Origin of the sequence: Kibdelosporangium banguiense, assembly GCF_017876405.1 — a bacterium.
GTDB lineage: Bacteria > Actinomycetota > Actinomycetes > Mycobacteriales > Pseudonocardiaceae > Kibdelosporangium > Kibdelosporangium banguiense.
The window spans coordinates 7,570,990-8,493,735 of the sequence record NZ_JAGINW010000001.1 but is presented as its reverse complement, the minus strand read 5'-3'; the positions used below and the strand labels follow the sequence as shown (position 1 = coordinate 8,493,735).

713 protein-coding genes, 3 tRNA genes and 11 pseudogenes (2 of these 727 cut by a window edge) are annotated in these 922,746 nt (G+C 67.0%); 328 read left to right on the top strand and 399 right to left on the bottom strand.

Annotated features, from left to right (window positions below):
* Positions 1 to 236 carry the 5' portion of a GntR family transcriptional regulator gene (locus tag JOF56_RS38545; RefSeq protein ID WP_209644352.1) on the bottom strand. The gene continues 145 nt to the left of window position 1, outside the view, so only the first 236 of its 381 coding nucleotides appear in the window; the start codon lies at positions 234 to 236; its stop codon lies beyond the left edge, outside the window.
* Between the two features lie 78 nt (positions 237 to 314).
* On the opposite strand from JOF56_RS38545, the gene JOF56_RS38540 reads away from it, so the two are divergent.
* The 3 genes from JOF56_RS38540 (at position 315) to JOF56_RS38530 (ending at position 4,883) form a co-directional block, all read left to right on the top strand.
* Positions 315 to 1,298 carry an RNA polymerase subunit sigma-70 gene (locus tag JOF56_RS38540; protein ID WP_209644351.1) on the top strand — a complete coding sequence of 328 codons (984 nt, stop codon included), beginning with the start codon at positions 315 to 317 and terminating at the stop codon, positions 1,296 to 1,298.
* Between the two features lie 83 nt (positions 1,299 to 1,381).
* Positions 1,382 to 1,990 carry a dihydrofolate reductase family protein gene (locus tag JOF56_RS38535; RefSeq protein WP_209644350.1) on the top strand — a complete coding sequence of 203 codons (609 nt, stop codon included), beginning with the start codon at positions 1,382 to 1,384 and terminating at the stop codon, positions 1,988 to 1,990.
* Positions 1,991 to 2,033: 43 nt separating this feature from the next.
* Positions 2,034 to 4,883, top strand: coding sequence for a helix-turn-helix transcriptional regulator (locus JOF56_RS38530; protein ID WP_209644349.1), 2,850 nt, complete (start codon positions 2,034 to 2,036; stop codon positions 4,881 to 4,883).
* A gap of 146 nt (positions 4,884 to 5,029) precedes the next feature.
* Here JOF56_RS38530 and JOF56_RS38525 read toward each other — a convergent pair whose 3' ends face one another.
* The 3 genes from JOF56_RS38525 to JOF56_RS38515 form a co-directional block, all read right to left on the bottom strand.
* The gene (locus JOF56_RS38525; RefSeq protein WP_209644348.1) at positions 5,030 to 5,434 is read right to left on the bottom strand and encodes an NUDIX domain-containing protein; all 405 of its coding nucleotides are present in this window, start codon (positions 5,432 to 5,434) and stop codon (positions 5,030 to 5,032) included.
* Positions 5,435 to 5,603: 169 nt separating this feature from the next.
* On the bottom strand, positions 5,604 to 6,122 hold the full coding sequence (locus JOF56_RS38520) for a gamma carbonic anhydrase family protein (RefSeq protein WP_209644347.1): 519 nt from the start codon (positions 6,120 to 6,122) through the stop codon (positions 5,604 to 5,606).
* A 15-nt stretch (positions 6,123 to 6,137) separates the two neighbouring features.
* On the bottom strand, positions 6,138 to 7,598 hold the full coding sequence (locus JOF56_RS38515; RefSeq protein ID WP_209644346.1) for a DNA-3-methyladenine glycosylase 2 family protein: 1,461 nt from the start codon (positions 7,596 to 7,598) through the stop codon (positions 6,138 to 6,140).
* Positions 7,599 to 7,720: 122 nt separating this feature from the next.
* Between JOF56_RS38515 and JOF56_RS38510 the strand changes: the two genes are divergently transcribed.
* From JOF56_RS38510 to JOF56_RS38495, 4 genes are all read left to right on the top strand, one after another.
* Positions 7,721 to 8,368: an AfsR/SARP family transcriptional regulator gene (locus JOF56_RS38510; protein WP_209644345.1), complete on the top strand. Its 648-nt coding sequence runs from the start codon at positions 7,721 to 7,723 to the stop codon at positions 8,366 to 8,368.
* 138 nt (positions 8,369 to 8,506) lie between these two features.
* The gene (locus JOF56_RS38505) at positions 8,507 to 8,683 is read left to right on the top strand and encodes a hypothetical protein (RefSeq protein ID WP_209644344.1); all 177 of its coding nucleotides are present in this window, start codon (positions 8,507 to 8,509) and stop codon (positions 8,681 to 8,683) included.
* Between the two features lie 124 nt (positions 8,684 to 8,807).
* Positions 8,808 to 9,515, top strand: a complete 708-nt coding sequence (locus JOF56_RS38500; RefSeq protein ID WP_209644343.1) for an AfsR/SARP family transcriptional regulator — start codon at positions 8,808 to 8,810, stop codon at positions 9,513 to 9,515.
* 41 nt (positions 9,516 to 9,556) lie between these two features.
* The gene (locus JOF56_RS38495; RefSeq protein ID WP_209644342.1) at positions 9,557 to 10,171 is read left to right on the top strand and encodes an MBL fold metallo-hydrolase; all 615 of its coding nucleotides are present in this window, start codon (positions 9,557 to 9,559) and stop codon (positions 10,169 to 10,171) included.
* A gap of 60 nt (positions 10,172 to 10,231) precedes the next feature.
* Here JOF56_RS38495 and JOF56_RS38490 read toward each other — a convergent pair whose 3' ends face one another.
* Positions 10,232 to 10,423 (bottom strand): hypothetical protein, encoded by a 192-nt coding sequence (locus tag JOF56_RS38490; protein ID WP_209644341.1) that lies wholly within the window; start codon positions 10,421 to 10,423, stop codon positions 10,232 to 10,234.
* A gap of 238 nt (positions 10,424 to 10,661) precedes the next feature.
* Here JOF56_RS38490 and JOF56_RS38485 point away from each other — a divergent pair, with 238 nt between their 5' ends.
* The 4 genes from JOF56_RS38485 to JOF56_RS38470 are packed head-to-tail and all read left to right on the top strand — an operon-like array spanning position 10,662 to position 16,858.
* Complete coding sequence (locus JOF56_RS38485) at positions 10,662 to 10,847, top strand: DUF6229 family protein (RefSeq protein WP_209644340.1); 186 nt, start codon at positions 10,662 to 10,664, stop codon at positions 10,845 to 10,847.
* On the top strand, positions 10,784 to 13,654 hold the full coding sequence (locus tag JOF56_RS38480) for a type 2 lanthipeptide synthetase LanM family protein (RefSeq protein ID WP_209644339.1): 2,871 nt from the start codon (positions 10,784 to 10,786) through the stop codon (positions 13,652 to 13,654). The genes JOF56_RS38485 and JOF56_RS38480 overlap by 64 nt, the downstream gene beginning before the upstream one ends.
* Positions 13,651 to 15,522 (top strand): ABC transporter ATP-binding protein, encoded by a 1,872-nt coding sequence (locus tag JOF56_RS38475; RefSeq protein ID WP_209644338.1) that lies wholly within the window; start codon positions 13,651 to 13,653, stop codon positions 15,520 to 15,522. The genes JOF56_RS38480 and JOF56_RS38475 overlap by 4 nt, the downstream gene beginning before the upstream one ends.
* Positions 15,515 to 16,858 (top strand): FAD-binding oxidoreductase, encoded by a 1,344-nt coding sequence (locus JOF56_RS38470; RefSeq protein WP_209644337.1) that lies wholly within the window; start codon positions 15,515 to 15,517, stop codon positions 16,856 to 16,858. Before JOF56_RS38475 ends, JOF56_RS38470 begins: the two co-directional genes overlap by 8 nt.
* Here JOF56_RS38470 and JOF56_RS38465 read toward each other — a convergent pair.
* Positions 16,853 to 17,218, bottom strand: coding sequence for a GntR family transcriptional regulator (locus tag JOF56_RS38465; RefSeq protein WP_209644336.1), 366 nt, complete (start codon positions 17,216 to 17,218; stop codon positions 16,853 to 16,855). The two genes, JOF56_RS38470 and JOF56_RS38465, sit on opposite strands and share 6 nt — an antisense overlap.
* 9 nt (positions 17,219 to 17,227) lie before the next feature.
* The gene (locus tag JOF56_RS38460; RefSeq protein ID WP_245378549.1) at positions 17,228 to 17,560 is read right to left on the bottom strand and encodes a YnfA family protein; all 333 of its coding nucleotides are present in this window, start codon (positions 17,558 to 17,560) and stop codon (positions 17,228 to 17,230) included.
* An 86-nt stretch (positions 17,561 to 17,646) separates the two neighbouring features.
* Here JOF56_RS38460 and JOF56_RS38455 point away from each other — a divergent pair, with 86 nt between their 5' ends.
* From JOF56_RS38455 to JOF56_RS38445, 3 genes are all read left to right on the top strand, one after another.
* Positions 17,647 to 19,434 (top strand): tetratricopeptide repeat protein, encoded by a 1,788-nt coding sequence (locus tag JOF56_RS38455; protein WP_209644335.1) that lies wholly within the window; start codon positions 17,647 to 17,649, stop codon positions 19,432 to 19,434.
* Complete coding sequence (locus JOF56_RS38450; protein WP_307855442.1) at positions 19,431 to 20,324, top strand: arginase family protein; 894 nt, start codon at positions 19,431 to 19,433, stop codon at positions 20,322 to 20,324. The genes JOF56_RS38455 and JOF56_RS38450 overlap by 4 nt, the downstream gene beginning before the upstream one ends.
* Positions 20,325 to 20,479: 155 nt before the next feature.
* Positions 20,480 to 21,079 carry a hypothetical protein gene (locus JOF56_RS38445; protein WP_209644334.1) on the top strand — a complete coding sequence of 200 codons (600 nt, stop codon included), beginning with the start codon at positions 20,480 to 20,482 and terminating at the stop codon, positions 21,077 to 21,079.
* Here JOF56_RS38445 and JOF56_RS38440 read toward each other — a convergent pair.
* Entirely contained in the window at positions 21,071 to 23,890 is a 2,820-nt protein-coding gene (locus JOF56_RS38440; RefSeq protein WP_209644333.1) for a helix-turn-helix transcriptional regulator, read from the bottom strand. The two genes, JOF56_RS38445 and JOF56_RS38440, sit on opposite strands and share 9 nt — an antisense overlap.
* 275 nt (positions 23,891 to 24,165) lie before the next feature.
* Here JOF56_RS38440 and JOF56_RS38435 point away from each other — a divergent pair, with 275 nt between their 5' ends.
* Genes JOF56_RS38435 through JOF56_RS38425 form a run of 3 tightly spaced genes read left to right on the top strand, consistent with a single transcriptional unit; the run spans position 24,166 to position 27,477 of the window.
* The gene (locus tag JOF56_RS38435; RefSeq protein ID WP_209644332.1) at positions 24,166 to 25,482 is read left to right on the top strand and encodes a preATP grasp domain-containing protein; all 1,317 of its coding nucleotides are present in this window, start codon (positions 24,166 to 24,168) and stop codon (positions 25,480 to 25,482) included.
* Complete coding sequence (locus JOF56_RS38430) at positions 25,479 to 26,732, top strand: type III PLP-dependent enzyme (RefSeq protein ID WP_209644331.1); 1,254 nt, start codon at positions 25,479 to 25,481, stop codon at positions 26,730 to 26,732. Before JOF56_RS38435 ends, JOF56_RS38430 begins: the two co-directional genes overlap by 4 nt.
* A 58-nt stretch (positions 26,733 to 26,790) precedes the next feature.
* A complete protein-coding gene (locus JOF56_RS38425; RefSeq protein WP_209644330.1) occupies positions 26,791 to 27,477 on the top strand; it encodes a hypothetical protein in 687 nt (228 codons plus the stop codon).
* Here the strand turns inward: JOF56_RS38425 and JOF56_RS38420 are convergent.
* The 3 genes from JOF56_RS38420 to dapA are packed head-to-tail and all read right to left on the bottom strand — an operon-like array spanning position 27,458 to position 28,997.
* Positions 27,458 to 27,727, bottom strand: a complete 270-nt coding sequence (locus JOF56_RS38420) for a hypothetical protein (RefSeq protein ID WP_209644329.1) — start codon at positions 27,725 to 27,727, stop codon at positions 27,458 to 27,460. The two genes, JOF56_RS38425 and JOF56_RS38420, sit on opposite strands and share 20 nt — an antisense overlap.
* A gap of 25 nt (positions 27,728 to 27,752) precedes the next feature.
* Positions 27,753 to 28,076: a putative quinol monooxygenase gene (locus tag JOF56_RS38415; RefSeq protein WP_209644328.1), complete on the bottom strand. Its 324-nt coding sequence runs from the start codon at positions 28,074 to 28,076 to the stop codon at positions 27,753 to 27,755.
* 9 nt (positions 28,077 to 28,085) lie between these two features.
* On the bottom strand, positions 28,086 to 28,997 hold the full coding sequence (dapA, locus tag JOF56_RS38410) for a 4-hydroxy-tetrahydrodipicolinate synthase (RefSeq protein WP_209644327.1): 912 nt from the start codon (positions 28,995 to 28,997) through the stop codon (positions 28,086 to 28,088).
* A 70-nt stretch (positions 28,998 to 29,067) separates the two neighbouring features.
* On the opposite strand from dapA, the gene JOF56_RS38405 reads away from it, so the two are divergent.
* A complete protein-coding gene (locus JOF56_RS38405; RefSeq protein ID WP_209644326.1) occupies positions 29,068 to 29,946 on the top strand; it encodes a LysR family transcriptional regulator in 879 nt (292 codons plus the stop codon).
* On the opposite strand, the gene JOF56_RS38400 is transcribed toward JOF56_RS38405, so the two are convergent.
* Together JOF56_RS38400 and JOF56_RS38395 are read right to left on the bottom strand one after the other, a co-directional pair.
* On the bottom strand, positions 29,922 to 30,419 hold the full coding sequence (locus JOF56_RS38400) for a GNAT family N-acetyltransferase (RefSeq protein WP_209644325.1): 498 nt from the start codon (positions 30,417 to 30,419) through the stop codon (positions 29,922 to 29,924). The two genes, JOF56_RS38405 and JOF56_RS38400, sit on opposite strands and share 25 nt — an antisense overlap.
* 25 nt (positions 30,420 to 30,444) lie before the next feature.
* Positions 30,445 to 31,416, bottom strand: coding sequence for a hypothetical protein (locus JOF56_RS38395; RefSeq protein ID WP_209644324.1), 972 nt, complete (start codon positions 31,414 to 31,416; stop codon positions 30,445 to 30,447).
* A gap of 555 nt (positions 31,417 to 31,971) precedes the next feature.
* Here JOF56_RS38395 and JOF56_RS38390 point away from each other — a divergent pair.
* Positions 31,972 to 32,439 (top strand): hypothetical protein, encoded by a 468-nt coding sequence (locus tag JOF56_RS38390; RefSeq protein WP_209644323.1) that lies wholly within the window; start codon positions 31,972 to 31,974, stop codon positions 32,437 to 32,439.
* Positions 32,440 to 32,449: 10 nt separating this feature from the next.
* Here JOF56_RS38390 and JOF56_RS38385 read toward each other — a convergent pair whose 3' ends face one another.
* Positions 32,450 to 33,343, bottom strand: a complete 894-nt coding sequence (locus JOF56_RS38385) for a phosphotriesterase family protein (RefSeq protein WP_307855441.1) — start codon at positions 33,341 to 33,343, stop codon at positions 32,450 to 32,452.
* A gap of 177 nt (positions 33,344 to 33,520) precedes the next feature.
* On the bottom strand, positions 33,521 to 33,853 hold the full coding sequence (locus JOF56_RS38380; protein ID WP_209644322.1) for a cupin domain-containing protein: 333 nt from the start codon (positions 33,851 to 33,853) through the stop codon (positions 33,521 to 33,523).
* A 343-nt stretch (positions 33,854 to 34,196) separates the two neighbouring features.
* Between JOF56_RS38380 and JOF56_RS38375 the strand changes: the two genes are divergently transcribed.
* Complete coding sequence (locus JOF56_RS38375; RefSeq protein ID WP_209644321.1) at positions 34,197 to 34,781, top strand: hypothetical protein; 585 nt, start codon at positions 34,197 to 34,199, stop codon at positions 34,779 to 34,781.
* A gap of 13 nt (positions 34,782 to 34,794) precedes the next feature.
* Here the strand turns inward: JOF56_RS38375 and JOF56_RS38370 are convergent, their stop codons facing one another.
* Genes JOF56_RS38370 through JOF56_RS38355 form a run of 4 tightly spaced genes read right to left on the bottom strand, consistent with a single transcriptional unit; the run spans position 34,795 to position 38,734 of the window.
* On the bottom strand, positions 34,795 to 35,877 hold the full coding sequence (locus JOF56_RS38370) for an ABC transporter permease (RefSeq protein ID WP_209644320.1): 1,083 nt from the start codon (positions 35,875 to 35,877) through the stop codon (positions 34,795 to 34,797).
* 1 nt (position 35,878) lies between these two features.
* The gene (locus tag JOF56_RS38365) at positions 35,879 to 36,754 is read right to left on the bottom strand and encodes an ABC transporter ATP-binding protein (protein WP_209644319.1); all 876 of its coding nucleotides are present in this window, start codon (positions 36,752 to 36,754) and stop codon (positions 35,879 to 35,881) included.
* Positions 36,755 to 36,806: 52 nt separating this feature from the next.
* Positions 36,807 to 37,481, bottom strand: a complete 675-nt coding sequence (locus JOF56_RS38360; protein ID WP_209644318.1) for a response regulator — start codon at positions 37,479 to 37,481, stop codon at positions 36,807 to 36,809.
* Positions 37,478 to 38,734: a sensor histidine kinase gene (locus tag JOF56_RS38355; RefSeq protein ID WP_245378548.1), complete on the bottom strand. Its 1,257-nt coding sequence runs from the start codon at positions 38,732 to 38,734 to the stop codon at positions 37,478 to 37,480. The genes JOF56_RS38360 and JOF56_RS38355 overlap by 4 nt, the downstream gene beginning before the upstream one ends.
* Positions 38,735 to 38,817: 83 nt before the next feature.
* Here JOF56_RS38355 and JOF56_RS38350 point away from each other — a divergent pair, with 83 nt between their 5' ends.
* Entirely contained in the window at positions 38,818 to 39,780 is a 963-nt protein-coding gene (locus JOF56_RS38350) for a YeiH family protein (protein WP_307855820.1), read from the top strand.
* A 76-nt stretch (positions 39,781 to 39,856) separates the two neighbouring features.
* Entirely contained in the window at positions 39,857 to 40,354 is a 498-nt protein-coding gene (locus JOF56_RS38345) for a peptidylprolyl isomerase (RefSeq protein WP_209644315.1), read from the top strand.
* Positions 40,355 to 41,103: 749 nt separating this feature from the next.
* Here the strand turns inward: JOF56_RS38345 and atzF are convergent.
* Genes atzF through JOF56_RS38325 form a run of 4 tightly spaced genes read right to left on the bottom strand, consistent with a single transcriptional unit; the run spans position 41,104 to position 47,532 of the window.
* Complete coding sequence (atzF, locus tag JOF56_RS38340) at positions 41,104 to 42,768, bottom strand: allophanate hydrolase (RefSeq protein WP_209644314.1); 1,665 nt, start codon at positions 42,766 to 42,768, stop codon at positions 41,104 to 41,106.
* A complete protein-coding gene (locus JOF56_RS38335) occupies positions 42,765 to 46,235 on the bottom strand; it encodes a 5-oxoprolinase/urea amidolyase family protein (protein ID WP_209644313.1) in 3,471 nt (1,156 codons plus the stop codon). Before JOF56_RS38335 ends, atzF begins: the two co-directional genes overlap by 4 nt.
* On the bottom strand, positions 46,235 to 46,819 hold the full coding sequence (locus tag JOF56_RS38330) for an urea amidolyase associated protein UAAP2 (RefSeq protein ID WP_209644312.1): 585 nt from the start codon (positions 46,817 to 46,819) through the stop codon (positions 46,235 to 46,237). Before JOF56_RS38330 ends, JOF56_RS38335 begins: the two co-directional genes overlap by 1 nt.
* Complete coding sequence (locus JOF56_RS38325; protein ID WP_245378547.1) at positions 46,816 to 47,532, bottom strand: DUF1989 domain-containing protein; 717 nt, start codon at positions 47,530 to 47,532, stop codon at positions 46,816 to 46,818. Before JOF56_RS38325 ends, JOF56_RS38330 begins: the two co-directional genes overlap by 4 nt.
* Before the next feature lie 95 nt (positions 47,533 to 47,627).
* Between JOF56_RS38325 and JOF56_RS38320 the strand changes: the two genes are divergently transcribed.
* From JOF56_RS38320 to JOF56_RS38310, 3 genes are read left to right on the top strand one after another with little or no spacing between them, the layout of a single operon-like run.
* Entirely contained in the window at positions 47,628 to 48,260 is a 633-nt protein-coding gene (locus tag JOF56_RS38320) for a TetR/AcrR family transcriptional regulator (protein WP_209644311.1), read from the top strand.
* A gap of 7 nt (positions 48,261 to 48,267) precedes the next feature.
* Positions 48,268 to 48,789 (top strand): GNAT family N-acetyltransferase, encoded by a 522-nt coding sequence (locus tag JOF56_RS38315; RefSeq protein WP_209644310.1) that lies wholly within the window; start codon positions 48,268 to 48,270, stop codon positions 48,787 to 48,789.
* A gap of 55 nt (positions 48,790 to 48,844) precedes the next feature.
* Positions 48,845 to 49,933: a glycoside hydrolase family 183 protein gene (locus JOF56_RS38310; protein WP_209644309.1), complete on the top strand. Its 1,089-nt coding sequence runs from the start codon at positions 48,845 to 48,847 to the stop codon at positions 49,931 to 49,933.
* On the opposite strand, the gene JOF56_RS38305 is transcribed toward JOF56_RS38310, so the two are convergent.
* The 9 genes and pseudogenes from JOF56_RS38305 to JOF56_RS38275 form a co-directional block, all read right to left on the bottom strand.
* Entirely contained in the window at positions 49,851 to 50,726 is an 876-nt protein-coding gene (locus JOF56_RS38305) for an ABC transporter permease (RefSeq protein WP_209644308.1), read from the bottom strand. The genes JOF56_RS38310 and JOF56_RS38305 overlap by 83 nt on opposite strands.
* Positions 50,719 to 51,090: an ABC transporter permease subunit gene (locus tag JOF56_RS58530; protein WP_245378546.1), complete on the bottom strand. Its 372-nt coding sequence runs from the start codon at positions 51,088 to 51,090 to the stop codon at positions 50,719 to 50,721. The genes JOF56_RS38305 and JOF56_RS58530 overlap by 8 nt, the downstream gene beginning before the upstream one ends.
* Positions 51,091 to 51,244: 154 nt before the next feature.
* A pseudogene (locus JOF56_RS60850) lies at positions 51,245 to 51,643 on the bottom strand (ABC transporter permease); the annotation flags it as partial.
* On the bottom strand, positions 51,640 to 53,022 hold the full coding sequence (locus JOF56_RS38295; protein WP_209644307.1) for an ABC transporter ATP-binding protein: 1,383 nt from the start codon (positions 53,020 to 53,022) through the stop codon (positions 51,640 to 51,642). The pseudogene JOF56_RS60850 and the gene JOF56_RS38295, both read right to left, overlap by 4 nt.
* Positions 53,003 to 54,040 carry a BMP family ABC transporter substrate-binding protein gene (locus JOF56_RS38290; protein ID WP_245378545.1) on the bottom strand — a complete coding sequence of 346 codons (1,038 nt, stop codon included), beginning with the start codon at positions 54,038 to 54,040 and terminating at the stop codon, positions 53,003 to 53,005. Before JOF56_RS38290 ends, JOF56_RS38295 begins: the two co-directional genes overlap by 20 nt.
* Before the next feature lie 59 nt (positions 54,041 to 54,099).
* A complete protein-coding gene (locus JOF56_RS38285; protein WP_307855440.1) occupies positions 54,100 to 54,576 on the bottom strand; it encodes an alpha/beta hydrolase in 477 nt (158 codons plus the stop codon).
* Positions 54,577 to 54,588: 12 nt separating this feature from the next.
* Positions 54,589 to 54,894 (bottom strand): alpha/beta fold hydrolase, encoded by a 306-nt coding sequence (locus JOF56_RS58525; protein WP_245378544.1) that lies wholly within the window; start codon positions 54,892 to 54,894, stop codon positions 54,589 to 54,591.
* Positions 54,887 to 56,146: an O-acetylhomoserine aminocarboxypropyltransferase/cysteine synthase family protein gene (locus JOF56_RS38280; RefSeq protein WP_209644306.1), complete on the bottom strand. Its 1,260-nt coding sequence runs from the start codon at positions 56,144 to 56,146 to the stop codon at positions 54,887 to 54,889. Before JOF56_RS38280 ends, JOF56_RS58525 begins: the two co-directional genes overlap by 8 nt.
* Complete coding sequence (locus JOF56_RS38275) at positions 56,143 to 57,138, bottom strand: isopenicillin N synthase family dioxygenase (RefSeq protein ID WP_209644305.1); 996 nt, start codon at positions 57,136 to 57,138, stop codon at positions 56,143 to 56,145. The genes JOF56_RS38280 and JOF56_RS38275 overlap by 4 nt, the downstream gene beginning before the upstream one ends.
* Positions 57,139 to 57,225: 87 nt before the next feature.
* Between JOF56_RS38275 and JOF56_RS38270 the strand changes: the two genes are divergently transcribed.
* Positions 57,226 to 57,564: a DUF6191 domain-containing protein gene (locus JOF56_RS38270; RefSeq protein ID WP_307855439.1), complete on the top strand. Its 339-nt coding sequence runs from the start codon at positions 57,226 to 57,228 to the stop codon at positions 57,562 to 57,564.
* Here the strand turns inward: JOF56_RS38270 and JOF56_RS38265 are convergent.
* From JOF56_RS38265 to JOF56_RS38255, 3 genes are read right to left on the bottom strand one after another with little or no spacing between them, the layout of a single operon-like run.
* Positions 57,524 to 58,339 (bottom strand): peptidoglycan-binding domain-containing protein, encoded by an 816-nt coding sequence (locus JOF56_RS38265; RefSeq protein WP_372448399.1) that lies wholly within the window; start codon positions 58,337 to 58,339, stop codon positions 57,524 to 57,526. The two genes, JOF56_RS38270 and JOF56_RS38265, sit on opposite strands and share 41 nt — an antisense overlap.
* A gap of 47 nt (positions 58,340 to 58,386) precedes the next feature.
* Positions 58,387 to 58,557 carry a DUF397 domain-containing protein gene (locus tag JOF56_RS38260; RefSeq protein ID WP_209644303.1) on the bottom strand — a complete coding sequence of 57 codons (171 nt, stop codon included), beginning with the start codon at positions 58,555 to 58,557 and terminating at the stop codon, positions 58,387 to 58,389.
* Positions 58,558 to 58,587: 30 nt separating this feature from the next.
* A complete protein-coding gene (locus JOF56_RS38255) occupies positions 58,588 to 59,430 on the bottom strand; it encodes a helix-turn-helix domain-containing protein (protein ID WP_209644302.1) in 843 nt (280 codons plus the stop codon).
* Between the two features lie 89 nt (positions 59,431 to 59,519).
* On the opposite strand from JOF56_RS38255, the gene JOF56_RS38250 reads away from it, so the two are divergent.
* The 3 genes from JOF56_RS38250 (at position 59,520) to JOF56_RS38240 (ending at position 65,913) form a co-directional block, all read left to right on the top strand.
* Positions 59,520 to 60,404 carry a helix-turn-helix domain-containing protein gene (locus tag JOF56_RS38250; protein WP_209644301.1) on the top strand — a complete coding sequence of 295 codons (885 nt, stop codon included), beginning with the start codon at positions 59,520 to 59,522 and terminating at the stop codon, positions 60,402 to 60,404.
* 151 nt (positions 60,405 to 60,555) lie between these two features.
* Complete coding sequence (locus tag JOF56_RS38245) at positions 60,556 to 64,263, top strand: NACHT domain-containing protein (RefSeq protein WP_209644300.1); 3,708 nt, start codon at positions 60,556 to 60,558, stop codon at positions 64,261 to 64,263.
* Between the two features lie 177 nt (positions 64,264 to 64,440).
* A complete protein-coding gene (locus JOF56_RS38240; RefSeq protein WP_209644299.1) occupies positions 64,441 to 65,913 on the top strand; it encodes an MFS transporter in 1,473 nt (490 codons plus the stop codon).
* A 247-nt stretch (positions 65,914 to 66,160) separates the two neighbouring features.
* Here the strand turns inward: JOF56_RS38240 and JOF56_RS38235 are convergent, their stop codons facing one another.
* The gene (locus JOF56_RS38235; RefSeq protein WP_209644298.1) at positions 66,161 to 66,685 is read right to left on the bottom strand and encodes a hypothetical protein; all 525 of its coding nucleotides are present in this window, start codon (positions 66,683 to 66,685) and stop codon (positions 66,161 to 66,163) included.
* A 1,195-nt stretch (positions 66,686 to 67,880) separates the two neighbouring features.
* Between JOF56_RS38235 and JOF56_RS38230 the strand changes: the two genes are divergently transcribed.
* From JOF56_RS38230 to JOF56_RS38205, 6 genes are all read left to right on the top strand, one after another.
* Entirely contained in the window at positions 67,881 to 68,687 is an 807-nt protein-coding gene (locus JOF56_RS38230; RefSeq protein ID WP_209644297.1) for a hypothetical protein, read from the top strand.
* 142 nt (positions 68,688 to 68,829) lie between these two features.
* Positions 68,830 to 69,159, top strand: a complete 330-nt coding sequence (locus JOF56_RS38225; RefSeq protein ID WP_209644296.1) for a hypothetical protein — start codon at positions 68,830 to 68,832, stop codon at positions 69,157 to 69,159.
* A 33-nt stretch (positions 69,160 to 69,192) separates the two neighbouring features.
* Positions 69,193 to 71,166, top strand: a complete 1,974-nt coding sequence (locus JOF56_RS38220; protein ID WP_209644295.1) for a sensor histidine kinase — start codon at positions 69,193 to 69,195, stop codon at positions 71,164 to 71,166.
* Between the two features lie 10 nt (positions 71,167 to 71,176).
* A complete protein-coding gene (locus JOF56_RS38215) occupies positions 71,177 to 71,851 on the top strand; it encodes a response regulator transcription factor (RefSeq protein ID WP_209644294.1) in 675 nt (224 codons plus the stop codon).
* Between the two features lie 61 nt (positions 71,852 to 71,912).
* Positions 71,913 to 72,533, top strand: coding sequence for a hypothetical protein (locus JOF56_RS38210; RefSeq protein ID WP_209644293.1), 621 nt, complete (start codon positions 71,913 to 71,915; stop codon positions 72,531 to 72,533).
* A gap of 253 nt (positions 72,534 to 72,786) precedes the next feature.
* Entirely contained in the window at positions 72,787 to 73,950 is a 1,164-nt protein-coding gene (locus JOF56_RS38205) for an RICIN domain-containing protein (protein ID WP_209644292.1), read from the top strand.
* 62 nt (positions 73,951 to 74,012) lie between these two features.
* Here the strand turns inward: JOF56_RS38205 and JOF56_RS38200 are convergent, their stop codons facing one another.
* Positions 74,013 to 75,491, bottom strand: coding sequence for a family 43 glycosylhydrolase (locus tag JOF56_RS38200; protein ID WP_245378543.1), 1,479 nt, complete (start codon positions 75,489 to 75,491; stop codon positions 74,013 to 74,015).
* A gap of 239 nt (positions 75,492 to 75,730) precedes the next feature.
* Between JOF56_RS38200 and JOF56_RS38195 the strand changes: the two genes are divergently transcribed.
* Both JOF56_RS38195 and JOF56_RS38190 read left to right on the top strand, forming a co-directional pair.
* A complete protein-coding gene (locus JOF56_RS38195) occupies positions 75,731 to 77,365 on the top strand; it encodes a glycoside hydrolase family 27 protein (protein WP_209644291.1) in 1,635 nt (544 codons plus the stop codon).
* A 93-nt stretch (positions 77,366 to 77,458) separates the two neighbouring features.
* On the top strand, positions 77,459 to 80,449 hold the full coding sequence (locus JOF56_RS38190; RefSeq protein ID WP_209644290.1) for an alpha-L-rhamnosidase-related protein: 2,991 nt from the start codon (positions 77,459 to 77,461) through the stop codon (positions 80,447 to 80,449).
* Between the two features lie 37 nt (positions 80,450 to 80,486).
* Here JOF56_RS38190 and JOF56_RS38185 read toward each other — a convergent pair whose 3' ends face one another.
* Positions 80,487 to 81,653, bottom strand: a complete 1,167-nt coding sequence (locus JOF56_RS38185; RefSeq protein WP_209644289.1) for a hypothetical protein — start codon at positions 81,651 to 81,653, stop codon at positions 80,487 to 80,489.
* Positions 81,654 to 81,686: 33 nt separating this feature from the next.
* Positions 81,687 to 82,691 (bottom strand): SGNH/GDSL hydrolase family protein, encoded by a 1,005-nt coding sequence (locus JOF56_RS38180; protein WP_245378542.1) that lies wholly within the window; start codon positions 82,689 to 82,691, stop codon positions 81,687 to 81,689.
* A gap of 126 nt (positions 82,692 to 82,817) precedes the next feature.
* Here JOF56_RS38180 and JOF56_RS38175 point away from each other — a divergent pair, with 126 nt between their 5' ends.
* Positions 82,818 to 83,651 (top strand): SGNH/GDSL hydrolase family protein, encoded by an 834-nt coding sequence (locus tag JOF56_RS38175; protein WP_209644287.1) that lies wholly within the window; start codon positions 82,818 to 82,820, stop codon positions 83,649 to 83,651.
* A gap of 1 nt (position 83,652) precedes the next feature.
* On the opposite strand, the gene ahcY is transcribed toward JOF56_RS38175, so the two are convergent.
* From ahcY to JOF56_RS38095, 16 genes are all read right to left on the bottom strand, one after another.
* Positions 83,653 to 85,074: an adenosylhomocysteinase gene (ahcY, locus tag JOF56_RS38170; protein WP_307855438.1), complete on the bottom strand. Its 1,422-nt coding sequence runs from the start codon at positions 85,072 to 85,074 to the stop codon at positions 83,653 to 83,655.
* 10 nt (positions 85,075 to 85,084) lie between these two features.
* On the bottom strand, positions 85,085 to 86,065 hold the full coding sequence (locus JOF56_RS38165; RefSeq protein ID WP_209644286.1) for a carbohydrate kinase family protein: 981 nt from the start codon (positions 86,063 to 86,065) through the stop codon (positions 85,085 to 85,087).
* Between the two features lie 15 nt (positions 86,066 to 86,080).
* A complete protein-coding gene (gene metK / locus JOF56_RS38160) occupies positions 86,081 to 87,235 on the bottom strand; it encodes a methionine adenosyltransferase (RefSeq protein ID WP_209644285.1) in 1,155 nt (384 codons plus the stop codon).
* Positions 87,236 to 87,255: 20 nt separating this feature from the next.
* Complete coding sequence (locus JOF56_RS38155; RefSeq protein ID WP_372448295.1) at positions 87,256 to 88,119, bottom strand: ABC transporter permease; 864 nt, start codon at positions 88,117 to 88,119, stop codon at positions 87,256 to 87,258.
* A complete protein-coding gene (locus JOF56_RS38150; RefSeq protein WP_209644284.1) occupies positions 88,100 to 88,891 on the bottom strand; it encodes an ABC transporter ATP-binding protein in 792 nt (263 codons plus the stop codon). Before JOF56_RS38150 ends, JOF56_RS38155 begins: the two co-directional genes overlap by 20 nt.
* The gene (locus JOF56_RS38145; protein WP_209644283.1) at positions 88,891 to 89,865 is read right to left on the bottom strand and encodes an ABC transporter substrate-binding protein; all 975 of its coding nucleotides are present in this window, start codon (positions 89,863 to 89,865) and stop codon (positions 88,891 to 88,893) included. Before JOF56_RS38145 ends, JOF56_RS38150 begins: the two co-directional genes overlap by 1 nt.
* A gap of 16 nt (positions 89,866 to 89,881) precedes the next feature.
* On the bottom strand, positions 89,882 to 91,141 hold the full coding sequence (locus tag JOF56_RS38140; RefSeq protein WP_209644282.1) for a sulfate adenylyltransferase subunit 1: 1,260 nt from the start codon (positions 91,139 to 91,141) through the stop codon (positions 89,882 to 89,884).
* On the bottom strand, positions 91,141 to 92,046 hold the full coding sequence (cysD, locus tag JOF56_RS38135) for a sulfate adenylyltransferase subunit CysD (RefSeq protein ID WP_209644281.1): 906 nt from the start codon (positions 92,044 to 92,046) through the stop codon (positions 91,141 to 91,143). Before cysD ends, JOF56_RS38140 begins: the two co-directional genes overlap by 1 nt.
* A complete protein-coding gene (gene cysC / locus JOF56_RS38130) occupies positions 92,043 to 92,633 on the bottom strand; it encodes an adenylyl-sulfate kinase (protein ID WP_209644280.1) in 591 nt (196 codons plus the stop codon). Before cysC ends, cysD begins: the two co-directional genes overlap by 4 nt.
* Complete coding sequence (gene sbnB / locus JOF56_RS38125; RefSeq protein ID WP_209644279.1) at positions 92,626 to 93,636, bottom strand: 2,3-diaminopropionate biosynthesis protein SbnB; 1,011 nt, start codon at positions 93,634 to 93,636, stop codon at positions 92,626 to 92,628. Before sbnB ends, cysC begins: the two co-directional genes overlap by 8 nt.
* On the bottom strand, positions 93,618 to 94,676 hold the full coding sequence (locus JOF56_RS38120; RefSeq protein WP_209644278.1) for a pyridoxal-phosphate dependent enzyme: 1,059 nt from the start codon (positions 94,674 to 94,676) through the stop codon (positions 93,618 to 93,620). Before JOF56_RS38120 ends, sbnB begins: the two co-directional genes overlap by 19 nt.
* Positions 94,673 to 95,215 carry a GNAT family N-acetyltransferase gene (locus JOF56_RS38115; protein ID WP_209644277.1) on the bottom strand — a complete coding sequence of 181 codons (543 nt, stop codon included), beginning with the start codon at positions 95,213 to 95,215 and terminating at the stop codon, positions 94,673 to 94,675. Before JOF56_RS38115 ends, JOF56_RS38120 begins: the two co-directional genes overlap by 4 nt.
* Positions 95,212 to 95,997, bottom strand: coding sequence for a sulfotransferase-like domain-containing protein (locus tag JOF56_RS38110; RefSeq protein ID WP_209644276.1), 786 nt, complete (start codon positions 95,995 to 95,997; stop codon positions 95,212 to 95,214). The genes JOF56_RS38115 and JOF56_RS38110 overlap by 4 nt, the downstream gene beginning before the upstream one ends.
* Before the next feature lie 7 nt (positions 95,998 to 96,004).
* Positions 96,005 to 97,021: a class I SAM-dependent methyltransferase gene (locus JOF56_RS38105; protein WP_209644275.1), complete on the bottom strand. Its 1,017-nt coding sequence runs from the start codon at positions 97,019 to 97,021 to the stop codon at positions 96,005 to 96,007.
* A complete protein-coding gene (locus tag JOF56_RS38100) occupies positions 97,018 to 98,403 on the bottom strand; it encodes a M20/M25/M40 family metallo-hydrolase (protein WP_209644274.1) in 1,386 nt (461 codons plus the stop codon). Before JOF56_RS38100 ends, JOF56_RS38105 begins: the two co-directional genes overlap by 4 nt.
* A 167-nt stretch (positions 98,404 to 98,570) precedes the next feature.
* Complete coding sequence (locus JOF56_RS38095; protein WP_209644273.1) at positions 98,571 to 101,576, bottom strand: AfsR/SARP family transcriptional regulator; 3,006 nt, start codon at positions 101,574 to 101,576, stop codon at positions 98,571 to 98,573.
* Between the two features lie 189 nt (positions 101,577 to 101,765).
* Between JOF56_RS38095 and JOF56_RS38090 the strand changes: the two genes are divergently transcribed.
* Positions 101,766 to 102,428: a LysE family translocator gene (locus tag JOF56_RS38090; RefSeq protein ID WP_209644272.1), complete on the top strand. Its 663-nt coding sequence runs from the start codon at positions 101,766 to 101,768 to the stop codon at positions 102,426 to 102,428.
* Complete coding sequence (locus JOF56_RS38085) at positions 102,425 to 103,366, top strand: GlxA family transcriptional regulator (RefSeq protein WP_209644271.1); 942 nt, start codon at positions 102,425 to 102,427, stop codon at positions 103,364 to 103,366. Before JOF56_RS38090 ends, JOF56_RS38085 begins: the two co-directional genes overlap by 4 nt.
* Positions 103,367 to 103,406: 40 nt before the next feature.
* Here the strand turns inward: JOF56_RS38085 and JOF56_RS38080 are convergent, their stop codons facing one another.
* Both JOF56_RS38080 and JOF56_RS38075 read right to left on the bottom strand, forming a co-directional pair.
* Complete coding sequence (locus tag JOF56_RS38080) at positions 103,407 to 103,652, bottom strand: DUF6289 family protein (RefSeq protein WP_209644270.1); 246 nt, start codon at positions 103,650 to 103,652, stop codon at positions 103,407 to 103,409.
* A 147-nt stretch (positions 103,653 to 103,799) separates the two neighbouring features.
* On the bottom strand, positions 103,800 to 105,818 hold the full coding sequence (locus JOF56_RS38075) for an alpha-L-fucosidase (RefSeq protein WP_209644269.1): 2,019 nt from the start codon (positions 105,816 to 105,818) through the stop codon (positions 103,800 to 103,802).
* Between the two features lie 323 nt (positions 105,819 to 106,141).
* Here JOF56_RS38075 and JOF56_RS38070 point away from each other — a divergent pair, with 323 nt between their 5' ends.
* Complete coding sequence (locus tag JOF56_RS38070; RefSeq protein WP_209644268.1) at positions 106,142 to 108,163, top strand: WD40 repeat domain-containing serine/threonine protein kinase; 2,022 nt, start codon at positions 106,142 to 106,144, stop codon at positions 108,161 to 108,163.
* An 8-nt stretch (positions 108,164 to 108,171) separates the two neighbouring features.
* On the opposite strand, the gene JOF56_RS38065 is transcribed toward JOF56_RS38070, so the two are convergent.
* Positions 108,172 to 108,402, bottom strand: coding sequence for a DUF6289 family protein (locus JOF56_RS38065; protein WP_209644267.1), 231 nt, complete (start codon positions 108,400 to 108,402; stop codon positions 108,172 to 108,174).
* A gap of 218 nt (positions 108,403 to 108,620) precedes the next feature.
* On the opposite strand from JOF56_RS38065, the gene JOF56_RS38060 reads away from it, so the two are divergent.
* The gene (locus JOF56_RS38060; RefSeq protein WP_209644266.1) at positions 108,621 to 110,360 is read left to right on the top strand and encodes a helix-turn-helix domain-containing protein; all 1,740 of its coding nucleotides are present in this window, start codon (positions 108,621 to 108,623) and stop codon (positions 110,358 to 110,360) included.
* 19 nt (positions 110,361 to 110,379) lie between these two features.
* Here the strand turns inward: JOF56_RS38060 and JOF56_RS38055 are convergent, their stop codons facing one another.
* From JOF56_RS38055 to JOF56_RS37965, 19 genes are all read right to left on the bottom strand, one after another.
* Entirely contained in the window at positions 110,380 to 111,633 is a 1,254-nt protein-coding gene (locus tag JOF56_RS38055; RefSeq protein ID WP_209644265.1) for a beta-ketoacyl-[acyl-carrier-protein] synthase family protein, read from the bottom strand.
* Positions 111,630 to 112,058: a cupin domain-containing protein gene (locus JOF56_RS38050; protein ID WP_209644264.1), complete on the bottom strand. Its 429-nt coding sequence runs from the start codon at positions 112,056 to 112,058 to the stop codon at positions 111,630 to 111,632. The genes JOF56_RS38055 and JOF56_RS38050 overlap by 4 nt, the downstream gene beginning before the upstream one ends.
* On the bottom strand, positions 112,055 to 112,390 hold the full coding sequence (locus JOF56_RS38045) for a TcmI family type II polyketide cyclase (protein ID WP_209644263.1): 336 nt from the start codon (positions 112,388 to 112,390) through the stop codon (positions 112,055 to 112,057). The genes JOF56_RS38050 and JOF56_RS38045 overlap by 4 nt, the downstream gene beginning before the upstream one ends.
* Before the next feature lie 22 nt (positions 112,391 to 112,412).
* Positions 112,413 to 113,630 carry an FAD-dependent oxidoreductase gene (locus tag JOF56_RS38040; protein WP_245378541.1) on the bottom strand — a complete coding sequence of 406 codons (1,218 nt, stop codon included), beginning with the start codon at positions 113,628 to 113,630 and terminating at the stop codon, positions 112,413 to 112,415.
* Between the two features lie 26 nt (positions 113,631 to 113,656).
* Complete coding sequence (locus JOF56_RS38035; RefSeq protein ID WP_209644262.1) at positions 113,657 to 114,118, bottom strand: anthrone oxygenase family protein; 462 nt, start codon at positions 114,116 to 114,118, stop codon at positions 113,657 to 113,659.
* A gap of 25 nt (positions 114,119 to 114,143) precedes the next feature.
* Complete coding sequence (locus tag JOF56_RS38030) at positions 114,144 to 114,611, bottom strand: SRPBCC family protein (protein ID WP_209644261.1); 468 nt, start codon at positions 114,609 to 114,611, stop codon at positions 114,144 to 114,146.
* Between the two features lies 1 nt (position 114,612).
* The gene (locus JOF56_RS38025) at positions 114,613 to 114,873 is read right to left on the bottom strand and encodes an acyl carrier protein (RefSeq protein ID WP_209644260.1); all 261 of its coding nucleotides are present in this window, start codon (positions 114,871 to 114,873) and stop codon (positions 114,613 to 114,615) included.
* 30 nt (positions 114,874 to 114,903) lie between these two features.
* Positions 114,904 to 115,350 carry an anthrone oxygenase family protein gene (locus JOF56_RS38020; protein WP_209644259.1) on the bottom strand — a complete coding sequence of 149 codons (447 nt, stop codon included), beginning with the start codon at positions 115,348 to 115,350 and terminating at the stop codon, positions 114,904 to 114,906.
* Entirely contained in the window at positions 115,350 to 116,207 is an 858-nt protein-coding gene (locus tag JOF56_RS38015) for an LLM class flavin-dependent oxidoreductase (protein ID WP_209644258.1), read from the bottom strand. The genes JOF56_RS38020 and JOF56_RS38015 overlap by 1 nt, the downstream gene beginning before the upstream one ends.
* Before the next feature lie 19 nt (positions 116,208 to 116,226).
* On the bottom strand, positions 116,227 to 117,096 hold the full coding sequence (locus JOF56_RS38010; RefSeq protein ID WP_209644257.1) for an NAD(P)-dependent oxidoreductase: 870 nt from the start codon (positions 117,094 to 117,096) through the stop codon (positions 116,227 to 116,229).
* Between the two features lie 3 nt (positions 117,097 to 117,099).
* Entirely contained in the window at positions 117,100 to 117,480 is a 381-nt protein-coding gene (locus JOF56_RS38005) for a SchA/CurD-like domain-containing protein (protein ID WP_209644256.1), read from the bottom strand.
* Positions 117,480 to 118,184, bottom strand: a complete 705-nt coding sequence (locus JOF56_RS38000; protein ID WP_307855437.1) for an SDR family NAD(P)-dependent oxidoreductase — start codon at positions 118,182 to 118,184, stop codon at positions 117,480 to 117,482. Before JOF56_RS38000 ends, JOF56_RS38005 begins: the two co-directional genes overlap by 1 nt.
* Before the next feature lie 122 nt (positions 118,185 to 118,306).
* Positions 118,307 to 119,179: an NmrA family NAD(P)-binding protein gene (locus JOF56_RS37995; protein ID WP_209644255.1), complete on the bottom strand. Its 873-nt coding sequence runs from the start codon at positions 119,177 to 119,179 to the stop codon at positions 118,307 to 118,309.
* 2 nt (positions 119,180 to 119,181) lie between these two features.
* Positions 119,182 to 120,360: an FAD-dependent monooxygenase gene (locus tag JOF56_RS37990; RefSeq protein WP_209644254.1), complete on the bottom strand. Its 1,179-nt coding sequence runs from the start codon at positions 120,358 to 120,360 to the stop codon at positions 119,182 to 119,184.
* Positions 120,357 to 121,052 carry a class I SAM-dependent methyltransferase gene (locus tag JOF56_RS37985; protein ID WP_209644253.1) on the bottom strand — a complete coding sequence of 232 codons (696 nt, stop codon included), beginning with the start codon at positions 121,050 to 121,052 and terminating at the stop codon, positions 120,357 to 120,359. Before JOF56_RS37985 ends, JOF56_RS37990 begins: the two co-directional genes overlap by 4 nt.
* A gap of 41 nt (positions 121,053 to 121,093) precedes the next feature.
* Positions 121,094 to 122,152: a methyltransferase gene (locus JOF56_RS37980; protein WP_209644252.1), complete on the bottom strand. Its 1,059-nt coding sequence runs from the start codon at positions 122,150 to 122,152 to the stop codon at positions 121,094 to 121,096.
* Complete coding sequence (locus JOF56_RS37975) at positions 122,152 to 123,345, bottom strand: cytochrome P450 (RefSeq protein WP_209644251.1); 1,194 nt, start codon at positions 123,343 to 123,345, stop codon at positions 122,152 to 122,154. The genes JOF56_RS37980 and JOF56_RS37975 overlap by 1 nt, the downstream gene beginning before the upstream one ends.
* Entirely contained in the window at positions 123,342 to 124,541 is a 1,200-nt protein-coding gene (locus JOF56_RS37970; protein ID WP_209644250.1) for a cytochrome P450, read from the bottom strand. Before JOF56_RS37970 ends, JOF56_RS37975 begins: the two co-directional genes overlap by 4 nt.
* A 26-nt stretch (positions 124,542 to 124,567) precedes the next feature.
* The gene (locus tag JOF56_RS37965; protein ID WP_209644249.1) at positions 124,568 to 125,236 is read right to left on the bottom strand and encodes a TenA family protein; all 669 of its coding nucleotides are present in this window, start codon (positions 125,234 to 125,236) and stop codon (positions 124,568 to 124,570) included.
* 181 nt (positions 125,237 to 125,417) lie between these two features.
* Between JOF56_RS37965 and JOF56_RS37960 the strand changes: the two genes are divergently transcribed.
* Positions 125,418 to 125,987: a PadR family transcriptional regulator gene (locus JOF56_RS37960; protein ID WP_209644248.1), complete on the top strand. Its 570-nt coding sequence runs from the start codon at positions 125,418 to 125,420 to the stop codon at positions 125,985 to 125,987.
* A 39-nt stretch (positions 125,988 to 126,026) separates the two neighbouring features.
* Here the strand turns inward: JOF56_RS37960 and JOF56_RS37955 are convergent, their stop codons facing one another.
* Entirely contained in the window at positions 126,027 to 127,520 is a 1,494-nt protein-coding gene (locus JOF56_RS37955) for a right-handed parallel beta-helix repeat-containing protein (protein WP_209644247.1), read from the bottom strand.
* 271 nt (positions 127,521 to 127,791) lie between these two features.
* On the bottom strand, positions 127,792 to 129,201 hold the full coding sequence (locus JOF56_RS37950) for an NAD(P)/FAD-dependent oxidoreductase (protein WP_209644246.1): 1,410 nt from the start codon (positions 129,199 to 129,201) through the stop codon (positions 127,792 to 127,794).
* Positions 129,202 to 129,372: 171 nt separating this feature from the next.
* Here JOF56_RS37950 and JOF56_RS37945 point away from each other — a divergent pair, with 171 nt between their 5' ends.
* Positions 129,373 to 131,025 (top strand): FAD-dependent monooxygenase, encoded by a 1,653-nt coding sequence (locus JOF56_RS37945; protein WP_209644245.1) that lies wholly within the window; start codon positions 129,373 to 129,375, stop codon positions 131,023 to 131,025.
* 46 nt (positions 131,026 to 131,071) lie between these two features.
* Here the strand turns inward: JOF56_RS37945 and asnB (JOF56_RS37940) are convergent, their stop codons facing one another.
* A complete protein-coding gene (gene asnB, locus JOF56_RS37940) occupies positions 131,072 to 132,931 on the bottom strand; it encodes an asparagine synthase (glutamine-hydrolyzing) (RefSeq protein ID WP_209644244.1) in 1,860 nt (619 codons plus the stop codon).
* A 121-nt stretch (positions 132,932 to 133,052) separates the two neighbouring features.
* Between asnB (JOF56_RS37940) and JOF56_RS37935 the strand changes: the two genes are divergently transcribed.
* Entirely contained in the window at positions 133,053 to 134,375 is a 1,323-nt protein-coding gene (locus JOF56_RS37935; protein ID WP_209644243.1) for a cation:proton antiporter, read from the top strand.
* Here the strand turns inward: JOF56_RS37935 and JOF56_RS37930 are convergent.
* Positions 134,357 to 135,379, bottom strand: coding sequence for a methyltransferase (locus tag JOF56_RS37930; RefSeq protein ID WP_209644242.1), 1,023 nt, complete (start codon positions 135,377 to 135,379; stop codon positions 134,357 to 134,359). The genes JOF56_RS37935 and JOF56_RS37930 overlap by 19 nt on opposite strands.
* A 97-nt stretch (positions 135,380 to 135,476) precedes the next feature.
* Between JOF56_RS37930 and JOF56_RS37925 the strand changes: the two genes are divergently transcribed.
* The 7 genes from JOF56_RS37925 to JOF56_RS37895 all read left to right on the top strand — a co-directional run bounded on the left by JOF56_RS37925 (position 135,477) and on the right by JOF56_RS37895 (position 142,462).
* Positions 135,477 to 135,674 carry a ferredoxin gene (locus JOF56_RS37925; protein WP_209644241.1) on the top strand — a complete coding sequence of 66 codons (198 nt, stop codon included), beginning with the start codon at positions 135,477 to 135,479 and terminating at the stop codon, positions 135,672 to 135,674.
* 27 nt (positions 135,675 to 135,701) lie between these two features.
* Entirely contained in the window at positions 135,702 to 136,379 is a 678-nt protein-coding gene (locus JOF56_RS37920; RefSeq protein ID WP_209644240.1) for an SDR family NAD(P)-dependent oxidoreductase, read from the top strand.
* A gap of 27 nt (positions 136,380 to 136,406) precedes the next feature.
* Positions 136,407 to 137,171, top strand: coding sequence for an SDR family NAD(P)-dependent oxidoreductase (locus JOF56_RS37915; protein ID WP_209644239.1), 765 nt, complete (start codon positions 136,407 to 136,409; stop codon positions 137,169 to 137,171).
* A gap of 94 nt (positions 137,172 to 137,265) precedes the next feature.
* The gene (locus tag JOF56_RS37910; RefSeq protein WP_209644238.1) at positions 137,266 to 138,666 is read left to right on the top strand and encodes an MFS transporter; all 1,401 of its coding nucleotides are present in this window, start codon (positions 137,266 to 137,268) and stop codon (positions 138,664 to 138,666) included.
* Positions 138,667 to 138,922: 256 nt separating this feature from the next.
* Positions 138,923 to 140,845 (top strand): AfsR/SARP family transcriptional regulator, encoded by a 1,923-nt coding sequence (locus tag JOF56_RS37905; RefSeq protein WP_209644237.1) that lies wholly within the window; start codon positions 138,923 to 138,925, stop codon positions 140,843 to 140,845.
* Positions 140,846 to 140,903: 58 nt separating this feature from the next.
* Positions 140,904 to 142,037, top strand: a complete 1,134-nt coding sequence (locus JOF56_RS37900) for a nucleotide disphospho-sugar-binding domain-containing protein (protein WP_209644236.1) — start codon at positions 140,904 to 140,906, stop codon at positions 142,035 to 142,037.
* Between the two features lie 23 nt (positions 142,038 to 142,060).
* Positions 142,061 to 142,462 carry a SchA/CurD-like domain-containing protein gene (locus tag JOF56_RS37895; protein WP_209644235.1) on the top strand — a complete coding sequence of 134 codons (402 nt, stop codon included), beginning with the start codon at positions 142,061 to 142,063 and terminating at the stop codon, positions 142,460 to 142,462.
* On the opposite strand, the gene JOF56_RS37890 is transcribed toward JOF56_RS37895, so the two are convergent.
* From JOF56_RS37890 to JOF56_RS37840, 11 genes are all read right to left on the bottom strand, one after another.
* A complete protein-coding gene (locus JOF56_RS37890; RefSeq protein WP_209644234.1) occupies positions 142,426 to 143,076 on the bottom strand; it encodes a TenA family protein in 651 nt (216 codons plus the stop codon). The two genes, JOF56_RS37895 and JOF56_RS37890, sit on opposite strands and share 37 nt — an antisense overlap.
* Entirely contained in the window at positions 143,070 to 144,446 is a 1,377-nt protein-coding gene (locus JOF56_RS37885; RefSeq protein ID WP_209644233.1) for an acetyl-CoA carboxylase biotin carboxylase subunit, read from the bottom strand. The genes JOF56_RS37890 and JOF56_RS37885 overlap by 7 nt, the downstream gene beginning before the upstream one ends.
* Positions 144,443 to 144,937: an acetyl-CoA carboxylase biotin carboxyl carrier protein gene (locus tag JOF56_RS37880; RefSeq protein WP_245378540.1), complete on the bottom strand. Its 495-nt coding sequence runs from the start codon at positions 144,935 to 144,937 to the stop codon at positions 144,443 to 144,445. Before JOF56_RS37880 ends, JOF56_RS37885 begins: the two co-directional genes overlap by 4 nt.
* Positions 144,934 to 146,643, bottom strand: a complete 1,710-nt coding sequence (accD, locus tag JOF56_RS37875) for an acetyl-CoA carboxylase, carboxyltransferase subunit beta (protein WP_209644232.1) — start codon at positions 146,641 to 146,643, stop codon at positions 144,934 to 144,936. The genes JOF56_RS37880 and accD overlap by 4 nt, the downstream gene beginning before the upstream one ends.
* A gap of 25 nt (positions 146,644 to 146,668) precedes the next feature.
* Positions 146,669 to 146,968 carry an antibiotic biosynthesis monooxygenase family protein gene (locus JOF56_RS37870; RefSeq protein WP_209644231.1) on the bottom strand — a complete coding sequence of 100 codons (300 nt, stop codon included), beginning with the start codon at positions 146,966 to 146,968 and terminating at the stop codon, positions 146,669 to 146,671.
* Positions 146,965 to 147,309, bottom strand: a complete 345-nt coding sequence (locus tag JOF56_RS37865) for an antibiotic biosynthesis monooxygenase family protein (protein ID WP_209644230.1) — start codon at positions 147,307 to 147,309, stop codon at positions 146,965 to 146,967. Before JOF56_RS37865 ends, JOF56_RS37870 begins: the two co-directional genes overlap by 4 nt.
* Positions 147,309 to 148,061: an SDR family NAD(P)-dependent oxidoreductase gene (locus JOF56_RS37860; RefSeq protein WP_209644229.1), complete on the bottom strand. Its 753-nt coding sequence runs from the start codon at positions 148,059 to 148,061 to the stop codon at positions 147,309 to 147,311. The genes JOF56_RS37865 and JOF56_RS37860 overlap by 1 nt, the downstream gene beginning before the upstream one ends.
* A gap of 20 nt (positions 148,062 to 148,081) precedes the next feature.
* Complete coding sequence (locus JOF56_RS37855; protein ID WP_209644228.1) at positions 148,082 to 149,323, bottom strand: ketosynthase chain-length factor; 1,242 nt, start codon at positions 149,321 to 149,323, stop codon at positions 148,082 to 148,084.
* An 82-nt stretch (positions 149,324 to 149,405) separates the two neighbouring features.
* A complete protein-coding gene (locus JOF56_RS37850) occupies positions 149,406 to 150,263 on the bottom strand; it encodes an LLM class flavin-dependent oxidoreductase (protein WP_209644227.1) in 858 nt (285 codons plus the stop codon).
* 10 nt (positions 150,264 to 150,273) lie between these two features.
* Positions 150,274 to 151,740: a peptide MFS transporter gene (locus JOF56_RS37845; protein ID WP_209644226.1), complete on the bottom strand. Its 1,467-nt coding sequence runs from the start codon at positions 151,738 to 151,740 to the stop codon at positions 150,274 to 150,276.
* Entirely contained in the window at positions 151,737 to 153,347 is a 1,611-nt protein-coding gene (locus JOF56_RS37840) for an FAD-dependent monooxygenase (protein WP_209644225.1), read from the bottom strand. Before JOF56_RS37840 ends, JOF56_RS37845 begins: the two co-directional genes overlap by 4 nt.
* Before the next feature lie 173 nt (positions 153,348 to 153,520).
* Here JOF56_RS37840 and JOF56_RS37835 point away from each other — a divergent pair, with 173 nt between their 5' ends.
* Entirely contained in the window at positions 153,521 to 154,528 is a 1,008-nt protein-coding gene (locus JOF56_RS37835) for a methyltransferase (protein ID WP_209644224.1), read from the top strand.
* A gap of 63 nt (positions 154,529 to 154,591) precedes the next feature.
* Here JOF56_RS37835 and JOF56_RS37830 read toward each other — a convergent pair whose 3' ends face one another.
* From JOF56_RS37830 to JOF56_RS37815, 4 genes are all read right to left on the bottom strand, one after another.
* Positions 154,592 to 155,344, bottom strand: coding sequence for an SDR family NAD(P)-dependent oxidoreductase (locus JOF56_RS37830; RefSeq protein ID WP_209644223.1), 753 nt, complete (start codon positions 155,342 to 155,344; stop codon positions 154,592 to 154,594).
* Between the two features lie 72 nt (positions 155,345 to 155,416).
* Positions 155,417 to 156,478 (bottom strand): methyltransferase, encoded by a 1,062-nt coding sequence (locus tag JOF56_RS37825; protein WP_209644222.1) that lies wholly within the window; start codon positions 156,476 to 156,478, stop codon positions 155,417 to 155,419.
* Positions 156,479 to 156,522: 44 nt separating this feature from the next.
* Complete coding sequence (locus JOF56_RS37820; protein WP_245378539.1) at positions 156,523 to 157,329, bottom strand: class I SAM-dependent methyltransferase; 807 nt, start codon at positions 157,327 to 157,329, stop codon at positions 156,523 to 156,525.
* An 18-nt stretch (positions 157,330 to 157,347) separates the two neighbouring features.
* Entirely contained in the window at positions 157,348 to 158,682 is a 1,335-nt protein-coding gene (locus tag JOF56_RS37815; protein ID WP_209644221.1) for a DUF418 domain-containing protein, read from the bottom strand.
* A 129-nt stretch (positions 158,683 to 158,811) separates the two neighbouring features.
* Between JOF56_RS37815 and JOF56_RS37810 the strand changes: the two genes are divergently transcribed.
* Positions 158,812 to 159,999: a hypothetical protein gene (locus JOF56_RS37810; protein ID WP_209644220.1), complete on the top strand. Its 1,188-nt coding sequence runs from the start codon at positions 158,812 to 158,814 to the stop codon at positions 159,997 to 159,999.
* A gap of 70 nt (positions 160,000 to 160,069) precedes the next feature.
* Here the strand turns inward: JOF56_RS37810 and rph are convergent, their stop codons facing one another.
* Complete coding sequence (gene rph / locus JOF56_RS37805) at positions 160,070 to 162,685, bottom strand: rifamycin-inactivating phosphotransferase (RefSeq protein WP_209644219.1); 2,616 nt, start codon at positions 162,683 to 162,685, stop codon at positions 160,070 to 160,072.
* Between the two features lie 182 nt (positions 162,686 to 162,867).
* The gene (locus JOF56_RS37800; RefSeq protein ID WP_209644218.1) at positions 162,868 to 163,782 is read right to left on the bottom strand and encodes a LysR family transcriptional regulator; all 915 of its coding nucleotides are present in this window, start codon (positions 163,780 to 163,782) and stop codon (positions 162,868 to 162,870) included.
* 94 nt (positions 163,783 to 163,876) lie between these two features.
* Here JOF56_RS37800 and JOF56_RS37795 point away from each other — a divergent pair, with 94 nt between their 5' ends.
* Positions 163,877 to 165,130: a cytochrome P450 gene (locus JOF56_RS37795; RefSeq protein WP_209644217.1), complete on the top strand. Its 1,254-nt coding sequence runs from the start codon at positions 163,877 to 163,879 to the stop codon at positions 165,128 to 165,130.
* Here JOF56_RS37795 and JOF56_RS37790 read toward each other — a convergent pair.
* Positions 165,117 to 165,899: a thioesterase family protein gene (locus JOF56_RS37790; protein ID WP_245378538.1), complete on the bottom strand. Its 783-nt coding sequence runs from the start codon at positions 165,897 to 165,899 to the stop codon at positions 165,117 to 165,119. The two genes, JOF56_RS37795 and JOF56_RS37790, sit on opposite strands and share 14 nt — an antisense overlap.
* A 145-nt stretch (positions 165,900 to 166,044) precedes the next feature.
* On the opposite strand from JOF56_RS37790, the gene JOF56_RS37785 reads away from it, so the two are divergent.
* Positions 166,045 to 166,986: a GlxA family transcriptional regulator gene (locus tag JOF56_RS37785; RefSeq protein ID WP_209644215.1), complete on the top strand. Its 942-nt coding sequence runs from the start codon at positions 166,045 to 166,047 to the stop codon at positions 166,984 to 166,986.
* Between the two features lie 48 nt (positions 166,987 to 167,034).
* Here the strand turns inward: JOF56_RS37785 and JOF56_RS37780 are convergent, their stop codons facing one another.
* From JOF56_RS37780 to JOF56_RS37740, 9 genes are all read right to left on the bottom strand, one after another.
* Positions 167,035 to 167,823 (bottom strand): VOC family protein, encoded by a 789-nt coding sequence (locus JOF56_RS37780; protein ID WP_209644214.1) that lies wholly within the window; start codon positions 167,821 to 167,823, stop codon positions 167,035 to 167,037.
* 23 nt (positions 167,824 to 167,846) lie between these two features.
* Positions 167,847 to 169,121, bottom strand: coding sequence for a hypothetical protein (locus JOF56_RS37775; protein ID WP_209644213.1), 1,275 nt, complete (start codon positions 169,119 to 169,121; stop codon positions 167,847 to 167,849).
* Positions 169,121 to 170,200, bottom strand: coding sequence for an NAD(P)/FAD-dependent oxidoreductase (locus JOF56_RS37770; protein WP_209644212.1), 1,080 nt, complete (start codon positions 170,198 to 170,200; stop codon positions 169,121 to 169,123). Before JOF56_RS37770 ends, JOF56_RS37775 begins: the two co-directional genes overlap by 1 nt.
* Before the next feature lie 8 nt (positions 170,201 to 170,208).
* Positions 170,209 to 171,537, bottom strand: coding sequence for a SidA/IucD/PvdA family monooxygenase (locus JOF56_RS37765; RefSeq protein WP_209644211.1), 1,329 nt, complete (start codon positions 171,535 to 171,537; stop codon positions 170,209 to 170,211).
* 27 nt (positions 171,538 to 171,564) lie between these two features.
* Positions 171,565 to 171,930 carry an aspartate 1-decarboxylase gene (gene panD, locus JOF56_RS37760; RefSeq protein WP_209644210.1) on the bottom strand — a complete coding sequence of 122 codons (366 nt, stop codon included), beginning with the start codon at positions 171,928 to 171,930 and terminating at the stop codon, positions 171,565 to 171,567.
* Positions 171,931 to 171,964: 34 nt separating this feature from the next.
* A complete protein-coding gene (locus tag JOF56_RS37755; RefSeq protein ID WP_209644209.1) occupies positions 171,965 to 173,575 on the bottom strand; it encodes a class I tRNA ligase family protein in 1,611 nt (536 codons plus the stop codon).
* Positions 173,568 to 173,918 (bottom strand): cupin domain-containing protein, encoded by a 351-nt coding sequence (locus JOF56_RS37750; protein ID WP_209644208.1) that lies wholly within the window; start codon positions 173,916 to 173,918, stop codon positions 173,568 to 173,570. Before JOF56_RS37750 ends, JOF56_RS37755 begins: the two co-directional genes overlap by 8 nt.
* Before the next feature lie 22 nt (positions 173,919 to 173,940).
* Positions 173,941 to 175,197: an FAD-dependent oxidoreductase gene (locus JOF56_RS37745; protein ID WP_209644207.1), complete on the bottom strand. Its 1,257-nt coding sequence runs from the start codon at positions 175,195 to 175,197 to the stop codon at positions 173,941 to 173,943.
* A 303-nt stretch (positions 175,198 to 175,500) separates the two neighbouring features.
* On the bottom strand, positions 175,501 to 176,667 hold the full coding sequence (locus tag JOF56_RS37740; protein WP_307855436.1) for an MFS transporter: 1,167 nt from the start codon (positions 176,665 to 176,667) through the stop codon (positions 175,501 to 175,503).
* A gap of 191 nt (positions 176,668 to 176,858) precedes the next feature.
* Between JOF56_RS37740 and JOF56_RS37735 the strand changes: the two genes are divergently transcribed.
* A complete protein-coding gene (locus JOF56_RS37735; protein WP_209644205.1) occupies positions 176,859 to 178,292 on the top strand; it encodes an AlkA N-terminal domain-containing protein in 1,434 nt (477 codons plus the stop codon).
* On the opposite strand, the gene JOF56_RS37730 is transcribed toward JOF56_RS37735, so the two are convergent.
* Complete coding sequence (locus tag JOF56_RS37730) at positions 178,289 to 178,789, bottom strand: methylated-DNA--[protein]-cysteine S-methyltransferase (protein ID WP_372448398.1); 501 nt, start codon at positions 178,787 to 178,789, stop codon at positions 178,289 to 178,291. The genes JOF56_RS37735 and JOF56_RS37730 overlap by 4 nt on opposite strands.
* A 246-nt stretch (positions 178,790 to 179,035) precedes the next feature.
* Here JOF56_RS37730 and JOF56_RS37725 point away from each other — a divergent pair, with 246 nt between their 5' ends.
* The 5 genes from JOF56_RS37725 (at position 179,036) to JOF56_RS37705 (ending at position 184,417) form a co-directional block, all read left to right on the top strand.
* Positions 179,036 to 180,388 carry an amidase gene (locus tag JOF56_RS37725; protein ID WP_209644204.1) on the top strand — a complete coding sequence of 451 codons (1,353 nt, stop codon included), beginning with the start codon at positions 179,036 to 179,038 and terminating at the stop codon, positions 180,386 to 180,388.
* A complete protein-coding gene (locus tag JOF56_RS37720; RefSeq protein WP_209644203.1) occupies positions 180,385 to 181,011 on the top strand; it encodes a hypothetical protein in 627 nt (208 codons plus the stop codon). Before JOF56_RS37725 ends, JOF56_RS37720 begins: the two co-directional genes overlap by 4 nt.
* A gap of 95 nt (positions 181,012 to 181,106) precedes the next feature.
* Positions 181,107 to 181,883, top strand: coding sequence for an isocitrate lyase/PEP mutase family protein (locus JOF56_RS37715; protein ID WP_209644202.1), 777 nt, complete (start codon positions 181,107 to 181,109; stop codon positions 181,881 to 181,883).
* Between the two features lie 18 nt (positions 181,884 to 181,901).
* Positions 181,902 to 182,201 (top strand): hypothetical protein, encoded by a 300-nt coding sequence (locus JOF56_RS37710; protein ID WP_209644201.1) that lies wholly within the window; start codon positions 181,902 to 181,904, stop codon positions 182,199 to 182,201.
* Between the two features lie 125 nt (positions 182,202 to 182,326).
* Positions 182,327 to 184,417 (top strand): ATP-binding protein, encoded by a 2,091-nt coding sequence (locus JOF56_RS37705; RefSeq protein ID WP_209644200.1) that lies wholly within the window; start codon positions 182,327 to 182,329, stop codon positions 184,415 to 184,417.
* Here JOF56_RS37705 and JOF56_RS37700 read toward each other — a convergent pair.
* Complete coding sequence (locus JOF56_RS37700) at positions 184,414 to 187,182, bottom strand: tetratricopeptide repeat protein (RefSeq protein ID WP_307855819.1); 2,769 nt, start codon at positions 187,180 to 187,182, stop codon at positions 184,414 to 184,416. The genes JOF56_RS37705 and JOF56_RS37700 overlap by 4 nt on opposite strands.
* A gap of 93 nt (positions 187,183 to 187,275) precedes the next feature.
* Here JOF56_RS37700 and JOF56_RS37695 point away from each other — a divergent pair, with 93 nt between their 5' ends.
* Positions 187,276 to 188,385, top strand: a complete 1,110-nt coding sequence (locus tag JOF56_RS37695) for a 5'-methylthioadenosine/S-adenosylhomocysteine nucleosidase family protein (RefSeq protein ID WP_209644198.1) — start codon at positions 187,276 to 187,278, stop codon at positions 188,383 to 188,385.
* Positions 188,386 to 188,388: 3 nt separating this feature from the next.
* On the opposite strand, the gene JOF56_RS37690 is transcribed toward JOF56_RS37695, so the two are convergent.
* Positions 188,389 to 189,408, bottom strand: a complete 1,020-nt coding sequence (locus JOF56_RS37690) for a hypothetical protein (RefSeq protein ID WP_209644197.1) — start codon at positions 189,406 to 189,408, stop codon at positions 188,389 to 188,391.
* 133 nt (positions 189,409 to 189,541) lie between these two features.
* On the bottom strand, positions 189,542 to 190,129 hold the full coding sequence (locus tag JOF56_RS37685) for a Crp/Fnr family transcriptional regulator (protein ID WP_307855818.1): 588 nt from the start codon (positions 190,127 to 190,129) through the stop codon (positions 189,542 to 189,544).
* A 164-nt stretch (positions 190,130 to 190,293) separates the two neighbouring features.
* Here JOF56_RS37685 and JOF56_RS37680 point away from each other — a divergent pair, with 164 nt between their 5' ends.
* Positions 190,294 to 192,996 (top strand): tetratricopeptide repeat protein, encoded by a 2,703-nt coding sequence (locus JOF56_RS37680; protein ID WP_209644195.1) that lies wholly within the window; start codon positions 190,294 to 190,296, stop codon positions 192,994 to 192,996.
* 4 nt (positions 192,997 to 193,000) lie between these two features.
* On the opposite strand, the gene JOF56_RS37675 is transcribed toward JOF56_RS37680, so the two are convergent.
* The 5 genes from JOF56_RS37675 to JOF56_RS37655 form a co-directional block, all read right to left on the bottom strand.
* A complete protein-coding gene (locus JOF56_RS37675) occupies positions 193,001 to 193,423 on the bottom strand; it encodes a hypothetical protein (protein WP_209644194.1) in 423 nt (140 codons plus the stop codon).
* Complete coding sequence (locus JOF56_RS37670) at positions 193,416 to 193,796, bottom strand: hypothetical protein (protein ID WP_209644193.1); 381 nt, start codon at positions 193,794 to 193,796, stop codon at positions 193,416 to 193,418. The genes JOF56_RS37675 and JOF56_RS37670 overlap by 8 nt, the downstream gene beginning before the upstream one ends.
* Positions 193,797 to 194,350: 554 nt before the next feature.
* On the bottom strand, positions 194,351 to 195,223 hold the full coding sequence (locus tag JOF56_RS37665; RefSeq protein WP_209644192.1) for an NBR1-Ig-like domain-containing protein: 873 nt from the start codon (positions 195,221 to 195,223) through the stop codon (positions 194,351 to 194,353).
* A gap of 73 nt (positions 195,224 to 195,296) precedes the next feature.
* Positions 195,297 to 195,659, bottom strand: coding sequence for a hypothetical protein (locus JOF56_RS37660; RefSeq protein WP_209644191.1), 363 nt, complete (start codon positions 195,657 to 195,659; stop codon positions 195,297 to 195,299).
* A gap of 231 nt (positions 195,660 to 195,890) precedes the next feature.
* Positions 195,891 to 198,707 carry a helix-turn-helix transcriptional regulator gene (locus JOF56_RS37655; protein ID WP_209644190.1) on the bottom strand — a complete coding sequence of 939 codons (2,817 nt, stop codon included), beginning with the start codon at positions 198,705 to 198,707 and terminating at the stop codon, positions 195,891 to 195,893.
* Positions 198,708 to 198,891: 184 nt separating this feature from the next.
* Here JOF56_RS37655 and JOF56_RS37650 point away from each other — a divergent pair, with 184 nt between their 5' ends.
* On the top strand, positions 198,892 to 200,229 hold the full coding sequence (locus JOF56_RS37650) for an XRE family transcriptional regulator (protein ID WP_209644189.1): 1,338 nt from the start codon (positions 198,892 to 198,894) through the stop codon (positions 200,227 to 200,229).
* A 77-nt stretch (positions 200,230 to 200,306) separates the two neighbouring features.
* Here JOF56_RS37650 and JOF56_RS37645 read toward each other — a convergent pair whose 3' ends face one another.
* The gene (locus JOF56_RS37645; protein WP_209644188.1) at positions 200,307 to 201,005 is read right to left on the bottom strand and encodes a hypothetical protein; all 699 of its coding nucleotides are present in this window, start codon (positions 201,003 to 201,005) and stop codon (positions 200,307 to 200,309) included.
* Positions 201,006 to 201,154: 149 nt separating this feature from the next.
* On the bottom strand, positions 201,155 to 201,775 hold the full coding sequence (locus JOF56_RS37640; RefSeq protein ID WP_209644187.1) for a TetR/AcrR family transcriptional regulator: 621 nt from the start codon (positions 201,773 to 201,775) through the stop codon (positions 201,155 to 201,157).
* A gap of 85 nt (positions 201,776 to 201,860) precedes the next feature.
* Here JOF56_RS37640 and JOF56_RS37635 point away from each other — a divergent pair, with 85 nt between their 5' ends.
* The 8 genes from JOF56_RS37635 to JOF56_RS37600 all read left to right on the top strand — a co-directional run bounded on the left by JOF56_RS37635 (position 201,861) and on the right by JOF56_RS37600 (position 212,436).
* Positions 201,861 to 203,564, top strand: coding sequence for a CocE/NonD family hydrolase (locus tag JOF56_RS37635; protein ID WP_209644186.1), 1,704 nt, complete (start codon positions 201,861 to 201,863; stop codon positions 203,562 to 203,564).
* A 141-nt stretch (positions 203,565 to 203,705) separates the two neighbouring features.
* Positions 203,706 to 205,343, top strand: a complete 1,638-nt coding sequence (locus JOF56_RS37630) for an ABC transporter substrate-binding protein (RefSeq protein WP_209644185.1) — start codon at positions 203,706 to 203,708, stop codon at positions 205,341 to 205,343.
* Complete coding sequence (locus tag JOF56_RS37625) at positions 205,340 to 206,284, top strand: ABC transporter permease (RefSeq protein ID WP_209644184.1); 945 nt, start codon at positions 205,340 to 205,342, stop codon at positions 206,282 to 206,284. The genes JOF56_RS37630 and JOF56_RS37625 overlap by 4 nt, the downstream gene beginning before the upstream one ends.
* Complete coding sequence (locus tag JOF56_RS37620) at positions 206,281 to 207,126, top strand: ABC transporter permease (RefSeq protein ID WP_209644183.1); 846 nt, start codon at positions 206,281 to 206,283, stop codon at positions 207,124 to 207,126. Before JOF56_RS37625 ends, JOF56_RS37620 begins: the two co-directional genes overlap by 4 nt.
* Positions 207,123 to 208,118, top strand: coding sequence for an ABC transporter ATP-binding protein (locus JOF56_RS37615; protein WP_209644182.1), 996 nt, complete (start codon positions 207,123 to 207,125; stop codon positions 208,116 to 208,118). The genes JOF56_RS37620 and JOF56_RS37615 overlap by 4 nt, the downstream gene beginning before the upstream one ends.
* Complete coding sequence (locus JOF56_RS37610) at positions 208,115 to 208,921, top strand: ABC transporter ATP-binding protein (protein WP_209644181.1); 807 nt, start codon at positions 208,115 to 208,117, stop codon at positions 208,919 to 208,921. Before JOF56_RS37615 ends, JOF56_RS37610 begins: the two co-directional genes overlap by 4 nt.
* Positions 208,922 to 208,939: 18 nt before the next feature.
* Positions 208,940 to 211,018 carry an AMP-binding protein gene (locus JOF56_RS37605; RefSeq protein ID WP_209644180.1) on the top strand — a complete coding sequence of 693 codons (2,079 nt, stop codon included), beginning with the start codon at positions 208,940 to 208,942 and terminating at the stop codon, positions 211,016 to 211,018.
* Positions 211,019 to 211,023: 5 nt separating this feature from the next.
* Entirely contained in the window at positions 211,024 to 212,436 is a 1,413-nt protein-coding gene (locus JOF56_RS37600) for an NAD(P)/FAD-dependent oxidoreductase (protein WP_209648709.1), read from the top strand.
* Between the two features lie 84 nt (positions 212,437 to 212,520).
* Here the strand turns inward: JOF56_RS37600 and JOF56_RS37595 are convergent, their stop codons facing one another.
* Positions 212,521 to 213,078 carry an Asp23/Gls24 family envelope stress response protein gene (locus JOF56_RS37595; protein ID WP_209644179.1) on the bottom strand — a complete coding sequence of 186 codons (558 nt, stop codon included), beginning with the start codon at positions 213,076 to 213,078 and terminating at the stop codon, positions 212,521 to 212,523.
* Between the two features lie 205 nt (positions 213,079 to 213,283).
* Between JOF56_RS37595 and JOF56_RS37590 the strand changes: the two genes are divergently transcribed.
* From JOF56_RS37590 to JOF56_RS37565, 6 genes are all read left to right on the top strand, one after another.
* On the top strand, positions 213,284 to 214,060 hold the full coding sequence (locus tag JOF56_RS37590; RefSeq protein WP_209644178.1) for a hypothetical protein: 777 nt from the start codon (positions 213,284 to 213,286) through the stop codon (positions 214,058 to 214,060).
* Positions 214,057 to 214,512 (top strand): hypothetical protein, encoded by a 456-nt coding sequence (locus JOF56_RS37585; protein ID WP_209644177.1) that lies wholly within the window; start codon positions 214,057 to 214,059, stop codon positions 214,510 to 214,512. Before JOF56_RS37590 ends, JOF56_RS37585 begins: the two co-directional genes overlap by 4 nt.
* Positions 214,513 to 214,723: 211 nt before the next feature.
* Positions 214,724 to 216,397 carry a hypothetical protein gene (locus JOF56_RS37580; protein WP_209644176.1) on the top strand — a complete coding sequence of 558 codons (1,674 nt, stop codon included), beginning with the start codon at positions 214,724 to 214,726 and terminating at the stop codon, positions 216,395 to 216,397.
* Positions 216,398 to 216,419: 22 nt separating this feature from the next.
* Positions 216,420 to 216,977: a hypothetical protein gene (locus JOF56_RS37575; protein ID WP_209644175.1), complete on the top strand. Its 558-nt coding sequence runs from the start codon at positions 216,420 to 216,422 to the stop codon at positions 216,975 to 216,977.
* A 2-nt stretch (positions 216,978 to 216,979) separates the two neighbouring features.
* Positions 216,980 to 217,681 carry a CpXC domain-containing protein gene (locus JOF56_RS37570; protein WP_209644174.1) on the top strand — a complete coding sequence of 234 codons (702 nt, stop codon included), beginning with the start codon at positions 216,980 to 216,982 and terminating at the stop codon, positions 217,679 to 217,681.
* A 52-nt stretch (positions 217,682 to 217,733) separates the two neighbouring features.
* On the top strand, positions 217,734 to 218,465 hold the full coding sequence (locus JOF56_RS37565) for a class I SAM-dependent methyltransferase (protein ID WP_209644173.1): 732 nt from the start codon (positions 217,734 to 217,736) through the stop codon (positions 218,463 to 218,465).
* 6 nt (positions 218,466 to 218,471) lie between these two features.
* Here JOF56_RS37565 and JOF56_RS37560 read toward each other — a convergent pair whose 3' ends face one another.
* From JOF56_RS37560 to JOF56_RS37550, 3 genes are read right to left on the bottom strand one after another with little or no spacing between them, the layout of a single operon-like run.
* Positions 218,472 to 219,374 (bottom strand): NmrA family NAD(P)-binding protein, encoded by a 903-nt coding sequence (locus JOF56_RS37560; protein WP_209644172.1) that lies wholly within the window; start codon positions 219,372 to 219,374, stop codon positions 218,472 to 218,474.
* A 23-nt stretch (positions 219,375 to 219,397) separates the two neighbouring features.
* On the bottom strand, positions 219,398 to 220,276 hold the full coding sequence (locus tag JOF56_RS37555; RefSeq protein ID WP_209644171.1) for a pirin family protein: 879 nt from the start codon (positions 220,274 to 220,276) through the stop codon (positions 219,398 to 219,400).
* A gap of 14 nt (positions 220,277 to 220,290) precedes the next feature.
* The gene (locus tag JOF56_RS37550; protein ID WP_209644170.1) at positions 220,291 to 221,007 is read right to left on the bottom strand and encodes an SDR family oxidoreductase; all 717 of its coding nucleotides are present in this window, start codon (positions 221,005 to 221,007) and stop codon (positions 220,291 to 220,293) included.
* Between the two features lie 102 nt (positions 221,008 to 221,109).
* Here JOF56_RS37550 and JOF56_RS37545 point away from each other — a divergent pair, with 102 nt between their 5' ends.
* Complete coding sequence (locus tag JOF56_RS37545) at positions 221,110 to 221,991, top strand: helix-turn-helix transcriptional regulator (protein WP_209644169.1); 882 nt, start codon at positions 221,110 to 221,112, stop codon at positions 221,989 to 221,991.
* 16 nt (positions 221,992 to 222,007) lie between these two features.
* Here the strand turns inward: JOF56_RS37545 and JOF56_RS37540 are convergent, their stop codons facing one another.
* A complete protein-coding gene (locus JOF56_RS37540) occupies positions 222,008 to 223,276 on the bottom strand; it encodes a M20 family metallo-hydrolase (RefSeq protein ID WP_209644168.1) in 1,269 nt (422 codons plus the stop codon).
* 84 nt (positions 223,277 to 223,360) lie between these two features.
* On the opposite strand from JOF56_RS37540, the gene JOF56_RS37535 reads away from it, so the two are divergent.
* A complete protein-coding gene (locus tag JOF56_RS37535) occupies positions 223,361 to 224,245 on the top strand; it encodes a LysR substrate-binding domain-containing protein (RefSeq protein WP_209644167.1) in 885 nt (294 codons plus the stop codon).
* Here the strand turns inward: JOF56_RS37535 and JOF56_RS37530 are convergent.
* The 3 genes from JOF56_RS37530 to JOF56_RS37520 form a co-directional block, all read right to left on the bottom strand.
* Complete coding sequence (locus JOF56_RS37530; RefSeq protein WP_209644166.1) at positions 224,237 to 224,662, bottom strand: hypothetical protein; 426 nt, start codon at positions 224,660 to 224,662, stop codon at positions 224,237 to 224,239. The genes JOF56_RS37535 and JOF56_RS37530 overlap by 9 nt on opposite strands.
* A gap of 92 nt (positions 224,663 to 224,754) precedes the next feature.
* Positions 224,755 to 226,347 (bottom strand): benzoylformate decarboxylase, encoded by a 1,593-nt coding sequence (gene mdlC, locus JOF56_RS37525; RefSeq protein WP_209644165.1) that lies wholly within the window; start codon positions 226,345 to 226,347, stop codon positions 224,755 to 224,757.
* 91 nt (positions 226,348 to 226,438) lie between these two features.
* A complete protein-coding gene (locus JOF56_RS37520; RefSeq protein WP_245378536.1) occupies positions 226,439 to 227,218 on the bottom strand; it encodes an IclR family transcriptional regulator in 780 nt (259 codons plus the stop codon).
* A gap of 77 nt (positions 227,219 to 227,295) precedes the next feature.
* On the opposite strand from JOF56_RS37520, the gene JOF56_RS37515 reads away from it, so the two are divergent.
* From JOF56_RS37515 to JOF56_RS37505, 3 genes are all read left to right on the top strand, one after another.
* Positions 227,296 to 228,501: an FAD-dependent monooxygenase gene (locus JOF56_RS37515; RefSeq protein WP_209644163.1), complete on the top strand. Its 1,206-nt coding sequence runs from the start codon at positions 227,296 to 227,298 to the stop codon at positions 228,499 to 228,501.
* 216 nt (positions 228,502 to 228,717) lie between these two features.
* Positions 228,718 to 232,701: a LamG-like jellyroll fold domain-containing protein gene (locus JOF56_RS60350; protein ID WP_209644162.1), complete on the top strand. Its 3,984-nt coding sequence runs from the start codon at positions 228,718 to 228,720 to the stop codon at positions 232,699 to 232,701.
* Positions 232,698 to 238,856, top strand: coding sequence for an RHS repeat-associated core domain-containing protein (locus JOF56_RS37505; protein WP_209644161.1), 6,159 nt, complete (start codon positions 232,698 to 232,700; stop codon positions 238,854 to 238,856). The genes JOF56_RS60350 and JOF56_RS37505 overlap by 4 nt, the downstream gene beginning before the upstream one ends.
* Positions 238,857 to 238,945: 89 nt before the next feature.
* On the opposite strand, the gene JOF56_RS37500 is transcribed toward JOF56_RS37505, so the two are convergent.
* Positions 238,946 to 239,761, bottom strand: a complete 816-nt coding sequence (locus JOF56_RS37500; protein ID WP_209644160.1) for an alpha/beta fold hydrolase — start codon at positions 239,759 to 239,761, stop codon at positions 238,946 to 238,948.
* Between the two features lie 142 nt (positions 239,762 to 239,903).
* Between JOF56_RS37500 and JOF56_RS37495 the strand changes: the two genes are divergently transcribed.
* The gene (locus JOF56_RS37495; RefSeq protein WP_209644159.1) at positions 239,904 to 240,746 is read left to right on the top strand and encodes a DUF4082 domain-containing protein; all 843 of its coding nucleotides are present in this window, start codon (positions 239,904 to 239,906) and stop codon (positions 240,744 to 240,746) included.
* Between the two features lies 1 nt (position 240,747).
* On the opposite strand, the gene JOF56_RS37490 is transcribed toward JOF56_RS37495, so the two are convergent.
* Positions 240,748 to 241,491 (bottom strand): class I SAM-dependent DNA methyltransferase, encoded by a 744-nt coding sequence (locus JOF56_RS37490; RefSeq protein WP_307855817.1) that lies wholly within the window; start codon positions 241,489 to 241,491, stop codon positions 240,748 to 240,750.
* A 37-nt stretch (positions 241,492 to 241,528) separates the two neighbouring features.
* On the bottom strand, positions 241,529 to 242,419 hold the full coding sequence (locus JOF56_RS37485) for a formylglycine-generating enzyme family protein (RefSeq protein ID WP_209644157.1): 891 nt from the start codon (positions 242,417 to 242,419) through the stop codon (positions 241,529 to 241,531).
* A 118-nt stretch (positions 242,420 to 242,537) separates the two neighbouring features.
* On the opposite strand from JOF56_RS37485, the gene JOF56_RS37480 reads away from it, so the two are divergent.
* Both JOF56_RS37480 and JOF56_RS37475 read left to right on the top strand, forming a co-directional pair.
* Complete coding sequence (locus tag JOF56_RS37480) at positions 242,538 to 243,137, top strand: PadR family transcriptional regulator (protein ID WP_209644156.1); 600 nt, start codon at positions 242,538 to 242,540, stop codon at positions 243,135 to 243,137.
* Positions 243,134 to 244,873 carry a sulfatase gene (locus JOF56_RS37475; RefSeq protein ID WP_209644155.1) on the top strand — a complete coding sequence of 580 codons (1,740 nt, stop codon included), beginning with the start codon at positions 243,134 to 243,136 and terminating at the stop codon, positions 244,871 to 244,873. The genes JOF56_RS37480 and JOF56_RS37475 overlap by 4 nt, the downstream gene beginning before the upstream one ends.
* 123 nt (positions 244,874 to 244,996) lie before the next feature.
* Here JOF56_RS37475 and JOF56_RS60345 read toward each other — a convergent pair whose 3' ends face one another.
* Positions 244,997 to 245,179 carry a hypothetical protein gene (locus JOF56_RS60345; RefSeq protein WP_307855434.1) on the bottom strand — a complete coding sequence of 61 codons (183 nt, stop codon included), beginning with the start codon at positions 245,177 to 245,179 and terminating at the stop codon, positions 244,997 to 244,999.
* Between the two features lie 37 nt (positions 245,180 to 245,216).
* On the opposite strand from JOF56_RS60345, the gene JOF56_RS37470 reads away from it, so the two are divergent.
* Complete coding sequence (locus JOF56_RS37470; RefSeq protein WP_307855433.1) at positions 245,217 to 245,807, top strand: expansin EXLX1 family cellulose-binding protein; 591 nt, start codon at positions 245,217 to 245,219, stop codon at positions 245,805 to 245,807.
* 37 nt (positions 245,808 to 245,844) lie between these two features.
* Here the strand turns inward: JOF56_RS37470 and JOF56_RS37465 are convergent, their stop codons facing one another.
* Positions 245,845 to 246,807 carry a helix-turn-helix domain-containing protein gene (locus JOF56_RS37465; RefSeq protein ID WP_209644153.1) on the bottom strand — a complete coding sequence of 321 codons (963 nt, stop codon included), beginning with the start codon at positions 246,805 to 246,807 and terminating at the stop codon, positions 245,845 to 245,847.
* 130 nt (positions 246,808 to 246,937) lie between these two features.
* On the opposite strand from JOF56_RS37465, the gene JOF56_RS37460 reads away from it, so the two are divergent.
* A complete protein-coding gene (locus tag JOF56_RS37460; protein WP_307855432.1) occupies positions 246,938 to 249,697 on the top strand; it encodes an ATP-binding protein in 2,760 nt (919 codons plus the stop codon).
* Between the two features lie 290 nt (positions 249,698 to 249,987).
* Here the strand turns inward: JOF56_RS37460 and JOF56_RS37455 are convergent, their stop codons facing one another.
* The 3 genes from JOF56_RS37455 to JOF56_RS37445 are packed head-to-tail and all read right to left on the bottom strand — an operon-like array spanning position 249,988 to position 252,436.
* The gene (locus JOF56_RS37455) at positions 249,988 to 250,791 is read right to left on the bottom strand and encodes an alpha/beta hydrolase (RefSeq protein WP_209644151.1); all 804 of its coding nucleotides are present in this window, start codon (positions 250,789 to 250,791) and stop codon (positions 249,988 to 249,990) included.
* Positions 250,792 to 250,808: 17 nt separating this feature from the next.
* Positions 250,809 to 251,606 (bottom strand): alpha/beta hydrolase, encoded by a 798-nt coding sequence (locus JOF56_RS37450; RefSeq protein ID WP_209644150.1) that lies wholly within the window; start codon positions 251,604 to 251,606, stop codon positions 250,809 to 250,811.
* Positions 251,603 to 252,436, bottom strand: a complete 834-nt coding sequence (locus JOF56_RS37445) for an alpha/beta fold hydrolase (protein WP_209644149.1) — start codon at positions 252,434 to 252,436, stop codon at positions 251,603 to 251,605. The genes JOF56_RS37450 and JOF56_RS37445 overlap by 4 nt, the downstream gene beginning before the upstream one ends.
* A 171-nt stretch (positions 252,437 to 252,607) precedes the next feature.
* Here JOF56_RS37445 and JOF56_RS37440 point away from each other — a divergent pair, with 171 nt between their 5' ends.
* Positions 252,608 to 253,219, top strand: coding sequence for a hypothetical protein (locus JOF56_RS37440; protein WP_209644148.1), 612 nt, complete (start codon positions 252,608 to 252,610; stop codon positions 253,217 to 253,219).
* Positions 253,220 to 253,223: 4 nt separating this feature from the next.
* Here JOF56_RS37440 and JOF56_RS37435 read toward each other — a convergent pair whose 3' ends face one another.
* Entirely contained in the window at positions 253,224 to 253,838 is a 615-nt protein-coding gene (locus JOF56_RS37435; protein ID WP_209644147.1) for a DUF1707 SHOCT-like domain-containing protein, read from the bottom strand.
* A 129-nt stretch (positions 253,839 to 253,967) separates the two neighbouring features.
* On the opposite strand from JOF56_RS37435, the gene JOF56_RS37430 reads away from it, so the two are divergent.
* The gene (locus JOF56_RS37430; protein ID WP_209644146.1) at positions 253,968 to 254,282 is read left to right on the top strand and encodes an ArsR/SmtB family transcription factor; all 315 of its coding nucleotides are present in this window, start codon (positions 253,968 to 253,970) and stop codon (positions 254,280 to 254,282) included.
* Between the two features lie 57 nt (positions 254,283 to 254,339).
* Here the strand turns inward: JOF56_RS37430 and JOF56_RS37425 are convergent, their stop codons facing one another.
* From JOF56_RS37425 to ispH, 11 genes are read right to left on the bottom strand one after another with little or no spacing between them, the layout of a single operon-like run.
* Complete coding sequence (locus JOF56_RS37425; RefSeq protein ID WP_209644145.1) at positions 254,340 to 256,373, bottom strand: methyltransferase domain-containing protein; 2,034 nt, start codon at positions 256,371 to 256,373, stop codon at positions 254,340 to 254,342.
* A 12-nt stretch (positions 256,374 to 256,385) separates the two neighbouring features.
* Positions 256,386 to 257,273: an alpha/beta hydrolase gene (locus JOF56_RS37420; RefSeq protein ID WP_209644144.1), complete on the bottom strand. Its 888-nt coding sequence runs from the start codon at positions 257,271 to 257,273 to the stop codon at positions 256,386 to 256,388.
* 16 nt (positions 257,274 to 257,289) lie between these two features.
* Positions 257,290 to 258,444 (bottom strand): flavodoxin-dependent (E)-4-hydroxy-3-methylbut-2-enyl-diphosphate synthase, encoded by a 1,155-nt coding sequence (ispG, locus tag JOF56_RS37415; protein WP_209644143.1) that lies wholly within the window; start codon positions 258,442 to 258,444, stop codon positions 257,290 to 257,292.
* Positions 258,441 to 260,243 carry a 1-deoxy-D-xylulose-5-phosphate synthase gene (locus JOF56_RS37410; RefSeq protein ID WP_209644142.1) on the bottom strand — a complete coding sequence of 601 codons (1,803 nt, stop codon included), beginning with the start codon at positions 260,241 to 260,243 and terminating at the stop codon, positions 258,441 to 258,443. The genes ispG and JOF56_RS37410 overlap by 4 nt, the downstream gene beginning before the upstream one ends.
* Positions 260,244 to 260,245: 2 nt before the next feature.
* The gene (locus tag JOF56_RS37405; protein WP_209644141.1) at positions 260,246 to 260,671 is read right to left on the bottom strand and encodes a DUF6917 domain-containing protein; all 426 of its coding nucleotides are present in this window, start codon (positions 260,669 to 260,671) and stop codon (positions 260,246 to 260,248) included.
* Complete coding sequence (locus tag JOF56_RS37400; RefSeq protein ID WP_209644140.1) at positions 260,668 to 261,585, bottom strand: Gfo/Idh/MocA family protein; 918 nt, start codon at positions 261,583 to 261,585, stop codon at positions 260,668 to 260,670. Before JOF56_RS37400 ends, JOF56_RS37405 begins: the two co-directional genes overlap by 4 nt.
* The gene (locus JOF56_RS37395; RefSeq protein ID WP_307855431.1) at positions 261,582 to 262,709 is read right to left on the bottom strand and encodes an Ldh family oxidoreductase; all 1,128 of its coding nucleotides are present in this window, start codon (positions 262,707 to 262,709) and stop codon (positions 261,582 to 261,584) included. The genes JOF56_RS37400 and JOF56_RS37395 overlap by 4 nt, the downstream gene beginning before the upstream one ends.
* Entirely contained in the window at positions 262,706 to 263,998 is a 1,293-nt protein-coding gene (locus JOF56_RS37390; RefSeq protein ID WP_307855430.1) for a M20/M25/M40 family metallo-hydrolase, read from the bottom strand. The genes JOF56_RS37395 and JOF56_RS37390 overlap by 4 nt, the downstream gene beginning before the upstream one ends.
* On the bottom strand, positions 263,992 to 264,852 hold the full coding sequence (locus JOF56_RS37385) for a sugar phosphate isomerase/epimerase family protein (RefSeq protein ID WP_209644139.1): 861 nt from the start codon (positions 264,850 to 264,852) through the stop codon (positions 263,992 to 263,994). Before JOF56_RS37385 ends, JOF56_RS37390 begins: the two co-directional genes overlap by 7 nt.
* Positions 264,842 to 265,852, bottom strand: coding sequence for a Gfo/Idh/MocA family oxidoreductase (locus tag JOF56_RS37380; RefSeq protein ID WP_209644138.1), 1,011 nt, complete (start codon positions 265,850 to 265,852; stop codon positions 264,842 to 264,844). Before JOF56_RS37380 ends, JOF56_RS37385 begins: the two co-directional genes overlap by 11 nt.
* Position 265,853: 1 nt before the next feature.
* Entirely contained in the window at positions 265,854 to 266,864 is a 1,011-nt protein-coding gene (ispH, locus tag JOF56_RS37375; RefSeq protein WP_209644137.1) for a 4-hydroxy-3-methylbut-2-enyl diphosphate reductase, read from the bottom strand.
* A gap of 336 nt (positions 266,865 to 267,200) precedes the next feature.
* Between ispH and JOF56_RS37370 the strand changes: the two genes are divergently transcribed.
* The 7 genes from JOF56_RS37370 to JOF56_RS37340 all read left to right on the top strand — a co-directional run bounded on the left by JOF56_RS37370 (position 267,201) and on the right by JOF56_RS37340 (position 275,948).
* Positions 267,201 to 268,373 carry a DegT/DnrJ/EryC1/StrS family aminotransferase gene (locus tag JOF56_RS37370; RefSeq protein WP_307855429.1) on the top strand — a complete coding sequence of 391 codons (1,173 nt, stop codon included), beginning with the start codon at positions 267,201 to 267,203 and terminating at the stop codon, positions 268,371 to 268,373.
* Positions 268,370 to 269,488 carry a DegT/DnrJ/EryC1/StrS family aminotransferase gene (locus JOF56_RS37365; RefSeq protein WP_209644136.1) on the top strand — a complete coding sequence of 373 codons (1,119 nt, stop codon included), beginning with the start codon at positions 268,370 to 268,372 and terminating at the stop codon, positions 269,486 to 269,488. Before JOF56_RS37370 ends, JOF56_RS37365 begins: the two co-directional genes overlap by 4 nt.
* Positions 269,489 to 269,495: 7 nt before the next feature.
* Entirely contained in the window at positions 269,496 to 270,332 is an 837-nt protein-coding gene (locus tag JOF56_RS37360) for a class I SAM-dependent methyltransferase (RefSeq protein ID WP_209644135.1), read from the top strand.
* The gene (locus JOF56_RS37355; protein ID WP_209644134.1) at positions 270,329 to 271,273 is read left to right on the top strand and encodes a UbiA family prenyltransferase; all 945 of its coding nucleotides are present in this window, start codon (positions 270,329 to 270,331) and stop codon (positions 271,271 to 271,273) included. Before JOF56_RS37360 ends, JOF56_RS37355 begins: the two co-directional genes overlap by 4 nt.
* Complete coding sequence (locus tag JOF56_RS37350; RefSeq protein ID WP_209644133.1) at positions 271,263 to 272,540, top strand: nucleotide sugar dehydrogenase; 1,278 nt, start codon at positions 271,263 to 271,265, stop codon at positions 272,538 to 272,540. Before JOF56_RS37355 ends, JOF56_RS37350 begins: the two co-directional genes overlap by 11 nt.
* A 100-nt stretch (positions 272,541 to 272,640) precedes the next feature.
* Entirely contained in the window at positions 272,641 to 274,281 is a 1,641-nt protein-coding gene (locus JOF56_RS37345) for a DHA2 family efflux MFS transporter permease subunit (RefSeq protein WP_209644132.1), read from the top strand.
* Complete coding sequence (locus tag JOF56_RS37340) at positions 274,278 to 275,948, top strand: AMP-binding protein (protein WP_209644131.1); 1,671 nt, start codon at positions 274,278 to 274,280, stop codon at positions 275,946 to 275,948. The genes JOF56_RS37345 and JOF56_RS37340 overlap by 4 nt, the downstream gene beginning before the upstream one ends.
* Here the strand turns inward: JOF56_RS37340 and JOF56_RS37335 are convergent.
* Positions 275,913 to 278,270 carry an ATP-binding protein gene (locus tag JOF56_RS37335; RefSeq protein WP_209644130.1) on the bottom strand — a complete coding sequence of 786 codons (2,358 nt, stop codon included), beginning with the start codon at positions 278,268 to 278,270 and terminating at the stop codon, positions 275,913 to 275,915. The genes JOF56_RS37340 and JOF56_RS37335 overlap by 36 nt on opposite strands.
* A 339-nt stretch (positions 278,271 to 278,609) precedes the next feature.
* Between JOF56_RS37335 and JOF56_RS37330 the strand changes: the two genes are divergently transcribed.
* Positions 278,610 to 279,068 (top strand): ester cyclase, encoded by a 459-nt coding sequence (locus tag JOF56_RS37330; protein WP_209644129.1) that lies wholly within the window; start codon positions 278,610 to 278,612, stop codon positions 279,066 to 279,068.
* Here JOF56_RS37330 and sigJ (JOF56_RS37325) read toward each other — a convergent pair.
* Together sigJ (JOF56_RS37325) and JOF56_RS37320 are read right to left on the bottom strand one after the other, a co-directional pair.
* Complete coding sequence (gene sigJ, locus JOF56_RS37325; protein ID WP_209644128.1) at positions 279,065 to 279,955, bottom strand: RNA polymerase sigma factor SigJ; 891 nt, start codon at positions 279,953 to 279,955, stop codon at positions 279,065 to 279,067. The genes JOF56_RS37330 and sigJ (JOF56_RS37325) overlap by 4 nt on opposite strands.
* Positions 279,956 to 280,203: 248 nt before the next feature.
* A complete protein-coding gene (locus JOF56_RS37320; protein WP_209644127.1) occupies positions 280,204 to 281,181 on the bottom strand; it encodes a helix-turn-helix transcriptional regulator in 978 nt (325 codons plus the stop codon).
* 77 nt (positions 281,182 to 281,258) lie between these two features.
* Between JOF56_RS37320 and JOF56_RS37315 the strand changes: the two genes are divergently transcribed.
* Both JOF56_RS37315 and JOF56_RS37310 read left to right on the top strand, forming a co-directional pair.
* Entirely contained in the window at positions 281,259 to 281,597 is a 339-nt protein-coding gene (locus JOF56_RS37315) for a YybH family protein (RefSeq protein ID WP_209648705.1), read from the top strand.
* 50 nt (positions 281,598 to 281,647) lie between these two features.
* Entirely contained in the window at positions 281,648 to 282,133 is a 486-nt protein-coding gene (locus JOF56_RS37310) for a DUF488 domain-containing protein (protein WP_209644126.1), read from the top strand.
* Positions 282,134 to 282,195: 62 nt separating this feature from the next.
* On the opposite strand, the gene JOF56_RS37305 is transcribed toward JOF56_RS37310, so the two are convergent.
* Positions 282,196 to 283,293 carry an NAD-dependent epimerase/dehydratase family protein gene (locus tag JOF56_RS37305; RefSeq protein WP_307855428.1) on the bottom strand — a complete coding sequence of 366 codons (1,098 nt, stop codon included), beginning with the start codon at positions 283,291 to 283,293 and terminating at the stop codon, positions 282,196 to 282,198.
* Positions 283,290 to 284,231, bottom strand: coding sequence for a ScbA/BarX family gamma-butyrolactone biosynthesis protein (locus tag JOF56_RS37300; RefSeq protein ID WP_307855427.1), 942 nt, complete (start codon positions 284,229 to 284,231; stop codon positions 283,290 to 283,292). The genes JOF56_RS37305 and JOF56_RS37300 overlap by 4 nt, the downstream gene beginning before the upstream one ends.
* A gap of 236 nt (positions 284,232 to 284,467) precedes the next feature.
* Here JOF56_RS37300 and JOF56_RS37295 point away from each other — a divergent pair, with 236 nt between their 5' ends.
* Positions 284,468 to 285,097 carry a ScbR family autoregulator-binding transcription factor gene (locus JOF56_RS37295; protein WP_209644124.1) on the top strand — a complete coding sequence of 210 codons (630 nt, stop codon included), beginning with the start codon at positions 284,468 to 284,470 and terminating at the stop codon, positions 285,095 to 285,097.
* Between the two features lie 50 nt (positions 285,098 to 285,147).
* Here JOF56_RS37295 and JOF56_RS37290 read toward each other — a convergent pair whose 3' ends face one another.
* Positions 285,148 to 285,822, bottom strand: a complete 675-nt coding sequence (locus tag JOF56_RS37290) for a ScbR family autoregulator-binding transcription factor (protein ID WP_307855426.1) — start codon at positions 285,820 to 285,822, stop codon at positions 285,148 to 285,150.
* A gap of 273 nt (positions 285,823 to 286,095) precedes the next feature.
* Between JOF56_RS37290 and JOF56_RS37285 the strand changes: the two genes are divergently transcribed.
* Positions 286,096 to 286,857 (top strand): AfsR/SARP family transcriptional regulator, encoded by a 762-nt coding sequence (locus tag JOF56_RS37285; protein WP_209644123.1) that lies wholly within the window; start codon positions 286,096 to 286,098, stop codon positions 286,855 to 286,857.
* A 199-nt stretch (positions 286,858 to 287,056) separates the two neighbouring features.
* Here the strand turns inward: JOF56_RS37285 and JOF56_RS37280 are convergent, their stop codons facing one another.
* From JOF56_RS37280 to JOF56_RS37230, 11 genes and pseudogenes are all read right to left on the bottom strand, one after another.
* Positions 287,057 to 287,665 (bottom strand): class I SAM-dependent methyltransferase, encoded by a 609-nt coding sequence (locus JOF56_RS37280; protein WP_209644122.1) that lies wholly within the window; start codon positions 287,663 to 287,665, stop codon positions 287,057 to 287,059.
* Positions 287,666 to 287,814: 149 nt separating this feature from the next.
* Entirely contained in the window at positions 287,815 to 288,633 is an 819-nt protein-coding gene (locus JOF56_RS37275) for an ABC transporter permease (protein ID WP_209644121.1), read from the bottom strand.
* A complete protein-coding gene (locus JOF56_RS37270; protein WP_209644120.1) occupies positions 288,630 to 289,562 on the bottom strand; it encodes an ATP-binding cassette domain-containing protein in 933 nt (310 codons plus the stop codon). The genes JOF56_RS37275 and JOF56_RS37270 overlap by 4 nt, the downstream gene beginning before the upstream one ends.
* A 139-nt stretch (positions 289,563 to 289,701) precedes the next feature.
* The gene (locus JOF56_RS37265; RefSeq protein WP_209644119.1) at positions 289,702 to 300,204 is read right to left on the bottom strand and encodes a type I polyketide synthase; all 10,503 of its coding nucleotides are present in this window, start codon (positions 300,202 to 300,204) and stop codon (positions 289,702 to 289,704) included.
* Between the two features lie 51 nt (positions 300,205 to 300,255).
* Positions 300,256 to 305,034, bottom strand: a complete 4,779-nt coding sequence (locus JOF56_RS37260; RefSeq protein WP_372448397.1) for a type I polyketide synthase — start codon at positions 305,032 to 305,034, stop codon at positions 300,256 to 300,258.
* Positions 305,019 to 310,232, bottom strand: a pseudogene (locus tag JOF56_RS37255) (SDR family NAD(P)-dependent oxidoreductase); the annotation flags it as partial. The pseudogene JOF56_RS37255 and the gene JOF56_RS37260, both read right to left, overlap by 16 nt.
* Positions 310,233 to 310,361: 129 nt before the next feature.
* The gene (locus tag JOF56_RS37250; protein ID WP_209644117.1) at positions 310,362 to 311,333 is read right to left on the bottom strand and encodes a nucleotide disphospho-sugar-binding domain-containing protein; all 972 of its coding nucleotides are present in this window, start codon (positions 311,331 to 311,333) and stop codon (positions 310,362 to 310,364) included.
* Positions 311,334 to 311,521: 188 nt separating this feature from the next.
* The gene (locus JOF56_RS37245) at positions 311,522 to 314,086 is read right to left on the bottom strand and encodes an ABC transporter permease (RefSeq protein ID WP_307855425.1); all 2,565 of its coding nucleotides are present in this window, start codon (positions 314,084 to 314,086) and stop codon (positions 311,522 to 311,524) included.
* Positions 314,083 to 314,841 carry an ABC transporter ATP-binding protein gene (locus JOF56_RS37240; protein ID WP_209648700.1) on the bottom strand — a complete coding sequence of 253 codons (759 nt, stop codon included), beginning with the start codon at positions 314,839 to 314,841 and terminating at the stop codon, positions 314,083 to 314,085. The genes JOF56_RS37245 and JOF56_RS37240 overlap by 4 nt, the downstream gene beginning before the upstream one ends.
* A 12-nt stretch (positions 314,842 to 314,853) precedes the next feature.
* Complete coding sequence (locus JOF56_RS37235) at positions 314,854 to 315,114, bottom strand: hypothetical protein (protein ID WP_209644116.1); 261 nt, start codon at positions 315,112 to 315,114, stop codon at positions 314,854 to 314,856.
* 76 nt (positions 315,115 to 315,190) lie between these two features.
* Positions 315,191 to 315,634: a DUF1707 domain-containing protein gene (locus tag JOF56_RS37230; RefSeq protein ID WP_209644115.1), complete on the bottom strand. Its 444-nt coding sequence runs from the start codon at positions 315,632 to 315,634 to the stop codon at positions 315,191 to 315,193.
* A gap of 85 nt (positions 315,635 to 315,719) precedes the next feature.
* Here JOF56_RS37230 and JOF56_RS37225 point away from each other — a divergent pair, with 85 nt between their 5' ends.
* On the top strand, positions 315,720 to 316,469 hold the full coding sequence (locus JOF56_RS37225) for a TetR/AcrR family transcriptional regulator (RefSeq protein WP_209644114.1): 750 nt from the start codon (positions 315,720 to 315,722) through the stop codon (positions 316,467 to 316,469).
* On the opposite strand, the pseudogene JOF56_RS37220 reads toward JOF56_RS37225, so the two are convergent.
* A pseudogene (locus tag JOF56_RS37220) lies at positions 316,436 to 326,203 on the bottom strand (SDR family NAD(P)-dependent oxidoreductase); the annotation flags it as partial. The gene JOF56_RS37225 and the pseudogene JOF56_RS37220 overlap by 34 nt on opposite strands.
* Before the next feature lie 368 nt (positions 326,204 to 326,571).
* Between JOF56_RS37220 and JOF56_RS37215 the strand changes: the two are divergent.
* From JOF56_RS37215 to JOF56_RS37205, 3 genes are all read left to right on the top strand, one after another.
* On the top strand, positions 326,572 to 327,258 hold the full coding sequence (locus JOF56_RS37215; RefSeq protein ID WP_209644112.1) for a PIG-L deacetylase family protein: 687 nt from the start codon (positions 326,572 to 326,574) through the stop codon (positions 327,256 to 327,258).
* A 115-nt stretch (positions 327,259 to 327,373) separates the two neighbouring features.
* The gene (locus JOF56_RS37210) at positions 327,374 to 328,681 is read left to right on the top strand and encodes a nucleotide sugar dehydrogenase (protein ID WP_209644111.1); all 1,308 of its coding nucleotides are present in this window, start codon (positions 327,374 to 327,376) and stop codon (positions 328,679 to 328,681) included.
* 25 nt (positions 328,682 to 328,706) lie between these two features.
* Positions 328,707 to 329,669, top strand: a complete 963-nt coding sequence (locus JOF56_RS37205; protein ID WP_209644110.1) for an NAD-dependent epimerase/dehydratase family protein — start codon at positions 328,707 to 328,709, stop codon at positions 329,667 to 329,669.
* Positions 329,670 to 329,741: 72 nt separating this feature from the next.
* Here JOF56_RS37205 and JOF56_RS37200 read toward each other — a convergent pair whose 3' ends face one another.
* Complete coding sequence (locus JOF56_RS37200) at positions 329,742 to 332,402, bottom strand: AAA family ATPase (protein ID WP_209644109.1); 2,661 nt, start codon at positions 332,400 to 332,402, stop codon at positions 329,742 to 329,744.
* 173 nt (positions 332,403 to 332,575) lie between these two features.
* On the opposite strand from JOF56_RS37200, the gene JOF56_RS37195 reads away from it, so the two are divergent.
* Both JOF56_RS37195 and JOF56_RS37190 read left to right on the top strand, forming a co-directional pair.
* Positions 332,576 to 333,346: a thioesterase II family protein gene (locus tag JOF56_RS37195; RefSeq protein WP_209644108.1), complete on the top strand. Its 771-nt coding sequence runs from the start codon at positions 332,576 to 332,578 to the stop codon at positions 333,344 to 333,346.
* A 120-nt stretch (positions 333,347 to 333,466) separates the two neighbouring features.
* On the top strand, positions 333,467 to 333,739 hold the full coding sequence (locus JOF56_RS37190) for a hypothetical protein (RefSeq protein WP_209644107.1): 273 nt from the start codon (positions 333,467 to 333,469) through the stop codon (positions 333,737 to 333,739).
* Between the two features lie 66 nt (positions 333,740 to 333,805).
* Here the strand turns inward: JOF56_RS37190 and JOF56_RS37185 are convergent, their stop codons facing one another.
* The 10 genes from JOF56_RS37185 to JOF56_RS37140 all read right to left on the bottom strand — a co-directional run bounded on the left by JOF56_RS37185 (position 333,806) and on the right by JOF56_RS37140 (position 366,216).
* A complete protein-coding gene (locus JOF56_RS37185; RefSeq protein WP_209644106.1) occupies positions 333,806 to 334,699 on the bottom strand; it encodes a hypothetical protein in 894 nt (297 codons plus the stop codon).
* A 187-nt stretch (positions 334,700 to 334,886) separates the two neighbouring features.
* Complete coding sequence (locus JOF56_RS37180) at positions 334,887 to 340,322, bottom strand: type I polyketide synthase (RefSeq protein WP_209644105.1); 5,436 nt, start codon at positions 340,320 to 340,322, stop codon at positions 334,887 to 334,889.
* Positions 340,319 to 356,227 carry a type I polyketide synthase gene (locus JOF56_RS37175; RefSeq protein WP_209644104.1) on the bottom strand — a complete coding sequence of 5,303 codons (15,909 nt, stop codon included), beginning with the start codon at positions 356,225 to 356,227 and terminating at the stop codon, positions 340,319 to 340,321. The genes JOF56_RS37180 and JOF56_RS37175 overlap by 4 nt, the downstream gene beginning before the upstream one ends.
* A 154-nt stretch (positions 356,228 to 356,381) precedes the next feature.
* Entirely contained in the window at positions 356,382 to 357,578 is a 1,197-nt protein-coding gene (locus JOF56_RS37170; RefSeq protein WP_209644103.1) for a cytochrome P450, read from the bottom strand.
* Complete coding sequence (locus JOF56_RS37165) at positions 357,575 to 358,849, bottom strand: methylaspartate mutase (protein ID WP_209644102.1); 1,275 nt, start codon at positions 358,847 to 358,849, stop codon at positions 357,575 to 357,577. Before JOF56_RS37165 ends, JOF56_RS37170 begins: the two co-directional genes overlap by 4 nt.
* The gene (locus JOF56_RS37160) at positions 358,846 to 359,349 is read right to left on the bottom strand and encodes a cobalamin B12-binding domain-containing protein (protein ID WP_245378530.1); all 504 of its coding nucleotides are present in this window, start codon (positions 359,347 to 359,349) and stop codon (positions 358,846 to 358,848) included. Before JOF56_RS37160 ends, JOF56_RS37165 begins: the two co-directional genes overlap by 4 nt.
* Entirely contained in the window at positions 359,346 to 360,581 is a 1,236-nt protein-coding gene (locus JOF56_RS37155; protein WP_209644101.1) for a type III PLP-dependent enzyme domain-containing protein, read from the bottom strand. Before JOF56_RS37155 ends, JOF56_RS37160 begins: the two co-directional genes overlap by 4 nt.
* The gene (locus JOF56_RS37150) at positions 360,578 to 362,089 is read right to left on the bottom strand and encodes an AMP-binding protein (protein WP_209644100.1); all 1,512 of its coding nucleotides are present in this window, start codon (positions 362,087 to 362,089) and stop codon (positions 360,578 to 360,580) included. The genes JOF56_RS37155 and JOF56_RS37150 overlap by 4 nt, the downstream gene beginning before the upstream one ends.
* Positions 362,090 to 362,212: 123 nt before the next feature.
* Positions 362,213 to 364,546, bottom strand: coding sequence for a penicillin acylase family protein (locus JOF56_RS37145; protein ID WP_307855424.1), 2,334 nt, complete (start codon positions 364,544 to 364,546; stop codon positions 362,213 to 362,215).
* 143 nt (positions 364,547 to 364,689) lie between these two features.
* On the bottom strand, positions 364,690 to 366,216 hold the full coding sequence (locus tag JOF56_RS37140) for an AMP-binding protein (protein ID WP_209644098.1): 1,527 nt from the start codon (positions 366,214 to 366,216) through the stop codon (positions 364,690 to 364,692).
* A gap of 126 nt (positions 366,217 to 366,342) precedes the next feature.
* Between JOF56_RS37140 and JOF56_RS37135 the strand changes: the two genes are divergently transcribed.
* The gene (locus JOF56_RS37135) at positions 366,343 to 366,600 is read left to right on the top strand and encodes an acyl carrier protein (RefSeq protein ID WP_209644097.1); all 258 of its coding nucleotides are present in this window, start codon (positions 366,343 to 366,345) and stop codon (positions 366,598 to 366,600) included.
* Here the strand turns inward: JOF56_RS37135 and JOF56_RS37130 are convergent.
* On the bottom strand, positions 366,593 to 367,552 hold the full coding sequence (locus tag JOF56_RS37130) for an ACP S-malonyltransferase (RefSeq protein ID WP_209644096.1): 960 nt from the start codon (positions 367,550 to 367,552) through the stop codon (positions 366,593 to 366,595). The genes JOF56_RS37135 and JOF56_RS37130 overlap by 8 nt on opposite strands.
* On the bottom strand, positions 367,545 to 368,504 hold the full coding sequence (locus JOF56_RS37125; protein WP_209644095.1) for a proline iminopeptidase-family hydrolase: 960 nt from the start codon (positions 368,502 to 368,504) through the stop codon (positions 367,545 to 367,547). The genes JOF56_RS37130 and JOF56_RS37125 overlap by 8 nt, the downstream gene beginning before the upstream one ends.
* Positions 368,505 to 368,778: 274 nt before the next feature.
* On the opposite strand from JOF56_RS37125, the gene JOF56_RS37120 reads away from it, so the two are divergent.
* The 3 genes from JOF56_RS37120 to JOF56_RS37110 all read left to right on the top strand — a co-directional run bounded on the left by JOF56_RS37120 (position 368,779) and on the right by JOF56_RS37110 (position 371,908).
* A complete protein-coding gene (locus JOF56_RS37120; protein WP_245378529.1) occupies positions 368,779 to 370,041 on the top strand; it encodes a nucleotide disphospho-sugar-binding domain-containing protein in 1,263 nt (420 codons plus the stop codon).
* A gap of 104 nt (positions 370,042 to 370,145) precedes the next feature.
* On the top strand, positions 370,146 to 371,213 hold the full coding sequence (locus tag JOF56_RS37115; RefSeq protein ID WP_209648697.1) for a sensor histidine kinase: 1,068 nt from the start codon (positions 370,146 to 370,148) through the stop codon (positions 371,211 to 371,213).
* Positions 371,214 to 371,248: 35 nt separating this feature from the next.
* The gene (locus JOF56_RS37110; RefSeq protein WP_209644094.1) at positions 371,249 to 371,908 is read left to right on the top strand and encodes a response regulator transcription factor; all 660 of its coding nucleotides are present in this window, start codon (positions 371,249 to 371,251) and stop codon (positions 371,906 to 371,908) included.
* 54 nt (positions 371,909 to 371,962) lie between these two features.
* On the opposite strand, the gene JOF56_RS37105 is transcribed toward JOF56_RS37110, so the two are convergent.
* The 3 genes from JOF56_RS37105 to JOF56_RS37095 are packed head-to-tail and all read right to left on the bottom strand — an operon-like array spanning position 371,963 to position 374,506.
* Positions 371,963 to 372,163 (bottom strand): acyl-CoA carboxylase subunit epsilon, encoded by a 201-nt coding sequence (locus tag JOF56_RS37105; RefSeq protein ID WP_209644093.1) that lies wholly within the window; start codon positions 372,161 to 372,163, stop codon positions 371,963 to 371,965.
* On the bottom strand, positions 372,163 to 373,743 hold the full coding sequence (locus JOF56_RS37100) for an acyl-CoA carboxylase subunit beta (protein WP_209644092.1): 1,581 nt from the start codon (positions 373,741 to 373,743) through the stop codon (positions 372,163 to 372,165). Before JOF56_RS37100 ends, JOF56_RS37105 begins: the two co-directional genes overlap by 1 nt.
* A complete protein-coding gene (locus JOF56_RS37095; RefSeq protein WP_209644091.1) occupies positions 373,736 to 374,506 on the bottom strand; it encodes a thioesterase II family protein in 771 nt (256 codons plus the stop codon). The genes JOF56_RS37100 and JOF56_RS37095 overlap by 8 nt, the downstream gene beginning before the upstream one ends.
* A 256-nt stretch (positions 374,507 to 374,762) precedes the next feature.
* Between JOF56_RS37095 and JOF56_RS37090 the strand changes: the two genes are divergently transcribed.
* Entirely contained in the window at positions 374,763 to 375,032 is a 270-nt protein-coding gene (locus tag JOF56_RS37090; RefSeq protein ID WP_209644090.1) for a DUF6355 family natural product biosynthesis protein, read from the top strand.
* 127 nt (positions 375,033 to 375,159) lie between these two features.
* Here JOF56_RS37090 and JOF56_RS37085 read toward each other — a convergent pair whose 3' ends face one another.
* Positions 375,160 to 375,783: a TetR/AcrR family transcriptional regulator gene (locus JOF56_RS37085; protein WP_209644089.1), complete on the bottom strand. Its 624-nt coding sequence runs from the start codon at positions 375,781 to 375,783 to the stop codon at positions 375,160 to 375,162.
* Positions 375,784 to 375,915: 132 nt separating this feature from the next.
* On the opposite strand from JOF56_RS37085, the gene JOF56_RS37080 reads away from it, so the two are divergent.
* From JOF56_RS37080 to JOF56_RS37065, 5 genes are read left to right on the top strand one after another with little or no spacing between them, the layout of a single operon-like run.
* Positions 375,916 to 376,686, top strand: coding sequence for an SDR family NAD(P)-dependent oxidoreductase (locus JOF56_RS37080; protein WP_209644088.1), 771 nt, complete (start codon positions 375,916 to 375,918; stop codon positions 376,684 to 376,686).
* A 33-nt stretch (positions 376,687 to 376,719) separates the two neighbouring features.
* Positions 376,720 to 376,980 (top strand): aldo/keto reductase, encoded by a 261-nt coding sequence (locus JOF56_RS61120; RefSeq protein WP_443667630.1) that lies wholly within the window; start codon positions 376,720 to 376,722, stop codon positions 376,978 to 376,980.
* Positions 376,946 to 377,404 (top strand): aldo/keto reductase, encoded by a 459-nt coding sequence (locus JOF56_RS37075; protein ID WP_443667629.1) that lies wholly within the window; start codon positions 376,946 to 376,948, stop codon positions 377,402 to 377,404. Before JOF56_RS61120 ends, JOF56_RS37075 begins: the two co-directional genes overlap by 35 nt.
* 26 nt (positions 377,405 to 377,430) lie before the next feature.
* Positions 377,431 to 378,210: an SDR family oxidoreductase gene (locus JOF56_RS37070; protein ID WP_209644087.1), complete on the top strand. Its 780-nt coding sequence runs from the start codon at positions 377,431 to 377,433 to the stop codon at positions 378,208 to 378,210.
* A gap of 3 nt (positions 378,211 to 378,213) precedes the next feature.
* Positions 378,214 to 378,795 (top strand): hypothetical protein, encoded by a 582-nt coding sequence (locus tag JOF56_RS37065; RefSeq protein ID WP_209644086.1) that lies wholly within the window; start codon positions 378,214 to 378,216, stop codon positions 378,793 to 378,795.
* A 79-nt stretch (positions 378,796 to 378,874) separates the two neighbouring features.
* On the opposite strand, the gene JOF56_RS37060 is transcribed toward JOF56_RS37065, so the two are convergent.
* The 4 genes and pseudogenes from JOF56_RS37060 to JOF56_RS37045 form a co-directional block, all read right to left on the bottom strand.
* Positions 378,875 to 381,352, bottom strand: coding sequence for a helix-turn-helix domain-containing protein (locus tag JOF56_RS37060; protein ID WP_209644085.1), 2,478 nt, complete (start codon positions 381,350 to 381,352; stop codon positions 378,875 to 378,877).
* A 363-nt stretch (positions 381,353 to 381,715) separates the two neighbouring features.
* On the bottom strand, positions 381,716 to 382,009 hold the full coding sequence (locus JOF56_RS60340; protein ID WP_307855816.1) for a carboxymuconolactone decarboxylase family protein: 294 nt from the start codon (positions 382,007 to 382,009) through the stop codon (positions 381,716 to 381,718).
* Positions 382,007 to 382,597: pseudogene (locus JOF56_RS59675) on the bottom strand (ketoreductase domain-containing protein); the annotation flags it as partial. The pseudogene JOF56_RS59675 and the gene JOF56_RS60340, both read right to left, overlap by 3 nt.
* On the bottom strand, positions 382,548 to 382,811 hold the full coding sequence (locus JOF56_RS37045) for a hypothetical protein (RefSeq protein WP_209644082.1): 264 nt from the start codon (positions 382,809 to 382,811) through the stop codon (positions 382,548 to 382,550). The pseudogene JOF56_RS59675 and the gene JOF56_RS37045, both read right to left, overlap by 50 nt.
* A gap of 260 nt (positions 382,812 to 383,071) precedes the next feature.
* On the opposite strand from JOF56_RS37045, the gene JOF56_RS37040 reads away from it, so the two are divergent.
* Positions 383,072 to 383,866, top strand: coding sequence for a class I SAM-dependent methyltransferase (locus JOF56_RS37040; RefSeq protein ID WP_209644081.1), 795 nt, complete (start codon positions 383,072 to 383,074; stop codon positions 383,864 to 383,866).
* Positions 383,863 to 386,235, top strand: coding sequence for a salicylate synthase (locus JOF56_RS60335; protein ID WP_307855423.1), 2,373 nt, complete (start codon positions 383,863 to 383,865; stop codon positions 386,233 to 386,235). The genes JOF56_RS37040 and JOF56_RS60335 overlap by 4 nt, the downstream gene beginning before the upstream one ends.
* A gap of 20 nt (positions 386,236 to 386,255) precedes the next feature.
* Here the strand turns inward: JOF56_RS60335 and JOF56_RS37025 are convergent, their stop codons facing one another.
* The 3 genes from JOF56_RS37025 to sigJ (JOF56_RS37015) form a co-directional block, all read right to left on the bottom strand.
* The gene (locus JOF56_RS37025) at positions 386,256 to 387,197 is read right to left on the bottom strand and encodes a sigma-70 family RNA polymerase sigma factor (RefSeq protein ID WP_209644080.1); all 942 of its coding nucleotides are present in this window, start codon (positions 387,195 to 387,197) and stop codon (positions 386,256 to 386,258) included.
* Positions 387,198 to 387,207: 10 nt separating this feature from the next.
* On the bottom strand, positions 387,208 to 388,380 hold the full coding sequence (locus JOF56_RS37020) for an NAD(P)/FAD-dependent oxidoreductase (protein ID WP_209644079.1): 1,173 nt from the start codon (positions 388,378 to 388,380) through the stop codon (positions 387,208 to 387,210).
* Between the two features lie 79 nt (positions 388,381 to 388,459).
* Positions 388,460 to 389,356, bottom strand: a complete 897-nt coding sequence (sigJ, locus tag JOF56_RS37015; protein ID WP_209644078.1) for an RNA polymerase sigma factor SigJ — start codon at positions 389,354 to 389,356, stop codon at positions 388,460 to 388,462.
* An 85-nt stretch (positions 389,357 to 389,441) separates the two neighbouring features.
* On the opposite strand from sigJ (JOF56_RS37015), the gene JOF56_RS37010 reads away from it, so the two are divergent.
* Positions 389,442 to 390,320 carry an alpha/beta fold hydrolase gene (locus JOF56_RS37010; protein WP_209644077.1) on the top strand — a complete coding sequence of 293 codons (879 nt, stop codon included), beginning with the start codon at positions 389,442 to 389,444 and terminating at the stop codon, positions 390,318 to 390,320.
* Between the two features lies 1 nt (position 390,321).
* Here the strand turns inward: JOF56_RS37010 and JOF56_RS37005 are convergent, their stop codons facing one another.
* Complete coding sequence (locus JOF56_RS37005; protein ID WP_209644076.1) at positions 390,322 to 392,745, bottom strand: P-loop NTPase family protein; 2,424 nt, start codon at positions 392,743 to 392,745, stop codon at positions 390,322 to 390,324.
* 66 nt (positions 392,746 to 392,811) lie between these two features.
* Between JOF56_RS37005 and JOF56_RS37000 the strand changes: the two genes are divergently transcribed.
* The gene (locus tag JOF56_RS37000; protein ID WP_307855422.1) at positions 392,812 to 393,861 is read left to right on the top strand and encodes a 5'-methylthioadenosine/S-adenosylhomocysteine nucleosidase; all 1,050 of its coding nucleotides are present in this window, start codon (positions 392,812 to 392,814) and stop codon (positions 393,859 to 393,861) included.
* Here JOF56_RS37000 and JOF56_RS61115 read toward each other — a convergent pair.
* Together JOF56_RS61115 and JOF56_RS36995 are read right to left on the bottom strand one after the other, a co-directional pair.
* A pseudogene (locus tag JOF56_RS61115) lies at positions 393,860 to 394,090 on the bottom strand (IS982 family transposase); the annotation flags it as partial. The gene JOF56_RS37000 and the pseudogene JOF56_RS61115 overlap by 2 nt on opposite strands.
* A gap of 50 nt (positions 394,091 to 394,140) precedes the next feature.
* On the bottom strand, positions 394,141 to 394,758 hold the full coding sequence (locus JOF56_RS36995; protein ID WP_209644074.1) for a hypothetical protein: 618 nt from the start codon (positions 394,756 to 394,758) through the stop codon (positions 394,141 to 394,143).
* A gap of 402 nt (positions 394,759 to 395,160) precedes the next feature.
* On the opposite strand from JOF56_RS36995, the gene JOF56_RS36990 reads away from it, so the two are divergent.
* Complete coding sequence (locus JOF56_RS36990) at positions 395,161 to 399,918, top strand: nSTAND1 domain-containing NTPase (RefSeq protein WP_209644073.1); 4,758 nt, start codon at positions 395,161 to 395,163, stop codon at positions 399,916 to 399,918.
* On the opposite strand, the gene JOF56_RS36985 is transcribed toward JOF56_RS36990, so the two are convergent.
* The 6 genes from JOF56_RS36985 to JOF56_RS36960 all read right to left on the bottom strand — a co-directional run bounded on the left by JOF56_RS36985 (position 399,913) and on the right by JOF56_RS36960 (position 411,180).
* Positions 399,913 to 402,819, bottom strand: a complete 2,907-nt coding sequence (locus JOF56_RS36985) for a PKD domain-containing protein (protein ID WP_209644072.1) — start codon at positions 402,817 to 402,819, stop codon at positions 399,913 to 399,915. The genes JOF56_RS36990 and JOF56_RS36985 overlap by 6 nt on opposite strands.
* Positions 402,816 to 405,017, bottom strand: a complete 2,202-nt coding sequence (locus tag JOF56_RS36980; RefSeq protein WP_209644071.1) for a transglutaminase TgpA family protein — start codon at positions 405,015 to 405,017, stop codon at positions 402,816 to 402,818. The genes JOF56_RS36985 and JOF56_RS36980 overlap by 4 nt, the downstream gene beginning before the upstream one ends.
* Positions 405,014 to 406,147 (bottom strand): DUF58 domain-containing protein, encoded by a 1,134-nt coding sequence (locus tag JOF56_RS36975; protein WP_209644070.1) that lies wholly within the window; start codon positions 406,145 to 406,147, stop codon positions 405,014 to 405,016. The genes JOF56_RS36980 and JOF56_RS36975 overlap by 4 nt, the downstream gene beginning before the upstream one ends.
* Positions 406,144 to 407,070 carry an AAA family ATPase gene (locus JOF56_RS36970; RefSeq protein WP_245378528.1) on the bottom strand — a complete coding sequence of 309 codons (927 nt, stop codon included), beginning with the start codon at positions 407,068 to 407,070 and terminating at the stop codon, positions 406,144 to 406,146. Before JOF56_RS36970 ends, JOF56_RS36975 begins: the two co-directional genes overlap by 4 nt.
* Positions 407,071 to 407,202: 132 nt before the next feature.
* Positions 407,203 to 408,081: a hypothetical protein gene (locus JOF56_RS36965; protein WP_209644068.1), complete on the bottom strand. Its 879-nt coding sequence runs from the start codon at positions 408,079 to 408,081 to the stop codon at positions 407,203 to 407,205.
* Positions 408,082 to 408,120: 39 nt separating this feature from the next.
* Positions 408,121 to 411,180, bottom strand: a complete 3,060-nt coding sequence (locus JOF56_RS36960) for a hypothetical protein (RefSeq protein WP_209644067.1) — start codon at positions 411,178 to 411,180, stop codon at positions 408,121 to 408,123.
* 187 nt (positions 411,181 to 411,367) lie between these two features.
* Here JOF56_RS36960 and JOF56_RS36955 point away from each other — a divergent pair, with 187 nt between their 5' ends.
* Together JOF56_RS36955 and JOF56_RS36950 are read left to right on the top strand one after the other, a co-directional pair.
* The gene (locus tag JOF56_RS36955) at positions 411,368 to 411,568 is read left to right on the top strand and encodes a hypothetical protein (RefSeq protein ID WP_209644066.1); all 201 of its coding nucleotides are present in this window, start codon (positions 411,368 to 411,370) and stop codon (positions 411,566 to 411,568) included.
* A 62-nt stretch (positions 411,569 to 411,630) separates the two neighbouring features.
* Entirely contained in the window at positions 411,631 to 412,464 is an 834-nt protein-coding gene (locus JOF56_RS36950) for a hypothetical protein (RefSeq protein WP_209644065.1), read from the top strand.
* A gap of 1 nt (position 412,465) precedes the next feature.
* On the opposite strand, the gene JOF56_RS36945 is transcribed toward JOF56_RS36950, so the two are convergent.
* Positions 412,466 to 412,541: transfer RNA gene (locus JOF56_RS36945), tRNA-Cys, on the bottom strand.
* A 24-nt stretch (positions 412,542 to 412,565) separates the two neighbouring features.
* Here JOF56_RS36945 and JOF56_RS36940 point away from each other — a divergent pair.
* On the top strand, positions 412,566 to 413,951 hold the full coding sequence (locus tag JOF56_RS36940; RefSeq protein ID WP_209644064.1) for a vWA domain-containing protein: 1,386 nt from the start codon (positions 412,566 to 412,568) through the stop codon (positions 413,949 to 413,951).
* On the top strand, positions 413,948 to 415,720 hold the full coding sequence (locus JOF56_RS36935) for an AAA family ATPase (RefSeq protein WP_209644063.1): 1,773 nt from the start codon (positions 413,948 to 413,950) through the stop codon (positions 415,718 to 415,720). Before JOF56_RS36940 ends, JOF56_RS36935 begins: the two co-directional genes overlap by 4 nt.
* Here JOF56_RS36935 and JOF56_RS36930 read toward each other — a convergent pair.
* The 4 genes from JOF56_RS36930 to JOF56_RS36915 form a co-directional block, all read right to left on the bottom strand.
* A complete protein-coding gene (locus JOF56_RS36930; protein ID WP_209644062.1) occupies positions 415,717 to 416,829 on the bottom strand; it encodes a leucine-rich repeat domain-containing protein in 1,113 nt (370 codons plus the stop codon). The two genes, JOF56_RS36935 and JOF56_RS36930, sit on opposite strands and share 4 nt — an antisense overlap.
* Positions 416,823 to 418,148 (bottom strand): SDR family NAD(P)-dependent oxidoreductase, encoded by a 1,326-nt coding sequence (locus tag JOF56_RS36925; RefSeq protein ID WP_245378527.1) that lies wholly within the window; start codon positions 418,146 to 418,148, stop codon positions 416,823 to 416,825. The genes JOF56_RS36930 and JOF56_RS36925 overlap by 7 nt, the downstream gene beginning before the upstream one ends.
* Positions 418,149 to 418,152: 4 nt before the next feature.
* Positions 418,153 to 418,224: transfer RNA gene (locus JOF56_RS36920), tRNA-Asp, on the bottom strand.
* Between the two features lie 5 nt (positions 418,225 to 418,229).
* Positions 418,230 to 418,307: transfer RNA gene (locus tag JOF56_RS36915), tRNA-Gly, on the bottom strand.
* Positions 418,308 to 418,469: 162 nt separating this feature from the next.
* Between JOF56_RS36915 and JOF56_RS36910 the strand changes: the two genes are divergently transcribed.
* Both JOF56_RS36910 and JOF56_RS36905 read left to right on the top strand, forming a co-directional pair.
* Positions 418,470 to 418,814, top strand: a complete 345-nt coding sequence (locus JOF56_RS36910) for a DUF6247 family protein (protein ID WP_209644061.1) — start codon at positions 418,470 to 418,472, stop codon at positions 418,812 to 418,814.
* Between the two features lie 3 nt (positions 418,815 to 418,817).
* Complete coding sequence (locus tag JOF56_RS36905) at positions 418,818 to 419,060, top strand: hypothetical protein (RefSeq protein ID WP_209649134.1); 243 nt, start codon at positions 418,818 to 418,820, stop codon at positions 419,058 to 419,060.
* Positions 419,061 to 419,262: 202 nt separating this feature from the next.
* Here JOF56_RS36905 and JOF56_RS36900 read toward each other — a convergent pair whose 3' ends face one another.
* The 10 genes from JOF56_RS36900 to JOF56_RS36855 form a co-directional block, all read right to left on the bottom strand.
* Positions 419,263 to 419,643 carry a peptidase inhibitor family I36 protein gene (locus tag JOF56_RS36900; protein WP_209644060.1) on the bottom strand — a complete coding sequence of 127 codons (381 nt, stop codon included), beginning with the start codon at positions 419,641 to 419,643 and terminating at the stop codon, positions 419,263 to 419,265.
* Between the two features lie 198 nt (positions 419,644 to 419,841).
* Positions 419,842 to 421,815, bottom strand: a complete 1,974-nt coding sequence (locus JOF56_RS36895) for a glycoside hydrolase family 32 protein (RefSeq protein ID WP_209644059.1) — start codon at positions 421,813 to 421,815, stop codon at positions 419,842 to 419,844.
* 15 nt (positions 421,816 to 421,830) lie between these two features.
* Positions 421,831 to 422,787, bottom strand: coding sequence for a glycoside hydrolase family protein (locus JOF56_RS36890; protein ID WP_209644058.1), 957 nt, complete (start codon positions 422,785 to 422,787; stop codon positions 421,831 to 421,833).
* A 42-nt stretch (positions 422,788 to 422,829) separates the two neighbouring features.
* Positions 422,830 to 423,729, bottom strand: a complete 900-nt coding sequence (locus JOF56_RS36885; RefSeq protein WP_209644057.1) for a carbohydrate ABC transporter permease — start codon at positions 423,727 to 423,729, stop codon at positions 422,830 to 422,832.
* A 3-nt stretch (positions 423,730 to 423,732) separates the two neighbouring features.
* A complete protein-coding gene (locus JOF56_RS36880) occupies positions 423,733 to 424,686 on the bottom strand; it encodes a carbohydrate ABC transporter permease (protein ID WP_209644056.1) in 954 nt (317 codons plus the stop codon).
* Positions 424,687 to 424,744: 58 nt separating this feature from the next.
* Positions 424,745 to 426,031 carry a sugar ABC transporter substrate-binding protein gene (locus JOF56_RS36875; protein ID WP_307855421.1) on the bottom strand — a complete coding sequence of 429 codons (1,287 nt, stop codon included), beginning with the start codon at positions 426,029 to 426,031 and terminating at the stop codon, positions 424,745 to 424,747.
* A 110-nt stretch (positions 426,032 to 426,141) separates the two neighbouring features.
* Positions 426,142 to 427,176, bottom strand: coding sequence for a LacI family DNA-binding transcriptional regulator (locus tag JOF56_RS36870; protein WP_245378526.1), 1,035 nt, complete (start codon positions 427,174 to 427,176; stop codon positions 426,142 to 426,144).
* A gap of 105 nt (positions 427,177 to 427,281) precedes the next feature.
* Positions 427,282 to 428,241, bottom strand: coding sequence for a LacI family DNA-binding transcriptional regulator (locus tag JOF56_RS36865; protein ID WP_209644055.1), 960 nt, complete (start codon positions 428,239 to 428,241; stop codon positions 427,282 to 427,284).
* The gene (locus JOF56_RS36860; protein WP_209644054.1) at positions 428,219 to 429,580 is read right to left on the bottom strand and encodes an amidohydrolase family protein; all 1,362 of its coding nucleotides are present in this window, start codon (positions 429,578 to 429,580) and stop codon (positions 428,219 to 428,221) included. The genes JOF56_RS36865 and JOF56_RS36860 overlap by 23 nt, the downstream gene beginning before the upstream one ends.
* Entirely contained in the window at positions 429,580 to 430,638 is a 1,059-nt protein-coding gene (locus JOF56_RS36855; RefSeq protein WP_209644053.1) for an NAD(P)/FAD-dependent oxidoreductase, read from the bottom strand. Before JOF56_RS36855 ends, JOF56_RS36860 begins: the two co-directional genes overlap by 1 nt.
* 196 nt (positions 430,639 to 430,834) lie before the next feature.
* Here JOF56_RS36855 and JOF56_RS36850 point away from each other — a divergent pair, with 196 nt between their 5' ends.
* Positions 430,835 to 431,659 (top strand): dioxygenase family protein, encoded by an 825-nt coding sequence (locus JOF56_RS36850; protein WP_209644052.1) that lies wholly within the window; start codon positions 430,835 to 430,837, stop codon positions 431,657 to 431,659.
* Between the two features lie 135 nt (positions 431,660 to 431,794).
* A complete protein-coding gene (locus tag JOF56_RS36845; protein ID WP_209644051.1) occupies positions 431,795 to 434,548 on the top strand; it encodes a family 78 glycoside hydrolase catalytic domain in 2,754 nt (917 codons plus the stop codon).
* Here the strand turns inward: JOF56_RS36845 and asnB (JOF56_RS36840) are convergent.
* The gene (gene asnB, locus JOF56_RS36840) at positions 434,535 to 436,376 is read right to left on the bottom strand and encodes an asparagine synthase (glutamine-hydrolyzing) (RefSeq protein WP_209644050.1); all 1,842 of its coding nucleotides are present in this window, start codon (positions 436,374 to 436,376) and stop codon (positions 434,535 to 434,537) included. The genes JOF56_RS36845 and asnB (JOF56_RS36840) overlap by 14 nt on opposite strands.
* Positions 436,377 to 436,487: 111 nt before the next feature.
* Between asnB (JOF56_RS36840) and JOF56_RS36835 the strand changes: the two genes are divergently transcribed.
* Positions 436,488 to 437,441: a diiron oxygenase gene (locus JOF56_RS36835; protein ID WP_209644049.1), complete on the top strand. Its 954-nt coding sequence runs from the start codon at positions 436,488 to 436,490 to the stop codon at positions 437,439 to 437,441.
* Complete coding sequence (locus tag JOF56_RS36830) at positions 437,438 to 437,890, top strand: hypothetical protein (protein WP_209644048.1); 453 nt, start codon at positions 437,438 to 437,440, stop codon at positions 437,888 to 437,890. The genes JOF56_RS36835 and JOF56_RS36830 overlap by 4 nt, the downstream gene beginning before the upstream one ends.
* On the opposite strand, the gene JOF56_RS36825 is transcribed toward JOF56_RS36830, so the two are convergent.
* From JOF56_RS36825 to JOF56_RS36815, 3 genes are read right to left on the bottom strand one after another with little or no spacing between them, the layout of a single operon-like run.
* Positions 437,891 to 439,141 carry an activator-dependent family glycosyltransferase gene (locus JOF56_RS36825; protein ID WP_209644047.1) on the bottom strand — a complete coding sequence of 417 codons (1,251 nt, stop codon included), beginning with the start codon at positions 439,139 to 439,141 and terminating at the stop codon, positions 437,891 to 437,893.
* Positions 439,053 to 451,790 (bottom strand): type I polyketide synthase, encoded by a 12,738-nt coding sequence (locus JOF56_RS36820; protein ID WP_209644046.1) that lies wholly within the window; start codon positions 451,788 to 451,790, stop codon positions 439,053 to 439,055. Before JOF56_RS36820 ends, JOF56_RS36825 begins: the two co-directional genes overlap by 89 nt.
* Before the next feature lie 19 nt (positions 451,791 to 451,809).
* Positions 451,810 to 468,714, bottom strand: coding sequence for a type I polyketide synthase (locus tag JOF56_RS36815; RefSeq protein ID WP_209644045.1), 16,905 nt, complete (start codon positions 468,712 to 468,714; stop codon positions 451,810 to 451,812).
* 176 nt (positions 468,715 to 468,890) lie between these two features.
* Here JOF56_RS36815 and JOF56_RS60330 point away from each other — a divergent pair, with 176 nt between their 5' ends.
* On the top strand, positions 468,891 to 472,622 hold the full coding sequence (locus JOF56_RS60330) for a CHAT domain-containing tetratricopeptide repeat protein (protein ID WP_209644044.1): 3,732 nt from the start codon (positions 468,891 to 468,893) through the stop codon (positions 472,620 to 472,622).
* On the opposite strand, the gene JOF56_RS36805 is transcribed toward JOF56_RS60330, so the two are convergent.
* Together JOF56_RS36805 and JOF56_RS36800 are read right to left on the bottom strand one after the other, a co-directional pair.
* Entirely contained in the window at positions 472,611 to 472,994 is a 384-nt protein-coding gene (locus JOF56_RS36805; protein ID WP_209644043.1) for a hypothetical protein, read from the bottom strand. The two genes, JOF56_RS60330 and JOF56_RS36805, sit on opposite strands and share 12 nt — an antisense overlap.
* A gap of 71 nt (positions 472,995 to 473,065) precedes the next feature.
* The gene (locus JOF56_RS36800; RefSeq protein WP_307855420.1) at positions 473,066 to 474,610 is read right to left on the bottom strand and encodes a DHA2 family efflux MFS transporter permease subunit; all 1,545 of its coding nucleotides are present in this window, start codon (positions 474,608 to 474,610) and stop codon (positions 473,066 to 473,068) included.
* A gap of 78 nt (positions 474,611 to 474,688) precedes the next feature.
* Here JOF56_RS36800 and JOF56_RS36795 point away from each other — a divergent pair, with 78 nt between their 5' ends.
* From JOF56_RS36795 to JOF56_RS36780, 4 genes are all read left to right on the top strand, one after another.
* Entirely contained in the window at positions 474,689 to 475,363 is a 675-nt protein-coding gene (locus JOF56_RS36795; protein ID WP_209644042.1) for a TetR/AcrR family transcriptional regulator, read from the top strand.
* 93 nt (positions 475,364 to 475,456) lie between these two features.
* Positions 475,457 to 475,873, top strand: a complete 417-nt coding sequence (locus tag JOF56_RS36790) for a hypothetical protein (RefSeq protein WP_209644041.1) — start codon at positions 475,457 to 475,459, stop codon at positions 475,871 to 475,873.
* The gene (locus JOF56_RS36785) at positions 475,870 to 476,316 is read left to right on the top strand and encodes a hypothetical protein (RefSeq protein WP_209644040.1); all 447 of its coding nucleotides are present in this window, start codon (positions 475,870 to 475,872) and stop codon (positions 476,314 to 476,316) included. The genes JOF56_RS36790 and JOF56_RS36785 overlap by 4 nt, the downstream gene beginning before the upstream one ends.
* Before the next feature lie 40 nt (positions 476,317 to 476,356).
* Positions 476,357 to 477,313 carry an AraC family transcriptional regulator gene (locus tag JOF56_RS36780; RefSeq protein WP_209644039.1) on the top strand — a complete coding sequence of 319 codons (957 nt, stop codon included), beginning with the start codon at positions 476,357 to 476,359 and terminating at the stop codon, positions 477,311 to 477,313.
* A 63-nt stretch (positions 477,314 to 477,376) separates the two neighbouring features.
* Here JOF56_RS36780 and JOF56_RS36775 read toward each other — a convergent pair whose 3' ends face one another.
* Genes JOF56_RS36775 through JOF56_RS36755 form a run of 5 tightly spaced genes read right to left on the bottom strand, consistent with a single transcriptional unit; the run spans position 477,377 to position 481,943 of the window.
* Positions 477,377 to 478,066 carry an ABC transporter ATP-binding protein gene (locus JOF56_RS36775; protein WP_209644038.1) on the bottom strand — a complete coding sequence of 230 codons (690 nt, stop codon included), beginning with the start codon at positions 478,064 to 478,066 and terminating at the stop codon, positions 477,377 to 477,379.
* A complete protein-coding gene (locus tag JOF56_RS36770; RefSeq protein ID WP_209644037.1) occupies positions 478,053 to 478,787 on the bottom strand; it encodes an ABC transporter ATP-binding protein in 735 nt (244 codons plus the stop codon). The genes JOF56_RS36775 and JOF56_RS36770 overlap by 14 nt, the downstream gene beginning before the upstream one ends.
* On the bottom strand, positions 478,784 to 479,782 hold the full coding sequence (locus tag JOF56_RS36765; protein ID WP_209644036.1) for a branched-chain amino acid ABC transporter permease: 999 nt from the start codon (positions 479,780 to 479,782) through the stop codon (positions 478,784 to 478,786). Before JOF56_RS36765 ends, JOF56_RS36770 begins: the two co-directional genes overlap by 4 nt.
* Positions 479,779 to 480,717 (bottom strand): branched-chain amino acid ABC transporter permease, encoded by a 939-nt coding sequence (locus JOF56_RS36760; protein WP_209644035.1) that lies wholly within the window; start codon positions 480,715 to 480,717, stop codon positions 479,779 to 479,781. Before JOF56_RS36760 ends, JOF56_RS36765 begins: the two co-directional genes overlap by 4 nt.
* 8 nt (positions 480,718 to 480,725) lie before the next feature.
* Positions 480,726 to 481,943, bottom strand: a complete 1,218-nt coding sequence (locus tag JOF56_RS36755; protein WP_209644034.1) for an ABC transporter substrate-binding protein — start codon at positions 481,941 to 481,943, stop codon at positions 480,726 to 480,728.
* 92 nt (positions 481,944 to 482,035) lie between these two features.
* Here JOF56_RS36755 and JOF56_RS60845 point away from each other — a divergent pair.
* Together JOF56_RS60845 and JOF56_RS58500 are read left to right on the top strand one after the other, a co-directional pair.
* A pseudogene (locus JOF56_RS60845) lies at positions 482,036 to 482,191 on the top strand (twin-arginine translocation signal domain-containing protein); the annotation flags it as partial.
* 70 nt (positions 482,192 to 482,261) lie between these two features.
* Positions 482,262 to 482,507 (top strand): serine hydrolase domain-containing protein, encoded by a 246-nt coding sequence (locus tag JOF56_RS58500; RefSeq protein ID WP_245378525.1) that lies wholly within the window; start codon positions 482,262 to 482,264, stop codon positions 482,505 to 482,507.
* Here JOF56_RS58500 and JOF56_RS36745 read toward each other — a convergent pair.
* The 9 genes from JOF56_RS36745 to JOF56_RS36705 form a co-directional block, all read right to left on the bottom strand.
* Positions 482,496 to 483,593 (bottom strand): DUF4037 domain-containing protein, encoded by a 1,098-nt coding sequence (locus tag JOF56_RS36745; protein ID WP_245378524.1) that lies wholly within the window; start codon positions 483,591 to 483,593, stop codon positions 482,496 to 482,498. The two genes, JOF56_RS58500 and JOF56_RS36745, sit on opposite strands and share 12 nt — an antisense overlap.
* 100 nt (positions 483,594 to 483,693) lie before the next feature.
* Positions 483,694 to 484,020: an antibiotic biosynthesis monooxygenase family protein gene (locus JOF56_RS36740; protein WP_209644031.1), complete on the bottom strand. Its 327-nt coding sequence runs from the start codon at positions 484,018 to 484,020 to the stop codon at positions 483,694 to 483,696.
* 222 nt (positions 484,021 to 484,242) lie between these two features.
* A complete protein-coding gene (locus JOF56_RS36735) occupies positions 484,243 to 485,754 on the bottom strand; it encodes a caspase family protein (RefSeq protein ID WP_209644030.1) in 1,512 nt (503 codons plus the stop codon).
* Between the two features lie 2 nt (positions 485,755 to 485,756).
* Positions 485,757 to 486,161, bottom strand: coding sequence for an effector-associated constant component EACC1 (locus JOF56_RS36730; RefSeq protein WP_209644029.1), 405 nt, complete (start codon positions 486,159 to 486,161; stop codon positions 485,757 to 485,759).
* A complete protein-coding gene (locus JOF56_RS36725; RefSeq protein WP_209644028.1) occupies positions 486,158 to 486,850 on the bottom strand; it encodes a G1 family glutamic endopeptidase in 693 nt (230 codons plus the stop codon). Before JOF56_RS36725 ends, JOF56_RS36730 begins: the two co-directional genes overlap by 4 nt.
* 550 nt (positions 486,851 to 487,400) lie before the next feature.
* The gene (locus JOF56_RS36720) at positions 487,401 to 487,769 is read right to left on the bottom strand and encodes a hypothetical protein (protein WP_209644027.1); all 369 of its coding nucleotides are present in this window, start codon (positions 487,767 to 487,769) and stop codon (positions 487,401 to 487,403) included.
* Positions 487,770 to 487,925: 156 nt separating this feature from the next.
* Complete coding sequence (locus tag JOF56_RS36715; RefSeq protein WP_209644026.1) at positions 487,926 to 488,297, bottom strand: ArsR/SmtB family transcription factor; 372 nt, start codon at positions 488,295 to 488,297, stop codon at positions 487,926 to 487,928.
* A gap of 186 nt (positions 488,298 to 488,483) precedes the next feature.
* Complete coding sequence (locus JOF56_RS36710; protein ID WP_209644025.1) at positions 488,484 to 489,200, bottom strand: DUF4142 domain-containing protein; 717 nt, start codon at positions 489,198 to 489,200, stop codon at positions 488,484 to 488,486.
* Positions 489,201 to 489,451: 251 nt separating this feature from the next.
* Positions 489,452 to 490,870, bottom strand: a complete 1,419-nt coding sequence (locus tag JOF56_RS36705) for an MFS transporter (protein ID WP_307855419.1) — start codon at positions 490,868 to 490,870, stop codon at positions 489,452 to 489,454.
* A 52-nt stretch (positions 490,871 to 490,922) separates the two neighbouring features.
* On the opposite strand from JOF56_RS36705, the gene JOF56_RS36700 reads away from it, so the two are divergent.
* The 3 genes from JOF56_RS36700 to JOF56_RS36690 all read left to right on the top strand — a co-directional run bounded on the left by JOF56_RS36700 (position 490,923) and on the right by JOF56_RS36690 (position 493,764).
* Positions 490,923 to 491,633, top strand: a complete 711-nt coding sequence (locus tag JOF56_RS36700; RefSeq protein WP_209644024.1) for a TetR/AcrR family transcriptional regulator — start codon at positions 490,923 to 490,925, stop codon at positions 491,631 to 491,633.
* Positions 491,634 to 491,719: 86 nt separating this feature from the next.
* On the top strand, positions 491,720 to 492,877 hold the full coding sequence (locus JOF56_RS36695) for an NAD(P)/FAD-dependent oxidoreductase (protein WP_209644023.1): 1,158 nt from the start codon (positions 491,720 to 491,722) through the stop codon (positions 492,875 to 492,877).
* On the top strand, positions 492,874 to 493,764 hold the full coding sequence (locus JOF56_RS36690; protein WP_209648690.1) for an RNA polymerase sigma-70 factor: 891 nt from the start codon (positions 492,874 to 492,876) through the stop codon (positions 493,762 to 493,764). The genes JOF56_RS36695 and JOF56_RS36690 overlap by 4 nt, the downstream gene beginning before the upstream one ends.
* Before the next feature lie 2 nt (positions 493,765 to 493,766).
* On the opposite strand, the gene JOF56_RS36685 is transcribed toward JOF56_RS36690, so the two are convergent.
* Genes JOF56_RS36685 through JOF56_RS36640 form a run of 10 tightly spaced genes read right to left on the bottom strand, consistent with a single transcriptional unit; the run spans position 493,767 to position 504,184 of the window.
* The gene (locus tag JOF56_RS36685) at positions 493,767 to 494,423 is read right to left on the bottom strand and encodes a class I SAM-dependent methyltransferase (RefSeq protein ID WP_209644022.1); all 657 of its coding nucleotides are present in this window, start codon (positions 494,421 to 494,423) and stop codon (positions 493,767 to 493,769) included.
* Positions 494,395 to 495,453: an endonuclease/exonuclease/phosphatase family protein gene (locus JOF56_RS36680; RefSeq protein ID WP_209644021.1), complete on the bottom strand. Its 1,059-nt coding sequence runs from the start codon at positions 495,451 to 495,453 to the stop codon at positions 494,395 to 494,397. Before JOF56_RS36680 ends, JOF56_RS36685 begins: the two co-directional genes overlap by 29 nt.
* Entirely contained in the window at positions 495,450 to 496,463 is a 1,014-nt protein-coding gene (locus tag JOF56_RS36675; protein WP_209644020.1) for a glycosyltransferase family 2 protein, read from the bottom strand. Before JOF56_RS36675 ends, JOF56_RS36680 begins: the two co-directional genes overlap by 4 nt.
* Positions 496,464 to 496,476: 13 nt before the next feature.
* Entirely contained in the window at positions 496,477 to 497,775 is a 1,299-nt protein-coding gene (locus JOF56_RS36670) for an endonuclease/exonuclease/phosphatase family protein (protein WP_209644019.1), read from the bottom strand.
* The gene (locus JOF56_RS36665) at positions 497,772 to 498,734 is read right to left on the bottom strand and encodes a lysylphosphatidylglycerol synthase domain-containing protein (protein ID WP_209644018.1); all 963 of its coding nucleotides are present in this window, start codon (positions 498,732 to 498,734) and stop codon (positions 497,772 to 497,774) included. Before JOF56_RS36665 ends, JOF56_RS36670 begins: the two co-directional genes overlap by 4 nt.
* Complete coding sequence (locus tag JOF56_RS36660; RefSeq protein WP_209644017.1) at positions 498,731 to 499,738, bottom strand: glycosyltransferase family 2 protein; 1,008 nt, start codon at positions 499,736 to 499,738, stop codon at positions 498,731 to 498,733. Before JOF56_RS36660 ends, JOF56_RS36665 begins: the two co-directional genes overlap by 4 nt.
* A 3-nt stretch (positions 499,739 to 499,741) precedes the next feature.
* The gene (locus JOF56_RS36655) at positions 499,742 to 500,743 is read right to left on the bottom strand and encodes a glycosyltransferase family 2 protein (protein WP_209644016.1); all 1,002 of its coding nucleotides are present in this window, start codon (positions 500,741 to 500,743) and stop codon (positions 499,742 to 499,744) included.
* A 33-nt stretch (positions 500,744 to 500,776) separates the two neighbouring features.
* Positions 500,777 to 501,703 (bottom strand): UbiA prenyltransferase family protein, encoded by a 927-nt coding sequence (locus tag JOF56_RS36650; protein ID WP_209644015.1) that lies wholly within the window; start codon positions 501,701 to 501,703, stop codon positions 500,777 to 500,779.
* Between the two features lie 19 nt (positions 501,704 to 501,722).
* Positions 501,723 to 502,763, bottom strand: coding sequence for an NAD-dependent epimerase/dehydratase family protein (locus JOF56_RS36645; RefSeq protein ID WP_209644014.1), 1,041 nt, complete (start codon positions 502,761 to 502,763; stop codon positions 501,723 to 501,725).
* Entirely contained in the window at positions 502,745 to 504,184 is a 1,440-nt protein-coding gene (locus JOF56_RS36640) for an aspartate aminotransferase family protein (protein ID WP_209644013.1), read from the bottom strand. Before JOF56_RS36640 ends, JOF56_RS36645 begins: the two co-directional genes overlap by 19 nt.
* 141 nt (positions 504,185 to 504,325) lie before the next feature.
* On the opposite strand from JOF56_RS36640, the gene JOF56_RS36635 reads away from it, so the two are divergent.
* The 5 genes from JOF56_RS36635 to JOF56_RS36615 all read left to right on the top strand — a co-directional run bounded on the left by JOF56_RS36635 (position 504,326) and on the right by JOF56_RS36615 (position 511,475).
* Positions 504,326 to 507,373 (top strand): AfsR/SARP family transcriptional regulator, encoded by a 3,048-nt coding sequence (locus JOF56_RS36635; protein WP_209644012.1) that lies wholly within the window; start codon positions 504,326 to 504,328, stop codon positions 507,371 to 507,373.
* Between the two features lie 73 nt (positions 507,374 to 507,446).
* Complete coding sequence (locus tag JOF56_RS36630) at positions 507,447 to 508,649, top strand: winged helix DNA-binding domain-containing protein (RefSeq protein WP_209644011.1); 1,203 nt, start codon at positions 507,447 to 507,449, stop codon at positions 508,647 to 508,649.
* Positions 508,650 to 508,772: 123 nt separating this feature from the next.
* A complete protein-coding gene (locus JOF56_RS36625; RefSeq protein ID WP_245378522.1) occupies positions 508,773 to 509,642 on the top strand; it encodes a CPBP family intramembrane glutamic endopeptidase in 870 nt (289 codons plus the stop codon).
* A gap of 31 nt (positions 509,643 to 509,673) precedes the next feature.
* Positions 509,674 to 510,810 (top strand): sensor histidine kinase, encoded by a 1,137-nt coding sequence (locus JOF56_RS36620; RefSeq protein ID WP_307855417.1) that lies wholly within the window; start codon positions 509,674 to 509,676, stop codon positions 510,808 to 510,810.
* A complete protein-coding gene (locus JOF56_RS36615) occupies positions 510,810 to 511,475 on the top strand; it encodes a response regulator (protein WP_209644010.1) in 666 nt (221 codons plus the stop codon). The genes JOF56_RS36620 and JOF56_RS36615 overlap by 1 nt, the downstream gene beginning before the upstream one ends.
* An 11-nt stretch (positions 511,476 to 511,486) precedes the next feature.
* On the opposite strand, the gene JOF56_RS36610 is transcribed toward JOF56_RS36615, so the two are convergent.
* On the bottom strand, positions 511,487 to 512,959 hold the full coding sequence (locus tag JOF56_RS36610) for a CehA/McbA family metallohydrolase domain-containing protein (RefSeq protein ID WP_209644009.1): 1,473 nt from the start codon (positions 512,957 to 512,959) through the stop codon (positions 511,487 to 511,489).
* A gap of 73 nt (positions 512,960 to 513,032) precedes the next feature.
* Here JOF56_RS36610 and JOF56_RS36605 point away from each other — a divergent pair, with 73 nt between their 5' ends.
* Positions 513,033 to 514,490, top strand: coding sequence for a penicillin-binding transpeptidase domain-containing protein (locus JOF56_RS36605; protein WP_209644008.1), 1,458 nt, complete (start codon positions 513,033 to 513,035; stop codon positions 514,488 to 514,490).
* 9 nt (positions 514,491 to 514,499) lie between these two features.
* On the opposite strand, the gene JOF56_RS36600 is transcribed toward JOF56_RS36605, so the two are convergent.
* The gene (locus tag JOF56_RS36600) at positions 514,500 to 515,660 is read right to left on the bottom strand and encodes an FAD-dependent monooxygenase (protein ID WP_209644007.1); all 1,161 of its coding nucleotides are present in this window, start codon (positions 515,658 to 515,660) and stop codon (positions 514,500 to 514,502) included.
* Between the two features lie 47 nt (positions 515,661 to 515,707).
* Between JOF56_RS36600 and JOF56_RS36595 the strand changes: the two genes are divergently transcribed.
* Genes JOF56_RS36595 through JOF56_RS36580 form a run of 4 tightly spaced genes read left to right on the top strand, consistent with a single transcriptional unit; the run spans position 515,708 to position 519,030 of the window.
* On the top strand, positions 515,708 to 516,457 hold the full coding sequence (locus JOF56_RS36595) for an IclR family transcriptional regulator (protein WP_209644006.1): 750 nt from the start codon (positions 515,708 to 515,710) through the stop codon (positions 516,455 to 516,457).
* A 49-nt stretch (positions 516,458 to 516,506) separates the two neighbouring features.
* Positions 516,507 to 517,622 carry a cupin domain-containing protein gene (locus JOF56_RS36590; RefSeq protein ID WP_209644005.1) on the top strand — a complete coding sequence of 372 codons (1,116 nt, stop codon included), beginning with the start codon at positions 516,507 to 516,509 and terminating at the stop codon, positions 517,620 to 517,622.
* Positions 517,619 to 518,446 (top strand): fumarylacetoacetate hydrolase family protein, encoded by an 828-nt coding sequence (locus JOF56_RS36585; protein WP_209644004.1) that lies wholly within the window; start codon positions 517,619 to 517,621, stop codon positions 518,444 to 518,446. The genes JOF56_RS36590 and JOF56_RS36585 overlap by 4 nt, the downstream gene beginning before the upstream one ends.
* Positions 518,443 to 519,030, top strand: coding sequence for a maleylpyruvate isomerase family mycothiol-dependent enzyme (locus JOF56_RS36580; protein ID WP_209644003.1), 588 nt, complete (start codon positions 518,443 to 518,445; stop codon positions 519,028 to 519,030). Before JOF56_RS36585 ends, JOF56_RS36580 begins: the two co-directional genes overlap by 4 nt.
* Before the next feature lie 94 nt (positions 519,031 to 519,124).
* On the opposite strand, the gene JOF56_RS36575 is transcribed toward JOF56_RS36580, so the two are convergent.
* The 3 genes from JOF56_RS36575 to JOF56_RS36565 form a co-directional block, all read right to left on the bottom strand.
* Positions 519,125 to 521,974: a TIM-barrel domain-containing protein gene (locus JOF56_RS36575; RefSeq protein WP_209644002.1), complete on the bottom strand. Its 2,850-nt coding sequence runs from the start codon at positions 521,972 to 521,974 to the stop codon at positions 519,125 to 519,127.
* On the bottom strand, positions 521,971 to 525,237 hold the full coding sequence (locus JOF56_RS36570) for a TIM-barrel domain-containing protein (RefSeq protein WP_209644001.1): 3,267 nt from the start codon (positions 525,235 to 525,237) through the stop codon (positions 521,971 to 521,973). Before JOF56_RS36570 ends, JOF56_RS36575 begins: the two co-directional genes overlap by 4 nt.
* Positions 525,238 to 525,309: 72 nt before the next feature.
* Positions 525,310 to 526,530, bottom strand: coding sequence for an ROK family transcriptional regulator (locus JOF56_RS36565; protein WP_209644000.1), 1,221 nt, complete (start codon positions 526,528 to 526,530; stop codon positions 525,310 to 525,312).
* Between the two features lie 152 nt (positions 526,531 to 526,682).
* Here JOF56_RS36565 and JOF56_RS36560 point away from each other — a divergent pair, with 152 nt between their 5' ends.
* From JOF56_RS36560 to JOF56_RS36535, 6 genes are all read left to right on the top strand, one after another.
* On the top strand, positions 526,683 to 527,873 hold the full coding sequence (locus JOF56_RS36560; protein ID WP_209643999.1) for an ROK family transcriptional regulator: 1,191 nt from the start codon (positions 526,683 to 526,685) through the stop codon (positions 527,871 to 527,873).
* Positions 527,874 to 527,975: 102 nt separating this feature from the next.
* Positions 527,976 to 528,821 (top strand): carbohydrate ABC transporter permease, encoded by an 846-nt coding sequence (locus JOF56_RS36555; protein ID WP_209643998.1) that lies wholly within the window; start codon positions 527,976 to 527,978, stop codon positions 528,819 to 528,821.
* A complete protein-coding gene (locus JOF56_RS36550) occupies positions 528,814 to 529,617 on the top strand; it encodes a carbohydrate ABC transporter permease (RefSeq protein WP_209643997.1) in 804 nt (267 codons plus the stop codon). The genes JOF56_RS36555 and JOF56_RS36550 overlap by 8 nt, the downstream gene beginning before the upstream one ends.
* A gap of 14 nt (positions 529,618 to 529,631) precedes the next feature.
* A complete protein-coding gene (locus JOF56_RS36545; protein ID WP_209643996.1) occupies positions 529,632 to 530,879 on the top strand; it encodes an ABC transporter substrate-binding protein in 1,248 nt (415 codons plus the stop codon).
* A gap of 26 nt (positions 530,880 to 530,905) precedes the next feature.
* A complete protein-coding gene (locus tag JOF56_RS36540; RefSeq protein ID WP_209643995.1) occupies positions 530,906 to 532,039 on the top strand; it encodes a glycoside hydrolase family 15 protein in 1,134 nt (377 codons plus the stop codon).
* Positions 532,036 to 534,189, top strand: a complete 2,154-nt coding sequence (locus tag JOF56_RS36535) for a glycoside hydrolase family 31 protein (protein WP_209643994.1) — start codon at positions 532,036 to 532,038, stop codon at positions 534,187 to 534,189. The genes JOF56_RS36540 and JOF56_RS36535 overlap by 4 nt, the downstream gene beginning before the upstream one ends.
* Before the next feature lie 20 nt (positions 534,190 to 534,209).
* Here JOF56_RS36535 and JOF56_RS36530 read toward each other — a convergent pair whose 3' ends face one another.
* The 5 genes and pseudogenes from JOF56_RS36530 to JOF56_RS36520 form a co-directional block, all read right to left on the bottom strand.
* Positions 534,210 to 535,184: a WD40 repeat domain-containing protein gene (locus tag JOF56_RS36530; RefSeq protein ID WP_307855416.1), complete on the bottom strand. Its 975-nt coding sequence runs from the start codon at positions 535,182 to 535,184 to the stop codon at positions 534,210 to 534,212.
* 96 nt (positions 535,185 to 535,280) lie between these two features.
* Positions 535,281 to 535,454, bottom strand: a pseudogene (locus JOF56_RS60840) (hypothetical protein); the annotation flags it as partial.
* Positions 535,455 to 535,941: 487 nt separating this feature from the next.
* Positions 535,942 to 536,394 (bottom strand): annotated as a pseudogene (locus tag JOF56_RS60835) (NACHT domain-containing protein); the annotation flags it as partial.
* A gap of 602 nt (positions 536,395 to 536,996) precedes the next feature.
* Positions 536,997 to 538,133: a hypothetical protein gene (locus JOF56_RS36525; RefSeq protein WP_209643992.1), complete on the bottom strand. Its 1,137-nt coding sequence runs from the start codon at positions 538,131 to 538,133 to the stop codon at positions 536,997 to 536,999.
* Between the two features lie 275 nt (positions 538,134 to 538,408).
* A complete protein-coding gene (locus JOF56_RS36520) occupies positions 538,409 to 538,789 on the bottom strand; it encodes an SRPBCC family protein (RefSeq protein WP_209643991.1) in 381 nt (126 codons plus the stop codon).
* A 138-nt stretch (positions 538,790 to 538,927) separates the two neighbouring features.
* Between JOF56_RS36520 and JOF56_RS36515 the strand changes: the two genes are divergently transcribed.
* Both JOF56_RS36515 and JOF56_RS36510 read left to right on the top strand, forming a co-directional pair.
* Entirely contained in the window at positions 538,928 to 539,506 is a 579-nt protein-coding gene (locus JOF56_RS36515) for a UdgX family uracil-DNA binding protein (protein ID WP_209643990.1), read from the top strand.
* Between the two features lie 4 nt (positions 539,507 to 539,510).
* A complete protein-coding gene (locus JOF56_RS36510; RefSeq protein WP_209643989.1) occupies positions 539,511 to 539,807 on the top strand; it encodes a hypothetical protein in 297 nt (98 codons plus the stop codon).
* Here JOF56_RS36510 and JOF56_RS36505 read toward each other — a convergent pair.
* The 8 genes from JOF56_RS36505 to JOF56_RS36470 form a co-directional block, all read right to left on the bottom strand.
* A complete protein-coding gene (locus tag JOF56_RS36505; RefSeq protein WP_209643988.1) occupies positions 539,791 to 540,090 on the bottom strand; it encodes an iron-sulfur cluster biosynthesis protein in 300 nt (99 codons plus the stop codon). The genes JOF56_RS36510 and JOF56_RS36505 overlap by 17 nt on opposite strands.
* Positions 540,091 to 540,162: 72 nt before the next feature.
* Entirely contained in the window at positions 540,163 to 540,402 is a 240-nt protein-coding gene (locus JOF56_RS36500; RefSeq protein WP_307855815.1) for a hypothetical protein, read from the bottom strand.
* A gap of 177 nt (positions 540,403 to 540,579) precedes the next feature.
* Positions 540,580 to 541,074: a Ppx/GppA phosphatase family protein gene (locus JOF56_RS36495; RefSeq protein ID WP_209643986.1), complete on the bottom strand. Its 495-nt coding sequence runs from the start codon at positions 541,072 to 541,074 to the stop codon at positions 540,580 to 540,582.
* Between the two features lie 239 nt (positions 541,075 to 541,313).
* Positions 541,314 to 542,363 (bottom strand): FUSC family protein, encoded by a 1,050-nt coding sequence (locus JOF56_RS36490; RefSeq protein ID WP_209643985.1) that lies wholly within the window; start codon positions 542,361 to 542,363, stop codon positions 541,314 to 541,316.
* Positions 542,364 to 542,483: 120 nt separating this feature from the next.
* Positions 542,484 to 543,194 (bottom strand): GAF and ANTAR domain-containing protein, encoded by a 711-nt coding sequence (locus tag JOF56_RS36485; RefSeq protein ID WP_209643984.1) that lies wholly within the window; start codon positions 543,192 to 543,194, stop codon positions 542,484 to 542,486.
* A 95-nt stretch (positions 543,195 to 543,289) separates the two neighbouring features.
* Positions 543,290 to 544,873, bottom strand: a complete 1,584-nt coding sequence (locus JOF56_RS36480) for a glycoside hydrolase family 27 protein (RefSeq protein ID WP_245378520.1) — start codon at positions 544,871 to 544,873, stop codon at positions 543,290 to 543,292.
* Positions 544,874 to 545,043: 170 nt separating this feature from the next.
* Positions 545,044 to 546,057: a LacI family DNA-binding transcriptional regulator gene (locus JOF56_RS36475; protein WP_209643982.1), complete on the bottom strand. Its 1,014-nt coding sequence runs from the start codon at positions 546,055 to 546,057 to the stop codon at positions 545,044 to 545,046.
* A 60-nt stretch (positions 546,058 to 546,117) separates the two neighbouring features.
* Positions 546,118 to 547,278, bottom strand: coding sequence for a serine hydrolase domain-containing protein (locus JOF56_RS36470; protein WP_209643981.1), 1,161 nt, complete (start codon positions 547,276 to 547,278; stop codon positions 546,118 to 546,120).
* A gap of 142 nt (positions 547,279 to 547,420) precedes the next feature.
* Between JOF56_RS36470 and JOF56_RS36465 the strand changes: the two genes are divergently transcribed.
* The 4 genes from JOF56_RS36465 to JOF56_RS36450 all read left to right on the top strand — a co-directional run bounded on the left by JOF56_RS36465 (position 547,421) and on the right by JOF56_RS36450 (position 556,701).
* Complete coding sequence (locus tag JOF56_RS36465; protein ID WP_209643980.1) at positions 547,421 to 548,077, top strand: response regulator transcription factor; 657 nt, start codon at positions 547,421 to 547,423, stop codon at positions 548,075 to 548,077.
* The gene (locus JOF56_RS36460) at positions 548,074 to 549,306 is read left to right on the top strand and encodes a sensor histidine kinase (protein WP_307855414.1); all 1,233 of its coding nucleotides are present in this window, start codon (positions 548,074 to 548,076) and stop codon (positions 549,304 to 549,306) included. Before JOF56_RS36465 ends, JOF56_RS36460 begins: the two co-directional genes overlap by 4 nt.
* A gap of 268 nt (positions 549,307 to 549,574) precedes the next feature.
* Positions 549,575 to 556,126: an RHS repeat-associated core domain-containing protein gene (locus tag JOF56_RS60325; RefSeq protein WP_209643979.1), complete on the top strand. Its 6,552-nt coding sequence runs from the start codon at positions 549,575 to 549,577 to the stop codon at positions 556,124 to 556,126.
* A complete protein-coding gene (locus JOF56_RS36450) occupies positions 556,126 to 556,701 on the top strand; it encodes a hypothetical protein (protein ID WP_209643978.1) in 576 nt (191 codons plus the stop codon). Before JOF56_RS60325 ends, JOF56_RS36450 begins: the two co-directional genes overlap by 1 nt.
* A 10-nt stretch (positions 556,702 to 556,711) precedes the next feature.
* On the opposite strand, the gene JOF56_RS36445 is transcribed toward JOF56_RS36450, so the two are convergent.
* Together JOF56_RS36445 and JOF56_RS36440 are read right to left on the bottom strand one after the other, a co-directional pair.
* Complete coding sequence (locus JOF56_RS36445) at positions 556,712 to 557,836, bottom strand: magnesium and cobalt transport protein CorA (RefSeq protein ID WP_209643977.1); 1,125 nt, start codon at positions 557,834 to 557,836, stop codon at positions 556,712 to 556,714.
* Positions 557,837 to 557,843: 7 nt separating this feature from the next.
* On the bottom strand, positions 557,844 to 559,826 hold the full coding sequence (locus JOF56_RS36440; RefSeq protein ID WP_209643976.1) for an APC family permease: 1,983 nt from the start codon (positions 559,824 to 559,826) through the stop codon (positions 557,844 to 557,846).
* A 253-nt stretch (positions 559,827 to 560,079) separates the two neighbouring features.
* Between JOF56_RS36440 and JOF56_RS36435 the strand changes: the two genes are divergently transcribed.
* Positions 560,080 to 561,039 (top strand): ATP-binding cassette domain-containing protein, encoded by a 960-nt coding sequence (locus tag JOF56_RS36435; RefSeq protein WP_209643975.1) that lies wholly within the window; start codon positions 560,080 to 560,082, stop codon positions 561,037 to 561,039.
* Positions 561,036 to 561,803 (top strand): ABC transporter permease, encoded by a 768-nt coding sequence (locus JOF56_RS36430; RefSeq protein ID WP_209643974.1) that lies wholly within the window; start codon positions 561,036 to 561,038, stop codon positions 561,801 to 561,803. Before JOF56_RS36435 ends, JOF56_RS36430 begins: the two co-directional genes overlap by 4 nt.
* Here the strand turns inward: JOF56_RS36430 and JOF56_RS36425 are convergent.
* A complete protein-coding gene (locus JOF56_RS36425) occupies positions 561,781 to 564,867 on the bottom strand; it encodes an ATP-binding protein (RefSeq protein WP_209643973.1) in 3,087 nt (1,028 codons plus the stop codon). The two genes, JOF56_RS36430 and JOF56_RS36425, sit on opposite strands and share 23 nt — an antisense overlap.
* Before the next feature lie 184 nt (positions 564,868 to 565,051).
* On the opposite strand from JOF56_RS36425, the gene JOF56_RS36420 reads away from it, so the two are divergent.
* Entirely contained in the window at positions 565,052 to 565,723 is a 672-nt protein-coding gene (locus tag JOF56_RS36420; RefSeq protein ID WP_209643972.1) for a response regulator, read from the top strand.
* A 1-nt stretch (position 565,724) separates the two neighbouring features.
* Here JOF56_RS36420 and JOF56_RS36415 read toward each other — a convergent pair whose 3' ends face one another.
* The 8 genes from JOF56_RS36415 to JOF56_RS36380 are packed head-to-tail and all read right to left on the bottom strand — an operon-like array spanning position 565,725 to position 572,422.
* Complete coding sequence (locus tag JOF56_RS36415; protein WP_209643971.1) at positions 565,725 to 567,038, bottom strand: MFS transporter; 1,314 nt, start codon at positions 567,036 to 567,038, stop codon at positions 565,725 to 565,727.
* A gap of 34 nt (positions 567,039 to 567,072) precedes the next feature.
* Positions 567,073 to 567,351 carry a muconolactone Delta-isomerase family protein gene (locus tag JOF56_RS36410; protein WP_209643970.1) on the bottom strand — a complete coding sequence of 93 codons (279 nt, stop codon included), beginning with the start codon at positions 567,349 to 567,351 and terminating at the stop codon, positions 567,073 to 567,075.
* A 15-nt stretch (positions 567,352 to 567,366) separates the two neighbouring features.
* Positions 567,367 to 568,071, bottom strand: coding sequence for an alpha/beta fold hydrolase (locus JOF56_RS36405; RefSeq protein ID WP_209643969.1), 705 nt, complete (start codon positions 568,069 to 568,071; stop codon positions 567,367 to 567,369).
* Positions 568,068 to 568,916: a class III extradiol dioxygenase subunit beta gene (locus tag JOF56_RS36400; RefSeq protein WP_504739856.1), complete on the bottom strand. Its 849-nt coding sequence runs from the start codon at positions 568,914 to 568,916 to the stop codon at positions 568,068 to 568,070. The genes JOF56_RS36405 and JOF56_RS36400 overlap by 4 nt, the downstream gene beginning before the upstream one ends.
* A 1-nt stretch (position 568,917) precedes the next feature.
* Entirely contained in the window at positions 568,918 to 569,262 is a 345-nt protein-coding gene (locus JOF56_RS36395; RefSeq protein ID WP_209643967.1) for a protocatechuate 3,4-dioxygenase, read from the bottom strand.
* A gap of 18 nt (positions 569,263 to 569,280) precedes the next feature.
* Positions 569,281 to 570,153 (bottom strand): formyltetrahydrofolate deformylase, encoded by an 873-nt coding sequence (gene purU, locus JOF56_RS36390; protein ID WP_209643966.1) that lies wholly within the window; start codon positions 570,151 to 570,153, stop codon positions 569,281 to 569,283.
* On the bottom strand, positions 570,150 to 571,040 hold the full coding sequence (locus JOF56_RS36385) for a methylenetetrahydrofolate reductase (RefSeq protein ID WP_245378519.1): 891 nt from the start codon (positions 571,038 to 571,040) through the stop codon (positions 570,150 to 570,152). The genes purU and JOF56_RS36385 overlap by 4 nt, the downstream gene beginning before the upstream one ends.
* Positions 571,041 to 571,066: 26 nt before the next feature.
* Complete coding sequence (locus JOF56_RS36380) at positions 571,067 to 572,422, bottom strand: aminomethyl transferase family protein (RefSeq protein WP_209643965.1); 1,356 nt, start codon at positions 572,420 to 572,422, stop codon at positions 571,067 to 571,069.
* A gap of 334 nt (positions 572,423 to 572,756) precedes the next feature.
* On the opposite strand from JOF56_RS36380, the gene JOF56_RS36375 reads away from it, so the two are divergent.
* From JOF56_RS36375 to ligM, 3 genes are read left to right on the top strand one after another with little or no spacing between them, the layout of a single operon-like run.
* Positions 572,757 to 573,479 (top strand): PIG-L deacetylase family protein, encoded by a 723-nt coding sequence (locus JOF56_RS36375; protein ID WP_209643964.1) that lies wholly within the window; start codon positions 572,757 to 572,759, stop codon positions 573,477 to 573,479.
* The gene (locus tag JOF56_RS36370; protein ID WP_209643963.1) at positions 573,476 to 574,171 is read left to right on the top strand and encodes a 4-carboxy-4-hydroxy-2-oxoadipate aldolase/oxaloacetate decarboxylase; all 696 of its coding nucleotides are present in this window, start codon (positions 573,476 to 573,478) and stop codon (positions 574,169 to 574,171) included. Before JOF56_RS36375 ends, JOF56_RS36370 begins: the two co-directional genes overlap by 4 nt.
* 22 nt (positions 574,172 to 574,193) lie before the next feature.
* A complete protein-coding gene (gene ligM / locus JOF56_RS36365; RefSeq protein ID WP_209643962.1) occupies positions 574,194 to 575,588 on the top strand; it encodes a vanillate/3-O-methylgallate O-demethylase in 1,395 nt (464 codons plus the stop codon).
* A gap of 61 nt (positions 575,589 to 575,649) precedes the next feature.
* Here the strand turns inward: ligM and JOF56_RS36360 are convergent, their stop codons facing one another.
* Entirely contained in the window at positions 575,650 to 577,167 is a 1,518-nt protein-coding gene (locus JOF56_RS36360) for a tannase/feruloyl esterase family alpha/beta hydrolase (RefSeq protein ID WP_209643961.1), read from the bottom strand.
* 162 nt (positions 577,168 to 577,329) lie between these two features.
* Between JOF56_RS36360 and JOF56_RS36355 the strand changes: the two genes are divergently transcribed.
* Together JOF56_RS36355 and JOF56_RS36350 are read left to right on the top strand one after the other, a co-directional pair.
* On the top strand, positions 577,330 to 578,910 hold the full coding sequence (locus JOF56_RS36355; RefSeq protein WP_209643960.1) for a sensor histidine kinase: 1,581 nt from the start codon (positions 577,330 to 577,332) through the stop codon (positions 578,908 to 578,910).
* Positions 578,911 to 578,986: 76 nt separating this feature from the next.
* Entirely contained in the window at positions 578,987 to 579,901 is a 915-nt protein-coding gene (locus JOF56_RS36350) for a YobF C-terminal domain-containing protein (protein ID WP_209643959.1), read from the top strand.
* Positions 579,902 to 579,906: 5 nt separating this feature from the next.
* Here JOF56_RS36350 and JOF56_RS36345 read toward each other — a convergent pair whose 3' ends face one another.
* Positions 579,907 to 580,470 (bottom strand): dihydrofolate reductase family protein, encoded by a 564-nt coding sequence (locus JOF56_RS36345; protein ID WP_209643958.1) that lies wholly within the window; start codon positions 580,468 to 580,470, stop codon positions 579,907 to 579,909.
* 440 nt (positions 580,471 to 580,910) lie between these two features.
* Here JOF56_RS36345 and JOF56_RS60320 point away from each other — a divergent pair, with 440 nt between their 5' ends.
* Complete coding sequence (locus JOF56_RS60320) at positions 580,911 to 582,929, top strand: ATP-binding protein (RefSeq protein ID WP_209643957.1); 2,019 nt, start codon at positions 580,911 to 580,913, stop codon at positions 582,927 to 582,929.
* Between the two features lie 38 nt (positions 582,930 to 582,967).
* Here the strand turns inward: JOF56_RS60320 and JOF56_RS36335 are convergent, their stop codons facing one another.
* From JOF56_RS36335 to JOF56_RS36300, 8 genes are read right to left on the bottom strand one after another with little or no spacing between them, the layout of a single operon-like run.
* Positions 582,968 to 584,476: an arylsulfatase gene (locus JOF56_RS36335; RefSeq protein ID WP_209643956.1), complete on the bottom strand. Its 1,509-nt coding sequence runs from the start codon at positions 584,474 to 584,476 to the stop codon at positions 582,968 to 582,970.
* Positions 584,473 to 586,029 carry a sulfatase family protein gene (locus JOF56_RS36330; protein WP_209643955.1) on the bottom strand — a complete coding sequence of 519 codons (1,557 nt, stop codon included), beginning with the start codon at positions 586,027 to 586,029 and terminating at the stop codon, positions 584,473 to 584,475. The genes JOF56_RS36335 and JOF56_RS36330 overlap by 4 nt, the downstream gene beginning before the upstream one ends.
* Positions 586,029 to 588,029: a dipeptide ABC transporter ATP-binding protein gene (locus JOF56_RS36325; protein WP_307855412.1), complete on the bottom strand. Its 2,001-nt coding sequence runs from the start codon at positions 588,027 to 588,029 to the stop codon at positions 586,029 to 586,031. Before JOF56_RS36325 ends, JOF56_RS36330 begins: the two co-directional genes overlap by 1 nt.
* 23 nt (positions 588,030 to 588,052) lie before the next feature.
* Entirely contained in the window at positions 588,053 to 588,910 is an 858-nt protein-coding gene (locus JOF56_RS36320) for an ABC transporter permease (RefSeq protein ID WP_209643953.1), read from the bottom strand.
* 1 nt (position 588,911) lies between these two features.
* Positions 588,912 to 589,859: an ABC transporter permease gene (locus tag JOF56_RS36315; protein ID WP_209643952.1), complete on the bottom strand. Its 948-nt coding sequence runs from the start codon at positions 589,857 to 589,859 to the stop codon at positions 588,912 to 588,914.
* Between the two features lie 6 nt (positions 589,860 to 589,865).
* Positions 589,866 to 591,428, bottom strand: a complete 1,563-nt coding sequence (locus tag JOF56_RS36310; protein ID WP_209643951.1) for an ABC transporter substrate-binding protein — start codon at positions 591,426 to 591,428, stop codon at positions 589,866 to 589,868.
* 29 nt (positions 591,429 to 591,457) lie between these two features.
* Positions 591,458 to 593,923, bottom strand: coding sequence for a beta-glucosidase family protein (locus JOF56_RS36305; RefSeq protein WP_209643950.1), 2,466 nt, complete (start codon positions 593,921 to 593,923; stop codon positions 591,458 to 591,460).
* Positions 593,916 to 594,530: a TetR/AcrR family transcriptional regulator gene (locus JOF56_RS36300; RefSeq protein ID WP_209643949.1), complete on the bottom strand. Its 615-nt coding sequence runs from the start codon at positions 594,528 to 594,530 to the stop codon at positions 593,916 to 593,918. The genes JOF56_RS36305 and JOF56_RS36300 overlap by 8 nt, the downstream gene beginning before the upstream one ends.
* 81 nt (positions 594,531 to 594,611) lie before the next feature.
* Between JOF56_RS36300 and JOF56_RS36295 the strand changes: the two genes are divergently transcribed.
* Complete coding sequence (locus tag JOF56_RS36295; RefSeq protein ID WP_209643948.1) at positions 594,612 to 596,039, top strand: sulfatase family protein; 1,428 nt, start codon at positions 594,612 to 594,614, stop codon at positions 596,037 to 596,039.
* Positions 596,040 to 596,057: 18 nt separating this feature from the next.
* Here the strand turns inward: JOF56_RS36295 and JOF56_RS36290 are convergent, their stop codons facing one another.
* Entirely contained in the window at positions 596,058 to 598,331 is a 2,274-nt protein-coding gene (locus JOF56_RS36290; protein WP_209643947.1) for a LuxR C-terminal-related transcriptional regulator, read from the bottom strand.
* Positions 598,332 to 598,524: 193 nt separating this feature from the next.
* On the opposite strand from JOF56_RS36290, the gene JOF56_RS36285 reads away from it, so the two are divergent.
* From JOF56_RS36285 to JOF56_RS36250, 8 genes are all read left to right on the top strand, one after another.
* On the top strand, positions 598,525 to 599,727 hold the full coding sequence (locus JOF56_RS36285; protein WP_209643946.1) for a LuxR C-terminal-related transcriptional regulator: 1,203 nt from the start codon (positions 598,525 to 598,527) through the stop codon (positions 599,725 to 599,727).
* Positions 599,721 to 600,923: a helix-turn-helix transcriptional regulator gene (locus JOF56_RS36280; RefSeq protein WP_209643945.1), complete on the top strand. Its 1,203-nt coding sequence runs from the start codon at positions 599,721 to 599,723 to the stop codon at positions 600,921 to 600,923. Before JOF56_RS36285 ends, JOF56_RS36280 begins: the two co-directional genes overlap by 7 nt.
* A 121-nt stretch (positions 600,924 to 601,044) precedes the next feature.
* Positions 601,045 to 603,282, top strand: coding sequence for an Rv1355c family protein (locus tag JOF56_RS36275; RefSeq protein WP_209643944.1), 2,238 nt, complete (start codon positions 601,045 to 601,047; stop codon positions 603,280 to 603,282).
* A gap of 45 nt (positions 603,283 to 603,327) precedes the next feature.
* On the top strand, positions 603,328 to 604,143 hold the full coding sequence (locus JOF56_RS36270) for an SDR family NAD(P)-dependent oxidoreductase (RefSeq protein ID WP_209643943.1): 816 nt from the start codon (positions 603,328 to 603,330) through the stop codon (positions 604,141 to 604,143).
* A 45-nt stretch (positions 604,144 to 604,188) separates the two neighbouring features.
* The gene (locus JOF56_RS36265) at positions 604,189 to 605,412 is read left to right on the top strand and encodes a styrene monooxygenase/indole monooxygenase family protein (protein WP_209643942.1); all 1,224 of its coding nucleotides are present in this window, start codon (positions 604,189 to 604,191) and stop codon (positions 605,410 to 605,412) included.
* A gap of 22 nt (positions 605,413 to 605,434) precedes the next feature.
* The gene (locus JOF56_RS36260; protein WP_209643941.1) at positions 605,435 to 606,487 is read left to right on the top strand and encodes a histidinol-phosphate transaminase; all 1,053 of its coding nucleotides are present in this window, start codon (positions 605,435 to 605,437) and stop codon (positions 606,485 to 606,487) included.
* Positions 606,488 to 606,513: 26 nt separating this feature from the next.
* A complete protein-coding gene (locus JOF56_RS36255) occupies positions 606,514 to 607,023 on the top strand; it encodes a flavin reductase family protein (RefSeq protein ID WP_245378518.1) in 510 nt (169 codons plus the stop codon).
* Positions 607,024 to 607,061: 38 nt separating this feature from the next.
* Positions 607,062 to 608,372, top strand: a complete 1,311-nt coding sequence (locus JOF56_RS36250; protein ID WP_209643939.1) for an MFS transporter — start codon at positions 607,062 to 607,064, stop codon at positions 608,370 to 608,372.
* Between the two features lie 75 nt (positions 608,373 to 608,447).
* Here JOF56_RS36250 and JOF56_RS36245 read toward each other — a convergent pair whose 3' ends face one another.
* The 5 genes from JOF56_RS36245 to JOF56_RS36225 form a co-directional block, all read right to left on the bottom strand.
* Positions 608,448 to 608,741 (bottom strand): DUF6355 family natural product biosynthesis protein, encoded by a 294-nt coding sequence (locus JOF56_RS36245; protein WP_209643938.1) that lies wholly within the window; start codon positions 608,739 to 608,741, stop codon positions 608,448 to 608,450.
* 125 nt (positions 608,742 to 608,866) lie between these two features.
* Positions 608,867 to 609,898 (bottom strand): glycoside hydrolase family 68 protein, encoded by a 1,032-nt coding sequence (locus JOF56_RS36240; protein ID WP_209643937.1) that lies wholly within the window; start codon positions 609,896 to 609,898, stop codon positions 608,867 to 608,869.
* A gap of 82 nt (positions 609,899 to 609,980) precedes the next feature.
* Positions 609,981 to 610,805 (bottom strand): carbohydrate ABC transporter permease, encoded by an 825-nt coding sequence (locus tag JOF56_RS36235; RefSeq protein WP_307855411.1) that lies wholly within the window; start codon positions 610,803 to 610,805, stop codon positions 609,981 to 609,983.
* Positions 610,802 to 611,746 (bottom strand): carbohydrate ABC transporter permease, encoded by a 945-nt coding sequence (locus JOF56_RS36230; RefSeq protein WP_209643936.1) that lies wholly within the window; start codon positions 611,744 to 611,746, stop codon positions 610,802 to 610,804. Before JOF56_RS36230 ends, JOF56_RS36235 begins: the two co-directional genes overlap by 4 nt.
* 5 nt (positions 611,747 to 611,751) lie before the next feature.
* Positions 611,752 to 613,116, bottom strand: coding sequence for an ABC transporter substrate-binding protein (locus JOF56_RS36225; RefSeq protein WP_209643935.1), 1,365 nt, complete (start codon positions 613,114 to 613,116; stop codon positions 611,752 to 611,754).
* A gap of 145 nt (positions 613,117 to 613,261) precedes the next feature.
* Here JOF56_RS36225 and JOF56_RS36220 point away from each other — a divergent pair, with 145 nt between their 5' ends.
* From JOF56_RS36220 to JOF56_RS36210, 3 genes are all read left to right on the top strand, one after another.
* Positions 613,262 to 614,317, top strand: a complete 1,056-nt coding sequence (locus JOF56_RS36220; protein WP_209643934.1) for a LacI family DNA-binding transcriptional regulator — start codon at positions 613,262 to 613,264, stop codon at positions 614,315 to 614,317.
* Positions 614,310 to 615,188, top strand: a complete 879-nt coding sequence (locus JOF56_RS36215) for an SAM-dependent methyltransferase (RefSeq protein ID WP_307855410.1) — start codon at positions 614,310 to 614,312, stop codon at positions 615,186 to 615,188. Before JOF56_RS36220 ends, JOF56_RS36215 begins: the two co-directional genes overlap by 8 nt.
* A gap of 83 nt (positions 615,189 to 615,271) precedes the next feature.
* Positions 615,272 to 615,895, top strand: coding sequence for a VC0807 family protein (locus tag JOF56_RS36210; RefSeq protein ID WP_209643933.1), 624 nt, complete (start codon positions 615,272 to 615,274; stop codon positions 615,893 to 615,895).
* Positions 615,896 to 615,907: 12 nt separating this feature from the next.
* Here JOF56_RS36210 and JOF56_RS36205 read toward each other — a convergent pair whose 3' ends face one another.
* The 5 genes from JOF56_RS36205 to JOF56_RS36185 are packed head-to-tail and all read right to left on the bottom strand — an operon-like array spanning position 615,908 to position 621,569.
* Entirely contained in the window at positions 615,908 to 617,938 is a 2,031-nt protein-coding gene (locus tag JOF56_RS36205; protein ID WP_209643932.1) for an oxidoreductase, read from the bottom strand.
* A complete protein-coding gene (locus tag JOF56_RS36200) occupies positions 617,935 to 618,864 on the bottom strand; it encodes an ornithine cyclodeaminase family protein (RefSeq protein WP_209643931.1) in 930 nt (309 codons plus the stop codon). Before JOF56_RS36200 ends, JOF56_RS36205 begins: the two co-directional genes overlap by 4 nt.
* A 7-nt stretch (positions 618,865 to 618,871) precedes the next feature.
* Positions 618,872 to 619,666: an amino acid ABC transporter ATP-binding protein gene (locus JOF56_RS36195; RefSeq protein ID WP_307855409.1), complete on the bottom strand. Its 795-nt coding sequence runs from the start codon at positions 619,664 to 619,666 to the stop codon at positions 618,872 to 618,874.
* The gene (locus tag JOF56_RS36190; RefSeq protein WP_245378517.1) at positions 619,663 to 620,601 is read right to left on the bottom strand and encodes an amino acid ABC transporter permease; all 939 of its coding nucleotides are present in this window, start codon (positions 620,599 to 620,601) and stop codon (positions 619,663 to 619,665) included. Before JOF56_RS36190 ends, JOF56_RS36195 begins: the two co-directional genes overlap by 4 nt.
* A gap of 29 nt (positions 620,602 to 620,630) precedes the next feature.
* On the bottom strand, positions 620,631 to 621,569 hold the full coding sequence (locus JOF56_RS36185) for a transporter substrate-binding domain-containing protein (protein ID WP_209643930.1): 939 nt from the start codon (positions 621,567 to 621,569) through the stop codon (positions 620,631 to 620,633).
* 148 nt (positions 621,570 to 621,717) lie between these two features.
* On the opposite strand from JOF56_RS36185, the gene JOF56_RS36180 reads away from it, so the two are divergent.
* From JOF56_RS36180 to JOF56_RS36170, 3 genes are all read left to right on the top strand, one after another.
* On the top strand, positions 621,718 to 622,734 hold the full coding sequence (locus tag JOF56_RS36180; protein ID WP_209643929.1) for a proline racemase family protein: 1,017 nt from the start codon (positions 621,718 to 621,720) through the stop codon (positions 622,732 to 622,734).
* A 35-nt stretch (positions 622,735 to 622,769) separates the two neighbouring features.
* Positions 622,770 to 623,450, top strand: coding sequence for a GntR family transcriptional regulator (locus JOF56_RS36175; RefSeq protein ID WP_209643928.1), 681 nt, complete (start codon positions 622,770 to 622,772; stop codon positions 623,448 to 623,450).
* Positions 623,451 to 623,562: 112 nt separating this feature from the next.
* Entirely contained in the window at positions 623,563 to 624,186 is a 624-nt protein-coding gene (locus JOF56_RS36170; RefSeq protein WP_209643927.1) for a TetR/AcrR family transcriptional regulator, read from the top strand.
* A 3-nt stretch (positions 624,187 to 624,189) separates the two neighbouring features.
* On the opposite strand, the gene JOF56_RS36165 is transcribed toward JOF56_RS36170, so the two are convergent.
* The 3 genes from JOF56_RS36165 to JOF56_RS36155 are packed head-to-tail and all read right to left on the bottom strand — an operon-like array spanning position 624,190 to position 627,168.
* Complete coding sequence (locus JOF56_RS36165; RefSeq protein ID WP_209643926.1) at positions 624,190 to 625,401, bottom strand: MFS transporter; 1,212 nt, start codon at positions 625,399 to 625,401, stop codon at positions 624,190 to 624,192.
* A gap of 33 nt (positions 625,402 to 625,434) precedes the next feature.
* A complete protein-coding gene (locus tag JOF56_RS36160; RefSeq protein ID WP_209643925.1) occupies positions 625,435 to 625,668 on the bottom strand; it encodes a hypothetical protein in 234 nt (77 codons plus the stop codon).
* 27 nt (positions 625,669 to 625,695) lie between these two features.
* Positions 625,696 to 627,168: an FAD-dependent oxidoreductase gene (locus JOF56_RS36155; protein WP_209643924.1), complete on the bottom strand. Its 1,473-nt coding sequence runs from the start codon at positions 627,166 to 627,168 to the stop codon at positions 625,696 to 625,698.
* Between the two features lie 269 nt (positions 627,169 to 627,437).
* Here JOF56_RS36155 and JOF56_RS36150 point away from each other — a divergent pair, with 269 nt between their 5' ends.
* The 16 genes from JOF56_RS36150 to JOF56_RS36075 all read left to right on the top strand — a co-directional run bounded on the left by JOF56_RS36150 (position 627,438) and on the right by JOF56_RS36075 (position 646,217).
* A complete protein-coding gene (locus JOF56_RS36150; RefSeq protein ID WP_209643923.1) occupies positions 627,438 to 627,914 on the top strand; it encodes a MarR family winged helix-turn-helix transcriptional regulator in 477 nt (158 codons plus the stop codon).
* Positions 627,915 to 628,236: 322 nt separating this feature from the next.
* The gene (locus tag JOF56_RS36145; protein WP_209643922.1) at positions 628,237 to 630,639 is read left to right on the top strand and encodes a CapA family protein; all 2,403 of its coding nucleotides are present in this window, start codon (positions 628,237 to 628,239) and stop codon (positions 630,637 to 630,639) included.
* A 19-nt stretch (positions 630,640 to 630,658) separates the two neighbouring features.
* Positions 630,659 to 632,707, top strand: coding sequence for a HAMP domain-containing protein (locus JOF56_RS60315; RefSeq protein WP_209643921.1), 2,049 nt, complete (start codon positions 630,659 to 630,661; stop codon positions 632,705 to 632,707).
* Positions 632,707 to 633,924, top strand: a complete 1,218-nt coding sequence (pgsB, locus tag JOF56_RS36135) for a poly-gamma-glutamate synthase PgsB (protein ID WP_209643920.1) — start codon at positions 632,707 to 632,709, stop codon at positions 633,922 to 633,924. Before JOF56_RS60315 ends, pgsB begins: the two co-directional genes overlap by 1 nt.
* Positions 633,921 to 634,403: a poly-gamma-glutamate biosynthesis protein PgsC/CapC gene (locus tag JOF56_RS36130; RefSeq protein ID WP_209643919.1), complete on the top strand. Its 483-nt coding sequence runs from the start codon at positions 633,921 to 633,923 to the stop codon at positions 634,401 to 634,403. Before pgsB ends, JOF56_RS36130 begins: the two co-directional genes overlap by 4 nt.
* A gap of 9 nt (positions 634,404 to 634,412) precedes the next feature.
* Positions 634,413 to 635,378: an NlpC/P60 family protein gene (locus JOF56_RS36125; protein WP_209643918.1), complete on the top strand. Its 966-nt coding sequence runs from the start codon at positions 634,413 to 634,415 to the stop codon at positions 635,376 to 635,378.
* Positions 635,379 to 635,625: 247 nt separating this feature from the next.
* Positions 635,626 to 637,224 (top strand): sensor histidine kinase, encoded by a 1,599-nt coding sequence (locus JOF56_RS36120; protein ID WP_209643917.1) that lies wholly within the window; start codon positions 635,626 to 635,628, stop codon positions 637,222 to 637,224.
* A gap of 6 nt (positions 637,225 to 637,230) precedes the next feature.
* Positions 637,231 to 637,923: a response regulator gene (locus tag JOF56_RS36115; RefSeq protein ID WP_307855408.1), complete on the top strand. Its 693-nt coding sequence runs from the start codon at positions 637,231 to 637,233 to the stop codon at positions 637,921 to 637,923.
* Between the two features lie 62 nt (positions 637,924 to 637,985).
* Complete coding sequence (locus tag JOF56_RS36110; RefSeq protein WP_209643916.1) at positions 637,986 to 638,795, top strand: IclR family transcriptional regulator; 810 nt, start codon at positions 637,986 to 637,988, stop codon at positions 638,793 to 638,795.
* Between the two features lie 14 nt (positions 638,796 to 638,809).
* Positions 638,810 to 639,925 (top strand): ABC transporter substrate-binding protein, encoded by a 1,116-nt coding sequence (locus JOF56_RS36105; protein WP_307855407.1) that lies wholly within the window; start codon positions 638,810 to 638,812, stop codon positions 639,923 to 639,925.
* Positions 639,922 to 640,758, top strand: coding sequence for an ABC transporter ATP-binding protein (locus tag JOF56_RS36100; RefSeq protein WP_209643915.1), 837 nt, complete (start codon positions 639,922 to 639,924; stop codon positions 640,756 to 640,758). The genes JOF56_RS36105 and JOF56_RS36100 overlap by 4 nt, the downstream gene beginning before the upstream one ends.
* A 3-nt stretch (positions 640,759 to 640,761) precedes the next feature.
* Positions 640,762 to 641,544, top strand: a complete 783-nt coding sequence (locus JOF56_RS36095; RefSeq protein WP_209643914.1) for an ABC transporter permease — start codon at positions 640,762 to 640,764, stop codon at positions 641,542 to 641,544.
* Entirely contained in the window at positions 641,541 to 643,187 is a 1,647-nt protein-coding gene (locus JOF56_RS36090) for a dihydroxy-acid dehydratase (RefSeq protein WP_209643913.1), read from the top strand. Before JOF56_RS36095 ends, JOF56_RS36090 begins: the two co-directional genes overlap by 4 nt.
* Before the next feature lie 3 nt (positions 643,188 to 643,190).
* Positions 643,191 to 644,480, top strand: coding sequence for an FAD-dependent oxidoreductase (locus JOF56_RS36085; protein ID WP_209643912.1), 1,290 nt, complete (start codon positions 643,191 to 643,193; stop codon positions 644,478 to 644,480).
* 10 nt (positions 644,481 to 644,490) lie between these two features.
* Positions 644,491 to 645,768, top strand: coding sequence for an aconitase X (locus tag JOF56_RS36080; protein WP_209643911.1), 1,278 nt, complete (start codon positions 644,491 to 644,493; stop codon positions 645,766 to 645,768).
* The gene (locus JOF56_RS36075) at positions 645,765 to 646,217 is read left to right on the top strand and encodes an aconitase X swivel domain-containing protein (RefSeq protein WP_245378516.1); all 453 of its coding nucleotides are present in this window, start codon (positions 645,765 to 645,767) and stop codon (positions 646,215 to 646,217) included. The genes JOF56_RS36080 and JOF56_RS36075 overlap by 4 nt, the downstream gene beginning before the upstream one ends.
* On the opposite strand, the gene JOF56_RS36070 is transcribed toward JOF56_RS36075, so the two are convergent.
* Both JOF56_RS36070 and JOF56_RS36065 read right to left on the bottom strand, forming a co-directional pair.
* Positions 646,186 to 646,428, bottom strand: coding sequence for a hypothetical protein (locus JOF56_RS36070; RefSeq protein WP_209643910.1), 243 nt, complete (start codon positions 646,426 to 646,428; stop codon positions 646,186 to 646,188). The genes JOF56_RS36075 and JOF56_RS36070 overlap by 32 nt on opposite strands.
* The gene (locus JOF56_RS36065) at positions 646,425 to 646,652 is read right to left on the bottom strand and encodes a hypothetical protein (RefSeq protein WP_209643909.1); all 228 of its coding nucleotides are present in this window, start codon (positions 646,650 to 646,652) and stop codon (positions 646,425 to 646,427) included. Before JOF56_RS36065 ends, JOF56_RS36070 begins: the two co-directional genes overlap by 4 nt.
* A 98-nt stretch (positions 646,653 to 646,750) precedes the next feature.
* Here JOF56_RS36065 and JOF56_RS58475 point away from each other — a divergent pair, with 98 nt between their 5' ends.
* Positions 646,751 to 649,423 (top strand): nSTAND1 domain-containing NTPase, encoded by a 2,673-nt coding sequence (locus tag JOF56_RS58475; protein WP_307855406.1) that lies wholly within the window; start codon positions 646,751 to 646,753, stop codon positions 649,421 to 649,423.
* A 19-nt stretch (positions 649,424 to 649,442) separates the two neighbouring features.
* The gene (locus JOF56_RS36055) at positions 649,443 to 651,140 is read left to right on the top strand and encodes a WD40 repeat domain-containing protein (protein ID WP_209643908.1); all 1,698 of its coding nucleotides are present in this window, start codon (positions 649,443 to 649,445) and stop codon (positions 651,138 to 651,140) included.
* A 229-nt stretch (positions 651,141 to 651,369) separates the two neighbouring features.
* On the opposite strand, the gene JOF56_RS36050 is transcribed toward JOF56_RS36055, so the two are convergent.
* Positions 651,370 to 652,842 (bottom strand): hypothetical protein, encoded by a 1,473-nt coding sequence (locus tag JOF56_RS36050; RefSeq protein ID WP_209643907.1) that lies wholly within the window; start codon positions 652,840 to 652,842, stop codon positions 651,370 to 651,372.
* Positions 652,843 to 653,060: 218 nt separating this feature from the next.
* Between JOF56_RS36050 and JOF56_RS36045 the strand changes: the two genes are divergently transcribed.
* The 4 genes from JOF56_RS36045 to JOF56_RS36030 all read left to right on the top strand — a co-directional run bounded on the left by JOF56_RS36045 (position 653,061) and on the right by JOF56_RS36030 (position 660,101).
* Positions 653,061 to 654,353 (top strand): SGNH/GDSL hydrolase family protein, encoded by a 1,293-nt coding sequence (locus JOF56_RS36045; protein ID WP_245378515.1) that lies wholly within the window; start codon positions 653,061 to 653,063, stop codon positions 654,351 to 654,353.
* A 27-nt stretch (positions 654,354 to 654,380) separates the two neighbouring features.
* Positions 654,381 to 657,827, top strand: a complete 3,447-nt coding sequence (locus JOF56_RS36040) for an alpha-glucuronidase family glycosyl hydrolase (protein ID WP_209643906.1) — start codon at positions 654,381 to 654,383, stop codon at positions 657,825 to 657,827.
* Between the two features lie 64 nt (positions 657,828 to 657,891).
* On the top strand, positions 657,892 to 659,073 hold the full coding sequence (locus tag JOF56_RS36035; RefSeq protein ID WP_209643905.1) for a PQQ-dependent sugar dehydrogenase: 1,182 nt from the start codon (positions 657,892 to 657,894) through the stop codon (positions 659,071 to 659,073).
* A 77-nt stretch (positions 659,074 to 659,150) separates the two neighbouring features.
* Positions 659,151 to 660,101: a GlxA family transcriptional regulator gene (locus tag JOF56_RS36030; protein ID WP_209643904.1), complete on the top strand. Its 951-nt coding sequence runs from the start codon at positions 659,151 to 659,153 to the stop codon at positions 660,099 to 660,101.
* An 8-nt stretch (positions 660,102 to 660,109) separates the two neighbouring features.
* Here JOF56_RS36030 and JOF56_RS36025 read toward each other — a convergent pair whose 3' ends face one another.
* Positions 660,110 to 663,853: a hypothetical protein gene (locus tag JOF56_RS36025; RefSeq protein ID WP_209643903.1), complete on the bottom strand. Its 3,744-nt coding sequence runs from the start codon at positions 663,851 to 663,853 to the stop codon at positions 660,110 to 660,112.
* 161 nt (positions 663,854 to 664,014) lie between these two features.
* Here JOF56_RS36025 and JOF56_RS36020 point away from each other — a divergent pair, with 161 nt between their 5' ends.
* The 3 genes from JOF56_RS36020 (at position 664,015) to JOF56_RS36010 (ending at position 668,376) form a co-directional block, all read left to right on the top strand.
* Positions 664,015 to 665,721, top strand: a complete 1,707-nt coding sequence (locus JOF56_RS36020) for a DEAD/DEAH box helicase (RefSeq protein ID WP_209643902.1) — start codon at positions 664,015 to 664,017, stop codon at positions 665,719 to 665,721.
* Positions 665,722 to 665,857: 136 nt separating this feature from the next.
* Positions 665,858 to 666,835, top strand: coding sequence for an ABC transporter substrate-binding protein (locus JOF56_RS36015; RefSeq protein ID WP_209643901.1), 978 nt, complete (start codon positions 665,858 to 665,860; stop codon positions 666,833 to 666,835).
* Entirely contained in the window at positions 666,832 to 668,376 is a 1,545-nt protein-coding gene (locus JOF56_RS36010) for an FAD-binding oxidoreductase (RefSeq protein ID WP_209643900.1), read from the top strand. Before JOF56_RS36015 ends, JOF56_RS36010 begins: the two co-directional genes overlap by 4 nt.
* On the opposite strand, the gene JOF56_RS36005 is transcribed toward JOF56_RS36010, so the two are convergent.
* The 5 genes from JOF56_RS36005 to JOF56_RS35985 all read right to left on the bottom strand — a co-directional run bounded on the left by JOF56_RS36005 (position 668,363) and on the right by JOF56_RS35985 (position 674,147).
* Positions 668,363 to 669,016: a TetR/AcrR family transcriptional regulator gene (locus JOF56_RS36005; RefSeq protein WP_209643899.1), complete on the bottom strand. Its 654-nt coding sequence runs from the start codon at positions 669,014 to 669,016 to the stop codon at positions 668,363 to 668,365. The two genes, JOF56_RS36010 and JOF56_RS36005, sit on opposite strands and share 14 nt — an antisense overlap.
* Before the next feature lie 9 nt (positions 669,017 to 669,025).
* Positions 669,026 to 670,231, bottom strand: a complete 1,206-nt coding sequence (locus JOF56_RS36000) for a cytochrome P450 (protein WP_209643898.1) — start codon at positions 670,229 to 670,231, stop codon at positions 669,026 to 669,028.
* 176 nt (positions 670,232 to 670,407) lie between these two features.
* Positions 670,408 to 672,504 (bottom strand): transglycosylase domain-containing protein, encoded by a 2,097-nt coding sequence (locus tag JOF56_RS35995; RefSeq protein WP_307855405.1) that lies wholly within the window; start codon positions 672,502 to 672,504, stop codon positions 670,408 to 670,410.
* A gap of 74 nt (positions 672,505 to 672,578) precedes the next feature.
* Positions 672,579 to 672,986: an MFS transporter gene (locus tag JOF56_RS35990; RefSeq protein ID WP_209643897.1), complete on the bottom strand. Its 408-nt coding sequence runs from the start codon at positions 672,984 to 672,986 to the stop codon at positions 672,579 to 672,581.
* A gap of 186 nt (positions 672,987 to 673,172) precedes the next feature.
* On the bottom strand, positions 673,173 to 674,147 hold the full coding sequence (locus JOF56_RS35985) for an aldo/keto reductase (protein ID WP_209643896.1): 975 nt from the start codon (positions 674,145 to 674,147) through the stop codon (positions 673,173 to 673,175).
* Positions 674,148 to 674,280: 133 nt separating this feature from the next.
* Between JOF56_RS35985 and JOF56_RS35980 the strand changes: the two genes are divergently transcribed.
* The 3 genes from JOF56_RS35980 to JOF56_RS35970 are packed head-to-tail and all read left to right on the top strand — an operon-like array spanning position 674,281 to position 676,420.
* Complete coding sequence (locus JOF56_RS35980; protein WP_209643895.1) at positions 674,281 to 675,129, top strand: helix-turn-helix transcriptional regulator; 849 nt, start codon at positions 674,281 to 674,283, stop codon at positions 675,127 to 675,129.
* A 32-nt stretch (positions 675,130 to 675,161) separates the two neighbouring features.
* Positions 675,162 to 675,476 (top strand): ArsR/SmtB family transcription factor, encoded by a 315-nt coding sequence (locus JOF56_RS35975; protein ID WP_209643894.1) that lies wholly within the window; start codon positions 675,162 to 675,164, stop codon positions 675,474 to 675,476.
* Positions 675,473 to 676,420 carry an SRPBCC family protein gene (locus JOF56_RS35970; RefSeq protein WP_307855404.1) on the top strand — a complete coding sequence of 316 codons (948 nt, stop codon included), beginning with the start codon at positions 675,473 to 675,475 and terminating at the stop codon, positions 676,418 to 676,420. The genes JOF56_RS35975 and JOF56_RS35970 overlap by 4 nt, the downstream gene beginning before the upstream one ends.
* On the opposite strand, the gene JOF56_RS35965 is transcribed toward JOF56_RS35970, so the two are convergent.
* The 3 genes from JOF56_RS35965 to JOF56_RS35955 all read right to left on the bottom strand — a co-directional run bounded on the left by JOF56_RS35965 (position 676,384) and on the right by JOF56_RS35955 (position 681,868).
* Positions 676,384 to 677,817, bottom strand: coding sequence for a pyridoxal phosphate-dependent decarboxylase family protein (locus JOF56_RS35965; protein ID WP_209643893.1), 1,434 nt, complete (start codon positions 677,815 to 677,817; stop codon positions 676,384 to 676,386). The genes JOF56_RS35970 and JOF56_RS35965 overlap by 37 nt on opposite strands.
* Positions 677,818 to 677,826: 9 nt before the next feature.
* Complete coding sequence (locus tag JOF56_RS35960; protein ID WP_209643892.1) at positions 677,827 to 680,805, bottom strand: 3-keto-alpha-glucoside-1,2-lyase-like domain-containing protein; 2,979 nt, start codon at positions 680,803 to 680,805, stop codon at positions 677,827 to 677,829.
* A 268-nt stretch (positions 680,806 to 681,073) separates the two neighbouring features.
* Entirely contained in the window at positions 681,074 to 681,868 is a 795-nt protein-coding gene (locus JOF56_RS35955; RefSeq protein ID WP_209643891.1) for an aldo/keto reductase, read from the bottom strand.
* Positions 681,869 to 681,986: 118 nt separating this feature from the next.
* Between JOF56_RS35955 and JOF56_RS35950 the strand changes: the two genes are divergently transcribed.
* The gene (locus JOF56_RS35950) at positions 681,987 to 682,394 is read left to right on the top strand and encodes an ester cyclase (RefSeq protein WP_209643890.1); all 408 of its coding nucleotides are present in this window, start codon (positions 681,987 to 681,989) and stop codon (positions 682,392 to 682,394) included.
* On the opposite strand, the gene JOF56_RS35945 is transcribed toward JOF56_RS35950, so the two are convergent.
* On the bottom strand, positions 682,377 to 683,537 hold the full coding sequence (locus JOF56_RS35945; RefSeq protein WP_209643889.1) for a low temperature requirement protein A: 1,161 nt from the start codon (positions 683,535 to 683,537) through the stop codon (positions 682,377 to 682,379). The two genes, JOF56_RS35950 and JOF56_RS35945, sit on opposite strands and share 18 nt — an antisense overlap.
* Before the next feature lie 56 nt (positions 683,538 to 683,593).
* Between JOF56_RS35945 and JOF56_RS35940 the strand changes: the two genes are divergently transcribed.
* Complete coding sequence (locus JOF56_RS35940) at positions 683,594 to 684,448, top strand: transglutaminase family protein (protein ID WP_209643888.1); 855 nt, start codon at positions 683,594 to 683,596, stop codon at positions 684,446 to 684,448.
* On the opposite strand, the gene JOF56_RS35935 is transcribed toward JOF56_RS35940, so the two are convergent.
* The 4 genes from JOF56_RS35935 to JOF56_RS35920 are packed head-to-tail and all read right to left on the bottom strand — an operon-like array spanning position 684,429 to position 688,680.
* Positions 684,429 to 685,529, bottom strand: a complete 1,101-nt coding sequence (locus JOF56_RS35935; protein WP_209643887.1) for an endo-1,4-beta-xylanase — start codon at positions 685,527 to 685,529, stop codon at positions 684,429 to 684,431. The genes JOF56_RS35940 and JOF56_RS35935 overlap by 20 nt on opposite strands.
* A 4-nt stretch (positions 685,530 to 685,533) precedes the next feature.
* Positions 685,534 to 686,385, bottom strand: coding sequence for a carbohydrate ABC transporter permease (locus JOF56_RS35930; protein WP_209643886.1), 852 nt, complete (start codon positions 686,383 to 686,385; stop codon positions 685,534 to 685,536).
* Between the two features lie 4 nt (positions 686,386 to 686,389).
* Complete coding sequence (locus JOF56_RS35925; RefSeq protein WP_307855403.1) at positions 686,390 to 687,382, bottom strand: carbohydrate ABC transporter permease; 993 nt, start codon at positions 687,380 to 687,382, stop codon at positions 686,390 to 686,392.
* The gene (locus JOF56_RS35920) at positions 687,382 to 688,680 is read right to left on the bottom strand and encodes an ABC transporter substrate-binding protein (protein ID WP_209643885.1); all 1,299 of its coding nucleotides are present in this window, start codon (positions 688,678 to 688,680) and stop codon (positions 687,382 to 687,384) included. The genes JOF56_RS35925 and JOF56_RS35920 overlap by 1 nt, the downstream gene beginning before the upstream one ends.
* A 135-nt stretch (positions 688,681 to 688,815) precedes the next feature.
* Between JOF56_RS35920 and JOF56_RS35915 the strand changes: the two genes are divergently transcribed.
* Together JOF56_RS35915 and JOF56_RS35910 are read left to right on the top strand one after the other, a co-directional pair.
* A complete protein-coding gene (locus JOF56_RS35915) occupies positions 688,816 to 689,829 on the top strand; it encodes a LacI family DNA-binding transcriptional regulator (RefSeq protein ID WP_307855402.1) in 1,014 nt (337 codons plus the stop codon).
* 15 nt (positions 689,830 to 689,844) lie between these two features.
* The gene (locus JOF56_RS35910) at positions 689,845 to 692,166 is read left to right on the top strand and encodes a beta-xylosidase/alpha-l-arabinosidase (protein ID WP_504739845.1); all 2,322 of its coding nucleotides are present in this window, start codon (positions 689,845 to 689,847) and stop codon (positions 692,164 to 692,166) included.
* Positions 692,167 to 692,335: 169 nt separating this feature from the next.
* On the opposite strand, the gene JOF56_RS35905 is transcribed toward JOF56_RS35910, so the two are convergent.
* The 4 genes from JOF56_RS35905 to JOF56_RS35890 are packed head-to-tail and all read right to left on the bottom strand — an operon-like array spanning position 692,336 to position 698,799.
* Complete coding sequence (locus tag JOF56_RS35905) at positions 692,336 to 694,576, bottom strand: glycoside hydrolase family 9 protein (protein WP_209643884.1); 2,241 nt, start codon at positions 694,574 to 694,576, stop codon at positions 692,336 to 692,338.
* Between the two features lie 19 nt (positions 694,577 to 694,595).
* Positions 694,596 to 696,221 carry a cellulase family glycosylhydrolase gene (locus tag JOF56_RS35900; RefSeq protein ID WP_209643883.1) on the bottom strand — a complete coding sequence of 542 codons (1,626 nt, stop codon included), beginning with the start codon at positions 696,219 to 696,221 and terminating at the stop codon, positions 694,596 to 694,598.
* On the bottom strand, positions 696,221 to 697,738 hold the full coding sequence (locus tag JOF56_RS35895) for a cellulase family glycosylhydrolase (RefSeq protein ID WP_245378514.1): 1,518 nt from the start codon (positions 697,736 to 697,738) through the stop codon (positions 696,221 to 696,223). The genes JOF56_RS35900 and JOF56_RS35895 overlap by 1 nt, the downstream gene beginning before the upstream one ends.
* 14 nt (positions 697,739 to 697,752) lie before the next feature.
* A complete protein-coding gene (locus tag JOF56_RS35890; RefSeq protein ID WP_209643882.1) occupies positions 697,753 to 698,799 on the bottom strand; it encodes a lytic polysaccharide monooxygenase auxiliary activity family 9 protein in 1,047 nt (348 codons plus the stop codon).
* 138 nt (positions 698,800 to 698,937) lie between these two features.
* Here JOF56_RS35890 and JOF56_RS35885 point away from each other — a divergent pair, with 138 nt between their 5' ends.
* Complete coding sequence (locus JOF56_RS35885) at positions 698,938 to 700,653, top strand: glycoside hydrolase family 6 protein (protein WP_281065538.1); 1,716 nt, start codon at positions 698,938 to 698,940, stop codon at positions 700,651 to 700,653.
* 71 nt (positions 700,654 to 700,724) lie between these two features.
* Entirely contained in the window at positions 700,725 to 701,252 is a 528-nt protein-coding gene (locus JOF56_RS35880) for a hypothetical protein (protein ID WP_209643881.1), read from the top strand.
* A 75-nt stretch (positions 701,253 to 701,327) separates the two neighbouring features.
* On the opposite strand, the gene JOF56_RS35875 is transcribed toward JOF56_RS35880, so the two are convergent.
* The 3 genes from JOF56_RS35875 to JOF56_RS35865 form a co-directional block, all read right to left on the bottom strand.
* Entirely contained in the window at positions 701,328 to 704,225 is a 2,898-nt protein-coding gene (locus JOF56_RS35875) for a glycoside hydrolase family 48 protein (RefSeq protein ID WP_209643880.1), read from the bottom strand.
* 23 nt (positions 704,226 to 704,248) lie between these two features.
* A complete protein-coding gene (locus JOF56_RS35870) occupies positions 704,249 to 705,514 on the bottom strand; it encodes an extracellular catalytic domain type 1 short-chain-length polyhydroxyalkanoate depolymerase (protein WP_209643879.1) in 1,266 nt (421 codons plus the stop codon).
* 299 nt (positions 705,515 to 705,813) lie between these two features.
* A complete protein-coding gene (locus tag JOF56_RS35865) occupies positions 705,814 to 707,163 on the bottom strand; it encodes a DHA2 family efflux MFS transporter permease subunit (protein WP_209643878.1) in 1,350 nt (449 codons plus the stop codon).
* A 59-nt stretch (positions 707,164 to 707,222) separates the two neighbouring features.
* Between JOF56_RS35865 and JOF56_RS35860 the strand changes: the two genes are divergently transcribed.
* Genes JOF56_RS35860 through JOF56_RS35850 form a run of 3 tightly spaced genes read left to right on the top strand, consistent with a single transcriptional unit; the run spans position 707,223 to position 709,326 of the window.
* On the top strand, positions 707,223 to 707,849 hold the full coding sequence (locus JOF56_RS35860; protein WP_209643877.1) for a TetR/AcrR family transcriptional regulator: 627 nt from the start codon (positions 707,223 to 707,225) through the stop codon (positions 707,847 to 707,849).
* Positions 707,846 to 708,469 (top strand): RNA polymerase sigma factor, encoded by a 624-nt coding sequence (locus JOF56_RS35855; RefSeq protein ID WP_209643876.1) that lies wholly within the window; start codon positions 707,846 to 707,848, stop codon positions 708,467 to 708,469. Before JOF56_RS35860 ends, JOF56_RS35855 begins: the two co-directional genes overlap by 4 nt.
* Positions 708,466 to 709,326 (top strand): hypothetical protein, encoded by an 861-nt coding sequence (locus JOF56_RS35850; protein WP_209643875.1) that lies wholly within the window; start codon positions 708,466 to 708,468, stop codon positions 709,324 to 709,326. The genes JOF56_RS35855 and JOF56_RS35850 overlap by 4 nt, the downstream gene beginning before the upstream one ends.
* A gap of 3 nt (positions 709,327 to 709,329) precedes the next feature.
* On the opposite strand, the gene JOF56_RS35845 is transcribed toward JOF56_RS35850, so the two are convergent.
* Complete coding sequence (locus JOF56_RS35845; protein WP_209643874.1) at positions 709,330 to 710,079, bottom strand: EI24 domain-containing protein; 750 nt, start codon at positions 710,077 to 710,079, stop codon at positions 709,330 to 709,332.
* A gap of 163 nt (positions 710,080 to 710,242) precedes the next feature.
* Between JOF56_RS35845 and JOF56_RS35840 the strand changes: the two are divergent.
* Positions 710,243 to 710,407, top strand: a pseudogene (locus JOF56_RS35840) (cupin domain-containing protein); the annotation flags it as partial.
* On the opposite strand, the gene JOF56_RS35835 reads toward JOF56_RS35840, so the two are convergent.
* Complete coding sequence (locus tag JOF56_RS35835; RefSeq protein WP_209643873.1) at positions 710,404 to 713,553, bottom strand: ATP-binding protein; 3,150 nt, start codon at positions 713,551 to 713,553, stop codon at positions 710,404 to 710,406. The pseudogene JOF56_RS35840 and the gene JOF56_RS35835 sit on opposite strands and share 4 nt — an antisense overlap.
* 352 nt (positions 713,554 to 713,905) lie before the next feature.
* Between JOF56_RS35835 and rpsO the strand changes: the two genes are divergently transcribed.
* Entirely contained in the window at positions 713,906 to 714,175 is a 270-nt protein-coding gene (gene rpsO / locus JOF56_RS35830) for a 30S ribosomal protein S15 (protein WP_209643872.1), read from the top strand.
* 99 nt (positions 714,176 to 714,274) lie between these two features.
* On the top strand, positions 714,275 to 714,448 hold the full coding sequence (locus JOF56_RS35825; protein ID WP_209643871.1) for a hypothetical protein: 174 nt from the start codon (positions 714,275 to 714,277) through the stop codon (positions 714,446 to 714,448).
* Positions 714,449 to 714,456: 8 nt separating this feature from the next.
* On the opposite strand, the gene JOF56_RS35820 is transcribed toward JOF56_RS35825, so the two are convergent.
* Positions 714,457 to 716,310, bottom strand: coding sequence for an amylo-alpha-1,6-glucosidase (locus JOF56_RS35820; protein ID WP_209643870.1), 1,854 nt, complete (start codon positions 716,308 to 716,310; stop codon positions 714,457 to 714,459).
* A gap of 156 nt (positions 716,311 to 716,466) precedes the next feature.
* Here JOF56_RS35820 and JOF56_RS35815 point away from each other — a divergent pair, with 156 nt between their 5' ends.
* Genes JOF56_RS35815 through JOF56_RS35795 form a run of 5 tightly spaced genes read left to right on the top strand, consistent with a single transcriptional unit; the run spans position 716,467 to position 723,061 of the window.
* Positions 716,467 to 717,468, top strand: a complete 1,002-nt coding sequence (locus tag JOF56_RS35815; protein WP_307855401.1) for a LacI family DNA-binding transcriptional regulator — start codon at positions 716,467 to 716,469, stop codon at positions 717,466 to 717,468.
* A gap of 22 nt (positions 717,469 to 717,490) precedes the next feature.
* Positions 717,491 to 718,792, top strand: coding sequence for an ABC transporter substrate-binding protein (locus tag JOF56_RS35810; RefSeq protein WP_209643868.1), 1,302 nt, complete (start codon positions 717,491 to 717,493; stop codon positions 718,790 to 718,792).
* Positions 718,789 to 719,775 (top strand): carbohydrate ABC transporter permease, encoded by a 987-nt coding sequence (locus JOF56_RS35805; RefSeq protein ID WP_307855400.1) that lies wholly within the window; start codon positions 718,789 to 718,791, stop codon positions 719,773 to 719,775. The genes JOF56_RS35810 and JOF56_RS35805 overlap by 4 nt, the downstream gene beginning before the upstream one ends.
* Positions 719,772 to 720,593, top strand: a complete 822-nt coding sequence (locus tag JOF56_RS35800) for a carbohydrate ABC transporter permease (RefSeq protein WP_209643867.1) — start codon at positions 719,772 to 719,774, stop codon at positions 720,591 to 720,593. The genes JOF56_RS35805 and JOF56_RS35800 overlap by 4 nt, the downstream gene beginning before the upstream one ends.
* A complete protein-coding gene (locus JOF56_RS35795) occupies positions 720,590 to 723,061 on the top strand; it encodes a glucosidase family protein (RefSeq protein WP_209643866.1) in 2,472 nt (823 codons plus the stop codon). Before JOF56_RS35800 ends, JOF56_RS35795 begins: the two co-directional genes overlap by 4 nt.
* A gap of 39 nt (positions 723,062 to 723,100) precedes the next feature.
* Here JOF56_RS35795 and JOF56_RS35790 read toward each other — a convergent pair whose 3' ends face one another.
* Complete coding sequence (locus JOF56_RS35790; RefSeq protein ID WP_209643865.1) at positions 723,101 to 725,791, bottom strand: AfsR/SARP family transcriptional regulator; 2,691 nt, start codon at positions 725,789 to 725,791, stop codon at positions 723,101 to 723,103.
* Between the two features lie 124 nt (positions 725,792 to 725,915).
* Here JOF56_RS35790 and JOF56_RS35785 point away from each other — a divergent pair, with 124 nt between their 5' ends.
* Positions 725,916 to 727,322 carry a PI-PLC domain-containing protein gene (locus JOF56_RS35785; RefSeq protein ID WP_209643864.1) on the top strand — a complete coding sequence of 469 codons (1,407 nt, stop codon included), beginning with the start codon at positions 725,916 to 725,918 and terminating at the stop codon, positions 727,320 to 727,322.
* 62 nt (positions 727,323 to 727,384) lie between these two features.
* Here JOF56_RS35785 and JOF56_RS35780 read toward each other — a convergent pair whose 3' ends face one another.
* The gene (locus JOF56_RS35780) at positions 727,385 to 728,476 is read right to left on the bottom strand and encodes an NlpC/P60 family protein (RefSeq protein ID WP_209643863.1); all 1,092 of its coding nucleotides are present in this window, start codon (positions 728,474 to 728,476) and stop codon (positions 727,385 to 727,387) included.
* 166 nt (positions 728,477 to 728,642) lie between these two features.
* A complete protein-coding gene (locus JOF56_RS60830) occupies positions 728,643 to 729,701 on the bottom strand; it encodes an endonuclease (RefSeq protein WP_209648669.1) in 1,059 nt (352 codons plus the stop codon).
* A 290-nt stretch (positions 729,702 to 729,991) separates the two neighbouring features.
* Here JOF56_RS60830 and JOF56_RS35770 point away from each other — a divergent pair, with 290 nt between their 5' ends.
* Both JOF56_RS35770 and JOF56_RS35765 read left to right on the top strand, forming a co-directional pair.
* Positions 729,992 to 731,320: a cytochrome P450 gene (locus JOF56_RS35770; protein WP_209643862.1), complete on the top strand. Its 1,329-nt coding sequence runs from the start codon at positions 729,992 to 729,994 to the stop codon at positions 731,318 to 731,320.
* Between the two features lie 140 nt (positions 731,321 to 731,460).
* A complete protein-coding gene (locus JOF56_RS35765; RefSeq protein ID WP_209643861.1) occupies positions 731,461 to 732,762 on the top strand; it encodes a M28 family peptidase in 1,302 nt (433 codons plus the stop codon).
* 51 nt (positions 732,763 to 732,813) lie between these two features.
* Here JOF56_RS35765 and JOF56_RS35760 read toward each other — a convergent pair whose 3' ends face one another.
* Positions 732,814 to 733,740, bottom strand: coding sequence for a hypothetical protein (locus tag JOF56_RS35760; RefSeq protein WP_209643860.1), 927 nt, complete (start codon positions 733,738 to 733,740; stop codon positions 732,814 to 732,816).
* Positions 733,741 to 733,944: 204 nt separating this feature from the next.
* Between JOF56_RS35760 and JOF56_RS35755 the strand changes: the two genes are divergently transcribed.
* The gene (locus JOF56_RS35755; RefSeq protein ID WP_209643859.1) at positions 733,945 to 736,761 is read left to right on the top strand and encodes an AfsR/SARP family transcriptional regulator; all 2,817 of its coding nucleotides are present in this window, start codon (positions 733,945 to 733,947) and stop codon (positions 736,759 to 736,761) included.
* Between the two features lie 195 nt (positions 736,762 to 736,956).
* A complete protein-coding gene (locus tag JOF56_RS35750; protein WP_245380456.1) occupies positions 736,957 to 738,663 on the top strand; it encodes an FAD-binding dehydrogenase in 1,707 nt (568 codons plus the stop codon).
* A 37-nt stretch (positions 738,664 to 738,700) separates the two neighbouring features.
* On the opposite strand, the gene JOF56_RS35745 is transcribed toward JOF56_RS35750, so the two are convergent.
* Entirely contained in the window at positions 738,701 to 739,672 is a 972-nt protein-coding gene (locus JOF56_RS35745) for a helix-turn-helix domain-containing protein (protein ID WP_209643857.1), read from the bottom strand.
* A 69-nt stretch (positions 739,673 to 739,741) separates the two neighbouring features.
* Between JOF56_RS35745 and JOF56_RS35740 the strand changes: the two genes are divergently transcribed.
* A complete protein-coding gene (locus tag JOF56_RS35740; RefSeq protein ID WP_209643856.1) occupies positions 739,742 to 740,974 on the top strand; it encodes an MFS transporter in 1,233 nt (410 codons plus the stop codon).
* On the opposite strand, the gene JOF56_RS35735 is transcribed toward JOF56_RS35740, so the two are convergent.
* The 3 genes from JOF56_RS35735 to JOF56_RS35725 are packed head-to-tail and all read right to left on the bottom strand — an operon-like array spanning position 740,910 to position 744,873.
* Complete coding sequence (locus tag JOF56_RS35735) at positions 740,910 to 743,012, bottom strand: iron ABC transporter permease (RefSeq protein ID WP_209643855.1); 2,103 nt, start codon at positions 743,010 to 743,012, stop codon at positions 740,910 to 740,912. The genes JOF56_RS35740 and JOF56_RS35735 overlap by 65 nt on opposite strands.
* Positions 743,012 to 744,016 carry an ABC transporter substrate-binding protein gene (locus JOF56_RS35730; protein WP_209643854.1) on the bottom strand — a complete coding sequence of 335 codons (1,005 nt, stop codon included), beginning with the start codon at positions 744,014 to 744,016 and terminating at the stop codon, positions 743,012 to 743,014. The genes JOF56_RS35735 and JOF56_RS35730 overlap by 1 nt, the downstream gene beginning before the upstream one ends.
* Positions 744,017 to 744,057: 41 nt before the next feature.
* Entirely contained in the window at positions 744,058 to 744,873 is an 816-nt protein-coding gene (locus JOF56_RS35725; RefSeq protein WP_209643853.1) for an ABC transporter ATP-binding protein, read from the bottom strand.
* 187 nt (positions 744,874 to 745,060) lie between these two features.
* On the opposite strand from JOF56_RS35725, the gene JOF56_RS35720 reads away from it, so the two are divergent.
* The 3 genes from JOF56_RS35720 to JOF56_RS35710 all read left to right on the top strand — a co-directional run bounded on the left by JOF56_RS35720 (position 745,061) and on the right by JOF56_RS35710 (position 746,717).
* Complete coding sequence (locus JOF56_RS35720; protein ID WP_209643852.1) at positions 745,061 to 745,501, top strand: DUF6292 family protein; 441 nt, start codon at positions 745,061 to 745,063, stop codon at positions 745,499 to 745,501.
* A 49-nt stretch (positions 745,502 to 745,550) separates the two neighbouring features.
* Positions 745,551 to 745,955: a nuclear transport factor 2 family protein gene (locus JOF56_RS35715; RefSeq protein ID WP_209643851.1), complete on the top strand. Its 405-nt coding sequence runs from the start codon at positions 745,551 to 745,553 to the stop codon at positions 745,953 to 745,955.
* Between the two features lie 87 nt (positions 745,956 to 746,042).
* Positions 746,043 to 746,717, top strand: coding sequence for a DUF6766 family protein (locus tag JOF56_RS35710; RefSeq protein WP_209643850.1), 675 nt, complete (start codon positions 746,043 to 746,045; stop codon positions 746,715 to 746,717).
* 4 nt (positions 746,718 to 746,721) lie between these two features.
* On the opposite strand, the gene JOF56_RS35705 is transcribed toward JOF56_RS35710, so the two are convergent.
* Positions 746,722 to 747,645, bottom strand: a complete 924-nt coding sequence (locus tag JOF56_RS35705) for a helix-turn-helix transcriptional regulator (protein WP_209643849.1) — start codon at positions 747,643 to 747,645, stop codon at positions 746,722 to 746,724.
* A gap of 551 nt (positions 747,646 to 748,196) precedes the next feature.
* Here JOF56_RS35705 and JOF56_RS35700 point away from each other — a divergent pair.
* The 13 genes from JOF56_RS35700 (at position 748,197) to JOF56_RS35640 (ending at position 767,737) form a co-directional block, all read left to right on the top strand.
* Complete coding sequence (locus JOF56_RS35700) at positions 748,197 to 749,282, top strand: multicopper oxidase domain-containing protein (RefSeq protein WP_209643848.1); 1,086 nt, start codon at positions 748,197 to 748,199, stop codon at positions 749,280 to 749,282.
* A 46-nt stretch (positions 749,283 to 749,328) separates the two neighbouring features.
* The gene (locus JOF56_RS35695; RefSeq protein WP_209643847.1) at positions 749,329 to 753,303 is read left to right on the top strand and encodes a ThuA domain-containing protein; all 3,975 of its coding nucleotides are present in this window, start codon (positions 749,329 to 749,331) and stop codon (positions 753,301 to 753,303) included.
* Between the two features lie 67 nt (positions 753,304 to 753,370).
* A complete protein-coding gene (locus tag JOF56_RS35690) occupies positions 753,371 to 755,650 on the top strand; it encodes an OmpL47-type beta-barrel domain-containing protein (RefSeq protein WP_209643846.1) in 2,280 nt (759 codons plus the stop codon).
* 29 nt (positions 755,651 to 755,679) lie between these two features.
* On the top strand, positions 755,680 to 756,651 hold the full coding sequence (locus tag JOF56_RS35685) for a hypothetical protein (RefSeq protein ID WP_209643845.1): 972 nt from the start codon (positions 755,680 to 755,682) through the stop codon (positions 756,649 to 756,651).
* A 51-nt stretch (positions 756,652 to 756,702) separates the two neighbouring features.
* Positions 756,703 to 757,209 (top strand): hypothetical protein, encoded by a 507-nt coding sequence (locus tag JOF56_RS35680; protein WP_209643844.1) that lies wholly within the window; start codon positions 756,703 to 756,705, stop codon positions 757,207 to 757,209.
* 175 nt (positions 757,210 to 757,384) lie between these two features.
* Entirely contained in the window at positions 757,385 to 758,986 is a 1,602-nt protein-coding gene (locus tag JOF56_RS35675; RefSeq protein ID WP_209643843.1) for an amino acid adenylation domain-containing protein, read from the top strand.
* Positions 758,979 to 762,362: a non-ribosomal peptide synthetase gene (locus JOF56_RS35670; RefSeq protein WP_209643842.1), complete on the top strand. Its 3,384-nt coding sequence runs from the start codon at positions 758,979 to 758,981 to the stop codon at positions 762,360 to 762,362. The genes JOF56_RS35675 and JOF56_RS35670 overlap by 8 nt, the downstream gene beginning before the upstream one ends.
* Entirely contained in the window at positions 762,359 to 763,582 is a 1,224-nt protein-coding gene (locus tag JOF56_RS35665; RefSeq protein WP_209643841.1) for a cytochrome P450, read from the top strand. The genes JOF56_RS35670 and JOF56_RS35665 overlap by 4 nt, the downstream gene beginning before the upstream one ends.
* Positions 763,579 to 764,334 (top strand): thioesterase II family protein, encoded by a 756-nt coding sequence (locus tag JOF56_RS35660; RefSeq protein ID WP_209643840.1) that lies wholly within the window; start codon positions 763,579 to 763,581, stop codon positions 764,332 to 764,334. The genes JOF56_RS35665 and JOF56_RS35660 overlap by 4 nt, the downstream gene beginning before the upstream one ends.
* Positions 764,335 to 764,353: 19 nt before the next feature.
* Complete coding sequence (locus tag JOF56_RS35655) at positions 764,354 to 764,905, top strand: GNAT family N-acetyltransferase (RefSeq protein ID WP_307855399.1); 552 nt, start codon at positions 764,354 to 764,356, stop codon at positions 764,903 to 764,905.
* A gap of 84 nt (positions 764,906 to 764,989) precedes the next feature.
* Entirely contained in the window at positions 764,990 to 765,622 is a 633-nt protein-coding gene (locus JOF56_RS35650; protein ID WP_209643839.1) for a pentapeptide repeat-containing protein, read from the top strand.
* A 69-nt stretch (positions 765,623 to 765,691) separates the two neighbouring features.
* The gene (locus JOF56_RS35645; protein WP_209643838.1) at positions 765,692 to 766,570 is read left to right on the top strand and encodes an SPFH domain-containing protein; all 879 of its coding nucleotides are present in this window, start codon (positions 765,692 to 765,694) and stop codon (positions 766,568 to 766,570) included.
* A 66-nt stretch (positions 766,571 to 766,636) separates the two neighbouring features.
* Positions 766,637 to 767,737: a cytochrome P450 gene (locus tag JOF56_RS35640; RefSeq protein ID WP_209643837.1), complete on the top strand. Its 1,101-nt coding sequence runs from the start codon at positions 766,637 to 766,639 to the stop codon at positions 767,735 to 767,737.
* Here JOF56_RS35640 and JOF56_RS35635 read toward each other — a convergent pair.
* Genes JOF56_RS35635 through JOF56_RS35620 form a run of 4 tightly spaced genes read right to left on the bottom strand, consistent with a single transcriptional unit; the run spans position 767,727 to position 771,059 of the window.
* The gene (locus JOF56_RS35635) at positions 767,727 to 768,218 is read right to left on the bottom strand and encodes a flavin reductase family protein (protein ID WP_209643836.1); all 492 of its coding nucleotides are present in this window, start codon (positions 768,216 to 768,218) and stop codon (positions 767,727 to 767,729) included. The genes JOF56_RS35640 and JOF56_RS35635 overlap by 11 nt on opposite strands.
* Positions 768,188 to 769,240: a hypothetical protein gene (locus JOF56_RS35630; protein ID WP_209643835.1), complete on the bottom strand. Its 1,053-nt coding sequence runs from the start codon at positions 769,238 to 769,240 to the stop codon at positions 768,188 to 768,190. The genes JOF56_RS35635 and JOF56_RS35630 overlap by 31 nt, the downstream gene beginning before the upstream one ends.
* Positions 769,219 to 770,238: an alpha-ketoacid dehydrogenase subunit beta gene (locus JOF56_RS35625; RefSeq protein WP_209643834.1), complete on the bottom strand. Its 1,020-nt coding sequence runs from the start codon at positions 770,236 to 770,238 to the stop codon at positions 769,219 to 769,221. Before JOF56_RS35625 ends, JOF56_RS35630 begins: the two co-directional genes overlap by 22 nt.
* Positions 770,235 to 771,059 (bottom strand): thiamine pyrophosphate-dependent dehydrogenase E1 component subunit alpha, encoded by an 825-nt coding sequence (locus JOF56_RS35620; protein ID WP_209643833.1) that lies wholly within the window; start codon positions 771,057 to 771,059, stop codon positions 770,235 to 770,237. Before JOF56_RS35620 ends, JOF56_RS35625 begins: the two co-directional genes overlap by 4 nt.
* Positions 771,060 to 771,423: 364 nt before the next feature.
* Between JOF56_RS35620 and JOF56_RS35615 the strand changes: the two genes are divergently transcribed.
* Positions 771,424 to 773,298, top strand: coding sequence for a carbamoyltransferase C-terminal domain-containing protein (locus tag JOF56_RS35615; protein ID WP_209643832.1), 1,875 nt, complete (start codon positions 771,424 to 771,426; stop codon positions 773,296 to 773,298).
* Between the two features lie 66 nt (positions 773,299 to 773,364).
* Here JOF56_RS35615 and JOF56_RS35610 read toward each other — a convergent pair whose 3' ends face one another.
* The gene (locus tag JOF56_RS35610; RefSeq protein WP_209643831.1) at positions 773,365 to 776,454 is read right to left on the bottom strand and encodes a S8 family peptidase; all 3,090 of its coding nucleotides are present in this window, start codon (positions 776,452 to 776,454) and stop codon (positions 773,365 to 773,367) included.
* A 178-nt stretch (positions 776,455 to 776,632) separates the two neighbouring features.
* Positions 776,633 to 777,034 carry a PaaI family thioesterase gene (locus JOF56_RS35605; RefSeq protein WP_209643830.1) on the bottom strand — a complete coding sequence of 134 codons (402 nt, stop codon included), beginning with the start codon at positions 777,032 to 777,034 and terminating at the stop codon, positions 776,633 to 776,635.
* A 67-nt stretch (positions 777,035 to 777,101) separates the two neighbouring features.
* Between JOF56_RS35605 and JOF56_RS35600 the strand changes: the two genes are divergently transcribed.
* Positions 777,102 to 777,521 (top strand): MarR family winged helix-turn-helix transcriptional regulator, encoded by a 420-nt coding sequence (locus JOF56_RS35600; RefSeq protein ID WP_209643829.1) that lies wholly within the window; start codon positions 777,102 to 777,104, stop codon positions 777,519 to 777,521.
* Positions 777,522 to 777,530: 9 nt separating this feature from the next.
* Here the strand turns inward: JOF56_RS35600 and JOF56_RS35595 are convergent, their stop codons facing one another.
* The 3 genes from JOF56_RS35595 to JOF56_RS35585 are packed head-to-tail and all read right to left on the bottom strand — an operon-like array spanning position 777,531 to position 779,265.
* Complete coding sequence (locus JOF56_RS35595) at positions 777,531 to 778,334, bottom strand: MerR family transcriptional regulator (protein ID WP_245378512.1); 804 nt, start codon at positions 778,332 to 778,334, stop codon at positions 777,531 to 777,533.
* Complete coding sequence (locus JOF56_RS35590; RefSeq protein WP_209643827.1) at positions 778,327 to 778,863, bottom strand: VOC family protein; 537 nt, start codon at positions 778,861 to 778,863, stop codon at positions 778,327 to 778,329. The genes JOF56_RS35595 and JOF56_RS35590 overlap by 8 nt, the downstream gene beginning before the upstream one ends.
* A 42-nt stretch (positions 778,864 to 778,905) precedes the next feature.
* The gene (locus JOF56_RS35585; RefSeq protein ID WP_209643826.1) at positions 778,906 to 779,265 is read right to left on the bottom strand and encodes a hypothetical protein; all 360 of its coding nucleotides are present in this window, start codon (positions 779,263 to 779,265) and stop codon (positions 778,906 to 778,908) included.
* Positions 779,266 to 779,399: 134 nt separating this feature from the next.
* Here JOF56_RS35585 and JOF56_RS35580 point away from each other — a divergent pair, with 134 nt between their 5' ends.
* The gene (locus JOF56_RS35580; protein ID WP_209643825.1) at positions 779,400 to 780,389 is read left to right on the top strand and encodes an aldose 1-epimerase family protein; all 990 of its coding nucleotides are present in this window, start codon (positions 779,400 to 779,402) and stop codon (positions 780,387 to 780,389) included.
* Here JOF56_RS35580 and JOF56_RS35575 read toward each other — a convergent pair.
* Together JOF56_RS35575 and JOF56_RS35570 are read right to left on the bottom strand one after the other, a co-directional pair.
* Positions 780,378 to 781,751 (bottom strand): glucose/sorbosone family PQQ-dependent dehydrogenase, encoded by a 1,374-nt coding sequence (locus JOF56_RS35575; protein ID WP_209643824.1) that lies wholly within the window; start codon positions 781,749 to 781,751, stop codon positions 780,378 to 780,380. The two genes, JOF56_RS35580 and JOF56_RS35575, sit on opposite strands and share 12 nt — an antisense overlap.
* A gap of 59 nt (positions 781,752 to 781,810) precedes the next feature.
* Positions 781,811 to 783,340, bottom strand: a complete 1,530-nt coding sequence (locus tag JOF56_RS35570; RefSeq protein WP_209643823.1) for an MFS transporter — start codon at positions 783,338 to 783,340, stop codon at positions 781,811 to 781,813.
* A 145-nt stretch (positions 783,341 to 783,485) separates the two neighbouring features.
* On the opposite strand from JOF56_RS35570, the gene JOF56_RS35565 reads away from it, so the two are divergent.
* Complete coding sequence (locus tag JOF56_RS35565) at positions 783,486 to 784,139, top strand: hypothetical protein (protein ID WP_209643822.1); 654 nt, start codon at positions 783,486 to 783,488, stop codon at positions 784,137 to 784,139.
* 28 nt (positions 784,140 to 784,167) lie between these two features.
* On the opposite strand, the gene JOF56_RS35560 is transcribed toward JOF56_RS35565, so the two are convergent.
* Together JOF56_RS35560 and JOF56_RS35555 are read right to left on the bottom strand one after the other, a co-directional pair.
* Complete coding sequence (locus tag JOF56_RS35560; RefSeq protein WP_209643821.1) at positions 784,168 to 785,007, bottom strand: SAM-dependent methyltransferase; 840 nt, start codon at positions 785,005 to 785,007, stop codon at positions 784,168 to 784,170.
* Between the two features lie 125 nt (positions 785,008 to 785,132).
* Positions 785,133 to 785,585, bottom strand: coding sequence for a hypothetical protein (locus tag JOF56_RS35555; protein ID WP_209643820.1), 453 nt, complete (start codon positions 785,583 to 785,585; stop codon positions 785,133 to 785,135).
* A gap of 97 nt (positions 785,586 to 785,682) precedes the next feature.
* On the opposite strand from JOF56_RS35555, the gene JOF56_RS35550 reads away from it, so the two are divergent.
* Both JOF56_RS35550 and JOF56_RS35545 read left to right on the top strand, forming a co-directional pair.
* Positions 785,683 to 786,513 (top strand): helix-turn-helix domain-containing protein, encoded by an 831-nt coding sequence (locus tag JOF56_RS35550; protein WP_209643819.1) that lies wholly within the window; start codon positions 785,683 to 785,685, stop codon positions 786,511 to 786,513.
* 2 nt (positions 786,514 to 786,515) lie between these two features.
* Positions 786,516 to 786,671, top strand: a complete 156-nt coding sequence (locus JOF56_RS35545; RefSeq protein ID WP_209643818.1) for a DUF397 domain-containing protein — start codon at positions 786,516 to 786,518, stop codon at positions 786,669 to 786,671.
* A 50-nt stretch (positions 786,672 to 786,721) separates the two neighbouring features.
* Here the strand turns inward: JOF56_RS35545 and JOF56_RS35540 are convergent, their stop codons facing one another.
* Both JOF56_RS35540 and JOF56_RS35535 read right to left on the bottom strand, forming a co-directional pair.
* Positions 786,722 to 788,092: a sensor histidine kinase gene (locus JOF56_RS35540; RefSeq protein ID WP_209643817.1), complete on the bottom strand. Its 1,371-nt coding sequence runs from the start codon at positions 788,090 to 788,092 to the stop codon at positions 786,722 to 786,724.
* Positions 788,089 to 788,790, bottom strand: coding sequence for a response regulator transcription factor (locus JOF56_RS35535; protein ID WP_209643816.1), 702 nt, complete (start codon positions 788,788 to 788,790; stop codon positions 788,089 to 788,091). Before JOF56_RS35535 ends, JOF56_RS35540 begins: the two co-directional genes overlap by 4 nt.
* Positions 788,791 to 788,996: 206 nt before the next feature.
* On the opposite strand from JOF56_RS35535, the gene JOF56_RS60310 reads away from it, so the two are divergent.
* The gene (locus JOF56_RS60310; RefSeq protein WP_209643815.1) at positions 788,997 to 790,418 is read left to right on the top strand and encodes a ricin-type beta-trefoil lectin domain protein; all 1,422 of its coding nucleotides are present in this window, start codon (positions 788,997 to 788,999) and stop codon (positions 790,416 to 790,418) included.
* Positions 790,419 to 790,483: 65 nt separating this feature from the next.
* Here JOF56_RS60310 and JOF56_RS35525 read toward each other — a convergent pair whose 3' ends face one another.
* Positions 790,484 to 791,467 carry a GDSL-type esterase/lipase family protein gene (locus JOF56_RS35525; RefSeq protein WP_209648667.1) on the bottom strand — a complete coding sequence of 328 codons (984 nt, stop codon included), beginning with the start codon at positions 791,465 to 791,467 and terminating at the stop codon, positions 790,484 to 790,486.
* Positions 791,468 to 791,742: 275 nt separating this feature from the next.
* Here JOF56_RS35525 and JOF56_RS35520 point away from each other — a divergent pair, with 275 nt between their 5' ends.
* Positions 791,743 to 792,276 carry a DUF742 domain-containing protein gene (locus tag JOF56_RS35520; protein ID WP_209643814.1) on the top strand — a complete coding sequence of 178 codons (534 nt, stop codon included), beginning with the start codon at positions 791,743 to 791,745 and terminating at the stop codon, positions 792,274 to 792,276.
* Positions 792,277 to 792,333: 57 nt separating this feature from the next.
* Here JOF56_RS35520 and JOF56_RS35515 read toward each other — a convergent pair whose 3' ends face one another.
* Positions 792,334 to 793,227 (bottom strand): DUF2199 domain-containing protein, encoded by an 894-nt coding sequence (locus JOF56_RS35515; RefSeq protein WP_209643813.1) that lies wholly within the window; start codon positions 793,225 to 793,227, stop codon positions 792,334 to 792,336.
* Between the two features lie 10 nt (positions 793,228 to 793,237).
* Positions 793,238 to 794,590 (bottom strand): hypothetical protein, encoded by a 1,353-nt coding sequence (locus tag JOF56_RS35510; protein ID WP_209643812.1) that lies wholly within the window; start codon positions 794,588 to 794,590, stop codon positions 793,238 to 793,240.
* A gap of 264 nt (positions 794,591 to 794,854) precedes the next feature.
* Here JOF56_RS35510 and JOF56_RS35505 point away from each other — a divergent pair, with 264 nt between their 5' ends.
* On the top strand, positions 794,855 to 798,637 hold the full coding sequence (locus tag JOF56_RS35505) for an eCIS core domain-containing protein (protein ID WP_209643811.1): 3,783 nt from the start codon (positions 794,855 to 794,857) through the stop codon (positions 798,635 to 798,637).
* 114 nt (positions 798,638 to 798,751) lie between these two features.
* Here the strand turns inward: JOF56_RS35505 and JOF56_RS35500 are convergent, their stop codons facing one another.
* The 3 genes from JOF56_RS35500 to JOF56_RS35490 all read right to left on the bottom strand — a co-directional run bounded on the left by JOF56_RS35500 (position 798,752) and on the right by JOF56_RS35490 (position 801,620).
* Positions 798,752 to 799,675 (bottom strand): CPBP family intramembrane glutamic endopeptidase, encoded by a 924-nt coding sequence (locus JOF56_RS35500; protein WP_209643810.1) that lies wholly within the window; start codon positions 799,673 to 799,675, stop codon positions 798,752 to 798,754.
* Positions 799,676 to 799,764: 89 nt separating this feature from the next.
* Complete coding sequence (locus JOF56_RS35495; protein WP_307855814.1) at positions 799,765 to 800,436, bottom strand: response regulator; 672 nt, start codon at positions 800,434 to 800,436, stop codon at positions 799,765 to 799,767.
* A 5-nt stretch (positions 800,437 to 800,441) separates the two neighbouring features.
* A complete protein-coding gene (locus JOF56_RS35490) occupies positions 800,442 to 801,620 on the bottom strand; it encodes a sensor histidine kinase (RefSeq protein ID WP_209643808.1) in 1,179 nt (392 codons plus the stop codon).
* 352 nt (positions 801,621 to 801,972) lie between these two features.
* Between JOF56_RS35490 and JOF56_RS35485 the strand changes: the two genes are divergently transcribed.
* Complete coding sequence (locus JOF56_RS35485; RefSeq protein ID WP_209643807.1) at positions 801,973 to 802,569, top strand: hypothetical protein; 597 nt, start codon at positions 801,973 to 801,975, stop codon at positions 802,567 to 802,569.
* Positions 802,570 to 802,827: 258 nt separating this feature from the next.
* Positions 802,828 to 804,216 (top strand): amidase, encoded by a 1,389-nt coding sequence (locus tag JOF56_RS35480; RefSeq protein ID WP_245378511.1) that lies wholly within the window; start codon positions 802,828 to 802,830, stop codon positions 804,214 to 804,216.
* A 327-nt stretch (positions 804,217 to 804,543) separates the two neighbouring features.
* On the opposite strand, the gene JOF56_RS35475 is transcribed toward JOF56_RS35480, so the two are convergent.
* The 3 genes from JOF56_RS35475 to JOF56_RS35465 form a co-directional block, all read right to left on the bottom strand.
* Positions 804,544 to 805,491 carry a cation diffusion facilitator family transporter gene (locus JOF56_RS35475; protein WP_245378510.1) on the bottom strand — a complete coding sequence of 316 codons (948 nt, stop codon included), beginning with the start codon at positions 805,489 to 805,491 and terminating at the stop codon, positions 804,544 to 804,546.
* Between the two features lie 193 nt (positions 805,492 to 805,684).
* Positions 805,685 to 806,146 (bottom strand): SsgA family sporulation/cell division regulator, encoded by a 462-nt coding sequence (locus tag JOF56_RS35470; protein WP_209643804.1) that lies wholly within the window; start codon positions 806,144 to 806,146, stop codon positions 805,685 to 805,687.
* A 100-nt stretch (positions 806,147 to 806,246) separates the two neighbouring features.
* A complete protein-coding gene (locus JOF56_RS35465; RefSeq protein ID WP_209643803.1) occupies positions 806,247 to 809,999 on the bottom strand; it encodes an nSTAND1 domain-containing NTPase in 3,753 nt (1,250 codons plus the stop codon).
* A gap of 495 nt (positions 810,000 to 810,494) precedes the next feature.
* Between JOF56_RS35465 and JOF56_RS58455 the strand changes: the two genes are divergently transcribed.
* The 3 genes from JOF56_RS58455 (at position 810,495) to JOF56_RS35450 (ending at position 813,023) form a co-directional block, all read left to right on the top strand.
* A complete protein-coding gene (locus JOF56_RS58455) occupies positions 810,495 to 810,698 on the top strand; it encodes a hypothetical protein (RefSeq protein WP_245378509.1) in 204 nt (67 codons plus the stop codon).
* A 179-nt stretch (positions 810,699 to 810,877) separates the two neighbouring features.
* Positions 810,878 to 812,344 carry an MDR family MFS transporter gene (locus tag JOF56_RS35455; RefSeq protein WP_209643802.1) on the top strand — a complete coding sequence of 489 codons (1,467 nt, stop codon included), beginning with the start codon at positions 810,878 to 810,880 and terminating at the stop codon, positions 812,342 to 812,344.
* 52 nt (positions 812,345 to 812,396) lie between these two features.
* The gene (locus JOF56_RS35450; RefSeq protein WP_245378508.1) at positions 812,397 to 813,023 is read left to right on the top strand and encodes an MBL fold metallo-hydrolase; all 627 of its coding nucleotides are present in this window, start codon (positions 812,397 to 812,399) and stop codon (positions 813,021 to 813,023) included.
* Here JOF56_RS35450 and JOF56_RS35445 read toward each other — a convergent pair.
* Complete coding sequence (locus JOF56_RS35445) at positions 813,007 to 813,456, bottom strand: MarR family winged helix-turn-helix transcriptional regulator (protein WP_209643800.1); 450 nt, start codon at positions 813,454 to 813,456, stop codon at positions 813,007 to 813,009. The genes JOF56_RS35450 and JOF56_RS35445 overlap by 17 nt on opposite strands.
* Before the next feature lie 87 nt (positions 813,457 to 813,543).
* Here JOF56_RS35445 and JOF56_RS35440 point away from each other — a divergent pair, with 87 nt between their 5' ends.
* Entirely contained in the window at positions 813,544 to 814,530 is a 987-nt protein-coding gene (locus tag JOF56_RS35440; RefSeq protein WP_209643799.1) for a ring-cleaving dioxygenase, read from the top strand.
* Positions 814,527 to 815,129 carry an alpha/beta hydrolase gene (locus JOF56_RS35435; protein WP_209643798.1) on the top strand — a complete coding sequence of 201 codons (603 nt, stop codon included), beginning with the start codon at positions 814,527 to 814,529 and terminating at the stop codon, positions 815,127 to 815,129. The genes JOF56_RS35440 and JOF56_RS35435 overlap by 4 nt, the downstream gene beginning before the upstream one ends.
* Positions 815,130 to 815,350: 221 nt before the next feature.
* On the opposite strand, the gene JOF56_RS35430 is transcribed toward JOF56_RS35435, so the two are convergent.
* Both JOF56_RS35430 and JOF56_RS35425 read right to left on the bottom strand, forming a co-directional pair.
* Entirely contained in the window at positions 815,351 to 817,183 is a 1,833-nt protein-coding gene (locus JOF56_RS35430; RefSeq protein ID WP_209643797.1) for a S8 family peptidase, read from the bottom strand.
* A gap of 210 nt (positions 817,184 to 817,393) precedes the next feature.
* Positions 817,394 to 818,305, bottom strand: a complete 912-nt coding sequence (locus tag JOF56_RS35425; RefSeq protein WP_372448396.1) for an acyl-CoA desaturase — start codon at positions 818,303 to 818,305, stop codon at positions 817,394 to 817,396.
* A 313-nt stretch (positions 818,306 to 818,618) separates the two neighbouring features.
* On the opposite strand from JOF56_RS35425, the gene JOF56_RS35420 reads away from it, so the two are divergent.
* Positions 818,619 to 819,083 (top strand): DUF6292 family protein, encoded by a 465-nt coding sequence (locus tag JOF56_RS35420; RefSeq protein WP_209643795.1) that lies wholly within the window; start codon positions 818,619 to 818,621, stop codon positions 819,081 to 819,083.
* 6 nt (positions 819,084 to 819,089) lie between these two features.
* Here the strand turns inward: JOF56_RS35420 and JOF56_RS35415 are convergent, their stop codons facing one another.
* Positions 819,090 to 819,911 (bottom strand): RNA methyltransferase, encoded by an 822-nt coding sequence (locus JOF56_RS35415; RefSeq protein ID WP_307855397.1) that lies wholly within the window; start codon positions 819,909 to 819,911, stop codon positions 819,090 to 819,092.
* 34 nt (positions 819,912 to 819,945) lie between these two features.
* On the opposite strand from JOF56_RS35415, the gene JOF56_RS35410 reads away from it, so the two are divergent.
* From JOF56_RS35410 to JOF56_RS35400, 3 genes are all read left to right on the top strand, one after another.
* Positions 819,946 to 820,797 (top strand): SCO6745 family protein, encoded by an 852-nt coding sequence (locus JOF56_RS35410; protein WP_209643793.1) that lies wholly within the window; start codon positions 819,946 to 819,948, stop codon positions 820,795 to 820,797.
* Between the two features lie 44 nt (positions 820,798 to 820,841).
* Positions 820,842 to 821,645: a GNAT family N-acetyltransferase gene (locus tag JOF56_RS35405; RefSeq protein WP_209643792.1), complete on the top strand. Its 804-nt coding sequence runs from the start codon at positions 820,842 to 820,844 to the stop codon at positions 821,643 to 821,645.
* Positions 821,646 to 821,765: 120 nt separating this feature from the next.
* Positions 821,766 to 822,878, top strand: a complete 1,113-nt coding sequence (locus JOF56_RS35400) for a chymotrypsin family serine protease (RefSeq protein ID WP_209643791.1) — start codon at positions 821,766 to 821,768, stop codon at positions 822,876 to 822,878.
* Positions 822,879 to 822,891: 13 nt separating this feature from the next.
* Here JOF56_RS35400 and JOF56_RS35395 read toward each other — a convergent pair whose 3' ends face one another.
* Positions 822,892 to 823,281 (bottom strand): PGPGW domain-containing protein, encoded by a 390-nt coding sequence (locus JOF56_RS35395; protein WP_209648666.1) that lies wholly within the window; start codon positions 823,279 to 823,281, stop codon positions 822,892 to 822,894.
* A gap of 52 nt (positions 823,282 to 823,333) precedes the next feature.
* Between JOF56_RS35395 and JOF56_RS35390 the strand changes: the two genes are divergently transcribed.
* Entirely contained in the window at positions 823,334 to 824,269 is a 936-nt protein-coding gene (locus tag JOF56_RS35390; protein WP_209643790.1) for an RluA family pseudouridine synthase, read from the top strand.
* Here JOF56_RS35390 and JOF56_RS35385 read toward each other — a convergent pair.
* From JOF56_RS35385 to JOF56_RS35375, 3 genes are all read right to left on the bottom strand, one after another.
* Positions 824,256 to 824,630: a YchJ family protein gene (locus JOF56_RS35385; RefSeq protein WP_307855395.1), complete on the bottom strand. Its 375-nt coding sequence runs from the start codon at positions 824,628 to 824,630 to the stop codon at positions 824,256 to 824,258. The two genes, JOF56_RS35390 and JOF56_RS35385, sit on opposite strands and share 14 nt — an antisense overlap.
* A gap of 10 nt (positions 824,631 to 824,640) precedes the next feature.
* On the bottom strand, positions 824,641 to 825,423 hold the full coding sequence (locus JOF56_RS35380; protein ID WP_209643789.1) for a hypothetical protein: 783 nt from the start codon (positions 825,421 to 825,423) through the stop codon (positions 824,641 to 824,643).
* Between the two features lie 90 nt (positions 825,424 to 825,513).
* Complete coding sequence (locus JOF56_RS35375) at positions 825,514 to 826,116, bottom strand: TetR/AcrR family transcriptional regulator (protein ID WP_209643788.1); 603 nt, start codon at positions 826,114 to 826,116, stop codon at positions 825,514 to 825,516.
* A gap of 69 nt (positions 826,117 to 826,185) precedes the next feature.
* Between JOF56_RS35375 and JOF56_RS35370 the strand changes: the two genes are divergently transcribed.
* The 5 genes from JOF56_RS35370 to JOF56_RS35350 all read left to right on the top strand — a co-directional run bounded on the left by JOF56_RS35370 (position 826,186) and on the right by JOF56_RS35350 (position 829,937).
* Complete coding sequence (locus tag JOF56_RS35370; RefSeq protein WP_209643787.1) at positions 826,186 to 826,713, top strand: peroxiredoxin-like family protein; 528 nt, start codon at positions 826,186 to 826,188, stop codon at positions 826,711 to 826,713.
* A 22-nt stretch (positions 826,714 to 826,735) separates the two neighbouring features.
* On the top strand, positions 826,736 to 827,332 hold the full coding sequence (locus tag JOF56_RS35365) for a hypothetical protein (protein ID WP_209643786.1): 597 nt from the start codon (positions 826,736 to 826,738) through the stop codon (positions 827,330 to 827,332).
* A 118-nt stretch (positions 827,333 to 827,450) separates the two neighbouring features.
* Positions 827,451 to 827,642, top strand: a complete 192-nt coding sequence (locus JOF56_RS35360; RefSeq protein WP_209643785.1) for a PspC domain-containing protein — start codon at positions 827,451 to 827,453, stop codon at positions 827,640 to 827,642.
* 70 nt (positions 827,643 to 827,712) lie between these two features.
* Positions 827,713 to 828,882: an esterase-like activity of phytase family protein gene (locus tag JOF56_RS35355; RefSeq protein ID WP_209643784.1), complete on the top strand. Its 1,170-nt coding sequence runs from the start codon at positions 827,713 to 827,715 to the stop codon at positions 828,880 to 828,882.
* Positions 828,883 to 828,902: 20 nt separating this feature from the next.
* Positions 828,903 to 829,937 (top strand): class I SAM-dependent methyltransferase, encoded by a 1,035-nt coding sequence (locus JOF56_RS35350; protein WP_209643783.1) that lies wholly within the window; start codon positions 828,903 to 828,905, stop codon positions 829,935 to 829,937.
* Between the two features lie 92 nt (positions 829,938 to 830,029).
* On the opposite strand, the gene JOF56_RS35345 is transcribed toward JOF56_RS35350, so the two are convergent.
* The 6 genes from JOF56_RS35345 to JOF56_RS35320 form a co-directional block, all read right to left on the bottom strand.
* On the bottom strand, positions 830,030 to 830,953 hold the full coding sequence (locus JOF56_RS35345; protein ID WP_209648664.1) for an NADP-dependent oxidoreductase: 924 nt from the start codon (positions 830,951 to 830,953) through the stop codon (positions 830,030 to 830,032).
* Positions 830,954 to 831,171: 218 nt separating this feature from the next.
* Positions 831,172 to 831,405: a hypothetical protein gene (locus JOF56_RS35340; RefSeq protein ID WP_209643782.1), complete on the bottom strand. Its 234-nt coding sequence runs from the start codon at positions 831,403 to 831,405 to the stop codon at positions 831,172 to 831,174.
* Between the two features lie 79 nt (positions 831,406 to 831,484).
* Positions 831,485 to 832,450 carry a trypsin-like serine peptidase gene (locus tag JOF56_RS35335; protein ID WP_209643781.1) on the bottom strand — a complete coding sequence of 322 codons (966 nt, stop codon included), beginning with the start codon at positions 832,448 to 832,450 and terminating at the stop codon, positions 831,485 to 831,487.
* A gap of 207 nt (positions 832,451 to 832,657) precedes the next feature.
* On the bottom strand, positions 832,658 to 832,873 hold the full coding sequence (locus JOF56_RS35330) for a hypothetical protein (RefSeq protein WP_209643780.1): 216 nt from the start codon (positions 832,871 to 832,873) through the stop codon (positions 832,658 to 832,660).
* 5 nt (positions 832,874 to 832,878) lie between these two features.
* Positions 832,879 to 833,133 carry a hypothetical protein gene (locus JOF56_RS35325; protein WP_209643779.1) on the bottom strand — a complete coding sequence of 85 codons (255 nt, stop codon included), beginning with the start codon at positions 833,131 to 833,133 and terminating at the stop codon, positions 832,879 to 832,881.
* A gap of 12 nt (positions 833,134 to 833,145) precedes the next feature.
* Complete coding sequence (locus tag JOF56_RS35320) at positions 833,146 to 834,411, bottom strand: protein-glutamine glutaminase family protein (protein WP_209643778.1); 1,266 nt, start codon at positions 834,409 to 834,411, stop codon at positions 833,146 to 833,148.
* Positions 834,412 to 834,665: 254 nt separating this feature from the next.
* On the opposite strand from JOF56_RS35320, the gene JOF56_RS35315 reads away from it, so the two are divergent.
* On the top strand, positions 834,666 to 837,464 hold the full coding sequence (locus JOF56_RS35315; RefSeq protein ID WP_209643777.1) for a PKD domain-containing protein: 2,799 nt from the start codon (positions 834,666 to 834,668) through the stop codon (positions 837,462 to 837,464).
* Here JOF56_RS35315 and JOF56_RS35310 read toward each other — a convergent pair.
* Both JOF56_RS35310 and JOF56_RS35305 read right to left on the bottom strand, forming a co-directional pair.
* Entirely contained in the window at positions 837,459 to 842,108 is a 4,650-nt protein-coding gene (locus tag JOF56_RS35310; RefSeq protein WP_209643776.1) for an nSTAND1 domain-containing NTPase, read from the bottom strand. The genes JOF56_RS35315 and JOF56_RS35310 overlap by 6 nt on opposite strands.
* Before the next feature lie 89 nt (positions 842,109 to 842,197).
* Positions 842,198 to 843,517 (bottom strand): helix-turn-helix domain-containing protein, encoded by a 1,320-nt coding sequence (locus tag JOF56_RS35305; protein ID WP_209643775.1) that lies wholly within the window; start codon positions 843,515 to 843,517, stop codon positions 842,198 to 842,200.
* Between the two features lie 385 nt (positions 843,518 to 843,902).
* On the opposite strand from JOF56_RS35305, the gene JOF56_RS35300 reads away from it, so the two are divergent.
* Positions 843,903 to 844,253 carry an alpha-amylase inhibitor gene (locus JOF56_RS35300; protein WP_209643774.1) on the top strand — a complete coding sequence of 117 codons (351 nt, stop codon included), beginning with the start codon at positions 843,903 to 843,905 and terminating at the stop codon, positions 844,251 to 844,253.
* A gap of 124 nt (positions 844,254 to 844,377) precedes the next feature.
* Here JOF56_RS35300 and JOF56_RS35295 read toward each other — a convergent pair whose 3' ends face one another.
* Positions 844,378 to 846,705 carry a hypothetical protein gene (locus JOF56_RS35295; protein WP_209643773.1) on the bottom strand — a complete coding sequence of 776 codons (2,328 nt, stop codon included), beginning with the start codon at positions 846,703 to 846,705 and terminating at the stop codon, positions 844,378 to 844,380.
* A 241-nt stretch (positions 846,706 to 846,946) separates the two neighbouring features.
* Here JOF56_RS35295 and JOF56_RS35290 point away from each other — a divergent pair, with 241 nt between their 5' ends.
* From JOF56_RS35290 to JOF56_RS35280, 3 genes are read left to right on the top strand one after another with little or no spacing between them, the layout of a single operon-like run.
* Positions 846,947 to 848,206: a cytochrome P450 gene (locus JOF56_RS35290; RefSeq protein ID WP_372448294.1), complete on the top strand. Its 1,260-nt coding sequence runs from the start codon at positions 846,947 to 846,949 to the stop codon at positions 848,204 to 848,206.
* Between the two features lie 43 nt (positions 848,207 to 848,249).
* On the top strand, positions 848,250 to 848,669 hold the full coding sequence (locus JOF56_RS35285; protein WP_209643772.1) for an asparagine synthase-related protein: 420 nt from the start codon (positions 848,250 to 848,252) through the stop codon (positions 848,667 to 848,669).
* Positions 848,670 to 848,713: 44 nt separating this feature from the next.
* On the top strand, positions 848,714 to 849,772 hold the full coding sequence (locus JOF56_RS35280; protein WP_209643771.1) for an FAD-dependent oxidoreductase: 1,059 nt from the start codon (positions 848,714 to 848,716) through the stop codon (positions 849,770 to 849,772).
* On the opposite strand, the gene JOF56_RS35275 is transcribed toward JOF56_RS35280, so the two are convergent.
* The 3 genes from JOF56_RS35275 to JOF56_RS35265 all read right to left on the bottom strand — a co-directional run bounded on the left by JOF56_RS35275 (position 849,755) and on the right by JOF56_RS35265 (position 852,024).
* Positions 849,755 to 850,615: an ADP-ribosylglycohydrolase family protein gene (locus JOF56_RS35275; protein WP_307855394.1), complete on the bottom strand. Its 861-nt coding sequence runs from the start codon at positions 850,613 to 850,615 to the stop codon at positions 849,755 to 849,757. The genes JOF56_RS35280 and JOF56_RS35275 overlap by 18 nt on opposite strands.
* 42 nt (positions 850,616 to 850,657) lie before the next feature.
* Complete coding sequence (locus tag JOF56_RS35270) at positions 850,658 to 850,963, bottom strand: cold-shock protein (RefSeq protein ID WP_209643769.1); 306 nt, start codon at positions 850,961 to 850,963, stop codon at positions 850,658 to 850,660.
* 101 nt (positions 850,964 to 851,064) lie between these two features.
* Entirely contained in the window at positions 851,065 to 852,024 is a 960-nt protein-coding gene (locus JOF56_RS35265) for an ArsR/SmtB family transcription factor (RefSeq protein ID WP_209643768.1), read from the bottom strand.
* Positions 852,025 to 852,080: 56 nt separating this feature from the next.
* Between JOF56_RS35265 and JOF56_RS35260 the strand changes: the two are divergent.
* The 5 genes and pseudogenes from JOF56_RS35260 to JOF56_RS35240 all read left to right on the top strand — a co-directional run.
* Positions 852,081 to 852,227, top strand: a pseudogene (locus JOF56_RS35260) (SDR family NAD(P)-dependent oxidoreductase); the annotation flags it as partial.
* Between the two features lie 22 nt (positions 852,228 to 852,249).
* Positions 852,250 to 853,434, top strand: a complete 1,185-nt coding sequence (locus JOF56_RS35255) for an MFS transporter (protein WP_209643767.1) — start codon at positions 852,250 to 852,252, stop codon at positions 853,432 to 853,434.
* A 152-nt stretch (positions 853,435 to 853,586) separates the two neighbouring features.
* Positions 853,587 to 854,417 carry a helix-turn-helix domain-containing protein gene (locus JOF56_RS35250; RefSeq protein ID WP_209643766.1) on the top strand — a complete coding sequence of 277 codons (831 nt, stop codon included), beginning with the start codon at positions 853,587 to 853,589 and terminating at the stop codon, positions 854,415 to 854,417.
* Positions 854,418 to 854,419: 2 nt separating this feature from the next.
* Positions 854,420 to 854,584 (top strand): DUF397 domain-containing protein, encoded by a 165-nt coding sequence (locus tag JOF56_RS35245; RefSeq protein ID WP_209643765.1) that lies wholly within the window; start codon positions 854,420 to 854,422, stop codon positions 854,582 to 854,584.
* A gap of 105 nt (positions 854,585 to 854,689) precedes the next feature.
* A complete protein-coding gene (locus tag JOF56_RS35240; RefSeq protein WP_209643764.1) occupies positions 854,690 to 854,854 on the top strand; it encodes a DUF397 domain-containing protein in 165 nt (54 codons plus the stop codon).
* 84 nt (positions 854,855 to 854,938) lie between these two features.
* Here the strand turns inward: JOF56_RS35240 and JOF56_RS35235 are convergent, their stop codons facing one another.
* A complete protein-coding gene (locus tag JOF56_RS35235; RefSeq protein WP_209643763.1) occupies positions 854,939 to 855,790 on the bottom strand; it encodes a DUF4082 domain-containing protein in 852 nt (283 codons plus the stop codon).
* Positions 855,791 to 855,957: 167 nt separating this feature from the next.
* Between JOF56_RS35235 and JOF56_RS35230 the strand changes: the two genes are divergently transcribed.
* A complete protein-coding gene (locus tag JOF56_RS35230) occupies positions 855,958 to 856,455 on the top strand; it encodes a DinB family protein (protein WP_209643762.1) in 498 nt (165 codons plus the stop codon).
* On the opposite strand, the gene JOF56_RS35225 is transcribed toward JOF56_RS35230, so the two are convergent.
* Positions 856,404 to 857,567 carry a sensor histidine kinase gene (locus tag JOF56_RS35225; RefSeq protein WP_209643761.1) on the bottom strand — a complete coding sequence of 388 codons (1,164 nt, stop codon included), beginning with the start codon at positions 857,565 to 857,567 and terminating at the stop codon, positions 856,404 to 856,406. The two genes, JOF56_RS35230 and JOF56_RS35225, sit on opposite strands and share 52 nt — an antisense overlap.
* Before the next feature lie 112 nt (positions 857,568 to 857,679).
* On the opposite strand from JOF56_RS35225, the gene JOF56_RS35220 reads away from it, so the two are divergent.
* The 3 genes from JOF56_RS35220 to JOF56_RS35210 all read left to right on the top strand — a co-directional run bounded on the left by JOF56_RS35220 (position 857,680) and on the right by JOF56_RS35210 (position 860,464).
* Positions 857,680 to 858,186, top strand: a complete 507-nt coding sequence (locus tag JOF56_RS35220; protein ID WP_209643760.1) for an LpqB family beta-propeller domain-containing protein — start codon at positions 857,680 to 857,682, stop codon at positions 858,184 to 858,186.
* Positions 858,187 to 858,216: 30 nt separating this feature from the next.
* On the top strand, positions 858,217 to 859,563 hold the full coding sequence (locus tag JOF56_RS35215) for a prolyl oligopeptidase family serine peptidase (protein WP_209643759.1): 1,347 nt from the start codon (positions 858,217 to 858,219) through the stop codon (positions 859,561 to 859,563).
* Between the two features lie 127 nt (positions 859,564 to 859,690).
* A complete protein-coding gene (locus tag JOF56_RS35210) occupies positions 859,691 to 860,464 on the top strand; it encodes a TIGR03084 family metal-binding protein (protein WP_209648662.1) in 774 nt (257 codons plus the stop codon).
* 25 nt (positions 860,465 to 860,489) lie between these two features.
* Here JOF56_RS35210 and map read toward each other — a convergent pair whose 3' ends face one another.
* Positions 860,490 to 861,257, bottom strand: a complete 768-nt coding sequence (map, locus tag JOF56_RS35205; protein ID WP_209643758.1) for a type I methionyl aminopeptidase — start codon at positions 861,255 to 861,257, stop codon at positions 860,490 to 860,492.
* A 77-nt stretch (positions 861,258 to 861,334) separates the two neighbouring features.
* On the opposite strand from map, the gene JOF56_RS35200 reads away from it, so the two are divergent.
* The 3 genes from JOF56_RS35200 to JOF56_RS35190 all read left to right on the top strand — a co-directional run bounded on the left by JOF56_RS35200 (position 861,335) and on the right by JOF56_RS35190 (position 864,900).
* The gene (locus tag JOF56_RS35200; RefSeq protein WP_209643757.1) at positions 861,335 to 861,601 is read left to right on the top strand and encodes a helix-turn-helix transcriptional regulator; all 267 of its coding nucleotides are present in this window, start codon (positions 861,335 to 861,337) and stop codon (positions 861,599 to 861,601) included.
* 144 nt (positions 861,602 to 861,745) lie between these two features.
* Entirely contained in the window at positions 861,746 to 862,321 is a 576-nt protein-coding gene (locus JOF56_RS35195) for a hypothetical protein (RefSeq protein ID WP_209643756.1), read from the top strand.
* Positions 862,322 to 862,419: 98 nt separating this feature from the next.
* The gene (locus tag JOF56_RS35190) at positions 862,420 to 864,900 is read left to right on the top strand and encodes a molybdopterin-containing oxidoreductase family protein (protein ID WP_209643755.1); all 2,481 of its coding nucleotides are present in this window, start codon (positions 862,420 to 862,422) and stop codon (positions 864,898 to 864,900) included.
* Here JOF56_RS35190 and JOF56_RS35185 read toward each other — a convergent pair whose 3' ends face one another.
* Positions 864,901 to 865,884 (bottom strand): TIGR01777 family oxidoreductase, encoded by a 984-nt coding sequence (locus tag JOF56_RS35185; protein WP_209643754.1) that lies wholly within the window; start codon positions 865,882 to 865,884, stop codon positions 864,901 to 864,903.
* A 170-nt stretch (positions 865,885 to 866,054) separates the two neighbouring features.
* Between JOF56_RS35185 and JOF56_RS35180 the strand changes: the two genes are divergently transcribed.
* On the top strand, positions 866,055 to 866,780 hold the full coding sequence (locus JOF56_RS35180) for a hypothetical protein (protein WP_209643753.1): 726 nt from the start codon (positions 866,055 to 866,057) through the stop codon (positions 866,778 to 866,780).
* Here the strand turns inward: JOF56_RS35180 and JOF56_RS35175 are convergent.
* Positions 866,728 to 868,824, bottom strand: coding sequence for an NACHT domain-containing protein (locus tag JOF56_RS35175; RefSeq protein ID WP_209643752.1), 2,097 nt, complete (start codon positions 868,822 to 868,824; stop codon positions 866,728 to 866,730). The genes JOF56_RS35180 and JOF56_RS35175 overlap by 53 nt on opposite strands.
* A gap of 87 nt (positions 868,825 to 868,911) precedes the next feature.
* On the opposite strand from JOF56_RS35175, the gene JOF56_RS35170 reads away from it, so the two are divergent.
* Positions 868,912 to 869,961: an isoprenoid biosynthesis enzyme family protein gene (locus JOF56_RS35170; protein ID WP_209643751.1), complete on the top strand. Its 1,050-nt coding sequence runs from the start codon at positions 868,912 to 868,914 to the stop codon at positions 869,959 to 869,961.
* A gap of 299 nt (positions 869,962 to 870,260) precedes the next feature.
* Positions 870,261 to 871,436: a serine hydrolase domain-containing protein gene (locus tag JOF56_RS35165; RefSeq protein ID WP_209648661.1), complete on the top strand. Its 1,176-nt coding sequence runs from the start codon at positions 870,261 to 870,263 to the stop codon at positions 871,434 to 871,436.
* Between the two features lie 171 nt (positions 871,437 to 871,607).
* On the opposite strand, the gene JOF56_RS35160 is transcribed toward JOF56_RS35165, so the two are convergent.
* A complete protein-coding gene (locus JOF56_RS35160) occupies positions 871,608 to 872,102 on the bottom strand; it encodes a MarR family winged helix-turn-helix transcriptional regulator (protein ID WP_209643750.1) in 495 nt (164 codons plus the stop codon).
* A 73-nt stretch (positions 872,103 to 872,175) separates the two neighbouring features.
* Positions 872,176 to 873,198: a zinc-dependent alcohol dehydrogenase family protein gene (locus JOF56_RS35155; protein ID WP_209643749.1), complete on the bottom strand. Its 1,023-nt coding sequence runs from the start codon at positions 873,196 to 873,198 to the stop codon at positions 872,176 to 872,178.
* Positions 873,199 to 873,321: 123 nt separating this feature from the next.
* Between JOF56_RS35155 and JOF56_RS35150 the strand changes: the two genes are divergently transcribed.
* The 3 genes from JOF56_RS35150 (at position 873,322) to JOF56_RS35140 (ending at position 877,290) form a co-directional block, all read left to right on the top strand.
* Positions 873,322 to 874,197: a helix-turn-helix transcriptional regulator gene (locus tag JOF56_RS35150; RefSeq protein ID WP_209643748.1), complete on the top strand. Its 876-nt coding sequence runs from the start codon at positions 873,322 to 873,324 to the stop codon at positions 874,195 to 874,197.
* Between the two features lie 88 nt (positions 874,198 to 874,285).
* Entirely contained in the window at positions 874,286 to 874,840 is a 555-nt protein-coding gene (locus tag JOF56_RS35145; RefSeq protein ID WP_209643747.1) for a helix-turn-helix domain-containing protein, read from the top strand.
* Complete coding sequence (locus JOF56_RS35140) at positions 874,837 to 877,290, top strand: WD40 repeat domain-containing protein (protein ID WP_209643746.1); 2,454 nt, start codon at positions 874,837 to 874,839, stop codon at positions 877,288 to 877,290. The genes JOF56_RS35145 and JOF56_RS35140 overlap by 4 nt, the downstream gene beginning before the upstream one ends.
* 38 nt (positions 877,291 to 877,328) lie before the next feature.
* On the opposite strand, the gene JOF56_RS35135 is transcribed toward JOF56_RS35140, so the two are convergent.
* The 5 genes from JOF56_RS35135 to JOF56_RS35115 are packed head-to-tail and all read right to left on the bottom strand — an operon-like array spanning position 877,329 to position 880,645.
* Positions 877,329 to 877,709: a hypothetical protein gene (locus JOF56_RS35135; RefSeq protein ID WP_209643745.1), complete on the bottom strand. Its 381-nt coding sequence runs from the start codon at positions 877,707 to 877,709 to the stop codon at positions 877,329 to 877,331.
* Positions 877,706 to 878,761: a molybdopterin-dependent oxidoreductase gene (locus JOF56_RS35130; RefSeq protein ID WP_209643744.1), complete on the bottom strand. Its 1,056-nt coding sequence runs from the start codon at positions 878,759 to 878,761 to the stop codon at positions 877,706 to 877,708. Before JOF56_RS35130 ends, JOF56_RS35135 begins: the two co-directional genes overlap by 4 nt.
* Entirely contained in the window at positions 878,758 to 879,363 is a 606-nt protein-coding gene (locus tag JOF56_RS35125; RefSeq protein ID WP_209643743.1) for a methyltransferase domain-containing protein, read from the bottom strand. The genes JOF56_RS35130 and JOF56_RS35125 overlap by 4 nt, the downstream gene beginning before the upstream one ends.
* Positions 879,360 to 879,998, bottom strand: a complete 639-nt coding sequence (locus tag JOF56_RS35120) for a TIGR04282 family arsenosugar biosynthesis glycosyltransferase (protein WP_209643742.1) — start codon at positions 879,996 to 879,998, stop codon at positions 879,360 to 879,362. Before JOF56_RS35120 ends, JOF56_RS35125 begins: the two co-directional genes overlap by 4 nt.
* Positions 879,995 to 880,645 (bottom strand): glycosyltransferase family 2 protein, encoded by a 651-nt coding sequence (locus tag JOF56_RS35115; RefSeq protein WP_209643741.1) that lies wholly within the window; start codon positions 880,643 to 880,645, stop codon positions 879,995 to 879,997. The genes JOF56_RS35120 and JOF56_RS35115 overlap by 4 nt, the downstream gene beginning before the upstream one ends.
* A 141-nt stretch (positions 880,646 to 880,786) precedes the next feature.
* Between JOF56_RS35115 and JOF56_RS35110 the strand changes: the two genes are divergently transcribed.
* The 8 genes from JOF56_RS35110 to JOF56_RS35075 all read left to right on the top strand — a co-directional run bounded on the left by JOF56_RS35110 (position 880,787) and on the right by JOF56_RS35075 (position 892,677).
* Positions 880,787 to 882,082 (top strand): hypothetical protein, encoded by a 1,296-nt coding sequence (locus JOF56_RS35110; RefSeq protein ID WP_209643740.1) that lies wholly within the window; start codon positions 880,787 to 880,789, stop codon positions 882,080 to 882,082.
* A gap of 6 nt (positions 882,083 to 882,088) precedes the next feature.
* Positions 882,089 to 882,778, top strand: a complete 690-nt coding sequence (locus JOF56_RS35105) for a response regulator transcription factor (RefSeq protein WP_209643739.1) — start codon at positions 882,089 to 882,091, stop codon at positions 882,776 to 882,778.
* A 1-nt stretch (position 882,779) separates the two neighbouring features.
* Complete coding sequence (locus JOF56_RS35100; RefSeq protein ID WP_209648660.1) at positions 882,780 to 883,829, top strand: sensor histidine kinase; 1,050 nt, start codon at positions 882,780 to 882,782, stop codon at positions 883,827 to 883,829.
* A 63-nt stretch (positions 883,830 to 883,892) separates the two neighbouring features.
* Entirely contained in the window at positions 883,893 to 884,960 is a 1,068-nt protein-coding gene (locus JOF56_RS35095; protein WP_209643738.1) for an NAD-dependent epimerase/dehydratase family protein, read from the top strand.
* Between the two features lie 125 nt (positions 884,961 to 885,085).
* On the top strand, positions 885,086 to 887,194 hold the full coding sequence (locus tag JOF56_RS35090) for a catalase (RefSeq protein ID WP_209643737.1): 2,109 nt from the start codon (positions 885,086 to 885,088) through the stop codon (positions 887,192 to 887,194).
* A gap of 187 nt (positions 887,195 to 887,381) precedes the next feature.
* Positions 887,382 to 888,527 carry an RNA ligase RtcB family protein gene (locus JOF56_RS35085; RefSeq protein WP_209643736.1) on the top strand — a complete coding sequence of 382 codons (1,146 nt, stop codon included), beginning with the start codon at positions 887,382 to 887,384 and terminating at the stop codon, positions 888,525 to 888,527.
* 104 nt (positions 888,528 to 888,631) lie between these two features.
* On the top strand, positions 888,632 to 889,990 hold the full coding sequence (locus JOF56_RS35080) for an SWIM zinc finger family protein (RefSeq protein WP_209643735.1): 1,359 nt from the start codon (positions 888,632 to 888,634) through the stop codon (positions 889,988 to 889,990).
* Positions 889,987 to 892,677, top strand: coding sequence for a DUF6493 family protein (locus tag JOF56_RS35075; RefSeq protein ID WP_209643734.1), 2,691 nt, complete (start codon positions 889,987 to 889,989; stop codon positions 892,675 to 892,677). The genes JOF56_RS35080 and JOF56_RS35075 overlap by 4 nt, the downstream gene beginning before the upstream one ends.
* Positions 892,678 to 892,749: 72 nt before the next feature.
* Here JOF56_RS35075 and JOF56_RS58450 read toward each other — a convergent pair whose 3' ends face one another.
* On the bottom strand, positions 892,750 to 893,064 hold the full coding sequence (locus JOF56_RS58450; RefSeq protein ID WP_307855813.1) for a DUF6223 family protein: 315 nt from the start codon (positions 893,062 to 893,064) through the stop codon (positions 892,750 to 892,752).
* Between the two features lie 284 nt (positions 893,065 to 893,348).
* Between JOF56_RS58450 and JOF56_RS35070 the strand changes: the two genes are divergently transcribed.
* The 5 genes from JOF56_RS35070 (at position 893,349) to JOF56_RS35050 (ending at position 900,239) form a co-directional block, all read left to right on the top strand.
* Positions 893,349 to 894,467, top strand: a complete 1,119-nt coding sequence (locus JOF56_RS35070) for a sensor histidine kinase (protein ID WP_209643733.1) — start codon at positions 893,349 to 893,351, stop codon at positions 894,465 to 894,467.
* Positions 894,464 to 895,120: a response regulator gene (locus JOF56_RS35065; protein ID WP_209643732.1), complete on the top strand. Its 657-nt coding sequence runs from the start codon at positions 894,464 to 894,466 to the stop codon at positions 895,118 to 895,120. The genes JOF56_RS35070 and JOF56_RS35065 overlap by 4 nt, the downstream gene beginning before the upstream one ends.
* Before the next feature lie 242 nt (positions 895,121 to 895,362).
* A complete protein-coding gene (locus JOF56_RS35060; protein ID WP_209643731.1) occupies positions 895,363 to 897,630 on the top strand; it encodes an InlB B-repeat-containing protein in 2,268 nt (755 codons plus the stop codon).
* Between the two features lie 96 nt (positions 897,631 to 897,726).
* Positions 897,727 to 899,070, top strand: a complete 1,344-nt coding sequence (locus JOF56_RS35055) for an IS630 family transposase (protein WP_209643729.1) — start codon at positions 897,727 to 897,729, stop codon at positions 899,068 to 899,070.
* Between the two features lie 80 nt (positions 899,071 to 899,150).
* On the top strand, positions 899,151 to 900,239 hold the full coding sequence (locus JOF56_RS35050; protein WP_209643730.1) for an IS630 family transposase: 1,089 nt from the start codon (positions 899,151 to 899,153) through the stop codon (positions 900,237 to 900,239).
* 32 nt (positions 900,240 to 900,271) lie between these two features.
* On the opposite strand, the gene JOF56_RS35045 is transcribed toward JOF56_RS35050, so the two are convergent.
* Positions 900,272 to 901,615 (bottom strand): IS630 family transposase, encoded by a 1,344-nt coding sequence (locus JOF56_RS35045; RefSeq protein WP_209643729.1) that lies wholly within the window; start codon positions 901,613 to 901,615, stop codon positions 900,272 to 900,274.
* A gap of 142 nt (positions 901,616 to 901,757) precedes the next feature.
* On the opposite strand from JOF56_RS35045, the pseudogene JOF56_RS35040 reads away from it, so the two are divergent.
* Both JOF56_RS35040 and JOF56_RS35035 read left to right on the top strand, forming a co-directional pair.
* Positions 901,758 to 902,288, top strand: a pseudogene (locus JOF56_RS35040) (ATP-binding cassette domain-containing protein); the annotation flags it as partial.
* A gap of 91 nt (positions 902,289 to 902,379) precedes the next feature.
* Positions 902,380 to 902,832: a hypothetical protein gene (locus tag JOF56_RS35035; protein ID WP_209643728.1), complete on the top strand. Its 453-nt coding sequence runs from the start codon at positions 902,380 to 902,382 to the stop codon at positions 902,830 to 902,832.
* A gap of 207 nt (positions 902,833 to 903,039) precedes the next feature.
* Here JOF56_RS35035 and JOF56_RS35030 read toward each other — a convergent pair whose 3' ends face one another.
* The 3 genes from JOF56_RS35030 to JOF56_RS35020 form a co-directional block, all read right to left on the bottom strand.
* Positions 903,040 to 903,603 carry a Uma2 family endonuclease gene (locus JOF56_RS35030; protein ID WP_209643727.1) on the bottom strand — a complete coding sequence of 188 codons (564 nt, stop codon included), beginning with the start codon at positions 903,601 to 903,603 and terminating at the stop codon, positions 903,040 to 903,042.
* Positions 903,604 to 903,912: 309 nt separating this feature from the next.
* Positions 903,913 to 904,449, bottom strand: coding sequence for a hypothetical protein (locus JOF56_RS35025; protein ID WP_209643726.1), 537 nt, complete (start codon positions 904,447 to 904,449; stop codon positions 903,913 to 903,915).
* Between the two features lie 138 nt (positions 904,450 to 904,587).
* Positions 904,588 to 905,811 carry a chymotrypsin family serine protease gene (locus tag JOF56_RS35020; protein WP_209643725.1) on the bottom strand — a complete coding sequence of 408 codons (1,224 nt, stop codon included), beginning with the start codon at positions 905,809 to 905,811 and terminating at the stop codon, positions 904,588 to 904,590.
* A 145-nt stretch (positions 905,812 to 905,956) separates the two neighbouring features.
* Here JOF56_RS35020 and JOF56_RS35015 point away from each other — a divergent pair, with 145 nt between their 5' ends.
* Positions 905,957 to 906,709, top strand: a complete 753-nt coding sequence (locus JOF56_RS35015) for a Calx-beta domain-containing protein (protein ID WP_209643724.1) — start codon at positions 905,957 to 905,959, stop codon at positions 906,707 to 906,709.
* Here JOF56_RS35015 and JOF56_RS35010 read toward each other — a convergent pair.
* The 4 genes from JOF56_RS35010 to JOF56_RS60305 all read right to left on the bottom strand — a co-directional run bounded on the left by JOF56_RS35010 (position 906,696) and on the right by JOF56_RS60305 (position 913,055).
* The gene (locus tag JOF56_RS35010; RefSeq protein ID WP_209643723.1) at positions 906,696 to 909,614 is read right to left on the bottom strand and encodes an AfsR/SARP family transcriptional regulator; all 2,919 of its coding nucleotides are present in this window, start codon (positions 909,612 to 909,614) and stop codon (positions 906,696 to 906,698) included. The two genes, JOF56_RS35015 and JOF56_RS35010, sit on opposite strands and share 14 nt — an antisense overlap.
* Before the next feature lie 86 nt (positions 909,615 to 909,700).
* Positions 909,701 to 911,527, bottom strand: coding sequence for a PstS family phosphate ABC transporter substrate-binding protein (locus tag JOF56_RS35005; RefSeq protein ID WP_209643722.1), 1,827 nt, complete (start codon positions 911,525 to 911,527; stop codon positions 909,701 to 909,703).
* Positions 911,514 to 912,215 (bottom strand): DUF6313 family protein, encoded by a 702-nt coding sequence (locus tag JOF56_RS35000; protein WP_209643721.1) that lies wholly within the window; start codon positions 912,213 to 912,215, stop codon positions 911,514 to 911,516. Before JOF56_RS35000 ends, JOF56_RS35005 begins: the two co-directional genes overlap by 14 nt.
* Before the next feature lie 126 nt (positions 912,216 to 912,341).
* Positions 912,342 to 913,055: a GntR family transcriptional regulator gene (locus JOF56_RS60305; protein WP_209643720.1), complete on the bottom strand. Its 714-nt coding sequence runs from the start codon at positions 913,053 to 913,055 to the stop codon at positions 912,342 to 912,344.
* 115 nt (positions 913,056 to 913,170) lie between these two features.
* Here JOF56_RS60305 and manD point away from each other — a divergent pair, with 115 nt between their 5' ends.
* From manD to JOF56_RS34970, 5 genes are all read left to right on the top strand, one after another.
* A complete protein-coding gene (manD, locus tag JOF56_RS34990) occupies positions 913,171 to 914,379 on the top strand; it encodes a D-mannonate dehydratase ManD (protein ID WP_209643719.1) in 1,209 nt (402 codons plus the stop codon).
* A gap of 5 nt (positions 914,380 to 914,384) precedes the next feature.
* Positions 914,385 to 915,818 carry a mannitol dehydrogenase family protein gene (locus JOF56_RS34985; RefSeq protein ID WP_209643718.1) on the top strand — a complete coding sequence of 478 codons (1,434 nt, stop codon included), beginning with the start codon at positions 914,385 to 914,387 and terminating at the stop codon, positions 915,816 to 915,818.
* Positions 915,819 to 915,866: 48 nt separating this feature from the next.
* Complete coding sequence (locus JOF56_RS34980) at positions 915,867 to 917,246, top strand: MFS transporter (protein WP_209643717.1); 1,380 nt, start codon at positions 915,867 to 915,869, stop codon at positions 917,244 to 917,246.
* On the top strand, positions 917,243 to 918,256 hold the full coding sequence (locus JOF56_RS34975) for an L-idonate 5-dehydrogenase (RefSeq protein ID WP_209643716.1): 1,014 nt from the start codon (positions 917,243 to 917,245) through the stop codon (positions 918,254 to 918,256). The genes JOF56_RS34980 and JOF56_RS34975 overlap by 4 nt, the downstream gene beginning before the upstream one ends.
* Before the next feature lie 488 nt (positions 918,257 to 918,744).
* Positions 918,745 to 921,069 (top strand): ATP-binding protein, encoded by a 2,325-nt coding sequence (locus tag JOF56_RS34970; RefSeq protein ID WP_209643715.1) that lies wholly within the window; start codon positions 918,745 to 918,747, stop codon positions 921,067 to 921,069.
* Here the strand turns inward: JOF56_RS34970 and JOF56_RS34965 are convergent.
* Complete coding sequence (locus JOF56_RS34965; protein ID WP_209643714.1) at positions 920,986 to 921,717, bottom strand: response regulator; 732 nt, start codon at positions 921,715 to 921,717, stop codon at positions 920,986 to 920,988. The two genes, JOF56_RS34970 and JOF56_RS34965, sit on opposite strands and share 84 nt — an antisense overlap.
* A complete protein-coding gene (locus tag JOF56_RS34960; protein WP_209643713.1) occupies positions 921,717 to 922,403 on the bottom strand; it encodes a sensor histidine kinase in 687 nt (228 codons plus the stop codon). The genes JOF56_RS34965 and JOF56_RS34960 overlap by 1 nt, the downstream gene beginning before the upstream one ends.
* Positions 922,404 to 922,729: 326 nt before the next feature.
* On the opposite strand from JOF56_RS34960, the gene JOF56_RS34955 reads away from it, so the two are divergent.
* Positions 922,730 to 922,746 carry the beginning of a prenyltransferase/squalene oxidase repeat-containing protein gene (locus JOF56_RS34955; RefSeq protein ID WP_209643712.1) on the top strand. 1,582 nt of this gene lie beyond the right edge of the window, so 17 of the gene's 1,599 nt are visible here — the first part of the coding sequence; the start codon lies at positions 922,730 to 922,732; its stop codon lies off the right edge, out of view.

Sequence of the window (922,746 nt, the reverse complement as noted above, 5' to 3'; positions counted from 1 at the left end):
CGGGACACGAACGTGCCCATCCCCCGCCTGCCTTCGGCCAGTCCGTCCCGCTCCAGCTCGCGGTACGCCTTCAGCACGGTGTTCGGGTTGATCCCCGTGGCCGCCACCACCTCCTTGGCCGTGGGCAGCCGGTCGCCGGGCCGCAGCATCCCCAGCCGGAGCGCATGCTTGGTCTGATCGACGATCTGCTGGTAGGTGGCCACACCGGACCGCCGGTCGATCCGGAACTCGATCACCCCAACACCCTTTCACTAATTAACTAGTGAAAGGGTGTCACAGTGGATCACATCGCGTCAACAGGCAAAGATGACCGCGTGACCGACGACCAGCTGCTGAATGACGCCCGTCGTGGTGACGAGTCCGCCTTCGAGGTGCTGGCCGCACGGCACCGCCGTGAGCTGTACGCGCACTGCTACCGGATGCTCGGCTCAGTCCAGGACGCTGAGGACGCCGTGCAGGAATCCCTGCTCGCGGCATGGCGGGGACTGGCGGGTTTCGCCGGCCGCAGCTCACTGCGCACATGGTTGTTCCAGGTCACCACCAATGCGTGCCTCCGGCTGTCGGCCAAACGGCCACGCCGGATGCTGTCGTTCGAGCACGGCCCGGCCTTCACCCAGACCAGCGATCTCGGGCAGCCGGTGACCGGGCCGGTCTGGCTGGAGCCGTGGCCGGACGAGCCGGTCGACGACGAGCCCGATCCCGCAGCGGCCTACCTGCGCAGGGAGAGCGTCGAACTGGCCTTCGTCGCGGCGCTGCAGCATCTGCCGGGAACCCAGCGAGCCGTGCTGATCCTGCGTGACGTGCTCGGATTCTCCGCCGCCGAGGCAGCGGAGATCCTCGACACGACACCCGCGTCGGTCAACAGCGCGATGCAACGCGCACGCGCGACCGTCGATCAACGAATGCCCAAGCGCAGCCAGCAGGCAGAGCTGGCCACGCTCGGCACGGATGGCCAGCGAGAACTCGTGGACGCGTTCGTCGAGGCGTGGGAGCGGGCCGACGTCGACGCGCTGCTCGAGTTGCTGACCGAGGACGCCCAGTTCACGATGCCACCGCTGCCTGCCTGGTTCGACGGCCGCGAGAACATCCGCAAGTTCGTCACCGAGCGCATGTTCGCGACACCGTGGCGGCTGGTGCCGATCGAGGCCAACGGCCAGCCCGCGTTCGCCTGCCACCAGTACGACGGCGAGCAGTACCGGCTGGGTGCCGTCAACGTGCTGAGCGTGCGCGACGGCCGGATCTGCTGGATCGCGGGATTCGTCGACCCGGCCGTGACCAGGTATTTCGCAAAATCTTGAAAAATTTCCGGCCGGAGCGATGAATCCGGCGCGGGCGGTGTCTCTCAACGGGTGACAAGCACAACCCGAAGGGAACCACAGCTATGCGCAAGCTCATCGTCACCAACATCGTCTCCCTCGACGGCTACTTCGAGGGCCCCGGCGGCAACGTGATGGCACTGCCGATGGACGGCTTCTTCGACGCCCACAACCTCGAGCGGATGCGGGCCGCGGACACGCTTCTCTACGGCGCCAACACCTACCGCGGCATGAAGGGCTACTGGCCGCTGGTGGCCAACGACCCCACGGTCTCCCCCGCCGTGGCCGCCGACCCCGGCTTGGCCGGACTGCACCAGGAAATCGGCAGGCGCAGCAACGAGACCCCGAAGATCGTCGTCTCCGACTCGCTGACCGGACAGGACACCGCGCCGTGGAGCGACACGACGACCATCGTGCGCCGGGCCGACGCGCACAAGACCATCGAGGAGCTGAAAACCCAGCCGGGTAAGGACATCCTCACTTTCGGCAGCCGCGTGCTGTGGAACGACCTGCTCGATGCCGGGCTCGTGGACGAGCTGTACCTGATGGTCGGTAACACAGTGCTCGGTGGCGGTACCCCTGCGTTCGCACAGCCGCGGTCGCTGCGGTTGCTGGACACACGCCGGGCGGACGGTTCGGACAATGTGCTGCTGCACTACGAAGTCGCGCGATAGGGTGACTCTTCAGGACGTCACGTGTGGCTGGGGGCTTCGCGATATGACTGACGATGATCCGTCCTTCGTCGGGCGCGTCAAGCAAAGAGCGCTGCTCGGCGAGGCGCTCACGCTCGCGGCAGGTGGGCGCAGGCAGGTTGTGCTGCTCGGCGGGGTGGCCGGGGTCGGCAAGAGCAGGCTGGCGGAATACCTGGCTGCCGCGTCGAAAGCTCACGGGACGCGTGTCCTGTTTGGATCGTGCGCCGCGCTGGGTTCGGAGACGCTGCCACTGTCGCCGTTCATCAGCGCGTTGCGGCGGCTCATGCGGGAACTCGGTGCCGAGGGTGTTACCGCGGCGTTTCCGGAAGGTTTCCGGGTGGAGTGCCTGCTGTCGCAGCTGATCGGCACACTGCCGGACGGCGAAGTCTCCGAATATGCCTCGGTTTTCCAGGAACTGATCACCGTCGTCGAGGGACTCAGCACCAACCAGCCGATCCTGCTGATCCTCGACGACATCCACGAAGCCGATCCCTCCACACGCAAACTCCTGTCCGCGTTGGCCCGCACACTCGACACGGCCCGGCTGATGATCCTGGCCACCTACCGGACCGACGACCTGCACCGCGGCCACCCGCTCCGGTCCACATTGGCTGAGCTGCAACGCGTCCGGGGTGTCCGGCAGCTCAGCCTGGATCACTTCACCCGGGCCGAGACCGCCGAGCTGATCACGCACGCACTCGGCCGCCGGCCGTCCGGCGAGACGCTCGACCGCATCCACACCCGGTCGGACGGCAACGCGTTCTTCATCAAGCAACTGGTGCAGGCCGAATCCGCCGGCAAGACCGGACTGCCGGACTCACTGCGTGATCTGTTGCTCGGCCGAGTCGAGCAACTCCCCCACCCCACGCAGCGAATCGTGCAGCTCGTCGCGATGGGCGGCCCGTGGGTGTCGCACCAGCTCGTCACCGCCGTCGCCGCGGTCGACCAAGACGAGTTGCTCACGTCGCTGCGAAGCGCGGTCGACGCCAACGTTCTCACCTCGAACGACGACGGTTACGACTTCCAGCACGCTCTGGTGCGTGAGGTCGTCACCGATGCGCTCCTGCCCGGTGAGCGCATCCGGATGCACCACCTGTACGCAGCCGCGTTGGAGCTCCAACCCAACTTGGTACCGCCCGAACATCACGCGGCCCGTATCGCGCACCACTGGCTCGGCGCCCAACGGCCCGACCGTGCGTTACCCGCGTTGGTACGGGCCGCGTCCGTCGCGGCTCGCTTCCACGCGTACTCCGAACAGCTGCAGATGCTGGCCAGCGCCCTCGACGTCCTGCCCAGCGTGGTCGAACCGCAGGTCACCCGCTTGGAACTGCTGGAGGCAGCGGCCTACGCGTCCTGGCGGGCCGTGGAGAACGACCAGGCCCAGGACTACATCGACCAGGCGCTGGCCGACGCCGATCCGGTGATCCACACCGACCGGGTCGCCGAGCTGCTCGCGCTGCGCAGCCGCACCTTGTTACGGCGAGGCGGACAGGGCGCGCTGATCGCCGCCCAGGACGCCCAACGCCTCGCGCTGCCACGCCGATCCCCTACTTACGCCCGTGTGCTGGAAGTCCTCAGCGCGGCGCTGACCAGCGAAGGCCAGACCGAGAAGGCTCAGGAAGTCAGTCAGCAGGCCGTACGGCTCGCGGTCGAACTCGGCGACCAGGAGCTGGAGGTCGCCGCCCGGAGCACGGCCGGCCTGGCGTTCAGCCACCTGGGCCAGCACGAGCTGGCAGTGATCGAACTACGCCGGGCCCAGGAAGTGGCCGGCAGCCGTGGCGACATGGCCGGTCTGACGCGAGCGTGCGTCAACCTGTCCATGGAGTTGTGGGCCTACGGCCGTCACGAGGAAGCGATCAGCGTTGCCTCAGCCGGGATGCACGCCGCCCGGCGGGCGGGTCTGGCGCGCTCGTCGGGGATGTACGCGATCACGAACCTGGCCAGTTCACTGATGGCGATCGGCCGCTGGGACACCGCCGAGCACGTGCTGACCGAGGCGCTCGAGGAGCGCCCATGCGACGTCTACCGGGCCTATCCCCATCTGGTCCTCGCCGAACTCGCCGTCGGGCGCGGCGACTCCGCCGCGGCGCACGAACATCACGCCGTCGCCTCCGAGACGCTGTCCATCCGTGCGGGCCGCTCCGAGGCACGGCTGCCGTTGGCCCGTCTCGCAGCCGAAATCGCGTTGCTGGAGAACCGTATCGAGGACGCACAGGACATCATCGGCGCCGTTCTCAACGGTTTCCACGTGACCGGGCAGTCCGTCACGTCCGCGTGGCCACTGCTCACCACCGCGGCCCGTGTGGAGGTGCAGGCCCGCGCCCAGGATGTCGGCCCGGACACGTCCAGACTGCTCACCAGGATCGCTGCGACGCTCTCGACCAACGCGACGTCATGGCACGCGGCGGCGCTCCAGGTGACGGCCGAGCTCGCGTCCGTCCAGGCGCCCAGCCCGCAGTGGTACGCCGTCGCCGCGGCGTGGGAACACACCAACGAGCCGTACCCCACAAGCTATGCGCGATTACGCGCGGCAGAAGCCGCAGCCGTCGCAGGCAACCGGGCCGACGCCCAACGATGGCTCACGGCCGCCGCGAAAGACGCCCGCCCGCTCGGCCAGACTCCACTGCTACGCGAGATCGACCGCCTGACATCCCAGACACGAACCGAAGAACCAAAACTCGGCCTCACCCCGAGAGAAACCGAAGTTCTCCGGTTGCTCGCGGAGGGATTACCCAACAAGATGATCGCGGAACGGCTGGTCATCACCGAGAAGACCGTCAGCGTGCACGTGTCACGGATCCTCGGCAAACTCGCCGCCTGCAACCGCACCCATGCCGCGGCCATGGCCCGTCGCCTGGGCCTATTGGGGACGTAAGGCCCGAGATAGGTAATTCGCCTGATGACCGTGCGAGCCCTGTGCAAGATCATGTGGGAGCTCGCGGTCCCGCACGAAGCCGCCCTGCGGCGAGTCGGATCCTGGGGGTTCCGATTGGCCCGCTTTCCAGCCCGGGGCCGCGGGCATCAGCAGGCCTCGATCGTCCGCCGGACGTGGTCGAGCAGATCGAGCTGCCCGGCCTGCTCGGGCGTCAGCCACGCGTGCTCGTCGTGCTCCCCTGGGTTGAGCACCACTTCCCCGCGCTCGTCCTCGGCGACGTCATAGATCCACGCGCGAATCCGCAACGGCCTGCCGTTGACATCCGGCCAGCTCAACCGGTGCCGCTCGGCCACGACCCGGACCGCCAGCCCGGTCTCCTCGGCGACCTCCCGGACCGCTGTCCGCTCCGGCCGCTCCCCCGGCTCGACCGTCCCGCCCGGCAGCTCCCACCGCCCGCCGAAGAACACACCGGCGTCCCTGCGGATGAACAGAACCGCGCCGCCTCGCACTATCCATCCGTAGGCGAGGTGTTTCTCGGCGATGTCGGCCATACCCAGGATTCTCGCAGGCAATGAGCAGGCCCGCGTCCTGGTCCGCCGTTCCTTGCCATCTTGGGCGTTTTCGTCACATGTGTATTTTACTGTGGCCGTAGTACTGAATGCAGTGGGACTGTGGGCATATGGCACGGCAAGGCACAAAGATGTGCCACCAGGACGGGACTCAGACCTCTTTGACGGTCAAGGCGTGGCGGCGCGCGAGTTCCTGGTACAGCGCGGGATTCACGTCGATCCACTGGCGGGCGGTGTCGGTCAGCGGCACGTGACGCTTGGCCGGTGAGCCCATCGCGATCACCTCGTCGGGGACCTCGGAGCCCGGGGTGACGGTCGAGCCGGCCGCGATCATCGTCCGGGCGCCGACCCGCGCGCCGTCGAGCACTGTCGAGCCGTTGCCGACGATCGCGTACTCCCCGATCACGCAGTCATGGACCAGGCACAGATGCCCGACCGTGGCGCCACGGCCCACCTCGCATGTGTTCACCCCGACGTGGATCACGGCGTTGTCCTGCACGTTCGCGCCTTCACGGATGATGATCCGGCCGAAGTCCGCGCGAATCACCGCGCCGTACCAGACCGACGCGTCCGCCTCCACGATCACGTCGCCGACCAGTGTCGCGGTCGGCGCGATCCAGGCCGAAGGATGCACTTGCGGGCTCTTGCCCTCGAACTCGAACATCGGCATGCGACGAACCTACTGTCACGCGGGGAGCTTGTTGATCGCGTGGTCCCCCGTCGCCCACAGGTACTGCACGGCGTACGCCCGCCAAGGCCGCCATGCCGCCGCATGTCCGTTCAGTCCGGCTGGGGTCTCGGGCAGGCCCAGGTCACGGGCGGCGTACCGGATGCCCAAGTCGGTGGGCACGAACGCGTCCGGGTCACCCAACGCGCGCATCGCGATCGTCTCGACGGTCCACGGCCCGAACCCCGGCAGGTCGATGAGTTGCTCGCGGGCCTTGTTCCAGTCGCTGCCCGCGCCGAGGTCGATCTCGTCGCCTGCGAGGGCTGCGATCAAAGCCGCGAGCGTCCGGCGCCGGGACTGCGGGACCGCGAGCTTCGCCGGGTCGATTGTCTCGGTCATGGGGAACAGGTGCGTCAGGCCGCCACCCGGATCTTCGATCGGTTCGCCGTGGGCCACGACAAGCCGCGCTGCGTGCGTCCGGGCCGCGGCCGTGGACACCTGTTGACCGAGCACAGCCCGGACAGCGAATTCCGCGGTGTCCACTGTGCGCGGTACCCGTCGGCCAGGATTCTTTTCCACCAACGGTTTCAGGTACGGATCAGTGCTCAGCTGGGCGTCCACGGCCAACGGGTCGGCGTCCAGGTCAAGCAGCCAGCGGCACCGGGCGATGGCCGTCGCCAGGTCACGCAGGTCGGTCAAAGTCAGCTGGCATTCGATGTGCTCAGGCAACGGCCGCAACGCGACGATGCCGTGCCCATGCGGCAGGCGAAGCGTGCGGCGGTACGCACCCTCGCGCCACTCCTCCACGCCCGGGACGCCCGTCGCAGCGAGGTGACCGAACAGGTTGTCGGGGCACAGCGGTTGACGGAACGGCAGTCGCAGCATGAGGGAACCTGGCGCGGCCGTCGGGAGCCTGCGCGCCGCGCGGGCTCGCAGCTCGCTTGGTGAGAGTGCGAAGACTTCGCGGACGGTCTCGTTGAACGTCCTGATACTGCCGAATCCCGCGGCGAGCGCCACGTCGGTCAGCGGCACGGTTGTGGTCTCGATCAGCAGCCGTGCGGTCTGGGCGCGTTGTGCCCTGGCCAGCGCCAACGGGCCCGCACCCAGCTCGGCCACCAGCTGCCGTTGGATCTGCCGCACGCTGTAACCCAACCGCGCGGCCAGCCCTGGGACACCGTCCCGGTCGACCACGCCGTCGGCGATCAACCGCATCGCCCTGGCCACCAGGTCCGCGCGTTCGTTCCACTGCGGCGAGCCGGGGCTGGCGTCCGGGCGGCACCGCTTGCACGCCCGGAACCCGGCCTGCTGGGCCGCGGCCGCGCTCGGGTAGAACACCATGTTCTCGGGTTTCGGTGGTACGACCGGGCAACTGGGCCGGCAGTAGATGCGCGTTGTCAACACAGCGGTGAAGAACCACCCGTCGAACCGAGCGTCCTTCGACTGGACGGCTCGTACGCAGCTCTCCCTGTCCTCATGCATGCGTCCAGCATCACCGCTGGCCGCGGCGCATGCCAGCGAGAATGCGACATGGTGCGAGCCGCCCGGAAATAGGTAGTCATTGCCGATGTCCGCGGCAGGTCACGCGAGTGACCCTCGATAGCGTGAAGATATCCATCCTTGGCCCATGTGAACTACGCGGACCGCACGGTTCGGTCCGCCTCAAGGCGCGCAGACAGCAGATCGTGCTCGCGACCCTGCTGTGGCACGCCAACCGCGTTGTTCCGGTCCCGGCGCTGATCGACGCGGTCTGGGGGTCCGCGCCGCCGGCCAGTGCCCGGACCCAGATCCATATCTGTGTCTCGGAGATCCGCCGCCGGCTGGCACCGGCCGGGCTGCCCGGGTTACTGGAGACGATCCCGCCCGGCTACTGCATCCGGATCGGCGCCGACGAGCTGGACCTGCATGTCTTCGACCGGTGGGCGGCCCAGGGCCGGGCCATGCGGGCGCGCGGCCATCTCGACGAGGCGAGCGGCTGTTTCGCCGAGGCGCTGCGGCTTTGGCGGGGCGCGCCGTTCGCCGGGCTCAGCGGCGAACGGATCACCTGGATGGCCGAACGCCTCGCGGTACGCCGGCTTGACGTCACCGAGGAGTACTTCGACATCCGGATCCGGCTCGGCCGTGGCGCGGAGATCCTGACGGCGCTCACCGCGATGGCCGAGCAGTACCCGTCGCGGGAACGGTTGCGCAGCCAGCTCAGGACTGTGTCACAGCAAGCCAGGCGCTACCAGGCCTTGCCGCGGACCGGATAACCGTTGCGGCGCCTGCAAAACAGCCCTGATCACTCCGCCGAATGGGGGATTACCTGGGGTTTTGATGTTTCGGTCAGGTATCCGGCGGGCACTTGAGCACCACAAGGAATTTCCTCGCCGCGGAGGGAGCGTCGCGCGATGACTCGTCACATCGTCCATCACCCCAAGGTCACCGCGCCCAGTCGCCCGGTCCGCACCAGCGTTCCCGAGTTCGACTGGCCGGGCGCATGCACGTGCCGCGCGTTCTCCGGCGGCCGCGCGGTGCACAACTACGGTCAGCCCGGGTGCCGTCACGCGGAGACCGAAAAGTCCTAAAAGGACTCAAGGGAAGAACACCGCCGCAATTGATCTGCAATTGATTTCCCCCCGCTGCCGGTCGCGGTCAACTGCCCGAAGGCGATAGCTGAAAGGCACGGATGTGCGGCAGGCGGGGGCGTGGATGGCGATACTGGTGCTCGGGCCGCCGATGGTGCGGTCCCGCAGACCGGTCCGGCGGATGGCCCGGATCCTGCTGGGCGTGTTCGCGCTGCGGCCCAACCGGCCGCTGACCGTGGAATGGCTGATCGACAGCCTGTGGCCGGCCAAGGCCCCCGCGTCGGCCGCCGCGAACGTCCGGTCGCACATCGCCGAACTGCGCCGGTTGCTGGCCGGCGACCGGCCCGCGATCGAAACCCTCGGCGACGGCTACATGCTCGTGACACCACCGGATGGCGTCGACGCACTGTGGTTCCGCCATCTGGTGACCGAATCGCGCCGATTATCCGGCCCGGAGGCGGCGGATTCCCTGACCCAGGCCGCCGCGCTGTGGCGTGGCGAGGTCCTCGAAGGCGTGCCGATCCCCGCGCCGGTCCAGGCCGAGGCGGTCGTACTGGACGATCTGCGGATCTGTGCGATCGAGGAACTGGTCGACATCCGCCTGGCCCTGGGCCACGAGCAGGATCTCATCCCGTTGCTCAAAGGCCTCGTGGTCGAGCATCCTCTGCGGGAACGGTTGTGGCACCAGCTGTTGCTCGCGTTGTGGGCCACCGGACGGCGCAGCGAGGTCATCGACACCTACCGCAAACTGGTGTCCCTATTGGACCGTGAGCTGGGCGTGCGGCCGGCCGAGGCGAGCACACGGCTCAACGAGATGGCCCGGCGCCGCTAGGGCATGATCACGACACCGGGACCGGCCGATAGGGTGATCCCATGAAACTGACGCATTTCGGGCACGCGTGCGTGCGGGTCCAGGACGGCGATCAGGTGCTTGTGATCGATCCGGGCACCTTCTCCGACGCGGAGGCGGCCCTGTCCGGAGCCACAGCCGTGCTCGTCTCCCACGAGCACCCCGACCACGTCGACGTCGAGGCGCTCAAAGCCGCCCGCGCGGCCAATCCCGCGCTGACTGTCCACACGCATGCGGCGCTGGCCGCTGAACTCGGCGAGGAAGCCGTCGCGGTCGCCGCGGACGAGACGTTCACTGCCGCCGGCTTCACCGTGAAGGCCGTGGGCGGCATGCACGCCGAGGTCATCGACGGACTGCCTGGCTGCCCGAACCTCGGGTACCTCGTGAACGGCCTCTACCACCCGGGAGACTCCCTGTTCGTCCCCGCTGAGGAGGTCGGCACCCTGCTGGTCCCGGCGGCCGGTCCCTGGGTGAAGATCAGCGACGCCATCAGCTTCGTCCGGGCCGTCCGGCCGGCCCGCGCGTTCCCGATCCACGACATCCAGCTCAGCAAGATCGGCCTGGAGTACTTCGACGCGTGGCTTGAGGAAGAGACCGACTACGCCCGTATCGCGGTGGGCGCTTCAGTCGATCTCTAGCGCGATGACCGTTCTCGCGGCCCGCCCTCCAGATCGCGGAGGGCGCGACGGCATTCAGGCTCAGCTCACCCAGGCACCGCATCCTTCGCCGCTTTCGCAGGTCCGCCAGCCCACGATGACGCTGCCGTCCTCGGAGAGCTCTGTTCCGGCCTGCCCGGCTGACCCGGCGGGATCGCCCACTGTGAAGCGTCCGCCTGCGCGGGTGAGGTATTCGGCGTGGACGCCGTGATTGTCGGCTTCCCGGTCCTGCACCCAGATTCGAACGGCCCCATCGGTTCGATATCGGCGCTACCAACGACATTTCCGCTCCTCAGCGGCTTGTCCGGCAATCCCTGCCGGCTGTGGACAAACAATGTTGGACCGTTCGGAGCACCTCGATACGCGGGATGTACCTGCCACTCAGTGTGTGTATGCGCGTGTGTGTACGGCTGTGTGTGCGAGCCGTTTCTAACGTCATTTCGCCCACCCACCAAAGGAAAGGGGCGTAACAATGACAGCTGCTCTGCTTGACGCCGAAGAGATCGTGGCACGCTGGCGGGACGGTATCGACCTCGACAGCCCGGCCGGCCCGATCTTCGCCAGCGGCGAGTTCGCCGAGGGCGACATCGTGGCATGCAACCCGCCTGGCAGCCGGTGCTCGTCCTGCACCGCGTCCCGCCCGGTCTTCTGCTGCTGACGATCACCATGGCAGCTGACGAGGTCGGCGAGCTCGACCGTACTGTGGAATGGCTGATCGGCCCCGCGCTGGACCGGCTCACCGGCCGCGTCGCCGGGATCGCCGGCCTCGTCAACGGCGAGGTGGCCGCGTTCACCGACGCCACCCGGGAGGTCCTGCTGGACTCGGTGCGCCGCAAGGTCAACCGGGTCCTCGTGCTGGAGCTCAACGCCGCCCGGATCACCGGCCGGCTCACCGCACCTGACCCGGCCGGCCGGTGGACGGAGTTCCTTGCCACGGCGACACGACCGCAGTTCTGGCACGGACTGTCCGAGCACTACCCCAGCCTTGTCGACCGCCTGCGCGTCGTCGTCGGCAACAGATGCGACGCGGTCCTCCTCCTCGCGGAACGATTCGCCGCTGACCGAGCAGAACTCGCCGTCTTGCTCGGGGCCGACCCAGGCCAACTACGCAAGATCGAGATCGGCGCCGGTGACAGTCACCGCGGCGGGCACACCGTCACGCTTGTGCACTGCGCGGGCGGGACGGTCGTCTACAAACCGCGTCCAATGGAGGTCGACGGCCACCTGGCCGAACTGCTCGATGTCCTGGCCCCCAACGGGATCAGAGTGCCTCAGGCCCTTGTCATGGACGGCTACGGCTGGGCTGAGCACGTCTCCCACCGCTACTGCGCCAGCGACGAGGAACTGGTGCAGTTCTATCGTCACCTCGGCCACTGGCTCGCTGTGATGCGCCTGGTGTCCGGCACAGATCTGCACGCCGAGAACATCATCGCCTGCGGCCCGATCCCGATCGTGGTCGACTGCGAGAGCATCTTCACGCCCCGGCCACCGCATCCACCCACCGGTGCGGGCGAAGCCACGGACATGGCCGCCGAACTGCTCAACGGCACAGTCATGCGAACGGGCTTGCTGCCCGGCCGGGGCGCCGGACTCGGCTGGCGTGGCGTCGACGGCTCGGCCATGGGCATGCTGCCCGGCCAGCAGCCCGACATCGGCCTGCCCGATCTCGTCGGCGCGGGCACCGACACCGCCAAGATCGCCATCACGCCCCAGCAGTTGCCGCCGACCCAGAACCTGCCCAGCCGCAACCCGCAGCTGGGCCGTTACTGGGGGCACGTGATCGAGGGCTTCGACGAGATGACCGCCCGGATCAACCAGCTGGACCAGACCGATGGGCTCGAGCCGCTGCTGGCGCGGTTCTCTGACTGCGTCGTACGCGTGGTGGTGCGTGACTCCGAGGCGTACACGGAACTCGCGCGGATGCTCTGGCACCCGGTCGGACTGCACAACCAGCCTGCCGCTGAACAGAAAGCCCTGGCGTTGCTGGCGCGGCACTCGATGAACACCCGTGGCCCGGCCGAGCAGGTCGTGCACGCCGCCGAGGTCGCGGAGCTGCTCACCGGCGACATCCCGGTGTTCACCACAACCCCGGCCGAGGGCTGGCTGCACACGCCCGCGGGCACGGTATGCGGGCCGCAGATCGACCAGATCCAGCTCGTGCTGCAGCGCTGGCGAGACGCCGACTTCGACCTGGAGCGACGCGTTACGCATGCCGCGCTGGTGAGCGCGTATCTCAACCAGGGCGCCGAACCGGATCTGCGGCGGATGACTGTCGAGGCATCAGACAAGTCCACATTGGATGCCCGACGCAGAACGCTGGTGGCCAAGGAGATCCAAGAACTGTCCGCAGAGGCCGTGCGCGGCAGCGACGGCACGGTCACGTGGTTCGCGCCGATCCTGGACCGTTCCGGATGGCAGACCACACCGCTCACACCGGATCTCTACAGCGGCACCCTTGGCATCGCAGTACTTCTGGCCGGCTATGCGCGTGAAGTCGCGGCCGGAAGGGCTGACGCGGTCGACTGTGTCGCCGAGCTGCTGGACGGGACCGTGGCAACCGCCCGCCGGACGCAGAAATGGTGGGCCGAGCAGGCCACGCACACCAAGCGGCGGCCGGACCCGCCAGGCGGGTACATCGGGCTCGGGTCGCAGATCTGGTGCTGGCTGACATTGCAGTCACTGGGCCACGACACGCTCGACGATGCCCTGTTCCTGGCAGAGCAACTGCCCGCGGCGATCGACGCGAGCGAAGGACCGGACCTCGTCGTGGGCTCCGCCGGGGCGATCGTGCCGTTGTTGATGCTGGCCCAGCGCACTGGTGACGACAGGTGGACTGATCTCGCTGTCCGGGTCGGTGACCAGCTGGCCAACACCGCGATGCGCCCAAGGGCCGGGCACGTGTGCTGGTCGGTGGCGAATTTCCCGGACGGGATCGGTGGTTTCGCGCACGGCTCGACCGGGATCGGCTGGACACTCGCACGGCTCTCGCTGGCCACCGGTCACCAGCGGTTCGCGACGCTCGCCGACGAGGCCGCTGCCTACGAGGAGACCTGGTACGACCGTCGCAAGGGTGGCTGGATCGACCCTCGCGAGCCGGGTTCGCTGGTCGCGGCGTGGTGTCATGGCGCGGTCGGCGTCGGGCTCGGCGCCGCGGACCTGCTTTCGCTTGGGTTCGCGCCGGACAGAAACCGTGACGTGCTGGAACGCGCTGTGGCGTCCGCGAGACGCGACGGGTCCGGCTGGACGCACACCCTGTGTCACGGGGACACAGGCGTCTGGGAGCTGACGTGCGACGCGGCGCAGGTTGTGAGCAGCCTCGAAAAGTACGGCACGACAACGGGTCTGGCGCGCGAGGTGTACTCGCCGAGCATGATGTCCGGATCGGGTGGCGTGGCGTACCAGTTGCTGCGCATGCATCCGGACTGTGACCTGCCGTCGGTGCTTGTGCTCGGTGAAATGCCGTGACGGAACCGGATCCGCGTGATGACGCCCTGAACACCCCGCATTGGCAGATCGACGAGGCTGCGGGCAAGGATGTGCCACGCCGGGTCGTCCGCAGCCTGCCCCGCGTGACGTGGCCGGTCATCCGGATGATCTGGGACGCGGCGCCACGGTCCGCCACGGCGATCGCGATTATGCAGGTGGCGTCCGGCTTGGCGGCGGCATTCGGGCTGTTCGCGACTGCGGGCGTGTTGACCGAGCTCTTCGCCGCCGGGCCCACGGCCGATCGTGTGGTCGCGGCGCTGCCGTCCCTGCTGTTGGTCGGTGGCGCGTACGCGTTGCGCGGGGCGATGGACATCGGCGTCGCGTTGGCGCACGCGCGCATCACGCCTGCCGTACGCCGTCTCGCCGAGGAGCGGCTCTACCAAGCGAGTTTGAGCGTCGAGCTGGCGGCGTTCGACGACGCACGGTTCTACGACCGGATGCACCGGGCCCGCGATCGTGGGTTGTTCTACATCGAGCGGTCAGCCGACAACCTCGTTGAGCTGATCGGGTCCGTGCTCGGGATCGTGGCCGCGGCAAGCAGCCTGGGTGTGCTGCATCCGATTCTGTTGCCTGTGCTCCTGCTGGCAGTGGTGCCGGACGCTTGGGCAGTGCAGCGTTCCGCGATGCTGGCCTACGCGAGCATGGCCCGAGCGGTCACATTGGACAGACGCGTGCAGATGGTCGCCGAGCTCGCCACGGAACGTGAACCGGCCGCGGAGATCCGTGCCTGTCAGGCTGAACCGTTCGTCCTGCAGGAGTACGAAGTCGTCGCGGACCCCTTGCGCGACGAGGACATCCGCCGGGGCGTGGCGCAGGCACGCGTACGCGGAATCGGCCGCACACTGGCCGGCGTCGGCCTGGCGGTCACATACGTTGTGCTTGGGCTGCTCGTGCACGCCGAATGGGTGCCGTTGGCGATCGCGGGCACAGCTGTGATCGCGATCCGGGCCGCCACGACCGCGTTGAACCGGCTTGTCCTGGCCGCCAACCAGCTCGTCGAGCAGGGCATGTACGTCGCCGACTATCTGGCGTTCCTCGACTCGGCCCGGCGGCCACCTGTCCAGGTGCGGGTGATCGCCCCTCCCCCGGGACAAGTCCAACTGGAGCACGTCGGCTTCATCTACCCGGAAAGCACGCGGCCCGCGTTGCGAGATGTCTCGCTGACCATCGACCGGGGCCAGACAGTCGCCCTGGTCGGCGAGAACGGATCCGGCAAGACCACGCTGGCCAAGCTGGTCGCCGGCCTGTACGCACCGACATCCGGCCTCGTCAGCTGGGACGGCCAGGACATCAGCGAGATGGATCGCGCGAGTGTGGCCGACCGCGTGATGATGGTGCTGCAGGACCCGATCCGATGGCCGCACACCGCACGCGCGAACGTGCGCGCCGGGCGGCACGACCGGGCCGATCCCGATTCGTCGGCGTTGCTGGGTGCCGCGATCCAGGCGGGCGCGGACGAGGTCGTCGACCGGCTGGACGCCGGCTGGAACACGTTGCTGTCCAAGCAGTTCCGCGGCGGGCAGGAACTGTCGGGCGGCCAGTGGCAACGGCTGGCCGTGGCGCGTGGCCTCTTCCGGGACGCGCCGCTGCTCATCTGGGACGAACCGACCGCGCCGTTGGACGCCAAGGCCGAGTTCGCGGTGTACGAATCGCTGCGCGCCCTGGCCGAGGACCGCACGGTCGTGTTGATCACGCACCGCCTGGCCAGCGTCCGGCACGCCGACCGGATCTTCCTGTTGCACGAGGGAGAACTGGCCGAGCAGGGCACACACGACGAGCTGATGGAACTCGGTGGCCGGTACGCCGAACTGCACGACCTGCAGGCCCGGATGTACGCCAATGCTTGACCTCGTGTGGCCGGACGACCAGCGTTACTCGTTGTCCCGCAACCAGTTCATCGGCCGCCCGGCCGAAGTGCTGCCCCAGGCCGTCGCCCGCTGCGAGGGACCAGCCGACGTGCGCGAAGCGCTGGAGCTGGCGGCGGACAAGGGCTGGCCGTTCGCCGTGCGCGGCGGAGGACACAGCAATGCGTGCCATTCCAGCAGTACCGGTCTCGTCATCGACCTCTCCCCCGCGGCCACGGTCCTGCTGTCCGGGAATGAGGTCACCGTGGGCGCGGGTGTCCGAACCGGACAATTGGCAACTTTCCTCGCATCACGGGAGTTATTGGTGCCTGCCGGGTCCTGCCCGTCGGTCGGCCTGGTCGGAGCCGCGCTCGGTGGCGGGTTCGGCAGCCACGGCCGAACACACGGACTGACATGTGATCGCCTTGTCGCGGCCGAGGTCGTGCTCGCTGACGGACGTGTCGTGAAGGCCGGCGAAACCGAGGAGCCTGACCTTTTCTGGGCTTTGCGCGGTGCGGGCGGCGGCAACTTCGGTGTGGTGACCAGCGCGACTTTCGCGCCGGTGCGATCCGTTGCGCGGACACATGTCCGCTACTCGTGGGACATCGCGCACGCGCCGCGGCTCATTGCGATATGGCAGGAATGGGCGCCCTTCGCACCGGACGACGTGTCGGTGGAACTGGTGTTGCTCAGCCCGGATCATCCCGACGACCCGCCGGAAGTCCTCCTGATCGGCGCGGGTGACGTGACCGGATTCGTGTCCGGGTCGCCGGCACCACGACTCGCAGAGGTCGAACGCCTCTCCCCCGCCGAGGCCGCGCTCCTGCACGCCACACCGTATTCCGCGGTCGCCCACGATCCGGTCAGCATCCAGCTGACCTACTCCCGGCCCGGGATGAGCACCGCCAAGACCGAGTTCTTCACCCAGCCCTTGCCTCAGCCTGCGATTCAGGCCCTGGTGGAGCATTTCACCGCCGCACGTGAGCCCGGCGAAATGCGTGAAGTCGCCTTCACGCCGTGGGGCGGCGCATACAGCCATGTGCCGCCCCACGCCACCGCCTTCCCCCACCGGCAGGCCGACTACCTCGTCAAGCACACCGTCCTGGTCGGCCCGAACGGCGCTGCCCGGCGCGGCAACGAGGCCTTGGCGTGGCTCGCCGCGAGTTGGGCGACCATCCATCCGTGGGGTAACGGCGGGGCATATCCCAACTTCCCGGACCCTGCGCTCACTGGCTGGTTCACCGCGTACTACGGCTCCAACACGCAGCGGCTGCGTGAGGTCAAAGCGGCCTACGACCCGGAAAACGTCTTCCGGTTCGCCCAGTCCGTCCCGTTATGACCGGGCGTTGGCCTCGATCGCGGCCCGGACGATGCTCAAAGCCTCCTCGGAGTTCATTCCGAGTGACCGTGCTTTGAGCGCGTACTCCGCCGCGGCCCGCTGCACGACGATCTGGGCGTGCTGCCCGGCCGCGCTGACGAACGTGCCTGCCCGGCCACGGGTCTCGATGAGCCCGGCTTCCTCGAGTTCGCGGTACGCCTTGGCGACCGTGTTCGCCGCGAGCCCGAGTTCGGCCGCGAGCGCCCGGACCGTGGGCAGTTTGGCGCCCACCGGCAGGGTCCGGTCGGTGATCTGCTGGGCGAACTGCGAACGCACCTGCTCGAACGGCGCCACTGACGACTCTGGGTCGATACTGATCACGCGCTCAGCCTACTTACGCGGTGCGTACATGATGACCGCGACACCGATCAGGCAGATCGCGGCACCCAGGTAGTCCCACTGGTCGGGCCGGAATCTGTCCACGACCATGGCCCACGCCAGCGAGCCCGCGACGAAGACCCCGCCGTACGCGGCCAGGATCCGGCCGAAGTTCGCGTCCGGCTGCAGGGTGGCGACAAAGCCGTACACCCCAAGGGAGATCACTCCCGCCGCGATCCACAGTAGACCACGGTGCTCCCGCACCCCTTGCCAGACCAGCCATGCCCCGCCGATCTCGGCCACGGCGGCGAGGGCGAACAACAGCAGCGAACGCGCGACGGTCATGATCGCGACGATATCCCGGAATGGCGGTAGGGCCCGGCCGCAGGCATGCGGATAAAGTGCCGTACTGATCCGACAGGGGGCGCAACTTGGACCACGAGGAAATCGACCACTGTTCTGGCGGGCAGCCGGATGCCGAGGGCGAAGTGGCCGTCGCGCGGCTCGTCATGGACAGCGGAGACCTGCCTCACGCACTGCGCCATCTGGCTGACGCGCTGGCGCTGGATCCGCGTCTGCCGGACACGCACGAGGCGCTCGCCGAGTTCGTCGCCCGTGCGGGTGGCCCAGTTCAGGCACTGGACTATTTCGAGGACGAGGACGGGTTCATCGGCACAGTCGCCGCGCACGCCCACGTCTGCGCGGCCGCGGGCCGGTGGGACGAGGCGATCCAGATGCTGCTGACCGTCGCCGCGCACGAGCCCGACCGGCAGTGGCTCGACGTCGCGTGGCTGCAGCGCACCGATCTGCCGTTCGACCCGTCCGCGTTGGGCATAGCGCTGGGGCAGATGGCGCAGCGCCTGGACGACCCCGTCGACGAGGACGAGCGTGAGCCGTTGCTGCCCGCGCTGGATCTGCTGCGCACGGCCGTCGCGCAGCATCCGGGTCACGCGATGCTGCTGTGGTGCGGGTCGATGCTCGGCCGCAGGCTCGGCGCGTTCGACGAGGCGATCGCGTGGGCCGAGAAGTCCTTCCAGATCGAGCCGTCGCACCAGGCGGCCATGATGAAGGGCTACGCGCTGCGGACCGCGGGCCGCACGGAGGAAGCACTGGCCGTGTGGCAGGACGAGATCGAGCGCACGCCCCAGGACCTCGATCTGTACATCGACGTGGCCGACCTGCTCGGCGCGATGGAGCGTCCCGAGGAGGGCCTGGAGTGGGCCGAGCGCGTGGTCGCGCAGGACCCCACGCATTCCCGGGCGGTGCCGACCTCCCATGGCCTGCGCTACGCCATCGACGGCGACGTACGGCATCTGATCACGCTGGCCGACGAGGTACGCGACCACCCGGACAGCTACGCGGCCACCGTGCTGGCCAACCACAGCAGCAGCCGGCCATGGCTGGGTGTCGTCCCGGACGCGCAGGAAGCCGTGATCAATGTGCTGCGGCAGGTGCTCGAACAGAACGAGCCCTCGCCTGACGTCACGATGTCCATGACGTTGTCCGCGCTCGAGCCGCCGAGCGCGTTCCTCACCCTGCATTCGGTCTTCCCCATGGCCAACGTGGATGTCGACGACGTGCCCGAGCCCGACATCCGGCTGCCGTCGTCACCGGTTCAGTACACGGTGTGGTCGTACGACGGCAAACAAGCGCGCCCTGCGCTGCCCCCACCCACGCCGCAGGTGGCTGAAGCCGTACAGCGCGTCGCCATGATCAGGTGGCTGTCGCCGCCAGAGGCCTACGACGCCGCCATCACACTGTCCGGGCTCGACCCAGTGCAGCTGATGAGCGTGCTCACGTACCCGCCGGCACCAACAGCTGACGAGCTCGGCCACATCCTCGGCAGGCACGCACCGCATCTGTGGGTCCGTGCGGTGCAGACATGGGCCTGTCTCGGGATCGCGCACTACGCGTCGGACGAGCCCTGGCTGGAGTCGCAGCGCCGGGTGATCCTGGCCGACCTGCTCAACGGCCCCGAGGACTGGGTCACCGAATCGGCCGCGTTCGCCATGGTCGTGACGGCATGGGTCAACCCCGACGCGCGAGCCGACGTCCAGCAGTTCGTCGTGCGCCGGATGCTCGACCTGATCGAGGCCTCCCGCACCCGGGACGTCACCATCCTCGCGTCGGTCTGCCAGCTGGTGCTGATCATCCCGGGCCTGGCGGGGGAGTTCGCCGCCCTCGCCGTCGACGTGCTGGCCTCACTGGAGGCGGAGTGAAGAAGATCCACGTCCTGGACGCGCCCTCCAATCTGGGCCTGCGGATGCCCGGACCAGGAGTGGTCCCGGGCTGCTACAAGATGGCCGGTGCCCTGCGTGACTGCGGCCTTCTCGGCGAACTGGACGCGCTCGACGAGGGCTATGTCGTACCGCCGCGGTACGACATCTCGGACTGGTCGCCCGGTGACGGCGTGTTCAACGCCAAGGCCATGGCCGAGTACAGCCGTCGCCTGGCCGGTCGGGTGAATGCCGTTGTCACTCGCGGCGACTTCCCGCTCGTGCTGGGTGGCGACTGCAGCATCCTGCTCGGTATCGGCATGGCGTTGAAGCAATATGATCGATGCGGGCTGGTGTACTTCGACGGCAGTGCGGATTTCCTGCGGCTCTCGCAGGCCGGACGGATCGGCGCCGCCGCGGGCGAGACGCTCGCGCTCGTCACGGGTCGTGGGCAGGCCGATCTGACGAACATCGACGACCTCGGGCCGTACTTCCAGGACCCCGACATCGTCGTGCTCGGCAACCGTGACGACGACGAGGACGTCGCCAACCTGGCCGAGGCGGACATCCTCGGCATCACCGCGCCCGGGATCCAGGCCATGGGCCCGGACGAGGTACTCGACCGCACCCGTCAACGGCTCGACGGCCGCAGCTACTGGGTGCACCTCGATGTGGACGTCCTCGACATCGAGGTAATGCCGGCCGCGGACGCGCCGGACCCGGGCGGCCTGCAGTACGGCGAGCTGATCGATCTGCTGAAGCCGTTGCTGGCCGACGAGCGTTGTCTCGGTATGAACGCCGCGATCTACGATCCGGATCTCGATCCCGACGGGCAGTACGCGCGGGAGCTCACCGGCATGATCGTTGCAGCGTTCCGGGATCGGACACAGTAGACAGTCTGCCCTTTGGGGCACTGTTGTATCACCGGGGTCACGATTTCGCTCTTCTTACGGACTAGTTGAGCAGCCGGCCGCAACCCGCACCGCCGGGTCACGTCTTTGCGCTTGAACAGACAGTCGCAATAGGACGAACGGAAACGGTGATACACATGATCTTCCCCCGAGTTCTCGGCGTGATCGGCACGGCGGTCGGCGTCGGCCTGGCGTTGGCGGGTTGCAACAACGTGTCCGGCGGCTCGGCGACGACCGCGCCCCCGACGGTCGTCTCGGCGCCCACATCCGACAGTGGCCAGCCCGCCACCACGGCGACGGCGAAGTCCGGGGTGAACGCCAAATCCGGCTCGTCGGGCGGTTCCGGCAACAGCGGCGGTAGTAACAGCGGTAGTAGTGGTGGAGGCAAGTCCACATCGAGCTCAAGCCCGCCGTCGGCGAGCGTCACCCTCTCGGTGAAGAAGCAACCGTTGTGCCCGCGCCACGGTACGCCGGACGCACCGTTCTCCACGCCTGGCCAGGACGTGACCATCACGTGGAAGGTCACCGGCGCGACCAAGGCGGCGATCTCCGTGGACCAGCCCAGCCTCTACGGCGCGTACGGCAGCGACTACCCGGCATCCGGCGAACTGACTTTGCCGTTCTCGTGCACCAACTCACCCGGCAAGACGACGCACACCTACACCGTGTGGCCCGCGGGCAACAAGAACGTCTTCAAGACCATCACAGTCAGTGCCACGAACAACCCGTCAACCTGAGCGGCCGGCCAGCTGCTGGGCAACGCCCACTCTGGACTTGACGCCGAGTTTGGTGAACACCCTCGCCAGGTGGGCTTCCACGGTCTTCGGGCTGAGGTACAGGCGGGTGGCGATCTCGCGGTTGGTCAGCCCGGCCGCGACCAGCTGAGCGACCTCGAGCTCCCGTCCGGACAGGGCACCGACCGTGCCCACAGGCCGGCGAGTGCGTTGCGCCCGCGCTCCGAACCGGATCTCGCTCGTGCGGGCCTGAGCGAACAGCCAGGTCGCCCCGCACGCCGAATAGCCCGACTTGGCCAGGCCAAGATCCGCCCGCGCCTGCTGCAGGTCACCGGCTGCCGCCAGGTTGTGCGCGGCGACTTCGTGGGCCAATGCGCGATACATCGGCGCGCGAGCCGCGGCGAAGCTTTGCGCCGCGGCGTAAGCCCGGTCGACGGAGGTCGTCAACTGTCCACATCGGCCTAGTACCCGCGCGTAGGCGAGCTGCGCGAGTCCGTCCTGGAAGGACAGTCCGAGGGTGCTCGCGTGGTTCAGCGCGTGTTCGGCGAGGTCCAACGCGTCGTCGAACTGGCCGAGCTGGCCCTTGGCGACCGCGAGGATGCCGCACCACCGGGCCGCGGTCAGCCCGGCGAGCTCCCTCGGATCGCCCACGCAGGACATGACATGGGCGCCGGCGTTCTCCGGTTGTCCGGCGAACAGGTGGATGGTGGCGATGAACATGTCGCCGACCTCGGCCCACCAGGTCGACTTGGGGCGTTCGCCGCCGGCCAGCAGGTCCGCGAGGGGCAGCGCGGCCTCCGGGCCTCGTTGCCACAGCAGCGACCGCAGCTCCAACGTCCGGGCCATGGCCAGCGTCTCGGTGCTGCCCATCAGCGTGGACAGCTCCCTGGCTTCCTCGTTGGCCTGGGTGGCCTGGTCGATCAGGCCGGTCCGGTACTTCACCGCGGAATCCACGATGTACAGGTACGGCAGGGCGTGGCTGTGCCCGCTGCCGTGGGCGATGTCCAGGCCGCGGCGGACGTGCCGGGCGACGTTGTCGTACTGCTCCAGCTGCAGCTCCAGCCAGCCCAAGGGCGGGATCAGGTGCAGGTGTTCGCGCAGCTCGGTGTCGGACACCGAATCCACAAGCCGGACAACAGTTTCCAGTTCCTCACGCGCGGTCTGCGCGTCGCCTGAGCTGAGTGCTGCCAGCGCGCACAAGGTCCGGCCCGCCGACTCGTGGCCCCGATCGCCGACCTTCACTCCCAGCGTGACCGCCTGGGACGCGTTGCTTACGCACGTCTCGTTGTCCTGGACGAGAATCGCGGACCCGGCCAGTTCGACGAGCAGCGCGGCCACCTCGGCGTCGGCCATCGTGGGCGACCGGCCGAGCTCGGCCTCCAGCAGTGCCCGGCTTTCCGGAAGCCGGCCGAGCAGGCGCTCGGTCACCGCGCAGTACCGGACGGCCAGTGTCCGTGGCGCCTGGGGAAGATCCAGGACCTGGTGCAGGATCTCGCGGCTGTTCTCCAGCCGTCCGCTCCGGCCGAGCGCCCTGGCCAGCAACAGCAGCAGCTCGACCCGGCGCCCGGCGGATTCCTCGTTGTCCGGCAACGCGTTCAACGCGACACGCAGCCACTCCGCGGCAGTGCCGGGCGCGCTGTCGATCGACGCCACCGCCGCCTGTGCGAGCGTCGACGCCGCTGTGCTGTCGCCGTATCGGGCCGCGTGGGCGGCATGATGTGCTCGCAGTGTCAGGGGTCCGCCGCGTGATCGCAGGAATTCCTCGGCACGCTGATGGGACTTGATTCGCCACACGGGCCCGGCCATCTGGTACGCAGCGGCACGCAGAAGCGGATGCCGGAAGCTGAACCGCGAACCTGCGGCGTGGATGACCCCCAGCTGCACCAGTTCGTCCAGCGCCCGGTACACGTGGTCCTCGGCACATGCGGCGACCTGGACCACGAGGTCGAGATCGGCCGGGTCACCTGCCACCGCGGTGGCCTGCGCGACCAGCAACTGAGTGGGATCCAGGGAATGCAACTCGGTGGCGAGCAGTGCCTGCAGCCGGTGCGGCATGTCGTCGGCGGAGATCCGGGCCGGGTCGGTCAACGCCGCCACCGTGTTCTCGTCGACCTTCTCCAAAGCCTTGAGATACAACGGATTTCCGCCACTTGCCTGAAACAGCAGCCGGCGTCTGCGGGCCGGCAGTCCTGGCACCACGTGGTGCACGTCTGCCAGCCGCAACGGCCCCAATGCCAGCCTGGTCACCTCCGCGCGGGTGCGGGCCAGGGCGGCCGGTAACGCCGCGGGGACCTGATCTGTCCGGTATGCCAACGCGATCAGCAGAAACCCTGGTGGGCGGTCGCGCAGCAGATGCTCGACGAGCTCAAGCGATGCCTCGTCGGCCCAGTGCAGATCGTCGAGCACCAGGGCGAGCCCGGGTGACTCGGCCAGCCCGGCCAGCATCCGGCGGACCGCCCGGTAGAGATTGTGCCGCTCAAGACCGCTCCGGCCGGGGGAACGAATTCCGTCAACGACTTCGGGCACCGTTTCCAGCACCGCCGGAATCGCGTCGAAAGCTTCGGAGAAAACGGCGAACGGGACTCCGTTCTCGTATTCCGTCGCCCGGCCCGCGGCCAGGGTGGCGCCTTTCTGCCCGATCATCACCGAAAGCGCGTCCAGCAGCCGGGTCTTCCCGATGCCCGGTTCGCCGTATATCTCCACGACCTGGGGATCCCCCGATCCCAGCCGCCGCAGTACACCGTCGAGCTCGGCCAGTTCGGCCGAGCGGCCCGCAAGCCAGGCGCCACTGAGGGGTGGGCCGGAATCAGACAACCACTCCTCCGGTTCCTGGAGTTCTCACAACAAAGACCTGTTGACCCGGCGATACATAGTGCGTACGAAGTATATCGCGTGACACAATCGAGGACCAGAAGTCGTTCCGCCCCAAGCAGGAACGCCCGCATCATGGTCTGCGGCATGTACCGGCAGGCGGCACGCGGGGCGCGTTCGAGTGCCCGGCCAGGACTCGGCCACCCGACCCTGAACCTGCGCAACCGTAGGGATATCCCTCATGTTAGGGATGCGCAGCCGACCTAACGTCGACGACCGTGACCTCTCAGTACCTGCGCGCGATAAAGCTGGCACTGACCGGCGACCCGGCCACACCCCTGGTATTCCTCTGCAACTTCGAAGCCGAGACGCAGTGGGCGGCCAATTACGCCGGTCTGCCCGGGCCGTCGTTTTCCGGCTCGGCCGGCCTCGTGCGGCGGATGGAGGAACTCGGCCTGCTGCTGGCCGGACCTGACGACTACCTGGTGCTCAAGCAGCCGCTGGACCCCGGATACGCCGACTACGCGCGGAAACTGGGCTTCGCCCTGCCGACGATCCTGCTACCGGAGAACGCCGAGGACAACCGGTCCACCACCGAGGACGTACTGGACTCCCCCGCCCTGCTCGACCGGCTGACCCGGATCGGCGCGGCCGGCGGCCGGCTGCTGCCGATGGGAACGTCCACATTGGAGCAGAAGATCGCCCAGACGTGCGGGCTCCGCCTCGCGGTACCGGACGCGGACACGTTCGAACGAGTGAACAGCAAGATCTACAGCCGACGCATCACCGAGGAGGCCGGGCTGCGCACGGTCCCCGGCCGATCCTGCGAGACCGTCGAGGACCTTGTCGCGGCGATCCGGCACCACGAGCCCGCGATCCGGCGCGGCCGTGGGGCCGTGGTGAAGGCCGCGTTCGGCGTGTCGGGCAAAGGTCTGCTCGTCCTGGACAGTCCGGCCAAAATGGACGGACTGGTACGGATGGCCGAGCGCCGGGCGGCGCGCAGCGGGGACAGCCGGATGCATGTGGTGGTCGAGTCCTGGCTACCGAAGAAGTACGACCTGAACTACCAGTTCACCATCGGCCGGGACGGCCGGGTCACGTTCGACTTCGTCAAGCAGGCGCTCACTCAGAGCGGAGTCCACAAGGGACACCTGATGCCTGCGGACCTGTCAGCCGAACACGTCACCGAACTCGAGCACGCGTCGGCTGTGATCGGTGCGCGGCTGTTCTTGGACGGCTTCGTCGGAGTGGTCGGGGTCGATGCCATCGTCACGGAGAACAAGACGCTGTACCCGGTGCTGGAGATCAACGCCCGGCTGAACATGTCCACCTACCAGGGCGGCGTCAGCGAACTGTGCCAGCCCGCCGGCCATGTCGCGCTCGCCCGTCACTACTGCGTCGGCCCGCTCTCGTTCGCCGAGGTCCACCGCCGGCTCCGGCCGGTCCTGGCCACCACGCCGGACTCCAACCTGGTGATCACGTGCTTCGGCACCGTGCGGCACGGCCGACTGTACGTGATGCTGACCGCCCCTGACCGAAGCCGCCTCGCGGCGTTCGACGCTGCCGCCGAAACCGCCCTGAGGAATAACGAATGACCTGCGAGTATTCCGTACAGGGTCACGCGATCAGCGACCTGGCAGCCCGATTCGGCACACCCCTGTACGTCTACGACGGCGACATCCTGCGTGAAGTCTACGGGTCACTCCGCGAGCGCCTGCACCCAGGCATGGACATCTTCTACTCGGTCAAGGCGAACCCGAATATCAGCATCTGCGCAGTGCTGCGTTCGCTGGGCGCGGGCCTGGAAGTGTCCTCTTTGGCCGAACTGGAGACCGCCCGCCGTGCCGGTGCCGCGCCCGGGAACATCGTCTTCCTCGGCCCAGGCAAGTCCGCCGAGGAGCTCGACGCCTGCCTTCAGCTGGGCGTTCACGCGATTGTCTGCGAGTCGCTTGACGAACTGGCCGCGCTCGACGCCAGGCAGCAGCCAGTCCGAGTCTTGTTGCGTGTGAACCCGTCGTTCACGACCAAGGGCGCGAGACTCTCGATGGGCGGCACGCCACAACAGTTCGGTATCGACCAGGATGTGCTGTTCCAATCAGGACAGTTCATCGAAGAGCTTCGGCACGTCACGGTCGCGGGCATCCACGCCTACATGGGGACGCGGCTTCTGAGCTCGTCCGACATCGTGCACAACACCCGCGGCATCCTCGAAGTCGCCGGGAAGCTGTCGGTCGAACTCGATTTCGAGCTGCGAACCGTCGACATCGGCGGCGGGCTCGGTGTGCCGTACTTCGACAACGAGACAGACCTGGATCTCGACGCCTTGGCCGAAGGCCTGAACGACACCGTCGACGACTTCCGCACCCGGCACCCCGGCTGCCGGCTGATCACGGAACTCGGCAGGTATCTGACCGGGTGGTGCGGCATGTACGTGATCCGCGCCCGGTACGTCAAGCAGTCCATGGGCGAGTGGTTCGTCGTCGCCGATGGCGGCACCAACCACCACATGGCCGCGGTCGGCATCGGCAGCTTCGTCAAACGAAACTTCCCGGTCAGGTCGCTGACGCGGTACGAGGAACCAGCGGTCCAGCGCTACAACATCGCCGGGCCGCTCTGCGCTCCTGGCGACGTGGTCGCAAAACAGGTCTCCCTGCCAGAAATCCGGCCGGGCGACCTGCTCGGTGTCGAACGCTCCGGCGCATACGGCCCCACGGCGTCACCAGGTCTGTTCCTCAGCCACGGCTACCCCGCCGAAGTCCTTGTCCTCGACGGCGTCGCGCACCTCGTCCGCCGGCGCGACACCGTGGCCGACCTGCTCGGCAAGCAACAGCTCATATCCCTGTAACCGAGGAGTTCACTGTGGACCGAATCAACACCGCACTCGAAGACGTCGCGGACTGATCATGCGCCTGCGTACCGCAGCCGAGTACCAGCCGGGCGGGGGTTCGAGCATCTCGTTCGGCGAACTCGCCGAAGGCGCCCTGGAACAGATCACCGGGCCCGTGCCGTCGCCGGATCTGCTGATCGTCGCCCACGGGCTGGGTGACTCGTACCCGTCCCAGTCGGTCTCCGCACGCTTGGATCACCTGCTCGGCGGCGGTGCACGCAACTTCGCCGTATCCGAGCAGGGCATCCGGGCGCCGTTCAAGGCGTTGCGGATCGCGCGCGGGTACACCAGTTCCGGCCGGTGTGAGGAGCTCGCGCTGGTCGTGGTCGAGCAGACCTCCGGTGGTCCGCCGAAGCCGGCCTCCAGTGTGTTCCTGCTTTTCGGCGGAACCGGCGGCCTGCAGCTGACCAGCCTGGCCACAACAGCACCTGGCCGGCCGGTGGATCTGGCCGGGCTGCCGGACCGGGCACTGCTGGTGGCCGGGCACGGCATCGACCCGGCCGTACTCGCTGATTGCGGGCTTGACGTGCACGAAGCCGCGCCGGGCTCGCAGTCCTCCAGCGTGTGGCGGGAGCTGGCGACCCACTACGAAGCCTGGGCCAGGGCCTACGACGCCGTCGTTCTCTGCGACACCGACACAGATACCGGTCATAGCGAGATCGCGGTGTTCCGTAGCCGGATGCCTAGTCGGCAACAATGGTGAGCCCGTCCCGCGGGTCCGGCACGGCTTCGAGCGCTGCCTTGATCGACTGCCGGTGGCGGAACTCGTCGCGGATGCGCTCAGTCCGGAAAGCGATCTCGAACACCACACCGCGACCATGCGCCCGCCACGACCACCGCACGGCCCGGTCGGCTATCGCGGCGTCGAGGAATGTCCCGCCATGGACGCGGCGCCACTCGCTCGCCGGGACCTCCCCGTCGAGCACCTCGATGAGCAGCCAAGGATCCGGCACACCCTGACGGTATGCCGGAAACCTGTTATTCGACAGCCATTTCGCCGAGCAGCGACCAGTCGTCCTGCGGGACCTTGAAGTTGACGATCCGGGGCGTCTCGGCCAGGTGCGGCGGCAATGTCTTCTGGGCCGCTTTGAAGTGGTCGGACTGCACGTGGGCGGCGCCCGCGTCGTCGTCGCGGAAGGCTTCCACCAGGACGTACTCGCATGTGTCGTCGAGGCTGCGGGACCAGTCGAACCACAGGCAGCCCGGCTCGGCCCGGGTGGCCTCGGTGAACGCACGGGAGATCTCCGGCCAGCGGTCGGCGTCCTGCGGCTTGATCCGGAACTTCGCGGTGATGAAGATCATTCCCACATGCTATCGGAGGTGCGCCAAGCCGACTGTCCCAGATTGAGACACCTCAAGGGCTGCGGTGGTGGCCGCAGTGGTCGTCGCTGGGCTGGCGGCGAGCAGCGGCAGGCGGACGTGCGGGCTGGGAATCCGACCGTGAGCCGCCAGAACCGCCTTGATCACAACGGGATTGGGCTCGGCGAACAGAGCTTGGGCCAATGGGACGAGCTGATTGTTGAGGCGACGAGCGTGGTCGATCGGGCCGTCTCGCCACGTCGCGACCAGGCCGGCGTAAGCACGGGTGGCCACGTTGGCACAGGCCAGGATTCCCCCGCTGGCGCCAAGGGCCAGCAGCGGCCCGGCATAAAGGTCGTCGCCGGCGAGAACCGATACGTCAGCCGACATGCTGCTCATGAACGCGACAGTGGCCTCGTCGATGCCGCCGACCGCGTGCTTGAACCCGGCAACGTTCGGTATCTCGGCGAGCCGACGGAGAGTGCCGGCTCCCAACGGCCTGCCAGTGCGGTACGGGATGTTGTAGATGAGCAGCGGCACCGGACTGGCGGCCGCAAGCCGGCGGAAGTGCTCGACGACACCGTCCTCGGACGGGCGGGTGTAGTACGGGACAACTGTGAGAGCGGCGGTCACTCGGGGGCCGGGATCGGCGAGCATGCCGATCGAGTCGGCAGTCGAGTTCGACCCGGTACCGACGATCAGGTGCGCCCCGCGCTCCGCGCACACACCGGCGCAGATGTCGACGACCCTGCGTCGTTCCGCGGGCGTCAGCGTCGCCGGTTCGCCAGTCGTGCCCAATGCGACGATGCCGGACGCCCCGCCGTCGAGTACGGCATGGGCAAGTGCCTCCAATGCCTCGGAGGCGAGTTCGTCGGCGGCGGTGAACGGCGTGACTAGCGGAACGAAGAGACCTGTGAGGGACATGTCTCCACGATCACCGAATCCACCGTTCAGGTCCAGTTCACATTTCTGCTGTCGAGCATAAGGTGTTCTTATGCTCGACGTACGTAAGCTCCGGCTTCTTCGCGAACTGGCGCACCGCGGGACGATCGTTGCCGTCGCCGAGGCGCTCAGCTACACGCCATCCGCCGTTTCGCAGCAGCTCACCGCCCTCGAACGCGAGACCGGAGTGCCACTGCTGGAGCGGACCGGCCGGCGCGTGCAACTGACCCCAGCGGCTCTCGGTCTCGTCGAGCACACCGAGTCGATCCTCGCGATCCTGCAGAAGGCCGCCGCCGAACTGGCATCTACAGCGCTCACGGGAACCCTGCGCATCGGCGTCTTCCCCACAGCGGTACAGACGATCCTGACGCCCGCCATCGTCGCGCTGAGCACCGAGCATCCGGGCCTCGATCTGATGGTCGCCGAACTGGATCCGGCGTCAGTGCCCGACGCGCTGCGCGAGGAAAGCCTCGATGTCGCCCTGGTTCAGGAATACGACTACGTGCCGGTCGTCTCCGAGCCCGGACTGCAGACCGAACCACTGCTGGAAGAGACCCTCCACCTGGCTGCGCTGACCGCCGGGCCCTTGACCGCCTGGCGTGATTCCCCCTGGATCGCCGGTACGCCAGGCACTCTCTGCCATGCCATGACTGTCCGAGCCTGTGAGGCCACAGGATTCGTGCCACGCATCCGCCATCACGCGGACGACTTCGGTGCGGTGCTCGCGTTGATGGCGGCCGGTCAGGGCGTCGCTTTCGTACCCGATCTGGGCGCCGTCGCGGCGCCCGCCACTGTCGTGCTGACTCCGCTGCCTATCCGGCGCAGAACCCATTTGGCCTACCGGCGTGGCACCGGCGACCATCCCGCGATCTCAGCCGCCCGCCTCGCCCTGCAGCGCGCCGCCGATCAGATGCCGAACGGTTTGGCGTAACGGACCATCCCGCTGGGCAAGGGTGATCCGTCCAGGCTCATCGCCATCATGGCCTCGTCCGGGACATCCATCGGGATCGTGATCCCGGCTGCCGACGCCCGCCCGAACCCGAACTTCGGGTAGTACTCCGGGTGCCCCAGCACGGTGACGAACCGCTCCCCCATTTCGGTGGCGGCCGCCAGGGCGCTGCGGATGACCGCCCCGCCGGCCCCTGTCCGCTGGTGTTCCGGCGAGACCGCGACAGGCGCCAGGCACAACGCGGGCGTCTCCCCGATGTGGCACCTGGTCAGCAATGTGTACCCGGCGACCTCACCGGCGGACGTCTCAGCGACCCAGGACAACCCGTCGATCCAGGCCGGGTCCTCCCGGAGCGCGTCGACCAGGTCCGCTTCGAGTGCCGTTTCAAACGCCGCGAGCACGATCGACCTGACGGCCGCGACATCCGAACTGGTCTCTGTCCTGGTGATCCACATACCGCGCAACGGTACTCAGGTCCTGTCACTGCTGGACGAACGACTTCGCCATCGCCTGGAACGCGGGCAACTGGTCGGGGTGCACGGCGGAGTCGAAGTCACCGATGATCAGGACGTACCCGCCTTCGGTGAACAGCGCGACCATGTAGTGCGTCCTGTTGTTCTTGCCCTTGCCCACCAATTCGAAACCGGGCAGCCCGTCGATGCTCACCTCGGTGGTGGTGTCCGGGGTCGGGGCGTTGTTCAGCGAGCCGAACCTCTTGATGGCGAAGTCGCGGCGCTCGTCCTGCGCGACCACGGCCAGCCCCAGCGAGGGCGCGGCGATCAGCTTGGGCACAGTGGTGTCGGTCCGTGGCCCCAGTGAATAGACCAGGCCGCCGCTGCTCTCGGTGCGCTGGTAACCGGGCGCGGGGGTGATGTCGAATCCGAAGCCGCCGGGCGCGATCTCCTTGTTCCACCGGGCTTTCGTGAGCACGCTTCGCATCTCAGCGGCGGACATCGGATCCTCCCGCTGGATCGTGCCGGTCATGATGACGAGCTTGCCCTCGGCCATCATCCCGACGACGGCCTTCTCGAAGACGACGCTGTCGGAGATCCGCTGGCTTCCGGTGAACACGACGGCTTGGAACCCGGCCACAGTCGTCTCTTGCGGCGCCCCCATTTCAAACCCCTGCGCCTTGGCCCTCGCGCCGGAGAAGGACTCACGCAACTCCGCCAGCCCCTGCTGCTCCGTCTTGCCCACCAGCTCCTGCTCGACCACGATCACACCCGTGCGCGACCCGGGCTTGCTCAGCCCGGGCAGAGTCCCGTCGACCTGCATGCCTTCCGGTACGGGCAAAGAAATCCTGGTCCGGGGAATCGCCGCGAACCCCGCGGCGGCGCTCCTGCTGGTCGTCGACCCCTTGGCCGGCGGTAACGCCTGCTCGTTGCTGCTTCCGGAGCATCCGGCAAGAAGAACAACTGCAACAAATGGCGCAACCGCCGAGAATCTGGACACCCGGACAGCATATCGACAGCCCGGAAAGCCGGTGCCGCACGCATATTTCCCTGAAAGCCCCAGTAAAACCGTCACATTTCCGCATCAGCCGCACTTGACTGCATTCAGCTTGTTTCCGGCGTCCGAATGGCCGAATGGCCGAGCCTCGGAGCGGTTTCGCCGGCACATGCACCGGCCGCTTGCCAGGCGCCGGTTTCAGTGTGGCGTTGTTCATGTTCCCGATCCGGGATCCACGGGTGGATCCCGACGCTCCCACACACCGGCATCCGCCGCAGCCACAACGAATCCGCCTGCCGCAACAGGCCTTCGAATCGCCCCTGGCGTGCTGGATACAGGTCTGTATTCAGCACGGGCCACAGCAGAACTTTGGTATACCCCAGGCAAAAGACCGCTCCAGGCGGCAGCCGCAGCGGTTCCCGACAGGACCGTAGGAATATGCCCTTTCAGCCACATTTTGTTGACCTTCATCTCCGCGCGTTGTACACACAACTAATCCACACGGGACTCGCAAGAACCACCTTCCATCCAACCTGTACACATCCGGGGGCCGGGGACATGGGCACCACAACGCAGTTACCTACGGTCGCGGTCGTCCTGGTCCGCGCGAGATCCCAATGGGACAGTTCCGGAGATCCCGACCGGACGGCCACCGAACTGTCCAACATGGACACGGTGGTCCGCGAGGAGGTCTCCCGCTTCGACGGTTTTGTCGCCGCCCGGGTCGGCACGCTCTGGCAGGCCGTCTTCGGCGCCCGCACCGGAGCCGGGGACCACGACGAACGGGCCGTGCTCGCCGCCCTCAACATCCGCAGGCGCCTGACCGACGGCGAATCCCGGACTGTGCGGGCAGCGGTGGTCAGCAGCGAGGTGTCGATCAAGGCCCTCGACGACTGCCACACACTCCTGCCCCGCGTGCCCTCGATGGAGGTCTGGGTCTCCGAGCAGACTCACCAGCGCACCGAAAGCAAGATCGACTATCGGCCGGCGACCTCGGGCATGTGGTCGGCCGCGGGACTCGCCTGACATTCGGCTGCTACGGCCACTCCGTGGCGAAGGCGCGAGCCGGGTTGTCAATGAAGATGCGCGCGACGGCGTCGGGACCCAACTCTCGTTCGATCCTGGGCCGCAGCGCGCTAAGCAGATATCCCATGCCGGGAGCACCCTGGGCGGCGGCGACTGTGGTGTCGCCGCCGAGCAGCACCTGGTCGCTGTGACCGGCCTCGACGAGCGCGGTCAGACAGTCGAACATCAGCCAGTCGGTCGAGTGGTTGGCCCGCGACGGCCCGTCGAAGGCCAGAAACACGCCGGCCTCGGCGAGATCCCGGTGCATGCCGGGATCCGGGAACCGGTTGAGGTGGCCGAGGATGATACGGCCGGGCGGGACGTCCAGCTCACCGCACAGCAGGCCGATCACCTCCATTCCGGCCGTCCCGCCTTCCAGGTGCACCGCGATGGGGGCGTTCGTCGCCCAGTGCGCGGACGCCGCCGCGCTCATCGTGCGCCGGGCGTGCGCGTCCAGATGGTGGAAACTTCCGGCGACCTTGATCAGGCCCGCCCGCAGCTGGCTGTCGCGGGTCAGTTCGTTGATGAACAGATTCGCCAGCCGGTCCTCGATCCCGGCCAGCACAGCCGGCTGGTAGTGATGCGCCTGATGCAAGCCGGTGGCCGCGATGATGTGCACACCGGTCGCCTGCGAGAGCCGCAGGAGCCCGGTGGCGTTGCGCCCCATGCCGTACGGCGTCCACTGCGCCACGGCTCCGCCGCCGTACTGAGCGAACGTCCGCAGATCCGCGGCGGCCGCTTCCAGCGAGTCAAGCTGCTGGCCAGGCAACATCGGCGAACGCAGAAACAAGTGATCGTGGGCGTTGCAGACGCCTAACTCCTGTGGCCGGATGTCCCCGAGGACGGTACGAATGGTCGCGCTCACGCACCACGATAACACCGACGGGCGCCCTCAATGTCCTAATAGGAACGTCCCACACCATGGACGTCACGTTTGTCCTAAAAGGACATTCAGCACCGTCAGCTCTCTGTTCCCGCGCGAATACCGGCCGTTAACAAAGATCACCCGGAAAGACCGTCACATATACAGTTGACGAATATCTCAGCGCGGCGCACGCGAGCCGTATGCCGGTCCGAACACCACGAGCAGGGCCAGATCCTCGGTGATGTCAACGAACCGGTGGTCCTCCCCCGCCGGAACGAAGATCACGGCACCCGGGCCGACCTTCGCCGTCGAGCCCGGTGTCACGATCGTGGCACGCCCCGCGGTGACCACATAGATCTCGTCCTCGGTGTGCGGGCTCTGGTCATCGACCCCGCCCGCCGGAATGCAGTAGGTCCCCACAGACAGATCCGGCACCTTCAGGTGCTCCACCCAGTCGTTGACCGCCTCACCCGGCGATCTCCACTCCCCGGCCCCTTCGATGATCCGCATGCCGGCATGCTAGCCCGCAGCGGCGCCAGGGTGATCAACGGGCGCTTGCCCGCACCGTCCACTTTGCTCATCCCTGCCGATTTCCTGTTTCAGCTCAAGGACAATCACCGGGCGGCGCACCGGAAGCGGGCCGCCCGGCGGTGCGCCTGGCCGACCGGGCCGAAAATCCGGCGCGGGTTTCGTCGACCAGCCTGTCCATCCGAGTTATTATGGTCTCATTCCGAAAACAATATTCTGCCCGATCGGGCGAATTTCGCGTTCCGTTTGGACGGTCGGCTGCAATGGCCGCGACGAGGCCGCATACTCCCTTTGTCGCATTCGCAGAGATATGGGGATCACCGCTATGAAGTTTCGCGTAACGTTGACTGTCGCCCTCGCCACGCTGGCGCTGACTTCCTGCGGTTCCTCCTCGCAGAGCGGAACGCCCACCGGGTCCGCTGCCGGCACTTCAAGCGCTCCGACCTCCACGAAGGCCAGCAAGGACGAGCTGGTCGCGTGGGTGGACAAGGTGTGCGGGGTGACCATCCAGTCGATCGCGCCGATGGAGCAGGAGCCGGCGCTCGACACCAAGAACCTCACCACGATGAAGACCCAGTTCGTCGACTACCTGCAGAAGGCGTCGGATTCCCTGGGCAAGGGCGTGACCGACCTGGAGCCGTTCAAACAGGGCCCGAGCAAGGATTCCGAGAAGTACGTGACCTCGCACACCGAAACGCTGACGAAGCTGAAGACGACCCTGGACTCGTCGATCGAGAAGGTCAAGGCCTCCGACCCGAAGAACCCGCAGAAGTTCGCCACCGACATCCAGCTTGTCGGCACCGAGATCTCCAGCGCCGGCCTGGTCGCCTCCAGCTCCATCGGTGTGCTGGTGGAAAAGGACCTGGCCGACGCGGAGAAACAGGCCGCCAACTGTCAGAAGCGCAAGTGAGCCAGTCCGTCAGTCAGTCCATCTTCGCCCACGCCTTGGCCAGCGCGACCTTGCCACGGGTCTGCAGCAGCGAACCGGAGTACAGCCGGGACGCCAGCAGCACGATCAGCACGACCGCGCCGGCCAAGACCCCCAGTGCCAGCACCGCTTCCCACGCCTGCGCGGCGCCGGTGAACATCCGGACCGGCATAGCCAGAGCCGACGAGAACGGCACGTACGACATCACTGTCATCACGGTCTCGTTCTCCGACCCGATCAGCACCCCGATGTACGGCCCGAACACCAGCAACATCACCAATCCCATGGTGGATCCGAGATCCTCCTGACGGCTGACCAATGAGCCCGCGACGGCCCAGATCGCCGCCAGGAGGACGAATCCCAGGCACAGGAACGGGATGAACCAGCCCAGCGCGGGGACGAGCAGGGTGAGCAGCTGATCCTGTTTCCCGATTTTCAGCGCGATCGGCGCGGCCAGGACAAGGACGGCCGCCTGCGCGATCGTCAGCACGGCGTGCCCCACGATCTTGCCTGCGAGCAGCGCCCGCACCGGAACCGTGGCCACCAGGATCTCCACCACCCGCGTCTGTTTCTCAGTGACAGTGCTCTGGGCGATGGCGACACCGCCCATTCCGAACACCAGGAACAGCAACGCGAACACCTGGATCACCACCATCTGCACGTCCCGGCCGGCGTCGGCCGGATCCAGCAGATCAACCGGCGGCGCGGTCGAGAGCGCGGCGACGACCTTCGTCGGTCGGCCGTCCAACGCGATCACCCGGACCCCGGTCGCCGACTGACCGGTGCCGTCCGGCACAACCGCGGCCTTGACCTCCTCCGACCGCACCAGCTGTTCGGCCGCCGCCACGTCCCCGACCTGCCGCACATCAAGATCGGCCCCATCAAGAACCTTCGACGCCGCAGGCCCCACACCGGCCACGGCATCCCGTCCCCCGTCCAGCACCGTCGGCAGGATGGCCACGGCGAAAAGCCCTACCAGCAGAAACCCGAACCCGATCCAGAACCCTTTGAGCCGCACGAAACTCTTGATCTCCCGCTCGGCGACAAGCCGAGTGGCCGAGAAGAACGAAGTCGCCATCTCAGATCACCTCCTTGAAGATTTCCTCCAGGGAGGGGACCACCGGAGTGAAGCTGCGGACCGGGCCGCGTTGCAGGGCGCTGGAAAGGACTTGTTGTTCGGCGGCGGTGGCATCGGGTTCGAAGACCGCGCGGGGGCCGTCGACGTCGACCACGCGAATACCTGGGTAGTCACGGAGCCAGCCTGCGTCGGAGTCCACGACGAGTTCGAAGCGCGCTGTGCCGTACTGGGCACGCAGCTCTTCGCGGGCGCCGCTTGCCTTGATGACTCCGTTGGAGATGATCACGACGTCGTCGCAGAGGCGTTCGACCACCGACAGCTGGTGGCTGGAGAACAGCACCGGGACTCCCCCGGCCGCACGGTCCCGGAGCACCGCCAGGACAGTGTCGACGGCAAGCGGGTCGAGGCCGGAGAACGGCTCGTCGAGGATGAGCATCGACGGGTCGTGCACCAGGGCCGCGGCGATCTGGGCGCGTTGCTGGTTGCCCAGGGAGAGCTCTTCGAGCGCGGAGCCGGCCCGGTCAGCCAGCTCCAGCTGCTCAAGCAGCTGCAAGGTGTTACGACGGGCCGCCGTGTGCGAAAGGCCGTGCAGCTGGCCGAGCCAGGTGATCTGCTCGGCCACCTTCATCTTCGGGTACAGGCCGCGCTCCTCGGGCATGTACCCGAAGTGCTGCCTGGAAGTGACCGGCACCCCTTGCCATGTGACGCTTCCGCCGTGGGGCGCCAGGACGCCGAGGATGATCCGCATCGTGGTCGTCTTGCCGGAGCCGTTGGCCCCCAGGAAGCCGGTCATCCGGCCGGGCGAGACGGCGAACGACACGTCGTCGAGCACCAGGTGGTCGCCGAAACTCCGGCTGACCGATGTCACCTTCAACATGCCCGGAAGACTAGAGAACGCACGGGCGCACGGCGTCCGGCGCGAGATGGAGCTAGAGATCCTCCGCGCGGCCGACCTGGCCTGGCGCGACGATGCCGTTCTCGTACGCGAAGACGACCGCGTGGGTACGGTCGCGCAGCCCGAGTTTGGTCAGGATCCGGGACACGTGCGTCTTCACCGTCGTCTCGCCCAGGTACAGCTGCTTGGCGATCTCGGCGTTGGTCGCTCCACGCGCGAGCTGGACCAGCACTTCGAACTCGCGGTCGGTGAGTTCGGCCGGGCGCTTCAACGCCTGCGGGGCGTTGCCGGAGAACCGGGCGATGACCCGGCGCGTGACCTCCGGAGACAACAGGCCGTCGCCGCGGGCGACCACGTGCACGGACTCCACGAGGTCCTCGGGGGACGCGTTTTTCAGCAGGAAGCCGCTCGCCCCGGCCCGCAGCGCCTCGAACAGGTAGTCCTCACGGTCGAACGTGGTCAGGATGACGACCTTCGACGTGTTGCCCGGCGCGCTGAGGATCCGCCGGGTCGCCTCCAGGCCGTCGACACCGGGCATCTGGACGTCCATCAGCACCACGTCCGGCGTCAGCGACTCCACCAGGCTCACCGCGGTCAACCCGTCGCCCGCCTCGCCCACGACCTCGATGTCGTCCTCCGCGCCGAGGATGACCCGGAATCCGGCCCGGACGAGATCCTGATCATCGGCGAGCACGACCCGTAACGTCACACTGGCTCCTTGGGAAAGCTGACGCGGACACGGTATCCACCGTCCCGCCGTGGGCCTGCTTCGAGTTCGCCGCTGTGCACGGCGACGCGTTCACGCATGCCGACCAGGCCGAATCCGTTCGACGTCGTAGCCGTACTCCGGCCGTCGTCGGTGACTTCGACCTCGAGCGACTGTGTGAGGTAGCGAATCCGCACGTGGGCCGTCTTGGCGCCCGCATGTTTGACGACGTTGGTCAGCGCCTCCTGGACCACGCGGTACGCCGACAGCGCCACCGCCTCAGGCACAGCCCAGGTCTCTCCGAACACGCCGTACTCGACGTCGATCCCGGCTGACTTCGCCGACGAAACCAGCTCAGGCAAGCGGTCAAGCCCAGGTGAGGGCGGGTGGGTCTCCGGGACGTCCGAATCCTCGGCCCGCAGCACGCCGAGCAACCCGCGCAACTCCCCTATGGCGACGCGTGCTGTCTTCTCGACGGTCTGCAGCGCCTCCTGCGCCATCACAGGGTCCTTGTCGAATACACGCCGCGCGGCTCCTGCCTGCACGCCCATCACCGACACGTGGTGGGCAACCACGTCGTGCAGGTCACGTGCGATACGAACCCGTTCAGCGACGATCGCCCCGCGTGTGTTCTGCTCCTGCGATAGCCGCAGCTCCTCAGCGCGTTGCTCGAGTTCAGCCCGGCGACGAGCAGCCAGATACGCCACGTTGCCGAAGTAGTAGGCGCCGATGAAGAACATCAGGTTGAACACGATGCCGTAGATCACGGACGCCAGCAGGGGCGGCAACGGCCCGGCGGCGTCGGGGAACTTCCGTATCGGCGCCGACAGCGCGACGATGAACGAATAGGCCATCCAGCCGAACATCGCCACGATGACCGAAATCCGTGCCCAGTTGGCCGCGGTCCGGCTCGGTGCCCACACCCCCGCGCTGTACAAGGCGATGAACAACGCCAACGAAGGTACGAGGTTGTCGCCGATCCGCCTCGACTGCGCGGCGATGTACAACGCCGCGATCAAGAAAAGCACAACCAGGGGAAACCGGCGCCGCATGACCAACGGCACGGTCAGCACGAGGCCCCACGCGAGCTGTTCGGTGAATGATGGCGCCTCTTCCAACGGCACGATGCCCATGCTGCTGGTCAGCACGGTCATCATGACGGCGCATGCGACAGCCGCGAGCGCGAGCCAGACATCGGCGCGCTTCTGCTCCGGCGTGAGTGGCGGCCGTTGCCATACCTCCTGGTCACCTGGCATAGCCGTAAGGTAGCTCATGCACGTGGGCTATGACCTGGGCGAGATGTACTGGCTACCGGGATTGTCGCGGCGCGGGGACCCTCATAGCTGTGTACACACCGCAGCGCACGAAGGTCCCTGGCGTCGCGATCGCGATCATCGGGGCGGCGGTGGCGCTGGCGGTCAACGCCGTGCTGCCGGTGCTCAGCGCGTTGACCGTGGCTGTCCTCATTGGAGTGTTGATCGGCGGAAAGTTGCCAGATAACACCGATACCGGCTTGCAGTGGGTCACACGCAAGTTCCTGCGTACCGGCGTTGTGCTGCTGGGCTTGCAGTTGAGTGTGCAGGACGTGACAAGGCTGGGCTGGGGCACAGTGGTGGCCGTCGTGCTCACGGTCCTGGTGAGTTTCGGCGGCACACTGGCGCTCGCCCGCCTGGTGGGTGTCCCCAAAGGACTCGGTCTGCTCGTGGCAACCGGTTTCTCGATCTGCGGCGCGTCGGCGATCGCGGCGATGGACAGCGTTGCCAAGACAGACAAGCAAGATGTCGCGGCAGGTGTCACGCTGGTCACGCTCTACGGCAGCGCCGCGATCGCCCTTGTGCCGCTCATCGGCGCGGGCATGGACAGTGAGTTCCTCGGTAAATGGGCGGGTTTGAGCGTGCATGAGGTCGCGCAGGTCGTCGCGGCAGCGTCCCCCGCCGGCGCGACGGCCGTTGCGGCAGCAGTGATCGTGAAGTTGACGCGAGTGGTGCTGCTGGCACCGATGGTCGCAGGTGTCGGTCTGGTGCAACGCAAGCAGGGCGGCCGGCCACCGGTCATGCCGTTGTTCGTCGCGGGGTTCCTCGCCATGATCGCGTTGCGCAGTACCGGAATGGTGCCGGGATTTCTACTCGATGGAGTGAAAATCACGACAACTGTGCTGTTCGCCGCGGCCATGGTGGCACTCGGCAGCGCAGTCCGGATCGCCGAGCTGGTCCGCACCGGCCGGCGTGGCATCCTGCTGGGCGCCATGTCCACGCTGCTGGTCGGGACAGTGTCGTTGATCGCACTCAGAATCACGGCCTGACCTTGATGTGCCGAATGCGACGGTGCGCAAGAGTCCCGTTCGGAACCACGAAAACCGCGCACGGCAGAATGGCGGCATGACACAAGTCAAGCTGCACACTTCGCACGGCCCGATCGTGATCGAGCTGGACGCCGCGAACGCACCCGCGACCGTGGAGAACTTCCTCGGTTACGTGAACAACGGCCACTACGACGGCACGATTTTCCACCGCGTCATCCAGACGTTCATGATCCAGGGCGGCGGCTTCGAGCCGGGCCTGCGGCAGAAGCCGACCGGCACGCCGATCAAGAACGAGGCCCAGAACGGCCTGAAGAACAACCACTACACCGTGGCGATGGCCCGTACGTCCGACCCGCACTCGGCCACCGCGCAGTTCTTCATCAACACCTCGGACAACGACTTCCTCAACCACACCGCACCGGCCGGTCAGGGCTGGGGCTACGCCGTCTTCGGCAAGGTCGTCGAGGGCACCGAGACCGTGGACGCGATCGCGGCCGTGCCCACCGGCAACGCCAGCGGCCACCAGGACGTGCCCAAGCAGGACGTCACCATCACCAAGGCCGAGGTTCTCTGACCGAGTTCCCGCTCGATGAGGGTCTGCCCCGGCTTGCGTGAGGTGGGTTGTCTCTTCGGGCATTTCGGCGGTGCCCACATCCGGCCCGGCTGTCGCGAACGTACACGGCTGGGCCCGATGCTCAAGTGGAGGCGTCCTGCCCGGGACGCCTCCACTAGGCGATGCGTCGAAGCCGCCCCTCAACTCCACCGGGTAAATCCGTGCGAACGGTCCATTCGCACGGGTTCGTCTTGCCGGAGTGGAACTGTTGCCGGGGTCACGATCGTTCCGTAGTTGAAGTCGTGCACGGGGAGGAGGCAGACAGACCAAAACGGCGGCCGCGTAGACTCAAGCAGATCCCGCAGAGAGTGCAGGCAGGGGCTCAGGTGGGCGGACCTCAGTGGGGCAGGCGGATCCCGCAGAGAGTCAGGTGGGCGGACCTCGACGACTCAAGCGGACCTCGCAGAGACTCAGGCAGGCAGACCTCGATCCAGCCCGATGGCGATCGGCAAGGTCGAACTCGCCGACGGTGCATCAGGACGGTGGCTCAGGCGGACCTGCTCGGGCCGACCGCACTCGCCATCCCGGCAGGCACCGCGATCCGGCAGGCACCGTGGACGGCTCTCGGCACAAGGCCTCGATCTTCGCCAGGTCTCGATCTTCGCCCGGACCCGGACAGTCCGGGAGGCTTCGCGGGCCCTGGCGTGTGTCCGCGCAGCCCCAGGCTCCCCCATCCTCGGTTCAAAGCCCTCAACCTCGGTTCAAGGCCCCTAGCCTCGGTTCAAATAGGCCCGCCAGCCGCCGTATGAGGTGATCTCCTCGGCGCCGGTCAGGGCGTGCCGCTCGCAGGTGAAGCCGGGCACCCAGGTGCCGTCGGCGAGTTCGACCTTGCCGATGGCCATCGGGCTGGGCAGAGCCGCGACGAACGACCCGAACTCCGCGACCGGCAGCTCCCACACCTCAGCCTCGACGGCCGCGCCGGCCAGGTCCCTGACCAGGCCGGGCTTGGGTGGGACGGTGTCCAGTGCGTAGAGGCGGTACGCGGGCGCGGTTTTGGTCTGCTGGGTCAGCACTCCCCCGCGTGACACCAGTTCGTTGTTCAACGGCTGGCCGGTCAGATGTGCGCCGACCACCGCGATCTGCGCAGTCTTCGCCCGGACCTGGGTCGCGGCTCTGCCCAGCCCAGCTGGCCGGGAGGCTTCGTCGCGGGGTTCCTCGCCATGGGCGTGTGTGTCCGCCGAGGTCAGCTGCTCAGCCATCGCGGCCAGGGTGTTGTCGGTGAATGCCTTGCCCACCAGGGAAACCCCGAACGGCAGGCCGTCCACGGTGCCCGCGGGGATGGCGAGTGCGGCCAGCCCGAGCAGGTTGGCGAAGTTGGTGAATCGGCCCAGCCGGGCGTTGACGCCGATCGGATCCGCTTCGACCTCGGCGATTGTCGGATGTTCCACGGTCGTCGGGATCAGAAGGGCGTCGACGAGGTCCAATTGGGCTGCTGCGAGTGAGTCGAGGCGGGCGAGTTCTTCCTGATCACGGAAGAACTTGTGAGCTGGGACATCCCGGGCGGACGAGATGATCGCGGCCACCGTGGGGTCCACTTCGGACCTGTGCGCGTCGATGAACTCGCCGACCGCGGTGTACCGCTCCGCGACAAACGAGCCTTCGTACAAAAGCCTTGCCACAGCGACAAAAGGCGAGATATCGATCGGAACAAGTGTGGCACCGGCGAACCGGGAAGCCGCAGCGGCGAAGGCCTCGGCCCATCCTGGAGCCAGCGCGCCCAGGTCGGAGGGCACACCCAGCCGGTAAGGCAGCGGCAACACCGGAGCCGGGGGCTGCGCGGACACACACGCCAGGGCCTGCGAAGCCTCCCGGACGGTCCGGGCGAAGATCGAGACACAGTCCAGGCTCCGGCACGCGGGCACGACCCCGTCCGTGGAGATCAGCCCGTAGGTGGGTTTCAGCCCGACGATTCCGTTGAACGCTGCCGGAACCCGGCCGGAGCCTGCGGTGTCCGTGCCGAGGGCGATGTCCACAATGCCCAGCGCAACTGCTACCGCGGAGCCTGAACTCGACCCGCCGGACACCCGGGCGGGATCGATGGCGTTGCGCACCGCGCCGTGCGGACTGCGAGTCCCCACGAGCCCGGTGGCGAACTGATCCATGTTCGTGGTGCCGAGCACGACCGCCCCGGCCGCACGCAACTGAGCGATCACCGGGGCGTCGGCCGAAGGCTGGTACGCATATGCCGGACAGGCCGCGGTCGTCGGGAGACCGGCGACATCGATGTTGCCCTTGACCGCCACCAGTTTGCCGGCGAGCGGCCCGCGGGCGGCCGCGAACTCGGCCTGGACCTCGTCCTGTGGCCGCAGGTCGATCCAGATCTCCGGCCGATCGACCTGGCGGATACGTTCATAAGCCTGCGAAACCCGGTTCACGCGGCAGTCCTTCCCGCCAATACCACCAGTGCCGTACCAGGCCCGACCTGATCGCCGGGCGTGACAAGAACTTCCACCACCTCGCCGTCCGCAGGCGCCGAGACGACCGATTCGGCCTTCATCGCCTCCAACGCCAGCAGATGATCGCCTGCCGACACGTGGTCGCCCGGCTGTACGTCCACACGCCACACAGTGGACATGAACGGTGCCTCGACAACATGCCCACCCGGTGGTGCAACCACGGTCGCATTTTCCACTGTGGACAGTTCAGGCTCGGGCCGGGGCGCGAACTCTCCTGCGGCTTCCCAGGCAGCCCGCTCGGCAGCGAAAGCCTCCGCCTGACGAGCCCGGAACGAGGCGATGCTTTCCGCGTTCGCCGCGAGGAACTGCTCGTGCTCGGCCAACGCGAACTCACCGGGCTCGGTCCGCAGCTCCAGCCGGCCCGCGGCCATGTCGGCCCGCAGGTCCAGCAGTTCCTCGGCCGACACCGGATACCACCGGATCCGGTCGAAGAACCGCAGCTGCCACGGGTCACCCTGCTCCCAGCTGCGCCACACCTGGACGGTCCGGCCGACGAACTGGTACCCGCCTGGCCCTTCCATACCGTAGATGCACAGATACGCGCCACCGATGCCGACGGAGTTCTCCGCTGTCCACGTGCGAGCAGGGTTGTACTTGGTTGTCACCAGCCGGTGGCGTGGGTCGAGCGGCGTGGCCACAGGCGCGCCAAGATAGACGTCACCCAGGCCCAGCACCAAGTACTCCGCGTCGAACACGGTGCGGTACACGTCGTCCACACTGGACAGCCCGTTGATCCGCCGGATGAACTCGATGTTCCACGGGCACCACGGCGCGTCGTCCCGGACCCCGGCCATGTAGCGGGCGATCGCCTCACGAGTCGCGGGGTCGTCCCAGGACAACGGCATGTACACGGTCCGGCTCGGCACCACGAGGTCGTGTGTCGCGGGCAGGCTCTCCTCGATGGACTGCACCAGATCGAGGATCGCGTCCGGATCGGACCGGATCTGCAGCGACCGGATACCCGGTGTCAGCTCCGTGACGCCCTCGTCGGACAGCGCGGAAGCCAGCGCGTGAACCCGCATGCGCAGAGCCAGATCCAGCTGCATCGGCCCGTATTCGACGAGCAGGTTGTCATCGCCGCTGCGCCTGTAGGTCACCGAGGGCCGGGCTGCGGTGGCCTCCCAGTGATCGAGCACACCACCGTCCAGATGCGCCGGGCGGGTCGCACCCGTGGTCGTGACGGGCTTGAACCGGACAGTGTCGCCCGGCCTCAGCTGCCCGAGTTTCCAGCGCTCATCGGTGATCACAGTCGCCGGGCACACGAACCCGCCCAGGCTCGGGCCATCAGGCCCCAGCAGGATCGGCAGGTCACCGGTGAAGTCCACGGCCCCGACGGAGTACGGCGTGTCATGGATGTTCGACGGGTGCAGGCCCGCCTCGCCGCCGTCCGGCCGGGCCCATTGCGGACGCGGCCCCACCAGCCGGACACCGGTGCGGGCGGAGTTGAAATGCACCTGCCAGTCGGTGCTGTAGAAGGTCTCCATGTCGGCCACGGTGAAGAACTCCGGCGCGGCATGTGGCCCTTCCACCGCGGCGATCTCCCAGTGGCTGGGGAACTCCGGCACGTCGGCCACTGTCTCCCGGACGCCGGTCTCTGAGCCAGGCCGCAGCACGTCACCGACGCGCAAGGCCCGCCCGCCATGCCCGCCGAACTTGCCCAGGGTGAACGTGGCCGCGCTGCCGAGATACTGCGGAACGTCCAAACCGCCCTCGACCAGCACATACGTCCGGAGCCCAGCTGTCGCGGCCCCGACGTCCAGCGTCGCACCGGCAGGAACGTCCACAGGCTCCCACTGCGGTACGGCCACACCGTCCACAGTGACAGGGGCAAGCGCGCCGACAACACAAACCGTTGTGGCGTCGGTGAACCGCAGCGCCGGGCCATCCACAGTGCACTCAAGACCGGGCGCGCCCTCAGCGTTGCCCAGCACCCGGTTGCCCAGCCGGAACGACCGGTCGTCCATCGGCCCTGACGGCGGGACACCGACATGCCAGTAGCCGACCCGGCCCGGCCAGTCCTGAACCGTTGTCATAGTGCCAGCACGTACGACCTCGATCCGCGGTTCACGATCATGCACCGAAGCAAGCGTGGCCGTGCTGTGCTCCGCAGCGAGGACTGTGCTGTCCGTGCAGCTGGCCCGCAGCAGACCGAGGTTCGTCTCGATGCCGTCGACGCGGCTTTCGGTCAGCGCTTCGCCCAGCCGGTGCCACGCCTGGTCACGCGATACGTCGTGGGCGATCACCTTGGCCAGCATCGGATCGTAGTGCGGGCTGACCTCGGCGCCAGGCTCGATCCACGTGTCCACGCGGACGCCCGACGGGAATCGCACCCCGGTCAGCGCACCGGCGCTCGGCTGGTAATCCCGGGTCGGGTCCTCGGCGTACACACGGGCTTCCACGGCGTGCCCCATCGGCTCGGGCACCACGAAATCCCGGTCGCCCTGGGCCAGCCGCAACATCCATTCCACGAGGTCAACCCCGTAGACCGCCTCGGTGACCGGGTGCTCGACCTGCAGACGCGTGTTGACCTCGAGGAACGCGACTTCTTCACGGGCCGCGTCGTAGACGAACTCGACCGTGCCCGCGCTGCGGTACTGCACCGAAGCCGCCAAAGCCACCGACGACGAGGCCAGCAGCGACCGGACATGGTCCGGCAGATTGGGAGCCGGGGCCTCCTCCAGGACCTTCTGGTTACGCCGCTGCAGGGAACAGTCCCGGTCGCCGAGCGCGACGACACGTCCCTCGCCGTCGCCGAAGACCTGGACCTCGACATGGCGGGCGCGCTCGACCAGCCGTTCCAGGAACACCCCGGACCCGGCGAAGTTCGCGCTCGCCATCCGCTGCACCGCGTCCCACGCGACAACGAGGTCATCCGCGGAGTGGCACGCACGCATGCCGATGCCGCCGCCACCGGCAGTGGCCTTGAGCATCACCGGATAGCCGATCCGCTCGGCCTCGGTCACGGCCTTGTCCACGTCCGATAGCAGGCCGGTTCCGGCGAGCAGTGGCACACCGGCGTCCTCCGCGGCCGCACGGGCGGTGTGCTTGGCCCCGAACAGATCCAGCTGATGTGGCGTCGGGCCGACGAACTTCAGGCCGGCCGCCTCGGCTCGGCGCGCGAAGTCCGCGTTTTCCGACAGGAACCCGTACCCAGGGTGAATCGCGTCCGCACCGGACTCGGCAGCCGCCTCAAGCAGGCGATCCACCACCAGATAGCTCTCCCGCGCGGGCGCGGGCCCGAGCCAGACAGCGCTGTCGGCGAGCCGGACATGCGGCGCGCCACGGTCGGCGTCGGAGAACACAGCGACTGTGCGGATCCCCAACCGCTGGGCAGTGCGGATGATCCGCACCGCGATCTCGCCGCGGTTGGCCACCAGCAACGCCATCAGGCGATCACCAGTTCGATCGGCGTCGGGTTGAAGCCGTTGCACGGGTTGTTGATCTGCGGGCAGTTGGAGATCAGCACGATCACGTCGGTCTCCGCGCGCAGCACGACTTTCAGGCCCGGTGAGGAGATCCCGTCGACGATGCCGAGCGTGCCGTCCTGCTCGACCGGCACGTTCATGTACCAGTTGACGTTGCTGACCAGGTCGCGCTTGCCCAGCCCCCACTTGGCGCCCTCGGTGAGGAAGTTCTCCACACAGGCGTGCTGCGGGCGTGTGTGGTGGCCGTAGCGCAGGGTGTTGGATTCCTTGCTGCACGCGCCACCGATCGTGTCGTGACGTCCGCAGGTGTCTTCGACGACCGTCATCAACGGGTTGCGTTCGTTGGACATCAGAACGCTGCCGGTGGTGAGGAAGATGTTGCCCTGCACCGCGATCGTGTCCGCCGCGCTGTAGCGCTCGGCGGTGTCGTGCGCGCTGTAGACGAGGAAGTCGACGGCCTGGTTGCCCTCCAGGTCGACGATCGACAGCGTCTGTCCCTTCTCGACCTTGGCCGACCAGCCGACATTCGCAGGTACGGTACTCATGCGATCCCCCTGGCGGTCAGGTAGTCGGCGTTGTTCTCGAAGGCGCGGCGCCCTTCCGGCGTTGCCGTCCACAGCGGGTCGTCTGGTCCGGTGGCTTGATCTCGCCAGGCGGTGACCTCCAGGCGGGTGCATGTTCCTTCGGCGTCCAACGGGTGCGCGGTGTTGGCGATCAGGATGACCAGCGGCAACTCCGCGCGAAGGACCACGCTCGTGCCGGACGCTCCTTCGTGTGAGAGCGAGCCATCAGGCTGTACCCGCACGCTCTGGAAGAAGGACAGGCTCGGCGGCAGGTCCCGCTTGGTCAGGCCGTTCTTGGCCGCAGCCAGCGTGAACAGTGCGCGTCCCGCCGGGCTGGTGCCGCACAACGCGTCGTGCTCACCGTCGGCCTCCAGAATTGACGCGAGTACGCGTCCCTGGTCGGACAGCAGCAGGTTGCCCTGGTTCAGGTAGGCGTTCCACTGCACCTTGACCGTGTCGGCCACGTTCAGGCGTTCCCACGGCTGGTCGGAGTTGTACAGCAGGACATGCGCGCAGGCGCCACCCAAAGGGTTGGCCAGACGGACGGCCGTGCCGCGTGCGATCACCTTGTGCGTGTAGCCGCCGGGGGCCACGTGCTCCGCCCAGACACCGTTGGCCGGCATGTCCGGCGCTTCCACAGGTATCTCCTGCGCCCGCGCGTGATCGCGGGCGCCGTAGGTCGTCGAGGTGCTCAAGGCGGGGACCCTCCATGCTGTCGTCGCAGGTCACGGATTTCTATAGCTTGACAGAAATCCGCGCCGGAGGGAACGCCCCGTGGCAGGATCACAGTATGGCCGGCCGACCGAGAGCAACCGGCGAGTCGGCGGGCGACCGCGATTCGCGGCAGGACCTGCTGGACGCGGCTGCCGAGTTGTTCATCGAGCACGGCTTCACAGCGACGTCCACGCGGGCCGTCGCCGACCGCGCCGGACTGCGCCAGGCGTCGCTGTACCACTACTTCAACGGCAAGGAAGACATCCTCGCGGTCCTGCTCGAAGGCACCGTCCGGCCGTCGCTGCACACAGCGCATGCCCTGATCGAAACCCCTGTGCCACCGTTGGCAAAGCTCTGGGCGTTGTGCCGGTTCGACCTCGCGTTGCTGTGCGGCGGCCCGCACAACCTCGGCGTGCTGTACCTGCGCCCGGAGATCCAGTCGCCCCGGTTCGCCGGATTCCACGCCGAACGGGCCGAACTACGCGACCGCTACCGCCGGCTGGTGCTCGACTCCGGGGCCGACGAACTGGCCGCTGACCTGGTGTTCGGCATGGTCGAAGGCGTGGTGCTGACGCGGCAGTGGAAAACGATCCCCGACGTGGAGTCGTTCGCCAGTGCCGGCGCCGACGCCGGTGTCCGGATCGCAGGTGGGACGGACGTCGCTGCGGTCCGGGAACAGGCTCGCGTTATTGCACATCTTTGGCAATAATCTCGCCATGCAGATTGATCAACTGACTCCCGCCGGGCTGGCCGGGCTCCGTGAGCCGCTGCTGGACCTCTACGGGCGCTGCTTCTCCGGCCCGCCCTGGAACGAGAACCTCACCGAGATCTATCTCGACGTGGTGGACAAGCACCTCGCCGACCCGGGGCTCACCGTCTTCGCCGCCCGTGCGGGCACTGACCTGATCGGCGTCATCTACGGCTGGCCAGCGCCCGCCGAGGTCCCGGACACCCCGTTCCACCGTTCACTGCCCGCTTCGGCGTTGCCGCATGTCGTCGCCCCGGCGGTGGGCGTGGCCGAACTGATGGTGCACCCCGATCACCAGGGCAAAGGCATCGGCCGTGAACTGCTCACCCGATACATGAAACAGCACAGCGCCGGGTGGCTCGTCACCCATCCCGACGCACCGGCCCGCGCGCTCTACGACTCGGCCGGATGGCAGCGCGGCGAACAGTTCCGCAACCAGCGGGACGAGCCGCGGGTGTTCTATTTCCACCAAGCCGAAAAGGGTTGGTAGATCAATCGTTCGATGCCACGATCGTCGGGAATTCCCTACCCGGAAGGGGCATCGCTTGAACGTCAACCGACGACGCTTACTCGTGGGCGCAGGTGGCACGTTACTGGGGCTGGGGGTCGGGGCTGGGAACGCGTTCGCGGCGCCTGATCAGCTGGGGGTCACCGAAATAGCGCGGCTGACAGCCGGTCAGGGCGCGTTGAACGCGACCGACACCAAGTGGGGCATCCACGGCACGGATCTCGGGCACATGTTCATGCACAAGGGCCGGATCGCCATGGTCTTCGGCGACACGCTCGGCGGCCCGGCGGCCGACGACTTCTGGTCGGTGCCGCACGAGGACTGGCGCAGCAACTGCATGGCGTGGATCGACCCGCCGAGTTCCCCCGGCAAGGGACTGCTGTTGTCCGAGATGGTCACCGACAGACCGGGACACGCGAAGGAACTCTTATCCTCCAAGAAAGTCGACGGCGATGAGACGACCGTCATCCCCACCTACGGCGTCGCCGTCCGGGACCGGCTGTTTCTGCACTACATGTCCGTCAAACAGTGGGGTGCGCCGGGACACTGGACGCTGAACCACTCCGGGCTGGCGTACTCCGACGACAACGGCCAGAACTGGACCAAGGACAAGGACCTGATCTGGCCGGGTGACAGCAACTTCGGCCAGGTCGCGATCGTCGAATCGCGCGGCTTCCTCTATTTCTTCGGCATTCCCGGTGGCCGGTACGCGGGCGTCCAACTGGCCCGCGTGCACCCGCACCGGATTCTGGCCCACGAGGACTACGAGTACTGGGACGGACAGTGGTGGACGCGCTCCCGGGCCTCGGCGGCGACCATCGTGCCGCCCAATGTCGGCGAGTTGTCCGTCCGGTGGAACTCGTACTACCGCCGCTGGCTGATGATGTACCTCGACGACCCCAACGGCCAGATCCACCTGCGGACCGCGGCCCAGCTCACCGGCCCGTGGTCCGACCCCAAGATCGTCACGACCTCGGCACAGTACCCGTCGCTGTACTCGCCGTATATCACTCCACTGTGGAATGACGGGCCGGACATCTGGTTCACGATGTCTGTTTTCCGGTCCTACGGCGTTTTGCTGCTGCGTACCAGCTTGAGCCGGACACGAACAACGCCACCAGCGTGACCAGGTACGGCGCCGCGTCGGTGGCCTGCTGCGGCAGTCCCAGCCCCTGCAACCGGAAGCCGAGGGCCTCCGCGAGCCCGAACAACAGAGCCGCAAGCAGGACACCGGCCGGTGCCGCCCGGCCCAGCATCACGGCCACGACCGCGATCCAGCCACGCCCGGCAGTCATGTTCTCCGCGAACAACGTGACCGAGCCCAACGCCAACTGGGCGCCGCCCAAGCCGCACAGCGCTCCCCCGGCGATGATCACCCAGTATCGGTACCGGGTCACGCTGACACCCAGACTCGTTGCCGCACTGGGGTTTTCCCCGAGGCCTCGCAGTCGCAGCCCCCACGGATGCCGGTACAGCAGAATCGCCATGCCGGCCACAGCCAGCCACGACAGGTACACCAGCGCCGAGTGGTCCCACAGAATCGGCTGCAGTCCCTGCAAAGCAGGATCACTGAACGAGCCTTTGGTGCCGAACACGGTACGGATCAGGAAACTCGTCAGGCCGACGGCAAGCAGATTCACCGCCACGCCGATGACAATCGGGTCTCCGCCGAACGTGACCGTGCCGATCGCCAGGATCAGGGAATACGCGGCTGCCGCGATCACCCCGACGAGCACACCTATCCAGGCACTTCCGGTGTACCAACTGCCCGCGACCGCACCGAAACACCCGATCAGCATCGTGCCTTCGAGCGAAATGTTGAACACACCGGCGCGTTGCGACAACGCGCCCGCCAAAGCCGCGAAGAGAATCGGCGTCAGCGCGGTGAGCGCCGACGAGATCAGGCTGAGGTCAAACACGGGCACCTCGCTTGCGCAGAAGTCCCGATGCCGCCGCCAGGAACAGAATCAGCACGGCCTGCAGTACCGCTGTCAGTTCCCGTGGCACCTGCGTCGCGAAGAACACCGCCGCCAGCAGTGTCGCGACGGGATTCGCCCTGGCCAGCAATGCCGCCAGCAACCCGATCCAGGTGTACTGCGGTGTGATCAGGGCACCGTCGATGAACCGGTACGGAAAGTCCATCGCCACAATAGCCCCGGTGAGCCCGGCGGTCGCCCCGGAGCACGCGAGCAATCCGAGTGTGAGCTTCGGCCGGTCGATTCCCGCGTAGGCCGCGAACCTCGGGTTCCACCCGGTCACCTTGGTCTCGAACCATGACGACAAGCAGAACAATCCCCAGTCCCACCAGTTCCGGCAGCCGTGCGCCAGGCGGGAGTTGCGCGCTCTGCGGCAGGCTCGATCCTTCGTCTTTCATCGGAAACCGGACCAGATAACCGGCCAGCGACATCGCCGGATAACTCAGCAGCAGAGTACTGATCAGCAGCGGCACACCGAATCTGTTCTCACACACTGCCGCCAATGCCGCGTACGCCCCGCCCGCAAGAATCGCGGCCACCAACGCGACCAGGACCTTCACCCATCCAGGCCCTGGCGTGTACAACCCGGCCGCGATCGCACTGATCGCACCCAGCACAAGCTGACCTTCGCCACCGAGATTGACCATTCCGGCCCGCAGTGGAATCGCCAACGCCGTGGCCAGACCCGCCACGGGAATCACATAGGAAAGGGTGTCGGCGAACCCGTCCGGCCCGAACGCCCCGGACAGAATCGCGCCATACGCGTCGAGCGGATCAACTCCAGTCGCGAGCAACAAAAGCGCGCCCAGCAGCAAGGCAGCGACCAAGGGAATGCCGATGGCCCGGATACGCCGATTCATCGGGCACCACCGGCCATCGCGAGGCCGATCTGGCCGGGATCGGCGTTCTCCCGGTCGAACTCGGCCACGAACCGGCCCCCGTACATCACCAGAATCCGGTCCGAGAGCGCCAGGATCTCGCTCAGTTCCGCCGAGACCAGCAGCACGCCGTGCCCGGCGTCCCGGTAGGCGATCAGCTGCGCGTGGATGTTCTCGATCGCGCCGACATCCACACCGCGGGTCGGTTGTTCGACCACAAGCAGCGGCGCGCCATGCGTGAGTTCCCGGCCGAGAATGGCTTTCTGCTGGTTACCGCCGGACAACGTGTCCATCGTCGAGCCGGTCCCGCGGACGTCGAACCTGGCGATGATCTTGCCGGCATGCTCCCTGATCGCGGACGGCCGCAGAAATCCCTTGTTCGCCAGGCGACGCTGGAACCCCACGGCCAGGTTCGCCGCGAGGGGCGCATGCGGCGCCGAGCCCACCTCGGAACGTGATTCGGGCACGTGGGCGACCTCGTCGTGCACACCCGTGGTGATCGACTCGACCAGTTCGGCCTGCCCATTTCCCGCGATCCCCACGATCTCCCCGGCATATACCGTCAGGCCGGGAATCTCGAGCACCACTTTGCCGGGCGATCCTGCAGGATAGGTCCGATCCAGGTCCACCGCGCGGCCGGTCATCGCCGACGCCAGCGCGGGACCCGTGAAAGACGAAGTTGCCCCGCGTGCGGTGACCTCGCCGTCCCGAAGCACGGTCACGTTGTCGCTGACCTCAAGGACTTCCTGCAGCTTGTGCGACACGAACAGCACGGTCTTGCCTGCCGCCGCGAGATCCCGGAGCACCCCGAACAGCCTCGACGTCTCCGCGGGCGTCAGGACCGCGGTCGGCTCGTCCAGGATCAGGATCGAGGCCTCGCGGTAGAGCAGCTTGAGGATCTCGACCTGTTGGCGCAGACCGACCGGTAGATCGGCGATCCGGGTATCGGGCCGCAGCCGCAATTCGTGCTTGTCGATCAAGGAGGCCACCGCGGCCCTCGCAGCTTTACGTGAGAGGAAGCCACGGCGGATGGGCTCCCGCCCGAAGATCACGTTCTCGGTGACGGTCAGCTGCGGGAACAGGGCGAAGTCCTGGTGCACCATGCCGACCCCGGTCGAGATCGCCTGCGCGGGCGACGTGAACGAGACTTCACGCCCGTGCAGTGCGATCGTGCCGGCGTCCGGCTGGTGGAGCCCGTACAGGATCGACATCAGCGTGGACTTGCCCGCGCCGTTCTCCCCCATCAGCGCGTGGATCTCGCCGGCCCGCACCGAGAGGGAGACATCCGAGTTGGCGAGCACGCCGGGAAACCGCTTGGTGATTCCCCGCAGCTCGACGGCGTCAGGACTTGGCTGGGTCATCGACGGTGATCGCGCCCGAGACGATCTGGTCACGCAGCGCGCCGACCTTTGTCAGCACGTCCTGGTTCTGCGCCACCACACACTGCGAGGACGCGACATCCGGTTGCAGCCCGGTCAGTGAGACCCCGTTCTCCTTGAGCCCGTACGACTTCGTCGAGCCGCTTTGTCCACTGAGGATCGAATCGACGCCGTCGGTGATCACGACGTTGGTCCGCTTGACGACGTTGTCCACGACCTGCCCAGGGCTGAGCGGGCACTGGTTGACGTCGACGCCGTACGCGAAGAACCCGCCCTGCTTGGCTGCCTCGAACACGCCCGGATTACCGGCCGCGGAGGCAGCGCCCATCACCTGGTCCACGCCCTGCCCTGCGAGCGTCGCCGCCAAGGCCTTGGCCCGCGCCGGGTCGTTGAACGGGTTCGCACCACCGATGTACAGCGGCGTCAACGTGGTGCCCGGCTTGGCCTTCTCGGCGCCCTGCCCGAACGGCACGGAGAACCGGCGGAACTGCGGCGTGTCCAGCACCACTACCGCCCCGATCTTGCCGGTCTTGCTCAGCAACCCAGCCTCGGCACCCGCGAGGTAACTGCCTTCGTGTTCACGGAACACCGCGCACGTGACATTGGGGAACGGCTTCGCGGTGCACGAGTCCACGAACAGGAACTTCTGCTGCGGGTTCTGCTCGGCCTCGCTCGCGATGGCGTCCGCGAAGTTGAATCCGACCGCCACCACCACGGCGGGCTTCTCCCGCACCGCCGCGGCCAGGTTCTGCTGGATCGAGGCCGGGTCGGTGCTCTGGAAGACCTTCTGGCTGCCGTTGTGCTTCTTGGCCGACTCCTCGACGCCCTGCACCGCCAGCTTCAGGAAGTCGTTGACACCGACCGGGTTCGGCGTGACCAGCACCAGGGCCGGCCCACCCGCGGGCTGCTGCCCGTCCGGCGACTTGGACGCGTTGCAAGCCGCCACCGAAGCGACGACGACCACAGCCACACCAGCCCGCGACAAGGTTCGAGGCGACATGCGCGGCATGGTATGCCAAAGATCCCACCATTTGACCCGATTCCCACTCAGCGGGAACACTATCGGATGAACTCGATGATCGTCCGGTAGACGTCGTCCCGGTCCAGTTCGTTGAGGATGTTGTGCAGGTCGTCGGCGAAGATGGCGGTACGGGCGTCTGGCAGCACTTTCGCGGCCTGTTCGGCACCCGAGACAGGTGCCATGTCGTCCTTGGCCCCGTGCACGAGCAGGACCGGCACGTCGATCGACGGGAGCACAGTGGACACTCGCCCGGCCGCGACACCCAGGGCCTGCAGGGTTTCCAGGCGGATACCGCCCTGCCAGGTGAACGGGTCGTTACGGATCTGCTCGGCGTAGCCGGTGTTGCGGGTCATCTCGCCCGGGTCTTTGCGCAGATCCATCGGGTCGACGCCGGTGGACAGCAATGCGACCAATCCGTTGTCCGCGCTGGGGACCAGGCTCGATCCGGCCAGGACGAGCTTCACGGGCGGCGTACCCGCGGGCAGGAGTCGTTCGCCCGTGAGCAAGGTGGCCACGGTGGAACCGAGCTAGTGTCCAATCAGGATCAAAGGCAGAGCGTCGTGTGCCGAGCGAGCGTGATCGAGCAGGATGCTGGCGTCGTCGAGCAGGTCGTCGATGTCGTTGATCAGGACCCGCACGCCTTCGCTGCGGCCGTGCCCGGCGTGATCGTGCGCCCAGAGCGCGAGGCCCGCTTCGTTGAGCGCCGCTGCGAAGGGCTCGTAGCTGCCGATGTGTTCCCCGAGCCCGTGGAAGAACACGACAACCGCCGTCGGGTCGTCCGGTATCCAGCTGCGATAGTGGATCTTGCCGGCGTTGCCCGCGAACTCACCCATGGTCGGATCCCCGTTCCAGATCGGCTATCAGGTCTGCCAGTCCTTCGAGACCGACCGACAGCCGGATGAGTCCCGGCGTCACCCCGCTGGCCCGTTGCTGCTCCTCGGTGAGCTGAGCGTGTGTGGTCGAGGCCGGATGGATCACGAGACTGCGCACGTCACCGATATTCGCCAGGTGGCTGAACAGTTCCAGCCGGTCCACGAACCGCTTGCCCTCGTCCAGCCCGGCCAGCTCGAAGGCGACCACAGCACCCACTCCGTCGGGCATGTAGCGCTTGGCCGCATCGTGCCACCGATTGTCGGGAAGCCCCGCGTAGTGCACCCGCTCGACACGCTCCGACAGCCACTCGGCAATGGCCTGCGCATTGGCGACGTGCCGTTGCATTCTGAGCGAGAGCGTCTCAATGCCTTGTAGCAGAAGGAAACTGTTGAACGGCGACACCGCCGGTCCGAGGTCACGGACAAGCTTGGTACGCAGCCGCAGAGCGTAAGCGAGCTTGCCGAAGGACGAGAACTTCAGGCCGTTGTAGCTTGGGTCGGGTTCGCTGAACTGCGACCAGGAGCTGAAGTCGAACTGTCCACTGTCGATGATCACGCCACCGATCCCGGTGCCGTGCCCGGACAGGAACTTGGTCGTCGAATGCACCACCAGATCCGCGCCATGGTCGATCGGCCGCGACAGATAGGGCGTCGGCACAGTGTTGTCGACAACCAGCGGCACACCGGCGGAATGCGCGATCTCGGCAACCACGGCCACGTCAAGCACGTTGCCCAGCGGGTTGCCGATGCTCTCGGCGTAGAAGGCCTTGGTCTCCGGGCGGACCGCGGCCCGCCATTGGCCGAGATCATCCGGATCGACGAACGTGACCGAGATCCCCAAGTCCTTGAACGTGTACGCGAACAGGTTGTACGTCCCGCCGTACAGGGTCGCCGCCGAGACGATGTGGTCACCGGCTCTCGCGATGTTCAGCAGAGCGAGCGTCGACGCAGCCTGCCCACTGGCAACCGCGACAGCCGCGTACCCGTTCTCCAGGTCTGCCAGACGTTCCTCCACAACCGCGGTCGTCGGGTTGGAAAGCCTGCTGTACGCGTGCGTTTCCAGATCCCGCAACGCGAACGCCGCAGCCGCATGATCAGCATTGTCGAAGACGTACGACGTCGTCTGATACAGCGGCGTCGCGCGGGCACCCGTCGTGGGGTCAGGCCGCGCACCGGCATGGATCTGCCGGGTCTCGAACGACCACCGCGTCATGCGAGCACGTCCGACCACCAGCGCTCAGCCACCTTGGGATGCGACCGCAGCCAGCCGACCAGCGCGTTCGCCCCGAACTGAGCGTGCAGCGGGTTGTCCTTCTCATCACTGACGCCCCGGGCCTGAGCCGCCAGCTCCTCCGGCAGCTGCAACGCCTCCACGACCGCATCCAGCCGCGGCCCAAGAAAGAACGGCACCGAGAACCGCTCGACGCCGGCGGGCGGGCTGAGCACGCGGTGCCTGGTCGCGGTCAGGTAGCCCTGCGTCGCGATCTCCAGCATCTCGCCGATGTTGAACACGAAGCTGCCGGGAATCGGCGTGGCATCGATCCAACTGCCGTCCTGCGCCTGTACCTGCAGCCCGCCTATGTCGTCCTGCTGCAGCAAGGCGAGATAGCCGTAGTCCTTGTGCGCACCCACGCCCTGGTCGGCGTCATCCCGCCCGGGATAGCGGACGATCTTGATGTGGGTGGACGCCTCCTCGTCGAACCAGGCGTCGAAGTACCCTACGTCCTGCCCCAACGCCGCCGCCAACGCCCGCAGCACCTCCCGGCTGACCCGCAACGCCTCCGCCTGCCACGCGAGCACGGTTTCCCGCAGCTCAGGCAGCCCATCAGGCCATTGATTGGGCCCGATCAACCGTTTCCACGCGGGCGCGTCCCCATCCCGCGGCAGGGCCTCGCGCTCAGGACCGATATCGATCTGCTCCCGCCAGTCAGGCTGCCCGCCGGTGTACTCGTAACCCGTTCGTGTGTATCCGCGGAACTGCGGCGAGTTGATGTTCTCGATCGCCAGCCGCTGCTCGATCGGCAACCCGAAGAACCGCCGCGCCACTTCGAAGATCCCCGTGGTCAGCCGCTCCGGGACACCATGCCCCACAACATAGAAGAAGCCCACCTCGTGGGCAGCGCGCCGCAGCTCGGCCAGAAACTCGTCACGGTCAGGCCCGCGGAACCGGGCGACGTCGACCAGCGGAAGCGGTGTACTCACCATCGCAGGGTATTGCGGACCCACCGGATCCCGCAGCACTCCCAGATTCCGGGCAGGGAACCCGGGTCACCGCGTGATCGTTGCGCGAGTGTGGAAACGACCTTGGCGCTGTCCGGGCCTGCGGCTGTGCTGCTGTTGATCCTGGTGGGGAGCTACGAGCTGATCCGGGTGAAACGGAAAAAGCAGACAGGCACGCCGATGGCGGCCTCGGTGGCCGACGAGTTCACCGCGTTCTGGTACGGCACAAAGCGCAACGAGCTGGAACATCGGGACACCGTGTCGATGATGCGTGAGGAGGAGGCGCAGGGCGCGCCGCCGAAGATGGGTGTCGATCTGGATCGCGGGGTGGTGCGGCTGGCCACGGACTCGGCCGTGGCCAGCGACGGCATCACATCCGCTGGTACTCCTCCCAAGTCCGCTTCGGGCTGACGGCCGGGCCGTCATCGGCGCCACGGTTGGCGAGGCCGTTCTTGCCGAGGTAGTAGTCGCCGGACTGGTGCTGCGCGCCGGACGACTGGTCCGGGTCGGAGATCGCGATCGCGTGGATGTGGTAACCCCAGTCGCCTTGGGCGGGAGTACGGACCCACGCGGCGAATCCGACGATGCGCAGCTGCTTGGCCACGTTGTTGCGCGTGGCCACGGACATGCCGGACACCGAGATGTCCAGGGCACCGCCACCGTCGTGCGTGCCGGCTGACGCGCCGACACCACCAGCGTTGTACGAGCCCTGGGTGATGCCCAACTGGATACCCAGCAACCGCTCGGCCTCCACCAGCATCGTCTTGGTCCGGGTGTTCATCGTCTTGCCGTGGTAGGTCAGCTTGGCGCCCGCGGTCACGACGTTGCTGACGGTGTACCGGTCGGTGCCCAGCTGCCTGAGCGAGGTCGGACCGGGCAGGCCCGACGCGTCGATCCCGGTGTACCCCAACGACTTCTGGTACGCCGAATACGCCGCGATGGTCGACGTGCCGAAGTGTCCGTCGACGTACTGTGTGGCCAGGTACCCCTTGGCGTCCAACGCCTGCTCGACGGCCAGGACGCTGTCCTTGCTGCCCGGCGTGATCGCGCTGTCGGCCCGGCGCGGGTCGATCTGCGCCGCTTTGAGCACCGCTTCCATGTCGACCACCGGCAAGGCTGCCGCACTCGGCGCCGCCACCAGGCTCAACGAGATGGCCGCTGCCGCGACCACCACTTTGCTGAACAGTGTGCGTCTCATGCCGCCAGACAGTGACCGGCGCACATACAAGTCAGCTACAAGCCGGCCCTGACCGCCGCGACCAACCGGGCAAGATCGCCGGTCAGCACCGCACCTGCGGGATTCTTGGAGTCACGGACAGCCCTGAGATCGTGGTGCACCTCGACACAGTCACCGCCGTTGGCATCGCTGAAGCTGCTCTTGCGCCACGCCGATTCGCGATCCACGATTCGTGATCCCTCCGCTAGCCCCCTGAGTTACTTCACAAGGGTAGCCAGGAAATCGCGAGTCTCATCCACCGGCAGCGCCTGTTCTGCCAAAGCCTCGAAGGTAGCGGTGTACTTGCCCAGGTCCGACTGTCGCTCGAGGTAGACCGCTCCGTCCCGCTGTTCGAGATAGACGAAGTTCGGCTTTTCCTCCTCCGGCAACGTCAGCATGTTGAAGGGACCGATCATCGAGCGGTGCGGCCCTGACTCGAACGTGAGGATCTGCAAGGAGATGTACTCCCGGTCGGCCATCAGCAGCAGGTGGCGAAGCTGCTCCCGCATGTCCCCGACCGGCCGCCGCACGACGGCTTCGTTGAGAACCACCCGATAGTCGGTTCCCCGTGCCGCCAGGCGTTTCTGGCGGTCCAGCCGGAAGGCGAGCACCCTCTCCAGCGCGCCCGCCTTGGTCTTGAGCGACTCGTTGAGGCCCTGGAGATAGCTCTGGGTCTGCAGCAGGCCCGGCACCAGCTCGGACGAATAGGTCCAGATCGCCTTGGCATCGGCCTCGTACCCGACATAGTTCTCGAACCAGTCCGGCATGGTGCCCGAGTAGGCCATCCACCAGCCACGCTCGTTCGACTCCTCCGCCTGGCGCATCATCAGCCCTGTGTCCGACGGCCCGACGTCGTAGAACTGACAAAGAAACTTCACATTTTTCGGCAAAATGGCCTGCCGGCCTGTCTCTATCCTGCTGATCGTGGGGCGTCGCACCCCGATGTATGCTGCTGCCTCGTCCATGGTCCGCCCCACTTCCTCGCGGATTTGACGAAGCCGTTTGCCCAGGCGCCAGCGGCGGACCAACGAGCCGGGACTCAGGTCATCGGTGTCTTCCATGTCGATATTCTGCAATACCGTACGTACGTACATACAGTACACGATCAGGTGATCCCAACAATGTACGTACCCCAGCTATCTTCTTGACCATGACCGGCGTGACCCCTGAGCCGAATTACCACGGCCGCCAACTCCAGCGTGAAATCAAGAAACTGCGTGAGCAGGCCCGGCTGACCCAGCAGGAAGCGGGCGAGCGCGTGCACATCGAGTTCCGGAAGCTCAGCCGGATGGAACGCCGACAACTGCCCAGCTACCACGAACTGGTGATGCTCCTTGACGCATACGGGGTATTGAGCAACGACTACGCGCCCTACCTTGAGCTCTGGGAACTGGCCAAAAAGCGCGCCTGGTGGCGTGACTACCACCTCAAGGAAACCCGTTACATAAGAATGGAGGACGAGGCCGATCACAAATACGAGTTTCAGCTGGGCCAGATTCCCACCCTGCTGCAGACACCGGCGTACGCCCGGGCGACCTTCCCGCGCAGCAGCAAGAAGACCGTCAAGACCATGACCGAGGTCCGCATGCGCCAGCAGGACCGCCTCACCAACGACCCGCCCCTCGCCCTGCACGCCCTGATCCACGCCCCGGCCCTGCACCAGGGCGTCGACCGGGCCCAGCTGCACCACCTGCTCGACCAGGCGGAGCTGCCGAACGTCACCCTGCAGATAGTTCCCCAGGACCGCTACCACGAAGGATTGCAGAGCCCGTTGATCCTGCTGTCCTTCAACGACCCCAACGAACCCGACATAGCCTTCACCGAATCGCTGATCGGCCTGCAGGAAACGCAGGACCAGGAACGGACGGCAACGATAAAACAAGTCCTCGAAGATCTGACCGCCCAAGCACTGAGCCCGGCCGAAACCCGGAAACACCTGAAATCCCTGGCCGCCGGACTGCCCAGTACCCCCAAGATCCCGGCCCAGCATCCAAAGCACAACACGGCCGCCCGAGAAGCCTCCGGAGCCTGGTAATCCATCCGGAATCTTGAAAAGTCCTTTCCCAGGCCCGGACATGCGGGGAGTAAGAGTCATGAGCCAAACGGGTCGTGCCGTTCCCCCAGTCAGGTCCTTTGACGGCCCGGCGGCAGAATCCCGATAAAGATCGTTCCAGAGGTGTGGGAACATGCCGGGAAAGCCGCGCGCGAAGGGCCGTCGGATGACCGACAACCGCATCGAGGGAAACGTCTGGGGCCAAGCCCTCCAGGCCGGTTCGATAGAAGGGGGCGTGCAGTTCGTCCTCAACGCGACATCCGCGGCTCCCCCACGCCCAGAACACGAGCCGGTAGCGGCCTGGGAAAAGATCACAGAACCGCCGGACGAGATCCGTTCGGTTCTCAACGCCCAAATGCAAGCGGCCCACAAACTTCCCTACCGGCTGCCCGGCGCCCGCCGGCCGTCGTTGGCCACGGTCTACGTCCGCCAGGACTTGAGCAGCGGCACGGAAGAGCAGCGGTCAGAAACCAGCCGCCCGACTCCGGTCCTCGACGACCACGGCCAACTCGTCGAGGTCCTACGGGCCCCAACCGTGCGCGTGGCAGTACGCCCACCCGCCCGAACCGTCCGCGAAGCCTTGGACGCCAACGAACACCTCATCGTCACCGGCGGCGCAGGCCAGGGAAAGTCAACGCTCTCCCTCCGACTAGCCGCGGACACCGCATCCCGTTGGTATGACTCGGCGGCGGACGACCCCCTGACCGAACCAGTCATCCCCCTCCGCCTGTCAGCGCGCGAACTGGCCGCCCGCCTCGACCTCCCGTTCGCCCAAGCCCTTGCAGACAGCGCCAACGCCGAATGCGGCGCCCTCCTCGGCGCACCCCTCCAATCAGACCTGGTGAGCGACCGCGCCTTGGGCTGCCGCTGGCTCCTGCTGGTGGACGGACTCGACGAAGTAGCAGACGCCGCCGACCGCGACAGCCTGGCGGACGTCCTCGCCGCCTGGGCCTCAGCCCCCGAATCGCCATACCGAGTCGTGGTCACCACCCGGCCGATCGAAGGCGCCGCTCTGGCCCCACTGCAACGCATCAAGGCCGCCCGCTACGAGCTACAACCATTCGACGAACAGGCACTGATCCGATTCGCAGAGAACTGGTTCGACGAGGAAGGCCTGGACCACGCCCACCGGTTCGTCCGCCAAATCCGCGACGCCCACCTCGACGAGCTGGTCCGAGTCCCCCTCCTGGCCACCATCGCCGCGATCATCTTCCAACAAGAAGACCGCCCCCTGCCGGACAACCAGTACGAGCTCTACGAGTCATACCTGGCATTCCTGCGATCAGCCCGTAAATCGAGCAGCATCTTCGAACCCCACCACACAGCCCTGCTGGAACACCTCGGCAAAACCAGATCCGAAACCGACACATCCCTGGTGGGAGCGGCCCGCGACTGGATCCGCCGCTCAGTCGACCAACTGCCACACGGCTGGTCCGAGGACTTGACCGCCTATCTGATCTCAGGCGGCCTTCTGGTCATGCGCGGCAACGACCTCAGCTTCCTCCACCACAGCTTCGCCGAGCACCTCGCCGCCACCGCCCAAGCCCGGTTACTGCCCGAGCACTTCGACTCCTCAAACGACGATTTCGCGCGGCTCTTGTACGCGGCTCGCCCCAAGGAACGCGGTGAGTACGCCCGGTCCGTGCTGCTCCACTACACACGCCTGCACCCCGACGAGGCTGATCCCCTCGTATGTTGGCTCCACACAGGTGGAACTGAGCAACACCTGCTGGCAGCGCGTCTCCTCGCAAAACGAGTCCCGGCAAGCCATGCGGTCATGACCGCCTTCCTTGCCACGGTTCGAGCGAGGGCCATGACCACCACCGCCTTCAGCGGCGAAATCCTGTCCCAAGCCAGCCGCGCCACCCACTACCCAGGTCTGGCCGAGTGGCTGTTGGGGTTGATGCACACCGAAGACGCCCCCTGGCAGTCACGCACCGAGGCTGCAGCAGCGCTGGCGACCCGCCTGCACGGAAAGCACTTCCGCGAAGCAGTCACCTATCTGTCAGATGTCGTGGACGATGTCGACACGTCGATCGAGCAACGACTTACCGCAGCCGAACGCGGCCTCCGCGCTGTGCTTTCAAATCCTCGGGCAACCGGCCTTCAATACAGAACCGCAGCAGTGACCCTGGCAGTATTCGGCGGCCACGCCCGGGAGTTCGCGATCAATACGTTGACCTCGCTGCTCACCGACGACAGTCCGGTGACAGATCTTGTGGAGGCCGCCACCGGCTTGGTCGAGATCGGCCCGGAGTTCCACGACCAGGCGGCGGCCATCTTCCGCCAAGTGCTTCGCGACCCGGTGCTCAGCACCGTAGGCCGTCGCGACGCAGCACTCGGCCTGGTTTCGCTCGGTCCCGCTCAAGCAGCAGAAGCGGTTTCATTGGTGAACACTCTGATCATCGACCGCCGTCGGTCTAGTACTGACCGCTTCGACCTCGCGAGAGTCCTTGGTGACCTCGGTCCCCAACACCGGAACGCCGCAGTCGACCATGTCGAGTCAATCCTGGCTGAACCTGGATTGACCGGGAACGATCGATGGTGGGGCGCAGACCAGATCGCCGAGTTCGGTCTCGACTTCCGCGACCGGGCGATCCGGCACCTTCGATCAACGATCGCGGCTCCACGTACAACTGCGGTGGCCGTCGGCCGGTCCGTCAGATCTCTCGCCAAGCTGTCGCCAGAGTTCGTCCACGAGGCGGCTACTGAATTGCAACGCCTGCTCAACGAGACCAGCACGACTGGAACAATCACCCGGCTTCACGGCGTGGAATCCTGGCGGGTCCGAGCAGCTGTGAACCGGCTGGGGCGAAAGGCACGCACTCGGCTGGAGCACGATCTGCTCCACAATCGATCGGCGCCTATCGACGAACGAGTGCCAGACACTGATGTATGGGACGACAACCCTCTGGCAGACGAAGCTGAACAAGCCATCCGCGCAGTGATCGACGCACCTGAATCCTCAGCAAGCGAACGGATCAAGGCGGCAGTCGCGCTTGCACAGCTCTCGCTCGCATTCGTGCCGGAGGCAGCCGCCTTCCTGCGAGGTTTCCTTCCAGGTCAGCAATGCGCGACAGCTGCTCGCAAAGAACTCGCATCCCTGGGGCAGAAGCACTTCGACCATGTGATCGCCGAGACGCTGGACCTTGTGCGCGACGAAGCACAGGCCACACGCGCCCGGTCACGCGCGAGTTTCCTCGTCGGTGATCTGGTGACGTTCTTGCCGGGTGAGGTGTCCGATTTCCTACTCCAAATCGCTACCGACGAGCGAACCTCAGATCGTGACCAACTCACCGCACTGTACGCGCTTCGTACAACTAATGGTCTCGATGCAGTACGTGCTGTCCGCGATGAGGTGCGCCGATCACCGGGTACACGCGTGCAAGCCGCTGTTCACCTGGCCAACTTTGATGTGTCTGATCGAGCCGTTGGCGCCCGGCTTCTAAACGATCTGGCCACCGACTCCTCGTGCCATCCTGCTCTGCGTCTGTTCGCTGCTCGCGAGCTCGACAACTTCGGCCAAGCCGTCCGGGACCTATCAGTCCCAGCGCTGCACTCCCTCCTAACCGATGAATCCGCTTCCGGAGCCGTTCGCGCGGAAGCAGCGCGCCTCCTCTTCATACGGTCGCCATCCGACCGCCGAATGGTGTTGAAACAACTCAACACCCTCCTGACCACCGCGAAACCCTTGCACCGCATACAGGTTCTGATGGGCAATCGCCGAGGTCGACCTCGCTACCGCCGTCCCAGACCTGGAACAGATGATGCGGGACCAACGCCTCAGCGCCTTGGCGCGGCTGAGATCCGCCGAAGCCGTGGTCAAACTGCGGCGCTTTGACCGGGAACGTGCCGCTGTCGCCGCGCGGGACGTGATGCGGGACGAAACTGTGCCGACCCACATACGTCAACGGGCTGCCCGCGATCTTGCCCGGTGGAGTGAGTTGTGTGTCGACGAGGCCCGGGCCGTACTGGCCAGCTGCGTTTCAGGTTGAACTGGCTGGGCAATTCTTCGGTTATGGCTGTGAAGCAGGGTGGACGGTCGTTGGAGACCGTTGATACTGATGTGCCGGCTCGGATGGATCGGTTGCCGTGGGCGCGGTGGCATTGGCTTGTGCTGGCTGGGCTTGGGACTGTTTGGATCCTGGATGGGCTTGAGGTCACTATTGTGGGGGCGTTGGCCGAGCGGCTCACCGAACCCGAGAGTGGGCTTGGGCTCAGTGACTCGGAGGTGGGGCTGGCTGCGTCGATGTATGTGGCCGGGGCCGTGGTGGGTTCGCTGCTGTTCGGTTATCTGACTGATCGGTTGGGGCGTAAGAAGCTGTTTCTGGCCACGCTTGGGCTTTACCTGGCTGCGACTACCGCGACCGCGTTCTCTTTTGACGCGTGGTTCTTTGTTGTGATGCGATTTCTTACCGGGGCTGGGATCGGCGGGGAGTACGCTGCGATCAATTCGGCCATTGATGAGCTTGTCCCGGCCCGGTTGCGGGCGACGGTTTCGCTTGCGGTCAATGGGTCGTACTGGGGTGGGGCCGCTGCCGGGGCCGCGCTCACGCTTCTTCTGCTTGATCCCACGATCTTCCCCGCCGACGTCGGCTGGCGTGTCGCGTTTGGACTGGGTGCCGTCCTTGGTTTGGTGATCCTTCTTGTGCGCCGCCATCTTCCGGAGAGTCCGCGATGGCTCTACACCCATGGGCACAACGGAGCCGCCGAGGAACTGGTCGGTTCGATCGAGCACGAGATCGAGCGGGAGACCAACACGAAGCTGGAACCTGTCCGGGATTCGTTGCGGGTGCGGCAACGGGCGAGCACCGGGTTCGGCGAGATCGCCCGGACCGTGCTGCGGACCTATCCCCGGCGGAGCCTGCTTGGGCTGGCTCTCTTCATCGGACAGGCGTTCCTTTACAACGCCGTCTACTTCACGTTCGCGTTGGTACTCGCGACCTTCTTCGGTGTCCCGAGCGCCCAGTCCGGGCTGTACCTCATCCCGCTGGCCCTTGGCAGTCTGATCGGGCCGCTTGTGCTCGGGCGGCTGTTCGACAGTGTCGGGCGTCGCACGATGATCAGCGTCAGCTATCTCGGCTCCGGGCTGTTGCTGCTCGCGACCGCGTGGATGTTCTCAGCGGGCGTGCTGTCGGCGTGGACGTTGGCCGGGGCGTGGGCGGTGATCTTCTTCTTCGCCTCGTCCGGGGCGAGCGCCGCCTACCTGACTGTGTCGGAGATCTTCCCGATGGAGATCCGCGCGATGTGTATCGCGCTGTTCTACGCCGTCGGGACCGGTGTCGGCGGCATCGTCGGGCCCGTCCTGTTCAGTGTTCTGGTGGAGAGCGGGGATCCTGGCAACGTCGCACTCGGCTACTGCATCGGCGCCGGCGTGATGATCATCGGTGGGATCGCCGAGCTGGTGCTTGGTGTTGAAGCGGCCAAGCGTTCCCTGGAAGACGTCGCGACACCGTTGTCGGCTCGGCAGGTCACCTCCAGTTCCGCCTAGCGAGGTGTCTGATCAGGCAGACGCCGGCCGCGGCGAAGCACTGCCCCGGCGTGAGGGCCGGGCCCGACACGATGAAGTCGAGCCCGGCGAGTGCGAGTAGTCCGTGGACACCCAGCACGAGACTTGTTGTGACGAGCGCGGTTGACGGCAGATCCATGGCAGGTCGAAGCACAAGATTCCCTTTCCACCATCGGGCCCCCAGCCCAAAAGAGAGTCGTACCCCCGATGTGGCGAACCAAAACCTGGGTCAGTCCGTGGCCAGCTGCCTGTCGACCCATCGGACGAACCTCAGCTGAGATCCGCCGAAGTGCTCACGGACACGGGCCTGGATCGCCCGGACGTCGTGGCCCGCCAGGAAGTCCCGGTCGGTGCGGCCGCCGCATCCACACGCGCAGAGGCGGTAGACGAACTGCTTCTCCACCAACAGTTCGCGGTAGCCGACCGGGTTCTGCGAGCGGTTGACCACCGGATCCGGTTGACCGATCAGGACATCGCGCACCGAGTGCCCCTCGGCCAGGACGGCACCTTCGAGGGCCGCACGGTCGCCGTGGACCGTCACGGCGCTGATCTCGGCGACCGCGCGGACAAGGCCCTCCCCCACGATGATCGCGAAACGTTGCCGCCGTGCCTTCCCGGCGTTCATACGCCACATGCCCCGGCCGACCTCCCAGGCCTCCGCTTCGGTCATCCGGGGGAAGTACCCGACGAACGACCGGCCCAGCGGGTCGTTGTCGACTCTCGCGTATCCGCCCATCTTCAACCGGATCGCCACCGGCCGCACCCCCCATCTCACGAACCCGCTTTCCCTCGCCAACAGGGCACCATTGCGGGCCGGGTTTGAAAAGACGGAAATCACCAATGCGGGGCGGCTCGCACGAGCAGCACACATATCCCGGCTGACCTGAGAACGCAATTACGGGACAGCCATCAGGTGTCACAAAGTGTGACATCTCTTGTGGCACACACTGCCACCAAAGGCCTTATCAGGGCATCTACCGTGAGCGAATGCTTATCATGCTACACAGAAAGCGCTTACCATTACCAGCCGGAGGAATGTGAACACTCACGCGGGGACAGGTCGCCTCGCTGAAAGGTTTACCAAGGTAAGTGTGATGTCAGTCACACTCGTCGGGTAATCGTTGTCCCGAAGATCGCGCCCAAGGGTCGCCGAGTGATCACAAACGGACAATTCGACTACCGGCAGACGCTGCCCAGTCATATGCCGCAGCTGCGCACACAGCGGGCATCCACACGTCCAGAAGGGTCACTGACCAGCGAATTCACTTCCGGGGATTGTGGCGGGCACCCGTTTGGCCGACGGGCACCCGCCACGACACACGGACCATGCCCAGGTCAGGGACAAGGAGTGATGTGCCCACCCCCGCCTCGGATCCCCGAAGGAAGGGTGCGCTCACAACGTAACCAGGAACAAAGATCACCTCTAGTTCGACGGCGTCCAATATCGGCTGTTCGTCCAGCTAGGCGGGGGTGAGCAGGGCACGGGAGACCAAGTTTCCGCAGACCACTCGGGCCTTGATCGGCCGATCGGGCGATGTGCCGTCCAAAGATTTTTTTCGTCCAGGATCCGCTTCCGATGTGTCATTTGACCTTGTTTCCGGCGCCCCCGTTCGGTAAATGCGCGACCCCGCCGTCCACATAACGGCGCGGCGTGGCAGCAGGCGAGCTTGGGTTGAGTCAGCGCGACTTTGTTGCCAGTGGGAGATACGCTCTCTGCCAAACCAACGGATCTTCTTCTTCACACCCGCCCGATCGGATTGGCCTCTGATCGACTTTCCCCGCGGGCCAGAGGCGGATTCGGATGCCCAGGTCACGGTTGGAGACGGAGGATTGCCCGTGTTGACCCCCGCCAGGTGGCGGATGCCGCTGCCATACCCAGATTCGTTCCGGGGCCCCACGGCCGGCGGGACAGGTGCCGGTGGGGCGGCCGTCGGCGGATGGACGAGCCGATGACCGCCCCGGACGAACCACCGCCCGGCCCTGGCTTACCGGCCCGGCGCACGGACCCGGCTGTGCCGCCGGAGAACGCCGAGCGGGACCGCGTCTTCGGCAGCCCGCTGGCGCAGGCCCAGGCCGCCGACCGGCCGCTGCCGTTCGTGCAGGCACTGCGATGGCTGCGGGAGGACGCCAGCCGGTCCTTCCAGCAGATCGCCAACACCGCGCACGGCAAGCTGCCCAAGAGCACCGCCCACTACATGGCCAAGATCGCCGAACACCCCGAGCTGACCCGGCTGCCGGCCCGCGCCGAACTGGTCGAGCTCTTCGTGCGTGGGTGCGGACGGCCGGAGGCCGAAGTGCGGGCCTGGGTCGCGGAATGGCAGCGGATCAAGCAGGACATGAAGCTGGCGAAGGAGACGACCGTCCGCCTGCGCCCGGTCGCCGCCTCACCGCCCGAGCCGCCTGCGCCGATCTCCAGAGACGCCCCAGAAGCGCCGGACCCGGTGCCGGCCAGGCGTCCCACCGGCCGCCACCGGCAGCAGCCGGAAGGGACGTGGTTACGCCGGCTGCGTGACTGGCTCAGCTTTCCGGCGCTGATGCCGGCGGTCATGGCCGTGCTGGCAGTCGTGATGATGATCGCCGGCGACGGCACGATCGCGGGGATGCGAGGCGTGGACGATCGGTCGGCGCTGTTGCTCAGCATCATTCCCGCCGCGCTGGTGTATTCGGTGCTCTCCCGCCAGATCGGCAACGCGCACCGGATCGCGCGGGCGAAGGCCGCGGCCGTCCTGGCCGATCACCGGCCCAGCCGGACATGAGGTGATCTGTCCACAGTGGGCTCAGATGGGAACGCCCCCGCCCGGGCAGCCGGGACACCCGCCTCTGGTTCCCGGGACCGGGTGCACGGAATGGTTGCGTCACAACCACGTCCACATACGACGATCCTCGAAGGGGTCAACAATGGCCATTCCGGTCGAGAACGACAACTCTTCACGCGGGTACTTCGAACCCGAGAACCTCGCCCAGTGGTACGACGCGCTGGTGCGTTACGCCGCGGCCGCCCAACCCGGGAACCAGTACTTCCACGGCCCGCACGTGGCGGCCGTCAAGGCCGACCTGGACCGGGTCCGGCTCGGCCTGACCTGGCTGCACGACAACCATGCCGAGGCACTCGCCCGCCACCCGCTGCCGACGTTGGCCGAACTGGAGAACCCGGCAGGCAACGGGCAGGTGTCCATCAAAGACAACGGGTCTCCCCTGCACAATTTCTGGCACTGGATCAACGGCTGACCGGTCCCGTCGACCTTGAACGGGGGAGTTCAGGTGTTGCTCCGAACAATGGTGGCCGGCCGGGCCTGGTGGTCCGGCCGGGAGGTCCTGCTGTCACGCGTGATCGGCGGGCTCGCCGCGGCCTGCGTGGCAGTCGCTGTCGCCCGGTTGACGCTGCCGGGCGAGTGGATCGGTTCGCATCCACGCAACTGGGTCGTGGCGATCGCCTTCACCCTGTTGGGGATGCGGGTGATCGGCCACGTGCCGGGCAACCGGGTCGGCTGGCTGCTGCTGGTCACCGGTCTGAGCGGAGCGATCACGGTCGCTGCCGAGGCCTGGCCCGGTATCACCCCGATGTCGTGGATCGGGACGTGGTCCTGCTGGCTGACCTACGGACTGCTGCCCTTGCTGGCGTTGCTCTTCCCGACCGGGAAGCTGTTGTCACGGCGGTGGTCGCCGGTGCTGGTCGGCGGGAGCGTGGCCACCGCCCTGGCCGTGATCGGTATCGGCTGGGCCTCCTGGTCCTCGCCGGACAGCTTCTGGACCGGCGTCGACGACCCCGGCGCCGGAACTCAGCGCGGTCTGCCGCTGGTGATCGCGGTCGTCGGCCTGGCGGGCACGGCAGTGACCGCCCTGCTGGCGATCGCGGCTCTGGTGATCCGTAGCCGCCGGGTCTCCGGCGACCAGCGTCGTGTCGTGCTGCTCGCCCTGGTGTCCACGGTGATCCTGCTGCTCGCGGCCATCACGGAGATGCTGGGTGTGATGTGGGGCGCGTGGGCGGTCAGCGCGGTCGCGATCCCAGTGGTGGCATCGGTGGCGATCATGCGGTACGGGCTCTACGACATCGACCTGATCGTGCACCGGACTTTGTTGTACTGCTTGCTGATCGCCGGTCTTGTGCTGACGTACACGGTCGTCGTGACGCTGGCGATGCGTCCCTTTCCGCATCAGGCCGAGGAGATCGCCACAGTCGCCGTGGTCATCATGCTCGCGCCGCTGTACCGCACGTTGTTGCGCAGGCTGGACCGACGGTTGTTCGGCCACCGCGCCGATCCGTACATCGCGTTGTCCAGCCTGTCCGAACGCTTGGAGAACCCGATCTCCGAGCCTTTGGTGGCAGTGGCCAACACGGTCGCGGTCGCGTTGCGGCTGCCGTATGTCGCGGTCTACGTGGGCACCGACGACCGGCGCAGCCTCGTGGCCGAGTCCGGGCGAAACCGGGGCTGGCAGCAGGTGTCGGTTCCCATGACGTACGACTGCAAGCAGGTGGGCGAACTGATCGTGGAGGTCCGGTCGCCGGAGGAACGGCTCGGCGGCCGGGAGCAACGTCTCCTGCACGACCTGGCCCGGCAGGTCGCGCCGTCCGCATGGTCCGAACAGCTCTCCCAGGATCTACGGCGGGCACGGCAGAAGTTCATCCAGGACCTGGAGGAGAACGCCCGCCGGACCATGCAGGACCTGCACGACGAGATCGGGCCCAGCCTGGCGGGCGCCCTGTTGCAGGTGGACGCGGCGCGTAGGATGGTGCAGGACAAGGACGGCCAGGCACATGACCTCCTGGCAAGCGTGATCGAACACATCAGGGCGACACAGCTCGACATCCGCCAACTGATCGAGCGCATCTGGCCCACGCAACTGCGCCATGGCCTGTCCGAGGCGTTGCGCGCGTTGGCCGAGAAGTTCACCAGTCCGGACTTCGCCGTCGAAGTGTGCACAAAGGACGTACAGGAGGTGCCGGCGGCGGTCGAGACCGCGGTGTACCGCATCGCACGCGAGGCCGTGGCCAACACCATCACGCACTCGGGTGCGTCGCACTGTCACATCCGGTTGTACGGCAAGGAAAACCTGTCGTTGGAAGTGATCGACGACGGCAGCGGGATCGAACCGTCCGCAGGTGGCGGCCTTGGCCTCGTATCGATGCGACAGCGGTGCGAGGAGCTGGGCGGCACCTTCTCCATCACCAACCATCCGCCGCGCGGGACAGCGGTCGTCGCCAACCTCCCGATCGGCCGGCCGACGTATTCGTAGGAGCAACACAGTGGGTGACGAACCGCTTCGAGTACTGATCGTCGACGACCACGCGGTCTACCGAGCCGGGTTGCGCGCTCAGTTCATCGCGGCGGGCGGCGTCGAAGTCGTCGGCGAGGCCAGCACTGCTGATGAGGCAGTGCTGGCCGCCCGCACGTTACGGCCGTCACTGATCCTCATGGACCTCCGCCTGCCCCGTGCGAATGGGCACGAGGTCACCTACCAAGGCGTCACCGCGATCAAGCAGATCCGGCACGATCACCCGGAGATCGTGATCGTCGCGCTGACGATGTACGCCGACGACGACCAGGTGGCCGCCGCACTGAGCGCCGGCGCGAACGGGTTCCTGGTCAAGGAACGCGACGACACCGACATCATGGCCAAGCTCCTGGTCGCGATGGACGGTACCACCGTGATCAGCGGCGGCGTCATGGCCCGGCTGCGGGACGTCATCAGCACCGCGCAGTCCACTTCGTTCCCTTTCCCCGCCCTGACCCCGCAACAGCGCACGATCCTCGAGTACATTGTGGCCGGTCTCGGCAACGACCCCATCGCCCACCGAATGTGCCTGTCCCCCAAGACGATCCGCAACAACACGTCGCTGATCTTCCAGAAGATCGGTGTCTGTAACCGGGCTGAGCTGATCGCCAAGGCACGGGACGCGGGCGTGAAACCCCGGCTCTAGTTGACCATCAGGGACACCGGCATCTGCCGCCCGGGACACCGGGCACAGAACACTCTTCGGGGTGAAGATCCCCCAACAGCCCTGCTACCGCAGCATCATCGCGGTCGACGCGCAAGCCAGCACGATGAGGACCAACCAGGCCAAGAGCCGGTTGCGCGACACGATGTACCAGGTGTGCGAAGAGGCTTTCCTTGCCGCGAGTGTCACAGAGCAACGCCGCGATCCCTTCTTCGACAGGGGCGACGGAGTCCTGACGCTTGTCCACCCCGCCGACGAGGTGCCGAAAACCCTGCTGCTCGGCCAGGTCGCGCCCACCCTCAGCCGGCTGCTCGCCCGGGACCACGACGGCCTCAGGATGCGAATGGTCATGCACGCCGGGGAGGTCCACTACGACGAGCACGGCTGCTACTCCGACGCACTGGATCTGGCCTTCCGCCTGCTCGACGCCCCGGAGACCAAGGCCGCGTTGCGCGCCACCCCGGCTCCGCTGGTGCTGGTCGTGTCCGATCACATCTACCAGTCGGTCGTCCGGCACGGATATCCCGGGATCGATCGGGACGCCTACGAGCCTTCGGTCGCCACAGCCGTCGGCGACCGGCGCGAGCTCGGCTGGATCCATATCCCGCGTGCCGCGTCGGGCGTGCCGGTCGACCGGGCCGGCCTCAACCTCGTGCAGGCCTGAGGCGCGCCGGATTCTTGACAGTAGCCGAACGGCACCCTTACGTTTGACTGGAAAAGGCTTTCCAGATTCATCGCGTGGTCTCAGTCCGGACCCCTCAGGGCTGAAGAGGGCATCTCTGACGGACTGTGTCCGCGCCCGGCTCAGCCCAGCCTGTGTTACGCACCCCCTGTACCCACCGGGCACGGCCCTGCAGCCGTTCCCCAGAATGTTAGCGCTAACACTACCCAGGGAAATGGATTGTGAGGACTCAATGATGCGTCCTGTCCACCGTCCACCGCGCGGATTCGCGCGGCTGGTGACGCTGATCGTGCTGGGACTCGTGGCCAGTGTGATCGCGGTGCTGCCCTCGGGCACCGCATGGGCCGCGAACGCGTTCACCAGCACCGTTGTCAACCAGGCGAACAACAACTGCACCACGGTCCCCAACGGGGCTCCTACCAGCGGCCTGCAGCTGGTCCAATCGACATGCTCGGCCGCGGCCGGGCAGTCGTTCGCTTTCACCCCAGTGTCCGGATCCTCCGACACGTACACCGTCGGCACCCTGACTTCAGGCAGTTGCGTCGACATCTACGGCGCGTCAAGTGCCGACAACGCCGCGGTAATCCAATATGGATGCCACTCCGGGACCAACCAGCAGTTCCGGCTGCAGCCGGTCAACGTGCCCGGCGCGACCAACACCTTCAACCTGGCGTCGGTCGGTTCGGGCAAGTGCCTGGCCCCGCTCGGGGACAACTCCGCCGGCAACACCGCACTGGTCCAGCTGTCCTGCACGAACGCACTCAGCCGGGTATGGCGGATTCCCAGCTACAGCAACGCTCCTGGCCAGGATCCACCGGCCAGGACCGTGCGGGTGTTCCTGCTGCGTCCGTCCGACGTGCCCTTCGACCAGCGCTACCCGGACGGAATCGCCAACGTGATGCGTGAGGCGCAGCGGTACTACCAGCAGGAGCTCGGCAAGACCTTCAAGCTCAACGGGCCTGTCGTGCAGGTAGTGGCCGGCGAGCACACCAAGAGCTGGTACGAGAACACGCCCAACGGCCCCGATCGCTACTGGTGGTCGGTGTTCAACATGCAACAGGAGCTGTTGCGCAGGTTCTCCCTCGGCGCACCGGACAGCCGATGGCTCAATGTCGGTGAGGTCATCGCCGAAGGCCCCGGCGCGGGCGGCGGTGGCGGCAACGGCTGGGTGATCCTCTGCCAGCACGACGCCGACGGCGCGGCGGGCATCAACGGTCCGATGAACCGTTGGTACGGCGGCATGGTGCACGAACTCGGGCACGCGTTCGGTCTGCCGGACTCGTCGTACACCGACGGCACCCCGATGTCCGCGTCGTTCTACAACTACCCGAACACCCATTTCAACCAGAGCCAGAAGAACAACATCCTGAACGGGCCGTACAGCAGCTTCCTGTCGTGAGTCCTGGCCGCCCGGTCTCCGCCGCTGTGGGTGGATTTCCACGCACAGCGGCGGACAGCGCCTTACGAGGCGGGCTCACCGGACGGAACGGCGAGCCTCGTTCCCAGTGCGACCGGGGTGCCGAAGTTCGGCGTCCCGTCGGCGTTCCAGGTGATCTTCTGAGCGCGGGTGGACCGGTTCATGTCACAACCACCACTGGCGGAACTGTTGGCGTGATACACGATCCAGTCCTCAGTGCCGTCAGGGGACTTGAAGAAGCCGTTGTGCCCCGGGGCGTACACGCCGTTGGCGTTGTTGCGCTGGAACACCGGCTGGCTGGACTTGACCCACGAGGACTGCTGCAGCGGGTCGCCGCCGTTGTAGGTCAGGATGCCCAGCTTGTAGTCGGGAGTGGAGCAGTGACTGGCGGAGAACACGATGAAGGTCTTGCCGTTGCGCTGAATGACCTCGGCCCCCTCGTTGACCGCACCGCCCACGGTCTCCCAGTTGTAGGTCGGCGTGGACAGGATGTGCCTGGTGCCGCTGGCGGTCCACGGGTTGGACAGCGGGCGGATGAAGTTCGGCTGGGATCCGTTGTAGAACGTGCCGAGCAGGTAAAGCCTGCCGTTCAGCTGCAGGATGCCCGGATCGAGCTCCCAGGTGTTGTCCTGCTGGGGATCCAGCATGTCGGCCTTGAAGCTGTAGGGCCCCATCGGGTCGGTCCCGGCGCTTTCGAGCACGTGGATGCGTTGGCTGCCAAGGTCGAACGGTTCCCGGCCGGCCGTGTAGTAGAAATACCAGCGTTTGCCGTTGGGGCCGTCGAGCAGGTGGAACTCCGGTGCCCACATCGTCCCCGCGCCGTTGGGCCTGGTCAGGTTGAAGATGACGGTCTCCGGCGCGTTCAGCAGCCCGCCCAGCGTGCGCGACTTGCGCATGGTGATGGTCGAGTTCCAGGTCGTGGAGGCCAGGTAGTAGTAGCCGTTGTAGTACTGCAGCCAGGGGTCCGGGCCGTTGCGGTCCAGCGGGTTGGTGAAGGTGGCTCCGCCGCCGCCACCGCCGGTGTATCCGGGAATCCGCCAGGCCCTGCTGGTGGCGGCCGTGCATGGCAACTGCACCAACGGTGTGTTGACCGCGGCGTTGTCGCCGGACGGAACCACGCACTTGCCGGAGCTGACTGCCACGACGTTGAACGTGTTGGCGGCACCGCTCACCGGCTGCAAACGGAACTGCTGATTCGTCCCGGAATGACACGTGTACTGGATGACCGCGGCATTGTCGTTGCCGGACGCCCCGGAAATGTCGAGACAACTCCCGGCGGTCAGCGTCGCGACGGTGTACGTGTCACCGCCGCCCGCCACCGGATTGAACGAGAAGGACTGGTTCGTGCCGGAAGTACAGGACTTCTGAACGAGCTGCAACGCATTCGTGCCGGCGCCGCCCGGCACATCGGCACAGTTCCCGTTGCCCTGGTTGACCACCGTACTGGCAAAGGCCACGGCGGCATCGGCCTGACCGGCAGGCACCACCATGACCAGCGCGGCGGCCAGCGAACCCGCGGACAACCACGGGATCAGTCGCGACCGCCTTGACGAGACAGGACACATCATCGAGCCCTCACATCTTCGTGCAGGAAAGGAGAGTAACCGGCAAAGACTCACGACGGGCGCCCGTAACGGACGCTACATCGGCCAAAGCCCTCTGTACAGGCGCGGGAACGAAACAGAACCGATGCGAACAATCGGGACATCGGCGGTTTCGACCTGGCCTGAAGTTATTTGCTGACGAGTGAAAGGAATGGGTGATGAAGCGCAGACTCGCGTTAGGACTCGCAGCGGCGCTGGCCGCTCTGGCGATCAGTCCGGCCACCGCGCCGGCCGGGGCCGTGACCACGCAGGCGGTCACGGCCCCGCCGATGGGCTGGGCCTCCTGGAACAGCTTCGCCGCCAGGATCGACTACAACGTGATCAAGGCGCAGGTGGACGCGATCGTCTCCAGTGGGCTGCGGGACGCGGGCTACCAGTACGTCAACATCGACGAGGGCTGGTGGCAGGGAACCCGCGACCCGGCGGGCAACATCACCGTCGACACACGGGAATGGCCGGGCGGCATGCAGGCCATCGCCGACTACATCCACAGCAAGGGCCTGAAGGCGGGCATCTACACCGACGCAGGCCGGGACGGCTGCGGCTACTACTTCCCCACCGGCCGTCCCGCCGCACCGGGATCGGGCAGTGAGGGCCACTACGACCAGGACTTCCTGCAGTTCTCCCAGTGGGGGTTCGACTTCGTCAAGGTCGACTGGTGCGGCGGCGACGCCGAGAAACTGGACCCGCGCAGCACCTATCAGGCCATCAGCAACTCGATCGCCCGCGCCACCGCTCAGACCGGTCGGCAGCTGGTGCTGTCGGTGTGCAACTGGGGCAAGCAGAACCCGTGGACGTGGGCGCCGGGCATGTCGACGATGTGGCGTACCAGTGCGGACATCATCTACTGGGGCGAAAGCCCGTCCATGGACCGCGTGCTCGCCAACTTCGACTCCGCACAGCACCCCGAAGCGCAGAGTCCCGGGCACTACAACGATCCGGACATGCTGATCGCCGGCATGCCAGGCTTCACCGCGGCCCAGAACCGGACGCACATGAGCCTGTGGGCGGTCTCCGGCGCGCCTCTGCTGGCAGGCAACAACCTCGCCACGATGAGCACTCAGACGAGGGACATCCTGGCCAACCGGGAGGTCATCGCGATCGACCAGGACGCGCTGGGAAAGCAGGGCGTGAAGGTGGCCGAGAGCCAGGCGGGCCGGCAGGTGTACAGCAAGGTGCTCACCGGAAACGGCCGTCGCGCCGTGGTCGCGCTCAACCGCACCAACTCCCCCAGCGACATCACCGTCCGGTTCGCCGACCTCGGCCTCGCCGCCACAGCGAATGTCCGCAACGTCTGGAACGCAACCGACCTGGGCACCAAGACCACGAGCTACACGGTCAACGTGCCCGCGCGTGAGGCAGTCCTGCTGACGGTCACCGGAACCGACTCGTCGGGCGGTTCCAGGACCGGGGCGCTCATCGGCAGGCAATCCCAGCGTTGCCTGGACATCAACAATTCCTCGACGACCAACGGCACGCAGGCTCAGCTGTGGGACTGCAACGGCCAGACCAACCAGCGCTGGACCAGCACCACAAGCGGCCAGCTCACGATCTACAACGGCACCAAGTGCCTGGACGCGTACAACCAGGGCACCGTCAACGGCACGCAGGTGGTGATCTGGGACTGCAACGGCCAGTCGAACCAGCGCTGGGAACTCGCCGCGGACGGCACCATCCGGGGTGTCCAATCCGGACTCTGCCTGTCCGGGGTGAACTCCGGCACCGCCAACGGCACGAAGATCGTGCTGTCGTCGTGCGGAACCGGCGACAACCAGAAGTGGAACCTCCAGTGACAACTTGGCCCTATCGCTCGGCGGCTGTGCGCGCTAGCGTGGTCGAGACGTGACTAAAACGTTTCAATCCCCTGCTGCGCGGGAGGTCTGCGCATGTCTCGTGGACGACGGAGTCCAGGTCTGATCGTCGCGATCGTCGTACTGCTGGCAACGCTGGTCCAGGGTGGCATCTCAGCCGCGTCGCCGGGTGGCCGGAATCGTTCTCCGGATGCCCCGGCGCGGCTGACTGTCAACGACCGCACGGACCCGCCGGCTGTCGACGGCGTCCCCGCATTCGGCTGGCTGCCGAGGGATCGGGACAGCAATGAGGTGCAGACCGCGTACCAGATCCTCGTGCTGCGCGGCGACACCCGCGTGTGGGACAGCGGTCGGGTCGCGTCCTCACGACAGTCCTGGGTCCGCTACGCCGGTCCGGCGATGGCTGCTGGAACGACCTACCGTTGGACTGTCCGCACCTGGGATCGGCGCGGCGCGGTCTCGCCTTACGCCGACAAGGCTTCGTTCGATACTGGCTTGGGTGACGGCGATTGGTCCGGTGCGGCGTGGATCCGGCGTCAGACCGAAGGAAACGACGCGCTGGACGAGTGGACCCTGGCGCGCAAGGTAATCCACGTCGGCAGAAGCCCTGTGATCCAGGCCCGTGCCTACGTCTCCGCGACCAGCGACTGGACACTGCACGTGAACGGAGCCGCGGTGGGCCGTGGCTCCTCGTACGGCTATCCGGGTGAGGGATACTACGACGTCACCGACCTGAAAGACGTGCGAGCGGGCGCCGCATTGGCGGTGGGGGTGCGCTACCACTACTGGACATGTCGCTGTCAGGGGCGCGCGAACGGTCCTGCAGCGCCCGAAGGTCCGTCCGGCCTGCTTGTCAAGGTCGTCATCGAACATGCGGACGGCAGCCGGGAAGTGGTTGTCTCGGATGATTCCTGGCGTCTCACGCGCGACACGGCACGGGACATCACCACGCCCACCTACCGCAACTCGGACGCCGGAGACCGAGTCGAGCGCTACGACGCCACCCAGGAGATCGCCCGGTGGGACACACCGTCGTTCGACGATCCCGGCTGGGCGCCCGCGTCGGTCATCGGCCTGCACCCCAGGTCGAACCCGGCCTCCTGCGCCGGCTCCGCACCCTGCGCGTTCACTCGCCTTTCCGCTCAGCAGGCACACATCGCCTACCAGGTCGCCCGTCCGGTCTCGGTGATCAGACTGCCGGACGGAACGGTGTTCGCCGACATGGGAAAGGTGGTCGCGGCAGTGCCGCGAATCAGCTTCCTGGCAGGCAAGACCGGTCGCGCGATCACTGTGACCACGAGCTATCGGCGTAACAACACCACACTCACGGCACCTGTCGAGGCAGGCAAGCAGGAGGTCGGCCTCGCATCGGTGTCCAATGTGCACATCGGCGACGAGATCACAATCGACGCTCCCGCCAACGGATACGGCCCTGGCGCTCCGGAAACCCGCACTGTCGTGTCAGTCAACCCACAAGGTGTTGTGGTCGACGCGCCCTTGGCTCGTTCGCACAGTGCCGGTGCGTGGGTGGAGAACTCGCGGGCCGGCACGTCTGGGCTCGACACCCAGGGCAGCGACATGCGTTTCCACTACGTCCAGAAGGATGGGCGTCAGACCGCAGAGCCGTTCACGTACTGGGCCTGGCGTTATCTCCAGATCAGCGACCCCGGCGAGGATCTCTCCGCCGACCGGATCGCCGCGGTCACGCAGGCGACCGATGTGCGTCCAGCCGAGGCGGCCACGTTCTCCAGCAGCAGCCCGACACTCGACGCGGTATTCCAGCTCATGCAGCGGTCGGCGTTGCTGTCGGCGCAGAACGTCTTCCTCGACACGCCGACGCGGGAGAAAGGTCAGTTCCTCGGTGACACGATCGACCAGTCCTTCGCGACGATGGACTCGCTGGGCGAACGCAGCCTCACCCGGCAGGCCATTGCCGAGTTCATCCACTCGCAGGACCGGTACTGGCCGAACGGCGCCCTCAACGCGGTCTACCCGAACGGGGACGGCAAACGGGACATCCCCGACTACACCGAGATGTTCCCGGAATGGGTGATGCGGTACCACCAGGTGACCGGTGACGATTCACTCGTCGCCCTGGCATTCCCGACGATGCGGCGAGTCGCGGGGTACATCTGGTCCGCTGTGGACTCCACTGGGCTGGTTCATCAACTGCCTGGCGGAAGCGGGCAGTACGCGAATGGGATCATCGACTGGCCGCCCGCGATGCGTTACGACACTGTCGTCCAGGACAATGGTTCCAGGACAGTCGTCAACGCGTTGGCCGTCGGTGCTATGCGCGCGGTTGCCGACGCGGCCGTCATTGTGGGTGACACCGCTGCGGCAGAAGAACACCGCCGACGTGCAGGCTCCCTGACCTCAGCTATGAACGCACAGTTGCGTGACCCCGCTTCTGGTCGTTACACCGACGGACTCGCTCTGTCCACCGGCGCGCAGATCCCGAATTTCTCGCAGCACGCCCAGAGTTTTCCCGTGGCCTATGGCGTGGCCCCCGCCTCGTCCTATCCCGGGCTCGGCGCCTACATCCGCGAGCTTGGTATGCGGCAGGGCCCGATGACACTTCGTCAACTCCTCGCCGCGCTGCACAGAACCGGCCAGCCCGAGGCAATCGTCAGACTGCTGACCAACCCGACGGCCGACGGCCCCGCCAGGACACTTGCCGAGGGCGGCACGTTCATGTGGGAGCAATGGACGCCAGGCTGCACAGTCGCCGGATGCACTGGGGCGCAGGTCAATCAGACCAGCAGCGAGAGCTTCTCGCATGGCTGGGGCGGTGCCGGTATCAGCGGGATCCTGCGGTCCTTGCTCGGTCTTGAGGTGACGTCGCCCGGCGCAGCCACCGTACGGATCGCCCCGCCTGCCAACGGATTACGGCATGCCCGGGGAACGGTGTGGACTGAACGCGGCCCGATCGGCATCGGATGGACGCGCACAGGACAAGGGATCGCGCTCGACGTGGACATCCCGGTGAACGTCACCGCGACTGTTGCACTGCCCAGCGGCCGGACAGTCACGGTCGGCTCGGGCCACACTCGATTGAGGTCCTGAGCCGCGCCGCCGGCTCGCGGCGACGCGGCCGGAAGCGTCAACTACAGACGTTCATCGAGCTGTTGTTCAGCGTGATGTTGCGGAACGTCGTGTTCGTGCCGCATGGGCTTTCGCGGACCGACGAGTTGGTCACCCTCAGGTTCTGGATCATGATGTCGGAGTTGCCGGGGAACTCCGAACGGGCGGCGAGCCTGATCTCACCGCCACCCGAGACCGTGCCGCTGGCGGCTGCGATGTTCACGTTGTAGCAGTTCTCCACGAGGATCGCGTTGTTGCCGGTGTTGGCGACGTCGATCCGATCGATGACAAGGCCACCGCTTTCCGAAACGCAGAAGACGCCACGGCCTCCGCCGCGCGCCCGCACGGTACCGACGCGGACGTTCGTGGGATATGCGCTGCCGATCCGGCCGTTGCGGTTGGCCACGCGGAACGCCGCGTATCCCGTTCCCGCGCCGGCGTTCTCGGCGTCCACTGTGGTCACAGTGGCGTTGATGGTGTCGTTGAGCAGCAGGCCGGAATGCCCGACGTTCCGGGCCATCACGGTGCCGATCGTGATCCCGTCCACGCCATAGGTCTCGACGGCGTGGCTGCCCGCGCCGGAGACGAATACGTTGTCGATACGGATGTTCCGGCTACGAACGCTGGTGTCGCCCCGGTTGTCGATGCGTACACCGAGACCGCCGGACAGGCGCATGTCGATCTGCCCGAGGATGACGTTCTGGACGTTACGCATGAAGATGCCGTACAGCGGGGCACCGGTCACGTTGAGGTAGCGCACCTCGATGTCACGTGTTCCCCGGGAGTAGATCGGGGCCTGGTCGCCGGACCCGGATCCGGTGACGTTGATGGTGCCGCAGACATCCAGGCCGGTGAAGCTCGGCAGCGAGATCCGCGAGCCCGCGCTCACCGTGCCGGAACCCCTTATCAGCACCCACTGTTTGGTGGTGCGACCGGATGTGAGGCTGTTGATCGCGGCTTGCGCTGCCGCTCGCATGTCCCCACCGGTGTAAACCGTACTGCTGCCGTTGCGGGCGGTCCATGTGCTGCCGCTCAGGACCGCTTCCGCGTTGAACGTCCTGTCGCCGCACGCCAGGACGGCGTCCGCCGGCGCAGGTGCCAGACCTGCCAGAACGCCGCAGGTCAGGGCCGCGATCGCGGCGGCAAGACCTGTTCGCCGCAACGACGTCCTTGTCGTTGATGTCATCTGAGTCTCTTTCTCGGCCCCGGGAATCACGGCTCACCCCAGCAGCGGGGCAAGCCGGTCGGCGATCTTGCGGTGCCCGGTGTCGTTGGGGTGGACGTTGTCCGCCGTGTCGGTGGCCTCGTTGATCCACCCGTCGGTGTTGATGTAACGCACCTTGGTGTCACCGGCATCCGTGAGGGTCTTGACCGCCGCCTGTGTTTCGGCGATGTACCGCTTGCGGAACGTCTGCATCGCGTGGATGGTCGCGTTCGGATACTTCGCCCGGACGTTGCGCAGCAAGGTGATGTAGGCGCTGCGGAACTGGGCTGAGGTCACGCCGTGCCCGACGTCGTTGGTGCCCAGGTTGATCACCACCGTGGCCGCCTGGTACCGACCGAAGTCCCAGTTCGGCGAGTTCGTGGCCAGCCCGGTGCGCAGGAACCGTTCGCTCATCCCGATGCATCCGTCGGACGCGGGGAACAGGCAGGCGCCACCGACCGCGATCTGGGTGTGCCCGGCGCCAAGGCGTTCACCGACAAGCCAGCCGTACGCGGTCAAGGCCTGTTTGGACGAACGCTGCCCGACAGTGATCGAGTCGCCGATGAACTCGATGATCCGCGACGGAGTCCGCGGCACGACCGTCCGCGCGCCCGCGTCGAGGGTCACGCCCTGGAACACCGCGTCCCCGTGATAGGAACCGGCGACCGGACGGTACGACACCCGCAACACGTGGGTGCCCGACGCGAGCGGCCGGGGCGTCAGGTTCACGGTTCCGCTGACGTTCACATAGGACACATCAGGCCCGCCGTCGATACTGGCGAACAGATCGATCGCCCCACGCTGCCGTAGTTTCACCGTCGTCCCGGTGAAGCCGATCAGAACGTACGCACCTGCCCACTCCGACACGTAGGCGCTCGATGACCGGGTGTCCCACCGGCCGAAGTACCTGATGTTCGAATCGCCTGCCGAGCCGTCGCCGGTCGCGGCCCACGCCTGCGTCCCCGTCAGCCCGGTCAGCACGAGGACCACTGCCAGCAGGGTTGTGATCAGTCGGGACATGTCGCCCTCCATCGCCGGGGACCCGATGCCAGGAAAGCGCTTTCCACTTCCGCGCGCAAGAGGTAAGATGGCAACGCATGTCTCTCGGAGTCCTCATCAGACCACCCTGCACGTCTGGAGAAACTCGTGAGGAAACGCCTTCTGGCATTGGCCGTGCTCATCGCGGTGCCGATGATCGTCAGCACCGGCTCGGTCTCGGCCGATCAGCCGTCCTGCTCCCCCGCCGCCGGGAACCAGCAGGCCGCGGCCGTCAAGGTCTGGCTCGCGGGCGACTCGACGATGGCCAACCCGCGTTCCGGCTGCCCGGTCGGCTGGGGCAGCCAGTTCGACCCGCTGTTCAACGACAACGTGACAGTGGTCAACAACGCGGTGGCAGGCCGGAGCATCCAGACTTGGCTGTACGAGTCCAATGTCACCGCCACCAAGGACTCCGCCGGCGAGTGCGTGGTGAGCCCGAAAACGTACGCCCAGCGGTGGCGTGACATGCTCGACCCGGCCATCGGCATGAAGGCCGGCGACTACCTGATGATCCAGTTCGGGATCAACGACGGCGATCGCAACTGCCCCCGGCACGTGGGTTCCGCCCGATACCGCGAGTTGCTCACGACGATGGCCACAGCAGCCAAGGCCCGTGGCGTCCAGGCCATCTTCCTGACTCCGGTCGCCGCGATCACATGCAGCGGCAACACAGCCGTCGGCAACCGTGGATTCCTCACCGAGACGACCCAAACCGGCAGTGCCGGCCAGGTCCCGGTGATCGACCTCCACAAACTGAGCTACACCCTCTACAACACCCTCAAACTCTGCCCCAACGACGGCGACTACACCAAGGGTGCCGTGGGCGCCTTCTTCTGCAACGACCACACCCACTTCGAGGCGGCCGGCGCGCTGCAGATCGCCCGTGTCGTCGCCAAGGCCCTACGCGACCAGAGGATCTCCCTCGCCAACCACCTCAAGTGAGTCAGTACCGGTAGTGGTCGGACTTGAACGGCCCGTCCTTCGGCACGCCGATGTAGTCGGCCTGACGCTCGGTCAGCTCAGTCAGCCGCCCGCCGAGTGCGGCGACGTGGCTGTGCGCGACCTTCTCGTCTAGCTTCTTGGGCAGCATGTACACCTGGTTGGCATAGTCGGTGTGCCGGGTGAACAGCTCCAGCTGGGCGATCACCTGGTTGGAGAAGGAGTTCGACATCACGAACGACGGGTGCCCGGTGGCGTTGCCGAGGTTGAGCAGCCGGCCTTCGGACAGCACGATGATCGAGTGACCGTCCGGAAAGGTCCACTCGTCCACCTGCGGTTTGATCCTCGTGCGGCGGATGCCCTGGGTACGGGCCAGACCGGCGATGTCGATCTCGTTGTCGAAGTGGCCGATGTTGCCCAGCACGGCCTGGTGCTTCATCCGTGCCATGTGCGACGCCGTGATCACGTCACGGTTGCCGGTGCACGTGACCACGATGTCCGCCTGGCCGACCACGTCGTCGACCCGGTCGACCTGGTAGCCGTCCATCAGGGCCTGCAGCGCGCAGATCGGGTCGATCTCGGCCACGATCACCCGGGCACCCTGGCCGCGCAGCGACTCCGCGCAGCCCTTGCCGACGTCGCCGTACCCGGCCACCAGCGCGATCTTTCCGCCGATCAGCACGTCCGTGGCCCGGTTGATCCCGTCGATGAGCGAGTGCCGGCAGCCGTACTTGTTGTCGAACTTCGACTTCGTCACCGAGTCGTTGACGTTGATCGCCGGGAACAGCAATGAGCCCGTCGCGGCCAACTGGTACAGCCGGTGCACGCCGGTCGTCGTCTCCTCGGTGACGCCACGGATCTCCGACGCCGTCCTGGTCCACTTGCCTGGGTCCCCCGCCAGGGAGGCCCGCAGCAGGTCAAGCACGACACGCGCCTCTTCGGAGTCATCGTTCGAGGGCTGCGGGACCGTTCCGCTCTTCTCGTACTCGGCTCCCTTGTGGACAAGCAGCGTCGCGTCGCCGCCATCGTCCAGGATCATGTTGGGGCCCTTGCCCTCCGGCCAGGTGAGCATCCGCTCAGTGCACCACCAGTAGTCGGTCAGCGACTCGCCTTTCCAGGCGAAGACCGGGACCCCGGTCTCGGCGATCGCGGCGGCCGCATGATCCTGCGTGGAGAAGATGTTGCAGGAGGCCCAACGGACTTCGGCGCCCAGGGCAGTCAGTGTCTCGATCAGGACGGCGGTCTGTACGGTCATGTGCAGCGAACCCGAGATCCGGGCGCCCCGCAACGGCGCCGCCTCGGCGTACTCGCTGCGCAGCGCCATCAGGCCGGGCATCTCATGCTCGGCGAGCCGGATCTCGTTGCGGCCGAACTCGGCCAGCGACATGTCGGCGACAGCGAAGTCCTGATCAGTGGAGAGCGTCACGGGTAAAACCTCATTCCCAGTCGTTCAGCAACGGCGTGATGTCCGCGGCGGCCTCTGGTCCGTACGCTTCGGCGATTCGCACCGCGAGGACGTCCGAGCCCTGCCAGTACTCCTGCGTGCCCACGACCTCGATCACGAGCGTCGCCAGCGTGCAGCCCAGCTGCGCGGCTCGTTCGTCGGACAGGCCCCAGGAGCGGCCCGCCAGGAAACCTGCGCGGAAAGCGTCTCCGACGCCGGTCGGGTCGGCCCGTCGCTGTTCCTTCGGCGCGGCGACACGCACATTCGAATGATCGCTGCGCAGGACGTCCACGCCGTCCGGGCCGAGTGTCACCAGCCAGGCACCGACGCGACTGAGTATCTCCGCGGTGTTCCACCCGGTCTTGGCCTGCAGCAGACCGGCCTCGTAGTCGTTGGTGAACAAGTACTCCGCACCGTCGACAAGGGATCGGATCGCGTCGCCGCCGAGCCGGGCGAGTTGCTGGGACGGATCGGCGGCGAACGGGACCTGCAGGTCACGGCATTGCCTGGTGTGCAGCAGCATCGCATCCGGGTCGTCCGGGCAGATCAGCACGATGTCCGGACCGGCCCGCCCGACGATCGGGCCGAGGTCGATCTGCTTGGACTCGGTCATGGCGCCCGGATAGAACGACGCGATCTGGTTGTCGTGTGCGTCGGTCGTGCACACGAACCTGGCAGTGTGCCGGCTGCTGGAGACGTGCACGGAATCGGTGTCGACACCGTGGTGTTTCAGCCACAGCTGGTATTCGGCGAAGTCCGGGCCCACCGCGCCGACCAGGATCGGCGCCATGCCCAGGCAGCCCAGGCCGAACGCGATGTTGGCCGCCACGCCGCCGCGCCGCACTTGCAGGTCGTCGACCAGGAAGGACAGCGAGATCCGGTCCAGCCGGTCGTCGACGAGCTGCTCACGGAACGAGCCTGGGAACACCATGAGGTGGTCCGTGGCGATGGATCCGGTGACAGTGATGGACATCTGCTCCTCCTCCGGTCAGGTCCCGGTCGCGTCGCGCAGTGCGGCAACCCGGTCGAGGCGTTCCCACCGCAGGTCGACATCGGTACGGCCGAAGTGGCCGTAGGCGGCGGTGTCCCGGTAGATCGGGCACAGCAGGCCGAGATCACGGATGATCGAGCCGGGCCGCAGATCGAAGACGGCCTGGATGGCGGACTGGATCTTCGACGGATCGACGGTCTCCGTGCCGAACGTCTCCAGGAACAGCCCGACAGGCGCGGGCTTGCCGATCGCGTACGCGACCTGCACCTCCACGCGCGAAGCCAGGCCCGCCGCCACAAGGTTCTTGGCCACCCATCGCATCGCGTAGGCGGCCGAACGGTCCACCTTGGACGGATCCTTGCCCGACAGCGCTCCGCCGCCGTGCCGGGCCATCCCGCCGTAGGTGTCGACGATGATCTTGCGGCCGGTCAGGCCCGCGTCGCCCATCGGTCCGCCGATCACGAACCGCCCAGTCGGGTTGACCAGCACGCGCACCCCGGATGTGTCCAGTTCGAGGTCGGCGAGCACGGGGTCGATGATCGATTCACGGACATCCGGTTCGAGCGTCTTGGCCAGGTCGACGTCACCGGCGTGCTGAGTGGACAGGACCACGGTGTCCAGCCGGACCGGCCGGTCACCGAGGTACTCGACAGTCACCTGTGTCTTGCCGTCCGGGCGCAGGAAGGGCAGCAGGCCCTGCTTGCGGACATGGGTCAGCCGACGGGAAAGCCTGTGTGCCAGGGCGATCGGCAACGGCATCAGCTCCGGCGTGTCCGTGCACGCGTGGCCGAACATCAGGCCCTGGTCGCCCGCGCCCTGGTCTTCGGCGTCCACGCCCATCGCGATGTCCGGCGACTGGGCGCCGATCGCCACGTTGACGCCGCAGGAGTTGCCGTCGAAGCCCTTGGCCGAGGAGTCGTACCCGATGTCCAGCACGACTTCCCGCGCCAGGGTGGGCACGTCGACGTACGCGTCGGTGGTCACCTCGCCCACCACGTGCACCTGTCCGGTGGTCACCAGGGTCTCGACCGCCACACGGCTGTGGGGGTCGCGCTCCAGTAAGGCGTCCAGGACCGCGTCGCTGATCGCGTCGCAGATCTTGTCCGGATGTCCTTCGGTCACCGACTCACTCGTGAACAGCCGGCTGTTCATGGTCACAGTCCTTTCTCTTCTCAGCAGCCGAGGCCACGGGCACGCAGCACGGCCCGCTCCAGCGGCCGGAAAACCAGGAGGTCCACGCCGATACCGACGAGGAGGATCAGGCAGATCGCGGCGATCACCATCGGCATGTCGTTGAGCGCGCGGCCGTTGTCCAGCAATGCGCCCAGCCCGAAGCCCAGCTGCGGGGACACCGCGATCAGTTCGGCGGCCATCAGCGACCGCCAGGAGAACGCCCAGCCCTGTTTGAGCCCTGCCAGGTAGCCGGGCAACGCCGCGGGCAACAGCACATGCCGAGCCAGCGCCCACCGCCCGGCCGACAGCACGTGGGCCACCTTGGGCAGGATCGGCGGGATCTGGTCGATCCCGGCCACCAGGCCGTTGGCGATCGACGGCACCGCGCCGAGCAGCACCACCATGTAGATCGCGCTGTCGGTGAGGCCGAACCAGAGGATCGCGGCGGGCACCCACGCCACGGACGGCAACGACTGCAGTCCGCTCAGCAGCGGCCCGATCGCCGCACGCACGACCTTGACCTTCGCCACTACCAGGCCCAACGGAGTCGCGATCAACACCGCCACACCGAAGCCGAGCACCGCCCTGTGCAGTGACGTCCACAGGATGCTCAGCGCCTCACCGTCGGCGAACCGGTCCGAGATCGCCGCCCAGACAGTCAGCGGCGCGGGCAACTGGTACTCGGGCCAGAACGCCAAAGCCCACAACGCCTGCCACACCGCGATGAACAGCACGAAGGCGACCAGCGGTGGCAACACCACCCGTATGATCCGGCGCCACCGGCTCGGCGGTGCGGACTCCAGTGGCGTGTCCAGCGCGTCCAGATCGTCCTGGATCGAGCGGTCATCCCGAACCATTGCCATGGCAGCCGATCACCTCCCGCAGCCGTGCGTTGATCTGGCCGACCAGTGCCGACTCCGGCACGCCGTCGGCGGACCATTGCTGGACCACTCGCCCCGGACGCGAGGACAACAGCACCACTCGCTGCCCGAGCCGGACCGCTTCACGGACGTCATGAGTCACGAACAACACCGCCGGAGAAGTCGCCCGCCAGATGCGCAGCAACTCCTGTTGCAGCACGTCCCTGGTGATGGCGTCGAGTGCGGCGAACGGTTCGTCCATCAGCAACAGGCAAGGGCCGTCGTTCTCAGCACCGATCGACGCGCTGGCAAGCGCCCTGGCCAGTGCGACCCGCTGGCGCATGCCGCCGGACAGCTCGTGCGGCCGTTTGTCGCCGAGTCCGCCGAGACGGACCAGTTCCAGGAACTCGTTGGTCCTGGTTTTACGGTCAGCGCGGCCGACTCCGGCCAGCTGCAGGGCGAGCTCGACGTTGCGGGCCGCCGTGAGCCACGGCATCAGGGCCGGGTCCTGGAACATCACGGCGGGCTGGGAGGTGGCCCGGGTGATCCTGCCCTCGGTGAGCGATTCCAGGCCGGCCAGCAGGTTCAGCAGCGTGGACTTGCCACAGCCGGAGGCGCCGATCAGGCACACGAACTCCCCCGCGTGCACCTCGAGATCGAACTCCGCCAGCGCGGTCACCTCGCCGAAGGCCTTGGACACGCCGTCCAGCCGGACCACCGGCCCGGCATCCCGCTGCCGCGGCACCGGCCAGGTCTGCTGCGTGATCATGGTCATCAGCCGCTCCTGACGCGTGTCGACGAGTCCACGAAGTCCTTGAGGTCCGGCGTTTTGGCCGCCACACCGGCGGTGACGGCGTCGCGGGCCATCTGCTGCAGCCGGTCGGGCAACACCTCGGGGCTCAGCTCGATCTCCCGGAAGGCCCGCTCGATCACCGGCCCGGCGAGCGGTTTGCCGGTGTGCTCGGCCAGGCTGTCGTTCACCACCGTCTGAGCCTGGGATTCGTTGTCACGGGCCCATTGCGTGGCATTGGCGGCGCCTCGCAGCATCGCTTGCACGGTCTGGCCGTGTTCGGCGAGGAAACGCGTGCGTGCCAGGATCACGGTGGCCGGGAATCGGCCCTGAGGCCACAGGTCCCGCTCGTTGACCAGGACCCGGCCGCCTGCTTCCACCACCAGCCGTGAGGCCCACGGCTCCGGTACCCAGGCCGCGTCGATGTCACCGGCTCGGAAAGCGCTCAGCGTCTGTGCGTTGTCCGAGTTGAGAATCCGCACGTCTGGGACGTTGTTCTCACGCAGCCACTTCTTGAGCGCGACGTCTTGCGTATTGCCCAGCTGAGGCGTGGCCACGGTCTTGCCGGCCAACGAGCCGACCCCAGGCCGGGCGACGAGCTGTGCCCCGCCGGATGCCGCTCCGGCCACTACCCGCACGGACTTCCCGTCGGATTTCGTGTACGCGTTGATCGCCGGGCCAGGGCCGATGAACGCCACGTCGATCGAGCCGCCCAGCATGCCACCGGCTTCGTCGGGGCCGGCGTCGAACAGCTGGGTGGTCAACCTGGTCTGGCCGAGCTCACGGGTGAAGAATCCATTTCGGACACCGATCAGCGCGGTGGCGTGCGTGACGTTGGGGAAGTATCCGAGCCGGACCTCGGTTGCCGGGCCGCGGTCGGCCGCCGAGTCCTCGCCGCGGTCGATCCTCGAACACCCGGCGAGCACCGCGAGGACGGCCAGTACCGCGAGGATTCTCATCATCGATCCTTCCTGGTCACTGGATGGGCAGGTCCGCACCGACCAGACCCGCGGCCAGCGTGCTGCCGTCGGCCGGGTCGATGACGATGAACGAACCTGTCGCCCGCGAGGTGTCGTAGTCGTCGATCGGGACGTGTTCGGCAGTACGCAGCCGGACCAGGCCGATGTCGTTGAGTACCAACTCTCCCGGCTGCCCGCACAGGCTCAGCGCCTGTTCGTCCAGGCGTACCAGTAGTTCCTGGGCGATCGCCGGGATGGTCCTGGTGCCGTGTTTGACCAGGAGCCGGGTGCCACGCCGCAGCGGACGGTCGCCCAGCCAGCACAAAGTCGCGTCGAACTCGTCGGTCAGGGCAGGCGGTGCGTCCGCCGCGGTGATCATGTCGCCACGGGATACGTCCAGGTCATGCTCAAGCAGCAGCGTCACGGACTGGCCTGCCGGCGCCTCGACCAGCCTGCCGTCCGGTGTGTCTATCCCTGCGACTGTTGTGCGCAGACCGGACGGCAGAACCGCGACCTCGTCCCCGCAGCGGACGACTCCGGCGGCGACCTGTCCAGCGTATCCACGGTAGTCCGGGCATCCGGCAGAGCGCGGACGGATGACGTACTGCACGGGGAAACGCAGTGGCGTCTGATCGGGATCCGGTGCTGTGTGGACGGATTCCAGGTGTTCGAGCAACGTCGGCCCGGTATACCAGGACGTCCGGCCACCACGATCCACCACGTTGTCGCCCCGCAGGGCCGAGATCGGGATCGCGGTGACCGCGTCCCTGGGATAGCCGAGCCCGGCGGCATGCGCGGCGAACTGCTTTGCCATCACGGTGAACGTGCTCTCGTCATACCCGACGAGATCGATCTTGTTCACCGCGAGGACCAGATGCCGCACACCCAGCAACGCCAGTACGGCCGCGTGCCGCCGGGTCTGGCCACGGATGCCTTTGCGGGCGTCGACCAGCAGGATCGCCAGTTGCGCTGTCGAGGCGCCGGTGACTGTGTTGCGTGTGTACTGCACATGTCCTGGCGTGTCGGCGAGCACGAAGCTGCGCCGAGGCGTGGCGAAGTATCGGTATGCCACGTCGATCGTGATGCCTTGTTCCCGTTCCGACCGCAGTCCGTCCACCAGCAAGGCGAGATCCGGTGTGGACAAAGCGGAGTCGGCGGTGACGGCGTCGAGCTGGTCGGCCAGCACCGACTTGGTGTCGTAGAGCAGCCGCCCGACGAGGGTCGACTTGCCGTCGTCGACGTCTCCCGCGGTGGCGAGTCTCAGCAGATCGCTCACTAGAAGTACCCTTCCCGTTTGCGGTCCTCCATCGCCGCGGTGGACAGCCGGTCGTCGGCCCTGGTGGCGCCGCGCTCGGTGAGCCGGCTGGCCTGCACTTCGGCCACGACGTCCGCGACCGTGGCGGCGGTGGAGGCGACCGCGCCGGTGCACGAGCCGTCGCCGACAGTCCGGTATCGCACGGATCGTTCGGAGACGACCTCGCCGCGGCGTGGGCCGCCCCACGGCCCGGACGTCAGCCACATGCCGTCGCGTTGGTACACCTGGCGGCGATGGGCGAAGTAGATCGGCGGCAGGCTGATGTCCTCGCGTTCGATGTAACGCCAGATGTTCAGCTCAGTCCAGTTCGACAGCGGGAACACCCGGACGTGCTCGCCGGGACGGTGCCTGCCGTTGTACAGGTTCCACAGCTCGGGCCGCTGGCGCTTGGGATCCCACTGCCCGAAGGCGTTGCGCAGGCTGAAGATCCGTTCCTTGGCGCGGGCACGGTCCTCGTCACGGCGACCGCCGCCGAAGACGGCGTCGAACTTCTGCTCGGCGATCGTGTCCAGCAACGGCACGCTCTGCAGCGGATTGCGCGTGCCGTCAGCGCGTTCGGCCAGGCGCCCGTCGTTGATCCAGCGTTGTACTTCGGCCACCATCAGCTGCAGGCCGTGCCGCTGCACGACCTCGTCACGGAAGCGCAGCACCTCGGCGAAGTTGTGCCCAGTGTCCACATGCAACAGCGGAAACGGGATGGTGCCCGGCCAGAACGCCTTCAACGCCAGGTGCACCAGTACAGCGGAGTCCTTGCCGCCCGAGAAAAGGATCACCGGCCGTTCGAACTCGCCGGCCACCTCCCGGAAGATGTGGATCGCCTCGGACTCAAGCACGGTGAGGTTGTCGGTCTTCAGTGCAGTGGTCATTGGGCTGCCCTCACAACTGGTCGATGCCCCGTGCCCGTGAACGCAGTGTCGGTGAACGCGGTGCTGATGAACGCGGTCAGGCGGCTCGCCGACTGCTCGACGGTCTCCCACGATGTGTCCAGCCGCAGTTCGGGCGACTCGGGCTGTTCATAGACCGCGTCGACACCGGTCAGCCCGGAGATCTCGCCTCGATCGCACCTGGCGTACAGGCCTTTGACGTCCCGTTGCCGGCACACGTCCAACGGCGTGGCCACGTGGACCTCCGCGAACCCCACGCCGGCTTCGGCGTGCGAGACGCGCAGGTCATGACGCGCCTGGGCGTACGGTGCGATGGCCGAGACCAGCACGACGACTCCGTTGCGGGCCAGCAGGCACGCGACAGTCGCGATGCGGTGGAGATTCTGTTCTCTGTCCTCACGCGACAGGCCGAGTTCAGGCCAAAGCTGCCGCCGGACCGTGTCGCCGTCGAGCACCTCGGCGGGCTGCCCGCGCTGCGTCAGACGTGCGGCGACCGCGTTGGCCAGCGTGGTCTTGCCCGCGCCGGACAGGCCGGTGAGCAGGATGGATTGACCGCAGGAGTCACGCATGGGTCGTCGCCCATCGTTCGGTCTGGCCGAAGAAGTCGGTAATGGTGTGGGTGCGGTCCGCCGCGACGGCGCCTCGGAACACGTGCCACCCGACCACGAGGTCGAGCACGCCCATCCCGAACGGGGAGAAGATCACCGGCCGGTCGCCGGCCGGCTTCACCTGCCCGAGCAGTACCTGGGCCAGGGTGCCGGTGACGAAGTCCCGATGGCCGTAGCGTTGTTCGGCCAGATGGGGAGACGTGTTCGCGGTCAGGCAGTGCTCGACCGAGTCGAGTATGTTGTCCGCTTCGACGATGATCTCCGGCGCCAGGTCGCGCAGCGAGATGTTCAGCACCAGCCGGCCGGGCCGGAAGGTCTTCGGATCGGTCACGTGCGGCTCGCCCGCGGTGGTCGCGAAGATCACGATGTCGGCGTCGCTGATCGAGTTCGCCACGGCCGCTTCGTATCCGTGTGCCGCAGTGGCATGCTGGGCCAGCAGGGCGGCGTAGTCGCTGTTCAGGTCATGGATGTCGATCCGGCCGATCTTCCATTCACGGGCGGCCAGGAAGTCGATGATGGTCCGGGCGATCACACCGGCGCCGACGACCGCGACACGGTCGACTGTGTGGCTGCCGTGCAGCGCCTCCGCGGCGACCGCTGCCGACGCCGCTGTCCGGGCCGCACTGATCTGCGCGGCCTCCAGACAGGCGAACGGATACCCGGTCGCCCCGTCGTTGAGCAGCAGCACTGCCGATGCGCGCGGCACGTTGGCGGTGATGTTGGACGGGAAGCTGGCGATCCACTTCAGCCCGGCGATGTCGTAGTCGCCGCCGAGGTGGGCAGGCAGCGCGATGATCCGGCAGTCCGGCCGGTCCGGGAACCGCAGGAAGCCGCTGCCGGGATTGCGGAAATCACCCGCGTGGTGAGCCAGATAGGCCTCTCTGATCAGATTGGTCAGGTGCGCGCGGTCATCGGCGACGATCTGGCGCACCGCGGTGCCGTCGATCACATGGAAGTCGAACACGAGAATCGGATCCCTTCGTCGGAGAACCGGGCCGACGCCTCGGCGATGTCCAGGCCGTTGCGGCCGGCCCAGCCGTCGTCGTAGACCGAATCCCAGTACTTCCAGCCGCTGTCCGGGCAGACACAGACCGGCCGGACGGTGGCCGGATGCGCCCGCAAGTGGTCGAGACAGGCCGCGAGCGCCGCACCGCTGGAGCCACCGACTTCCAGGCCGGTCTCGTCCTTGAGCTTGCGGCACAACGCCACCGCGTCCGCGTCGGATGCCCAGACCTTTCCGTCCACGTTGGACTGGATCGGCACCGGCGCGTCCGGGCGCACGAACCGGGACCGCACATTCGCGCCGATCCCGGTCAGGTACCGCGGGCCGGGACAGCCGCCGATGGCCACCGAGCCGCTCACGTCGACCGCGATCACCCGGGTGGGCTGCCTGGAGCACCGGAAGTAGGTGCAGAGCCCGGCGGCGATACCGCCGGTGGACACCGGGGCGAAGACGATCTCGACATGACCGGCCTGCTCGTGGATCTCCGGCGCGGTGGACCTCGCGTGCGCCAGCGGATTGGCCACGTTGCCGTACTGGTTGGTCCACATCAGCCGGTGATCGGCCGCGAGCAGCTCATGCACCCTGGCCAGGCGTCCAGCCAGGTAGTTGTTGTTCTCATCGGCCTCGGTCACCAGCTCGAGCTCGGCGCCGAGCTCGGCCATCAGGGTCAGGTTCTCGGTCTGGACCTTCGGGTCGATCACTGCCACAAAGGTGTGCCCGCGCAACCGGCAGAGCGCGGCGAGCGCGACGCCGAGGTTGCCGGAAGTGGACTCCACGACAGCCAGCGGCCCGTCGTACCCGCTGCGTTGCTCCATCGCGTCGAGCAATCCGTAGGCCGTTCTGTCCTTGATGGAGCCAAAAGGGTTGCCGCCCTCCAGCTTCAGCAGCAGGACGTGCTCACGCCCGCGCAGGCTGGTGTGCACCGGGACCAGCGGTGTGCGTCCCAGCCGGCCGGCGAACTCCTCCCAGCTGTGCGGGGCGGCGGTGAGCAGTGCGGTCATCCCACTCCCCAATCGTCGTCGTCCTCGCCCGCCTCCAGCACCAGCTGGAAGAACACACAGTCGACGTAGGTGCCGTCGACGTCGACGAGCTCACGCATCCGGCCGACTTCGACGAAGCCGAACCGCTTGGCCAGCGCGATCGACGCGTCGTTGGTGGCCCAGACGCGGTTGACGATCGTGTGGAAACCGTGCTCACGGGCCCGGTCGATCATCCACGCGCGCAGCTGTCTCCCGACTCCCTTGCCTCGCGCGGAACGGCGGACGTAGGTGGCGAACGTGGCGGTGCGGTGGAAACAGGGCTTCGAGTCGTAGGGAAAGAGCCCGACCCAGCCCTCGACACCGGCACTGTCCACGGCGACCCAGACCCCATAGGGATGGCGTTGCCGGGCAAGCCAGTCACGTCGTTCGTCGACCGGGACATTGCTGAGGTCACAGGTGGCGACCTGGTCGGCGACAGCCTCGTTGTAGATGTCGTTGATCGCGGGGACATCCGTCTCCTGGGCGGCCCGCATGCGTACCGTGTTGATCGTGCCGGTCACGGCAGCACCTCCGGATCGTCACGCAGGTCGTGGTACACCTCAAGGCATTCCTCGACATGGGTCCGCATCGGCGGTGGGAAGTCCTCCACGTCAGGCACTTTCTCCGTGGGCGGTTGCAGTCCGCAGGACCGCAGTACACGGTCGTACCAGTGGGACTGTTCGTCGGCGAGCTGGCCCAGCTGCACGTCTTCGGCGTCCCGCCAGGTGAGCATGTCCGCCGTGTAGGGCAGGCCGAGCAGTTCACAGAGCGTCATCAGGGTCGGTTCGGGTTCGGCCCTCAACCTTGTCGTGTCCACAATGACGTACCTCGTTTCGTTGGCCCGCAACTGCTCCAGGATCGCCACCAGGTCTGCCCAGCCGGATTCCCGGTGCGGGAAGGACGGCCGCCGGCCAGCCCGTTGCCGCTGACGCATCCGTGACTCGATTGCCAGCCGCGGATCCCGGAGGGCGACCGCGACGGGCAGGGTCGCGGCCGCGGCGAGTTCCCCGGCGTAACGTCCGGCCTGGAAGGTCATCTCCTTGACCACCAAGCCGTTCGCGCCGGAGCGACCGACCTCGACCGGGCCACGCAACGCGTCGAGCACGGTCCGCGAGCCCGCGTCCTGGTGGTAGAAAAGGTCGTACGGTTCGTGCACGTACCACCGGAACGCCGGATGCGGCCAGAAGGCCCGGGCCAGTGCGGTGGAGCCGGAACGGGGCGGTGACAGCACCACCAGCACTGGATCGAACTGTGCTCGCACGGACTTGGTCAGTTCGTCGCCGAGCAGGATGGGGGAAGCCATCGCCGTGTCACTTGCGGCTGAAGGAGTACCAGCGCCAGGCGCCGAGCCCGTACTCGCGGATGAGCTCGAATCCCTTGGCCTCGGCCAGATCCAGGACCTGCTGGCGGGTCGGCTGGTAGGACACCGGACGGCGCAGGGCGAACCTGAGGTCCATGATCTCCTGGTCGATGGTGCCCACCTTGGACAGCACATAGGACACGCAGAACGTGCCACCCTTGCGCAGCAGCCGGGCCACGTTGTCCCACAACGGCTCCGGGTTGCGCAGGAAGTGGTAGGCACCGACGATCATGGCGCCGTCGAAGTAGCCTTCCTGCAGGAAGTCCAGCGGCTGGGTGACGTCTCCCCTGGTGACCCGGATCCGCTCGTCCGCGGCGTTGCGCTGGGTGGCCGAGGCGACGAAGTCGGTGGAGATCTCCACACCGAACACGGTTCCGTCGGTGGGCGCGAACTCCGCCAGTTCACCGAGCCCGAAGCCCGGGCCGCACGCCAAGTCCAGCAGATGGGGGCCAGTGCCACCGATCTCACGCACGGCCTGCACCCGCGAGTAGCGGTAGAACGGCGCCTGCAGCACTTCTTCCCACACCGGCAGGTGGTCGCTGTCGAATGTGGTGGCGACGGGGTTGGCGTCGGTGGTCAGTGCGTCGATGATGCCCGCGTAGTTCTCGCTGTGCCGCAGTTCTTCGAACGAGTCTCGTCCGGTCGCCTGCCGGATCAGGTCGATGTCCAGCTCATGAGTAGGCGGCTCGGCGACTGCGGTGTAGGTGTCCTTGTCCGGGTCGTGCTTGACCGCGCCGTGCTTGACCAGAGCCTTGAGCAGCAGGCCGGCCACATCGACCTTGTCCGGCACGACATGGAACTTCTCGGCGAACTGGGCCAGTGTGACCGGCTTGTCGAGCACCTTCAGCACGCCACGGTCGACAGCGTTGCGGTACACGATGTCGTAGCAGGCGCGCCGGTACTCCAGGTAGGAGCGTTCCATCTCCTCCGGGGAAAGGTCGACGACGTCGAACGTCTGGACGGTCATGCGGATGTCCTCTCTGCCAGCAGGGAAACGAGGGTGGCGATCGACCGGGTGCCGCCGAGCAGCAGCGAGGTCCTCATCGACTCGTTGGGACCGTGGTGGTTCTCGTCGACCGGCCCGAACGGGACCATGAACGTGGGCAGGCCGAGCAGTTTGGTGAAGACCCAGTCCGGCGTGGTGCCCGCCAGGCTCGGAACCCGGGCGGGCTCGCGGCCGAAAGCGGCCTGCAATGCCTGCTGCACGACGTCTGCCTGCGGGTGGTCGATCGGCGTACGGGACGGCGGCTGGCTGAACAGCTTGATGACCTCGACGTCGTCGTACCCGTTGTCATGAATGAACTTCTGGATCGCGGCGAGCACGGCGTCCGGATCCTGCTTGCCGACCAGCCGGAGGTCGACTTTGGCGACGGCGTCGGTCGGCACGAGCGTCTTGAGCTGGTCGGTGTGTCCGCCGCTCATCCCGGCGATGTTGAAACTCGGCTTGTACAGCAGCCGTTCGTAGTACGCCTCGCCGAACTTCATCGGCAGCGGCTGCTGGCCGGTCTGCTTGGCGAAGGCGTCCGCGTCGAACGCCATGCCTTCCAGCGCGGCTCGTTCGGCGTCGGTCACCTCGGGCATGCCCTTCTCGGCGCCGGGCACGAGCAGATCACCGTTGGGCGCGATCATCTCCGAGAACAGCCGGGACAGCCGCGCGATCGGGTTGGTTACCGTGCCGCCGAAGTTCCCGGAGTGCAACGGACGCGACGGTCCGTGCGCACGGAATTCCATGCACAGCGCACCGCGGGAGCCGAACAGGATCGCCGGCTGGTCGCCGCCGAGCATCGGGCCGTCGGAGTACACGCACAGATCGGCCCGCAGGTCGTCCCGGTGTGCCTCGATGTACGCGGGCAGGTTCGGGCTGCCGATCTCCTCCTCGCCCTCCAGGATCATGGTGAGCCGGATCGGCAGGCCGCCACGCTCTCGCTGCCACCACTCGTAGGCGTTCAGATGCGCGAGGAACTGGCCCTTGTTGTCGCCGGATCCACGCGCGAAGATGCGGTCACCGCGGATCACCGGTTCGAACGGCTCGGTCTCCCAGCCGTCTTGGCCGGCGACCGGGAACACGTCGTAATGGCCGTAGGTGAGCAGTCGCACCGGCGCGTCCTCAGGGCCTGCGGTCGCACGGACAACAGGGTTGCCCGCGGTCTGCTCCAAATGCGTGGTCAGACCGGCGCGTTCACATTTTGTGGCGACAGCATCGGCCGTGTCGTGCACGGCCGCCGCATCGTCGGCGGCGACGCCGGGAATCCGGATGAAATCGCACAGCTCGTCGACGAACCGATCCTGGTTGGCCGCCAGATAATCGTCGAGACCAGCTGGTACGTGCGTCGTGGACGCTACAGTCATTCGCGTTTCTCCCTAGCTCATGTCGATCGGGAGGGCCCTGCGAACAACAGTCCGGATATCGGGTATCGCGACACTATCGTTCCGGCTCCGCCAAGCCGGTCACCTGGAATAACCGCCGTGATAGCGACGTGATAGCGCTATGGGCCGAAATGACGCTTGAGGGCGCGTTACTGACCTGAAGGGAGCGACTGGATGCCGCCCGGCGACACGCCTTGGTGAGGATAATCAGACAGCCCGGACAAATCGGCGAGAGCCGTCCGGGCTTTGTCCTCCCAGGCAGGAAGCCGGCGGGATTGGAACACCCGCAACGCCTCCTGGACCAAGCCGGTCGCCTCACGAACCTCGCCACGCTGCGTGAGCAACGCGGCCAGATCAAGCCGTACACGGCTCGCGCCGAACTGATCACGAAGCCGCTCACGCAGGCTCAGCGCATGTCGCAGGATCGGCTCGGCCTTGTCGAGTTCCTGCATGTGCAGATGGACGGTGCCGAGGCTGTGCAGCGTGAAACTCTCCCCCAGCACGTCACCGGTCGCGTGGACCATGTCCAGCACCGTCATCAGCATCTGCTCGGCCTGCTCATAGTTCCCCTGCAGCAGGAACACCCTGCCCACCCGGTAGAGCAACTGGCCTTCCAGCCGCGTGTTGCCGGTCTCCCGGCAGATCTCCAGGGCTTGTCTCAGACGTTCGATCGCCTGGTCGTAGCGGGTGCGTCCGATGTCGAGCTGGGCGAAGCGGCCGAGCACGTAGGCCTCGCCGATCCGGTCACCGGCCAGCTGGAAGCCGTGCTGCGCCCGGTCGTACAACTCGGCCGCCGCGACCGGTCTGCCTTCGATGTACGCCAGGATCCCCAGGCTGCGGGTGACCAGGGCCCGTCCGTGCACGTCGGCGAGCTCGTCGAACAGCTCCAGCGCCGGTTCGAGCATCAGCTCCGCCTGTGCCAGACGGCGTCTGCTGAGGTGCATCGACCCGAGTGAACACATCACGGCCGCGACACCGCGAGAGTTTCCGGCCTTCCGGACCGCGTTCAGCGCGACTTCGTGAGTCTCCTGCCAGTCGTCGAAGTACCCACGAGTCTCGAACAACGTCACGGCGGTGACCGCGAGGTCCCAGCAGGCCTCGTCGAACTCGGTCGCGGCGGCCTGTCGCACGGCCGAACACAGGCAGGCCTGCTCGCTTTCGAGCCATTGCAAGGGTTCCTTGAGCGCTGCGGAGACGTATGACGGGTCGGCGTCCCATCGAAGGCCGTTGCCGTGCAGGACGGTGTAGTCGCCGCCGTACAGCCGTCGGTGCGCCTCACGCGCCAAGGCAAGCCAGCCGCCGACCAGCCTCTCGACGGCGTCCTGGCACTCCTGACGCGACTCGGACTCAGTCAGGCGTTCCCGCGCGAACACCCGGACCAGATCGTGGAACTTGAAGCGGGGATACCCGGCCACGTCCACCCCTGCGACGTTGAGCATCTGGGCGTCCACCAGGCTTTCCATCAGGTGTGCACCGCGGGCGGGCTGCTCGTCCAGCAGTGCGGCCGCGATCCAGCCCAAGAACGTCTCCGCCTCGACCAGGCTGAGCAGCCGCAGCAAGCGGCGACTGCGCTTGCTGAGGCCCTCGTAGGTGAGCGCCAGGCTGGCCCGGACCATGATCTCGCCGTGTGACAGTTCGTCCAGGCGATGGCGTTCGTCGGCCAGCAGCCCCATCATCGCCGCGAGCGACCAGTGTGGTCTGGCCACCAATCGTGCGGAGACCACGCGTAACGCCAGCGGCAACCCGCCGACCGTGCCGACCAGCGCCTCGGCGACACCCGGCTCGGCCTCGATCCGGTCCCGGCCGATCACCTTGCCCAGCAGCTCCAGCGATTGCTCCTGGTCCATGACCTCGACTTCGCAGAGCCGTGCGCCCGGCAGCCCGGCCAGCCTGAACCTGCTGGTCACGACGACCGCGCAGCCAGGACCGCCCGGGAGCAACGGCAGGACCTGCGCCTCGGCCGCGGCGTCCTCCAGCACGACCAGCACCCTGCGATCGGCCATGACGCTGCGGTACATCTCGGCCCGTTCCTCCAGCTCCTCGGGGACCGCCGAGCCAGGCACCCCGAGCGCGCGTAGAAACCGGCACAGGACGTCGACGGGATCGGCCGGCTGTGGCTGGCTGCCGCGCAGGTCGACGTACAGCTGCCCGTCCGGGAACCGGTCTGCGACATGGTGGGAGATGTGCACGGCGAGCGCGCTTTTGCCGACTCCCGGCATCCCGGTGATCACCACGACCGGCACGGCGCCCTGGTCACCGCCGATCCAGCCGACCAGGTCCGCCACGGGCTCGCGGCGGCCGGTGAAGTCGGCGGTGTCAGCCGGCAGCTGCCTCGGCTGCACGATCTGACCGGCGGGCGGGCCAACCGGCTCGTTCGTCGGCGTGACCTGCCGTTCCCCGGCGAGAATCGCACTCTCCAGGGCCTGCAGTTCCTCGCTGGGCTCAAGGCCGAGTTCGTCGACAAGCACGTCACGGCCAGCCCGGTACGCGCCCAACGCGTCCGCCTGCCGTCCGGAGCGGTACAACGCCAGCATCAACTGGCCACGCAGCCGTTCCCGCAGCGGGTGCTCCTCGACGAGACCCGTCAGCTCGGCGATCAGGTCGTGGTGCCGGCCGAGCCTCAGTTCCAGGTCGACGCAGTTCTCCAGCGCGGTCATCCGTTGCTCGTTCAACCGGACCGCACAGGCCGTCAACTGACGGCTGCCAACCCCGCCGCCGAGCGCGTCACCACGCCAGAGGGCCAACGCGGCACGCAGCAGCTGTACGGCCTCCGCCAGCCTGCCTTCCTGCTGCGCGACGTCGGCCTTGGCCAGGTTCCGCTCGAAAACGTGCAGGTCGAGCTCGTTGTCGGCGACCCGGATGAGGTATCCCGGCGCGATGGTGACGATCGGCGCCTCCCCTGGACCAGCCAGGGACTGGCGCAGCGCCGAAACGCAGATCTGGATCTGACTACGCGCTGTAGCCGGCGGGCGTTCGTCCCAGACGGCGTCGATCAGCTGATCCATGCCGACGACACGGTTGGCGTCCAGCAGCAACGCGCCGAGAATGATCTGCTGACGACCTGGTGGCACCCTGAGCCGCTGCCACCCGGCGTCCACCTCGATCGTTCCCAGGATACGAAAACAACGGTCGCCGGTGATCGAATGCACGGACATCAGCCGGCACGCCTCCCACTATCCCGATGAACCTGCCTCCCACTTTGCTACGTCCTGGTCAATCTTGCCGAACAGAATTGTCGTCGCAGCTGACAGATCGTCCGCAGTGGACAATTGCACTCGATCTGCGGAGGTCATCGCCCAGACCTACACTGGCAATCGGCCCGCCGGAATACGAGGGGAGCTGCGATGCCGGTCAACTACTGGGCATACTTCGGTTTCGCGATCCTCGTGGTGATCGCGCCCGGACCCGATTTCGCCGTGGTGATGAAGAACAGCCTCGCTTATGGCAAGCACGGCCACCAGCCAGGGCTGTACACCAGTTTCGGCGTCGTCTCCAGCCTGCTGGTGCAGGGCCTGGCCGCCGCGCTCGGTGTCGCGGCGTTGATCGTGCAGTCCCAGACGGCGTTCACCGTGCTCAAGATCGTGGGCGCGGTCTACCTGGCCTACCTGGGCATCCAGTCACTGCGATCCGCACTGGCACGCCGTCGTGACGCGGGATCCGAGGACGACAGCCCGTCGGACCAGCCGGATCCGGCGACTCCGCGAATCCTCTTCAAGGCTTTCCGCCAGGGTTTTCTGTCCAACATCTCCAATCCCAAGGTGCTGGCGTTCTACTTCTCGCTGCTTCCCCAGTTCGTCAACACCAGCAGGCCGGCATTGCCGCAGGTCCTGCTCCTGGCGGGCACGCACGCCGGGCTGGCGCTGATATGGCTGGTAGTCGTGGTGTACACGCTGCTCAAGGTGCGCGTGTGGTTCCAGCGTTCCCGCGGCCGCAAGATCCTGGAAGGTGCGGTCGGCGTGGCCCTGATCGGCTTCGGTGTCAGCCTGGCGACCTCGGCGACGCCATGAGGACCGTCGCGGCGTTGCTGATCGAGGACTTCGCCCTGTTCGAGTTCGGCGTGATCTGCGAGGTCTTCGGCGTGGACCGCACCGATGACGGCGCTCCCGCGTTCGACTTCCGTGTGGTCGGTGAACAGGCGGCAACCCCGGTGCGTTCCAGCATCGGCATCCGCACGACCCCCTACTTCGGCCTGAACACCTTGGCAGAGGCCGATTTGGTGGCCCTGCCCGCGTGCACCGTCAGAGACCAATACCCGCCCGAGGTACTCGACGCCCTGCGTGCCGCCATCGACCGCGGCGCGACCCTGCTGTCGGTCTGCACCGGCGCCTTCCTGCTCGGCGCGGCCGGCCTGCTGGACAATCGGCCCTGCACAACACACTGGCGTTTCACGACCATGTTCGCCCAACGCTTCCCCGCGGCCAAACTCGACCCGGACGTGCTCTTCGTCGACGACGGAAACATCATCACCAGCGCAGGCACAGCCGCGGGAATAGACGCATGCCTGCACCTGGTCCGCCGCGAGTTCGGCTCCCGCGCGGCTACAGTCATCGCCCGCCGCATGGTCGTATCCCCCCAACGCGACGGCGGCCAACGCCAGTACATCGAACTACCGGTCTGCGAATCCGACACCCTGCACCCAGTCCTGACCTGGATGCTGGAACACCTCGGCGAAGACCACACAGTCGCCAACCTGGCCAGGCACGCCCAGATGTCCGAACGCACCTTCGCCCGCAAGTTCGCCGCCGAAACCGGCAGCACACCCCACAAATGGCTGACCGGCCAACGCGTCCTGCACGCCCGCCGCCTGCTGGAGGAAACAACCCTCAGCATCGACGAAATCGCCCGCCAATGCGGCTTCGGCACAGCCGCCCTGCTGCGCCACCACTTCCACCGCGGCGTCGGCGTCGGCCCAACCGACTACCGCCGCACATTCTCCCGCCACTGAGGACCCGCAGCGGTCCTCAGTGGACAGGAGGATTCCGGGTTCAGAGGTCGTTGCAGCGGGCTTGGTTGAATTCGAGGTAGCGGGTGCGGGTGCCGCTGCTGGCTGAGTTGCCTCGGCAGTCGACGGAGAGGTAGCCCGCGAAAACGGTGTGTGCCGCGTCCTGGTACCACTGGTAGAGGCAGGTGTAACCGCTTCTGCACTGGGGGATTGCCTGGGCCTGGGCGGCGGGCATCACGGCGACGACACCCAGGGTGGTGGCGGCGACTAGCAGCAGGCGACGGATCACAGTGTTTTCCTTTCCCCGCAATACTTTCCAACATCCGGCGAGTATGCCGTGCTGATGACGATCTCACCGGGGGCAGCATGCGGACACCACCGATCGGTCCCCTAAGGGTTGGTGCGACGGGGTTCTAGGGTGTCACGGCGATCAGACTCAGGGTACCTGGGAAAGGACCTCGATCTCGGCCAACGACAGGACGGTCGGCCCTGTCTGCCGCACCATGACGTGGCGGCCTGGCGCGCCTACGGGGATCTGGGTCGGGTTGCCTGCCCGGGTGGTTTGATGGGAGCTCCATACGCCGGGGGTCCGCGCTTGTTCCTGTGGGGTCTTGGTGGTGTCGAACGGGTTTTCCGAGACGAAGACCCAGTAATCGGACAGACGCTGGGCGCAGCAGTCTGTGCGGTTGTGGATGTTGATCGTGCCGATCTGCTTGGCCGAGCCGAGGTCGACCTGCCACCAGGGCAACGGATCCGGCGCGCTGTCTGTTGTGTGGGTGACGGATCCGTTCGCGAAGTTGCCGTCGGTGTTGCCGTCCACGGCACGGCTCGCGGCCGCGCCGGTGGTGTGCGTGCTTGACTGGGTCGCGGGCTGGTTGAGCGCGAGGTTTGTCGCCCGGCCGTCGTCGTACGCGGAGAAGGTGGCGATGACCGGTTGGGCTCGCGCCCCTGTGACTCGCACCCGCAGTTTCTGTGTGGTCACCGAGTTCTTCAACGGAAGCAGACGCTTGTAGCCGATGGTTGTCTCGGAAGCCACGGTGCGCCAAGCCGTGCCGTCCCAGGCGTCCACGGCGAACGACGTGATCCGCTGGCCCAGGTCGATGTTCTCCTGCAGGCCCAGGACGTTGACCTTCTTGGGCGAACGGAGGTCGACGGTCAGTGTGCCCGTGTTCGACGGCCCGGCCTGCCAGGTTGTCCGCGCCCCGCGCGCGAGGTCTCTGGTGAACACCTTGGAACGCCATTGGGTGAACTCGGCCAGTCGCGTCACATCGGCGTCCGGCAGCCTGCCGGTGTTGTCCGGGGCGACGTTGAGCAGCAGCACGCAGTTGCGGCCGACCGAGCCGTAGTAGATCGACTGCAGCTGGGCCAGGGACTTGGGGGTCTGGTCGGCGTGCCAGAACCATCCCGGTCGCAGCGGGGTGTCGCATTCGGCGGGCAGCCACTTCACGAAGTCCCAGCGGCTTGTGCCGTCCGGGTCGCGCTGGGTCAGCAGGGCGTCGCTGCCCAGGTCCCCGGCGGAGTTGTCGGCCGGCCTGGTCAGCCTGTCCTCGGCGCCGTCGGCCGATCCCTGGAACGGCAACACGCTGTGTTCACCCGGCCGGGCGATACCGCTCTCGTTGCCGACCCACCGCACGTCCGGGCCGCCGTCCTGGAAGATCACGGCGTTCGGCTGGAGCGTACGCACGATCCGGACCCAGTCGGAGTAGGTGAACTTCTCCTTGTTGCCGCCCACCGCGTCGGCGCCGTCCCACCACACCTCGTCGATCGGGCCGTAGTCCGACAGCAGTTCGTACATGGTGTTGAGGTAGAAGCGGTTGTAGTCGTTGGCGACGACCTTGAACGCCGGCCCGGCCGGGCGGGTGCCGTCGAGCCCGATCTCGGGGATGCTGGTCTCGATCGACGGACTGTTGTTGCCGAACCGGCCACCCGGCTGGGCTTCGTGCAGGTCCGCCGGGGACAGGTAGAAACCGACCTTCAGGCCGTACTTGCGCGCGGAGGTGATGAACGACCGGACGACGTCGCCCGTCCCGTTCTGCCATGAGCTGTACTTCACCGAGTGGCGGGAGTACCTCGTGGGGTAGAGCAGGAACCCGTCGTGGTGCTTGGCGGTCAGGATGGCCTGCTTGAAACCGTTGTCCCGCAACGTTCGGGCCCACTGGTCGGTGTCCAGGGCGGTGGGGTTGAAGACGTCCGGGTCCTCGGTGCCGGTCCCCCACTCCCGGTTGGTGAACGTGTTCACGCCGAAGTGGTGGAACGCCGTCAGCTCCATCTGCTGCCAGGCCTTCTGCCGTGCCGACGGGCCGACGCTGCCCGCCTTGGCCAGGATCTGCGCGTCACTGTCGTTCGCCGAGATCGCGACGACCGAGGCAGGCACCGCAGCGCTCGCGGCCACCGGCACGGTCACCGCCCCGGCAACGAGCAGGACAGCGGCCGCACGCCGCAAGCCGAACGACATCGGGTTCCTCCAAATCGTTCGTACAGTCACCGAACGAACTAAAATCACCGCGGCCTGACGATCCCTTGTGGTCACCGATCCGGCGCCATGCAGGCGATTCACTGTCCGGAGTGGCTCAAGGAAAAGCACTCCCAACGTAACCCAGCGTATCGATAACACCTGTTATGGTAATCCGCCATCCGAGTTACCCGGATCGTCCTCAATGGACCGCGAACCGGAGCAGCGGGCCTGATCCATTCGGCGGACGACCTGCGCCGCCACCTCCCGTTCCGCTACCGTGGGCCGGCAACATCCACATGCGGTACGGGGGCGGAAACACAGCCATGGAGGGGTCCCAGGCAACGCCAAGGCTTGTGGGAAACCGGTACCGGCTGGGCACCCTGTCCGGCAGCGGCGGGATGGGCACGGTCTGGCAGGCCACCGACGAACTGATCGGGCGGGCGGTCGCGGTCAAGGAACTGCGTCCACCGGCCGGGCTCAGTGCCGACGAACGGGCGTTGGTCAGCCGACGGGCCCTGCGCGAAGCCCAGACCGCAGGCCGGATTCACCACCCCGGCGTGATCGCCATCCATGACATCGTGCCCGCCGGCGACGACGATGACGCGATCTACATCGTCATGGAGCTGGTCACGGCCCCGACCCTCGCGGACGTCCTGAACCAGACCGGTGCCCTGCCCGAAGACCGGGTGCTCACGCTGGGTGCGCGGATACTGGCCGCGTTGGACGCCGCCCACCGGCTCGGCGTCGTGCACCGCGATGTCAAGCCCGGCAACATCATGGTCCTGCCCGGTGACCAGGTGAAACTGATCGACTTCGGCATCGCCCACGCCATGGACGACACCCGCCTGACCCGCGACGGGATCATGGGGTCGACAGGTTACATGGCGCCGGAGTTGTTCCACGGCCAGGACCCGGCGCCTGCCTCGGATCTCTGGTCGGTCGGCGCCACGCTCTGCCACGCGATCATCGGCCACGGCCCTTTCGACCGCGATTCCACTGCCGCCACCCTGCACGCGATCCTCTATGACGAGCTGCCTCCGCTGCCTTGTCAGCCGCCACTCGCCACGGTGATCACCGGTCTGCTCACGCGCGACATCGACAGCCGGATGACCAGCCGGCAAGCACAGGACCTGCTCGAACCAAGCGAACCTGCTGCGGACTCACAAGACACGCAGGTGGTAACTCCCACACGGGACGCCAACAACGCGACGGCTGTGTACACGGCCAAGGAGAACACCGGGGTCCGCCGTTATCTCATCCTCGGCGCGATAACGGTCCTGGTCATCGTCGGCACGATCCTTCTCATTCCGGTCTTCACCAACAACGCTCAGCCAACTGGACCAGCGTCACCGTCCAGTACGACGTCAGCCGTCCGGTTCCAGCTGACCGGCAGCACCATGACCACACAGACGAAACTCACGCACGCGACAGTCCTCAGCCCGGACGGACGCACTCTGCTCACGATCGTCACCGACGGGCCGATCCGGCTGTGGGACGTGTCCGATCCGGCCAAAGCCGCAGACCTCGGCACCGCGTCGGCCAGCCCTCATTCGGCAGCGTTCTCCGCCGATGCAAGAACTCTCGCGATCAGCGACGGGAACGCGGTGCGACTGTGGAACGTGACCGATCCGGCGCGGCCCGCCCCGCTCGGCAAGCCGATCCCCCATCCTTCCGGCAGCAGCGGCTTCAGCGCGATCGCGTTGAGCGCGGACGGACGAAAACTCGCCACCGCCGACCAGAGCGCCCGAATCCAGTTGCTGGATGTCTCCACTCCCGCCGGACCCGCGACCCTGGCCACGGCCACAGCGGACAAACCGGTCGACTCCATGGTGTTCGGGGCGGACGGACGCACGCTGCTCACCGTGACCACTTCCGAAACAGTGCAACTGTGGGACATCTCCGAGCCCACACGCGTATCCGCGTTGAACCGGTCCCTTTCCGCCAGCAGCGGTGTCAAGTTCACTTATGCCGCGGTAAGCCCGGCCGGCGACACAGTGGCGACTGTCGGCGGGGATCAGGCTGTCCAGCTGTGGAAGGTGTCCGATCTCGCCAATGCCACACCGGCTCCGGCGGCCGTACTTCCGCCCGAGCCGGTTTTCGGTGGAATACGGACCGAACCACTGCGATTCAGTCCCGACGGTCGCTCCCTCGGCGTCGCCAATACCAAAGAGGGAGTCCAGTTATGGGATCTGGCCGACTCCGCCAGGCCTGCCGTCCTCGGCCTGCTGTCCCGCCACGACATCCCTGGCGAACGCGTCGACTCGGCGGTACTCGGCCCGGACAGGCAAACCCTCATCACAATCAGCTATGACAACGGTGTTTGTCTATGGCGCGTCAGCCGTTGACGCGTATGTCAGCAGGGCGGGAAGAACAGGTTGATGTATGTGGTGGTCTCGCCCCACTGACCGCCCGGACCGCTGCAGCCAAGCCACTTCTGGCCGACCAGAGTCTGTTTGCCGCCATCGCTGTAGTAGGCGATCACGGTGAGTGTGTTGGGGCCACCGATCGCATTTGCCGAGGCGGCCGGGATGACAGTCAGGCCGGCGCCGAGTAAGGCGGCAATGAACAGGTTTCGCAGTTTCATAAGGCATTGCAGCATTGCCGCGCGGCGAAACGCGAGCTGCTTTCGGCTCAATCCACTTGCACCCGTTCAGCACGCGGACCCGGTGCGACTCAAGGAGTTCACCGGCCTACCCGCCGTCCAGCCGGGGCAGGCCGGTGACGGTAAGGTCGGATGATCGATCTCTGTGGACTGCGGATGTAGTCGTCATGTGACACGGCAGGAGGAACGGCCAGGTGCCCATGCAACATCGGAGCCGTGCAGGCAAGTGGAACGACTTCAAGGGTGGCACCCCGCAGACCCGGCAGCTGGCGCAGCATCTGCGTGACCTGATCAGCCGCAGTGGCCTGACCTTGAACGATCTCGCCGGCGCGCTGTCGGTCAGCGCACAGACCATCTCGCGCCGGGTCGACGCCCTGGCCCTGCCCGACTGGGAGTTCGTGGCCGCTCTGGTCCGCGAGTGCACGGCAGGGGATGCATTACGCCAGCACACCGCGACAGACGACGCCCGCAGGCTCTGGGAAGCCGCGAGCCCGGCCGAGTCGTGGCCGATCGTCAACCGGGGCTCGGCCGACGAGTCGCTGGTGTCGGTGACGCAGAACACTGTGCGGCAACTCGAACTGCTGGATGAGAAGAACGCCGGGCACGAGCAGTCCATCCGGGCACTTCTGCGGGTCCAGACCGAACTGTGCGACGAGATCACCGATTCGATGAGCCGGTACAACCGGTATCGGCAGGATCTGGTGGAGCAAGGTGTTCCCTCGTTCACCCCCGACCGGCGCAGGCGCAGATTGCGTGACGTGGCGGCGAGAAGGCGCGTGGAAATACTGCGCAATTCACTGACCATGCTCCAGCAGCGGCTGGCAACGACAAACGAGATAGTTTGGCACACCGAGGAGAACCGGGTCGCGCTCACGCGAGAGCTGGTCGCCGCACAGGAATGGGCCGGCCAGCTTCAGGAGGCGTTCTCCCTGCCGAGTTCGGTGTTCCGGCCCATTACGGCCGAACAGACGGCCGGCATTGCGGGTGAGCCTGATTACCGCACCTACATCGACGAGTTCCTCGCGGAAGTCACCGGAAACAAGCCACAGTCGGCCGCCGAGATAGAAACAGTGCTGGACGCCGACGCGCACATGTCGCTCGACGTGTCGTTCAACGCACGTGTCGAGGCGTTCGCGGCATGGCTCGACGAGCTGCTCTTCGCGGCTCGCACCGAGATCGCGACCCTGACGGGGATGATCGAGGCCTGGGTGGCCGCCCAGCTGACCCCGGAGTCCGAACTGGACACGTTCGCCGACGAGTTCGCCCGGATGCCGCCCGATGAGCGGCTGCTTACCCGGATCTGGTTTCCGCGTACCGAACTGGGAATCCTGAAGTCCGTCGCGAGGCTGGCGGCCGCAGCCCAGCAGGAAGGCCCCGTCGACGAGCGCGACTCCGCCCAGGTGATGCTCGAGGAAATGAAGAACATGGCGCACGAACTGGCCATGAGTCTCGACGACCTGCAGCGGACGCTGGCCGGCTGGTCCTCCTGGCTGCATCTGTTCGTGTACGTGTTGAACGAGGCCAGGGACAGCGACCAGATGCTCGTGATCGACCAGGTCGAGGCAAGTACGGCCGCTCGTCCGCATGCGCTGCAGACATATGACACCTCAGCGATCGGCAAACTCGCTCAGGCGTGGGACCGGGATCTGGCCAGGCTGCTGCTGCCTGTGTGCGGCGACGAATTCCTCAAACGACTCAGCCGGGCCGTGGAACGCCTGCACGAGGCGATAACCGATATGACAGGAGCCGATCTCACCGGCGCCGACCTCGACGGCCTCCCGCTGGACGGCGTTCTGTGGTCCAGCACCACGCAGTGGCCTCCGACCTGGGACCTCGAGGTGGCGCAACAGTCGGTCAGGCTGGCTCCGGACACCCACATAGTGGTCAAACCTGCCTACCAGCGCACGGATGCCGTAGGGCTGTCGCATTCGCACGGGTGAGAAGAAAAGGCCGCCACACTCACACTCGGGTGATCACCACCGCGCTCTGGAAACCGCCGAATCCGCTACCGACCGACAGGATCGTGTCCATGGGGTGCTCTCTGGCCGTCAACGGCACATAGTCCAGGTCGCATTCCGGGTCGGGAGTGTGCAGGTTGGCGGTAGGCGGGACCACCTGACGCTCCAACGCCAGGCAGCACGCCGCCACCTCGATGGACCCGATCGCGCCCAGTGAGTGGCCGACCATGGATTTGATCGAGCTGACCGGCCGCTGGTAGGCGTGATCGCCCAGGCTGCGTTTGAATGCCGCTGTCTCGTGCCGGTCGTTCTGTTTTGTGCCGGAACCATGCGCATTGACGTAGTCGACGGCTGAGGCGTCGACCCGCGCCCGGTCGAGCGCGACCGTGATGGCCTCGGCCATTTCTCTGCCGTCCGGTTTGAGGCCGGTCATGTGGAAGGCGTTGCTACGGCTGGCGTATCCCGCCACTGCCGCATAGACGTGGGCACCACGGCGGCGAGCGGCGGACATCTCTTCCAGCACCATCACAGCTGCGCCCTCCCCCAGGACAAAGCCGTCACGGTCCGCGTCGAACGGCCGCGAAGCGTGTTCGGGATCGTCGTTGTTCGGCGAAGTTGCCATGATGGCGTCGAAACAGGCCGAGGTGATCGGTGACAGCGGTGCGTCGGTCGCACCGGCCAGCACTACGTCCGCTGTCCCTTCCTCGATGAGGGCTGCGCCGTGCGTCACGGCGTCGAGCCCGGAGGTGCATCCGGTGGAGATCAGCGCGGTCGGTCCTTCGGCTGCGACCTCCCAAGCCACTGCGACGGCGAGACTACTCGGCACCATGTAGCCGTAGAGGTGCGGCACGCCGTACGTGTGGTCGACGAGCCATCGCCGTCCGTCGTCGGACAGCACGGCGTACTCCTCCTCCAGCCCCATGGTGCAACCCACCGCGCTACCGATGCTGACCGCCAGCCGTTCGGGTTCCATCGACGAGAGGTCGAGGCCGGACTCCGCCACGGCTTCCCTCGTGCACACCACGGCGAACTGCGCGGCACGGTCCATCCGGCGTATCTGCTGTGCGGTCAGCCCGTGCACCCGAGGGTCGAAATCCACCTCGGCAGCGACCTGGGAGCGAAACCCCCCCGGCTCGAACAACGAGATCCGCCGGGTGGCCGTGCGGCCGGCGCTTAGCAGATCCCAGAACGCCGTACGGCCGATCCCGCCGGGTGCCACGACGCCGATCCCCGTGATCACGGCCGTCCTGCTCATCCGGGCCTGCCGACCTCTGGCGGGGGTGCCGCCGGCGCCACTGGTTGTTCGGTGTCGACATGTCCCAGCTCCGGGCGGGGTGCCAGGGGGGACAGGTGGAACACGACCTGCGCCGGTTCGGCGCCGACGTTGCGCAGCCGGTGCCGGACACCGATCGGCACCATCAGCGAGTCGCCCGCCGCCAGCGCCACCGGCTCGCCGTCCAGCAGCATTTCCAGCTCACCCCGCACGACGTGCAGAAACTCCTCGGAGTACGGGTGGTAGTGCTCGGTGACGAACTCCTCGGGCCGCAGCCGGAGCACGCCGCCGAAGCCGGACGTGGACTGCACGGTCTTGGGGCTGAGCGTGACACGGATGTCGCCGCCACGGCGGCGATTGGCAACAACGGCCTCAACATTGACCTTGAGCCGGCGGATCGTGGTCATCGCACGATCCCCTGCTCGGGCGTCCACACGTAGAACGGGTCGGCCATCGCGTCCTTCGGTTCCTTCCACTGTGGATCGTAGGGCGCGACGAGCTCGGCAAGCCTGGTGCTCAGCCCCTGATACAGCGGGTGGTTGCGGGCCTTGTACAGGCTCGGCGAGATGTCCTGGTCCGCCTCGACCAGGTGGAAGTACAGATCGTGGAAGGTGAACAGCGTGCGGCGGGACACCCCGATCATCCGGGGCAGATCGGTCGAGTCGGACTCGCCGAAGGCGTCCGCGATCTCGCCGGGGTCGTCGGTCCGTAGTTTCGCGACAATCAGCGTCCGGTGCACCGGCCGTCTCCTTTCAACTGGTTCAGGGCGCGAAGTCGAGCTTCATCGACCACTGGGCGATCTTGAGGGACATCACGACCGCCTCGGTCGCGTATCCGGTCATCGCCTCCTGGTAGGCGGCAACGGCTTCGGCGAGCGACTGCTTTCCTTGGTCCACCGCGACAAGCGCACGCGACAGTGCGCTGGCGTCCCGGACCGCCGTGTTGGCGCCGACTCCGCCAGACGGCGGCATGGCGTGTACCGCGTCGCCGAGCGGAACGATGTTGCCTGCTTTCCATGACAGGACAGGCAAAGTAGCCCGAAGCGCCACCGGGAAGGTCTGCTCCGGCTCGGCGTAGTCGAACACTCCGTGCAGGTCGGGATGCCAGCCTGAGGTGCGTTTGAGAACGAGGTCGCACAACTGGCGGCCGGTCATCGCGAAGAACTCCTCGTCGGCCAGCCCCAGTTCACTGCGGTGCACGCTGAACACCGACATGTAGTAGTCCTGGACATCGTCGAACTCCAGGCCCGGCCACAGCTCGGCGGCGGCCTTGCGTGGCTCGGTCCGGAAGACCATCGGCATCATGCCGAGATGGAACCCGTCCGCCCCGATCACGTAGGTGAACCGGTCCCGCAGCACCTCCGGCATCCCGGCCTGGATCGCCGCGGCCATCGGCGTCCGGGACAGAATCGCGCGCACACCCAGGTCACTCAGGGCGTGCTCGCCGCCCAGTTGAGTCCTCACCCGCGAGTTCGTGCCGTCCGCCGCCACGAGTACGTCCCCCACGTCGTGGGTGCCGTCGTCGAACCAGGCCGCGACCTGACCGCCGGGCCGTTGCTCGTAGTGCGTGAACCGCTTGCCGAAGCAGACTCGGTCGTCCAGTCCGGCCAACAGGATCCGGCGCAACGTCACCCGGTCCACAGCGTCCACTTTGTCCGGTGCATCGCCTCTGGCGTCCTCGAACGTAGGGGCCCACTGCGGGTTGAGCCGCTCGTCGTAGGCGGCCAGTCCCTTCTCGTACCGCATGTTCGCCGTGGCGACCAACAGCTGCTGCGCCCGGTGCGGCAAGCAGTCACGCAACGCCTGCTCGCCTTCAGGACTGATCCGCAGCCGATATCCCTGCCGCCGTCCCAACGCGGACTCGTCCCGTTCGTACACGGTGACGTCGACATCGTGCTGCCGCAGGCCTTGTGCGAGACACAGCCCGCCAATGCCGCCGCCGATGACGAGCACCCGCAATCCCCGGCGCTGACCGCCCATCGAGTCCTCCCTCCACGAATCACGTGTCACAGCAACAGGCCTACCGCGACACAGTTGAACAACAGGGCAAGCACCGCCAGCGCGGTACGGGCGCGGTTCCAGCCACCCCAACGCCTGCGTGGATCGCGCTCGGCGAAATCCGCCGGCAACCGGTCCGGGTCCAGCGTCCGGATCCATCTGTTCAGCGGAACGTTCTTCACCAACGACACCACGACACTGCCCAGCGTCAGTAGCGCTGCCGTCAGGAAAAGCACCGCCGTCACGGCACGGTCTGCCAGCACGCCCAGTACCACGTCACCGACCGCGGCGGCCACGAAACAGACCGGCATGAACGGGTCGAACCGGGTCGAGAAGAAGGCATGGGCGGAGACGTAACCGGCCGGTGGCAGGCTTTCCAGCAGCGGCCATCCGCCGAGCTGGGTACCCACCAGGACACCGGCGGCCAGCCCGTTGGCCAGCAGTACGACCGGGACCAGCAGTTCGAGCACCGCGCACCTCCGCACCGGGGCAGACTCAGCCGATCGGGGCGGCGTCGCGCGCCGCCGCCTCCACCTTGTCCTTGATCAGTCGCATCTGGACGGCGGTGTTGCGGTTCAGGTTGTCCTGCATCACCTTGTCGTCCACGGGAGCCTGCGGCTTCATCTCGAAGTCCTGCACCCAGCGCATCCGCACGTGCCCGTCGGCAGGCAGGTACTCCCAGTAGATCCACATGTACTTGAACGGCCCGGTCTCCACCCGCTGGGACCGCACGGTCCGCGTGGCCGGGTCCGGTGTGCGGGCCGAGACCCAGCTCCACACCGTGCCGTTCTCGTCGGGGTGCAGTGCGAGCCGGAACACGATCGTGTCGTCCTGCCGGCGGAGGATCTTCGCCTCGGCGTACTCGCTGAACAGGTCGGTCCACGACTCGATGTCGTTGGTCATGTCCCAGACCAGGTCCATCGGGGCGTCGATGATGATCTCGTTGTCGGTGTGCCCGGCCATCTCATGCCTCCTGCACGGCGAGCCGTGTGTTGATGAACTCGACGGCGTGGCCGGGGGTCGGCATCTCGGCCACCGCGTCGTCCGGGATGCGCAGGCCGTACCTGCGCCCGACCTGACCGGCGAGTTCCAGTACGGCCAGCGAGTCGTAACCGAGGTCGGCGAACTCGACGCCGGCGATGTCGCCGTCCAGGTCGACGCCTTCGTCGACACCTGCACTGGCCCGCATGATCTCCCTCAGATCGCTCAGCGTGAATCCGCTCATGACACCCTTCCTTTCCTCGAATCCGGCTGGTCATCCGGTGGCGACCGCGAAGGCGTTGGCGAACAGGGCGAACAGGGCCAGCCCCGTCCGCAGCAGGTGCCACCGGCGCCACACCGGCCTCGGGTCACGCCAGCCGGCCGGGATGCCGGCCGGGTCCTGGGACTTGACCCGGCGGTTGATCGGGACGTTGCAGAAGTGCGACACGACCGACACTCCCAGCAGTGCGGCCGCCGCGGCCGCGAACCAGACCGTGCCGGACGTGGCCACCACCGCCAGTGCCACGTCGATCGCCACGCAGGACAGCACGATCACCGGCATCGTCGGGTCCCAGTTACGGCCGATGAGCTTGTGCGTGTAGACGTACCGGTCGGCCGGCATCGCGAACAGGGCGGGCAACACACTCAGCGCCACCGCGAACAGCACCCCTGCCACCACGCCGCTGCCGACGAGCACCGCGACGCCGAGCAGGGTCACCATCAGCCCAGTGCCGCCTTGGCCAGCAGATCGAGCCGGGCCGGATCGTCCGAACAGGACATGATCATCAGGCGGTCGACGCCGTTGCCGGCGTAACTGGCGATGGCGTCGTGCAGCCTGTCCTCGTCGGAGATGACGCCGCTCGCCAGGCGTTCGGCCATCGGCCCCAGGTAGGAGTAGTAGCTCAGCGCGTGCTTGCGTCCCAGCTCAGCGCCGTCCTTGCCCAGCGAGGCGTAGCACATCGCGCCGATCTTGGGCATGTCGTCGCGACCCTGTTCGGCCCACGACGCCCTGGCCTTGGCCACGAGATCCGGGAACACCGCGGGCGGGCCGCCCGGGGAGATGTAGCCGATGCCGTACTTCGCCGCCCGGCGCAGCCCGGGATCCGGCATGCCGCCGATCCACAGTGGAATGCTGCCGTTGGTCGGCCGTGGCCCGACTCCGGGCACGGGACCGTCGCCCTGCCAGACTTGCGTGAGCTCGTCGAGCATCGCCTCGAGCCGGCTGCCCCTGCGATGATATTCGGTCCCTGTCGCGGTGTAGTCGTCCTCACGCATCCCCGACGCCACACCGAGTACGAGCCTGCCGCCCGACAGCCGGTCCAGGCTGGCCAGTTGCTTGGCGAGCTCGACGACGCTGGGCCGGTAGGCAGCCAGCAGGATCGACGTGGTCAGCTCGATGCGCTCGGTCACGCCTGCCGCCGCGGCCAAGGCGACGATGCTGTCGTAGTTGTCGTACACCAACCGGTCGTTCACGCCCAATACGGCAAAGCCGAGCCGCTCAGCCCGTCGGGCGAACTCGATCAGCCGCCCACCGTCGGCGCCGGGAACGGTCGTCGGCAGGCACACTCCTATGTCCATTGATTCCTCCTGTGCCGCTTCATCGGGTCTGTGTCAGCTCGGCCACCGAGGCGGCGTCGTCATCCGCCCGGCCCGCCGCGAGTACCTCGTCGAACCGGTCGACGGTCCGGTCGGCCAACGGCAGGGCGACACCGTGTGCCAACGCCTCGTCTCTGGCCAGAGTCAGGTCCTTGTGCATCAATCCGGCCCGGAAACCGGCGGGCTGGTACGCGCGCCTGCGCATGAACTCGGCACGGAAGCTCAACACCGGCGACCGCCACCCGCTGTTGTCCAGTGCGTCAAGCAGCAGGCCGCGATCCAGGCCCATCGTCTCGACGAACGCCACAGCCTCGCCCAAGCCTGCGGTCTGCACGCCCAGCAACAGGTTGAACGCCAGTTTGAGCACGCTCGCACTGCCGGCCGGGCCGAGGTAGCGGACCTGCTGGGCGATCGCGTCGAGCACGGCGCCCACTTCGTCCACATCGGACTTCTTGCCTGCGGCGAACACCCTCAGCGCACCGTGCGCGGCCATCTGTGGATTGCCCACCACACAGGCCTCGACCCGGCGCGCTCCCAACGCTGTCAGCCGCTCGGCCGCGTTCCTCGCGAACGTGGGCGACACGGTCGACGTGTCGATCACCACGGCTCCCGTCCGCAGGTTTCCCGTCACCTCACCGAAAAGCACCTCTTCGACAGCGGCTTCATCGGCCAAGCTCAGCAATACCGTGCCGGTTCCTTGTACTGCGGCGGACGCGGACTCCGCCAGGCGTGCACCAGCGGCTGTCAGCAGCTCCGCCTTCGACCGCGTGCGGTTGAACACCGTGACGGGAAATCCCGCGTCGAGAATGGCGCGAGCCATTCCCGACCCCATTCCGCCGAGTCCGATCACGGCGATGGACCTGTCGGGCACCTGTCAGCCCCCTGCCGGGTGCGTCTGCACCGACAGCTGGGAGACGCACCGCATCGTCGCGTCCCGGAAGTACTCCGCGAAGCCCTCCGGAGTGCTGGTGTCCCGTTGCCGGACCAGCAGCGGCGCCAGCTTCTCCTCGATCAGGTGCACACCGGGCTGGGCCGCCATGTGCCTGGCGATTGCGGCGAACTCGCCCTCGTAGTGGATCACGCGGACCATGACGTCGTCCTTGACGAACACGGCCGTGCCGAGCAGCCGCCCGGCCTGGTCGCCGTCGGAGCCGCGCAGCACCGGGGTGTCCACCCGCTGGAAGCCCGCGAAGATCTCGGCGATCTCGTCCTCGTGTCCCGGTTGCACGCGATAGGTGATCGCGGCGTACGGCATCAGACGCCTCCGTCCACGTTCAAGGTCACTCCACTGATGTAGCGGGACGTGTCGCCCGCGAGGAAAAGAACCGCTCCTGCCACGTCGTGTGGCTGGCAGATCCGGCCCAGCGCGGTCATCCCCACGATGCGTTCGACCGCCTGCGGCGGCAGGCCGGCACCCGGTTCGGTCTCGGTGAGCCCGGGTGCGACCACGTTGACCCGGATCGCGCGTTCGCCGAACTCCTTGCACAGTGCGCGAGTGAAGCCGATCAGTGCCGCCTTGGACGCCGAGTAGTGCACGCCGTTGGCACGTCCCCGCAGTGCGACCGACGAGCCGATGTTCACCACGGAAGCCCCGTCTGCAAGCAGATCACGCACTGCGTATGTCACCAGGTAGGCGGCCGTGACGTTGTGGTCGACGACGTGCCGCCACTGCTGTTCGTCGAGCTCGCCGAATGGCACCACGCCGTCCACGCCCATGTTGTTGACCAGGACGTCCAGGCCACCGAGTGTTTCCCTGGCTGCCTCGGCAAGCCGTCCAGCACCGCGTTCGGTAGTCACGTCCGCCGCCACGACACGATGGCTGTCGCCGCATTCCTTCAGTTCACGCGCAAGGCTTTCCGCCGCTTCACTGGGATTCAGGTGGCCCGCCACAACGAACGACCCCGCGTCAGCGAACGCGAGCGCGACAGCGCGCCCGATTCCTCGCGTGCCTCCCGTCACGAGCACTCTCTTCCCGCGTAACCCTTGATCCACTGGAGATTCTCCCTTCGGGACAAGCGCCACCGGCCCGGAGTCGCCGTTCTGCCGCAGGACAATGGTGCCGATGACGGATGGAAGCCGGCTCAAAGCCCAATGGAACCCAGCAGGCGGCGCCGGTGCCGGGTCAGCCAGTCGTCGAACGAGGCCGGTGGGCGGCCAGTCACGCGCTCCACTGTGGGCAGTGGGATGCCGCCGCGGCGAGGGTCAGGGTCGGCCAGCTCCGCGACCAAGCCATCGACGAGCTCGGGCGGCATCCCGCCGCCGATCATGCCCGCACGGGCAGCCGACCCGGGGACATCCACGTATTCGAGAGGTGTGTTCGCTACTCGGCTCAGGCGGTCGACCTGTTCGGGCACAGTGAGCGCCTCCGGGCCGGTGATCGTGTACGTCTCGCCGATGTGACTGTCCTCGACAAGGGCGCGAACCGCGACAGCCGCGACATCACGTGGATCGACCACGGCACGTGGAATGCTGCCGAATGACGCGTGAACAGTGCGCTCGGCCTCGATCGGCGGCAACCAGTATTCCATGTTGGACATGAACGCGGCCGGTCGCAGCATCGTCCACTCCGGACATGCGACTTGAACCACGTACTCGCCCTCGGCATGTGCCGCGGCGTAGACGTTGCCGGTCGGTGGCATCGCCGCCACCGAGGACAGCTTCACCACCCTGCGTATCCCCGGCACCGCAGCGACATTGCGGTCGTGGTCGAGTGCTTGAGGGCCGGTCGTGAGCAGGAAAAGTCGTTCGATTCCAGCCAGCTTGGCCGCCAGCGTCTCCGGCTCTCCGAGATCACAACCGACTACCTCGACACCGGCCGGGAGGTCTGCCCGCATCGGATTCCGCGTGAACGCGCGCACAGTTTGGTTGGCTTCCACCAGCAGCCGGACCACTTCACGCCCGACCCGCCCGGTCGCACCGAACACGCCGATCGTGATACCGACGGTGTCGTCCATCGTCAGGCCAGCACAGGAGGCTGCCAGTCGCCGACCGCGGCCAGCGCACGTTCCCTGGACCGTCGCGGAACCATCCGCACCATGGCGTTACGGGCCAGTACCTGCCAGCGCCGCTCACGCATGGTCAGCTCGCCCATTCGCCGCGAGGCCTCGACGATCATCTGCGCTCTCGGCCTGCGTTGCTCGTCATACCGAGCCAGAGCAGCAGAGACATCGGGTTGCTCGGCCAACGCCGCACACAGCACAACTGCGTCCTCAATGGACTGGCAAGCGCCCTGCCCGATGTCGGACGTCATAGCGTGGGCCGCATCGCCAAGCAGAGCAACACATCCGGAGACGTAAGACGACAACGGCGGATCCAGCTCGAACACGTCGTGATGTAACACCGTGTCCCCCGGAGTAGAGTCGAGCAAGGCCGGGATCGGGTCGTGCCAGGTACCGAACCGGCGGCGCACCTCGCCCAGCTCGTCGTCACTGCTTTGCCCCAGCGGGGTATTGGCGACCGCGTACCAGTAGACACGGCCATCGCGCAGCGGCATCCGTCCGAACTGCCTGCCTCTCCCCCAGGTGTTGCCACCTGGTTCGTCCGGCATAGTGCACTCACTGATCCCCCGCCAGACACTATGTCCACTGTAAACAGGAGGATGCGCATCCGGCTGAAGCAACGAACGGATCCGGCTGTTCACTCCGTCAGCCCCGACAACCAGATCACCCTCGATCGTCCGCGTTCCCTCGTCGGTGTGGTAGACGACGCACGCCGGGCCACCGGCCGGGTCCCAGCGGACGTCCGTGACCCGCGCACCTGTTCGCAGGCAACCATCCGTGAGCGCGCTGAGCAGGACGTCCTGCAGGTCACGCCGCAGCAGGACGATCGCCGAAAGCCCATGCTCGGCGACGAAATCCGCGTCGGCGCCAGGCATCAGCCGCCGGCCTGACGGCAGCCGGACTCCCTGGCCACCAGGCATCATGGTCGCCGACCGCGCCCGTACTTCGGCTCCGACACCAAGCTGGTCCAGCGCCCGGCGCGCGTTGACCATCAGCGACATCCCGGCCCCTACCTCGCGAGGCCGGGGACTGCGTTCCAGCACCCTCACCCGCCAGCCGATCCGGATCAGTCCTGCCGCCACACACAGCCCACCGATACCAGCGCCGACCACCACTGCTTTCGGGGCGCTGTTCATTGGTCCCCTCCGTCGGTGCGCGTCTCGAACAGTGCCACGCACCCGACGGTGACGACTTTGACGACCGGGAAGTACTTTTTCAGCTGCTCGGTGAGTCCGGCCGGATCGTCGCCCTGGTTCTGGAAGTTGCCTCGCCGATGCTGCTCGGCCATCAGCTTGCGGGTGAGCCGGTTCATCGGCACGCCACGTTCGAGGACCGTAGTGCCGAAGAGGGTGCCGCCCGGTCGCAGACAGGTGGCCGCGTGCCGGAACGCCTGACCTTTCGTCTCCCAGCCGCCGGGGATGGTGTGCATCACCAGGTTCAGGGCGACCGAGTCGAAATGCCCGGCGGGCAACGGCAACGGCTGGAGGATGTTGGCCTGGTGCGTGGCCGGCCGGTACCGGCTGAGCCGCCGGGCGGACACGGTCAGGCAGTTCTCGTTCAGGTCGACCAGCGTGATCTCCGGGTCACGCACCGGGAACCGGCAGCGATCCAGGAAGAACCCGGTTCCCGGGCCCAGGTCGAGATGCCTGCGACCGGCCAGCCGATCGTAGAGACCTACCATCGTGCGAGGCGGGCACCGCCAGATGAACGTGCAGAACACCCGCAGTACCAACGGATCGTAGATCGACAGGATCCGTTCGGTGTAGACCTGCTGGGCCCGTTGCGTTCGCGGGTCGAGGTCGTCCGCGCCAGGGGCGACACCGGACATCACAGCTCCTCTCGGACTGGCCGAATTCAGACTGGCCGAATTCAGACTGGGCGGAACTCCAGCAGGGCCAACGCACCGGGAGCGGGATCGTTGGCGGGCGCGAAACCCGCGGCCTCGGTCACCCGGTTCCACTCGCCGCGGCTGCGTTCCCGGCCGCCGAGCGCGGCGAGCATCTCGATGTCGATGAGCTTGCCGACATCCCAGCCGGGCGAGCCGGTCAGCAGCATGTCCACGATCAGCAGGCGCGCCGAGGTGTCCTCGCCGATCGCTGTGCGGATCGTGTGCAGGATGCGTATCGCGTGCTCGTCGTCCCAGTTGTGCAATGTGTGCTTGATGAAGTACGCGTCACAGCCCTTGGGCAGCTCCGCGAAGAAGTCGACCGCGGCGATCTCCACCCGGTCGGCCACACCGCGCTGCTCGAACACCGGTTCAGCGTCGGCGACCACCTGCGGCTGGTCGCACAGCACCCCGGCGCAACCCGGATGCCTGCCCAGCATCTCGGCCAGGAACTGCCCCTGGCCACCGCCGACGTCGGCGATCCGGCGGAACCGGCCGAAGTCGTACTCCAGCAGGATGCGGTCGGTCTCCGGGTACTGGTTCTGCCGCATGGCCTGGTCGAACAACCTCCCGCTGGCGGGATCGGTCTGGAGATACTCGAAGAACGAGACGCCGAACGCCTGCTCGAAGGCGGACTCGCCGGTGCGGGCGGTGTGCAGGACTTCCTCGTACGGCCGCCACATCATCCGATGCGACGCGAACAGGAACATCTCGCGGATGCCGCCCGTAACACCGGAGCGCAGCGTCTCGGAATACTCGGTCAGCGCGTAAGTCCCGTCGTCCTGCTCACGGAAGATCCCCGCGGACGCGGTCGCCCGCAGCAACCGGTGCAGCACATCAGCCTTGGTACGTGTCGCCTCAGCGAGCTGTGCCGCAGTTTTCGGGCTGCTCGCCAGCAGATCCGGGACGCCGAGTTCGACGAGCGGACGCAGCGCGCCGATCGTCCACTTGGCTGAGAAGAGCGCGAGCACACGCTGCCCGGGCGGCAGATCGAGCGGGAACATGTCCAGCAAGCCCTGCGGCTCAACCGAAACCGGGCTCATCACGCGCTCCCTGTGGTCAGACGGACGGGCATGTGCTTGATGCTGTTCATGAAGTTGGTCTCCGGACGTACCAACGGGCCCGCGAACTCGATGCGCGGGATGAGATCGAGCGCGGCCTCCAGGAACATCCGCAACTCGAGCACGGCCAAGCCGTTGCCGATGCACACGTGCGGGCCGCCGCCACCGAAGGTCAGGTGTGGATTCGGGCTGCGGGTGATGTCGAACCGGTCGGGATCGGCGAACACCGCTTCATCCCGGTTGGCCGAGGTGTACCACATCACGACCCGCTCGCCCGCCACGATCGGCTGTCCCGCGATCTCGGTGCCGGCCACGACATTGCGGGCGAAGTGCGTCACCGGTGTGATCCACCGGAGCATCTCGGCGACCGCGCCCGGGATCAGCGACCGGTCCGCGCGCAGCATGGCGAGTTGATCCGGGTGCTCAAGCAGAGCGAGCACCGCACCGGTCACCGAGCAGTATGTGGTCTCGCTGCCCGCCGTGATCAGGGTCGTGGCGAACACCGCGATCTCCTCGGGCGAAAGCCTGTCGCCCTTGACCCGCGCGGCCGACAGCACCGAGAACAGGTCGTCGGCCGGTGTGCCGGCGCGATACCGGGCGAACTGCATGAAGTAGTCGAGGATCTGCCGGAACACGTCCGTGCCCGCGTCGGTGACACTGGGGTCGTACTCCGGGTCGCCGAGGTTGACCGTCTGGCGGGCCCAGCCGATCACCATCCGCCGATCGCTGCCGGGCACGCCCAGCAGTTCGGCCAGCACCTCGAACGGCAGCAGCAGCGCCACGTCGTCGGCCAGGTCGAACTCGCCCTTGGCGGCCGCGGTGGCCAGCAACGAGCCCGCGATCCGGCGGATCGGCCCGGCCAGCGCCGCCATCCGGGCCGGGGCGAACGCCTTGAACGTCAGCCTGCGCATCCGGGTGTGGTCCGGCGGGTCGAGGAAGGTGATGATCGGGTACTCGGACTCCTGCAGCCGGACCGACGTCATCGTGCTCGGGCTCGACGAGAACACCTTGGGGTCACGGGATATCGCGGCCACTTCGGGATGCCGTACGACGTTCCAGAACTCCTGCCCTTCGACGTCGGTCGCCCGGGTCAGCCCGCGCGTGGCCCGCAGTTCGCGGAAGTACTCGTACGGAATGCCTTCCTGAAAGACGTTGGGGTCCATCAGGCCGGTCACCAGACGACCGGGATCTCTGTGAAGCCCTCCATGAACCCGCCAAGGCCACGGGGCAACTGCTCGCCGGGGACCGCCAGCCGGACGTCGGGGAATCTGCGCAGCAGGCCCTCGGTGGCGACCTGGATCTCCATCCGCGCCAGCGCCGCGCCGACGCAGTAGTGCAGGCCCGCACCGAAGGTCATGTGGTGGTTCTCGGTGCGGCGGATGTCGAGCGTGAACGGATGGGGGAAGACGCTCTCGTCCATGTTGGCCGATTCCTCCGACAGCAGCACGCTGCTTCCCTTACGCAGCACCGTCGCGTCGGACAGCTCGATGTCCTCCAGCACGTAGCGCAATGTCCCGATCGACGAGCCCATGATCTGGGTGCGCAGCAGTTCCTCGGTCGCGGCGGGCACCAGGGAGAAGTCCGCCTGGATCTCCTTGACCAGCTCACGCCGGTGCAGCAGCATCGCGGTGCCCGCACCGATCTGGCTGGCCGTGGTGACGTAGCCCGCGATGAGCAGGCTCTGTGTCCAGAACTGCAACTCGTGCTCGGAGAGCCGGTTGTCGTCCTCGTCGCGCACCTTGATCAACGCACCGATCAGGTCGTTTCCGGGGTCACGGCGCTTGGCCGCGATCAGGTCACCGAGGTACTGCCACAGGCCGGTACGGCATTGCTCGACCTCGTCGGGCGGCAGCTTGGTGACCGACAGGAAACCGTCGACCAGCTTGCGGAACTTGCCCATGTCCCGCGGCGGGACGCCCAGCAGCCGGCAGATCACCCGGATCGGCAGCGGGAACGCGAAGGCCTCGTTGAGGTCGGCAGGCTGCGGCCCGCCGGCCATCCGGTCGAGCAACTCGTCGCAGATCGCGGTGGCGACCGGGCGCAGCGCCTCGATCCTGCGCGCGGTGAATGCCCTGGTGACCAGCCCACGCACCCTGGTGTGGCCGGGTGGATCCGGGTCGATCTCCGGGTCCATGAACAGGTCGTTGTCCGCGGAGATCCGGGCCACGCCCGGCCGGGAGATGTCCTTGCTCAGCCGGTGGTCGGCGAACAGCGCCCGTACGTCGGCGTAACGGGTTACCAGCAGTGCCGTGTCGCCGCTGGGCAGCGTCACCTCGACCACGGCGTTGTCCCGCAGACTCCGCAACGCCTCGGGGACTTCCATCGGCGGGGTCCACGGGAAGGGATACCGGACAGGGACTGTCACACTCATCCCGTCGCACCTTTCTGGTCTTTCGGTCAGACCGGCCAGACCGGCCTGCGCAGGCTGCTTTCGGCGAACGCCCACTCGTAGCGGACACCGAGCCGGAACTGCCCGGTGATCTCCTCGCGTTGCCGGGCCGTGCACGTCTCGCCGATGCCGTCGACGGCATCCAGGAACGCGTGCACCGCGTACTGGTAGCTCTCGCCGGGGTGATAGGCCTCGATCCACGGCATGTACCGGGAATCCGGCACGGCCCGCTCAACGAGGTCGTTCGATACATGGAAGTTGAACCACACCATGGGCAGCAGCGCCCCGATGCCGGTGTACGGCGCCTTTACGCCAGCGGCCGTGAAGAACGAGGCATGTGCGTGGGTGGCTGGATCAACCGGCGCGTGCTCGTGCAGTGCCGGCAGGCCGAGCCCAGGCGCCAGTTCGGTGTAGGAGGCCTGCAGCCGGTCGCGAGCGTCCAGCGTGCTCGCGGCCGACCGGGCGAACAGGATCGCGTGGCCGTCGTCGTTGGCGGTGGCTGCGCACCTGGCCAGCGCGCGGGCGTATGCAGGCAGGAGATATCCAGTGTCCTGTTCAACGAAGTGCGCGAGCGACACGCCGGGGAGCGAGCCGTCCCGCAGACCCGCCCAGAACGGGTGGTCCTGCACCTTGGCCAGGACGGGGCCCGCGGCCTCGGTCAACTCCTCGTGCAGCATGGGGGCCTCCGCTCCGGCGCGAGACTGGCGTGCGATAGCAGTACCGGCTGCGGCTCGAAAACCCCTGGTGCGGGAGTGAGCGGGTGCCCGGGGGCTACGATCGACCCCGGTGCGGCGCAATCACGGGAGGTCACGCAACCACATGATGACGAGTCGTGCTCCCCGCCGCTCGCCTCTCGCGATGGCGGTGCTGATGATCCTTGCCGAGGAACCGATGCACCCGTACGGGCTGCGGCAGAGGATCCGCGAGTGGGGCAAGGACCAGGTCGTCAACGTGACCCAGAACAACGCCATCTACCAGATCATCGAACGGCTTGAGCGATCCGGCCTGATCGCCGTGCAGGAGACCGCGCGCAACGAGCGACGGCCTGAGCGGACGGTCTACAAAGCGACCCCCGAGGGCGTCCGGACCGCACGGAGCTGGCTGCTGGGGATGCTGTCCACGCCGTCGATGGAGTACCCCGAGTTCCCGGCGGCACTCGCCTTCCTCGCCGCGATCCCGGACGAGGAGAAACTGCGGACCCTCACCGAGCGCGTCAAGGCCCTCGAGGAGACGCTCGCGAAGATGAAGGCGGACATCCAGAACGACATCGAGGCGTACCCGGGCGGTCTCGACCGGATCTACGTGGTGGAGATCGAGTACATGCAGGCCATGCTGGAGGCCGAGCTGCGCTGGGTCCGTGAACTGGTCGACGACCTGCGGGCCGGCGTCGTGGACTCGCCCCCGCGATCAGTGCCGGCAGACGACTGACCAGGCCAGGTGGCCGGAATTCCGGCCACCTGGCCTGAGTCACGGCGTGACGCCAGGCCCTTGGTACGCGCCGATGTTGGGCGATGTACCGGAAACCGCGTTGCCGAAGTAGTCCCGCCCGTTGTGCTCAAGGGTGGGGTCGCCGCCTTTCAGTGCCGCGGAACCTTCCCGAAGCTGGAACCAGTGCACGTCGGCATCGGTCTGCCCGTCCTGGATGGCCAGCAATGGATCCGCTTCGACGGCGTTGGCGTCGACTGCCCGCCGCAGCGTGACGTTGTGGTAGACGTTTCCGCTGTAGGTGCCGTGCGGATCGGTGATGGTCGAGCCTGCCGACCGGCCGATGAAGATGTTGCTGGACACCTCCGCCGCGGTCTCCCCCAGGTTGTTGATCACCCTGGCGGCGTTCGGCGCGTAGATGGTGTTGTTGTGGATACGCAGATTCGTCGCGATTCCACAGGCCACCGTGATCACGCCCAACGGCACCGATCCGTCGCCGTCGCGGTCGTCGTGACTGATGTTGTACCTGATCACGTTATTGTTCGCGATGGCCCCGGCGTCGTTGCACGTCAACAGGAAGCCACCGTTGTTGTGATGGCTGAAGTTGTACTCGTACACAGTTCCGTTGTCCGCGGTCTCGATGTCCAGTGCCATACCGTTGCGCTGGCCGTTGCAGATCTCGTTGTGCCGGAAGAGGCTGTTGTCGGAATTGAATCCGTAGACCCCGGAATTGAACTCGGCCGATCTGCCCGCGAACCCGTCGACCACGTTGTGCTCGACCAGCGCGCGGACGCCGTTGTATATCATGATGCCGTCGCCGCCGACATCTTTGACGCGATTGCGGCGTATCACGACATTTTTTGACGGGACGTAAGCCGAACCGGTTCCGTCGGGATAGCGGTCCCGCCGGGTCCAATGCGACATCAGCGCGATCCCCAGCCGGTCGGCATGCTCGACCGTGTTGTTCTCGACGGTGACGCCGTCGAACCCGGTCGGCCGGGCGGTTCCCCCGGCCACGAACACGATGCCGCCGCTGGGAATGGGACTCCGGCTGTCGGGCCCGTTGACGTCATGGACGTCCACATTGGATATGACGTAGTGCCTGCCGACGCCGAAGTCCTCCAGCAGCACGTAGATCCCGGCCCGCTGCTCGCCGGGGACCGGCGGCGGCCCCTCGTTGCGCACGTCGAGGTCACGCACCTGCCAGCCCTCGACGTTGGACAGCATGATCGCGGCGGTCGCGCCCCCGCCGTCGATCACGGGCTTGGGGCCGGTGCCATACGCGTCGATCGTGATCGGGCGGCCCGGCGATCCCGATCCGCGCGGGGTGAACATGCCCGCGAATTCCCGGCCACGCCGGAATCTGATCATGTCACCGGCCTGGAACGTCACCTGGTTGAGCCGCTCCAGGCTCCGCCACGGCCGTTGCGTCGTCCGGCCGGAACTGGCGTCGTCACCCGCGACGGAATCGACATAATAGATCTTCCCGCCGGGCGCGGCACCGGCTTGGAATTCATGTGATCTTGTTTCGGTCATGTCCCCCTCCACACCTTCTCGCCGACATCGCCCGATATCAGAGCGTGCGAAGCCGGTACGACGGTGCGGGGCGGACGCTGGTTCCCCATAACCTCGTATACCGCTCGCTCCACATCGTATTCGAGCGCGGCAAAAAGGTAGTCGAGCGCGGGGCCCGGGGTCCAGTGCCTTGCCGGTGCGTTTCCGAAATCGTGTCCTCATACTGATCGAAAACCGGAGTGATACGCATTTTGCTACCACCGGTGATCGGCCAATCACAAAAGGACGGGCGTCACCGCCGTCCGATGATGGGCACGTCGGCGCGGCGAAGCATCAGCCGAGGGTGGAACGCCAGATACAACCCGGCGACGGCGTTCTCGGGAGTCATCGGCGCCTGTTTACGCTCGTGCACTTTGTTGAGATTCGCCAGCGGGTTCGGGTCTCCGCTCTCGGTTCCGCCCAGGTGTCCCCGGATTCGGCGATAGACGTCCTTGGCGTCGTCGAGATCCGCCACGCCGGTCACGATCCGGTTGAACGCGGCCTGCAGATCCAGCTCGTCCCGGTCGGCCTCCGACAGCCGCTGCGCGTTGTAGAAGTGGTGGTCCTTGCCGCGATAGCTCTCGTAGAACACCGATACGAGCACCAGCAGCCGTTCGTACGCCTGCCGGTACACGGTGCCGTAGAACTCCCAGGCCTCCTGTTCGCCGACCTCGCCGGACACCACGCTGCTGATGGCGGCCGCGGCGAGCATGCCGCTGTAGGTCGCCAGGTGCACCCCGGTCGACAGCAACGGGTCAAGGAAGCACGCGGCGTCGCCGCTGATCAGGTATCCGGGTCCGGTGAACTGCTCGGCGACGTAGGAGTAGTCCTGTTCGACCTTCATCCCGGCCACCTGTTCGGCGTCCGACAGCAGCTCCAGCACGGCGGGGCACTGGGCCATCGCCGCCTGGTAGACCTCCTCGATCCCGCCGAGTTCGGTACGCCGCCGGTTGAAGTCGTCCTTGCCGGTGACCAGGCCGACGCTCATGGTGCCGTCGTGCAGCGGGATCGCCCAGAACCAGCCGTCGGGCACCGAACACACCGCGATCGCGCCCGCCGGGCCACGGTCGAGTTGCTTGGCCCCTTTCCAGTACGACCACGCCGCGACATTGCGGAACACGGTGTGCCACTTACGGTTCCGCAAATACTTGGTGGACATCACGCCGGCCCGCCCGGACGCGTCGACCAGGTAGTCGAAGCCGATCCGGCCCGTAACCGACGGCTCCTTGGTGCCGGCCCAGTGCGCGGCGACCGGCCTGCCGTCCTCGAATTCCAGCTCACGCACGCTGACGCCCTGGACCACCTCGACGCCCAGCTCTTCGGCGTGGTCCAGCAGTAGCTGGTCGAACTCCGCGCGGACCACCTGCCAGGCGTTGGTGCCGTCCGAGCCGAGGTCGTTGAACCGGACCTCCCACTCCTCCGGGCCCCAGAAGAAGTAGGCGCCGCCCTTGGGCTGGAACCCGTGGCGTTCCAGCTTGTCCCACACGCCCAGCTGCTCGAAGATCGGCCGGCAGGACGGCAGGATCGACTCACCTATGTGGTAGCGCGGGAATTTCTCCCGCTCCAGCAGCGTGACCTGATGTCCCGCCTTGGCCAGCAGGCCGGCCGCGGTGGACCCGGCGGGCCCGCCGCCGATCACCAGGATCTGGGTCGCGGTACGCATCGGCATCCTCACCTTCCAAGCAAGAAGCGGGCCCCGAACGTGCCAGCGCCCGGTCGAGCCGTCCTGGGACGGCACTCGGAAGGATCAGTCCTAGTATGGCTATAACTCAGTCGATCAGTTATATTATGACTATTACCTGATGACGTGCCGCGTTCGAGAAGGGGAACTCGCATGCAGACAACCGACGGCTCCGGCAACACTGACGACACGGCGGGCACACTGCCGGTTCTCGTGGTGGGTGGCGGACTGGTCGGCCTGGCCTCCACACTGTTTCTGGCACACCACGACGTGCCCGCCCTGCTGGTCGACCGGCACCCCGGGGTGTCCATCCAGGGCCGGGCCAGGGGGATCAACCAGCGGACCATGGAGATCTACCGCGCGTTCGGGGTGGACGCGGAGATCTACGAGGCCGGCAAGCCGTTCGACGACGAGGCGGGCGTGGCCCGCTGCACGGCGATCTCGGGCGAATGGGAATGGGTCTTCGAAGACGAGGCACCCCGTGCCTGGCCCGACCTGACCGCGGCGAGCTACTGCATGGCCGACCAGAGCTCCGTGGAGCCGATCCTGATCGAGGCCGCGGCCAACCGGGGCGCGGTCCACCTGTTCGACACCGAGGTGCTGTCGGTCCAGCAGGACGGCGACGGCGTCAACGCGCTGGTGGAGAACACCAAGACCGGGCAGCAGCGCACGATCAGGGCCAGGTACCTGATCGCCGCCGACGGCCATCGCAGCCCGATCCGGGAGAGCCTGGGCATCAACCGGCCCGGCGCCACCATCTTCCAGCACTCGATGAACATCGTCTTCCGGGCGGACCTCTCGCCGTACATCCAGCGCCGGGCACTGTTCTGGATCATCCTCAACCCGCAGGCCGGGATCTTCGGCGGCATGGTCAGCACCTCGGAGCCCCATCGCTGGCAGCTGACCGTAGGGTACGACCCGCAGCACCAGTCCATTGAGGACTTCACCACCGAGCACTGCCTCGGGCTGGTCCGCGCCGCGATCGGCGTGCCGGATCTGGCCGCGGAGGTCGAGGACATCGCGGCGTGGGAACAGGGAGTCGGCGTGGCCCAGAAGTTCCGCAGCGACCGGATCTTCCTCGCCGGGGACAGTGCGCACATGTGGCCGCCCGCGGCCGCGATGGGCGCCAACACCGGCGTGCAGGACGCGCACAACCTGGCATGGAAGCTCGCGGGTGTGGTGCGCGGCTGGGCCAAGGACGCCCTGCTCGACAGTTACGAGGCCGAACGCCGGCCGCTGGCCAACGAGCTGGCGCCGCGGATCGTGGCCAACCAGCAGGCCCGGATGGGCGGCGGCGACGCCGAAGGCGAGACCAAACCGGACGACAAGGTATGGGCTCTCGGGCACCGCTACCGATCGTCGGCGGTGCTGGGCACCGACCTGTCCATGGGACAACACGACACGGTGTTCGGGGAGAAGCTGGACCTGCACGGGCAGCCGGGAACACGCGCTCCGCACCTGTGGCTGGAGTTCGGCGGAGCACGGATCGGCCTGCATGACCTGTGCACCGATTCCTTCGTCCTGCTCACCGGTCGTGACGGCGCTCCCTGGTACGGCGCAGCAGCACCGGTCTCCGACACGCTGGCCGTCCCGCTGAAGGCCTACCGCGTCGGAGCACAAGGCGAAGGCGTCGACCTCGTCGACGTCGAGGACGAATGGCAGACCCGCTACGGACTCGGTACCGGCGGCGCGGTGCTCATCCGTCCCGACGGTTACGTCGCCTGGCGCGATGAGCGAACAGTGTCCGACCCCGCGGTCACCCTCACGACCGTGCTGCGGAAAGTACTGGGATTCGACGTGTCCTGATGTGAGACGTATGGCCGGGCCTTGGCAACGGCCCGGCCATAGTCATTCACAGGACGAGTTCCACCTGATAGCGCCGTAGCCAGTGGTCGAACCGCAAGGCCGTCTCGACGTTCATCCGGCTGGGCCAGTCCATCGCCACACCATCCGGATGCTCGAGTACCTTGCGGGCCGCGTCCGTGTCCAGCAAGGGCACGACGGGAGCGTCCTTGTCGGCAAGCAGCAAAGCCAGTTCATCGCGCAACGCCTGGGTGTAGACAGGGTCCTGTGTCACCGGCCAAGGACTCTTCTTACGTGCCAGCACGGATTCGGGCAGCAGGTCCCGGACCGCGGCACGCAGCAAGCTCTTCTCCCGGCCGTCGAAGGTCTTGAAACTCCACGGCGTGTTGTACAGGTACTCCACGAGCCGATGGTCGGCGTACGGCACGCGCATCTCCAGGCCGTGCGCCATGGTGAGGCGGTCGCCGCGGTCGAGCAGCAACGGCATCCAGTGCGTCAAGGTGACATGGCTGACCGAGCGCATCCGATGCTCGTCGCTGCTTTCGTCGTCCTGGTGCGGTACTTCCGCCAGCGCCTGACGGTAGCTGTCGGCGTAGTACTCGGTCATCGCGAGCTTCTGCATGACGCCTCGGTCGAACAGGCCCCTGCCCTGGCCCTGGCGTGCGCCGGGCTGGCTGGCCTCGTTGACCACCCAGGGAAATGTGTCCGCCCGCACGAACGCCGGATTGAACATCCAGTTGTACCCGCCGAAGATCTCGTCGGCCACCTCACCGGACAGCGCCACCGTCGAATGGCGGCGGACCACACCGAACGTCAGGTAGTTCGAGGTGTCCATGTCGCCGAGGGTGGACGGGATGTCCTGCGCCCACAGCGCCGCCGCCCGAGTCCCGGCATCCATCAGCTCCGGCGTACGCAGCACGATGTCGGTGTGGCCGGATCGCAGATACGCGGCCATCTCAGCCGCATACGGTGCGTCCGCAGTGCTTCTGGCGTCGTCGGGCCGGAATCCTTCGCTGTATCCGTCAAAAGTCACCGAGAAGGTACGTACGCGTTCACCCGAGATCTGCCACATCCACTTCGCCGCCAGCGCGGTAACTGCGCTGGAGTCGAGGCCGCCGGACAACGCGGTACAAAGCGGTACATCCGCCACAAGTTCGCGGAGCACGATGTCTTCCAGCAATGACCGCACTGTGCTGATGGTCGAGTCCAGGCTGTCGGTGTGCGGACGTGCCTCGAGCTGCCAGTAACGCCTGGCGGTGATCCCGTCCCTGTCGACTGTCAGTGTGTGTCCCGGTGGCACTTCCCGCATGTCACGGAATACCGCCTGCCCCGGCTGTTTGGCGATCGAGAACAGTTCCCGGAGCCCGTCGAGGTCCACGACCGGCCGCACCGCCGGATGGGCCAGCAGTGCCTTGGGTTCCGAGCCGAACAGCACGCCATCCGGCAGTGGGGCGTAGAACAGCGGCTTGACGCCGAACCGGTCACGGACCAGCAAAAGCCGCCGGATACGCGGATCCCAGACGGCGAACGCGAAGATGCCCTCCAGATGCCGCGCACAGTCGGCTCCCCACTCCAAATAGGACCGCAGCACGACCTCGGTGTCGCTGCGGGTACGGAAGTCGTGGCCGCGGTCCTTGAGCTCGGTACGCAACTGCTTGAAGTTGTAGACCTCGCCGTTGTAGGACAGGACAGCCGCCGTGTGCCCGTTCTCGTCGGCGGTCATGGGCTGCGTCGCGCCGACCGGATCGATGATCGCGGTCCGGGTGTGCCCGAGCCCGGCATGCCCGTCCAGCCACAGTCCCCGGTCGTCCACTCCCCTGGCGCCGAGCGCTTCGGTCATGGCCGACAGGATCGGCCGTTGCCCGGCCAGGTCCCGCCGGAAGTCCACCCAGCCGGTGACACCGCACATGAGGCCTCCTCGTTCTCTCCGCGGGTATCCGCGCGGTCGCGGCAAGGCTGCTGGGCGGCCATCGAAAACATCTCGACCACCGCTCGATCCGGCTTCGACCCGTGCGCCGAACATCGGGGTCATGCCTGTGTCCCCACCGCTGCCCGCACACGCCCTGCTCGTGTTCCTGCTGCAGCTGGCGGTATTGCTCCTGCTCGCGTTGTGTCTTGGGCGGCTGGCCACACGCCTGGGCATGCCGTCGATCGTGGGTGAACTGCTGACAGGCGTGCTGCTTGGGCCGTCACTGCTCGGGCATCTCGCGCCAGGCTTCACCGGGTGGCTGCTGCCGGTCGCGCCGAGCCAGGCGCATCTGCTGGACGGGGTCGGGCAACTGGGTGTGCTGCTTCTGGTCGGTATCGCCGGGGCACAGATGGACACCCGGTTGCTGCGCAGGCGTGCACCCACCGCGGCCAGGGTCAGCCTGGCCGGTCTGGTGATCCCGCTGGGGCTGGGAATCGGGCTGGGCTTTCTGCTGCCTGTGTCGCTGCGGGCAGGCGGCGGGAGCCTCGTGTTCGCGTTGTTCCTCGGTGTCGCGATGTGCGTCACCGCGCTACCGGTGATCGTGAAGACGTTGACTGACATGAATTTGCTGCATCGCGAGATCGGGCAGTTGACGATCGCCGCCGGGATGGTCGACGACGCGGTGGGGTGGTTGTTGCTGTCGGTGGTCTCGGCGATGGCCACGACCGGGCTGCGGGCCGACCGTGTCGCTCTGTCCGTTTTCATCCTCATCGCGTTTGTTCTGCTGATGCTGCTGGTGATCCGGCACGCGGTACGCCCGCTGCTCCGCCTGACGTCCCGAGTGGACGATCCCGGGCCCACGGTCGCGCTCACCGTGGTCGTGATCCTTCTCAGCGCCGCCGCCACCCACGCGCTGGGCATGGACCCGATCTTCGGCGCGTTCCTCGCAGGTCTGGTGATCGGACCGGCACAGGCCAGGCGGCTGGCCGCACTGCGGGTCGTCGTACTCGGGGTCCTGGCGCCGATCTTTCTCGCCTCGGCCGGGCTGCGGATGGATCTCACCGCGCTGGCCGTTCCGGGTGTCGCGCTCGCCGCGGTGATCGTCCTGGCGGTCGCGATCCTCGGCAAGTTCGCCGGCGCCTACCTCGGGGCGCGCGGCAGCGGACTGAATGCCTGGGAGGGTTTGGCGCTGGGCGCTGGAATGAACTCGCGTGGCGTGGTCGAGGTCGTTGTCGCCATGGCAGGGCTGCGCCTGGGAATCCTGAACGCCGCGACGTACACGATCATCCTGCTGGTCGCGGTCATCACCTCGGTGATGGCGCCGCCGCTGCTGAGACTGGCCATGAACCGGGTCGAGCACACCGCCGACGAACGGCTACGCGAACGCGAGCAGCACTCCTGGACGCTGCCGGCAGCCGAACGACGTCACGACGGCGGCTTATGACAGAACACCAGCATCTCGTTGTCGCCGAGCGGCTGGTGATGGATACCGGAGAATCCCGCCGCGCGGGCAATTCCGGTCAGCTCGGCGACAGGGTACTCGCAGCCCTCGTCGGTCATCAGCACCATCATCAGACTGGCGAGCAGATTGTCCACACGCGACAGATTGTCGTCCAGCATCCGGTCGTGCACCAGCAACACGCCACCCGGGTTGACGGCCGTGAACGCCTTTCGCACCAGCATTTCCCGATCCTTGCCGGCCCAGTTGTGCAGGACGTGCCCGAGGATCAGCACATCCGCGGGCGGCAACGGGTCGCGGAAGAAGTCACCCGCATGGAACCGTACCTTCCCGGTCAGCCCTATCTCGGCCATGTGCGCGTGGAAAAGCGGCTCCAGCTCGGGCAAATCGAACACGTTCCCGGACAGTCGCGGGCGGGCCGCGATCAGGCGGCCCATCAAGCCGCCCCGGCAGCCTCCCACATCGAGCACCTCGTGGCAGGCCGACCAGTCCACCGCGTCGACCAGCAGCGGGCCGACCACCCCCAGCACGCCGTCCATCTGCCGCGCGTACCGGTCGAGCGCGGCCGGATCCGTCAGCATCGCGGCGAAACTCGCGCCGGACGACTGTGGTCGGCCCGAGCGCAATGTCTCGGCCAGCCCGCCCCAGGCTGGATAGATGGCCGCCCGTAGGCCCTGCAGCAGGCCACCGAGATAATCCTGCTTGCCACGAACCAGAAACTTCTCGGCAGCCGGCCGGTTGTGGTAGCGGCCGCCGCTCTCGCCCAGCAGGCCGAACTCGACCAGCAGCCGGAGAAAGTCCCGCAGGCCACGGCCGCTGAGCCCCAGCCTGGCCCGAAGCTCCTGCTCTGTTGCCGGATTTTCGTGCAGTACGGAGAAAACGCCCAGTTCGGCCGCGGTCAGCAGGACCTGCGACTCGCAGAAGGCGTTGCCCAGCCGCAGGATTCCCGCGGCGGTGGCCGGATCACGGCTGTCGAGGTTCGAGGTCATGGCGTGAACATGCCAGCAGGCCGTGGATATTCGCTCAAGCCGGCTACGAGTGGGCCACGGCAGGGTGTGTGGAACACGACTTTCGAGGTGAGCACACATGCGTGTCAGTGCCAACAGCACAAGCTGCGTGGTGAGCAGCCTGTGCGTCTACCGCGTGCCCGAGGTTTTCGACCAGGACGAGGAAGGCCACGTCATCGTGCTCGACGCGAACCCGCCCGCCCGGCTGCACGAACTCGTGCGGCGGGCCGCCCGGGGCTGTCCCACCAAGTCCATCCGGGTCGAGGACGACCACTGAACCTTCCAGGCCTTCCAGGAGGCTGTCATGACCGGCCGGCGCACCGCCCTCATCACCGGAGCCAACAGGGGAATCGGCCGTGCGGTCGGTTTCGAGCTGTACCGCCGCGGACTGGACATCGTGGTGACAGCCAGGGACGGCCACGCCGCGGCCGCGACCGCCGCGGAGATCGGGCCCGATGTACGTTCCTGTGCGCTGGATGTCACCGACTCCGACAGCGTCCGATCCGCGTGCACCGCAGTCGGTCGCGTGGACATCTTGGTGTGCAATGCCGGTGTCCTGTTGGACGCGGGGACCGATCCGCTATCCGTGCCGCTGGATCTCGTCGACCGTACCCTGGCGGTGAACTTGCTCGGCGCATGGCGCCTGGCCCAGGCGTTCGTGCCTGACATGGTGCGAAGAGGCTGGGGCCGTGTGGTTTTCGTCTCCAGCGGGACCACGGCGGAGTTCGGGGGAAGCCTGTTCGCCGGTGCACCTGGCTATTCGGTCTCCAAGGCGGCCTTGAACGGGCTGATGACGATGACGGCGGCCCAGACCGCGGGATCCGGCGTCCTGGTGAACGCGGTCAACCCCGGACGGGCCCGCACCAGGATGATGCCGGCCGTGACCCGCCCGCCCGAAGAGGCCGCACGCGACATCGCCGACACGGTCACAGTCGCGGACAGCAGTCCGACTGGCCGGTTCCTCAGCGGCCGGAGCCGCTAGAACCTTGAGACGTACCGGAGGATTCCCATGGAACTCGGCTTGGCCGGGCGGAAGGCGGTTGTCACCGGGGCCGGCGACGGGATCGGCCTGGCCGTCGTGCGGGCACTGACCGCCGAAGGTGCACAGGTACTCGGCGGGGCCAGGACAGTCGGTGCCGAGCTGCTCGCGATCACCCCGCACACCATGCGAGTCGACCTGGCCACACCGGATGGGCCGGCCGAGCTGGTCGGGCACGCGCTGGAGCTGTTCGGCGGCCTGGACATCCTGGTGAACAACGTCGGCGGCGGGATCCGGATGTCATCGGGTTTCCTTGACGTGGACGACGAAACCTGGCAGCGCGCGCTGGATCTCAACTTCTTCAGCACGATCCGCGCGACCCGCGCCGCATTGCCTTCCCTCATCGGGCGGAAGGGCACGATCGTGAACATCGGCTCGGTGAACGCGCGGCAGGCCGAGGTGAAGCTGGCCCACTACTCGGCGGCCAAGGCCGCGCTGGTCAATCTCGGCAAGGCGCTCGCGCAGGAGTTCGGCCCGCGCGGCGTGCGTGTCAACACCATCTCCCCCGGCCCGGTCCGCACCCGCGTCTGGACCAGCGCGGCACTGGCCGAGGTGACCGGAATGGCGCCCGCCGAATTCGTCGCCCAGGTGCCCAAGGCAATGGGCATGGCGACCGGAAGAATGATCGAAACCGGGGAAGTCGCCGCACTGGTGGTTTTGCTGGCCTCCGATCGGATCCCCAGTGTGGTCGGTGCGGAGTATCTGATCGACGCCGGAATGTGCAAGAGTACGTAGCAATCGCCTGATCCTTCACGCCTCCGGCCCGACCCGCTAGTGTGAGTGTTTCCCGAATTCCCGGGGTTCCACGGTCGATCGGGGGGACACGAACGTGACAAATCCGAACCTGCCGTCGAAGATCAGGAATGTCACCGGCCTGCTCACGGCGCTCGTGCTGGTTGTCATCGTCGTCCAATTGTGCAACGCGATGCTCATTGCATCCATACCGGACATGGCCAGGAGAATCGGTACCAGTACGGAGTCGATCGGACTGACTCAGGCTTTCTATTTCCTGGCCGCCGGTCTCGCCGCGGTCGCGCTCGCCGGATACAGCGACTTCACCGACCGGCGCAGGCTGGTTCTTCTCGTTCTGGCCGTGACGTGCGTGGGTATCGTCGTAGCCGCGGTCGCACCCACCATCGATGTGCTGTTCGCCGGGCGGGTGCTGCAGGGCGCGTCCGGCGGGCTCTTCCCGCTTGTCCTGCGTGTCCTGCAGGAAACGGTGCCGGCCGGGAAGTTCGGATGGGCGATGGGCATCGTCTCGGCCGCGTACGCCGGATCCACCGGGGTCGACGGGCTCATCGGCGGTTGGCTGACCGACAACTACGGATTCCGCGCGGTGCTGGCGTTCATGTTCCTGGTCGCGGTGACCGCCATGTTCGTGACCGCCAGAACGCTGCCGGAACTGCCCAGGGCGACCGCCGGACGGCTGGATCGTGCCGGGCTGGTCCTGCTGTGCCTGAGCCTGACCGTCGTCCAGATCGGCGCCGGCCTCGCGGGCGATGCGGGTTTCCTGACCGCGGGCTTGGTCATCGCCGTCGGCGTGGCGCTGTTCGCAGCCTTCTGGTGGGTGGAGAGACGCACCGACGCACCGCTTGTCCCGACGGGGTATCTGCGCTCGCGGCAGGCGTGGCCGGTGCTGGCGACATCGGCGTTGATCATGGCCGGCCTGCTGAGCGTGCTCAACTACACCGTTCCCGTCCTGAGCCAGGATCGCGTCCACGGGTACGGCAATACAGCGATGACGACGGCGTTGCTGTTCATCGTCCCGGTCGCGGCGGTCAACCTGGTCTTCTCGCCCATCGCCGGGCACTTGGCGGGCCGCATCGGCTGGCACCGTGTCCTGCGTTTCGCGCTGGCCTGCAGTGTGCCTGTCGTGGCGGTGCTGGCATACGGCTACGCAACGCAATGGCTCGTTGTCACGTTGGTCGCCGTGTTCGGCCTGTTCAGCGCCATGGCTCTGACCGCGATCAACGGCCTGAGCGTGCTTCTCGCGCCTGACCGGAACCTCGCGGTGTTACCTGGCGTCAACTCGACCGCCTTCGCCATCGGCGCGTCGCTGGGCATCACGAGCGCGTCCCAGATCATTGCCGCGAGCCCGGGTGGAGATCCCTCGTCGCCCGCTGTTTACCAGCTGGCACTATGGATGACCGTCATCACGGCCGCCGCGGCCTTTCTGGTGTCTCTCACTGTTGCGGAAACGAACGATCAACGTATCCCGAATAGTGGATAGCGCCAGCCAGGTGGCCCGTTCTCCACCGGCATTCCAGTAATCCTCCACCGGTTTCCCAGAGTCACTCAAGGATGCTTGTTACTTTGACTGGGGACCCATAGCCGGACAGGCTCCATTGCTGCGGATCCACGCAGGGGTTCGACGGTTGCTTTCCGCGAAGCCCGCGTCCAAACCTGCCGCTGTGGAGTGCCCGTTCACATAGACGTCGACGGCGACGTCCGAACGCAACATAAGCCTTTGAGCCGAGGAGCGTGCGGTGTTGGAGATCAATGTGCTGGGTCCTCTGGAGGTTTTCCGCGACGGCGTGCTGAGCAACCCTTCCGCGCCGAAACTCCGGACGGTCCTCAGCCTGCTCGCGGTCCAGTCGCACAGCGTCGTCCGTACTGATCAGATCATCGAGGAACTATGGGAGGACAACCCGCCGACCAGTGTCACCACCACCCTGCAGACCTACATCTACCAGCTTCGCAAACTGCTCAAACTCACCGCCGGGACCGAACACCGCGCCGACCGTTCGTCCACAGTGGCTGCTCTGCGCACCTCTCCCTACGGATACGTCCTGTCACTGCCCGCAGACCAGCTCGACTTCCTGCGATTCGAACGGCTGGCCGCACGCGGCCGGACCGAACTGGAGTCCGGTGACGTCAGAGCAGCGGCCCGGACGTTGTCGGCCGCACTGCGCATCTGGCGCGGCCCGGCACTCGTCGACGTCAGCACCGGACCCGCGCTGCAGGCGGAAATCCTGCGCCTGGAGGAGATGCACAAGAACGCGCTGGAGTGGCGGATCGAGACCGATCTCCAACTGGGGCGTCACCACGAACTGCTCGGCGAGCTGACCCGGCTGGTCGCCCAGCAGCCGACGCACGAAGGCTTCCAGGCCAAGCTGATGCTCGCACTGCACCGCGCGGGCAGGCGCTCCGAGGCACTCAACGTCTACCAGCGCACCCGGACCGCACTGGCCACCGAACTCGGCCTCGATCCGTCGAGCGATCTGCAGCGCATGCACCGCGCCGTGCTGGCCGCGGACCGAAGCCTCGACCCGCCGTCCCCCAAGCTGAACGTACGCACCACCGCCCAGTGCGACATGTTGCGGCAACTCCCGCCGGAAGGGCCGACGCTGGTCGGCAGGCACTCCGAGGTCACCGCGGCGCTCGACGCCTTGGCGGGAGGACCACGCCATGCCCCTCAGGTCGTGGTCGTCGTGGGCCCGCCGGGCAGCGGCAAGTCCGCGCTGTGCACACGTGTCGCCCATGAGGCCAGTGCCGGATATCCGGACGGCCAGCTGTACGCCAGCCTTCTCGACGCCGACAACAACCCTGTGTCACCCGGCGACGTGCTGGCCGAGTTCCTGCGTTCGGTCGGGACCCCGGATCAGCGGATTCCCGCGTCGACCGCCGAACGCAGCAGGATGTTCTGGTCGTGGACCGCCGACCGGCGAGTGCTGGTCATGCTCGACGACGTGATGAGTGTCAGCCAGCTGCTGCCGCTCGTTCCGTCCAGTGGGGACTGTGGCCTGCTGGTGGCCGGCCGGCGGAGGCTCTCCGCCCCGACGGTCACCGCGACGGTGGAGCTGAGTCCGTTGACCGTCAAGCAAGGCATCGAGTTGCTCACCGACGTGCTCGGCGAACACCGGGTCAGCAAGGACGAGGACGCGGTACGAGAGCTGGTGAGGCTCTGTGACGGGCTTCCCGTCGCGTTGCACGCGGCCGCCACCCGGCTGCGGGGCCGCCCGCACTGGCCGCTGGCCAAGCTCGCCCGGAGGATCAGGGCCGAGTCCGTGCGCCCGCCCGCACCCACTCCCGACAAGCTGAACCTGTATGCCAGCGTCGAGCGGACCTATCGGCTGGCTCCCCCTGCGGTGCGGGCCGCCTTCCGGTTACTGACCACATTGGACGTGGGATCGATCTCGCTGGCGCGGGCCACACAGGCCCTTGGCATTCCCGAGCAGCAGGCGGAATGTCTGTTGGACGACCTGGTGGAGTTCCGTCTGGTCGAGGTGGTCACCGGTGACGAAGGAGCGCTGAACTACCGCTTCCTGCCCAGCCTGCGGGCGGTCGGACGCAGGCTGGCCGCGGACACGGACGGGATAGGCGACGACCCTCTCCCGGTACCGATCCCATCGCAGCAGCCGGGCGGGTGGAGCGGTCTTCGAGCCGGCCACGAGCCGGTCTCACGATGATGGGTGACGCCATCCGGCCAGATGTGATCGCGTTGCCGCACAGGAGGTCGATCCGGACATGCGGGTTCTCTTCACGACCTGGGCCTGGCGATCACATCTCTACGCGTTGGTGCCGCTGGCGTGGGCCTGCCGGGCGGCGGGCCACGACGTGCTGGTCGCGAGCCAGCGCGGCCTGGTCGACGAGATCGTCGCGACCGGCCTGCCCGCAGTCGCCGTCGGCCAGGACGTCGATGCCGCCGGCATGGTGCGTGGCTACCTGCTACCCCGCTCCGGCCCGCCGGCCAAGGGACCCCGTGCCCTGCAGATGTTGCTTGCACACGCGGAGTCCATGACGAGCGGCCTGATCGACGTGGCGAAACAGTGGCGAGCGGACGTCATCGTGTTCGAACCGACCGCATTGGCGGGACCGATTGCCGCTGCGGCAGTCGGTATCCCGGCAGTCCGTCAGACCTACGGCCCTGACCTGTTGTCGCGAGCCAAAGCAGTGTTGCCCGACGCGCTCGCGCCACTCGCCGAGAAGTACCGGGCGGGAGCGTTCGACCCGTTCGGCGTGGTCACCATCGATCCGACCCCTGCTCCCCTGCGGCTACCTGCGGACTATCCGCGCTTTTCCATGCGCTACATACCTTTCAACGGGCCTGGAGCCGTTCCTGCCCAGCTGCCCAAGACCCGGACACGGGTCTGTGTCACATGGGGACACACTATTGCCAGTGTGGACCCCACCAGATTCCTGCTGCCATCTGTGGTCGCCGCGATCAGTGAACTCGGCGTGGAAGTCATCGCAGCGGTATCCGCCGACCAGCGCCAGTTGCTGGGTCCGGTGCCGCCCGATGTGCACATGCTCGTCGACGCACCGCTGCACCACCTGCTGCCCGGCTGCGACCTGGTTATCGCACACGGCGGAGCCGGCAGCACGCTGACCACGCTGCACCACGGCATTCCGCTGTTGCTCGTCCCGCAACTTCCTGACCACATAGGACATTCAGCACAGGTATTGGCCAGCGGTGCGGGCGAAGTGCTCACTGTGGACGAACTTTCACCGGATCGGCTGCGGTCCGAGGTCGTGCGTCTCAGCGACTGCGACGGCCCGCACCGGGCCGCCGCAGTCCGGATACAGCAGGAGATGCAGGCCAGTCCCCCACCCGCGGCGCTGGTGCCCGAGCTGTTGCTCGGTGCCGGCGTGCCGGGATAGTGCCGTCACAAGAGAGGATCAGCATGCCCTTCGCAGCCGTCACCTACGACGTCAAGCCCGGTCACGAGGACGCGCTCGCCGAGATCTTCGGCAGTTTCCAGCGAGTCCGGTCGTCGTCGGTGCCCGGCGCGGCCGGTCAGGAGGCAGGGCGCATCCTGGCCACCGCGGTGTTCCTCAGGGATTGCTTGCTGGTACGCGTGATCGAGTACGAAGGCGACCTCACCGCGATCGCCGCCCACATGGCGCGCCAGCCCGGTGTGCAGGAGGTCGAGCGGAAACTCAAGCCATACCTGAACAGTCCACGGGACACCGGCACGATCGACGGGTTCGTCACGACCTTCACCGGTAGCCTGCTGCGATGCGTCTCGCAGGCGGCTGTTCCACGGACCTACGCCGAGGCACCGTCGGCGAACGCCCACTCGTAGCGTGCTGCTGCCGAGAAGGACCGGACAAGCTGGTCACGGTCCGCCTCCGAAGCCTGCGTGTCGATCTCGTCGACCATGCGGAGGAATTCCCGCACTGCGGGCCAGGCCCGCTCGCCAGGGTTGTAGACGTCGATCCATGCGACATACCGCGAGCCGGGTACATACCGGCGCGCGAGGTCCTCGCACACATCCATGTGGAACCACATCATGGGCAGCACCGCCCCGATGCCCGCAGTGAACGATGTGGCCGCGGCCGCGTTCAGGAAGGAGCAATAGGCGAGCGTCGTGGGATTGGCGGGGACTTCGTGGTCGAGCGGTCCGGTGTCGAAGTTTCCAGCCAGAGCATCGAAAGCGGCCCATAGGCGGGGCGCTGATTCCAGCGTGGCGTAGGCACACTCGCTCAACCGTTTGGTGTGCGCGTTGACGTCTGCGGACGCAGCACATCGAGCGAACGCCCTGCCGAGCGCGGGAAGCAGGTGCGCGGTGTCCTGGGTGACGAAGTGCGCGAGCGCCGTCGCGGGCAGGGAACCGTCCCGCAGCCCGGCCCAGAATGGGTGCGCGACGATCTCGGCCACCATCGGCCGCGAAACCGCACGCAAGTGTTCGGTCAGCATGTCGACTCCTTCGGGAGATCCCAAGGCCGGCTCTGCGTGGTGTGTGTCCCCGCGCGGAACACCGGGTCGGCGAGCACCGACTGGAGCAGCGCTCTCGTCGTACGCACCCCGCGTCCGCTGATACGGAACTCGGCGAGCGCACGCGTCATCCTGGCCAGCGCCTGTTCACGGTCCGGCGCCCAGACGATCACCTTTGCCAGCAATGAGTCGTAGTCAGGCGGCACCCGCCAGCCCGCATACGCGTGGGTGTCCACGCGCACGAACGGTCCGCCTGGGGGTACGAACTCGGTCACCTCACCCGGGCACGGCGCGAAATCCCGTGCCGGGTCCTCGGCGTTGATCCTGCACTCCAGGGCAACGCCCTGCGACCGGATGTCGTCCTGGGTGAACGACAGCGGCAGGCCCGCTGCGACCTTGAACTGCTCCCGGACCAGGTCCACGCCCGTCACCGCCTCGGTCACCGGGTGCTCGACCTGGATCCGGGAGTTCATCTCGATGAACGCGAACTCCTCACCCCGGACCACGAACTCGACAGTGCCCGCGCCCGTGTATCCCACTGCGGCGGCTCCGGCAATCGCCGCGTCGGCCAGCCGGGCTGCCAGGCCATGCGGCAGCCCTGGCGCAGGCGTCTCCTCCACGAGTTTCTGGTGACGTCGTTGTACCGAGCAGTCCCGTTCACCCAGGGACACCACGGTTGCGTGCTCGTCAGCCAGCACCTGGACCTCGATGTGCTTGGCGTTGTCCCAGAACTGTTCCAGGTACACCCGCTCGTCGGAGAACACCGCCCGGGCCGCTGCTTGTGCGGATCGCAGTTCGGACATCAACTCGTCCTGGCGGCGTACCACCGACATACCCCGGCCGCCACCGCCCGCGACCGCCTTGATGATCAACGGGTAGCCGATCCGCCTGGCCGTCGCGAACACCTCCGCGGGTGTGCTGACCGGTTGCAGCGTGCCGGGCAGGACCGGCAGGCCGGCGTCGGCCATCAGCCGCCGGGCCAGCGCCTTGTCGCCGAGCTGGGCCATCACCTCCGGCCGGGCACCGACGAACACCAGACCGTTGCGGGCACAGATCTCCGCGAAGTCCGGATCCTCCGACAGGAAGCCGTATCCGGGGTGCACCGCCTGCACACCGGTCCGTCTGGCCGCCTCGATGATCGCGGGCGGGTAAAGATAGCTGCGCCGGGCCGGACCGGGTCCGATCCGGACAGCCTCGTCCGCAGCACGGACCGCCGCCGACTCACTGTCCGCTGTGGAGTACACGACAACCGTCCGGATGCCCATCTCCTGGCACGTGCGCACCACCCGCAGCGCGATCTCACCGCGGTTGGCCACCAGCACTTTGCCGAACGGCGGCGCAGCGCTGGTCACTGCGCTTCCTCCGGTTCCAGCACCAGCAGCGGCTGGCCGTATTCGACCGGCTCGGCATCATTGGCGAGAAACTCCACGACCCGTCCACGCACATCCGCGGTGACAGGATTCATCAGTTTCATCGCCTCGATGATCGCCACCTGCTGACCAGCCTCGACAAGGTCGCCGACCTGCACGAATGGTTTCGCACCCGGCTCCAGTGCACGGTAGAAGGTGCCCACCAGCGCGGCACAGAGCGCATGCCGCTCGGCGGTGTCAGTGGACGTGGCTTCAGCGGCATGCGGAGCTGCCGGCACGGCAGGCCACTCGACCTCGATGCTCGCTTGGCCGAACCGGACACTCGCCCGGCTCGGCACTCCCGGCACCACCCGGACCGCGGCAGTGAGTCCCTGGCAGAGCAGGTCCATCGCCTCCTGAGCAGGCAGCCTGGCGATGTCCGCCTCCCACAAGCCCATCTCGGCGGCCCCACGGACCCGCTGATCCTCCGTCATCTGCCAGCCCTCTCCGTCTCCAATGTGCCTGTACCGAAACGCCGGAACCGCTGCCTCCTGGCAGCCACCAGACGCACCGCGTCCTGGCCACGCAACTCCCGAAGGGCACACACCACGGCGTCACGTACCCATTCGCTCGCCAGGACCGGATTCACATGCGCGCCACCATCGGGCTCCGGCACCAGTCCGTCGACAACGCCCAGTGACAGCAACGACCTACCGTCCAGGTTGAGCGCCGCAGCCGCCGCGTGCGTAGCGTGCTGATCTCGCCACAGGATCGCCGCGCACCCTTCCGGACTGATCACCGAGTAGGTCGCGTTCTCACATAGCAGCACACGGTCCGCGACAGCGAGCGCCAGCGCACCGCCGCTGCCACCTTCTCCCGTGATCACGCTGATCACGGGAACCGGCAGCCCGCCCATCACCCGCAGGCACTCGGCGATCGCATGAGCCTGCCCTTGTTGTTCGGCTTCCAGGCCGGGATGCGCACCCGGCGTGTCGACCAACGTCACGACCGGGATGCGCAGCTTCGCGGCCAGCTGCAGCAGCCTGGCGGCCTTACGGTAGCCGGCCGGTGAGGGCATGCCGAAGTCCCGATGGACCAGTTCCTCGGTGGTGTGGCCTTTCTGGTGGCCGATCACCATCACCGGCAGGCCGTCCAGATCCGCCAGCCCGCCGACCAGGGCCAGGCTTTCCCCGCCGGACCGATCGCCGTGCAGCTCGACGAAACCCGATACCCACGTCGCGATGTGGTCCATTGTGGTCGGACGGTCGCGGTGCCGGGCGAGTCCGACAATCCGTTCGACCGGCTGCGGCACCACCTTTCCCGGGCTACGCACGACCCGGTCCGGAACACCCGCACCCCAGTCGGCCCCGGGCGGCGTACCGGCACCGAGCAGAACGCCCAGCACATGCGGCAGTTCCCGCCTTTGCCGGACGCTGTCGACCAAGCCATGGCCGAGCAGGAACTCCGCGGTCTGAAACCCCTCGGGCAACCGCCGGCGAATGGTCTGTTCGATCACTCGCGGACCCGCGAATCCCATTCTGGCACCGGGTTCAGCGATGACGACGTCCGACAGGGTGGCGTACGACGCCGCGACACCACCATAAGTCGGGTCGGTCACCAGCGTGATCGTGAGCAGTCCCGCATCATCAAGCGCGGCCATCGCGTTGCTTGTCTTGGCCATCTGCATCAGCGACAGGACGCCCTCCTGCATACGCGCACCGCCGGACGCCGTCACCAGCAGGAGCGGCACCTGATCCGACAGTGCCGCTTCTGCCGCCGTGGTGATCGCCTCGCCTTCCGCGCACCCCATGCTGCCGCCGAGGAACTGGAAGTCCATCGCTGCCACGACAACTGGCCGGCCCTGGATCGTTCCCCGGACCACGCGCACGGCGTCCGTGAGCCCGGTGCGGGCGACGGCCTTGTCCAGCCGCTCGGTGTACCTGACCAGATCAGCGAAGCCGAGCGGGTCACGGACCGACGGCGCGGGATCGATCGCCTTGCCACTGCCGGGGTCCAGCAGCTGGCTCAGCCGCTCGGACGCGGTCAGCCTGCCGTGCGCGCCGCACTCTGGGCACACCATCGCGAGGCGGTCGTAACGTCTGCGGTAGATCAGAATCGAACACTTCGGGCAGGACAGCCAGTCCGTCGCGTCCAGCATGGACTCGACGTCAATGGCGGGACGGTCCACTGTGCCGGTCATCTTGTCCCGTTCTGTTGTCGGTTGGCTAGTACGACGCTGCCACCTGGTAGACGTCGAACGGCCGGCTTGTGGTGGTGTCCCGGAACGGCCGCAGCGGCGCAGTCTGCCGTTTGTGGTCCGGCCCGCGCTCCCACTCCATGAACGCCGCCAAGCTGTGCCACGAACTGACCACCACGAACCCGCTGGGATCGGCGACCGATCGCAGCAGTTCGTTGCCCATCAGACCGGGAACCCCGGCCAAATGCTCGCTCGTCCGGTGGTATGCCGCCTCGATGGCCGCGGTATCGGGCGTGGTGTGATAGAGCAGGACTCGCACGCCGGTCACCGCGCAGCCTCCCAGTCCTCGTGGGACTCCGGGCTCGCCACACCCGGCAGGTGCGCGACGACATGCATGGTGACCATCGACCCGTCCGAGCGGTACGGATGTAGTTTCTTGCGGTGGTTCAAGTGACGGTCGCTGGTCTCGAACTCACGGAACCGCGGCTCGTCTACCCAGTCACTGACGATGTAGTAGACCCCGTCCTCCTCGGCCGAGCGGGACAACCATTGGCCGATGTTCGCCGGATGCGAGGTGACCGAGTCCCCGATCTGAAGCCAGGCGCGCTCGAACTCACGCTCCATCCCCGGTTTGATCCGCATCCGGAGCATTACCCGGAACACCGGCATCACGAGATCCCGCCGTCCACCGGGACCACACCGCCCGTGACGTACCGGGACAGGTCGCTGGCCAGCCACAGCACCGCACCCGCCACCTCGTCCGGCTTTCCCATCCGGCCCAGCGAGATCATCTTGCTGTAGCGCTCGAGCATCTGGTCACGCTGTTCGGCAGGCAGGGCGTCGACCGCCTCGGTGTGGATCATGCCGAGCGACAGGATGTTGAACCGGATGCCCCGCGCGCCGAACTCCCTGGCCAGCGTGCGGTTCAGGCCGTGCAACGCCGCCTTGGTGGCTGTGTAGTGCGCCCGCAACGGGATGCCGACCTCGATGGACTTCGAGCTGACGCTCACCACCGAACTGCCTTCGCGCAGCAGCGGCAACGCCCGCTGGATCACCAGATGCACGGCGGTCAGGTTGATGTCGACGATGCGCTGCCACTCATCGAGCGGCAGTTCGGCGTACGGGATGTGGCTGATCGCGGCGGCGTTGTTCACCACCAGGTCAAGGTGGCCGAACCGGCTCGCGCACTCGTCCATCAGCCCGGCGGCCTGCTGGGGGTCGCCCAGGTCGGCACGCAACACCGCATGCTGCCCGCCGATCTCCTTGAGCTCCCGTTCGAGCGAGTCGGCCACCTCGCCGGTCTGCCGATGGCACGTGATCACGTCGACACCGGCCCGGGCCAGCGCCAGCACGATGCCGCGGCCGACACCCCGGGTGCCGCCGGTGACCAGCGCCTTCCTGCCTTTCAGACCGAGATCCATCTCCTGCCTCCCTGATCAGATCAGTCCACAGTGGATCGCCGGAGCACCAGTACCGCGGTGAATCCGGCGTAACCGCGAGCGAGTACCACGGCGATGCGCGGCTTGCAGTCGCGCGGTTGTCCCAACACGAGATCGATATCGCACCCCGGCGCCAGCCGGGCAGTCCCGGCCGTGTGCGGGATGACGCCATCGCGTAACGCCAGCAGCGCAGTCGCCACATCGAGTGCCGCACCACCGCCGTACATCCGGCCGGTCAACGTCTTCGGCGCGGTCACTGGCACGGCGTACGGCCCGAACACGGCACTGATCGCCCGCGCTTCAGCCAGGTCACCGGCCGGTGTCCCGGCCGCATCGGCGAATATGACGTCCACATCAGACGGGCCGATCCCCGCGTCCGCCAGCGCGCGCTCGATCGTGCGGCGCAGCACCGGAGGGCGGGACGAGCCCGGCGGCGGGTCGAATCCGGTCGCGTAGCCCGCGATCACGCCGTAGCAGCGCTGCGCGCCTCGGCTTTCCGCACCCTGCGGGGTTTCCACGATCAGCACAGCGCCTCCCTCCCCCGGCAGGTAGCCGGAAGCGTCCACATCGAACGGGACATAGGCGCGGGCCGCGTCGTCCACAGTGGAGAGCAAGCCCGTCGACAGCTGGGCCACGAGGCCGTAGGGACACAACGAGGCGTCAGTGCCACCGCTGACCACCAGTCTCGCGTCGCGACCAAGCAATCTCCGGGCTTGGCCCAGCGCATCCAGCCCGCCCGCCTGTTCGCAGCACAACACACCGCAAGGTCCGCGCATGCCGTGCCTGATCGACACCTGCCCGGTGGTCGCGGCATAGAACCAGGCGATCGACTGGTACGCCCCGACCCACGAAGGACCGTTGCGGTACAGGCGCTGCATCTCGTTCTGCCCGAACTGGGTCCCGCCGGAGGAACTCGCCGTGACGACCGCCATCTCGTACTCCGGCAACTCGGCCACATCCACACAGGCGTCCGCCAGCGCCGCTTCGGCCGCCGCGAGGCCCATGTGGGTCCAGTGGTCGGTCTGCGGGATGAGTCTGCCCGGAACCTGGCGCCTGGCCACGAATCCCGGCACCTGCCCGGCCAGCCGGACCGGATAGCCGGCCGGGTCGAACCGCGTGATCCGGCCGATCCCCGATTTGCCGGCCAGCACAGCCTGCCAGTGTGCCTCCACGCCGATGCCGGTCGGGGCCACCACGCCTATCCCGGTCACCAGTGGGGCGGCTGTCAGGCCGGATGAGTTCATCGATTGCCCTTCCTGAGGCGTGGTGCCCACCATGGCCCGGAGGACTGGAAGCCCTCTCGAACCGGAGTCGACGAGCCTGCGATCAGCGCAATACGGCCTTGGCGATCAGGTCGGCCTGATCGGGGTCGGCAGTGCATGGGAAGAACAGCACCTCGTCGCAGCCAGCGGCGGCGTAGTCCTCAGCCGTCTGGCGCAGAGCGCTCTCGTCGGTGATGACGCCGGCAGCCAGATACTCCGCTTTCCGTCCCATGTAGGAGTAGTAGGAACGCAGGTAGCGTGCCGCGTGTTGGGCTCCGTCGACGCCGAGCGAGACATAGCTCAGTGCGACCATCCTCGGCGGATCGGCGCGTCCACGTGCGGCGAACGAGGCACGGACATCGCGGACCAGTTCAGGATAGGACGCGAGTGACCCGCCGGGCGACAGCCAGCCCAGCCCCCTGTCGGCGGCACGTCTACGCGCGGCGACGGAATGACCGCCGATCCACAGTGGAATATCGCCACGGACCGGGCTGGGGCCGATGCCCGAGACCGTCCCGTCGCCGTGCCACAGCTGCCTGAGCTCGGCGAGCATCGCGTCAAGTCTCCTACCGCGATCGTGGTAGGCCGTGGCGGTCGCGGCGAAGTCGTCTTCGCGTCCGCCCGCGGCGACGCCGAGCACGAACCGCCCACCGGACAACCGGTCCAGACTCGCCAACTGCTTGGCAAGCTGAGCGACGCTCGGCCGGTACGCGGCGAGCAGAACCGTGGTGGCCAACCGGATCCGTTCGGTGACCGCCGCCGCTGCGGCCAACGTGACGATGCTGTCGTAGCTGTCGTAGACCAGCCGGTCGATCACGCCGAGGGTACTGAACCCGTTCCGGTCCGCGCGCCGCGCGAACTCCGTCAGACTCCTGCCGTCCGCGCCGGGAACCGTGGTGGGCAGCCCCACACCGATGTCCATCCGATCCTCCTCATCGCCTCTCGACCGGCGCGTCGGCAGCCAGTCCTCTGGCCAGTGCCCCGCGCCCAGCTACAAAGACCACTCCGCAGGCCGCGGCCACGGCGCCGAGACCGAGGTAGTAGACGGGTTCGGGCATCACTTCGGCCAGCCGGACCAGTCCGCTGCCCAGGCCACCGCCGAGTCCGGCGAACAGCCACAACGTGCCGAGCGTGCGTCCCATGAACCCGGCCGGAAGCACGTCGGCCGCCGCCGAGATCGTGACCGCGGCAACGATCACCTCACCGCAGGCGTGGGTCAGGTAGACAACAACGAGCCAGAACGGCGACACCTTCGCCCCCTGCTCGGCGAGCATGGTGGCGACCGACATCACGAGAAAGCCGGAACCCACCAGCACAAGACCGCCACCGAGCTTCACGCCCAGCCGGTGGGCACCGCCTGCCCGCGGCAGCACCACGGCGATCACCGGTGCCAGCAGCAGAATGAACAGCGGCGTCACGCCCTGGAGCCAGCTGGCCGGGATCTCCAGGCCGAACACGTGACGGTCGACGTGATCCCGGGCGAACAGGTTCAGCAGCGACGCCGCGTGGGCGATGATCATCCAGAACAGCGTGGCACCGAGGTACACCGCGAGAAACGTCTTCAGCCTGCGCCGATCCCCCACACCCAGCGCAGGATCCCGATACAGCAACACGTAACACACGATCGGCACGACCACACTGAGCACGCCCACAACGGCGATCGCCATCGTGGCACTCAGGACGCCAGTCGCTGCGAGCCCAGCCAGCAGAACAGCGAGCACGGCGCACACGACACCCGTTCGTCTTGCCACCAAATGGGTTTCGGCTGCGGTCAACGGCCGGATCGGACGGTCACCCACGCCGTCGAACTGGCCCGCTGTCACAACGAGCTGAATCGCGGTGAGCAGAAGGACCGCTGCCGCCACGCCGAACGCGAGGTTCCAGCTCACCCGCTCGCCGAGGTATCCGACGACCAAAGGTGCGAGCAACGCCGAAAGCTGGGTCGCGACGTACATCATCGAGATGCCCGCCTCGCGGCCCTTGCTCCCGCCGAACATCCTGTTGATCATCGCTTGGTGGTTCGGTTTGTACACCGCCCCGCCGATTCCCAGCAACGGCAACCCGACCGCAGCCGCCCAGCCCGCCGGGACGGCCATGCACAGATAACCGGCCACACTGACCACACAGCCGGCCACCAGCGCGCGCCGGTTACCCAGTAACCGGTCGCCGATCCAGCCACCGGCCAGCGACAGCATGAACATGAACCCGATCCACGCGCCGAACAGCGCTGCCGCGTCCGCGATCGGCAGCCCCAATCCACCCCGTTCGGCCGGAGCCGACGCGTAGAGCACGAGGATCGCCTGCAGCCCGTAGAAACCGAACCGTTCCAACGCATCGCTGAAGAACAGCGTCATGTACCAACGCGATACTCTGAGGGAACTCCGCTCTGTCGTGCTCATCGTGCTCCCCCGTCCAGGCCGCGGGCTCGCCTGAGAACGTCTGTCAGAACGGATTCCTGATCAGGTACCGACCGCTGTGAACGCCACGCGACGAAGGCATCCGGCCGCACGAGCACCGCTCCGTTCTTGGTGACGCCGTATGCGGCAGCCCAGTCCTTTTCCAAGGGCACCAGGTCACCGTCGTCGGCGACCACGTGTGTCTGGACAGGAATCGAGAGACGTCCGGCGGCATCGATCCAGCCGCTGTCACGCGCACCGGTCAGCAGCACGAAGTCGTCCCAGAACAAGTCCGTTGCCGAGATCCGGTCGCCGTCGCGGTCAAGCCACAGGTGCGGGGCTCGCGTGCCAGGCTGCCCGGTCAGCTCCAGCCGGGGAGTGAGCACCGGCGCGTCCTTGTCACCGCCGGTGATCGCGTCCGACTGGTAGCGATATCCGAGCGTGATGATGACGTCGTCCACCATGGACGCGCGAGTCTGATCGTCGGCATGGCCGTGCCGGATCCTGTTACGCACCATGGCCTGCTCAGCCATGGCCGCGCCCACCATGCGCCGCTCGGCGTCGTAGCTGTCCAGCAGCGCGTCGCCGGCCTTTCCGGCCAGCACCCAAGCCAGCTTCCATGCGAGGTTGTGCGCATCGTGAATGCCCGTGTTCGCACCGAATCCCCCAGCCGGGGGATGCAGGTGGGCCGCGTCGCCGGCCAGGAAGACCCGGCCGCGCCGGAACGTCTCGGCCACCAGCTGGGCGCCCTGCCAGGGCACCTTGGCGACGATCTCGACCTTCATCTCGGCCTTGCCCGCGGCGGTCCGGACGATGTCCACGCACCGCTCGTCGGTGAAGTCCTCCGGCGTCTCCCCCTTGTCCGGGTAGTACAGCGGTGCGGCCAGCCACGGATCGATGCCGTGCAACCGGGACAGGCCCATCAACGTGCCAGGCGCCGCCGTGGCGTAGCACAGGATGAACTTGCGGCCCTTGAGCAGCTCCTCCAGTTCCGGCGCACGGAAGTAGATGCTCAGCGCATTGAACACCGTGCCGCGGCCACTGCGCTGCACGCCAAGGGTCTCCCGGGTCCGGCTGCTCGCGCCGTCCGCACCGATCATGTAGTCGGCGCGGATGCTGGTCAGCTCGCCTGTTTCAGTGTCCTTGACCACCGCTGTGACGCCATTGTCGTCCTGTGTGAAGGACATCAGGCGAGTGTGGAAACGGATGTCGGTTCCGGCGTCACGGGCCAGCTCCACGAGAACTCGCTCATAACGGTCCTGGCCGCAGCCCATCACCCGTTCCGCGCTGATCTCAGGGCCGTCCAGCGACGGCGCCTCGAGCACCACCGCGTCGTCGATCTGCGCGAACGTTTCGACCTGCAGGATGCCGCCTTCGAAGTAGGCGTGGGAGTCACCTACCTCCAGCGCCCGGATCGGTGCGTTCACCCCGGCGGACCGGAACAGTTCCATGGTGCGGGCCTGCAGGCCCGGTGCACGCGGCAGACTCGATGTGCCGTCCCGTTTCTCCACAAGCAGCGAACGGACCCCGTGCCGCCCGAGGAACAACGCCGCGGACAGTCCGACCGGCCCACCGCCCACCACCAGCACCGGCACTCTCAGGTCATTCATGCCCGTTTCCCTTGCTCGGCCCTGATTCCGTCCTGCCCTGACTACTCGTGGCGGCTCGAAACTGCCTGGGGCGCGGGACTCAAGCCCGGATCGAGCGCCCTTGGACGGCCGCGGGAGACCATCGCGGACGCACGGACACGGCGACTGTCGCCGGCCGGAAAGGAGCAGTGCGTATGACCGACACACTCCCGGACGTCGGCGAACCGGCGGGGATCCTCCGGCTCGGCAACGCGTTCTGCGATGCCAAGGCACTTCTGACCGCTGTGGAGCTGAACCTGTTCGACGTCCTGCACGATGGCCCGGCGACGATCGAGCAGATCAGGCAGCGGCTCGGTCTGCACGGCCGCGGGCTGGCGGATTTCCTCCACCTGCTCACCGCGCTCGGCCTGGTCGAGCGGGACGGTCCGCACTTCCGCAACGCCGCCGGCGCCGACCGTTATCTGGTGACGAGCCGGCAGACCTATATCGGCGGATTCCTGCACCGGTCCAACCGCAACCTCTACCCGGCTTGGGGCCGGCTCACCGAGGCGTTGCGTACCGGCCAACCACAGTCCGGCAGCGATTTCAGTCAGGTGGCGGGCAGTCCGGCCTTGCTAGGGCAGTTCATCCGGATGATGGACGCGCTCACCCAGGTCCTCGCGCCTGAGCTGACCGACGCCTTCGGCTGGGCGGCACACCAGTCCATCGTGGACATCGGCGGGTGCCGGGGAAACCTGGCCGGGCATGTGCTCAAGGCGCATCCCGACCTGACCGGACACGTGTTCGACCTGCCCCAGATGGAGCCGTTCTTCGACGAGCACGTCGCGTCGATGGGCCTCACCGGCCGGATCCGCTTCCACGGCGGGAACTTCTTCACCGATCCGATTCCAGCCGGTGACGTGGTCATCCTGGGGCATGTCCTGCACGACTGGGACGAGCAGCAGCGGGCCTACCTGACCAAAAAGGCGTACGACGCGGTCAGTCCCGGTGGTGCGCTGCTGGTCTACGACCGAATGCTCGACGACGACCCACGGCACGTGGAGAACCTGGTCATCAGCCTGGACATGCTGCTGGTCACCGACGGCGGCTCCGAGTACACAGTGACCGAACTACGTGGACACGTTGCCGCGGCTGGGTGCGACTCGATCACAGAGCAACCGCTCGGCGACTACGACACCCTTGTCATCTGCCGGAAGCCGTGACAACGCCGTCTGGCCCCTCGCACGCGAGGGGCCAGACGCACCTCCCACCCTCGGGGGCCCGGCCTACCTCCCACCTGCGGTATGGATGACTTCGCCGTTGACGTTGCCGTTGGCTTCCGAGCAGAGGAACACGATCACCCGGGCAACCTCCTCCGGGGTGCTCAGCCGTCCGCTGGGCGTCTCGGCGATGCCTTGCTTGAGCAGCTCTGGGTCCACGGCCTGCAGGCTTTCGGTCAGGGTGCCGCCGGGCGCGACGACGTTCGCCAGCACGCCGTCCCCTGTCCACATCAGACCGCGGACGAATCCGTGCAGTGAGGCCTTTGCCGCACTGTAGATCTCGGCACCGAACCGGCCATGCTTGGCGGTGACCGAGGACAGCAGGACGATCCTGCCCCAGCCCTGCCGGCGCATTCCGCCCAACGCGGCCCGGATCGCGAGCATGTGGCCTTCGGAGTTGCCGCGAAACAGCGTGAACCCCTCGTCCACGTCGAGATTCTCGAAGTACGGCAGCTTGTCCGGGTCGCTCCACACGAACGACTGGGCGTTGGCCACCAGGACGTCGATGCCTCCCCAGCGCTCCTCCACCGTCCGCACTGCCTGTTCGATCAGCTGGGGGTCGTTGAGGTCGTACCGCACCGCGCAGGCGCGGTCCTGCCCGCCGAGCTCCTCCACCACATCGTTGGCCGCGTCGACGGCCGAGTGGTAAGTGATCGCGACCCGGGCTCCTTCCTCGGCGAAGACCCGAGCGGTCGCCCGACCGATGCCCCGGGTGGCTCCGGTGACGAGGACGCGCTTGTCCTTGAGCCCCAGGTCCACGGCACACCTCCCTACGGCATTAGCATTACTATGACTAGTCCTAATGACAATAGAACGTCGGATACCCGCACGTCAACGGACAGCGACGGCGTCGAGGGCGTGGCACAGGTTGTGCTCGGCGATCGGTGTCACCTGATCGAGTTCGAATCCGGTGGCGGCCAGCAGTTGTTCGTACTCGCCGAGCGTGCGTTCCCGGCCCGGCGTCAGAACCAGCAAAGAGAGGTCGAAAAGCGACACCGCCATGGTCTCGCCCCGGTTCTGCTCGTCGATTCGCTCGGGCATGAGTGAGGTGATCACCACGACCCGGCCGTCCGGCCGCCCGGTGAGCGCCGCATGGCAGCTGCGGAGTATCCGCACGCTCGACTCGTCATCCCAGTCGGTCAGGACGTTCTTCAACAGGTAAGCGTCCCCGCCTGCGGGAACCGACTCGAAGAAGTTCCCGCTCACCACGGCACAACGGTCGGCGACCCCCGCACGTTTCAGCAGGTCAGGGGCCTTCCGCAACGCTTGCTCAGTATCGAACAGGGTGCCGTGCAGCTGGGGATTCGCGCCGAGAACCGCCGAGAGTTGCGTCCCGTCCCCACCCCCGACATCGACGACATGACCGAATCGGGAGAAGTCGTAGCGCTCGACGATCGCCGCCAGCTGACTCCCGGTTCCGGACGCCATCGTGGCGTGGAAAAGCTCCGACAACCCGGCGTCCTGCTGGAGATAGTCGAACAGGCCGACGCCGTGCACGCTGTCGAAGGCCGGTTTCCCGGTGCGCACCGCGCCTTCCAGCGCTCCCCACGCCTGCCAGATCGCCGGCGCCGAATTCAGCGCCGAGGCCGTGCCCGCCTGCCACGGCGAGTCCCGCCGGAACATCCGGCCGAGCGCGGTCATCGCGAACCGCCCGTCGGCCGGCATGCCACAGACCCCGATCACCGCCGCTGTCCTCAGCAGCCGCCGCAGCGACGCCGGATCCGCCCCGGTCTCGGCCGCGAGCTCCTGCGCGGTCATCGCGGACTCACCCAGCACGTCAGGAATGTTCAGCCGGGCCAACGTGGCGACGACCTGGAACATGGCGAACCCGTAGATGGCGGGGAGGTAGCTCTCCGGCTTGAGCCCCACCCATTCGTCCAGCGAAGTGCCCATCCGTACTCCTTGGTCATAGGCCGACCTCGCCGCACGCTAAGCCGTCACGCTCGAACGCCACTCGATCGCTTCGTCGCGGTCACGTTGATGATCAGCGTGCCCAGGTCCGTCAGGTCCTTGGAATGGAAGCTGCGGTGCAGCTGTGAGCGCATCGCTTCGGTGATGGTCACCTGCTCATGCGCATCGACCGTCACGTCGACGAAGCCCGCTGCCTCGAACCCGCGCTGCCAGTCCGATGCCCGCCATCGGTTGGTCACCAGCCGCCGTGAAGTCGCTGCCCGCCATGTCCGTTCGGAATGCCGGAGAAAGGCGAGCGGATCTGTGAAGTCGCGATGATCGCGCAGATCTATGCTGTGCGTGGTCACGCCGCCGGGCTTCAGGAGCCGGTGAATCGTGCGAAGCGCTGCCGATGGGTCGGCGACATGTTCCAGGCACGCGGCCGAGAAGACTATGTCGAAGCTGCTGTCCGATAACGACGGTTGCTCGATCGGCTCACCTGTGCGGTATTCGATGCGCTCCAGCAATGCCGAGGCGTCCGGCGCAAGGCTTTCGTAAAGCGCCTGCTGGTCTGTGACAAGAGGCACCAGATCGAGTGCCACGCCCCGGTCGCACCCGGCAGCGAGATACATCACAAGTGCCCCGAGGTTGCCGCCAGGACCGATTTCCAGGACATTTCCGGCAATTGGCCGGCGGCTGGCGACCAGCTGTGACGAGTTCTCGAACACGTCCTGCACGTAGGCCACGGCGTTCTTGGTGGGCTCGTACGGCGCCGCACGAGCCATGTGACGCCGTCGAACAGCCGGTACCGCCAGGATCTGGTTCTTGAGCACATCCGCCAAAATGCCTTCCATAGTGGCAGGATACCGGCGTCATTTCAGCCATCGAGCCGGCGTGGTGGCCTTGTTGAGCAGGAACTCCAGTGGTCCACGCCGCAAGAACCGCGACCACACCAACGCGAAGACGATCGCACCGGCGATGAATCCCAGCAGCACAGGCAAAGGCTCGCCAGGCTGGGCGTCGAGTCCCAGCAGGCCGATCGCGATCACGTGCCCCACATACGCGGTCAGCGACATCGATCCGACTGCCGTGACCGGGCGGCACAGACGGGGAAGTTTCTCCGCCAGCACAAGCGCGGCCGCCAGCACCGTGATCCCGACACCCAATGCCCCGATGATTTCGAACGGAGTCCCGCTGTGCGGCGACGACACCAGCAGCCACGCCGGCGAGTCGGTGCTCACCGCGCCTTTCGCCGCGGCGCCCTTTTCCAGTACTCCCTTGGCGATCCCGGACATGTCGCCGAATTTCGCCGAATTTCCGGACGTCAACGCGTCGACGCCGCCGAAGAGGTGCAACGCGATCCACGATCCGCCGTAGCCGATCAGAGCGAGAACCGGTCCCATCACGGCCAGACGAGCCCGAGTAGCGGCGGCCTGGAGGTCAATCCGTCCCAACGCCATACCCGCGAAGACAAAGGGCATCCACGTCGCGGCCGGATACGCACCCGTGAGCAGCAACTGCAGGACGCCTTCGCCGCTGAGGATCTCGATCGGATCGTTCGAGGCGATCAGCTGGTCCCAGCCGGTGCGGGCCAATGATCCACGCACCAGGAAGGACAGTAGCGGGCCTACGATCGCCGTCACCGCCGCGATCACGGCCAGCGGCATCGCGCGCAGCCTCGTGAATGGCAGCGCCAGCAGGAAGTACACGCCGTAGTAGGCCAGGATCACCGAGACACTGGTGCCCGTCATCGTCAGCGCGGTCCCGAACGCCAGCAGGATCACCGCCCGGATCGCGATCTTGACAGCGGCCTGCCGTCCTTTCAGGCCGGTCGCGGGTCGTTGCCTGCCGGACATGATCGCCAGCGACAGGCCTGCCAGGGTCGCGAACAGCGCCGAGGCCCGGCCGTGGGCCAGTTGCATCAACCCGCCGATCAGGCCGCCCTCCGCGGGATCCGGGCCGACGTGTGCGGCGAACATGCCGAAAACCGCAAGACCACGGGCCAAGTCGATGCCCGCCAGCCGGGCGGTCGACGTTTCCTGTTTTCCCGCAGTATGTTCCGCCAGTGCCATGCATCCCAGCGTCGCGAGCGGCACCGGTTCGCCGCGCCTGTCCGGCGACCAGAACCACCCCGCCACCCGGCTGGACCCGGCCCCACCGGTCGACGGTGACCGGCTCGCCGCCCGGCCGGACTTCTTATCGGCCACCGGCACCTATTACCGCAGGTCAACCGCTCTTCCGGGGCCGCGGCCGGGCCGATCGGCGGGTTGCCCGACCGGGGGTCATGGCCTTCTGATATCACCTCGTAGCGACCACAGTGGAATCGAGGAGGACATATGCACGTCGAGGATCCCCAGCGGCGTGCGGCCGAACAATGGTTCCGGCGCCGCGGGCTGCCGACCATGGTGCGTAACCGGCCGACCCAATTGCTGCTACGGATCATTCCGGCAGTGGTCTTCCTCGCCACAATAGACGTCGTCACGGACATCCTGTTGCTTGTGGACGGTCAGACCGACGCCGAGTTCGAGCAGATGATGGAAAACGATCTGTACGCGGCGGCATACCTCGGCCTGCTGCTCAGCGTCGTCGTCCTCCCGCCCATCACTGCCTGGCTGACCATGAGATGGGTCCGCAAGCGCACCGGCACCAGCAAGTACAACGTGTTCGGTGGCATCGTCGTCGCGCTGTACGTGCTGGCATGGCCCGTGATCGAGCACCTGGCCGGCACCGGCCAGGCCATCCTGCCGAACCTGCTGATCAACGGCTGCGTGGTCGCGTTGATCTACAGCGCGGCGTCCGTCGGCGGCGGCTCCATCGCCGGCTGGGCAGTCCGGTCGGCGCTGCGCCAGGTCCGCCTGCTGGGCACATTCACCAGCCGGGCGCTGCCCCTGTTGCTGCTGTTCACGATCTTCGGCTTCTTCACCGCCGAGATCTGGCAGGCAGGCACCGCACTGACCCGTGCCCAGATGTGGATGGTCGCCGGATTCTTCGCCGTGCTCTCCGTGCTGTTCATGGCAGCCAATCTCTCCGACGAAATCCGCGAACTGAACACAGTCCGCCCCAGCCCCCACGGCCTCGAAAAGCTGCGCGACAGTCCGTTCCACCCATTCGTCGGCGACCACCTGCCCACAGGCGAACCGCATGTCCCGCTCCGCCCGGTCGAACGCGCCAACATGATGCTGGTCCTCCTGCTCACCCAGGCATTCCAGGCACTGGTGTTCGCGGTCCTGATGTTCGCGTTCTTCGTGAGCTTCGGCTCCCTGGCAGTACGCCCCCAGGTAATGAAGGCCTGGAGCGCCCACGACCCGTCAACAGGAACCCTGTTCGGCATCCAGATCCCCGTCCCCAACGAACTGCTCCAGGTGTCCATCTTCCTCGCGGCCTTCTCCGCCCTCTACTTCGTCGCCTCCACCACAAGCGACGCCCGATACCGCCAGTCGTACTTCGACCCACTCGTCGACCACATGGCCGTAAGCCTCACCGCCCGCCACATCTACCTGACCCGCTGGAGGGCCAGGGAATGAGCGCAGGCGCGATGGGCGACGCGGCGGATGGTCACGCTGACCATCCGCCGCGTTTCCGGCCTCAGTACACTTAGGACAGGATTTCGACGTAGCCGTTTGTTCCGTTCACGCGGATTCGTTGGCCGTCCTGGATCAGGCGGGTGGCGTTTTCTATGCCGACGACGGCCGGCAGGCCGTATTCGCGGGCGATCACTGCGCCGTGGGTCATCAGGCCGCCTACTTCTGTTACGAGGCCTTTGATTGAGACGAAGACGGGTGACCAGCTGGGGTCTGTGTAGGCGGTGACGAGGATGTCGTCTGATTCGAGGTCGGCCTTGGTCATGTCGAGGATGACGCGGGCGCGGCCTTCGACTGTGCCGCTGGAGACTGGCAGGCCGGCGATTGCGTTGGCTGGGACGTCCTGGCGTTGATACGCCCCGGAAAGGGTCTCGCCGTCTGATGTGAGTACGCGGGGAGGCGTGAGCGCCTGGTACGTGCTGAATGCCTCCCTGCGTTCGCGGATGAGCTGGGAATCGACCTGTCCGGTGCGTACGACGTCGTGGAATTCCTGGAACCTGAGGAAGAAGACGTCTTCGGGGTCACCAATAATACCGGCCTGCGCCAGACGCGAGGCTTCTTCGAGCAATGCCCGCTTGTAGACGAGGTAGCGGCTCACCAGGCCGTATTTGGGGTATTCCCGGTAGCCGATGAACGTCCGCACGCGGTCGATCATCGACTTGGTCTCGTCGGCTTTCCGGTCTCCGTCCGGCAGGGCTCGCAGGCGCTCCAGCACCTCCTGTTCCTTCTTCCACGCTTCCTGGCGGCCTTGTTCGAAACGCTGCCTGCTGGCGCCGGGTTCGAAGTTCTCGATGTTGCTGAGAATCACGGGCACGAGGGTTGTGGGGCGTTCGCTCCACCGCGGCCTCGTTATGTCGATCTCGCCGACGCAGCGCATCCCATATTTGTCCAGGTAGGCCAGGATTGCGTCGCGTGCCTCGCGCCCACCCTCAAGACCAGGCAGTTCGTCCAGGAAACCTTCGTCCTTGACGTCCCGGAGAAAAGCCACCACCGCCGGATGCGGGCGGATCGCATCCGCGACGTCCAGGAGCGCCAGCCCCATTTCCGAAGTGACGTTGTTGGGGGCCGACTGGGTGAGTGTGTCGGCCGCGTTCTGTTCACCCAGCCATTCGTTCAACTGCTCGTTGAGCCACCATGTCGCGTCCATCGCCGCCATGATCACCGGAAGGCCCTGCGGGTCGAACAAGACCCGCCTCAGTTCCGGAAAATCTTCCAGGATGAAATCGAACAGGTCCGACCCGTGATGTTTCCGGATTTCGCGTTCGACCGTGACCAGGGACTCCTGGCTGCGCGCGATCAGCCCATCGACGATGGCCGGGTCGGGTTCGATCGCCGCCGGCGCGCCGACGACAGTCGGCCAGGGGCCACTCTCCTTGGACGGCGCCGGGATGAAGTCGCCGCGGTCGATAACGGTCTGCAGCACGTCCCTGATCAGCGGGTCTCCCCTCCCCATGACCTCGAGCAGTCCGTCGCGGCTGGCCGGGGATGCCAGGCCCTCGGTGACGTCGACGAACAGTCGCCCGCCGGCCTCGGACATGGGCCTTGGCGTGGTCAACTGCCAGACGGACAGGCCCAGGGGCGTCATCGGGTCGGTCATCATCTGCTGATGGCCGACGGAGACGTAGACGTGGTTGCCGTCGTCCCCGGTCTCCGGGATGGGGAACAGCGTGGTGATCGGCCGGCTCTGGACGATCTGGAAGCCACCGTCGGCCAGGCACCACTCGATGTCCTGGGGACGGCCGAAGTACGCCTCGATCCGCCGGCCCAACTGCGCGAGCAGCATTACCTGCGCATCGGTCAGCGCCGGTTGCTGCTGCAACTCCGGCTCGATCGCCTGCTGTTTCGTCCCGCCTTCCGGCAATGCGTAGATCGCCAACTTTTTGGCGGCGATCTTCTTGTCGATGATTTCGCCGGCCCGCACCTTGTAGACGTCCGCGTTCACCAGGCCCGACACCAGGGCCTCGCCGAGGCCGAAGCCGGCGTCCACGCTGACGATCTTCCGGTTGGACGTGATGGGGTCGGCCGTGAACAGGATCCCGGACGCGTCCGGCACGACCATCTGCTGCACGACCACAGCCATGTGGACCTTGCGATGGTCGAAACCGTTGCGCAGCCGGTAGGTCACGGCTCGCTCGGTGAAAAGCGAGGCCCAGCACAGCCTGACGTGCTCGAGGATCGCCGCAGACCCCACGATGTTCAGGTACGTGTCCTGCTGGCCTGCGAAGGAGGCCGTCGGCAGGTCTTCGGCCGTCGCACTGGATCGGACGGCGTAGGCGGCCTTTTCGTCCAGGACTGGGCTGATGATCGCCGCCGCCAGATCGTCAGGGATCGGTGTCCCTTCGATGGCGCTGCGGATCTCCGCACTGAGCGCACTGATCGCATCCCGGTCATCCGGGGCCAGAAGCGACAGCTGATCGAGCCGGTCTTCAAGCGACGGCGCGTCTGCCATGACCCGCCGGAAAGCGTCCGTCGTCACACAGTAGCCGGACGGCACCTGGACGCCTTCGATCCGCGAAAGCTCTCCCAAGTGCGCGCCCTTGCCTCCGACGACCGCGACCTGGCTCTGATCGATCTCCTGGAAATCCAGCACGTAACGACCGAGCGAGGCACTGCTGCCGGTATCTACCACTACTTCCCCCACGTGCGTCGGTTGTCAGCCCTCGGCCCGCGCATCTGCGCAGGTCCTGGCTTCGGGCGGAGATTCTGCAGCACAACCGGGGTCTTGCCGCAAGGCCCCCGGTGCGATATATGTTTAAGTGGGAGGAAGTCACCTCCGCAGCCGACCAGCCGCCGCTAATCCACTGTGGATGATCACGCGATGGAGCGGTCGGCCAGGTAGCGGTGGCAGAACCGGGCGAACACCGTCGCGCGGCGGGTCAACCGGGCGCCTGTCGGCCAGCCGAGGACCACGGGCATCGGGTCGAGCCGGTCCCGGATCGGGCGGATCGCCACCGTCCGGCCCTCGTAGCTGACGTCCACCACTGGGTGCTGGATCAGCAGTGAGTAGCCGACTCCCCGGGCCACCAGGCTGCGGACCATCTCGAAGCTGACGGTCCGGTGCCGGATTCTGGGGGTCACCCCGGCGGTGGCCAGGACCTGGCTGAAGTACCGGTAGCTCGGCGGGACGTCGAGCATGATCATGTCGTGGTCGGCCAGGTCGGCCAGCCGGACGGATTTCCGGCGCGCCAGTGGGTGGTCCGGTGCCAGGAGCACGTGCGGTTTGGTGGCGTACAGGGTCTCATGGGATATCCCCGGCTGGATGTCCACGTCGTAGAGGACCGCCACCTCGCAGCGGCCTTCCAGCAGGAGTTCCTGCAGCACCACCTGGCTGTCTTCGACGAAGTCGAGCGTGACCTCCGGGTAGGCGGCGTGGAAGTCCTCCAGCAGATCCGGCAGCAGGAACGGGGCGATCGTGGTGAAACAGCCGATCACCAGCCGGCCGGCCGGGGCCCGCCCCGCTTCGAGCATGTCCGCCCGCACCTCGTCCGAGCGCGCCAACAGGGCACGCGCCTCCGGCAGCAGGCGACGGCCTGCCGCGGTGAGGGTCAGGCCTTTGGCCTTGTGCCGGAGCACGAGCTGGACACCCATCTGCCGTTCCAGCTCCGCGATGGCCAGCGACACCGCCGACTGGGAGACATGCAGGTGCCCGGCGGCGGCGGTCATCGTGCCCGTCTCGGCGGCGGCCACGAAGTAGTCCAACTGACGCAGGCTGATCCGCTCAGTCATGAGTTCATCTTATGTTCCGGCGCACATCTATGTGGTTTTCAACGATGCCGCCGTGCAGGACGCTGGAAGTACCAGAGCAGAAGGAGGTTCCGCGATGGTCGCCCCCAAGACGGCAGCCTGCCCGGTGCACTCGTCGTTCAATCCGTTGTCCGACAACTATCTTTCCGACCCCTACCCCACTCTGTCCGCGGTCCGCGACGAGGTTCCGGTGTTCTTCGCGCCCGAGGTGGACATGTGGGTGGTCACCCGGTACGACGACATCGACGCGATCTTCCGGGACCCGGCGACGTTCTCCGCCTCGGTGGGCCAACGGCCCGTGTTTCCGATGTCCAGCGAGGCACAGTCCATTCTTGCCAAGGGTTTCCACGCGTTCCCGGTGATGTCGGACTGCGATCCGCCGCGGCACACCCGCATCCGCAAGCACAACATGACCGGCTTCTCCGGGCGGCGGATCGCCAAGCTGGAGCCGAAGGTGCTGGCCAAGGCCACGCAGATGTTCGACGGGATCCGGCCCGGCCTGGTCGATCTGGTCGACGCGGTCACGTATCCACTGCCGGCCTACATGATCTTCACGTTCATCGGGTTCCCCGACGAGGACATGGACACGCTGAAACGGTGGTGCGGCAACCGGATGCTGTTCTCGTGGGGCCATCCTAGCCCGGCGCTGCAGGCCGAGATCGCCACCAACATGGTGCATTACTGGCGCTACTGCGAGAACTTCGTCGCCGAACGCGCCCGCTCGCCGCAGGACGACTTCACCAGTGACCTGATCCGTATCCACCAGGCCGACCCGGACAGCCTGTCGCTGCACGAGATCACGAACATCGCGTACGGCCTCAGCTTCGCCGGCCACGAGACCACCACCAACTTCACCAGCAACGCCGTCCACCGGCTGCTCACCCACCGCGAGCAGTGGGACGCGGTCGTCGCCGACCAGGGACTGATCAACAACGCGATCGAGGAAACCCTGCGCTACGACAGCAGTATCATCGCGTGGCGGCGGATGGCCACCCGCCCGACCACCGTCGGCGGCGTCGACATTCCCGGTGGCGCCAAGCTCATGCTGCTGCTCGGTGCCGCCGGCCGCGATCCCGGCCACTTCAGCGCCCCGGAGGAGTTCGACATCCACCGCGGCGACGCTCGCCGGCATCTGGCGTTCGGCAAGGGGATCCACTACTGCATCGGCGCCGCGCTCGCCCGGATGGAAGCCAGGATCGTGCTCGACCTGCTGGCCACCCGGGCACCCGAAGTTCGCATTGTGGACGATCAGGAGTACACGTTCCCGGCGAACATCTCCTTCCGTGGCCCCCAGCAGCTGTGGGTGCAATGGCCGGCTAGCGACTCGTGACCAGGATGGTCTGCACGATCCGGCCGCAGTCACCGTCCTGATCGGACAGCTGGCCGACGGCGAGGCCCGATCCGCCCGGGCTTGCCGACGTGCTCGTGTGCATGCAGAACCACTCGCCGACCGGCGGGCGGTGCAGGGCGACCGTGATGTCCGTGTTGATCACGAGCTGACGGTGCCGGTCGAGTTCGAAGCCGACCGCCCAGCTCGCGTCCGCGAGCGTGAGGACACGACCCAACGGCGTGTCGGTTTCACCTTCCACCAACGGGATTCGCGGCCGGGCCCAGGCCGTTCCCGGACCCAAGGTGTCAAAACCGCCACCATCGAGGAACCTCCACTCGATCGCGGCGATGTAGCCGTCGACGTGCGCACCTGCCATGCCATGGTCGGGTTGCGGCGCCGGCAGGGGCGGCGGGTCGGAGTGCGCCCTCAGGACCGGTGTGTCCGCCGGACCGGGGGCCAGCCGCCAGGCCCTGGCCAGCATCACCGGCTGGCCGTCCGAGGTGAGCTCGGCCTCGAGCAGTTCGGCACGTCCCCCCGAACGCACCGGCCGCACTTCGACCCGCACGTCCCCCACCGGGACCGGGCGCGGGACTTCGACGGTCACCCGCGCCACCCGCAGCCTGCCACCGTCGAAACTTTCCAGCGCCCGGGCGAGCAGCGCCGACGGCGGGCCGGCGTGCTGCGTTTTCGGGCTCCAGGGCCCCGCGGTCGCCGGACCGCTTTCAAAACGGCCATCGCCCACATCGCGATAAAATGCCTTTGCGGTCAATGCACACATCCTTCCCAGCCGCAAAAATGCCCTACAGTCAATAATGCTACCGCAATTTCAGTGATCGCACGAACATCTGCGACATAACGGTATTACGGTTCGTTACCGACAGACATCTGTTCGTAACATGTGTAGACTGGCGAACATGAAAACTGTCGCGTTGGCAGTTATGGACGGCATACAGCTACTGGACATCGCCGCTCCCGCGGAGATCTTCGGTATGCCCGGACCACATCCCGTCGACCCGTGGTACGAGTTCATCGTCTGCGGGCTGCCGGCCGCGCGGATCGGCGGCTGGTTCCAGCCACGCGCGCCGCGCGGCTGGGACGAGTTCATCGCCGCCGACACCGTGATCGTCCCCGCTGTCAGAGACGTGGACGAGCCACCGCCCGCAGACCTCGTCAACGCGGTTCGCGCAGCTCAGGAGCGTGGCGCCCGAGTCGCGGCGATCAGCACGGGCGCGTTCGTGCTGGCCGCGGCCGGTCTGCTCGACGGGCGCCGGGCGACCACGCACTGGCCGCTCGCCAGCACGCTCGCGGCCAGATACCCACGAATCGATGTCGACGTGGCCGCGCTCTTCGTGGACGACGGATCGGTGCTCACCTCGGCCGGAAAGACCGCCGGAATGCATCTCTGCGTGCACATTGTCCGGACCGACCACGGCGACATTGTGGCCAATGCGCTGGCCAGGCATCTGGTCCTGCCGCCCGATCGCAGCGCGGAGTTATCCGGCACCGATCCGCAGGACCATGTCCTTTCCGAGCTCTTACCCTGGGTCGCGGAAAACCTCAACCAGCCGCTCACCGTCACCGATCTCGCCCGGCACGCGAATATGAGCACCCGCAATCTGACCCGGCGGTTCAACGCGCTCGCCGGAATCACGCCGCTGCAGTGGCTGCTGACCCAGCGGATAAACCGCGCACAGAAATTGCTGGAAACCACGAACAACAGCGTCGATCACATCGCCGACCAGACCGGGATGGGCACGGCGGCAACACTGCGCCGGCATTTCAACCGCGCGATCGGTGTCTCCCCCGACACCTACCGGCGCACGTTCCGCATCAGGGTGAACCAGCTCGCCGGTTGACGCTCCACGGGCTACCGGCACCGCGAGAACAGTGCCGGTAGCCCGTGGTCACGAAAGTTCCCACACCTCGGCTCGAACGCCGTTGGCCAGCTCGACCGCCGACCGACCATCTACAGTGGACGAAGTGGCGTCGCCGTTCTCCATGGCACGCACCACACCAGAGCCGCCGGTCGACGTGAGCAGCGCGAACCCGACCAGTTCGGGGTCCGCGCTCAGCTCGTCCGAGCCCACCAGCAACAGGTTCCCGACCAGAGCGAGCCGTGCACCGCGCCGGGTCGTCTCCTTTTCCACACCGGCGCACAAAACTGTCTTGTACAAGGCAACCGCCGAGTCGAACTCTGCGTCGGGGACGACTCGGCGAGCGTACAGCCGGATCCCGGTCGGTTGGCCGGGGTCGGCAGGTGGCCGGGGTTGTTCGCCGGGTTGAGGCCGGTGTTCGACCAGCTCGGCGACGGAGCCGTCCGGGTAACGGACCCGGGCGCGAGATCCGGGCAGGATGTCCTCGGTCGGTTCGAGCACCTCGGTTCCGGTGTCCTGCAACGCCGACAGCTGCCGGCTCAACGACGGCACGATCAGCGAGTAGGCGGTGCGCCGCTGGATCGGGGTGAACGGCCGGGCGCTGGCGATCAGCAACAGGTTGCCCATCGCGGCCAGCTCCAGCCCGCCGAAGTCCGGGATGGGCATCCGCAGGTCGGCCGGGATGCCCAGGAGCCACTCGTAGAAGGCGATGGTGTCGTCCAGCTCGCTGACATCGATCAGGGAGCGGGCCAGCAGCCGCGGCCGGTCCAGCACCGAGGAGTCGGGTCTGGTCCGGAACCAGCGCTCGGGTAGGGGCATTGTCGGCAGATCCTCCTTCGACGTCAGTACCATCGCTGCGCCACCAGTCCCCAGGCCGCGAGTTCGTCGGCCACAACCTGGCTGAATGTCTCGGCGTCGCCGAACTGGTCGGGCATCCCGGTCGCGGTCACGGTCAACCGGTCACCCACCCGGACCAGGCAGAGCGACCCGCGTAACCGGGCCCGCTCCGGCACGAGCCCGGGAACGTTCATGGTCCGCAGTGCCATGCTTTCCGCCCGGTGCCCGGCGAACCGCACCACGTCCTCGGACACCTCGCCGAAGTTGGACGCGACCACGTCGGTCTGCTGCGCTCCCGGCGCCTTCAGCCGGTTGGCCAGCCGCCGGGGCAACAGATGCCACAACGCCTCGGGGACCAGGGTTCCGCTGTGATCACCAGTGTCCTGAAGCAGGAACTTGGTTCTCTGCCGCGTCTCGGTGAGATCGACGTGCCGCGGCTCACCGGCCGCAACGGCCAGCGGCACGACCACAAGCGCGTTCGCCCGGCTGTCCTCGTCGTTCTTGCGCAGGTTCACCGGGATACCCACGTTGATCTCGGCACGATCCACCGGAACCCTGGCCCGCACCAGGTTCGCCGCGATCTCCACGAACAGGCTGTTGGTCGTGCCACCGTGTTCCTCCGCGCGTTTCTGCCACTCGTCGGCATCGACGTCGAACACGGCCGACACGAAGAACCTCGGCTCGGACACCTTGGTCTGTCCACTGTGGCCATTGCGTAGGGCTGCCATGGCCGCATTCCGCCGAGCAGGGTCGCCGAGCCAACGAAGTGTGCCGGTGAAGGCCCGGGTGGCCTGCCCGACAGCCTCGAAGACGTCATCCCGCAGGTCGGACCGGGGCATGAGCCGTGGCGCCCGTGGCCGGAGCGCGGCGAACACCCCGAGGCCGTCGGCACGGAAATGCGGCACAGTCAACGACACCAGAGTGCCCTCGCGATACGGCACGGCCGCGAGCCGCCACAACTCGTTCGACTCCACCTGCAGCGGAACGCTTACCTGACGATCGAGCCAGCCGAGAACGTCACGGTCGGCCAGCGGTTGCGAATCCACGTGCAACAACTCGGTGTTCGACGCCTGCCGCCACTTCCGTCGCGCACCCGGGAGCATGGCGGAGGCCGGCCGACGGCTCAACCGGCCCCGGTTGAGCCGCTCCCACTCAGCCGCCAGCGCCGAACCGGGCACCTCGGTCCCGAACCGCCACAGCACCTGGATGATCCGGGCCGACCCCAGCGCCGCACTCGATCCGACGAGCATCTCGTCGGTCGCGTTGAGACGATCAACCATCACTCACCTCCGAATCCCGCCGCCGTCAGCCCCGCCCCGATCAGCCCGTGGATCTGTTCGGCCGCAAGACTTCCCACGGCCGGCGCGAGCTTGAAACCGCCGCCGTTCCAGCCGGTCGCCGTCACCAGCCCGGCCGGTTCGTTCCACACCGTCACTGCGCCCTTGGCCGGGGCCATCGCGTCGAACGCTGTCACGCCGCCGATCACCTCAGCGTTGACCAACTCCGGGTATCGGTGCCGCAGGACGTCCCGGACCCGGTGCTGTTCAGTCAAAGGCACTTCGTCCGACACCGACGGCGGCACGTCACAGGACTCCGAGGTGACCCCGGCGAGCACGGCACCCGGCGTGTTCCACGGTCGCAGCCACGCCCCGGTGGTGGTGTCCACCATCGTCGGCACACGTCCTGGACGCCGAGGCCGGAACATGCAGTAGCTCACCGAACGCGTCCGCAGAGGTAGATCCACCCCCACGGTCCGGGCCAGTTCCGTGCTCCCGACACCGGCCGCCAGCAGTACGGCCGCGGCCTGGACCAGACCCGCGGTGGTCTGGACCCCGGACACCCGGCCGCCGGTCGTGACCACCGCGGTGGCCCGGGCCGAGTCCAGCAGCGAAAGGCCCGGCTGGGCATCGGCGAGCAGGGCTCTGGCCACCTCCCGGGCCGGCAGCCAGCCGGCCCGGGACTCGTAGAGCCCCACGAAGTTCGGCGGCACCGTCAGCCCGTCGAACTTCTTGTGGATCTCGTTGGCGGACAACAGGTCTGCGTGCCGGCCGGTCGCCGTCATCGCCTGGTGGATCGCGCCGGCGTCGAACAGCACCAAGCTGCCGGACTGGCGGATCGCGGGCCACCGGCCGTGCCAGCCCCGGCGCAGGTAGATCTCCAGACCTTCGGCGGCCAGGTCCGGAAACCCCGGGTCGTAGGCCCGGACCAGGCCGCCGGAGGCACCGCTGGCGCCGCCCGCCACGCCCGCGGGGTCGATGACGACCACCGTGAGACCACGGGCGACGAGGCGTTCGGCTGTGGCGAGGCCGATCACCCCGCAGCCGACGACAGCAACATCGGCGACGGCGACCGGCGACATCGGCGACATCACAGCGCGGCCTTCAACGCCACCCGGCCGTTGTGGCCAGGTTCTTCTTCCTGACGGGTCAGTGACTCGCAGATGTCGGTGGCCCGCACCGACAGCATGGCCAGCGCGCCTGCGTCACCCATGCCATGGCTCGCCTCGCAGAGTCCGTTGAGGTAAATCCGCGGCGGAGGTGGGCCGTACGCCATGCGCCGCACCGGAATGGAGTAATCCCTGGCCACGACCGGCACGCCGCTTTCGTCCCGCTCCAGCCGTTCGAGTACGCCTGCGAGCAACGGGTGGTACAGCTCGTCTTCCGCGCCCGTGCCGAAGTCACGGAACCCGGTCGCCAGCACGACTACGTCCACATCCATCGAGCTCTGCGTCTGGTAGTTGACGTCCCGGATGCGCAACCGGTGCCCGTCGGCATGCGGGGTCACCTCGGTCACCTCGGAGAACGACATCAGCCGCAGCCGGTCGCAACCGGTCAGCTCGTACTCACGCTGCACCCCGGTCAGCCGGTCGATCACGTCCTGGTCGCAGGCCGCGTAGTTGATCGACCGCAGTTGCTCCCGCAGCCGGGACTTCACCTGTCTGGGCAACGGGTGGAAGTAGTCGACGAACTCGGGCAGGAACACCTGCCTGCTGTACGGGCTGGTGTCCTTCAACCGGAACCCGATCCCCCGCTGGATCGACAGCACCTGCTCGACGTTGGCCCGGCCCAGCAGGTCGAGGACCACCTCGATCGCGCTCTGGCTGGCGCCCACCACCGCCACCCGGATCCCCCGGTCGCTGAGCTTGGCGATCGAGCTGAGGTAGTTCGTCGCGTGGAACACCGTCGGCCCGATGTGCCGGATGAACTCGGCGGGGACCCTCGGTGAGCGTCCGGTGCCGATGACCAGGGACCGGCCCAGATAGCACCGCCCGCTCGCGGTCTCGACCCGGATCACCTCGTCGTCGCCGTACTCGATCAGCGACAGCCGGACCGCTGACTGTCCATAGTCGACATACGACCGGAAGCCGCCGGCCACCCAGCCGAGATAGCCCGCGTACTCGCGGCGCAACGGGAACTTGGCGTTCAGGTGCAGGTATCCGGTCAGGTCCTGCCGGGCCGCCAGATACTTGACGAACGTGTGCGGGCTGTCGGGGTTGCGCGGCATGGCGAGGTCCCGGAACGGATTGTTCTGGATGTCCGTTCCTGGGAGCAGTTGCTCGTCCTGCCACTGGAAACCGCTTGCCCGCTCGATGAAACGTGCGCCGGAACATCCCAGTTCCTCAAGTGCCACCGCGAGCGATAAGTTCGCCGGGCCGAAACCGACGCCCAGGACCGAATGGACCTGTTGGTAAGCCATGACACGCACCTCAGGAGTCAGTAGGGGTCAGCGAACGACCGCGAGCTCGGGGACCCGGTTCTCCTCGTCCACGTGCACGACCGTCGGCTCGTGCCGGAGCATCTCGGCCTCGTTCAGCTGGGCGTAGGAGATGATGATGACCTTGTCACCGGGCTGCACCAGACGTGCGGCCGCGCCGTTCACGACCACCTCGTAGGCACCTGGCGTCCCCAGGATGGTGTACGTCTCGAACCGCGCACCGTTGTTGATGTTCACGATGTGCACCAGCTCGTTCACGCCGATGTTGGCGGCCTGCAGCAGTTCGGGTGAGAGCGTGAGCGAGCCGACGTAGTTGAGGTTGCTGTCGGTCACGGTCGCGCGGTGGATCTTCGAGTTCATGAACGTGCGAAGCATGGTATTTCCCTTCGGATAAAAAGAGAGTGGATGGTCAGACGGAAACGCCGACCTTCACGGGACCACCGTTGACGCTGATCCCGTTGTGGGACAGGGCGATTCCACGGAACCGGCCCGCCGGCGGGACGGCCGTGTCGCGCAGGAGCGGCGCACTCGGCGGGTTCGGATCGGCACCGAACGCGGCCGCGATCTTGCCGGCCAGGTCAGGGGTGACGGGCCAGGCGAGCGTGCGCAGTGCCCAGAGGAACAGTAGTGCGCCTGCGACGTCCGCCGCGTCGTCGGTACGGATCTGGCTGAGGCCGACCGCGAGCACTTCCAGGTGCAGGGCAAGGGCTTCAGCCGCCTTGCGGATGCTGAACGTGTCCAGGTTGTACGCGCTCTCGAAGCGGGCGAGTGATCCCGCGAGCGCCCGGTACCACCACGTCGAGGCCTCAGCGTCGATGCCACAGTGGACCATCGTGGTGTTCAGCACCTGTTCGATGGCCGCGAGCGGCGCGTCGAACCGGGTCGCCAGCGTCGCACTGGCCACCTGCTCGGTGAACTCGGACTGTTGCAGCTCGGGGCTGGTCAGCGCGAGCACGAACCTGGCCCGGTCGCGCCCGGCCTCGGCCAGGTACTCCCCTGCCCAGCGCACGTCGCCCTTGCTGGTGGAGAACTTCCGGCCGGCCAGCAGGAAATACTGGTTGGTGACGGTCCGGGTGAGCGGCAGATCGATCGGCAATCCGTGGCGGACCGCGAGCAGGGACAGTGCCACATAGACGAACGCGTTGTAGAACCCGTTGTCGATACCGATGAACTGGACCCACTCGTCGGTGCTCGGTCGCGCGCCGCGCCCCTTCGCGAGCCAGTACTGGTGGCCGGTGTAGATCTCCGGCCACGCGTTGATCGCCTGCGGCTCGCTGTCCGGCCCGTCCCAGTCGACCGCGATCCCCCACGTGCTCGGATAGGTGATCGGAATGTACGGCAACCGGCGGCCCGAACCCAGCGACTCGATGACCACCCGGTCGAGGTCCGGCCGCAGCTGCACGGCCGACGCCTGGTACCAGTGACTGATCATCGACCGGTACCGCTCCAGGTCGAGCACCCAGATACCCACTGGCTTACGCGGCAACGCAGACGCGGTATCGCTCACCGCCAGCAACTCGCCGGGCAGGTTGTACAGACCACAGGCCTCGCAGACCCCAGCCCGGGCGTGCGCCAGGCATGTCGGGCAGCGGCCGGTCACGAATGCTTCGGCCCGGTACTCGCCAGCCTCGGCATCGTACGGCAGCTCCACCACCCGCCGGTCGAACGCTCCGAACTTCCAGAGGTGGGTGAAGAATCCGCGAACGTAGTCCTCGTACTCCTTGTCCGGCCGTTCGAAGAGATCCACCTGGACACCGGCCAGGTCGAGTGACCGGCGCATCAGCCGGTGCGCCTCGTCGATCAATGCCTCGGGCGACGTACCGACCCGCTGCGCGGTGGTGACGACGTACGTCTGGTTGTCGTCGGTGCTGACCGCATAGGTCACGTCGTTGCCCAGGACCTGTTGGGACTTGGCGCAGATGTCGCTGGCGAGCACCGGCCCGGCCAAGTGTCCTAAATGGAAGTCACCGTTCGGCGTGGGCGGTGAGAACGTGACACTGACGTGCCGCTGCTCAGTCATCTGGCGCGCCTTCCTTCTGCAGCCAGTAGATGCTCACAAAGGTCAACGGCTCGCTGTCACTGGTGTTGGTCACCACGTGGTTGTTGTCGTGCGGGATGTAGAAGACGTCGCCGACCTCGACGGCCCGCTGCTCGTCACCGATCCGCACGGTGCCGGAGCCACCGGTGAAGATGAACGTCTCGTCGGTGGCGTGACTGTGTTCCTTGCTGGACTCGTGCGGCCGGATGGACACCAGCGAGCTGTTCCACGGCGGCACCACCACGTCCTGCCACGGGAAGATCCGGCGCAGGTCGCAGTTGTTCTCCCGGGTCTGCCCGTCCTCGATCTCGGTGCGGACGTACACGAAGCTCTCCTCTCGGTTCGGGTTACTGCAGCGCGAAGATGCGCTCGATCACGTGCGGCTCGAACGACTCGGGCGGCACCTGGAACGGGCCCTTGAAGGTGGCCACCCGGGACCCGGCCAGCACCGGGTCGGCCGGCCACGCCTCGCGGTAGGCGATGCGCCGCTGGGCCCCCGCGGGCGTGAACGTCATGTTGATGGTGGTCCGGACCTGGCCGGACACCCGCAGCCGGCTCATCCGAACGTCTCGTTCGGCGCTGTACTGCCGGAAGACATCTTCAGTCCATTTGGGACTGAAGCGGAGCGTGTCCCAGACCGTCCGGGCGTCGCGCAGTGCGATCGACAGACCCTGGCCGACCACCGGGTCGGTCCAGCCTGCCGCGTCGCCGACGAGCACCACGCCCTCGGTGTACGGCCGGTCGGTCCACGCGTCGTTCATCGGGTAGAAGGCGCACGTGCCCGACGGCCGGGCGGCACCGAACATCTCGCTACCGGGAATGCACCCGAACTGGAACGCCTCCAGGAACTTCTGCTGCCGGTCCGGGCCGGTGAACCGGCCTTTCTGGGCCGTGTCGTGCAGCAGGTACAGCCTGGCCTTGCCGCCGATGCGCGGGAAGACGAAGTAGAGCAGGTCACCCTCGGTGCCGATCGACGTGACGTCGACAGGCCAGTCGTAAAGTTCGTCGACGAGCAGGCCGCCGCCGAGCGAATTGGGCGGCGTCTGCACGATCGGAATGCCCAGCTGCCGCCGGACTGTGGACATCCGGCCGTCGGCGCCGACGATCAGCCGGCAGGAGATCTCGTATTCGACATCGTTGTGTTCGTATCGGACGGACGGATGCGCACCGGCACTCACGATCACGTCGCCGATCCCGCGGATCACGGTCGCGCCGGCCTCAGCGGCCGCGGTGGCCAGTGCCTCGCACGCTTCCGGGTGCCCGACGTCCAGCACTCCTGGAATGTCCGGCAGCATTTCGTCCAGGTGCAACGCGCCCGCCTCCGCCGCCGCCGGGTCAATCGTTTCGTCGAAGCCGACAAAGCGACTGACATACGTTCCGCCGGCGTCCAGGATCTGTTTCTCCAAGCCAAGAGCCATCAGCTCGGCAACGCCCCAGCAATTGATCACCTCACCGCGGACCTTGTCCCGGTACACGGTCTGCCGCTCCAGCACTGTGACTCCGTAGCCGGATCCGGCAAGTGCGGCGGCCAGGGCCGAACCGGCGATACCGCCGCCGACAATCACCACATCAACATCGACATCAACTGATCCATGATTCTCCATCTGACCCCCATGGCCATAGCTGTGGACCACCGTCGAAACAGAACGTCGACTGGTCGTACCGCTTATGAGAACCATACTTGCGACCATGAACACTCGCCGCGAGTTGTAACAGAGACATTAAGCGAACAGTTTCAGACAACCGGAAAACGACATCAGCCGTCGCGCTTTCCCGGTTATCCGACGTTATCCGGGAACGCGCGACGGCCTAGGACAACAAATGCCGAGCGACTACTCCTTATCGCCGATATGGGCGTTTTCCGTAATGTCACACGGTCTGCCGGAAATACCGCTGGCCGAGCAAGGTCAGCCAGGCTGCCCAGGTCGGCTCAGCGTCAACACGGCCAGGGTCATCAGGACCGCTGTGACAGCACCGCACACCATGACGATCGACGGTGAAGAGGCATCCACGACTACGCCGCCGAGCAGTGCGCCGACTGAGAAAGTCGCCTGGAACGACGCCGTGAACAGCACTGACGCGGCCTCGGTGCCCTGAGGGTAGGACTTGCGGAACCAGGTCTGCGAGCAGACCGGCACACCGCCGTACGCCACTCCCCACACGATCAGCAGGACGATCGCGCCGGCATCCCATTTGCCGATCACCGGCAGCAGGGCCGTGGCCACAGCGATCATGCAGGCGGCGATGATGACCGTACGCCGGACATTGCGGGCCGCCATGGCACCTGCGACGAAGTTGCCCACGATGCCGGCCAGGCCGTAGATGAACAGCAGAACGGTGATCAGGCCTGGACCGACCTTGGTGACGTCCTCCAGGAACGGCCGCACGTAGGTGTAGGCCCCGAAATGCGCCAGGACGACCAGGAACGTGACCACCAGGCCGACCCGGACCATCTTGTCGCGCAACATGTCGCCGAGCACGTTCAGCTTGGTCACCTCGACCGCTGGCAACGCCGGGACGAACGCGAGCAGCATGGCGAGAATGCCGATTGTGAGCAGGCCCATCGCGACGAACGCCGCACGCCAGCCCAGCTGGTCGCCGATGAACGTGCCGGCCGGCACGCCGAGCACCGAACTGAGCGGCACGGCCGAGAAGATCACCGACGTCGCCCTGGGCACCTGGTCGGCAGGTACCAACCGAGACGACAGGCCGGATCCGATCGACCAGAACGCGCCGATCACGAACCCGACGACGACCCGCGAGATCACCATCATCCAGTACGCGGGCGCGACCGCGGCGAGGAAGTTCGCGCCCGCCAACATAATCATGAGCACCGCCAGCATGAACCGCCGGTCCAGCGTGCGCGTGGCCACGGTCAGTGTCGGCGCCGAGATGGCCGCCAGGAAGCCTGGCACGGTCATCATCAGTCCTGCGGTGCCGTCGGAGATGTGGTAGGTCGCCCCGATCGACGTGAGCAGCCCGATCGGCAGGTTTCCGCTGGTGCCGATGGAGAAGATCCCCAGCATCACCGATGTCACGGCAAGCCAGCTGACCAGGGGTGATCGTCGGGACACCGCAGTGCTGTCAAGGCAAGTGGTCGTCGCGGACATGGCTCCCGTCCCATCGAGAAGTGTCACACCGGTTCGGATCCAGTCCAACAGCCCCCCACCGGCCCGGTCTGGCAGGAATGCGACGCCACCTCGATCGTGAAGGTGATGTCGTTTTTTCTCTAGGCCGGGTGCGTACCACGCGCGACACTGGAGACATGCACGACGATCTGGAGCGCTGTATCAGGGCTGTCCGGGCAAAGGACCCGCGGTTCGACGGCTGGTTCTTCGCTGCCGTGATCACCACTGGGAACTACTGCCGGCCAAGCTGCCCGGCCATGCTGGCCAAAGTGGAGAACATGCGCTTCTACCCCAGCGCGGCCGCCGCGCAACGGGCCGGGTTCCGGGCGTGCAAGCGATGCCGGCCGGACGCGAGTCCTGGCTCTCCACAATGGAACGAGCGGGCCGATCTCGTGGCCCGTGCGATGCGACTGATCGCGGACGGCGAGGTCGACCGCAATGGCGTCCCAGGATTGGCCGCCCAGCTGGGCTACAGCGTCCGCCAGATCCAGCGGCAACTCCTGGCTGAACTGGGCGCAGGCCCTTTGGCTCTGGCCAGAGCACAGCGTGCGCAGACCGCGCGGCTGCTGATCGAGACCAGCTCGGTGCCCATGGCGGACATCGCATTCGCGGCAGGCTTCGCGAGCGTACGGACCTTCAATGACACTGTGCGCGAGGTGTTCGGCTTCACGCCCACCGAACTGCGTAACCGGGTGGAGGACGAGCCGGGTCCGGCGACCGGGTCTCTGTTGGTGCGTCTGCCTTTCCGGGCTCCACTGTGTACGGGCACTTTGTTCGGACAGCTGGCCCAGGACGCTGTTGCGGGCGTGGAGGAATACCGCGACAAGGCGTACTCACGTACCCTGCGCCTGCCGTACGGCCATGGCGTGGCCACACTCCGCCCTGCGGAAGACCACATCGAGTGCCGGCTCGACCTGACGGACCTGCGCGACCTGTCCACCGCGATCGCCCGCTGCCGCTGGTTGCTCGACCTGGACGCGGACCCGGTGGCGGTCGACGAGCAGTTGCGCGGCGACCCGATGCTGGCTCCTCAGGTGGACCAGGCACCGGGCCGCCGGGTCCCGCGAACGGTTGATCCCGCCGAGTTCGCCATCCGGGCTGTCCTCGGTCAGGGAACATCGTCGGCGACCGCGCGGATCCGGGCTGCCCGGTTCGTCGCCGCCCATGGAAAGGAGCTCGCCGAGCCGGTCGGCGGACTCACCCGCCTGTTCCCCGAACCATCTACTGTGGCCAGTCTGGATCCGGGGGAACTGGCCGTGCCCAAGGAAGTTCGCGGCCCGTTGCTCCGATTGGCGAACGCGCTGGCGGGCGGCGACGTGGATGTGAGTTCGGGCAGCGACTGGAGCCGGACCCGTGGTCAGCTGGCCTCGTTGCCAGGCATCGAGGCGCAGACCGTCGAGAAGATCGCGATGCGGGCGTTGGGCGACCCGGACGCGTTTGTCCCGACGCAGTACGGCGTCCAGCTGGCGTCGGCCAGATTGGGGCTCAACTCCTCGCCGGAGGCGCTGACCGCGTACGCCTACGGCTGGCGACCATGGCGGGCGTACGCGACCCAGTACCTGCAAGGTTAGCTGTCGCTGGCGATCCCACGCTCGAAGTCGAGCAGGAACTGTTTGCGCTCCAGGCCGCCCCCATATCCGGTCAGGCTCCCGTTCGCGCCGACCACCCGGTGACAGGGCACGATGACCCCGATCGGGTTCTTTCCGTTGGCCAAGCCCACGGCCCGGGACGCGGTCGGCCGCCCCAGGTGGTCCGCGAGCTGGCCGTACGACCACGTCTCCCCGTACGGGATCTGCTGCAGGCCTGCCCACACCTTCCGCTGGAAGTCAGTGCCACGCAAAGTCAACGGCATCGTGAACTCGGTACGACGACCGGCGAAGTACTCAGCCAGCTGGATGATCACGTCGCCGAACGGTTCCGGGTCCGGCACGCCGAAGGTCTCCTGGGCCGGTCGGTGGCGCTGATCGGTCATGTACAGGCCGGAGAGCTGCCCGTCCGTGGCCACCAGGGTAAGCGGGCCGCATGGACTGTCGGTGATCGTATGGCAGCGATGGCCGCGCGATGGGATACTGGTCCTTTCCACGAGACCAGTCTTCCCCAAGCCAGGAGCCCCGGCTGGCGGAAATCCGACAGCACCCTCGCGGGGAAGATGCCGTCGCGAAACCGCCAGCTCACCAGGCCCGGCCCTGGTGGACTGGGTTGTATGACCGAACAACCGGACGACCCGGCCACCGAGTCGTTGTCCCCATTGGACAGTGTGCCGCTCGAGGATATCGCCCCGGCCACCGTGTTCGACGCGCGATGGGAGTGAGCCATGCAGCCGTATCAGCTCACCATCACCGAGACAGCCCGGTTGTTCCGTCTGGGAGACCTCTCTCCCGTGGAACTCATGGACTCCGTCCTCGACCGTATCGAAGCACTCGACGGTCTGGTGGGCGCGTTCGCAACCGTGACTGCCGAACGCGCCCGCTCTGCAGCCGTCCGCGCTGAACACGCGCTGGTCAACGGAGTCGACCTAGGGCTGTTGCATGGCATCCCGATGGGTGTAAAGGACATTGTAGACACTGCCGGTGTCCTCACCACGAGCGGCTCGGCGGTCCGCGCCGACCACGTTCCCACTGCCGATGCGGAGGTGGTCCGCAGGTTGGCGGACGCGGGCGCGTTGCTCGTGGGCAAGACTCACACACACGAGTTCGCGTACGGCCTGATCACCCCGACCACGCGTAACCCGTGGAATCTGGCACACATCCCCGGCGGTTCCAGTGGCGGCTCAGCCGCCGCCGTGGCAGCAGGCCTGGCACAGTTCGCGATCGGCACAGACACCGGCGGGTCGATCCGCGTCCCAGCTGCGCTGTGCGGCGTGGTCGGCTTGAAACCTACATATGGCAGTGTTTCCCGGCACGGCGTCACCCCATTGGCGTGGTCGCTTGACACAGTCGGCCCAATCACCCGCAGCGTCGCCGATGCCGGTCATGTACTCAGCGCGATCAGTTCTCCGTTGCCAGTGCTCACATCCGACGTGCGCGGCCTGACCGTAGGCATCCCCGTCAACCACTTCTTCGACCGAGTGGCGCCGGACGTCGCCACAGTCGTACACCGAATGGCCGGTCTGCTCATGGACGCGGGCGCAGAGGTGCGGGAGGTGACCGTGCCGGACACAACCGTGATCGGCCCGGTGTTCTGGACATTGATCACGTCCGAGGCCAGCGCCTACCACGAGGAAGTCTTGCGCACAAAGGGAGCGCTCTACCAACCAGACGTGCACGCACTGCTGGAACAGGGACAGCAGGTGACCGCGGTGGACTACGTGAAGGCGCAACGGGTCCGTGCGTACCTCAAGGAGCAATGGAAGGCACTGTTCGCCGACATCGACGTGCTCATCTCGCCGACCGTAGCGAGCACCGCACCCCTTGTCGGCCAGACAAACGTGGCATGGCACGGGTCCACCGAGGACGTGACAGCCATGCTGCTCCGCCTTACTTGCGCGGCAAACGTCACCGGCCAGCCAGCACTGTCCGTACCGTGCGGCCTCGGCGACGACGCACTACCCGTAGGCATCCAGGTCACCGGACGCCCATTCACGGAGGACACAGTCCTGCGTGTCGGCCACGTGCTGGAGCAGGTCAGCGAGTTGACCGCGCATACACCCGTGCTCGTCGGTTCGTGATGCTGACGCACCCGTTGCGCAACCGCGTAACACCGGCCGGTGAACTGATCGCGACGACACACCGCGGCACCATGTACGGAAACCGTGGCGTCCTACACAACGACGACCTAGCGCTGGTTCGTCGCCATCAGGTCCGTCGATGGCTGGTGTGCGTACTGGAGTTCCGAGGTCGTCGCCGCCAGATCATGCAACCCCGTCGCTACACCGAACTGTTCTTCCTGGACGAAGCCGTCGCATTCGCCGCAGGACACCGCCCATGCGCCGAATGCAGGCACGCCGACTACCAACTGTTCCGAACACTGTGGACCGAAGCACTCAACCTGCCAACCAAGCCAACAGCCGACGACATCGACCTGGTCCTGCACAAACAGCGCGGCCTCGTCAACGGCACACGAACAACCCACACAGCACCGCTCAACACCCTCCCAGACGGAGTATTCATCGTCCTGGACAACGGATACTGGCTGATACACAAGGACAAACTTCGCCGGTGGACGCCTGCGGGCTATACCGACCAGCAGAACCTATTCGCCGGTACCGCAACGGTACTCACTCCAAAGTTCACAGTGGACGTAATCCGGGGCGGCTACAAACCCGGCGTACACGACTCAGCGCAGACGTGAGCTATGGCCTACCCGCCTCTCTGCAGATGCGCGGAGCGGGCACATTTCTCTAGGGTGGTTCTGTCACGTCAGCGGGCGAATGAGGAGTGGACGACATGGCGGCCAACGATCGGGCAAGCAGACTGCTCGAACTGCACAAGAACCCCAAACTTCTGACTGTTGTCAACGTCTGGGACGTGATCAGCGCCAAAGCCGTCGCCGGTGTCCCCGGAACCGAGGCGCTGGCCACCGCCAGCCACTCGATCGCGGCCTCCCGTGGCTACGAGGACGGCGAGAACATCCCTGTGGACGAAATGATCGAGGAGGTCCGCCGGATAGCCGCGGCCACAGACCTGCCGGTGACCGCCGACCTCGAGGGCGGCTACAGCAACGCCCCGGAGACAGTCCGCAAGGCGATCGGCGCCGGTGTCGTCGGCGCCAACATCGAAGACCAGATGAAGCCCATCGCCGAGGCAACAGCCCAAGTCGAGGCGATCATGAAAGCGGCGGCGGCCGAAGGCGTGCCCGACTTCGTGCTCAACGCCCGCACCGACGCCTTCGCCAGAGCAGGCGACCGCCCTCAGGACGAAGTACTGGCCGATGCCGTCGAGCGCGGCAAGGCCTACCTCGAAGCCGGCGCCCCCGTGATCTTCGTCCCAGGCCTGTTGTCCGACGAGCAGGTGGTGACACTGACTGACGCCTTCGGCCCGCAGCGGCTCACAGTGGTCGGCATCCCCGGGATCCCCTCGCAGGAGCGCCTGACCGAACTCGGCGTGGCACGGATTTCCTTCGGCCCGCTTTCCCAGCGCGTCGCCCTCACCGCCCTCGCCGAACTCGTCGAGTCCGTCCACGCAGGCGGCGGCATCCCCGCGAACACCCGCCCGCTCAACTGACCCCCCGGTGCGGAGCGGATGAACCTCTCCGCTCCCATCGCCGACCAACGCAGGCAGGAACAGACCGTTTACTTCCCCCGGATCACGACATCGGGCCTGCGCCTGCCGTATGCCACGTGGAGCTTCGCGGCTGTCGACAACGAACCTCTGCACATCGACCGTGACCTGCGCTTGCTGCTCCTCATACCGGGCGACACCAAGGCAGTGCCCACAAAGGTGTCGCTGCACGGTGCCGTAGCGGTTTCCGGAATTGCCGGATCCGTGCCGTTGGTCGGCAAACAAACCAGGGAGTTCACGACCACTTTTGAGCTCGGCTGAGAAATGCAGGCGCCGACTCTGTCCGATTGGCCTGATGCCAACAGTGACATCGCCGTAGCCGGCATCGACTAGGTCGTTCGAGGGAAGGGCTCGTGCGACCGAGCGGCGGAACGCAGAATCATGTCGTGACGACCGAACCCGAGCCTGGCACGCCAGCGTCGACGGTGCGCAACGATGTCTCCGGGCAAACTGCTTTCGCCCTGCAAGCGGGCATGATCACAGGCAATGTGCGCATCGATGCGAGGTCGGCGGCGCCTGCGATCCCCCATCAGCTGCCCGCGGGAAGTGGCGTGTTCATCGGACGGTCAGGCTTGTTGGCATGGCTGGACAGGACATTGGTGCCGCAGGGGCTCGCAGTCATCACAGGTATGGCAGGCGTCGGCAAGACGGCTCTGGCGGTGCGCTGGGCGCAGGCGTCGACAGCGTTCTTCCCTGACGGTCAACTGTATGTTGATCTTCGAGGTTTCGGCGCCGGAGAATCGATGCGGCCCCACGAGGCGCTGGCCGGTTTTCTGCGTGCGCTGGGACAGTCCAGGCCCGAAGCCATCCCCACGCTGGAGGAGCGCTCGGCGCACTACCGGACTCTGCTGAACGGCAAGCGGGTCCTGATCGTTCTGGACAACGCGCCGTCCATCGATCATGTCCGTCCTCTGTTACCCGGATCGAGTACCTGCTCCGTGGTCGTGATCAGCCGCCTTCAGATGGGTGGTCTGGTCGTGCATCATGACGCATCAGCCCGACGCGTCGAGCCAATGCGGAACCCGGAAGGCGTCGACCTGCTGCGGCGAACGATCGGCAGTCTCGCCGATGAGTCCACCATCAGCCGGTTGGCTGAACTGTGCGACGGTTTGCCGCTGGCGATCCGGATCGCCGCCGAACGCGTCGCCGACACGCCGTCGTACGCCAACGACCTGGTGACCGAACTGGCGGACGCGCGTCTGGACTTCCTCGATTCCGGCGACGATGGACATTCCGCGGTGCGCAGTGTGTTCTCCTGGTCGTACCAGGGTTTGACCGACGACGAGGCACGCATGTTCCGGCTGCTCAGCCTCCATCCGGCGGGCACGTTCGCAGGCAGGGCGGCGGCAGCGGCAGCCGGCTGCTCGCTCGACGCGGCGGCCCGGCTGGTACGGTCGCTGGTCCGCAGGTGCCTGGTGTCCGAGCCGGAGCGGGGCCGGTACCAGATCCACGACCTCATGAGTGAGTATGGCAGAGAGCTGTGCGAGAACTCCGAATCCATCGAAGCGGTGACGAGACTGTTCGACCACTACCTGCACACCGCGGATCGGGCGGGCCGGATCATCATGCCGCACCGGCTACGAGTTCCCCTTGACGGTTCTCCCGTTGCGGTGACCGAAATCCCCGACCGTCACGCCGCGTTGCGATGGTTCCGGGCAGAACGACGCAACCTGGAATCGATGTGCGCCCTTGACGAACCCGGGTTGGACGCCCGCATCTGGCAGCTCGCCTACGCCCTCCGGGACTTCTACTTCCTGCACAAGCTCCTGGACGGCTGGCAGGAGACACATCTGCACGCCCTGGCTGCGAGCGTCCGCAGCGGTGACAGGCTCGCGGAGGCCCGGACCCGCAACAACCTGGGCATGGCCCTGGTCGAAGCCGGCGACCTCGATGAGGCCATGAACCACTACCGGCAAGCTGAACACCTCTTCGAACAACTTGATGACGGTCACGGCCGCAGCAACGCCCTGTCCAACCAGGCCGCTGTGCTGCGCAGGCAGGGCGAGTACGCCGCGGCACTACGCAATCAGGAGCAGGCGCTGGCCTGGTACCGAAACTCCGGCGCGAAACGCAATGTCGGGATCACTTTGCGCAGCATGGCGTTGGCAGAGATGGAGCTGGGTCGTTTCGCGCAGGCGGTGCAGCACATCGAGGAGTCCTTGGACATTGCCATGGGCCTCGGTCTTGACGTCGACGCCGCCGAGGCGTTCGGCAGGCTAGGCCGGATCCAGCACCGCGCGGGAAACAACCTCCTCGCGGAGATCGCCTTTCGGCAAGCTGTCGAATACAGCAGGCGGTGCGACAGCAGGCACGAGGAAGCCCACGGACTACATCAGATGGGCAGGCTGGCCGCTGGCGCCGGGCGCCTGGGCGAAGCCCGGCAACTGCTCTCCGAGGCCCGTGACCTCTACCAAGAACTGGGTTCCCAGGCAGCGGACGGCATTGCCGACGAGCTCGCGGGACTGGCCCAGGACTAGTACCGGGGCTCTTGGCCGGCAAGCCGGACCATCCAGTGGTGCAGGATCTCGGCGATCTCCAGATCGTACGGTTCGACCGTGTCCGGGGTCCGCGCGGCGGCCTCGGCCAGTCCGTCCCTGGACTCTTGGATGATCGTCAGCGCATCCTCGATCTGACCGTCGTACTGGTCCGCGGCTGCCAGTGCGTGCGCCAACACCATGCTGGCACGCAAGGCATGCGGGTCATCCGGCCCATACCTGGCGACTTGGGCGTCCTGCCACTCGACCGCCATGACAATGATCTCCGACAACAGGTCCGCTTGATCACCGTCCAACCGCACCTCGCCGAGATCCACCTCGATCGGCACTGGCTCACCCTGTTCGCCACCGCCTTGGGCGCCATTCCCACGCACCAGCCGCCACAGCGTGCGCAAGGTGTCCGGATGGTCAGGTCCCTGCACGCGTAGCCGGTCCGCGTACACAGGCCAGTGCGTTTGCTCGCGAGCGACCCTCGCGTTCTCCTCAGCATCAAGGGTGTCCGGGTGTTTGGGTCCCAGGACGGCTCCTCGCCGCTGGGCGACGTACTGGTACGTATCGGCCGCCTCGGTCGGGCGGCCGAGATACCACAAGGCGTTTCCTATGTTTTCCACGCATTCCAAGGTCTGCGGCATGTCCGGACCTGCGGCGCGATGCCACATCGTCCAGGCGTGCAGGGCAAGCCGGAGAGCCAGATGATGCGACCGGCAGTGCCTGGTCGCGATCACGAGGTTGTTCAAGGCGATCAAGGTCAGGCGATCGGTCTTGCCCATGCTGTCGCGCCTGGCTCGGTACACCTCGGTCAGCAGTTGCACGGCTGCCTCGTACTCCGTCAGCCCGGACAGCGTATTGGCCAGGTTCTCCTTGGCCTGCAGTGTGTCCGGGTGGCCTTCGCCGTACAGGTGTGACAGCCGCGTTACCGACTCCCGCTGGACGCGCTCGGCCTTGGTGTAGTTGCCCTGCCCGAAATACGCGGCTCCGAGACCTACCAGGACCGCCGTCCGGATGTCCTCGTCAGTGTCCGGTGACCGCTCAGTCTGGGCGTGCAGGACCTCGAACGAGTGCAACGCCGCCTTGGTGTCGCCGAGTTCGTTCTGGGCACGCCCGGCTTCGTTGAGCATGTGCCACTCCAGCCGGCCGGTGAGCCATTCCGGTGTGGACGCGAGCGCGACGACGTGAGGCAGATGCAGTGACATCGCTCTGAGTTGCTGGAACTCGTCTCTCGTAGCCTCCAGTGAGTCGCCGAGCACCTCACAGGCCCGGTCGTGCAGACGCCTGCGGTAGGTGCCGGGGAACAGCAACCGTGCCGCCCTCGCGACAAGGGCATGCACAGTGAACACGTCATGTCCGAGATCACCGGCGAGGCCGCGGCGGCTGAGCTCGGCGAAACCGGGCTCAGCCGTGGACACCAAGTCGTGGACCAGTTCAAGCGGTATCGGCGCCGCGCCGAGGACGCTCACCGCGGCGAGGACCTCACGCCCGGCGTCGGACAGCGTCGCGTAGCTGCGAGTGATGATGGAGCTGAACGACTTCGCATAACCGAGCGGCAGTTCGTCTGCCATGTGCGCGGCCATCTCCAGCGAGTCGTGCTCGCCTGACATCAGATCGTCACGAAGCCTGACGTACCCGGCGAAACCGGGCGCTGTGGTGAGCCCGGCAGCCAACGTCAGTCCCAGCGCATGCTGCCCGAGTCTCTCGACGATCTCCTGCGCCGCCGCGCGTTCTTCCTCCGGCGCCGGCCGTATGCTGGTCAGCAACGTAAGACCGGTTCGCGTGTCCAGTGGCTCGAGGTCGATCTCCACGGACACGCGCTTGGCCAGCCGTCCACGCGTGGTGACGAGCGTCTTGCCGTTGGCCGTCGGTGCGAAGAGCTGGTCAAGAACCGCTTCATCCACTGTGGACGGAACGTCGTCGAGGATCCAGAGATAGGGCATCCCGTCGGCGAGCTTCTCGGCAATGCCTGCGGGTGGCACACCGAGGCGTGCGGCGATCGGCCGCAGCTGCAGCCGGAACTGACTCAGCACGGTTTCGGGATCTGTGTGCCTGCTCCGGTCACTGCCGCCGAGCCGCAGGACAAAGACCCCTCCCGGGTGATCCTGGGAGAACCACCGGGCGTACTGCTCACACAGCGCGGTCTTACCCTGTCCGCCTTGGCCGCGGACCGACACGACCGGGTGACCTTGGTTTCCCGGCTTGCCTTTGATCAGCAACGCCTCGTGCAGATCCCACAGCACTTCGGCGCGCCCGAAGAACTGTTTGTTTCCGGGCAGGAAATGCGGGTACCACACCGGATCGGGATGGCGTGGCGCGTCACCGAACCGGCGGTCGTCAGCAACCTTGAGGCGCGCGAGCTTGCCGGCGATGATCGCGGCCTGCTGGGCGACATCGTGGCTCTCCCGGCTGAGCAGCCTCGGCCGTTTGAGCTGTTTCGGCCGCAGCCTGCTTGGCCGTACTCGCCACGTCACCGGCATGACCCGTTCGGTGGACCCGGCTTCGAGGTGGTACGCGGCCGTCAGCGCGGTGTGCAGTTCGCGGCGGCAGCTGGCGCTCTCGTGGAACGTGGGACTGATCAACGGGACCAGCATGTGCGCCCCGAGCAACGCCTTGAGCAGAGCAGGATCTAGCGTGTCACCGTGCGGGATGTCCTTGTCGTCCTGGAAGACCCGGACGTGAAGAGCCGTGAGCGCGGCGTGTAGCTCGTCCGCCCATGGCTTGTCATCCCAGTTGTAACAGAGGAAGACGTCGAAAATGGTGTGCTCCTGCGGTGTAGTGCCGGCCGGAACTGGCTTCCCCCTCTACGGTCGGTGCCGCGGTCGGACCTCGAAGGGATGGCGGGGAAGCGAATGATCGTGATTCTCACCGCACTGCAAGCAGAGTACAAGGCCGTCCGCAAGCACGTGACGGGGCTGCGTCAGCACCGTCATCGGGCCGGAACAGTGTTCGAAGCCGGTGTCCTGGCTGATCATCCGGACAAGCACGTTGCCATGGCAGTGCTGGGGGCGGGCAACAGCGGAGCGGCGGCCCTGACCGAACGGGCGATCGCGGAGTTCCAACCGAGTGTGGTGATGTTCGTCGGGATCGCGGGTGCGCTGCGGGACTGGCTGAGACTAGGTGACATCGTTGTGGCCACGAAGATCTACGGATACCACGGCGGGACCAGTGAGGACCGCGGCTTCAGCGCCAGCCCGCAGGCATGGCACCTCTCCCACAGTCTGGACCAGGCCGCGCGGCATCTCGACGTGTCCAACTCGTGGCGGTCCGCGCTGCCTGTCACGACAGGCCACCCCAACGTTCACTTCCAGCCCATCGTCGCGGGTGAAGTCGTCCTGAAATCGACCAGTTCCGCTGTGGCGGAACAAGTCCAGGACCACTACAGCGACGCGATAGCCATCGAGATGGAAAGCGCGGGCGTGGCACACGCGAGTCACCTCAACCTGTCCCAGCCGACCATCACCATCCGCGGTATCAGTGACTTCGCCAGCGCGTCCAAGGACTTCACCGACCGGACCGGAGCACCGTCACTCGCTGCGGACAACGCCGCGGCCTTCGCTGTGTCGCTCATCGCACAGCTCGACGACGCCGATGCGGCTTTCCAGACGTCTCATCAGGTTTCGCCCCCTCCTGTTGTCCACAATGTGTCTGGTCCCGCGGAGTTCGTGGCCCTGATGGGTATCGTGCGTGGCCCGCTGCACATCGACGATCCGGACCGGACATTCGACTCCTCGTCGGCCATGCCCAGGCTCCTGCTCGAGCTGACCGAGGCGGTCGTGGCCGACCACGAGGCCGGTCGGCTGGACGAGCGCACGTTCAACCTTGGTATGGAGGCACTGTACGACGCACGCACCCAGACTCATCAGAGCCGTCGCGGAGAAGCGATCCGGAAGCTGAACGAGTTGTTCGGTCAGCATCCGCGGCTGCGGGCCATCCTCGCAGAGATCAACAGAACGTTGTAGCGGTCATCGTCCTGCTGCGACCACGAAAGCGGCACCCCAGACAGCGTTGCCGGACTTGCACTTCGACTTGTCGATGGTCACCAATGACGACCTCAGGGTCAGCGCGAAGGTGCCAGCCGGCAACTCCGCGCGCAGCGGTTTCGCATCGCCGGGGCTGACCGCCACCGCCGCGACGGGCTTGACCCTGTCGTTGTTGACGAAGATCTCGAACTTCACCGCCAGGCTCGGGTCCGAGTTGCCGTCCATTCCGACCGCCTGCACCTCGATACTGCTGAAGTTCTTCAGATTGAACTGCTGCACACCGCTGTACCGGTCGTCGTTGCAGGTACTCAGCGGAGTCCACACGGACTTCTGATACGGGGTGAGCCGCACGTCGTGATCGCCGTGCTCGAAGTACCACTGGTCGCTGGGTTTGGGCAGGTCGGCGACGAAGACAGGTGTGCCCTTGCTGACGCTACTGCCGTCCCCTGGATTGTCAGGCGGCGGATCCGAAGCACTGGGCAATGACGGCGTCACGGTGCTCGTCGTTGTGGAGGATGTGGCCGTCGGGCTGTTGGCCGGCGGTGACGGCACCATCGCCGTCACTGTCACCGTCCCTGGCGTCCCCGGCGCCGCGGCCTCTCCGTCCTGCGCGGTCGACCGCGCCACGATGAACGTGCCCGCGATGACAACAGCCACTCCGCCCGTGACGGCGAGAACCGGCAATAATCTCCTTTGGGCAGGCAATTTCCGCCTACTTTCGATCGCACCCGACATGGCAGTTCTCAGTTGCGCACCGAACTCTGGATCGTTACGAATCTCCTGATCCAGGTGGACACGCAGTGCTTCCTGTTCGGCCGCCACGGCCGGGGAATCGGTGAATCGGGCGAGCAGCTCACCGTGAAAGGGGCTCGACAACTTTGTGACCAGCAGGCCGAGCACATTCTCCAGCTGGGCGTCGTATACCGCACTACCCGCTTCGGACTTACGAATCAGGTATTGCGCCAACGACCGCACGACGGTACTCGCCAGCTCGTCCGCCACCCACGACCTCCCCTTTTCGCGGTTTCACCGAACCGGTGAGCCGCCGTTCGATCATGCCCGCATCAGTGCATCATCGCAGCCGTCGAGATCCACTCTCCTTGTGCGTCATCTGCGGCACAACCGGCCCGACTTGTTATCCGGCACAGTCCCGCAGTGCACCGAGATCAAGAATCGTGACCACCCCACGCCGCGTCCTGATGATGTTCGCCTCACGAAGCACGCGCAGTGCCCGTACCGCGGACTCCCGCGAAAGTCCCAGCGATTCGCCCAGGCCGGCCTGCGAACCGATGTTGACCCGGACTTCCCGCTCACCATCGACTTCGTACTCGTCCGCCTGCCGCACGAGCAGGCGGGAGACCCTCGTGACGGTGTCGCTGCCCTGACTGCCCAGGTTCCGGTCCGCCTCCCGCAGACGCTCGGACACGACAGTGCACAGCACACGCAGGATATGCGGATGACGGCCGAGTACCCGGTCGAACTCCCGGCCACCCAGCACAAGTGCCCGCACGGCGATGTCCGCACGGACGGTCGCCGACCGTGGCTTTCCGTCGATTACGGCCTGCTCGCCGACAATATCTCCCACACCCCGCATCGCGATTGTCCGAGTGCCGTCCAAACCAATCACCCGGACCCGTCCCGAACTGAGAACCGCCGCCCAGTTACCCGTCTCGGCGATACGCATAACGGTGGCACCTTTGGCATATCTCTGCCATTTTCCCACGTCGAGGAGCGCTGCCCGCTCATCCTCCGTGAGCAGGCGCCAGAAACTCCCGTCGCGGTGAGCCCGGGTCACCGTGATCACGTGAGATATGTCAGCCACAGGCTCAGCCGTTTCTTGCGCGAACTATGCCAGAGAAACATCGCGGCACAGGCTACATTAGTCGCGTGGCCGACGAAACGAGCAAGTTCTACGAGGTCTTCATCTCGTTCTCCGGCACCGAGCTGCCGAGAGTGAGAATGATCGAGAACCGCCTGCGCGACCTCGGTATTTCGGTATTCGTCGATCGAACCGAGAACCGGCCGGCGGACCGGGTGACACCCAACATCGAGCAGGCGCTGGCACGCAGCCGAATGTGCCTCGTCTACTACGCGGAGCGGTACTCCAGACGGCACGCCTGCCAGTTCGAACTGGCCCAGGCGTTCGTCGCGGACGCCAGCGAAGGCGGCAGGACGCGGCTGCTGGTGGTCAATCCCGAGAAGGGCAAGGACCACATTCACCCCGTCGAACTGCGAGACCAGATCTACGTCAGGGACGACGACGAGTCGCCCGCCGCCATCGACGGCGTGGTCAGCGCAGTCCAGGAGCGGCTCGCCGGGCTCACCGGAACGTTCCAGGACATCGACTTCCAGAGGTTGCCGATGTCCTACTTCAGGCATCCCGGAGTGGAGCCGCGGGTGCGGCGCTACTCGGCCATCTGGGCTCTGCACAGCGCGCTGAACCGCCAGCAGCACCGGATGACCCAGCCTCCGTCGAACAACACAGCAGTCCTCTTCGGACTTGCGGGATCGGGCAAGTCGAGCCTCGTCGACGACTACCGCCTGCACTTCGAGTCTGCCTATCACACGGTGGTCCACCTCGACCTGCACAATGAGACCGAACGTGTGCTCGAGATCCATACCGCTCAGACGAGCACCGTGGCCACAACGGGCACAGTGCTCTGGATAGTCGACAACGTGTCTCCTGACCTCGACGAGTCCGTGGTCGAGCAGCTGATTCCCCGTCACAGGGACGCACACACCGTCCTGATCACCCAGCAGCGCGCGTTCGACGGACTGGGTGAGCCCGTCCCGGTCAGCCGGATGACCGAGGACGAAGGTGCCGCCCTGTTCACGTTGTGCCACACGCCTGCCGCCGACGAGGCGGATCTGGTGCGGTCCCTGGTGAACCGGGTTCACGGACACCCCATGACCATCGCCCAGCTGGGACTGGCCGCCGCCGAACGACAAGGCCTCGATTCCCTCATGGAGCACGTCGGCCGGGTGCTCGACGGCACGTCCGGCACCATGGACCAGATCGCGGGCATCTTCGCCGACCGGCTTTCACGTGTCCGGGACGAGGACCAACTGGCGCTGCTCCGACTGTCGGCCGTATGCACGGCCGAACCACTGCCGGTTCGTTTCGTACGGGATACCCTGCGGCGCCTGGGAATGTCCACACAGCGTGTCATGGACGGCCTGTTCTCGCTGGGAAAGGCCCTGCTCGCCACCAGGACCGGCGAATGGTGGACTGTGCATCCCGTTGTCTGGCAGGCTGTGCGGCGTCATCTTCCGGATCCGGATGCCGACATCCGCGTCGCCACCGCCGCTGCCGAGACCCTGCTCGGCTATGACGATCATGCCGATGCGTCCACGTTGCTGCACGCCCAGCGTCTGGTCGAGAACGACAAGCTACCCAGTGCAGTCATCAGCGGACTGCTTCGCCACATCGCGTTCCGCCTCAAGGACATCGGCCGGCCCGGGCTGGCCGCCCGATACTTCGACCGGCTGCTTGCCACAGGTGCGACCGACATACAGCTGGCCGCCGCCAGGAGTCACTTCGACGCCGGTGAATACGCCGAAAGCGCGCGGCTGGCTCGCGAGGTGCACGGCGACCAGGAATGGGACGCGGCGGTGATCCTCGCTTCATCGTTGGATTCCCTGGGACTGTTGGAGGAAGCCGAGACGCACTGGACTCGTGTCGCAACACCGGCGGTCCTCAGCACTCGTCCAACAGGCAACGACCTGGAAGCCCGCTTGCTCTGGATCCGCGGCAGGAGCCTGCGCGGTTCGTTGCGGGAACACAAGGATTTCCTCACTGGCCTGCTGAACCGCCGGCACGATCTGCCCGTCCACATGGTGAACGCGGCACTGCTCGAGCTGGCCGACATCCAGATGCAGACTGATGAGCAAATTGAGGCCAGGGAGAACGCGCAGAAGGTCGTCGACCACTACACCGGTCTCGGCCAACTGTATCGCCCTCAAGCTGTTGAGGCGCAGTTCGTTCTGGCCGGCGCCAATCTGCTGATCCACTTTCTGGAGTTCAAACCGGACGCGACCAGATGGCCGGAGGCCGAACGCACATACCGCGCGCTGGCCGACGACCTGGAGCCACAACTAGGCGCCCGTAACATCCAGGTCCTCACAATCCGGGTTGCCGTGGGGCAAACACTGATCAGCCAGGGCAAAGCAGCCGATGCCCGCTCATACGCAAGTGAACTGCTGGCAATCCTGCGCGGTCGTCTGGCTGACACACATCCACTGGTCCTGCGCTGTTGTTACGTGTTGGGTATGGCACACGCGCAGCTGACCGAGTTCGGCCCGGCCGTCACTTGTCTCGAGGAGGCCCACACCGGCCAACTGGCCGCCTTCGGCGTGTATCACCACGAGACCCTCCGTACCCAGTACGAATTGGGCGTACTCCTCAAAATAACCAAAGACAAGACGCGCGCCAACAACCTTCTCGACGGAGTCCGTCGGGCGGCACCCAAAGTCACCGGTCGGGTCAATGACCTCTACGGCCAGGCAACCGTCGCCACGACCCTCGCACGCTATGTTCCAAGCCGCGTGCTGCGATGGGCTCACTGGCTCAACCACAAGGACAAGCAGTAGGCCATTAGCTTCGTTCGACGATATTGCTCGCCCGGATCCACCACAACCCGAGGATTGGCAGGACCAGCGGCACGAATCCGTAGCCCTGCCCGAAGTGCGACCACACTGTGGCGTCTGGGAAGGCCTGGGGTGCGACAAAACTGATTGTCCCGACCACCAGGACGCCGGCGAGCTCGACCAGGCATGAGATTGTCGCGATCCGGCGCGATGTCCTGCTTCCCTTGACCAGGCAGACGGTCGCGACGATGTAGATCACGGCTGCCACTGCCGACAGAACGTAGGCCAGGGGTGCGTGGCCGAACCGGGTGATGATCTGCACGGCTGACCGGGCGGTGGCCGCGAGGACAAAAATGCCGTAGACGGCGATCAGCAGCCGGCCGGGGCCGGACCTGGTGATCGTCTTCAGATCAGCGCGCTGCTCAGCCATGACCTTCCCAGATCTGCCGCATACGAACGATCATGACCGGCACCGCGAGACAGCCGGCGATGAGAACCGCCGGCCCCCAGCGACTGCGTTCGGAGGCAGCCCAGAAGGCGGTGTACGGCAGGACCAGCACCGGCCCGAACAGGTAGCCGATGAAGGTCAGCTCTTGGATGTCGCGCCCGGCGCCGGACATCTTGACCACGCCCGCGATGGCCTGGACCAGCAAGGCGATCACCAGCAGCAGGACTGCGCCGGCGAGTGCTTGACCGTAGCGCTCCTTCAGGGCGAACGGACGGTTCATCACGATCAGGACCAATGCCCACAAGGCCACGCCAAGGGAGAAGTAGATCAGTCCCGTGGCTAGAACATCGATCATGGAGTGGATCCCTCGCGTGCATTCCGAACCGGACACACACAGCGTACGACCACGCGTCGCACGAGTACGCGGGGTGGTCGACATAGCCGCCGACCTCGGAGAACCCTGCGCCCGAACACTCAGTCGAGCCCCAGCACGCTGGTAAGTGTTCGCGCCCTCGCAAGGCGCGCCGAACTTCGGCGCGCAGCCGCTCAGCAGTCAGCCCCGGTCCTCCTGCTCCGCGCCGAGCACTCCCCGTTGAACGCAGACGATGCCGCGCGACTACGCGAGCTCGTGCCACACGCGCAGGAAACGACAATCGCCGGAGCGGGTCATCTCATAGCCCGTGACGCCCCGAAACAGCTCGCCGACCACGTAATCAGCTTCCTTCACGACCCACACGTGCGGAACCGACGGATTCCCTGACGGGACTTCCCGGCGTGACAAGGGACTCGCCCCTCTCGGTCGTTGACGCACAGGCCGAAGCACTCGTCGAGCGCTACTGCTCCTGCGATCGCGCGGCCAGCTACTGTAATCGTGCGCGAACCTGCACGCCGCGCCGTCCAGGAGAGTATTCAGGGAACAACAGTCACCTGGTAATAGACGCCTCTGTGGTCAGGAAACACAAAGGCTCCCTGGGCGTCGACCATCTTCCACACCACTTCGCAGACGCCGGTGCCCTTCGGGGTGACGGGGACACTTACTTCGACCATCTGGCCGGGCGCGGCATCGGGCACCGGTATCCGGTCAGGCGATTCACACAGCACGGTGGTACCGCCCGAGATCTGCAGGTACCGATTGTGCCAGGGCACCGTCCCGATGTTCTTCAGACGCCAGATCTTGGTGAATGTTCCGCCGACGTGTACTGATGTCCCGTCGGGGAACGTCTCATCGCCGGGAAGCCCGTCACCGCCGAAGCTGGTGGCGTCCCCGGGAATCGGATACGCCGTGGCGGACTGCTGCGGAACTCTGGCCAGCAACACCACAGCCAGCATGACTCCAACCGTGGCCAGAGCCGCGATGAGGCCTCGCTTTCTCCGACTGTCCGCTTTGTCACTTGTGGTGAGGTCTTGCGGTTGTTCGACGACTGCTGAGGCGAGTCCGGCCTTCGCCGTCTCCCATCGAAGTTGCCACTCGTTCCGGACGACGTCCACGTCGTGCCCAAGCCTCGTCACGGCGAGGCTCCGGACAAATTCCCAGGTGACCGCCCAGGACGGCAGGACACGACCGCGCGTGGCGGCCGACAGCGTGGACTTCGACGCCGCCGCGCCGAGCTCCAACCGCATTTGGTCATACGACGGGTTGCCCGCCGACTGCTTGAGCGCGAGGAGTTCGCAGGCGAAGCGAGCGACGGGACCGCTGGCGGCGTCAGGAACGATGTGTCTACGTCCCCGCCGGGCGTGCTGCTGGTCCTCCCGGCTGTCGCCGTGAAGCGTCGACTCGCTCATATATCAGGCAAGATACCTGAAAGCGCGGTGGAGGTGGCCGCGACCACCTCCACCGCGCCGGTACCGCGTCACATCAGAGCTTGCAGCCCTTCTGGACCCGGGCCACATGGTGGTCCACTCCAATGTGGAACTTCTTGTTGCCCTTTGTGCCGCCGTTGGTTTCCATACACTGGACGCTCAGCGCCCCGTCCTCGTCCTCCAGCACGATTCCGGCGGCCACCCGGTGCGAGCAGTGGTTGTTGAAGTAGACAGTCACGGTGGTGATCCCACCGGCCCAGGAATAGTTGGCCTTGGCCCCGGAAGGCTTGTCACAGGAGATGCTCGCCCGGTGAACCGCCTGAGCGTCCAGTGTGGCCGCCGACGCCGACGGTGCGACGGCACCCGCCAATCCGATCCCCAGCACGGAGGCGGTCAGCAACATCATGCCCTTGTTCATTGAGTCTACTGTGTCCCTTTTATGCGAATTGGATAGGCAACCAAGCGTTCGCAACAGTCCGAACCCCCGGTACGTCCCATCCCAGCCCCGCCCTCGACCAAGTTCAAGCAATCAATGTCCACAGTCAATATCCGAGCAGGTCACAGCATTGTTCGAAGTTTGTTCGGCACACCCGAAGGCACGGACGGGCCGGACAAAGGGGGCAGTCCTCGAAGGACCGCACGGTGATCATCACTGGCTGTCGGGGTCGCCGGCGGTTACGCGGCGGGTGAGGGCTACGCGGGAACGGACGTCGAGTTTGCTGAAGGCTCTGGAGAGGTGGGCTTCTACGGTCTTTTTGCTGACGTACAGGCGTTCGGCTATTTCGCGGTTTGTCAGGCCTGCGGTGACCAGGTCGACTATTTCGCGTTCTCTGGGGGTCAGCGTGGCCAGGCCGCCGCCGGATGGGTTTCTTGTCCGGGGGCCGCGGGCGGCGAATCGTAGTTCGTCACGGGCGAGTGATGCTGTCAGCCAGGTGGCCGAACATGCTGTGTAAAGGGATTTTGCCTGGCCGAGTTCGGCGTGCATTTGGTCGCGCTGGCCGGTTCTTGCGTACAGGATCGCGAGCAGGTGCCGGGTGCGGCCTTCGTCGATGGGCGCCTGGGCGTCCGCGAAATTGACAGCGGCTTTTGTGGCGTCGGACTCTGCCTCGTCGAGGTTTCCCAGGGCGATGTTGGCGCGGGCGCGGGCGTCGAACGCGGTGCCTAATTGGTGCGTCAGGCCTGAGTGGTGGGCTTGGTCCAGCGCGGTGTCGGCCTGCCTGCGTCCTTCCGCCGCGCGGCCGAGCCTGGCTGATGCGACAGCGCGCAGCGCCAGACTGTAGACATCGGGATCTTCACCGTCTAATTCAGACAAACACAGGTCGAACTGGCCTGTTGCCAAGTGGACGGTGGCCAGGTTCAGCCGTGCGATCTTCGACCACCAGGTTGCCGTGGGCCGGGTCGCCCGCGCGACGAGAACAAGCGCGGCACGGCTCCCCTGCTGCCACAGTATTGGGCACAGGCGGACGATCTCGGCCATGGCGGCGGTCTCGGTGGCGTTCATGATCCGGGAGTACTCAAGGGCTTCCTCGGCGGCCTCGAGTGCCTGGGTCAGCCGGCCTCGCCGGGTGCGGGCCAACGCGTCGACGATGAGCAGGTACGGCATGGAGTGTGTGAGACCACTGCTGATGGCGATGTCGATGCCGCGGCTGAGGTGACGCTCGGCCCGGTCGTATTGCTGCAGATGAAGTTCCACCCATGCCAGCGGGGCGACGGTCACCAACTCCGTGAGCAGCAACGCGTCCGTTGCTCCGTCCGTCTGCCGTGCGGCTCGGTCGATGTGGGTTCTGGCGTCGGCGATGTCCCCGGATTGGAGGAAACTCAACGACAGCAGGGAATGCGCTGTTGCCTCCAACGCAATATTGCCGGAGCCACGGAGGATTTCCACCGCGCGGGCCGCGTGCCGCCGCAGGCTGGAAACGTCGTGCCGGAACAGCTCGACGGCGGCGAGCTCAAGCAGCGTCTGGGCTGTCGTGACATCTGTGTCCGGCAACCGTTCGAGCTCCTCGGCGAGCAATGTCTTCGCCTCGTCGAACTGGCCGAGCATCCGGTCGATGGCGGCCATAGAGTTCACCGCGTCCCGGCGATATGACCCGTCGCAACGGATCGCCTCGTGTAACAGCCGACGGCTCTCGATGAGTTCGCCGCTCCGCGCGAGCGTTCTGGCGAGCAGCAGACGCAACTCGCCCCAGTGGTCGTCGAGCCCTGACTGGTCCGGCAGGAGCTGCATCGCCCTTCGCACAAGCCTTGCCGCGGTCGCGGGTGCCGCGTGCTGGGAAGCCATCGCGGCCTCGGTGAGGGTGGCCACCGCGAGTTCGTCGCCGGGCTGGGCGGAACGCTCGATGTGGTGCGCCAGAAGGAGCAACGCCCCATGCCGCTGCCTCAGGTACTGCGCACCCCGGCTGTGTGCCTCGGTACGCCAGGCCGGACGGGCCATCCAGTACGCGGCCGTCCGGACGAGCGGGTGCCTGAACCGGAATCGGGGACCTTCGGCCACCATCACCCCGGCCAGGCTGAGCTGGTCGAAGGCCGCCGACACCGCGTCGTCCGGCACGTCGGCCACCCAGGCCACGAGGGCGGGATCCGCTGGGTCGCCTGCGATCGCGGCCGCCTGGGCGACGCTCAGCACCGCAGGCTGCAACGCACCGAGTTCGGCGCTGAGCACGTCGAGCAGGACCTGCTCAGGGATCGCCTGATCGTCGACGGCCTGCCCGACGAGGCTGGTCAGCGTCTGGTCGTCGGTATCGGCGAGTGCCTGCAGGTACAACGGGTTGCCGTGGGTCGCCCGGTGCAGCAACCGGTGCCTGCGGGCGGACGACTGCGGGAACATCGCGGCGACATCGGCCTTGCGCAACGGCTGGAGCTCGAACTGGACCGCCGCGGAGGCAAGGTATGTCAACGCATCCGCGAGGCCACGGGGTGGCTGGGCGGTCCGGTGGGCCACCGCGATCAACAATGCCGCACGCGGCGGCCTGCGTAACAGGTATTCAGCCAGGTCAAGGGAAGCCGGGTCCGCCCAGTGCAGGTCGTCGAGCACCAGCAAGATGCCACGACCCGACTGACGCTCGAACAGCCTGCGCACACCACGGAAAAGCCGGTACCGATCCATCTCGACCGGCCGGTCGTCCGCCCGGCTTAAGGCCGCCGCCCTCAGCACCGAGAGCACGTCGGCCAGTTCGGCGTCGAGCGCGTGCGTTTCGGCCAGATGCTCGAATTGTTCGAAGGCGTCGATGAAGACCCCGAACGGGATGTTCTGTTCGAACTCCGTGGCCCGGCCCCGCAGCACGACCAGGCCGGCACCCTCCGCCCGGCCCGCGAGTTCGGTGAGCAGCGATGTCTTGCCGATGCCTGGTTCGCCGCGGACCGCGACGGCCCGGAACTCACCGGTGAGGACTTCGGTGAGCGCCATGTGCATTCGGTCGAGTTGCGGGCGCCGGCCGACCCGGTCTCCCGCCCGCACATCAGGCATCGCACCCCCGCTGTCACGGTACATATTCACCCGAAACGTCGATATGGCGGTCAACAGCGTTACGACGGATGTCTTACGGCAGGCTGAGGCAGGGTATGGGGTAGGGCATGTCCCGATGCTGCCCGGCCGCCGGCTTCGGTAATTCTTGCCGCGAGGGGGTGTGATCAACCGATCGGGAGGCCGGATGGTTGCCAGGCAACGGGAACTCGGCCCGGATCCCCAGCGGGTACACGGGCTTGCCGAGCTGGCAAAGGAACTGGACCTGCTGCGGGCACGCGCCGCGGCAGGAACCCTGAAGGCCAGGGTGACCCTGGAGGATCTCACACGGCTGGTACGACTACCGCGTTCGACGCTGCACCGGTACATCACCGGGCGGACGCTCGCCCCCTCAGAGGTGCTCGACCGTATCGTCCTCGCGCTCGGTGCCAGTCCGGCTGAGCAACGGGAATGGAACGAGGCGTGGTACCGCGTGCACGAACACAAGCCAGAAGCGGTTCCGCGCGGACTGCCCGCCGCCATTCGCGGCTTCACCGGCCGTGCCACAGAACTAACAGCGTTGGACCATCTGCTCAGTAGCGCATCGTTTGACGAAGGCTGTTCGGGTCTGCCGATCCTGGCGGTGTCCGGACCACCCGGGGTTGGCAAGACCGCGCTGGCGATTCGATGGGCGCACCGGGTACGCGACCAGTTCCCCGACGGCTGCCTGTATGTGGATCTGCGCGGCTACGCCCCGGACAGGCCGATGACGCCCGTGGAAGCCCTCGGCACGCTGCTCGGGTGCCTGGGTGATGACGTCCCGCCGGATCCAGCGGTCCGTGGCGCCCGCTATCGGTCGCTGCTTGCCAACCGGCGGATGCTTGTCTTGCTGGACAATGCTTTGTGCGCCGAACAGGTCAGGCCCTTACTGCCGGGAACCGGCTCGTGCGTGGTCGTCGTGACCAGTCGCGACGACCTGGCCGGACTGGTCGCCAGGGACGGCGCACACCGCGTCGCATTAGACGTGTTCCCCATGTCCGACGGGTTGGTGCTCCTGGGTGCTCTGCTTGGGGCCGAACGGGTGCGGGCGGATCCACAGGCAGCCGCGACACTGGTCTTACGCTGCGGGCTCATGCCGCTGGCCATCCGGGTCGCCGCCGAGATCGCCGCCGCGCGTCCGCATGCCGCTCTCACGGAGATCGGCCATGATCACGCCCTGGACTGGCTGGCGGCGGGCGGCGACCCACGGACCGACGTGCGGGCGGTGTTCTCCTGGTCCTACCGGCATCTCGCCACGAGTGCCCCCGACGCTGCCGCCATCTTCCATACGCTGGGCAGGCATTCGGGCATCCTGCCACTTGCACGCGCGGCTGCCCTGGCCGGTATGACAGACGACCGGGCCGAACAAGCGCTCAACGCCTTGGTGCGGGCGCATCTGGTACACGTGTCGTCTGGTCACTACCAGATCCACGACCTGCTTCGCCTGTATGCCTCGGAAGTAGGCCGAACGGCGGCGCCCCACCCTGAGGCGTTGTCGCCAGCCTGATCCGCACATGACAAAAAGGGGATGCGAGCGGCTGCCCCTGCCGCTCGCATCCCCGGGTCAGTGCTCAGTCGTCACGGTCAGATATGCCGCAGGCGGAATGACAGGAAGCACGCCCCGCCACGGTTGTCCGTGTCGAGACCGATGGTGACAGGCACGCCGCCAGTCTGCACAGTCCTGGGCTGGTTCGTGCCCAGCGGCAGAGCGCCCTTGCACTGACCGCTGTCGCCATTGAACTCGTACACCACGTCGAGAGCCACGTCGGTCCGTCCGCTCATCTGGAACGTGAGATCGCACCAGCCGCGCCGGCCGTCTGTGTCGATGTAGATCGGTCGATCCATCATGTAGCGGAATGGGAACGCGATCGGGAAAATCGGAATGTCGACGGGCTTGCTCGACGAGCCCGGGCACTGTCCGGCGTCGCCGTTCCCGCTCACCTGGTAGATGTAGCTGAGCGTGAGCCCGGTGAGCGAACCGTCGGCGTTGTTGAACCCGAACGTCATCCGGCAGCCACCCGACCGCGAGTCCGTGTCGATGACAAGGGGTTCGGAATACTGCCCTTCGGGCACCCACTGAAGGGAATCGCCCACCGAGCCGTCGTTGACCACACACTGACCGTTGCGGTTGTCGTCCACCAACCGGACCCCGAACTCGGCCGTCGCGAGGGCTCCGGCCGGCTTCGCACTCGCGGGTGACGCACTCACCAAGGCCAACGCGCCGACGCTCATCACGCCGCACGCGATCGCCGTAAATTTTCTACCCAACACTCGCATCCGCATATGAAGCTCCTGTGTTGACGAGAGGTGCACCAGGAGCAGCCCAACCGAAGGCCGCGGCCTGGCGACGAGCAGTCAAACACCCGGAACACCGGCCACATTCGCGTGCTGGGACAAGGTGGGAAATATCGGGAAACGACGACGGGTCCGCCTCACCGGCGGGCTCGCGAGCGGGACTTTCCGTCGGCGGGCTTCGATGTCAGCCCGAGCAGCTGGAGCACGCCGTCGATCACGGCGAGCTGCCGCTCGGTCGGCCACGAGTCGGGATGCTCGACCACCGACAGCACGACGCCGTTCGTGGTCACGCGCAGCAGTTCGACGGTTCGCTCGACGTCCCCGGGAGGGACAAGGCCTTCCAGGTGGCTGCGCAGGAAACCGCGGATCGTGGTATCCCAGGTTTCGAAGGTGGCGCGGTTCTCCTCGCCGAGGATCTGTCCTGAGAGGAGGTTGATCCTCGAACGCTCGCCCGCCAGACCGTCATCCGTCGTGGGCACGAGCCAGACCAGGAGGTTGTACAGCCGGCGGAACGGGTCGTCGCTCTGCGCGTCGAGCTCCCGGATCTGATTGTCCCACAGCTTCACCGCGGTGGCCGCGACCTCGTCGATCAAGGCCTGCTGCGTCGGGAAGTAGTGGGTGATCAGCGTTGTGGAGCCGCCCATACGACTGGCCACAGCACGGAACGACAGGCCACGCGTGCCCCGCTCGGCGACGATCTCCATTGTGGCCCTGACGATCTCGAGCCGCCGCTGTTCGTGATCGACGTGCCGCGGCACCGCACCTCCATAGTCGACGGATGGTCACATCCCTGGCAACACCTTAGCCGAAACACCTTCCCTTTGTACAACGAGTGTTGTACAAATGCCCCACGACAACGTGGAGGTGCTGGTGAGCTTCGAGATCATCGAGACCATGACGTCGGAGACAGCCTCGCGACATGCGACCGAATACATGGTCGCGACGCGGGACGGAGCCGAACTCGCGACGGACGTCTACCTTCCCGGCAACGCCACGACGCACTCCGCGATCCTGGTCCGCACTCCCTACGACAAGTCCAGTCGTTACACAGCCCTGAAGCACGAAGCGGAGTACTTCCGGCAGCGCGGTTTCGCCTTCGTCGCCCAGGACGTTCGCGGTAAGTTCCGGTCGTCAGGCGAAACCGTGCCGTACGAGTTCGACGTCGCGGACGCCTACGACACAGCCGAGTGGATCGCCCGGCAGCCCTGGTCGAACGGCCGCATCGGCGTTTCCGGCGCGTCATACTACGGATTCACGACCTGGGCGGCGGTCGCGAGCGGCCATCCGGCGATCAAGGCGGCGATCCCCCAGGTCACCGGAATCGAGATGGGCGGAACGCACGTGGCGTCCCGATGGCGCCACGAGGTCCCTCCTTTTCTGGCCCTCAACGACCTGCTGCAGATCTGGACCAACAACGAGGGGTATCTCGCCGAGATCGACTGGGCATCCGACCGAGTCGCGAACATCATCGCGCAGTGGCACGAACAGGTCGGCGAGTGCGCCGGCGCCACCAGGCTGCTCGACATGGCGTCCCGCCAGGACTGGTACAACCCTTACGGCGCAAGACATCCATACCACACAACGAACATACCGATCCTGCACTGGCAGAACTGGTACGACCCCGGCCTCGCCCCGTCCGGCTTCCGGGACTGGCGGTACTTCCGTTCCCAGCCCTCCCAGCGCAACCTGCACTACCTGCGAGTCGGGTCAGCCGACCACTCAGGATACAAACTCGAGGACGTCGGCGCAGGCGACAAACGCAATCCCTATGTCAGCGAACAGGCACTCGCCGAGAAGATCGAGACAGAATGCGGCGAGATGGCGGACTTCTTCGACGAACACCTCAACGGTGTGCCTCTCGGGCAAGCACGCCCCCGCGCCCGCTGGCACGTCGGCCACGTCGGCTGGCAGTCCTCGGCAGACTATCCACCACCGAGCCGGCCACTCACCTTCCATCTCGCCACGACCGGCGAGCACATCCACGGCCTGAGCCTTGAGACCAAAGACAGTGCCACCACGGTCGAGTGGACGCATGATCCAAAAGATCCTGTGCCGTCCACAACCCATATCGAGGCCGTCTGGTTCATTCTCGCCGCCTACCCCGACGAGCGGGCCCTGGCGGAGCGGTCCGACGTGCTGACGTTCCGGACCGAGCCGCTGGCGGAGAACCTCGATTTCGCCGGTCAACCGGTCCTCACCGGGCAGATTTCGTTCTCCTCGCCGTCCACACATGTGTTCGCCAAGCTCCAGGACGTCTGCCCGGACGGGACGACCCGGCCTATCTCCTGGGGCCGTGTGGTCATGTCCGAGTCGACAGGCACCGACCTGCACCTGGCCATGGACGACAACGCCTACCGAGTCCAGCAGGGCCACCGTCTTCAACTGCAGATCCAGTCCAGCGATTTCCCGCACTTCGCCATCCACCCGGGAACCGACGAGAGCCCTTGGCTGGCGACCACCAGGATTCCCAGCCGGCAGGGCATCGAGATCGGCGGGCCGCGCGGCGCACAGCTCACTCTGCCCGTCATCACCATCGCCGAGTCCTGAGGCGAGTTCACCAGGACGCTTGCGGCCGACCTGGCAAAACTTTATGTTGAGATTGTAGTACAACACATGTCACACTACGACCGCCCAGCGTGACCCGCGGGGATCTCTTTCACCAGCAGGGGGCTAAGGAGTCGATCACCCATGAGAACACGCGACCTGGTTGCCGCCGGGACACTCGCCGTGTCCCTGCTCGCGGCCGGTTGTTCGGCCGGCCCCAAGCCCCAGGGCGCCGAGGCGAGCAGGTACGAACTGACGTCCACGACACCGCCCGCGACCGGCGAGGTCGACACCGTGAAGTGGGGTATCGCCGAGAGCGAGCCCGAATCACTGGACTGGATCTACGACTGGGACTACGGCGCAGGCAACCAGCTCGCGTCGAACCTCTGCGAAGGACTGCGCAGGCAGAACCCGGACGGTTCGCTGGGCTGGGCGCTCGCCACGGGCGTCAGGACTCCCGACCCGACCACACTGGTGTACACGATTCGCCAGGGAGTGAAGTTCACCGACGGAAAACCCATGACCGCCAAGGATGTCGCGTTCAGCCTGAACCGCAACGTCACCGCGTCGCCCGCTTCCTACTGGGGTCTCTGGTACGAGAACGTGCAGTCCATTGAGGCCACTTCACCCACTGAGGTCACGGTTCGGTTCAAGAGTCCCGACAGCCTCTTCGACTCGGTGATGGGTACGCCGGCCGGGTATGTGGGTGAGCAGGAGTACATCGAGGCGAAGGGGAAGGCCTACGGCACACCCGGCGGTGGCGTCATGTGCACCGGGCCGTTCTCCCTCGACCAGTGGGAGCAGGGGCGATCGCTTGTCCTCAAACGTAATCAGGACTACTGGGACACCCAGCTGAAGCCGAAGGCGAAGTCCTTCCAGTTCTCGTTCGTCCCCGACTCGACCGCGATGACCAGCGCCCTGCAGACCGGTGAGCTCGACGGCGCGTGGAGCGTCTCGATTTCGAGCCTGAAGAGCCTGCAGTCGTCGAAGACCGGAAAAGTCTATGTCAACGAGGGCACCGAGGTTGCCGTCATCCAGATCGCCACACTCGACGGCGCACTGAAGGACCCGCGTATCCGCAAGGCATTGCGGACGGCGATCGACTACGACGGCATCGTGCGTGGTGTTCTCGGCGACGCCGGCCGGCCCGCGACGACGACCACTCCCGAGTCGGTGTGGGGCAAAGGCGACGTACGAGCCGTCTACGAACGTGAGTTCGCGAAACTCGCTCCGGCCAAACAGGACTTGGAACAGGCCAAGAAGCTCGTCACGGAGGCCGGTACGCCGGCACAGCCCATCGTGCTTGCCGTCAGCGCCGACTTCCCCGAACTGGTGAACGCGGCCACGTCCGTCCAGGCATCGGCCGTGCAGATCGGCCTGAAGGTCGAGATCAAGAAGATGCCGCAGAACACCTTCGTCAACCTCTTCTTCGACGAGAAGGCGCGGGCGGGGCTCGACGGCATGATCAACAACGTGACGGCCGACGTGCCCGACCCGCTGGAACTGGTCATCCAGGTGCGGCCCGGTTCGCCGTACAACTACGCGAAGATCGACACCCCTGCCTTCGCCGAGCCACTGGCACTCGCGGCCACGACGGCGGACCCGGTCAAGCGCGCCGACCTCACCGCACAAGCAATCACGGCCTTCGCGGACAACGTCTACAGCTTCCCGATCTACGCGGTCTACTCCCGCGTGTTCCTGAACAACCGGATCACTGGCGTGCCCGTCGAGTCGCTTGTCCAGTGGTACTACCCGTGGGCGGCGACGGTGGGCAGCAAGTGAGCCGGTTCCTGCTGGCCCGGCTGGTCCGCCTGGTCGCGAAGATGTTCATCTGCAGCGGTGTGGTCTTCGCCTCGCTGTACGTCGCACCGGGCGGGCCGCTCGCAGCCATCACCCGCGGCCGCCTGCTCACCCCGGAGGCGCAGGACGAGCTCATCCGCCTGTACCACCTGAACGATCCGTTCCTGGACAGGTTCCTTTCCTGGCTGGGCAACGCCTTGCTGGGCGACCTGGGTACCTCCTACGTCGCGAGGCAGCCGGTGATCGACATGATCGGGCCGCGATTGATGGTCACCGTGTCGCTCGTGCTCTACGCCGGCCTGATCATCGTGCTGGCCGGCGTGGGCCTGGGAGTTCTCGCCGCGGTCCGGGGCGGGCGCGTCGACGGTGCCATCGTGGCCGGTTTCAGTGCCCTGGCGGCGATTCCGGGTTTCGTCGCCTCGGCGGTCCTGCTCGCCGTGTTCGCTGTCGGTCTCGGGCTGTTCCCGAGTTTCGGTGCGGGAACCGGATTCCTCGACCGGGTCTGGCATCTGACTCTTCCGGCGGTAGCGCTGGCCGTCGCCGCGGTCGGCTATGTGGGACGGGTGACCCGGACAGCGGTCATCGCCGAAAAGTCACGTGAGCACGTCACCACAGCAGTCAGCCGAGGTATGCGTCCTCGCGAAGTGCTGGTCTCCCACGTTCTTCGCAACGCGCTCGTTCCCATCACCACGAGCGTCGGGCTGACCATCGCCGGTCTCATCGCCTCCTCGGTGGTGGTCGAGAACGTCTTCTCGCTCGACGGAGTGGGTTCGCTGCTGATCGAGTCGGTCAACAACAAGGACTTTCCCGTGGTTCAGGGCGTTTCGCTGGTCCTGGTGGCCAGTTTCGTCGTGGTCAACACGGTGGTGGATCTGCTGTATCCCGTGCTGGATCCCCGGATTCGACGAGGAGCGCTGCTGTGAGCCTGCTGCTCGCCGGACGACGGCACAGAGAACGACATGTGTCCAACCGGACCGCCATCGCGGCGACGGGCGTGCTCGTCCTGATCGTCCTGATCGCTGTGACCGGTCCGTGGCTGACGCCGTACTCGCCGACGGAAACCGACCTGATGGCCACGTACAGTCCGCCGTCGGGTGCACATCTGCTGGGTACGGACGAGGTCGGCCGGGACGTCCTCTCGCGCGTCGTGGACGGAGCCCAGGCAAGTCTCCTGGGGCCACTCATCGTCATGCTGGTCGCAGTCGCCCTCGGTACGGTCGTGGCGCTCGTCGCCGCGTGGTTCGGCGGCAAGGTCGACAGCCTCATCGGCGTGATCACCGACGTGAACTTCGCCTTCCCGGGCCTGCTGCTCGCGGTTCTGGCTTCGGCGCTGTTCGGTCCCGGGTTGCTGCCGCCCGCGATCGCGATTTCGATCGCGTACCTGCCTTACTGCACCAGAATGATCCGCAGCGCCATCGTCGGCGAGCGTGCCCTGCCGTACGTCGAAGCCCTTCGGGTACAAGGCCTGGGAGGTTTGCTGATCTGCGTGCGCCACATCCTGCCCAACGTGGCCACCACGATCGTGGCGATCGCCACTCTGACGTTCAGCTACTCGATGGTCGACCTGGCCGCGATCTCGTTCCTGGGCCTGGGAACGCAGCCGCCGGACGCCGACTGGGGATCGATGGTCGCGCAGGGCCAACTCGGCATCCAGCAAGCAGCGCCATGGCAGGCGCTCTCCGCGGGCGCGTTCATCGTGGTGACTGTGGTCGCGCTCAACCTGCTGGGCGAGCGGCTTGTCCAGAAAGGGGAGGCGGTCGGATGAGCGCGCTGCTGGAGATCACCGATCTCGATCTGACAGTCCACCGGCCGGACGGACCACGCCGGATCCTGGAGTCCGTGTCCCTGTCCGTCCACGCGGGCGAGGCCGTGGGCCTGGTGGGGGAATCCGGTTCGGGCAAGTCGATGACGGCCCGCTCGGCCATGCGACTACTCCCGTCGTCGGCAAAGGTCACCGGCTCGATCACCTTCGACGGCCGGTCGGTACTCGACATGAGCGAGCGCGACCTACGGGCGTTCCGGCACCGCGACGTGTCGATGATCTTCCAGGACCCGCGGGCCGCCATCAACCCGGTGCGCACGATCGGCGACTTCCTCACCGAGTCGCTACGGCGGCACCGGCGACTTCCTTCCCGCGAGGCAACCGCCCGCGCCACCCGGGCCCTGGACGAAGTCCGAATCTCCGAGCCCGTACGCCGGTTACGCCAGTATCCACACGAACTGTCCGGCGGGATGCTGCAGCGGGTCATGATCTGTGCGGCCCTGCTTTCCGACGCCCGCGTGATCCTCGCCGACGAGCCGACGACCGCACTCGATGTCACCACCCAGGCCGAAGTCGTCGGCATCCTCGACGAACTGCGTCGCGGTCACGGTCTCGGAATGCTCTTCATCACCCACGACCTGGAACTGGCGACCGCCATGTGCGACCGGATCTACGTCATGTACGCCGGCAGGATCGTCGAAACACGCGCGGCCGCCGAATTCGAGGCGCGGGCGAACCATCCGTATTCGGCCGCGTTGTTCGCCGCACGTCCCGAGCTTGGTCACTTCGTGCCCAGGCTCCCCGCCATCCCGGGGCGGCCCATCGCCGCGTTCGAGGCGGGCAGCGGCTGCGCCTTCGCCGATCGCTGTTCGTTCGCCGAATCCGAGTGCCGCAGTGAGCCGATCGCGCTGCGCGATATCCACAACGGACAGGTTCGATGCCGCCGGGCCGGGGATCCGGTCGTGGTCGCGGGCCTGAGTGAGGGCAGACGATGAACGACATCGTCGTCGTACGGGACCTGACAAAGGTCTTCGGCCGGCGTGGGCGCAAGGCACAAGGTCTCGTCGCGGTCTCCTCGGTGTCGTTCTCGGTGCAGGCCGGGGGCGCGCTCGGCATCGTCGGCGAGTCCGGCTCGGGCAAGACGACCCTGTCCCGGATGCTGGTCGGTCTTGAGCGCCCGACTTCCGGGTCGATCACCATCTGCGACCAGGACCGGTCGAAACCGGCGCGATCGCTGGCGGCCCAGCGGGAACGAGCACGCCAGATCCAGATCGTCTTCCAGGATCCGTACACATCCCTCGACCGGCGCCAGACCGGAGCGGACTGCCTGGCAGAGGTCCTGCGACTGCACTCGGATCTCACCGCGACGCAACGAGATCACCGCATCCACGAACTCGGCGACCAGGTAGGCCTCTCGAAAGCCACCTTGGCGTCGCGGCCGGCGGCACTGTCCGGAGGTCAACGCCAGCGGCTCGCGATCGCTCGGGCGTTGGCCGCCAGCCCGCAAGTTCTGGTGCTTGACGAAGCCGTGTCCGCACTGGACGTTTCCGTTCAGGCCCAAGTCCTCAACCGGCTTGCCGATATTCGCGAGGAACTCGGTATCACGTACTTGTTCGTATCGCATGACCTCGCCGTCATCCAGCAGATCACCGATGACGTGATCGTGATGCGGCACGGCGGGATCGTGGAGCGGGGATCCACAAAGGACGTTCTTACCGAACCACAGCACGAGTACACGAAGCTCCTGCGCGACAGCGTCCCGCGCCCTGGCTGGACGCCTGCCAAGCCCGCACACTGAAACAGGAGGTCGCTGCTCATGGCGAGCGCGCCACACAACCCCTTGCCCGTCACCTGGCCGGCGGATTTCCCAGGCCCGTGGACCGGCTGCCCTCGCGAGCCGTTGCTTCAGGTGCTGTGCCGGGGATTCGAGAAGTTCGGCGACCGCACTCCCCTCGTCTTCGACGACGGGTACAGCATCACGTCCGGCCAACTGCGAGCAGAGACGGAGAAGTTCGCCGGTCACCTGGCCACCCGGATCGGCCCTGGCGACCGCGTGGCCCTGGCGGTGGGAAACCGTGCCGAGTTCGTCATCGCCTTCCTCGCCATCGTGGCCAACCGGGCGATCGTCGTCATGCTGTCGCCCGAGATCGGCTCGCACGAGGCCGCATACGTCGTCGAGGACTCCAAATGTGTACTCGCCATCACTGACGAGACATCGACCGCGGTCTTCCAGGAACTGCTCAACGCTGTCATTCCGGTTGAGGGCGACGAGCCGCACGGCTTCGCCGGGGTGCTCGGCGGTGAACCACCGCTGGATCTGACGACCGTGCAGGCCGATGTGGACGATCTGGTGGACATCGGCTACACGTCGGGAACCACCGGCCTGCCCAAGGCACTTGGCGGTCACCATGCCGACATCCTCCGATACGTCGACGTCTTCGTCCGCAGCCGGATCGTCGACGGCGACGACAGCCGGAGGCTGCTCATTCCCCTCCAGTTCCACTACGGCGATCCGCTGGTCGCGCTGTACACCGCCATCCACACCGGCACCACGATCGTGATGATGCGGCGATTCAGTGCCTCCCGGTTCTGGGACGTCGCCCGCCGGACCCGCGCGACCGAGATCCTGACCATCGGATCGATCCCCGACATGCTGCTCAGCCGGCCCGAAAGCACCGCCGACCGGGACCACGGCATTCGCCTTGCGCTTGCTCTGGCGATCCCCCGGGACAGGCACGCCGAACTGGAACGCCGTTTCGGGTTTCCGTGGCGTGAGGTGTACGGCTCCTCGGAGTCCGGCCCTGCCATCGCGATGCCCGAAGCGTTCGGACCGGAATTCGTCGGCACCGGCGCACTCGGGGTCCCGTACCCGGACGTCCAGGCACGACTGGTCACTGAGGACGGTTCGGTCATCACCGGCCCCGGCTTCGGGGAACTGGAAATGGCCGGCGAGGTGGTCTTCACCGGCTACCTCAACAACCCCGCGGCCACCGAGGAGGTCCTGCACGACGGGTGGCTGCGCAGCGGTGACCTGATGCGCCGGGACGAGCGGGGCGTCTACTACTTCGGGGGCCGGCGCAAGGAACTGATCCGCCGCAGCGGTGTCAACATCGCGCCTGCCGAAGTCGAGGCCGTGTTACGGCTGCACCCGGACGTGCTGGACGCCGCCGTCGTGCCGGTGGCCGACGAGATGATGGGCGAGGAGGTCAAGGCGTACGTCGAACTGGTACCCGGCGCCAAGTTCGACCCGGCAGGTCTCGCGGAGTTCTGCGCGGACCAGCTGGCACGGCAGAAGGTGCCCCGCTACATCGAGCATCGCACCGAGCCTTTCCCGAGGACACCCTCACAGCGCATTCCGAAGAGCCAATTGAAGGTCGGCGGCGTGCACCTCACCAGCACCGCGTGGGATCGTCAGGCCGATCACGGCGTGAAACCCGTCAAGTTCGACGATCTTCCCAGCACCGTCGGCATGGTTGTGCAGGGAAAGCCCTTCGCACTGGGCAACGAGGAAAGCGATCTGTTCCACCGGGCGACGTGGCTGGACAAGGCGTATCCCGAGGACCCACCCGAGTTTCCTGAGAACCTGGTCGAAGGCTTCCTGCTGCTGTCCATGGTGGACGCGGTGTCAAGGATGGCCGGGATGTCCGATGCAGACACGATGTGGGGCCTCAACTACGGGCTCGACCGGGTCCGGTTCACCTCCCAGGTCCACCTCGGAGACCGGATCCTGCCGACATTCGAGACCCTCGAGGTCGTACCGAAGGACCTCGGATTCAAAGTGCTGCGCCGCTGCACGTTCACCAAGGAAGGCCACGACCGGCCCGCGATGGTCGCCGACTGGTGGACCTTCGTCCTGCCCAGCGGGACGAAGGAGAAACGCCGGAGGGGCGCGTGATTCGCATGTACACCTCGTCCCCCACCGAACAAGTACGCTCCCTCATCGACGCCGAACCCACACCGTTCTGGCTCGACGACTCCGCCCGGCCGACACCTTCCCCCGCACTTGCCGGCGAACAACACTGCGACCTGCTCGTCGTCGGGGGCGGTTATTGCGGGCTGTGGACCGCGTTGCTGGCCAAGGAACGCGATCCCAGCCGTGACGTGTTCCTCATCGAGGCCCGCGAGATCGGCTGGGCGGCTTCCGGACGCAACGGCGGGTTCTGCAGCGCCAGCCTCACCCACGGCTTTCGCAACGGTCTGACAAGGTGGCCGCACGAACTGCTCGAGCTCGAGCGGATGGGCATGGCAAACCTCGACGAGATCGGGGACACCGTCACCCGCTACGGCATCGACTGCGAGTGGGAACGCACCGGCTCGATCAGTGTCGCCACCCGCCCGCACAGCGTCGCCGAACTTCGCGAACTGGCCGACATCGCCCAGGACTTCGGTACCAAATACGACTTTCTTGGCACCGCCGAAGTCCAGGCCCAGGTGGCGTCACCGACCTATCTGGCCGGTCTGCGAAATTCTCACGGCGTCGCGTTGGTGAATCCGGCCAAACTGGCTTGGGGTCTACGCGACGCCTGCACCCGCGCCGGCGTCCGGATATACGAACGCACGCAGGCGACGGACCTGCGCGCCGCAGGCGCGAGTGTGGTCGTCACAACCGGATACGGCCGAGTCATTGCCAGGCATGTAGCGTTGGCCACCAACGCGTTTCCCTCACTGATTCGGCATGTACGTCCGTTCGTCATCCCGGTCTACGACTACGCCATGGTCACCGAACCGCTGACCGCACGACAACTCGACTCCATCGGCTGGCAGAACCGACACGGTATTTCCGACTCAGCCAACCAGTTCCACTACTATCGCCTCACCGCCGACAACCGGATCCTCTGGGGCGGCTACGACGCCATTTACCACTACGGCGCCAAGCTGTCCGCCGAACTCGACCAACGACCCCACACATTCCGGGTGCTGGCCGCCAACTTCTTCCGCACATTCCCGCAGCTGGAAGGAATCCGCTTCACGCACACCTGGGGCGGTGTGATCGACACCTGCTCCCGTTTCACCGCCTTCTACGGCACAGCAGCAGGCGGCAAAGTCGCCTATGCACTCGGATTCACCGGCCTCGGCGTCGCCGCCACGCGCTTCGCCGCCCAGGTCATGCTCGACCACCTCGACGGCAAGCGCACCGACCGCACTCGGCTGAAAATGGTGCGCACCAAGCCGATTCCGTTCCCACCGGAACCGGTCCGCTGGCTCGGCGTCGAACTGACCCGTCGCTCGATGGCCCGCGCGGACCGCACCGGCGGCAAACGCAACCTATGGCTGAAGGCCATGGACGCCCTCGGCCTCGGCTTCGACAGCTGACAGTGTCCGGTTCCTGAGGGGAGCAGGGCACTCGGTCTTGGGCACGCCTCGCACCCAAGACCGACCGAGCCCACGTCGGCTCGGTCAGGCAGCAGCCGGCGGCTGGATATCACTGACGTGGACGTCCACAGCCGCGACATCGAGGCCGAGGAACTGCTCGACGGCCTCGATCACGCCGATCCGAATCTGCTCCGCCACCGCCTTGATCGCGTGTCCGTACTCGATCACCAACGAAACCTTGATCGTGGCGACGTCGTCGTCCACCTCGACCGAAATGCCCCCGTCGTCAAGGCTGTGCACACCTTCGATCTTGCCGGCGACGATGGTCACGACCTTCACGACGACCCCGTCGCCCACCGTGACGTTCCCGCGAGAGCCCGCAGCGGGCCGAGTCTCGGCCGTGACCGGCTCAGTCTCTTCGACGTCATCCGCGTCAGTCTCGGTGGTGACCGGTGTGTCTTCGGCTTCGGCGGGGACGGGCTCGACGTTCTCCGCACTGTCGCCGTGCTGATCGTCGACCTCGGTGGCAGCTTGCGGTGTGAGGTCTTCGTCTGTGGCGGCTTCGCCGGACTCCTCCGCAGTGGTCTCGATCGCGGCCTCCGCAAGGGGTTCGTCTTCGTCAGCCTGACCAGACGGCGCCATGACAGGCCGTCCGCCCGTGATTCAGATCATCTGCCCGTCTTTGATATTCCCCTGTGTCCCGACAGTGTTCAGCCGTCGGTGATCAGGGCGGAGCCCGGGGGTGTGCGCAAAGTTGTGATCGGTAGTCGCTGCCGCGGCTGGAGGCTTCTCCCACGGACGCCGACAGCGACTCCGCCGCCCGGCACCGCCTGGAAAGGACCACGTCATGAAGATCATCGCTTGGCTCATCACCCTGGTCGGCCTGTTCGTCACCTATCTCTACATCCGGGAGGGCCTCACCGGCGACGGCCCGGTGCCCTGGCTCAACGGCTTCATGGCCGGCCCGATCTGCGCCGTGGTGGTCGCCCCCATGCTGTTCCGGGTCGCCACGCTGCTGGAGAACTCCGGCTCCGGCGGCAAGGTCCCGGCCAACTACCGGGGCGCGCCGATCGGCATGGCCACAGTGGTCTCGTTGGCCCGCACCGGTCTGACCGTCAACGACCAGCCCCAGCTGTTGATCACCCTGAACGTGGACACCCAGGACGGCCGTACCTTCCACGCCGAGGCCAAGCAGCTGGTCGACCTTACCCAGATGGCCATGGTGCAGCCAGGTCGCATGCTGCCGGTGCGCTACCTGCCCGGCGACAGCCGGGTCGTGCTGGCCACTGACGCGGCCCCGGACGAACTCCAGCAGGTGCTCGACCAGATCCGTCTGGCCAAGGGCCTGGTCACACCCCGCCAGCTGCAGATCTCCCAGCAGGGCCTGGAAACCCGGGCCGTGGTGCTGTCCATGACGCCCACCGGCGAGATCCGCGACGACCGCGCAGTGGTGTCCCTGGGTATGCGGGTGACCAGGCCGGATGGCAGCGCCTTCGACATCGTGCAGGAGAAGGCTCTCTCACCGGAGTTGGTCGCCGCGGCGCAGCCGGGGGCGGTGGTGCGGGTGCGTTACCTGGCCCACGACGAGTCCGAGGTGATCATCCTGGTGGCGGCCCAGCCATGACAGTGCGACAGGTCTTCGGCCGGATCGTCATCACCTCGGTGACCATCTCGTTGGGAGTCTTGATGTTCCACGCCTGCACGGCCAGCCTCAGGGCCAGCGGCGCCACGGTGTACCAGTTCTTCCACGCCGTCGGGGTGGGCGACGCCCCGGCGGCCTGTCACCTGCTCTCCGGCGCGGCTCTGGCAAAGTTCCAGGCCAGGGCGCACGCAACGAGCTGTGAGGCAGCGGTCACCCTGGTGCACCGCGGACTCACCCCGGCCAAGCGCGAGGAGCTTGTCACCGGCGAGCCCGACGTGCAGGAGTACATCACCGCCGTCCGCCTGGACTTCAGCACACGCCGCGAGATCACCTTCGACCCCAACCCGCTGGGCATGGAGTACATCGTGCTGGCCGACCACGAGGGCCGCGAGACGATCAGCGACTGGGGCTGGGATGTACGGGAACTGTCCTGACGGCACCGGCGACCGTCGTCCGCGAGTTGCTGCGCCGCGCCGTCGACGAACTGTTCTCCTGAGACAGTACTCGGTAGCCATTTCCACCTGCATGAACCGACCGATCTCCTGGGCACGTCGATCGCGAGTCGGTCCATGTGTCTGCACCAACGGGCATTGTTGCGTGTCCACAGGTGCCCTAGCGTGCTCGGCACCTGTGGAAGGCGGGGGTATGAACAGCGACGGTCACCAGAGCGCCGAGCGGCAGGCCGAGGATCAGGCACGCGGTCCGGTTGTCCCGCCTATGCAGGTCGCGGGGCTTCAGGGCGCCGGCAACCAGGCGATGGCGGGCCTGCTGGCCAGCAGCGCACCGGTCAAGGTCCAGCGGGACGTGGTCAGCGACGTCGAGGACAAGATGTCCTACTCGACGTTCGACTGGGCGATCACCGATGAGGAGGCCACCGAGTCCCTCAACGAGCTGGCGTCCCTACCGGCTCCCGCGCTCGCTGCGGCCCTGGCCAGGCTGTCGCAGACGGCGAAGACGCGGCTGCTGGACAACCTTCCGGCCAGTGCACGCGCAACGTCCGGCTTCACGAAGGTCCTTGTCGCCATGGGCCCGGAGGCTGTGCAGCCTTATGTGCAGAACCTTCTCAGCTACGGCGTGTTCGACTGGGCGATCACTGACGACGACGCTGCCAGCGTGTTCCATATCTTTGTCGCGTTGCAACCCGCGCAGCAGGTCACCTTCGCGCAGAAACTCGGCAGTGGCTTCCGGTCCCGGCTGGCCGGCAACCTTGCCCGGTCGGCCACTGTCGGCGAGGCCGAGCACACCGCGCTGCGGGCGATGTTCGACGCCACGCCGGATACCGAGATCGAGACCCTCAAGGCGTGGATGCACGTCCGGTTCCGCATCGAGTTCGGCACCCAGACGTCCGGCTCGGAGGTCGCCGAGGAGTGGGACGCGCCCAGCCTGCGCCGGATGTACAACGTGCTCCAGGCGCTGCCGGCCGGTGCGGTCGAGTCCAATCCGGAGCTGACACGGATCGACCGGTACAAGTCCGCCGGTCTGCCCGGTGGCTACTACGACGGCAGCGACGGCCGGATCGCCGTGGGCTACGCGGATCTGCGGGCGTTGAACGCCCAGGCCGGTCCCGGCAACCCGGGTGGCGGCGGCATGGGTGTCGTGCCCGCACCGCTGCAGGGCCAGAACCTGTTCGACGGCGTGATCCGGCACGAGGTCGGCCATGCGGTCGACAACCGGCTGGGCCTGTCGCGCAGCTACTGCATCGGCAACCCGGCGGGAGGCAACTGGCAGGCCCACGGGGCCGGTGCCGGACTGGCCACGACGCTCGTCACGGCCAGCGCCGGCGCGATCGCCGCACTGCCACCGGAGCAGAAGACCGCGGTGATCGCCGAGCTGCAGGACGTCATCTCCGACCGGGACCCCGAGAACATCCAGACCCGGCTGCAGGGGCTGCCGTTCTGGAGTTCGCTCGCCGCGGCCGATCAGACCGCGGTCCTCAACGACAATGCTGTGCAGGCGCTGCAGACCTGTTTCGCGGACAAGACCCCTGGTGACCCCTGGTACGGCGCCGGGGACACCGGCGGGGTCCACCTCGGTGGCCGGGTCTATCAGGAGGCGTACGCCGGGCAGTGGTGGAGCTACGACCCGGTGCACCGGGCCCGGAAGGTTTCGTCGTACCAGTTCCGCGCGCCGGGTGAGTGGATCGCCGAGGCGTACAACGCGTACTACACGCCACCCACCAAGGGAGTCCTGCTGGCCGCGGTCGACCCCGCGACCAAGGCCTGGTTCGACGTGAACGTGGACGCCGCAACCGGCGGCGAAGGTGCGGCGGGTCCCGGCCCGGCGCAGCCGCTGCCCAACACCGGACCTGGTTTCCCCTAAGTTGTCGCCACGAAGGAGGACCATGTTCATCGCCGGTGCGGTCGCTGTGCTGGTTCTCGCCGGTGGGGCGTACGCGCTCTGGAGTCCACGAGGGTCAGGGAAAATGGTTGACGAGGCACACCTGCGTTCGGCGCTGCAGAAGCAGTTCAAGATGGACAAGGACAAGCTGCGGCTGGAGATCGGCCCGGACGTGCCCGGCATGATCGTGTTCTTCGCCTACGAGATGGGCAACCCCCGGAGCAACATAACGGGAGTGTTCGACGGCGAGCTCCACACGGACTTCGACAAGAGCATTCCCCTGGTCCTGCGCGCCCTCGGCTACGGCGAACGCGACGTCGACCCGATGGTGGTCGCCGGCGCGGTCGGCAAGCTCGAAGGCAATCCCGGCACCCCGTTCCTGACCCAGTTCGGCATCGACAAGTCCGGCGACCCGGCCGTGATGACCTTGCCCCGTCTGGTTTCCGTCGACGGGCAGCAGGTCGTCGAGTACTGGAACAAGACCTCGCGCGAGACACCTTGGCGCTCAAGGGTTTACCGCAAGGCCGACGGCACCTTCGAAGTACACCGAGGGGTGGACTAGTCATGTCCGTCTTCCGTCCACAACCGATGACCTGCACCGCCTGCGGTCATGTGAACGTCGAGACAGTCGCGATGAGCCTGCACGGTTCCCGCGTCCCGCAGATCGTGGAGTCCATTGTCGCCGGCACATTCCAGTGCTACACCTGCGGCGGCTGCGGGATCGGCTACCGCGCCGACGGTCCGGTCATCTACGTCGACTTCGAGACCAAACGCTGGATCGGCGAGTTCCCCGCGACGATGGAGCGCGGCTGGGCGAGCCTCGAACAGCAGCCGATGGACGTCTTCCGCCAGTCCCTCATCGACCTCGCGCCCGCGTTCCTGCGCGCCGAGGCCGACGGTTTCACCGTGCGCGCGGTCTTCGGCCTCGCCGCTCTCGCCGAGAAGATCCGGCTGCTGGAGGCAGGCCTGGACGACCGGGCCGTCGAGGTCGCCAAACTGGCGATAGTCCTACGGACCGGCGCGGTCATGTCGCCCAGCCACCGGCCCCGCGTCGTGGAGGCCGACGCGGAGTCGGTACGCATGGTCCTGTGGTCACCCGACCCACTTGAGCAGTTCTCCTTGACCGTACCCACCGAGGACATCGTCTCACTGGCGACTTCGGACGACTGGCGACCAGTGTTGCGGGAGATGCAGATCGGCCCATACGTCGACCTGGGCCGGATCATGCTCGACGGGCGAGCGGAAACTCCCCTCTCGCCCGTATGACAGCGTTGCTGCTCCCGGCATGGGACAGGCCGGTCGTGCCAGGATGGGTTGCATGCCCGTCCTTCCCGAGAGTTCTGCCGGGGCCGTAGCCAACGACTACGACACCTTCGGCGAGGCGTATGCGGCCGAAAACGAGACCAGCCTCATCAACGCCTACTACGCGCGGCCCGCGATCCTGGACCTGGCCGGGGACGTGGCCGGCCGGCAGATCCTCGACGCCGGTTGCGGCTCCGGCCCGCTGTTCGAGGCGCTGCGTGACCGTGGCGCCACGGTGACCGGCTTCGACTCCAGCACCAAGATGGTGGAGCTGGCCCGGCAACGGCTCGGCGCCGACGCGGCCCTGCAGGTTGCCGATATCGGCAGCCCGCTGCCGTTCTCCGACGGCGTGTTCGACGATGTCATCGCGTGCCTCGTACTGCACTACCTGGAGGACTGGACCGCGCCGCTGGCCGAGTTGCGGCGTGTGCTGAGGCCCGGCGGCCGGTTGATCGTGGCCGTCAACCACCCCGTCGTCTACAAGCTGTTCTATCCCAAAGCCGACTATTTCGCCGTCGTCCAGTACTCCGAGGAGTACACCTTCAGCGGCCAGAATGCCGTGCTCACCTACTGGCACCGGCCGCTGCACGCGATGACCGACGCCTTCACCGCGGCCGGCTTCCGGATCGCCGTCGTCAGCGAACCGCCCTTCGAACCGGGCGCCCGCGAACTCTTCCCCGACGAGCTGGCGAACTTTCCCTCCGGCGCCTTCCTGAGCTTCCTGTTCTTCGTCCTGGAGGCCGTCTGACGGTATTCAGTCCTGGGTGGCGGCGAAGTACTGTTGCGCGGTGGTCGGGATGATCCGCGGGTAGCGGTCGTTGTGTACCTGGTCCAGTTTGCCGTCGCCGTTGAAGCTTGACCGGATGTACATCAGCGGCAGGAATCGCATGAAGCTCTCGGAGCCACCGGATGCCAGCCCCGTGATCAGGCCGTCGAGGTCGTCCAGCGAGCCGAGCCGCTCGACGCGCAGTGTCGTGCCGGTGGCTTTCTCATAGGCCGCAACCAGTTCAGCGAAATTGAGGCTGTCACCGGCGACTGGGAGGACACGGCCGACCGGTTTGTCGTCGGCGGCTGCCTCGACGGTGTAGCGGGCGGTGTCGGTGTAGGTGGTGAAGTCCACCGGGTGTTCGCCGTCGCCCCAGAGGTAGGCGGTCTGTGTGTCGGGATCGATGAGACGGTAGAAGTAGAACAGGATCTCCCGGTCGAGGAAGGTGCCGTTGAGCACGTGCACCACCTCGACGTCGCCACGCTGCTCGTCGGCCAGTTGACCGAACTGGCGGCGCCAGTCCGAGGTCACGATCTGTCCATTGGGGACCTTGAACAGGTCGAGCGAGAAGCTGGAGGGGATGAACCGCGTCACCCCGGCCTCGCGGGTGGCGCGCAATAGTGCGGCCTGTCCGTCGATGATCACGTCGGGCCCGCCCTGCACGGCGGAGATGACGGTGGTCGCGCCGTCGACGAACTTGGCCAGCGAGTCGTCGGCGTTCGCGCCGAGTTCGCCCTCCACGATCTGCGCGCCGCGGCGTTCCAGATCGGCGACCTTGCCGCGGCTGCCGGGCCGCACCAGCAACCGCAGCCGGGCCTCCGGCCGGCCGAGCACTTCCTCGGCGATCAGACCGCCAAGCTTGCCGCTGCCACCAACCAGTGCGATGTCCATGACTTTCCTTTCATTTAGGGAGATCAGTGCGCGACACGGGCCAGACGAGGCACCGGGCCGAACACGCCGTCGTGGAAATCCCGGAACGCCTGGGCGATCTCGGGTTTGGTGTTCATCACGAACGGGCCGCCGAGCGCGACGGGCTCGTGCAGCGGGGTTCCGCTGTAGACCATGATCTTCGCCGACAATTCGCCGTCCGGGGCGGCCAGCGGCAACAAGGTCTCCCCCGCCGTGGCGACGGGATCGGACCAGCCGACCTGGCCCTCACTCAGCAGCCGGTCCCCGACCGTCACGGTGCCGCGCAAGACATGCGCGAACAACCGATGCTCAGCGGGAACGGCCAGGTCGTACGAAGCCAGCGGGTCGAGGGTGGCCAGCACGCCCTGTACGGGGTGGTGGGTATCCGCGGCCCCGGTGATCCCGTCGACGGTGCCGGCGTGCACGTCGATCACCACTCCGGGCGCATGGACCCGGGGAATGGTCGCACGCCGGAGATCCTGGTAGCGCGAGGGCGTCATCTTCTTGGCAGCGGGCAGATTCAGCCACAGTTGCAGGACGTGGGCGTGCTCGTCACGGTAGGCCAGTTCGCGGTGGATGATGCCGCTGCCCGCGGTCATCCACTGCACTTCGCCCGGCTCCAGCGAACCGGCGTGGCCGAGGTTGTCGCCGTGCTCCAGCACGCCGTCGACCACCAGCGTGACGGTTTCCAGGCCGCGGTGCGGATGCCACTCGAAACCCGGTGTGGAGAACCAGTCCTCGACCAGGGTCAGAAACGGATCAGTCAGTGCCGGGTCGGTCGGGACGAACGCGAGTGCCTTGTCGTCGACCTGTTCGTCCGGACCCAGGCGAGTCCGGTCGCTGATCCGGGTCAGGGTGCGCGCGACGGACAGTTGGCTGGTCATGGCCTTCTCCTCTGCTACCACGGGACGTTTCCGTCGTTGCCGAAGAACTCACCGGTCGGCCCGTCGGGCCCGATCGTGGCGAGCCGCACGATCACCTCCGCGCCCTCGCTCACCGGCTGGCTGTCCGAGGAGAACCCGGTCATGTCCGTGGCGGTCTTGCCGGGATTCACCGCGTTGATCCGGAAATCACCCAACGCGATCGCGTACTGGGTGGTGAGCATGTTCAGCGCCGCCTTCGACGACGGGTAGCCCAGAACCGGGCCATACATCTTCCCCCACTCGATCGCGTCGGGCACCGATCCGGCCGAACTGGACACCATCACGATCCGGGGATGGCCGGATGCCTGCAGCAACGGCAGGAAGGCGTGCGTCACCCGGACCGGGCCGAACACGTTCACTTCGAAGATGCCGCGCAAGTCGTCGCCGTTCATGGTGGCGACCGCAATGCCGGGATCCACGATGCCCGCGTTGTTCACCAGCACGTCCAGCCGCCCCGACCGCGCCTTCACAGCCTCGGCAGCCGCGAACACCGAGTCCTCAGAGGCCACATCGAGCGGCACGAACTCCACCGCCAGGCCGTCCTCGACAAGTTCGGCGGCGGCCGCCTCGCCGCGCGCGGTGTCCCGGGCGGCGAGGAACACCCGCCAGCCCAGCCCCGCCAGCCGCCGCACGGTTTCCCGGCCCAGTCCCTTGTTCGCCCCAGTCACGAGAGCGGTCGTCGTCTCAGCCATGCCGGCAACGTTCCGCTCCCCCGCGGCTGCTCGCCAGGGACCACTGTGGCCTAGGACCGGCCATACCACCCCGAGATCACATTCCTGCGGCACGATGAACACATGGACCGAGCCGAACTGGCCGCAGTGCTACGCACCGCACGTACGCGAGTGTCACCGGCCGATGTCGGCCTCCCGGCCGGATCGCGCCGACAGGTGCCTGGACTGCGCCGTGAGGAGGTCGCCCACCTGGCCGGCCTCAGCGTCGACTACGTCGTCCGGCTCGAACAGGGCCGCGGCCCTAAACCGTCCACCCAGGTACTCGCCGCGCTGACCCGGGCCCTGCGGCTGTCAGAGGATGACCGCGACCTGGTCTTCCGGCTCGCCGGCGCCGCGCCCCCGCAGCCCGGCCACGTACCGATGCTGATCCGGCCGAGCGTGCTACGCCTGATGGACCGCATGGCCGACCTACCCGCGCTGCTGCTGTCGACCAAGTCCGACGTCCTGGCCTGGAACCCGCTCGCCGCCGCGCTGCTGGGCGACTACAGCCGATGGCCACCCGCCAACCGCAACATCATCCGGCAGCGATTCCTCGGCACCGGCCCCAGCCGAATGACACTGGACTCAGCCGACGCCGACAAGGCGGCGGACGCCGAAGCCGCAGGTTGCCTACGCTTCGCCCAGGCCCGCTACCCCGACGACCCCGAACTCCGCAGACTCGTCGCCGACCTGCGAGCAGGCAGCGCCCAGTTCGAAGCCGGGTGGCAAGCCGGCCAGACCGGCAGGCTGCACCCCGCCACCCAAACCCTCGAACACCCCGAACTCGGCCCCCTCACCCTCGACCGCGACAACCTCCACATGGCCGAAGGCGACCAGATCCTCATCGTCTACTCCGCCGCCCCAGGCACCCCCGCGGCCTCACAACTCGACCTACTCCGCGTCACCGGCACCGAACAATTCACGGACTCAGCCGGGCTCGCCGCGCACAGCCAGCCACGTCAGTAACCGGTGCATAGAGCTCTCACTGGGTTGCCAGTCGCAGGATGGTTGTGGCGAGCACGTTGATACCGGCGGCGCACGCTTCCGGGGTGGAGTATTCGCGGGGGTTGTGGCTGATGCCGTCGTATTCGCCACGTACGAAGATCATCGCGGTTGGGGTGATCGCGGCCATCTCCTGGGCGTCGTGACCGGCGCCGGACATCAGCCGCATTGTGTCGTGGCCCAGATCCGCAGCCACGGCGGCGATCGCGTCCTGGATGCCTTCGTCGAAGGGCACCCGGTTTGTCTTGGCCATGCGCTTGGTCTCGACCCGTAGGCCTGGCTGCGCGTCGGGCAGTGTGGCGAGGAATGTGGCCAGGTCGGCTTCGGCGGCGGCCATGTGGGCGTCGTCCGGATTACGCAGGTCCACGGTCAGCTCGGCTCGGTTCGGCACTACGCTGGGTAGGCCCGGCGAGGTCGTGATGTGGCCGACGGTCGCGCGTAACCGGCCGTAGGCACCGGAATCGACCATCTCGCGCACCTTCACGACGATCTGCGCTGCGGCGAGTCCAGCGTCCACACGCAACTCGGTCGGAGTAGTGCCAGCGTGCGCGGCGCGGCCGTGCAAGGTGACCTTCTGCCAGGAAATCGCCTGCACGCCTGTGACCACACCGATGTCGTAGCCCTCCTGGGCGAGCACCGGACCCTGTTCGATGTGGCACTCCACATAGGCGTGCGGCGGGTCCATCCTCACCGGCTGGTCACCCCGGAAGCCGATACGCGCGAGCTCGTCACCGAACCGCAATCCCTGCTCATCAACCAAGTCGTAGGCGTAGTCCAGGGTCAGGCGCCCGGCTGCGACCGCGGAGCCGAGCATGTCGGTGCCGAATCGGACGCCCTCCTCCTCGGTCCACGCGGCGATCACGATCGGGCGCCGCGTGGTGATGCCCGCATCGTTGAGACAACGCACGACCTCCAAGCCACCGAGCACGCCCAGGCATCCGTCGAACGCCCCGGCCGTGGCGACCGTGTCGATGTGCGATCCGGCCAGCACGGGTGCCAGGTTCGGCTCGGTGCCTTCGTGGCGGCCGAAGATGTTGCCCATCTCGTCGATGGTGACCTCAAGACCTGCGTCGGACATCCATCCGATCACCAGGCGGCGGCCTGCGGCGTCGGCGTCGGTCAGGGATTGCCGGTTGATCCCCATCAGACCTGTGGCCTCGTCGGGGTAGGAGCCGATCGTCGCCAGTTCCATCAGCGAATCCCACAACCGTCCACTGTCGACGGTCAGGGTGCTTGGCAGATCAGTCATGCCGCTCACGGTAGGAAGAACGCGTAGGTTGAAACGATGTCATGAGTTCAACCATTACTCATGAAAAGATGCCATGATTGGCAGGTGTACGACGTGCGTCGGCTGCGGCTGCTGCGCGAACTGAGTTACCGAGGCACCCTGGCCGCAGTCGCCGAAGCCCTGGGCCTCAACCCGTCATCGGTCTCCCACCAGCTGACGGTCCTGGAACGCGAGGTCGGTGTCCGGCTGCTCGAACCGGCCGGCCGGGGCGTGCGACTCACCGCCGCGGCCCAGGTTCTCGTTGAGCACACCGAGGCGATCCTGCTGGAACTCGAACGCGCCGAAGCCGCGATCGCCGCCACGCATACCGAGGTCAGCGGCGTGGTCCGGCTGGCGACCTTCCAGACCGCCGCCCATGCCCTCATGCCCGCCGCCGTGGCAAACCTGGCGACCAGCTACCCCCGGCTCGACATCGAACTCACCCACATCGACGCCGAACACGCCCTGTCCGCGCTCGTCGCCCGGGACTTCGACCTAGTCCTGCACGAGGAGTACCCCGGCGCACCCGTACCGCCGGTCACCGGCGTCACGGTCGAACAACTCGCCACCGATCCGATGCTGCTGGCCACCCCTGCCGACGCAGACGTCACCACCATCGAGCAGACGGCCGGACAACCCTGGGCCATGGAACCGGCCGACACCCGCGCCGGGACCTGGGCCAGGGCCGTGTGCCGCGCCGCCGGGTTCGAACCCCAGGTCCGGTACGAGTCATCCGACGTACCGCTGCATCGGCACCTCGTCCGCCATGGCCTGGCCACCGCACTCCTGCCGCGACTCGCGCTCACCGCCGAGGAGCCCGGCATCCGCCTGAGCGCGCTGCCCGATGCCCCTCAGAGAGCGATCATGCTCGCCTTCCGCACGGGCAGCCGCACGAACCCGGCGATCACGGCCGTGATCAACGTGCTCAAGGCCGATACGACCTCAGCCTGAGCGCTGATTTCGGAACGCCAGCACAGTGGTCGCAGCGAGCACGATGGCGCCGATCGCCTCGACGATCAGCGTCGTCGAGACCAGCTGACCGCTCATCGTCTCGGTTATCCCGAACAGCCCGACGGTCAGCGCGAGCACCAAGGCGAGCAGCGTGCCCACCATGAACACCAGGCTGAGCGCACTCGCCAGAGGCAGGAGCCGCACGGGCGCCGCGATCATCGCGATCGCCAGGACGAGCCCGCCGATCGCGTTGAGCACGAACAACACGCCGAGCAGACCGTCGGCCCACTCGAAGACGAGATACAGATGAATCCCGCCCATCGCCAAGAGCAACAGGGCACCGAGAACCCGCCAGCCCATCAGCGGACGCCGACCGACGACGCCGTGACGTCCTCCACCCGCACTGATGCTTCCCATCACCGTCTCCCTTGGTCACACCGCAGGCGTCAATAATGCGCCTAAAGCGCGGGCGACGCCGCTCAGGATCAAGACCAACAGAATGATCACGTTCAGCCGTAGCTGGCGTCCGGGGCGACTTCGATGTCGAGCAGGAGCGGGCTGGTCCGCCCGGCGAGTGAAGGCAGGACGTCGCCCAGGACCTCGGTGAGCTCCTCGTGCGTGGTGATGTGGCGGGCAGGACAGCCGAGACCTGCCGCGATGGTGGAGGTCCGGACCTCGGTGAACGCCGGCCAGGGTGCCTTGCCCAGTCCCGACCGCTCGGCGAGCCGGTCCATGACTGCGTAGCCTCCGTTGGCCAGCACGATGAACAGCACGCCGACGTGGTAGTGGGCCGCGCTCCACAGGCCCTGGATCCCGTACAAAGAGGAACCGTCACCGAGCACCGCGACCACCGGGCGCCGAGGGGCACCGAGTTTGAGCCCGATCGCGGCAGGCAGACCGAACCCGAGTCCGCCGGCCGCGGCGCTGACGAAGCCCAGCGGAACACGGGCCGGTACCCGGCGGTGGAGCTCCGGCCGGCTGGAAGGCGACTCCTCGATGAGAATCGTGTCTCGGGGCAGCTGCTTGGCCAGCAGATCGAAGACGTGCGCCGGGCGCAACGGCTCCCCTGGTTCAGGCTCTGCATCCGGAGTCCGGCGCGGCGCGGGCGAGACCTCGCGCGGCACGACACGTTCGGCGAGCCGACGGCAGACGTGCGCGGGTTCGGCGATCACAGCCACGTCGGCGGCGCTGTAGTGGGCCTCGTCGGCGTACTGGGTGATCTGCAGGACCGTTGTCCCGTCTGGCACGAAGTCGCCCGGTTCCCAGGTGTACTGGCGCAGAACCGGTGCCCCGACAACGAGCACGACATCGTGGTCGGCCAGTGCAGTTCGGACGCCGGAGCGTCCGGGTGGGAGGTGCCCGGCGAACGACGGGTGGTCCTGCGGGAAACCGGCGCGGGCGCCGAAGGATTCCTGCCATACCGGGGCGCCCAGTCGCTCGGCCAGTGCGACCAGCGCCGCCCAGCAGGACTCGTCGTCGGCACCGGCCCCGACGACGATCGCGGGACTGCGGGCTGCGTCGAGGGATGCCGCAAGGTCGCCGAGTCCATCCAAAGTGGACGGCATAGGCCTGCGTACTTCGAGCGCGGCGGCGCCGCGACGCGGCTCAGCCGGTTTCTCCCAGTCGTCCATGGGAACCACGACGATCGCGGGGCCTGCCGCGGTGACCGCTTCGTGGTGTGCACGGGCGATGGCCGCCGGCACGTCCTGGGGCCGGACCGGCTGGTCTGTCCACACGGGATAGTCGCCGACCAGGCCTTCGAGCCGCCCGGCCAGGAACGGGTCGTGGGCGAGGTGACGCCGGTCCTGCTGGCCGACCACGACCACGAGCGGCACCCGGTTGGTGCGTGCGGTGGCCAGCGCTCCCGCCGCATTGGCCAGCCCCGCCGTGGTGTGCAGGTTCACGAACGCGGGACCTCCGCGGGCGGTCGCCCAGCCGGTGGCCATCCCGACCACGGAACCTTCGTGCAGTGCCAGGCGGAAGCCGATGTCGTCCGGCAGGCCGGTCAGGAACGCGATCTCCGTGGATCCGGGATTGGCGAAGATGGTCGTCGTACCGAATCGGCGCAGCACTTGGAAGGTCTCGTCGCGAACGGTGGTCATGGCGCTCCTGATCGTTTCCGGCACGGGTCCCGCGAGTATCCGGACGCGCCCCGGTCTGGACAACGCCGTTGTCCGTTCAATGGACACGCGATCAGATGTACTGGATCCTGCACCCCGGGCGCCAGCCGAGCAGGCGGGAGATCCCGAGGCCGCTCGCGATCACAGACGGCAGCACTGCCTGGCGCTTCACCAGGTCGGCGCGGAAGACGACCGACAGCGCCGCGACGACGCGGCCTTCGGAATCCACGATCCGGGTGGCAACCGAATCGGCCCCGGGGGTCAGCTCTCCTCGCACCGTGGCCGTCCCGGTGCGGCGGCATTCTGCGATCTCCTCACGCAACGCGTCCGCCCGCACGATGCTTCGCGGCGTGTACTTGCGAAGCTCGCCCGAGAGCACGGTTTCGATCAACTGCGGATCGGCGTGGCTGAGCAGGACTTTGCCCACACCGGAGCAGTGCAGCGGCAGTCTCCCGCCGACCTGGGACACGAGCCCCAGGGCCTCCGGCGCGGACAACCTCTCGATGATCACCGCTTCCTGGCCGTCGAGAACCGCCAGTTGCACGTGCTGATGCAACGCGGTGTAGAGGTCCTCCAGGAACGGCTGCGCCAGGGCGCGCAACGGTTCGGTGAGCGGGGCCAAGGTGCCGAGCTGCCACAGCCGCAGGCCCACGGTGAACCTGCCGTCGGGCCGGCGATCGAGCGCGCCTGAATCAACCAGTTCCACGGCCAACCGCCGCACGGTGGCGTGCGGCATGCCCGTCCTGCGCACCAGGTCGGCGAGACTGAGAACACTGTGCCCAGGCTGGAACGCGAACAGCACCTCGAGCAGCCGGGAGCTCACCGTCCGGCCGGGTTCACTGGTCCGAGGCATGCGGCCCAGCATAAGAGCAATGTTCATTCAACGAACATCCGTGTCCGCCTCCCCTTTCATTCGGGCAGCATGCCGAGATGACCCGGACACCCGAAATCGCCATCCTCGGCGGCGGCATCGGCGGTCTCGCGGCCGCCGCGTTCCTGCGTCGCACCGGGCTGCCGAGCACAATCTACGAACAGGCATCCGAGCTCAGAGAAATCGGCGCCGGCCTGGTGATGGCCCCCAACGTCGCCCGGCTGCTCCGCAGACTCGGAGTGCTCGAGGAGCTGGCGCATCACGTCGTGCGGCTCGAAATCGGCTGGGAGTTCCGACGCTGGCAGGACGGAACGGTCCTGTCAGCCGAAAACCTCGCCGAAGCGTGCGAACGCCTCTACGGCGAGCACACCTACACCGCTCGTCGTTCCGACCTGCTCGCCGCGCTCCGGAAGAGCGTCCCAGACGACTCAGTCCGGCTGGGCAAGCGCTGCGTCGCCGTCATCGAAAATGGCGATCGCCCGGCGCTGCGCTTCGACGACGGTGAGGTGGCCGAGGCGGACATCGTGATCGGAGCCGACGGCATCCATTCGGTCGTGCGCCGCGTGATCGCCGATTCGATCGAGGCCACCTATTCGGGCCTCTGCGCCTTCCGCACACTCGTACCAGCGGAACACGCGCCGGAAATCGCCCGCCGAAACGCACACACATTGTGGCTCGGCCCGGGCCACCACCTCGTGCACTATCCGATCTCCGCCGGAAAGCTGATCAACCTCGTCGCCATTGCCCCAGCCGGGGACTACTCGGTGGAATCGTGGACAGCGAGGGCAAGTATCGAAGAATTCCTCGCGGAATTCGACGGATGGGACCCGCGACTGCTGGATCTCATCCGCGCGGCCGAAACACCCGGACGCTGGGCACTACTGGACCGGACACCACTGCGGCACTGGAGCCGCGGACCGGTCACCCTGCTCGGCGACGCAGCGCATCCCATGTTCCCATTCTTCGGCCAGGGCGCCGCCCAAGCCGTCGAGGACGCCGCAGTCTTAGCCCAATGCCTTGCCGCCCAACCCGATGACCCCGTCAACGCGCTGCAGAACTATGAGTCGCTACGGATCCCACGCACGACCAGACTCCAGGAAGTCAGCCACGGGCGATCCCGCATCAACCACCTGCCCGACGGCCCGGAGCAGCAGGCCCGCGACAAAGCCTTCAGCGACAGCGATCCGTTGGTGGACAGTGCCTGGATCTACGAGTACGACGCCGACACCGTGCCGCCCTTTCACATTGACACCGTCGCCCGATGAAAGGCCGAAGTCAGTTGTCCGCCGCCGCGCCCTGAAACGGCACTAACCAAACGGAATACCGGTTTTGTACGGGACAGACCCAATAGCCGGGAGCGGCAGGTTTGTCCGCTTTCCTTGGAGCGCGAAAGGCTACCCCCGCCGCCTGCCTCCCCTGACACTGTGCGAAGTGCACTGTCGAGAGGGCACTGGGCAGCCCGTCAGGGCGGGGGGATTTTCGTGAAACGTAGGGTATCCGGCAGATCGGTCATTCTTGTCCTGGCGTTGGCGGCGGCGTTCGTGGGCGCCGGTGGCGTCCCGGCCGGCCACAGTCCTCCCAAGGCCGCCGAACAAGCCGAACAAGTCGAGCTCACCGGCCAGGGCACGGAGACCACCCGGGTGCTGGCCAATCCCAACGGCACACGCACCGTGGAGATGCATGCCACGCCGATCCGCGCGCGTCGTGGCGACAGTTGGGTTCCGCTGGACAATTCGCTTCATCCACAGCCGGACGGCAGGATCGCGCCGGCCGACTCGGCCACGCCGGTGGTGTTCTCGTCAGGCGGCTCGTCCCCCTTGGCGGTGTTCGGCGACCGGGACCGCCAGTTGGTTCTGCGTTGGCAGGGCAACCTGGCCAAGCCGACGCTGTCCGGCGACACGGCGACGTATCCGGACGTCCTGCCCGGGACCGACCTGCAGGTCAAGGCCACGCCCCAAGGGTTTAAGCATGTCCTCGTCGTCAAGACGCCACAGGCCGCACGTGATCCGCGCCTGGCGAAGGTAACGTTCGGCCTGGAGGCCAAAGGGCTTACCGTCCGGGCCGACCAGAGCGGCGTCCTCACCGTGACCGATGCCGCCGGCGCCGTGGCGTTCCAGGCACCTCCGCCCCAGATGTGGGACGCGAACCCGGAGCGGCGGAAGGTCACCATGCCGGTCACCGTCACCCCAGGCGAACTGACCATCGTGCCGGACCAGGCGCTGCTGACCGATCCGTCCGCACGGTTCCCGATCGAGATCGACCCGGACTGGAGTTCCGGCCGGAACGCCTGGGCACTGGTCTACGAGCAGCACCGCGACGACCACTACTGGTTCGGTGACGGCGACAACATCGCGAAGGTCGGCTACTCCGGCGACTGGGAGCCCAAGGCCGTCACTGTCCGGTCGTACTTCCAGTTCGACGTGGGCGCACTGGCCGGCAAGGACATCATCACCGCGGAGTTCAACGCCTACCAGTACTACTCCGCAAGCTGCACCAAGACCGGGACGACACTGTCCCAGACGACCCCGATCAGCGGCAGCACCAGCTGGAACAACCCGGGCTCCTGGCTGCGCGGGCTCGGCACGTACGAAGGCGCGTGGGGCCGTAAGGACTGCCCAGCCAGATCGATCGGGTTCAACGTGCGGGACGCGGTCAACGATCCGCGCGAGGGCGCGGTGACCGTAATGCTTACCACCGACGAGGGTGACAAGTACGCATGGCGCAAGTTCGACCCGGCCACGCCCTACATGGTCGTGACCTACAACGACGCGCCGGTCCAGCCGTGGTCGCTTTCCATCCACGGCAAGGAATGCACCGGCAAGGGTGATCCGGACATCGCGACCGGCACCCCGGTGCTGCGGGCGTCGGTCGGCGATCCGAATGGTGGCAATGTCCAGGCCGACTTCGAGTGGTTCGTACGCAACGGCGACATCCTCGGCGGCTACCGGGCTCAGCCACAGGCCAGCGGTACCGAGTTCGCGATGACGATTCCGGCGAACATCTATGGCGACGGTTCCGGGATCGCCTGGCGGGTGCGTGGCTGGGACGGCAGGGTGTGGGGACCGTGGTCGATCTGGTGCGGCGCGACGGTCGACCTGACCAAACCCGACAAACCGCCAACCGTGACATCGGCGCTGTACCCGGAGAACGGCGAGGGCGGGGCGCCCGGCAAAGCCGGCGCGTTCGTGTTCGGTGCCAACGGCGTGCCCGATGTCGCGGCGTTCAAGTACCGGCTCAGCGGCCAGTCGGAGCAGACCGTGACCGCTGTCAACGGGACTGCGACGGCGTCCGTCACGCCGCCGACGTCCGACCCGTACACGCTGGAGGTGACCAGTGTGGACAGAGCGGGCAATCGAGCCCTCCAGGAGAATACGAAGAAGTACCAGTTCCGGGTCGGCCTGCCGACCCCGCCAGTCGGCCATTGGCCGCTGGACGGCTATCACACCGTAACCGCGGCACCGGACGCCATGAACCGCAACAACGCCACGGTCAATGCGATCGGCCCGGCGTTGTGGACCAAGGGCCGGATCAACGACGCGCTCAAGCTCGACGGTTCGTCCGGTTACGCGTCCACGGCCGGGCCGGTGGTCGACACGAGCTCGAGCTTCACGGTGAGCGCCTGGGTGAAGCTCGATCGCGCGGCGGACCTGTGGTACTCCGCGCTCACCCAGCAGGGCACCAAGGTTCCCGGATTCGCCTTGCAGTACGCCGGGAACACCCGCAGCTGGTCGTTCTCCATGCTGACCGAGGACAAGATCGACCCCGGCATCGAGCAGGCCTACGACACGCAACCGCCCGTGGTCGGCCAGTGGACCCATCTGACCGGTGTGTACAACGCGTCTGATCGGCAGATGTCCTTGTATGTCAACGGACGGCTCGCGGGCACGGCGGCAAGGCACGGCAACTGGAACGCGACCGGCGGGCTGCAGATCGGCCGCGGTATGTGGAACGGGAACATCGGCGACTACTGGCCGGGAGCCATCGACGACGTCCGGGTCTACGACCGTGCGCTGCCGGACTTCGGCGGTGCCGGGCCGAGCGAGGTCGACAAGGCAGCCATCCAGCCTGCGAACCAGGAAGCCGTGTTCGCGTTCGACGAGAAGGCCGGCACGACAAGCCTTGACGTGTCCGGCAACTACCGTGAGTCCACTTTGGTCAACGGACCGACGTGGGCGCCTGGCAAGGTCGGCGCCGGCTCGATCCATTTCGACGGCCAGAACGACTACGTCAGCACGACCGCGCCGGCCGTACGTACCGACAACAGCTACACAGTGTCCGCATGGGCCCGGCCCGACCTGCTCAGACCAGGCACATTGGTCAGTCAGGACGGCGCCAACGGCGCCAGCGCGTTCTATCTGCAGTACCGGGGTGACAACAACTCCTGGGACTTCATGATCTCCAATTCGGACACCGCGAAGCCGACTGTGGTCATCGCCAAGGACACCGGGCCACCACAGACCGGATGGTCGCACCTGACCGGGGTCTACGACGCGTCCGTGCCCGAGATCAGGCTGTATGTCAACAGCGCGATGGTCGCCCGGAGTCCCGTGCCGGCCGGCGTGAACTGGAGCGCGCCGGGCCCGCTGCAGATCGGCCGCTCGAAGTGGGACAACCAGCTGGTCGACTTCTGGAACGGATGGATCGACGAGGTCCAGGTGTACACCGGGGTCCGTACCGACGACGAGATCCGCAAGGACTTCCTCAACCCGCCCGCGACCCGCGTGAACCTCGACAGCCTTGGCCGGTATGTCAACCACGACGGCGACCACTTCTTCACCAACGGCCCGGCCCCGGCGGGCTACCGGCTGGAGGGCTCGCTCGGCTGGCTCGCCCCGGCCGGCGCGCCCGGCACCAGGCTGCTCTACTCCTGCATGTTCGGCACGGACGAGTTCACATCGGTCATGCCGGACTGTGAGGGCCAGCGCCGGATCGCGACGCTCGGCTCGGTCTATGTCGAAGCGCCGCCGGGCGGCCCGTCCCACGCTCTCTACCGATGTGTTGTCAAGGGCAACGGCGACCATTTCATCTCGGTGATGTCCGACTGCGAAGGCCATACCAACGAAGGCAAACTCGGCTACGCGTTGCCGTACAAGATGCTCTACCGGACCGTGCGACGCGAAGGACGGGCCGACAACAGCAGCGAGACCGGGCTGGCGCCCCCGGGTTACGTCCGCGACCGTGCGCTCGGCGGGCTGGCGACGAGCCAGCTGCCCGGTACACGAGCGCTGATGCAGTGCCTGTTCAACGGCGAGCGGTTCACGTCGACCGCCGCCGACTGTGAAGGCCAGACCGTGGTCGACCGGATCGGCTGGATCTGGGACCAGCAACCGTCCGGCTTGGACACAGTTCGGCTGTACCGGTGCTCGGTGCCCGACGGCGAGCACTTCGATTCGACCGACCCGGATTGTGAGGGTCAGGAGACCAACGGACCGCTCGGCTACGTCCTGAAGGGGATAACAGCATGAGACGCGCGATTCTGGTGGCGGCACTGCTCGCCCCGATGATTGTCGCGACACCCGCCGTCGCGGATGACTGGACACCGGCCAAGCCGGGCGATCCAGGCCCGTTACGCACCGAGAAGCCGGTGCCGGGCACGACAATGCCCGTGACACCGGTCAGGCCGGACCCGGCCGCGGCCGGCCAGGTCCGGGGCAATCCGGCGGTGAAGTGGCCGGACCCGGGCTCGGCTGAGGTGGACCTGACCACGCCGGCCCAGCGGGCCGGCAGCGGAGAGGAGATGGTGCGGGCGGGCCTGACTCCGGTGTGGGTGGGCCGCAGCGGCTCGGGGCCCACCAAGATCCGGGTGAATGTCCTGGAGCGCAAGCAGGTCGACCTCGCGGGTGTCGTGGGAATGGCGGTCTCGCTCAAACGGACCGACCAGGGCAAGGCGGCCGGCCAGATCCCGGTACGGCTGGACTACTCCGGTTTCCGGGATGCCTACGGCGGTGACTGGGCGGCGCGGCTGCGGATCGTGGCCCTGCCCGGTTGCGCGGCCGAAACGCCGGACAAGCCGGAGTGCCGTGTCCAGAAACCGTTGCGCAGCACCAACAACACCAAGACCAACACAGTGACCGCGCAGGCCGAGGCCGGACCGGACGACACGGTCTACGCGCTGGCCGCGGGGAATTCCGGCGCCACCGGCGACTACACCGCGACCCCGCTGTCGGACGCCTCGAAATGGCAGGTCTCCGCGCAGTCGGGCAGCTTCTCGTGGTCCTACCCGTTGCGGACCCCGCCGGTCCCCGGTGGACTCCAGCCCCAGGTCGCGCTGTCCTACGGCTCGGGTTCGGTGGACGGCCGGACGGCGTCCACGAACAACCAGCCGACCTGGCTCGGCGAGGGCTGGGCGCTCTGGTCCGGGCAGATCACCTGGCGGTTCATGCCCTGCTCGCAGGACACCGCGAACGGCAGCCCGATGACCGGCGACCAGTGCTGGGCCGGCGACCACGCCTCGGTGGCGTTCAACGGAACCGCTTCGGACCTGGTCCGGATCGGGACCACCAACACCTGGCGGGCCACCACCGACGACGGCACCCGGTTCGAGCAGGAGTCCGGCGAGGACAACGGTGACCACGACAAGGAGCACTGGAAGGTCACCACGACCGACGGTACCCAGTACTTCTTCGGGTCCCGGCCGGAGGCCAACTCGACCTGGAACGTCCCGGTGTTCGGCAACGACCCGAACGAGCCGTGCCATCAGAACACGTTCGAGGCCTCGTCCTGTGACCAGGCCTGGCAGTGGAACCTCGACTACGTCGTGGACCGGCGCGGCAACACCATGAAGTACTTCTACGACAAGGAGACCAACAACTACGGCCTGAACCTGGGCAAGGTGACCGCGCCGTACACCAGGGGCGGCACGCTGCGGCGGATCGAGTACGGCACTCGCCGGGGCAGCACGGACTCAGCGCCGGCCTGGGTGGAGTTCGAGACTGCGGACCGCTGTGTGCCGGATTCCGACTGTGGCCACAATCCCGCCGCACAACCAGATGTTCCGTGGGACCGTGAGTGCACCGGCGGGCCCTGTGGCGACAAGATCTCCCCGACGTTCTGGAGCACCAAGCGACTGTCCAGGATCACCACGAAGATCCGGGTGGACGGCGTGGAGAAACCGGTGGACTCGTGGACGCTCGAGCACATGTTCCCCAACCCGGGTGACAACACCAAAGCCGCGCTGTGGCTGCAGAAGCTCACGCACGTCGGCCTCGGCGGCGGGCAACTGCCCGAGCCTGCGATCGAGTTCCGCGGTTCGGCGTACGCCAACCGGGTCAACACCGAGACCGACGGCCAGCCACCGCTGAACAAGTTCCGGCTGGAGGCCATCTACAACCCCACCGGCGGGGTCACCCAGATCGTCTGGGAGGACCCGGACTGCAAGCCCGGGGACAAGCCGGTCGCGGAGACCAACACCAAGCGGTGCTTCCCGGTGCGCTGGGTGCCCGCGCAGGGCGACGTGATCAACGACTGGTTCCACAAGTACGTGGTGCGGCAAGTGGACTTGACCGACCGGGTCGGTGGCGGCGCGACCCAGGTCACCAAGTACGACTATGTCGGCGGCGCCGCATGGCACTACAACAACGACCCGCTGATCCCGGCCGACCATCGCACCTGGTCGCAGTGGCGCGGTTACGGCAAGGTCGTGGTCCGCAACGGTGATCCGGGTCCCAGCAAGAGCGTCGTGGAGGGCAAGACAGAGTACTTGTACTACCGCGGCATGAACGGCGACTGGCGCAATCAGAAAGGTGACCCCAAGGACCCCGCGTATGTCGTGGACAGCCAGGGCGGCAAGCAGGAGGACAATCCCGGCCTTGAGGGGTTCGTTCGCGAGACGATCACCTACAACGGCGTCGGCGGCCCGGAGGTGACCGGCACCCTGGCGCTCCCGTCGATCAAACAGACCGCCAGCAAGGACGGCCTGACCTCGAACGTCGTCCGTACCGCGGAGAGCGAGACACGGACCGCGCTGGCCGTCGGCGATCCCCGGCGGACCAAGGTCCTCAACACCTACGACGATTTCGGGATTCTCACCAAGGTCGAAGACCTGGGGGACACTGGCCCTGGCAAGACCGATGACGACCGCTGCACTCACCACGAGTACGCCCGGGACGAGGCCAACTGGGTCCTCGCCCTGCCGAGCCGGGTGTACACCGACGGCGTGGGCTGCAAGGCAACACCGTCGTATCCGGCCGACTCGATCTCCGACGTCAAGACCTTCTACGACAACGCCGACCTGGGTGTCGCGCCGACAACCGGAACCTTGGTCCGCAACGAGCAGGTCTCCGGGTACGACACGACCGGCAAAGCCAGCTACGCCGTGGAATCGACGACCAAGTACGACTCATACGGCCGGGTGGAGAAGAGTTCCGACGCGTTGGGGCGCGAGACTGTCACGGCCTACACGACCACAACCGGCCTGACGACAGGCACGACTGTCACAGATCCGTTGGGGCACGCCACAACAGCCACGGTCGACCCGCGCTGGGGCAGCACATTGTCCTCAGTGGACGTAAATGGCCGGAAGATAGACAAGGAATACGACGCTCTCGGCCGGCTGACCGCGGTCTGGGACCCAGGCCGGTCCAAGGACGACGGCGAGGGCCCGCACGTGCGGTACACCTACCAGCTGCGTACCGACGGAGCCAGCTCGATCAGGACGGATGCCCTGAAGGCCAACGAGAACTACATCAGCAGCTTCGAGTTGTTCGACGGTTTCCTGCGGCCACGCCAGACGCAGAAGCTGGCGTGGGTGCAGCCCGACCAGCCGAAGAACAGCCGGGTGGTGACCGATGTCGAGTATGACTCACGCGGCCAGGTGGCGCGGACCAACGCCGAATACACCGCCGCCGGTGCCGCCGGTCCTGATCTGTTCAAAGTGGACGCCACAGCGGACGTCTCGGCGCAGTTGGTGACCAAGTACGACGGTACCGGCCGACCGGTGTCGGCCGCCTTGGTCAGCGCGGGCGTCGAGCAATGGCGTACCACCGCGGAGTACCGAGGTGACTCGGTGGCCACCATGCCGCCGGGCGGCGGGACCGCTACCACGGCGCTGATCGACGCCCGCGGCCAGACCACGAAGTTGCTCCAGCACAAGGAGCTCAACCTGGCCAGCGCCGCCGACGCCACGAGCTACACCTATACGAAGGCCGGCCAGCCCGCGACGATGACCGACGCCGTGGGCAACGTCTGGACCTACAACTACGACGTACGCGGCCGCCGGACCAGCTCCACCGATCCGGACAAGGGCACGACCACGATGACCTACAACAACGCCGGTCAGTTGACGACCCAGAAGGACGCCCGCGGCCAGACGGTCGTCTTCTCCTACGACAACGGCGGCCGCAAGACGGCGCTCCGCAAGGACTCTGAAACCGGCACTGCCCTTGCCGAGTGGAAGTACGATCCCGCGGGCGCGAAGGGCAAACTGGCGTCGTCGACCAGCTACCTCAACAGCAAGCCGTACAAGTTCACGGTCAACGGCTATGACGTGGCGTACCGGCCGATCTCGTCGCAGGTCGAGATTCCGGAGTCGGCCGACCCGGTCATGAACAAGCTCGCCGGGACATACACCAGCGGTGCCGCCTACCGTGCCAACGGCAGCCTTGTCCACGAGAAGCTGCCCAAGCTGGGAACGCTGGTCAGCGAGGAGGTCGACTACGAGTTCGACGACTTCGGGATGCCGAAGAAACTGGTCGGTACGAACACGACCACCTACGTCGGACTGACCCGGTACACCCCGTTCTACGAGACGGAGATGACCCGGTTCGGCCTTGAGGGCGCTGAGCTGTGGGAGCAGCAGGACTACGACCGGATCACCCGGCGGATGTCCTCGATCCGCGTGCAGCACCGCAAGTCGACCGACATCCAGGCCGACGACACGCTGGCCTACGACCCGTCCGGAAACGTCACGAAACTGACAGACGCCACTCCCGGCGCGGCCAAGGACACCCAGTGCTTCACCTACGACTACCTGCGGCGCGTCAACGACGCCTGGACGTCCACCACGGACTGTGCGGGCGGGGTGGGCAGCAACCTCGGTAACACGGCGCAGTACTGGACAACGTACGGCTACGACGCGATCGGCAACCGGACGACCGAGAACCAGCACACCACCAACACCGTACGTACGACGAAGTATCCCGATCCCAAGCAGCCACGGCCGCACTCACCGCTGTCGACGAAGACCGGCGCGAACACGGTGACATACGGGTACAACGAGATCGGTGCGACCACGAGCCGGCCGGCGCCGACCGGGGGCACGCAGGCGCTCACCTGGGACGAGCAGGGCAGGCTCGCCTCGGCCGGATCGTCCACGTACGTCTACGACGCCGACGGCACGCGGCTGATCACCAAGGACGACAAGGGCGCGACCCTGCACCTGGCGAGCGGCGAACTGCGGTACGACACGGCTTCCGGCACACTGACCGGCACCCGGGTTTACGTCCACAATGGATCCAGGGTGGCCGTGCGGACCGGCAAGAACCTGACCGACGTCACCTACCTGCTGCAGGACCACCACGGCACGGACAACGTCGCGGTCAATGCCAGCAGCCTGCAGGTGACGCGGCGCAGGCTGGACGTGTTCGGCCAGTCCCGGGGCGCGCAGTCGCCGACGTGGCCGAGCACCAAGGGGTTCGTCGGCGGCACGACCGAGGCGGCCACCGGACTGACCCACATCGGCGCCCGCAGTTACGACCCGGCGACCGGGAAGTTCCTGTCGGTGGACCCGTTGTTGTCGCCCGGTGACCCTCAAGGGTTCAACGCGTACGCGTACGCCAACAACAACCCGGTGACGTTCGCCGACTCGACCGGCCTGGCCAGGGACCGCGGCGACAACACCGACTGCCCGCCGGGCACCAGCTCCTGCTGGGCCGCTCCGCCACCGGCTCCCCCTGCACAACCCGCGCCGCCGTCCCCATCGCCGCGCGGCAGCGACAACACCCGGTGCTCCCCTGGCACCTACGACTGCTGGACCGGGCCGCTGCCATCCCGGCCGAACCAGACAAAGAGCGTGCCACGAGTACAAGACGACTGCTACGGCCCGCTCGGCGACAAGAAGTTGGCGTGCTACACCAAGGAAGATTGGGACAAGTGGGTGGACAGCAGCTGCGCGCGTAGCTACTCGCCGCTGCGGTCGGACGTGTCCGGCTCCTGCAAGTCCTATGACAAGCGACGCAAGGCGAACGACGAGGAGAACGCCCGCGAGGACCGCAAGAACCGGGAGCTGGCCAAACAGGCGAAACAGGCCGAACTGGAGGCCAAGAAGGTCAACACCGTGCTCTACTGCGGCACGGTCAACCTGGTCATCGTCGGCTTTGAGCGTTGCCAGGGCACCGACAAGCAAGGCACGTTCTTCGCCGACAGCATGATCTCCATGCCGTTGGCTCTCGGAGTGAGCGGAAGCGTCCGCGCCTTGCCGGGCCAGCGCAGCATGGCAGAAGGCGTATCCGTCTGGGCTACCGGCGGGGCCCGGTTCGTCGAGGTCGGCGGGTCGGCCACGGTGCTCGGTCCGAACAAGGTCGATACAGACCCCAGCCACTGGACGACATCGTACGGCGGCGGCGCGAACATCGGCTTGCCCTTCGCGACCGGCTACGCGAAGACCTGGATACATACCCGATGAGTTGACGTCCACAACCCAGTCGGCCGGCGCGACTCGCGCCGGCCGACTGGCGTTGAGCGGTAGAGATCAGGATCTGCAGCAGGGGCGGTTCAGGGCAGCTCGGTGACGAACTCTGTCAGCACGGCGGCGAACTTCTCAGGCGCTTCTTCCTGCGGTGCGTGGCCCGCGCCGGGCAGTATTCGCACTCCCCCGCGCCACATTGTCGGCATGGTGAGCTTGCGCAGGTAGTCCAGGCTGACGAGTTGTTCGCCCTCGCCGTGCAGTACCGCCAGTGGCTGTGACAGCTCAGCGGCGATCTGTACTTCGTCGGTGAACCGGCCCGCACCGATGCTTGCCATCAGTCCGGCGCGGGCGGCACCGTCGGTGGCCAGGATGTCGGCGACGAAGTCCGTCAGCGGGAACGTCGAACCGGGTGCCAGGAAGCTGGCGGCGTAGGACCGGGCGGCGTCGGCATCCACCTCGGCGGTGAAGCCCACGTTCATCGCGGGGTTCGGCAGGAACGCCTCGGCGAGCTGAGCCGGTGACCCGACTGGTGGCGTCCCGAAGATCACGAACCCGGCGGCGTCCGGCAGCTGCGGCGCTGCCTCGAGCGCGATGTGCCCACCGAGACTCCAGCCGACGACAACAGCGTCCTCCGCACTGGTGGCCGCCATGAACCCGGCCACGATGCCTGCGTAACCGGGCATCGAGTAGAGGTCCGTGTCCGCTGCGGGCTTGGACCGGCCATGCCCCGGCAAATCCAATGCCAGGCAACGAAACTGCGCGCCGAAGGCCCCATCCATGAGGGCGTGCCAGGTACGACTGGAGGACGAGTTGCCGTGCACCAGCACCACCGGCCGCCCGGTGCCGGCCGACTCGCGACAGACGAGTTCCTGCCCAGCCACAATCACAGTGTTCTCACTCAACGGACGGATCTCCTCGCGCGGCGGCATTTCGCCGGTAGCCTCTCACGCCACAGGACCGAACGCGAGGCACGCGTTCGGCTCAATCTGTTCCGGCCGAACGCAAAAGCCGTAACGGACTGAACGGATCCGCCGCTGCACGGGTATGTCCCGACTGTTATCAGTACTCCTGGCAGTGATCATGGTGCTGGCGGTGCCGGTCGGCGTGGCCCATGCCGACTACCCCATCGCCCACTTCACCTCACCCACGTCCGGTGCGAGCATCGACACCGGAACTCCCGTATTACTCGCCGGTGTGGCCGTGAACGGTGAGGCCGGCGGCGTGGTCTCCGTGGAGGTCTCCTCCGACGAGGGCGAAACCTGGCAACAGGCCGAATACGCCGACGAGACATGGTCGTATGTGTTCACTCCCACCGAGCCCGGAACGGTCAACCTCTACTCACGCGCTTCGACCAACAGCACCGTAGGCGTCGTCAACGGCCCTGTGGTCCTGCACGTCGGCGAGCCGGGCACGGTGACACTGTCCGGCGACCGCTTCCGGCTGCCGTCGCTGCCTGGCAAACCGCAGATCAACGAGGCGGACGACCAGCCGGTGGAAGTAGGGATACGCACCCGGCTCGACCGGAGCGGCCACATCACCGGGGCGATCATCTACCGCGGTTCCTACAGTGGTCCCGTCACACTGCGTGTCTGGGGGCCGGACGGAACACTGCTCGGCGAGCAAGCCGCAGGATCGGCTGTCTACAGCCAACGCATCACGCTCAGCACGCCCGTCCCTGCCGTGGAGGGAACGGACTATGTCGTGTCCTACTACACGCCTTCAGGCGGCTACGCGCAGACCGAGGAGTACTTCACCGGTGCGGTGATCACCGCACCGTTCACCGCACCACCCGCTGCGGGCGTGTACCACTATGGGGTCGACGGAGGATTCCCGACCGACACATGGCACAACGCCAACTACTGGGTGATGCCGCTGTTCGGGCCCTGACTCACCGCTTTTCCCAGACCGACACGTGTTTGGTGCTCTCGGCGGTGAACTCCGAGCGGTCCCAGCCGGCCCAGCGGTGCTTCAGGCTCATTCCCGCGATGCGTGCCATGAGGTCCATCTCGGCCGGCCAGACGTACCGGAAGGGGATACGGCGGAACCGTCCCTTCCCGTCCGGGGGCACGGTGACGTGGTTCGACGTGAACTCCTGCGTGACCACGTCGTACTGGTCGAACCCGACGTAGCCTGGCGTCACCACGAACGGGACGGCGTCCTGCCCGGGTGGGAGGCGACGCAGGTTCGGCACGCCCACCTCGACGAGGAACAGGCCGCCCGGCCGCAGGTGCGCGGCCGCGTTGCGGAAAACGTCGACCTGACCGTCCTGTGTGGTCACGTTGTTGATTGTGTTGAACACCAGATAGACCAGCGAGAACTGACCATCCACCCGCGTCGTGGTCATGTCGCCGATCGTGACCTCGATGCTGTCGCCGCCCGGCTTGCTCGCGATTCGTGCCGCCATCGCCTGGCTCAGTTCGATGCCGCTCACCGGCACGCCGCGAGCGGCCAGCGGCGCGGCGATCCGGCCGGTCCCGACCGCGAACTCGAGTACCGGGCCGTCGGCCAGATCTTCGAGTACGTCCACCGCGGGCGTCACCACCTCGGACGAGTTCGCACCGCCCGGGTCGTCATAGCCGACGGCCACGCTCTCGGGGAACCAGCCGTCCGCGGGGTCATCTCCAGCATTGATCACGATCATCGACGCTATGCCCGCGCCTGCAGACTCCTCAACGTATTTTCGAATCCGCGGCGGTACGGAAGCCAAGGTTGCCAGAAGAGCTGTCCGGGCTGTTGGCTGTGCGAGCGGCCACGCGGTAGCGGTTGCAGTACGAGTCGTGGCACAGGTACGAGCCACCGCGCATGGCGCGGTTGGCCTGGGCCGGGTCGAACCATTCGGCGCACCACTCCCAGACGTTGCCGGACATGTTGTAGAGCCCGAAACCGTTGGGCGCGAAGGCGTCTACGGGCGCGGTGCCTGAGTAGCCGTCCTCAGCGGTGTCGCTGACCGGAAATCGGCCCTGCCAGATGTTGCATCGATGCTCACCGTCCGGGGTCAGCTCGTCACCCCACGGGTACCGCGCCTGGTCCAATCCGCCCCGGGCCGCGTACTCCCACTCCGCCTCGGTCGGCAGCCGCCGTCCTGCCCACTCGCAGTAGGCGACCGCGTCGTGCCACGACATGTGAATGACGGGATGGTCCCAGCGGCCGTCCAGATCGCTCCCCGGCCCCTCGGGATGCCGCCAGAACGCGCCGGACACACCACACCACCACGGTGTCCTTTCCGGTCGTGGCGACTGCTTGCGCAGCTCGCCGGGCAGGAACTTCGCGAACACGTAGCTCCAGCCGAACTTCTCCGCGTCCGTGCGATAGCCGGTGGCGTCCACGAACTCGGCAAAACGTTCGTTCGAGACACAGCACGCGTCGATCGCGAACGGCGCCACTGTGACCTCGCGGACGGGACCCTCGTGATCCTCCGGGAAACCGTCCGTGTCCTCAGTGCCCATCCGGAACACCCCGCCAGGCACCCAGACCAGGCCGTCCCGGTCAGTCCGCCCCTGCTCGACAGGTGTCCGGGCCTGGTCCTGTGTGGATCGCGATGGTGGGCAACATCCGGGCATACCCGCATCCTCGCATGACCAGAGCCAACCAACCATATGAGTTGTAGAATACCATGACACTTGTGGAGTACCCTGTCGGCGAGGTCTCACGGTCGTCTCGACATGAAGGACGCTGGCGATGAAGCTTGAGAACATCCTGTTGGGCGTGCTGCTGCAAAAACCCAGCACGGGCTACGACCTCAAGAAGTACCTCGACACCGTCGGGCGGTTCCAGCGATCCAACACCCAGATGAGCCAGGTGTACCGGTCACTGTCCAAAATGGAGGACGAGGGCTGGGTGACGCACACCGTCGAGCCACGGCCCGGTGCCCAGGACGCCAAGCGGTACCACGTCACCGACGAGGGCACGACACTGTTCCTCGACTGGTTGACAGGCCCTTATCACCCGCCCACCCGATTCCAGGACCCGGAGTTCGGGGTCCGGCTGAGCTTCGCCGGGTTCATGGGCGTCGAGGAGGTGCTCCGCCTGCTGGAAACCGAGATCAGCACCCGGCGTGACGAGATCGCCCGGTTCCGCTTCCGGGACCGGAAACTGCCGCTGGATCCCGCGTGGGCGTTCGACACGGATCTGGCCGGCTTCATCGGCGAGTGGTCGCACCAGACCGGCGCCGCCGCAATGGACGCGCACGTCGCCGCCTGCGAGGCACTGCGCGAAAGCCTGCTCGACGGCGCGGCCCAAGGTGTCCGGAAGGCACACAACCGCGAGGGCGTCCGATGAGGGCGATCATTCTCATGTTCGACAGCCTCAACCGGCACATGCTGCCGCCCTACGCGGACACGTTCGTGCAGGCGCCGAACTTCCGCAGGCTGTCGGAACGCGCGGTCACGTTCGACAACTTCTACGCCGGATCCATGCCTTGCATGCCCGCCCGGCGCGAGATGCACACCGGCCGGCACAACTTCCTGCACCGCAGCTGGGGCCCACTCGAACCGTTCGACGACTCGATGCCACAACTGTTGCGGGACAACGGCATCCACACCCACCTAGCCTCAGACCACCCGCACTACTGGGAAGACGGCGGCGCCACCTACCACACCCGGTACACCACGTGGGAATTCTTCCGCGGCCAGGAAGGCGACCCGTGGAAGGGAGTCGTGGGCGGGCCCACTGTTCCGTTCGCGGCGATGCGCCGTCAGGACGAGATCAACCGGCGGTACATGCCCACCGAGGCCGAGCACTCCCAGACCCGGACCGTCGACGCCGGGCTGCACTTCCTGGAGACCAACGCCGCCGCCGACAACTGGCTGCTGCAAGTGGAACTGTTCGACCCACACGAACCGTTCTTCACCCACCAGAACTACAAAGATCTCTACCCGCACGACTACAACGGACCCAAGTTCGACTGGCCCGGCTACGAGAAAGTCACCGAGCCATCGTCCCAAGTGGAGCATGCCAGGCACGAGTACGCGGCCCTGGTGTCCATGTGCGACCGTTCGCTCGGCCGAATCCTCGACTTCATGGACGCCCACGACATGTGGGACGACACCATGTTGCTCGTCAACACCGACCACGGCTATCTGCTCGGCGAGCACGGCTGGTGGGCCAAGTCGGTCATGCCCTGGTACAACGAACTCGTCCACTTGCCGATGTTCCTGTGGGACCCACGCACCGGCGAACACGGCACCCGCAGGAGCGCACTCGCCCAGACCATCGACATCGCGCCCACCATCCTGCGGTACTTCGGTCTAGAACCCCCGCAGGACATGCAGGGCCACGACCTCGCTGACCACGATGAGCCCGACGGAGTCCTGTTCGGTATCCACGGCGGACACGTCAACGTCACCGACGGCCGATTCGTCTACATGCGAGCCGCCGCGACCGAGGCCAACACCCCGCTCGACCAGTACACCTTGATGCCCACCCACATGCGGTCCCGTTTCAGCACCCAGGAACTCGCCCACTGGGAACCCGCCGACCCGTTGCCCTTCACCAAAGGACTAAGGCTGATGCGAATGCCGGCCGCGACAGGCTGGATGAACCCCTGGCGGCACGGCACCCTGCTGTTCGACCTCGAAACCGACCCGGCCCAGCACCACCCGCTCGCCGACGACGAGCAGGAACTACGCATGCTCCGCCTGCTCGCCCGGCTCATGCACGAAAACGACGCCCCAGCCAGCCAATTCGAACGACTCGGTCTCCCCTTCGACACCGAACCATGCCCGGAACACCTCCTCGTCCGTGCGCAGGCCGCACGCGCGACCACAGTCGCGGAACCACTTCCGTCACCTGGAGACCTGCCCGCCACCGAACTACTCGACACGCCCCTGTTGGAACTGCTGCAGAACCCCGCCGCACGGACCGTGATCGAACGGCATGTCCCCGGGTTGGTCCACACCGAACTGCTCACCCTGCCGCCCTCGGCCACACTGCTTCGGCTTGCCCGGCTCGCGATCATTCCAACCGCGACAGTGCGCGCACTTGCCGAGGACCTCGCCTCGAACTTATGCGGTTGAGGCATCCAGGTCCGGGACGGGCCGCTCGCCCATATGATGCCGAGTTGTGATGTCCAGACGGTGGTTGGCGGCCGCGGTGGTCGCGCTGCTGTTGGCAGGAATCAGTGTCGTGACAATGCGCGATCAGACGAGCGTCGTGGGTGAGCCTGTCGCCGCAGCCAATGTCACAACTGCGACCCCGTCCAGCGTGCCCACGACCACGCCGACCACAAGCGAGCCAGCACCCACGCCGACAAGCACGACCACGTCCACCACCTCGACCTCGACCACCGCCTCGACGAAGACGGCCGCCCCCGCGGCGGCCACGGGTGACACGTCACTGGCCGGCAGGATCAAGCCGGGCGTGCCCCACAGCGGGGTGGCGACGTTCTACGACTCCAACGGCAGCGGAGCGTGCTCGTACGACCCCAGCCCTGACCCGTTGACCGCCGCGATGAACACGGCGGACTACGAGGGCTCCAAGGCCTGTGGCGCCTATGTCCTGGTCCGCGCCGCCAACGGGGCGAGCCTGACAGTGCGGATCACCAATCTCTGCCCGGCGCCGTGCAAGGCCGGGCAGCTGGACCTGAGCGCGGAGGCGTTCGCCCGGCTGGCGGCACCCAGCCAGGGCCAGATCCCGGTCACGTGGACGCTGGCCAGTCCCGAGCTGTCGAAGAAGATCTCCATCCGCTACAAGACAGGGTCCAGCCAGTACTGGTGTGCGATCCAGGTCATTGATCACCGCAATCCGGTGGCACGGCTGGAAGTCCAGTCGGGCGGGCAGTTCAAGCAGCTGTCGCGGGCCGACTACAACTACTTCCTCTCCGAAAGCGGTTCCGGGTGCGGCGGGGCCATCGCGGTCACCGACATCCACGGCCAGCGCCTGGTCGTGGACCCCTTGCCGGTCAAGCCCGATGTCACCCAGGCCACCGGCCTCCAGTTCGCCGCACACTGATTTCCGCGGTGGTGCCGGAATGGCGCCGAACATCCCGTCAACTCCCTGCACCACCTGGCCGTGCTCGCCACTCGCTCGGTGTGACGCCGTATGCGCTGCGAAACCGCCGGGTGAAATGGGTCGGGTCGCTGAATCCCCACTGCCGGGCGACCATCGCGATGGTGCGGCCGCGGCTGCCGGGCCGGATGAGCTCCTCCCGGGCGCCGTGCAGCCGTTCACCGATGATCCACTGTTCGAGGCTGAAGCCGGCTTGGGCGCAGATCTTGTACAGGTAACGCAGCGAGACGTTGTGCGCGGCCGCGATCGTGGCCGGGCTGAGGTCGGGGTCGGTGAGGTGCTGGCGTACGTAGGCGCGCACACGGGTGAGCAGCGTCTGGTGCATCACCGCATTCGAGTGCTGATCAGGACGGGCAGCCGAGATGAGCAGCGCCCGGGCCAGCTCGACAGTGGCGGCGCCGAGAATGGCGGCCCCCGGATCGGCGCTGAGGCGGTCGGCGTCCCGGCTGAGGTGGGCGACGTGATTGGCAAACAGCTGGTAGAGGGGGCTGGCACGCAGGTTGCCGACTGCGCTCCGGATGATGTCGACCGACAGGCCGAGCTGCTCGAACGGGATCTGGACGCAACCGGCGGCACCATTGCCGGGCCAGGAGAATTCGTAGGGCGCTGACAGGTCGACCGCCATCAACTCGCCTGGCCTGATCACCTGCCGCACGGTCAGCTGTTCGTGCCGGCCATGGGCCAGTTGCTGGACCGACAGCGCGACCACCGGTTCGACGTCCTGCTTGGCCTGCTTGGCGGTGCGCAACAGCCGGATGCCCGAGGCACGGTTGGTGAAGATGTTGGCGCTGCCCAGGTCCCACACCCCCATGAGCGCGTGGACGTCGCCGTCCGGGTCTTCGTGGATGACGTAACAGGGAGCGGACGCCTGCAACATGGCCGCGTGGACGGCCTCGACGCGGTCCTTGGCCGGTAAGTCCGCTGTGTTGAGCACAAAGGGCATCGCACGCCTTTCTGTTAACGCTCACATATTGCACTGTCAGCCGAGTTGCGTGCACTCACAGCCCTGCCGCCCGCTCGCCCCACTTCTACCCTTGGTTTCGTCGTTTTTGTCATGGTTCCTGGGGGTTTTGGTGAGGCTTCACGGCCGTCGAGCGGAGCGCGAACGCCTCGACCATCTCGTCACCACGGTTCGTGGTGGGCTGAGCGGAGTGCTTGTTCTGCAAGGCGATGCCGGTATCGGCAAGACAGCGCTGCTCAACCACGCCACAACACGGGCTGAGGGCCTGCGCGTGATCCGGGTGGCAGGGGTCGAGGCTGAGATCGGTTTTCCGTTCGCGGCGCTGCACCGGCTGCTGATCCCGCTGTTGACTGTCCCGCGCGGTCTTCCCACGGCGCAGGATCGCGCGTTGCGGGTGGCGTGCGGGCAGCTCGACGGACCGCCGGCCGATCGGTTCCTGGTAGGGCTCGCGACCCTGACGTTGCTTGCCGAAGTCGCAGCTGGTGAGCCGATGTTGTGCTGTGTCGACGATGCGCAGTGGCTGGATGACGAGTCGCTGGGCGTATTGGCGTTCGTCGGCCGTCGCCTGCATGCGGAGGGCATTGGTCTGCTGTTCGCCACACGCGGCACCATCGACGCGCTGGCCGGGCTCACCGTGCTCGAGATGGCCGGGCTGTCTGAGCCGGACGGCGTGGAACTGCTGAAGGCAGTGGTGCCTGGGCCGTTGGACAGCCTTGTCGCCGCACGTATCGCGGTTGCGACCGGCGGTAACCCGCTCGCCCTGACGGACCTCGGACAGGAGCTGTCGACCGGCCACCTGACCGGTGGATTGTCGTTGCCCGACCCGCTACCGATCGGTAGCCAACTCGAAGAACACTATGTGCGCCAGGTACGCGCACTGCCGCAGGCGACACAGACCTGGTTGCTGCTGGCCGCGGCCGAGCCCGGCGGAGACATCGGCTACATCACGAACGCCGCCGCACGACTGGACATCGGGCTGGACGCCTCCGGTCCCGCGGAGGCGGAACGTCTGCTGGCGCTGGGGATCACCGCGGAGTTTCGCCATCCACTGGTGCGTTCCGCAGTCTATGGCGGCGCGACAAGCGTGCAGCGGCAGCGAGCACACACCGCACTGGCCGAAGGGACCACACGGTCAGCCGACGCGGACCGTCGTGCGTGGCACTTGGCCGCTGCCTGCGTCGGCACCGATGAAGCCGTAGCCGCAGAGCTGGAACAGGCGGCTGATCGGGCCAGCGCACGTGGCGGGTACGCGGCCCGTGCGTCGTTCCTGACCCGGGCCGCTGAACTGACATCCGAGGGTCAGCACCGCGCTGATCGAATGCTCGGGGCCGCCGAAGCCGCACTGATGGCCGGGGCTCCGCTACAGGCGCTGAAGCTGCTCGACGGTGTCGGCATCGACCTGGTCGGCGACATCGGCCGCGGCCGGGCGCTGCTCGTACGCGCGAGCACTCTGGTGGTGCTCGGTGGCGAGGGAGCGTACGCGGGAGGCGCAGCTCTGTGCCTTGACGCCGCGTCGGCGTTCGGCGAACGGACACCCGACCTCGCCCACGAGGCGTTGCTGGAGGCCATCGAGCACACCGTGCGCGGCGGCCACCTCATCCGCGACACCACGGTCGCACAGATCGCCCACGCTGCCGAGGAGTTCGGCGCCCGCACGGGCGGCGCGACCGTCCGGGATCTGCTGCTGCGCGCGTTCACCGTACTCATCACGGACGGCTGCGCGTCGGCCGTGCCGCACATCCGACGGACCGCCGACGCATTGCTGGACCCGGCAACCCCCGAGGAACACGTACTGCGTCGTCACCTCGCAGGCACGACGCTCAGCATCATGCTCTGGGAGCCGGAGCTGCACCGGGCGGTCTGGCGGCGAGCTGCCGAAGTCGCTCGTAAGAACGGCGCCTTATGGACGCTCGTCACCGCGTTGTACTGCTCGGCGACAGTGGAGACATATCTGGGCGAGTTGGCTGCGGCCGAAGACCTGCTGGACCAATGCAACCAGGTTCGTGCGGCGATCGGCGCCACCGACGAACTCTGGACCATCCACCGCCTACCGGAACTGCTGGCCTGGCGCGCCGACGGCAGCGACGCCACCACCGACGCCATCCTGCACGAGTCGCTGGAGGCAGCCGGCTGGATTGGCAGCGGATCAGTCCAATCCATAGTGCGCATAGGCCTGGTCGTGCTGTACCTCGGCCGAGGCGACTACGCGCACGCACGCACAGTCGCCCACGAGGTTGCCGAATCCGACGTCGTGGGCGTCCACTCCCGCGTCCTACCCGACCTCGTCGAGGCCGCCGTCCGCAGCGGCGACCGAGTCCTGGCAACCTCCACGCTGACCAGGCTCACACCCCGCGCCACAGCCGCCGGCACAGGCTGGGCGTTGGGCGTACTGGCCCGCTCGCGCGCCCTACTCGCCCCAGCCAGCACCGCCGAGCCCCTCTACCGCGAGGCAGTCACCCTCCTGTCCGGCACAGGCGCACACGCAGACCTCGCCCGCGCCCACCTGCTCTACGGCGAATGGCTACGCAGACAGAAACGCCGCCGAGACGCCCGCGAACAACTCCGAACCGCCCTGAAGATATTCGAACAGATGGGAGCCCCCGGCTTCGCCGCCCGAGCAGCGAAAGAACTGGCCGCCACCGGCGAAAAAGCCCGCCGCCGCACATCAGCCACAGCCAACGACCTCACCACCCAGGAACTCGCGATAGCCAGACTCGCAGCCACCGGAGCCACCAACGCCGAGATAGCCGAGCAACTGTTCATCAGCGCGGCCACCGTCGACTACCACCTCCGAAAAGTCTTCCGCAAGCTCGGCGTCACCTCCCGCCGCCAACTGGCCCGCACTCCCCCGCTACCCGACACATTGGACTAGAACGCGCTCACTTCGAACGTGGTCGCCCGCCGAATCCGCGCTACCGCAACGGTCTGACGGTTTCCGCGGCCTCCGGGCAGCGTTCCCCACAGGAGCCAGGGCGGCCTCCGGCCCCCGAACTCCAGCTTACAATTGAAGACCGACAAAACCTGGACTGCGAAATCTACAAGCTGGAACTGCCCACAAGTGGCGGGTTGTCCACAGTGAAGCGCTTGAATGTCCTGGGATTGTCGGGCCTTGTCGGTATGCTGGATTTCGGGGGGCCGAGGGCGTTGTCCGGGCCGGGATGTCTAGTGGGCGGCGGAGAGGATGAGGGATGCGGTCTGGGCTGGTTTGGACATCATGGCGACGTGGGAGCTGCTGACCTCGATGGTGCGGGAACCTGCTCGTTTGGCCATGTGGCGTTGTGCGGCGGCGGGGATCAGTTGGTCGTCGCGGGCGACCAGGAACCATGACGGGATTGTTTTCCACGCCGGTGGTCCGGACAGTTGCTGTAGGGACTGCACGTCTGCTGGGCGCTGGGTTGCTGCCATGACTGCGGTTGCTGCTTGGGGTAGGTCGCCGGCGAAGACTTCGCGGAAGACTGCCTTCTTTACGTAGCCGTCGTGGCTTGGTTTTCCGTCGGACTGGGTGATTGGGCGCAGGTCGAGTGCTTCGAGTCCGAGTTTTGTGCCGGGGAACTGGTTTTGCAGGTATCCGACTGTTTCGCCTTCGTCGGGGGCGAACGCGGCGATGTATACCAAGGCTTTGACGTTGGCTGTGGCCGCATTGGTGATGACGACACCGCCGTATGAGTGTCCAACTAGGACGATCGGTCCGGTGATCGTGGCGAGTATGCTTGTGAGATAGGCGGAGTCGGATGGGATGCCACGCAGTGGGTTGGCTGGGGCGATGACTGGGTAGCCCTCGCACAGTAGCCGGTGGATGACGTCGTTCCAGCCCGAAGCGTCGGCGAATGCGCCGTGTACCAGAACGATGGTCGGCTTCGGTCTTGCGACGGCGGCGGCCTCGCCTGTGGTGGCCGCCAAACCGGCCAAGCCGGCCGCGCCGGTCAGCAGCGTGCGACGCCGGAATCCGGTTGTTTCGTTGCTCATCGGTGTGTCCTCACTCGTCAGACGGTGGCGTGCCGGAGGGCCCAGTCGAGAGCGTGGTCGGCGACCTGCTCCCAGCCGGGTTCCGCGCATGTCCAGTGGGAGCGGCCGGGGAACTCGAAGTACTCGGTGACGGTGCCCGGTGCCTTGTAGTGGTTGGCGTTGGACTTGTTCACCGACGGCGGCATGATGTGGTCCTTCCCGCCTGCGATGAACAGCAGCGGTGCGCGCTGCTCGTTGTGGAAGTCCACCCACGTTTCCTGCTTGCCGGGAGTGAGGTTGGCCAGTAGGCCGTACGCCCATACCCAGCTGCCCGGCGCTGGGATGGCGTACCGGTCGTAGGCCGCCTGGGCCTCCTGTTCCGGGAGGGTGTTGGTGAAGGCGTAGTGGAACTGTTCCGGCGTGAACCCCGCTGCCTGGTGCCGTTTGGCCGGGTTCTTCAGGATCGGGAACAGCGATTTGATCTGCGACGGCGGGTTCACCCGGATGCCTTCGGGTGGCGCGGAGTTGATGACCACCCCGGCCGCCCCGTGCCCCCGGTCGAGCAGCAGCTGGGTCAGCGCTCCGCCGAACGAGTGCCCCATGATGATCGGCTTCTCCGGCAGGGCCGTGATGATCTTCTCCAGGTGCGCCACCGTCTCGGGCACGGTCGCCGTGGCGATCGGCGTCGGGTCGGCGCGCAACGCCTCCACCTCGACCTCGAAACCCGGGTACGCCGGCGCCAGCACGGTGTGCCCCTTCGCCTCGTAGAACGGCACCCAGTGTTCCCAGCTGCGCGGCGTCACCCACAGCCCATGTACGAGAACGATCGTGCTCATGCGTCGTACTCCCTCAGGAACGCGAGCAGGTCGGCGCCGAGCTGCTCTTTGTGGGTGTCGGTGATGCCGTGCGGCGCGCCGGGATAGACGACCAGCCGCGCTCCTTCAACCAGTGCGGCCGACGCCTTGCCACCGACCTCGAACGGCACGACCTGGTCGTCGTCACCGTGAACGACCAGCGTGGGGACGTCGAACTTGGCCAAGTCCGGGCGGAAGTCGGTGGCCGAGAACGCAGCGATGCACTCGTAGGCGTTGCGATGCCCCGAAGCCATGCTCTGCAGCCAGAACGCGTCCCGGATCCCCTGCGAGACATTCGCGCCCGGCCGGTTGTTGCCGAAGAACGGCCCATCGGCGAGATCCTGGTAGGTCTGGGACCGGTCGGCGAGGGAGCCCGCACGGATCGCGTCGAACACCTCCACCGGAACCCCGCCCGGATTGTCCTCGGTACGCAACATGAACGGCGGCACCGCCGAGACGAGCGCAACCTGCGCGACGCGACCGGTACCGTGCCGGCCGACGTAGCGCGCGACCTCGCCGCCTCCGGTGGAGAACCCGACCAGCGTGGCCTCGGACAGGTCGAGGAATCCGATGAGGGCAGCGAGGTCGTCGGCGTAGGTGTCCATCTCGTTGCCGTCCCACGTCTGAGTGGAACGGCCGTGCCCACGCCGGTCGTGGGCGATCACCCGGTACCCGTTGTCGGCCAGGAACAGAGCCTGCGCCTCCCAGCTGTCGGAGTTCAGCGGCCAGCCGTGGCTGAGCACAACCGGACGGCCTGCGCCCCAGTCCTTGTAGAAGATCCGCGCGCCATCAGTGGCGGTGACGTGACTCAACGTGGTTTCCCTTCGTCCGAGGTCGGCCCGTCGACCATCCCGAGGAGGCCATCGGGTTCGAATCCCGCGATCCGCGTAGTGAAAACTGCACGAAGGGGCATCACGTGTGGGACGTCAGGGCAACCTGGTGGCCCCTGTTTCCTGCTACGAACGCGCCTACTGTGGACAGCTATGACGAGGCCGGTCGTGAGTCACCAGCCGGCAGTGGCTGGTCCGCAAGCCGCGCCGGCCGCCAGTCCGGTGGCCGCCCGGCACGGGGCGATGGACGCTGCCAACCTTCTCGCGCTTCAGCGGACCGCGGGCAATGCCGCCGTCGGCTCGCTCGTGATCCAGCGCGATGACGCCGGAGCCGCCCCCGCGTTCAACGACGACGAGTTCAAACGCATGGCCATGGGCTCCGCGAACGACTACCTGTTGTCCGGCCAGGACTTCCCGCCTGCCGTGCCCGGCAGGGTCACGTACTGGAAGACCATGTCGGCCTGGCGGGAGGTCGACGAGGACCACTTCTACACCGATGCCAACGGCGCGGAACAACACGTCAAGGTCAAGATCACCCTGTCCGGCGGGGACCTGGCGCCGGGTGCCCCGAACCCCGACAAGTACCTGTTACGGGTGATCAGGTGGAACGACGCCGGGCAGGAAATCACCGTACGCCGCTCAGTCGGCTGGATCGACGCGACCGGCACACCGCACCGCGGCGAGAAACCCCAACCGCCCCAGCCGCCGGACCAAACCCCGGAACACCCGCACTACCACGACAACGACGACAACGTGCCGGTCTGATCGCTTACGCCCCGAACAACTCCGCGAGGTCAGCCGCCCGGCCGGTACGGACCCGCAGCTCAACACGTCCCGACCGACTGGCGCTGAACGCGGCGGCGTCATACGCGATGAGCAACTGATCGGCCCCCTTGACCGAGACCGCGAGAGCCGCCCGCAACGGGCTGTCGAACGGCATGTCGACCTGCCTCATTCCAGCCGCCCACACCACCAGCCGCTTCCCAGTCACCACGACCGCCGCGACGAACTGCTCACGCCGCCAGCGATAGCTCTTCTCGCCATCACGGTAACGGCGATACGTGATCGAACCCGGCAGCCCTTCCTCCATCAGCAGCACACCCTCGGCATGCAGTGTGACCCGCAGCTTCTCGGGGAGCGGGCTGCTCAGGGCGCTCGGCGTGGCCGCCACCGGCAACAGGAACGGCGGGCGCGGCAGCGGCAGATCCTCGAAGACCGGCCGCACCTCACCCCGTAACCGGGCCTCCACCACCACGCCGAGACGCTCCTCGTACTCCTCGGCGGCCAGGCGGCCCGCAGCGAAATGCTCACCGAGCGCCGCGATCGCCACCTCCCGCTCACGCGTACTGATACGCACCTGATCAGCGCCCACAGGGTCGGTCACCTGACCACAATAACCGCGGCCAGACCTAAAAATCAGTCCCCTATGGACGCTCCTGCCTTTCGGGAGACACAGCACCGAACATCCCTGACGGGGGAACCGATTCTCCGATGAGTCTCGTACAATGGGGTAATGGCGCAGGAGAAGTACCTTCCGCATCCGGCTCGGGAAGAGATGCGTATCGAGGCGGTTCTGCGTGCTCTGGCTGATCCGGTGCGCCTGCAGCTGGTTCGGGAGATGGACCGGATCGGGGCGGGTGTGGCCTGCGGGGCGATCGAGCTGCCGATCAACAAGTCGACCCGGACCCACCACATGCGGATTCTGCGTGAGGCGGGCGTGACCCGCGTTCGACCTGAGGGCACCGCGCGGATCACGGAGCTGCGTAGGGAAGATCTGGACACGCTGTATCCCGGTCTGCTCGACGGAATCCTCGCCGCCAAGCGCTGACGCCGCAATGGCCTTGCCGCGCCTGGCAATCCAGGCGCGGCAAGGCCATTGCGGCGATCAGGGGGCGATGCCTGTGGTGACGTACACCCAGCCGCCGTAGCGGGTGAGGGTGTGCGTGTCGGCGGCGCCCTGCTCGATCGCCTTCCAGGGGTGGCGGTTGAGCAGCATGTCGGGCCGGCCACCGAAGGGGGCGATGACCGGGCCGAGCATGGGGACCGCCCGGCGTGGCCACCAGTCCGGCAGGCGGTAGTCGAGGGCCACCCAACGGCCGCCCGGGACGAGTGCGTCGTAGCCGTTCTTCACGATCGTCGCGTAGCCCTCGATCAGGGTCAGCGAGAAACAGGCGACGATGCCGTTGACCTTCTGCGGGAACTGGAACGTCGTGAGATCGGCCTGGTGCAGGGTGACGTTGGTCAGATCGTGTTCCCGGATCCGGTCCTCGGCCAGGTGCAGCATCGAGTCGGTCAGGTCGATGCCGATGACCTTCCCGCTGGGCCCCACCGCTTTCGACAGGTACGGCAGGTTGTGGCCGGTGCCGCAGCCGGCGTCGATCACCGTGTCGCCCGGCCGCAGTTTCAGCTGGTCGAGTGCCAGGTGTTTGTAGGCCATGGTCCGCTGACCGATCAGATACAACCGGTTGGACATGATGTCGTAGTGCTTGGCGCGCTTGCGATAGAGGTTGAGCAGGCGGTTGGTCTCCACGGTGCCGGTCAACGAGTTCTCCTCCGATTTCGGGCCACGCAGCACCTCAGCGACAACGCTGGGGCGAAAGACGGCCTCGGGTGGCGCCAGCAGGTGATACGTGTCCAGCAATGCCGTCGCCGCAGGTCCCCTTCTGGTGGCCACCCGCACCAGGCGGCCCATGTAACGCTGGACGATCCGTGCGGGCAGTGGCAGTGGTCCTGGCGCCGCGCCGGGGTACGCCAGGTCGGAGTTCGCCGACAGCATCCACGCGCCGTCCACGCGCTTGGCGATCGGCTTGCGCAGGCCCGACGCCAGCCCGGCCGGGATACAGCCGGTGTCCCGGGTTCCGGCTGCCTCGAAGGCGTCGTCGATGTCGACCGCGCAGGTTGCCGCCACGGAAATGCCTTGTCCGTACGCGGGGTTGAACGAGCCGGCCGCGTCGCCCATCACCACGAACCGGTCCGGCCAGCGGGTGAGTTTCTCGTAGTGCCTGCGTTTGTTCTCGGTTCGGCCGGAGCCATAGACCTCGGTCAGCGGCTCGGCGTCCCGGATCTGGTCGTAGATCTCGGTGCTGCGTAACGTCTTGGCGAAGTCGACCATGCCTTGGTGGTCGAGCGGCGGACGCTCGCCGCCGACCCCGGACACCGAGACCATCCACCGGTTGCCCTCGATCGGGTTCAGGATGCCCTGCCGCGGCACCTCGGGAGTGGACTGCAGGACGATGCACTTCCAGTCGGCCTTGTGATCGGGCGGAATGGCGAAGATGCATGTGGCGTAGGCACATTGGGCGTCGACGACGCTTTCCTCCACCGTCCCGTAGCCAAGGTCCTCCAGCCAGTTGCACGACTGGGAGTTGCGTCCCGTCGTGTCCACGACGAAATCCGCCTCGAACTCGTACGGCTCTCCCCAGCCGGTCTTGGCGCCGGTTTCCCTTTCCCGCAGCCGCACTCCACGTATCGCGTCGCCTTGCGGCAGCAGGCCGACTGCCTCGCACTCCTGCCGGATCTCGATGTTCGGCAGCTTCATGAGGTGATTACGAACCCGCCAGTCGATCAGGTCGCGGGTCGCCGACAGCACCACGTGCCTGCTTGTGAAGCGTTCCATCCAGCCGCCGGGGATCATCGCCAGCATGTCCTTCGGCATCCGCACGTCGACGACGCCCTGCTCACCAAGGTCTGCCAGCACACCGGGAAACAGCCGTTCCAGGGCCCGCTGTCCCGCGCCGAGCAGGTTGTGTGTATGCCGGGACTGCGGCACACCGCGGCGCCAGTGCGGACCGTCGGGGTACAGGTCGCGTTCGATCAGCGTCACTTTGCCCATGTGCCCGGCAAGCGCCGCCGCGGCGCACATTCCGGCGAGGCTGCCGCCCAGGACTACGGCGTGCAGGCCATTGTTGTGTTCCGGCATCTGATTCCTCCTTCAGGCCGATGTGGTGCGGGTGGCCGCCGCCCACCTGGCGAGCTGCCGGGACGCCGCGGCGAACCACAGGTGGGCGGTCCGGTGGACGTTGATCGAGTGCGCGGCCTGTGGCACGACGAAGAGGTCGAAGTCCGGCGCGCCCCGGTAGAAGTCGCGTTCCTGCTCGGCGTCGACGAAGAGCCTGTCCTCACGACCGACCACCAGCAGCACAGGCACGTCCACGGCGGCCGAGTAGCCCGGCCGGTAGATCTCGTCCACTGTGGAGCCTTCACCGATGGTCACAGTGGACTTGGTGGCCTCGTGGTACTCGGTCAGTGCCCAGTCGACGCCACCTTCGAACTCGTAGATCACACCTCGCTTGCCCGGCTGTGTGGTCAGATATCCCTCCGGCAGGCCCTCGGCGGGCTCCAGCGAACCCACCGCGTCCTGGTACAGCGGACCGAACGTGTGTGTCAGGCCGGTGAGAATCAACGCGTCGAAGTCCCGGTGCTGGGCCGCACCGATGATGGCGATGCCCGTGCCGAGTGAGTGCCCGACAGCGATCACCCGGGCAAACGGATTGAGTCCCGCGATTCCAGCCCGCAGAGCCAGAACAAGCTCATGCAGAGTGTCCACATTAGCCTGAACGGTGACGTCCATGGCCGGCGGGTGACTGCTGTCCCCCGTGCCGATCCGGTCCAGCGCGAGCACGGCGTGCCCGTCGGCGACCATGTGCCGCACGTAATTGCCAGCCCCCGGCGCAAGCCAGTACCGCCGGTCGTAGGTCAACCCGGACAACAACACCTGTACGGTGTCCGGCTGGTCACCCGACGGCAGGTACAGGTCACCTGCCAGCTGCCAAGTACCGTCGGGAGCCGGCACATCGAGACGGATCGGGACACTGTCCATCGAGTACACCTTCTCCTCAGCTCACCGTGACCTGGGGTTCGCCGGACGCGACGCCGTCGTCCCGCATCCGTTCGGCGATCTTCATCGCCTCGTCGATCAGGGTCGTCACGATCTGGTGTTCCGGCACGGTCCTGATCACCTCGCCCTTGACGAAGATCTGGCCCTTGCCGTTGCCGGAGGCCACGCCGAGATCGGCTTCCCTGGCCTCGCCGGGGCCGTTGACCACACAGCCCATCACGGCCACCCGCAGCGGGACTTCCATTCCCTCAAGGCCGGCCATCACTTCCTCGGCCAGCCGGTAGACGTCCACCTGCGCCCGGCCGCACGACGGGCAGGACACGATCTCCAGGCGTCGTTCCCGCAGCCCGAGCGACTCCAGGATCTGGATGCCGACCTTGCACTCCTGCACCGGCGGAGCGGACAACGACACCCGGATGGTGTCGCCGATCCCCTCCGCCAGCAGCGCACCGAACGCGACCGCGGACTTCACCGTGCCCTGGAACTCCGGGCCCGCCTCGGTCACGCCGAGGTGCAGCGGGTAGTCGCACTGCCCGGCCAGCTGCCGGTACGCGTTGATCATCACGACCGGGTCGTGGTGTTTCACCGAGATCTTGATGTCGGTGAAACCGTGCTCCTCGAACAGCGAGCACTCCCACAGCGCCGACTCGACGAGTGCTTCTGGGGTCGCCTTGCCGTACTTGGCCAGCAGACGTGGGTCGAGCGAGCCCGCGTTCACACCGATCCGGATCGGGGTGCCGTGATCCTTCGCGGCCGCCGCGATCTGCTTGACCTTGTCGTCGAACTTCTTGATATTGCCCGGATTCACGCGTACCGCCGCGCAGCCGGCCTCGATCGCGGCGAACACGTACTTCGGCTGGAAGTGGATGTCGGCGATCACCGGGATCTGCGACTTGCGCGCGATGACCGGCAACGCGTCCGCGTCGTCCTGGGAAGGAACGGCGACGCGGACGATCTGGCAGCCGGACGCGGTCAGCTCCGCGATCTGCTGCAGTGTCTTGTCGACGTCCGCCGTGACGGTCGTGGTCATCGACTGGACCGAGACCGGCGCGTCGCCGCCCACCGGCACGTCACGCACCATCAACTGGCGCGACCGGCGCCGGGGTGCGAGTGAGACCAACGGTGCCGGCATTCCCAAGTGGACTGCTGTCATCGCAGAACTTCCTTCTCCAGCATCGAGTCGAGTGTCCCCTGGACCGCACGGGCGGTCACGGCGTCGGCGATCTGATCGGCTATCCGGCCGGCGGTCAGCCCGCATTCGTCGAGCAGTTCGGCACGTGAACCGTGCGCGAGGAACCGGGTCGGCACGCCGAGAACCCTCAACTCGGCGGGCACGATCCCGGCGTCCCGCAGGCTTGCAGCGGTCGCCTCACCGATGCCACCTGCCCGGATTCCGTCCTCGACGGTCACCACGACCTCGAAGTGCCTGGCCAGCTCGACCAGTGCCGGGTTCACCGGCTGCACCCAGCCCGGATCGACCACGGTGCACCCGATTCCGCGCTCCTGGAGCCGCATCACCGCGTCCAGGCACGGCCCGGCCATCGAACCGACCGCGATCACCAGAGCCTCGTCGCCGTTGGCCACGAGCACATCGACCGGGTTGTCCAGGTCGTCCGTGGCGAAGCGCTCGACGACGGGCAGGTCGGCGCCGAGCGAGCCTTTCGGGAAGCGCAACATCGTCGGTGCGTCCTCGACGTCCAGTGCCTGGGCCAGCAACCGGCTCAGCGTTGCCCGGTCGCGTGGCGCCGCGATACGCATTCCCGGTACGGCCCGGAATGCCGCGAGATCCCACACGCCGTTGTGTGAGGACCCGTCATCCCCGGTGATCCCGGCGCGGTCGAGCACGAACGTCACCGCGAGCCGGTGCAGTCCCACATCCATCAGGACCTGGTCGAACGCCCGGTTGAGGAAGGTCGCGTACACGCAGAAGACCGGGTGCAGCCCGCCCATCGCCATCCCCGCTGCCGACGTGACCGCGTGCTGCTCGGCCATGCCGACGTCGACGACACGATCCGGATGAGCGTCCTGCAGTGGCTGCAGCCCGGTCGGTTCCACCATCGCCGCGGTCAGCGCGACCAGCTCGGGCCTTTTGTCCACGGCGGCAAGCAGTTCTTCACTGAACGCGCTGGTCCAACTCGGACCGGACTTGGTCGCGGATACGGCCCGCACCGCGTGGAAGCAGTCCCGTTCGTCCTGCTCGGCGGGCGCGTGGCCGCGCCCCTTCTGCGTGACGCAGTGCACCACAACGGTCTCGCCACGGTCACGAGCCTCATGCAGCGCGGACTCCACGGCAGCGCGGTCGTGGCCGTCGATCGGACCGATGTAGGGCAGGCCTACGTTCTCGTACATCGACTGCGTGGCTTGGAAAGAACGCAGTTCTCGCAGGTGATCCGCGAGGCCGCCCACGGTCGGCGCGTACGAACGACCGTTGTCGTTCACGACCACGATCAGTGGGCGATCCGGTTCGACGGCGAAGTTGTTGATCGCTTCCCACGTCATTCCACCGGTCAGCGCACCGTCCCCGATGACGGCAACCACGTGGGCATTCCTGTCCTGCAGACGATTGGCCCGCGCCAGACCATCCGCATAGGACAGTGCGGTCGACGCGTGGGAGTTCTCGACCAGGTCGTGCTCGGACTCCTGCCTGCTGGGATAGCCCGACAGCCCGCCTCGCCTGCGCAGGCCCGCGAAGTCCCCGGCCCGGCCGGTGAGCATCTTGTGCACGTAGGCCTGATGCCCGGTGTCCCACACGATGCTGTCGCGGGGCGAGTCGAACACCCGGTGCAGCGCGATCGTCAGCTCGACGACACCGAGGTTGGGGCCGAGGTGACCGCCGTTGCGGGACACCTCTGTCACGAGCCGGTCGCGGATCTCCGCGGCGAGCGCGTCCAGGTCCGGACCGCTCAGGACCCGCAGGTCGGCCGGGCACCGGATCTCGTTCAGCAGCGACATGTTCATCTCCTGATCTCGGCCGGTTTCTGTTGCAGGAAGACCACGTCCGCCTCCGGGGCGAGCCCGAGCCCCGGCCCGGTGACCAGCTCGGGTGCGGTGACCAGCACGTTGTAGTGGTTCGGGAAGTGGCAGGAGTCGAAGCCGAGCACGGTGCCGACCAGCCGCCCGCCGATCCACAGCTCGTCGCCGCGGTCGATCACACCGGCCCGGTCCACCTCGACGAAACCGAGGAAGCCCACCCGGTCGATCCGGGCACCCGGCTGGTGATCGGTCTGGTCGGTGGTGACCAGCTCGTGCACCTCGCCCTGCCGGACGCACCTGCTCGCGAACCCCTCCAGCCGCATGCCGCGATCCACCCGGCTGTGGGTCAGCACCTTGACCAGGCTGCCGCGCACCGCTCGCTTGCCGCCATCCTCGTTCGGGTTCACCGGGCCACACTCACTTCCCGGCGGTACACGGCGTCCACGAGTTCCAGCGCGGCAAGCCCATCGGCCGACGAGTCACAGGTGGACGACAGGATCTGGTTGAAATGCTTCAGGACGCCGACGTACTCGTGCCGCAGTGACTGCTTGAAATCGGGGTATCCGGCGAGCATGTCGGCCTGCAACCGGGTGCCGTCGGCGAGTTCCACACTGATGTCCTTGACCTCGCCGGGATAGCTCCAGTCGAGCTCGACCTCCACGTCGGCACCGCTGTTGGCACGCAGGAAGACCTTCGCGCTGCGATCGACGCCGTCCTCGTCTCGTACGACCTGAGCGTCCTGGAGGGTGACGTCGCCGAGCACCAATCGCACGAGGTCGAAGGCGTTGGGACCGTTGTCCGCGACGCACCCGCCGCCGCAGCGTGCGGGATCCAGGTACCAGCGGTCCGCCCCGGCGTGTTCCTCGATCTGCTCCAGGTACCGGACTGTCAGCGATGTCACCGGCCGGTCGGACGGCAGCGAACCGAGCAGTGTCAGTACGTTGGAGTTGTACCGGCGATGGAACGAGGTGAACAGCGGCACACCACGCCGGTCGGCGAGCGCAGCCAGGTCACGGCCGTCCTGCAGGTCGATCGCCAGTGGTTTCTCCACGCAGACCGCCAGTCCGGCCTCGATGATGTCCCGGCATACCGGCACGTGCACGTCGTTGGGGACGTTCACCACGACCGCGTCGAGGACGGCGTGTTCCAGCATGTCCTGGTGCGAGGAGTAGCACTCGACCTTGCCCTCGAACGGGGCCAGCGCCGCCGGCCGCAGATCACAGACGGCCGCCAGGTTCAGCGAGGGCAGTTCGCTGAGGGCCTCGACGTAGAACCGGGAGATCACCCCGAGGCCGACGATCGCGATGTTGGTCCGTGTCACTGCGCGCCTCCGGTTCGCGGAAGGTCAAGACCGCGCTGCGCGGCCAGGTCCCGAAGTTCCCGGTATCGCTCGATCGGCAGCGACACCCCTTGTTCCGTTGTCCGGGCGGCTTGTTCTGCCTCATGCCAGCCGGGATAGCTGACGGGCCGGTCCGGTGCCTGCGGCGGGCAGTCGAGCAATGTGGTGAACAGTCCGTCGGCCTGGTCAAGGAAGTCTCCGACTGGCCGGAGCGCGCCAGGCGCGATCACCAGTGCGACGAACCCGATGTTGTCGTCGCGGCCCGTCGGCCCGCCGTCCCCGGCCAGGGCTACCGGCTCCGGACCAAGACCCGCGCCGGGAACCAGGGCCGCGAGCACCTCGACGAGCAACCCGAGTCCGTAGCCCTTGAAGGCGCCAGTGGCCGGATCGCCGCCGAGCCAACGCAAGTACGCCTCGCCACGGTCGAACGCGCCAGGGTCGGTGACCGGACGACCGTCGGCATCCTCCAGCCAGCCCTCCGGAATGGGTTCGCCCGCGCGCTCCGCCGCCCGGATCCGGCCGGTGGGCACGACTGTGGTGCTCATGTCCAGTACGTAGGGATGATGCCGACCGGCCGGCGAGGCGAGGCTGAGCGGATTCGTGCCGAGCACCGCCGGCCGTCCACCAGGGGCACGGGCGATACGCTGCCTGCCGCAGTTCGATGCGAGCAGCGCGACGAAATGCCGCCGTGCCAGCCGTCCGGTGTGGTACCCGGCGCAACCGAAATGCGTGGCGTCGCGTACGGACACCATGGCTATCCCGGTGTCGCGCGCCCGGCTCGCGGCCAGGTCCAAGGCGTCTGTCGCCGACCACAGACCTAACGCTCGCTTGCCGTCGAGCACCACGGCGGCGCCGGTGTCGGCAAGGGGTTGTGGTGTCGCGGCCGGGTCGATCCGGCCCTCGTCGATGGCCGGCAGATACAACCGCGTGAGATTCGCGGTGCCGTGTGAGGACATTCCCGTCAGATCGCCGTAGCACAACGCCTCCGCGGCGATGTACGCCCGATCGGCCGGAACACCACGATCGGCGAACACTGTCGCGGTGAACTCGACGAGTTCCTTGTATTCCATCCGCACAGTCGTCTGACTGTCGGTCAGATCCGTCACCGCGCCCTCCCCGTCAGTGATCGTGTGGCCCGTTGCCGGGCGAAACACAGCAGGATCGCCGAGACCGCGTCGGCGAATTCCGCCAGCTCGGCTTCCTCGGCGTACTCGCCTTCCGCGTGCGCGTGGTTCCGGTCGAGCTGTCCCGGCCCGAGAACTGCGGTGTAGGTGCCTGGCCGGTCGGCCATCCACAGCGCGTCGCAGGTGAAGGCGGGCTCGTCGGCCGGCCATTGCGTCAGTCCGAGGTCCAGCAGGTCCGTCACCCATTCATCCTCTTTGGACTCCAGGGTGGGCAGACCGCGTTTGTGCCATTCGACTGTGGTGATCGCTGACGCGTCCGCGGCCGTGCGGGCCAGATCGTGGTGATCACGATAGCGGGCACCGAACTCGCTCAGCGCCCGGCCGACTTCGGATTCGAGCACCTTGGCCAGCCGGTCGCCGGTTTCCGTACGGCCATAGGACAGGTTCAGCATCAGCCGGCCGGTGCCGTAGACCCTGTTGTGCAGGTGTCCAGTGTGGATCCCGGCGACGCAGACCCGCCCGTCGACGGCGTACCTAGGGAGCACCTCGGCGAGGCGTTGACTGATGTATCCAAGAAGGACAGTGGCGTTGTGGCCGCCGTCGGGGTTGTCGTCGATCGCGTCGTCGCCGTCCACCCGCACGCACGCGGTCATCGCTGCGGTGCATTTCGAGAGGAAACGCATTCCGGTGGGTTCGCAGAACAGGTTGAGACGGCCGTAGTAGCCCTGTTCCACCAACGGGCGGGTGCCGAAGACACCCATGGCGCCGCCCTCCTCCCCCGACACGGCCTGGATCAGGATCCTGGTGTTCGCCACCAGCGAGGGATCGGCGGCCAGCGCGGCACCGATACCGGCCAGCAACGCGACCGCCGGGCCTTTCGCGTCGATCGCTCCCCTGCCACGGAAAACCGTGCCGTCATAGCTGACCGGTGGCATCCCGGCCACGGTGTCCAGGTGGACGTTGAACATGATCGTGTCCGCCTGCGGCAGGTCCGGGCCGAGCCGCAGCACCATGCTGGGCTGGTCGGCGAGGAAACCCGGATCGGCCGCGGCAAGGCGAACCGGAAGCGGCACGTGCTCCCCGAGGAGCGTGTCCGGCGCCGGACGCTCGTGCTTCTCGACGATGAAACCCAGCTTGGCCGCGGCCTCGGCGTAGCACAGCTGCGCTTCCGACAACCGCGGCCGCGGACCATCGGGGCCGGTCTCCAACGGGCCTGCAGTCGGCATTTCCAGTAGGTGCAGCAACAGGTTCCGGTCCTGCTCGGTCAGCACGCGACCTCCCGCAACCCGGCCACGAGCTTTTCCATGGCACGCCCGTATTCGACGAACTCCGTCACGCCGTCCGGGCCGGCATCCGCGCGTCCCTCGTGCGGACGGACCTTCAGGTGCGGTTCCATCGTCAAAGTGCCGGTGTAACCGGAATCCAGCAGCAGCCGCAGGCAGTCCGAGACCCGGCAGTCCCCTTCGCCTGGCAACGTGTAGACGGCTTCGCCGTTCTCGCTGCGAGCGTCTTTCACGTGGACGTGTTCCACCCACGGCAGCAACGCCACCAGCATGTCGTAGGCCTCGTAGCCGTAGGCGATGCCGTTGCCGATGTCGAACAGTAGGCGGAGCGCGGGACTGTCGGTGTCTTCGATCAGACGCCGAGCCAGCCTGGCGTCCGTACCTGCCCAGCCCGCACAGTTCTCGTGCAGCAGAACCAATCCCGCGGCCTCGGCCCGGTTGGCCAGCATCCGCATCCGCACCCGGACCCGCGCGCCCCACTCGACGTCGTGCAGGCCGTCGTTCGGATAGGACATCACCCGCACATACCGCGTACCTAGTGCAGCGCAACGTTTTTCGAGCTTGCCTAGTTCCGTCAGGTCGAGTTCGAAGTCCCCGGTGATCGGCCGCGCCCAGTTGGCGATCCGCGAGTCGACGCACACCACGCGCAGACCCGCCCGCTCGATCCGCTCGGCGAGACGATCGAACGCTGCGTCGCTGAGGTCGGCCAACGGTTCGCCGTCGACGTTGCGCAGTTCGATCGTGGACCAGCCCAGCCGCTGGTGTGCCTCGATCTGCTCGCTGAGCGATTCGCCCGCCTCGTCCCCGATACCGGCGAAGGTGATGACGCCGTCAGCTGACACGGGCCGCCTCCGCTCCGGTCAGGCACAGGTCCTTGGCCTCCGCGATCAGTTCGACCACCTGGCTGCCGATCGCCAGCTCTGTGCGGAAGTCCTCGCCCCGCAGGAAACCCCGGTAGGTGTCGCGCACGTACGCGGTCAGCGCGTCGTCCGGGAAGATCTCCCGGGTGGCCTGCCGGCCGTCGGCGGCGACGTGCAGATGGGCATAGTGGTCGTCCCCGCTGCCCGGGTAGTGGCCGATCACGTGACCGCGGTCGAAGTCGAGCTCGATCCGGCGTTCCCGGACCGGCGACACCAGCTCGGACACGATCCGGCTGGTCGCGGTGCCGTGGTGGAGCACCAGTTCGGCCGATCCCATGTTGGGAATCACCGTGCTGCCGATGGTCATGTCGGACAGGCGCGCGTCGGCCAGCCGCGCGGCGCCCGCCAGCCGGAGGCACACGCCGAGTGAGTGCGGCGGTTCGATGTCGAACGCGGTCGGATGTCCGTCGGTGGCCAGGGAACGGCCCATCCGCGGCTTGCTCTGGTGAATCTCGATGGCTCGCAACGTGCCCATGCCGCCCGTGGTGACCAGGTCGACGAGCCGCGCGGTCAGCGAACTGGCCAGCCATGGCGCCACCACCGCCAGCCGCAATCCCTCGGCGTAGGCCAGATTCAGGATGGCCGCCAGGGTCGCCAGGTCGGTGGTGACCGGTTTCTCCACGATGATGTTGCGGAAGCCGAGCCCGGCCAGTTCACGCAACAACTCCAGCCGGACCGTCGGCGGCGTGCACACGTGCACCACGGTGCGGGCCGGATCCAGCAGCTCGGCGGCCTCGGCGATCGAAGCGGCCACCCGCACGTCCGGCCCCACGGTGATGGCGTGCGCTCGCGGATCGACCGCGACAACAGGGGCCTGATCGAACGCGGCGTCCCATTGCCGTGCCGCCCGGAGCTTGCGTAGCACAGTCAGGTGCAGGCCGGCGCCGGAGTGACCCAGCCCGATGATCAATGTCCGCAGCACGTCAGCTCGACTCCCCTGTGTTCTGCTCCCCTGTGTCCGCCACCGGTTCGGTTCCGCCGACGGCCGACGGCAGCCCGAAGGTGATGTCCGCCTCCGAGCCGGTGACCTCCACCTCGAGCCGGTCGAGACCGAGTTCGGCCAACCGATCGAGCAGTTGTTCCACCAGGAACTCCGGTGCGCTGGCACCCGCGCTGACACCGACCGAGGTCGCGCCGTGCAGCCAGCTCTCGTCCAGGTCCTCGACATCGGGCACGAGATAGGACCGCACTCCGGCCTGCTGCGCGACCTCAACCATGCGCACGGTGTTGCTGGAGTTCTCCGAGCCGACAATCAGAACAACGTCAGTGCGCTGTGCGAGCGCCTTCACCGCGTTCTGCCGGTTCTGGCTGGCGTAACAGATGTCGTCGGTCCCGGGGCCGGTCATGTCGGTGAAGCGGTCCGCGATCGCGTCGACGATCTCACGGGTGTCGTCGATCGACAGTGTGGTCTGGGTGACGTAGGTGACCGGGGTGTCCTCCGGCAGATCCAGCTGCCGCACCTCGTCCACTGTGCTGACCACGATCGTCCGGTCGGGAGCCTCGCCATAGGTGCCCTCGACCTCCTCATGTTCCATGTGACCGACGAGCAGGACGGTGCGGTCGTCCCTGGCCGCCCTGATCACCTGTTGGTGCACTTTGGACACAAGCGGGCACGTCGCGTCGATCACCCGGAGGTCGCGCGCCGCAGCCGCCTCACGCACCGCGGGCGAGACGCCGTGTGCCGACAGCACGCACACCGCGCCACGCGGGACTTCCTCGGTGGAGCTCACAAAATGGACATCACGTTGTTCCAGCGCACGAACCACGTGATGGTTGTGCACGATCTGGTTTCGGACGTAGATGGGTGGCCCGAATCGCTCGAGTGCTGCCTCGACAATTCCGATGGCGCGTCGCACACCAGCACAGAAGCTGCGCGGTTCGGCCAGAACCACTGTTTTCCCGATAGGCACGCCCGGGTCATTCTCGGAGTTCATCGCATTCCCCTAGGGAAGTGGGACTGTGTTTTCCCTGCTTCGTGTATCCGGCCGATCGGCACGGCTCCCCAGCGAGCGACCCAAGGCTCACGTGATAGGACGCGTGCCGTCAAGCCCTCCCAGGCCGATCGGGACCGGCCGGAGTGGACGGCCACAGCGGGCGAACATCGGTTGAACTGGTCATATGACGACATATCCGGGCGGCATGGCTGATGACAGCCATTCCGTTGTCACGGCGCGGTCAGTGTATTGCTATTGCCCGATCCAAAAAGCTCCTCCTACGTTTTCCTTCGGACTGCGGCGCATGCTCGCGGAGGACATTTGGAGGATGGCTACGTGAACTCGAGGTCCGCGCCACCCATTCCTTTCTTCACTCAGGCTTCGTCGTTCGAACGGTGCTGGCCGGAGATCCGCCGGCATCTCAATGCCCTGTTCGACCGGGGCAAGTACTCACACGGCCGGCAGGTGGTGGAACTGGAGAAGATGCTCGCCGCCTACACCGGCGCCGAGCACGTTCTGGCAGTGAACAGCGGTACCGACGCGTTGACTTTGCTGCTACGCGCCGCCGGTGTGCGACGCGGTGACGAGGTCGTCGTGCCGGCGTTCAGCTTTGTCGCGACCGCGTCGTCGGTCGCGCTCGCGCTGGCCAAACCCGTGTTCGCCGACATCGACCCGGAAAGCTATTCGCTGGACCCGGATTCGGCTGAGGCGGCGGTGACCGAGCGGACCACCGCGATCATGCCGACCCACCTGTTCTGGCAGCTGGCGGACATGGCCGGGATCGGTCAGGTCGCCGCGCGGCACAACCTGACCGTGGTCGAGGACAGCGCCGAGTCGATCGGCATGCGCTGGGACGGCACCCATGCCGGGCTGCTGGGCAAGGGCGGGGTGCTGTCGTTCTTCCCCACCAAGACACTCGGCGCGCTCGGGGACGCCGGCGCGATCGTCACCAACGACCCGGACGTGGCCGACCAGGCCGCGATCCTGCGCCACCACGGCCGGATGGGCCGTACCACCGACCACATCGCCGGTATCTCCAACCTGTCCGGCGCGTCGGGCACCAACAGCAAGATGGACGACATCCAGGCCTGTGTGCTCATGGGCAAACTGCCACATCTGGACGCGGACATCGCACGCCGGGCCGTGCTCGCCGAGGCCTATACCGAGCGTCTGCGGGCAGTGCCAGGCGTGCTTCGGTTGCCGTCCCTCGCCAAGCGCGAGGTCCAGAGCGATCCCGTGTTCTACGTGTACGTCATCGAAGTGGAACGCCGTGACGAACTGGTCGAACACCTGACGCGGCAAGGCATCGGCACCGAGGTGTACTACCCGACGCCGCTGCATCTGCAGCCTTGTTTCGCCGAGCTGGGCTACCGCCGCGGCGACTTCCCGAATGCCGAGGCCGCGTGCGAACACACGGTCGCACTGCCGTTCCACCACGACCTCGACGAGGACACGGTCGACCGTGTCTGCGAGGCGATCCGCACCTTCTACACCGGGAGCCGGAATTGACCACGCTGCCGTTCTTCCCGCCGGACCTGTTCGAGCAGGACCGCCAGGCACTGCTGGACATCGTGTACGAGCACGGCACCGGGCCGTCCCAGAAGTTCATCCTCGGCGAGCAGACCGCCGCGCTGGAGGACGCACTGCGCGCCGAAACCGGTGCCAAGCACGTGATCGCGTGTGGCAGTGCGACCGGAGCGCTGGAACTTTGTGTGCGGGCACTGGGCATCGGTCCGGGTGACGAGGTGATCGTGCCCGCGTTCTGCTGTCAGCCGGTGGCCAGCTCGGTGATCAACATCGGGGCGACGCCGGTCTTCGCCGACGTCGATCCGTGGACCATGGTGCTGGATCCGGCCAAGGTGCCCGAGCTGGTCACCGAGCGGACCAAGGCGCTGATGCCCGCGCACATCTTCTCGATCATGGCCGACATGCCGAAGTTCCAGGAACTCGGCAGGCAGTACGGGCTGCCGGTGATCGAGGACGCGGCCGTGGCGCAGGGCGCGGTGCTCGACGGTGTGCCGGCGGGCCGTTGGGGCGAGCTCGGGGTTTTCTCCTTCTTCCAGGTCAAGGCGTTCGGAACGGCCGGTGAAGGCGGCATGGTCCTCACCGAGGACGACGAACTGGCCGCGCTCTGCCGGATGCTGCGCAACCACGGCCAGGACGGCAGGCAACGCTTCACGCACCACCGCATCGGCCAGAACAGCCGGTTCGACGAGGTTCTCGCTTCGTTCCAGCTGCACCGGCTGCCCACGTTCGCCGACCGCCTGGAACGACGCGCCCAGATCGCCGACTACTACTCCGAGCGGTTCGCGCCGCTGGCGGACCGCGGCGTGCTGGCCCCGCCCGCAGGCCGCAACGGCCGTTGTTACTACGTCTACTCGCTGCTGGTGAACCGGCGTGAGGACCTGCGCGCGTACCTCAGCGACCGGCAGATCGGCACACACATCTACTACCCGGTGCCCCTGCCGTTGCAGCCCGCGTTCTCCACGTGGGCACCGGAAGGGCAACGCTGGCCCAACGCCGAGCAGGTGAGCAAGCGCAATCTCGGCATCCCGATCTGGCCGCACCTGACCGACGGGAACGTCGAGTTCATCGCGGACACGGTGTGCGAATTCTTCGAGTGAGGGAGCTATGAGCACCATCTCCGAACAGGACTATGTCTTCAACCCGACCTGGGTCAAGGAGACCGAACGGCTGCGCACCAACGAGGCCATCTGGGATCCGGGCACGTTCGAACGGATGGACCGGCTCGGCGTCGCCGCGGGCTGGCGGTGCCTGGAGGTCGGCGCCGGTTCGGGTTCGGTGGCCTGCTGGCTGGCCGACCGGACCGGGCCGACCGGCCGGGTGCTGGTCACCGATCTGGAGACCCGGCGGCTGGTGGAGCGCCAGGAAACCGGGTGGTCGCTGGCCGACCTGCCACAGGTCGAGGTACGCAGGCACGACGTGCGGACCGAGGAGTTCCCTGCCGAGACGTTCGACCTGATCCACGCCAGGATGCTCGTGCAGCACCTGCCCGACCGTGCCGACGTCGTCGCACGGATGGTCCGCGCCCTGCGGCCGGGCGGCCTGCTTTTCCTTGAGGACACCGATTCCTCGACGTTGTTCCGCAGTTCCCACTCAGAGGATTTCCTGCAGGACATCCGGGCGGCCGGTTACGGCCTGATGCGCCAGTCCGGCCACGACCCGCGTGGTGGCCACGTCGACCTGCAGTTGCTGCTGGCGGCCGGACTGGAGACAACGGCCGAAGGCCGGGCGGTGATGGTGCGCGGCGGTTCGGACCAGGCCAGGCACTACATGCTGTGGCTTGAGTTCATGCGGTCACGGATCACGACGGCCGGCCTTGTCGACGACGCGCGCATCGAACTCGCCCTCGAGGAGATGGCCGACCCGGCCAACCACTGGCTCAGCCAGGTGATGATCAGCACCGTGGGCCGCAAGCCCGTACCTGAAGGGGACTCCGCGCGATGACGTCGACGACGAGCCCGGCCGGGCAGCGGCTACGGGCGTACGTGAAACTCGCCAAACTCTCGTTCTGGGACTACTACACCTGCATCCTCGTCGCGTTCGCCCTGCTGGCCCCGTCGGCCCAGGCCGAGCCGCGGATCTGGCTGGCCCTCATCCTGTTCGACCTCGGCTGGGTCGGTGTGGTCGCGGCGACCGTGGCGTTCGACGACGTCACCGGTTTCCGCGATGGCAGCGACGCACGCAACTACAATCCCGCGCAGACCGCGCTGCGGGCCAGGGATCGCAAACCGTTGCTGGACGGCAGGCTCACGGTGCCGCAGGCATTGCGCTTCGGTTACGCCTGCACCTTCATCGGCCTGGCGCTCTGGGTGGTCGCGTTCGCGATCGCGCCCTATGCGTCGACCTTGGGCATCGTGGCCGCAGCGGTGTGCGCGTTCGTCTTCATCCAGTACTCCTACGGCCTGAAGTTCAGCTACCGGGGTGGCCAGGAACTGGCTTTGTGGCTGTGCACCGGCCTGTGCCTGCTCGTGCCGTTCGCCATGATCAATCCCGAGGTGACCGGGCTGATGTGGCTCGAGTCGTTCCTCTTCGGACTGTGGAGCCTGATGGTCTCGGTGTACTCGAACATCAACGACATCGAGGGCGACCGGGAGGTGGGCCGGATCAATCTGGCCACCCGCGTCTCACTGGCCGCGTACCACCGGTTCATCGCCGGGCTGAGCCTGCTGGAGTTCGTCGTCATCGTCGGCGCGCTCGCGCTGGACGTCGCGCCGCTCTGGTTCGGGCTGTTCCTCGTGCCGACAGTGTTGATGCGCGCGAGGCAGGCCTATGACGGTCTGAAGGCCGGCCGGGTGCTGGTGGCCAGGAAGGCCGGCGTCACCATCCACCGCTGGGGAGTGGTGGCGCTGATCGCCGGGAACATCGTGATGGTCCATGTCGGCTGACCCGGTGTGCAAAGTCGTTGTCGTCGGCCAGGGGTATGTCGGTCTGCCGCTGGCCGTGCGGGCCGCCGAGGTCGGGCATTCGGTGGTCGGCTACGACGTGGACGACGGCCGGATCGGCCGGCTGCGGTCGGGTACGTCCTATGTGGAGGATGTGTCCGACGAACGGCTCGCGGCGGTGATCAAGGCGGGTGGCTACCGGCCGACAACGGACGCGGGCGACCTGGCCGGGTTCGACGTCGCCGTGGTGACCGTGCCGACCCCACTGCGCGACGACGTACCGGACCTGTCCTTTGTCAAGAGCGCGGCGCTTGCCATCGCACCGCACCTGACCCACGGCGCACTGGTGGTACTCGAATCGACCACCTATCCCGGCACCACCGAGGACGTGTTCGGCGCACTGCTGGAGAAGGAAAGCGGCCTCGCGCCGGGGCCTGACTTCCGGCTCGGGTACAGCCCTGAGCGCATCGACCCCGGAAACCAGTACTGGACGTTCGAACGGACCCCGAAGCTGGTGTCGGGAGTGGACGATGAGTCACTGCGGCGGGTACGGGAGTTCTACGACACCGTGGTCGAGACGACCGTGCCGGTGACCTCGCCGAAAACTGCCGAGCTGGCCAAACTGATCGAGAACACCTACCGGCACGTGAATGTCGCACTGGTCAACGAGATGGCTGTGGTGGCGCACGAGCTCGGCGTGAACATCTGGGACGCCATCGGTGCGGCGTCGTCCAAGCCCTTCGGGTTCATGCGGTTCACTCCCGGTCCTGGAGTGGGCGGTCACTGTCTGCCGGTCGACCCGCGGTACCTGTCGTGGCGTGTCGAACGTCAGCTCGGCCGCCGGTTCCGGTTCGTCGACCTGGCCAATGACGTCAACAACCAGATGCCGCAGTATGTGGTGCAACGGTTGGTGGAGGCACTGAACGAGCGCCAGCGTTCCGCCAACGGTTCCCGGGTTCTCATGCTCGGTCTGGCGTACAAGCGAAACAGCGGTGACGCCAGGGAATCGCCCGCGGTTCGGGCGGCGGAGTTGTTGATACGCACAGGCGCCGAGGTACGTGCGGCCGATCCGCATGTCCGGGAGACCGCGCCGATCGACGCTCGTGTCACGCGTGTCGAGTTGAGCGTCGAGGAGGTCGCCACGGCGGATGCCGTCGTGATCCTCACCGACCACGACGCCTTCGACTACGACATGATCCACACCCACGCTCGCTACGTCCTCGACTGCCGCAACCGGCTCGCCTCCGACCGGCACATAGAGCGGCTCTGACCGGCTCGCCGAATTTGCCTCCCCGGCGATGTCACAGTTGCCGGCCCGCGTGCGTCGGTCAGTCGGGAGCCAACTCCCAGGCGACGCGAGGAGAGATCAGGTGCAGACGCGAGAGCGTAACCCGTGGGTGGTACTGAGTGTGCTGCTCGTGGGGTTCTTCATGACATTGCTGGACACCACGATCGTGAACATCGCCATCCCGGACATGGTGACCGGGCTGGACGCGTCGCTGGATCAGGTGCTGTGGTTCGTCAACGCGTACACCCTGGTGTTCGCCGCGCTGCAGTTGCTGTCCGGCAGGCTCGGCGACCGGCTCGGGTCACGGACCATGTTCATCGCCGGGCTGATGATCTTCACGGTCGCGTCGGCCGCGTGCGGGCTGGCGGGCTCGGCCGAGCAGATGATCATCACCCGGTCGGTGCAGGGCCTCGGCGCGGCGGTGATGATGCCCCAGACCCTCGCGCTGATCAGCGTGGTTTTCCCGCCGCAGAAGCGGGGCGCCGCGTTCGGCGTGTGGTCGTCGGTGGCGGGGCTCGCCATCATCGCCGGCCCCACGCTGGGCGGCCTGCTGGTCAGCACGGTCGGCTGGCGCTGGATCTTCTTCATCAACATGCCGCTCGGCGCGTTCGCCGTGGTGGCCGCGCTGATGGTCGTGCCGAACGCGCGCTCCGGCCGCCGTCCCCGGCTGGACCTGCCAGGCGTGCTGTTGTCGACCGTCGCGCTGTTCCTGGTGATCTTCGCGTTGATCGAGGGCCAGCGCTACAAGTGGGGCACGGTGTTCTCGTTCGTCACCATCCCGGCCGTGCTCGTCGCCGGGGTCGTGGTGTTCGCCGTCTTCCTGCTTCTGCAGCGGCGCAGGCAGGAGCGGGATCCGCTGCTGCCGTTCGAACTGTTCCGCAACCGGGTGTTCTCGGTCTCGGTGACCCTGTCGTCGGTGATCCTGTTCGCGTCCGTCGGACTGCTCCTGCCGCTGACCATCTACCTGCAGTCCGTCCTCGGGCTGTCGGCCATCGTCGCCGGTCTGGTGCTCGTGCCGCCGTCGGTGATCTCGCTGCTGCTCTCCCCTGTCGCGGGCAGTCTGGTCGCCAAGGTCGGCGGGCGGGCGATCCTGGTGCCCGGCCTGCTGCTCTACGGCGGCGGCGTCGGGCTGGCCGGGCTGATGGCCGAGCCGGACTCCAGTCCGTGGGTCCTGCTGCCGGGACTGATCCTGTTCGGTATCGGCATGGGCGTGGTGTTCCCCGCGATCAATACCCTTGCCATGCGGGACGTCCCGCCACCACTGGCAGGTGCGGCCTCCGGTGTGCTCGCCACGACTCGTCAGCTCGGCACTGTGCTGGGCGCCGCCGCAGTTGGCCTGCTGTTGCAGAACCGTCTGGCCAGTGAGGTGACCGAACAGGCCGCGCAGCGGCTCGGTGACCTACCGCCGGAGGCTCAGGCCGGCTTCCAGGACAACATCGCCGCGGCCGTCGACCGTGGCCTCGACGTCGGTGTCGGGCAGAGCGGTGGTATCCCGCTGCCGCCCGGCCTGTCCGAACAGGCGGCGCAGGAGACAGCGAGAGTCACGCAGGACGTGTTCGGCAGCGCGTTCACCACCGCCGCGACATGGGCGTTGGTGCTGACCGCCGCAGTGCAGGTGGCGGGCATGCTGCTCGCGTTGTTGCTGCCAGGCCGCGCCAAACCGCCGGCAGAGCCGTCGGACACGCCCGTGACCGCCGGGGTCACAGGGGAAAGGTCGTCGTGACAATCGATCCGTTCGACGTCCGGCCACCGGCGTGGATGGCGGCGCACTACCGGCGTGAAGGATGGTGGCGCGACGAGTCGATCCTGCACGACCTCGTCAGGGCCGCCGCCAGTTGCCCGGAACGACCGGCGATCATCGCCTACCGCGCGGAGACCGGCCGGGCGGTGACCGTGCGATACGGCGAACTCCTGCGCTATGTCCGCCGGTTCACGGGTGGGTTGATCGCACTCGGCATCCGTCGCGGTGACGCGGTGGCGTACCAGTTGCCGGACTGGTGGGAGACAACGGCACTCACCTTGGCCTGCATGTGGATCGGTGCAGTGGCCGTGCCGATTCAGACCAGTATCAGGCCGAGGGAACTGGAGCTGATCCTCACCGACGCGCGGGCACGGCTGTGCGTCACGGCACAGACCTGGCAGGGCGCCGAACTCGCGTGGGAGCTGGAGCGGATGGCGCCCAGGCTGCCCCAGCTGCGGTACCGCGTGGTGTACGGCGAACGGCCTGGCAACGGTGCGATCGACTTCACGGAACACTTCCTCAACACACCGCACGAGGACCTGATCCGGCGACCGCCTCCCCTGCCGTCCGGCGCCGCGATGGACGAGCCGCGGCTGCTGATGTTCACGTCCGGCACCACCGGTCAGCGAAAGTCCGTGCTGCACACCGAGAACTCGATCTACGCCGGGATAGGCGGGTACGCCGAACCGGTCGAACGCGGCTGGGACCGCCACGAGGTGTTCTGCACCCCGCACCCGATCACCGGGCTCGCCGCCACGCTGTACTCCGTCTGGGGATCGTTGCTGGCGCACGGAACCGGCGTGTACCAGGACGTCTGGGACGCCGACCGCCAGTTGGACCTGATGGCGTCCGCGGGTGTGACCCAGTTGTTCGCAGCCCCGGTCTTCCTGTCCCAAATGGTCGAGGCACAGCGGCGGCGGCGCAGGCACCTGCCGTCGTTGCGGTTGCTGAAAGCCGGCGCCACCCCCGTGCCCAGCAAGCTGGTGCACCAACTGGCCGACGAGTTCTCCGTGCCGATCCGGTCCTGCTGGGCCATGACCGAGGTCGGCCTCGGCCTGCGGATCCGGGAGGACGACCCGGACCGGTGGGCGGCGCACAGCGACGGCCGGCCGCTGCCCGCCCTGGCAACGGACCTGCGTCCGGTGCCAGGTGTCGACGGGCTTTACCGGCTGTGGGTGACTGGTCCGTCTTTGGGTTCGGCTGTATGGCAGACCGACGCACCCAGTGATCGGGATGTCCGCGCGCTCTGGGACACCGACAGCGGCTGGTTCGACACCGGCGACCTGGTACGGCACGACGGACATGGCGGGCTGCGGTTCGCCGGCCGGGCGAACCGGCGGATCGGTGGCATGTTCATGATCCCTGTCGAGGAGGTGGAAGGGGAACTGCGGGAGCACCCGGCGGTCCGGGAGGTGGCGGTGATCGGCCACGCGGTGTCTGACGGTGACGAGCAGCCTTGTGCCGTGGTGGCCTCCCGCGGCCACTGCCCGTCCCTCAGCGATCTGCGCGATTTCCTGACCTGGCGAGGCATGACGGAGTGGTACCTGCCCACGAAGCTGATCCAGGTGGAGACGTTGCCCCGGGACGCCTGCGGCAAGGTCTCCTACGACCGGCTACTGACCATGCTCGCCACGGCGAACGTCTCCTAGCCCGTCGTCGACCTTCAGTACCCACTGTGCGACATGGATACGGGACGGCAGGCCGAGCTTCTGCATGATCTGCCGGACGTGGTTGACCGCGGTCCACTCCGAGATCTGCAGCTGGTGGGCGATCTGGCGATTCGTCAGACCCTGACTGACCAGCGAGGCGATCTGGTACTGCCGGGGAGTGAGCTTGGCTTCCTGTGGCGCGGAAGGCGTACGCCCGCCGTCGGCCAGCAGCGGTGCCGACAGTATCTCCGCCACCATGGCGGCGGAGTCGAGCAACCGGCCTTCCTGCCACAGGGCCTCGAACCTCGCGCCGCCGAGGTTACGGCGTAACTGGCGTAATGGTCCGGCGTGCACGGTTCGCCGCGTCCGCAACGGCGACGCGTGCGTGGCCTTGCGCAGGGCCGAACCTGCCGCCATCATCCGCACAGTCCGGTCTTCCTGCCCCGAAACCTGTTGCCACAGCAGAGATGCGTACGCGTCGAGCACGGTTGGCAACATCGTGCGCTCGCCGACCGACCGCAGCCTTTCCATGCTCAGCCTGAACAATCGTTCGGCCACGTCGAACTGACCGCGTGCCATGGCCAGCTCAGCCTGCTCCGCGAAGACCAGGCCGGTTCCACGCACATCCTGGTGGCGTGCGTAGACGAGCCGGGCGACCCCCAGCAGTTCCTCGCAGCGGTCGAGATCCTGGCCCGCGGACATGGCGAGCGCGAGCGCCGCGTCGCCGATCTCGGTCGGTGCTTCCGCCCGGCCCGCGGACCGGATCACGTGGTCGATCGACCGGACGTTGGGCCGCTCGCCCGCATGCTGGAGGGCCGCGTGGCGCTGGGCCAGCATGGCCTGCTCCCGATCATGGTCGCCGCACTCCCGGTAGGCCGTACTCGCCCGGTGGAAGGCCTCCGCTGCGCGCAGCACATCACCCATTGCGGCGGCCAGCGCACCATATGCCGCCTGTGCCGCACCATCCGATTGCGACAGAGACGCGTCAGTGAGGTGCCGGCATCCGATCTCCAGATGTCCGTGGATCAGCCAGAACCGGTGCATCGCCACCGCGGTGCTCGAGGCTTCGGCCGGGCGTTCGTCCTGGACCAGGAAATCCAGTGCGCACCGCAGGTTGTCGTGCGCGGCTTCGAGTTCACCCAGCCACTGTGCCTGGTCACCGCCGGTGAGATGGGGCTTGGCGCGGTGGGCCAGAGCCTGGAAGTGTTCGGCGTGGCGGGTTTTCACGTCGGCCAGTTCCCCGCGTTCGGTGAGCCGGTCCAGGCAGAACATCCGCACTGTCTCCAGCACTGCGAACCGAGGGGCGCCCGAGCCGTGCCGCACCACGACCAAGTTGAGGTCCACCAACGGTTCCAGCACACGTTCCGTCTGGTGTGGCGCCAGCCCGCCGAGATCTTCGACCGTGTCGAGCCCGATGTCCTGCACACACACCGCGATCCGCATCAGCAGACGCTGTTGTTCCTCGTCCAGCAGCCGGAAACTGCCTTCCGTGAGGGCGTGCAGCGACCGGTGCCGGTGCGGCCTGCCCGTGTTCCTGCCGACAGCGCCGTGGCCGCTCTCCTGCAATCGGTTGACCAGGGTCGCGACCGGGAACAGCCGCAACCGCGCCGCGGTCAGCTCGATCGCCAGCGGCAGGCCGTCCATCCTGCGGCAGATCTCCGCGACAGGTTCCGCGTTCTCCGCCGTCAGAGCGAACGACGGATCCATTGCCCTGGCCCGGTCCATGAACAGCGCCACCGACGGGTATTCCGGTAACTCCGCGACATCCTCGGTGAGCGGGCATTGCGGCGTTGGCAATGGTCGCAGCGGGAACAGCCGTTCCCCGTACAGCTTCAACGGCCGCCTGCCCGTGGTCAGCACTCGCAGGCGGCTGCGCCAGGAACGCAGGTCGGAGACGAGCGCGGCCACGGCCTCGATCACCTGCTCGCAGCCGTCGAGAATCAGCAACACGTCTCGATCCGGAATGATCGCGACGATGTCACGAACGGTCACCGGAGCGCGGATCGTACGGCCGAACTCGTCACCGAGCGCACCAGCGGCCGACCTCAGCACACCCTCCGCGGTGTCCACGTCGTGCAGGTCGGCGAGTACGACGGTGAACGAGGTCGTCAGGGTGACCTCGTCAGCCGCCGCGGCCGCGAGCCTGCTCTTGCCGACTCCGCCGGGGCCGGTCAGCGTGGACAGGTAGGCGTCGGATCTGCACAGGTGCGCGACCAGGGTCAGCAGATCCGTGTCCCGGCCGAGCAACGGCGGTAACTGGCCGGAGAATCTCGGTGGCTGAGCCCGGGACGGCCCGCCCACGGATATACGCATTTCGGTCATTCCGGCCCCCTAATCAGTGGATCGCGCCTACCCGGTCCAGATGGCACGGTCCCTGCAATCGTTCGCCCCAGGCTGGTGATTATCTTTCTATACATTCGCCCGGAACGGGCGGTCCAGTCGGGTGACGCCGATTGCAACCAGTTGGACAATCTGTAACTGTCCGGTGTTTTGGACTACAGCACACGGTACGGGTCGTCGGGAAACTGTAAAGCGGCCAATAACAAAACGTTGTCAGGAATGCGTTCCCAGGGCGGTGACGGCACAAATACCGGGTCTCATGTCACAGTTGCGAGCTCTGCTGCGTCGGTCAGGTACACCGACTGGAGGAGTGAGGACCATATGAGTTCATTGGGAGAGAAGTTCGTTCTCGCATGGGCCACTCAGGACTGGGAATCCTTCGCTCAACTGTACGACGAGGACGTCATCCTCTACGCCCCCTTCGCGTGGAAGGTCATGGGCTTTCCCGCTGTTCTCAAGGTCGCGAGCGGGTTCCACGTGACCTACCCAGGCCTGCGCGTGGCGCTGCACGACGAGTTCCACAACGCCGACAACACGCGCGCCGTCTTCCGCTATGCCTGGGACTGGCACAACACCGGGCCGTTCCACGGGCAGCCGCCCACCGGCAGACGAGGCACCACGATCGAGACCCACACCGTCCGGCTGCGCGACGGCCGCATCACCGAACAGATCGTCTCCACGAACAACCTGGCGCTGATCAGCCTGCAACTCGAGCGGGGCCTGGAATTCCCGTTGGTCACACCGGATCCGGCGTTGGAGATCGTCTCCGCGTCCGTCTAACTGTCCTGCGGGACAGGGATACGTGACAACTTGCCCTCCTCGCGGATGACCCACACGGCCGCCACCCGGCCGTCCGGCCCTGGCGCGAAATCGAGCACGAATGCCGCGTACACCTCGTCGCCGACGACCAGCAGACCACTGCCACTGCCGTTGAGTTCGACATAGCGCGACCGGATGCCGGCCGGGAACCGGCCGGCAACCGACGCGAAGTAGCCGGCGATCGCCTGCGCGCCGTACACCGGTTGCAGCGGGCCACCTTCGGATCGGCCGTTGGAATCGACGTACATCGTGACGTCCGGCGCGAGCAGCTCCATCAGCCCGCCGAGGTCGCCCCCGAGGCAGGCGGCCAGAAACCGCTCGGTGATCTGCCTGGTTTGCATGCTGTCAGCGGTAAACCGGGGGCGGCCGCGGACATTCGCCCTGGCCCGGCGGCCGAGCTGGCGGACCGCCGCCTCCGACCGGTCGATCGCCTGCGCGACTTCGGGAAAGCTGAACCCGAACACCTCCCGCAGCACGAAGACCGCACGCTCAAGGGGCGACAACCGTTCCAGCATCACCAGTATCGCCATCGAGACCGAATCGGCCAGCGCCACGCTCTCCGCGGAATCCGGGCCGGTCAGCAACGGTTCCGGCAGCCAGGAACCGACGTACTGTTCCCGCCGCGCCTTGGCCCGGCGCAGCTGGTCGATGGAGGTACGGGTCACCGCGCGGACCAGATAACCCCGGGGATCGACGACCGAATCCCGGTCGATCTGGTTCCACCGCAGCCAGGTCTCCTGAATGGTGTCCTCGGCGTCGGCGACGGTACCCAGCATTCGATAGGATATGCCGAACATCAAATCCCGGTATTGCTCGAACGCGTCGACACGAGCCGGGTCGGCCTGCATGTGATCAGCATACCAGCCAGGTAGCCGGTAATTGACCGACACGCTCGCCGAAAACCTCACCAAGGCCGCCACACATAGACTGCCAGCGAAATCCACGCACCCCCGGCAGTCCACGGCAGTACAAACAGCCGCGTTACTTGTTCGCAGTCACCCGGCCATATCGAGTTTCGTCCCATCTGACGAACACGAGCCCAGCACCGGCGAAATGCGCCGCACCCGATCCGTCGCCTTTGCAGGATCCCGCCAACTCAGGATGACACCCCGTAGCAGGTGGCCAGAGCGGCGGCGCGGTCCCGCAGGGAGGTGCGTAACCATTGCGGGGCAACGACTTCCGCGTTTGTGGCGAGCTGCCACAGTGCCCATTCGGCGTGTCTGGAGTCTTGGAAGGTCAGCTCCATCCGAAGCCATCCGTCCGCGTCGGCTTCTTCTTCGGCGCGTACAGCCAGCGCGGTGCCCACCAGGTCGCCGCGCCGGGATGGGTTCACTCGTGCCAGCACGGTGACCTGGTCACCGCCGGTCCGGAACCGTGTGCTGCGTTCCTGCCAGGCTCGGTCCAGATCGACGCGGTCCGGTCGCTGGGCGGGTTCGGCGAGTTGCTTGGCGGCCAGGATTCGTGACAGCCGGTAGGTACGGTCTGAACCAGATCTCGTTGCCAGCAAATAGCCCTGGCCACGGACGGTGACCAAGCCGATCGGGTCCACCGTGCGCCATTTCGGGGCCTGGTCGGCAGCCGCGTAATGGATGCGCAGCTTGTGCCCGGCGAACACCGCACGCCGGACCTCGGTCACCACAGTGTCGGGCACTTCCTCGGTATCCGTCCGACGCGCGAGCAGGTCGGTCTCCGGGTCTATGAGCAGTCGTTGGACCGCGCCGGCCGCCGTGGCCCGATGGCTTTCGGGTAGCGCGTCGACCACCTTGCGCATGGCCGAAGCGAGCGCCGAGCCGAGGCCGAATGCCTGCGCGCCACGCCGCGATCCGGCGACCAGCAGGGCAAGTGCCTCGTCGTGGTTCAGTCCGGTGAGTTCGCTCTGAAATCCAGGCAGCAATGCGAAACCGCCGTGCCTGCCGCGTTCGGCGTAGACCGGAACTCCGGCCGCGGACAACGCCTCGATGTCGCGCAGCACAGTGCGCGTGGACACCTCCAGCTCGCGGGACAGCGCGGTCGCGGACAGCCGGCCGTGCTGGCGCAGCAGCAACACCAGCGATACCAGCCGGTCTGCGCGCATACGAAAACTCTAGCGGAATACACGACACAGGATGTCGTGTATTGCTTGGCAAGCTCTCCGGCATGACAAGCAAGACAGTGGCCACTGAACCGAACGACCTGGGCAGGTACTTTATCGAGCGCGCCAACGCGGGCGACGTCGACGGGCTGGTGGCGTTGTACGAGCCGGACGCCGTGCTGGCGTTCCCACCGGGCAACCTCGCAACCGGACATGCCGAGATCCGCAAGGTGTACGAGGAGTTCGTCGCAGCCGCGCCGGTGCTCGCGCCGGGCAGGCAGCATCCAGCGTTGGTCAGCGGCGACCTGGCAATCACGGCGTCCACATTGACCACCGGTGAGATGACCGTCGAGATCGCCCGTCGCCAGCCGGACGGCTCCTGGCTGTGGGCCGTGGACCAGCCGGTGCTCGTGCCGTAACAGAACGGCGGTGGGCTCAACCGAGCCCACCGCCTCAGACAGGGGCGGCGATGAGGCGCATCACAACGATCGGTGTCTACGGCTTCACTGCCGCGACTTTCATCGAGAAACTCACCGGCGAGGGCGTGGGCCTGCTACTCGACCTCCGCCAGCGCCGTGGCGTCCGAGGCCCCGACTACTCCTGGGCGAACTCGGCGCGACTGCAGCACATGCTCGCCACGGCCGACATCGGCTACAGGCACGTAAAGGAACTAGCGCCGACAACCGAACTACGCCAACTCCAATACCGCGAGGACGACCGCCAGGGCGTGGGCAAGCGCAACCGCATCGCGCTGGCGCACGAGTACGCCGAGCGCTATACCCGCGAGATCCTCGACCCGTTCGACCTCAGCGCGCTCGTGGCAGAGCTTCCGAGCGACTCGGCGACCGCGCTCTTCTGCGTCGAGCGCGACCCCGAGGCCTGTCACCGCTTACTCGTGGCCGCACGCGTACGCGCCGCGCACCGCCTGCCAGTCACGGACCTCCGCCCAGGCTAAGCCATGCCTGTCAGTCCACAGTGCCTCCTCGGAAGCGCTACTAACGACACATTACGGACAGATCAGCCGACGCGGTCCACAGTGTCGCCCGCCCGCAAGAATCCCCGTTGACGGCACGGAAAGATCGAGGATCCACGGCATCGCTGCCGCCGCTCCTGCAGCCGGGGGCGCGGCCGGCCGACCGGGGCGCCAAGCCGGTCGCGGTACCAGCCTGCCGCCTCGGGTAGCCGGGCGATGAGTCCTGGGCCCGGCGCAAGGCCGGTGAAGTCCCATATCCCCGAGCTGTCGTACCAGTGATCCTCCACCAGCATGGAGTGCTGGTGGTCGGTGAGCGCTGGCATGGCTTCGCGGGTCATGGTCCGATGGTCGGCTACGGACAGATCTCCTTCCGGTAGCGGCAATTCCAGTAGTTCGCACACGCGGGTGATCAACTCCCGGGCGCGGACCGGTTGCGGGTGGTTGACGTGGAACACCCTCCCGATGTCCCACTTCATCCCAGCGAGCGCAACCGCGGCCGCGGCGAGGTCCGTCACCGCGACCAGCGACATCCGCGCAGATCCCCCGTCGGCCCACATGGGCACGCTGCGCAGCCATCGCACCAACGTCGGCACGACGTGCCGATCTCCGTTTCCGTACACCACGTTCGGCCGCAACACCATGCCACCGACGGCGAGGACCATTCGTTCGGCAGCGAGCCTCGTGCGGCTGGTCACCGACACCGGCGCGGGCACAAGTTCAGACTCCCCAAAGCCTCTGTGCGCGCCCATGCCGTAGACAGCGGACGTACTCAAGCAGATCACGCGGGTAACCCCAGAGCGCCGCGCCTCGTCGAGCAGCGCCCTGGTTCCATGTTCGTTGACGGCGGCGCACGTCTTCGGGTCGCCACCGATCTGCGAAGCGAAGTGCAGCACGGTCCCCACGCCTGCGCACATGCCCTGCAAAGTGGACGGCTGAGTGAGATCCCCGCGCACCGCGGTCACCCCCGCCTCGGTCATCCACTGTGGAATCGGTTGCCGGGTCAGCACTCGCACCCGCCGCCCGGCGTGCTGGGTGAGCAGCTCGCGCACCACAGCCGAACCGATGAAACCCGTTGCACCGGTGACCAGAAACTCGGCCGACCGGAAGTCTTTGTCTTCCCCAGCCCCCAGGGTGACACTCACGGCAACAGCATTTCCATCATGCCAGTGGCGACAGTGCTGCCATCCTGCTGCAGCGTGACACTCACGACCCGCGTGCCCTCCCTGGCCGGCGGGTCCTCATCGGCGATGATCAGGCACGGCTCATCGAACTCGACATAGGACGCGAAGTCGAACTCCGACCGCACCGGCAGGGCCCGCGGGTCTCCCACCATCACCAGGGCGGCCTGCCGGACCCCCTCCAGCATCACCATCCCGGGAACGTGGTCGACCGGGTGGTCGAACAGCACCGGGTGGTCGGGATCGAACTGCAGCGCCCAGACGTTGCGCAGTGGCGTCTCGGCGAGCAGGACGTCCTCCGGCCGTTCCCGGCCGACCAGCGCCGGGTCGACGGTCGGCAGCTTCTCGGCCTGAAACGGCGTCGCGGCGAAGTGGTCGCCACGCAGCCGCCGGTATGTCGCTGAGGACACCGAACTCCAGCGTTCCGATGAGGACGCGATGTGCAGACCGTCGCGGTAGCAGTCGAAGTCCATGGTCGCGGTCAGTGACTTGCCACGGCGGCGTACATCGCGGTGGCTCACGTGCAGCACCACGTCCACCGGCCGGTCGGTGGTCCGGAACCCCTCCGCCTTGACGGCGAACGTCTTGGAGTGGGACATGATGTGGAAGTTCAGCGGGACGTCCAGGACACAGTGCGAGACGAGCAGCCCTGCCTGCCGGCAGCACTCCACGAAGAGCATCGGGTCGTGGGAGGTTCGCGTCCTCGGGCCGAGGAAGCTGTGCCGGCGCGGCCACTGCGCACCGACCAGGAACTCATTGTCACCGACCACCCGCAGATCTGTGACGAATACTTCGGATAACGCGGCGCGGTGCACCAGGTGTCGAGGAACGGTTTGCGTGAACTGAACCTGCTGGGGTGGAGTCGGAACGCCGGCGAGCGACGCTCCGTTCAATAACGACACATCCGGTAATTCACCGGTTTGAACATTTGTCCCATCAAGCAACGCCGTCACAACGGCCTCCCTGCGAGAGATTTCCCCTAGTCGTGCTTACTTTCTACTTGGATCGAGCCGAGAAAACCATACCTACCCACCGGTTTTTTTCACTGGCCTACATACCAACCGGTGTGTTAACTTCTGAGGTCAACGGTCCGAGTGGCTACACACGGCCGATCGTCCCATCAATGAGAGGAGTTGACGTGGCGCGACAGGAACGCGCTGAGCAGACCCGTAACGCAATCCTGGATGCCGCGGCGGCCCGGATCGACGAGGTCGGCTTCGTAGGTGCAAGCCTGTCGGACATCCTGTCCGCAGCCGGGGTGACCAAGGGTGCGCTCTATTTCCACTTCTCCTCCAAGGAAGAGCTGGCCAACGCGCTCATCGGGGACCAGTTCTCGTCTGCGGAAGAACTGCCGGAAGTCGAGAACCTGGGCATCCAGACCGCCATCGACCGCGGTCACATGCTGGCCCACGGCCTGCGCACCAACATGCGGATCCGCGCGGGTATCCGGCTGGTGATCGAGCAGGGATCGTTCATCGCGCCGGCGAGCAACGCCTACAAGCAGTGGATCGACTTCACCCACAGCTGCATGCTCGCCGGGAAGGTCAACGGTGACGTGCGCAAGGAGGTCAACCCCTACGACCTCGCCCAGTTCGCCGTCGCTTCGTTCACCGGCATCCAGCTCACCTCGCAGGTGCTCACCGGCCGCGCCGATCTGCACGAGCGAGTGACTTTCTTCTGGGCGACAACACTTCAGGCCGTGGTGCCGCCGCGCAGGCTGCACAAGTTCAACCCGGCCGGCAGTGACCCCCAGCTGCTCACCGCCTGACTTTCACCGACCACCCGCCCGGCCCCGCGCTCAGCGGGGCCCAGCGGGGGTCAGGCGATCACACCTGGCAAAGCATGGCCGCCACGGGCGCCGATCAGCCCGGGCTTGACCAGCTCCCACATCCCGGCCACCGCCTTGACCGGCTCCATGTCGCGGTCGCCGGTCCTGGTGGACATCATCGCCTCCGCGCCGACGCACATCACCGCGATCAGCAGCGCCGAGATGTCCAGTGGCGCCGACTTGTCGAGCTCCCCCAGCTCCTCCGCGTCGTTGATGTACCGCTGCACCTGCGCGTACCAGGCACGTGAGAACGCCAGGAACCGGCCGTGCCGCTCGCCCATCTCACGGGCCATCCGGAAGCTCGCACCGACCACGGCTTCGTCGCCCAGCCAGCGCATCAGGGCGTGGGTGAGGTAGATCAGCCGCCGGACGGCCGACGGCTCGCGGGCGTCCTGCTTCTTGATGAAGGCATGTAACACCGTGATGGCCTCGGCCTGCACCGCGTCACACATCTCATCTTTCGAGGAGTAGTGGAAGTACAGGCCACCCTTGGTCACGCCTGCGGCCTGCGAGATGCCCGTCATGCTGCACGCCTCGTACCCGTCGCGGCGCAGGAGCTCGGCCGCGGCGGCCAGGAGATGTACCCGGGTCTGCTCTGAACGAGCCTGCTTGGTCACCGCGAATCCCGCTTTCTCGCCACGATCCTGTGCCGGTCCGTGCGGCACATGATTCAATACTACAAAACCAACCGACCGGTATGCAACTAGGGGGTTGGTTCATCCCACCCCTACCGGGCGGCCAGGGAGAGACTGGATCATGGCTTCTACCAGGAAGTTTCCGCATCGCGGCAACCAGGGCCACCTGCGGCCGGACCACGGCGACACCCTTAGAAAAAAGACCGACCGCCTGGTTTTGCCTTGACAAACCAGGCGGTCGGTTTAGTACGCTGCAGGCATGCCCAAGGTGGTACGGATCCCCGGACGATTACTGAGGTCACCATGAACTACGAAATTCTCGGTCAGATACAGGTCAGCGGCGCCCCTGGGGTCTGCGCGCCCCGGGCACGCAAAGTCGAGACACTGCTTGCCATCCTGCTGACCAAGGCCAACCAGGTGGTCACGACCGAGCAGCTGGTCGTGGAGATCTGGGGAGACAAACCTCCCACCCGGGCCAGCGACACCCTCTACGTGCACGTGTCACAGCTGCGCAAGCTGCTTCGCGGGTCGACCAAGTGCGAAAGCCAGCTCATCACCAGCCCGCGCGGTTACTCGCTGATCGTGGCACCCGACGAACTGGACGCCGACCGCTTCAGCAGGCTTTACCAACAGGGCCGTGACCTGCACCGGGATCGTAGCTACGGCCAGGCCGCGGAGGTCCTGCGCCAGGCCATCGCGCTGTGGCGCGGTCCCGCGTTCGGCGGCCTCATCGACACCCCGCTCATCCAGACGCACGCGATGCTCCTGGAGGACAGCAGGCTCGAGTGCATGGAACTGCTGATGGAGACCGAACTGCTGATCGGCCGGCACCGCGAGATCGTGGGCACCCTGACAGCGCTGACCAAGCAGCATCTGCTGCGCGAGACCTTCTGTGAGTACCTGATGACCGCCCTGTTGCGGTGCAACCGCCGGGCCGAAGCGGTGGAGGTCTTCGCCGCCGCCCGCCGCAGGATGATCCAGCAGCTGGGCATCGAGCCGGGTCGCTCGATGCAGGACCTGCACCAGAGAATTCTGCTCGGCGAGCGGTCCGAGGTCGCCGTCTGATCAACGACCGTATGGCAGGTAACCAGTGGGATTTCGCTTTTGACCGAACAACGGTGATCCGGCGTTACACGAACGGCCCGGCGAATGATTTCGCCGGGCCGTTCGTGTATTTCCCGGTCCAATCGGACTAGCAGACTCCTCCCCGCAGCCGAGAGGAGTTCAGCGAAAGCAACTGCGGAGTTCGGCGAAATTTGACCCATTAGTTACGGAATACCGACATGTGGGTGGCTTTGCCGGTGAAGGGCTCCGCGCGCCAGCCACCCCAGCGATCCTCCAGCGCCAGCTCCGCCAGCTCGCACATCAGATCCAGCTCCGCGGGCCAGACGTAGCGCAGCAGCACCGGGTCACCGGTGAGCGCGCACGTCGTCCGTAGCCGCTGCCCAGCAGGCTCGTGGTCAAGGCGCTCTTCGTCCCAGCGCGCGAGATCCGGCACTGAAGCGTGCACCACCAGAGCCCCGCCTGGGCGCAGGAACGACGAAACCCTTCTCAGGCACCGCACCTGCTCCCGCTGGCCGGTGATCCGGCTGAGCTCGTCCTGGATGGCGAAAACGACGTCGAACTGGCCTTTCAGGCCGGGGATCTGGCCGGCGGCACAGCGGCGCGGGTCAGCGCTCGAGACGTCCAATCCGTTGGCGGACAAGGCGAACGACACTTGTCCGGGGGTAACGGCAAGCTCGAGCAACCTTGGCCGGGCGCCTGGTGGCGTCACCCGGCAGGCCAGCTGCGTGAGGAACGCGGCCGCGCCGCCGTTGTCTCCGGCGCTCGGGGACAACCACTCCACCGGCATCTCGTCAACTCGGCTCACCATCTCCGCACTCCACTCCACGGGTTCTTCTCTTCACTACCCGTTACAGGATGCGCGAAGCACCTAAAGGCGACCTATGCCTGCCGCACCACAACGGGAGTGACCACGCCGTAAGGCATGACCACTCCCGTGGTGGGACTGTGCCGCGGATGTCAGGCGGCGGCACGCTTGAAGCGCCGGACCGCGACGGTCCCGGTGAGTGCGACGACACCCACCAGCCACGCCAGTGCGATCCAGCCGGTGCTGCCGACCGGCATGCCGTTGAGCAGGCCGCGGACGGAGTCCACGACCGGCGTCACCGGCTGGTTGTCGATGACGACCTGCAGGACACCCGGCATCGAGGCCGTAGGCACCAGCGCGCTGGTCGCATACGGCAGGAACACCAGGATCATGCCGAGCCCGCCGGCACCTTCGACAGTCTTGGCGACCGTGCCCAGAAGCACGGCGCACCACGAGATCGCGGTGGCGAACAGAACGAACAGGCCGAGCGCACCCAGCCAGTCGATCAGGCCGCCACCCGGCCGGAAGCCGACGAGCAGACCCACCGCGATCATGATCACGGTGGACAGCATGCTGCGCAGCACACCGGAGACCACGTGCCCGATCAGCACGGCGGAGCCGGACATCGGCATCGACCGGAACCGCTGCATGATCCCGCCTTGCAGGTCCGAGGCGACTCCGACCACGGTCGTGGTGGCGTTGAACGCCATGCAGACGATGATCAGCCCCGGAACCAGGTAATCCACATAGGACATGGCGCCGACGTTGATGGCGCCACCGAACACGAATCGGAACAACAGCAGCAGCACGATCGGCAGTGACACAGCCTGGAACAGCATCTCCGGGTTGCGCGCGATGTGCTTGACGTTACGCCGGATCAGCACCCGGCAGTCGGCGATCGCGGAAGCGAACGACAGTCGCTTCGGACTCGGCGTCGCAGGGACAGTCTCCCTGGACAGGGTCTGGGTCATCGTTGGGCTCCTGCGGTGTTTCCGGTCAGTGCGTTGAAGACGTCGTCCAAAGTCGGCTGCGACAGCGAGATCTCCAGCGGGTCGAGACCCGCGTCGGCGACCTCGTTGAGCAGCTTCCTTACCTGTGCCGGCCCGTCCACGGCGACGCTGACGACGGACGGGTCGGACAGGACACCACCGATGAGGCGGTGGGCTCGGGTGGCGACGGCTTCGTCGGCGTAGGTGAGCTTCAGCCGCTCGGTGCCGACCTGACGTTTGAGGTCACCGGCGGTGCCCTCGGCGACCACACGGCCGTGGTCGATCACCGCGATCCGGTCGGCGAGCTGGTCGGCCTCCTCGAGGTACTGCGTGGTGAGCAGGATCGTGGTGCCGGCGTCGAGCAGCTCCCGGATCGCCTCCCACATCTGCGTGCGGCTGCGGGGATCCAGCCCGGTCGTGGGCTCGTCGAGAAACAGCACCGGCGGCTCGGTGATCAGGCTGATCGCCAGGTCCAGCCGGCGCCGCATGCCGCCGGAGTAGGTCTTGACCGGCCGGTCGGCGGCCTCGGCCAGGTCGAACTGGATGATCAGCTGCTCGGCCCGGGTACGGGCCGCGGCCTTGTCCAGTTTGAAGAGCCTGGCCATCATCTCCAGGTTCTCCCGTGCGGTGAGCAGTTCGTCCACGCCGGTCTCCTGACCGGTCAGGCCGATCTGCGCACGCACCGCGTGGGTCTGCTGCTTGGTGTCATATCCGTTGATGCTGACGGTGCCGCTGTCGGCCTGCAGCAGTGTGGTGAGGATGCGCACTGTCGTCGTCTTGCCTGCCCCGTTGGGGCCGAGCAGTGCGAACACCTTGCCACGCTCGACTTGTAGGTTGACTTCCTCGAGCACGTCGACATCGCCGTAGGACTTGCGCAGCCCCCGTGCCTCGATCGCATAGCCGGTGACCATCGGTTACCTCTCTCTGTTCTGGCAAGGGAGCCGGCAAAACTGTGTATGACATGAACCGTTCGGTACCCAGTTGGCCACACCGCCGAATCGGCCGTCAATAATGGCCGGACCGGGGCTGATAGGGGTGGCGGACATGGGTTCAGTCCTCGTCCCGGCCCGCGCCGATCGCCATGTTGATCAGCGCTTCGCTGTCCAGGTCGTCAATGTCCACGGCGCCGTCGATCGAAATGTCCTCTTCCAGTACTTCGACCGAGCCGGCACCGCCCAGTTCGAGCAGGCTGTCCAGCAGGCCCGCCTTTCGCAGCTGTGCCAACGGGATCGACGCGAGGATGTCGCGTACCCCTTGCTCAGTCAACGCTTCCGCACTGTCTGCGCTCTGCTCTGCCTCCTCATGCGGCAGCAACTGCTCGGCGAGGTGATCGGCCAGCACCCGCGAGTTGGGGTAGTCGAAGATCAGGCTGGCCGGCAGCTTCAGCTTGGTGAGCAGGCTGAGCTTGTTGCGGAAACCGGTGGCCGACAAGGAGTCGAAGCCGATCTCGTTGAACGGGCGATCCGGCTCGACCTCCTCGATGCCCGAGTAGCCGAGCAGGGCCGCGGCCTGGGTGCGGACCAGCTCCAGCAATGCGGGCCGACGGCGCCGTTCGGGCATCTCGGCCAGTTGCTGGGCCAGCGAACCGGTGTCCTCCTGCGCGTCGTTGGCGGCCCTGCGGCCGGCGGGACGCACCAGGCCGCGCAGGATCGCCGGCAGGTCGTCGTCACCGGCGCCCTGCAGGGCACGGGTGTCCAGCGGCATCGGCAGAAGCACGGCTTCGCCACCGCCGGTGGTCGCGTCGAACAGCCGCAGCCCGTCCTCAGTGGACAGTGCGGTGATGCCGGTCTCCGCGATCCGTTGCCGGTCGGCGTCGCTCAGGTCAGCAGCCATGCCGTTGTCCTCGGCCGCCCACAGACCCCACGCGAGCGAGACGCCCGGTAGACCCGCCGCCTTACGCCGGGTCGCCAGTGCGTCGAGGAACGCGTTCGCTGCCGCGTAGCTGCCCTGCCCTGGCGCGCCGAGCACACCTGCGGCCGAGGAGAACAGCACAAACGCGGAGAGGTCCAGATCCTTGGTCAGCTCGTGCAGAGTCAGTGCCGCGTCGACCTTCGGCTTGAGCACCGCGTCAAGGCGTTCCGGGGTCAACGACGTGATCACGCCGTCGTCCAGCACGCCCGCCGAGTGGACCACGCCACGCAGCGGTGCGCCGGCCGGGATCGCCGCCAGCATGGCGGCTGTGGCATCCCGGTCCGCCACATCGCACGCGACCACGGACACGTTGGCGCCCAAGGAGGTCAGCTCGTCCCGCAGGACGTCCGCACCGGGCGCGTCCAGGCCTCGCCTGCTGGCCAGCAGCAGGTTCTGCACACCGTGCGCGGTGACCAAGTGCTTGGCCACGATGCCGCCCAGTGCACCGGTGGCGCCGGTGACCAGAACTGTGCCTTCGGCGTCCCACGCTCCGCTCGTGCCAGTGGCCCGTTCCAGGCGCGGTACCAGGACCGAACCGGTGCGAACCGCGACCTGCGGTTCACCGGAGGCCACGATCGCGGCCAGGGTCCGTGGTGACGGAGTGCCCGCGTCCAGGTCGGCCAGGACGATCCGGCCGGGGTTCTCCGCCTGCGCCGACCGCACGAGTCCGGCGACCGCGGCACCGGCCAGATCAGCGGCGTCCTCACCGCCGCAGGACACAGCTCCCCTGGTCAGCACCAACAACGTGGTGTCAGCCAGCCTTTCGTCAGCCAGCCACGCTTTCAGCGTGTCCAGCACGCGGTTGGTTTCGGCATGTATCGAGGCAGCATCCGTGGCGTTCGAGTCGCCGCTGGGCAGGATCAGCACATTGTCCTGACCCACCTCGTCGATGCCGGCCACTGTCGTGGCTTCGAGTGCACCGGCGATGCCCAGCCGGTCGTCGCCGACGACTGTCCACTTGGTCCCGCCGGCCACCGCGTCAGGCTCCGCTTGCTGCCAGGACACCGCGAACAACGAGTCCCCTGCCGAGCCTTCCGCGGCCTGCGGCACAGCAGACATCGGCCGCAGCAACAACGACCCGATCGAAGCGACCGGAGCGCCGGTGTTGTCGGCGATGTCGAGCTCCACCGCACCGGTTCCGACTGGCCGCACGTGCACCCGCAGACTGGTCGCGCCCCCGGCGTGCAGCCGCACGTTCTCCCACGCGAACGGGAGCACCGGCTCCTGTCCCGCGGCCGAGGAAAGCCCGATCGCGTGCAGCGTCGCGTCCAACAGTGCCGGGTGGATACCGAATTTGTCCACATCGGACGTAGCAGACCGTGGCAGAACCACCTCGGTGAAGGACTCGCCGCCACGCTGCCACGCCGTGCGCATTCCCCGGAAGGTCGGGCCGTAGACCAGGCCGTCCGCCGCCAAATCGTCGTACGAGCCCTCGATGTCCACCTGTTCGGCGCCGGCCGGCGGCCATTCGGTGAGATCGAAGGATTCCGGCTTGCCGCCCGGCGCGAGCGTGCCAGTGGCGTGCCGGGTCCACGGTGTGCCGTCCGGCGCACCCGCGGCGCGTGAGTGCACGCTGAACGGCCGCACTCCCCCGTCACCAGGTCCGTCCAGCGCGAACTGGACACGCACGCCGTTGCGCTCAGGCACGACGAGCGGGAATTCCAGAGTCAGCTCGTCGATCCGGTGACAGCCGACGGCGTCGCCTGCCCGGATCGCCATCTCCACGAAACCCGTGCCAGGGAACACGAACGACCCGTTGACGGCGTGTTCGGTGAGCCATGGATGTGTCCCGGCGGAGATACGGCCGGTGAAGAGCATCCCCTCCGCGCCGGCCAGCTCCACAGCCGAACCGAGCAACGGGTGCTCCTCCTCGCCCGAGCCCGTGATCCCGATGCTGTCCAGCCAGTACCGCTGCCGCTGGAACGGGTACGTCGGCAACTCGACCGAACGTGCCCCGGTCGGCGCGAACACCGCCTGCCAGTCCACGGTCTTGCCGCTCACGTGCAGCTGGGCCAGGCCGGTCAGCGCCGCCTTCGGCTCCGGCTTGTCCTTGAGCAGCAACGGCGTCAGGACCGTACCGTCGGCCCGCTCCTCAAGGCTCTGGTCGGCCATCGCGGTCAGGGTGGCGTCCGGCCCGAGCTCGACGAACCTGGTCACACCATCGGAAGCCGCTCGCACAACCGCGTCACGGAACCGCACAGCCGCCCGTACCTGGTTCACCCAGTGGTCCGGCGACGCCAGTTCCTCAGCGGACACGGGCGTCCCGGTCACGGTCGAGATGATCGGAACGCGCGGTGCCGCATAGGTCAGGCCTTCGGCAATGGTGCGGTACTCGGCGAGCATCGGCTCCATCAGCCGTGAGTGGAACGCATGCGACACACGCAGCTTCGTGGTCTTGCTCTTGCCTTCGAACGACGCGGCGACAGCGTCGACCGACGCCTCGTCACCGGCGATGACGACCGACTGCGGGCCGTTGACGGCCGCGATGTCCACCGTGTCGCCAGCGGCGGCGAGAACGTCGTCCAGCCTGGCTCCGATGGCCACCATCGCGCCACCTGTAGGCAACGCCTGCATCAGCGCGCCGCGCGCAGTGATGAGAGCAGCCGCGTCGGCGAGCGACAGGACACCGGCGCAGTGCGCGGCGGCCAGCTCACCGATCGAATGCCCCACAAGTACGTCCGGCCTGACGCCCCACGACTCCAGCAACCGGAACAGCGCGACCTCGATCGCGAACAGTGCCGGCTGGGTGTAGCCGGTCTGTGCCAAGGCTTCGGCGTCGCCGTCGATCACCTCACGGATCGGACGGTCGGTGTGCTTGTCCAGTTCGGCGCACACCTCGTCGTACGCGTCGGCGAAGGCCGGATACCGTTGCGCCAGTTCGGCTCCCATGCCGAGACGCTGCGACCCCTGCCCGGCGAACAGGAAGGCGGTCTTGCCACCGGCAGACGCGACCCCACGGACAACGCCGGGTGCTTCCTCGTCGTCGATCAGGGCCACCAGGCCGCGCAGGAACTCCGGCCGCCTGCTGCCGATCAACACGGCACGCTGTTCGAAGGCGGTCCGCGAGGTGGCCAGCGAGTATCCGATGTCGCCCAGGCTGCCGTCCGGGTCCTCGCCCACATGGTTCAGCAGTTGCTCAGCCTGTGCGCGCAGGGCCACCGATCCCCGGCCGGAGACCGGCCACACGACCGGACCGTCCCACGAATCGGCCGCCTCGACCTCGCGCCGGTCGCCTTCCTCCAGGATCACGTGCGCGTTGGTGCCACTGACCCCGAACGAGGACACACCGGCCCGCCGGATCCGGCCGTTGGGCAGCCATTTCACCGGCTCGGTCAGGACTTTCACGTTGCCGGCCGACCAGTCGATCTCCGCCGACGGCTGCCCGACGTGCAAGCTCACGGGCAGTTCGCCGTTGCGCATCGCCATCACCATCTTGATCACACTGGCCGCACCGGCGGCGGCCTGTGTGTGACCGATGTTCGACTTCACCGATCCGATCCACAGCGGACGCTCGATCGGTGCTTCCTTGCCGTAAGTGGCAAGCAGTGCCTGCGCTTCGATCGGGTCGCCGAGCTTGGTGCCCGTGCCATGCGCCTCGACAGCGTCCACATCGGACGCGGCCAGCCCGGCGTCGGCCAGAGCCGCCCTGATGACCCGCTGCTGGGCCGGTCCGTTCGGGGCGGTCAAACCGTTGGACGTACCGTCCTGGTTGATCGCGCTGCCCCGCAGCACAGCGAGCACCTGGTGGCCGTTGCGGCGGGCGTCCGACAGCCGCTCCAGCACGAGCACACCGACGCCCTCAGACCATGCCGTCCCGTCCGCGTCGTCGGAGAACGCTTTGCACAGTCCGTCTGGTGCGAGCCCTTGCTGGCGGCTGAACTCGACGAACGTCTCCGGCGTGGCCATCACGGTCACGCCACCCGCGAGTGCGAGCGAGCAGTCGTCGCGGCGCAGCGCCTGCGCGGCCATGTGCATCGCGACCAGCGACGAGGAACACGCAGTGTCCACGCTGATCGCCGGGCCCTCCAGGCCCAGGCTGTAGGCGACGCGGCCGGTGACGATCGAGCCGGCGCTGTTGGCACCCACATAGTCGTGGTACTGCACACCGGCGTACACACCGGTCGGGCTGCCCTTCAGCGACGTCGGGTCGATCCCGGCCCGCTCCAGCGCCTCCCACGACGACTCCAGCAGCAACCGCTGCTGCGGGTCGATCAGCGGCGCTTCCTTGGGCGACACACCGAAGAACCCGGGGTCGAACTCCCCCGCGTCATAGACGAAACCACCCTTGGCCACGTACGTGGTACCTGACCGCCGTCCGCTCGGGTCGTGCAGCGAGTCGACGTCCCAGCCACGGTCGGCCGGGAAGTCACCGATCGCGTCGCCACCGTTGGCGACCAGCTGCCACAGGTCCTCCGGCGAGGTGACCCCGCCAGGCAACCGGCAGGCCATGCCGATGATCGCGATCGGTTCGTCCGAGACTTCCTGCCTGGCCGTGGTCACGGTCTCGTGACCGCCGGTGAGCTCGGCGAGCAGATGGTCGGCCAACGCGGACGAGGTCGGGTAGTCGAAGATCAGCGTGGCGGGCAGACGCTGCCCGGTGGCCGCGGTCAGTCCGTTGCGCAGCTCGATCGCGGTCAGCGAGTCGAAGCCGAGCTGCTGGAACTGGGTGGCCGGCTCGATCTCGTCGGCGGAGCCGTAGGCGAGGACCGCGGCCGCGTGGGTCCGCACCAGGTTGAGCACGGCGTCACGGCGGTCTGCTTCGGCGAGTGCCTCGATGCTCGCGGCGAACGAGCCGACCGGAGCTGAAGCGGAAACTGTGAAGCCTTCGGAAGCGACCCGCCGGGCCTGCCGGCCGACCAGGTCCTGCAGCAGCCGCGGAACGCGGGCCCCCGGCTTGCGCAGAGCGGCGATGTCCAGCGTTGCCGGGACGATCGCGGCGTGACCGCTGGCCAGTGCCGCGTCGAACATGGCCAGGCCGTCCTGAGTGGACAGCGGAACCAGGCCGGCCGCGGACAGCCGGGTGACGTCGTCATCCGACAACGTGCCGCCCATCCCGCCTGCCTGTCCCCACAGGCCCCAGGCCAGCGACGAAGCCGTGAGGCCAGCCGCCTTGCGGTGCGCGGCAAGCGCGTCGAGGAAGGCGTTGGCAGCGGCGTAGTTGCCCTGTCCTGGTGCGCCGAGCACGCCGGAAACCGAGGAGAACAGCACAAACGCCGACAGCTCTGTGTCCTTGGTCAGCTCGTGCAGGTTCAGCGCGGCATCCACCTTCGGCCGCAGCACTGTGTCGATTCGTTCTGGCGTCAACGCCGTCAGAACGCCGTCGTCGAGCACACCGGCGGCGTGCACCACCGCAGTGAGCGGGTGTTCGGCCGGAATAGTGGCGAGAACCTTAGCGAGCGCGTCGCGGTCAGCCACGTCACACGCGGCGACCTTGACGTCGACACCGATCTCGACCAGTTCGGTGGTAAGCCTGACGACGGCCTCTGGACCGCTTCGGCTGACCAGCAGCAGGTGACGGGCCCCATGCTCGGTGACCAGGTGCCGGGCGATCTCGCCACCCAGCGCACCGGAGGCACCGGTGATCAGCACTGTGCCGTGTGGCTCGATCCGGACCTGCTCGCCGTCCGTGCCGGCGACCCGGGCCAACCGAGGCACGAGCAACTCATCGCCACGGACCGCGACCTGCGGCTCGCCCGAGGCGATCACCCGCGGCAGCACCGCGTTCACGTCTGCACCGGCCTTGAGGTCCAGCAGCACAAGGGAATCCGGGTTCTCCTCCTGCGCCGAGCGGATCAGGCCCCAGATTGCGGACCCACTCAGATCGGTGACGTCCGAGTCGTCGACCGAGACCGCACCACGGGTGACGACCACGAAGCGCGCGTCCGGCGCTGGGTCGGACGCCAGCCAGGACTGCACTGCGGCCAGGACTCGGTGCAGCCCGGCACGCACGGCTTCGGCGTCGGTGCCGCCTGTGTTCTCCAGCACCACGACGTCATTCGGCATCTCAGCAGGCGCCGCGGTCAGGCGCCGCCAGTCCAGCCGGTACAGCGGCGTGCTGTCACCCGCGACCGGAGCCACGAACGGACGGAAGATCGTCGTGTCGACGGTGGCGACCGGCGCACCGGTCGAGTCCGCGATGGCGATCGCGTAGTCGTCCTCACTGATGGGGGTGAACCTGGCCCGCAGCGCCGATGCGCCGGTGGCGTGCAGCTCGACTCCGGTCCAGCAGAACGGAACCCGCCCGACACCACCGTGCCCGCCCGCGGCGACACGCAGCGCGTGAGTGGCCGCGTCGATAGCCGCCGGGTGCAGACCGAACTGCTCGGCGTCATGCCCCTCGGGCAGCACCACTTCGGCGAAGACCTCATCGCCGCGTCGCCATGCGGCACGCAAAGCACGGAACATCGGCCCATAGGTCAGGCCAGTGTCAGCGAAGTCGTCGTACAACCCGTCGACCGGCACTGCCTCGGCACCTGCAGGCGGCCATTCGGTCAGCGGCTCGCCACCACGATCCGCTGACGGGAGAAGGGTTCCGGAGGCGTGCTGGGTCCACGGCGCGTCCGGGCCGTCGTCCTCGAGTCGCGAATGGATGGTGACAGTGTGCGTCCCGTCCAGGACGACCTGCACCTGCACGCCACCGCGCTCCGGCACCACAAGCGGAGTACCCAGCGTCAGCTCCTCGATCCGGCCGTAACCGGCTTGGTCGCCCGCACGGATCGCCAGTTCGAGGAAGGCAGTTCCGGGCACGGTCACCGCACCCGAGGCGCCCAGCCGGTGATCGGCCAGCCACGAGTGCGTGTCGAGCGACAGCCTGCCGGTGAGCACGACACCGTCGGTGCCCGCGATCGTGATCGCCGCGCCGAGCAGCGGATGCCCGGCGGCGGCCAGGCCCGCGGCGCTGACGTCGCTGATCCCGCCCCGCGCGTCCAGCCAGAACCGCTTGCGCTGGAACGCATACGTCGGCAAGGTGACCTGCCGCGCGTTGCTGCGCGCGAACACAGACGTCCACTCCGGCTCGATGCCGCTGACGAACAGTTCAGCCAGTGCCGTGATCGCGGCCGGCGCCTCGGCGCGGTCCTTGCGCAGCACCGGCACGACGATCGCGTCGGCAAGACTTTCGCGGGTCAACGCGGACAGCACGCCTTGCGGACCGACCTCGACGAACCGGGTGACTCCGGCGGCAGCGAGCGCGTGGACACCATCGTGGAACCGGACCGCCGCACGCACGTGCTCGACCCAGTACTCCGGCGTGGCCAGTTCGATGCTCGCGAGCCCGCCGGTCACATTGGACACAATGGGAATCGACGGCTCGGTGAACGAAAGCCCGGCGGCGATCCGGCCGAACTCGGCCAGCATCGGCTCCATCAAGGCCGAGTGGAACGCGTGGGACACCCGCAGCCTGGTGGTCTTGCGGCCCTGAGCCGTCAGCTTCGCGGCGGCGGCCAGCACAGCGTCCTCGTCACCGGAGATGACGACTGACTGCGGGCCGTTGACTGCGGCGACGCTCACGCTCTCCGACAGCAGTGGTTCCACTTCTTCTTCGGTTGCCACGACAGCAACCATGGCGCCGCCCGCGGGCAGTGCCTGCATCAGCCGCGCACGCGCGCCCACGAGCGTGCACGCGTCCTGCAGGGACAGCACTCCCCCGACATGCGCGGCGACCAGTTCACCGATCGAATGGCCCAGCAGCATGTCGGGCTTGACGCCCCAGGAGGCGAGCAGACGGAACAGCGCCACCTCGAACGCGAACAATGCGGGCTGGGTGTAGCCGGTCCGGTCGAGCAGCTTCGGCTTTCCGAAGATCACCGGCTTGATCGGGCGGTCCAGGTGCTTGTCCAGCTCGGCGGTCACCTCGTCGAAGGCCGTGGCGAAAACCGGGAACGCCTCGTAGAGCTCGGCTCCCATGCCGACACGCTGGGCACCCTGGCCGGAGAACAGGAACGCGGTCAACCCCTCGGTGCTCGCGCCACGGATCACATTGGGTGCAGGCTGGTCGTCAGAAAGCGCGGTCAGTGCGGTGGCCGCGTCCGCAGCGTTGTCGGAGTTCGCGGCGAGTACCACGGCACGGTGGGTCAACGGCGAGCGAGTGGTGGCCAGTGAGCAGCCGACGTCCAGCACCGTGTGTCCGTCCACAGCAGACGCGAGCCGCTCGGCCTGCGCCCGCAGACCGGATGTGCCGTGCCCGGAAACAGGCCAGGGCACCGGTACCCCGACCGGCCAGGACGGCTCTCCCGTCTCGGCTGCCTCGACCGGCGGCGCCTCCTCGATGATCATGTGCGCGTTGGTGCCGCTCACCCCGAAGGACGAGATCCCGGCCCGGCGCGGATGCCCGTTGGTCTCCCACGACCGCGACTGCGCCAGCAGCTCGACGGAGCCGGCGGACCAGTCGACGTCGGTGGACGGTTCGGTCACGTGCAGCGTCTTGGGCAGCAGGTTGTTGCGCAGCGCCATGACCATCTTGATGACACCGCTGACACCGGCCGCGGCCTGGGCGTGGCCGATGTTCGACTTGATCGAACCGAGCCACAGCGGCTTCTCGGCCGACCGGCCCTGGCCATAGGTGGCCAACAAGGCCTGGGCCTCGATCGGGTCGCCGAGCGTCGTACCGGTTCCGTGCCCCTCCACGGCATCGACATCGGCCGCGGTCAGCTTGGCATTGGCCAGCGCCTGACGGATGACGCGTTGCTGGGACGGGCCATTCGGCGCGGTCAGGCCGTTGGACGCGCCGTCAGAGTTGATCGCCGAGCCCCGCACGACCGCGAGCACGTGGTGACCGTTACGCCGGGCGTCCGACAACCGCTCCAGCAACACGATTCCGGCGCCTTCAGCCCATCCGGTGCCGTCGGCGCTGTCGGAGAACGGCTTGCACCGGCCGTCGGCGGCCAGGCCGCGCTGCCGGCTGAACGCGAGGAACGGCCCTGGCCGCGACATCACCATCACGCCACCGGCCAGCGCCAGCGAGCAATCCCGCTGCCGGAGGGACTGAACCGCGAGGTGCATCGCCACGAGCGACGACGAACACGCGGAGTCGATCGTGACGGCCGGGCCTTCCAGGCCGAGCGCGTACGCCACCCGGCCGGAGATCACCGAGCCGGCGTTGCCGGTGCTCAGGTAGTCCTCGACCGTCCCGGCCACCGCGTCCGGCGACAGCTCGTCGTAGTAGTCCTGGTCGCCGCTGCCCACGAACACGCCGACCTGCTGCTGCGCCAGCGAATGCGGAGCGATCCCGGCTCGTTCGACGGCCTCCCAGGACAGTTCGAGCACCAGCCGCTGCTGCGGGTCCATGGCGAGCGCCTCGCGAGGCGAGACACCGAAGAACGGCGCGTCGAACTCGCCGACGTCGTAGACGAACCCGCCTTCCCGCACGTAGCTGGTACCTGGGGCGTCGGGGTCGGCGTCGAACAGCGTGTCAAGGTTCCAGCCGCGGTCGGAGGGGAACTGCCCGACCGCGTCCCGTTCCTGCGCCACGAGCGTCCACAGGTCCTCCGGCGAGCGCACGTCACCGGGGTAACGGCAGCTCATCGCGACGATCGCGATCGGCTCCTGCTCGGCTGTCTCCAGCTCGCGCAGACGGGCCCGCGTCTCGTGCAGGTTCGCGGTGACCCGCTTGAGGTAGTCGACCAGTTTTTCTTCGTTAGCCATCGTGAGACCTCTTGTCGATCCGGTGCTCGGAGTCGGGGTGTCGGGCGGGCCTCAGGCGGACCCGAGTTCGTTGTCGATCAGGGCGAACAAGTCGTCCGCGGTCGCCGTCTGAAGTGCCTCGGCGACGCCGCCGCCCTGGCCGGCGACGGCCTTGTGCAGGACGGTGACCATGGCTTGCAGGCGGGAGGTGATCCGGGACCGCTCGATCTCGTCCGCGGCCAGGCCGGCCACCCGCTGCTCCAGCCGGTCCAGCTCAACGGCCAGTGGTACGGCCTCTTCGCTCGCACACAGCAGCGACCAGAGGTGCTCGGCCAAGGCCTGCGGGCTGACGTAGTCGAACACCACGGTCGCCGGAAGCTTCAGCCCGGTCTGGGCGCCCAGCCGGTTGCGCAGGTCGACTGCGGTGACCGAGTCGAAGCCGAGGTCCTTGAACGCCCGGCCGGGATCCACCTCGGACCCGTTGTCGTAGCCGATGACCACAGCCACGTGACCGCGTACCAAGTCCAGCAGCATGCGTTGCTGCTCAGGACCGGTCAGCCCCGCCAGCTGGTCGGTGAGTTCCGTGCCACCGGCCTGAGTTTCGGCCGCTGCGCCATCGAGCGGACCGGACGCCTCAGGCAGTGCGCGCAGCAGCGGCCGCGGCCGGGCGAGGGTGTAGACCGGCGCGAACGCCGCCCAGTCGATGTCGGCGACCACCAGGTGGCTCTCGTCGTGATCCAGCGCCTGGCCGAGTGCCTCGACGGCCAGTACCGGGTCCATTTCGGACAGTCCCATCCGGCGGAGCATGTCGCTCGCGGTCTCGTCGACCATTCCGCCGCCGCCCCACGAGCCCCACGCGATCGAAGTCGCGGCGAGCCCAGCGGCCCGGCGCCGGTGTGCCAGCGCGTCCAGGAAGGCGTTCCCGGCGGCATAGGCGGGCTGGCCTGTGGTGCCCCACACAGCGGCACCCGAGGCCATCAGCACGAAGGCTTCCAGCGGGGTGTCCTCGAGCAGGTCGGCCAGGTGAGCCGCACCGGCGATCTTGGCCCGGGTGGCGTCGGCGAACTGCTCAGGCGTCATCTCGGCCAGCGGCGGCTCATGCGACAGCACTCCGGCGGCGTGCACCACGGCTGTGGGCGGGTGTTCAGCGAGCAGTCCGGCGAGGGCAGCCTTGTCGGACACGTCGCAGGCCGCGACCGTCACCTTCGTCCCGAGCGCCTCGATCTCGGCAGCCAGGTCGGCCGCTCCGGCCGCTTCCAGGCCGCGACGACTGGTCAGAACGAGGTGCTCGACGCCACGACCGGCAAGCCAGCGGGCGACATGCGTACCGACGGCGCCAGTGCCGCCGGTGACCAGCACGGTTCCCTTTGGTTGCCAGGAATCGACAGCCGTACCGTCAAGCGGGGCACGAACCATGCGCTTGGCGAACACACCGGATGAACGGATCGCCACCTGGTCTTCATTGTCCACACCGGACACCACTGCGCACAGCCTGCCGATCGCGCCGGCATCGGTGATGTCGGCAAGATCCACCAGGCCGCCCCAGGTGGCCGGGAAGTCGAGCGCCGCGACCGTGCCGAGGCCCCAGACCGCGGCGGCGGCCGGGTCGGCATCCGAGAACGAGTCCGTCGCCACCGCGCCCGCAGTGACAGTCCACACTGGAGCAGTGATCTCAGCGGCCTGCAACGTCTGCAGGAGCTTGATCGTCGACGCGACCGGAGTGCTGACCGCGGGATGCCCGGAGTGCTCACGCTCGTCCAGTGCCAGCAGGGACAGCACGCCGTCGACCGGCCCAGCGTCCGCCAACTCGTCGACCCGGACCGTCGTCGCGCCCTGCGCGGCGAGGATTTCGGCGATACCGTCCGCACGGGAGGCCGTGTCCGGCACGACGACCAGCCAGTTGCCGGTGAGCTTGGTTGCCGCGATTCCGGCCAGCGGCGCCCAGGACACCCGGTAGCGCCAAGCGTCCACGGTAGCCAGTTCGGTCTGCCGTCCGTACCAGGTGGCGAGCGCGGGCACGACGTCGGTCAACCGGGCGGAGTCCAGCCCCAGCCGGTCGGCCAGGGAATCCACGTCGCCCTGCGCCACGTCCTGCCAGAACACGTCGTCGGCGACCCCGCCGGACTCCTGCGCCGGCAGCGCCTTCGACTGCTCCTCATTCCAGTAACGCCTGCGCTGGAACGGGTAGGTTGGCAACTCGACGTTGGCTCCGCCAGGGCACAACGTGGTCCAGTCGGGCGAGACACCACGGACGTACAGCTCCGCCATCGAGGTGGCGAACCGGCCGAGGCCGCCCTCGTCGCGGCGCAATGTGCCGACCACGGCAGCGGGCTGTTCGAGGGTACCCAGAGTCTCCTGGATGCTCATGGTCAGAATCGGATGCGGGCTGATCTCGACGAAGGCCGTGTATCCGGACTCGGCCAGCCGCGTCACCACCGGGGCGAACCGGACGGTCTGCCGGAGGTTGGTGAACCAGTACTCCGCGTCCACGGTCGGCTCTTCGACCAGTTCACCGGTGACGGTGGACCACATCTGCACGTCGCCCAGGCGCGGGCGGATCGGTCCGAGGTCAGCGTGCAGACGGTCGACCAGGTGCTCCACATGCGCCGAGTGCGACGCGTAGTCCACCGCGACTCGCTTGGCACGGATGCCGTCCTCGACCAACTCGTCCCGCAGTTTGTCGAGCGCGTCACCGTCGCCGGACAACACCACGGAGGTCGCACCGTTGTCGGCCGCGACCGAGATCCGGCCGTCCCACGCGTCCAATCGATCCTGCAGGTCTCCGGCAGCAGCACCGACGGCGAGCATCCCGCCACCACGGCCACCGAGAATCTCCCCGATCGCCTTGCTACGCAACGCAACCACCCGCGCGCCGTCTTCCAGCGACAGCGCACCGGCGACGCTTGCGGCCGCGATCTCACCCTGCGAGTGACCGATCACCATATCCGGCTCGACACCGTGCGCACGCCACACGGCGGCGAGCGACACCATGACCGCCCACAGCATCGGCTGTACGACGTCCACCCGGTCAGCGGGCGGGGCGCCGGCTTCTCCGTGCAGCACCTGCGTGACCGACCAGTCGACGAACTTGGCCAGCGCAGCCTCGCACTCGGCCATCCGCGCTGCGAAAACCGGCGACTGCACAAGCAGTTCGGTCGCCATCCCGGCCCACTGCGAACCCTGGCCCGGGAAGACGAACACCGTCTTGCCCCGCACGTCTGCCGTGCCGGTCACCACTCCGGGCAGCGACTGCCCGCCAGCAAGCCCGCGTAATCCCGCAAGAGTCTCGTTGTCGTCGGCACCCAGCACCACAGCGCGGTGCTCGAACGCAGACCGGCCTGTCGCGAGCGTGTAGGCGACGTCCGCCAGCTGGTGCTCGGTGTCCGCCAGTTGTCCCGCGGCGGTGGCCAAAGCGGAGGCGGTCTTTCCGGACAGCACCAATGCGTTGACGATCGGTGGTGCTGCGGCCTCGACAGGCTCCGGCTCCGGGGCCTGCTCGATGATCACATGCGAGTTCGTGCCGCTGACCCCGAACGAGGACACGGCCGCGCGTCGCGGTCGCGAGACCTCCGGCCAGTCGCTTGCCTCGGTCAGCAGCTGCACCGAACCCGCGGACCAGTCCACGTGCCGCGACGGTTCAGTGACATACAACGTCTTCGGCAGCCGGGCGTGCCGGATCGCCTGCACCATCTTGATCACACCGGCGACACCGGCCGCGGCCTGCGGGTGACCGATGTTCGACTTGATCGAGCCGAGCAGGAGCGGATGCCCGCTCTGACGCTGACCATACGTCGCCAGCAGCGCCTGCGCCTCGATCGGGTCGCCAAGTGACGTGCCCGTGCCATGCGCCTCGACAGCGTCCACATCGGACAGTGAGAGACCGGCGTCAGCCAGCGCGGCCTCGATTACACGCACCTGCGACGGACCGTTCGGCGCGGAGAAGCCGTTGCTCGCACCATCCTGGTTCACCGCTGAGCCACGCACGACGGCGAGCACCCGGTGGCCGTTGCGGCGCGCGTCCGACAGCCGCTCCAGCACCAGCACACCGACGCCTTCACCCCACGACGTCCCGTCGGCGTCGTCGGAGAACGACTTCGACCGGCCGTCCGGCGCCAGGCCACGCCGGCTACAGAAGTCGACGAACATCTCCGGGGTGCCCATCACCGCGACCCCGCCCGCCAGTGCCAGCGTGCAGTCACCGCGCCGCAGGCCCTGGATCGCCATGTGCATCGCGACCAGCGACGACGAGCACGCGGTGTCCACACTGATCGAAGGCCCTTCCAGGCCGAGGCTGTAGGAGACCTGCCCGGAGATCAGGCTCCCGTCCGGGCTGCCCCCGTTGTAGTCGTGGTACATCAGGCCCGCGTACACCCCGGTCGCACTGCCCTTCAGCGACGCCGGGTCGATGCCGGACCGCTCGATGGCCTCCCAGGACGCCTCAAGCAGAACGCGCTGCTGCGGGTCGGAACGACGGGCGTCACGCGGGCTGATCCCGAAGAACTCCGCGTCGAACTCGGCGGCGTCGTAAAGGAAACCGCCGTGCCGGACGTAGGTCTTGCCCTCCCGCTCCGGCGCCGGGTCGTAGATCGAGTCGATGTCCCAGCCCCGGTCGGCCGGGAACTCACCGATCGCGTCCCGGCCCTCGGCCACCAGATCCCACAGATCGGCCGGGTTACGTACCCCACCCGGATAACGGCAGCTCATCCCAACAATGGCGATCGGCTCGTTCGCCCTGGACTCGATCTCGTGCAACCTGCGCTTGGTCTGCTGCAGATCGGTCGTCGCACGCTTGAGGTACTCGCGGAGTTTGTTCTCGTTGTCCATGGCGTTCCCGTTCATGCGAGGCCCAATTCGTTGTCCAGCACGGCGAAAAGCTCGTCGTCGGTGACCGAACCGAGGTCGGCACCCGTGTCGTCTTGGTCTTCGCCCTGGGCGTCGGTCCACTTGCGCAGCAACGCCTCGAGGCGGGCAGTGATCTTCGGGGCGGAGCCGTTGACCGAGGCGGCGGCGAGTACTGCGTCCAGCCGGTCTATCTCGGCCAGGACGGGTGCGGCGGGGTTCGCCTGGCCTGGGTCGAGGGATTCGAGCAGGCGCTTGGCGAGCACGGCGGGCGTCGGGTGGTCGAACACCACAGTGGCCGGCAGACTCACGCCGGTTGTTGTGGCGAGTTGGTTGCGCAGTTCCACCGATGTCAGTGAGTCGAAGCCCATCTCCTGGAACGCGCGTACCGGGTCGACCGAGGTCGCCGACGCGAAGCCCAGCACCGCCGCGACATGCTCGGACACCACTGTGAGCAGGTACGGCTCCCGTTCTTCGCCAGGCAGTGCGGCCAACCGGCCGGCCACCGAACCACCGGCCTGGGCAGACCGGCGACGGACCGTCACCCGAGCCAGCCCACGCAATGGCGCCGGGACCGCGTCGGTGCGTGCCCGCAGTGCCGCGATGTCCACCTTCAGTGGCACGAGTACCGCTTCACCGGCGGCCAGGCTTGCGTCGAACAGCGCCAGGCCTTCCACTGTGGACATCGGCGGCATGCCCAGTCGTCGCAACCGGCGTAGGTCCGAGTCCTCAAGCTGGCCTGCCATGCCGCCGTCCTCGGCCCAGGCACCCCACGCGAGCGACACCGCCGGCAACCCGAGCCCACGGCGGTGGGAAGCGAGCTCGTCGAGGAAGACGTTGGCTGCCGCGTAGCCTGCCTGCCCGGCGCCGAGCACCAGGCCCGCTGCGGACGAGAACAGCACGAACGCGTCCAGATCAAGGTCCTTGGTCAGCTCGTGCAGGTGCCAGGCGCCGTCGACCTTGGGGCCGAACACACTGTCGATGTGCTCCGGCGTCACGGTTTCGACCGTTCCGGCGGCCGCGATTCCGGCTGCATGCAGAACAACTGTGAGCGAAGGGATCCCGGCAAGCAGCTGCGCCACCGCGTCGGCGTCCGACACGTCGCAGCTCGCAACCGTGACCTCGGCGCCGAGTTCGACCAGTTCGTCGCGAAGCTCCTGAGCGCCTACAGCCGCCAGTCCGCGGCGGCTGGTGAGCACCAAACGTCGCACACCATGTGTTGTGACCAGGTGTTTAGCGAGCACCGCACCGAGTCCGCCGGTGCCACCGGTGATCAGGACTGTGCCGTCGGGATTCCAGCTGAAGCCGTCGAGTTCTTGCGAGGCCTTGACCAGGCGCGGCACCAGCAGGCGACCGTCGCGGATGGCCAGCTCGGTCTCGCCGGTGGCGAGCGCAGCGCGCAATTGCTGCGAAGAAGGCTCTGTGTCTGCGTCGATGAGTACGAACCTGCCGGGATTCTCGGCCTCGGCGGCGCGCACGACACCCCGCACAGGCGCCGCGCCCAAGTCCCCACCGGTGATCACCGCGAGCACACCGCCATCACCGGCCAGGTGTTCCCGCACTGCTGCGAGTACCTCGTCGACGGCCTCACGAGCAGCGGCCGGAACGTCGTCGCCTGTCGAGGAAACGAAGATTGTGTTGGCGCTGGCCGGGCCGTCTGAACCGTCCGGCGCGGGCTCCCAGGCCAGCGAAAAGAGTGAGTCGTTCGCCGTCTGAGCGAGTTGGCCGGCCGAGATTGGCCGCGCCGCCAGCGAGTCCACCGAGAGCACCGGATTGCCGGCCGTGTCCGTGATCGACAACGTGATCGTGTCCGGGCCTGTCGGCGACACGTGAACCCGTACGGACGACGCGCCCGCGGAATGCAATGTGGTGCCGCTGAACAGGAACGGCAGCATCGGCGCGACCTCGCCGTCGGCGCGTGCCGGACCGAGGAGCTGGGCATGGAATGAGGCGTCGAACAATGCCGGGTGCAGGCCGTAAGCGCGGGCGTCGGTCTGTTCGGGAAGCGACACCTCGGCGAACACGTCCTCGCCGCGCCGCCACATGGCCCGTAGTCCTTGGAACGTGGGGCCGTAGTCGTAGCCCTGCTCAGCAAGCTGGTAGTAGGGATCGTCAAGGGCGACCTCGACGGCGTCCGACGGCGGCCATTCGGTCAGCTCGCCGGACGGGCCATCCTTGGCGACCGACAGCACGCCGCTGGCATGCCTGACCCACAGCCCTTCCACGCCCAGGCGTGAGTACACCGAGAAAGCACGGCGATCGGCTTCGTCCGGACCGTCCACAGCGACCTGAATGGCCGCACTGGCCCCCTCCGGGAGCACAAGTGGCGCTTGGAGGGTCATCTCCTCGATGACACCGCAGCCGACCTCGTCGCCCGCGCGCATCGCCAGTTCCACGTATGCCGTGCCAGGCAGGAGAATGCTGCCGAGCACGACATGGTCGGCGAGCCACGGCACAGTGTCCGCGGACAGCTTGCCGGTCAGCACGACTCCGTCGGCTCCGGCCATCGGCACGACCGCGCTCAGCATCGGATGTGCCGCCGGAACCTGGCCGTTGCTTTCGGCGTCCGCCGTACCCGTGTTGGGCGGCAGCCAGTACCGCTCGCGTTGGAACGCATAGGTGGGCAGATCCACCCGGCGACCGCCGGTGAGGATCGCGGCCCAGTCCACCGTGATGCCGTTGACGTGCAGGGTGGCGATCCCGGTGATCGCGGACTCCGGCTCCGGCCGGTCCTTGCGTTGCACCGGAACGAAAACGGCGGCGTCTGTGCAGTTCTGGCCCATCGCGGTGAGCACCGCGTCCGGACCCACCTCGACAAGCGTGGTCACCCCGTCGGCGACCAGCGTGTTGATCCCGTCGTCGAACCGGACCGCCGCACGCACGTGCTCGACCCAGTACTCCGGCGTCGCCAGCTCGGCGCCCGCGAGTTTACCGGACACATTGGACACAACTGGGATCGACGGCGCCTTGAAGTCAAGTCCGACGGCGATACGGCCGAACTCGGCCAGCATCGGCTCCATCAGCGGCGAGTGGAAGGCGTGCGACACACGCAGCCGTGTGTTCTTGTGCTCCTTCAGGGAAGCGGCCACTGCCAGGACGGCGTCTTCCTCGCCAGAGATGACGACAGACTGGGGGCCGTTGATCGCGGCGATGCTCACCTTGTCCGACAGCAGCGGCGTGACATCGTCCTCAGTGCACGCGATGGCGACCATCGCCCCGCCGGCCGGCAAGGCCTGCATCAGCTTCGCGCGAGCCGCCACGAGCGTGCACGCGTCCGGCAACGTCAGCACCCCGGCCACATGGGCGGCGACCAGTTCGCCGATGGAGTGCCCCATCAGCACATCCGGCTTGACGCCCCAGGACATCAGCAGCCGGTAGAGCGCGACCTCGAAAGCGAACAGCGCGGGCTGGGTGTAGCCCGTCTGGCTCAGCGGCCCGTCCTCGGCGAAGATCACGTCCCGAAGCGGCTGCGGCAGATCGAACTCGGCACACACTTCGTCCAGAGCCGCCGCGAAGACCGGGTACGTGGCGTACAGCTCGGCACCCATCCCCTGCCGCTGTGACCCCTGACCGGTGAACAAGAAGGCCGTTCGGCCCCCGGCCCTGCCCGTACCGCGGATCCCGCCCGTGTCGGCTGCGAGCGCGGTAAGCCCGGCCAGCAGTTCGTCCCGGCCCGTACCGACGACCGCAGCCCGGTGGTCAAGCGCGGCTCGCGTGGCCGCAAGCGAGTGGGCCACATCGACCGGCCGCAACCCGGGGTTGTCCTCCAAATAGGACGCGAGTCGCGCGGCCTGGGCCGGCAGGGATTTCGTGTTGTTCGCCGACACCAGCCAGGCCACCGGCCCGGCTTGATCGCATGGTCCGGCGATTTCGGCAGGCTCGGCCTGCTCGATGATCACGTGTGCGTTGGTGCCGCTGATCCCGAACGACGACACGGCCGCACGCCGGACCCGATCCACCTCCGGCCATTTCCTGGCCTCCGTCAACAGCTCGACCCCGCCCGCCGACCAGTCCACGTGCGGTGACGGCTCGTCCACGTGCAAGGTCTTCGGCAACACCCCGTGCCGGATCGCCTGCACCACCTTGATCACACCACCCACACCGGCCGCTGCCTGCGTGTGACCGACGTTCGACTTGAACGACCCCAGCCACAACGGTTCCTGGTCACGGTCACGCCCGTACGTCGCCAGCAACGCCTGCGCCTCGATCGGGTCACCCAGCTTCGTCCCCGTGCCGTGTGCCTCGACCATGTCGACGTCTTTGGTGGACAGGCCAGCCGACGCGAGCGCCGCACGGATCACCCGCTGCTGAGCCGGACCGTTCGGCACCGTCATCCCACTCGAAGCGCCATCGGAGTTGACCGCGCTCGCCCGGACCACGGCCAGCACCTCATGACCGTTGCGGCGCGCGTCGGACAACCGCTCGACGACCAGCACACCAACGCCTTCGCCCCAACCAGTTCCGTCGGCGGCAGCTGCGAAAGCCTTACACCGCCCGTCGCTGGACAGGCCGCGCTGCTCGTTGAAGTCGATGAACGTCTGAGGGGTGGCCATCACAGTGACACCACCGACCAACGCCAGCGAGCAGTCCCCACGCCGCAACGACTGCGCCGCCCAGTGCAGGGCCACCAGCGACGACGAGCACGCCGTGTCGACGCTCACCGCCGGGCCCTCCAGGCCCAGTGTGTACGCCACCCGGCCGGACACCAGGTTCCCCAGCGCCGCATGCCCCCGGTAGTCGTGGTACATCACGCCGGCGAACACACCGGTCTTGCTGCCCCGCAAGGAATCCGGCGCCATCCCGGCCTGCTCCAGCGCTTCCCAGGACGTCTCCAGCAACACCCGCTGCTGGGGATCCATCACCAGCGCCTCACGGGGTGAGACGCCGAAGAACTCCGGGTCGAAGTCCCCCGCACCGGCCAGGAATCCCGCCTCCCGGGTGCATGTGCTGCCCGGCCGTTCCCCGGTGGGGTCGTACAGACGGCCGAGGTCCCAGCCGCGATCCAGCGGGAAGTCACTGATCGCGTCGGTGCCCGAGACGACCAGGTCCCAAAGATCCGCCGCGGAGCGGATCCCGCCTGGATACCGGCATGCCATGCCGACGATGGCCACCGGCTCGGTGTTCTTCAGTTCGGCCTCGCGCACCGCGCGCCTGGCTTCTCGCAGATCGGTGGTCGCCCGCTTGAGGTAATCGAGCAGCTTGGTCTCGGTGGTCACACGAATCTCCCCAGCTCCACGGGAATCCACAGGGGATCAATGGGTATTCCAGAACGCTACCTACGCCACAACCGGCGCCGTACCCCTAAAGGGAAAACCCCAGTTCCAGCAATTTCCGGTATGTCACGCGCAGGCCGCGGCGAGCGCGGCCAATGCCGGCACAAGATCGAGCGGCTTCGGCATTGCCTCGATTTCCGCGCTCAGCCTTGCGGCACCCGCGCGAAGGGATTCGTCGGCCACAAGTGCGTTGATCCGTTCGCCGAGATCTGCCGCGGGCAATTCCACCACGGCCCCGGCGCCGGTCTCGGCGATGTCCCGCACGAGCTGAGGCAGCTCCCGTGTGGACACGGCGAGTTGCGGCAATCCGTAGGCCAGGGCAGCGAAAGCGATGTCGGCGGCGCCGTCGTGCACGACCGCTGAACACGTCGGCAACACGGCCGGCGCGGGCGCAGTGTCGACCACGCGGACGTTGGCCGGAATCCGGGCGCCGGGACCAGCGCTGTCGGGAGTACCGGCCCAGACGACTTCGATGTCCAAGCCGCTGACCGCGTCGAACGTCGCGGCGCACACAGCCGGATCGGTGGTCGCTAGCAGCACCCGGTCACGGCGTGACTTGCGTCGCAGCCACCCCGGCACGACGGCAGGACCGGTGTAGGGGATGTACCGAATGAGGCCGTTCTCCCCACCGGGCTGCCGGAGCGAGGGCGGCAAGCAGTCGAGGGTCATGTCGGTGGCCACTCCATCGCTGGTCTGCACCGACGGGCCAGCTGGGCCGACCACTCGCACGCTCGCCGCGCCCGTCGCCTTGGCGGCCACAGCACCGGCGGGCGCTCGATCGTCGGCGATCACCACGTCCGGCCGCCACACCTCGGCGAACTCGGTCAGCTCCGCGACGGCGGACGCGTCGGCCAGCCACGCGGGATCGCCGGGCGCGCCGACTTCCACCGCGATGCTCCCGGTCCGGTTGATGACCGGCGTGAAGTCCGGGCGACCGGCCACTTTCACGTCGTGCCCGGCGGTCCGCAACGCCCAGATCATCGGCACCAGGTTGTGCAGCCGGCCGGCATCGGACGCGACGGTGAACAATACGCGCATGGATTCACCCCGGGATGAATGAGGAAAGGCAAGAGACACTGCCTGGACTCACATTTCCAGGCCACCCGAGCCTAATGGCGCGATTTGCGGCCGCGTACCCCTAGCCGTCCCCACAAAGACACGACCCCGCTCCCTGACGCGCAGGGAGCGGGGTCGGTTGCCGGGCATTTGGGGGATGCCCCGGCCATTTACTGGCCTGGTAGTGCGATGGCTTCGATGGGCTTGCGTTTCATCGCCATCTTGGCGGCCGTCGACGAGACCGGCAGCACGATCAGGAATACCGCGATGATGACCGCGAGGAACACCCACAGTGGACCGGACGGAATGAACGAACCGACCGAGACCGCCATCGGGATGACAGTGAAGAGGGATATCACGGTGCCGAGCACGAGCGCGACGACCGCGACGAGCCCACCTTCGATGAGCAGCATCTGCCGGACCTGCCGCCAGTCCGCGCCGGCCAGCCGCTGCACGGCGAACTCCCGGCGGCGGGCCAGCACCGCGACCGCCAGCATGTTCACCGCCGCGATGGCCGCGTAGGCGATGGCCAGCACCGCGAGCAGGTAGTTGATCCACGTCTCCACGTCGAGACCGGCGGAGATGTTCTCGGTGAGCATGCTGTCGTCGCCGGCCGTGACGCCTGGCCAGCCATTGACCCGCTGCTTGATCGCTGCGACGAGATCACTGGCGTCCTGATCCGGTTTGGCGCGGACCAGGATCTGCGACGGCAGGCCGGTGGTGGTGTGCGCGGCCAGCAGGTCCACGGGCAGCACGAGGCTCGGGAAGCCCGACGGGCTGTCCAGCAGGGCGGCCACCTTCGCCTTGACGCGTGCGCCGTCGCCGAGACGCAGGGTGACCTGGTCGCCGACCTTGATCCCCAGATCGTTCGCCTCGGACTCCGGCACGGCCACCGAGTCGCCGGTCAGGTCCTTCAACGAGCCGGACAGGACCGGGGTGCCGAGCACGGAGGCCTGGTCGTTGGCGTTGATGCCGACAGTCCGGGTGGGATCGCTGCCCATACCGTCGTAGGGCTCCTCGATCCAGCCGAGACTGGTCACCATCCCGGAGGCGTTGGCCACCCCCGGCGTCTCGCTGACCTGCTTGAGCAGATCCGGTGCCACGCCGCCTGCGCCCGCGGAGACCACAGCGTCCACTTTGAACTGTCCGGTGTAGTCGCTGACGGCGGCGTCACCTCTGGTCGTCTGCGAGTAGACGTTGCCGAGCGCGATGGCGACGGCCAAAGTGATCGGTGTCAGCACAGCGGCGAAGGCAACCGCCCGCGCCCGGGCGTTGATCATCGCGAGATCGGCCCGCGGCCCGGCGAAGCGCCGGATCGTGCCGCCGAACCTGGTGATCACATAGGTGACCAGTTCCGGCCCGGCCAGTCCCACGGCGATCGCGCCGGTCAGTCCGGCCGGACCGCCGGTCGCCCCGGCTGTCTCGGCGGGCATGAACATCGTCAGCAGCGCCAGAGCGGCCGTGCCCAGCGCGAACAACTTCGCCAGCTGACGGCGGAACGCGCTCACGCTGACCGGAGGGATGGCCGCCTCGGCGAGGGCCTGGATCGGCCGAGCCCTTGCCGCGGGCAGCGCGGAGAACCACGCCGACACGAACGCTGTCAGCAACGCGACAAGAGCGCCGCCGGCGAACGGAATGATGCCCTGCCGGAACTCCAGTGCCGCGGGCACCACGCCTCGGCTGGCGCTGAGTGAGAAGATCAAGTTGCCCATCACGCTACCGAGCACGATGCCGCCGACGACGGCCAGCGCGGCGACCGCCATGGTCTCCACGATCACCATCCGGTGCACCTGCTTCGGCGTGCCACCGGTGGCGCGCAACAACGCGAGCTCCTGCTGACGTTGCCGGATGCTCAGGCTGATCGTCGCCGACACCACCAACGCCATGACCACCAGGACCATGCCGCCGAACACACCGGCCAACAGGATCAGCGGGAGCTGGCTGGCATCGACGCCGACGAACTCGGCCGAGCCACGGCTGTCGTCGGTGAGCACGGTGAGCTCCGGCAGCTGACCCGCGATCCGGCCGGCAAGCTCCTGCGCGTCAACACCTTCCGCGGGAAACACGCCGAGCAGGTCGACCGTGCCAGGATGCTTGGCGAACTGCCGCGCGTCCGAGGAGGAGAAGAACAATGCCGACGCCGCAACGGTTTGGGCAGGCTGCGCGATCCCGGAGACCGTGAAGTTCATGCGCTGCCCGTTGACGACGATGTCGACCTTGTCACCGGCTTTGACGCCCGCGTTGCCCGCGGTGGTGTGGTCCAGTACGACCTGTCCGGGCATACGCGGTTCAGTGCCGTCGCTCAGGCTGTACGGGGTCAGAACAGAAGATGCCCAGTCGTGTCCGGAAAGGACAGTGTCGCCACCTGCCAGTGGCGTGCCGTCCTTGACGACCGCCGCGGAGAACGACACGTCCGGCACCGCGCGGCCGACGCCTTGCACAGCGGTGATCTTGTTGATCGCGTCGAGCGGCACACCGGCGCGTTCGGTGTACGGAACCGTCTCGGACTCCTGGTCGGGCAGTTTGAACCCGCCCGAGCCGCCGATCACGATCGGTGCCGCCGCAAGGCGTTGCGGCGTCGCGTTCAGCCGGATCGCCGACTCGAACAGGCCACCGCACGCGATCAGCAAAGAGCAGCCGATCAGGACTGCCGTGAACGTCGCCAGCGACGCGGCCGCGCGGTAGCGCAAACTCGCCAGCGCCAAGCGGTACACCGCCCGCCTCGCATTACTCACCGCTGCCTCCGCGCCTGCTTGGCCTGGGCGCCGAGCTGCGCCAGGCGCGCGGCCACCTGCTCGACCGTCGGCCCGGCCATCTGCGTGACGATCGACCCGTCGACCAGGAAGAGCACGTTGTCCGCGAAGGACGCCGCGACCGGGTCGTGGGTGACCATCACGATGGTCTGGCCCGAGTTGGCCAGTTCACGCAGCAGGCTGAGCACCTCGAGCGCGGTCTCGGTGTCCAGCGCGCCGGTCGGCTCGTCGGCGAACGTCACCGCCGGCTTGCCTGCCAGTGCGCGGGCGATCGCGACGCGCTGCTGCTGGCCGCCGGACAGCTCGCCCGGACGGTGCTTGACCCGCTGGCTGAGGCCGACCCGGTCGATCACCTGGGCCACCCATGCCGCGTCCGGCGTCCGCCCGGCGAGCAACGCGGGCAGCATGACGTTCTGCTCGACGTTGAGCGCGGGCATCAGGTTGAAGGACTGGAAAACGAAAGCGACATGGTCGCGGCGCAGCTCGGTCAGCTCGGTCTCGCTCTTGCCCGCCAGCGGTGTGCCGACCAGGGTCACCGTGCCAGAGGTGGGCTCGTCGAGGCCGGCGGCACAGTGCAGCAGCGTGCTCTTGCCGGAACCGGACGGTCCCATCACCGCGGTGAAACTGCCCGCGGGGAAGTCGATGGTGACGCCACGCAGTGCGGCGACGGCGTTCTCCCGCGAACCGTAAGTCTTGTGGACCGAGTCAAGCCGGACCGGCGCTTCCAGGGTCTTCATTGTTGTCACGGCTTACTCGGACCTTTCGGTTCGGCTCGGATGGGGCGACTGGCGCCGCGATTCGACGATCCACAGCGCGCCGAGCACGACACCACCGCTGACGACGGTGTACACCCAGAACGGGAACAGCAGCTGCCAGCCGATCAGCACCATCATCAGCCAGATGACGAACTGCAGTCCGCTCACGGCCAGCCATACGAATGTGATCATCCGAATGATGGACAGTCTCTTCGACCTGGTCTCGGCCATCAGGGCCCCCGCTCTTGGTCTCATCGAACCGACAGTAATTAGTGCATGCCTTGCACAGTTTAGCCACCGCCGGATCAGCTTGAGAAGCCCCCCGTCACCCCTAAGGGTCACTGTCCGCTACGGACAGCCTCATTCGCCGGTCCCACGCACGGGTGCACCAGAGCCCCGCAACGATCACGCCACACCCGGCGAGCTGCCATAACAGCCAAGTGCCGTCCCACGTTTGCCCGAACAACCCGATCAACAGCCAGATAACGATGTCAACAAAACTCAACACGAGCCACAACCCCACCCCTACGCGAGGCGCGGCGAGCAGCGCGACGGGCTGTAGTTCGCCGGGCATCCCGGGCAGTAGTCGCTGCAGCTCCGCACGCGTGGTGGCGTCGGCCAGCCGGGCCCGGCGCTGACTGGCCTGTTCCTCAGTGAGCTCGCCGCTGGACACCGCGTGGTCCACCCAGGTGGCCGCCAGCTTGCGGTCCAGCTCGCTGGCAACCGTGCGCTCCCGCCAGAACAACCGCTCTACCACGGAGTTCGCCTTGCTCACAGTTCCCCCAGCTCGCCCGAGGATGGTATTAGTGTGATACTTGCACAGTTTACCGCCCGAGCACCTCCGACGGAAGACGCCGACCATGCTGGACAGCGAAAACGCCCACCTACTGCCCCCGGGGCTGACTCTGGCGTGGGGAGTCACGCCGGCGAGCCGGCGCGGCCCGAAACCGGCGCACAGCATCGGCCAGATCGTCGAGGCCGCCGTCGAACTGGCGGACGACGACGGCCTTGCGGCGGCGTCGATGCCGAACATCGCCGCCCAGCTCGGTTTCACCACCAACGCGCTGTACCGCTACGTCAGCTCCAAGGAGGAATTGACGGTCTTGCTCGCCGACGCTGGCTGGGGACCGCCACCAGGCGACCTCGTCCGTGACGGCGACTGGCGTGCCACCGCCAAGGCATGGGCGCAAGCCGCGATCGACCGGTACCGCACTCGGACCTGGTTGCTGGACATCCCCTTGCGGGGCGCGCCGGTCACACCGAACCTGTTGCGCTGGATGGAGATCCTGCTCCAGGCGCTCGCCGGGACCGGGCTGGCGCACGGCGAGCTGTTCGGCAGCGCCCTGCTGCTGGACGGCTTCGCACGCAGCGCCGCGGCGCGGGCCCGTGGCCAGACCGAAGGTCACATCACGGCCGAACGGACCGCCGCCATGCAGGCGTTCCTCGAACCCCTGCTGAAAGGCGGTGGGTACCCGCTCGTGGCCTCGATGATGTCCGACGGCCGGTTCTGGGAGGTATCCGAAGTGGACTTCGGACTGGACCGGCTGCTGGACGGCATCGAGGCACACAGCAGTACTCACAGCGACGACAGCCAGTCGTGCACTGCCTGAGCGGTCGTCGCCGCGTCACCCTCGACCACACTGAAGTGATCACCGGGAATCCTGAGCACGGCGTCGGCCCGGGTCCAGGTCGACTGCCAGGTACGCGGGTCGTCGTCCACCCGGCCGGCCTCGTCGCCCTGCGTGCTGAACCGCTTCTCCGGCAACAGCAACGCGGTCGGCGCGGTGACCCCGGCCAGTTCGATGTCCTCGATGAGGGCAAGGTAACGGGCCATCGCGGTGAGCTTGGCCCGGTCGAACGGCCCGTACTGCTCCTCACGCTCAAGGATGCCGGTCGCCATGTCGGACACGGTGTCCGCGACCTCGTCGCCACTTTCGTCCACTGAGTAGGTGTCCAGCAGGACCACCGCAGCGACCGGGTGACCGGCCCGCTCCAGGTTCGCGGCCACCGCATAGGCGAGGATGCCACCGGACGAGTGTCCGAGCAGTGCGACGGGCTCGCCACCCGCGGCCTGCCGGGCGCTTTCCGCCAGCATTTCGACGATCGCGCCGGCACTGGCCGCAAGCGGCTCGCCTGCCAGGAAACCAGGGATCGGCAGCGCGGCAACGCCACGCCGTCCCCGCAGGTGCGATGCCAGCTTCGCGTACTGGTATGCGCCGCCCATCCCGGCCGGTGTCGGCAGGCACAGGACCTTGCGCTGGTCAGCCGGGCCTTCGGCGAGCCGGATCGGCTTCGGCGGATCGGCAAGGTCGGCCATGCTTTCGAACGACGGGCGCAGGTTGGCTGCCAACGCCAGCAGCGCGACGCCGTCCTGCACCCTGCCTGCCCGCACCGATTCGACGAACAACTGCTTGAGCCCGTCAGCCTCGGCAGCCCGCTCCTGCTCGCCCGGCTCAAGAGCCTGACGCAGGTGCGTGGCGAGGCCGACTGGCGTCTGGTAGTCGAAGGCCACCGCTGCGGGCAGTTTCAACCCGGTCACGGCATTGATGTTGTTGCGCAGCTGAACCGCGGTGAGCGAGTCGAAGCCGGCCTCAAGGAAGTGCGCGTCCGGGTCGATCACGTCCGAGTCGCTGTAGCCGAGCAATGCCGCGGCGTGGTCGAGCACGAACGTCCGGAGCGTCTTGTCCTGCTGCTCCCCCGTTTGACCGGCCAACTGCTGGCGCAGTGTCATCGTGTCCACGGCAGCAGGTGCCGCCGTTCGCCTGCTTGTCCTACCGGCAGTCTTGTTGCCCCGTTTGGCGTTCCGGGTGCTGATCGGCTTCGGCTTGCGGAGCGCCAAGGAGTCGACCTTGGCGACCGGCGCGCCGGAGTGATCGGTCAGCACAAGCGCGACCTTGTCCCGGCCAGCTGGCGTGACGCGGACTCGCAGCGCCGCCGCCCCTGTGGCGTACAGGGTGACGCCCGTCCACTCGAAGGGCGCCTTGGTCTTGTCCATCTTGGACAGACCGATCGTGTGCAACGCCGCGTCCAGCACGGCGGGGTGCAGACCGAACCGGTCCGCCTGCACGTCGAGGACGACCTCGGCGAACACATCGTCACCAGCGCGCCAGGCGGCACGCAGGCCCCGCTCGTCATAAAGCTCTGTCACATCGATGGGCACCGCACCCGCAGGCGGCCACTGCGTATCCACGGCGGGCTCGTCTGCGATGTCCGTCGACAGGAGGCCGTCGGCGTGGCAGGTCCATGATCCGGTGTCGTTCAGCCTGGAATGGATCGTCACCGGCCGCTCACCGGACGGGTCCGGCTCACCGACAACGACCTGGATCTGTGCTTTGGCATCGTCGGCCAGCACCAGCGGCGCGCGCTGGGTCAGCTGGGAAAGCCGCCCGCAGCCTGTCTCGTCCCCGGCCTGGATCGCCAGCTCGACGAAACCTGCCCCAGGGAACACGACCGTGCCATCGATGGTGTGATCGGCCAGCCACGGCTGGGCTGCCGTCGACAATTGCCCGGTCAGCACGACCGTCGAGGAGTCCGCGACCGTGAGCGACGCGCCGAGCAGCGGATGGCGGGTCGCGTTCAGTCCGGACGAGCCCAAGTCGCCCTTGGCCCGGCGTGCGTCCATGTCCACGTCCGGCCAGAAACGCGTGCGGTGGAAGGCGTAGCCCGGCAGCGGCACAATCCGTGCGCCGCGTCCGGCGAAGAGCCGTTTCGGGTCCAGACCCGCCCCGATCGCGTACAACCGCCCAGCGGCCGACTGCACCGCTGTCACCTCAGGTTGGTCCTTGCGCAGCACAGGCACGAACGCGACGTCGTCGGTGTCGGGCACGATCGCCTGCGCCAACGCGGAGAGCACGCCGTCCGGCCCCAGCTCCACGTAGCGGTGCACGCCGTCGGCCTGCAAAGTCCGCACACCGTCGAGGAACCGCACTGTGCGACGGACATTGTCGACCCAGTACCCGGGATCGCGCATCTCCTCGCCCACCAGCGCACCGGTCACTGTGGACACCACAGTGAAGCGGGGCTCCTGATAGGTCAGCTCCTCGGCGATCTCACGCAACTCGTCGAGCATGTCGTCCATGAGCGAGGAATGCACGGCACTGCCGATGTCCAGACGGCTGGTCCGCCTGCCCTGAGCGGTGAAGGACTCGACAACCGCTTGTACCGCCTGCTCCTGGCCGGACACCACAACCGCGCGGGGCCCGTTGACCGCCGCGATGTCGGCACCGGCATCGAGTACCGCCGCGACCTCGTCCTCGGTCGCCTCGATCGCGAACACCACACCAGCGCGCATCTCCTGCATCAACTGCCCGCGGTTGGCTGTCAACTTGACCGCGTCGTCCAACGACAGCACGCCTGCCACATGGGCAACGGCAATCTCGCCGACAGAATGGCCGAGCAGCACGTCAGGCCGCTGTCCCCACGATTCCAGCAGACGGAACAGAGCGACCTCGATGGTGAACATCGCAGCCTGGGCGTACGTCGTCTGCTCAAGCAGTTGCGCGGTCACCGAACCAGCTTCGGCGAACAGCACATCGCGCACCGAGGTGCCGAGATGTGTCTCGAACCGTGCGCTTATCGCATCGATCTCCTGCGCGAAAACAGGGAAAGCGTTGTGCAGAGCACTGCCCATACCGGCGCGCTGGGCGCCCTGGCCTGGGAACAGGAACGCCGTCTTGCCGGCTGAACGTGCCCGGCCGGTCACCGCTGTACCGGCGTCTTGCGCCAAAGTGGACAGTCCGGCGAGCAGTTCGTCGCGGTCAGCCCCGGCCACAGCCGCCCGGAACTGGAACTCCGACTGACGGGAGGCAAGCGAGTATCCGACGTCCACCAGGTCGAGCTCAGGATGCTTGGTCAGGTGCGCCAACAGGGCGTCTGCCTGGTCGGGCAGCGCGGCCTTGGTACGCGCCGACAGCACCAACGGCGGCAGCACATTCGCGCCGTCAGGGATGGCGGCGGGTTCCGGAGCTTCTTCGACCAGTGGGGTCGCGGCTGCTTGTTCGAGAATGACGTGGGCATTGGTTCCGCTGTAACCGAAGGACGACACACCCGCGCGGCGCGGACGAGCCACATCCGGCCAAGGCGTCGTCTCCTCCAGCAACCGGACCGCACCCGATGACCAGTCGACTTCCGGCGTCGGCTCGTTCACGTGCAAGGTCTTGGGCATCTGGCCGTTGCGCAGCGCCAGCACCATCTTGATCAGGGCAGCCACACCGGCCGCGGCCTGGGTGTGCCCGATGTTCGACTTGATCGACCCCAGCCACAACGGCCGGTCCGCAGGCCTGTCAGCGCCGTACGTAGCCAGCAGCGCGGACGTCTCGATGCGGTCGCCCAGCGGCGTGCTGGCGCCGTGACCCTCAACGATGTCCACCTCGGACGGCTGGAGGCCGGCGACGGCCAGTGCCCGCCGGATCAGCCGCTCCTGCGCGGGTGCACTCGGCGCCGTGAGGCCGTTGGACGCGCCATCGGCGTTCACCGCGGTGGACCGGATCACAGCGAGGATGTCGTGTCCGTTCTGCTCAGCATCGGAAAGCCGCTCCACCACAAGCACACCGACGCCCTCGCCCCAGCCGAACCCGTCGGCGTCCGCGGAGTACGGCTTGCACCGGCCGTTGCGGGCCACTGCGCCGTCGACGAAGTGCGCGAACGGCACCGGCGACGTGATCGCGGACACGCCGCTGACAAGCGCCAGTGAGCAGTCCCCGCTGTGCAATGCCTGCACGGCCTGGTGCAGCGCCACGAGCGCGGACGAGCATGCGGTGTCCACTGACACAGCGGGGCCTTCCAAGCCGAACGCGTACGCGACGCGGCCGGATACCACGCTGTTCAGCGCGCCGGATCCGCGGTGCATCCCGCTCTGCTCGGTCTCGCCCGGGTCGTAGTCGGACTGCATCACGCCGACGAACACGCCGGTCTGGCTGCCCTTCAACCGCAACGGGTCGATCCCGGCACCCTGCAGTGCCTGCCAGGTGGACTCCAGCAGCATCCGTTGCTGCGGCTCCATCATCACGGCCTCGTTCGGGCTGATGCCGAAGAACGCGGCGTCGAAGTCGGTGGCGTCGTAGACGAATCCGCCCTGCGGGGTGCCGCCGTCGGGAGCGACGAGGTCCATCCAGTGGTCCATGTCCCACGCGCGGTCGGCCGGGAAGTCTGTGATCCCGTCGGTGCCCGAGGCGACCAGGTCCCACAGCTGGCCCGGATTCGTCACCCCGCCGGGGAACCGGCAGGCCATGCCGACGATCGCGATCGGCTCGTCGGACGCGATCCGGATGGTCGTGGCCGTGTCGTCCTGAGCTTCAAGGTCGCCGAGCAGCGCCTCGTACAGGTGTGCGGCGAGGTCGTTGGCGGTCGGGTAGTCGAACACCAGCGTCGACGACAGCGACAACCCAGTGGCCTCGTTGAGCCCGTTGCGCAGCTCCACCGCGGTGAGCGAGTCGAAACCGAGGTCCTTGAACACGCGCTCCGGGTCGAACAGTTCGGTCGAGCTGTGGCCGAGCACCTTCGCCGCGTGGGTGATCACGAGTTCGCGCAGCCGGTCCATACGCTGCGTCGCGGGAAGCCGGATCAGCTTGCCCAGCAACGAATCCACACCGGCAGCGCGGTCGGAGACCGTGCGGCGGGCCGCAGGCACCAGGCCACGCAACAGGTCGGGCACGGCACCGGAGGCACGCATTCCAGCCAGGTCCAGCTTGATCGGCACCAGTACCGGCTCGGATGCGGCGGTCGCCGCGTCGAACAGGGCCAGGCCGTCCTCAGGTGTCAACGCGTCGAGGCCCCGCTTGCCTTTCACGTCAGCGGCCATGCCCTCGACACCATCGGCCGACTCCCACATGCCCCAGGCCAACGAGTGCGCCGGCAGACCGTTCGCACGCCTGAACTGCGCGAGGGCGTCAAGGAAGGCGTTCGCGGCGGCATAGTTCGCCTGCCCTGGCGCGCCGAGCACACCAGCAGCAGAGGAGAACGTCACGAAAGCGGCATCGGCCGGGGTCAGCTCGTGCAGATTCCAGGCAGCGTCTGCCTTCGGGCCGAACACCGCGTCCATCCGCTGCGGGGTGAGCGACGAGAGCACTCCGTCGTCGAGGACGCCAGCCGTGTGCACGACCGCGGCAAGCCGGTGTTCGGTCAGCAGCGCTACGACGGCGTCGCGGTCGGCAAGGTCACAAGCGGCAACCGAGACCTCGGCACCGAGCTCGGTCAATTCCGCGACCAGTTCGTCGGCTCCGGGCGCTGCTGCCCCTCGCCTGCTGACCAGCAGCAACTTCTGTACGCCGTGCTGGCGCACCAGGTGCCGGGCCACCAGCCGGCCGAGCGCGCCCGTCCCGCCGGACACCAGCACGGTGCCCTCAGCGGACCAGTCCGGCGCGACGGCGTCCGAGACGGCCGCGGCACGTGCCAGGCGCGGCACCTGGATGACGTCGCCACGCAGCGCCACTGCCGACTCGTCCATCGCCAGGATCGCGGCGAGCTGCCCAGGCGTGGGCTCGGTGTCGGCGTCTACCAGCACCAAACGTCCTGGGTTCTCGACCTGTGCCGAGCGAACGAGACCGGCCACCGCAGCGCCGGCGAGGTTGGTGAGCGTCTCGCCGGGCAATGCCACCGCACCCTGCGTCAGCACCACTATCGGTGTGGAGTTCTCCTCAGCCAGCCGCGCCTGCAGCTCAGCCAGCACGTGATGTATCCCGGCACGGGCCGATTCGGCGTCCGTACCAGTGTCCACACACAACACTCCGTAGTCGGCCTCAGCTGCCTGAGGCAGGGCGGCAGGCACCCAGTCCACCCAGAACAGGGAATCGGACGTGGCGTCCGGGCGTGAGCGGGCCGCGGCCAACTGCTCCTCGGAAATCCCGCGCAGTGTCAGCGTCTCCACCGATGCGACCGGAACGCCACTGGTGTCGGCCAGACGCAGCGCAACAGTGCTGTCACCCGTCGGCCGGACGTGTACCCGGACCGCAGCCGCACCGGCGGCCAGCAGTTCCACATTGGACCATGAGTAGGGCAGGTTGGTGCCCTCACCGGCGGCCGAGCTCAGCCCGATGGCGTGCAGCGTGGCGTCGAACACCGCGGGATGCAGCCCGAACGTCTCGGCTCCCGCCTTGGCGTTGTCCGGAAGGCTCACCTCGGCGAAGATCTCCTCGCCGTGCCGCCATGCCGCCCGCACCCCCTGGAACACCGGGCCGTACCCGATCCCCTGCTCGGCCAGCATCTCGTACATGCCGTCGATGTCGATCGCGTCGGCGCCCGCAGGCGGCCATGCGCTCAGGTCGAACGGCTCGGTCGTCGGCTCTGCGGCGAGCATGCCGCTGGCGTGCTGGGTCCATGCGGCGGTTGCGGCGAGATCGTCGGCGCGCGAGTAGATGTTCAGCGAGCGGGAGCCGTTCTCGGTTGGGGTACCGACCCGCACCTGGATGCGGACAGCGCCCTTCTCGGGCAGCACGAGCGGCGCGTGCAGGGTCAACTCCTGGACTCGTGCACACCCGGTCTGGTCGCCGGCTCGGATCGCCAGCTCCAGGAATGCCGTGCCGGGCAACAAAATCGAGCCACCGAGAGCGTGGTCGGCCAGCCACGGGTGGGTGGCGACCGAGATCCGTCCGGACAGCACGATTCCGTCGGCGTCGGCGAGCAGTGTCGCCGCAGCGAGCAGGGGGTGGTCCACCGGGTCGAGACCGACCGAGGTGACGTCGCCCGCGCCGGACGAGGCCTCCAGCCAGAACCGCTCCCGCTGGAAAACGTAGGTGGGCAACGCCGCCGGTGTCGCGCCACGGGACTGGTAGTAGGACTTCCAGTCCGGCGACGCACCGCGCACATGCAGTGTGGCGAGCGCGTTGGCGATGGCGACGTCCTCAGGCACGTCTCGGCGCAGAGCAGCCACCGAAACAACGGATTCCGGCGAGCCGGCCAGCGACTGCGGCACAACAGCGGTCAGGGGCGCGTCCGGGCCGAGTTCCAGGAACCGGTTGGCACCCAACGCTTGCAGAGCGCGGACCGCGTCGGAGAACCGGACGGTGTCGCGAACGTTGCGCACCCAGTACTCCGGATCGCACAGCTCGCGGTCGACCAGCGCTCCGGTGACGCTGGAGACGACGTCCAGATCCGGGTCCACATAGGTCACCCGCTTGGCCACGGCGCGGAACTCGGCCAGCATCGGCTCCATCAGCCGGGAGTGGAACGCGTGCGACACACGCAGCCGGGTCGTCCGCCTGCCCTCGGCCTCGAACTGTGCGGCCACCGCGAGGACGGCGTCTTCTTCGCCGGAGATCACCACTGAGCGAGGACCGTTGACAGCAGCGATGTCCACGGTTCCTGCTCGCGCGGCGACTTCGTCAGGCGTGGCCTCAATCGCCACCATCGCCCCGCCCGCAGGCAATGCCTGCATCAACCGGCCGCGTGCGGCGACCAACGCGGCCGCATCCGACAGGGAGAAGACGCCCGCGCAGTGTGCCGCGGCCAATTCACCGATCGAGTGCCCGCACAGGAAATCTGGCTTCAGGCCCCACGATTCGGCCAGACGGAAGAGCGCGACCTCGACCGCGAACAGAGCGGCCTGGGTGTAACCAGTCTGTGCCAAAGCTTCCGGGTCTTCGTCGATCACCGTGCGCAGCGGCCGGTCGAGGTGCTCGTCCAGCGCCTCGCACGCGGCACGGTACGCCTCGGCGAACGCCGGGAACGATGCCGCCAGCTCGCGTCCCATCCCGGTGCGCTGAGATCCCTGACCGGAGAACAGGAACGCGGTCGTGGACTCGCCACGGGCGACGCCGGTGAAGGTCCCAGTGACGGGCTCCCCCGCCGCCAGGCCTTCCAGCCCGGTCATCAATTCCTCAAGATCATGACCGACGACGACGGCACGGTGCTCAAGGTGCGTGCGTTGGGCGGCCAACGTGTATGCGGTGTCGAGCGGAGGCAGTTCGGGGTGCTCACGCACGTAGCCGGCGAGCCGCTCGCATTGTGCGCGAAGGGCTTTCGGGGTACGGCCGGACAGTGTCAGCGCGATCGCGGCACTGTCCCGCGGCACGTCCCCGGTCTCAGCTGGCTCCGGTGCCTCCTCGAGGATCACGTGCGCGTTGGTACCACTCAGCCCGAAGCAGGACACGGCGGCGCGGCGAGGATGCCCGTTGCGCGGCCACTGCATCGCCTCGGTGAGCAGCTCCACCTTGCCGGCAGCCCAGTCGACGTGCCGGGTCGGCTTGTCCACGTGCAACGTCTTGGGCATCAAGCCGTTCTGCAGCGAGAGCACGACCTTCATCACCCCGGCCACGCCGGACGCGGCCTGGGTGTGCCCGATGTTGGACTTGATCGCACCAAGCCGGAGCGGCTCCTCGCGCTTCTGGCCGTAGGTGGCCAGAAGGGCCTGTGCCTCAATGGGGTCGCCGAGCGTGGTGGCAGTACCGTGTGCCTCGACCATGTCGATCTGGTCGGCGGTCAGACGGGCGTTGGCGAGCGCCTGACGGATCAGTTTCTGTTGCGCGGGACCGTTCGGCGCGGTCATACCGTTGGACGCGCCGTCCTGGTTGATCGCGCTGCCGCGGATGACCGCGAGGATCGGGTGGCCGTTGCGCCGCGCGTCGGAAAGTTTCTCCAGCACCAGCATTCCGCAGCCCTCGGACCAGCCGGTACCGTCGGCGGAGTCGGCGAACGTCCGGCAGCGGGCACCCCGGGACAGTGTGTTGTCCAGGCTGAACTCGACGAAGGTACGCGGGGTCGACATCACCGACACACCGCCGGACAGCGCCAGCGTGCACTCCCCCGTGCGTAGCGCCTGAACCGCCATGTGCAGCGTGACAAGCGAGGACGAGCACGCGGTGTCGACCGTGACCGCCGGGCCTTCCAGCCCGAACGTGTAGGACAACCGGCCGGACACGACACCGGAAGAGCCGTAGCTGCCTGGGTAGTTGTGGTACATGACGCCGGCGAAGACGCCAGTGGGGCTGCCCTTGACCGAATGCGGCGGGATTCCGGCCCGCTCCAAGGCTTCCCACGAGGTCTCCAGCAGCAGACGTTGCTGCGGATCCATCAGCAGGGCCTCACGCGGGCTGATCCCGAACAGGTCCGCGTCGAAGTCCGGGGCGTCGTGCAGGAAACCGCCCTCCCGCACGTAGCTGGAGCCTGGCCGCTCACCTGTGGGGTCGTAGAGCCGGTCGAGGTCCCACCCGCGGTTGGCGGGGAACTCCCCGATCGCGTCGACGCCGTCGGCGACCAGCCGCCACAGCTGCTCCGGAGTGCTCACCCCGCCGGGGAACCGGCACGCCATCCCGACGATGGCGATCGGCTCCCGGCCGGCGTCGGCGAGCTTGCGATTCTGCTCACGGAGCCGCTCGGTCTCCTTGAGCGACGCACGGAGCGCACCGACCAGTTTATCCTCGGACTTGCTCACGTGTCCTCTTTTCTCCCGCAGCTCACTGTGGAACTTGCCGGCACCCGGACGAGTCACATTCCACCGGCCACGATGCCGACGTCCGTGCCGCCACAACACCCCTATCGGTCGCCGACCACTAGCCGCCGGCGCGCCGCGAGTCCGCGAAACTCCCCCTACCGGAAGGCCGGCCCGGATCGTGGTCGTCCTCTTTAGATCCCGTTTAGGGGTTGCTGGCGGACAGGCCTGCTTGATTCGCTTTGCCAATCAACCAAACGACGGGTCGAGGAACATTTTTGTTCGCCAATTCAGGCGATTGTCCGGTTCTCGGTACGTCGCCCGTGTGAAAGCGTGAGGCTGGGATCGGTATGCGCAGGACGATACAAAGGCTGCTCGTAGTGGCCGCGCACGGCGACGACGAGACGTTGGGCGCCGGCGGCACAATCGCCAAGCTGGCCGACGAGGGGGTCACGGTCGCACTCTGTGTGCTGACCAACGACGACGGTTCACGCTCGGAGTCGGGAAACGGGGTCACCAACCGTATCTCGGCCATCGAGCTGGCCGCGAAAATTCTTGGCATCGAACGGATCCAGGTCAACGAGTTCGGCGACAACCGGCTGGACACCGTGGGCCATCTGGAACTCAACCGGGTGGTGGAGCGCGAGGTCCGCGACTTCGAGCCGGACACCATCTTCACCACGAGCATGGCCGACCTGAGCGTCGACCACCAGCTCGTCAGCCGGGCCGCGCGGGTCGCCGGCCGCCCCGGCAAAGGCAGTGTCAAACAGATCAGGGCCTACGAGATCCGGTCGGCCACCGACATCGGTGAGGCGTCCGGACTGCAGCCGGGCTTCCGGCCCAATTGCTGGGAGTCGCTCGACGAACAGCATGTGGACCGCAAGCTGGAAGCTTTGCGTGCCTACGGCAAGGAGCTTGAGGAGTGGCCGAACCCGCGCAGTGAGCGCGGTGTGCGGGCACTTGCCGAATATCGCGGTTCACAGGTGGCCACCGGTCTGGCCGAGGCGTTCGAGATCGTCCGGACCGTGCACCAGTGATCACGAAAACCGGGATCAGGGGAAGCATTTGCCGCTTCGCGCGACCCGCTGCGGGTCTGGCCAAAGGGAAGCATTTCTACGTGGGGAACTTCACAGCAGAGGCGGTTGAGAGGAAATGACTCAGGCTATTGTCGAGACCGGCGTTCCAGCCGGACTGGAGAGGTTTTCGTCAGTCGCCGTCATCGGGATGGGCTATGTCGGTCTGCCGACCGCGCTCGGCCTGCACGAGGGCGGGATCACCGTGATCGGCATCGACCGCGACCAGCGCCGCGTCGACGCCATCCGGGCAGGCGACGTCGACCTGATCGAGGCCGACCACCGGCGGCTGGAGAAGTCGCTCTACCAGGAGACCTTCCAGCTGACCACCGACGGCGCCCGGATGGCCGAGGCGGACGCGGTCCTGGTGTGCGTGCCGACCGGGCTGGACCCGTACCTGCTGCCGGACCTGCGTCCGCTCAGCGGCGCGTGCGAGGCGCTCGTGGCCTACGCGCAGCCTGGCCAGACCCTCATCCTGACGTCGACCAGCTACGTCGGCACGTGCTCACAGATGCTGGTGAAGCCGTTGCGGGCAAGGGGTTTCACGATCGGTGAGGACATCTTCGTCGCATCGAGCCCCGAGCGGATCGACCCGGGCAACGTCACCCACACGCAGGCGGAGACGCCGCGCGTGCTCGGCGGCGTGACCGCGAAGTGCACCTCGATGGCCGAGCGTGTCATACGAACGCTCACCCCGGCCGTGCACACGGTGAACTCGCCGGAAGCCGCCGAGATGACCAAGCTGTACGAGAACACGTTCCGTGCGGTGAACATCTCGCTGGCCAACGAGTTCGCCGAGATCTGCGCCGGGTTCGACATCGACCCGGTCGAGGTCACCAACGCCGCGGCCACCAAGCCCTACGGTTTCATGCCCTTCTACCCCGGACCGGGCGTCGGCGGGCACTGCATCCCCTGCGACCCGCACTACCTGCTGTGGCAGCTGCGTTCCACGCAGACCACCGCACCGCTGGTCACCCAGGCGATGAACGCGATCGCCGACCGGCCCAGGCAGGTCGTCGACCGGGTGCTCAACACGCTCTCGGCCATCGGCAAGGGAATGGCCGGCACCCGGATCGTCGTGGTCGGCGTGACCTACAAGCCCGGTGTACAGGACGTTCGCGCCTCGTCCGCGCTGGACATCATCGACCTGCTCGTCGAAAAGGGCGCCAAGGTCGGCTACTACGACCCCCTGGTGCCCACGTTGCAGCCGTCGAACGGCACCTGGCTGGAGAGCACGGTCCAGCCCAACGGCGGCGACTGGGACGTCGCACTGATCCACACCGTCCACCCCGGACACGACTACGAATGGGTCACGCACTGCGAGACGGTCGTAGACGCCACATACCGGTTCTCCCCGGCTGACTCCCGCATGCGCCTGCCGGCGTGAGCGCACCGCAAGAAAGGACTGACCATTGCGTTGCCTGATCACCGGCGGTGCCGGTTTCATCGGTTCACACCTCACCGAGCATCTGCTCGGGCTCGGCCACGAGGTGGTCGTGCTCGACGATCTCAGCACGGGTACCAAGGACAATCTCGCCGCGGTCGCCGGCCACCCGGGATTCCGCTTCGTCGAAGGTTCCATTGTGGACGCGGCCACTGTCGACTCGTGCATGGACGGGGTCGACGCGATCTACCACATGGCCGCCGCGGTCGGCGTGTTCACCATCCTGGACAAGACGCTCGACAGCCTGCGTACCAACCTGCACGGCACCGAATCGGTGCTGGAGGCCGCGTTGCGCCACGACGTCCCCATCCTGGTGGCGTCGACCAGCGAGATCTACGGCAAGAACACCTCCGACGGGCTCACTGAGGAGTCCGACCGGATCATCGGCTCGCCGTTGAAGAACCGGTGGTCGTACGCGGAGGCCAAGGCTCTCGACGAGACGTTCGCCTACCTGTACGCCGCCGAGTACGGCCTGCGCACAGTCATCGTCCGGCTGTTCAACACGGTCGGTCCCCGCCAGACCGGCCGCTACGGCATGGTCGTGCCACGCTTCGTCGACCAGGCCCTGGCCGGCGAGCCGATCACGGTGTTCGGCGACGGCCAGCAGACCCGCTGCTTCTGTCACGTGCACGACGTCGTGCCCGCGCTGGTGGCCCTGCTGGCCGACGAGTCGGCGCACGGCACGGTGTTCAACCTCGGCAGCAACGAGCAGACCACCATCCTCGAACTCGCCGACCGGGTGATCCAGGCGACCGGATCCACGAGCACCATTGTCAAGGTCCCCTACGAGCAGGCCTACGGGGCCGGATACGAGGACATGCAACGACGGATCCCGAACGCCCAGAAGGCCCGCGAGCAGATCGGCTTCCAGCCGCGCCGCATGCTGTCCGACATCATCAGCGACATCATCGCCGAGAAACGCGCACACTGAACGATTCTCAGCCCCTCGAGAGCCGGTCTGCCCGAACCTGGGTGACCGGCTCTCGAGGCATTTGCAGGACCTTCACAGGTCAGGTCCATGCTCTGTCATGGAGGCGGCCGCGTGGACGAGTGCGGGGTCTTCGGGCAGCGCGCTGCGGCCTGGTACGCCGAGCTTGCGATACACCCTCGTGAGGTGCTGTTCGACAGTGCTGACCGTGATGTACAGCGTGTTCGCGATCTGACGGTTCGTGTGGCCGAGTGCCGCGAGCTGGGCGACGCGCAGCTGTGCGTCGCTGAGCATGGTCGATTCCGGGGTTTCGGTGCTGGGTGGCGCCTCGGGTGCCCGGGCTCCCGTCGGCGCCGGCATCGGCCTGGGCGTGGGGACAGCGGCCCGCCTGCTGGGCCGGACGGGCTTGGCCTGGCCGGCGCCGTGCCGGAGCTGTCCCATCGCTTCCAACGTCCTGCCGAGCTCGAGATGGTCCCCAGCGGCCTTGAAGCAGGCGGCGGCGCGGCCGAGCAAGCCGGTCCGTTCCGCCGGTTTCCCCACCGAGGCAAGGATTCGCCACACCGTCGCGTGGGTGTAGGAGTCGGTCTTGGCCGCCATGGCGAGCTGCTGCTTGGCCAGTTCCACTGCCACACTGGGGTTTCCCAGGTGCAGGTTGGCCTCGGCGAGATCGGTGCGCCACGGGATGAGGGTCGGCATGTCGACGTCCCAGTCGCACATCCGCCGCCGGCAGTCCTGGAAATCGCTCACCGCGGCCAGAACCCGGTTGGTGGCCAGGTAGAAGTGACCGCGCGCACGCAGATAACGCAGGCCGCCCACGGTGTTCAGCGCGGCAGGGGGCACCGGGTGGCGCAGGATCTCGACGGCCGCCTTGACCGCACCTGTCGCCGTGTGCGCCATCAGCAGCGTGGTCAACGGATAGCAGATCGCCACACCCCAGTTGGCCGGGCTCAACATCGCCAACGCTCCCCTGGCCATTGCTACGGCCGCGTCGGCGTCACCCCGGCGCAGGATGATGCCCGCCCAGACAGCGTCCAGCATGGCCCGCCAAGCCACTGCGCCGCGTTGAGCCGCCTCCTCGCTGAGCGAGGCGCACCACCCCTCGGCGCGGTCGATCTTGTTGTCATACGCCAAAGCAAGGATCGCGGTTGCCAGCGCTTCCAATGTGGTGTCGGACAACCGGCAGTTCTGCAGGATGCGCTCCGCACAAGCCGACGTGTTGTCGTTGCCGCCGCTGTGCCAGACCGTGGCAAGGGTTCGAGCGGTGTGCTGCCACGGGTCCGCGTTCGGCGTCGCGGGTGCAGAGCTGTCCAGGGATGGGGCGGATCCGTAGTGCCATAAGGACGCCAGCGTCAATTCCGCGACAGTGCGGGATTCGACCGAGTCTTCCGAGTTGGTCAACGTCTCGAACGCGCCGCCGAAGGTCTCCCGCTCGCCGTACCACAGCGACTGCCGGACCTGCAGGGTCAGATCGTCGTGGTTCGGCTGCCGCAGCGACGCGAGGTACGACGACGCGCCCGACGGATTGACCCGCCACGTGATCTTCGCGAGCAGCCGGGTGATCGCCTCGCGCTCGGCGTCGTCCACGGCCAGCGACGCGGCCAGATTCAGGCAACGGGTGGCGAAATCCACGTCGTCGGTGAGCATCGCGTGCTCGGCGGCCTCGGTCAGTACGGTTGCCGACCACTCGGCGCCGGCCTCGCCCGCGGCCAGCAAGTGCGCGGCGACCTGTGGGGCGGCAACGGCTTGCTGGTGCTTCACCTCGGCAGCGCGCAGGTGCAGTTCGGACTTCGCCTCCCCGGGCAGGGCATCGAGGATCGCCGCGGTCACACTCGGGTGCCGGAACCGGCCGTCGGTGACCAGACCAAAGCCAGTCAGCACGCCCATCGCCGTCTCGGTGTCGTGCAGGCCAACGCCGCAGACGGTCGCGACAGCCTCAGTGTCGGTGTCCGTGTCGAGCACCGCGAGCGCGGTGGCGACCTCGTTGACCGGCGAACCCCACCTGTGCAGCAATGTCCGTACTGCTTGGCTGTAGCCGGCGCCCGCACAGGCGATGTCGCCGTCCTGGCGGTAGTCGTCGATCAAAGCGCTTGCCAGCAAGGGGTTTCCGGCGCTGAGCCGGTGGATCTCGGCGGCCAGCTGGTCAGGCGCTTCGGATTCGTCGATCAGTTCGGCGATCGCGGTGACCGTCATCGCTGTCAGCTCGACGTGGTGGTGCGGTTGTGTGGTGAAAGCGTTGCCCCGCCTCGGGTCGGACTGGTTCAGCACCATCAGCAGTCCGGCCGACCGGGTCCTGCGCTGCAACTGCAGCAGCAGCTGTAACGAGCTGTTGTCGACGTACTGCAGATCGTCGACCGCGATGAGTACGGCACGCTCACGGGCGAGTCGGTGCAACGCCCGGCAGACCTCCCCGATCTGCTCCTCGGCCGTACCGCCGGGAATGTCGCCGAACCGATCGGACAGTTCTGCCGGCAGTGCCGCATTCGCCAGCAACTGATCGATCACGCCGCCGTCGACCAGGCGCTCGTCGGCGGCTCCGGTCGCACTGAGCGTCAGGATTCCCGAAGTCGCCGCGTAATCGACGAACTCGTTGTGCACATGGGTCTTCCCACTCGCGGTTCCCCCGGTGATCAGGACGACGCTGCCGGTGCCTGATGAACACTCTGTGACCTTGTCACGAAGTAGGTCCAGCGTTTGCCTTGAGTCGATGTGATGGATCTTCCCCCAGGTCACGCCCATCGTAGCTCCTTTGACGGCGCGGTCGATACGGTGATGGCACCACGATGACAAGCACATCCAACCGCGACCTAAAGTCCCTCGAATGGCGTCACGGGCAATAGCGGACAGTAACCGAGGAGGTGTTTCAAGTAAGGGGTTGCCGGGTGCCCGTAACCCCTGAGCATCATGGACATATGGCAGCTCTGATCAAAGAATCCAGCCTGTGGATCCGCAGATTTCACGCTGTTGACGACGCACCCGTCCGGTTGGTCTGCTTTCCGCACGCCGGTGGTTCCGCCACCTTCTACTTCCCGCTGTCGCGGGCATTGACACCGCACGCCGAGATGGTGGCCGTGCAGTATCCCGGCCGCCAGGACCGCCGGGCCGAACGCTGCGTGGACGACCTGGGTGAGCTGGCCGACGGCATCGTCGACGACCTGCGAGCCTGGTCCGACCGGCCGATGGCCCTGTTCGGCCACAGCATGGGCGCAACGGTCGCCTACGAGGTCGCCAGACGCCTGGAACGGCACGGCACACGGGTGCTGGGCCTGTTCGCGTCGGCCTGCCGGGCCCCTGCCGTGCAACGGGTCGAATACGTCCACCAGCGCGACGAAGAGGGCCTGATCGCGGCTCTCCGGGAGCTCAGCGGCACCGATCCCGGCGTGCTGGGCGACGACGAACTGCTGCGCATGGTGCTGCCCGCGGTTCGTGGTGACTACAAAGCCGTTGAGACGTACCAGCATCAGCCCGGTGCCGAGCTGAGCTGCCCGATCCGGGTCCTTGTCGGCGACAACGACCCGGTGACCGAACTGCCGGAGGCGACCGCCTGGGCCGCCCACACCACCGCGTCGTGCGAGACGAAGGTGTTCCCCGGTGGTCATTTCTATCTGCACGCCCAGATCGAGCAGGTCCTGGCGGCGGTCGAGCGGCAGCTGACCGAGTGGTCGGCGCACCCCTATGTGTAGGGGTGGGCTAGCCCCATCTCTGGTTGGCCTGCGTCCCCACTGGTTGATCACACCCGATGCGGCGATGCTGGACACAGCAAGTTGAGAGCGACCGGCATCGAGCCTTCGGAGGCAGAGACAATGACCACGACAATCAACACCGCGGTCGGCGTAACCCAGCGGATGCTGCCGAACGGCCACCTGGAACTGGTCTGCCACACCACGCGCAGGCACGTCGAGTGCGCCCCGGCCGCCGCCGCCATGTGGATCATGCTCAAGCAGCACGACGGTGACATCGACCGCGCCGCGGCCATCCTGGCCGGCCACTGGAACGCAGACCCTGCGGAAGTCCGCTACGACATGGTCGTCCTGGTCGGCTCCCTGTGCGCGATCGGCCTGCTCACCGAGGCCTGACGACCCCTCTCCCGGCTGACCGGGGCCTGCCCGAGCCGGCCGGGAGAACGCCCGAGTCCCTACGGACTACGCGCAGCGCCAGACTGTTGGCTGGTACTGGCCGCCGTTGTAGCGGTAGCCGCCGATCGAGCCGTCGTCGCCGACGGTCTCCGTGCGGGCGTCGGTACCGAGGTTCGCTTCGAACGTACCGAGCCGCCACACACCCGAAGTGCCCGGCGATGAACTGATCTCGCCCTCGATCAGGCCGTCCCGGTTGATGGACCGCCCGGCCGTGCTGCCCGGCAGAGTACGCGGAACGCCGTCCTTGTCCCAGAACACGCCCTGAGTGCCGGCAGAGGTCGTGACCGTCCCGACCACCCTGCCGTTGGCGATGGCGTTCCCAAGCATGCTTGTCGCACCAGGGAGCCGGTTCAGCGGCGTGGTCACGCCGTCGCGCCACAGGTACGGCCAGGTGTTCCCATTGGCGTCCGGGATCCGCAGCAGGACGGTGCCGTTCTCGTCCAGATCCACGGCCAGGGCACCCACAGGTGCGCCCGCCAGTTCGACGACCTGGTCCGGCTGGCCCGCGGGCCAGCGCACCGCGACATCGGCCAGCTTGCCCGAGCGCCTGTCCGTGAGGCCGCCGACGACGTCACCTGTGTCGCTGATCGCGTACGCCTTGGAGTAGACGGCTTCGAGCGGTGCCGGCAGAGTTTCTATCGCGCCGCCGTTGGTACGGAAGGAACGTTGGGCGCCGAGGCTGCCGTTGTGCCGCGTGCCGACGAGTGTTCCCGCCCGGTTGGAGTCCTGGACCTGGCTCGCCGTGGTGTTCGGAATCGTGCCGTAGTCGGTGATTCCGCCGTTCTTCCAGGACACGACGTGTCTCGTGCTGTTCGCGGGGAACCAGGCCGTCCCCGAGTAGCCGCCCTGGTGGTCGGTCGCTTGGACCTGTGCCCATGTGGCGCCAATGGGCACAGCCAAGCTCGTCGCACTCCATGTGCACGCCGCTGCCGAAGCTGTGGCGGTGGGCAGAAGCACGGCCGTCGCTGTCAACGCGGCGCAGCAAAGCAGATGTAAACGTCCTCTCACGTTGCCTCCTGGTGTGATGACGAACAAACCCGTGCCCGAACCGGGCACGGGTTTGTTTCTCGTGTTTCGATGTGGGTCCTCAGCCGGAGGACTCCAGCTCTTCGTCAAGCATGGCGAACAACTCGTCGGCTGTTGCCTCCTCGAGGCTTTCCCCGGGGATGTCCGTGCGGCGGCTCTCGGTCCAGCTGGTGACGAGTGCCTTGAGCCGGATGGCGATCCGGGCGTGTTCGGTTTCGTCGGCGGTCGCTTCGCCCAAGGCCGCTTCCAGGGCCGCCAGTTGCTGGTCCACCGCCCCGGTCTGGCCCGGCGAAGGCTGCGCACTCTGTGTTTCGGCGAACTCGGTGTGCAGGTGATCCGACAGGGCCGCGGGTGACGGGTAGTCGAAGATCAGCGTCGCCGGCAACCTCAGGCCGGTGATCGCGTCGAGCTTGTTGCGCAGCTCGATCGCTGTCAGTGAGTCGAAGCCGAGTTCGATGAAGCCCTTGCGGGCATCGATCGCGTTGCGGCTGTCGTGGCCGAGTACCGCCGCGGCGGTCCCGCACACCAGGTCCACCAGCGCTCGTTCGCGCTCCTCCGGGGACATGGTTCCCAGGCGTGACCACGAGTCGTCGACCACTTCCGCGCGCCGCCGTGGTGTGGCGCGAACCAGGCCACGGAACATGGGGGCCACGTTGTCACCACGCAGCTTCGACACGTCCAGGCGGATGGGCACCAGGGCGGGGTGATCTGCGCCGAGAGTGGCGTCGAACAGTTCCAGGCCGTCCGCCGAGGAGAGGCCCAGCACGCCGGAACGGGCCATCCGGGCCAGGTCTGTCTCGGTCAGTTCGCTGGCCATGCCGGCTTCCGACCACAGGCCCCACCCAAGCGAGACCGCAGGCAGCCCGAGGGCCGAACGGTGTTGTGCCAACGCGTCCAGGAACACATTCGCCGCCGAGTAGTTGGCCTGTCCGGCGCCGCCAAGGGCTCCGGTGGCCGAGGAGAACAGGACGAACGCGGCCAGGCCGAGATCCTTGGTCAGCGAGTGGAGATTCCAGGCGGCGTCCACCTTGGGGCGCGCCACCGCGTCCATTCGTTCGGGTGTCAACGCCAACAGCACGCCGTCGTCCGTGACACCGGCGGTGTGCACGACGGCATTCAGGCCCGGCACTGTTGCCAGGAGCTGCCGCAGCGACTCACGGTCGGCGATGTCACACGCCGCGACTGTCACGTCCGTAGCACCTGACGAGAGCAGTTCGGCCTGCAAATCCTTGGCACCAGGCGCATCCAGGCCACGACGGCTGGTCAGGACCAGGTTCCGCACGCCGTGCCGGGTCACCAGGTGCTTGGCGACCAATGCACCGAGCACGCCGGTTCCACCAGTCACCAGAACCGTGCCGTCCGGATCCAGTGAAACCGGGGCCGAAGTCGTGGTGTGCTTGGCCAAGCGGTTCGCCAGGACCTTGCCGGCACGGACCGCCAGCCCACCCTCGCCCGCATCCATGCCAGCGAGAACTGTTGCGAGCGGAAGGTCGCCGCCGTCGACGTCGACAACCATGAAGCGGTCCGGGTACTCCACCTGGGCAGATCGCACCACGCCCCACACGGCCGCGTGGGTGAGATCGTCGACGCCCTCAGTGGCGGCGGTTGCGATGGCTCCCTTGGTGATCACGACCAGGCGGGACTTGGCAAGGGCCTCATCGGACACCCATGACTGGGCCAGGGCGAGGATCCGGTGCACCGCTGAACGAGCTGCCGCGCCAACGTCATCAGTCGGGTCGGCGTGAAATGGCGCGAACACGACGTCCGGCACGGCTGCTGCCGCGGTCAGCGAGGCGAGATCCGCGTAGTGATGTGCACTGCCGCCTGACGCCGAGATCGCTGCGGCGATATCGAGGTTGTCTTCGCCGAGTACCGCACAGGTACCCACAGCGGCCGGGTCGGCCGACCACGGTATCCAGTCCACATGGAACAGTGAGTCGTCGACCGCCGAACGCGGGCCGCCCAACGCGCCGTCCGCGATCGGGCGCAGCGCCAGGGAGTTCACCGTGACGACCGGGTTGCCGGACGGGTCGGTCGCGGTCAGGGCGATGGTGTTCGCCACGTCAGAGGAGATCAGCACGCGCAGGCTGGACGCGCCGACAGCGTGCAGCGTCACACCGGACCAGGCGAACGGCAGCACCGGCTTGTCCTCGGTCGGCCCGGCGAGCCCGATCGTGTGCAGCGCCGAGTCCAGCAGGCCTGGGTGCAGGCCGAAGGAACCGGCGACCGAATGGGCCTGCTCGGGCAGGGTGACCTCGGCGGCGATCATGTCACCGATCACCCATGCCTTGCGCAGGTTGGCGAACACCGGTCCGTAGTCGAATCCCTGGGCGGCGAGCCCGTCGTAGCGGTCGGCCACATCGACCTCGACCGCACCCGCGGGCGGCCATTCCCGCGACACCGGAGCCTGCGGCACCGCCTCGGAGAGCCAGCCGGTGCCGTGCTGCGTCCAGCTGTCGTCCTGCTTGGCGTCGTCGGGGCGCGAGTACACGCTCACCGGACGTCTGCCGGACTCGTCAGCACCGCCGACGACCACCTGGACCTGGACGCCACCGGTCTCCGGCAGCACCAGCGGTGCGGCGAGCGTGAGCTCCTCCAGAGTCCCGCAGCCGACCTCGTCGCCCGCCCGGATCGCCAGCTCGACGAACCCGGTGCCGGGGAACAGCGCCAGTCCCTGGACGACGTGATCGGCGAGCCATGGTTGGGCGCGCAGCGACAGCTTGCCGGTCAGGACGACGCCGCCGGAATCGGCCGCCGAGATGACCGCGCCGATCAGCGGGTGGTCGGCAGCGACCTGGCCGGCCTCGGCCACGCCACGCCCGCTTCCCGAGCAGGTCGGGTCGTCCGCCCAGTACCGCTTGTGCTGGAAGGCATACGTCGGCAGCTCCACCCGGCGGCCACCGGGGAAGAGCGCCGTCAAGTCCACTGTGGAGCTGTTCGCGTGCAGTGTGCCGAGCGCGCCGAGAACGGTCTCCGCCTCCGGCCGGGTCTTGCGCATCACCGGCACGAAAGCGCCGTCAAGCCCGCAGCCCTGGCCCATCGCGGTCAGGATCGCGTCCGGGCCGACCTCGACGAAGGTGGTCACGCCACTGTCGGCCAGCGCGCGGACTCCGTCGGTGAAGCGCACTGCCGCGCGCACCTGCTCGACCCAGTACTCCGGCGTGGCCACGTCATCGGTCACCGAACCGGACACTGTGGACACGATCGGGATCGACGGCTTGGCGAACGAGAGCTTGGCGGCGATCTGGCCGAACTCGGCCAGCATCGGCTCCATCAACGGCGAGTGGAACGCGTGCGACACGCGCAACCGCGTGGTCTTGCGACCCTGTTCGGCCAGCTGCGCGGCGATCGCGAGCGCGGCGTCCTCGTCACCGGAGATCACAACCGACTGCGGGCCGTTGATCGCGGCGATACTCACGCGCTCGGTCAACAGCGGCGTCACGTCTTCTTCCGTAGCCGCGACCGCCACCATCGCCCCGCCGGCGGGCAGTGCCTGCATCAGACTGGCCCGGGCAGCGACCAATGCACATGCGTCGGCCAGCGACAACACGTCGGCGACGTGCGCGGCGGCCAGCTCGCCGATCGAGTGTCCCAACAGGACATCGGGCTTGGCGCCCCACGACTCCAGCAAACGGAACAGCGCCACCTCGACTGCGAACAGCGCGGGCTGCGTGTATCCCGTCTGGTCGAGCAACTCCTGCTCGCCAAGGATCACCTTCTTGAGCGGGTGCTCCAGGTAGACGGCAAGCTCGTCACACACCGCGTCCAGCGCCTCGGCGAACACCGGGTACGCGGAGTACAGCTCCGCACCCATACCGAGCCGCTGGGAACCCTGACCTGTGAACAGGAATGCCACGCGTCCGCCAGCACCGGCCACGCCTTGGACAACCCCAGCGGGAAACGAGCCCGCGGCGAGCCCGTTGAGAGCACGCACGGCCGCGTCGCGATCACTGGCGACAACGACGGCGCGGTGGTCCTGCAGGGCACGAGTGTTGACAAGCGAGTAGCCGATATCGGCCGATGATTGCTCCGGACGGCCGGTCGCGTGCGCGGCCAGCCGGGATGCCTGGCCCGCCAAGGCGTCCGCGTTGTACGCCGAGAGTGCCCAGACCACTGGCCCGGATTCGGCAGGTGCAGGCGCGGGCTCGACCGGCGGGGCCTGTTCGATGATCGCGTGCGCGTTGGTACCGCTGATCCCGAACGCCGACACACCGGCACGCCGGACGTGGCCGGTCTCAGGCCATTGCCGGGCCTCGGTCACCAGTTGCACGTTGCCTGCGGACCAGTCGACGTGCGGCGAGGGTTCCTCGGCATGCAGGGTCTTGGGCAGCACACCGTGCCGGATCGCCAGTACGGCCTTGATCACGCCGCCCACACCGCCTGCTGCCAGCGTGTGGCCGACGTTCGACTTGAACGACCCCAGCAGCACCGGCTCCGGGCGATCACGCCCGTAGGTCGCCAGCAACGCCTGCGCCTCGATCGGGTCACCCAGCTTCGTGCCTGTGCCGTGCGCCTCCACATAGTCCACATCGGACGTCTTGAGGCCGGCGTCGGCCAGCGCGTCGCGGATCACCCGTTGCTGCGCGGGACCGTTCGGCACGGTGATCCCGGCGGAGGCGCCGTCGGAGTTGACCGCGCTCCCCCGGATGACCGCCAGTACCTCGTGGCCGTTGCGACGAGCGTCCGACAACCGCTCCAACAGCACGACACCGGCGCCCTCCGCACATCCGACGCCGTCAGCGCCTGCGCCGAACGCCTTGCACCGGCCGTCGCGTGCGAGGCCTCGCTGCTCGCTGAAGTACACGAACATGTCGGGTGTCGTCATCACGGTGACACCGCCGGCCAACGCCAGCGACGACTCACCGCGGCGCAGCGACTGCACTGCCCAGTGCAACGTCACCAGTGACGACGAGCAAGCCGTGTCCACGCTCACCACCGGGCCTTCGAGGCCCAACGTGTACGCCACCCGGCCGGAGATCATGCCACCGTCGCTGCTGCCCATGCCGTAGTCGTGGAACATCACACCGGCGAACACCCCGGTCTTGCTGCCGCGCAACGTGGACGGCACGATACCGGCCTGTTCGACCGCCTCCCACGACGTCTCGAGGAACAGCCGCTGCTGCGGGTCCAGCGTGATCGCCTCGCGCGGGGAGATACCGAAGAAGTCCGGGTCGAAGTCCGCGGCGTCGTACAGGAATCCGCCGTCACGGGAGTAGGTCGTGCCCGGTTTCCCGCCATCGGGGTCGTAAAGCGCCTCGATGTCCCAGCCCCGGTCCTCGGGGAACTGCCCGACGGCGTCGGTGCCGTCGGTCACCAGCTGCCAGAGATCCGCGGGCGAGCTCACGCCACCCGGGTAGCGGCAGCCGATCCCGATGATCGCGATCGGTTCCCGCACCGCCGCGGTGAGCCGCTCGTTGTCCGCCCTCAGCCGCTCGTTGTCCATCATGGACTGCCGGAGCGCGCTGACGATCTGCTCGGTCGACGGCACCTCGGTCACTGCAACTCACCTCGTTCGTCGGTAACTGTGTTTCCACCAAGGGCCGTGCGGACCAGATCGGCCAGATCCATCCCGGCGATCGCGGCGATCTCCTGTGCCGCGGGGGCCTGCTCCGGCACGTCGGCCGCGGGCTCGTCGTCCTGGCCGACCAGTTCGGTCAGCAGGTGCCTGGCCAGCGGTAGCGGGCTGGGATAGTCGAAGATCAGCGTCGCGGGCAGCCGCATCTCGGTGGCCGCGCCCAGCCGGTTGCGCAGTTCCAGCGCGGCCAGCGAGTCGATGCCGAGATCGGTGAACCCCTTCTCCGGGCCGACCGCATGGGCGTCGCTGTAGCCGAGAACGGCCGCGGCGTGCCCGCACACCAGGTCAAGCACTGTCTTCAGCCGCTCGTCGGCTGAGAGGGCCGCAAGCCGTTCGGCGAGCCCGGCCTCTTCGACCGGCGCCGCAGCAGGGCCTGCCGCAGCGACCGTCCGACGTGGCGCGGCCTTGGCCATCCCACGCAGCAGCGGTGCCACCGCGTCGGCGTCCCACTGAGCTGCCAGTTTCACCGGTACCAGCACCGGTTCCGCGGCGCCCAGCGCTGCGTCGAACAGTTCCAGACCGTCCGCGAAGGGCAAGGGGGCAACACCGGACCTGACGATGTGCGCCACGTCGATCTGTCCTTCGGTGCCTTCCCAGAGGCCCCAGGCCAGCGACGTCGCCACCAGCCCACGAGCTGCCCGGTACTCGGCGAGCGCGTCGAGGAACACGTTGGCCGCCGCGTAGTTCGCCTGGCCCGCGGCGAGCAGCAGTCCTCCGGTCGAGGAGTAGAGCACGAACGCGGCCAGGTCCATGTCCCTGGTCAGCTCGTGCAGGTGCCACGCGGCGTCCACCTTGGGCCGCAACACGTTGTCGACCTGTTGCGGGGTAAGGGATTCAAGCACGGCACTGTCCATCACGCCGGCCGCGTGCACGACCGCGGTGAGCGGATGCGCCGCAGGCACGTTGTCGATCACCTTGGCCAGGGCAGCCCGATCGGCGACGTCGCAGGCGACCAGGTTCACCGTCGCGCCCAGCTCGGTCAGCTCGGCGATCAGGTCGCCCGCGCCGGGCGCCTTCCCGCCCTTGCGGTTGGTGATCACCAGGTGCCGCACATCATGCGTGGTCACCAGGTGCTTGGCCAGTGTGGCGCCCAGCAGTCCGGCACCACCGGTGATCAGCACGGTGCCATCCGGGTTCCACTTGGCCGGTATGTCCATCTTGGACACTCGGGTCAGGCGCGGAACCTTGACGTCGCCACCGCGAATGCCGACCTCCGGCTCATCCGAAGCCACAGCAGCGGCCAAAGCCGATACCGAAGACGGCGAGTCGATGTCGACCAGCTGGATCCGGCCGGGGTTCTCCGCCTGCGCGGCACGCACCAGACCCCACAGGGGAGCCTGCACGAGGTCAGGACCATCGGGTCCGGACACGGCGCCACGCGTCAGCACGACCAGCTTGCTGCGGGTGAACCGCTTGTCCGCCAACCACTCCCGCAGATGGCCGAGAGTGCGGTGGACCACCGCGTGGACTTGCTCGGGCACGTCGCCGTCGCCGGGTTCGAACGGGAGCACGACCACGTCGGGCGTGCCGGTGATCGCGGCCAGATCCTCGTGGACCGGGAAGCCAAGGCCGGGATCGTCCTTGCCCAGCACAGCCCAGCCGTCCGGTTGTGCGCCCGGTTCGACGGTGCTGTCCTGGCTGTCCTGCCACGAGATCCGGTACAGCGACTCAGGCACCGAGGTGGCGGCCAACTGGCCGTCCGACACCGGCCGGACCACCAACGAGTCGATCCGCGCGACCGGGGCACCCACGGCGTCGGCCAGCACCAGGCTGTCGCCGCTGCCGTTACGACGGACCCACAGGCGCAGCGCCGTCGCGCCGGAGGCCTGCAGTGAAACCCCGTTCCAGGCGAACGGAATCGTCGTCTCGGTGAGAGCCATCGGCCCGCCGGGCAACAGGTAGTCGGTGGCACCAAGAGCGGAGTCCAGCAATCCGGGGTGCAGCCCGAAACCGCTGGTGTCGGTGCCCTCCGGCAACGCCACCTCGGCGAACACCTCGCCGTCGCGCAGCCACACCGCGCGGAGGTTCTGGAAGGTACGCCCGTAGCCGTAGCCGAGCCCGGCGAGATGATCGTAGAGGCCGTCCAGGTCCACCTGCTCGGCACCGGCAGGCGGCCAGGCCGTCAGCTCCACTGGCTCCGGCCGTCCACCTGTCCCGAGAACGCCGGCGCTGTGCCGGGTCCATGGGGTGTCCGCCGGGGCGTCTTCGGGACGAGAGTGCACCGACAGTGAACGCCGGCCAGCCGCGTCCCGGGCGTCGATCACGACCCTGACCGCGACCGCGCCACGGTCGGGCAGCACGAGCGGCGCCTCCTGGATGAGTTCCTCCAGGACATCGCATCCGACCTGGTCGCCCGCGTGGATAGCGAGCTCGACGAACGCCGTGCCGGGCACCATGACCCTGCCCATGATCACGTGGTCGGCCAGCCAAGGCTGCGTTGCCACCGACAACCTGCCGGTCAGCACCCAACCACCGTCCGGCAGTTCAACGGCGGCGCCGAGCAGCGGGTGACCCACCGCGTGAGCGCCGAGTGCAGCGGCATCGCCGGCCGGGCGGGTTGCCTCAAGCCAGTAAGTCTTGTGCTGGAAGGCGTATGTCGGCAGCCCGACGACCGAACCCCGGCCGCCGAACAGCGCGGCCCAGTCGACCGAGCTACCGAGCACGTGCAGTTGGCCGACCGCGCTGAGCAGCGTGCCCACTTCGTCACGGTCCCGGCGCAGCGACGCCATCGGCGTGACGGGTTCGAGCACTGATGAGGATGTGCCCGTGTCCAGGCACGCCGACACCATGCCGGTCAGCACTGCGTCCGGGCCGAGCTCGACGAATCTGGTCACTCCCGCTGCCGCGAGGCTGGTCAGGCCATCGGCGAACCGCACCGACTGTCGAACATGCGAGACCCAGTACTCAGGCGAGCACAGCTCCTGCGCCGACGCGATCTGCCCGGACACCGTCGACACGATCGGCACCGTAGGCGCCTGGTAGGACAGTCGCTTGGCGACCGCGCGGAACTCCGCCAGCATCGGCTCCATCAGCGACGAGTGGAACGCGTGCGAGACCCGCAGTTGCTGGGTCTGCCTGCCCGCTTCGACGAATTTGGCCGCGGCGGCGAACACCGGGCCTTCCTGTCCGGAGATGACCACCGACTCCGGGCCGTTGACCGCAGCGATGTCCGCGCCGAGCGGAAGAACCGCCCGCACGTCCGCTTCGGCCGCTGCGATCGCTACCATCGCCCCGCCGGTCGGCAGCGCCTGCATCAACCGGCCGCGAGCGGCGACCAGCGCGCAGGCGTCCGGCAACGAGAACACACCGGCGACATGCGCGGCCGCGAGCTCACCGATCGAGTGCCCGGCGAGGTAGTCCGGGCTGATCGCCCAGGACTGCAGCAACCGGAACAGTGCGACCTCGACTGCGAACAGCGCGCACTGCGCGTAGCTCGTCTGGTTGAGCAGCGCGCTGTCGGCCGATTCGGCGTCGGCCCACATCACCGTCTTCAGTGGACGGTCCAGTTCGGTGTCGAAGGTGGCACAGACCTCGTCGAGTGCCCCGGCGAACACGTCGAACGCCTCGTACAGGCCTCGCCCCATGCCCAACCGCTGAGCGCCTTGACCGGTGAACAGGAAGGCGGTCAGACCTCCGGAGCGAGCCGTGCCACGGGCCGTGCCGACCTGCACCTCACCCGACGCCAACGCGGCAAGCCCGCTTATCGCCGAGTCACGGTCGGCCGCGAACAGCACTGCACGGTGCTCCAGGGCGGCACGGGTGGTGGCCAGTGAGTATCCGACGTCCGCCAGGTTCAGCGACGAGTCGGTACGCAGGTGCTCGGCGAGTTTCGCCGCCTGGTCGGCCAGAGCGCCCGCAGTGGCGGCAGCAACCGGCAGCGGTACCACCGCCAGATCGGGTGCCGTACGACCTGTACGACCTTCCACAGTAGGCGCAGGAGCCTCTTCGACGATCACGTGCGCGTTGGTCCCGCTGAGTCCGAACGAGGAGATCCCCGCACGCCGTGGCCGTCCGTCGGCCAGCCATGGCCGCGCCTCGGTCAGCAGCTCGATGTCACCCGCCGTCCAGTCCACATGCGACGACGGCTTGTCGACGTGCAGCGTCTTCGGCAGCATGCTGTTGCGCAGCGACTGCACCATCTTGATGACCCCGGCCACGCCACTGGCGGCTTGCGGGTGACCGATGTTCGACTTGATCGAGCCCAGCCACAGCGGCCGGTCGCGGTCCTGGCCGTAGGTCGCCAGCAACGCCTGCGCCTCGATCGGGTCACCGAGCCGCGTGCCGGTCCCGTGCGCCTCCACCGCGTCCACATCGGACGGCTTGAGACCACCGGCGGCCAGGGCGGCCTTGATCACCCGTTCCTGGGACGGACCGTTCGGCGCAGTCAGCCCGTTGGACGCACCGTCCTGATTGACCGCGCTGGACCGCACGACCGCGAGCACCTCGTGTCCGTTGCGCTGGGCGTCGGACAACCTTTCCAGCAACAGCAGGCCGACACCTTCGGCCCAGTTCGTGCCGTCGGCGGCCTCAGCGAACGCTTTGCACCTGCCGTCGGCGGACATCCCGCGCTGCTGGCTGAAGTCGATGAAGATGTCCGGTGTGGACATCACAGTGACACCGCCGGCCAGCGCCATGGTGCACTCCCCCGCCCGCAACGCCTGCACCGCGAGGTGCATCGTCACCAGCGACGAGGAGCACGCCGTGTCCACTGTCATGGACGGGCCTTCCAGGCCGAGCACGTACGAGATGCGCCCGGACGTGATCGCGTTGGAACTGCCGTTGGCGAGGTATACGGCGACGTCGGCGGGAGCACCGGGTGCCCGGCTGCCGTAGTCGTCGTACATCGTGCCGGCGAACACGCCGGTCTGGCTGCCCCGCAACGAGGCCGGGTCGATCCCGGCCCGCTCGACCGCCTCCCACGCGGCCTCCAGCAGCAGCCGCTGCTGCGGGTCCATGGCCAGCGCCTCACGTGGCCCGATGCCGAAGAACGCCGGGTCGAAGTCGGCGGCGTCGTGCAGGAAGCCGCCCTCACGCACGTAGGTCTTGCCCCATGTGCCTGGCTCCGGGTCGTAGATGGCGGCCTCGTCCCAGCCACGCCCCTCCGGGAACCCGGTCAGCGCGTCGGTCTCGTTGACCAGCAACTGCCACAGGTCCTCCGGCGAACGCACACCGCCCGGGTAGCGGCAGGCCATGCCGACAATGGCGATCGGCTCCTGCATGGACGCGTTGGCGCGTACCGTCACTGCCGGTGTGTTCTTCGCCGTGCCGACCAGCTTGCCCTTGACGAACTCGGCGACCGCCATCGACGTCGGGTGATCGAACACCAGTGTGGCCGGCAGGGTCAGGCCGGTCGCCGAACCGAGCAGGTTACGCAGTTCCACCGCGGCCAGGGAGTCGAAGCCCAGTTCCTTGAAGGCCCGCTTGCCGTCGATCGCGGCCGCGTTCTCGTAACCCAGGACCGCGGCGACGTGCGTGCACACAAGGTCAAGCAGGACCCGGTCCTGTTCGGGACCGCTGAGTGAGGCCAGCCGGTCCGCCAACGGGTTGTCCGCGCCTGCCGTCACACCATGGGAGGCATTGGCAACGCGTCGGGTACGCGATGGCACGAATGCACGCAGCAGGGCGGGCAGTTCGTCAGTCCGTGCCCGCAATGCCTTGAGGTCCAGCCGCAACGGTGCGAGCACGGCCTCCTCGGTCCGCACGGCCGAGTCGAACAGTTCCAGGCCTTCCGCACCGGTCACGGCAGGGATGCCAAGGCGGCTCATACGCAGGAGGTCCGCCTCGGCGAGCTCGCCGCCGAGCCCAGTGTTCTCCGCCCACAAACCCCACGCCAGCGCGGTGGCAGGCAGACCGTTGGCCTTGCGGTACTCGGCCAGGCCATCGAGGAACGTGTTGGCGGCCGCGTAGTTCGCCTGTCCCGCGGCCAGCACCATGCCACCGGCAGACGAGAACATCACGAACGCTGACAGGTCCAGGTCCTTGGTCGCCTCATGCAGGTGCCAGGCGGCGTCCACCTTCGGCCGCAGCACAGAGTCAACCTGCTGCGAGGTCAAGGTCTCGAACATTCCACTGTCGGCCGTACCGGCCGCATGGACGACCGCGCCCAGGGGTGCGTCCGCCGGAATCGCGGCCAGCAGCTCGGTCACCGCCGCACGATCGGCGACGTCACAGGCCGCGACAGTCACCGAGGCACCGAGGTCGACCAGATCATCGACCAGCTGCCTCGCGCCCGGCGCGTCGAGTCCACGCCTGCTGGTGAGCAGCAGGTGGGTGACGCCGTGCTCGGTAACCAGGTGGCAGGCCAGCAGGCTGCCCAGACCACCGGTACCACCGGTGATCAACACGGTCCGGCCGGGCTGCCACGGGGAATCACCTTGCTCCGCAGTGGATTTGACGAGCCTCGGGACGAGCACCACGCCGTCGCGAACGGCCGACTCCGGCTCGCCCACCGCCAGTGCAGGCGTGGCGTCGCCGTCAAGGGCGTCGATCAGCAACACCCGGCCTGGGTGCTCAGCCTGGACACCGCGGACCAAGCCCCACACCGGAGCGTGGGCCAGGTTCGCTTCCCCACCATCGACCTGGACCGCACCACGGGTGACAACGGCCAGTTTCGCCGCGGACAACCGCTCGTCAGCGAACCACGTCTGGATGGCCGAAAGCACTTCGGCGGTGACACCGCGCGCCGCGTCCGGGACGTCCTCTGTGGACAGCGGGCAGTCCAGAACGATCATGTCAGGAAACTGGTTGCCGTCGAGCGACGCGATGTCGGCGGCCCCGCGCACGGTTACCCAATTGTCGGCCGTGCCGTCCGGCACGACCACCGACTGCCAGCCGACCCGCAGCAGCGAGCCACCGGAGTCACGTTGCTGTGCGAGGTCGCGCTGAACCGGCCGGGACACCAGGGACTCGATGGTCGCCACCGGGCGGCCTTCGCTGTCAGCAACCTCGATCGCGGACACTTCATCGCCGTCCACCCTCACGATTCGCACGCGCAGCACCGACGCTCCGACCGCGTGCAGCGTCACACCGTTCCAGACAAACGGAAGCAGCGTCGCGCCGTCCGGGTCGCCAAGGAGGTCGGCGTGCATCGCGGTATCGAGCAGGGCCGGGTGCAGGCCGAACGACGACGCTGTCCGCGCCGTCGGCTCTGGCAGCGTCACCTCGGCGAACACCTCGTTGCCGCGTCGCCATGCGGCGTGCATTCCCTGGAACGCCGGGCCGTAGCCGTAGCCACGCTCGTTGAGCAGGTCGTAGGCATTGTCGACGGGGATGACCGTGGCCCCAGGAGGCGGCCATTCCGTGAGCCCAGCCGGCTCGGGCCGCTGCGCCGAGGACACGAAACCGGCGGCGTGCTGAGTCCATTCCGCGTCGTCGGCCGCGTCGGTCCGGCGCGAGAACACTGAGATCGGCCGACGATCGCCGGTCAAGGCGCCGACGGTGACCTGCAGTGCTACTCCCCCGGACGCCGGCAGGATGAGCGGCGCGTGCAGGGTCAGCTCTTCGACTGTGGGACAACCGACCTGGTCGCCCGCCTTGATCGCAAGCTCGAGGAATCCGGTACCCGGCAACAGGATGCCGCCCTTGACCACGTGGTCGGCGATCCACGGCTGGGTCTCCACGGACAACCTGCCGGTCAGCACGGTCGAGTCCGAACCGGGCAGCGACACCACAGCGCCCAGCATCGGGTGCCCGGCGGGTTGCTGGCCGACTCCGGCCACATCGCTCGACGGCGCCGCGTGCAGCCAGTAGTGCTTGTGCTGGAAGGCATATGTCGGCAGGTCCAGACGGGTCGGGCCGTCACCGAGCAGGGCCGTCCAGTCGGGCTTGACGCCGCGGGCGTGCAGCTTCCCGACCGCGGCGAGCGCGGTACGCACTTCCTCGCGGTCACGACGCCCCACCGCGACGAACACAGTCTGGTCGGGCATCGTCGTGCTCTGCTGGCCGAGCACAGCCAGAACGTTGTCCGGCCCGAGCTCGACGAACGTACGCGCACCGCCAGCTTCCAGCGCACGGACGGCATCGCTGAACCGGACTGTCTCCCTGACATGGGTGACCCAGTACTCCGGCGAGCACAGTTGCTCACCGGTAGCCGGCTGCCCGGTCACACACGACACGATCGGGATCCTCGGCGGCGCGAAGGACAGCCCGGCGACGATCTCGCCGAACCCGGCCAGCATCGGATCCATTACGGGGGAATGGAACGCGTGGCTGACCTGCAGCCGGCGCGTCCGGTGGCCGAGCGTGCGCACGGCCTCCTCGATCTGGTCGACGATCTCCTCCACACCGGAGATCACCACTGAGGAAGGGCCGTTGATCGCGGCGATGCCGACCACGTCTTCGTGGCCACGCAGCAGGTCGCGCACTTCCTGCTCGGGAAGTCCGATGGCGACCATCGTGCCGTGTGGCTCGGGAAGACCGGCCATCAGACGGCCACGCGCGGCCACCAACGTGCAGGCGTCCGGCAACGAGAGCACACCAGCGACATGCGCGGCGGCCAACTCGCCGACCGAGTGACCGGCAAGCAGGTCGGGCTTGATCCCCCACGACTCGACCAGCCGGAACAGGGCGACCTCGATGGCGAACAAAGCACACTGGGTGTACTCCGTCTGGTCGAGCAGGCCGCGTTCAGCCGGTCCTGTGGCACCGAAAACGACATCCCGCAACGGCACTTCCAGCAGCGGGTCCATCTGCGCGCACACCGCGTCGAACGCCTCGGCGAACGCCGGGTATGCCGCATGCAGCTCACGGCCCATGCCGACCCGCTGTGCCCCCTGTCCAGAGAACAGGAACGCGATCTTGCCGTCCTCATCGGCGTTCGCGAAGCCGGTGACCACGTCGGGCGACTGCTCGCCTGCCTCGACGGCCGCCAGTCCTCTGACCAGCTCGTCCCTGTCGCCGGCAACGATCACCGCGCGGTGTTCCAAAGCAGCCCGGGTGACCACCAGCGAACGGGCGAGCTCGTTGAGGTCCGCATCGCCTTGCTCGTCAAGGAAAGCCCTCATCCGTGCCGCCTGGCCGCGCAACGCGGCCGGGCTACGACCGGACAGCGCGACCGGCACGACAGCGGGCCCGGTTTCGTGTTGGGACGCTACCTCCACATGAGGTGCCTGCTCCACGATCACGTGCGCGTTGGTGCCGCTGATACCGAACGACGAGACCCCGGCGCGACGCGGGTGACCATTCTCGATCCAGTCCTGCGGCTCGGTCAGCAGCCGCACCGCACCTGCGGTCCAGTCGACCACAGTGGACGGCTGGTCGACGTGCAGGGTCCGTGGCAGCGAGTTGTTCCGCATCGCCATGACCATCTTGATGACACCCGCGACACCGGCTGCGGCCTGCGTGTGCCCCATGTTCGACTTGATCGAGCCGAGCCACAGCGGGCGGTCCTCGGGCCGGTCCTGTCCGTAGGTGGCCAGCAGGGCCTGCGCCTCGATCGGGTCGCCGAGCGTGGTGCCGGTGCCATGCCCCTCAACAGCGTCCACATCGGATGGACGAAGGCCACCGTCGGCCAACGCCGTGGCAATGACACGTTGCTGGGAAGGGCCGTTCGGGGCGGTCAGCCCGTTGGATGCGCCGTCGTGGTTGACCGCCGATCCGCGCACCACCGCGAGCACCGGGTGCCCGTTGCGCTGCGCGTCGGACAGCCGCTCGACGAGCAACATGCCCGCGCCCTCGCCCCAACCGGTACCGTCCGCCGCGTCGGCGAACGACTTGCAACGGCCGTCCGCGGACAGCCCGCGCTGCCGGCTGAAGTCGATGAATGTGTCCGGAGTGGACATCACGGTCACACCACCGGCCAGTGCCAGGTTGCACTCACCGCGACGCAGCGCCTGGATCGCCCAGTGCAACGCCACCAGCGACGAGGAGCAAGCCGTGTCGACGGTGACGGTCGGTCCCTCAAGACCGAGCGCGTAGGAGATCCGGCCGGACACGACACTGGCCAGGCTGCCGTTGCCGAGGTAACCGGCGATGTCGTCGGACACCGTACCCAGACGGGTGCCCCAGTCGTGGTACATCACGCCGGCGAACACGCCGGTCGCGCTGCCCCGCAAGGCGACCGGGTCGATGCCGGCCCGCTCGAACGCCTCCCACGACACCTCCAGCAGCAACCGCTGCTGCGGGTCCATGGCCTGCGCCTCACGTGGGCTGATCTCGAAGAAGTCCGCGTCGAACTCGGCCGCGTCATGCAGGAAGGCGCCGTGCTTGACGTAGCTGTGGCCGGGCTTGCCGGGCTCCGGGTCGTAGATCGCCTCGACGTCCCAGCCGCGGTCGGCCGGGAAGGTGCTGATCGTCTCCGTGCCCTCGGCGACCAGCCGCCACAGGTCCTCCGGTGTGCCGATCCCGCCCGGGTAGCGGCAGCCGATGCCGACGATAGCGATCGGCTCCTCCGGGTCGGCCAGGGTCGCGGTACTCGTCAGCGCGACCGGGGTGACGCCGTCCAGCTTCGCCAGGATGTGGTCGGCCAGCGCCCGCGGGCTCGGGTAGTCGAAGATCACCGTGGCACCCAGCCGGAGCCCCGTCACCGAATCGAGGATGTTGCGTAACTCCACCGCGGCCAGGGAGTCGAACCCGATCTCACCGAACGGCCGGGTCGGGCTGATCGACTCCTGCCCATCGTGCCCCAGCACCCCGGCCACATGCGTACGGACGAGGTCGAGCACGGCACGAGTCCGGTCATCTTCGGACAGCCCGGAGAGACCGTCGGCGAACAGTTGGGCTGGTGAAGCGTCACCCAGGGCCTGCGTTGCCCGTCGGATCTGCGTCGGCGCCAGGCCCCGCAGCACAGCGGGCAGTTGGTCGCCACGGGACCGCAACGCAGCCCGGTCGACCCGGACCGGAATGACCGCCGGCTCACCAGAGGCGACCGCCGCATCAAGGGCGGCAAGGCTTTCGGTGACCGTCAGCGGTGCGAGACCGAGCCGATCAATGCGTCGCCTGTCCACATCGGACAAGTTGGCGCCCATGCCGCCCGCGTCGAGCCACAGGCCCCAGGCCAAGGAGGTCGCAGGCAGGCCGAGCGTGTGGCGATGGGCGGCCAGTTCGTCGAGGTAGGTGTTCGCTGCCGCGTAGTTGCCCTGTCCCGCACCGTCGACGAGACCAGCCGCGGAGGAGAACAGCACGAACGCGGTCAGGTCGAGGTCCTTGGTCTGCTCGTGCAACGCCCACGCGCCATCGACCTTCGGAGCCAGGACGGTGTCGACCTGCCCGGCCGTGAGGGTCTCGATCGTCGCGTCGTCCAGCACACCGGCGGTGTGCACCACTCCGGTCAGCGGATGCTCGGCCGGGATCTGCCGCAGCACGGCGGAAATCGCGTCGGCGTCAGCGACATCAGCCGCAACGACCGTCACGCTGGCACCGTTCGCAGCCAACCCGTCGACCAGGTCAGCCGCGCCTGGCGCGTCGGTGCCACGCCTGCTGACCAGCAACAAGTGCTGGATACCGTGCACGGTCACCAAGTGCCGGGCGACGTGAGCGCCGAGACCGCCTGTGCCACCGGTCACCAACACCGTACCGGCTGCGTTCCAGGCCGGCTGGTCGGCTGAGGTCCGCAGTCGGGCCATCCGCGGCGCCAGAATGGTCTGGCCGTCGATGCGCAACTCCGATTCTCCCGAGGCCAGCGCGGTCTCCAGGAGGTCAGCCGACCCATCGCCCTCGATCAGCACAAACCGGCCCGGGTGCTCAGCCTGGGCGGAACGCATCAGCCCGCGTACCGGCGCGGCAGCCAGCCCGCCAGGCGTGATCACGACGAACTTGGCTTCCTCGGCCGGGCCCCCGGCCAGCCACTCCTGCAGTGCCGCAAGCACCCGGCGAGTCGTCTCACCAACCGAAGTGGGCTCGACAGTGAACACGGTCACGTCCGCAGGCGAAGGGCTGGCGGACGTGGTCACTGGGTGCCACTCGATGCCGTACAGCAAGTCGTCCGCTGAGGCGGCCAGTTCAGCCGTGCGGACCGGACGGGACCGGAACGATCCCACTGTCAGCACTGGGGCGCCGGTGCTGTCGGCGATGTCCAGCGTCACGCCGCCGCTCGACGGCGAGGTGATCCGCACACGGACCTTGGTGGCGCCACTGGCATGCAGGCGCACACCCGTCCACGCGAACGGCAGCCTGATCTCGTCGGCCTCGCGAGCCTCACCGGGCGCGAAGTCGGTGGCGTGCAGCACCGCGTCGAGCAGTGCCGGGTGGATGCCGAACGTGTTGTCCTTGTCCGCCTGTGGCAACTCGACATCGGCGAAGACCACGTTGCCCCGCCGCCACGCGGTACGCAGGCCTCGGAACAACGGGCCGTAATCGTACCCCTGGCTCGCCAGCTCCTCATACAGCTCAGCGGTCGCCACGACCTTTGCCTTGGTGGGCGGCCACTGGCCCACCCCCGTCGGCGTGACATCCGCACCGGCCACCAGCACACCGGTGGCGTGCCGAGTCCACGTTGCGTCCTCATCCTGCTCGGGCCGCGAGAAGAACTCGATCGAACGACGGCCGTCCTCGGCGGCGCTCACAGTCACCTGCAGAGCGACGCCACCGGTCGTGGGCAGCACAAGCGTTGCCGCCAACGTCAACTCGTCCACCTCGTCGCATCCGACGTGCGTGGCCGCGTGCAGAGCCATCTCGACGAACGCGGTGCCTGGCAGGACGACCGAACCAGCGATGGTGTGGTCAGCCAGCCAGGGGTGTGATTTGAGGTCGGCCCGGCCGGTCAGCACCAGCCCGTCGTTGTCGGCCAGCCTGATCGCGGCCGCCAGCAGCGGGTGCTCCGAGGCGACCTGCCCGAACCCGGCGGCGTCCGCCCGGCCGGTCGGTGCGGTCAGCCAGAAGTGCTTGCGTTGGAAGGCATACGTCGGTAGATCGACCCGCCGTCCCCGGGTGCCGAAGAACGCGTCCCAGGCCACGGGGATCCCGCGGGTGTGCAGCTTGCCCAGTGCGGAGACAATTGCGTTCTGCTCGGCGTGGTCACGGCGCAACGCCGGAACGAAAGCAATGTCCTCGTTGTCCTGCAGGCAGTTGGCGGCCATCACCGACAGCACTGCGTCCGGGCCTGCCTCGATCGCTGTGGTGACGCCCATCTTGACCAGCGTGGCGACGCCGTCAGCGAACCGGACAGGCCGGCGCACGTGCCACAGCCAGTACCCCGGCGAGCGCAGCTCTTCGTCCGTGGCGATCCGGCCGGTCACGTTGGACACCACCGGGATGCGTGGCGCCGAGAAGTCCGCCGCGCGCAGAATCTGGCGGAACTCGGCCAGCATCGGCTCCATCAGCGGCGAGTGGAACGCGTGCGACACGCGCAGCCGCGTGGTCTTGCGGCCCTGCTGTTCGAACACCGAGGCCAGCTCGAGCACCCTGGCCTCTTCGCCGGAGATCACGACCGAGTTGGGTCCGTTGATCGCCGCGATGGTCGCCTTCTCGTCGACCAGCGGGGTGAGTTCGTCCTCGGTCGCCGAGATGGCGACCATCGCGCCGCCTTCCGGCAACGCCTGCATCAACCGTCCGCGTGCGGCGACGATCATGCACGCGTCATCAAGCGACCACACGCCAGCGATGTGCGCGGCGGCAAGCTCGCCGACCGAGTGGCCCAGCAGCACATCCGGTTTGACGCCCCACGACTGCAACAGGCGCATCAGGGCGACCTCGACCGCGAACAGCGCACACTGGGTGTACTGGGTCTCGGCGAGTTCCTCGGCGTCGGTACCGAACAGCACGTCCCGTAACGGCTGGTCCAGTTGCACGTCCAGATAGTCCAACGCCTCGTCGAGCACGTCGGCGAACACGGGGTAGGCAAGGTAGAGCTCACGGCCCATGGCCAGTCGCTGCGATCCCTGGCCGGTGAACAACACGGCCAGCTTGCCCGGAGCCGGCGACCCGGTCACGACTGGGCCGCCGGCCTGTTCCCCGGTCAGCATTTCCAGGCCACGCAAAGCTTCTGCGGTGTCACCGGCGACCACGACGGCCCGGTGCTGGTGCGCCGCCCTGGTAGTCGCGAGCGAGAAAGCGATGTCAGTGACATCGGTGGATTCGTCCAGGGCGGAGCGCAGCTTTCCGGCCTGCGCGCGCAGTGCCTGCTCGCTGCGTGCCGAGAGCACCAGGGGCACAACAAATTCAGTGTCCGCGGGCTCTGGGGCGTCCTGCTCGTCAACCGGCGGCGCCTGCTCGATGATCACGTGGGCATTGGTGCCGCTGACCCCGAACGAGGAAATACCGGCTCGCCGCGGGTGCTCGCCGTCGGGCCATGTCCGCGTCTCGGTGACCAGCTCCACATCGCCGGCGTTCCAGTCGACATGCGGTGTAGGGGCGTCGACGTGCAAAGTCCTGGGCATCAGGCCGTGGTTGACGGCCATCACCATCTTGATCACACCGGCGACCCCGGCCGCGGCCTGGGTGTGCCCGATGTTCGACTTGATCGAGCCGAGCAGCAGCGGCTGCTCACGGTCCTGACCGTAGGTGGCCAGCAGTGCCTGTGCCTCGATCGGGTCACCGAGGCGGGTACCGGTACCGTGCGCCTCGACAGCGTCCACATCGGACGCATTGAGCCCGGCGTCGGCCAGTGCCTTACGGATGACACGTTGCTGCGAAGGGCCGTTCGGAGCCGTCAGGCCGTTGGAGGCGCCGTCGGAGTTGATCGCCGAACCGCGCACGACCGCGAGCACGGTGTGCCCGTTACGGACCGCGTCCGACAGCCGTTCCAGCACAAGAACACCGACGCCCTCGGCGAACGCGGTGCCGTCGGCCGCGCCGGCAAATGCCTTGCACCGGCCATCCTCGGCAAGGCCACGCTGCCGACCGAAGGACGTGAACACGCCAGGAGCGCCCATCACCGACACACCACCGGCCAAGGCAAGCGGGCACTCACCACGGCGAAGTGCCGCCACCGCAAGGTGAATCGCGACAAGCGAACCAGAGCACGCGGTGTCCACAGTCAGCGTCGGACCTTCAAGGCCCAGTGCGTACGCCACACGACCGGCGATCACGCTCGGCGCGTTGCCCGTCAGCAGATAGCCGTCCATGCCGTCAGGTGCTTCGTGCAGCCGCGGCCCGTACTCCTGGGCCTCAGCACCGATGAACACGCCTGTCCCGGTGCCACGCAGGATAGTGGGGTCGATCGCCGCGCGCTCCAGGGCCTCCCATGAGGTCTCCAGGATCAGGCGTTGCTGTGGGTCCATCGCGGACGCCTCACGCGGTGCGATACCGAAGAACTCCGCGTCGAACGCGCTCGCGTCCGGCAGGAATCCGCCGGTCTGCACGTAAGTGCTACCGGGCTTGTCCGGATCCGGGTCGAACAACCCGTCCAGGTCCCACCCGCGGTTGGTGGGGAACGGGGAGCTGGTGTGTACCTCGTCCATCACCAACTGCCACAGCTGTTCCGGCGACGCCGCGCCACCGGGGAAGCGGCAGCCGATGCCCACGATCGCGATCGGCTCGTCGGCGGCGTCTCCCGTGACCGGGACGACCTCGTCCTCGGCTGCCTCACCGAAGACCAAGGTGTGCAGGTATCTCGCCACCGCGACCGGTGTCGGATAGTCGAACGCGAGCGTGACCGGAAGGTCCAGGCCACTGTCCTCGGTCAGCCTGGCGTGCAGCTCCACCGCGGCCAGCGAGTCGAAACCCAGTTCCTGGAAGGCCTTCGCGGTGTCCACCGCGGCGGGCACCTCGGGCAGGACCGCCCGCAGGGCGGCCAAAGTGGCGTCGTGTACGAGATCGGTCAGGTACGCCGCCCGCTCAGCCGCCGGCAGCTGGGTCAGCAGTCGCGCGAACGCGGATTCCTCGTTCGATCCGTCACGCGGTTCGCCCCCCTTGCCGGAAGGCTCGGACGGTGCCATCTCAAATTCGCGCATTCCGCACTCCACCGCTCTGCAAGGCAGCATTCACTGTTGTGTGACCGACTCTAGGTGCCGAATCCGGCACGGCCACCCCCTGAAACCGGCCACCAGCCGAAACTAGGGGGCGGTCACGTGGCCTGGGATATCTCTACAAAGGACTCCGACATTCTCACCAGGAGATTCGCAGTTCCGACGGACCGCGGACGATCACGCCGAACTCCCATTTCACGCCTTCCCGGCCGTCGGCCAGACGCATGTTCGGGAACCGCTCAAGCAGCTCCGACAGCGCCTCCTGCAACTCCAGGCGCGCCAGCTGGGCCCCGATGCAGTGATGTGGGCCGTGCCCGAAGGCCATGTGCGGGTTGGGACTCCGCGTCAGATCGATCCGTTCCGGGTCATTGAAGACCTCGGGATCGCGATTGGCCGCGTGCAGCGCGGGCAGCACCGGCTCACCCGCCCGGACAACGATATCGCCGAACCGGACGTCCTCCGCGGCGTACCGCGCGAACATCGCGGCTGTGTTGATCGGCACATACCGCAGCAGTTCCTCGACCGCAGTGGGCATCAGCTCCGGACGCCTGCGCAGCAACGCCAACTCGTCCGGGTTGGTCAGCAGGGTGAATACGAAACTGGGCAGCGCGGTGGAAACCGTCTCCACGCCACCGGTGAGCAGTCCCGGACCGGCGATGGAGATCAGCTCGGTCTCGGTCAGCTTGTCGCCGTTGTCCCTGGCGTAGACCAATGCGCCGAGCAGGTCGTCAGTCGGCTCCTCGCGCCGCTGCGCGACAAGCTTGGCCACGTACTCCTCAAGCTGGTTGCCGTACACATAAAGCACGTCACCCTTGGCCGTGGAGTCGTTCACCAGCGCCTGGGTCCACTCCCGGAAGATCGGCTGATCCTCGTGCGGCACGCCGAGCAGGTCGCAGATGACCGTCACGGGCAACGGACGCGCCAGATCCTCCACAATGTCAGCGGTGTCCCCTCCTGTGACCATCGAGTCGATCAGCTGCCGGGACAACGCCCGCACGCCCGCACGCATCTGTTCCATCCGGCGGGCGGTGAACGCCTTGCTGACCAGCCGCCGCAACCGGCTGTGGTCTGGCGGGTCCATGCCCATGATCCCGTCGCCCATCGACTCGCGGCGCATCCGCGGCTGATCCAGGCCCTGGGCCAGTTCCCGGCTGAACCGCGCGTCGGTCATCACCAGTTTGACGTCGGCGTACCTGGTCGCCAGCCACGCCTGTTCACCGAACGGCATCTGCACCCGGCTCATCGGCTCGTCGCGCTGCAATCGCACGTACTCCTCCGACACGGAGATCTCCTCCATGTCGAACGGATAGGCACGCACCCTGCCCTTCGCACTCATCCCGACTTCCCTTCTATCACGTTCATGGGTTTCTCCAGCGCTTCGACGTCACACGCGTTCTGGACGTAGGACAATGCCGACATGAGGCTCGCCGAGGTGATCGTCTCGGCGCGCCTGCTCTCTGTGATTCCCCTGAGCGGCAACGAACCGATGTCCGACCAGCCGAGCCTGCCGTCCGTGCCGATGAAGCTGCGGGCGCGTCCGGCGTTGTCCGGGTGCAGGCAGTACGGCACGTCCATCAGACCGCGCTTGAACGCCACGACCATGGCGCGACCCAGATCTGAGTCGCAGTTGAGCACAGCGTCGACGATCGCGTACGCCTCCGCGTAAACCTCGCTGTCGCCGACATCTGCGACGCCCCGGCTCGAGACGTTCGCGACGGCCCCCGCGTGTTCGAGCGCCTCCACGTTCTCCGCGACTGTGGGAATCCTGTGCGCCTCGGCGACGGTCTTGACGATGAGGCGTTCCGAATCGGTCGTCACCGCCAGCTCGGCTGCCTTGGCCAGCAGATTCAACGCTCCGTCGTGTGTCCTCGGGTAGACGCCCATGTACGCGTAGATCACCACATGCCACTGAGCCTCGGGCAGCAGCCGCGCGCACAGCTTGCGCAGCGCGGCCACCGCCTCCTGGTCCTGCGCCATGTTGGTCTGTTGTGCGTAGCTGACCGAGATGCTCCGCAAACCCAGGCGGTAGAAGAACAACGCCTCCAGCACGCTGAGCGCTACGAGCTGGCTGGGCGGGCACAGCTGGCCCAGCATGCAGCCACCGAACGTCTCCAGGTGCGGTGTCCCGTTGTCGGTCCCGCCGGCCAGCAGGAGTTCGCAGCAGTGCTCCCAGTTGCGGACCGACTCGTCCAGCGGGGCCCGGCTGTAGGGCAGGCAGTACGAGACCGGCCCACCCTCCGTGGCCGGGATGCCGGCCCGGACCAGCGCGCGGAAGATCTCCGCGGGCCGTGCCGCGCCGTGCCGGACCTGCACCGGGAAGTCAGGTCCCACCACCCCGTCCAGCATCGCCCTGGTGGTCGTCTCGTCGTGGTTGACGATCGGATACCCGTTGAGCCCGATGCCCTCACGCAACGCCTGCGCCACGGACACCAGGTCGTTGACCCTGGTGTAGCTGTCCAGGGTGATGGTGCCGACGGTGGTGGCCGCCGCCTTCTTGGTGGCCACCAGCCCGGCCCGCATCACCTGCGGGTCGGCGAAACCCATCCGCGGCTGCACCACAAGCGAGCCCGCCCGGTGCTGCCGCGCAACGAATTCGCCGAAGTTCATGACGCTTCCACTCCCTCGGCAAGCGCCCGTGGCATGGTGTCCGAAATGGACGAAACAAACCTGCGGAACGACGCCGGGCCGGTCTGCCGGTCGTCGAACACGGCGTTGAAACCGGCCAGCAGCAACGCGTCGACCTGCTCGTCGCTCTGGGCGCCGGAGATGCCGAGCTTGCCGCCGATCACCATCGGGACGTCCCGCAGTTCGGCGTGCCCGCGCAGCCGCTGGGCCACTCGCAGCCCGTCCTGGTAGCCATGGCCGTTGACACTGCTCAGCACGATCATCGCGGGCCGCTGGCGACGGCACTCCGATTCGAGCAGCTCGTCGGGCACGCACGCACCGAGATTGATCACCTCGAAGCCGAGCTCCGCGATGAGCAGTTCCAGGTACACCAGGTTCCAGGTGTGCGAGTCGGACGCCATGCTGCTGACGATCACCGTCCGGCCGCCATCGGGCACCATTCCGGTGCCGTCCCGGACATTCAGGCTGTTCTCATCGCTCATCCGTACGCCTCCACGGGCTCGTAGGCGCGCCGGTAGTCCAATCGCGACACTGAGATGATCTCGTCGCCACGCACCACGACCTCGGTCGGCGCAGGCCGGCCGAGGAAGCCCAGCGGGCTGGCGGTGACGCCGTAGGCGCCGACGTTGGGTATCTCCAGGACGTCGCCGACCGACAGTGTCGGGATCTTGGCGCCCTTGGCCAGCGTGTCGCCGGGTGTGCACAGTGGACCGACCAGGCTGCCGACGTCCGAACCGTCGTTGCCGGTGACGCCGATGGTGGCGGGCAGCAGCCTGCCGATGCCGGACAGACCGCCGACCACGTTGATGCCCGCGTCCAGGATGACGAACTTGCTGCCGCGGCTCTCCTTGATGTTCACCACGCCGCACAGCAGCACACCGCTGCTGCCGACCAGGTAGCGGCCCGACTCGCAGGCCAGCTTGATCTCGCCGGTACGCCAGCGCGGCAGGTGCAGGTCCAGCAGCTGGGTCAGCTCCACGCGCAGCTTGCTGTAGGCGGCACGCTCGCCGGGAACCGCATAGGGCGAGGAGAATCCGCCGCCGATGTCCAGGAACTCCAGTGGCAGGCCGATTTCCTGCTGCAGCTGGGCGGCGAACTCGATGACGTACTCGTACTCGGCGAGCAGGCTCGCCTCGTCCTTGGCGTTGCTCATGGTGAAGAAGTGCGCACCGGCGACGCGCACGCCGGGCACCGAAGTGAGGACGGGCATCAGCTCGGGCAGGGTCTCGCTGTCGATGCCGAACTGGGACGGCCTGCCCATCATCCGGATACCGGTCTGCGCACTGCCGGACACGGTGTTGATGCGCAGCAATGCTTTCGCGACGACGTTGTGCCGCATGGCGACCGCGCCGACGTGCCGCAGGTCGCTCAGGGACTCCACGGAGAACATCCGGACCCCGGCGGCGATGGCGAAGTCCAGCTCGCCGTCGGTCTTGCCCGGCCCGGTGTACAGGCACTCAGCCGGGTCGAAACCCGCGGCGATCGCGATGCTCAGCTCGCCCGTCGAGCTGATCTCCGCCCGGCATCCCCCGGCGTCGCCGCCACGCATCTCACGCGCGACATCCATGTGCGGGTTGGCCTTGAGCGCGTAGAAGAGCTCGAACCCCTCCGGCAGCAACGAGAACAGCTCGTCGCGAGCCTCGGCCACCTGGTCGAGGTCGTAGACATAGGTCGGTGTGCCGAAGCGCTCGGCCAGTTCGGTGTACCTGCTCATGTCCGTGCACCCTCCAGTAGCTTGGCCAGTTCCTTCGTGGCGTTCTTGCCGTGCGCGGTCAGCGGGAACTGCTCGACGACGTGGCAGATCGAGGGGACCTTCTGTGGTTCCAGGCGCTTGGCCAGTTCACGCAGGACGGTGTGCGGCGGCAGGTCGGTCTCCACGCACAACGCCAGTTCCCGGTTCTCGCTGGGCGGGATCGCCCCGGCCGCGCGGACGCCGGGGATGTCCATGGCGGCGGCCTCGATCTCGAGCGTGCTCATCCGGATGCCCTTGACCTTGAACATGTCGTCGCGGCGGCCTTCGAAGTAGAGGTAGCCGTCCTCGTCGACACGCCCGTAGTCGCCGGTGTGCAGACGCAGTTCACCGGTGTGTTCGTCACGCCGGAAGGCATGGGCGCTGATCTCGGGCGCCCGCCAGTAGCCGGGCATCACGTGCGGGCCGGTGGCGACGATCTCGCCGATGTCGCCGGGCGGTACCTCTTCGCCCGCGGAGTTGACGATGAGCACGGACGTACCGGGCAGCGGCACCCCGGATGAGCCGGGCCGCTCCTGGTCCTCGTCCGGCGGCATGATCGTGATCCGCTTGCACTCGGTCTGGCCGAACTGGCGGACCACCCGGACATCCGGGAACGCGGCGCGTAGCTTGACGACTGTGGCGTCGGGCAAAGCGGCGCCGGTGTTGGTGATCAGCCGGATCGGGGGTGGCGGGGCGGTGTCGCGTTCGGCCAGGATGGCGATCATGCTGGCCAGTGACGGCACGATCGGCAGCACGGTGGCGCCGACCTCCCGCATCCGCTTGAGCAGCACCAGGTCCGACTCGGTGCCGGCGAGCACGATCTCGCTGCGCCCGAGGGTGGACAGCAGCACCTTGTACAGCCCGTAGTCCCAGGACATCGGGAACCGGCAGAAGACCACGTCGTCGCCGCGGTAACCGAGTACGGCCTGGATCACCCTGGAGGCGAACGTCACCTGGCGGTGCGGGCCGATCACACCCTTGGGCGCCGCGGTGCTGCCCGAGGTGTAGATCAGTACCGCGATGTCGTCAGGGTCCACTGTGGTCGTCGGTGCCTGCTCGCCGGCTGTGTGCGCGGTCAGTACATCGCCCCACAGCAACTCGAATCCGCACACCGCGACCTCAGTAGCACCGGCGATCGCGGCCACAGCGCTGTCCATGGCCACGACCATCACAGGCTCGGCGTTCTCGATCACCGACCGCAGGTGGAACGGCTTCATCGCCGGGTTGAGCGGAACGAACACCGCACCCAGCCGGGAAACCCCGAAGAACAAGGCGACAAGTTCGCGTGTGGTCTGCAGTTGCACCACGACTCGGTCACCCCGGCGGACGCCAAGGCGGTACAGGGTCGCTGCGACCGCATGGCTGTACGCGGCCAGTTCGTCGTATGTCCATTCGCCTGCCGGGTCACGCACTGCCCGCGAACCGGGCGCCTCCGCGACCGCCTCGTCGAGCAGAGAATGGACGAGCGCACCCTCATCAGAATTGTTCATCGCGGCATCTCCAACCCACCAAGAAATAATCGGAAACCTTCCCGGCGCAATGGGTGCGCCCGAATCTCCAGCCACCCGAAATCTACGTTCGCAGGCTGGGCAGGGCACACCCCTACCACGCCCCTAGCGGGCTGGCAGCAGCAAGATCCGGCTCTCGGCGTTGCGCTCGATCTCGGTTTTGCCGTACAGCAACGGGAAGGAGCCGCCGGAACTCCACAATCCGGTCAGGTCGCTGTAGTGCGGGCTGCGCTGGTCGCCGGACTGGCCGGGCGCGTTGATCGCGTAGGAGGCGTTCCAGTTGCCCACGTCGAGAGCCATTTTGAAACTGGCACCGATGATCTGCTGGTAGTTGAACGGGTTGAAGAAGGAGGGGTGAATGGTGTGATACGAGCCACCCGCCGGGATCGGGCCGACATTAGGCCCGCCAAGGGGATGGGCGAACAGCACGTGGTGCACCGCGCCCCAGCGCCAGGTCGACGCATCGGCGCCGAGTTGCGCGCTCACCCCGGCGAAAGCCTGCCCCAGAGTGTCGAGCAGCAGCTTGTCCCTTGTCGCCGCCCCGTTCGGGCCGAACCACGCGTCCGGATCGGCGAACGACTTGATCACCAGGCTGAGGTCGGGGTTGATGGTGCGGGTCAGCACGTCCGCGGCCGCCTGAGGAAGCACAGTGCGGGCCCAGCCGGAATGCAGGTACAGCATGATCCAGGTCTCGAACAGCACGGCTGCCGCGGATTCCTGACTGGCCACGCCGTCATAGCCGCGAAGCAGTTGCAGGGCCTTCGTCACGCCGGGATCAGCGGAGCTCAACGGCGCCAGGTACGGCAGGATGTTGGTGGCCACCAGTGACTTCTCGTCCTGTTGCAAGGCAAGCGAATCCTTGACGGTCGCCTGCGGCAGTGCGGACAGGATGGCGTCGATCCGCTGCTTGCGGTAGGGCAGCTGCCACTCGTAGGTGGGAATCACCGGATGCCCGGCCGGGATGTTGTAGTCGTTGGCCGAGGCGAAGAACCCTTGCGGCGGATTGAGGACGCCCGCGAGTTCGCTGTTGTTGTAGAAGCCGTCCCACTCGTAGCGGCCGTCGCCGGGCACCGGCAACAGGCCGTCGTAGGCTGCGCCCTGCCGCTTCGGGGTCAACGCCGCCGGAACGTAGGCGATGTCACCCTTCTGGTCGGCGAAGACCAGGTTGGAACCTGGCGTGCGCCACTTGCCCATTGAGGCCTTGAAGTCGTTGTAGTTGCCGGCCCGCTGGTAGGCCAGGCTGGCCAGGTACGGCGAGGTGCCCGGCTCTGTCCACACTGTACGGATCGCGAACGCGCGGTGGTTCTGCTCGTCGATCTTGACCACCGGGCCGTGCCTGGTGAAGGTGAGCGCCGAGCGGACTGGAGTGGCGCCTTCGACCGGGATGTCCTCGTAGCGCGTGGTCATCTGCTCCCAGCCGGAGCCGTAGCGGTACTTGGTGGAATCATTGGGATCCAGCTCGTACACGTACAGGTCGGTCTGGTCGGCGGGCAGGTTGGTCAGTCCGAACGCGACCTTCCCGTTGTGCCCGATCGCGATGCCGGGGTTCCACGGCTCGCCCGCGCCCGCGAGGTTCAGTCCCGGTGCGGACAGGTGCGCGATGTAGCGGCCCGAGGGCAGCGCGTCGGTACCACGGTGCGGATCGTTGGCCAGGATGGGCCGTCCGGTCGCGGTGCGTTGCGGTCCGACGACCCATGAGTTGCTGCCGGTCGTGGCGTCCGCGATCGCCTTCGTCGTATCGGTCTGGAGGGTGCCGTTGGCGAACGAAACCGAAGCGGTCGCGAGGTTGTAGACCTTCAGCACGTCACTGGGGATCGAGCACGGGTCGAGCCCGGCCGGTACCTGAGGCGTGTGCTCCGGCTGCAGGTTGCGCAGATATCTGCTGGCGTCCGGCCCGGCGAGGCATGTCATCCGGGCGCGGGTGACCTCCCAGGAGAGGTTCTCGCCGATCGCGTGGGTACGGATGCGCACCACGTCCTCCGGCCGCCACTTGGCCGGGCGGTAGCCCAGCGTGGCGAACTCGGTCGGCAACGCGGCCGGGTTGCGGTTGAGGTAGTCGATGTAGGCGTTGATGCCGTCGGCGAACCGGGTCGCCGCCAGCTTGGCCTCGGGCCCGTAGCTGGCCCATTCGGCCGCCATGTCGCCGCGGTAGAGGAAAAGCCGGGCGGCCCGGTCCTGCTCGACGTAACTCGGTCCGAGCACCTCGCTGAGCTGGCCGAGCCCGCGCCTGCGCCACGTGTCGATCTGGAACAGCCGGTCGCGGGCGATGTTGACGCCCTGCGCGTAGAGCAGGTCACTGGTGTCGGCCGCGAAGATGTGCGGCACACCCCACTTGTCGACGATGATCTCGGCCGGGCGGGCGAGCCCGGCCATCTCGTAGCTCTTTCCGGAATCCGCGACGGCCTCCGGAACAAGTGACACCCCGAGAAGAAGTGCCACCGATAATACTGCCCGTAAGCGCATTTCAGTGCCCCCAGACCGCGTGGAACTTCCGCGCGTTCTCGCCGCGACGGAAAATGTGTATTCCTCGACGGTCGGAAAGTACCGTGCCGATTCATCGCCGACACACCCCTAGCGCGCCCCTATCGCACGCCCGCAGGGGTCAGCAGATCGGCCGCCCAGGCTGCGAGTTGTTTACGATCCACCTTGCGGTTGGAGTTCAGCGGGAACTCGTCGATGTGCCGGTAGTGCTTGGGCACGACCCCGGCGGGCAGCACCTCGCGCAGCGCACGGACCATCGTCACGCTCGGCACCTCGACGCCGACGTAGAACACGAACAGCTCGATGCTGCCCTTCGCCGGCACCCCCAGGACAACCGCGTCGTGCACGCCGCAGGCCCGCAGCGCATGCTCGACCTCGGTCAGCTCCACCCGCCAGCCCTGGACCTGGACCTGGGAATCCAGCCGGCCAAGGTACGCCAGGTCACCGCCGTCGATCCGGCGGACACGGTCGCCGGTGCGATACCACCGCAGACCGTCACGCTCAAGGAAACGGCCCTGCTCATCGGCCGGGTCGAGGTAGCCCGGGGTCATCTGCGGACCGGCGATGCACAGCTCACCCTCGATATCGGTCGGCTCGCCATCCTCGCCGAGCAGCAGGTGTTCGTGCCCTTCGTGCACTGTCCCGATCGGCACCACGCCGTTGACCGCGACCCCGGGAGTCAGCTCGTCGGACCACCGGTACCCGGCGATCGTGATGGTCAGTTCGGTTGGCCCGTAGAGGTTCTCCACGGTCGAGGCCCGCGCCGCCGCCTGCCAGTCAGCGGTGTCACGGCAGGTCAGCGCCTCGCCGGCGAAGAAACTCCAGCGCAGGCCGGACATCGACTCAGGGGTCAGCCCGTCCATCCGCCGGACCAGGTCGATCGCGCTCGGCGTGGAGAACCACACGGTCACGCCACGGTCGGCGAAGAAGCCCGGCAGGTCACGGTAGGCGGCCGGGGGCACCGCGATCGCCTCCGCGCCCGATCCCCACGCGCAGAACAAGTCGAACATGGCGCAGTCGAAGTTCAGGTCGAACGTCTGGGAGAACACGTCGTCCGGCGTGAAGTCGTAACGCGCGTCGAGCAGGCGGAAGTAGTGGTCCACGCTGCCGTGTGTGATCACCACGCCCTTGGGCCGGCCGGTCGATCCGGACGTGAACAGCACGTAGGCCGCGTCGTCCGCGGTGACCTCCCGAGGCGCGGCCAATGGCTGCGCGATCGGGAGCACCGAAGACTTTCCGCCCTCGCTCTCCGGGGCCAGCACCGCGATCACCGGCAACTCGGGCACGAGGGTGAGGCCACTGTCGTCCACTACCAGGGCGGTGACCCCGGCGGCTTCGATCATCTGCCGCGTACGGGCGACCGGGAAGTCCGGGCGTAACGGCACCACGGTCGCCCCGGCGTACAGCGTGGCCAGAATGCCCACGTACGAGGTGACCCCCTTACCGGCCAGCACCCCTACCGCCTTGGCGCCCGTGGCCGCCAGCGCGCCACCCCAGAGCAACGCGAGCTCGTGCGCCTCGGCATAGGTGACCGCCCGCTTTCCCACCCTTATCGCCACGCCGTTCCCGGCCAGCTCAAGGCCTCGGAGAAACCGGCCGTGCAGCGCGTGCGAGACGTTCGTGTCCATAGTCGACCTCCGCCGGATCACAGAAATAGGGGTACTCGCCGATCGAGCCGGGCCCGCAGCCGCGGGTACAGTCCGCACTGGGCCCGGCGCCATTCTTCCGGCTTGTCAAGTGATTCTGGAGCAATTATGTGGGATAGCAAGTTCGACGAACTCCTGCGCCAGTACCTGCCGTATCTGGCCGCCGACGAGGAATTGACCGCCAGCGTCCCCCTGCGCGAGCTGGGGCTGGATTCACTCGCCGTGGTGGAACTGCTGAAGGCTCTCGAGGACACCTACGACGTCCGCTTCGAGGACGACGCGCTGACCCTCGAGACCTTCGAAACCCCCGGTGTGCTGTGGAGCGCACTGGACAACGTCCTGTCGGTCGCCCAGCCCGTCAACTGATGCGGGTCGGCCCTGCACCCCGTCTGCGGGGTTGCAGGGCAAGCCGCGGGCTGGCCGCGATCACCTCGAATCGGCTTGTGGTGCAACGCACCCGGCCGAACAGGCTGTCCTGCCCGGCGACGCACACCTTGCCGACGCTCAGCTGTTCCAGCGTCCGGACCACGTCTACCCATCGCATGGGCTTGGTGACGCTGTCCAGCAGCATCGTGCGGACCTCTTCGCCGGTCCGCAGCACCGAGCCGTCCTGGTCGGCGATCATCGGCAGCAGCGGCGCCTCGAACCGCAACCCGCCGATCACCTCGTCCTCCGCCTTGCGCCGCAACGCTTCGAAAGCGCGGCAGTGCAGTGGCGGCCGCATCGTGTACAGCGAAAGCCCGCCGATCCCCCGGATCCTGCGCTTGAGCCAGTCCAAGTTGCGCTCGCGCAAGGACACCATGAAGAAGTCGTCGTCGACGTAACAGGAGATGTCGTGCCACTCTCCCAGGTCGGTGAGATCCGCCAGCACCTCGGCCAGCCGGAGCTCCGGCGTGCGCACGAACGAGTGGGTCACCACGTCCTGGTACTCGGTGGCGAAGAACTCGTCGAGACAGCGTGCCAGCGCCGCGGTCATCCACACCGCTTCGTCGAACGGCAGCGAACCCGCGTAGACACTCGCCGGTTTCTCCCCGAAGCTCGGCCCGGTGCAGTAGTCCGCGTCGATGTCCAGCGCCTGCTCGGCCCACTGGGCCAGCGCGAGCGAGTTCAGCATGAACGCGACCTGCGCGTACTCCGAGTAGTCCCCCTCGGCCTCGCGGAAGCGGTCGACCAGTGAGTAGCCCAGGCGTTTGTCGGCCATCGCCACCAGCCTGCGGGCGAACGGGTTGATCAGCATGAACTTGCCGACGTCGGCGTAACGCGACGGGCTCATCCCCGGGAACACCATCGCCGTCCCGAGCCGGCTGGCCTCACGCATTGCTGGTCACCTCTCTCCGGGTGATCGTGTGTGCCGCCGGCAACCCCCGCAGGAACTCGACGAGCACTTCGAAGAACCGTTGCGGCTCCTCCAGATTGGGGACGTGGCTGGACTCCTCGAAGATCTCCCAACGCACGTCCGGGATGTGGTCGAAGTAAGGCTGCACGGTGACCGGCGTCGCCTCGTCGTGCCTGCCGGAGATCAGCAGGGTCGGCGCGGTGATGTCAGGCAGGCAGTCCACCACCGAGTAGTCCTTGAGCGTGCCGGTCACCGTGAACTCGCTCGGCCCGTTCATGATGGAGTACACCGTGTTGTCGTTGGACGTCTCCATCAACGAGTTGAGATAGTCCGACGGCCACGGTGAGAGTCGGCACACATGCCGGTCGTAGAAGACGCGCATCGCGTCGAAGTATTCCGGGGAGTCCGTGGTGCCCGCTGCCTCGTGTCTGCGCAACTTCGCGTCGTTCTCCGGCGGCAACGCGGCACGCAGGACCTCCATCTCCTGGCGCCACAGCACATAGGACGCGGGTGAATTGGCGATCACCAGGCCCTTCAGTCCTTGCGGCGCGTTCGCGGCATGCCGCGCGGCCAGCAGACCACCCCATGATTGTCCGAAAAGGACGTAGTTGTCGGCGATGCCCAGTGCCTTGAGCAGGTTGTCCAGCTCGTCGGCGAACAGCTCGGGCGTCCAGAAGTCCGCGCCCTTGTCGGGCAGGTGCGTGGATCCGCCGTTACCCAGCTGGTCGTAGTGCACCACCGGCCAGCCGTCCTCGGCCAGCCGCGACAGGTTGAGCAGGTAGTCATGCGTACTGCCGGGGCCGCCGTGCAGGCACACGACCGCAGGCCGCCCCGCGCCGACAGGACCGGTCACCCGGAACCAGGTGCGGTACTCCCCGAAGGGCACCCAGCCCTTCACGGCCTTGGCGGCTTTCGCGCCGGATGCCATTGCCATGTTCATCACCTCATCTGCCTTCGCCGTAACCGATACGCAGGGATCGGCGGTGAGTTCACCGTCCGGCGTCACGTTCTATGTGTAATCGGCACAGACGCACCTTTACAGCCCCTAAGGGGGACCCAAGCGCGATCCAAGCCGGACCTAAAGCGGCCGCCGGCAGCTCCGATAGGGGTGGGCGCGCCGACCCCTACCTGGCCGTTCTCGGGTCGGACCGAGCCCGGCCGACGGCTAGCGTCGCATGCGAAGAGTCTTAAGACATCGGAGTGCACCCATGCGCGTCATGTTGATGGTCTTTCCCACCAGAACGCATATCTACAGTATGACGCCGATCGGCTGGGCACTCGCCGCGGCGGGACACGAGGTCCGCTTCGTCGGCCCGTGCAATCCACAGGAAGTGGATTCCTACTTGGAAACAGGCCTGGACACCATGTGGTTCGGGCCTGAGCTCGACATCGCCCGGCACCGCAAGCTGAGCGTCGAGGGCGACAACGCCATGCAGGGCAGCTATCTCATCTCCGAGACCCGGCCCGAGCGTTACACCGAGGACTACATCCGCACCACTTATGACATGTGGACAGAGGTCTTCCGCTGGTCGACCCCGGTCGCACTGGTTGACGAGTTGGTCCGGTTCGCCCGGCAATGGCAGCCCGACCTGGTGATCTGGGACCCCATCGTCTACGCGGGACCGTTGGTGGCCAAGGCCGTCGGCGCGGCGCACATGCGTTTCCTCTACGCCGCCGACCAGACCGCACGGCTGGGCCTGCAGTACCTGGACCTGATGGACCGGCTGAACCCGGACCCGCGCCCGGACTCCTTTGTGGACTGGATGTCGGAGATGCTCGGGCGCTACGGCTGCGAGTACGACGAATCGCTGCGGTTCGGCATGGCCACCATCGACCCCTCCCCCGCCTGCGTGCGCTACGACCTGGACGTGAACTACATCCCGGTCGGGTTCGTGCCGGTAAACCGGCCGATGGCGCTTCCGCGCTGGGTCGTGGAGAAGCCAGAGCGCCCCCGCGTGATGCTGACGCTCGGTGTGTCCAACCGCCAGGTGCTCGGCCAGGAGGAGACCTCGGTCGCCGACCTGCTCGACGGCTTGGCCGAACTGGACATCGAGGTGATCGCGACGCTCAACGCCAGCCAGCTCGCGTCCGTCAAGCACGTTCCCGACAACGTCCGGGCAATGGACTTCGTGCCCATGAACGAGGTGCTGGCCAGCTGCTCGGCGATCGTGCACCAGGGCGGCGGCGCCACGATCGGCAACGCGGTCGTCAACGCCGTGCCGCAGGTGATCGTGCCTGGCACGACGTGGAGTGAGCGGGCATCCGCGCTGGCTCTGGAAAAGCGCGGCAACGGCCTGACGCTCGACCTCGAGGACGTCAGCCCGCAGACGGTACGCGACAAGGTGGCGCGGATGCTCGACGAGCCTTCGTTCCGTGAGTGCGCCATCGAGGTGCAGCAGGAGATGCTGGCGACGCAGACCACGCACGACATCGTGTCGCTGTTGGAGAAGAAAATCGCGGCGAACCGGTGAGCGTCACCGTCGGGAACGCCGGACCCCGTGAGACGCCGAAATCCCCCCGTGCCGGCAGCAACGACCGGGCACCCCGCCCGTGGGTGCACCGGTCGATCGTTTTCATGATCGCCAGTTTTCCGTTGCGGCTGGCCGAGTTCGTGCTGATCGTGACGGCCATGGTGATCGGCATCGCGACCACCATGATCTGGATCGGCATTCCCCTGCTGGTGCTGACCACCAGCATGGTCCGTGGGCTCGCCGACCTGGAACGGTCCTGGGTGCGCAGCATGCTCGGGGTGGACATCCCGCCGGCGGTGCGGCTGCCGCACCGCCGGGGTCTGATGGCCACCTGGCAGGCGCGTCTGGCCGACCGGACGACCTGGCATGACCTGGCGTACCTGATGATCGCGATGCCGCTGGGCATCGTGGAGTTCATCGCGGGTCTGGTCTCCCTTGCCGTACCGCCGTTCGGGATCTGGGTGGCGCCACGGATCGGCGCGCTGCACGGCGAACTCGCGTTGCAGATGCTCGGTCCGAGCCTCAACGCCCGGCTGGCAGCCAGAACCCATCAGCTGGCGGTCTCCCGCGCCCGCGGAGTGGACGCGGTGGAGGCCGAGCGCCGCAAGATCGAGCGCGACCTGCACGACGGTGCCCAGCAACGCCTGGTGGGGGTCGCGATGAGCCTTGGCCTGGCGAAGCTGAAGCTGGAGTCCGTGCCCGAGGAACTGCGTGAGCTGATCGACGAGGCACACTCGGAGGCCAAGCTCGCGGTATCCGAACTGCGTGACCTCGCCCGCGGCATCTACCCCGCGGTGCTGCAGGATCGTGGTCTGGACGCCGCGCTGTCCGCGCAGACCGCACGGTTGCCGATCAAAGTGGACATCGAGGTGAAGACCGACCCTCGCCCGCCATCGGTCGTGGAGACCACCACCTACTTCATTGTGTGCGAGTCGCTGACCAACATCGTCAAGTACGCCGGGGCGACCCGGGCGACGGTCAAGATCTGGCGAACCCACGACACCGTCGTGGTGGAGATCACCGACGACGGGTGCGGCGGCGCGGTGATCCGCCCTGGCGGCGGGCTCGCCGGCCTCACCGACCGCGCGGCCACCATCGACGGCGTCCTCACCGTGGTCAGCCCGCCAGGTGGCCCCACCGTCGTGCGGGCCGACCTGCCATGCCGCTGGTGACGCACCGACTACCCGGGACAGGAGTGGAAACACAGATGCGAGTCGTGATCGCGGAAGACTCCGTGCTGCTGCGCGCTGGTGTGCAACGGATACTCGCCGACGTGGGCATCGACACCGTCGCCGCCGTCGACAACGGCGACGACCTGCTTGCCGCCGTTGAAGAACACCGGCCGGAACTGGTCATCACAGATGTCCGGATGCCACCGACGTTCACCGACGAGGGCCTGCGCGCGGCCCTCGCTGCCCGGACAGCGATGCCACGCCTTCCCGTGCTGGTGTTGTCCCAGTACGTCGAATGCAGCTATGCGGTCGATTTACTCGCCGCCGGCGCGAGTGGTGTGGGCTACCTGCTCAAGGAGCGCGTGGCCGACGTCGCGGAGTTCGTCGAGGCCGTGCGCCGTGTCGCGGCCGGTGGCTCGGCCATCGATCCTGAGGTCGTGGCACAGATGTTCGCCCGTAGCCGCAATCCCCTCGACGCGCTGACCGCCCGCGAGTCCGAAGTGATCGGGCTGATGGCGCAGGGCCTGTCCAACGGCGCGATCGCCCAGTCGCTGACGATCTCACAGGGCGCGGTGGAGAACCACATCGGCAGTATCTTCGCCAAGCTCGGCCTGGAGGCCAGTTCGGTGGAGCACCGGCGGGTCCGCGCGGTACTGACCTATTTGGACCGTACGCTGCCCGCGGTGACTCGCTGACGGAGTGCTGAAACCACCTTGTCCCGGCCGGTGGGAGAACCGGCCGGGACGAGATCACCTGGTGCGCCAGCTTCCGGCGGCTCGGTAACGGGGGTAGTACCGCCGGAAGCGTGTTGTGGCGGTGGTGTCCTGGGCAGCCTGCTGACGTATCGCGAACAGGACCGCGGTCAGTGCGGCGAGTTCACTGTCGTCCGGGTTGCCTTTGACGACCCGCAGCAGCTCGGGCAACGGGTCCGTTTCGCTCTCGATCGCCATCAGACCGGCGGGTTCCCGTGCTTGCGGCGGGGGATGTCGGCGTGCTTGGCGCGCAACATCGCCAGGGCGCGGATCAGCAGCGTCCGGGTTTCCCGTGGGTCGATCACGTCGTCGACGAGTCCACGCTCGGCGGCGTAGTACGGGTGCATCAGCTCGGTGCGGTACTCCTTGATCTTCTGCGCCCGCACTTCGTCCGAGTCGGCCGCGGCCGCGATCTCCTTGCGGAAGATCACGTTGGCCGCGCCTTCGGCACCCATCACCGCGATCTCGTTCGTGGGCCAAGCCAGCGACAGGTCCGCGCCGATGGACCGTGAGTCCATCACGATGTACGCGCCGCCGTAGGCCTTGCGCAGAATGATCTGGATCCGGGGAACCGTGGCGTTGCAGTAGGCATAGAGCAGCTTGGCGCCGTGCCGGATGATCCCGCCATGCTCCTGCCCGACACCAGGCAGGAAGCCCGGCACATCGACGAGAGTGACAAGCGGGATGTTGAACGCGTCGCAGGTCTGCACGAACCGGGCGGCCTTCTCGCTGGCCTCGATGTCGAGCACGCCGGCCAGCACCGCGGGCTGGTTGGCCACGATGCCGACCACATGCCCGTCCATCCGGGCGAAGGCACAAAGGACATTCGTGGCCCACGCGTCATGGACAGCCATGTACTCACCGTCGTCGACGATCTCCTCGATCACTCCGCGCATGTCGTACGCCTTGGAGGGATCAGTGGGGACGATGTCGAGCAGGGCGTCGGTCATCCGGTTCGGCGGGTCCGAGGTCGCGGCTACCGGCGGCGTCTCATTGTTGTTGGACGGCAACAGCGACAGCAGCAGGCGCACGTCCTCCAGACAGGTCGCCTCGTCGTCGTACACGAAGGTGGCCACGCCGGAGGTCTGGCCGTGCACGTCCGCACCGCCAAGCCCGTTGTGCGAAACCTTCTCCCCCGTGACCGCCTGGACGACGTCGGGTCCGGTGATGAACATCTGCGCGGTCTCGCGGACCATGAACACGAAGTCGGTCAAGGCAGGTGAATAGGCCGCACCGCCCGCGCACGGACCCAGCATCACACTGATCTGTGGGATGACGCCGGAACACCGGGTGTTGCGCTGGAAAATGCCGCCATACCCGGCAAGGGCGGTCACGCCTTCCTGGATCCTGGCGCCCGCGCCGTCATTCAGGCTCACCAACGGCGCACCCGCCGCTTCGGCGAGGTCCATCACCTTGTGGATCTTCGACGCGTGCGCCTCCCCGAGGGCACCGCCGAAGATGCGGAAGTCGTGGGCGTAGACGAAGACGGTCCGGCCGAAGACAGTGCCCCAGCCGCACACCACACCGTCGGAGTAGGGGCGACGGGCGTCCAGGCCGAACGCGGTGGCCCGGTGCCTGCGCAACGCCTCGATCTCGTTGAAGGAACCGGGATCCAGCAGCAGTTCGATGCGCTCGTGCGCGGTGAGCTTGCCGCGCTTGTGCTGACGTTCGGTGGCGGCGTCGTCAGGTCCTCGCCGCGCGGCCTGCTTGATCTCGATCAGCTCGCCGAGCCGTTCGTCGAGCGTGGATCCATTCGCGGTGTCCACGGCCTCAAGCATGGACCCATCCCCTTTCGGCCACGGGCACGACGCGGTCGGTGATCGCCCGCAGGATCTCGTTCTGGTGGCCGGCAAGGAAGAAATGCCCGCCGGACAACGCGTGCAACTCGAAACTCGAACCGGTGTGACCCGACCACGATTCGACTTCGTCCACAGTGACCCGTGGGTCCTCGGTTCCGGCGAAGGCCACAATGGGTGTCTTGAGCGGGTACCTGGGCGTGTACTCGTACGTTTCCACCGCCCGGTAGTCGCTGCGCAATGCCGGCAGAATCATGTGGACTAGGTCCTCGTCACCGAGCAGGTTCATCTCGGTGCCGGCCAGTTCCCGGATTTCGGCGAGGATTCCGTCGTCCGACCGCTCGTGCACGTTCTCCTTGCGGTACCGCGACGGCGCCCGGCGGCCGGACACGAACAACGTGTCCACCGCGATTCCCGAGCCCTCCAGCCGGCACGCCACCTCGTACGCGATCATGGCGCCCATGCTGTGCCCGAAGAGCATCAGCGGCAGACCGTTGTCCTGGCTGGTCAGCAGCCGGGTGACCTGGTCGGCCATGGCGTGGATACCGGCCGCGAACGGCTCGTGCCGCCGCTCCTGGCGGCCGGGGTACTGGATGGCCAGCACCTCGATGCCGGGCGCGAGCGCACGGGACACCGGGAAGTAGAAACTCGCCGAGCCGCCGGCGTGCGGCAGGCATACCAGCCTGGCGACCGCGTCCGGCGCGGGATGAAACCGCCGAACCCACTTGTCGTGTATTCCAGCCACCACTCCACCGCCTTCCGATCCCGCAGGCGCACGGTGAACAATGCCGGCCCACCTGGAATCGAGTTTTGATCCGACCGAGAAAACCTAACTGCCCGCCGAGGCCGGTCACGACCCCTACGGCACCCCTCTGTCGTGGCAGGGCAAGCAAAAGCGGATCCCAAGCGAAGGTAAACCTTTGCCCTTAAGGGGTCTGGACGCACGCGTCCGGGCGCGCTGATACTCGGCCGACCGAAGTGGATCACTTGAAGGGATGACAATGAGGCCAACCCGCACCATTCTCGCCGTGGCGGCGCTCGCAGGCGCACTCACCCTGGCCGCGCCCACCGCGAACGCAGCCGAAAACCCTTGTGGCTATTTCGAACGCGGGCCCTACGCCCTCTACAACAACTGTGGCTCCACGAATCAGCTGATCCAGATCGACCTCGTCGCCGACCCAGACGAGACTCAGTGCGTCGGTCTCGGCGTGACAATGCTTGCCGACGGTGCCGACCGCACAGTCAGCGCCTGGTCCATCGGTACCTGCTGAACCAAATGCCGCGTGGACAGCCCTCGAGTCCGCGCGAGCCACGTAAGTCCAATGTAGATCGACTCATGCGGGCCGGCCGGATCTGGCCGGCCCGCCCGGCGGCCAGTGACACGCCCTGGCCAGCCGTCTATTCAGGACAAGTCCGGCCGGCTTCGACGCCGGCCGCCAGGGCCCGCAGGAGCGGCTTGGTCAGGACGGTCATCTCCGTCGGCGTCAGCGGACATCCACGCCTCAGCCAGTCAGTGGCCACGCCAAGAAGCGCGCCGGCTATGAACGCCGCGGGGACATCGTGCGGAATGTCTTCTGCCGAGCCATGGTTTCCGGAGGGGTAGGCGGCTGCCGTGATACGCAGCCGTACATGCTCGATGACGCGGGCACTTCCCGTCGGCCCCAGCAGGCTGCGGTACAGGCCCACATGATCGGCGAAATGCGCGAAGAAGGCCGTCAACGCCGGGTCGGGGCCCGCTGAGGACTCCGACGTGTTCGCATGGGCAGGGTCGAGCGCGAGGACGACCCCGATCAGGTCGTCGATCATCGACGTACAGGCGGCCTCAGCCAGTTCGTGCACATCCCGGTAGTGGTCGTAGAACGTCGAGCGATTCACCTCAGCCGCCTCCACGACGTCGGCGACGCTGATCTGCGACAGATCCCGCTCGTCAACGAGGTCGATCAGGGCGCGCTGCAGAGCCGACCGGGTGCGGCGCACGCGTCGATCACCCGACGGGGCGCTGCCGCTCTTTGTCGTGACCATCTCGCGAGTCTACCCAGCTGGCCCCAGATAATCAACACTTGTCGGTTTTCGGATGACTGTTGGAAAACCGATAGACGTCGGCTAACGTTCGTTCGTGGCAGCACTCAGCACACAACCGAACGGGAGAAGGACATGCGAGGACTCAAGGGCAAGCGAATCGTCATCGCCGGGGGTACCGCCGGGATCGGCGCGGCCACGGCCGAACGGCTCTCCGAAGAAGGCGCGTCGGTCGTCATCGGCGGCAGAAACCTCGAGGCCGGGCAGGTGCTGGCCAAGCGTCTGAACGAGGCCGGCGGCAAGGTGATCGCCGTGAAGTTCGACCTCGGCGACGAGAGCTCCGTCGAGGCACTCATCGACACGGCAGCCACCGAACTGGGCGGGATCGACGGGCTGTTCAACGTCGGCGCCGAACTCTCGGCCGAGCACCTGGCCCGGGACACGAATCTGCTGGAGATGGACGTGGCCGTGTGGCGGCGCACCTTCGAGGTGAACCTGTTCGGCTACGCCATTGCCAGCCGCGCGGTCATCCCCCACCTGCTGGCCCAGGGCGGCGGCGCCATCGTGAACACCTCGTCGGATTCGGCCTGGATAGGCGAGACCACGCGCCCGGCCTATGGCGCGTCCAAGGCCGCCATCAACTCGCTGGCCCGGCACATCTCCTCCGCGTGGGGCAAGCAGGGCATCCGCGCCAACACCCTCGGGGTCGGCGTGACCATGACCGAGACCGCGCAGGAGCAGATCGGCGCGGAGTGGCAGGCCAGCATTCTGGCCACGGTCCGTGGCCCGCGGCTGGGCAAGCCGGCCGATGTGGCCGCTGCCGCCGCCTTCCTGCTGTCCGACGACGCAGAGTGGGTCACCGGGCAGGCCTGGTCGGTCGACGGCGGCATGACCATCCGCGACTGAACCGCACCGATCACTTCACCCTGAGGAACAACCATGCGACGCAGGTACCTCGGCGCGACCGGGATGTCGGTCAGCGTCATCGCCCTGGGCACCATGAACTTCGGCGGCTGGGGAAACACCGACCGGGCCGAGACCGTCCGGATGATCCGCGGCGCGGTCGACGCCGGGATCGACTTCATCGACACGGCCGACGTCTACGGCGCCGGCCAGAGCGAGGAGATCGTGGGGCGAGGCGCTGCACGGGCGCCGCGACGAGGTCGTGCTGGCGACCAAGTTCGGCCTGCCCGGCGCTGATCACCCCAACCACCAGGGTGCCTCCCCGCGCTGGATCCGCCGCGCGCTGGAGGCCAGCCTGCGCAGGCTGGGCACTGACCAGCTCAACCCGCCGATGTTCGACACGGCCAACCCGGCCAACGCCCGCCGCGCCGAGATCATCGAGGCCCTGTCCAAGGTCGCCAGCCAGGCCGGCATCCGCCTGCCACAGCTGGCCCACGCCTTCGTCCGCGCCCACCCGGCCGTCACGTCGGTGATCATCGGCCCCCGCACGCCGCAGCAGCTCCAGGACTCGATCGCGGCGGCCGACATCGTGCTCAGCGACGACGTGCTCGATGCCATCGACGCGATCGTGCCGCCCGGCACCGATGTCAACCCGGCCGACACCTACAACGCCACCCCGCCTTCAATCGCCGACCCCCGGCAACGCCGACAGGCCGCATAACCACAAGTTCAAGGAACTGGAGTGTCATGAACCTCAATCTCACCAACAAGACAGCCGTCGTCACCGGCGCGAGCCGAGGCATCGGACTCGCCACCGTCCGTACCTTGATCGACGAAGGCGTCCGAGTCGTAGGCGGCGCCCGCACCATCACGCCCGAGCTCAAGGAAACCGGCGCATACACGGTGTCGGCCGACCTGAGCACCGCGGAAGGAGTCTCCACCCTCATCGACAGCGCGCTCACCGAGTTGGGCGGCATCGACATGCTGGTCAACAACGTGGGCGGCGCAGATGGGGCAACAGTCGGTTTCCTCGATGTCCAGGACACAGAGTGGAGCCACGCGTTCGACATGAACGTGCTCAGCACTGTTCGTGCCACGCGTGCGGCCCCGCCCAGCCTGATTGAGCGCCGCGGAGCGATCGTCAACATCTCGTCGATCATGGCCCTGATGCCCGGGGGCTTCCCGCCCGCCATGAGCTCGGTCAAAGCGGCGATCACCGCGATCGGCAAAGCCCTGTCCGAGGAGTTCGGTCCTCAGGGCGTGCGCGTGAACACCGTCTCCCCCGGCCTGGTCAACACCTCCGTCTACCAGGACCCCAACGGCACGGTCGGCCAGTGGGCCGCCGCATCCGGCATGAGCCTTGCCGACTTCCGCCATCACATGGTGAAAGAGCAGAACGTCACGACCGGCCGCATGACCGAGCCCGAGGAAGTGGCGGCTCTGACCGCATTCCTACTGTCCGATGTGGCCGGAAACATCACCGGCGCCGACTACGTCATCGACGGCGGCACAATCAAGGCGGTCTGAGCGATGGACCGGCGGCCTCAGGGTGACGGGTACGAACTGGAGAGAGACAACTGCATCCAGTTCCTCCTGGTGGACTTCCTCGGCTGGAACAACCGCAGGTGGGACATGCACGAGCACTACCACTCGTCCGATGTCTACGTGGAGATGATGGGAGTGGCGACCACCGGCGTCGAGAAGCACATCGCCGACATGCAGAACGTGATCAAGGAATATCCCGGCATGCTGATCCTGCGACACACCCCACCGGTCGCGGAGGGCGAATGGACGGCGTCGGTCGTCCACCAGGTCGGCTTCGGCCCCGATGCCACGGCCACGGCCGCTGTCCACCGCCACCGCGAGGGCCAGATGGTCGAGGAGTACTGGTTCAGCCGGGAACTATCCGAGGGCGAGCCGGATCCTTACGCACACGAGGAGCCGTTCATCACGATCACCAGCCCCGACAGCCACCTGCTCCAGGTGGCGGTGGACGTCCGGCCCGGCTGGAGTGTCGCCGTCCGCGGCAGCGAAGTGGGCAAGCGTTCAGCCACCTTCACCCGGCAGGAGGACGGCAAAGTCGTCGAGCAACTCCGGTTCCTGGCAACCTGAGCGGCACATGCCCGGAGATGACCATGCGGGGACAGGACAGCTGCAGCGAGACCTGTCCCGCGACTGAAAACCCGCTTTGTCAGTGTGGCGGCATGATTATCCAGCCGCGGTAGCAGCTTCTGGGCCGCCGCGGCGGCCGCGGCGGCCGCGGCCCGAAGGAATCGCTGCTGCCCTTGCCATCGAGCAGCTGGGCGAGTCGGTCAGCGGCGCCTTCGGTACCCGCATCGACTTCAAGCCTGAGATCGTCCAGACGACCGAATGCGTGAAGCAGATTGACCAGATCTCCTGGCAACCACCACATACCAGCGGACTCAGCCGTATCCATGTGCGACCGGAACGCCTCGACCGCCTCATCGAGACGATCCTCCTCGATGAGCAGATCGACCCAGAGTTTCAACGCGTGCCGATCACCATTGGCAGCACTCGCCTGCAGCTGCTCACGTGGACCGTATTGGGGCAGCCGGTGCCGCGCGTTCCAGTTGCCGTCGGCCGCACATTCCCGCAAATACTCGATTGCCTCGTCACGTCGGCCGTAGTCGATCAGCAGGTCGACGATCTGCTCCACCGCGGTTCCGGACCCGGCGTCGGCGAAGCGCCTCAGCACTGCGACTGCCTCGTCGAGTTTTTCCTGCTCGAGGAGCAGCTGCACAACGCGCTCCGCGATGCCGGGTTCGGTTTCGACATACGGAACCAGCACCTCGATCGCCTGGTCGAGGTACCCCTGCCGGGCCAGCAGGTTCGACAGCCGCCCGGTCGCGGGCCGGCTTCCCGCCTGGCCACGGGCAAGAAGTTCGTCGGCGTCGCCTCGGGACACAAGCAAGTCGGCCAGCACACCTTCTCTTGTCCAGTTCTCGTGACTCGCGAATGGGCGGACAAGCGCGATCGCCTCGTCAAGTTGTCCCCGCTTGGCCAGAACCTGGGCAAGCCGATTGCTGGCCGGCCACTCGCCGGCAAGCGCACGAGAACGCAGTTCGTCGATACGGTCGGCCTTGACCAACCAATCGGCAAATTGCGCGCCGAGCGACCAACTGTCGGCCCAGGGCTCGCCAAGCGCAATCGCCTCGGCATGGCAGCCGTCCTTCGCCAGAAGCTCGGCCAGCTTGACGGTGGACTCCCATCCACCGTCGGAGGCCAGCCTTCGGTAGAAGGCAATGGCCTCCCGCCAACGCATCCGCAGTTCAGCGGCCTGGCCAAGCCGTTTCAGCTCCTCCACCCCGAAACAGCAATGCTCACACAGGGCTCGCCACGTACTACTGGGCGGACACACGACGCGTCGGGTCCGTCGCGCTCGTTGCAGCAGGAAATCAGCGGCGACATAGCCCGTGACCACACCCATTGCCTCGTCGGCGATCGGGCTCAGTGCCCGCGCGGCACCGCGCAGCGGTGTGGTGGCGTAGGCGAGGGCGCGCTCGAACCAGTCGGCCGACGCCACCGCGCGTTGCGTCGCGGTGATGTATCCAGGCACAGCCGCAGCAAGATAACTCTCAGTCAACGGCACGGTGACGCCCAGACGACGGGCGTCGACAGCCGCGGTAATAACGGCCTTGCCATATGGATCCGACGCCATCTCCCACGAGCGGACCAGCTCCGGCCCGGCGGCGAGTACCTGGGTCACTCCGGCGTCGGTGCTCTCGATCGCAGCACGCAACCGACGGTCACTGACCGCCAGTTGCTCGGTGCGCGCCCGTTCGGCACTGGTGAACTCGTCCGGGACATCGAAGACCTCGGCGAGCCGGAGCACGTCCCGATCCGGGGCGTAAGGATCATTAGCCGACTGATCGCGCTGAGCTATGCGAATGCGGTAGTCGTCCTGCCAGAGCGTGCCGACAACCACCAGACCGGCCGACAGCAGCGTCCGCACGGTAGCGGCGGTCAGGGGATCCGGTGCGCCGAGGTAGCGGAGGAGTTCGTCCAGCCAGACCACAGTTCTGGGCACCGGCGCCTGAGCCAGATCGCGGATCGCACCCGCGTCCGCGGGGTACACCAACCACCATTCTGGGAGCGTCACCCGGACGGCCTCAAATAAGGCACGAGTCTTACCAACCGAGGCGTCACCGACCAGAAGCACAAAGCCCCCGCGCTCACTGCCGTCCGCCAGAGCAGCGTGTAGACGCTGGTCGAAATCACGACTGACGTAGTCCGGCAGCTCGCTGGTGGAACCTTCGACCTCGATCGCCGCGTGCACCCCCAGACGCCGAGGCAACGCTTGCCCGACGCGCAGAGCACCCACAGGCCTCACGACGCGAGGCCGGCGCACGCGGTTCCACGCTGCCACCCACAGGGCGGCCTCGACGGGCGGCACCTGACACACGGCCAGGAAGGTCTCGAGCTTTCCCTTGGCAGGCAGCCGCTTGCCCGTGACGATCTCAGCCACGGTGCTTTTGCCCAGCGTGTCCCAGCGCCGACCAGGCTCGCCCTGTAGTTTGCGGGCCGCCTTGTCCATCTGCTCGTAGGACAGACCACGTTGCTTGCGAAGCTCATTCAGGCAGGCAGCCAGGTCGGCTGGCGTGCGCACCGTAGACGGATCGATACCGGGAATCCCAGCCGACGAGGTCATCCCGTGACACCTTCTCTGTCCGACGTGGGCCTCCGAGCCTCCGGCAGCAAGCCTACGAGACGAGCCCAGCGTGACTCCGGCCTGCTGCTCGCGGCCCGCCACCCGCGACATCCCTCCGGGTTCCTCCGAGAACCTGGCCGGAACTCATGTGCCGCTGCTGTCATCGCGGTCATCCAAGCCCGTTGACCGCACCGGCACCTGGGAGTTCAGATGTCACACTGGATCAGTGTCATCGAAGTAGTCGGCAGCACGTTCGGCTGTGCCGCCGCGGCAGCCAATCTGACGAGCGCATTACTCAGATTCCGGCGCCCGAGCGAGCGCAAGTCGGCCGCGCCGAGTCCTCCTCAGCGCAGTGAAGAGGGTTCATGACGGTTCTTCGGCCAGAGAAGGGATTGTGTGCTCGTCGAAGATCTGGCGGGCGAGGAGCAGGGCTTCGGCGGCCTTGGGGAAGCCGGCGTACGGGATGGTCTGCATGATCACCGCGACGATCTGTTGCGGGGACATGCCTGCGCGCAAGCCGATCTCGATGTGGTTGCGCAGGCTCCACTGGTTGCCGATCACGGTCAGGGCGGCGACGGCGGCGATCTGGCGTTCGGCCGGTTGCAGGCCTGGCCGGGCGTAGATCTCGCCGAACCCGAAGTCCACGATGTGGTCCACGAAATCCGGGGCCACGTCGGCGAAGAGCTGGCCGATGTACCCGTATACCCCGTTGATGGAGGAGTACATGACGAACAGGTCCAGGTCGTGTTCGGCAGTGATGCGGTCCAGCACGTCCGCGCCGCCGAGTTTGGCGGCGAGCCCGGCTTTGATCTTCTCAGGGGTGAGGTTGGCCAACAGTCAGTCTGCCAACAAGTTGGCGGCGTGCACCACACCCCGCAACGGGTGGTCCATGTCGGCGATGACTTGCCGCATCGCGGATTCGTCGGAGACGTCCGCGGCGTAGGTGGTGATCGTCACGGACGGATGGTCCGGCGCAACGAGAGCCCCACGGCCAACCAAGGCAATGTGCTTCGCACCGCGTGCGGCAAGCCAGTCCACAGTGGCCGCGCCAAGGCCGGACGTGCCGCCGGTGATCAGGTATGTGCCGTCCGGGTCGAGCGCCGGGGGCCGCGGCTCGGCGACGGCCTGAGGGGCCTCCTCGAAGGTGATGACGATCTTGCCGATGTGCCGGGAATGCCGCAGCACACCGAACGCGTCAGAGATCCGGTCGACGGGAAAGGTTCGGTGCGGCAGCGCGGGATACATGCCCTCGCGGACCCGGTCGGCCAGTTCGGCGAACCGGTGTCATGCTGTTGACCAGCTTCAACTGGTCATAGGTCAGCCGGACCTTCTCCTGGTAGGTCAGGCCTTCGCGTGGCGCGAACAGCTCGTGGCCGAAGATCTGGTGCAACCGCTCACGAAACTGCGGCGAGACCGGACCATGCACTACCCCGGACAGCGCCTGCAGGATGCCCGTCATCGCCGCCACTCCCTGGACTGTGGGTGAAAACGCGATCGACGACCACGTAACCACAACCCTGGAACGTCCGACAGTCCACTACCGGGTACCAACGACCGGGTGATTCATGCCAATTCACACTGTCACCGGGCCAGGTCACCCACATGAGGGACGGGGATGCCCGGACGGGCGAAGGCCTTCCCGCACTCGACTGTCCACTATAGATTGATCCTTCCGGCATCGCGATGTTCCACTGCGACAGGCGACAAAGGACCAATCCTATGCACGGGTACGCGCTCGACAACGCGGCAGGCGAAACCGTTGAACGCTTCAACGCCCTCGAATCCTGTTATGACACCGCGACTCGGGATTCGTTGCGGCGAACCGGACTGGCCGGCGGATGGAACTGCCTGGAGATCGGTGCGGGCGGTGGTTCGATCGCGCTCTGGCTGTCGGACATGACCGGGCCGGACGGCCGGGTCACCGTGACCGACATCGCGCCCGGTCAGCTGGCTCCCGGGCTGCTGGCCTGTCCGAACGTCCAGGTGCTGCGGCACGACGTGGTCAACGATGCCTTGCCGGAAGCGGAGTTCGACCTCATCCACGCCCGCCTTGTGCTGCTGCATCTGCCCGAACGACGTGCGGTCCTGCAACGCCTGGTCCGGTCACTGCGGCCAGGAGGATGGCTTGTCCTGGACGAGTTCGACTGCTCGTGGACCCCCGTACTCATGACTCCCTACGAGGGTGCGGAAGTGACCTTCGAGCGGGTGCATGCCGGATTTCTCGAGTCGCTGACCGAGTCCGGGGCCGATGTGACGTGGGGACGGAAGTTGTTCGGTGAGTTCGTGCGGGCCGGGCTCAGTGAGGTCTCGTCCACCACGTTCGCCATGGCCTGGCCCGGCGGCAGTGCGGGAGCGAGCCTGCACCACGCCAACACCACGCAACTGGCCGACCGGATCCAGGGCCACGGCGTGCCGGCGGAGGATCTCCACCTGCTCTGGTCCCTGCTGGAGGATCCTCGGTTCGCGGTCCAGTCGTACCCCATGGTCAGCGCCTGCGGCAGGCGCGAGAGATGACCACCAACACTCACATCGTCGCACCGCGGGCACTTCAGGCCCTGGACGATCACGAGCCGATGATCAGCCCGGCGTCGTTGCGGGAGCTGGTACCTCTCACCGACGACGCGGCGGACCTGGTGCGCCGGGCCCGGCGTTCGATCCGCGAGGTGCTCGACGGCACCGACGACCGCCTGCTGGTGATCGTCGGCCCCTGCTCGATCCACGACCACGACTCGGCACTCGACTACGCCGACCACCTGGCCGCCCTGGCCAGGCAACTGTCCGACGACCTGGTCGTGGTGATGCGCGCCTACTTCGAGAAGGCCAGAACCGCGGCAGGCTGGCCCGGCCTGTCCACCGTCCCCGCCCTGGACGGCACGCCGGACCCCATGCACGGTTTCCGCCTGGCCCGCTCGATCATGGCGAAAATCGCCCAGCGCGGCCTCCCAGTCGGCACCGAATGGCTACACCTGTTGTCGCCCAGCTATTTCGGCGACCTCACCGCCTGGGGATGCATAGGAGCGCGAACCGTCGAAGGCCAGACCCACCGCCAACTGGCCAGTGGGCTCACCATGCCCGTCGGCATGAAGAACCGCACCGACGGGTGCGTCCAGTCGGCCGTGAACGCCGTCATGGTCGCCGAACAAGGTCACGCCATCATCGACATCGATCCGCACGGACGTGTCACCATCCGACGGACCACCGGTAACCGGCACTGCCACCTCGTCCTGCGCGGCGGCGCGGACGGGCCGAACTACCACCCGGCGGCGGTCAAGGAGGCCAGGCGGTTGCTGCGCTCGGCTTCCCTGCCCGAACGGGTGGTCATCGACGCCAGCCACGGCAACAGCGGCAAGGACCACAACCGCCAAGCAGCCGTCGCCCGCGACCTCGCCCAGCAGATCGCCGACGGCGACGAAGCAATCCGTGGCGTCATGCTCGAAAGCTTCCTGTTGCCCGGCAGACAGCAACCGGCGCCCGGCCGGGCCCTGGTGCATGGGCAGAGCGTGACCGATTCCTGCCTGAGCTGGCCTGCAACCGCGGAGATCTTGGCCGAACTGAGCCAAGCCTCGGCCGCCCGACGCCGGGCGCCCGGCGGGCAGGTGTCCCGGCGGGTGCGGACCGAGGCGGTGAGCATCACCGATTCACCGGCCGAACGCGCGGTCGGCCTGGTCGACACCGGCCTGTTCGACACGTACATGGTGTACGAACGGAACGGTATCTGGACGGTGGCAGGCGGAGTCCAGGCCACAGTCGCCCTGGACGCGACACGAGTTCACCGCGACGAGCAATCCTGGGACTGGAAGTCCAGACCGCTGCGGGCCCTCGGCGACGCCTTGGCCGGGCTGCCGATGCCCAGATGGACCGCCTACGGCTGGATCGCATTCGAAGCAGGCCAGCCAGGCCAAAGCGGCGAACTCGCCCGCCTGATCGTGCCCCAGGTCGAGGTACGGATCTCGACCGACACCGCACTGATCACCTGCGCCGACAGCCACATACGGCACGCCGTCCGCCGAGCCCTCGCCGCCGACCTCCCGGCACGCCCGACCGGCTCGGTCACAGTGGACCTCAGCACCGACCGCGACTGGTACTGCGACGCCGTCACCGCAGCCGTCCAGGAAATCCGCAGCGGTGGCTTGCAGAAAGTGATTCTGTCCCGGCGTGTTCCCCTGGCGTCCACTGTCGACATCTCCAGCACTTACCTACGCGGACGAGCAGCCAACACCCCGGCCCGATCCTTCCTGATCAAGATGGGCGGCATCACCGCGGCGGGCTTCTGCCCCGAAACAGTCCTCGAAGCCGGCGCCGACCGGATCGTCTCGACCCAGCCACTGGCCGGCACCCGAGCACTCGGCGCTGACGCACAGGAGAACCTGCGGCTGCGCCAAGAGTTGCTCAGCGACCCTAAAGAACTCGTCGAACACACCCTGTCGGTGCAAGTGGCCTGCGAGGAGTTGCGGCGCGTCTGCATACTCGACTCGGTCGCCGCCCACGAACTGTTGTCAGTCAAAGAGCGCGGCACCGTGCAGCATCTCGCGTCACGCGTGAGTGGGCGCCTCTCCGGCGACCACAACGCCTGGGACGCACTGGAAGCCGTCTATCCCGGCGTCACCGCCTCAGGAATCCCCAAAGTCGCAGCACGCGACTACATCGTCCGGACCGAACCAACCCCACGCGGCCTCTACGCCGGCGCCGTCCTCACCGCATCCAGCGACGGCACACTCGACGCAGGCCTGGCCCTACGCACCATCTTCGAAAAAGACGGCCACCAATGGCTGCGAGCCGGAGCAGGCATCATCGCCGAATCACGACCCGAACGGGAATACGAGGAAACATGCGAAAAACTCCGCAGCGTCGCGCCCCACCTCGTCCCTGCCGACCAGCCTTGACCTTGTTCGGCCACGGCTGGTCACCAGGATTCGATCAGCGGGACATCGTGTTCCTGCCGCTGCCATTGCTCGGTGAGACGACCGAGCCGGTCCTGGGCGGCGATGCCGCACACGCCTGCGATCTTGTCGTCACGGACCTGAAGGATCACGACGCCCAGAACCCGGTCGTCGAGCGCGGCGAGCATGGCTGGGCAGCCGTTGATCACGACGGCATGGATCGAGGGTGAGCCACCGGCGAGTCTCCGCTTGGCCTCGGACGGTTTGAAGCCGGCCCGCATCACACCGGCGACCTTCTCCGGGGTCGGATACCGGAGCAGTTTCCCGGCCAGCCCGAACCCGGCGCCGTCGGAGATGCCGGTCGCGTCTTCGGTCAGCAGCGCCACCAGGCGTTCGGTCCGGCCTGAGGACGCGGCATCGACGAACGCCGCCACGATCCGGCGTGCGGAGGCGTGGTCGATGCCGGTGCCCTTGCGGGCGGCGGCGATTCGGCGCCGGGCCCGGTGGGTGTGTTGCTGACTTCCCGACTCGGTGATGCCGAGAATCCCGGCTATCTCGGCGTGGCTGTAGGCAAAGGCCTCGTACAGCACGTAAGCGGCCCGTTCGACCGGCGACAGCCGCTCCATGAGCATCAGCACCGCGAACGTCACCGATTCACGCTGCTCGACGGTGTCGGCCGGGCCCAGCATCGGGTCGCCGTCGAGCAGCGGTTCAGGCATCCAGGCGCCGACCGCGCGTTCACGCCGTGCCTTGGCCGAACGGAGCCGGTCCAGCGCCAGGTTGGTGACGATCTTGGTCAGCCACGCCTCGGGCACCTCGACGTACTCCCGGTCGGCGGCCTGCCACCGCAGGAACGCGTCCTGAACCGTGTCCTCGGCGTCAGCGGCCGAGCCGAGCAGACGGTAGGCAATCGAGGCCAGCCGATTCCGGCTGGCCTCGAAACGCGCCACGGTGGCAGTGTCCATGAGCCCGACTCTATGCAGCGACCAAGTCGTGGGCGGCGGCCAAACGGTACCTGTGACTCGGCATTCCGAAGTTCGGGTGACTCATGGCCCAGGCGGCGGTACTGAGGATTGCCGACTTGACGCGCGCGGCCGTCCGGCCGCACAGGGCACCCGGCTTCGCCCGCACGTCACCGTCGACCAGCTGGAAGATCGCGTCGTTCCGGCCGAGGCTGATGTGGTTGCCGACATACGCCAGCGAGGCCGACGAGATCCTGCGCCCGGTCAGGTCCCCGATGATCGCGGCCGTCGCCTGGTTGCTGGTGGCTCCGGCGGAAGCGCAGGACATCGGCAACGGCCGGCCGTTCTCGCCGATGACAAAGGCGCTGTCACCGGCAACGTAGACATCCGGGTGCGAGACCGACCGCATCTGACGGTCGACCCTGATCTGACCGTTGGGTACCACCTCGATGCCGCTGGAAGCGGCAATCGGATGGACAGCGAAGCCGGCTGCCCACACGGTCGCGTCAGAGGCGAAAGCCGTGCCGTCGGCGGCGATGGCCTCCGTCTGCTCGACGCGCTCGATGGCGGTGTGCTCGTGCACGGTGATCCCGAACCGGTCGAAGGCGCGCAGCAGGTGACGGCGGGCCTTCGGGCCCAGCCAACCGCCCAGTTCGCCGCGGGTGGCGAGGCTGACCCGAAGTCCTGGACGGGACTCGGCGATCTCCGTGGCCGCTTCGATCGCGGTCAGATTGCCGCCGACTACAAGTACCTTCCCGTCCTCACCCAGCTCATCAAGGCGTGCACGCAGGCGCAGCGCGGACGGCCGCGCGGCCACGTGGAAGGCGTGCTCGTCCACGCCCGGAACATCGACGGTGGCGGTGCTCCCGAGCGCGTAGAGGAGGGTGTCGTATTCGAGGCCGTCGATCCCCTCGCCGTCAACGACCGTGACGGTCCGGCGCTCGACGTCGATGTCGGTCACCCGCGCCACCCGTAGCCGGATTCCGGTGCCCGCGAACACCTCCGCCAGCGGGCGGTGGCGGAGATCCTGCCCGGCGGCAAGCTGGTGCAGCCTCAGCCGCTCGACAAAATCAGGTTCGGCGTTGACAACGGTGATCTCGAAGTCGTCGGAGTGCAGTCGGCGGGCCAGGCGCCCAGCGGAGAAGGCTCCGGCGTATCCGGCCCCGAGTACGACGATGCGGTGCATGGTTGGCTCCTGTCTGGTTCGCGTGGTCCCTGAACGAGACAGCCCTCGAATTCCTGACAGGATCGACCAGTGACGCGGGTCACCCCGGCGCCTGGTCCTGAGTACGTGCGGGGCGGTTGAGCCTGGACAGTTTCGCGGGGTTGCCGACGGCGTGCAGCACCGCCACACGGCCGTCGCTGATCTCCAGCGAGATGACCGTGACCACCCGGCTACCCAGCCGGACCAGAACCCCAGGTGCGGCGTTGACGTCGGCGACCTCGAAAACGGCTGGTACGCCGATGAACGTCGCGGCCAATGTCCTGGCGACCTCGTCGGAGCCGGTTACCGCCGCAAGTGGTGCGCCGGGGATCAGGCCAGCGGAGTCGAACTCGCCCGTGACCTCCGGGTCGAGGACTGCCACGAGTTCGTCGAGGTTGCCGTTGCGGCACGCCGCGACGAACCGTTCGGTGACGCGCCGCCGCAAGGCTGAGTCCACTTGGAACCGTGGCCGGCCGTGCAGGTGGCGGCGGGCTCGGCTGGCCAACTGCCGGCAGGCGGCGGGCGCGCGGCCGACGACATCGCCTACCTCGGTGAAACTCAGACCGAACACGTCGTGCAGCACGAAGGCCGTCCGCTCGGCAGGGCTGAGCGACTCGAGCATGATCAGCAGCGCCATCCGGACGGAGTCGTCCATCGTGATCCGGTCGGCCGGGTCCGGGCCTCCGCCGGGCAGATCGACCACCGGCTCGGGCAGCCACGGCCCGACATACGCCGACCGGGTCTTCTCGGCGCGCAGCCGGTCCAGGCAGATCCGTGCCGTGGTGGTGATCAGCCAGCCACGGGCATCGGCCAGGTCGCCCAAACCCTGGCGTGCCAGGCGGAGGAACGCTTCCTGCACCGCTTCCTCGGCGTCGGTGACGCTGCCCAGCATCCGGTACGCGACGTCCAGCACCCGGCGGCGGTCGCGGCGCCACACGTCATCGAACTCGTCGGTCATACCCGTACTGGACGAACCGGATCGCGGCGATGTGACATCGCATCACCATGTCACATCGCGCCGGCCCCCGCCGTCCTTGCCTGGTATGACAAACCTTCATCCCCGGCCCACGTGGCTCCCCGAGACGGTCTGGCCCTATCAGATCCAGTACCTGCCGATGGCGCAGTACCGGGGGGCCTACACCGATGTGGGTCACGGCCCGGCTTTGTTGTTCTGCCATGCCGGTATGTGGCAGTTCGTCTGGCGCGACCTGATCGGCCGGTTGCGGTCGTCCTTCCGGTGCGTCACCTTCGATCCCCTCGGCAGCGGCCTGTCCGACCGCGTCCCGGCCAACCTGCAAACCCTCACGGCCGTCCGCGACACCACCGGTCACCTGATCGACCACCTGGACCTGCGTGGCATAACCCTGGTGCTGCACGATCTGGGTGGCGTCGCCGCACTCGCGGCCGCGGCGGCGCACGTCGACCGGCTCGACGGGCTCGTCGCGGCCAACACATTCGGCTGGCGCCCGACCGGCATCCTCCTGCCCAGCATGCTCCGGGTATTCGGCAGCGTGGCCATGCGCGAACTGGACGCCCTCACCGCATTCCTGCCCGCGGCCACCTCGACCCGATTCGGGGTGGGCAGGCATCTGGACCGCCCAAGCCGCAAGGTGTTCCGCAACGGTATGGACCGTGCGGCCAGGCGGACCATGCACCGGCTGTTCCGCGACGCCGCCCGCGACAGCGAGGTCTTCCGGCAGGCAGAGACCACACTTGAATACCTGCGGGACCGACCGTCACTCAGCGTGTTCGGCGCCTGGAGCGACTACCTGCGGTTCCAGCCGAAGTGGCACACCCGGTTGCCACAGATCGAGCAGAAGACCATCCCGCGTGGCCTGCACTTCCCCATGTGCGACAACCCGGCCGCGGTGGCCGCGGCCATCGCCCGATGGCATCCGGCCACTGCCCAGCCGGGTCACTGAATCAGCCGACGGTGAACGTGAGGCTGTCCGGCGGTCCGTCCCCGTCGATCATCGTCAACGTGTATGTCCCCGTTGCCGGCAGATCGACCTGGGTTGCTATGGCCAGCCGCGAATAGCTTTTGCTGTCCGGGTACACCGCGACGTTCGGCCCGTGTTCGGGGCGCAGCACACGGCCGTTGGGCAGCTTGAGCGTGAACGCGTCCGTGCCGAAGTGGAAGCCGGACGGGCCTGGGTTGCCTTCGAAGGAGAAGGACACCCTCAGCCCGGCTTGGCCCGGATCCAGCCCACGCATGTCCAGACTCTCGTTGCGGTTGTCCTCCCCGTCCGCGCCGAGGGCCGCGTCGCCGCGCAACAGCCCGGACTGCATCGTCAGGCGCACCGCACCCGACTGGAGCCCGGTCTTGTGGAATGTCACTGTCCTCGGCGCCAGTTCCACGGATTTTCCCTTGCCACCCAACGGAATGCTGGCAGGTTCGGCGCGGCCGCCGAAGAGCGGGAAGAGCAGCACCGCGTCGTCCCAGGTGAACGTCGGTTCAACGTCGACGTCGAGCCGACGCGGTACCGCCTTTCCCAGCGGATATGACTCCGCCTGCGACGCGACACCCTGATAAGCCTGACCACCTTGCTGGACGATCGGCCACGGCGGCGGGTTCGGGACACTCCACAACTCGTTGGTCACCAGCATGTCCACGTCAAGACGCGGGGTTCCGCTGTCCCGGTACGCCCGAACGGAGTTGACCTTGAAAGCGTACCCGTTGGCGTGGACGGTCTTTCCGAAGGAGCGCTGCCCCACGGGAAAAGAGTCGCGCGTCGGGGGTGGACCCGAATCGGTGTGGGGTTGTGGTTCATTGTTCGGAACGACGGCCACGGAAGGCGAACTTCCGTCCGGCGCCGGGGTGATCGGCTGTTCGAGTATCGAGCTGACACCAGCCTCGTTCGGCGCCGCGCCGGGAGGACTACCGCTTGGCTTAGGACCGCCGCTCAGAGCGAGCGCAGCGACAATCGCGGCGGCCACTGCGGCTGTGGCTCCACCGATCACCAACGGCTTGCCGGCAATCGCCGACTTCGACCCAGTAACGGCTTTGCCCGCTCCGGTTCCGGCTGCTGCCTCACCCCCAGCCGCGCCGAGGGTTGCGCCCACGACGACAGCGGCGCCGACTGTAACGCCCACTGCCGCACCGACGGCGAGGGCGCGGCGGCGCACACCGAGTTCGTGCGCGAAGTACGCTTCGTCGGCTGCGGAACCAAGCCGCTGGGCGGCGGTCCGGCCAAGAGTGAGCAGCTCATGCCAGGCACCCCAGCGCAAGGTACGGCCGAGTACCGGCGCGGCGGCCCTTGCGAGATCCCGGACCGCTTCGTGCCGGCCCTCCGCCGCGGCCATCCGCAACGCGCGCAGTATCACGGGCGCGGCATCGACAACGGCCTGCAGCGATGAGGCACGTACCCACGGCACGAGCCGCTCCGCGAGTCCAGCACCACTCGCCCTGGTCCCGGCCCGCTCGGTCACCAGCTCGGCAAGCTCACCGGATGCCTTGTATCCCAACGGATCGGGCGCGATCAGGCACGTTTCGAAAAGCTCGGAGAGCACCCGGTCGTCCACAGCGACGCCCGCCAGTGCCGACAGCAACTGGGCGCTGACTCCGAGGCCCGGCAACGTGCTGAGCACACCGAGTGCCAGGCGCGCCGATTCCGACAAGCGGGCGCCGACGGCCGCCGCGAGCACAGCCGGTGTGGTCCCGACAACTTCACCGGCGGCACGAATGGCAGCGGCTGTCTGGATCAAGGCTCCCGGATGCCCCATCGTCGCCTCTAGCAACTCCCGCGCCGATGGTCCCTCCTCCGGGCGTAAGGCGCGCCGCAACTCCTCGGTGAGCAGCTCGAGCGCGGCCTCATGGGGAAGTCCGGCGATCTCCACCGCCACCCACGCCTCTGCGGCACAACGTTGCGACGACGCGATGAGCAAGTCACAGGACGGCATGGCGTCGAGCAGTGTGCGCAGGTCTTCTCCGCTGCCCTCGAAGTCGTCGACCACCACAAGGGCCTGGATCGACCCCATGAGGCGGCGCAGACGGTCCGGCTCCGGCCGGTAGTCGTCGGCGTCGTAGCAATACTGGAACAGCTCCTGCACGACGTCCTCGACGGGCATCCCGGCCGCGGTGAGGAAGACGACGTCCCGGCCGGTGGCTACGGCGCGCACCGCGATCTCGCGCAACAGCACCGTCTTGCCGCTCCCGCGAGCCCCGACGAGCTGTACCGGCGTGCCATTTTCAAGCGTGGCGCCGATCCGGTCCACCACCTCGTCGCGGCCCAGCAACTTCCGGCCCACTCCAGGCAGTGGCCTGCTGACCGGCCGCCGCCTGCGCGCGACCGGCGGTGGCCCGCCAGTGCGCATGACCACCGAAGAACCGCCCTCCGCATTGATCACAACATTGTTACTACCGACGACAGTCTGACCATTTGTCGAACCACCGACCCGCAGATCAATTGATCCATGGCCGCCCCCAGAACTGCCAATTCCTGTCGCGGAATCGTCCGGCATCGCAAATTCCTCGCCAACTCGGTATCAGCATCGAAGGGCCAGCAGCATACGTCGCACGAATTCGGGGTTCGCAGCGGGATGTACTGTGAGTCCATGTCCGATATGAACGGCGATGTCGATGCCGTACTGTTGACCGCTCTTGATCTGGAATACTCCGCCATCCGAGCACATCTGATCAACATACGGACGCAGGTTCACCCGATCGGTACACATTTCGAGACGGGCACCGTGCCGGGCACGTCGACGCGGGTCGCGATCGCCGCCGCGGGCGAGGGCAACCGCGCCGCCGCAGTCCTCGTCGAGCGGGCGAATGCTTTGTTCCGCCCGAATATCGCGCTCTTCATCGGCATCGCCGGAGCACTGCATACCGACATCGAGCTCGGTGACGTGGTCGTCGCCACCCGGGTCTACGGCTACCACGGCGGCAAAGCGGAGCCAGGCGAGTTCCTTACTCGTCCACGCGCGTGGGACAGCCCGCACGAACTGCTCCAACATGCCCGGTATTTGTCACGTACTCGATGGTGGTGCCACTTTTCACCACACCCCGCCGATCATCCTCCCTATTCGATCCACTTCAGGCCGATCGCCGCTGGTGATGTCGTACTCGACACGCCAACCGGCCCACTTGTCGATCTTATCCGCCGGCACTACAACGACGTGGCCGCAATTGAAATGGAAAGCGCAGGCGCAGCCGAAGCAGCACATCTCAACGGTCCACTGCCGCTCCTGACCATTCGCGGCATCAGCGACCGAGCCGATGGACAAAAAGAGGTCACAGACGCGTCCGGCTCACAGCAGCTGGCCTCAGCCCACGCAGCCGAGTTCGCCTTGGCACTGCTCACCAGGTTCGGCAACGCCGGGCAGCCTGGCAAACCGAAGCAACCACCCGCATCGGACCGGATCAGCATCGGCGTCGGCGGCGACATTTCCGGGCAGCTCGTCATCGGCACCGGCAACCAGGTGACCTGGAGCCGGCCGCCGCCCGATCGTCCCGAGACCTGATAGGTAGCCCGGCTGGTGCGCAGATCAGATGCAGGCGCAGGCCCCAGAAAAATCTGGAGTGGCTGGAGCAGTAGTCTGCCCAGCCAGCCCAGTTCCGAGCGTCGGAGAGTGTCGCGGGAGCGGGCGCATTCCACCGGGGTCGAGTCGGTGATCCAGGTGGTGCCGGTCCAGAGGCCGGTATCACCGCGAGTATCCGGATCACGCACTTGAGCAAGGGCCCGGCCTGCCTGGACATGTCCGGAACCCCGACCGGCAGTGGTTTCACCCTACTGACCTAGGTCATGAGTACTGCGTCATGGCGGTGTAGGCATTGTCGAGCTGCGGAACGACCAGATCCCACAGTTGAGGATTCTGAGTGACAAGCCACTGCTGGAGCAATGTCATGCCATTCCTGAGGTAGTCCACGGCCAGTTGGGGGCCTGGATAGGGGGCCGGCAGGAATGCATTCCGGGCTCGGTCGAAGAATCCCCCACGTGCCGCCGGCAGCGCTCGTCCGCCGAGCATCCGCGCCGCGGTGGTGAAGGCGTTCATGGCAGTGTTGTGCCACTGAGCGGCCTGCCCGGGATCACTCGTGACCGCGGCTGCACCGAGGTAGTAGAAGCCCTCGTGAATCCGGGACATGGCCATACTGGCGGGACCCGCCGGAAGCACCGCGTTCAGATTGAGTTCGATGGCGAACGGGCAGGGACAGGGAGGAAAAGGCGGAGGATCCGGCCAGCCGGGAGGCAGCGTCCGCTCGGCCAGGGGGATCGGGCGGCAGTCCCAGACAATGCGGGGCGGCCCGGCAAATTGTTCGACATAAGGCAGGCAAAATGGGAACGAGTCGGGCGAATTCGGCCGTGGCGTGGCGTCGGCCGCGGCCGGCAGCGTCATCACCCCAACCAACGCGACGACCATGGCAAGCAGGATTCTTCGCATGGTGATCCTTTCTCACTGACCTGGTTCACCTGAAGCAATATGTGCCAGAATTGGAGCCACTTCATACCGATATTGACACGCGCGCGACAGGGCAGGTAAGAGCCCAACAGCCCAGCCGTTCATGGGAGAAGTTACCCATACGCATTACCACTGCATGGACTACCCAGGAATTCGCCAACCACCGGACCCGTGAAACGTCCTGCCCAGGGGCCGGCCGGCCATTGCGGCCGGAATCGTACCGGTCGTCTGCTGCACCGCGGTGCCGGTCGGCAGGCCGTACGCGGTCAGCAGGGCGACCGGTCGGCCAGGTGTTCGCCAGTACGGCTAGCCTCGACACCGAGAGCGACGGCTCATCAGGTCTCGGTGCACGGGGGATGTCACGTGGGTGGGGTATTCATCAACTACCGCACCGGGGACGGCGAGTTCGCGGCGACGTTGATCACCAGGGTGCTGGTGGCCCGGTTCGGGGCCGAGCATGTGTTTCTCGCGAGCAGGTCCATTCGCCCTGGTGAGGACTTCGCGCAGAAGATTCTGGAGCGGCTGCGGCAGTCCGATGTGCTGCTCGCGGTGATCGGGTCGCGGTGGCATTCGGTCACTGATCGGCAGCGCCGCCGTGAGGTCGATGCCCCGGACGACTGGGTGCACCGGGAGATTGTCGAGGCCTTCCGGCACGGCCTGCGGGTAATTCCGGTGTTCCTGGATCACACCGTCGGCCTTTCCGAGCCTGAACTGCCGCCCGACCTGGCGCCGCTGGCGCGTTGTCAGTTCCTCCGGCTGAGCCATCGTAATGACACGCGTGACCTTGCCCGTCTGGTCGACGAGCTGGGTGACCTTGTCCCTGGCCTGGTGCTCAACCGGGTTTTCGCCACGGCCACGCCGCCGAGTGTGAACCTGGAGCCCAGTGCGTGGCTGCGTCCCGAGTACCAGTTGGTGCCCTTCGACGGGCGGGAGACCGAACTCGCCGAGCTGAAGGCACGGCTGGGCGCGCCGAAACCGGTGTCGGCGCATGTGGTCACCGGGCCTGCCGGGCAGGGGAAGACACGGCTGGCCCAGCAGTTGTGCCAGGACATGACCGCGCACGGCTGGGTCGCCGGCGCGGTGCACGACAACGCCGCCATCGCCGACCTGATCAACCTGAGCCGGACCGAAAGCCCGCTCCTGGTGGTCATCGACCACGCCGAGACCCGCTTCGAGCAGGTCCAGGCCATGGCCGCCGCGTTGATGGAGCGCTCCCCCACGTTCCCGCCCGCACGCCTCCTGCTGCTCAGCCGGGACACCGGCGAGTGGTTGCGGCGGTTGCGCACCCACACCGACGATCGCGTTAGCACCTTGTTCCGGACGATCGACGAACGTCCCCTCGCACCGCTGGCCTCGACAGTCTCCGCACGCCGGGCCGAGTTCCTGCGCGCGACCGCCGCGTACACCGACTACCTGCAGGTGCCCGCCACCGACCACACTCCGCCGTCCGATTTGGACAACCAGCGTTACGTGTCCATCCGCGCCATTCACGCCACCGCGCTCGTGTCGGTGCTCACCGCGAACGGGACCAAGCCGGACCCGGAACTGCATCGGGCCGCGCGGCCTGAGTCCCCGTATCGCGGCCTGCGGCCTTTCCAGGAGCAGGACGCGAGGTTCTTCCGGGGCCGTGACCCGCAGATCCGGCAACTCGCCGCGCTGGTCGAGCAGCATCCCCTGGTGCTGGTCACCGGGGCGTCCGGGAACGGGAAGTCGTCGCTCGTCCAGGCTGGGCTCTTCCCCCTGCTACGCCAGCGCGACATCGCGTTGGCGACGTTGCGGCCGGCCGCCGGTGTCGAGCCACGCGAACTCCTGGGGCGGGCGCTGGCGCCGGTTCTGGGATTCGAGCCGGCCACCCGGGACATCGCCTCGCTGGCCGACGCGATCGTCGAGAAGGCCGGGCACCTGGTTCTGTTCGTGGACCAGTTCGAACAACTCGTCGCGGCCGAGAAGGACGCGGCACGGCAACTGCTCGACCTCGTGGCCGCCCTGCTGCGGGCGGCACCGCCTCGACCTGCGACGACACCGGCGCTACGGGCCGTGTTCACGGCGCGCTCAGAGGATCTCGACGGCTTGCTCGCCGCTGAGTTCGCCCCGGCGCCGCAGACTCTGCCGCTGCCGAGAATGGGGCCCGCGGAGCTGCGGGAAGCGATCACCGGACCGGCCGATCTGCCCCTGGTGACCTTCGAACCGGGTCTCGTCGACCGGATCATCGCCGACACGACGGACGCTCCCAGCCAGTTGCCGATCGTGGAGTTCGCGCTGACGCGGCTGTGGGAGTCGCATCAAGGCGGCACGCTGACCCACCGCACATACGACGAGCAGGGTGGAGTGGCCGGGCCGCTGGCCTCCTATGCCCAAGAGGTCTACGACCGAAACCTGCTGCCGGACGAGCAAAAACTCGCCGAACGGTTGCTCGTGCAGCTGGCCAGGCCCGGCGACGACGGGACGTTCACGCTGGCCCCGGCCCGGCTCGACCGCCTCGATCCCGAGTCCCGCACCCTGGCGCAGACACTCGCCGAACACCACCTGGTAGTCCTGCGGCACGATCCCGGGCAGGCCGAAGTCGTCGCACTGGCCCATGAGGACCTTGTCCAGCAATGGCCGAGGTTGCGGGAATGGCTGATCGCTGCCCGGGACTTCCGGTCGTGGCAGGAACAACTCAGGATCGCGCTCGGGCAGTGGCGGCAGGCCAACCGGGATCACGGCACCTTGCTGCGTGGTGCACCCCTTGCCACGGCACAGGACTGGCTCGCCAAGGATCCGTCTGGTTTCACCGACGACGAACGCGCGTACATCACCGCCAGCCGCACGCATGAGCGCCGGGGATCACGCCGACTGAGGATGATCACCGCGTTGATCGGAGTGCTCGCCCTGGTCGGGGCCGTGTCCGCCGTGGTGGCCATCAACCGCAACAACGAACTCACCGACCAGTTGCGACAGACCGCAGCGGTCGCCCTGGGACAGGAGTCGTTGCGGCGCAGCGACACCAATCCGTTGGCAGCACTGCAGTTCGCCCAGGCGGCCTGGCGCCACGACTCGAACCGGCCGGAGGCGTACGCGGCACTGTTGCAGCAGTACCTCAAGTACGCGGCAGTCGACGAGGTCCGTTCAGGCCTGTGGTCGGCAACCGTGAACGGGCTCGCCACCTCCGAGGACGGCCAGGTAACCGCGGTCGCGGAAGAGGACGGCAAGATCACCGTGTGGACCGGCCTGTTCGGGACCGCACCGCAAAGCTGGTTCGTGACCACCATGCCCGGCCAGCGGGGAATCCTGGTGAGCCCGGACGGCCGTTGGCTCGCGGTCATCGACGAACGCGGCACTATCTCGCTCTGGGACATCAGCCGGCGCAGCGGTCCGGTCCCGCTGCGGTCCCCCGAAGGCCCGGCCGACACCAAGCAACCGACCAGCCTTTCCAGCGCGGCTTTTTCCCCGGACAGCCAACTGTTCGTGGTGACGTTGCGGCGAACAGGACCGGCGACGTCGAACTCCGTCGAAGTATGGGATATCACGCAGCGCCAACCGGCAACGGACGGCTTCACCGCAGACGCACCTGTCGAAGCTGTTTCCGTCCAACGAATCGAGCCGGACGGCAAGAGCGCGTGGTTCAGCGAACAGCGCCTGGATGGGACACGGCACAACGTCCTGCGTGACTTGGACACGGGTGCCACTCTGCGGGACACCACAGTGGATTTCATCACGCCGCGTGGCGTGGCCGCCGACTGCGAGAACAATCGACTGTCCATCGTGGACCCCGCCACCGGCGCGGTTCGCTTCAGCCGGTACACGCCCGGCTGCCCGGCAACCGCCCAAGGTCTGACGGACTTGAGCGGCAGATACGCCGTGGTCGACGACGGGTCGGCCCCAGCGTCCTTCCGGCAGCTCGTGCTGATCGACCTGGCCACCGGCGACACGTATTCGCTCCAGTGCCCGCCCAAGCCCTACCGGCAGCCGGAGAACGACCTCACGAAGTACAACACGGAACCGATCATGGTGGTGCCGGGCAAGTCAGGGCCGCCCACGGTCTTCATGTTCGGCACCGACGGCACACTGTTCCGCTTGCATGCGACCGGCCCCGTTGACGACTTCACCCAATCCGTTCCTTCGACGGATCCCGGTTTCACGGCGTTGAGCCCGGACGGACATCTGCTGGTGACGTTGACCGACCAGGGACTGCTCGCAACAGACCTCACCACCCGACGGCGACGGGCCGGCGGGCCGGGGACGACGGCAGGCAAACTCCGGCTGGCCAAGAACCCTCGGCTGGCCTTCACCGACGACGGCAAACGGCTGCTGGCGCTCGGCGAAACCGGCGAACTCGTGGTGCTTTCAGCCGCCGATTTCGCCACGGAACGCCGGATCACCCCGCCCAAGGACATGGTCGTCGACCCTGCCGCCATCGGAAAGAGCCCGAACGCTTCCATTGTTCCCACCCGTGAAGACGAGGTCGCCTTGGTGATCAGCGCCAGGGTCGCCACGTGGCGAGTCAGCACAGGCGAGCAGATGACCAACGTGCTCGACCTGCGTAACGGAGAGAATGCCAAGACGTACGACTTCTCCCAGCGTGCCGTCGCGATCCCGGTGCCCGGACAGTCCGGCTTCATGGTCGTCACGTCGACGGACGGCGTCGAGTTGTGGGACGTCACCATGGCTACGCTCGCGCGATCCATGCAACCCCGGCCGGGAAGCCAGGCTGCCGCGGTGATCTCCGAAACGGCCCCCATCCGGGTCGCACTGCACTACAAGAACGACGGGCAACTCGAGTTGTGGACTCCAGAAGTCGACAGCCCGAGACCGCCGCCGAGGCCGATGCCGGGTGAACTGTCACTTGTGGCGTTCTCCGCCGACGGCAAGCTGATCGCCGATGCGGGCAGCGGCACTGTGCAGGTCTGGGATCCCGAAACCGGCATCGCCGTTGCCAGCGTCCGCGTTCCCGGGCCGACAAGCGCCTGGGCGATACGCGACAACGTCCTGGTCGCCGCCACCGCGAACAGGCCGGTCGCGATCGACATGACGCCACAGCATTGGATCGACCAGCTGTGCCGCATCAACAATCGCGACTACACGCCCGAAGAGCGCGAACTTCTACCGGCCGGGGCCGATCCCGCTCGACCTTGCTCATAACGGCTGGCAGACGATACCGGCACACCCTTTCGGGTTTCCTTTCGCGGTGTTCCCCACGTCGATCGTCACGACTCCAGGGGGAGCGATCATGCCATATTCAGCGTTGTTCTCCGCATGGTTGTTCGACACCTCGACATGACTACCCGCAACGAGATCCTCGATCCGAAGACCATCGCGCCCGTATTCCGGATACTCTGGATCAAGGCCGTTGGAAATGAACTTGTTGTCCGAGATCTTCAGGGGTCCGACCGGGGCGTTCGGAACATCCTGAACCACCCGCATACCATGCCCCCTGCTGCCGGTGAAGCTGTTTCCAATCACCTCACCCTTGATCGAGCCCCAGCCATCATCGAGACTCAATCCCTGCGTTTCCGCGCCAGCGAACTCATTGTAAGAAACAACGAACTCCCCACGCACTATCATAGTGGGATTCTTTTCCATCTTGTTTCTGGTGACGACGTTTCTGTCGCCGTCCACGTTGATAAGACCCTTCACCAGGTTGTTGCTCACCGAGGTCTCGTTGCAGCCGCCCCCGAAATACTCGACGAGGACCACGACACTCGATTCGATGCTCATCACGGAACTGGCACCCGGGTTAAAACTACACATGAGATATCTCACTCGAATGTCGGTTTCCGCCTGGAAGGCACACGTACTGTGGGCGCAATAGGACGACCCCTGGGCGTCATCTCCCACGATACTCGACCCGGTAAATACGACCGACGACTCTCGCTCGAAGTAGAAAGGACTGAAACCGTTCAGTGTGACGCTGCGCATCCGGACATTGCGGGCCTTTTCGGCGAGGACCCCGAAAAATTCTTTGTCACGCGGCGCAGGCGACCCGGACACGGTCACATTTGCGAGAGTGACATCCGAAACGTCAATCATTTCGACACCCGTCCGGAACTGGGTGACCGTGCCATTGCGAATGGTGACGTTCCTGATGGTCTCCGCGAGGACGATCCCCTTCCGCGGCGCCTGAGGGTTGTCAGTGGCGATCTTGTGGCCGCCGAGGTCGAGTACGACGTCGCCGGCGGCGATCTTCAGGCCGACGTCGCCGGTGCAGTTGAGGTCCTTGGTCAGGACGGTGTCAGCCCTGATGACGTCTCCACAGCGCACTTCGGGCGTCTCGGGCGTCACGGTGAACTGTTTGGACTGCTGAACTGTCGCGCTACCGGAGGTCACGGTGTGGGTCGCGGTGTACGTGCCCGGCTTGGTGAAAACGTGCTGGAGCACCGCCTCGTTCGAGGTGGCTTCGGTGCCTGCTTCCCCGGTCACTGTCCACGCCGAGCCCTGCAGCCGCCCACCGGCCAGTTCGGCGCTGAACCGTACCTGCTCACCAACGCGAGGAGTCTCGGGCTCGACGTTGATCCGGACAATAGTCGGCGGCGAGTCCGGGGAGTCGACCACGACCTGGGCCGTCGCGTTGACGGCCTGCCCTTCACGCGATCGCGCCGCGACAGCGACCGAGTACGTCCCAGCGCGGTCGTACTTGTGCCGCGGCACGAAGCCGGTCGCCCCAGTGCCGTCGCCGAATGTCCACTGTGCACTACTGAGGCGCCGCGCACCTTTGGCCGTCACCATGAACCCGAACTCCTCGCCGACAAGTCCCCGGTTGCGCGGGCTGATCGCGATGGATACCTCTGGGGCAGGCTGGGTGACAGGTCGTGGGCCGGTGGGCGGTGGTGCCGCGACTTGCGAGGCTGAGCCGGGCCCGGTGGAAACCGCGGCCGAGGGTGGCGTCTGAGTCGGTTGTCCTGGCCGGTACTTGGTGATCGGCCGGATCCGGCCGTCGAGGTCGATGACACCGGCCTGCTCGCCGCGGGGGTCGTTGTAGAAGACCACACCGTCCCGGACGAGCAGCTCGAATCGCACGGAACGGTCGAAAAGCCGGCGTTCGGCCACCACTCGCCCCGCGGCGAGGTCGACGATCCAGATCCGGCCGGTCGCGTAGTCGGGCACCACCGCGTGGCCATTCGCTTCGACCGGCTCGCCAAGATCCGCCGGACCTTGGCTCAACTCGACCGGAGCGGCACACGCGTTGTTGCCGGATGAGCAGCTCACGAACTGTCCGCGGGCGCCGACCGCGACCAGCAGCCTGCGTTCGTCCGCGGACCCGCTCACCGCCACAGTGTCGTCAGGCTGGAGTTGTATCGCGGCCGACTGCTGGACCAGACCGGTTTTCGGGTCCAGGAACTCCACTGCGCCGCGCGCCGAGTCCAGCAGAGCAGGCCCGCCCGCGGTCTGGGTCAGCTTGCTCCTGCCGGGGGTGTGCGCCTGGGGCCGTGCCTGGCGGGTCCCGTCGGAGAACCAGACCAGTTCGCCGGACTGCTGGTCGAGCGCCCAGAGGTGACCGTCGGCGTCCATCACGGCCCCGTCCACCGACGCCCCGGCGGTCAGCTGGTGTGGATCTCCCCGGGATTCCAGTGTCTCCGGGTCTGCCTTCATGAGCAGTCCGCGCGCTGTGTCCAGGATGTAGAGCGCGTGCGGCGTCGGGAACACGCTGAGCTGAGCACCGGCTCCCGCGGCCGGTGCCAACGGGCGGGAGAGCCCGAGCGTCGCGCCGTCAACACGGATGACAGACCCCGCCGCGCGGTTGAGGACGTATCCAGCTGCCCCTTGCTGCGTGGCGTACAGGTCAGTGCCTGGCTGGCCGACCTGGACCTGGGCGGCCACCTCTCCCGAGGCGCCGTCCAGCAGGGTCAGCTGCCCGACCTCGTCGGACGCGACCCATGCAGTGCCCGGGTGTAACCGGACCTGTGGGGCGCGGTCGCCCGCGTGATCCCAGCCGACGACAATTCCCGTGGCCACCGTGGCGACTGCGACGACCCCCGCCACCACACGCCGCCCCTGCCATATCGGGCCGGCCCAACGCGCCACGTGACCACTGATACTGATCATCTCGGTGACTCCCCCGGTTGTCTGGCCTGCCGCCACCCGGCGATGACCGGCCGCGGATCGAGCCTCGCCCGGAGCCGTCGCACGGAGAAGCGTCCCGGGTACAGCTGCCGCCGCAGTTGCGACTCAAGCTGCCACGCCCGGTACACGTCATCGTCGTCCGGCTCGTCGCGCGCGTACACCGCCATCGTGGCCAATGGCACCATTTCCACCAACGGGTTCGCGGCATTACCCAGCGTACCCGTAGCGTGTACCGCGATCTCACTGGCGGTAAGCGACCCCGATGTCGGAATGCCCCGTTCGATCAGCCGGTCTGCGGCTTCCTGCCATGCCCCCATCACACGTGCGGCGTTGCCACGCGCACGGCGGCGGCGCCGTCGTCTGCGTGCCTTCAATCCCAAGATCGTCAACATCAGGAGGACGAGGAGAGCCATGGGACCGGCAGCCACGAACGCTGCCTCCAACAGCCCTTCTCGCTGGTTGTTTCCCGGCCGTGGAGCCGTCGGCGGCGGCCGCACGTCCGCAGGCGGCTGGGCCACTGGAGCTTCCGCGGGTCGCGGAGCGGTTGTCGGCCGGTCCGATGATCCGGAGCCGCCCTGCGACATGTCGGTGGGCTCGAACGCGACCCAGCCGTAGTCGTCGAAGTGCACCTCTGCCCAGGCGTGTGCGTCATGGGTGGTCACGACGTAGGAGTCGCCCGACCTTTCGCCGAGCCTGTACCCGACGGCGACCCTTGCCGGGAAACCCGCACTTCGGGCAAGTACCGCGAATGCCGACGCGTTCTGCTCGGCGTTTCCGACGCTGGTCCGGGTCAGCAGCCTGACCAGGGCGGCATAGGAGTGTCCGGAAAGCCCCTCGAGCCCGTATGGCAGGCCACGCAAGTGCTCCTCGATCGCCAACAGCTTGCCGTACGGCGTCGGTTCGGTGGCTGTGAGCTGCTGTGCCAGCGCCCGCAACAGCGGCGGCATGTCTCCCGGCAATTCGGTGTTGCCGCGGTATTCCGGTGTGGTGGTCGGTGTCGCCCGGAACAGCCCGTCGTCGCGGTCGGTTACTTCCCCGGCAACGTCGTATGTGACTCCGCGCAATGACCGCAGGGTGCTGACGAGCACGCCGGAAGTCGTGCTGAAGCCGACAGGGTTCTCGTCGCTCTGTGCGATGTCGAGCCGATCGGGCCAGCCGATCGCAGGCAGGAACGGTCCGCTGAGGTCCTCGATTTCGACGCGTGCGGACACCGTCCGGGATTTGGTCATCGCGGGATCCGCCGCGAGCTGACGGCCTGCGATCAGGAATTGGTCCGTCGACGCCCATGACACGCCATCGAACTGGTTCAACGCGGCGACTCTGATCCGGTCCAGCCGCTCCTGGCCGTCCACGCGCACGGTGAACAACCGGCGGGGCGGTTCCTCCCGCAGCTGCCCCTTGAGCGTGGCCAGTGGGGTGAGCGTGTCGATGATCCGCACCGGCGGAGGCCTGAGCGTGCGTGGGTCGAACCGCTGCTCACCCGAGGCCAACGGCGATACCTGACCATAGAGAACGGCAGGCACCGCGATCACGACCACGGCAGGCACGCCGAAAACCAGCCTGCTGGTCATTGTTCTCTGGTCGCGCTCCGACCAGGCCCCGACGCGGATGGTCCGCAGCAACATCAGCGAAAGCCCGGCCGCCAGGAAGAGGATCGTGGCTGTGAGGTGGATACCGGGCTGTTTTCCGAGGTACAGCAACGCAAGGGCGAACGCCACCAGGGCGGGTGCGATCGGTGCGAGCACACTTCGGGTCCGCAAAGCGAGTGTGGCCGCCGTGAACGCCGCGATCCAGGTGATGAGCACCGGGGTGATCAGCAGATCTGCCTGGGTGTCCGCGGGCGGTGCCACCAGGAGCATGCGTACCCATCCGTCGAGCACGCCCCGCGCCAGCTGCGACGCGGTGTTCCAGGTGGGCAGGCCAAAGTAGAGGGTGCTGCGGAACACGCCGTAGACGGCCACGACTGCGAAGCCGGCGACCGCCAACAGCAGGGTCAGCGACATCCGCCACCGCCGCAGCCCGGTCACCGCAGCGACCAGGGCACCGACCAGTGCGGCGACGCAAACCGCTGGCAGATAGCCGAGGGACGCGAAGAACCGGCCGTACAGCAGCCCGGTCGCGATCGTCGCGACCGCGCACATGGCCACCTCGGCGAGCCGGAACAGCGTGTCCCGGTTCATGGCCGGCCCAGCTGATTCCATCTGGCTTCGAACTCCGCACTGGTGCCTGCGCCGATCGTCACCACACCAGGCAAGGCACCCACATCGGCTTGTCCGATGTGGACCAGGGTGACTGCGGGAAACTGCATTCTCAGCACCGCGAGCTCCATCAGTTGATCATGATCGGCCTGGCCGGTCACGACACTCAGGGCCACCCGCTCCCCGGTGGACACGACTTCACGAAGCACGTCGTTGAGCGACGGCAGGCCGCGATCTACTGCCGAGCACTGCACGCCGGACAACAGATCCAGGGCCGCGGCTTCCCCGTCCGCGACTTCCAGGTCAGCGGTGGTGCCGCAGGCGACGGGGTAACCCACTCTTTCGGCTGCCACGCACAACGACGCGGCAACTCGCACTGCCTCCTCGAACGAGGAGCCACTGTACGGCTTCGCACTGGTGTCGAGGATGACCAGATGACGCGGCTCGTTGGGAACCACGTTGTGCCTGACCATGAGTTCCCCGGTACGCGCCGTGGACCTCCAGTGGATCCGCCGCCAGTCGTCACCGGGCTGGTAGGCACGCAGGCTGTGGAAAGCCACGCCGTCGTGCGATGAGTTGGCCGAGGTCGGCCCTTCCACGTCACGCGGACCGCCCAACGGCAGCGGGTCGATGTGATGCACCCGCGGGTACACCGACAACACCGACTCACGCCCACCGGTCCGTCCACTATGGAACAACCGGAGCGGATCGGCGTGATCGAGCGTGACCGGCGGGATCACGTACCGGCCACGACGGAAAGCCGGCAACGTGTACACCGTTTCGAAGTTCTCGCTGACGGCCAGGCTGGGCAATGGCACCGTGACACGAGAATCGTCGACTGTCTCCACAGCCACCGAAGGAGTACTGCGGCGACGCCCGATGTTTGTCACGGTCAGCATGGCGTGGACGACAGCACCTTCCTCCACCCGTACAGGATCGATCTCCCGCACCACCGACAACCGAGGACGCACAAGCAGCCACGTCAACGCGACCAGCAGCGCCATCACACAGGCGAAACCGAGGATGACGAACTCCGGTGAGTCGGCCCACGCACCTGCCAGCAGCAGGATCACGGCCGACCCGGCCACCGTCACGCCCGTTCTGGTGATCACTTCTGTTCCGGCAGACGAGGAACCGGGACTCCGTCCAGGATCTCGGCCACAATCGCCTCCGGCGCCCGCTTGCGGAGCCTGGCCTCCGAGGTCAGCAGCAGCCGATGGTTCAGCACCGGCACCGCGACGGCTTTGACGTCGTCGGCCGTGACGAACTCCCGGCCCTCCGTCAACGCCCACGCCTGCGCGGCGGTGGCCAACGCGATGGTGCCACGCGGGCTGACGCCCAGGTGCACGTCCGGATGCTTGCGGGTCGCCCTGGTGATCATGGCGACATAGGTCCGGACCTTCTCCGAGACGTGCAGATCCCGCAGCGCGAGGATCATCGCGCGCAGCTCGTCGAGCTGCACGACCGGCTTGAGCTCCTCCGGCCGTCGCCGGGCGAGCCCGTCGGTCACGATCGCGACCTCGTCGGCCAGTTCCTCGGGGTAGCCGATGGAGATCCGCATCAGGAAGCGGTCCAGCTGGGCCTCCGGCAGCGGATACGTACCGTGCTGCTCGATCGGGTTCTGCGTCGCTATGCAGAGGAACGGGTGCGGCACCGCGTAGGGAACGCCGTCCACCGTCACCTGGTGCTCGGCCATCACCTCCAGCAATGCGGACTGGGTCTTCGGCGAGGCCCGGTTGATCTCGTCGCCCAGCAGGATGTTGGCGAACACCGGGCCCTGGCGGAACTCGAAACCGCCGCTTGCCTGGTCGTAGATCTGCACACCGGTCACATCGGACGGCAGCAGGTCGGGCGTGAACTGGATGCGCCTGACCGCCGCGTCGGCGACCGACCGCGCGATCACCTTGGCCAGGGACGTCTTCGCCACCCCGGGGACGTCCTCGATCAGCAGGTGCCCCTCGGCGAGCAGGCACACCAGTGCCAGCCGGACGACCTCAGACTTCCCCCGGATGAACTCCTCGATATTTCCCGTCAACTGAAGAAAGCGTCGGTGAAACGTCGCCGTATCGGGCAATTTGCGCCACTCCAGACCTGCAGGGTTATTCCGGTGCTCACGCCGAGACGTCATAGTATGGGCAACCTGCCCGGGTTATACGCGAGGGTCAGGTCATGGACCTTTGTTCAGGTTCGGCAGATACGTCTCGCCATAGTCGACCATGATCGAGCCGTACGGGTTGGCCTTCTCGTCGAAGGCGTTCTCCAGGGCGACCACGGCGCCGATGATCTGCGGTTTGAAGCCGCCCTCGGCAAGCGGCATCCGGACCACGAACTCCAGGAACATCGCGTTGACCCGTTGCTCGTCGATGGCGAATTCCTGCCCATGACCGTCGGGCTTGTCGACGAGCTTGGTCGCGGTGTTGGCGAAGACAGCGGCATTGGCCGCCCCCTCGGCGCCCATCAGGCTTTCGTACCTGGTGTCCTCCCCCAGCCCCAGGGCGTACGCCGGATACCGCTGGTAGGTCTTCTCCCAGAAGTCGAGATCATCCGGGTCGTCGAGCACCGCACCCAGGTAGACACCGAGGATGCGCCCGTTGAGCAGAGACGGCCGACGGCTCGCCGACCGGTTCGGCGGCCACTGGGCGAGGAACAGTCCCCACTGACCGACCAGCACCCGTTCGTGCCGAGGGACGTGTTTGCGTTCCACCAGGGCGATCCGCACCGGGGGTGACTTCAGCGCCTCACCTCTGGTCAACCGTCTGATCTCGGCCGCGACCGACTGCTCGAGCACCGGCCACATCGCCTCCAGCTGCTTGTTGGTCACGGTGTCGGGCAGCCGGTGCTCGTCGGGATCCCTGACCATCGCCTTCAGCGTGGACCTGTTCCTCAGCATCAAGGCGGTGATCTCGTCGGCACGGGCCACGATCCGCGGATGCACCCTGCCGTGGGCGTCGGCGAACGGCTCGTACACGCGGTTCATGGGGTCGCGCGGCGAACGCCATGGAAATGCCCTGTCCATCGCGGGCACAGGCACCAACTGATGCTTCACAATGCGCACAATACGAGCTCGAACTCGCCTTGATCATCTCTACATGGCAACAAATGTGGCCGGCGACCGCACAACCGCCTCATGCAACCGCAGCGCCAGAACGCCACGCATACAACCGACGACAACGAGTGGCCCGCTGCCGACCACAGACAGCACCTCGGATCCGATCCCCACGCTGTCCAGGTGCTCCAACGACGCGAGATCAACCAGTTCGACGGTGAACCCCTCGATGGCCGAACCGAACACAAGCACCTGGCGGCCGGCGATTTCAGTCACGGCGGCTCCAGGCCACGTGGTCATCAGCCGCGTGCGTTGTTGCCGGACCAGCCGACGCGTGGAGAGGTCCCAGATACTGATCTCCCCGAGGTTCGTGCGGGTGACTGCGACCGGACGGCCTTGCAGTGTGGTAACCGCGACGGATCTGACCACGTCGTTGTGCAGCATGGGATCACCAACCGGGACACCGGCGGCCGGGTCCCACATCTGCACCGCACCCTTGTTGGTGGTGTCACCGACACTGCCGGCGGTCAGGAAGATGGGCTTACCGGCTACCTCGCCCGCAGCGGCCGTCCACAACCAGTTGCCTGGGTGTTTTCCGGCGGGATGTACCGGTGTGCCGGATGCCAGGTCAAGGAAGTGCACGCTGCCACCCAGATCGGCGGCCACCACCATCGGACGATCACCGTCGACTATTGCCACGCCTTTGACCCAGGCACCACCCCAGCCGGCATCGTCGAGCCGCGACCTCGTCCGCCAGGCGTCGACCGCAGCGGCGCGGGTGCCTTCGTGGACTGCGCATGACGCAGCTGGGCCGAGGTGCCAGAGTCGCACCGCTCCATCGTCGGCACCGACCACGACGTAGGTCTCGCCATTGACCCGTCCGCTCGCCACGGAATAGATGGGTGCGCCTTGATGGAACGGGTGGGGAGCCTCGCTGTCCGGGCTGTAGACCCATCCGAGGTGCGCGAACCAGTCGTCGCCGAAATTCTCCTCGTCGCCGCGGTAGGGCTCAGGTGCCCCCAGCGTGGCCAGACGCCGGCTGTCGGACAGCCGGCGGACGACCAGGTGATGAAATCCACTGTGGATCAGAACCGGCCCGTCACCGGTTTCCACCACCGTCGCATCGAAAACGTTGTAAGGGGGACAGCCGTGGGGCTCGTCGATTCCTTCTCCGCCGATGTGCGTCCATGGCGTGGCCCAGGGCCGGTCCGGGGCGACCCGCGCGACGTCCTCGGCCAGGCGGTCGAGGCCGACCAGCCGCGCCCGCTGCTCCAGCGAAGCGGCCCGCCTGGGCCAGTCCTTCGCGGAGAAGAGCAGGAGGTGGTGGTACAGGCCGCGAGGGCGCTGGTTGATCGCCGTCCTCAGCCCCTCGTCCTCGGCGGTGAGGACGAATCCGGCATCATCGAGCAGCGGTTGCAGCAGGTCCGCGGCCGCGGCGTGGCGGGCCAGGTGGCGGCGCACGTAGGACGGAGCGGCGGTCCAATCAGGACGGCTGTCGGCGGCCGCAGGAACAAGTGAAACCAGTGTGCGAGTGATCCGCCGCTGGGCGAGGTCTTCAGCGGCAGGCGGTCGCAGGAAGTCCACCAGCGCTTGGTGGTACAGCCGATGATGGACCGCGTCGTCGTCGACCGTCTGCTCGACAAGGAAGTCAGCCGCGGTGGTGAGCAACCAGTCCAAGTCGGCCAACGTGTAGGTGCGTTGGCCGAGCGCACCCGCCAGTTCCACCCATGCGTCGTCCCGGGCGAGGCCCGTGCCGTGGGCGTAGGCAAGCGGAACGAGCAGGTCACGCGCGCGGGTGCTGTCCTTCCCGAAGCGGAGAAGGTAGTCCTCCAGGGCGTCGGCCACGGTACCTGGGAGGCGTGCGGCCGGGTCGGCGACCGCGTCACCGAGGATCAATGCGCGGCTGATGAGTTGTGCGAAAAGAAAGGTAGGGAACGCACGGTCGGCGACTGCGTCCGCGACCTTGGCGGCCAGATCGGGCCGATCCCGGTATGGGCTGCTTGTGCGCGGGTCGTCTGTGGCCAACAGCCGTTGCCGCACGTACCCGGCCAGGTCGTCGCGCTGCAGCCAGGGCTCGCGGTCGAGGTCGATGACCTGTGCCTGGTGCCCGCATGCGGTCAGCAATCCATCCCGGAGCCCTGGCCGCGTGCCGACCAGGACACGAACCCCGGCTGAAGCCGCGTCACGCGCGATGTCCCTCAGGGCTTGGCCGATGGCGTGTGGTTCGGCTGCCTCATCGAGCGCGTCCACCACGACGGTCAGCGGCACAGGCCCGGCCAGGATGTGATCGACAAGCACGTCCAGCTGCCGATTCGCGCTGACGGCGGTCAAGTCCACCGCAACTGCCCGGGCGATGCGTTCGAGCACATCGGGCGCGGACCGGCCGTGCGCGAGGATCGCCAGGTCCACACAGCCAACCGTCGGCACTGTGTCGTCAGGTACGTCGTTCAGTGGTGTATTCGCCCGGATCCCGGGATCGGCCAACGTGGCAAGCCGCGCCAGCACCGCGGACTTCCCTGAGCCAGGACCTCCGGTCACCACGCGCACCCGCCCGTCGGGTGCGTCGCCGGTCAACCAGGCGACGAGCTCGCGCAGAACCTGGGTGCGGCCGGTGAAATACCAGCCGGCCTGGCTGCCTCGTTCCACGCCACGAGCCCTCGGATTCCAGTGAGTGCCCAGCTCCCCGTCGGTGAACCAGACACCCTTGCCACGAGCCCGACTGGTGTGCTGAAGCAGCGCTTCGTACTCGGTGCGGCGGGTTTGCCATACCTCCAGCACCTGACGCAGTGAGTCCGCCGACATGTCCGGCGCGATCGGCGCCCCGTGCTCGGCGCTCCAGGACACGCACGCCAGCACGAACATCGACACCGTCCACGCGTCCGGCGCCGTCAGGTGCTTGCCGATGACCAGATCGTTGAGTGTGGTGTGCGCCAGCGGCTTGAATTTGATGTTGACGACATCAGCCAGGGCCTTCGGGCTCGTCGGACTGGTGTCATTGGCCATATGCCGGGCCAGGTCCCGGTAGGAGGGTGACCCAGCACGACGCCGCAGGTCGCCTAAGTGCTCAGCGAACCACGCCCGCGCGTCGACGCCCGCCACACCGACCTCCTAACCCGCAGTCAGCGCCCGTTCAGGTGTCCGGGAATGTCCGCGCAACCTGTGCACCAGCGTAGGAGCCGACCAGGGCGGACAGGTGGTACGTGTCCGGGTGTGTCCGCGATTCACTCCAACAGCGGCATTCACCAGCAAGGTTTCCGCCAACACCGGCGCGAAGAGGAGACCTTCAGTGTGGACCATAGTGATCGTCACGTACGCGGTCGCCCTGCTCGCCCTGCTCCTGGCGGCGGGCTGGGTGGCTCTGTTCGTCAAAGACCATCGCCGAGCCACTCGCGCGACCGGCATCCTCAAGATCGTGCTCGCCGCCACGCTGGGCAGTGGTGGCCTGTTCGGCCTGCTGATCCGGCTACACGAACTCGGCCTGCTGTGACACCGGGACGACGAGGTGGAAATCCGGCGCGGTCGTGCCGGGCGCTCTGCGATACTCCCGCCGTGAACAGTGGGAACGATGTGCCGGGGGTGCATTTCCTGCTCTCGCTCATCGAACCGGAGGACGCGGCCGCTGTACGGCGGCGGCTCGGGATCGGTGAGCCGGAGCAGCACCCTGACGACCGCGCCGCGTGGGAGCTCAATCGGCTGGGTGCGCCCAGGTCGATGTTGCTGTGGATGCTCGAGCGCGACGATCCCGCCACCAACCAGGTGGTGTTCCACCAGGCAGGCGCTTGTGACGCGATCAAGCGGGACATCTTGCGTGGCCTGCCGTTCGGTGGCGCGACCGGGCGGCTGCCGGTGCCTGGGCACTGCGGCAGGCGGTTCTGTTCACACTCGGAACCGGACATCCCGCTCAGCGGGCACGGCCTGATCGGTGGGATGCGCGAGGCGCGGACGATGGGTTCGGCCCGAGTGGCGGTGCGAGCTGTCGGCAGGCGCGACTGGGCCGAGGTCGCGGCGGCGGATCGGGCAAAGCCGTTGCCTGGATACGTGCGGTGGGCGTTGACCGAGCGGATCGACTGCCCGCCGGAGGTGCGCGCGCAGTTCGGGTCGCATCCCAAGTTCACTCATCGGCTGCGCAGGGCGGGCATCGTCGAGCTGCGGGAGTACGTCGAGCTCGGCAGGCCGCCGCAGAACGTGCTGGGGGTGTTGCACTTCGGTACCCAGCTGTTCCCGCATCGGGTGGGTGAGGCCGCCGCGCTGCTGGCGCCGTTGGTGCGCGCCGAGATCGGGGCGCACCCGGACGCGTGGGCAGTGCTGGCGCAGCTGTTGCCGACGTTCGCCGGAACGGTGCCGGAGCTGGTGAGCACGAGCGGCGCAGTCGCGTATGTGTAGGTGACGGGCGGCTGGATTCGAACCAGCGTGCTCCACCTTTGCAGGGTGGCGCGCCTGCCTCTGCGCTACGACCCGTCGGCGCGGATGTTACGGGGGATGAAGTGGGCTATCAGAAGCGGCTGCCGGTCATCGATCTGACCGATCGGCGAGCGTTGGCGAACTGGCGTCCGGCCGAGCCGTCGGTGATCGCCGAGGCGCAGCGGCTCAAGGAGGCCGCGTTGCTCGACTTCGGGCTCACCGAGTCCGTGGTCGGGTCGTGGCTGTTCGCCAAGTGCCGGCACCAGATCGCCACCACGGCGATCGACACCGCCGCGGTCGTCGCGTCCGGTGACGGCACATGCCTGCTGCTGTTCAACCCTGGCTTCTTCGTCGGCATCGGACTGGACGGCGTCAAGTTCGTGCTGTTCCACGAGGCACGGCACCTGGTGCACCGGCATCTGTTCACCGAACAGGAGCTGCGCGACGACCCCGTGTTCACGCTCGCGACCGAGGTGGTGATCAACCATGTCGCGATGGTGCGGCTGGGCCGGGGACTTCCGTTGCTGGACGGGAAACCGACCGGCATCGACCCGGCGGAGATCCACGCGGCCTACGTCGAGGATCTCACCGCGCAACGACTGACCCCGTTGACATACCAGGACTTCGTCGACACTGACATGACCGTCTACTCCGAACTCAAACGCATGAGGAACCCACCGGTTCCCGCACCGTTGTGCATCCACGTGACTCATCAGCTCCAGTTGGACCAGGAGACAGTCGACGAGGTCGCGTCGTCGGCGTTGCTGAACTCGCTGCTGGCGGCCCGCCGCGGCAACGACAAGGCCGAGTCGGAGCTGCTCGAGCTGATGGGCCGTACCGAGGACGTGGCGAGCCGGATCTGGGGAAACCTCGGCGCGGGCGCATTGCGAGGCACGACAGCACGCACCGGCAAGGTCGACTGGTGGCAGCGGTGGCTGGTCGACGTGCTCGGCTCGAAGCTGCGCGAGGGCGAGCGGCTGGTGTACCCGAAGAAGCGGGGTGCCGTACTGGCCGTGCTTGGCCATGATCCGATGTTGTCGCGCAGCGGGCCGGTACGGGACAAGGTACTCGTCATCGCGTACGACACGTCCGGGTCGATGCCGTCGAGTGTGGTGGAGTGGATGACCGAACTGGTCGGCGGGATCGACGGTGTGCAGGCACACTGGCTGTCGTTCGACGGCGTGGTGATGCCGTTCCGGCCGGGCGAGGCCGTGCGCGGCGGTGGCGGAACCAGTTTCCAGGCCGTGGTGGACTACGTCGAAGGACGTTCCACAGTGGACGGAGAGCACTTCGGGGAACGCCCGGACGCTGTCGTCATGCTCACCGACGGCTACGCCCCGCACGTGACGCCCGCCGAGCCGGACAAGTGGATCTGGCTGATCACCGAGGGCGGCGACGACTGGCCCGACGCGCACACCCCATCCATGGCCTGCCACCGAGTGCGGCCCGTGACCGGAAGAAACCGATGACCGAGACCATTCAGCGAACGTCCCGGCTGGCGGCGTTCATCGACGCGATGATCGACATCGGCCAGACCGGGCAGATCTTCGGCTCGCACGGGATCGGCAAGACCGCGACCTTCTTCTCGCACATCGCCGAGGCGTACCCGGACACCGTGCTGGTGTTCGTGCCCGCGGCCAACCTCACGCCGGACGACCTGCTGATCAACGCCCCGGTGCGGGAGGACGGCGAGCTCGTGTTGCGGCAGCTGGTGATGAGCCAGCTGCGGCCGGGCAAGAAGTTCGTCCTGCTGATCGACGACTCGTTGCAGGCAGGCGAGACGATCCAGTCGCAGCTCATGCAGATCGCGTGCAACTGGACGCTGGGCGAGTACGACCTGCGCGAGCTCGGCTGTGTCGGCGTGTTCCTGACCGACAACGAGTCGCTCGCCGAAACCTCGGCGCGGCGCAGTGACCTCGCGATCCTCGATCGCATGGTCACCGTGCGGATAACCGCGAACGACACCGCATGGCGCACCAAGCTCGCGGCGCGCCACCGTGACTGGGACCTGCGCTCGTTCTTCGGCGTGTGGAACTCGCTGGGCCCGCAACTGCGGGAGTCCTTGTCGCCCAGGACAATGGAGCACATCCTGGCCAACGCCCGGGAGGGATTCCCGTTGCGCTGGGCACTTCCGCTGGTCAACGGCGAGCGTCTGCGGCTGGAGGAGGCGCGCGGCAAGAAGACCATCAACCGCACCACCGAGATCCTCGACCGGCTCGCGGCAGCCCTCGGCGTACGGAATCCCACCACCGTCCCGGATCCGGTGCGGCAGGTGCTGCGGGCCGCGTTACGCAACCGCTGGAGCGTGCTGCTGCAAGGGCCACCCGGTTGCGGCAAGACCGAGCTGGTACGCGAGACGATCCGGGCCGAGCTCGGTCGTGACCCGCTGTACTTCTCGTTGCCGGTGACCAACGTCGAGGACCTGTGCGCGCCGTTGCCGACCGCGGACGGCACGTTGGAGAACCTGATGGCGCGGCCGTTCACCGGCCGTGATCCGAAGGCGATCGTCTGGGACGAGTACAACAGGCCCAAGGACAAGGCCGCGTTCGCCCGGCTGATGGAGATCACCCAGGAGTGGTCGTTGGCCGGGCAGCCGATCGAGAACCTGCGGGCCCAGGTGGCGATCCAGAACCCGCCCTACCACCTGGGGCGCAAACTTCTGGTGTCCCGCAACAACATCGCGCAGGCAACCCGCTTCACCGTCTCGCTTGTGGTCGAGCCCGGCGACATCCCGGCCAACGAGTGGCTGATCGGCAAGTACGGCGGCGTGGCGGAAACCGTGCTGGAGTGGTGGAAACACGACATCGACGACGAAGGCAGGGAGTGGATCACCAAACGCACCATCGAGCGTCTCGTGAAGCTGCACGAGCGCGGACTCCCCCTGGAGCTGGCCACGATCTACCTGGGCGACGGCGAGTACGCGCCCGTTTCACTGACTGCACTCATCGACAGGCTGGCCAACCGGCAGGTGACAGGACTCGGTGAGCTGGCAAGACAGGTCGACCGCTGGGAGGAGCGGCTGCGAGCAGAGTCCACGTCGGCCGAGGGCGGCAACGACGGCGACATCGTGCACCAGGTGCTGGCCAACGCTGAGTTGTCACAGCTACGCAGGCACCGCAAGGTAGTCACGCGACTGGTCGCGTTGCTGCCGCCCAAACTGCGCGCTACCTATCTCGTCGGTGTGGCCGAGGACCGGCAGCGGTTCTGGGTCGACGTGTTCAGGAAGATGCCGCGCTAAGCCGGTGGTGGCTGGCGGTGCACGCTGCGCACGGCCGCCACGTCGGCCGGCACCGCGGGCCGCTCTGGAATCGCGGCGCTCAGCGCGTCGAGTCTGCGCCTGATGCTGGTGGCGACGCCTTTGCCGAGTATGAAACGCGTAGGCGTGACTGCTCGCTGCGCGCCGTCCAGCAGCCGGTGGGCGGCCTGGCTGTGGAGGCCGGTGTTGCTCAATACGAGGTGCTGCAACCGGTGTGGCTGTTGCGCGAGTTCGTCAGCGATGGCTGTCGCGGCGGCCTCGTTCAGCCGGTTGTCCTGGGCGCCAAGGACTCCGGCGGCTTTGACCCGTCCAAGATCGCAGACCTCGACACCGGCCCGGACCGCCGCGATCACCAGTCCGGCCGCCGCCTGTGGTCCAATTCCGTTGCTGGCCAAGGAGATCCTGCGCAAACTGCCGGCCTTGAGCGCGTCGGCGATGATGTGCGCGCCCTCGTCGCCCAGCTGAGCGGCGGATACATACAGCTCGCTCACGGCGTCGGCGGCCAGCAGTGCTGCCAAGTGAGTCGCGCCTGCCGGGCCAAGTGGGTTGCCGCCGACGTAGAGCCGGTCGATCCGCCTGCCCGCGGCGGTCGCGGTAAGCATGGCGGCGACCACTCGTGACAGGCCGGTGGCGTCGAGGCTGGTCTGCACGAGGTCAAGCGTGCGCAAGGACTGTGCGGCCTCGACGATCGCTGCCGCCGCGTCACCGTCGCCGATTGGGTTGCGTTTGAGCCAGATGCCGGTCACCTTGCTCGCTTGTGGCGACATTCGCAGGTTGTCCGCGATACGACACGCGCCACCCGAGGTGATCCCGTTGCAGCCGAGGTAGAGCGTCTCGACCTCGCGCTCGACGGCCTGCCCGACAGCCTCGGCGGCACCGTCACCGAGGCCGTCGGTACCCAGCAGCAGATGCCTGACCACGCCGGGGCGCATCGCCTCCGCCACCTGCGCCGCGCCGTCCGGCCCGAGTGCCTGTTTGCACAGATCGAGCCGACCGTCGGGCAATGCCGTGCCGGTCGGGAAGTCCAGTCGGCCTCCCGCGGCCGTGCCGGTGCGCAGCCAGGCCAGCAACGGCTCGAGGTGGCCTACCACGCCGCCTCCCGGTAGTCCTTGAGGAACACCCCGGCGATCGGCGCGCCCGCCTCGCCCCGCACGATCGGGTCGTACACCCGCGCCGCACCATCCACAATGTCCAGTGGCGTGCGGAAGCCGTTCCCGGCGAGCCTGGCCTTCTTGGGCGCCGGGTTCTCGTCGGTGATCCAGCCGGTGTCGACCGAGCACATGTAGACGCCCTGCTCGGCGAGCTCCGGCCCGCTGGTGCGGGTCAGCATGTTGAGCGCCGCCTTGGCCATGTTCGTGTGCGGATGGCCGGATGTCTTGTTCCGTACGGCAAACCGGCCTTCGACGGCGGTCACGTTGACGACGTATCGGCGTGGGTGCGGCGAGGCCAGCAACAGCGGCAGCAACCTGTCGCACAGCAGGGTCGGTGCGAGTGCGTTGACCAGTTGCGTCTCCAGCACCTCGGCCGCGTCGAGTTCGCCGATACGAGCCGACCAGGAGTTGACCGGCGCGGAGTCCAGCAGCAATCCGGCCTCGTCGATCCCGGCAAGTGCCAGGGCGTTCTGCCCCGACGCAAGCATCGGGCTGAAACCAGGCGCGAGCAGGGCATTCGACGGCAGCGCGCCAGTCTCGCCGCCGATCAGCGCCGCGTAGGACTCGGGCGGGCGACGCACAGTCTGGGCGGCATTGTTGACGAGGATGTCGAGCGGCCTGCCGTCCTCGCGCAGCGATTCGGCAAGACCGAGCACCTGACGTGGATCACGCAGGTCGATGCCGACAACCGACAGCCGGTCAGCCCAGTGCACACTGCCGGGCACCTGGTCGAAACGGCGCTGAGCATCGCGCGGGAAACGGGTCGTGACCAGCAGCTCGGCCCCGTCCCGCAACAGCATCAACGCCAGTTGGAAACCGATCTTCACCCGGCCACCGGTGAGTAACGCGCGGCGCCCCGTCAGATCGGTGCTCGCATTGCGACGTTCGGCGTTCTCCCGCGCGCAGGACGGGCAAAGCCGATGGTAGAACACATCAGCGAGCTGATAGGGCTCCTTGCAAACGTAGCAGCGCCGTGATCGCGACAACGAGCGAACAGACGCATCCGGGGCAGGCCTCAATGGAGCGTCCTCGCGACGATCCAGAGCACCGGTCGCGGTCGTGGCGTCGATGACAGCGTCGGCCTGGACGCGTTCGGCAGCACGCACCTTCTTGCGGCGCAGCCTCCCCTCGCGGGCGAACGACTCCGCGACCCGCTCAGCCTTCAGCCGCACCGGGTCATCCGCCGCAAGCGCCCGCAGCCGCGCGACAGTCTCATGGAACGCCGCGAGCTCGCCCTCAGTGATCATCTCGTCTCTCATCGCGCGGTCCCGGCCGGATTCGAACCGACGTGTCCACCTTGACAGGGTGGCGCGCCTGCCTCTGCGCTACAGGACCGAGGCTGCCAGGGCGGCCGGATTCGAACCGGCGTGCTCCGCCTGGGAAAGGCGGCGCGCCTGCCTCTGCGCTACGACCCTGGCATTGCCGGCATCGTATCGGCCGGCAGTCAGGAGCCGTCCGGCTAACAGAACACGCCTCTGACCAGCACGGACAAGATTCCCGACACGCATATGTGCCTAGCAGGAACCGACACGACCGCGTCCGCGTCACCCCTGACCCGCCAGCGGGTTATCGTGTGGAACATGGCCTCACCTGCCCCGCCGTCACCGGACCCGCATCCGGCTCCTGCCCTGCTCTCGGCCAATACCCCACAAGCGATCCGTGACGCCCTCATCGGCTCCGAGCGCCGCGAGTTCGAACAGCGCTACGCCGAGGAAATGGCCGCCGCCGCCCATACCCTCAACCTGACCGGCGTACTCACCGTGCTGGACACCTACCGCAAGATCGCCGACATCACCCAACGGCAAGGACCACAGACACACCAGCGCATGCTCGACCAAGTCGCCCGTCTGCAGAACGGACAAGACGTATCTACTGTGCCCGGCCAAGAACACAAAGCACAGATCAACATGAGGCTGGGCCACTGACAGGTGTACTCCTACGAAATTCTGCCCGAGGCACGAGACCAGGTCGACGGGCTCCCGATCGCCGCTCTGCCCTTCTACGCCGAACTCATCGCTTTCCTCGAGTTGACCCCGTGGGACGCTCCCCCATATCGCGACGACAACCTGCGCAAGATCGTGTTCGGCTCCACCGCCGAAGGCATCACCGTGTATCTGATCCTAGAAGACCAACGCCGCGTCGTCGTGGTCAGCGTCACCTGGATCGGCTGACCCCAACTCCGGCCACCGGGATTCGTGTCGACAGCAGCTTGATACTCAAGTCAGCGCCATAGTGCGCGGTTTCGGACCTCACACCCCAGGTCGGTCTTTCCGGTCGGAAGGACAAGTTGGTTTCCCTTCTCATCCTGCCGACCGAAAACCCCGTCACGTGCTTCAAATCACGCCGTTGTCACCAAAAGATTGACATGGGCGTTCAGCAGTCGATCCGCAGCGAACTGGTTTTGTTGCGAGCGGCGGCGGTCAGGTTGTGGTTCACTCCGTTGTTGTAGTAGGTAGCCAGTGGTGTTCCGGTTGCTGATGCGTTGTCGAACAGGCGTATGGTTCCGCCGCCCTGGTTCTTGATGGATTCGATGTTGTTGTTGAATCCGGGCGGCAGGTCTCTCTCCAGGAAAGTCCCGCAGTGGGCCGGCATCATGAGGGAGCCGCCGCCGTTGAGGCCTGTCCACATGCACGAGTAGCTGGGCCAGCAGTCCGACCAGGCTGAGGTACTCGCGGTCGCCGCGGTGGCCGACGAAAAGACCAGCGCCACGATCGAACAGACGGTGAGCAAAATCCTTCTGGAATTCCTGAGCATGCGCCTCGTTCCCCTCTGAGGATTTCACGTGGCCGGCGGCGTCACAGGAATCCGGGCTACCGGCCACGATTGAGTGGCATCTCCATCATTCGGAGGCACCACTCAACCTAGCCCGCAACCTGATTGTCAGGCGCGACTGCAAGAGCTGGACAAACAAAATTCCTGCCCGGGGCGCACCGAGTTCTTCCCAAGAGGCATTCAGTCGCTCAGCAACAGCTGGTCGACCATGATGTGGCCCCATGCGCCGGTTGCCTGGTCGATCACCTGTACTTGGGCACTTTGCCCCTGCATGTCGCCGATGTCCCAGTCGATCGGTTTGAGCACACCGGTGTCGTCTCCGGTAGCTGTCCGCACCACCTGGCCGTTCACGATCAGGTTGATCGAGGTCTCCCCTGGCGCGCCGGGCGGGTGGTTCCCGCCGGCGATCAGGAAGTGAAGGTGGTTGCGGTCCAGGGTGAACACCGGTGAGGTGATCGTGCCGGTGGCCGGGTCGCCTCCGCCGGCGAACGTGTCCAGCGCCGCGTTGCCGACCATGCCCGGCAGGTACCAGGGCAACGGCCCGGTTCCGGTGAAGCTGCCGGTGGTGGTCCAGCCGGGGTCGTAGGAGGAGCCTTCGAATCCCGAGAGCAGCTTGGCCGGGCGCTGGGCCAGGTCCTTGAACTCGGTGATCGTCGTGTTGGCGAATGTGGCGCTGCCGCCGGTGGTGTAGAGGTTGATGCCGGTGTCCGAGGGGTCGGCGAACACCTGGCTGGAGTGCACGTACCGGCCGTCGTCCACGAACACCTCGATCGAGGTGCGGTCGACCAGGATTCGCAGGTGCACGTTGGTCTTCGCCGGATTCCACGGGGCGTGGCTCTCCCCTCGCGTCCCCGTGGTGTCGGGCTGGCCGGTCTGCCGCCGGTTGAGATAGCTGTAGTCGCGGTAGATCCCGGCATCCGCGTGCCGCGTCCCGTCGGCGGACACCCGTAGCTGCATCCCGATGTTGTCCAGCTGGGTCCAGCTGACGTCAGTGTTCAGCTCGTACGCAGTTCCGTGGTACGCCAACGGCACCAGACCGCCGTCGACCTGGATGGTGCCTAGGTTCTTCACGGAACTGGCGTGGGAAGCCAAAGCCGAAGTCGGCTGGGAGACCAGTGCATACCCGTCCGCGTAGTGCTTCAGCGTGATTTGCCGGACGATCGAGTCGGTTCCGTTGAAGCCGTCCGCGGCCCAGGTCGGCGTGGCGTCCGGGTACGCCCAGTTGTTCATCCAGGCCATCCCGAACCGCCGGTCCAACGGCGCGGACGGGTCCTCCCACGTGACCCCGGCGTACCAGTCGAAGCCGTGATCCAGCCACTGCGGCACAGACGAGTCGGCCGTGAACGCGGCTCCGTCGAAAGAACCAGTCCAATACGCGTAGGTCCCGTTGACGCTCACGCCCAGCACCCAGTGCGTGGTGCCGTCGTCGGCGCGGATCTGGAACAGGTCCGGGCATTCGAGCGTGCCGTACGTGCTCGCGAAGTCCGACTGCCGTGTCCACGTCTTCAGGTCCGGTGAGGTGAAGAACCCGATCCGGTCGCCTTCGGTGATCGCCGCGACCCATCGTCCGCGAGCGGAGTCCCAGATCACCTTCGGGTCCCGGAAGGCGCCACGCCCGCCGTTCGGGATCACCGGTGTGTCGCCGTACGGCCGGAATGTCCGGCCGCCGTCGATCGAGTACCACAGGAACTGAGCCTGCGGCGCGGAGGCGTTCGCGATCTGTGCGGGAGTCGGGTGGTCCATCTGCGTCACCAGCTGGATCACCGCACCGGCGCCGAAACCTGCCGTGTTCGCGGTGTCCACGACCGCGGAACCGGACCACAGGTCGTAGTTCGCGTTCGTCTTCTTCGGCGCGGCGATCCCCTGATCGGCGAAGGCGACCCCGTCGGTGGTCGTCGCCAGCCGCCAGGCCGTGCCGACCTCGATCGGGTAGTCGGCGTTGTAGAGGTAGTAGTAGTTGAACTTGCCGTTGAGGTACACCGGCCGCTGGGGATCGTTCTTCCAGTGGTCGGGCACTGTGAAGTGGTACTGGGCACGATAGGTGGTCGCGGCCCGCACAGGGGTGGCGTGGCCGGGACCGAACAGGCCCCCGGCCACTGTCGCCAGCACAACTGCGATCCGCAGCAGGCGAGATCCGCTCGTCGTTGAGCTCATCCGACCTCCAGAACTCTAGGAACCAGAAACACTCAGGTGTTTGCCGTCCCACGCCACCGGCATGGGATCGCTGATGGCGCCGACGAAACCCTGCTCGCCGCGGTTGTGGAACGCGATCAGCACCCAGCGGTCGTCGGACCGGCGGCGGATCAGGCGTCCACTGTAGAAACGGTCGTCGGTGACGGGTTCGGCGGCCGCGATGTCGAACGGCCCCAGTGGACCGCCGGCCGGAGCGGCCCAGATCCCGCCGGTCGTGCCGGTCGCCCGGCGGTCGGCCGAGGCGTGCTCGGCCAGACAGGAGAACAGCAGGACCGGGCGGGCGTCCACCACCTCGACCTGAATGACTTCCAATTGCCCGAAGCCTCGCGGCCCGGGGACCGTCAGCGCCGGGCGCAACTCCCAGTGCCGCAGATCTGCGGAGACCGCGTGCCCGACCACGCCGCGCTCGAACGGCTCGCCGGAGCCGGCGCGAGCGGTGATGAGCATGTGCCAGCCGTCACCGTCCGGGTCGGCGAACACCCACGGGTCTCGGAACGCCTCGTCGTGCCAGACGCCGGCGTCCAGCGTTTCGTACCAGCGGGGATCGGCCGACAGGACTGGGTTCTCCGGCGCCCGCTGCCAGGTCAGAAGATCCTGTGACGTGGCATAGCCGATCCGCTGGACGTTCTTGCCTTCCGGGGCAGGCGTGGAACCCGTGTAGAACAGGAACCACGTCCCGTCCGGGTGCCGCACCACCGAACCGGTCCACGTCGCCAGGTCGTCGAACGCCGGGGCGTCCGCACGGACCAGCGCGTCCTCGATCCGGGTCCAGCTCACCAAGTCCGTCGAGACCGCGTGGCCGATCGACGCACGGTAGTGCCGGGCCTCGGGATCACGCAAAGCCCTTGAGGCGTAAAGGAAGAAGAGGTGGTAGCGGTCGCCGTCGTCGGCGAACCAGAAGTCCCAGACCCAGGAGTCGGGCAGCGAGAACATCCACAAACCTTTCGGAAGGAAAGTCGGGAAAGCGTTGCCTCGTCAGCCCTTCACGCCGCTTGCCGCGACACTGCTGACGAATGCACGTTGGAAGGCAAGGAAAACCACGAGCACCGGCAGCGTGATCATCGACGTGTAGGCCATGATCTCGCCCCAGGCAGTGGTGTCCTGGAAGAAGTACTGCATGCCGACCATGACCGGCCGCAGGTTCTCGTCCTGGACGACCATGCTCGGCCACAGGTACTGGTTCCAGGCCGGCAGGAAGGTGAGGATCGCGACCGTCGCGAACGCCGGGCCGGACAGCGGCACGGCGATCTTGCGGTAGATGGTGAACCAGCCCGCGCCGTCGATCCGCGCCGCCTCGTCGATCGCGGTCGGGATGGTGGAGAAGTACTGGGAGAACAGGAAAATCGAGAACCCGTTGGCGATGAACGGGACGATCTGCACCTCGTAGGAGTCCAGCCACCCGAAGTCGTACTCGACCCACCCGTTCTGGAACAACAGGGTCGGCAGATGCGAGACCCAGTAGACCATCGGCACCGCGATGGTCTCGAACGGCACGATCAGCGTGGCGATGATGACGCTGAGCACCACGCCGCGGCCCGTCCAGCGCAGCCGGGAGATCGCGAACCCGGCCATAGAGTTTACCACGAGCCCGATGCCCACGATCGCCACCGTGACGATCAGCGAGTTGAGCAGGAACCGCCCGACCGGCACCCGGTCGAACACCCCGGAGTAGTTGCGCAAGCTGATGTCGCCGACCGGCAGGAACGCCCGCCAGCCGCCGATGTCGGACAGGATCTGCCCGTCGGGCTTCAGGCTGGAGACGAACATGAACACCAACGGGAACAAGAAGAAGACAGCGAGTCCGGCCATCACCATGTAGAACCAGACCCGCCTGCGGCGGCGCAACACGCGCTCGCCCGGATCGTGCACTGCCATGGCTCAGTCCTTGTCTCGGGTCAGGAAGCGCTGAACCAGCGCGACAATGAGCACCAGCACGAAGAACACCAGCGAGAGCGCCGAGCCGTAGCCGATCTGCTGCTGCTTGTAGCCCATGCGGACCGCGTGGTAGACGAGCGTCGAGGTGGAGTCCACCGGGCCGCCCTGGGTCATCACGTCGATCTGCACGAACAGCCCGAGCGCGGCGATGGTGATGGTGATCAGCACGAACACCCGGGTCGGGCGCAGGCACGGCCACGTCACGTCGCGGAACTGCCGCCAGGGCCCGGCGCCGTCGATCCGCGCGGCCTCGTACAGCTCCTCGGGGATGGTCTGCAGGCCGGACAACCAGATCAGCATGTGGAAGCCGACCGCCTGCCAGATGGACAGCACGATGATCGCGGTGAGGGCGGTGCTCGGGTCGTTCAACCACGCGGTGCCCTGCCAGGCGCCGAAGGTGATCGAGTCGATGAAGGAATTGATCAGCCCGTCCGGCTGGTACATGAACTTCCACAGGATCGAGACCACGACGATCGAGGTCACGACCGGGATGAAGAAGATGACCCGGAACGCCACCACCCCACGGATCTTCTGGTTCACCAGGATCGCCAGCAACAGCCCGAACCCGGCCTGCACCGGCACCACGACCGCGGCGAAACAGAACGTGTTCACCAGCGAGCGGAAGAACGCCGGATCGGCGGTGAATGCCCGGACGAAGTTGTCGAAACCGGTGAAGACGGTGGGTTCCGGCGAGATCAGCCGCGCGTTGGTGAACGACAGGACAAAACCGAGGATCACCGGAACGATCAGGAACGCCAGCAGCAACAGCACCGCCGGGGCAGCCATCGCCCAGCCTGCGCGACGCTCGGAGCGCACGTCGGCACGAAGCCTGCGCCGGGGAACGGATCTCGGGGCCGCGCTCGCGGTATGTGAGTCCGGCGAGGAGATCGCCGTCATGAGAAGTGCCTTCCACTTGGCCCGCCGGGCGCTGCCGCCCGGCGGGAGCAACGACGACCTAGAAGCCGTAGCCGTTCTGCGACTTGATGTCGGTGTCGATCGCCTGCACGGCAGTGTCGAGCGTCGAACGCACATCGGCGCCGCTCATGATGTCCTTGGCCGCCTTCTCGAAGGACAAGGAGATCGCCGGGTAGCCAGGGGTGGCCGGCCGGGCCAGGGCGAACTTCTGCGACAGCACCGCGAACTGGTGCAGTGGTGCCTTGTCGTTGAAGTACTTCGACGCCGTCGTGGCGGCCGCGGTGCTCGGGATGACGACCTGGCTGTCGGCGAAGGCGGTGAGGTACTTGTCCTGGAAGCTGAACTTCAGGTACGCGCGGGCTCCGTCGGCGTTCTTACAACCAGCGGAGATGCCCCACTGCCAGGAGCCGCCGCCGATCTTGGGGCCCTTGCCGAAGTCCACCGGCGGCAGGATCAGCAGGTCGTTGCCGACGCTCTTGAGCGCGTCCTCGGCGTTCCACACACCGGTGTAGCTCAGGGCCACCTTGTCGTCGATGAAACGCTGGTTGCCGACCGGGCCTGCGTTGTCCGCCCAGCCATTCTTGAACGCCTGCTGGAACCAGGTGAAGAACTTCACCGCGTCCGGGCCGTTCAGCGCGCCGTCGGCGGACTTCATGGTGCTGCGATTGATCAGATCACCGCCGGTGCTCTGGAGCATCGGCGAGTACGCGTACGACCACCACTCCCCCTTGTCGGCGGCGCCGAGATCGAGCGGTGTGGTGTAGCCGTTCGCCTTCAGCTTGGTGACGGCCGCGTCGAACTCGTCGAGCGTCCACGGCTTGTCGACGGTCGGGATCCTGATGGTGTTCTTGTCCAGCACCGACTTTCGCGCGAAGATCGACAGCGCGGCGTCCCAGTAGCCGGCCGAGTAGACAGTGTCCTTGTAGCGCCCGACGGTCGTGGGCAGCAGGGAATTGATCAGGTCGTCCGGCAGACCCAGCGGCTGCAGGTAGCCCGCCCAGGCCCAGTTCGGCATCACCGGGCCGTCCATGTCCAGCAGACACGGCAGCTTTCGGGCCGTGGCGGCCGCGGTGATCGCGTCGTTGTAGGACCCCTGCGGGAAGTTCTGCTGAACGATCTTGTACTGGGTCTGGGACGCGTTGAAATCGGAGATGATCTGCTGGTACACCGCCAGTTCACCGGGATTGCCCGCCGAGTGCGTCCACATCGTGATCTCACCGGGACTGCCGGACGACGAGGACTCCTGCCCCGCACGGGCGCAGCCGCCCAGCGCAAGCACCACGGACAGGCCCGCCGCTGCTATGATCGAGAGGGATTTACGCTTCACCGTACGATCTCTTTCTCTGTTCCGGAGCGCGACCGGCCGTCGTCTCCGTGCCGGATGGCAGCGCCAACTGCCATGTGGATTGCAATGCGATGAGTGAGACCTGCCGCCGGTCAGTCGCCAAACTGAACCGGCGGCGGGCCCACCGAGGCCCGGCGGATGATCGGGCACGGCATGAGATACGGGACCGCGGGGTCTGCCTGGCGCAGCCCCAGGGCGACCTCCATCGCCCATCGGCCCATCTCGTAGTGCGGCAACGCGATCGTCGTCAGCGGAGGGTCGAGCTCGGCCGCGACCAGTTGCTGGTCGTCGTAGCCGACGATGGACAGATCGCGGGGAATCGACAGTCCACAATGGTGTGCGGCCGCGTAGGCGCCCATGGCCATGCGGTCGTTGAAGCAGAACATCGCGGTGGGACGTCGTTCGGCCGGCAGGTCCAGCAGCCGCCGGGCTGCCTCCCGCCCACCACCGGCCACCGGTTCGGCGCGGGCGTGCAGGGCGGGGTCCGGCTCGATCCCGGCGTCCGCCAGGATCCGGAGATACCCTTCGTACCGCAGCCGTGAGGCGACCAGGTCGAACCGCTGCTCGGCGTCCAGGAAAGCGATCCGGCGATGCCCGGCGGCCACCAACTCCTGCACCGCGGCCATCCCGCCCGCCTGCTCATCCGGCACGACCGCGGCACGGCCCCCACCAGCCGGAGCACAGTCAAGCAGGACAGCATCCTCAGGCAGGCCCTCCGGCACCTCGACCACGCGATGCCACATGCACGCGTAGATCATGGCGTCGACCTGTTGCCCGCTCAGGGCATGCAGCGCCTGACGCTCGGCGCCGGCATCACGCTCGGTGTCGACGAGGATCACCAGATGCCCCTGCTCACGCGCCACATCGTTGGCCCCGGCCAGCATCCGCCCAGCAAACGGCGTACTGGCGATCGTGTCCGAGATCAACCCGACCATGCGGGTCTGCTGCGTCCGCAGGCTGCGGGCCACCGAGTTCGGCTTGTAGCCGACCGCCTCGGCCGCCTCACGCACACGCTGCTGGGTCTGCGGCGAGATACGCGTCGTGTTCACCCCGTTGAGCACCATCGACACCGTCGCCGTGGACACCCCGGCATGGGCCGCCACGTCGGACATCCGAACTCGGGCCATCGTGCCGCCCCTTCCCGTTATCCGGCTGTTTAATCGATTAACTTGAGGTTAAGCGAGTATGCAGCCCGGTCGTTCACCCGTCAAGAGCCCGCAGGTAACGGGTACTCAGGCGCCCGACCCGCAGGAGCCGCGGGCGATGAGGGTGGGCTGGAAGACAATCCGGGCCGGGGTCGCGGGCTCCTCGACGATGAGTTCCGCGGCCCTGCGGCCCATTTCGTACGAGGGTTGAGTGACCACGCTGATTCCCAGCGTACTTGCCCACGGGAAGTCGTCCATGGTCAGGAACCCGACATCGTCGGGTATTCCGAGGCCGCGATGGGTCAGTGCCATGTGGACGGATACGGTCAGACGGCCGGTCGTGCACACGACAGTGTCGTTGCGGCGCAGCAACGAACCGACGGCACCGTCCACCTCATCCTCGTTCTCCACAAGGACTTCCTCGGGTTGCGGCAGGCCACGCTCGGAGAGCCCCTGCCGTAGCCCTTCCGCGCGCTTGACCTGGGTCGGCCGATGGCGTCCACTCAAGACTCCGACCCGCGACCGGCCGCAGTCGCCCAGGTGCGCGGCCATCAGCCTGCCGGCCGCGACATCGTCGAGGCTGACCGAATGCAGTCCTGGTGCCGTGCGCGCGATGATCACGCAAGGGGTGCCGTTCTCTGCCATTCGGCGGGCGTGGTTGTCGGCGGTCTCATCGGCTGTGATGACCAGGCCGCGTACTCGTTGCTGGTCCATCGCCTGTACCTGGGCGGCCTCCCGGTCGGTGCGGCGGTAGGTGTTGGCCAGCATGACTGGGCTGTCGTTGGCCGCTGCGACTTCGTCGATCCCCCGGATCAGGTCCAGGTAGAACGGGCTGCTCAGGTCACGGATGACCACGCCGATTGTGCTCGATCGCCCGGCGAAGATGCTCTTGGTCAAGGCGTTCGGGCTGTAGCCGAGACTCTCGGCGGACTCCCACACCCTGGCCGCCGTCGACTCGGCGACCAGACCGCCGTTCAGCACGCGGGAGACTGTCGCTGTGGACACTCCCGCGTGTGTGGCCACGTCACCGATCGTCACTCGCTTCATCCGTGACCCGCCTGCCTTCCCGCACGACGATCCTGCCGCTGATCATGACGGTCCGGACATTGTCCAGCGCCGCCGGGTCGGTCACCACCAGGTCGGCGACCGCGCCTGGCACGATCCGGCCACGCCTGGGCGCCAGCCCGGGGAATGTGTCGGCGACGGTGGACGTCGCCATCGCGATCGCGGCGGGCAGGCCGACCACGCCAGCCTTGGTGGCCCGGTCGATCGCCAGCAGGATCGGGTCGTGGTGGCCGCCCGCGTAGTCGGTCGAGATCGTGTCCACCAGCCCGGCCTCGAACATGGCGTAGAGCAGTTCCGGACCCATGCCCGGCCGTCTGCCGCCGAACGTGTCCAGAATGGACACATCGATCACCACTCCCCGCTCCTTCAACCGCGCTGCATGGTCGAGCGCCTCACGCGTGGTGAAGCTGGGATGGTTGGAGTGCCCGGCGATCAGCCGCACGTCCGTCCTGGCGATCGCGGCGACCTGTGTCATCGACGCGGCCGCATTGTGCACGAGCACCGGAACGCCCAGATCACGGGCCTGGTCAGCCGCTTCGGCCAAGCCGCGCAGCGCGATGTCGAACGCGGGCAGAACCACGCCTGACACGATCTCGCGAGCGTCCTCAACGGACAGAATTCCGGTCAGGCCCGCGCCCGCCAACGCCTCCTCCACCGCGTCACGATCGAACGCCGACGTCTTGATGTGCCTGCCCAGCACAGCGATCTTCAGCTCGTTCGCCTGCCACGCCGTCACCGTCACGCCTGTACGCCGCGCGATCTCCTCGGGGATGTACATGTAGCTCGCCCCGCCACCGCCAAGCGTGTGTCCCGCACCGATCTCACCCAGCGCGACCGCCCCTTCAGCCACGGCCTGACGCGCGGTGAAAGCCTTGTCTGCCTCGGTGAGCCCGCCTCCGTCGGCGACGGTCGCCGCTTCCAGGCACGCCGGTGTGTTACAGGAGGCGGATTTCACGTTGACCGGATGCGCTTCGTCAGTCCTGGCAACAGCTTCCGCGGTGATGAACCCGTCGACGCAGAGCACTGTCGTCGTGCCCTCCAGCAGATGCCGGTCGAGATTCGCGTTCACCTGCCACTGCGGCAACGGTTCATGACCACTGGGGAACAGCGGGCCGTACGCGGTGCCGTGCGTGTGGTTGTTGATCAGCCCTGGAATCACCAGCATCCCCGACGCGGCAACGACTTCCGCCGACGGGTATGTTCCGTTCCCAGGCTCGATGATCTCCCGGACCGTGTCGCATTCGACGACGATATCGACCCCACGCCGAGGTTCGGTGCCCTGACCGTCGATCAGATCGCAGCCACGCAGGACGGTCGTCATCACAACTCCTCGAACCGCTCGAAGCGGAACGCCGCCAGCGCCTCGTCCCGATCCTCACCGAGCACCTCGTCAGCGACGAGTTCGCCCGCGTGCAAACACAACGTCACCCCGCTGTGCGACACAGCGAAGACGTAGTTGCGCACATCGGCGACCCGCCCGAGGACAGGCAGTCCATCGCCGGGAATCGGCCGCTCCCCCGTACGCACACTTTCGACGGTCGCCGCACGAATCCCCGGGTAGAACGACGTGGCGTCCCGCATCAGCTTGTCAACCGCCTCCTGCCCACCCTGGTCAACCTCGCTGGAGTGCAACAGGATCCGCCCGTCCCCCTCTGGTCGCAAGTGGACATTCGGGGCATGCACCACCCTCGACACCGGCACCGCGACAGGCGAGGTGTACACAAGAACGCAGGGCAAGTTGCGCATCGGCAACGCGAGCCCCGCCATCGCCGCCACCTTGGCCGCCTGTGGCCCCGCGCAGTTCACGACCGCGTCCGCGTCAAGCCGTCGCCCGGACTCCAACCGCACAGCGCGCACCATGTCACCACTCGTATCCAGCCCGACCACCGCGTCATCAGCCACCACGTCGACATCCCTCGACAGCAGATGCGCGATCAACCGCATCGGCTCAATCCACGCCTCGTCAGGGAAGTACGCGATCCCATCGGCCGGGAGCCGTTCCGGATCGATACCCGGCTCCAACTCCAGCGCCTCGGCACGGGTCAGCCATGTGGCCTCGTAGCCGCGTGCAATCAGAGCGTCAACCTTCCCACGTAGCGCTGCATCGTCGGCGGCCCACTCGATACCGCCGCCACCGTGGTACCAGTCGCTGAGCGGGGCTTCGGCCGCGAACCGTTGGTGCGCAGCCATTCCTGCGACGTTGAACTCGTGATAGACCTGCGGCTGCTTGTTGCGCGAATTGACCCAGGAGAACGTCGCGCCGGACGTCCCCGAACCTGGCGCACCGGCGTCGACGACCGTCACAGTCGCACCACCACGAGCCAGCGCCGCCCCCACGGCGGCCCCATAGACACCGGCACCCACCACGACGACTCGCATCTCGACCTCCCCAACCCCAGCTCATCGGCTATGTAACTAGTTACATGCAACTAGTTACACGGTAGCCCCGTGAACCGTCGGCGGTCAACGCCGACACATAGCTCTGCCACAGAAAGCCTTCGGCGGGTTCCCAGCATCGATCCCTAGGCTCGCGCACCGTGAGTACCCGGACTGATACTCTCAGCGAGGAGAATTGATGCATTCCGATGACGAACCTGTGGGCCGAGTGCTGGGCAGACGGCAGGCACTGGCGCTGCTCGGCCTGGCCGGGGCAACACTGACCGTCGCCGGCCCGGCAGTGGCCTCAGCGGCCACACCGGCTTCCACCACTTCATCACCACCTGGTGACTGCACAGTCGACTGCGTCGCCAAACCGGAGCAAACGGAGGGCCCGTACTTCGTCGACGAAGGGCTCAACCGGTCCGACATCCGCCCCGACCCGTCCGACGGCTCGATCGCCAAAGGCGCCGTGCTCGCCCTGAATCTCGGCGTACTGCAGATCAACTCCCGCGGATGCACGCCGATCAGGGGCGCGATCGTGGACGTCTGGCACTGCGACGCCCTCGGCGTCTACTCCGACGTCGCCGCGGAAGGCACGGTGGGCAAGAAGTTCCTGCGCGGCTACCAGGAGACCGACCGGGCCGGGAAGGTCAGGTTCGTGACCGTCCTGCCGGGCTGGTACCGGGGCAGGACCATCCACATCCACATCAAGGTCCAGACCACGGGGACCGACGGCAACCCGTACGAGTTCACCTCCCAGTTGTATTTCACGGAGGAGTTCAAGGCGGCATACCTGACCGGCGATCCGTACGCGAGCAAGGGCACGCCGGACACGACCAACGCCGCCGACGGGATCTTCGCGGGCGGCGGCGACCAGATGCTGCTGCGGCCCAGGCGAGTTCGGCAGGGCTACACCGCCGACTTCACCATCGGACTGGACCTCTCCGACACCGAAGTGGGCGACGACGACGCGCCCGGCCCCGGAGGCCCTGGAGGACCGCCAGGCCCGCCGCCTGCCTGATGCCGCTGACCACCAGCCTGTCCTGCGGCCACTCGCCGCAGGACAGGCTCTCCACGTGTCATGCTGGAACTGCGGTGATCTCGTTCGCGCTGGACTGTTCGGGCCGGTAGTCCTCGTACGACACAAGGAGACACGATGACAACGGTCGTCACCCCAGTACGCTTCGAGCACCGGGACTCGGCGCTGGGTGTCGGGACAGCGACGCCCCGGTTGTCGTGGCAGGTGACGACGGACGACCCTGAGTGGGCACAGACCGCCTACGAACTCGATCTCAACGGCGACGTCGTCCACGTGGACTCAGCTGAGCAGGTGCTGGTGCCGTGGCCTTTCGAGCCGCTCGCGGCACGCGGCCGGGCCACTGTGCGAGTCCGGGTGGCGTCCGGAGAACGGTGGTCGGAATGGAGTGATCCGTCCACAGTAGAAGCCGCATTGCTGGCGCCCGAGGATTGGACGGCCCGGTTCATCAGCCCGTTGGCTCTCGGCGGGGTCGGCACGCCTGCGCCGATTGTGTCCCGTGCGTTCACCCTGCGGCCAGGGGTCGTCTCCGCACGGCTCTACGCCACTGCCCACGGCGTCTATTCCGCCACGCTGAACGGTCAAGAGGTAGGCAACGAAGTCCTAGCTCCCGGCTGGACCAGTTATCACCATCGTCTCCGCTGTCAGATCCACGACATCACTTCACTTCTGCGTTCCGGCGACAACGAGATCCGGTTCCTGCTGGGCAACGGCTGGTACCGCGGTCGGCTCGGGTGGAGCGGGCGGCGTGCCCTCTACGGTGACCGGCTGGCCCTGCTTGCCCAGGTCGAGGTCACCTACGACGACGGCTCGGTCGAGGTCATCGGCACCGACGCCAGCTGGTCGGCGCACAACAGCGGCATCCTCGCCGACGACCTCTACGACGGGCAGCGAACCGATCTCCGGCCGGTCGAGTCCACTGTGGATGAGGTCGAGGTGCTGGCCGAGGACCTGGGCAGTCTGGTGGCGCCCGAGGGTCCACCAGTGCGGGTCACCGATGTGCTTCCCGCTGTCCGGGTCTGGCGGTCACCGTCGGGCAAAACCCTGGTGGACTTCGGCCAGAACCTGGTCGGATGGGTCCGGATCAAGGCGCGTGACACCCGCGTGGGCACCGAGGTGGTCGTCCGCCATGCCGAGGTTCTCGAAAATGACGAACTCGGTACGCGCCCTCTGCGTAGCGCCAAAGCCACCGACACCTACTTGCTGGACGACGCCGACGAAGTGGAGCTGGAGCCCAGCTTGACCTTCCACGGCTTCCGCTACGCCGAGATCAGCGGCCTCGACGTGCTCGCCGAGGACGTGCAGGCGGTCGTGATCGGCACGGATCTGCGCCGCACCGGGTGGTTCTCGTGCTCGGACCCGGATCTCGAACAGTTCCACCGCAATGTCGTGTGGAGCATGCGTGGCAATTTCCTCGACGTGCCCACGGACTGCCCGCAGCGCGACGAGCGGCTGGGCTGGACCGGCGACATCCAGATCTTCGTGCCTACCGCGAGCTTCCTGTTCGACACAGCCGGGTTCCTGTCCTCCTGGCTCGCCGATCTCGCCGCCGACCAGCTTCCCGACGGCGCGGTCCCCTTTGTCGTCCCCGACGTGCTCCGCACCCCTGCGCCCACCGCCGCGGCCTGGGGAGACGCCGCCACTATCGTGCCGTGGGCGCTCTACCGCGCGTACGGCGACCCGCAGATCCTCCAGCGGCAGTTCGACTCCATGCGTGGCTGGGTAGACAAGATCGCCTCGCTCACCGCAGACGGCGTCTGGGCCGGCGGTTTCCAGTTCGGCGACTGGCTCGACCCCACCGCACCACCGGACAACCCCGCCGCCGCCAAGGCCGACCGGGACGTCGTCGCCACCGCGCACCTCGCCCGTTCCGCCGAGATCGTCGCTGACGCTGCCCAGGTGCTGGGTCTCGACGGTGAGCACTACCGCAAGCTTGCCGCCGCCACGCGTGAAGCATTCGCCCGGCACTACGTGACGCCCAGCGGTCGCATCCTGTCCGACGCCCCGACGATCTACGCCCTGGCCCTCGAATGGGCCCTGTTGCCCACTGCCGGACAACGCCGCAACGCGGCCGATCAGCTCGCGGATCTGGTTCGCACCAACGGCTTCCGCATCGCAACCGGCTTTGTCGGGACCCCGCTCGTCACCGACGCGCTGACCGCGAGCGGGCACACGGAACTCGCCTTCCGCCTGGTACTGGCGAAAGACTGCCCGTCCTGGCTCTATCCCGTCACCATGGGAGCCACCACGATCTGGGAACGATGGGACAGCATGCTGCCCGACGACACCGTCAATCCAGGCGAGATGACCTCGTTCAACCACTACGCCCTCGGCGCCGTCGCTGACTGGTTCCACCGTGTCGTCGCCGGCCTGTCTCCCGCAGCTCCCGGTTACCGCCACATCACGATCAAGCCGGTCCCCCACCACGCACTCACACACGCGGCTGCACAACATCACACGCCCTACGGCGAAGCAGCATCCAGCTGGCGGCGTGAAGACGGACAGTTGGTCATCGAAGCTGTCATCCCGCCAGGCGTCACTGCCACCGTCCATCTCCCCGGCACATCCCCGTTCGACATCCGGCACGGCCGGCACTCCTGGACAGTGCCCGACCCGCGCCCAACCGACCGTCCGATCACCACCATCCGGGATCTCATCGACACCCCGGCTCTCTGGGACGAAACCGTTGCGCTACTGGCCGGTCACGGCCTGGGCGCGGATTCGGCCGACATCGCCAGGCGGATCGCCCGCTATCTCGACTTCCCCGCCGACCGGCTCACTCGCCTCCTGACCGTCATCGTCGATACCGAGGGAGGCGAGGACATCCACCAGGCCTTCACCCAGCTCCTGGATCAACGAGTCAGGACAGCTTGAGGACGGGACGATAGACGTCCAGCCAGACTGCCACGTCAAGGACTCGCTCGAAGGTCAGGCGGGCAGCCGGATCGACCTTGGCTGGGTCACGGTAGGCGGCTTCCGTCAGTTTCGCGCGGTCGCTCATGAAGAGAGCGTCTGAGTTCTTGTCGGCCAGGACGTCCCTCACCTGACGTTGGAGGGCCGAAACGTACAGCAGGTCCTGGGTTGAGGGGTAGCCGCTCTTGCGGCGGGCGGCCACCGATTCGGGGATCAGGTGGCGTCCGGCGGCGCGCAGCAGGCTCTTCTCGTGGCCGTCGAAAGTGTGCATGGACCAGGGAACGTTGTAGAGGTATTCCACGAGGCGGTAGTCACAGAAGGGGACTCGCGTCTCCACCCCAGCACGCATCGCCAGACGGTCCAGGCGATCTTCCAGGGTGCGCATGAACCTCGTAAGGCCGAGGTAGGCGACTTCTCGTTGCCGACGGCGGCGATTGTCCTCACCGTCGAGCTGGGGAACCTCGGTGAGTGCGTCGCGGTAACGGTCCCGTGTGAACGTCGGGAGGTCCACCAGGGCGACGAGGTCTTCGCTCATGTACGACGAGGTGTTGAGCTGGGGCCACGCGACGAACCACGGGAAGTCTTCCCTGCCGCCCTCGTGGACCACGTCCGCGTGGTGCCAGAAGTGGCCCATGAAGATCTCGTCGCCGGCCTCACCGCTCAGTGCCACCGTCACGTGTTCCTTCAACGCCTTGAACAGCAGGAAAAGTGAGCTGTTCATGTCGCCCATGCCGTACGGCGCGTCCCACGCGCTGACGACTTCCCGGCGTACCTCCAAATCGGACAGGGCACGGTGGTCCAGTACGAGATGATGGTGGTCGGTGCCCACATACTCGGCCACGTCACGGATGTAAGGGCCGTCCGCGCTGCAGCGGATCGTGTCGGCTTCGAAGTCCTCCGCCTGGTTGGGGAAGTCCACCGAGAAGGTGCGGATCACCTCGCCACGCGGGCGTAGGCTGCGGTCGGCCATGCCGGTCAGCACACTGGAGTCCAGGCCGCCGGACAGCAGCACGCCTCGGGGCACGTCCGCAACCAGCTCGTGGGTGACGTTGTCCTCGACCATCTCCCGGACCGTACGGATCGTGGCGTCGAGGTCGTCGGTGTGCGGCTTCGCCGTAAGCTGCCAGTAGGTGTGTTCGCGCAGGCCCGAGCGGTCGACCGTGACCACGGTGCCGGGGCGCATGATCTTGATGCCGGACCAGACGCCCTCGTCGGTCGTGGGGAAACCCAGCAGCAGCCGGCGGATGCCGTCAGTGTCGACCACGGCGTCGGTCATGGGATGCGCCAGGATCGCCTTCGGCTCGGACCCGAACAGCACGCCGTCCGGTGTCGGGAAGTAGTGCAGTGGTTTGGTGCCCAGGCGGTCACGGATGAGCACCAGACGCTCGGTCCGGCCGTCCCAGATGCCGATCGCGCACATGCCGATCATCCGTTCGGCGATCGCCGGGCCCCACTCCAGATACCCGCGGAGCACGACCTCAGTGTCGCTCGCGGTGCGGAACTGGTGCCCACGTCGGCGCAGTTCGTCGCGCAGCGCCACGAAGTTGTACGTCTCGCCGCTGTAGGTCAGCGTCACCGGTCCGTCGGGGGTGTCCACCGACATCGGCTGCGTGCCGCCGGGCAGGTCTATTATGGACAGTCTACGGTGCCCGAGGACCGCGTGTGGTGATGTCCAGATCCCCCACCCGTCCGGGCCACGCTGCCGCATCGCGTGCGTCATGGCCGCCACAACATGCTGTTGTTCGGTCAGATCACGGTCGAATGACACCCATCCGGCAACCCCGCACATAGTGGCTCCCTCCGCCGGAACCGAGCGTATCCACGACGGTAACCGGTCACAACGGACGTAGGGGTCTGTACGCGGGCCGACGGGTACTGAACTCTGTGAGAGGTGAATCCGTTGGCGTCGCATGTATACCGGTCCAGGTTCACCGAGTGGGACCGGCGGTCCTGGGTGCGGTCCAAACCGCACCGAGAGTCGCCGTTCACCGCCGACGCGCACTACTTCTCGCCGGAGTTGTGCCCGTTGTCCGCGCGGCCGCAGGTCCGTACCGCGCCGTTCGAGGTGCGCGAGGCGATTCTCGTGCACAGTCTCTACCTGTACCTGGAGTTCACAGTCCAGCTGGAGATGGGGCCGGTCAACGAGATCTGCGGGCTGCTGCGGTCACCCGCGTTTCTGCCCTGGCTGCCCGCGAGCATGAAGGACGACGTGCTGCGCATCTACACCGACGAAGCCGGTCACGCCGAGATGTCCAACACGCTCAAATCAGGGGTTCAGGCGGAAACAGGGGTTGCGCCCGTTGTGCATCAGCCTCGGTTCCTGACCGAGCTGGCGTTGTTGTACGCCGCAGAACTGCCTGCGTACCGGCCATTGGTCAAGTTGTTCTTCGCGATCGTGTCCGAGACGCTGATCACCGGAACGCTGACCAGGCTACCGAAAGATCCTTCCGTACAACAGGTCGTGCGCGAGCTCGCCCAGGATCACGCCGCCGACGAAGGCCACCACCACGCGTTCTTCCGGCAGCTGTTCGAGATGTTGTGGCCCCGGATGCCGGTGCCATTGCGGCGCAAGATAGGCGTGCTGTTGCCTCGCGTGATCCTCGCATTCCTCTGGCCGGACGAGCCCGCGCTGACTGCCGTGCTGCGGACCATGCCTGAGGTGTTCGACGACCCGGTACGGATCGTGACCGAGCTGTCCACCGCGCCCGAGACACTGGAAACGGTACTGCGCAACGCGACACCCACGATGCGGATGCTCAGGGACAACGGCGTGTTCGACGATCCAGTGGTGGCCGAAGCCTTTCACTCACACAGCCTGCCGACGGCACGCGATTTGGCCAGGGGGCGACGATGATCCGCGACTACATGCTGGCACTACTGTCCGCGCCTATGTCCACGGAGGATTCCACGGCGAGGTTCGAAACAGGCTCAGTGCCGTTGTGGCACAACAACCTGGTGCGATGGCTGCACGAAGCCCGCGCGATGGACCACAGTCTCGACTTCACCGTGTCGAACCGAGGCACGCGCCCCGGCCTGCTGTCGTTACGAATACACCGCCCGTTGGTGGCCAACGTGACTGTCGCTCTCGTCACCGACCCCAGCGCGATACCACAGACCATAGAAGAAGATCTGCTCGTCGTTCTGTTCTGCTGTCCACAGTGGCTGGTCGATCCACAGGACGATCCCGACGTGCTGGTGCTGGAGCCGCGGTGGTCGGCGGCGCTCCTGCTCGACGACGCCACTCCCCTGTTCTGGGGTGTGTCCGCCGCCGAGCAGGCACCTTCGGTCCTGGATGCCCGGTAGTCAGCTCCGGGCCAGTCGTTCCAGGGCCGGCACGATGTCCTGTGGGCTGGGCGCCTCCCGCATCTGGGTGCGAAGCTTGTCGGCGTCCGCGGTGAACGAGGGCTCCTCGATCAGCCGCAGCAACTGCGCACGCAGAGCGCTCGCGGTGATCTGCTCGTGCTCCATCACCAGCGCGGCGCCCTGATCCGCGAGCAGTTGCGCCAGCCCGGCCTTGTCCCACATGTTGCCGGGGATGACCAATTGCGGAACGCCGTGCACAACCGCGTTGCCGGTAGTGCCCGCGCCTCCGTGGTGCACCACGGCAGCACACGAGGGCAGCAACGCGTCCAACGGCACGAAGTCGAACAGCCGCACGTTGTCCGGCACCTTCGACGCCGCCGCACACTGTTGCGCGGTCAGTGTCGCGATCACTTCGATGTCCAGATCTGCCACGGCTTCGAACAGGTCGTTGACCGAGAACCGGTCGGAACCCCACAGATCGCGCCTGGATACACCCAGGGTCACGCAGACTCGTGCCCGTGTGGGCGACTCGGACAACCATTGCGGGACAACTGAAGCACCGTTGTAGGGCACGTGCCGGACCGTGAGGTAGTCCGTGTTGGTCGGGAACCGCATCCACGACGGCAACGGGTCAATGGTGCGCTGCCCGAGGACAAGTTCCTCGTCGAAGTCACAGCCGAAGCGCGCGAGCTTGCCCGTCAGCCATTCCGCCATCGGGTCCGAATCTCCCGGACCAGCCAGGCTCCGGAACCGCTCACGCATCCGGGCCCAGTGGTCCAAGCCGAACAGCATCCGGGCGTGCGCCGCGCCGCTGGCCCGCGCCGCGATCGGCCCCATGTAGGTCAGCGCGTCCCAGATCACCAGGTCCGGTCGCCAGGACCGGGCGAACGCGACGACATCGTCCAGCACGGCCTCGCCCGCCAGCCGCTCGAGCCCGATCGAGCACCAGGTGGTGAACACGCCCTGCACGTAGTCCAGGGTGAGCACCTCCGGTCTGGTCTCGGTGATGTCGAACTGGGAGCCGAACACGGTCGTCTCGGCCGGGCGTCGCTGGGCCTGACGGCTCAGTTCGGCCAGGTCCAGCGCCTTGCCGACCGGGACCGCGGTCAATCCGGCCTGGACGATCGCGTCGGTGAGGTCCGGCTGGGCGGCGACGCGGACGTCATGGCCGGCCGCGCGCAGCGCCCACGCCATCGGCACCAGGTTGTACAGGTGCGCGTTCGCCGCCAACGTCGTGAATAGCACTCGCATGGGTTTCTCCCAACCTGGTGGACTCCAGCCACCCCTCGATCGCTTGTGCGGTTTCGCCTGCCTGGTGCTGCACCAGGGTGAAGTGGTCACCGGACACGTCCACCACCGCAGGCCATGGGCACGTCAGCCCGCCGGACCCGGTCGCCCGGACGAACAGCACGGGCGCGGCGACCTCGGGCAGTGTGTATCCGTCGAACAGCCGGAGGTACTTGCCCATCGCCGACAACCGGGTGCCGGTGAACGGGCCGAACAGATCCTCACGGTCCAACATCCCGTGCAGCACCTGCTCGAAGAGACCCGCGGTCTCCGCGAGACCGGCCCGGTAGGTGTCGAGCAGTACGACCGCTGCGGGGCCGTTTCCCCGTCGCTCCAACTCGTTCGCGGTGGCGAGAGCGAGCACGCCGCCCCAGGAGTAACCCACAAGCACCTGCCCGCTGGGGTCTGACTGCTTCAGGGTCGCGTCGGCGAGGACGTCGACGAGTGCGCCTACCGATTCCGGCAGCCTTTGCCCGTCAACGAAACCAGGGACCGGGAGTGCGGAGACCTCCCGCACGCCTCGCCAATGCGTGGCCAGACGTGCGAACTGCTGGATGCCGCCCATCACCATCGGCGAAGGGAAACAGAGCAGACCCGGCCCGTTTGTACCGCTGGCCAGCGACACCGCTTGAGGCAGCTGGTCCGCTTCGTCCGGCGACGCGAACACGGGCCTCAGCTCACCCGCGGCCTGCAACAGGGCCAACCCCGCCTGCATCTTCCCGTCCGTGACGGCCTGCCGGAACATCAGGCTCAGGGTGTCGGCCGGGGCCCGCGTATCCGTGCCCAGCGCGGTCCGCAGATGCCTGGCCAGGCCGGCCGGGCTGGTGTGGTCGAACACCGCGCTGGTCGGCAGGCGAAGACCGGTCGCCGCGTTGAGGCTGTTACGCAACTCCATCGCGGTCAACGAGTCGAAGCCCGCCTGGAGGAACGGCCGCTCCGGGTCCACTGCCGCCGGGTCGGCATGGCCCAGCACGGCGGCCGCGTGCCCACGTACGAGCGTCACCAACATCTTTTCCTGATCGGCGGCCGACATACCTGCCAGCCCGCGACGCAGTCCGTCCACATCAGACGCCGTAGTACGAGCCGTGCGGCGGCGAACTCGTGCCCGGGACTTGAGTTTCGCCGGAACCACGGCCGGAAGGCCGGCCGCCAGCCCGGCGTCGAACAGCGCCAGTCCCTCTTCGGCGGACAACGCGTTGAGACCGTTGCGCGACAGCCGGGTGCGGTCGGCAGTGGCGGACATCCCGCTCTGGTCCTCCCACAGGCCCCAGGCCAGCGACACTGCGGGCAGTCCCAGCGCCCGCCGATGGGCTGCAAGGGCGTCGAGGAACGTGTTGGCCGCGGCGTAGTTGCCCTGTCCCGGGGAACCCAGGACACCGGCGCTGGAGGAGAACAGGACGAACGCGGCGAGATTCATGTCCCGGGTCAGTTCGTGCAGGTGCCAGGCAGCGTCGGACTTGGGGCGCGCCACCGCGTCCAGCCGCTCTTCGGTCAGCGACTCGATCACGCCGTCGTCCAGTACACCGGCCGCGTGCACGACTGCGGTCAACGGCCGGTCGGCAGGAATTTGTGCGATCAGGCGGGCAAGTGAGTCACGGTCACCGACATCGCACTTGGCCACGGTTACCTCTGCGGCAAGGTCGTCAACCGGTGGGATGTCCTCGCGTCTTGTGGTCAGCACCAGGTGCCGAATCCCGTGTTCGGCCACGAGATGCTTGGCCACCAACCGGCCCAGGGTGCCGGTGCCGCCGGTGATCAGCACTGTTCCGGCCGGGTCGAGCGGAGCGGGCATCGTGAGCACGACCTTGCCCACGTGCCGCGCCTGTGCCATGAAGCGGAACGCGTCCCGGGCCTGCCGGACGTCCCAGGCCTTGGTGGGCAACGGCCGCAGCCGTCCCTGCTCGAACAGGGCGAGTACCTCGCACAGCATCTGCTGGATGCGGTCCGGGCCTGGGTCGGCCAGGTCGAACGCCTGGTAGACGACCCCGGGGTGATCGATGGCGACCTGCGCGGCGTCCCGGATGTCGGTCTTGCCCATCTCCAGCAACCGGCCGCCGTCGGCGAGCAGCCGCAGCGATGCGTCCACGAACTCCCGTGCGAGGGAGTTCAGCACGACGTCCATGCCGCCTGTGAACTTGGCTTCGAAGCCGAGGTCCCGGGAGGACGCGATCCGGTCCCCGCTCAGACCCAACGACCGCAGAGCGGCCCATTTGCCGGGGCTCGCGGTGGCGTACACGTCCGCGCCGAGATGCCGTGCCACCTGCACGGCCGCCATGCCCACCCCACCGGCCCCGGCGTGCACCAGCACCGACTGTCCTTCTTGGACGTTCGCGAGACCGGCCAGCGCGTGGTAGGCGGTCAGGAAGGCGATCGGCACACCAGCCGCCTGGGTGAACGACCAACCTTGCGGCATCGGTGCCAGCAGCCGGTGGTCGGTGACCGCGACCGGTCCGAAGGCACCGCTGAACAGGCCCATCACGGCGTCCCCAGGTGCCAGGCCGGACACCCCCGGGCCCACCTCGGCGACCACGCCGGCCGCCTCGCCACCGATCGCACGGTCACCCTCAGGCACCATGCCCAGCGCGACGGCAACATCCCGGAAGTTCAGCCCGGCCGCCCGGACCTCGACTCGAACCTCGCCGTCGCCGAGTGGTCGTTCTGCCTCGGGCGTGGCCAGCAATGCCATCTCGTCCAGGGCGCCCGAACCGACATGCAGACGCCAAGTTCCCTGCCCGGCTGGCGGCAACAGGCTGTCGGCGTCGGTCACCCGCGTCAGGCGGGGAGCGAGCAACTCTCCGTCGCGCACAGCAAGTTGCGCTTCGCCTGCTCCCATGGCTGCGGCGATCGCGTCGGCAGGCAGTTCCCCGTCGAGGATGTCCACCAGCCCGAACCGGTCCGGGTTCTCCGACTGCGCCGACCGGACCAGCCCCCAGACCGGCGCCCGGCGCAGGTCTGGCACGTCCTCACCAGGCCGGACGGAAATCGCTCCCCGGGTGACGAACACCAGGCGTGTGCCGGAGTCCTGATCGGCCAGCCGCGCCTGGATCAGCCGGAGCGCATCCGCGGCATCCGCGAAGTCCTCAGTGAACTCCACATCGGCGGCAGGCCTGCTCTGCGGCGCGGGCGTCCACTGTGTCCAATACAACGACTCGGACCGTACGCTCGACATTGGCCGGAATGCCAAGGATTCCACAGAAGCGACCGGTGATCCGGTGCCATCCGCGATGTCCAAAGAGAAAGTGCCGGCGCCCGCGGCCGTCAGCCGGACGCGGAGGACTGAGGCTCCGGTGGCGTGCAGGGATACTCCGGCCCATTCAAACGGCAGCAACGTGCCCCGGTCGGTGCCGGTGAGCCCCAGGGCGTGCAGGCTCGCGTCCAAAGCGGCTGGATGCAGGCCGAATCGACCGGCGTCGCGCACTGTTGCCGGCAGGTGCACCTCGGCGAACAGATCACTCTCGCCCCGCCGCCACGCGCCTCGCAGCCCTTGGAAGGTGGGACCATACGCAATCCCGGCTTCGGCGAGCCGGTCGTAAAGCCCGTCCAGCTCAACCGGCTCGGCGCCGCTGGGCGGCCACTGGAAAAGGTCCACGCCGTGTACTTCGTCGGCCGTCACGAGGCCCGAAGCGTTCCGGGTCCACGGCCCATCGTCACTGAGCCGAGAGTGGACAGACACCGCCCGACTGCCCGCGTCGTCCGGTTCGCCGACAGTGACCTGCACCTGGATCGCTTCATGCGGGGGCAGGACCAGTGGCGCGGTCAACGTCAGCTCGGCCAGCCTGCCGCAGCCGACTTGATCACCCGCGTGGATGGCAAGCTCGACGAAACCGGTGCCAGGAAACAGGATCATGTCGGAGACCATGTGGTCGGCGAGCCAGGGGTGAGTGCTCAGTGAGAGCCTTCCCGTGCACACCAAACCTTCCGACTCCGCAAGTGTGACAGCCGCGCCCAGCAAGGGGTGGTCCGTGGTGTCCAGACCGGCTGCACGCACGTCGGCCGACCTCGCCCCGTCCGGCCAGTACCGCTCACGTTGGAAGGCATATGTAGGCAGGTCCACAAACCGCGCACCAGCCGGGAACAGCGGTGCCCAGTCGACGTCCACGCCGTGTACGTATGCCTCTGCCAACGAGGTCAGGAACCGTCGCTCGTCCCCCTCGTCACGGCGTAGCGTCCCGATCGCGACGGCCAAGTCCTGTGAGATCTCCTGAATGCCCATGGTCAGCACCGGATGAGCACTGGACTCGACAAAAACGCTGTGGCCGTCGGCGATGGCAGCCCGCACGGCGCCTTCGAAGTCGACCGGCTGCCGACCGTTGCTGAACCAGTACTCGCCGTCCAACTCCGTGGTATCGATCAGCGTCGCGGTGACCGTGGAGTAGAAGGGCACATCGCTCGCGCGTGGCGACAACCCGGACAGTTCGGCTGCGAGCCGGTCGCGGATCTGGTCCACCTGCGCCGAATGGGACGCGACCGTTCCCGGCACGGTCCTGGTACGCACTCCGGCGGCGGCACATTCGGCGGCGAACTCCGCCAGCGCCGGCAGATCACCCACCACAGCCGTCGAGGTGGGCCCGTTCATCCCGCCGACCGACAGCCGCCCGGCCCACCGGGCGAGCATCGGCTCGACCTGCTTGGCCGCCATCGCCACCGCCAGCACCGCGCCCTTGCCGACCATCGTCTCGGCGAAAAGCCGGCTGCGCGTCACCACGATCTTGACCGCATCGGCCAACGTCAACGCACCGACCACACAGGCGGCAGCGACCTCTCCCTGGGAATGACCGATCACCGCTGCCGGCCGGACACCGAAGGACTCCCACAGCCCCGCCAACGACACCATGACGGCGAACAAAGTCGGCTGCACGACCTCAATGCGCTCCAACGCGGACCCATCTGCCAACGCCGCGAGCACATCGATGTCCGAAACAGCCTGAATAGCAGCCGCGCACTCCCGCATCCGCTCAGCGAAAACCGGCGACGACGCCAACAGGTCGACTGCCATCCCGGTCCACTGCGAGCCTTGTCCCGGGAACACGAAAACCACGCGGGGCGAGGGCATCGCCACACCTGTCACCGCACCCGCACCGGCCAACAACTCGTCTCGGTCCTGACCGATCACCACAGACCGGTGTTCCAATGCGGAACGACCGGTCAGCAAGGTGTGCCCGACGTCCACAGGGCTGAGTTCGCCTCGTGCTGTCACATACGAACGAAGGCGATCGACTTGCGCGGCCAACGCCTGTGGAGTCCGCGCGGACACGACCCAAGGCACGAGTCCGGCCGCAGGCGACTCGTCCGGTGTTTCGACCGGTGCCTGTTCCACAACCAAATGCGCGTTGGTGCCGCTGATCCCGAACGAGGACACTCCCGCCCGCCGCGGCCGTCCGCGCTCAGGCCACTCGGCCGGATCTGCCAGCAGCCGCAGCCCGTTCGAACTCCAGTCCACATCGGTCAGAGCAGTGTCGGCGTGCAGGGTCCTCGGCACAACATCATGGCCGAGCGCCTGCACCATCTTGATCAGACCCGCCACACCGGCGGCGGCCTGGGCATGGCCGATGTTGGACTTGACCGAGCCAAGCAGCAGAGGTTCGGCCCGATCCTGTCCGTACGCGGCCGACAACGCCTGGGCCTCGATCAGGTCGCCGAGCCGTGTGCCGGTCCCGTGCGCCTCCACCGCGTCGACGTCGTCGGCGGTCACGCCGGCGTTGGCCAACGCCTGACGGATCACCCGTTGCTGGGCCGGGCCGCTCGGTGCGGTGAGACCGTTGGACGCCCCGTCCTGGTTGACCGCCGAGCCACGCACCACAGCCAGTACCTGGTGGCCGTTGCGGCGCGCGTCGGACAGCCGCTCCAGCAACACCAGACCGACTCCGTCGGCGAAACCGAAACCGTCGGCGTCTGCCGAGAACGCCTTGCAGCGCCCGTCCGCGGCCAGCGCGCCCTGCTTGCCGAACTCGACGAAGATGTCCTGGGTCGCGGCGATCGTGACGCCGCCCGCCACCGCCAGCGAGCACTCGCCCTGCCGTAGCGCCTGGCTCGCCAGGTGCACCGCGACCAACGACGAGGAACACGCGGTGTCGATGGTGATCGCCGGGCCCTCGAATCCGAAGGCGTACGCCAACCGGCCGGACGCGACGCTGCTCATGGTCCCGATCGCCAAGTGGCCTTCAAGGCTGTCGCGGGCGCTGCCGAGGGTCTCGCTGTAACCGTTGTGGATCGCGCCCACGTAGAAGCCCACCGGGCCGCCGCGAAGTGCGGCCGGGTCGATCCCGGCACGTTCGAAGACCTCCCAGGAGCCCTCCAGCAACAGCCGCTGCTGCGGGTCCATCGCCAGCGCCTCACGCGGCGAGATCCCGAAGAAGCCCGCGTCGAAGTCGGCGGCGTCGTAGAGGAAACCGCCGATGGTAGGCCCGCCGTCGGGCCGTTTCCCCGCGTCCCAGCCACGGTCGGTGGGAAAGTCGGCGACCGCGTCCCGTCCGGCGGCAACCAGATCCCACAGGTCCTCCGGTGACTCGACACCGCCGGGGAACCGGCAGCTCATCCCCACGATCGCGATCGGCTCGTCGGCCGGTAGTGCCTGTGTGACGGGCGCGGTCATGGCCGGCGCCGAACCGAACAATTCCTTGCGCAGCAACGTGGCCAACGCTGACGGCGTCGGGTGGTCGAACACCAGCGTCGCCGACAGCCGCAAGCCGGTCACGGTGCCCAGCCGGTTACGCAGCTCGACCGAGGTGAGCGAGTCGAAACCCAGTTCGCGGAATGCCCGGCTGTCATCGATCTCGGCCGCCGAGCCGAACCCGAGCACCATGGCCGCGTGCCGGCGCACCAGGTCCAGCATCGCACTGTCCTGTTCGGACACTGACAGGCCGGCCAGGTCGGCGGCAGGTTGAGTGCGGGCCTCATCCTCGACCACCCGCCGGGTGCGAGCGCGTACGAGCCGACGCAACAACGGCGGGGCGGAACGCATTGCGGTGAAGTCGAACCGGACCGGGACCAACGCCGCCTCGTCAGCACCAAGGGCCGCGTCGAACAGGGCCAGACCCTCCTGTTCGGACAGACCCGCGACCCCTGACCTGGTCATCCGTGGCCTGTCACGAGCGTCCACCTGGCCGGCCATGCCGCCGTCCTGCGCCCAGAACCCCCACGCCAGCGACACCCCAGGCAGGCCACGCGCCCGGCGATGCTGGGCAAGGGCGTCGAGAAACGCGTTGCCAGCGGCGTAGTTGCCCTGTCCCGGTCCGCCGAGCACCCCTGCGGCGGACGAGAACAGCACGAACTGGGCCAGATCCAGGTGCTCGGTCAGCTCGTGCAGATGCCATGCGGCATCCAGTTTGGGGCGCAGGACCTCGTCGAGTTGGGCGGGCGTCAGGGCGGAGATGGTGGCGTCGGACAGCACACCGGCGGCGTGCACGACAGCTGTCAGCGGATGCTCGGCTGGTATCGCGGCCAGCAGTTCCGCCAGTGCCATGCGGTCCGAGATGTCACAGGCGGCCGTGGTGACCGTCGCGCCCAACACCGTCAACTCGGCGCACAGTTCCGTGGCCTCGCCTCGACGGCTGGCCAGCACCAGGTGGCGCACACCGTGCTCGGTCACCAGATGCCGCGCGAGCAGTGCACCCAGCGCTCCAGTACCTCCAGTGATCAGGACCGTGCCGTCGGCGTCCATCGGTCTCGGCACAGTCAGCACGACCTTGCCGACGTGCTGGGCCTGCGCGACGAACCTGAACGCGGCCCCGGCCTCGCGGATGTCCCAGGTCCGGACCGGAAGCGGCTGGAGCGCACCGGTGGCGAACCCCTTGATGATCTCGGCCAGCATCTCGCCGATCCGGTCGGGACCGGCTTCGAACAGGTCGAACGCTCTGTACGACACCCCGTTGTACGTCTCGGCCACGTCGTTCGCGGCACGGATGTCGGTCTTGCCCATCTCGACGAACCGGCCGCCAGGCGACAGCAACCTCAGCGAGGCGTCCACGAACTCGCGCGCCAGGCAGTTGAGCACGACATCGACTCCGCCGGCGAATTTCGTCTCGAAGTCCGACGTCCGTGACGACGCGATACGGTCCTCGGCAAGCCCGGCCGCAGCCCATTTGCCGGGGCTGGCCGTGCCGAACACCTCTGCACCGAAGTGTGAGACGAGCTGCACAGCGGCCATGCCGACCCCGCCGGCGGCGGCGTGCACCAGGACCCGGTCGCCCGGCTGCACGTTGCCGAGGTCGCGCAGGCCGTAGTAGGCGGTCAGGAACACCAGCGGCACCGATGCGGCCTGTTCGAACGTCCACCCGGCCGGGATCGGTGCCAAGTACCGCTGGTCGGTCACCGCGAGCGTGCCGAACGCGCCCTGGAAAAGCCCGAACACCTGGTCACCGGGCTTGTGGCCGGCCACCCCCGGGCCGGTCTCCACCACTACACCAGCGCCTTCGCTACCGATGGCCGCCTCACCGGGGTACATGCCCAGGGCGAGCAGCACGTCCCGGAAGTTCAGCCCGGCGGCGCGGATCGCGACCCGGACCTCGCCCTCGCCGAGCGGCCGCTCAGCTTCGGGGGCGGCCACCACCTTGAGACCGTCGAGGGTCCGTTCCGCCGAGACGTCCAACCGCCAGTTGCCTCGGCGTTCGGATGCCGCAACGCGCGTCAGCCGAGGCGCGTATCCGACACCGGCACGTACCGCCAGCTGTGGTTCACCGGTGGCAAACACCTCCGGCAGCACCCTCATCGACTCTGGTTGGTCGTCGACATCAACGAGTACGAATCGGTCCGGGTGCTCGCTCTGCGCGGACCGCAGCAGGCCCCACACGGGTGCGTGGGTCAGGTCCGGCACATCGTCTCCGGCTGCGACGGCCACGGCTCCCCGCGTTACGAAGGCCAGCCGCGACGCGGTGAAGCGCTCGTCAGTCAGCCACTGCTGTACCAGATCCAGCGCGCGTCGAGCCGCATCCCGGCCACTGTCCGGCAGACCTAGTTCGGCAGAACACATGACCAGCGCGACATCCGGCACGACCTCGTCGCACGCCGAAAGCTCGGCTGTCCGGACGGGCGAGCCTGCTTGCACTTCAGCCCAGTCGACCCGGTAGAGATGGTCCGATCTGGTCTGCAGAGCGCCCACCGGTCGCACTGCCAGCGAACCGATCGAAGCAACCGGCGCGCCCGTGCTGTCAGCGACCTGGATCGTCACCGCACCGGGACCGGCGGGGGTCACGCGAACGCGGATCGTCGACGCACCCGTTGCGTACAAAGAAACGTCGTTCCACGCGAACGGCAACTGCGCGAGCCCCGAGTCACCGAGCGGTCCGAGCCCGATCGTATGCAGAGCGGCGTCGAGCAACGCGGGGTGAAGTCCGAAATGGACCGACTCGGGGCGCTCCGACGCTGGAAGGCCGACTTCGGCGAAGATCTCATCACCCCGCCGCCAGGCCGCCTGCAGGCCGCGGAACACCGGGCCGTAGCACAAACCCGTCTCGGTGAGCCGGTCGTAGTGGCCGTCGACATCGAGCGCGACGGCTTCGGCAGGCGGCCAGTGTTTTAGATCGAAAGATGCGGACGTGTCCTCGGCAGCCAGTACACCGCCGGCGTTGTGTGTCCATTCGGAATCGTCACGGGAGTGGATGTCCACACTCCGGCAACCAGTGCTGTCCGGTTCACCCACCCGCAGCTGCAGTTCGATGCCTCCGGTGGTGGTCAGGACCATCGGCGCGTGCAGGGTGAGTTCGGTGATCCGACCGCAACCGACTCGGTCGCCGGCCCTGATCGCGAGATCCAGCAACGCTGTGCCGGGCACGAGCACCTTGTCGTGGACAACGTGGTCGCCCAGCCACGGATGCGACCGCAAGGACAACTTGCCGGTGAGCAACAGGCCGTCGGCTCCCGCCAGCTCGACAGCGGCCGCGAGCAACGGGTGTTCCGCGGACCGCAGGCCAGCGCCTGCGATGTCCCCGGTGTCACGCGGCGCGTCGAGCCAGTACCGCTTGCGCTGAAACGCATACGTGGGCAGCTCCACCCGCCGTGCGCCCGTGCCAGCGAAGTATCCCGCCCAGTCCACGGCAACGCCACGGACGTGCAACTTGGCCAGCGCGGTGGCGACCGTGCGCCCTTCCGGCCGGTCGCCGCGCAAAGTCGGCACCAGCACGGCATCGACGCCTTCAAGGCAGTCCTGTCCCATTGCCGCGAGCACGCCGTCCGGCCCGAGTTCCACGAACGACCGGGCGCCGAGTTCGGCCAGGCTGCGCATGCCATCGGCGAACCGGACAGTGTCCCGTACTTGGCGCACCCAGTACTCCGGCGTGCACAGCTCGTCGCCGATGATCTGCCCGGTCACGGTCGAGACGATCCGGATGCGGGGCGGCTGGAACGACAATCCCGCCACGACCCGGCCGAACTCCGCGAGCATCGGCTCCATCCGGGCGGAGTGGAACGCATGGCTGACGCGCAGGCGTTTGACCTCACGTCCTCGCTCCCGCCACAACGACTCCATGGCGGTGATCGCGTCCTGCTCGCCGGACAACACCACCGACTGCGGCCCGTTGACCGCAGCGATGCCGATCCGTTCGTCCAGCAGCGCCTGGATTTCGTCCTCACTGGCCCGGATCGCGATCATCGCGCCACCCTCAGGCAGTCGCTGCATCAACCGGCCACGCGCCGAGACGAGCGCGCAGGCGTCCGCAAGAGACAAAACACCGGCCGCGTGCGCCGCGGCGATCTCACCGATGGAATGCCCCAGCAGGAGATCCGGTCGCAGTCCCCATGACTCGACCAGCCGGAACAGCGCGACTTCGAGCGCGAACAGTGCCTGCTGGGCGAAGGCCGTCTGGTCGAGCGCCGCAACGTCATCCTTGACCACGTTGCGTAACGAGGGATCCAGCCCGGCGCACGCGGCGTCCCACGCCTCGGCGAACACCGGGAAAGCCTCGTACAGCTGTTGTCCCATGCCGATGCGCTGAGAGCCCTGCCCAGAGAACAGGAACGCCACCAAGCCCGATTCGGCAACACTGCCGAGTATCTCACTGTCCAAAGTAGTCAGTGCGTCGGCGAGTCCGACCCGGTCATCTGCGATGAGCACGGCCCGTTCGGTGAGTGCCGCCCGGCCGGCGAGGGAGTTGCCGACGTCCAGCACTTCGAGGTCCGGATTGTCGCTCAGATGCGTCAGCAGGCGCTGCGCCTGAGCTCGCAAGGCCTCAGCTGAATGTGCGGACAGCAAGCAGGGCACCGGCCCCGCCGCGCGCTCGCCGGGCTCTTCGACCGCCGGTTGCGGCGCCTCTTCCAGGATGACATGCGCGTTGGTGCCGCTCGCACCGAACGATGACACGGCCGCGCGTCGCGGCGCGTTGTCCTTGTCCCACGGACGTTGTTCGATCAGCAGCTCCACCGCTCCGGCGGACCAGTCGATCTGCGGGGAAGGCTGGTCCACGTGCAAGGTGCGGGGCATGATGCCGTGCCGCATCGCCAGCACCATCTTGATCACGCCCGTCACGCCGGCCGCCGCCTGCGTGTGGCCGATGTTGGACTTGATCGACCCCAGCCACAGCGGATCGGCCCGATCTTGGCCATAGGTGGCCAGCAATGCCTGCGCCTCAATGGGATCACCGAGTGTGGTACCGGTTCCGTGTGCTTCGACCACGTCGATCTCGGCGGCAGTGCGACCGGCGTCGGCCAGGGCTTGCCGGATCACCCGCTGCTGCGCCGGACCGCTCGGCGCGGTCAGACGGCTGCTCGCGCCGTCTTGGTTCACCGCCGAGCCGCGCACCACGGCGAGCACCTGGTGACCGTTGTTCACGGCGTCGGACAGCCGCTCGAGCAACAAAACGCCAACGCCTTCGGAGAATCCGGTGCCGTCCGCAGCGGCAGCGAACGCCTTGCACCGGCCGTCTGGCGAAAGCCCACGCTGCCGGCTGAAGTCGATGAACGTACCCGGAGTCGCCATGACCGCGACACCGCCGGCCAACGCGAGCGAGCACTCCTGGCGTCGCAACGACTGGCACGCCAAGTGCAACGCCGTCAACGACGAGGAGCAAGCGGTGTCGACTGTGACCGCTGGCCCTTCCAGCCCGAAGGTGTAGGACACGCGGCCGGACACGACACTGGGTGAGCTGCCGACGTTGAGCAGCCCTTCGAAACCGTCCGGGATACGGTACAACCGGCTGCCGTAGTCCTGGTACATCACGCCGGTGAACACACCGGCCCTGCTGCCACGCAGGGAAAACGGGTCGATACCGGCGTTCTCGAAGCTCTCCCAGGCCGTCTCCAGCAACAGCCGCTGCTGCGGGTCCATCGACAGTGCCTCACGGGGCGACACACCGAACAGGCTCGGGTCGAACAGGGCCGCGTCGTGCAGAAACCCGCCGTGCCGGGTGTAGCTGGTGCCCGTGTGATCGGGATCGGGGTCGTACAACGCTTCCAGGTCCCAGCCGCGGTCGGTGGGGAACTCCGAGATGGCGTCGGTGCCGTTCACGACCAGCCGCCAGAGATCGGCGGGGGTGGCGACCGCGCCGGGCAGGCGGCAGCTCATCGCGACGATCGCGATCGGCTCGTGCGCGGCCGACTCGACCTCGCGCAGCCGTCCGCGAGTGTGCTGCAGGTCGGTGATGACCCGCTTGAGGTAGTCGCGTAGCTTCTGCTCGTTGTCCACAGCTCGGCTCCTGACCGGCTCAGCGAATTCCCAGGTCGTTGTCCACCAGGTCGAACAGCTCGTCGTCGGTGGCGGTATCGAGCGCACCGGCCGAGTCGTCGCTGTCGAGGGTGGCCAGTAGTGCACGCAGGCGGACCGTCACCGCCTGGCGGGCGGCCTCGTCGTCGGTCATCGCCCGCAGACCGGCCTCCAGCCGGTCCAGCTCGTCGATCGGGGACCACGGCGCCTGATCGCCCACCAGCTCGGTGTGCAACCGCCGGGCCAGATCGACCGGCGTCGGGTGGTCGAACAGCAGGGTGGCAGGCAGCCGGACACCGGTCGCGGCCGCCAGCCGGTTGCGTAGTTCCACGGCGGTCAACGAATCGAAGCCGGCGTCCATGAAGCCCCGCGTCGTGTCGACCATGTCCGGGCGGGGATGGCCGAGTGTGGCCGCGGTGTGTGCCCGGACCAGGTCCAGCACGGTGCGATGCTGGTCGGCCTCGGGCAGTTCGGCCAGGCGTTCGGGCAGACCGGCCTCGATCCGGACCGGGGCCTTCGCGGCGACCAGGCCACGCAACAGGCCGGGAACCTGTTCGGCGCGTGCGACGTCCAGCTTGATCGGCACGAGCACCGGTTCGTCGGCGGCACAGGCGGCATCGAACAGCGCGAGTCCTTCGCCCGGGGACAACGGGCGGACGCCCGACCTTGCGAACCGCGCCATGTCGGCTTCGCCGAGGCCGCCGGTCAGTCCGTTGCGAGGTGCCCACCAGCCCCACGCGAGGGACACCGCAGGCAGGCCTGCAGCTCTGCGGTGCCTGGCCAGCGCGTCGAGGAATCCGTTCGCGGCGGCGTAACTGCCCTGTCCCGGTGTGCCGAACACTCCGGCCGCGGAGGAAAACAGCACGAATTGGGCCAGATCCAGGTGCTCAGTCAGTTCGTGCAAGTGCCAGGCAGCATCCGCCTTCGGCGCCAGCACCGCGCCGACACGTTGCGGGGTGAGCGAGCCGATGATCCCGTCGTCGACGACACCTGCCGCGTGCACCACGCCTCGCAGAGGGAATTCCGCGGGAACGTCGTCGAGGACACGCTTGAGCGCTGCCTTGTCCGACACATCGCAGGCGGCCACTGTCACCAGCGCACCCGCTGTTTCCAGCTCCGCCACAAGACCAGCGTCGTTCCCGCGCCGGCTGACGAGGACCAGACTGCGGATTCCATGCTCTGCCACCAGATGACGCGCCACGAGACCGCCCAGCACGCCCGTGCCGCCAGTGATGAGCACGGTGCCGTCGGCGTCCCACACCGGTGCCTGGTGTTGTCCGGTAACACGTGCCAGGCGGGGAACACGGACTTCGCCTCCGCGTACCTGGCATTCGGCCTCGCCCGCGGCGAGCGCCGCCAGCAAGGCGCGCACTGGCAACTCCGCGTCGTGCAACGTGATCAGGGCGAAACGGTCCGGTTGCTCGGCGGATGCCGACCGCACCAGGCCCTGCACCGCGGCACCGGTCAGGGATGAGCCATCGACGACGACTGCCAGCCGCGAGGCGGTGAACCGGCCGTCGGTCAACCATTCCTGCAACACCGCGAGAACCTCGACCGTATCGGCCGTGTCCTGGATCATCAGGAACACCGTCGCCGGGACATCCTGCAGCTCTTGTAGATCAGCGACGACTGTGTGCGAGCCTTCGGGCTCCGACCTGGGCGCCGCGACCCAGTCGAGACGGAACAAAGAGTCATGTGGCGTAGCCGAACGCAGGGCCAGCGCATCCACCGACGCCACCGCAATCCCTCGCTCATCGGCGAGGTGAACCGACACAGTGTCGTCGTCCAGCCAGGAAATCCGAACTCGCAGCGTGGACGTACCGGCCGCGTGCAGCGACACACCGCTGTAGGAGAACGGCAGCGCGAGCTTGCTACGACCCGCGCCCATCACATGCAAGGCGGCATCGAGCAACGCCGGGTGCAGCCGGAACCGGCCCGCTTCGGCGCGAAGCCCATCGGGAAGCACGGCCTCGGCGTAAAGCTCGGTACCCGACCGGTATGCCGACCGCAGTCCACGGAACGCGGGGCCGTACTCGTAGCCCAACTCGGTCAGCTTCTCGTACAGGCCAGGCACTTCGATCGATTCCGCGTCCACGGGTGGCCACGGCATCGGGTCGCCGCCGGTCGGTGTCGTTTCGGCAAGCAGGCCGGAGGCGTGTCTGGTCCAGGACGCGTCGGTCGAGGACCGTGAGTAGATCCGGATCGGCCGTCGGCCTACGGAATCCGGGGCATCCACCGCGAGCTGGACAGTACGGACGTCCTCGCCGGGCAGCGCCAAGGGCGCCTCGAAGGCCAGCTCGACCACCTGGCCGCAGCCGACCTGGTCACCCGCCCACAGTGCAAGGTCGAGGAACGCGGTGCCCGGCAACAGAACGGTGTCTCCCACGGCGTGATCTGCCAGCCATGGCGACCGGTTGAGGGAGAGCTGCCCGGTGAACACCGTGGCATCCGTGTCGGCCAGGACGGTCGCGGAACTGATGAAGGGGTGATCGGCGAGGCTCACGTCGATGTCGTCGGCATTCAGCCAGTGGCGTCGCCGCTGGAACGCGTAGGTGGGCAGGTCCACGCGCTGGGCCTGCAGACCGGCGAACGCAGGTCGCCAGTCCACGTCGACACCCTGCACGTATGCCTCGCCGACCGAGGTCAGCAACCGCTTGAGCCCGCCGTCTTCGCGGCGCAGCGAGCCGATGACAACAGCGTCCTCGGCGGTGTCCTGGATGCTCATGGTCAGCACCGGATGCGGACTCATCTCCAGGAACACGTTATGTCCGCTGGCTGCCAGCGTCCGCACCGTCTCTTCGAACCGCACAGTCCGACGCAGGTTCTGATACCAGTACTCGGCATCGAGCGCGTCGGTCACCTCACCAGTCACCGTGGAAAAGAACGGAATAGTCCCCGCCTGCGGCGTGATCTCGCCCAACGCGTCGAGAATCTTGTCACGCGCACACTCCACATGCGCAGAATGCGACGCGAAATCCGCCGCGATCCGTTTACCTCGAACACCTGCTGTCCCAAGGAATTCATCCATCGCGGCAGCATCGCCGGACACCACCACCGACGCCGGGCCGTTGACCGCGGCTATCGACAGACGATCCGCCCACGGCAACAACAACTCCTGAACCCGCTCCACCGGCTCAAGCGCCGATGCCATAGCACCCTTACCGGACAGCTCTTCCGCAATCACGCGGCTACGACTCACAACCATCCGCGCGCCATCCTCCAACGACAACACACCAGCCACACACGCAGCCGCAATCTCACCCTGAGAATGACCCACAACCACATCAGGCTCCACACCAAAAGACCGCCACAACCCCGCCAAAGACACCATCACCGCCCACAGTGCAGGCTGCACCACATCAACACACCCACTGCTCAAACCGTCACGCAACGACCAGCCGACCCACGGCCTCAACGCGACATCACACCGATCCATCCACTCCCCGAACACCACCGACGACTCCCACAACTCCACCGCCATACCCACCCACTGCGAACCCTGACCAGGAAACACAAACACCGTCTTGCCCAACGGCCGCGCAACACCTTCGACCGCGCCAGCGCCCACCCGGTCCAGCCCTGCGACACCGTCCAGCACCACCGCGCGATGCTCCAGAGCGGCACGGCCGGTCACCAGAGAATGTCCGACATCGACAGTCGACTCAGGACGCTCGGTCAACGAAACAGCAAGCTTCCTCGCCTGGTCCCGCAATGCGACACTGGATCGTGCGGACAGGACCCACGGCACGGCATCCGCGCCAACGTGCCGATCGCCGGGCGCCTCCGGCGGTATCTCCTCAATGATCACGTGTGCGTTCGTCCCGCCCACCCCGAAGGACGAAACCCCAGCCCGCCGAGCCCGACCAGCAGCAGGCCAAGCCACCGCCTCCCGCGCCAGCTCCACCGATCCCACCGACCAGTCCACAAAGGAGGATGGCTCGTCGATGTGCAGACTCCGCGGCACCACACCATGCCGCATCGCCAGCACCATCTTCATCACGCCGGCCATACCCGCAGCAGCCTGCGTATGCCCGATGTTCGACTTCACCGACCCCAACAACAGCGGCACAGACCGGTTCTGCCCATAGGTCGCCAGAACAGCTTGTGCCTCAATCGGATCGCCCAAGCGGGTCCCGGTCCCGTGCCCTTCGACCACGTCCACATCCGCGGGCGTGAAACCAGCGCTGGCCAGAGCCTGACGGATCACCTGCTGCTGGGCGACGCCGCTCGGCGCTGTCAGACCGTTCGATGCGCCGTCCTGGTTCACCGCACTCCCCCGCACCACAGCGAGGACCGGGTGGCCGTTGCGCCGGGCCTCCGACAGCGGCTCAACGAGCAGCACGCCCGCGCCCTCACTCCAGCCGGTGCCATCGGCGGCCGAGGCGAACGGCTTGCAACGACCATCGACGGCGATTCCACCGAGGCGGCTGAACTCGACGAACGCACCGGGGTTGGCCATCACGGTGACGCCACCGACCAACGCCTGCGTGCATTCCCCCTGCCGCAGCGCCTGGCAGGCCAGGTGCAACGCCACCAACGAGGAGGAACAGCCCGTGTCTATCGTGACCGCCTGCCCTGCCAGCCCGAACGTGTAGGCGATCCGGCCGGAGACCACGCTGCCGGTGCTGCCGGTGGCCAGGTAACCCTCGAAGTCCGCGGGCGCCTCGTGCATCCGCGGCCCGTAGTCCTGGGCCAGGGCACCGACGAACACGCCGACGCGGCTGCCCCGGACCGAACCGGGATCGATGCCCGCCCGTTCGAACGCCTCCCAGGAGCACTCCAGCAGCAACCGCTGCTGCGGGTCCATGGCGGCGGCCTCCCGTGGCGAGATACCGAAGAAGTCTGCGTCGAACTCGGCGGCGTCGTAGAGGAAACCGCCGGACTCGGTCACAGTCCGGTCCGCTGACAGCCGCCATCCCCGGTCGGCCGGGAAGCCTGAGATCGCGTCCACCTCGTCGGCCACCAGCCGCCAGAGGTCGTCCGCTGACTGGACACCGCCCGGGAACCGGCAGCTCATCGCCACGATCGCGATCGGTTCGTCGACCGCTCCCGCCGGTGTCTCCGGCGCGGGCCGCGCCGTGGGTACCGCCTCGGCGAGCAGATAGTCGGTGAGTGCGGCGGCGCTGGGGTGGTCGAACACGATCGTCGTGGGCAGGTTGAGACCCGTGGCGCTGGTCAGCCGGTTGCGGAGCTCGACCGCGGTGACCGAGTCGAGGCCCAATTCCTTGAACGCCCGCCGGTCGTCCACCCCGTCACCGGACGCCATCCCCAGCACGGCCGCGACGTGTGCGCGCACGGTGGTGAGCACCGTGCGTCGTTGCTCGGCCTCGGTCAGCCCGGCGAGCTGCCGGGCCAGGTCCGTCTCCACCATCGGCTGGTCGTCCGTGAAGACCTCGGCCAACAGCGGACGTGCCCGTGAGACGGCGTAGGCAGGCCCGAACCTGGACCAGTCGATGTCCGCCACGACCAGGCACGTCTCGTCCTCGGCGACCGCCTCGCGCAGAGCTCGTACTGCGGTCGCCGGGTCCATCTTGGACAAACCGAGAGCCTGGAACCGTTCGCCCGCAACACCCCGCGCCATGCCGTCGCCCGACCAGCTGCCCCACGCGATCGACGTGGCCCGGCCGCTGAGGGCGCGGCGTTGTTGCGCCAGAGCGTCCAGGTAGGCGTTCGCGGCTCCGTACGCGCCCTGACCGCCGCCGCCCCACACGCCAGCACCGGAGGAGAAGAGCACGAACGCGTCCAGCGTGTCATAGTCGAGCAGGGCGTCGAGGTGAGCCGCGCCCAGGACCTTCGCTCGCAGCACATCCGCGAGGTCGTCCGGGCTCATGTCGGTGAGCGGCGTGGCGTGCTGACCGATTCCCGCGGCGTGGACCACGGCCGTCAGCTGCGGCAGGGACGTGACCAGTTCCCGTACAGCGGTGTAGTCCGCCACGTCGCAAGCCACCACCGTCACCTGAACGCCCAGACCGTCGAGTTCGGTCGTGAGGTCAACCGCGCCCGGCGCTTCCGGTCCACGACGACTGACCAGAACGAGGTGCTCGGCGCCGTCATGGGCCAGCGACCGCGCCACATGCGCGCCGAGCCCACCCGTTCCGCCGGTGATCAGGACGGTTCCCCGCGGCTGCCAGACGTGTTCCGGCTGTCGGTCGCGTGCTGCACGCACGAGCCGTCGCGCGTAGGTCCCCTCGGCGCGGACAGCGACTTGATCTTCCTTGCCCGCGAACACCGCAGCCAGCTTGCCGATGACCTGGTCATCCACGACGGCCGGCACATCCACCAAGCCACCCCAGTGGTCCGGGTGCTCAAGCCCTGCGGCCAGCCCCAGCCCCCATATCTGGGCCTGCACTGGGTTCACCACAACGTCTTGTGATGCCGCAGCGACCGCGCCCGAGGTCAGCAGCCACAGCGACGCGTCGACGTCGGCCAGCGCCCGGATGAGAGCCAACGTCGAATGCAGGCCCCGAGTCGCGGCTGGCTGGTCCCGCTCGTCCAGCGCGAGCAACGACAGCACCCCGGCCGGCTCTGATTGCCTCAACCTGTCGTCCAGCTGGCTGAGCACGACTGGCTCCACCGCCATGCCCAGTCGTTCCAAGCCGGTGAGAACGGGTTCGTAACCGACGATCCCCTCGGGGACCACCGCCAGCCACTGCCCGGATACAACCGACTGAGCCTCAGTCACTGGCTGCCAGTCGATCCGGTACCGCCAGTCGTCCACAGTAGATGAAGTCGGCGCTGCGGTCTCCGGCCAGTAACGCTGATGCTGGAAGGCGTAGGTCGGCAGATCCACGATCTGCGGCCGGTATGCCTCGAAGGTCGGTGACCAGTCGACTGCGACGCCGCGGACGTGGGCCTCGGCCACGGAGGTCAGGAACCGGTCCATGCCGCCGTTGTCGCGCCGCAGTGAGCCGAGCGCGACGGCGTCCTCGGCGATATCCTGGATGCTCATGGTCAGCACCTGATGAGGACTCATCTCCAGGAACACGTTATGTCCGCCGGCTGCCAGCGTCCGCACGGCTTCTTCGAACCGCACAGTCCGACGAAGGTTCTGATACCAATACTCGGCATCCAGCGCGTCTGTCACCTCACCAGTCACCGTGGAAAAGAACGGAATAATCCCCGCCTGCGGCGTGATCTCACCCAACGCATCAAGAATCTTGTCACGCGCACACTCCACCTGCGCCGAGTGCGACGCGTAATCCACCGCGATCCGCTTCCCCCGAACACCTTCGAGCGTAAGGAATTCCTCCATCGCAGTCGCGTCCCCGGACACCACCACCGACGCCGGACCGTTCACCGCGGCGACAGACAACCTCCCGCCCCACGGGGCCAACAACTCCCGCACCCGGTCCACCGGAAGCACAATCGAGGCCATCGCCCCATCACCGGACAGCTGATCCGCGATCACGCGGCTGCGACTCGCGACAATCCGTGCGCCATCCTCCAACGACAACACACCCGCAACACAAGCAGCCGCAATCTCACCCTGCGAATGACCCACCACCACATCAGGCTCGACACCAAAAGACCGCCACAACCCCGCCAAAGACACCATCACAGCCCACAGTGCAGGCTGCACCACATCAACCCCGCCACCACACAAACCATCACGCAACGACCACCCCACCCAAGGCTCCAAAGCAACACCACACCGATCCATCCACTCTCCGAACACCACCGACGACTCCCACAACTCCACCGCCATACCCACCCACTGCGAACCCTGACCAGGAAAGACAAACACGGTCCGGCCAGGTTCCTCGACAACGCCCTCTACCACTGTGCGGCCGGGAATTCCGTTGGCCAATCGGTCGAGCCCGGTCGTCCCGTCGAACACGACAGCCCGATGCGTCAACTGAGCGCGGGTGCGCACCAGCGAGTAGGCCACGTCGGCGGCCGACTCGGGATGTGCCTGCAACTGCGTCAGCAGCCGACCAGCTTGTTCCCGAAGTGCCTCACCTGAGCGAGCCGACAACGCCCAAGGCGCTGTGTCGCAACCGGATCGGTCCGCCATCTCGGCGGCGGCCGGTGGTTGTTCGATGATCACGTGCGCGTTCGTCCCGCTGATCCCGAACGACGAAACTCCAGCGCGCCGAGCCCGGCCCGTCGACGGCCATGCCACCGACTCGCGGGCCAGTTCGACTGATCCCATCGGCCAGTCCACAACAGACGATGGCTCATCGATGTGCAGGCTGGCAGGCACAACACCATGCCGCATCGCCAGCACCATCTTCATCACGCCGGCCATACCCGCAGCAGCCTGCGTATGCCCGATGTTCGACTTCACCGACCCCAACAACAACGGCTCAACCCGGTTCCGTCCGTATACGTCCAGAACAGCCTGTGCCTCAATCGGATCGCCGAGCCGCGTTCCCGTGCCGTGCCCCTCGACCACATCGACATCGCCCGCGGCCAGGCCCGCGTTCGCCAACGCCTGGCTGATCACCCGCTGCTGCGACGGCCCGTTGGGCGCGGTGAGCCCGTTCGACGCACCATCCTGGTTCACCGCACTGCCTGCGACGACCGCCAGCACCCGGTGGCCGTTGCGCCGCGCCTCGGACAACCTCTCCACCACAACAAGACCGACACCCTCGGCCCAACTGGTGCCGTCGGCAGATGAGGCGAACGACTTGCACCGGCCGTCCGCAGCCAACCCGCCCTGCCGCGCGAACTCCTCGAACAGCATCGGCGACGACATCACAGTCACACCGCCGACCAACGCCATCGAACACTCACCGCGACGGATCGAGTCCGCAGCCAGATGCAATGCCACCAAGGAGGAAGAACATGCGGTGTCCACCGACACCGCCGGGCCCTCAGTCCCCAGCACATAGGCGATTCGTCCCGAGACGACGCTGCTCGCCGCGCCCGTCAAGCCATAGTCACCGGGCGACACATAGTCACCGCGCATGACACCGATGAAGATGCCGAGCCCACTTCCCCGTACCGACAACGGATCCACACCGGCCCGCTCCAACGCCTCCCAAGAACACTCCAGCACCAACCGCTGCTGCGGATCCATCCCCAACGCCTCACGCGGCGAAATACCGAAGAACGCCGCGTCGAAGCCCGTCGCACCGGGCACGAACCCGCCTGCGCCGGTCCCGGCCCAGCCTCGGTCAGCGGGGTACGCCGAAACAGCGTCCCGGCCCTCGGCCACCAGATCCCACAGATCCTCAGGTGACAGCACACCGCCCGGGAACCGGCACGCCATGCCCACAAGGACAACCGGATCGTCATCGGAGGCAACCGGTACGGCATGCACGACCGGCGCCGTCGCCTGTTTACCAAGCAGTTGCGCCAGAAGACGGTCGGCGACTGCTTCGGGGGTGGGACTGTCGAAGATCAGGGTGCTCGGCAGCGACACTCCGCACGCGGCAGCGAGCCGGTTGCGTAGCTCGACGCCGGTCAGGGAGTCGAATCCCAGTTCCTTAAAGGCACGCCCAGCCGTCACCGCGTCGGCGGCGGAGTGCCCCAACACGGTTGCGGCATGCGCTCGCACCAGGTCAAGCGCAGCCTGACGCCGTTCAATCTCGGGCAGATCCACGAGCCGCCAACCATCAGTGCGATCGGCTGTGGTCTTGACCATGTCCCGGAGCACGGCAGGCAGGTCCACGGCCCGGAGCGCACGCGGATCGATCCTGGTCGGCGCCACCACTGCCCGGCCAGCACTCAGCGCGGCATCGAACAACTCCAGCCCCAGCCCGGACGGCAGGGGCGTGATCCCCGCACGCGCGAGCCTGCTGCGTTCCAACTCCCCCACACTGGCGGTCATGCCGCTTCGCTGTTCCCACAACCCCCACGTCATCGACACAGCAGGCAGGCCGTGGGCATGCCGATGGGTGGACAGGGCGTCGAGGAAGGCGTTCGCTGCCGCGTAGTTCGCCTGCCCGCCAGTCCCGACCACACCGGCCATCGACGAAAACAGCACGAACGCGGATAGGTCCATGCCACTGGTCAACTCGTGCAGATGCCAGGCCGCATCCGCCTTGGCCGCGAGCACGGTGTCCAGGCGCTCTGGTGTCAAGGACTCGATCAGGCAGTCGTCCAGAACACCCGCCGCGTGCACGACCGCGCTGAGCGGGTGGTCGGCAGGAACGCGCGCCAACAACCGTGCCACCTGATCGCGATCGGAGACGTCACACGCCAGCACGTCGACAATCGCGCCGAGCTCAGTGAGATCCGCGACGAGTTCAGAGGAAGCGTCGATCGTGCGGCTGGCCAGCAGCAGCCGACGTACCCCGTGCGCGGTCACCAAGTGCCGGGCGAGCAAGCTTCCCAGGGTCCCGGTCGCGCCGGTAAGCAGAACCGTGCCGGGACCGCTCAGCCCTGGTCCTGGTTCGGCTGTCATCCGGCGCAGCCTGGGAACCAGGACCACGCCGTCGCGGACCGCCACCTGTGGTTCGCCAATGCCCACCACCTCGGTCAAGTCGCCGATACCGTGCTCGTCCAGGTCGACCAGGACGAAGCGATCGGGGTGCTCGGCCTGCGCCGACCGCACCAGCCCCCACACCGCCGCGTGCGCCAGGTTCGGTTCGGTGCTCGTGGCGTTCGCGGTGACGAGCACCAGTCGTGACTGGTCTGGGTGTTCCCCTGCCAGCCAGTCCTGAATCGCCGTCAGGGTTTCGGCAAGAACCAGGCGTGCTGCCTGGTCCGGCGACAGGCCAGCCGGCTGGGGACAGGCGAACACCTGATGGTCGACCGGCTCAGAAGACACGGTGGACACTGTTGACCAGTCCACTTCATACAAAGACTTACTACGCTGACCTGTCTCGCGCAGAATCAGGGAGTCGATCGACGCGACCGGGGCTCCCTCGGTATCGGTTATCGCCACGGCGAACCCGCCGTCGGCTGCCGGGGTCAGGCGGACTCGTACACTCGTTGCTTCCGTTGGCTGCCAACGTACACCGGTCCAGACGAACGGCAATCGCAGCCCGTCGGTCTCGGCCAACAGCGGATGCAGTGCCGCGTCCACCAATGCCGGGTGCAGCCCGAAACCGGTCAGCTCCGGCCGCAGCTCAACCTCGGCGAACAGTTCGCTGTCCCGCCGCCAGGCCGAACGCAGTCCTTGGAACGCAGGCCCATAGCCAAACCCGGGCTCGGCCAGCACGTCGTATCGGAAGTCCACGGCGGTCGCGCGAGGCGGCGGCCACTCCCCTCCCAGCTGATCAGAAGGCGACGCCGTCGGCGCAAGAGATCCGCTGGCATGACGCTGCCATTCCTGGGCACCCGCCACGCGTGCGTGCATGGTCACGGAACGGCAGCCAGTGTCGTCCAGGGCACCGACAAGAACCTGGATCTGTACTACGTCCTGGGCGCCGAGCATGAGCGGGGCCTCGATCGTCAGCTCCTGGATGGTGCCGCAGTCCATCTGACGGCCGGCCCACACGGCAAGCTCCACGAAACCTGTGCCGGGGAACAACACCGTGTCCGCGATCGAGTGGTCGGCCAGCCATGGCTGTGCCCGCAACGAAATCCGGCCCGTCGACAACGATCCCGCGCTGTCGGCCAACTCGACCGAGGTCTCCAGGATCGGATGCGCCACACCTTTCGACGTCCGTGCGGCCAGCCAGTACTGCTCGTGCTGGAACGCGTACGTGGGCAGGTCGACCAATCGCGGATGGGCACTCGTGAACGCGGGCGACCAGTCCACGGCGACACCCTGCACGTGGGCCTCAGCCACGGAGGTCAGGAATCGCTCCAGGCCACCGTCGTGCCGACGCAGTGAGCCAATGGCGACGGCGTCTTCAGCGATGTCCTGGATGCCCGCGATCAGCGCCGGATGCGGGCTCATCTCCAGGAAGACACCGTGCCCGCTGGTTGCCAGCGTCCGCACCGCCTCTTCGAACCGCACAGTCCGACGAAGGTTCTGATACCAATACTCGGCATCCAGCGCGTCTGTCACCTCACCAGTCACCGTGGAGAAGAACGGAATAGTCCCCGCCTGTGGTGTGATGCCTTCCAGCGCCGTCAGGATCTCGTCCCGCACACATTCCACATGCGCCGAGTGCGACGCATAATCGACCGCGATCCGCTTACCCCGAACACCTTCCAACGCAAGGAACTCATGCATCGCAGCAGCATCCCCGGACACCACCACCGAAGCAGGGCCATTGACCGCAGCGACCGACAGACGATCCACCCATGGCAACAACAACTCTTGGACCCGTTCCACCGGCTGGAGCACCGATGCCATCGCGCCCTGGCCAGAAAGCTCCTCCGCAATCACCCGACTGCGACCCACAACAATCCGCGCGCCATCCTCCAACGACAACACACCAGCCACACACGCCGCCGCGATCTCGCCCTGCGAATGACCCACCACCACATCAGGCTCGACACCAAAAGATCGCCACAGTCCGGCCAGCGACACCATCACGGCCCAGAGCGCGGGCTGCACCACGGCGACCTGGTCCAACTGCCCGCCTCTGAGCACATCGAGCAAAGACCAGTCCACCAACGGATCCAGCGCATCGGCGCACTGGCCGATCCACTCGGCGAAAACCGGTGAGGACGCCGGCAACTCGGCCGCCATGCCCGCCCACTGTGAACCCTGACCAGGGAAGACGAACACCGTCTTGCCCAACGGCCGCACAACACCTGTCACCGCAGTGCCACCGAACACGAACCGATCGAGTCCAGCCACACCGTCGAGCACAACAGCCCTATGTTCCAGGGCGGCCCGACCAGTGGCCAACGAGAGAGCCACGTCGGCAGCCTGTTCGGGACGTTCGCCCAGTCGTGCCGACAATCGTTTGGCCTGTTCCCGCAACGCTTTCTCCGAGCGTGCCGACAACACCCAAGGCATAGGTCCCGTGACAGCGGAATGCTCGACGAGCACCTCGACCGGCGCCTGCTCGAGGACCACGTGCGCGTTGGTACCGCTGATCCCGAACGACGACACACCAGCCCGCCGCGCCCGGTCGGCCGGCGGCCAGGCCACCGCCTCACGGGCAAGCGTCACTCCTCCAGCCGACCAGTCTACAAAGGAGGATGGTTCGCCGATGTGCAGGCTCGCGGGCACGACACCGTGCCGCATCGCCGAGACCGTCTTGATCACACCGGCGATCCCGGCGGCGGCCTGCGTGTGCCCGATGTTCGACTTCACCGACCCCAGCAGCAGCGGTACCGTCCGGTCCTGCCCGTAGGTCGCGACGACCGCTTCGGCCTCGATGGGATCGCCGAGCCGTGTTCCCGTGCCGTGCGCCTCGACGACGTCCACGTCACCGGGTGTGAGACCGGCGTTCGCCATGGCCTGCCGGATCACCCGTTGCTGCGCGCGACCGCTCGGCGCGGTCAGCCCGTTCGACGCACCATCCTGGTTGACCGCACTGCCCGCGACAACCGCCAGCGCTTGGTGCCCGAGCCGTCGAGCGTCGGACAACCGCTCGACCACAAGCAAACCCACACCTTCGGCCCACCCAGTGCCGTCAGCGGTCGCGGCGAACGACTTGCACCGGCCATCAGCAGCCAACCCACCCTGCCGCGCGAACTCCTCGAACAGGTCGGGCGACGACATCACGGTGACGCCACCGGCCAAAGCCATCGAGCACTCGCCGTGCCGCACTGCCTGGGTCGCCAGGTGCAGGGCCACCAACGAAGACGAGCACGCTGTGTCCACCGACACCGCCGGGCCTTCGGCGCCTAGCACGTACGCGACCCGCCCGGACACCACGCTCGCCGCGCCGCCGGTCACCCCGGCACCGTCACCGGCCATTACTCCGACATAAACACCGAGGCCACTTCCCCGCACTGACAACGGATCCACACCGGCCCGCTCCAACGCCTCCCAAGAACACTCCAGCACCAACCGCTGCTGCGGATCCATCCCCAACGCCTCACGCGGCGAGATACCAAAGAACGCCGCGTCGAAGCCGGCCACGTCGTCCACGAACCCGCCGAACCCCGTACCCCAGCCACGCTCGGCGGGAAACTCCGAAATCGCGTCCCGGCCCTCGGCCACCAGATCCCACAGATCCTCAGGTGACAGCACACCGCCCGGGAACCGGCACGCCATGCCCACGATCACCACAGGATCGTCCGCCTGTGCGAGAGACAACTCAGGCGCGCTCTCGATCCGTCCGCCGGTGAGGTGGTCGGCCAGGTCAGCGCATGTGGGGTGGTCGAAGAAGGCCGTCACCTGCAGCGAACGGCCCATGCTGGCAGCGATCCGGTTGCGCAGGTCGACCGCCAGGTGCGAGTCGACGCCGAGTTCGCGGAACGTGCAGTCCACCGCGACCGCCTCGGGCGTTGGAAACCCCAGGACCGCGGCGGTGTGCGCACGCACGAGTTCCAAGGCGTCGCGCGGTGCTTCGCGGACCACGGATACGGGTACGTTCTCGCCCAGCCAGTACCGCTGCCGTTGGAACGGATATGTGGGCAGCGGCACCCGCCGGCCGTCGAACGCACGCTCCCAAGCCGGCTGCACGCCGTTCACGTGGAGCTGGGCGAGCGAGGTCATGACCTGGTCCAGGCTTCCGGCGTCCCGCCGCAGGGAACCGACGGCGAGCACGTCGCCCGCGGTCTCCTGGACCGGCGAGGTGAGCACCGGGTGCGGGCTGACTTCGACGAACACACCGTGATCAGACGCCACCAACGCCCGGACCGCCTGCTCGAACTCCACCCGCTGCCGCAAGTTGCGGTACCAGTAGGACGCGTCCAGCTCGGTGCCCGCCACCGGACCACCGGCGACGGTGGAGACGAAGGTGACGTCCGTGGCCATCGGCCGGATGTCGGCGAGGTCGGTCAGCAGCCGGTCCCGCAACGGTTCCATCAAGGGCGAATGCGAAGCGTGCCGCACGGGAACCCGTCGCAACCGCACACCATCGGCCTCGCACGCGGCTAGAAACTCGTCCATGGCGGCTGGTTCGCCGGAGACGACTGTCGAGTTCGGAGCATTGACCGCGCCGATGGACAAACGGCCGGCCCACTCCGTCAACCGTGGCACGACTTGCGCCGCGGGCAGCGTCACCGCCGCCATCGCGCCCTCGGTGAGCAGGTCACGGAAAGCTCTGGCGCGCAACGCGATCACCTTCGCGGCGTTCTCAAGGGACAACGCTCCGGCGACACAGGCAGCGGCGATCTCGCCCTGGGAATGCCCGACCACGGCGTCCGGTTCGATGCCCAACGACCGCCACAGTGCGGCCAGCGACACCATCATCGCGAACAGGGTCGGCTGGACGACCTCGATGTCGTCGAGCGAACCGATGCCGTGCAGGACATCGAACAGCGAGAAGCCGGTGTACGGCGCCAGCGCCGCAGCACAGGCCTCGATCTGCGCAGCGAAGACCGCGGACGAGTCAAGCAGTTGCTCGGCCATGCCGATCCACTGCGTGCCCTGTCCGGGGAAGACAAAGGCGACCTTGCCCGTCGGCCGGACGATTCCGGTTGTCAGGCCGGGAAACAGTGAGCCGTCCGCGATCGCGGCGAGACCCTCCAGCGTCCGGTCACGGTCCGATGCGATCAGCACCGCGCGGTGTGGGAAGGCCGACCGGGTCGTGGCGGACGACCAAGCAGCGTCCGCCAGGCTCAGTCCGGGATCTGCCGCGATGTGAGCACGCAACCGCTCCGCCTGGTCCCACAACGCCTCCTCGGTGCGAGCCGAGAGCACCCACGGCGCCACCTCACCGCCGGACTGTCCAGGCTGTGGCTGCGTCCATTCCGACAGCACCACGTGACAGTTGGTGCCGCCCATACCGAACGAGCTCACCCCAGCCAGCCTGGGCCGCTGCGTGTCCGGCCACGGCACAGTCGTGTCCTGCACCCGTATCTTCAGCTCTGACAACGGGATGCGCGGGTTCGGGGTGCTGAAGTTCAGGCTCGCGGGAACCTGGCCGTGTTTGATGCCCAGCACCGCCCTGAGCAACCCGGCCATCCCGGCGGCACCTTCGAGGTGGCCGATGTTCGTCTTGGCCGAGCCCACCAGCAACGGCTGCTCAGCGGGACGGCCTTCACCAAGCACGGCACCGAGCGCGGCGGCTTCGATCGGGTCGCCGACCTTGGTGCCGCTTCCGTGCAGCTCCACGTACTGCACGTCAGCAGGTGCCACACCGGCCCGTCGGTAGGCCAGCCGGAGCACTTCCTCCTGTGCCGCCTGTTCCGGCACAGTCAGCCCGGCGCCGCCACCATCGTTGGTGATCGCACTGCCACGGATGACGCAGTGAATCAGGTCGCCGTCGGCCACGGCACGCGCCAACGGCTTGAGCACAACAAGGCCACCGCCTTCGCCGCGCACATAACCATTGGCACGTTCGTCGAACACATGACAACGACCGTCCGGCGAAAGACCACCGAACTCCACGGCGGTCAAAGCACTGTCCAGGCCAAGATTGAGCGTGACGCCGCCAGCGAGCGCAATAGTGCACTCACCGCACATCAGGCTGACGCACGCGGTGTGCACGGCGACAAGCGAAGAAGACTGCGCCGAGTCGACTACAAAACTGGGGCCTCCCAAGCCAAGCGTGTACGAGATCCGGTTGGCGATCATGCCGCGCTGCAGACCGGTCATGCTGTGCGCGCTGAAGCCCTCAGTACGCGACAGGCTCGCGTAGTCCTCACGGATCGCACCGATGAAAACTCCCGCACGGTCAAGCGCACCGGGCACAAGCCCCGCGTCCTCCAACGCCTCCCAGCTCAGTTCCAGCATCAACCGCTGCTGCGGGTCCATCGCGGCGGCCTCACGCGGCGAGATACCGAAGAAGGCGGGATCGAAATCCCCCACCCGGTCAAGAAAACCACCCCGGCGCAACCGCTCGTCGGGCTCTGTGGCAGACCCCCACCGGTCAGCCGGCATCGCCGTCACAGCCTCAGTACCGGTGCGCAGCAGCTCCCAGTACGCGGCCGGGCCCGGCGCCCCAGGCAACCGGCACGACATTCCGATGACCGCGATCTCGTCACTGGTTCCCATGCTCTGCGCCCCCAGCACACCGACGATGGCCGAATTCCGGAAATCCGGGAAATGGTCGCGGAATCACATTTCCAGGATCGAGACAATTCGCACGCTACCGGCGGCCGGGACAGCCCACCCACCCCTAGCCGACCCCTTTCCTGGTACCGTCGCGGAAATGCTGGGGAGGGCGCAGCGTGCGGGAACAGCTCATCGCGGCCATCACCGAACGTCTGGTGCACGTCGAAACGACGCAGGATCCGGATACGTTGCTTGTGCCGGAAGCGATCGAGGAGGTCAAGCAGCTCTCAGCGCTGGTCGGCACCAACGGCGACGACGTCGAAGCGTTGCACACTCTCGGGTGGTTTCACTGGTACGGCTTTCTGGCACTGGGTGAGACCGACGGAGAAGATGTGCTGCAGCTGGCGGTCGACGACCTGACTTGGTGTTTTGTCCACGGTGTCACCGAACTGCCCGAGCCGGTATTGCCGTTGCTGGCCGAGAACTCCATCAGGATCGGCGCCGAGCTGCTCACGAAGTCCGCCGCCGACCCTGATCCGGAGGTGGTGACAGCGACGGTCGAGGTCTGGCAACGGATCGTGGACACCCTGCCCGAGGATCATGAAATGCGGGCGACCGGACTGGCTTGTCTCGGCCAGGCGAAGTTGAGGCGGTACGAGGTGACCGCCCAGCCCGGCGACCTGGACGAAGCAGTCACCGTCGGCTACGCGGCACTCGCGGGATTCTCGAAGGACGACCCCGATCACGCGCAGTGCGCGCTCAATCTGGGCCTCGCCCTGCATGCGCGGTATGAGCGCTGGGGGCGGCTGGAGGACATCGACAACGCGGTGTCGGTGTGCCGGGCCAGCGTCGCGTCGGCGCCACCCGGCCATCCTGGACGCGTCGCGTTCCTGCAGGGTTTGAGTTTGGTGCTGCGCGTCCGGAGCGAGAGCACCAGAAATCGGGACGAGCTGGACGAATCCATTGTGCTGGCCCGGGAGTCTCTGGCGGGCGCCCCGCCGGGTCACCCGGACCGTGCTTTGGTGCTGAACGTCCTCGGCACGGCGTTGTACCTGCGAACCGAGCACACCGGGAACCGCTACGATCTCGATGAAGCCGTCACAACCACACGTGAGGCCGCGCATGCGGCACCGGACGGCACTGTTGTGCGGAACATGTGCCTCACCAACCTGTGCATGATGTTGCGGACGCGGTTCGAACGGACCCGCTCACTCACTGATCTCGAGGGGGCGATCGACGCCGCCCGCACCGCACTCGGCACGCCACTTGCCCAGGACCCCTACCGTCCACTCTGCCTGGTCAACCTGTGCGCGGCCTTGGACTGCCGGTTCCAGCAGCTCGGCGACATCGGCGACGTGAACGAGGCCGTCACCGCGGGACGCGAAGCGGTCCGCTCTCTGCCTGCCGACCACCCCGACCAAGGCTTGGCGCTGGCGGCCCTGGCCGCCGCACTGGCTCACCGGTTCGAGAACAGGGCCGCCCGCACCGACCTGGACGAGGCGATCTCGACGATGCGGGACGCCTTGGCCAAACTGCCGCCCGGCAGCCCCAACCGGGGCCTGTACCTGGGCATCCTCGCTGCCGCCCTGGATGCCCGGTCCCAGCTGACCGGCTCGGATGCCGAACTGAACGAGTCGATCACGGTCGGCCGCGACGCCGTTCGTGCCACGCCTGAGGATCACCCGAACCACGCGATGCACCAGTCGAACCTGAGTGGTTCGCTGCTGATCCGGTTCGAACGCACAGGCGCGCTGCCAGACCTGGACGAGGCAGTCACCACCGCTCGGGCCGCCGTCCGGACCGCACTGGCCGAAAACCCGCACCGCGCCACATTGTCGGCCAACCTGGGCATGGCGCTCGTCGACCGTTACCAACGGATGGGTTCCACCGCGAACCTGGTGGACGCCGTCGCAGAACACCGCCGGGCAGTGGAGCTCACCCCGGCGGACCACCCGTACCGAGGGCCGTACTTGTCGACCCTCAGCACCACTCTGCGGTTGCTGTTCGTCGCGACCGAGGACCCGGCTCTGGCCGACGAGGCCATCGACGTGGCGCGCGACGCGCTGGAACGTCCGCTGGTGGACCAGGGACGCCACGCGCTGCACCTCGGAAATCTGGGTATGGCGCTGTTCGACCGCTACCGGCACACGCAACCAGGCAAGACGCAGGATTTGGCCGAGGCCATAACCGTCCTTCGCCAGGCTGTCGACGCCACCCCTGGCGGCCACCCCCGCCGGGCTCTGCATCTGAGCAATCTCGCCGTCGTACTGGCCAATCGGGCACACGTCACCCGCATTCCGTCCGAAGTAGACGAAGCTGTCGCGGCCATGCGGGCGTCGGCCGAGGTCGAGTCCGGCGCGCCGTCGGTCAGAGTGCAGTCCGCGCGATTGGCGGCGGGGATGCTTGCCGACGAGGTGGAAGCGGCGAACCTGTTCGAATATGCCGTGCGGCTGCTGCCGACGACGGTGCCGCGTCTGCTCGACCGCAGCGACCAGCAGCACGCCCTGGGCCAGTTCGCCGGTCTGGCCGGAGAGGCCGCCGCAGCGGCGTTGTGGGCGCGGGCGGACGCCGCGACCGCGTTACGACTGCTCGAGCTGGGCCGGGGTGTGCTGTTCAGTCAGGCCCTGGACACCCGCAGCGACCTGACCGAACTCCAGGAACGGCACCCTGTGCTCGCGGACCGGTTCGTACGGCTGCGCGACGTGCTCGACCAGCCCGACACACTCGACCGGCGGATGGACGAGCGCAACCGCCTGGCCGCCGAGTTCGAAGCGGTGACAGCCGAGATCCGTGGGCTCGACGGATTCACCGACTTCCTGCTGCCGCCCGACATCGATCGGCTGCTCCGGCAAGCCCGGCAGGGCGACGTTGTGGTGGTCACCATGGGTCTGGACCGCGCCGACGCGTTGCTGCTGCGTCCGAACGGCATCAGCGCGCTCCCGCTGCCCGGACTGTCCAACGACGACCTGCTACGACGAGTCGACCAGTTCCACGAAGCAGTGGATCTCGCATTGGGCGGCTACGGCGGCCCGGTGGCGGCTGTGGCCGAACGGACGCTCGCGGAGGTCCTGGAATGGCTATGGGACGTTGTCGCCGGACCGGTACTGGAAGAACTTGGCCACACCACCGTCGTGCCGGATCCGCCGCGCGTGTGGTGGTCTCTCACCGGGCCGCTTGGCCACCTGCCTCTGCACGCCGCCGGTTACCACCCGACCTCCCGAACCGTCCTCGACCGCGTGATCTCGTCCTACACGCCGACAGTGCGTGCGCTCGACCATGCCCGCACCCGCCAGGCGGCGTCGACTGCGAATGATCAGGCCCTGATCGTGGCGATGCCGTCCACGCCAGGCCAAAGGCCTCTCCACCACGTCACCGAGGAGGCTCAGCGAGTCGCGCGGCGGGTCCCGAACTCCACGGTCCTGATCGCGGATCCCACCCGGGACTCCATTCTGACCCGGCTCCCCGACTCCGCCATCGCCCACTTCGCCTGCCACGGCCACAGCACGCCCGCCGACCCGTCCCAGAGCCGTCTGCTGCTCAGCGACCACGAAACCAGACCGCTCACGGTGGAAAGCCTGGCCCCGATCCGGCTGGAACACGCGCGGCTGGCGTATCTGTCGGCGTGTCGCTCGGCATTCAACGGCGCGACGAACCTGATGGACGAGGCGATCCACCTCACCGCCGCGTTCCAGCTCGCCGGGTACCCGCACGTGGTCGGCACGCTCTGGGAGATCGACGACTCGCTCGCCGTGCAGGTCGCTGACACCTTCTACGCCCAACTGGACACCGGCCAGGGCATGGACACCTCGCGCGCCGCCCATGCCCTGCACCACGCCGTACGAGAACTGCGGGACCTGCACCTGGGGCGGCCGTCCCAGTGGGCCGCCTACGTGCACTCAGGAGCCTGAGTTGCTTCCGCTCACGTGAATGTGCGCCACATCGAGTTCCTTGGCCTTGCTGACGAACAGGTCCAACTCCTCGGGCTTGGCGTTGACCGGCGCCTCCAGCCGTGTCCCCTTCGCGGTGATCACCACGACCGTGCTGCGCCTGCGGACCTGAGCAAGCTGGAACAGTCCAGTCAGCACCGTGCCGACCACCGCACCGAGCACACCCGTAATGGCGACCAGGATGGTCGGGTCCACAGCCCGGGTGGTGTCAGGCGCGGGCCGCAACTCCAGGACCGGGATTCCCTCGGCCTGGTCGGCGGCAAACCCGGCGGCCAGTTCCGCACGCAACTGCTCGCTGGTCAGACCACCGAAGGAAACACCGAACTCAGGCATGCGTGTCGTCTCTCCTCTTAGGTGCGCGGTGAACGCCATGATACTGGCCGACGAACGCTAGCCTTCCGCGGTCATGGTTTCGCGTTCGGGCCGGGGACGTTCCGGGAGTTGAGCAACACGAGCACAATCAGGGTCGTGACGACCGCCATTGCCGCGGAGGACAACAGGACTGCAGACCCTCCTTCAGCGATTGCCGTGTCCAGTGCGGTCTGTACGCTCGCCTTGGCGTCCTCCGGCGCCAAGGCGAGCACGGCTTGAGCATCGCCTCGCGCGGCGGCGTCCACCATGGCCTCCCGGGTCGGGCCCTGGATGGCGGGATCGGCGGCGATGACCGATCCCGTCTGTGTCTTGTAAAGCACGCCCAGCACGGCCGTACCCACGCCACCACCGATCGATGCGAGGCTTGTGACGGTGCCGCCGACCATGCCGGCTCGCTGCTTGTCCACCACGTTCATCGCCACCGACATCACCGGTGCACCGGCCACGCCACCACCGAAACCCCAGATCAGCAACGGCAATGCCAGCAACCACGGACTCGTCGTCGGACCGAAGGCGAAACCCAGCCAGGCGGCTGCGATCGCCTTGAGCGTGTAGCCGGTCGCGATGATCGGTCCTGGCGCGAGTCTGGCCTGCAGTTTGCCCGCGAGCATGCCCGCGCCCATCTGGGCCAGCGCACCCGGCACGAGCATCAGGCCGCTCTCGGTCGGCGTCAGGTGCAGTGAGCCCTGGAAGTACTGGACGAAGTAGACAGTGCCGCCGATGGTCAGCACCCGGGACATGAAGATCGCCAGCGCGGCACCGGTGAACGCGGGCACCCTGAACAACGACAGGTGCAGCGTCGGTGCCTGCACCCGCACCTGGACAACCGTGAAGGCGATGAAGAGGATCACCGCGAGTCCGAACTGGACAAGTGTCTGTGTCGAACCCCAGCCCTGGTCCTCACCACGCAGCAGCGCGAAGTTGCCGATGCCCAGCGACAAGATCAGCAGTGCGGTACCCAGCCAGTCGATGGGCGGCCTCGGGCCATCGGACTGTGGCGGGGATGGCAGCCGGGCAGCGGCCATGATGAACGCGGCGATCCCGATCGGGACGTTGACCAGGAACATCGCCCGCCAGTCGAGCACGTCGATCAGCACACCACCCAGTACGGGGGCTACCAGGCCCGCGGCGGTGGCCGCGGTCGACCAGGTCGCGATCGCCATATTGCGGCGCTGTCCCTCGAACGCGTGCGAGATCAGCGGCAGGCTGTTGGCCATCAGGATCGCGCCGCCGATGCCCTGCAGGCCACGCGCGAGATCGAGGAACACGACGTTGGGCGCGAGCCCGCAGGCCAACGACGACACGGTGAACAGCACAATGCCGGTCAGGTACACGGTTCGACGGCCGAGCCGGTCCGACAGCGTGCCGACCACCTGTGTGACCGCGCCCATGGTGACCGTGTAGGCGACGATCACCCATTGGATGCTCGACAGTGAGCCACCGAGCTCGGCCTGGATCCCGGGCAGGCCGACGGTGACGATCACGATGTCTATGACCACCAGCAGCGAGCCCGCGATGACCAACGTGAGGATGGCGCGCGCCTGGCCGGTCAACGGCGCTTCCGACTTCTGAGCCACGACTCTCCCAGCGAGTTAAGGGTGACCTAACCTTAAAGTCAACAGTGTGTGAAGTTCAAGCCCGTTACGCTGACGCCGATGCCTCCGACGACCCGGCGCCGTCCGGCCACCCGCAAGGGACGCCCGACGCTGACCCGCGAACTCATCGCCGAACGAGCCCTGCACCTGGCCGGTGCCGAGGGATTCCCGGCGATCACCATGCGCAGGCTCGCCGCTGACCTGGGCGTCACGGTCCGAGCTCTGTACAACTACGTCGAAGACCGCCAGGAAGTGGTCGAGCTCGCCACCCAGCTGCTGATGTCCTACTGGCAACTGCCCGAACTGAACGTCGATCGCTGGGAGGACAGCGTGCGCGCGTACTGCGCACAGATGCGGTCGCTGTACCGCCGGTTTCCCCGCGCATTGCTGGTTTCACTGGACGAGGACGTCCGTCCACGTGGGGTCCACCCGGCCCGGCTGCGCAACCCGGACGCGTTCCTCGGACTGCTGCGCGGCATCGGCCTCAGCCCACTCGACGCCGTTCGGGTACACACCGAGCTCGGCCTGAAACTGTTCGGTTTCGCCCTGCTGATCGACTACCGCGACGCGGATGTCTCGCCCGTTCCCGAGCAATGGCTGACCGCTCAACCAGATCTGCATGTCCCGCACCTCGCCGAAGCCTTGCGCACAGCCAAACCGACACCCGACGAGTTCTTCGACCACATCGTCGGCACGCTCATCCTGGCCATCAAGGCCTGCCTGCCGACGAGCTGAGCGGCAGCGCCGAGGACATTTGGCGCGCTTTGCAACAGCTCTGGCGGGGAACGTCGTTGTCAGGCCTGCGCTGCCGGACCGAGCATTCACCGCATGCGCTTCATGACCTGGTTCGTACGGATCGCGGGCTGCTACAACGCCAGCGCGATCGTGGTTTTCCTGACCCCAGGCGCGCCCGAGGCAGTCGGCCTGCGGATGCCCGATGCCCAGTTCTGGGTATGGCTGCCCGCGTTGGTCGGGCTGTTCGCCGGTGTCGTGCTGGTGTTGTCATCGGTGGATCTGCGCCGGTTCGGTGCGTTCCCCTACTGGAACGGGATTGTCCGGCTGGTGTTCGTGGTGGTGGTGTTCGCGCTGGATCTGCCGGAACAGGCCGGGGCGTTTGTCACGGTCCTGGCCATCGGCGACCTGCCACTCGCGCTCGTCGCGATTTTCGGTCTGCCGCGCGTGCTGCGATGCAGCCACAGCGACCTGCTCCGCAACCGGCTGCACCCGATCGGAGCCGCCGTATGAGCGAACTTACGAAACAATCGCCGACACAACACCGGCTGGTCGACCTGAGGTTCGGCTTCGCCCTGGTGGCCGTGGTCGAGATGGTGTACGCCCTGATCGGCCTGCTCCCGCCGAGCGTGCTCAGCGCGGCCACCGGCTGGAACATCAACCCGGACGGGCAGTGGGTGGTCAAGCTGATCGCGGTGGCGCTGGCCAGCCAGGCGTTCGTGGCGTGGACACTGCGCCACCATCCGCACCGGGGCGTCGCCGCATGCCTCGCGTTCTACCAAGTGGCCAGCGCGACCGTGGACTGGGTCGTCTGGCTTACGATTCCAGATGTCTTCGCCACCACCCAGGCGAAGGCCGGGGTACTCGTGGCGATCCCGACCCACTACCTGATCGGACTCCTGCTCATCCTGGGAATCCGCACAAGCCGACGGCATGACACCACCTACCAGATGTAAGGTCCCGGTCGGGCTGGAACCGGCGCTACGGGCATGCGAAGTGGCTCCCGGCGAGGTCCTGGCCCTCGCCGGGCTGCCCGCGGGCATGTTCGCCAGGCCCGGTGTCACCCTGCCGGTCCCCGCGTACTTCGACCTGTGGCACGCGATCCGGAAAGTCAGCGACGACCCGGATATCGGGATCGCACTGGCCCGCGCGATCCGGGCCGACTTCACCGAACCGTACTTCCTGGCCGTGTTCAGCTGCGCCACACTCGGCGCGGCGATCCAGGTCATCGCCCGCTACAAGCGGATCCTCAGCCCCGAAGACGTCGACCTGGCCATCGAAGCCGGCGGGCAGACGACGATCACCTACCGCTGGCCGGACGGCGTGGGAACCCCACCACAGGCACTCGTCGACGCGGAACTGGCGTTCCTGACAGAGCTGACCCGGCGAGTCGCGGTGCAAGCACCACTGCGGATGGAGCTGACCACACCAGCACTGGACAGACCGAGCGGCCACGCGGCGTACTTCGGCTGCCCGATCAGGCTTGGCGCACCACACAATGCGCTGGTGCTCGCCACCGCCGACCTCGAACTTCCACTCGATACCCACAATCCGGCACTACTGCGGGCGCTTGTCCCCTACCTGCGGGCCAACACACCGGCAGCACAGGGCGGGCAGGTCGAGCGAGTACGTTCGGCGATCGCCAAGCGGCTCCCCGGAGCACGGCCGACAATCGACGCGGTGGCCCGCGATGTGGCCATGAGCAGCCGTTCGTTACAGCGATTGCTGCGCGACCACGGCACTTCCTTCCGCGAAATGCTGGACAAGGTCCGTCACGAGCACGCCCGGGGATACCTCGGCGCGACCTCCTTCAGCGACGCCGAAATCGCATTCCTGCTCGGATTCGGCGACCCAGCCTCGTTCTACCGCGCATTCCGGGCATGGACCGGCATGTCACCGGGCCGCTTCCGCCAACGGGAGCCGGAAGACTTCACCCATCCCGGCAATTCATAGTACCGGTGTCCAGCGATGGGACAGCAGCGCGACAGGGCTGGCCGCCGTAGTGAGAAATCTCTTTCACAGTCCCAGATAGGCCTTTCGTACCCGCGGATCCTCGGCGAGCTCACGGCCTCGGCCGTGCAACGCCGCGACGCCGCTCTCCAGTACGTACGCCCGGTCCGCGATGCTCAATGCCTGGTGCGCGTTCTGCTCGACCAGCAGCACGGACACTCCGGTGTCGCACACGGCTTTGACGGCATCGAGGACGTTGCGGGTGAGCTCCGGGGACAGGCCGGTCGACGGTTCGTCCAGCATCAGCAGTCTTGGCCGGCTCATCAGGGCCCGCCCGATCGCGAGCATCTGCTGTTGCCCGCCGCTGAGCGTCTCGGCGGCCTGCCTGCCGCGTTCCTTGAGGACAGGGAACAGCTTATGAACCCGTTTCAGGTCGTACGACGGTCTGGTCCACGCTCCGAGTCGCAGGTTCTCCTCGACTGTCAGAGGGCCGAACAGTTGCCGGCCTTCGGGAACATGGACCAGGCCGCGGCGGGTGACCTCGTGCGGACGCAGCCGATCGATGCGGTCGCCGAGGAATGTCGTGGTGCCTGAAGTGCGCCGGATCAGGCAGCCGATCGCTCGAAGCGTCGTCGTCTTCCCGGCGCCGTTCGCGCCCACCAAGGCGACGAGTTCTCCTTCGCCCACTGTGAGGTCGAGGTCGTGGACGACTTGCAGACGGCCATAGCCCGCGCAGAGCTTCTCAAGCGTCAGCAATGGTCGGTTCCTCTCCGAGATACGCCTCGATGACCCGGGGATCGCTGGTGACCTCCTGCGGTGTGCCGTCGGCGATCACCTTGCCCTGGTCGAGAACGAGGACGGAGTCCGACAGCCGCATCACCGCGGCCATGATGTGCTCGACGAACACCATGGTCAGGCCGTCCTCGTCGCGCAGTGTCGCGAGCATGTCGACGACCGGCTGACGTTCCGCGGGCACGAGCCCGGCGAGCACTTCGTCCAGCAGTAGCACGCGTGGGCGGATCGCCAGGGCACGTGCGAGCTCGACGCGCTTCAGGGCTGCCGTGGGCAAGTCGCCGGAGACGTTGTCGCGCCAACGTTGCAATCCAACGCGCTCGATCACCGCGTCGGCCGCTTGCTGAGCCTGCTTACGAGACCGCGTATGCCCAAGGGCGGCGGTGATCACGTTGTCCCGCACGGACATCGACGCGAACGGCCGCGTCAGCTGGAATGTGCGCGCGATCCCGGCCCTGGCGATCTTGTGCGGCGGGGCGCCGGTCAGATCCATGTCGTCGAACAGCACCCGGCCGGAATCCGGTTTCAGCACTCCGGCCACGAGATTGAACAATGTGGTCTTGCCCGCGCCGTTCGGGCCGATGATGCCCTGGATACGGCCTTGCCCGACGGTCAGGCTCACGCCGTCCACCGCGTGCACACCGTGGAACGCCTTGGCCACGTTCTCCACTCGCAGCAAGGTCATCGGCGCACCCGGTCCCGGATCGTGCCGTAGATCCCCTTGGGCATCAGGATCATGATGACGATCAGCAGGACGGCGTACAGAATGACGTCCATGCCGTTGCGACCGGCCAGCAGCGACAGGAATTCCGGCGGTGCCCGCAGCACTGTCGCCGTGATGTCGGAGAGCGGGCCGAGAACCAGCGCGCCGATCACCGGGCCCCACACCGTGCCGACGCCTCCGACCACGGCGGGCAGGATGGACTGGATCGACTGGGACGGGCCGAAAGCCAGATCCGGATTGACGAAAAGGTAGTACTGGGCATAGAACGCTCCCGCGATGGACGTGATCGCCGCGGACAGTGCCATGGTCGTCAGCCGGTACCGCAGGACGTCGATGCCCAGGGACTGCGCGGCCGTCTCGTCGTCCCGGATCGCGATCGTGAACTGGCCGGACCGGGAACGCAGATAGCCGATGGTGGCCAGCAACGACAGCACCAGCAGTGCCAGGCCGATCCAGTAGTACCGCGCGTCACCGGCCTCGAACTGCAGCATCCACCACGACGATTCCGTCAGCAGCGGGATGTTGTAGCCGACCGCCCGGTTGACCAGATCGCTGTTGACCGCGATCAGCCGCAGCATCTCGGCGAACGCGAACGTCGCCAGGGCGAAGTACGCTCCCTTCACGCGATATCGGAACGTCAGGAAGCCAAGCAATGCCGCGAAGGCCGCTGCCAGGATCGCGCCCACGATCATCGCGATCCACGGCGAAATCCCATGCTCGACGAGCAGATACGCGTCCGCGTAGGCGCCAAGACCGAAGAAGGCGGCATTACCGAAGTTGAACATGCCCCCGAAGCCGCTCATCAGGTTCCAGCCGACCGCCATCAGCGCGAAGATCAGCACCCGGACCGCGACCGCTTCCTGGGCGTCAGGCGTGATCAGCGGCAGTGGCGCGGCAATCACCGTCACGGCAAGCAGCACGAACAAATGCCGTCGCCACGGCGTGGCGACGGTCATGTCGCCCTCCCGAAAAGCCCTTGCGGCCGGAGGAAAAGCACGAGCACGAAGACGGCGAACACGGCCAAGAGCGGGCTCTGGCCCGGCAGCAGCACGCCGCCGAACTGCTCGACGAGCCCGATCAGCAGTCCGCTCACCACGGCCCCGATCACGTTGCCCTGCGATCCCATCACCGCGACGACAAAAGCGATGATCGTGAACTGGTCGCCCGCAGTAGGTGTGATCGTGGTGAACGGTGCCACCAGCATGCCCGCCGCGCCCGCACAAGCCGTGCCGAGCGCGAACGTCGCCACGTACACCCACCGGACGTCGATCCCGACCAGCGCCGCGCCCTGGCGGTTCGCCGCCACCGCACGGATCGCCAGGCCGAACCGGGTCCGGTTGAGGACAAAGTAGACGATCGCGGCGAGCACAAGCGCCCCGGCGAAGGCGAGCATCCGCGACACGTTCGTAACCGCTCCCAGGATGTTCAGCGTGACGTCGCCGGGCACTGGTACTGATCGTGGGTCGCCGCCGTAGACCAGCAAGGCGATATTGGTCAGCAACAGCGAGACACCCAGCGTGATCAGCAGCTGGTTCTCCAGCGGCCTGCCCGTCGACGAGTTGAGCAGTCCGAACTGGACGATCGCGCCGAGCAGCGTCAGCACCAGAATCGCCGGAACGAGTGCGGCGTAAGGGTTCAGGCCCGTCGACTGTGCGATGCCGTAGGTGACGAACATGGCGACCATCAGGAACGCGCCGTGCGCGAAGTTCACGATGTCCAGCACGCCGAAGATCAGCGTCAGCCCCATCGCGACCAGGCCGTACACACCGCCGGTGAGGATTCCCGTGAGCATCGCCTGACCGACCACCGCGCCGCTGCCTGACCGCAGGTAGGCGCCGGCGACCACGGCAACGGCCACAAGCACGACAACCGCGAAAGCCCTGGCCTGCATCCCCGTCCTCACTGGCCGGGCGTCACCGGGAAGACCGGCTTGACCTGGGCCTCCTCCTCCGGTAGCACCACAGTCACCTTGCCGGACTGCCCCTGCTGGAGCACTGGCACGGCACCGGTGTTCTCGCCCTTGTCGTCGAACTTGATCGGTCCTCCGGTGGTCACCGGTGGCAGCGCCGTCTGGGCTATGGCGTCGCGGATCTTCGCGGGATCGCTGCTCCCAGCCTTCTCGATCGCGGCGGCGATCACCTGGACGGTGTCGTAGGCCAGACCGGCTTCCGTTCGCATCGGCTGGTTGTGCGCCTGCTGGTAGTTCCTCTGCAGGGTGACGGCTTCCTGGTTCTTCAGGTTCAGTCCATAGTTGACATTCAGAAACCCGTTGGCGGCACTGCCGACGTCGGTCACGAACTGGGCATGGTCGAATGCTCCGTCCGCGACGCCCAGGACAGCCTGTAACTGCGGCTGGACACTCGCGATCGCCTTGGCCGCGAGCACGCCGTCACGGTAGTACCCGGTGACGGCCAGCACCTGGGCGCCGCTCGCCTTGACCTGGGTGATCTGGGTGGTCAGGTCGGACACAGTGGCGGCGTCGTAACTGATCTCCGGATCCACAGTGAATCCGTTCTTCTCCGCCTGCGCCTTGAACGCCTGATAGGCGTTGCGGCCGAAGTTGGTCTGCTCGTGCAGGTACGCGATCTTGGTGACCTTCGGCTGAGTGGTGGCCGACAGTGCTTTGAGGTAGTCCGCGGCCTGCACGGCGAACTTCGATCCCACGGGCTGTACCCGAAAGGAGTACTTCAGGCCCTGCTGCAGGATCTTGTCCTCAGCCGCCACGTTCATCACGAACGGCACCTTGCCCCGCTCGGCGACCGCGGCCACGTTCTGGGCCACCGCACTCTGGTACGTGCCGATCAGGGCTACCGCACCGGCTTGGGTCAGCCGCTGCGCCTCGCTCTGACCGACGTCGGGTTTGCCCTGTGTGTCACCTGGTTCCAAGGCAAGCTTGGCGCCGCCGAGGGCCTTGATCCCGCCCGCGTCGTTGATCGCCTTGACGGCCAGTTCTGCGCCGTTCTCCAGTTGCCTGCCGTCGCCCGCGTACGAGCCGGTGAGCGGGTGCAGAGTGCCTATCCTGATCGTACCGCCGGTCGGGGCATTCGAAGAGCCGCTGCATGCCACGGGGAACAACAACATGCTGACGACGAGGACGGGAAACCAAGGCCTGGCCATCTCATCTCCGATTCGGGACGTCTCTCTGATCGGAATGATGCAAGGGTTGCCATGTTTGCACCATTGCGGCCGATCGGTCAACGCTCGGACATATGCGCGGGATATGGTTCGACGATCGGCCGTCGATCGGGCGGCTCGCGTACAACCCGTATCCTGCCGAACATTTTGGAGGATGCGTGATCACACGACGGAGAATGCTGGGCGCCACCGCTCTGGCCGGAGCCTGGGTTGCCGCGGGCACACCCGCCGTGTCAGCCGCTGAAACGGGGTCCATAGTGGACGATCCATGCCACGCTCGCGAGGAGCACCAGCGGAAAGGTGGCCCTGCCCCCGTCGCAACCACCCAGCCAGACCCAGTTCTACGGCTACGGGCACCTCGATGCCATCGTCAACAACCAGCGCGTCCTCGGGCACTCGGGCAGCGGCCCCGGCGCAGCGCCCCGGCTGGACATCTATCCTGGCCTGGGCTGGGTTTCCGTTGTCCTCAGCAACTACGACACCACCATCAACCCCATGGTCGAACTCAGCCGCCGCCTGATCACGGCTGGCGGATCAGGTGTCTAGTGCTGTCAACGCTGCGGTCGTGGCGCGGGTGTGTGCGCGTTGGTCGAGGAGGTCGGTGTTGTCGGCGAACTGGTCGATGGCTCCGGTGAGTGGCAGCGCGCGGAGGCCGGGATCGGTGATCGTGGCGATGAGTGCCTGACTGAAGCGTTCGGCGTGCAGGACTTGGAATGGCCTGTCGTGGTACGGCCGGGTGCTGGGGTCGACCGGTTCGGTCAGTCCGAGTTGGTTGTGCAGCCGGGCAACGGTCGAGTAGGCCGTTGCGAGGTGGGTTTCCCTGTCGTGCCATGTTGTTGCGGCGAGTGCCGCCGTGAAAGCCGGGGTGATCGTGTCCGCGCAGGCGAGTCGGGCAAAGGCGCTGCCGAGCCATTTGCTGTAAGGCGGGTAGCGGCGGTGCATGAGCAGGCACAGACGCATGAGGTCACGGACGAGGCGCGCGGCGACGATGGCCGAGCCGAGTTCGTCGCCGACCTCACCGCAGCGTCCGACGAATGCTTCTTCCTGGGACACACGTTGCCATTGGCAGGCCAGGACATACCGCCATACCTGGTCGGGGTACCAGGCGAGCCGGGATCGGGCCGCGGCGAGTTCGCCCAGTCCATCGTGGAATACCGCACCCGCCGTGACTTCGGCCAGCGTCTGGACCGGGGTGGCCAGCCAGTCGAGGGTGGTGATCCCTGAACGCGGATCGAAACCCACGTTGCCGGTGAACCAGACATCAAGGCTCGTGACGTCGACGCGGTGGAAGACCGGCCCGGTCGTGAATTCCATGCTGCGGACGTGCTCATTGCCGGTTGCGACGAAGTTCGTCGGGTAGCCGAGGAAGCTCTTCGGCAGCTCGTCACTGAGCACGGCGACAAGGTTGTGGGCGTGCTGGCGGGCGTCGTGCGGGTGCAGGAACAGTTGCAGGCGCGGGCCCCATTCGTGATCAGCGGAGCGAGCGGTGTCGAAGCCGAGGACTTCCGAGCCGGTGCCGATCCGGGCGGCGGTGTGCGGCATGTCCCCGAGATGCGCCTGCACAACGGGCAGTACCGCCTCGTAGTAGAAGCGGCGCGACAACTCCATTCCCGGGATGAAGGTCTGGTCCATGGCGGTCATACTGTCGCGGGTGGCACGAAGTCGCGACTGGTTATCGCCTGAGGTCACACCTTGGTCAGGCGCAACCGGGTTGCGCCTGACCAGGATCCGGCTAGTGGATGTCGTCCCGATCAAGGGTGAACGAAACCTCGTACAGACCTGGATGGGCCTGCCCGAACGCCTTGTTGCCCTCCAGCATCCCCTGGGCCTTCAGGTGCTGGATCACCCGCCGTGCGGCATCGTGATCCTCGCTCTGCGCGTAGTTGACCACGCGGGTGCCGTCCAGGCTGCGGTGGATACTGGCCGACATCCAGCCAGGTACCTCGCTGGCGACCCGGGCCGCGCGGGCCAGGTAGTCGATCAAAGGCTGCTGGCGGTCCGGTTCGACGGTGAAGACGTTGATCTGAGTCACCGCTGAGCCGGTACGAATGACAGGCATCGCTTCTCCTCTGCATGACGAGACGAGAAGCCGAGACTCAACAGACAGGCAGCGTCAAGCCTCGGCTGCTCGCCGAGAACTTGTCGCGGGTCCGCCGCCGGGGCGACGAACGGAGCCTCGTGCTGAGGGGGCCGGACTTACCTGTGCCGGCCCAGATCCTTTTCGACCGGCGCAGACTATCGCCTCCGGCCCCGGCTCGTCCACCCGGGCGACCAGAGATCGCTAGGCGCGCCACACTTTCAGGTTGTTGAAGGCGACATCGGTCAAGCCGACGTCGGTCCCATTGGAGAAGTTCTGCGCACAGAGCGAGATACCTCCCTCGGGATACGTCGAATTGTCGACAGTGTCCAGATGCTCGCCATTGACGAAGAGGTGGATGATCGAACCCTGTGCCAGCACCGCGAGGACGTTGACCTGGTCCGTGCCTCTTTTGATCGCGGGATGAGGAGAGCTGCTGCCGCTGATCCGGATGCTGTTCTTGCCAGTACGGTCCGTGGCGAAGAAGTGGTAGTTCCCTGTGCTCGTCACGTGGAAGAAGTACCCGATGCTGTTGTTCCAGCGAAAGGCCAGTCCGCCTTCGTCTCCGGCCGCGATTCTCACGTCGACCTGCACAGCGAAGTCGTCGCGCCTGATATCGCTTCGACAGCAGACATGGTACTGCCCTAGTAATTGCCGCGGCCGCGCGTGATAGGCACCGTCGGCGAACGTGCAGTCGCCGTACGTGCCAGATCCCTCGCCCCAGCGATTGTCAGAGTGGTTGTCTCGCAGGCTGTCGTCGACAAGAGGGCGAGCACTGGTCACCAGGGCGTAGCTCTCCGACAGGGTTTGTTGCTTCATCCTGTCAGCCACGAGAACGGCTGCGACGGCGACGAGCATGATGACCACTGCGATGATCGCTCGTGCGTGGCGGCGTGCCCGTCGGAGAATGCTCGGCCGGTGCGTCACCTGTCTGGCAATCGGGATGTCCGGTTTTCGGTCACCCAGCGGCTGTGCCGCCTGGGGGACGCGGCTGAGCAGTAGCCGTCCCTCCACATGGCTCGCGAAGTAGGTCGGTGTCTGCGGCGCAGTTTGTTTCACCACGTCATAGACGTAGTCGTAGAGATCGTAGGCCGACACCCAGCCATCGCCGTCCCGGTCGGCCTGCCCGGTCTCCAGACCGGTGACGATCACTTCGGTGCACACCGACGGCCGGGGCAGGAGTCCGCGCGGTGTTGTTCCCTCGAAGGCGTACTCAAAAGCATCAGTGGCGGTGAGTCCGAAATACCCCCGGCCGATGCTGCCTACAAGTGGGCTGACCGCCGACGATTTCACGGCGAGGCCGTGGGCGAAACTGCCGCTGAAACAGCAGTCCAGAATGAGTACACGCCCGCCTGCGGTCGAAGCGGACATCTGCTCGTCGAGGAAGGTCGAGGCCAATGCGGTGGCCGCCAAGCGGTCCAGCCGCGTGTCGATGGCCGCGAAGTACAGCCGTCCTCTCCTGTCCCGGATTCCGTGACAGGACAGGTACACCACCACCAGGTCCTCGCGAGACCGGTCGCAGAGCACATCCTCGACGGCGACCCGCAGCCGATGCTCTGGCTGGTCAACGCAGATCGTGACCTCGTCGAAGGCGCCGAGAGCCGGGTCGCGCAGCACCGCGGCGAGGCGTTTGACGTCCTGAGCCGGCGAGCGCAGCCGCCCCAGCAGTGGATCTTCGTAGCTGCCGGTCGCGATCAGCAGGGCATGTCTGCCCATCGTCAGTCCGCATCGGTCGTGGTGTGCCGGTCCGCCTGTCGTGTGCACCATGCCTCGATCGCCGCACGTTGATCGGCCGCTGAGGCGCCATGCACTTCGATCCGGTCGTCATCGTGCTCGATGACGATCTTCCGGTCCCGTTGCCGGTGCAGGAACGCGATCACCACCTTGGTGAACGCCGCTGCCGCAGCGGGTGACGCTATGCCGTAGACGAGGAGTGTCTCGAACAGGGCCGACGGCGGCGACTTGCCCAGCGGCGGTGGCACCGCAGATGAGGCTCGTGTCCTGATCCCTGCCTGAGTGAGGTCTTCCGTCAGCGCCATCACCAGGTCGGCCGTGGCCTGCCTGCTGTCCTCCGGCCCGCTCGCGATACGGACCAGGACCGGTACAGCATCTGTGGTTGTCATCCGGCCGGCCTGACTCCGTTGATGTCGCCGGGATACGACACCGGCGGGAACGGGTTGTACTTGCTGAACGTCTGGAAGACGGCGAATTCGTTGTCGGCGTTGAACACCGTCGGGTAATGCGCTTGGCTCGTCGACTTCTCCGATGAACCGTATGGGCCGGGACTGTGGAACGACAGCGGGAACGACTGGCTCGGGACATATCCATAGCCTGGGAGGTACCAGGACATTCTGGCGCGCGGGTTGCGGAACACGACGTGGTCGAAGACCGGGGCTGGGCGACCGGCCTCCACGATCACCTCGACCGAAACGCCGTTCGTCGGTATCGCAACCGGCCCGAGCTTTGTGGAAACGACCCTCGGTATCTGCCTGCGATCCTCCGCGGGTTTCTGCCATCGAGGCCTGCCGGTGCCGCTGTCCACATTGTCCAGTCTCACCATGGACTGCCCGTTCTCGTACACGACGTCGGCAATGATCTTGTCACCGGGCCGCACCGGGAACTGGTCCTTGGGCCAGTCCAGCGGGTGCTCTTCCGGAGGTTTCATGGTTCCGAAAACACCGCTGATGTATTCACGCCACGCGTTGTATACCGCCTCCGCCGTCCCGTCGTTGAGGTTGACGCGGCAGTAGATGCCGATCCCCGTCTGCGCGAAGGGATTGTTGCCGTACCACCCGCCAAGACCGACCCACATGCCCCCCGGTACTGCGATTCGGTGACATCGGACCGGGGTGTGCACCGCACCTTGGGCACGAGCCATTCGGCATGCACAGAGTAGTACCCGATGTACGGGCTCGCGCCGCGCCACTCTTTGACATATCCCGCCCAGATGCCAGGGCCGCGTGTCCCCGGCGCCATGGGCTCGACCGCCATTGCGGCAGGAGCCGGCACCACCAGAGCGGTCACGAACGCGAGCAGAACTGCTCCAGTAAGATGGGCCCTTTTTGCGAACAACACCGCGGCACCGACAAAGACAGGAATAACCGCCAACGCGACGACTGTGAGAATTCCGAACACGATCCGGCGCCTCCTTCGGCGAACAGAGCGCGTCCAAACCAGCATCTCGCACTCTGTGCGTCATCAGTGCATACCAGGAGCGTCCGGACCAGATACTGCATTTCTGCGACATCCGGCCCGATCGCATGCCGAAACGTGTTGGTACGCACGGATTCGCCGATCATCGAAGTGTCCATTTCGGAATGTCACGAAGGACATCACCGGCGGCGTCGTGGTCTGCGACCGGCTCACACCATCAGGTCGGCTTCGACGCGCTTGAGGTGGTGCCGGGCCAGCGCGAGGTTCGCCCGCTCCCGTTCCAGGATCACGTAGAGAAACAGCGTCGAGGCGCCCTTGGCGGACTGCAGCAGCCGGATCAGGTGGTACTGACGGTGCAGGGTGATCAGGATGTCCTCGATGCCGTCGTTGAGCCCGAGGGCGGACATCACGCGCAGTTTCGACCGCACCACCTCGGTGTTGCCGGCCGCGGCGACATCCAGGTCCAGCCAGTCGCCGCCCAGGGTGCCGAGCGACATCCCGCTTTCGATGTCGACCAGGGCGGCACCCACCGCACCGGGAATGGACAGGGCCTCTTTCAGTGCCGTCTCGATGTTCATCCCGGGCTGTCTCCTTGTGGTCGTTACGGCACTCGCTCAACAACGGAGTACATCATCTACGCAGTTAAAGAACTTCGCAAGTGATAGACCGCACAAAGGCATGCCCTGCCACAGGCCGGAGCCCTTGGTACGAGAAAGCGCAGGACGATCAGCGGCTCAACCGGCCGGTGAGTCACCTTCCGACGTCGTCGCGGACACCGCCGCCGATGTACTGAGGTCGGCCAGCAGTTCCATCTGCCCGGACAACACCCCGGTCAGGATCCGGCGGGCGACCGCCAGCAACTCCGCGAACAACGGGCTGGCCAGCGAGTAGTAGACGTTCGAGCCCTCTTTGCGAGTGGTCACCAGCCCCGCCCGGCGCAGCACCGCCAACTGCTGCGACAGGTTGGCCGACTCGATGCCGACCTCGGGCAGCATCTCCGCGACCGCGTGCTCCCGCTCACTCAACAACTCCAGGACCCGAATCCGCGCGGGATGCCCCAGCGTCTTGAAGAACTCCGCCTTCAGCTGATAAAGGGGCCTGCTCACTGGCACCCCTCCCCACCCACGCCATACGTTTCCGCCGTGCTCATGCGAGGATCCTCCCTGGCCCGCGCCTGAGCGACGACACCATCCCTGACCGTAAAGTTCAACAATTGCTGACCTTAGCAAGTCTGTAAGGGATTGGCGCGTTGAGGCAGGCCACGAACAACCCGCGCTACGACATCGACGACCTCATGATCCCTGACCGGCAGCCGTGGCGGACCACTGAGGTCGCCCGCTCCCAGGACGGCGCCGGTTACGGCCCGCAGCGAGCCACAGCACGAAGACGGCAGCCACCGCCACCAACGGTGCCATTGCCACCGCCACCACTATGTCGCGACCGTCCGAATCGGACATCACCATCAGCGGCGTCGGGGCGTACAGGGCAGCGAAATCGACCACTCCGGTGTTCTCCAGGAGGGTCATGTGTTTCATCACGATGGTGTTGGCCGTGGTCGCGAACTTGCGGATCTCCGGGTCCGTGGTGGTCACCCGTGCGTTGGCGACCACAGGAAAGATCAGTCCATGCGCGGCGCGCAACCGCATCGCGAACACGGAGTCGAACTGCGCCCCGGATGCCTGGGCCATCTCGGTGAGCCAGCTCTTCTGCATGTCATTGGGCGCCGAGGGCAGTTGCAGGCCGTACAGGCCCGCCAAGCGCTCGACCTCGACGTTCAACAGGGTGTGGTCGTTCATCATGGTGCGGCCGGCCTCTTGGACCTTGACGCTCGCCGACCGCTCACCGGCCATCTGACCGGCAGGCATCTCCCACAGATTGGCCAGCCGGACCTTGACCAGCAGATCCGCGTCCCGAGCCGACAACCGCGAGTTCGACTGAGCCGCCCTCGCCCCTGCCGGGAACGACACCAGGAACAGCGTGAGCACGAACGGTACGAGGAGTCGTTTCACGGTGTCCTTCCTGTCTCCGAGCATCCACGCGGAGATCGACTACCCGAGCGACGTTGCTGGAAAAGGGCGTACTGAAGCCATCCTCGGCACGCCGCGGCCGCATCGAGGGCACGTCGTCGGCCCTCCTATGTGAGATACGCCGTCCAGTCGTCCATGGTTCAAAGAAGTCAGCACATTAACACTTGCAAGTTTCCATACATCACAGATGTCGAAGTCATTCCCAGCGTCAGACCGGCGCGCGGGGCGCGGTGTCAGTGAGCGGCTTGCTGGGAATGTTCGGGCAGGAGCCTGACCAGTAGCAGAGCCAGGACGCAGACGGCGGCGCAGATGGCGAACACCAGGCCGGCGGCGGCCACGGACGACTGGGACTGTCCGATGTGGGCGAAGAACATGGTGCCGAGTGCGGCGACGCCGATGGCGTTGGCGAACTGCTGGGCCGCGTTGAGCATGCCGGCGCCGGTACCGACTTCTTCGGCGGTGGCGTCGCCGAGGATGAAGTCGAACAGGGGGATGAACAACAGGCCGGAGCCGATTCCGGTCACGAGTAGCGCCGGTGTCAGTGTCCATATGGTGATGGCGTCGCCCCAGTGCGCGGTTGACCACCAGAGTGCGAGCAGGCCGACGACGGTGATGGCCAGGCCGAGGTGCAGGTTGGCGCGTCCGAGTTTCTCGGCGAGCACTGCACCTGAGGCCAGGGTGGCGATTGCGGTGCCCAGTGCCCAGGGGATCAGCGCGAAGCCGGTGTGCAGCGGAGTCCAGCCCAGGCCTGATTGCAGCAGCAGGTTGATGACCAGGACGAACCCGCTGAGCGAGGCGTAGAACCCGCCGACGATCAGCAATCCGACCACGAAGCTGCGTTTGCCGAACAGTGACGGGGTGATGACTGGGTTGCTGCTGCGGCGTTCGGACACGACGAACAGGCCGAAGGCCACCAGCGCGGCGGCGATCATCGCGTAGGTCCACGCGGGCCAGCCCAGGTCGCGTCCCTGGATGAGCGGCACGATCAGCAGCGCCGAGCCTGCGGTGAGCAGGGCTACGCCGCGCAGGTCCAGGCGGGCGTTGCGGTCCTCGCCGCTGTGCCGCGGCAGGACCCACCAGCCGAGTGCGGCGGCGAGGATGCCGAACGGGATGTTGATCAGGAAGATCGAGCGCCACTGGCTGCCGAAGAGGTCCAGGTGCAACAGCCAGCCGGCAAGGATCGGCCCGGCCACCGTGGCCAGCCCCATGATCGGACCGAACGGCATCAGGGCCTTGCGCAGGTGCTCGGGCGGGAAGACGATCTTCACCAGGGCCATCCCCTGCGGGATCATCACCGACCCGAAGAGGCCTTGCAACAGGCGGGCGGCGATCAGGAAACCGGGGCTGGGCGCGAGGCCGCAGGCCAGTGACGCGAGCGTGAAACCGGCCAGACCGAGCAGGAACAGCCGGCGGCGGCCGAGCAGGTCACCGAGCCTGCCGGAAGCGATCAGGCCCAGCGCGAAAGCCGCGGTGTAGGCCGACAGCACCCATTGCAGAGTCATCGGGCCGCCGCCGAGGTCAGCGCGGATCGAGGGACCGGCGAGGTTGGCGACGCTGGTGTCGATGAGGTCCATGAGCTCGGCGATCACCACGACCACCAGGACCAGCCAGGCCTTGCGGAGCGGAATCAACGAACTTAGTTCAGTAGTCACGAACTAAGTTCTAGAAGACGAACTAAGTTCGTGTCAAGCTATAGTGACCGACATGCCCACCGACCCCAAGCAGCGCCGCGCGGCCCGTCACGCCCAGCCCGACTCACCCCCGGCTGCGCCGCGCAAGACGCCCATCACGGTCGAACGGATCACCGACGCCGCACTGCAGGTCATCGAGACCGAGGGCTACGACGCACTGACCATCCGCCGGGTCACAGCCGTACTCGGCACCGGGCCGTCCTCCCTCTACGCGCACATCGTCAACAAGCACGACATCGACGACCTGATCATCGGCCGGCTCTGCGCCGGGATCGAACTGCCCGAACCCGACCCGGCCACCTGGCGGTCGCAGATCATCGACGTGTACAGCCAGATCCGCGACCAGTACCTGAAATACCCCGGTGTCTCCCGCGCCGCACTGGCCATGGTCCCCACCCACCTCGAAACCCTGCGCGTCAGCGAAGGAATCCTGGCAATCCTGCTCGCCGCGGGCATCCCATCGCAGACTGCCGCCTGGGCTCGCGACGCACTCACCCTCTACGTCGGCGCCTACGCCCTGGAACGCTCAGTCGTCCAGCAGAGACAACAAACCCAGGACCACAGCTGGGTCCTCAGCCGCGAGGAACTCATCACCCGGTTCAGCGCCCTGCCCGCCGACCAGTTCCCCCACACCCGGCGCCACGCGGCCGAACTGACCGCCGGTACCGGACACGACCGATTCGACTTCACGCTGACCCTGATCATGAACAACCTCACCCCCTGACATGTGACGCCGGTCACGCGATGTCACGTTGATCCTCTGCCCCGCCGTCTCGTGGTTGTCATCGGATGCGAGAAGGGACAACGGCGATGAGCAGGATCGTGATTCTCGGTGCGGGATATGCGGGTTTGATGACGGCGGTGATCACGGCGGCGCGCACCAAGCGTCGTGAGGACGTGCGGATCACTCTCGTCAACGCGACCGAGCGGTTCACCGAGCGGCTTCGGTTGCACCAGACCGCTTCCGGGCAGCAGGTTGCCGATCTGCGCGTCCCGGAACTGTTGGCGGGCACCGGGGTGGAGGTCGTGTGTGGCTGGGTCACCGGCATCGATGCCGCCGCACGCACTGTCCGTATCGACGACGAGCGGGTGCTGGAATACGACACGCTGGTCTACGCGCTGGGCGGGGTGGCTGACACGACTTCGGTCCCCGGCGTCGATGACCACGCCTACACCCTCAACAGCAGTGATGACGCCGAACTGCTGGCGCGACGACTGACCGGAATGGGCACCGGCACGGTGGCCGTCTGCGGCAGCGGGCTGACCGGCGTGGAGGCGGCGGCCGAGATCGCCGAACAGCACCCGGAGCTGGAGGTCTTGCTGCTCGGCAGGCAGGAACCCGGTGCCGCGATGGGACCGAAGGCCAAGGCATACATGCACGCCTCGCTGGAGCGGCTCGGAGTTCAGGTGCGCAGTGGCGTCGAGATCGGCAAGGTGCTGCCGGACACTGTCGAACTTGTCGGCGGGGAAAGCGTTGCGGCCGACGTTGTGCTGTGGACCAGCGGGGTACGTGTATCGCCACTCGCGGCCGCCGCCGGTCTGGACGTCGACGAGCACGGCCGCATCATCACCGATGCCACGTTGCGATCGGTGTCGCACCCGGAGGTCTACGCCGTCGGCGACGCGGCCTTGATCCGCCAGGCCTACGGCTTCATGCATGGCACCTGTCAGAGCGGCATGCCCACCGGTGTGCACGCTGCGGTGTCGATCGCGCGGGAACTGCAAGGCAAACAACCCAAGCCGTTCCGGTTCGGCTACTACCACGTCCCGGTCAGCCTGGGCCGGCACGACGCAGTGGTGCAGTTCACCAAGCCGGATACCAGCCCCAGGGCGTTGTCGCTCACCGGTCGCCGGGCGGTCTGGTACAAGGAGACGGTGACCTCCTCTCCGTGGCCTACGTACCGCAGGCTGAAGAAGTCGCCCGGCTTCGGTTCGATCTGGCCGCGCGGCGGCCGGTTCACCCGATGACCGCGGCTTTCGGCGAGCACCGCAATCTGCTGTTCTCGGTGGCCTACCGCATCCTCGGCACGGCAGCCGATGCCGAGGACGCGGTGCAGGACGCCTGGATGAAGTGGTCCGCGGCCGATCGGTCCGAAGTGGCCGATCCCAAGGCGTACCTGGTGCGGATCGTGTCGAACGTGGCGCTGGACCGGCTGCGTTCGGCCCAGGCCAGACGGGAGACCTACGTCGGCCCGTGGCTGCCCGAGCCGATCCTCACCAACGCCGCCGAGGACCCGGCCACTGTGGACTTGGCAGACTCGGTGTCGATGGCGATGCTCGTGGTGCTGGAAACACTGAGCCCGCTCGAGCGAGCGGTGTTCGTCCTGAAGGAGGCGTTCGGCTTCAGCCACGGTGAAATCGCCGAAGCCGTCGAGCGCTCCGAGAGTTCGGTACGTCAGGCCGCGCACCGGGCGCGTGAACACGTACAGGCACGGCGGCCACGGTTCCACGCCGACCGCGCCCGGCAGCGTGAGGTCACCGAGCGGTTCTTCGCGGCCGCCACCGGCGGTGACATCAACACCCTGATGCAGTTGCTCTCCCCGGACGTGACCCTGTGGACCGACGGCGGCGGCAAGGTGCGCCAGGCCATGCGCCCGGTCATCGGCGCGGACAAGGTGGCCACCTGGTTCGCGGCCATCAGCACCCGGCCCTACCAAGGGGTCGAGATCGCCGACATGACCGCCGAACTGGCCGAGCTCAACGGCAGCGTGGGCATCGTGTTCGCCGGCGCCGGGCGCGTGATCGCCACGCTCGCCCTCGATCTCGACCACACCGGCCACATAACCGCCATCCACAACGTCGCCAACCCTGACAAGCTCGGCGCCGTCACCATCAGGGTCGTCCGCCAGGTCTGAGATCACCGCGGTTGCAGGGACAGGCCGGTGTAGAGGCGTAGTTTGGTTGTGCCGAAGGCAGGGACGCGGACTTCGCGGGTGACTGTGAACTCGCGGCGGAGGGCGGGTTGGAGATTCTGGCGGCGGTCGGAGTACTGGGTCGGGCTTTCGCCGGTGGTCAGGCGCAGGGCCATGTCCCAGATCGGGGTGGCGCCCGGGGTCACGACGGCGAGTATGCCGGTTGGCTTCAGGACGCGACGAAGTTCCTGGCAGGCGTCGTCGATTCTGGGCACGTACTCCAGGGTGCTGACTGTGACCACGCAGTCGAAGAAGTCGCTCTCGTAGGGCAGGGATTCGACGGTTGCCTGGGTCAGTTCGGCGTCGATTCCGTTGCGGGCCAGGCTTTCGGCTACCTCCCGGTGTTTGGGGTGCGGGTCGATTCCGTACAGGTTGTCGCAGCGTTTGGCCAGCTCGGGCATGAACACTCCGCTGCCGTAGCCGATCTCCAGCATGCTGCCGAAGTGGTTGTCCGCCAGGAGTTTCAGGATGATCCGGAACCGTAGCCTCTGCACGAGGCCGAGCAGCGGGCGGTAGTTCCAGTCCGGGTGGTCCACTTCGCTGGTGGGCATGAGCGCTGATCTGGGCAACAGCTCAAGCGGGCGGGATACGAGGTCGATCATCGGTCGACGCCTTCCTGGGGTGGGATACAGAGATGAGCAGTTCCTGCAGCCGGTGGTCGGAGATGCCGTGCGGGTCGCCGAGCCGGTACTCGTGCACCCGCACAGCTGAGGTGAGCGTCCAGTCGAGCTGCCACAGCCGTGACCAGGACCATGGAAAGACGTGCCGCGCGACCTGATTGGCGCAGGAAAGGCGGCTGAACAGCCTGCGCATGTCCCGCATGGCGCCCGTGCTGTTGAAGTCTCCGCTCACCAGCACAGCGTTCGGGTTGGCGGCCACGTCGGCTTCCAGGCCACGGAAATGCTTGAGCCGCTTCATGTTTCGCTCTCGCAGGCGGGTGTAGAAGCTTGGTCTCAGCACGTTGTCGCCGGGGGCGTACTGCACTGGTATGTGCACGTTGTAGACCGACAACACGGCCTTACCGACTTGCAGGTCGGCACGCAGGATCTTCGTCAAGTCGTATACCTGGCGCCACGGCGATTGCGCGCACAGTGCCTTCGCCGGGCCGACCGGGGGTGTGCCGAGCACGGGAAAGCGCGACAGGATGACAAGTTCGCCACCCGCCACCACGTTGTGCCTGGGAAACTCGGCGCGCAGCCGGGGCAGGTCGGGCGCCTCCTGCGGATCGGCATGCGAGCCGAGGATACGTTCCTGCAAAACATAGATATCGGCACGCTGGGCCCGCAGGAAGTCGTAGAGACCTTCCGGTGTGCCGGATCGATACCAGTATTCAGTGTTCCACGACAGCACACGGATCGCGTCGGCCGGCGATTGATCGGCGGGCCTCAGCGCGCCCAGATTGAGTCCACTGTGGCCAACGCCAAGTACAAGCGCGGCCAATGCTCCGGCAACGCCCCACGGTTGGGCCGGCGCGACAACAGCAGCCGCGGCCAGCAATGGCAACGGTACGACCAGGTAGCTCACCGGCGGGATCAGGTCAGCCAGCAGCCAGAGCCAGAACCGGCCGGAGAGCACCCAATGCAGGACGACGAACAACAGCCATGCGACGATGCCCCAATGCCAGGCACTCATTGTCCAGCCTGGACCGGTTCCGGCGGAACCACCGCGTAGAGCCTGCGAAACCGCCGTGATACGAGCCACTGCGCGATACCCGTGACCACTCCCCCGGCAATGACAAGGTTCACCAAGAAGTGCAGGCCGACAAAATACGCCGCAAAGCGCGCCCCTCGCCGGGACAGCACGAACCGGAACATTCGCGCGTCACAGGCCAACGAGGTAGCCAGCAGCGCGCCGGGGACGGCCAACCACGCCGGCCCGAGCAGCGCCAGCGGCAGGGTCACGACCGCGAGCAACGCGGCCAGGCTGCTGTAGGCACGCGACGGAGTCTCATAGCCGTTCGCGAACTTCCGCTTTCGCGCGTACACCGGAATACGGGACCGAACTCGATGGAAAAGCTTACGCGCCAACACTCTGAACTTGTCGTCGTGGTCGAACCGGCCGGCGACAGCCGATGTGCTCCGCATGCGGTACCGCTGGACGAGCCGGTGACCGTAGTCGACCTCCTCGGTCCATCTCAGCCGCGGGTTGAACGGCCCGATCTCGGCGAAGACCTCCGCCCGGATCGCGAACATCGCGGAGAACACGAAGGAGACGTCGCCCTCTGAGGCGATCGACCAGTAATGGCGTTGCAGACCGCGATATTCCTCGACCCAGCTGTCGCGGATCAACGGCTCCGCGTCCTCGATGCCGCACACCGCACCCAGCGCCGGGTCGGCTTCGAGCAGGGCGACCGCGTTCGCCACCGCGTCCGGCTCAAGGGCACCGTCCGAGTCCACAAAGAACAGGATCTCGCCGCTGGCCCACTCCGCTCCCCTGTTGCGGGCGACAGACGGGCCTTTGTTGCCCGGGTTACTGATCACGGTCACGCCTGCCGCTTCGGCGATCCGCACTGAGTCGTCAGTGCTGCCGTCGTCCACCACGACGACTTCGAGCGGCGAGTACGTCTGTGCGCGGATGGCGTCCAGGCAGAGCGGCAGCGACCTCGCATAGTTGTAGTTGGGCACGATAACGCTGACGAGCACGGTTACCTCCGGTTCAGGGTCGAGGCAGCGACACGACGACGTCCTGCAGGTGACGGCTGGACAGACCGTCCGGCGGAACCAGGTCGTAGCCATGCACTCCGACAGTGGGCGACGTGAAAGTCCAGTCCATCCGCCACAGGCTCAGACCGACGAAGGTCAGCGACGCCGGATACAGCGACCGGTCAGCGCGGCCGGCGTCCTTGAAGACGTCGAGCCGGTTCCGGTCGCCCGTGTTGGGCAGGACGTTGAGGTTGCCGGAGACCAGCAGCGGATGGGGATTGGTGGCGACCTCGGCGAGCAACTGGTCCACCTGCTGGGCCCGGCCCTCGTCCAGCCCGCGGATGTTACGGAAGAACGCCGGGGTCAACGGCATGACGTGCAGGAAGAACCGGTCGTAGAAGAACACGTTGTACACCGAGAAGATCCGCCCGTGAACGTCCAGATCCGTCCGCAGCACCCCGTATTTCCACGAGCTGAGATACCAGATGTTGTCCGTTCCCGGTGGCGGGACCGGGTTGGTCTCCATCGGTTTCTGCGCCACGATCGGGAAGCGCGAGATCGTGAGCAGGCCGCCGACGGTCGCGAACTGGTAACCAGGGAACTCACGCCTGAGCCGCTCACTGTCGGCGGCCAGCTGGAAGGACTCCGGCCCGGAGTGTGGATAGTTCTGCAGCAGGTAGACATCCGCGTGCCGGTCGGTCAGGAACCGGTAGAAGCGGTCAGGATCCTTGCCCGCAGTGGTCCACTCCAGCGTGTCCCACGTGACCACGTGCACCGAACCGGGTGGTGCGGGCCCGTCCGTGCTGCCGCCGACGAGGGCCGACATGTTCAGTCCCGCCTGTCCCACACCAAGAACAAGCGCGATCACGCTTAACACCGCTACAGACAGGGCGACCGGCCGTCGCAGCGAGACCCGCCGAATTACCACCACTGCGAGCGCGGCGAGCAGGGCCACCGGCATGAGCAGGAAAAGGATCGGCGGCATGAGGTCGGGCAGTACCCACACCCAGGTCCGACCGCTCAACAGTAAGTGCAGCACTACAAGGAGCACGACCGCGATCGACAGACTGAGCAGCACGCGGTCCAGCCGGGGCAACGACGTGCGGGCCAGTCCGAGCATCGCGACTGTGGTCAGCAGCGCCATCGGTCCGGCAAAGAACAGCAGCGGCGGCAAGGGATTGGGTATCCCGGCCAGCCAGAAGTCGCCAGTGATCAGCTGGTTGACCGTCGTGGCCACGAGCCAGACCACCAGCAGGCCGAGCAGCGCTCGACCCGTCCAACGCCGTACACCCACCGCTCGCGTGGTCGTCACGACGCAGCCTCCTTTGCAGGCACTCGGGAGGTCAGGCCGAACACGCCGAGAACCACTGCCGTCGACGCGAGATCGCCCACGGTGAGCAGCACCCGGCTCAACGCCACCAGCGTGACGAGCTCCGAATCAGTCACCAGGGCGGCCAGGGTGAGCCCGAGAACGAGTTCACGGACCCCGAGCCCGGACGGCATCACCACCGTGACCACCCCGGCGAGAACCGACAGCGCGAAACCGCCGATCCCCACCGTGATCGCCTCACCCACCGGCGCGCCCAGCGCGATCGCTAGGACACTGACGTGCAAACCGGTGATCACCCAGCCGACCGCGTTCAGCCCAGTCGCCGCGAACAGGATCCGCCGATCCGGCAACACAAGATCACCAGGCTGGTCACGGCGCCTCAGTATCCGTGCCGCGAACCCCAGGAACGCATTGAGCAAACCCGGAGCGGCCAACGGGATGAGCGCCGCGACGAGGATCGGCAGCAGCACCCACCAGATCGGATCGGCGGCGACGAGCCGAGGCAGGGCGATCAGGCTGACGGCCATGCCGGACACCACACCCAGCGCCTGACTGGCCAGGTAAGCCGCGGTCATCCGGGCCGGTGATGCGCCCAGCGGCCGTGCCATGACCGCGTGGGCCACCGTCGGCCACACCCCGCCAGGCAGGTAGCGGGTCAGACCTGCGAGGAAGAAGATCCGTACTCCGGTGACGAAGGGCAGCCGAACACCCACCCCTGCCGACAGCATCCGCCAGCCGAAGAAGCTGGGCACACCACCGACCACACCGAGCAGCGTGGCGAGAATGGCGGTGGTCCAGCCCACCGTGCGAAGGCTCTCACCGAGCCCGTCGCGCACCCGCCACAGCTGGTAGCCGAGAAACCCGCACACCAGCAGGTACGCGGTCACCCGCAGCACTTTGCGTGGCCACCGGCGGTTCGGCCGTTCGTCCACCGTGGTCATGCCGGCGCCTCCAGGTAGAGGCGCCGGAACGAGCGGGATGTCAGCCACTGGAGGATGCCGATTCCGGCTCCCGCCGCGATGGTCAGGTTGACCAGGAAATGCGTGGCGGTGAAGAAGACCCCGAACGGCACACTCCGGCTGCGGAACACGAACCGGTACATCCGCCGGTCGATGAACAGGTAGTAGGCCAACGACAAGAGGGACAGCCCTGCGACGGCAGGCAAGCCAGTCACCAACGGCAGGGGCAAGGCGGTGAGAGTCAGTGCGGCGAACAGGCTCGCACGCGACTCCTGCGAGCCGATCACCCCCGCCGCGTACCGGCGTTGCAGGAAGAACGGGACCTGCATTCGGGTACGCGTGAACACCTTGCGCAGTGCCACTCGCAGCGTCGGATCGTCGTCGTGACGCCCGCGGATCGTGGAGGTCAGCCGAATCTCGTAGCGTTCGGTCAGCCGCTGCGCGATGCTGGCCGCCTCGGTCTGCAGGAGGTGCTCGCTGAACGGGCCGACCTCGTTCCATACCCGGCGGGGCATGGCGAACAAAGCGGGCACCAGGAACTCGGCGGATCCTTCAGCGGCAAGCCAGTAGTAGTGGTGGAAGAGGTTACGGTACTCCTTGACCAGGCTGTCGCGGATCAACGGAACGGGCTCGTAGTTGCCGCACACCGCACCGATTCCCGGGTCGGACTCCAGCGTCGCCACAGCCGCGGCGATCGCGCCTGGGTCCAGCGCGACGTCGGAGTCGAGGAAGAACAGGATCTCCCCTCGCGCGCGCTGTGCGCCGAGGTTGCGTGCCGCCGCCACTCCGCTGTTGGAAGGCGTGTGGATGACCGGCACGCCAAGGCGTTGCGCCACCTGGACCGAGTCGTCGGTACTGCCGTCGTCCACCAGGACTATCTCAAGTGGACTGTATGTCTGTGCCTGGACTGCCCGCAGGCAGTGTTCGAGCACATGCGCGTAGTTGTAGTTCGGGATGATCACGGAGACCAGCGGTGCGCCGCTCATGGTTCACCAGCCCTTCAGTTCGCGAGAACGCTTACGATCCGTCGGCCCGAACGACGGGTCGACCGCCGCGCGTACCCAGCCCACCGCGGCTCCGGTCACCAGCGCGACGTGCGTCAGGAAGTGCACGCCGGTGAAGAAGACAAGGAAGCCAAATCCCTTCTCCCGCAGGACAAGCCGCGACAACGCCGGATCGGTGGCCGCGAACAGGGTGAGGAACAGCACCGGCAGCGCACGCAGTGACGGCCGGGTGACAGCCGGCGGAAGCGTCAGGACGGCAAGTGCCGCACAGACCACGCCGGGCATCCGGTTTATCTTCAGACTCCCCCGTCGCAACCGGTTCCGGACCGCGAACCGGAGCAGTTGGGCGCGCTGGTACTGCTCGGTGAGCAACGGCAACAGCCGGTCCGCGTCATCGTGCCAGCCCACCACGCAGTCGGTGAGCCGGATGCGATACCGCGGCAGGAGACGCTCGCTGTAGTCGTCGTCCTCCGCGCTGCGCAGGTTCTCGTCGAACGGCCCGACGTCGTCGAACACCCGCCTGGGCATGGCGGCGAGCGCGAAGATCGCGGACTTGGTCAGGCCGACAGACCGGGTGAGTGCGTGGTGCAGTTGCAGCGTCCGGTAGATCTCGACAGAACCGTCGTCGATCAGCGGTTCCTTGGCGTAGACACCGTAGACGCAGCCGCAGGCGGGGTCCTGGCCGAGCAGCCGCACCGCGTTGCCGACAGCGTCGGGAGCGAGTGCGACATCCGAGTCGAGGAAGAACAAGATCTCGCCACGGCTGGCGGCCACACCGGCGTTGCGTGCCGAGGAGACCCCGCCGTTGTCCGGCTGCTCGACCAACGTGCACGGAAACTCCCCGGCGATCGCCCGCGAGCTGTCCGTGCTCCCGTCATCGACGACGAGCACCTCAAGCGGGCGGTAGCTCTGGGCGAACGCCGACTCAAGGCACGCCCGCAGGGTCTTCTCCGCGTTGTAACACGGAACGATGACCGACACGGTCATGGTGGAACCGTTCATCTCACGGGTTCTCCAATTTCACAGCACGGGATGACGGGCGAGCACCAGCGCCACCGCGAGCGCGCCGGCCCACAGCAGGCACAGGACGACGATGACGCGATCACGCAGCAGCGTCCGTACCGGATCACCGCCACCACCGTCCACGAGCAGCACCTGCAGGTAGCGGAACAGAACGAAGAGCGCGAACGGGGCGGACACCAGCACCGCCATGTGCCGGTAGGGACCAAAAGGCGCATCAGTGGCGAGGTAGGCCAGCCCGGCGACCATGGCCAGCACGCTGGTCAGCGGTAGCAACTGGTTGGTCAGCTCTACCGAGTAACCCCGCAACGTCGGCCGGTGCTCCGGCCCGGCCGTCAGCAATTCATACCGCCGCTTGCCGAACAACAGCAACAAGGCCAGCGAGAACACCGTGACCAGCAGCCAGTCGGAGACCGTGGCGCCGATCGCCACGTACCCCTGCACGATCCGCAGGACGAAGCCGAGCGCGATCACGCCGACGTCGAGCAGCGGTATCTGTTTGAAGACATAGCGGTACGCGATGTTGAGCGCCAGGTACACGAGCACCGGCCAGTACGGTCCGCCAGGCGCGAAACCGATCAGCAGGCCGAGCAGGACCAGCAGACCGGCGTGGCACAGCCAACCGGACCGGACCGACACCCGGCCGGCGGCGATCGGCCGCAGGCGCTTGGCCGGGTGGTGCCGGTCCCGGTCGCGGTCGGTGATGTCGTTGGCCACATAGACACAAGCGGCGGCAACAGTGAACACGGCGGCCGCCCAGCCCACCTCGGCGAGCTCCCGGAGCGTCCAGCCGGACGCGTCCACGAACGCGATCGGCACCAGCAGCAGGCTCTTCATCGAGTGCAGCGGCCGGAGCAGGGTGAGCAGGTCGGCCAACCGGCCCCGGCGGTGCCTTACAGCGGATTCAGTGAAGTCACTGAGAAGCATGACGATACTCGCAGCCGAGTCAGAACAGGATCTTCGCAACGGACAACGCGCCCTGCCGCCAGGCGTCCCGGCTGGTTCTGCCGTTGTCACCGGACGATCCGGCCTGCCGGGTCTCCTGCCACCACTCGAAGGTCTGCAGGATCGCGTCCCTGTTGGACATCCGGGGAAAGAAGGCCAGCCGCTCCTGCGCCTTGTCGATGCTGACGTACGAGTCGGCCAGCAGCTTGCGTTGCAGCCGTCCGTACACAGGGGACAGCCGGGCCCGCTCCAGCAGTCGTAACACCACCAGCGCCGGCCGGGCCGGGATCGACACCACCCGCTTGCCATGACCGGCCATGTCCAGTACTGCCTGGAAGTCGGTCCGCAGTGTGCCGAACTCGGCGGCGGCGATGTTGTAGGTGTCGGCGGCCACGTCTGGCGGGGCCTTGAGCACCGAGGCCACCGCGTCGATGAGATCCTCGATCGCGAGCATCTGGATGCGTACGTCGCCACTGCCCAGCACAGGGAAGTTGCGGCCCTCCTGCGCCCACTCGAACAGCATCGCGAACAGGCCCATCCGGCCGGGACCGAGGAAGGTCTTGGGCCGCAGGACCGACACGCACATTCCCTCTGACCGGAACCGCTCCGCCACCTCTTCGGCTGCTGTCTTCGCCCGGCCGTACACATCGACCGGCTCCCGCGGATGCTCCTCCGGGGTGGGCACCAGCTCCGGCAGCCCGTACACCGAGGTCGACGAGATGTGCACGAACCGCGCGACCCCCGCCTGCTGGCCGGCTGTCAGCACACTGCGAGTGCCCTCCACGATCACGTCGTGGATCTGATCGGCCGGATAGCTGGGCAATGCCGAGGCGCAGTGCACGACCGCGTCCGCGTCGGCCAGCAGTGTCCTCATCTGCGCGGTGTCGCGGATGTCGGCGATCCGGTCCGTCACCCCTGCGTCCTGAGTGGACGGCAGGCGTAAGTCCACCCCCACCACGTCATGTCCGTCCCGCGCGAGGTACCGGGTCAGGGTACCGCCCAGCATCCCGGCACTGCCGGTCACTACGATCCGCTCGGCCATTGCGGTGTCACCTTCTCTCGCACGAATCGGGTCAGCAGCCGCGGCAGGCCCTTGGACAGGGTCGCGTCGAGGCTGTCGAGGAAGTACTCCACGTCCTGCTGCGTCACGACCAGTGGTGGCGCAGCGACGAGCGGGTTGTCGCCGTTCAACGTGTAGTAGGTGTAGATGCCGTGATCGCGGTAGAGCGCGTCGACCACCGAGCACGTGATGAGCTTGATCCGGAAGTGCGGATCACGGGCCAGGCCGCCGGGCGCGAGCCGGGCAGCGAGGTCGAGGATTCTCGGCCCGCCGTCAAGGAAGATGCCGTACAGCGCGCCCGCGCCGCGGACATCGGCCACGGTGCCGCTGTGCTCCTTCCGGATGCGGCGCAGGCCCGGCGCGAGTATCCGTTCGATGTCCCGTGCCCGCAGGGGATAGTCGTCCTCGACAGCGACGTTCACCGCCTCGATCGCGGTGGCGGTCTCCTCGCCGAACCCGTAGTAGGTCGTGCTTGTGCTCTGCAGCAACGAATCGGCGAGGTTGTCGTAGGCCTTGCGGAAAACCGGCTCCCGGGCGATGTACGCCGAGATGGAGGACTTGCCACCGCCGAAGGACTTCGAGGTGGTGAGGATGTCCGGGACCAGTCCGGGATAACGCATGAAGTAGAACAGGCTGCCGGTACGGCCCCAGCCGGTGTAGATCTCGTCGAAGATCAGCATGATGTTCTGCTCGGTGCACAGTTTCCGCAGCCCACGCAGGAACTCCTCGGTGCAGCAGGCCATCGTCGACGCGCTGAAGGGCTCCACGATGATCGCGTACACATCGCAGCCCCCGTCAGCGGTCCGGGCCGACGCCGTGGCGGCCCGGATGGCGTCGAGGTCGCCGTACGGAACGGCGATCACACCGGGGATCTCGGGGAACCGAAACCTTTCGTGGGTTCCGGTCAGGCTGCCCGAACCGAGCAGCTTGCCGTGAAACCCGATGTCCGCACGGACGATCCGGTTGCGCCGTCCGCCGTGGTACTTGTAGGCCAGCTTGACCGCGCCCTCCACCGCCTCCGCACCGGAGTTGGGAAAGAACGACATGGTCAGATCGGCCGGCAGCAGCTGGGCGAGATTGTGGCTGAGCGCGGCCACGTAAGGCGAGAAGTAGGTCTTGTGCACCTCCATCCGCTGTGCGTCCTGGAATCGCTTGCGCGCGGCCAGGATGCGGGGATGGTTGTGGCCGTGGTTGAGAACGCCGACACCACCGGTGAAGTCCAGGATCCGCCGGCCGTCCCGGGTCCAGATCCAGGCACCTTCGGCGCGGTCGGCCAGCTCCCGGCCGAAACCGAAGGACGTCATGAGCGTGACCTGGCTGCGGCTGACGTGTTTGCGATACAGCTGGTGCACGCGCCGGGTGCTGAGTCGATCACATTCGTCGAGACTGATGAGCTCGGGCAAGGTAACCCTCCCTGGGTCCGCGGGTCGGGTGTCGTGGCTGACAATTGGGTGCGGCCGTCAAACATCGGTAACGGCATGGCTTGACATGGCTGTGATACGGCCAATACGTTCCGCAGATCCGGCGAAGCGCGGGACGGGGTCATGCGATTTCGGGTCCTTGGCACGCTTGAGGTCCGCACAGGCGATGGGCTGAGCCGGCTCGGGGCTGCCAAGCAACGCACCCTGTTGGCCGTGCTGCTGGTGAACGTGAACCGGCCCGTTGACGTTGCGCGGCTGGTCGACGCCTTGTGGCCGCGTGGATCGCCGCGCACCGCGCCGGTCGCGCTGCGCACGTATGTCTCGGCGTTACGGCGCGTACTCGGCCTCGCCGGCCATTCCGAGCTCCCGCGACTGGCCACCGTGCCCGGTGGTTACCAGATGTGTTGCGCCCCAACCGACCTTGACCTGCTGGCATTTGAAGACTTTGTGTCCCAAGGGCAGCAGGCGCTCGCTGACGGTCACCCCGCTCTCGCGGCCGAACGGTTACGGCGCGCGTTGGGCCTGTGGCGCGGCCGCCCGTTCGAGGACGTCGCGTTGGACGCCGGGACACGGGTGGAGCTGATCCGGCTTGAGGAGCGCAGGATCGCCGCGGAGGAGGCGTGGATCGACACGCAGCTGGCCCTCGGCCACCACGAGGACCTGCTGGCCGAGCTCGGGTCGCTGACGGCCGCCGAGCCCATGCGGGAACGATTATGGGCGCAGTGGATGCTTGCCCTGCACCGGTCCGGCCGCCGGGCGGACGCGTTGCGGGCGTACCGGGACCTGCGTCAGCACTTGGTGCGGGAGCTGGGAATCGAGCCAAGTCCGCCGCTGCAGCGATTACACGTGCAGATCCTGACCGGCCACGCCGACATCGGTGCACCCGCACGAGTCGCCGAAAGATCCGCGCCACCGGCGGTTCCCCGCCAGCTTCCGGCGGACATCGCCAGTTTCACCGGCCGGGACACCGAACTGGCCCGGCTGCTCAAGCTCGCGGCCGACCGGCCCCCGGCCCTGGTGATCAGCTCGATCGACGGAATGGCCGGGATCGGGAAGACCGCGCTCGCCGTCCACGCCGCGCACCGGCTGGCCGACCGGTTCACCGACGGCCAGCTTTTCGTCGACCTGCACGGCTTCACCAAGAACGTGTCGCCGGTCCGCCCGGCCGACGCGCTGGACCGGATGTTGCGCTGCCTCGGCGTCCTCGGTGAGCAACTGCCGCACGACCTGGACGCACGCGCCGCGCTGTTCCGGACCCGCCTGGCGGGCAAGCGCATGCTGATCCTGCTCGACAACGCGGCCACCGAGGCGCAGGTTCTTCCCCTGCTGCCCGGCACCGCGAGCTGCATGGTCCTGATCACCAGCCGCACCCGGCTGCCCGGACTCACCGACGCCCAGCCGATATCACTCAACGTCCTGCCGGCGCGCGAGGCCCTCGACCTGTTCATCCGCACCGCGGGTGCCCGGCGCCTGGCCGACACGCCTCTCCACCAGATCGCCGAAATCGTTGAGCTGTGCGGCCACTTGCCCCTGGCGATCCGGGTCGCCGCGGCCCGCCTGCGCGCCAGGTCGAACTGGCCCGCCGCACATCTGGCCGATCGGCTGCGCGACCGGCGGCACCGGCTGGCCGAGCTGACCGTCGGCGGGCTCAGCGTCCCCGCCACGATCGACCTCTCGTACCGCCACCTGTCCAGCGAGGCACGGCGCATGTACGGACTGCTGGGCCTGCACCCCGGACCCGACCTCGACTTGCACGCGGCGGCCGCCCTCACCGGAAAGTCCCTGCGGTACACCGGGAACCTGCTCGACAGCCTGGTCGACGCCCACCTGGTCCAGGAACCGGTCGCGCGGCGATACCGGTTCCACGACCTGCTCCGCGCCCACGCCGCCGCTGTTTCCTCCACTGTAGACACTGAGAGTGAACGACAGGCTGCCTTGATCCGGTTGTTCGGCTACTACGCTGCCACAGCCTCGGTCGTGATGGACATGCTCTACCCTTACGACTCCGCGAACCGTCCAAGCCTTGGGCAACGGACTGACATTCCGTCCTTTGCAGACAGAACACAGGCGGCCGCATGGCTGGACACCGAATTGACCAACCTGCTTGCCGTCGCCGCACATGGCCGGCCCCGCCATGCCATGCACCTGTCGGCAACGCTGCGCCGCCATCTGCACGCCCGGGCCCATTACCGTCAGGCACACGCCTTGCATCACGACGCCCTGCGCGCCGCTCGCGCAACCGGAAACCTGGACGGGGAACTGACCGCATTGTGCGGACTCGGTGACGTCCACATCGCGCGACGGCAGTACCGCAAGGCCATGACCCGGTTCGAGCGTGCGCTGGAAATCGCGGAGGCTGCTGGAAACCGCGCCGGTGAGCTCTCCGCGCGAACCGGCCTCGGCAGCGTCCACCAGGCGTGGTCCCAAGGCGCCGCCGCCGAAGAGCATTTCGGACGTGCACTGGAAATCGCCCGCGGCATCGGAGACCGCACCGGTCAGCTCAACGCTTTGCGGGGCCTCGGACACGTCAACCGGCCCATGGGACGGCACGACGTCTCGGCCGACCACTTCGGACAGGCCCTGAAGATCGCGCGGGCCACCGGAAACCGGGAGGGCGAGCTCAACGCGCTGTGGGGCCTCGGTCACGCCAACTGGTTGCGCGGCAGACGCGGCGAGGCCGCCACCTGCCACAAACAGGCACTGGACATCGCACGCGCCACCGGAAACCGGCTCGGTGAGCTCTGCGCCCTGATCGGCCTTGCCTACGTGCATCTCTTCCAGGAAATGTACGAACCGGCCACGGACTACTACCTCCAGATCCTGACCATCGCCCTGGAGGTCGGCGACCGGAACTCCGAGTTCGAGGCCCTCTACGGCCTCGGCCACCTGTACCGCGCCACCGGTCACCCCGACCGTGCGATCACCTACCACCAGGCCGCCCTCGAAATCGCCCGCGACCTAGGCCAATCCTCCGACCAGGCACGCGCCCTGCACGGCCTGGCCCGCACCCACCAGGTTCTCGGCCAACAGGGACCGGCACGCGCACACTGGCAACGCGCCCTGGACATCCTGACCGAACTCGGCCTCCCCGAAGCCGAAGACCTCAGCGCCGCCGACATCCGCGCACACCTGGCCCAGATCTCCACCGACGAACCGGACCCACTCAAGTGACAGCCCTTGTCATCGAAAACGACCGTGTCGCCGCGGCCAGCAGACCTGACCGGCTCGCGATAACGTACAGCGGGTGGCTGACAAGGTTTCGAAAAGCGACGTCATCGCGTTTCGCCTCAGCGCACACAACCTCACCGAGCGACTGGACAACAAAGGGCTGCTCGAAGCGGCCGGCAGCTGCGGTGTCCAGAACAGCCCACCGGGCTCGGCACTGCTCGCGCTGCATGCCCGGGTGAAGAACCTGACGCAGGAGCAGGTGGAGAAGGCGATCGCGGAGGACAAGAGCCTGCTGCAGACCTGGTGCCTGCGCGGCTCGCCGTTCTACTTCCCCACCGCGGACGCCCCGGTGTTCACCACCGGCGTGCTGCCGCCGACCGAGAAGGCGTTGAACCATTTCCTCGTCGGCGTCGAACAGGTGCTCGACAAACTCGACATGCGCATCACCGATGCGGTCGACCTGGCAGGCGGCGAGATCCAGGCCGTGTTGTCCGGACGCCGGCTCGCCATCAACGAACTGGGCGCCGGCCTCGCCAAGCGGATCGCCCCCAAACTGTCGAAGAAACAACGCGGCCTCTGGGAAGCAACAGGCCCCTGGGGTCAGGACCAGCCGCTCGGCGAGGGTGTTGTGCATTTCTGCGTCCGCATCCTCACGTTGCAGCGGCTGGTCTGCTTCGCCCCGCGTGACGGGAACAAGGCCCCGTTCGTCCTGGCCGACGAGTGGCTCAGGCACCCGATCCCGGACATCGAGCCGGACATGGCACGCGCCGAACTGCTCCGCCGCTACCTGCGCTGCTACGGACCGTCGACCCACGGGGACTTCGCCGCATGGATCGGGCTCCAGGCCGGGGACATCGCCCCCTGGTGGAACCTGATCGAGCAGGAGCTGACGCAGGTCGACTTCGGCGGCAAATCGTGGATCCTCACCGAGGACGTCGACGCCCTACGGTCGGCGCCACAGGCCAAGGGAGTACGCCTGCTCCCTCCTCGAGACCCGTACACGCAGATGCGCGACCGCGAGACGATCATCGACAAGAAGTTCCACAAGGACGTGTACAAGAAGGCCGGCGAACCGGGCACGGTCCTCGCCCACGGCAAGATCACCGGAATCTGGCGGCCCCGCAAGAACGGCCGCAAGCTGACCATCACCATCAGCACCTTCGGCTCGCTGGCGAACCGGGACAAGAAGCCACTGGAGCACGAGGCCGAGCAGATCGCGCCGTTGCGCGGGGCGTCATCGGTGAACGTCGAGTTCGAGACCTTTCAGTCCATGGGGTAACGCTCCAGAGTCTTGTCCCTCTTGAGAGCTACCAAGGTTGTCGTTTCCAGCGGGATGTCCTGGTCTGTCCGGCTTCCTAGTCTCTGCGTGCCCGGTTGGGGATCACCAGAGAGGACCAGGATCTTGGCTCGCACGAACCGATTGACGGACGCCGCCCAGCAGGCAAGGCTGCGCAGGTTCCGGTTTCCTGTGCTCGCGGTCGCGTTCTTTGTCGTGATGGTGGCGAACGCCGGGATCAACCGGCTTGTGTCGCCGGTCGCGCTGCTGGCGCTGCCGGTGGGCATCGGTGCTGCCGTCGCCATCGTGGCTGGTTACCGCCGGTTGTCCCGGATAGTCGAGCAACGGACGGACGTTACCGAGGTCGGCAAGCGGGGTATGTGGCCTGGGTTGTTGCGCGGGGCGTTGATCGGGTCCGGGCTGTTCGCCGTGCTGATACTCGTGATCGCGATGTTCGGCGGCTGGCAGGACGTGTCCTGGGGCTCGGTCGGCGGATTCATCGCCACCGCGGGTACGACGGCGAGCGTTGCGGTCATCGAGGAGGTGCTGTTCCGCGGGATCGTGTTCCGGATCATGGAGGAACACCTCGGCACTGTGATCACGTTGGTCGCGTGTTCTGTGCTGTTCGGTTTGGTGCACCTGGTCAACGTCAACGCGACGCTGTGGGGCGCGATCTCGATCGGCTTGACAGGCGGGGCCATGACCGGCTCCGCCTATGTCGCGACCCGCTCGCTGTGGATGCCGATCGGCATGCATTTCGCCTGGAACTTCATGCATGCGGGCGTCTTCGGTGTCGCGCTCTCCGGCTCGGCCGAGCCGCCCCACGGACTGCTGCACACCACGCTGTCCGGCCCGTCCGCACTGACCGGCGGCACGTTCGGGCCGGAGGCGAGCCTGCTCACCATGCTGGTCTGCGTGATTCCCACTGTCCTGCTGTTGCGGTGCGCGGTTCGTGACGGCCAGATCCTGCCCCGCCGCCGGCGCGCCGAGGCCTGAACCCACGTGCCAGTAGGCTCGCGCGGTGTTCGTGACTCGAACCTCTCAGTCCACTAAGGACGTTCTGTTCGCGGTGGCGCTCACCGCACTGGCGTTCGTGCCGACCGTCTCAGCCATCGGGGCTCAGCTCGGGGACCTACCCAAAGGCCCGGCGGACGGGTTGGCGCTGGTACTTGTCCTGGCTCAGTCGGCGCCACTGGTGATTCGCCGTCGGTGGCCGGCGGTCTGCCTGGTGATCGTCGGCGTCGCCTTCGCGGTGCACCAGTCATTCGGCTACCCGGACACGTTCGCCAGTATCGGGCTCTACCTGGCGCTCTACGCCGCCGGTGCCCACCAGGTCCGGCACCGCCGGATCCTTGCGGTGGGCGTGAGCGCAGGCTACTGCGGGCTGGCGGTCGCCTTGCACCTGCTGGGTTCTCCCAGCCAAGTCCAGGTTTTCCTGCTGTTCTACCTGACTCTGGTGGTGATTTGGATGTCCGGGACCGCGATGCGGCGATGGCGGGCCGAGGAGGCAGAGCATCGCCGGCTGAGTGTCGAGGTGGCTACTGCCGACGAACGTGCCCGCATCGCCCGGGACTTACATGATGTGGTGACGCATCACGTGACGGCCATGGTCATCCAGGCCGACGCGGCCCAGTTCCTGCTCGACGGCGCGCCCGAACGCGTCGGGGACGGACTCTCCGCGATCAGCGACACCGGCCGCCGGGCACTGACGGACCTGCGCCACCTGCTGGGCGTACTGGAGGCGACCGGCGATCGCGCTGTCGCCGACCGGTCACCGGCCATCGGCAGGATCAGCGACCTCGTCGAGCAGGCCCGGTCATCCGGCCAGCCAGTTGAGCTGGCCAGACATGGCGATCAGCGCGAACACGCCGTCGATGTCGAACTTGCCGCCTACCGGGTGGTGCAGGAGGCCCTCACCAACGCCATGAAGTACGCGGCCGGACAACCCACAACGGTCAGGATCGACGATCACGATGACCTGATCGAGATCGAGGTGACGACTGACGGGGTCGCGCATGGCCCACACGTTGTCGCGTCGGGCGGACGCGGCCTGAGTGGGCTGCGGGAGCGAGTACGCATGCTCGATGGCGAACTGGTGGCTGCGGCCGCGCCAGACGGCAGGTTTCGCGTACACGCTCGTATCCCGTCAAAAAGCGGGGCCTGATGCCTGTCCGGGTTTTGGTCTGTGAGGACCAGGCACTGGTGCGTGCCGGTTACACCACGATCTTCTCAGCGCAGCCCGACATGGCGGTCGTCGGTGAGGCCGCCGACGGCAGACAGGCCGTCGAGCAGGCGCTCCGGCTACGCCCGGACGTCGTCGTGATGGACATCCGCATGCCGATCCTCGACGGCATCGAGGCCACCCGCCAGCTGGCCGGACCCGGCGTGGCAGAACCGGCAAAAGTCCTGGTGGTCACCACTTTCAACGTCGACGAGTACGTCTACGAGGCGCTCAGGGCCGGCGCCAGCGGCTTCCTGCTCAAGGACGCGCCACCGGCGGAACTGATCGCCGGCGTGCGCACTGTCGCTGCCGGTGACTCACTCGTGGCCCCAGCCGTCACCCGCACTCTGATCGGTCACTTCGCGCAGCGGCTACGTCCCGCAGGCACCGCGCAGCAAGAGGTCCGCCAAGCGTTGAGCCGCCGTGAAGTCGAAGTGCTCGAACAGATCGCCGCAGGCCTGTCCAACGCGGAGATCGCCGCGAAACTCTGCATCACAGTCGAAACCGTCAAGACCTACGTCTCCCGCATCCTGACCAAACTCGACCTGCGCGACCGTGTGCAGGCAGTCGTCCTCGCCTACCGGACAGGACTCGTCGTCGCCGACTGAATCGCGCGGGCTCACACGAGGCGAACGAAGACGGGGTTGGAGTAGAACCACAGGTCGGTCCAGGGGTTCTCCTTGCCGTCGGGCAACGGCTCGGCCTCGTCGGTGTTCGTACCCCGGACACGGGCGTACAGGTCCTGCTCGACGTTGCGCAGGGTGTGCCTGATGACGTACTCCGAGCCCTGCCTGCGCCAGTCTCGTGGGCCGAACCGGGCCACCACCTTCGTGGTCGGGTTCGTGTCGGCGTCCAGGTTGGCGTTCACGCCGGTCACGTTGCCCACGATCAGGTCCACCCGCCGGACCTCCGGACGGTCGCCGTTGCCGTTCTTGCCGTCCAGCGGCCGGAACCTGATCTCGATGTCCACGTCGTTGCGGTCACGCTTGCGCAGGTGGAGTGTCTCCCCCACCGCGGCGTCCCGGTCCCGGCTCCTGGCGGCCAGGTCGAGGCTCGTGATCAGGTCACCGGTGGTGACGAAGATCCGGCCGTTGCGCAGTCCGTCCATGATGTCGCCGTAGTCCTGGCGTGCCAGCACATAGGTCTTGCTGTATTCGCCGGGCCAGAAGTCCGCCCCGCCACGCGTCCAGTGCACGTGCGAGTCGGACGTCGCGGTGATCCACCAGCGTCGTCCTTCGCCCAGGAGCGAGTCCCACAGGCCACCGACCCGGGCGGTCATCTGGTCGAAGCCACCGTGTGTCGGGTAGTTGCCGTACCCGCCGCGCGCACCGCCGTTGAGCGGCCCCGCCTGGTGACCGGGCGCGCCTTCGAAGCCGACGTAGACGTCAGGCGCGATGTTGTTGCCGTTGCGGAACTCCCGCGGTGTGTCCTGCCCGTACACGCCCAGGCCGCTTGCCGATCGCGACGTGTGGTGCCCGATCACCAAGGGCTTGTGCCGCATGTCCTTGGCGGCCTTCAGGAACTCGATCATCTTCGCCTCGGTGTCCCGGCCCGGGTCGGCCGGGAACGCGTCGTGCTTGGCGAAGCGGCTTTCCAGCTCGAACAGCTGCTTGGCCTCGTCGTCGTGCCGCGGGATCATCAGCGTGTGGTGGTCCTGCGCGGGCGTGTCGAACTCCATGCCCCAGAACTGCAACACCTCAGGCACCAGCTTGCGCGACCGCAGCAGATCCGGGTACGCCAGTTCCAGGTTGACCTTCGAGTGCGTCGGCCCGCCGTGGTCGGTGCACATCGCCCACGTAAGGCCGAAGTGCTTCGCCATGATCGCGTTGGTCACGATCGGGTACACCGCGTCCGCGCCCTTGGTGAATCTCGGCGGACTGACCGAGGTGTCGAAGCTTCCGCTGTACTCCGAGTGCACGTGGTGATCACCGGCCCGCCAGACCCGATGGCGCGAGTCACCCCGTCCCTGGACCTCAGCCTCGTCAGCCGCGGCCGTAGGGGCCAACGGACCGGCAGCGACGAACGTCGCACCGACACCGGCATACTTGACGAGTCGGCGCCGTGAGACCTGGGGGCGCTCAGGGTCATTCATCGCAGAACCTCTTCTCACTCCAGCCGCGCCGACACGCGACCGGGCGAGTATCCGCACCGATCTTGAACTCCCGATGAACACAATCGTGACAATCGACCCGAATCAGGTCACCGGTGACGATCCGGCATACTCCCCCAGGAGACTTGCCTTGGGGGTGGGTGTGAGCAAACGCAACATCGGCTATGTCGTGGTGGCGGTACTGCTGGTCGCCGGTCTGGTGGTGGCCTATTTCGCGCTGCAGGACCCGGATCCTGGCCAGGCCGCGCCACAACCGAAACCGGTGCTGTTCACCTGGTCGGACGGTTCTGAGCTGCGGCCGGACACCGCTTCGGCGAAGCTGCTCGTCGAGCAGGCCAAGCGTGAACTGGACGCGGCGGGTATCACTGCGGACACATTGTCCCACAAGGGGTACACGGTCGGGTTGACCCTCGAGCGGGCGGCGCAGGAACGTGGCGAACGGATCCTCAACGAAGCCCGGCAGGGACAGCCGGGAAATCTGCGGATGGCCTTGGTCGCAGTCGATCCGCGGACGGGCCGGATCGTGGCCCTCAATGGCTACCAGGCGGAGAAAGCCGAGTTCGACTACACCCGGGCCTGGCAGAACCCCGGTAGCACGTTCATGCCCTTCGACCTGGTCGCCTTGCTGCAGAAGGGCAAAGGCCTCGGCGAGGTCTACGACGGCTCGTCGCCGCGTGCGTTCGGCAAGAACTGCGGAACGGAGGGCGCGAAGTGCTTGGAGGTGAGCAACACCGACAACAACGCCTGCGGTAAGCACTGCAGCGTGGCCCGAGCCATGGAGTTGTCCGTCAACACCGTCTTCGCCGACATCGCCTACAACGAGGTCGGCACCCTCGCGGTGGCCAGGGCCGCGATTGATGCGGGTATCCCGCCGAACGTCGGCATCAAGAAGATTCCGTTGGAGGGCGAAGCCGGCGTCGCACCGAACATTGCCATCGCCCTCGGTGGTGACGTCTATCAGGCACGGCCGGTCGACATCGCCAGTGCGTACGCCACGTTCGCGGCCAACGGCACCAAGCGCGCACCACACATGGTCGCCAAAGTGACCGACCCGACGACGAACCAGATCGTCCTGGCCAACACCGAAGCACAGGCCGCGGGAAAGCCCGCGTTCGACGAGGACGTTCCCGATCTCAACGCCAAGATCGCCCGCAACGTCACCGAGGCCCTGCTGCCCGCGGCCGCCAAGTTCCCCTGCGCCGGGAACAGGCCATGCGCGGGCAAAGCCGGCGTGCACGGCTGTACCGCTGTCGAGGGCAAGACCAAGAAGTCCGACAACTGCGCCACCTGGATGACTGGCTACACGCCCCAGCTGTCGGCTTCGGTCTGGCTGGGCACCGACGACAACTCAGCGTTGCGGGACAAGACAGGAGCTGTGCTCGACAGCACGCTCGCGGCCCAGGCGTGGCAGAAGTTCATGAACGAGTACTTGCAAGGGCAGCCGGTCGAGCAGTTCCCTGCGTACGTCGCGATCGGCAAATCACCTGCGGAGGCCGTGATCCCTGCGCGCTGACATAACCGTTCAGCGGCCGTAGAGCCAGTCAACGTAGGTGTACTTGCGGTCGCCGAGGGTGCGGAACAACTCGTTGCGGATCAGCCGCCCGACGCCGTCGACATGCCAGATGTCGCCCCAGATCCGGGCGTTGGCCTGCACCTGGGCAGTCCGTGCGGTGCGTTCGGCCTCGTACCGCCGGATCGCCACGTCCCAGTCCGGGCTCTTGCCGGCTTCGCCCGCGAGACAGTGGGCATCCTCGATGGCCTGGCACGCGCCCTGGGCCAGGTACTGCAGCATAGGGTGCGCCGCGTCACCACTGAGCACGAGCCGGTCCCGAGTCCACTGTGGAATAGGAAGCCGGTCGTACATCGGCCAGCGGCGGTCCCGCCACAGCATGCGCAACCCGGCTTTGGCCGTCGGGCAGGCATCGGAGAACGCGCGGTCGAGCTCCTCCGGCCCGCCCCATTCGTCCGCACCGCCGCGATAGGCAGGGGACGAGAACACCGCGACCGTGTTGAAGATTTCCCCTTGCCGCAAAGGATAGTGGACCAAGTGGCAGCCGGGTCCGATGTAGATGACCACATCGGTACGGGCATCCGAGTCGACGTCCTGGCCAAGCTCGGAGACGGGAACCGTGCCACGGTAGGCGACGTATCCAGAGCAGACCGGTTCGTCGGCGCTGAACTTGCCGCGTAGCTTCGAGCGCAGCCCGTCGGCCGCGATCGCCAGCGCAGCCCTGTGTTCGTCTCCGGCGGCGTGCACCACCACGGACTCGCTGCTCGCGGAGACTCCCGTGACGGCGCAACTGGGCACGAGCTCGACACCGGCACGCACGCAGGCCCCGAACAGGATGCCGAGCAGGTCACTGCGGTGGATCACGACGTACGGCCCGCCGTAGCGCCGCGTGAAGTCGTCGAAGTCGAGGTGGATCAGCTCGGAACCGTCGAGCATGTCCTTGAACACGAGCCGTCGGGGCAGCACGCCAGCGGCCAGCACCTCGTCCAGCAAGCCCCACTCGGCGAGCACGCGCGTCGCGTTGGGCGCCATCTGCAAGCCGGCGCCGACCTCGGTGAACTCGGCGGCTCGTTCGAGCACCCGCACAGAACGGCCGGCGGACGCGAGGGCGTAGGCGTTGGCGAGGCCCCCGATCCCGCCTCCCACGACCACGACCTCAGGTGCGGCGTTCATCGTGAAATCCTGCCTCGCTTCTGTCAGGCGGGATACAATTTTCTGCTGTGAAGAACAGACCGCCCTACGCGATCGACTCTGTGGACAACGCGCTGTTGCTGGCGCAGGTGTTGCAGGCAGAAGGTCGCCTGCGGGTGACCGACGCGGCAGAACGGCTCGGGGTGTCCGCATCGACGGCGCACCGGTTGCTGGCGATGCTGGTGTACCGGGACTTCGCGGAGCGTTCGGCCAATCGTGACTACGTCCCTGGCCGCATGCTGCGCCCGGCCCCGGTGAGCGAGGCGCCACTGGCACTGCTGCGCCGGGTGGCCGGGCCGCACATGCGCGCGCTGTCCGACCGGATCCAGGAGTCTTCGAACCTGATGGTGCTGGTCGGCACCGAGGTCCGGTTCATCGCCACGGCGGAGTGCTCGCGACCGCTACGGGTGGGTGACCGGATGGGGCAGGCGCTCCCGGCCCACAGGACTTCCGGGGGCAAGGCACTGCTGGCCACGTTGCCACCCGAGCAGGTCACGTCGATGTTCGGCTCGTTGCCGGAGGCCGACCTGCGGCGGCTGCGCCGCGAGCTCGGGCTGGTGCGCCGGCGCGGTTTCGGCATCAACGACCAGTTGACCGAGACCGGGGTGACCGCTTTCGGCGTGGCGATTCGTGACGCGGGTGGTGCGCCGGTCGCCGCGCTCAGTGTGGCCATGCCGACGGCCCGCTTCGATCGGGACCGGTTGGCCGGCTGGGTGACCGAGCTGTCGGCCGTGGCCACGCTGATCGAACGGGAGCTCGGCCGGCTCAATAATTCTTGACAGCAGAAAAAGTCATCCCTGTGGTCAGAACTGGGCCAGGCTGGCCGGTATGCAGTCGACGAGTTCTCCTGTGCGCATCACCGCGAGCGAGGGCGAGAACCAGCCGGAACGCACCCCGGAACTGGCGGCGCTGTACCGCGGGTTCGAGTCGGAGCTGCTGATTCCACTGTGGACCGAGATCGGCGATCTGATGCCGTCCGCGCCGCGGTCGAAGGCGTTACCGCACCTGTGGCGGTGGGAGCGGTTGCTGCCGATGGCCGAGCGGGCGGGCGAACTGGTGCCGGTGGGCCGTGGCGGCGAGCGGCGCGCGATCGCGCTGGCGAACCCCGGGCTGGGCGGCCGGCCATTCGCCACGCCGACGTTGTGGGCGGCGATCCAGTACCTCAATCCGGGTGAGGACGCGCCCGTGCACCGGCACACGCAGAACGCGTTCCGGTTCGTCGTCGAGGGCGAAGGTGTCTGGACCGTCGTCAACGGGGACCCGGTGGCGATGCGCCGAGGCGACTTCCTCCCGCAGGCCGGGTGGAACTGGCACGGGCACCACAACATCACCGACCACCCGATGGCGTGGATCGACGGCCTGGACATCCCGTTCCAGTACTTCACGGACTCGACCTTCTTCGAGTTCGGCCCGGACGAGGTCGAGACGCGGGAGGCGCCGGAGCGCTCCAGGTCGGAACGGCTCTGGGCGCATCCAGGCCTGCGGCCGCTGACCCACCTGGAGCCGGCCCCGGCAACGCCACTGCTGGCGTACCGGTGGGAGCACACCGATCGGGCACTGGCCGAGCAGCTCGCGCTGGAGGCCGAGGGGTACCACGCGACCATCGAGCCTGGACACGCCGCGGTGCGGTTCACCAACCCCACCACCGGCGGCGACATCATGCCCACGATGCGCACCGAGTTCCACCGGCTGGCCCCCGACACCGCGACCGCCCCGGTCCGCGAGGTCGGTTCGTCGGTCTACCAGGTGTTCGACGGAACCGGTGAGGTCACCGTCGCGGACGTGAGCTGGCAGGTGAGCCGGGGCGACCTGTTCGTGGTGCCGTCCTGGCAGCCGCTGACCGTGACCACCGACCGAGGGCTGGACCTGTTCCGGTTCAGCGACACCCCGATCGCCGAACGCCTGCACCTGCACCGCACGCACACCCCGGAGGACAACCGGTGAGACTGGCGACCATCCGCACCCCCGACGGCACCCGCGCCGCCCGCCTGACCTCCGAAGGCTATGTCGAACTCGGCGCCCCGGACGTGGGCGCCCTGCTGGAGCGGGAGGACTGGTCCGGCTACTCCGCCGAGACCGCCGGTCCAGTCCACCCTTCCGGCACCGAGCTCGCCCCGGTCGTGCCACGACCGGGCAAGATCGTGTGCGTCGGGCTGAACTACCGCACCCACATCCTGGAGATGGGCCGCGACCTGCCGGCCCACCCGACGCTGTTCGCCAAGTTCGCCGACGCGCTGATCGGGCCACGCGACGCCGTCCAGCTCGCCCCCGAATCATCCACTGTGGACTGGGAAGCCGAACTGGCCGTGGTGATCGGCAAGACCGTGCGGCGCGCCACCGATGACGACGCAGCGGCCGCGATCGCCGGGTTCACCGTGCTCAACGACGTCACCATGCGCGACTGGCAGTACCGCACCACAGAATGGTTGCAGGGCAAGACCTTCGAGGGCACGACTCCCATCGGGCCAGTCCTGGTCACGCCCGACGAGCTGCCTGGCGGGGTCCGCCCGGCACTGGCGATCAGCTGCTCGGTGGGCGGCGAGGTCCTGCAGAAAGCCGACACCTCGGACCTGGTCTTCGCCCCCGTCGACCTGGTGCGTTACGTATCCACGATCATGACCCTGCGCCCAGGCGACGTGATCGCCACCGGCACACCCGGCGGAGTGGGACACGCCCGCAAACCACCACGCTACCTCGCCGCCGGGGACCGCCTCGTCACCGAGATCGCCGGTATCGGCCGGCTCGACAACCCCGTGCAGGCCGGATGAGTGCCCGGCAGTGGACCGAGGCGGGCACGAAGCTCCTGCTCACCCAGGTCGACCAGCTCACCGACGCACAGTTCGCCGAGCCGACTGTGCTCGCAGGTTGGACCCGCGCCCACCTCGTAGCCCACGTGCACTTCAACGCCCAAGCCCTGCGCCGCCTCCTGACCTGGGCGGCCACCGGCGTCGAGCACCGCATGTACGCCAGTCCGGAACAACGCAACGCCGAGATCGAGTCCGGCGCCCAGCTCCCAGCGTCCGAACTACGGGCGCTGGCTCTGGAATCCGCAGAGGCATTGGCACACGACATGGACGCACTCACCGACGAGGCCTGGCAGCGGCCGGTGATCACCGCGCAGGGACGCACCGTGCCCGCCAGCGAGGTGCCGTGGCTACGCGCCCGCGAGGTCTGCATCCACGCCGTCGACCTCGACACCGGCCTCACATTCACCGACCTGCCCCAGGACTTCCTCACCGCACTGGCCACGGACGCAGTCAGAAAACACGCCGCAGCCGGACAAGTCGCCGACCTAGCCTCCTGGCTCACAGGCCGCGTCCCCACCGCCCCCGACCTCGGCCGCTGGCTCTGAGCATCATGCCGGGGTAATCGTCGCCGAAACCTCGGCGAGCAGCCGGCCGACGCGTTCCGTCCAACGCGCGCAGAGAACCAGATCGCGGGCCGGGTCAAAATTGTCCTGTTGTCGTTGTGCCGCCGCCTGATGCTGGGGTGCTGAATGTCGAGTTGGCGCCGGGTTGCCAGGCGTCTGCTGTGCCTGGGTAGCCGGCTTCCTGGCGTTTCACGCACTTCCACTCCACTGTGGTGTTGGGTGGCAATGCGGTCACTGTGCCTGTCCAGGTTGGGTAGGCGGTCGGCGACAGCTTGACCGCGCTCGCTACCGACCATTGGCCCAGCTGGGGTGTGCTGCCGACGGCGTATACCGATTGGCCTGGCGTTGTTGTGCCGTTGTTGCAGGTGAAGGTCGCGGACACTGGGGCCTGGCCGAGGGTGAACTGGAACGTCTTGGCTGACGTCACCGCCACTGATGCCGACTTCGCCACGACCAGGTTGCCGCCCGCGTTGTACCAGCCGGAGCCGGCCGCGTCGAACGCTGCCTTCGTCGGGTACTGCGTCAGTGCCACGCCACCAAGCGTCACTGCGGAAGCCTGGGTGTCTGTCACCAACTCGACCACGTTCGACCGCGATGACGGTGCACCCGTGTAAGTCCCGGACGACGCGGCGACCGAGACTGTTGCTGTCGAGCCGGAGCGTTGCTGGCTCAGCAGGGTTGTGCGCTTCGAACCGCTCTGGTAGCCGGTTGTCGCGCCGTCGTCTTCGGCCAGGGTGAAGTTGGACGCCATCGGGTCCGCGTACACCCGTACCACCAGTTCGCCCCGAGTCGAGTTGTCGGCTCGTTTGCCGGTCACGTTCATGGTCTGGCCGTCCACGTGCATCTTCGGCAGGATCGCTCCGGCTCGGGCGTACGTGGGAAGGGTGAAGTTCCCGTTGCGCCACAACGGTACGTCGTTCACCCATTGTCCTGTTGAGACGATCTGGGTGTTCGTGTGGTAGTCCCACCAAGTGCCGGTGGGAAGGTACATGTTGCGTGAGCGTTGTCCCGCGCCCGCGACAACCCCGACGAGCAGGTCACGGCCGATCATCTTCTCGTGGCCGATCTCGCGGACGTTGGGGTCGTTCTGGTAGTTGTAGACCAGCGGTGGCACGAGTGGGTCGCCATCCGTGTACGCCTTGTGCGCCAACGAATAGTAGTACGGCGTCAACTCGTACCTGCGGGCCAGGTTCGCCCGGTTGCTGGCCACGTTGCCGATGCTGTCGGGCGCCGTCTCCAGGCAGTTGCACAGGTTCTCGGTGTGCGGACGCACCGGCACGTCGAACCAGGCCGAGTTGGCGAACCACTGCGTGTACAGCTCGTCCAGGTCCGAGTTCAGCATCTCCCGGCGGAACCCGCCGATGTCCGAGCCGTAGTAGTCGATGCCGGACATCGACATGTGCATCTGGGTGTTCTGCTGCGAGGCGAGCGCGGTCAGTTTCGACCCGATGTCACCTGACCAGATCGCCGCGCCGGTCCGCTGGATGCCACCGGCACCGGACCGGGCGAGCAGGAACGGCCGTTTGGTCTCGGCGTTGTCCGTGTAGCCCTTCGCGATCGACAGCGCCCACTCCAGGTTGTACATGTTGTGGTAGTCGGCGTGGGCGTGCTTGCCAGGTAGTACACCCGCAGTCCAGTCGTTGCTGTCGTACATCTCTGGCTCGCCGAGGTCCAGCCAGTGGCCGGTGACGCCCTCGTCGACCAGGTGATCGCGCTGGTTGTTGTGCCACCTCGCGCCGGCCGCCTGCTGGGTCCAGTCGATCATGCCGCCACGGCCCCACCAGTCGTTGCCGGTCAGGTACACCGGCGCGCACGTCGAACAGCCCGCACGCACGAGATACCCGTTGGCGGCCATGTCCGCGTGCTGCGGCTGGTTCTTGCCGATGTAGGACTCCTCGATCGGGATCACGCCGACCCCGTTGGCCGAGGCCAGCGAGGCTATCTTCGCCGCCGGATTCGGGAAGTTGGTGGTGTCCCAGCTCAGGGTGCCCATCCGGGTGTTGTCCGACCCCGCTGTCACCCCGCCGAACCAGTTCACGTCCAGCATCACGCCGTCGGTCGGGAACTGGTCGGCCCGCAGCGAGGACAGGGTGGAGTCCACTTCGGACCAGTTGTCGTAGCCGAACTCCGACATCCACAGGCCGAAGGCCTTCTTCGGCGGCACGGGCGCGCGGCCGGTCAGCTCCAGGTAGTCCTTGCGCAGGTCCGGCAGGTTGGGGCCGCTCATCACGTACCACCGCAGCTGGTCGCCCCAGGTGTCCATGGTCCACGGGTCGCCGGTGAGGTTCCATTCCTGTTTGTACACCTGGTCGACGAACAAGCCGTAGTTCGCATTGTTGGCACCGACCGCGAGCAGCACAGGGATCTGCGCATTGCCAACAGGACCGTTGTCCGTGTCGTACACCATGGCGTTTCCGTAGGTTCCGCCTGGTGTACGGGTGCGGCCGACCCAGTCGCCGTCCGCGCTGCCGCCCATGAAGAACTGTTCGCCGAGGCCGTAGGCGTTCTGCATCGACGACTTCGTGAACGACAGGCCTTTCCACGCCTGGTTCAGGTTTCTCGGGCACTGTGTGGTCAGCAAAAGGTCCGGGTTGGGTACGGTGTCGTACACCGTGGCGCACAACGTCGACGTGTTGACCTCGACGCGGATCCCAGGTGTGGTGAGGATTCCGCCGTTCTGGGTGAGGCTGGTCGGGCCCGGGTAACTGGTCTTGGCCACCTGGCGGGTGGTGAACAGCGCCGAGCCGGTGCCTGGCCCGCTGCCTGTCCCCGTCTCGAAGTGGACCAGATCGTCGTCGAGGAACTCGACGACCAGATAGTTGCCGCCTGCGGTGAACTGCACGCGCTGCACCGCGGCCACAGCCTGCGGCACGAGCGCGGTCAGTCCGCTCGCCACCAGCAGCAGTGTCAGCAATAGTTTTCTCATGGCCTGGCCACCGTCACATTGTCGAGGTTGATAGCGCCGGTGTTCCCGGAGTCGTACGACAACCGGATCGCGTGTTTCCCTGCTGTCAGCGAGACTGTCAGCGAAGCCGTGCCCCACGTATCCCAGTTCGCTGTCGCAGGCAACGAGATCGTCCCTGCCGACACACCATCCACATAGACCGTTCGGGTCGCGGACGCGCCGGAGCCGTTGGCGTAGCGGAACTTCAGGTTGTGTGAACCACTCACGCTGTTGACGTCCACGCTCACCGAGCTGCCGGTCGCGGTGAAGCCATCGACGAATCCCGTGCCGGTGTAGCCAGGGTGGTTGGTGTTCGTCGATACGCCGGTGTTGTTGCCGAACTCGGCCTCGTACGCGGCCTTGTCGACTCCGTTGAGCACAACGGAACGCGCCGACGCACTGCTCGCCAGCTTCACGTACGTCAACTGCTGCGCCGGATCCCAGTACCAGCCCTCGGCCGCCGAGGAGAGCGCGGCCACCGAAGCTTGCTGGGTCAGCGCTGTGCCGCCCCTGGTCACCGAGGTCGGCTTGGTCGACGCGACCTGCAGCGTCGATGTGGTCGTCAGCGGCGGCACACTCACTGTCGCGGTATGCGTGCCGAACGACTCGGTCGAGGTGATCGTCCTGGTCGCGTTGGCCGAGTCCTCGAAGTAGTCGTAGCTCGACGTGCCGGACGGGTAGATCCGGAATACCAGGTTCTGGTAGCTGGTGACGCTGTTGCTGATGTTCCCGCCGAGCTCGTAACCGGCGTTGAGGTTCAGCGGGACGATCGCGCCCGCCTTGGCGTACACCGGAATCGAGTCTGTTCCGGCGGTGTACGACTTCGTGCCCGGTCCCTGAGCGCGGCCACCGTTCCAGAAGTCGTACCACTCACCAGCGGGCAGATACACGTTTTTCGACGTGGCGCCCTGGCTGGTGATCGGAGCGACGAGCAGTTGACGGCCGAACATGTACTGCTGGTCCTGCGCGGCGGCCGTGGCGTCCGAGCCGTACTGGATGCCCATGGCCTGCATCATCGGCAGGCCGGTGTTCGAGGAGTTGCGGCCCTCGGTGTAGAGGTACGGGATCAGGTTCATCCGGACGTTGGCGAACTTGCGGAACGTCGGGATGACACTCGAGTCGCCGGTGCGGGCCTGCACGTTCCACGGCGTACGGGCCTCTGATGGCGACGGGCTCGCCTTCTCCGAGTGGTACTGCATGACCGGCGAGAACGTGGCCATCGCGGTCGACCTCAGATACAGCTCCGAGCTGGGGAAACTGCCGGTGAACCCGGCCAGATCCCACGCCCAGAACGGGACACCGGACTGACCTGCGCTGATGCCGGCCCGTATGGCCTCCTGGAACGCGCCGAATGTCGACGCCTGGTCACCCGCCCAGAAGATCGAGTTGGCCTGCGCGCCTGAGGTGCCCGCGCGGCTGAACTGCACGCCCTTGCCGCCGGTCTTCGAGTCGATGTACGTGTTGTACGCACCCGTGTACGAGTTTGGGTACGCATTGTGCATCTCGTCGCCCTTGCGGCCATCGCCCGCGGTCACGTTACGGCCGAAGACAGCCTCGCTGCCATCGGTCTTGAACCCGTCGATGCCGACGTCGTCGAGCAGGTACGCCCGCTTGCTCATCCACCAGTTCGTGGCCGCGGTCTTGGTGAAGTCCGGCACCGTGCTGTCGCCGAACCACTGTCCAGTTGGGACCCGATACGGACCGCCCGCCCCGTCGCCGAGCACGTAGCCCTGCGCGGTGGCGTAGTCACGGTCGTTGACGTGCTGCTGCGGTGCAGTCGGTGGGTTGGTGTCGAAGTTCTGCTTCAGCACCGGGATCTGCCACAGTACGACCTTGACATTCTGGTTGTGCGCCGCGGTGACCATGGCCTTCGGGTTCGACCAAGCCGTACCCGAGGGGAAGGTGAGATCCGAATAGGACAATGCCTGGCCGCCGGGTTTCGGCGTGTAGGTCGCGCCGTGCCACAGGTAGAACGTGGCCTCGTCACTCCACTGCTCCAGCACGATGGCCGAGGTCGGGATGTTGTGGTTGGTGACGTTCGCCAGCTCGGTCATCACCTCGGACTGGGTGTTCCACTCGTTGGCCGACATCCACAGGCCGAACGCCCACTTCGGCGGTAGCTTGGGACGCGCGGTGGTCGCGGTGTACTTGTCGAGAACTTCTGCACGGCTACCGGTGTAGAAGTAGTAGTCGGCGGTGGAGCTCAGCGCACCGGATGTGTCCACAGTGAACCCGGCCATGTCCGGCAGGTGCGTTGCCAGGTTGAAGACCGAGTAGCGAGTGCTCGGCAGGTACACGCCGTAGCCCGCCGAGTTGGTGAAGAACGGCACCGACAGGTACGTCCGGTGGTTCGCGCCCTGGTCCTGGTACTGGTTGTAGACGTAGTTGTGCACGTCTTTGCCACGCTGGTCGAGGTAGTCGTAGCGCTCGCCGAAGCCCTCGAATCGCTCACCGGCCGGGGTGTACCAGTGGTCCTCGATCTTGGTGACGGTCGTGGCGCCGTCGCTCAGCCAACCGATGTTGCGGAACGTCGCCGGGTCGTATTGACGTGCGATCAGCGTGGTGCCGTCCGCTTTGTACACCGCGGCACGATAAGGGGACTTCTGGATCTTCACTTGGACGCCGGTGGTCGCGAGCGTGAGTGTGCCCGCACTGTCGGTGACAGTGTACGCAGAAGAGCCAGTGATGTTCAATCCGTTGCCGCTAGGGGCAATCTGCGTGCGGAAGCGGTCCACTGCAGGGAAGGCGAACCGGATCTTCGGAGTGAAGCTGCCCGCGGTGTCACCGGTGGTCACGTCCACGGAGGTGCCGTTGTTGACGAACCCCGTGACGTTCGACGGCCCGCTCCACGACGTGACCGCGAACGAGAACGGGCCGATGGTCCGTTCGCCAGTACCGTCCACATTGGCGCGCACGGTGTACGTGATCTGGTCGCCACGCGCGAAACTGCCCATCGACAGCGCCCAGTACGTGTTGTTGCCGCTGTTGTAGTCCCAGGAAGCGCCGATCGGGGTCTGGTTGACACCGTTCTTCGTCCATGTGATCCACAACGTCTGTCCTGAGGAGACCGGCCAGGTGGTGGCCTTCAGTACGACGTTCTGGCCGGCCACCGGATCGCGGGGTGCCCGCTCGGTCGCCTGCGTGCCGTACAACTCGTCGAAGCCGTACGGCGCGTGATAGACGCCGTTCAACACCCCGGCTGATGCCACCGGCGCGGTGACCACACCGAGCACAAGAATGGCCACAGCCAGAAACACCCTGGCCGGCCAGCGTTTTACCATCATCGACCCCGTTCTTCTCCCGGCACCGTCGCCGGGTTATTCAGCCGCCGGCACTGCTTTGCGTGCGGTGAGCGAAGGCCGCCCGGCCTCGTCCGGCCGGAGATTCGGCTGGAACAGCTCACCCAGGAACAGCCCGGCGGCACCCTGCGCCCATGCCTCGTCGTCCCAGGTGTCCACCACGGTTTCCAGATCGTGCTGGAGACCGTCGAACACCGCCAGCGACAGGGCCAGATCGAACTCCGCCCGCAACAGGTCGCTGACCCTCGTGCCTTCGCCGGCCAGGACGACCAGCTTCGGGTTCAGCAGGTTGACCAGATTGCCAACCGCCGTGCCGAGCAGCCTGCCCGCTGCCCGGAAGATCTCCCGTACTTCCGCGTTTCCCTGCCGGGCAACGGTTGCGGCCTCATCGAGGTCGACCGTCCGGCCGAGCACAGTGGACGCCTGCGCCCGCAGCGCCGGCTCGCCGATCAGCGCTTCCAGGCAGCCACGGCCGCCGCACGCGCACTCCGGGCCATCGATGATCACCTTGGTGTGGCCGAATTCGCCCGCGCCACCTGTCGCGCCGCGATAGAGCCGGCCGTCCAGCACGAGACCGAGCCCGACACCGCGCCCGATACTGACCACGGCCACGTCGTCGACGCCTCGGCCTGCGCCGAACCACTTCTCGTTGGCCACCAACGTGTTCACGTCGTTGTCCAGCGCGACTGGCAGGCCTGTTCTGGCGATGAGCAGATCCGCGAGGTCCACGTCGTGCCAGTCCGAGTACGTCGCGTGCCGCACGACCCCTCTGGCCCGGTCGACCACGCCCGCCATCCCCACCCCGACGCCGTACACCGGCCGGTCGCGCGCAGCTACGCGGACTCGAGCCACAGCGGCTGCGACCGCATCGACCACGGCTTCGACCGACGCGTCCGGAACAGCCGTCACGTCCTGCGCGACGATCGTCGCCTCCAGGTCCGTAAGCACTGCGATAACACGTGTCTCGGTGAGTTTGATGCCGACGACGTAGCCTGCGTCCGGCTTGAGCGCGAGCAGGACCGGGCGACGGCCGCCTCCGGACCGGCCGGTGGCGCGCTCCTCTATCAGCCCCGACCCGAGCAGTTCGGCGACGATCTCGGAGATCGTCGGCAGGCTCAAACCGGTGTGTCTGGCCAGGTCAGTGCGGGACTGCAACGGCTGGGTCCGCAGCCTGCCCAGCACGAGGGCGGCGTTGATCTCCCGGATCAACGCCTTGCTTCCGGCACGTATCGGCTGCATGGCCACCTTACTAAGGTCACCGAAGTAAGTCCGTCGCATCAACGCTAACCGGCGAACGCCGAGTGCGGACACCGCCGAACGGACGAGCTTGACACGATGTCCATCTGGACTTAATTTGCCACTAACTTTAGTCCTGAAGTAAGGGTGGTTCAGTGGCGAGTGTCTCCCCCAGCCCGCGGGGCGATCTGGTGCCCGCGGGGATCCTGGGCCTGCTCGGCACCCAGGGCCCGACCGCACGAGCGGACATCGCCCGCTCCCTGGGACTTTCCCCGGCCACGATCACCCAGGTGATCAAGGACATGCTGGCCCGCGGACTGGTCGAGGAACTGGCATCGGTCCCGTCTCGCGGCGGGCGGCCTGCCCGGCTGCTGGGTCTGGTGGCCCGGACCGGGGCGGCGATCGGCGCGAAGGTCACGGCCGACCACGTGGCGCTGGTGACGGTCGAGCTGGACGGATCGGTCCGAACGTCCACAGTGCACCCGTTCGACCCGCGTGACCCGGCGTCGGTCGGCGACATCCTGGCGACCGTACTCGACGACTCGGTGTTGGGCGTCGGCGTCGGGGTTCCTGGTTCGGTGGATGCACAGGCATCCGGGATCGTCGACGCGCCAACGCTCGGCTGGCACGACATGAAGCTGGGGCAGCGGTTGCGTGACCGGCTCGGTGTGCCGGTGCTGGTGGACAACGACGTGAACACTCTCGCTGCGGCGGAACGGCTTTACGGTGTCGGCCGCGAGCACTCGTCGTACTTGGTGGTGACGATCGGACGTGGAGTCGGCTGCGGCATCGTCATCGACGGCGCCATCTATCGGGGCGCGGCCGGTGGCGCCGGCGAGATCGGGCACATCCCGCTGACCGACGACGGCCCTCGCTGTGGCTGCGGCGCGGTGGGCTGCCTGGAGGCGTACATCGGCTCGACCGGCCTGTTGAGCGCGGCCCGTGCCAGTGGAGTCGTCGGCCCGCGCGGCCGGCTGTCCACATTGCTCAAGGCCGCGCGGGACGGTGACCAGGCCGCACGCGAGGTGTACGCCCAGGCCGGGCGGCTGCTCGGCCGGACACTGGCCGGTGTGGTGCACACCGTCGACCCGGAGGTGGTGGTGCTGATGGGTGAAGGCGTTGACGCGTGGGAGTTCTGGCAGCCAGGCTTCGAGGCCACGCTGCGTAAGCGGTTGCTTCCGGCGCGTCGCGAGCTCCCGGTCGTGGTCGAGCCGTGGAGCGAGGACCAGTGGGCGCGAGGTGCCGCGTCGCTCGTCCTGGTGTCGCCGTTCGACTCGGCAGGTACCGGTGGCGAACAGAGCCGCATGGTGCGTGACCGGCTCGGCAGCCCGTCCGGAGGTGCCTGATGACCGCGCATTTAGCCGAACCGAGGACATCCACACCGGTCCCCCCGCACGCCCGTGCGCCGCAACAAACCCCGGCCTCGGTCGTGGAAGCACTACGGATGGGTGCTGTTCTTCCTGCTGCCGAGTGCCGTTCCGCTGGTCGTTTTCACGATCGTGCCGATGATCACGTCGATCTGGGTGAGCCTGCACGAGTGGAACCTGATCTCACCGATGCGGTGGGTCGGGTTCGACAACTACATCTCCCTGCTCGCCAATCCCCAGACCGGCAAGGTCTTTGCGAACACCCTGCTCTACGTGGCCGGGTACCTGCCGTTGGTCTACGTCGGCGGGCTCGGCCTGGCGCTGGCGCTCAACAAGAAACTGCCCGCACGTGCGTTCCTGCGCGCGACCTACTTCCTGCCCGTGGTCACCAGCTGGGTCGTGGTCGCACTGGTCTGGAAATGGCTGCTCAACCCGTCGAACGGGCTGGTCAACAAGATCCTCGGCACGCTGGGGCTCGGCCAGCCGGGCTGGTGGACCGATCCCGACTGGGCGCTGTTCTCGGTCATCCTCGCCTCGGCCTGGAAGGACCTGGGGTTCGTGATGGTCATCCTGCTCGCCGGGCTGCAGGCCATCCCGAAGGACCTGTACGAGGCAGCCATCGTGGACGGTGCCGGCGCCTGGCAGCGTTTCTGGCGCATCACGCTCCCGCTGCTGACCCCGTCCACGTTCTTCGTCGTGGTCATCTCGCTGATCAACGGGTTCCAGGTGTTCGACCAGGTGTACGTGATGACCGGCGGCGGTCCGGGTGGCGCGAGCCAGGTCGTGGTCGGGCAGATCTACGACCTGACGTTCCGCTACGGCCGGGCTGGTGAGGCGTCCGCCCTGTCCTGGCTGCTGTTCGCGGTCATCCTCGTCGTCACGATCATCCAGATCCGTGGACAGCGCAGGTGGGTGCACTATGCGTAAGGCCGTCCTGTACGCCGCCGTTCTCGTCGGCGCCGTGATCATGCTGTTCCCGTTCCTGTGGACCGTCATCACGTCGATCACCCCAGGAGGATCGCTCGCGAACGGGCCGACGCTGCTGGTCAAGGACCCGACGCTGGACGCCTACCGGACACTGCTCGACTCCGTGCCGATGTGGCGGATCATGCTGAACTCGTTCGGGATCGCGATCGCCGCGACTGTGCTGCAACTGGTCACCGGCGCGATGGCGGGCTACGCCTTCGCACGGCTTGGATTCCCCGGCAAGAACATCGTCTTCGCGGGTTACCTGGCCACGCTGATGGTCCCGCTGCAGGTGCTTGTCGTGCCGCTGTTCATCGAGATGAAGACCTTCCAGCTCAACGACACCTACTTCGCGTTGCTCGCACCCGGCCTCGCCTCGGCGTTCGGCGTCTTCCTGCTGCGGCAGGCGGTCGCGAGCGTGCCGGCCGAACTGGACGAGGCAGCCACATTGGATGGTGCCGGACACTTGAGGATCTTCACGACCATCGTGATCCCGTTGATCCGCCCGACACTGGCGACCGTCGGCGTGTTCGCGTTCATGTCGAGCTGGAACAGCTTCCTCTGGCCGCTCGTGGTGATCCGCTCGCCCGAGTTCATGACCCTGCCGCTCGGCCTCTCGACCCTGCAAGGGCAGTTCACCACGGAATGGGACGTCGTCATGGCCGGCTCCGTGCTGTCGATCGTGCCGATCGCCGTGGTGTACCTCCTCGCCCAGCGCCACATCATCGCCGGTGTCGCCCACACCGGAATCAAATGAAAGGACCGACCCCCATGCGTCTCAGGACCGCGGCCGCCAGCGTAGGCGTGCTCGCGCTTGCGCTCTCCGCGTGCTCACAGGGCTCCGCGACAGCCCCGGCCACCTCGGCTGAGGGCACGACTGTCGTGCGGTACATGAACTTCTCGGCGAACAACGGCCACGAGAAAGACCTCGAAACGATCGTGGCAGCGTTCGAGAAGGAGAACGCGAACATCGACGTGCGGGTCGAGACCGTGCCGTACGCCGACTACTTCACCACGCTGCAGACCGCGGTCGCCGGTGGCACGGCACCCGACGCGTTCGAGCTGAACTACGAGAACTTCGTGACCTACGCCAAGAACGGCTCGCTTACCGAGTTGTCCGGTGTGGACTCTTCGAAGTACAAGAAGTCCCTTGTGGAGGCGTACGCCTCGGACGGCAAGCAGTACGGCCTGCCCGAGTCGTTCTCCAACGTCGTCCTGTTCTACAACAAGACGCTGTTCACCCAGGCCGGTGTCGCAACGCCGACCGCGTCGTGGACATGGGCCGATGAACAAGCCGCCGCGCAGAAGCTGACGAACAAGGGCGCAGGCGTGTGGGGCGACTACCAGCCGGTGACCTACAACGAGTTCTACAAGGTCCTGGCCCAGACGGGCGGGAAGTTCCTGTCGGAGGACGGAAAGCGGGCCACGTTCGACTCGCCCGAGGGCCTGAAGGCCGCCAACTGGCTAGTCGGCAAGAACGGCACCACCATGCCGACCGAGGCCGACGGCGCGGGCACGCCCGACTTCGACTCGAAGCTGTTCAAGGACGGCAAACTGGCCATGTGGCACAACGGGATCTGGAACTTCAAGGAACTGGCGGACGTGCCGTTCGAGTGGGACGTCGTGGTCGAGCCCGGCGACACCACCAAGGCGTCGGCCATGTTCGTCAACGGGCTGGTGGTGTCCTCTGCGAGCAAGGGCAAGGGCGCAGCCCAGAAGTGGATCACCTATCTGTCCGCTTCGGACACCATGACCAAGGTCCGGATGGACACGTCGTGGGAACTGCCGCCGGTCGCGGACGAGAAGAAACTGTCGGCCTTCCTCGACAAGCCGAAACCGGCAGGTCGCAAGGCCGTGTTCGACGCGCTGGAGAAGGCCGTGCTACCGCCGGTGATCAAGCGCCAGCAGGAGATGCAGGACGCGGTCACCAAGGAGCTCGGCGAGGCCGCCGCCGGTCGTAAACCCGTCGCCCAGGCGTTGAAGGACGCACAGACGGCTGTCAACGGCCTGCTCGGCTGATTCGTACTACGCAGAAACGGATCTCGATGAAGCTCTCCAGGGGGACCGCCCCGCTCAGCACCGACGAGCGAACGCGGCTGGTCGATCTCGCCAGGCGTAGCCACGCGGTGATCACGCGGTACCAGGACGCAGGCGGCGCCTACCCGGCGTCGCCGACGTTCTCGGCCTACCGCGGGTTCGCCTGGCTGCGTGACGGCTCGTTCACCGCGGAGGGGATCTCCCGCTACGGTGACGTCGATTCGGCAAACCGGTTCCACGACTGGTCGGCCGGTGTGCTCACCCGTCGTCGCTCCGAAGTGGACTCACTGGTGTCGGCCCGCGCAGCGAACGAGCTGCCACCAGTCGAGCGGATGCTGCCGACCCGGTTCACGTTCACCGGCGAGAACGGGTCGGACCCGTGGTGGGACTTCCAGACCGACGGCTACGGCATGTGGCTGTGGGCGGCCGTCACGCATGCTCATCGGCACGGTGCCGACGCCGGCCGTTGGCTGCCCGGTTTCGAGGTCGCGGTGGACTACCTGCTCACAAGCTGGGACCGTCCCTGCTACGACTGGTGGGAGGAGCACGTCGAGCACCGCCACGTGTCCACCCTCGGCGCGATTCGCGGCGGTCTCGTCGCTGTCGCGGAATTCCTTGACCCGGCTCGCCACGACGCGGCGCTGACCGTGGCCGAGGAGATCCACACACTCGTGCTCACCGAGGGCGTTGTGGACGGTCACCTGACAAAGTGGCTCGGCACGTCCGATGTAGACGGATCGCTGCCGTCGTGCGTGGTGCCGTTCGGGCTGGCCAACGGGCCGCTCGCAGACGCGACGCTCGCAGCGGTCGCGGCGGATCTCGATGTCGACGGAGGCGTACACCGGTTCACCGCTGACGTGTTCTACGGCGGCGGCCAGTGGCTGCTGTTGTCGGCGTTGCTCGGCTGGAACCTCGCCGCACGCGGCGATCTCGATGGCGCCCTGCGGCACCTGCGGTGGATCGCCGCGCAGGCCGACGCCGACGGCCACATGCCGGAGCAGGTGCCCCACCATCTGCTGCACCCCGGCTCGCGCGACGAGTGGATCGCACGGTGGGGCACCGTGGCGAATCCGTTGCTGTGGTCGCACGGCATGTACCTGATCCTGGCCGACGAACTGGGTCTGCTGGAGGACCGCACATGATCACGCACCGGCCGTACGGTGTCGAGCACCCTTACGCCACTTCGCCCGACCAGCGAGTGCCAGTACTGCCGCTCAGCGGTGAACGGGTCCGGCTCGGCGTGCTCGCCGCCGATGTCGACGCCGTGACCTGTGAGTTCGACTCGGTTTCCTTGTCAATGAACAAGGTCACCGAGGCGAGTTCCGACGCAGCCGCCCTCGCCGGCGGCGAGGGCCACCTGTCCGCAGCCCAGGCCGGCGCCCTTGGCGGAGAAGGCGGCTGGTCGGTCGAGACACCAGAGCTGGTGGCTGGCAAGACATATCGTTACCGCTTCCACTCAGCTCTGTCCACTACAGACTGGTTCGAGGTCTCCCCCGCAGAGTGGACCAGCGAACCCGTCGGCACGGTGAACGGCTCGCTCGTCGGCGATGTCGAATGGCTGGTGTCGGCAGCCGGTGTGCACCGGGCACGTTTCACACTGCCCCTCGCACCCGGTGAGCACGTGGTCGGCTTCGGCGAGCGATACGACGCCGTCGACCAACGCGGCAAGCGTCTCGACGCAGTCGTGTTCGAACAGTACAAGGCGCAGGGCAAACACGGCCGGACATACCTGCCGATGCCATTCGCGCACGTCATCGGTGGTGCGGGCTGGGGATTCCACGTTCGCACATCCCGGCGCACCTGGTACGACGTAGGCGTGTCCACACAGGACAGGATGACCGTCGAAGTCGATCTCGGCGACAAGCCCACTGTGGACGTGGCGATCTACCACGGCGACCCAACTTCGGTGCTGCGTACTTTCCTCGACGAGGTCGGCCGCGCCGAAGAGCTGCCGCCGTGGGTGCTCCGCCTCTGGGCGTCCGGCAACGAGTGGAACACCCAGGACATCGTGATGTCCCGGATGGACAGTCACCGTGACCTGGACATCCCGGTCGGCGTGATCGTGATCGAGGCATGGAGCAACGAGGAAGGAATCACGATCTTCCGCGACGCCCAGTATCAGGTCACAACAGATGGCAAGGCGGTCACCGATTTCACCTACGCCGGAGCGTGGCCGTCTCCCCGCGAGATGATCGCCGAGCTGCACGCACGAGGAATCAAGGTCATCCTCTGGCAGATTCCGTTGCTGAAGACCGATCCTGACCTGGGCGAACAGGTACAGGCAGACGCGCAGGCCATGGTGAGGGACGGTCACGCGGTACTCGAGGCCGACGGAAGCCCGTACCACAACAGAGGCTGGTGGTTCCCCAAGGCATTGATGCCAGACCTGACGGTCGAACGCACCCGTAAATGGTGGACCGAAAAACGCCGCTACCTGATCGAAGACCTCGACATCGACGGCTTCAAAACCGACGGCGGCGAACACGCATGGGGCCACAACCTGCGATACGCAGACGGCAAACGCGGCGACGAGGGCAACAACCTGTTCCCCGTCCACTACGCGCGCACATTCGGCGATCTGCTGCGCTCAGCAGGCAAGGCCCCGGTCACATTCTCCCGCGCAGGCTTCACCGGCTCACAGGCCCACGGCATCTACTGGGCCGGCGACGAGGACTCAACCTGGGAAGCCTACCGCTCCTCGGTGATCGCCGGCCTGACAGCAGCAACCTGTGGAATCGTCTACTGGGGCTGGGACCTGGCCGGCTTCTCCGGCCCAGTACCGGACGCAGAGCTGTACCTGCGAGCCACCGCAGCCTCAACATTCATGCCGATAATGCAGTACCACTCCGAATTCAACCACCACAAAAAACCAATCCGCGACCGAACCCCCTGGTACGTCGAAGAAACAACAGGAGACCCCCGCGTAGTGAAGGTATTCCGCCGATTCGCAACCCTCCGCGAACAACTACTGGACTACCTAACCGAACAAGCACGAGTAGCAGTAACCACAGACCGCCCACTCATGCGCCCCCTGTTCTTCGACCACACAGACCCAACCATCTGGAATCACCCCCTGCAATACCAACTCGGCGACGACCTACTGATCAACCCAGTAACAGAACCCAACGCCACAACATGGACAACATACCTACCCCCCGGCACCTGGATCGACGCCTGGACAGGCACCCCCGTCACCGCCGGCCTGGTAACCCGCGACGTGCCAATCGACGTCGTGCCCGTCTACTGCCGAGCCTCAGCATGGCCCACCCGAGCACCACTGTTCGACATTTAGAGCAGATCGGGTGGACAAGGCTACTTCGCGAGCGTGTCGCGTGCCCCGAGCGCCCGGAGCACGTCACGCTGGTGCTCGTTCAAGCCTATGGCCCCAGTGATGTCGATCCCTTCGTAAGGTCGTCGCGCGATCAGCATCTTCATCGTCGTTCCGTCAAGCCGCCACACGCGAGCCGTGCCGTCAATGCTCCCGCTGAGCAGGCGGTCGCCGCTGACGTCGAATGCCAGACCACCGATGCCCTGGGTGTGACCGGTGAATTGGCCGATGCTCGTCTGCTCACCAATCCGCCATAACCGGATGGTTCGATCATCACCCCCGGTCACAACGGTTTGATTGTCGGCGTGGCATGCGACAGCTGTCAGGTAGCCGCTGTGGCCGGCGAACGTGCCGATGTGGCTGCGGGTGGCAAGATCGTAGACGGTGGCGACCTCGTTGCCGAGGGCTGCGACCAAATGCCGGCCGTCGGGGGTGATGGCCGGCGCAGTCACACCACCGAGGTGGCCACTGCGCAGCACCGTGATGAGCTCCCCTGTGCGGGCGTCTCTCACGTGCAGTGCGTCGTAGTGGTCACCTCCACCTGTGATGAGCAGGTTTCCATCCGGGGTATAGAGAATGGGACCAGCGGCTGAGTCGTACGCGTCGATCGAGTACAGCCTCTTGCCGGTCACCGTGTCCCAGCTCATGATCGCGTGGTGCTGCCCGCTGCTGGCCAGTCGCCTGCCGTCCGGGCTGAACACGACTTTGGACACGTAGCCCTCATGGCCGGTCAGTACATGCAGGCAGCGTCCGGTCGCGGTGTCCCACAACCGGATCGTGCGGTCCGCGCCCGCGGACACGAGCAATGACCCGGCGCGATCGAACTCGACAGTGGCAACCGACTCACCGTGGCCCTGCCACGTTGTCAGGTAGTCCCCCTCGTCGGTCCACAGATGGATCTCGCCGTTGGCTCCGGCCGTGGCGATCAGCCCTGCCGACGACCAGGCCACTGCTCGCACGGGTTGCTCGTAGCCTTCCAGCTGGAGTTGGCACTGCCCAGAGGAAAGGTCCCAGACCCGCACCGTCTGGTCGTAGCCGGCGCTGACGAGGCGGGCCGCGCCGGGGACGAGCCGGATGCTGTTGACACCAAACCGGTGTCCGTCGAGACGGGAGTCCAGCGCTCCGGACTCGCAGTCCCACACCTGGACGACGGAGTCGCCGCCACCGCTGGCAAGCAGAGGCTGGTCGTGCAAGAACGTCAGAGACGACACACGTTCGGTGTGCGCCATCGCGTGTGGTGACGGCGTTCCTTCCGGCCACCGCCAAGCCGTGATCCAGCCGCCGTAGTCTCCGGCGGCGATCCACCACGTACTCGGCGATCACAGGCTGCGTGCCGAACCTGCCCGCGCCTACCGGGTCAGCCAGCGTTCGGCTCGTCAGCATGGCCAGAGCGTCCACCACCCGGCGTTTGCCGGCCGGTGGTGGATTGAGGCACTGTTGAATTTCGTCGACCGTGACCGGTTCGCGGCGTACCGCGAGCCAGGTGAGCACATCCTGGGCCAGTGGGTCGAGCCGTGCCACCTGACGCTCCAGCAGGCCATGGGTCTCACCGCTGGTCGCCACGTCATCAGTCAGGAACGCGCCGATGTCACCGTTGTAGAGCGCCCGGATGTTCCCGGCAGCGATGATCAGCTCCAGTGGGTTGCCGCCGTAGGCGTTTATGACCTTCGCACGGTCCTCCGCCGATCCACCCACCTGGTGTGCTTCGATCAACTCCAGTCCCGCTTCGTCGTCCAAGCCTCCCAGTCGCATCAGGTGCGCGGCGTCAGGGGCAAGGAACGTCGGAATCTCACGTGTAGTGATCAGCACCTGGCTGGCGTGGTCCTCACGCGCCATCATCGCCAGGAACGATTCGTAGTCCGCGCAATCCTCGCGCAGGCGCCCGGTGTGTTCCCCCGCACTCAGCAAGGACTCCAGGTTGTCCAGCACGAACAGACACCGCCGGGCCCGAAACTGCTCCAGCACCATGGGGAACAGCTCCCGGGCATCCATATCGGCGTCCGACCGGAAATCCGGGATGAGCAATGCGAGAAGTTCGCGTAGCACCGACCCCAGCGGCTGGCAGTTGTAGACCGACCTCCAGAACACGACGTCGCACTGGGGTGCGACAGACCGAGCGAACGTCGCGGCCAGTGCGGTCTTGCCCATACCGCCTCGCGCGACCACCATCACGACCGGATGCCTTTTGTCCCAACAATGGCGCAGCGTCGCGAGTTCCGATCGTCTGCCGCGCAACACCTTCTGGACTGGGGCCTGGCCCAGGTCGGCCACCCGGCCACCGTCCGTCGATGCCGGTGAGGTGGTCAACGACGATATCTGACGGCGCAGCTCCGCCAGTTCCGCCAAGGTCTGGGCCGCGAGTTCGGTGGCGGACCGTTGGTCGGCCAACCGGTCTGCCACCAGTGCCAGAATCCGTTGCACTTCGTCAAAGAACCACGAGGGATGAACCTGCACGTCACCGACTTCGCCGGCTTCGGCGGTCAGCAGCCCCGGATTCGTCAGTATCCGGTGCACCAGTTGGTCGGCGAGAGCGGCGCGTTCCGTGTTCACATCGTCTGGCACGGTTTCGGAAGACAACGCGTCCCGGAGGTAGCGCGGGCTCGAACCGTCCAACAGTCTCTGAAGTAACAGCGTGACGTGTAGCTGAATTGTCCCGGCCTGTATGACCGTTCCAGCGACTGTGCCGGAGACCTCGTTGTGTGTGCCTCGTGGAGAATCGATCACCGCACCCTCCAGGTGGCAATCGCGGTCATCACAGGGTAGCCGGTCGTTCAGTGAGCGGAGAGGCCGACGAGAACGGGCTCAGGCATGAGCATCGGCGTCTGCAGACCGTGGCGGTGGAACAAGGCGGCATCCTGCGGGCGATTCGGCATGACTTCGATCATCACGACATGCCCATGCCTGCCGCTGGTCTGCTCATGGAAGCCGTAGGTCGGTTTCACCTGCAGGTCGTCGGCTTCGGTGAAGGTCTTGCCACCCCAGCTCAGGATGAACAGGTCGGTTTCGCCCACCGTTCCCACGACCCGGTATGCCGGCGCGAGCCTGTGCGCCGACGTGCCTTGGCGCACGGAGATGGACGTGACCTCGAACAGACCTGTGGCCTGATCGCTGTCGATGGTCGACAGTTCGGCGGGCCAGGGCTCAGTGGCCCCGATGGGGGTGAAGTCGCGGTTACGCCGGAAATCGTGCCTGCGGTCGAACTCGGTGAGGGCTGCCTCCTGCGGAACCACGCCACAGATCGGCGTCAACGCGGTGCGTGTGAACCCGCGTGCGGCCATGTAGAAGCCGATGAGATTCGACGGCAGATCCTCTTGGGAGAACGAAGAAGAGCCGATCAGGTCCGTCCACTGCTGCTGGGTCTCGAAGGCGAGCGACAACTGCTTGAAGATCGCCAAGGAGACCTGGAGAACCTCGTCGGCCGACAACGCGCGCAGCAGTCGTACCTGCACGGACGCCGAGGAGAGAATCACCCCCGCGGCCGTGGAGGTCATGTCGGGAGTGGAGAACTCCTGTTGTGGCGTGGCACCGAACGCGTTCGACGCTTGGCGGACCCTGTCGATCAGATTCGCCGGCAAGCCCGGTGAGGCATGCCCCCAATCGATCCACCCACATCGAGTCGAAAAATCGTACCGGCTGCCGACATCGGCTCGTTCGGGCACGCGCTGCACCGACAGCACTGTCCGGCCGGCCGAATGGGCGGTCGGCTCGGCATGAGTCCGGCTTTCCTGGGCCAGCAGACGATTCACCATCTGATTCCCCCCGCTGGCCTGCAGTCCCAGGATCGTCGCAGGCCCTGACGCCGACGGCGATTCGGCCGGGCGAGCGGCAGCCATGGGCCGCGCGGCCGGTTCGGTGAGGGTGCCCGGTATTTCCTCGCCGGGCGCGGTCCGCGGGCTTCGTCCGGTCATTGGCCTCATCCGCTCAGGTACACGTATATGAAGCAGGTGCGGCCGACCGGCACGGCAGCAATCCCCACGGCACCGGCCCGCCCCATCGTGCGCATGCTCCGACATTCATCGCTGACCCCATCGGGCCACCGAAGGGAGACGTTGCCGCAAGCTCACAATGTGAACCGAAAGAGTGAACATCACACCAGTCGAATTCACCCACATGCACCACTGCCGGCACTCATGTGGAGAGCGCCGGCCAGTTGACCGTCGAGTGACCAGATGCGGCCGCGGGTTCAGTCCTCGACCTGTTGCTGGATGTGGTCGAGGGTGGCGTCCAGGGCTTGGGCGATTTCGTTGTCCGTGGTGTGTTCGGTGTGCAGCTCGATGTCCACAATGGTCCGGTCCTGGTCGGCCCGGAGGTCGATGACGCCGGAGTAGGGGCTGTTCTGTGAACCCCACTGGATTCGCCGGGCGGTCCGGTCGACGCGGAACCATGCCTCGCCTTGTTCGGTTTTGCCGTGTACTTCGGCTGCGACGTCGACTTTGTCGCCGCCTGCCGGTTTTGCCTCGGTCATCTGGTCGAAGTATTTCGGCAGGTTTCCGATGTCGGCCAGATATTCGAAGACCTGGTCCTCGCCCGCGTGCAATGTCCGGCTGCGGTGGTACGTGGCCACGGCTTGTGTCCTTTCTTGTCCCGGCGCTGGTCACACACTGGGCGTGTACCCGCTGCGGCAAAAAGACACACCCGCGCTCCTATGACGGCCGCGTGGCTGGGTAACCCCAGACATGAACACATGAGCTGAGGAGACGACATGAGTCTGGCAAGCCTGCGGCGCGCGGCGAGCACATGCCGTCAGTGCGACCTGTACAAGAACGCTACTCAAACCGTCTTCGGTGAAGGTCCGGCGCACGCACGGATGATGATGGTCGGGGAGCAACCGGGCGACCAGGAGGACAAGGCGGGTGAGCCGTTTGTCGGACCAGCCGGCCGGCTGCTGACCGCCGCGATCGCCGACGCAGGCCTGGATCGGTCCACTGTGTACCTGACCAACGCGGTGAAGCATTTCAAGTTCACCGAACGCGGCAAACGCCGCATCCACCAGAAACCCAGCCGGACCGAAGCCGTTGCCTGCCATCCATGGCTGCTGGAGGAACTGGCAGCGGTCAAACCGGAACTGGTGGTGTGTCTCGGCGCGGTCGCGGCCCAGTCCTTGCTGGGGCCTTCATTCCTGGTGACTCGTCACCGTGGTGAGATATCAACTTTGCCGGAATCGACCACCAGGGTGTTGGCGACCGTTCATCCATCAGCGGTTCTCCGCGCGGAGGACCGGGATGCGGCCTACCGCGACTTCGTCAACGACCTCACCGCCGCACGTACCGCCTTGGAGTGATCAGATGTTGACAATGACGCCCGCGGCCGGGATGGCAATCAGGACACTCACCGAACGGGAGGGTGCGACCGCCGACGGGGGCTTGCGGATCGAAGCCCTGGCCCCCGAGAACGACCAGCCGAAGTTCGGGATGTCGTTCGCACCCATGCCCGACGAGCTCGACCAGGTGGTGCGGGACGACGCCACAGGCGCACGCGTGATGCTCGATTCACTTACCGCAGAGCAGGTTTCCGACTTCGTGCTCGACGTCGACGACACCCTTGATGGAACCGCGCAGTTCCGCCTCAAGCCTGCGAAGTAGGCTCGGACAGCCTGAACCGGGGGCGCCCGTCGGCGTCCAGCTCGGCGGTGAGCACCTTGTCGTCCAGATACCGCGCCGCAGTCTGGTCGAGGTACACGCGCGCTCCTCGCTGCGCAAGGACCTGGTCACCGTCCTGTGGGCAGTTCACCAGCCCGGCCGCGAGATTTGCCCCCTCCGGCGAGACTTCCTCCGCCGCGATCCGCAGGCCGGCTGCGTCGGGCAGACTGCTGGCGGCGGTGATGGCGCTGACCACCTCGACGGCTGTCGGAGTGAGAACAAGCATCGGGAATCACCTCTCGCGAAGTCGCGGACTCAAGATCAGGCCGGAGGGTGCAATTTCGCTGAACCGTCAGTTCTACAGGCGCGCAGCGAGCATGCCCTTGGCCTGCTCGGCGCCCTTGCGGCTTTCGCCTTGCGCCCGGCGGAAGAAGTCCGCGAGTTCGGAGTCGCCGTCACGCTCCGCGTCGGCGATGTAGGTCTCCAGGCGCAGTGCGTTGCTCAGGCACGCCTCGGTGAACCAGATGATGTTGTAGTTCTTGTCCTTGGTGCCGGTGACCGAGCCGGTCTCGGTGTTCGTCACAGTGCCTCCTTTGATGGGATCCTGCTCCCCGAGTACCCAGCCGGATGTCATCTAGTGCTGTTACTGGAATGGTTCACTGGGTGTCGCGCGCCTGTGATGCGCTGCGGCCGATCGGCCTGGCCCGGCCGGTATCGGGTCACTGAGCGGCGAGCAGCCGCTCGACCGCCCGGGGCAGGACTTTCGGTATGTTTCTCACCGGATTGGGCCGAGTGATGTGCGCCGCAACGCCCATGGGCTCACGTCCAGACGTTCTATGTCGAGCTCCTCCATCGTCACCTTCGCGACGACCGCGCCCGCAACGATCTGCCGGGCCCGTGACTGCGACACTCCGCGCAGCCTGGCGCGTTTGCTCGCCGACATGCCGGCCAGCCTGGGTAGCCATTCCTCGATGTCGTTGAGCGCCAACGTCCGCTGTACGAAGGGCCCCTTGCGCTGGGACGGCGCGCCCGCCAGCCGGGCGAGTTGCTTGAAAGTCTTCGACGTGGCCACCACCCGGGAGTGATCGCCCTCCCATCGCAGGCGGTCGGACACCTCGCGCAACGTGGCACGAACATGCTTGCGCAGCAATTTGAGCTGTCCGGCGCTCGGCGGATCGCCGGACAGGAATTCTCTGGACAACCTGCCCGCACCCAACGGAAGTGAGACCGCGAGCTCCGGCTCGGCGTCCCGCCCCAGCACGATCTCCATCGAGCCGCCCCCGATGTCCAGGACCAGCAGACGGCCCGCTGCTCGCCCAAGGTGCCCAGGCCGTCAAGGACACCGATCTCGTAGCGCTGACCAAGCGCTGCCACCCGCACACGCTGCGGCAGCTGAAGTGGACCAATGCCATGCTCGAAACGCTCTCTCCCCAGGTCCTGACAGCCTGACCGAATGGTCTTCCACCTGGGCCACCCGTTCGACTCAGGCAGTTGCTGGGCCCCAGAACTTCATGCTGCGGTGAGTTCGCGCAACGCGTGCCGGGCGGGCAGGACCATGCCGGCCAGACCTGTGGCTGGGCCGAACGAGCGCGTGTCCTGCAAGCGGTCGGTGATGTCGTCCAATGCCGCACGGGTCTGATCGAGGACACACTCGAACTTGGCTTTCGAGCCTGTCCCTTCGGCACGAAGCCGCACCACGGCGGCCATTCGGTCAAGCAAAGTGGCGAACGCCTTCAGGGAAGCCGAATCCGGGGAATCAAAGGGGCGTACCCGCCCCGCGGTCGTACGCAGAGTTTGAGCGATTTCGGCTATATACGGCCAAGTGCTGCGCAGACCGATCAGGATGGCCTGACGCTCGTCGTGTGGAGTCCTGAACAGGAACGCCGGCTGGCGCACGTTCAGCCGACGGCTTTCCCGGCTCAGCTCAATCGTGTGTTCTGCCTGTCGCACAAGGACCAGTGCCTCGCTGGCCCGCCTTGTCCAGCTCTCGGTGCCGTCGGGCAGTACGTCGCCGCGCAACGCCTCAGCCATTTCCTCCAGTAACTCGGCCATGTCCGATGCGAGACGCCAGGTCACCTTCTGCGCGCGGACGCCGTAGACGGGTGGGAACACCAGTGCGTTCACTGCGAGACCGACCGCGACTCCGAGCACGGTCTCGATCAGCCGGTCGACCAGCAACGTGCTCTGCGTGACAGTGCCCCAGGTGATCAGCAGCAGAGCGGTGATCCCGATCCACGGCCCACTGTCACCGAACCAACGTCCCTGACCGATCAGCAGGCCGGCAAGCACCGCCACGGCCATGCCGAGAACCTGCCACGGCACAACGGCTTCGACGAGCGCTGCGAGCAACACCGCGATCCCCACTGCGGCAACCTGTTGTCCCGCCGAGCGCAGTGAGCGATACACCGTCGCCTCCACGATGAACACCGCGGCCCACGGAGCCAGAAACGGTTGTGCCAGATCGAACAGCTGTGCTGCCGCCAGCCAGGCCAGCACCGCGGCCAACGCCGCCTTCACCGCCTGGACAAGCGCGGGACGTTCCGGCCCGATGCCGCGCATCGCTCTTTTCAGCCATCTCAGCGGTGCGAGCGCGAATCTCCCACCGGCCCGGGCAATCCGTCTCCAGACACGAGAAGCCATTCGTCCCGGCTACCCGTTTGATCATCGCCCGAACCCGGTTCACAGATCGTTACGGTCAGTGACAAGCAGGGTGGCGACCTGGTGGAGTTTCATGTTGGCGTGCTGGGAGGCCTCGACCAGTATCCGGAAGGCCTGAGCGGGATCGACCCGGTGGCGTTCCATCAGTATTCCTTTGGCCATACCGATGATGTCGCGATTTTCCAGAGCAGCGTGGAGATGGGCTTGCTTCTGGGCACCGACGAGCGCGATCGCGGCATGGGTGGCGAACATGCGGCCGTCCTGCTCGGTCTGGTCGCTGAACGCGTTCCGCTGGGTGGCGTAGAGGTTGAGGGCACCGAGAGTGGTGTCGGTGACGAACAGCCGGTAGGACAACATCGACCGCACGCCCATCTCCGCGGCGGCAGGCGCGAGATCAGGCCAGCGGCGGCTCTCTTCGGCCAAGTCGCCGGTGCGGTAGGTGGCGTGCTCGGTGATCGCGTCCACACACGGGCCCTGTCTTATGCGGTACTGCAGGTCGTCGATGCCGGTGACCACCTCGTCGGTCGGCGCGACAGTGCGGATCCGGCCACCATGCTCGACAAGCGAGATCCCCGCACGCTCGGCGCCGTCGATGTGGTCCACGGCGGCTTTCACGATCGCTGCCAGTGTCGCCTCGACATCGGGTTCGGCCTGCAACGTACGCGCGATCTCACCGAGCGTCGCAGCCAGCGTGCCACGAGTTTCGTCTTCGGAGCGGCCTGCCCGGGTCATCGGGTTCTCCTCCTCCCGTGTTCGGGAGGTACCCGGCAGACCAGTGAACCAATCGCCTGTCACCGGAGATCCCCGGTGACAGGCAGCATGGCCGATCAGGACCTGGTCCACCGCTGATTCGCGTTGCCCTGACAGGTCGACAGGACCAACGGTGTGCCGTTGGCGGTGGCGCCGCCGGAAACGTCCAGACAGAGCCCGGAGTGGACAGAGCGGATCGTGCCGTCGGAGCCGAGTGTCCACTTCTGGTTGTTCTGGCCGTTGCAGGTCCAGGTGATCACCCGCGTGCCGGGAGTGGTGCCCTGCTCGTAGGCGTCCAGGCACAGGTTGCCGAACACGCGCACCTCTCCACCGGCCCAACTGGTCCACAGCTGGTTCGCGGCGTTGTGGCAGTCCCAGATCAGCACGGTGGCGCCGGGTGCGGTGGATGCCTTCTCGACGTCCACGCAGCGGTTGGCAGCGACGCTGCGCAACACGGCGGTGGTGCTGGCCATCGGGGTACCGCCGCTGACGCGGAACGCGGCTACACCGTGCGCGGGCACGTTCGCGGAGATCGCCCCGGTCGAGGAGGACGTGCCGCCGGTCCACAGGTCTGTGACGGTGAACGAGTCGCCGCTCAAGCCGATCTGCGCGGCCGTGGTGCTGATGGAGGTGCTGCCGCTGCCACGGTTGAACAGCCCGACCGCTACCGATCCGTCGCGCAGCGGCTTGGCGAACACCTCGGTCGCGCCGTCGTCACGCACCCGGCGGCCTCCGGCACCCAACTGGTCCTGGTTGACCGCGATGAGCCGCTCGTTGCGCAGGATCGCGCTCACATCGGCCGACATGGTGCGGATATCGTTGCCTGCCATCAGCGGCGCGGCCATCAACGCCCACAACGCGAAGTGCGAGCGCGATTCGGTCAGTGTGAGGCCGGGCCTGCCGACCACGAGCATGTCCGGGTCATTCCAGTGACGCGGGCCTGCCTGTGCGGCGAGTGGCGCGTTGACGTCAACGACGTTGCCCACGCCCATCGGGTAGCTGTTGCTGTTGCCGTTCTGCCATATGTCGAGCAGGTCCTCGGTCGTCCGCCACAGGTCTGCGACCTCGCCCCAGTTGTAGTCCGCGCCGGTGATCGCGTGATAGCTGTTGGGGTTGATGCTGTAGACAATCGGCCGTCCGGTGGCACGCAGCGCGTCGCGCATCAGCGTGAACTGCGCGACCTGCTGGTCGCGGGTGCCTTCAGGTGAGCACCAGTCGTACTTCAGGTAGTCCACGCCCCACGAGGCGAACGTGTTGGCGTCCTGCACCTCGTGGCCCTTGCTGCCGGTGGAGCCTGGGAAGGTACCCGTGCGCTGGGCGCAGGTCCGCTCGGTCGGCACCTGGTAGATGCCGAACTTCAGGCCCTTGCTGTGGATGTAGTCGCCCATCGCCTTCATGCCGCCCGGGAAACGGGTCGGGTGGGCACGGAGGTTGCCCCCGGCGTCGCGCTGCGGGTCGAACCAGCAGTCATCGATCACCACGTACTGGTAGCCCGCGGCCCGCATGCCCGAACTGACCATCGCGTCCGCAGCCTGCCGGATCATCGACTCGTTGATATTGCAGCCGAACGTGTTCCACGAGTTCCACCCCATCGGCGGGGTGACGGCGGGACTGCCGGGCGCGGCGGCCGATGGCGGCGCCACGACAGCGAACAACCCCATTAATAGAACGACGGCGAAGCGACACATCCGACGGCGGACGGAACCAGGCATTCAGGACTCCTGCAGGCGTTCGAATCTGTTGGGTGTTGTTTGATCAAGTGCTGGTTGAACGTTCCATGCGGTAGTGTGCTGTGTCACACCCGGGTAGGCAAGGATCCCGGCGAAGATCGTCAGGCGCTGCCGCCGCGCACGACCTCCGTGGGCAGCAGGAGCCCGGCGTCGTCGTTCGGGCCGCCCTCGACCTGGCGCAGACAGCGGGCGACCAGTTCCTGGGCAATCCGCTCGACCGGGATTCGGGCGCAGGTCAGGGACGGCTCGGTCATCAGACCTATCGCACCGCCGTCGAAGCCGGTGACCGCGACGTCCGAGCCGACCGTCAGGCCCAGTGAGTGCGCGACGTTCACCACCATCGCGCCGACGTAATCGCTGCTGGTGACGATGGCGCTCGGCGGGTTCCTGCCGGTCAGGAGCTGACGAGTGCGCTTGCGAATCCCGTCGTCCGGGCCCCGGTAGACCGACGCCTTCGGCACACGCAGGCCATGGCGGGCGAGGCCCGCGGCAAAGCCCTCCAGTCGTTCGGCCTTCCAGTACTGGTCGCCATCGGCCCCCAGGTAGGCAAACCGCTGGTGGCCTTCGGCGACCAGCAGGTCCACCAACGGCTGCATGCCCGCGACGTTGTCCACGTCCACCCACTGCTGCGGCAGGCCGGGCGCGAGACGGCCGAAGCAGGCGAACGGCATACCGCTGTCGGCCAGCAACCGCGCCCGCTCGTCGTCGACCCGGGATTCCGACAAGATCACCGCGTCCACCGCGCGCCGGGCGACCAGATCCTTGAACACACCGAGCGGATCATCCCGGTGATGGGTGAACACCAGCATCTGGTTGCCGGCCTCGGCGGAAGCTTTCACCAGCGCCTGCAGGAAATGCAGCGTGAAGCCCTGCATGATGTCCAGCTGTTCGCCGAAGATGTGGTACCCGATCTGCATCGTCCGGCGCGACCGCAGCGCCTGAGCCGCCCGGTTCGGCTGGAAGCCCAACGACCGCATCGCAGCGGTCACCCGCTCGAACGTCGCCTCCGAGTAGTACGAATCGCGTCCGTTGATGACATTCGAGACCGTCTGCCGGGACACACCCGCCACCGCGGCCACGTCCACGATGCTCAACCGCCGTCCGTCTCCTCGCACCCACACATGATTCACCTGCCGTGGATCAGATGCGACGCCTGTCTCCCCCGATGTGAGCGGTCACAGGCTGACGATCGGGTTGCGTTCGCGGTCGATGATCGCCGCGAGGTCGATCTGGTCGTAGTTGCTGAGGATGACGCCGCACCAGTCCAGGTCGCGGTAGATGGTCCAGTTGGTCGACTCGCCCGCGGCGCCACCGCCGTGCGTGAAGAGCCGGTGGTTGTTGGCGATGGGCGCGGGTGCGCCGTAGGCGATGAAGCTCTGGAAAGCAGGATCGGCGGCGCCGCGTGGGCGCTGTGGCACCTTCGGGCTCATGTAGAGCTCGGTGTAGGTGGGGTTGAGCAGTTTTCCGTCCGTGAGCGCGCAGGCGAACCGGACGAGGTCTGGCGCGGTCGAGAACCCATTGCCGCCGCCGGTGCCGATGAACATGCGTGCCGCGCCTTGCGCCGTACGCACGGCGTCGACCCGTTGGCCCGACGTGTCCATCGTGTACGGGTGGGCGATGCGTCGGTCGGACAGCCACTCCGGTCGGGTGTAGAAGCCGGTGCGGGTCATGCCCGCGACGGCGAAGATGTGCTCACGTACGTAGTCGTAGAACGGCTTCCCGGACACCTTCGCCACGATCGCGCCGAGCGTGTCGTAGCCGTTGTTGCTGTATCGGTTGTTGGTACCGGGGGTGAACGCCAACGGCTCCTTACGGATGATCTTCATGAGCTCGGTCATGACCTCGTCGGCGCTGGTCCATGTGCCCGCCTTGGCCATGAACTCCTGGTTGCCCAGCAGGTCGCCCATGCCGGAGGTGTGGGTGAGCAGGTGGTGGATGGTGACGGTGCCCGCGATCTCCGCCGGGAAGCCGTCCAGGTGGGTGCCCAGGGTGTCGTAGAAGCTGATCTTGCCTTGCTGGGCGAGTTGCAGGATCGCCAAGGCGGTGAACGGTTTGGACGCCGACGCGAGCGCGAAGATCGTGTCCACCTGGTTGGGGATGGACAACTGCTTGTCGGCCATGCCGTAGGCCCTGGACAGCACTGGCCTGCCCCGGTGGCTGAGCAGCACGGTTCCCGAGAACTTGTCTTCGGCGGCCAACTGCGCGACGAACCGGTCGTACGAGCCTCCCGGACGCAGATCGTCCGGAATCCCGGCCTCCGCAGTGCCGGAGCTCACGAGCATCGCGGCGGGAACAGCGCCCATCATGCCGAGAACGGATCGGCGGCTTCGAGTCATCTCTTGAGTCCTTTCAGGACAGTCCAAACGGCGAGAGGTTGTCTCCTGCCGGCCAGGAGGAGATGCAATGCGACGGCGTGTTTCCACAGTGTTTGCGTGATCGCTAACAGAAAAGAAACACCGCTTTCGGCCACCATGCACCATGCGGGTTTTGGTGGTGGAGGACGAGCCGATGCTTGCCGACGCGATCGCGGAATGGCTGCGAGACGAGGCGCATGCGGTGGACATCGCACACGACGGCGCGGCCGCGTTGGACCGGCTGGCCGTCCATGACTACGACATCGTCGTCCTCGACCGGGATCTGCCGGTCGTGCACGGCGACGACGTCTGCCGTGAGCTGGTCAGATCCGGGTCGCCGGCGCGAGTGCTGATGCTCACGGCGGCGGTCGAGGTCACCGATCGGGTCGCCGGGCTGAGCCTCGGGGCCGACGACTACCTCACCAAGCCGTTCGCCTTCCCGGAGCTGGCCGCCCGGGTGCGCTCGCTGGGGCGGCGCGCCCGGCCTGCCGATCCACCGGTGCTGAGCCGGGCCGGGATCACCCTCGACCCGGCCCGCCACGTCGTGTTCCGTGACGGGCAGTTCATTCCGCTGTCGAAAAAGGAGTTCGCCGTCCTCACAGAACTCCTACGGGCCAACGGCGCCACGGTCTCCGCGGAATTCCTGTTGGAAAAGGCGTGGGACGAGCACGCCGACCCTTTCACCGGAGTCGTGCGGCTCACGATCCTCAAGCTGCGCCGCAAACTCGGCGACCCACCTGTCGTCGAGACCGTCACCGGAGTGGGGTATCGCGTACCGTGAAGCTCACACCGCGCCGGATCACTTTGCGAGTCCGGCTGACCCTGATCTACGGCGGCCTGTTCCTCATTGCCGGAGTGCTTTTGCTCGGCGCCACATACGCTTTGTTCAGCCGGCAACTCTCGAATCCAGGCCGCGCACTTGTCACCAAAGGCGTGCAACCCGGCGCCGAGCCCGCCAAGCAGATGTTCGTGTTCACCGGTGACGGCACGATGCTCACCGGACCTGACGCCGAGCGGTGGATGACCCAGCAACAGGCGCTCCTGCACGACGCGGCGACCACCTCATTGCTCACCCAGGGCGGGATCGCGCTGGGCCTGGTCTTCGTTCTGGCGACCGGTTTCGGCTGGCTGGTCGCCGGTCGAGTGCTCCGCCCGCTGCACCAGGTCACCGACACCGCCAGGCGGATCGCCGCGACCGCGGACCGGGGTCTGCGCGAACGCATCGCCCTGCGCGGGCCGGACGACGAGGTCCACGATCTCGCCTTCGCGTTCAACACAATGGTGGAACGGCTCGACCGATCCTTCGACGGTCAGCGCCGTTTCGTCGCCAACGCCTCCCACGAACTGCGCACCCCACTGACGCTCGGACGCTCTCTGGTCGAACTGGCCATGCACCGAAAGTCGGCCTCCGCGGACGTCAAGCGGCTCGGCGAGAAACTGCTGCAGATCAACTCACGGCACGAACGGCTGATCACCGGTCTGCTCCTGCTGGCCAAATCCGAACACGAGATCACCGGACGACTCCCGGTCGACCTGGCCGACCTGGTCACCCACGTGGTGGATCAGACCTCGACCGAGGCCACACGAGCCGGAATCGCCGTTCACCACGTCGCTGGTGAGGCGCCCACCACCGGCGACGCCCTACTGCTTGAGCGACTCGTGCACAACCTGGTGGAGAACGGCATCCGGCACAACTCCGGCCCCGGCGGCCAGGTGGAGGTCACCAGCCGCACCCGCCCCGACGGCCGGATCGAAGTCCGGGTGAGCAACACCGGCCCGGTCGTGCCGCACGACGAAATCCGGGCACTCTTCGAGCCGTTCCGCCGCCTGCACACCAACCACCCGCCCACCACCAAGGGCACCGGCCTCGGACTGTCCATCGTCCGGTCGGTAGCCCACGCTCACGGCGGAGACGTCACCGCCCTCCCCCGGGACAACGGCGGACTCGTAGTAACCGTCACGCTCCCAGCGTGCCCCGAAGTATCCGCCACGTCCGCACGTCTGCCATAGTTAAGTACCTCGATGGGACCTTCATGGAATTTGTCGTTTTACAACGTGACCTGAAACACTCGAATGGGTGATTGGCGAGGTCTGCGGCCGGGTTAGATTTCCCTCTGCGTTCCCAGGACTTCTGGGTGGCGCTTTTCTCTGGGGAAAGGTTCGTGCCGTGTCCGGTGTGGGCAGTCGCATGCGCAGAACGTCCGTTTTCCCATTGTTTTTACGCCGCATTGGCCGATTCTTCACCCTTTTCCTGAGTGTTTTCTCCCTATTCGCGGGAATGGCGCCGGTGGCTGATGCCGCACCGAAACCCCCGGCTCCGCCTAAACCTGCCGCCGCGCCCAAACCGGCCGATTTCGGGCCTGATGCGGCGAAATCCGCAGACGTCGCCATCGATGGCTGGGGTGACGCCCAGGGCTATCACCTTGTGCTGGGCCGCGAGGCCGCCGGGTTCGCATGGCGGGAGATCGCGCTGATCCACCCGGCCGGGTTCGACGACTCCTCCTGGACCGGCTACCAGTGCCTTTCCGGCGATGGGAAGTTCGCCGCGCTGGCGATCCTGCCCGCGTCCGCGGTGAACATCCAGGCTGCGCGCGACCACGGTGCTTTCGCCTACTCCGTCGATCTGGCTTCGGGCGCGGTGCGCGCGCTGGCTGGTGGCGTCGGCTTGAAGTACTACTCCCCCGGCTGCGGCACCGGCGACGAAGCCGTGTTCACCGTGACGGACGACCAGACCACCCGGCTGCTGAGCGCGAACCTCGCCACCGGCAAGATCGACTCGTCGGTCACTGCTCCCGGGCAGATCACCTCCGCGGTGCCCGCCGCGAACGGCATCGTCGGTGTCGCGGGCAACCGCCTGGTTTCCGTGCCCGCCAACGGAAAGCCGTCGGTGCTCGCGACTGTTCCCGGCGACGCCTACAACCTGCGGCCCTCCGTCGACGGCGGGATCAGCTTCCTGCACACCGAGCCCGGCGCGAAGACGGCTACCGCGGCGCACGAGAACGCAGGCAAGGTGACGGTCCTGGGATCAGGCGACCTGACCCGCGTGCAGCTGTTCCAAGGCCGCGCCGGGCACACCGTCCTCTCCGGTGCGAACCCTGCGACCGGCGACGTCCTGGCGAAGGCCGGTGTCACGAGCGTCAAGGACTCGGGACTCGCACGCGGCGCCACCAGTTCGTCGCTGGACGGCGACGCGCTGCTCGGCCCGGACGCCAACGGCCAGAAGTCCGCCCCGGCGCTGCTGGCGACGAAGACCGGCAACGTCCTGGCACCTGCCGTCCCCGCCAGCACGGCGAAGGTCGCCACCGCTGTGCCGACGTACTCCGCCGTGCCCACGACCACGACGGCCGCGCCGCGCATGAACCGCTTGACCCCCAAGGCCGACGCGGCCGCAGCGCCGAACACGACCACGGCGCAGTCGCCCAAGTGCGCAGTGCCACCGCTCACCGCCAACCGTCAGGTCATGCAGCCGAGCCCAGCGCAGGTCAACTGGGCCGTACAACTGGCCGAGCAGGGCCTGCTCACCGGCAGCGCTTACACCCGCCCAACGGGCTTCGCGAACATGGGCCTGGCCGCCTACGCGCCCAACAGCGACTTTCCTCTGATCCCGCTGTCGCACCCGTCGGGCGGCACGAACACCGTGCCACGGTCGATCTTCGAGGGCATCATGGCCCAGGAGTCGAACTGGTCACAGGCTTCGTGGCACGCTCCGGCGGGCACCGCGGGCGACCCGCTGATCGCCAGCTACTACGGCGCGGGCGGCGATATCGTCTCGATCAACTATGCCGCTTCGGACTGCGGTTACGGGATCAGCCAGGTGACCGACGGCATGCACATCGGCGACCACTCGCTGTCCGAGCACGGGCAGTGGAAGGTGGCCGTCGACTACCAGGAGAACATCGCCGCCGGCCTGCAGATCCTGGAGACCACCTGGAACCAGCTCTACACCGCCGGCATCACCGCCAACAACGCCGACCCGCGCTACCTGGAGAACTGGTACTTCGCGGCCTGGGCGTACAACTCCGGCATCCAGCCGAACGCGGCCAACGGCAACACCACCGGCTGCACGCCCAGCCCGTCCTGCACCGGCCCGCACGGCACCTGGGGGCTGGGCTGGACGAACAACCCGGCCAACCTCGACTACCCACCCAACCGCGACCCGTACCTGCAGGACACCTACGCCGACGCAGCACACCCGGCAAGCTGGCCGTACCAGGAGCGTGTGCTCGGCTGGACCGCGAGCCCGCTGATCCGTTACGGCAGCCAGGCCTACGCGAAGCCGACGTACAACGGCGGAGCGCGCTGGGTGCAGCCCGCGCCGTTCACCACCATGTGCACCACCGACAACCACTGTGACCCCAACGCGACGAACCCGAGCAACCCGGGCGCGAGCCACTGCATGCTCGACGACTTCCAGTGCTGGTGGCACCAGCCGGTGACGTGGATCCCCACCTGCGCCACCACTTGCGCGACCAGCCCGTACGCGGTCTCCGGCGGCAGCGAACCCGGCAACCCGAGCCAGAACCCGCCGACGTGCAACCAGGACACGTCCAAAGTGCCTTCAGGATCGATCATCGTCGACGACGAGCCGTCGCGGTACAACCTGCAGGGCTGTGGTTCGTCGAACTGGTCCTCGGGCGGCACCTTCACCTACACGTACGGCACGAACTCCGCGGGTGACCCGATCGGCGCGATCGACACCCACCAGCTCGGCACCGGCCTCGGCGGCCGCGTGCTGTTCACCCACACCGAAGACGGGTCGAACCCGTCGCTGATCAACACCGGTGTGTGGACACCGAACCTGCCTTCGCTGCAGTACTACAAGGTCAAGATCCACCTGCCGGGCCTGGGTGCGCAGGCGACCAACGTCGTCTACACCATCAACCCGGGCGGCGGGGCCTCGCCCTGGAAGATCCGGGTCAACCAGGCCTGGAACTCCGAGCAGTGGGTGACCATCGGCACGTTCGCCATGCAGAACGGCGGCAACGTCACGCTCAACAACAACGGCAGTTCCCAGGACCAGGGCGGCTACGGCTATTCTGACTTCGACGTGGCGTTCGACGCGGTCGCCTTCGTTCCGCAGGGCGGTACCCCCGGGCAGCCGATCGGTGGCCCGCCCGGGGTCCAGGACGAGCCCAAGGGCTCCAACCCCTCCTGGGTCCAGTGCGGCTGCGGCAGGCGCACCGCGGGCGACCCGGTCGACACGGCGACTGGCTACTTCGGTGAGGACTTCACCGACCTGAGCACGCCGGGACGCGGCATGCCCTTGGAGTTCAAGCGAAGCTACGCCGAAAGCATCGCGGACCCCAACGGCCCCAACAAGACACTCGCCGCCGACGGCCCCTTCGGCTACGGCTGGACGTATTCGTACAACATCGCGGCAGCAACCGACGGCGCCACCGGGAACGTCACCGTGAAGCAGGAGGACGGTTCCTCGGTCACGTTCGTCAATTCGAGCGGTTCGTACGCAGTTTCCGCGCCGCGCTACGACGCTACGCTGGTGAAGTCCGGTTCGTCGTATGTCTACACGCGGCGCGGCAGCCAGGTGTTCACGTTCGATGTCGCGAGTGGACACTTGACCAGTGAGACGGATCTGGCCGGGAGCAAAGCGAACCCGCCTTACCAGACAACGCTAGCCTACGACGGGTCCGGCCACCTGTCGACGATCACCGATCCCGGCAACCGCGCCTCTACACTGACTTGGACCGGGAACCACATCACCGGGCTGACCGACACCGCCGGGCGCAAGGTCACGTATGCCTATGACGCCAACGGAAATCTCGCCGACGTATACGGAGTCGGCACCACACGGACGCCGACGCTCAAGGACGACGACCACGCGCACTACACCTACGACGGCAACCACCTGATGACGTCGATGAGATCACCCGCCAACTTCGGCGGCCCCGCCTCGACAGTCACCTCGATGGTCTACGACAGCGCCGAACGTGTGAAAACGCAGACTGACCCGAACGGACACACGACATCGTTCACCTACGGTCCCGACGGCGGCCTGAACGCCGGCCAGACGCTCACGACCGACCCGTCCGGCCACAAGACGCTGGAGACCTACCAGAATGGGCTGCTGGTTTCGGAGACCAAGGGTTACAGCAGTTCCGACGCCGGAACCACGGCCTACACCTACGACCCGGTCACCCTCGGGGTGAGCACCGCGACCGACGCCGACGGTGATCTGCGGACCTTCACCTACGACGACCACGGCAACAAGACGTCCGAATCGGACGCACTGGGCTTCACCACCGACTACACCTACGACGACTCGGCGAACCTGCTGGAGACCATCGGTCCGGACGGGGTCGCGACGGTGAATCAGTACGACCAGGGCGGTCAGGTGCCGGCGGCCGGCGTGCACGACCTCACGTCCACCACGAAGACCAAGGCCAACAACGTGGTCGAGTCCACCACCGGCAACTTCGGCCCGGCGCCGGTGCGGACGGCGAAGTTCTTCTACGACGACGCCGCCCACCCAGGCGACCGGACCCGGGTGACCGACCCGAACGGCAAGACCACCACCACGACGTTCGACAGCTTCGGCAACAAGACATCCGAGACCGACGGTGCCGGGGACAAAACCCAGTACGGTTACGACACCGGCACCGGCCATCTGACTTCCACTGTGGACGCCAACGGCACCGCGGCGGGTGTGGCTCCCGGCTGCACGCCGCCCGCGAAGGGCTGCACGACCTACGGGCATGACGCCCACGGCAACGTCACGCTTACCACAGACCCGTTGGGCCACAAGACAAGCACGGCCTACGACGCCGACGGGAACAAGAAGTCGGTCACCGATGCCAACAACCACACGATCGCCTCGGCCTACGATCCGGCCGACCAGCTGATCAAGGTCACCCAGGCGGACAACAGCACGCAGATCACAGAGTACAACCCCGACGGCACAATCGCCGACACCATCGACGGCCTGAACGCCAAGACGACATACGGCTACGACGGTCAAGGACGGCAGAACTCCCGGACCGATCCTGACAACCGCGCCACGAGCTCGCACCTCGACCCAGCAGGACGGATACTGACATCGACCGATCCGACTGGGCGCGTCACCACCCTTGGGTACGACGCGGCAGGCCACACGAAGAGTGTGTCCTATTCGGATGGTACGACACCGAACGTGACCTATACCTACGATCCGGCTGGTCGCCGGGTGTCGATGACCGACGGCACCGGCACCTCGACCTGGACCTTCAACACTTTCGGCGAGGTCATCACGCAGACGCAAGGCTCAGGTGCCACGGCCGGGTACGGCTACGACGACAACGGCAACCAGACCTCGATCACCTACCCGGGCCAGACCACAGCCGTCGTCCGAACGTTCGACGACGCCGAACGGCTCAAGACCGTGACGGACTGGAACAGCAACAAGACCACGTTCGGTTACGACAACGCCGGTGCGGCCAAGACCACCGCGTACCCGAACGGCACGACGGTGACCAACGGCTACAACGACGCCGACCAGCTCACGTCGACCACGGCGGTCACCGGAACCACCACGGTGTTCTCGATGACCTTCGGGCGTGACCCGATCGGCCAGTTGTCTTCGCGGCAGGTCGGAACGGCGTCGCAGACGTTCGGCTACAACGCGAAGAACCAACTGAGTTCGGATGGTTCGACCACTTACGGTGTCGACGCGGCTGACAACCCGACCAAGGTCGGTGCCGCGACTCAGGCATTCGATCCCGCGGGTCAGCTGTGCTGGTCACTGCCGAGCGGCAGCGTAACGAATCCCAGCTGCGGCACGGTTCCCACCGGCGCTACTCCGTACACATCGGACAGTCTCGGCGAACGCAAGACGGCGGGTTCGACCACCTTCGGCTACGACCAGGCCGGGCGGCTCACGACGTTCGGCGGCTCGTCCTCGGCGACCTACCGGTACAACGGCGACGGCCTGCGAACCTCGAAGACCGTCGGCAGCGCCACGACAACGTTCTTCTGGGATTCCAGTAAGACGCCGAACATCCTCACCGACGGCACGAACAGCTACCTGTACGGGCCCGGGGGCCTGCCGATCGAGCAGATCGGCGCGGCGAGCTCGGCCTGGTTCGTGCACGACCAGGTCGGGTCGACGGCTTGTCTGCTCGACGCCTCGGGCGCGGTCGCGGGCACCTACTCGTACACGCCCTACGGCGTCGCCACCCACAGCGGGACGGCCGTGACACCGTTGCAGTTCACCGGGCAGTTCACCGACAGCGAGTCCGGGCTGGTCTACCTACGGGCCCGGTACTACGACCCGGCGAACGCGTTGTTCCTGACGGTGGACCCGAAAGTCGGGCAGACCGGCACGCCGTATGCGTACACTTCGGACAATCCGCTGAACCTCACCGATATCGACGGGTTGAGCTGGTGGAACCCGTTCAGCTGGTCGAAGGACACGTGGTCGACCATCGGCACCTACGCCGGTTACGCCGGATTGGCAGTCGGTGCCGTCGGCCTCGGCCTGGCGACCTTCGGCGTCGGTGACGTCCTCATCGGCGGGGCGGTCACGGTCGGGGTGGTCGCGGACGTCACGGCGACCGCGCTGGGTGCGGTGAGCACTGCGGTCACCTGTGCGCAGAACCTGATCAGCATCGGTTGTGGGCTCGGCATCCTGTCCACCGGGCTCGGGGGGATAGGCACCTGGGCCGACTGGGGTTTCGCGCCCGGCTCGTGGGGCATGTTCGCCAACCTCAACTCGCTGACCTCCGGTATCGCCGGCACCGTCTGGGGACTGAACGAAGCCGGCGGCGGGGCGGGAGGAGGAACGGCGGCACCGGCGCCACGCACGTATTCTCCCTATGGCGGTGCAGCGATCATCTGCTGATGCGAGACAGGCGGAACAACACAATGACCGGATACGGCCGGGAACGGGAACGACGCAGGCGAAGCCGCGCACTGCTCGGCGTCGGATTTGTCGTCCTTTTGGGAGCCTCGCTGTCGCTGAGAACAGGCGTGGTCCCGGTCGTCGCCGTTCTCGCCGGGGCACTCGTCCTGGCGTACGTGATCGCCAACGTGCTGCTGTGGAGGGACAAGCGATCGGAGCTACGACGGCGAGCAGCAGGCGCACCGCCGTCGTGGCCCGCCCAGCTTCCGATACAAATGGCCCAGCTCTTGGGAGTCAAAGCGCCGGGCCAGCACGCACGCCGGGTGGACGAAGTCGGCGAGTTGCTGGGCCGCCTGTCTTTGATCGATGGTGAACTGAACTGGCAGCCTCGTGAGGCTGACCGAAAGCGCGGCGCAGGAACGTTCGTCTTCGACCGATCATGGTCGGCGGAGGTGGTGCCGATCTGGGGGCCAGGCAGTCAGGGATGCCTGACATTGACCCGCCCGGACGGCACCGCCGTCGACCTCTGGATCCGCCACCCCGCCGACCTGCGCGCAACACTGCAACCGGTCTGAACGCTGTCAGTCAGGGTGCCGCGCCCATGCCGTGGGCGATCTGCACGATGATCAGGGTGAGCCAGGCCAGGACGAGCAGCAGGACCCAGATCACGGTGCGCCCGGAGCCCAGCCAGTGGTTGCGTTTGAGGATCCGGTAGACCACCAGGCATGCCAGCAGGATCACGGCCATCATGATCGGATATCCGTATGTCCAGCGTAGTTCGGGCATGAAGTCGAAGTTCATGCCGTAGACGCCGACTGCCATGGTCGGCACCGCGATGACGGCCGCCCATGCGGTGATCCTGCGCATGTCGTTGTTCTGCTGCAGCGTGATCTTCGCGAGCGTGGCGTTCACCAGACCGTTGAGCAGCTCGTCGGCCCGCGTCACCCGGTCGGTCACGATTGTCAGGTGGTCGTCCACGTCGCGGAAGTACGAGCGCACCTCGGCCGGGATCAACGCAAGATCCGCGTCGACCAACCGGCGCACCGGCGGCGACAGCGGCGCGATGGCCCGTCGTAACTCGAGTACTTCCCGCTTCATCAGGTACATCTGCTCGGCGCCGACCGGGCTGCGTGGCGCGAACACCACGGACTCGGCTTCCTCGATGTCACGTTCGAACAACTCGCTGACGTCCAGGTAGTCGTCCACGACCCGGTCGGCGATCGCGTGCAGCACCGCTGACGGGCCCAGCCGCAATCGCTCCGGCATGGCCTCGATTTCCCGGCGTAGCCCACGCAGTCCCGAATGGTCGCCGTGGCGGACGGTCACGATGAAATCCGGGCCGAGAAACGCCATGATCTCGCCGGTCTCGACGATCTCGTTGGCTCTGTCCGGCGACTCGTGCGCGACGTAGTGCACGGTCTTGAGGACCATGAACAGCATGTTGTCGTAGCGGTCCAGCTTCGGACGTTGATGCGCGCACACCGCGTCCTCGACCGCCAGCTCATGCAATCCGTAGGTCGCTGCGATGCCCTCGATCTGCTCAGCGGCCGGTTCGTACAGTCCGATCCAGACAAAGCCTTCGCCACGCTCGCGTACCTCGGCGATCGCGGCGTCGTGTGTCCAACGGCCCGGCAGGCGCGAGCCGTTCACATACACCGCGCAATCGACCACATACGCCGAGATCGGCACGGGGACCGGCTTGCCCGACATGTGTCCTCTATCCGCCGACGTGGATTCCCGGCCGGCAGGCGGGATCCGGTTCGCATGCCCGGATGATCTCCCGGACGACTGGCGGTGTGTCACCGCGGCCGAGGATAAGGTAACGGAACATGTGGCCCAGCGGGCTGCCTTCCGACCATTCGAAGTAGCAGTGCGGCCGGACCCCGGTGGCATCACGCAGCGCGAGCAGCACAGCCGCGATCGCGTTGGGCACCGCGGGGCTGCCTGCACGCAGCACGCGATGGCCGGCGATCTCGTGGCCGTGGACGGTGAGAACACCGCTGAACTGGGACGGGTCGGTGACCTCGATCTCGAGGAACACCACGTCCGCGTCGCCTGGCACTGGGTTCATGCCGCGCTGTTCCAGCTCCTTGTCCCGGTACTCGGCGTCGTCGCCGGTCTGCCGCTTGTTCGCGATGATGTTGAGCCTGCCGTCGTGGGCGAGTGCGTCCGCGATGAACTGGCGGGCGGCTTCGTCGAACTCGATGCGGTCGGCGCGCAACTCGGTGGTCCGGCTTACCCGCGATATCAACGAGATCACCACGACACCGGCGATGAACGCGGCAGAGATGGCTATCCCGTCGGGTTTCTCGATGATGTTCTCCACCAGTGCGTACAGCAGCACCAATGTCAGTACGGTGAAGCCGATCGACGCGAACTTCTGGCGCCGGCCGATCGCCGAGATCGCCACGGCGATCGACCCGGACACCATCATGGCCAGGATCCCGGTGGCGTACGCGCCGGCCTGGGAGTTGACGTCAGCGTCGAACATGATCGTGATGAGGATGCTGATCGCGGTGTAGACCAGCACGACCGGACGCACCGCGCGGCCCCACTCCGGCGCCATACCGTAGGACGGCAGGTAGCGCGGCACGATGTTGATCAGCCCAGCCATCGCCGACGCACCGGCGAACCACAGGATCAGCACACTGCTGAGGTCGTACACCGTGCCGAACACCTCACCGAGCTGCTCGTGCGCGAGATAGGCCAGCGCCCGGCCGTTGGCCTCTCCCCCTGGCTGGAACTTCTCGGCCGGGATCAGCACAGTGGTCACGAAACTGGTGGCGATCAGGTACACCGACATGATCAACGCCGCTGCGGTGAGCAGCTTGCGGGTGTTGCGGATCCGCGACTGAAGCCGTTCGCGCGGGCTCTGCCCGTCAGCGGCGATCAGCGGCATCATGCTGACCCCCGTCTCGAACCCCGACAGCCCCAGCACCAGCAGCGGGAAGGCCAGGATCGCCGGGGCGGCGATGTCGCCGATACCGCTGCCACCGGCCGTGAGCCGGTCGACCCAGCCGGACATCAGCTCGGGACGTGCCGCGAGTTCGGCCACACCGGCACCGACGATCACGGCGTTGAGCAGCAGGAAGATCGCGACCAGCGGGATGGCGACACCGACCGCCTCGCTGAAGCCGAGCAGGAACACCCCGCCCAGCACAAGCAGCAGGATCACCGTGATGAGTACTTCCTGACCGTGCAGGAATCCGGGCGCGATCGGGTTCTCCAGCAGGTGAACGGTCGCGTCCGCGGACGACAGCGTGATCGTCACGATCCAGGACGTGGCCACGAACCCCAGCAGGACCAGCACGAAGATCTTGCCCCGCCAGAACGGCAGCAGGTGCTCCAGCATGGCGACCGAGCCCTGGCCGTGCGGGCTCTCCTTGGCCACCCGCCGGTACATCGGCAGCATGCCCAGCAGCGTGAGCGCCACGATCAGCAAGGTCGCCAACGGCGACAACGCGCCCGCAGCCAGCGCCGCGATGGCCGGCAGGTAGGACAGGGTCGAGAAGTAGTCCACACCGGTCAGGCACATGACCTTCCACCAGGCCTGCGGCTTGGCATGCCCCTCGCCGCTCTCCGGCCCGACGGGCTGGACCTGGTGGCGCATCAACCAGCGGGCCACACCTCTGGCCGGTGGTCTGGTGGCGGCGGGATTCTCGACGCTCGCTGGGATGGCCAGCTCAGGCGCGCTACTCATGTGTTCAGGCTCCGGGAACTCAGCGGAACGCGACGCGCTCGGCTTCGGCACGTCGGCGTGCCGCCCCCAGGATCCGTCGCTCCGCCGCAGGTTACCGACGGATCACCGGGTCCTCACCGGCACCGGCATCAGGATTTCGTAAAGACCAATCCGGACAGTCCGCGGCGAGGCCGGGATGAAACCGCGGTGAAACTCGCTGCCCGCACCCTCCGGCTGAGCGTGGCCACAGCGCCACGGCGACGAGAGGAGGGACATGACCAGCGCTGAATCACGATCGGCGATCACAGTGACCGGGCTGCGCAAGTCATTCGGTGACAAAGTGGTGCTCGACGGCATCGACCTGGATGTCCGCGAGGGCACGACGTTCTGCATGCTGGGCCCGAACGGGGCCGGCAAGACCACGGCGGTGCAGATCCTGTCGACGTTGATCGGCTTCGACGGCGGCCAGGCCCGGATCGCCGGGCACGATCTGGTCAAGCAACCGGACGCGGTGCGTGCCGCGATCGGGGTGACCGGCCAGTTCTCCGCGGTGGACAACCTGCTCACCGGTGAGGAGAACCTTCTTCTCATGGCTGACCTGCACCACCTCGGCCGCGCCGAGGGCAAGCGGCGCGCCACGGAACTGCTCGGCAAGTTCGATCTGACGCAGGCGGCCGCGAAGCTGGTGTCGACCTACTCCGGTGGGATGCGCCGCCGGTTGGACCTGGCGATGACGCTGGTCGGCGACCCGCGCGTGATCTTCCTCGACGAGCCGACCACCGGGCTGGATCCGCGCAGCCGCCGCACGATGTGGCAGACCATTCACGGACTGGTCGCCGGTGGCGTCACGATCTTCCTGACCACGCAGTACCTGGAGGAGGCCGACGAGCTCGCCGACCGGATCGCCGTGCTCGACCAGGGAAAACTGGTCGCGGAGGGCACGCCGGAGGAACTGAAGCGCGGTATCCCTGGTGGCCATGTCCGGCTGCGGTTCGCCGATGCGGCCCGTCTCGACGCGGCGGCGCGTGCCCTCGGTAACGCGTCCCAGGACGACGAGGCGCTCACCCTCCAGGTTCCTGGCGATGGCGGCGTCCCAGCGCTGCGGGCGCTGCTGAGCCAGTTGGAGGGAGCCGGGATCGAGGTCGACGAGTTGTCCGTGCACACCCCGGACCTCGATGACGTCTTCTTCGCCCTCACCGGCCACACGACCATCACGAAGGAGACAGTCCGATGAGCGACGCGCTGACCATGCTGCGGCGCAACACCAAGCACGCCATGCGAAACCCCAGCGCGGTGATCATGACCATCGGGCTTCCGGTGGTCCTGCTGCTGTTGTTCGTCGGCGTGTTCGGCGGCACGCTGAACGCAGGCCTCGGGCCCGTTCCCCAAGGTGGCGACTACATCGACTACCTGGTTGCCGGGATCCTCCTGATGACCGTCGGCTACGGCTCCACCACCACGGCCATCGCCGTAAACACCGATATGACCGAAGGCATCATCAATCGGTTCCGCACGATGGCGATCTCCCGTGCCTCCGTGCTCACCGCGCACGTGGTCGTGTCCACTGTGCGCGCGGTGATCAGCGCCATCCTGGTAATCGGCGTCGCCTTGCTGCTGGGATTCCGGCCCACGGGTGACCCGCTCCGGTGGCTGGCCACCCTCGGCCTGCTCGCGCTCGTCGCGCTCGCCCTCAACTGGCTGGCCGTCGGAGTCGGACTGCTCGCCAAGACGGCCGAGGGGACGAGTCCGTTTGTCCTCGTCATTCAGGTGCTGCCGTTCCTGAGCAGCGCGTTCGTCTCGCCAGAGGCCATGTCCGCGCCGGTGCGCTGGTTCGCCGCGAACGAGCCTTTCACACCGATCATCGATGCGTTGCGTGGCCTGCTACTGGGCACGCCCATCAACAATGCCGGAGTCCTGGCGGTCGCTTGGTGTGTCGGCCTCGCGCTGGCCGGTTACGTGTGGGCTCGGGCACTGTTCAGGCGGGATCCGAGCCGGTGAGCTGATCCCTCGCGCGCAGCGCTGCCAAGGCCTCCGCCCGTAGGCCGTCATGATCGAGCCTGGTGTACGCCGACACCGCGTCGGCGTACACCAGGCTGTCGGCCTGCTGGGCGATGTCCGTGATCCGCTCAGGGGACATGGTGGGCTGGAATTCGCGCAGCAGCCCGAAACACTGCGCCAGCGCGATCATCCGTACACCCTGGACGACGGCTCCACGGTCCAGATCGGCCACGCCCAGCGCCAGCAGAAGCGAACCGCAGATGGGGAACTCCACCACCGGCACTGATGTGACCCTTGTGGACAGTATGGCAGGCAACCTGCCGACGATCTCCCTGACCGAATCCAGGCGGCCGTAGCGGGCATGGGTGACCACGGCGACGGCCTCGACCTCGAAGGGCCACAGGCCGGACAGGTCATTGCCGACGTTGCCTGATCGGATGGCGGCCCGTCGCCACAGATCCAGGCCACCCTCGACATCACCCCGGCCGAGCAGGATCTCGGCACGCGCACAGATCTCGAACAACAGCGGTTCGTCCCCGCTGCCCTGGACCGCTTCCGCCAGCCCCCGTTCCGCCTCGTCGAACGCGCCGCGCTGAAGGTCGGCCAGCACCAACGCCCATCTCGCCCGGGTCGTGACCGACCACCCGAGCTCCTGTGTGATCGTCAGCGCCATATGCAGGTGACGAAACGCTGCTTCCCCAGGATCGACCTGCAGGCACAGCTCACCGACCCGGCCGTGGGCCACGGCCCGGATCAACAGCAGGCTGTCGTCCTCAAAGGACTCCAGCATCCGCCTGGCCGCCGCCAGCGCACCGTCCAGATCGTTGACGTTCTCGCACATGTAGCTGAGCACGTAGCTGGCGAAGCCGGCCGGCAGCGGATCGTCACTGGCCGACATCTCCTGCAGCGCAACGACATCCGGCGCGCACAGCGCCACATGGGCCGCCCTCACCACTGTGTCCGGCGGCGCAGGCGGCAACCGGCGCAGCGCGACCAGGGCACGCAACGGGCTGAGATCCGGCATGACAAACCCGATCATCGCCGCCAGCACCGCAGCCGTCCTGGTCGTCTCAGTGAAGGCGGGCTCCGGCCGGAAATGCGACAACACCCAGCCGATGTCCTTGGCCAGCGCGGCCAACCGAGTGAAGTTCGACTCGGTGACCCACATACTGCCCAGCAGAGCCGCCGTCACCGCGACGGTCGCACCATCCTCGCTTTCGAGCCCGTACCGCAGTGCCTGCAGCAGGTTGTCCTGCTCGGCCCGGATCTCGTCCAAGGCCGAGACGAAACCGTCTCCCGATGCTGCCCACTGCCCGCCGAAATCGACTGCCCAGCCAAGAAAACGGCCGACAACGCGATCGTTCTCGCCAGCGTCCTCACGACGCGCGGCACTGAACTCACGCACCGTCTCCAGCATCACGAAACGCGTGCCCGTCCCACTGTCGGCCACCCTCAGCAGCGACTGGTCGACCAATTGCTCCACAACCGCATCGTCACCGAGTATGTGACGCGCGGCAGCCGCGGTGAACCCACCGGGAAACACCGACAGCGCACGCATCGCCGCCTGCCCAGCGGGTTCCAGGAGATGCCAGCTCCAGTCGATGACGGCGTGCAGAGTGCGATGCCGCTGCGGCGCGTCCCGGACATTGCCTCGCAGCAAGGCAAACCGGTCGTCCAACCGGTCGGCGATCTCCACCACCGACATCACCCGTACCCGCGCGGCTGCCAATTCCACGGCCAGCGGCAACCCGTCCAAGCGACCACACAGCTCCCGCACCACTGTCGGCGGCAGGTCGATCTCGGGACGGACTGCGCGGGCGCGCTGGCCGAACAGCTCGACCATCGTCGGCAGGTCCAATTCAGGCAATGGATACACCGATTCCGAGGACAGACCGAGCGGGGCGCGGCTGGTAGTGAGCACCCGCAGGTCCTTGCTCATCGACACCAAGGCCTGCACCAGCTCAGCGGCCCCGCGCACCACGTGCTCGCAGTTGTCCAGCACCAACAACGCAGAGCCAGGTCCAAGCACGTCGACAATGCCCGCGAGCACATCAGCCCGCATCGTGAGCCGCCCTGGCCCGGCCTGCCGCACACCGAGGGCGGACGCGACCTCACCAGCCACATCACTGTCAGCGCTCACACCAGCAAGGCCGACGAAATACACCACCCGCTGCTCCGCCTCACGACCGACCGCGTGCGCGAGCCGGGTCTTGCCCAGGCCACCCGAACCGACGATCGACGTCACCCGCGACATACGCACCAGATCGACCACCGCGGCGATGTCCTTGTCGCGGCCGAGCATCAGATTGGGTTCCTGCCGTACCCCATGCCGGACCGCAGGCGCGTCACTCAGCAGCAACTCGCGATACAGGCTACGCAACGCTGGGCCGGGCTCACTGCCCAGCTCATCACGCAACTCCCGCCGGTAACCGTCGTACCTGGCCAATGCCGTCGCAGGACCCACCGTGGCCGCCTCGCAGCGCAGCAGCTCCGCCAGGACTTCCTCATCCCTCGGCCGCTCCAGAACCAGGTCGTTGAGCGGCTCGACCGCCTCCCCCGCCCGCCCCAGCCGTGACAGCGCCAGCGCACGAGCACGTGTCAACGCTCGATACGTCGCCACCCGCGCCGCCCGCAACACAGAAAGCGGGTCGTCAGCCGCGTCACCCCAGCTCGAAGCCCCTTCACACAATGCAAGACCAGCCTCAGCATGCTGCAGCGCAGCCATGTGGTCGCCAGCGCGGGCCGACTGCTCGCTGGCGGAGGCGCTGAGGAGCACAGCGGAGGCGTCAACTTGCCCCTCGTCCAAGGAGAGGCGATAGCCCGTGGGCGTCCGGACAATGACATCCGCGCCAAGCCGCGCACGGGCGCGGGACACCACAATCTGCAGCGCCTTGGTCGGATGCTCAGGCTGTTCATCCGGCCACAACTCATCCACCAGCCGCGCGGTACTGCAACCCATGCGCAGTTCACCAGCCAAAAGCGCGAGCAGGCCACGCAGATTGGCGCCCACAACCTCCACACCCCGGAAGGCCACCCGCGACAGCAGAACCAGCTCGATGGTCACCAGCGAAAGAGTAGCGAGCGATGACGCCCTCGCCCGGCACAACGCTGTAGCGGCGGCTACGTCATTCGTCGCGAATGGACTCAGAACACGTGTTCCGCACTCGAAGAATGCGCAGCCGGATGTCAAGCTGGCAGTCTCGCGGACGAGCACGGGCTCAGCATGATGTAGGAAGGGCACGGACGTCATGAGCACACCGGCATCCACAGCCACCCGGGTTCTGATCGTGGACGACCACGCGGTCGTTCGCCGCGGTATCAACGCCTACCTCGAGGTTCTCGACGACATGGAGGTCGTCGGCGAGGCCGTGGACGGGCAGGAGGCCCTGGACAAGCTCGAGACCATGGCCGCCCATCGTGAGTTGCCCGATGTCGTTCTGCTTGACCTGCTGATGCCGCGGATGGATGGGTCGAAGGTCACGGCGCGGATCGCGGCGGCGTATCCGTCCGTGCGGGTGGTGATCCTGACCAGCTTCGGTGAGATGGAACGGGTGCATGTGGCTCTGGCCAGTGGCGCGTCGGGTTACCTGCTCAAGAGCGCCGGCCCGGCGGAGGTTGCCGCTGCTATCCATGCCGCGGCGCGGGACGAAGTGTTCCTCGATCCTGCGGTCGCCCGACGGCTCACGCAGGAGATTGTGTCGCCGCCGACCGGCCTCAGCGCGCTCACTGAGCGCGAGCGTGCCGTGCTCAGCCTGGTTGCGACCGGGAAGTCGAACAAGGCCATCGCTGAGGAGCTTGTGATCAGCGAGCGTACTGCGAGGACACATGTCAGCAACGTGCTTCGCAAGCTGCAACTGTCCTCGCGTACGCAAGCCGCCCTGGTCGCGGTCCGCGAAGGGCTCGTACCACCACAGGGGTAGATCAGTCGCTGGCAGGCACCACGACCGGCTCCGGGCGACGTTCCTCGGCGTAGAGGATGCGACGCCCGGCGGGCAGGATCGCTGCGAGGCTCAGCAGGGAGATCCCGGCGATCAGGGTGGAGACCGCCATCGTGGTCCCGTACTCGGCGAACAACGCCGTCGCCAGGAGCGGGGTCAGGCCGCCGCCGACCACGGACCCGATCGTGTAGCACAGCGAGGCCCCGCTGTAGCGCAGCCGGATCGGGAACATCTCGCTGATCAGCGCGGGCTGCGGTCCGGCCATGATCGCGTTCGCGGCGGTGATCACCACGAGGGCGAGAAAGATCAACGGTACGGATCTGGTGTCGACCAAGGCGAACATCGGGAACGCCCACACGACCGCGAGCACCGCCCCCACCACGAACGTCCTCTTGCGGCCGAAACGGTCGCCGGCGATACCGGCTGCGAGCATCAGGACGATCCAGAACACGCTGACCCCGATGATGATCCACAGCATCGTCGACGTCGGCAGCTTCAACTGGGCCGTGCCGTAGGAGACCATGTACACCGAGACGAGGTAACCCAGTGCCGGGGCTGCGATCGACGCGACGCTGCCGACCAGCAGCTGCAGCGGCGACTGCCGGAAGGCCTGTATCAGCGGCAGTTTCTCGACCTGGCCTGTGGCCCGGACGCGTTCGAAGTCGGCGCTCTCCTCGATCCGCAGCCGGATGACCAGCCCGACGATGATCAGCACCGCGCTGAGCAGGAACGCGATCCGCCAGCCCCAGGTGGCGAACGCCCCGGCCGGCAGGAACTCGGTCAGCAGCAGGAAGACCAGCTGGGACAACAGGATTCCGGACGGGAGCCCCAGCTGCGGGAAGCAGCCGTAGAGCGACCTCCGCTTCGGCGGGGCGTTCTCGATGGCCATCAGGACCGCGCCCGCCCACTCGCCGCCGACGCCGGCTCCCTGGGCGAGCCGGAGCACCACCAGCAGGATCGGCGCCCAGACACCGATCGCCGCATACGTCGGGATCAGGCCGATGAGGGTAGTGGCGACGCCCATGATCAGCAGGGAGACCACGAGCATCGACTTGCGGCCGACCCGGTCACCGAAGTGGCCCATCACGATGCCACCGATCGGGCGGGCGATGAACCCGACGGCGAACGTGGCCAGTGCGGCGAGGGTCCCGCCGAACTCCGAGAACGCCGGGAAGAACTGGGTGCGGAACACGAGCGTCGCGGCGACGCCGTAGATGAAGAAGTCGTACCACTCGATCGTCGTGCCGATGTAGCTGGCCAGCGCGACGGTTCTGGCCTTGGGGGCGGGCCTGGACATGGGCGGCTCCTCGTTGAGCGTGTACCTCAGGGGTCTAACGGCGTTCCTGCGGGTGCGTGGCCAGCGCCTCGACGGTGACGTCCATCCACTTCCACATGGGCAGGGACGTGAGCGCGTCGTGCAGTGCGGCGGGGTCTTCGGCCTCGTAGAGCCCGACGGTGGCGTTGCGGCCGGGCACGCGCCAGAGCCGTTTGAGGATGCCCGCTTCACGCAGTTGCATGGCACGGTCTCGTTCACCCTTGCGCAGCTGTTCGCGTACGTCGTCCGGGGTGTCGGCGGGCAGCAGGTTCTCGGTACGGACCAGGAATTCCATGTTTGTCTCCAGGTCTCAGCCGGCGATGGCCAGCAGCAGGCCGGCGAGCTCTTTGGGGGCGGTGACCATGGCTTCGTGACCGGTCGCAAGCGTATGGACCGGCCAGCCGCGGGCCGCGGCCTTTTCGGCGTGGGACTTGAACACCCGCATCCAGTCGGTGCACTCGATGAAGGCCGCGGGAACCTGGTCGACCACGCTCGTCACCCGCAGGGGCTCGATGTAGCTGAGCCACGGGTGCGGGGTGAGGCGAGCCGAGAGCCAGTCGACGTCGGCCGGGTCGGTGACGCCGAGGACCTGCAGCGAGCGAACCGGGATGAGCCAGCCGAAACCGGGGCCGGCGACTGATTCCCGGTAGTGCGCGGCCACCGTGGCGGGCTGGAGGTCGATCGCGGCGTCGCCGTCGCCGCCGACGAACGCGTCGAGGTACACCCGCCGTTGGATGCGGTGCGGGATGCGGTCGGTGACCCCGGTGACGACCTGTCCGGCGTAGCTGTGGCCGACCAGGATGACGTCGTGGATGTTGTGGGCCTGGATGAGCGCGACGACGTCTTCGATATGGGTGCCGAGGCCAACCGAGGGATTCAGCGTGTGGGCGCGGTCGCTGAGGCCGGTGAAGGTCGGCGTGTGGACCTCGTGGCCCGCGTCGTGCAGCAGCGGGGCCACGCGCTGCCAGACCCAGCCGCCGTGCCAGGCGCCGTGCAGGAGAACGAAAGTGCTCATCGGCTCACCGTCCCGAGGTCCTCGAACAAGGCCAGCGCCGCGGCGGTGTTGGACGCCGGGACGTGGTAGGTGTCATGAATCCGGCGGATGTTCTCGCTGAGGGCGCCGCGCATGACCAGCCACATGATCAGCTCGATGCCCTCGGTGCCGGCCTGGCGGATGTAGTCCTCGCGGGTCAGGGCGGCGAGCTTGGCCGGCTCGGTCTCGATCGCCTGCAGGAACATCCGGTCGAACTCGGTGTTGATCAGCCCGGCACGGGCCCCGGCCAGCTGGTGGGACATCCCGCCGGTGCCGAAGACGGCGACCTTGATGTCCTGGGGGAACGAGCGGATCGCCCGGCCGAGGCCCTGCCCGAGCGCGAAACAACGAGCGGCGGTCGGCTGCGGGTACTGGATGACGTTGACCAGAACCGGCACCACGGCACAAGGCCAGGCGTCGCCCGGGTCCGGGCAGTACACCGACAACGGCACAGTGAGGCCGTGGTCGACGTCCAACTGGTTGAAGGTGGCGATGTCGAACGAGTCGTCCATCAGTTCGCGGACCAGATGCGCGCTCAGTTCGGGCGCCCCGGTCACCCGCGGCACAGGCCGTTGCCCCCAGCCCTCGTCGGCGACGTCGTAGGCCTCGGCCGTGCCGATGCCGAACGTCGGGACCAGGTCGAGGCCCACGGCGTTGGCATGGTCGTTGTAGACGACGACCGCGACGTCAGGCTTGTGCCCGGCCATCCACTCGCGGGCGGGGGCGTAGCCGTCGAACAACGGCTTCCAGTACGGGTCTCCGGTTTTGTGGTTGTCCATGGCCGCGCCGATCGAGGGCACGTGCGAGGTCGCCAGACCCCAGATCACCTCAGCCAAACTTCCGCCCTCCGGCCTGCAACGCCTCGGCGAACTGCTCGGCCGTCATGCCGGTGAAGACGCCGCCCAGGTACTGCATGGACTTGCGGTCCATCGTCGCCAGCTTGAACGAGTAGAAAATGGATGCTCCCAGATCCAGCATGCCTATCCAGTCCCGTTGCAGGACAACCTTCTTCTGCTCAGACGTCAGTCCATAATGGTCACAGTAGGCCGCCTCGTCGGCGGCGAACTCGTCGCGGTTCTCCGCGTGCCTGAACGAACCGAACATCCGGTTGAGTGCGTAACCGCGCCGGTTGTTCTCGAGGTCGAGGACGTAGTTGTCCTTCGCCGTGGTCATGGTCGTGTCCTTCAGCTCCTAGAAAACAACGGTGGTGTTGCCGTCCCGGATGACGCGGTCATCGCAATGCCAGGCGACTGCCCGCGAGAGCACCAGGCGTTCGACGTCGGCACCCTTGCGTTGCAGTTCGCGCACGGACTCCTCGTGCGAGACCCGGATGACGTCCTGTTCGATGATCGGGCCTTCGTCGAGGTCCTCGGTCACGTAGTGGGCGGTGGCGCCCACGAGCTTCACGCCACGGTCCTTGGCTCGCTGGTACGGGCCTGCGCCCATGAAGGCGGGCAGGAAGGAATGGTGGATGTTGATCACCGGGACAGCGAGCTCGTCGAGGAGATCCCCGGAGATGATCTGCATGTAGCGGGCCAGCACGACGGTGTCGACGTTGCCCTTGAGCAGGTTCAGCTGTTCCTTCTCCGCTTCGGCTTTCTTGTCCTTCTCGACGGGCACGTGGAAGAACGGGATGCCGAACTGGCGGACGTCGTCGCCGAGGTCGGGGTGGTTGGAGATCACCATCGGGACCGTCATGCGCAGCTCCCCACGGCGCTGGCGCCATAACAGGTCAAGCAGGCAGTGATCAGCCTTGGACACGAGAATGGCCACGCGCTTGTGCCGCTTGCTCTCGACCAGCCGGTAGGACAACCCGAGGTCGTCGACCAGCTTCTCGCCCAGCGCCAGCTCAAGGTCGGGCAGCTTCACAGAGAGGCCTGGCAGGTGGAAGATGGTGCGCTGGAAGAAGCGTCCGCCGGTCGGGTCGCTGGTCGACTGGTCGAGTGCGACGACGTTGGCGCCCTGCTCGGCGAGCACGGTCGAGACGCGGGACACGATGCCTGGCTGGTCGGCGCCTTGAACGATGAGGCGGCCGTAGTCCTCTTCGGTGTGGTTCACGGTCATCGCCGATCGTCCTTCTCAGCCGCCGAGGCCAGCAGCCGCTGACGCCACTGCTCGGTCTTACGGAGTTCGTTGAAGGTGAAGATGTGCAGGCCGACGATGTTGTTCGCCGTGCGTGGCACCGCCTCGCCCAGCGCGCGGACGAGTCCGGTCGGCTTGTAGGCGCCGGGCAGCAGGAACTTCCAGAGCAGGCTCTGCTGCTTGCGCAGGAACCTCGCCGACTGCCCCAGCCCGATGGCGGCCGAGATGCGGATGAGCTTCTGACGGCTGACAGGGCCCGGGATGCCGACGAAGACCGGCAGGTCGACGCCACATTCCGCGACGTGGGCGGCCCAGCCGGCGGTTGTCCTGGCGTCGAAGCAGATCTGTGTGACGGCATGGGTCGCCATCGGCGCCTTCTGCTTGAGCGCCAGGTCGATCGCCTCCTGCGGGATCGTCCCGTGGCCCTCGGGGTATCCGCCGATCCCGACCTGGTCGAACGGATGGCCGATCTCCTCCATCGCCTGCAGCAGGCAATACGCATCCTCGAACTTCCCGGCCGGTGTCGGGGCGTCGCCGCCGATCACGAACACCGACGTGGCCCCGGCCTCGCGCAGCCGGGCGATGACGTCGGCGACATGGCTGGCGTCAAGGAACTGCCGGGCCGGCAGGTGTGGGGCTACCCGATAGCCGTGGCCCAGCAGGCGCTCGGTTAGGCCGATCGTGGTGTCGATGCCCTTCGCCTCCGTGACGGTGACGGTCAGCGGGACGCTTGTCGGAACGTGGTCGAGGACGTCCTGTTCGGCGTTCTTGAACGGCATGACCTCGTAGCCCATGTTCCGCACGAGGTCCGCGAGACTCGAGCGCCGGCGTCGGCTGCCGGCAGCCTCCCTGCTGTTGAGGTCCACCATGGTTCCTCTTTCCGTTGGCGGCCTGCTCAGGCCTTGCGGTAGCTGTCGCGGACTTCCCGGGCATAAGGCGCGGGTGCCACGACGGCCCGGATTTCGACCTGGCGGTGCCGTTCGACGCCGGGCTTGGCGGAGTTGGGCTGTTCGCCCCAGAGCACGGTCACCTCAGTGCCGGGCTCGGCGTGGGTACGGTCGACGGTCGCCAGCGACACGAAGTCCTGCTCGTTGACGATGTAGCCGAGGTCAAGCGACAGCCCGATCGGTTGTCCGTCCGCGAGGACCTTGTCGACCTGGAAGAAGGCGTAGCGCGCCTTCGGCAGTTCGATGTACTTGGCTGGGATTCCGGGCTCGTAGAGCGAGCGGACCGCAGCCGCGACATCGTCGGGGTTCCAGACGAGGGTGACCTTCGTGCGGGCAGGTTCCCGCGCGATGCGTTCCAGGGCGGCACGGCCGAGGAAATCGTGGTCGAACTTCACGGTCCGGCCGTACCCGATGTCGTACGGGGTGACGTAATAGTCGGCGATGTCGGCGGAATCCATACTGCCGCCCATGCAACCGAGCGAGTCGACGCCGAGCCACTCGCGGTAGCCACGCATCTCGGGCCCGAAGATCGCCGGGACCGCGGTCGGGATCCACCCGGACTCCAGGTTGGCCGTCGAATACGCCTTGGCCCCGGCCCGGACGAGGTCGAACTCCTTACCAGCAGCCAGGATCGCGGCCAGGACGTCCTCACCTTCGGCCCACGGTCCGAACAGCTCGAACCCGGGCTGGCCAGCCATGCCGTGCCGCAGTGCGCGCACCCGGTACCCAGCGATCGTGAACTCCGCCATGTGGAAGAACTTCACGTCCGGCACCGGCTCCCCGGTCAGCTTCTCCACCAGTGGCTTGGCCGTGGGGCCCTGCAGCTCGTAGCGGTAGATCTTCGGCGGTCCGGACGGCCGGTCGTAGGAGTTCTCGTCCCGTTCCAGGGTGACGTCGTAATCACCGATCTCGGCGTTGTACTGCAACCAGTTACTCACCGTCGGATGGCCCACGACGTCGAACAGGTTGTCCTCAAGGTGGAACAGGATCGCGTCGCCGATGAAGTAGCCGTCCTGGTTCACCGCGACGTACTGCTTCGCCTTGCCCGCGGTGAAATTGGCGAAGGTGTTGGCGCCGAAGTCGCTCAGCAGCCGGAGCGCGTCCGTGCCGCGAATGTAGAGGTCGGTCATGTGGTGTGACTGGTCCAAAAGAGCGCACGACGTCCGCCAGGCCTGCTGTTCGGAGCGCCAGTTCGTGAACTCCGGGGCGATCGGGAACGTCATGGGCCGCACTGCCGAGTTGCGCAGCAGCTCGACCGGAGACCCGGCGCGTCGGATCGCGGCCTCAAGGCTTTCGACACCCATGACGTGGCGTACCTCCTGGCCTCGATGCTCGACGTTCCGGGAGCGGTAACACCGCCTGATCCAGTACAGCCGAGCGCGCGGCCGCTTTCGTCAGGCATCGAGGCCGACTTGACCGCGACAAATGACCGATGTGCCCGGGCGGCTTGCCGTACCACAGGCCGGCCGGTCACCGACGCGGTGCAACGGTCCGATGTCGACAGTCACGGCGTCGATCCGTCCGTTGTATTCGAGTCAAATGACGTAGTGCAGACCGGTCGGCGAGACCTGACATCCGGGCCCATGCCGCTCCTACTGTCGCTGAAGAGAGCCGACGACGATCGAGGAGTTGCCGGGAATGAGTTCCCTACTGGTGGTCAGCGCCCATGCGGGTGACTTCGTCTGGCGCGCGGCAGGGGCGATCGCCCTGGCCACCAGCCGGGGCAGGCGGGCGAAAGTCCTCTGCCTGAGCTTCGGCGAACGCGGCGAGTCGGCGAAGGCCTGGCGCGAAGGCAAATCCCTGACGGAGATCAAGGCGATCAGGCGCGGCGAAGCCGAAGCGGCAGCGGGAGTACTCGGCGCGGAGATCGAGTTCCTCGACGCGGGTGACTACCCATTGCAGGAGACACCCGAGCTCGTCGACCGCATCGTGCGGGTGTACCGCGAAGTCAACCCATCGGTTGTGCTGACGCACCCGCTCGCCGACCCGTACAACGGCGACCACCCCGCAGCCGCCCGCATGGCCCTGCAAGCCAGAGTGCTCGCACAGGCCATCGGCTACGACGCACCAGGTGACCCGCTCGGCGCTCCCCCGGTCTTCTTCTTCGAACCCCACCAACCGGAACAGTGCGACTTCAAGCCGAACGTGCTGCTCGACATCACGCCGGTCTTCGAGACCAAGCGCAAGGCCATGGAATGCCTGCCCGCCCAGCAGCACATGTGGGAGTACTACAGCGATCTGGCCAAGCGCCGCGGCGTGCAGGTCAAGCGGAACGCCGGACCCAACCTCGGATTGCCCCACAACACGATGGGCGAGGCCTACATGCGCCTGTACCCACAGGTGACCGAGGAGCTCGCATGAGGACAGTCATCGTCACCGACCCACCCCGCGCGCCGATCGAGAAGGTCGACAAGCTCGCCGACTACGGCGTGGCCACGGTGCACGAAGCGCTTGGCCGTACCGGTTTCCTCGGTCCTCAGCTGCGGCCCGTGTACCTCGGTTCCCGGATCGGCGGTACCGCCGTCACCGTTGTCTGCTGGCCGGGTGACAACCTGATGATCCACGCGGCGGTCGAGCAATGCCGTCCCGGCGACCTGCTGGTGGTGACCACGACCTCCCCGAGCACGGACGGGATGTTCGGCGAGCTGTTCGCCACCGCGTTGCAGGTCCGCGGTGTTCGCGGGCTCGTCACGGCTGCCGGCGTCCGTGACGTGGCCGAGCTGCACGCGATGAACTTCCCTGTGTGGTCGGCCGCGGTCTCCGCACAGGGCACGGTCAAGGCCACCCCCGGCGCCGTCAACGTGCCGGTCACCATCGGCGGCCAGTCGATCCGTCCGGGTGACGCCATCCTCGCCGACGACGACGGCGTCATGGTCGTACCCCGCGCCGACGTCGAAACAGCGCTGGTGAAGTCGCAAGCACGCGCGGAGAAGGAAGAAGCCTCCCGCCAGGCCTTTCGCGACGGCGAACTGGGCCTGGACCGCTACGGCCTGCGCACCAGGCTCGCCGAACTCGGCGTCGAATACGTCACCGCCACCAAATACGGGCTCTGACCCGCGTGAGAAACGGAAAGCCATGAACCTCCAGGAAGTCCTCGACCGCGCGGGCAGCACCGTGCAGCTGCTGCGCGACTCCCAGCTCGGCGCCTACATCTACCCCGTCGTCCCGTCGGAGTTCACCAACTTCCGCCGTGAGGTCAAGGCCTGGCAGGACACGGCCGCGCTCTTCGACCAGAGCCACCACATGGTCAACCTGTTCATCTCCGGCAAAGACGCCCTCAAGCTGATCTCCGATACCGGCATCAACAGCGTCGCCAAGTTCGCCGTCGACACCGCCAAGCAGTTCGTCCCGATCTCCCCCGAGGGCGGCGTGATCGGCGACGGCATCCTGTTCCGCCTGGCCGAGGACCAGTTCATCTTCGTCGGCCGCGCACCGGTCGCCAACTGGCTGACCTACCACGCCCAGCAGGGTTACGACGTCGACCTGCGCCTCGACCAGCGCTCACCGTCGCGGCCCTACGGCAAGCAGGTCACCCGCGATCTGTGGCGCTTCCAGATCCAGGGACCGCGTGCCTGGGAGGTCATCGAGAAGGTCAACGGCGGCACGGTCGAACAGGTGAAGTTCTTCCGGATGGGCCATCTCACCATCGCTGGAGAAAAGGTCCGCACGCTGCGCCACGGCATGGCCGGAGCACCCGGACTCGAGATCTGGGGCCCGTACGAGACCTACGACAAGGTGCGCGACACCATTCTCGAAGCCGGTCGCGAGTTCGGCCTCGAACCCGCGGGTGCGCGGGCGTACTCGTGCAACACGCTCGAATCCGGCTGGATCCCCTCCCCGCTGCCGGCCATCTACACCAGCGAAGAACTGCGTCCCTACCGTGAGTGGCTCGGCGCCGACAGCTACGAGGCGACCAACGCCCTCGCGGGAAGCTTTGTGTCCGACCGCATCGAGGACTACTACCTCAACCCCTGGGAACTCGGCTACGGCTCTTTCGTGAAGTTCGACCACGACTTCATCGGCCGCGACGCCCTGCAGGCGATCGACGCCGCACAGCAGCGCCGCAAGGTCACCCTGGCCTGGAACCACGAGGACGTCGGCAAACTGCTCGCCTCCCCTGTCGACCCGGACGGCCCCGGCTACCAGTTCTTCGACCTGCCGAACGCGAACTACGGCTCGTCGAACTTCGACTCCATTGTGGATGCTGATGGCAACACCGTCGGTCTGTCCCTGTTCACCGGCTACAGCGCGAACGAGCGCAAGGCGCTTTCGCTGGCCACCGTCAACCCCGACGTCCCGCTCGGCGCCGAGGTCCGCGTGATCTGGGGCGAGCCCGACGGAGGCAGCCGCAAGACCACCGTGCAGCCGCACGAGCAGTTCGCCGTCCGTGCCATCGTGAGCCCCGCCCCGTACTCGGTGATGGCCCGCGACAGCTACCACGCCGGCTGGCGCACAGCAGTTTCAGTCTGATCCAACAGCGATGCCGGACGGCAGGGGCGTTTCACCCCGCCGTCCGGCATCGTGCATTCGGTCAGCCGCGCGACGGAACGCACCGGTAGTTGCGTCCGTCCTTCGCGTCTCCCTTACCAGTCCAGCGGGCCAGGGTCGGGTACACGCACACCGGACGAGTCGCAGCCACCGTGCCGTCGGCGTTGGTGATCCTCGCATCGAGTTTCACCGGCGCCTTGCCGTGTTCCACCCAGTCCACGAGCGCGCCGAACGGATCGGTCAACTGCGGGGCGTCGCCACCACGGCAGTGTCCGACCCCTGGGGCGAGGAACAGCCTGGCGAATTGGTCGGTCCGAGCCGGGCCGAGCTTCTGCCTGACCCGGTCGATGTAGTCGATCGTTCCCTGATACGGCACGCCGAAGTCCGCCTTGCCGTGCCAGATCACGGCTTTGCCACCGGAACGCTGGAACCGGGACAGGTCAGGGTTGTCCGCTCCCAGGATGTCGTTGTACTGCCGAACGGCCTGCCGGAAGTAGTTCTCGAACCGCTCGTAGGTGAGCGTGGTCCAGTCCCACGAACGGTCCTGTTCGAGGAACAGGCTGATCCACCACAGGTCGTATACGAACGGTGCGCCGACAAGTTTGCCGTCCTTCTCTACCGTGTCGTTCAGGCCCGCGAAGGGTGCACCGGGCGCGAGGCCGTACCAGAGGAAGCGTCCCTTCTCGTCGCGTGCACCTTCCTGGATCTTCTTCATCACGGCCACGTCGGTCGCCGTGATCGTGCCGCAGGGCGTTTGTTTGCCGACCAAGGACGACATGTCGAACCGGCAGGAGAGCGGATCTCCGATGACGCCGTCCCGGACCCCGTCACCGACCGTGTCGCACGCGGCGATCTCGGCTTTCACCGCGGTGTCGAACTTGCACGCCGCCACCGGGTTGCGGGATTCGAGCATGACGACCTGGCCCCAGATCTGGGCGGTTTGCATCCTGCTGTAGTTGATCACGGGCGCACCGGCCAGCACACCGTCGTACTCGTCCGGGAACCGCTGCGCCTCCATCAATCCCTGTCGCCCACCCGTCGAACAGCCGTTGAAGTACGAATACGCGGGCGCCTTCCCGTAGAACGCCCGCACCGCGGCCTTCGCGGTGACGGTCATGTCCTGGATTCCCTCGTAGCCGTAGTCCTCGATCGCCGGCCAGTTGAGGCTGCCGTCGGCGTTGAGCGCGAAGTCGGCGGTCGCGCCGACGTGCCCGACGTCGGTCGCAGCGGCCGCGTAGCCGGCACGCAGTGGCGCGACGAGCGAGTCCGGGTTCCCGCCGGAAAAGCCGCCACCCCCGACACCCTGGAACCGGCCGTTCCAGGTACGTGTGGGCAAGTAGACCCAGACGGTGACCGAACCGCTGTCGACAGGGTCGGCTACGCGCAACGTCAGGCGGCAGGAGGGTGGTGTGGTGCTGTCGCCCGAGTCCTGTTTGGCCGCGAGTACTTTCGTGCGTGGGGGCGCAAAACTGGTCATGTCGGCGCAGGACCGGGCCGGCGCGGCCGAAGCCGCCGGGACCGGCAGCACCACCGTACAAGCCGCCAGCACTACAGCGGCCATCAAACTGGGTGGTGACAAGGAACCTGGCATAGAATGCCCACCTCTCTGGAGACACACTCCCAGGCAGTGCACCACGATCGTGGTCCGGAGCAGATGCAGCATTTGACGTATCCGGAGTGCCGCAAAAGGCCACTCGGGACCCGGCACCGAGGAGGTCCCGCCATGCCGGCCCAGCACGAACCGGCCGATCTCGGCTGGGGCGACAGCGCGATCGAAGCGCCGGACGGGCTCGCCGTCGTCGACCGTGACGGGCTGTTCGTCCGCGTCAACCTGGTCGGCTCCCGGCTGCTCGGACAGCCGGAAGCGGAACTGATCGGCTCGCAGGCGCCGTTCTCCCTCGTCTCGGACACGGTCGCCGAACCGGCCGGGCTGTTCGACGACGGTCCCGGCGAACAGGTGCTGACGTGGACCCCAGCCTCGGGAATGCGCCGCGAGATCGCGTACCGGGTGCGTCACCTGCCGCGTGACCGTGGGCTCGCCGTGGTGACCTTCCGTGACGTCACGGAGGAACGGCATCGGCAACGGCGAATCGCCGCGCTCGCGCGTAGCGCGGCGAATCTAGCTTCGCACGGGTCGGTCTCGGCAACGCTCGACGCGCTCGCACGAGAGGTCCTACAGACCGACGCGCTGGCAGCAGTGCAGGTCCTCGCTGTCGACGACAGCGGTCGCGGACTGCAGGTGATGGGCACTGCGGGATTCCGGCACTGGGACGGTTTCTTCGAACGACTGCTCGAATGCCGCGACCGCGGGGCGTCCTTGCGCATGCTCGAGGCACTCGAGACCCGCAAGCCCGTGGTGGTCGCCAACCGGTGGAACGAGATCCAGCACGACCCTGCCTGGATTCCCCTGCGCGACTACATGGGCGAGATCAGCTGGGATTCCTTCGCCAGCGTCCCGTTGATCACCCGTGGCCGATGCGCCGGGGTCCTCAACGCGTACTTCGCGCCCGGCCAGGTCGTGGGCGGTCGAACGCTCGAGTTCCTGATCGCGATGTCCGAACAGGCGGCGATCGCCATCGACTACGCGGCCCTGATGCAGCGCGAACGCGACACAGTCCGCCGGGAGGAGCGCCAGCGGCTGGCCCGCGACCTGCACGACTCCATCGTCCAGCAGATCTTCTCCGTCTCGATGCAGGCGAAGGCGATGGAGGTACTGGCCGGGCGCGGCGAGCCCGTGGCCGCGGAGGCGGTCCACCGGATGGCAGCCGAGGTCGGGCAACTCTCCCAGACCGCGCTCACCGACCTGCGAGCGATGGTGCACGAACTGCGCCCCACCGCCACCACCGAACGCGGCGGCCTCGAAGAATCCGTCCGCGCGCTGGTCGAGAGCACGACCAACCGCACCGGACTGCAGTTCACCATGCACCTGGGCCACAGGCTCGACACAGTCTGCGGGGACCTGGCCGAGGACGTCTACCGGATCGTGGCCGAAGCGATCCACAACGTGGTCAAGCACGCCGAAGCCGGTCAGGTGGTGATCCGTCTGGATGTCCGCGGCAAGCGGCTGCACGCGACCATCTCCGACAACGGCCGTGGCCTGCACCCCGAGACCACGGCGATCCCGGCCAGTCCCGGATACGGGCTCAAGAGCATGCAGCAACGAGCCGAACGGTGGGGCGGAACACTGACCGTCCAGCCTGGCGCGGAGGCGGGAACGATGGTCAGGTTCACGATCCCCCTGACGGCCGGTATTCCGGTCAGGGAAAACACCACGGTGCTGGAAATCAACCTCGAACGGGCCTGAATTCCCCGTTGTTTTAGCAGACTACACACATTCCAAAATGTTGAAAACCACTGGAAATTTATCCCAGGATGTCGGCATGACGATGCGTTATCTCGGCTCTGGGCCGTACTGCTACGCCAACAGCCTGGCCATGGTGCTCGGTTCCGCGGCGCCCGAGCCCGCGGTGATCGAGGTCCTGACCGGCTCCCCATTCGGCGCGGAGCTCATCGGCGGCGTCACCCCGTTTTTCAACCCACCCGGATGGGATCCCGGTATCGGGCTCGACGCCGCGATCAACCTGCTGGGCTGGACCTGCCAGAAAAGCTCGGGCGGATCGGGCACCGATGCCGCCAAGCGACTTCGCGAGGCCGGCCCGAGTCACCCACTGCTGGCCGGCCCGGTCGAATTCGGACTGCTTCTGCACATCCCGGGCTCCGGAACCGCCATCGGGTCCGATCACTACGTCGTGGTCACCGGCGTCGAGAACAACATCGTGCGCTTCCACGATCCTCACGGTCACCCATACGCGACGTTGCCGATCAACGACTTCATCACCGCCTGGCGAGCCGAGTCGATCGGCTACGCCACCGAGCAGTTCACCGCCCGGACCGACTTCCAGCAGGTCCGCGCCGTCGACAATGCGACCGCACTGCGCCGGTCACTTCCCGCGGCAGCACGCTGGCTTGCCGGGGAGGCGAACCCACCGGTGTCGTCCAGCGCGGCAGCCCTCGAACGCCTCGCCGAACTCGTGGAAAACGGCCTCGAACCGTCGCAACACGGTCACCTCAGCCACTTCGCGATCCGCGTCGGCGCCCGCCGCCTGAACGACGCAGCCACCTGCCTCTCACTCATAGAGCAGCACAAAGCCGCCGACATCGCCGGCTCGCAGGCACAACTCATCGGAGCCATGCAGCACCCACTCGTCACCGACGACCGCACCACCGTCGCACAGCTACTCCGCCGGCTGGCCCCGACCTATGAACAGCTGCGGACCAGCCTGCCGGACAGCTGACAGATTCAGCGTTTCGTCTCGTACCTGGTCAGGACCACGCCATCGGGAAACGTCCGCGTCTCCACAAGGTTCAGGTTCACCCAGCTGTCCAGCGCGGTGAAGAACGGCGTGCCGCCACCCACCAGGACCGGCGCGGTGACCAACACGTACTCGTCGATCAGCCCGGCCCGCATGGCCGCCGCGGCCAGCGTCGCGCCGCCGATGTCCATCGGGCCGCCGTCCTCGGCCTTGAGCCGGGTGATCTCAGCGACCGCGTCACCGCTGACCAGACGGGTATTCCAGTCGACCTTGTCAACCGTCGAGGAGAACACCACCTTCTGCATGTCCCGCCAGAGACGCGCGAACTCGACATCCGCCGGAGTGGCGTCCGGCTGCTGGTCGCCGGTCGGCCAGTGGGAGCTCATCGTCTCCCACAACTTGCGCCCGTACAGCGACAGCTCGGTCACCCGCAACTGGTCGGTCCAAAACCGAAACAGCTCCTCAGTCGGCACACCCCAGCTGATGTCATCACCCGGCGCGGCGATGTAGCCATCGAGACTCAGGTTCATGCCGTAGATCAGTTTCCGCATCACGCCAGCCTTCCGTAAGTCGCTCTCGGACATATAGACCAACGCGGCACAGAAAACTCATCGCTGCCCGATCCAGACTCACGCGGCCTTCCATCATTCGAGTGAAGTTCAACTGCTCGTTCTGAGCAGGTTGTAGCGCAGCGTGGGGCGTGGACGACGCGACAGGACACGGACCTTCCAAGTCGCGGGGTCACTGTCAGCCAGGAGTGCACGTGTACCAAACGCCACCCGGAAGCCAGGAAGTTTCGACAGACGTGGTCGACAGATGGCTCGTGCGCGCATGCGAGTCACTGTTGAGCACGTGGGACAGCGAAACCGGCAACTTCTGGCGAGACAGCTGGCGCACCAAGGGCGACTCGTCCGCTCAGGAGACACAGGAGCCCGCCGCACTCGGCCGCGGCAAGGGAGCGACGTCGAACAACAGGTCGTTCCAAGCACTGGTGGCCGCCGCGTACTTTTTCAGCGAAAACGAGACAATCGCACCGTCCAGGCAATTCTGCACGAACATCCAGACCGCCGTGCATCGCATGATCAAAGAATACTTCAGCCTACCGCTCCCATCGCTTCGTGGCCACGGAGAAAACCGCGAGAATCCCTTCACGGACGCCCAGCTGCTATTGTCGCTGTCCCTTGCGCTGAGCCCGGTAACAGAGCTCGCATGTAACTTCAAACTCTCAAGGAAACGCCGCGCGGCGCTCCTCGACTACCTTCTCCAACTCACCACTGTAGTGACGAAGCAGCTGTCAGATGATGGAGTGAAGGTTCACGAGGCGGCGCGAACCCATCACTTCCTGACACTGCACAGTGTGCGTGCCCTGGACGCCGCTGCCCGCACGATCGCCTATCTCGACGGCGCGAGTGCGGACGGAGCGGACGGGACGTTCAAGCAGGCTGAACTGCTCAACCGGGTCCGTGACGAGATAGTTCAACAGCTTGGCCTGCACCTGCTGCCCGCTCCGGGTTTCGACTCGAGCTCGCTGGTCAGCTGTTGCGCTTTGCTCGCGAGATTCACCGGGGACGCCGATTCCCCTCTCATCGAGCAAGGCGTCGCCGCTCTGGTGAAGGACCAGTCTGAGCGCGGCACGTGGACGAGTGCCGGGGTACTCAGCTTCGGCGGGCGGCGCCTGGTCTACATCCCCAGCGTCGAGCTCAGTTTGGCTCTCTCCACCCTCGCACTGCTCGATCTGCAGGAGTCCGACATGGGCATCTATACCGCCGCGCTGCCCGCTATGGACGCGTCGTTCCGCCTGGTGCAGAGTTCTTATGCCAAGCACGAGGACGCGAGTGGATGGCGGAACGACCGGACCAGAGCAGGGTACGAAATCGAGTCCTGGACCACGGCGGTGGTCCTTCAGTTTCTGTTCGCCTACCGCGACGCGCTCAGGCTCGCACGTCAGGAACAGATCCTGCGGAAATACCGGGCAAGCAGAGGAGCTCCGGCATTCCGGAGCTTCTGGGCCGACCTCACCTGGCTGATCCCTCTCCAAGGCCGTTACCAGGTGCTCGAGTCGCAAGAGCTGCCGTCGGATCGTCTCGCGAAGTTCACGTCCATCGTCGACCCGACCGAGAAGAACAGCATCGTCGAAGGTATCAAGTCCGAAATCCTCGAGCCCACCATCCGCAACGTCAACGAGCGCCCAGTGGAGACCGCGTCGTTTCTGCTTTACGGTCCACCCGGGACCCGCAAGACCTCACTGGTCGTGGCAACAGCCAAAGCGCTTGGCTGGCCCCTTCTCACGTTGTCTCCGCCGGTCTTCCTCCGCAAGGGCATCGAAGGGTTCGAAGCAGCCGCAGACGAGATCTTCGAGGACCTCATGCACCTACGGCGAACAGTCGTACTCTTCGACGAGTGCGAGGAGTTCTTCAAATGGCGCCCGAACGCGACCTCGATCGAAAACAGAACGGTCGGCGCCTTCATCACCTCCGGCATGCTGCCACGGCTGCAACGACTTCGCGACAACAGATGGATCGTCTTTGTCATCAACAGCAACGCGGAAAAGTTCGAACTCGATGATGCTGTGACTCGTCGCGGCCGTCTCGACAAGGCTGCGCGCGTGGGCTACCCGGTCCTCGAGGCTCAACTGCGTTATCTGCGTGCGTGGCGCAGACCGTTGAAGCCCAAGCACATCCGCTGGTTCGAGCAACACCTGACCAGTGTGGAAGACGAGATGAGGCCACTACGCGAAGCGCTCGAAGAACAGATCATCGAACTACAGCGCGAGCACCCAGGCCGCGACGAGAAGTACCGGGCCGCGATGGCCGAGATAGATCAGCGAGGCGCCCGGAAGCTGACCAAGATCGTCACCTTCAGCTCACTCGACAGCCTTGCGGAAAGATGCCGCGGCGAAGGCCTTCAGACGAAGATAACCAGCTCGAAGATGCTCAAGGAAAATCTTCTCCAGGAATTCGAACGCTCCGGCCCCGACTCCTTCAACCCTCCCCATCGCTCCCCGCTCTGACCGGGAGTGGCCAGTGCACCGATGATGCCGACCTGCGGTCAGGCCGGCGGCAGGACACCGCAGCGCGACGCCCACTCCGTCCAGGCCTGGGCCAGCTCGTCGACGACCGACGGGTTCGCGGCGGCTACGTTGGATAGTTCGGTTGGGTCGGTCGCGATGTCGTACAGTTCCCACTCGCCTGGGTGCTCGCGCACGAGCTTCCAGTTGCCGCGACGGACTGCTGCGTTGCCGATGTGTTCGTAGAATTGGCAACGGGTGTCGTCGCTGGGGGCGCCGCGCAGGGATTCCAGCATGCTGACGCCTTCGGGCGGTGGCACGTGGTCCGGGTACGGCGCGCCCGTGATCTCCAGCAGGGTGGGCAGGACATCCGGTAGGTAGTGCGCGGCGTCTGTGATTGTGCCGGCGCGGTCGCCTAGTCCTTGTGGCCAGTGCACGATGAACGGCGAGGCGATCCCGCCTTCGTGTACCCAGCGCTTGTGCATCCGGAATGGCGCGTTGGATACGTGCGACCATTCGCGGCCGCAGAACGTGAATGTGTCCTCGCCGCCCGGTGGGTGGTCTGGGTACCGGCCCACGTAGACCGGGCCGCCGTCTCTTGTGGCGGCCGGGATGATCTTCGGGCCGCGGCCTGGGTCGCTGCCGAGCCTGGGCGGGATTTCTTCGGCTGATCCGCCGTTGTCGGACAGGAAGACGAATACTGTGTCGTCGAGCCGGCCGCTGGCGCGTAGTTCGTCGACGATGCGGCCGATACCGCGGTCCATGACCTCGACCATGGCGGCGTAGACGGCCATCCGCCGCTGCTCCCACTCCTTGTCCTCGGCGTCCGCCCAGGCGGGCACGAGCGGGTCGCGTGGTGCGGCGTTGCCGTCGAAGATGCCCAATTCTCGCATCCGCGCGATCCGGCGCTCACGCACCACGTCCCAGCCGTCACGATACTCCCCGGCATACCGGGCGATATCCGTTTCCCTTGCCTGCAAAGGGAAGTGCGGCGCGGTGTAGGCGACGTAACAGAGGAACGGCTTGTCCCCGGAATCCTCTTGGAGGACGTCGACGGCCGCGTCCGTGATGGCGTCGGTGTAGTAGAAGTCCGGGTCGGGTGGTACTTCCTGCTCTCCCCTGCGCAGACCGGCTGGGGAGTAGTAGTTCCCGCCGCCGGAGAACGTGCCGTAGAAGTGCAGGAATCCGCGTCGCGTCGGCCACGCCGCCGGGTCACTGCCGAGGTGCCACTTGCCCGACATGTACGTGGTGTAGCCGGCCGCGCCGAGGATCTCGGCGGCGGTGGCGCACCGGTCGTTGAGGGTGCCCGGGTATCCACCGGGGATGTCGTCGGCGGTCAGCACGCCGATGCCGGTCTGGTGCGGGTGCAGCCCGGTCATCAGCGACGCTCGTGACGGGCTGCACCGCGCGGTGGTGGTGAACCGGGTCAGCCGGACTCCGTTGCGGGCCAACGCGTCCAGGTTCGGAGTGTTGATTTCGCTGCCGTAGCAACCAAGATCCGAGTAGCCGAGGTCGTCGGCGAGGACGAGCACGACGTTCGGCCTGCTCATCCACTGCCCCCGAGCCTGCGCACCAGCTCCTCGTGCCGGCCGGGCGGCCACGCGACGTCCGGGGCGTGCCAAGAGATCGGTGTCGTCGGGGTGACGGCGCTCAGGCGCTGTTCGAGATCCTCGGCCAGGTGCGCGCGGCCGGTGTCCCGCAGGTGCTGCGCGTACCGCTTGGGGTCGGTGTAGTAGGTCGGTCCTGTTTGGAGAGTGGTGAGCATCGGGTCGGGCAGGGCGCCCGGCCGGCCTGCGTACCGGTGCCACCACTCAGCCAGGTGCGCCCGCATCTCGTTGGCCAGGTCGGGCTTGTCCGGCAACAGATCCCGGGTCAGGTGCGGGTCGGCGGTGACGTCGAACAGTTGTTCCCACTCGGCCCGGTATGCGCCCGGGTGGTAAGTGCGGATGTACAGGTGGTCACGCGTCCGAACAGACCGTTGGTACGTGTGCGCGCCGTGCCCCAGCACGAGATACTCGCGGGAGCCGACGCGTTCACCACGGATCGCCTGGGCGAACGACTCCCCTTGCCATCCGTCCGGGATCGGGACGCCCAGCAGCTCGCACAAGGTCGGTGCGAGATCGATGTTGTACAGCAACGAGTCGCACCGCCGGGCATCCTCCGGCAGGTCGTCGGTGACGCCGGGCCAGTACACCACCAGCGGGACCCGCTGCACGGGCTCGTTCGCATGGGCGTGCTCGGCGTAGGAACCGTTCTCCCCGAACGACTCACCGTGGTCGGCGCTGACGATGATCGCCGTCTCGTCCGCGATCCCAAGCTGCTCCAAAGTGGACAGCAATTCGCCGAAGTACTGGTCCCAGTACATGATCGTGCCGTCGAATCCGTTGATCAGGTGCTCGAAGTCCGCACGGGTACGGACCTCGTCGGGCATGTTGTGCGGCACAGGGGACCTTCGCGGCATCGCGAAGTAGTGCAGGTCCAGCGCACTGCGCGGACCGTACACTTCGGCGTGCCCGTCGATCGCGGCCTGGTCGGGCCACGCGGGCGGCGGGCCGGACGCGGCGGCCCGCTCCGCCCACTCGGGACCTGTCTGGTAGTTGGTGTGCGGTTCCCAATAAGTGAGGTGCAGGTACCAGTCGTCCTCGTGCGCGTGCCGGCGGATCCAGTCCAGCGCGACCGCGTTGATCTCGGGAGCCTCCTCGTCGTTGATCTTGCCTGTGGCCCGGATCGTTTCACGGAAGTTGCCACAGAAGTGGTACGCACGGTGCCGCTCGGCGAACATCGACACAGCCGCGGTGTGATAGCCGTGCTGCTCTAGCCGCTGGCCGAACAGTGGCCGGTGCGGGTCGGCGCCGTGACCGGCGTCGAGCCGGAAACGGGCCGCCTCGCCGAAGTGGCCGATGACACCGTTGGTGATGCCGAACTGGCCGCTGGTCAGCGCGGTCCGGGACGGCAGGCACGGTGAGTCGGAGCAGTAGTAGCGGTCGAACACCACGCCCTTGTCCGCCAGCGCGGCCAGGTTCGGCGTGGTCGGACGCTGGTAGCCGTAGGGCGAGGTGTGGTCGGCCCGCAGTGTGTCGACGTCGACGTAGATGATCCGCATCAGGCGCTGCCCACCAGTTCGCCGGCGAAGTGGCAGGCCACGTGCTGGCCGGTCGGGGTCAGCGCGAGTTGTGGCTCCTGCTGCGCACAGATCTCCCGGTCGGGGTTCGCCAGCGGGCCGATCGGGCAACGGGTGCGGAACCGGCAGCCGGACGGCGGCTGCTTCGGGCTGGGCAGGTCGCCGGTGAGCACGATCCGCTCCCGGTCGCGCTGCGTGGTGTCCGGCACAGGCGAGGACGACATGAGCGCGACCGTGTACGGGTGCCCCGGCGTCGAGTACACGGCTTCGACCGGCCCGGTCTCGACGATCTTGCCGAGGTACATCACGGCCACCCGGTCGGACAGGTGCCGTACCACCGACAGGTCGTGCGCGATGAACAGGTAGCCGAGCCCGAGATCGTCCCGCAGTCCCTCGAGGAGGTTGATGATCTGCGCCTGGATCGACACATCGAGCGCGGACACCGGCTCGTCGAGGATCAGCACCTTCGGCTGGACGGCGAGCGCGCGGGCGATCCCGATGCGCTGACGTTGCCCACCGGAGAACGCGTGCGGGTAGCGGTCGAGATGCCCGTCGGACAGGCCGACCCGCCGCATCAACTCGCCGGCCTCGGCATCCCGTTCGGCACGCGGCACCCCGCGCCTCTCCAGTGCCTCGTCGAGGGACTGGCGGATCGTGCGCCGCGGGTTGAGCGAGGCGTACGGATCCTGGAAGACGTACTGCACGCCCGAGTCGGCCTGCACGGTGCCCGACGACGGCTGGTTGATGTCGACGATCGTGCGCGCGAGGGTCGACTTGCCACAGCCGGACTCGCCGACCAGCCCCAGAGTCTCGCCGCCGGAGACCGACAGGCTGACCCCATCGACGGCGTACACCGGCTCGGGTTTTCGGAACAGGCTGCGACGCCCGCCGGCGACATCCACGCGCAGGTTCTCGACCGACAGCAACGGCTCGCCGGTGGGACCGGGCCGGGCGTGTGCCTCTTCGGTGGGCGTGAGCGGCGAAATGGCGGCTCCGCCCTGAGTGACCCAGCAGGCGGACGCGTGCCCGGGTGTCTGCACCGGCAGCAGTTTCGGAATGTCGGTACGGCAACGGTCCTCGGCCAGCCTGCACCGCGGGTGGAACGCGCACCCCGTCGGCAGAGCGGCGGGATCCGGTGGGGCACCGGGAATCGCGGGCAGGCGGCTGCGGTCCCCGGCATCCAGCCGGGGCATCGCCTTGAGCAGGTCCGCGGTGTACGGGTGCTCCTGCCGTGCGAACACGGTCTCCACCGGCCCCTGCTCGACGACCCGGCCGCCGTACATGACCACGACGTCGTCACAGGTCTCGGCGACCACGCCCATGTCGTGGGTGATCATCAGGACCGCGATGCCCAGTTCGTCGCGCAATCGGCCCAGCAGGCGCAGGATCTGGGCCTGGATGGTGACGTCCAGCGCGGTGGTCGGCTCGTCCGCGATGAGCAGCGACGGCTCGGCGGCGAGCGCGATGGCGATCACCACGCGCTGGCGCATGCCGCCGGAGAACTGGTGCGGGTAGTCGTCGAGCCGCCGCTCCGCGTCCGGAATGCCCACCTGGTACAGCAGGTCGAGCGCCCGGGCCCGCGCGATCTGCCGGCTCACGCCGTGCACGGTCAGCGCCTCGGCGATCTGGTCACCGACGGTCATCACGGGGTTGAGCGCGGACTGCGGGTCCTGGAACACCATCGAGATCTCGCTGCCGCGGATCTCCCGCATGTCCTTCTCCGACAGCTCCAGCAGGTCCCGGCCGTCGAAAATCAGCTCACCGGCGACGATCCGGCCCGGCGGGTTGACCATGCGCAGGATGGACCGCGCGGTGACCGACTTGCCGGAACCGGACTCCCCCACCACGCCGACGACCCGGCCGCGGGGCACGGTGATGCTGACGTCGTTGACCGCCCGCACGACACCGGCATCGGTGACGAACTCGGTCCGCAGCCCGTGTACTTCCAGCAACGAGCTCACCGGGTCATCCTTTGTGGACACGACGGCACTCTTTGAGGCCACGTTCATTTTCTGAGCACCGCCTTGTTGAGCGCGTTGGACAGCAACGTGAGGGCCAGTGCCAGCATCAGCAGCACCAAACCGGGCCCCAGGACATACGCCGGATGCGCCTCGACGTACCGCGCGCCGGTGTTGAGCATGGCGCCCAGCGACGGGATCGGCGGCTTGATGCCGAGCCCGACGATGCTCAGGCCGGCCTCGATGAAGATCCCGACCACCATGTACACGGCCGCGTTCACCACGATCGGGTCGAGGATGTTGGGCAGGACGTGTCGCGTGAGGACAGTGCGGCGCGGCACTCCCAGCACGCGGGCGGCCAGGACGTACTCCCGTTCCTGCTCCACGAGCAGGCCGGCCCGGGCGAGCCGGCCGAAGCTCGGCAGCCCGACGACGAGCAACGACACGAACAGGGCCAGCCAGCCGGTGCCGATCACCAGCACGATGGTCATGCCCAGCAACAGTCCGGGGAAGCCGAGGATGACGTCGAGCACGCGCTGTGTCGCGGCGCCGAGCCAGCGGGCGAGCACGCCGGCCAGCCCGAGCAGGGTGCCGATCGCCGCGCTCAACGGCACGGCCGTCAGCAACAGGGACAGGTCGGTACGCAGGCCGTAGATCGTGCGAGCCAGGATGTCGCGGCCCAGTTCGTCGGTGCCCAGCCAGTGGGCTGCCGATGGGCCGGCCAGCGCGACGTTCGACTGGTCGTCGTAGCCCGCCGGAAACAGCAGTGGCGACAGCACGGACACCAGGGCGAGCAGTGCCAGCAGAATCGCACCGGCCATACCACGCGGGCTGCGGAACGCGGTGGCATACCGGCGCAGCGCTCCCCCGGTGTTCTGGCCCGGTTTCTTCACAGAAGTGGCCATGTCACGCTCCCAACCGGACGCGGGGATCGAGGGCGGCCAAGGCGATCTCGGTGCCCAGCTGGACGAGCACGGCGATCAGCACCGCGCCGACGATGATCACTTGAACGACGTTGTAGTCCGCGTTCTGCACACTGGACACCGCGAGCTGCCCGATGCCGTTGCGCGCGAAGATCATCTCGATGACAACGGCACCCGCGAGCATGTCGCCGAACCGCATGCCAAGCGCCACCACAGCCGGTCCGAGGCTGTTGCGCAGCACGTGGCGCACCGTGATCCGCCGCCGTGGCACGCCTTTGGCCACCGCAAGGTCCACATAGTCCTGCCGCCATGCATTGTCCATTGAGGACCGTACAAGCATCGCGACACCACCGGACATCGGCACCGCGAGCGCCACGGCGGGCAGGATCAGGTACTGCAGGCCGATCACGGGATCGTCCAGCACCGGCACCTCCCCGCTGATCGGCAGCACGGGGAACGCGACGCCGAGCACGATGACCAGCAGCAAACCGGCCAGGAACGGCGGCATCGACAGCTGCAGCGTGGTGGTGGCGTCGGCCAGGAACCGCGTCAGCGGCCGCCGGGCCGACCCACCGAACACGCCGATCCCGATGCCGAAGACGGTCAGCAGCAGCGTGGCCGCGATCGTCAGCTCCACCGTGCTCCCCGCGCGGTCGGAGATCAGCTCGGCCACGGGGCGTTTCAGCTGCAGCGACGTGCCGAGATCGCCGGTGAACAGGCCGCCGATCCAGTGCAGGTACTGCCCGATGAGCGGCTGGTCCAGGCCCATCTGCGCGCGGACCGCGGCGATCTGCGCCGCGGTCGCGTCAGGCCCGGCGGCGACCGCGGCCGGGTCGCCGGGCGCGAGTCTCGGCAGCAGGAACGCGACGACCGTGGTCGCCGCCAGTACGAAGACGACCGACGGCAGCCGGCGCAACAGGTAATGGCCCATCGAATCTCACCCAGCGAGGTAGGTCGCGCGCATCGACCGGCCGTAGCGGCCGATCAGGTTGTCCCGGTCGGATGCGGCGCGGACGGTCGTTGTCGGCGTGATCGCGTAGGTGTGGAAAAACGCGTCGTCCAGCAGGGTCTCGGAAACCTCCCGCAGCGCGGCCGATGTGGCCTTGTCGTCCGCCGCGGCGACCAGGTTCGTGACCTGCTGTTGGTAGGTCGCGTCGACGAAACGCGAGGTGTTGTTGTCCGGCCGCAGTTCGGAGAGCGCGTCCACCATGAGCGCCGGTGGGAGTCCCGCCACCGCCGTCCACGTGAGGAACGCGGGCCCGAGCTTGCCCGTGGCCCTGCGGGGCTCGAAGTCCGCCGAGGACAGTTCGACCGGCGACGGCTGCAGCCCCACGTCGGTCAGGTTGCGCGCGATGATCTGGTAGATGGCGCGCGGCACCGGCAGGGCGTGCAGCGCGATCTCGAACTTGGCGCCGTTCGCGCCGGCCTGCTGGATCAGCTGCCGGGCCTTGGCCTGGTCGAAGGTGTACTTGCCGGCCAGGTCCTTCGGGTAGCCGACGGTGTTGTCGCTCCAGGGCAGGCTGGTGATCGTGCCGACGTCACCGAACACCTGGCTCTTGATCCGCTCGCGGTCGATGGCGTAGCCGATCGCCCGGCGCAGGTCGGGGTTGTTGAACGGCGCCTGGTTGACGTCGAAGCCGATCCCGTAGACCAGCCCGTGGTTCTCGTCGAGCTGGAACGCCTTGTCGTCGACGATGGTCTTGGAGTCCTGGATGGTGAGCCCGTTGGCCAACTGGGCGCGCCCGGTGCGCAACGCCGCCAGCTGCGCCGTCGAGTCCTTGATCACCGTGACAGTGATGCCGTCGAGGTACGGCAGGCCCTTCTCCCAGTAGGAGTCGTTGCGCTTGAGGGTGATCTCGGTGCCCGGCCGGTAGCCCGACCAGACGAACGGGCCGGTGCCGATCACCTTCGACCCGTCCTGCAGGCCCTTGTAGGACTCCTTGTCCACGATCGGGATGGCGTCCAGGATGTCAAGGGCTGTCGCCTGCATCGGCCGCGGCGAGGTGATCGTGACCTCGTACTGCCCGTTCGCCGTGGCCTTCCAGCCCTTCATCCCGCCGACGAGGTTGGCCAGGCCGTCCCCGGCGGCCGCGCGCTCGACGGTGAACACGACGTCCTCCGCGGTGAAATCGCGGCCGGAGTGGAACTTCACGCCTTCGCGGAGCTTGAACACGAGCGCCTTGTTGCCGTCCCGGAACTCCCATTCCCTGGCGAGCAGCCCGTGCGGCTTGGCCTTCTCGTCGATGAGGACGAGGGTCTCCAGGACGTTGCGGTTCCAGAAGATGTTGCCCGGCCGCCCGGTGAAGTAGGCGTTCGGGAACGGCTCGGCCGCGACCGTCCCGACGAGCGTGCCGCCCGGCTTGGGCGTGGCCGACGTGCCGCTTGTCTTCGCGGCCTCGTCGACCGCCGACCGGCAGCCCGCGACAGTCAGGACACCGAGCGCGGACAGGCCGAAGAACGTGCGGCGCGACAGCTCGGAACGGGGGGATGTGGGGTACATCGTTGACACCTCACTGGAGTGAACGCGGGCTACCGCTGCCCGGGTGGTGGAACTTGGTTGGTGCTTCCCCCTGGCCGGATGCCCGCGGGCATCTCGGCCGATGTCGTGCCATGGATCTCTGTGGCGGAGAACCCGACGAGGACGTCGAAGACGCCTGGCTCGACCACCCAGCCGCCCGCCCAGTGCCGGAAGGCGGACAGGGTTACCGGAATGTCCACTTCGATCGTCCCCTGTGGATCGACGTGGACGACTGTGAAGCCGGCCAGCCAGCGGGCGGGCCGGTCGACGGCCGAGTCCGGGCGGGCAAGATAGACCTGCACGACCTGTTTACCCGGCCGGTCGCCTGTGTTGCGAACCGTGACCGTGATGACGGCGCCGTCCTGTGTCACCTGTGACCGGGTCTCGGTCAGCTCCCAGGTGGTGTAACCAAGGCCATGCCCGAACGGGTAGGCCGGCTCGGTGCTCGCACGCAGCCACGCGCGGTAGCCGATGTGCACGCCCTCCTCGTACGCAAGGAGGTTGTCCACGGGACGGGTGTCGAGCACCGGCACGTCCCCCGTCCTGACCGGCCACGTCATGGGCAGCCGGCCACCTGGCTCGGACCGTCCGATGAGGACGTCAGCGAGCGCGTGCCCGACCTCCTGGCCACCGAACCACGTCACGAGCACCGCCGCCACTTCGTCCCGCCACGGCAGCAGCACCGGTGCACCGGCGTTGACGACGACCACCGTGTTCGGGTTCGCCGCGGCCACGGCACGGACGAGCTCGTCCTGCCCGGGTGGCAGGTTGAGGTCCGCCCGGTCGAAGCCCTCGCTCTCGAACTGCGAGCTTGTGCCGACCACGACGACCGCGACGTCGGCAGCTGCCGCGTCCCGGCAGGCGGCGGCGCGTTCCTCTTCGGGTGTCCCGCGGGGCGGACGGCCGGTGAGCGTCACGGCGACGCCGGAGGACGGAATCCGTTGGTGCAGACGGAGTTCCACCGGTTGACCGGCGGTCAGCTCCACGTCGAAGGTCCGCACGGGCGGGGTGAGGATGTCCGCGCCGGGCCCGTCGTGCGTCGGCACGACCTGCTCGTCCAGGAGCCGCCTGCCGCCGACCTCGAACGTGATCCAGCCCGCGCCGCGGATGCCCAGCTCCCAGTGGCCGGACACGTCCGGCACCAACCGGGTGGTCAGCTCGACCTCACGGATACCCGTAGGTACCTGGGCGCCGAGCCGTACCAGCTCACCTTCGTCCCGGGTCTCGGTCGACACTTCGTGCCCGGCTTCATCGAACCAGCGGACCCGTACGGACCGCTCGCCCTCCGCTCCGCGCAGCATGGCCGCGGGCAGTGGCGGCGGATCACCCTCGAGGTAGCTGCCGGCCGCGTAGGTCACCTCGACCTCATCGGGCAGCGCGACGCGGATACCGGCGAACGGCGAGGTGACGTGCGCCGGGCGGACCTCGGCGCTGCCGCCGCCCTGGATCCGCGGATGCCACGCCAGTTCGCCGATCACGGCCACCCGCCGGACGTCGGCGAGCGGCAGCACGGCACCTTTGTTGTGCAGCAGCACGGTTCCCTCGGCCGCTGCATTCCGCAGCCGCGAACGCACATCGTCTACGCGCGGCATGGGCCGGGTCACGGCCACCGAATCCAAGGCGCCCACCCTGGCCGCGAGCCGCAGCAGATTCCTGACTTTGACGTCCACTGCGGACTCAGCGATCTCACCGGCCTCGACGGCCCGCCGCAGGGCGTCGCCCCACGGCCCGTCGGGGCCCGGCATGATCAGGTCCAGGCCAGCGGCCGCGGCCGCGACCGAACGGGCCGCCCGCCAGTCGGAGACGACTACGCCGTCAAAGCCCCACTCGGCTCGTGCCGGGTCGTCGAGCAACGGATGCTCGGTCATCGTCGTGCCGTTCACCGCGTTGTAGGCGGCCATGAACAGCCAAGGCGCCGCGGTCCGGGTGATCTCCTCGAACGGGGCGAGGTACACCTCGCGCAGCGTGCGCTCGTCAAGGCGCACATCGACGGAGAACCGCTCGGTCTCCGAATCGTTGGCGACGTAGTGCTTCATCGTGGCCGCCACGCCGTGCTCCTGTAACGCACCGACGAGCGCGGCGCCGAGCGCCCCGGTGAGCAGCGGATCCTCGGACAGGCATTCGAAGTGCCGGCCCGCGAGCGGGCTGCGCTGCAGGTTCACGTTCGGCGAGAGCACCACGTCCACGCCCTTGCGCACCGCTTCGTCGGCGAGTACCTCGCCCATGCCCGCGACCAGACCGACGTCCCAGCTCGCGGCAAGCGCGGTGGGGCAAGGCAGGCAGGCGGACGGCGACCCGTCGGCCCATTCCGGGCCGCGTACCCCGGCCGGTCCGTCCGACAAGGTCATCGCGCGCAGCCCGACCGCGGGTTCGTCGTGCACCCCCCAGTGCGAGGCACCGGTCAGCAGCCGGATCTTCTGCTCCAGGTCGAGCTTGCCCACCAGCGTGCCGAGGTGGTCCTCAAGCGTCTCACTCACTCGCTGCCCCTTCGGTGACACGGAACTGCTCCAGATAGAGGGCGAGCACCGCGGACATGTCGAACGACGGGTCGAGCAGCCACTGGACCTGCAGGCCGTCCATGAGCGCGATGACCCCGGCGGCGAACGTCCACGGGTCCATCTCCGCCGGGAGCCGTCCTTGTTGCTGGTCGCGGCGGGCACGTTCGGCCACGGCCTTGCGGACCCGGGTGTACCGGCTCAGGAAGAACTCACGCGCCGGGTGACCGGGCTCCAGGCTCTCCGCGGACTCCACCGCGTACAGCCGGATCGACTCGGGGTACTCCATGTTGTGACGGCACAACGAAAGCAGCGCGTCCACAGCGGACAAGTCGCGGAATGCGTCCTCGATGTGCCCGCTGCTCTCCTTGTCGCGCCGTTCCAGCGCGGCGATCAGCAGCTCTTCCTTGGTGTGGAAGTGGTGGATGAGACCGGGCTGCGAGATGCCCACCCGCGCGGCGATGTCGGCCAGCGACACACCGCGGAAGCCGGCGTTGCCGAACATCTCCGTGGCCACCGCCAGGATCTGCTCCCGCCGCACTCCCGGTGGCTTGCGGTTGCGCACCGATGGTGCTGCCGCCTCGGACACGGTCGCCTCCTTGCCAGTCGGTGTGATCGCGATTACCTTACCGAGTACTCGGTAAGGTGCAAGAGGGTTGGGAGAAATTCTGTGACGAACTTCCTGGTAGTGGTCGCGGACCAGCTCAGGGCGGACGCGCTCGGCGCCTTCGGCAACCCCGCAGCGAAGACCCCGAACCTCGACCGACTGGCGGCTGGTGGCGCTGCGTTCACCAATGCCTACGCACAGCACCCGGTGTGCGCGCCCAGCCGTGCGTCATTCCTGTCCGGCTGGTACCCGCATACTGCCGGGCACCGCTCGTTCGGGACGCCGCTGCGTGCCGACGAGCCGAACTTCCTGCGCACGTTCCGGGAGAACGGCTACCACGTGACGTGGGTCGGCGACCGCGGCGACACCTTCGGCCCCGGCGCGACCGAACTGGCCGTCGACGAGCACGGATTCACGACCAAACCATCGAGCGGCCGATGGGGTGACGGCCTGGCGCCCGCGTCACCGCCTTTCCCGCACGAGAACTGGGGCCGCCTGTTCTACCGGGGGCGTGTGCACGACGAGCAGGACGTCGATTTCGACGAGGCCGCCGTCCGCACCGCCGAACAGTGGCTCGCCGTACAGAGGGACGAACCGTGGGTGCTGTTCGCCCCGCTTGTCGCGCCGCACTGTCCGTTCCAGGCACCCGAGCCGTGGTTCTCCTTGCACGACCGCAATTCCGTTCGCACACCCGTGTCCGGCAGCGGCCCTGAACCCGCTTATCTGCAAGGAATTCGCGACTACTACGGCACCTCGGAGGCAACGCCGGACATGTGGCGCGAGATAGCCGCCACCTATCAGGGCATGGTGTCGCGACTGGACCACCACGTCGGGCGACTGGTCGACGCAGCCGGACCGGACACAGTCGTCGTGTTCTTCTCCGACCACGGCGAGTACCTGGGCGACTTCGGCGTCGTGGAGAAGTGGCCGTCAGCGCTGCACAGCTGCATCACCCGAGATCCGCTGATCATCAGCGGTCCAGGTGTGCCCGCGGCCGGCGCAGTCGACGCAATGGCGGAGTTGATCGACGTGTTCCCCACCCTGTTCGACCTGGCCGGGATTTCCGCGGGCTACGCGCACTTCGGACGCAGCCTGCTGCCGGTGCTCCGTGACCCTTCAGCCGGCCACCGGGAGTACGCGTTCAGCGAGGGCGGGTTCCTCATCGAGGAGGAGCCGAAGTTCGAACAGGCCCCCTACCCGTACGACCGCAAAAGCGCGCTGCAGCACGACCAGCCGTCAACCGTCGGCAAGGCAGTCGCGGTACGGGATCACCGCTGGACATACGTATGGCGGCTCTACGAACCCGCCGAGATCTACGACCGCACAGCCGACCCCGACGAGGCGCACAACCTCATCGGCCGCCCCGAGGTCGCCGAGGTCGAAACCCGCATGTCGCAGGTCCTGCTCCGCTGGCTGGTCGAAACAGCAGACACACTGCCCGAGCGGGTGGACCCACGACTGCCACGGGTCGACCTGCCCACCCCAGCCTGACCGGCCCCAGCCGTCGAGTCAGATGCTCTTGTGCTGGACTACCCAGGACGCTATCTGGGAGCGGGAGCTGAGGCCGAGTTTGCCGAGGATGTTGGCCATGTGGGCCTGGACTGTGCCGGGGGCGATCATCAGTCTTGTCGCGATGGCTTTGTTCGTGACGCCTTCGGTCACCAGTTCGGCTACTTGCGATTCGCGCATGGTCAGGATGGGCTCGGGTGCCGGTTGCTCGCCCAGGACGTGGGCGATGGCGTGGGAGAGATCGGGGCTGTGTGCCATGCCTTCGTCGAACGCGGCTTGGAAGGCTCGTTCGCCGAGGGCAGCGCGGGCCGAACTCTCGCAGGCGCGGTGCGGGATGAGCCAGTATTCGGAGCCCAGCAAGGGTTTGCTGCCGGTCCAGGACCAGACACGGGACGCCACGCCGAGCAGGTGCGCCGCACGTTTCGCGTCGCCTGCCGACGAGGCTGTCCATGCCAGCAGTTCCAGTGTGTGGGCCAGGCCGTTCACGTCGTTGAACTGAAGTTTGAGGCGCAGGCTGTCCAGCGCGCGGCCGGCTGCCTCGCTCCAGTTGCCCAGCCGCCACTCCGCGAGCGCCAGGCCGTAGAGACCGTAGGATCGGTAGCACAACTCGCCGTGGGCTTCTGCGAGCCGGATGGCCGTACGGGCCGAGTCGGCCGCGCGCTCGTGGCCTCCGGCCAGTCCGGCCACCATCGCGCGTCCCGCGTGGGTGAGGATCAGGTAGCCGTTCATCGCGCTCGCGCTTGAGAAGTTTTCGATTGCCTCCACGTAGCAGGCATCGGCCGCGACGGGGTCGCCGGTGAACACACCCAGCACGAATGCCCTGGTGGCCAGGACCAGCGCGAGTTCGTCGGGCCCACCCGACTGCCGGGCCAGGTCTTCGGCCTGGGCGGACTCGTCGAGCGCGCGGGCCGCTTCGCCCAGCCCGAGTGCGGCGTACGCGCTGAGCCACAGTGCTTTCAGGCGGATGCCGGCAGGCAGGCCACCAATCGGCAGTACGCGATCCATCCACCATCGGGCTTCGCCGAAGAAACCGCAGTTGGTCCAGTAGTAGTCCAGCGTCACCGCCAGGCGGGCACCGGCCAGTGTCTCTTGTGGATCTTGGAGGCTGAAGCGCAACGCCGACCGGATGTTGGCGTGCTCGGCCCGTGTGCGGGCGGCGACTGCGAGCTGATCAGGACCGAACCATGCCGCCGCCCATTGTTCGGTCTGGGCGAGGAAATAGTCCCGGTGACGACGGCCGGCCTCGGACGCCATGCCGGACTGCGCGAGCTTGTCCGAGCCGAACTCGCGAATCGTCTCCAGCATTCGGTACCGCGTCACGGTTCGCGATTCGCTGTCGCGGGCCACGATCGACTTGTTCACCAGACCGGCGAGCGAGTCCAGCAGGTTTCCTGCCAGGTCCGTTGTTTCGGCGCCCACTGTTTCGGCTGCCGCCAGAGTGAACCCGCCGCGAAAGACCGACAACCGCTCCCACAGTCGTTGCTCGGCCGGCGAACACAGGTCGTAACTCCATTCGACGGTGGCGGCGAGCGTCTGCTGGCGTGACGGGACAGCGCAACTGTGATCGGCCAGCAGTACGAATCTGTCGTCCAGGCGGTCCAGGATTTCCTTGGGTGACAAGTTCCGTACCTGCGCGGCAGCGAGTTCGATCGCCAATGGCATGCCGTCCAGGCGCCGGCAGATCCCGGCAATGGTGTCGCGGTCAGCGCGTCTGGCAACGAAATCCGGATGTGCCTGAGCAGCACGGTGACCGAAGAGAGTGACCGCGTCCTGTCGTGCCTCCGTTGTCCCAGGAACGGGCAACGGCCGCACCGGCAACAGTTGCTCGCCCGCAATACCCAGAACGTGACGGCTTGTCGCCAGCACCCGGACGGCCGGGGCCACGGCCAGTATCTGCGCGACCAGCACACCGCACGCCGTACCAAGGTGCTCGCAGTTGTCGAGTACCAGCAACATCGACTTGTCCCGCAGAAACTCCAGAACGCGGTCCAGCGCGTCCTCGCCGATGTCTCGCAGCCCGAGTGCGGTGGCCACGGTCTGCATCAGCAAACCGTTGTCGTGCACCGTATCCACCTCGACCAGGCGCACACCGTCCGGGAACGTCCGGCTGATCTGCCGGGCGATTCGCAACGCCAGGCGCGTCTTGCCGACCCCGCCGGGTCCGGTCAACGTCAGCAACCTATTCGCCGCCAGCAGAGTACGGGCCTCCACGAGTTCGGCACGGCGGCCGACGAAGGTCGTCGTCTCAGTGGGCAGGCAAGTGGGCAAATGCACTTCCACACCTCCGAAAAGTGCCCTTTATTCGGGCAACAGTCTTTGACCCCAATGCGATTCACCTTCAGGGTAGACCGTTCGGGAAACGAGGACTGACGTGTTGTTGCCACGCCTTCGCCGGGAACTGAGAGCGGAGACGACGAGCTTTGTTGGCAGACAGTCAGAACTGGCCATGGTCAAAACACTGTTGGGCATGAGCCGGGTTCTGACGTTGACCGGGCCGGGCGGGGTCGGCAAGACACGCTTGGCGCACAAGGCCGCTCGAGATATCGCGTCCGAATTCGCCGACGGTGTCCGGGTCATCGAACTTGGCACAGTAAGCGATCCCGGCTTGCTGATCCATGTCATGGCAGCCGGGCTCGGACTGCGTGATCTGCCGGATGTATCGCTGGACAAGGTCATCGGCCAGCTCCGTGGAAAGTCGATATTGATGGTGCTGGACAATTGCGAGCATCTGGCCAAACCGTGCGGAATGCTCGCCGGGGACATTCTCGCCGCTGCCCCGCTTGTCCGAATCCTCGCCACCAGCCGGCAGGTCCTGGGGATCGAGGGCGAATATGTGCTGCCAGTGGCGCCGCTGGCCGTGTTGCCGGACGCCATCAAGTTGCTGACAGACAGAGTTGCCGCCGTTGATCCGGAATTCGAGGTGGGGCCGGACAACCGTGACGCCCTCGTCGCGATCTGCCGGCGGCTGGACGGCATCCCGCTGGCCATCGAACTGGTCGCGACCTGGTTCCGTGTGCTGGCGCCGGAAGAGATCCTGCGCCGGCTGGACGACCAGCTCCGCCTGCCGAGCGGTCACAGTCCCACTCGGCCCGCGCGCCAGCGGACGCTTGCCGCTTCGGCCAGCTGGAGCTACGAGCTCTGCTCACCAGCGGAACGTGCACTGTGGGCCCGGCTTTCGGTTTTCCATGAAGGTTTCACGCTGGAGGCGGCCGCCCAGGTCACACTATCCACACAGGACGATCTGCTTGACCTGATCGCCGGTCTGGTCGACAAGTCCATCCTGCGACGTGACGACGAGAACGTCGCACGCTATCTGATGCTTGAGACCGTGCGTGCGTACGGTCTGTGCAAGCTCGCTGAAAGTGGCTATCTGGAACAGGTACGCAGAGCGCATCAAGACCTTCTCGGATTGGCCGATGCGTCCGCGCCGGACAGCGAGCAAGATCAGCTGACCAGCCAGAGTCCGCCCGCGGCGGAAGTGCTGACCAAGCGGGAGCTCGAGATCGCGGATCTGCTGGCGGACGGGGCCAGCAACAAGGAGATCGCCGCGAGCCTGGTGATATCCCCGCGTACAGCGACCACTCATGTGCGAAACATCCTTCAGAAGCTGGGTTTCACATCCCGTGTCCAGGTTGTCGGCTGGCGGGCACGTACCTCGGAGTCATGGTGAACCAGCTGCCCGCCGAGACGACGACCTTCATCGGGCGGGAAGCCGAACTCGGCAAGACGATCTCACTGCTGGAGTCCAGCCGGCTGGTCACCGTGGCCGGGCCGGGAGGGGTGGGCAAGTCCCGGTTGGCGATGCGGGCTGCCCGCCAGGTGAGCGCCAACTACGCGGACGGCGTGGTACTGGCCAAACTGGACGCCATCAACGATCCGGACCTCGTCACGACGGCGCTCGCCGCGAACCTCCGCGACAAGAACCTGTTGCTACTGTTGGACTCGTGTGAGCATGTCGCACAAGCATGCGGACGGCTCGCTCGCACACTGCTGGACGCGGCGCCCGGTGTCCGGATACTGGCGACCAGCCAGTGGCCTCTCAGCCAGCCCGGGGAGCGAGTGTTACGGATTGGTCCGCTCACAGTGCCTGAGGTCCGGAATCTCACCGAGGCGAGGGATCTGGATGCGGTCAAGCTGTTCGCCGACCGGGCCGTGGCCGCGTGGCCCGGATTCGTGATCAATGAAGACAATTGGGCGAGAGTCGTCCGCCTGTGCCGCCTCCTGGACGGGCTTCCGTTGGCTGTCGAACTGGCTGCGGCGTGGTTGCGGGTCCTGCCGCTGCACGAAATACTCTCCAAAGCAGACGACCGGTTTCGGCTGCTCGTCCGGAGAAATGGGTTCGGACCACCGCGCCATCGATCACTGCTTGCGACGGTCAGACGGAGCTACGAGCTGTGCAGTACGCCGGATCGGCTGCTGTGGGCGCGGCTTTCCGTATTCCGTGGCACATTCGACCCAGCGGCCGCGGAAAGCATTTGTGACGGCACCGAAGAGGCACTTTCCAGGCTGGTCGACAGATCCATTGTGGTCACGGACACAGAACGGTATTGGATGCTGGACACGCTGCGCGAGTACGGTCGTGAGCAACTCCAAGCGTCGTCTATGGACAGCGAGTTGTCGCTTCGGCACAGCGCCTACTTCATGCGGCCGGCCGAACACGCGGAGGCCAATCGGGATGAAGATCAGCTCACCAAACGAGAGCAGCAGGTCGCGACACTGGCTGCCCAAGGCCTGACGAACCGGGAAATGGCCATCCGGCTGGGCATCGCACAGCGCACCGCGGAGACGCACGTCAACCGGATCTTGCACAAGCTGAACCTACGGTCACGCATCGACCTCGCCGGATGGCAGCAGGCCGTCGACTGACGCACTACGTACGTATCCCAGCCACCGGTCTACGCATTCTGACCGATTGCCGGTGTGAAGGCACCTCGATGGAATCTGCCTTGGGGATCAGTCGTCCGAGCCGGCGAACCAAGGGATGGATATGAATTCACCTGACAGAAGTAGCGCACTGACATCGATTCCGTGGCGTCCCACGATCTTCGACCCGTCCGACGCCGAAGACCGCGGGCAGCTCGACGAGCTGGTGTCCTCCGGGCGTGTGTTCCAGACGAGTGACACCCTCCAGATGCAGCTACGTGACCTCGCAAAGGCCCGTTGTCCTGCTGACGACTGCGAATCCGACGGAGTTGACGAGATTCTGGCCGGGGTTCCGCTGTCAGAGTACGGCCGTTGGGTCTATTACCCATGGTCGGGGCGGCTTGTGCGGCTTCTGCCGCCGGACGAGTTCCGTGAACTGCGCCTCGACCGCAACCGGCCCAAGAGTGTGCCGAAGGAAACGTCCCGGCTTGTCGGGTTCACCGTGGGCATCGCGGGTCTGTCGGTGGGCAATGTCATCGCGCTCACGCTCGCACTCGAGGGCACGGTCGGGCACATCCGGCTCGCCGACTTCGACACGCTCGAACTGTCCAATATGAACCGCATCCGGGCCGGTGTGCACGACATCGGCCTGGCCAAACCCGTGATCGCCGCGCAACAGATCGCCGAGCTCGATCCTTACCTGGGTGTTTCGGTGCTTGGCGGCATCGAGGCGGACACCATCGAGAAGTTCATGCTCGGCGGCCCGGAACTCGGGCCACCGCTCAACGCCCTCATCGACCAGTGCGATTCGATGAACACGAAGTTCCTGTTGCGCCAGTGGACCCGGTCGCTCCGGCTGCCCGTGGTGATGAACACGAGCGACCGGGGGATGCTCGACATCGAACGCTTCGACCTCGAGCCCGCGCGCCCGTTCCTGCATGGCCGCACCGGTGATGCGCCGGACGTCGGCGAAGGCGGGTTCCGCGAGGGTGACGACGCGGAAATGGCCCGCAAGTACGCGGCCGTCCTGCGCTTTTTCAACGAGGACGGGATGTCCGCCAACCTCGGGGCGGCCTTCGTGGAGCTGGGATCGACGATCTCCAGCTGGCCGCAGCTGGCCAGCGACGTGGTTCTCGGCGGCGCCGCCGTGACCACGGCAGTCCGTTGCCTCGCCCTCGGTACGCCGCTGCCATCCGGCCGACGATATCTGGATCTTGACACCAGTGTCCGGGAGCCGAGTCCGGCGCCGAAGGCCACACGGCCGGCGCAACTCCCGCGAGCCGGCCTGGCCCACGTGGAATCGACAACGCGAGCGCCCGAACTGGTGCGATACCTCGTCGATCACGCGGTTCTCGCGCCATCCAGCGGGAACAGGCAGCCATGGCACTTCTACTGGAACGAGGACCGGATCTGGGTGGCCCACGACCGCGAGCGCAGCGAGAGCATCATGGATCCACACGGCCGTGCGGCGCGGCTGGCGCTTGGCGCGGCTGTGGAGAACATGGTCATCGCGGCCACGGCCCGCGGGCTGGCGGTCACGGTGCAACCGTTCCCTCGCTCGGATGTCGTCGCCGAGATCACCACTCAGCCCGACGCTTCGGCTCCGGACAGCCTCTTCGGGGCGTTGCGGGAACGCCGGACGCACCGAGCCCCGGGGACGCGGTCGACGCTGACGGCCGAGGAGATCGCCGAGCTCACCGCTCCCGCGAAACATCATGGCGCGCAACTGGATCTGAGCCTGAGTCCGGACGAACTGGACGAGCTCGGCGGGATCGTGGGCGCCTGCGACCGGATTCGGTTGCTGAACCCGCATCTGCACGAGGAGGCCGTGGGAGAGCTCCGGTTCGGTCCGGCCCCGGAGGCACGTGACGGGATCACTCTCGAATCGCTGGCGCTCCCCACGGGTCTCGAGGAGCCGTTCCGGGTCATCACCCGGACGGACATCGCCGCCCGGCTTCGGTACATCGGCGGCGGTGCCCGCTTCGCGGACTACGCCAAGATCGCGGTGGCCGGCGCGTCGGCCATGGTCCTGCTGTCGATCGACAACGACACCCCGGAAAGCTGGCTCGCGGGTGGCCGTGCGATGCAACGGACGTGGTTGCGGGCCGAGCAACTCGGCCTCGGACTGCACCCGATGACCTCGCCGATCCACATGTTCGAGATGCTCGACGGCCCGTCGGTCAAGGTCTTCAACGCCGCTGAGGCAGCCGAGCTACGCGAGTTGCGCGCACGCTTCCACAAGGTGATGCCAAAGCCGAACGGTCCGATGGCACTCCTGTTCCGGCTCACCCGGATCACCGGCCCGGCCACGCGGTCCCTGCGTCTGCCGGCGGAATCGGTGCTCACCCCCGGGCTGCCATAAGCCCGCACATCCATTCGACATCCCGGATAATCGAGGGAATGGTTGGTGTCCAAATTGCATGCAGTTGTGCCACACGCCTTGGTGACAGGATCAACCAGTGGAATCGGCGCTGCCATCGTGGACCGGCTTGCCGAGGAGAAGATCCGTGTCTCGCTTCACGGACGTGACGCGGATTGCGTCGAAAGGGTGGCCAAGAAGGTCGCGAGCACCGGAACCGAGGTTGCCACCGTCATCGGCGATGTACGTAACGACGACGAGGTCGAAGCGGTCGTCAAAGAAGCCCAGGCGGCTCACGGCCCGGTCAATATCCTGATCAACAACGCCGGCCGGATGCCCAGGTTCTTTCCGGACTGGGAGAAGACGTCGAACGAGGAATGGCTCGATCTCTACGATGTCAATGTTCTGGGCGCCGTCCGGTTCGTGCGGAACGTGCTTCCGCAGATGAAGGAATGTGGCTGGGGGCGCATCGTTCACATCGGGAGTGTCTCCGCGGATGCTCCACCGCCGGGCTCTCAGATCAGTTATGGCGCGTCGAAAGCCGCGCTGCTCAACTTCTCGGTAGGGCTTGCGAGAACGTTGGAGGGCAGCGGAATCACCGTCAACTGCGTGAGCCCGGGGTTGATCGACACGCCAGGACTGGTGCGGATATTCGAAGAAGGCGACCTTGCCGGGTCCGGTCTGGGAAACACCTGGCCTGAGGTACGCGCCACTCTCATGTCGGGTATTCGCAGGAATCTGGTCGGCAGGATGGGCGACGCGGCAGAAGTCGCGGATCTCGTGGCTTTTCTGTGCTCGACAAGGGCCGGTTACATCAGCGGCGCCAACTACCGCATCGACGGCGGCACGATGGCCGGCCGGTAGGCCGAAGTAGTTCATTTCCTCACCCGTATGGAAGGAGCAGGTGAATTGCGCAGCATCGCAATAGTCGGCGCAGGACAGTCCGGGCTGCTGGCCGCCTTGGGGTTGCAGCAGGCAGGGTATGACGTCACGGTTGTGTCGGACCGCTCGGCCGAGGCGATCAGGACCGGGCGCGTGATGTCCGGCCAGTGCCTCTTCGAAACGGCGTTGAGTCACGAGCGAAAGCTTGGTCTGCACTTCTGGGACGACGAGGTGACGCCCATATCGAATCTTTGCTTTTCCATAGGTGACGACGACTTCCGCGGTCGTTCCGTCACGTGGGTATCCCAATTCGAGGATCCGCCAAGCTCGGTGGATCAACGCCTGAAGATGTCGCGCTGGCTGGACGAGTTCGTCAGCCGTGGCGGCGAACTGCACATCCGGCGAGCCGACACCGACGATTTGGAGAAATATGCCGCCGAGTACGACCTCGTACTTGTCGCGGCCGGACGCGGAGATCAGTTCTCGACCCTGTTCAAGCGCGACGCGGAGAACTCCCCATACGAGGAACCACAGCGAGCCCTCGCGCTGATCTATGTGTCCACCGCCGGAGATTCAGAACTTCCACCCCAGGTGACGTTCAACATCCGGCACGGGGTGGGCGAGTTCTACTGGATGCCGACACTTTCCGTTCATGGACCCGTCTACGGCCTCTGCCTGTCCGGCATCCCAGGCGGGCCGTTGGACATCTGGCAGGGAATCACCGGCATAGACGAGCAATGGGCGACTTTCGAAAGCCTCGTCCGCAAGTACTTCGCCTGGGACGCAGAGCCCTTTGCCGGCGCCAGACCGGCGGGCCCCATGGATTCCTTGATCGGCCGGGTGACGCCCGTGGTCCGCAATGCCGTGGGCACTCTGCCTTCCGGTCGTCACGTCCTGGCAATGGGTGATACGGCGATCACCAACGATCCCATTGGCGGTCAGGGCGCCAACAATGCCATTCACTGTGCCGTGTCCTACCTCGACTCGATCGTCGATCACGGCAACGGGAAGTTCGACGCGGAGTTCATGGCGCGTTGCTACGCCCGATACTGGGACCACGCAAGGCATGCCACCCGACTGTGCAACGACCTTCTCCTCCCGCCAAAGGATCACGTACTGGAGACCTTGACGGCGGCACAGTTCCACCCCCAGGTGGCCAACCGTTTCGCGGCAATGTTCGACAACCCCAGTGACTACGGCGAATGGCTGGTGGAACCGGACACCGCTCGCCGGTACCTGCAAACGCTGTAAGTAATTCCCGAAAGGACAACCCATGGTTGCCTTGCGCGCTGCGCTGACCGGCCTGCCGTCCTACATACCGGCGAAGCAGATTCCCGGTGCCGCACCACTTGCCAGCAACGAGAGCCCGTATGGGCTGCTACCGGCCGTCGCCGCGCTGCTGCGTGCCCCACAGGCCGACCTGTCCCGCTACCCGGACATGGCGTCGACGAGGCTCGTCGCGGCGATCGCGGCACACCACGGCGTCGATGCCGACCAGGTGGCGGTGGGCGCCGGTTCGTCGGAGGTGTGCGGCCAGTTGCTGCACGCGGTGGTCGAACCCGGCGCGGAGGTCATCTTCGGCTGGCGGTCCTTTGAGGCGTACCCGATGCTCACGGCTGTCGCCGGTGGGACGGCCGTGCGGGTCCCACTGCGTGATGACGCGCTGGACCTGGATGCCATGGCGGCCTCGGTCACCGACCGCACCAGGTTGATTTTTGTCTGCAACCCCAACAATCCGACAGGGACCGCGCTCGGTGCGGAAGGGCTCCTGCGGTTCGTCGCAGCGGTGCCCGAACGCGTCGTGATCGCCGTCGACGAGGCGTATCGCGAGTACGTCGACCCGGGCAGGTCCCTCGACGCCTCCGTGGCACTGAGGGACCGCCCGAACGTCGTGGTGCTGCGGACTTTCTCGAAGGCGTACGCGCTGGCCGGACTGCGCGTCGGTTACTGCGTGGGCCCTCGCGAGGTCATCGCACAGGTCCGCAAAGCGCAGGTGCCCTTCAGCCTCGGCACGCTCGCGCAGAAGGCCGCAATCGCCGCGCTCGGCGACGCCGGCGAGGTGGCCCGACGGGTGCAGCTCACCGTCGCGGAGCGGGAACGGGTCGCGGAGCGGCTGCGGGCACTCGGCTTCGCGGTACCGCAGTCGCAGGCCAACTTCTTGTGGCTCCCACTCGGCAGGTCCAGCGCGGCCTTCGCGCAGCACTGCCTGGCCGGCGCCGTGGTGACGCGCCCGTTCCCGGACGAAGGGGTGCGCGTGACGATCGGCCGGCCGGAGCAGAACGACGCGTTCCTCGACCTCACCGAGAAATGGCTCACCAGTTCCTGACCGCCCAAACCGGAACGGAGGCCTCCATGCCTGGTACGCCCACACAGGACTACCGCGAGCTGATGAGCACGTTCCCGACCGGGGTCGCCGTGGTCACCGGGCTCGACGCGGACGGCGCGCCGCAGGGTATGACCTGCTCGTCGATCGCCAGCGCCACGCTGCTGCCGCCCACCCTGCTGGTCTGCCTGCGGACCGGCAGCCGGACCCTCAGTGCCGTCACCGCCCGCGGCAGCTTCGCCGTGAACTTCCTGCACGACGGCGGGCAGGAGGCCGCAGAGCTCTTCTCACGCGCCGAGGCGAACCGCTTCTCCCAGGTGCACTGGCGGATGTCCCAGGCCGGTCTGCCACGGCTGGCCCAGGACGCCTTCGCCGTCGCGGAATGCAAGGTGAGCGACGTGCATATGGTCGGCGACCACGCCGTCGTGCTCGGGGAAGTCACCACGATCGCGCAGGTCCCCGGCACTCCCCTGCTGTACGGCCTACGCCGGTTCGCAGCGTGGCCGATCGCGGCAGTCCGACCAGGAGGACGCCGATGAACTCCAACCATTCCCGGCCAAGACCACAGGAGTTGCTCATGGATCAGACACTGAGTGCTGGGCGGACCACGACGACGGTCGACCGAGTGCAGCTGCGGCGGGTCGCGTTCGCCAGCGCGGTAGGCACGACCATCGAGTGGTACGACTTTTTCATCTTCGCGACCGCGGTGTCGCTGGTCTTCAACACCCAGTTCTTCTCCAACCTCTCGTCGGCGTCCGGCACGCTGGCCGGGTTCGCCGCGCTCGGTGTCGGCATCGCCGCCCGGCCGCTCGGCGGCATCGTCTGGGGCCACTTCGGCGACGTGGCAGGCCGCAAGACGATGCTCGTGGCCTCGCTGCTGGTGATGGGGCTGGCGACCGTCGCGGTGGGCCTGCTGCCCACCTACGCACAGGTCGGCCTGCTGGCGCCGATCCTGCTCGTGATCGTGCGCTTCGCCCAGGGCATATCGGCCGGCGGCGAATGGGCCGGCGCGGCGCTGATGGCGGTGGAGCACGCCCCGGCCAAGCAGCGCGGCAGGTTCGGCGCGTACTCCCAGATCGGTGTACCCGCTGGACTGATCCTCGCCCAGCTCGCGTTCTACGCGGTACGCAACTCCATGTCACCCGGGCAGTTCGCGGAATGGGGATGGCGACTGCCGTTCCTCGCGAGCATCGTGCTGATCGGGGTCGGCCTCATGGTGCGGCTGAAGGTGGCCGAAACCCCGGTGTTCGCCGCCCTTCGCGAGCGCCGGGCACGCAGCAGCAGACCGCTCATCGACGTTTTCCGGGAGCGCCCGCGCGAGCTGCTGCTGGCTGCGGCCAGTTTCATCGCCAACAACGCGATCGGATACGTGTTCCTCGCCTACCTGCTGCCCTACGGCACGGGAGTTCTGCACCTCAGCGCGAACCTGATGCTGGTCGTGGTCGTGATCGGCAGCGTCGGATGCCTGGCCGCGATCGTGACCGGGGCACGGTGGTCGGACCGGGCAGGCCGTCGCCCGGTCTACCTCGTGGGCTCCGCGCTGCTGTTGGTGTGGCCGTTCCCCTTCTTCCTGCTGATCGACACCGCCAATGTAGCCCTGATGGTGGTGGCCGTGCTCGTGCTCACCACAGGACTCGGGCTCACCTACGGCCCGCAGTCGGCCTGGTTCGCGGAGTTGTTCCCGGCACGCTTCCGCTACAGCGGCGCGTCATTCGCCTATGCGGTCGGTGCCGTGCTGGGCGGCGGCTTCGCCCCACTGATCGCCGGCACCCTGCGGACCGCCACCGGCACATCCCTGGCGGTCTCGGCGTACATGACCGTGGTCGCCTTGATCAGCCTCAGCGCCGTGATCGCGATGCGCGAAGGCCGGGGCAACCCGCTCGACTGATCATCCTCCGACGCAGCAGGACGGCATGCGCAGGAACCCGGACCTGAAGGCCGGGATCCCGCAGCAGGCCGCTACTCAGAGCGGGCAGACGCCCGAGCTGATGTAGTAGGCGTTGTCCACAAGTTCGGCCTTCCCCAGCCACACGTTCCCGGGGTAGGCCAGCCTGCAGTAGTCGTTCTCCGGGCCGGCGCCCGAAAGGTCGACCCGGATGAGGATTGTCGTGGACCCACAGTGGTTGTAGTTGGCGCCGGAGGCGCTGGTCTCCCAGTATCCACACGGGATCGGGACCGCGGCCTGTGCCGGGCTGGCGAAAACGAGCGTTCCCGCGACCGCCACCACGGCGGTCAGCAATCTTTTCACGGTGAGCACGCAGATCATTCCTTTCATATCGAGGGATGACGAGCTCTCAATTCCGCACGACACGCGGACCAGCCAGGAGCATATCCACGAAAGGCCAAGGGCCGCCGCACTTTCAGGCTGGGCTGAAACAGTGCTCATCCACGGTGAAAGGAAGCCGAACCTGTAGTCTGGCCGAGGGTGAGGGTGAAGGCCGGGGCGGCAGTGCCGCCGAACTGTGCCCGGGCTTCTTGCGCTCCTGCGTGCCGAAGGTCCAAGCCGTTGGTGGACAAGTAGTTGACGAAGCTGGACACGCTCAAGTCGGGCAGCACAAGCCAGGCATAGGTGCGATCGGGTTGTGCCGGCGGGTTCCGCACGACCAGGCCGGAGCCGTTGAGCGGCTCGTACGGGCCTGTCAATGTCGGCGCGACGAAGCCGTACAGCCCGGTCGGCGCGCAATCCACTGGGTGGAAATTGTGACGGACGGTGCAGAAGAACAGGTAGTACCTGCCTTGGTGCACAACGACGTGTGGTCGTTCGATCTCATGGTTGATCCCGTCGGCGACCACAAGGGGTGAAAGAAGCTCCCAGCCGTCGGGGTTCGCCCGTGCGATCGCGACGGCACCGGCGAAGTGATCATCCCATCGGGTGGAGGCGGCGACGAGCAGATACTCCTGGCCGTCGGCGGGATCGCGGAACCACGCCGGGTCACGGAAAGCCTTGATCCGGCCGGGAGCTCCGTCGATCTCGTCCGCGGGCAGATAGATATCGCCGTCGGAGCGCAGGACCACATGGTGCTCGACGTCGCGTTCCAAGTGGACTGACCCGCGATCGATGCTGAGCTTCGGGCGGGCTTCCGCGACCTTCTGGTGAAACGTCGGCCGTGCTTCACCGCGCTCGCCTGCGACGGTGTAGAAGACCGAGACCGAGCCGTCGGGCCTGCGGATCGCGGATCCCGACCACTCACGACTGCCCAGTGACGTGCCGTCGGCGAACACGTTCCCGAGGTCCTCCCACCCCTCGTTCGACCTGGCGAGCAACCGGATGCGGGCGCGGTCGTGGCGTTCTTCGGGGTGGCCTGTCGCGGGTGCGGCCAGTGTCATCCACAGTTCGCGGTCGTGGACGACAACGGTTGAGCCGTCTTCCTCCTGGACCGGCCACATGTCCCAGGTGTCGTGGTGCGGCAGCACACGGGGAGCCGGGCCGCTGGGCGGTGCGGGCGTTTGGGCGAGCCGGCCGAGGTGGTCGCGGGTCCAGTGTGCGGTCAGCGGATCAGCCTTTCAGCGAGCCCTGCAGCAGGGCGGAGACGAAGCGGCGCTGGAAGATCAGGAAGATGATCAGGGTGGGCGCCAGCACGAGCAGGGATCCCGCGCACAGCAACGGGATGTCGGTTCCCCATTGGCCTTGGAAGGCGCCCAGTGCCCCTGCCATGGTCCGCTTGGCGGGATCGTCGACCAGGACGATCGTGAGCAGGAACTGGTTCCAGGTCCACAAAAACAGCAGGATCGCCAGGGACGAGATCGCCGGTGCGGCCAGTGGCACGTGGATGCGCCAGAACTGCTGCCAGGTGTTGGCGCCGTCGATCCGGGCGGCCTCGGAGATCTCGGCAGGCACGTTGATGAAGTGGGCCCGCATCCAGAAGACCGCGAAGGGCATGAACAGTCCGATCAGCGGCAGGATGATCGCCCACCTGGTGTTGAGCAGGCCCATATCGCGGATCTGGTAGTACAGCGGCGTGATGATGCCCTCGAACGGCAGCGTCAGGCCGAACACGAACAGCAGGAACACCACCCGGCGCCCGGTCATCCTGAGGTGGCCGATGGCGAAGCCCGCCATAGTGGCTATCAGCAGGGAAATCGGCACCACGCCAAGCACGATGAGCACGCTCGACGCGAGCAGGTCACTCATGTGCGCCGCCTGGAACGCCTTCGCGAAGTTGCCCCACTGCGGCTGGCTCGGCCACGACAGTCCGGCCGGGTAGCTGCCGGAAGGGTGCAGTGCGGTGAGGAACAGGCTGACGAAGGGGACGACCGTCACCACCATCAGCAGGATGAGGAACAGCCGTCCGGTCCATGCCTCGCGACGTCCGACGATCACGAGGACTCCTCCCTGGTGAGGCGTTGGATGGGCAGGACGCACACCAGGACGAGGACCATGAGCACCACGGCGAGTGCCGAGGCCACGCCGACCTGCCGTTCCACGAAGGCCCGGTAGTAGATCTCCAGTCCGGGCACCATCGTGGTGTTGCCGGGGCCGCCCTGGGTGGCGATGTAGACGATGTCGAAGCTGGCCAGGGCCGCGATGACCGTGACAGTCACACAGACACCGATCTCCTGGCGAAGGCTCGGCACAGTGATCGAGAAGAACTCACGGAACGGCCCGGCGCCGTCGATCCGGGCAGCCTCGTACAGTGCCGGATCGATCCGGCTCATCCCGGCCAACAGCAGCAGAGTGCACAGCCCCAGCAACACCCAGGCGCCGATCACGCCGACCGCGGGCAGGGCCGTGGCGAAGTCGCCCAGCCATGCCCGCGTCACGCCATCCAGACCGATCATGGACAGCAGCTGGTTGATCAGACCGGTCGAGGACAGCAGCCAGCTCCACGCGATGCCCGCCGCGACAAGGGGAATGACCTGAGGGATGAACAGCACGGTCCGTGCGACTACGGCAAGCCTGCTGGTGGCGATGCGCCGGATGGTGGCCGCGATCGCCAGTCCCAGCACCACCGGGATGCCGCTGAAGTACACGATCAGCTTGATCGCGTTGAGGATCGTGTCGAACAGTTCCGGGTCGGTGAACACCTTCGCGTAGTTGTCCAGCCCGACCCACGGGGACGCGCCGATGCCGTCCCACTGGTACAGCGAGTACTGGATCGTGCGCCCCATCGGCAGCAGCACGAACACCGCGTAGACCACCACCGCCGGTGCGGCGAACAGCCAGGCAAGCGCACTACCCGCAGGGCGGCGGCGCCGCGCCTTGGGGGCGGTCACCGGCTGTTGGCTCAGACCGGCGGTGGCGGTCAGCGTCGACTGGGGCATTCCAGTCAGCTCCCGATCTGGCTGACGTAGTCGCTCTGCACGCTCTGCAGCAGCCCTTGCGGCGTTTGCTGTCCCGCGAACAGTTTCTGCAGTTGCGGGGTCCAGCTCTTGGCGTAGATCGCGCCGGTGGCGTTGGCGATGAAGTCCATCGCCGCGTTGTCCTGCAGGATCTTCGCACCGGCCGCGAGCGTCTCCGCGGTGACCGTGCCCTGTTTGACCGCTGGCATGGGCGCGTCGGCCGGTCCCATCGGGTGTGACCCACCGACCTCGACGGCGATCCGGCGGGCATCCGCGTTGGTCGCCACCCAGTTGAGGTAGAACGCGGCGCAGTCGGCGTGCTTCGCGTTCGTCGCGATCCCGTACGTCAGCGGCGCCGACATCGCGGCCACCTTGCCGCCGGCCGCGGAGGGCACCGGGAAGAAGCCGGCCTTGCCGGCCATCGCCTTGTCCAGGTTGCCGGACTCCCAGTCACCGTTGAACATGAACAGTCCGTCGCCTGCCTGGAACTTGCCCATCATCTTGGCGTATTCCATGGCGTTGGCGTCCCGGTCGAAGTAGCCCGCCTTGATCCACCGGTCCAGATGCTCCGCGCCGGAGCGGTTGGCCGCCGTGTCGATCGTGGCGTTCGGCTTCTGGAAGATCCAGTCATTGATGGGCTTCGGTTCGCCGTAGGCCGCCATCAGGTTCTGCAGCGGGAACGCGAACCCGCCGGTGGCACCGCCGTTGAACTGGACGATCGGCGTGATGTTCGCCTGCTTGGCCTTGGCGAGCAGGGCATCGAACTCCGCCAGCGTGGCCGGCGGGGACGTCATGCCGATACGCTCCGCGAGCGTCTTGTTGTAGAAGACCCCGGTGACGCTGAAGTTCAGGCCCATCGCGAACAGCGATCCCTCGCCCCGCGCACCACCGCCGGGCTTCATGCGTAGCTGCTCCAGCTGCGAGGCCGGCCACTTGTCCCAGCCGAACGCCTTCGCGTAGTTGTCGAGGTTCTTCAGCAGGTTGTTGCGCACCAGTTCGGAGACCTGCGGCAGCCGCATCAGATCCGGCGGGTTGTCGGCCAGCACGCGGGGCGCGTTCTGGGTGATCACCGCGAACTGGTCCTCCCGGATGTCCCAGGTGACGGTCGGGTGCTGCTTGGTGAACTCGTCGGTGAGTGCCCTCGCCATCGGGAACCCGGTCTCGAAGTAGGCGGACATCTTCACCGGCTGCGTGCCACAGGTCGGCGGCGCCGACAGGGCCGGACCGGTGTCTGTCGTCTGTGGACTGTTGCTGCCCGGTCCGCTGCAGCCCGCGATCAGTGTTACGGCCAGCGTTCCCGCCAGCGCGACGAGTCCGGGCACAGTCCTGCGACGGCTGATGTGACGCGGCATTGCGTCTCCTCAGAGATTCTCGTGTGGACTTCCAACCGACTCGCAGACTACTTCGCGCCGGTTGCTAAATCGGGTTAGCATGGAACGGCGATAGTGTTACCCTCACTCTGGCCGATGTCAAGACGCGTCCCCTGGAGGCCCACCGGTGAGCTCACGACGGGTCACACTGTCCGATGTCGCCAGGCACGCGGGCGTCTCACGCACCACGGTGTCGCTCGTACTGGCCGGAAGAGGCCGCGAACTACGGATCTCGCAAGCGGTGGAGCAGCAGGTCCTGGACGCGGCGAACGAACTGGGCTACCGGCCCAACATCGTCTCCATTGGACTGCGCACGGGCACGACCCGGACCATCGGTTTCGTCTCCGACACCGTCGCCACCACCCGGCTCGCCGGCGACATGATCAAAGGAGCGCTCGAAGCCGCCCGGGAACAGGACATGATGCTGTTCATCGGCGAGTCCGAAGGGGAGGCCGACCTGGAGAGCGGCCTGCTGCAGGCGATGCACGACCGCCAGGTCGACGGCATCATCTACGCGTCCATGTTCACCCGGTCGCTCAAGGTGCCTGCCGCACTGACGTCAGGCCCCGCCGTCCTGCTCAACGCGATCTCCGAACAGCCCTGCGCGCTACCCGCGATCGTGCCGGACGAGGTCGAGGCCGGGCGGGCGGCAGCGCGGATACTGCTCGACGCCGGCCACCGCAACGATATCCACCTCATCGGCGCAGGCCCGGGAATCCACGACGTACCCCCGGGAGCCCTCGCCGGCGTCGAACGAGTCACCGGCATCCGCGAGGTCCTCGGCAAAGCCAAAGTGAAGATCGCCAGTGGTCGCGTCTGCCCCGACTGGCAACCCGAGTACGGCTATCAGGCCACCCGCGAACTGCTGGAACACACCCGGCCCAGCGCACTGATCTGCCTCAACGACAGAATCGCCGTCGGCGCCTACCAGGCCCTCGACGACTTCAGGCTGAAAGTACCCGCCGAGGTCTCCGTCGTCTCCTTCGACGACCACCCGGTCGCCACCTGGATCCGCCCCCAGCTCACCACCATCGCACTCCCCCACTACGAACTCGGCCGCAAAGCAGTCGACGTGCTCTTCACCGAGATAGAACGGCATCGGCAGGCAACCACCCCGGAAAGCCGGATATACCGGGTCCCCATGCCGGTCCGAACCCGCGACTCGGTCGCTGTGCGTGCCTGATACTAAGGTGGTGGCTTTGCTGGCCGCCGAACCGGAGACGAGCACGATGTCCGCAGTAGAAGAACCCGAGTTGCCGCAAGTGGATCCGACCCGGCCCAGTATCGCCCGGGTCTACGACGCCTTCCTCGGCGGCAAGGACAACTACGAGGTGGACCGGGAGGTCTACCGGCAGGCCATCGCGATCGACCCGGACGCTCCCCTGGCCGCCCGGGATCTGCGCAACTGGCTGATCCGGGTGGTCCGGTTCCTGGTCGGCGAGGGCGGCATCGACCAGTTCCTGGACTGCGGATCCGGCCTGCCCACAGCCGAGAACGTCCACCAGATCGCGCAACGGATTCGCCCGGATGTCCCAGTCGTGTACGTCGACAACGATCCGATGGTCGCCGCGCACGGCCGGGCACTGCTGGCGGAGAACCCGCAGACCCATTTCGTCTTCGCCGATCTCCGCCAGCCCGAGGAACTCCTCGCGCACCCGGTCGTCACCAAGCACCTCGACTTCAGCCGCCCCATGGCACTCATGCAGTGCGCCACGATCCACCACGTGCTCGACGAGGAAAACCCGGCCGAGCTGATGCGCACCTACATCGACGCGCTGCCCTCCGGGTCGTATGTCGCGCTGAGCCACTTCCTGGATCCCGGCGAAGGCAGCGAGTACCAGGCGCTTGCCCGTCAGCTCGAAGAGAATCTGCGCAACACCGTCGGGTCCGGCGAGTGCCGGACGCACGAGGAGATCCTGTCGTTCTTCGACGGCCTGGAAATGGTGACACCCGGACTCGTCAAGGTGGTCGACTGGTGGCCGGACGGTCCACGGCTCAAGCCCTTGGCCGCCGTCCAGCGACTGGTGGTCGGCGGGGTCGCCCGGAAACCGTAGGAAACCCCTCGTGACAGATGTCAGGGCTGGAGCCTGACAGAACGCCGAGGGACCGGGACTCGATCGCTCATAACGTCATCGGCATGGCAGACAACGTGGTCAAGAACCTGGTCCCGGTCCTCGTCAAGGACATCGTCCCGCCCGTCGCGGTCTACTACGTGCTGCACGCGGCCGGTGCGAACGACTGGGTCGCCCTGCTCGGCGGCACCCTGATCTCAGGCGGCGTGATGATCGCCGAAGCAGTCCGGGCCCGGCGGCTGGAGGTGTTCTCCGGGGTCATGCTCGGCATCTTCGGCATCGGCCTGATCGCCGCGGTGCTGTTCGACGATCCGCGGTTCGTGATCCTCAAAGCATCGCTGACCAGCGCGGTTGTCGGGATCGCGTTTCTGGCCAGCTGCCTGTTCGGCAAGCCGCTGACCTATCTGGCGTATCGCAGGGCTGTCGGAAGCAACCCGGCCGAGGCCGCCGAACTGGAACAGAAATACCGGCAGAACCGCCAGCTGCGCATGGTGATGCGGTCGTTGAGCCTGCTCTGGGGCTTCGGCCTGCTGGCAGAGTCGATCGCCCGGGCAGTGCTGGCCTACCAGCTGCCGGTCAGCACGATGGTCGGGTTGTCCACCGTGCTGTCCATCGGCACCATCGCGGTCCTGTTCCTGATCACGGTCCGCGTTGCCAAGCAGGCCAAGCGAATCCCCGTCCCAGCCTGACCCAGGCCGGGTTCAGACGGCCCGGCACAGCCGGGCTGCGTCGAGGATCGCCGCGTGGACGTTACGGCTGGACACCGCATCACCGACGCGATAGAGCCGGAACGAGCCCGCGTCGTTGCGAGCCACCTCCTGTGGCTGTCCGGCCAGCAGTGCGGCCAGATCGACGGTCCCGTGGTTGGTGGACAGCGGGACGAGTTCGTCGTAGAGCTCGGTGACGGGTTCTGTCCCCATCTCGGCCACGACGGCGTCGAAGGTACGGCTTTCGCGGAAGTCGAAGCCGTCGATTCCGAGCTCCACCTCGACTCCCCTGCCGGACCGCGTCACCGCGCGCAGCCGTCGGAGGATGGTCACGGTGACGCCGTGCTTGGCCAGTTCGTGGAAGTATCCCGCGGCGGTGATTCCCCCTACATCGGGCGAAATCCCCCGCTCCGGCGTGACGAGCTCGACCTTCGCGCCGTGTGTTACCAGAGCCTCGACCGCGTCGAGTGTCTGGTTGCCGCCGTGGTCGTCGTAGACCATGACATGCCCGCCCGGCCGACGGGCGCCGGAGAGTACGTCCCATGTGTCGAGGACGAGATCGGCTCCCGGGATCCGAGGCGCGGCAGGGGTTCCGCCGGTCGCCACGATGACCACGTCCCAGGACTGCGCACGGAGCTCGTCGGCATCGACGTAGGCGTTCAACGAGATGGGCACACCGAGCCGGGCGAGTTCTTCGACCCGCCAGTCGATGATGCCGCGGAGATCGCGGCGGCGTGGGGCCAGCGAGGCGAGCGACAACTGGCCTCCGACCTTGTCCGCGGCTTCGAAGAGCTGGACGTCGTGGCCCCGTTCGGCGAGCACCCTGGCCGACTCCAGACCGGCCGGTCCCGCACCGACGACCGCGATCCGCTTGGGCGTGCCGGTCCGGGCAACTTGGTGGGGCAGCTCAAGTTCCCGCCCGGTCGACGGATTGTGGATGCAGTAGGCCGCGCCCGACTGGTAGATGCCGTCGATGCACATGCTCGCGCCGACGCAGGGCCGGATCCGGTCGGTCTGCCCGGTCCTGACCTTGTTGGGCAGCTCAGGGTCGGCCATCAGCGCCCGGGTCATGCCGACCAGGTCCAGCAGCCCCTCCGCGATCGCGTGCCGAGCCGTCTCGACGTCGGTGATCCGTGCGGCGTGCATGACCGGGACCGAGAGCTTCCGCTTCACCTCGCCCGCGAACTCCAGGTGCGGCGCGGTGGGCGTGGACATCGGCGGGATCGCACGGGCCAGGTCGGCGTCCGTGGCGATCGAGCCCTTGATCAGGCTGATGAAATCGATCCCCGCGACCGTGATGTCGTCCGCGATGCGCAGCGCCTCACCGGTTTCGAGTCCCCCTTCACGCAGTTCGTCGAAAGTCATCCGGGCCCCGACGACAAACCCGGGACCGACGGCCTCGCGAATGGCGCGGATTACCCGGAGGGGGTATCGCACCCGGTTCTCGTACGTTCCGCCGTACTCGTCGTCGCGATGGTTCCAGTACGGCGTCCAGAACGCGTCCAGGAAGTGGCCGTACAGGTTGAGCTCGATGCCGTCGAGGCCTGCGGCCTGGCACATCTGGGCCGCACGCACGAAGTCGCCGAGCACCCGGTCGAGATCCCACTCCTCCGCCGCCTTGGCGAAGGCGCGGTGAGCGGGTTCGCGCACGTTGTCCACTGAGATCGCCGGGAGCCAGTCGTCGACGTAGTTGCTCGTGCGGTGCCCGAGATGGGTCAGCTGGATCATCACCGCCGCGCCTTCGTCGTGGACCTCGGTGGCCAGCCTGCGCAGCAGCGGCTCGGATTCCTCCTTCCACAGCTGAAGGTTGCCGAACGCGGGCGCACTCTCGCGGCTGACCAGGGCGCTGCCGCCGATCATGGTCAGCCCGACCCCGCCGCGCGCCTTCGCGACGTGGTAGGCGCGATACCGGTCCTTGGGCAGGCCGTCCTCGCTGTAGGCGGGCTCGTGGGACGTGCTGACGATGCGGTTGCGCAGCGTCAGGTCCTTGAGCGTGAAGGGCGTCATCAGGGGGTCGTTCATCATGCCGGCGCCCCGGCAGGGAGGAACTTCGCCGCCAGCAGCCGTGCGATCGCCCAGTCCTGCGCCGCCACGCCGACGGTCTTGAACACCGTGCGCTCGCGTCGTTCCGGTGCGTGAGTCAGCGCATCGCCAAGCACGATGAGATCGTCCTCTGTCAGGGCGCCTGAGTCGAGTGCGTGCAGGATCTCCCCAGACTCCTCCAGGATCGCCGCCAGGTCGTCGATCACAACGGTGGCTTCGCCGAGCAGATCGTCGGGCAGTTCCCGCATGGTGGGCCGGAATGCCCCGATGGCGTTGATGTGGACGCGCGGACGGAGCATCTCGCTCGCCAACACCGGTTCGGTCGCCGGCGTCGCGCAGGTGACGATGTCCGCACGCCTCACAGCGGTGTCCACGCCGTCGGCCACGTCGATCTCGACCTGCGGCAGCTCGGACCTCAGAAGGTCGGCAAGCGCCGCGGCACGGGACCGGTCGCGGTCCATGATGGACAGTCCGCGCAGGGGACGGACCGCGTGCACGGCCCGTACCTGGTCCGGTGCCTGCCCACCGGCGCCGATGATCGCCATTGTGTCGGCGTCGGCGGGGGCAAGCAGATCGGTCGCCACGCCCGAGACGGCACCAGTGCGCAGGCCCGTAACCGCCGCCGCGTCCGCGACGAGCGTGCCCTGGCGGGTCTCCGCCCAGGTGACGGTGCCCGCGATCGCCGGGACACGGGTGAAGTCGACGCTCAGGGTCTTGACCATCGCGGTGGCCGAGGGCCGGTGGTGGGTGGACATGATGAGGAACTGCCCGTCGCGCATGGCGGTCCGCACCGGCTGTTCGAAGTGGCCGGCGGCCAGGTCGAGAAACGCCTGCCGCACGGCGACGATCGCGTCCTGCATGGAAACCGCCGCACGGACGTCGTCGAAGTCCAGGCCGATGGTGTTCATGGCTCCCTCACATCAGGTTCTTCAGGAACAGCCGCGTGGCCTCGTGCGCCGGGTTGTCGATCACCTCGGCGGGCGGCCCCTGCTCGACGATCCTGCCTTCGGACATGAAGACGACCCGGTCGGCGACATTGCGCGCGAAGCCGATCTCGTGGGTGACGACGATCATCGTCATCCCTTTCGCGGCAAGGCGTTTCATGACCTCCAGTACCTCGCCGACGAGCTCCGGATCCAGCGCGGAGGTCGGCTCGTCGAAGAGCAGTACCTGTGGGTTCATCACCAGAGCCCGGGCGATCGCGACGCGCTGCTGCTGCCCGCCGGAAAGCGTCTGCGGATAGACCTCGGCCTTCTCGCGCAGGCCGACGTCCGCGAGTGCCTGCATCGCGTCGGCGACGCACTCCGCTTCGGGCCTGCGACGGACCCGGCGCGGTGCCTCGATGATGTTCTCCAGCACGGTGAGATGCGGGAACAGGTTGAAGGACTGGAACACCATCCCGGTGTCGGCGCGCTGGCGGGCCACCTCTCTGGGCCGCAACTCGTGCAGCTTCCCGCCTTTTTCGCGATAGCCCACGACTTCACCGTTGACGACGACGGCGCCGCGGGTCGGCTTCTCGAGGTGGTTGATGCAGCGCAACATCGTGCTCTTGCCGGATCCCGAACGGCCCAGCACGCACAGCACCTCACCCCGGGAGACCGTGAGATCCACACCTTTGAGGACGGACACACTGCCGAAGTCCTTGTGCAGGTCGAAGATCCGCACGATCGGTTCCGCGGTGGCGGTTTCCGGCAAGATCGGCGCAGTCACTTCGCCACCTCTTCATTCCTCGTCCGCAGCCGCTGCCGGAGACTCTTCTTCGTCGGGGTCGTCGGATGGCTGCCTCGGCCGTAATAGCGCTCGATACGGCTCTGGATCATCGAAAGTACGGTCGTGCACAGCAGGTACCAGAGCGCCACCACGATCAGCAGCGGGATCGTCTGGAACGACTGGGAATAGATCAGCTGCGCGGAGTAGAGCAGCTCCGGCAACGCGATCACGCTGACCAGCGAGCTGTGCTTGAGCATCCCGATGACCTGGTTGCCGGTCGGGGGCACGATCACGCGCAGCGCCTGGGGCAGGACGATCCGCCGGAAGGTCAGCCAGCTGCTCATCCCGAGTGCCTTGGCAGCCTCGGTCTGCTGGCGCGGAACGGCCAGCAGACCGCCTCGCACGATCTCGGCCATGTAGGCCGACTCGTTGAGGCTCAGTCCCAGCAGGGCCACGAACCACAGATCGAGGATCTTGTTGGTCTCGCCGCCCCACAGTTCCGGACCACCGAACGGAAGGGAGATGCCCAGATGCGGGTAGAGCGCGGAGAGGTTGTACCAGAACACCAATTGGATCAGCAGCGGCGTGCCGCGGAAGAACCAGAGGTACGCCCCGGCCGCCAGGGAGATCACCTTGTTCTCCGACAGCCGGCACGTGGCCAGCACGATGCCGAAGAGAATGCCGACCGTCATGGCCACCGCGGTCAGGATGAGCGTGCGGCCGAGGCCGAGCATGATCTGCTCGTTGAACAGATACTCCCCGACGACCTCCCATTCGTAGTTCTCATTGGTCAGGAACGACCGGAACAGCAGGAATGCCAGCAGCAGGGCGAACACCGCCCCGATCACGCGGCCCGGGTGCTTGAGCTGCACCATCTCGGTCGGGGGCCGCCGTGAGCTGTCCGGGGAAACGTCGTGGTCCACCGACGTGGTCATCCGTCTCTCCTCTCCATCAGCCGGGGCCGTCAGGACGCGGGGGCCGGAACGATCGCGGCCTTGTCGACGGCGCCGAGGCCGCCGGTGTAGGAGTCGAGGATCTTCTTGATCGTGCCGTCCTGCAGCAGCTTGTTGGTCGCCGCCTCGATGGCCTTGGCCAGCCGGTCGGTGTCGGCGTTGCGCGCCAGTGCGATGCCGGTGGCGTTCGTCGGGCCCCACGGCAGTTCGACCGTCTTGAACTTGCCCTTGGTCTGGTTGACGACGTAGGCGATCTGGCTGGTGGACCCGAGCGCGGCGTCGGCCCGGCCCTCGCTGACCGCGAGGTTGACCGCGGCCTGCTCCTGGAAGGTCTTGACCTGCATCACGGCCTTGCCGCCGGACTGGCACTTCGCGGCGATCGAGTCGGCGAACTTCGCCTCTGCGGAGCCCAGCTGCACGCTCACCGTGAGACCGCAGAGGGCGTCCTCGGTGGCCCCGGAGATGTCGCGGTCCTTCTTGACCAGCAGCGAGTCGGTGGTGACGTGGTTCTTGACGAAGGTCACCACCGCGGAGCGCTCGGGCGTGATGAAGATTTCGCCGGCTGCGGCCTGGTACCGGCCGGCCTGCAGACCGGGCACGATGCCGTCGAAGGGCACGATCTGGAACCTGGCCTTCAGCCCGAGGGTCGCCGCGATCGCCCGCACTGTCTCGACGTCCCAGCCGGTCGGCTCCGCGCCCTGCTGCGCCACGATCACCGCGGGCGGGTAGATCTCGGACGCCACGTCGAGGTAGCCCTTGTCCTTGACGGACTGGGGAAGCATCGCGGCGAGCGCCGGATCCGCCTGAATCGCGGCTCCCGCGCTCGACGACGGGGACGCCGCGGAGCCAGAGCCCGAGCTCGAGCAGCCGACGACCGCCGACAGCAGGGTGGCAAGGGACACGGCGGCGACGAGTGCGCGTGGCCGCCGAGAGATCGTGGGCCGATTCATCTTGGCCTCCGGTGGTCAAGGACACGACGCTCCAGCGGCACTGGAACGCTGACAGCTCCGTCAGTGCCATGTACCATTGCACTGTCACATGACATAAGCAACACCCGAGTGCGAAGATCTCTCACGGGGCCGGAGAAGGATGGGCGGCATGGAACGCTTCACAGTTCGCACGGTCGACTACCACACTGGCGGCGAGCCGTTCCGCATCGTGACCGACGTACCGCCGCTACGCTCACGGACGGTCGCCGAAAAGCGCGTCGAGGCCATGCAGTCCCCTGAGGTCGACGGATTGCGCGCGCTGCTCTGCTCCGAGCCGCGCGGGCACGCGGACATGTACGGCGGCTTCATCACCGAACCCGACGACGAAGGCGCGCACTTCGGGGTGCTGTTCTGGCACAAGGACGGGTTCTCCACGGCCTGCGGCCACGGCACGATCGCCCTCGGCGCCTGGGCGATACGGACAGGCCGTGTGCCCATCGCCGAAGGCGGCGTCACCGACGTCGTCATCGACGTCCCGTCCGGTCGCGTCACCGCTCGCGTCTCGACCGGCGCCGAAGGGCGAGTCACGTCCGTGGACTTCGTCAACGTCCCCAGCTACCAACTGCACGACTTGGTGAAGGTCGAGACGTCTGCGGGGACGGTCAACACCGCGATCAGCTTCGGTGGCGCGATCTACGCCCAGGTCGACGTCGCTGACCTGGGGCTGACCGTGACCAACCGCGACCTGCCGCGGCTGATCGAACTCAGCCGCGAGATGAAGACCGAGCTCAACGACACCGCCCACGCCGAGCACCCGACGGACTCCCGTCTGAACGGCATCTACGGCGTGATCTTCTTCGAGGACCAGGGCCACGAAGACGGGAACCTGGTGCAGCGCAACGTCACCGTGTTCGCGGACGGGGAGGTCGACCGTTCCCCGTGCGGGTCCGGGACGTGCGCACGCCTCGCGACGCTGGCCGCGACCGGCAAGCTCGCCGAGGGCCGGCACCTTGTGCACCATTCCATCGTGAGGTCCACGTTCATCGGTAGGATCGTCGGGCACGGGGTCGAGCACGGCCGGAACGCGGTGACACCAAAGGTGACGGGGACCGCCTATGCGACCGGCGAGCACTTGTTCGTGGTCGATCCGGACGACGACATGACGCCCGGTTTCGTGCTGCGCTGATCCTTCGGGTGAGATCACAGAATGTGAGGACCACCATGAATGCTCCCCCGGCACTCCGCGCGGTCTCCCGCGTGGACAACCTGCGCGAACAGGTGTCGGAGGCGCTGCGCGCCGCCTTGATCTCCGGGCAACTGCGCCCCGGCGTGGTGTACTCGGCCCCGGTCCTGGGCGAGATGCTCGGCGTTTCGGCCACGCCCGTGCGTGAGGCGATGCTGGACCTGGTCCGCGAGGGTCTCGTCGAGGTCCTTCGCAACAAGGGTTTCCGGGTGACCGAGCTCAGCGACCACCAGCTGGACCAGTTCGCCAAGGTGCGTTTACTGCTTGAGGTCCCGACCATGGGCGAGGTGGCCGCCGCCGCGGACAACCCCCAGATAGTCGAAGCCCTGAAAGCACTCCGGGCGCGTGCCGACGAGATGGCCGAGGCCGCACGCGGCGAGGACATGGTCCGGTTCATCCAGCTCGACACCGACTTCCACACCGACTTCCTCGCCCTGGCAGGCAATGCGGAACTCGTCACGATCGTCCGCGATCTGCGTAACCGCAGCCGGTTGTACGGTCTGGAGGCCGTCGCCAGGGCCGGCCTGCTCGATCGCTCGGTCGCCGAGCACAGCCAGATGATCGACCTGGCACTCGCCGGCGACCGGCCAGGCCTGGAGGCATTGGCCGCCCAGCACATCGGTCACGTGCGAACGCTCTGGGCCGAACCACCCCGCTGAACTCCGCTCTCTGTGATCGACCGATACGTCTGCCATCCGTGACTCCTTGTGCGAGGTGGACGGGCCGAAACCTACTCATGTGAGTTGACTCGCGCAAGTGTACTCTCGTCAAATGACGAGCAAGCGCGAGCGGGTGAGCCGCACCGAGCAGAAGACCCGCACACGCACGGCCATCGTGGCGGCGTGCCGCGAGCTGATCACCTCGGGCAGCCCGGTGACGATGCCCGAGGTGGCCGGGAAAGCCAGGATCTCCGAGGCGACGGCGTACCGGCACTTCTCCGAGATCGTGACGTTGATCAACGCCGCCCTGGTCGGCCTCTGGCCCAGCCCGGCCGAGGCACTGGCTCCCGTCGCCGACAGCCCAGATCCTTTGGCCCGGCTGGAGTTCGCCACCGAGTTCCTGCTGCGGCGGGTCACCGCGTACCAGGGGTCAGTCCGCGCCGTCATCGCCGCGACCGTCACGAACCCACCCGAGGTGCGGCAGCGCCCCGGCTTCCGTTTCGGCCTGATCGACCAAGCCCTCGACCCAGTCGTCCCGGCCACCACACCGGCAGCCGCCGAACGCCTGTCACAACTGAAACAGGACCTCTCCGCCATCGTCAGCGCCGAGGCCCTGTTCTCCCTCACCGACCTCAGCGGCCTCGACACCGACACCGCTATCGCCAGCCTGCAACGCACCGCCCGGACCATCACCGAGACCGCACTGCCTGACATCCTGGCCGCACAACGGGACTAGCCTCTAAGCCGTCAGCGGGCGCAGCCTGCCACGAGCGAGGACGCCGCCCAGTACGGCAACAGTGATCACGACTGCGATCCACGCCCCGTACAGGTTTTCACCGAGGATTAAGCCTGCCAGCACTGGCGTGACGACGTCCGTGGCGGCGACGAGCGACTGGGTGGCCCCCATAACGACGCCCTGCCGTTCGGACGGCACACGCACTGACAGCGCGGCCACGAACGTCGGCCGGGCGAGGGCCACACCAGTGCTGACACAGAGCACGGCCAGCGCGAGCATCGGAATCCCGTTCGCGAGCACCGCGATCAGGTACCCGGACGACAGGATGCCGAAGATCAGCACGACCAGGTTCCGCTCGGTGAACACCCGGCCGAGCCGCCTGATCAGCAACAGCTGCACGAGAATGTTGATCGCGCCGTCCGCGGTGAGCAGGTATCCCAGTTCGGTCGGGCCGAAGGCGCGCCCGTTCCAGGTGAACGTGTCGCTGAGGAACACGGCCAGCTGAGAGTTGAACACCCCGTACGAGAAGAAGTGGCAAAGCAGGACGACCACGAGAACGCGGATGCCGGGCGAGGCAAGCAGTGTCCGGAACGACATCCTCCGCGGAGCCTCGTCCACGACGGCGACGCCTCGCCCACCTTTCAGCCACAACGCGGTCACCAGGATGCTGACGCCGGACAGCCCGAAGGCCACCAGTATGGGCAGGACCAGTGAGACTTCGGCGAAGAGTCCCGCGAGCGTCGGACCGGCCATCCCGCCGATGCCCAGTCCGGCGCTGAGCAGACCGATCGCCTGCCGCCGGTTCGTCCGGCTGCTGTGGTCGGCGGCGTAGGCGGCCGCGGCGGAGAAATTGCCCGCGGTCAGTCCAAAGATGACTCGTGCCAGCAGAACGAGCACGACCACGTTCGCCGACGCCAGCAAGAGCAGGCTGGCGATTGCTCCGGCCTGGCTCACCAGGATGACCTTCTTGCGGCCGTAACGATCGGAGAGCTGTCCCAGCCACGGCGCGGCGATGAACTGGCACAGCCCTTCCGCGCCGAACACCAGGCCGAGCACCAGCGGGGTGGCGCCCATTTCTCTGAGATAGAAGGGAAGCACGGGCAGAACGGCGGCGGCGCTCATCGCGTCAAGACTGACGATCACGAACACCGGCAACATCAAACGCCAGTCGAGCCTACGCTTCCCGGGTGAATCGACTTCCTGGCGATCCCCCATGACGGACATCCTTTCTCATACTCAGTAGACGGTTCACCCACGCAGGGAGGCCCTGATCCTGCCGAGGCCCTGGACACCCAGCTCGACGAGCCGGGAGCGGGCGACGATCGCCGCGGTCTTCCCGCTGCGACGAACCGCGCGCAGGTCACGCTTGGCTTGCCGCTGATGCCGGTTGAACTCGTGCTGCGCCGACGACCGCCGCCGCTCGGCGTCCGCACGGACAGTGCGATGCGCCCGCCAGTCGGCGAATGAGTCCGAAATAGACATGAGAGTGCTCGATTCTGTGTTGAGGGATCAGACAGTTCGGACGCCGACGCGCTCGAGATAGGACTCGATGACCGGCAGGCGGTCGGTGACACCCGCGACGTAACCGTCCGGGCGGACGAGCACCCACTCCCCCGGCGCCAGCCCGTAGGTGTCCCGGACATGGCCGTCGATGTCGTGGATGTCACTACCGATCACGTGAATGTGCAGGCCGGCACGCGCGTCCGCACTGCCGGTCTCGTAGCCGAGCAGAGTCCAGTGTGGACCTTGAAACAAGCTGAACAGCCTGGTGGGCAAGCCGCCAGCACCAGTGATGGGCGCGTCCGGGGCGCGGTCGCCGGCCAGCACGCCCTTGTCCCGGTCCGGATCGGCCACGGCCAACGACGAGTACGGGTAGCCGAGGTCGAGCTGGCTGACCTCGCGGCTGCGGATCTGCCGTGTGCGGTCGGTACGCAGGAGCCTGGTGGACAGGCCGAGAACCTCCTCGGCGACCGGCTTGCGTTCCTCCTCGTAGGTCGCCAGCAGCGATTCCTCGGCGCCGCCGAGCACGGCGGCAAGCTTCCACCCGAGGTTGTAGGCGTCCTGAAGGCTGGTGTTCAGGCCTTGCCCACCGGTCGGCGGGTGCACGTGTGCCGCATCGCCGGCCAGAAAAACCCTGCCCTGCCGGTAGGTGTCGGCCAGCCGTGCGTTCATCGAGAACACCGACGCCCAGGACACGGACGTGATCGTGATGTCGTCGCGGCCGGTGCGGTCGCGCAGGAACGCGGTGATCCCCTCCGCCGACAGGTCGAAGTCCACGTCGAACGGGACGGGCGCCTGGAGCTGGAACATCTTCGTGCCGTACAACGGACACACCGACACCTGCTTGGCGGTGTCCTCGCCCCACCGGTGCCAGACGTCGTCGGTGATCCCGTCGGCGTACAGGTCGGCGACCATTGCCCGCACCCCGAGCGTCTTGCCCTCGAACCCGATGCCCAGGCTCTTGCGGACGAAGCTCGACCCGCCGTCGGCGCCGACCAGGTAGCCGACACGCACGACCCGCTCGCCGTCCGGTGTCGCGATCCGCGCGGAGACACCGTTCTCGTCCTGCTCGAAGCCGACCAACTCGTGGCCATAGTGCGGGACGTGTCCCATCTCGGCCAGCCGTGCACGCAGCACGCGTTCGGTCAGGAACTGCGGCACCAGCAACGGAATCATGTACGGCTCCGCGGTGGTCGCCGGCGTCATCTCCACGGTCGGCCGATCCACCGGCCCACCCTCGGTGTAGTACCGCTGCGGCGGATACTCGCCGCCGGCCGCGACGATCCGATCGATCACCCCCAGGTCCTCGAAGACCTCCTGACTCCTGGGCTGGATCCCCTTGCCGCGCGACCCGGCGAACGGCTGCGACGCCTTGTCGACCAGCACGAACGGCACCTGCCTACGGGCCAGGTCGATCCCCAGCGTCAACCCGGCGGCACCGGCGCCACTGATGAGCACCCCAGTCTGGACAACGTCTGCCATGACTTCCTCTCCCTCTCATTTATGTGCTGAGTACACATATTAGAGGGAGCTATCTCCTGCATGTCAACAGAATCTACAGACCATTGCGTTCACAGATAGGTGCTTGTTACACATATCTCATGCTCATCATCGATGCTCGGATCCATATGCGGGCGGGTGCCGGATCGTCACCAAGACACGATCGACGACGCCGCGTCCGATCACCTTCGGCACGACATCGGTAGGCTCGCGCCACCGGACAGATCAGCCAGAAGGAGACACCGCCCGTCATGGTCAACAGGCGCCGTCAGACCGCGATGCGGAACTTGCACGCCTCGGTCGTCGACCTCGTCGCGCTCATCAACATCCCCCAACGCGACGACGTCATCCTCGCCGAGGCCGGCGTCACCATCGACCGCGCGCTGTTCCCGCTGCTGGTCGGCATCGAGCGCTTCGCCCCGATCGGCGTCGGCGAACTCGCCGACCGGGCCGGCCGCGACTACACCACCGTGAGCCGGCAGGTCGCCAAACTCGCCGACCTCGGCCTCATCGAACGCCGGCCGAGCCTCACCGACCGCCGCGTCAACGAAGCAGTCCTCACCAGCGCGGGCCGCAAAGTCATCGACGCACTCGACGCCGCACGCCACCGCCTCAACACACCGGTCTTCAGCGAATGGAGCGACCGCGACCTCCTCGAACTCGAGCGCCTGCTACGCAGGTACGTCGACGACCTGCAAAACCGGGCGGCACCCCTCGAAAACGACTGACCCCGTCAGCCGGTCCGGTCAAGAGCCCGTCTCCCTTCCGTTGGGAGACGGGCTCTTGACGTTGCGACCTCTGCCGTACATCCGAAGATCTACAACGCGATCCGCACAACGCCATACCCAGGATCCAAGATCCCCTTCCGTCGGAGGTTCCCGGCGCGACCGGGAACTGGAACTCTGATGGCTCGCAGGCCGGACCTCGAACAGAGCCGCCCGGACAGTCCGAAGTAGACTTGAAGCAGACGTAGGGGATCCGTTACCAGTGAAGCGCCTTCGCCTGGCGAGGCAAGTGGTTCTGGCATGCGCTCTGGTCGCATGCCTGATCATGACGTTGGTTGTGACGTTTCGTGCGCTGGACGCCGCGAATGGATGTACCGGATGCGCTGAGCCGCACCGCATGCTCGGGTTTTCCGTGCGCCTGAGGGTGATCGACGAGTCCGGCCAGGCGTTGCCGGGGGCGGTGGTGCGCCTGAACACGCTGGAGGATGACGGAGCGGCTCCTGTGCAGTTGAACACCGGGCTGGACGGTATGGCGCAGACTCCGCAACTGCGTGGTCCGGCCGTCGCCGTCGTGGAGGCCAAGGACCATCTGCCCGAACCGGTGCCGCTCGGGGCGTCCGACGCGGGCGCACCTGTGGACGTGAAGTTATTCGCCCGCAAGGAAAACCGGTTCGCCATGCACTCGGCCGGTGACGTGATGTTCGGCCGTCGGTACGCCGCACCGGAGGGCGGGCAGGCGCTCATCCCGCCTGCCTCGGCCGACCGTGGGGCCGAGCAGGTGGTATCGGCGATCGCACCCGTCTTCAGTGCGGCCGACCTGCGCACGGTCAACCTGGAGAGCGTGTTGACCGACATGCCGTCGCAGGGGGCCTATCCGCGAAAGCGGTTCATCCTGCAGTCGAACACGGCGACGACCGCTGGGCTGCGCCGACTCGGGGTCGACTGCGCGGTGCTGGCCAACAACCATTCCCGGGACTTCCTCGACCAGGGCATCGCCGACACGAGGGCAGCGCTCACCAAGGCAGGCATCGCGATGGTCGGCGCCGACGCGACAGCTGCGGGCGCGGCCGTCGCCCACAGCACGTCGGTCCGTGGGACGAGCGTCGGCATCGCCGCTTTCACAAGCGTGGACGGCGATTTCGTCAACGGCGCCTATCCCACGGCGAAAACTCCCCGGCCATCGGACGTTCAGCGTGACGAGGCGTGGCAGTACGAGGAGCGGGTCTGGGGGTTCACCGCCGGCGAGGTCGATCTTCCGGCAGTGCCGCGCCGCATCGGCAAAGCCTGGGACGAGTACCGGAAAGCCGAGCCGAAGGCCGACCGGGCGGCACTGTGGGCGTCGCTGGTCGCGGTGTACCCCGAGTTGCAGGACTGGGTTGCCCGCCGCGGCCACGGCGGCGCCGCGATGTGGGACCCGGTCACGTCTCCCCCGCAGATCGCGGCCCTCTCGGCGCAGCACCAGTTGAGCGTCGTGCAGTTGCACGCAGGTTTCCAGTTCGAGGCCGCCGCGTCGGAGAACGTGCGCACCATGGCCCACGCGGCGATCGACGCGGGCGCGGACATCGTGATCGGACACCACCCGCACGTTCTGCAGGGCCTGGAGTGGTACAAGGGCAAGCTGATCGTCTACAGCCTCGGCAACTTCGTGTTCGACCAGGACTTCCTGGCCACGTTTTCCAGCATGATCCTGCGCACGGTGTGGGAGGGCGACCGGCTGCTGGAGGCCCGGCTGCTGCCGCTGGAACTCGTCGCCTACCGGCCGGTGGCGGTCACCGGCGATGCTGCACGCCGGGTGCTGGGCCGAGTCTGGGAGCGGAGTCTGCTGTCCGCAGCGACGAGCCGGGACAGCACGGGTGCGGTGCGCGCCCACCCGCAGCCGTTCGGCCCGGACAGCGCACCCGGCCAACTTGTCTTCGAGCGCAACACGGCCCGTGTCACGGCGACCGCGTCGCCGGAGACGACGAAGACCGTCACCGTGCCGGCACGGCAGGTTGTCGACCTTGGCGTACAGCCGGGTGAACTTGCCCGCCCAGTCGCCGGGGAGGGGGCCGAGGTGGGACGTGACCTGTTCGGCTGGGGCAGTTTCGAGGACGACACCGCCGACGGCGGAGTGGATTCGGCCACTCACTGGAACACCGACAGCGGCTCCGAGACGTGGCAGACCGGACCGACCCCGAAAGGACATCGGTTCCTGCACATGAACGCACCACCGGGCAAGGCCGTGCAGACCCGCGCGGTGTCAAGGATCCCGTTGCCCCGGCACCGGCTGCACGTGCCGTCGAGAGGCGCGTCTCGGCCGCTCGACCCCGACCCGTCCTACTCGATGCGCGCGATGGTCCGCGGATCCACGAAGGGGAGCGCTTACTTCCGGCTCGGCGTCTACAGCTTCGACGACACCGATCCCACCGAGGATCCGACATCGGTCCTGCTGAAGACCATCACCCGGGCAGTGGACGTACCCGCCGACGGCGGCTGGCACGAGGTGACCATCGACCTGTCCCCCGCCGACCTGGACACCGCAGAGGGCGCCGGGAACATGGTCATGATGTACGCGGGCCTGCACCGCCGATCCGATGGACGCTCGGCGTCGCTGGATCTCGACGACGTCCGGTTCATGGAGTGGCGCGACGCCGGCGGCATGACCGGATCGTTCGGCGACTTCACCCTCGCACGCAACACCGGCCCGGCCCAACGAGATCTGTCCATCGCCGTACGCAGGCCGTCCTGAACAGACAATGCGGAGAACAGTGTCAAGCCAGGAATTCGACCGGCCGCCGGCTGAAGCCGGCTTTCCTTCAGGGGTACGGGTTCCGGCCATCGCAGTACTGACCGTGCTGGCGCTACTGGCCGTCTTCTGTACCTTTCGGCTGGGCGGTCAGCCCGACGCATCCGAGACCCGGGTCGTTGCCCCGTCACAGCAATGGTTCGCCGACATCCTCGCGCGCTCGGTCGGTGAGTCGGTGAACGACGCCGTCGGCGATCTGGCCACAGCGGTGAAGCTGTACGGCTCGGAACCCGGTCGCGGCCCGGAGCATGCGATCGAGTACTTCGCGCGGACCTCGTCGCACACCAGGGGTCTGGCCGTGCTGGACCGGCCGTCGGGCCGGCTGCTGGCCGCCGCGGGTGAGCCGGTGGCCATCGAGTCGGTGGCGGTCGGCGACGTCGGCAAGACCACGGCCAGGGTTGTGGTGGACCGGCAGGGCGGTGCGTGGACCGTGACCGCCGATGTGCTGCCCGGCGGCGACCAGCTGATCGTCGTCTCGACCAAATTGGCTGTCTCCACCGACAACCCGGGAACCGTGTTGCTGTCCACTATGGATGGTGAACTGGTCAGGCTCCGCCCCGGCGAACGCGACGACGACGAGCTGGTCCGGCAGGCCGCTTCCGCAGCGGCGGACGGGACGAGCGGCTACGTCGTCGGGGCCGCCGGGCAGGGCACGATTCCGATCGTCGCGTACGCGCCGGTGACAACCGGTGCAGCCAAAACGAAGCTGGGTGTCTCGGTCCTGTTGGCAGGCTCCGTCCCCGCGGTCGAGAACACGCGGCTTGAGGGCGTGCTTGTGCCGACCGTGACCCTGCTCGGCGTCATGCTGCTGGTGTTGCTCCTACTCGGTGGCGCGCTGATCCGGCCGGTCCGGCAGCTGCGCGCCAACGCGCTCGCGATCGCGTCCGGACGTCTGGACACGCCCGTCGGCACGTACCGGATCAGCGAGATGAACCGGATCGCGACCGCACTGGAGCGTTGCCGCCGCACTCTGGCCGGTGAAAGCCCCGCTGCGCCGCCCAGACGCAGGCGGTTCTCCGCACGCACGGCGGTCGTGCTGGCCACGGTCGTGGTACTCGTCTGGTCGGGAGCGGTGATGCTCACGCTTGGCCGCCAGGAAGTTCAGGTGCCCAAGCAGGCCGTCCAGATCACCCAGAGCCTCGCGAACACGACCGCGGCCGCGGTACAGGGCAGCCTCCAGCAGGGCGTCACCGACCTGAAGGCGTTCGCGACCCGGATCGTGTCAGCAGACTCGGCGCAGCTACGGCCCGCGTTGGCGGAGCTGGCCTTCCGGCATCCTCGATACCGCAGCGTGTACGTCGTCGACCTGAGCGGGAACGTCGAGGCCAGGGCCGGCCGGGCCCCGCTGCGCCAGGACGGCCGCCCGCCCAGGGAACATGGTCTGCACCAGCAGAACACCGTCGGCCGAGTGCCGGTGGTCTACGCGAGTGCGCCGCTCGCGGGCGGCCGGCACGTGCTGATCGGCGAACTGGACGTGGTGAAGCTGTCGGCGGTCGTGCGCAAACCCGGTGGGGTCGGACGGCTCGTCGATGCGGGACTGCGCACTGTGGCCGCGACCGTCGGCTTCCGCGCACACGAGAAGATCACTGCGGAACCGTTGAGCCGCAACGTGAGCAACGCGCTACGCGGGGAACCGGAACCGACGGTGGAGCAAGTCGACGGCCGGATGTCGGTGATCGCCTCGGCCCCGATCCGCGGTTCCCGCCTCACCAGCGAACTGCAGTGGGCCATCGTGATCCAGCAGCCCGTCAGCGAACTTCCCCTGCCGGGCAACGACATTCGCCGCAACGCGTGGCTCGCCTCGCTCGTGGCCGCGGTGGCGGCGCTGGGCCTGCTCGGCTGGCACCTGCTGGTGCTCGTACTGCCGCTGCGGCGCGTGGCGGCCAACGCGGACCGGCTCGCCGAGGGCGACATAAGCACGGTCATCTACCCACAGCGCCCGGACGAGATCGGCACCATCGCCCGCTGTCTCGAACTCTGCCGCCAGGCGATCGACAAGAAAGGTTCTTGATGCGTTTCCTGCACGCTGTCTATTTGGCCGCATGCATTGTCCTGTTCATATCGGGGATCGTGGAACAACGCAGGCACTATGCGAACCTGAGACGGATCCGCTTCCGCATCCTGGTCAACGGCATCCGTGGCAAGAGTTCCATCACCCGGTTGTGCGCGGGCGCCCTGCGTGGGGGCGCCCTTACGACCGTGGCCAAGACAACCGGCACTGCGGCGCGGTTCATCCACCCGGACGCCACCGAAGAGCCGGTCCACCGCAGATTCGGGATCGCGAACGTCGTCGAGCAGATCGGGATCGTACGGCGTGCCGCCGCGTACGACCCGGACGTGCTGGTGATGGAGTGCATGGCGGTGATGCCGGATCTGCAGGAGATCAACCAGACCAAGCTGATCCAGTCCACGATCGGCGTGCTCTGCAACGTCCGTGAGGACCACCTGGCGGAGATGGGGCCGACGCTCGACGACGTCGCGCGGTCGCTGTGCCGGTCCATGCCGGTCGGGGGCGTGTGCGTCACCGCTGAGCTGGAACGGCTGCCGATCCTTCTCAAGGAGGCCGTACGGCGCGACTGCCGGCTGATCGCGGTCGACCCGGAGTCGGTGACCGACGCCGAGATGAGCGGGTTCACCTGGATCACGTTCAAGGAGAACGTAGCGATCGCCGTGGCCGTGGCCGAGCTGTGCGGCGTGTCCAGGGCGGACGCGATCGCGGGGATGTGGGCGGCTCCGCCCGATCCAGGAGTGCTGCAGGTACACCGCTACCGGGTCGAGGACCGGCAGATGCGCTTCGCCAACGTCTTCGCCGCCAACGACCCCTCCTCGACGCTGATGAACATCGAACTGCTGCTGGAGCGCGGCGCCATCGAGCGGCCACTGCACGTACTGATCAACTGCCGGCCGGACCGGGTGGAGCGCAACGGTCAGATGGGTGCGCTGGTCGGGCAGCTCGACCCGGCCCGCGTGATCCTCATCGGCGAGCCCACCCGCAGCGCCGCGGCCGCCGTCCCACCGGAGTACCAGGACCGGATCGTCGATCTGGGCGGCCGGCGCGACCCGGAGGAACTGTTGCGCGGCATCCTGTCAGCCGCCGGATCTGACCCCGGCGAAACGATCTCGCTCGCCGCCATCGGCAACATCCACGGCCAGGGTGAGCTTCTGCTCGCTCGGCTTGAGCGACTCGACCGTGTCACCCCGGTCGCCGCACATGGGGGCCGTTCATGATCAGTGGCACCCTGCAGCCGGAGGTGGCCACCCTCGGCCTCGCGATGGGCCTGCTGTTCTCCTTGCTGTGCTATCTGACCTCGAATCTGTCGCCCGGCGGGATGATCACCCCGGGCTGGCTGGCGCTGACGCTGGTCGAGGACTACCGGCGAGCCGCGATCGTCGTGCTGATGACAGCACTGACGTATGTGGGCACGAAAGGACTGCAACGCGTCGTCATCCTCTACGGCAAGCGCCTGTTCGCCGCAGTCGTACTGCTCGGTGTGGTGCTGCAGACATCGCTGTTCGTCCTCATCCAGGAGGACTATCCGCTGGTCTACGTGCACGAGACGCTCGGTTTCGTGGTGCCGGGACTGATCGCCTACCAGCTCGTCCGGCAGCCGCCTGCGGCCACGTTGCTCGCGACCACCATGGTCAGCGGCCTCGCGTACGGCGTGCTGGTCAGCGGTGTCCTCGTCGGCCTCGTTCCGGCCGTCTGAGAGGCGAGGATGTTTCGAACACGAACGATTCTGCACGCCACGGCACTCGTTGCCGTGATCGCGTCGTCCGGCACCGCTGCCGCACTGGTCGCCGACGAGAAGGGACGACAGGAGGGAACCCGGGCAGGTATCGCCCAGGTCCGCGCGGACCTGCCCGGCCGCGACTACCGGTACGAGCGATTGGATGCCCCGGCGCGCACCGTGGTCCGTGACGAACGGGGCGCCATCGTGGCCACGTTCACCGACGGCGCGCGGACCGCGGCGATCACCAGCCACACCCGCACTTTCACGGACCCGGCGCGGACGCCCGCCGTCGTGACCACACCGGTGTGGGTGCGGCTGGCACCCCGGCCATGGCACCTGGACGCCGAACGGGAAGACTGGTTCCGGCCGTGGCTGGACATGACGGTGGCGGATCGCAGCGACGACGTCCTCGCGGTCGCGACGCAGTACCTGGACGGCGCGCCTGCTGTAGAGGACAAGGTGGACGACAAGCCGGTGCGGTACCGGGGCGACGCGTCGTTCGGCCCCGCGGACTTCTACGACTACCTCGGCGTGAGCTGGTCCTTCCCTGGTGGCGCCACCGAGAACCCCGCCCCGGACCGATACGGTGCCCTCGACGCAGCCGGTTTCGTCCGCCTCGTCTACGGCTACCGCCTCGGCTATCCGCTCCGGGACGGCGCGGGCCAGGGCATCGGGCTGCCTCGCGATCCGGCCGCGATGGCCACGCTCGACGCGGGCGTACTGATCAGGACGGCGCCGGGCCGACTGGCACTCCAACCCGGCGACCTGCTGTTCTTTGACACGACGCGAAGCGGTGTCGACAACGTGGGCCTGTTCCTCGGACTCGACCAGGCCGGCCGGCCCCGGGTCGTGTCCAGCCGCAAGCAGGCACAAGGCCCTTCCCTCGGCGACGACAGCGCACCCCGCAAAGGCGGCGAGCCACTCGGTCTGCACAGCGTCCGCCGCCTGTAGTTCCTGATGCCCGATATGTCCTTCGGCATAGGCCGAAGGACATATCGGATATGGCCTGATCCCGGTCGTGGCAAACCGGCGGTTTCCGCCTGATATGGTGGAGTCGATCTTTGAGCAGGAGATCGGTTGCTTCCTGCACAACGATTTCCGTGTACTCCGTCGTGTCGACCAAGCTGACCGTCCACTAAGGATTTCAACTCGCGGTGTCCCGCCGCCGTGGCCGGTCGGCGAGCCCATCGGGAGTGCCATGAGGAATATGGTGGCGCGGTTGCGGCCGTCCACGGTGGTGACCGAACTGCTGCTCGTCGGCTCGGTAGTCGTGGTGACGCTGAGTCTGATCGACCTGATGCCCATGTGGGGCTGGTCGGAGGCGCTGGACTCGACGCCCGACGTGACAGTCGTCTGCGCTGCGGCGCTGGTGGTGCTGTCACGACGGGCGTTGACCATGCCGGCGCTGCTGGGTGCCGCGGTGCTGTTCGGCGCGTTCCCGGAGACCGGAGTCGCGTTGGCGGCCGCCGCGTACACGGCGGCGGGAAAGCTCCGGACAGCCAGCAGGCGCTTGGTGGCCCTTGGCGCCGCCGCGCTGCTCCCGGTCGGGGTCGTACTGCTGATCCATCCCCCGAGTCACTGGCGCTATGTCGTCGTGGTGACCACGGTCTCGACGGTGATGTGCGTTGCGATACCCGCGCTCGTCGGCCTGTCGCAGGCTCAGCAAGCCCGGTTGGTCACCGCGTTGCGGGACCGGGCGGACTTTCTGGCCCAGGCCCGGCATCTGGCCGAGTCGGAGGCACGGCTGCGAGAGCGTTCGCGGATCGCCGGCGAGATACACGACCAGCTCGGCCACCGGCTGAGCCTGATCGCCATGTTCTCCGGCGCCCTGGAGACGGCCGCGACCGGCAAGGACCAGACGCTCCACGAGGCCGCGAACCATGTTCGTACCGCCGCCCGCGGCGCCCTGAACGAGTTGCGGCTGTCGCTTGGCACCTTGTCCGACGGGTCTCCGCAGGCGACCAGCACTACCGGGACGCGGGCGGACATCACGGAGCTTGTCGCCTCCTCCCGTTCCGCGGGGATCGCCGTCACGCTCGACTGGCGCGGCCCCGATCTGGTCGACGCTCCGTCCGCGCTGGGCCGCGCATTGCATCGCGTGGTGCGAGAGGCGCTGACCAACGTGCACAAACACGCGGCCGCCGCGCCCGTGACGGTGACCATCGACCACTCGGCCGAGCAACTGGCCGTGCGGGTGTGCAACGGGCCTGAGCCAACGAGAACCGTCGTCGAGCGTCTGCCGGGCACCGGACGCGGGCTGGTGGGTCTGCGGGAACGCGTCGGGCTGCTCGGCGGCACGCTGTCGGCCGGACCGGCACCGGAGGGCGGATTCGCTGTCGCGGCGACCATGCCCGTGCTGGGCGGCACGCCGCTCGCCGTGGCAGAACCGTTCCCACGGCCCCGGGATCCGATGCCGCCGGACCGCATGACAAGCCGGTTGGCAACTGGACTGCTCATGGTGGGCGGTCCGGCCGCGGTGGCCGGCTTGCTCCTGGTGGTCGTGGCCGTGGGCGCGCCGCTCATCCCGCTGATCGAGGACCCGCCGGCCGAGGACCCGTTGGTCAGTCTCACGCTGGGCGTTTCGTCCAGGGATGTGGAGGGGGTGTTCGGGACGAGTTCACCGACCGCCCCCGCCACCACGGTCGGCGAGGCGCCCCCACCGCCCGGCAGCACCTGCACCTACGCCCCTGCCACCAACGGACCGGAAGGGCAGGTCGTGGAGGTCTACCGATTCTGTTTCGTCGCGGACCGTCTGGTGGAGAAAGTGTCGTTTCCCGTGCAGGGCCCGGAGGGCTGACCCGAGGTGAACGAGTCGACGCGAATCCGCGTGCTGCTGGCCGATGACGAGCCGCTGCTGCGCGTGGGCGCCGCGCTGCTGCTCGGCCAAGCCGACGACATCGAGGTGGTGGCCGAGGCCGCTGACGGCGCCGAGGCGATCGAGGTCGTCCGCCGCCAGCCGGTCGACGTGGCGCTGGTGGACATCCGGATGCCCAATATGGACGGTCTGGCCGCGGCCGAGGAGATCGGCCGGATCGCGCCGAAGGTGCGGGTCATCATGCTCACGACGTTCGGCGACGAGGCGAACGTCGCACGGGCACTACGCGCCGGAGCCGCCGGTTTCCTGCTCAAGGACACCGAACCGGCCCGAATCCTGCACGCCGTGCGGGCCGCGAAATCCGGCGACGCGGTGCTGTCCAACCAGGTCGCCCGCCAGGTCATCAACCAGTACCTCGCCGCCGGCTCAGCCGAGGCCGACACGGGCCGCGTGGCCCAGGCCCGGCGACGACTGGCCGTTCTCACCAACCGCGAGCGCGACGTACTCGTGACGATGGGACACGGCCTGGCGAACGCCGAAATCGGCCAGCACCTGGGCCTGGCATCGGGCACGGTGAAGGTGCACGTGAGCCGGATTCTGACCAAACTGGGCTGCGCCAACCGCGTCCAGGCCGCCATTCTGGCCCACGACGCCGGGCTCCTGCGGTACGAATCGGGCTGAGGACGCGCCTGCGGTGCGAGACTGGTCCTGGATTGGCGAAATCCTAGGGCAAGGCGGTGTCCATGGTAGACGAACGGCGATCGGTTCTCCGGCGTGCGCTGCGGATCCTCGACACCTTCCAGGAAGCCGGGACCGGCCTGAGTCTCTCGGAGCTCAGTCGCCGTTCCGGGGTACCGCTGACCACGACCCACCGGATCGTGAGTGAACTGCATGAGTGGGGCGCTCTCGAACGCGACGACTCCGGCAGCTACCGGATCGGGCTGCGGCTCTGGGAAGTCGCGGCCCTCGCGCCGCGTTCGGTCGGGCTGCAACGAATCGCCCTGCCGTTCATGCAGGACCTTTACGAGACAACACATCGCGGGGTGCACCTCGCCGTGCGGGAGAAGGACGAGGTCGTTTTCGTCGAGCGGTTCGTCAGTCCCGAAACCGCTGGCGAGCGCCCGCGGGTGGGCGGCCGCTACGCCCTGCACGCCACCGCGGTCGGCTTGGTGCTGCTTGCGCACGCGCCGGTCGAACTGCAGGAGGAGGTCCTTCGTGGACCGCTGGAGTCGTTCACATCGTGGACCTATTCGAATGGGCGTGAGCTCCGGCAGGTGCTTGCCGACGTCCGGCGCGACGGCTACGCCATCAGCGATCGGCAGATCAATCCCTCGTACGTCTCGGTGGCCGCGCCCATCTACGGGCCGGGCAGCGAGATTGTCGCCTCGCTGTCGCTGATCGTGCCGCACACCGAGCCACACGGACCGAGCGTCGCGCACCTCGTCCAGGCCACCGCACGCGGGATCTCTCGCGAACTCGGTGGCCGTCCCACCCGTACTCACCCGTACTTGTCTTCCGATATCCGGAAAGGTGGCTGGTCTCTGATCCGGTGAGCACAGAGTCTCGGGTGAGCGAAGCCACAGAGTTGTGGCTGGACGGGAGAAAAACCGTGCCCACGGACTCACAGACACTGTCGTCGTTAAGCCGGAGGTCGTTCCTCAGGCGTTCCGCCTTCACCATGGCCGCTGCCGCGGCTGGTCCGGCACTGCTGACCGCGTGCGGCTCGGACGCCGCCGGGTCCGCGGACGGCCAGAAGGTCACGTTCCTGAGCTATCTGCCGCTGGAGACCCTGTCACTGGCGCCCGAACTGCTCGCGGTCGCCGGGGGCCACTTCGCCCGCCACGGGCTCGACGTGACGTTGCAACCAGTGAAAGGTTCGCCCCAGGCGATGCAGACGCTGCTGGCGGGCAGCGGGATCGTCACCCGGCTCGGCCAGATCGACGTGATGACCGCGGTCGCCGAGACCGGCCAGCCGTTCGTCGACATCGGCACCCTCACCCGGGGCTCGTCGTTGCGCTTCGTCTACAGCAAGCGCAATCGGACGCTGGCCAAACCTGAGGACTTCATCGGCCAGACGATGGGAGTCCCGTCGGAGGGTGGGACGAGTGACAAGGTCGTCTCACTCGTGCTGGCCAACGCCGGGATCGACCCCAAACAGACCAAGCGTCAGGTCGTCGGGCTCACGCCAGGAACGTTCAACCTGGTCCAGCAGGGCCGTATCGCCGGTTACGTGGTCAGCATCGACACGGCCAACGCGGTGCTGGCTCAGAACGACGACGCCGGTGTCTATGACCCCGGCCAGATCGTGAAATCGGATTCCCAGGTCTACGTCGCCACCAAGGACGGCATCCAGAAGAACGCGGAGACCCTCAAGGCCTTCATGGCCGGGATCAAGGACGCGGTGGCCGCGATGGTGGCCGACAACGCACTCGACGACACCATCAAACAACTGCGCAGCAAGTACCACTTCGGCACGCTCGATGACGACAAGGTCGCCAAGGCGAGCCTGACGACGATGCGTGACCTCTGGACCGGTGCCGACGCGAGCAAGCCGTTGCTCGTCACCGACAAGACGGCGTGGACGGCCGGATACACCGAGCTCACCACCGCGGGTCTGGCCAAGACCGGGGGCGACGCCGCGAGCTGGATCGACAACAGCCTGCTGCCGGGAAGGCCCTCATGACGGCTCGCGATATCGGCACGCTCGCACAGACCTCGAATTCCGCTGCCGTCCCGGCCGCCAAGCTCGAACTTCGCGGCGTCGGCAAGCAGTTCCACACCAAGCGGGCCCATACCCAGGCCCTGTCCGGCATCGACCTGACCATCAGCGACGGCGAGTTCGTATCGGTGATCGGCCGGTCGGGCTGCGGCAAGACCACGCTGCTGCGGATGCTGGCCGGTCTGGTCAACCCGTCGCAAGGCCAGATCCTCGTCGAGGGCCGGTCGCTCTGGAACGCCTCCACAGTGGACTCGTCCGTGATGTCCCAGCTGGGCGTGGTTTTCCAGGAGGCGAACCTGTTCCCGTGGTACTCCGTCGCCGACAACATCGCCCTGCCGATGAAGTTGCGCGGCGACGGCAAACAGGAGCGGATGGACCGGGTGCACGAGCTCGCCGACCTCGTCGGCCTGTCGGGATTCGAGAAGTCCTACCCGCGGGAGCTGTCGGGCGGCATGCGCCAGCGGGTCGCGATCGCCCGCGCGTTGAGCACCAGGCCGAAGCTGTTGCTGATGGATGAGCCGTTCGGGGCGCTGGACGCGCTGACCAGGGAACGGATGAACCTCGAACTGCAGCGCATCGCGCTGGCCACCAACGCGACCGTCGTCTTCGTCACCCACGACATCACCGAGGCGGTCTTCCTGGGTGACCGGGTGGTGCACCTGACACCGCGACCGGGCCGGATCCACCGGATCTCGGCAGTGGACTTCGAGCGGCCACGCGACATCGACGTGCAGACCGAGCCTGGATTCGGCGCCATCGTCCGCGACCTGCGGCATGCGCTCGACGAGGAGGAGTAGACCATGTCCAGGAAACTTCTTCCCTGGCTCACCACACCGCTGATCCTGCTGGTGTTCTTCGTCGCCTGGGACGTGTTCGTCCGCGTGTTCGACATCTCCGAACTCGTGCTGCCGCCGCCGCTCACCGTGCTGAAGAGCCTCGTCGAGGTGGTAGGGGATCCGGAGACGTGGGAGCACGCCCAGGTCACCGCCATGGAGACGATCAGCGGGTTCCTGATCGCGGTCGTGTGCGGCGTCGCGGTGGGGGTCGTGCTGGGCAAGGTGCCGTGGCTGGAGCGCACCCTGCGGCCGCTCATCGTCGCCTCCCAGGTCGTGCCCAAGGTGGCGCTGATCCCGCTGTTCGTGATCTGGTTCGGCTTCGGGATGACCTCCAAGGTGATCATGTCCGCGATGCTCGCGTTCTTCCCGATCATGCTCAACGTGCAGCTGGGCGTGCGTTCGGTGGAGGCCGGTCAGCGGGACGTGATGAAGAGCCTCAACGCGAGCCGCTGGCAGACGTTCAAGCACGTCGAGCTCAAGAGCACGATGCCGTACGTCTTCGCCGGCATGGAGGTCGGCATCGTCTTCGCGATCATCGGCACGATCGTCGGCGAGTACCTCGGCGGCAGCGAGGGACTGGGATACCTCGTGGTGCGCACGCTCAACGACCTGGACGCGCCCGCGCTGTTCGCGGTGATCATCCTGCTGTCGGTGCTCGGGCTGGTGCTGTATTTCATCGTCAACGGTCTCAAGCGGTTCTTCATCCCCTGGCACGAGTCGGTCTACAGCCAGGACGTGAGCCGATGAGCCCGCTGCGCAGCAATTTCCCGGTCGGCAGCCCGCGCTGGGCCACCAGGCGTACGCAGTGGCACGCGCTCGGGCTCACCGACGACGACCTCGCCAAGCCCAAGATCGCGATCGTGAACTCGTCGTCCGGCCTCGCGCCGTGCTTCAGTCACCTCGACCCGATCGCCGCCGCGGTCAAGGAATCCATTGAGGCCGCGGGTGGTGTGGGTTTCGAGATCCGCACTGTCGCACCGACGGACTTCATCATGAGCGCCGGCGGGAGCGGCGGTTACGTCCTGTCCAGCCGTGACCTCGTCGCGGCCGACATCGAGGCCGTGGTCGAGGGCGCCCAGCTCGACGGCATGGTCTGTCTCGCGTCGTGTGACAAGACGACTCCCGGCCAGCTGATGGCCGCCGCCCGCATCGACGTGCCGACGTTGATCCTGGCGTGTGGCTACCAGAGCTGCGGACGGCTCGACACCGGGGAACGGGTCGACATCGAGGAGGTCTTCCTTCGGGCGGGGCAGGTCGCGTCCGGCGGTATCACCGTCGATGCCCTGTGCGACATGAGTTCCCGCGCGATCACCAGTCCTGGGGTGTGCACCGGGATGGGTACGGCGAACTCCATGCACATCGTCGCCGAAGCGCTCGGGATGACGTTGCCGGGCACGACTCCGGTACGAGCCAACAGCGAGCCCATGTGGCGGGCGGTCAGGGCGAGCGGCGCGGCGATCGTGGCCGCTGTGCTGGCGGACCGCCGGCCACGCACGATCCTGACCCCTGCCGCGTTCGAGAACGCGGTGATGTCCGTACTTGCCGTGAGCGGCTCGATCAACACGGTCAAACACCTGCAGGCGATTGCCCGTGAAGCGGGTATCGAAGCCGACGTGTACCGGGTGTTCGAGTCCTGTATGGACTTCATCAGGCCGCTGTCGGCGGTGCGCCCCAACGGTGAGGACAGCATCGAGCAGTTCGAGGACGCCGGTGGCGCACTCGCGGTACTCAAGCAACTCGGCGACGTCGTGCACGGCGAAGCGATCACAGTCACCGGGGAGACGATGGCCGAGCGGGTGGCCGGAGCCGTGGTCCACGACGAGAAGATCATCCGGCCGCTACGCGATCCGCGCGGCGGGCATCCGACCGTTGTGGTCATTCGCGGCTCGCTCGCGCCCGACTCGGCGATCGTGAAGCTTTCGGTCACCGAGCATCGCAGGCCGGTATTCACGGGCCGGGCCCGCGTTTTCACCGATGCTCCCTCGGCGATCGCCGCCATCGAAAACGCGGTGGTACGGCCGGGTGATGTGCTGGTCCTGCGTGGACTCGGCCCGGTGGGCACACCTGGCATGGGCATGGCTTCCCAGACCGTTTTCGCACTGGGTGGCGCCGGTCTGACCGAGGATGTGGCTGTGGTGACCGACGGACAGCTGTCCGGGTTGGTGAACAAGGGAATCGTCGTCGGTGAGGTGCGGCCCGAAGCAGCGCTGCCCGGCCCGCTCGGTTTGGTCGCCGACGGCGACCGGATCTCGATCGACCTGACCGCCCGCCGGGTGGATCTTCTGGTCGACGACGCCGAACTCGCCCGCCGCCGTCCCGCCGACCCGGTAGTCCATAACGGACATACCAGCTGGCTTTCGGCCTACGCCAACCAGATTGCCCGGGGGTAACTGATGCCGCACGAGCTCACCGAGCTGAAAGTCAATACTGTCCGCAAACCGCCCGGCGACCCCACCGAACACCTCACGGCCGATATCTGTGTGGTGGGAGCAGGCATCTCGGGGCTGTCGGCCGCGGTGGAGGCCCGCAGGCTGGGCCGGTCGGTGGTACTCGCCGACGCCCTGCCGGTCCTGGGTGGACAGTGCGTCAACTCGCTCATCGGGTTGTTCTGCGGGGTTTACGGCAACGGGCCGGAGTTCCGGCAGCTCACCCACGGGATCTTCGACCCGATGTTCGCCGACCTGGCCAAGACCGGGGACATTCACCTCAACCACAGCCACACCATCACCGTCAGCTACGACGAGGTCGTGCTCGGCCGGTGGATCGAGAACCTGGTGCGCTCACTGGGAATCCAGGTCGTGCTGGGCGCTTCGCTGTTGAGCGTCGAGGCGGATGACGGACACCTGCGCAGCACCACGTTCGCCACCCGGCACGGACAGGTCCGGGTACGCGCGACCGGCTTCGTCGACGCCAGCGGCGACGCCGCGCTGACCTGGGAAGCCGGCCTGGCGTGCCGGGTGCCCGAGCGCACCATCTGGGGTTCCCAGCAGATCCGGCTGGAGAACCTGCGTGAGGAGTTCAAACCCGATCCGGTCGAACTGGCGGCCAGGGTCGCGGAGAAGGCTTCGGAGTACGGTCTGGTGCGGCGCGACGGCCTGGCGTTCTTCTTCCCAGGACGTAACACCGCCGTATTGAACATGACGCACGTCGAGGCGCCACTCGAGCCGGTGCGGGCGGCTCAGGCGCAGCTCGACGGACGTGTCCAGGCCGACCTCGTCGTGGCGTTCCTGCGCAAGGAGTTCCCGAAGGCCTTCGGCGACGCGAAGGTCCGCAGCTACGGTTTCCCGGGACGGCGGCAGACCCGTTGGATCACGGCCGTCCACCAGCTGAGCACCGACGAGGTCCGATCCGGAGTCCGGTTCGACGACGCGGTCGCCCGCACTGCCTGGCCCATCGAGCTGCACGACCGGCCAGAGGGGTACGTGTGGGAGATGTACGACGCCGACCACGTGCACTACGTCCCGTTGCGCAGCCTGATTCCGATGGAGGCGCACAACCTCGTCGCGGCCGGCCGGTGTGTGGATGGCGATGCCGCGGCACTGTCCAGTGTGCGTGTGATGGGACCGTGCGCCGCGATGGGTTTCGGCGCGGCACACGCACTCGACCTGGCCGGTGCCGGCAGCGTCCAGGAGATCGACTGGTCCGAGTTGCGTACGCGTGTCCACGAGAACGTCGACAGTTAGGAATGTCCACATGAGACTATCCGACGACGAGAAGGCGATACGCGACGGAGCCGAAGGGCCTGCGGTCGCTGCCGCGATGGACCTGCTGATCCGGTACGGCGAGGCGCTCGGCGCCGAGCACCTCTGCGACACCCGCAACGTGGCCGGGACCATGACGCAGCCGTCACCGGTGAAGGCCAAGCTGGTCGGTGAAGGCGGCTGGCACAAGGCCTTCTCGGTGATCAACCTGGACAGCGACGACGAGTTCGAGATCCCGCACATGCGGGTGCCGACCTGCCAGCTGCAGCAGGGATTCGGCGAGGACGCGCTCGGGATCGCGCCGTACCCGGCGAGCATGGTCGAACTCCAGGCGGATGCCGAGTCGTTCTACGGCAGCCACGGCGTCAACATCCTTGCCACGTGCACGCCCTACCAGGTGGGCAACCTCCCGGTGCGGGGCGAGCACTGCGCCTGGATGGAGTCCTCGGCAGTGGTCTACGCCAACTCGGTGCTCGGTGCCAGGACCAACTGCGAGGGCACCGCGTCCACCGGGGCGGCCAGCCTGACCGGCAAGATCCCGTGCTGGGGCAATCACCGGACCGAGAACCGGTACGGCACCCACCTCATCGAGGCGACGGTGCCGGTCGAGGGGTTTCTCGACTGGGGCATGTTCGGCTACTTCGTCGGCGACCTCGTGCAGGAGAACCGCCCGGTGGTCACCGGGAAGCTGGCTCAGCCGGACCTGACTGACCTCAAGCACTTCGGCGCGGCGACCGCGTCCTCCGGCGGTGTGGAGATCTACCACATTCCCGGCATCACGCCCGAGGCGCCGACGATCGAGGCCGCGTTCGACGGGCCGATACCGGAGAAGGTCGGCTACGGCGCACGCGAGCGCCGGGCGATCTACGAAAAGCTGAACAGCCAAGGGGAATCCGCCGACGTCGACTTCATCCTGCTCGGCTGTCCGCACGCCTCGCTGGACCAGATCGCCCGGACAGCCCGCGCGCTGGACGGCAGGAAACTCAACAACGGCACGGAGTTGTGGATCATGACTCCACGCGCGTTGCGCACAGTGGCCGACCGCAACGGCTACACCGAGATCATCCGCAAGGCGGGCGGACGAGTGCTGACCGACTCGTGCCCGGCGATGTCGAAATCCGCGCCGGAGGGCACCCGCGTGTTCGCCACCGATTCCGCGAAACAGGCGCATTACCTGCCGGCGATCCTCGGAATCGAGGCCTGGTTCGGGACTCTGGAGGACTGCGTGGACGCGGCCGTCACCGGAACCTGGCGCGGGGAGCTGCGATGACCGTCGAAATCAGGGACATAAGAGGACGCGGCGTCGTCCCGGGACGTGCTGAGGGTGAGGCCCTGGTGTCACACCAGACCATCTCGGGCTGGGGTGGCATCGATCCGGCCACCGGCACGATCATCGAGCGCCGGCACGAGCTGTTCGGGGTCTGTTTCACCGGGAAGGTCCTGGTGTTCCCGGGCGCCAAGGGCTCGTCGGGATGGTCGGGATTCTTCCAGGCCACCCGGCTGCTCGGCACCGCACCGCTGGCGATGGTGTTCACCACGTTGTCGACGAAGTCCGCACTGGGCGCGGTGGTCACCCGAGTCCCGACCATCTCCGAGCTGGCCGAAGATCCGGTGGAGATCATCCACACCGGAGACCGCGTGATCGTCGACGCGGACCACGGCATCGTGACCGTGCACAGCACCAGTCTCAGTCCGTCAGCCGGCCGACGGCCGGCTTGAGGGTCTGGGCGCACCACTGCTCGAAGGTGGTGCGGGAGGTGGTGTCCGGTGTACGGATGACATCGCTGTCGAGACCGTTGTCCTTGGCCCGCTTCATATCCACCATGCCCCGGACGAAATCCTCATTCAGGCCGTAGCCGACGAGGGCGGTGCGCAGGTCTTCGAGGGATTCGCGTTCGTAGCGGATCGGGCGGCCGAACTGTTCGGTCATGATGCGCGCCAAGTCGTTGGGAGACAGATCCTGCGGCCCGAGGACAGGCACGCGAGGGCCCGGTAGGCGACGCCGGTGGAGGCGATGAGATCGTCCATGGCAAGAGAAGCGGTGACGAGCCCGGCGCGGTCGCCTACCGGAGTTCCGCGGCCGAGCGCGGAAACGCCCACGACGTGGACAACGAGTGCCTTGACGGGCAGGACCTGTGAAGCCGCAGTAGGCATCTTCCGGAGTCCGGGAGGCATCCTGGGGTACGAGCCAGAAGACGGCGTCCGCGCCCTCGAACGCCCGGTCAACGACGTCGGCATCGCCGTGCGGGCCGGTGACCACCTGGCAGCCAGGCGGCGTCGCGCACGACCACCGCCCGCAGCCTCTCGCCGAGCAGAGCGTCACCCGCGCCGCCGCCCGCCTGCACACCTCCCCCGCCGCGATGAGCCGCACCACGCTCGTCTCCGCCGCCTCCTGCAGGACCCACTCCTGGTGCGCGCCGGACAGACCATGGTCCCCACACGCCGTGCCCAGGCCCTGCGTGTCGAAGCCGCCACAGTGGTACGTCGCCTCGAAGCACTGCTCACGCCCGGCAGCGGCGTCGATCCGGCCGCCTTACGCCGGACGTTCACCCTCCAGGCCAGCCAACATCATCGGCGCGGCGCTGGCTCCCGGGCTGCTGCGACTGGCCCGGCAAGAGGCGCCCGGGGTGTCCTTGCGGTTGCGGGCCGAGGAACTGGAGGCCGGACCGGCCCTCCGCGACGGCCGCGTCGACCTGGAGATCGGATCCATCGACCACGTCGACCCCGAAACCCACGTCGAGCAGCTGGTCACCCTCCGGATAGTGGCGGCCGTCCGCCCCGGCCACCCCCTCACCGAAGGACCTCTGGCCCTCTCCCGGCTCGCCGCCGCCGAACACGTCGCGGTCAGTCGCCGCGGCCGGTTCACCGGCCCCCTCGACACCGCCCACGAGGGCTTCACCCGATGGCCGCGAAAATCGACGCTGGCCACTGTGATGCTGGCACAATCGGCTGGTTTCGTTGGCTTGGCGAGGGGAGCCACGATGCCGCGTCCGGAGCGGCCGCTTGAGCAGAGCGATGACGTCCTTGTCCAGTTCGCCGCCGATTTACGCCAATTGCGTCAGCAGTCCGGCGGTGTCGCATACCGGGTCCTGGCCCGGCGTGCGCACTATTCGGCCGGTGCCTTGTCCGAGGCCGCTGCGGGACGGAAATTGCCCAGCCTTGCGGTGACGCTGGCCTATGTCGCCGCGTGCGGCGGGAACCGGGACGAATGGGCCGCTCGGTGGCACCAGGTGTCGTCCGGCCTGGCAGACACTCCGGAGAACCCCGACGACAGCGCAACGAGCCCGTATGCCGGCCTGGCCGCTTTCCAGACCACGGACGCCGATCGGTTCTTCGGCCGGGAGCAGCTGGTCAGCGAATTGTTGTCCAGAGTGGACAACCAGCGGGTGGTGGCCGTGTTCGGCCCGTCGGGCAGCGGGAAGTCGTCCCTGCTGCGCGCGGGCCTGGCACATGAACTGGCCGAATCGGGCACTACCGAGGTCGTGCTGTTCACCCCGGGCAGCCGTCCCCTCGAGGAATGCGCGATCCGGCTGGCCGCGAAGCTCGGGATCGAGGCGGACCTGACGCAGGGCGCCATGTGGCTGTGGGTGGCCGTCCGCCAGGCGCTCGCCGCCCAGCCCGCGGACTACGACCTCGTGCTGGTGGTGGACCAGTTCGAGGAGATCTTCACGCTGTGCTCGCAACAGTCCGAGCGCACCTCGTTCATCGATGCCCTGCTCACACTGGCACACCACCCGGACGAGCGGACGCGGGTGGTCCTCGGCGTACGCGCGGACTTCTACCATCGCTGCGCCGAACACCCTGTGATGGTCTCGGTCCTGCGTGATGCCGGACAGCTGCTGGTCGGTCCGATGACAGCGGACGAACTGGTTCGCGCGATCGTCCAACCCGCGGCTGCGGCAAGGTTGATGGTCGACCGCGCGCTGGTCGCCACCATCGTCGACCACGCCGCTGGGCAGCCCGGCGCGTTGCCGTTCGTGTCGCACGCATTGTGGGAGACGTGGCGCCGCCGGCGTGGAAGCACCCTTTCGCTGGGCGCCTACCAAGCCGCCGGGGAACTGCACGGGGCGATCGCCCAGTCCGCGGAATCGGTGTACCAGCAGTTCGACGAGTCGCAACGGCAGATCGCCCGGCATGTCCTGTCACGCTTGACCGCGGTCGGCGACGGCACCGAGGACACCCGGAGGCGGGCAGGACGGGCCGAACTGGGCGACGATTCCGCGACCTCCGCAGTCGTGGACGCCCTGGCACGCAAACGGCTACTGACCGTCGACGCGGACACCGTCGAGATCGCACACGACGCCCTGATCAGATACTGGCCCCGGTTTCGGGAGTGGCTCACCGAGAACCGTGAGGACCTGCGCACACATCGCCATCTCACGGAGGCCACCGCCGCCTGGGATGCCCTCCACCAGGACCCGGGCGCGCTGTATCGCGGCGCGCGGCTTGCCATCGCCCAGGAATGGGCCGAACGCAACGCCCCGGCGATGCTCGCGCGTGAGCAGGAGTTTCTCGACACCAGTCTGGCCGCGGCAAAGCAGGAGCGGCAGGTCACGCAGCGCCGGGTGCGTCAGCTGAGATGGCTGGCCATCGGACTTGCCGCGCTGCTCGTGGTCTGTGCCGGGGATCACGGTCATCGCGATCCAGCAGCGGGAGAACGCCGACCGCCAGCAGAACATCGCACTGTCACGGCAGTTGGCCGTCAACGCCCAGCAGATCGCGATCCAGGACATCGGCCAGGCCATGCGGCTGAGCCTCGACGCCTACGCCAAGGCCCCGACGACGGAAGCCCGCAGCAGTCTGCTCAGCGTCGCTTCCCGTCCCACCCACCGGTTACGGATCCCGTTGCCGTCGTTCACCAACGGACGAATCGCGCTGAGCCGCGACGGGCGGCTACTTGCCGCGGTCACCAACTGTTGCGGTAGCCGCTCGACATTGAATGTCGTGATCTGGGACATCCAGAACGGCGCGCGCCCGCTGGAACTGGCCGGTTCCGGCTCGGCGGCTCAGGAAATCGTCACGACAGTGGAGTTCAGTCCGGACGGCAAACAGTTCGCGACCGGTACGTCCGACGGAACCATCCGGCTGTGGGACCTGCCGAGCGGGACTCTTCGGGGCAAGATCGCCGCGCACGTGGGCATGGTCGGTGCGCTGACCTACTCACCGGACGGATCCCGGATCGCTTCCCTGGGCCGCGAAGATCACCTCGTCGGACTCTGGAACACCACCGACCACCGGCAGGTCATGTCCTGGCAGCACGGCGGCCCCAGGGCCGGCCTCACCTTCAGCCCTGACGGGCGCGTCCTGGCCTGTTCCGGTGAGAACGACAACTTGTTCCTGTGGGATGTGACCACCGGTGCCGCGCTGCCTCTGGGCCTGCACGGCGCCGAGGCAGTGGATTACAGTCCGGACGGCAAGACGATCGCCACAGTCAACGCCGAGGGCCACTTGGCGATATGGGACCTGGTCACCGCAACCCGCAGGCCCACCCCTGAAATCGGCCGGCGTATCAACGACGTCGCCTACACCTCTGACGGCCAGGCCGTGGTCAGCGTCGACACCAACGGCGCCGTCCGGCTCACCGATGTCGCGCGGGGAATCACCCTGACAGAAATAGCCACTGGTGAATCCAACGGGCTGCACACCGTCACGACCGCGGCCGACGGAACCATCGCAGCGGCTGGTGAAACGGCCGCGTTGCTGTGGAAACCGGCAGAACTGCCCTATATCGGCGGGGAGGTCAGCACTGATCTCACGTTCGGCCCCAACGGCCGCTCCATTCTGGCCACCGGCCAGTTCCACACTCTCGTGAGCTGGGACGTCGCCAAGCCCGCGCAACCGATCGTCGAGATCGCCAATGCGGACCCCAACGCGGATTCCCATCAGGTCTTCAGCCCGGACGGTGCCCGCCTGGCCCGAATGACGCCCAACGGGCAGGTCGTGGTCTACGACGTGGCGTCGGGAACCCATATCGCTGAACTGAACGTCAAGGCCGGGTTTCTGCAGCCGATGGCCTTCAGTCCTGATGGCCGTCTGCTCGCCATCGGCGGCGGGTCCACTGTCGTCTGGGACATCGGCCGCAGGCATCCCGTGACAGAACTGGGCAGCTCGTTCAGCCGCGGACTCATGTTCAGCCCTGACGGACGCCAGCTGGCGATCACCGGAAACGAGGCGGTCACCGTCTGGGACGTCGTCACGAACGGGGTCGTCGGCAGCCTGCGCCACAACGCCGTTGCTGTCGCATACAGCGCCGACAGGACCAGGCTCGCCACAACCGGTATCGACGGCACAGTCAAGATCTGGGACGCCCGGACCCTCGATCACCTCGCTGACCTGACCGGTCGTCAGGGGCGTCTGCGCGCGGCCACGTTCCGCCCGGACGGAAGACTGCTCGCCACCATCGGCGAGACGGACCCGGACATCATCCTGTGGGACACAGCGACCTGGTCCGCCTGGGCGACGCTCAAGGGCCACTCGCTCCCGGTCAACGCCGCGACATGGGGCCGGGACGGGGTAACGCTGGCGACAGCCAGCAAAGACCGCACGATCGCCACCTGGTACACCGACACCGACCAGGCGACACAACACATCTGCCACACTGTCGCGCTCCACAGTGACAACGGCAAACCCGCGTCCTGCTGACCGTTGTTCAGCATTGATTGTTCTGCGCGCGCTCCCGAGATTGAACAACCCATCAGGTCTACAACTTGAAGGGTCGGCCTGCCACCTCGATGCGATCGGGCGGCGACACCGGAACTTGGGGGTGCGGGTGTCGCACATCGAATCGGCAGGCCGGGCCGGGGGAGGAAAAGGTGTGGCCGCCCAAGCCACGGCCGGCGGCCACACCTGGAAAAAGGAGCACGGCCTGTCCTTACAGCTTCACGACCAGCGAGATCCAGAACAAGCCGACCGCGCGGGCTTCCTCCCAGGCGAACTTGCGGTTGGACCGGGTGCCCGAGCTGGGGTCGTCGATGGTGACGACGTCGTCGTCGATCGCTTCCAGCCGCATCCAGTGGTTCCACTGCCCCACTGCCACCGGGCGGCCGGCGTTCAGGATCGGCACGAACGTGTCCATGGCCCACTTCTTGTAGCCCTCCAGCTCGATGTCCTCGGCCCGGACAGTCCGGCCGCGTACCACCGCGTCCTTGGCGTCATACGCGCGTCCGGCCTCGACTACCGAGGCGTCGTCGGGTTGGCCGCCACGAGCTGCGGCCTCGCGACGGTCGATCCTGTCCCAGATGCCTCCTGCTCCCAGGGTGTTCGCCGCGCCGATGGCAGACAGTTCGGTTCCCCGGTCGTGGGACTTGGTCTCGGCGCTCACGCCGAAACCGCGGAACAGGGCCTGCAGTACCGGGTAGCCGTCGTCGACCCAGCTGATCGCCTCGATGCGGGCGGCGTTGATCTGCTCATCGGTGGGGTTGGCGACCTTGCCGAGTTTCTCGGCCACCGCGACGAGTTGCATGAAGTCCGCGAGCCTGCTGAAGTCCATCTGCTTGTGGTAGCTCGACTCGATGTCACCGGTCGCCCAGGTCTTGATGGCCGCGAGTGTGCCGTACGGGTCCGTGTAGTCGGCCGCGCTCTTGCCCAGCTGCTCAAGACACATGGACGCCACGGTGAGGTTGCACGTCAGTTTCGGGGCGTTACCGATGATCTTCTCGTTGTAGCCCTGTGAGTAGAACGGCGCGACCGCGTTGAGGCGCCGGAAGTACTCAGCCTTCTTGGCCGGGTCCGTGACTGTCTCGACCATCGCGCGTGCCGCCGCGATCCCGCTGACAAGCTGCTTGCGAACGCTGTTGGTCTCCTCGTCGTTGGAGCTGTTCGTCGTGGGTTTGGCCGACAGCTCCTCAAGTCTCCGGAGTTGTTCCTCGATCCCGGCAGGAGCCGCCGCGGTATCGGGCTGCGGATCGCCCCACGGGTTCGCCTTGCCACTGCTCTTGGGCTGATGCTCCTTGAGCGCCTTGAATGTCCGGCCACCGGGATCGATCCGCCCGTCGGGCTTCGACCACTTCAGGACCTCGCGCTGAAACTGGGTGATCTCCGCGTCGATGTCCAGGCCCACGTATCCCGCCATCAACAGCATCCGCGTCACGATCGCCACGTCCCGGGGATCGTTGACGCCGTCGACACCCACGGAGCCCTCCAGCTCCTGCCCGCTCAGAAACCCTGTCACAGTGTGAAAAACGGTTCCCAGCTCGGACATCTGCGCGACAATCCGCGGCTGGGCAGCGGCCATGCGGACCACAGCCTGGTTGCCCGCAGCGGAAAGCACCGACGACGGCAATCCGCCGACCGTCCGTGATGTGCCCGAATCCGCCTGCTCAGCCCGCTTGTCGACCTGCCACATGAGCCGACTCTGCCGATCCGGATTGCAGAATCATTGCAGTCCCGGCTCCACAACTTGTGCGCGCCACCAGACCAGCCTGGTTCGAAAGTTTCGAAGCACCATGACCACCCGTGACCGCTTGACCTCGATGGCCGACCGGTTCTACGTTCGAAGAACGCTGGCCGCATCACGCTGTCGAAAGTTTCGGTCCCTGTTGTCATGGATCGGGAGGCGCACCCATGGGCAGAACGTCGTCGGTTGTCGTGGGAGCACTTACGATCGGCGTTCTGCTCATGGCGTCCGTCATCGGCGAAACGGAGCCATCAGGCAGCATGGACACCGAATCGGGCGCGGGCCGGTGGGTCAACACGTGGACGGCCATGCCGCAGCTGACCGAGCCCGGCAACATGCCGCCTCCGCCGTTCACCGCGGACAACCTGGTCCTGGCCGACAGCACGTTGCGGCAGACCCTCCGGGTGTCGGTCGGCGGGCAGGTGGCGAGGTTGCGTTTCTCCAACGCATTCGGGGGCGCGACGTTGCCGATCACCGGCGTGTCAGTGGCACTGCCGGCCGACGGGAAGGCCGGCGTCAGTGCGATCCAGCCCGGCACCGAGCGGCCGGTGACGTTCCAGGGAATGTCCTCTGTGGACGTTCCGGTCGGGGCGCAGGTGGTGTCGGATCCGATCGCCCTCGCGCTGCCCGCGCGAACGAACCTGACGGTGACGATCTACCTTGCCAAGGGCCAGGCGTCCAACAACATCACTTCACATCCCGGCTCCCGGACCACCTCGTATCTGTTGTCCGGCAACCACATCGACGCCGAAGACCTGCCCGGCGCGACCATCACCAATCACTGGTACTTCCTCAGCGGAGTCGAAGTGATGACCAGACAGTCCACTGGCGGTGTGGTCATGCTGGGCGACTCGTTGACCGATGGTCGCGGCTCCACGACCAACATGAACGACCGCTGGCCGGACCAACTGCTGGACCGGTTGCAGTCCCACCCACGCACAGCAGGGATCGCGGTGCTGAACCAGGCCGCGGGCGGCAACCGGGTACTCAACGACGGCCTTGGCCCAAGCGCCCTGGCCCGGCTCGATCGCGATGTCCTGGCGCAGAGCGGGGTCAAGTGGCTCATCGTGTTCGAAGGCGTCAATGACATCGGCACGGCCCAAGCCGCAGAAGGGCCGCAACGCGAAGTCGCGGAAGACCTGATCGCCGCCTACGAGCAGATCATCATCCGTGCCCATGCCCACGACATCCGGGTCTACGGCGCGACCTTGCTGCCATTCGGCGGGAACAGCGCTTACGACGACGCAGCCGGACACCGCGAAGCGGCCCGCCAGACAGTCAACCGGTGGATCCGAACCAGCCGGAAGTTCGACACCGTCATCGATTTCGACGCCGTGACCCGTGATCCCGCCGACCCCAAGCGACTGCTGCCCAGCGTCGACGGAGGGGACCACCTGCACCTGAACCCGTTCGGGTACAAGGTGCTGGCCGATGCCGTCCCCGCCTCGCTGCTGCGTTAGAGATCCCAACGAGTGGAGGAACCTGCGATGCGTGTGCGGTCAGGCGCGCTGTTCGTGGCATGCATAGTGCTCGCCGGGTTGCTGACAACCGTCCAGCCCGCGGTCGCCGCGCAGTCAGATAGCAGCTACGACGGCTCAAGTATGTGGCTGCGCTATGTACCGGTCGGCGACCCGGGTCTCCTCGCCGAATACCGGCGATCGATCAGCACAATCGTCGTGGAGAACTCCGATCGCGAGAAGGTGCACCGCCACACGCCGAACCTGAGCATGGCACCGGGTTCGGCCGAGAACCTGATGGAATCCACCTTGGCAGCGGCCAGAAACGAACTGACCAGAGGACTTGGCGGACTGCTGGACAAAGCCGTACCGGTGGAGACCAGCCCGCGCGATGGCGCCGTGATCGTAGGAACCCGGGACAGTTCGCCAATTGTGAGCCGGTACATCTCCGCCCGCGATCTGGCCTCGATCGGCAAGGACGGCTACCTCATCCGTTCGGTCTCCCAGGGAACCGTCATCGCCGGTAACACCGACATCGGCGCCTTGTACGGCACATTCGCCTTCCTGCGACTCCTCCAGACGCACAAGCCCATCACCGGTCTGGCCATCGCGGAGACGCCCAAGATCAAGCGCCGCCACCTGAACTACTGGGAAACCGAACGCCTCTACGCCGGCAACAACCCCGCCGGGACTGGTGGACTGAATGGTGAGAACGGCGCGATCTTCAACTTCGCCGCGACAGGCGCCAGCGCCGGGAAGAACCTGCCGGTCATCCTCGACCGCTACATCGTGGCAGCGCGCGCAATGGCGTCCGTAGGGATCAACGGCATCACAATCAACAATGTCAACGCCAACGCCGCCTACCTCACGCCGGCGTACATCGAGCAGGAAGCGGCACTCGCCGACGCGTTGCGCCCCTACGGAATCAAGCTCGCTGTGTCCATCAACTACGCCTCTCCAACGGATGCCAGGTTCGCGCCGGACACGTTGACCAACCAGCAACTGAACCCGTACGGCGCGGCATTCCAGTCGTGGTGGAACCGCAGAGCGCGGCAGTTGCAGGCCGCGATCCCCGATTTCATCGGATTCACCGTGAAGGCCAACTCCGAGGGACAGCCCGGACCCCAGGACTTCGGCTACGACCACGGGGACGGCGCCAACGGAGTCGCGGCGGCAGTCGCACCGCTGGGCATGACGATCTTCTGGCGCACCTTCGTCTACAACGCCAATGTGGACAACGACCGGCTGAAGCGGCCATATCTCGAATTCGGCCACATCGACGACGAACTCCAGCCGGACGGAACGCGCGGCAGATTCGCCGGCAACGTCTTCCTGCAGACCAAGAACGGCCCACTCGACTTCCAGGCCAGGGAACCGATCCACCCGATGTTCGGCCGCATGGAGAACACCAACCAGGCAATCGAACTACAGGTCACCCAGGAGTACACCGGCCAGAGCACAATGCTCTCCTACCTGGCCCCGATGTGGGAGGAGGTCCTGAAGACCGACACCCACGGCGCCGGTCTGGTGGGCAACGTGGTGGATGGGACAACTCATGGCCAGTCCGACACCGCGATCGTGGGCGTGGCCAACCTCGGCAACGCGGACAACCTGACCGGGCACCACTTCTCTCAGGCAAACCTGTTCGCATTCGGCCGGCAGGCATGGAACTGGACACTGGACGCCGAGGACATCGCCGACGACTGGGTCCGGATGACCTGGAGCAACAACCGGCAACCAGTACACACCATCGTGAAGATGATGATGGGCTCCCGGGAAGCGCTCGTGAACTACCAGACCCCACTAGGTGTCGCCCACCAGTTCAGATCCAGCGACCACTACGGCCCCAATCCGGCCCAGTGGTTCATCAAGGACGACTGGAGCCCGGTCTACTACAACAAGGCCGACAGCGCCGGCCTGGGCTATGACCGCTCAGCAACGGGAAGCAACTTCGTCGCCCAGTACTTCCCTGCTCTGGCGACGAAGTACGGCAACATCGACACCGTCCCGGAAAACCTGATGATGTGGTTCCACCACGTGCCCTGGAACCACCGAATGCGAAGCGGCCGAATCTTCTGGGATGAACTGGTGTACCGCTACCAGATGGGCGTCCAGTACGTGACCTGGATGCGCCAGACCTGGGACACCTTGCGTCCGTTCATCGACACCCGCCGTTTCTCGGAGGTCGCGGCCAAGCTCTCCGCCCAGGAAACCGACGCGGCCGACTGGCGCGACACCAGCGTGAACTACTGGAAGGAATTCAGCGGCCGGCAGATTCCCGTGGACAACGGCCCCCTGTCGATCAGGATAGTCGTCGACGGCCGGACAATCAGCGGTTTCGACCTGTCCGCCCAGTCGTACACAATCCCGGTACGCGCAGGCGCATCACCGGCAATCACCAAGGTCATCCCAGCAGATCCCAGAGTGCGACACGAAATCCTCTCACAGGACTCCAGCCGGGCTGTCATCCGCGTCACCGGCACAAGCTACTTCGGACCAATCGTCAAGGACTACGTCTTCACCAAGGTCCGAGACACCACGTTGAAGGCCATACGAATCAACGGCAGACAGCTGTCGTCCTTCTCACCGGACACACTCGCCTATCACGTTCTACTACCCGATGCGAAAGTAACAGCCACCGCCAACGACGCCGTAGCCGCCGTTCGCGTCGACCAGTCCCCCGGCCAGGCAAAAGTGACGGTCACCAACGGCGATGCGACTTCGACCTACACCGTGGACTTCGACACCCCAATCCGCGGAAGCGACGAGTTCAACGCAGCTGAACTGGGCCCACAATGGCGATGGGTCCGCCCGGATAGCTCCAAATGGCGGCTGTCCAACGGCTCACTCGTGATCACGTCGCAGACCGGTGACCTCCAGGAGAGCGCAAACACGGCCCGGAACGTGGCGTTGCAACCCGTGAACGGCGACTGGACAGCGGATTCCCGCCTCGTATTCTCGCGGCCAGTGACCAGCAACAACGAACAAGGCGGCATCATCGCCTACGCCGACGACGACAACTACGTCAAGCTGGCCTGGGAGATGAGCAACGCAACAGCCCCAATCGACAAACGCCGCGTAGCCCTCATCCGCGAACAAAACGGAGTGACAACCACCTCCCAGATCACCGGCTCCGACGCCCAGCGAATCGTCGGAACATCCGGCGCCCTCTGGCTCAGACTCACAAAGGCAGAAAACACCTACAAGGCCTACTACTCCAGCGACGGAACAACCTACAAGTTCCTAGGCGCCACCACACTGACCGCCCAACCAACAGACGCCGGCCTCATCGCCTTCAATCGCGCCGGAACAACCACAGATCTCGACGTAGCCTTCGACCATTTCCGCATCAAGAGCCAAGGCGAACGCATCCACCACAAACCACTCCAACCACTTGACAACCCACAGGAGCATCCTGGGCGAAGCCTGATCACAGTATGTACCGATAAACGGGACAACTCGGCCAAACCGGTCTGAACCGATGATCGTCCGCGTGCGTACCAACTCCCGACTGGATTCCCCAATACCTGAGGAGCTCCACATGTCAGGACGTAGACGGGCAGGCCTCGTGCTCGCGATGGCCGCTCTGCCGCCCGCCACGGCCACGCCCGCGTCAGCCGGGTACGAACTCGGGGTGCCGCTCGAGGAGTTGAAGGTGGTGATGACCCAAGTCGCGCAAGGCCTGGTCCGGCCGGTGGCCATGGTGGCCGCGAACGACCACAGTGGACGGATGCTGATCGCGGAGAAACGCGGCACTGTAAGGGTTTTCCACCCGACAGACGGGCTCGCGGCCGCCCCGGTGCTCGACATCAGCGACCGTGTGAACAGCGTCGCCAACGAGCGGGGCCTGCTCGGTATTGCGCCCGCACCGGATTTTGCCACGACCTCATTGGTATATGTGGCCTACACCAGGCAACCGGACGGCGCACTGACGCTTTCGCGGGTTCCGCTGGGCGACCCGGCCAAAGAGCAGGTCCTGCTCACGCAGGAGCACTCCAAGTTCAACAACCACAACGGCGGCCAGCTCGCATTCGGGGCCGACGGGTATCTCTACTGGAGTCTCGGCGACGGCGGCAGTGGCGGCGACCCGGACGGCAACGGCCTGAACCTCGGCACGCTGCTCGGCAAGATCCTGCGGCTGGACGTCAGCAAGTCGTGCGGCGAACTCCCCTACTGCGTTCCTGGCGACAACCCGTTCGCCAAGACGGCCGGGGCGAAGCCGGAGATCTGGGCGTACGGCCTGCGTAACCCGTGGCGGTTCTCGTTCGACTCACTCGACGGCTCGCTGTGGATCGCCGACGTGGGCCAGGGCGCGTTCGAAGAGGTCAACCACGCCAGGTCGTTGCGCGGCGGGCAGAACTTCGGATGGTCCTGTATGGAGGGACCGGCTGTGTTCAACGCGGCGCGCTGCCAGGAAGGCGCCGACTACACCGATCCGGTTTTCCACTACCAGACCCGGGTCGACGGCTGTGCGGTGATCGGCGGCCACGTCTACCGGGGCTTCCAGCACGCCCGCCTCGCCTTCGGCACCTATGTGGCGACCGACTACTGCTCGGCCACCGCGTGGGCCGTGCGCAAGAACCGCGACGGCACGTACACCAATGCCCGCATCGGGCAGTTCCCGGCGCAGGTCAGCTCGTTCGGCGTGGACCGCTTCGGTGAGATGTACGTGGTCACCGACCGCACCGGCCAGCTGCACCGCGTCTCCTTCGAGCGCGTCTGAGCCAGTGATCGCCAGGGCATCCACGGCCCTGGCGATCACAGCCTGGCTGGAATCAGGTGTTTGGCTAGGATATTGCCATGCACACCGTGGCTGTTCTGGCCCTGGACAAGGTCATTCCGTTCGATCTGTCCACCCCGATCGAGGTGTTCACGCGGACTCGTCTTCCCGACGGCCGCCTCGCCTATCGCGTGCAGGTCTGCGGCGTCACCCCGACTGTCGACGCGGGCGCGTTCACCTTGCAGGCGCCATGGGGCCTCGAAGCCTTGGCCGAAGCCGACACGATCATCGTGCCTGGCTGCGCGGACGTCGACCGAACGCCGCCTGAAGAAGCACTCGAAGCCTTGCGGCAGGCGGCCACGAACGGCGCCCGCATCGCCTCGATCTGCTCCGGCGCGTTCACCCTCGCCGCCACAGGCCTGCTGGACGGGCACCGCGCGACAACACATTGGCTGGGCGCCGTCGAACTGGCCAAGAAGCACCCCGAAATCGACGTCGACCCGGACGTGCTCTACGTCGACAACGGCCAGTTCCTCACGTCCGCGGGCGCCGCAGCCGGCCTCGACCTCTGCCTGCACCTCATCCGCCGCGACTACGGATCAGCAGTCGCCGCCGACGCCGCGCGCCTGTCCGTGATGCCGCTGGAACGTGAAGGCGGACAAGCACAATTCATCGTCCACGACCAGCCACCCACACCCCGCGGCTGCGTTCTCGAGCCCATCCTGCGCTGGTTGGAGGACAACTCCGCCAAAGAACTCACCCTGGAAGACATCGCGGCCCAGGCAGGTATGAGCACCCGCACCCTCAACCGCCGCTTCCGCGAACAAACCGGCACCACGCCCCTGCAGTGGCTGCTGCGCGCCCGCATCCGCCAGGCCCAGTACCTCCTTGAGGCCACCAACCACCCCGTCGACCGGATCGCCGGTCAGGTCGGCTTCGGCTCACCGACCGCATTCCGTGACCGCTTCAAACGGATCGTCGGCACAAATCCCAACACCTACCGCACAGCCTTCCAACGAACACCGGACTGAGATGACCTTCAAGGCCGGAGCGCGACTCCCAGCTCCTCGACAAGCGCGGCAATCGCATCCGGCCGGACCCGGGCGACATTCTTCAACGGCAGCCACAGCCCGAACAGCCACACCGCGCGGGCAAGTACCCGTTGAGCATCCTCGGCAGGCAACTCCGCCGCGACCCGCAGCAATGCCCGTCCGCGGCTGATGCTCCTCGTGATGGACATGGCGATGGTCGTGGCACGGCGCCAGTCCCCGGTGCGAGCCACGCCTTTGGCCAAGCCTGTCAACGCGTTCCCCTGGGCATCTTCTTCGGGTGTGGTCTGGTCCGCGGCCGACCAGAAAGCGAAGGGGTCATCGTCGGACTGCGAGTGAAGGAACCTGAATTTCGTGGCGAGAGACTCAGCGTCCGCGACGTCGCCTCGATCGGCCAGAACGCATATCAATGCTGCGTGACCGTGGGCGGACGCGTCGTCGTCGAGTGACCACACGAAGTCCTCGACGAATTCGAGGCCACCGCAGTCAAGCAAGGTCCGCACGACCTTCTGGGCCGCCTCTTGCCACCACGCCCTCCTGGTCATGAACCAGTGACCGGCCACCACCGCACGATCAAGGTGCCCTGCCCGCGCGAGCGCGACCGTCAACGCCAGCAACGGCTGCGGTTCGTGCTCGGTATTGCGGATGCTCGACAGCAGATCCTGCGCGCGGTCGAAGTCGCCCTCTTCAGCCGCGATCGTGGCCAGTCGCGACGTGTGCTGGACGGAGAGCCATTGTGGTGGCGTTGACTGATCGACCAGCCTCGCGGCCCTGCTGATGTCCTCGTTCTCGACAAGCGCCGTGGCGAGGATCAACTCGGCTTCCGGTCTTATATCAGGAGGCAGTGTCGGTAGGAACCTCTCGGCCTGGTCGGCACGACCGGTCGTCACCAGCTTCGTGATGAGAGCGTCCCAAGGGGCCTGCTGGAAGGATTGGGGCGCATCGAGGATCCCACCGATGATCGACGCGGCCTGGTCCAACTCCCCCGCGGCGATGGCCGCTCGCGCGATCCATCCGGCACCCTCTGCTGCGGTGAATCCAGCGCATTCCGCCAGTCCGTCCATCTGGCTGCCGCGGCCGGTCATGTAGAAGTGTGTGGCTACCATCAGCAGGGCGTCCGCTCGGGCGCCCCGCTCTTGAATCCTCACCAACTTGTCCATGGCGAGGCCTGTCTCGTCGGCCCGCAGATATGCCGCCAACAACGCTGCGTCTGCCATTTCGTCGTAAGGCCAGGTGCCGACCGACTCCGCCATCGACTCAGCCAGGTCGAGCCGCCCTGCCTCGATCGCGGCCTCGACCAACAGAACCGGCTTCGACTTCGCCGGATAGGGAGGCAAGTCCGCACGCATCGCCGCTTCAGCCGCGATGGCAAGGCAACGCGCGCGTTCCGGATCGGCAACGGTGTACACCATCGCCAAGCGGGCCAGATCCACGGCACCCTGCGGCACGGTGTCCGAAAAGGACGTCAGCGCATGCTGTACGCGGCTCGTGTCTCCCTTGGCCACAAGCTTGTCGATCAACGGAAACAGGGCTACTCGCAGGTGCCCAGAGTCGGAGATCGCGGCGATGGCCGCCTGAGCCTCGTCATACCAGCCGACACCGGACAACGCCTGTGCCACTTCGGCACACAGTGAATCATGGTCCGGCTCGTCCAGCACTTCGAGCAGTCGCCAGATCTCCGCCAGCAGCGCGCGAGCGTCATCTGGCCTGGACACGATCAGTTGAGCCAGCAAGCCGATCCTGGCGTACGTCGCGGCGTACGGTTGCCTGACCGTCCCCAGCGCTTCTGCCGCCTGATCGAGACGTCCCTGGCCCGCGGCAATCCACAACTCCACAACCCGCTTGCTGTCGTCCTGCCAGCGCATCTGCTCGAGCAGTACCTGAATACCGGTGTGTAGTTGGGCAAGGAGTCGCTCGTCGGCCATCCCGGCAACAGTCCGGATCAGACCCCAGCACAACCTCAGCACCTGACGCCAATCCTTGTGATGTACTGCGGAATCGCGGACTTCCGAGCTCAGCGCGGTCAGCGCCGAATGCGTCAACGTCACTACATCGACGGCCCGGCCGAGATGGAAACCCAGTTTCATCAAGCGAAAGACGTTCCACAAACGCCCCTCGATCCCGGGGAACACCCGCCGAGCATTGTCGAAGTCACCGTTCTCTGCCATGGCGATGCTCAAGTACTCGTACAGCAGGGAGCCGCTGTAGCCCATCGAGCGCAGACGGTGCTCGGCACGGTCCGCAAGCGCCATACCCTCAGCGTGCCGGCCTTGTCTGCCGTGCTCGGTGATGACATCGCACATCGCTATGACCGCAGATGTACTGTCCGGAATAGACAGTGCAAGGCTTTCGGCCCGGTTGAACGAACCGAGGGCCGCCCAGACTCCCGGTAGTTCCCAAGGGATGTTCACGTTGCGGTGGGCCAGGATGTCGCGATGTAAGGCCAAGCGAAGCAAGGCCGCCATGTCCGGTGACTGCTGATCGGCGATCTGTTCCATCACGCCGGCGATCTCGCCTGACGCGGCAACGTCCCCTCCGGACAGATCGAGCAGACGCCGCTGCCGGCCGGTGTCCACGGCCAGTTCGGTCATCCGGGTGAGATCGCCCTCGGCGTCCAGCATCCGGTAGTAGCCACGTAACAGATACTCGGGCGTGTCCTCGTTCCAGCCGCGCTCGCGGTAGCCGTCGGCCCAGGCGTGCAACCGGTCCCGGTACTTGGCCAGTCTCGCCGGGCCCAGCACGTCATGGGCCGTGACCTGCAGGTCTTCGTGACCGAGCAGGTACACCTCCCGCCCGGCCTCCGGCCGGAAGTGACTGGCGCGCCGGGTGAACGTCCGGCCAGTGACCGTGCGCAGGTGGTCATGGACTTCGTAGTCCGACATGCCGGTCAGCTCCGCAAGGTCTGCCGCGGTCAGGCCGCCGCCACCAGCCGTCAGCAACCCGAGCAGGTCCTGCTCGATCACGCTGCCGTGCAACAACTTCTTGAGTTCACGTTCCATGTCCGCGCGGACGGCACGGGCTTGGGGTGAAGGCTCCAGCAGGCGGACGATGCCGGGGCGGCGCAGCGGATGGTCGTCGGCGACGTCGACCGGGATCGGCGGGTCGGGCCTGCCCGCGACGATGATCCGCATTCCGTCAGGTGGTTTTGACGGCAACAGCGCTGCGATGCTGTGCGCGTCCGGGCCTGTGGTGACGCCTCGGTCTTCGTCGAGGCCGTCCACCACAAGCACGAAATGCTCGTTTCTGGCCCGGCACGCCTGCGCCGCTTCGGCCAGCAGGCCGAGCATGTGCGCTTCCCGGGTTGATTCGGTGAGGTACGGCGGCAGGTCCTCACCGGTCAACGCGACGAGTTGTTCCAGAGTGTTCTCGATGAACGCCACCCGGTCGCTTTGGCCTGACAGGCGGGCGGTGATGAAAAAGGACACCACTCGCACACCCGGCGGCGGATTCAGCACGAACCAGGACATCAGGGCCGACTTGCCGGACCACGCCTCAGCCCGCCACCAGCGGTAACCGCCCTCGGTCGCGGGCGTGGAGCAGAACGAGGCAAGCTCCGCCAGCTCCTGCTCGCGGCCGATCAGGCGCTCCGGTGCGATCCGCGATACCTGTTGCCGGTACCGTGTACGGACCGGTGCACCAGTCCGGAGGTTCACATCGCCGTGGACGACCCCGGCCTGCACCACACTCCCAGCGACATTGCCAGTGACGGTGTTGGCAGATGAGCCGGTATCCATGCCCTATACATAGCCTGGACCCCCATTCGTGTCACGCCGGTGGTCCAACGAGGACCGGCGGACGGCCTACTGGCAGGCTGGGCCCCTACACAGCGCACGATCAGGGTCTGGGTGATGATCGCCGGAGAAGGACTCGCAGGTGCCAGGAGCAGGAGAGCGACATGAGTGAGGACGCGGCGAACTTCGCCGATCTGGCGCTGCGGCCGGAACTGCAGAACGCGCTGTCCAGTCTGGGCTACGAGGAACCGACCCCGATCCAGCGGGAGGCGATCCCGCCCCTGCTCGACGGCCGTGACCTGCTCGGACAGGCGGCGACCGGCACAGGCAAGACGGCCGCGTTCGCGTTGCCGGTCCTGCAGCGCCTGTCCGGGGACAGGCAGGGCGATGCCCCGGCCGCGCTGGTGCTCGTTCCCACGCGTGAGCTGGCCGTCCAGGTCTCGCAGGCGTTCCACCGCTACGGCCGTGACCTTGGCGTACGCGTCCTGCCGATCTACGGCGGACAGCCCATCGGCAGGCAGCTGCAGGCGCTCGGGCGCGGAGTCGACGTCGTGATCGCGACGCCCGGACGCGCCCTCGACCACATCGGCCGGGGAACGCTTGAGCTGGGCGGTGTCCGGACGGTCGTGCTGGACGAAGCCGACGAGATGCTCGACATGGGCTTCGCCGAGGACATCGAAGCGATCCTCGATGTGACAGCCGAGGACCGGCAGACCGTGCTCTTCTCGGCGACCATGCCATCACGCGTGGACGGGATCGCCCGCCGGCACCTGCGTAACCCCGTCCGCATCGAGATGGGCCGCGAGACAGCCACCGACGGCGACAAAGAACCGCTGGTCAGGCAGAGCGCGTACATCATCGCCCGCGCGCACAAGCCCGCCACGCTGGGCCGCGTGCTGGACGTCGAAGCGCCCACTGCGGCGATCGTCTTCTGCCGCACCCGGGAAGAGGTCGACCAGCTCACCGAGACGCTCAACGGCCGGGGTTACCGCGCCGAGGCCCTGCACGGAGGAATGGGCCAGGAGCAGCGCGACCGCGTGATGGGGCGGCTGCGCGCCGGGACCGCGGACCTGCTCATCGCGACCGACGTGGCCGCGCGTGGCCTGGACATCGAACAGCTCACCCACGTCATCAACTACAACGTTCCGTCGGCGCCTGAGGCGTACGTGCACCGCGTGGGCCGGGTCGGGCGTGCAGGCCGTGAGGGCGTGGCCATCACTCTGGCCGAGCCGCGTGAGCACCGGATGCTCAAGGCGATCGAACGGGTGACAAAGCAGCGGATCACCGTGGAGAAGGTGCCCACGATCGCGGATCTGCGTGCGCGGCGCCTCGAACTCACGCGGGCAGCGTTGCAGGAAAGCCTGCTCAGCGACGACTTGGACCGTTTCCGCGTGGTGGTCGAGACCCTCGCGGACGAGTTCGACGTGATGGACGTGGCGCTGGCAGCGGTGAAGCTGGCCCACGAGTCCACCGGCGTTTCCACCGACGAGGAGGAGATCCCGGAAGTCGCCGAACAGCCAGGCAGCAAGCGGTGGGAACGCCGTGGCCCCGAAGGCCGGCGCGGCCGCGGACCGGCAGGCGACGTCACGCGCCTGTTCTTCGGCATCGGCCGCAGCACAGGAGTCCGGCCCCAGGACCTGGTCGGCGCGATCGCCGGCGAGTCCCGCCTCAGCGGCCGTGACATCGGCGCGATCGAGATAGCCGACAAGTTCTCGCTGGTAGAGGTCCCTGAGGCAGCAGCCGACGAGGTGATCGCGGCACTGCGCCGCGCCACCATCAAGGGCAAGAAGCCCACAGTCCGCCGTGAGCGCGACTCCCCAACCCGTGGCACCGCCAAGTCAGGCAAACGAGGCGCCCCACGCAACCGCTGATCGTCCACTTTGGTCACAACGGTTGACCTACCAGGACGAGGCCCTGCCGCCTGGTGATCAAGGTGGCGGGGTGAGGCGGTAGATTGATCCTGGTTGGCCGGCATCGGGGCCGGCTGTGGCCTGCATGGGAGTCTGGATGCGTTCCCGGTTGCTCACCGCGCTGTTATCCGTGCTCGGGCTGCTTGTCGCGGCGTGCGGGAGTCCGCCGGCCCCCGCGGCCAGGATCACCTTGGGGTTCTCGGCGTGGCCTGGGTGGTTGCCTTGGCAGGTGGCGCAGGAGCAGGGCCTGTTCGCGCGCAACGGGATCGATGTCGAGCTCAGGTACTTCGACAGTTACACCGACAGCCTCAACGCGCTGGCCACCGGTGCGATCGATGCCAACAGCCAGACCCTCAACGACACCCTGGTCTCGGTCAGCACCGGTGTACGGCAGACCATTGTGCTGGTCAACGACACCTCCACCGGCAACGACCAGATCATCGCGCGGACCGGGATCGCGAGTGTGGCCGACCTGAAGGGCAAGAAGATCGCGGTCGAAGAAGGCACAGTGGACCACTATCTGCTGTTGCTGGCGTTGCAGCGGGCCAAACTCGCTGCGAGCGACGTCCAACTCGTCTCCACGCTCACCGACTCGGCTGCGTCCGCGTTCGCTGTGGGGCATGTTGACGCCGTCGCCGCGTTCGCGCCCTACACCACAACGGCTCTGTCCAGGCCGGGCAGCACGTCGGTGACCAGCTCGGCGGACTTCCCCAGCTCGATTCCCGACCATCTGGTGATCGGCTCCGAGCTGGCCCGGACCCATCCGGACACTGTGCAGCGGCTGGTGGACACCTGGTTCGACACGATCGACTGGATCTCGCGGAATCCGGACGCAGCCGCCACGATCATGGCCGGCCGGGGCGGCGTCAGCCCGGCGGACTATCGCGGTTATGGCGCGGGCACTACGTTCCTCACACGCGACGAGAACATCAAGATGTTCGCGCCGGGCGACACTCCGCAGCACCTGACCCACCAGGCACGCTTGATCAGCGACTTCATGCGGGACACGGGCCTGACCGAGACGACACCGTCGTTGACCGGCCTGTTCGACGGCAGGTTCGTAAAAACCCGATGAGGTCATGGTGGGGCTGGGGACACGTCGCCGAGGCGGTACCCGACCAGGAGTGCGTCCAGCTCGGGGCGTTACTCCCAGGACTGCCTGGCCAACCGCTGCCTGTCCCCCGGATCGAGGATCTCGGTCTGCCACCTTCGGCGATCGCAGTGCCCGCGTCCCTCGACGCGATCTGCACAACGGACAAGGCCGAGCGCGCGTCGCACACGTACGGAAAGGCCTATCGGGACACGGTAAGAGCCTTGTACGGCAGGCTGGATCGATCACCGGACATTGTGGCCTATCCCCAGAACGAGGGTGACGTCGTGCGCCTGCTCGACTGGGCGGGCGATGCTCATGTTGCTGTCGTGCCGTACGGCGGCGGCAGTTCGGTGGTCGGTGGCGTGGAATATCGCGGCGGCGACCATACCGGTGTACTGTCCCTAGATCTGTCCAAGTTGGACAGTGTAATCGAGGTTGACCCAGTCAGCCGCGCGGCCCGAGTCCAGGCCGGTGTTTTCGGCCCCGCGTTGGAGGACCAGCTCAAGCCGTACGGTCTGACACTGCGGCATTTCCCGCAGAGCTTCGAGTTCTCCACATTGGGCGGCTGGCTGGCGACCAGGGCGGGCGGGCACTACGCGACGCTCTACACGCACATCGACGATCTGGTGGAGTCGTTGCGCGTGATCACGCCGGTCGGTGTGAGCGAGTCGTGGCGGCTTCCCGGCAGCGGGGCAGGCCCCTCCCCCGACAGGTTGTTCCTCGGTTCCGAAGGCGCGCTGGGCGTGATCACCGAAGCTTGGGTACGCCTGCAGAACCGGCCGACCCACAAGGCGTCGACCGCCATACTCTTCTCCGACTTCGCAGACGCAGTGGCAGCGACCAAAGCCGTTGCACAGTCGGGTTTGCACCCATCGAACTGCCGCCTGCTCGACGCGGGCGAGGCCCAGTTGTCGGGCGCCGGCGATGGTGCCAACGTGCTCCTGCTTGGGTTCGAGGGCACTGCTCCCGTGTCCGCCCTTCTCGAACAGGCGGCCGAACTGGCGCTTGCACACAGAGGACGGCGGCACGACCGGGAAAACGCCACCGAATCCTGGCGATCATCATTCCTGCGCATGCCCTACATCCGGGACGCACTGGCCCGGATGAGCGCGATCGCCGAAACCTTCGAGACAGCGACGACCTGGAACGCGGTAGGCGACCTCGTCGAGGCCGTCCGCACCGAGGCGAAGGCGGCCGTCCAGGAAATCTGCGGCGCCCCAGGCATGGTCAACTGCCGCTTCACGCACGTCTACCCAGACGGCGCCGCCCCCTACTTCACCGTCATCGCGCCCGGCCGTCGCGGCTCCGAACTGTCCATGTGGGACGAAATCAAAGCCGCCGTCAGCGAAGTCCTCAACCGCCACGGCGCCACAATCACCCACCACCACGCCGTCGGCCGCGACCATCGCCCCTGGTACGACCGTCAACGCCCGGACGTCTTCGCCACGGCCCTCCGCGCCGCCAAGAACGCCCTCGACCCCAGGAACATCCTCAACCCCGGCGTCCTGGTCACCCCCCGGTAGGTGTCACCGGGGCGAGCCACATGCCGACGATGGCGTCGATCAGGCTTGTCGCGGTGTCGTGCCAGCGGGGCCGGGTTGTGGCGGTGCCTTCGGCGAGGGCGCGTTCGCGTTCGGCCATCATGTGGACGATCAGCTGACGGGTCATGTCGCCACGTTCGATACGGACCTGGAGCGGGAGTTCGGGCAGGCAGCGGTTCAGGCCGTCGACGATCTGCTGCATGACGGGCGAGGTGAGGGCCTCGTCGATCATGATGTCGCGCAGCGCCGGGTCGGTCATCACCTGGGCGGCGAACCGGGCGAACCAGGTGGGACTGCCCTGCGCGGCCAGGTGCTCGGTGACCGAGTACACCAGGCATCCGACCCAGTCCCGCACGTCTGAACTGTCGCCGATCTCGTCGAGCATCCGCAGCCGCAACTGTTCCATCTGCTCGCCGTGTTTCCGCGCGATCGCGCGGACCAGATCGGCTTTTGTGCCGAAGTGGTAGCCGACGGCTGTGTTGTTGCCCTGGCCCGCGGCCTCGCTGACCTGACGGTTGGAGACCGCGAGCACGCCGTGCTCGGCGAACAGTCGCTCGGCCGCGGCCAGGATCAGGCCCCGGGTCTCACCGACCCGGTCGGCCCGTACTGTCTTTCTCACCATCACACTTTCTCACCATCGCACTGGGACCTCGCTCAAGCCGCCGATTATCAACCCCTCCACCCGGCGCAGTTGGCTGGGTTCGACAGCCAGTTGAAGGGTGGGCAGCTTACGCAACAGAACATCGAGCACAGCCTGCAGCTCGGTGCGGGCCAGCAGCTGCCCGATGCAGGAGTGCGTCCCGACACCGAAGGCCAGGTGCGGGTTGGGGCTACGGGTCAGATCCATGTCGTCGGCACTGTCGAACACGTGCCCGTCGCGGTTGGCCGCAGCCATGTCGCACAACACCGTCGTACCACGGGGAATGACGGTACCAGCGATTTCGACGTCCTCGTTGATGTACCGCGGCATGCCGAACCCAAGATTGGCGTCGTAGCGCAGCACCTCCTCCACCGCGGTGCGCACCAATGACCGGTCGGCCAGCAGCTGCTCCCAGCGCCGGCGGTCGGCCAGCAGCAACGACACCATCTTGCCGATCATGTTCGCCGTGGTCTCGTGCCCGGCGACCAGCAGACCCATGCCGGTGGCCGCCAGCACGCCGTCAGGCCACTGCTCCGCGTGCACGGTCAGCTCGCTGAGCAGATCGTCCCCTGGTTCGGCGCGCTTGGACGCGACGTGGGCGGACATGTACTGCATGAACTCAGCCTGCGCGGCGTCGATCTCGGCCTGTTCGTACCGGCTCAGGTTGAGCAGCGTGTCCGACCAGTAGGCGAACCTGTCCCGGTCGGCGTGCGGCACACCGAGCATGTCGCAGATGACCCACACCGGCAGCGGGAAACCCAGCCCGGCCCGCAGATCCGCCGGCTGGCCCCGCTCGACCATCTCGTCGATGAGCTGCTCGGCCATCGCCTCGATGCCCGGCCGCAGCATCGTCATCCGGCGCGCGGTGAACCATTTGGTGATCATCCGTCGCCACCGCACATGCATGTCGTCCCCGGTCGGGAGCGACGTCGCGAGCGAACTGTCGTTGAAGACCCCGCCCGACTCGCTGTCGGAGATGCGGGCCGCGTCCTCGGCGTTCAACTGCCGGGTGAACCGCGGGTCCGACAGCACCTGTTTGACGTCCGCGTGCCGCGTGAGCAGCGAAGCCTGGTCCCCGCTCGGCAACGTCACCGTGGCCACCGGGCACTTGTCCCGTAGCCCCGCCCACTCCACCGGCGGCTCCAACGCGGCCGGCCGGTCGAAGGGATAGTGCAGTCCAGTCTCAGGCTGAGTCACACGAGCCTCCTCAGGGTCGTGCTCAGTCAACCCAGTGCGCAAATCTCAGTCAAGCGATTGATTTACGTTGTGGGACTTCAAGGTCGTCGTCGAACGAGCGGGCGCAACGCTCGTTCGACGACGACCCTGGCGGGCAGCGACCCGTCACGCCGCTGCCCGCATGTCCCCCAGGTGGCTTACTCGAAGCGGGGGTCGGCCGGCGGCAGCTGGGCTGGTGGCAGGTTCTGGTGCACGGTCTTCATAGCCTCGAACCAGGTCCGGGCCGGTACCTTGCCGCCGTAGATGTTGCCGTTCTCGCACAGGAATGGACGGTTGCCGTCGCAGATGGGCCTCGGGCGGTCGCCGTCGCTGAAGGTCAGCACGGCACCCGCCATCTGCGGAGTCGCACCCAGGAAGCCGGCCGACTGGTGGATCTGGGTGGTGCCGGTCTTGCCGAGCATCTGACGGTCCCAGCGCGCGTCCCGGGCCGCCTTGGACGCGGTGCCGCTGATGGTGTCCTTGCTCAGGCCCTGGGCGAGGCTACGGGCCAGGGCCGACTCCACCGCCTGGTCGCACGGCGGCTGCTTGATGTCGACCGGCTTGCCGTCCCGGTCGAGGACCTGATCGATCGGGCTCGGCGGGCACCAGGTGCCGTCGCTGACCAGGGTGGCGCCGACGTTCGCGAGTTCCAGCACGCTGGTGACCGTCACGCCCAGGGTGAACGAGCCGATCTTGCCGTCCTTGATCCACTGCTCCTGGCTGACCCGCAGTGAGGTGTCCTTGGCCTCGGGGTCCGGCCGTTCGCCGCCGCGGTTGACCGACTTCATGCTCTCGCGCATGCCCAGCGCTACCGACATGTCGACGACCTTGTTCAGGCCGGCTTTCTCTTCCAGGATCACGAATCCGGTGTTCGGGGACTGCGCAAGGGCGTCCTGCAGGGTCATCTGCGTGTCGCCAGCGTCGCTGGCGTTGTTCACGGTGTACGGCTTGTTGCCGGATCCTTTGTAGACACCGGACGTGTACGTCTTCGGCACGTTGATCTGGTCGTTGATGCCGACACCGGAGTCCATCGCGGCGGCCGCGGTGAACACCTTGTAGATCGAGCCCGCACCGAACCTGGTGATCGTGCTGGGCAGCCGGTAGGCGGTCTGTCCCTTGGCGGGGTCCACACCGAAGTCCCGGTTGGCGGCCAGCGCACGCACGGCATGCCGGTCCTTGCCCGGTTCCACCACGGCCATCACGTTCGCGATTCCCTTGGTGTCCTTGGCAACCTCCCCCTCGGCGGCCTCTTTGGCCGCCTGGGTCGCCTTCGGGTCCATGGTCGTCTTGATCGTGTAGCCGCCGCGCTTGATCTCGTCCTTGGGGATACCCAGTTTGGCCAGATAGTCCAGCACGTAACCACAGAAGAACCCGGTGGTGGTGCCGCCAGGCGTGTTGCCGCAGTCGTTCGGCAGCGTGTTCAACGGCTGCACGATGCCCAGCGGCTCCTTTTTGGCCTGTTCGGCGGCGGGCCTGCCCTCGGGCAGGAAACCGGTCTCGACCATCCGCTCGAGCACGATGTTGCGGCGTTTCACCGCTTCGACCGGGTCACGCAGCAGCGTGCTCGGCTTGTTGACCAGACCGGCCAGGAACGCCGCCTGCGACAGCGTGAGCTTGTCGGGCGTGGTGGAGAAATAGGTCCTGGCCGCGGCCTTGACGCCGAAGATGTTGCCACCGAACGGAACCAGGTTGAGATACCGGGTCAGGATGTCCTCTTTGCCCAGCTGCGACTCCAGTTCGAGCGCGAGCTTGGCCTCCCGGATCTTGCGGGCCGGGCTGTGCTCCATGGCCTGCTTGCGGCCGGCCTCGTCGCGCGCCAGGACGTACGCCAGGTAGTTCTTGACGTACTGCTGGGTCAGGGTCGAACCGCCACCGGCCGACTCACCGGCGATGAAACCGCCGACAGCCTTGAGACTGCGCTGCGGGTCCACGCCATTGTGCTGGTAGAAACGGTGATCCTCGACCGCGACGATCGCTTTGCGCAGGTAGGGCGACATCTGCTCGGCAGTCACGATCTGCCTGTCCTGGTCGTACAGATACGCGATCGGGTTGCCGTCCCGGTCCAGCACGGTACTGCCCAGTGGCAACCGGGCGTTGGCCAGGTCCCCCGGCACCGCCTCGATGGTGTCACTGATCCGGTTCGCCGCCAGACCGGCCCCGCCCGCGAACGGGAACAGGATCGCTGCCAGCACGACTCCCGCAGTCACACACAACGCCACCAGCTGGACAAATGCGCGTGCTCGCGACTTGACCACTCTACTGAGCCCTCCTGCTCGGATTTCTTTCTCCGGTACTAGGGATGCCCAAGCAGGGGTAAAGGTTGCTGTGATCAATCTCCAAAAACCGGAACCGGCGAATTATCGTCCTTTATGGACAGAGCAGGCCGCAGGGCGCCGTTGCGCGTGTACAGCCACAGTGAAATCGCGGCAGCCGACAGCACGGCCCCGGCACTGGTCACGGCGGTCCAGCCGCCCCACGGCCAGATCAGCGTCACCACAAGCGAACCCAGGGTGCCACCGACGAAGTTGCCTGTGATGTAGGCGGTGTTCACGCGGCTGCGCGCGGCCGGCCAGAGCTGGAAGATCCTCGACTGGTTGAGGATGTGCTGGGCCTGGATTCCGATGTCCAGTACCACGATCCCGATCAGCACAAGCACCACCGAGGACCGGCCGAACGCGAAGATCGGCCACGACAGCAGGACCAGCACCCAGGACAGGCCGCCGGTCGTGGAAATCACCGAGCGGGGCGATGAACAGGATGCCCAGCGCGTAGCCGATCTGGCTGGCCGTCACCTGCAGGCCGACCGAACTCGCGTCGACCCGCAGGTCCGCCGCGATCGCGGCGAGCAGCGGCTGGGCATAGTAAAGACTGCCGACCGCCGCTCCGCCCGCGACCGCGAACAGGATCAGAAGAGCTCGGGTCATCAACGGCCGATCGAGGACATGTCCGGGTATCGGTCACCGACCGGCGGCTTGATCGCGGTAAGCCGATCGAGTTGCGCGGGGGTGAGCTGCAGGGCGTCCGCGCCGGCGTTCTCTTCGATCCGGGTGACGCGTTTCGTGCCGGGGATCGGGGCGATGTCGTCGCCCTGCGCCAGCAACCAGGCCAGCGCCACCTGGGCCGCTGTCGCGCCTGCCTCCTTGGCGACGGCTTCGACCTCGTCCACGATGTGCAGGTTCTGCTCGAGGTTGCCGTCGACGAACCGCGGGTTGCTCTTGCGGAAGTCGTCGTCGTCGAGGTGGTCGGTAGAGCGCAGCGCGCCGGTGAGGAACCCCCGGCCCAGGGGCGAGTATGGCACGAACCCGATGCCCAGTTCACGGACCAGCGGCAGGATCTCGTCCTCCGGGTCACGGGTCCACAGCGAGTACTCGCTCTGCAGGGCGGTGATCGGGTGCACGGCGTGCGCCCGGCGGATCGTCTCCGGACCGGCCTCCGACAGCCCGAGGTACCGGACCTTGCCCTCTGCCACCAGCTCGGCCATGGCGCCCACGGTCTCCTCGATCGGAGTGTTCGGGTCGACCCGGTGCTGGTAGTACAGATCGATGTGGTCGACGGCCAGCCGCCGCAGCGAGCCTTCCACCGCGGTCCGGATGTTCGCGGGCGAGCTGTCGATCCCGCGGGCATTGCTGTCCACGGCGTGCGAGATCAACCCGAACTTCGTGGCGAGCACGACCTCGTCGCGCCGGCCGGCGATGGCGCGGCCGACCAGCTCCTCGTTGGTGTACGGCCCGTAGATCTCGGCGGTGTCGACAAAGGTGACACCCAGGTCGAATGCCCGGTGGATCGTGCGGACGGCTTCGTCCTCGTCGCTGTTGGCGCCGGTGTAGAAGGCGGACATCGTCATTGCCCCGAGGCCGATACGGGACACGTCCAATTCGCCCAGGGAAACGTGCTTCATCCGGTTGCAGTCCTCTCTGAAGGTCTTTGCCGAGAACGACGCTAATCCGCTGATCGGGTGTGCGCATGGGCGCACCGCACCCTGGTTGCGCCACACCCACCCACGACGCCCCGGACATATTTAGCATGGGTATATGACCGAGCTGGGTGTCTACCTGAAGGCGCGGCGGGCGAACGTCACCCCGGAGGATGTGGATCTTCCCCGGAACGGGACCAGGCGTGTGCCGGGCCTGCGCCGGGAGGAGGTCGCGTCGCTGGCTGGGCTCAGCGTCGACTACTACACCCGCCTTGAGCAGGGCCGGGAGCAGCATCCGTCGCCCAGCGTGCTGAACGCGCTGGCACGGGCCTTGCGCCTCGGGCCGGACGCGCAGCGCTACCTGTTCGCCATCGCCACGCCTGGCCCTCGCGTCGCCCGTGGCCACAGGCAGCTCAGCCAGACCCTGCTCGACCTGCTCGACGACTGGACCGACCACCCTGCCGTCATCATCGACGACTGCTACAACATCGTCGCGGCCAACCACCTCGGCCGCGCGATTTACGCGGGCCACCAGCACAGCGACAATCTCGCCCGGCTGCTTTTCCTGGATCCGGACGGCCGCACGTTCTTCCGCGACTGGACAAAGGTGGCCTCCACCACAGTCGCCGCCATTCGCGCCGCCGCGGCCCACGACTCGGACAATTCCGACCTGATGGCCCTCGTCGGCGAACTGACCGTGCGCAGCACCGAATTCGCCAACCGCTGGGCCAAGGCCGAGGTCCAGGAGAAGACATCCGGCACAACCTGCTACCACCACCCGATAGTGGGCGATCTCGAACTGCGTTACGAAAGCCTCCGGCCCAGCGGGTCGGCCGGTCTGCTGCTCAAGGTCTTCCGAGCCGAAAAGGGCTCGGAGATGAGCGAGAAACTCGCGGTTCTCGGCAGCCTCACCGCCGAGCCGCACACCCAGACCCCGGACTCGCTGCGCCCATCACGTGACCGGTAGCGCGTATATGCCTTAGCGGCTATATTCCTCGAATGGCATCTACATTCGAGGTGCTGGCCGAGCCGCGCCGGCGGGAGATCCTCGATCTGCTGCGGGACGGCGAACGGCCAGTCGGTGACCTGGTCGAACAGCTGCGGCTGACGCAGCCGGCGGTGTCCAAACACCTCAAGGTGCTGCGCGGCGCCGGGCTGGTCGATGTCCGGCAGGACGCGCAGCGGCGCTGGTACCGGCTGCGGCTGGAGCCGCTGCGCGAGATGGACACATGGCTTGAGCCGTACCGGCGGATGTGGACCAGCAGCCTGGATGCCCTGGAACGACACCTGGAGACCATGGAGGACCAGCCGTGACCGAGCGCGCGACCATGCGGACCATCAACGGTGAGCCAGTTCTGCGCTTCGAGCGCCGGCTGCGGCACTCACCGCAGAAGGTGTGGCGGGCCGTGAGTGATCCAGCCGAGATGGTGCACTGGTTCCCCGCCGCGGTCGAGGCCGAGTTGCGGCCCGGCGCGCCGATGCGGTTCACCTTCCCGGAGGAGGCCGTGGTCGACGGCGCGTGGGACGGCGAAGTCCTCGAGGTCGACCCGCCGAAGGTGTACATGTTCCGCTGGAACCAGGACGTGCTGCGATTCGAGCTGATCCCAGACGGTGACGGCTGCCTGCTCGTGTTCACGCAGACGATCGGCGGCGGTCAGATCGGCCGGCTCGGCGCGGGCCGCACAGCCGCGGGCTGGGACCACTGCCTGGATGCCCTGGTCACCCAACTCGGCGGTGAGACCCCGGAGCCGTTCGACAACTGGCTCGCCGGAATCGAGGCCTACATCGAGCAGTTCGGTCTCGGCGAGGGCACAGTCCGCGGGACCGAGCTGCACTTCGCCCGCGACCTGGTGTGGAAGCCGGTGGACGAGGTGTGGGCAACACTCGTGCAGGACAGTCCACTGGACTCCGAACCGCCCGTGCGCGCCACCAACGGACACATCCCGGCGGGCCGTCTGATCACGGCCGAGGCACCGAAAGTCCTTGAGTACGAATGGTTGCACGACGGCAAACCGGCCGGCCTCGTCCGGTGGTCGATCGAATCGGATCCCGCGCTGGGCGTCCGAGTCGAGCTGACCCAGTCCATCCCGCCCGAGCTCGCCGAGTTGAGGGCCACCGCACTCGCCGCTTGGCACGTGCACCTGGAGCTGTTCTTCGCCGCGGTGCACGACGACATCAGGTGTCCGTGGCCCGAGGACCGAGTCGAAATGCTGACCAAGCACTACCAGGATTTGCTGAGGCGTCGGCCCAGCTCCTGAACGACTGAGAAGAACAGGTCGATGTCGGTTTCGGTGGTGCGCCAGTTGACGATCGCGGGGCGCAGGGCGGTCATCCCGCGGTACAACGTCGTTCCGGCGAACACTCTGCCGTCGGCGAGCAGCTCCTCGCCGAGGCGCTGGTTGAGCTTTTCCACGTCCTGTTCGGCCATGCCTGGCGGGCGGCAACGGAAACAGACCACGCACAGCTGAACGGGTGCGAGCAACTCCATGTCGGGTGCCTGGTCGACGAGGCGGCCGAGGTGCAGCGCCAGATCGAGGTGACGCTCGACCATGGCCCGTGCGCCCTGCCTGCCATACGCCCGCAGCGTGGCCCAGATCGGCAGTGCGCGGGCACGTCGAGACGACTCCGGGCCCAAGTTGTTGTAGCTGATACGGGTTTCGTCGGGCGCTGGCAGGTATGGCGCGTTCCAGCCGCCGAATGCGCGGCCCAGAAGCTCGGGCGTACGCACGAACGCGAATCCGCTCTCGTACGGCACGTTCAACCACTTGTGCCCGTCGGCCGCCACTGAGTCGGCTCGTTCGACGCCCCGCACCAAATGTGATGTTCGCGGTGAAACTCCTGCGAACAAACCGAAAGCGCCATCGATGTGCAGCCAGGCACCATGGCGCTCGGCAAGATCCGCCAGCTCCTCGATCGGGTCGAAATCCCCGGCGTTGACCTCGCCTGCGTTGCCGATGATCACTGCTGGGCCGTCGAGCGACGCCAGCCTTTCGCGCAGGGCAGGCAGATCGATCGCTCCGCTTGCGTCCCGCGCGAACACCTCGACTGTGTCGCGGCCGTGACCGAGCAGCTGAAGTGCCTTGCGGCTACTGGGATGCACGTACCCGCTCGACAGGACCGGCATCCGTGGAAGGCTTGCGAGCCCGTCCACGGTCACGTCGACGCCGTGCTTCTCGGCCCACCAGAACCTGGCACAGGCCAGGCCGGTGAGGTTGGCGAATGTCGCGCTTGGCGTCAGCACGCCGCCGTAGGATGACGGCAGGCCGAACAGATCTTTGAGCCACCGCAACGCGACTGTCTCCGCGTGGCTCGCGAACGGCGAGGCCGGCCAGACGCCCGAAGCCTGATCGACCAGGGAGGTCAGCCAGTCCGCGGCCTGGGCGGCGGGCGTCGCACCGCCCACCACGAAATGGAAGAACCGTGGGCCTGACGAATGCGTGCCGGCCGTGGTCGCTATGTGCGTCAACTGCTCGATGCTCTTGAGCGTCCCCTCGCCGTGCTCCGGCAGATCGCCGCCGAGTTCGTCGAGCACTCCGGTGGTGGCCGGATCATGGACCAGACGGCCGGGCAGCCCGGCCAGGTACGACTGAGCGGTGGTCGCGACCATCCCCAAAGCCGTACCGGCCAGGTCCTGCTCGTTCAGTGGATCACTCACTCCCGCACATTAGCCCAGCGGCTCGATCCAGACGTTGCGGAACCGGACGTTCTCACCCGGGTCGTTGTGATCCTGCAGCCGGATCGGGCCGGCCGACGGGCCTTCGGGAGCGCCGGCGCCGGTCGGGCCGTCGATCGGGAAGTCCTGGTGCACTGTGGTGCCGTTCCACACGACGGTCACGCGTGCGTTCTCGGTCTTGTTGCCCTGGCTGTCGAACCGGGCGGCACGGAACGTGATGTCGTAGGTCTGCCAGGTGCGTGGCGCGGTCCCGGCGTTGGTACTGGCCGCCTTCTTCAGGTAGATACTGGCGGCGTCGTTGTCGGCCAGCGGTGTTTTGCCAAAGCTGTCGAGGATCTGGACCTCGTAGCGGTCCTGGATGTAGATGCCGCTGTTGGCGCGTTGCTGACCGGTCACCTCCGGCGGCATCAGCGGCAGCCAGAACTCGGCGTGCAGCTTGAAGTCGCCGAAGACCGCCCTGGAGCGGATGTCGCCGCCCAGCGACTCCATCGAACCGTCGGCGACCGGCCATGTCGCCGCGCTGCCGTCGGGCTTCTGCCAGTTGCCGAGCCCGGTGCCGTCGAACAGGGTCACGCGCTGTGCCGGTGCGACAGTCAGCTGATCGAGGTTGACGTGCCCGACATCGCCGGAATCGACCTTGTAGGCGATCGTGTTCGCACCGGCTTTCAGGGGCACCATCTCGGTATGGGTCGCCCACGTTTCCCAGTCGCCGGTGCTGGCGAGAACGCTCTGTCTCAACTTGGTCCCGTTGACGTACAGGCTGACTGTCTTGTTGCCGCTGGAGGGGTTCGGGCCGTTGCTGTAGCGCAGAGCGGCGCTGTAGGTACCCGCCGTGGCCACGTTCATGGCGAATCTGGTTGTGGCGCCGGTGGTTCCGTATCCGTCCACGAATCCTGACCCGGTGTAGCCGGTGTGGTCGGTGTTCACCTTGGCACCGCCGGACAACGCCGCGCTCTCCGCGTCGAACGACTGTGTGGTCGAAGGAGCGGCGCCGACAAGGGAGTTGAGGGTGTACCAGGCTTCGGTGCTCCACAACGGCACGCCTGTGCGCGAGGTGAACGGCCGCGGCGAGCGCAGGTGAACCACTCGGCCTGGCTTGAGGCCATTGATTTTGAGGGTGACTGTCCGGCCGTCCGCGGCGAGGGTGGCTGAGGTGACCGTGAGCGTTTCCTGGTCGACCTTCGGGCCACCGTAGGCCGGTGACGGCGCGTACCGCCATTGTTTGACCTTGTAGTGACTGACGAGATCCGCGGCCGTCTCGTAGGACACTCGCTGGTTGTACTCGATCTCGAACCCGCCTTCGATCGCCCGCATGGCCTGCATGTCGAAGGCCGAATCGCCGTTGGGGGTCAGCTTCTGCAGGCCGAACTTCAGCTTGCCGTTCTGCCCCCAGTTCCCGGTGTCACCGATGCCGCCGGCGTAGATCGCCCCGTCCGGGCCGATGCTGATCCGGTTCACACCGGCTTCGAGTCCTTGTGTCATCCGGAAAACCGCGCCCTGGTACTCGCCGTTGACCTTCTCCAGGTAGGCGCGTTGCAGTCCGCCATAGGTGACGTCACCGAACACCATCTGGCCGGCATAGCGGCCTTGGGTGAGCAACACCGGTGTGCTGGGCGAGTTCGCGATCTCGTTCTGCGGCAACCACAACACCGGTGCCGTGACCGGGTTGGCGTCGAATTTCCCGGCAGGCTGGGTGTAGTGGTTGAAGAACCGGTCCTGCTTGATCTGCACGAGCTTTGAGGCGGGCAGCCAGCCACCCTGGTTGTCGTTGACGAACAGGCCACCTTCCGGGCCCCAGCCCAGACCGTTCGGGGTACGCAGCCCGCCTGCGATGTACGTGACTTCTCCGGTGCTGCGGTTGACTTTCACCGCCGAGCCGCGGTTGACCGCGGGCTGCGGCGTGGTCGTCGCGCCGCCTTCGTTGATCGCGACCGACAGGTTGAGGTAGAAGAACCCGTCCTGGTAGAGCAGGCCGAACGCGAACTCGTGGAAGTTGCCGCCGTACGGCCACGTCGCGACCGTGCGGTACTGGTCGATCAGGCCGTCGTTGTTGAGATCGTTGAGCTCGGTCAGCTCATGCTTCTGCGAGACGTACATCTTGCCGTCGACCACTTTGAGGCCCATGGGTTCCTTCAGGCCCGAGGCCACCCGCGTGGTCGTCACCCGGTCCGGCGACGTCGCGCCCGTGACGTTGCCCAGGACCCAGACCTCACCTGTGTTGGTGCTCTTGCCGTCCCACGTGGCGATGGCGAGCCTGCCGTCGGGCAGCCAGTCCATCGCGCTGACCTTCGGCTCGAAACCGTTCGGCCGCAGGTTGGTCAACGTGAAGCCGGGGTGCACACCGTCCAGGGGAAGGCCGTCACCAGGAGTGTCAGTGCTCGCCACACAGTCCTTACGGCCAGGGGCCGTGACTCTGACGACCTCCTTGTCCGTGCTGAGCACCGAATTCGGCACGAGCGCGAAATTCGCCGCACCAGGCGGTTTCCACTGCAGCGTGAGCTGCTGCCCGCCATCCCGCTCGAAGTGATCGATCAGCAGGGAGTGGTACCCGGCGGTCAGGGAGACAGCCCCGTCCTGCGGTGTCGCCCCATGCAGACCGTCGTGATCGACCACAACCTTGCTGTCGATCGACAGCCGGGAGCCGTCGTCGCTGATCAGGCGGAAGACGTACGCCCCCGCCTGCGAGATGTTGATATTCCCGGTCACCTGCGCGACAAACCGGTCCTCGAACCCGAAGTCCGTCGCTGTCGTCCAGTCGATGACCGGCATGAGCTTGTCGACGTTGGGCGTCTGCGCGGGTTTCAGCGTGCAGAGACTGTCAAGCGGGACCTGTACGTCGAAGACCCGCAGTGTGACACCGGGCTGCTGGGGTGGGACGTCGGCGGCGGCGTTCGCGGGAAGCTGCCCGAACAGCACCGCGGCGAACGTCAGGACTAACGGGAGGCGTTTACGGCGGGAACTCGATCTCATTCCACACTCCTGGCGGGAGAACGAACAACCCCGCAGGAAACGGCGTTACCGTCGCACGATTGCAGGGTCGTACGCACAAGCTGGCTTGGCCCGGTCACTCACTGCCGAAAGATCTTCCTCAGAGCGTGATGAACGCTAGGGGACTTTCGCAGCCAAGTCCAGAACTTTCGCCCATCCCGACCAGTCTTTTGTCCTACTCCGCCAAAAGTGCAGGAGCGCGGTGTCCACCGACCATGATCAAGTCAGGGCCGGGGTGTCGGTGCCGCGATCAGGCGCGGCCGCCGAGGCTGGTCAGGGTTGCCATGTCGTCGTCGGCCAGTTCGAAGTCGAAGACGTTGATGTTCTCGCGGATCCGGTGCGGGCGGACGGACTTCGGGATGACGCGGTTGCCGAGCTGGATGTTCCAGCGCAGCAGGATCTGGGCGGGGGTGCGGTCGTATTTGGTGGCGAGGGCTCCGACGGTTCGGTTGCCGACGAGGCGGCCTACCGCGAGTGGGCTGTAGGCCTCGGTCAGGATTCCGTGCTCGGCGTGGAAGGCCCGCAGTTTTGTCTCCGGTTGTTCGGGGTGCAGTTCGATCTGGTTGACCGCGGGCACTGTGCCGGTGCTGTCGAATACTCTGCGCAGATGGGAGATCTCGAAGTTGGAGACGCCGACTGAACGCGCCCGCCCGTCGGCGCGCAGTTGCTCGAGTGCCTTCCAGGCTTCCACGTATTTGCTGCCGGAGCGGCCCGGCCAGTGGATCAGGTACAGATCCACGTAATCCAGCCGGAGTTTGCCGATACTTTCGTCGAATCCGCGCATCGCGCCGTCGTAGCCCGAGTCGGAGCCCCAGAGTTTCGTCGTGATGAACAGGTTCTCACGAGGGATACCGGAGGCTGCGATCGCGTCGCCGACGCCTTCTTCGTTGCGGTACAGCGCTGCTGTGTCCACGCTTCGGTAGCCCGCTTCGAACGCGCTGTTCATCGCCGCGGCGACGCCGGAGTTCGGGACCTGCCAGACGCCGAGGCCGAACTGCGGAATTGTGTGCCCGTCGTTGAGGGGCAGGTCCGGGACGTCGATCACGTGCGCCTCCCTAATGCCGGTTCCCAACCTACCCGGCGAAGGTGATCTATGCTGACGGCCGGATAAGTGGACCGCGTCGTCCGGTTGTTACGGCACCCTTGTCGGGATAGGGGGTTTCATGCGAGAAACGCCGAAAGATGTCGCCCGCCGGTTCTATCTGAGTCTCCGCGAGTCCGATCTGGACGAGACGTGGGAACGGTATGTCGGCCCGGACGCCGTGTGGCTCGCCGTGGGCACCCCGACCAGAACGGCCTGGCTCGCCGGCTGCCGGCAGCTGCTGCAGGCGTTCGCCGATTTCCGGATCGACGTGCTCACGCAGGTCGCCGAAGGAAACCGGGTGGCCACCCGGATGCGGCTCAGCGGCACACAGACCGGTGTGTACCACGGAATTCCGCCAACCGGGCGGCGTGCGTCGGCGATCTGCGCGGCGTTCGACCTGATCGAGGACGGGCACATCGTCGAGCACTGGTCGCATGTGGACATGGACTGTTTTCTCCGGCCGTCGGGATCAGACGTCCGGCGTTGAGCTCAGCCGCAGATTCCACGTCTGCACTGCTGACACGATGAGCAGAATGGCCACGACGACGGCGGCCGGCACGACGAACGCGAACACGGCCCCCACCACCGGCACCACGATCATGCCCGCGCTGATCGGCCAGCGCCGGACCTGCCCGGTCAGGACCGTGATCACCAACAGGTAGACCGAAACGCCCGCGCACAGCAGCCAGGCCGTCGAGGTCGCCAGGTGTTCGGCCGACTCTGCCGCCGCCGAACCCAGTCCCGCCGCGATCGTCGTGATTGCCGCGATCGCGACGAAGTGCGCAGGCAGCAGGAGCGACGGCCGCAACCGGGTCACCTGCGCGAATCCGTGCCGGGTGTTGAGCCACCACAACGTGATCAGCAAACCGAACCCGGCGGCCGCGGTCAGCAGCAACAGCAGGCCGCGGCCCGCTCCCGGCGACCAGTCGTCGATCCCCGCCACAGCACCGACCAGCTGCAGCATCGCCTCACCGAGAACGATGATCACGAACAGCCCGAGCCGCTCCCCCAGGTGCGCGGTGTTCACCTGGGCGATCTCCATCCGCGGCAGCTCGGCTCCCCTGCGCTCCAGCCGCCGGTTGAAGGCGGCGAGCCATTCGTCGTCGGCCGGCCGGTTGCCCATGCTCGCCCACAGCGACATCGCCAGGCCGAGCAGCCACAGCGACACCTTCCACCACGGATGGTGCACCCAGAAGGACACCACCCACGGAGCCAGCCCGAAATTCCGCGACGCCGCGCTCCAGGACAGGATGATCCGGCCGGACCGGACAAAACTCGAACTGCCCACCCCACTGGTGATCAGGTAGGCGGCGGCGAAGACGGCCGCGCGGCCGTCCATTCCGTGCGGGACAGCCGCTGCCATCACCGCGATCCCGGCCATGCCGATGAACATCGCGCGCCGCCGGACCTTGTCGGCGACCACGTTCGAGTACAGCGTGAACGTCGTCCACACGAGCCAGATCGCCAGGTAGAGCGTGAGAAAGGTGACAATCGACAGCGCCGCAGGCCCGTGGTGCGCGTCGCCGTGCAACAGGTGCGCGAGCTGGTTGACCGCGACCACCACGACCAGGTCGAAGAACAACTCCAGCCAGCTGGCATGCCGGTCGGTGGCGGCGTGCGCGTCGCTCATAGGAGGAAACTTAAGGGATAGGCTTTCGGCAGGCTCGATCTGAGGGGGTGTTGCGGGTGCTGGATCACACCACTCTCGATCTCGAGTCGGCCGACCGGATCACCTACTGTCTCAATCAGAGCTTTCGCTATGACTACGACACCCCTGTCACCTCGCTGAGGCAGCGTCTGGTCGTGGTGCCGCCAGTCCGGCACGGCGATCTGCACAGGCGGTCGCACCGGGTGGACGTGACCGGAGCCGCATCACAAAGGCGTGTCAGTCGCGACGTCTCCGGCAACACGATCGTCCGAGTCCATGCGCCGAGAGTCGAGCACAGTGTCGAGTTCCGGGTGACCGCGACCATCGAGCGGGTCCGTCGCGACGGCCCACCGGTGCTGCCTGCTTCGACGCTCGTCGAGCCTCGCCTGTTGCGGCCCACCGAACTGACCGCGCCCGACGACCGGATCCGCGATCTGGCCGCCGCACTCCCCCAGGACAAGGGCCTTGACCTGGCCAAGGCGATCTGCGCGCAAACACACGCCGCGATCGCCTACGAACCCGGTGTGACCACAGTGGACACCACTGCGGCTCAGGCACTCGAGGATGGCCGCGGGGTCTGCCAGGACCAGGCGCACGTCATGCTCGCCTTGTGCCATCTCGTCGGCCTGCCTGCACGCTATGTGTCCGGGCATCTGCTCGGCCAGGGCGGCACCCATGCCTGGGTCGAGGTCATCCTTCCCCGCGCCGGTGCGGCAGTGGCGATCCCGTTCGACCCGTGTCACGACCGGCGGGGCGACAGTCGTTACGTGACCATCGCGACCGGTCGTGACTATGCCGATGTGGCACCGACTTCAGGGTCCTACGTCGGCGCTCCCGGCGGACGGCTCACCGCCAGCCGGGAGGTCGGCGTGGTCAAGATCTGTCCAGAGTAGACAGCAGGCGGTAGTAGGCGGGTTTACGGGTGAAGTCGTCCCACATCACGGTCGCCGCGCCCTGGCCCTTGAAGAACACCGGGACCCACGAGTACTTGTCGACGAAGCCCCAGATCGTGAACGAGTCACAGCCGCGAACCTTCAGGCACGCGACGAGCGTGCGCTGGTAGTAGTCGGCCTGCTGCTCCAGTTGCGCCGCCGTCGGGATGCCGTCCGGCGGCAGGTCCATCCGCACGTCCAGTTCGGTGATGGCGGTCTCCAGGCCGAGCGCGGCGAATCGGCGCAGGTTGTTCTCCAGGTCGCCGGGGAAGCCGTAGCTGATGCTCAGATGCGCCTGCGCGGAGAACCCGTGCACCGGAACCCGCTTGGCCCGCAACTCCTTGATCAGTGCGAGGTAGGCATCGCTCTTGGCGTTGACGCTTTCCACACCGTAGTCGTTGAAGAACAGCTTCGCCCTGGGGTCGGCCTCGTGCGCCCAGCGGAAGGCGTCGGCGATGATTCCCGGCCCCAGTTCCCGGATCCAGATGTTGTCCGTGGTGCGCAACGCACCCGTGTCGGTGAAGATCTCGTTGGCCACGTCCCACTGCTGGATCTTGCCCTTGTAACGCCCGACAACGGTCTTGATGTGGTCACGCAGGATCTTGCGCAGTTCCTCCGGGGTGAACGTGCCCTGTTGCAGCCATGCCGGATTCTGGCTGTGCCACAACAATGTGTGGCCACGGACCACTTGCCGGTTACGCTGCGCGAACTTGACTATCGCGTCCGCCATGCCGAAGTTGTACCGGTCACGCTCCGGGTGGATGTACTCCCATTTCATCTGGTTCTCGGCGGACACCGAGCTGAACTCCGCCGCAAGCACTTGACGGTAGGGCCGGTCGTGGGTGAACGGGTCGGGATACGGCTGTGTCTCGTGGTGACCGCCACCGGCCACCGCGGTTCCGATGTGGAATCCGCGCGGTGCCGCCTTACGCAAGGTCTCCGTCTTGCCGTGCGAGTCGCCGGACGGCGCCGCACTGGCCATCGAGGGCGTCAGAACCATGGCCGCGGCCAACGCGGCGGCGACCACATGGGTCGATCTCATCGGGTCATCCCTTCACCGATCCGGTCAGCCCGCCGACGATCCGGCGCTCGGCGAGCACGAAGAAGCCCAGGGCTGGAAGCATGGACAACGCGGTGAACGCCAGCACACGCGCGGTGTCCTGTGTGTACTGTGACTGGAACGTGGCCACGCCCAGGGGAAGCGTGAAGTTCTGCGGCTCGTTGAACACCAGGAGTGGTAGCAGGTATGCGTTCCAGCTCGTGACGAAGGCCAGCACGGCCACTGTGGTCAGTGCCGGCGCGCTCAACGGCAGCAGGATACGCCAGAAGAAGCCGAGTCTCGTCGCACCGTCGAGCACGGCCGCCTCTTCGAGCTCTCCGGGGATCGCGCGCATGAACGGCCGGAGGATCACAATGGTCACCGGCAGCGAGAAGGCCGCCTCCGCAATCGCCACCCCGAACGGGTTCTCCAGCATGTCCAGCTGGCGCAGCATCAGGTACAACGGCAACGTCGCCACCCCGATCGGGAACAGCAGCCCGAGGGTGAACAGGCCGTAGAGCGCGTCCCGGCCCTTGAACGAGTACCGGGACAACGCGAACGCCGCCATCGAGCCGAGCGCCACCGCCAGCACGGTGGCCACCGCCGCGATCAGCGCACTGTTGCCCAGGAACCGCCAGAACGAGCCGGCCGTCAGGATCGCGAGGTAGTTGTCGAGCACCCACGGCGAGGGCAGGCCCGCGGGGTCGGCGTTGATCTGTGCGGTGGTACGGAATCCGCCGAGGAACACGTACACCATCGGGACCAGGGTCACCCCGACCACGAGTATCGCGGCGATGTACGCGACCGGTGTGCCCCGGGAACGGTGTGAGCCTCGGACCCTCAGGGCGGGCAACGTCATCAGATCACTCCGCAATTCGGGTCAGCGCGCCTTCGGTATCCCGGCGCAGCGCGAACCGTTGATACAGCAACGCGAACACGAAACAGATCATGAACAGGATCACCGCGACGGCACTGCCGTAGCCGAACTCGTAGCGCTTGAAACCGTGATCGATCAGGTAGGTCGCCATCGTGGTCGAGGCGTTGGCCGGACCGCCCAGTGTCATGATCCACACCAGGTCGAACAGCTGCAGCGAGCCGATCACCGACAGGAAGATCCAAATCCGGATCGTCGGACCCAGCAGGGGGATCAGCACGTACCGGGTGGTCTGCCAGGCGGTGGCCCCGTCCAGCGACGCGGCCTCACGCAGTTCCGGGCCGATGCCCTGCAGCCCGGCCAGCAACAGGATGATGCCGAACCCGATGTACTTCCACGTGATCACGACGAACAGCGTGTACAGCACCATGCCGGGATCGGCCAGCCACAGCTGGACCAGCCCGCCCAGGCCGACCGCCCGCATCATCTGGTCGACGAACCCCTCCGGCTGCAGGATCAGCATCCAGCACACCGCCGTCGTGGCCTCGGCCAGGACGTAGGGCGCGAACACGACGAGCCGGATGAACGAGCGGCCACGCAGTTTCCGGTTGAGCAGCAACGCCATCCCGATACTGATCGGCAGCTGCACCACCAGCGAGAGCCCGACGATGATCAGGTTGTGCCCGACGGCCTGCTGGAACACCGGCCCGCTCAGCGCCAGCCAGTAGTTGTCCAGGCCGATGAACTTCTCCGCGGCCGTGAAGCCGGTCCACTCGTACAGGCTGTAGTAGACCGCCAGCCCGATCGGCACCAGCACGAACCCGACGAACAGCAGCAACGCCGGTCCCAGCAACAGGGTCAGCTCAAGCCTGGTACGCCGCCTGCCCCGCCGGCCGGCCGGCCGCGTGAGTACGCGACCGGCCGGAGCGGATGCCTGGGCCGGCACAGCTGCGGTATCTGCTGTGACATCGACAGCAGGCACTAGCGACCCCCGGTCGCAGCCTCGGTCGCGGCCTTCACGATCCCCTCAGGCGTGCCCTGCCCGGCGAAGAAGTTGGCGATCGCGTCGTTGAGCGCCAGGCCCGCGGCGGTCGGCAGTGCCTTGTCGAAGTAGGTCTGCATGTAGGGTGCCTTCTGGCTGTACTCCAGGATCGTCTTCATCGTCGGGTCGGTCAGCGCGCTCGCCGCCTCCGGGTTGACCGGCAGGCCGGTGATCACGAGCTTGCGCTGCACCTCGGCGCTGGCCAGGTACTTCAGGAAGTCCGCGCAGGCGGCCGCGGCCTTGGTGGTGCAGGAGAAGCCGTCGCCACCGCCGAGCGTCGCCGACGGGTTGCCCGCGCCCCCGCTGATCGACGGGAACGGGAACCAGCCCAGCTTCGACGACAGCTGCTTGTCCTCGGTCAGCGAGGGCATCGTCGAGGCCTGCCAGTCGCCCTGCAGTTCCATCGCGGCCTGCCCGTTGGCCAGCATGCCCGCGGAGCTGCCCGCGCCCTGCTGGGCGGGCGTTCCCAGGAAACCGTTCTGGAACGGCTGAGTGTCCAAGAAGGACTTCAGGTCCTGGCCCGCCTTGGTCCAGCACCGGTCGTTCATCGTCAGCGCGGCCGCTTGCTTGAGCGTGTCCTGGGAACATCCGCGCACGGCGAAGTAGGCCCAGTAGAACGCGTCCGGCCAGCGGTCCTTGCTGCCGATGGAGATCGGCGTGATGCCCTTGGCCTTGAACTTGCCGATCGCGTCCTTCAGCTCGTCCATCGTGGACGGTGGCGCGCTGACACCGACCTGTTCGAACAGGTCCTTGCGGTACCAGAAGCCGACCGAGTGCAGCACGAACGGCACTCCGTACTGCTTGCCGTCCAGTTTCCACCCGTCGGCGGCTTTGCCGATCTGGCCGATCCAGTCCTTGGTCAGCCCGGTCAGGTCGGCCACCTGGCCGGAGGTGACCTGGCCGGCCATCTCCCCGCCGCCCCACTGCAGGAAGATGTCCGGTGGTGTGCTCGACTGCAGTGCCAGCGGCACCTTGGTGGTGAACTGCTCGTTCTGGATCGGCTCGACCTTGAACGTCACGTTCGGGTGTGCGGTGTGGTAGTCGTCGGCGATCTGCTGGAACACGGACTTCAGCGGTTCGGTGGTGGCGTTGTGCCACCACGTCAACGTCACGGGCGTGTTCGGATCGACAGAACCCGCTCCTGGTTGCTGATCGCCGCCTGTACATCCCGCAGCCACGAGTGCCATGACAGTGGCAACTGCGACTCCGGTGGCGGCACGTACTCGGATGCGACGCATTCTCGGCCCACTCCTGACGGCATCGGCGGAAGGAGGTCCCGGCGTGCGGTAGCCCAGGTGGCGATGAGTCTGGACCGGCTCCGGTGTGAGTGTCAATCGTTGTCGATAACGTTTTACATCGCTATCGTTGCTCCCGTGCAGCCGAGCTCCAGAGTCACCATCCGTGACGTCGCCGCGCGTGCGGGCGTCTCGGTGGCGACCGTCTCCAAAGTGATCAACCAGCGCTACGGTGTGGCCGCCGAGACCAACGCCCGCGTGCTGGCGGTGATCGAGGAGCTGGGGTACGAGGCCAGCCTGGTGGCCCAGAGCCTGCGCAACCACCGCACCAACGTGATCGGCATCCTGGTCGCCGACCTCGAACCGTTCAGCACCGAGCTGCTCAAGGGCGCGGCCGACGCGATCCGGGGCACCGGCTTCGAGCTGGTGGTCTACTCCGCGGGCGGCCGCACGAGTGATCACGTCGGCTGGGAACGCCGCTACCTCTCCCGGCTGAGCGGCACCCTGATCGACGGTGCCGTGCTGGTCACGCCCACCGTGACCAACGTCCAGTACGACGCGCCGATCGTGGCGGTCGACCCGCACACCGGCCCGTCGGACCTGCTGACGATCGACTCCGACAACCTCAAGGGCGGCAGGCTGGCCACCGAGCACCTGCTCGGTCTCGGCCACCGCCGGATCGGGATGCTGACCGGACGGTCCGACCTGCAATCGGCTCAGCTGCGTGAACAGGGCTACCGGCAAGCCCTGCAGGCCGCCGGTGTGACCGTGGACGAAAGCCTTGTCGCGGTCGGCGCCTACGACCCGGAGATCGCGGTCGACGCCGCCCGCGAGTTGCTCAGCGGACCCGACCGGCCCACCGCGGTGTTCGCCGCCAACGACATTTCCGCGATAGCCACGATCGAAGCGGCCACGCAGCTCGGGCTGCGGGTGCCTGAGGACGTGTCGGTCGTCGGCTTCGACAACGTGCCCGAGTCGGCGCTCTGCGTCCCGCCACTGACCACAGTGGACCAGCCGATCCGCCGGATGGGCCAGCGCGCGGTCGAGCTGCTGGTCGCGCTGATCCGCGGTGAGCAGCCGGATTCCTTCCACGTCACCCTCGAGACCAGCCTGGTCGTGCGGCAGTCGGCGCGCGCCTTCCCTTCCCCCTGACGGACGGACTCCCCCGTGACCATCCAAACCCGCGTGAGCGACGAGATCTGGCGCGATCCGGCGGCCGCCCCCGCCGAGCGCGTACGTGACCTGATGGCCCGGATGACGGTGCCGGAGAAGATCGCCCAGCTGTACGGCGTGTGGGTCGGCGTCGACGCCGCGGCCGGGAATGTCGCACCACACCAGCACGAATTCGCCGCGGCCCCGCCGGACTGGGAGGCGTTGATCTCCTCGGGCATCGGGCAGCTGACCCGGGTGTTCGGCACCTCGCCGGTGGCCCCGGAGATCGGCGTGCGCGCGGTGGCCCGCAGCCAGCGCCAGATCATGAGCGCCGGGCGGTTCGGGATTCCCGCGATGGTGCACGAGGAATGCCTCACCGGTCTGGCCGCCTGGCAGGCCACCGCGTATCCCTCGCCGTTGTGCTGGGGCGCGACGTTCAACCCGGAGCTCGTGGAGCGGATGGCCGCCAGGATCGGCGAGTCGATGCGTTCCCTTGGCGTGCACCAGGGTCTGGCTCCGGTGCTGGACGTGGCGCGGGACATGCGCTGGGGCCGGGTCGAGGAGACCATCGCCGAGGATCCCTACCTGGTCGGCGTGATCGGCAGTGCTTACGTGCGCGGCATCGAGTCCACAGGTGTGGTCGCGACCCTCAAGCATTTCGTCGGGTACTCGGCTTCCCGCGCCGGACGCAACCTCGCCCCGGTCTCGATCGGCCGGCGGGAACTGGCCGATGTCCTGCTGCCGCCGTTCGAGATGGCCCTGCGGGCAGGCGCACGCTCGGTGATGAACGCGTACATCGACCTTGACGGCGTTGCCGTGGCAGGTGATCCGGCGATCCTGACGGACTTGTTGCGCGACACCTACGGTTTCACCGGCACTCTGGTCTCCGACTACTTCTCTGTGGCGTTCCTGCAGATGTTGCACGGCGCCGCCGGGACATCGGCCGCGGCCGCCGAACTCGCCCTGGCCGCGGGCATCGACGTGGAACTGCCGACCGTGGACTGCTTCGGCGAGCCGCTGACCGAGGCCGTCGAACGTGGCGATGTGGATGTCGCGCTCGTCGACCGCGCGCTGGAACGTGTGCTGACGCAGAAGTGCGAACTCGGCCTGCTGGACCAGGACTGGTCCCCCGACCCGCCCGCCATCAGCCAGGAACGCGTCGACCTCGACGACGACGAGTCCCGGCAGGTCGCCCGCGAACTGGCGTGGCAGTCGATCGTGTTGCTGAGCAACAACGCGACCCTGCCGCTCAAGCCGGGCCGCCGGATCGCGGTGGTCGGCCCGCGGGCCCACGATCCGGGCGCGATGCTCGGGTGTTACTCGTTCCCCCTGCATGTCGGCGTCCACCACCCGGATGTCCCGGTCGGGATCGACATTCCGACGGTGTTGGAGGCACTGCGCGACGACCCTGCCGGATACGAGGTCTCGTACGCCCTGGGCTGCCCGGTGCTGGACGGCGAGGACGAAGACATCGCCAAAGCCGTTGCGCTGGCTGAGAACGCGGACGTCTGTGTCGCGGTTCTCGGTGACAAGGCCGGTCTTTTCGGTGGCGGAACCTCCGGTGAGGGCTGCGACGCCAAGGACCTGCGACTGCCCGGACGCCAGGAGGAGCTGCTCGAAGCCCTGCTGGCCACCGGCACACCCGTGGTCCTCATCCTGCTGGTCGGCCGGCCCTACGAGATCTCCCGGCAGTCCGACCGGCTGGCTGCCATCCTGTGCGGCTTCTTCCCCGGCGAGGAAGGCGGTCCGGCGCTCGCCGACATCCTCAGTGGACGCGTCAACCCGTCCGGCAGGCTGCCGGTCAGCTTCCCCGGCGAAAGCACCAACCAGCCGTCGACGTATCTCGCCGCACCGCTCGGGCAGCGCAGCGAGGTCAGCACGCTCGACCCCACACCGGTGTTCCCGTTCGGCCATGGCCTGTCCTACGCGCCCGTGCAATGGCTTGAGGTCAAGCATTCCCCTTCCCCATGGCCGACCGACGGGACCTGCGAACTGGCCGTATCCCTGCGCAACGCCTCGGCCATTCCGGCGTGTGAGGTCGTTCAGGTCTACCTGCACGACCCGGTCGCGGAAGTCGCCCGTCCTGTGCAGCAACTGATCGCGGCACGGCGGGTGGAGCTTTCGCCGGGCGAGACCGTCACGCTGAGGATGGAGCTGCACGCTGATCTCACCTCCTACACCGGGCGTTCCGGGCAACGTCAGGTCGATCCCGGTGACGTCGAACTGCGAGTGGGCGCTTCCAGCGCCGACATCCGCGAAACCGTGCGGATGACGCTCGAAGGGCCCCGCCGCCAGGTCGGCTTCGACCGGGTGATGGCCCCGGACTTCCATCAGTGATTTGCTGTGTCCCCAATGCCACATTGGTGGCATCGGATGTCCCCAATGTGGCATTGGGGGCACCCGAGAACTCGCGGGCTGGGGCCTGCGCCCTGGCGGAATCGTCATCCGCGACGGCCGGCCAGTGGTCGTCGCGGGTGACGCGCCAGGGCGCCTGCCCCCGCTCAGATCACTCCACTCGCATGGAGTGACACCGCTGGGCCTCTGCCTGTTCTGCCGCAAAACCGGCGACCCAAGCCAGAGCGGAGTTCCAGTTGATCGTGACTTCGTTGGTCGCCCAGGATCCGATGTCGTCGATGTAGCACATCGCCGCCGCGCAACCCCGGAGTTTGTCCTGGGCGACCGGGTCCTGGATGCTCGAGTTCGGCCCGCCCGCCACCGACCCGGCAAGTGGGTTCGGCAGTGCGGGATCAAGCTGGTGCGCCCAGAACCGGTGGTGCTGGTTGTGTGCGTCCCGCTCGCCGTATCCGGTCACATACGACAGGTTGAGCGGGTTGCGGCCGAGCAGGTAGTCCAGCCCGCTCAGCACCGCGTCGCGGTACGCGGTCCTCTTTGTGAGGTCGTAGCCGGTTGCCAGAACCACGAGATTGTTCAGCACCTGGCTGTTGGAACCCCAGGCGTACATGCCGTCACCTGGGGCGTAGGCGACACCGTAGGCCTGACTGCGGGCCGTCGCGAGGTACTTGTCGGCACCGGCGATCACGGAACCGCGAACCCGCGACCGGTCAGGGAGTCCACTGGGGACAGTCGCCAAATCGAGCCGGCCCAGGACTGCGACCGACTGCCAGGAGAAACCCTCCTGGGTGAAGATGTCCGCGGTGTGCAGTGGCGACGACACCACCGCGTCACGGTATTCGCGCGACCCGGTCGTCAGGTACAGCTCGGCGGCTGCCCAGTAGAACTCGTCTGTGACGTTGGTGTCGTCGTACGCGCCGCCGCCAGTGCCGTCTGAGGGTGACGCGTAGATTGCCGGGTTCGCTTTGGCCGCAGTCCAGGCCTGACGTGCAGCGGTCAGGCACTTGTTGGCGAACGCCCGGTCGTACGGCCCGAACAGGCGCGCACACTGGGCTGCGGTCGCGGCGACGTTCAGGGTCGCCGCCGTGGACACGGGATGCAGCTCGCGGAGCTTCGGATCCTGATGCGGTGGCAGCGGCAGGCCCGTCCACTCGTTGTCGTGGATCTTGTGGTGGGCCATTCCGGCGTACGGCTTGCCGGCCGGGACCTGCATGCGCAGCAGAAACTCCAGCTGCCACCGGGCCTCGTCGAGAATGTCCGGCACACCGTTGCGGCCCTCGGGGATCTTGAGCTTGCCGTCGCCGATCGCTCCGGGGTTGTGCTTGACCCGCTCGAACTCGCTCATCAGCTGTGCGACCGAGATCCCGCCGTTGACCACGTACTTGCCGTGGTCACCCGCGTCGTACCAGCCGCCGCGGACGTCCAGCCGGTAGTCGCACACACCAGGCTGGCAAGGAACGCTTGTGTCGCCTTGGTTCGGCGCCACACCAACGTGTCCGGCCGGGCGCGCGTAGGAGGCCCCGGCGAACGCCGCGTCGATCGGGGTGCCGCTTCTCTGGTGGTAGAAGAACGCCAGGGAATCCGTCCGCAGCCGCTGGTAGAAGTCACCACCGATGTCGAACGGAACACTCGTCTCGCCGTCGGCGCTGAGTGTGTATCCCTTGCCCACAGGCGGCGATCCGAAATCGATCACGTGGGTGTTCTGCCGCGAGGTCGGGTCGATCCCTTGCGGCTTGCTGGTTCCGCGAGCCACGACCTTGCCGTCCGCCTTGCGCAGCTGCCAGGCCACCGGCTGGGTCGCGGTGGTCACGAGGGTGGCGTGCTTCGCTGAACTCGGCAGATACCCGGACTGGTTGACACGCACCCGTGGCCCGGTGTCCGGGATGTACGGCGGTGGCGGCGTCCCACCGGCCAAGGACACGTCGTCGACACAGAACGTGAACGGGTTCGCGTTCGCGCCGATCTGGAAGACCACCTGGGCTTTGGCCGTGGCGACCTTGGACGTGAACGGGTACTCGACCCTGGTCGCCGTCGTGGTGAGCGGGACCTGCTGGGACAGTTCGGCCGTGTACGGCGGATCGGCCAGCTGCACGTTCGCCCGGATACTGACCGGAGCCGAGGCCGACGCGGTGAAGGCGAACGCATACGAAGTGCCTGCCTCCAGGTCGATCTCGTTCTGGCCGATGATCACGTCCCATGGATTCGCCGTACCGCCAGGGACTTCCGCGCACAGCCTGCCGTCGACCACGCTGGCGGGCGCGTTGCCGGTCCACCACCACGGCGCGGTGCCGGCCTCGAAACCACCATTGGTGATCTGCTCGGCAGGCGCCGCGGCGGCCGCGACCGGGTTCACCAGCATGATCCCGAGTAAAGCGATGAGCATCTTGCGGGACATCAGTGTTCCTCTCCCTGCGTCAGCCCGTTGTGCACGCGTTTCCGTTGAGAGTGAAGGCAGTCGGCGCCGGGTTCGACCCGGTGTAGGTGCCGTTCACGCCGATGCCGGTGGAGGCGTTCGGCGGGAGATTGCCGTTCCAGGCCAGATTGGTGGCCGTGACGTCGGCACTGGACTGGGCCCATGTCGCACCCCAGCCGGGCGTGGAAACGCGCTGCCCGGCGGTGTAGGAGTACGCGAGAGTCCAGCCGTTGATCGCGGTCGTGCCTGTGTTGGTGACCGTCACGTTGGCGGTGAACCCATTGCCACCGCCCCAGTTCGAGGCCGTGTAGGTCACACGGCAGGTACCGCCACCGCCACCACCGGCCTGCGTGGTGACCGTCAGAACACCTGAATTGGCAGAGAAGTTCGGCACGGCATCACGAGCCCGCACCTGGAACCGGTACATGGTCGACGGTGCCAGCCCGGTGTTGGTGAAGGAGTTGGAGGCCGGTGAACCCACCAAGGTGAACCCACCGGCGGCTATGGCCCGGTAGACCTCGTATCCGGTCACGCCCACGTTGTCGGTGGACGCGGTCCAGTTCAACGTCACGCTGCTGGACGTGACACCGGATGCGACAGGTGTTCCGGGAGTGGACGGTGGCTGGTTGTCCCCGCCGCCACCGCCGTAGATGCTCGCCTCTCTCGAAGTCTGGCGGACTCCGTTGACGCCGTTGAGGAATCGCTCACCCCAGGGCGTGAGGCTGGCCGGGTTGAAGTTGTTGACCATGTCGAGGTACTCGACGCCGCCGCTGTTGCCGCTCCACGACCAGCCGAGGTAACCCAGGCCCCGGGACTGCGCCTGGGCCATGATCGTGTCCTCGTCCGGGTTGCCGTCGGAGTGGTTGCTGCCGAACTCACCGACCACCAACGGCAGCCCGGCAGTGCGGAACGCGTCGAAGTAGGCGTTGATCTCGGCTGCGGTGTCGTAGACGCCGTACATGTGGATCGAGAACACTGTGTTGCGGTCCGGGTCGGCGTTGAACACCGACGCGGCGTTGTCCCGCATGATGTTCTGCCAGTCCTGGCCCCACATCGGCGCGTCGGCCATGATCAGGTGGTCCAGCCCGGCGTTGCGCAGCCGGGTGATCGCGCTGGATGTCGCGCTCGCCCAGGTCGCGCTGACCTGCTGGTTGTTGCCGAACGGCTCGTTGCCGAGGTTGATCACGACGTAGTTCTCCTGGCCCTGCAACGCACTGGCCACACTGATCCAGTACGTGGCCGCCTGGTCCAGGCTGGCCGCCGCGCCCTCCTCGCCGAACCCGGTGGTGTCGTGTACTTCCAGCACGCAGATCAGCCGCGACTGTTTGCACAGCGAGATGACGTTCGTGACTTCCGCGGCGGAGGTCGGTCCCCATCGCTTGCCGCTGCCGAGCACCACGCGGACAGTGTTGGCGCCGAAGGACTTGATGTTGGCGAACGAACTCGTCTGGTTCTGGTACCAGACATGCGCGTGGTTCACGCCGCGCATGACGAAGGCGTTGCCGTTGGCCTCGACGATTCGGGTACCGCTGATCCGGAGTCCCACAGCCGCCTGCGCGGGTTGCACGAAGACGAGCATCGTGGCCAGCAGCGCGAGCAGGGTCGCGAATGTGAGTCTCTTGCTCATCAGGTCGTCCCGGTGCAGACAGTCGAGCCCAGCCGGAAGCCGGTCGGCGTCGTGGCGGAAGAACCGGTGGCCTGGAAGCCGATTGTGACGCTGGAGCCGGCGGGCAGGCCTGGTGACCAGGTCGGCGCGGTGGCCGTCACCGTCTGGCCCTGTTGGGAGACGGTCGCGTTCCAGCCACTGACCAGCTGGACACCGGCCGGTGCGGTCCAGGTCGCCGTCCAGTTCTGGACGGCCGCCGTGCTTGTGTTCGTCACCCGTACCGACGCCGTGAAGCCGCCGTTCCACGAGTTTTCGACCCGGTAGCCGTAGGTGCAGCCAGGCTGAGGATTGGGTGGGCCGCCACCGCCGACGGGCGGGATCAAGTACGGGGTGAGATACGCCTGCTTGGTGGCGTTCACGCTCGTCCAGTCATCGTTGAGGATCCCACCGGTGTCCCCGGAATTGGGGTTCCACGACCAGTACGTGAAGTCCATCCCGCCGGTCGAAGTCCCGGTGTACTTCATCAACTCCCGCAGCCACACGCCGTCCCGGCTGTCCTGCAGCGTCGAGCCGAACTCACCGAGCAGCACCGGCGCGATGTTCTCCTTCTCCAGGTAGCCGAACCAGCGGTCCCACAGCGCGGGCATGTTGGCGGGGTACGCCGGATCGCTGAACCAGGGCTGGGCGAACACCGAGGTCGCGTACTCGTGCGCGGAGTAGACCAGCTTGTCCGGCTTGGACAGCCGGACCGGGTACTGCCGTGCCCCGGAGAGGTTTCCGCCCCACCAGCCACATTGCGGCGAGCCGGTGCCGGCCACGCAGTCCACACCCTCGACGATGATCAGCCAGTCCGGGTTGACCGTCAGGATCGCGTTCCCGGCCCGCTCGGCCGCCAGCCGCCAGTCGGTCGCCTGATCGCCGCAACCCCAGCAGGAACCGCTGCCGCCTTGCACGGAGTGCGGCTCGTTGTGCAGGTCCGCACCGATCACCGTGGTGTTTCCCTTGTAGCGCTGGGCAAGCGCCTTCCAGTCGTCGATCCAGCGGCTTTCCGGGTACGCGCTGGTGTACCACAACGGCGACTGCGCACTGGAATCCGGCCGGTGCCGGTCGAGGATCACGCGCATGCCCTTGTTGCCTGCCTCGGTGATCACCTTGTCGATGATCTGGATACCCGAGAGCCCGGCCAGATCGGGGTTCTTGGCCAGGTCGATGCTGTTGGGCGTGGAACCGGCGTTGAGCATCTGGTTGGAATACGGGATCCTGATGGTGTTGTAGCCCAGCGAAGCCATCTGGGCGACCATGTCGCGATAGTTTCGGGTCCACAGGCCGTGGAAGGTGAAGTTCGCCGTCTCGGCGCCGAACCAGTTGATGCCGGTCATCCGGACCGGCGCGCCGGTCGAGTCCACCAGTTGCGCGCCGCGCGCGCTCCAGTATCCGGTACCCGTCCCGGCAGCCGACGCGGACGGGCTCGCCACCACGAGGGTGGCGAGCCCGATCACCCCGGCGAGCAGGCACCGCATTGTGCGTGAACGCCTCATCTGTGGAAAACCTTTCAAGGACTTGAACAAGTCAGCGTGCCGCCCGGCTGGCTGCCTCCGGACGTGTTCGCCGACAGCCCGAATGTCGTCTGGCTACCGGGCTGCAGGGTTCGGTTCCAGTCGACGTTGCGCACCGAGACCGGTGATCCGGTGCCGACACGCGTTCCGTTCCAGATGGAGTTGATCTGTTGGCCCGCGGCCAGAGCCCAGCTCGCGGTCCACCCGTTGATCGCCGTGGTGCCCGGGTTGCGAACCGTGACCTCGGCTTGGAAACCACCGTTCCAGTTGCCGGTGACACGGTATTCGGCGGTGCAGGCGCCTGGCACCGGCGGGTCGTTCGGCGGCGGGCCGGATTCACCGATCCCGGTGACCTCGCCCTTTCCGCCGTCGAAGATCACGTCCGAGCAGCCGTAGAAGGTTTCCTTGCTGTCGGAGCGTTTCCAGACCGAGTAGATGATGTGCTTGCCGCTCTTACCCGCGGGCAGCCGGCCGTTCCAGTAGTAGTGGCCCTCGACCGAGCCGACCGAGCCGGACATCGGCGGGTGGTCGACGCTCAAAAACGGCTGTTCCTCAATGTCGTTCCAGGTCAAGGCACGCGTCGGGCTCCAGCTGTCCTTGGTGATGTACAGGTAGAACCAGCCCGGGTGCGCCGCCCAGGCGTTGTAGGACCACGAGAAGTCCGCACCCGTGGTGAGGTGGGTCAGCGGCCAGTTGTTGCTCGGCAGGTTCCAGCCGTCGAAAGTCTGGTTGCCACCACTGCAAAGCTGGCCGTCGGGCACAAATCCCCGGGTCCGTCCCTCACCGTCGGACCGCAGCACGCTGAACCAGTTGTACAACGGGTTCACGCCGCTCTTCGCGGCCGCCGCGGCGCACGCCGGGTTGCGCGGAACAAGATTGCCTTGCGGTGTCATACCGTCCCGCCAGCAGAAATAGGTCCGGCTGCCGGGTTGCAGCATGGCTCCGTGGGCCGAAGCCGTCGTGCTGCTCCCTGCCAGCACGACCACGACAGTCGACAGGGCCACAGCCAGGGCGGAGAGCAACGCGAGTTTCCGGGTTCTCATGGGTGGGTTCCTCCGCTCACGTCTCTGGGAGCGCTTCCAGAATCGTGGCGGGTCATGTTCTTGTCAAGAGATGGGGTTTATCGCTACGTTCAGCTGGGAGCGCTCCCAGAATAAGCTCTGCTCGCAAGGAGGCGACGCATGAGACACCCTGCAAAGGGAGGGCGGGCCAGGCTGCTGGCCGTGACCTCAGTGCTCACGATGATCTCGGCGGCGGTACTCGCAGGTGGGAACACCGCGAGCGCGGCACCAGGATGCAAAGTCGAGTACACGATAACCAACCAGTGGAGTACCGGTTTCGGAGCCAGTGTCGCCATCACCAACCTCGGCGACGCGATCAGTGGCGGCTGGACGCTGGAATTCGACTTCCCCGGCAACCAGCAGGCCGGCCAGGGCTGGAACGGCACGTTCAGCCAGCAGGCCAACCACGTCACCGTTCGCAATCCCTCGTGGAGCGGAACTCTCGCGACCGGGGGGACCGCGAACCCCGGTTTCAACGGAACCTACAGCGGTACGAACGACAAACCGACGTCGTTCAAGCTCAACGGCACCACCTGCACGGGAACGGTCCCGCCCCCGACCGATCCCCCGCCCGGTCCCGGCAACAAAGTGGACAACCCCTATTCCGGCGCCGGTGTGTACGTCAACCCGGACTGGTCGGCCAAGGCGTCGGCCGAACCCGGCGGCAGCCGGATCGCCAACCAGCCGACCGCGGTGTGGATGGACCGGATCGCCGCGATCCAGGGCACGACCGGGGCGCGGGGCCTGCGGGCCCATCTGGACACGGCTCTCACGCAGGCCGCGGGCAGGCCGTTCGTGTTCCAGGTGGTGATCTACAACCTGCCGGGACGCGACTGCGCGGCGCTGGCGTCCAACGGTGAGCTCAAGCCCGACGAGCTGCCGAAGTACAAGAGCCAGTACATCGACCCGATCGCCGCGATCCTGGGCGATGCCAAGTACGCCAACCTGCGGATCGTCGCGGTCATCGAGATCGACTCGTTGCCCAACCTGGTCACCAACGTCTCGCCGCGGCCGACGCAGACCCCGCAGTGCGACGTGATGAAGGCCAACGGCAACTACGTCAACGGTGTCGGCTACGCGCTGGCGAAACTCGGCGCTCTGTCCAATGTGTACAACTACATCGACGCCGGACACCACGGCTGGCTGGGCTGGGACGACAACTTCAGCGCGTCGGCGCAGCTGTTCGCCACCGCGGCGAGGGCCTCTGGCAGCACCGTGAACAACGTGCACGGTTTCATCAGCAACACCGCCAACTACGGCATTCTGAAGGAACCGTACTTCACCATCAACGACAACGTCGGTGGCAAGTCGGTGCGTGAGTCCAAGTGGGTGGACTGGAACCGGTACACCGACGAGGTGTCCTACGCCCAGGCCTTCCGCCAGGAGGCTGTGCGGGCAGGATTCCCGTCAGGCGTCGGCATGCTGATCGACACGTCCCGCAACGGCTGGGGTGGCTCCGCACGGCCGACCGGGCCCGGACCGAGGACCGGCACCGTGGACGACTTCGTCAACGGCGGCAGGCTCGACCGGCGCATCCACCTGGGCAACTGGTGCAACCAGGCCGGTGCGGGCATCGGCGAACGTCCCAAGGCCGCACCGGAGTCCGGGATCGACGCCTACGTCTGGATCAAGCCGCCGGGCGAGTCGGACGGATCCAGCAAGGAGATCGCGAACGAGGAGGGCAAGGGGTTCGACCGGATGTGCGACCCGACATACCCCGGAAACCCGCGGAACAACAACAACATGTCCGGGGCCAAGGCTGACGCGCCCCTGTCTGGGCACTGGTTCAGCGCCCAGTTCCAGGAGTTGCTGCGCAACGCCTATCCGGCACTCTGACCGGCGGCCCCATCCCGGGCGGTGCCTCACCCTGTGGAGGCACCGCCCTTCCGGCTGAAAGGGGAAAGCCTGTGAGAACCGCTCTGCTCACCGCGTTCCTGGTTCTGGCCGGCTGCACAAGCACCCCGCCACCGCTGGCCGACCACGGCGCCGCCGCGATCACCCAGCCGATCACCACAATGGACGAACTCGTGCGCTGGATGCGGTCCAGGACCGAATCCTGTGACGACGTCAGACCTGCCAGCAGACAAGAGTTCGCCCAGTTCGTCGGCCCGCAGCTGGTGGACCTGTACGAGCCGTTCATGACCGAGTGGACGACCTGTTCCCTGTCGTCGTCGTACCCCAAAGTGGGGCTCGTACTCATCAAGGACATGCGGGCGTTCCAGCAGTCCTGGCGGGACGCGATGACCGCGGGCCGGGTCAGCGACGGCCCGGCTTTCAGCTTCGGCAACGGTTTCGCGATCACCTCGGGCTATCTCGGGATCGCCGAACTCGACCTGTACTACCTGCGCTGCAATTATGACGACCCTCAGGTGCACCAGATCCCGGCAGACGTCGCCGGCTGTGTCTTCGCCAATCCCGAGCACTCGCATCACTGAGCAGCACAACGCTTCACAGCAAAGAGACCGGCCCTCCCGCGAGTTCGCGGGAGGGCCGGTCCGTCTTTCGCGGATCTAGCCGAACAGCTGCACGTGCAGCGAGAACGCTGTCGCGATCTCCGCCTGCGCCCAGAACCTGTGATAGGTGAACGTCGGCGCGGCGCCGCCGTTCAGGTAGGCCTGGACCTTCGGCCATTGCTGGTCGTTGCGGAACATGGACCGGATCGACAGGAACGTGGCGCTCTGGTTGATCGTGTCCCCGTTGGGCATCTTGCCGGTCCAGCCCGGCGGGACGTACACGCCCTCGCCGCTGGTGGAGTTGTAGGTGTCGTCGAACCGCTTGTAGTCCTCGCGGGTCTCCGGCGTCGCGATGCCCAGCGAGTCGGTGTTCGCCAGCAACGCGTTCAGCAGTGCCTCACCAGTGGTCTTGGCCGCCGCGTTGCCGGACTTGGCGGCGTAGTTCAGCAGAACCTTGGCGTAAGCGGCTGTCACACCGACGTCCTTGCTGTGGTTGAGGACCCGCACCCGCAGGTTCGCGTTCGCCCCTGGGCTCGTGGGGTTCCACGTGTCCGGCGCGCCCGTCCACTCCATGTCGCTCGGGATCTGGAAGTTCGTGCCGGTGGTGGTGTTGGCGATGGCCCACGGCACCCACTTGTCGAGGATCTTCTTGGCCCGTGCGTCTCCGGTCAGCTGGTAGAGCGACGCGACGCGCTCAAGACCCCATACCTGGAACCCGAACCAGCGGTTGCTCGGCGGGTCACGCCACACCGGGTGGGCGTCGTAGAACATGCCGTAGAAGGTCGGCGTGCCCGCGGGCGGGGATCCATACTGGCCTTCCCAGCTGTTGGTCACGCCACCGGCGATGCCGCCGTCGGCCGACTGAAGCCACTGCAGCATCTCGAACTGCCGGTCCAGGCTCTTGGCCCAGTCCGCCGCACCCGTGGCCGAAGCGGGCTTCAACGCCGGGTCGTTGGCCATGGCGTAGGCCGCCAACGGGTTCTGGTAACCCTGGTGGCTGGCGCCGTCGCCGATCCGCCAGGCCCAGCCCGCGTTGGTGTCCGTGGCCCCGCCCCAGGCGTAGTACCAGGACATCAGGTAGTGCGAGCTGTCCTTGCCCGTGCCGGCGGCGCAGTTCGGGCTGGTGCAGTTGCCGATCTTCTTGAAGTACTTGTCGAACATGGCGTACCGCAGGTAGTCGCCCATCTTCGACGCCTTCTTCACCGTGGCGTTGATGTCGGCGGCCTTGCCCTGCGCGGTGGCCCACTTGTTGGCCAGGTAGGCGACCTGCACGGCACGTGCGTCCGCGTCAGGGGCGTTGGTGTACTTCCACTGCTTGGCGTAGGAAGCGTCCTTCGTGAACAGATCCAGGTATCCGTTCGGGCCACCGTGCGCGAAGGTGTCGCAGGACGGCTGCGGGATCGTCTCCCACACCGACTCCGAGGAACCCCGCTGGTAGGTGTTGATGTACGCCGGAGCTGTCGTACCGTCGCCACAACGTCCGAACTTGTAGGTGTTGTCGACATCCAGCAGCCAGTGCATGCCGTAGATGTCGTCGGTGCCGTACGCCGACTTCAGCTCGGCCGCGATCGGGTCCTGTCCGACTGTGACATTGTTGTCGAGCACCGCCGGATACTTGTCCATCCGTGGGTGTTCCGGCGCGTACGTCGCCGGATCGGCGGCGTTGTACTTGTTGTTCGTCGGCTGGTCGGCTTTCGCCGGGATGATGTACTTCTCCATCGACGCCCATGCCGCGTTGAACGGCGCCCAGTCACCTTGGATCTGACCGTAGGCGGCTTCCAGCCACAGGTAGTAGCTGAAGGCCTCGGACGTGGTCTGGTGGCCGTGGTCGGGCGCTTCCACGATCAGGGTCTCGACGGAGTGGTACGGCACCAGCAGATCGCCGAACTTGCGGAAGTACCCGCTGTTGGTGTCCTTGATCTTGTTGTACTGGGTCAGGAACGCGGCCTTGTACTCCGGTGTGGTGGCGTCCAGCTCGGTCGCGGTGACCGTCGAGCTCGTGTAACCGGTCGCGGAGAGCGAGAACGTCGCCGAGGCCAGTGATCCCCCGTTGTCCGCCGACGCGATAGTCACCTTCTGCGCCGTGTTCCAGTTGGTCGTGCTGAAGGTCAGCTGGGCAGGCGTGGCGGTGAGGTCCGTGCTCCCGGACGCGCGGGCGACTGTGACGGTGACAGGCGACGTCGGTTGCGTCGCCAGGGTCACGTCGACCGTGCTTGACGTGCCTTGCCGGATGCTCACGGTACTCGGTGTCGCCACGACTGTCGGCGTGTTCAGCACGCGGACCGCTACCGGACTCGAGACCGTGGACGCGCCCTTGTTGTCGTACGCGCGTGCGGTCACCGAGTACTGCCCGGGTGTGTTCGCCGGCCAGTTGTACTGGTACGGAGCCGTGGTGTCGGTACCGAGCAAGGTGGTGTCGGAGTAGAACTCCACCTTGGCGATCGTTCCGTCCGAGTCACTTGCCGTGGCGGCCAACGGAATGCTCGCCGGAGCGACGTAGCTGGAGTTGTTGGCCGGGCTGGTCAGCTGGACCGCCGGCGCCACGTTGGGTCCGACGCAGGCGACTCCGTTGACAGCGAAGTCCGTCGGCGGCCTGTTGGTGGCCCCCTTGCTGCCGTTGAATCCGAACTGGACGGAGCCCGCGGCGGGGATCAGCCTGTTGTACTGGACGTTGCGGACCGACACCGCCGCGTTCGTCTGGGTGTGCGTGCCGTTCCAGAGCTGGGTGATGCGTTGCCCGTCCGGGAAGGTCCAGGTCAGGTTCCAGCCGTCGATCGGATCGGTGCCGACGTTCTTGATCGTCGCGGCCGCGCCGAATCCGGTACTCCACTCGTTGGTGACGGTGTAGTCGACCGTACAGGACACTGCCTGGATGGCCAGTTCCGCGGCAGCCACTTGGCTGGCCGCGATCAGCGCTGCCGCGGCTAACGCGGGCAGGGTGCGCCTCAATCTCATGTATTTCCTCTCATCGAACCGCTTCAGGCAACAGCGCAGGTGGTGCCGTTGAGCGTGAAGGAAGCGGGTTTTCCGGCGTCACCGGTGTGAGTTGCCTGCAAACCGATGCCGATCGAGGAACCCGGGGCAATGACCGGGTTGTATGCCAAGTTCTTCGCGGTCACCGCACCGCTCGCCGGCGAGTACGTGGCGCTCCAGCCGGAGGTGATCGTCTGCCCGGCCGGCAGGGTGAAACCGAGCGACCAGCCCGATATCGCGGTGGTGCCCGTGTTGGCGATGGTGATGTTCGCGGTGAGGCCGGTGTTCCAGGCGCTGGTGGCGTACGTGATCCGGCAGGTGCCGGAACCTGGGGGCGGCGGTGGCGGCGGCTGCGGGCCCGACAGGGCGAAGTAGTCCATCACGTACTGGGCCATACCGCTCACGAGGGTGTTGTGCGTGCCGCCCTGGATGCTGATCGCCTCGACCCTGGCATCGCCACCGAGGAAGTAGCGGGTACGGGTCCAGGAGGGCTGCGGACTGTCCGTTGTGGTCGGCGACTGGGACAGGCCGTTCACGTTGGTCCACTGCTTGATCTGCTCACCGAAGTTCGGGTATCGCAGGGTGTCGTCCGCTGTGCCGTGCCAGATCTGCATTCGTGGCCGCGGTCCGGTGTAGCCGGGATAGGCCGCGCGTACGAGATCGCCCCACTGCTGCGCCGTCTTGATCAGGTTTCCCTGGGCACAGGTACTGTTCCAGCCCGAGCCGTCGGTCGTGGCGAAGCATCCGAACGGGACGCCCGCGAACGCCGCGCCCGCCTTGAACACGTCCGGATACGCCCCTAGCAGAACATTCGTCATCATCGCGCCGGACGACGCACCCGTGACGTAGACACGGTTCGCGTCACCGTTGTGGCGCTGCAACACATAGCGGACCATCGACACGATCCCGACCGGGTCGCTGCCACCGTCGTGTTTGAGCGCTTGTGGTGAGGAAACGTCGAAGCACTGGCCACTGCGCGTCGCCGACGGATAGATGACGATGAAGCCGTAGCGGTCGGCCATCCGGGCGAACTCGGTGCCGGAGTAGAACGCCGGCCCTGTGCCCGTGCAGTAGTGTACGGCCACGAGCACAGGCGGTTTGGATACGACGGTGTCCGGCACGTAGAGGTGCATCCGGAGGTTCGACGGGTTCGAACCGAACCCGGTGACCTCGGTCAGCTGCGCCGCGGACGCCGTGGGGGCCAGCGCGGTCAGCAGTGCGCCCAGCACCAGTGCGGTGAGACCGGCTACCCGAAACCTTCGGGTGGACATCCTTCATTCCTCCTTGCCAAGGAGGCTGTGAAGGTGCCGCGCCGCCACTCCACTATGCAGTGCGTTCCGCCAGGCGGCAACAGTTTCGCGGAAGTTTCGGCGCGCCATCTGCCCGTGTCGGTGATAGCCCACATGGCGGATTACGGGTGGATGGCGTTCCGGTTACCCTGACATTCTGGGAGCGCTCCCAGAAATGACCCGCCGAGGCTGTGATCGCGCCGCGCACGATCCGCCCGAAGCCGTGCCGAACCCGTCCTGACGTCCACTGTGGACATCGGGCTTTCCGTCGTGTCCATCCATTATGGACTTTCAGTCATCAGCAGAGCCGGAACGAACGCGAGCACAGAGAGCAGGACCGACCAGAGGAAAGCCGTGTGGAACGCCCCGCCGGCCGCACTGACGGCCAGGACGGCGGTCCCGAACGCTCCACCGATCTGTTGGAGCATGCGTGTCAACGTGCTGGCATCCGACACATCATCCCGAGGCACGTCACGGAACGCACCAGTCATGACCGCGATGTTCGCCGCGCTGAGCCCTGCACCGCGTACAACAAGAGCACAAGCGAGCAGCGCTTCACTGGTATGCGCTCCCGCGAAGACGAAAGGCACGGTCGCGATCGCGCACACCAGTACGCCTACGCGCACGATGCGAGAGGCGCCAATACGGTCCACGATGCCGCCGACAGGGCGCACCAGCAACGCTCCGACGCCTTGCGGTGCGAGCAACAGACCGGCCGCCAACGCACCTTGACCGCGAACCTGCTGATAGTAGAGCGGTAACAGGAACATCGCGCCGTAAAGGGAAAGTCCCGAGAAGAACTGCACGCTACCCGCTGCGGCGAACGACCGGATGCGCAACAGCCGAAGGCCGACCAAGTGGCGAGCGTTCCCTCTCAGGCCACGGACAACGTAAGCACCGAGCAAAAGCAAACCACCGGACAACGGCAAAAGCACATCCACACTGCCGAATCCGGCCGTGGCCCGAGACAGTCCAAAAAGGATTCCCGCCAGCGCCGGGCTGAGCAAGGCGAGACCAAGCGCGTCGAATTGCTCGGCTTCGCCTGTCCTCGCACCGGGAATCACAATCCAGGCCATCACGATGGCGAGCACGCACAGCGGGATGTTGACGTAGAAGATCCATCGCCAGCTCGCGTCGGCCAGAATCAGACCGCCCGCAACGGGACCGACGATCGGCACGAGAACAGCAACGAACGTGACGATAGTCAGCACCCGCCCGAGCTTTCCCGGACCGGCCGCCCGCACCAGCGCGGTCAGAATGACCGGCTGCACGAGCCCGGCACCGATCCCCTGCAGGCAACGGAACGCGATCAGAGTTCCCAGGCCTGACGCCATGCCCGCACCCGCCGAACCGACGGTGAACACCAGCAGTGCACCCAGCCACACCCGCTTCGTGCCGAACCGATCGGTGAGCCAGCCGCTGGCCGGGATCGTCACCGCCATGGCGAGCAGGTAGGCCGTGCTTACCCAGCCGATCGCGGCCGTGCCGACGCCGAACTCGGCCGCGAGGGTGCGCAGCGCCACACTCGCGATCGTCGTGTCCAGCAGTGGCGCGACCGCACCGAGCACAAGGACAAGGGCCAGCCGGATCAGCGGAGCCCCCAGCGGCTCCAGGGTGTCGCGACGTTTCACCACATCCTCCAGTAAGAAACAGTGTGTATCTTATTCGAGCTTACGATAAGATACACGCTGTGTCTAACAGCGAGGCGGTGCGCCGCAGGCGACGCGGGACGGAACTTGAGCAGGCACTGCTCGACGCGGCCTGGGACGAACTGCAGGACGTCGGCTACGCCGCCTTCACCGTCGACGCCGTCGCCCAACGGGCCGCGACCAGTCGCCCGGTGCTGTACCGGCGCTGGCCCAACCGCGCACAACTCGTCCTCGCCGCGGTTCGGTCACACCTGCCCACGATCACCCCTGACGACATTCCCGACACCGGCAATCTCCGTAACGACCTGATCGCGGCCCTGCAGCTGTGGCGCCACCGCTACGAACAGATAGGACCGACGATCATGAACGGCCTCGCCAGCGAACTCGACCACCTGTCAGCCGAGAACCTCGACGTCATCCCCGCTTTCACCACCGTGATAGTCGAACGCGCCGCACACCGCGGCGAGATCGGGCCGCATCCCGTTCCGGCGCACGTCCGCGACGTGCCCAGCGCACTGCTCCGCCACGAGCTCGTCGTCCAGCACCACCGGCCCACCGATGAACAACTCACCCGGATCGTCGACGACATCGCCCTGCCCGCCATCGAACGAGCCGCCGGAAATCCGGAGCCAACACGGGGGCGGCGGCCGGACACAACTGGGGTATGACGACTGACTGGGCCGACGGCCCGGATGACCGTGCGCTGTGGTCACAGGCCGCGGCGGACAACGGCTCGGCGTTCACAGTGTTGTTCGACCGGCACGCCAAAGCGGTCTACAACCACTGTTTCCGGCTGACCGCGTCCTGGGCCGCGGCCGAAGACCACGTGCAGAACACCTTCCTGGTGGCGTGGCGCAAACGAGCCGGGATGCGGCTGGAACGAGACTCGGCGCTGCCATGGCTGCTGATGGTGGCCACGAACGTGGTCCGCAACGACCGCCGTGGCCTCGCCCGGCGCCTGCGGCTGACCCGGCGGGTGGCGACCGACGCGCCAGTCCCGGATCACGCGGACGACGTGGCCGCCCGGGTGGACGACCAGCGCCGGATGGCGACCGTACTCGAAGCGCTCAACCGGCTACCCCGCAACGAACGCGAGGCGATCGCGCTGTGCGTGTGGTCCGGGGTGTCCTACTCGGACGCCGCGGCGGTGCTCGGCATCACGGAGGGAAGCGTGCGAGCACGGGTGAGCAAAGCCAAGTCGCGGCTGAGCACCCTGCTCAACGCGCCTCCTGACGAGCAACGACAAACAGTCACCGTCGCCCCGAACGCGCCCCAGGAGGACCGATGAACAGCACATTGCCCACACCCCGCGACCTGCCGCCACGCAGCCGTGCCCGGATCCGCAACGAACTGGAGCGCACCGTAACCCGAGGCGCCCCCCGTCGCCGCCACGCCCCATTGATCACCGCACTCGCAGCCGTCGCAGTACTTGGCGCCATCGTGGCGTTCGTGCCATGGAAGCCCGAGAACGTCTCCCCACCCGCAGCGGCCCAGACTCCCACTCCCCCACCCAAGTCATCGAACGTCTCGGCGCCCGTGTTCCCAGGCCTATCCGCGCAGGAACAGAAGGCGATCGAGGAGGGCTGCTCGCAGACCGCCAGCCGAGGCCCAGCCGTGCTGTACAACCTCGTCAACGACGAAGCCGGCAAGTTCGGCCTGCTCTACAGCCAGGACGCCGCACTGGAGTGCACAATCGGCCGCAAGACCATGCCGTACAACGCAGGCTCCGGCTCAGTCGAGGACCGTCAATGGCTGCCCGGCGAGTTCGCAGTGGACGTCGCGTCCGCGGCAGCCGGTGGTTCCGTCCCCGGCAACAAGGCCGAATACCGTGGCGAACGCGGCGTGCAACTCACCGTGGGCCGGGTCTCGGCGAAGGTCGCCAAAGTGACCTACACCGAAGGGGATCGCACCGTTGACGCAGTCCTGGCCAACGGCACCTTCGTCGCCCGGATCGTGCACTCCGACACGTGGAAGATCCCGGAAACCCCAGGCCCAAGGGTAGTCCGGGCCTACGACGCCAACGGCGCGCTCCTGGGCGACACATCCAACCCCCAGTGCCACGTGACCCCGGCCGGGACAGTGGTCGGCTACTTCCCCAGCCCTCCCGACCCGAAAACCTGCCTGCCCGCGACCCGCTGGCGATAACCCTTACGCAGCAACGGTATCCCTAAGAGTCTCCCGGGCCACAAGAACACCGCCGACGAACGCCACCGGCATCACAACGATCGCAGCAAGCGGGATCAGGCACAGCAGTGATGCCGGCAGGCCAAGCCCGAAACCGAGCCCACGACGCTTACGCAGGTACATCCGACGCTGCTTGAGATCCATGCCGCGCCGATAGAACGAGACCCCGACCAACTCCAGCGCAAGAAACCAAGCGGTCACCAACGCCAGCAGAACCGGCACGACAAACTGCCCAACCACCGGAATGAACCCCGCGAAGAACAACGGGATGGTGAACATCAACGACCGAAGGACAAGAACAAGGCCGTCCCGCAACCCCATCCCCAGCAACTGCCACCACGGCAGATCGACCGCGCCCGGCACCCCACCCAGGTCATCCTCGACCTTCTCGGCGATGAGCTCATAAAACGGCGCCCCAATGGCAAGAGTCAGCGCAGAGAACGCAATCTGACTGATGGTGAGTGCCAACCCGAACACAGCCACCCCAGCGGCAACCCGGATCGTCGTCCGCCACCCCGCCGACCAATCATCCGCGAACGGCGTAAGCCAGGCAGTCAGATCCCCAATCCAGTAAACCAACGCAACCATCACACCAAGCAGCAGCAGCGTGGTAAGCAGCGCAGGCACCGCCCCAATCAACAGCAGCCGAGGCGACCGCAGCAGAATGCCCAGCCCCTGCCCGAACATCCGAACACCTTTGACGAAATCCCGCACCGGACATTTCTACCAGCGCCCAACCCACCACCCCCACCCACCACCCAAGATGCCCCCAACATCCGAGTACCAAGACCATCAGTAAGACACCACTGGCAGACCCGGCCGGCGCCCCCGAGCGAAGGCGAGCCCAGCCCCGGGTAACCGATCCCCAAGGCTTCCGGTTCTCGGTGAGCACGACCTCATCCTCAAAGCCGGGGAAGCAGCGGAGTTCGACACCCGCACACCGCACTGGTTCGGGGCCACGAGCTCAGGTCCGGTCGAGTTCCTGAGTCTCTTCGGCAGGCAGGGCGAACGCGCGCACGTCCGCGCCGCACCCCTGCCCTAGTCGAACAACGATTCGTTGTCCTGCGGGTCGATCTCGAAGCCGACCCGGATCTGGATGGAGCGGGGCTCGGTCAGCTCGTCGAACATCTCCAGCGACTGCTGCCACCAGTCATGGGCTTCGACGAAGTGGCTCGTGGAGTAGAGCACGACGCCCAAGTGGTGCTTGGTGATCGCTTCGCCGCGCCGGTCGTTGATCTCCTGCCGTAGCGCGAGTGCCTGCCGTAGGTACTTCTCGGCCTCTTCCGGGTTGTGTGCTTGATAGTTGGCGCATCCGAGGTTGTCGAGGGTGTTGCCTTCGGCGAAGCGGTCGCCGATCTCCTGGGAGATGCGCAGCGCCTGGTTGTAGTGGTCGATCGCGTCGTCGTAGCGGGCCAGGTCCTGGTAGACGTCGCCCAGGTTGTCCAGCACAGCGCCCTCGCCGTAGCGGTTGTCGATCTCACGGCAGATGGTCAGCGCCTGCTGGTAGCACTCGACGGCCTGGTCGAAACGACCGAGTTTGCGGTGCAGGTCACCGAGGTTGCTCAGGGTATTGCCCTCGCCGTAGCGCTCGCCCAGTTCGCGCCAGATCAGCAACGCCTTGCGGTAGTGCTCAGCCGCTTCGTCCAAGCGCTGCAGTCCGCGATACGCACCGCCCAGGTTGCGCAGCGTGCTGGCTTCGCCGTAGCGGTCACTGATCTCACGGAACAATACCAACGCACGCTCGTAGCACTCGATGGACTCGTCGAACTGACGCAGTTTGCGATGGGTGTTGCCCAGGTTGTCGAGCGTGCTGCCTTCTCCGAAGCGGTCGTCGACCTGCCGCCGGAGTGCCAGCGCACGCTTGAAGTACTCGGCGGCGTTGGCGAACCACCGCAGGTCGTAGTAGGCGATACCGAGACTGTTCAGGGTCCATGCCTCGGCGTACGGGTCGCCCAGTTTGCGGGACGCCTGCAGGGCGATCTTGTGCACACTGATCCAGTCCGCCCAGTGCTTGCGCAGGTTGAAGAATCCCAGCAACGCAGCGGGAAGCTTCCACGCCACCGCGTACTCGCCGACCTCTTCGGCCTGCCGGGTCGCGGCGACCAGGTTGGCACGTTCGGTTTTGAACCACGTCAACGCCTCGTGGTACGTCTCGAACTCGTGCGGTTGCTGAGCCCCCGCCAACGGGACCAGCGCGGCACGCCGCCGCTGCGGTGCAAGAACACGGGCAGCCGCGTCGGCGCTGTGCAGATACCAGTTCAGCAGCCGGCCGACAGCACCGTTGCGGTCGTCCTCAGTCTCCTCGGCGATGGCACGTTCGGCGGCGTACATCCTCAGCAAGTCGTGCAGGCGGTAGCGGTCCGGCCCGACTTCCTCGAGCATGTGCGCGCTGGTCAACACGTGCAGCAACTGGCGAACCTGGGCAGGCATCAACCCGACCAGTGCCCCGGCGGCCGATGTGCCGACATCCGGGCCCGGATGCAATCCAAGCAACCGGAACAGTTGCGCCGACGCTGACGGCAACGCGTTGTAGCTCCACGAGAACACCGCACGCACAGCCGTGGCATCGTCCCCATTGGACAACCGGTCGAGCAGACGGTCGTGCTCGGTCAGAAGTTCGTCTGCCAGGTCGGCCAGCCGCACACTGTCGTCCGCGGCACCTCGCTCAGCGACGATGCGCAGCGCCAACGGCATGTAGCCGCACAGCTTGGCCAGCTCGGCACAGGCCTGTGGTTCGGCCGCCACCCGGGCCTCGCCGACGACACCCGAAACCAGCGCGATCGCGTCCTGCGGCGGCAGCACATCGAGGTTGATGCGCACGGCACCATCCCAGGCGATCAGTCCTTCCAACCGGTTGCGGCTGGTCACCACCACAAAGCAGGTCGCATCGGCGGGCAACAACCAGCGCACCTGCTCGGGACTGCGCGCGTTGTCGAGCACGACCAGCAACCGCTGCCCGGCCACCACAGACCGGAACAACCGCGCCTGCTCGTTGAGATCCGCCGGGATGCGCTGGGCGTTCACTCCCAGTGCGCCAAGCAACTTGCGTAACGCGTCAGCCGGGGACATCGGCCGTTGGTGCGGGTCGAAGCCGCGCAAGTTCAAGTACAACTGCCCGTCAGGGAAATGCCCGGCCATCCGGTGTGCCCAGTGCACAGCCAGCGTCGTCTTGCCGACACCGGCCGGGCCGTCGACCAGGGCCACGCCCACCGCCGGACCGCCTTCACCGCGCACACCGTCGAGCAGGCCGTCGAGCAGGCCGTCGAGGCGGTCGAGTTCGGTGTCACGACCGCTGAAGCCGTGCACATCGTGCGGAAGTTCCCGGGGCGACTGCCAGTCGACCGGACGGCTGGGCCGGGCGTGATAGACCCGGCCGACCACCGTGCGGACGAACGGCTGCAGGCGATCCAGCAGGCGGGGACGCGATTCCACCAGCGCCGGATGGTCCGAGGCCGACACCGCGGGCAGCTCGTCCGAACGATCCCAGTGCTCTCGCAGCTCCTCGCCGTCGCGCATCGAACTGGCCACGACCGACCCCGGCGGCAACGCGTACCGGCGGATCTCCACATCCACATCGGCCATGGCCGGGCCCTGCTCCGGCGCGGCCAGCAGCAGGTCGTCCGGCAGCCGGATCCACGCCGGAGTGTGGTTCTCCTCCTTGACACCGACAAAAACCTCGCTGTAGGTGTCCGGCCGGACAGCCGGGTCGGGCTGGACGACCTCGCGGTAGAACCAGTCGGAGACCATCAGGGCGAACACACCGCGCGACGCCGCCAGCACCGCCTTGAGGACCGGGGCGTCCAGCATCCGGCACACGAAGTTGACCGTGGACCCGGTGATCCCGTGGTCGTCGAAGTCGATCTTGCCGACGTGCACCGCCATCCGCAGCCGGATCTGCGCCTCAGCGGCGTAGATCGCGTTGTTGCGGCGCAGTGCCGCCGCCAGCCGGTGCGGCAGCTGGTCGACCAGAAAGACGTGGGCGACGTCCGGTGGCACGAGGACCAGCACGCCGTCCCCACGGTCCTGGCTGGTGTCGCAGGAGTCCCAGGGGATACCGGCCTCGTTGAACCCCTGTTCCAGCGATTCGTACAGGTTGCGGCGGACCGCCGACTGGTGCAGATCCGTCCGGCTGCTGAACCCCTCGACGTCGACTGCCACGATCGCCCGATGCGTACCAGGTCGAGACATGTCTCACCCTCCCCTCAGACTGTCGAAACTACATAGTTTATTCCGGCGGCGCAGGCCGCTCTGTCAACTTGCGACACACTGGACGTGCGGCAACGCCTGTTCCCATTTACCGGAACACAGCTGCTGACACAGCCGGGAGGGTAAAAGGCCGGGCAGGGTCCGGCCCTGACCGGTACACTGTCTGCCCACCAGACGCTGTGAGAAGGGAGCCGACATGTCACCGCGACCGACTTCGGACACGCATTGTCGTGGTCAGCGCGAACACGTCCGCCCCACAGCGCCGAGGCACTGACGTCGCACCCGGGGTTCGTCTTCGCGGCTGACCGAACTTCCAGTGGCAAAGGAAGATTCGTTGGCTCTCGAAGCCGAGATCAAAGCTCAGATAATGCGGGAGTACGCGACCTTCGACGGCGACACCGGTTCGCCGGAGGTGCAGATCGCCCTGCTGACCCGCCGGATCGCCGACATCACCGACCATCTCCGGACGCACAAGCTGGACCACCACAGCCGTCGTGGCCTGCACGTGCTCAACGGCCGGCGCCGCCGGTTGCTCAACTACCTGCGTGACAAGGACATCCAGCGCTACCGGGCCCTGATCCAGCGTCTGGGCCTGCGCCGGTGACCACCTGAAACGCAACACCGCAAGGTCCGGCCGGCCCGGCGCCGGCCGGACCTCGCACCGCCGCCTGCGCGATCCGGGGCGGCGTTACGATCGCTGTCGATGATCGCCGTCTTCATGATCGGGAATCCGCTGCTGGTGCCGGTCCTGGTGCTGCTGACAGCCATTGTCTGTACCGGTGCCGGCTATCTTCTCCTCAGGGCCGGCAGGCAGCGGACTCTGTGGACGCTCACGGCCCTGTCGGTCGTGCCCGTTGTCGCGCTGAAGGCGAGGTGAGACACGCTTCAAGCCAGATACAACGCGGCACGGACTGTGGCGGCGGCTGACCAGGCTTGGGGCATGCACGCTGCCGGGTATGCCAGCGGCTTCTCGAAATCGTCCAGAACCGCATACAGCTCCGGGGTGTGACCGCCGAAATGGGTTGTGGCGGCGATGATTCCGTTGGCGAGACGGGTGGCCGGCCCGGGGTGGCCTTCGTTGATCAGACCGATCATGGCTATTGCGGTGTCGTGGGGCCAGATGCTGCCTCGGTGATAGCTGAAGGGGTTGTAGTTCTTACTGCTCGAGCTCAGGGTTCGCAGACCGAACGGCGTGGTCAGGTCCGGTTCGGCGAGACGGGCCGCGATGAGGGACGCCTGATCCGTGTCCAGCAGACCGGTGCCCAGCAGGTGGGCCATGTTCGATGTCGCGCCCTCCACCGGGTTCTTGTCCGCATCGAGGGCGATCGCCGGGTAGCGGCCGACCTCGTCGGCCACCCAGAATGCCTCGTGGAAACGCTTTTTCAGCCGATCCGCCCATTCTATCCACTGTGGACCACCATCGAGATCGAACGCCGAAGCCAGTTCGGCACCTGCGAGTGCGGCCGCGTAGGCATAGCCCTGGACTTCGCAAAGAGCCAGCGGGGCAAGAGGATGACGGCCGTCCTTGTGCATGAAGGCGTCGTGGGAGTCCTTCCAACCCTGGTGCGTCAGGCCGCCTGTGCCGGACGAGACGTACTCCACCATCCCATCGCCGTCCGGGTCCGCGGCCGGGCCGGTGATCCAGGCCATGGCGGCCACGAGATTCGGCAGCAGGGCGCGGACTTGCTCGGCGGGCAGGCCGGCACGCCAGGCTTCGTGCAGCAGACATACCCAGAGCGGGGTCGCGTCGATCGTCCCGTAGTAGAGCGAAGCCAGCCGCACCTGGCCGTTGTCGATACCCTCGGCCCGGACCTCGTGCGGGATCTTGCCTGGTTGCTGCTCGCTGGCCGGGTCGTCACGGGTTCCCTGCCGCCGCGCCAAAGTGCGTAACGTACCGGCGGCCAGGTCTATCCCCAGCGGCAGCAACAGCCGCGCCGCCCAGATCGTGTCACGCCCGAAAAGCGTGAGATACCAGGGACTTCCGGCTGCGAGGTAGGAATCCTCCGGTGCCAGCGGATCAGCCAGCAGCAACGCTCGCAGGTCAGCAAGATTGATCGAGGCCGCACGGGAAGCAGACTTCAGCCGGAAGAGTGGCGGATTTCCGGCCGGGAGGGGCTCGAATTCGCCCACTGGCGCCATTTGTGGCTCCGCGGTGACATCGAGTCGCCAAGTCTCCCCCGCGCCCAGAACAACCATCCACCTCACCTGGGCAACACCATCGTGCACGTCCACAGAACCAGCCGGATGGGTCTGCACGGTCACCGACCCACGCCGGTCCTGCCACCGCACCAGGTCGTCGGTCACGGTCGGCGACACGAGTGCGACCGATCGATCGGCCTTCACGTCGTCGACCCCGGCGAAGTCGGTCGCCAACCGGAGCACGACCGTGAACTCTCGTTGCCCGGCCCCATGATTCGTGATGTCCAACTGCTCCACCAGCTTCGCCGGAAACAGTTGGCGATCACGCCGCACACGCAACGTCGAGTCACGCCATTGCGCGCCCGATTCCCGGATCACCGCGTGGAAAGCCGCGACGGCCGGATCGTCGTGCCGGCGGCCGACCGGAACTGCGTCGGCACCCTGGATGGCCAGCTCGAACAGCGACAGCGCTCGGCGGTCACGGGTGAACCAGCCTTGCGGGCCCCCGGCGCGGACCTGGCCGTCCGGCTCCGACTGAACGAAGGACGGCGCGCTCAGCACGGTCACCAGTGCGTGCAGGGATGAGCTCGGTCCGGTCACGGTTCCTCCCAGGCATTCAGTGCGGCCTTGACATGACCATGTGGCCTCAGCCACAGTGGCCGCGCGTTTTGACCGGTCAAATTGACGGACAGTATGCCAGTGATCACGAGCTGTGGCCAGAAGCGGAGTGTGGGCTCGATGCGGCGGAGCGAGGTGGTGACTCTCCGACAGGTGGCCTCGCATGCCGGTGTCTCACGGCAGACGGTGTCGAACGTCCTCAACGCGCCGGAACGCGTCGACCCCACGACCCTGGCCAAGGTGCAGGCCGCGATCGAGGCGCTGGGCTACCAGCCCAACCGGACCGCACGCAGCCTGGCCACCAGGCAGGCCGGCCTCATCGGCTACGGCCTGGCCGGAAGTCCCGGTCACAGCCTGTTCATGGATCCGTTCCTGCACATGATGACCGAGTCGATCGAACGCACCGGCCGGCACGTGCTGCTGTTCACCGCGACACCCGGACTCGCCGGTCTGCAGACGTACGCCGACCTGATCGCGCAGCGAGCGGTGGACGCGTTCATCCTGTCCGACACCGTGGATCACGACCCACGCCATTCCTGGCTGGCAAGCCGTGGTGTGCCGTTCGCGTCGTTCGGACGGGCCTGGCCGGACGAGGGCGAACAGCCCGGCTCATGGGTCGATGTGGACGGTGCCAAGGCGTGTGCGGAACTGGTGTCGGGGTTGCATGCGTGTGGTCACACCAGGATCGCGTTCGTCGGATGGCAATCCCTGACCAGTGCGGGCAGCGACCGGCAGCGGGGCTGGCGCGCCGAATGTGAACGCCTTGGTCTGGCGGAACGTGATTGTGTTGCGGTTTCAGCGGATACGGACAGCACCGAAGGCGGTGCGCGTGCCGCGGCCGCTCTGCTGGACTCCGCTGTGCCGCCCACCGCGATCGTCGCGGTGAGTGACCTGCTCGCAGTCGGGGTGCTGGGCGAGGTCCGGCGGCGAGGTCTGGTCGCAGGCAGGGACGTGGCGGTGACGGGCTTCGACGACTCGCTGCTCGCCGCCGCGGTGGACGGTGGGCTGACCTCCGTGCGCCAGCCCACCGCCGAGATCGCCGCCACCCTGGTCGGTCTGCTGGAGACCCCGGACGAGGAGCGTGGCGTGCTGCTGCCCGGCGAGGTGGTCGTCCGGGGCAGCGCACCACTGATGTTGTGACACAGGTGATGGGAGACAAGTGATGGCAGGACGAGCAACGGCGCTGCGGCTTGCAGCAGCGGTCAGCGCCGCGTTATTGGCAGCCTCGTGCGGGAGCAGTGGAACACCCGCCGCCCCAGGCGATTCCGGTGCCGCTCCGAAACTGGAGGGACGAGGCGACATCACGTTCGTCACTGGCAAGGACACCTCGAACAACATGCAGAAGCTGGTCGCGGAGTGGAACTCCGCGCATCCGGCCGAGCAGGTCCGGATCGTCGAGCTGCCTGAGTCCGCCGACGCGCAGCGCCAGCAGATGGTGCAGAACGCCCAGGTCAAGTCCGACCAGTACGGCGTGATCAACCTCGATGTGGTGTGGACGGCCGAGTTCGCGGCCAACCGCTGGGTGGTGGAGCTGCCACGCGACCAGTTCGACCTCAGCAAGTTCCTCAAACCCGCTGTGGCCACGGCGGAATACCGGGACAAGCTCTACGCGGTGCCGGTGTACTCCGACGGCGGTCTGCTGTACTACCGCAAGGACCTGCTGGAGAAGGCGGGCGTCACACCGCCGAAGACGTGGCCTGAGCTGACCGCGGCCTGCCAGAAGATCCTCGCCCTGCCCGAGGCGGCCACCATGGGGTGCTACGCCGGGCAGTTCGAGAAGTACGAAGGCCTCACGGTGAACTTCGACGAGGCCGTGCACTCCGCCGGCGGCGCGATCGTCGACGAGGCCGGAAAGCCCACTGTGGACACTCCGCAGGCCAAGGCCGGTCTGGACATCCTGGTGCAGGGATTCAAGAGCGGGGCGATCCCGCAGAAGGCGATCACCTACAAGGAGGAAGAGGGCAGGCGCGCCTTCCAGGCCGGTGAGCTGATCTTCCAGCGCCAGTGGCCCTACCAGTGGGCGCTGGCCAACAAGACCGACGGCTCCTCGCAGGTGGCCGGCAAGTTCGACGTCGCGCCGCTGCCCGGTGCCACCGGTCCCGGCACCTCCTCGCTCGGCGGCCACAACTTCGCCATCTCGGCGTTCGCCAAGAACAAGGCCACCGCGCTGGACTTCATCAAGTTCTTCACCACCGAGCAGGCCGAACGGTCGAACCTGCTGGCCACCTCCCAGGCGCCGACGCTGACCTCGCTGTACGACGACCCGGAGCTGACCAAGCAGTTCCCGTACCTGCCGACGCTGAAGGCGTCCATCCTCGCCGCCAAGCCGCGGCCCAAGGCCGTGCGGTACGGCGACGTCACCACGGCGATCCAGGAGTCCGCCTACGCCGCGCTGACCGGTGCCAAGGACAGCGCGACCGCGTTGAAGGAACTGCAGGCCAAGCTGCAAGACCTGATCAAGTGAGCACTCGCACCCAGGTGCGGGGTCACAGGGCGGCGAGCGAGGCCGGACGGCTCGCTGCCCTGCTGCTCTCCCCCACCTTCATCGTGCTCGGCCTGGTGGTCGGCTATCCGATCGTCGCCGCGCTGCGGGAATCGCTGTACCGGTCCGGCCAGGAGCTGGACGCAAGCGGTTTTGTCGTGGAGGGCGACCAGTTCGTCGGGCTGGGCAACTACACCGAGATCTTCAGCGGGCCGTCGGCCGTGCGGTTCTGGAACGCGTTCGGCAACACCACGTTCTTCACCGTCGTGACGGTCTCGATCGAGGTGGTCATCGGCGTCGGGATGGCACTCGTGATGCACCAGGCGTTGCGCTGGCGCGGTGTCGTGCGGGCCAGCATCCTGGTGCCGTGGGCGATCCCGACCGCGGTGTCGGCGCTGCTGTGGCGGTGGATCTTCCAGGCCGACGGTGTCGCCAACGCGATCATCGGCAGCCAGGTGCTCTGGACCACCGAGGGCTGGCAGGCCAAACTCGCGGTGATCATCGCCGACACCTGGAAAACGGCGCCGTTCATCGGGCTGCTCGTCCTGGCCGGGTTACAGGTCATCCCCAAGGACGTCTACGAGGCCGCACGGGTCGACGGTGCCAGTCCAGCCCGCCAGTTCTGGACGATCACGTTGCCGTTGGTCAAACCCGTGCTCGCGGTGGCCGTGCTGTTCCGTGTGCTCGACTCGTTGCGGATGTTCGACCTGCCGTTCGTGCTGATCGGCAACCGCAAGGAATCCGTTGAGACACTGTCGATGCTGGCCTGGGACGAGGCCAGCAACCTCAGATTCGGGCCTGCGGCGTCCTACGCGATCGTGTTGTTCGTCTATGTCGGCCTGGCGGCGTGGGTGTTCGTGAAGCTGCTCGACGCCGACGTCATCAGTGAGGCACGAGATCGGACACGACAGGCCCGTGCGCCGGGACGGAAACCCGTGCTGACCGCAGAGGCGGTGCCCGCATGAACCCGCGTGTTGTCCTTCGTTACGCAGGGTTGATCGTCATCCTGCTGTACTGCCTGGCGCCGTTCTACTGGATGGCGGCGTCCGCGTTCCGGCGGCCCAGCGACCAGTTTTCCTTGTCGCCGTTGCCGGATCCGCCGTCGCTCACGAACTTCACCGCGGTGTTCGGCCCGGACGTCGGCTTCGGCCGGTCGCTGCTCAACAGCCTTGTGGTGGCGGGCATCGCCACGATCCTGACGCTCATCGTCGGGATCTCGGCGGCGTACGCACTGGCCCGGCTGAGGTTCCGGTTCAAGACCGCGGTCGCCGTGATCATCATCGCGACGTCCATGTGCCCCGGCATCTCGCTGGTGGTGCCGCTGCTGAAGCTCTTCACCGACATCAGCTGGATCAACACCTACCAGTCGATGATCGTGCCGAGCATGTCCTTCGCCCTGCCGCTGGCGGTCTGGAACCTCAACGCGTTCTTCCGCCAGATGCCCGGCGAGCTGGAGGAGGCCGCGATGATCGACGGCTGCACCCGGATGCAGGCCTTCCGCCGGATCATCCTGCCGCTGGCCGCGCCCGGCGTGTTCACCACCGCGATCATCACGTTCATCGCGGCCTGGAACGAGTTCATCATCGCGCTGTCGATGGTCAACGACAAGTCGATGCAGACCGCGACCGTCGCGATCTCCCGGTTCACCGGTGCCTACGGCTTCGACCAGCCGTTCGGCACCCAGATGGCGGCCGGCGTGATCGTCACGGTCCCCCTGGTGATCCTGGTGCTGGTCTTCCAGCGCCGCATCATCGCCGGGCTGACCGCGGGAGGTGTGAAATGAGGATCACGCTCGTCGGCGCGCTCATTCTGGCCTTGCTTCCCGTGAACAGCGCCAACGCCGCGGACTCGCCGGAGTTGTCGGAGACCACGCGGTTGAGCGATCGTCGCGCACTGGTCTCCGGGGATCGTTCGTACGCGATGAGCGACGAAACCGGGCTGTATCCGGTGACCGGCTGGCACATCCGTGGCGAGATGGGCGGTTTCTGGACACCCCCGACGAAACTGCTCGACGGTGTGTGGTTCGCGGCCGATGGAGCGTGGCTGGGCAAGCAGATCCCGGCGACCCGGTATTCGCGAGGCTGGGGATACCAGCGTTTCTCGTACCAGGGAGCCGGTCTTTCCGCCGAGCGGGTCGAGTTCGCACCCAACGGCAACCGTGCCACCGTGATCGGTCTGACGTTACGCGCGGACCGGAAACGCGATGTGCGGCTTGCGTTGGACGCGCATTCCGAGCTGATGCCCGCGTATCCATGGGGCTGGACGACTCCGAACGCCGGCGTCAACGGGCCGGACACCGGCACGGTCGCAAACGGCACCTTGGTGTTCCGCGACAAGGACGCCACAGCGATTGTCGGGTCGTCGACCCCACCTGTCCGGCACGAACTCGGACCGAATCACCGCGGGCCGCAAGATCCCGCAGTGATCTGCCCGGCGGACGGCACGGCACCGACGCGTTGTGACGATTCCGCTTTCGGCAAGGGAACCGGCGGCAGGCTGGAGTACGACCTCAGCCTGCCCGCAGGCCGGGCGACGACGATCTGGTTCGCCGTCGCGGGCGCCGACAAGGGTGACGCTCGCGCCTCGTTCGACCAGGCACTACGTGACCCAGCCGCGCCGTTGCAGCAGGTCAAAGCTGACCGCAGGAACACTCACACGATGGTCGATCTGCCAGGTGATCGGCTGCTGCAGCAGAGTGTGGAGTGGAGCAAGCAGAACCTGCTCGACTCCGTGCAGGAGGCCCGCGATGTCCAGGTCCGGGACGTGGACGAGGGCAAGGCGTATCCCCCGCCGATCGGGACTGTGCCGAAGATGCGCTGGCTTGCCGCGGGATTCCCCGACTATCCATGGCTTTTCGCGACAGACGGGGAATACTCGGCCTACGCGGCCGTGGCCGCCGGTCAGTTCGACATCGTGCGTGACCATTTACGCGCGTTGCGGGACGTCAGCGAACGGCTGAACAATCGCAGCGGCAAGGTCGTGCACGAAGTCGTGTCCACAGGGGACGTCTACTTCGGATCGAACCGTTCGGCCGGGAACACCGACGAAACAGCGAAGTTCCCGAGTACAGTCGCTTTGGTCTGGCGATGGACCGGGGACGACCGTTTCCGTGACGAGATGTACGACTTCACGGTCCGAAATCTCCGTTACATCACCGGCACCCTGGACAAGGACGGTGACGGCTGGCCGGAAGGGCTGGGCAACGTCGAACGCCAGGGCATGGGTGAGGAGAAACTCGACAGCGCGGTCTATCTGATCCGTGGCCTGCGAGACCTGGCCGACATGGCTCGAAGCAGGCGCGACACCACAACCGCCGGCTGGGCCGCGGCGAAAGCATCGGACTTGCAACGCAGGTTCGAAGCCCAGTGGTGGGTGCCGCAGGCCATCGGGTTCGCCGAGTCGATCGACGACCCAGCCAATCCGGCGAACGACAACGCGCCCGTGTTCCAACGGCACTGGACCGGCGTCACCCCCATGGAAGCCGGTGCGATAGCGTCCGCTGACAAGGGAAACGCCGCTCTGGCCCAGCGAGAACGCGATTGCTTCACCGGCGAGTTCGGCACCTTCCACACCGGCACGGGCCCGACCAGCGCCCCAGCCGGAAACCCCGGCCCGTCCTGCGACACGGTCGTGTCCACTGTGCCCAGTGAGCGGGTCACATACTCGCTGAACACAGCAGTCATGGCCGTGGCCGAGGGCAACTACGGACGAATGACCCAGCAACGCCGCTTCACCACCGGCAACGCCCGAATCCAGCTCGACCCGGCGGTCTGGGAAACGCCGGGCGCGATGCCGGAGGTGGCGCCCTCCCCCGACTTCAAGGCCAACATCGACCGCCCGTTCCACGACCGGTCGATGACCTTGCAGGCCTGGGGTGCCTACGGCGTGCTGTGGCCCGTCGTCCACCAGCAACTCGGTGTCGCCCCGGATCTCGGCAACGGAGAACTCGCCGTGATCCCGCAACTACCCGACGGCCAACGGAGAATCAGCGGCCGCGACATCCGCCTGGGCAGCGGATCGGTGGACGTCACCGCGACTCATGACGGCCGGACGTATCGAACCGATGTCCGGTCCCGTGCCCTGCGCGGCGACTTGACTGTGGGCGCAGTTCTTCCGCAGGGCGCTTCCGTCAACGAGGTGAAGCTCAACGGCCACCGCGTTTCCTACAACCTGGTCACAACAACCAGAGGAACTGCGATCCACGTAACCGCACGCGGAAACTCCGCACTACTGGAGGTCCGGATCCATTGACAGGAGGGTGGTGTCCTGGCAGAGCTGGGACACCACCTTTCATGCAAGGTTCTCGGCCTTGCGGGTACGGCGCTGCGTGCGATAGAGGGCTCGGGCGTGCTGCCAGGCGGAACGGGCCAGATCGGGCTCGCCGAGCGCGTGATGGGCGTCCCCGAGGCCGGCCTGGATGTCTGCCTCGTCGTAGGTGTTGCCCATGGCACGGACCAACGTGAGCGCGTCCCGGTAGTACGTCAATGCCTGCGCGTGACGGCCGAGCTGACGCGCGATGTAGCCGAGACTGTCCAAAGTGATCGCTTCGCCGCGGCGGTGATCGTGCTGACGGCACAGCACAAGTGCCTGTTCGCAGTAATCGGTGGCACGTTGGTACAGGCCAAGATGGGCGTGCAACCATCCCGCTGAGTTGAGCGCGTCCGCCTCGCGCATCGCGTTACCGGCTGCCCGATAGAGCTGCAAAGCTCGATGGGTATGCGGCAACGCCAGCGTGACGTCGCCCTGCTCGCCCCACACCCAGCCAAGTGCTCGGTGGACATCGGCCAAAACCGTTACATCATCCGCACTTTCGGCCAAGGCACGAGCCCGCCGTAAGTGGTCAACAGCCTCGTCGTAGGAGCCCACCCGCCCATAAGCCGTGCCCAGATACACGAGCGCGATGGCCTCAGTCACGGGCTCTGCCAGCTTCTGCGCCGCGACAACGCCCAAGCGCCACGCCTCAAGATCCTCGGCCAGATACCCGCGCAGGACGTGGTACGCACTGAGAGTCCAGGCCAGCTTCCATACCGAGGTGTGCCACCCGCGTTCCGCACACGTCTTCAGTGTCGCCAGCAAACACCCATGTTCGACGTCGAACCATGCTGTCGCCGCGGCTCGATCCGGGAAGCGCAGCGTGTAGCCGTCCTCAAGCTCTAGCGGTGAACGTTCCGGACGCAACAGGCGTGCGGCTTGACAGGAGGTACGAAGATAGAAGCCCGCCAACCGGGCAGTGGCCGCAGCACCGGTCGCCTCGTCGAGCAGTTCGCTGGCATAGAGCCGAAGCAGATCGTGCATCCGGTACCGGCCGGGCACATGTTCGTCCAGCACGTGTGCTGCCACGAGTACTCGGAGCGCTCGAGAACCGTCGATGCCAGGCAGAGACGTAGCTGCGGGCAGGCCGATATCCGGGCCGGGCATCGCCCCGAGCAACGAGAAGACCTGGGCTGAAGCGGGTTCCAGAGACCGATACGACCAGGAGAACACCGCACGCAGATTCACGTTCGGATCAGCCGCGTCCAGGGCGTCCAGTCGTGCCGAGTCGTCCTGCAGTTCCTTGGCCAGTATCGCCAGAGGGAAGCCGGGTTGAGCCGCGGCTCTGGCGGCCACGATGCTCACGGCCAGCGGCAGGCCCGCACACCAGCGCACCAACTCGGCGACAGCGTCGCGTTCCTCCGCGATCCGCCGCGCGCCGAGATGACACGTCAGCAGCTCACGCGCGGCCGCCGAGGCAAGCATCCCCAGCTTGAGCAGCCGCGCCCCACGCATTCCCAAGCCCGCCAGGTGATTGCGGCTGGTAGTCAGGACCGTGCACGTGTCACTGCCTGGCAGCAACGGCTCCACCTGGGCCGTGTCGCGAGCATTGTCCAGCAACACAAGCAGGCGCCTGTTCGCCACGAGGCTCCGGTACAGCGCCACCTGCCCTTCCTCGTCGGCAGGAAGCGCAGCGGACACGACACCCAACGCGCCGAGCAGGCGTCGCACGGCCGCCGTCGGTGACATCGGGGAGTCCGACGGGTCGAAGCCACGAAGGTTGACATACAGCTGCCCGTCGGGAAACCGGTCGATGTTGTCGTGCGCCCAACGCAGGGCGAGCGTCGTCTTGCCGACGCCGGCGCCTCCCCCGATCGCGCAGATCGCCATCGCCCCGCCCGCGTCCACCGCCTCGGTCAGCGCGGAGAGTTCACGGTCCCGCCCGACCAGCCAGCGCGGTCCGGCGGGCAACTGCCGGGGCACGGCCACATCGACGGCCGGTTCCAGTTCCGGATCCGCGTTCAGGATTCGCCGGTGCAGCTCCCGCAATGCCGGGCCGGGATCCGCCCCGAACTCCTCAGCCAGCCGTCGTCGCGTCCCCTGGTAGTGATCGAGAGCGTCGGCCTGTCTACCCGCGCGGTACAGCGCGAGCATGAGCTGACCGGCCATTCGTTCGTCGAATGGATAGGCCGCGGCACGCGTGGAGATGTCGGAGAGCATGGCGTTGTGCTCGCCAAGACTCAACGCGACATCGGTCCGATCCAGCTCCGCGGCCAGCCTTTCAGCGTTCAACGTCTGTCGCATGCTGTCGCACCAAGGCGTGTTCACGCCGGCGAACGCGTCACCACGCCAGAGCCGCAGCGCCTGGTCGAACAGCTCCAAGGCCGGGCTCGCCCGGGCCTGCGCGACCATGGCGCGAAACCGGTGCAGGTCGATGGACTCGGGAGCGACCCGGATGACGTACCCGCTGCCTGCCCGCAGGATCTCGACATCCTCGGCGTCCGCCAGGCTTCGGCGCAGCCGCGACAGGTAGCTGGCGAGCGAGCGATGTGCCTGGTACGGCGGCCGATCGGCCCACACGCGGTGGGCGAGCTGATCGGTGGAGACGGGCTGGTTGACATCGGCCAGCAGCCCGGCCAGCACACATCGCTGCCGTGCGTGGCCCAGATCGACCGGCCGGCCGTCGATCCACGCCGCGATGTCCCCCAGCAACCCGAACCGGACCGCCACTGTCACTCCCCAGGCGTATCAGCTGACGTGGATGAAGTTGTGCGACGTCCTGAATACCAGCTGCCACCAGGCAATTCAACAGCCGGTCAGCCGCGGTTCAACGCCGGTCGGGCACAGTGGCCCAATGAGAAGGCTCCTCACCGGGGTGGCGTGCGCGGTGCTGGTCGCGTCCATTCCGCAGCCCGCGTTGGCAGACCAGTCGTTCTCGTCCGCGGTGTTCCGCGCGACTCACAACAGCTATTCGGGAAACGTGAGCGGTACCAGGGGATCCATCACCTACCAGCTCAGTCAGGGCGTCCGTTTCCTTGAGCTGGACATCCACGACAACGGCTACGCCACGACCAAGGACTACGGCGTCGGCCATGACAGCCCTGGCAACCAGGTCGATCACAACGGGAACCCGTCCTCGAACGCGTTGAGCGACTGGCTGACCGTCATCGACGGCTGGTCCAAGAACAACCCGTCGCACGCCCCGATCGTGGTCATGCTCGACCTCAAGGACGACCTCACCGACAATCCCTCGTTCGCCGCGGGCAACCTCGCCGCGATCAACAAGGAAGTCACCGACGTGTTCGGCACAAGTCTGGTGCAGGCCGGCGACTTCCCGGCAGGGCTGCCGTCGGTCGACGCATTGCGGGGACGAGTGCTGACGCTGTTGTCGGGCCACGCGTCGACCCGTGCCCACTACCGCCGTGACCTCGGCTACAGCCCGGCGGTGGCCGTCAACCGGCACGGCCAGATCGTCGAGGTGCACGACTCGGGCAACGGCACGCTCTGGTACTGGACCGGCACCTACAACCCGGACGGCAGCGTCACCTGGGCCCGTCACGGCCGCTACGACACGGGCAAAACGCCTTCTGTGGCGCTGAACGACGACGGCTGGATCGTCGAAGTCCACCAGTCCCAGAACAACACCACGTTGTGGTCCCACGTCGGCCGGCTGGGCGCGGACGGCGAGATCACGTGGTCGCCCAGCCAGGAGGTCGGCGTCGGAGTGACGCCCACGGTCGCGTTCACCGATCCGGCGGGCACCACGGTCCGCGAGGTTCACCGCAGCCAGAGCAACAGCCAGAACTGGGAATGGCGCGGGGCCGTCAACACCGGCAACAGCACCATGACGTGGAGCGGGAACGCCAAGACGTCGGACGCCTTGTACGACAAGGCGACTGCCACTCGCGGCACGATGCGCGTATCCGTCTCGACCGGCGCGGACAACGGCAGCCCGGCGGAGACATTGCGGTATTCCACCGACCAGGGCGCGTCCGGCCGTATTCGCTATCCGCAGACCGCTTTCGTCGAATATCAGGCAGGCGACAGCGCGGAGCTTCAGCAGGGAGCGTTGTTCTACGCGGCTACGGCGAGCAACAAGTCATTCATCACCTCGGCTCGTAACAACGGCCGGATCGTGCGCGGCTGGGACTTCGACAGCGCGGGCCAGGCGACAACTCCGCTGGCCAACTACCCGGCCACGAACCAACCGTGGGCGAGCTGGTATTCCACCCTGCTCACCCAGGCCGGCGCCGTTCAGTAGCCGGTTCACCGAGCGCGAGGGGATCTCGAGTCCTCCAGCCGAGATCCCCTCGTCCCGGCGGTTCAGCCGACGATCCGCTTGGCGCCGAAATAGTCCCGGCCGCCGCTGCTGAGCGGGCCGGACTTCACCGGGACACCGAAGGTCGACGCGTGCACGATGTTGCCGTCCCCGATGTACATCGCGACGTGGTGGATGGACGTGGCGCTGGTGCCGTAGAACAGCAGGTCCCCTGCTCGCAGCTGATCCTTCGGCACCGCCCGGCCGACGCCGTACTGGGCGCGGCTTGTCCGCGGGAGTTCGATACCGGCCTGCGCATACGACCACAACGTCAGACCGGAACAGTCGAAGCCGCCCGGTCTGGTGCCGCCCCACACGTAGGTGTCGCCACGCCGGGACATCGCCGCGTTGACGGCCCTTGTCGCGGCATCTGCCGGTCCGCCGACCGGTGGCGGACCGGCTGAAGGCGGCGGCGCAGGCTTGGTGGAGGTCTTGGGCGGAGCCGGTGGGGCCGGCGGCGGGGCAGGGTCCGGCGGACCTTGGAGCTCCTGCTTTTGTTCCGCGGTAAGCCGTTCCAGCTCCGCCTTCACTTTCACGATCTTGGCGTCGAGTTCCTTGCGTTGCGCGGCGATCTGTTCAGCCAGTCTCGCCGCCGCGTCCCGGACCTCGGTTGCCCGGCGTTGCGCTTGGGCCGCTTGCTGTTCGGCCGCGGACGCGGCCGTCACAGCCTTGGCCATCTCGGCCAACGTCTTGTTGCTCTCCGTGGCCAGCACGCCCAGCGCCGACGAACGGTCCAGGAAGTCCCGTTGTGAACTACCGGTCAGCAACGCGGACAGTTTGTCGAAGCGGGCGCCACGGAACCTGGCGCTGCTCAGTTCGTCGACCTCGCCACGGAATCGCTGCTGCGTGGTCTTCGCCTGTTCCGCGGAACGCTGCGCGACCGCCAGATCAGCCGTCGCCTTGTCGAGTTCCGCCTGCTTGACGTTCTTGTCCTCGTTGGCCTGCAGGAAGTTCTCGTTCAGTTTCTCGGCCTCGACATTGAGCTCCCGATACTGCTCAACCGCCTCGGACTGGGTAGCCGGTTGAGCCATGGCAGGCGCGACCGGCACAACCACCAGAACCGCGATGAGCACCCGGGCAAGCCGCGATAAAGCCATATACAGCGCCGTTCTCCTTGGTCTGCGAACGACTAGACGACAGGAAGTGATCGACTCTCGAACACAGGATCACGGCAAGGTTACGAACAAGTCTCGATAAAGTCCACTACTCGCGCGAAAAAGCCCCGTACCTGCCGAAACGGCCATTCCGGCAGGCCGGCGCGAGCTAGTTCCAGATCTGGGCCGCCCATTCGGGGTGGTCGATGAACGGGTTGCGGTTGTGCTGGTAGGTGTCGTAGATCACCTGGTTGCGGCGCTTCTCGAAGGTGTCCGGCGGATCCTGGGCGTTCCACTGCAGCAGGACCGACTGGCGGCCGATGTTGGGCCGTGAACCGTTGTTGACGCTGTTGTTCATCTCCAGGTCGGCGAACCCGTCGCCGCCGTCGTAGCGCACGGCCATGTAGAAGATCATCCGGGCGACGTCGCCCTTGACGGCGTTGCGTGGCTCGAACGAGTCGGCGTCGGTGTAGCTCCCGGGAGCCTGGCTGACCGCCGAGCCGCCCATGTCGAAGTCCTTGTTGCCCCGGGCGGCGTTGACCGACACGTCCTCGGGCCGCAGGTGGTGGATGTCGGTGCCCGGTCCGGTCGCCGTGCCGAAGTCCCCGTGCGACTTGGCCCAGACGTGTTCGCGATTCCAGTCGTCGGGGTTGCCGCCGTTGCTGGACTTGCTCTGCGAACGGCCGCTGTACAGCAGGATCACGTTGTTGGCGTTGTTCGGGTCCTGGTCGGTGACCTTGAGCGCGTTCCAGACCTGGTCGTAGGAAAGCCTGCTGTTGTTGCTGATGATCTGGTGCAGCGCGGACTTCAGCGCGGCCCCCGTCTTCCCCGCCGCGGTCCGGTAGTAGTCGTCCCCCGGCGGTGGCGGCGGTGGTGGCGGCGGCTCGGTTCCCCCGGCCAACGCGAACCCGGTCGGCGAAGTCAGCCCGGCATGCGAGAAGTACGCGCTGAGCGGCCCGGTCACATCGATCCTGGCGCCCATCAGCCCGGGGTTGGTCCGCAACCCCCACTCCGACCGGAACGACGCCGTGATCTGCACATACAGCATCCGGCCGGTGCCCGTCTCGCCCGCGGTGTCCGCGATCGCGAGTGCGTAGTCGTTCGGAAAGTTCGACCGCACAACGGTGTTGGTCGCGGTCGGTTGCCCGACCACGTATCCCCGGACCGTCGCGGAGGAGCCGTTCTGCTGCCCGATCGCGGCCGCCACGCTGATCGGTGTCGCCCCCATCGCCGTGGGCGAGGCGACCAACGCGCCCGCCACAGCAACCACAATCGCCAACAACAACCGCCGAACAACCACGGAGTGTGTCCTCTCCGTCAATGCAACGCCGCAGGGTCACCTCATCGTGACGGACGATCACCCAAAAGTGGTGCACTGCGTGCGACAAACGCCCGTTCCCGGTTACCAGTTGGGAGCACGGAAGGCGTGTCGAATTCGGACACAACACGGCCGTTCAGTAGACGCACCGGCGCCCGCGGCAAACCTACGATGTGGGCGAACCTGGAGAGGGAGTCCCGATGCCGAACCCGAGCCCCGCCCGTGCCCTGCTCGACCGGGCCGAGCGACACGTCAAACCGATAGCGCGCTGGGGCATCAACCACGGACTGCCACGCGTGGTGTTACGCGTCGCGGCGCGCCGGGGCGACCTGCAGGGCCGGCTCGCCGTCGAAGCGACCACCGGCACCGACCTGACCGGCCTGTTCGACGACATGCGATCCCGCGGCCCGATCGTCACCAGCAAGATCGGTTACCTCACCGCCCGGCACACCGCCGTCAAGGAAATCCTCACCAGCGACGCCTTCCGGACCATCCGGTTCCTGCCGGGCGCCGGGCTGCTCGGCAAGCTCACCACCTGGTCTGCCAGTGACCTGCTGCATCCCGTCCAGCCACCGTCGTTGCTGGTCAGCGAGCCGCCCGAGCACACGCGCTACCGCAAGCTGGTCACCCGGGTCTTCACCGTCCGCGCGGTTGAACGGCTACGGGACCGGACCCAGGAAATCGCCGACGAACTGCTCGACCGGCTCGACCTGAGCAAGCCTGTCGACCTCATCGAGGCCTACTGCGGACTGCTGCCCGTCACCGTCATCAGCGAGATCCTCGGCGTCCCGCCGGAGGAACGCGCGACGATGCTCGCCCTCGGCTCAGCCGCGGCACCCAGTCTCGACCTCGGCCTGTCGTGGCGGGTTTTCCGGGACGTCGAGTCGACTCTGGCCGCCTTCGACTCCTGGCTCACCAAGCACCTCGACACCCTGCGTGCCAACCCGGGCGACAACCTGCTCAGCGAACTGATCGCGGCCCGCGAGGACGGGGTCGGCCTGACCGAGCGTGAACTCAAGGCCACAGCCGGTCTGGTCCTGGCCGCCGGGTTCGAGACCACCGTCAACCTGCTGGGCAACGGCATCGCGTTGCTCGCCCGGCATTCCAGCCAGCTCCAGAACCTCCGCGAGGATCCCGGGTTGTGGGGCAACACCGTCGACGAGGTCCTCCGCTACGACTCCCCCATCCTGCTCACCGGCCGCATGTGCCGGCGCGACACCGAGATCTGCGGTGTCCCCATCCCGCGCGACACGGTCGTCAGCACTGTTCTCGCCGGAGCCAACCGCGACCCGGAGATCTTCGACAACCCGGCCGCCTTCGATGTCACGCGGCCGAACGCACGCGACCATGTTTCCTTTGGCGCCGGGCGGCACTACTGCCTCGGCGCATCCCTCGCGAGGATGGAAGGCGAGATCGGGCTGCGTGCCATCTTCGACCGCTTCCCCGATCTGCGGGCGTTGCCCGGCGCGCGCCGACGGACCACCCGAGTCCTGCGAGGGTTCGAGAACCTGCCGATCGCCCTCAAATAAGGTTTCCGCCGGCCCCTGATTGCCGGGAAAACGGCCTCAACTGGCAATAACGGGATCCGAATGGACCTACGGCAGATGGCGGGCAGCCGGGAAAGCTCACTTGGGTTGTCCCCCTATCCCCCTGCTGGAGGCAGCAACCCATGCGTACGAGAACCCTGCTCGCCACCCTCACCCTCATCACGGGTGGCCTGCTGACCGGACCGGCCGCGACGGCGTTACCGGCCGCGCCCCTCGCGGCGCCGGACATCGCACTCGCCAACGTGCAGGCCCATCTCAACCAGCTGCAGACCATCGCGACCAGCAACAGCGGCAACCGGGCCCACGGCCGTCCCGGCTACCGGGCGTCGATCGACTACGTCCAGGCGCAGCTCAACGCCGCCGGCTACACCACCAGCCTGCAGCAGTTCACCTCCAGCGGCGCGACCGGCTGGAACCTGATCGCGGACTGGCCGGGCGGCGACCCGGACTCCGTGCTCATGTCCGGCGGTCACCTCGACAGTGTTACCGCGGGTCCCGGCATCAACGACAACGGATCCGGCTCGTCCGGGCTGCTCGAGGTCGCGCTGACCGTGGCCCGAACCAACTTCCAGCCCAAGAAGCACCTGCGGTTCGGCTGGTGGGGCGCGGAGGAGCTCGGCCTGGTCGGCTCCACCTACTACGTCAACAACCTGCCCGCCGCCGAGCGCACGAAGATCAGGGGCTACCTGAACTTCGACATGATCGGCTCGCCCAACCCCGGCTACTTCGTCTACGACAGCAACGGCCAGCCCAACGGGTCGATCGACCTGCAGCGGGCCCTGGAGGCGCACTTCACCGCCCTCGGCATCCCGACCGAGCTGACCGCGGTGGGCGGGCGTTCCGACCACGCCGCCTTCGCCAGGGCAGGCATCCCCACCGGCGGCCTGTTCACCGGTGCCGAGGTCACCAAGACCGCCGCCCAGGCCCAGAAGTGGGGCGGCACCAGCGGAGTGGCCTTCGACCAGTGCTACCACCGCGCCTGCGACACGACCAACAACATCAACGCCACCGCCCTGGACCGCAACAGCGACGCCATCGCCACCGCGATCTGGTCGCTGGCCGACGTCACAACGCCTCCGCCCGGACCACGCTTCGAGAACACCACTGACGTCCCCATTCCCGACCTGTCCACAGTGGAAAGCCCGATCACAGTGACCGGCGTCCCCGGCAACGCACCCAGCGCACTGGCAGTCGGCGTCGACATCAAGCACACCTACAGTGGCGACCTCATCGTCGACGTGATCGCCCCCGACGGCACCGCCTACAACGTGCACAACCGCGCAGGCGGAAGCGCCGACAACGTCATCGGCACGTTCACCATCAACGCCTCCAGCGAAGTCGCCAACGGCACCTGGAAGCTCCGTGTCCGCGACGCCGCCTCAGCCGACGTCGGCACGATCAACGCCTGGAGCCTGCAGTTCTGACACAGATGGCGGGTGACCGGAATCCGGTCACCCGCCACATTGCAGGGTCAATCAGCTGTAGTCGAATATGGTGTCGGGGCCGCCGGTGGAATTGGCGGCATTACGCAAGTGCCACTGCAGCTTGCCGTTGCCATTGGGGTTGAAGCGAACGATGCCTATGCCGTCGCCGCCGATGCCGTCCCAGTTGCCGACGACCAGACAGTCCCCGCGGTCGTTGTCAAGGCCGTAGTTGAAAAGGTAGTCGGCACCACCGGCGGTCAAAGTGTTGCGCAGATGCCAGTCGAAGGTGGTGTTGGAGAGTTTGCGCACGACGCCAGGACTGTCACCGCCGGCTGCGTCCCAGTTTCCGGCAATGGGCGCGTCCTGGAAGGGATCATCGCCCGTCAGCCCGTAGGTGAAGTCGTGGTTGGCCGGACCGGCGGAGGGGGTATCGCGCAAATGCCAGGCCTTGTAACCACTCGCGTTTCCCCCGGCGACGCCGGGACCGTCTCTGCCTACGCCGAGCCAGTCTCCGGTGAAAGGCCGATAGCTGGTGCGCCCGTAGGTGAAAATGTAGTCCCCGTTGCCCGAGTTGTTGGCTTTTCGCAGATGCCACTGCCAGTTCCAACGCCAGGCCCCATCCTCGAAGACCTGGATCGGACGGACGATTCCAGGACCGTCTCCCCCGACTCCGTCCCAGTCTCCGGTAACCGGCCAGTCATTGGCTTCCCCGTAGCTGAAAATGTAGTCAGCCGGCCCCGAGTTGGCGGCGTCACGCAAATACCACCACAGCGTGTTGTTCACCGTGTCCCGGACGACAATGCCGATGCCGTCCCCGCCGATGCCGTCCCAGTTTCCGGCGACCACCCAGGTCGAATTGCTGAAGGTGCAGTTCGGAGTTGCGGTAAGGATCCCCACCGAATCATCCGCTGGCTCGGCGGCCGCGGACGGCACGGCGGCCAGGGCCGCCAGCAGTGACATCCCGGCCGTGATGGCCATTGTTCGCCATCGTCTCATCAGATTCCTCCCAGAAAGGTGTCCGGGCGGGCCACGCCCGGATGACCCGAGGGTGCCCGGACCGATCACCGGCTTTTCACCGGACTTGTGCAATGCGCTGGTCAGAGCGGTGCTGTCCGGTTGGCCCGAAAAGCCGATCGCACTGCCGGATCCAGCCGATAGCTTGAGATCGGTGGTGATGACGGCGTGACGGTGCAGATGCGGGTGCTGGGTGAAGTCGAGGTAAGAGTCAACGCACAGAGAGTGGACGTCGGGCACGCGCGGCAACGGTGCGTGCTGGCAGTGCTGCTGGTGGAGGCGAACACTGTCGTCACAGTGGATCAGCTGCTCGACCGGGTGTGGGCCGATCGTCCGCCGCGACGTTCCCGGGAAGTGGTCAGCAACTATGTGTCCCGGCTCAGGCGGCTGCTGGAGGGCAACAGCGCCGGGACGATCGAGCGGCGCGGCGGCGGTTACGTCCTGCACGCTGATCCTGAATCCGTTGACCTGCATCTGTATCGCCGGCTGGTTGCCCAGGCCCACAACGAGAACGACGACTCGCACGCGTTGCAACTGCTGGAGCAGGCCGAAGCGCTGTGGCGCGGGGAGGCGTTCGCCGACCTTGAGACTCCGTGGATCGCGGAGGTACGCGGGCATCTGACGATGGAGCGGTTCGCGGCGGTCACCGACCGTGCGGATCTCGCTCTACGGCTTGGCCGGCATGCGGTGATCCTGCCCGACCTCGCGGCACGGACCGCAGCGCACCCGTTGGACGAGCGCGTGGCCGGTCAGTACATGCTGGCCCTGCACCGGGCGGGGCGGACCGCTGACGCGTTGGCGCATTACCGGCGTCTGCGGGAACAACTGTTGGAAGAACTGGGCACGGACCCCAGTGCCGCGTTGCGGAACCTGCATCAGCAGATCCTGTCTGCGGATTCCGAGCTGGCGCCTGTCGTTGTCGCGCCGTTGACGGTTCCCCGCCAACTGCCTGCCGTGCCTGTGCCGTTCGTCGGCCGTCAGCAGCACGTGGGCCAGCTCGATGCCTTGCTGCATGGCCCGGTGATGATGGTGGCCATCGCCGGGGCTGGGGGCATCGGCAAAACTTGGCTGGCGTTGCACTGGGCGCATCGGCATGCCGGGGAATTCCCTGATGGGCAGCTGTTTGTGGACCTGCGCGGCTTCAGTCCCGACGGACAACCGATGAACCCCGCCGTCGCCGTGCGCGGGTTCCTCGACGCACTCGGCGTCGAGCCCGGCCGCATTCCCACCGACCTACACGCCCAAGCGGCACTGTTCCGCAGTCTTGTCGCGGGCAAACAGATGCTGTTGATCCTGGACAACGCCCGCGACTCCGCCCAAGTCCTGCCTCTGTTGCCGGGCAGCGAATCCTGCACGGTGGTGGTGACCAGCCGCACCCAGCTGCCCGGTCTGATCACCGGCCGCGGCGCACACCACGTCGCCCTGGATGTGTTGTCCAGCAACGAAACGCACGCTCTGCTGACCGACCGGCTCGGCAAAGCCCGCATCACAGCGGAACCCACAGCGGTAGGGGAGTTGATCGGGTTCTGTGGCGGTTTCCCGCTGGCGGTCAGCATTGTCGCCGGTCACGCCGCCACCCGCCCACACCTGCCGCTGGCCAGTATCGCCGCGGAACTGCGCGATCTTGGCTTGGGCGCGCTGAACGGCACCGAACCCACCGCGAGCCTGCCCACTGTGCTCTCCTGGTCCCGCAACGCCCTTGACCCACACCAGGCGCAGCTGTTCGCACTGCTGGGCATCGCACCCGGAGCCGACATCAGCCTGCTGGCCGCCGCCAGCCTCATAGGCCTGCCCCCAACTGAGACCAGGACCGTGTTGCGTGGCCTGGAGCAGGCGTCGCTCATCACCCAGGACGCACGCGGCCGCTACTGCATGCACGACCTGATTCGCGCCTACGCTGCCAGCATCGCGCACGACCAGCCTGACGACACACGCCTTGCGGCCCTGAGGCGGGTGCTCGACTTCTACACCTGCACCGCCCAAACCGCCGACCAGATCCTCTTTCCCCACCAGGTACCCATCCACCTCGACCCGGCCGCACCCGGTACGCACCTCCAGCCGCTGTCCGGTACACCCGCCGCAATGGCCTGGCTCGACACCGAATTACCCAACCTGCTTGCGACCCAGCACATCGCCATCGCCTGCAACTGGCACCGCACGGTATGGCAGCTGGCCTGGACGCTGATGACCTTCCACAACCGGCGCGGACACCTCCACGACCGCCTCGCCGTCTGGCAGGCCGCGCTCGCCGCCGCAGACCATCTGCCCGAGAAGGCCGCCCGCACCGATGCCCACCGCAACCTTGGTCGCGCCTATGTCGGCCTCGGCCGCTACGAGGAAGCCACCGGCCACCTCAACCACGCCCTCATCCTGGCCGAGCAACAACAGGACGCCGTTCTGCAGGCCCACACCCACCACTTGCTTGCTCGCACCCACGAACTACAGGGCGACGACCAGACAGCCCTTGACCACGCCACCCGTGCCTTGAGCTTCTACCGCAGCCTCCACGAACCAGTCTGGGAAGCGGGCACGCTCAACGCCGTCGGCTGGTACACCGCCCGGATCGGCGACTACACCACCGCACGCGCCCACTGCGAAGCCGCACTCGCCATGCAACGCCACCACCACAACACCGAAGGCGCAGCGGCCACATTGGACAGTCTTGGCTGGATCGACCACCGGACCGGCGACCACCACCGCGCCATCGACCACTACACGCAGGCCCTCATCCTGTTCCGCGACCTGGGAAACACCTTCCAGGCCGCCAACACCCTCGACAACCTCGCCCATCCCCACCTCGCTCTCGGCAACACCGAGCAGGCCCGTCTGACCTGGCAGGAAGCGTTCGAGCTCTACCGCCAGCAAGGACGAGACCAGGACGCCGAACGCGTACAGCGACACCTCGCGGAACTCAGCCGATCACCACAAACGGCACCCTTCCGCGGCGTTCGCCGGTCCGCGCCCCATCCCGACACCTCGTTGTAAAAGGTGCACAACGGACGCCGTCGCGATTGGCGGTACGGCCCTATCGCTGGTCAGGACGCTCTGGTTCTGTTCCTACTGAACAGTAACCAATGAGGGGATGGCCCGATGACGAGTCCGCAGACGGGTGGCAACAGTGTGAGCCGCCGGCACCTGCTGGCCGCGGGCGGCGGTGTCGCCGCCGGTTCCGCCCTGAGCATGCTGGGCCTGGGCGAGGCGGCTGCCGCGCAGGCGGCCGACGCCGACGTGATCGTGGTCGGCGGCGGGCTCGCCGGACTCGTGGCGACCTCGGAACTCGTCGCCGCCGGCCGGCGTGTCCTGCTTCTCGACCAGGAACCCGAGGCCAGCCTCGGCGGTCAGGCGTTCTGGTCGCTGGGCGGACTGTTCTTCATCAACTCGCAGGAGCAGCGCACAGCCGGGATCAAGGACTCGATCGAACTCGCCCGCGGCGACTGGTTCAACACCGCCGGTTTCGACCGCGGCGTGAACGACCCGCTCGGCGAGGACTACTGGGCGTCGCGCTGGGCTGAGGCGTACCTGCAGTTCGCTGCCGGTGAGAAGCGTGCCTGGCTGTCCGGGCTGGGAGTGTCGTGGGTGCCCATCGTCGGCTGGGCCGAGCGCGGCGGGCAGATGGCCGACGGACCAGGCAACTCCGTCCCGCGCTTCCACCTGACGCTGGGTACTGGCCCCGGCGTCATGGAGCCCTTCGAGAAACTCGTGCGTGACGGGGTGGCCAAGGGCAAGGTGACTTTCCGTTTCCGCCATCAGGTCGACGGGCTCATCATGAGCAACGGCGCTGTCACCGGTGTACATGGCAGCGTGCTTGCGCCCAGCAGCGCTGCCCGCGGCACACCCAGTTCCCGCACCAAGGTCGGCGACTTCGAGTTGAGCGCCCCCATGGTGATCGTCACCTCCGGCGGCATCGGCGCCAACCACGATCTCGTGCGGCGCAACTGGCCTGCTCGCCTGGGACGCCCGCCGGCCCGCCTGATCACCGGTGTGCCCGCCCACGTCGACGGTCGCATGCTCGCCATCAGCGAGACGGCCGGCGCCCGGCTGGTCAACCGCGATCGCATGTGGCACTACACCGAGGGGATGACCAACCACAGCCCGATCTGGCCCGGTCACGGAATCCGTGTCCTGGCCGCGCCTTCCTCGCTGTGGTTCGACGCGAAGGGCCGCCGTTTCGCCAATCCCGGCGTCCCGAGCTACGACACCCTCGGCACACTGGAGCTCATCGGGCGTTCCGGATACGACTACTCATGGTTCGTGCTCAACAAGAAGATCATCGACAAGGAGTTCGTGCTGTCGGGCTCCGAGCAGAACCCCGAGCTCACCCGCAAGGACATCCTCGGCTACCTGGCCAGCAGGCTGTTCAACAGCACGCCGCCGCCGGTCAAGGCGTTCATGGACAACGGCGAGGACTTCGTCATCGCCAACTCGCTGCCCGGCCTCGTCGCGGGCATGAACCGGCTCACCGGCACGAACCTCATCAACCTCGACGACCTGCGCCGCCAGATCACCCTGCGCGACCAGCAGGTGGACAACCCGTTCACCAAGGACACCCAGATCATGGGCATCCGCAACTCGCTGGCCTACTCCGGCGACAGCCTGGCCCGCACCACCCCGCTGCACAAGATCCTCGACCCGTCGGCCGGACCGCTGATCGCCATCCGGATGAACATCCTCACCCGCAAGACCCTCGGCGGCCTGCAGACCGACCTCTCCGGACGTGTCCTCGGACCCACCGGCCAACCCATCCCCGGCCTTTACGCCGCAGGCGAAGTGGCGGGCTTCGGCGGAGGTGGCGTCCACGGATACCGCGCGCTGGAAGGCACATTCCTTGGCGGCTGCCTGTTCTCAGGCCGCCAAGCCGGCCGCGCAGCCGCCAGAGAAAGCGCCTGACTCGACAGGCCGTGTATCGACGAGTTCGATACACGGCCTACGAGGCGCCGGACGCCTCCAGAAGCATGTCCCCCGCCACCGTCCGCGCGTACAGCACCGACCGCCCGGCCCGGCGCCGCTCCACCAGCCCCGCGTCCCGCAGCACCCGCAGATGCCGGCCCACCGACCCGAGCGCTTGCCCGGTCACGGCGACCAACTGCGTCGTACTCATGGGTGTCCCGAGCAACATCAGCAACGCAGCCCGCGCGGTCCCGATGAGCGCCCCAAGCCCAGCCGGGGCAAGCCGCCGTTCGTGATCCTCCGCGAGCACCCCGAGACATGGGTAGACGACGGCATACCGCTCCCTTCCCTCCCATGACACCCAACTGGTCCTTGGTGTGACCGGCATGAACAGCAGCTCGGCCCCGGCCGCGATCTCCCGCAGCGGATACGCGTTCAAGTTGACCTGGAACTGGCTCTCCCCCAGCCACCGGGTCCCGGGCTTCAACGAGTCCAGCACGGCCGCCCAACCGCCCTGGCTCACACGCGCGGTACGCGCGACCATGTCGGCCTCCAGAACGCGCCGCCGACGCTCCCAGTACGGCCGCACTGTCTCCTCCCAGACATACGTCAGCAGTGCGGTCGCCCGCTCGGGCAGGTCATCCCGCTCCAAGGTGGCTGGGAGCGGACCACGAAGGGACACGCGGAGGTTGGCCCGCGCCTCACCCGCCCCGGCCGCCTTCACCCGGCCCACGGTTTCCTCGAAGCTCTCCCCCTCACACGAGGTGGGACAGAAGAAGTCCGCGATCCAGGATGTGCCGATCGCCGCCCGCACGAGCGGCGCGGCTACTGGGTCGGCAGCGAGGTACGCGCGGTAGCCGGGGAGGTGGACGCGCAGCCAGGCCTCCTCGCCCGGATGAGCACCGATCCCCGCATGGAGCAGTCTCAGGCTCGCGAAGGTCTCGGCGAACGGCGAAAGCACGAACCGGCTACGGACAAGGGTGTCGGTGTCGATCTGCCATGAACCCAAATACGTACGACCTTTCGCGTGTCGGCGAAACAGTAAACACGGCCCCGGAACGCCCTGAAAATCCGGCGCATGCGCAGCTATCGCTCCCTGTTCGCGACCCCGGAGTTCACCCCGTTCCTGCTCGGTTTCGCCGCCTTCGCCGCGGCCCGGACCATCGGCGGCCTGGCGCTGGGCACGCTGGTCTTCCGGGCCACCGGTTCGCCGCTCCTGGCGGCGGTGAGCATGTTCGGCCCGCAGCTGGCGCAGTTGCTGGGGGCCGCGTTCCTGCTGTCGGCCGCTGACCGCCTGCCCCCACGCGCGATCCTGTCCAGCCTTGCCCTCACGTTCGCGGCCGGCACGGCTGTGCTGGCGCTGCCCGGCCTGCCGGTCTGGGCGGTCTTCGCCGTCGTGCTCCTGCAGGGCCTCGTCGCGTCGCTGGGCGGGGGTGTACGCGGAGGACTGCTGAACGAGATCCTGTCCAAGGACGGCTACGTCCTGGGCCGTTCGGTGTACAACATGCTCTGGGGCCTGACGCAGGTGACCGGTTTCGCGACGGGCGGCGCACTGCTGGCTCTCCTGTCCCCGCGAACCTGTCTGCTTCTCGCGGCGGCCCTGTACGCGTTGTCGGCTCTCGTCACCCGCATAGGACTCACGGCACGCCCACCGCGCGCCTCCGGCCGTCCATCCGTCTCGGCGACGTGGCGCACCAACGCCATGCTGTGGTCATCGCGCCACCGTCGTCTGACGTACCTGGGTCTCTGGGTTCCTAACGGCCTGGTGGTCGGCAGCGATTCGCTCTACGTCTCGTACGCACCTGAAGCCGCAGGCATGTTGTACGCGTGCGGAGCGCTGGGCATGTTCCTGGGCGACATGGCAGTGGGCCGCCTCGTACCGCCCGCGGTGCGCCCTCGTCTGGCGACCCCGCTGCGCCTGCTGTTGGCGGCCCCCTACCTCTTCTTCGTCCTGCAGCCGGGAGTGGCGCTGTCGGCCGTGGCCGTCACCGTCGCCTCCGTCGGTTTCGCCGCGAGCCTCGTGCTGCAGGAACGCCTGATATCGCTTACCCCGGACGCTCTCACGGGCCAAGCCCTCGGCCTGCACGCCACCGGTATGACCGCCCTGCAGGGCATCGGCGCTGTCCTTGCGGGCACGATGGCCCAGCTGACCTCTCCGGCGACGGCGATGACGCTGATGGCCGCCGGATCGGTCGCCGTGACCTTGACCCTCGCGGTACTGGGCAGGCAAGGGCAGGACGACGGGCCTACGCCGCTGCCCGTGTCCGCCACAACAGCCACACGAAGTACGGCGCGCCGATCATTGCCGTGACCAGTCCAGCTGCGATCTGGGTTGGCGCGAGCGCGGTACGCCCCAACGTGTCGGCTACGGACACCAGTAGCGCGCCCAGGCCGACTGCGACAGGAATCGCCGCGGCATGCCGTGCCCCGACGAGTGCCCTAGCCGCGTGGGGGGCAACGAGCCCGACGAAGGCCAACGCTCCCACCGCACAAGCTGCGGCGGCGGTGAGGACTGCCGCGAGCGTGAGGAATGCCAACCGGGCTCGGTCGAGTGGAACACCGAGCACGCGCGGCACGTCCTCATCGAGCGCGACCAGGTCGAGTGTCCGCGCTCCGATGTACGCAAGGGGAAGGGCGATCAGCAGGCACACTGCGACCGGCGCGATCTGGCTCAGTGTGCGGCCGTAGGTGGAGCCTGCGAGCCAAGTGAGGGCTAGGTTCGTGTTCCAGGGCGACACGGTCACGACCACGAGAGTCGTGACGGCCACGGCGGCCTGGCTCACGCCGATACCGATCAGCACGATCCGGTCGGACGACGCACCGCGTCCGGTTGCGAGCCGGTAGACGAGCGCGAACGTGGCGAGTGCGACGAGCGTGGCCACGCCCATGACTGGCCAGATCCCGATGCCTGGCAACAACATCACCACCGCGAGCGCGCCGATGCTCGCGCCAGGCGTCACGCCCAGCAGGGCCGGTTCGGCCAACGGGTTACGGCACACGGCCTGCACGATCGTGCCCGCCAACGCCAGCGCCGCACCGCCGAGCAGTGCTGCCAGAACACGCGGCCACCGGATGTCGAGTGCGAACGCGACCTCACGGCCCGCCGTACCACGCCACCAGTTCGCGACATCGCCGAGCAGCACCATCCGCTCGCCAAGTAGCAGTGCCGCAACAAAAGCACCGATGAGCGCCACGACGAGAACCACCCCGGTCGTCACCACCCATCGCCGGGAACGCACTGTCCCATGTGTACCGCGCCCCGGGACGGCGGCCGACGGCCCGCTGTCACGCAGGCGCCGCGCGAGCCACACCAGCACAGTGGCACCGGCCATGGTCGTGATCACCCCGGTCGGCACCGAGACCGAGACATCCGCGGGCACGATCAGACGCAACAGCACGTCGGCGCCTACGACTGTGACCGCCCCTGTCACGCCTGAGAGCGGCAACAGCAGAGCGTGGTTGCTCAGGCTGGGCACACGGCGGGCGACAAAACGAGCGATGACGGGCGCGCACAGTCCGACGAAACCGATCGGCCCGGTGACGGTCACGGCAGTCGCCGACAGCAACACCGCGAGAACCACCGCGATGACGCGCGTACGCCGGACGTCGACACCCAGCACCCGTGCGTGGTCGTCGCCAAGGCCGAGTACGTCAAGCCGGTGCGCGAGCAGGATTGTGCCGAGCACACCGAGCACCGCGATGGGGGTCGCGAGCATCACCAGCCGTGTCCCCGACTGCACGGTGCTCCCGCTCCCCCACGCGAACAGCCCGATCGTGTTCTCCGGGAACAGCATGAGCAACACGGTGGTCAGCGAGTTCAGCGCGAGCGCGACCGCGGACCCGGCGAGCACAAGCCGTGTCGGACCCGCCGCGCCACCACGCGCGACGAGCAGCACGAGGCCGGATGCCGCGAGACCACCTACGAAAGCCACAAACCCGTTGGCGTAGAACGGCAACGAGATACCGAAAGCGGCCACTGCAACGACCGACACGTACGCGCCTGCGTTGACCGCGACCGTATCCGGAGATGTAAGCGGGTTGCGGGCCACCGACTGCAGCGCGCAACCCGCGAAGCCGAGTGCCAGCCCGACGAGCAATGCTGCGATGAGCCGGGGTACACGACTCGCGACAAGCACAGCCACGGCCTGAGCGCGTGTGCCGTCGTCGTCCACCCACGGCAGGACGGCACGCACGAGTTCACCGACGCTCAGGCGCGCCGTGCCTTGCAACAGGTGCACGGCTGACAGGGCAAGCAAAAGCGCCAGTCCGAGCACGAACACACCCAGCACGCCCAGGCGCGTACGCCCGGACGTGACTGGGGTGCCGGGTCGTGTTCCCGTCTGCAGCATCAGGTCAACGCGTCGACGAGCGCGTCGATGAAGGCGTTCGCCGAGGGCGGGCCGCCGAACATCCAGATGCCGTCCGGAATGCGGTGCACCTTCGCGGACTGGACGAACGGCAGCTGCTTCCACACGGCGTTGTCCGCCAGCGCCTTGGTGAAGTCGCCGTCGGCGTCGGCGGCGGTGTAGAGGAAGGTCGTCTTCGCGTCGGTGATCTTGGTAAGCCCCTCGACGTCGGTCGTGGCCAGGCCGTAGTCCTTGTCGCCGCCGGTGGTCCACTGGTTGGTCAGCCCGAGCTGGGCGCTGATGCCGCCGAGGAACGACCCCGGGGTGTACATCCGGACCGAGATCTTGCCCGAGTCGAGGTAACCGTCGGACATGGTGAAGGGCGTCCCGGCCTTGCCCGCCTTGGCCAGCGTGTCCTTGGCCGAGGCGACCTTGGCGTCGAAGTCGGCCAGCAGTTTCTTGCCCTGCTCCTGCTTGCCGGTCACCTCGGCGAGGGTCGTCACGGTACGGCGCATGTAGCCGATCGGGTCGCTCGCGTCGGAGCCGCGCAGCGCGAGGACTTTCACCTGCCCGGCGAGCTGCGCGAGGACGCTCTCCGGCACGTCGGTCGTGGTGACGACGAGGTCCGGTTTCAGCGCGACGATCGCGTCCAGGCCCGGTTCACTGCGCGAGCCGACGTCGGGCGTCTTCGGGTCGAGCTGCTGGATCTTGTCGTAGGTGTTGTGGCCCTTGACGTCGGCGGCGCCGACGGGTTTGACACCGAGCGCGAGAAGGTTCTCGGTGAGGCCCCACTCCAGCGACACGACGGCCGTCGCGGGCTTGTCCAGGTGCACGGTCCCGCGCTCGTCCTTCACGTCCACCGGGCCCGTCGGCGCCGAGGCCGTCGTGCTGCCCGGGGCGGCGGCCGGGGCCTCGGTCGTGCCGCACCCGGCGAGAAGAAGCGCGGCGGCGGCCAGCGCCGACACCGTCCTCAGTGGACTACGAGACGGGCGTAACACGGTGAACATAGTTCATCCTCAGGGGTTGTGATTGTTCGACTTCAACGGGATCAGGTCGGCTGCGGTGCGTGCCAACGGGTTGTGTGCCGTCCGACGGGGTGTGTGCGGACACGTCCGCCGGCGTCGACGTGCACGTCGATGCGCAGTCCGTAAACCTCGGTGAGCAGTTCGGAAGTGAGCACCTCAGCCGGTCCGCCGGTCGCGCGGACAGCCCCCTCCGACAGCAGCACGACGTGGTCGGCCACGGCTGCGGCCTGGTCGAGGTCGTGCAGCACGACACCCACCGCGACACTGTGTTCGTCGGCGAGCTCGCGGATGAGGTCGAGCGTCTCGACTTGGTAACGCAGATCGAGGAAAGTCGTCGGTTCGTCGAGCAGCACAACACCGGTGTCCTGCGCGAAGCACGTCGCCAGCCATACGCGCTGCAGCTCTCCGCCGGACAGCTCGTCAACGGGACGCTCGGCCATGGCCGTGACGCCCGTGAGACGCATGGCCCGCTCCACGATGCCCGGCCCCTCGACGTCCCCGGACCCGAAGCGACCGCGGTAGGGGTGCCGCCCATAGGACACGACGTCCCGTACGCGCACGCCACCCGGCGTCGGGCGTGACTGGGTGAGCAAGGTGACGCGTCGCGCGAACTCCTTGGGATGCAGGGCGAACGCATCCTGGTCCGGTTCGAGCGAGACGCTTCCCGACCGCGGGTGATGCAGGCGCGCGAGCGAACGCAGCAGCGTCGACTTGCCGGAGCCGTTGGGACCGACCAAGGCCGTTACCGCCCCCATACGCAGGGTGACGCTCGCGCCATGTACGACCGTCCGGCCGCCGTAACCCAGCGTGAGGTCGATACCCGCGAGCGCCTCCGTCATAAAGGGCAGCCTAACCTAAGGAGCGGGCGGTCTCGTCAGCCAGTCGGGTGGCGCGGGCCACAGTGGACGCGCGTGGCCGGTCGGGTGTTTACCGCCGCCGGGGCTGGGTAGTCAATGACTGCGTCAAGCAGCCGGCGCTACCAGACGCCGCGCGATGAAACGCGCCCGACCAGGGTGGCGAAGACGTATGGACCTCTATTTCGATTCCCCGGCCACGTACGGCCTGCGTTACTACCTCCGGGTGGTCGCCGACGAGATCGGCCTGACCGGGGAGAGCTCGTACGTGCAACTCGAACCACCCGTGCACGCCTACATGGCGGTGGAAGGACGGCTGAAATCCTTCCCCGCCAGGGATGTCGCACTACTCTGGGACGAGGAGCACGGCTGGGCCGCGGGAGTCGAGACCCATTCGGGCGAGGACCTCATGGTGCTGACCTATCTCGGCAAGGACGTCCTGCCGCCGCCCCGGACCGTGGCCCGGTTCGCCCGGGCCCTGACCGGCGACAGACTGCCTGGCCAGACCGAACCACCGGCCTTCCGCGACCACACGGACCCCGACGACCTCGAAACCAGGCTGGCGGCCTACGCGGGATACAACGCCGCGATCCTCAGAGCCAGATCCCTCTGATCGTCTTCTGTTCCGGATTGAAGGACAGCGATCGCGGGTACCGTTTTGTGTGGAGATCAGCGCACGGAAGGTCGCATCGGGGTGCGCGGCCGCCATGCTGTTGCTGGCCGGCTGCGGGGATTCGTCGGAGACCGCGACGGTCCGGGAGGTGACCACGCGATTCGAGTCCGCAATGGTCAGTCATGACAGTTCCACAGCATGTTCCTTGCTCGCACCCGAAGCCGTGCGTCGCATCGACGGCCTGCGGCCGGAAGGATGCGTACAGGCCTTGTCTTCGTTGAAGATCCCGTCCGCACCACCCGGCGACACACAGGTGTGGGGCGACACCGCGCAAGTGCGGACGTCCGCCGACACCCTGTTCCTGCGCAGGTTTCCCGGCGGCTGGCGGATCATCGGTGCCGGCTGCACACCGCGTGGCGAACAGCCCTATGAGTGCACAGTGGACGGAACATGATCGCCCGCGGGATCCTCGTGGTCTACCTGGTCGTGGTCCTGGGCGGCCTGGCCTGGTGCATCATCGCCGGGCTGCTGGGGCGATGACATGACCCGATTCGTCCGCGACAACGGCCTGAGCCTGGGTTTCGGCCTGATGTTCCTGTGCACGCTGATCGGGCAGTCCATCGCGGGCCTGGCCGATTTCAACGACCGGGTGCGATCGGCAGGCGGGGCTCCGGTCGGTTATCTCGGCTATTTGACGTCGTCGGATTTCGCGGTCGACGTGGCGGAGAACTGGCAGTCGGAATATCTGCAGTTCTTTCTCTACATCCTGTTGACGATCTGGCTGATCCAGCTCGGCTCGCCGGAGTCCAAACATCCCCGCGAGATCGGCACAGGATCCGACCGGCAGCAGCTACTCGGCCGCCACACCCGCCGCGATTCCCCTGCCTGGGCGCGTGCCGGTGGCTGGCGCACGGCCATGTTCTCCTGGTCGCTCGGCCTGACCATGGCAGGCCTGTTCCTGCTGTCGTGGCTGGCCCAGTCGATCGCCGGGCACAGCGCCTACAACGCCGAGCAGATCGGCAATCTCCAGGATCCGGTCAGCTGGACCGGTTACGTCAGCTCGGCCGACTTCTGGAACCGGACGCTGCAGAACTGGCAGTCCGAATTCCTCGCCATCGGGTCCATGGCCGTGTTCAGCGTCTACTTCCGCCAGCGCGGTTCCCCGGAATCAAAGCCGGTCGGCGCCCCGCACGCGACCACCGACCAATCCGGGTGAGCCACTAGATCCAGCCGCGTTGTTTGGCCACAATGGCTGCCTGGAAACGGTTCGCCGCACCCAGCCGCGCCAGCAACTCCGCCACGTAACGGCGGTAGGTCCGCAGGCTCACGCCCATCTGGCGGGCCGAGATCTCGTCCTTCACCGCGGTCGCGAGCAGGTCCAGCACCTGCCGTTCCCGCTGCGACAGGGGTTCCTGCTCGCCCGGTTCCAGGTCGGTCGCGTGTCCCCACACCCGTTCGAACAGGTCGACCAGGGTGGCCACGGCACCGGGCTGACGGATCATCAGCGCGCCGGACCGGTGGGCGTTGGGCACGATCGGCACGAACGCGACCTGCCGGTCCACGATGATCATCTGCTGCACGTCCTGCTCGGTCAGGCGATGCCGGTCGCCCGCCCGGTGCAGCTGCATGCAGTAGGCCAGCACGTCCGGATCGCTGACCTGCCCGCGCGGCAGGATCGTGCGCCACTGCACGCCGTCGCCGAGCCGTTCGACGTACCGCGGCAGGCGATTCGTCTGGACCTTGCGCTCCTTGTGGTGGATCGTGAGCACTTCGCGGGCGTCCAGGGCCAGCGCCCAGACGCGTTCGTCGACCTGCTTGGCGCCTTCGATGCGTTCGAAGTCGTCGTGACCGCCGGGCTGGCGGCCCTCCGCGGCCAGCGCGTGCACCGTCTCCCAGGCCCCGGAGATCCGGCGCAGCTCGGCATTCGTCTCCTGCATCCGGCGCCGGATCAGCCGGGTGATCCCGACCTCTGCCGGGACCGCGCTGAAGCGTCCGTCGGCCTCGGCGCGGATCAGTTCCAAGTCGGTCAGCCGGTCGACCGCCGCCCGTACCGCGTACCGGTCACCGGCCGGCTCCTCCTGGCGCAGCATGGCTCGGTACACGAGTTCCTCGAACTCGGTCAGCCCCAGGGAGTCCAGGCTCATCTGGTACAACGCCTCCATTTCACTGCGCCGGAATGATAGCGGGTCAGCGTGCCGTCCCTGAGGTGTGTGACGCACCGGCGGCGCCGTTCGATCACACGTGTCAGCAAGATCTCAAAGCCGGGCGCCGGGCAACCGGTCAACGGATCATCCACACAGGACACAAGGGCACCGGCCGCGGTCACTCTGGCGTCCACACAGCCGGAACGGGTCGATTTGTCTCAACCTGAACCAATCCATGTCCCACAGGACGACTGTCTTGCGAAATGACACAGTCCTGTCCGGTTCGTTAGGCCGTTTGGACCTTAACTTTTGTCCGGAGAATGCATAAGTTGCACGAGATCGACACGAAAGAACACAGAGCCCCGTCGGACGGAAACTAGACAACAACAACAAGGTCTGTCCGTGCAAGCGCAGTACGGATGGACCTGTCATCGCTGGGGATGCGCGTGCCGCCAACGGTGAGCCGCCCATGCCCGCATCCGCATGGTGCTGTGCCCGTTGAGACGCTCCGAGGACCGTTCGGAGAGATTCTCTGACCCGAATGGAGAAGGATGGACAAGCACGCCCAGACCGGCTGGTTCAACAAGCTCGTGACCCGCCGCTCTGTGCTGGCCACCAGCACAGTAGGTCTGGCTGTTCCGGCCGCGATGACACTCGGCGCCGCGGCGCCGAGCAACACGGCCAACGCCCAGCAGGGTGTCGTCAAGAAAGTGACCATCTACGCCGAGGACCTCCCCAACAGTGCGTTGGGCTACGGCCTGGAACCCGGCAAGGCGACGATCCCCGGCCCGCTGCTGGAGATCTACGAGGGCGACACGCTCGAGATCACCCTGGTCAACCGGACGAACCGGCGGCTGTCGATCCACCCGCACGGCGTGGACTACTCCACCGACTCCGACGGCGCCCCGCTGAACAACTCGTTCAACAACCCCGGTGAAACCCGTGTCTACACATGGCGTTCCCGTGAGATGTCCGCCGCGGGCGGCGGCAGCCGGCGCTTCCTGCCGGGCAGCGCGGGCTACTGGCACTACCACGACCACGCCGCGGGCACCGACCACGGCACGCTTGGCATCGCCAAGGGCCTCTACGGCGGCCTGATCGTGCGCCGTCGTGGCGACATCCTGCCGGACAAGCAGTTCGTCGCGGTCTTCAACGAGATGTCGATCAACAACCTGATCGCGCCGAACACGCCGATCTTCGAGGCGAACCTCGGCCAGCGGGTGGAGTTCGTGGCCATCGGGCACGGCAACCAGTTCCACACCTTCCACCTGCACGCGCACCGTTGGGCCGACAACCGCACGGGCTATCTGGAGAGCCCGACGGACCCGACCCCGTCGGTGGACAACAAGGACCTCAACCCGGGCAGTTCGTTCGGCTTCCAGGTCATCGCGGGTGAAGGCGTCGGCCCGGGTGCCTGGATGTACCACTGCCACGTCCAGGACCACTCGGAACGGGGAATGTCGGGGATCTTCCTCGTCCGCAACGCCGACGGCAGCATGCCGCCCGGTGCCCAGGAGGCGATCGACCGCTTCAAGGGACACGTCCACAGCGCCGCCGCCACCGCTGAACCTGTCCCGCTGCAGGCGCCGGCGACGGGTTTCGCGCCCAAGCCCGCTGAAGGGCACGAGCACCACTGATTCACCTAAAGACCATCGTGGCCTGCCTACGACAAAGGAGTTAGGGATGGGGCGAAGGTTCTCTCCAGGCCGATATCGAAGGAGAACAGGGAGAAACGCTTTATTGGTGCTGACCGCGGCGGCGGCGATGGTGGGCGGGTCGATGACCTCCGCCTCCGCCGCACCACAGCAGCAGGCGCCCAGCGCCGCTGCGGCCGCCGCGGGCTTGTCCGTCCTGGTCTTCCACGGCCCGGTCGCGCAGCAGCAGGACCCGGTCGCCCGCGCCACGGACGCGTTCCGGGAGATCGGCGCGGCCAACGGATTCACCGTCGACGAGTCGTCGGACCCGGCGGCGTTCACGCCCGAGAACCTCGCCAAGTACCGGGGTGTGGTCTACCTTTCGTCCGAGGGCGTCTCGCTTTCCCGTGACCAGGAAACCGTGCTGCAGGACTACATGAAGGCAGGCGGTGGATTCCTTGGCGTCGCCGATGCCGCCAAGGCACAGGCCTCCTCGACGTGGTTCACCGGCCTGATCGGCACCCGCCCGCTGGGCAGTGTCGAAAACCCCGACGCGGTCGCCGCGGTCGGGGCAAGCGCGGAGAACCTGCCGAACGAGGGCAAGGACAAGCTCACCGACGGCAACCCGAACACCAAGTGGCTGACCTTCAACCCGACTGGCTGGGTCACCTACCGGCTCGCCACCGCAGGTGCGGTGAACCGTTACTCGCTCACCTCGGCGAACGACTTCGCCGGCCGGTCGCCGAAGGACTGGACCCTGCAGGGATCCAACGACGGGTCGAGCTGGGTGGACCTCGACCGGCAGACCGGCCAGCTCTGGCCGCAGCCGTTCGAGACACGCACCTTCCAGGTCGCGTCGCCGCAGTCGTTCCTGCACTACAAGCTCGACATCACGGCGAACGGCGGTGAGCCGCTGGTCCAGCTGGCCGACTGGCGGGTGTTCTCCGCCGACCCGACGCCGCCGCCGGTTCCCGGCGTGAACCAGGCCAAGGTCAACATCCTGGACCGGCAGCACCCCGCCACCAAGGACCTGCCGCTCAACGTCACGCGGACGGACCGTTGGTACAACTGGAGCCCGAACCCGATCGGCACCGTGCACACGGTCGCCCAGGTCGAGGAGTGGGGCTACAACGCGGGTGTCGGCGCCAACGGCCCGTTCCACCCCGTGTCGTGGTGCCGTGACTACGAGGGCGGCCGCTCCTTCTACACCGGCATGGGCCACACCGAGGGCAGCTACGGCGAGGACGCCTTCCGCAAGCACCTGGCCGGCGCCCTGAAGTGGACGACCGGTGTCGTGCGTGGCGACTGCCAGGCCACCATCGCGTCGAACTACAAGATCGAGCGGCTGACCGGCACCAACCAGCCGGGTCAGCTCGACCAGATCGGTGAGTCGCACGGCCTGACCACCGCCCCCGACGGCACGATCTTCTACGTCGGCAAGGCGGCCTGCCCGTCCGGCCCGATCGTGTCCTGGGACGACCCGAAGGTCGGTCTGGGCTGCGGCACGATCCACCAGTTCAAGCCCGACAGCAAGCAGGTCAAGCTGTTGGCCACGCTGCCTGTCATGGGCAACCGTGGCAGCGGTGGCGAACTGGTGAAGAACGAAGAGGGCCTGCTGGGCATCGTGGCGGACCCGAAGTTCACCGAGAACGGCTGGATCTACGTCTACTGGATGCCGCAGGACACCGTCGACCGGGTCAAGCGCACCGGCAAGCGGACCATCTCGCGGCTGACCTACGACCGCACGGCCCAGACCATCGACCTGGCCTCCCGCAAGGACTTGCTGCAGTGGGAAGTCCAGCAGCACAGCTGCTGCCACGCCGGTGGCGGTATGACGTTCGACGCCAAGGGCAACCTGTACGTCGGGTCCGGTGACAGCAACTCCTCCGAGGGCTCGCTGGGCTACTCGGGCAACAACTGGACCGCGGACTGGCAGGGCTTGTCGTTCCAGGACGCCCGCCGGACCGCGGGCAACACCAACGACCTGAACGGCAAGATCATCCGTATCCACCCGGAGACGGACGGCACGTACACCATCCCGCAGGGCAACCTGTTCCCGCCGGGGACCGCGAAGACCCGTGCCGAGATCTACGTGATGGGCGTGCGCAACATCTCGCGCCTGCAGATCGACCCGGTGACCCAGTGGCTGACCGCCGCGTGGGTCGGCCCGGACGCTCCGGCGCCCAGCCCCGAGCTCGGCCCGGCCAAGTACGAGACCGCCACGATCATCACCGAGGCGGGCAACCACGGCTGGCCGTACTGCATGGGCAACAAGCAGCCGTACCGCGACCGCAGCAACACCGACGCGTCGGTGCTGGCCGGTTGGTACGACTGCAACGCGCCGAAGAACAACTCGCCGCGCAACACCGGTCTGGTCGACCTGCCGCCGGTGAAGAACAACATGATCTGGTACTCGCCCGACGGTGGTGGCCCGGTGTTCCCGGCCCGTCCGGACGGCAGTGGCATCCCGTCGTACAAGGCGGCCGAGGCCACGTACACCCAGCCGTACCTGACCGGTGGCGGCCAGGCTGTGATGACCGGCCCGACCTACCACCGCGAACTGGTGAACACAGGCAGCGGTGTGGCCTGGCCGGAGTACTGGAACAACAAGTGGTTCATCGGTGACGAGTCCAACGGCAGCAACCGCGTCGCGGTGACGGTGGACCCGGCCGGTGTGCCCACCGCCCAGCCGCCTGCGGCGGTCGAGTCGCTGCGCCAGATCATCCCGAACGGCGTCGGCAGCACGCAGATGCAGTCGTGGATGGACGCCAAGTTCGGCAACGACGGCGCGCTCTACATGCTCGACTACGGCGGCGGGTTCTTCAGCCTGCACTCCAACCAGAAGCTGATCCGGATCACCTACCAAGGTGGCGCGGCGACGCCGCGGCCGGCCGCGACTTCGGTCGCGGTGCAGAACAAGCCGCTGACGTACGGCTTCACCGGTTCGAAGTCGGGTGGTGTGTCCTACCGCTGGGACTTCGGTGATGGCACCTCGTCCACCGAGGCCGACCCCCGTCACACCTACGCTCGCGTGGGTACGTACAACGCGAAGCTCACCGTGACCTACGCCGACGGCAAGACTGAGGTCGTGCCGGCCACTGTGAACGTCGGGTGTGCGGTCGCCGACAGCCGGGGCACCGTGTTCGCGGGTGATTCCGACTCGGGCGTGGCCAACAAGCAGATCGGTGGCGGCTGCACCGTCAACGACCTGATCGACGACGAGAGCCCGTGGACCGACCACGGTGCGTTCGTCCGGCACGTCACCGCTGTGGCCGACCAGCTGCAGCGCGACGGTGTGCTCACCGGCCGGGAGAACAGCGCGATCGTGCGTGCGGCCGCGGGTTCGGACGTCGGCACGGCGGCCAACACCGGCTACGAGTCGATCTTCGACGGCACGGCGCAGTCGTTGCAGGGCTGGACGCAGGCGCCAAGCGGATCGTTCTCCATCCAGCCGGACGGCTCGCTGCGCTCCTCCGGCGGGCTGGGCATGTTGTGGTACAAGAACAAGCAGTTCGCCAACTTCTCGGTGAAGGTCCAGTTCCGCGACATGTCACCGGGTGACACCCGCGCCAACAGCGGTCTGTTCACCAGGTTCCCGGATCCGCGCATCCCGCTGGCCCAACGGCCGCCGGGCAGCTGCGGGACCGTGGGCAGTGCCCAGACCTCCGAGGCATGGGTGGCCATCTACTGCGGTCACGAGATCCAGATCTACGACGGCGAGACCGGCGAGCCACAGAAGACCGGATCGGTCTACAACTTCGATCCGAACAACCTGGCCCAGGCCCGGCCGACCGCCAAGGGCGTCTGGAACGACTACGAGATCAAGGTCGTCGGCCAGCACTACACGATGATCCGCAACGGCGTGGTGATCAACGAGTTCGACAACACGCCGGGCAAGCAGTCCTCCCGGGCGGGCGACCCGCCCACGGACATGCGCCAGTTCCTCAGCGGCTTCATCGGGCTGCAGAACCACGGCAACAGCGATGTGATCGATTTCCGCAACATCCGAGTGCGGTCGCTCTAACCGCATGGACCGGCCGGTGCGCGCCCCTCGCGCACCGGCCGGTCCCCGCACTCATGGAAGGTGCAGCATGTTTCGACGTCTAGTCGTGGGCGTGGCCGGTGCGCTGATGGTGACATCGCTGGCGGCCGTCATGCCGGCCTCCGCGGTTCCCGCGCCGGTCCGGCCGGCGGCCGCAGCGCAGGTCCTGACCTGGACCGCCGACAAGAGCATGACCAGCTACAAGTCCGTCCCCACCACGGCGGTGGCCGGGGCGGCCACGATCGTTTTCGAGAACAGCGAGGCGACCGGCAACACCACCAACATGTCGCACACGCTGACCTTCGACACCGACACACCCGGGTACAACCACGATGTGAACGTCGACATCCTGGCCTACCCGTACGACCCGAACAACGGCAAGCACCAGGTCGACGTCGTGCTGACGCCGGGCAAGTACCGTTACCACTGCGTGATTCCCGGCCACTTCACGATGGTCGGCGAGCTCACCGTCCTACCGGCCGGGCCGGACACCACGCCACCGACAGTGGACGCCACCGTGACCGGAACCAAGGACACGAACGGCAACTACGTCGGCAGCGCGACTGTCAACGTGACGGCCTCGGACGCGCAGTCCGGTGTGGACTTCATCGAGTACCAGGTCGACGACACCTCGTACCAACGATATACGGCACCGGTACAAGTCACGGGAATCGGTGACCACTCCGTGCAGTACCGGGCGACCGACAAGGCGGGCAACGTCTCTCCGGTCAGCTCGAAGCAATTCAGAGTGGTCGAACCACCCCGGGACACGACCCCGCCGACAGTGAACGCCACAGTGGCAGGCGACAACACCGCGAAGGCCACCGTCACAGTGACGGCGACCGACGCGGATTCCGGCGTGAAGTCCGTCGAGTACAAACTCGACAGCGGGGCCTGGACTGCTTACACAGCACCAGTCGACGTCACCACGCCCGGCTCACACATGCTGCACTATCGGGCCACGGACAACGCCAACAACGTGTCCCCCGAAGGCATGGCCAGCTTCACGGTCGTGGCAGGCGATACCACTCCGCCCACAGTCAACGCTTCCGTCGTAGGCAACAACACGACGAAAGCCACGGTCACTGTCACTGCTTCCGACAGCGGCACCGGCGTGAAATCGATCGAATACAAGCTCGACAGTGGAGCCTGGACGGCATACACGGCACCGGTCGACGTGACCACCGCCGGTTCACACATGCTCCACTACCGCGCGACCGACAACGCCAACAACGTCTCGCCTGAAGGCATGGTCAGCTTCACCGTGACCGGGCCTCCCGACACGACTCCCCCGACGGTCAACGCTTCGGTGGCAGGCAACAACACCACCAAAGCAACAGTCACCGTCACCGCGTCCGACAGCGGCACCGGCGTAAAGTCCATCGAGTACAAGTTGGACAGTGGAGCATGGACCGCCTACACGGCACCGGTTGAGGTAACCGCGGCCGGCGCACACACGCTTGCCTTCCGCGCCACCGACAACGCCAACAACGTCTCACCCGAAGGCACTGTCAACTTCACGGTGACCGGACCTCCCGACACGACTCCCCCGACTGCGAATGCTTCAGTCGCTGGGAACAACACTGCCAAGGCGACCGTCACTGTGACGGCGACCGACGCGGGTTCTGGCGTGAAGTCCATCGAATACAAACTCGACAGCGGAGCCTGGACGGCATACACGGCACCGGTCGACGTGACCACCGCCGGTTCACACATGCTCCACTACCGCGCCACCGACAACGCCAACAACGTGTCCCCCGAAGGCATGGTCAGCTTCACCGTGACCGCGCCGCCGGACACCACGGCACCGAACACCTCCGCGACGGTGACCGGCGCGAAGGACCCGCAGGGCAACTACCTCGGTTCCGCCACTGTGACGATCATCGCGACCGACAGCCAGTCCGGCGTGAAGACCGTCGAATACGCCCTGGACAACGGTGCCTGGACGGCGTACACGGCATCAGTCCAGGTCAGTGCGCTCGGTGCGCACACCCTGAAGTACCGGGCCACCGACAACGCCGGGAACGCCGCGGCGGAGAAGTCGGTGTCCTTCACCGTGGTCGAGCAGGGCTCGGACGCGTGCCCGGAAGGTGACAACCGCGCGACGGTGATCATCGGCCGGGACGACACCCGCGTGGCCAACAAGGACACCGGGAACGGCTGCACCGTCAGCGACCTGATCGATCAGAACGGCGAATACCCGAGCCACGGGGCGTTCGTCCGGCACGTCGAGCTCGTCACCGACGCCTTGGTGGCCAGGGGTGTGCTGACCCTCCGGGAGCAGAGCACCGTAGTGCGCGCGGCAGCGCGATCCGACATCGGCAACTAGTTCCTTTCAACGCAGCAGGGAGAACAAAGATGGCTAGACGGACCGCATCCGCGCTCGCGACGCTGAGCGCAATCGTCACCGCGTCCGTGATGTTCACCGCGCAGAACGCCAACGCGGATCTGGTCATGTACTGCATCGGCAGCGGTGGGCCGGTGACCGTGCCGAGTGACCTGTACGTGCCCGCCGGCGAGTCCTGCTCGCTGGACCGCACCACGATCACCGGCAATGTCCGGGTCGCGGCCGGGGCCAACCTGATCGTCAAGGGCGGCACCATCAACGGCGAGGTCCGCGTGGCCTCCGACGGGTACCTGGACACCACCGACACCCGCATCGACGGCGAGGTGAACCTGGCGGCCGGCGGCTTCGGCATCTACATGCGCAACACCGACACCGGCCGGGTCGTCGTGGCACCGAAGGGCTCGGCCACCATCGCGGGCTTCCTGTTCGTCGAGCAGGGCTCGAAGGTCGACGGCAACATCCAGGCCGGCGTGGGCGAGGTGCACGTCGCCGACACGGAGGTCACCGGCAACATCAGCACGAGCGCCGCGGACTACACCGACCTGCACGGCTCCTTTGTGGACGGGACGGTGTCGGTGCTGAACAACGCCACCGGCAGCGTCGTCTGCGGCAGCGCGGTGCAGGGCAAGGCCACGTTCGCGGGCAACCAGGGCGGTGTCCAGCTCGGCCCGAACGGCGGCCTGGACAGCTGCGCGTCCGGCGGCTACTTCGCCCGCGACGTCGTCATCTCCAACACCACGGGCCGTTCGTCGCTGGACGACAACATCGTCAACGGCAAGCTCGAGCTCACGGCGAACAACCCGGCCTCGGAGGTCGCCACGAACAACAGGATCCGTGGCGGCATCGTCGGTGACCACAGCACCCCGGCAGCGGCTCGCGCCGCAGCCGCCGCGGGCACGCGTGGTACCGGCCTGCAGCGCTCGCAGGCGCGTCTGGCAGCCGCGACCGGTGAGGCCGCGGTTTCCGGCAAGGCGCGGCTGTAAGTGATATCTTCCCGGGCTCGTGAACTGCCCACGAGCCCGGGAAGAGACACCATGATCGACATTCCTCGGGTCCTGACCCAGCAGCTGTACTCAGTCGACGAAGTGCACGGCAAACTGCTGTGCCTCGCCTACGCCAGGCACGCCATGCACGAGTGCCGTTCGATGCTGAGCCCCGCCGAGCTGGGCTCCGCCCTGGCATACCTCCAGATCGCCGAGTCGCTCTTCTCCGGCGAGGGCACCATGGCCGCGCTGGCCGACGCCCGCCGCGGCTACTTCACCGTCAAGGTCAACGGCAGCCGCGTGGCCGAACAGATCACCTGGATCTCCGTGATCGCCGTCTCCGCCTGCTGGCAGCAGGAGATGATGCGCGAGGGAATCGTGCACGGCCAGTTCGACCGGATCGACGTCCGGACGGTCGCCCACGAAGGCCAGCGAGTGGTCACCCTCCCGCACGATCAGTCCACTATGGAAGGTCAGGCCCAGGCCACCCGCGCCCGCTGGGAAGAAGCCCGCTGGCAGCTGATCCACCTGCTCGAGTCGGCCCCGTACCGGGCATGATGCCCGATCAATCACCGGAAAAGAGGCAACTCCGGGCAGAGTTCGCCACCTGTTCCGTTGAGTTGATATTTCAACATGGTTGCGCGGTTACGATTTCGGCATGCTTCGTGAAATACGCTCGCCGGTGGCGCAGCGCACACGACAGGCGGCAGATCATCCAATTCTTGATCAAAAATTGGCACCGCCTGCCGTGTTCTGCCCGAATCCGGCATTGGCAATTCACCGGGAGATCAACCGGACGACAACGACCTATCCGCGCGACAGCAGCATGCAGGAACAGTTCGAGTACTGGGCCGAGAACCGGCCGGACGCGATCGCGGCCGTCCAAGGCGATCGCGAAGTCGGCTACCGTGAGCTGAACCGGCTGGCCAACGGCCTGGCCAGGGATCTTCGTAACGCAGGCGCCGAGCCGGGCACGATCGTCGGCGTGTGCGTACCCCGCTCACCGGACATGTTGGTGGCGCTGCTGGGAATCCTCAAGTGCGGGGCGAGTTTCGTTCCGCTGGACCCGCACTGGCCGGACGAACGTTTCCATCACGTCGTCACGAATTCCGGCTGCGAATGGCTGATCAGCGACAAGCCAATGGAAAGGGCAGCCGGTTTCGAAAACCGCGTTTTTCTCCTTGATGCGCGGGCCCTGACCGGGTGTGACTCGAACCCGCCGTGCGCCGCGTCCGCGGAAAGTATTGCCTGTGTCTATTACACCTCGGGGTCGACCGGACGCCCCAAGGGTGTGCCGATCCTTCACCGAGGCATCAACCGGACAGTGCATTTCACCGCTTTCGGGCCGGTGGACGAGCACAGCCGGATCCTCCAGTTGGGGGCGCTCACCTTCGACATGGCGGCCTCGGAGATCTGGGGTGCGCTGCTCAGCGGCGGGACATTGGTGATGTATCCCGCCGAGCCGATCCGTCTCTCCCGATTGAACGAGGTGATCCGGGCGGGCCGCGTCAACCTCGTGGCGATCCCCACGGCCCTGTTCAACCTGGTTCTCGACGAGGCTCCGGAGATCTTCGATTCCGTCGCGACCATCACCGTCGGCGGTGAGGCACAGTCTCGCCGGCACATGGCCAAGGCCCTGCGCATTTACGGGCCCGGCCGAGTGTTCAACCTGTACGGTCCCACCGAGTCCACATGTGTGGCGACGTGTTACCCGATCGACGACGTGCCACGCGGCGACATTCCAGTTCCGATCGGCCGCCCGCTGCAGAACACTCGGCTCTACATTCTCGCCGACAATGCGCGGACGCTGTGCGGGCCAGGCCAGATCGGGGAGATCTGCCTGGCGGGCGACGGCCTGGCGGCCGGGTACCTGGGACTGCCCGATCTCACCAGGGAACGCTTCGTACACCGCGACATTGCCGGTGTACGAGAACGGCTCTACCGCACGGGCGACCACGGTTACCTCCTGCCCAGCGGCGACGTGGTCTTCACCGGAAGGCAGGACGACCAGGTCAAGGTCAACGGCTTCCGGATCGAACCAGGCGAGATCAGCCACCATCTCAACGCCCACCCAGCGGTGCGGCAGTGCTACGTGACCGTTCGTGACGACGGTGATCACAGGTCCCTGGTGGCCTTTGTCGTGCCGGACAACACCCGCACAACCGCGGACAGTCTGCGGGAGCACCTGGCGACAGTGTTGCCCCGCTACATGGTCCCGGTGCGAATCGACCTTCGCGACGCCCTTCCGTTGACCTCCCACGGAAAGGTCGACCGGCACGCGCTGCTCGCCTCGCGCGAACCCGAAGCAGGTCAAGGAGCCTCCTGCCATGCGTGACGCGATCAACCGCACCATGACCGCCACCGAGGCAACGCTCGCCGAGATGTGGCGCGACACGCTCAAGCAATCCGAAGTCCTCGCCACCGACGACTTCTTCAAGCTCGGTGGTACTTCCCTGGCCGCGATCTCCCTGGTGCACCGCGTGGAGACGGTCTTCGGCCCGCGGACGCTGTCCTTCGACACACTCAACAGCAACCCCGGACTGACGAGCATGGCCAGGGCGATCGACGAGGCCCAGCCCGCTGCCGCCCGCCCGGTACCGATCGACATTCACGCCCCGTTCGACCTGACGCCGACACAGCAGGCGTACTGGGTCGGCCGGGCGGACGATCAACCGCTTGGCGGTGTCGGCTCTCACGTCTATTTCGAGTTCGACGCGAACGACATCGAACCGGACAGGCTGCAAGCAGCGGTGCACGCGTTGCTGCGCAGGCACGGCATGCTTCGAGCGCGGTTCCTGCCTGACGGCCGCCAGCAGATCATGCCCGAATCCCCATGGTCCGAACTGGTGGTCCACGATCTGCGCGGGAAACCGGCGGCGGAGACCGAGCAAGCCCTGGCTCGCATCCGCGACGCACTGTCACACCGCCGTCTCGATGTCGAGCGTGGTGAGGTCTTCGATATCCAGCTCACCCTCGCCCACGACGGATTCGCCCGGATTCATTGCGAGTTCGACCTTCTGGTCGCCGACGGCCGAAGTGTCCAGGTGATCCTGGACGATCTCAGCCGTCACTACAGCGACCCGGCCAAGCCGCTGCCGCCCGTCGGATACGAGTTCCCGCAATACCTCGCTGATCGGCGCGGGCAGATGGCCGATGTGCGGCAAGCCGACAAGGACTACTGGCGCGATCTTCTCCCCAGTCTTCCGGGAGCGCCCGCGAGTCCGCTGGCCGTCGCACCCGAACACATTCGCCGCCCACGGTTTCGCAGACACAGCCACGCCATGCCGAAGACGGACTGGCAGCGTTTCGTCGGCCACGCCCAGTCCCATGGCGTGACCCCGGCCATGGCTCTGGCCACGGCCTACGCCGAAGTGCTCGGCCGGTGGAGTACCGAACCGCGGTTTCTGCTCAACATGCCTCACTTCGGCAGGCGCAGTACGCATCCGGCGGTGCCGGACATGGTCGGCGATTTCTCCAACGTCGTCCTGTTCCCCGTCGATCTGTCCGCCGAACTGCCTTTCGCCCAGCGCGTCCTCGGTGTCCAACGGACCCACCGGGCCAACGCGGCTCATGGGGAGTACTACGGCGTCGAGATGTTACGCGACCTGGCCCAACGGGACTCCGTCTACGGCAACCCGGCCCCGATTGTCTTCTCCTACAACGTGTTCGACGCGTTCGGCGGTGACATGGTCACGCCGCTGTTCCGCAAGTGCTTCGGCGATCTGGGGTACATGATCACGCAGACCCCACAGGTATGGCTGGACCACCAGGTCTTCTACCACGAGGACCGGGTCGACCTGGTGTGGGACGCGGTCGACGGCTTGTTCGAGCCGGGTGTCGTCGAGGACGCGTTCGCCGCGTACACCAGGCTCGTGAGCGACCTGGCCACTGATGAAACGGTCTGGTCGCGACCGGTGGAAATCGCCCTGCCAGCCCACCAGCGAGCCGCACGTGAGGCAGTCCACTCCACGACAGCACCTCGACCCGCCCTTCTTCACGACCGATTCTTCTTACGTGCCAAGGAACATCCCGACCAGCCCGCCCTTTACCGCGACGGGCGGACGGTGTCGTATGGACAGTTGGCGGATTCCGCGCTGAGAATCGCCGCTTCGCTGCGTGAACTCGGTGTCAGCCCCTCGGAGGTCGTCGCGGTCGTGATGCCCAAAGGTGACGGCGAAATCGCGGCTGTTCTGGGCATCCTGGCCGCAGGCGCGGCCTACGTGGCCGTGGGTCCTGACACGCCGCCTGACAGGCAGCGGCAGATCCTTGAAAGCGCAGGCGTTCGCCTCGCGTTGACCGCCGATGACGGCCCCGAGGTCCCGGTCCGGGTTTTGACCGCCACCGAAGCCGCGAGCGCCGAGCCACTGCCCCATCCGGCCGGTCGAACACCGGACAGTCTGGCGTACTTGATTTTCACCTCGGGCTCGACCGGAAACCCCAAAGGAGTCGAGGTCTCCCACCGCGCCGCCGTCAACACGATCGACTGGGTCAACGAGCGCTACGGCGTGGGCGAAGGCGACCGGGCGCTGGCGTTGACAGCGCTGGACTTCGACCTTTCCGTCTACGACAACTTCGGTCCGCTCTCCACCGGCGGTGCCTTGGTGCTCGTGACCGAGCAGCAGCGACGGGATCCCGGCGCCTGGTGGGAGCTGATCGAGCGCCACCAGGTCACCATCTGGAACTCGGTCCCTCTGTCGATGGGCGCCCTGCTGTCCTTGTCACGACCACTTCCCGCGAGTCTCCGGCTGGCCCTGCTGTCGGGCGACTGGATTCCCCGCGATCTGCCCGGACGCCTGGAAGCGTCGAGCGAAGGCCGGTGCAAGCTGGTCGCGCTGGGCGGGCCGACAGAGACGGCCATCTGGTCCAACGCGTTCGACGTGGATCGCGTCGAGGAGAACTGGACCTCGATCCCCTACGGATTCCCGCTGAGCAACCAACGCCACCGGGTGGTGGACGCCCGCGGCCGGGACTGTCCCGACTGGCTGGCCGGTGAACTCTGGGTCGGCGGCGTCTGTGTGGCCGAGGGCTACCGCGGCGATCCCCGGCAGACAGCCGAACGGTTCGTATGGCATGGCGGCGAACGCTGGTACAAGACAGGTGATCTTGTGCGCTACCGGCCAGGCGGTGTCCTGGAGATCCTGGGCCGCACCGACTTCCAGGTGAAGATCAACGGTTTCCGCGTCGAACTGGGCGAGATCGACGCCACGCTGCACCACCACCCGGCGATCGACCGGAGTACGACTGTGGCCGCCGGACCGCGGCTCGTGAGCTTCCTGGTCGCGACGAACGGCGTGGTCGACCTCGACAATCTGAGGTCCTGCCTGACGGCTCGGTTGCCGATCTACGAAGTCCCCGCTCAGTTCTTCGTCATCGACGAACTGCCGCTCACCGCCAACGGGAAGGTCGACCGAAAGACCCTGACCGCCTGGGCTTCGCAATCGGTCGAGACGGCACCGGTGTCCGCCGAACCCCCGAGGGCAGGACTGGAACAGACCATCGCCCACCAGTGGGAGCTCGTCCTGGGCCGTCCGGTCAGCCGGCGGTCCGACAACTTCGTCGCGCTGGGCGGCAACAGCCTGCTCGCGGCCAAACTCGCCAAGTCGTTGCGCGACAACCTGCACTGGCAGGTCAGCCTGCGCGAGCTGTACTCCGCACCGACCGTGGCCGCGTTGGCAACCCTGCTGCTCGACGAGAGGAAGGCACCCCGATGATCTCCGAAACTTTGCAGCTGCTCGACACCGAGGAAGGACGCCACAATCCCTACCCGCTCTACGACCGTCTGAGGGAGCACCCACCGGTCTACGACGAGAGGCACCAGGCAATCCTCATCGTCCGATACGCCGACTGTGCACAGGCACTGTCCGGTTTCGGGCGTCCCGACGAAGCGTGGGTGAAACGCCGGATCCCCGACTGGGAGAGTCACCCGGCTGTCGTCTGTCTGATGCGGACGATGCAGTTCGGCGATCCGGAGTCACACCCGCGGCGTCGCGGCGTGGTCAGCAGGTTCTTCACGAAGCGACGGATCACCTCGCACATCGCCGCGGAGTCGGCCACCGTGGACACTCTGGTGGACGATCTCGTGGCGGAGATAGCCGCACACGGCGAGGCGGACATCCAGAATGTGTTGTCCTACCGGCTGCCGAGCATCAGCATCGCCAGGTTGCTGGGACTGCCCGAGCACGAGATCGCGGGCTTGCGGCCGCATTCACTCGCCCTGGCCAACCTGCTGGAACCCCAGCTGTCCCAACCGGACCTCGCGGCCGCCGATCAGAGCCTGCGGGAGCTGGAGGTCTACTTCGAGCAGGTCATCGAGGCACGCCGGCGCCATCCCGGCGACGACCTCGCGTCCCACCTGGTGCAGGTCCATGAGGCCGGGACCCTCTCCTGGCACGAGCTCACCTCGATGTTCGCCTCCATCTTCGTCGCCGGGACGATGAACACCAGCAACTTCATCGGCAACGGTGTGGCCGCGCTGCTGAGTTCGCCTCCGGTCGTGGCCCAGCTGCGTGCGCAACCAAGCCTCATTCAGGCAGCGATGACCGAAATGCTCAGGTACGACGCTCCCATGCAAGTCACCCGTCGCATCACGGTGGCCGCCACCGAGCTGGGCGGAACCAGACTGCCCGCAGGCGCGGAACTCGCCATCGTGCTCGGTTCCGCCAACCGCGACCCCGCTGTCTACACCGAACCCGATCGTTTCGTGCCCGGCCGGTCAGGTCCGCCACCCCTCAGCTTCGGCGGTGGATCCTATTTCTGCATCGGCGCGGCCATGGCGCGAGAGGAAGGCGCCCTCATCTTCAGCAAACTGCTGTCCCGCCTGCCTGAGCTTCGTGCCGCCCGGACACCGACACACAACCTTCGTTCCGTACTGCGGGGTTATCTGCACCTGCCGGTCACCGCGGATGTCTCTCTCGTTGGAGCGGGAACATGACGATCGCACCTCCCTGGCAGCAGAACCTCCGGCTGCTGGCCACGCATCCGGACGTCCGGGCCAGAATCGTCTGTGTCCCGCCGGCCGGTGGGGGTGCGAGTTTCTTCCATCCCTGGACGGCGGACGTCCCGCCCGGTGTGGAGCTCTGGGCGGTACAACTACCCGGCCGGGAGGACCGGCTCGGCGAACCGCCGGTCACGGACCTTCTCGTGGCCGCCCGTCGAGTGGCAGCGGCTCTGCAATGGCTCGTCGACCGTCCGTGCGTACTGTTCGGGCACAGCATGGGAGCTCTCGTCGGCTATGAGGCGGCCCGAATCCTGGCGGCGCAACGCACGCCAGGAATCTGCCATCTCTTCGTTTCCGGTTGCGTGCCCCCAGATCGTCGCCGCCCGAACGGCGAGACTTTCAGCAGCGAGCACGACGTGATCGCCGAGTTGCGTCGAATCGGCTTCGACTCCGGCGCACTCGACGACCCCGAAACCCGTGCCGTGATCATCCCCGCGATCCACAACGACCTGCGAATGTTCTACTCCTACGAGTACTGTCCCGGACAGGAGCTCACCTGCCCCATCACCGTGCTCGTCGGCCGCGAGGACCCCCACGTACCCGCTGCCGAATCACCAGGCTGGGGCCGTCACACCGAAGCGTCCGTACAAACCGGAACCCTGCCAGGTGACCACTACTACCTCCTCGACGCACGCACGGAGATCCTCGCGAAGATCACCGGCGCCTTGAGTCGCTCCTCTGGGTGAAGCCTGGTTGAGTGGCAGAGTGACGTTGGAGAATCAGCCGGTGCTGACCGGCTCGCTTGTCCGCCTCGAGCAACTGTCGGAGAAACACTTCGGCGGCTACTGGGCGATGATGTCCGATCCCGAGGGCAAGCGCCTGACCGGCACCCAGCAGGAATTCACCCAGGAACTCACCCGCCACTGGCTGGCCACCCGCACCGAGCACAACGACCGCGCCGACTGGGCCATCATGCGCGCGAACACCTTCGTCGGCGAGATCGTCCTCAACAACCTGAACACCGCGAACCAGTCGGTCAACTTCCGCATCAGCCTCGTCGGGCCCCACGCGTACGGCTTCGGCTACGGCACCGAGGCCATCCGGCTCGTGCTCGACTACGCCTTCGACGTAGCCGGCCTGCACCGAGTCGAACTCGAGGTCTACGACTTCAACCCCCGCGCCCGCCACGTCTACACAAAATGCGGCTTCATCGAGGAGGGCACCCGCCGCGACGCCCTGCTCTGGGACGGAAAGTGGCACGACGCCATCACCATGGCCATCCTCGCTACCGACCCCCGCCCAGCCCATACACCGTGACCCGGCCTTTGCTCACAAGCATGAAGGCGAGTGTGCACTGGGGGTACGACAGTTTCGGGGCTGCTCGTCGGTAGGGTCCTGGGTATGGGTCGACAGGCTGCCGCGCTGATTCCGGGGAACCTTGAGGAGCATGACTTCGAGGATGATGTCGTCTATCGCGGCGTGCACTATTCGGGTCTTGAGCTGTCCGGGCGGGCTGTCGAGTCGCTTGAGCTTGAGCGGTGCCGGTTCTCCGACACCAAGCTGTCGGGGTTGCGGGTGGTGAAGTCCAGCTTCACCGAGACCTTGTTCGAGAACAGTGACCTGGCCAATGTCTCGGCTCGCGACACCTCTCTGCTCAGGGTGCTGTTGACCGGCAGCCGGATGACTGGGTCCTCGTGGGCCGAGTGCTCTTTGCGGGACACGACCATTGAGGACTGCCGGGCCGATCTGGCGGCCTTCCGGTTCTCGCGGTTTCGGCGCACGGTTTTCCGCAACTGCAATCTGCAGGGCGCCGACTTCCAGAACGCGGATCTCACCGGCACACAATTCGAGGGCTGCAATCTGCGGGAGGCCAGGTTCGCCGAGGCCACGATGGCCAAGACCGGTTTCACCGACTGCGACCTGCTGGGCGTCAACGGCGTGACGAGTTTCGCGGGCGCGGTCATCCACAGCGGCGACCTGCAGAGCCTGGCGTACAGCCTGGCCGGCGCGCTGGGGATCACGATCAAGGACTGAGTTGGCGGGACTGGTCCCGCGGGCTGGGCGATAAGGTCTCCCGACCTGCCCGAGCCGAGGGGAACCCTGATGAAGAGCCGTTTAGCAGTCGTGCCGTTGTTGTTAGTGGTCGTCGCGGGGTGTTCGATCGCCAATCCGACGTCCAGCGAGGTGTCGTTGCAGTACGGGGCCGGCCCGTTCGACTCGCGCAAGTTCGTCGAGTGCGAGGACGACCGCGATGTCAGTGACATCAACGACGACCATTACTACTACCCGAAAGGGCAGCGCGACTTCACGTTCGGCGAAAGCGACGGCATCGATTCCGCGCCGCTGACCTCCACCACGCAGGACTCGCAGGAGATCAAGGTCAACGGCACGGTCAAGTTCACCCTGACCACCGACTGCACCGAGTTCACCGACCCGACCGGCAAGACCTGGCCGGGCGGCAAGATCCAGATGTTCCACGAGCTGATCGCCTACAAGTACGACGCGGCCCCGACCGACGGCGGCGAGCAGATGAAACCCGGCTGGACGGCGTTGCTGCGCAACTACGTCGGCGCTGCGCTCGACCGGGCCACGGACAACGAGGCGCTGAAGTACCCGTGGCAGAAGCTGTACAACGACGCCGCCGCCAAGGCCCAGTGGGAGAAGGACGTCCTCGCCCAGCTGCCGGAGGTCCTCAAGAGCCTCACCCAGGGCGTCGACCTGATCACCATCAACTCCGTGCTGCTGCAGAAGCCCAGCATCCAGCCCGCGCTGGTCCAGGGCCTGACCGACAAGCAGGCCGCCGAGCTGCGCAGCCAGGCCGCCGAGGTGGACAAGCAGGCCGCCGCGAACTTCCCCGGCGGCATCCCCGGTTACCAGGCCTACCAGCAGCAACAGGCGGTCAACGAGGCGATCAAGGCAGGCCGGGTCCAGGTCCTGCCGGTGCCGCAGGGCTCCTCGATCATCGTCTCGCCGAACAAGTAGCCGCCTTCGTCCAAGGGACCAGTATCGTTCCGGTTACGGTTGTCGCTGTCAGACAAGGCTGGTCCCTTGGACATTGATCTGGTCAGTCCGGACACGTTCCTTTTCGGCCCGCCCCACGACGCGTTCGCCCGGTTGCGTCTTGAGGCCCCGGTTTTCCTGCACCGCAGAGAAGACCTGCCACCCTTCTGGGTAGTGACCCGTCACCCGGACGTGGTACGAGTTTCCCGCGACGGGGAGACTTTCTCCTCTGTGCCGAACGGGGCATTGCTCAACGAAATCCCATACGGCCCGCGAAACGAACCCAGCCCGACGATGCTCAACCTGGATCCGCCGTCCCACACTAGGTTGCGCCGGCTGGCAGCGCCTATCCTCGCGCTGTCCGAACGCCGCGTAAGGGCGCTGTGCACACGGACGTTGGACCGGGCATTCGAACTCGACGACTGTGATTTCGCCAAAGACGTCGCCGCCGAGTTCTGCATGTCCGTACTCGCGGAGTTGCTCGGTTTCCCCGATCAGAAGGATCGCCGGCATGTCCAGTGGATCGCGCGGGAACTGAGCGACCCACTCGAATCGCCGATGAACGCGACCATGGAACTGTTCCGGTTCGCCCGCGACATCCGTGGCGAAACCGGCCTGACCACACGGGAATTCGAGCTGCTGGTGCTGGTGCTGATCACGGCCGGGCATCTGGCCACCCAGCACCTGCTCGCCGGCGCGATGCTCGCGTTGATCGAACATCCCCGGCAATGGCGGCTGCTGCGGGACAATCCGGCGATCATGGCCACCGGTGCCGACGAGATGCTGCGCTGGGTCTCACCTCTGATGCAGTTCCAACGCACCGCGACCAAGGACACGGACATCGCCGGACAGCCCATCAGCAAAGGCGATCGCGTCGCGATGTACTACATCGCCGCCAACCGCGACGAGGCTGTGTTCGACGAGCCCATGTCCTTCGACCTCACACGCTCCCCCAACCCGCATGTCGCCTTCGGCGCGGGCGGCCCGCACTCGTGCCTCAGCGATCACCTGGCGCGCCTGCAGATCCGGGTCCTGTTCGACGAGCTGAGCCGGCGCACCCGCCAGGTCGAGCTCGCCGACACACCGGACTACCTCGGATCCACGTTCCTCAACGGCATTTCCGCGATGCCGGTCCGGTTCAGGCACTGACCTCCGGCGGCACGGACAGCAGTGGCGCCACCGACCTCAGCTTTTCGTATGACCGGACCTCGCCGATGACGACCGTGTGATCACCAGCGGCCACCACGGACCACACCCGGCATTCGGCCACGCAATGCGCGTCGTCGATCAGCAGCGGCAGTTTGTCCCGGCGGCTCGGCGCCCACAGCACCGACCGGAAGTGGCCCTCGGCGGCGAACACCCGCGCCGCGTCGTCCCCGTGCTTGTGCAGCATGTTCACCACGAACAGTCCACGGTCCTGCAACGCGGCCAGGGTACGGCTGTCATTGGGGATACAGACCAGCAACAACGGCGGGTCCTGCGAGACGGCACACAGCGTCGAACAGGTCACGCCCTGCGGACCGCCTTCGGGGTCCACTGTGGTCACCACCACGACACTGCTGGGCAATCCGGCCATCACCGACCGGAAACCGCGATCGCTTACCTCGTCAGCGGTGTCTTGGTGATCCATTCCCTTGCCTCGGTAGATAACGAGTGGTCGCCGATCCGGACCGGATCGGGCGGCAACGGCATCGGGTTGTGCTGCACCGCAACCGGCGGGATCTGGTCGACCAGGCCACTGTCGTTGACCACCCGCGTCCAGGATTCCCGGTCGGCGGGCAGCAACAGCGGCACCACGCCCGCGGCCTCGCGGCCGACCTGGGCGATCGCCGACGGGTCCGGGCTGATGAACACGACGCGTTCGGCGCCGGTCGCCAGGTGCTCGACCTGTTTGGCCTGGCCCCGCTCGATCAGGGCACCCAGTCTCGTCAGTTCGTCGAGCAGAGGGTCCAGGGTCGCGCCGATCGACTTGTCGAGCACGATCAGCGGCGAATGTGCGTGCCGGCGCAGCGCGACGACCCGGCTGATGCGGTGCGCCAGCAGTTCGAAGTACTCCTCGGAGAACACGCTCTGCCGGTAGGCGCTGCGGGTGCCGATCGAACGCAGCACGACCTCGGCGTCGACCACCGCGTGCCCCTCCAGCCGCCGCCGGACACCTTCCCGGGCGCGGAACGCCGTCGCGAGAACACCTTCCGCGTTCCCGTCGTCACCGACCCCGGCCGGACGCAGTTCGGGAACGGCCGGCAGCACGAACACCAGCTCCGCGTCCCACAGCCTGGCCGCCTCGATGCTCACATCGGCCAGGTGCCGCAGGCCGGTCTCGTATTCCTGGTACGGCAGGTTCAACGGCATCGGCTTGATGGGCCACAGCTCCTCGAACCGCGGTGCCACCACGAGCAGGTGCGGCTGGAAACACGCCGCCTGCGACCCGTCCAGGCACTGCCGCTCGATCTCGCCGACCGGCGCCACCCACAGCTCCGGCGACCTGCCGCTGTCGGCGAGCGCGTTGCCCAGATAGGGCACGAGCGAGTCGATGGGATACGTGGCGAGCAAAGCGACTTTCACGTCCGGTTCGCCTGTCTGGCGCTTCTGCCAGCGCATCCTGGCCCGGAGCCGGTCCGCCTCCGAGTTCACAGCCGGACGTTCGCGCATGCCGCCACCACCCTGTCAACGATGTCATCGGCCTGGACGACCGCCCGGCGCTCCAGATGCCGGGCGGCCGGGATCACGCTGTCGCGGGACTGGATCAGCGTGACCGGCCGGTTCAGGTCGTCCCAGCACAGTTCATGCAGGCTCTGGGCCACCTCGTGCCCCCACGATCCACCTGGCGTGCACTCCTGCACGACGAACACGTGCCTGGCCCGCCGGGCGTCGTCGAGGATCGGCTCCACGATCACCGGATACAGCTGGGAGGGCACCACGATCGTCACGTCGATCTCATGCTCCAGAAGCAGTCGCCGGGCCGCCGCCAGCGCACGGGAGACCATGCCGCCAGGCGCGATCAGCAGGCAACCGGCGGTGTCGTCGACCGATACACGAGCCCAATTTCCTTCTGCGTCAAGGAAATCGAACCTGAACAGGTCGTCGATCGGGCCTGGCGCGTGGGTCCGTTCGCCGTAGACCGGCTTGTTCTCGAAGAACATGCACGGCCGGCCCAGATCCAGCATCCGCCGCAACACTGTGAGGTTGTCGTGCAGCGGCGACATCTCGAACAGCAAGAGGTCCGGGACGCCCAGGAAATGCTTCTGCAGGCTTTGGCTGTGGGTCGGGCCGTAGCCGCGGTTGCCACCCATCGGGCAACGCACGATGACGCTCATCTTCCTGCGGCGGCCGTACATCGACACGGACTTGGCGGCGACGTTCACGATCTGGTCGAACGCCAGCGTGACGAAGTCGCCGAACATGATCTCGACCAGCACCCGGTTGCCGCACAACGCCAGGCCGTTGGCCACACCGGCGATGCCGTTCTCACTGATCGGGGTGCTGATCACCCGGTCAGGGAACGCCGTCGACAGACCGGCACTGACCTTGAACGCCCCGCCGTACGGATCGGCAACGTCCTCACCGAGCAGGTAGAGCGTGTCATCGTCGGCGAACAGCCTGTGCAGCGCGGAGTTCAGGTTGTCCACAACACGGTCGGTTCTGATCATGAGGCCGGCTCACGGGAGACGACCTCCGCGATCGCATTCTGGACTGTCCGCCGCGCCCGCGCGTCGATCTCCGCGAACAGCTCAGGGAAGGCCGTTTCGTATGCGGCACACCAATCCCGCTGCCGCAGGGCATGCAGTTCGGCTTCGTCGCGTGTGTCGTCGCCTTTGCTGTGCGGGCCGAGCCGGACGGTGTCGAACTCGATGATCAAGGGCGAGCCGCTTCGGAACACCGGCGCGAGTTCGTTGCGGATGACCGGCAGGTCCTGGGTTTCGAAGTGACGGTAGGCGATGTCGAACGCCGCCGCCCTGGCCCGCACGGATCCGGCCATGTGCTTGCCGATCGGCGTGGTCTGGGCGATCCGGTTGTTCTCCACGGCCACGATCACGGGAACGTCCCACAGGCTCGCCATGTTCAGCGCCTCGTAGACCGCGCCCGCACCGAACGTCCCGTCGCCTATGTACGCAAGCGCCACCCCGCCGGAGCGCTTGAGATGAAGCGCGGCACCAACAGCCAGCGGCAGGCTTTCGCCCTGCACGCCCGTGCTGAAGAACGTCTCCTGGTGCAGGTGCTGGCTGCCGCCGACGCCTTCGCACACACCGCCTGCCCGGCCCATGATCTCCGCGAGCAACGCGACCGGATCCTGATGGCGAGCCAGATAGTGCCCGTGCCCGCGATGATTGCTGAACACGTAATCGCCTTCGGCGAGAAGGGGCGTCAACGCCACCGGCACGTATTCCTGGCCGAGGCAGGTGTGCGTGGTCCCGTCGATCATTCCCTCGCCGAACAGGCGCAACAGGGCTTCCTCGAAGCGGCGGATCATCAGCAGTGAATACAGGTCTTCATCGGCTGGCCGGCCATCGAGTGCACAGCCCGAATCGGCGTGCCCGATCGCTGAACGTATCACCGAAAACCCGATCCCTCCCCCATGGGGCACGACGCTTCAAGCACATCCGTAACGCTGTTCGGCGCAGGTTACAAGCCTTCCTGGAAAATGGGCAACGACCTGTCAGCCAGATGTCAGCCGAATGTCAGCATGCTGCCAGCACCACTGGGAAAACCCGTAAATCACCGCGAAACCCTTGACAGCCCGGAACACCTCGGATTCACTTGCCGACACCAAAGGCCGGTCGTGCGCATATCGGTTCGAATTCGGTGTGTGCCGCCTACCGAGATTGTTCTGGGGTATGAAAATCCGTATCGTTGGGTTCAACCTGAGGCGTGACAGCAGCACATGCCTCGTGGAGGACGGCGTGATCCGCAGCGCGCTCGCCCTCGAACGCACGACACGGATCGAACACGGGTCGGTCCCAAGGGATGCGCACGCCATCGCAATGGCCGACCTGGTCGGCCAGCTGCTTGACGACGCGGATCTCACCACTTCCGACATCGACTACTGGATCGCAGCCGACCCGGCTCCGACGCTCGATCTGATCGCGCCGCCGGAACGGACACTGCACATGCCGGACAGCCGCCACCTCGCCCACGCGAGCGCGGCTTTCTACTCGTCGGGATATGAAGAGGCCGCGGCCCTGGTCGTCGGTTCCAGCGGCGAGACCGGCCTGCGTTTCCGGATCGGCGAAACCCCGGAACGCGTACTCGATGCCGTACAGAAAGATGGCGGCCAAACCTGGCTGCCGGACCGCCTGACCGGTCTCGGCGAGCTCTATCGCCTCATCACAGCCGCGCTCGGCTTCCGTGACTGTGCCAAGACCATGGATCTGGCCTCACACGGCAAGCCGTTGTCCGCGGAGGCGTTGTTCGTCGAGCCCGCGGGCGAAGGCGAGCTGTCGTTCGAGTACGCGCTTGATTCGTTGGTGGAACTGGGACTCGCCGTCTCCGACAACGGCAGGCTCCGGCTGGTGCCGCGCCCCTCGCGGCAGCCATTCGACCAGTTCCACCACGATCTCGCCGCCCAGATCCAGGCCGAGTTCGAGCAGGCGGTCCTGCACCGGGCGCGCGGCGTGCTGGCTCGCACCGGCAGTCGTTCACTTGTCGTGTCCGGCGGCGCTTTCCTGAACCCCGCGGTCAACACGCGGATCCGCAACGAGACCGAGATCGATCGGCTGTTCGTCTTCCCCGCCGCCGGCAACGACGGAAACGCTGTAGGCGCAGCACTTTACGCGTACCACAACCTCGTCGCCCAGCCATCGACGGCCTCACCGGCGTTGCAACACGTCTACTTAGGACCATCGCGCGTCGCCGGTCAGGACATCGAGGCGCTGGCCACGGAATGGCTACTGCCGGTCCATCGGCCCAGGAGCGTGACCAAGGCCGCGGCCGCCGCGATCGCCCGTGGCGAGATCGTCGGCTGGTTCGCCGACCGCGCCGAGTTCGGGCCCCGGGCGCTGGGTGCCCGGTCGATCCTGTGCCATCCGGGCATCGAGGGCATCAAGGACCGGTTGAACGGGCGGGTGAAGTCCCGCGAGTCGTTTCGTCCGTTCGCGGGATCAATCCTCGCCGAGCAGGCCGGGCAGTGGTTCGGCATGCCGGCCCCCGACAGCCGGTTCATGCAGTACTCCTGCCCGGTCCTGGCTCACCGCAGGGACATGGCCGGCGAACTCGGGCACGTGGACGGCACCTGCCGGGTACAGACCGTCGCCGAGGACGACCCCGGCCGGTTGCGCGGCCTGATCGAGTCCTTTGAGGACCTGACCGGGCTGCCGGTGGTGCTGACCACTGAGTTCAGCCTGCCGGGCATGCCGATCGTGGAATACCCGCAGGACGCGCTGGACTGCCTCTACAGCTCCCGGCTGGACCGCCTGTTCATCGGCGATCTGGAGATCGAGCCGCCCGACCGCACCACACTGAGGCCGGTCACCGGCCCGGGCACACGCCAGAACGCGACCGCCGCCCTGTCGTCCACCGGCACGTCCACTCCCCTGGCCGGGCTGGACCAGCTCGGCCTGCGAATCCTGGAGCTGGCCGACGGTGTGCCGACCATGCGGGACATCGCCGGTGAGATCGACACCGACCCGGAGAAGGCGATCGATCTCGCGCTCGAGATGAAACGGCAAGGCCTGCTGCACTGGGCCGGCCGGCCCCCTCACCCCAGCGGGTGACCCCAAGCCCGCAAGGTGCGGCTCGCGCCACCCCCCTCGCGCCCCGCACCTTGCGGTTCCACTTCCTCAGTGCAGCAGATAAGTGTCGATGATCGTCTGCTCGACGCTGTTGCCGTGATGGTCCGACGCACTGGCACGCAACGACACCGATTCCGCGCCGTAAGGGTGGTAAAGCAACAGGAAGTCGCCGAAGATCGGTGCGGCTTGCCAGGTTGCGCCTCGGTCGAAGGACACCTCGGCCCGCGTGATCTCTGGCCGCGACGCAGCGCCTGCCTGGGTCTGGACCTGAACGGGCACAATGAACAACGACCCGGCCCGGGCCTTCTCCGCACTGTCGAGCCTGGGTGTGTACCGGATGACGGACACCGGCAGTGCCCTGACCCCGGCCCCGGGATCAGCCTGGAAGGTCCACGCCGCCGAAACGCTCGTGGCCCGCTCGTAGCCGGTTCGTGTCACGTCGGCCGTCAGCCGGTAGTTGGCAGTCCCCTGTGGAACCGCGAAGCGTACGTATCCCGTCTCACCGTTCTCGCTCAACAGCTGTTCGTTGCGATACAACTTGGTGGACGCCGTGTCCGCAGTGGACCAGCCGGCGTTTCCGAAGCCATCGCCGAACAGCGGCAGGTTGGCGGTCATGGTGTCGCCCCGCAGCTGGACCCAGGGTTCGCCGCGGTTGTCGGAGAACACCGGCCCGAAAACCCCGCGGTAGAAGGACTCCGCGTAGAACTTGCCGGGCAGGTAGTGTTTGGGCGGCCCGTTGAGCCCGCCCTGGTATCCGTTGTCTCCCTGGACGTTCATCCGCCGCGACCAGTCGGCGTTCTCACCGCCGTAGTACTCCGTGTGCACGCCTGGCGCGTTCACCGGCGACAACGACCCCGTGCCGCCCCAGTCACCCTGCCCGTGCGGTGACGACGTCATCCCGATCAACGCGGACTGCCCGGCCTTCAGCGGCCCGACATCGACCCGGACAGCCGCGAGGTCGGCCCGCCGGATGGTCTTGTCGATCCCGGACGGCGTCCGCCCCTTCACATACCATGCCAGGCCGTAGAACGCGGACCCCGGAACTGTCCAGTTCGTACTGAGCTGGCCGGTGACCTCGGGCGAATCCGGGCCGAGGTGCGTGAGTCCGACATGGTCGGCGCTGCCACGCAGAGACAGGTTCGAGACCGTGTACCGGTGCGGCCCGCTCACGCGCTCGAATCCCACCTCCAGCAAGGACAACGTCGCGTTCGGCTCAGGTAGCCGCAGTTTGACGGGCTTGCCCCGGCGGGCGTCGAGATCGATCGTCATCGGCCCGGCCACGAGAAGGTCCGGGTAGTTCAGCACGTCGTATGTGGACGGTTCGCTGCCCAGCACCGAGCTGGACATCACGTACCTGCCTTTGACCACCCGCTGAACGATCTTCCCGTCCAGCGACCCGTTCGGGAAGACACGGTAGCCGGTGTCCACGTTGATCAGGAACGCCGACGCGAAGTCGGCGGGCGCACCTGTCCGGTCGATGGCGTTGAGGACCAGGTCGTAGCTCTCGACTTCGAGATCGACGATCACCGGGGTCCGCACCGCGAACCCGGGGGCCGTGGCGACCAGCGCACCACTGAACTCTCCGCCGTCGGGCGCGTTGCGGATGTCGGCCCGCGCGGTCGCAGTCGCACTGCCACCGGCCGGAATCACCAGCTGTGCGGGCGAGATCGTGAACAGGCCGGCCGGTCCGGTCGCGTCCATCCTCAACTCGAGTGTCACCGGTGATGTGCCGTCGTTGGTGTACTTGATCTCTTGCGTGATCGCCGGTTCGGTGGTGTGCGGCCAATGGTGGCTGCCGAAGCTGATACTGGTCGGGCTGCTCGTGACGGTCTGTGCCATCACCTTGGCCGAGTCGACGCGACCGGCGCCCTGCTCGAACGGAGTCAGGCCGGGAGTCGGTGTGCCGGCCCCGACCAGGCGGGCTTTCAGCTGTGGACCGGTGAGCCCAGGTCGTTGCTGGGCAAGCAATGCGGCCGCGCCGGACACGTGCGGCGTCGCCATCGAGGTGCCGGAGAGTGTGGTGTAGCCGGGCGCCGCGGGCACGCCGATCCGGCCCTCGGCGTGCATGGCGGCCACGATGTTCACGCCCGGCCCGGTGATGTCGGGTTTGATCGTGCCGCCGCCTTCGCGAGGCCCACGGCTGGAGAGGTCGGCGATCTGGTTCTGCCGGTCCACCGACCCGACGGTCAGCGCCGCGTCCGCGGTGCCGGGTGAGGAGATCGTGCTCTCGGCAGGGCCGAAGTTTCCCGCGGCGATCACGAAAAGCTTGCCGTACTTGGCTGTCAGGGTGTTCACGGCTTCCTCGACCGGATCGATGCCCGGGTCGTCGAAGCCGCCGAGGCTCATGTTGACGATGTCGGCGCCGTGCTCGACCGCCCACTGCATGCCCGCGATGATGGCCGAGTCACTGCCGTATCCGTTGTCCGCCAGGACTTTCACGTCGAGGATACGGGCGTCCGGCGCGACGCCACGGTACTTCCCGCCGGACTTCGCCCCCGTGCCCGCGAGGATCGAGGCCACATGCGTGCCATGGCCGTAGTGGTCGATGTTGTCCCGCGAACCGGAGAAGTTTCGCCCGCCGATCTCCCGCGTCGCGAGGTCCGGGTGGGTCTCGTCGACTCCGGTGTCCAGCACCGCGACGGTCACGCCTTTGCCTGTGTAGCCTGCCTGCCACGCTGCCGGGGCGCCGATCTGCGAGACGCTCCGGTCCAGCGTCGCCCGTCGTTTGCGGTCCAGCCAGATCTTGGCGTATCCGGCGCGGGCGAGTGACATCCCGCTCCAGAAGTCCGGACCGGCGTTGATCGCGGCACCGTTGATGCTCGGCAGATCCGTGGCCACGTTCGCCGTCAGCGGCCGGTTCTGCGAGCTGTACTTGACGATCACCGGCACGCTGTCCTTGCCGTAACCGTTGGCCCGCAGCTCGGTCACATCGAACAAGCGCTCGTCCAGAACCCCGCGCGCCAGCAACGGCATCGCGTCCGACGGGACCACGAAGTGGTGCCCCTTCACCTGGTACACAGTGAAGTGCTCGCGTTCACGGCCCCGGCCCGGCAGCAGGTATCTGGGCATGCCCGCGGCGCCCACGATCACGCGGTCGCCGGTCAGCAGCATCACCGAATCGGGTTCGGGCGGTAACACCGATTTCTCTGCCGAGGCGGGTATACCAATCAGTGACGCAACCGCAGTGACAACTGCCGCGATTATCCGTCCGCGCACGAGTGCCTCCAGGTGATCACCTTGTCGCGGACAGTAACCCCCTGAGATCAACCCTCACAAGAGCCCGAACCGCCCAAGCTGTTACCCCTGTTCCGGCTAGTCAGGACACCTTCCGCACGGTGCCCTGGGCCACCGCGCAGAGCTGTTCCCCGGAGTTGTCTACTGTGTACAGCTCACACCGGCAGGTGGCCCGGAAGCGGCTCGACTGCACCACATGAGCCTGTGCGCGCAGCACATCACCTTGCGCCGGACGCAGGTAGTCGATGGTAAATCCGGCGGTCAGCACCTGTGGGCCGAGCACAGTCCCGGCCGCGAAGGTCAGCGTGTTGTCGGCGGCGTACGCCAGCACACCGCCATGCAGATATCCGTTCTGCTGCCGCAATTCGTCACGGACGTCGAGTTCGATGACGGCGGCACCATCACCGAATCCGACGACCCGGGCACCCAGCAGCACGCTGAACGGCTGCGACGCCAGCGCCTGCTTGGCGTAGTCGACGTTCATTCCCCAGACCTCACTTCACTACTGAAGTGAGGATGTGCCGGGCGCCGGGATTTGTCAAGATCTGGGGATGACCGACCAGCGGCTGTACTTCATGCTCCAGCGCTCCGCCCACCACCTCCGGATCGCGGCGGACCGACGCTGCATGGCCGCCGCGGGCGTCACCACCGCACAGCTCGGCGCCCTGTTCGTCATCCAGGACCAGCCCGGCGTGACCCAGCAGGACCTGGCCGCCGTCCTCGGCCAACGCGAGTCGGCGATCACAGCCATGGTCAGTCGCCTCGTCGAGGCCGGCCTGATCACCAAACGCGCCCACCCCCGCCAGTACCGCGCAAGCGCCCTCGAACTGACCGCGGCGGGCACCAAGGCCCTGCACCTGGTCCGCCCGGCCATCGACAGTTTCAACGCCGACATGAGAGCCGTGATCGGCCCCGACGAGTTCGAAATCACCGCCAACGCCCTGCGAAAACTCGCCGACTGGCAGTCATGACCGCTTCTTCTACTGCCAGGTTGCGGTGTCGGGGTTGATGCCGTGGGCACGTGCGCTGGCATCGATGATGAGACGGAACCACTTGGCGAGGCCGGTGCGGATGCTGTCGTAGTGAGTGGCGTATCCCTGATCGGTCTCGAACATGCGGCCGAGGCAGACCTGCATCTGCCTGGTGAGGGGAAAGTACGAGGCGAAGACCTCGCGGTGCCGCTCGACGAGTTGATCGGCTTCTGGGCTGCCAGGTGTGACGCCGGCGTCCATCGCAGCCGCGAGTGCGCGGTCGAGGCCGGCGACGGCGTCGGCGATGGCCTGCCATTCCTCCGGACTGCGTGAGGCTGAGAGTTCGGCGTACTGCTGCCATTGTGGTGTGTCGCCGTAGCGCTGACGGGCCTGGGCGGGCCAGTCCGGGTTCCAGTCGGGGCCGAAGATCGTGGCCTGCTGCTCGGCGGTGAGCAGCAGGCCGCGCTCGTGCGCGTCGATCATCCGATCGAGTCCTGCGCTGAGCCGCTGGAGATGGTCGATCTTCTCGGCGACCTGGGCGCGCTGCGCGCGCAACGCGCCAGGTACGTCCGCACCCGTGTCGTCCAAAATGGCCCGAGTCCTGTCCAGGCCGAGGCCGATCTCGCGGTAGACGACGATGCGGTGCAGGCGTTCCAGGTCACCGGCGGTGTAGAGCCGGTATCCGGCCGCCGTGCGCAGCGACGGCCGCGCCAGACCGATCTCGTCCCAGTGGTGCAGCGTGCGGACTGTCACGCCCAGACGCGTCGAGACCTGCCCGACAGGCAGGCCGTCCGCGTCAGTGTCATCAGGCATGGTCCTCATTGTCACCACGACCGTCGCCCGGCGGGGTGATCCCGACGGCTTTGAGGTTCCGCGCCTCCTCACTGGCCGGATCAAAGGGCTTCGCCGCAGTGAAAACGATCCGCGCGTTCTCGGGAGTGATCACGGTCACATCGCGGGTGGTCCAGGGAGTGTCCCGTGGGCCGGCCACCGAGTCCGGGCGCAACGCACGACAGGCCTCGGCGACAGCATCGATCTGGTTGAGCACGCACGCGAAACTGAAGCTCACCGCCGGTGGTTGTTCCGCAACGTCCTCCGCCGCGATGAGGAGTACGTCCTGGAACGCCCACCGGCGCAGATGCACGAGCGTGCCGGGGATGCCGAACAGTTCGAAGAACCCGAGCCCGCGAATCCAGAAGTCCACCGACGCCGTCAGATCGTTCGTGGGGATCGTCACGAACGCGGGCATTCCATAGATGCCACGGAACGGCTCCGGCGCGACCGCATCCGGACCGGGTGCGGGCACGGGACTCATCTCGAACGCGTTGTAGTAGTCACTCACAGACCCCAGCCTGCAGCCTCACGTAACGTGAGGGTCAAGCCCTCAGATCTGGAGAATCCACGGCCCGTTGTCGGTCATGTTGACGCCCGCCGGGCACCGTGCGGTGGAGATCTGGTGAGGCCGTGCCCAGTTGCCGTCGTACTGCCTGCCGTCCGCGCAGTGCACGATCGCGGCGTACAGCTCGAAACCGGGGTCCAGGAAGTTGCAGTTGGCGATGGCCAGGGCAGGCGCCGCGCGCCTGATGGAGAGGAACTGACAGCCAGGCGGGACCGATGCCACCGCCTGGCCGGCTGAGATCGAGGCCGGTACTGGCGACGGCGCCGCGGACGCGGTCGCCGTTCCGGAGGCCACTGCGGCCAGAGCGAATGCGGCCACCGCGGCGGCCTTGAACTTGTTGCCCATGGATACTCCCCTGTCGTACGTGTTGCCGCAACAACACCGTCAATTTCCTTGTTGCACAAGGGTTTCATCGAGGGGTGAAACCGCCCGGGCGCAAAGTACTGCGGCACAGGGTCTTGCGCTGCAATGATGACGTCATGACCATTTCACGTCGTGGCGCACTGGCTGGGGCCGCCGGATCGGTGGCCGCCATGGCTCTCTCAACCAGCGCGCAAGCGCAGTCCTCGACCATTCTTCCCAGTGGCAGACAGTTCCCCATCGCAGCCGGGCGGCATCGGCTGGTCGTCGCCGAAGTCGGTGCGACACTGCGATCGTGGCGGGTCGACGACCGGGAACTACTGCTGACCCACGATGCCGACCAGCTCGGTGACAGCTTCCTCGGCAAGGTGTTGTTGCCGTGGGCCAACCGGATCGACAGTGCCACATACACCTTCGGCGGTGTCGAGTACCAGACACCGGCCAGCGAGAACTGGAGTGGCCACGCCATCCACGGCCTGGTCACCTGGGCGCCGTGGGCACTGGTGCGGCACGACCGGGACCGGGTCGTGCTTGGTCACACCTTGTTCCCGCAGTACGGATACCCGTTCACGATCGTGTTCCAGATCGAGTATCTGCTGCGGCCGCAAGGCGTTCAGGTCACGCTGACCGCATGCAACGCCGGACGGCAACCAGCCCCGCTGGGCACCGGCTATCACCCGTACTTCCGGGTCGACCCGAATGTCAATGCTGCCAAGCTGACCGTGCCGGCCACGACATACCTGACCAACAACGACATGCTGATCCCGATCGGCCGTGCCACGGTCGCGGGCACGCAGTACGACTTCCGGACGCACAAGCAGATCGGTGCGACCAAACTGGACGTTTGCTACACCGATCTGCAGCGCGTGGACGGCGTGGCCACCGCGACCGTGGAAACCCATAGCGGGCAACAGGTCCAGGTCTGGGTGGACGATACGCACAAGTTCATGCAGGTCTACACCGATGACGGCGCGCCGGGCAGGCCCGCACGCGCCGGCATCAGTGTCGAACCCATGACCTCCGCGCCCAACGCCTTCAACAGCGGCGACGGGCTGATCACGCTGGCACCCGGTCAGACCTACCGGGGCAGCTGGGGGCTAGGAGCCTAGCTTGAACTCCAGGATGGAACCGGGGTTGGCCAATGCGTTGGTAGGCTTTCCGGTTGCGTCCTTGGTGTTCCCGGTGCTGTCGGTGGCGACGTAGAACGTCTTGCCGTCAGGGCTGATCGCCGTGTCGCGGTACCGGTTGGTGGTTCGCCACAACGGTTCGACGGAGTCAACGCGCTTTCCGTCGTGCGTGAGCGCCAGCCGGTACACCGTGCCGTCCTTCAACGCCGGCATGAGCAGCGAGTTGTGCAACGCGCCGCGTGACACGAAGTCCAGGCTGGCAGGCGCGACAGTCGGCCAGCACAGGTACCACATCTCACCGTCCGCGCACTGCGGATCCATGAAGTTGTGGTCGCTGGGCACAGTGTGGAACGTCCTTATCGGAGGGACGAAGTCCGGGTGGTTCCACGAGGTCTCCGTGGCCTGCGGCACCGACGGCGGGATCTCGTAGTCGGAGAAGTCAAGCTGCTCGCAGTCCGGCGCGGCAGACCAGTTGCCATAGACATACGCCTTGTCGTCGCGGTATCCGGCAACATGAGGCCAGCCGTAGTTCTTGCCACGGCCGATGATGTTCACCTCGTCATCGGTCTTCGGCCCCTGCTCGCTGGAATACAGCAGGCCGTTCGTGCCGAAGACGAGCCCTTGGGCGTTGCGGTGGCCGTAGCTGAACACATGGCTGCGGACGCCGCCGAGCACCGGGTTGTCAGCCGGGATCGAGCCGTCCTGGTTGAGCCGCAGTACTTTCCCGCGATACGCGGTCCAGTCCTTGGCCTGCACCTCCGCCGCGGTCGGCAACCGCTGGGCCTGGATCGGCAGGCACTTCGCACCGAACTGGTTCGCACCCTGTTCGCCGATCGTGTAGTACAGCTTGCCGTCCGGGCCGAACACCAGGCGTGCCGACTGGTGATCGACACCGCCGGCCAGCCCGGTGATCACGTCCACCGGCTGGCCGAGCTGCTGGGTCTGCGGGTCGTACGTGTAGCGCGCGATCTTGGTCCGGGCCGCCTGCGCGGGCCCCGGATCGGAGTCGTAGGTGTAGGCGACGAAGACGTGGTCCCGGCCCTTGAGCAGTCCGGGATGCAACGCCATTCCCAGCACACCGTCCTGTGACCAGTCGGTGTGGATCGCGTCGGGAATCGTCACGGCCGTGTGCTGCGCGCCGGTCTGCGGATCGATCCGCAGCACGCGCAAGCCGCTTTTCTCGGTGGCCCAAAGCATGCCATCTGGACCGAAAGTGATCTCGTACGGGTCGGCGAGGCCGCTCGTCACGACCCTGCTGGTGAACGCGCGACCGGTCTCCGCTGTGGCAGCGGAGACCGGCGATACGGCAGTTACCAGCGTCAACGCCAAGGCAAGGCGTTTCACTAGGTGGTTCCTCCCCAGGTGTGCACGATTGAACGTGTACCTAGGTAGTACCAAACTGATCAACAATTCTCCAGGACGGCTTGCTCACGTACGGCCGCGGCGGCGTCCTTCTTGCGCAGTGCGACCATCCCGATCACAGCGAAGATCACCACGACCGCGGCGCCGATACCTGCGACGGTGTGCAGGCCCGAGGTGAACGCATCCCGTGCTGTGACAAGCAAACCGTCGGCCAGCGAGCCAGGCAGGGTGCTGGCTGCGTGCAGTGCGCCCGCCATGCTGTCGGTGGCCTGTGCCGCAGCCTCAGAAGGAACCCCGCCAGGAACAGAGATCTGGTCGCGGTAGATGGCGGTGCCGATGCTGCCGAACACCGCGATTCCCATGGCGATCCCGAATTCCGCGCTGGTCTCCGACAACGCGGACGCCGCGCCGGCCTTCTGCGGAGGCACCGAGCTGATCACCATCTCCGTGCACAGCACTCCCTGCGGGCCCATCCCGAACGAGGCGATGGACATGCCCAGCGCCACCAGGACCACGCCGTTGGGGCCGGAAGCCTGTGTGAACAAGACAAGTCCGCCCGCGGCGACCAGCATCCCGAAGCCCAGCACGAACTCCGGCCGGAACCGCTGCGCCAGCTTCGGCGCGATCAACGATCCGACGACGACCGCGAGCGCCTGCGGCACCAGCCACAGCCCGGCCTCGGCCGCGTCCAGCCCACCGACCATCTGCAGGTACTGGCTGACCAGCAGGAACACGCCGCCCATGGTGAGCGCGCCGACGAGCATGATGCTCACGGCCGCGCTGAACGCCCGGACCTTGAACAGCTGCAGGTCCAGCATCGGCTCCGCGAGCTGCCGCTGACGCCGGACGAACACCGTGCCCACGAACAGACCTGCCACCAGCACGATCACGTTGACCAGCGACAGCCCGTCCTTGGCGGTCTCCTTGAGCGCGTAGATGACCGGCAGGATCGTGCCCAGAGACAGCGCGACGCTCGCGAAGTCAAGGCGTCCGGCGGACTCGTCGCGGTACTCCGGCAGCAGCTTCGGGGCCGTGAGCAGCAGCAGAATCATCACCGGCACGCCCATCAGGAACACCGAGCCCCACCAGAAGTTCTCCAGCAGCACGCCGCCGACGACCGGGCCGACCACCATGCCGCCCATGAAGCAGCTCATCCACACCGCGATCGCGGTCCCGCGCTGCCTGGCGTCCTGGAACATGTTGCTGATCAGCGCCAGCGTGGAAGGCATGAGGGTGGCGCCCGCGACCCCCAGCGCGGCGCGGGCGCCGATCAACATCTGCGGGCTGGACGCGAAAGCCGCGACGATCGACGCCAGCCCGAAGGCCGCGCAGCCGTACATCAGGAGTTTTCGCCTGCCTATCCGGTCGCCGAGGGTGCCCATGGTGACCAGGAACCCGGCGATCATGAACCCGTAGATGTCGATGATCCACAGCAGCTGCGTGCTGCTCGGCTGCAGGTCGGCGGCCAGATGCGGGACTGCCAGGTGCAGCACGCTCATGTCCAGCGACAGCAGCAGTGTCGGCAGCGCCAGCACCGCCAGGCCCAGCCATTCGCGTCGTCCTGCCCTCATCGTCGTCTCCCTGTGCTGTGCGGTTCGGCTTTCACACTCCCGTCGATCGCCGGGCCGCCAGATCGACATCCGGCCGCCAAAAGGTTGAGAAATTTTTTCGTGGGCACCCGAACGCCGACAGCAAAACCGACGACAGGGGGTCCTCATGCCTGCTGGACGCACCACGATCATCGCTGTAGTGGCCGGATTCGCACTGGTCACAGCGGGATGCGGCGGCACCCAGCAGAACACCGGCCCGGCCACCGGCAGCAACACGGTCACCCAGCCGCCGTCGAGCACGTCCGGCACCGTGGATCAGGCCAAGGTCGACTTCGCCGACGACGTCTGCGGCGCGATGCAGGAGTTCATCACGCCCGCGACCTCCTTCAGGCCGGACACAAGCAGCCCGGCGGCGGCCCTCAACTCGCTGAAGACCCAGCTGGGCACGATGTCGACGGGCCTGGACAAGGCGAACAGGAAACTCACCGACGTCGACGCGGCCGGTGTCCCCGACGGCAAGGCAGCGGTGACCGAGCTGCAGAAGACCTTCACGCAGCTCAAGCAGACCGTGGACACGACAAAGACCAAGCTCGAGGGCGTGGATCCGAACAATCCCCAGGCCATCGGTGCCGCCGTTCAGAGCGTGTCCAAGGACCTCGCCGCCCTTGGCAACATGCAGAACCCGCTCGACCAGCCGGCACTGAAGTCCGCCGACATGGAAGCGGCCGCCAAACGCGCCCCTGCCTGCCAGAAGATCAAGACCCAGATCGGCGGCTCGGTCACCACCGGATCGGCCACCGTCACCCCCACTACCCGGTGAACCTGGCGGCCGGACGGCGCCTGAGGCGTCAGGGTTTGCGGGCGACCGCTCCGTAGGCGATCTGCTCGACGGTCGCCACCGGCCTGATGCGAGGACCGTCCGGCCACCAGTCGACCGCTGGGACCAAGCCGGGTTCGACCAGCTCAAGTCCGCAGAACATCGCTTCGATCTGTGCGGACGTCCGGCACCACCCGGATCCGACGGCGTTGAGCAGGTTCGTTTCCAGCTTCTGCGAGAGCTCGCTCAGCTCACTGCCGTCAGCCGGGTCGTAGAAGTGGCTGATGGCGACGTACGAGCCGGACGGCAGCGCGTCGATGTAGCGGGCCATCAGGTCGACGGGGTTGTCCTCGTCACTGATGTGGTGGAGCGTCCCGCACTGCATGAGCGCGAGCGGCCGGTTCATGTCCAGGTACCGGGTGACAGTGGGGTGGGCCAGAAGCGCTTCAGCGTCACGCAAGTTGGCGTCGACGAAGTGCGTCCGGTCGTTCTCCTCCAGCAGAGCCCGGCCGTGCGCGATCACCATCGGGTCGTTGTCCACGTAGACGACCGTGGTCTCGGGATTGACGCGCTGCGCCACCTGGTGGGTGTTCTCGGCGGTGGGCAGGCCCGATCCGCAGTCGAGGATCTGGTCGATCCCCGCGCCGGACGCCAGGAACCGCACCACCCTGATCAGCCACTGCCGGAACGTCCGGGTCAGCAGCGGCACCTCCGGGGTGATCTCCAGCGTCCTGCGGTAGACCTCGCGGTCCACCTCGTAGTGGTCCTTGCCGCCCAGGAACACGTCGTACACCCGGGCGACACTGGGTTTGGTGGTGTCGATGAACGGCAGTATCGGATCATCCGCGGAATTACCCTCAACGGCCGACATCTTCAGCCCACTCCTCGCTCTTGGCGGCCCGCACCCTTCGGCGTGCTCCCCGGCTACCCATTGTCCCCTGCGGTTCCCGAGTAGCTACTTTGGGTATGCATGCAGAGGCGGAACCGGCCGACGTATCACGAGCCGCGGGTCGTTGCTATGGGGGTTGGCTGACGCATGTTCAGCTGGGGGACGGTTTCAGTGACTATCGCGAGGCTTTCGGCGTACAGGTCTGGGCGGCGTTCCTGTTGGGGTAGCCATGCGCCTGGGTCTTCGCCGCGCGCCCAGGCTGCGGAGCGCCGGCAGCAGTAGGCCATGCTGTCGGTCCATTCGGCGACGAGGTAGCGCTTGCAGCGATCGTCGGCGAGTTCGGTGGCGCGTTGTTTCAGTCGCCATTCGTAGAAGTCGGCCCATTCTTCGTAGGCTGCCGCACGTTCGGCTGGGGTCAGGTCTTCGGCGTGGCGTGACCAGTGGGAGAAGTCGTCGTCGATGTAGTTGGCCAGGCCCGTCGGCCCGAGGAAGCGCGCAATGCGCGGCCACTGTTCGGAAATCTTTTTGCGGGCGGCTTTCCCAAGCAAGCGTTCGTCCACTGTGGCCACTTTCCGGTTCGTTGTAGGCTCCACTCAGGACGATAGACTTGATTCCCGGAAGGCGCTCGCCCTTCCGACGGTGGGAAGGAATGGCTCTATGCCTAACAAGCGTCAGCCCCCGCGACCCAGGGACCGGATCATCGGTGCCCGCCTGCGTGCGATTCGCAAAGAGCGAACCGATCTTAGCCTGGAGGCGGCCGCGAAGCTGCTGGAGTGGGGCCTGGCCACGATGTCCAGAATCGAGAACGGCCAGCGACATATCACCACCGAACACGTGGCGATGATCCTTACCGCATACCGGATTCCGTCCGCCGAGCGCGAAGACGTCATCGCGGAGGCGAGAGCAGAGAACTCATCCGGCTGGTGGGACCGCCCACTGCCCGGTGTTCCAGCCGAGATGGGAACTCTCGCCAGCTACGCGAATGATGCCAACAGCCTCACCGACTGGGCCGTATCACTGGTGCCAGGCCTGCTGCAAACCGAGGAGTACGCCATGGCGCTCATGCTCTCCGGCGACATTCCAGCAGATATCGCCGAACTGCGATGGTTGGCCAGGCGAAGGCGACAAAAGATCCTGGGTACGGTGGACTACGCGGCCTACATCAACGAAACCGCGCTACGGACGCCATTCGGTGGTTCCGATGGCCACAAGAAGCAACTCAAGCACCTTCTGGACGCGCGTGACCGTGGGATCCCTGTCAGAGTTCTGCGGCAACTCCTACCAGTCGCAGTGATTACCCACTCGTGGCTCTACATGACGTTCCCCACCACCACGCCTGTGGTCAACGTCGAGGTCGCTGAAGGCGGCGTCTACCTGCATGATGACCAAGCGGAGCCGTACACGCAGATGCTCGCCCAGCTAGATCACATAGCCCTTCCTATCCGCGAAAGCCAGAATATGCTTCGGACGATTCTGAAGGAGGCGTGAACATGAACTGGCGCAAGTCAAGCTTCAGCGGAACCGGCGGCAACTGCGTGGAGGTCAGGAATGACCTGGCCGCGATTCGCGACAGCAAGAATCCCCAGGGCCCCACTCTGACTGTCGATCTGGCGTCACTGCGGACCTTCCTCACAGCCCGCGGCTGAACTCCCGGTGGTCGCCGACCTGTCTGCACAACCAGGTCGGCGACCACCGATCAGCTTGGGAGCGATGACGTCAACCTGAACCACACAGTCAGGCCACCGGCTGGATTGCTCCGCGCGGCCACTTCCCCACCATGCGCCCGGATCACCTCCGCGACGATGGCCAAGCCCAATCCGCTGCCACCGCTGGCGCTGCGGCCGGGATCGCCACGGTAGAACCGGTCGAACATCCGCTCCAGCGCGGCAGGCTCCAAGCCTGGACCGCTGTCGGCCACCTCGACGTGCACACCTTCTGATCCATTGTGGAGAGTAACGGTCGAGGGTGCGTCGATCGGGGTGTGTGCCCGGATATTCGCCAGCAGGTTCGCCATCACCTGCCGCAGGCTGTGTTCGTCGCCTGCGACCACGCATGTTTCCGGCGCTTCCAGGATTATCCGGCGGCGGGGTTCGACGGCGATGGCGTCGGCCACTGAGTCACGCACCACGGCTGTGAGGTCCACCGGCTGGCTGAGCAGGGCCGGTTCCGCGTCCAGCCTGGCCAGGTACAGCAGGTCGTCCACGATCGCACCCATCCGGGTGGTTTCGTCGTCGAGCCGCCGCAACACGTCCGGGCGGTCCTGTTCGGTGACCATGCCTGAGGAAAGCAAGTGGAGATAGCCGCGGACCGACGTGAGCGGCGTGCGCAGTTCGTGCGAAGCGTCCGCGACGAAGCGCTGCAACCGTTCCTCCGAACGGGCCCGCGCGGACAAAGCGGCCTGGATACGGGCGAGCATCCCGTTCACCGCGCGGGTCAACCGGCCCACTTCGGTTCGCTCGCTGTCCACGATAGACACTCGACGGTCGAAGTCACCTCCGGAGATCGCCGTCGCGGTCGACGTAATGCCCTCAAGTGGCCGAAGTCGCCGCACGACAAGCAGCCGTGCCAGGAGTGCGAGACCGATCAGCAGGGCGACGGCAACGAGTGCCTCGATCAGAAGCAACTGCCGGACTGTTCCGTCAACGATGGCCAACGGGAGGCCGACCACCACGATCGCACCGGCCACCACCACCGCGACGACCCGATAATCGCCTGAGCCCGACTCGACGGTCACCGGAGTGCCTGTCTTCCCGTTCACCTTGTCGAGCAACGAACCGGTGGGCACGGACCGAGCGCCAGAGAGCCGGGTGACGATGCCGGACGGCGAACGGACCTCGACCAGGTACTCCGTCGGGGCGACCACGGCACGCAGATCCTGACCGGGTTCGGCGCCGTTGAAGAGTTGCTGGCCCCGGGCCGACGCGAGACTCGCCCCGCCTCGTAGCTGGTCGTCGGTGCGGTTCAGGAGATAGGCGCGTAACGCGACAGCACTCACGGCAGCGGCGACCACCAACACAGCCGTGGTAAGCGCGAGAATGCCTAGCAGCAACGAAGTCCGTAGGCTCATCCGCGACCCTCACGCAGGGCGTAGCCAAACCCTCGATGGGTCACGATCAACGGCCCGCCCAGTGCTTCGAGTTTGCGGCGCAGGTAGCCGATGTAGGTGTCGACCACCTTCGAGCCGCCGCCGAAGTCGTAGCTCCACACAGCATCCAGGATCTGTGCACGGGACAGCACTCGCTCCGGATTGAGCAACAGGTAGCGCAGCAACTTGAACTCGGTGGGCGACAGCTCGATCGGACGGCCTGCTCTGCGCACCAACATGGTGTTCTCGTCCAGTTCCACGTCGACATAACGCAGCATCGCCTCGGGCGGGCCCGTCGGCGCGGATTCGACCGTTCGGCGCAATACCGCGCGGACCCGCGCGACCAACTCGTCGACCGCGAACGGCTTGGTCACGTAGTCGTCTCCGCCGTACGTCAGTCCGGCCACCGTGTCGTGACGCGCATCCCGCGCGGTCAGGAACACGATGCCCACGCGGTGACCGTCCGCGCGTAGTCGGCGGCACACCTCGAAACCGTCGCCGTCCGGCAGCATCACGTCCAGTATCACCAGGTCCGGGCGATCCCGGTCAGCCGCGAGCAACGCCTCGGCGACTGTGCCGGCCGTGCTCACCAGGAAGCCGTGGAACTTCAGCACCGTGGCGAGCATGTCCACGATGTTGGGGTGGTCGTCGACCACCAGAATGCGTGCCGTCTCAGTCATCCCGGTCAGCACAGCACGGCCAGGTGTGAGTTCGGTGAGAACAGTGGATCACACACCGGATTCACACCTTTCTCTTGCCGGACTCCTGCCGTGCTGCCGCCGGGCTCACATCCCCCGCTGGTGGACTCATCGGCGCCTGATCAGAACACCCGAGGGGAAGAAGGGGAATGAAAAAGCTAACTCGTATATCGGCGTACGCGGCCGTTGTGTCAGCCACGATGTCGCTCGCCATCGTGTCGCTCGCAGGGACCGCCAGCGCACACGAAACCAGCTCGTACTCGCACGACGCCCGCGCCGGAGCGTACCCCCGCGATTGGATGGCCTACCTGCCCGGCACCACGACGCTCAGCGAGCTGTCCTTGCCGGGCACGCACGACACCGGCGCCTACAGAGTCGGGGGTGACTCGGTCTTCACCCAGTCCATGGATCTGGGCGAGCAGTTGAACGCGGGCATCCGGGCCTGGGACATCCGGCTGGGCCCGGACCCCATCGACAACAGGCTCAAGGTCTACCACGGTCCGGCCCCGCAACTGCTGGACTTCGAGAACGATGTGCTCGTCACGGCCACCAACTACCTCAAAATGCATCCCAACGAGTCCCTCGTGATGCGGATCAAGCAGAACCACGGTCCGAGCGAAGGCTTCGACACCCAGGTCAAGGCCGGCCTGGACAAGTACCCGTTGCAGGTGTACCAGGGCACCGGCGACAACCCGACCGTGCGTGAGATCCGCGGCAAGATCGTCGTACTGCAGGACTTCGGCTCAGCCGTCCGGATGGGTATCCCCTGGAATAGCCTGGCCAAGCAGGACGAGTACAACGTGAACGACAACTGGGACCTGGCCAACAAGTGGCACGCGGTCCGCAACCACCTGAACGCGGCGCAGTCCGGACCTCGGGACGTCACGTACGTCAACTTCCTGAGCGCCTCCGGCGGGTCGTTCCCCTACTTCATCGCCAGCGGGCACGTCGGCCCGGCGACCGATGCGTCCAGGCTGGTCACCGGATGGGTCAGAGAGGGCCCGTTCGACACCTGCCATCTCTCCTCGAAGTGCATTTCCGAGTACCCCAGCGTCGACTGCCTGGAGGTGCTGGGCCAGAAAATGGGCTGCACGGTCGTCTTCGAGGGCGTCAACATCATGACCCACAACGAGATCAACCGGCGTGGGTGGCCCAACCGGTACGGCATGATCATGATGGACTTCCCGGGCAGCCGCCTGATCGAGACGATCATCGACACCAACGACTTCCGGTCCATGCTCAAGGTCAAGGAGTCCGGCCGGTGCCTCGATGTCCCCAGCGCCACACCGCGCAACAGCATCATCGTCACGGTCTTCGACTGCCACGGCGGCCCCAACCAGCAGTGGTCGCGGACGCCCTTCGGGCAACTGGTGGTCTACGGCACGTACTGCCTTGACGTTCGCAACGGCGAGACCAAGGACAGCACCCCGGTCCAGATCTACGGTTGCAACGGTACCGGCGCACAGAAGTGGGAGCTCCGGCCGGACGGCCTGATCGTCAACCCGGCCTCCGGCAAGTGCCTTGACTCGACCAATGGCAGCGGCAACGGCGCACAGCTGGTGATCTATCCGTGCCACGGCAACACCAACCAGAGGTGGTCCCGTCTCTGACACCTCAGCAGCAGTGCCCGGCCGAACTGATCGGCCGGGCACTGTCCTGTTTAGACTATATCGGTTCAGGCGACTGCGTTGAGATTGCCGTCCGCACCGGCCAGGCAGCGGGCACTGTCGGCGCCGCTGTTGACGAACTGGGTCACGCAGCGGCCCAGCTGACCGTGAGCGGCGGCGTTGGGGTGGAAGGATTCCTGTGCCAAGTGGATTCCGATGGCGTCAAGCCCGCCGTATACCAGGGCATAGGGGTCGACCGTGATGCGGCGCTGCCACTCGTTGGAGGAGTTGCTGCCGCCGCTGCAGGCCTCGCGGCCCTCTGTAGCCCTGGAGAAATCCAGGAACCGAGCACCGGAACGGCTTGCCACACCACGAAGCGCTTCGTTGAACTGCGGTACCGCTTCGGTACGGCCGTATTTCGCATCGTTGATTTTGAACGGACAGCCCTGCGGTCCATGCAGGACCCGGTCCATCTTCTCGGTCAACGGCGACGCATAGGAAGTGAGTACGAGGGAGTAGCCGGAGTCGCTGTATCCGGCCTGCCGCATCGCGGATTTCACGTCGGCCAAGGCATTTTCCACCCGCGGTGCCATCGCCGCGAGCCGGCCCGGCCATTGCTGACGCAGTTTCGGCGCACAGCCGGAACTGAACGGATTGAACCATTCCTTGATGCAGCCGACCAACGTGTCGGCGAACGCCGGCTCGTCATTGGCACCGATCTGCACGATCACCATGGTCACGCGGTAGGTCCGCGCGATGTCGATCAATCGCCTGGCCTGTGAGCCTTCGGTGTAGTGCGTGGTGTCCGCCAGGGACACGTTCGCCGAGTCCGCGCCCGAGCACGCGAGGTTGAATGTCCGTTCTGCCAGCTGTGTCCGGTGGATCATCGAATTCACCGAGCGGTGGCACCAGTTGCCGTTCTCGCCACGCGTGCCGGGTTCGTAGTCACCGGCGCCCTCGCCGGACATCGCACTGTCCCCCAAGGAGACCACGGCTGTCTGCCGGTCGTCCGCGACTGCTTGTGGCGCAGCCAGAACCGACCCTGTCACCATCACAATGCTTGCCAGACCGAGCTTCCACCGACATAACGGCATTATCGCTCCCTCAGTCGCCCCGATGAGACCGTTGTTCAAACTACGAGCTGCCTTGCGGCGCCTCGATAAGCCGAACGGGTTCTCCTCGATTCCCGGCGCACCACGGTCACCGAGGGTGACGAAATCGCGAATTTGTTCGTGTGCATGTAAACCCAGATGAACCATTGCCCAGCCATCTCAAATCAACTTAAACTCACACCTTCGTTCCGCTAACGCAGGTGGTGAATCCCGCCATGGGCGACAAACGTCAGCTCAACGGGTTGTACTTCGGAGGATGGGGCGACTACCAACTGTGGGCCGATCACGACTTCCAGCCGCGGGAGACCGTGGCGGAGCCCGAGCCGGCCCTTCCTCCGGCCGTTGAGACTGAGCCTGTCTACGTCGCACCGCCGGTCCGGCAACCGGCGATCGAGATCATCGATGAATCCGACCCTAGGCCACTGGTACGCCCCTACACCCGCACCGGTGGCCGCACAAAACCGGTCCACGCCCTGGAGTTGGAGACGCTGCTGTCGTTCTCCCCCGCGTGGCAGGTCGACATGCACACGTTGCGTGCCGACCACCGCGCGATCTGCTCGGCGTGCGAGACTCCTCAGTCCACTGCGGAGTTGGCTGTCCATCTTGGACTGCCGCTCGGCGCCGCGCGCGTGCTGATCGCGGATGTGGTCGAACTCGGCCTGATCCACGTACACGAGCTCGAACTGGTCGGCAGCAGGCCGTCGATGGACCTGCTGGAGCGCGTGCACGCAGGGCTGCTCAGGCTGTAGACACGGCCGGTACCCACGGCTCCCGGCGTCCGAGGACGGGAGCCGGTCGAGTGCTGCTCAGACGTTGCGGATCGAGTTGAACACGTGCATCGCCCACGCGTGGTCTTCGGGCGTGTCGTGGATGCAGACGATGGCCATCATGCTGCCGGGGCGGATGGCGTACCCGTACAGCTCGTGCCTGATCTCCCCGTCGACGTCCTGCGTGAGCCAACGGGCGTCGCGGATCTCGTCGCCGTTCCGGGTCGTGAAGATCTGCTCCGGCGGGAGTTCCGGGAAATTCTCCAGCATCTGGGCGAGCATTTCATCCGCTGTCCGGTTCATCGGATCTCTGAGTTCGTCGACGAATACCGTCCGGCCCGGCCCGCTGTACTGCGTGGCGCCGGTTTCGACCACGCGGGCGGCCATTCCCGCGCTCCGCTCGATGCTCCAGCGTTCGCCGATCGTCTCCCGCACAGCCACCGGCAGCGCGTGCGCGAACCGGCTCAGTACATGGTCACGGTCCCAGACATCGGTCAGCAGCTTCTCGAACTCGGCGTCGTCGGACGCTTCGATGTAGGGGATCTCGTCGACGTCCTGAACCATGGCGGTGACCGGCGCGCCCAGTATCGCGTCGCCCCACGGGATGATCGAGTTGGCGAACGTGCCGTGCAGGACCACATCGACGTAGTCGCGTTTGTCCCAGACAGCCGCCACATGGTCCAGATCGGCGTCACCGATCTTGATCCAGACCCCGAAGACCACTTCGAGATCGCCGCTGAGCCGCACCGGCAGCAGGCACCGGGCGAACGAGCCCAGGCCGTCCACGCGCAGCAGCCCCGGAGTGATCTCGTGCAGGTTCTCCTCAGGCAGGCCGATCGCCGCGTCGGGCAACATCGCGCGGATGTCCATCCGGTCCGTCACCGCGATGGGAGCGTCGCAACACCCGCAACGGACTGTCTGGTCAGCAACCATGGCGTGCACCCTAGCGGTAGGCGCCTTCCATGATCGGGATCGCGTCGAAGGAGGCGTCGCATATGCCGTAGAACACCGTCTTGTTGCCAGCCGGAGCCTCATCACGCACTTGCCTGCGCGGGTCGCCGGTCTGCCATAAGTACATCGGCACATCCACGTCCGCTTCACCGGGTTCGTGGACCCATCTCGAGATGTACACGACCCGGTCGTGATCACCCTTGCCGAGAGATTCGTACCGCGCGTCCCGGGCAGGGCGCCGATCCGCCGCCTGCCAACGGATCAGGGCATGCAGCGGCGACTCTCCCCGCTGCACGTCGAACGGCTCGCCACCGACCGCCTGGACTTCCACGCTCGCGCAACGCTGTGCGAGCGACAGGCCGAACGCCGCGCCTTCCGCCGTGTCCGGGCTGATCGCCACCAACGTGCGGCCCGGGATCTCCGGGATCTGCCGGAGACTGCGAGCCGCACCCGCTGCCAGCGCGGGCCGCCACCGGTCGGTCGTCACCGCTTTCCACGCTGCCGCATACCGCATCGGCCGGATGCCTTCGCCTGGCTGGGCGATCCTGGCGGCGACCGTCATCGCCGTCTCGAACGGGATCGACACGCTGTCGAACAACCGCAAGTTCGCCAGCAGTCCGGGCACGGACATTGTGGACACGAGCCAGTCCCAGCCCTGGCGGTCCAGCGTACGTAACTTGTCGCGGCCGGCCCTGCCGTTCGGTCCCGGTGTCCGCCCGCGCGCACGCCTGAACACCTCGGCTTGCTTCTCGTCGGCGGCAACCGGATGCGTCAAAGCGATCACGTCCCGAAACCGCAACGGCCGCCTTGTCCGCACACCACCGCTCGTCCCGATGAACCTCGGCGACTCAATGTGACGCGCGTCCGAGTCGTAGCGCCACAACGCTTCTTCGTCGTACAGCCTGACAACCGCGTCCGCCACGCCACGCTTCACCGGCTTCGGTATCCGGCCGTACGTCGACAACCAATACGCGAGCAGATGCCCTGGATCATCAGCTCGCTGCAGCACCCCGTCGACCAGTTGCCGCGACAGCCCGTGCTCCCCTTTGGCCAACCGCTCCCGCACAAACGCCGCCACCCCAACCAATGCCGGGTAACGCATCGGCGTCTCCGCCCGCATCCACCTCAGAAACCGCGCCGTCCCCTCCGGATCGCGTCCCGTGTTCACCCGCACCAGTTCACAGAACCGCCTCGCCGCCGCCTCCGGCCACGCGAAGAACGCGTCCCCGTACCCGATCTTGCTCACCGTCTCCGCGACAAGCTCGTCCATCTCCTCCAGCTCCTGGTCCGTACCCACGGGCGGCAGGTCCGAGATCCGATGGGCGATGGGCCGGTCCTCGAGCACACGAGGGCGGCTACAGAACCGCTCCCAGCCATGCCGATATCAACCACTGCCCCTGCACCGGACCTGCTGCCCGCAGGCGCTCGAACGCTACCAAGGGGGTCCGACAATCCCGCCGGGCCGCTGGCTTGCTCACCGGATTCCACGCCGATTCGTGGACAAGGAACTGCCCGCAAGGCCGCCCTTTAAGGCGCCCGGATTCGCCTGACCCACCACGCCCGGTGCAACAACAATTCGGCAGGTGGGAGCGATCAACTGGGCAATCGGATGAGTGAGCACGACGCCGCTGTGACGCAAACGGCGTCACCGATCGAGGACCGAACGCCAGCGCCTGCGGCCGGCGAAATGCCTGTCGCGCTGGCGACGATCGGCGCTGCCGGGAATGCCGCTTTCGCGCGGCAAACGCGTAATTCGGGCAGCCATCTTGCGGGTTTGTCCGTGGCCGGGAACGCGGCCGTGCAGCGTGCCGTCGGCCGGCCTGGACAAGGCGGCGGTGCGGCACCGTCCGGGTTCACCGACAGGTTGGGCACTGCCGAAGCAGGACGGCCGATCCCCGACGAACACCGTCAAAGCCTGGAGTCTTCGTTCGGCACCTCGTTGGGTGATGTCCGGCTGCACATCGGGTCGCAGTCGAGTCAGCTCGCCGCGGAGGTGAGCGCGAACGCGTTCACCGTGAACAAGGACATCTACTTCGGCGAAGGCCAGTTCTCTCCCGGTTCGCAGCAGGGATACCACCTGCTGGCCCACGAAGTGACGCACACACTGCAACAAGGCGGGGCGTTGTCGGCGAGTTCGGCGACCGTGAGCGATCCCGCCGATGCGAGCGAGCGTGAGGCCGAGGACGTCGCCACGCGCGTGACGCAGCAGCGCTCAGCCGGAGATGTGCACGGTGTCGCGCCAGACGTCTCGCGAGACGCCACGGATCTGATCCCGGACTTCATCCTGGACGGCGTCAAGTCCGCGATCTCCGCGATCCCCGGTTACGACCTGCTCGCCGGCATCATCGGCAAGGACCCGATCACCGGCCAGCCGGTCCAGATGAGCCGCACACAGCTGATCGAGAAGCTGCTCACCTACGGGCCGTTCGGCGCCAACGTCGGCCAGGTGCTGCAGGCGGTCGACGTCCTGGGCGACGTGTACACACTGGTGACCGACGGGCTGTCGGCGCACAACCTGACCATGGCCCGGATCGAGCGGGACATCGGCGCGGCGTGGGACGAACTGTCGGTCACCAACGGCATCGACGGCAACGCCGCGATCGTGCGCCGGTACGTCGACGCGATCCTCAACGATGTCAGCGGTTTCGTCGGCGGGATCGTCGACCAGGTCATCGAGAAGGTCCGTGCGGTGGTCGCCGAGGTGGCCGAGCCGCACCTGCAGGGCCCGCAGATCAAACCGGTGTGGGACCTGGCGCGGAAGGTGCTGCACTACGACCCGTTGCGCGGCACCGACGTCAACGCGCCCACTGTGGAGATCCTGGGCGACTTCCTGCGTCTGATCGGCAAGGACCAGGTGCTCGCGCAGATGACCGAGCGCGGCACGTTGCAGCAGACCGCCGACTGGCTCGACACCCAGTTCGCCACGTTCGTGAGCATCAAGAACGACCTGCTCCAACTGTTCGCCGACGCGTGGGACGCGATCTCGCCACAGAACCTGCCCAGGCTGCTCGACACCCTGCCGCCGTTGGCGCAGCGGGCTTTCGACCTGGTCAAGCGAATCGGCGACTTCGCGTGGACGGTGATCAGCAAGGCGCTCGAGCTGATCAAGGCCTCGCTGCTGGGCTGGCTGTCGCAGCACGCCCACGAGATGCCCGGATTCCGGCTGATGACCGTGATGATCCGGCAGAACCCGTTCACCGGCGAAGCCGTGCCGCGCACCGCCGCGAACCTGATCGGCGGCTTCATCGCGTTGCTGCCCAACGGCGAGGCCACATATCAGCAACTGGCCGAGTCCGGCGTGATCGACGACGCGGCCGGCCGCATCGAGAGCGCGATGGCCCGGCTCAACATCACCACCGACCTGATCACCGGCACGTTCCTGGGCATCTGGAACAGTCTCACCCTCGACGACCTGCTGGCCCCGATTCCGGCGTTCGAACGGGTGCTGGCCCGGTTCCAGGATCCGCTCAACCGGATCCTGGAGTTCGTCACCGAGGTCGTGCAGGTCGTCATCGAGCTGATCCTCAAGCTGATGAACTTCCCGTCGGACCTGATCGGCAACATCGTCAGCAACGCCGCCGCGGCCATCGACGACATCCAGCGCGACCCGGTGGCGTTCCTGCTGAACATGTTGCAGGCGCTGAAGTCCGGCTTCATGGGCTTCTTCGACAACATCCTGCCGTTCCTGCTCGACGGGCTCACCTCATGGCTGTTGCGGGGACTGGGCCAGATCGGCATCACCCGGCCGCCCGACCTGTCGCTGGAGTCCATCCTCGGCCTGGCCCTGCAGGTGCTGGGCATCACCGCGGACTCGTTGTGGCAGAAGGTCGGCGAGCACATCGGGCCGGAACGCATGCAGCAGATGCGCGGCGGCGTCGACCGGCTCACCGGCGCCTGGCAGTTCATCAAGGACGTCCAGCAGGGTGGCGCGGCCGCGATCTGGCAGTACGTCACCGACCGGCTCAGCGGGCTCTGGGACACCGTCGTCGAGATGGCCAAGAACTGGATCATGTCGGAGATCGTCGAGAAGGTCACCGCGAAGCTGATCTCGATGCTGGACCCGACCGGCGTGATGGCCGTGATCAACAGCTTCATCGCGTTCTTCAACGCCATCCAGTCGGCCATCGAGTACCTACGCGACATCCTCACCATCGTCGACGAGTACGTCACCACATTCGCCCAGGTCGCGGCCGGCAACATCGTCCCCGGTGCCCAGAAGATCACCCAGGGCCTTGCGCACGCCGTGCCGATCGCCATCGGCTTCCTGGCAAACCAGGTCGGCATCGGCAACATCCCGGAGAAGATCGTCGAGATCATCACCGGTCTGCGGGAAATGGTCGACTCCGCCATCGACTGGCTGATCCAGCAGGCCGTCAGCCTGGGCCAGTCCGCCATGGGCGCCCTGGGCATCGGCGGCGAGCAGCCGGCCGCGGAGCAACCACCTGGCGCACCCGCGGCGCCGGTGCCGGGTGCCCCAGGCGAACTGGTGGTCAACGAGCCGCTCGACCTGGCCGACGGCGGCCACACCCTGCAGACCGACGGCGACTTCCACAACCTGGTGTTGCACTCGAACCCGATCCCGGTGTCGAGCGTGCCGAACCCCGCCCTCCAGGCGCTGTACCAGACCTACGTCACCGCAGCCACCGCCTACACCGCGAACCTCGCCCAGTACGACAATCCGGAATTCGCCAGAAGCCGCGGAGCAGAAGTCGGCATCCCGCCCGAGCGGGTGCGACTAGGAAAAGCAGAGGTCGAACGAGCGGTAGCGGCGATCAGAGCCTGGGTCCTGGCCAACGGCGTCCCACCCACCGACGCTCCAGGCCTCGGCGACGTACGTCCATACAGGGCGCAACACAGGCGATTCGACGACATTCTCGTCTGGCGCCTGGAAGCCGAGCACCTGATTCCCAACGGCTACTTCAACGCCATGCTCGAAGGACTCCGCCTGCCCCGAGTCACGGACGCCGAATACAGGTCGATGAGCACGGTCATGCTCTACGAACGCGCGGCCGAGTGGAAAACCTCCGGCGGAGGCGGCGACGAAGGCGACCGCCAGATCATGGACGAAATCCGCGACTGGGCCGACGCCTACATGGCAGAACTGCACGCAGACGGCGGCCTGGGATTCGGCGACAGTGCCGACGACGAACACGACCACATGATGTCCCGCTTCGCCCGTTTCATTACCGAAGCAGTCGACCGGACCCTCCGCCAAATCGCAGCGGAGCAGCAGACGAACGGTCCCAGCCGAGGCCACCCGGCCAACGCCTCCATGGCCGATTTCTACCGCCCCAAACTGGAAGAAGTAAAAGCCCGCCAACTGGCCCAGTTCGACGGAATACTCCACGAACGCCTCAGAAGATCGGCAGCAGGAGGCCGCACAACGTTCTGAGCCCACAATAAGAGACAAACCAGTACCAAACCCGGCAAAACCCGCCGAAAGGACCCCGCCCTTCGGGTTGGCCCACTGAGGGTCCTGTTGGCGGAGGCTGGGCGGACCGGATGGTCAGTCCGTCGGCTGGCGGTAGCCGAGCCGTCCGCGGGTGCCGATCAGGACCAGTACCGCGGTGACGGCCGCGCCTGCGGCCATGGCCTGCATCGCCTTGTCAGTGTCGATGCCGGGGAACGTCTCCGACCACATGACCGAGGCGAAGTTGTTGGCACTGACGTGCAGCAGCATCGCCAGCGGCAGGCTCTCCCCGGTGCGATTGAACACCCACGTCATCACCACGTTGAACGCGACGCAGAACACCGCGAACGCGACCGGGCGGGTCCAGTCCGCGTCCGGCCAGCCACCCCACTCGGTCAGGAACAACGGCAGGTGCCAGACCGCCCACAATGGACCGAGGATCATCGTTCCGGCCAGCGGGCCGAACTTGCGCTGCATGCGCGGCAGCGCGAAATCCCGCCAGCCCGGTTCCTCGGCAAGGCCGGTAGTCATCATCTGGAGCAACAGGGCAGGCACGTAGGCGGCGAGCGCCATCATCGAGGGCGCGGCGATCTGCCCACCGGAGAACGCCAACCCGGTGACCAGCATCGCCGCCGGCACACCGAGCAGGGTGATGGCGTACCAGTGCCAGCGAACCCGCCAGCGCCACATCCGGCTGACCCACCGCCGCAACCCCGCCCGCCCGTCGGCGATCGCGGTGACCAGCAGCGCCGAGGTGATGGGGCCGAGATAGGCGCCGGGCAGCACACCGGTCAGCTGGGTGCTCCCGAGAAACTCCGGGAGCCGGTAGGCCCACCAGCCGAGCCCGTCCTGCGAAAGGACGTAGGGCATCCAGGCCAGCCAGCTCAACAGGTTGGCGAGCAGGAAGAAGCTCAGCAACGGATGGCGGCGCACCACCCCGCGCACGCCACCGGCACCAGGGGGATCCGGCGGCCGGGGACCGGGGTCGGTGAGCGGCGGGGTGTGGTTCGAAGTCGTCATGGCCGCAATCCTGCGCACGCGCGAAGTCCGTCACGAGCGGCAAACGACCGAAGCTCCCGGGTGCCATCCAAAGATGCAACATCCCGGTCTCAGAGCACGCGCTCCGGGCCGGGTACGGCGACGACGCGGTTCTGGTAGGCCCACACAACGGCCTGGAGCCGGGAGGTCACGCCGAGCTTGGGCAGCATCCGGGCCAGGTGCGACTTGATCGTCGACACCTCCACGACCAGAGTACGGGCGATGTCGTCGTTGGACATTCCCTCCGCGAGCAGCAACAGGATGTCGTGCTCGCGCGGGGTGAGCAGCTCCTCGACCCGTCGCCCGGCCACCGGCTGCAGCCGGCGCCGGTGCACGAACTCGCGCAGGATGCGCCGGGTCAGCGTCTGGTCGATCGTGCCCCGTCCGGCGGCCACCTGCCGGACCGCGTGCACGATGTCATCCGGTTCGGAATCCTTGAGCAGAAACCCGGAGGCCCCGGCCTCCAGCGCGCCGAACACGTAGTCGTCGAGGTCGAAGGTCGTGAGCACGAGCACCGGCACCTGGGGGTCGGCATGTGGCGCGCACAGCTCCCGCGCCACGTCGATGCCACTGCGGCCGGGCATCCGGATATCGAGGCAGGCGAGGTCGGGCACCAGCTCACGCGCCATGGTCAGTGCCCGCGCCCCGTCACAGGCGACGCCGACGACCTCGATGTCCGGCTCGGCGGTCAGCAGTGCCGTCAAGCCGGTGCGCACCAGGGGTTGGTCATCGGCGATGAGCACGCGGATCAAGGGGGGACCTCCGGAAGGCTCGCGGGCGCGCACATCGTACTGACCGTCTCCCCGAGCGGAAGTCTCAGCCGCACCTCCCAGCCACCCTCCGGAGTGGGGCCGTGGTCGAGATCGGCGCCGACCAGCTGGGCCCGCTCGGCCATGCCCACCAGGCCGAACCCGCCACCCGGACCCGGGTCGGGGCTGGTGGGCACGCCGTTGCGCACGCTGATCGTGAGCCGCCCCTCGCGTGGCGCGCCGACCTCGACCGTGCAGGGCGCACCCGGTGCGTGCGCCGCGGCGTTGGCCAGTGACTCCTGCACCATCCGGTAGGCGACCAACTGGGCCAGCGGCCCCGGCTCCTCCCAGCACGGCGGCATGCACAGCTCGATCTCGGCGCCCGCCGCCCGCCGGGCCTCGACGAGCCCGGCCAGCGCGTCGAGGGTCTCCACCGGACGGACCCCATCGGTCTCCTCACGCAGCAGACCGACCAGCCGTCGCAGGTCGGCGAGCACGGCACGGCTCTGCTCCCGGATCTGGGCCACCGAGTGCCTGGCCGTGGCGGGACTGGTGTCGATCTGCCGGGCAACCACCGCGGCCAGCATCGCGATACCGGACAGGTGATGGGCGGCGATGTCGTGGAGCTCCCGCGACAACGCCGTGCGCTGCCGCGAGATCGCCGCCTGCAGGAGCGCATCCTGCTCCCGGCGCAGAGCCGCCAGCTCCAGCCGACGCGCCTCATGCGCGTCCCGCCGCGCCGCAAGCACCGAACCAACCAGCAGCGGCAGCCCGATCACCAGCAAGGCCTGCAACGCCGCACTCATCCCGGCCGCGCCCACCCCGGACGCGCCGCGGGCACCCGCGGTAACGAACTGTCCGGTGAGTAGTAACCCCGCCGCGGCAAGCAAAGGCGCCCACAACGGCCGCGCCGGACGGGCTGTGACGGCGACGAACACCGACACCAGCACAGCGATGGCGGTGAGCGTGAACGCCGATCCCGGTGCCACTGGAACCAGCACCAACGCCACGGCGGTCACCCCGGGCAACACCACCGCGGGGGCCCTACCGGCCCAGGCGACCATCACGGCCTGCACCAGCAGCACCGCCATGACCATCCACCACGCCGCCCCACCAGGACCCGGCACCGGCCCGAGGTCGGGGTCGGCCTCGGCCGCGCTGGGCAGAAACAGCAGCATGCCGATCGCCGCCACACCACTGCCAAACGCGGCAACCAGACGCGGAGGCCAGGACCTATGTGATGGCGAGGTAACGGGAACCATGTCGGCCTCCACGGATCGCTGACGAACAGTATCTGCCCACGCTCCCTGCCGTCCTCGCGAGCAGCCGACGCCACGGTCCGGCGGGCGGTGACCTGCCCATGATCGATCACGGCGGTACGCCACCCGCCGCCACCGGCCCCGTTTGCACCAAAAGTAGGAGACGACCGGCTTTCGCCTTTTCGCCGATGTGCCCGCAGCCCGCGGCCCACCACGATGGATCTTGTAGGACAGCCGCCGGGCGGCCCGCAGGACCAGGAAGGAACGAGGTATGGGCACCGGTAAGCGCGCACCCGAAATCACCGGCATGACTGACACGGACGCGGCACCTCGCAGGTTGCCCCACGAGCTCCTGTGGGTTCTGCTGACCCTGGCCGTCGCGGCGAACACCGGCGCGTCCCTGTTCTCGATGTCAGTCGCTGTCGGGGTGGTTTTCGGCGTGGTCGCGCTCGGGCTGGCCGCGCTCCTGGCGTACGACCACTACCGGCGACGCACCCGGCGGAGCAAGCACTTTCTCGGCGTCGCCAGTGAAAGTCAGATGAAATCATTTGTTCGGAAACTGGAGTTTCACATGGGAAAGAACATCTTGTTCGCAGCGATCGCAGCGCTCGGCTTGACTCTGTCAGGCGCGGCTCTCGCACCTGCTGCGCTGGCCGGGCCGGCGAACGAACCCGCCGCCGAAGTCATGTCGGGTTGCCAAGACGACAAACGAAACGCACGGGCGCTTCTTCGTGAACTGGGACGGCCAACCGGCTCCGACGACGCAGTGTTCCTCTACAATCAGATGCAGTGGGTGTGGGACAACTACCCCGGCGCAGTGCGTCTGCGTGCCCAGGACATTCGCCGGCGTATGGAGGCGAACTGCTAAGGACCTCAGCCACCCTTGCAGAGTGTGTGAACGTCGTAATTCTGAGGCGAATCACTGAGCGCGAACAACTTGCGGCGAACCCCTCAAATCGGCAGGCGAGCGCGTTCGGCAAACGCGCGATAAGCGGCAGGTGAGTGTGTTGGTCGTGCGCCACCGGGGGTGCGGCCGGCGGTCACGGTCTCGCCGCCGCGTTGCGCGGCTCGGGGCGCCGACGATGGGTGCTGGCTCCCATCATTACGGTCATCGATGATGGTCACTATGGATTTGGTCTGGCTCGACGCGACAGAACTGGCCCGCCTGATAGCCGTCGGCGAGGTTACCGCGGTCGAGGTCGTGCAGGCGCATCTGGATCGCATCGAGGCGCTGGGCGAGCGGGTCAACGCGTTCGTCACCGTGCTGGGCGAGCAGGCCCTCGCCGCTGCCGCTCGCCCGCGTACCGGGCCGCTGGGTGGCGTGCCGTTCACGATCAAGGACTCGTTCGACACCGAGGGTGTGCGGACCACCCGGGGATCGTCGTTGTTCGCCGATCACGTGCCGGAGGCCGACGCCACCGCCGTGGCACGGCTGCGGGCTGCGGGCGGCATCCCGTTGGCGAAGACCAACCTGCCGGAGATGTCGTACTGGACCGAGACCGACAACCTGGTCGCCGGCCGGTCACTCAACCCCTACGACCCCGAGCGCACCCCCGGCGGCTCCAGCGGTGGCGAGTCCGCGGCCATCGCGGCGGGTCTGTCGCCGCTCGGCCTGGGCAGCGACGTCGCGATCTCCGTGCGCGGACCGGCCCACGACACCGGCATCGCCTCGATCAAACCCACCCACGGCCGGGTGCCGTGCACCGGTCATTTCCCGCACGTACTGCGGCGGTGGTGGCACACCGGCCCGATGGCGCGCAGCGTGCGCGACCTGCGCCTGGCGCTGTCCCTGCTGGAAGGCCCCGACAGGCTGGACCCCTACGCGGTCGCCCTGCCCGCCGCCGCCCGGATCGGCGGGCCCGTCCGGATCGGCGGGCCCGTCCGGATCGGCTGGACCACCGACGCGTTCGGCCCGATCGACCCCGAGGTGGCCGGCACGGTGACCGCGGCGGCCACGGCCTTGTCGGGCCTCGGTTTCCCGGTCGAGCAGGTCGGCATCCCGTGGCTCGCCGAGCACGACTGCACGCCGATTTCGGCGACGCTGTTCACCGCCGAGATGCTGCCCTACCTGCGCGGCATCACAGCCGGCCGGGAGGCGGAGTTGCACCCGGTGATCGCGCGGACGCTCCAGGCACCCGACGTCACGATCGCCGACTACCTCGCCGCCGAGCGGGAGGTGGAACAGCTGAGGTCAATGTTCGCGGGCTGGTTCCAGGACTACGACGTGCTCGTCTGCCCGGTCGTGACGATCCCGGCGCCGCCGCATGCGCAATCCAGTTACGTTGTTGGCGGGGAGAAAGTACCGGCCCGCAACGTCATGCGGGCGACGGTGCCCTTCAACCTCACCGGCCTACCCGCCGTCTCGCTGCCGTTCGGGACGACCGCGAGCGGCCTGCCCATCGGCGTCCAGCTCGTCGGCACCTGGTGGGCCGACCACGACCTCCTCGCACTGGCCGAACGACTCGAATCGGTCAGCCCGGTCCGCGACCGTCGCCCGCCACTCCAGCGCGGCTGACGACCTGATGCGCGCTGTGTCTCTTTATGAAACAACCTGGGCTAATCGAGATCGCGTCCTAGTATCCCACCCCCGCCCCAAAAAGGTAAAAGCAAACCCCCCGGCTCGATTTTACATGGAGTGGAGGCGGCCGTAAGCTATCTGGCGAGGTTGGCCCCCAACAAGACTTTGACCGGGATTGCGGCATAAGTCAGAGGGCCTGCCTCTTCAGCCAACCAAGGCCGCCTCAGAGGCTCCATGTCAAATCGAGCCGACCCCAACCCCGGACAAAAAGCAAAACAAAAAGCCAAAGGCCCACCCACAGACACCAGGCCAACACAAGGAAAATCACCGACGATGGTGAGAAACCAGTGCATGTTCGGCATTCCCATGAGGCGCAGCAGGATGAGCGTGCAAAACAGCCCGCCCAACCCGAGGAAGCGCATGAAGCAAAAGATGTTCAGCCTCATGAGCAATCCGATGAGCCTCCCCCAGGCTCAACCCGGGATCAACGGCAAGATCCGCCTCAGCATGCAGCGAATGCCCAACCCACCGCAACCGAACCTGCTCCACGGCAATAACCCCATCCGCCCCGGAAAGCGCAACCTCAGCCCGGTCGACAAGCGCAGGATCAACCCCATCCAGCAACCGCCCAAAAACCTCCCCAGCCGCCCCCCACAAAACAGAAAGAATAGCCAAGGTAATAAGCAACCCCACAACCGGATCAGCCCACCGCCACCCCACAACAGCCCCGCCAGCAGAAAGCAGCACAGCAAGGCTGGTAAACCCATCAGTCCGAGCATGCAACCCATCAGCAACCAAAGCAGCCGACCCAATCTGCCGACCGACCTTGATCCGATACCGCGCCACAAGCTCATTACCAAGAAACCCGACCACCCCAGCCCCGGCAACCCAGCCGACATTCCGAATATCCTGAGGCTCGATCAACCGCCGAACAGCCTCCCACCCCGCAAACCCGGCCGAAGTAGCGATGACAACAAGAATAGCCAGCCCAGCCAAGTCCTCAGCCCGGCCCAGGCCATAAGTAAACCGCCGAGTAGCAGCCCGCCTACCCAGCAAGAACGCGATCCCCAACGGCACTGCGGTAAGCGCGTCGGCGAAGTTGTGCAAGGTATCGCCCAGCAAGGCGACCGACCCCGTAAGACCGACGAGCACCGCCTGCGCCACCGCGGTGACCATCAGCGCGGCAAAGGAAATCCACAGCGCCCGCATACCACGCCGACTGGCCTCAAGAGCACTGTCCACAACATCCGCGCTGTCGTGGCTGTGCGGCATCACCGCATGCCGCAGCCTCGCCCACACCCTGGCGCCGCGGTGCCCATGCCCATGCCCATGCCCATGCCCATGCCCATGCCCATGACCGTGCCCATGTCCAGTACCCACAAGCGGGACGATACGACGGCGAACAGGCAGGCGACAACGCTGCAACAGCCACCCACCTGCAGTAACAACCCCGCCGCGGCGAAGATCAGTCCGTTGTGGACGGACTGGACCGCCGCCGGAACTTCATCGAACGGGCCGACAGCGCGAGAAAGCGTTCCAGTTGCGAGTCCAGATCCAGCCACTCCTCCTGTGCGCCGGGCGGCACGGCCCGATATGTCTCATCCAGGAAATCCACGACCTGCTTGGTCGGCACGGTCAGCAGTGCACGGCTGGCCGGGCTGATCAGTTCGACCCCGGTCGACTCGGGGTCGTCGGGATCCGGCCCGATCCGCACGTCACCTTCGCCGGCCCACCGCACCAGCCCCTGCTCGAGCAGGTCTCTGGCGAACACCCAGCGCACCTCGTCGGCGCCGACCGGGTGGAACAGCGCCGTCACCGCGTAGGGGTCGGTTGTGTCGTAGCGAAGATCAGCCTCCACCTGGGCATACCCAGATACCGATGTGAACACGAACAGCTTGCTGATCCGGGTGTGACCTCTGGGGCTCATTCGCAATCCTCTCTGTATCTGCCCCACTACACGGACGGGAGAGCGAAACGGCTCACCGGGTGGCAAGGATCGGCCATGAGCGCCAGATCACACTCAAGAATCAGCAGGTGTCGCGCCGCGGCAGTTCCGGGACGAACTGCGCCCATTCCTCCGGTGACAGGTTGCGCGAAACGGTGTCGCAAATGGTGCGGGCGACCCGCTCGGGATCCATCTCCCACAGGATCACGGTGCCGTCGGCGCCGGCTGTGGCCAGCGAAGCGCTGTCCGGGCTGAAGGCGACGGCACGGACCGCGGCGCGGTGACCGGTCAGGCGGGCCGAGAGCGTGTGGCGCTCCACATCCCACAGCAGGACTGTGTTGTCCGCACTGCTGAACGCGAGGATCTTGCCATCTGGGCTGAACGCGATTCCGTGGTAGTAGGAGTCCTTGTGCCCTGCGAGCCGGACAATCTGCCGTCCCGTGGCCACATCCCACAGGATCACGGTCTGGTCGGCCCCCGCCGAGGCCAGCATGCGGCCGTCCGAACTGAACACCACGGATCTGGCCCAGCCGGTGTGACCGGACAGCTTGGCCTTGCGGGTCCGTGTCGCCACATCCCACAACGTCACCAACCGATAGTCGTGGTCCGCGGTCGCGATTGTGCGGCCGTCGGGGCTGAACGCCACCCCAGTGGTCACGGCTCCGACGTCGAGCGTTCCCACCTGAACACGCCGCTCGAGGTCCCACAGGATCACCGATTTGTCGACGCTCGCGGTCGCCGCCATCTTCCCGTCCGTGCTGAGCGCCACGTCCGTGACGGTCCTGGTGTGCCCGGACAGTTCGGTGGGAGCCGCCGGACTTGCCGGATCCCACAACGCGAGGTTGTTGCCGGGCAGCCCAAGGGCGTACTTAGGGGCCTCGTTGGCCGTCGCGATGAGGCGGCCGTCCGCGCTGAACTCCACGGCGTTGACCAGCCTGTCGCCGATGTTCACCACGCGCCGGGGCGACCGGCTGGCAACGTCCCACAGCGTTGTGTTGCCTGGGCCTGCCGCTGCCAAGGTCCGGCCGTCAGGGGCGTATGCCAAGTCGTGCACCGGGGAGCCAGGCGTGCTGGTCATGGGCGGCCGGGTGTCGTCCCACAGCAGAATCTTGCCGTCCTCACCGGCCGACGCGAGTATGTGCGGCTTGGTGGGACTGAACGCCAGCGTGTAGATGCTCGTCTGATGCCCGGTCAGGTTCGCACGCAGGGAACGGCTCGCGACATCCCACAACCGGACTACCAGGTCGTTGCCCGCGGTGGCCAGAGTGCGGCCGTCCGGGCTGAACTTGACCGCGATCACCGCCTCCTCGACGTGCCCCGCGAGCGACGCGACACGTGTACGGCTCGCGACGTCCCACAGCATCACGACTTTGTCCGCGCCGGCCGAGGCGAGAAGGGTTCCGTCCGGGCTGAAGTCCAGCGCCCGGGGAGCTTCCTTGTGGTCAGTCAGGACCGCGATCTCACTGTGGCTTGCGACGTCCCATAACCGCACGGTGCGGTCCTCGCCGGTGCTCGCGAGAATCTTGCCGTCCGGGCTGAACGCGACGGTCGTCACTTGGCCTTTGTGCCCGTTCAGCGTGGCAATGGGTGCCCGCTGAACGACATCCCACAGGCGTGCTGTGCCGTCGTTGCTGGCCGAAGCCACTATCCGGCTGTCAGGGCTGAACGCGACCTCCCTGATCGCGTCCGCGTGTTCCCCGAGGGTGGCGATCGGTACCCGGGACACGGCATCCCACAGCACCAGGCGCTTGTCGTCGCCACCAGTGGCCAGCAACTTGCCGTCCTGACTCACCGCGAGCGCCCTGAGCCAGCTGTCGTGGCCCTTGAGCGTTGCCACTCGACGACGAGTCGACGGCTCCCATAGCCCAACGGTCTCGTCGCGGCCGGCGCTCACGAGCGTCCCGTCCGGCATGAACGCGATTTGCGAAACCGCGCCAGCGTGCGCGGCTATCTCCGTGCGGTAGTCCGCATGTGCCGCCATGCTCATCAACGCGCTGCGCGCCTCGATCGTCGGCGCTGTGCGATACGCCTCAAGACTCAGCAACTTCGCCGTGCCAGGTTCCGAGTCGGCGATCGTCAACGCCTGAGTGGCGAGCTGACGTGAGATGGCAACGTGCTGCGCACGCACGGCATCCTGCCGTTGCTGCACCGCGACCACGCCGATCGCCGTGACCACCAGTAGGAGGACGGCCAGGCCCAAGGCCAGGTACCGCAACTGCCGTGTCCGCCTCCTGCCCGCAGCGCTTTCCCGGTCCTGTTCGTAGACGCTCGCGTCGAGGAAGGACTTTTCAACGGGATTGAGCGTGACAGCACCGTTGTCCCGGCTCATCCATTCCTTGGCGACCACCAACCGCGCGCCGCGATACAGCGCGCCCGCGTCCTTGTCGAGAGCCGCCCACTCCTGCGCGGCTTCCGTCAGGTGGCGATGCGTACGCAGCCCTTCGCGGTCAGCGGCGAGCCACTGCCGCAACCTGGGCCACGCGCGGATCAACGCCTCATGCGCGATCTCCACCGTCGAGTCGGCGACCGTGATCAGGCGCGCGTCGGCGAGCACTGCCAGGACGTCGGCCGTGTCCGAGTCGAGCTCAGAGCGATCGATCCGGCGTTTCGTGTCCTCCGTGCCTTCACCAAGGGCAGTCAGCCGTAGGAACAGGTCGCGCACGAGTTGTTGACGTGGCGCCGTCAGGCTGGTGTACACGGACTCCGCGGTGCGCGCGAGCGCGCCGTCGATACCTCCGGCGGCCTGGAATGCGGCGAGCGTCAGGTTGTTGCCCCTGCGTCGACGCCATGTCTCAAGCAACGCGTGCGACAGCAACGGCAGGACGCCTGCGTTGCCAGCTGCCTGTGCGACCAACTCGGCGAGCAGAGCGCCCTCGACCGTGCAGTCAGCACGTACGGCGGGCTGCACGATGGCGCGGCGCAACTCGTCGGTGGTCATCGGTCCCACCACGACCTGAGCGTCGTCGAGCGCGGCGACAAGATCGGGGTGCCGCGTGCAGTGCGCGTAGAAGTCGGCCCGTACGCCCAGTACGACACGGCAACGGCTGTTCGTGGTCCGGACCGCGGTCAGCAGGATGTCGATGAACCAGTCCCGCTCGGCCTCGTCCCGGCACAGCGTGAACGTCTCTTCGAACTGGTCGACGATGATCAGCAGTTCCGCGTCGTCGGGCTGGCCGGCCAGTGCCATCCGGGCGGCGCGGTGCAAATTCTGCCGATCATCCTGCAAATCCGTGAGCAGTTGCCCCGGAGCGGCACCGGCCAGGCGCGCGAGCTGGATCGCGCACTCCTCCACCGGATGCGGGCCCGGATTGAACAGCACGACTGACCGGTTCTCGCCATCCGCCTTCCAACGGGGCAACAGCCCGGCACGCAGCAAAGAGGACTTTCCCGCGCCGGACGCCCCGAAGACCGCGACGAACCGCTGCCGGGACAACCGCCCGGTCAGCTCGTCGACCAGCCGCTCGCGGCCATGGAACAGGTCGGCGTCCTCGGGCTGGAACGCGGCCAGGCCGACGTACGGCGAACGCCCGTCCTCCTGCGTCGTCGTCGGCTCGGGTTCCTCGGCCGCCGCGAGCTCGGCCGCCACGCTGTGCCAGCGCTGCTCCCACTCCTGCTCGTCGCCGTCACACGCCCGGACATACGCAAGCGTCACATTGAGGCTCGGCAACTGACGGCCATTGGCCGCGCTCGACAGCGTGGTCACCGAGAAATGCGCCCGCTTGGCCAGTTCCCGATATGTCGGATTGCCCGCCTCCTGCCGGAGCAGACGCAGGTCGGCGGCGAAGTTCAGCAGCGCCGAATCGCCGAGGGCAAGCGGCCGTTCCGCTCGTGGCATGGTCGTTTGTCTCCCGAGATGGCGCACGCGCGTTGTTCGCCGTTCGTTTGTTCGGCGCCCGTCCGCCGATGCCGAACAACATAACCGCGTTTAGATCACCGCTGAGTGGCCGGGTGCACCGGCCGGTACAGAGAGGAAACACGCCGGATGACCCCGCAACGTGATGACCGGGAGTGGTTCGCCCGACAGGACTCCGGCGCCACCGCCTGACGGCCCGCGCCGGACATACCCAGGTCCTGGGGGTGCCCGGGTAAGTCCGGCGGGGCGGGGCCTGGAACATCTGCCTGTTCGGCCTAGTGTGTGTCGAACTAGTGTGTGTCGAAGCCGCCCCTCGACTTCACGGGGTGAACCCGTACGAACGGTCCGTTCGCACGGGTTCGTCTTACCTGGGTGGAACTGTTGGCGGGGTCGCGATCGTTCCGTAGTTGAAGTCGTGCACGGGGAGGCCAAGGCTCAGGCGGATGCGGATCGGCCGGACCTATAGCAGGAGATGCCGTGCTCGCCGCGTCAACGACTCGCAGGCTGTTGGACCGGCTGGCGCCTGCGCTCGACCTGGCCGCCGAACGGGCCGTCGCGGCGTTGCCCCCACGCGAACGGGAGATGTTTCCGGTCGGCACGGACGGGCATAGCCCGCGCGACCGAAGTCCGCGTCGCCGGTCGTGCCCCAAGCGACAGATCGCGTCTATGCCGGTAGGATGATCGGCTGTCGAAGACCGGCTGATCCGCAAGGGGGCGGAAAAATCGGGTGAGATCACCGCGGTGATGCGGAACACTCACTCCGGCCGATGAATATCGGCAGGCGCGCCGGTCTGTACGTGCGTCCGTGCCAACAGCTCCTGGCTGTGAGGCGACTACAACCCCGCGACCAGTGAGGTGTCATGACAGCCGCGATCCCAGAACGACCGGACACACAGGTGCGCCGCACACCGACGGTGGTGCGGCTGCTGGTGCTGGCCACGTTCGTGGTGATCCTCAACGAGACCATCATGATCAACGCCATCCCGAGGCTGATGGACTCGTTGCACGTCACCGAGCAGTCCGCGCAGTGGGTGTCCACCGCGTTCATGCTGACCATGGCCGCCGTGATCCCGATGACCGGCTGGTTCCTGCAGCGGGTCACCACCCGTCAGGCCTACGCGATCGCGATGGGAGTGTTCCTCGCCGGGACCGCTCTGTCGGCCGTCGCGCCGACGTTCGAGGTGCTGCTGCTGGGCCGGATCGTGCAGGCCGCGGGCACGGCCGTGATGATGCCGCTGCTGATGACCACGCTGATGATCGTGGTGCCCGAACATGACCGCGGCCGGGTGATGGGCAACGTCACCCTGGCGATCTCCGTGGCGCCCGCGCTCGGGCCCACCGTGGCCGGGCTGATCCTGCAGCTCGGATCCTGGCGGCTGCTGTTCGTGGCCGTCCTGCCGATCGCGGCCCTGGTCGGCGTGCTCGGACTGCGCAAGCTGGAAAACATCACTGAGCCGAAGGTGAGCTCCATCGACTCGTTCAGTGTGGTCGTGGCCACGCTCGGCTTCGGCGGTCTGGTCTACGGCCTGAGCCTGTTCGGCGACGGCGCCGCCCACATCGGGCTCGCCATCGGGACAGTCCTCGCCGGCGCCGCGGCGATCGGGGTGTTCGTCATCCGCCAGCTCAAACTGCAGCGCAGCGGCGTGCCCCTGATGGACCTTCGTACCCTCAAGCACCGCACTTTCGGGCTCTCCCTGGCGCTGCTGTCCATCGGGTTCCTGGCGATGCTCGGCTCGATGATCCTGCTGCCGCTCTATCTGCAGAACCTGCGCGGACTGAGCCCGCTGGAGACCGGCCTGCTGGTCATGCCCGGCGGTCTGGCCATGGGCCTGCTGGGACCGACCGTGGGAAAGCTGTTCGACCGGTTCGGCAGCCGGCCGCTGGTGCTGCCCGGCTCGATCGGCATGGTCCTGGCCCTCGCCGGGTTCACCCAGGTCTCCACGACGATGCCGTACTGGCAGGTACTGGGACTGCACACGCTGCTGATGGTGAGCCTGGCGGCGTCGTTCACCCCTATCTTCACGCTGGGTATGGGCGTACTGCCGTCGGATTTGTACTCACACGGCAGCTCCATACTCGGGACGTTGCAGCAGGTCGCCGCGGCGTTCGGAACCGCGCTTGTGGTGACCGTGATGTCCGTGCGTGCCGACCAGTTGGTCGCCGACGGTGTCGCCGCGGTGCCCGCTCAGCTGAGCGGGATGCGGCTGGCCTTCGTCGTCGCTGCGGCCCTCGCTCTGGTGACAGTCTTCATCGCGCTGAAGCTGCCGAACAGGGTCGCCAACGCCGACAGCCACGCCGGTCACGGCGAACCAGTCGCCGCCGACTGACAAAGCTGGCCGTACGCTGCGGGGACTTGATGTTTCGCGGAAGGGTGCGGTGATGGCGAGGATCGGCCACGGGGTCACGTCCGGCACGTTCAGCCTGGACGGGCAGACCTTCGATGTGGACAACAATGTCTGGGTCGTCGGAGACGACTCCGAGTGTGTTGTCATCGACGCGCCGCACGACGTGGCGGCGATCCTTGAGATCGTGGACGGCCGGACGGTGAAGGCGATCCTGGCGACACACGCCCATGACGATCATGTGCGGGTGGCGCCGGAGCTGGCGAAGGCCACGGGAGCGCCTGTGCTGCTGCATCCGGCCGACCAGGTCCTGTGGGAGTTGACGCATCCCGGGACCCGCGCCGACGGAGAGCTCGCCGACGGGCAGACCATCGAGGTCGGAGGCGTCACGCTCGAGGTTCTGCACACGCCTGGGCACGCGCCGGGCGCCTGCTGCTTCTACGCGCCCGAACTGAAGGCGCTGTTCACTGGCGACACCCTGTTCCAGGGCGGGCCGGGCGCCACCGGGCGGTCGCACTCCGACTTCGGGGTCATTGTCGAGTCCATCCGGACGCGGCTGCTCACCCTGCCCGCGGACACCGTCGTACACACGGGACATGGCGGGGACACGACCATTGGCGACGAGGCGCCGCACCTGGAGGAGTGGATCAGCCGGGGTCACTGAGGTCACGCAGGACGCGCATAGCCTCGGCTAGATCTGTCGCGCCTTTTTCGCCGAGCGGGGCAAGCACTCGTTCGCGCAGCACTTCGGCGGTGATCTCGCGTGCCTTCTCGGCCGTTTCCCGGCCGTGGTCGGTCAGCACGGCGTGGGTGACCCGGCGGTCCGTCTCGCTGGGCTCCCGGCGGATCAGGCCCGCCTGGGTCATCCGGTCGGCGACTTTGGTGAAGCCGCCGCTGCTGAGGGCAGCCTCCCTGGCCAGGCGGGTCATCGGCAGCCGGTGACCGGGTGAACGCAGCAGCCGGAGCAGGATGTCGAACGGGCCGGGCGCCAGGCCGAGGCGGCCGGCGATCTCGGCCAGCAACCGTTCCTGGGTCGCCTGGTACCCCTCGATGACCAGGCCCCACCAGGTCACGATCTCGTCGTCAGAACTGCTCACCCGGGCAGCATACCCCTTGCCGGAATATATCTTGCTCGCAAGAGGTTTCCAGGATAGATTCTTGACGAGACCGAGCAGGAGGCAGTCATGGCAATCAGGACAGAAGGGCTCCACCACGTCACGGCCATCGCCGGGGACCCGCAGCGCAACGTCGACTTCTACGCCCGCACGCTCGGCCTCCGCCTGGTCAAGACCACGATCAACTTCGACGACCCGGGCACGTACCACCTCTACTACGGCGACGAGGCCGGCCGCCCCGGCACGATCATGACCTTCTTCCCCTGGAAGGACGTCACCCCCGGCCGGCACGGCACAGGTCAGGCCACCACAACCGCGTTCTCCATCCCGGCGAACTCCATCGGCTGGTGGCAGCAGCACCTGGCGGGCGTCGGCGTCACCACGAGCCGGATCACCAACCGCGACGAGGAAGACTCACTCACGTTCCTCGACCCGGACGGCCTGAAGATCGCTCTAGTCGCACACAAGCTGCAGGACCCGCGCAACCCATGGGACACGCCGTTGGTCCCGGGTGAGCACGCAATCCGCGGCCTGCACTCAGTCACGCTGTCGGTGTCGCAGGAGGACGCGACTTCAGGAATGCTGGTGGACGGCCTCGGCCTGCGATTCCAGAACCAGGAAGGCAACCGGCTGCGGTTCGCCGCGGGCGAGGGCGGTCCTGGCGCGCTGGTGGACGTCCTGGTCACGCCCGACGCGCCGAAGGGCCTTGTCGCGGGCGGTACTGTGCACCACGTGGCGTGGCGCGTGCCGGACGATGCGACTCAGCACGCCTGGCGCGAGGAGTTACTGAGCGAGGGCGTGCGAGTGACGTCTATTTTGGACCGTCAGTACTTCCACTCGATCTACTTCCGGGAGCCGGGCGGCACTCTGCTCGAAGTGGCCACCGACGACATCGGGTTCACAGTGGACGAACCGTTGCTCGAACTCGGCCGTGCACTGAAGCTGCCGCCCTGGCTGGAGCCCAACCGCGACGAGATCAAAGCGGGCCTGGCCAAGCTCAACCTGCCCGACGAGAACAACCCCGCGGTCGCGGATCATCTGGCGGCCGGCCGATGACCTTCGAACACCGCCTGATCCAAGGAGATCCGGCCAAGCCCGTGCTCGTGCTACTGCACGGCACGGGCGGCAGCCCGGACGACCTGGTCGGCCTCGGCGCGCAACTGAGCCCAGGCTCAACCATGCTCGCCCCAGCCGGTCAGGTGAGCGAGCACGGCATGGCCCGCTGGTTCCGCCGGCTCCAGGAAGGCGTCTTCGACTACGAAGACGTTGTGCTGCGCGCCAACCAACTCGCCGACTTCATCATCGAGGCAACCAAGAAGTACGACCTCACCGGCCGCCGGACCATAGCGGTCGGCTTCTCCAACGGCGCCAACATCGCCGCCGCGGTGGCCCTGCTCCGCCCGGACGCATTGACCGAGGTCGCCGCTTTCGCCGCGATGATGCCAGTCCCCAACCCACCAGCCCTGGACCTAAGCGGCACAAGGGTTTTCCTGTCCAACGGCGCCACCGACCCCATGGCACCCCTCAAATCCACCGAGGACCTGATAACAAAACTACGGGAACGTTCCGCCCAGGTCACCACCCACCGCCACGGCGGCGGCCACCAGATAACAATGGACGCCCTCCGCGCCGCCCAGGACTGGCTGGCTCAGTAGCAGCCATCGGCCCGGTTATGGCAGCCGGATGTGGACAGATCCTCTGTGCCGGGACTGACTGAGTGGCATGCCGGGCGGGCCTCGGCCCCCGAAATCCATTCTACCGGCGGGGGCTGACAGAAACAGGGCGGCAAAGATCGACTATGGACGGTCGTCCACAGTGTGGAGTGGCGCCACCCGGGAAACAATCCCGAGTGGCGCCACGGCTTTTCTTCAGGGGGTCAGAGGGTCAGGGTCCAGGTGTCGATGGTCCCGGTGTCCTGGCGGGCTACGTCTTGCACCCGTAGTTGCCAGGTTCCGTTGCGGGTTTCGGTGGAGAGGTTGGTTGTGTAGGTCTGGTCGACGTTGTCGGCGCTGTCTGAGGAGCTGGAGTTCTTCAGGCGGTAGGCGGTTCCGTCGGGGGCGACGAGGTCGATGACGAGGTCGCCACGCCAGGTGTGCTTGATGTGGACCTCGGCAGTGCTGGTGGCCGACGCGTTGCCTGTGCAGCCGGAGAAGGTGACAGAACTCGTCACTGTGCTGAGGTCAGGGATTGGGACGTCGGTTGCGTTGGTCTGTGGGGCGCAGGTCGGGGTTGTGCCGACTGTCCAGACGAATGAGGCTGAGCCTGCGCCGCCGGCGGTCGCGGTTGCTGTTGCGGTCACGTTGTATGTGCCGGCGGTGGTTGCTGTGCCGGAGATCAGGCCGGTGGAGGCGCCGATCGAGAGGCCGGGCGGGAGGCCTGTCGCCGACCAGGTGTAGGGCGTTGTGCCGCCGGACGCGGACAGTTGCAGGTTCGCGGTTCCGCCGACGGCGGTGGTCTGGGCGCCTGGGTTCGTGACCGAGACGCCTGGGATGCCGGTGCCGTTGACGCGCAGCAGACGGTTCGGGGTGCCTGCGCCGGGGTTGGTCACCTTGTTGGGGGTGGCCTGGGCGAGGATCGCGCTGTGCACTTCGGCCGGGGTCTTGGCGGGGTTGTCCGACAGGTAGAGGGCGACCGCGCCGGCGACGTGTGGTGACGCCATCGAGGTGCCGCTCATGGTGGCGGAGCCGCTGTTGTTGCTGTACGAGGCCGAGATGATGTCCTGGCCGGGGGCGAAGATGTCGGTGCATGTGCCGAAGCTGGAGAACGACGCACGCGCGTCTGTCCGGGCGGTCGCGGCGACGTTGATGGTCTCGGTGACGCGCTGTGGCGAGTACGCACACGAGTCGTCGTTGAAGTTGCCTGCCGCGACCACATACGAGACACCGACACCGATCGAGGCGCGTACGGCGTCGTCGAGCACGCGGCTCGGCTCGTTCTTCACGCCGGTGTAGAGGCTCATGTTCGCCACGGCCGGGAGCACGGCGTTCGCGGTGACCCAGTCGACGCCCGCCGCCTCGGTGGTGATCGAGCCACCGCCCTGGCAGTTGAGCACGCGGACAGCCTTCAGCTTGACCTTCTTGGCCAGGCCGAACGTGTTGCCGCCGACGGTTCCGCTGACGTGTGTGCCGTGACCGTGGCAGTCCTTGCCTTGGCGGCCGTCGGTGAACGCGTCGAAGCCGAAGGTCGCACGGCCGCCGAAGTCGGTGTGGTCGTAGTTGATGCCGGTGTCGATCACATACGCGGTGACGTTCGCGGCTTCCGCTGAATAGCTGTAGTTCTGGTTGAGCGGGAGGTCTGCCTGGTCCACCCGGTCCAGGCCCCACGACGGCGGGTTCGGCTGGTCGGTCAGCACGCTGACCGTGCGGTCCTGCTCCACATAGGACACGGCTGGGTCGGCGGCGATCTTGCGGGCCTGCTCGGCCGACATCGTGACTGAGAAGCCCTTGAGCGCGGCCCGGTACACGAATCCGACCTTGCCGCCGTAACGTGCGGCGAGTGCGTCGGCATGGCCACTGACCGCGCTGCGCGCCATCGCGTTGTCCTTCAGCACGACGACGTAGCTGTCCTGAATCTTGTTCGGTGCGTTCGCCCCGATGATCGGGGGTGGTGCGGCGGTCGCGACCGCCGGCGCGGCCACGGCGGCCGCCAAGGCCGCTGCCGCGGCCAGTCCTAATCCGAGAAGTCTCGCAGGCAGGGTTTCCAGACGCATCCACAGCTCCTCAGGCGCAGGGGCCATTGGAGACACCAGCCCTCGATGGTGTCCCTAATGGTCGGATGAGCTTGCCCTAGCAGGTCACGGCGATTATTTGTCCCGGATGCGCGAGGGGACAACGTACTTTCGTACGGTTTCAGCCACCGATGTGACCGGCCTGCGTCCGTTGAGCGGCGAGCACTTGCGGCATTCGGCCCTGCACTGAGGTCAGTCGGCGGGCTTGGCCAGCCTGGCCAGGCGCTGAGCCGTGGGCCAGCGGACGTTCCACGCCCAGCCCGCCTTCTCCAGCAGCCAGATCAGCCGGGCGGAGATGTCGATCTGTCCACGTAGGACACCGTGCCGGGCCGACGTGGGGTCGGCGTGGTGGGTGTTGTGCCACGACTCCCCCATTGAGAGGATCGCCAGCGGCCAGAAGTTGGCCGACTTGTCCCGGCTGGTGAACGGCCGGTCGCCGATCATGTGGCAGACGGAGTTCACCGACCAGGTGACGTGGTGCTGGAACGCCACCCGCGCCAGCCCGGCCCAGAGGAATCCGGTCAGCGCGCCCCACCATGACAACGTGATCACCCCGCCGAGCACCGCGGGCAGGACCACACTCAGCGTGACCCACAACGGGAACAGCCGGTCGACGAACCGGATCGCCGGGTCCGCGGCCAGATCCGGGGCGAAGCGGTCGATGTTGGTGCGGTCACGGCCGAACAGCCAGCCCATGTGCGCGTGCCAGAAACCCTTGGCCAGAGCCAAAGGCGACGTGCCGAACAGCCACGGCGAGTGTGGATCGCCTTCCCGGTCGGAGAACGCGTGGTGACGGCGGTGGTCGGCGACCCACCCGATGACCGGACCCTGGGCGGCGAGGCTGCCCGCGATGGCCAGCGCGATCCTCAGTGGACGATTGGCCTTGAAGGCGCCGTGTGTGAAATACCTGTGATATCCCACGGTGATCCCGAGCGATGAGACCACATAGAACACAGCCGCGATGGTCACGTCGACCCAGCTGATGCCCCAGCCCCACACCAGCGGCACCGCCGCCAGCAGCGCCACGAACGGAATGATCAGAAAGGCCCGGATGGTCACCAGCTCGGCGCGGGAGGCCTTGCCGGACAGGATCGGTTTGGGCATCGCCCGGGCAGGGGCGGCTGTGGTCATGCGCACTCGTCTCGGTCTATGGGACGGCCTGGGGGCAGCGACCGAGGGGCACCGGCCGCGGAGAGCGAACCGCGGCATGGGCTTTCATAGACCGGCGCGGTGCGCGTCGAGGATTCAAGGCCCTGCCGCTGGCGTGCGGGTGGCCGTCGATGAATCCGACCCTACGCCATGTTTCCATGAGTCCGCTGAACGAAACCTGTCGATCCCGTGTGGTTCACCGGATGTGAGGTAGGGTCGATCGGCCGGCCAGGTGCCCAGGACCAGCGCGGCCGGAGAATGGAGCCGGATGTCCGACGAGCAAGGCGTGTTCTCCCAGTACTCGTCCAGCGTGCAGTTCTCGGCCGATGAGGCGATCCGGGATTTGTCCCGTGGCCTGGCCGGATATTTACGTGCCGTCGCCGAGGCGATCGGTGTTCCACCCGAAGGGACGACTTTCGAAATCAGCGATACGGCCACCGCATATCTCGCGCTGGCCCGCCGCTGGCCGGGCCGTCCCGGCCGGGATCTGATGCTCGTCTGGGGCGAACGCACCGGCTGGGTGGTGTCGGTGGAGACCGATCCGGGTGAACAGCCCATGGTGGTGGCCCGGCTCGGCGGCAACGACCCCGTGCCCGAGCCGCAGACCGTCGCCCGGTTCGTCACCGAGGCCCTCACCAGCCAGACCTCAGCGCCGGCCAGACCGGCCGCGGCCATCGAGGCCAACCGCGCCCGGCTGGCCGAGGGCCTGATCCGCTACGCCAGCAAGGTGTGACTCAAGTTACATTCGCTGCCGTTGCCGGGCTGCCTCGTACAGCACGACTGTGCCCGCGTTCGCGGCGTTCAGCGAACTGGCCGAGCCGGACATCGGAATGCTGAGCATGTGATCGCACGCCTCACGCCAGCCCGCGCTCAGGCCTGTCGTCTCGTTGCCGATCACGATCAGAGTCGGTGCCGTGAAGTCGTAGTCGGTGACGGCCAGGTCGCCGTGTTCGTCGGTCCCCACGACTTTCAGCGGGGATCCGTTCTGCCGGACGCTGCCGACCCAGTCGAGCACGTCCCGATGGGACGGCACACGCACGACCGGAGTCGAGAACAGCGATCCCGTGCTGCTCCGGACGGCCTTGGGGTCGTAGGGATCTGCCGCGTGGCCGGTGACGATCACGCCATGGCCACCGAAGGCGTCGACCGACCGGACGAGCGAACCCACGTTCCCCGGGCTGCTCGGCCGGTCGAAGGCCAGGCCGAGGAAGTCGCCCCGGATGTCCAATCTGGACAGATCATCCGGCTGCAGGCCGACCACCGCGATCAGCTCCGGCGTCCTGTCCGCCTTCTCCCCCAGTTCGTGCAGCAGCTCCGGGGCCATTTCGACCCGAAGCGTGTCCACGGTCTCGAGCAGGTCCACCGCCCAGCGCGACAGGGCCGTGTCGGTGTTGTACAGCAGCGCCCGGATCGGCCACTTGTTCTCCACCGCGAGCGTGATCGGCCGTACGCCCTGCACGAGGAACTCACCGGACCGCTGACGCTTGGTCCGGTTCGTCAGCACCGCCTGCCATTGCTGAAACCGGGCATTGCGTGATGTCACCCGGATGTCCTTAGCCACCCGGAGAGGGTACTGGCCAGGGTAAGTTGACCTTATGATCGAGACGGCGCGCCAGACGTGGCGAGTGGCTGAGCCCATCCACGGGATGATCTACTTCTCCCCCGAGGCCCAGGCCGCGTACAAGGATCTTGGCCTCTCCTACCACGCCGGGTACTTCGCGTCCCGCTCCGCGGCGTTCGGCGTCGTGCCCGCCAAGGTCGTCATCGCGACCTTCTACAACTTCAACCCGGTCCTGGTCCGGGAATCGATCCAGGCGGCGTGGTCCACCACCGATCCTGCCGCAATGCTCGCCACCCGCTACGCCGCCGTCGACCAGACCATGCGCCGCGTGCTCGGCGACGCGGTCGACTCCCCCGAAATGGCGCGCGTCGCGACGCTCTTGCGTAAGGCTGCCGAATCAATCGCCGACGATGTCACCGGGCGCCCGCTGTTCGCCGCGCACGCCGCGCTGCCGTGGCCCACGCAACCGCACGTGGTGTTGTGGCACGCGCAGACCCTGCTGCGTGAACACCGCGGCGACGCGCACATCGCCGCCCTGCTCCTGGCCGGACTCAGCGGCATCGAGGCTTTGATCACGCACGCCGCCTCCGGTGCGATCGACGCCGAAACCCTGCGCAAGACCCGGCGCTGGTCCGAAGCCGAATGGCAGCAGGGCATCGACGCACTGCGCGAGCGCGACTGGCTCACCTCGGATGCCGAACCCACCTTCACACCTTCCGGCGAGGCCCGCCGCGCGGAGATCGAACGCAGAACCGACGAGAACAGCACGGCTGCGTACGTGCACCTCGGCGAGGAGGCGTGTGCCGAGGTACAGGCGCTCGTCAAGCCTTACAGCCGTGCGCTGGCCGAAGAACTCATGCCTTGGGTACTTGCCAGACGCTCCTGAGTAACTCGGTGGCCTCGGCCGGGAGTCCACAGTAGCTTGTCCAGGTGCCTGACATCGCAACGCTTTTGGCCGCCTACGACGACCAGCTACGCCCGGCCGAGACAACCAATCTGCCGCCAGGCGCGTATGCCGAGCCGGACGGTCCGATCGTGCGTGTCGTCGGGCAACATCGTCGCGGCTTTGTCAGCGGCCCACGCGATCTCGGCATCGAGGGCGCGGACCTGGACGCGTTGATCGCCCGGCAACGGGATTTCTTCGCCGCCCGAGGCGAAGCCGTCGAATGGAAGACCCGCGGCCACGACCTGCCGGCAGACCTGCCCGAGCGGCTGACCGCCGCCGGGTTCGTCGCCGAGCAACGTGAAACCGTGCTCATCGGCTCAGCCGTGCAGCTCTCGGCTCTCGACCTGTCGCTCCCCGATGGCGTTACCATCCGGGAGGTCACCGAGGACGCCGGCATGCACCGAATCGCCGGCATGGCCTGCGAAGTCTGGGGCGACGACCGAAGCTGGCTGGCCCATGACCTGATCGACCGAGTCCGGACAAGCGGCGGGCAGACCGTCGTGGTCGCCGCCGAGGCCGACGGCCGGACCGTGTCCGCGGCCCGCCTGGAGATCGAACCGGGCACCGAATTCGCCGGCCTCTGGGGCGGTTCGACCCTGCCGGAGTGGCGAGGCCAGGGCATCTACCGCGCCTTGATCGCCTACCGCGCCCGCATCGCCGCGGACCGGGCAATCCGTTACCTCCAAGTCGATGCCACCGAGGACAGCCGCCCCATCCTGCAACGACTCGGCTTCACCGCCGTCACCACCACCACGCCATACGTCTGGACGCCGACAGCCACTGCCTGATGATCAGGGTGACGACCGCTGTCCGGTTTTGTCAGTAATTGGTCTGAACCTATGCCGGTCGGGGAATTTCTGCCACCATAACGGTGTAACTCGTCCACCCTGCAGGCGAGGTGTTCACCCATGAATTTCGCACGCCCATTGACAATTGCCGCCACGGCCGTGCTGGCTGTGTCGATTTCTGTTTCCACTGCCAATTCACAGGGACTGAGTGCCGGCGCGGAGAATTCGTTGCGGCAGCGGCCGATGGTCATGGCCGCCGAACAGGTGCTGGCTTCGGTGCAGCGCTCCGGTCATCCCGGGTATGCTGGCATCACGTTGGCGGACAAGGAAGTCATGCTGTGGTGGAAGGGTGACGTCCCCGCGGACGTCACCGCCACCGTCCGGCAGGCCACCCGTCAGGCGCCGGTCAGAGTCGCCAAAGCCGTCTATTCCCAAGCGGAGTTGACTGCCGCGGCGGAGAAGCTTGAAGCGTGGCGGAAGGCCAACCCTGGCGCTGGGATTCACGGTGTCAAGAATCCCGGTGACGGCAGTGGTCTGGTCCTTGCCGCGTATCCGGGAGTCGCCACTGTGGCAGCGTTGCCGACGGCCGGTGTCACGGTGAAGGTCGTCCATGAGCAGCCTATGGTGTCCACCTCACGCAAGGACGACGCGCCACCGTGGAAAGGTGGCGCCGGTACGTGGAATCAGACCGCGGGCACGATCTGCACGTCCGGTTTCGGTGTCCGCAACAGTGCCAACGCCCGGTTCGTGCTGTCGGCTGAACACTGTGGACAGTCTGGCCACCGGATCGCCGACCGGGCCGGGCAGTTCATCGGCAACGTCGGCGCGGCCCATGACGACCACGACATCTCTCTCATCCCGACTTCCAGCACCACCAACCAGATGTACGTCGGCAACGGCGACAGCAACACCGTGACGACGGTGACCGGCTGGGGTCACGTTTTCGTTGGGCAGTTCCTCTGTCAGTCCGGCGTGACCAGCGCCGAACAGACCGGCGGCCCGGTCTGCAACCTCAAGGTGATCTTCTTCTACCAGGACGCCGAGGATCTTGTGGAGGCCGAGCAGACCGACGGCCAGCCCGCGGCCCGTGGCGGCGATAGCGGCGGCTCGGTCTACTCATACACGTCCGGTGGCGTGGTCGCCAACGGAACAGTCACGCGTACCGCGGGCGCGCGCCTGGGCTTCCAGGACTTCGCCACGGCCAACCGCGACTTCGGCATCTACATCCCGTAGGACTCCGCTGGAGCTATCGGTGGGCGTGCACTCGCCGATAGCTCCAGATCAGCAGTGCGAACAGCACGACGCCGGACAGGATCAGGCTCGACCCGGTACTCCAGCCGGCCAGCGGCAGGCCGTCGACAGTGCCCCACACCACGCCGGCGCCGATCAGCGCGAGCCCGGCGAGCACCGACCATGCGATCCGGAACGGCGTCCGCACACTGTCCTCGGCGGCCTTCATCGCGCGGTCACGCACCGGGCCGACGTACCGCTCCAGCGCCGGGAACTCCGAGGCCAGGATCAACAGACCGGCCAGCACCAGCAGCAGACCCGGTCCGGGCAGCACCAGCATCGCCACCCCGACCAGCAACAGCACACTTCCGAGGATTGTCTTCGTAACGCGCTTCACCGCCTTGATTCTGCGGTGCGGCAGCCGACTTCGCCGGGTGAGGCGTTAAAGTCGGTGACCGATGCGACGCAAGCGACCTTCCCCCATTCCACCGCGGCACGGCCTGGACGCCGCCCGGCTGAGGCTGCCCGAAGACGGGACGTGGGCAACGCTGCTGGAGCACCTGGTCGAACGGCTACCGCGCGTGACGCCGGGCCGGATCGAGCAGATGCTGCGGGAGGAACGTATCTACGGCATGGACGGTCCGCTCAGTGTGGACACGCCGTTCGATCCGGGTTCGTTCATCTGGTTTCACCGTGATCTGCCCGACGAGGTGCCGGTTCCGTTCGAGCTGAAGGTCGTCCACCGCGACGAACACCTGCTCGTGGTCGACAAGCCGCATTTCCTCGCGGCCATCCCGCGTGGCAAGCACATTCAGCAGACCGCGCTGGTCAGGTTGCGCCAGGAGCTCGATCTGCCGCACCTGTCCCCCGCGCACCGGCTCGACCGGGTCACCGCGGGACTGATGATGTTCGTGATCACGCCTTCGGCCCGCGGCGCGCACCAGACCATGTTCCGCGACCGGAAGGTGCACAAGGAGTACGAGGCCATCGCGCCGTACGATCCTGCGCTGACGCTCCCCCGCACTGTCCGGAGCCGGATCGTGAAGGAGCGCGGAGTCCTTGTCGCACAAGAAGTCCCGGGCGAGGAGAACGCCCGGACGTACGTCGAGCTGCTGGAGCATCGCGACGGTCTCGGCCGGTATCGGCTCGTGCCGGCGACCGGCCGGACACATCAGTTGCGAGTGCATCTGAGCGGGCTCGGTGTACCGATCCTCGGCGACGATTTCTACCCTGTGCTGACCGAGAAACCGCTCGACGACTTCAGCAAACCGTTGCAGTTGCTGGCAAAAGTCCTCGACTTCGACGACCCGCTGACCGGTGAGCACCGCCGGCTCACCAGTACGCTGCGTCTCGCGGCCTGGGATTCGCTCGACGCCTGGGCTAGACAGCCTTGAGATAAACCCAGTTTCCGTCCTGCCGGACAAAGCTGCTGTTCTCGTGCATCACTTCGGCGCCGTCACCCGTTCGGTAATGGGCGTTGAACTCGACCGTGCCTTCGGTATGAAAAGGCCCGCCGCCGGTTTTGCCGACGATTTCCAGTCGTGTCCAGCGCAGGCCCGGGTCGAAGTCCAGCGTCTTCGGCCTGGTCGTGGCATGCCATGTGCGCAGCAGATAGGCCGCGTCCCGCATGGCGTAGGCGCTGAATCGGGATCGCATGAGCAGCTCGGCTGTGCCCGCGTCCTTCTCGCCACGGTGAAAGACACCGCAGCATTCGGAATACGGTTCGCCTAGGCCGCAAGGGCATCGTCCGGACACGCCGGTGAGTCTATTTCGGCATGTACAGGGTGTCCCAGTCGGCCGGGTTGGCCACGAGCGACGAGAGCATCGCCAGGATCCCGCCGAGCAGCACGTCCTCCCCTGTGGACAGTCGCGGCGGGTTGCCGGACCGGCCGGTGACCACCAGTTCGCCGTCCAGCAGGGTGTTGAAGATCATCGCGACGTCCCGCCAGGTCCGGCCGGGCGCCAGCCGCAAGCCGTACGCCGCCGCGACTCGTTCGTAGAGCGCTGCCCACCGGGGAAGCAACAGTTCGTGCTGTGCCGTCGCGAATTCCTGGACGCGCGGATGGCTCGGCAACGCGACCTCGAGGATCATCCGCAGGCTCGTCAACCGGTCCGCGCGGGCCTGATGCAGAGCGGCCCCGGCCAGGCCACGGACCAGATCGCCGAAGCTCGCGGTCGTCATCAGCCGGTCCGCAGCGGCGTCCATCTCGTCCAGCCGCTGCGCGAGCGGACCGAGCCGGAACAGGTACGCGATCAGGTCCTCGGTGTAGTGGTTCTTCAGGTTCCACCTGCGGCGGAACTGGTTGACCGACAGCAGCCAGCCCTCGTCGGCCGCGCCGAGGATCCGTTCCCGCGAGATCGCGTCGAACAGCCGGGACTTGTCGCTGCCGTCGAGCACCGGCCCGGCGTGCTGGAGCAGGTCCTCCTGCAGCAGGCCCAGCCCCAGTTCGAGAAACCGCCGGGTCTCCACGCTGTTGGCGATCCGCGACCGGGTCTCGGCGCGGGCCGCGAGCGCGACGTTGTGCAGCACTCCGGCCAGGTCATCCACTTGATCAGCCTATCGGCAAGGGGGCCAACGCCGGCCCCCCAACACAAGTAGGCCTGGACGTGCCCCGGGTGCGCCGATTCAGACTCTGCGTCATGAGTCAGACAGGCCAAGACCCCGCAGCAGGACGGCGAGCCCGCCCGCGAACTCCTCGTCCGGCCCGATCTCCCGGGCGTACCGCGCGGTCTCGGCCATGCGGGGGAACTCGTCCTGCGCTGCGATGGCGATCGTGCCGGCGCCGGTCAACGGGCCGCGCTGGTCCAGTTGGATCGCGCCGATGACGTAACCGAGCAGGGCACGCATCGCCACGACCCGGCTCCGGCCGTCGATGCCCGCGCCGGCCAGGATCTCCAGCACGGTCTCCGACCAGCGCAGCACGCTCGGCGAGTTGTGCCGGTACGTCGCGGTCAGCGGCATCACCTCGGGATGCGCGCGGATCGCGGCACGCATTCGCTGCACCATCGTCACGATCGGGTCGGTTTCCGGCCTGGTTGTGTCCACGGCCGCGAGCACTCGTTCGACTACGAGGTGCTCGAGCTCTTCGCGGTCGTTCACGTACCGGTAGAGGCCCATGGTGCTGACACCCAGTTCTTTGGCGACCGCGCGCATGGTCAGGCCCGCCAGCCCGTCACGGTCGATGACCGCCAAGGCGGCGTCGGCGAGCTGGTCGGTTGTCAGCGAACGAGGTCTCGGCACGAGTTGACAGCGTACAAGATACGCCTACGATTGTAAGAGTACGACGTACGCCTACGAAGGAGCACGCCCATGAAGTACCGCGAATTCACCTCGGTCACCAGCGGCACCGTGGCCGTCCCGGACCGGACCCGCCTGGTGCACCTGCAGTTCCGCCGGTTCGCCGGCTGCCCGGTGTGCAACCTGCACCTGCAGTCGATCGTCCGGCGGCACCGGGAGATCGTCGACGCGGGCATCCGCGAGGTGGTGGTCTTCCACTCCACCGCCGCCGAACTCCAGGAACACACAGCCGGGCTGCCGTTCGCCGTGGTCGCCGACCCCGACAAGCACCTCTACCAGGAATTCGGCGTCGAAACCGGGCCGCGCGCCCTGCTGAACCCCCGCGCCTGGCCGGCCATCATCCGGGCGATCGGCCGCACGATAGCCAGCGGCGAACCGTTGCCGTCCGGGCGTGCCCGCAACGGCCGGCTCGGCCTGCCCGCCGATTTCCTGATCGCCCCGGACGGCGAGATCCTCGCCCAGAAACGCGGCGAACACGCCTATGACCAGTGGACAGTCGACGAGTTACTCCGACTGGCCGTTGCGACCGCCAAGGTCTAGCCCCCATTCTGGAACGTTCCGCATGGGCGGACCCGGCCACGGCCGGCAGCCACCGAGCGGAGGCGGCCTGTTGCTCGATGAAGACAGATATCTAGCCCAACTCTGCGGTCTCGCCGCGAACCCCAGCCTGCCCAGACCATTGCTCGACCGGCTCGTCACCGCGGCCAGCGGCGAACTGCGGGACGAGCCCGACCTCGCCGCGGACGTCGTCCACACCGGCGACCTGGTCGAATTCCTCGCCATGACCGACAACCAGCCGGCAACACAGTCCCAGTCGCCGCACGCGCCGATCCCCGAACCACCCCAAGCCACCCTCCGGCACCCCGGGCACGCTGCCCGAAACCCCGACTGCTCCCCCGAACTCCTGCACCACATCGCCCAATCGGCGAAACCCGACGCGACCGCCCACATCGACGTGGCGTGCCACCCCAACACAAACGCCGAAACCCTCATGCTCTGCCTGACCAAGAGCATCGCCCGCAGGCACGCCGCCCGCCATCCCAACCTCCCGCCCCACATCATCACCCAACTCCTCGACGACCCCGACCTCCTCGTCGCCGAAGCAGCCGCCGCCAACCCAGCCCTGCCCAAGAAAATCATGGAGGCCCTGCTCGCCTAGTGCCGCGTCTTTCGAATACTGAACGTGACTTCGCCCGGCGGACTGGGGGTCGGATTCAGGGGTGGGGTCCGGGGTGTCACCGATGTTTGCCTGCGTAGGACGCGGCTACTTTGGGTATATGACAACTGCGACTCTGACGAGGTCCCGAAGTAACAAGGTGATCGGCGGCGTGTGTGCCGGCCTTGCCGAGAAGGTCGGCTGGAAGCCCAAGACGATGCGGATCGCCTTTGTGCTGTCCTGTCTGCTGCCTGGGCCGCAGTTCCTGTTGTACATCGTGCTCTGGGCGATCATTCCGCAGCGCGACTACTGATCTTGTCCATTCTGCGTTCATCTGGTGGTCTTAGGTTCCACGCGACCCGCACCACACAGATCGGAACGTGATGAGAAAACCCTTGGCCATCGGCTTGTCCGTGCTTGCGTTCGCGCTGGCGGCCGCGCCAAGCTCGGCCGCCCCCGGTGAGAAGCGGGGCGGCTTCGGCCGGGCGACGCTGACTCAGTTCGCGGCTCTGCCTGCCGAAACGTATCTGCCGGCCAGTGAGCCGTCCGGTGCCGCGTTGGGCACCGCGCCCATCAACGGCATCACGCCGCCGTTCGCCGACCAGCCCATCCAGGGGTTCAGTGGGCTGGTCCGCAACTCTGACGGCACGTTCGACGTGCTCAGCGACAATGGCTACGGCACCAAGGCCAACAGTGCGGACTTCGCGCTGCGGATCAACCGGCTTGGCCCCGACTTCGCCCGCGGCACGATCGACGTTCTGGGCGGCATCACGCTGACTGACCCGGCCAAGCACATCCCGTTCGCGCTGACCAGGCCGGACCGGGTGCTGACGGGCGCGGATCTCGACCCGGAGTCGATCACCCGGGGTGCCGACGGGACCTACTGGCTGGGTGATGAATTCGGCCCGTACCTGCTGCACTTCGACCGGGCGGGCCGGCTGCTGGCCCCGCCGGTGGCGCTGCCAGGCGTGTTCGCCCCGGAGAACCCCGCCGGTACACCGAACCTGCCCAGCAGCAAGGGCTTCGAAGGCCTTACCCTCTCCCCCGACGGCCGGACGCTCAACGCGCTGCTGGAAGGCACTGTCGCCGGGGACCAGCCGGGGAGCCTGCGGCTCAACGAGTTCTCCCTCGATGACAACCGGTACACCGGCAAGCGCTGGATCTACCAGCTCGACTCGCCGGACCATGCCATCGGTGACGCCGTCGCGGTGGACCGCAACCGGCTGCTGGTGATCGAGCGGGACAGCGGCCAGGGCGCGACCGCCAAGGTCAAGAAGATCTACCTCGCCGACAAGCGGGACCGTGACCACGACGGCAATCTCGACAAGACTCTTGTCGCGGATCTGATGAACATCGCCAACCCGCGCCGCGTCGGCGGTTTCGGCGAGACGTTCACGTTCCCGTTCATCACCATCGAGGATGTCGTGATCCTCGACGACCGGACGCTGGGTGTGCTCAACGACAACAACTTTCCGTCGTCGTCGGGCCGTACGCCGGGCAAGGCCGACAACAACGAGTTCATCACCATCAAACTGACCGACAGCCTCCGGTAGTTTCTGGCATTCTGGCCGCCATGGACACGGACGCCTTGTCTCAGCGGTTGTTCCAGAACGTCACGAGTGCACTTGAGATGTACGCCGTGTACTTGGGCGAGCGCCTCGGTTACTACCGGGCGCTCGCCGACGGCCCGATGACGTCCGCCGAACTGGCCACAGCCACCGGAACGGCGGAACGCTACACACGCGAATGGCTTGAGCACCACGCCACCGCAGGCTTGCTGGAGATGGACGAAGAACAGCGGTTCACCCTGCCGCCGTCGCACATTCCTGTGCTCGCCGACCGCGAAAGCGTGCTGTTCGACACGCAGCACAGCATCAACCTGGTCCGTGTCGGCCGCCGGATGGCCGACCTCGTGGAGGCGTACCGGACCGGTGACGCGCCGCCGCCGATCCCGTGGGAGCCCGAGGGCAGGGCCGAGTCGAACCGGGCGCTGTTCCTCAATCTCCTTGGCAAGAAATGGCTTCCCGCGATCCCCGAGGTCCACAAGCGACTCTCGGCGGGCCCGGCCAGGGTCTCCGACATCGCCTGCGGTCTGGGCTGGTCGAGCATCGCGATGGCGCTGGCGTACCCGGAACTGACCGTGGACGGCCTGGATCTGGACGAGATGGCCATTTCCGCCGCACAGCAGAACGCCGAAGCCTCAGGTGTAGCCGATCGTGTGAAGTTCTCCGCGATGGACGCCGCCGACCTGGCCGGTGCCGAGAAGTACGACCTCGTCACCATCATCGAGGCGTTGCACGACATGACACACCCGGTCGCCGCGCTGACCGCGGCCCGGAAGTTGCTGGCAGACAACGGATCTGTTCTGGTCATCGACCTGTGGACAGAAGAGGAGCTCACCACGCCCGGCCCCGTGCGCGAACAGCAGGAGTACGGCTGGAGCCTGACCGTCTGCCTGCCAGGCGCCATGGGCGACCCGACCTCAGCCGAGACCGGAACCGTCATGCGCCCAGCCACACTACGGAAGTACGCCCTCGAGGCAGGCTTCACGAACGTGACGATCCACCCGATCGAGAACGACAAGTTCCGGTTCTACGAACTGACCTGACCCCGCCACCGCCGAATTGTTTTGTCCCCAATGCCACATTGGGGACATCTGATGCCCCCAATGTGGCATTGGGGGCAAAGCTGAGGTTGCGGTCAGGCGACGTCGAGCACGATCTTGCCGCGGACTCGCCCGGCCTGGCTGCGCACGAATGCCTCGGCGGCCTTGGCCAGCGGCAGGGCCTGGTCGACGTGGATGGAGAGCTTGCCGGCGTCGGCGAGCGCGGCCAGTTCGTCGAGGTCCGAGCTGACCGGCTGGGTGAATATGTGGTGGCCGCCGCGCTTGGCGGCCACCATGTCCACAATGGAAACCACCCGGGTGTGGTCCTTCAACAACTCCTGGGAGACAGCAACGGCGTCGCCACCCACACAGTCCACAGCGACATCGATCCCTTCCGGAGCCAACGCCCGCACGCGCTCGGCCAAACCGTCGCCATACGTAACAGGCTCGGCCCCCAAAGAGCGCAAGAACTCGTGGTTGCGCTCGCTGGCCGTGCCGATCACCCGGGCACCCCGAGCCACCGCGATCTGCACAGCCGCAGAGCCCACACCACCGGCCGCCGCGTGAACCAGGACCGTCTCCCCTGCCCCGGTGCCCGCCTTGACCAGTGCCTGCAACGCGGTGAGTCCCACCAAAGGCAGACCGGCAGATTGTTGCCAATCCAACGACGTGGGCCGACGCGCGAGTGTGTGCACAGGCGCGACGACGAACTCCGCGTAAGTGCCGTACTGCACCTCATCTGTCCGGACGTAACCGAAGACTTCGTCGCCGGTTGAGAACTCGGTGACGTCCTGGCCCACGGCCTCCACCACGCCCGCGACGTCGAAGCCTGGCACGAGCGGGAGGCCGACCTTCAGGAACGCGTTCATGTGCCCGGCGACGACGTGCCAGTCGACCGGATTGACCCCGGCGGCCTTCACTCGCACCAGCACCGACCCGGGACCCGCCTCAGGCCTGTCGATCTCCGTCAGCTCCAGGACGTCGGGGCCGCCGAAGCTGTGGGCGACAACCGCCTGCATACGGGCCGTCATGACAGAACGCTCCTCGTGATCGCTGGGACCTCCGCAGTGAAGGATGCCATGCGCATCGGGGAGCCCGCAGCACGACTGCGACTCACCGATAGGAGCGCCGGGTAGCTATCACACCGGCGACCAGGGCGGCCGCGACACCGATCAGCTGGATCACAGTGCCGATGGTGCCGCCGATGCGACTACGGAACTGACCGCTGCAGAAGTCCTTAGCAGCCAGGGGGTCTCGGGTCAGCGCCGCGGGCGCTGCTCATTCGTTCGTCGGTCCAGTAGGCCTCGCCGCTTGTGGTCGCGGTCGGGCCAGCGGCCTGGCCGCTGTTGCCCGGGCCGTTGTCGCATGGTGAGCCGGGGTCCGCTGTCGAGGGCCATAGCCAGATAGCGAGCCCTACGACTGCCAGGGCGGCCACGGCGATCACCGCTGCCACCATCAGTCGTTGTCGCACGGGAACATCCTCCTGGAAATGTGGCCGGTCCGCCCCATATGACTGGGACGGACCGGCCGCACTCACGCGTTGCACGCGTTTACATGTCCTTCACCGTGTCGAACAGGCTGCCCGCAGTGTCGTAGCTGAAGTACGGGCTCTGCCACTTGTAGACGTGGGTGGGGTCCGGGTCCCAGAACATCCAGCTGTTCACGCCGTTGACATACGCCCAGAATGTGGCGCCGTAGTCGGCCAGCCATGGGCCGCCGCTCGCACCACCGGTCATGTTGCAGTCCAGGGTCGGGAAGCCGCTCTCGTCGCGGGTGGTGCCGTTGCAGAAGTAGAGACCGCTGCCGTTGAAGGGCGGGTCGGCCGGGTAGCCGAACATGTATTCGAACCGGCCGTAGCCGTAGCCCCATTGGATGCCCTGGCCGCCGACCGCGTCCACGATCTTGACGCCGTTTCTCGGCTGCATCACGACAGCGGCGACGTCGTAGGCGCGGTTGCCGTTGCTGGTCCAGCCGACCTTCGACCACTGCTGGTAGGCATTCCAGGTGCCGTAGGGCGAGCCGGCGTGGTACGCGGGCACGAACACCCAGCGGTTCACGTCGAACCAGCCGCGCCCGCTGCCGCCGCCGTGCACGCAGTGGCCCGCGGTGAACACCAGCCGCTTGCCGTTGCTGTTGACCGTGCTGCCCGAGCACGAACGGTTCTCGCCACGGTCGTTGACGTAGAACACCCGGCCGGACATGCTGTGGATGTCGGCCTGAGCGCTGGGAACCGTCGGGACCGCACCGTCTACTTTGGCGCTGGGGCCCGGTCTTGGTGTGGTTGAGGAATCGCTCTGCACTGGCATGTCGGACGGCCCGGCTTTGATCGCCTCGGCCATCCGGGCCGGCGTCCAGTACTCCTCCGCGCTCGCGGCGCTGTTCGAGGACGCCTTGGCTGAACTGTCATTCTGTGCCGCGATCGTCGCTGCCGCGACGGAGGAATCCTCCGCCATGGCCGGCGTCGCCAGGGCGACTGCGGACGCGCCCGTGGCCAGGACGACGGTGAGCCTTCGCAAGAACCGCAAAATGCCTCCCGCGCTGTGGTTTTCAAGGCACAAGGGGGCATCACGACAAGGCCGCCACCGCGATGTGACAGCCTGCCGAAAGTGAATTTCCGACCCCCTGGAACCTTCCCAACGCGAAAGTATGTCGGCCGCTCACACCGATCGCAACAACGCCCACCAGCCAATTGGCCATCTCGGTCCATATTGGACCGGCTACGACTACGGGCTTTCGGTGTCCGGCGCGGCACCGGCGTCGTTGACCTCCACCGCGTCGCTTTCCGCGGCACTCAACGATTGCGCCGGCCCGGCATCCTCGGCCGGCGAAGCGATCACCTCGGCCTGGGCGGTGGCCTGGGCGCGCTTACGGGTTACCTGTACGACAACGGTGTCGGATTCGTCGTCTTCGAGCTCGATCACAATGCGCACGGTGTCCATCCCCTTCAGGACAAGATCGCGAAACGGCCTTCGAAGGTCACCGGGACGTTGGTCAGGTTGGTCACCGTCAGCCAGTACGTGCACTGCGTCGACGTGGCGCGTTCGACCGCCACGTCCCAGTCCAGCTGGGGCGCGCCGGATCTCGGCGAGGTCGGCATCATGTACCAGATCACGTGCGACGCGGCCGACCAGCCGTAGGTGAACCAGCGGCCGGTGGCGTTGGCCGCCAGCGTCCCGGTGAACTGCACTCCGGTTGCCATGGACGACTCCCCTCAGGTGCTCAGCACGTCGTACCGGCCCTCGAAACGGACCGTGTGGGCGGACTGGTTCTTCACGGTGATCCAATAGGTGCTCTGGGTCGCGTTGGCCCGTTCGACCGCGACCGACCAGGACAGCTGCGGCGCGCCGGAGCAGATCGAGGTGGGCATCATCGTCCACACCACGTGCCAGGACGATGGCCAGCCGTAGGTGAACCAGCGAGCGGTGGTGTTGCCCGCGATGGTGCCGATCCACTGCACGCGCGGCGGATTCGTCTGGCATCGCGGATAGGGCGGCGGGCCGTCCGCGGACGCCGAGCGCACCTGCAGCTTGGCGCGGTAGGTCGCGAGGACGGAGTTCGTCTGGCTGAAGGTGGGATCGTAGGTGCCCAAGCCGTTGTGGAAGACCTCCCAGCCAGTTGGCACCAACGTGGCCGACGGGTCACCCTGCACGCCGAACCAGGTGGCACGCGGGACAGGGCTGGTGAACAGCGCCGGGTCGATGACGTACGTACTCGTGCCCACCTGCAGTGTCGGCGCGACGTGCCAGCCCCAGCCGACAAGGCAGTCCGGCTTGTTGGCGCTGTTCACGCGCAGATTGCCGTAGATCCACACCTTGTCCGGGGTGATGCCCTGCTCGATCATCAGCCGCGCCATCTCGTGCGCCCGGCCCCAGCAGCCGTCGTCCGGGTAGGTGAACGGGATTCCCGGCGCGACCGGGTTCACCGAGCAGGCTGTCCGGCCGTTGACGAGGTTGAACATCTGCTGTGCCTGGGCGAGCGTGACCGGTGTGGAGAGCGGCTCGGCCTTGGCCTCGGCGCGCTCAAGAAGGCTGACTTTTGGGTGCGGCCGGACATCGATGATCGTGTGGCCGTCGAGCGCGTCCGTGACAAGCACCGCCTGGCCGGATTCCTTCGACTCCGCAAGCAGTCTTCGCAGTTCGTCGTAGTCCGGGCTGTCGCGCGGCAGCCGGTGCTTCGCGTGGGATACAACGAGATCCACTTCAAGCTCGCCGTCACCGTCACGCAGCTCCGCCACGGCGTCGACGATCGGCACGAGCACCTCGGTGATGATCGAGGTCTCGGGATCGATCTCGACATACGCGGGCAGGCCCGCCGAACTGAGCTCGTCCAGCGCGGAGAGCCAGGCCTGGGCCCGGCTGTCGGACAGATCCAGCCGCCCGGACTGACCGCCGCTGAACTGGACGGTGAGCAGCCGGCCCGCTCCCCTTGACTGGGCCAGCTCGGCGATTTCGCCCACGACGGCATTGCTTCGCGGCATCGTGTCCACCTCCCCAGGGTTCACGTCCGCCCAGTGTTAGCCCTGGCAGAGGCCACGTCAACACAGTGCCACCAACGGCCTAAGTACTGTCCACACCGAACTAAACCGGTGGGAGGGCAACTTTCGCGGCGGACAGGAACGCCGACAATGCGTGACTTACCAGGCGAACTGCCAATACGATGGGCGGTCCGCATGACGGCGATGGTCCATCGACGCTTTCATGAGTTGGCCGGGACAACTGGGGAGTTGTTGACATGGCTCAACATTTCGGACTCTGGCGGCGCCTTACGGCGGGGATCGCGGCGGCAGGCACGGTGGCGGCCGGGATCGCGGTCGGCTGGGATCAGCAAAGCGACCTCGCACCGCAGGTGCGGTTGCACGCCGGCGCGATTTGGGTCGCCTCAGACGAAGTCGGGCAGCTGACCCTGCTGGACGGCGCCTCGGCCGAGGTGGCGGCCCAGGTCCAGGTCGACCAGCCGAGAACCGACCTGCACGTCGTTCAGCAAGGGGCGACGGGGTACGCCCTCAACCGTGCGCAGGGATCGGTCGTGCGGGTCGATGGCGCCACCCTGGCAACCTCTCGCCCGATGTCGCCAGTAAAGGGAGCAGCCGGACAGCTCGCCGTGTTCCCGACACCCCACGCGCTCTACTCGCTGGACACAGCACGCGGGCTGCTCGCCAAAGCCGACCCGGAAACGCTGGAGCCCCAAGGGGATCCGGCATCGTTGCCGGCCGGTGACAGCGCGATGATGGATCCCGACGGCCGGCTCTGGAGTCTTGATCAGCGCACCGGTGACTTGATCTGGTTCTCTGACGGGACAAGCCATTCACGGCCGCAGGCGCACACGCCCGGCAAGAGCAGGCTTGCCTTCACCGACGGCGCGCACGCCTTGCTGGACGCCGGGCGTGGCGCGATGGAACTGCTGGACCCGGACACCGGAGCTGTCCAGCAGTCGGTGCCGGTGGACCTGAAGCCCGATGACACCGTGGCGGTGAGCGGTTCTCCGGGTGAGCGCCGGCTGCTGATCTCGGTCGGTTCCCGTGGCCAGTTGCTGAGTTGCACGTTCGATACCGCATCGTGCGCGGCTCCGGTCACTCTGAGCCCGGTCCCGGCCGACCTGGGCCAGGCGGTCGAGGCGGACAACCACGCGGTGGTACCGGACTACGCGACCGGACGGATCTGGATCGTCGATCTCGCCGGGCCGCGGGTGGTGGCCGAGCAGCGGCTTTTCGACCACCCGGTGCGATTCGAGCTGCTGACCCGGGACGGGGTGGTCTTCTACAACGACCCACGCGGTGACCAGGCCGGAGTGATCGGACTCGACGGCCGGGTCCGGCCGATCACGAAATACCAGGCAGGGCAGGCAACCCAGACTCAGCAGCCCACCCAGAGCGCTACACCGCCCACCGGGCAAGTGACCGCCGCGAACCTGTCCATCGGGATCAGTCCGCGTGCACGTGGAGTCGTCGGCGACGAGTTCCGGTTCACGGCCATCGCCAAGGACATCACCAGCGCCCAATGGACTTTCGGCGATGGCTCGGGAGCCGCTGGTACCAAGGTCCGGCACAGATATACCCGCATAGGAACGCACACCGTCAACGTCACAGCGCAACTGCGCCAGGGCAAGATCGTTCAAGCCGCCGCGCAGGTCACCGTCGACGCCCCAGGCGCGCCACCACGCATTGTCCGGATCAATGTCGAGCCTGGCGCTCCGCGAGTCGGCGAGCAGGTGCGATTCAGCGCCGAGCTGGCCGGACCACGTCCGCAGCGCACGTCTTGGACCGTGACCAGTGACCGGGGCACCGAGACGACTTCCAGCTCGCCGACGTTCCAGCACACCTTCACAAGATCGGGCACCTATACCGCGACCCTTGAGGTCGCCGTCGGTGCCGTTGTGGTCCGTGAGTCCAAGCAATTCACTGTCACACAAGAGATGCGTGAGGTGCGCTGCGGCGACGTCATCACGACCGCCGCGGTCCTCACACAGGATCTCGTTTGCGGGGGCGGGGTGGCGCTGACAATCGCGGCCGACGATGTCGTCCTGGACCTCGGCGGCCACAGCATCTCCACATCGGGCTCCGCCACCGGGCAGAAAGGCATCGTGATCGCGGCGGACAAGACCATCAAGAATGTCACCGTTCGCAATGGCGCGATCAGCCGATTCCAGACCGGCATTGACATGACCAACGTGACCGATGTGACCATAAGCAATTTCGCGATCTCGGCATCACCGATGACGGAAGACAGCAATCCAGGAATGACGGGCGACCGGGTACGGAACGCGCAGCTGCGCAGTGTCACCATCAACGCCTTCCACCCGTTCCGATTCACCAACGAGTCATCGGTCAGCATCACCGGATCGACCATCTCCGGCAACTCGGCGCGCGGTGTGGCTGCATGCGCACTCGACAGCGTGTGCACGATCGCGCGCAGCACGATCAGCCTGTTCAACGTGGGATGCTACGGCGGGGTCATGGAGGAATCCAACGCGTCGGTGACTGTCGACTGGAGCAACGTGAGCATCGCCTATCTTGGCCCGTACTGCGGGACGACCACGGTGACCAAAAGCAAGGTCTCGTTGCTTGCCGACGTCAGTTCCAGGCAGGCCTACATCACCGGAAACACGATCTCCAGCGGGGACACACTCGGCTTGTGGAATTCCTTCGTCGTGTCCGGCAACGATTTCAAGGGATCAACGCTCAACGGTGTCCTCATATTCTCCGGACAGGGCCTGGTGTCCGGGAACAGGTTCCTCGAACATCAGTGGAACGGCCTGAAGGTCAGCGCCATCGGAGGAGGACCAATCGGACCGCTCGAGATTTCCGATAACGAGTTCACGGCCAACGGCCTCGCCAAGGACCCAGAGGCGGGCATGGACGGCCTCGCCATCCTCGACGTCGGCGAAGGCAGCGTGATCAAGCTGTCCGGGAACCACACCACGAACAACGCGCGATACGGCATCAACGTGGAGAACCGGGACAGAGTTGAAAACGGTGGCGGGAACACTTCGTCGGGCGACCCAGAGGGGTGCCGCAACTTCGACTGTTCATGACGAGCACGGGGCAATGTGGTCGGCACCGGACGGCAGGAGTTCGCTTTCCTGCGGCGTGTAGTCGCGGTTGTTGATCCGGCACAGCTGCTCGATCCAGCGTCGCGGGTCCATGTCGATGGTCAGCGGGCCCTGGCTGGTCTCCGCTGTGAGGGTGTCGTTGTGCCGTGACCAGCCCACCGGCGAGTTCGGTGCGCGGAACTCCGCGATGCGGTCGCCGACGTCGAGATCCCAGATGTGCAGGTCACCATCGCCGGACGCGGTAAGCAGCCGGTTGCCAGGGACTAACGCCAACGGCGTCTGGTCGCCGGGCACGGGAATGGCCGGCGGCCGTGTCTCGTCCTGCTCCGGGTTCCAGATCTGCAGTTGCCCGACGTCCTTGTAGTGCACCGCGATCCGTGGTCCGGCGGATTCCGTCAGGATCGCCGGTGCCAGATGGCCCGCCTGGGACACGAAGGTCTTGACGGGCGCGCTTTCGCTCAGCGCCCACAGTTGAACGCCGGTCGTGGACGTGGTCACCACGTGCCTGGGCCGGGCGGGCCACGGCATCGCCGCGACCTGGTCTCCGGCGACCTGCACCTCGTCAGTGACATGCAGGTTCTGCGTAGTCACCAGCTCACCGGTGCTGATCCGCCACACCGTCACGTCGCTGTTGCGGAGAACCGCGAACTCCTCGTCGGTGATCGGGATGAGCCAGGTGGCCGGCGGAGGATTGATCGGGAGCGGGTCGGTGGCCACCGACATCGTGCGCACCACACTGAGATCGGAAGTCAGGAAAACCGTCAGCATTCCGGAGTCGCCCACTGCCAGGATCTGCCTGCCGTCGGGCATGAAGCTGATCCGGGGACGGCCGCCAAGGTTCAGACTGCCTGCCGTTGCCGGAGGTCCGGCGATCGTCCGCCGGGTCGTGGTATCCATTACCGACAGTCCGAAGTGGCCATCTGACGATTCTTCGGTGAGTGTCGCCAGGCTCCGGCCGTCAGGGCTCAGGGCCGTGGCAGCGGGTTGCCTGGACAGGTTCGGCTTCGCGGTGGCGTCGATCGCGGTTGGCGCCCGTAGCCGGAGCAGGGCACCGTTGCTCAGCGCAAAGACCGTGGGCGCGCCGGACTCGCCGGCGATCACCATGAGATTTCCTGTGCTGTGCCCGCCGAAGTCGTTGGCTTGCTGCTGCGCGAGAGGCGGAGCCTGGACCGCGTAGGACCGGCCGGTGCGCAGATCGAGCAGGTCGAGCTGCTGAAAGGAGTCCTTTGTAGAACTTCGGCCGACGATCGTGTACCGGCCGCTGAAGTCAGTGCGGCCGGGACTGTCGGCTGGAGTCTCCTGCAGTTCGGCACCTGTGGCCAGGTCGCGGTGGATGTTGCGGCGCGTTCCGTCAGGCTGGTACTCGATGAACCACGCCGCGTTGGTGTCCGGTTCGACCTGTCGTACAACGAGATCCGTCAACCCCGGTGCCGGGGTGAAGGTCGTGGCCGACTGCTGGCGGCTCGTGACGTCCCAGGCCTCGACCATGTTCGTAGGAACGGTTTCGGTTCGCTTGCGCCGCTGCAGTGTCACGACCAGAGACCGTCCGTCCGCCGAGAAACGCGCACTGCGAGCCTCGACGATCTCACCCAGATTCGGCTGATCCGCAGACCGAAGCGGGAGCGGAGTGCCGCGCTGGCTGATGTCCCAGAGCGTGACACTCCCCCGTTCGCCGACGACCACCAGCCAACGGCCGTCCGGGCTCAGCAGTAGTCCGCGCTGGGTGGGAATGGCGGCTACGAACCAGCGTTGCGGTGTGGCGCCGAACAAGCCGGTCCAGACGGTGATCTTGCCGTCATCCTCGGCCACGGCTGTCACCTGGCCGTCATCGGTGGTGGCGACCGAGTTCACGGTCCCGGACCAGAGTCCCGAGCGGATCTCCTCGACTCCGGTGTACTTGAGGTACTGCCGCAACAGTGCCGCGTATGCCTCTGGCCTCGACTGGTCGTGATGCCAGGCTGCCTGGGCGAGCTGCAGGGCGGTCAACGGGCTCGTATCGCTGCGCCGCATGGACTCCTGCCCCAGTGAAGCCGCCGCCACACGCCGCAACTGATCGGAGAGCTCTTCGTTACGGTTGATGGCCAGGGCAGCGGACGTGGTCGCCACCACCGCGAGCACGCCGATCAGCGCGGTGATCGTGCGCCAACGGCGTACTCCCCGGCGCTCATGGGCGCGGCTGGCGGTGATGTAGCCGCGCTCGTCGCCGGTGAGCCCGGACGGGTGTTCAGCGAGCCAATCCTGTGCTGTGGCAAGGGGTATGCCACGCAACAGCGTGCTGTTGTCCCGATTGGACCGTTGCCACTGGCCGAGCGCGATCCGGAGTTGTTCCTGCCATGACCGGAAATCCCTGGCGGCCAGCAGCCATTCCCGCAGTCGCGGCCATCGCTGGACCAGGGCTTCGTGTGCCAGGACGACCTCCGGCTGTCCGGGATCGTCCCGGAGTACCACCAGATGGTGCTTGGCGAGCATTCTAGCCAGCGCGCCCGAGGCGGGATCGAGCTGGTCGAGCCGGGCCGGGGTGACCGCGAAGGTCCCGTCGTCGCCTGGCCGGGCCAGTTGGACCAGCAGCCGCTCGGCGAGCTTCTGCTCATCCGGCAACAGTTGCCGCTCGTAGATCTCTTGCGCGTAGGACGCCAGCGGCCCGGCTACGCCACCCTGGTCGTCGTACATGCGGTGGGTGAGCATGCCGCCGCCTTGCCGGGGCTCCCACAGCCGCGTCAACGCGAACTCCACAAGCGGCAGCTGACCGGGAGAGTCCATGGCGTCGGCGATGATCCGGTCGACCAGGCCCGGTTCGAAGGACACCAGCGGAATGTCCTCAGGGCCTATGATCGCCGCCCGGAGTTCGGCCGGTCCCATCCTGGGCAGCGGCATGGTGTGCAACTCCGGGTCAAGATCGGCGGGGAGCACTTCGCCGAGGTCGGCGAAACGTCCGGTGAACACAGCTCGCAGTGCCGGTGTCGTGGCAGGCCGTGCAGGCGCTGCCCGCAGCAACGCTGCCACGACTTCGAGCAGTTGCCTTGCCGCGTCCGAGTCTGCGTCGACGAGTTCTTCGAACTGGTCGACGAACAGGACCAGATGCCCCACCTTGTCAATGATCTCGTCGGCCAGCACCGTGATGTCCCGGCTCGGTTCGTGTCCCAGGACTGGTGTCATCGCACGCGCGAGGAGTTCCCGTGGTTCGGCGCCGACGGTCGGCCGCAACGTCGCCAACGCGATATTTTGCTGTCGTAGCAAGGGAAATACGCCTGCCCGCACGAGCGACGACTTCCCACTGCCCGACGCCCCCGTGACCAGCACCATGCGGTGTTGCTCCATCAGGGCGCTGAGCTGGCGGATCTGCGGGTCACGGCCGTGGAAGAACCGGGCGTCCTTTTCCTGGAACGGCTGCAACCCGCGGTACGGGGACTCAGGCCGAGCCGCGCGGTGGAGTTCGGGATCCGGGGATGGCACGGATCCGTTCCCAGTGTGCTCGATGAGCACTGTAAGCAGCGCGGCGGCGTGGATGGTGCGGACGGACGCGTACCGCGGGTGGTCCAAATCGGACGGAGGCGCGTGGTCAACGGCCGGTACCCGGAGATGACCGGTGTACGCGGCCGCCACGCGTAGGAACTCCTTGCGCCGCTCGGCTTGGGTCCCCGCCAACGGGGCAAGCGGGTGCTCGTCCAACGCACGGAACAGTGTGCTGACGCGATCATCGGTATCGACGCGCAGCCGGCGCAACCATTCTCCCGTGTCCCGGCTGAGCAACAGCAGCCGTGCGGGCGAGGACGTGGGCGAGCGCTGAGTCAACGCGGCGGCCAGGGCATAGATCTGCTCGAAACGGACTTCGGCGTTGTCGACGACCACCAGTAGCGGGCTGTCGATCCTGCCGAGGTTGGTCAGGTCGGCGATGGCGGCGTTGTCGTGGATCGCGCCTGCGACCCAGCCCTCTGCCGTCAGGTCCTGGCACAGCTGCTGGGCAAGACGGGTCTTGCCTTGCCCGGTCGGCCCGGTGACCAGATGTGCGGACACTGCCTTCGGCGAGCCGATCCAGGCCTTCAGGTCAGCGAGTTCAGTCTTCCGTCCGCCGAACGGGACCATTTGGTACTCGGTACGCAACCACGCGCTGGGTTCAAGGTTCGCGTCCGGCGAGGAAACGGTGGTGAAGACCCGGTTGAGCACGAGCCCTGGCACGAGGTCGCCCAACTCGTCGACCAGACGGGCGAGGTCACGGGTGTCGTTGCGGTGGCTCAGCCGCAGGAACTGGCAGCGCGCCAACGGAGCGAGGTCGGCCGGGAGATCACGCTCGGACAGCCCGACAGCATGATCGAGGAACACCGGGATGACCCGCAGGCCGTGCCGGAACGCCTCCGCGATCTCCTTGTGCACCCAGTCGTCGGGTGCGTCGACCCTACGGCGCTGTTGCTGGTCGGTGCTGAGCCAGCGCGCTCCGATCACGGCCAGCAGGACGTCGGACTGCCGCAGCCGTTCCAGGATCTTCTGCGCGAAATCCTCACCGGGGCGGATCGACCTGCTGGCCAGGAAGACGTGCTGGAGACCGAACTGCGCCACGAGCACCCTCGTGATCAGCGTCGCGGCGAACTCGCCGTCTCCGGTGCGGTAGTTGATGAATACACCACCCACGCGATCTCCCCTGAGCACCGTGACGTGATGGGTCGTCGCTCACAGTGTCGAGGCTGGCAGCAATGTCCCGGAGTGGCAAGCGGTCCAGGTCAGGTGATCGATGTGCGCAGTGTCTCGTTGAGTCTCGGATACAGCTCGCGCACCGGCTGATGCGTATGCCAGCGAACAAGTGCGCGGGCCAACCGGCGCAAGTCCACGCGGATGGTGGCCGAGTCCACGGCTTCCGCGCTGCTGAGCGTCTGGTGCGCCAGGGCGCAGGCGTGGTCGACTTCGCCCGCTGTGGCATAGGCCAGGGCCCGGCGGGCTCCGAATCGGGCCCGCACCCGGCGAGCGGTCTCCGGGACGAGAGCCAGTTGCTGGTCAAGCAATTCGCCCGCCTGTTCACAGCGGCCAAGGTCATGCAGGCACCAACCGGCCACCATCGCGTGCAAACCCGGACCGCTCACCGACGCCGAGCCGAGTTTCAAGCCGTCAGCGGTGTCATCGGCGTCTTCTCTGGCTCTGGCCAGCAACTCCTCGGCGCGGTCGAGCGCCCGCTGACACTGGTCGGGATCACAGGCCAGGGCGTGCCCTTGAGCTTCTCGTAACGCCGCCAGTCCACGGATACGCGGCGGCGTTCGCGGATCGGCCTGGGCCTGCTGCGCCAGATCGATGGTGCCTGCGGCATCGTCCCGGTACAACGTGATCAACGCCTGCCGGATCAGGGCGAACGTGGCCAGTTGGGTATCGCCGGCCGCGGTGGCCAGATCGACCGCCGCACGCGTCCACCACAGCGATCCGCGGTCGTCACCGGCCTCCTGGGTCATCCACCCGGCGTACTCCGCGTAGCGAGCGGCCAGTCTCAGCAGTTCTCCACGGGCGGCAGGGGAAGCCGTGCCTGCCATGCCGCGCAGCGTGTGGGTCTGGGCGATGACAGTGGGCAGAACCACGCCAGGGCCCGCGATCTGGCCTAACTGCCGGGTCTGTTCGAACAGCGACCGGAATGCCGCGATCGTCCCGTCCTGCGGTGCCGCGGCCGACATGCTCTGCGTGCCCAGACTCACGCCCAGCAACGAGGACGCACCCACAGCGAACGCATCCCGGCGACGCATCGGGATCAGCCGGCTGGTGCCGTCCGGTTCCATGCTCATCACCCATACCTCGCCGTCCTGCTTGGCCTCGGCCATCGGCGATTGGGCTTGCTCTCTGGACTGGTCCCGGACGAACAGGGCGACCAACTGGCCGCCCGCCCCAAGGACCGCGTCGCAGCGCCGCGCGAGGTCGGCGCCCGGCGACTTGTCCCCGGTCTCGATCTTGCCGAGATAACCCTTGCTGTAATGGACCTGCCTGGCGAACACGGCAAGCGACAGCCCGGCCGCCATCCGGCGCCGCCGCAGTTCCGTGCCGAAAGTCGCAGGCTGCTCAGTCATCTTCTACCCCCACCCTTGACCGCGTCCCCCTGAAGCACGGCTTCCGGTGAATGCGCTCAGGTATTCAGGCTACCGAGCACAACCCCGGCCTTCCAGCAGATTCGTGTCGTGGCATGCCAATCAGTCTGGTCCGCGGCGTCGTCTGGCTCCCTTGCGTCAAGGCGACAGGCGCCGTGCTGACTCCGGGCCGCGAGGGATGCATGCTTACTGACAGCCAAACCGGCTCACGGTTTGACAGGGGTGCCGCGGAAGCAGGCGACGCACATTGGGGGTGCGCCGTTACCGCGACTGGGGGCAGGATCGCGTGTCTTGGGGGAACTTTTCGTCGAGTCCGTGCGATTTACCCGCTTCCATGCCCCGCATCGGTGCAACAAAGGAGGCAACAATGGTCATGCGGAAAATCGCCTTGGGACTGGGTGCCACGGCGCTCGCGGTCGGCGGCATGCTGGCGGCCGGCGGGGCGGCCAACGCCGCTCCGGTGTCCAAAGCGCAGGACACTTCGACCGGCACCGTCGTGTCGTCGTCCGCCGGGGTGTTAGCCGCCCTGCCGGGCTGCGCGTCCTACGACCACTCAGGGCGGCACGCGTGGGTCATCAACCGATGCTCCTACACCATCCACGCGAAGATCCTCTGGGCGTTCGCGCCGGACACTGCCTGCTACACGCTGGGCCCGGGCGGCCGCCTGGACTCCACCCGTGGCTTCCCGGCCCGTTTCGACGGTGCGGTGTCCTGCTGATCGATCAATGACAGGCGCGGATCCCGGGCGATAAACCCCCGGGATCCGCTGCTGCGCAAGAGCGTCCCCGCGCGGCTGCCGAGGCCACAAAGCACTGTCCGATGTGGCCTCGGCAGTTCTGGTTCTAGTTGTTGAGTGTGATCGTGATCTGACGGGCGCCTGACGTGACCGTCACCGTCCTGTTCGCGGAGTTGTAGGTACCGCCCGACACGGCAGTCACGGTCGAGCCGGCGAACACCGGCAGCTGAACGTAGATCGGACCGTTGGGCAGGGTGCCGGTCAGATCGACGGTGATCACCCGGCCGGTGCCGGGCCTGCTGGTGCTGAAGGACACGCCGTAGGTGGAACGTGCACCGGAACCGGCGTTGTAGGACGAGGTCACATTGCTGACCGCGACCGTCTGCCCAGGGGCGATCCACGTGTTCGGAATGCCCCGGCCCAGGTACAGCGGTTTGGTGTAGGTGTACGGCCCGCTACCGGAAGCCGACAGGCCCTCGGCCGCGATCGCCCGGATCAGGGCCAGCTGCTGGTGGGCGATCGGCCAGGCGTAAGGGATCGCGCCGAACTGCGGTCCGGCGTGGTTGCCGGCCCAGATGTTGCCGGAGCTGGGGCCGCTGCCGTTGGCCTCCCACCAGGCGTTGGGCCCGCCGGTGGTGTTCTGGACCTGCCAGGCATAACTGGTGATGGGCAAGTCACGATACTGGTTGGCGTACAGGCCGCCTTCGGAGTAGGCGGTGTTGTAACCCGTGCTGTAGCCCGGGAAAGCACCCATCGACGGGTACGGGACGCGACCGGAAAGCCGGCCGAAACCCCAGGCGTACATACGATCGAGCTGCGCGGGGTCGCCGACGACGCCGGACAGCGGGTTGCCGCCCATCAGCATCGTGTCCCACTGGTTCTGGCCGGACCAGCCGGCCTGCGCCCAGTTGGCGTCGTTGAAGGTGTTGCAGCGGTTGGCGGTGTTCGCGCGCTGCACCTCGCATGGCAGGAAGTTGAAACCGTTGGCCTGCTGGTTGCGGGCGATCACCGTGTTCAACGAGTTGTGCAGGCTGGTGTACGCCTGCTGCGCCCATTGCGCTTCGGCTGTCTGCCCGATCCGTGTCGCGATGTACTTGTACGAGGCGAGGCCGATGAGCGCGGAGTAGTTCGACAGGATCCACTTTCCGGTGGAGTCGTTGTCGAAATTGGATTTCAGCGTCCCGTCGGTGTCCAGCTGGGACACCAAATGGGTCCGCATCATCGTGCGCAGGCTGGGCCCGAACTGGGTCTGGTTGTCGTTGAAGAACTCGTTGACGAACGCGGTGTCATCGGTCTTCATCAGGTAGACCGCCCATGCCCACGGCGTCTTCCACACACCGTCCCAGTACCAGTTCGCGCCGACCGAGGGGAAGCCCGGACGTTCCGAGGCCCGGCCGGTGAGCAGCAGGTTCTGCGCGTCGCTGAAGTCGCCGGTGGTGAACCTGGCCACCAGTTCGCCGGGCACGTCATGGTTGAGCAGCCAGGCATAGTTGTTGGGGCCGGAGAACGGCGCCTTACCGACCTGCACCATCAGGTGATACGCGGTGCCCGCACGATAGGCGTTGCGCAGCGCGGTTCCCGGGTTGGCCAGGCCGGTGTTCGGCAGTGTCACGTTGGGCAGTGACGGCTGCGCGGTGGCGTTGATCCGCCCGTTCCAGAACGCCGCCATCTGGCCATACGCCGTGTCGTAGTTGGGCGCCGAGGACGTCAACGTGGCCGTCGACGGGTAGGCCGCGTTCGTGCCGAACCGGTCGATGGCCGCGACGAAGTCATGGTTACGGGTCTGCCCAGGTGCCACAGCATCCCCGGCCGGAGTGAGCCGCACCAGGTTCGGCCCCGATCCGGCCGGTGGCACGGTGACGGAACCGGTTCCGTTGTTCGTCACCGAGACGCGGGTGTAGGCGAGTACATAAGCGTTGCCGCCGATTACCGCGCGGTTGGCGAAGTTGGTGATCGAGATGGCGACATTGTTGCGGGTGAACGAGGTTCGCAGCGCCGGAAGGTAGCCGGAGTCCATCGTCCACTGGATCGATTGCGCGGACGGCGATTGACCCGCCGACAGGCCGTAGGTGAAGGCGCCGAACGAGTACATCGCGCCGCAGTAGGTCGTGCCGCCCTGGGCATACGTGGTCGGCACGCCGCGGGCGAAGTACGAACCCGACAGATACGAGAAGGCTGGGTACCAGTTGCCCTGCCAGCCGATCGCGGACTGGTTGTACCAGCCGAACGCGTACGGATCGCGTGGTGTCGGGAAGTTCGTGCCGTAGCTACGCGGCAGGCTTGTGTTGTTGCAGGCGTTGTGCGGCATGGCCGGCACCGGGTCGTATGCCGCGACGGCGCCGGTGGCCGCCGGCTGGACCACCGTCGAGGCAGCCAGAATGAGCAGCGCACTGAGGAATATGGATGAACGAGAGTGTCTCGCGGGGCGTCGCATCGTCGCCTTCTCTCACGAGCAGTCTGACATTCCTTTGTGGACTAAACTGGTGAGGCGACCCGTCCTCGCCTCACCAGCCGTGCCCGAACCGAAATCGTTTTCGACGGTAGGACCGCCTACTTGTGAAGTCAAGCGATGAGCGCTCCGAAATGTTTTCGAATCTTTCCCAAGCTCGCACTCTTGGCACCACGGACCTGATCAGTGACACGATGGCGCCACGCGATGAGAGGAAGTCAGACCAGTGACCAGCACCGTAGGGATGCCGGAGTACGACATCGCCAGAGCGGCGAGCTGCCCGTTCGATCCTGCGCCGGCCATGCAGGCACGGCAGCAAGAGGGGCCGGTGACGCGGGTGCGGCTGTGGGACGGCAGTACGCCCTGGCTGGTGACCGGTCATGCCGAACACCGGGCCCTGCTGGCCGATCAGCGGGTCAGCGTGGATCACTCCCGGCCCGGTATGCCCAGGACGACGCAGGGCTCGGCCGAGACCATGACCGAGGCGGAGACCCAGCAGCTGATGCAGATGCTGAAGGACACCTCGATCCCGGGCCTCAGCTTCATCCTCAAGGACGACCCCGAGCACGCCAGGCTGCGGCGGATGGTCACCGGCGCGTTCGCGGTCAGACGGGTGGAGGCGATGCGTACGGCCGTGCAACGGATCGTCGACGAGTTCCTGGACAAGATGCTCGCCGGCCCCAAGCCGGTGGACCTCGTCGAGGCCTTCGCGCTTCCCGTGCCGTCACTGGTGATCTGCGAACTGCTCGGCGTGCCCTACAGCGATCACGAGTTCTTCCAGGACAACAGCAGGACGATCATCAACCGCGCTTCGAGCACCCTGCAGCGCATCGAAGCCCAGACCAAGCTGGGCGACTACCTGGACGACCTGATCGGCGAGCGGATCGGCAAGCCCGGTGACGACCTGCTTTCCGCGCTGGCCGAACGGGTCGAGGCCGGTGATCTGCCCAGGCAGGAAGCGGTTTCGATGGGTGTGCTCATGCTCTTCGCCGGGCACGAGACCACCGCGAACATGATCGCGCTCGGCACGCTGGCCCTGCTGGAGCATCCCGACCAGCTCGCCTTACTGCGCGACACCGACCACCCGGCGCTGGCCGCGAGCGCGGTCGAGGAACTGTTGCGCTACCTGACCATCACGCACGGCGGGTTGCTGCGGGTCGCGCTGGCCGATATCGAACTCGGCGGCCAGACCATCCGGGAAGGCGACGGCATCATCGTGGTCAACGAGACCGCCAACCGCGACAGCACGGTCTTCGCCGACCCGGACCGCTTGGACATCCGCCGCGACGCCCGCCAGCAGGTGGCCTTCGGGCACGGGGTGCACGCATGCGTGGGCCAGCCGCTCGCCCGGATGGAACTGCAGGTCGCCTACCCCGCTCTGCTGCGCCGCATCCCCAGCCTGCGGCTCGCGACCGATCTGGACCGGATCTCCTTCAAACACGACGGATTCGTCTACGGAGTCTACGAACTACCTGTGACCTGGTGAGCACAGATCCGGTGTAAAGCCCGCCAGACCGGGAATCCCCATCATGTTCCGCAGCGTCTCCATGGAATGCGACCACCGGCTGGTCGAGTACGTCTTCAACGCGCCATGGCCGATGAAGACCTTTGACGGGCGGGAGAAGAGCCTGCTGCGCGGCGCGACCAGGGACCTGCTTCCGCAGTCTATTGTGGAACGGAGGAAGGCACCTTATCCGTCCACTCAGGCCCCCGGCTACGACCGGGCGATCAAGCAGGAGCTGGGCAAGGTCGTCGCGGAGCCGGGCCCACCGGCGTTGCCGCTGCTCGACCTGAACGCGATCCAGCAACACCTTGACGCGCCGGTCGAAAAGCGTCGTCCATGCTGGAAAGGGGCCTCTACAACGAGACCCCGGTCCGGCTCGACGCCTGGCTGGATCACTACGACGTCGAAGTGGAGAGCCTGTGAAGGTTCCATGGAGGTGTTGTAGCGACAACAGTGTGACCGTATCGGCGGCGATACGGTCACCGGACCATGGAAACCGTGGATGTTCTTGTTGTCGGCGCGGGGCTCGCCGGTCTGCAAACGGCGCGTCTGCTTGCGTCGCAAGGCTTTGACGTTCTCGTCTGCGAGCGCCGTAGCAGCTTGGACATCGGCATCCGGACCACAGGCATCTTCGTGCGGCGGACGTTTGAGGATTTCGCGCTGCCCGACCGCTACCTCGGGCCGGCGGTGCGGCGCGTCCTGTTGTACCCGCCTTCGCTGCGTGCGCCGGTCGAGTTGGTCAGCTCACGTGACGAGTTCCGCGTCGGCGACATGGCCGGCATCTACTCTCAGGCGCTGTCGGAAACCAGGCTGGCCGGCGCGCGGGTGCGTCTCGGTGTCTCTTATCCGTTGAAGGATGTCAAGGCTCGCTTCACCATCGGTGCCGACGGCGCCCGGTCGACGGTCGCGCGCCGGCTCGGGCTCGACGTCAACCGGCATCTGATCATCGGTGCCGAGAAGGTGTTCCCGGTCAGCACAAGCGCGCCGACGTTTCACTGCGTGCTCGACCCGCGGCTCGCACCCGGCTACCTCGCCTGGCTCGTCGATGACGGACAGCAGGCGCACGTCGGCCTGGCCGGACTGCCCGACCGGCTCGCCGCGCCGCTCCCCCGGCTCCTGCGGTCGTTCCTCGGCGGGTTTCCGAACATGCCGACACCAACCGGGCCGATCCATCGTCGCGGCGGCCCGATCCCAGTCGGCGGCGTTCTGCGTCGGATCGTCTGTCCCGACGGCCTGCTCGTCGGCGACGCGGCCGGCGCGGTGTCACCGCTGACCGCAGGTGGGCTCGACCCGTGCATGCGTATGTCGGAACTTGCCGCCGCCGTCACCGGTGACTACCTGCGCACAGGCAATACGTCCGTCTTACGGCATTACGACGGCACGACGCTACGCGCCCGGTTCCGTGTCCGGCTCGTGCTGCGCAATGCTCTTTCCCACGTACGAGCGCCTGCCGTGGCCGAGGCGGCGTTCAAGCTCCTGCGCACGCCACTCGGGCGGGCAGCCGCCGCCCGTGTGTTCTTTGGCGACGGCTCATTCCCCGACGCCTAACCACGGTGGCAGGGGTTCGCATGCCGCGCGCCACTCCGCTGGAATCACCGCGCTACCGGCCCGCGCGGCGATGATTCCGCCGGTGATGGCGCACACCGTGTCGACGTCTTCCGCAACCTGGGCGACGGTCCAGAGCGCGTCCTCGTAGGCATCGAGGTGGTGAGCGGCGATCCATACCGCCAAGGGCACGGTGTCGACCGCACTGACCTCACGACCGTTGCCCAGTGTGGCCGCGACCTCCCGGACCGGACCGCTTCCGGGAAGGCTCGCCGCGACCTGGATCCGCCGTTGAACCTCACCAGCAGGAACACGCGCTGCAACGGCGTTCAGCAGCTCGACCGGGTCCAAGGACGGCTGCGTCGCGGCGAGCGCGGCGGCGACAGCCACCGCGACCGCTCCGGCCACACCTTCAGGGTGGGCATGGGTGACCATGGCGGATTTCGACGCCTGAGTCACCACGGTGTCGAGGTCAGCACCGAACCAGGCCCCCAGCGGCGCCACTCGCATGGCGCCGCCGTTTCCCCACGAGCCCATACCGAACACCGACGGCGACACATCCCGCCACGATTCGCCGTTCCGGTATCGCAGCAGCATCCGTTCGGCGCCCGAACCGTACCCACGGTCGACGTCGAAATGCTCGGCAAAAGACGCCGCCAGAGCGTCCTGGTCGATTTCGCCATGGCGGCTCAGAATCAGATAAACCGAGCACGCCATCTCGGTGTCGTCACTCCATGGCCACGGCGACGCGGGCAGCTCACGGCCCACCACTGCCGGGTGATCCCCCGGCAGCAGAATGCGCGACCCGAACGCGTCGCCGACAACAAGACCCAACAAACTCGCCACCGCCGGATGCTCTGACCCCATGCGGTCAGCATATGGCCGGTGTTACCAGATCCGCCCGAGGAATCCTGGAGCGTCCGCACCGAAATCACTGTTCCCGGTGCCGGGCTTGTAGTCGAATTCCACGCGCTGGCCGATGGTCAGTTCGCCGGTGGAGTCGGAAATGGCGAAGTAGACATCGACGCCACCGTCATCGGGCCGGATATAGCCGTAACCCATGGCGCGATCGAGCCGCACCACAGTTCCCTGTTTCCGGGCCTCCGCTCGCGCGTCGGCCTTGTCCGGGACGCGATCCGATTCGGCAGCGGCCTGGACATCAGCGATCGATGACACGTCAATCGGTTCGGGCATCGCCACTCCCCTGCTCGACGGCAATAGTCACCACTGTGCTGCCACCACTGTGCCATCATCACGTGCATCCCGCACATGACCGCCGGGAGGCAACGCCGTACTCACGGGCCCTTGAGCAGCTGGTCGCCGAGGGAACCGCGCCGGTAGAGGACGTTGCGGCCGACGCGAGTGCGGGTGACCAGGCCGGTGGCGTGCAGGACCTGCAGGTGCTGGGACACGGCACTGGGGGTGACGTTGAGGCGGCGGGCGATTTCGCTGGTGGCCAGGGGTTCTTCGAGCAGGACGAGTAGTCCGGTCCGCGCGGCGCCGATCAGAGCGGTGAGTGCGTTGGGGTCGGCAGCCGGGGGCGTCGCCCACAAGGTCGCGGCGCCCCGGCACGGGTACGCGAACCAGGGTGGTTCGTCGGCGCCCATGGGCGGGACGGGTTTGTAGGCGAACAGGGACGGGAGCAGCAGCAGGCCGCGTCCGGACACCGACACGGAGTGCTTGCCGATCATCTTGTCGATGTGCAGGGTGCCGTCGTGCCAGCGCACGTTCGGGTGAAGATCGGCGAAAAGCAGGCGCGCGCCGCCGGTGGCAAGCCGGCGGGCGCGGTAGGTCATGTCAGCCTCCAGCAGCAGCCGGATCTGCCGCCATACCGGGGCGATGGCCGCTTTCCAGTAGCGGTACAGCAGGTCGCACAGATCGGTCACCAATTCGGCGAGAGGCCCGCTGAGCCGGTCCGGCAGGCCATCCGGGGCGTAGGTGGCGACGAGGTCGCGGCGTACTACGTCCAGGGGCGTGGCACGCACGATCGCCAGCTCGTCGTCGATGTCCGGGGCGAACACGGCTGGTCGCGGAGTGAGGAAATCGGGCACGGCAAAAGTCGGCCCGACCAGGGACATGAGCAGCTGCATGTCCAGTGTGCCCAGTCCGGGCCGGACGGATCGCAGCCAGGGCAGGTGCAACGCGTACCGGCCGGGATCGCACAGCGCCCAGAGGCTGAACACCGTCTCGGAAAGAGGCGAGATCGCGAACCGGGTGCTGGCGAGGTCCTCGACGTCGAGCCGGAATCTGATCATTAAGCATAATGCTACATTCATTTTCCCGTCGAGCAGGTCGCGATGCACTGCTGACCATGACGAAACAACAGCGGACAGCGATCGTGACCGGTGCGGCACGGGGTATCGGCGCGGCGATCGCACGGCGGCTGGCGGGCGACGGGTTCACGGTCGGTGTGGTCGACCTGGTCGAAGCGGACTGCGCGGCGACAGTCGAGGTGATCGTCGACCGCGTGGTACTCGACTGTGTCTGAAACACAGCTCGGCCGGAGCACGGTCCTGTTGCTCGCGCTGGCCTGCGGCGTGGCGGTGAGCAACATCTACTTCCCTCAGCCGCTCACGCCACTCATCGCCGCCGATCTGCGTGTCCCTCTCGACACTGCGGCATTCGCGGTGACCGCAACGCAGTTCGGGTACGCGGGTGGGATCTTCCTGCTGGTACCGCTCGGCGACCGGCTGCCTCACCGCCGTCTGCTGGTCAGTTTGCTCACCGTGGCCACAGTGAGTCTGCTCGCGGCCGCCATCGCGCCCTCGTTGCCCACGCTCGTCATCGCGAGCGCACTCGTCGGCCTGACAACCGTAGCGGCACCGATCATCGGCTCGATGGCCGCCGGCCTGACCGCCGGAAACCGCATTGGCGCGGTCAGCGGAACCCTGTTGAGCGGCTCGATCGGCGGCATCCTGCTCGGCCGCGTCGCGGCTGGGAGGCTTGGCGAGCGACTCGGCTGGCGCGCGCCATACCTGGCTGCCGCAGTGCTCACGTTACTCGTCGCGGCTGCCCTCGCACGCGTTGTTCCCATGACCACACCGCGTACTCGACAGCGCTATACGGCAATACTCGCCGAACCGTTGCCCCTGCTACGAAACGAGCCCGCGCTACGCCGCTCGTGCCTGTACCAGGCATGCGTGTTCGCCGGGTTCTCCGCGGTATGGACCAGCCTCCCGCAACTGCTCACCGGCCCCACCTACGGCCTGACCACCAATGCTGTCAGCGCTTTCGGCCTGATCAGCGCCGCGACCATGATCTGCACCCCACTCGCCGGCCGGCTGGTCGACCGAGGCGGTCCGGACCCGGTCAACCTGATCTGTCTCATCGGCACCATCGCCTCAGCACCCGTGCTCGCGGCCGGTGTCCTCGGCGGCCCCACCGGCCTGATCGCGATCACCATCGGAATCCTGCTGCTCGACATCACCATGCAATCCGGAATGACCGCCAACCTCACCCGCATCTACGCGATCCGCCCAGACAGCAGGCTCAACACCGCATACATGACATGCGCCTTCATAGGCAGCAGCACAGGCTCCTGGCTCGGTGCCCTGCTCTGCAACAAATTCGGCTGGCCCGCGGTCAGCACACTAGTCGCCCTGACCGCCGCCATCGCCCTCACCCGCCACCTCACCCCACAACGCAACAGAGTCAACCAGCCTTGAGCAGCGACCTCATCCACAATGGAACCCCTTGGTATTATTGATCAATTCGGTCGCCACAGTGTCCACTATGGCGACCCGGCTCGGCTGCACAGAGGACGGTAGGCTCAAATCCGGGAAGGTGCTTGACCTTCCACAGGTGGGAAGGTGGGACCGTGCCGAACAAGCGACAACCCCCAAGGCCCCGGGATCGGATCATCGGCGCCCGGCTGCGCGCGATTCGCAGGCAACGAACGGATTTGAGCCTTGAAGCAGCCGCGAAGATGCTGGAGTGGGGCCTGGCGACAATGTCCAGAATCGAGAACGGTCAGCGCCACATCTCGACCGAGGACGTGGCAACAATCCTTACCGCATACCGGATTCCGGCCGTCGAGCGGGAGCATGTGATCGCGGAGGCCAGGGCGGAGAACGCGTCCGGCTGGTGGGACCGCCCGCTACAAGGCGTCCCCGCCGAGATGGGGACTCTGGCCAGTTACGAGGCTGACGCCAACAGCCTGACGGACTGGTCGGTGACCTTGGTACCCGGCTTGCTCCAGATCGAGGACTACGCCTTGGCGCTCATGCGCTCCCAGGAAGTGCCGCAGGATGTCGCAGAGTTGCGCTGGCTGGCCAGACGAAGGCGGCAGAAGATCCTGGGCACAGTGGATTACACGGCCTACATCAGCGAAACCGCACTACGCACGCCGTTCGGCGGCCCTGGGGTTCACAACAAGCAGGTCAAACACCTTCTGGGCGCGCGTGAGCGTGGGATTCCTGTCCGGGTCGTGTCCGAACACCTGCCGGTCGGCCTGGTCAGCCACTCGTGGCTCTACATGACCTTTCCCAGCACCGCACCCGTGGTGAACGTCGAGGTCTACTGGGGCGGCGTCTACCTGCACGATGACCAGTCAGAGCCATACACCAGGATGGTCGAAAGACTTGATCACATAGCCCTCCCGGGCCAGGAAAGTCAGAATATGCTTCGGTCGATTCTGAAGGAGGCGTGACCATGGACTGGCGCACATCAAGCTTCAGCGGAAACAGCGGCGAGTGCGTGCAGGTCAGGCAGGACCTGGCCGCCCTGCGAGACAGCAAGAACGCAGACGGCCCCACGCTGCACGCTGACCTGTCCCGGCTGGTGGCAACCGTCAAATCCGGCCATCTGGACCGGTGACAGAACACCACTTCCGGCTCTCCGCGCGATACTCTGCGGAGAGCCGAGTTTTTCGGCCTGTTCATGGGGGCAAGTAATCCGGTCAATCCTGACGAGGGAGTGATCATGAACTGGCGCACATCGAGCTTCAGCGGGGCCTGCGGCAACTGCGTGCAGATCAGACAGGATCTGGCCGCGATCCGCGACAGCAAGAACGCAGACGGCCCCACACTGGACATCGACGTGACCGGGCTGCTGGCCACGGTCAAGTCCGGCCGCCTGGATCGCTGAGAAGGCCCACCTCCCAGCTCCCGGCACATCACTGTGCCGGGAGTCCCAGGCGTGTCCATTGTGGTCCTGCTGACGGTCACGTCCCTATGCCATGACGGCTGGGTAGATCGTGTAGTTGCTTTGGTACCACGTGTCGGTCGGGAACCCGCCGCCTTCTCCGTAGTGATAGACGCCTGCGTCGGCGCGCACGATGAAGGGCGCGTGGAACAGCGTGCCGGTGTAGTAGTTCTCGCTCGCCTGGTAGCCGCCTTCAGGCGTGTAGTACGAGACGACGTAGTCGGCGCCTGGCTGCAGCGGTACCGAAGGGGCGATCGTCACGGACGTGTAGCCGGTTGTCGATGCCGGCTCGTCTTGCTCGTGCAGCAGCGTGCCGCCTGGGCCCCAGACCCGGATCGTCACCGGGCCGCGGTATGTCCCGCGCTGGAACGTGACCCCGTACAGCCAGCTGGGCCGGTCGACCGCGAACCGCACACCCAACTCCACTGGCAGAGGGTCGATTTCGTTGCGCGGTGCCTCGTACTCACGGAAGTTACACGGGCAAACGACCGGTGCGAGCGAGCCTGGCGTGCCGACATGCAAGGTTCGCGGCGGGCTGACGTCACCGAGTTGGCCCTTGTACCAGCCCCGCATGTTGAAGGCGATGTCGCCGGGCTGTGTGGGCGTGAACAGGTAGCGCCACGAGCCGTTCCAGTAGATGTCGGCCTCGGCCCAGGTCACGCCACCGTCGAAGGTCAGCTCGACGCTGTCGGCCGGGGTTCCCTCGCCGATGTACGAGTACCCGGTGATCAGGACTGGTTCGCCCACTTCGGCACGCGCACCCACCGACGGCGAGTAAACCACGTGCCACGGCGCGGTCGACGCCATCGCCGCAGGCGCGCCGAACACAGCCAGGGTGAGAACCGCGAGAACCGCCGTCCACCTCAGCAACCGAAACATCCGCCCTCCCCAAGGCATCAGAGCCGGGGCAGCCCTCCTGCCCCTTCCCTGCGCATCGCCTCACGGCAACCAAGCGCTACGCGCACAACCGATTTCACGCCGTACAGCCCAACCCGGTTACACCAGCCGCTTGCTGCTCTTGGCAGACGGTCTGAAATGCTCCGGACATGTCCGGCCTCTCATCGGCGTCTGCCGAAGACGTCATCGACCAGCAGGCGCGTGTCCAGTTCGAGGCGTTCCTCAACGAGCACCGCCGTGCCCTCAACAGCTGCCTGGACGGGCTGACCGAACAGCAGGCGCGCCGATCGCTGGTGCCGTCCCTGACCACCCTGCTGGGCCTGGTCAAGCACGCGACCTTTGTCGAGAAGGTCTGGTTCGACGAAGCCATCACGTGCCGGTCGCGCACCGAGATCGGTATCCCCGAGACACCGGACGAGTCGTTCGTCCTCGACGACAACGACACCATCGCCACCGTCCAGCAAGCACACCGCGACGCGTGCGAAGCGTCACGCCACGCGACCTCATCCCTGGGAGTCGACGACATAGTCCGCGGCAACCGACGCGGCCCGCTCCCGCTGCGCTGGGTGTACCTCCACATGCTGCGCGAACTCGCTCAGCACTGCGGGCACGCCGACATCCTCCGCGAACAGCTCATCAACGAGTAGCGCAAGGCAGGCGAGCGCACACCGACCAGCCGTGGCCCGGCACGCAGTTCGCCGCCGAGCAGCCGGGCACGCTCCCGCATTCCAGCAAGGCCGTGTCCGGTGCCGGGCTCGGGCGTCCCCCGCCCGTCGTCGGTGATCTCTATCCGTACGTCGTCCTCGAAGTACTTAATGGACACACACGCGGTCGCGGTTCCCGCGTGGCGCAAGGTATTCGTGAGTGCCTCCTGAACGATCCGGTATCCTGCGAGGTCGACCGGAACAGGCAGGTGCGCCGGGTCGCCCTCGACCGACAGGTGCACAGGCAGGCCGGACGCGCGCATCCGGTCGGCGAGCGCAGGCAGCTCGCGCAGTGAAACTTGAGGCGGCGTGGCGGGTTCACCATTGCCGCGCAAGGATTCCAGCAATGCCCTGGTCTCAGTCATGCCGTCCCGGCCGGCCCGCTCGATCTCGGCCAGCGCTTCGACCGCACGCTCCGGCTGGTCCGTCGCCGCGCGACGTGCTCCGCCGGCCAGCACCACCATCCCACTCATCGTGTGCGCCAGCATGTCGTGCAGCTCCCTGGCGATCCGGGTGCGTTCTTCGGCGGCCGCCTGCCGGGCCACCGCGTCACGTTCCCGTTCCAGCCGCGCGGCGCGCTCCTCCAGTTCGGTCTGGTAGGCCCGCCGAGTGCGGTGATAACTGCCCAGCAGCCACGCGGTGGCCAGATAGGCGATCGCAAGCACAATCGGCACGAGGATCGGGTCGCGCGCCTGATTGTCAGCCGCGCTCATCATGTAGACGAGCAGCAGCGCTGTAAGGAGCACGACACCGCCGCCGACTACAGGCACCAGGCGTTGTACGGCGTAGGCCGGCACGCCGTACAACGCGATCCATGCGAAGAAGAACAACGGCCCGCTGGCGTCCACATGGGACACAATGGACAGCGCAAGAGCTATGCCCGTCACAACACACAGCGCGATCGGAAACCGGCGCCGCCACACCAGTAGCAGACCGCCGACCACGATGGCGACGACCGCCCACGGTTGCCGCAGCCACGGCGAATGCAGCGCGATCAGGACACCGACGGCCGCACCCGCGAGCGCCGTGTCCAGATACCGGTCGAGTTTCCGCATGACTCCAAACTAGGCCTTCCCCGGTTGACTCCGCGATCATCCCGGGTTGACTGGAGTCTGGTACGCCAGTCCGATGTGTGCGGAACCAAGTCGTCCCTAGCATCCGGAAGACATGAGGCAACGAACGAGATTCGCCGCGATAGGCGTTGGCATGGCGGTGTTGTGCACCGTGTCCGGAGCGGGTTCTGTGATGGCACAGCCGCGCCGGCCGATGGACATCCGGGATGTCGTTGAGGTACGGCAAATCGAGGACACCCAGGTCTCGCCGGACGGCAGGCAGGCGGCTGTGGTGGTCACCGAGCCATCGGTCGCGACGAACAAGGTCACCAGCAAGGTGCTGGTGCTGGACATGGTCACGCCGGAGAGGGTGCGCGAGGTGGCCTCGGTCAGTGGTACCGCCGAGCGGATCACCGACCTGCGTTGGCGTCCGGACGGCCGTTCGCTGACCTACATTGCCCCGCATGACGGTGTCGACGAAGTGTGGACCGTACCGAGTTCGGGCGGCAGGCCACAGCGACTGTTCACGGCACCAGGACCGGCAATCCCAGTGGGCGGAGCGCGGGCGTTGCGGGGCGCGGTGATCCCACCCCACCAGGCGAAAGTGCTGCGGCACGCGTAGTCGCCGACCGGGCGGCAACTGGTGTTCGCGGTGCCATTGCCACCCGGGGAGCACACGCTGGACGGGGTGCCCTTCGACGACACGATGACCGTGGAAGGCATCCTGACCAGCAGCCACTACCCGCCAAGGGTCGGAATCCGGCTCTGGGACGCGCCAACCGGGCAGCAGCGCACTCTCACCGAACTGGAGATGGGCAGGGCCACCTATGGGCCGACGTTGTACTGGTCGCCGGACGGCAGCAAGCTCGCCATCGCCGGCAACTCACTGACTGTGCTCGACATCAGCTCCGGTACCTCTCGCACGCTTGACGAGCGCTGGTCGCCGAGCATGGCCGTGTCCTGGACCGCCGACAGTCGCCAGGTGGTCGTGCAGTCTTCGGGCCAGGAATTGAGCGGGATCGCTGTCGACGGAAGTGGGCAGCAGGTGGTGGCGACGCTCCCCGCGGGGGCGACCCGGCTGTCGGCCACCTGGATGTCAACGGACCGTGTGGTGGCCGCCCTGTCCGACGGCGCGAACGAGGCGATCTATATCGGCAAGACGCTCGCCAGAGTCTCGCCTGAGAACGTCGACATCTCGGGCTGCACGTTCGACCGTGGCCTGGAGCAGGGGGTATGCGTGCGTCAGACGAACTCCTCGCCCCCAAGACTGGTGGTGCTGCGCGCCGACGGCACCATTCGTGACGGATACGACCCGAACCACGACATTCGCAGCCGCGCCATCCAGGCTCCGGTCGCCGCCACATGGACCAACCCCAAGGGACAGACCGCGACGGGCTACCGGATCGTGCCCGAGGGCTGCGGCACCAACCGCCGCTGCCCAGCGATTGTGATCACCCACGGCTACGACGCGGTGAACAAATTCCTGTGGCAAGGCCACGAGTGGGACTACCCGTCCCAGGTCTTCGCGGCCAAGGGCTACGTCGTGCTGCTGGTCAACGAACCCCGCGCACAAGGCACTCTCGACCCATCGGATTCCGTGTCCACAATGGAATCCGCAGTACGGGACGCCGTCAATCGAGGCGAGGTCGACCCCAACCGCGCCGGAATCGCCGGCTACAGCCGTGGCGCCCAGATCACGCAACGCGCCCTGGCAGTATCGACGGTGTTCAAAACAGGGTCATCCGGCGACGGCGGAGACGGCGGGCCAGACGGCCCAGGCGACGGAGTCGGCGACCGCATCAAGGCGCCGCTGCTGGCGCAGAGCACCGAGGCAGTCGGCGTGATGCTCTACCCAGTCGTCAAGCGGCTTCGAACCCGTGGCATCCCCGCCGAAATGGTGCTGTTCCCCGCCGAAACGCACATCTTCCACCAGCCACGACACCGGCAAGCAGCCATGCAGCAGAACCTGGACTGGTTCGACAGGCACCTTCGTCAGTGATACGTCGTCAATCCTCGGATCATGCGGCTCCCAGGACAGCGCGTGCCGCCGTTGGTAGCCTGGCTACAAGAGATCGACTTTACATGTCCAAACAGGACAGTCCCGTCAATGTGTGAAGGTGAAGCGGATGCTGGACTACGGCCTTGACCTGTCCGGGGTGGAGCGCGATCTTGCGCTGCCCGACCTGGTGGCCGAGGGGGATGAGCTCGACGCCCTGGTATCAGCGCAAAGCGACTGGTCCATGCCTACGCCAGCGGCCGGGTGGACGATCGCCCACCAGATCGCCCATCTTGCTGCAGCCGACGCGAACGTACTTATCGCGTTACGCACCCCGGAGGCGTTCGACGTTGTGCTGAAGCAGGCGGAAGCCGCAGGCAGCCGGCACGCAGATCTGGACGCCGCCGCGGGAGCCGCCAAACCGCGATCGGTACTGCTGGAGCAATGGCGAACCGGTCGCTCCGAGGTGGCGGCAGCGCTACGTGACGTTCCGCTGAACCATGGGTTTCCGTGGTTTGGCTCGCAGTTGACCGCAAGGCTGATGCTGCCGCTTCGACTGATGGAAACATGGGCTCACGGGCAGGACATTTTCGACACGTTGGGTGTCCCGCGCCGCCCAACAGGCCGGCTCCAGCATGTGGCCGCGTTGGGAGTGGCAGGGCGGGAGCTGTCGTTCTACGCCGCCCAGCTACCTACTCCGGCAGAGCCGTTCCGTGTCGAACTGACTGGCCCCGACGGCCAGACCTGGGCATGGGGCCCGGAAGATGCCCTGCAACGAGTTCAGGGCAGCGCCCTCGACTTCTGCCTCCGAGTCACCCAGCGCAGGTCGCGGGCCGAGACCGACCTCACAGCGGTCGGCGAGGACGCCCAGAAGTGGCTCGACATCGCTCGCGTTTTCCTCTGAACCGGTGGCCGCCGGTACAGCCAGGTCAAGGGCGTGCTGTGAGCACCAGGGGGCCGTCCTGTGTGATCGCGATGGTGTGTTCGGAGTGGGCGGTACGGGAGCCGTCGGCTGAGCGGATTGTCCAGCCGTCGGGGTCGAAGACGATTTGGTCGGTGGTGCGGGCGAACCAGGGTTCGAGGGCCAGGGTCATGCCTGCCCGGAGCTTGAGGCCTCGGCCGGCGCGGCCCTTGTTGGAGACGTGGGGGTCCTCGTGCATGGTCCGGCCGAGCCCGTGGCCGCCGAACTCCGTGTTGATCGGGTAGCCGTAGCCGGTGGCGACCGCGCCGATCGCCGCTGAGACGTCGCCCAGCCGGTTGCCTGGTCTCGCGGCCTCGATGCCCGCTTTGAGCGCTTCCTCGGTCGCGCGGACGAGCCGCAGGTCATCGTTGGCCGGAGTGCCCACGATGATGGTTCGGGCGGAGTCGGCGACCCAGCCGTCGATCCCGACCGCGAGATCCATACTGAGGACGTCCCCGTCGCGCAGCGTGTAGTCGTGGGGCATGCCGTGCAGCACCGCGTCGTTGACCGACAGGCAGATGACGTTACGGAACGGACCGTTACCGAAGGACGGGGCGTAGTCCCAGTAGCAGGACTGTGCTCCGCGTTGCCGGATCCGGCCGCGGACGTGGTGCTCCAGGTCGAGGAGGTTGACGCCCACGTCGGCGAGTTCGCTGAGCTCGGCCAGGATCTGGGCGACGAACTGCCCAGTGGTGTGCATCCGCTCGATCTCCGCGGGCGACTTCAACTCGATCATGGACACCCTCACCTCGTCGGTATAATAATACCAACGTAGCACTTGCGGTATTAAAATACCAGCCGTATCCTGGTGCCGTGGTCCGCAATCCGCTCACGCCCGAACAGATCGAGGCCGGCAAGCGTCTCGGCAGACTGCTGCGTGAAGCGCGAGCAGACCGGGACCTCGGCGACGTGGCACACGCGGCCGGCATCTCGCCGGAGACACTGCGCAAGATCGAGACCGGTCGGCTCCCCTCCCCCGCGTTCGGCACGATCGCCTGTCTCAGCGAGGCGCTCGACCTCCCGATCCAGGACCTCGCCGCCACATGGCGCGACGGCCTACGCCTCAAGTCAGCCTCCTGACAACTGGCATGGTAGGGCTGTCCCTACCTTCGTCCCTCCTGCCCGCACCAGTGATCCACTCGCGCCGACGCGCCAGGCTTTCCCTGCGCGACGGGACAATGACGTAACCCGCGCGCACGGAAGTCGCCTATGGAAAGAGAGAACATGCGCGGGCTCACGGCCGGCGTTGCGCTGGCCCTTGTTTTCTCCGCGACACCCGCGGTGGCGGACACTCTGCCCTACCTATCTGCCCCGACCGGTCACCGGCCGGTCGGGGCGACCTCCCTCTATCCGAAGGACACCTCGCGAGTCGATCCCTGGGTGCCGTCGGTGCCCTATCGGGAGTTGATGGTCTCCGTCTTCTATCCGGTGGCCTCGGCGAATGGGCCGAAGGCACAGTACGTGACACCGGCGGAGTCGGCGGCAATGCTCAAGGGCAGCGGCATTCAGGCACCACCGGACGCGTCGTTACGCACAGATTGGGAGCGGGACTGGGCACAGATGACCGAATGGAAGCGCTGGGTCGAAGTGGCGGGCACGGTGCACCCGTCGTTCACCGACGTAGGGCTATTCGCCGATCAGTACGGTGTCAACATCGGCGCGACCACTACCGCAGAACGCACCCAGGCGATCACCCGGGCCTACGTCAACGCGTTCTTCGACCAGCACCTGCGCGGCAAGCCGTCGTCGCTGCTCGACGCGCCGTCGGCACGGTACCCGGAGATCGCGTTCTGCAAGTGAGAGAGCCAAGCACTGGCATTCGGCGGTCGTGAACCGTGCCGCCGCGGATTACGTTACCCGTAGGCATTTGGCTTTCTTCTCCTGCGGGAGCAGTGCGTATGTCCACAAAGGACGGCGAGACCGCCGGTGTTTCCCGGCGGTCCCTGCTTGCGGGCGGGGTTGTTCTGCCGGCTCTGGTTCCTTACTCTGCGCAGGCCAGCACGGGTGGGTTCGGCGCTCCGGCGGCCGAGGACTTCACTGACGGGTCGGCTGCGCTTGCGCCGGACAAGATTGTTCATGGTGCGTGCCAGTTCTGTAACAGCGCTTGCCGGTTGACGATCGGTATGAAGGCTGGGCGGGTCATCAGCATCCTTGGCGAGCCTGACGATCCGGTCCAGGACGGCAATCCCTGCGTCAAGGGGCCGATGATGGCGCAACTGGCCTACAACCCTTTGCGGCTGACCACTCCGCTGCGGCGGGTGGCCGGTGCGAAGGGGGACCCGAACTCGCGGTTCGAGCCGGTCAGCTGGGACAAGGCACTCGAGCTGATCGCGGACAAGTTCCTCGCGCTACGGGACCAGGGCGAAGCACGGGCCATCGCCAACCGCACCACCGGACGGCTGCCGCGCGGCACTGGATCGCTTGTGCACCGCCTGTTCACGTTGCTGGGCAGCCCTAACGACACCGATGTCGGCCCGGTGTGTAACGACGCTGGCGGGAACGCGCTCGCCGCCACGTTCGGGCTGGGCAACTTCACCAATGGCTATGGTGTGGACGAGGCCACCGGCAAGCAAGATCTTGCTTCCGCTCGTTACATTCTCATGCTGGGGACGAATCAGGCCGAAACTCACCCGGTCACCTTCGCCCACCTGCTGCGCGGCCACGCCAAGCTGATCGTCGTCGACCCTCGGCGCACCCCGACCGCCGTGCTCGCTGACGAGTGGGTGGCGCCCAAACCGCACACTGATTTCGCGCTCGTGCTGGGCATTCTGCACGAAGTGATCACGACCGGCCGGTACGACCGCCGGTTTGTCGACCAATGGGTTCTCGGATTCAACGAGTTACGCGACCACATCATTGCGCGCGGCTACACAGCCGACTGGGCTGCCAGCGTTACCGACGTGCCCGCCCGCACCATCCGGCGTATCGCCGCGGACTACGCCACCACCCGGCCGGCGGCGATCTTCTGCAACGCCGGTATCTCCCACCAACTCGGCGCCTTCGACACCTACCGCGCCATCGCCATGCTCGCCGCCATCACGGGCAATATCGGGGTGCCCGGCGGCGGATGCAACTTCATGCACAACACGTGGCCTGGCGGCCTGGACCTGCCTCCGTTAACTGTGCCCACCCCGCCCCAGGACATGGCACTGCCGGTCGGGCCGGATGCTTTCGCCGACGCCATTCTCACCGGCAAGCCCTACCGGCTGCGCGCGGTGATCACCGAAGGCAACCCGCTGATCAGCTCCGCGAACACGAACAAGGTGAAAAAGGCTTACGCGGCACTGGAATTTTATGTCTACACAGGACTGTTCATGGAAGAGGCCGCGTACTACGCCGACGTGATCCTGCCTGTGGTCAGCGGCCTGGAGTTCGAAGGCGTCTACATGCGACGCGACGACCGCGCCATCCGCTGGCAGGACGCGGCGTTGCCACCCGTGGGCCAATCCCGCACAGATCCACAGATCTGGATCGACCTCGCCCACGCCATCGCCCGTCGCGACACCAAACGCCCCGCCCGTCACTGGACCGACGCGTTCCCACCCGCCTGGCGCGACCACCACAATCTGTGGAACACCTTCGTCGCCAACACTCCAGGCATGGGCGGCATGACCGTCGCACGGCTACGCGCCCGCACCGAACCGCTGCAATGGCCCTGCCCCACTGTCAGCCATCCCGGCGTGAGCACGCTCTACCTCGACCATCCCACCTGGTACCAAGCAGCGGAGGCACTCAACCCCGCCAACCGCGGCAAACGGTTCCTCACCCCAAGCGGCAAAGTCGAGATCTACACCCCGCAACTTGAGGCGACGCTCGCCCCCAGCGGTCATCAGGCACTCCCTGTTTTCTTCACCCATCCCGAGGTCACCGGAGCCCACCCCACCATCGCCTACCAGGACGGATTCGTCGCCAACCCGGTCAACCCGCACGCCCTCACCCATCCCGTGCACATAGGCGTCCCCGGCAACGACGACATTCACCGCCGATATCCCCTGATGGGCATGACCGGCCGCCCAAGCGTCGCCCATTTCGCCACCGTCACGCACTGGACTTTCACCGGCGAACAACTCAACGGAATCCGCCTCGTGCAGATCCACCCCGACACCGCCGCCCGCCACCGAATCTCCAACAACGACACAGTTGTCATCGAAACCCCACGCGGCTCAGTCACCGCCACCGCACTCCTGGAACCCCACATCCGGCCCGACACCATCTACGTCCCCAACACCTTCGGCCCAGCTCAGCAGGTCGGCGACATCTTCGGCAACCCCCGCTACGACGCCGTCAACACCCTCATCGACGACCACCTCTACGACAACCTCTCAGGACAGCAGGCCTACAAGTGTTTCGCCTGCCGGGTCAAACCCGCGCACGAGTGATCAATTGCGGCTCAGGGTTCCCGCCGCACTCTGGTATCTGCTGCGGTGAACCAGGTCATCGGCTGCGGGCGGCCAGTGTGGGAAGTGGAAGGTGAAGCCGGCGTCGAGCAGGCGTCCGGGAGTGACCCGTCGGCTCTTGAGCAGGAGTTCGGTGTCGGAGCGCAGAACGAAGGCACCGAGTTCTGCCATCCACTTGGTGGCCGGCAGACCTAAAGGGATGCCACGAGCGGCACGGATCGCGCGCATGAAGTCGCGGTGTGGCAGGGGGTTCGGGGCGGCGAGGTTGACCGGGCCGGCCAGGTCTTCATGGTCCAGCAGGAACTCGATCGCGCGAACCATGTCCTGGTCGTGGATCCAGGAGACGAACTGGGCGCCGCCGGCGACCGGGCCACCGAGACCGAGCCGGACCATACGGTGCAACATGTCGAAAGCGCCGCCGTGGTCAGGACTCATCACGATGGATGTCCTGAGCGCGACCTTGCGCGTGTGCGGAGTGACGGCCTCCTGCTGCGCTTGTTCCCACGTCTTGGCAATGTCCACGCTGACAGCCCAGTAGCCGGGTACATCGGTTTCGTTGCCGCCGATGATGCCGGTCGCCTCGTCGTTGGGGGCGTCCATGCGGTGTGCGTAGATCGTGGCAGTGCTCATCTGCAACCACACGCGTGGCGGTGCACTCGCGCGCCGGATCGCCTCGCCCACGGCACGGGCTGAGTCCACACGCGAGTCCATCATCTCCTGCAGATTCGCGTCGGTGTAACGGCAGTTGACGCTACGACCGGCCAGATTGATCACCGCGTCGCACCCGTCCAACTCAGCGCCCCAGTCCCCTACCGTGCGCCCGTCCCAACGAACGACGCGAACACCGGGCCACAGCTCAAAACCGCCCTGCCGGCTCAACACCACGACGTCATGGCCACCGTCCGCCAACGCGCGGCTCAGGAACCGACCGATATGCCCGGTACCGCCCGGCATCAAGATCTTCATCGAACCCCCGTCCACCCACTTGAGCAATCGCTCAAACACACCCTACCCCCGTCTTGAGCAATCGCTCAAGGCCGGGGTGTGTCAACTGTTCAGCGCGGGTCACCTTCCCCGTTCCGGTTCGGGTCCCTAACCTGGAGGCCAGCCGTCCGCCCAGGGGCTAGCGTGAGGTGATGCGTGTGGATGCTTTGTATCCCGCCCAGCTTTCGCGTCCTGACCTGCCGATTCCGTACGCGCCCAGCAGCATGGGGACGCCCCGGTACGCGATGGTGGGCCGACGGATTCGGCTCGCTGCGATATGGGCTGCGGCAGGCGTGCTGGTCGGCGAGTTCCTGGGTGGATCAGCATGGCCCTATGTCGTTGCGTTCGTGGCTGCGGTTGTGGCGTATGCGCTGGTGAGCGCGGTGCTTCTGGCGATGTCGAGGCGGCGGCAGGCCAGTTTCGAGCCCGCCTGGCTGGCGGCGCAGTCCGAGGTGCTGCAGGGCCGGCAGTTCGAGGTGCTGCGATTCATGACCAATGAGCCGGAGGACACCGAACACGGTCGTCGCACGAAACGCCGGGTCTACGACCTGGCGCAGCCGTCGGAGGTCGCCAAACTGTTCGAACTCCGGTCACGGGCTGTCGCCGACGGAGTGAACGTCCCGGTGACCGTGGAGTTCAGCTATCCGACCGAGGACGCCGCCAAGATGGGCGTCGAACGCGTCCGCAGTGAACTGGCCTCGATCCCGATGGTCGGCCGGCGCGGCGCCGAGATCACCCCACGAGTGTGGTTCCCGGACGGGCGGTACCTGGTCCAGCCGGCGACCGAACGGCCGGTGACCTACTGGGTGCTCGGGCAGCCCAGCCTCATCGTGGCGGAACCAGCCCAGGATCTGACGCCGGTGTCGGCAGAGACCTAGGCGTGTCGTCCCGCGTCGCCAAGCGGTCCTGCAGGCTCGCGTGCCGGAACTGGTAGTACGCGCCTACTTGCCGCAGGATGCCGGCCTGATGCGCGTCGCGCAGGAAGCTCATCAGGCGCAACGGCGTGTGACGGCGCACAGCGAACCAGAGCCGAGTCGTGACGAACAGACCCGACGCGCTGTTCGACTGCATCATCATGCCGAGCACCGCCGCACACAGCACGCCGCCGACCGCCGCGCCGAGCAGCCCCTCCTGGAACGGGCCGCCAATGTCGATCACCAAACCCATGGCACGTCCGCCGACGAAGCCACCGAGGGTGCCGCCGACGAGCACGCCCGTGACCAATCCGGTGAGAGTGGCGTAGACGACCGCCGCCCGATCGCTGACCAGCAAACCGTTCGGGCTGACCGACTCCTGAGGCTCGGTCGGTTCGACGAATCTGCGCACCATCGCGAAGGCCACGCCGAGCACCAGCCCGGCGAAGGTCCCGTAAAGCGGTCCGTACAGCAGTCCCGCGACCGCGCCGCCACCCAGTCCGCCGATCACCACGAATTCCAGATCGGCGATCAGTGCACGGAATGCGTAACGCCGTCCGCCGGTATTCCAGACAGCGATCCGCCTTGGTCGTTCGGCGGGCGTGAACTGCAACGCCAGCGCGACCGCCAATCCGGTGGCCATGCCGAAGAAAAGACCGAACCAGACCTGGCCGAACAGACCGAAAAGAACAGCGCACAACGCTCCGGTCACCACTACGCCGATCGGTCCGCGCAAAGCGAAGAAGAACCATTTCGGCACCAATGTGGACAGTTCCCACCAGGCCAGATCACGAGTGTTGCGCCCACTGAGCGCACGGGCGAGGAATACCAGAGTCCGTTCGGAACGTGCCGCGTCCCAGCGGGCCATGGGCGCCAGCGCCTGAGATCCGGCAGCAGGCGGCCGCATATCGAAAGCGATCTGGAAAAATGCGTCAAGCAGGCGTTTTTCGATATCGTCCGGAGTGGGAAACCGGCTTTCGTCGAGCAATTCCGCCGGATCGGCAGCGGAATGCTGATAGACCGTCTGGGTCAGGAAGAGATTGAGTGGTTTGGTCAACGCGATACCGACCGGGCTGTCGGGCTCATCGGTGATCCGCGTGAGCACAGGGTCCCACCGTTCCAGCCCGGCCTCGGGGAGCCCGTCGAGCAGGTACTCGGCAGCAGCCGAACTCTCCAGCGGAAGCAGACGCACGACCAGCGCGTTGCGCAGCAGGCGATCGCTCTGGGCCATGGCGAACTCGTTGGTACGACAGGTCAGTACGAAAGGCTGACCGTCGATATCCCGCTGCAGCGCCTCCAACGCCGCCGAGCGCCGCGCCTCCGGCATCTCGTCCAGTCCATCCAGGATCGGCAGAAGCCGTTGCTGGGAAACAAGTTCCGCACAGGCGGTCGCGCCATAGGTGGACTGCCCGGCCAACCACGGGTAGTCCTCGACCAGCCGCCGGGCGATCCAGGCGCTGAAATGCTCCTGCGGGTCCCACGAGGACACTTGCAGCAGCACCGGCACCCGGCGCTGCGGAAGGCTGGTGGCCAGCAGCTCCAGAGTGAGCAGGACGCACAGGCCGGTTTTGCCCGATCCGGGATCCCCGATCACGACCAGACCGCGCGGCTTGGCCACGAAATCGTCGATCACGCTCGCGAGGTCACCGGCGACCGGCACACCGGCCCGCACCGACCCACGGGAGTACCGCTCCTCGACCGTCCAGCGGATCGACATCGAATGCGCGTCTTCCAGGCGCCTGCGCTGCCGCTCGAGTGTCCACTGCACCCGCACCGACCGGGCGAGCGCCTCCGCGGCTTTGTCCACTTGGTCCGGCTGGCTCGGTCGCGGCTCGACCAGCCAGTTGCGCGGCGCGGACGGCAGGAACCGGAATGCCGAGACCAGCAGTCCCAGGATCCCCACCAGGATGGTGACTTTCACGTCGCCATAGCGGACCCAGACCAACACGACGGCGCCAACGGCGGCCAACGCGACGAGATAGCGCAACACCACTGCTCTGGACGGCACAGCTAACTGTAAACAGCGCAGGGTGAGGCGTCTATGCTGAAAAGCCGGTCGCCGACCGACTGTTCGGCCCCGGATTGGAGAATCCCGTTGGACGATCGTGTTTGGGCTGAGCTGCGCTCGTTACTCCGAACGATACGGCTGGCCGGCGCGGTGCCCCGGATCGTGACCGGGGCGAACCGAAAAGCAACCGGCTTCATCCACGCCTTCGAGCACACAGTCCAGCCGATTGTCAATGAAACAATCAACAATCCGCAAGAACGTACCCGAGTGGCGCAATCACTGCTTTCCTACTCGACGAAAACATCCTTTGTCATAGCCGGATACGCCCGGATGACAGGCGTCCCTTTCGCCAGTGACATAGCAGTGCTCGGCCTTTCGTTCACCCGTTTGTACGACGACCTGTTCGACGAGACCGACGACGAGGATCTGCCCCAGCGATTGATGGACCTGTTCGACCGCAACATGTTCATCCCAGCCTCCGACCCTGAACGCCTGCTGCACCGGCTGTACGAGGAGATCGACCGCAGGCTCGGCCGCGACCGCGACGACCCGATCTACACGGCGGTCAGCACCATGCACCGCTACCAGATCCAGGCCCGCTGCCAGCGCGACCCCCAGACCACCGATCTCACCCTCGCCGAGGTGACCCGAGGCAAGGGCGGCCACGGCACCCTGGCGGTCTTCGCCCTGATGAGAGCCGGTCTGCACCAACGCGAACGAGACCTGATCCTGGAAATCGGCGAGGCACTCCAACTGCTCGACGACTACATGGACATAGACGAGGACCGGCTGCACAACACACGCACCCTGGCCACCGAAGGGCGCCTGGCACTGCCCGACGTCTGCCGCAGACTGCGCGCCGCTCAACACAGACTGGTCGCCTACTACGGTCGCCGCAACACCCGCGAATTCCTCGGCATCTGCTACGTGACGCTCTGGATGTGCTTCCTACGCCGCCAATGGCCCCAAATCGAGCCGACCGTCCACCCACGCTCCACATGGGACCTCGTCATCCGCCCCGGCGACAACGCCGTCAGCCGCCCAGGACAACCAAGCCCATCCACTCCGGACAACGCGACGAACCAGAAATCCAGCCCTGGCCTGCTCAAGAACCGGCCTGCCACCCGCGGCCACTGACGGCGGCGCACGGTCTGGCCGAGCGCGCGGCGATCCCGCTCATCGAGCGTGCTCTCACCACAGCGCAGTGGGCGCCCTTCGAACACGTCCACAGGACAAGGCCCTGACACCGACCCGCCCTCCAGGGATGGCCGGTGTCTGAGCCGTGACAGCCGTATGTCTGATCGGTCGGCGACTGTGGTCGCAACAACAAACGCCCACACCAACAGGAGATTGAAGTGCCTGCTTTCGCCACGCCAGAGCCGATCATCACCACGTTGACCACCGCCGGCGCCCGCCAGGACAACAACACGGTCCGGGTGCCGCGGTTCCTACGGCGAGCAGGGGGCACGACGGTGGCGGTGGCGCTGCTGGCCGGCGTGACCTTACCCGGGGTTGCGAACGCGTCCGGGCAGGATCGTCCGGACCTGCAGGCGACGGTCCAGGCGATCGTCGACTCCGGTTTCGCCGGGGCGCAGTTGCGGGTGCACGATCAGCGTGGCGAGTGGGTCGGCAGCGCCGGGGTACGCAAGCTGGGCGAGGCCGCGAAGCCGCCGACAAACGGCCGGTTCCGGATCGGCAGCAACACCAAGACCTTCGTCGCGACCGTGGTGCTGCAACTGGTCGCCGAGGGCAGCGTGGGCCTGGACGCACCGGTGGCGGACTACCTGCCCGAGTACGGGCTGGACCGGCGGATCACGGTGCGGATGCTGTTGCAGCACACCAGCGGGTTGTTCGACTACACCGGCGCGGTGCTGCCCGACGGGACATTCGTGCCGGGAATCCCCTTGGGAGGCCAGGAGTTCGTGGACAACCGGTTCCACACCTACCGGCCGGATGAACTGGTGCGGTTCAGCTTGTCCAGGCAACCGCTGTTCGCACCGGGAACAGACTGGAGCTACGCCAACATCAACTACATGCTGGCCGGACTGCTGATCGAGAAGATCACCGGCCGCCCCTACGGCGACGCACTCCAGCGGCGGATCCTGCGACCGCTCGGGCTACAGGACACCATGGTCCCGGGCACATGGCCGGAGATCCCCAGGCCGCACGCCCACGGCTACTACCGATACCAGGAAGCCGGAGAGTGGAAGGTGGTCGACATCACCCGCCAGAACCCCTCCTGGGCATCCAGCGCCGGCGAGATGATCTCGACCACCAAGGACCTCCACACATTCTTCACCGCGCTGAACCGCGGCAAGCTCCTGCCGGCCCAGTTGCTGGCCGAGATGCGCAAGCCGCACCCCAAGGGCGGCTACGGCCTCGGGCTGTGGGTGCAGGACGCGGGACCGAACTGCGGCACCGTCTACCAAGGCCTGGGCGGCTTCCACGGCTACGGCACCCTGATGGGCAGCACACCCGACGGCACCAGGACCTTCGAGCTGTCACTGACCTACGGAGACTCCGAAACCGACCTGACTCAGCCATACAACCAAGCGAACCAGACCCTGATCAACAAGGTGCTCTGCAACAGCCGGCCCAACCAAGCACCCTGACCCAGAAGCCGAACGCCCTTCTGACAGCACGAACTGGACCACCCGGCTCTTCCGTACTCATCTGAGGGAGGTTTGCCCGCCCGGCGAGGGCATATCTCCTTGTTGCTGTCAGGCGGCCGATGTCTGACAGAACGGTATCTGACCCGTCAGGTATTTCGGGTGTGACCCAGGTCATCGCAGGCGGGGCAGCGCGTCCCTGGCGGCGTGGCTCAGCGTGCGGAGATCGTCGGTGAACCGCTTGCGATGCGACGCGGGCAACGAGTCCGAAAAGTAGTGCTGGATGTTCTTCACGTGGAAACGGGCGATCCTGACCGTGGTCCGTTCACCTTTGGCAGTCAGGCGCACGATCTGGGCCCGGCGGTCGTCGGGGTCGGGCGTGCGCTTCACCAGGTCCATCGCCTCCATGCGGTCGACCAGGCGGGTCGCTCCCCCGGTGGTGAGCACCTGTTCCTGGGCGACGGCCCGCATGCCGATGCCGTCGCGCCCGGCCCGGCTGACGATCAGCAGCACCTCGAACATCAGGTGGGTGAGCCCGAACTCCTCCTCGATCGCCCGGCCGAGGATGTACTCCAGCCGGCTGGCCGCGCCCTGCAGGCGCCCGAAGGCCAGCACCCGCGGGTCGTCGGCCGCCTGCGACGCCGTCGTGACCTCGGGATTCTCCGCCACCTGCCCACCTTCCACAGACCTGACGGCAGTGTCCCATTGCGGGACACCCCGCCGTTGATCAGGAGTCGGGCAATCACACAGTCAGCAGGGCCTTGATCGCGCGGCGCTCGTCCATCGCCCGGTACGCCTCGGCCGCCTGGCTGAGCGGGAGTTCGAGGTCGAAGACCTTGCCGGGGTCGATCTCCTGGTTGAAGATCAGGTCGATGAGCCGCGGCAGGTACTGACGCACCGGAGCCGGGCCGCCGTGCAGGTGTACGTGGGAGAAGAACAGCTCCAGGCCGTCCAGCGTCACGTCATGGCCGACGCCGACGTAGCCGACGTGCCCGCCGGGGCGGGTGGAGTGGATGGCCTGCAGCATCGACTCCTGGGTGCCGACCGCCTCGATGACCGAGTGCGCGCCCAGACCGCCCGTCAGCTCCTTGATCTTCGCCACGCCCTCGTCACCACGCTCTGTGACGATGTCCGTCGCGCCATACTCCAGGGCGAGTTTCTGGCGCGACGCGTGGCGGCTCATGGCGATGATCCGTTCCGCGCCAAGTTGCTTGGCAGCCAGGACTCCGAGCAGACCAACAGCACCGTCGCCGACGACCGCCACCGTCTTGCCCGGTCCGGCTTGAGCGGCGACGGCACCGAACCAGCCGGTCCCGAGCACGTCGGAGGCTGCCAGGAAGCTGGGGATCAGGTCGGCAGACGGCATGTCCGGAGTGGCCACGAGCGTGCCGTCGGCCAGCGGCACGCGCAGCAGCTCGGCCTGGGCGCCCAGCGCGCCCATCGGCTCCCGACGGACGCAGGAGGACTGGTAGCCGGCCTGGCAGATCTCACAGGTGTTGTCCGAGGCGAAAAACGAGCCGATCACGAACTGGCCTGGCTTGACCGACGTCACCTCGCCGCCGACCGCCTCGACGACGCCGACGTACTCGTGGCCCATCGGGGACGGGCCGTCCACCGCCTCGATCCCGCGGTAGGGCCACAGGTCCGATCCACAGACACAGGTCGCCGACAGACGGATGACCGCGTCGGTGGGCGCGACGATCTTGGGGTCTTCGCGTTCCTCTACCCGGACATCGCCGGGTGCGTGCAGCACAGCGCCGCGCATGATTGTTCTCCCTTCGAGTACATGTCCCAGCCAACTCCGTACCGGCCGGGATCAGGGAGACCCTGCTGAAAGGTGTACCGGCAGTGCACCCCTCGTCAGGGCCGGAGGCCTTACCGTGACAGTGTGGACAATCGCAAGGAGGTCCGCGAGTTCCTCGTCTCGCGGCGAGCCAAGATCAGCCCGGACCAGGCCGGCCTGCCCGCCGGGAGCAACCGCCGGGTGCCGGGACTACGCCGCAGCGAGGTCGCCGCGCTGGCCGACGTGAGCATCGAGTACTACTCGAAACTGGAGCGAGGCACCCTCGCCGGGGTCTCGGCCGGTGTGCTGGACGCTGTGGCGCGTGCGTTGCAGCTCGATGAGGCAGAGCGGGCACACCTGTTCGATCTGGCCCATGCCGCCGACGGCACGAGCGCGATCGTGCGCCCCAAACGGTCGAGGGTCAAGCAATGGGTCCCGCACCAGAGTCTGCAGTGGACTCTCGACGCGATCACCGAAGGGCCCGCGTTCGTCCGCAACGGCCGGATGGACGTGCTGGCGGCGAACCGGCTTGCCCGGGCGTTCTACGCGGACGCCTACGCCAACCCGCAGCGGCCGACGAACCTTGCCCGGTTCCAGTTCCTCGACTCCGCCTCGTACCGGTTCTATCCGGACTGGGACCGATTCGCCGACATCTGCGTGGCCATTCTGCGCACCGAAGCGGGCCGCTACCCGCACGACAAGGGATTGCACGACCTGATCGGCGAACTGTCGACCCGCAGCGACGAGTTCCGGACCCGCTGGGGTGCCCACAACGTCCGCCAGCACGGCACCGGCTCGAAAACCTTCCACCACCCCGTCGTCGGGCGCATGACACTCGCCTACGAAGGCCTGGAGATGGCCGCGGAACCAGGCCTGACCCTCACCATCTACGCCGCCGAACCCGGTTCGCCGTCCGAGGAGGCGTTGCGCCTGCTCTCGTCCTGGGCCGCCTCGCAGGAGGAACAGCCGTCGCCCGACTGACCTCTGCTCCTGGTGCACACCTCGGTGACTTGGCGTAGTTTCCGAACACAAGGTGTTACATCGAGTGTCGAGGAGTGACTGTCTCCTGATGGACAGACAACAGCGGGAAACGGCTGATCCGGACGTTTCACCTGGTCCATTCGGGACATTCGGCGGTGAGTTGCGGCGCTGGCGTGCCAAGCGGGAGCTCTCGCTGGCCGGGCTGGCACGCCTGGTGCACTACAGCAAGGGGTACCTGAGCAAGATCGAGAACGGGGACAAACGGGTCACGCTGGATCTGGCCAGGCGTTGTGACGAGGTACTGGACGCAGGCGGTCAGCTGTCGGCCCTGGTGCCCGCGCCGCCGGACAGGCCAGATGTGGCGATTCCGGAGCAGGTGTTGCCGTCGGACACAGACCAGTGCCCGTATCCGGGACTGGCGGCGTTCGGACCGGAGGACGCCAGCTGGTTCTTCGGGCGTGAGCGGGCCGTCGTGGCGCTGACGGATGTCCTGACGCAGCGGCTGCACGATGGCGGACCTGTAGCCGTGGTGGCGCCGTCAGGTGCAGGGAAGTCGTCGCTGTTGCGGGCCGGGTTGGTGCCCGCGCTGGCGCGTGGCGTGTCGAACTGTTGTTGCGCGACTTGGGAATCACGCCCGACATGACCGCGCCCTACGAACCCGGAGCGCTCCCGCTGCTCGCGCACGCACTGCTGACCACCTGGCAGCACCGCGAGGACCGGCTGCTGACCGTGGATGGATACCAGCTCACCGGTGGTATCCGTTCAGCGATCGCCACGACCGCCGAACGTGCCTTCGCCCGGCTGGATCCGGCCGGGCAGAATGTCGCCCGCAAGGTTCTGCTGCGCCTGGTGCAAGTGGGCCAGGACGCCGGGCAGACCCGCCGGCGCGGCACGATGGATCAGCTTCGGCGGCTTGTGCCGGACGAGGATCTCGACAATGTCGTCGGCGCGTTCGTCGGGGCTCGACTGCTCACAGTGGACACTGGCACGGTCGAGATCACCCACGAGGCGTTGCTCAGCGCATGGCCGAGACTGCGTGACTGGATCGAGGCCGACCGTACCGGTCTGCACGTGCACCAACGCATGACCGAGGCCGCGGACGTCTGGCAGCACCAGGGCCAACGCCAGGATCTGCTGTATCACGGTGCCGCGCTGGCCATGTCCGCCGCGTGGGCCGACGACCACGCCGGGGACCTCACCCCGATGGAACGTGAGTTCCTCGCCGCGAGCCGACGCGAACAGCAGCGCGGCGTCCGCCGACTGAGACGCATGGTGGCACTTCTGGGTGTATTGGTTCTCCTTGCGATGGCAGCAGGCGGAGTCGCGTGGTGGCAGAGCGACCAGGCTCAACGACAGCGGGACATGGCCGTGTCCCAAAAGGTTGGCACGCTTGCATCCGGTCTACGTGCCACCAATCCAGCGCTGGCAATGCAACTGGCCGTGGCTGCGCACCACACGGCCGACACACTCGAAGCCCGCAGCGCAGTGCTTACCTCCACAACCCCTTATGTCAGCCGGTTCCGGTCAGGTGGCGACTGGGTGAACGCCGTCGCGTTCAGCGCTGACGGGCAGTTGCTGGCCATCGGCACCAACGACGGCGTCGCACAACTGTGGGACCCAAGCAATCCCCGCCAGCACAGACCGTTGGGGACATTGCCTGTTACCGGAGAGGTGTGCTGTCTCGCGTTCAGTCCTGCAGCCACCATCCGTGTGCTGTTCACCGCGAGCGCCAAAGGAGCACAGCTGTGGGACGTCACCGACCCGGGCACCGCTAAGCCGTTGGCCACATTGGACGGCTCTGACAAAGCGATACGCGACGCGACCTTCGCTCCCGACGGGCACACGATCGTGGTCACCCACGAGGATTACACGACCCGTCGATGGAACGTGACAGACCCGGCTCACCCGGCCGAGTTGCCCGCGGAACAGACCAGCCAATGCGCTGATTCCAAGCCCCGGAGCGTTTCCAGCCCGGACGGGCGCACGCGTGCGTTCGCCCAGGGATATCAGGTCTGGCCGTGCGATGCGGACAACCCGAAACCGGTCAAGATCGAGCTGGGGAAACAGATCACCGGCCTGGCCTTCAGTCCTGACGGGACAGTACTGGCCACGGGCGGTGTCGACGGTAACTTCTACATGTGGCACGCCCCTCTGGCCGCCTACCTCGACCAGCGCCGCAACCCTGACGCGGTCCGGGCGACCAGTCATGACCACCGCACGATCGTCACCGGCTCAGGCCGCGTGTTCCTCGGCCCGGCGAACTCCGGTCAGATAGCCGCCACAGTCGACAATGGCGAAGAATTCACCCTGTGGGAGCTCGACCCATCACACGCACCACGCCAGTTGGCCCGGCAACCCGTGCACAATCTCGTCGCCGTCGCATTCCATCCCGGCGGCAAAGTCCTGGTCACCGGGGACAATTCGGGCAAGGCCATCGTCTGGGACGTCAGCGACCCCACCACCCCGCATCCCGTCACGACCCTGGACGACGACTTCAAGAACGTCAACGCAGTGGACTTCAGCCCCGACGGCAACCTGATGGCCACCGGCGACACCAACCACGGTGTCCGGCTGTGGGACACGCGGAACCCTGCATCCCCACAGCAGATCGCCTTTCACACGCACCACACTGAGGCAGTCGTCGGTGTGCGCTTCAGCCCGGACGGCAAGTTCCTGGCCAGCACCTCCTACGACTGGACCATCCGGCTCTGGGACATAACCGACCGCACGTCCCCGTCCGCGACGACCACGATCACCGGCCACACCGACAGTGTCCATGCCGTCAACTTCAGCCCTGACGGGAACACTCTCATCTCCACGGGACGTGACCGCACCACCCGGCTCTGGAACATCGAAGACCGCCAACATCCCACCCCCAAGGCCGTTCTGTCGCATCCCAGGCCCGCGGCGGCGGCTTTCGCTTCCGACAACCGAACCGTCGTCACAGTGGCAGACGGCACCGTCAAACTGTGGGACACCGACTACCAGACCGTCGCCGACAAGGTCTGCGACCTGGCCGGCCAACCCATCTCCCCGCAGGAATGGGCCCAGTACTTCGAGGACACCGTCGGCTACCAGCCGCCTTGTCCCTGACTGTTCTGGTCAGGCTAACGCTCAATTCGCGATACGAACTAATCGAACCTGGGCAGTTCACGCAGGCGTTTTCCGATCATCGCCGCCGCGACCAGCAGCCAGACCACGCCGAGACTGATCGCCAGCCCAGCCAGGTAGTCCCGGTCGTGCAGGCCGGGATTGACCGGCACGTTCTCCTGCCACAGCAAGGGAATCGCGATCAGAACCAGCACCCCGGAAACGACCGCGCCGGCCTTGGCCGGACCTTTGACGACCAAGCCGACGGCGCCGACAAGCGGGGCGAGCAGAAGGTCATGCACGATCGGCCCAGCCACGAACCACGCGCCGAACTCGGAGATCTGCGGCACCTCGAACGCCAGCAACGCACCCCAGGCCATCATCGCCAGCCCTGCGGTGCCGAGCAGAACCCGTGTCTTCACAACACCTCCAGGCGGTTGACCCACTTCGTCTGCAACACGCCCGGACGACTGGGAGCCATGATCCGGCACGGGTAGCCGTGATCCATGCTCAGCACCTCGCCGTTACACCGCAATGCCAGCAGCGTCAACGGATCGCTTGTGTGTTCACCGGGAAGCACGCTGGTCCGGTAGAGCCCGTCTCGTTCCATCGAGTGGACTTTCACCGCTGTGCCTGGCTGGACGCCCGCGGCTGCCAACAGGTCGGCAATGGGTACCCCGGTCCAGCCGGCCGACTGGCTCCAGCCTTCGACACAGGCGATCGGCAGGTCGGCCGTGGTCTGCGGCATCGCAGCGAGTTGCTCGAGCGTGAACATCCGGCCTGCGACGTCCAACGTCCACGCCGGATCGAACGTGACCCCGGCGGCCGCTGCGGTCCGGTTCACCGGCAGGCCGGTCGCCGATCGCCAGGCCAGCGCGGAAACGTCGCGCAGGAAGGGAACCGTCACACCCGCGGTGGCCACGACGGCGGCTCCGGATGCGAGCAGCGTGGTCCGCAGGAACGCGCGCCTGGCGGGATCGGGCAACGGGTCGCGCCGCAGGGCCCGGCGGATGACCGGCAGTTTCACCGCGATGTGCACCAGGATCGAGCCGACGGCGACCCAGGCGACCGCGTAGTGCGCGTCCGGGAAATAGAAGCTCCACAGATAGTTCTGGGCGACATTGAAGATACCGGTGACCAGCTCGAAGAAGGCCGCCCCGGACAGCACCAGGATCGAACCGCGTTCCAGGGCGTGCGGCAACGAGCGCACAAGGGGGCGCTGGAAGAGCTTCGGGTAGACCGACCAGAGTTTGGCCAGCAGCAACGGGATCGCCGCGACGCCCGAGACGACGTGCACGCCCTGGGTGATCCGGTAGAGGTCCACCGGCCGGGACGGCCAGAAGAACCAGGACGGCGGGTGCTGGATCGTATGGCTGATCAGGCCGGTCACGAAACATGTCAGGAACGCGATCCCCAGCCACAGGCCGATCCTGGACGTGGCCTTCTCATGATGCGCGGCACTGGTGAACTTCATGCCGGTACCAGTTCGGCGAACCAGCGGCCGCCGTCCTCAGCGAGCCACTTCGCCCGCATGCCTGCCTCACGCGCGGTATCGGCGACCGCGTCCGCACCAAGCCACGCCCACGGGAACCAGTCCCCGTCGCCGTTCAGCCGGACCGGCCTGTGGCGTACGCCTGAACCCGGCGGGTCGATCTCGACCAGGGCGCTGCCATGCGGCGCGAGGAGTTCACCGATCCGGCGCAGCAGCCGGACGGGGTCGCCGCCGATCCCGATGTTCCCGTCGGCGAGCAGCACCGTGTGCCACCGCCCCGTACCCGGGATCGGGCCGAACACGTCCCTGCACAGGGCGATACCGCCGCGCGAGAGCGTCAGGCCGACCGCGACCGGGGACACGTCGATCCCCAGCGCGAGCACACCACGATCGGCCAGCGCACGCGTCAGTCTGCCCGGGCCGCATCCGATGTCCAGGGTCGGGCCGACGCAGTGCGCCAGCATCATCTCGTCACTGGGCCCGGGCGCCGCCTGCCAGCGGTCGACCGACAGTGCCACGCGTTCGCCCGTGGCCAGTTCCAGCCAGCACACCTGGCCCTGCAGAGCGAGATCGAACCCGTTCACCGGACACCCACCAACGACGCGAACCGGCCGGTCGTCATCCTCGCGGCGACGTGCCGGGCGTCGGCCATCGTGTCCACATCGGACAGGACGGGCAGGTGGCCGATTCGCAGATGGCCGAATGCCTGGAACGTCAGGTCACCGGTGTCGGGCCGGGACATCGGGACATCACGCAGCACGGCCGCCTCACGCGGATTCTGCAGGCCGAGCGCCCACCACCCGCCGTCGGCAGCGAATCCCAGCACGGCGTCCAGGTCCGTGAGCCGGTCGATGGCACCGAGCAACAGCTCAGGGGTGACTTGCGGAGTGTCCATCCCGATCTGCAGCACGTGCACGCCAAGCGCGGCGATGTCGGCATGGGCATTGGCGAGCCGCTCGCCGAAGGTCGCGCCGCGCTGGGGAATGACCATCGCCCGATCCAGCGCCGCAGCCAGTTCGTCACGCCTGGCAGCCTGGACGAGATCGCCGGTGAAGGCCACGACAGGAGTGCTGCCCGGGACAGCGAACACCGCGTCCAGGGTGTCCAGCAGCGCGGCGGCCGCGATATCCGCGGCCTCCTGCGGGGTGGCGGGTGGGCAGAGCCGGGTCTTGGCCAAGCCTGGCACTGGCGCCTTGGCCACGACGAGCAGGCACGTCATCGCAGCACCCCTGACATGTCCCGGATCGCGCGCAGTGTGCCCTTGACCGAACCGGAGACCTTGGACTTCGTGCCCGCCGCCCGTGATCGGTAACCGACCTCGAGTTCGGTCACGCGCCAATGGTTTTCCGCAGCCCGCACGAGCAGTTCAAGCGGATAGCCGAAGGCACGGTCCTGGATGCCCAGCGCGAGAAGCTTTTCCCGATGTGCGGCGCGGATCGGTGCGATGTCCGTGACGGCCAGTCCGCGGCGCCGCATCAGGGCAGCGAGAACCGCGTTGCCTGCCCGTGCATGCCATGGCCACACGCCGCGCCTGACCGGGACGCGCTTGCCCACGGCCATGTCAGCGCCGTCGTGGAGTGCTTCGACGAGCCTGGGAAGGTCGGCAGGATCGAGGGAGGCGTCCGCGTCCATGAAGCACACCAGGTCCGAAGTCGCATACTCCAGTCCGGTGTGGACGGCCGCACCGTAGCCCTTCCGGGGTTCGTGGATCACCTTCGCGCCCAGGTTCCCGGCGATCTCCGGGGAGCCGTCCGCGGACCCGTTGTCCACGACGATCGCCCTGAATCCCTGCGGCAACGCATTCAGCACCAGGGGCAACGCCGCGGCCTCGTCCAGGCACGGCAGCACCACATCGATCATGTCCATGCCAGGATTCAAGTCCTTCATGGAAGGTCGTGGAACCGTTGTGGCGCTTACCAATCTATGACGTTCGCGAACTCCTTACGAAGTTCTGACGGATGGCGTTGCCCGGTGTCGCCACCATCCGGTCACCGCTACGGTGCAGCGGTGTCGTTGAGATCAGCCACCCGGACGCGGCGAGTCCGGGGCGAACTGGTGGCGCTCGCGCTTCTGCTCGCCGCGATCGCCGTCGGCTTCGGTTTCGGCATCCGGCTCTCGGGCAGCGGTCACTTCCCGGGCGCGCCGTCCACGTTCGGGGAATGGCCGATCCTGGGCGAATGGCTGCCGCACGTCGGAATCGGTACACCGCTGTCCATCATGCTCGCGATCGCGGTGATCGCCTGGGGACCAGGCCTCGCAGCGCGCCTCGCATGGCGGCGGCTGCTCGGGCTGGCGTACCTCGCGAGCGTGGGCTGGACCTTCTCGCTCGCCCTGATCGACGGCTGGCAGCGGGGCGTGGCCGGGCAGCTGACCAGCCAGGACGAGTACCTCAGCGAGGTCGGCGGGATCACCGACATCGGTTTGATGCTGCGGACGTTCTCGTCCCGGATCCTGGATTTCCAGCACGATTCGTGGACCACGCACGTCGCCGGGCACCCGCCTGGCGCCACGCTGGTCTTTGTCTGGCTCGACCGGCTGGGCCTGCCGGGTGGCACCTGGGCCGGGATCTTCTGCGTCCTGGCCGGTGGCGTGGTCGCGGTCGCCGTGCCGGTGACGCTGGCCGCGTTGGGTAAGCCGGACCTGGCCAGGGCCGTCCTGCCGTTCGCCGTGCTGTTCCCCGGCGCGGTGTGGATGGGGGTCTCCGCGGACGGGATGTTCGCCGGGGTGACCGCGGCCGGGATAGCGTTGCTGGCCTTGCGGACCAGGCTCTCGGCGCTGGGCGGCGGACTGCTGCTGGGCTTCGGCGTGTTCCTGTCGTACGGCCTGGTGCTGATCGGGGTGCTCGCGCTGGTCGTGTGCGCGATGACGCGGAGCTGGCGTACGTTGGTGCTCGCCTTGGTGGCTGCCGGGGCCGTGGTGGCGATCTTCGCGTGGGCCGGGTTCTGGTGGTTCGACGGCTATCACCTGGTCGTCGAGCGCTATTACCAGGGCATCGCCAACGACCGGCCCTACTGGTACTGGATCTGGGCGAACCTCGCCTGCCTGACTCTGGTGCTCGGTCCCGCGGTCGCCGCCGGACTGCCCCGGGCCTGGCGGTCGCCCCTGATCATGGCCGCGATCGCGGTGGTCCTGCTGGCCGACGTCTCCGGGTTGTCCAAGTCCGAGGTGGAACGGATCTGGCTGCCGTTCGCGGTATGGCTTGTGCCCGCTGCCGCGTTCCTGCCCGGCTCCAGACAGCGGTGGCTGGCGGCACAGGCGGCCACAGCGCTTATCGTGAACCACTTGCTGCTGACGAACTGGTAAGGGGCGATGAGCGAACACGGGCACGTACTGGTGGTGGACGACGACGAGACGGTCCGCGACGTCGTGCGCCGCTACCTCGAACTGGCCGGGCACGACGTGACCGTGGCAGGTGACGGCGAGCAGGCCCTCGCACTGGTGGCAAGGTCCGAACCGGACCTGATCGTGCTGGACCTGATGCTGCCGGGCATCGACGGGCTGGAGGTGTGCCGCCGGATCCGGCAGCACAGCGCTGTGCCAGTGGTGATGCTCACCGCCCTGGGCGAGGAGGAGAACCGGATCGCCGGACTGCAGCTCGGCGCGGACGACTACGTCACCAAACCGTTCAGTCCCAGGGAACTGGCACTGCGGGTGTCGTCGGTGCTGCGCCGGGCCCGTGCGGTGCCGGCCACCGGCCAGCAGGTCGTCACCGACGGCGACCTGACGCTGGAGATCGGCGCGCGCAAAGCCGTGCTGCGGGGTGCCGATCTTTCCCTGACCACCAGGGAGTTCGACCTGCTGTTGTTCCTGATGACCAACGCGGGCACCGCGTTCTCCCGGACCGAGTTGCTGGCCAAGGTGTGGGGCTGGGACTTCGGCGATCAGTCCACTGTGACCGTCCACGTGCGACGACTGAGGGAGAAGATCGAAGCCGAACCCGCCAAACCGGCCCGAATCGCGACCGTCTGGGGAATGGGCTACCGCTATGACCGCGCCTAAGGTGATCGACCCGGCCGAACCGATGAGCGAGATGATCAAGCACGCGCTGCACATCCTGCCGGTCGCCCTCGCGCTCACCGTGCCCGTCACCGCGGCCGGGGTGCTGCTGCTCTACGTACTGCGTAAAGGCCGGCTGGCGACCAACCTGACGGTGCTCGTGCTGATCCCCGTCGCGGCCGTGGTGGTCGGTGTGCTCGGCGTCAGCGGGTTCATGTTCAACAGCACGCTCACCACGATGCTGCTGGTCTGCCTGCTCGTCGTCGTGGTGACGTTGCCTGCCGCGATCCTGCTCGGCCGCATGATCGCGGCCCGCACGGTGTGGGAGCGCGAGGCCAGGGACCGGGAACGTGCCGCCGAGGCGTCCCGGCGCGAACTCGTCGCCTGGATCAGCCATGACCTGCGCACACCGCTCGCCGGGATCCAGGCCATGGCCGAGGCGCTGGCCGACGGGGTGATCAGCCGGCAACGCGAGGTCGCCGAATACGCCGGCCGGATCGGCACGCAGACACGCCGGCTCGCGGGCATGGTCGACGACCTGTTCGAGCTGTCCCGGATCACCGCGGGCGCGCTGCAGCTGACGTTGTCCGAGGTGGCCCTGCAGGAGGTGGTCAGCGACGCGCTGGCAGGTCAGTCCCCCGTGGCCGACCGCAAGAAGGTGCGGCTCGTGGCCAACGCCGAGTCATGGCCGGTCGTGCTGGGTAGCGATCCCGAGCTGGCCAGGATCGTGCGTAACCTGGTGTCCAACGCGATCCGGCACACGCCGCCGGACGGAACAGTGGCCGTGCAGCTGGGCGTCGACGGCAAAGACGCGGTGCTGTCGGTGGAGGACGCGTGCGGCGGCATTCCCGACCAGGAACTCAACCGGGTCTTCGAGGTGGCGTTCCGAGGCAGTGCGGCGCGCACACCGGCGCCCCGCGGGGACGAGCCGATCGGTGCCGGGCTGGGCCTGGCGATTGCCAAAGGCCTGGTCGAGGCGCACCGCGGCAGGATCTCCGCGCAGAACAAGGGTCCCGGTTGCCGCTTCGAGGTCCGTCTGCCTCTGGCGATCTGACGGTTTCGTGACGTCTGGCCGACAAGGACTGTGCCAGGGCCGCAGTGGCCATAGCGTGACACCATGCGTGTACTTGTCACCGGCGGTGCCGGTTTCATCGGATCCCACATCGCCGATCTGTTGGTAGCCAGGGGTCACGAAGTCGTACTGTTGGACAACCTGTTGCCCCAGGCCCATTCCGGTGCCCCGGAGTGGACACCGGAATTCGTGCGGGGCGACGTGCAGGACGCCGCGCTCGTCACCCGTTTGCTGTCCGGAGTCGATGCCGTGTGCCACCAGGCAGCGGTGGTCGGGCATGGGCTCGATCCGTCCGACGCGCCGCTCTACGTGAGCAACAACGATCTGGGGACCGCTGTCCTGCTGTCCGCCATGCACGCGACCGGTGTGCGGCGCTTGGTTCTCGCGTCGTCGATGGTCGTCTACGGCGAGGGGCAGTACTCGTGCGCGACCCACGGCACGGTTCGCCCTGGACCGCGCCGGGAAGCCGATCTTGCCGAGGGCCGCTACGAGCCACTTTGCCCGATCTGCGCCGATCCCTTGTCGTCAGGCCTGGTCGAGGAGGACGCTCCGCTGGATCCACGCAGCACCTACGCGGCGACCAAGCTGGCTCAGGAGCATCTCACTTCCGCGTGGGTCCGGCAGGCGAACGGGAGCGCATGGGCATTGCGGTATCACAACGTCTACGGGCCGCGAATGCCTCGCGACACGCCCTACGCCGGTGTGGCCTCGCTTTTCCGGTCCGCACTGCAACGCGGTGAGGCACCGACCGTCCTGGAGGACGGCATGCAGCGCCGGGACTTCGTGCATGTCCACGACGTTGCCCTGGCCAACGTGCTCGCGCTGGAGACTCCCGCCGACGGGTTCGTTCCCGTCAACGTGTGTTCCGGCGAACCGCACACGGTCGGCGAACTGGCCGTCGAGCTGTCCGCGGCGTATGGCGGAAAGTCGCCACTGACCGTCGGCGGCGCGCGATCCGGCGACGTACGACACGTGGTCGCGTCGCCCGATCGCGCCCGTACTTTGCTGGGCTTCCACGCCCAGGTGACGTTCGCAAATGGGGTGAAGTCCTTCGCCACCGACCCTCTACGGCGTGAGGCGGAAGGTGGCGTCCTGCCGGTCCTTGGTGCGTGAAAAATGTCAGCGATAACGTACAGGCTGTCAACCCTCGACAGCGCAAGGTGTGAACGGGTGCCGGCCGGGTACGCGGGAGACATCCCGATCCAGTTTCCGGCTCGATGAGAGGCTGACTGACGCCAATGGCACCGACCGACGAGAAAGACCAGCAGCTTGAGTCCGTGCGGGTGGAAAACGACGGCACCCACCTGACCACCCAGCAGGGTGTCCGGGTGGATCACACGGACGATTCGCTGCGGGCGGGTTCTCGGGGACCGACACTGCTGGAGGACTTCCACGCCCGGGAGAAGATCACCCATTTCGACCACGAACGCATCCCGGAACGCGTCGTGCATGCCCGGGGCGCGGGTGCGTACGGCCATTTCCAGCCATACGACAGCTGGCTCGCCGAGTTCACCGCTGCGGAGTTCCTGACCGACCCGGCCGTCACCACCCCTGTCTTCGTGCGTTTCTCCACTGTGGCCGGTTCGCGCGGCTCGGCCGACACCGTCCGCGACGTGCGCGGATTCGCCACGAAGTTCTACACCCGACAGGGCAACTACGACCTGGTCGGCAACAACATGCCGGTCTTCTTCATCCAGGACGGCATCAAGTTCCCGGATTTCGTGCACGCGGTGAAACCCGAGCCGCACAACGAGATCCCGCAGGCCCAGTCCGCCCACGACACCCTGTGGGACTTCGTGGCGCTGCAGCCGGAGACCATGCACATGATCATGTGGCTGATGTCCGACCGGGCACTGCCCCGCAGCTACCGGATGATGCAGGGCTTCGGCGTGCACACCTTCCGGCTGGTCAACGCCGAGGGCCGGGGCACGTTCGTGAAACTGCACTGGAAGCCGCTGCTGGGTACCCACTCCCTGGTCTGGGACGAGACCCAGAAGATCGCCGGCAAGGACCCCGACTTCAACCGGCGTGATCTCTGGGAGGCCATCGAGAGCGGTGCGTTCCCCGAGTGGGAACTGGGCGTGCAGCTGGTGTCCGAGGACGACGAGCACAGTCTCGGCTTCGACCTGCTGGACGCCACCAAGATCATCCCGGAGGAGCAGGTGCCGGTCCGGCCGGTCGGCCGGATGGTGCTCGACCGCAACCCGGACAACTTCTTCGCCGAGACCGAACAAGTCGCCTTCCACACCGCGAACGTCGTGCCCGGCATCGACTTCACCAACGACCCGCTGCTGCAGGCCCGCAACTTCTCCTATTTGGACACTCAGCTGCTGCGGCTCGGCGGCCCGAACTTCGCCCACATCCCGGTCAACCGGCCGGTGGCGCCGGTACACGACAACCAGCGTGACGGCTTCCAGCAACAGCGGATCCACCGCGGCCGCACCAGTTACACCAAGAACACCCTCGGCGGCGGCTGTCCCGTGACCGCAGGCGAGTTCCCGGAGGTGTTCGCGCACTACCAGGAGAAAGTCGAGGGCCGCAAGATCCGTGAACGCAGTGCGAGCTTCCAGGACTTCTACAGCCAGGCCACGCTGTTCTTCAACAGCATGACGCCGCCGGAGAAGGAGCACATCGTCGCGGCGCTCCGGTTCGAACTGGGCAAGGTGGATCATGTGGAGATCCGGGCCGCGGTGGTCGACCAGCTCAACCATGTCGATCATGACCTGGCCGTCCTGGTCGCGCAGGGAATCGGCGTCCCAGCTCCGACGGAACCTGCCACGCCGAACCACGGCCGCAGCTCCCCTGCTCTGAGCCAGCTCACAGCACCCGTGGCCACGGCGAAGACCCGGAAAATAGCGGTTCTGGTCGCGGACGGCGTCGACGGCAAGGGCACTCGCAGGCTCGTCGCGGCGCTCCGGGAAAACGGCGCGATCCCCGAACTGCTCGCCCCGGTGGACGGAAAGGTCCGCAGCGCCAACGACGAGGACCTCAAGGCCGACCGTGCGATCAACACGATGGCCTCGGTCCTCTACGACGCCGTCGTCGTCCCTTGTGGACCAGACAGCGTGGCCGCCCTCAGCCAGGACGGATACGCTCTGCACTTCGTCACCGAGGCCTTCAAACACGGCAAGGCGATCGGCGCGTTCGGCGCCGGGATCGAACTGCTGCGCAAGGCAGGTCTCGGCGAGACCCGATTCGCCACGGACGAGGACATCGTCACCGACCTGGGAGTGGTGACCGCGTCAGCGGCCGAGGACTCCCTGTCGCCCAAGTACTTCGAAACCCTCGTCGCTCAGATCGCCCAGCACCGGGCCTGGGACCGCGACACGTCCTCAATCCCGGCATGAGCTCTTGAGGCCCGCGGTCGCCGGCCCCAAGAGCGGCACCGCCTGTTCTGATGTGGACATTGCGATCCATGCTGCCGGAAATTCGCTTGCCGCGCGCGGCGGACTGCGAGACTGTGTGCCCATGACGTTCTGACGGACAGCACCCAGACCACCACAGGCTCCAATGCCGTCCCGCCATGCCTTTTCAATGAAGCGAGCGTCTTTGTCTCCCCAACACTCCCCGCCGCAGTCCACCGTCGCCGTGTTCGCCTCCCCCACGAGCTGGATCGAGTCCGACGCCGTCGCACAGTGCCACCAGGTGGCCAAGCTCGACGGCATGATCCACGTCGCCGCCATGCCGGACCTGCACCCCGGAAAGGGTGCTCCGATCGGCGCCGCCATGGCGTCGAGCGTGCTGTATCCGTTTCTTGTGGGCTCCGACATCGGTTGCGGTATCGCCGTTTTCCCCATCAGGCTCAAACGTGCCGTACCTGCCAGGCTGGCCCCGCGGTTCCCGGACCTCGACCGCGCACCGGAGCCCGACGATCCGGCCTGGGCGGTGGTGGACGGCGACGTTCCCACCGGTCACCTCGAGGGCCTCGGAACGGTCGGCCGGGGCAACCACTTCGTCGAACTGGCCCGGATCGACACCGTTTTCTCGCCAGACCACGTCAGCCGGCTGGGGCTGGCCGCCGGTGACCTCGTCCTCATCGTCCACAGCGGTTCCCGCGGCCTGGGCGAACGGATCCTCCGGGCACACACCGAAATACACGGCGCGGGCCCGGCTCCTGATCCTGCCGCGTACCTCACGATGCACGACGACGCCGTCCGTTGGGGTTCCCTCAACCGGCGGCTGATGGCCGCCCGAGTCGCCCACGCGCTGGGCACCGAGCCGACCGAGCCGATCGTCGACGAGTGCCACAACCTGGTCGAGATCCGAGACGGCGTCTACCTGCACCGCAAGGGAGCGGCGCCGGGTGATGGCCGCGACGTGCTCATCGCTGGCACGCGAGGCACCCCGTCCTACCTCGTCGCCGCGCATGCCGGACCGGAGGCCAACCATTCCGTGGCGCATGGCGCGGGCCGCAAGATGTCGCGGGCTGACGCTCTACGCCGTGGCCGCGTCAAACACACGGTCGAACAGTTACGCAGCACATCCGTGGGATCGCTCGTGGTATGCGGTGACCGTCAACTGCTCTTCGAGGAGGCTCCGACGGCCTACAAGCGCATTGAACAAGTGATCGCCGACCTCGTTGACCACCAACTGGCAACCCCCGTGGCAACCACAGTCCCGCTGGTCACCTACAAGACGGCCGACATCGGCTACAGCCGCCGCAAACGAGGCCGGTCATGAGTAAGGCCATATTCACTGTCCACTTTGGAGTTCAGAGCGGGCCGTACGTCGCCTGCTGATCCTCCGCGACAGAATTGTCGGTGGGCGCTTGTAGTCTGCGACGCATGATCTCGACCGCGCACGCGTACCGCTATCTCGGCCCGTCCTGGGCGGACCAGACAGCCGTGGGGCTGGCGACCTCAGGGGGCCGGACGGTGGCCGGGCCGGTGGCGAACCCGCAGTTCTTCAGCGGAGTCCTCACCCGGCCCGAGGTCGCGGCGGCCGGGCTGGCCGCGGTGGCGGACGTGGCCAAGGCGCGGTACTGGCAGCAGCGCTCGGCGGCGTCCCGGGACCCGGTCGTGACCTGCGACGGCCGGCAGTTGAGGTTCGAGTCGTTCTCCGGGTGTGGCGGGGTGCACGCCCGGCTGGATCTGCTCGGCGGCGCGCTCGACGGCGATGTAGTGGCCCGTGGGACCACGAATGTCGACGTCAACGGGCCGTTACGGGAGACGCTGGCCCGGATCCGGGCCGGCAGTCCGCTGCATCTGTCGGTCGGCTGGGACGAACTGGCCGTCACCACCGGCGAAGGCGCGGTGGTGGAGAAGAAGGTCCCGCTGCCGGAGCGGTGGTTGCGCGGGTTCGCTGAGGTGCAGGTGATCAGCGCCCAGTTCGACGCCCGCGCCGAACTCAGCGCGGCCGAGGCCGGCCGATTCCTGAGATCCCTGCCGGCCAACGGCGACTTGTGGGCTGTCCCGTCGGGGCGGGGCCTGCGGCTGACCGCGCGCCCGGCAGCGGGCGCGGTCCACCTCGCGGGTCCGGGCCGACTCGCGGCGATCAAACCATTACTACGCTTGGCATCCGGACTGCGGGTCTATGGCCCGCCGGTCGGGCCCACATCGAAACCTGTTGCGTCGGCGTGGGAATTGACGCTGCCCTCAGGCAGGCTGGTGCTGACCCTGTCGCCCGAGGCTCGGCGTGGTTTCTCCGGCGAGGGCGCGGTTCTCGACGCCCTCGCGTCCGAGGCCGCCGGAGCCGACGCCGACCTGGTCGGAGCGTTGCTGGACTTCGAACCGGCCGTCGAGGTCGATCTGCTCGCCGACCGCGCCGGCTTGCCTGCCGAACGAGTGCGTGACGCTCTTGGCCAGCTCGGTGTGGCCGGTCGCGTCGGCTACGACTTGGCCGAAGCGTCCTATTTCCACCGCGAACTGCCGTACGACGCCACCCGCGTCGAGCGCATGAATCCCCGTCTACGCGCCGCACGAGCCCTGGTCGCCGCCGGTGCCGTTCATCTGGAAGGCGACACCGCCACCGTGACCGTCGAGGACCGTGTCAACCGCGTCCGCCTCTCCCCCGACGGCACAGCTCTCGGCTGCACCTGCCAGTGGTGGGCGGAGTACCGCGGCACCCGCGGCAAGTGCAAGCACACACTCGCCGCCGAATCCGCCCACCGCGGCGACCACGACACCGACGAGGACGACCTGTGACCACATTGGACTGGAACACTCTGCGGTCCCTCATCGACACCGGCGACCAGGTCGCCGTCGCCAAGGCCGTCGCGGACCTGGACGACAAGACCCGGCGGGCGCTCACCGAGCCGCTGAAGTCCTACCTCCGGGAGATCAACCGGCAGCCGGACGCATACCCCGAGTGGAGCGCCTGGCGGACCGCCCGGGGAAAGCGCGTCGCGCCGCTGCGGGTGGCCGGGCTGGGGTGTTTCACCGGGGCGGATGCCGCAGCGAAATGGCTGGTCAGGACGGAACTGTGGGAGGGCGACCCACGGACCGACGGCCTGCTCGTGGTGCTGCGCGCCAGGCAGGCGGACTGGGTCGCGGACATGGTCACCCGGTTCGCAGGCCGGGTCCGGCCTACTGACTTCCACCTCTACAAGCTGGCAGTGACGTTCGTCCGTGAGGCAGGCGTCGCGCCGCCTGCGACGGAGGGGTTCGTCATGGCCTGGGTGACCTGGGCGAACAGACTGGAACGGGACGAGGACGCCGTCAGTCGCCTACGCGCCGACCCGCTGCTGACCGCCGTTGTACCGCTGCTGTTCGATGTGGACGACGTCGGCCCGTTGCTGGAGTTGGACAATCCCGACGGCACCGCTGTGTGGCCGGTCTGGCTCGCCGCACTTGCGGCCGAGGGCGTACTGGACCGGGCCGCGCTCCTGGATGGCTGTCTGCGGCGGATGCTGCGTGGCGGCAAGCCGAACGCATTACGTGGGTACGTCACCATTCTCACCGGGTTGGCCCCGACGACCGCCGAGCTGCGCCGTCACGTTCCCGATCTGCTGCATCTGCTGCCCGATGCGGCGCCGTCTGTGGCCGTGATGGCTCAACGCGAGCTGCGATCCCTCGACGAGGCAGGAGAACTGGAACCGGCCGACCTGGTCGAGGCGGGCAGGCTGGTGTTGTCCCGTACGGAGAAGAACATTCTCACGACCCAACTGTCCTGGTTGGACACTGTGGCCAAGCGGGACGAGAAACGCTCAGGCGACGTCGTGACGGTGATGACTGAGCTGTTCGCCGACCGTCCCGTGGATCTACAGCGTCGCGCGGTGACCATCACCTTGCGATACATCGACGCCTGCGCGGACGACGTGCGGGAGACGGTCCGTGCCGCCGCGGCCACACTACCTGGCGACCTGCGGGACAAGATCGCGGCAGCCGTGGGCACGGTCGAGGCCGAGCCTGTGTTCGACATGCCCTCACCTGTGCCCGCAAGCCGACGGGAGATGCCGCCGCCGATCGCCTCGCCGGAGGAACTGGCCGAGGAACTCGCGGCCCAGCTGCCGTCGATACAGCAGACCTACGACACCGATCCCGTCAGCCTGGAACGGGTACTCGCGGCCTTGGTCAGGTTCGCCGCCGACCGTGCGGCCCTGCGGGCCGCGCTCAGGCCAGTCCTGACCCGCTTCGACATCAGGCCTCGATTGCCCAGGACACACCGCATTTCCCCGATCGACGGATTCAGTGCGGTGGTGTCCGCGGCCGTCGCCGCCCCGACAACCGGCAAGCCCGACATGGGAATCGCGTCCGTCGAGGGCGAGCTGAAGTGGCGCAGCGCCGCCCTGGGCGCCCCGGCTCCGTACCGCGTCCTGCTGTACCGAATGCACGAAATCGCCGCCCGCCTGGCCCATGCACCCATCCCCGCCCTGGTCGCCACGCCGACCCTCACCACCGGCCACCTCGACCCTTCAGTCCTGCTGGCCCGCCTGGAGACAGCGGCAGAGGAGGGCTGGCAACCAGCGGAATACGACCTACAGCAAGCCTTCTTACGCATTCCACGCGACACATACCCAGTTCTGGCCGAGCGCGCCGCCAAGGTGGGCACGCCCGCGACAGACCGCCTCGCCGCTCACTTGCTCGCTCCCCTGCCGGACCCCGTCATCTCCCGTGTCGACGTAGCCATCGCCCTGACCAAGGACCACGCCGGCACACACCAGAAGATCCGCGCCATCCGGCCCGTCATCCAGACCACTCCAGAAGACCTCCCAACCGAAAAGTACGCACCCGAGGTACGACAACTGCCACCGTCCCTGGCGGACCTGCTGTGGCACCTGCCGCCACCGCGCTACATGGCAACAACAGGCGACGTTTCGTGGTGGACGTCGTCATGGCCCACAGTCGCCCCCGGCCATCGCGACGTGATCGCCGCCCATCTGACCCGGTTCCTCGCCTCGGAATACCCAGCCGACATCGGCGCAGCTCTCCTCGCCACCGCCGAAACCGACGGCCCCCTCGGCACAGGCACAGCCCTCGCCGTGGCCTTCGCCATCGGATCCCCAGACCGCGCCCTCCGTGCCCACGCCGTCGACACCGTGCTCACCCTTCACGCAGCCGGCTGGGACTCCACAACCATGGGCACCGAACTCGGCACCCTGGCCGCCACCGAGACAATCAGCCTCGCCCGCGTCGTCCCCTCCCTCCGCTCCGCAACCGACGGCGGCGCCGCCCCCACAATCTGGACCACCATCGCCGCCGCCCTGCCCGCCATCCTCACCACAACCCCCAAACGCACCCCCGACCTCCTAATCCTCGCCACAGAACTCGCCGAACGCCTCCATGTCCGCACTCCCATCCCTTCCGTCACCGCCGCCGCCAACACCCCCAAGTCCACCCGCACCCGCACCGAAGCCCGCCGCCTCGCCACCCTCCTCACTATCCCGGCATAGCTGACCGAGGCTCGGCGGACCTTCAGTTCGGTCACCGGGCTCGCTTCCCGCTCCGGCCCGCTCGCCGCGCCTTCACTTTCGGTCTGGGTGGGTGGTGTGGCGGGGGCGGGTTAGGGACAGGCCGCCGAGGAGCAGGGCGGTAAGGCCGACTGCTACTGCGACGTAGCCTCCGACTATTCCGTAGCCGGTGCCGGGGCCGCCTTCTGCCGCGGCTATCACCAGTGCGCCGATGGTTGTGGCTGCTGTTCCTGTTGCTAGAGATGTGATGGGGCCGCGTCGGCCTGTGGTGGTTCGTTTTTTGGAGCGGGCTAGTGTGCGGGCGCCGATTATTACGCCTGTGAGGCCTGACAGGGCCGCTACCAGGGACCAGAGGCGGCCGGCGGTCATGGTGTATGCGCTGACGTTGGTTGGTTGGGCCAGGATGTGTGTGGCGACCATGTGGTGGACGGACATGAGAGGTTCTCCTTCTCTTTCATCGTGCGATGTTGCTGATGATGTCCGTTGGGGGCCCGTGCAGTCGTTGTGCAGGCGCAGACAATTTGGGCTGCCGTCCGTGCTGTAGGTGACTACTGCAGGCGTCGCAGGAGGCGGGGATCTACTGCAACTGTGGTAGGCGACTGATCGTCTGTGTGTAGGAGGAACCTGCGCGGTTGTCCGGCTAGGGTGCGCGCATGGGTAAGGGACGGGTTGGCATCTGGGACTGGGTGATTGCCGTCGGGGTGGCCGCCAGTTTGTTGATCGCTGGGCTGTCTGGACAACACCCTTCGGCGGATCTGGCGCCGTTGGGTTACTTGCTGTTGACGGGTAGCGGTCTTGCGCTGGGCGCTCGTCGTTGGGCGCCTGTCGTTGTTTTGGCTGTGACTGGGTTGGGTGCGCTGGGTTATCAGGCCGTTGGGTTTGATGTGCCTGTCATTGCGTATTTGTTTGCTGTGTATGCCGCGGTGCGGGCGGGGCATCGATTGGTCACTGTGGTGGGGTCGGTGGTCATGCTGGCTGTGCTTCCGTTGGCGATCCTGGTTTCTCCGCATGATTGGGCTGTGGGTGAGGCGTTCACGCAGTCGCGGAATGTTCTTGAGCTGGCTTGGTTGATCGCTGCCGGGGCGGCTGGGGAGGCGCTGCGGCAGGCTGAGCGGCGGGCGGATGAGGCGGAGCGCACGCGTGAGGAGACTGCGCGGCGGCGTGCCGACGAGGAACGGCTGCACATCGCGCGGGAACTGCATGATTCGCTCACGCATCAGATTTCTGTGATCAAGTTGCAGGCTGAGGTCGCTGTTCACCTCGCTCACCGGCGGGGTGAACAGGTGCCGGAGTCTTTGCTGGCCATCCGGGATGCCGGTCGTGAGGCGGCCCGGGAACTGCGCGCGACCTTGGAAGCGCTGCGTGATGACGACAAGAACCCGCCGCATGGGCTTGACCATGTTCCGGACTTGGTGCAACGGGCCCGGACTACCGGCTTGGACGCGAAGCTGACGATCGAGGGACACCGGAACGACGTGCCCGCCGCAGTCGAGCGGACTGCCTACCGGATTGTCCAGGAGTCGTTGACCAACATCGCTCGGCACGCTGCCGCCGCTACCGCGTCTGTCCGGATCGACTACCGGCCTGACGCCTTGGTTATTCAGGTCGACGATGACGGTACCGCTACGCCGGACAGTGCGCCGGTGCCTGGGGTCGGGCTGCTCGGGATGCGTGAACGTGTCACCGCTCTCGGAGGTCATCTGCGGGCGGCACCGCGCAGCGAGGGTGGTTTCACTGTCCAGGCTGAACTTCCCGTGGACCAGACGTCATGATCCGTGTTCTGCTGGTCGACGATCAGCCGCTCATCCGCAGTGGATTCCGTGCGCTGCTTGACATCGAGGACGATATCGAGGTTGTGGCCGAGGCCGCCGACGGCAGCGAGTGCCTGGCCCTGGTCCGGCAACACCTTCCTGACATCGCGCTCATCGACATTCAGATGCCCGTCATCGACGGGATCGAGGCGACTCGGCGCATCGCCGCAGACCCTGCTTTGGCCACGGTGCACGTTGTCATCCTGACCAACTATGGCCTGGACGAATATGTCTTCAACGCGTTGCGCGCGGGCGCGACCGGATTCCTTGTCAAAGACATCCAGCCGGACGATTTTCTGCACGCTGTACGTGTCGCCGCGCGTGGTGACGCCCTGCTCGCTCCGTCGATCACTCGCAAACTGATCAACCGGTATGTCACTCAGCCACTGACTACCGGCGCAGCACTGAAAGAATTGACCAACCGTGAACGTGAGGCCGTTACCCTGGTCGCCCACGGCCTGTCCAATGACGAGATCGCCGACCGCATGGCGATCAGCCCGATGACCGCGAAGACCCACGTCAACCGGGCCATGGTCAAGCTGCACGCCCGGGATCGCGCCCAGCTTGTGGTCCTCGCCTACGAGTCCGGTCTGGTGACGCCGCGCGACGCGTGACAATTTCCGGCCGGAAGTCCGCCCCTTGGGGCACAACTCCGGTTTTACACCTGTCACGAATTCGCTCGATCGGGTGAAAAACTGTTCCCGAGCTGGTATCACGCTCTGCCTTGATTTTCCGGGCGGCGAAATGATCGACGCTGCGAAGTGTCATTTTGATGACACCCCGGACGGCGGCTGGAAAACGCCGGGACTGTCGGGCATTCTCGGGGTGCGCGGGTCGGAGAACCAGACGGGGTGTCGTGCGAAAAAATCTTTCGGCTGCGGGCCGGTACTGGCCAAGGATCGCCGCGGCAGGCGCCGCGGCGGTGAGCCTTGCCGCCGTGACGTTGCTGGGAATCGACGACGGGACACCGGCCCACTCAGTGCAGATGCTGACCGGCGCGGCCTGGTTACCGTCCACGAAGGTCGGGCAGGTCACGCTGCTGGACGGCTCGTCGACCGAGGTCATGGCGCAGGTCCAGGTGGCCGCCGCCAACAATCTGCTCGACGTCGTCCAACAGGGATCCAACGCGTACGCCATCGACCGCACCGCCGGAACCGTGCGACGAGTGGACGGCGCCACCTTCGCGATGACCGCCACCGCGGCCCCGGTCCCGGACGCGCGAGCCGGGCTCGCCGCCTTCGCCACGTCGACCGATCTGTACACAATGGACACCAAGCGCGGTGTCCTCGCGGTCGTCGATCCGCGGACATTGGCGCTGCGGGGTGACCTTTTCTCGATCGGCGCGGAGATCAACGCAGGCGCCGCCGCCGTGGACGATTCCGGGCGGTTGTGGATCGTCGACCGCAACACCGGCGACCTGACCCGCATCGCCGGGGCGGATCGCACCACTCATCGCGGCGTCACCAAACCGGGACAAAGTGTCCTCAGCCTCGCCGGTGGCAATCCGGTCATCGTCAACACCGACGACCGCAAAGCGGTCACGATCGACAGCGACTCCGGCGAGGTCGTCAACACCCTCGACATGGAACTGCGGCCGGGCGATCCCGTGCAGATCAGCGGTTCCCCGTACAGCCAGCGGGTCTACGTGGTGGCATCTCGTGGCGTGCTCACGATCTGCGACCTCAAGGCGAGCAAGTGCGACACCTCCATCCCGCTGACCGGCGGCAGCACGCTCGGTGCCGCGATCGAGGCGGACAACCGGCTTTTCGTCCCCGACTACACCACCGGCCAGGTCTGGATCGTCGACCTGACCACCAAAGCCGCCCAGCGGACCCAGGTTCTCACCCCGTCCACCCGGTTCCAGCTGCTGACCCGGGACGGCAAGGTCTTCTTCAACGATCCCGGCAGCGAACGCGCGGGCGTCATCCAGTTCGACGGATCCGTGCTGAGAGCCGCCAAGTACGACCCGGCCGACCCCAGGAAAGGCCTGGTGCAACAGCCCGGCGATCCGGCGCCCGTCCAGCCGCAGCCCAATCCGCCCACCCAGCCCGTGCCGCCGTCCGAACCACCGCCCAGCCAGCAACCACCGAGTCAGCAACCGCCCGACCAGCAGCAACCGCCGCCGATCCAGAATCCACCGCCCCAGCAAGGAAATCCGCCCCCTCAGCAGGGCAATCCACCGCCCCAGCAGGGTAATCCGCCGCCGCTGGACCCGCCCTCGGACAATCCGCCACCGGTGAAGCCCGTACTGCGGATCACGCTGTCCAAAGCCAACCCGACAGCCAATGAGGACGTCACCCTCCGGGTGGACACCACCGACGGCGTCACGCCTCGCAGCGCGCATTGGGATTTCGGTGACGGTCAGCAAGGCTCCGGCGCCACCGTGACGCACAAGTGGACGGCCGCAAGGACCTATCAGGTGAGCGTCCAGGCCACCATGCCCGACGACCAGCAGGCCATGGCGTCGGCGACCGTGCAGGTCAGCCCGGTGCCGAAGGTCCGGCTCACCGTGACCACGCCGAGTCACGGGAAAGTGACCGGCACCGGGATCGCCTGCCCGCCGACCTGCAAGACGGATGTCGACAAAGGACAGTCCATCACGCTGACCGCCCAGCCGGACACCGACGCGAAGTTCGTCAGCTGGGGAGGAGCCTGCGCAGGCAACCAGGGCTGCACGGTCGTGATGGACGCGAACAAGACCGTGTCGGCCACCTTCAACAAACCGCCGGCAGGCGATTTCACCGTGGGCCCGCTCAACGGCGGCCACTGCTTCCTCCGCAGCGGCAGCAACGGCACATGGGACGTGGACATGTGGTTCACGATCGGGTGGACCAGTGCGACCGGAACGGCGATGCCCGCGAACAAACTGCGGCTGACCACCGACGTCGGCCGATCGCGCGACTGGGGTTTCTCCCAGCTCGGCCAGCCGGGAGACTGGATCGACACCTTCATCGATCCGGACAACCGGTATCTCAACCGGGTGCTGAAGGTCACCGTGGCCGTCGACCCGGACAACGCCGTCGCCGAGACCGTGGAGACCAACAACAAGTTCACGCTGGTCGTCGACCTGCGAACGCCACTCCCGCCCGCGAACACGAACAAAGAAGTGCCCTGCCACAAATAGGAGCCGGCAAGGATCGAACATCCGGATGACCGGACCACCGGGATGATCTAGTGTCCTGCGCCTGAAATCTTGAGTGTAGTTCTGTAGGGTGTTTCTATGTCGCATCGTGGTCCGCGGGCTATGGAGATCGTGTTGTCCGATGTGGAGCGTTCGGAGTTGCTGCGCTGGGCGGAGGATGAGGCCCGGCCACGTTTGACCGAGCGAGCGCGGATAGTTCTGGCGTGTGCTGGCGGGGCATCGAATACCGCGGTGGCCGCCGGTTTGGGGTTGACCACGATGACGGTGGGCAAGTGGCGGTCCCGGTTCGCGGCTGATCGGTTGGCGGGCCTGGCCGATCAGCCACGGCCGGGCCGGCAGAAACCCGATTTGGTGCTCAGCGAGGCCGAACACGCGCAGTTGACGCGCTGGGCGCGGCGAGCCAAGACCACGCAGTCGTTGGCGATGCGCGCGAAGATCGTGCTGGCCTGCGCGCGGGGCGGGACGAATAAACAGGTCGCCGCCGAGTTGAGGGTGGGCCAGTCGACGGTCAACCGCTGGCGCTCCCGGTTTGTCGCCACCCGCCTGGAGGGTCTGCTCGACGAGCCTCGTCCGGGGCGGCCACCGTCCATCCTGCTTGATCGGGTGGAGGATGTCGTGGTGGCGACGTTGGAGTCCACGCCGGGCCGCGACACGCACTGGTCGCGCGCGTCGATGGCTGCCCGCACCGGGTTGTCCAAGTCCACGATCGGGCGGATCTGGCGCAAGTTCGATCTCAAGCCGCATCTGCAGGACTCGTTCAAGCTGTCGACCGATCCGCAGTTCGTGGAGAAAGTCGTGGATGTCGTTGGCCTGTATCACAATCCGCCGGAGCGGGCGGTGGTGTTGTGTGTCGATGAGAAGGCGCAGATCCAGGCGCTGGACCGCTCCCAGCCGGTCCTGCCGATGATGCCCGGCACACCCGAGCGCCGCACCCACGACTACCTGCGGCACGGCATCACCAGCCTGTTCGCCGCGTTCAACATCACCGACGGCACCGTCATCAGCGAACTGCACCGCCGCCACCGCGCGGTGGAATTCAAGAAGTTCCTCATCACCATCGACAAGGCCGTGCCAGCCGAACTCGAGGTGCATCTGGTGTGTGACAACTACGGCACGCACAACACCCCTGAGATCAAGACCTGGCTGAGCAAACACCCCCGGTTCCGCATCCACTTCACCCCGACCGGTTCCTCGTGGATGAACCAAGTAGAGCGCTGGTTCGGCCTGCTGACCGACAAACTCATCCGCCGCGGCGTGCACACCTCCGTCGCAGCCCTGGAAAAAGCCATCAAGGAATGGATCGACACCTGGAACCAGGACCCGAAACCGTTCACCTGGACCAAGACCGCCGACGAGATCCTCAACTCCCTCGCCGACTACCTCGCCAAGATCACTCCACCTACCCACACCAAAACAACATAACTACTTAAACTCGAAACCTCAGGCGCGGCACACTAGTGTGTCGAGTCGTAAGTTTCTAGGCAGTTGACTAGACTGGGTGGATGCCGAGTCCGAAGCCTGTGCCGCTGGAACTGTCCGATGAGGAGCGTCGGGTTCTGACGGGCTGGACGCGTCGTCGTATGACCGCGCAGGCGTTGGCGTTGCGGTCGCGGATTGTGCTGGAGTGTGCGAAAGATCGGTCGAACAGCGAGATTGCCGAGATTCTGGGGGTGTCGCGGGAGACGGTGCGTAAGTGGCGGGCGCGGTTTGTGCGGGATCGGTTGGAGGGGTTGACCGATGAGCCGCGGCCGGGGGCGCCGCGCACGATCAGTGACGAGCAGGTCGAGCGGGTGATCACCGCGACGCTGGAGCAGAAGCCACCGCGCAATGACACGCATTGGTCGACGCGGTCGATGGCGGCGGCCACGGACATGTCGCAGTCGGCGATCTCGCGGATCTGGCGGGCTTTCGGCTTGAAGCCGCACCTGGTGCAGACGTGGAAGCTGTCCACCGATCCGCAGTTCATCGAGAAGGTCCGGGATATCGTCGGGTTGTATCTGGACCCGCCGACGAACGCGCTGGTGCTCTGTGTCGATGAGAAATCCCAGATGCAGGCGCTGGATCGCACCGCACCGATCCTGCCGATCATGCCCACCACCCCGGCGCGGATGACCCACGACTATGTCCGGCACGGCACTACCAGCTTGTTCGCCGCGCTGGACCTGGACAGCGGCTCGGTGATCGCCGAGCACCACCGCCGCCATCGCCACCAAGAGTTCCTGCGCTTCCTGAAAACGATCGACAAAGCCGTGCCGGCCGAGCTGGATCTGCACCTGGTCTGCGACAACTACGGCACCCACAAGACCCCTGAGGTCAAGAAGTGGCTGCTGCGCCACCCACGGTTCCAACTGCACTTCACCCCCACCAGCGGGTCCTGGCTGAACTTGGTGGAACGCTGGTTCGCCGAGCTGACCAGGCGCAAGCTGCGCCGCTCCGCTCATCGCAGCGTCGTCGAGCTCGAACGCGATGTTCGCGTCTGGATCAACGAATGGAACAAAGACCCGAAACCATTCGTGTGGACCAAGACCGCCGACGAGATCCTCGAAACACTAGCAGCCTACTGCCTACGAATTAACGACTCGGGACACTAGTGTGCCGCGCCTGAGGTTTCGAGTTTAAGTAGTTATGTTGTTTTGGTGTGGGTAGGTGGAGTGATCTTGGCGAGGTAGTCGGCGAGGGAGTTGAGGATCTCGTCGGCGGTCTTGGTCCAGGTGAACGGTTTCGGGTCCTGGTTCCAGGTGTCGATCCATTCCTTGATGGCTTTTTCCAGGGCTGCGACGGAGGTGTGCACGCCGCGGCGGATGAGTTTGTCGGTCAGCAGGCCGAACCAGCGCTCTACTTGGTTCATCCACGAGGAACCGGTCGGGGTGAAGTGGATGCGGAACCGGGGGTGTTTGCTCAGCCAGGTCTTGATCTCAGGGGTGTTGTGCGTGCCGTAGTTGTCACACACCAGATGCACCTCGAGTTCGGCTGGCACGGCCTTGTCGATGGTGATGAGGAACTTCTTGAATTCCACCGCGCGGTGGCGGCGGTGCAGTTCGCTGATGACGGTGCCGTCGGTGATGTTGAACGCGGCGAACAGGCTGGTGATGCCGTGCCGCAGGTAGTCGTGGGTGCGGCGCTCGGGTGTGCCGGGCATCATCGGCAGGACCGGCTGGGAGCGGTCCAGCGCCTGGATCTGCGCCTTCTCATCGACACACAACACCACCGCCCGCTCCGGCGGATTGTGATACAGGCCAACGACATCCACGACTTTCTCCACGAACTGCGGATCGGTCGACAGCTTGAACGAGTCCTGCAGATGCGGCTTGAGATCGAACTTGCGCCAGATCCGCCCGATCGTGGACTTGGACAACCCGGTGCGGGCAGCCATCGACGCGCGCGACCAGTGCGTGTCGCGGCCCGGCGTGGACTCCAACGTCGCCACCACGACATCCTCCACCCGATCAAGCAGGATGGACGGTGGCCGCCCCGGACGAGGCTCGTCGAGCAGACCCTCCAGGCGGGTGGCGACAAACCGGGAGCGCCAGCGGTTGACCGTCGACTGGCCCACCCTCAACTCGGCGGCGACCTGTTTATTCGTCCCGCCCCGCGCGCAGGCCAGCACGATCTTCGCGCGCATCGCCAACGACTGCGTGGTCTTGGCTCGCCGCGCCCAGCGCGTCAACTGCGCGTGTTCGGCCTCGCTGAGCACCAAATCGGGTTTCTGCCGGCCCGGCCGTGGCTGATCGGCCAGGCCCGCCAACCGATCAGCCGCGAACCGGGACCGCCACTTGCCCACCGTCATCGTGGTCAACCCCAAACCGGCGGCCACCGCGGTATTCGATGCCCCGCCAGCACACGCCAGAACTATCCGCGCTCGCTCGGTCAAACGTGGCCGGGCCTCATCCTCCGCCCAGCGCAGCAACTCCGAACGCTCCACATCGGACAACACGATCTCCATAGCCCGCGGACCACGATGCGACATAGAAACACCCTACAGAACTACACTCAAGATTTCAGGCGCAGGACACTAGCCTGGCGGACGTGATACAGCAACTGTTCTTCCTCTGAGAGACGACGCCCTCCACCGGTGCCGCGGACCGCGGTGCCGTAGTCCGTCTTTCCGGACTCTGCTCCGAGTGCTCGCCGGTGACCTGTCACCCGATCGCGGCGACGTGCGTCGCGCAGGCTCGCTCGGAGTCGCTGACCAGCAAATCCCGCTCAATGCCACCGACACCGTCGGTGACCTGATCGATCTTGAACTGGCCTCCGTACGCACAGCGCCGGCCGATCTGGAACGCGCCACGGAGGCACTCGCCGAGGACCGTCCCGGCGCGAATGATGCCTTCGCCGCTGCACTTGCGCAGGCCGAAGCGCTGGACGCGTGGGACGCCGACCGACGGGTCGAGATCTCACTCGCCGCGCTGAACGCCGTCGACGATCGCACCCGTCCGTTCAGCACCCTCTCAGTCGGGCAACGACACCGAGTGCGGCTCGCTTGTCTGCTCGGCGCAAGGCATGCGGTCCTATTGCTCGACGAGCCGACCAACCACCTGTCGGCCACGCTCGTCGACGAGTTGACGGACGCGCTCGCGGCCACACCGGCCGCAGTCCTGATCGTCACGCACGACCGGCAACTGTTGCGGGACACGGCATCCTGGCAACGGCTCGCACTGTAGGCCGCGACCGGAAATATGCCGTCGCACCGGGTGACAGGGCAGTCTAGCCTGACGCCCTTGATCTCGAGCTGTGAAGGCGGTCGATGTCGTGCTCCCTCAAGAGCCTCAGTCTCCGGTGCCGTCCCGGCGGATCTCGACGTTGCCCGCCCTGGTGATCGGGTTGGTGGCCGGGGCCGCCGTCGTGGGGCTGATCTGGTTGCTGGTGGGCACATCCGGCGATTCGGCCGGTCCGGCCGGCGATGCCTCGGCCGCCTGCGCCACCCTGGACCGGGTGGGCGAGCTCAAACCGGCCGCCGGTCGTCTGCCCAACAAGGACGACGGCAGCGGCTTCAGCCCGGCGGTGGCCGACCGGCTGGCCGCGGCGCGCGTTCTGGCTGACGCCGCGGCCAGGGATGACAACCGGTACAAGGCATTGAGCGAGGCACTCGACCAAGCCCACACATCGATCGGCCGTAACTTCCGGCTCGACGAGAAGGCGATCGGTCAGCTCGACGAAGCCCGCAAGCAGTGCGACGCGCTGTGATCCGATCACACACGGGGACAATTGCCTGTCCTGTCTGAGGACAACACGGTCGTTGAAACAGAAAGAGTCCCAGTGACACAATCACTGAGACTCACGCACGCAACGGTTGCTGATTACGGTCGCCGTTCGACCGGCTCCACCGCGACCGTCCGCTGGCAAGAAAGTTCACAGCGGGACCCGGCCAGTCCGAACGCCGCGCGTGACCGGTCAGAGCTTGTCAAGCTCGGTCAGGTCGATGTCGATGTCGAACGGCAAGGTGAGCACCAGCCTGTCGTGGTGAATGCCGGTGAGCGCGTAGGCGTGGGTGGCCGGGTCGAGCTCGTAGACATAGACGGCAGGCCGCTTGTCGACTTTTTCGACTCGCCAGAAGTGCCGGATTCCGGCCTGTGCGTAAAGCTGAGGCTTGCGCTCCCGGTCTCGGCGCTCGGAGTCCGGCGACACGACTTCCACGGCGAGGATGACGTCGTCTGCCCGATAGGTTGTCCCGTCTATGTCGCCCGCCGCAGCAGCATCGATGACGAGGACATCCGGCTCGGGACGCTGCCGGTTGTCAAGGGTGACCGTCATCTCCCGGCGCACTCGCATGGAGTCCGGAGCACAGCGGTGCAACCCGTTGTTCAGAAGATCCACGGTGAGCGCGTGGAACGCAGGCTGCGGGCTCACGAAAACGAGGCTCCCGTCGATCAGTTCGGTGTGCGGCGGCAGGTCCGGGAGCCGGTCGAGGTCATCGGCGGTAAAGCCGCCTGGTGGCGGGCGAAGCCAGTTGGGCATCGGTTCCGCAATCATGACATCCTCTGTCCGGTAGTTGTTCGTCGCGACGTGCTTCAGTATGCCCCACCAGGCCAGTTCTGGCCTCCGGCGGTCTTGCCGAGCCAGGCGAGGAGCGTATGCGGGACGAAAAGCCGGGATTGCACTGCGCTCATCAGCCAAACATGACTCCAATTCATCTCCCTCAATCGAAGTTCGACAATTTCACCAAGCGAAAGGAATATGAATATGTAACAAATAATCGCGATCCCCGACTGGAGTGGCTCGTGTGGGCCGCCGCGCCCGGTTTTTGGGCGGGCGCGGCGGGGGTGGTTATGACCAGCACTCCCAGGAGGAGCTGTTGTAGAAGTTGTTGAATCGGTCGATGGAGTTGATGCCGCGTTGGGTTTGGCAGGCGTTGGTCATCGAGATCGGGACCAGTTGGCCCTGAGGGGTCACGCATCTCCAGTCGTAGGCGGTCGAGCCTACGGTTGTGGCGCTGAGGTTGCCTGTGGAGCGGCAGTGGCGGTTGAGGTCCAGGCCGCCGAGGTTTCCGCCGGTGCGCCAGCATTCCCAGGAGCCTGTGCTGAAGAAGTTGTAGGTTCGGTCGATGGTGTCGGCTCCGCGTTGGACGCGGCAGACGTCCGTCATCGAGATCGGGACCAGTTGGCCCTGGGGCGTCACGCACCTCCAGTCGTACGCGGTGGAACCGACGGTTGTGGCGCTGATGTTGCCTGTCGAACGGCAGTAGGTGTCCAGGTCCAGGCCGCCGGTGTTGGTTGCTGCCTGGGCTTGGCCGAGGCCGGTTGAGAACAGTGCGAGCAGCACGCCGCACGCGACCAGCAGCAGCCTTGTCAGTGATTTCCTCATCGGTGTCTCCCTGTTGAACCGGTGGAGGCACCTTTCGTAATCCGAGTGGGGATTCCGCAGAAGAGTATCGGCGGTACTCAGACGGACGCGGCCACCAGCGAGTGGTGGCCGCGCTTGTCGTCAAAGGTCAGGCTGAGGTCATCCGAGTTGGAGGGTGGCGCCGTAGAAAGACAGCGTCTGGGTCAGATCCGCGTAATACACAGTCCGGTAGCACTGGGACGAGATGCCGCACGGGCCCAGGCGTCCGGAACCCGCTGAGATTGTGCCCTTGCCCAGGGCTTGCCGCAGCAGGGCATAGTTCCAGTAGCTGATGACTGGGCCGCCGCTGTCACCGAGGCCGGCCGCGGGCGTGTTGGAGATGCTTGTGGCGCGGACCATGGGGAACATGAAGCCGACGTTGGTCAGGATCAGGTTGTTCACCGACGTCACCCTGCTGACGCAGCGCAGGCCGGTGAAGGCACCCGAGTTGCAGGTGTAGTTGCCGACGTAGCTGGATTGCTTGCCCTTCACCGGGATCGAGAGGTTGGAGAAGATTCCGCCGCTGTAGATCCGGCCGGCCGCGTAGGTCCGGATGGCCAGTGTGTCCCGCAGCGCGTTCTTGTTGATGATCGGGCCCATGAAGGCGCCGCCGTTGATCCAGGCACTCTGGCCGTTGTTGCCGCAGTGGCCGGAACCGAGGATGGCCGAGGTTCCGCCCAACCTGATGGCGAAACCGGTGCTGCAGTGACGGGATGGACTGTGCCAGCGGGCACCGCCCCAGTACGGCGGAATGTCCGCCTGACGGTTGAAAGCCAACGCGTCCGCGGTGATGAACGGGAAGATGACGTACGGCACACGCAGAGCCTTGATGGCCGGCAGCGCGCGAGCCTCCTCTTCGGACACCGAGACCGACACCGACAGCCCGCTGCCGTCGACGTTCGGAGCGACGCCGGTCACCGCCTTCTCGCTCTGCAGGGCCTGGCCTTCGCTGAGCAGTTCCTGCTCGGAGTAACGGCTCTGGGCCAGCGCGACCGGTGCGGTCCGGCTGGCTTCCTTGACCGCTTCCTGCACCCGTGGCGGAACGGGACCACGCCAGTACAGCACGACCCGGCGTTCCTCAGGCGCCGCGGTCACACCGGAGAAGCCTTCGTCCTTCTGTTCGTCGCGGGCATTGGTGATGGTGTCGGCGGCCGTGTTGAGTTGCTGCTGGGCAGCGAACAGGTCATCCCATGACCGGAAGTCACCCGGTACCGGGTCGGTGATCGGGTCGGAGCCTTCCGGCCCGTCCTTTTCTTCGGCTGCGTGACCGGGGCTCGCGGCCAGGGTCACGGTCACTATCGCGGCACCGAACACCGCAAGGCATCGGCGCAGTCGGGTGTTCATGGCGCTCCTTCCTCAGATGGTTGCCGCCACGGTTGTCATGTCCGGTTGCGCCCCGGATGTCGTAGCGGGCCAGCCTCCACAACCCGGCCACAACCCAGGTCGGTTACACGTACGCATAGCTGGGGTCAATCACAGGGAGGAAGCCATGAGGACAACGGGGATCTTGGTCGCCGTCGCCGTGACTATGGCCGGGGTGGCGACGCCGGCCGCCGCGGATCCGGTCTGCCCGCGAACGATCCGGATCGATCCCGCGCCGAGTGTGCGCGAGGGCAACCCGCTCGTGTTCACCGCGACGCTGATCACGCCGCCAGGCTGCCCGACTGTCGGCACGGTGACCTTCCGCACCCAGGCCCCGGTGGCCGGCGGTGGTTTCGACGCGATCCCGGGAAGCGGGCCGGCGAGCCCCAAGGCGGACTACATCGCCAGGACCGGGCTGCTGGAGTGGAAGCCCGGCGACCAGCCGACCAAGGAGATCCCGGTGCAGACGCTGGTGGACTCGCTCTACGAGGTGCCCGAGGAGGTCGCGGTGTGCCTGGAAAGGCCCTCCTCGGAGGTCGAGGTTCCCAGCCCCTGCACCAGATCCGAGATCAGCTCGCCGATGTGCCTGCAGGCCGATATGACCGTCCCGATCACGATCGGCCTGTCAGTGCCGGCACGCGACGACGTGTCCGTCTTCTACGACACCATTGACGGTACGGCCAAAGAAGGACAGGACTACGTCGGTGTCCACAATGGTCAGGTGCGGATTCCCGCCGGCCGGCTGGACACCGTCGCGCCGATCCGGATCCTGCCCAACCAGCCGGGTGAGGGCTTCGAGTTCTTCTTCGCGGAGTTCCGGTCCACGCACGACGGCTACACCGAGCGCAGCCGGGTGAAGATCGACATCATGACGCGGTAGTGCTGTTGTCCAACCGCGCGGACAACAGGCGATGCCGCGCGGCAGTGTCCGGCTGGCCGGACCTGTCCTCCAGGTCGGCCAGATCGCTGTGCAGCAGGGCTTCGGCGTAGTCGTCCGGGACCCGCTCCCGGATGGCGAGCGCATGCCGGAGTTGTTCGCGAGCGCCGGCTAGATCGCCCACGGCCAGCCGGGCACGTCCGATATTGCCGCGCGTCAACGACTCCAGGTGCAGGTCCGCCAGCTCCTGGCTGGCGGCCAGCGCCTGGTTGAGGTTCTCCAGTGCGGCATCCGGGTCACCTTGATCGAGCAGGGTGATCCCGATGTTGTTGAACGACTCCGACTCGAACCTGCGGTCCCCCGTCCGCCGCGCGATCGCAAGCGCCTCACGGAAATGCTCCAGCGCCGGGCCGAGCTCGCCCTGCAGGCGGAACGCCTCGCCGAGACTGTCCAACGTGCCTGCCTCCAGCCAGGTGTCCCCCAGCGACCGGGCATGCGCCAACGCCGGTTGAAGCAGGTCGAAGCTCAGCTCGGGCCGCCGGACGCAGACATAGGTGTAGCCGAGATTCCGTTGTGCCAGCGCCATTCCGCGCGTGTTGCCGGCTGCGGTCTGCAGGTCGATGGCCTGCTGGTAGGCGTTGACGGCCTCGTCGAACCGCCGGAGTTGCACGTGCGCGCCGCCGATGTTGTTGTACACAGCCGCTTCCCCGCTCTTGTCCCCGGCCGCGCGCATCAGTTCGAGCGCACGCGGGTAGCAGGCAAGCGCTTCGATCATCCGGTGCGCGAGACGGTATGCCGTGCCTAGGGAACGCAGTGCCTCGCCTTCCGCGGCCGGATCGTCGAGCTCGGCGGCAGCAGCGACGCCGACCTTGCACATCTCGATACGTTCGGTCCAGTGCCCACGAGCGTTGAAGAACGCGGTCAACGCCGATGTCAGCTGCCAGGCCGCCGCGTGCAGGCCGTTGTCGTTGGCGAACTGTACGACCGCGACCATGTTGTGCCGCTCTGTGTCCAGGAAGTCGAAGGCGGCGTTCTGGTCGGCGAACCGTGGAACCTCTACTGAGGACAGTTCGACGCCGGCCAGCGCCAGGTACCAGTCCACGATCCGGACACCCGCCGCCGCGCGTTCGGCACCGGACTCGTCGACCAGTGCGCACTGATGCGCGAAGACCTTGATCAGGTCGTGCAGCCGGTAGCGGGCACCGCCCACCTCGTTCACCAGGTGAGAAGCGGCCAGCTCGGCGACTCTGGGCTTTGCCCCGGCTGCCGGGACACCACAAGCCGCTGCGACCAGGTGCACGCAGAAACTCGCCCCCGGATGTACTCCCAGCATGCGGAACGCACGGGCAGTGGGTTCGCTGAGTGAGCGGTAGGCGCTGGCGAACACGGTCCGGACGCTCAGCGAGTCACCGGGCACCGCCAGCGAATCCAGCCGGTCGGCGCTGGCCAGCTCGTCGACCAGGTCCCGGATCGGCCGGTCCGGCCGCATGAGCAGCTTGGCCGTGGCGATCCGTAGCGCGAGCGGCATCCCGCCGCACAGGCGCACCAGATGTGCCGCAGGCACAGGCTCCCGCTCGACGCGTGCGGCTCCGAGCACCCGGCCGAGCAGACGCACGGCCTCGTTGTGGGCCAACGCGTCGAGACCGATGACTTGGACGGCATGACGGACCACGAGCGGCGCCAGCGTGTTCCGGCTGGTGATCAGCAACAGTCCGGTGGCACTGCCCGGGACCAGCGGAAGGATGTCGTCGGTCACGCCGCAGTTGTCCAGGACCACCAGGATTCGCCGGTCGTGCAGCAGCGACCGGTACAGGCTGGCCTTGTCGACCAGTCCGGCCGGGATCCGGTCGTCGGGCACGCCGAGCCCGAGCAGCAGGTGGGTCAGCGCGTCGGTGGTGGAGATCGCCGTGTCCGGGTCGTGTCCGCGCAGGTCAAGAAACAGCTGTCCGTCCGGGAACCGGCTTGCGGCCTGGTGTGCCCACTGCACTGCCAGTGCTGTCTTGCCCATGCCCGCCGCGCCGGAGATCACGATCACCGGCCGGTCACCGGCGTCGGCAAGGACTTCGTCCAGCGCCTCCAGCTGCGCGTCCCGCCCGACGAAGTACCCCACGCGAGCAGGCAACTGGGCTGGTGCCGCCGTGTTGGTGGCCACTTGTGGTGATCCGAGGGCAGGCGAACGTCGCAGAATGTCGGTGTAGAGGCCGTTGAGCTCGGGTCCCGGGTCGACGCCGAGCTCGTCGTCCAGCCGGTCCCGTAGCCGCTGGTAGGCGTCCAACGCGTCAACGTGCCTACCACACCGGTACAGGGCACGCATGTACAGGGCGACGAGCCGCTCTCTCGTCGGATACTTGACCAGCAACCGTTCCAGGTCGGTGACCGCTTCGCTGTGGTTGCCCCGGCGAAGTTCCGCGTCCCACAAGCACTCCCAGGCGGCGAGCCGCAACTCGTGCAGCCGGTTGATCTCCGCGACTCCCCATCCGGCGAACCCCGTGTCCGCCAAGGCGTCCCCACGCCACAACGCGAGCGCCGCCCGCAACCGGTCGGCAACAGTGTTACCGGACAGGTCTTGTTTCGCCGTGACGACAGTTTGTTCGAACCTGTGCGCGTCGACCATGTCCGCGTCGATCGTCAGAACGTATCCGGGCTCACGGGTCAGAAGCACACCGGGAAGACCGCATTCGCCCAGCACCTGACGGACGCGCGCCACGTGGCTGTGCAGGGATTTCACCGCCGTGCGTGGTGGATCGTCGTCCCACAGCACGTCAACGAGCCGGTCCTGGGACACGACCTGGCCGGGATGCAACGCCAGCGCCCCCACCACAGCCCGCTGCCGCGCACCCTGCAAGGCCGCTGGGCCCAGCGGACCGATCACCTCGACCGGTCCCAACAGCCGGATCTCACCCCGCACGGCACTCCTTCCCCAGAAGGACCAGCCTGCCAAGGGCCATATTGCTCAGCACAGGCAATTGGTTACAAGGTGCCGGTGCAACCAGGTCAGCGCAGAGCGCAGAGTGCGCCCATCTCGCCTACGCAGGAGTAGTACTGGAAGCCCTCCATGACTGCACTGCTCTCCCGGGCGAGCAGGAAGGTCGTGAACACCTCAGGCAGGGAGCCCGGCTCGGGGCGGCCGTGGCTGTAGACGTATTCCACTGTCCAGAACGGATAGTCGTGGTCGCGGATGTCGCCGAGGGTGGCGCCGTAGCCGTCCAGGTTGATCTTCTTGACGCCGGTGGCCTGATCGGCGTCCGACACGTCGGCGTATCCGATCGCGCCGTCGAGGTTGGCCACGCGGTCGATCAGGTCGCCGGTCGAGCCCTGCTCACAGACGATCGGCAGGCCGGGCGGGACACCGGGCCGCCGATCCCGGCAGGAGTCCGATGTGGGGTCCACCTGTCCGACCTGCGTGCCGGGGGTGCTGCTGAGGACGTGCCGTTCCAGGGTGCGGCGGGTTCCCGAGTCGGTGGACCTGCCCACGACCCGGATTTCGCCGGTGTCACGCGGGTTCGCGGTGATGTCGCTCCAGACCCGGGCCGCGCCGGTGAAGATCCGCCGCGCGTCCCTGAGCGACAGCGAGCCGACCGGCACGTCGTCACTGGCCACGAACGTGAACGGGACGATCGCGAGCGGCTGGGCCACCAGCTCACGGAACTGCGGCTCGTCGAACCGGCCGTCGGAGAACGCCAGGTGCCGGGTGCCGTCCTCGGCGGCGTCGGCCAGTCGCTCCAGGCCTTCCCGGCTGCCGGGCGTCCGGATCCTGATGGACGTCTCCGGGCAGTAGGCATGGTAAGTGCCGGCCAGTTCCGTTGCGGCACGGCCGAACGCGCTCGAGCCTTCCGCTGTCAGCGAGCCGGGCACACACGACACGCCTTCGGGGAGTCTGGTGAACGGCGTGACGTTGTTGAGCAACAACACAACCGCGAACGCCCCGGCGCAGATCGCAGTCAGGCCGCCCCAGACGAGTGTCTCCGGCCGGACCTTCTGCTTGCCCTCACGTGTGGTGATCCTGCCTTCGCGCAGGCCGCCTTCGACCACGACCTGGTGCTTGGAGCCCGGTTTCGTGCCGGACAGCACGATGATCAGCTTGAACGAGTGCTCCGGCCTGAGCCCGATCATCGGGAGCTTCACGCGGTCCTGCTCGATGGTGAACTCCGGCAGGCCGGCCAGCACTTTCTGCAGCTCGGCGGGCTCGAACTCGGTGGCGTCGACCGATACCACCGTCCGGCCGGGGAAATGCAGGCTGAGCGGGGAGACGTAGTCCTCGGGGTCGATCGCCGTGCCACCGGTGTTCTTGATCCGGACGACCACCACGCCGGGATCGGCCACAGCGTGCCGTTCGCCCTCCAGCCGGACGGTTTCGCCGATGTCGACGCCGAACGGAGCGTCGATCCGGACGCGGCAGGACAGAACCCGCTCCCGGCGCGACCTCACGTAGGACACGATCGTGCCCACGCTGGTCACGGCCACCCCGGCCAGCACACCGCCAATACCGACCGCGCTGATGGCGGCCTCCGCGACCCATTGCCGTTCCGTGACTCCCAGAACAGCCGCCACGACTGCCACGGTGGCAAGCGCGATCCCGAAGACGAAGCGCTGACCTGCGGTACGCCTGCGTGGATCGGCTCGGTTGACCACCGCGTCGGACAGGCGCCGCGCGCCTGCCGCCGTCGAAGGCTGCGCCTGCTTGGCCTGGGCGATCCGTTCCCCTGCAGTCGCCGCCTGCTCGTCGATCCAGGACGGATCCTGTTCCGAGTAAGCCGCGACGAGCAGCTGCTTGGTGAGTTCGTCGACGCTGTGCCGCGCCCGGCGATCAGAGCTTGGCATCTGCCCGGCCTCCCTTGGCCGCGCACTCGGGGCACCGGCCGGACATGCCGTCCAGGACGTACGAGGCCTCGAGCACGGCCTCCCACATCACCTGTTTCGGCCCTTTGCCGCGGTCACCCTCGGCATTGAGGAATTTCTCGACGACGATCTCCCAGTGGTCCTGGGCCGTGACCCAGTCGCCTTGGTGGCGCAGGACGAATCGGATCCCGAAGTAGTGCGGGACCTCGAAACCGTGCCTGCCGTACTGCAGGCGATCGAGCAAGGGAATCGACCCGATCCGCCGCGTGGCCGACCGGCCGCGTAACCGCCCGATGTTGCGGTTGTCCGTCACCTCGGTGACCACGTAACCGGCCACAGCACCGGCGAATCCCGTGACGACAAGCCAGCCCGCGATGGAAAGCGGCAGCGCCAGCCACGGACTGGCGGTATCCCACGGCGAATCGATCTGGACACTGACGTCGTAGGCGACCCGTCCGCCGATGACCACGGCGTTGGCCACGTACAGTCCGGCGAAGGCGGCGAGAATGTAGTAACCCCGGACCCGCAGCCAGTACTGGATACCGCTGTGCCTGCCGAGAGATCGCCGTTGGCGGCGGACCATGGCCCGCAAGGACTCCCGCTGCGGCGGCTCGACGTCGCCCGGCTCAGTACCGGCGACGCGCTGCGTAACCTGCTGCGACGTGACCATTTCTACTCGCGGTATCCGCTTGTTCCCCGCCCCACACTGGGAAAATACGGGACGCCGGCCGCCGCGGGCGCCCACATCTCCTGTTGTTCACCTCAAGGACACCGCGTGGTCGTGACCGCGTGAAGATCACTCCCAGACGACGACGCTCCGCCTGGTCGGCACCGAGTCGCGATCGGCGTTGAACAGCTCGGGCGAGCGGGCACGGATCCGCTCGACATCCTCGAAGACCGCACGCAGGTGCCTGCGCATCGCCGACCGGGCCAGCGTGATGTCCTTGTCCAGGACGGCCTGGAGGATCTCGACATGCTGGGTCGCGAACACGGCCGGGGACTGCGCGTCGTAGAGGCCCAGACGACGCGCCCGGTCGAGGTGTCCCTTGGCCGACGCGACCGTGGTCCAGACGTTGCCGTGGCCGCTGAGCTGGAGCAGCCCGCGGTGGAAGGCCTCGTCGAGGGCGAAGAACTCCTCCAGGCCGATGTCCGGCTGCCGCTGCTTGTCGAGATTGGCCAGCAGGTCGGCGACAAGCTCGGTGTCCAGCTGCTCGGGCAGGTCGTCGAGCGAGGCCAGTTCCACCGCCTCACGCAGGAACTGCGCGTCGGCCACGCGCTGCGGATCGACCCGTGAGACGAACGACCCGATCTGCGGGAAGACCTGGACCAGGCCTTCGTCCGCCAGCAGGATCAGGCTCTCACGCACCGGTGTGCGACTGACCCCGAGCGCGGCCGCGAGCTCATTCTCCGACAGGGCGGCACCCGGTGGCAGCTCGAGCGTCAGCACCTTCCGCCGAAGTGTCTCGTACACGGCGCGGCGGCTTGTTCGCCCGCTGCTCTGTTTGGCCACGGCCTCATCCTAAGCGGCCCGCGTCGGTCATCCGATCATTACACGCACCCTTGACAGGCTGACATACAAGTACTTGTATACAAGCGCTGGCCGACGAGTGAGGGAGCGGAGTGTCGTGAGCAGGATCGAACGGGCCGAGGTGCTGGTCACCTCCCCCGGCCGCAACTACGTCACGCTGCGGATCACGACCTCCGACGGGGTGACCGGGCTAGGCGACGCGACCCTCAACGGCCGGGAACTGTCGGTGGCCAGCTACCTGCGTGACCACGTCGTGCCCCTGCTGATCGGCCGCGACCCCGCCCGCATCGAGGACACGTGGCAGTACCTGTACCGGGGCGCCTACTGGCGGCGCGGGCCTGTCACCATGACCGCGATCTCCGCTGTCGACACAGCACTGTGGGATATCAAGGGCAAGGTCGCGAATCTGCCCGTCTACCAGTTGCTGGGCGGTCGCGCCCGGGACGGCGTGCTCGTCTACTCGCACGCGAGCGGGGCCGACGTGCCGTCCCTGCTCGACGACGTGGCCCGGTTCAAGGAACTCGGCTACAAGGCGATCCGCGCACAGGCAGCTGTGCCAGGCATCGAAGGTTCTTACGGCGTACGCAAGGGCGAGGTCTACGAGCCCGCGGCAACCAGCCTGCCTGATGAGCAGCTGTGGAGCACCGAGGCCTATCTCGACTTCGCGCCCGGTTGTCTGCGTGCCGTCCGCGACCGGTTCGGGTTCGACTTCCATCTGCTGCACGACGTCCACCACCGGCTCACGCCGATCGAGGCGGCACGGTTCGGCAAGAGCGTGGAGGACTGCCGGCTGTTCTGGATGGAGGACCCGACTCCCGCCGAGAACCAGGAGGCGTTCCGGCTCATCCGCCGGCACACCACGACCCCCATCGCGGTCGGCGAGGTCTTCAGCTCGATCTGGGACGTCCAGCACCTGATCACCGAGCAGCTGATCGACTACGTCCGCGCCACCGTCGTGCACGCGGGCGGGATCACGCACCTGCGCAGGATCTTCGACCTCGCCTCGCTTTATCAGGTCCGGACCGGGTCGCACGGCGCGGCCGACCTGTCCCCCATCACTCTCGCGGCCGCCGTGCACCTGGACATCACCGTGCCGAACTTCGGCATCCAGGAGTACATGGGGTTCGCCCGGGAAACCGCGGAGGTGTTCCACAGCGACGTCCGCTTCTCCGACGGCATGCTGCTGCCCTCCGAGGCACCGGGACTGGGCGTCGAGTACGACGAGAAGGCCGCCGCGAAGTTCGAGTACCAGCCCCGCTACCTGCCCGTGGCACGCCGCCTCGACGGCTCGATGCACGACTGGTGACCGGCATGCTCAAACCACTCAGTCTCGCCACACTGAACAAGGTGAGCAAGGACAGCCGTCCGCTGATCGACCGGGCCGAACTCGCTCCGCGTGTCGTCCATTTCGGACTGGGTGCGTTCCATCGGGCACACCAGGCCGTCTATACCGAAGCCGCGGCCGCCGCGTCAGCGCAGCCGTGGGGTGTTGCGGCGGTCGCCCCGCGTTCGCAGTCCATAGTAGACACGATGCGAGCTCAGGACTGCCTGTACACAGTGACCGATCGCGCACCTGGCGAGCCTCGTCCCCGGGTGGTCGGATCGATCGTCGAAGCCTTGTCGATGCACCGCGACTCCGCTCGGATTCACGACCTTGTCAGCGAGCCTGACGTCAGTGTCATCACGCTGACCGTCACAGAGAAGGCGTACTTCCGCCGCGCCGGCAACGGACGACTCGACACCCGCGCACCAGAAGTGGCAGTCGACCTCGTCACCACGGGAACGCCACGCACTGTCGTCGGTGCACTGGCGCACGCACTCGCGACGAGATACCGCCGCAATGGCGCGCCGATCAGCGTGGTGTCGTGCGACAACATCACGGCGAACGGCAGTGCGCTGCATACCGTGGTCCGTGATTTCGTCGAAGCATCCCTCTGGCCTGACCGGGAACCGTTGCTGGACTGGCTGGCGACCTCCGTCGCCTTTCCCGCCACGATCGTGGACCGCATCGTCCCGGCGACCACCGCCGGTGATCAGGCCGCCGCATCGACCGCGCTGGGCCTGTCCGACGCGGTTCCGGTGGTCGCGGAACCGTACCGGCAGTGGATTCTGGAGGATTCGTTCGCCGCGGACCGTCCACCGTGGGAACTGGACGGTGCTCTCTTCGTACCGGACGTCGCGCCGCACCAGTTGCGGAAACTGCGCCTGCTCAACGGAACGCACTCGGCATTGGCCTATGTGGGCTCGGCGGCCGGGTTCGTCACAGTCGCGGATGTCCTGCGATCGGAGTGGGGCGAGCGTTTCGTCCGACGTTTCTGTGCGGAGATGGCCACGACGCTGCCCGGCTCGAATGTCGCGGCGTACGTCGACGAACTGGTCGAGAGGTTCCGCAATCCGGCGATGCAGCACCAGTTGCGTCAGATCGGATCGGACGGCTCGCTCAAGCTGCCGGAGCGATGGTTCGGCGCCCTGCGGTCGATTCTGGCCCAGTCGAAGTCCGCGCCCCTGCTCGAGCTCGCGATGGCCGCGTGGGTCAGGACGACCGGCCCGTACGAGGAAACGGGCATGACAGATCCGTCGGATGCCGTACTGGCCGACTGCTGGCGTGGTGCACGCGACGCGGTCGACGTGGTGCGGCGGTTGCTGGGCGCCCTGGGTGCGCCCGACCTGGCCGGGCACACGGACTTCGTCTCCGCGATCGGCGCCCATCTGCCCGCGCTGACCGCGGGGCGCATCGAAGTCTGAGACCCATCGATCAACGGCACCCTCGATCACAAGCAACGGAGCGACGTGATGACCGACAACCTCCAGCCGGTGGCCGCCCCGGCCCCGCAACGAACCACCGGCGACCTGACCAAGGCGGCCGTGTCCGGCTGGCTGGGCACGGCCATGGAGTTCATGGACTTCCAGCTGTACTCGCTGGCCGCCGCCATCGTGTTCAACAAGATCTTCTTCCCGGACGTCAGCCCGGCCATCGGGCTGATCGCCGCGATGGCCACCTACGGTGTCGGATATGTCGCCCGCCTGGCCGGTGCGGTCTACTTCGGACGGATGGGCGACCGGATCGGGCGCAAGCGCGTGCTGTTTCTGACCATCGCCCTGATGGGCGTCTCCACCACCCTGATCGGCGCACTGCCCACCTATCAGACCATCGGCATCGCCGCGCCCATCCTGCTGGTCGCTTTACGCCTGGTCCAGGGCTTCGGCGCAGGCGCCGAGATCGCCGGGGCGACAGTCATGCTCGCCGAGTACGCCCCCGTACGGCGCCGGGGACTGATCGCGTCCCTCGTCTCCCTGGGAACCAACTCGGGAACGCTTGCGGCATCAGGATTGTGGGCGGTGCTGATCAGTGTGCTTTCGGAGCAGCAGTTGCTCTCGTGGGGCTGGCGGCTGCCGTTCCTGCTGAGCTTCGTGCTGCTGATCTTCGCGGTCTGGGTGCGTACCAGGCTGAAGGAAAGCCCGGTCTTCGAGGAGCGCCCGGACGTCGTCGACGGCGTCGCGCTGTCCCGCTCCGAAATCGAAGCCTCCGAAATCGAGGCCAAGGGCACGTTGGAAGAGGGACTGCGTCAGCGCAAGGGCAAGGCGTTCTTCCTGGCACTGGGACTGCGGTTCGGCCAGGCAGGCAACTCCGGCCTGGTACAGACGTTCCTCGTCGGCTACATCGCGACGACGTTGCTGGTGAACAAGTCCATTCCGACGAGCGCGATCGTGTACGGCTCGCTGCTGGGGTTCGTGACGGTGCCGGTGGTCGGCATGCTCGGCGACCGCTTCGGACGGCGCCCGGTCTACGCCGCGCTGAGCGTGCTGACCATCGTGCTGGCCTTCCCGCTGATGCTCCTGATCACCAGCGGCAGCACGCCGGCGCTCGTGCTGGGCATGGTCATCGCCCTCAACATCGGCGTCCTCGGGTTGTTCTCGCTGGAAAGCGTCACGATGGCCGAGTTGTTCGGCTCCCGCAACCGGTTCACCCAGCTCGCCGTCGCCAAGGAGATCGGCGGGATCCTGGCCACCGCGATCGGCCCGGTCGTGGCCGCCACGCTCACCGCCACCACCGGGCACTGGTGGCCGGTCGCCGCGATGCTCATCGTCTACTCGCTCATCACCCTCGTCTCGACCGTGCTGGCGCCCGAAACGCGAGGCCGTGACCTGGTACGTCTGGAGGACGCCGCGTGAAAGCCGTTGTAGTGCACGGGCCCGGCGACGTTCGGATCGACGAGCGGCCCGAGCCCGTGCCCGCGGCGGGTGAGGTACTGCTCGCCGTGGAATGGGGTGGCATCTGTGGTTCCGACCTCTCCTACTGGAAGTACGGGGCGTCCGGAACCGCGCTGCTCAAGCATCCGCTTGTCCTCGGCCATGAGGTGGCGGGCCGGATCGTGACGGGCCCGGACGCCGGGCGGGCCGCGACCGTTCACCCCGCGACCATCGAGAGCCCGGACGCACTGCCCGAACGGATCTCTGGCCGGACGAACCTGCACACCAGGATCCGGTACTTCGGCTCCGCGGCTTTCGACCCGCACACCGACGGCGCGTTCAGCGAGTACAAAGTCGTCCGCACGGACCAGATCCGGCTACTGCCTGACGGCGTGAGCACCAAGCATGGCGCCCTTGCCGAACCTCTTGCGGTTGCTCTGCACGCGGTCAACCGCGCCGGTTCCGTGCGCGGCCGTGATGTTCTTGTCAACGGCGCAGGGCCGATCGGCGCTCTGGTTGTCGCCGCGGCGAAGTACCAGGGCGCTCGCGCCGTGATCGCTGCGGACGTCTCCCCTGCACGGCTCAAGATCGCCCAGGCGATGGGCGCCGACGAAGTCCGTGACATCGCGGCCGGAGAAGCCCTTCCGGACGATGTCGAGGTCGTCTTCGAGGCTTCCGGTGTCACCGCTGCCCTCGGCGCCGTGCTCCGGGCGACCGCACGTGGGGGAACCCTGGTACAGGTCGGGAACCTGCCAGGAGTCCCGTCGCCCGCGGTCCTCGGTGATCTCGTCACCAGGGAGATCACCTGGACCGGGTCGTACCGCTTCGTCGAGGAGATCGCCGACGCCTTGACCGCGATGCGGGACGGTCTGGACGTGGATCCGCTGATCACCCATATCTTCGGTATCGGCCAGGTCGCCGAAGCCCTTGCCACGGCGGCTGATCCGGCCAGTGCGAGCAGCAAGGTCATGCTGCGGCTGGGAGCACCGTGACAACGCCGGTCGTGACTTGAGGCAGGTTGTCCGCTGACGTCCGATCTAATGGTCTAGACCAACTGTGTCCGATCGGCTACTGGCCGGACCCGGGGCGCGAAAATAGCCTGTGGTTTCGAGGGATCGTTCGGTTTCCCCGCCCGAGATCGGAGCCGCTGTGCACCAGACCCATCCGCAGCCGACCACGTCCGGCGCTCGTTCGCCGGCTTCGCGCGTGAACGCGGCACGCGGTTTTTCTCCCCATGAGCGGATCTTTCCCCTCGTAGCCGAAACTTTCGGCCCGCAATAGCCGGGGTATTCGCCGCCGGTTTGCGAAACCAACTTTCTCGAAAGCCGGACGCCGGAGAGTCTTGTCCACCTTTGACAGTGATAGAACGATGCGAAACATGCCGACCGCAACCACCAGTTGTCCGGTCTGCGGCGCCGCCCTGCCCCCGTCGCCGAGAACACGCTATTGCTCAAGCGCATGCCGGCAGCGGGCTTATCGAATGCGTGCCCACGCCGCCGGCCAAACGAGCAAGGCCGGCAGGCCGAAACCGCCCGCGGGCCCCGAAACGGCCAGGACATTGCCTGCCCGGCTCGACCGGTTCATCGGCCGCGAACGGGAACTGGAACGGCTGCGCGACCTTTTCCACCGCCACCGGCTGATCACCCTCACCGGCCCGGCCGGCGTGGGCAAGACCCGGCTGGCCATCGAGTTCGCCGACCGCCTGCCCGCCCCTTCCCCCGCGCAGGCCGCGTTGGTCGAGCTGGACGTGTTGCGCGACGAAGGGCTGGTCACGCAGTCGGTGGCCGCGGCGCTGGAGATCCGCGAGCAGTCCGACCAGCCGATCGCCGAGACGATTTTCAAAGCTCTGCGCGGGGTTCAGCGAATCCTTCTGCTGGACAACTGCGAGCACCTCATCGACGCGAGCGCACGCTTCGTCGACACGGCCTTGAGCAGGTGCCGAGGGCTCCGGGTGATCGCGACGAGCCGGGAACCGCTGGGCATCGCGGGCGAGATCGTGTTCCGGGTCGAAGGGTTGCCCCTGCCACCATCAGGTCCGGGGACCAGCACGACCGACCTGGCGCGCAGCGACGCGATCCGGCTGTTCACGGCCCGGGCACGCGAACACGCACAGGACTTCGAGCTCACTGCGGACAATGCCGCGGATGTGGCCGCGGTGTGCTCGGAACTCGACGGCAGCCCGCTGGCGATCGAGCTGGCCGCCCGCTGGATCCCGACGCTGCCGGTCGCGAGTATCCGCAGCCGGCTGGCCAGCCGGTTCGAGCTGCTCACCATCAGCGGCAGAACCGGCGGCATGCGGCAGCGCAGCCTGCGCGAGGCCATCCAATGGAGCTACGAGCTGCTCACTCCGGACGAACGTGTGGTGTTCCGGCGGCTGTCGGTCCTGCTCGGCTCGTTCGACCTGGAAACCGTGACAGCCGTGTGCCAGGACGTGGACCTCGTGCCGGAAGCGATATTGGGCCTGGTGTCGCGGCTGCAGAGCACGTCCCTGCTCACGCCGGTCGCCGGGGCACGGCGCTACCGGATGCTGGAGTCGATCCGGCTGTTCGCGCGGCAACGGCTGAACGCGGCGGGCGAGTCCGACGCGGTGCACGAACGGCTGGTGAGCTGGCTGAGCGAGCTGGCCGAACCGCTGATCCGGCAACCGGTCTGGTTCCCCCTGCAGACCCAAAGCCGGCTGGAGAGCCTGCTGGACAACGTGCTCACGGCCATGCAGTGGGCGCAGAGCACCAACGACGACCGGCACGGACTGCTGACGGTCGGGGTGATCCGATGCTGGATGCAGCGTGGCCATCTCACCGAAGGCCGTAAGCTGCTGCGTTCCGCGCTCGAACGTGCCACGTGCCCGGTCCCGATCCGGTGCCTGATGCTGGCCTACGCCGGTTATCTCGCCGCGTTGCAGGGCGACGTGCAGGAAGCGTTCGGCATGCTCGACGAGGCTTCGGTCATCGCGCACTCGCTCGACGATCCCCGCTCGCTGATCAGCACCCTGTACGTGATCGGCTGTCTGGAGGTGGCGGCCCAACGGTTCGAGTCGGCCGAGCGGCGGTTCATCAGATGTGAGGAGCTCGCGAACACGATCGACGAGCCCGCAGCGGTCGCCATGGTGATCGAACGCCTCGCGTGGACCGTGCTGTCACAGGGCGATGTCGATCGCGCCAACGAGCTGATGAACCGGGTACTGCCCGCGTTCCGGGCACCACCTGCCATCCACGGGCTCAGTCTGGCGATGCACACCGCTGCGACGATCGCGCTGGCACGCGACGACGTGGAGGAGGCCGAAAGGTACTTCTGCGACGCGTTGCGGGCCGCGCCGACCAGCTCGCTGGAGGTGCCGTTCACGCTGGACGGGCTCGGCCTGGTCGCCACCCGTCGTGGCCGGCACGAGCACGCGCTCAGGTTGTTCGCCATGGCCCAGGGCATCCGGGGCAAGCGGCTGCACACCGAGCCCGCCTGGCGCCGGCAGGTCGACGCCGCCATGGCAGCGGTTCACCAGGCCCTGGATCCCGTTGTGGCCGAACAGATCGTGCGGGCCGCGGAACCGATCGGCCGGGACAACGCCATTTCGTACGCGCTGCGCCAGGTCGGTCCGGGCAACCAGGACCAGGCGGACCTTCTCGACGACGCGGAGCGTGCGGTCGCGTTGCTGGTGGCCGCCGGGCACACCAATCGCACTGTGGCGGAACGACTTGGCATCAGCATCCGGGCCGTCGCCTATCGGCTACAGGGGATTCGCGACAAGGTCGGTCTGGGATCTCGGTCTGACATTACGAAATGGGCCCGGGACCACCTCGGCCCCGGGTGACACCGCCAGCCGTGCGTCGTGCGCGACGATCGCGGCCTGGACACGGTTGTCGCACGACAGTTTGGCGAGCAGCCTGCTGACATGTGCCTTGATCGCGCCTTCGCTGAGATACAGCCGGCGGGCGATCTGCAGGTTGCCCAGCCCGGCCGCGACCAGGCCGAGGACCTCGCGTTCCCGGGAGGTGAGCGTCCCGACCAGGGCCCGTGCCCGGTCCAGCGGTTCAAGGTCGATCTCGACGACACGGTCCAGCACGCGGCGGGTGACCGCGGGAGACAGCACAGCCTCACCCGCGGCCACCGCACGGATGGCGGTGACGAGATCGCGCGGATCGCCTTCCTTGAGCAGGAATCCGGCGGCCCCGGCGCGCAGGCCACGATGGATCTGGTTCTCGGTGGCCATGGCCGTCAGCAGGACGACCGCGGTCGCCGGAGCGAGCCTGCGGATGTGCTCGGTGGCCGAAAGCCCGTCGACACCGGGCATCCTGATGTCCATCACGAGCACGTTCGGCCGGTGCGCCCGCACCAGTTCGACCGCCGTGGCACCGTTGCCCGCCTCACCGATCACCTGGATATCGGTCACGTGCTCCAGCACGCCCCGGATCCCGCCGCGGACAAGCGCTTCGTCGTCCACGATCCCGACAGTGATCATCAGATGGCTCCCCTCTCCGAGACGTGATCCGTGCTGTGTACCGGCAGTTCCGCGCGGATCCGGAAACCACCGTCGGGTGTGTTCGCGTACGCCAGACGGCCGTTGTGCCGTTCCACCAGTTTGCGCATACCTCGCAGACCACGGCGGGAACCGCCGATGGACATCACCGAGGGCGCGGCGGGCGGGTGGTTGACCACTTCGACCCGGACACGGCGCCGGGACATGCTGACCGACGTTCTGGTCCGGACCAGGCCGGCGTGCTTGTGCACGTTCGTCAATGCCTCACGCACCACACAGAAAACGACCTCGCCGAGATCCGCGTCCAGCCCGTCCGCCCGCTCGTCGAAGTCGTAGTCCACCGGCAATCCGGCATTGCGGGACGCTTCGATGAGAGTGTCGATGGCCACCCGCACGCTGAACACCGTCGGTTCGATTGCCGAGTCGTCGCACAGTGACTCGACGATGTCACGGAGCCCGGCTATCGCCGCGCAGCCGGTCTCCCGGATGGCCGCGGCCCGCTCGGCGGCCGCACCACCGGCCAACTCGAGTGCCGTGGCGTGCAACACCATGACGCTGAGTTTGTGGCCGATCAGATCGTGGATCGCCTGACCGATTCGAACCCGATCGTCCCGTGTGACATGCTCGACTTGCGAATGCTCCTGTGCCGCCATCTTCACGATTGCCATCGGACGATCCTTCGAAGGTGGTGCCCGGGTCCTGACGGGCCAGGCCGTGTACGCAGTGTGCTGACGCCAACCGTCTGAGGTAAAGACGGTTGTAACACCTGCAGGGGTGCAAATCCCGCACACGTAACGCTGCATGCGGCGATCGGCCGCCGTTACGCGCACCCGGACCTGGCCTGATGCGCCGGTGATATGGACATTCGGGCACAGCCAGGCGGTCACCCGGCGGATACATCGGCCACGAACCTCGCCACTCAGCGCCACCACGGCTCGTTCGCCCCTACCGTGCGCCCAGGGCATGTCCTTGAACCCGCTGGGAGGCCGACTCGATGAGCGACAACGCCCG

Bases quoted from the DNA above. Each gene is read 5' to 3' on its own strand.
- JOF56_RS38535 (WP_209644350.1), top strand. From the start codon at position 1,382: ATGCGCAAGCTCATCGTCACCAACATCGTCTCCCTCGACGGCTACTTC.
- JOF56_RS38530 (WP_209644349.1), top strand. From the start codon at position 2,034: ATGACTGACGATGATCCGTCCTTCGTCGGGCGCGTCAAGCAAAGAGCG.
- JOF56_RS38525 (WP_209644348.1), bottom strand. From the start codon at position 5,434: ATGGCCGACATCGCCGAGAAACACCTCGCCTACGGATGGATAGTGCGA.
- JOF56_RS38520 (WP_209644347.1), bottom strand. From the start codon at position 6,122: ATGCCGATGTTCGAGTTCGAGGGCAAGAGCCCGCAAGTGCATCCTTCG.
- JOF56_RS38515 (WP_209644346.1), bottom strand. From the start codon at position 7,598: ATGCATGAGGACAGGGAGAGCTGCGTACGAGCCGTCCAGTCGAAGGAC.
- JOF56_RS38505 (WP_209644344.1), top strand. From the start codon at position 8,507: ATGACTCGTCACATCGTCCATCACCCCAAGGTCACCGCGCCCAGTCGC.
- JOF56_RS38500 (WP_209644343.1), top strand. From the start codon at position 8,808: ATGGCGATACTGGTGCTCGGGCCGCCGATGGTGCGGTCCCGCAGACCG.
- JOF56_RS38495 (WP_209644342.1), top strand. From the start codon at position 9,557: ATGAAACTGACGCATTTCGGGCACGCGTGCGTGCGGGTCCAGGACGGC.
- JOF56_RS38485 (WP_209644340.1), top strand. From the start codon at position 10,662: ATGACAGCTGCTCTGCTTGACGCCGAAGAGATCGTGGCACGCTGGCGG.
- JOF56_RS38480 (WP_209644339.1), top strand. From the start codon at position 10,784: ATGCAACCCGCCTGGCAGCCGGTGCTCGTCCTGCACCGCGTCCCGCCC.
- JOF56_RS38470 (WP_209644337.1), top strand. From the start codon at position 15,515: ATGCTTGACCTCGTGTGGCCGGACGACCAGCGTTACTCGTTGTCCCGC.
- JOF56_RS38460 (WP_245378549.1), bottom strand. From the start codon at position 17,560: ATGACCGTCGCGCGTTCGCTGCTGTTGTTCGCCCTCGCCGCCGTGGCC.
- JOF56_RS38445 (WP_209644334.1), top strand. From the start codon at position 20,480: ATGATCTTCCCCCGAGTTCTCGGCGTGATCGGCACGGCGGTCGGCGTC.
- JOF56_RS38430 (WP_209644331.1), top strand. From the start codon at position 25,479: ATGACCTGCGAGTATTCCGTACAGGGTCACGCGATCAGCGACCTGGCA.
- JOF56_RS38425 (WP_209644330.1), top strand. From the start codon at position 26,791: ATGCGCCTGCGTACCGCAGCCGAGTACCAGCCGGGCGGGGGTTCGAGC.
- JOF56_RS38415 (WP_209644328.1), bottom strand. From the start codon at position 28,076: ATGATCTTCATCACCGCGAAGTTCCGGATCAAGCCGCAGGACGCCGAC.
- dapA (WP_209644327.1), bottom strand. From the start codon at position 28,997: ATGTCCCTCACAGGTCTCTTCGTTCCGCTAGTCACGCCGTTCACCGCC.
- JOF56_RS38405 (WP_209644326.1), top strand. From the start codon at position 29,068: ATGCTCGACGTACGTAAGCTCCGGCTTCTTCGCGAACTGGCGCACCGC.
- JOF56_RS38400 (WP_209644325.1), bottom strand. From the start codon at position 30,419: ATGTGGATCACCAGGACAGAGACCAGTTCGGATGTCGCGGCCGTCAGG.
- JOF56_RS38390 (WP_209644323.1), top strand. From the start codon at position 31,972: ATGGGCACCACAACGCAGTTACCTACGGTCGCGGTCGTCCTGGTCCGC.
- JOF56_RS38380 (WP_209644322.1), bottom strand. From the start codon at position 33,853: ATGCGGATCATCGAAGGGGCCGGGGAGTGGAGATCGCCGGGTGAGGCG.
- JOF56_RS38375 (WP_209644321.1), top strand. From the start codon at position 34,197: ATGAAGTTTCGCGTAACGTTGACTGTCGCCCTCGCCACGCTGGCGCTG.
- JOF56_RS38370 (WP_209644320.1), bottom strand. From the start codon at position 35,877: ATGGCGACTTCGTTCTTCTCGGCCACTCGGCTTGTCGCCGAGCGGGAG.
- JOF56_RS38365 (WP_209644319.1), bottom strand. From the start codon at position 36,754: ATGTTGAAGGTGACATCGGTCAGCCGGAGTTTCGGCGACCACCTGGTG.
- JOF56_RS38355 (WP_245378548.1), bottom strand. From the start codon at position 38,734: ATGCCAGGTGACCAGGAGGTATGGCAACGGCCGCCACTCACGCCGGAG.
- JOF56_RS38345 (WP_209644315.1), top strand. From the start codon at position 39,857: ATGACACAAGTCAAGCTGCACACTTCGCACGGCCCGATCGTGATCGAG.
- JOF56_RS38335 (WP_209644313.1), bottom strand. From the start codon at position 46,235: ATGGCGTTGCTGGTGGCCAACCGCGGCGAGATCGCGGTGCGGATCATC.
- JOF56_RS38330 (WP_209644312.1), bottom strand. From the start codon at position 46,819: ATGAGTACCGTACCTGCGAATGTCGGCTGGTCGGCCAAGGTCGAGAAG.
- JOF56_RS38320 (WP_209644311.1), top strand. From the start codon at position 47,628: ATGGCCGGCCGACCGAGAGCAACCGGCGAGTCGGCGGGCGACCGCGAT.
- JOF56_RS38315 (WP_209644310.1), top strand. From the start codon at position 48,268: ATGCAGATTGATCAACTGACTCCCGCCGGGCTGGCCGGGCTCCGTGAG.
- JOF56_RS38295 (WP_209644307.1), bottom strand. From the start codon at position 53,022: ATGACCCAGCCAAGTCCTGACGCCGTCGAGCTGCGGGGAATCACCAAG.
- JOF56_RS38290 (WP_245378545.1), bottom strand. From the start codon at position 54,040: ATGTCGCCTCGAACCTTGTCGCGGGCTGGTGTGGCTGTGGTCGTCGTC.
- JOF56_RS58525 (WP_245378544.1), bottom strand. From the start codon at position 54,894: ATGGGTGAGTTCGCGGGCAACGCCGGCAAGATCCACTATCGCAGCTGG.
- JOF56_RS38280 (WP_209644306.1), bottom strand. From the start codon at position 56,146: ATGACGCGGTGGTCGTTCGAGACCCGGCAGATCCATGCCGGTGCGCGG.
- JOF56_RS38275 (WP_209644305.1), bottom strand. From the start codon at position 57,138: ATGGTGAGTACACCGCTTCCGCTGGTCGACGTCGCCCGGTTCCGCGGG.
- JOF56_RS38255 (WP_209644302.1), bottom strand. From the start codon at position 59,430: ATGGAAGACACCGATGACCTGAGTCCCGGCTCGTTGGTCCGCCGCTGG.
- JOF56_RS38250 (WP_209644301.1), top strand. From the start codon at position 59,520: ATGACCGGCGTGACCCCTGAGCCGAATTACCACGGCCGCCAACTCCAG.
- JOF56_RS38245 (WP_209644300.1), top strand. From the start codon at position 60,556: ATGCCGGGAAAGCCGCGCGCGAAGGGCCGTCGGATGACCGACAACCGC.
- JOF56_RS38240 (WP_209644299.1), top strand. From the start codon at position 64,441: ATGGCTGTGAAGCAGGGTGGACGGTCGTTGGAGACCGTTGATACTGAT.
- JOF56_RS38230 (WP_209644297.1), top strand. From the start codon at position 67,881: ATGACCGCCCCGGACGAACCACCGCCCGGCCCTGGCTTACCGGCCCGG.
- JOF56_RS38225 (WP_209644296.1), top strand. From the start codon at position 68,830: ATGGCCATTCCGGTCGAGAACGACAACTCTTCACGCGGGTACTTCGAA.
- JOF56_RS38205 (WP_209644292.1), top strand. From the start codon at position 72,787: ATGCGTCCTGTCCACCGTCCACCGCGCGGATTCGCGCGGCTGGTGACG.
- JOF56_RS38195 (WP_209644291.1), top strand. From the start codon at position 75,731: ATGAAGCGCAGACTCGCGTTAGGACTCGCAGCGGCGCTGGCCGCTCTG.
- JOF56_RS38190 (WP_209644290.1), top strand. From the start codon at position 77,459: ATGTCTCGTGGACGACGGAGTCCAGGTCTGATCGTCGCGATCGTCGTA.
- JOF56_RS38185 (WP_209644289.1), bottom strand. From the start codon at position 81,653: ATGACATCAACGACAAGGACGTCGTTGCGGCGAACAGGTCTTGCCGCC.
- JOF56_RS38180 (WP_245378542.1), bottom strand. From the start codon at position 82,691: ATGTCCCGACTGATCACAACCCTGCTGGCAGTGGTCCTCGTGCTGACC.
- JOF56_RS38165 (WP_209644286.1), bottom strand. From the start codon at position 86,065: ATGTCCATCACTGTCACCGGATCCATCGCCACGGACCACCTCATGGTG.
- metK (WP_209644285.1), bottom strand. From the start codon at position 87,235: ATGAACAGCCGGCTGTTCACGAGTGAGTCGGTGACCGAAGGACATCCG.
- JOF56_RS38155 (WP_372448295.1), bottom strand. From the start codon at position 88,119: ATGGCAATGGTTCGGGATGACCGCTCGATCCAGGACGATCTGGACGCG.
- JOF56_RS38150 (WP_209644284.1), bottom strand. From the start codon at position 88,891: ATGACCATGATCACGCAGCAGACCTGGCCGGTGCCGCGGCAGCGGGAT.
- JOF56_RS38145 (WP_209644283.1), bottom strand. From the start codon at position 89,865: ATGAGAATCCTCGCGGTACTGGCCGTCCTCGCGGTGCTCGCCGGGTGT.
- cysD (WP_209644281.1), bottom strand. From the start codon at position 92,046: ATGACCACTGCACTGAAGACCGACAACCTCACCGTGCTTGAGTCCGAG.
- cysC (WP_209644280.1), bottom strand. From the start codon at position 92,633: ATGCGTGACTCCTGCGGTCAATCCATCCTGCTCACCGGCCTGTCCGGC.
- JOF56_RS38120 (WP_209644278.1), bottom strand. From the start codon at position 94,676: ATGACCGCACTGCTCACCGCCGCCCCGCACAGCTGGGAGGAGTTCGCC.
- JOF56_RS38110 (WP_209644276.1), bottom strand. From the start codon at position 95,997: ATGGCTTCCCCCATCCTGCTCGGCGACGAACTGACCAAGTCCGTGCGA.
- JOF56_RS38105 (WP_209644275.1), bottom strand. From the start codon at position 97,021: ATGACCGTCCAGACGTTCGACGTCGTCGACCTTTCCCCGGAGGAGATG.
- JOF56_RS38100 (WP_209644274.1), bottom strand. From the start codon at position 98,403: ATGACTGTAGCGTCCACGACGCACGTACCAGCTGGTCTCGACGATTAT.
- JOF56_RS38095 (WP_209644273.1), bottom strand. From the start codon at position 101,576: ATGTCCGTGCATTCGATCACCGGCGACCGTTGTTTTCGTATCCTGGGA.
- JOF56_RS38090 (WP_209644272.1), top strand. From the start codon at position 101,766: ATGCCGGTCAACTACTGGGCATACTTCGGTTTCGCGATCCTCGTGGTG.
- JOF56_RS38085 (WP_209644271.1), top strand. From the start codon at position 102,425: ATGAGGACCGTCGCGGCGTTGCTGATCGAGGACTTCGCCCTGTTCGAG.
- JOF56_RS38075 (WP_209644269.1), bottom strand. From the start codon at position 105,818: ATGTCGTTCGGCTTGCGGCGTGCGGCCGCTGTCCTGCTCGTTGCCGGG.
- JOF56_RS38070 (WP_209644268.1), top strand. From the start codon at position 106,142: ATGGAGGGGTCCCAGGCAACGCCAAGGCTTGTGGGAAACCGGTACCGG.
- JOF56_RS38065 (WP_209644267.1), bottom strand. From the start codon at position 108,402: ATGAAACTGCGAAACCTGTTCATTGCCGCCTTACTCGGCGCCGGCCTG.
- JOF56_RS38060 (WP_209644266.1), top strand. From the start codon at position 108,621: ATGCAACATCGGAGCCGTGCAGGCAAGTGGAACGACTTCAAGGGTGGC.
- JOF56_RS38055 (WP_209644265.1), bottom strand. From the start codon at position 111,633: ATGAGCAGGACGGCCGTGATCACGGGGATCGGCGTCGTGGCACCCGGC.
- JOF56_RS38050 (WP_209644264.1), bottom strand. From the start codon at position 112,058: ATGACCACGATCCGCCGGCTCAAGGTCAATGTTGAGGCCGTTGTTGCC.
- JOF56_RS38040 (WP_245378541.1), bottom strand. From the start codon at position 113,630: ATGGGCGGTCAGCGCCGGGGATTGCGGGTGCTCGTCATCGGCGGCGGC.
- JOF56_RS38030 (WP_209644261.1), bottom strand. From the start codon at position 114,611: ATGGCCGGGCACACCGACAACGAGATCATCATCGACGCCCCGATGGAC.
- JOF56_RS38025 (WP_209644260.1), bottom strand. From the start codon at position 114,873: ATGAGCGGATTCACGCTGAGCGATCTGAGGGAGATCATGCGGGCCAGT.
- JOF56_RS38020 (WP_209644259.1), bottom strand. From the start codon at position 115,350: ATGGTGACCCTGCTCGGCGTCGCGGTGCTCGTCGGCAGCGGCGTGGTG.
- JOF56_RS38015 (WP_209644258.1), bottom strand. From the start codon at position 116,207: ATGGACATAGGAGTGTGCCTGCCGACGACCGTTCCCGGCGCCGACGGT.
- JOF56_RS38005 (WP_209644256.1), bottom strand. From the start codon at position 117,480: ATGCCGTACGCCGCGATCACCTATCGCGTGCAACCGGGACACGAGGAC.
- JOF56_RS37995 (WP_209644255.1), bottom strand. From the start codon at position 119,179: ATGGACGACACCGTCGGTATCACGATCGGCGTGTTCGGTGCGACCGGG.
- JOF56_RS37990 (WP_209644254.1), bottom strand. From the start codon at position 120,360: ATGAACAGCGCCCCGAAAGCAGTGGTGGTCGGCGCTGGTATCGGTGGG.
- JOF56_RS37985 (WP_209644253.1), bottom strand. From the start codon at position 121,052: ATGTCCGGTGTCGCCCCTGGCGCGGACGACCTCGACCCGCGAACGCAA.
- JOF56_RS37980 (WP_209644252.1), bottom strand. From the start codon at position 122,152: ATGAGCCCGGTTTCGGTTGAGCCGCAGGGCTTGCTGGACATGTTCCCG.
- JOF56_RS37970 (WP_209644250.1), bottom strand. From the start codon at position 124,541: ATGAGTGTGACAGTCCCTGTCCGGTATCCCTTCCCGTGGACCCCGCCG.
- JOF56_RS37965 (WP_209644249.1), bottom strand. From the start codon at position 125,236: ATGCTGCACGAGGAGTTGACCGAGGCCGCGGGCCCCGTCCTGGCCAAG.
- JOF56_RS37960 (WP_209644248.1), top strand. From the start codon at position 125,418: ATGGCGGTGCTGATGATCCTTGCCGAGGAACCGATGCACCCGTACGGG.
- JOF56_RS37955 (WP_209644247.1), bottom strand. From the start codon at position 127,520: ATGACCGAAACAAGATCACATGAATTCCAAGCCGGTGCCGCGCCCGGC.
- JOF56_RS37950 (WP_209644246.1), bottom strand. From the start codon at position 129,201: ATGCGTACCGCGACCCAGATCCTGGTGATCGGCGGCGGGCCCGCCGGG.
- JOF56_RS37945 (WP_209644245.1), top strand. From the start codon at position 129,373: ATGCAGACAACCGACGGCTCCGGCAACACTGACGACACGGCGGGCACA.
- asnB (WP_209644244.1), bottom strand. From the start codon at position 132,931: ATGTGCGGTGTCACCGGCTGGGTGGACTTCCGGCGGGACCTGGCCGGG.
- JOF56_RS37935 (WP_209644243.1), top strand. From the start codon at position 133,053: ATGCCTGTGTCCCCACCGCTGCCCGCACACGCCCTGCTCGTGTTCCTG.
- JOF56_RS37930 (WP_209644242.1), bottom strand. From the start codon at position 135,379: ATGACCTCGAACCTCGACAGCCGTGATCCGGCCACCGCCGCGGGAATC.
- JOF56_RS37925 (WP_209644241.1), top strand. From the start codon at position 135,477: ATGCGTGTCAGTGCCAACAGCACAAGCTGCGTGGTGAGCAGCCTGTGC.
- JOF56_RS37920 (WP_209644240.1), top strand. From the start codon at position 135,702: ATGACCGGCCGGCGCACCGCCCTCATCACCGGAGCCAACAGGGGAATC.
- JOF56_RS37915 (WP_209644239.1), top strand. From the start codon at position 136,407: ATGGAACTCGGCTTGGCCGGGCGGAAGGCGGTTGTCACCGGGGCCGGC.
- JOF56_RS37900 (WP_209644236.1), top strand. From the start codon at position 140,904: ATGCGGGTTCTCTTCACGACCTGGGCCTGGCGATCACATCTCTACGCG.
- JOF56_RS37895 (WP_209644235.1), top strand. From the start codon at position 142,061: ATGCCCTTCGCAGCCGTCACCTACGACGTCAAGCCCGGTCACGAGGAC.
- JOF56_RS37890 (WP_209644234.1), bottom strand. From the start codon at position 143,076: ATGCTGACCGAACACTTGCGTGCGGTTTCGCGGCCGATGGTGGCCGAG.
- JOF56_RS37880 (WP_245378540.1), bottom strand. From the start codon at position 144,937: ATGACGGAGGATCAGCGGGTCCGTGGGGCCGCCGAGATGGGCTTGTGG.
- accD (WP_209644232.1), bottom strand. From the start codon at position 146,643: ATGACCGGCACAGTGGACCGTCCCGCCATTGACGTCGAGTCCATGCTG.
- JOF56_RS37865 (WP_209644230.1), bottom strand. From the start codon at position 147,309: ATGCCGGTGTTCCGGGTAATGCTCCGGATGCGGATCAAACCGGGGATG.
- JOF56_RS37860 (WP_209644229.1), bottom strand. From the start codon at position 148,061: ATGGATCTCGGTCTGAAAGGCAGGAAGGCGCTGGTCACCGGCGGCACC.
- JOF56_RS37855 (WP_209644228.1), bottom strand. From the start codon at position 149,323: ATGAACTCATCCGGCCTGACAGCCGCCCCACTGGTGACCGGGATAGGC.
- JOF56_RS37850 (WP_209644227.1), bottom strand. From the start codon at position 150,263: ATGGACATCGGTGTGGGGCTGCCCACCACGGTTCCCGGCGCGGACGGC.
- JOF56_RS37845 (WP_209644226.1), bottom strand. From the start codon at position 151,740: ATGAGCACGACAGAGCGGAGTTCCCTCAGAGTATCGCGTTGGTACATG.
- JOF56_RS37840 (WP_209644225.1), bottom strand. From the start codon at position 153,347: ATGAATGACCTGAGAGTGCCGGTGCTGGTGGTGGGCGGTGGGCCGGTC.
- JOF56_RS37835 (WP_209644224.1), top strand. From the start codon at position 153,521: ATGACCGACACACTCCCGGACGTCGGCGAACCGGCGGGGATCCTCCGG.
- JOF56_RS37825 (WP_209644222.1), bottom strand. From the start codon at position 156,478: ATGGGCACTTCGCTGGACGAATGGGTGGGGCTCAAGCCGGAGAGCTAC.
- JOF56_RS37820 (WP_245378539.1), bottom strand. From the start codon at position 157,329: ATGGAAGGCATTTTGGCGGATGTGCTCAAGAACCAGATCCTGGCGGTA.
- JOF56_RS37810 (WP_209644220.1), top strand. From the start codon at position 158,812: ATGCACGTCGAGGATCCCCAGCGGCGTGCGGCCGAACAATGGTTCCGG.
- JOF56_RS37800 (WP_209644218.1), bottom strand. From the start codon at position 163,782: ATGACTGAGCGGATCAGCCTGCGTCAGTTGGACTACTTCGTGGCCGCC.
- JOF56_RS37795 (WP_209644217.1), top strand. From the start codon at position 163,877: ATGGTCGCCCCCAAGACGGCAGCCTGCCCGGTGCACTCGTCGTTCAAT.
- JOF56_RS37785 (WP_209644215.1), top strand. From the start codon at position 166,045: ATGAAAACTGTCGCGTTGGCAGTTATGGACGGCATACAGCTACTGGAC.
- JOF56_RS37780 (WP_209644214.1), bottom strand. From the start codon at position 167,823: ATGCCCCTACCCGAGCGCTGGTTCCGGACCAGACCCGACTCCTCGGTG.
- JOF56_RS37775 (WP_209644213.1), bottom strand. From the start codon at position 169,121: ATGGTTGATCGTCTCAACGCGACCGACGAGATGCTCGTCGGATCGAGT.
- JOF56_RS37770 (WP_209644212.1), bottom strand. From the start codon at position 170,200: ATGTCGCCGGTCGCCGTCGCCGATGTTGCTGTCGTCGGCTGCGGGGTG.
- JOF56_RS37765 (WP_209644211.1), bottom strand. From the start codon at position 171,537: ATGGCTTACCAACAGGTCCATTCGGTCCTGGGCGTCGGTTTCGGCCCG.
- panD (WP_209644210.1), bottom strand. From the start codon at position 171,930: ATGCTTCGCACGTTCATGAACTCGAAGATCCACCGCGCGACCGTGACC.
- JOF56_RS37755 (WP_209644209.1), bottom strand. From the start codon at position 173,575: ATGACTGAGCAGCGGCACGTCAGTGTCACGTTCTCACCGCCCACGCCG.
- JOF56_RS37745 (WP_209644207.1), bottom strand. From the start codon at position 175,197: ATGGAGAATCATGGATCAGTTGATGTCGATGTTGATGTGGTGATTGTC.
- JOF56_RS37735 (WP_209644205.1), top strand. From the start codon at position 176,859: ATGCACGACGATCTGGAGCGCTGTATCAGGGCTGTCCGGGCAAAGGAC.
- JOF56_RS37725 (WP_209644204.1), top strand. From the start codon at position 179,036: ATGCAGCCGTATCAGCTCACCATCACCGAGACAGCCCGGTTGTTCCGT.
- JOF56_RS37715 (WP_209644202.1), top strand. From the start codon at position 181,107: ATGGCGGCCAACGATCGGGCAAGCAGACTGCTCGAACTGCACAAGAAC.
- JOF56_RS37710 (WP_209644201.1), top strand. From the start codon at position 181,902: ATGAACCTCTCCGCTCCCATCGCCGACCAACGCAGGCAGGAACAGACC.
- JOF56_RS37695 (WP_209644198.1), top strand. From the start codon at position 187,276: ATGATCGTGATTCTCACCGCACTGCAAGCAGAGTACAAGGCCGTCCGC.
- JOF56_RS37675 (WP_209644194.1), bottom strand. From the start codon at position 193,423: ATGGCTGAGCAGCGCGCTGATCTGAAGACGATCACCAGGTCCGGCCCC.
- JOF56_RS37670 (WP_209644193.1), bottom strand. From the start codon at position 193,796: ATGATCGATGTTCTAGCCACGGGACTGATCTACTTCTCCCTTGGCGTG.
- JOF56_RS37665 (WP_209644192.1), bottom strand. From the start codon at position 195,223: ATGAGCGAGTCGACGCTTCACGGCGACAGCCGGGAGGACCAGCAGCAC.
- JOF56_RS37660 (WP_209644191.1), bottom strand. From the start codon at position 195,659: ATGAACAAGGGCATGATGTTGCTGACCGCCTCCGTGCTGGGGATCGGA.
- JOF56_RS37655 (WP_209644190.1), bottom strand. From the start codon at position 198,707: ATGCCTGATGTGCGGGCGGGAGACCGGGTCGGCCGGCGCCCGCAACTC.
- JOF56_RS37650 (WP_209644189.1), top strand. From the start codon at position 198,892: ATGGTTGCCAGGCAACGGGAACTCGGCCCGGATCCCCAGCGGGTACAC.
- JOF56_RS37645 (WP_209644188.1), bottom strand. From the start codon at position 201,005: ATGCGGATGCGAGTGTTGGGTAGAAAATTTACGGCGATCGCGTGCGGC.
- JOF56_RS37635 (WP_209644186.1), top strand. From the start codon at position 201,861: ATGCCCCACGACAACGTGGAGGTGCTGGTGAGCTTCGAGATCATCGAG.
- JOF56_RS37630 (WP_209644185.1), top strand. From the start codon at position 203,706: ATGAGAACACGCGACCTGGTTGCCGCCGGGACACTCGCCGTGTCCCTG.
- JOF56_RS37615 (WP_209644182.1), top strand. From the start codon at position 207,123: ATGAGCGCGCTGCTGGAGATCACCGATCTCGATCTGACAGTCCACCGG.
- JOF56_RS37610 (WP_209644181.1), top strand. From the start codon at position 208,115: ATGAACGACATCGTCGTCGTACGGGACCTGACAAAGGTCTTCGGCCGG.
- JOF56_RS37605 (WP_209644180.1), top strand. From the start codon at position 208,940: ATGGCGAGCGCGCCACACAACCCCTTGCCCGTCACCTGGCCGGCGGAT.
- JOF56_RS37600 (WP_209648709.1), top strand. From the start codon at position 211,024: ATGTACACCTCGTCCCCCACCGAACAAGTACGCTCCCTCATCGACGCC.
- JOF56_RS37595 (WP_209644179.1), bottom strand. From the start codon at position 213,078: ATGGCGCCGTCTGGTCAGGCTGACGAAGACGAACCCCTTGCGGAGGCC.
- JOF56_RS37590 (WP_209644178.1), top strand. From the start codon at position 213,284: ATGAAGATCATCGCTTGGCTCATCACCCTGGTCGGCCTGTTCGTCACC.
- JOF56_RS37585 (WP_209644177.1), top strand. From the start codon at position 214,057: ATGACAGTGCGACAGGTCTTCGGCCGGATCGTCATCACCTCGGTGACC.
- JOF56_RS37580 (WP_209644176.1), top strand. From the start codon at position 214,724: ATGAACAGCGACGGTCACCAGAGCGCCGAGCGGCAGGCCGAGGATCAG.
- JOF56_RS37575 (WP_209644175.1), top strand. From the start codon at position 216,420: ATGTTCATCGCCGGTGCGGTCGCTGTGCTGGTTCTCGCCGGTGGGGCG.
- JOF56_RS37570 (WP_209644174.1), top strand. From the start codon at position 216,980: ATGTCCGTCTTCCGTCCACAACCGATGACCTGCACCGCCTGCGGTCAT.
- JOF56_RS37565 (WP_209644173.1), top strand. From the start codon at position 217,734: ATGCCCGTCCTTCCCGAGAGTTCTGCCGGGGCCGTAGCCAACGACTAC.
- JOF56_RS37560 (WP_209644172.1), bottom strand. From the start codon at position 219,374: ATGGACATCGCACTGGTTGGTGGCAGCGGCAAGCTTGGCGGTCTGATC.
- JOF56_RS37555 (WP_209644171.1), bottom strand. From the start codon at position 220,276: ATGACCAGCCAACTGTCCGTCGCGCGCACCCTGACCCGGATCAGCGAC.
- JOF56_RS37550 (WP_209644170.1), bottom strand. From the start codon at position 221,007: ATGGCTGAGACGACGACCGCTCTCGTGACTGGGGCGAACAAGGGACTG.
- JOF56_RS37545 (WP_209644169.1), top strand. From the start codon at position 221,110: ATGGACCGAGCCGAACTGGCCGCAGTGCTACGCACCGCACGTACGCGA.
- JOF56_RS37540 (WP_209644168.1), bottom strand. From the start codon at position 223,276: ATGACTGATCTGCCAAGCACCCTGACCGTCGACAGTGGACGGTTGTGG.
- JOF56_RS37530 (WP_209644166.1), bottom strand. From the start codon at position 224,662: ATGGGAAGCATCAGTGCGGGTGGAGGACGTCACGGCGTCGTCGGTCGG.
- mdlC (WP_209644165.1), bottom strand. From the start codon at position 226,347: ATGACCACCGTTCGCGACGAGACCTTCCAAGTGCTGCGCCGATTCGGT.
- JOF56_RS37520 (WP_245378536.1), bottom strand. From the start codon at position 227,218: ATGCCTCGGACCAGTGAACCCGGCCGGACGGTGAGCTCCCGGCTGCTC.
- JOF56_RS37515 (WP_209644163.1), top strand. From the start codon at position 227,296: ATGACCCGGACACCCGAAATCGCCATCCTCGGCGGCGGCATCGGCGGT.
- JOF56_RS37505 (WP_209644161.1), top strand. From the start codon at position 232,698: ATGAGACGCGCGATTCTGGTGGCGGCACTGCTCGCCCCGATGATTGTC.
- JOF56_RS37495 (WP_209644159.1), top strand. From the start codon at position 239,904: ATGTCCCGACTGTTATCAGTACTCCTGGCAGTGATCATGGTGCTGGCG.
- JOF56_RS37485 (WP_209644157.1), bottom strand. From the start codon at position 242,419: ATGCCCGGATGTTGCCCACCATCGCGATCCACACAGGACCAGGCCCGG.
- JOF56_RS37480 (WP_209644156.1), top strand. From the start codon at position 242,538: ATGAAGCTTGAGAACATCCTGTTGGGCGTGCTGCTGCAAAAACCCAGC.
- JOF56_RS37475 (WP_209644155.1), top strand. From the start codon at position 243,134: ATGAGGGCGATCATTCTCATGTTCGACAGCCTCAACCGGCACATGCTG.
- JOF56_RS37465 (WP_209644153.1), bottom strand. From the start codon at position 246,807: ATGCCCTTTGTGCTCAACACAGCGGACTTACCGGCCAAGGACCGCGTC.
- JOF56_RS37455 (WP_209644151.1), bottom strand. From the start codon at position 250,791: ATGAGCAACGAAACAACCGGATTCCGGCGTCGCACGCTGCTGACCGGC.
- JOF56_RS37450 (WP_209644150.1), bottom strand. From the start codon at position 251,606: ATGAGCACGATCGTTCTCGTACATGGGCTGTGGGTGACGCCGCGCAGC.
- JOF56_RS37440 (WP_209644148.1), top strand. From the start codon at position 252,608: ATGACGAGGCCGGTCGTGAGTCACCAGCCGGCAGTGGCTGGTCCGCAA.
- JOF56_RS37430 (WP_209644146.1), top strand. From the start codon at position 253,968: ATGGCGCAGGAGAAGTACCTTCCGCATCCGGCTCGGGAAGAGATGCGT.
- JOF56_RS37425 (WP_209644145.1), bottom strand. From the start codon at position 256,373: ATGCCGGAACACAACAATGGCCTGCACGCCGTAGTCCTGGGCGGCAGC.
- JOF56_RS37420 (WP_209644144.1), bottom strand. From the start codon at position 257,273: ATGGACAGTGTCCCGATCCGTCTCGATGTGCCGGCTCCCGACGGTACT.
- ispG (WP_209644143.1), bottom strand. From the start codon at position 258,444: ATGACAGCAGTCCACTTGGGAATGCCGGCACCGTTGGTCTCACTCGCA.
- JOF56_RS37410 (WP_209644142.1), bottom strand. From the start codon at position 260,243: ATGTCGCTGCTGAACGAGATCCGGTGCCCGGCCGACCTGCGGGTCCTG.
- ispH (WP_209644137.1), bottom strand. From the start codon at position 266,864: ATGAACTCCGAGAATGACCCGGGCGTGCCTATCGGGAAAACAGTGGTT.
- JOF56_RS37360 (WP_209644135.1), top strand. From the start codon at position 269,496: ATGAGCACCATCTCCGAACAGGACTATGTCTTCAACCCGACCTGGGTC.
- JOF56_RS37355 (WP_209644134.1), top strand. From the start codon at position 270,329: ATGACGTCGACGACGAGCCCGGCCGGGCAGCGGCTACGGGCGTACGTG.
- JOF56_RS37350 (WP_209644133.1), top strand. From the start codon at position 271,263: ATGTCGGCTGACCCGGTGTGCAAAGTCGTTGTCGTCGGCCAGGGGTAT.
- JOF56_RS37335 (WP_209644130.1), bottom strand. From the start codon at position 278,270: ATGACCGAAATGCGTATATCCGTGGGCGGGCCGTCCCGGGCTCAGCCA.
- JOF56_RS37330 (WP_209644129.1), top strand. From the start codon at position 278,610: ATGAGTTCATTGGGAGAGAAGTTCGTTCTCGCATGGGCCACTCAGGAC.
- sigJ (WP_209644128.1), bottom strand. From the start codon at position 279,955: ATGCAGGCCGACCCGGCTCGTGTCGACGCGTTCGAGCAATACCGGGAT.
- JOF56_RS37320 (WP_209644127.1), bottom strand. From the start codon at position 281,181: ATGCGCGCAGACCGGCTGGTATCGCTGGTGTTGCTGCTGCGCCAGCAC.
- JOF56_RS37310 (WP_209644126.1), top strand. From the start codon at position 281,648: ATGAGGCGCATCACAACGATCGGTGTCTACGGCTTCACTGCCGCGACT.
- JOF56_RS37285 (WP_209644123.1), top strand. From the start codon at position 286,096: ATGAACTACGAAATTCTCGGTCAGATACAGGTCAGCGGCGCCCCTGGG.
- JOF56_RS37280 (WP_209644122.1), bottom strand. From the start codon at position 287,665: ATGGTGAGCCGAGTTGACGAGATGCCGGTGGAGTGGTTGTCCCCGAGC.
- JOF56_RS37275 (WP_209644121.1), bottom strand. From the start codon at position 288,633: ATGACCCAGACCCTGTCCAGGGAGACTGTCCCTGCGACGCCGAGTCCG.
- JOF56_RS37270 (WP_209644120.1), bottom strand. From the start codon at position 289,562: ATGGTCACCGGCTATGCGATCGAGGCACGGGGGCTGCGCAAGTCCTAC.
- JOF56_RS37265 (WP_209644119.1), bottom strand. From the start codon at position 300,204: ATGGCTAACGAAGAAAAACTGGTCGACTACCTCAAGCGGGTCACCGCG.
- JOF56_RS37250 (WP_209644117.1), bottom strand. From the start codon at position 311,333: ATGCGCGTATTGTTCACCGTCGCGTCCGATGCCGGCCGGCTGCACAAC.
- JOF56_RS37240 (WP_209648700.1), bottom strand. From the start codon at position 314,841: ATGAAGACCCTGGAAGCGCCGGTCCGGCTTGACTCGGTCCACAAGACT.
- JOF56_RS37235 (WP_209644116.1), bottom strand. From the start codon at position 315,114: ATGAGACCAAGAGCGGGGGCCCTGATGGCCGAGACCAGGTCGAAGAGA.
- JOF56_RS37225 (WP_209644114.1), top strand. From the start codon at position 315,720: ATGCTGGACAGCGAAAACGCCCACCTACTGCCCCCGGGGCTGACTCTG.
- JOF56_RS37215 (WP_209644112.1), top strand. From the start codon at position 326,572: ATGCGCAGGACGATACAAAGGCTGCTCGTAGTGGCCGCGCACGGCGAC.
- JOF56_RS37210 (WP_209644111.1), top strand. From the start codon at position 327,374: ATGACTCAGGCTATTGTCGAGACCGGCGTTCCAGCCGGACTGGAGAGG.
- JOF56_RS37200 (WP_209644109.1), bottom strand. From the start codon at position 332,402: ATGGGCGTGACCTGGGGGAAGATCCATCACATCGACTCAAGGCAAACG.
- JOF56_RS37195 (WP_209644108.1), top strand. From the start codon at position 332,576: ATGGCAGCTCTGATCAAAGAATCCAGCCTGTGGATCCGCAGATTTCAC.
- JOF56_RS37190 (WP_209644107.1), top strand. From the start codon at position 333,467: ATGACCACGACAATCAACACCGCGGTCGGCGTAACCCAGCGGATGCTG.
- JOF56_RS37175 (WP_209644104.1), bottom strand. From the start codon at position 356,227: ATGCGCGAATTTGAGATGGCACCGTCCGAGCCTTCCGGCAAGGGGGGC.
- JOF56_RS37170 (WP_209644103.1), bottom strand. From the start codon at position 357,578: ATGAGTGCGAAGGGCAGGGTGCGTGCCTATCCGTTCGACATGGAGGAG.
- JOF56_RS37165 (WP_209644102.1), bottom strand. From the start codon at position 358,849: ATGAACTTCGGCGAATTCGTTGCGCGGCAGCACCGGGCGGGCTCGCTT.
- JOF56_RS37160 (WP_245378530.1), bottom strand. From the start codon at position 359,349: ATGAGCGATGAGAACAGCCTGAATGTCCGGGACGGCACCGGAATGGTG.
- JOF56_RS37155 (WP_209644101.1), bottom strand. From the start codon at position 360,581: ATGAGCAGGTACACCGAACTGGCCGAGCGCTTCGGCACACCGACCTAT.
- JOF56_RS37150 (WP_209644100.1), bottom strand. From the start codon at position 362,089: ATGAACAATTCTGATGAGGGTGCGCTCGTCCATTCTCTGCTCGACGAG.
- JOF56_RS37140 (WP_209644098.1), bottom strand. From the start codon at position 366,216: ATGGACACGAACGTCTCGCACGCGCTGCACGGCCGGTTTCTCCGAGGC.
- JOF56_RS37135 (WP_209644097.1), top strand. From the start codon at position 366,343: ATGTGGGATAGCAAGTTCGACGAACTCCTGCGCCAGTACCTGCCGTAT.
- JOF56_RS37130 (WP_209644096.1), bottom strand. From the start codon at position 367,552: ATGCGTGAGGCCAGCCGGCTCGGGACGGCGATGGTGTTCCCGGGGATG.
- JOF56_RS37125 (WP_209644095.1), bottom strand. From the start codon at position 368,504: ATGGCAATGGCATCCGGCGCGAAAGCCGCCAAGGCCGTGAAGGGCTGG.
- JOF56_RS37120 (WP_245378529.1), top strand. From the start codon at position 368,779: ATGCGCGTCATGTTGATGGTCTTTCCCACCAGAACGCATATCTACAGT.
- JOF56_RS37115 (WP_209648697.1), top strand. From the start codon at position 370,146: ATGATCGCCAGTTTTCCGTTGCGGCTGGCCGAGTTCGTGCTGATCGTG.
- JOF56_RS37110 (WP_209644094.1), top strand. From the start codon at position 371,249: ATGCGAGTCGTGATCGCGGAAGACTCCGTGCTGCTGCGCGCTGGTGTG.
- JOF56_RS37105 (WP_209644093.1), bottom strand. From the start codon at position 372,163: ATGGCGATCGAGAGCGAAACGGACCCGTTGCCCGAGCTGCTGCGGGTC.
- JOF56_RS37100 (WP_209644092.1), bottom strand. From the start codon at position 373,743: ATGCTTGAGGCCGTGGACACCGCGAATGGATCCACGCTCGACGAACGG.
- JOF56_RS37090 (WP_209644090.1), top strand. From the start codon at position 374,763: ATGAGGCCAACCCGCACCATTCTCGCCGTGGCGGCGCTCGCAGGCGCA.
- JOF56_RS37085 (WP_209644089.1), bottom strand. From the start codon at position 375,783: ATGGTCACGACAAAGAGCGGCAGCGCCCCGTCGGGTGATCGACGCGTG.
- JOF56_RS37080 (WP_209644088.1), top strand. From the start codon at position 375,916: ATGCGAGGACTCAAGGGCAAGCGAATCGTCATCGCCGGGGGTACCGCC.
- JOF56_RS61120 (WP_443667630.1), top strand. From the start codon at position 376,720: ATGCGACGCAGGTACCTCGGCGCGACCGGGATGTCGGTCAGCGTCATC.
- JOF56_RS37070 (WP_209644087.1), top strand. From the start codon at position 377,431: ATGAACCTCAATCTCACCAACAAGACAGCCGTCGTCACCGGCGCGAGC.
- JOF56_RS37065 (WP_209644086.1), top strand. From the start codon at position 378,214: ATGGACCGGCGGCCTCAGGGTGACGGGTACGAACTGGAGAGAGACAAC.
- JOF56_RS37060 (WP_209644085.1), bottom strand. From the start codon at position 381,352: ATGACCTCGTCGGCTGGGATTCCCGGTATCGATCCGTCTACGGTGCGC.
- JOF56_RS37045 (WP_209644082.1), bottom strand. From the start codon at position 382,811: ATGACGGGCATCCTGCAGGCGCTGTCCGGGGTAGTGCATGGTCCGGTC.
- JOF56_RS37040 (WP_209644081.1), top strand. From the start codon at position 383,072: ATGCACGGGTACGCGCTCGACAACGCGGCAGGCGAAACCGTTGAACGC.
- JOF56_RS60335 (WP_307855423.1), top strand. From the start codon at position 383,863: ATGACCACCAACACTCACATCGTCGCACCGCGGGCACTTCAGGCCCTG.
- JOF56_RS37025 (WP_209644080.1), bottom strand. From the start codon at position 387,197: ATGGACACTGCCACCGTGGCGCGTTTCGAGGCCAGCCGGAATCGGCTG.
- JOF56_RS37020 (WP_209644079.1), bottom strand. From the start codon at position 388,380: ATGCACCGCATCGTCGTACTCGGGGCCGGATACGCCGGAGCCTTCTCC.
- sigJ (WP_209644078.1), bottom strand. From the start codon at position 389,356: ATGACCGACGAGTTCGATGACGTGTGGCGCCGCGACCGCCGCCGGGTG.
- JOF56_RS37010 (WP_209644077.1), top strand. From the start codon at position 389,442: ATGACAAACCTTCATCCCCGGCCCACGTGGCTCCCCGAGACGGTCTGG.
- JOF56_RS37000 (WP_307855422.1), top strand. From the start codon at position 392,812: ATGGCCGCCCCCAGAACTGCCAATTCCTGTCGCGGAATCGTCCGGCAT.
- JOF56_RS36995 (WP_209644074.1), bottom strand. From the start codon at position 394,758: ATGGTCGTCGCGTTGGTTGGGGTGATGACGCTGCCGGCCGCGGCCGAC.
- JOF56_RS36985 (WP_209644072.1), bottom strand. From the start codon at position 402,819: ATGATCAGTATCAGTGGTCACGTGGCGCGTTGGGCCGGCCCGATATGG.
- JOF56_RS36980 (WP_209644071.1), bottom strand. From the start codon at position 405,017: ATGAACCGGGACACGCTGTTCCGGCTCGCCGAGGTGGCCATGTGCGCG.
- JOF56_RS36935 (WP_209644063.1), top strand. From the start codon at position 413,948: ATGACCGAGACCATTCAGCGAACGTCCCGGCTGGCGGCGTTCATCGAC.
- JOF56_RS36925 (WP_245378527.1), bottom strand. From the start codon at position 418,148: ATGAGAGACGAGATGATCACTGAGGGCGAGCTCGCGGCGTTCCATGAG.
- JOF56_RS36910 (WP_209644061.1), top strand. From the start codon at position 418,470: ATGGCCTCACCTGCCCCGCCGTCACCGGACCCGCATCCGGCTCCTGCC.
- JOF56_RS36900 (WP_209644060.1), bottom strand. From the start codon at position 419,643: ATGCTCAGGAATTCCAGAAGGATTTTGCTCACCGTCTGTTCGATCGTG.
- JOF56_RS36895 (WP_209644059.1), bottom strand. From the start codon at position 421,815: ATGAGCTCAACGACGAGCGGATCTCGCCTGCTGCGGATCGCAGTTGTG.
- JOF56_RS36890 (WP_209644058.1), bottom strand. From the start codon at position 422,787: ATGTTCTCGCTGCCCGACTCCTGGGTCTGGGACTTCTGGTTCGCCGAC.
- JOF56_RS36885 (WP_209644057.1), bottom strand. From the start codon at position 423,729: ATGGCAGTGCACGATCCGGGCGAGCGCGTGTTGCGCCGCCGCAGGCGG.
- JOF56_RS36880 (WP_209644056.1), bottom strand. From the start codon at position 424,686: ATGACGGCGATCTCCTCGCCGGACTCACATACCGCGAGCGCGGCCCCG.
- JOF56_RS36870 (WP_245378526.1), bottom strand. From the start codon at position 427,176: ATGGCCCGAGTTCGGATGTCCGACGTGGCGGCCCATGCCGGGGTGTCC.
- JOF56_RS36865 (WP_209644055.1), bottom strand. From the start codon at position 428,241: ATGAAGCGAGTGACGATCGGTGACGTGGCCACACACGCGGGAGTGTCC.
- JOF56_RS36860 (WP_209644054.1), bottom strand. From the start codon at position 429,580: ATGACGACCGTCCTGCGTGGCTGCGATCTGATCGACGGTCAGGGCACC.
- JOF56_RS36855 (WP_209644053.1), bottom strand. From the start codon at position 430,638: ATGCGAGTCGTCGTGGTGGGTGCCGGTGTCTATGGGGCCGCCGTGGGG.
- JOF56_RS36850 (WP_209644052.1), top strand. From the start codon at position 430,835: ATGCATTCCGATGACGAACCTGTGGGCCGAGTGCTGGGCAGACGGCAG.
- JOF56_RS36845 (WP_209644051.1), top strand. From the start codon at position 431,795: ATGACAACGGTCGTCACCCCAGTACGCTTCGAGCACCGGGACTCGGCG.
- asnB (WP_209644050.1), bottom strand. From the start codon at position 436,376: ATGTGCGGGGTTGCCGGATGGGTGTCATTCGACCGTGATCTGACCGAA.
- JOF56_RS36830 (WP_209644048.1), top strand. From the start codon at position 437,438: ATGATCCGCGACTACATGCTGGCACTACTGTCCGCGCCTATGTCCACG.
- JOF56_RS36825 (WP_209644047.1), bottom strand. From the start codon at position 439,141: ATGCGAGTGCTATTCACGACGTTGGCGGCGAACGCGCACCTGTACAAC.
- JOF56_RS36815 (WP_209644045.1), bottom strand. From the start codon at position 468,714: ATGGGAACCAGTGACGAGATCGCGGTCATCGGAATGTCGTGCCGGTTG.
- JOF56_RS36805 (WP_209644043.1), bottom strand. From the start codon at position 472,994: ATGCCTGAGTTCGGTGTTTCCTTCGGTGGTCTGACCAGCGAGCAGTTG.
- JOF56_RS36795 (WP_209644042.1), top strand. From the start codon at position 474,689: ATGCCTCCGACGACCCGGCGCCGTCCGGCCACCCGCAAGGGACGCCCG.
- JOF56_RS36790 (WP_209644041.1), top strand. From the start codon at position 475,457: ATGCGCTTCATGACCTGGTTCGTACGGATCGCGGGCTGCTACAACGCC.
- JOF56_RS36785 (WP_209644040.1), top strand. From the start codon at position 475,870: ATGAGCGAACTTACGAAACAATCGCCGACACAACACCGGCTGGTCGAC.
- JOF56_RS36770 (WP_209644037.1), bottom strand. From the start codon at position 478,787: ATGACCTTGCTGCGAGTGGAGAACGTGGCCAAGGCGTTCCACGGTGTG.
- JOF56_RS36765 (WP_209644036.1), bottom strand. From the start codon at position 479,782: ATGACCGTCGCCACGCCGTGGCGACGGCATTTGTTCGTGCTGCTTGCC.
- JOF56_RS36760 (WP_209644035.1), bottom strand. From the start codon at position 480,717: ATGCAGGCCAGGGCTTTCGCGGTTGTCGTGCTTGTGGCCGTTGCCGTG.
- JOF56_RS36755 (WP_209644034.1), bottom strand. From the start codon at position 481,943: ATGGCCAGGCCTTGGTTTCCCGTCCTCGTCGTCAGCATGTTGTTGTTC.
- JOF56_RS36745 (WP_245378524.1), bottom strand. From the start codon at position 483,593: ATGGACCAGACCTTCATCCCGGGAATGGAGTTGTCGCGCCGCTTCTAC.
- JOF56_RS36740 (WP_209644031.1), bottom strand. From the start codon at position 484,020: ATGCCTGTCATTCGTACCGGCTCAGCGGTGACTCAGATCAACGTCTTC.
- JOF56_RS36735 (WP_209644030.1), bottom strand. From the start codon at position 485,754: ATGGGCAGACATGCCCTGCTGATCGCGACCGGCAGCTACGAAGATCCA.
- JOF56_RS36730 (WP_209644029.1), bottom strand. From the start codon at position 486,161: ATGACAACCACAGATGCTGTACCGGTCCTGGTCCGTATCGCGAGCGGG.
- JOF56_RS36725 (WP_209644028.1), bottom strand. From the start codon at position 486,850: ATGTGGGTCGGTCTTGGCGGGTGGTACGGCAACAATCCCTTCGCGCAG.
- JOF56_RS36720 (WP_209644027.1), bottom strand. From the start codon at position 487,769: ATGAACATCGAGACGGCACTGAAAGAGGCCCTGTCCATTCCCGGTGCG.
- JOF56_RS36700 (WP_209644024.1), top strand. From the start codon at position 490,923: ATGCCCACCGACCCCAAGCAGCGCCGCGCGGCCCGTCACGCCCAGCCC.
- JOF56_RS36695 (WP_209644023.1), top strand. From the start codon at position 491,720: ATGAGCAGGATCGTGATTCTCGGTGCGGGATATGCGGGTTTGATGACG.
- JOF56_RS36690 (WP_209648690.1), top strand. From the start codon at position 492,874: ATGACCGCGGCTTTCGGCGAGCACCGCAATCTGCTGTTCTCGGTGGCC.
- JOF56_RS36685 (WP_209644022.1), bottom strand. From the start codon at position 494,423: ATGATCGACCTCGTATCCCGCCCGCTTGAGCTGTTGCCCAGATCAGCG.
- JOF56_RS36680 (WP_209644021.1), bottom strand. From the start codon at position 495,453: ATGAGTGCCTGGCATTGGGGCATCGTCGCATGGCTGTTGTTCGTCGTC.
- JOF56_RS36665 (WP_209644018.1), bottom strand. From the start codon at position 498,734: ATGACCACGGTGGACGAACGGCCGAACCGCCGGTGGCCACGCAAAGTG.
- JOF56_RS36660 (WP_209644017.1), bottom strand. From the start codon at position 499,738: ATGAGCGGCGCACCGCTGGTCTCCGTGATCATCCCGAACTACAACTAC.
- JOF56_RS36655 (WP_209644016.1), bottom strand. From the start codon at position 500,743: ATGACCGTGTCGGTCATCGTTCCGTGTTACAACGCGGAGAAGACCCTG.
- JOF56_RS36650 (WP_209644015.1), bottom strand. From the start codon at position 501,703: ATGCTTCTCAGTGACTTCACTGAATCCGCTGTAAGGCACCGCCGGGGC.
- JOF56_RS36645 (WP_209644014.1), bottom strand. From the start codon at position 502,763: ATGGCCGAGCGGATCGTAGTGACCGGCAGTGCCGGGATGCTGGGCGGT.
- JOF56_RS36635 (WP_209644012.1), top strand. From the start codon at position 504,326: ATGCGATTTCGGGTCCTTGGCACGCTTGAGGTCCGCACAGGCGATGGG.
- JOF56_RS36615 (WP_209644010.1), top strand. From the start codon at position 510,810: ATGCCTGTCCGGGTTTTGGTCTGTGAGGACCAGGCACTGGTGCGTGCC.
- JOF56_RS36610 (WP_209644009.1), bottom strand. From the start codon at position 512,959: ATGAATGACCCTGAGCGCCCCCAGGTCTCACGGCGCCGACTCGTCAAG.
- JOF56_RS36605 (WP_209644008.1), top strand. From the start codon at position 513,033: ATGAACACAATCGTGACAATCGACCCGAATCAGGTCACCGGTGACGAT.
- JOF56_RS36600 (WP_209644007.1), bottom strand. From the start codon at position 515,660: ATGAACGCCGCACCTGAGGTCGTGGTCGTGGGAGGCGGGATCGGGGGC.
- JOF56_RS36590 (WP_209644005.1), top strand. From the start codon at position 516,507: ATGCAGTCGACGAGTTCTCCTGTGCGCATCACCGCGAGCGAGGGCGAG.
- JOF56_RS36580 (WP_209644003.1), top strand. From the start codon at position 518,443: ATGAGTGCCCGGCAGTGGACCGAGGCGGGCACGAAGCTCCTGCTCACC.
- JOF56_RS36575 (WP_209644002.1), bottom strand. From the start codon at position 521,974: ATGAGAAAACTATTGCTGACACTGCTGCTGGTGGCGAGCGGACTGACC.
- JOF56_RS36565 (WP_209644000.1), bottom strand. From the start codon at position 526,530: ATGCAGCCGATACGTGCCGGAAGCAAGGCGTTGATCCGGGAGATCAAC.
- JOF56_RS36550 (WP_209643997.1), top strand. From the start codon at position 528,814: ATGCGTAAGGCCGTCCTGTACGCCGCCGTTCTCGTCGGCGCCGTGATC.
- JOF56_RS36545 (WP_209643996.1), top strand. From the start codon at position 529,632: ATGCGTCTCAGGACCGCGGCCGCCAGCGTAGGCGTGCTCGCGCTTGCG.
- JOF56_RS36540 (WP_209643995.1), top strand. From the start codon at position 530,906: ATGAAGCTCTCCAGGGGGACCGCCCCGCTCAGCACCGACGAGCGAACG.
- JOF56_RS36535 (WP_209643994.1), top strand. From the start codon at position 532,036: ATGATCACGCACCGGCCGTACGGTGTCGAGCACCCTTACGCCACTTCG.
- JOF56_RS36525 (WP_209643992.1), bottom strand. From the start codon at position 538,133: ATGACCGGACGAAGCCCGCGGACCGCGCCCGGCGAGGAAATACCGGGC.
- JOF56_RS36515 (WP_209643990.1), top strand. From the start codon at position 538,928: ATGAGTCTGGCAAGCCTGCGGCGCGCGGCGAGCACATGCCGTCAGTGC.
- JOF56_RS36510 (WP_209643989.1), top strand. From the start codon at position 539,511: ATGTTGACAATGACGCCCGCGGCCGGGATGGCAATCAGGACACTCACC.
- JOF56_RS36505 (WP_209643988.1), bottom strand. From the start codon at position 540,090: ATGCTTGTTCTCACTCCGACAGCCGTCGAGGTGGTCAGCGCCATCACC.
- JOF56_RS36495 (WP_209643986.1), bottom strand. From the start codon at position 541,074: ATGGAGATCGTGCTGGGGCGGGACGCCGAGCCGGAGCTCGCGGTCTCA.
- JOF56_RS36490 (WP_209643985.1), bottom strand. From the start codon at position 542,363: ATGCGCGGCATCGGGCCGGAACGTCCCGCGCTTGTCCAGGCGGTGAAG.
- JOF56_RS36485 (WP_209643984.1), bottom strand. From the start codon at position 543,194: ATGACCCGGGCAGGCCGCTCCGAAGACGAAACTCGTGGCACGCTGGCT.
- JOF56_RS36480 (WP_245378520.1), bottom strand. From the start codon at position 544,873: ATGGGGTTGTTCGCTGTCGTGGCGCCGCCATCGGCCGCCGCGCCCGGC.
- JOF56_RS36470 (WP_209643981.1), bottom strand. From the start codon at position 547,278: ATGACTCGAAGCCGCCGATCCGTTCTCGGCATGATGGGCGCTGTTCCC.
- JOF56_RS36465 (WP_209643980.1), top strand. From the start codon at position 547,421: ATGCGGGTTTTGGTGGTGGAGGACGAGCCGATGCTTGCCGACGCGATC.
- JOF56_RS60325 (WP_209643979.1), top strand. From the start codon at position 549,575: ATGGCGCCGGTGGCTGATGCCGCACCGAAACCCCCGGCTCCGCCTAAA.
- JOF56_RS36450 (WP_209643978.1), top strand. From the start codon at position 556,126: ATGCGAGACAGGCGGAACAACACAATGACCGGATACGGCCGGGAACGG.
- JOF56_RS36445 (WP_209643977.1), bottom strand. From the start codon at position 557,836: ATGTCGGGCAAGCCGGTCCCCGTGCCGATCTCGGCGTATGTGGTCGAT.
- JOF56_RS36440 (WP_209643976.1), bottom strand. From the start codon at position 559,826: ATGAGTAGCGCGCCTGAGCTGGCCATCCCAGCGAGCGTCGAGAATCCC.
- JOF56_RS36435 (WP_209643975.1), top strand. From the start codon at position 560,080: ATGACCAGCGCTGAATCACGATCGGCGATCACAGTGACCGGGCTGCGC.
- JOF56_RS36430 (WP_209643974.1), top strand. From the start codon at position 561,036: ATGAGCGACGCGCTGACCATGCTGCGGCGCAACACCAAGCACGCCATG.
- JOF56_RS36420 (WP_209643972.1), top strand. From the start codon at position 565,052: ATGAGCACACCGGCATCCACAGCCACCCGGGTTCTGATCGTGGACGAC.
- JOF56_RS36415 (WP_209643971.1), bottom strand. From the start codon at position 567,038: ATGTCCAGGCCCGCCCCCAAGGCCAGAACCGTCGCGCTGGCCAGCTAC.
- JOF56_RS36410 (WP_209643970.1), bottom strand. From the start codon at position 567,351: ATGGAATTCCTGGTCCGTACCGAGAACCTGCTGCCCGCCGACACCCCG.
- JOF56_RS36405 (WP_209643969.1), bottom strand. From the start codon at position 568,071: ATGAGCACTTTCGTTCTCCTGCACGGCGCCTGGCACGGCGGCTGGGTC.
- JOF56_RS36395 (WP_209643967.1), bottom strand. From the start codon at position 569,262: ATGACCACGGCGAAGGACAACTACGTCCTCGACCTCGAGAACAACCGG.
- purU (WP_209643966.1), bottom strand. From the start codon at position 570,153: ATGACCGTGAACCACACCGAAGAGGACTACGGCCGCCTCATCGTTCAA.
- JOF56_RS36385 (WP_245378519.1), bottom strand. From the start codon at position 571,040: ATGGTGGACCTCAACAGCAGGGAGGCTGCCGGCAGCCGACGCCGGCGC.
- JOF56_RS36380 (WP_209643965.1), bottom strand. From the start codon at position 572,422: ATGGGTGTCGAAAGCCTTGAGGCCGCGATCCGACGCGCCGGGTCTCCG.
- JOF56_RS36375 (WP_209643964.1), top strand. From the start codon at position 572,757: ATGAGTTCCCTACTGGTGGTCAGCGCCCATGCGGGTGACTTCGTCTGG.
- JOF56_RS36370 (WP_209643963.1), top strand. From the start codon at position 573,476: ATGAGGACAGTCATCGTCACCGACCCACCCCGCGCGCCGATCGAGAAG.
- ligM (WP_209643962.1), top strand. From the start codon at position 574,194: ATGAACCTCCAGGAAGTCCTCGACCGCGCGGGCAGCACCGTGCAGCTG.
- JOF56_RS36360 (WP_209643961.1), bottom strand. From the start codon at position 577,167: ATGGCCGCTGTAGTGCTGGCGGCTTGTACGGTGGTGCTGCCGGTCCCG.
- JOF56_RS36355 (WP_209643960.1), top strand. From the start codon at position 577,330: ATGCCGGCCCAGCACGAACCGGCCGATCTCGGCTGGGGCGACAGCGCG.
- JOF56_RS36350 (WP_209643959.1), top strand. From the start codon at position 578,987: ATGACGATGCGTTATCTCGGCTCTGGGCCGTACTGCTACGCCAACAGC.
- JOF56_RS36345 (WP_209643958.1), bottom strand. From the start codon at position 580,470: ATGCGGAAACTGATCTACGGCATGAACCTGAGTCTCGATGGCTACATC.
- JOF56_RS36335 (WP_209643956.1), bottom strand. From the start codon at position 584,476: ATGAGCAGGCCGAACGTCGTGCTCGTCCTCGCCGACGACCTCGGCTAC.
- JOF56_RS36330 (WP_209643955.1), bottom strand. From the start codon at position 586,029: ATGCGGATCATCTACGTCGACGTCGACACACTGCGGGCCGACCACACC.
- JOF56_RS36320 (WP_209643953.1), bottom strand. From the start codon at position 588,910: ATGGCCACTTCTGTGAAGAAACCGGGCCAGAACACCGGGGGAGCGCTG.
- JOF56_RS36315 (WP_209643952.1), bottom strand. From the start codon at position 589,859: ATGGGCCATTACCTGTTGCGCCGGCTGCCGTCGGTCGTCTTCGTACTG.
- JOF56_RS36310 (WP_209643951.1), bottom strand. From the start codon at position 591,428: ATGTACCCCACATCCCCCCGTTCCGAGCTGTCGCGCCGCACGTTCTTC.
- JOF56_RS36285 (WP_209643946.1), top strand. From the start codon at position 598,525: ATGAGCCGGGTTCTGACGTTGACCGGGCCGGGCGGGGTCGGCAAGACA.
- JOF56_RS36280 (WP_209643945.1), top strand. From the start codon at position 599,721: ATGGTGAACCAGCTGCCCGCCGAGACGACGACCTTCATCGGGCGGGAA.
- JOF56_RS36275 (WP_209643944.1), top strand. From the start codon at position 601,045: ATGAATTCACCTGACAGAAGTAGCGCACTGACATCGATTCCGTGGCGT.
- JOF56_RS36260 (WP_209643941.1), top strand. From the start codon at position 605,435: ATGGTTGCCTTGCGCGCTGCGCTGACCGGCCTGCCGTCCTACATACCG.
- JOF56_RS36255 (WP_245378518.1), top strand. From the start codon at position 606,514: ATGCCTGGTACGCCCACACAGGACTACCGCGAGCTGATGAGCACGTTC.
- JOF56_RS36250 (WP_209643939.1), top strand. From the start codon at position 607,062: ATGGATCAGACACTGAGTGCTGGGCGGACCACGACGACGGTCGACCGA.
- JOF56_RS36230 (WP_209643936.1), bottom strand. From the start codon at position 611,746: ATGCCCCAGTCGACGCTGACCGCCACCGCCGGTCTGAGCCAACAGCCG.
- JOF56_RS36225 (WP_209643935.1), bottom strand. From the start codon at position 613,116: ATGCCGCGTCACATCAGCCGTCGCAGGACTGTGCCCGGACTCGTCGCG.
- JOF56_RS36210 (WP_209643933.1), top strand. From the start codon at position 615,272: ATGGCAGACAACGTGGTCAAGAACCTGGTCCCGGTCCTCGTCAAGGAC.
- JOF56_RS36205 (WP_209643932.1), bottom strand. From the start codon at position 617,938: ATGATGAACGACCCCCTGATGACGCCCTTCACGCTCAAGGACCTGACG.
- JOF56_RS36200 (WP_209643931.1), bottom strand. From the start codon at position 618,864: ATGAACACCATCGGCCTGGACTTCGACGACGTCCGTGCGGCGGTTTCC.
- JOF56_RS36190 (WP_245378517.1), bottom strand. From the start codon at position 620,601: ATGACCACGTCGGTGGACCACGACGTTTCCCCGGACAGCTCACGGCGG.
- JOF56_RS36185 (WP_209643930.1), bottom strand. From the start codon at position 621,569: ATGAATCGGCCCACGATCTCTCGGCGGCCACGCGCACTCGTCGCCGCC.
- JOF56_RS36180 (WP_209643929.1), top strand. From the start codon at position 621,718: ATGGAACGCTTCACAGTTCGCACGGTCGACTACCACACTGGCGGCGAG.
- JOF56_RS36175 (WP_209643928.1), top strand. From the start codon at position 622,770: ATGAATGCTCCCCCGGCACTCCGCGCGGTCTCCCGCGTGGACAACCTG.
- JOF56_RS36170 (WP_209643927.1), top strand. From the start codon at position 623,563: ATGACGAGCAAGCGCGAGCGGGTGAGCCGCACCGAGCAGAAGACCCGC.
- JOF56_RS36165 (WP_209643926.1), bottom strand. From the start codon at position 625,401: ATGGGGGATCGCCAGGAAGTCGATTCACCCGGGAAGCGTAGGCTCGAC.
- JOF56_RS36160 (WP_209643925.1), bottom strand. From the start codon at position 625,668: ATGTCTATTTCGGACTCATTCGCCGACTGGCGGGCGCATCGCACTGTC.
- JOF56_RS36155 (WP_209643924.1), bottom strand. From the start codon at position 627,168: ATGGCAGACGTTGTCCAGACTGGGGTGCTCATCAGTGGCGCCGGTGCC.
- JOF56_RS36150 (WP_209643923.1), top strand. From the start codon at position 627,438: ATGGTCAACAGGCGCCGTCAGACCGCGATGCGGAACTTGCACGCCTCG.
- JOF56_RS36145 (WP_209643922.1), top strand. From the start codon at position 628,237: ATGACGTTGGTTGTGACGTTTCGTGCGCTGGACGCCGCGAATGGATGT.
- pgsB (WP_209643920.1), top strand. From the start codon at position 632,707: ATGCGTTTCCTGCACGCTGTCTATTTGGCCGCATGCATTGTCCTGTTC.
- JOF56_RS36130 (WP_209643919.1), top strand. From the start codon at position 633,921: ATGATCAGTGGCACCCTGCAGCCGGAGGTGGCCACCCTCGGCCTCGCG.
- JOF56_RS36125 (WP_209643918.1), top strand. From the start codon at position 634,413: ATGTTTCGAACACGAACGATTCTGCACGCCACGGCACTCGTTGCCGTG.
- JOF56_RS36120 (WP_209643917.1), top strand. From the start codon at position 635,626: ATGAGGAATATGGTGGCGCGGTTGCGGCCGTCCACGGTGGTGACCGAA.
- JOF56_RS36110 (WP_209643916.1), top strand. From the start codon at position 637,986: ATGGTAGACGAACGGCGATCGGTTCTCCGGCGTGCGCTGCGGATCCTC.
- JOF56_RS36100 (WP_209643915.1), top strand. From the start codon at position 639,922: ATGACGGCTCGCGATATCGGCACGCTCGCACAGACCTCGAATTCCGCT.
- JOF56_RS36095 (WP_209643914.1), top strand. From the start codon at position 640,762: ATGTCCAGGAAACTTCTTCCCTGGCTCACCACACCGCTGATCCTGCTG.
- JOF56_RS36090 (WP_209643913.1), top strand. From the start codon at position 641,541: ATGAGCCCGCTGCGCAGCAATTTCCCGGTCGGCAGCCCGCGCTGGGCC.
- JOF56_RS36085 (WP_209643912.1), top strand. From the start codon at position 643,191: ATGCCGCACGAGCTCACCGAGCTGAAAGTCAATACTGTCCGCAAACCG.
- JOF56_RS36080 (WP_209643911.1), top strand. From the start codon at position 644,491: ATGAGACTATCCGACGACGAGAAGGCGATACGCGACGGAGCCGAAGGG.
- JOF56_RS36075 (WP_245378516.1), top strand. From the start codon at position 645,765: ATGACCGTCGAAATCAGGGACATAAGAGGACGCGGCGTCGTCCCGGGA.
- JOF56_RS36070 (WP_209643910.1), bottom strand. From the start codon at position 646,428: ATGACCGAACAGTTCGGCCGCCCGATCCGCTACGAACGCGAATCCCTC.
- JOF56_RS36065 (WP_209643909.1), bottom strand. From the start codon at position 646,652: ATGCCTACTGCGGCTTCACAGGTCCTGCCCGTCAAGGCACTCGTTGTC.
- JOF56_RS36050 (WP_209643907.1), bottom strand. From the start codon at position 652,842: ATGTGGCAGGTCGACAAGCGGGCTGAGCAGGCGGATTCGGGCACATCA.
- JOF56_RS36045 (WP_245378515.1), top strand. From the start codon at position 653,061: ATGGGCAGAACGTCGTCGGTTGTCGTGGGAGCACTTACGATCGGCGTT.
- JOF56_RS36040 (WP_209643906.1), top strand. From the start codon at position 654,381: ATGCGTGTGCGGTCAGGCGCGCTGTTCGTGGCATGCATAGTGCTCGCC.
- JOF56_RS36035 (WP_209643905.1), top strand. From the start codon at position 657,892: ATGTCAGGACGTAGACGGGCAGGCCTCGTGCTCGCGATGGCCGCTCTG.
- JOF56_RS36030 (WP_209643904.1), top strand. From the start codon at position 659,151: ATGCACACCGTGGCTGTTCTGGCCCTGGACAAGGTCATTCCGTTCGAT.
- JOF56_RS36025 (WP_209643903.1), bottom strand. From the start codon at position 663,853: ATGGATACCGGCTCATCTGCCAACACCGTCACTGGCAATGTCGCTGGG.
- JOF56_RS36020 (WP_209643902.1), top strand. From the start codon at position 664,015: ATGAGTGAGGACGCGGCGAACTTCGCCGATCTGGCGCTGCGGCCGGAA.
- JOF56_RS36015 (WP_209643901.1), top strand. From the start codon at position 665,858: ATGCGTTCCCGGTTGCTCACCGCGCTGTTATCCGTGCTCGGGCTGCTT.
- JOF56_RS36010 (WP_209643900.1), top strand. From the start codon at position 666,832: ATGAGGTCATGGTGGGGCTGGGGACACGTCGCCGAGGCGGTACCCGAC.
- JOF56_RS36005 (WP_209643899.1), bottom strand. From the start codon at position 669,016: ATGGTGAGAAAGACAGTACGGGCCGACCGGGTCGGTGAGACCCGGGGC.
- JOF56_RS35985 (WP_209643896.1), bottom strand. From the start codon at position 674,147: ATGAAGCACGTTTCCCTGGGCGAATTGGACGTGTCCCGTATCGGCCTC.
- JOF56_RS35980 (WP_209643895.1), top strand. From the start codon at position 674,281: ATGACCGAGCTGGGTGTCTACCTGAAGGCGCGGCGGGCGAACGTCACC.
- JOF56_RS35975 (WP_209643894.1), top strand. From the start codon at position 675,162: ATGGCATCTACATTCGAGGTGCTGGCCGAGCCGCGCCGGCGGGAGATC.
- JOF56_RS35960 (WP_209643892.1), bottom strand. From the start codon at position 680,805: ATGAGATCGAGTTCCCGCCGTAAACGCCTCCCGTTAGTCCTGACGTTC.
- JOF56_RS35950 (WP_209643890.1), top strand. From the start codon at position 681,987: ATGCGAGAAACGCCGAAAGATGTCGCCCGCCGGTTCTATCTGAGTCTC.
- JOF56_RS35945 (WP_209643889.1), bottom strand. From the start codon at position 683,537: ATGAGCGACGCGCACGCCGCCACCGACCGGCATGCCAGCTGGCTGGAG.
- JOF56_RS35935 (WP_209643887.1), bottom strand. From the start codon at position 685,529: ATGAGATCGACCCATGTGGTCGCCGCCGCGTTGGCCGCGGCCATGGTT.
- JOF56_RS35930 (WP_209643886.1), bottom strand. From the start codon at position 686,385: ATGACGTTGCCCGCCCTGAGGGTCCGAGGCTCACACCGTTCCCGGGGC.
- JOF56_RS35920 (WP_209643885.1), bottom strand. From the start codon at position 688,680: ATGCGTCGCATCCGAGTACGTGCCGCCACCGGAGTCGCAGTTGCCACT.
- JOF56_RS35905 (WP_209643884.1), bottom strand. From the start codon at position 694,576: ATGTCCCGCAAGATGCTCATCGCTTTACTCGGGATCATGCTGGTGAAC.
- JOF56_RS35900 (WP_209643883.1), bottom strand. From the start codon at position 696,221: ATGAGCAAGAGACTCACATTCGCGACCCTGCTCGCGCTGCTGGCCACG.
- JOF56_RS35895 (WP_245378514.1), bottom strand. From the start codon at position 697,738: ATGAGGCGTTCACGCACAATGCGGTGCCTGCTCGCCGGGGTGATCGGG.
- JOF56_RS35890 (WP_209643882.1), bottom strand. From the start codon at position 698,799: ATGAGAACCCGGAAACTCGCGTTGCTCTCCGCCCTGGCTGTGGCCCTG.
- JOF56_RS35885 (WP_281065538.1), top strand. From the start codon at position 698,938: ATGAGACACCCTGCAAAGGGAGGGCGGGCCAGGCTGCTGGCCGTGACC.
- JOF56_RS35875 (WP_209643880.1), bottom strand. From the start codon at position 704,225: ATGAGATTGAGGCGCACCCTGCCCGCGTTAGCCGCGGCAGCGCTGATC.
- JOF56_RS35870 (WP_209643879.1), bottom strand. From the start codon at position 705,514: ATGTCCACCCGAAGGTTTCGGGTAGCCGGTCTCACCGCACTGGTGCTG.
- JOF56_RS35855 (WP_209643876.1), top strand. From the start codon at position 707,846: ATGACGACTGACTGGGCCGACGGCCCGGATGACCGTGCGCTGTGGTCA.
- JOF56_RS35850 (WP_209643875.1), top strand. From the start codon at position 708,466: ATGAACAGCACATTGCCCACACCCCGCGACCTGCCGCCACGCAGCCGT.
- JOF56_RS35835 (WP_209643873.1), bottom strand. From the start codon at position 713,553: ATGTCTCGACCTGGTACGCATCGGGCGATCGTGGCAGTCGACGTCGAG.
- JOF56_RS35825 (WP_209643871.1), top strand. From the start codon at position 714,275: ATGATCGCCGTCTTCATGATCGGGAATCCGCTGCTGGTGCCGGTCCTG.
- JOF56_RS35810 (WP_209643868.1), top strand. From the start codon at position 717,491: ATGGCAGGACGAGCAACGGCGCTGCGGCTTGCAGCAGCGGTCAGCGCC.
- JOF56_RS35800 (WP_209643867.1), top strand. From the start codon at position 719,772: ATGAACCCGCGTGTTGTCCTTCGTTACGCAGGGTTGATCGTCATCCTG.
- JOF56_RS35795 (WP_209643866.1), top strand. From the start codon at position 720,590: ATGAGGATCACGCTCGTCGGCGCGCTCATTCTGGCCTTGCTTCCCGTG.
- JOF56_RS35785 (WP_209643864.1), top strand. From the start codon at position 725,916: ATGAGAAGGCTCCTCACCGGGGTGGCGTGCGCGGTGCTGGTCGCGTCC.
- JOF56_RS35780 (WP_209643863.1), bottom strand. From the start codon at position 728,476: ATGGCTTTATCGCGGCTTGCCCGGGTGCTCATCGCGGTTCTGGTGGTT.
- JOF56_RS60830 (WP_209648669.1), bottom strand. From the start codon at position 729,701: ATGGGGGCGACACCGATCAGCGTGGCGGCCGCGATCGGGCAGCAGAAC.
- JOF56_RS35770 (WP_209643862.1), top strand. From the start codon at position 729,992: ATGCCGAACCCGAGCCCCGCCCGTGCCCTGCTCGACCGGGCCGAGCGA.
- JOF56_RS35765 (WP_209643861.1), top strand. From the start codon at position 731,461: ATGCGTACGAGAACCCTGCTCGCCACCCTCACCCTCATCACGGGTGGC.
- JOF56_RS35760 (WP_209643860.1), bottom strand. From the start codon at position 733,740: ATGGCCATCACGGCCGGGATGTCACTGCTGGCGGCCCTGGCCGCCGTG.
- JOF56_RS35750 (WP_245380456.1), top strand. From the start codon at position 736,957: ATGCTGGGCCTGGGCGAGGCGGCTGCCGCGCAGGCGGCCGACGCCGAC.
- JOF56_RS35740 (WP_209643856.1), top strand. From the start codon at position 739,742: ATGCGCAGCTATCGCTCCCTGTTCGCGACCCCGGAGTTCACCCCGTTC.
- JOF56_RS35735 (WP_209643855.1), bottom strand. From the start codon at position 743,012: ATGCTGCAGACGGGAACACGACCCGGCACCCCAGTCACGTCCGGGCGT.
- JOF56_RS35730 (WP_209643854.1), bottom strand. From the start codon at position 744,016: ATGTTCACCGTGTTACGCCCGTCTCGTAGTCCACTGAGGACGGTGTCG.
- JOF56_RS35725 (WP_209643853.1), bottom strand. From the start codon at position 744,873: ATGACGGAGGCGCTCGCGGGTATCGACCTCACGCTGGGTTACGGCGGC.
- JOF56_RS35720 (WP_209643852.1), top strand. From the start codon at position 745,061: ATGGACCTCTATTTCGATTCCCCGGCCACGTACGGCCTGCGTTACTAC.
- JOF56_RS35710 (WP_209643850.1), top strand. From the start codon at position 746,043: ATGACCCGATTCGTCCGCGACAACGGCCTGAGCCTGGGTTTCGGCCTG.
- JOF56_RS35705 (WP_209643849.1), bottom strand. From the start codon at position 747,645: ATGAGCCTGGACTCCCTGGGGCTGACCGAGTTCGAGGAACTCGTGTAC.
- JOF56_RS35700 (WP_209643848.1), top strand. From the start codon at position 748,197: ATGGACAAGCACGCCCAGACCGGCTGGTTCAACAAGCTCGTGACCCGC.
- JOF56_RS35695 (WP_209643847.1), top strand. From the start codon at position 749,329: ATGGGGCGAAGGTTCTCTCCAGGCCGATATCGAAGGAGAACAGGGAGA.
- JOF56_RS35690 (WP_209643846.1), top strand. From the start codon at position 753,371: ATGTTTCGACGTCTAGTCGTGGGCGTGGCCGGTGCGCTGATGGTGACA.
- JOF56_RS35685 (WP_209643845.1), top strand. From the start codon at position 755,680: ATGGCTAGACGGACCGCATCCGCGCTCGCGACGCTGAGCGCAATCGTC.
- JOF56_RS35680 (WP_209643844.1), top strand. From the start codon at position 756,703: ATGATCGACATTCCTCGGGTCCTGACCCAGCAGCTGTACTCAGTCGAC.
- JOF56_RS35670 (WP_209643842.1), top strand. From the start codon at position 758,979: ATGCGTGACGCGATCAACCGCACCATGACCGCCACCGAGGCAACGCTC.
- JOF56_RS35665 (WP_209643841.1), top strand. From the start codon at position 762,359: ATGATCTCCGAAACTTTGCAGCTGCTCGACACCGAGGAAGGACGCCAC.
- JOF56_RS35660 (WP_209643840.1), top strand. From the start codon at position 763,579: ATGACGATCGCACCTCCCTGGCAGCAGAACCTCCGGCTGCTGGCCACG.
- JOF56_RS35650 (WP_209643839.1), top strand. From the start codon at position 764,990: ATGGGTCGACAGGCTGCCGCGCTGATTCCGGGGAACCTTGAGGAGCAT.
- JOF56_RS35645 (WP_209643838.1), top strand. From the start codon at position 765,692: ATGAAGAGCCGTTTAGCAGTCGTGCCGTTGTTGTTAGTGGTCGTCGCG.
- JOF56_RS35635 (WP_209643836.1), bottom strand. From the start codon at position 768,218: ATGGATCACCAAGACACCGCTGACGAGGTAAGCGATCGCGGTTTCCGG.
- JOF56_RS35630 (WP_209643835.1), bottom strand. From the start codon at position 769,240: ATGCGCGAACGTCCGGCTGTGAACTCGGAGGCGGACCGGCTCCGGGCC.
- JOF56_RS35625 (WP_209643834.1), bottom strand. From the start codon at position 770,238: ATGATCAGAACCGACCGTGTTGTGGACAACCTGAACTCCGCGCTGCAC.
- JOF56_RS35620 (WP_209643833.1), bottom strand. From the start codon at position 771,059: ATGATCCGCCGCTTCGAGGAAGCCCTGTTGCGCCTGTTCGGCGAGGGA.
- JOF56_RS35615 (WP_209643832.1), top strand. From the start codon at position 771,424: ATGAAAATCCGTATCGTTGGGTTCAACCTGAGGCGTGACAGCAGCACA.
- JOF56_RS35605 (WP_209643830.1), bottom strand. From the start codon at position 777,034: ATGAACGTCGACTACGCCAAGCAGGCGCTGGCGTCGCAGCCGTTCAGC.
- JOF56_RS35600 (WP_209643829.1), top strand. From the start codon at position 777,102: ATGACCGACCAGCGGCTGTACTTCATGCTCCAGCGCTCCGCCCACCAC.
- JOF56_RS35595 (WP_245378512.1), bottom strand. From the start codon at position 778,334: ATGCCTGATGACACTGACGCGGACGGCCTGCCTGTCGGGCAGGTCTCG.
- JOF56_RS35585 (WP_209643826.1), bottom strand. From the start codon at position 779,265: ATGGGCAACAAGTTCAAGGCCGCCGCGGTGGCCGCATTCGCTCTGGCC.
- JOF56_RS35580 (WP_209643825.1), top strand. From the start codon at position 779,400: ATGACCATTTCACGTCGTGGCGCACTGGCTGGGGCCGCCGGATCGGTG.
- JOF56_RS35570 (WP_209643823.1), bottom strand. From the start codon at position 783,340: ATGAGGGCAGGACGACGCGAATGGCTGGGCCTGGCGGTGCTGGCGCTG.
- JOF56_RS35565 (WP_209643822.1), top strand. From the start codon at position 783,486: ATGCCTGCTGGACGCACCACGATCATCGCTGTAGTGGCCGGATTCGCA.
- JOF56_RS35560 (WP_209643821.1), bottom strand. From the start codon at position 785,007: ATGTCGGCCGTTGAGGGTAATTCCGCGGATGATCCGATACTGCCGTTC.
- JOF56_RS35550 (WP_209643819.1), top strand. From the start codon at position 785,683: ATGCCTAACAAGCGTCAGCCCCCGCGACCCAGGGACCGGATCATCGGT.
- JOF56_RS35545 (WP_209643818.1), top strand. From the start codon at position 786,516: ATGAACTGGCGCAAGTCAAGCTTCAGCGGAACCGGCGGCAACTGCGTG.
- JOF56_RS35540 (WP_209643817.1), bottom strand. From the start codon at position 788,092: ATGAGCCTACGGACTTCGTTGCTGCTAGGCATTCTCGCGCTTACCACG.
- JOF56_RS35535 (WP_209643816.1), bottom strand. From the start codon at position 788,790: ATGACTGAGACGGCACGCATTCTGGTGGTCGACGACCACCCCAACATC.
- JOF56_RS35525 (WP_209648667.1), bottom strand. From the start codon at position 791,467: ATGGTGACAGGGTCGGTTCTGGCTGCGCCACAAGCAGTCGCGGACGAC.
- JOF56_RS35520 (WP_209643814.1), top strand. From the start codon at position 791,743: ATGGGCGACAAACGTCAGCTCAACGGGTTGTACTTCGGAGGATGGGGC.
- JOF56_RS35515 (WP_209643813.1), bottom strand. From the start codon at position 793,227: ATGGTTGCTGACCAGACAGTCCGTTGCGGGTGTTGCGACGCTCCCATC.
- JOF56_RS35505 (WP_209643811.1), top strand. From the start codon at position 794,855: ATGAGTGAGCACGACGCCGCTGTGACGCAAACGGCGTCACCGATCGAG.
- JOF56_RS35500 (WP_209643810.1), bottom strand. From the start codon at position 799,675: ATGACGACTTCGAACCACACCCCGCCGCTCACCGACCCCGGTCCCCGG.
- JOF56_RS35490 (WP_209643808.1), bottom strand. From the start codon at position 801,620: ATGCTGCTGTTTCTGCCCAGCGCGGCCGAGGCCGACCCCGACCTCGGG.
- JOF56_RS35485 (WP_209643807.1), top strand. From the start codon at position 801,973: ATGGGCACCGGTAAGCGCGCACCCGAAATCACCGGCATGACTGACACG.
- JOF56_RS35480 (WP_245378511.1), top strand. From the start codon at position 802,828: ATGGATTTGGTCTGGCTCGACGCGACAGAACTGGCCCGCCTGATAGCC.
- JOF56_RS35475 (WP_245378510.1), bottom strand. From the start codon at position 805,491: ATGCCGCACAGCCACGACAGCGCGGATGTTGTGGACAGTGCTCTTGAG.
- JOF56_RS35470 (WP_209643804.1), bottom strand. From the start codon at position 806,146: ATGAGCCCCAGAGGTCACACCCGGATCAGCAAGCTGTTCGTGTTCACA.
- JOF56_RS35465 (WP_209643803.1), bottom strand. From the start codon at position 809,999: ATGCCACGAGCGGAACGGCCGCTTGCCCTCGGCGATTCGGCGCTGCTG.
- JOF56_RS35455 (WP_209643802.1), top strand. From the start codon at position 810,878: ATGACAGCCGCGATCCCAGAACGACCGGACACACAGGTGCGCCGCACA.
- JOF56_RS35450 (WP_245378508.1), top strand. From the start codon at position 812,397: ATGGCGAGGATCGGCCACGGGGTCACGTCCGGCACGTTCAGCCTGGAC.
- JOF56_RS35440 (WP_209643799.1), top strand. From the start codon at position 813,544: ATGGCAATCAGGACAGAAGGGCTCCACCACGTCACGGCCATCGCCGGG.
- JOF56_RS35435 (WP_209643798.1), top strand. From the start codon at position 814,527: ATGACCTTCGAACACCGCCTGATCCAAGGAGATCCGGCCAAGCCCGTG.
- JOF56_RS35430 (WP_209643797.1), bottom strand. From the start codon at position 817,183: ATGCGTCTGGAAACCCTGCCTGCGAGACTTCTCGGATTAGGACTGGCC.
- JOF56_RS35425 (WP_372448396.1), bottom strand. From the start codon at position 818,305: ATGCCCAAACCGATCCTGTCCGGCAAGGCCTCCCGCGCCGAGCTGGTG.
- JOF56_RS35420 (WP_209643795.1), top strand. From the start codon at position 818,619: ATGTCCGACGAGCAAGGCGTGTTCTCCCAGTACTCGTCCAGCGTGCAG.
- JOF56_RS35410 (WP_209643793.1), top strand. From the start codon at position 819,946: ATGATCGAGACGGCGCGCCAGACGTGGCGAGTGGCTGAGCCCATCCAC.
- JOF56_RS35400 (WP_209643791.1), top strand. From the start codon at position 821,766: ATGAATTTCGCACGCCCATTGACAATTGCCGCCACGGCCGTGCTGGCT.
- JOF56_RS35390 (WP_209643790.1), top strand. From the start codon at position 823,334: ATGCGACGCAAGCGACCTTCCCCCATTCCACCGCGGCACGGCCTGGAC.
- JOF56_RS35370 (WP_209643787.1), top strand. From the start codon at position 826,186: ATGAAGTACCGCGAATTCACCTCGGTCACCAGCGGCACCGTGGCCGTC.
- JOF56_RS35365 (WP_209643786.1), top strand. From the start codon at position 826,736: ATGGGCGGACCCGGCCACGGCCGGCAGCCACCGAGCGGAGGCGGCCTG.
- JOF56_RS35360 (WP_209643785.1), top strand. From the start codon at position 827,451: ATGACAACTGCGACTCTGACGAGGTCCCGAAGTAACAAGGTGATCGGC.
- JOF56_RS35355 (WP_209643784.1), top strand. From the start codon at position 827,713: ATGAGAAAACCCTTGGCCATCGGCTTGTCCGTGCTTGCGTTCGCGCTG.
- JOF56_RS35350 (WP_209643783.1), top strand. From the start codon at position 828,903: ATGGACACGGACGCCTTGTCTCAGCGGTTGTTCCAGAACGTCACGAGT.
- JOF56_RS35345 (WP_209648664.1), bottom strand. From the start codon at position 830,953: ATGCAGGCGGTTGTCGCCCACAGCTTCGGCGGCCCCGACGTCCTGGAG.
- JOF56_RS35330 (WP_209643780.1), bottom strand. From the start codon at position 832,873: ATGGACACCGTGCGCATTGTGATCGAGCTCGAAGACGACGAATCCGAC.
- JOF56_RS35325 (WP_209643779.1), bottom strand. From the start codon at position 833,133: ATGGCAACCGGAGTGCAGTTCACCGGGACGCTGGCGGCCAACGCCACC.
- JOF56_RS35320 (WP_209643778.1), bottom strand. From the start codon at position 834,411: ATGCCGCGAAGCAATGCCGTCGTGGGCGAAATCGCCGAGCTGGCCCAG.
- JOF56_RS35315 (WP_209643777.1), top strand. From the start codon at position 834,666: ATGGCTCAACATTTCGGACTCTGGCGGCGCCTTACGGCGGGGATCGCG.
- JOF56_RS35305 (WP_209643775.1), bottom strand. From the start codon at position 843,517: ATGACTGAGCAGCCTGCGACTTTCGGCACGGAACTGCGGCGGCGCCGG.
- JOF56_RS35300 (WP_209643774.1), top strand. From the start codon at position 843,903: ATGGTCATGCGGAAAATCGCCTTGGGACTGGGTGCCACGGCGCTCGCG.
- JOF56_RS35295 (WP_209643773.1), bottom strand. From the start codon at position 846,705: ATGCGACGCCCCGCGAGACACTCTCGTTCATCCATATTCCTCAGTGCG.
- JOF56_RS35285 (WP_209643772.1), top strand. From the start codon at position 848,250: ATGTTCCGCAGCGTCTCCATGGAATGCGACCACCGGCTGGTCGAGTAC.
- JOF56_RS35280 (WP_209643771.1), top strand. From the start codon at position 848,714: ATGGAAACCGTGGATGTTCTTGTTGTCGGCGCGGGGCTCGCCGGTCTG.
- JOF56_RS35270 (WP_209643769.1), bottom strand. From the start codon at position 850,963: ATGCCCGAACCGATTGACGTGTCATCGATCGCTGATGTCCAGGCCGCT.
- JOF56_RS35265 (WP_209643768.1), bottom strand. From the start codon at position 852,024: ATGATCAGATTCCGGCTCGACGTCGAGGACCTCGCCAGCACCCGGTTC.
- JOF56_RS35245 (WP_209643765.1), top strand. From the start codon at position 854,420: ATGGACTGGCGCACATCAAGCTTCAGCGGAAACAGCGGCGAGTGCGTG.
- JOF56_RS35240 (WP_209643764.1), top strand. From the start codon at position 854,690: ATGAACTGGCGCACATCGAGCTTCAGCGGGGCCTGCGGCAACTGCGTG.
- JOF56_RS35235 (WP_209643763.1), bottom strand. From the start codon at position 855,790: ATGTTTCGGTTGCTGAGGTGGACGGCGGTTCTCGCGGTTCTCACCCTG.
- JOF56_RS35230 (WP_209643762.1), top strand. From the start codon at position 855,958: ATGTCCGGCCTCTCATCGGCGTCTGCCGAAGACGTCATCGACCAGCAG.
- JOF56_RS35225 (WP_209643761.1), bottom strand. From the start codon at position 857,567: ATGCGGAAACTCGACCGGTATCTGGACACGGCGCTCGCGGGTGCGGCC.
- JOF56_RS35220 (WP_209643760.1), top strand. From the start codon at position 857,680: ATGAGGCAACGAACGAGATTCGCCGCGATAGGCGTTGGCATGGCGGTG.
- JOF56_RS35210 (WP_209648662.1), top strand. From the start codon at position 859,691: ATGCTGGACTACGGCCTTGACCTGTCCGGGGTGGAGCGCGATCTTGCG.
- map (WP_209643758.1), bottom strand. From the start codon at position 861,257: ATGATCGAGTTGAAGTCGCCCGCGGAGATCGAGCGGATGCACACCACT.
- JOF56_RS35195 (WP_209643756.1), top strand. From the start codon at position 861,746: ATGCGCGGGCTCACGGCCGGCGTTGCGCTGGCCCTTGTTTTCTCCGCG.
- JOF56_RS35190 (WP_209643755.1), top strand. From the start codon at position 862,420: ATGTCCACAAAGGACGGCGAGACCGCCGGTGTTTCCCGGCGGTCCCTG.
- JOF56_RS35185 (WP_209643754.1), bottom strand. From the start codon at position 865,884: ATGAAGATCTTGATGCCGGGCGGTACCGGGCATATCGGTCGGTTCCTG.
- JOF56_RS35180 (WP_209643753.1), top strand. From the start codon at position 866,055: ATGCGTGTGGATGCTTTGTATCCCGCCCAGCTTTCGCGTCCTGACCTG.
- JOF56_RS35155 (WP_209643749.1), bottom strand. From the start codon at position 873,198: ATGCGCGGCGCTGTGCTGCACGCACCCGGCGATGTCCGGGTAGAGGAA.
- JOF56_RS35145 (WP_209643747.1), top strand. From the start codon at position 874,286: ATGGACAGACAACAGCGGGAAACGGCTGATCCGGACGTTTCACCTGGT.
- JOF56_RS35140 (WP_209643746.1), top strand. From the start codon at position 874,837: ATGACCGCGCCCTACGAACCCGGAGCGCTCCCGCTGCTCGCGCACGCA.
- JOF56_RS35130 (WP_209643744.1), bottom strand. From the start codon at position 878,761: ATGAAGTTCACCAGTGCCGCGCATCATGAGAAGGCCACGTCCAGGATC.
- JOF56_RS35120 (WP_209643742.1), bottom strand. From the start codon at position 879,998: ATGACGTGCCTGCTCGTCGTGGCCAAGGCGCCAGTGCCAGGCTTGGCC.
- JOF56_RS35115 (WP_209643741.1), bottom strand. From the start codon at position 880,645: ATGGACATGATCGATGTGGTGCTGCCGTGCCTGGACGAGGCCGCGGCG.
- JOF56_RS35105 (WP_209643739.1), top strand. From the start codon at position 882,089: ATGAGCGAACACGGGCACGTACTGGTGGTGGACGACGACGAGACGGTC.
- JOF56_RS35095 (WP_209643738.1), top strand. From the start codon at position 883,893: ATGCGTGTACTTGTCACCGGCGGTGCCGGTTTCATCGGATCCCACATC.
- JOF56_RS35090 (WP_209643737.1), top strand. From the start codon at position 885,086: ATGGCACCGACCGACGAGAAAGACCAGCAGCTTGAGTCCGTGCGGGTG.
- JOF56_RS35085 (WP_209643736.1), top strand. From the start codon at position 887,382: ATGAAGCGAGCGTCTTTGTCTCCCCAACACTCCCCGCCGCAGTCCACC.
- JOF56_RS35080 (WP_209643735.1), top strand. From the start codon at position 888,632: ATGATCTCGACCGCGCACGCGTACCGCTATCTCGGCCCGTCCTGGGCG.
- JOF56_RS58450 (WP_307855813.1), bottom strand. From the start codon at position 893,064: ATGACCGCCGGCCGCCTCTGGTCCCTGGTAGCGGCCCTGTCAGGCCTC.
- JOF56_RS35070 (WP_209643733.1), top strand. From the start codon at position 893,349: ATGGGTAAGGGACGGGTTGGCATCTGGGACTGGGTGATTGCCGTCGGG.
- JOF56_RS35065 (WP_209643732.1), top strand. From the start codon at position 894,464: ATGATCCGTGTTCTGCTGGTCGACGATCAGCCGCTCATCCGCAGTGGA.
- JOF56_RS35055 (WP_209643729.1), top strand. From the start codon at position 897,727: ATGTCGCATCGTGGTCCGCGGGCTATGGAGATCGTGTTGTCCGATGTG.
- JOF56_RS35050 (WP_209643730.1), top strand. From the start codon at position 899,151: ATGCCGAGTCCGAAGCCTGTGCCGCTGGAACTGTCCGATGAGGAGCGT.
- JOF56_RS35045 (WP_209643729.1), bottom strand. From the start codon at position 901,615: ATGTCGCATCGTGGTCCGCGGGCTATGGAGATCGTGTTGTCCGATGTG.
- JOF56_RS35030 (WP_209643727.1), bottom strand. From the start codon at position 903,603: ATGCCCAACTGGCTTCGCCCGCCACCAGGCGGCTTTACCGCCGATGAC.
- JOF56_RS35025 (WP_209643726.1), bottom strand. From the start codon at position 904,449: ATGAGGAAATCACTGACAAGGCTGCTGCTGGTCGCGTGCGGCGTGCTG.
- JOF56_RS35020 (WP_209643725.1), bottom strand. From the start codon at position 905,811: ATGAACACCCGACTGCGCCGATGCCTTGCGGTGTTCGGTGCCGCGATA.
- JOF56_RS35015 (WP_209643724.1), top strand. From the start codon at position 905,957: ATGAGGACAACGGGGATCTTGGTCGCCGTCGCCGTGACTATGGCCGGG.
- JOF56_RS35005 (WP_209643722.1), bottom strand. From the start codon at position 911,527: ATGCCAAGCTCTGATCGCCGGGCGCGGCACAGCGTCGACGAACTCACC.
- JOF56_RS35000 (WP_209643721.1), bottom strand. From the start codon at position 912,215: ATGGTCACGTCGCAGCAGGTTACGCAGCGCGTCGCCGGTACTGAGCCG.
- JOF56_RS34985 (WP_209643718.1), top strand. From the start codon at position 914,385: ATGCTCAAACCACTCAGTCTCGCCACACTGAACAAGGTGAGCAAGGAC.
- JOF56_RS34980 (WP_209643717.1), top strand. From the start codon at position 915,867: ATGACCGACAACCTCCAGCCGGTGGCCGCCCCGGCCCCGCAACGAACC.
- JOF56_RS34970 (WP_209643715.1), top strand. From the start codon at position 918,745: ATGCGTGCCCACGCCGCCGGCCAAACGAGCAAGGCCGGCAGGCCGAAA.
- JOF56_RS34965 (WP_209643714.1), bottom strand. From the start codon at position 921,717: ATGATCACTGTCGGGATCGTGGACGACGAAGCGCTTGTCCGCGGCGGG.
- JOF56_RS34960 (WP_209643713.1), bottom strand. From the start codon at position 922,403: ATGGCAATCGTGAAGATGGCGGCACAGGAGCATTCGCAAGTCGAGCAT.